At 55.7% G+C, this 911,238-nt stretch carries 863 protein-coding genes, 21 tRNA genes, 3 rRNA genes, 1 other RNA gene, 19 pseudogenes, 6 riboswitches and 2 other annotated features (2 of these 915 running past the window's edge); of the genes and pseudogenes, 558 read left to right on the top strand and 349 right to left on the bottom strand.

Features of this window, described 5'->3' with window-relative positions:
- The 12 genes and pseudogenes from MTP41_RS07655 to MTP41_RS15710 all read left to right on the top strand — a co-directional run.
- Positions 1–147, top strand: the 3' end of a protein-coding gene (locus MTP41_RS07655; protein ID WP_249236536.1) for an L-2-amino-thiazoline-4-carboxylic acid hydrolase. It extends 486 nt beyond the left edge of the window; the window shows 147 of its 633 coding nt (coding positions 487–633); its start codon lies beyond the left edge, outside the window; it ends in the stop codon at positions 145–147.
- Positions 148–153: 6 nt separating this feature from the next.
- Positions 154–759, top strand: coding sequence for an L-2-amino-thiazoline-4-carboxylic acid hydrolase (locus MTP41_RS07650; protein WP_249236535.1), 606 nt, complete (start codon positions 154–156; stop codon positions 757–759).
- Between the two features lie 76 nt (positions 760–835).
- Positions 836–1,330: an ABC transporter permease gene (locus MTP41_RS07645; RefSeq protein ID WP_112092004.1), complete on the top strand. Its 495-nt coding sequence runs from the start codon at positions 836–838 to the stop codon at positions 1,328–1,330.
- A gap of 110 nt (positions 1,331–1,440) precedes the next feature.
- Entirely contained in the window at positions 1,441–1,932 is a 492-nt protein-coding gene (locus MTP41_RS07640) for a hypothetical protein (RefSeq protein ID WP_249236534.1), read from the top strand.
- A 44-nt stretch (positions 1,933–1,976) separates the two neighbouring features.
- Positions 1,977–2,129 (top strand): hypothetical protein, encoded by a 153-nt coding sequence (locus MTP41_RS07635; RefSeq protein WP_197041795.1) that lies wholly within the window; start codon positions 1,977–1,979, stop codon positions 2,127–2,129.
- Positions 2,126–2,605, top strand: coding sequence for a hypothetical protein (locus MTP41_RS07630; protein WP_097777100.1), 480 nt, complete (start codon positions 2,126–2,128; stop codon positions 2,603–2,605). The genes MTP41_RS07635 and MTP41_RS07630 overlap by 4 nt, the downstream gene beginning before the upstream one ends.
- Before the next feature lie 110 nt (positions 2,606–2,715).
- Positions 2,716–2,921: pseudogene (locus tag MTP41_RS07625) on the top strand (zinc transporter); the annotation flags it as partial.
- 135 nt (positions 2,922–3,056) lie between these two features.
- Positions 3,057–4,034, top strand: coding sequence for a helix-turn-helix transcriptional regulator (locus MTP41_RS07620; protein ID WP_249236533.1), 978 nt, complete (start codon positions 3,057–3,059; stop codon positions 4,032–4,034).
- Positions 4,035–4,107: 73 nt separating this feature from the next.
- Positions 4,108–4,863 (top strand): hypothetical protein, encoded by a 756-nt coding sequence (locus MTP41_RS07615; protein WP_097777098.1) that lies wholly within the window; start codon positions 4,108–4,110, stop codon positions 4,861–4,863.
- A 69-nt stretch (positions 4,864–4,932) separates the two neighbouring features.
- On the top strand, positions 4,933–6,702 hold the full coding sequence (locus MTP41_RS07610; protein ID WP_179859627.1) for an ABC transporter ATP-binding protein: 1,770 nt from the start codon (positions 4,933–4,935) through the stop codon (positions 6,700–6,702).
- 3 nt (positions 6,703–6,705) lie between these two features.
- Positions 6,706–8,433, top strand: a complete 1,728-nt coding sequence (locus MTP41_RS07605) for an ABC transporter ATP-binding protein (RefSeq protein ID WP_097777097.1) — start codon at positions 6,706–6,708, stop codon at positions 8,431–8,433.
- 130 nt (positions 8,434–8,563) lie between these two features.
- Positions 8,564–10,364, top strand: a pseudogene (locus tag MTP41_RS15710) (recombinase family protein).
- Between the two features lie 571 nt (positions 10,365–10,935).
- Here the strand turns inward: MTP41_RS15710 and glgP are convergent.
- A complete protein-coding gene (gene glgP / locus MTP41_RS07585) occupies positions 10,936–13,197 on the bottom strand; it encodes a glycogen/starch/alpha-glucan family phosphorylase (protein WP_118528597.1) in 2,262 nt (753 codons plus the stop codon).
- Between the two features lie 258 nt (positions 13,198–13,455).
- Here glgP and MTP41_RS07580 point away from each other — a divergent pair, with 258 nt between their 5' ends.
- The 4 genes from MTP41_RS07580 to MTP41_RS07565 all read left to right on the top strand — a co-directional run bounded on the left by MTP41_RS07580 (position 13,456) and on the right by MTP41_RS07565 (position 19,408).
- Positions 13,456–14,313 carry an AraC family transcriptional regulator gene (locus tag MTP41_RS07580; RefSeq protein WP_249236532.1) on the top strand — a complete coding sequence of 286 codons (858 nt, stop codon included), beginning with the start codon at positions 13,456–13,458 and terminating at the stop codon, positions 14,311–14,313.
- Positions 14,314–14,939: 626 nt separating this feature from the next.
- Positions 14,940–16,661 carry a right-handed parallel beta-helix repeat-containing protein gene (locus MTP41_RS07575; protein WP_249236531.1) on the top strand — a complete coding sequence of 574 codons (1,722 nt, stop codon included), beginning with the start codon at positions 14,940–14,942 and terminating at the stop codon, positions 16,659–16,661.
- 218 nt (positions 16,662–16,879) lie between these two features.
- Positions 16,880–17,611 (top strand): GntR family transcriptional regulator, encoded by a 732-nt coding sequence (locus MTP41_RS07570; RefSeq protein ID WP_165852626.1) that lies wholly within the window; start codon positions 16,880–16,882, stop codon positions 17,609–17,611.
- A gap of 279 nt (positions 17,612–17,890) precedes the next feature.
- A complete protein-coding gene (locus MTP41_RS07565; protein ID WP_249236530.1) occupies positions 17,891–19,408 on the top strand; it encodes a sodium/proline symporter in 1,518 nt (505 codons plus the stop codon).
- Positions 19,409–19,543: 135 nt separating this feature from the next.
- Here MTP41_RS07565 and MTP41_RS07560 read toward each other — a convergent pair whose 3' ends face one another.
- From MTP41_RS07560 to MTP41_RS07550, 3 genes are all read right to left on the bottom strand, one after another.
- A complete protein-coding gene (locus MTP41_RS07560) occupies positions 19,544–20,206 on the bottom strand; it encodes a helix-turn-helix domain-containing protein (RefSeq protein WP_249236528.1) in 663 nt (220 codons plus the stop codon).
- Between the two features lie 150 nt (positions 20,207–20,356).
- On the bottom strand, positions 20,357–21,961 hold the full coding sequence (gene pckA, locus MTP41_RS07555) for a phosphoenolpyruvate carboxykinase (ATP) (protein WP_097774186.1): 1,605 nt from the start codon (positions 21,959–21,961) through the stop codon (positions 20,357–20,359).
- Between the two features lie 121 nt (positions 21,962–22,082).
- Positions 22,083–22,484: a hypothetical protein gene (locus MTP41_RS07550; RefSeq protein ID WP_143405487.1), complete on the bottom strand. Its 402-nt coding sequence runs from the start codon at positions 22,482–22,484 to the stop codon at positions 22,083–22,085.
- Here MTP41_RS07550 and MTP41_RS07545 point away from each other — a divergent pair.
- From MTP41_RS07545 to thrS, 12 genes are all read left to right on the top strand, one after another.
- Entirely contained in the window at positions 22,474–23,106 is a 633-nt protein-coding gene (locus MTP41_RS07545) for a hypothetical protein (RefSeq protein WP_097777089.1), read from the top strand. The two genes, MTP41_RS07550 and MTP41_RS07545, sit on opposite strands and share 11 nt — an antisense overlap.
- Before the next feature lie 88 nt (positions 23,107–23,194).
- Positions 23,195–23,269: transfer RNA gene (locus tag MTP41_RS07540), tRNA-Glu, on the top strand.
- A gap of 41 nt (positions 23,270–23,310) precedes the next feature.
- Positions 23,311–23,387, top strand: a tRNA-Asn gene (locus MTP41_RS07535).
- Positions 23,388–23,788: 401 nt separating this feature from the next.
- Positions 23,789–24,850 (top strand): tryptophan--tRNA ligase, encoded by a 1,062-nt coding sequence (gene trpS / locus MTP41_RS07530; RefSeq protein ID WP_097781017.1) that lies wholly within the window; start codon positions 23,789–23,791, stop codon positions 24,848–24,850.
- Between the two features lie 156 nt (positions 24,851–25,006).
- On the top strand, positions 25,007–25,768 hold the full coding sequence (locus tag MTP41_RS07525; RefSeq protein ID WP_249236526.1) for an SDR family NAD(P)-dependent oxidoreductase: 762 nt from the start codon (positions 25,007–25,009) through the stop codon (positions 25,766–25,768).
- A gap of 319 nt (positions 25,769–26,087) precedes the next feature.
- A complete protein-coding gene (locus MTP41_RS07520; RefSeq protein ID WP_118528548.1) occupies positions 26,088–26,897 on the top strand; it encodes a gluconate 5-dehydrogenase in 810 nt (269 codons plus the stop codon).
- A gap of 103 nt (positions 26,898–27,000) precedes the next feature.
- On the top strand, positions 27,001–27,345 hold the full coding sequence (locus MTP41_RS07515; RefSeq protein ID WP_005938337.1) for a cupin domain-containing protein: 345 nt from the start codon (positions 27,001–27,003) through the stop codon (positions 27,343–27,345).
- Between the two features lie 47 nt (positions 27,346–27,392).
- Entirely contained in the window at positions 27,393–28,028 is a 636-nt protein-coding gene (locus tag MTP41_RS07510; RefSeq protein ID WP_005938339.1) for an RpiB/LacA/LacB family sugar-phosphate isomerase, read from the top strand.
- Between the two features lie 12 nt (positions 28,029–28,040).
- Positions 28,041–28,448 (top strand): DUF1622 domain-containing protein, encoded by a 408-nt coding sequence (locus MTP41_RS07505; protein WP_097774183.1) that lies wholly within the window; start codon positions 28,041–28,043, stop codon positions 28,446–28,448.
- A 321-nt stretch (positions 28,449–28,769) separates the two neighbouring features.
- The gene (locus tag MTP41_RS07500) at positions 28,770–30,515 is read left to right on the top strand and encodes an ammonium transporter (protein WP_249236525.1); all 1,746 of its coding nucleotides are present in this window, start codon (positions 28,770–28,772) and stop codon (positions 30,513–30,515) included.
- Between the two features lie 397 nt (positions 30,516–30,912).
- Positions 30,913–32,172: a chloride channel protein gene (locus MTP41_RS07495; protein ID WP_249236523.1), complete on the top strand. Its 1,260-nt coding sequence runs from the start codon at positions 30,913–30,915 to the stop codon at positions 32,170–32,172.
- 367 nt (positions 32,173–32,539) lie between these two features.
- Positions 32,540–34,324 (top strand): threonine--tRNA ligase, encoded by a 1,785-nt coding sequence (thrS, locus tag MTP41_RS07490; RefSeq protein WP_005938348.1) that lies wholly within the window; start codon positions 32,540–32,542, stop codon positions 34,322–34,324.
- A 136-nt stretch (positions 34,325–34,460) separates the two neighbouring features.
- On the opposite strand, the gene MTP41_RS07485 is transcribed toward thrS, so the two are convergent.
- A complete protein-coding gene (locus tag MTP41_RS07485) occupies positions 34,461–34,982 on the bottom strand; it encodes a hypothetical protein (protein ID WP_249236522.1) in 522 nt (173 codons plus the stop codon).
- A 493-nt stretch (positions 34,983–35,475) separates the two neighbouring features.
- Between MTP41_RS07485 and MTP41_RS07480 the strand changes: the two genes are divergently transcribed.
- Positions 35,476–36,396, top strand: a complete 921-nt coding sequence (locus MTP41_RS07480) for a nucleotidyltransferase family protein (RefSeq protein WP_118528540.1) — start codon at positions 35,476–35,478, stop codon at positions 36,394–36,396.
- Between the two features lie 55 nt (positions 36,397–36,451).
- Here MTP41_RS07480 and MTP41_RS07475 read toward each other — a convergent pair whose 3' ends face one another.
- From MTP41_RS07475 to MTP41_RS07455, 5 genes are all read right to left on the bottom strand, one after another.
- Positions 36,452–39,145, bottom strand: a complete 2,694-nt coding sequence (locus MTP41_RS07475) for a GGDEF domain-containing protein (RefSeq protein ID WP_249236521.1) — start codon at positions 39,143–39,145, stop codon at positions 36,452–36,454.
- Positions 39,146–39,337: 192 nt separating this feature from the next.
- On the bottom strand, positions 39,338–40,441 hold the full coding sequence (locus MTP41_RS07470; RefSeq protein WP_249236520.1) for a putative ABC transporter permease: 1,104 nt from the start codon (positions 40,439–40,441) through the stop codon (positions 39,338–39,340).
- Positions 40,442–40,477: 36 nt separating this feature from the next.
- Positions 40,478–40,657, bottom strand: coding sequence for a DUF6472 family protein (locus tag MTP41_RS07465; protein ID WP_097777082.1), 180 nt, complete (start codon positions 40,655–40,657; stop codon positions 40,478–40,480).
- On the bottom strand, positions 40,650–41,426 hold the full coding sequence (trmB, locus tag MTP41_RS07460; protein WP_249236519.1) for a tRNA (guanosine(46)-N7)-methyltransferase TrmB: 777 nt from the start codon (positions 41,424–41,426) through the stop codon (positions 40,650–40,652). Before trmB ends, MTP41_RS07465 begins: the two co-directional genes overlap by 8 nt.
- A gap of 219 nt (positions 41,427–41,645) precedes the next feature.
- Positions 41,646–42,833: an alanyl-tRNA editing protein gene (locus tag MTP41_RS07455; RefSeq protein WP_249236518.1), complete on the bottom strand. Its 1,188-nt coding sequence runs from the start codon at positions 42,831–42,833 to the stop codon at positions 41,646–41,648.
- Positions 42,834–43,364: 531 nt separating this feature from the next.
- Here MTP41_RS07455 and malQ point away from each other — a divergent pair.
- The 3 genes from malQ to MTP41_RS07440 all read left to right on the top strand — a co-directional run bounded on the left by malQ (position 43,365) and on the right by MTP41_RS07440 (position 46,474).
- Entirely contained in the window at positions 43,365–44,906 is a 1,542-nt protein-coding gene (malQ, locus tag MTP41_RS07450) for a 4-alpha-glucanotransferase (RefSeq protein WP_249236517.1), read from the top strand.
- 279 nt (positions 44,907–45,185) lie between these two features.
- The gene (locus tag MTP41_RS07445) at positions 45,186–45,974 is read left to right on the top strand and encodes a GGDEF domain-containing protein (protein ID WP_249236516.1); all 789 of its coding nucleotides are present in this window, start codon (positions 45,186–45,188) and stop codon (positions 45,972–45,974) included.
- Between the two features lie 59 nt (positions 45,975–46,033).
- Positions 46,034–46,474, top strand: a complete 441-nt coding sequence (locus MTP41_RS07440) for a hypothetical protein (RefSeq protein ID WP_044953312.1) — start codon at positions 46,034–46,036, stop codon at positions 46,472–46,474.
- Positions 46,475–46,618: 144 nt separating this feature from the next.
- Here the strand turns inward: MTP41_RS07440 and MTP41_RS07435 are convergent, their stop codons facing one another.
- From MTP41_RS07435 to MTP41_RS07390, 10 genes are all read right to left on the bottom strand, one after another.
- The gene (locus MTP41_RS07435) at positions 46,619–47,302 is read right to left on the bottom strand and encodes a 5'-methylthioadenosine/adenosylhomocysteine nucleosidase (protein ID WP_097774171.1); all 684 of its coding nucleotides are present in this window, start codon (positions 47,300–47,302) and stop codon (positions 46,619–46,621) included.
- A 26-nt stretch (positions 47,303–47,328) separates the two neighbouring features.
- Complete coding sequence (locus tag MTP41_RS07430) at positions 47,329–48,315, bottom strand: restriction endonuclease subunit S (RefSeq protein WP_097777076.1); 987 nt, start codon at positions 48,313–48,315, stop codon at positions 47,329–47,331.
- Positions 48,305–50,221, bottom strand: coding sequence for an HsdM family class I SAM-dependent methyltransferase (locus MTP41_RS07425; RefSeq protein WP_242959184.1), 1,917 nt, complete (start codon positions 50,219–50,221; stop codon positions 48,305–48,307). Before MTP41_RS07425 ends, MTP41_RS07430 begins: the two co-directional genes overlap by 11 nt.
- Positions 50,222–50,269: 48 nt before the next feature.
- On the bottom strand, positions 50,270–51,403 hold the full coding sequence (gene ychF / locus MTP41_RS07420; RefSeq protein ID WP_097777075.1) for a redox-regulated ATPase YchF: 1,134 nt from the start codon (positions 51,401–51,403) through the stop codon (positions 50,270–50,272).
- A gap of 77 nt (positions 51,404–51,480) precedes the next feature.
- Positions 51,481–52,689: a tyrosine-type recombinase/integrase gene (locus tag MTP41_RS07415; protein ID WP_009323456.1), complete on the bottom strand. Its 1,209-nt coding sequence runs from the start codon at positions 52,687–52,689 to the stop codon at positions 51,481–51,483.
- Positions 52,690–52,816: 127 nt separating this feature from the next.
- Positions 52,817–53,023: a MerR family transcriptional regulator gene (locus tag MTP41_RS07410; RefSeq protein ID WP_009323457.1), complete on the bottom strand. Its 207-nt coding sequence runs from the start codon at positions 53,021–53,023 to the stop codon at positions 52,817–52,819.
- A gap of 24 nt (positions 53,024–53,047) precedes the next feature.
- Positions 53,048–53,890 (bottom strand): ATP-binding protein, encoded by an 843-nt coding sequence (locus MTP41_RS07405; RefSeq protein WP_009323458.1) that lies wholly within the window; start codon positions 53,888–53,890, stop codon positions 53,048–53,050.
- Positions 53,887–54,537, bottom strand: a complete 651-nt coding sequence (locus tag MTP41_RS07400) for a replication initiator protein A (protein WP_009323459.1) — start codon at positions 54,535–54,537, stop codon at positions 53,887–53,889. The genes MTP41_RS07405 and MTP41_RS07400 overlap by 4 nt, the downstream gene beginning before the upstream one ends.
- Positions 54,538–54,623: 86 nt before the next feature.
- On the bottom strand, positions 54,624–54,842 hold the full coding sequence (locus MTP41_RS07395) for a hypothetical protein (protein WP_009323460.1): 219 nt from the start codon (positions 54,840–54,842) through the stop codon (positions 54,624–54,626).
- 20 nt (positions 54,843–54,862) lie between these two features.
- The gene (locus tag MTP41_RS07390; protein ID WP_009323461.1) at positions 54,863–55,192 is read right to left on the bottom strand and encodes a plasmid mobilization protein; all 330 of its coding nucleotides are present in this window, start codon (positions 55,190–55,192) and stop codon (positions 54,863–54,865) included.
- A gap of 430 nt (positions 55,193–55,622) precedes the next feature.
- Here MTP41_RS07390 and MTP41_RS07385 point away from each other — a divergent pair, with 430 nt between their 5' ends.
- From MTP41_RS07385 to MTP41_RS07365, 5 genes are all read left to right on the top strand, one after another.
- A complete protein-coding gene (locus tag MTP41_RS07385) occupies positions 55,623–55,826 on the top strand; it encodes a transposase (protein ID WP_009323462.1) in 204 nt (67 codons plus the stop codon).
- A gap of 285 nt (positions 55,827–56,111) precedes the next feature.
- Positions 56,112–57,698, top strand: a complete 1,587-nt coding sequence (locus MTP41_RS07380) for a site-specific DNA-methyltransferase (protein ID WP_177896389.1) — start codon at positions 56,112–56,114, stop codon at positions 57,696–57,698.
- Between the two features lie 15 nt (positions 57,699–57,713).
- Positions 57,714–60,353 carry a DEAD/DEAH box helicase gene (locus MTP41_RS07375; RefSeq protein WP_249236515.1) on the top strand — a complete coding sequence of 880 codons (2,640 nt, stop codon included), beginning with the start codon at positions 57,714–57,716 and terminating at the stop codon, positions 60,351–60,353.
- A 256-nt stretch (positions 60,354–60,609) separates the two neighbouring features.
- Positions 60,610–61,800, top strand: coding sequence for a recombinase family protein (locus MTP41_RS07370; protein ID WP_009322890.1), 1,191 nt, complete (start codon positions 60,610–60,612; stop codon positions 61,798–61,800).
- Positions 61,801–61,820: 20 nt separating this feature from the next.
- Positions 61,821–62,255, top strand: coding sequence for a hypothetical protein (locus MTP41_RS07365; RefSeq protein ID WP_009322891.1), 435 nt, complete (start codon positions 61,821–61,823; stop codon positions 62,253–62,255).
- Positions 62,256–62,841: 586 nt separating this feature from the next.
- Here the strand turns inward: MTP41_RS07365 and MTP41_RS07360 are convergent.
- The 4 genes from MTP41_RS07360 to MTP41_RS07345 form a co-directional block, all read right to left on the bottom strand.
- Positions 62,842–63,852 (bottom strand): tyrosine-type recombinase/integrase, encoded by a 1,011-nt coding sequence (locus tag MTP41_RS07360; protein ID WP_330221000.1) that lies wholly within the window; start codon positions 63,850–63,852, stop codon positions 62,842–62,844.
- Positions 63,853–64,138: 286 nt separating this feature from the next.
- Positions 64,139–64,444, bottom strand: coding sequence for an excisionase (locus MTP41_RS07355; RefSeq protein WP_249236513.1), 306 nt, complete (start codon positions 64,442–64,444; stop codon positions 64,139–64,141).
- Between the two features lie 86 nt (positions 64,445–64,530).
- Positions 64,531–65,985: a hypothetical protein gene (locus MTP41_RS07350; RefSeq protein ID WP_097777073.1), complete on the bottom strand. Its 1,455-nt coding sequence runs from the start codon at positions 65,983–65,985 to the stop codon at positions 64,531–64,533.
- Positions 65,986–66,003: 18 nt separating this feature from the next.
- Positions 66,004–66,786, bottom strand: a complete 783-nt coding sequence (locus tag MTP41_RS07345; protein WP_143405485.1) for a hypothetical protein — start codon at positions 66,784–66,786, stop codon at positions 66,004–66,006.
- A gap of 292 nt (positions 66,787–67,078) precedes the next feature.
- Between MTP41_RS07345 and MTP41_RS07340 the strand changes: the two genes are divergently transcribed.
- Positions 67,079–67,333 (top strand): hypothetical protein, encoded by a 255-nt coding sequence (locus tag MTP41_RS07340; RefSeq protein WP_242959181.1) that lies wholly within the window; start codon positions 67,079–67,081, stop codon positions 67,331–67,333.
- 227 nt (positions 67,334–67,560) lie between these two features.
- Here the strand turns inward: MTP41_RS07340 and MTP41_RS15580 are convergent, their stop codons facing one another.
- From MTP41_RS15580 to MTP41_RS07325, 4 genes are read right to left on the bottom strand one after another with little or no spacing between them, the layout of a single operon-like run.
- Positions 67,561–67,695, bottom strand: a complete 135-nt coding sequence (locus MTP41_RS15580; RefSeq protein ID WP_256466470.1) for a hypothetical protein — start codon at positions 67,693–67,695, stop codon at positions 67,561–67,563.
- A complete protein-coding gene (locus MTP41_RS07335) occupies positions 67,673–68,116 on the bottom strand; it encodes a DUF3846 domain-containing protein (protein ID WP_249236512.1) in 444 nt (147 codons plus the stop codon). The genes MTP41_RS15580 and MTP41_RS07335 overlap by 23 nt, the downstream gene beginning before the upstream one ends.
- 18 nt (positions 68,117–68,134) lie before the next feature.
- Positions 68,135–68,851, bottom strand: coding sequence for a Sak single strand annealing protein (locus MTP41_RS07330; RefSeq protein ID WP_249236511.1), 717 nt, complete (start codon positions 68,849–68,851; stop codon positions 68,135–68,137).
- Between the two features lie 60 nt (positions 68,852–68,911).
- A complete protein-coding gene (locus MTP41_RS07325) occupies positions 68,912–69,823 on the bottom strand; it encodes a YqaJ viral recombinase family nuclease (RefSeq protein ID WP_249236510.1) in 912 nt (303 codons plus the stop codon).
- 479 nt (positions 69,824–70,302) lie between these two features.
- Here MTP41_RS07325 and MTP41_RS07320 point away from each other — a divergent pair, with 479 nt between their 5' ends.
- The 3 genes from MTP41_RS07320 to MTP41_RS07310 are packed head-to-tail and all read left to right on the top strand — an operon-like array spanning position 70,303 to position 73,822.
- The gene (locus tag MTP41_RS07320) at positions 70,303–71,337 is read left to right on the top strand and encodes an ATP-binding protein (RefSeq protein WP_097777068.1); all 1,035 of its coding nucleotides are present in this window, start codon (positions 70,303–70,305) and stop codon (positions 71,335–71,337) included.
- Entirely contained in the window at positions 71,338–73,566 is a 2,229-nt protein-coding gene (locus tag MTP41_RS07315) for a S8 family peptidase (protein WP_249236509.1), read from the top strand. It begins immediately after the preceding gene.
- 13 nt (positions 73,567–73,579) lie between these two features.
- Positions 73,580–73,822 carry a hypothetical protein gene (locus MTP41_RS07310; RefSeq protein ID WP_097777066.1) on the top strand — a complete coding sequence of 81 codons (243 nt, stop codon included), beginning with the start codon at positions 73,580–73,582 and terminating at the stop codon, positions 73,820–73,822.
- Between the two features lie 89 nt (positions 73,823–73,911).
- Here MTP41_RS07310 and MTP41_RS07305 read toward each other — a convergent pair whose 3' ends face one another.
- Entirely contained in the window at positions 73,912–74,802 is an 891-nt protein-coding gene (locus MTP41_RS07305; RefSeq protein WP_097777065.1) for a Fic family protein, read from the bottom strand.
- Between the two features lie 571 nt (positions 74,803–75,373).
- Positions 75,374–76,690, bottom strand: a complete 1,317-nt coding sequence (locus MTP41_RS07300) for a M18 family aminopeptidase (protein WP_249236507.1) — start codon at positions 76,688–76,690, stop codon at positions 75,374–75,376.
- 175 nt (positions 76,691–76,865) lie between these two features.
- Here MTP41_RS07300 and MTP41_RS07295 point away from each other — a divergent pair, with 175 nt between their 5' ends.
- On the top strand, positions 76,866–78,146 hold the full coding sequence (locus tag MTP41_RS07295; protein ID WP_249236506.1) for an L-cysteine desulfidase family protein: 1,281 nt from the start codon (positions 76,866–76,868) through the stop codon (positions 78,144–78,146).
- Positions 78,147–78,205: 59 nt separating this feature from the next.
- Here the strand turns inward: MTP41_RS07295 and MTP41_RS07290 are convergent, their stop codons facing one another.
- Positions 78,206–78,430 (bottom strand): helix-turn-helix domain-containing protein, encoded by a 225-nt coding sequence (locus MTP41_RS07290; RefSeq protein WP_097777061.1) that lies wholly within the window; start codon positions 78,428–78,430, stop codon positions 78,206–78,208.
- A 144-nt stretch (positions 78,431–78,574) separates the two neighbouring features.
- Between MTP41_RS07290 and MTP41_RS07285 the strand changes: the two genes are divergently transcribed.
- From MTP41_RS07285 to MTP41_RS07230, 12 genes are all read left to right on the top strand, one after another.
- On the top strand, positions 78,575–78,955 hold the full coding sequence (locus tag MTP41_RS07285; RefSeq protein ID WP_097777060.1) for a hypothetical protein: 381 nt from the start codon (positions 78,575–78,577) through the stop codon (positions 78,953–78,955).
- 22 nt (positions 78,956–78,977) lie between these two features.
- Positions 78,978–80,426, top strand: a complete 1,449-nt coding sequence (locus MTP41_RS07280; protein WP_097777059.1) for a hypothetical protein — start codon at positions 78,978–78,980, stop codon at positions 80,424–80,426.
- 201 nt (positions 80,427–80,627) lie between these two features.
- Positions 80,628–81,326 carry a response regulator transcription factor gene (locus tag MTP41_RS07275; RefSeq protein ID WP_005938284.1) on the top strand — a complete coding sequence of 233 codons (699 nt, stop codon included), beginning with the start codon at positions 80,628–80,630 and terminating at the stop codon, positions 81,324–81,326.
- Positions 81,326–82,846, top strand: a complete 1,521-nt coding sequence (locus tag MTP41_RS07270; protein WP_097777058.1) for a sensor histidine kinase — start codon at positions 81,326–81,328, stop codon at positions 82,844–82,846. The genes MTP41_RS07275 and MTP41_RS07270 overlap by 1 nt, the downstream gene beginning before the upstream one ends.
- A gap of 427 nt (positions 82,847–83,273) precedes the next feature.
- Positions 83,274–83,924, top strand: coding sequence for a ribulose-phosphate 3-epimerase (gene rpe / locus MTP41_RS07265; RefSeq protein WP_249236505.1), 651 nt, complete (start codon positions 83,274–83,276; stop codon positions 83,922–83,924).
- A gap of 14 nt (positions 83,925–83,938) precedes the next feature.
- A complete protein-coding gene (locus tag MTP41_RS07260) occupies positions 83,939–84,958 on the top strand; it encodes an RnfABCDGE type electron transport complex subunit D (protein ID WP_118528460.1) in 1,020 nt (339 codons plus the stop codon).
- Positions 84,955–85,677 (top strand): Rnf-Nqr domain containing protein, encoded by a 723-nt coding sequence (locus tag MTP41_RS07255; protein ID WP_249236504.1) that lies wholly within the window; start codon positions 84,955–84,957, stop codon positions 85,675–85,677. The genes MTP41_RS07260 and MTP41_RS07255 overlap by 4 nt, the downstream gene beginning before the upstream one ends.
- Complete coding sequence (locus MTP41_RS07250; protein ID WP_249236503.1) at positions 85,674–86,285, top strand: Rnf-Nqr domain containing protein; 612 nt, start codon at positions 85,674–85,676, stop codon at positions 86,283–86,285. The genes MTP41_RS07255 and MTP41_RS07250 overlap by 4 nt, the downstream gene beginning before the upstream one ends.
- Positions 86,286–86,309: 24 nt before the next feature.
- Positions 86,310–87,410, top strand: a complete 1,101-nt coding sequence (locus tag MTP41_RS07245; protein ID WP_249236502.1) for a putative glycoside hydrolase — start codon at positions 86,310–86,312, stop codon at positions 87,408–87,410.
- Positions 87,411–87,456: 46 nt separating this feature from the next.
- A complete protein-coding gene (locus MTP41_RS07240) occupies positions 87,457–88,749 on the top strand; it encodes a DUF1015 domain-containing protein (protein WP_249236501.1) in 1,293 nt (430 codons plus the stop codon).
- 13 nt (positions 88,750–88,762) lie between these two features.
- Positions 88,763–90,676: a DEAD/DEAH box helicase gene (locus MTP41_RS07235; RefSeq protein WP_249236500.1), complete on the top strand. Its 1,914-nt coding sequence runs from the start codon at positions 88,763–88,765 to the stop codon at positions 90,674–90,676.
- The gene (locus tag MTP41_RS07230) at positions 90,673–91,521 is read left to right on the top strand and encodes a putative RNA methyltransferase (protein WP_249236499.1); all 849 of its coding nucleotides are present in this window, start codon (positions 90,673–90,675) and stop codon (positions 91,519–91,521) included. Before MTP41_RS07235 ends, MTP41_RS07230 begins: the two co-directional genes overlap by 4 nt.
- A 319-nt stretch (positions 91,522–91,840) precedes the next feature.
- Here the strand turns inward: MTP41_RS07230 and MTP41_RS07225 are convergent, their stop codons facing one another.
- On the bottom strand, positions 91,841–92,494 hold the full coding sequence (locus MTP41_RS07225) for an ECF transporter S component (protein WP_249236498.1): 654 nt from the start codon (positions 92,492–92,494) through the stop codon (positions 91,841–91,843).
- Positions 92,495–93,087: 593 nt separating this feature from the next.
- On the opposite strand from MTP41_RS07225, the gene pdxR reads away from it, so the two are divergent.
- Positions 93,088–94,524, top strand: coding sequence for a MocR-like pyridoxine biosynthesis transcription factor PdxR (pdxR, locus tag MTP41_RS07220; RefSeq protein ID WP_249236497.1), 1,437 nt, complete (start codon positions 93,088–93,090; stop codon positions 94,522–94,524).
- Here pdxR and MTP41_RS07215 read toward each other — a convergent pair.
- Positions 94,431–95,345, bottom strand: a complete 915-nt coding sequence (locus MTP41_RS07215) for a hypothetical protein (RefSeq protein ID WP_249236496.1) — start codon at positions 95,343–95,345, stop codon at positions 94,431–94,433. The genes pdxR and MTP41_RS07215 overlap by 94 nt on opposite strands.
- 76 nt (positions 95,346–95,421) lie before the next feature.
- On the opposite strand from MTP41_RS07215, the gene MTP41_RS07210 reads away from it, so the two are divergent.
- The 5 genes from MTP41_RS07210 (at position 95,422) to MTP41_RS07190 (ending at position 102,017) form a co-directional block, all read left to right on the top strand.
- Positions 95,422–95,604 carry a hypothetical protein gene (locus MTP41_RS07210; protein WP_044953367.1) on the top strand — a complete coding sequence of 61 codons (183 nt, stop codon included), beginning with the start codon at positions 95,422–95,424 and terminating at the stop codon, positions 95,602–95,604.
- 198 nt (positions 95,605–95,802) lie between these two features.
- A riboswitch (glycine riboswitch) is annotated at positions 95,803–95,904 on the top strand.
- 131 nt (positions 95,905–96,035) lie between these two features.
- Positions 96,036–97,553: an alanine/glycine:cation symporter family protein gene (locus MTP41_RS07205; RefSeq protein WP_249236495.1), complete on the top strand. Its 1,518-nt coding sequence runs from the start codon at positions 96,036–96,038 to the stop codon at positions 97,551–97,553.
- Positions 97,554–97,652: 99 nt separating this feature from the next.
- Positions 97,653–98,360, top strand: a complete 708-nt coding sequence (locus MTP41_RS07200) for a FadR/GntR family transcriptional regulator (protein WP_249236494.1) — start codon at positions 97,653–97,655, stop codon at positions 98,358–98,360.
- Between the two features lie 312 nt (positions 98,361–98,672).
- A complete protein-coding gene (gene ilvD / locus MTP41_RS07195; RefSeq protein ID WP_442900366.1) occupies positions 98,673–100,454 on the top strand; it encodes a dihydroxy-acid dehydratase in 1,782 nt (593 codons plus the stop codon).
- 207 nt (positions 100,455–100,661) lie between these two features.
- The gene (locus tag MTP41_RS07190; RefSeq protein ID WP_249236492.1) at positions 100,662–102,017 is read left to right on the top strand and encodes a GntP family permease; all 1,356 of its coding nucleotides are present in this window, start codon (positions 100,662–100,664) and stop codon (positions 102,015–102,017) included.
- Positions 102,018–102,140: 123 nt separating this feature from the next.
- On the opposite strand, the gene MTP41_RS07185 is transcribed toward MTP41_RS07190, so the two are convergent.
- Positions 102,141–103,034 (bottom strand): LysR family transcriptional regulator, encoded by an 894-nt coding sequence (locus MTP41_RS07185; protein ID WP_005936828.1) that lies wholly within the window; start codon positions 103,032–103,034, stop codon positions 102,141–102,143.
- A gap of 209 nt (positions 103,035–103,243) precedes the next feature.
- Between MTP41_RS07185 and MTP41_RS07180 the strand changes: the two genes are divergently transcribed.
- The 25 genes and pseudogenes from MTP41_RS07180 (at position 103,244) to MTP41_RS07060 (ending at position 124,513) form a co-directional block, all read left to right on the top strand.
- Entirely contained in the window at positions 103,244–104,464 is a 1,221-nt protein-coding gene (locus tag MTP41_RS07180) for a dicarboxylate/amino acid:cation symporter (protein ID WP_249236491.1), read from the top strand.
- Positions 104,465–104,503: 39 nt separating this feature from the next.
- Entirely contained in the window at positions 104,504–105,172 is a 669-nt protein-coding gene (sdaAB, locus tag MTP41_RS07175; protein ID WP_005936832.1) for an L-serine ammonia-lyase, iron-sulfur-dependent subunit beta, read from the top strand.
- Positions 105,173–105,185: 13 nt separating this feature from the next.
- Positions 105,186–106,067 carry an L-serine ammonia-lyase, iron-sulfur-dependent, subunit alpha gene (gene sdaAA, locus MTP41_RS07170; protein WP_431603147.1) on the top strand — a complete coding sequence of 294 codons (882 nt, stop codon included), beginning with the start codon at positions 105,186–105,188 and terminating at the stop codon, positions 106,065–106,067.
- 232 nt (positions 106,068–106,299) lie between these two features.
- Positions 106,300–107,028, top strand: a complete 729-nt coding sequence (gene nagB / locus MTP41_RS07165) for a glucosamine-6-phosphate deaminase (RefSeq protein WP_097777043.1) — start codon at positions 106,300–106,302, stop codon at positions 107,026–107,028.
- 125 nt (positions 107,029–107,153) lie between these two features.
- Positions 107,154–108,920, top strand: a complete 1,767-nt coding sequence (locus MTP41_RS07160) for a tyrosine-protein phosphatase (protein WP_249236490.1) — start codon at positions 107,154–107,156, stop codon at positions 108,918–108,920.
- Between the two features lie 381 nt (positions 108,921–109,301).
- Complete coding sequence (gene rny / locus MTP41_RS07155; protein ID WP_005936849.1) at positions 109,302–110,876, top strand: ribonuclease Y; 1,575 nt, start codon at positions 109,302–109,304, stop codon at positions 110,874–110,876.
- A 112-nt stretch (positions 110,877–110,988) separates the two neighbouring features.
- The gene (locus MTP41_RS07150; protein WP_249236489.1) at positions 110,989–111,507 is read left to right on the top strand and encodes a hypothetical protein; all 519 of its coding nucleotides are present in this window, start codon (positions 110,989–110,991) and stop codon (positions 111,505–111,507) included.
- A gap of 430 nt (positions 111,508–111,937) precedes the next feature.
- Positions 111,938–113,635 carry a peptide ABC transporter substrate-binding protein gene (locus MTP41_RS07145; RefSeq protein ID WP_249236488.1) on the top strand — a complete coding sequence of 566 codons (1,698 nt, stop codon included), beginning with the start codon at positions 111,938–111,940 and terminating at the stop codon, positions 113,633–113,635.
- 162 nt (positions 113,636–113,797) lie between these two features.
- Positions 113,798–114,733 carry an ABC transporter permease gene (locus tag MTP41_RS07140; protein WP_005936865.1) on the top strand — a complete coding sequence of 312 codons (936 nt, stop codon included), beginning with the start codon at positions 113,798–113,800 and terminating at the stop codon, positions 114,731–114,733.
- 1 nt (position 114,734) lies between these two features.
- Positions 114,735–115,838, top strand: coding sequence for an ABC transporter permease (locus MTP41_RS07135; protein ID WP_249236487.1), 1,104 nt, complete (start codon positions 114,735–114,737; stop codon positions 115,836–115,838).
- A 13-nt stretch (positions 115,839–115,851) separates the two neighbouring features.
- The gene (locus MTP41_RS07130; protein ID WP_005936870.1) at positions 115,852–116,949 is read left to right on the top strand and encodes an ABC transporter ATP-binding protein; all 1,098 of its coding nucleotides are present in this window, start codon (positions 115,852–115,854) and stop codon (positions 116,947–116,949) included.
- Complete coding sequence (locus MTP41_RS07125; RefSeq protein ID WP_118528414.1) at positions 116,950–117,882, top strand: ABC transporter ATP-binding protein; 933 nt, start codon at positions 116,950–116,952, stop codon at positions 117,880–117,882. It abuts the gene before it with no gap.
- Positions 117,883–118,701: 819 nt separating this feature from the next.
- Positions 118,702–119,565, top strand: a complete 864-nt coding sequence (locus tag MTP41_RS07120; protein ID WP_097777035.1) for a DUF6017 domain-containing protein — start codon at positions 118,702–118,704, stop codon at positions 119,563–119,565.
- Positions 119,566–119,569: 4 nt separating this feature from the next.
- A pseudogene (locus MTP41_RS07115) lies at positions 119,570–119,977 on the top strand (ParA family protein); the annotation flags it as partial.
- Positions 119,962–120,312 (top strand): annotated as a pseudogene (locus MTP41_RS07110) (DUF4366 domain-containing protein); the annotation flags it as partial. The pseudogenes MTP41_RS07115 and MTP41_RS07110, both read left to right, overlap by 16 nt.
- A gap of 99 nt (positions 120,313–120,411) precedes the next feature.
- Positions 120,412–120,558 (top strand): annotated as a pseudogene (locus MTP41_RS07105) (DNA topoisomerase); the annotation flags it as partial.
- A 154-nt stretch (positions 120,559–120,712) separates the two neighbouring features.
- On the top strand, positions 120,713–121,519 hold the full coding sequence (locus MTP41_RS07100) for a hypothetical protein (RefSeq protein ID WP_143405484.1): 807 nt from the start codon (positions 120,713–120,715) through the stop codon (positions 121,517–121,519).
- Positions 121,519–121,959: a DNA topoisomerase gene (locus MTP41_RS07095; protein ID WP_330221005.1), complete on the top strand. Its 441-nt coding sequence runs from the start codon at positions 121,519–121,521 to the stop codon at positions 121,957–121,959. Before MTP41_RS07100 ends, MTP41_RS07095 begins: the two co-directional genes overlap by 1 nt.
- Positions 121,960–122,072: 113 nt before the next feature.
- Positions 122,073–122,375 (top strand): annotated as a pseudogene (locus MTP41_RS07090) (MobA/MobL family protein); the annotation flags it as partial.
- Positions 122,260–122,712 (top strand): YodL domain-containing protein, encoded by a 453-nt coding sequence (locus MTP41_RS07085; RefSeq protein ID WP_143405483.1) that lies wholly within the window; start codon positions 122,260–122,262, stop codon positions 122,710–122,712. The pseudogene MTP41_RS07090 and the gene MTP41_RS07085, both read left to right, overlap by 116 nt.
- Entirely contained in the window at positions 122,702–122,905 is a 204-nt protein-coding gene (locus tag MTP41_RS07080) for a transposon-transfer assisting family protein (RefSeq protein WP_097777112.1), read from the top strand. Before MTP41_RS07085 ends, MTP41_RS07080 begins: the two co-directional genes overlap by 11 nt.
- 134 nt (positions 122,906–123,039) lie before the next feature.
- A complete protein-coding gene (locus MTP41_RS07075) occupies positions 123,040–123,270 on the top strand; it encodes a DUF3791 domain-containing protein (RefSeq protein ID WP_097777031.1) in 231 nt (76 codons plus the stop codon).
- Entirely contained in the window at positions 123,258–123,848 is a 591-nt protein-coding gene (locus MTP41_RS07070; RefSeq protein WP_097777030.1) for a DUF3990 domain-containing protein, read from the top strand. Before MTP41_RS07075 ends, MTP41_RS07070 begins: the two co-directional genes overlap by 13 nt.
- Positions 123,817–124,068 (top strand): BrnT family toxin, encoded by a 252-nt coding sequence (locus MTP41_RS07065; protein ID WP_143405482.1) that lies wholly within the window; start codon positions 123,817–123,819, stop codon positions 124,066–124,068. The genes MTP41_RS07070 and MTP41_RS07065 overlap by 32 nt, the downstream gene beginning before the upstream one ends.
- 193 nt (positions 124,069–124,261) lie before the next feature.
- Positions 124,262–124,513 (top strand): hypothetical protein, encoded by a 252-nt coding sequence (locus MTP41_RS07060; RefSeq protein WP_249236485.1) that lies wholly within the window; start codon positions 124,262–124,264, stop codon positions 124,511–124,513.
- On the opposite strand, the gene MTP41_RS07055 is transcribed toward MTP41_RS07060, so the two are convergent.
- The 4 genes from MTP41_RS07055 to MTP41_RS07040 all read right to left on the bottom strand — a co-directional run bounded on the left by MTP41_RS07055 (position 124,510) and on the right by MTP41_RS07040 (position 127,333).
- Entirely contained in the window at positions 124,510–124,812 is a 303-nt protein-coding gene (locus MTP41_RS07055; RefSeq protein WP_097777027.1) for an AAA family ATPase, read from the bottom strand. The two genes, MTP41_RS07060 and MTP41_RS07055, sit on opposite strands and share 4 nt — an antisense overlap.
- Positions 124,813–124,890: 78 nt before the next feature.
- Positions 124,891–126,258: an ROK family protein gene (locus MTP41_RS07050; RefSeq protein ID WP_097777026.1), complete on the bottom strand. Its 1,368-nt coding sequence runs from the start codon at positions 126,256–126,258 to the stop codon at positions 124,891–124,893.
- A gap of 107 nt (positions 126,259–126,365) precedes the next feature.
- Entirely contained in the window at positions 126,366–126,611 is a 246-nt protein-coding gene (locus MTP41_RS07045; RefSeq protein ID WP_097777025.1) for a hypothetical protein, read from the bottom strand.
- Positions 126,612–126,997: 386 nt separating this feature from the next.
- Entirely contained in the window at positions 126,998–127,333 is a 336-nt protein-coding gene (locus MTP41_RS07040; RefSeq protein WP_097777024.1) for an NAD(P)-dependent oxidoreductase, read from the bottom strand.
- Between the two features lie 329 nt (positions 127,334–127,662).
- Here MTP41_RS07040 and MTP41_RS07035 point away from each other — a divergent pair, with 329 nt between their 5' ends.
- On the top strand, positions 127,663–127,887 hold the full coding sequence (locus MTP41_RS07035) for a hypothetical protein (protein WP_097777023.1): 225 nt from the start codon (positions 127,663–127,665) through the stop codon (positions 127,885–127,887).
- A 107-nt stretch (positions 127,888–127,994) separates the two neighbouring features.
- Complete coding sequence (locus tag MTP41_RS07030) at positions 127,995–129,473, top strand: tyrosine-type recombinase/integrase (protein ID WP_097777022.1); 1,479 nt, start codon at positions 127,995–127,997, stop codon at positions 129,471–129,473.
- Here the strand turns inward: MTP41_RS07030 and MTP41_RS07025 are convergent.
- From MTP41_RS07025 to MTP41_RS07010, 4 genes are all read right to left on the bottom strand, one after another.
- The gene (locus MTP41_RS07025) at positions 129,416–130,978 is read right to left on the bottom strand and encodes a recombinase family protein (RefSeq protein ID WP_249236484.1); all 1,563 of its coding nucleotides are present in this window, start codon (positions 130,976–130,978) and stop codon (positions 129,416–129,418) included. The two genes, MTP41_RS07030 and MTP41_RS07025, sit on opposite strands and share 58 nt — an antisense overlap.
- Positions 130,979–131,256: 278 nt before the next feature.
- Entirely contained in the window at positions 131,257–131,442 is a 186-nt protein-coding gene (locus tag MTP41_RS07020) for a hypothetical protein (protein ID WP_005943483.1), read from the bottom strand.
- Between the two features lie 439 nt (positions 131,443–131,881).
- Positions 131,882–131,958: transfer RNA gene (locus MTP41_RS07015), tRNA-Ile, on the bottom strand.
- Between the two features lie 257 nt (positions 131,959–132,215).
- The gene (locus tag MTP41_RS07010; protein ID WP_044953353.1) at positions 132,216–132,635 is read right to left on the bottom strand and encodes a hypothetical protein; all 420 of its coding nucleotides are present in this window, start codon (positions 132,633–132,635) and stop codon (positions 132,216–132,218) included.
- 123 nt (positions 132,636–132,758) lie between these two features.
- On the opposite strand from MTP41_RS07010, the gene MTP41_RS07005 reads away from it, so the two are divergent.
- From MTP41_RS07005 to MTP41_RS06980, 6 genes are all read left to right on the top strand, one after another.
- Positions 132,759–133,259, top strand: coding sequence for a hypothetical protein (locus tag MTP41_RS07005; protein WP_005938897.1), 501 nt, complete (start codon positions 132,759–132,761; stop codon positions 133,257–133,259).
- Complete coding sequence (locus MTP41_RS07000) at positions 133,256–134,548, top strand: glycoside hydrolase family 10 protein (protein WP_249236483.1); 1,293 nt, start codon at positions 133,256–133,258, stop codon at positions 134,546–134,548. The genes MTP41_RS07005 and MTP41_RS07000 overlap by 4 nt, the downstream gene beginning before the upstream one ends.
- Before the next feature lie 147 nt (positions 134,549–134,695).
- Positions 134,696–135,229, top strand: coding sequence for a hypothetical protein (locus MTP41_RS06995; protein ID WP_249236482.1), 534 nt, complete (start codon positions 134,696–134,698; stop codon positions 135,227–135,229).
- A complete protein-coding gene (locus MTP41_RS06990; protein ID WP_249236481.1) occupies positions 135,229–136,149 on the top strand; it encodes a DMT family transporter in 921 nt (306 codons plus the stop codon). The genes MTP41_RS06995 and MTP41_RS06990 overlap by 1 nt, the downstream gene beginning before the upstream one ends.
- Before the next feature lie 4 nt (positions 136,150–136,153).
- Positions 136,154–136,708: a M48 family metallopeptidase gene (locus MTP41_RS06985; RefSeq protein WP_097774138.1), complete on the top strand. Its 555-nt coding sequence runs from the start codon at positions 136,154–136,156 to the stop codon at positions 136,706–136,708.
- A 76-nt stretch (positions 136,709–136,784) separates the two neighbouring features.
- The gene (locus MTP41_RS06980; RefSeq protein ID WP_249236480.1) at positions 136,785–138,275 is read left to right on the top strand and encodes a lipopolysaccharide biosynthesis protein; all 1,491 of its coding nucleotides are present in this window, start codon (positions 136,785–136,787) and stop codon (positions 138,273–138,275) included.
- Between the two features lie 182 nt (positions 138,276–138,457).
- On the opposite strand, the gene MTP41_RS06975 is transcribed toward MTP41_RS06980, so the two are convergent.
- From MTP41_RS06975 to MTP41_RS06960, 4 genes are all read right to left on the bottom strand, one after another.
- Positions 138,458–139,387: an alpha/beta fold hydrolase gene (locus tag MTP41_RS06975; protein ID WP_249236479.1), complete on the bottom strand. Its 930-nt coding sequence runs from the start codon at positions 139,385–139,387 to the stop codon at positions 138,458–138,460.
- A gap of 24 nt (positions 139,388–139,411) precedes the next feature.
- Complete coding sequence (locus tag MTP41_RS06970; RefSeq protein ID WP_005938917.1) at positions 139,412–139,663, bottom strand: AbrB/MazE/SpoVT family DNA-binding domain-containing protein; 252 nt, start codon at positions 139,661–139,663, stop codon at positions 139,412–139,414.
- A gap of 145 nt (positions 139,664–139,808) precedes the next feature.
- A complete protein-coding gene (locus MTP41_RS06965; protein WP_243111473.1) occupies positions 139,809–139,946 on the bottom strand; it encodes a hypothetical protein in 138 nt (45 codons plus the stop codon).
- Positions 139,947–140,169: 223 nt separating this feature from the next.
- The gene (locus MTP41_RS06960; protein ID WP_249236478.1) at positions 140,170–141,198 is read right to left on the bottom strand and encodes a glycosyltransferase family 2 protein; all 1,029 of its coding nucleotides are present in this window, start codon (positions 141,196–141,198) and stop codon (positions 140,170–140,172) included.
- A 248-nt stretch (positions 141,199–141,446) separates the two neighbouring features.
- On the opposite strand from MTP41_RS06960, the gene MTP41_RS06955 reads away from it, so the two are divergent.
- A complete protein-coding gene (locus tag MTP41_RS06955; protein WP_249236477.1) occupies positions 141,447–143,024 on the top strand; it encodes a RecQ family ATP-dependent DNA helicase in 1,578 nt (525 codons plus the stop codon).
- Positions 143,025–143,100: 76 nt separating this feature from the next.
- Here MTP41_RS06955 and nrdG read toward each other — a convergent pair whose 3' ends face one another.
- Both nrdG and nrdD read right to left on the bottom strand, forming a co-directional pair.
- Positions 143,101–143,658, bottom strand: coding sequence for an anaerobic ribonucleoside-triphosphate reductase activating protein (nrdG, locus tag MTP41_RS06950; protein ID WP_249236476.1), 558 nt, complete (start codon positions 143,656–143,658; stop codon positions 143,101–143,103).
- A gap of 157 nt (positions 143,659–143,815) precedes the next feature.
- On the bottom strand, positions 143,816–145,987 hold the full coding sequence (nrdD, locus tag MTP41_RS06945; protein WP_118528344.1) for an anaerobic ribonucleoside-triphosphate reductase: 2,172 nt from the start codon (positions 145,985–145,987) through the stop codon (positions 143,816–143,818).
- A 914-nt stretch (positions 145,988–146,901) separates the two neighbouring features.
- On the opposite strand from nrdD, the gene MTP41_RS06940 reads away from it, so the two are divergent.
- The 5 genes from MTP41_RS06940 to rrf all read left to right on the top strand — a co-directional run bounded on the left by MTP41_RS06940 (position 146,902) and on the right by rrf (position 151,975).
- Positions 146,902–148,412, top strand: a 16S ribosomal RNA gene (locus tag MTP41_RS06940).
- A gap of 121 nt (positions 148,413–148,533) precedes the next feature.
- Positions 148,534–148,609 (top strand) — tRNA-Ala (locus MTP41_RS06935).
- Between the two features lie 3 nt (positions 148,610–148,612).
- Positions 148,613–148,689 (top strand) — tRNA-Ile (locus MTP41_RS06930).
- Between the two features lie 207 nt (positions 148,690–148,896).
- A 23S ribosomal RNA gene (locus MTP41_RS06925) occupies positions 148,897–151,731 on the top strand.
- Positions 151,732–151,858: 127 nt separating this feature from the next.
- A 5S ribosomal RNA gene (gene rrf / locus MTP41_RS06920) occupies positions 151,859–151,975 on the top strand.
- The 16S, 23S and 5S rRNA genes sit together here with 2 tRNA genes alongside, the layout of an rRNA operon.
- 108 nt (positions 151,976–152,083) lie before the next feature.
- On the opposite strand, the gene MTP41_RS06915 is transcribed toward rrf, so the two are convergent.
- The 3 genes from MTP41_RS06915 to rplM are packed head-to-tail and all read right to left on the bottom strand — an operon-like array spanning position 152,084 to position 153,550.
- Positions 152,084–152,731 (bottom strand): hypothetical protein, encoded by a 648-nt coding sequence (locus MTP41_RS06915; protein ID WP_249236475.1) that lies wholly within the window; start codon positions 152,729–152,731, stop codon positions 152,084–152,086.
- Positions 152,706–153,104 carry a 30S ribosomal protein S9 gene (gene rpsI / locus MTP41_RS06910; RefSeq protein WP_005938160.1) on the bottom strand — a complete coding sequence of 133 codons (399 nt, stop codon included), beginning with the start codon at positions 153,102–153,104 and terminating at the stop codon, positions 152,706–152,708. The genes MTP41_RS06915 and rpsI overlap by 26 nt, the downstream gene beginning before the upstream one ends.
- Before the next feature lie 17 nt (positions 153,105–153,121).
- A complete protein-coding gene (gene rplM / locus MTP41_RS06905; RefSeq protein ID WP_005938158.1) occupies positions 153,122–153,550 on the bottom strand; it encodes a 50S ribosomal protein L13 in 429 nt (142 codons plus the stop codon).
- A 310-nt stretch (positions 153,551–153,860) separates the two neighbouring features.
- On the opposite strand from rplM, the gene MTP41_RS06900 reads away from it, so the two are divergent.
- Genes MTP41_RS06900 through lepA form a run of 4 tightly spaced genes read left to right on the top strand, consistent with a single transcriptional unit; the run spans position 153,861 to position 158,244 of the window.
- Positions 153,861–154,430 (top strand): hypothetical protein, encoded by a 570-nt coding sequence (locus MTP41_RS06900; protein WP_249236474.1) that lies wholly within the window; start codon positions 153,861–153,863, stop codon positions 154,428–154,430.
- Complete coding sequence (locus MTP41_RS06895; protein ID WP_097774373.1) at positions 154,427–155,206, top strand: tRNA 2-thiocytidine biosynthesis TtcA family protein; 780 nt, start codon at positions 154,427–154,429, stop codon at positions 155,204–155,206. The genes MTP41_RS06900 and MTP41_RS06895 overlap by 4 nt, the downstream gene beginning before the upstream one ends.
- A 3-nt stretch (positions 155,207–155,209) precedes the next feature.
- Positions 155,210–156,412, top strand: a complete 1,203-nt coding sequence (gene alr / locus MTP41_RS06890) for an alanine racemase (protein WP_249236473.1) — start codon at positions 155,210–155,212, stop codon at positions 156,410–156,412.
- 20 nt (positions 156,413–156,432) lie between these two features.
- Entirely contained in the window at positions 156,433–158,244 is a 1,812-nt protein-coding gene (gene lepA, locus MTP41_RS06885; protein ID WP_249236472.1) for a translation elongation factor 4, read from the top strand.
- A gap of 433 nt (positions 158,245–158,677) precedes the next feature.
- On the opposite strand, the gene MTP41_RS06880 is transcribed toward lepA, so the two are convergent.
- Genes MTP41_RS06880 through MTP41_RS06860 form a run of 6 tightly spaced genes read right to left on the bottom strand, consistent with a single transcriptional unit; the run spans position 158,678 to position 161,557 of the window.
- Positions 158,678–158,929 (bottom strand): phage holin, encoded by a 252-nt coding sequence (locus tag MTP41_RS06880; RefSeq protein ID WP_005938144.1) that lies wholly within the window; start codon positions 158,927–158,929, stop codon positions 158,678–158,680.
- 1 nt (position 158,930) lies between these two features.
- Positions 158,931–159,158: a hypothetical protein gene (locus MTP41_RS06875; protein WP_044953283.1), complete on the bottom strand. Its 228-nt coding sequence runs from the start codon at positions 159,156–159,158 to the stop codon at positions 158,931–158,933.
- 14 nt (positions 159,159–159,172) lie between these two features.
- Positions 159,173–159,568, bottom strand: a complete 396-nt coding sequence (locus MTP41_RS06870) for a YcbK family protein (RefSeq protein ID WP_249236471.1) — start codon at positions 159,566–159,568, stop codon at positions 159,173–159,175.
- Entirely contained in the window at positions 159,561–159,674 is a 114-nt protein-coding gene (locus MTP41_RS15575; RefSeq protein WP_256372181.1) for a CD1375 family protein, read from the bottom strand. The genes MTP41_RS06870 and MTP41_RS15575 overlap by 8 nt, the downstream gene beginning before the upstream one ends.
- Entirely contained in the window at positions 159,674–160,066 is a 393-nt protein-coding gene (locus MTP41_RS06865; RefSeq protein WP_097777124.1) for a hypothetical protein, read from the bottom strand. The genes MTP41_RS15575 and MTP41_RS06865 overlap by 1 nt, the downstream gene beginning before the upstream one ends.
- 18 nt (positions 160,067–160,084) lie before the next feature.
- Entirely contained in the window at positions 160,085–161,557 is a 1,473-nt protein-coding gene (locus MTP41_RS06860) for a phage baseplate protein (protein WP_133300971.1), read from the bottom strand.
- A gap of 826 nt (positions 161,558–162,383) precedes the next feature.
- Here MTP41_RS06860 and MTP41_RS06855 point away from each other — a divergent pair.
- The 15 genes from MTP41_RS06855 (at position 162,384) to atpC (MTP41_RS06785) (ending at position 177,372) form a co-directional block, all read left to right on the top strand.
- Entirely contained in the window at positions 162,384–163,340 is a 957-nt protein-coding gene (locus MTP41_RS06855; RefSeq protein WP_249236470.1) for a 3D domain-containing protein, read from the top strand.
- Positions 163,341–163,646: 306 nt separating this feature from the next.
- Positions 163,647–165,863 (top strand): 1,4-alpha-glucan branching protein GlgB, encoded by a 2,217-nt coding sequence (gene glgB, locus MTP41_RS06850; RefSeq protein WP_249236469.1) that lies wholly within the window; start codon positions 163,647–163,649, stop codon positions 165,861–165,863.
- An 87-nt stretch (positions 165,864–165,950) separates the two neighbouring features.
- Positions 165,951–167,144: a glucose-1-phosphate adenylyltransferase gene (locus tag MTP41_RS06845; RefSeq protein ID WP_097777127.1), complete on the top strand. Its 1,194-nt coding sequence runs from the start codon at positions 165,951–165,953 to the stop codon at positions 167,142–167,144.
- The gene (glgD, locus tag MTP41_RS06840; protein WP_118526553.1) at positions 167,138–168,265 is read left to right on the top strand and encodes a glucose-1-phosphate adenylyltransferase subunit GlgD; all 1,128 of its coding nucleotides are present in this window, start codon (positions 167,138–167,140) and stop codon (positions 168,263–168,265) included. Before MTP41_RS06845 ends, glgD begins: the two co-directional genes overlap by 7 nt.
- A 166-nt stretch (positions 168,266–168,431) precedes the next feature.
- Positions 168,432–169,850 carry a glycogen synthase gene (locus MTP41_RS06835; protein WP_249236468.1) on the top strand — a complete coding sequence of 473 codons (1,419 nt, stop codon included), beginning with the start codon at positions 168,432–168,434 and terminating at the stop codon, positions 169,848–169,850.
- Between the two features lie 316 nt (positions 169,851–170,166).
- Entirely contained in the window at positions 170,167–170,427 is a 261-nt protein-coding gene (locus MTP41_RS06830; protein ID WP_044953278.1) for an AtpZ/AtpI family protein, read from the top strand.
- Between the two features lie 22 nt (positions 170,428–170,449).
- The gene (locus MTP41_RS06825; RefSeq protein WP_005938105.1) at positions 170,450–170,950 is read left to right on the top strand and encodes an ATP synthase subunit I; all 501 of its coding nucleotides are present in this window, start codon (positions 170,450–170,452) and stop codon (positions 170,948–170,950) included.
- Between the two features lie 3 nt (positions 170,951–170,953).
- Positions 170,954–171,697, top strand: a complete 744-nt coding sequence (locus MTP41_RS06820; RefSeq protein ID WP_120120561.1) for a F0F1 ATP synthase subunit A — start codon at positions 170,954–170,956, stop codon at positions 171,695–171,697.
- A gap of 53 nt (positions 171,698–171,750) precedes the next feature.
- The gene (gene atpE, locus MTP41_RS06815) at positions 171,751–172,032 is read left to right on the top strand and encodes an ATP synthase F0 subunit C (protein ID WP_005930278.1); all 282 of its coding nucleotides are present in this window, start codon (positions 171,751–171,753) and stop codon (positions 172,030–172,032) included.
- Between the two features lie 36 nt (positions 172,033–172,068).
- Positions 172,069–172,575, top strand: a complete 507-nt coding sequence (gene atpF / locus MTP41_RS06810) for a F0F1 ATP synthase subunit B (protein WP_097774383.1) — start codon at positions 172,069–172,071, stop codon at positions 172,573–172,575.
- Positions 172,572–173,111, top strand: a complete 540-nt coding sequence (gene atpH / locus MTP41_RS06805; protein WP_249236467.1) for an ATP synthase F1 subunit delta — start codon at positions 172,572–172,574, stop codon at positions 173,109–173,111. The genes atpF and atpH overlap by 4 nt, the downstream gene beginning before the upstream one ends.
- A 51-nt stretch (positions 173,112–173,162) precedes the next feature.
- Entirely contained in the window at positions 173,163–174,683 is a 1,521-nt protein-coding gene (gene atpA / locus MTP41_RS06800) for a F0F1 ATP synthase subunit alpha (protein ID WP_097774385.1), read from the top strand.
- A 17-nt stretch (positions 174,684–174,700) separates the two neighbouring features.
- Entirely contained in the window at positions 174,701–175,549 is an 849-nt protein-coding gene (gene atpG, locus MTP41_RS06795; protein WP_005938091.1) for an ATP synthase F1 subunit gamma, read from the top strand.
- Positions 175,550–175,575: 26 nt separating this feature from the next.
- Positions 175,576–176,970, top strand: coding sequence for a F0F1 ATP synthase subunit beta (gene atpD / locus MTP41_RS06790; protein ID WP_005938088.1), 1,395 nt, complete (start codon positions 175,576–175,578; stop codon positions 176,968–176,970).
- A gap of 3 nt (positions 176,971–176,973) precedes the next feature.
- A complete protein-coding gene (gene atpC, locus MTP41_RS06785; protein ID WP_097777132.1) occupies positions 176,974–177,372 on the top strand; it encodes an ATP synthase F1 subunit epsilon in 399 nt (132 codons plus the stop codon).
- 128 nt (positions 177,373–177,500) lie between these two features.
- On the opposite strand, the gene udk is transcribed toward atpC (MTP41_RS06785), so the two are convergent.
- Complete coding sequence (gene udk, locus MTP41_RS06780; RefSeq protein ID WP_249236466.1) at positions 177,501–178,130, bottom strand: uridine kinase; 630 nt, start codon at positions 178,128–178,130, stop codon at positions 177,501–177,503.
- 184 nt (positions 178,131–178,314) lie between these two features.
- Between udk and MTP41_RS06775 the strand changes: the two genes are divergently transcribed.
- Positions 178,315–179,934 carry a phospholipase D-like domain-containing protein gene (locus tag MTP41_RS06775; RefSeq protein ID WP_249236465.1) on the top strand — a complete coding sequence of 540 codons (1,620 nt, stop codon included), beginning with the start codon at positions 178,315–178,317 and terminating at the stop codon, positions 179,932–179,934.
- 113 nt (positions 179,935–180,047) lie between these two features.
- Here MTP41_RS06775 and MTP41_RS06770 read toward each other — a convergent pair whose 3' ends face one another.
- Both MTP41_RS06770 and MTP41_RS06765 read right to left on the bottom strand, forming a co-directional pair.
- Positions 180,048–180,335: a zinc-ribbon domain containing protein gene (locus MTP41_RS06770; protein WP_005921120.1), complete on the bottom strand. Its 288-nt coding sequence runs from the start codon at positions 180,333–180,335 to the stop codon at positions 180,048–180,050.
- A 308-nt stretch (positions 180,336–180,643) separates the two neighbouring features.
- Positions 180,644–181,840: an acetate/propionate family kinase gene (locus MTP41_RS06765; protein ID WP_097777135.1), complete on the bottom strand. Its 1,197-nt coding sequence runs from the start codon at positions 181,838–181,840 to the stop codon at positions 180,644–180,646.
- Between the two features lie 255 nt (positions 181,841–182,095).
- Between MTP41_RS06765 and MTP41_RS06760 the strand changes: the two genes are divergently transcribed.
- The 50 genes from MTP41_RS06760 (at position 182,096) to MTP41_RS06515 (ending at position 218,909) form a co-directional block, all read left to right on the top strand.
- A complete protein-coding gene (locus tag MTP41_RS06760; protein ID WP_249236464.1) occupies positions 182,096–183,301 on the top strand; it encodes a nucleotidyltransferase family protein in 1,206 nt (401 codons plus the stop codon).
- A 137-nt stretch (positions 183,302–183,438) separates the two neighbouring features.
- Positions 183,439–184,755, top strand: a complete 1,317-nt coding sequence (locus tag MTP41_RS06755; protein ID WP_249236463.1) for an NAD(P)-dependent oxidoreductase — start codon at positions 183,439–183,441, stop codon at positions 184,753–184,755.
- A 153-nt stretch (positions 184,756–184,908) separates the two neighbouring features.
- Positions 184,909–186,456, top strand: a complete 1,548-nt coding sequence (locus tag MTP41_RS06750) for a DUF1538 domain-containing protein (protein ID WP_118526571.1) — start codon at positions 184,909–184,911, stop codon at positions 186,454–186,456.
- Between the two features lie 12 nt (positions 186,457–186,468).
- Positions 186,469–187,170: a P-II family nitrogen regulator gene (locus MTP41_RS06745; RefSeq protein ID WP_118526573.1), complete on the top strand. Its 702-nt coding sequence runs from the start codon at positions 186,469–186,471 to the stop codon at positions 187,168–187,170.
- Between the two features lie 114 nt (positions 187,171–187,284).
- Positions 187,285–188,157, top strand: a complete 873-nt coding sequence (locus MTP41_RS06740) for a YitT family protein (protein ID WP_249236462.1) — start codon at positions 187,285–187,287, stop codon at positions 188,155–188,157.
- 127 nt (positions 188,158–188,284) lie between these two features.
- On the top strand, positions 188,285–188,539 hold the full coding sequence (locus tag MTP41_RS06735; RefSeq protein ID WP_005938058.1) for a DUF1858 domain-containing protein: 255 nt from the start codon (positions 188,285–188,287) through the stop codon (positions 188,537–188,539).
- Position 188,540: 1 nt separating this feature from the next.
- Positions 188,541–189,251, top strand: a complete 711-nt coding sequence (locus MTP41_RS06730) for a class I SAM-dependent methyltransferase (RefSeq protein WP_249236461.1) — start codon at positions 188,541–188,543, stop codon at positions 189,249–189,251.
- 88 nt (positions 189,252–189,339) lie between these two features.
- Positions 189,340–190,116 carry a Nif3-like dinuclear metal center hexameric protein gene (locus tag MTP41_RS06725; RefSeq protein WP_249236460.1) on the top strand — a complete coding sequence of 259 codons (777 nt, stop codon included), beginning with the start codon at positions 189,340–189,342 and terminating at the stop codon, positions 190,114–190,116.
- Positions 190,117–190,333: 217 nt separating this feature from the next.
- Positions 190,334–192,088, top strand: coding sequence for an Rqc2 family fibronectin-binding protein (locus MTP41_RS06720; protein ID WP_097777143.1), 1,755 nt, complete (start codon positions 190,334–190,336; stop codon positions 192,086–192,088).
- 733 nt (positions 192,089–192,821) lie between these two features.
- Positions 192,822–193,133 (top strand): 30S ribosomal protein S10, encoded by a 312-nt coding sequence (gene rpsJ, locus MTP41_RS06715; RefSeq protein ID WP_005934923.1) that lies wholly within the window; start codon positions 192,822–192,824, stop codon positions 193,131–193,133.
- A gap of 97 nt (positions 193,134–193,230) precedes the next feature.
- A complete protein-coding gene (rplC, locus tag MTP41_RS06710) occupies positions 193,231–193,863 on the top strand; it encodes a 50S ribosomal protein L3 (protein ID WP_005938036.1) in 633 nt (210 codons plus the stop codon).
- A gap of 14 nt (positions 193,864–193,877) precedes the next feature.
- Positions 193,878–194,501 (top strand): 50S ribosomal protein L4, encoded by a 624-nt coding sequence (rplD, locus tag MTP41_RS06705; RefSeq protein ID WP_005938033.1) that lies wholly within the window; start codon positions 193,878–193,880, stop codon positions 194,499–194,501.
- Entirely contained in the window at positions 194,501–194,797 is a 297-nt protein-coding gene (gene rplW, locus MTP41_RS06700; RefSeq protein ID WP_005938030.1) for a 50S ribosomal protein L23, read from the top strand. Before rplD ends, rplW begins: the two co-directional genes overlap by 1 nt.
- Before the next feature lie 78 nt (positions 194,798–194,875).
- A complete protein-coding gene (gene rplB, locus MTP41_RS06695; protein ID WP_097777144.1) occupies positions 194,876–195,706 on the top strand; it encodes a 50S ribosomal protein L2 in 831 nt (276 codons plus the stop codon).
- 17 nt (positions 195,707–195,723) lie between these two features.
- Positions 195,724–195,990 (top strand): 30S ribosomal protein S19, encoded by a 267-nt coding sequence (rpsS, locus tag MTP41_RS06690; protein WP_005921883.1) that lies wholly within the window; start codon positions 195,724–195,726, stop codon positions 195,988–195,990.
- A gap of 18 nt (positions 195,991–196,008) precedes the next feature.
- Entirely contained in the window at positions 196,009–196,344 is a 336-nt protein-coding gene (gene rplV, locus MTP41_RS06685) for a 50S ribosomal protein L22 (protein WP_005921882.1), read from the top strand.
- Between the two features lie 12 nt (positions 196,345–196,356).
- Entirely contained in the window at positions 196,357–197,061 is a 705-nt protein-coding gene (rpsC, locus tag MTP41_RS06680) for a 30S ribosomal protein S3 (RefSeq protein ID WP_005938023.1), read from the top strand.
- Positions 197,061–197,501: a 50S ribosomal protein L16 gene (rplP, locus tag MTP41_RS06675; RefSeq protein WP_005938020.1), complete on the top strand. Its 441-nt coding sequence runs from the start codon at positions 197,061–197,063 to the stop codon at positions 197,499–197,501. The genes rpsC and rplP overlap by 1 nt, the downstream gene beginning before the upstream one ends.
- A complete protein-coding gene (gene rpmC / locus MTP41_RS06670) occupies positions 197,491–197,676 on the top strand; it encodes a 50S ribosomal protein L29 (RefSeq protein ID WP_005921879.1) in 186 nt (61 codons plus the stop codon). The genes rplP and rpmC overlap by 11 nt, the downstream gene beginning before the upstream one ends.
- Positions 197,677–197,688: 12 nt before the next feature.
- Positions 197,689–197,946 (top strand): 30S ribosomal protein S17, encoded by a 258-nt coding sequence (gene rpsQ / locus MTP41_RS06665; protein ID WP_005938017.1) that lies wholly within the window; start codon positions 197,689–197,691, stop codon positions 197,944–197,946.
- Between the two features lie 41 nt (positions 197,947–197,987).
- The gene (rplN, locus tag MTP41_RS06660) at positions 197,988–198,356 is read left to right on the top strand and encodes a 50S ribosomal protein L14 (protein WP_005938014.1); all 369 of its coding nucleotides are present in this window, start codon (positions 197,988–197,990) and stop codon (positions 198,354–198,356) included.
- A 13-nt stretch (positions 198,357–198,369) separates the two neighbouring features.
- On the top strand, positions 198,370–198,684 hold the full coding sequence (rplX, locus tag MTP41_RS06655) for a 50S ribosomal protein L24 (RefSeq protein WP_005934911.1): 315 nt from the start codon (positions 198,370–198,372) through the stop codon (positions 198,682–198,684).
- Positions 198,685–198,701: 17 nt separating this feature from the next.
- Positions 198,702–199,247, top strand: a complete 546-nt coding sequence (rplE, locus tag MTP41_RS06650) for a 50S ribosomal protein L5 (protein ID WP_005938011.1) — start codon at positions 198,702–198,704, stop codon at positions 199,245–199,247.
- A gap of 17 nt (positions 199,248–199,264) precedes the next feature.
- A complete protein-coding gene (locus tag MTP41_RS06645) occupies positions 199,265–199,450 on the top strand; it encodes a type Z 30S ribosomal protein S14 (RefSeq protein ID WP_005921866.1) in 186 nt (61 codons plus the stop codon).
- A gap of 110 nt (positions 199,451–199,560) precedes the next feature.
- Positions 199,561–199,959 (top strand): 30S ribosomal protein S8, encoded by a 399-nt coding sequence (gene rpsH, locus MTP41_RS06640; protein WP_005938007.1) that lies wholly within the window; start codon positions 199,561–199,563, stop codon positions 199,957–199,959.
- A gap of 17 nt (positions 199,960–199,976) precedes the next feature.
- A complete protein-coding gene (rplF, locus tag MTP41_RS06635; RefSeq protein ID WP_005938003.1) occupies positions 199,977–200,528 on the top strand; it encodes a 50S ribosomal protein L6 in 552 nt (183 codons plus the stop codon).
- Positions 200,529–200,546: 18 nt separating this feature from the next.
- The gene (gene rplR, locus MTP41_RS06630) at positions 200,547–200,906 is read left to right on the top strand and encodes a 50S ribosomal protein L18 (protein ID WP_005938000.1); all 360 of its coding nucleotides are present in this window, start codon (positions 200,547–200,549) and stop codon (positions 200,904–200,906) included.
- 19 nt (positions 200,907–200,925) lie between these two features.
- Entirely contained in the window at positions 200,926–201,426 is a 501-nt protein-coding gene (gene rpsE / locus MTP41_RS06625) for a 30S ribosomal protein S5 (RefSeq protein ID WP_005937997.1), read from the top strand.
- 14 nt (positions 201,427–201,440) lie between these two features.
- A complete protein-coding gene (gene rpmD, locus MTP41_RS06620) occupies positions 201,441–201,626 on the top strand; it encodes a 50S ribosomal protein L30 (RefSeq protein WP_005934904.1) in 186 nt (61 codons plus the stop codon).
- 20 nt (positions 201,627–201,646) lie between these two features.
- Positions 201,647–202,087, top strand: coding sequence for a 50S ribosomal protein L15 (gene rplO / locus MTP41_RS06615; protein WP_005934902.1), 441 nt, complete (start codon positions 201,647–201,649; stop codon positions 202,085–202,087).
- 1 nt (position 202,088) lies between these two features.
- Entirely contained in the window at positions 202,089–203,384 is a 1,296-nt protein-coding gene (gene secY, locus MTP41_RS06610; RefSeq protein WP_005937994.1) for a preprotein translocase subunit SecY, read from the top strand.
- Positions 203,385–203,498: 114 nt separating this feature from the next.
- A complete protein-coding gene (locus tag MTP41_RS06605) occupies positions 203,499–204,131 on the top strand; it encodes an adenylate kinase (RefSeq protein ID WP_005937991.1) in 633 nt (210 codons plus the stop codon).
- Between the two features lie 2 nt (positions 204,132–204,133).
- Positions 204,134–204,925 carry a type I methionyl aminopeptidase gene (gene map, locus MTP41_RS06600; protein ID WP_097774399.1) on the top strand — a complete coding sequence of 264 codons (792 nt, stop codon included), beginning with the start codon at positions 204,134–204,136 and terminating at the stop codon, positions 204,923–204,925.
- A gap of 517 nt (positions 204,926–205,442) precedes the next feature.
- Positions 205,443–205,694 carry a translation initiation factor IF-1 gene (gene infA / locus MTP41_RS06595; RefSeq protein WP_005937979.1) on the top strand — a complete coding sequence of 84 codons (252 nt, stop codon included), beginning with the start codon at positions 205,443–205,445 and terminating at the stop codon, positions 205,692–205,694.
- A 35-nt stretch (positions 205,695–205,729) separates the two neighbouring features.
- On the top strand, positions 205,730–205,843 hold the full coding sequence (rpmJ, locus tag MTP41_RS06590; RefSeq protein ID WP_005921832.1) for a 50S ribosomal protein L36: 114 nt from the start codon (positions 205,730–205,732) through the stop codon (positions 205,841–205,843).
- An 82-nt stretch (positions 205,844–205,925) separates the two neighbouring features.
- The gene (gene rpsM, locus MTP41_RS06585; protein WP_005937976.1) at positions 205,926–206,297 is read left to right on the top strand and encodes a 30S ribosomal protein S13; all 372 of its coding nucleotides are present in this window, start codon (positions 205,926–205,928) and stop codon (positions 206,295–206,297) included.
- 14 nt (positions 206,298–206,311) lie between these two features.
- Entirely contained in the window at positions 206,312–206,722 is a 411-nt protein-coding gene (gene rpsK / locus MTP41_RS06580) for a 30S ribosomal protein S11 (protein WP_005934894.1), read from the top strand.
- 20 nt (positions 206,723–206,742) lie between these two features.
- The gene (gene rpsD, locus MTP41_RS06575; RefSeq protein WP_005937973.1) at positions 206,743–207,345 is read left to right on the top strand and encodes a 30S ribosomal protein S4; all 603 of its coding nucleotides are present in this window, start codon (positions 206,743–206,745) and stop codon (positions 207,343–207,345) included.
- A 113-nt stretch (positions 207,346–207,458) separates the two neighbouring features.
- On the top strand, positions 207,459–208,418 hold the full coding sequence (locus tag MTP41_RS06570; RefSeq protein ID WP_044953267.1) for a DNA-directed RNA polymerase subunit alpha: 960 nt from the start codon (positions 207,459–207,461) through the stop codon (positions 208,416–208,418).
- 23 nt (positions 208,419–208,441) lie between these two features.
- Complete coding sequence (gene rplQ / locus MTP41_RS06565; RefSeq protein ID WP_005921819.1) at positions 208,442–208,783, top strand: 50S ribosomal protein L17; 342 nt, start codon at positions 208,442–208,444, stop codon at positions 208,781–208,783.
- Positions 208,784–208,958: 175 nt separating this feature from the next.
- On the top strand, positions 208,959–210,266 hold the full coding sequence (locus MTP41_RS06560; RefSeq protein WP_249236459.1) for a hypothetical protein: 1,308 nt from the start codon (positions 208,959–208,961) through the stop codon (positions 210,264–210,266).
- Between the two features lie 18 nt (positions 210,267–210,284).
- Entirely contained in the window at positions 210,285–210,992 is a 708-nt protein-coding gene (locus MTP41_RS06555) for a response regulator transcription factor (protein ID WP_097777146.1), read from the top strand.
- Positions 210,989–212,413, top strand: a complete 1,425-nt coding sequence (locus MTP41_RS06550; RefSeq protein WP_097777147.1) for a sensor histidine kinase — start codon at positions 210,989–210,991, stop codon at positions 212,411–212,413. Before MTP41_RS06555 ends, MTP41_RS06550 begins: the two co-directional genes overlap by 4 nt.
- A 62-nt stretch (positions 212,414–212,475) precedes the next feature.
- A complete protein-coding gene (locus MTP41_RS06545; RefSeq protein ID WP_097774403.1) occupies positions 212,476–213,423 on the top strand; it encodes a DUF1385 domain-containing protein in 948 nt (315 codons plus the stop codon).
- Positions 213,417–214,391 (top strand): N5-glutamine methyltransferase family protein, encoded by a 975-nt coding sequence (locus MTP41_RS06540; RefSeq protein WP_005937949.1) that lies wholly within the window; start codon positions 213,417–213,419, stop codon positions 214,389–214,391. Before MTP41_RS06545 ends, MTP41_RS06540 begins: the two co-directional genes overlap by 7 nt.
- A gap of 117 nt (positions 214,392–214,508) precedes the next feature.
- Positions 214,509–215,690 carry a recombinase RecA gene (gene recA / locus MTP41_RS06535; RefSeq protein WP_005937946.1) on the top strand — a complete coding sequence of 394 codons (1,182 nt, stop codon included), beginning with the start codon at positions 214,509–214,511 and terminating at the stop codon, positions 215,688–215,690.
- Positions 215,691–216,200: a regulatory protein RecX gene (locus MTP41_RS06530; RefSeq protein WP_097774405.1), complete on the top strand. Its 510-nt coding sequence runs from the start codon at positions 215,691–215,693 to the stop codon at positions 216,198–216,200.
- A 38-nt stretch (positions 216,201–216,238) separates the two neighbouring features.
- Positions 216,239–217,564: a 30S ribosomal protein S12 methylthiotransferase RimO gene (rimO, locus tag MTP41_RS06525; protein ID WP_223388549.1), complete on the top strand. Its 1,326-nt coding sequence runs from the start codon at positions 216,239–216,241 to the stop codon at positions 217,562–217,564.
- Positions 217,565–217,582: 18 nt separating this feature from the next.
- Positions 217,583–218,182, top strand: coding sequence for a CDP-diacylglycerol--glycerol-3-phosphate 3-phosphatidyltransferase (gene pgsA / locus MTP41_RS06520; protein WP_118526591.1), 600 nt, complete (start codon positions 217,583–217,585; stop codon positions 218,180–218,182).
- A gap of 79 nt (positions 218,183–218,261) precedes the next feature.
- Positions 218,262–218,909: a hypothetical protein gene (locus tag MTP41_RS06515; RefSeq protein WP_249236458.1), complete on the top strand. Its 648-nt coding sequence runs from the start codon at positions 218,262–218,264 to the stop codon at positions 218,907–218,909.
- A 272-nt stretch (positions 218,910–219,181) separates the two neighbouring features.
- Here MTP41_RS06515 and MTP41_RS06510 read toward each other — a convergent pair whose 3' ends face one another.
- Positions 219,182–220,339 carry a trigger factor gene (locus MTP41_RS06510; protein WP_249236457.1) on the bottom strand — a complete coding sequence of 386 codons (1,158 nt, stop codon included), beginning with the start codon at positions 220,337–220,339 and terminating at the stop codon, positions 219,182–219,184.
- 354 nt (positions 220,340–220,693) lie between these two features.
- On the opposite strand from MTP41_RS06510, the gene MTP41_RS06505 reads away from it, so the two are divergent.
- From MTP41_RS06505 to MTP41_RS06470, 8 genes are all read left to right on the top strand, one after another.
- On the top strand, positions 220,694–221,866 hold the full coding sequence (locus MTP41_RS06505) for an NAD(P)-dependent malic enzyme (RefSeq protein WP_249236456.1): 1,173 nt from the start codon (positions 220,694–220,696) through the stop codon (positions 221,864–221,866).
- A gap of 15 nt (positions 221,867–221,881) precedes the next feature.
- On the top strand, positions 221,882–222,721 hold the full coding sequence (locus MTP41_RS06500) for a fumarate hydratase (protein WP_249236455.1): 840 nt from the start codon (positions 221,882–221,884) through the stop codon (positions 222,719–222,721).
- A gap of 12 nt (positions 222,722–222,733) precedes the next feature.
- Positions 222,734–223,288 (top strand): Fe-S-containing hydro-lyase, encoded by a 555-nt coding sequence (locus MTP41_RS06495; protein WP_118526597.1) that lies wholly within the window; start codon positions 222,734–222,736, stop codon positions 223,286–223,288.
- Positions 223,289–223,474: 186 nt separating this feature from the next.
- Entirely contained in the window at positions 223,475–223,867 is a 393-nt protein-coding gene (locus tag MTP41_RS06490) for a metal-dependent transcriptional regulator (RefSeq protein ID WP_097774413.1), read from the top strand.
- Positions 223,868–224,028: 161 nt separating this feature from the next.
- A complete protein-coding gene (locus tag MTP41_RS06485; RefSeq protein WP_249236454.1) occupies positions 224,029–227,331 on the top strand; it encodes a DEAD/DEAH box helicase in 3,303 nt (1,100 codons plus the stop codon).
- Positions 227,332–227,346: 15 nt separating this feature from the next.
- A complete protein-coding gene (locus MTP41_RS06480) occupies positions 227,347–228,336 on the top strand; it encodes a dipeptidase (RefSeq protein ID WP_249236453.1) in 990 nt (329 codons plus the stop codon).
- 22 nt (positions 228,337–228,358) lie between these two features.
- Positions 228,359–229,210, top strand: coding sequence for a serine hydrolase (locus MTP41_RS06475; protein ID WP_120020870.1), 852 nt, complete (start codon positions 228,359–228,361; stop codon positions 229,208–229,210).
- A 52-nt stretch (positions 229,211–229,262) separates the two neighbouring features.
- On the top strand, positions 229,263–230,036 hold the full coding sequence (locus tag MTP41_RS06470) for a TSUP family transporter (RefSeq protein ID WP_249236452.1): 774 nt from the start codon (positions 229,263–229,265) through the stop codon (positions 230,034–230,036).
- Between the two features lie 155 nt (positions 230,037–230,191).
- On the opposite strand, the gene MTP41_RS06465 is transcribed toward MTP41_RS06470, so the two are convergent.
- Positions 230,192–231,049, bottom strand: a complete 858-nt coding sequence (locus tag MTP41_RS06465) for a DegV family protein (protein WP_097777159.1) — start codon at positions 231,047–231,049, stop codon at positions 230,192–230,194.
- 210 nt (positions 231,050–231,259) lie between these two features.
- On the opposite strand from MTP41_RS06465, the gene MTP41_RS06460 reads away from it, so the two are divergent.
- The 7 genes from MTP41_RS06460 (at position 231,260) to MTP41_RS06430 (ending at position 235,498) form a co-directional block, all read left to right on the top strand.
- A complete protein-coding gene (locus tag MTP41_RS06460; protein ID WP_249236451.1) occupies positions 231,260–231,649 on the top strand; it encodes a CPBP family intramembrane glutamic endopeptidase in 390 nt (129 codons plus the stop codon).
- A 10-nt stretch (positions 231,650–231,659) separates the two neighbouring features.
- The gene (locus tag MTP41_RS06455) at positions 231,660–232,142 is read left to right on the top strand and encodes a nucleoside deaminase (RefSeq protein ID WP_005937887.1); all 483 of its coding nucleotides are present in this window, start codon (positions 231,660–231,662) and stop codon (positions 232,140–232,142) included.
- A 263-nt stretch (positions 232,143–232,405) separates the two neighbouring features.
- Complete coding sequence (gene ymfI / locus MTP41_RS06450; protein WP_249236450.1) at positions 232,406–233,365, top strand: elongation factor P 5-aminopentanone reductase; 960 nt, start codon at positions 232,406–232,408, stop codon at positions 233,363–233,365.
- 70 nt (positions 233,366–233,435) lie between these two features.
- Positions 233,436–234,812 carry a sigma-70 family RNA polymerase sigma factor gene (locus tag MTP41_RS06445; protein WP_005937878.1) on the top strand — a complete coding sequence of 459 codons (1,377 nt, stop codon included), beginning with the start codon at positions 233,436–233,438 and terminating at the stop codon, positions 234,810–234,812.
- 241 nt (positions 234,813–235,053) lie between these two features.
- A tRNA-Thr gene (locus tag MTP41_RS06440) sits at positions 235,054–235,129 on the top strand.
- Between the two features lie 213 nt (positions 235,130–235,342).
- Positions 235,343–235,419 (top strand) — tRNA-Asp (locus tag MTP41_RS06435).
- 3 nt (positions 235,420–235,422) lie between these two features.
- Positions 235,423–235,498 (top strand) — tRNA-Thr (locus MTP41_RS06430).
- Between the two features lie 131 nt (positions 235,499–235,629).
- Here the strand turns inward: MTP41_RS06430 and MTP41_RS06425 are convergent.
- Positions 235,630–235,705 (bottom strand) — tRNA-Trp (locus MTP41_RS06425).
- A 70-nt stretch (positions 235,706–235,775) separates the two neighbouring features.
- Positions 235,776–236,234 (bottom strand): RrF2 family transcriptional regulator, encoded by a 459-nt coding sequence (locus MTP41_RS06420; RefSeq protein WP_005937871.1) that lies wholly within the window; start codon positions 236,232–236,234, stop codon positions 235,776–235,778.
- Positions 236,235–236,363: 129 nt separating this feature from the next.
- Here MTP41_RS06420 and MTP41_RS06415 point away from each other — a divergent pair, with 129 nt between their 5' ends.
- The 8 genes from MTP41_RS06415 to MTP41_RS06380 all read left to right on the top strand — a co-directional run bounded on the left by MTP41_RS06415 (position 236,364) and on the right by MTP41_RS06380 (position 243,057).
- Positions 236,364–236,687, top strand: coding sequence for a rhodanese-like domain-containing protein (locus tag MTP41_RS06415; RefSeq protein ID WP_097774419.1), 324 nt, complete (start codon positions 236,364–236,366; stop codon positions 236,685–236,687).
- A gap of 20 nt (positions 236,688–236,707) precedes the next feature.
- Entirely contained in the window at positions 236,708–237,148 is a 441-nt protein-coding gene (locus tag MTP41_RS06410) for a hypothetical protein (protein WP_249236449.1), read from the top strand.
- Positions 237,149–237,281: 133 nt separating this feature from the next.
- The gene (locus tag MTP41_RS06405) at positions 237,282–238,499 is read left to right on the top strand and encodes a cysteine desulfurase family protein (RefSeq protein ID WP_005937861.1); all 1,218 of its coding nucleotides are present in this window, start codon (positions 237,282–237,284) and stop codon (positions 238,497–238,499) included.
- A gap of 2 nt (positions 238,500–238,501) precedes the next feature.
- Positions 238,502–238,945: a Fe-S cluster assembly scaffold protein NifU gene (nifU, locus tag MTP41_RS06400; protein ID WP_005937858.1), complete on the top strand. Its 444-nt coding sequence runs from the start codon at positions 238,502–238,504 to the stop codon at positions 238,943–238,945.
- 345 nt (positions 238,946–239,290) lie between these two features.
- Positions 239,291–239,899, top strand: coding sequence for a Sec-independent protein translocase subunit TatA/TatB (locus MTP41_RS06395; RefSeq protein ID WP_249236448.1), 609 nt, complete (start codon positions 239,291–239,293; stop codon positions 239,897–239,899).
- Positions 239,900–239,990: 91 nt separating this feature from the next.
- Positions 239,991–240,194, top strand: a complete 204-nt coding sequence (gene tatA / locus MTP41_RS06390; protein ID WP_005937852.1) for a twin-arginine translocase TatA/TatE family subunit — start codon at positions 239,991–239,993, stop codon at positions 240,192–240,194.
- A 2-nt stretch (positions 240,195–240,196) separates the two neighbouring features.
- Positions 240,197–241,003 carry a twin-arginine translocase subunit TatC gene (gene tatC, locus MTP41_RS06385; protein ID WP_120079805.1) on the top strand — a complete coding sequence of 269 codons (807 nt, stop codon included), beginning with the start codon at positions 240,197–240,199 and terminating at the stop codon, positions 241,001–241,003.
- Positions 241,004–241,287: 284 nt separating this feature from the next.
- Positions 241,288–243,057, top strand: a complete 1,770-nt coding sequence (locus tag MTP41_RS06380) for a glycoside hydrolase family 2 protein (RefSeq protein ID WP_154256348.1) — start codon at positions 241,288–241,290, stop codon at positions 243,055–243,057.
- A 63-nt stretch (positions 243,058–243,120) separates the two neighbouring features.
- On the opposite strand, the gene MTP41_RS06375 is transcribed toward MTP41_RS06380, so the two are convergent.
- The 4 genes from MTP41_RS06375 to MTP41_RS06360 all read right to left on the bottom strand — a co-directional run bounded on the left by MTP41_RS06375 (position 243,121) and on the right by MTP41_RS06360 (position 249,422).
- A complete protein-coding gene (locus tag MTP41_RS06375) occupies positions 243,121–244,239 on the bottom strand; it encodes a foldase (RefSeq protein WP_249236447.1) in 1,119 nt (372 codons plus the stop codon).
- Between the two features lie 10 nt (positions 244,240–244,249).
- On the bottom strand, positions 244,250–247,732 hold the full coding sequence (mfd, locus tag MTP41_RS06370) for a transcription-repair coupling factor (protein ID WP_249236446.1): 3,483 nt from the start codon (positions 247,730–247,732) through the stop codon (positions 244,250–244,252).
- Between the two features lie 185 nt (positions 247,733–247,917).
- Positions 247,918–248,496, bottom strand: a complete 579-nt coding sequence (gene pth / locus MTP41_RS06365) for an aminoacyl-tRNA hydrolase (RefSeq protein WP_249236445.1) — start codon at positions 248,494–248,496, stop codon at positions 247,918–247,920.
- A 167-nt stretch (positions 248,497–248,663) separates the two neighbouring features.
- The gene (locus MTP41_RS06360) at positions 248,664–249,422 is read right to left on the bottom strand and encodes a UDP-N-acetylglucosamine diphosphorylase (protein WP_097781281.1); all 759 of its coding nucleotides are present in this window, start codon (positions 249,420–249,422) and stop codon (positions 248,664–248,666) included.
- A gap of 422 nt (positions 249,423–249,844) precedes the next feature.
- Between MTP41_RS06360 and ppdK the strand changes: the two genes are divergently transcribed.
- The 8 genes from ppdK to MTP41_RS06320 all read left to right on the top strand — a co-directional run bounded on the left by ppdK (position 249,845) and on the right by MTP41_RS06320 (position 259,426).
- Positions 249,845–252,511, top strand: a complete 2,667-nt coding sequence (gene ppdK, locus MTP41_RS06355) for a pyruvate, phosphate dikinase (protein WP_097777174.1) — start codon at positions 249,845–249,847, stop codon at positions 252,509–252,511.
- Between the two features lie 118 nt (positions 252,512–252,629).
- Positions 252,630–253,559, top strand: coding sequence for a hypothetical protein (locus tag MTP41_RS06350; RefSeq protein ID WP_097777175.1), 930 nt, complete (start codon positions 252,630–252,632; stop codon positions 253,557–253,559).
- Between the two features lie 312 nt (positions 253,560–253,871).
- Positions 253,872–254,441, top strand: coding sequence for a hypothetical protein (locus MTP41_RS06345; RefSeq protein ID WP_249236444.1), 570 nt, complete (start codon positions 253,872–253,874; stop codon positions 254,439–254,441).
- Positions 254,434–255,018 (top strand): hypothetical protein, encoded by a 585-nt coding sequence (locus MTP41_RS06340; protein WP_097777177.1) that lies wholly within the window; start codon positions 254,434–254,436, stop codon positions 255,016–255,018. Before MTP41_RS06345 ends, MTP41_RS06340 begins: the two co-directional genes overlap by 8 nt.
- The gene (locus MTP41_RS06335) at positions 255,003–256,325 is read left to right on the top strand and encodes a hypothetical protein (RefSeq protein WP_249236443.1); all 1,323 of its coding nucleotides are present in this window, start codon (positions 255,003–255,005) and stop codon (positions 256,323–256,325) included. The genes MTP41_RS06340 and MTP41_RS06335 overlap by 16 nt, the downstream gene beginning before the upstream one ends.
- Before the next feature lie 188 nt (positions 256,326–256,513).
- The gene (locus tag MTP41_RS06330) at positions 256,514–257,719 is read left to right on the top strand and encodes an AAA family ATPase (protein ID WP_097777179.1); all 1,206 of its coding nucleotides are present in this window, start codon (positions 256,514–256,516) and stop codon (positions 257,717–257,719) included.
- Positions 257,716–258,399, top strand: a complete 684-nt coding sequence (locus MTP41_RS06325; protein WP_097777180.1) for an RloB family protein — start codon at positions 257,716–257,718, stop codon at positions 258,397–258,399. Before MTP41_RS06330 ends, MTP41_RS06325 begins: the two co-directional genes overlap by 4 nt.
- A gap of 151 nt (positions 258,400–258,550) precedes the next feature.
- Positions 258,551–259,426: a hypothetical protein gene (locus MTP41_RS06320; RefSeq protein WP_097777181.1), complete on the top strand. Its 876-nt coding sequence runs from the start codon at positions 258,551–258,553 to the stop codon at positions 259,424–259,426.
- 192 nt (positions 259,427–259,618) lie between these two features.
- On the opposite strand, the gene MTP41_RS06315 is transcribed toward MTP41_RS06320, so the two are convergent.
- Positions 259,619–259,927: a hypothetical protein gene (locus MTP41_RS06315; protein ID WP_097777182.1), complete on the bottom strand. Its 309-nt coding sequence runs from the start codon at positions 259,925–259,927 to the stop codon at positions 259,619–259,621.
- 241 nt (positions 259,928–260,168) lie between these two features.
- On the opposite strand from MTP41_RS06315, the gene MTP41_RS06310 reads away from it, so the two are divergent.
- The 24 genes from MTP41_RS06310 to MTP41_RS06195 all read left to right on the top strand — a co-directional run bounded on the left by MTP41_RS06310 (position 260,169) and on the right by MTP41_RS06195 (position 283,152).
- Positions 260,169–260,924 (top strand): ATP-binding protein, encoded by a 756-nt coding sequence (locus MTP41_RS06310; protein ID WP_207653492.1) that lies wholly within the window; start codon positions 260,169–260,171, stop codon positions 260,922–260,924.
- The gene (locus MTP41_RS06305; protein WP_249236442.1) at positions 260,821–261,897 is read left to right on the top strand and encodes an ATP-binding protein; all 1,077 of its coding nucleotides are present in this window, start codon (positions 260,821–260,823) and stop codon (positions 261,895–261,897) included. Before MTP41_RS06310 ends, MTP41_RS06305 begins: the two co-directional genes overlap by 104 nt.
- Before the next feature lie 380 nt (positions 261,898–262,277).
- Positions 262,278–262,715 (top strand): DUF4869 domain-containing protein, encoded by a 438-nt coding sequence (locus MTP41_RS06300; protein ID WP_097777183.1) that lies wholly within the window; start codon positions 262,278–262,280, stop codon positions 262,713–262,715.
- Between the two features lie 14 nt (positions 262,716–262,729).
- The gene (locus MTP41_RS06295; RefSeq protein WP_097777184.1) at positions 262,730–263,689 is read left to right on the top strand and encodes a translation initiation factor 2; all 960 of its coding nucleotides are present in this window, start codon (positions 262,730–262,732) and stop codon (positions 263,687–263,689) included.
- 80 nt (positions 263,690–263,769) lie between these two features.
- Positions 263,770–265,761 carry a hypothetical protein gene (locus MTP41_RS06290; RefSeq protein ID WP_097777185.1) on the top strand — a complete coding sequence of 664 codons (1,992 nt, stop codon included), beginning with the start codon at positions 263,770–263,772 and terminating at the stop codon, positions 265,759–265,761.
- A 187-nt stretch (positions 265,762–265,948) separates the two neighbouring features.
- Positions 265,949–266,413 carry a hypothetical protein gene (locus MTP41_RS06285; RefSeq protein WP_143405490.1) on the top strand — a complete coding sequence of 155 codons (465 nt, stop codon included), beginning with the start codon at positions 265,949–265,951 and terminating at the stop codon, positions 266,411–266,413.
- Positions 266,414–266,683: 270 nt separating this feature from the next.
- Positions 266,684–268,228 (top strand): acyl CoA:acetate/3-ketoacid CoA transferase, encoded by a 1,545-nt coding sequence (locus tag MTP41_RS06280; RefSeq protein ID WP_097777187.1) that lies wholly within the window; start codon positions 266,684–266,686, stop codon positions 268,226–268,228.
- Positions 268,229–268,297: 69 nt separating this feature from the next.
- Positions 268,298–269,077 carry an enoyl-CoA hydratase/isomerase family protein gene (locus MTP41_RS06275; RefSeq protein WP_097777188.1) on the top strand — a complete coding sequence of 260 codons (780 nt, stop codon included), beginning with the start codon at positions 268,298–268,300 and terminating at the stop codon, positions 269,075–269,077.
- Positions 269,078–269,164: 87 nt separating this feature from the next.
- Positions 269,165–270,235, top strand: a complete 1,071-nt coding sequence (locus MTP41_RS06270) for a TRAP transporter substrate-binding protein (protein WP_097777286.1) — start codon at positions 269,165–269,167, stop codon at positions 270,233–270,235.
- A 129-nt stretch (positions 270,236–270,364) separates the two neighbouring features.
- Entirely contained in the window at positions 270,365–271,237 is an 873-nt protein-coding gene (locus tag MTP41_RS06265; protein ID WP_097777189.1) for a shikimate dehydrogenase family protein, read from the top strand.
- The gene (locus MTP41_RS06260; protein ID WP_097777190.1) at positions 271,234–271,788 is read left to right on the top strand and encodes a TRAP transporter small permease; all 555 of its coding nucleotides are present in this window, start codon (positions 271,234–271,236) and stop codon (positions 271,786–271,788) included. Before MTP41_RS06265 ends, MTP41_RS06260 begins: the two co-directional genes overlap by 4 nt.
- A gap of 31 nt (positions 271,789–271,819) precedes the next feature.
- Positions 271,820–273,109 carry a TRAP transporter large permease gene (locus MTP41_RS06255; RefSeq protein WP_097777191.1) on the top strand — a complete coding sequence of 430 codons (1,290 nt, stop codon included), beginning with the start codon at positions 271,820–271,822 and terminating at the stop codon, positions 273,107–273,109.
- 37 nt (positions 273,110–273,146) lie between these two features.
- Positions 273,147–274,184 (top strand): M24 family metallopeptidase, encoded by a 1,038-nt coding sequence (locus MTP41_RS06250; protein WP_165852910.1) that lies wholly within the window; start codon positions 273,147–273,149, stop codon positions 274,182–274,184.
- A 12-nt stretch (positions 274,185–274,196) separates the two neighbouring features.
- Positions 274,197–274,952: a 5-deoxy-glucuronate isomerase gene (locus tag MTP41_RS06245; protein WP_097777193.1), complete on the top strand. Its 756-nt coding sequence runs from the start codon at positions 274,197–274,199 to the stop codon at positions 274,950–274,952.
- 5 nt (positions 274,953–274,957) lie between these two features.
- Positions 274,958–275,644, top strand: a complete 687-nt coding sequence (locus MTP41_RS06240) for a ribulose-phosphate 3-epimerase (RefSeq protein ID WP_097777287.1) — start codon at positions 274,958–274,960, stop codon at positions 275,642–275,644.
- A gap of 4 nt (positions 275,645–275,648) precedes the next feature.
- Positions 275,649–276,422 carry a 3-ketoacyl-ACP reductase gene (locus MTP41_RS06235; protein WP_097777194.1) on the top strand — a complete coding sequence of 258 codons (774 nt, stop codon included), beginning with the start codon at positions 275,649–275,651 and terminating at the stop codon, positions 276,420–276,422.
- Positions 276,423–276,498: 76 nt separating this feature from the next.
- Positions 276,499–278,466, top strand: coding sequence for an FAD-binding protein (locus tag MTP41_RS06230; RefSeq protein ID WP_097777288.1), 1,968 nt, complete (start codon positions 276,499–276,501; stop codon positions 278,464–278,466).
- A 28-nt stretch (positions 278,467–278,494) separates the two neighbouring features.
- Positions 278,495–279,532: a LacI family DNA-binding transcriptional regulator gene (locus tag MTP41_RS06225; protein WP_097777195.1), complete on the top strand. Its 1,038-nt coding sequence runs from the start codon at positions 278,495–278,497 to the stop codon at positions 279,530–279,532.
- A gap of 13 nt (positions 279,533–279,545) precedes the next feature.
- On the top strand, positions 279,546–280,340 hold the full coding sequence (locus tag MTP41_RS06220; RefSeq protein WP_343214668.1) for a 3-ketoacyl-ACP reductase: 795 nt from the start codon (positions 279,546–279,548) through the stop codon (positions 280,338–280,340).
- An 18-nt stretch (positions 280,341–280,358) separates the two neighbouring features.
- The gene (locus MTP41_RS06215) at positions 280,359–281,366 is read left to right on the top strand and encodes a ketopantoate reductase family protein (RefSeq protein WP_165852909.1); all 1,008 of its coding nucleotides are present in this window, start codon (positions 280,359–280,361) and stop codon (positions 281,364–281,366) included.
- Positions 281,367–281,381: 15 nt separating this feature from the next.
- The gene (locus MTP41_RS06210; RefSeq protein ID WP_143405491.1) at positions 281,382–281,819 is read left to right on the top strand and encodes a MaoC family dehydratase; all 438 of its coding nucleotides are present in this window, start codon (positions 281,382–281,384) and stop codon (positions 281,817–281,819) included.
- A gap of 16 nt (positions 281,820–281,835) precedes the next feature.
- Positions 281,836–282,273 (top strand): MaoC/PaaZ C-terminal domain-containing protein, encoded by a 438-nt coding sequence (locus MTP41_RS06205; RefSeq protein ID WP_097777199.1) that lies wholly within the window; start codon positions 281,836–281,838, stop codon positions 282,271–282,273.
- On the top strand, positions 282,270–282,740 hold the full coding sequence (locus MTP41_RS06200; RefSeq protein ID WP_097777200.1) for a MaoC/PaaZ C-terminal domain-containing protein: 471 nt from the start codon (positions 282,270–282,272) through the stop codon (positions 282,738–282,740). Before MTP41_RS06205 ends, MTP41_RS06200 begins: the two co-directional genes overlap by 4 nt.
- A gap of 16 nt (positions 282,741–282,756) precedes the next feature.
- The gene (locus tag MTP41_RS06195; protein WP_242959194.1) at positions 282,757–283,152 is read left to right on the top strand and encodes a cupin domain-containing protein; all 396 of its coding nucleotides are present in this window, start codon (positions 282,757–282,759) and stop codon (positions 283,150–283,152) included.
- A gap of 575 nt (positions 283,153–283,727) precedes the next feature.
- On the opposite strand, the pseudogene MTP41_RS06190 reads toward MTP41_RS06195, so the two are convergent.
- A pseudogene (locus MTP41_RS06190) lies at positions 283,728–284,189 on the bottom strand (transposase); the annotation flags it as partial.
- A gap of 62 nt (positions 284,190–284,251) precedes the next feature.
- On the opposite strand from MTP41_RS06190, the gene MTP41_RS06185 reads away from it, so the two are divergent.
- The 7 genes from MTP41_RS06185 (at position 284,252) to MTP41_RS06155 (ending at position 291,135) form a co-directional block, all read left to right on the top strand.
- Positions 284,252–284,446 carry a hypothetical protein gene (locus MTP41_RS06185; RefSeq protein WP_097777201.1) on the top strand — a complete coding sequence of 65 codons (195 nt, stop codon included), beginning with the start codon at positions 284,252–284,254 and terminating at the stop codon, positions 284,444–284,446.
- A 336-nt stretch (positions 284,447–284,782) separates the two neighbouring features.
- Positions 284,783–286,681, top strand: a complete 1,899-nt coding sequence (locus MTP41_RS06180) for a BglG family transcription antiterminator (RefSeq protein WP_249236441.1) — start codon at positions 284,783–284,785, stop codon at positions 286,679–286,681.
- Positions 286,674–286,991 (top strand): PTS lactose/cellobiose transporter subunit IIA, encoded by a 318-nt coding sequence (locus MTP41_RS06175; RefSeq protein ID WP_097800916.1) that lies wholly within the window; start codon positions 286,674–286,676, stop codon positions 286,989–286,991. The genes MTP41_RS06180 and MTP41_RS06175 overlap by 8 nt, the downstream gene beginning before the upstream one ends.
- Positions 286,992–287,020: 29 nt before the next feature.
- Positions 287,021–287,326, top strand: a complete 306-nt coding sequence (locus tag MTP41_RS06170; RefSeq protein WP_097777204.1) for a PTS sugar transporter subunit IIB — start codon at positions 287,021–287,023, stop codon at positions 287,324–287,326.
- A gap of 35 nt (positions 287,327–287,361) precedes the next feature.
- On the top strand, positions 287,362–288,654 hold the full coding sequence (locus MTP41_RS06165; protein WP_120120523.1) for a PTS sugar transporter subunit IIC: 1,293 nt from the start codon (positions 287,362–287,364) through the stop codon (positions 288,652–288,654).
- 16 nt (positions 288,655–288,670) lie between these two features.
- The gene (locus MTP41_RS06160) at positions 288,671–290,098 is read left to right on the top strand and encodes a glycoside hydrolase family 1 protein (protein ID WP_249236440.1); all 1,428 of its coding nucleotides are present in this window, start codon (positions 288,671–288,673) and stop codon (positions 290,096–290,098) included.
- Positions 290,099–290,211: 113 nt separating this feature from the next.
- Positions 290,212–291,135: an AEC family transporter gene (locus MTP41_RS06155; protein ID WP_097777207.1), complete on the top strand. Its 924-nt coding sequence runs from the start codon at positions 290,212–290,214 to the stop codon at positions 291,133–291,135.
- A gap of 243 nt (positions 291,136–291,378) precedes the next feature.
- Here the strand turns inward: MTP41_RS06155 and MTP41_RS06150 are convergent, their stop codons facing one another.
- The 6 genes from MTP41_RS06150 to MTP41_RS06125 form a co-directional block, all read right to left on the bottom strand.
- Entirely contained in the window at positions 291,379–291,936 is a 558-nt protein-coding gene (locus MTP41_RS06150; protein WP_120020421.1) for a LemA family protein, read from the bottom strand.
- Positions 291,937–292,063: 127 nt separating this feature from the next.
- Positions 292,064–293,353 (bottom strand): sensor histidine kinase, encoded by a 1,290-nt coding sequence (locus MTP41_RS06145; protein ID WP_249236439.1) that lies wholly within the window; start codon positions 293,351–293,353, stop codon positions 292,064–292,066.
- Positions 293,350–294,084: a LytR/AlgR family response regulator transcription factor gene (locus MTP41_RS06140; RefSeq protein WP_249236438.1), complete on the bottom strand. Its 735-nt coding sequence runs from the start codon at positions 294,082–294,084 to the stop codon at positions 293,350–293,352. Before MTP41_RS06140 ends, MTP41_RS06145 begins: the two co-directional genes overlap by 4 nt.
- A 39-nt stretch (positions 294,085–294,123) precedes the next feature.
- A complete protein-coding gene (nagA, locus tag MTP41_RS06135) occupies positions 294,124–295,260 on the bottom strand; it encodes an N-acetylglucosamine-6-phosphate deacetylase (RefSeq protein ID WP_249236437.1) in 1,137 nt (378 codons plus the stop codon).
- Positions 295,261–295,533: 273 nt separating this feature from the next.
- Entirely contained in the window at positions 295,534–295,884 is a 351-nt protein-coding gene (locus MTP41_RS06130) for a type II toxin-antitoxin system PemK/MazF family toxin (protein WP_005942608.1), read from the bottom strand.
- Between the two features lie 136 nt (positions 295,885–296,020).
- The gene (locus tag MTP41_RS06125; RefSeq protein WP_249236436.1) at positions 296,021–296,428 is read right to left on the bottom strand and encodes a holo-ACP synthase; all 408 of its coding nucleotides are present in this window, start codon (positions 296,426–296,428) and stop codon (positions 296,021–296,023) included.
- A gap of 161 nt (positions 296,429–296,589) precedes the next feature.
- Between MTP41_RS06125 and MTP41_RS06120 the strand changes: the two genes are divergently transcribed.
- On the top strand, positions 296,590–296,835 hold the full coding sequence (locus MTP41_RS06120; protein WP_097774456.1) for an IreB family regulatory phosphoprotein: 246 nt from the start codon (positions 296,590–296,592) through the stop codon (positions 296,833–296,835).
- 228 nt (positions 296,836–297,063) lie between these two features.
- On the opposite strand, the gene MTP41_RS06115 is transcribed toward MTP41_RS06120, so the two are convergent.
- Both MTP41_RS06115 and cysK read right to left on the bottom strand, forming a co-directional pair.
- A complete protein-coding gene (locus MTP41_RS06115) occupies positions 297,064–298,014 on the bottom strand; it encodes a tRNA dihydrouridine synthase (protein WP_249236435.1) in 951 nt (316 codons plus the stop codon).
- Between the two features lie 93 nt (positions 298,015–298,107).
- The gene (gene cysK, locus MTP41_RS06110; protein ID WP_249236434.1) at positions 298,108–299,040 is read right to left on the bottom strand and encodes a cysteine synthase A; all 933 of its coding nucleotides are present in this window, start codon (positions 299,038–299,040) and stop codon (positions 298,108–298,110) included.
- 222 nt (positions 299,041–299,262) lie between these two features.
- Between cysK and MTP41_RS06105 the strand changes: the two genes are divergently transcribed.
- From MTP41_RS06105 to MTP41_RS06095, 3 genes are all read left to right on the top strand, one after another.
- Entirely contained in the window at positions 299,263–299,694 is a 432-nt protein-coding gene (locus tag MTP41_RS06105) for an RrF2 family transcriptional regulator (protein ID WP_097777214.1), read from the top strand.
- Between the two features lie 231 nt (positions 299,695–299,925).
- Entirely contained in the window at positions 299,926–300,258 is a 333-nt protein-coding gene (locus MTP41_RS06100; RefSeq protein WP_242702883.1) for a CidA/LrgA family protein, read from the top strand.
- Positions 300,239–300,946 (top strand): LrgB family protein, encoded by a 708-nt coding sequence (locus MTP41_RS06095; RefSeq protein WP_097774460.1) that lies wholly within the window; start codon positions 300,239–300,241, stop codon positions 300,944–300,946. Before MTP41_RS06100 ends, MTP41_RS06095 begins: the two co-directional genes overlap by 20 nt.
- Positions 300,947–301,080: 134 nt before the next feature.
- Here the strand turns inward: MTP41_RS06095 and MTP41_RS06090 are convergent, their stop codons facing one another.
- From MTP41_RS06090 to MTP41_RS06075, 4 genes are all read right to left on the bottom strand, one after another.
- Complete coding sequence (locus MTP41_RS06090) at positions 301,081–301,530, bottom strand: winged helix DNA-binding protein (RefSeq protein ID WP_249236433.1); 450 nt, start codon at positions 301,528–301,530, stop codon at positions 301,081–301,083.
- Between the two features lie 12 nt (positions 301,531–301,542).
- The gene (locus tag MTP41_RS06085) at positions 301,543–302,901 is read right to left on the bottom strand and encodes a citrate/2-methylcitrate synthase (RefSeq protein ID WP_082210853.1); all 1,359 of its coding nucleotides are present in this window, start codon (positions 302,899–302,901) and stop codon (positions 301,543–301,545) included.
- 442 nt (positions 302,902–303,343) lie between these two features.
- Positions 303,344–303,416: transfer RNA gene (locus MTP41_RS06080), tRNA-Pro, on the bottom strand.
- 86 nt (positions 303,417–303,502) lie between these two features.
- The gene (locus MTP41_RS06075; RefSeq protein WP_005942639.1) at positions 303,503–304,387 is read right to left on the bottom strand and encodes a YitT family protein; all 885 of its coding nucleotides are present in this window, start codon (positions 304,385–304,387) and stop codon (positions 303,503–303,505) included.
- A 250-nt stretch (positions 304,388–304,637) separates the two neighbouring features.
- Between MTP41_RS06075 and MTP41_RS06070 the strand changes: the two genes are divergently transcribed.
- On the top strand, positions 304,638–306,296 hold the full coding sequence (locus tag MTP41_RS06070; RefSeq protein WP_249236432.1) for a glutamine--tRNA ligase/YqeY domain fusion protein: 1,659 nt from the start codon (positions 304,638–304,640) through the stop codon (positions 306,294–306,296).
- 37 nt (positions 306,297–306,333) lie between these two features.
- Complete coding sequence (locus MTP41_RS06065; protein WP_097777219.1) at positions 306,334–306,720, top strand: FMN-binding protein; 387 nt, start codon at positions 306,334–306,336, stop codon at positions 306,718–306,720.
- Between the two features lie 123 nt (positions 306,721–306,843).
- On the opposite strand, the gene MTP41_RS06060 is transcribed toward MTP41_RS06065, so the two are convergent.
- A complete protein-coding gene (locus MTP41_RS06060; RefSeq protein WP_249236431.1) occupies positions 306,844–308,892 on the bottom strand; it encodes an FAD-binding protein in 2,049 nt (682 codons plus the stop codon).
- A 167-nt stretch (positions 308,893–309,059) separates the two neighbouring features.
- Positions 309,060–309,878: a MerR family transcriptional regulator gene (locus MTP41_RS06055; RefSeq protein ID WP_249236430.1), complete on the bottom strand. Its 819-nt coding sequence runs from the start codon at positions 309,876–309,878 to the stop codon at positions 309,060–309,062.
- Positions 309,879–310,084: 206 nt separating this feature from the next.
- Here MTP41_RS06055 and MTP41_RS06050 point away from each other — a divergent pair, with 206 nt between their 5' ends.
- On the top strand, positions 310,085–311,536 hold the full coding sequence (locus tag MTP41_RS06050) for an aminoacyl-histidine dipeptidase (RefSeq protein WP_249236429.1): 1,452 nt from the start codon (positions 310,085–310,087) through the stop codon (positions 311,534–311,536).
- 188 nt (positions 311,537–311,724) lie between these two features.
- On the opposite strand, the gene MTP41_RS06045 is transcribed toward MTP41_RS06050, so the two are convergent.
- The gene (locus MTP41_RS06045; protein ID WP_249236428.1) at positions 311,725–312,822 is read right to left on the bottom strand and encodes a dipeptide epimerase; all 1,098 of its coding nucleotides are present in this window, start codon (positions 312,820–312,822) and stop codon (positions 311,725–311,727) included.
- Positions 312,823–312,954: 132 nt separating this feature from the next.
- On the opposite strand from MTP41_RS06045, the gene MTP41_RS06040 reads away from it, so the two are divergent.
- Positions 312,955–314,118 carry a DUF819 family protein gene (locus MTP41_RS06040; protein WP_249236427.1) on the top strand — a complete coding sequence of 388 codons (1,164 nt, stop codon included), beginning with the start codon at positions 312,955–312,957 and terminating at the stop codon, positions 314,116–314,118.
- Positions 314,119–314,181: 63 nt separating this feature from the next.
- Here MTP41_RS06040 and MTP41_RS06035 read toward each other — a convergent pair whose 3' ends face one another.
- The 6 genes from MTP41_RS06035 to MTP41_RS06010 form a co-directional block, all read right to left on the bottom strand.
- The gene (locus MTP41_RS06035; protein ID WP_005942657.1) at positions 314,182–314,895 is read right to left on the bottom strand and encodes an ABC transporter ATP-binding protein; all 714 of its coding nucleotides are present in this window, start codon (positions 314,893–314,895) and stop codon (positions 314,182–314,184) included.
- 3 nt (positions 314,896–314,898) lie between these two features.
- Entirely contained in the window at positions 314,899–315,738 is an 840-nt protein-coding gene (locus MTP41_RS06030; RefSeq protein ID WP_097777223.1) for an ABC transporter ATP-binding protein, read from the bottom strand.
- On the bottom strand, positions 315,731–316,756 hold the full coding sequence (locus MTP41_RS06025) for a branched-chain amino acid ABC transporter permease (protein WP_097777224.1): 1,026 nt from the start codon (positions 316,754–316,756) through the stop codon (positions 315,731–315,733). The genes MTP41_RS06030 and MTP41_RS06025 overlap by 8 nt, the downstream gene beginning before the upstream one ends.
- 13 nt (positions 316,757–316,769) lie before the next feature.
- Positions 316,770–317,648 carry a branched-chain amino acid ABC transporter permease gene (locus tag MTP41_RS06020; RefSeq protein WP_223388612.1) on the bottom strand — a complete coding sequence of 293 codons (879 nt, stop codon included), beginning with the start codon at positions 317,646–317,648 and terminating at the stop codon, positions 316,770–316,772.
- 171 nt (positions 317,649–317,819) lie between these two features.
- A complete protein-coding gene (locus tag MTP41_RS06015) occupies positions 317,820–319,037 on the bottom strand; it encodes an ABC transporter substrate-binding protein (RefSeq protein WP_249236426.1) in 1,218 nt (405 codons plus the stop codon).
- Positions 319,038–319,303: 266 nt separating this feature from the next.
- Positions 319,304–320,725 carry an MATE family efflux transporter gene (locus MTP41_RS06010; protein WP_249236425.1) on the bottom strand — a complete coding sequence of 474 codons (1,422 nt, stop codon included), beginning with the start codon at positions 320,723–320,725 and terminating at the stop codon, positions 319,304–319,306.
- Positions 320,726–321,113: 388 nt separating this feature from the next.
- On the opposite strand from MTP41_RS06010, the gene eno reads away from it, so the two are divergent.
- Positions 321,114–322,412 carry a phosphopyruvate hydratase gene (eno, locus tag MTP41_RS06005; RefSeq protein ID WP_249236424.1) on the top strand — a complete coding sequence of 433 codons (1,299 nt, stop codon included), beginning with the start codon at positions 321,114–321,116 and terminating at the stop codon, positions 322,410–322,412.
- 456 nt (positions 322,413–322,868) lie between these two features.
- On the top strand, positions 322,869–323,882 hold the full coding sequence (gene asnA / locus MTP41_RS06000) for an aspartate--ammonia ligase (RefSeq protein ID WP_097777229.1): 1,014 nt from the start codon (positions 322,869–322,871) through the stop codon (positions 323,880–323,882).
- Between the two features lie 142 nt (positions 323,883–324,024).
- Here asnA and MTP41_RS05995 read toward each other — a convergent pair.
- From MTP41_RS05995 to MTP41_RS05980, 4 genes and pseudogenes are all read right to left on the bottom strand, one after another.
- Positions 324,025–325,503: pseudogene (locus MTP41_RS05995) on the bottom strand (recombinase family protein); the annotation flags it as partial.
- 239 nt (positions 325,504–325,742) lie between these two features.
- Entirely contained in the window at positions 325,743–326,261 is a 519-nt protein-coding gene (locus MTP41_RS05990) for a ClbS/DfsB family four-helix bundle protein (RefSeq protein ID WP_112149188.1), read from the bottom strand.
- A gap of 443 nt (positions 326,262–326,704) precedes the next feature.
- A tRNA-Val gene (locus MTP41_RS05985) sits at positions 326,705–326,780 on the bottom strand.
- Between the two features lie 67 nt (positions 326,781–326,847).
- The gene (locus MTP41_RS05980) at positions 326,848–327,450 is read right to left on the bottom strand and encodes a TetR/AcrR family transcriptional regulator (protein ID WP_097773813.1); all 603 of its coding nucleotides are present in this window, start codon (positions 327,448–327,450) and stop codon (positions 326,848–326,850) included.
- Between the two features lie 249 nt (positions 327,451–327,699).
- Here MTP41_RS05980 and MTP41_RS05975 point away from each other — a divergent pair, with 249 nt between their 5' ends.
- Both MTP41_RS05975 and MTP41_RS05970 read left to right on the top strand, forming a co-directional pair.
- Positions 327,700–329,799, top strand: coding sequence for an efflux RND transporter permease subunit (locus MTP41_RS05975; protein WP_249236423.1), 2,100 nt, complete (start codon positions 327,700–327,702; stop codon positions 329,797–329,799).
- Between the two features lie 7 nt (positions 329,800–329,806).
- Positions 329,807–331,717 carry a hypothetical protein gene (locus MTP41_RS05970; protein WP_249236422.1) on the top strand — a complete coding sequence of 637 codons (1,911 nt, stop codon included), beginning with the start codon at positions 329,807–329,809 and terminating at the stop codon, positions 331,715–331,717.
- Positions 331,718–331,996: 279 nt separating this feature from the next.
- Here the strand turns inward: MTP41_RS05970 and MTP41_RS05965 are convergent, their stop codons facing one another.
- Entirely contained in the window at positions 331,997–333,142 is a 1,146-nt protein-coding gene (locus tag MTP41_RS05965) for a glycoside hydrolase family 88/105 protein (protein ID WP_120020398.1), read from the bottom strand.
- Positions 333,143–333,146: 4 nt separating this feature from the next.
- Positions 333,147–334,703 carry a glycoside hydrolase family 28 protein gene (locus MTP41_RS05960; protein ID WP_249236421.1) on the bottom strand — a complete coding sequence of 519 codons (1,557 nt, stop codon included), beginning with the start codon at positions 334,701–334,703 and terminating at the stop codon, positions 333,147–333,149.
- An 83-nt stretch (positions 334,704–334,786) separates the two neighbouring features.
- On the opposite strand from MTP41_RS05960, the gene MTP41_RS05955 reads away from it, so the two are divergent.
- Positions 334,787–335,605, top strand: a complete 819-nt coding sequence (locus MTP41_RS05955; RefSeq protein WP_120120493.1) for a helix-turn-helix domain-containing protein — start codon at positions 334,787–334,789, stop codon at positions 335,603–335,605.
- An 84-nt stretch (positions 335,606–335,689) separates the two neighbouring features.
- Here the strand turns inward: MTP41_RS05955 and MTP41_RS05950 are convergent, their stop codons facing one another.
- From MTP41_RS05950 to MTP41_RS05930, 5 genes are all read right to left on the bottom strand, one after another.
- Entirely contained in the window at positions 335,690–336,541 is an 852-nt protein-coding gene (locus tag MTP41_RS05950) for a carbohydrate ABC transporter permease (protein WP_429887414.1), read from the bottom strand.
- Positions 336,542–336,557: 16 nt separating this feature from the next.
- Positions 336,558–337,487, bottom strand: coding sequence for a carbohydrate ABC transporter permease (locus MTP41_RS05945; protein WP_097777234.1), 930 nt, complete (start codon positions 337,485–337,487; stop codon positions 336,558–336,560).
- Between the two features lie 209 nt (positions 337,488–337,696).
- Positions 337,697–339,088, bottom strand: coding sequence for an ABC transporter substrate-binding protein (locus MTP41_RS05940; RefSeq protein WP_097777235.1), 1,392 nt, complete (start codon positions 339,086–339,088; stop codon positions 337,697–337,699).
- A gap of 611 nt (positions 339,089–339,699) precedes the next feature.
- A complete protein-coding gene (locus MTP41_RS05935; protein ID WP_097777236.1) occupies positions 339,700–340,317 on the bottom strand; it encodes a thymidine kinase in 618 nt (205 codons plus the stop codon).
- An 86-nt stretch (positions 340,318–340,403) separates the two neighbouring features.
- Positions 340,404–341,045, bottom strand: a complete 642-nt coding sequence (locus MTP41_RS05930) for a redox-sensing transcriptional repressor Rex (RefSeq protein ID WP_097777237.1) — start codon at positions 341,043–341,045, stop codon at positions 340,404–340,406.
- Positions 341,046–341,276: 231 nt separating this feature from the next.
- Between MTP41_RS05930 and MTP41_RS05925 the strand changes: the two genes are divergently transcribed.
- From MTP41_RS05925 to MTP41_RS05900, 6 genes are all read left to right on the top strand, one after another.
- Positions 341,277–341,987, top strand: coding sequence for a ClpP family protease (locus MTP41_RS05925; protein WP_371288708.1), 711 nt, complete (start codon positions 341,277–341,279; stop codon positions 341,985–341,987).
- Between the two features lie 102 nt (positions 341,988–342,089).
- Entirely contained in the window at positions 342,090–344,975 is a 2,886-nt protein-coding gene (locus MTP41_RS05920; protein ID WP_249236420.1) for a DNA translocase FtsK, read from the top strand.
- A 175-nt stretch (positions 344,976–345,150) separates the two neighbouring features.
- Positions 345,151–347,217, top strand: a complete 2,067-nt coding sequence (locus tag MTP41_RS05915) for a YgiQ family radical SAM protein (protein ID WP_249236419.1) — start codon at positions 345,151–345,153, stop codon at positions 347,215–347,217.
- Positions 347,190–348,335 carry a ComEC/Rec2 family competence protein gene (locus tag MTP41_RS05910; RefSeq protein WP_249236418.1) on the top strand — a complete coding sequence of 382 codons (1,146 nt, stop codon included), beginning with the start codon at positions 347,190–347,192 and terminating at the stop codon, positions 348,333–348,335. Before MTP41_RS05915 ends, MTP41_RS05910 begins: the two co-directional genes overlap by 28 nt.
- Before the next feature lie 176 nt (positions 348,336–348,511).
- Positions 348,512–349,198, top strand: a complete 687-nt coding sequence (locus MTP41_RS05905; protein ID WP_097777242.1) for a methionine synthase — start codon at positions 348,512–348,514, stop codon at positions 349,196–349,198.
- Positions 349,185–351,623, top strand: a complete 2,439-nt coding sequence (locus tag MTP41_RS05900) for a homocysteine S-methyltransferase family protein (RefSeq protein ID WP_249236417.1) — start codon at positions 349,185–349,187, stop codon at positions 351,621–351,623. The genes MTP41_RS05905 and MTP41_RS05900 overlap by 14 nt, the downstream gene beginning before the upstream one ends.
- A gap of 612 nt (positions 351,624–352,235) precedes the next feature.
- Here the strand turns inward: MTP41_RS05900 and MTP41_RS05895 are convergent.
- Both MTP41_RS05895 and MTP41_RS05890 read right to left on the bottom strand, forming a co-directional pair.
- Positions 352,236–352,784 (bottom strand): phosphatase PAP2 family protein, encoded by a 549-nt coding sequence (locus MTP41_RS05895; RefSeq protein WP_249236416.1) that lies wholly within the window; start codon positions 352,782–352,784, stop codon positions 352,236–352,238.
- Positions 352,785–352,996: 212 nt separating this feature from the next.
- Positions 352,997–353,956: a carbohydrate kinase family protein gene (locus tag MTP41_RS05890; RefSeq protein WP_249236415.1), complete on the bottom strand. Its 960-nt coding sequence runs from the start codon at positions 353,954–353,956 to the stop codon at positions 352,997–352,999.
- Positions 353,957–354,161: 205 nt separating this feature from the next.
- Here MTP41_RS05890 and MTP41_RS05885 point away from each other — a divergent pair, with 205 nt between their 5' ends.
- Positions 354,162–355,463 carry an MATE family efflux transporter gene (locus MTP41_RS05885; protein WP_249236414.1) on the top strand — a complete coding sequence of 434 codons (1,302 nt, stop codon included), beginning with the start codon at positions 354,162–354,164 and terminating at the stop codon, positions 355,461–355,463.
- Between the two features lie 3 nt (positions 355,464–355,466).
- Here the strand turns inward: MTP41_RS05885 and MTP41_RS05880 are convergent, their stop codons facing one another.
- The gene (locus MTP41_RS05880; RefSeq protein WP_005942868.1) at positions 355,467–356,312 is read right to left on the bottom strand and encodes a helix-turn-helix domain-containing protein; all 846 of its coding nucleotides are present in this window, start codon (positions 356,310–356,312) and stop codon (positions 355,467–355,469) included.
- A gap of 124 nt (positions 356,313–356,436) precedes the next feature.
- Between MTP41_RS05880 and MTP41_RS05875 the strand changes: the two genes are divergently transcribed.
- Positions 356,437–357,552, top strand: a complete 1,116-nt coding sequence (locus MTP41_RS05875) for an ABC transporter ATP-binding protein (RefSeq protein WP_249236413.1) — start codon at positions 356,437–356,439, stop codon at positions 357,550–357,552.
- A 116-nt stretch (positions 357,553–357,668) separates the two neighbouring features.
- Here the strand turns inward: MTP41_RS05875 and MTP41_RS05870 are convergent, their stop codons facing one another.
- The 4 genes from MTP41_RS05870 to MTP41_RS05855 are packed head-to-tail and all read right to left on the bottom strand — an operon-like array spanning position 357,669 to position 360,176.
- Entirely contained in the window at positions 357,669–358,568 is a 900-nt protein-coding gene (locus MTP41_RS05870; protein WP_154259418.1) for a LysR family transcriptional regulator, read from the bottom strand.
- Between the two features lie 12 nt (positions 358,569–358,580).
- The gene (gene tsaA, locus MTP41_RS05865) at positions 358,581–359,279 is read right to left on the bottom strand and encodes a tRNA (N6-threonylcarbamoyladenosine(37)-N6)-methyltransferase TrmO (RefSeq protein WP_097773794.1); all 699 of its coding nucleotides are present in this window, start codon (positions 359,277–359,279) and stop codon (positions 358,581–358,583) included.
- A gap of 12 nt (positions 359,280–359,291) precedes the next feature.
- On the bottom strand, positions 359,292–359,510 hold the full coding sequence (locus MTP41_RS05860) for an aspartate dehydrogenase (RefSeq protein ID WP_097773793.1): 219 nt from the start codon (positions 359,508–359,510) through the stop codon (positions 359,292–359,294).
- A 48-nt stretch (positions 359,511–359,558) separates the two neighbouring features.
- Positions 359,559–360,176, bottom strand: coding sequence for a LexA family protein (locus MTP41_RS05855; RefSeq protein WP_097777250.1), 618 nt, complete (start codon positions 360,174–360,176; stop codon positions 359,559–359,561).
- A 195-nt stretch (positions 360,177–360,371) separates the two neighbouring features.
- On the opposite strand from MTP41_RS05855, the gene MTP41_RS05850 reads away from it, so the two are divergent.
- Positions 360,372–360,734: a helix-turn-helix domain-containing protein gene (locus tag MTP41_RS05850; protein ID WP_005942847.1), complete on the top strand. Its 363-nt coding sequence runs from the start codon at positions 360,372–360,374 to the stop codon at positions 360,732–360,734.
- Complete coding sequence (locus MTP41_RS05845) at positions 360,706–360,942, top strand: hypothetical protein (protein ID WP_097773792.1); 237 nt, start codon at positions 360,706–360,708, stop codon at positions 360,940–360,942. Before MTP41_RS05850 ends, MTP41_RS05845 begins: the two co-directional genes overlap by 29 nt.
- A gap of 55 nt (positions 360,943–360,997) precedes the next feature.
- Here the strand turns inward: MTP41_RS05845 and MTP41_RS05840 are convergent, their stop codons facing one another.
- Positions 360,998–361,165, bottom strand: a complete 168-nt coding sequence (locus MTP41_RS05840; RefSeq protein ID WP_044953787.1) for a FeoB-associated Cys-rich membrane protein — start codon at positions 361,163–361,165, stop codon at positions 360,998–361,000.
- A 178-nt stretch (positions 361,166–361,343) separates the two neighbouring features.
- On the opposite strand from MTP41_RS05840, the gene MTP41_RS05835 reads away from it, so the two are divergent.
- A tRNA-Val gene (locus tag MTP41_RS05835) sits at positions 361,344–361,420 on the top strand.
- Between the two features lie 491 nt (positions 361,421–361,911).
- On the opposite strand, the gene MTP41_RS05830 is transcribed toward MTP41_RS05835, so the two are convergent.
- Positions 361,912–362,793 carry a LysR family transcriptional regulator gene (locus MTP41_RS05830; RefSeq protein ID WP_249236412.1) on the bottom strand — a complete coding sequence of 294 codons (882 nt, stop codon included), beginning with the start codon at positions 362,791–362,793 and terminating at the stop codon, positions 361,912–361,914.
- A gap of 166 nt (positions 362,794–362,959) precedes the next feature.
- On the opposite strand from MTP41_RS05830, the gene MTP41_RS05825 reads away from it, so the two are divergent.
- Positions 362,960–364,975, top strand: a complete 2,016-nt coding sequence (locus MTP41_RS05825) for an FAD-dependent oxidoreductase (protein WP_249236411.1) — start codon at positions 362,960–362,962, stop codon at positions 364,973–364,975.
- 116 nt (positions 364,976–365,091) lie between these two features.
- Here MTP41_RS05825 and MTP41_RS05820 read toward each other — a convergent pair whose 3' ends face one another.
- Positions 365,092–365,352, bottom strand: a complete 261-nt coding sequence (locus MTP41_RS05820) for a hypothetical protein (protein WP_249236410.1) — start codon at positions 365,350–365,352, stop codon at positions 365,092–365,094.
- 100 nt (positions 365,353–365,452) lie between these two features.
- Positions 365,453–365,709 (top strand) — a binding site (T-box leader).
- 79 nt (positions 365,710–365,788) lie between these two features.
- On the opposite strand from MTP41_RS05820, the gene MTP41_RS05815 reads away from it, so the two are divergent.
- Positions 365,789–366,733: a bile acid:sodium symporter family protein gene (locus MTP41_RS05815; RefSeq protein WP_249236409.1), complete on the top strand. Its 945-nt coding sequence runs from the start codon at positions 365,789–365,791 to the stop codon at positions 366,731–366,733.
- 228 nt (positions 366,734–366,961) lie between these two features.
- Positions 366,962–368,821 (top strand): carbohydrate-binding domain-containing protein, encoded by a 1,860-nt coding sequence (locus MTP41_RS05810; protein ID WP_249236408.1) that lies wholly within the window; start codon positions 366,962–366,964, stop codon positions 368,819–368,821.
- A gap of 368 nt (positions 368,822–369,189) precedes the next feature.
- Here the strand turns inward: MTP41_RS05810 and MTP41_RS05805 are convergent, their stop codons facing one another.
- Together MTP41_RS05805 and MTP41_RS05800 are read right to left on the bottom strand one after the other, a co-directional pair.
- Complete coding sequence (locus tag MTP41_RS05805; RefSeq protein ID WP_097777255.1) at positions 369,190–370,425, bottom strand: tyrosine-type recombinase/integrase; 1,236 nt, start codon at positions 370,423–370,425, stop codon at positions 369,190–369,192.
- A 36-nt stretch (positions 370,426–370,461) separates the two neighbouring features.
- A complete protein-coding gene (locus MTP41_RS05800) occupies positions 370,462–370,632 on the bottom strand; it encodes a hypothetical protein (protein WP_165852560.1) in 171 nt (56 codons plus the stop codon).
- 221 nt (positions 370,633–370,853) lie between these two features.
- On the opposite strand from MTP41_RS05800, the gene MTP41_RS05795 reads away from it, so the two are divergent.
- Positions 370,854–371,735, top strand: a complete 882-nt coding sequence (locus tag MTP41_RS05795; RefSeq protein WP_249236407.1) for an Abi family protein — start codon at positions 370,854–370,856, stop codon at positions 371,733–371,735.
- A 95-nt stretch (positions 371,736–371,830) separates the two neighbouring features.
- Here the strand turns inward: MTP41_RS05795 and MTP41_RS05790 are convergent, their stop codons facing one another.
- The 4 genes from MTP41_RS05790 to MTP41_RS05775 all read right to left on the bottom strand — a co-directional run bounded on the left by MTP41_RS05790 (position 371,831) and on the right by MTP41_RS05775 (position 374,924).
- Positions 371,831–372,040: a DUF6462 family protein gene (locus MTP41_RS05790; RefSeq protein ID WP_249236406.1), complete on the bottom strand. Its 210-nt coding sequence runs from the start codon at positions 372,038–372,040 to the stop codon at positions 371,831–371,833.
- A gap of 124 nt (positions 372,041–372,164) precedes the next feature.
- On the bottom strand, positions 372,165–372,596 hold the full coding sequence (locus MTP41_RS05785; protein ID WP_097777258.1) for a hypothetical protein: 432 nt from the start codon (positions 372,594–372,596) through the stop codon (positions 372,165–372,167).
- 282 nt (positions 372,597–372,878) lie between these two features.
- Positions 372,879–373,418: a CHC2 zinc finger domain-containing protein gene (locus tag MTP41_RS05780; protein ID WP_242959204.1), complete on the bottom strand. Its 540-nt coding sequence runs from the start codon at positions 373,416–373,418 to the stop codon at positions 372,879–372,881.
- Between the two features lie 51 nt (positions 373,419–373,469).
- The gene (locus MTP41_RS05775) at positions 373,470–374,924 is read right to left on the bottom strand and encodes a hypothetical protein (RefSeq protein WP_249236405.1); all 1,455 of its coding nucleotides are present in this window, start codon (positions 374,922–374,924) and stop codon (positions 373,470–373,472) included.
- A gap of 1,033 nt (positions 374,925–375,957) precedes the next feature.
- On the opposite strand from MTP41_RS05775, the gene MTP41_RS05770 reads away from it, so the two are divergent.
- From MTP41_RS05770 to MTP41_RS05755, 4 genes are read left to right on the top strand one after another with little or no spacing between them, the layout of a single operon-like run.
- Complete coding sequence (locus tag MTP41_RS05770) at positions 375,958–376,110, top strand: hypothetical protein (protein ID WP_179859639.1); 153 nt, start codon at positions 375,958–375,960, stop codon at positions 376,108–376,110.
- Entirely contained in the window at positions 376,110–377,336 is a 1,227-nt protein-coding gene (locus MTP41_RS05765; RefSeq protein ID WP_249236404.1) for an adenine-specific methyltransferase EcoRI family protein, read from the top strand. The genes MTP41_RS05770 and MTP41_RS05765 overlap by 1 nt, the downstream gene beginning before the upstream one ends.
- Positions 377,336–378,445: an HNH endonuclease family protein gene (locus tag MTP41_RS05760; protein ID WP_249236403.1), complete on the top strand. Its 1,110-nt coding sequence runs from the start codon at positions 377,336–377,338 to the stop codon at positions 378,443–378,445. The genes MTP41_RS05765 and MTP41_RS05760 overlap by 1 nt, the downstream gene beginning before the upstream one ends.
- Before the next feature lie 40 nt (positions 378,446–378,485).
- The gene (locus MTP41_RS05755; protein ID WP_249236402.1) at positions 378,486–381,344 is read left to right on the top strand and encodes a hypothetical protein; all 2,859 of its coding nucleotides are present in this window, start codon (positions 378,486–378,488) and stop codon (positions 381,342–381,344) included.
- 217 nt (positions 381,345–381,561) lie between these two features.
- On the opposite strand, the gene MTP41_RS05750 is transcribed toward MTP41_RS05755, so the two are convergent.
- The 8 genes from MTP41_RS05750 to MTP41_RS05715 all read right to left on the bottom strand — a co-directional run bounded on the left by MTP41_RS05750 (position 381,562) and on the right by MTP41_RS05715 (position 388,078).
- Entirely contained in the window at positions 381,562–381,945 is a 384-nt protein-coding gene (locus MTP41_RS05750; protein WP_097777263.1) for a TnpV protein, read from the bottom strand.
- Between the two features lie 8 nt (positions 381,946–381,953).
- Positions 381,954–382,181, bottom strand: coding sequence for an excisionase (locus tag MTP41_RS05745; protein WP_097777264.1), 228 nt, complete (start codon positions 382,179–382,181; stop codon positions 381,954–381,956).
- On the bottom strand, positions 382,178–382,444 hold the full coding sequence (locus tag MTP41_RS05740) for a DUF6462 family protein (RefSeq protein ID WP_097777265.1): 267 nt from the start codon (positions 382,442–382,444) through the stop codon (positions 382,178–382,180). The genes MTP41_RS05745 and MTP41_RS05740 overlap by 4 nt, the downstream gene beginning before the upstream one ends.
- Before the next feature lie 471 nt (positions 382,445–382,915).
- Positions 382,916–384,178, bottom strand: coding sequence for a tyrosine-type recombinase/integrase (locus MTP41_RS05735; protein ID WP_249236401.1), 1,263 nt, complete (start codon positions 384,176–384,178; stop codon positions 382,916–382,918).
- 111 nt (positions 384,179–384,289) lie between these two features.
- Positions 384,290–384,484, bottom strand: coding sequence for an excisionase (locus MTP41_RS05730; RefSeq protein ID WP_207697709.1), 195 nt, complete (start codon positions 384,482–384,484; stop codon positions 384,290–384,292).
- Positions 384,485–384,696: 212 nt separating this feature from the next.
- On the bottom strand, positions 384,697–385,989 hold the full coding sequence (locus MTP41_RS05725; RefSeq protein WP_249236561.1) for a virulence-associated E family protein: 1,293 nt from the start codon (positions 385,987–385,989) through the stop codon (positions 384,697–384,699).
- 75 nt (positions 385,990–386,064) lie between these two features.
- Positions 386,065–387,090, bottom strand: a complete 1,026-nt coding sequence (locus MTP41_RS05720; RefSeq protein WP_249236400.1) for a hypothetical protein — start codon at positions 387,088–387,090, stop codon at positions 386,065–386,067.
- 595 nt (positions 387,091–387,685) lie between these two features.
- Complete coding sequence (locus tag MTP41_RS05715; RefSeq protein ID WP_249236399.1) at positions 387,686–388,078, bottom strand: hypothetical protein; 393 nt, start codon at positions 388,076–388,078, stop codon at positions 387,686–387,688.
- Positions 388,079–388,847: 769 nt separating this feature from the next.
- Between MTP41_RS05715 and MTP41_RS05710 the strand changes: the two genes are divergently transcribed.
- The 4 genes from MTP41_RS05710 to MTP41_RS05695 all read left to right on the top strand — a co-directional run bounded on the left by MTP41_RS05710 (position 388,848) and on the right by MTP41_RS05695 (position 393,711).
- On the top strand, positions 388,848–389,528 hold the full coding sequence (locus MTP41_RS05710; protein WP_249236398.1) for a response regulator transcription factor: 681 nt from the start codon (positions 388,848–388,850) through the stop codon (positions 389,526–389,528).
- A 9-nt stretch (positions 389,529–389,537) separates the two neighbouring features.
- On the top strand, positions 389,538–390,575 hold the full coding sequence (locus MTP41_RS05705) for a sensor histidine kinase (protein WP_249236397.1): 1,038 nt from the start codon (positions 389,538–389,540) through the stop codon (positions 390,573–390,575).
- Positions 390,576–390,676: 101 nt separating this feature from the next.
- Positions 390,677–391,360: an ABC transporter ATP-binding protein gene (locus MTP41_RS05700; protein ID WP_005942816.1), complete on the top strand. Its 684-nt coding sequence runs from the start codon at positions 390,677–390,679 to the stop codon at positions 391,358–391,360.
- A gap of 71 nt (positions 391,361–391,431) precedes the next feature.
- On the top strand, positions 391,432–393,711 hold the full coding sequence (locus MTP41_RS05695) for an ABC transporter permease (RefSeq protein ID WP_249236396.1): 2,280 nt from the start codon (positions 391,432–391,434) through the stop codon (positions 393,709–393,711).
- A gap of 71 nt (positions 393,712–393,782) precedes the next feature.
- Here MTP41_RS05695 and MTP41_RS05690 read toward each other — a convergent pair whose 3' ends face one another.
- From MTP41_RS05690 to greA, 3 genes are all read right to left on the bottom strand, one after another.
- Positions 393,783–394,031 (bottom strand): DUF6061 family protein, encoded by a 249-nt coding sequence (locus MTP41_RS05690; protein ID WP_249236395.1) that lies wholly within the window; start codon positions 394,029–394,031, stop codon positions 393,783–393,785.
- Positions 394,032–394,333: 302 nt separating this feature from the next.
- Positions 394,334–395,845: a lysine--tRNA ligase gene (gene lysS / locus MTP41_RS05685; RefSeq protein WP_097777266.1), complete on the bottom strand. Its 1,512-nt coding sequence runs from the start codon at positions 395,843–395,845 to the stop codon at positions 394,334–394,336.
- 25 nt (positions 395,846–395,870) lie between these two features.
- On the bottom strand, positions 395,871–396,356 hold the full coding sequence (greA, locus tag MTP41_RS05680; protein WP_005945007.1) for a transcription elongation factor GreA: 486 nt from the start codon (positions 396,354–396,356) through the stop codon (positions 395,871–395,873).
- A 275-nt stretch (positions 396,357–396,631) separates the two neighbouring features.
- Between greA and MTP41_RS05675 the strand changes: the two genes are divergently transcribed.
- Positions 396,632–398,155, top strand: a complete 1,524-nt coding sequence (locus MTP41_RS05675) for a carbohydrate-binding domain-containing protein (RefSeq protein ID WP_249236394.1) — start codon at positions 396,632–396,634, stop codon at positions 398,153–398,155.
- 188 nt (positions 398,156–398,343) lie between these two features.
- Positions 398,344–400,140 (top strand): carbohydrate-binding domain-containing protein, encoded by a 1,797-nt coding sequence (locus MTP41_RS05670; RefSeq protein ID WP_249236393.1) that lies wholly within the window; start codon positions 398,344–398,346, stop codon positions 400,138–400,140.
- Between the two features lie 547 nt (positions 400,141–400,687).
- Here the strand turns inward: MTP41_RS05670 and MTP41_RS05665 are convergent.
- Positions 400,688–402,772: an elongation factor G gene (locus MTP41_RS05665; RefSeq protein WP_118526849.1), complete on the bottom strand. Its 2,085-nt coding sequence runs from the start codon at positions 402,770–402,772 to the stop codon at positions 400,688–400,690.
- A gap of 243 nt (positions 402,773–403,015) precedes the next feature.
- Between MTP41_RS05665 and MTP41_RS05660 the strand changes: the two genes are divergently transcribed.
- Positions 403,016–403,495 carry a deoxycytidylate deaminase gene (locus MTP41_RS05660; protein ID WP_249236392.1) on the top strand — a complete coding sequence of 160 codons (480 nt, stop codon included), beginning with the start codon at positions 403,016–403,018 and terminating at the stop codon, positions 403,493–403,495.
- Positions 403,496–403,593: 98 nt separating this feature from the next.
- A complete protein-coding gene (gene argF / locus MTP41_RS05655) occupies positions 403,594–404,592 on the top strand; it encodes an ornithine carbamoyltransferase (RefSeq protein ID WP_097777271.1) in 999 nt (332 codons plus the stop codon).
- A 56-nt stretch (positions 404,593–404,648) separates the two neighbouring features.
- On the opposite strand, the gene MTP41_RS05650 is transcribed toward argF, so the two are convergent.
- Complete coding sequence (locus MTP41_RS05650; RefSeq protein WP_097777272.1) at positions 404,649–405,209, bottom strand: biotin transporter BioY; 561 nt, start codon at positions 405,207–405,209, stop codon at positions 404,649–404,651.
- Positions 405,210–405,493: 284 nt separating this feature from the next.
- Between MTP41_RS05650 and MTP41_RS05645 the strand changes: the two genes are divergently transcribed.
- The 8 genes from MTP41_RS05645 to MTP41_RS05610 all read left to right on the top strand — a co-directional run bounded on the left by MTP41_RS05645 (position 405,494) and on the right by MTP41_RS05610 (position 414,596).
- Positions 405,494–406,069, top strand: coding sequence for a hypothetical protein (locus MTP41_RS05645; protein WP_242959201.1), 576 nt, complete (start codon positions 405,494–405,496; stop codon positions 406,067–406,069).
- Between the two features lie 122 nt (positions 406,070–406,191).
- A complete protein-coding gene (locus MTP41_RS05640) occupies positions 406,192–406,683 on the top strand; it encodes an RNA polymerase sigma factor (protein WP_044954130.1) in 492 nt (163 codons plus the stop codon).
- The gene (locus MTP41_RS05635; protein WP_249236391.1) at positions 406,670–407,809 is read left to right on the top strand and encodes a DUF4349 domain-containing protein; all 1,140 of its coding nucleotides are present in this window, start codon (positions 406,670–406,672) and stop codon (positions 407,807–407,809) included. The genes MTP41_RS05640 and MTP41_RS05635 overlap by 14 nt, the downstream gene beginning before the upstream one ends.
- 86 nt (positions 407,810–407,895) lie before the next feature.
- Positions 407,896–407,972 (top strand) — tRNA-Met (locus tag MTP41_RS05630).
- A 357-nt stretch (positions 407,973–408,329) separates the two neighbouring features.
- Entirely contained in the window at positions 408,330–409,772 is a 1,443-nt protein-coding gene (locus MTP41_RS05625) for an extracellular solute-binding protein (RefSeq protein WP_249236390.1), read from the top strand.
- A gap of 36 nt (positions 409,773–409,808) precedes the next feature.
- Positions 409,809–412,838, top strand: coding sequence for an EAL domain-containing protein (locus MTP41_RS05620; RefSeq protein ID WP_249236389.1), 3,030 nt, complete (start codon positions 409,809–409,811; stop codon positions 412,836–412,838).
- A 119-nt stretch (positions 412,839–412,957) separates the two neighbouring features.
- Positions 412,958–413,902 carry a GTP-binding protein gene (locus tag MTP41_RS05615; protein ID WP_249236388.1) on the top strand — a complete coding sequence of 315 codons (945 nt, stop codon included), beginning with the start codon at positions 412,958–412,960 and terminating at the stop codon, positions 413,900–413,902.
- Positions 413,903–413,951: 49 nt separating this feature from the next.
- Positions 413,952–414,596 carry a YczE/YyaS/YitT family protein gene (locus tag MTP41_RS05610; protein WP_249236387.1) on the top strand — a complete coding sequence of 215 codons (645 nt, stop codon included), beginning with the start codon at positions 413,952–413,954 and terminating at the stop codon, positions 414,594–414,596.
- Positions 414,597–414,660: 64 nt separating this feature from the next.
- On the opposite strand, the gene MTP41_RS05605 is transcribed toward MTP41_RS05610, so the two are convergent.
- Together MTP41_RS05605 and MTP41_RS05600 are read right to left on the bottom strand one after the other, a co-directional pair.
- Complete coding sequence (locus MTP41_RS05605) at positions 414,661–415,176, bottom strand: PTS sugar transporter subunit IIA (RefSeq protein ID WP_249236386.1); 516 nt, start codon at positions 415,174–415,176, stop codon at positions 414,661–414,663.
- 154 nt (positions 415,177–415,330) lie between these two features.
- Positions 415,331–416,353, bottom strand: coding sequence for a threonine aldolase family protein (locus MTP41_RS05600; RefSeq protein ID WP_097777279.1), 1,023 nt, complete (start codon positions 416,351–416,353; stop codon positions 415,331–415,333).
- A gap of 171 nt (positions 416,354–416,524) precedes the next feature.
- Here MTP41_RS05600 and MTP41_RS05595 point away from each other — a divergent pair, with 171 nt between their 5' ends.
- From MTP41_RS05595 to MTP41_RS05580, 4 genes are all read left to right on the top strand, one after another.
- Complete coding sequence (locus MTP41_RS05595; RefSeq protein WP_097777280.1) at positions 416,525–417,598, top strand: sensor histidine kinase; 1,074 nt, start codon at positions 416,525–416,527, stop codon at positions 417,596–417,598.
- Positions 417,588–418,322, top strand: a complete 735-nt coding sequence (locus MTP41_RS05590; protein ID WP_044954127.1) for a response regulator transcription factor — start codon at positions 417,588–417,590, stop codon at positions 418,320–418,322. The genes MTP41_RS05595 and MTP41_RS05590 overlap by 11 nt, the downstream gene beginning before the upstream one ends.
- Positions 418,319–419,641, top strand: coding sequence for an SLC13 family permease (locus tag MTP41_RS05585; protein ID WP_097777281.1), 1,323 nt, complete (start codon positions 418,319–418,321; stop codon positions 419,639–419,641). The genes MTP41_RS05590 and MTP41_RS05585 overlap by 4 nt, the downstream gene beginning before the upstream one ends.
- 218 nt (positions 419,642–419,859) lie before the next feature.
- Positions 419,860–419,946 (top strand) — tRNA-Leu (locus MTP41_RS05580).
- A 57-nt stretch (positions 419,947–420,003) separates the two neighbouring features.
- Here the strand turns inward: MTP41_RS05580 and MTP41_RS05575 are convergent.
- The 4 genes from MTP41_RS05575 to MTP41_RS05560 form a co-directional block, all read right to left on the bottom strand.
- Positions 420,004–421,713 (bottom strand): recombinase family protein, encoded by a 1,710-nt coding sequence (locus MTP41_RS05575; protein ID WP_044960212.1) that lies wholly within the window; start codon positions 421,711–421,713, stop codon positions 420,004–420,006.
- A 98-nt stretch (positions 421,714–421,811) separates the two neighbouring features.
- Positions 421,812–422,081, bottom strand: a complete 270-nt coding sequence (locus tag MTP41_RS05570; protein ID WP_005922837.1) for a hypothetical protein — start codon at positions 422,079–422,081, stop codon at positions 421,812–421,814.
- Between the two features lie 295 nt (positions 422,082–422,376).
- A complete protein-coding gene (locus MTP41_RS05565) occupies positions 422,377–422,619 on the bottom strand; it encodes a helix-turn-helix domain-containing protein (protein ID WP_020990051.1) in 243 nt (80 codons plus the stop codon).
- Positions 422,612–423,160, bottom strand: a complete 549-nt coding sequence (locus MTP41_RS05560) for a sigma-70 family RNA polymerase sigma factor (protein WP_005922843.1) — start codon at positions 423,158–423,160, stop codon at positions 422,612–422,614. The genes MTP41_RS05565 and MTP41_RS05560 overlap by 8 nt, the downstream gene beginning before the upstream one ends.
- Before the next feature lie 373 nt (positions 423,161–423,533).
- On the opposite strand from MTP41_RS05560, the gene MTP41_RS05555 reads away from it, so the two are divergent.
- Positions 423,534–423,863 (top strand): helix-turn-helix domain-containing protein, encoded by a 330-nt coding sequence (locus tag MTP41_RS05555; RefSeq protein WP_020990050.1) that lies wholly within the window; start codon positions 423,534–423,536, stop codon positions 423,861–423,863.
- A 112-nt stretch (positions 423,864–423,975) separates the two neighbouring features.
- Here the strand turns inward: MTP41_RS05555 and MTP41_RS05550 are convergent, their stop codons facing one another.
- From MTP41_RS05550 to MTP41_RS05525, 6 genes are all read right to left on the bottom strand, one after another.
- Positions 423,976–425,724, bottom strand: coding sequence for an ABC transporter ATP-binding protein (locus MTP41_RS05550; RefSeq protein WP_249236385.1), 1,749 nt, complete (start codon positions 425,722–425,724; stop codon positions 423,976–423,978).
- The gene (locus MTP41_RS05545) at positions 425,725–427,509 is read right to left on the bottom strand and encodes an ABC transporter ATP-binding protein (protein WP_005922849.1); all 1,785 of its coding nucleotides are present in this window, start codon (positions 427,507–427,509) and stop codon (positions 425,725–425,727) included. It abuts the gene before it with no gap.
- Between the two features lie 15 nt (positions 427,510–427,524).
- Positions 427,525–428,991, bottom strand: coding sequence for an ABC transporter ATP-binding protein (locus MTP41_RS05540; protein WP_341271149.1), 1,467 nt, complete (start codon positions 428,989–428,991; stop codon positions 427,525–427,527).
- Positions 428,992–428,993: 2 nt separating this feature from the next.
- The gene (locus MTP41_RS05535) at positions 428,994–429,767 is read right to left on the bottom strand and encodes an energy-coupling factor transporter transmembrane component T family protein (protein WP_005922853.1); all 774 of its coding nucleotides are present in this window, start codon (positions 429,765–429,767) and stop codon (positions 428,994–428,996) included.
- Positions 429,768–429,881: 114 nt separating this feature from the next.
- Entirely contained in the window at positions 429,882–430,484 is a 603-nt protein-coding gene (locus MTP41_RS05530; RefSeq protein ID WP_005922855.1) for an MptD family putative ECF transporter S component, read from the bottom strand.
- Positions 430,485–430,623: 139 nt separating this feature from the next.
- Positions 430,624–431,604 carry a helix-turn-helix domain-containing protein gene (locus MTP41_RS05525; protein ID WP_005922859.1) on the bottom strand — a complete coding sequence of 327 codons (981 nt, stop codon included), beginning with the start codon at positions 431,602–431,604 and terminating at the stop codon, positions 430,624–430,626.
- Between the two features lie 242 nt (positions 431,605–431,846).
- Between MTP41_RS05525 and MTP41_RS05520 the strand changes: the two genes are divergently transcribed.
- From MTP41_RS05520 to MTP41_RS05510, 3 genes are all read left to right on the top strand, one after another.
- On the top strand, positions 431,847–432,176 hold the full coding sequence (locus MTP41_RS05520; RefSeq protein WP_005938456.1) for a plasmid mobilization protein: 330 nt from the start codon (positions 431,847–431,849) through the stop codon (positions 432,174–432,176).
- The gene (locus MTP41_RS05515; RefSeq protein ID WP_249236384.1) at positions 432,137–433,465 is read left to right on the top strand and encodes a relaxase/mobilization nuclease domain-containing protein; all 1,329 of its coding nucleotides are present in this window, start codon (positions 432,137–432,139) and stop codon (positions 433,463–433,465) included. The genes MTP41_RS05520 and MTP41_RS05515 overlap by 40 nt, the downstream gene beginning before the upstream one ends.
- 111 nt (positions 433,466–433,576) lie before the next feature.
- The gene (locus tag MTP41_RS05510) at positions 433,577–434,470 is read left to right on the top strand and encodes a BRO-N domain-containing protein (protein ID WP_005938463.1); all 894 of its coding nucleotides are present in this window, start codon (positions 433,577–433,579) and stop codon (positions 434,468–434,470) included.
- A gap of 116 nt (positions 434,471–434,586) precedes the next feature.
- On the opposite strand, the gene MTP41_RS05505 is transcribed toward MTP41_RS05510, so the two are convergent.
- The 27 genes and pseudogenes from MTP41_RS05505 to MTP41_RS05375 form a co-directional block, all read right to left on the bottom strand.
- Positions 434,587–434,787, bottom strand: a complete 201-nt coding sequence (locus MTP41_RS05505; RefSeq protein ID WP_055186549.1) for a transposon-transfer assisting family protein — start codon at positions 434,785–434,787, stop codon at positions 434,587–434,589.
- Positions 434,788–434,790: 3 nt separating this feature from the next.
- Complete coding sequence (locus tag MTP41_RS05500; protein WP_442900350.1) at positions 434,791–435,735, bottom strand: hypothetical protein; 945 nt, start codon at positions 435,733–435,735, stop codon at positions 434,791–434,793.
- Positions 435,736–435,738: 3 nt separating this feature from the next.
- Entirely contained in the window at positions 435,739–438,933 is a 3,195-nt protein-coding gene (locus MTP41_RS05495) for a YodL domain-containing protein (RefSeq protein WP_249236383.1), read from the bottom strand.
- Positions 438,934–439,028: 95 nt separating this feature from the next.
- The gene (locus MTP41_RS05490) at positions 439,029–441,152 is read right to left on the bottom strand and encodes a DNA topoisomerase 3 (RefSeq protein WP_249236382.1); all 2,124 of its coding nucleotides are present in this window, start codon (positions 441,150–441,152) and stop codon (positions 439,029–439,031) included.
- A complete protein-coding gene (locus MTP41_RS05485; RefSeq protein WP_249236381.1) occupies positions 441,149–441,871 on the bottom strand; it encodes a DUF4366 domain-containing protein in 723 nt (240 codons plus the stop codon). Before MTP41_RS05485 ends, MTP41_RS05490 begins: the two co-directional genes overlap by 4 nt.
- Positions 441,861–442,112, bottom strand: a complete 252-nt coding sequence (locus MTP41_RS05480) for a DUF4315 family protein (protein WP_117554029.1) — start codon at positions 442,110–442,112, stop codon at positions 441,861–441,863. The genes MTP41_RS05485 and MTP41_RS05480 overlap by 11 nt, the downstream gene beginning before the upstream one ends.
- An 18-nt stretch (positions 442,113–442,130) precedes the next feature.
- Positions 442,131–444,116, bottom strand: a complete 1,986-nt coding sequence (locus MTP41_RS05475) for a C40 family peptidase (protein WP_249236380.1) — start codon at positions 444,114–444,116, stop codon at positions 442,131–442,133.
- The gene (locus MTP41_RS05470) at positions 444,113–445,009 is read right to left on the bottom strand and encodes a DNA cytosine methyltransferase (RefSeq protein WP_249236379.1); all 897 of its coding nucleotides are present in this window, start codon (positions 445,007–445,009) and stop codon (positions 444,113–444,115) included. Before MTP41_RS05470 ends, MTP41_RS05475 begins: the two co-directional genes overlap by 4 nt.
- Positions 445,006–447,408 (bottom strand): VirB4-like conjugal transfer ATPase, CD1110 family, encoded by a 2,403-nt coding sequence (locus MTP41_RS05465; RefSeq protein WP_249236378.1) that lies wholly within the window; start codon positions 447,406–447,408, stop codon positions 445,006–445,008. The genes MTP41_RS05470 and MTP41_RS05465 overlap by 4 nt, the downstream gene beginning before the upstream one ends.
- Entirely contained in the window at positions 447,335–447,760 is a 426-nt protein-coding gene (locus tag MTP41_RS05460; protein WP_238078500.1) for a PrgI family protein, read from the bottom strand. Before MTP41_RS05460 ends, MTP41_RS05465 begins: the two co-directional genes overlap by 74 nt.
- Positions 447,761–447,775: 15 nt before the next feature.
- Positions 447,776–448,639, bottom strand: a complete 864-nt coding sequence (locus tag MTP41_RS05455) for a VirB6/TrbL-like conjugal transfer protein, CD1112 family (protein ID WP_249236377.1) — start codon at positions 448,637–448,639, stop codon at positions 447,776–447,778.
- An 86-nt stretch (positions 448,640–448,725) separates the two neighbouring features.
- Positions 448,726–448,818, bottom strand: a pseudogene (locus MTP41_RS15705) (Maff2 family mobile element protein); the annotation flags it as partial.
- A gap of 90 nt (positions 448,819–448,908) precedes the next feature.
- On the bottom strand, positions 448,909–450,519 hold the full coding sequence (locus MTP41_RS05445; RefSeq protein ID WP_120021089.1) for a recombinase family protein: 1,611 nt from the start codon (positions 450,517–450,519) through the stop codon (positions 448,909–448,911).
- Between the two features lie 111 nt (positions 450,520–450,630).
- Positions 450,631–450,819, bottom strand: a complete 189-nt coding sequence (locus MTP41_RS05440; RefSeq protein ID WP_249236375.1) for a transposon-encoded TnpW family protein — start codon at positions 450,817–450,819, stop codon at positions 450,631–450,633.
- Entirely contained in the window at positions 450,816–451,673 is an 858-nt protein-coding gene (locus tag MTP41_RS05435) for an ATP-binding protein (protein ID WP_098924872.1), read from the bottom strand. Before MTP41_RS05435 ends, MTP41_RS05440 begins: the two co-directional genes overlap by 4 nt.
- Positions 451,670–452,413 (bottom strand): phage replisome organizer N-terminal domain-containing protein, encoded by a 744-nt coding sequence (locus MTP41_RS05430; RefSeq protein WP_109215853.1) that lies wholly within the window; start codon positions 452,411–452,413, stop codon positions 451,670–451,672. The genes MTP41_RS05435 and MTP41_RS05430 overlap by 4 nt, the downstream gene beginning before the upstream one ends.
- Complete coding sequence (locus MTP41_RS05425; protein ID WP_005927784.1) at positions 452,403–452,615, bottom strand: hypothetical protein; 213 nt, start codon at positions 452,613–452,615, stop codon at positions 452,403–452,405. Before MTP41_RS05425 ends, MTP41_RS05430 begins: the two co-directional genes overlap by 11 nt.
- Before the next feature lie 184 nt (positions 452,616–452,799).
- Complete coding sequence (locus MTP41_RS05420) at positions 452,800–454,422, bottom strand: relaxase/mobilization nuclease domain-containing protein (RefSeq protein ID WP_249236374.1); 1,623 nt, start codon at positions 454,420–454,422, stop codon at positions 452,800–452,802.
- On the bottom strand, positions 454,394–454,792 hold the full coding sequence (locus MTP41_RS05415) for a plasmid mobilization protein (protein WP_002602094.1): 399 nt from the start codon (positions 454,790–454,792) through the stop codon (positions 454,394–454,396). Before MTP41_RS05415 ends, MTP41_RS05420 begins: the two co-directional genes overlap by 29 nt.
- Positions 454,793–455,325: 533 nt before the next feature.
- Positions 455,326–455,529 (bottom strand): helix-turn-helix domain-containing protein, encoded by a 204-nt coding sequence (locus tag MTP41_RS05410; protein ID WP_002602095.1) that lies wholly within the window; start codon positions 455,527–455,529, stop codon positions 455,326–455,328.
- A complete protein-coding gene (locus MTP41_RS05405) occupies positions 455,519–455,965 on the bottom strand; it encodes an RNA polymerase sigma factor (protein WP_002602096.1) in 447 nt (148 codons plus the stop codon). The genes MTP41_RS05410 and MTP41_RS05405 overlap by 11 nt, the downstream gene beginning before the upstream one ends.
- A gap of 204 nt (positions 455,966–456,169) precedes the next feature.
- Positions 456,170–456,937, bottom strand: coding sequence for a class I SAM-dependent methyltransferase (locus MTP41_RS05400; RefSeq protein ID WP_249236373.1), 768 nt, complete (start codon positions 456,935–456,937; stop codon positions 456,170–456,172).
- A 50-nt stretch (positions 456,938–456,987) separates the two neighbouring features.
- Positions 456,988–458,907, bottom strand: a complete 1,920-nt coding sequence (gene tet(W), locus MTP41_RS05395; protein WP_002586627.1) for a tetracycline resistance ribosomal protection protein Tet(W) — start codon at positions 458,905–458,907, stop codon at positions 456,988–456,990.
- 640 nt (positions 458,908–459,547) lie between these two features.
- Positions 459,548–459,688 carry a Maff2 family mobile element protein gene (locus MTP41_RS05390; protein ID WP_044960906.1) on the bottom strand — a complete coding sequence of 47 codons (141 nt, stop codon included), beginning with the start codon at positions 459,686–459,688 and terminating at the stop codon, positions 459,548–459,550.
- Between the two features lie 62 nt (positions 459,689–459,750).
- The gene (locus MTP41_RS05385; RefSeq protein WP_217285417.1) at positions 459,751–461,559 is read right to left on the bottom strand and encodes a VirD4-like conjugal transfer protein, CD1115 family; all 1,809 of its coding nucleotides are present in this window, start codon (positions 461,557–461,559) and stop codon (positions 459,751–459,753) included.
- Positions 461,556–462,026, bottom strand: a complete 471-nt coding sequence (locus MTP41_RS05380; RefSeq protein ID WP_249236372.1) for a PcfB family protein — start codon at positions 462,024–462,026, stop codon at positions 461,556–461,558. The genes MTP41_RS05385 and MTP41_RS05380 overlap by 4 nt, the downstream gene beginning before the upstream one ends.
- A 100-nt stretch (positions 462,027–462,126) precedes the next feature.
- Entirely contained in the window at positions 462,127–463,041 is a 915-nt protein-coding gene (locus tag MTP41_RS05375; RefSeq protein WP_242889605.1) for a DUF6017 domain-containing protein, read from the bottom strand.
- Between the two features lie 416 nt (positions 463,042–463,457).
- Here MTP41_RS05375 and MTP41_RS05370 point away from each other — a divergent pair, with 416 nt between their 5' ends.
- Positions 463,458–463,724, top strand: a complete 267-nt coding sequence (locus MTP41_RS05370; RefSeq protein ID WP_097778407.1) for a DUF6061 family protein — start codon at positions 463,458–463,460, stop codon at positions 463,722–463,724.
- Positions 463,725–463,887: 163 nt separating this feature from the next.
- Here the strand turns inward: MTP41_RS05370 and MTP41_RS05365 are convergent, their stop codons facing one another.
- The 7 genes and pseudogenes from MTP41_RS05365 to MTP41_RS15635 all read right to left on the bottom strand — a co-directional run.
- Complete coding sequence (locus MTP41_RS05365; RefSeq protein ID WP_249236371.1) at positions 463,888–465,234, bottom strand: MATE family efflux transporter; 1,347 nt, start codon at positions 465,232–465,234, stop codon at positions 463,888–463,890.
- A complete protein-coding gene (locus tag MTP41_RS05360; RefSeq protein ID WP_055190626.1) occupies positions 465,221–465,676 on the bottom strand; it encodes a MarR family winged helix-turn-helix transcriptional regulator in 456 nt (151 codons plus the stop codon). The genes MTP41_RS05365 and MTP41_RS05360 overlap by 14 nt, the downstream gene beginning before the upstream one ends.
- 173 nt (positions 465,677–465,849) lie before the next feature.
- The gene (locus MTP41_RS05355) at positions 465,850–466,239 is read right to left on the bottom strand and encodes a transposase (protein WP_249236370.1); all 390 of its coding nucleotides are present in this window, start codon (positions 466,237–466,239) and stop codon (positions 465,850–465,852) included.
- A 136-nt stretch (positions 466,240–466,375) separates the two neighbouring features.
- The gene (locus MTP41_RS05350) at positions 466,376–467,251 is read right to left on the bottom strand and encodes a hypothetical protein (RefSeq protein WP_249236369.1); all 876 of its coding nucleotides are present in this window, start codon (positions 467,249–467,251) and stop codon (positions 466,376–466,378) included.
- A gap of 344 nt (positions 467,252–467,595) precedes the next feature.
- Positions 467,596–468,183 (bottom strand): DUF2812 domain-containing protein, encoded by a 588-nt coding sequence (locus tag MTP41_RS05345; RefSeq protein ID WP_249236368.1) that lies wholly within the window; start codon positions 468,181–468,183, stop codon positions 467,596–467,598.
- The gene (locus MTP41_RS05340) at positions 468,176–468,502 is read right to left on the bottom strand and encodes a PadR family transcriptional regulator (RefSeq protein ID WP_249236367.1); all 327 of its coding nucleotides are present in this window, start codon (positions 468,500–468,502) and stop codon (positions 468,176–468,178) included. The genes MTP41_RS05345 and MTP41_RS05340 overlap by 8 nt, the downstream gene beginning before the upstream one ends.
- Positions 468,503–468,617: 115 nt before the next feature.
- Positions 468,618–468,689, bottom strand: a pseudogene (locus MTP41_RS15635) (plasmid mobilization protein); the annotation flags it as partial.
- Positions 468,690–469,749: 1,060 nt separating this feature from the next.
- Between MTP41_RS15635 and MTP41_RS05335 the strand changes: the two are divergent.
- From MTP41_RS05335 to MTP41_RS05315, 5 genes are all read left to right on the top strand, one after another.
- Positions 469,750–470,718: a tripartite tricarboxylate transporter substrate-binding protein gene (locus MTP41_RS05335; RefSeq protein ID WP_005941123.1), complete on the top strand. Its 969-nt coding sequence runs from the start codon at positions 469,750–469,752 to the stop codon at positions 470,716–470,718.
- 88 nt (positions 470,719–470,806) lie between these two features.
- Positions 470,807–471,322: a tripartite tricarboxylate transporter TctB family protein gene (locus tag MTP41_RS05330; protein WP_249236366.1), complete on the top strand. Its 516-nt coding sequence runs from the start codon at positions 470,807–470,809 to the stop codon at positions 471,320–471,322.
- 11 nt (positions 471,323–471,333) lie between these two features.
- Positions 471,334–472,842, top strand: a complete 1,509-nt coding sequence (locus MTP41_RS05325; protein WP_118529302.1) for a tripartite tricarboxylate transporter permease — start codon at positions 471,334–471,336, stop codon at positions 472,840–472,842.
- A gap of 14 nt (positions 472,843–472,856) precedes the next feature.
- Complete coding sequence (locus MTP41_RS05320) at positions 472,857–474,212, top strand: sulfatase-like hydrolase/transferase (protein ID WP_117535515.1); 1,356 nt, start codon at positions 472,857–472,859, stop codon at positions 474,210–474,212.
- A gap of 16 nt (positions 474,213–474,228) precedes the next feature.
- Entirely contained in the window at positions 474,229–475,347 is a 1,119-nt protein-coding gene (locus MTP41_RS05315; protein ID WP_118529301.1) for a GntR family transcriptional regulator, read from the top strand.
- 41 nt (positions 475,348–475,388) lie between these two features.
- Here MTP41_RS05315 and MTP41_RS05310 read toward each other — a convergent pair whose 3' ends face one another.
- On the bottom strand, positions 475,389–476,498 hold the full coding sequence (locus tag MTP41_RS05310; protein ID WP_249236365.1) for an anaerobic sulfatase maturase: 1,110 nt from the start codon (positions 476,496–476,498) through the stop codon (positions 475,389–475,391).
- Between the two features lie 146 nt (positions 476,499–476,644).
- On the opposite strand from MTP41_RS05310, the gene MTP41_RS05305 reads away from it, so the two are divergent.
- The 4 genes and pseudogenes from MTP41_RS05305 to MTP41_RS05290 form a co-directional block, all read left to right on the top strand.
- Positions 476,645–477,232, top strand: a complete 588-nt coding sequence (locus MTP41_RS05305) for a chromate transporter (RefSeq protein ID WP_005941143.1) — start codon at positions 476,645–476,647, stop codon at positions 477,230–477,232.
- A complete protein-coding gene (locus MTP41_RS05300) occupies positions 477,229–477,792 on the top strand; it encodes a chromate transporter (protein WP_097776428.1) in 564 nt (187 codons plus the stop codon). Before MTP41_RS05305 ends, MTP41_RS05300 begins: the two co-directional genes overlap by 4 nt.
- Before the next feature lie 144 nt (positions 477,793–477,936).
- Entirely contained in the window at positions 477,937–479,610 is a 1,674-nt protein-coding gene (locus tag MTP41_RS05295; protein ID WP_249236364.1) for a recombinase family protein, read from the top strand.
- Between the two features lie 206 nt (positions 479,611–479,816).
- Positions 479,817–479,942: pseudogene (locus MTP41_RS05290) on the top strand (DUF6061 family protein); the annotation flags it as partial.
- 518 nt (positions 479,943–480,460) lie between these two features.
- Here the strand turns inward: MTP41_RS05290 and MTP41_RS05285 are convergent.
- The 3 genes and pseudogenes from MTP41_RS05285 to MTP41_RS05275 form a co-directional block, all read right to left on the bottom strand.
- Entirely contained in the window at positions 480,461–481,336 is an 876-nt protein-coding gene (locus tag MTP41_RS05285) for a hypothetical protein (protein WP_097776429.1), read from the bottom strand.
- A gap of 11 nt (positions 481,337–481,347) precedes the next feature.
- Positions 481,348–482,363, bottom strand: a pseudogene (locus MTP41_RS05280) (hypothetical protein).
- On the bottom strand, positions 482,335–482,769 hold the full coding sequence (locus tag MTP41_RS05275) for a plasmid mobilization protein (RefSeq protein ID WP_249236363.1): 435 nt from the start codon (positions 482,767–482,769) through the stop codon (positions 482,335–482,337). Before MTP41_RS05275 ends, MTP41_RS05280 begins: the two are co-directional and overlap by 29 nt.
- A 940-nt stretch (positions 482,770–483,709) precedes the next feature.
- On the opposite strand from MTP41_RS05275, the gene MTP41_RS05270 reads away from it, so the two are divergent.
- On the top strand, positions 483,710–484,792 hold the full coding sequence (locus tag MTP41_RS05270; RefSeq protein ID WP_097776312.1) for a LacI family DNA-binding transcriptional regulator: 1,083 nt from the start codon (positions 483,710–483,712) through the stop codon (positions 484,790–484,792).
- A gap of 244 nt (positions 484,793–485,036) precedes the next feature.
- On the opposite strand, the gene MTP41_RS05265 is transcribed toward MTP41_RS05270, so the two are convergent.
- Positions 485,037–486,161 (bottom strand): enolase C-terminal domain-like protein, encoded by a 1,125-nt coding sequence (locus tag MTP41_RS05265; protein ID WP_097776313.1) that lies wholly within the window; start codon positions 486,159–486,161, stop codon positions 485,037–485,039.
- Between the two features lie 404 nt (positions 486,162–486,565).
- Here MTP41_RS05265 and dctP point away from each other — a divergent pair, with 404 nt between their 5' ends.
- The 18 genes and pseudogenes from dctP (at position 486,566) to MTP41_RS05175 (ending at position 501,821) form a co-directional block, all read left to right on the top strand.
- The gene (gene dctP, locus MTP41_RS05260) at positions 486,566–487,681 is read left to right on the top strand and encodes a TRAP transporter substrate-binding protein DctP (RefSeq protein WP_249236362.1); all 1,116 of its coding nucleotides are present in this window, start codon (positions 486,566–486,568) and stop codon (positions 487,679–487,681) included.
- A gap of 100 nt (positions 487,682–487,781) precedes the next feature.
- Entirely contained in the window at positions 487,782–488,270 is a 489-nt protein-coding gene (locus tag MTP41_RS05255) for a TRAP transporter small permease (protein ID WP_249236361.1), read from the top strand.
- The gene (locus tag MTP41_RS05250; RefSeq protein WP_249236360.1) at positions 488,271–489,572 is read left to right on the top strand and encodes a TRAP transporter large permease; all 1,302 of its coding nucleotides are present in this window, start codon (positions 488,271–488,273) and stop codon (positions 489,570–489,572) included.
- Between the two features lie 6 nt (positions 489,573–489,578).
- Positions 489,579–490,328 carry an alpha/beta hydrolase gene (locus MTP41_RS05245; RefSeq protein WP_249236359.1) on the top strand — a complete coding sequence of 250 codons (750 nt, stop codon included), beginning with the start codon at positions 489,579–489,581 and terminating at the stop codon, positions 490,326–490,328.
- Between the two features lie 6 nt (positions 490,329–490,334).
- On the top strand, positions 490,335–491,048 hold the full coding sequence (locus MTP41_RS05240; RefSeq protein WP_249236358.1) for an RraA family protein: 714 nt from the start codon (positions 490,335–490,337) through the stop codon (positions 491,046–491,048).
- Between the two features lies 1 nt (position 491,049).
- Positions 491,050–491,385 carry a UxaA family hydrolase gene (locus MTP41_RS05235; protein WP_249236357.1) on the top strand — a complete coding sequence of 112 codons (336 nt, stop codon included), beginning with the start codon at positions 491,050–491,052 and terminating at the stop codon, positions 491,383–491,385.
- Positions 491,386–491,398: 13 nt separating this feature from the next.
- Positions 491,399–492,625 (top strand): UxaA family hydrolase, encoded by a 1,227-nt coding sequence (locus MTP41_RS05230; RefSeq protein ID WP_097776320.1) that lies wholly within the window; start codon positions 491,399–491,401, stop codon positions 492,623–492,625.
- A 14-nt stretch (positions 492,626–492,639) separates the two neighbouring features.
- Positions 492,640–493,440: an SDR family NAD(P)-dependent oxidoreductase gene (locus MTP41_RS05225; RefSeq protein ID WP_179859575.1), complete on the top strand. Its 801-nt coding sequence runs from the start codon at positions 492,640–492,642 to the stop codon at positions 493,438–493,440.
- 58 nt (positions 493,441–493,498) lie between these two features.
- A complete protein-coding gene (gene uxaC, locus MTP41_RS05220) occupies positions 493,499–494,911 on the top strand; it encodes a glucuronate isomerase (protein WP_249236356.1) in 1,413 nt (470 codons plus the stop codon).
- 15 nt (positions 494,912–494,926) lie between these two features.
- Positions 494,927–495,676, top strand: a complete 750-nt coding sequence (locus MTP41_RS05215; RefSeq protein ID WP_249236355.1) for an SDR family NAD(P)-dependent oxidoreductase — start codon at positions 494,927–494,929, stop codon at positions 495,674–495,676.
- 269 nt (positions 495,677–495,945) lie between these two features.
- Positions 495,946–496,065, top strand: a pseudogene (locus MTP41_RS15700) (recombinase family protein); the annotation flags it as partial.
- A 22-nt stretch (positions 496,066–496,087) separates the two neighbouring features.
- Positions 496,088–496,294, top strand: a complete 207-nt coding sequence (locus MTP41_RS15695) for a recombinase family protein (RefSeq protein ID WP_242959109.1) — start codon at positions 496,088–496,090, stop codon at positions 496,292–496,294.
- 89 nt (positions 496,295–496,383) lie between these two features.
- A complete protein-coding gene (locus tag MTP41_RS05200) occupies positions 496,384–496,650 on the top strand; it encodes a hypothetical protein (RefSeq protein ID WP_442900348.1) in 267 nt (88 codons plus the stop codon).
- A 13-nt stretch (positions 496,651–496,663) separates the two neighbouring features.
- Positions 496,664–496,789 (top strand): annotated as a pseudogene (locus tag MTP41_RS05195) (DUF6061 family protein); the annotation flags it as partial.
- 168 nt (positions 496,790–496,957) lie between these two features.
- Entirely contained in the window at positions 496,958–498,295 is a 1,338-nt protein-coding gene (locus tag MTP41_RS05190; RefSeq protein ID WP_249236354.1) for a TrkH family potassium uptake protein, read from the top strand.
- Between the two features lie 11 nt (positions 498,296–498,306).
- Positions 498,307–498,954 carry a potassium channel family protein gene (locus tag MTP41_RS05185; protein WP_249236353.1) on the top strand — a complete coding sequence of 216 codons (648 nt, stop codon included), beginning with the start codon at positions 498,307–498,309 and terminating at the stop codon, positions 498,952–498,954.
- Between the two features lie 280 nt (positions 498,955–499,234).
- Positions 499,235–501,118, top strand: a complete 1,884-nt coding sequence (locus MTP41_RS05180) for a DUF4118 domain-containing protein (protein WP_442900365.1) — start codon at positions 499,235–499,237, stop codon at positions 501,116–501,118.
- Positions 501,111–501,821 carry a response regulator gene (locus tag MTP41_RS05175; RefSeq protein WP_249236351.1) on the top strand — a complete coding sequence of 237 codons (711 nt, stop codon included), beginning with the start codon at positions 501,111–501,113 and terminating at the stop codon, positions 501,819–501,821. Before MTP41_RS05180 ends, MTP41_RS05175 begins: the two co-directional genes overlap by 8 nt.
- 218 nt (positions 501,822–502,039) lie before the next feature.
- Here the strand turns inward: MTP41_RS05175 and MTP41_RS05170 are convergent, their stop codons facing one another.
- The 11 genes from MTP41_RS05170 to MTP41_RS05120 form a co-directional block, all read right to left on the bottom strand.
- Entirely contained in the window at positions 502,040–502,762 is a 723-nt protein-coding gene (locus tag MTP41_RS05170; protein ID WP_249236350.1) for an ABC transporter ATP-binding protein, read from the bottom strand.
- Complete coding sequence (locus MTP41_RS05165) at positions 502,755–503,597, bottom strand: ABC transporter ATP-binding protein (protein ID WP_249236349.1); 843 nt, start codon at positions 503,595–503,597, stop codon at positions 502,755–502,757. Before MTP41_RS05165 ends, MTP41_RS05170 begins: the two co-directional genes overlap by 8 nt.
- Complete coding sequence (locus MTP41_RS05160) at positions 503,594–504,754, bottom strand: branched-chain amino acid ABC transporter permease (protein WP_442900347.1); 1,161 nt, start codon at positions 504,752–504,754, stop codon at positions 503,594–503,596. Before MTP41_RS05160 ends, MTP41_RS05165 begins: the two co-directional genes overlap by 4 nt.
- Positions 504,754–505,632, bottom strand: coding sequence for a branched-chain amino acid ABC transporter permease (locus MTP41_RS05155; protein WP_249236347.1), 879 nt, complete (start codon positions 505,630–505,632; stop codon positions 504,754–504,756). Before MTP41_RS05155 ends, MTP41_RS05160 begins: the two co-directional genes overlap by 1 nt.
- 173 nt (positions 505,633–505,805) lie before the next feature.
- Positions 505,806–507,023: an ABC transporter substrate-binding protein gene (locus tag MTP41_RS05150; RefSeq protein WP_249236346.1), complete on the bottom strand. Its 1,218-nt coding sequence runs from the start codon at positions 507,021–507,023 to the stop codon at positions 505,806–505,808.
- Between the two features lie 269 nt (positions 507,024–507,292).
- Entirely contained in the window at positions 507,293–508,510 is a 1,218-nt protein-coding gene (locus MTP41_RS05145; RefSeq protein WP_249236345.1) for a carboxynorspermidine decarboxylase, read from the bottom strand.
- A complete protein-coding gene (locus MTP41_RS05140; protein WP_097776331.1) occupies positions 508,510–509,769 on the bottom strand; it encodes a saccharopine dehydrogenase family protein in 1,260 nt (419 codons plus the stop codon). Before MTP41_RS05140 ends, MTP41_RS05145 begins: the two co-directional genes overlap by 1 nt.
- A 36-nt stretch (positions 509,770–509,805) precedes the next feature.
- Positions 509,806–510,681, bottom strand: coding sequence for an agmatinase (gene speB, locus MTP41_RS05135; protein ID WP_005943304.1), 876 nt, complete (start codon positions 510,679–510,681; stop codon positions 509,806–509,808).
- Positions 510,681–511,538, bottom strand: coding sequence for a polyamine aminopropyltransferase (speE, locus tag MTP41_RS05130; RefSeq protein WP_044953854.1), 858 nt, complete (start codon positions 511,536–511,538; stop codon positions 510,681–510,683). The genes speB and speE overlap by 1 nt, the downstream gene beginning before the upstream one ends.
- 13 nt (positions 511,539–511,551) lie before the next feature.
- Positions 511,552–513,018, bottom strand: coding sequence for an aminotransferase class I/II-fold pyridoxal phosphate-dependent enzyme (locus tag MTP41_RS05125; protein ID WP_097775018.1), 1,467 nt, complete (start codon positions 513,016–513,018; stop codon positions 511,552–511,554).
- Positions 513,019–513,874: 856 nt separating this feature from the next.
- Positions 513,875–513,959, bottom strand: a tRNA-Tyr gene (locus MTP41_RS05120).
- A gap of 410 nt (positions 513,960–514,369) precedes the next feature.
- On the opposite strand from MTP41_RS05120, the gene MTP41_RS05115 reads away from it, so the two are divergent.
- The 22 genes from MTP41_RS05115 (at position 514,370) to MTP41_RS05010 (ending at position 535,718) form a co-directional block, all read left to right on the top strand.
- Positions 514,370–514,690: an Hpt domain-containing protein gene (locus tag MTP41_RS05115; protein ID WP_338428051.1), complete on the top strand. Its 321-nt coding sequence runs from the start codon at positions 514,370–514,372 to the stop codon at positions 514,688–514,690.
- A gap of 105 nt (positions 514,691–514,795) precedes the next feature.
- Positions 514,796–515,008: riboswitch (cobalamin riboswitch) on the top strand.
- A gap of 168 nt (positions 515,009–515,176) precedes the next feature.
- The gene (locus MTP41_RS05110) at positions 515,177–516,409 is read left to right on the top strand and encodes a sirohydrochlorin cobaltochelatase (RefSeq protein ID WP_044953851.1); all 1,233 of its coding nucleotides are present in this window, start codon (positions 515,177–515,179) and stop codon (positions 516,407–516,409) included.
- 117 nt (positions 516,410–516,526) lie between these two features.
- Positions 516,527–517,378, top strand: a complete 852-nt coding sequence (locus MTP41_RS05105; protein WP_249236344.1) for an iron transporter — start codon at positions 516,527–516,529, stop codon at positions 517,376–517,378.
- Positions 517,379–517,485: 107 nt separating this feature from the next.
- Positions 517,486–518,625 (top strand): ABC transporter substrate-binding protein, encoded by a 1,140-nt coding sequence (locus tag MTP41_RS05100; protein WP_249236343.1) that lies wholly within the window; start codon positions 517,486–517,488, stop codon positions 518,623–518,625.
- Between the two features lie 30 nt (positions 518,626–518,655).
- On the top strand, positions 518,656–519,675 hold the full coding sequence (locus tag MTP41_RS05095) for a FecCD family ABC transporter permease (protein WP_249236342.1): 1,020 nt from the start codon (positions 518,656–518,658) through the stop codon (positions 519,673–519,675).
- A complete protein-coding gene (gene cbiD, locus MTP41_RS05090) occupies positions 519,672–521,624 on the top strand; it encodes a cobalt-precorrin-5B (C(1))-methyltransferase CbiD (protein WP_249236341.1) in 1,953 nt (650 codons plus the stop codon). Before MTP41_RS05095 ends, cbiD begins: the two co-directional genes overlap by 4 nt.
- Positions 521,612–522,316: a precorrin-2 C(20)-methyltransferase gene (gene cobI / locus MTP41_RS05085; RefSeq protein WP_249236340.1), complete on the top strand. Its 705-nt coding sequence runs from the start codon at positions 521,612–521,614 to the stop codon at positions 522,314–522,316. Before cbiD ends, cobI begins: the two co-directional genes overlap by 13 nt.
- 4 nt (positions 522,317–522,320) lie before the next feature.
- A complete protein-coding gene (gene cobM, locus MTP41_RS05080; RefSeq protein ID WP_097775026.1) occupies positions 522,321–523,082 on the top strand; it encodes a precorrin-4 C(11)-methyltransferase in 762 nt (253 codons plus the stop codon).
- Positions 523,079–524,074, top strand: coding sequence for a cobalt-precorrin 5A hydrolase (locus tag MTP41_RS05075; RefSeq protein ID WP_249236339.1), 996 nt, complete (start codon positions 523,079–523,081; stop codon positions 524,072–524,074). The genes cobM and MTP41_RS05075 overlap by 4 nt, the downstream gene beginning before the upstream one ends.
- On the top strand, positions 524,067–524,834 hold the full coding sequence (cobJ, locus tag MTP41_RS05070; protein WP_249236338.1) for a precorrin-3B C(17)-methyltransferase: 768 nt from the start codon (positions 524,067–524,069) through the stop codon (positions 524,832–524,834). The genes MTP41_RS05075 and cobJ overlap by 8 nt, the downstream gene beginning before the upstream one ends.
- On the top strand, positions 524,831–525,577 hold the full coding sequence (gene cobK, locus MTP41_RS05065) for a precorrin-6A reductase (RefSeq protein ID WP_249236337.1): 747 nt from the start codon (positions 524,831–524,833) through the stop codon (positions 525,575–525,577). The genes cobJ and cobK overlap by 4 nt, the downstream gene beginning before the upstream one ends.
- Positions 525,565–526,761, top strand: a complete 1,197-nt coding sequence (gene cbiE / locus MTP41_RS05060; RefSeq protein WP_249236336.1) for a precorrin-6y C5,15-methyltransferase (decarboxylating) subunit CbiE — start codon at positions 525,565–525,567, stop codon at positions 526,759–526,761. Before cobK ends, cbiE begins: the two co-directional genes overlap by 13 nt.
- Entirely contained in the window at positions 526,758–528,095 is a 1,338-nt protein-coding gene (locus MTP41_RS05055; protein ID WP_249236335.1) for a cobyrinate a,c-diamide synthase, read from the top strand. The genes cbiE and MTP41_RS05055 overlap by 4 nt, the downstream gene beginning before the upstream one ends.
- A 5-nt stretch (positions 528,096–528,100) precedes the next feature.
- Positions 528,101–529,165 (top strand): nicotinate-nucleotide--dimethylbenzimidazole phosphoribosyltransferase, encoded by a 1,065-nt coding sequence (gene cobT, locus MTP41_RS05050; protein ID WP_249236334.1) that lies wholly within the window; start codon positions 528,101–528,103, stop codon positions 529,163–529,165.
- Positions 529,159–529,680, top strand: a complete 522-nt coding sequence (locus MTP41_RS05045; protein WP_249236333.1) for a bifunctional adenosylcobinamide kinase/adenosylcobinamide-phosphate guanylyltransferase — start codon at positions 529,159–529,161, stop codon at positions 529,678–529,680. The genes cobT and MTP41_RS05045 overlap by 7 nt, the downstream gene beginning before the upstream one ends.
- Positions 529,677–530,429, top strand: a complete 753-nt coding sequence (locus tag MTP41_RS05040; RefSeq protein ID WP_249236332.1) for an adenosylcobinamide-GDP ribazoletransferase — start codon at positions 529,677–529,679, stop codon at positions 530,427–530,429. The genes MTP41_RS05045 and MTP41_RS05040 overlap by 4 nt, the downstream gene beginning before the upstream one ends.
- Positions 530,426–530,746 carry a bifunctional adenosylcobinamide kinase/adenosylcobinamide-phosphate guanylyltransferase gene (locus MTP41_RS05035; protein ID WP_249236331.1) on the top strand — a complete coding sequence of 107 codons (321 nt, stop codon included), beginning with the start codon at positions 530,426–530,428 and terminating at the stop codon, positions 530,744–530,746. The genes MTP41_RS05040 and MTP41_RS05035 overlap by 4 nt, the downstream gene beginning before the upstream one ends.
- Positions 530,740–531,339 carry a histidine phosphatase family protein gene (locus MTP41_RS05030; RefSeq protein WP_005943240.1) on the top strand — a complete coding sequence of 200 codons (600 nt, stop codon included), beginning with the start codon at positions 530,740–530,742 and terminating at the stop codon, positions 531,337–531,339. Before MTP41_RS05035 ends, MTP41_RS05030 begins: the two co-directional genes overlap by 7 nt.
- Positions 531,336–532,286, top strand: coding sequence for an adenosylcobinamide-phosphate synthase CbiB (cbiB, locus tag MTP41_RS05025; RefSeq protein WP_249236330.1), 951 nt, complete (start codon positions 531,336–531,338; stop codon positions 532,284–532,286). Before MTP41_RS05030 ends, cbiB begins: the two co-directional genes overlap by 4 nt.
- A gap of 200 nt (positions 532,287–532,486) precedes the next feature.
- Complete coding sequence (locus MTP41_RS05020; RefSeq protein WP_249236329.1) at positions 532,487–533,554, top strand: pyridoxal phosphate-dependent aminotransferase; 1,068 nt, start codon at positions 532,487–532,489, stop codon at positions 533,552–533,554.
- Positions 533,551–535,047 (top strand): cobyric acid synthase, encoded by a 1,497-nt coding sequence (locus MTP41_RS05015; protein ID WP_249236328.1) that lies wholly within the window; start codon positions 533,551–533,553, stop codon positions 535,045–535,047. Before MTP41_RS05020 ends, MTP41_RS05015 begins: the two co-directional genes overlap by 4 nt.
- On the top strand, positions 535,044–535,718 hold the full coding sequence (locus tag MTP41_RS05010; RefSeq protein ID WP_097781499.1) for a precorrin-8X methylmutase: 675 nt from the start codon (positions 535,044–535,046) through the stop codon (positions 535,716–535,718). Before MTP41_RS05015 ends, MTP41_RS05010 begins: the two co-directional genes overlap by 4 nt.
- 162 nt (positions 535,719–535,880) lie before the next feature.
- On the opposite strand, the gene MTP41_RS05005 is transcribed toward MTP41_RS05010, so the two are convergent.
- Positions 535,881–536,162 carry a hypothetical protein gene (locus MTP41_RS05005; protein WP_249236327.1) on the bottom strand — a complete coding sequence of 94 codons (282 nt, stop codon included), beginning with the start codon at positions 536,160–536,162 and terminating at the stop codon, positions 535,881–535,883.
- 190 nt (positions 536,163–536,352) lie between these two features.
- Positions 536,353–536,460: riboswitch (TPP riboswitch) on the top strand.
- Between the two features lie 290 nt (positions 536,461–536,750).
- On the opposite strand from MTP41_RS05005, the gene thiW reads away from it, so the two are divergent.
- The 6 genes from thiW to MTP41_RS04975 all read left to right on the top strand — a co-directional run bounded on the left by thiW (position 536,751) and on the right by MTP41_RS04975 (position 542,420).
- Complete coding sequence (gene thiW / locus MTP41_RS05000) at positions 536,751–537,266, top strand: energy coupling factor transporter S component ThiW (RefSeq protein ID WP_097776357.1); 516 nt, start codon at positions 536,751–536,753, stop codon at positions 537,264–537,266.
- A 15-nt stretch (positions 537,267–537,281) separates the two neighbouring features.
- Entirely contained in the window at positions 537,282–538,103 is an 822-nt protein-coding gene (thiM, locus tag MTP41_RS04995) for a hydroxyethylthiazole kinase (protein ID WP_249236326.1), read from the top strand.
- Positions 538,090–538,725 carry a thiamine phosphate synthase gene (thiE, locus tag MTP41_RS04990; protein WP_249236325.1) on the top strand — a complete coding sequence of 212 codons (636 nt, stop codon included), beginning with the start codon at positions 538,090–538,092 and terminating at the stop codon, positions 538,723–538,725. Before thiM ends, thiE begins: the two co-directional genes overlap by 14 nt.
- 202 nt (positions 538,726–538,927) lie before the next feature.
- A complete protein-coding gene (thiC, locus tag MTP41_RS04985; protein ID WP_044953845.1) occupies positions 538,928–540,238 on the top strand; it encodes a phosphomethylpyrimidine synthase ThiC in 1,311 nt (436 codons plus the stop codon).
- Between the two features lie 132 nt (positions 540,239–540,370).
- Complete coding sequence (locus MTP41_RS04980) at positions 540,371–540,751, top strand: PBECR2 nuclease fold domain-containing protein (RefSeq protein ID WP_249236324.1); 381 nt, start codon at positions 540,371–540,373, stop codon at positions 540,749–540,751.
- A 283-nt stretch (positions 540,752–541,034) separates the two neighbouring features.
- Positions 541,035–542,420 (top strand): alanine/glycine:cation symporter family protein, encoded by a 1,386-nt coding sequence (locus MTP41_RS04975; RefSeq protein WP_005943194.1) that lies wholly within the window; start codon positions 541,035–541,037, stop codon positions 542,418–542,420.
- 52 nt (positions 542,421–542,472) lie between these two features.
- On the opposite strand, the gene brnQ is transcribed toward MTP41_RS04975, so the two are convergent.
- Positions 542,473–543,753: a branched-chain amino acid transport system II carrier protein gene (brnQ, locus tag MTP41_RS04970; RefSeq protein ID WP_249236323.1), complete on the bottom strand. Its 1,281-nt coding sequence runs from the start codon at positions 543,751–543,753 to the stop codon at positions 542,473–542,475.
- 351 nt (positions 543,754–544,104) lie between these two features.
- Between brnQ and MTP41_RS04965 the strand changes: the two genes are divergently transcribed.
- Together MTP41_RS04965 and MTP41_RS04960 are read left to right on the top strand one after the other, a co-directional pair.
- On the top strand, positions 544,105–544,872 hold the full coding sequence (locus MTP41_RS04965; protein ID WP_005943183.1) for an ABC transporter permease: 768 nt from the start codon (positions 544,105–544,107) through the stop codon (positions 544,870–544,872).
- Positions 544,866–545,441, top strand: a complete 576-nt coding sequence (locus MTP41_RS04960) for an ATP-binding cassette domain-containing protein (RefSeq protein ID WP_249236322.1) — start codon at positions 544,866–544,868, stop codon at positions 545,439–545,441. The genes MTP41_RS04965 and MTP41_RS04960 overlap by 7 nt, the downstream gene beginning before the upstream one ends.
- A gap of 112 nt (positions 545,442–545,553) precedes the next feature.
- Here MTP41_RS04960 and MTP41_RS04955 read toward each other — a convergent pair whose 3' ends face one another.
- Together MTP41_RS04955 and MTP41_RS04950 are read right to left on the bottom strand one after the other, a co-directional pair.
- Positions 545,554–546,312 (bottom strand): M23 family metallopeptidase, encoded by a 759-nt coding sequence (locus MTP41_RS04955; protein ID WP_249236321.1) that lies wholly within the window; start codon positions 546,310–546,312, stop codon positions 545,554–545,556.
- A 329-nt stretch (positions 546,313–546,641) separates the two neighbouring features.
- Positions 546,642–547,352 (bottom strand): Bax inhibitor-1/YccA family protein, encoded by a 711-nt coding sequence (locus MTP41_RS04950; protein WP_249236320.1) that lies wholly within the window; start codon positions 547,350–547,352, stop codon positions 546,642–546,644.
- A 111-nt stretch (positions 547,353–547,463) separates the two neighbouring features.
- Between MTP41_RS04950 and hemW the strand changes: the two genes are divergently transcribed.
- The 8 genes from hemW (at position 547,464) to deoC (ending at position 555,167) form a co-directional block, all read left to right on the top strand.
- Positions 547,464–548,546, top strand: a complete 1,083-nt coding sequence (gene hemW, locus MTP41_RS04945; RefSeq protein ID WP_249236319.1) for a radical SAM family heme chaperone HemW — start codon at positions 547,464–547,466, stop codon at positions 548,544–548,546.
- Positions 548,547–548,632: 86 nt separating this feature from the next.
- Complete coding sequence (locus MTP41_RS04940; protein WP_249236318.1) at positions 548,633–549,925, top strand: NAD(P)/FAD-dependent oxidoreductase; 1,293 nt, start codon at positions 548,633–548,635, stop codon at positions 549,923–549,925.
- Positions 549,926–550,261: 336 nt separating this feature from the next.
- Positions 550,262–550,939: a (d)CMP kinase gene (gene cmk / locus MTP41_RS04935; RefSeq protein ID WP_154258973.1), complete on the top strand. Its 678-nt coding sequence runs from the start codon at positions 550,262–550,264 to the stop codon at positions 550,937–550,939.
- Complete coding sequence (locus tag MTP41_RS04930; RefSeq protein WP_249236317.1) at positions 550,936–551,547, top strand: lysophospholipid acyltransferase family protein; 612 nt, start codon at positions 550,936–550,938, stop codon at positions 551,545–551,547. Before cmk ends, MTP41_RS04930 begins: the two co-directional genes overlap by 4 nt.
- A 3-nt stretch (positions 551,548–551,550) precedes the next feature.
- Positions 551,551–553,461 (top strand): bifunctional 4-hydroxy-3-methylbut-2-enyl diphosphate reductase/30S ribosomal protein S1, encoded by a 1,911-nt coding sequence (locus MTP41_RS04925; protein WP_118529006.1) that lies wholly within the window; start codon positions 551,551–551,553, stop codon positions 553,459–553,461.
- A gap of 248 nt (positions 553,462–553,709) precedes the next feature.
- Entirely contained in the window at positions 553,710–554,330 is a 621-nt protein-coding gene (locus tag MTP41_RS04920) for a GtrA family protein (protein ID WP_249236316.1), read from the top strand.
- 21 nt (positions 554,331–554,351) lie between these two features.
- Positions 554,352–554,486, top strand: coding sequence for a hypothetical protein (locus tag MTP41_RS15570; RefSeq protein WP_005944717.1), 135 nt, complete (start codon positions 554,352–554,354; stop codon positions 554,484–554,486).
- A 15-nt stretch (positions 554,487–554,501) separates the two neighbouring features.
- Positions 554,502–555,167 (top strand): deoxyribose-phosphate aldolase, encoded by a 666-nt coding sequence (gene deoC, locus MTP41_RS04915; protein ID WP_118529008.1) that lies wholly within the window; start codon positions 554,502–554,504, stop codon positions 555,165–555,167.
- A 348-nt stretch (positions 555,168–555,515) separates the two neighbouring features.
- Here deoC and MTP41_RS04910 read toward each other — a convergent pair whose 3' ends face one another.
- Positions 555,516–556,721: an IS110 family transposase gene (locus MTP41_RS04910; RefSeq protein WP_154244678.1), complete on the bottom strand. Its 1,206-nt coding sequence runs from the start codon at positions 556,719–556,721 to the stop codon at positions 555,516–555,518.
- 341 nt (positions 556,722–557,062) lie between these two features.
- Positions 557,063–557,161, top strand: a riboswitch (SAM riboswitch).
- Positions 557,162–557,279: 118 nt separating this feature from the next.
- Between MTP41_RS04910 and metK the strand changes: the two genes are divergently transcribed.
- From metK to MTP41_RS04895, 3 genes are all read left to right on the top strand, one after another.
- Complete coding sequence (metK, locus tag MTP41_RS04905; protein ID WP_120020500.1) at positions 557,280–558,434, top strand: methionine adenosyltransferase; 1,155 nt, start codon at positions 557,280–557,282, stop codon at positions 558,432–558,434.
- Positions 558,435–558,520: 86 nt separating this feature from the next.
- Positions 558,521–558,886 carry a hypothetical protein gene (locus tag MTP41_RS04900; protein ID WP_249236315.1) on the top strand — a complete coding sequence of 122 codons (366 nt, stop codon included), beginning with the start codon at positions 558,521–558,523 and terminating at the stop codon, positions 558,884–558,886.
- Positions 558,887–558,898: 12 nt separating this feature from the next.
- The gene (locus MTP41_RS04895; RefSeq protein ID WP_097776374.1) at positions 558,899–560,041 is read left to right on the top strand and encodes a ribose-phosphate pyrophosphokinase; all 1,143 of its coding nucleotides are present in this window, start codon (positions 558,899–558,901) and stop codon (positions 560,039–560,041) included.
- A 71-nt stretch (positions 560,042–560,112) separates the two neighbouring features.
- Here the strand turns inward: MTP41_RS04895 and MTP41_RS04890 are convergent, their stop codons facing one another.
- Both MTP41_RS04890 and MTP41_RS04885 read right to left on the bottom strand, forming a co-directional pair.
- Complete coding sequence (locus tag MTP41_RS04890) at positions 560,113–561,447, bottom strand: MATE family efflux transporter (protein WP_249236314.1); 1,335 nt, start codon at positions 561,445–561,447, stop codon at positions 560,113–560,115.
- A gap of 20 nt (positions 561,448–561,467) precedes the next feature.
- On the bottom strand, positions 561,468–562,382 hold the full coding sequence (locus MTP41_RS04885) for a pyridoxal-phosphate dependent enzyme (RefSeq protein WP_097781517.1): 915 nt from the start codon (positions 562,380–562,382) through the stop codon (positions 561,468–561,470).
- A gap of 224 nt (positions 562,383–562,606) precedes the next feature.
- Here MTP41_RS04885 and MTP41_RS04880 point away from each other — a divergent pair, with 224 nt between their 5' ends.
- From MTP41_RS04880 to MTP41_RS04840, 9 genes are all read left to right on the top strand, one after another.
- A complete protein-coding gene (locus MTP41_RS04880) occupies positions 562,607–562,987 on the top strand; it encodes a sigma factor-like helix-turn-helix DNA-binding protein (protein ID WP_097775061.1) in 381 nt (126 codons plus the stop codon).
- A 24-nt stretch (positions 562,988–563,011) separates the two neighbouring features.
- A complete protein-coding gene (gene ffh, locus MTP41_RS04875) occupies positions 563,012–564,367 on the top strand; it encodes a signal recognition particle protein (protein ID WP_249236313.1) in 1,356 nt (451 codons plus the stop codon).
- A gap of 91 nt (positions 564,368–564,458) precedes the next feature.
- Positions 564,459–564,701 (top strand): 30S ribosomal protein S16, encoded by a 243-nt coding sequence (gene rpsP, locus MTP41_RS04870; protein WP_005944692.1) that lies wholly within the window; start codon positions 564,459–564,461, stop codon positions 564,699–564,701.
- 17 nt (positions 564,702–564,718) lie between these two features.
- Positions 564,719–564,952 (top strand): KH domain-containing protein, encoded by a 234-nt coding sequence (locus tag MTP41_RS04865; protein WP_005934928.1) that lies wholly within the window; start codon positions 564,719–564,721, stop codon positions 564,950–564,952.
- A 60-nt stretch (positions 564,953–565,012) separates the two neighbouring features.
- Positions 565,013–565,549, top strand: a complete 537-nt coding sequence (gene rimM / locus MTP41_RS04860; RefSeq protein ID WP_005944690.1) for a ribosome maturation factor RimM — start codon at positions 565,013–565,015, stop codon at positions 565,547–565,549.
- A gap of 3 nt (positions 565,550–565,552) precedes the next feature.
- On the top strand, positions 565,553–566,800 hold the full coding sequence (gene trmD, locus MTP41_RS04855) for a tRNA (guanosine(37)-N1)-methyltransferase TrmD (protein WP_249236312.1): 1,248 nt from the start codon (positions 565,553–565,555) through the stop codon (positions 566,798–566,800).
- Positions 566,801–567,141: 341 nt separating this feature from the next.
- Positions 567,142–567,405, top strand: coding sequence for an HPr family phosphocarrier protein (locus MTP41_RS04850; RefSeq protein WP_005920365.1), 264 nt, complete (start codon positions 567,142–567,144; stop codon positions 567,403–567,405).
- Positions 567,406–567,466: 61 nt separating this feature from the next.
- Positions 567,467–569,314, top strand: coding sequence for an excinuclease ABC subunit UvrC (gene uvrC, locus MTP41_RS04845; protein WP_118529020.1), 1,848 nt, complete (start codon positions 567,467–567,469; stop codon positions 569,312–569,314).
- A 12-nt stretch (positions 569,315–569,326) separates the two neighbouring features.
- A complete protein-coding gene (locus MTP41_RS04840; RefSeq protein ID WP_118529022.1) occupies positions 569,327–570,328 on the top strand; it encodes an acyltransferase family protein in 1,002 nt (333 codons plus the stop codon).
- 66 nt (positions 570,329–570,394) lie between these two features.
- Here MTP41_RS04840 and MTP41_RS04835 read toward each other — a convergent pair whose 3' ends face one another.
- From MTP41_RS04835 to MTP41_RS04825, 3 genes are all read right to left on the bottom strand, one after another.
- Positions 570,395–571,243, bottom strand: coding sequence for a transporter substrate-binding domain-containing protein (locus tag MTP41_RS04835; RefSeq protein ID WP_118529024.1), 849 nt, complete (start codon positions 571,241–571,243; stop codon positions 570,395–570,397).
- Between the two features lie 407 nt (positions 571,244–571,650).
- A complete protein-coding gene (locus tag MTP41_RS04830) occupies positions 571,651–572,463 on the bottom strand; it encodes an amino acid ABC transporter ATP-binding protein (protein WP_330220999.1) in 813 nt (270 codons plus the stop codon).
- Positions 572,464–572,481: 18 nt separating this feature from the next.
- Positions 572,482–573,165, bottom strand: coding sequence for an amino acid ABC transporter permease (locus MTP41_RS04825; RefSeq protein ID WP_249236311.1), 684 nt, complete (start codon positions 573,163–573,165; stop codon positions 572,482–572,484).
- Positions 573,166–573,382: 217 nt separating this feature from the next.
- Here MTP41_RS04825 and MTP41_RS04820 point away from each other — a divergent pair, with 217 nt between their 5' ends.
- The 13 genes from MTP41_RS04820 (at position 573,383) to MTP41_RS04760 (ending at position 589,373) form a co-directional block, all read left to right on the top strand.
- The gene (locus MTP41_RS04820) at positions 573,383–574,558 is read left to right on the top strand and encodes an NAD(P)H-dependent glycerol-3-phosphate dehydrogenase (RefSeq protein WP_097776384.1); all 1,176 of its coding nucleotides are present in this window, start codon (positions 573,383–573,385) and stop codon (positions 574,556–574,558) included.
- Between the two features lie 215 nt (positions 574,559–574,773).
- Positions 574,774–575,571 (top strand): zinc dependent phospholipase C family protein, encoded by a 798-nt coding sequence (locus tag MTP41_RS04815; protein WP_097776385.1) that lies wholly within the window; start codon positions 574,774–574,776, stop codon positions 575,569–575,571.
- A gap of 199 nt (positions 575,572–575,770) precedes the next feature.
- Positions 575,771–577,027, top strand: a complete 1,257-nt coding sequence (locus MTP41_RS04810) for an MFS transporter (RefSeq protein ID WP_097776386.1) — start codon at positions 575,771–575,773, stop codon at positions 577,025–577,027.
- A gap of 669 nt (positions 577,028–577,696) precedes the next feature.
- A complete protein-coding gene (locus MTP41_RS04805; protein WP_249236310.1) occupies positions 577,697–580,447 on the top strand; it encodes an insulinase family protein in 2,751 nt (916 codons plus the stop codon).
- 344 nt (positions 580,448–580,791) lie between these two features.
- The gene (mgtE, locus tag MTP41_RS04800) at positions 580,792–582,153 is read left to right on the top strand and encodes a magnesium transporter (RefSeq protein WP_249236309.1); all 1,362 of its coding nucleotides are present in this window, start codon (positions 580,792–580,794) and stop codon (positions 582,151–582,153) included.
- A 17-nt stretch (positions 582,154–582,170) separates the two neighbouring features.
- On the top strand, positions 582,171–582,401 hold the full coding sequence (locus MTP41_RS04795) for a hypothetical protein (RefSeq protein WP_249236308.1): 231 nt from the start codon (positions 582,171–582,173) through the stop codon (positions 582,399–582,401).
- Positions 582,402–582,639: 238 nt separating this feature from the next.
- A complete protein-coding gene (locus MTP41_RS04790; RefSeq protein ID WP_249236307.1) occupies positions 582,640–583,686 on the top strand; it encodes a substrate-binding domain-containing protein in 1,047 nt (348 codons plus the stop codon).
- 163 nt (positions 583,687–583,849) lie between these two features.
- Positions 583,850–585,391 (top strand): sugar ABC transporter ATP-binding protein, encoded by a 1,542-nt coding sequence (locus tag MTP41_RS04785; protein WP_249236306.1) that lies wholly within the window; start codon positions 583,850–583,852, stop codon positions 585,389–585,391.
- 18 nt (positions 585,392–585,409) lie between these two features.
- Positions 585,410–586,408: an ABC transporter permease subunit gene (locus tag MTP41_RS04780; RefSeq protein ID WP_249236305.1), complete on the top strand. Its 999-nt coding sequence runs from the start codon at positions 585,410–585,412 to the stop codon at positions 586,406–586,408.
- A 99-nt stretch (positions 586,409–586,507) separates the two neighbouring features.
- Positions 586,508–586,828: a hypothetical protein gene (locus MTP41_RS04775; RefSeq protein WP_120080910.1), complete on the top strand. Its 321-nt coding sequence runs from the start codon at positions 586,508–586,510 to the stop codon at positions 586,826–586,828.
- A 100-nt stretch (positions 586,829–586,928) separates the two neighbouring features.
- Entirely contained in the window at positions 586,929–587,915 is a 987-nt protein-coding gene (locus MTP41_RS04770) for a TAXI family TRAP transporter solute-binding subunit (RefSeq protein ID WP_249236304.1), read from the top strand.
- A 14-nt stretch (positions 587,916–587,929) separates the two neighbouring features.
- Positions 587,930–589,117 carry a sodium/glutamate symporter gene (gene gltS / locus MTP41_RS04765; protein WP_097775078.1) on the top strand — a complete coding sequence of 396 codons (1,188 nt, stop codon included), beginning with the start codon at positions 587,930–587,932 and terminating at the stop codon, positions 589,115–589,117.
- 52 nt (positions 589,118–589,169) lie between these two features.
- Positions 589,170–589,373, top strand: coding sequence for a hypothetical protein (locus tag MTP41_RS04760; RefSeq protein WP_118529048.1), 204 nt, complete (start codon positions 589,170–589,172; stop codon positions 589,371–589,373).
- A gap of 138 nt (positions 589,374–589,511) precedes the next feature.
- Here the strand turns inward: MTP41_RS04760 and MTP41_RS04755 are convergent, their stop codons facing one another.
- Positions 589,512–590,882 (bottom strand): NCS2 family permease, encoded by a 1,371-nt coding sequence (locus MTP41_RS04755; protein ID WP_120020513.1) that lies wholly within the window; start codon positions 590,880–590,882, stop codon positions 589,512–589,514.
- A gap of 381 nt (positions 590,883–591,263) precedes the next feature.
- Here MTP41_RS04755 and MTP41_RS04750 point away from each other — a divergent pair, with 381 nt between their 5' ends.
- From MTP41_RS04750 to MTP41_RS04705, 10 genes are all read left to right on the top strand, one after another.
- On the top strand, positions 591,264–591,545 hold the full coding sequence (locus MTP41_RS04750) for a chemotaxis protein (protein WP_249236303.1): 282 nt from the start codon (positions 591,264–591,266) through the stop codon (positions 591,543–591,545).
- Positions 591,542–592,990 carry a phage terminase large subunit gene (locus tag MTP41_RS04745; RefSeq protein WP_097775082.1) on the top strand — a complete coding sequence of 483 codons (1,449 nt, stop codon included), beginning with the start codon at positions 591,542–591,544 and terminating at the stop codon, positions 592,988–592,990. The genes MTP41_RS04750 and MTP41_RS04745 overlap by 4 nt, the downstream gene beginning before the upstream one ends.
- 12 nt (positions 592,991–593,002) lie before the next feature.
- On the top strand, positions 593,003–594,817 hold the full coding sequence (locus MTP41_RS04740) for a portal protein (protein ID WP_249236302.1): 1,815 nt from the start codon (positions 593,003–593,005) through the stop codon (positions 594,815–594,817).
- 16 nt (positions 594,818–594,833) lie between these two features.
- Positions 594,834–595,781: a ribosomal-processing cysteine protease Prp gene (locus MTP41_RS04735; protein WP_249236301.1), complete on the top strand. Its 948-nt coding sequence runs from the start codon at positions 594,834–594,836 to the stop codon at positions 595,779–595,781.
- Positions 595,782–595,803: 22 nt separating this feature from the next.
- Positions 595,804–596,808: a N4-gp56 family major capsid protein gene (locus MTP41_RS04730; RefSeq protein ID WP_249236300.1), complete on the top strand. Its 1,005-nt coding sequence runs from the start codon at positions 595,804–595,806 to the stop codon at positions 596,806–596,808.
- A gap of 13 nt (positions 596,809–596,821) precedes the next feature.
- On the top strand, positions 596,822–597,037 hold the full coding sequence (locus tag MTP41_RS04725; RefSeq protein ID WP_097775085.1) for a hypothetical protein: 216 nt from the start codon (positions 596,822–596,824) through the stop codon (positions 597,035–597,037).
- 71 nt (positions 597,038–597,108) lie between these two features.
- Positions 597,109–597,492, top strand: coding sequence for a hypothetical protein (locus MTP41_RS04720; RefSeq protein ID WP_005944627.1), 384 nt, complete (start codon positions 597,109–597,111; stop codon positions 597,490–597,492).
- A 12-nt stretch (positions 597,493–597,504) separates the two neighbouring features.
- Positions 597,505–599,388 carry a hypothetical protein gene (locus tag MTP41_RS04715; RefSeq protein WP_097776398.1) on the top strand — a complete coding sequence of 628 codons (1,884 nt, stop codon included), beginning with the start codon at positions 597,505–597,507 and terminating at the stop codon, positions 599,386–599,388.
- A 3-nt stretch (positions 599,389–599,391) separates the two neighbouring features.
- A complete protein-coding gene (locus MTP41_RS04710) occupies positions 599,392–599,577 on the top strand; it encodes a hypothetical protein (RefSeq protein WP_005944623.1) in 186 nt (61 codons plus the stop codon).
- A 14-nt stretch (positions 599,578–599,591) separates the two neighbouring features.
- Complete coding sequence (locus MTP41_RS04705; RefSeq protein WP_249236299.1) at positions 599,592–600,956, top strand: cell envelope biogenesis protein TolA; 1,365 nt, start codon at positions 599,592–599,594, stop codon at positions 600,954–600,956.
- A gap of 507 nt (positions 600,957–601,463) precedes the next feature.
- Here the strand turns inward: MTP41_RS04705 and MTP41_RS04700 are convergent.
- From MTP41_RS04700 to MTP41_RS04685, 4 genes are all read right to left on the bottom strand, one after another.
- Positions 601,464–601,540 (bottom strand) — tRNA-His (locus MTP41_RS04700).
- A gap of 8 nt (positions 601,541–601,548) precedes the next feature.
- Positions 601,549–601,622: transfer RNA gene (locus MTP41_RS04695), tRNA-Arg, on the bottom strand.
- 144 nt (positions 601,623–601,766) lie between these two features.
- The gene (locus tag MTP41_RS04690) at positions 601,767–602,303 is read right to left on the bottom strand and encodes a phosphatase PAP2 family protein (RefSeq protein ID WP_118529060.1); all 537 of its coding nucleotides are present in this window, start codon (positions 602,301–602,303) and stop codon (positions 601,767–601,769) included.
- A gap of 31 nt (positions 602,304–602,334) precedes the next feature.
- Positions 602,335–602,898 (bottom strand): DUF1643 domain-containing protein, encoded by a 564-nt coding sequence (locus MTP41_RS04685; protein ID WP_097776400.1) that lies wholly within the window; start codon positions 602,896–602,898, stop codon positions 602,335–602,337.
- 172 nt (positions 602,899–603,070) lie between these two features.
- Between MTP41_RS04685 and MTP41_RS04680 the strand changes: the two genes are divergently transcribed.
- On the top strand, positions 603,071–604,996 hold the full coding sequence (locus MTP41_RS04680) for a BMP family ABC transporter substrate-binding protein (protein ID WP_249236298.1): 1,926 nt from the start codon (positions 603,071–603,073) through the stop codon (positions 604,994–604,996).
- 37 nt (positions 604,997–605,033) lie between these two features.
- Positions 605,034–605,690 carry a metallophosphoesterase family protein gene (locus MTP41_RS04675; protein WP_097776402.1) on the top strand — a complete coding sequence of 219 codons (657 nt, stop codon included), beginning with the start codon at positions 605,034–605,036 and terminating at the stop codon, positions 605,688–605,690.
- A gap of 133 nt (positions 605,691–605,823) precedes the next feature.
- On the opposite strand, the gene MTP41_RS04670 is transcribed toward MTP41_RS04675, so the two are convergent.
- The 10 genes from MTP41_RS04670 to MTP41_RS04625 form a co-directional block, all read right to left on the bottom strand.
- Positions 605,824–606,132, bottom strand: a complete 309-nt coding sequence (locus MTP41_RS04670) for a DUF6465 family protein (protein ID WP_005944609.1) — start codon at positions 606,130–606,132, stop codon at positions 605,824–605,826.
- Positions 606,133–606,430: 298 nt separating this feature from the next.
- Positions 606,431–606,910 (bottom strand): hypothetical protein, encoded by a 480-nt coding sequence (locus MTP41_RS04665; protein ID WP_249236297.1) that lies wholly within the window; start codon positions 606,908–606,910, stop codon positions 606,431–606,433.
- Between the two features lie 245 nt (positions 606,911–607,155).
- Positions 607,156–607,794, bottom strand: a complete 639-nt coding sequence (locus MTP41_RS04660; protein ID WP_249236296.1) for a GDSL-type esterase/lipase family protein — start codon at positions 607,792–607,794, stop codon at positions 607,156–607,158.
- Between the two features lie 6 nt (positions 607,795–607,800).
- Entirely contained in the window at positions 607,801–608,730 is a 930-nt protein-coding gene (locus tag MTP41_RS04655) for an ROK family protein (RefSeq protein ID WP_249236295.1), read from the bottom strand.
- 15 nt (positions 608,731–608,745) lie between these two features.
- Positions 608,746–609,450, bottom strand: coding sequence for an N-acetylmannosamine-6-phosphate 2-epimerase (locus MTP41_RS04650; protein ID WP_249236294.1), 705 nt, complete (start codon positions 609,448–609,450; stop codon positions 608,746–608,748).
- A 3-nt stretch (positions 609,451–609,453) separates the two neighbouring features.
- Entirely contained in the window at positions 609,454–609,903 is a 450-nt protein-coding gene (locus MTP41_RS04645) for a YhcH/YjgK/YiaL family protein (protein ID WP_005944594.1), read from the bottom strand.
- A gap of 71 nt (positions 609,904–609,974) precedes the next feature.
- Positions 609,975–610,904, bottom strand: a complete 930-nt coding sequence (locus tag MTP41_RS04640; RefSeq protein WP_097775095.1) for a dihydrodipicolinate synthase family protein — start codon at positions 610,902–610,904, stop codon at positions 609,975–609,977.
- A gap of 204 nt (positions 610,905–611,108) precedes the next feature.
- The gene (locus tag MTP41_RS04635; RefSeq protein WP_005944590.1) at positions 611,109–612,083 is read right to left on the bottom strand and encodes a carbohydrate ABC transporter permease; all 975 of its coding nucleotides are present in this window, start codon (positions 612,081–612,083) and stop codon (positions 611,109–611,111) included.
- 15 nt (positions 612,084–612,098) lie between these two features.
- Positions 612,099–613,022, bottom strand: coding sequence for a carbohydrate ABC transporter permease (locus MTP41_RS04630; protein WP_173012868.1), 924 nt, complete (start codon positions 613,020–613,022; stop codon positions 612,099–612,101).
- A 113-nt stretch (positions 613,023–613,135) separates the two neighbouring features.
- Positions 613,136–614,485: an extracellular solute-binding protein gene (locus MTP41_RS04625; RefSeq protein ID WP_249236293.1), complete on the bottom strand. Its 1,350-nt coding sequence runs from the start codon at positions 614,483–614,485 to the stop codon at positions 613,136–613,138.
- A gap of 473 nt (positions 614,486–614,958) precedes the next feature.
- On the opposite strand from MTP41_RS04625, the gene MTP41_RS04620 reads away from it, so the two are divergent.
- The 3 genes and pseudogenes from MTP41_RS04620 to MTP41_RS04610 all read left to right on the top strand — a co-directional run.
- Positions 614,959–615,804 (top strand): MurR/RpiR family transcriptional regulator, encoded by an 846-nt coding sequence (locus MTP41_RS04620; RefSeq protein ID WP_097776409.1) that lies wholly within the window; start codon positions 614,959–614,961, stop codon positions 615,802–615,804.
- A 330-nt stretch (positions 615,805–616,134) separates the two neighbouring features.
- Positions 616,135–616,650 (top strand): helix-turn-helix domain-containing protein, encoded by a 516-nt coding sequence (locus tag MTP41_RS04615; RefSeq protein WP_120120587.1) that lies wholly within the window; start codon positions 616,135–616,137, stop codon positions 616,648–616,650.
- A 125-nt stretch (positions 616,651–616,775) separates the two neighbouring features.
- Positions 616,776–617,225, top strand: a pseudogene (locus MTP41_RS04610) (replication initiator protein A); the annotation flags it as partial.
- 256 nt (positions 617,226–617,481) lie between these two features.
- Here the strand turns inward: MTP41_RS04610 and MTP41_RS04605 are convergent.
- Positions 617,482–618,687, bottom strand: a complete 1,206-nt coding sequence (locus tag MTP41_RS04605) for an IS110 family transposase (RefSeq protein WP_154244678.1) — start codon at positions 618,685–618,687, stop codon at positions 617,482–617,484.
- Between the two features lie 273 nt (positions 618,688–618,960).
- Between MTP41_RS04605 and MTP41_RS04600 the strand changes: the two are divergent.
- The 5 genes and pseudogenes from MTP41_RS04600 to MTP41_RS04575 form a co-directional block, all read left to right on the top strand.
- Positions 618,961–619,383: pseudogene (locus MTP41_RS04600) on the top strand (DUF6017 domain-containing protein); the annotation flags it as partial.
- Positions 619,383–620,021 (top strand): annotated as a pseudogene (locus MTP41_RS04595) (ParA family protein); the annotation flags it as partial. The pseudogenes MTP41_RS04600 and MTP41_RS04595, both read left to right, overlap by 1 nt.
- Before the next feature lie 71 nt (positions 620,022–620,092).
- Positions 620,093–623,635, top strand: coding sequence for a DEAD/DEAH box helicase family protein (locus MTP41_RS04590; RefSeq protein ID WP_330220998.1), 3,543 nt, complete (start codon positions 620,093–620,095; stop codon positions 623,633–623,635).
- Positions 623,632–623,964: a plasmid mobilization protein gene (locus tag MTP41_RS04585; protein ID WP_097785780.1), complete on the top strand. Its 333-nt coding sequence runs from the start codon at positions 623,632–623,634 to the stop codon at positions 623,962–623,964. Before MTP41_RS04590 ends, MTP41_RS04585 begins: the two co-directional genes overlap by 4 nt.
- Positions 623,965–624,395: 431 nt before the next feature.
- Entirely contained in the window at positions 624,396–625,784 is a 1,389-nt protein-coding gene (locus MTP41_RS04575) for a relaxase/mobilization nuclease domain-containing protein (protein WP_097785791.1), read from the top strand.
- Positions 625,785–625,896: 112 nt separating this feature from the next.
- On the opposite strand, the gene MTP41_RS04570 is transcribed toward MTP41_RS04575, so the two are convergent.
- From MTP41_RS04570 to MTP41_RS04360, 43 genes are all read right to left on the bottom strand, one after another.
- Positions 625,897–626,283, bottom strand: a complete 387-nt coding sequence (locus tag MTP41_RS04570) for a hypothetical protein (protein ID WP_097785778.1) — start codon at positions 626,281–626,283, stop codon at positions 625,897–625,899.
- Between the two features lie 337 nt (positions 626,284–626,620).
- Complete coding sequence (locus MTP41_RS04565; protein WP_005929376.1) at positions 626,621–627,061, bottom strand: hypothetical protein; 441 nt, start codon at positions 627,059–627,061, stop codon at positions 626,621–626,623.
- Positions 627,062–627,156: 95 nt separating this feature from the next.
- Complete coding sequence (locus tag MTP41_RS04560) at positions 627,157–627,669, bottom strand: hypothetical protein (RefSeq protein ID WP_015565839.1); 513 nt, start codon at positions 627,667–627,669, stop codon at positions 627,157–627,159.
- A 211-nt stretch (positions 627,670–627,880) separates the two neighbouring features.
- Positions 627,881–628,111: a hypothetical protein gene (locus MTP41_RS04555; RefSeq protein ID WP_015565838.1), complete on the bottom strand. Its 231-nt coding sequence runs from the start codon at positions 628,109–628,111 to the stop codon at positions 627,881–627,883.
- 471 nt (positions 628,112–628,582) lie between these two features.
- Entirely contained in the window at positions 628,583–629,014 is a 432-nt protein-coding gene (locus tag MTP41_RS04550; RefSeq protein ID WP_249236292.1) for a hypothetical protein, read from the bottom strand.
- 167 nt (positions 629,015–629,181) lie between these two features.
- Positions 629,182–629,427 (bottom strand): hypothetical protein, encoded by a 246-nt coding sequence (locus tag MTP41_RS04545; protein WP_249236291.1) that lies wholly within the window; start codon positions 629,425–629,427, stop codon positions 629,182–629,184.
- 117 nt (positions 629,428–629,544) lie between these two features.
- Positions 629,545–629,931 carry a hypothetical protein gene (locus MTP41_RS04540; protein ID WP_227612091.1) on the bottom strand — a complete coding sequence of 129 codons (387 nt, stop codon included), beginning with the start codon at positions 629,929–629,931 and terminating at the stop codon, positions 629,545–629,547.
- Positions 629,932–630,103: 172 nt separating this feature from the next.
- Positions 630,104–630,793, bottom strand: coding sequence for a DUF4367 domain-containing protein (locus tag MTP41_RS04535; RefSeq protein WP_097791873.1), 690 nt, complete (start codon positions 630,791–630,793; stop codon positions 630,104–630,106).
- On the bottom strand, positions 630,786–631,319 hold the full coding sequence (locus MTP41_RS04530) for an RNA polymerase sigma factor (protein ID WP_249236290.1): 534 nt from the start codon (positions 631,317–631,319) through the stop codon (positions 630,786–630,788). Before MTP41_RS04530 ends, MTP41_RS04535 begins: the two co-directional genes overlap by 8 nt.
- 451 nt (positions 631,320–631,770) lie before the next feature.
- Entirely contained in the window at positions 631,771–632,376 is a 606-nt protein-coding gene (locus MTP41_RS04525) for a DUF3885 domain-containing protein (RefSeq protein WP_015565836.1), read from the bottom strand.
- A gap of 15 nt (positions 632,377–632,391) precedes the next feature.
- Entirely contained in the window at positions 632,392–632,751 is a 360-nt protein-coding gene (locus MTP41_RS04520) for a hypothetical protein (RefSeq protein ID WP_015565835.1), read from the bottom strand.
- Between the two features lie 11 nt (positions 632,752–632,762).
- Positions 632,763–633,299 (bottom strand): SF0329 family protein, encoded by a 537-nt coding sequence (locus tag MTP41_RS04515; protein WP_006059612.1) that lies wholly within the window; start codon positions 633,297–633,299, stop codon positions 632,763–632,765.
- 26 nt (positions 633,300–633,325) lie between these two features.
- On the bottom strand, positions 633,326–633,877 hold the full coding sequence (locus tag MTP41_RS04510) for a DUF4304 domain-containing protein (protein WP_006059611.1): 552 nt from the start codon (positions 633,875–633,877) through the stop codon (positions 633,326–633,328).
- Between the two features lie 9 nt (positions 633,878–633,886).
- The gene (locus tag MTP41_RS04505) at positions 633,887–634,750 is read right to left on the bottom strand and encodes a CbrC family protein (protein WP_015565834.1); all 864 of its coding nucleotides are present in this window, start codon (positions 634,748–634,750) and stop codon (positions 633,887–633,889) included.
- Positions 634,751–634,765: 15 nt separating this feature from the next.
- A complete protein-coding gene (locus MTP41_RS04500; protein ID WP_249236289.1) occupies positions 634,766–641,443 on the bottom strand; it encodes an immunity protein Imm33 domain-containing protein in 6,678 nt (2,225 codons plus the stop codon).
- Between the two features lie 42 nt (positions 641,444–641,485).
- The gene (locus MTP41_RS04495; RefSeq protein WP_154265945.1) at positions 641,486–642,463 is read right to left on the bottom strand and encodes a hypothetical protein; all 978 of its coding nucleotides are present in this window, start codon (positions 642,461–642,463) and stop codon (positions 641,486–641,488) included.
- A gap of 11 nt (positions 642,464–642,474) precedes the next feature.
- Complete coding sequence (locus MTP41_RS04490; protein WP_002588992.1) at positions 642,475–642,885, bottom strand: DUF6966 domain-containing protein; 411 nt, start codon at positions 642,883–642,885, stop codon at positions 642,475–642,477.
- Positions 642,882–643,832 (bottom strand): hypothetical protein, encoded by a 951-nt coding sequence (locus tag MTP41_RS04485; RefSeq protein WP_006773008.1) that lies wholly within the window; start codon positions 643,830–643,832, stop codon positions 642,882–642,884. Before MTP41_RS04485 ends, MTP41_RS04490 begins: the two co-directional genes overlap by 4 nt.
- Positions 643,833–643,847: 15 nt before the next feature.
- The gene (locus tag MTP41_RS04480; protein WP_006059605.1) at positions 643,848–644,147 is read right to left on the bottom strand and encodes a DUF6881 domain-containing protein; all 300 of its coding nucleotides are present in this window, start codon (positions 644,145–644,147) and stop codon (positions 643,848–643,850) included.
- A 10-nt stretch (positions 644,148–644,157) separates the two neighbouring features.
- Entirely contained in the window at positions 644,158–644,421 is a 264-nt protein-coding gene (locus tag MTP41_RS04475; RefSeq protein WP_006059604.1) for a hypothetical protein, read from the bottom strand.
- Complete coding sequence (locus MTP41_RS04470; RefSeq protein WP_015563524.1) at positions 644,418–644,858, bottom strand: immunity 51 family protein; 441 nt, start codon at positions 644,856–644,858, stop codon at positions 644,418–644,420. The genes MTP41_RS04475 and MTP41_RS04470 overlap by 4 nt, the downstream gene beginning before the upstream one ends.
- Before the next feature lie 10 nt (positions 644,859–644,868).
- On the bottom strand, positions 644,869–645,114 hold the full coding sequence (locus tag MTP41_RS04465) for a hypothetical protein (RefSeq protein ID WP_173015261.1): 246 nt from the start codon (positions 645,112–645,114) through the stop codon (positions 644,869–644,871).
- Positions 645,115–645,116: 2 nt separating this feature from the next.
- A complete protein-coding gene (locus MTP41_RS04460) occupies positions 645,117–645,716 on the bottom strand; it encodes a hypothetical protein (protein ID WP_050005806.1) in 600 nt (199 codons plus the stop codon).
- A gap of 17 nt (positions 645,717–645,733) precedes the next feature.
- Positions 645,734–645,970: a hypothetical protein gene (locus tag MTP41_RS04455; protein ID WP_156069087.1), complete on the bottom strand. Its 237-nt coding sequence runs from the start codon at positions 645,968–645,970 to the stop codon at positions 645,734–645,736.
- An 8-nt stretch (positions 645,971–645,978) separates the two neighbouring features.
- Positions 645,979–646,938 carry an NTF2 fold immunity protein gene (locus MTP41_RS04450; protein WP_156069089.1) on the bottom strand — a complete coding sequence of 320 codons (960 nt, stop codon included), beginning with the start codon at positions 646,936–646,938 and terminating at the stop codon, positions 645,979–645,981.
- 11 nt (positions 646,939–646,949) lie between these two features.
- Positions 646,950–647,681 (bottom strand): DUF4241 domain-containing protein, encoded by a 732-nt coding sequence (locus MTP41_RS04445; protein WP_330601408.1) that lies wholly within the window; start codon positions 647,679–647,681, stop codon positions 646,950–646,952.
- Positions 647,682–647,902: 221 nt separating this feature from the next.
- The gene (locus tag MTP41_RS04440; RefSeq protein WP_249236288.1) at positions 647,903–648,229 is read right to left on the bottom strand and encodes a DUF5713 family protein; all 327 of its coding nucleotides are present in this window, start codon (positions 648,227–648,229) and stop codon (positions 647,903–647,905) included.
- Positions 648,230–648,265: 36 nt separating this feature from the next.
- Positions 648,266–648,769: a DUF2004 domain-containing protein gene (locus tag MTP41_RS04435; RefSeq protein WP_097838499.1), complete on the bottom strand. Its 504-nt coding sequence runs from the start codon at positions 648,767–648,769 to the stop codon at positions 648,266–648,268.
- Between the two features lie 13 nt (positions 648,770–648,782).
- Positions 648,783–649,622 carry a DUF2262 domain-containing protein gene (locus tag MTP41_RS04430; RefSeq protein WP_097838498.1) on the bottom strand — a complete coding sequence of 280 codons (840 nt, stop codon included), beginning with the start codon at positions 649,620–649,622 and terminating at the stop codon, positions 648,783–648,785.
- Positions 649,623–649,634: 12 nt separating this feature from the next.
- On the bottom strand, positions 649,635–650,255 hold the full coding sequence (locus tag MTP41_RS04425; protein WP_249236287.1) for a hypothetical protein: 621 nt from the start codon (positions 650,253–650,255) through the stop codon (positions 649,635–649,637).
- Positions 650,256–650,266: 11 nt separating this feature from the next.
- A complete protein-coding gene (locus MTP41_RS04420) occupies positions 650,267–651,346 on the bottom strand; it encodes an ankyrin repeat domain-containing protein (RefSeq protein ID WP_249236286.1) in 1,080 nt (359 codons plus the stop codon).
- Positions 651,282–651,695 (bottom strand): hypothetical protein, encoded by a 414-nt coding sequence (locus tag MTP41_RS04415; RefSeq protein ID WP_227622993.1) that lies wholly within the window; start codon positions 651,693–651,695, stop codon positions 651,282–651,284. Before MTP41_RS04415 ends, MTP41_RS04420 begins: the two co-directional genes overlap by 65 nt.
- Positions 651,696–651,736: 41 nt before the next feature.
- The gene (locus tag MTP41_RS04410; RefSeq protein WP_006773020.1) at positions 651,737–652,279 is read right to left on the bottom strand and encodes a hypothetical protein; all 543 of its coding nucleotides are present in this window, start codon (positions 652,277–652,279) and stop codon (positions 651,737–651,739) included.
- Between the two features lie 13 nt (positions 652,280–652,292).
- Complete coding sequence (locus MTP41_RS04405) at positions 652,293–652,526, bottom strand: immunity 17 family protein (RefSeq protein WP_015563522.1); 234 nt, start codon at positions 652,524–652,526, stop codon at positions 652,293–652,295.
- Positions 652,523–653,035, bottom strand: a complete 513-nt coding sequence (locus tag MTP41_RS04400) for a hypothetical protein (RefSeq protein ID WP_223383279.1) — start codon at positions 653,033–653,035, stop codon at positions 652,523–652,525. Before MTP41_RS04400 ends, MTP41_RS04405 begins: the two co-directional genes overlap by 4 nt.
- 18 nt (positions 653,036–653,053) lie before the next feature.
- Entirely contained in the window at positions 653,054–653,332 is a 279-nt protein-coding gene (locus MTP41_RS04395; RefSeq protein ID WP_024739416.1) for a hypothetical protein, read from the bottom strand.
- A gap of 61 nt (positions 653,333–653,393) precedes the next feature.
- Positions 653,394–654,509, bottom strand: a complete 1,116-nt coding sequence (locus MTP41_RS04390; protein ID WP_249236285.1) for a hypothetical protein — start codon at positions 654,507–654,509, stop codon at positions 653,394–653,396.
- A 15-nt stretch (positions 654,510–654,524) separates the two neighbouring features.
- Positions 654,525–654,695: a hypothetical protein gene (locus tag MTP41_RS04385; RefSeq protein ID WP_008723379.1), complete on the bottom strand. Its 171-nt coding sequence runs from the start codon at positions 654,693–654,695 to the stop codon at positions 654,525–654,527.
- 107 nt (positions 654,696–654,802) lie between these two features.
- Positions 654,803–655,135: an SLOG family protein gene (locus tag MTP41_RS04380; protein ID WP_015565821.1), complete on the bottom strand. Its 333-nt coding sequence runs from the start codon at positions 655,133–655,135 to the stop codon at positions 654,803–654,805.
- Positions 655,122–655,910, bottom strand: coding sequence for a DUF975 family protein (locus MTP41_RS04375; RefSeq protein ID WP_015565820.1), 789 nt, complete (start codon positions 655,908–655,910; stop codon positions 655,122–655,124). Before MTP41_RS04375 ends, MTP41_RS04380 begins: the two co-directional genes overlap by 14 nt.
- Before the next feature lie 191 nt (positions 655,911–656,101).
- Positions 656,102–656,437, bottom strand: coding sequence for a hypothetical protein (locus MTP41_RS04370; RefSeq protein ID WP_015565819.1), 336 nt, complete (start codon positions 656,435–656,437; stop codon positions 656,102–656,104).
- Positions 656,438–656,712: 275 nt separating this feature from the next.
- The gene (locus MTP41_RS04365; RefSeq protein WP_223383275.1) at positions 656,713–656,916 is read right to left on the bottom strand and encodes a helix-turn-helix domain-containing protein; all 204 of its coding nucleotides are present in this window, start codon (positions 656,914–656,916) and stop codon (positions 656,713–656,715) included.
- 19 nt (positions 656,917–656,935) lie between these two features.
- Positions 656,936–657,763, bottom strand: a complete 828-nt coding sequence (locus MTP41_RS04360; RefSeq protein WP_097776430.1) for an XRE family transcriptional regulator — start codon at positions 657,761–657,763, stop codon at positions 656,936–656,938.
- Between the two features lie 209 nt (positions 657,764–657,972).
- Between MTP41_RS04360 and MTP41_RS04355 the strand changes: the two genes are divergently transcribed.
- The 9 genes from MTP41_RS04355 (at position 657,973) to MTP41_RS04315 (ending at position 664,369) form a co-directional block, all read left to right on the top strand.
- Positions 657,973–658,170, top strand: a complete 198-nt coding sequence (locus tag MTP41_RS04355) for a hypothetical protein (protein ID WP_097775157.1) — start codon at positions 657,973–657,975, stop codon at positions 658,168–658,170.
- Positions 658,171–658,213: 43 nt separating this feature from the next.
- Complete coding sequence (locus MTP41_RS04350; protein ID WP_097775158.1) at positions 658,214–658,495, top strand: hypothetical protein; 282 nt, start codon at positions 658,214–658,216, stop codon at positions 658,493–658,495.
- On the top strand, positions 658,495–659,202 hold the full coding sequence (locus MTP41_RS04345; protein ID WP_097784816.1) for an ImmA/IrrE family metallo-endopeptidase: 708 nt from the start codon (positions 658,495–658,497) through the stop codon (positions 659,200–659,202). The genes MTP41_RS04350 and MTP41_RS04345 overlap by 1 nt, the downstream gene beginning before the upstream one ends.
- Before the next feature lie 533 nt (positions 659,203–659,735).
- Positions 659,736–660,227, top strand: a complete 492-nt coding sequence (locus MTP41_RS04340; protein ID WP_015565818.1) for a sigma-70 family RNA polymerase sigma factor — start codon at positions 659,736–659,738, stop codon at positions 660,225–660,227.
- A gap of 374 nt (positions 660,228–660,601) precedes the next feature.
- Positions 660,602–660,829, top strand: coding sequence for a hypothetical protein (locus MTP41_RS04335; protein WP_005927345.1), 228 nt, complete (start codon positions 660,602–660,604; stop codon positions 660,827–660,829).
- A gap of 87 nt (positions 660,830–660,916) precedes the next feature.
- Complete coding sequence (locus tag MTP41_RS04330; RefSeq protein ID WP_097771475.1) at positions 660,917–661,591, top strand: type II toxin-antitoxin system PemK/MazF family toxin; 675 nt, start codon at positions 660,917–660,919, stop codon at positions 661,589–661,591.
- Positions 661,582–662,391, top strand: coding sequence for a DUF6551 family protein (locus tag MTP41_RS04325; protein WP_249236284.1), 810 nt, complete (start codon positions 661,582–661,584; stop codon positions 662,389–662,391). The genes MTP41_RS04330 and MTP41_RS04325 overlap by 10 nt, the downstream gene beginning before the upstream one ends.
- A gap of 113 nt (positions 662,392–662,504) precedes the next feature.
- Positions 662,505–662,870: a helix-turn-helix domain-containing protein gene (locus MTP41_RS04320; protein WP_113993110.1), complete on the top strand. Its 366-nt coding sequence runs from the start codon at positions 662,505–662,507 to the stop codon at positions 662,868–662,870.
- 2 nt (positions 662,871–662,872) lie between these two features.
- Positions 662,873–664,369, top strand: a complete 1,497-nt coding sequence (locus MTP41_RS04315) for a tyrosine-type recombinase/integrase (protein ID WP_097775163.1) — start codon at positions 662,873–662,875, stop codon at positions 664,367–664,369.
- A 62-nt stretch (positions 664,370–664,431) separates the two neighbouring features.
- On the opposite strand, the gene MTP41_RS04310 is transcribed toward MTP41_RS04315, so the two are convergent.
- Positions 664,432–664,510: transfer RNA gene (locus MTP41_RS04310), tRNA-Leu, on the bottom strand.
- Between the two features lie 537 nt (positions 664,511–665,047).
- Between MTP41_RS04310 and MTP41_RS04305 the strand changes: the two genes are divergently transcribed.
- The 7 genes from MTP41_RS04305 to rfbB all read left to right on the top strand — a co-directional run bounded on the left by MTP41_RS04305 (position 665,048) and on the right by rfbB (position 674,767).
- Positions 665,048–666,970, top strand: coding sequence for an HD domain-containing phosphohydrolase (locus MTP41_RS04305; RefSeq protein WP_179859584.1), 1,923 nt, complete (start codon positions 665,048–665,050; stop codon positions 666,968–666,970).
- 155 nt (positions 666,971–667,125) lie between these two features.
- Positions 667,126–668,175, top strand: a complete 1,050-nt coding sequence (locus MTP41_RS04300) for a SpoIID/LytB domain-containing protein (protein WP_249236283.1) — start codon at positions 667,126–667,128, stop codon at positions 668,173–668,175.
- A gap of 132 nt (positions 668,176–668,307) precedes the next feature.
- Positions 668,308–670,731 carry a glycosyltransferase family 2 protein gene (locus MTP41_RS04295; RefSeq protein WP_249236282.1) on the top strand — a complete coding sequence of 808 codons (2,424 nt, stop codon included), beginning with the start codon at positions 668,308–668,310 and terminating at the stop codon, positions 670,729–670,731.
- Positions 670,732–670,736: 5 nt separating this feature from the next.
- Positions 670,737–671,528, top strand: coding sequence for a glycosyltransferase (locus tag MTP41_RS04290; protein WP_249236281.1), 792 nt, complete (start codon positions 670,737–670,739; stop codon positions 671,526–671,528).
- Positions 671,529–671,857: 329 nt separating this feature from the next.
- Positions 671,858–672,745 (top strand): glucose-1-phosphate thymidylyltransferase RfbA, encoded by an 888-nt coding sequence (gene rfbA / locus MTP41_RS04285; protein ID WP_249236280.1) that lies wholly within the window; start codon positions 671,858–671,860, stop codon positions 672,743–672,745.
- A 21-nt stretch (positions 672,746–672,766) separates the two neighbouring features.
- Positions 672,767–673,684 (top strand): dTDP-4-dehydrorhamnose reductase, encoded by a 918-nt coding sequence (gene rfbD / locus MTP41_RS04280; RefSeq protein WP_097775168.1) that lies wholly within the window; start codon positions 672,767–672,769, stop codon positions 673,682–673,684.
- A gap of 18 nt (positions 673,685–673,702) precedes the next feature.
- Positions 673,703–674,767, top strand: coding sequence for a dTDP-glucose 4,6-dehydratase (gene rfbB, locus MTP41_RS04275; RefSeq protein ID WP_249236279.1), 1,065 nt, complete (start codon positions 673,703–673,705; stop codon positions 674,765–674,767).
- Between the two features lie 127 nt (positions 674,768–674,894).
- On the opposite strand, the gene MTP41_RS04270 is transcribed toward rfbB, so the two are convergent.
- On the bottom strand, positions 674,895–675,494 hold the full coding sequence (locus MTP41_RS04270) for a uridine kinase family protein (RefSeq protein WP_249236278.1): 600 nt from the start codon (positions 675,492–675,494) through the stop codon (positions 674,895–674,897).
- Between the two features lie 332 nt (positions 675,495–675,826).
- On the opposite strand from MTP41_RS04270, the gene MTP41_RS04265 reads away from it, so the two are divergent.
- The 8 genes from MTP41_RS04265 (at position 675,827) to MTP41_RS04230 (ending at position 683,722) form a co-directional block, all read left to right on the top strand.
- Positions 675,827–676,411, top strand: coding sequence for a DUF3793 family protein (locus MTP41_RS04265; protein ID WP_097776441.1), 585 nt, complete (start codon positions 675,827–675,829; stop codon positions 676,409–676,411).
- Between the two features lie 445 nt (positions 676,412–676,856).
- Complete coding sequence (locus MTP41_RS04260; RefSeq protein ID WP_005944556.1) at positions 676,857–677,072, top strand: FeoA family protein; 216 nt, start codon at positions 676,857–676,859, stop codon at positions 677,070–677,072.
- A gap of 82 nt (positions 677,073–677,154) precedes the next feature.
- A complete protein-coding gene (locus tag MTP41_RS04255) occupies positions 677,155–677,376 on the top strand; it encodes a FeoA family protein (protein ID WP_005944554.1) in 222 nt (73 codons plus the stop codon).
- Positions 677,377–677,401: 25 nt separating this feature from the next.
- Complete coding sequence (gene feoB, locus MTP41_RS04250) at positions 677,402–679,588, top strand: ferrous iron transport protein B (protein WP_005944552.1); 2,187 nt, start codon at positions 677,402–677,404, stop codon at positions 679,586–679,588.
- 36 nt (positions 679,589–679,624) lie between these two features.
- Positions 679,625–679,807, top strand: coding sequence for a FeoB-associated Cys-rich membrane protein (locus tag MTP41_RS04245; protein ID WP_044954063.1), 183 nt, complete (start codon positions 679,625–679,627; stop codon positions 679,805–679,807).
- 110 nt (positions 679,808–679,917) lie between these two features.
- Positions 679,918–680,322 carry a metal-dependent transcriptional regulator gene (locus MTP41_RS04240; RefSeq protein WP_005944549.1) on the top strand — a complete coding sequence of 135 codons (405 nt, stop codon included), beginning with the start codon at positions 679,918–679,920 and terminating at the stop codon, positions 680,320–680,322.
- A complete protein-coding gene (locus MTP41_RS04235; RefSeq protein WP_249236277.1) occupies positions 680,319–682,049 on the top strand; it encodes an ABC transporter ATP-binding protein/permease in 1,731 nt (576 codons plus the stop codon). Before MTP41_RS04240 ends, MTP41_RS04235 begins: the two co-directional genes overlap by 4 nt.
- 2 nt (positions 682,050–682,051) lie before the next feature.
- Positions 682,052–683,722, top strand: a complete 1,671-nt coding sequence (locus MTP41_RS04230; RefSeq protein WP_249236276.1) for an amino acid ABC transporter ATP-binding/permease protein — start codon at positions 682,052–682,054, stop codon at positions 683,720–683,722.
- A 62-nt stretch (positions 683,723–683,784) separates the two neighbouring features.
- Here the strand turns inward: MTP41_RS04230 and MTP41_RS04225 are convergent, their stop codons facing one another.
- The 11 genes from MTP41_RS04225 to glgB (MTP41_RS04175) form a co-directional block, all read right to left on the bottom strand.
- Entirely contained in the window at positions 683,785–684,822 is a 1,038-nt protein-coding gene (locus MTP41_RS04225) for an SGNH/GDSL hydrolase family protein (protein ID WP_249236275.1), read from the bottom strand.
- Positions 684,823–685,027: 205 nt separating this feature from the next.
- The gene (locus MTP41_RS04220) at positions 685,028–686,764 is read right to left on the bottom strand and encodes a class I adenylate-forming enzyme family protein (protein WP_249236274.1); all 1,737 of its coding nucleotides are present in this window, start codon (positions 686,762–686,764) and stop codon (positions 685,028–685,030) included.
- Positions 686,765–686,989: 225 nt separating this feature from the next.
- On the bottom strand, positions 686,990–687,919 hold the full coding sequence (locus MTP41_RS04215) for an ATP-binding cassette domain-containing protein (protein ID WP_249236273.1): 930 nt from the start codon (positions 687,917–687,919) through the stop codon (positions 686,990–686,992).
- A gap of 1 nt (position 687,920) precedes the next feature.
- Positions 687,921–688,973 carry an ABC transporter ATP-binding protein gene (locus MTP41_RS04210; protein WP_005944542.1) on the bottom strand — a complete coding sequence of 351 codons (1,053 nt, stop codon included), beginning with the start codon at positions 688,971–688,973 and terminating at the stop codon, positions 687,921–687,923.
- Between the two features lie 12 nt (positions 688,974–688,985).
- The gene (locus tag MTP41_RS04205) at positions 688,986–690,017 is read right to left on the bottom strand and encodes an ABC transporter permease (protein ID WP_249236272.1); all 1,032 of its coding nucleotides are present in this window, start codon (positions 690,015–690,017) and stop codon (positions 688,986–688,988) included.
- Positions 690,017–690,958 (bottom strand): ABC transporter permease, encoded by a 942-nt coding sequence (locus tag MTP41_RS04200; protein WP_118526474.1) that lies wholly within the window; start codon positions 690,956–690,958, stop codon positions 690,017–690,019. Before MTP41_RS04200 ends, MTP41_RS04205 begins: the two co-directional genes overlap by 1 nt.
- Positions 690,959–691,197: 239 nt before the next feature.
- Positions 691,198–693,231, bottom strand: coding sequence for an ABC transporter substrate-binding protein (locus tag MTP41_RS04195; RefSeq protein ID WP_249236271.1), 2,034 nt, complete (start codon positions 693,229–693,231; stop codon positions 691,198–691,200).
- A 154-nt stretch (positions 693,232–693,385) separates the two neighbouring features.
- Positions 693,386–694,735, bottom strand: a complete 1,350-nt coding sequence (locus MTP41_RS04190; protein WP_249236270.1) for a 4Fe-4S dicluster domain-containing protein — start codon at positions 694,733–694,735, stop codon at positions 693,386–693,388.
- A 3-nt stretch (positions 694,736–694,738) separates the two neighbouring features.
- Entirely contained in the window at positions 694,739–695,713 is a 975-nt protein-coding gene (gene tig, locus MTP41_RS04185) for a trigger factor (RefSeq protein ID WP_249236269.1), read from the bottom strand.
- A 36-nt stretch (positions 695,714–695,749) separates the two neighbouring features.
- Positions 695,750–697,669: a hypothetical protein gene (locus MTP41_RS04180; protein ID WP_249236268.1), complete on the bottom strand. Its 1,920-nt coding sequence runs from the start codon at positions 697,667–697,669 to the stop codon at positions 695,750–695,752.
- Positions 697,670–697,804: 135 nt separating this feature from the next.
- On the bottom strand, positions 697,805–699,754 hold the full coding sequence (gene glgB / locus MTP41_RS04175; RefSeq protein ID WP_249236267.1) for a 1,4-alpha-glucan branching protein GlgB: 1,950 nt from the start codon (positions 699,752–699,754) through the stop codon (positions 697,805–697,807).
- 236 nt (positions 699,755–699,990) lie between these two features.
- On the opposite strand from glgB (MTP41_RS04175), the gene MTP41_RS04170 reads away from it, so the two are divergent.
- The 3 genes from MTP41_RS04170 to MTP41_RS04160 all read left to right on the top strand — a co-directional run bounded on the left by MTP41_RS04170 (position 699,991) and on the right by MTP41_RS04160 (position 702,595).
- Complete coding sequence (locus MTP41_RS04170; RefSeq protein WP_249236266.1) at positions 699,991–701,349, top strand: alpha-amylase family glycosyl hydrolase; 1,359 nt, start codon at positions 699,991–699,993, stop codon at positions 701,347–701,349.
- Positions 701,350–701,428: 79 nt separating this feature from the next.
- Positions 701,429–701,947: a transcription repressor NadR gene (locus tag MTP41_RS04165; RefSeq protein ID WP_005944532.1), complete on the top strand. Its 519-nt coding sequence runs from the start codon at positions 701,429–701,431 to the stop codon at positions 701,945–701,947.
- 96 nt (positions 701,948–702,043) lie between these two features.
- Complete coding sequence (locus MTP41_RS04160; RefSeq protein ID WP_097776457.1) at positions 702,044–702,595, top strand: TetR family transcriptional regulator; 552 nt, start codon at positions 702,044–702,046, stop codon at positions 702,593–702,595.
- Positions 702,596–703,006: 411 nt separating this feature from the next.
- Here the strand turns inward: MTP41_RS04160 and asnB are convergent, their stop codons facing one another.
- Together asnB and MTP41_RS04150 are read right to left on the bottom strand one after the other, a co-directional pair.
- Positions 703,007–704,593, bottom strand: coding sequence for an asparagine synthase B (gene asnB / locus MTP41_RS04155; RefSeq protein WP_044954057.1), 1,587 nt, complete (start codon positions 704,591–704,593; stop codon positions 703,007–703,009).
- Between the two features lie 52 nt (positions 704,594–704,645).
- Positions 704,646–704,908: a binding site (T-box leader), on the bottom strand.
- Positions 704,909–704,922: 14 nt separating this feature from the next.
- Positions 704,923–705,408, bottom strand: coding sequence for a Fur family transcriptional regulator (locus tag MTP41_RS04150; RefSeq protein ID WP_249236265.1), 486 nt, complete (start codon positions 705,406–705,408; stop codon positions 704,923–704,925).
- A 343-nt stretch (positions 705,409–705,751) separates the two neighbouring features.
- Between MTP41_RS04150 and MTP41_RS04145 the strand changes: the two genes are divergently transcribed.
- The gene (locus MTP41_RS04145) at positions 705,752–706,411 is read left to right on the top strand and encodes a GntR family transcriptional regulator (RefSeq protein ID WP_097781559.1); all 660 of its coding nucleotides are present in this window, start codon (positions 705,752–705,754) and stop codon (positions 706,409–706,411) included.
- Between the two features lie 156 nt (positions 706,412–706,567).
- Here MTP41_RS04145 and MTP41_RS04140 read toward each other — a convergent pair whose 3' ends face one another.
- The 8 genes from MTP41_RS04140 to rpmG all read right to left on the bottom strand — a co-directional run bounded on the left by MTP41_RS04140 (position 706,568) and on the right by rpmG (position 711,417).
- The gene (locus MTP41_RS04140) at positions 706,568–707,704 is read right to left on the bottom strand and encodes an aldo/keto reductase (protein ID WP_249236264.1); all 1,137 of its coding nucleotides are present in this window, start codon (positions 707,702–707,704) and stop codon (positions 706,568–706,570) included.
- A gap of 179 nt (positions 707,705–707,883) precedes the next feature.
- Entirely contained in the window at positions 707,884–708,258 is a 375-nt protein-coding gene (gene rplL / locus MTP41_RS04135) for a 50S ribosomal protein L7/L12 (RefSeq protein ID WP_005944525.1), read from the bottom strand.
- A 73-nt stretch (positions 708,259–708,331) separates the two neighbouring features.
- Positions 708,332–708,847, bottom strand: coding sequence for a 50S ribosomal protein L10 (rplJ, locus tag MTP41_RS04130; RefSeq protein ID WP_005944524.1), 516 nt, complete (start codon positions 708,845–708,847; stop codon positions 708,332–708,334).
- Positions 708,848–709,123: 276 nt separating this feature from the next.
- Entirely contained in the window at positions 709,124–709,816 is a 693-nt protein-coding gene (gene rplA / locus MTP41_RS04125; protein WP_005944523.1) for a 50S ribosomal protein L1, read from the bottom strand.
- Positions 709,817–709,873: 57 nt separating this feature from the next.
- Positions 709,874–710,299: a 50S ribosomal protein L11 gene (gene rplK / locus MTP41_RS04120; protein WP_005920496.1), complete on the bottom strand. Its 426-nt coding sequence runs from the start codon at positions 710,297–710,299 to the stop codon at positions 709,874–709,876.
- Between the two features lie 136 nt (positions 710,300–710,435).
- Entirely contained in the window at positions 710,436–710,969 is a 534-nt protein-coding gene (gene nusG, locus MTP41_RS04115) for a transcription termination/antitermination protein NusG (RefSeq protein ID WP_005944521.1), read from the bottom strand.
- A gap of 30 nt (positions 710,970–710,999) precedes the next feature.
- Positions 711,000–711,251, bottom strand: a complete 252-nt coding sequence (gene secE / locus MTP41_RS04110; RefSeq protein WP_097776462.1) for a preprotein translocase subunit SecE — start codon at positions 711,249–711,251, stop codon at positions 711,000–711,002.
- 16 nt (positions 711,252–711,267) lie between these two features.
- Positions 711,268–711,417, bottom strand: a complete 150-nt coding sequence (rpmG, locus tag MTP41_RS04105) for a 50S ribosomal protein L33 (protein ID WP_005920501.1) — start codon at positions 711,415–711,417, stop codon at positions 711,268–711,270.
- A gap of 323 nt (positions 711,418–711,740) precedes the next feature.
- Between rpmG and MTP41_RS04100 the strand changes: the two genes are divergently transcribed.
- The 5 genes from MTP41_RS04100 to dusB all read left to right on the top strand — a co-directional run bounded on the left by MTP41_RS04100 (position 711,741) and on the right by dusB (position 717,236).
- Positions 711,741–712,832 carry a D-alanine--D-alanine ligase family protein gene (locus MTP41_RS04100; protein WP_097775185.1) on the top strand — a complete coding sequence of 364 codons (1,092 nt, stop codon included), beginning with the start codon at positions 711,741–711,743 and terminating at the stop codon, positions 712,830–712,832.
- A complete protein-coding gene (gene murI / locus MTP41_RS04095) occupies positions 712,825–713,652 on the top strand; it encodes a glutamate racemase (protein WP_097776463.1) in 828 nt (275 codons plus the stop codon). Before MTP41_RS04100 ends, murI begins: the two co-directional genes overlap by 8 nt.
- A 15-nt stretch (positions 713,653–713,667) precedes the next feature.
- Positions 713,668–714,144 (top strand): DUF1934 domain-containing protein, encoded by a 477-nt coding sequence (locus tag MTP41_RS04090; RefSeq protein ID WP_097775187.1) that lies wholly within the window; start codon positions 713,668–713,670, stop codon positions 714,142–714,144.
- Between the two features lie 33 nt (positions 714,145–714,177).
- Positions 714,178–715,992: an arginine--tRNA ligase gene (gene argS / locus MTP41_RS04085; protein WP_249236263.1), complete on the top strand. Its 1,815-nt coding sequence runs from the start codon at positions 714,178–714,180 to the stop codon at positions 715,990–715,992.
- Between the two features lie 224 nt (positions 715,993–716,216).
- Positions 716,217–717,236, top strand: coding sequence for a tRNA dihydrouridine synthase DusB (dusB, locus tag MTP41_RS04080; protein WP_044954051.1), 1,020 nt, complete (start codon positions 716,217–716,219; stop codon positions 717,234–717,236).
- Between the two features lie 8 nt (positions 717,237–717,244).
- Here the strand turns inward: dusB and yfbR are convergent, their stop codons facing one another.
- A complete protein-coding gene (gene yfbR / locus MTP41_RS04075; RefSeq protein ID WP_005944511.1) occupies positions 717,245–717,835 on the bottom strand; it encodes a 5'-deoxynucleotidase in 591 nt (196 codons plus the stop codon).
- 131 nt (positions 717,836–717,966) lie between these two features.
- On the opposite strand from yfbR, the gene MTP41_RS04070 reads away from it, so the two are divergent.
- The 4 genes from MTP41_RS04070 (at position 717,967) to MTP41_RS04055 (ending at position 723,841) form a co-directional block, all read left to right on the top strand.
- Positions 717,967–720,354 (top strand): YfhO family protein, encoded by a 2,388-nt coding sequence (locus MTP41_RS04070; protein WP_097776467.1) that lies wholly within the window; start codon positions 717,967–717,969, stop codon positions 720,352–720,354.
- 446 nt (positions 720,355–720,800) lie between these two features.
- Positions 720,801–721,898: an ABC transporter substrate-binding protein gene (locus MTP41_RS04065; RefSeq protein WP_249236262.1), complete on the top strand. Its 1,098-nt coding sequence runs from the start codon at positions 720,801–720,803 to the stop codon at positions 721,896–721,898.
- A gap of 178 nt (positions 721,899–722,076) precedes the next feature.
- Positions 722,077–723,021 carry an ABC transporter permease gene (locus MTP41_RS04060; RefSeq protein WP_249236261.1) on the top strand — a complete coding sequence of 315 codons (945 nt, stop codon included), beginning with the start codon at positions 722,077–722,079 and terminating at the stop codon, positions 723,019–723,021.
- Between the two features lie 7 nt (positions 723,022–723,028).
- Positions 723,029–723,841, top strand: coding sequence for an ATP-binding cassette domain-containing protein (locus tag MTP41_RS04055; protein WP_165852891.1), 813 nt, complete (start codon positions 723,029–723,031; stop codon positions 723,839–723,841).
- A gap of 143 nt (positions 723,842–723,984) precedes the next feature.
- Here MTP41_RS04055 and MTP41_RS04050 read toward each other — a convergent pair whose 3' ends face one another.
- The 8 genes from MTP41_RS04050 to MTP41_RS04015 form a co-directional block, all read right to left on the bottom strand.
- Positions 723,985–724,218: a hypothetical protein gene (locus MTP41_RS04050; protein WP_005944505.1), complete on the bottom strand. Its 234-nt coding sequence runs from the start codon at positions 724,216–724,218 to the stop codon at positions 723,985–723,987.
- 88 nt (positions 724,219–724,306) lie between these two features.
- The gene (locus MTP41_RS04045) at positions 724,307–725,122 is read right to left on the bottom strand and encodes a TatD family hydrolase (RefSeq protein ID WP_249236260.1); all 816 of its coding nucleotides are present in this window, start codon (positions 725,120–725,122) and stop codon (positions 724,307–724,309) included.
- Positions 725,119–726,078 carry a DMT family transporter gene (locus tag MTP41_RS04040; RefSeq protein ID WP_118526436.1) on the bottom strand — a complete coding sequence of 320 codons (960 nt, stop codon included), beginning with the start codon at positions 726,076–726,078 and terminating at the stop codon, positions 725,119–725,121. The genes MTP41_RS04045 and MTP41_RS04040 overlap by 4 nt, the downstream gene beginning before the upstream one ends.
- Before the next feature lie 3 nt (positions 726,079–726,081).
- Positions 726,082–728,079, bottom strand: coding sequence for a methionine--tRNA ligase (gene metG, locus MTP41_RS04035; protein WP_249236259.1), 1,998 nt, complete (start codon positions 728,077–728,079; stop codon positions 726,082–726,084).
- 356 nt (positions 728,080–728,435) lie between these two features.
- Positions 728,436–728,738 carry a Dabb family protein gene (locus tag MTP41_RS04030; protein ID WP_207698686.1) on the bottom strand — a complete coding sequence of 101 codons (303 nt, stop codon included), beginning with the start codon at positions 728,736–728,738 and terminating at the stop codon, positions 728,436–728,438.
- Positions 728,739–728,811: 73 nt separating this feature from the next.
- Positions 728,812–729,033, bottom strand: a complete 222-nt coding sequence (locus MTP41_RS04025) for a hypothetical protein (protein ID WP_249236258.1) — start codon at positions 729,031–729,033, stop codon at positions 728,812–728,814.
- A 9-nt stretch (positions 729,034–729,042) separates the two neighbouring features.
- The gene (locus tag MTP41_RS04020) at positions 729,043–729,354 is read right to left on the bottom strand and encodes a hypothetical protein (protein ID WP_249236257.1); all 312 of its coding nucleotides are present in this window, start codon (positions 729,352–729,354) and stop codon (positions 729,043–729,045) included.
- 19 nt (positions 729,355–729,373) lie between these two features.
- On the bottom strand, positions 729,374–729,691 hold the full coding sequence (locus MTP41_RS04015) for a hypothetical protein (RefSeq protein ID WP_097776476.1): 318 nt from the start codon (positions 729,689–729,691) through the stop codon (positions 729,374–729,376).
- Positions 729,692–730,854: 1,163 nt separating this feature from the next.
- Here MTP41_RS04015 and MTP41_RS04010 point away from each other — a divergent pair.
- The 9 genes from MTP41_RS04010 to MTP41_RS03970 all read left to right on the top strand — a co-directional run bounded on the left by MTP41_RS04010 (position 730,855) and on the right by MTP41_RS03970 (position 738,744).
- Entirely contained in the window at positions 730,855–731,319 is a 465-nt protein-coding gene (locus tag MTP41_RS04010; RefSeq protein WP_249236256.1) for a DUF2798 domain-containing protein, read from the top strand.
- Between the two features lie 526 nt (positions 731,320–731,845).
- Positions 731,846–732,508 carry a F0F1 ATP synthase subunit A gene (locus MTP41_RS04005; protein WP_442900364.1) on the top strand — a complete coding sequence of 221 codons (663 nt, stop codon included), beginning with the start codon at positions 731,846–731,848 and terminating at the stop codon, positions 732,506–732,508.
- A 43-nt stretch (positions 732,509–732,551) separates the two neighbouring features.
- Complete coding sequence (gene atpE / locus MTP41_RS04000) at positions 732,552–732,779, top strand: ATP synthase F0 subunit C (protein ID WP_118526424.1); 228 nt, start codon at positions 732,552–732,554, stop codon at positions 732,777–732,779.
- A 15-nt stretch (positions 732,780–732,794) separates the two neighbouring features.
- Complete coding sequence (locus MTP41_RS03995) at positions 732,795–733,292, top strand: ATP synthase F0 subunit B (protein ID WP_249236254.1); 498 nt, start codon at positions 732,795–732,797, stop codon at positions 733,290–733,292.
- Entirely contained in the window at positions 733,276–735,003 is a 1,728-nt protein-coding gene (atpA, locus tag MTP41_RS03990; RefSeq protein WP_249236253.1) for a F0F1 ATP synthase subunit alpha, read from the top strand. The genes MTP41_RS03995 and atpA (MTP41_RS03990) overlap by 17 nt, the downstream gene beginning before the upstream one ends.
- Positions 734,990–735,871, top strand: coding sequence for an ATP synthase F1 subunit gamma (gene atpG, locus MTP41_RS03985; RefSeq protein WP_044954045.1), 882 nt, complete (start codon positions 734,990–734,992; stop codon positions 735,869–735,871). Before atpA (MTP41_RS03990) ends, atpG (MTP41_RS03985) begins: the two co-directional genes overlap by 14 nt.
- Positions 735,872–735,904: 33 nt before the next feature.
- Complete coding sequence (gene atpD / locus MTP41_RS03980) at positions 735,905–737,317, top strand: F0F1 ATP synthase subunit beta (RefSeq protein ID WP_249236252.1); 1,413 nt, start codon at positions 735,905–735,907, stop codon at positions 737,315–737,317.
- The gene (atpC, locus tag MTP41_RS03975) at positions 737,317–737,724 is read left to right on the top strand and encodes an ATP synthase F1 subunit epsilon (protein WP_005944484.1); all 408 of its coding nucleotides are present in this window, start codon (positions 737,317–737,319) and stop codon (positions 737,722–737,724) included. Before atpD (MTP41_RS03980) ends, atpC (MTP41_RS03975) begins: the two co-directional genes overlap by 1 nt.
- Positions 737,725–737,895: 171 nt before the next feature.
- Positions 737,896–738,744, top strand: coding sequence for a sugar phosphate isomerase/epimerase family protein (locus MTP41_RS03970; RefSeq protein WP_005944483.1), 849 nt, complete (start codon positions 737,896–737,898; stop codon positions 738,742–738,744).
- 161 nt (positions 738,745–738,905) lie between these two features.
- Here the strand turns inward: MTP41_RS03970 and MTP41_RS03965 are convergent, their stop codons facing one another.
- From MTP41_RS03965 to MTP41_RS03955, 3 genes are read right to left on the bottom strand one after another with little or no spacing between them, the layout of a single operon-like run.
- Positions 738,906–739,718, bottom strand: a complete 813-nt coding sequence (locus tag MTP41_RS03965; protein ID WP_249236251.1) for an ABC-2 transporter permease — start codon at positions 739,716–739,718, stop codon at positions 738,906–738,908.
- The gene (locus MTP41_RS03960) at positions 739,712–740,413 is read right to left on the bottom strand and encodes an ABC transporter ATP-binding protein (protein ID WP_097775205.1); all 702 of its coding nucleotides are present in this window, start codon (positions 740,411–740,413) and stop codon (positions 739,712–739,714) included. Before MTP41_RS03960 ends, MTP41_RS03965 begins: the two co-directional genes overlap by 7 nt.
- On the bottom strand, positions 740,406–740,783 hold the full coding sequence (locus MTP41_RS03955) for a GntR family transcriptional regulator (protein ID WP_005944480.1): 378 nt from the start codon (positions 740,781–740,783) through the stop codon (positions 740,406–740,408). The genes MTP41_RS03960 and MTP41_RS03955 overlap by 8 nt, the downstream gene beginning before the upstream one ends.
- Positions 740,784–741,043: 260 nt before the next feature.
- On the opposite strand from MTP41_RS03955, the gene fucO reads away from it, so the two are divergent.
- The 3 genes from fucO (at position 741,044) to MTP41_RS03940 (ending at position 744,938) form a co-directional block, all read left to right on the top strand.
- Positions 741,044–742,192 (top strand): lactaldehyde reductase, encoded by a 1,149-nt coding sequence (fucO, locus tag MTP41_RS03950; protein ID WP_005944478.1) that lies wholly within the window; start codon positions 741,044–741,046, stop codon positions 742,190–742,192.
- A 236-nt stretch (positions 742,193–742,428) separates the two neighbouring features.
- Positions 742,429–743,736 carry a putative ABC transporter permease gene (locus MTP41_RS03945; protein ID WP_249236250.1) on the top strand — a complete coding sequence of 436 codons (1,308 nt, stop codon included), beginning with the start codon at positions 742,429–742,431 and terminating at the stop codon, positions 743,734–743,736.
- Between the two features lie 239 nt (positions 743,737–743,975).
- The gene (locus MTP41_RS03940; protein ID WP_249236249.1) at positions 743,976–744,938 is read left to right on the top strand and encodes a calcium/sodium antiporter; all 963 of its coding nucleotides are present in this window, start codon (positions 743,976–743,978) and stop codon (positions 744,936–744,938) included.
- Between the two features lie 54 nt (positions 744,939–744,992).
- Here the strand turns inward: MTP41_RS03940 and MTP41_RS03935 are convergent, their stop codons facing one another.
- The 3 genes from MTP41_RS03935 to aroF all read right to left on the bottom strand — a co-directional run bounded on the left by MTP41_RS03935 (position 744,993) and on the right by aroF (position 747,630).
- Positions 744,993–746,075, bottom strand: a complete 1,083-nt coding sequence (locus tag MTP41_RS03935; RefSeq protein ID WP_249236248.1) for an FAD:protein FMN transferase — start codon at positions 746,073–746,075, stop codon at positions 744,993–744,995.
- A complete protein-coding gene (locus MTP41_RS03930; protein ID WP_249236247.1) occupies positions 746,072–746,494 on the bottom strand; it encodes a DUF3783 domain-containing protein in 423 nt (140 codons plus the stop codon). The genes MTP41_RS03935 and MTP41_RS03930 overlap by 4 nt, the downstream gene beginning before the upstream one ends.
- A 122-nt stretch (positions 746,495–746,616) precedes the next feature.
- Positions 746,617–747,630, bottom strand: a complete 1,014-nt coding sequence (gene aroF, locus MTP41_RS03925; protein ID WP_097776488.1) for a 3-deoxy-7-phosphoheptulonate synthase — start codon at positions 747,628–747,630, stop codon at positions 746,617–746,619.
- Positions 747,631–747,831: 201 nt separating this feature from the next.
- Between aroF and ybaK the strand changes: the two genes are divergently transcribed.
- The 20 genes from ybaK (at position 747,832) to MTP41_RS03825 (ending at position 770,800) form a co-directional block, all read left to right on the top strand.
- The gene (gene ybaK, locus MTP41_RS03920) at positions 747,832–748,314 is read left to right on the top strand and encodes a Cys-tRNA(Pro) deacylase (protein ID WP_005944468.1); all 483 of its coding nucleotides are present in this window, start codon (positions 747,832–747,834) and stop codon (positions 748,312–748,314) included.
- A 446-nt stretch (positions 748,315–748,760) separates the two neighbouring features.
- On the top strand, positions 748,761–749,261 hold the full coding sequence (gene purE / locus MTP41_RS03915; RefSeq protein ID WP_097775213.1) for a 5-(carboxyamino)imidazole ribonucleotide mutase: 501 nt from the start codon (positions 748,761–748,763) through the stop codon (positions 749,259–749,261).
- Positions 749,262–749,271: 10 nt separating this feature from the next.
- Positions 749,272–750,750: an amidophosphoribosyltransferase gene (purF, locus tag MTP41_RS03910; RefSeq protein WP_249236246.1), complete on the top strand. Its 1,479-nt coding sequence runs from the start codon at positions 749,272–749,274 to the stop codon at positions 750,748–750,750.
- Positions 750,751–750,754: 4 nt separating this feature from the next.
- The gene (purM, locus tag MTP41_RS03905; RefSeq protein WP_249236245.1) at positions 750,755–751,801 is read left to right on the top strand and encodes a phosphoribosylformylglycinamidine cyclo-ligase; all 1,047 of its coding nucleotides are present in this window, start codon (positions 750,755–750,757) and stop codon (positions 751,799–751,801) included.
- Positions 751,795–752,391: a phosphoribosylglycinamide formyltransferase gene (gene purN / locus MTP41_RS03900; protein WP_005944461.1), complete on the top strand. Its 597-nt coding sequence runs from the start codon at positions 751,795–751,797 to the stop codon at positions 752,389–752,391. Before purM ends, purN begins: the two co-directional genes overlap by 7 nt.
- 97 nt (positions 752,392–752,488) lie before the next feature.
- Complete coding sequence (locus tag MTP41_RS03895) at positions 752,489–753,295, top strand: IMP cyclohydrolase (protein ID WP_097775216.1); 807 nt, start codon at positions 752,489–752,491, stop codon at positions 753,293–753,295.
- 29 nt (positions 753,296–753,324) lie between these two features.
- Positions 753,325–754,506, top strand: a complete 1,182-nt coding sequence (locus MTP41_RS03890) for a phosphoribosylaminoimidazolecarboxamide formyltransferase (protein ID WP_154255590.1) — start codon at positions 753,325–753,327, stop codon at positions 754,504–754,506.
- Between the two features lie 241 nt (positions 754,507–754,747).
- Positions 754,748–756,052: a phosphoribosylamine--glycine ligase gene (gene purD / locus MTP41_RS03885; protein WP_120120283.1), complete on the top strand. Its 1,305-nt coding sequence runs from the start codon at positions 754,748–754,750 to the stop codon at positions 756,050–756,052.
- A 183-nt stretch (positions 756,053–756,235) separates the two neighbouring features.
- Positions 756,236–759,928 carry a phosphoribosylformylglycinamidine synthase gene (locus tag MTP41_RS03880; RefSeq protein WP_249236244.1) on the top strand — a complete coding sequence of 1,231 codons (3,693 nt, stop codon included), beginning with the start codon at positions 756,236–756,238 and terminating at the stop codon, positions 759,926–759,928.
- Between the two features lie 140 nt (positions 759,929–760,068).
- Complete coding sequence (purB, locus tag MTP41_RS03875; protein WP_097775220.1) at positions 760,069–761,514, top strand: adenylosuccinate lyase; 1,446 nt, start codon at positions 760,069–760,071, stop codon at positions 761,512–761,514.
- A gap of 373 nt (positions 761,515–761,887) precedes the next feature.
- Complete coding sequence (locus MTP41_RS03870) at positions 761,888–762,589, top strand: pseudouridine synthase (RefSeq protein WP_249236243.1); 702 nt, start codon at positions 761,888–761,890, stop codon at positions 762,587–762,589.
- Positions 762,590–762,853: 264 nt separating this feature from the next.
- A complete protein-coding gene (locus tag MTP41_RS03865; protein WP_005944450.1) occupies positions 762,854–763,939 on the top strand; it encodes a PucR family transcriptional regulator in 1,086 nt (361 codons plus the stop codon).
- A gap of 108 nt (positions 763,940–764,047) precedes the next feature.
- The gene (gene ftsE, locus MTP41_RS03860) at positions 764,048–764,815 is read left to right on the top strand and encodes a cell division ATP-binding protein FtsE (protein ID WP_120020907.1); all 768 of its coding nucleotides are present in this window, start codon (positions 764,048–764,050) and stop codon (positions 764,813–764,815) included.
- Complete coding sequence (locus tag MTP41_RS03855; RefSeq protein WP_249236242.1) at positions 764,812–765,720, top strand: cell division protein FtsX; 909 nt, start codon at positions 764,812–764,814, stop codon at positions 765,718–765,720. The genes ftsE and MTP41_RS03855 overlap by 4 nt, the downstream gene beginning before the upstream one ends.
- Before the next feature lie 16 nt (positions 765,721–765,736).
- The gene (locus tag MTP41_RS03850) at positions 765,737–767,053 is read left to right on the top strand and encodes a murein hydrolase activator EnvC family protein (protein WP_249236241.1); all 1,317 of its coding nucleotides are present in this window, start codon (positions 765,737–765,739) and stop codon (positions 767,051–767,053) included.
- 150 nt (positions 767,054–767,203) lie between these two features.
- Entirely contained in the window at positions 767,204–768,565 is a 1,362-nt protein-coding gene (locus tag MTP41_RS03845; protein WP_097776498.1) for a S41 family peptidase, read from the top strand.
- 343 nt (positions 768,566–768,908) lie between these two features.
- On the top strand, positions 768,909–769,763 hold the full coding sequence (rsmA, locus tag MTP41_RS03840; RefSeq protein ID WP_097775225.1) for a 16S rRNA (adenine(1518)-N(6)/adenine(1519)-N(6))-dimethyltransferase RsmA: 855 nt from the start codon (positions 768,909–768,911) through the stop codon (positions 769,761–769,763).
- 320 nt (positions 769,764–770,083) lie between these two features.
- Positions 770,084–770,158, top strand: a tRNA-Thr gene (locus MTP41_RS03835).
- A gap of 153 nt (positions 770,159–770,311) precedes the next feature.
- Positions 770,312–770,396 (top strand) — tRNA-Tyr (locus MTP41_RS03830).
- A gap of 152 nt (positions 770,397–770,548) precedes the next feature.
- Positions 770,549–770,800, top strand: coding sequence for a DUF6061 family protein (locus MTP41_RS03825; RefSeq protein ID WP_249236240.1), 252 nt, complete (start codon positions 770,549–770,551; stop codon positions 770,798–770,800).
- Here MTP41_RS03825 and MTP41_RS03820 read toward each other — a convergent pair.
- From MTP41_RS03820 to MTP41_RS03775, 10 genes and pseudogenes are all read right to left on the bottom strand, one after another.
- Positions 770,789–771,943 carry a plasmid recombination protein gene (locus MTP41_RS03820; RefSeq protein ID WP_243130343.1) on the bottom strand — a complete coding sequence of 385 codons (1,155 nt, stop codon included), beginning with the start codon at positions 771,941–771,943 and terminating at the stop codon, positions 770,789–770,791. The genes MTP41_RS03825 and MTP41_RS03820 overlap by 12 nt on opposite strands.
- A 231-nt stretch (positions 771,944–772,174) precedes the next feature.
- Entirely contained in the window at positions 772,175–772,741 is a 567-nt protein-coding gene (locus tag MTP41_RS03815) for a hypothetical protein (RefSeq protein ID WP_120081589.1), read from the bottom strand.
- A 42-nt stretch (positions 772,742–772,783) separates the two neighbouring features.
- Positions 772,784–773,530, bottom strand: a complete 747-nt coding sequence (locus MTP41_RS03810; protein WP_149794777.1) for a DUF3658 domain-containing protein — start codon at positions 773,528–773,530, stop codon at positions 772,784–772,786.
- Positions 773,472–773,876, bottom strand: coding sequence for a hypothetical protein (locus MTP41_RS03805; RefSeq protein WP_243130344.1), 405 nt, complete (start codon positions 773,874–773,876; stop codon positions 773,472–773,474). Before MTP41_RS03805 ends, MTP41_RS03810 begins: the two co-directional genes overlap by 59 nt.
- Before the next feature lie 16 nt (positions 773,877–773,892).
- Positions 773,893–773,955 (bottom strand): annotated as a pseudogene (locus tag MTP41_RS03800) (hypothetical protein); the annotation flags it as partial.
- A 33-nt stretch (positions 773,956–773,988) separates the two neighbouring features.
- Positions 773,989–774,267: a type II toxin-antitoxin system YafQ family toxin gene (locus MTP41_RS03795; RefSeq protein WP_015517764.1), complete on the bottom strand. Its 279-nt coding sequence runs from the start codon at positions 774,265–774,267 to the stop codon at positions 773,989–773,991.
- Positions 774,260–774,526, bottom strand: coding sequence for a type II toxin-antitoxin system RelB/DinJ family antitoxin (locus MTP41_RS03790; protein ID WP_120081586.1), 267 nt, complete (start codon positions 774,524–774,526; stop codon positions 774,260–774,262). Before MTP41_RS03790 ends, MTP41_RS03795 begins: the two co-directional genes overlap by 8 nt.
- A 248-nt stretch (positions 774,527–774,774) precedes the next feature.
- Positions 774,775–775,350, bottom strand: a complete 576-nt coding sequence (locus MTP41_RS03785; RefSeq protein ID WP_249236239.1) for a hypothetical protein — start codon at positions 775,348–775,350, stop codon at positions 774,775–774,777.
- Between the two features lie 93 nt (positions 775,351–775,443).
- On the bottom strand, positions 775,444–775,620 hold the full coding sequence (locus MTP41_RS03780; protein WP_223387700.1) for a hypothetical protein: 177 nt from the start codon (positions 775,618–775,620) through the stop codon (positions 775,444–775,446).
- A 17-nt stretch (positions 775,621–775,637) separates the two neighbouring features.
- Entirely contained in the window at positions 775,638–776,903 is a 1,266-nt protein-coding gene (locus tag MTP41_RS03775) for a plasmid recombination protein (protein ID WP_249236238.1), read from the bottom strand.
- Positions 776,904–777,578: 675 nt separating this feature from the next.
- Here MTP41_RS03775 and MTP41_RS03770 point away from each other — a divergent pair.
- From MTP41_RS03770 to MTP41_RS03745, 6 genes are all read left to right on the top strand, one after another.
- Complete coding sequence (locus MTP41_RS03770; RefSeq protein WP_249236237.1) at positions 777,579–778,409, top strand: helix-turn-helix domain-containing protein; 831 nt, start codon at positions 777,579–777,581, stop codon at positions 778,407–778,409.
- Complete coding sequence (locus MTP41_RS03765; protein ID WP_249236236.1) at positions 778,393–779,058, top strand: sigma-70 family RNA polymerase sigma factor; 666 nt, start codon at positions 778,393–778,395, stop codon at positions 779,056–779,058. The genes MTP41_RS03770 and MTP41_RS03765 overlap by 17 nt, the downstream gene beginning before the upstream one ends.
- Before the next feature lie 179 nt (positions 779,059–779,237).
- On the top strand, positions 779,238–779,702 hold the full coding sequence (locus MTP41_RS03760) for a DUF3592 domain-containing protein (RefSeq protein ID WP_249236235.1): 465 nt from the start codon (positions 779,238–779,240) through the stop codon (positions 779,700–779,702).
- 192 nt (positions 779,703–779,894) lie between these two features.
- Entirely contained in the window at positions 779,895–780,212 is a 318-nt protein-coding gene (locus tag MTP41_RS03755; RefSeq protein WP_097783549.1) for a zinc-ribbon domain-containing protein, read from the top strand.
- Positions 780,213–780,244: 32 nt separating this feature from the next.
- On the top strand, positions 780,245–780,754 hold the full coding sequence (locus MTP41_RS03750) for a hypothetical protein (protein WP_117477323.1): 510 nt from the start codon (positions 780,245–780,247) through the stop codon (positions 780,752–780,754).
- Between the two features lie 68 nt (positions 780,755–780,822).
- A complete protein-coding gene (locus MTP41_RS03745; RefSeq protein WP_227611581.1) occupies positions 780,823–781,233 on the top strand; it encodes a hypothetical protein in 411 nt (136 codons plus the stop codon).
- 74 nt (positions 781,234–781,307) lie between these two features.
- Here MTP41_RS03745 and MTP41_RS03740 read toward each other — a convergent pair whose 3' ends face one another.
- Complete coding sequence (locus tag MTP41_RS03740; protein ID WP_307862850.1) at positions 781,308–781,385, bottom strand: hypothetical protein; 78 nt, start codon at positions 781,383–781,385, stop codon at positions 781,308–781,310.
- A gap of 162 nt (positions 781,386–781,547) precedes the next feature.
- Here MTP41_RS03740 and MTP41_RS03735 point away from each other — a divergent pair, with 162 nt between their 5' ends.
- Genes MTP41_RS03735 through MTP41_RS03725 form a run of 3 tightly spaced genes read left to right on the top strand, consistent with a single transcriptional unit; the run spans position 781,548 to position 783,680 of the window.
- A complete protein-coding gene (locus tag MTP41_RS03735; RefSeq protein WP_035393314.1) occupies positions 781,548–781,853 on the top strand; it encodes a type II toxin-antitoxin system RelB/DinJ family antitoxin in 306 nt (101 codons plus the stop codon).
- On the top strand, positions 781,850–782,170 hold the full coding sequence (locus MTP41_RS03730; RefSeq protein ID WP_249236234.1) for a type II toxin-antitoxin system RelE/ParE family toxin: 321 nt from the start codon (positions 781,850–781,852) through the stop codon (positions 782,168–782,170). The genes MTP41_RS03735 and MTP41_RS03730 overlap by 4 nt, the downstream gene beginning before the upstream one ends.
- A 13-nt stretch (positions 782,171–782,183) precedes the next feature.
- Complete coding sequence (locus MTP41_RS03725) at positions 782,184–783,680, top strand: recombinase family protein (protein WP_249236233.1); 1,497 nt, start codon at positions 782,184–782,186, stop codon at positions 783,678–783,680.
- Positions 783,681–784,130: 450 nt separating this feature from the next.
- Here the strand turns inward: MTP41_RS03725 and MTP41_RS03720 are convergent, their stop codons facing one another.
- Positions 784,131–785,000 (bottom strand): patatin-like phospholipase family protein, encoded by an 870-nt coding sequence (locus MTP41_RS03720; protein WP_249236232.1) that lies wholly within the window; start codon positions 784,998–785,000, stop codon positions 784,131–784,133.
- Positions 785,001–785,228: 228 nt separating this feature from the next.
- Between MTP41_RS03720 and MTP41_RS03715 the strand changes: the two genes are divergently transcribed.
- On the top strand, positions 785,229–785,822 hold the full coding sequence (locus MTP41_RS03715) for a xanthine phosphoribosyltransferase (RefSeq protein WP_005944437.1): 594 nt from the start codon (positions 785,229–785,231) through the stop codon (positions 785,820–785,822).
- Between the two features lie 57 nt (positions 785,823–785,879).
- Here MTP41_RS03715 and MTP41_RS03710 read toward each other — a convergent pair whose 3' ends face one another.
- The gene (locus tag MTP41_RS03710) at positions 785,880–787,769 is read right to left on the bottom strand and encodes a peptidoglycan D,D-transpeptidase FtsI family protein (RefSeq protein WP_249236231.1); all 1,890 of its coding nucleotides are present in this window, start codon (positions 787,767–787,769) and stop codon (positions 785,880–785,882) included.
- A 102-nt stretch (positions 787,770–787,871) separates the two neighbouring features.
- On the opposite strand from MTP41_RS03710, the gene MTP41_RS03705 reads away from it, so the two are divergent.
- The 5 genes from MTP41_RS03705 (at position 787,872) to MTP41_RS03685 (ending at position 794,822) form a co-directional block, all read left to right on the top strand.
- On the top strand, positions 787,872–789,011 hold the full coding sequence (locus MTP41_RS03705) for an FtsW/RodA/SpoVE family cell cycle protein (RefSeq protein ID WP_249236230.1): 1,140 nt from the start codon (positions 787,872–787,874) through the stop codon (positions 789,009–789,011).
- Between the two features lie 153 nt (positions 789,012–789,164).
- Positions 789,165–790,469 (top strand): UDP-N-acetylglucosamine 1-carboxyvinyltransferase, encoded by a 1,305-nt coding sequence (locus MTP41_RS03700; RefSeq protein ID WP_249236229.1) that lies wholly within the window; start codon positions 789,165–789,167, stop codon positions 790,467–790,469.
- Between the two features lie 108 nt (positions 790,470–790,577).
- Positions 790,578–791,750: a cell division protein FtsZ gene (gene ftsZ, locus MTP41_RS03695; protein ID WP_097776527.1), complete on the top strand. Its 1,173-nt coding sequence runs from the start codon at positions 790,578–790,580 to the stop codon at positions 791,748–791,750.
- Positions 791,751–791,803: 53 nt separating this feature from the next.
- Positions 791,804–792,325, top strand: a complete 522-nt coding sequence (locus MTP41_RS03690) for a hypothetical protein (RefSeq protein ID WP_120020608.1) — start codon at positions 791,804–791,806, stop codon at positions 792,323–792,325.
- 148 nt (positions 792,326–792,473) lie between these two features.
- A complete protein-coding gene (locus MTP41_RS03685) occupies positions 792,474–794,822 on the top strand; it encodes a diguanylate cyclase (protein WP_249236228.1) in 2,349 nt (782 codons plus the stop codon).
- 66 nt (positions 794,823–794,888) lie between these two features.
- Here the strand turns inward: MTP41_RS03685 and MTP41_RS03680 are convergent, their stop codons facing one another.
- The 9 genes from MTP41_RS03680 to MTP41_RS03640 all read right to left on the bottom strand — a co-directional run bounded on the left by MTP41_RS03680 (position 794,889) and on the right by MTP41_RS03640 (position 803,575).
- Complete coding sequence (locus tag MTP41_RS03680; RefSeq protein ID WP_097776530.1) at positions 794,889–795,470, bottom strand: hydrolase; 582 nt, start codon at positions 795,468–795,470, stop codon at positions 794,889–794,891.
- Between the two features lie 2 nt (positions 795,471–795,472).
- Complete coding sequence (locus MTP41_RS03675) at positions 795,473–795,694, bottom strand: YdbC family protein (protein ID WP_044954026.1); 222 nt, start codon at positions 795,692–795,694, stop codon at positions 795,473–795,475.
- Positions 795,695–795,790: 96 nt separating this feature from the next.
- Positions 795,791–796,219, bottom strand: coding sequence for a hypothetical protein (locus MTP41_RS03670; RefSeq protein ID WP_249236227.1), 429 nt, complete (start codon positions 796,217–796,219; stop codon positions 795,791–795,793).
- Between the two features lie 227 nt (positions 796,220–796,446).
- Positions 796,447–799,251, bottom strand: coding sequence for an AAA family ATPase (locus tag MTP41_RS03665; RefSeq protein ID WP_249236226.1), 2,805 nt, complete (start codon positions 799,249–799,251; stop codon positions 796,447–796,449).
- Positions 799,248–800,390 carry an exonuclease SbcCD subunit D gene (locus MTP41_RS03660; protein WP_249236225.1) on the bottom strand — a complete coding sequence of 381 codons (1,143 nt, stop codon included), beginning with the start codon at positions 800,388–800,390 and terminating at the stop codon, positions 799,248–799,250. The genes MTP41_RS03665 and MTP41_RS03660 overlap by 4 nt, the downstream gene beginning before the upstream one ends.
- A 311-nt stretch (positions 800,391–800,701) precedes the next feature.
- A complete protein-coding gene (locus MTP41_RS03655) occupies positions 800,702–801,172 on the bottom strand; it encodes a peptidoglycan-binding domain-containing protein (protein WP_097776534.1) in 471 nt (156 codons plus the stop codon).
- 52 nt (positions 801,173–801,224) lie between these two features.
- Positions 801,225–801,854, bottom strand: coding sequence for a stage II sporulation protein R (locus tag MTP41_RS03650; protein ID WP_249236224.1), 630 nt, complete (start codon positions 801,852–801,854; stop codon positions 801,225–801,227).
- Between the two features lie 65 nt (positions 801,855–801,919).
- A complete protein-coding gene (locus tag MTP41_RS03645) occupies positions 801,920–803,281 on the bottom strand; it encodes a DUF711 family protein (protein ID WP_044954086.1) in 1,362 nt (453 codons plus the stop codon).
- A gap of 24 nt (positions 803,282–803,305) precedes the next feature.
- Positions 803,306–803,575, bottom strand: a complete 270-nt coding sequence (locus MTP41_RS03640) for an ACT domain-containing protein (protein ID WP_005944416.1) — start codon at positions 803,573–803,575, stop codon at positions 803,306–803,308.
- A 232-nt stretch (positions 803,576–803,807) separates the two neighbouring features.
- Between MTP41_RS03640 and MTP41_RS03635 the strand changes: the two genes are divergently transcribed.
- Genes MTP41_RS03635 through MTP41_RS03620 form a run of 4 tightly spaced genes read left to right on the top strand, consistent with a single transcriptional unit; the run spans position 803,808 to position 806,626 of the window.
- A complete protein-coding gene (locus tag MTP41_RS03635; RefSeq protein ID WP_005935606.1) occupies positions 803,808–804,287 on the top strand; it encodes an Lrp/AsnC family transcriptional regulator in 480 nt (159 codons plus the stop codon).
- Positions 804,287–805,471, top strand: a complete 1,185-nt coding sequence (locus tag MTP41_RS03630) for a pyridoxal phosphate-dependent aminotransferase (RefSeq protein ID WP_154259293.1) — start codon at positions 804,287–804,289, stop codon at positions 805,469–805,471. The genes MTP41_RS03635 and MTP41_RS03630 overlap by 1 nt, the downstream gene beginning before the upstream one ends.
- Before the next feature lie 10 nt (positions 805,472–805,481).
- On the top strand, positions 805,482–806,357 hold the full coding sequence (gene ispE / locus MTP41_RS03625; protein WP_154259295.1) for a 4-(cytidine 5'-diphospho)-2-C-methyl-D-erythritol kinase: 876 nt from the start codon (positions 805,482–805,484) through the stop codon (positions 806,355–806,357).
- Between the two features lie 59 nt (positions 806,358–806,416).
- On the top strand, positions 806,417–806,626 hold the full coding sequence (locus MTP41_RS03620) for a DUF378 domain-containing protein (RefSeq protein ID WP_249236223.1): 210 nt from the start codon (positions 806,417–806,419) through the stop codon (positions 806,624–806,626).
- 60 nt (positions 806,627–806,686) lie between these two features.
- Here MTP41_RS03620 and MTP41_RS03615 read toward each other — a convergent pair whose 3' ends face one another.
- The 3 genes from MTP41_RS03615 to MTP41_RS03605 form a co-directional block, all read right to left on the bottom strand.
- A complete protein-coding gene (locus MTP41_RS03615; RefSeq protein ID WP_249236222.1) occupies positions 806,687–807,334 on the bottom strand; it encodes an AhpC/TSA family protein in 648 nt (215 codons plus the stop codon).
- 92 nt (positions 807,335–807,426) lie between these two features.
- A non-coding RNA gene (gene ssrS / locus MTP41_RS03610) (6S RNA) lies at positions 807,427–807,631 on the bottom strand.
- Positions 807,632–807,653: 22 nt separating this feature from the next.
- Positions 807,654–807,965, bottom strand: a complete 312-nt coding sequence (locus MTP41_RS03605; RefSeq protein ID WP_044954017.1) for a DUF1292 domain-containing protein — start codon at positions 807,963–807,965, stop codon at positions 807,654–807,656.
- 239 nt (positions 807,966–808,204) lie between these two features.
- Between MTP41_RS03605 and MTP41_RS03600 the strand changes: the two genes are divergently transcribed.
- Complete coding sequence (locus MTP41_RS03600) at positions 808,205–808,948, top strand: peptidylprolyl isomerase (RefSeq protein WP_249236221.1); 744 nt, start codon at positions 808,205–808,207, stop codon at positions 808,946–808,948.
- A gap of 30 nt (positions 808,949–808,978) precedes the next feature.
- Here the strand turns inward: MTP41_RS03600 and ruvX are convergent, their stop codons facing one another.
- Positions 808,979–809,410 (bottom strand): Holliday junction resolvase RuvX, encoded by a 432-nt coding sequence (gene ruvX / locus MTP41_RS03595; RefSeq protein ID WP_044954016.1) that lies wholly within the window; start codon positions 809,408–809,410, stop codon positions 808,979–808,981.
- Positions 809,411–809,551: 141 nt separating this feature from the next.
- Here ruvX and MTP41_RS03590 point away from each other — a divergent pair, with 141 nt between their 5' ends.
- The 25 genes from MTP41_RS03590 to MTP41_RS03470 all read left to right on the top strand — a co-directional run bounded on the left by MTP41_RS03590 (position 809,552) and on the right by MTP41_RS03470 (position 840,659).
- Positions 809,552–812,908 carry a PD-(D/E)XK nuclease family protein gene (locus MTP41_RS03590; RefSeq protein WP_249236220.1) on the top strand — a complete coding sequence of 1,119 codons (3,357 nt, stop codon included), beginning with the start codon at positions 809,552–809,554 and terminating at the stop codon, positions 812,906–812,908.
- Positions 812,905–816,627: a UvrD-helicase domain-containing protein gene (locus tag MTP41_RS03585; RefSeq protein WP_249236219.1), complete on the top strand. Its 3,723-nt coding sequence runs from the start codon at positions 812,905–812,907 to the stop codon at positions 816,625–816,627. The genes MTP41_RS03590 and MTP41_RS03585 overlap by 4 nt, the downstream gene beginning before the upstream one ends.
- A gap of 421 nt (positions 816,628–817,048) precedes the next feature.
- A complete protein-coding gene (gene infC, locus MTP41_RS03580) occupies positions 817,049–817,627 on the top strand; it encodes a translation initiation factor IF-3 (protein WP_005944384.1) in 579 nt (192 codons plus the stop codon).
- 18 nt (positions 817,628–817,645) lie between these two features.
- Positions 817,646–817,849 (top strand): 50S ribosomal protein L35, encoded by a 204-nt coding sequence (gene rpmI / locus MTP41_RS03575; RefSeq protein WP_005928215.1) that lies wholly within the window; start codon positions 817,646–817,648, stop codon positions 817,847–817,849.
- 54 nt (positions 817,850–817,903) lie between these two features.
- Positions 817,904–818,254 (top strand): 50S ribosomal protein L20, encoded by a 351-nt coding sequence (gene rplT, locus MTP41_RS03570; RefSeq protein ID WP_005928218.1) that lies wholly within the window; start codon positions 817,904–817,906, stop codon positions 818,252–818,254.
- Between the two features lie 203 nt (positions 818,255–818,457).
- Positions 818,458–819,240, top strand: coding sequence for a TrmH family RNA methyltransferase (locus MTP41_RS03565; protein WP_249236218.1), 783 nt, complete (start codon positions 818,458–818,460; stop codon positions 819,238–819,240).
- Positions 819,237–820,373: a DNA-processing protein DprA gene (dprA, locus tag MTP41_RS03560; protein ID WP_249236217.1), complete on the top strand. Its 1,137-nt coding sequence runs from the start codon at positions 819,237–819,239 to the stop codon at positions 820,371–820,373. The genes MTP41_RS03565 and dprA overlap by 4 nt, the downstream gene beginning before the upstream one ends.
- A gap of 128 nt (positions 820,374–820,501) precedes the next feature.
- Entirely contained in the window at positions 820,502–822,586 is a 2,085-nt protein-coding gene (gene topA, locus MTP41_RS03555; RefSeq protein WP_097776545.1) for a type I DNA topoisomerase, read from the top strand.
- A gap of 12 nt (positions 822,587–822,598) precedes the next feature.
- Complete coding sequence (gene trmFO, locus MTP41_RS03550) at positions 822,599–823,972, top strand: methylenetetrahydrofolate--tRNA-(uracil(54)-C(5))-methyltransferase (FADH(2)-oxidizing) TrmFO (protein WP_249236216.1); 1,374 nt, start codon at positions 822,599–822,601, stop codon at positions 823,970–823,972.
- Between the two features lie 15 nt (positions 823,973–823,987).
- Positions 823,988–825,004 (top strand): phosphate acyltransferase PlsX, encoded by a 1,017-nt coding sequence (plsX, locus tag MTP41_RS03545; protein WP_249236215.1) that lies wholly within the window; start codon positions 823,988–823,990, stop codon positions 825,002–825,004.
- Positions 825,005–825,235: 231 nt separating this feature from the next.
- On the top strand, positions 825,236–825,910 hold the full coding sequence (gene rnc, locus MTP41_RS03540) for a ribonuclease III (protein WP_249236214.1): 675 nt from the start codon (positions 825,236–825,238) through the stop codon (positions 825,908–825,910).
- A complete protein-coding gene (gene smc, locus MTP41_RS03535) occupies positions 825,911–829,468 on the top strand; it encodes a chromosome segregation protein SMC (protein WP_249236213.1) in 3,558 nt (1,185 codons plus the stop codon).
- A gap of 31 nt (positions 829,469–829,499) precedes the next feature.
- Positions 829,500–830,450 (top strand): signal recognition particle-docking protein FtsY, encoded by a 951-nt coding sequence (ftsY, locus tag MTP41_RS03530; protein ID WP_005944371.1) that lies wholly within the window; start codon positions 829,500–829,502, stop codon positions 830,448–830,450.
- Between the two features lie 13 nt (positions 830,451–830,463).
- Positions 830,464–831,099 (top strand): RdgB/HAM1 family non-canonical purine NTP pyrophosphatase, encoded by a 636-nt coding sequence (gene rdgB, locus MTP41_RS03525; RefSeq protein WP_249236212.1) that lies wholly within the window; start codon positions 830,464–830,466, stop codon positions 831,097–831,099.
- A gap of 257 nt (positions 831,100–831,356) precedes the next feature.
- Entirely contained in the window at positions 831,357–831,653 is a 297-nt protein-coding gene (locus MTP41_RS03520; protein ID WP_005944364.1) for a YhbY family RNA-binding protein, read from the top strand.
- A 2-nt stretch (positions 831,654–831,655) separates the two neighbouring features.
- Positions 831,656–832,339: a nicotinate (nicotinamide) nucleotide adenylyltransferase gene (gene nadD, locus MTP41_RS03515; protein ID WP_097776550.1), complete on the top strand. Its 684-nt coding sequence runs from the start codon at positions 831,656–831,658 to the stop codon at positions 832,337–832,339.
- Positions 832,290–832,868, top strand: a complete 579-nt coding sequence (yqeK, locus tag MTP41_RS03510) for a bis(5'-nucleosyl)-tetraphosphatase (symmetrical) YqeK (RefSeq protein ID WP_097776551.1) — start codon at positions 832,290–832,292, stop codon at positions 832,866–832,868. Before nadD ends, yqeK begins: the two co-directional genes overlap by 50 nt.
- Positions 832,869–833,005: 137 nt before the next feature.
- On the top strand, positions 833,006–834,379 hold the full coding sequence (locus MTP41_RS03505) for an LCP family protein (RefSeq protein ID WP_249236211.1): 1,374 nt from the start codon (positions 833,006–833,008) through the stop codon (positions 834,377–834,379).
- 22 nt (positions 834,380–834,401) lie between these two features.
- On the top strand, positions 834,402–834,785 hold the full coding sequence (gene rsfS / locus MTP41_RS03500) for a ribosome silencing factor (RefSeq protein WP_120120237.1): 384 nt from the start codon (positions 834,402–834,404) through the stop codon (positions 834,783–834,785).
- A 96-nt stretch (positions 834,786–834,881) separates the two neighbouring features.
- Complete coding sequence (gene leuS, locus MTP41_RS03495; protein ID WP_120020591.1) at positions 834,882–837,431, top strand: leucine--tRNA ligase; 2,550 nt, start codon at positions 834,882–834,884, stop codon at positions 837,429–837,431.
- Positions 837,432–837,652: 221 nt separating this feature from the next.
- The gene (rpsU, locus tag MTP41_RS03490; protein ID WP_005928271.1) at positions 837,653–837,829 is read left to right on the top strand and encodes a 30S ribosomal protein S21; all 177 of its coding nucleotides are present in this window, start codon (positions 837,653–837,655) and stop codon (positions 837,827–837,829) included.
- Between the two features lie 108 nt (positions 837,830–837,937).
- Positions 837,938–838,441 carry a YqeG family HAD IIIA-type phosphatase gene (locus tag MTP41_RS03485; RefSeq protein WP_249236210.1) on the top strand — a complete coding sequence of 168 codons (504 nt, stop codon included), beginning with the start codon at positions 837,938–837,940 and terminating at the stop codon, positions 838,439–838,441.
- Complete coding sequence (locus MTP41_RS03480; RefSeq protein ID WP_118526306.1) at positions 838,438–839,304, top strand: TIM barrel protein; 867 nt, start codon at positions 838,438–838,440, stop codon at positions 839,302–839,304. Before MTP41_RS03485 ends, MTP41_RS03480 begins: the two co-directional genes overlap by 4 nt.
- 119 nt (positions 839,305–839,423) lie before the next feature.
- Entirely contained in the window at positions 839,424–839,981 is a 558-nt protein-coding gene (efp, locus tag MTP41_RS03475) for an elongation factor P (RefSeq protein ID WP_005928281.1), read from the top strand.
- Positions 839,982–840,068: 87 nt separating this feature from the next.
- Positions 840,069–840,659 (top strand): CD1247 N-terminal domain-containing protein, encoded by a 591-nt coding sequence (locus tag MTP41_RS03470; RefSeq protein ID WP_118526304.1) that lies wholly within the window; start codon positions 840,069–840,071, stop codon positions 840,657–840,659.
- Positions 840,660–840,701: 42 nt separating this feature from the next.
- Here MTP41_RS03470 and MTP41_RS03465 read toward each other — a convergent pair whose 3' ends face one another.
- Entirely contained in the window at positions 840,702–840,986 is a 285-nt protein-coding gene (locus tag MTP41_RS03465) for a hypothetical protein (RefSeq protein WP_097775268.1), read from the bottom strand.
- Between the two features lie 240 nt (positions 840,987–841,226).
- Here MTP41_RS03465 and MTP41_RS03460 point away from each other — a divergent pair, with 240 nt between their 5' ends.
- Positions 841,227–842,129, top strand: coding sequence for a GDSL-type esterase/lipase family protein (locus tag MTP41_RS03460; RefSeq protein ID WP_249236209.1), 903 nt, complete (start codon positions 841,227–841,229; stop codon positions 842,127–842,129).
- 50 nt (positions 842,130–842,179) lie between these two features.
- On the opposite strand, the gene MTP41_RS03455 is transcribed toward MTP41_RS03460, so the two are convergent.
- Positions 842,180–843,841 (bottom strand): formate--tetrahydrofolate ligase, encoded by a 1,662-nt coding sequence (locus MTP41_RS03455; RefSeq protein ID WP_249236208.1) that lies wholly within the window; start codon positions 843,839–843,841, stop codon positions 842,180–842,182.
- 212 nt (positions 843,842–844,053) lie between these two features.
- Positions 844,054–844,140, bottom strand: a riboswitch (ZMP/ZTP riboswitch).
- Between the two features lie 134 nt (positions 844,141–844,274).
- Between MTP41_RS03455 and MTP41_RS03450 the strand changes: the two genes are divergently transcribed.
- The 4 genes from MTP41_RS03450 (at position 844,275) to MTP41_RS03435 (ending at position 849,254) form a co-directional block, all read left to right on the top strand.
- Positions 844,275–845,426, top strand: a complete 1,152-nt coding sequence (locus MTP41_RS03450) for a cysteine desulfurase family protein (RefSeq protein WP_249236207.1) — start codon at positions 844,275–844,277, stop codon at positions 845,424–845,426.
- A 355-nt stretch (positions 845,427–845,781) separates the two neighbouring features.
- On the top strand, positions 845,782–846,981 hold the full coding sequence (thiI, locus tag MTP41_RS03445; protein ID WP_097776560.1) for a tRNA uracil 4-sulfurtransferase ThiI: 1,200 nt from the start codon (positions 845,782–845,784) through the stop codon (positions 846,979–846,981).
- Between the two features lie 5 nt (positions 846,982–846,986).
- Positions 846,987–848,306, top strand: coding sequence for a competence/damage-inducible protein A (locus MTP41_RS03440; RefSeq protein ID WP_249236206.1), 1,320 nt, complete (start codon positions 846,987–846,989; stop codon positions 848,304–848,306).
- A 33-nt stretch (positions 848,307–848,339) separates the two neighbouring features.
- Positions 848,340–849,254 (top strand): hypothetical protein, encoded by a 915-nt coding sequence (locus MTP41_RS03435; RefSeq protein ID WP_097776562.1) that lies wholly within the window; start codon positions 848,340–848,342, stop codon positions 849,252–849,254.
- A gap of 160 nt (positions 849,255–849,414) precedes the next feature.
- On the opposite strand, the gene MTP41_RS03430 is transcribed toward MTP41_RS03435, so the two are convergent.
- The 7 genes from MTP41_RS03430 to MTP41_RS03400 all read right to left on the bottom strand — a co-directional run bounded on the left by MTP41_RS03430 (position 849,415) and on the right by MTP41_RS03400 (position 857,527).
- Positions 849,415–850,635 (bottom strand): M20 metallopeptidase family protein, encoded by a 1,221-nt coding sequence (locus tag MTP41_RS03430; RefSeq protein ID WP_249236205.1) that lies wholly within the window; start codon positions 850,633–850,635, stop codon positions 849,415–849,417.
- A gap of 76 nt (positions 850,636–850,711) precedes the next feature.
- Positions 850,712–853,552, bottom strand: a complete 2,841-nt coding sequence (secA, locus tag MTP41_RS03425; RefSeq protein ID WP_097776564.1) for a preprotein translocase subunit SecA — start codon at positions 853,550–853,552, stop codon at positions 850,712–850,714.
- 209 nt (positions 853,553–853,761) lie between these two features.
- On the bottom strand, positions 853,762–854,412 hold the full coding sequence (locus tag MTP41_RS03420; RefSeq protein ID WP_097776565.1) for an HAD family hydrolase: 651 nt from the start codon (positions 854,410–854,412) through the stop codon (positions 853,762–853,764).
- Positions 854,413–854,431: 19 nt separating this feature from the next.
- Positions 854,432–854,956: a QueT transporter family protein gene (locus tag MTP41_RS03415; protein WP_005944292.1), complete on the bottom strand. Its 525-nt coding sequence runs from the start codon at positions 854,954–854,956 to the stop codon at positions 854,432–854,434.
- Between the two features lie 7 nt (positions 854,957–854,963).
- A riboswitch (PreQ1-III riboswitch) is annotated at positions 854,964–855,064 on the bottom strand.
- Positions 855,065–855,288: 224 nt separating this feature from the next.
- A complete protein-coding gene (locus tag MTP41_RS03410) occupies positions 855,289–856,179 on the bottom strand; it encodes a DegV family protein (protein WP_005944288.1) in 891 nt (296 codons plus the stop codon).
- On the bottom strand, positions 856,170–856,676 hold the full coding sequence (locus tag MTP41_RS03405) for a tRNA (cytidine(34)-2'-O)-methyltransferase (protein WP_005944287.1): 507 nt from the start codon (positions 856,674–856,676) through the stop codon (positions 856,170–856,172). The genes MTP41_RS03410 and MTP41_RS03405 overlap by 10 nt, the downstream gene beginning before the upstream one ends.
- 14 nt (positions 856,677–856,690) lie before the next feature.
- Positions 856,691–857,527 carry a bifunctional hydroxymethylpyrimidine kinase/phosphomethylpyrimidine kinase gene (locus tag MTP41_RS03400; RefSeq protein ID WP_249236204.1) on the bottom strand — a complete coding sequence of 279 codons (837 nt, stop codon included), beginning with the start codon at positions 857,525–857,527 and terminating at the stop codon, positions 856,691–856,693.
- A gap of 183 nt (positions 857,528–857,710) precedes the next feature.
- Here MTP41_RS03400 and MTP41_RS03395 point away from each other — a divergent pair, with 183 nt between their 5' ends.
- Positions 857,711–857,914: a hypothetical protein gene (locus tag MTP41_RS03395; protein WP_044954007.1), complete on the top strand. Its 204-nt coding sequence runs from the start codon at positions 857,711–857,713 to the stop codon at positions 857,912–857,914.
- 56 nt (positions 857,915–857,970) lie between these two features.
- Here the strand turns inward: MTP41_RS03395 and MTP41_RS03390 are convergent, their stop codons facing one another.
- From MTP41_RS03390 to MTP41_RS03375, 4 genes are all read right to left on the bottom strand, one after another.
- Complete coding sequence (locus tag MTP41_RS03390) at positions 857,971–858,444, bottom strand: pilin (protein WP_097776568.1); 474 nt, start codon at positions 858,442–858,444, stop codon at positions 857,971–857,973.
- A gap of 208 nt (positions 858,445–858,652) precedes the next feature.
- Positions 858,653–860,203: a 4Fe-4S dicluster domain-containing protein gene (locus tag MTP41_RS03385; protein WP_249236203.1), complete on the bottom strand. Its 1,551-nt coding sequence runs from the start codon at positions 860,201–860,203 to the stop codon at positions 858,653–858,655.
- Positions 860,204–860,453: 250 nt separating this feature from the next.
- Positions 860,454–861,749 carry a tRNA (N(6)-L-threonylcarbamoyladenosine(37)-C(2))-methylthiotransferase MtaB gene (gene mtaB / locus MTP41_RS03380; RefSeq protein ID WP_097776570.1) on the bottom strand — a complete coding sequence of 432 codons (1,296 nt, stop codon included), beginning with the start codon at positions 861,747–861,749 and terminating at the stop codon, positions 860,454–860,456.
- A 177-nt stretch (positions 861,750–861,926) separates the two neighbouring features.
- Positions 861,927–862,286, bottom strand: coding sequence for a twin-arginine translocation signal domain-containing protein (locus MTP41_RS03375; RefSeq protein WP_249236202.1), 360 nt, complete (start codon positions 862,284–862,286; stop codon positions 861,927–861,929).
- 214 nt (positions 862,287–862,500) lie between these two features.
- Here MTP41_RS03375 and MTP41_RS03370 point away from each other — a divergent pair, with 214 nt between their 5' ends.
- The 8 genes from MTP41_RS03370 to plsY all read left to right on the top strand — a co-directional run bounded on the left by MTP41_RS03370 (position 862,501) and on the right by plsY (position 870,077).
- Entirely contained in the window at positions 862,501–863,739 is a 1,239-nt protein-coding gene (locus tag MTP41_RS03370) for a D-alanyl-D-alanine carboxypeptidase family protein (protein WP_249236201.1), read from the top strand.
- A 213-nt stretch (positions 863,740–863,952) separates the two neighbouring features.
- Positions 863,953–865,284, top strand: coding sequence for a glucose-6-phosphate isomerase (locus MTP41_RS03365; protein WP_097775285.1), 1,332 nt, complete (start codon positions 863,953–863,955; stop codon positions 865,282–865,284).
- Positions 865,285–865,335: 51 nt separating this feature from the next.
- Complete coding sequence (locus MTP41_RS03360) at positions 865,336–865,740, top strand: hypothetical protein (RefSeq protein WP_005944262.1); 405 nt, start codon at positions 865,336–865,338, stop codon at positions 865,738–865,740.
- A 141-nt stretch (positions 865,741–865,881) separates the two neighbouring features.
- Positions 865,882–866,382 (top strand): YceD family protein, encoded by a 501-nt coding sequence (locus MTP41_RS03355; protein WP_097781644.1) that lies wholly within the window; start codon positions 865,882–865,884, stop codon positions 866,380–866,382.
- Between the two features lie 26 nt (positions 866,383–866,408).
- Complete coding sequence (gene rpmF / locus MTP41_RS03350) at positions 866,409–866,588, top strand: 50S ribosomal protein L32 (protein WP_005920250.1); 180 nt, start codon at positions 866,409–866,411, stop codon at positions 866,586–866,588.
- 99 nt (positions 866,589–866,687) lie between these two features.
- Positions 866,688–868,013, top strand: a complete 1,326-nt coding sequence (locus MTP41_RS03345) for a DUF512 domain-containing protein (protein ID WP_118526274.1) — start codon at positions 866,688–866,690, stop codon at positions 868,011–868,013.
- A gap of 30 nt (positions 868,014–868,043) precedes the next feature.
- Complete coding sequence (gene der / locus MTP41_RS03340; RefSeq protein WP_005944256.1) at positions 868,044–869,387, top strand: ribosome biogenesis GTPase Der; 1,344 nt, start codon at positions 868,044–868,046, stop codon at positions 869,385–869,387.
- Between the two features lie 27 nt (positions 869,388–869,414).
- Positions 869,415–870,077, top strand: a complete 663-nt coding sequence (gene plsY, locus MTP41_RS03335) for a glycerol-3-phosphate 1-O-acyltransferase PlsY (protein ID WP_097776575.1) — start codon at positions 869,415–869,417, stop codon at positions 870,075–870,077.
- 66 nt (positions 870,078–870,143) lie between these two features.
- Here plsY and MTP41_RS03330 read toward each other — a convergent pair whose 3' ends face one another.
- The 4 genes from MTP41_RS03330 to MTP41_RS03315 form a co-directional block, all read right to left on the bottom strand.
- Positions 870,144–870,749, bottom strand: a complete 606-nt coding sequence (locus MTP41_RS03330) for a transporter (protein ID WP_242959133.1) — start codon at positions 870,747–870,749, stop codon at positions 870,144–870,146.
- Positions 870,750–870,844: 95 nt separating this feature from the next.
- Entirely contained in the window at positions 870,845–871,843 is a 999-nt protein-coding gene (locus MTP41_RS03325) for a substrate-binding domain-containing protein (protein ID WP_097776576.1), read from the bottom strand.
- A 23-nt stretch (positions 871,844–871,866) separates the two neighbouring features.
- The gene (locus tag MTP41_RS03320; RefSeq protein WP_249236200.1) at positions 871,867–873,486 is read right to left on the bottom strand and encodes a DUF5046 domain-containing protein; all 1,620 of its coding nucleotides are present in this window, start codon (positions 873,484–873,486) and stop codon (positions 871,867–871,869) included.
- 141 nt (positions 873,487–873,627) lie between these two features.
- Positions 873,628–875,010 (bottom strand): MATE family efflux transporter, encoded by a 1,383-nt coding sequence (locus MTP41_RS03315; RefSeq protein ID WP_249236199.1) that lies wholly within the window; start codon positions 875,008–875,010, stop codon positions 873,628–873,630.
- 373 nt (positions 875,011–875,383) lie between these two features.
- Here MTP41_RS03315 and MTP41_RS03310 point away from each other — a divergent pair, with 373 nt between their 5' ends.
- On the top strand, positions 875,384–876,193 hold the full coding sequence (locus MTP41_RS03310; protein WP_249236198.1) for an RICIN domain-containing protein: 810 nt from the start codon (positions 875,384–875,386) through the stop codon (positions 876,191–876,193).
- 71 nt (positions 876,194–876,264) lie between these two features.
- Here the strand turns inward: MTP41_RS03310 and MTP41_RS03305 are convergent, their stop codons facing one another.
- On the bottom strand, positions 876,265–876,915 hold the full coding sequence (locus tag MTP41_RS03305) for a Crp/Fnr family transcriptional regulator (RefSeq protein ID WP_249236197.1): 651 nt from the start codon (positions 876,913–876,915) through the stop codon (positions 876,265–876,267).
- An 86-nt stretch (positions 876,916–877,001) separates the two neighbouring features.
- On the opposite strand from MTP41_RS03305, the gene MTP41_RS03300 reads away from it, so the two are divergent.
- Positions 877,002–877,730, top strand: a complete 729-nt coding sequence (locus MTP41_RS03300; RefSeq protein ID WP_097775294.1) for an ATP-binding protein — start codon at positions 877,002–877,004, stop codon at positions 877,728–877,730.
- 63 nt (positions 877,731–877,793) lie between these two features.
- Here MTP41_RS03300 and MTP41_RS03295 read toward each other — a convergent pair whose 3' ends face one another.
- Entirely contained in the window at positions 877,794–878,669 is an 876-nt protein-coding gene (locus MTP41_RS03295) for a hypothetical protein (RefSeq protein WP_118526262.1), read from the bottom strand.
- A gap of 117 nt (positions 878,670–878,786) precedes the next feature.
- Positions 878,787–878,878, bottom strand: a tRNA-Ser gene (locus MTP41_RS03290).
- Positions 878,879–879,137: 259 nt separating this feature from the next.
- Between MTP41_RS03290 and MTP41_RS03285 the strand changes: the two genes are divergently transcribed.
- Positions 879,138–880,157, top strand: a complete 1,020-nt coding sequence (locus MTP41_RS03285) for an alpha-hydroxy-acid oxidizing protein (RefSeq protein WP_005945594.1) — start codon at positions 879,138–879,140, stop codon at positions 880,155–880,157.
- Positions 880,158–880,210: 53 nt separating this feature from the next.
- On the opposite strand, the gene spoIID is transcribed toward MTP41_RS03285, so the two are convergent.
- Positions 880,211–881,215 carry a stage II sporulation protein D gene (gene spoIID, locus MTP41_RS03280; RefSeq protein ID WP_249236196.1) on the bottom strand — a complete coding sequence of 335 codons (1,005 nt, stop codon included), beginning with the start codon at positions 881,213–881,215 and terminating at the stop codon, positions 880,211–880,213.
- Between the two features lie 246 nt (positions 881,216–881,461).
- Here spoIID and MTP41_RS03275 point away from each other — a divergent pair, with 246 nt between their 5' ends.
- The 25 genes from MTP41_RS03275 to MTP41_RS03150 all read left to right on the top strand — a co-directional run bounded on the left by MTP41_RS03275 (position 881,462) and on the right by MTP41_RS03150 (position 906,879).
- Positions 881,462–882,832, top strand: coding sequence for a citrate synthase (locus MTP41_RS03275; RefSeq protein WP_120080071.1), 1,371 nt, complete (start codon positions 881,462–881,464; stop codon positions 882,830–882,832).
- Positions 882,832–883,617, top strand: a complete 786-nt coding sequence (locus tag MTP41_RS03270) for a hypothetical protein (protein WP_120020566.1) — start codon at positions 882,832–882,834, stop codon at positions 883,615–883,617. Before MTP41_RS03275 ends, MTP41_RS03270 begins: the two co-directional genes overlap by 1 nt.
- A gap of 198 nt (positions 883,618–883,815) precedes the next feature.
- Positions 883,816–884,847 carry a type I glyceraldehyde-3-phosphate dehydrogenase gene (gene gap, locus MTP41_RS03265; RefSeq protein WP_005945602.1) on the top strand — a complete coding sequence of 344 codons (1,032 nt, stop codon included), beginning with the start codon at positions 883,816–883,818 and terminating at the stop codon, positions 884,845–884,847.
- A gap of 905 nt (positions 884,848–885,752) precedes the next feature.
- Positions 885,753–886,193, top strand: coding sequence for a glycosyltransferase family 4 protein (locus MTP41_RS03255; protein ID WP_442900334.1), 441 nt, complete (start codon positions 885,753–885,755; stop codon positions 886,191–886,193).
- Positions 886,194–886,514: 321 nt separating this feature from the next.
- Entirely contained in the window at positions 886,515–887,639 is a 1,125-nt protein-coding gene (locus tag MTP41_RS03250; RefSeq protein WP_249236195.1) for a glycosyltransferase family 4 protein, read from the top strand.
- A gap of 3 nt (positions 887,640–887,642) precedes the next feature.
- On the top strand, positions 887,643–888,842 hold the full coding sequence (locus MTP41_RS03245) for a glycosyltransferase (RefSeq protein WP_249236194.1): 1,200 nt from the start codon (positions 887,643–887,645) through the stop codon (positions 888,840–888,842).
- A gap of 24 nt (positions 888,843–888,866) precedes the next feature.
- Positions 888,867–889,883, top strand: coding sequence for an acyltransferase family protein (locus MTP41_RS03240; RefSeq protein ID WP_249236193.1), 1,017 nt, complete (start codon positions 888,867–888,869; stop codon positions 889,881–889,883).
- Complete coding sequence (locus MTP41_RS03235; RefSeq protein WP_055260470.1) at positions 889,876–891,057, top strand: radical SAM protein; 1,182 nt, start codon at positions 889,876–889,878, stop codon at positions 891,055–891,057. Before MTP41_RS03240 ends, MTP41_RS03235 begins: the two co-directional genes overlap by 8 nt.
- Positions 891,057–891,746, top strand: coding sequence for a hypothetical protein (locus MTP41_RS03230; protein ID WP_249236192.1), 690 nt, complete (start codon positions 891,057–891,059; stop codon positions 891,744–891,746). Before MTP41_RS03235 ends, MTP41_RS03230 begins: the two co-directional genes overlap by 1 nt.
- A complete protein-coding gene (locus MTP41_RS03225) occupies positions 891,724–892,371 on the top strand; it encodes a glycosyltransferase family 4 protein (RefSeq protein WP_249236191.1) in 648 nt (215 codons plus the stop codon). Before MTP41_RS03230 ends, MTP41_RS03225 begins: the two co-directional genes overlap by 23 nt.
- Before the next feature lie 27 nt (positions 892,372–892,398).
- Positions 892,399–893,568 (top strand): polysaccharide pyruvyl transferase family protein, encoded by a 1,170-nt coding sequence (locus MTP41_RS03220; RefSeq protein WP_249236190.1) that lies wholly within the window; start codon positions 892,399–892,401, stop codon positions 893,566–893,568.
- Between the two features lie 63 nt (positions 893,569–893,631).
- Positions 893,632–894,768 (top strand): glycosyltransferase, encoded by a 1,137-nt coding sequence (locus MTP41_RS03215; RefSeq protein WP_249236189.1) that lies wholly within the window; start codon positions 893,632–893,634, stop codon positions 894,766–894,768.
- A gap of 23 nt (positions 894,769–894,791) precedes the next feature.
- Positions 894,792–895,196, top strand: coding sequence for a 4Fe-4S dicluster domain-containing protein (locus tag MTP41_RS03210; protein ID WP_249236188.1), 405 nt, complete (start codon positions 894,792–894,794; stop codon positions 895,194–895,196).
- Positions 895,181–895,963, top strand: coding sequence for a Coenzyme F420 hydrogenase/dehydrogenase, beta subunit C-terminal domain (locus tag MTP41_RS03205; protein ID WP_055260476.1), 783 nt, complete (start codon positions 895,181–895,183; stop codon positions 895,961–895,963). Before MTP41_RS03210 ends, MTP41_RS03205 begins: the two co-directional genes overlap by 16 nt.
- A 43-nt stretch (positions 895,964–896,006) precedes the next feature.
- The gene (locus MTP41_RS03200) at positions 896,007–897,218 is read left to right on the top strand and encodes a Coenzyme F420 hydrogenase/dehydrogenase, beta subunit C-terminal domain (protein ID WP_249236187.1); all 1,212 of its coding nucleotides are present in this window, start codon (positions 896,007–896,009) and stop codon (positions 897,216–897,218) included.
- A gap of 86 nt (positions 897,219–897,304) precedes the next feature.
- Positions 897,305–898,258: a glycosyltransferase family 2 protein gene (locus tag MTP41_RS03195; protein WP_249236186.1), complete on the top strand. Its 954-nt coding sequence runs from the start codon at positions 897,305–897,307 to the stop codon at positions 898,256–898,258.
- 74 nt (positions 898,259–898,332) lie between these two features.
- A complete protein-coding gene (locus MTP41_RS03190; RefSeq protein WP_249236185.1) occupies positions 898,333–899,589 on the top strand; it encodes an O-antigen ligase family protein in 1,257 nt (418 codons plus the stop codon).
- Positions 899,590–899,592: 3 nt separating this feature from the next.
- The gene (locus MTP41_RS03185; protein WP_249236184.1) at positions 899,593–900,633 is read left to right on the top strand and encodes a polysaccharide pyruvyl transferase family protein; all 1,041 of its coding nucleotides are present in this window, start codon (positions 899,593–899,595) and stop codon (positions 900,631–900,633) included.
- Positions 900,634–900,985: 352 nt separating this feature from the next.
- Complete coding sequence (locus tag MTP41_RS03180) at positions 900,986–902,392, top strand: lipopolysaccharide biosynthesis protein (RefSeq protein ID WP_249236183.1); 1,407 nt, start codon at positions 900,986–900,988, stop codon at positions 902,390–902,392.
- 218 nt (positions 902,393–902,610) lie between these two features.
- Positions 902,611–903,618 carry a Coenzyme F420 hydrogenase/dehydrogenase, beta subunit C-terminal domain gene (locus MTP41_RS03175; protein ID WP_249236182.1) on the top strand — a complete coding sequence of 336 codons (1,008 nt, stop codon included), beginning with the start codon at positions 902,611–902,613 and terminating at the stop codon, positions 903,616–903,618.
- The gene (locus MTP41_RS03170) at positions 903,618–904,610 is read left to right on the top strand and encodes a Coenzyme F420 hydrogenase/dehydrogenase, beta subunit C-terminal domain (RefSeq protein ID WP_249236181.1); all 993 of its coding nucleotides are present in this window, start codon (positions 903,618–903,620) and stop codon (positions 904,608–904,610) included. Before MTP41_RS03175 ends, MTP41_RS03170 begins: the two co-directional genes overlap by 1 nt.
- Positions 904,611–904,674: 64 nt before the next feature.
- Positions 904,675–904,785, top strand: a complete 111-nt coding sequence (locus MTP41_RS15625) for a 4Fe-4S binding protein (RefSeq protein ID WP_330220996.1) — start codon at positions 904,675–904,677, stop codon at positions 904,783–904,785.
- Between the two features lie 12 nt (positions 904,786–904,797).
- Positions 904,798–905,700 carry a sugar phosphate nucleotidyltransferase gene (locus MTP41_RS03160; RefSeq protein ID WP_249236179.1) on the top strand — a complete coding sequence of 301 codons (903 nt, stop codon included), beginning with the start codon at positions 904,798–904,800 and terminating at the stop codon, positions 905,698–905,700.
- Positions 905,701–905,706: 6 nt separating this feature from the next.
- Positions 905,707–906,318, top strand: coding sequence for a VanZ family protein (locus tag MTP41_RS03155; protein ID WP_249236178.1), 612 nt, complete (start codon positions 905,707–905,709; stop codon positions 906,316–906,318).
- A 231-nt stretch (positions 906,319–906,549) separates the two neighbouring features.
- Positions 906,550–906,879, top strand: a complete 330-nt coding sequence (locus MTP41_RS03150; RefSeq protein WP_249236177.1) for a hypothetical protein — start codon at positions 906,550–906,552, stop codon at positions 906,877–906,879.
- A 71-nt stretch (positions 906,880–906,950) separates the two neighbouring features.
- Here the strand turns inward: MTP41_RS03150 and MTP41_RS03145 are convergent, their stop codons facing one another.
- Positions 906,951–907,505 carry an ImmA/IrrE family metallo-endopeptidase gene (locus tag MTP41_RS03145; RefSeq protein ID WP_249236176.1) on the bottom strand — a complete coding sequence of 185 codons (555 nt, stop codon included), beginning with the start codon at positions 907,503–907,505 and terminating at the stop codon, positions 906,951–906,953.
- A gap of 45 nt (positions 907,506–907,550) precedes the next feature.
- Entirely contained in the window at positions 907,551–907,952 is a 402-nt protein-coding gene (locus MTP41_RS03140) for a helix-turn-helix transcriptional regulator (protein ID WP_055185268.1), read from the bottom strand.
- Between the two features lie 283 nt (positions 907,953–908,235).
- Here MTP41_RS03140 and MTP41_RS03135 point away from each other — a divergent pair, with 283 nt between their 5' ends.
- The 3 genes and pseudogenes from MTP41_RS03135 to MTP41_RS03125 all read left to right on the top strand — a co-directional run.
- Positions 908,236–908,442: a hypothetical protein gene (locus MTP41_RS03135; RefSeq protein ID WP_226821248.1), complete on the top strand. Its 207-nt coding sequence runs from the start codon at positions 908,236–908,238 to the stop codon at positions 908,440–908,442.
- Positions 908,443–909,139: 697 nt separating this feature from the next.
- Positions 909,140–911,164, top strand: a pseudogene (locus MTP41_RS03130) (VirB4-like conjugal transfer ATPase, CD1110 family); the annotation flags it as partial.
- A protein-coding gene (locus tag MTP41_RS03125) for a hypothetical protein (protein WP_249236174.1) crosses the window boundary here: on the top strand, positions 911,161–911,238 show its beginning. It continues 243 nt past the right edge of the window; only the first 78 of its 321 coding nucleotides appear in the window; its start codon is at positions 911,161–911,163; its stop codon lies beyond the right edge, outside the window. The pseudogene MTP41_RS03130 and the gene MTP41_RS03125, both read left to right, overlap by 4 nt.

Genomic DNA, 911,238 nt, shown 5'->3' with positions numbered 1-911,238 from the left:
GAGCTGGGGCTGTATGACCTGACCCCTGCTTTGTGCCATCTGGACTACACCATGAGCGAAGCAGGCGGTGTGACAAAGTTTGTGCGGCAGTACACCCTTGCCTCCGGCGGGCCCTACTGCGACTGCGGGTACAAAAAGAAGGGGTGACGGACGATGAAGGCGAAGGAAACCTATCTTTCCCGTGACTTTCGGGAGACTGCGGCGCAACGCTTTCCTGCGCAGGCAAAGCAGCTGAACGCCGCTTTTGATATGCGCCTGAGTGCGCTGCTGGCTGAAAATGCGGGTGCAAGCAAGGAAATGCAATATCACCTCAAGCGGCAGATATTGCCGGGCATTTCGGCCTACGAGACCTTGCAGCGGGTCATGCCGAAAGAGGAGGCACTGCAAACCGTTCACGGCTATGTGGAGCACTTGGCGAGAACGAGCCACAAACAGCTTGCCGCCCTGCTGCACATACCGGGGCTTTACCGCCTTGTTCCCGGCGTTTTCGTCAAATCCACCCGGAGCATTTTCGGCCCGGCGGCGGGCTTTGCCCCAAAAGAACTGCAGACTGGTAACGGCGTCTGGCGTGTGGATATGATGAAGTGTCCCTATCACGACACCTGTGCGGACTACGGCTGTCCGGAGCTGTGCCGCTGCTTTTGCGACAGTGATGACATCAGCTGTACCGGTCTTCATCCGAAGCTCATTTGGCATCGAACAAAAACGCTGGGGCGCGGAAATGACCGCTGCGATTTCTGCATGAAGGTCAAAAAATAGCGGGGAGGCAGTTTGGTATGAAAAGCGTTCGTCAGGAGCGGAGAGGTCGGCAAATGGAATGGGAGCGTAGATATATATGAAAATCATGATCGCCGCTGTATTTTATTTTCTGTATTGGGGCGTATGCTTTCTCGGAACAGGCACGGACAGGAAAAATCTCATCGGATTGCGTTCCTATCCCGATGAGGTTCAGACCCGTGTGCAAAGCGACCCTCAGCTTGGGCAAGCAGTTCCGAAGGCAAAATCCACCGCTGCCATTTTGCTCAGTAATCTTCTTTTGTTTACAGTGGTGTTTTCCGTTTTGGGGCTTGCGTTGAAAAGTGTGCTGGGCCTAAACAATTACCTGTCAGCATTTTGGTACTTCCTTGCATTCGGCGAGGGATTGGGCCTGTTCGATCTCCTTGTGATCGATCTGCTCTGGTGGCGCAGTACAAAACGCATCCGTTTCTCGTTTTTGCCGGAGAAGAAATACTATCAGGATCCGAAAAAGCATATCGAATCGTTTTTGCACGGAATGCCGCTGTTTGCCGCGATCGCCGCGCTGACAGCCCTGATCGTTACCGTACTTTGAAACAATACATGGGAGATGCTCCTCGCTGTATGGCCTCATCAAATACCCCGACGCGGGAATGCAATGATCTGCCATATTTGCGGACGTGAAGGAGAGAAGGTAAAGTCGAAATGAAAATCACGGTTCTTGTAACGCTCATGGTATTTCTGGCATACTTTCTTGTTTTATACGGCGGGGTGGGTTTCATTCAGGACAAGCGTTTTTTCTCATCCGCACCAAAGGAAAATCTGGACGCAATCCCCGATACAAAGGAACGATTTCCCGGCGCACATAGTATCGGCTGGGTGATTGAGATCATTGCCATCCTGCTTTTTCTCGCTGCGGCGGCACTAAGCGTATGGGACGGCGTCAGAAACGGCTTCGGCTTCCTGGACTTCTTTGTGCGGTTTTTCGCCGTGCTCTACGCCATGGAGACCTACGATATCATTTTCTTTGACTGGGTGCTGCTGTGTCACTCCAATTTCTTTCCGCATTTCTATCCGGAGCTGAAGGGCGTGGTCGGTCCGCATATGTTCGGCTATAACAAGCGAACACATATCCGGCACTTTGTGATCTACATTCCCGCCTCCGCTGTGGCAGCGTGGCTTTGCGCACTGCTTTGAGGACGTGTGACAGAAGCAATAGTTTTGGGAGGCAGAGATTTTCTATGCGTGTGATAAAAAAGTCCTGCATGAAAAAAAGAAAAACAACAGAAGCCCATATCCAGCAGCTTCAGCATAAGGGAAAACAAGGAATCCGCTACACCGCGATGATGCCAGATGCCCGATTCGCACGCAGACTGAGAGGAGAAAAACAATGATCGTACTGCAACTGCTGCTTTATTGTCTGCTGTTTACCGCAATGATAAAAATCGCTGTGATCGGTGGTGCTGTCAATGGACTGTACTTTTATCCCAAGGAGGTGCAGGATCGCGCCATCGAACTGGGACTGATCGACCGCAATACGATGAACCGGAAACGAAAATGCTTTATGATACCGTTCTTTATCGTGATGCTTGCTGCTCTTGTGCTGATTATCGGTTTGTGGAACGGGGCTTCCTCCTTTGGTGAGGCCTATTGGCAGGCGCTGCTGTTTCTTGAGGTCATGAATATCTATGACGGCGTTGTAATCGACAAGCTATGGGTCGGGCACAGCCAGTTTTGGGTGCTGCCAGGGCTTGAAGATGCGTCGTTCGTGCAGACCTGGAGGCAGGTGCTGAAAAAGCGAAGTATACTGGCGCTGATCTGGGTTGCGGGAGCGGCAATTGTCGGCGGTATTGTCCATTTGATTTTCTAAGAAGTTGGAAATTGCCCAAATGAAAAGCAGAATCATGAACTGCAATCGGAGGCAAAAAAGATGAAGACGGAGAAACCGAAAAAGCTGATTCGATGGTATATCTCGGTGCAATCGGGGCAGTACTGACGATCCTGGCGGCAGGCATTGTGGTGCCCGCTTTGTCCTATCTGCTCAGCTTTGCCGCCGGAGCCATGCTGTATGTGGTGGTGGAGGAGCTGATCCCGGAAATGTCGCAGGGGCAGCACTCTAACGTCGGCACGGTGTTTTTGCGGTAGGCTTCAGCGTGATGATGGTACTGGATGTGGCACTGGGATAGCGCATGGTTGAGAAAATTGCGATGCAAGGGGCGAAGAAAGGAAAAACATGAAAGACAGAGATCTGCCAGTTGACCACAGCTGCCATTCCAAGCCCTGCAAAAGACGGATTGTGGAGATCGGATTGAATAAACAGTATGATTGATATCATTTTTCATGACAAAACGGGGGTCACTCCCTATAATCCCGGACAAACAGGCGGCTTTGAAAATGCGGCCGGAAGTGGAGAAATTCACTATTACCGGCTGTTTGATGGCGTGGGGATCATGCTGCTGCGGCTGGAGATGGAGACCTATACGGAAATCCGCACGCAGATCGGTATGATAGAGATCAATTTCTGCATCAATGGCCGTTTTGAAACCAGCTTTTCCATGCGTGATAGCGTTCTGCTAAAGCCGGGGGATATGGCCGTCAGCTGCTACGACGGACGGCATGGAACACGTTCAGAGTCACGGTTCCCGCTGGGCTGTTACGAAGGGCTGTGTCTGGAAGTTGATCCAGCAGCCGCTCAGAACTGGCTTGAGAAGAACGCACCGGGCTTTTCGGTGGATTTTGCGGTACTGAAGCAGAATCTTCTGGAAAACCGATGGTTCATGTTCGGTACGGCAGGACCCCGCTGTGAGCACGTTTTCCGGGAATTGTACGAAAATGCGCCCTACATGGATCTCCGGTTCCTGCGGCTCAAGGTGGTGGAGCTGTTGATGCTGCTGAGCCGCATTCCGCAGGAGGAAGGAACGGACTTGTACTGTTCTACCGAACAGACCGAACTGGCACACCATCTCCGGGATCACCTTCTGACAAACCGGGAGGGGTATGTCTCCCTTGTGCAGCTGGCAGAAGAACACGGGATCTCGGTTTCGCACCTGCAAAAAATGTTCAAACAGGTCTACGGTGTGCCAGTATACCACTATATCAAGGAATACCGTCTGGAACAGGCTGCCGTAGAGCTTGTCCGGAGCGCAAAGCCCATTACGCAGATCGCACAGAATGCAGGATATGACAACGCCAGCAAGTTTTCGGAGGCTTTCCGGAAACGATATGGAACGACCCCGTCGCAGTACCGCACCCACGCAAATGGACTCGCAAAACGGAGCAGGGAAATCAGAATGGAGTAGTCCACGGCCGAAAAATATGCTAAAGTACAGAGCGGTTAGAACAAACTTACTTTAAAACCGGAGGTACTTTCATATGATGATGAAAAAGAAATTTGTTGCAGTGGCCTTGTCTGCGGTCTGCCTGCTGTCTGCTGTCGGCTGCGGCCAGCAGAGCGCAAGCACAGCGTCTTCGGCATCCAGCGTTTCCTCCTCGGTGGCTTCTTCGGCTTCCGCAAGTCAGGTAATGGATGCGGAGGATTATCTGTCTGGTATCAGCGGGACTTATGTGGAACTGTTCCCGGAGATGGCAAAGAGTGAATACCGGAATTTGTGGCTCGACGCTGCGACTCCGCTGGTAGGCGAGGACAATGCGGAATCGGCTACGGATATGCTGCTGGGAATGTGCATGGCAGAGCCGTATGGCGAGGAGGCTATTGAAAAATATGCAGCAGATCCGGACAGCACGGCGTTCAACTGCTATTTTCTGGGCGGCGTGGAAAAATTCGTGATGAATGGCGACACCATCACCGGTTTGGATGCGCAAGGACAGGAAGTGTTTGCACACACCTACCAGAAACTGGATGTGGACAATGAAAACAGCTTCCTCTTCTACCAGAGCGAGGATGCGGATTCCGGGGAGTTTACCTACTTTGCCTTTGCGCCCGATACGATGGAAACGACGTATCATCTGGAATTCCGCTATGCAGAGGATCTCGACGACCTGCAGAGCTGGTATGAAGGAAATTATGCTTATTGGAATGCTGCCGCCATCGCAGAGAACTATGATCAGGCAACTATGGAAAATGTCATTGAACTTTTCGCCACAGAAAATTTGTCTGAGGCAGAATAAGCGGCACATGTGCACCCGATCATGTCAGGCAGTTGCGCATGGCAATATTACGGTAAGGATGTGATTTGATTGAAAAAACGATCGGACTTTTCCCGGCTGATGGGCTACGCCGGGAACTACCGATATTTCACCTACGCTTCGTGGGTGCTGTCTGCGGTCAGTGCGCTGGTGGCGCTGGTGCCCTTTGTGTACATCTGGAAGATCCTGCGGGATGTGCTGAACGCCGCGCCGGACTACGCGCAGGCGGTGAACATCCCCCATTACGGCTGGATGGCAGTGTTGTTTGCAGTGCTGTCTTACCTTATTTACATTGCGGCGCTGATGTGCTCCCACCTGTCGGCGTTCCGGGTGGCGACCAATCTGCGGCTGGCGGTGTCGGAGCATCTGGCGGTGCTGCCGCTGGGCTTTGCCGAGACTTTCGGCAGCGGTAAGCTGCGCAAGATCATCCACGAGAGCACCGGAGCCGCCGAGACCTATCTTGCCCACCAGCTGCCCGATCAGTATAACGCCATCGCAACCCCGGTGGGGCTGCTGGTTTTGCTGCTGGCGTTCGACTGGCGGCTGGGGCTGCTGAGCCTTGCGCCGGTGGTGCTGGCTTTCCTCATTATGACGACCATGACCGGCAAGCGGATGGCTGAAAAAATGCGGCAGTACGGCAACGCCTTGGAGGCTATGTCCAACGAGGCAGTGGAATACGTCCGGGGCATCCCGGTGGTCAAGACCTTCGGGCAATCGGTATTTTCCTTCAAAAAGTTCAAGACCACCATTGATGAGTATGAAAAGTGGGTCATCTCCTACACCAAAGACCTGCGCCTGCCCATGATGTTCTATACCGCCGCCGTCAACGGCGTGTTCGCCTTTTTGATCGCGGGCGGGCTGCTGTTCACGACCCACGGCGTCACCCCGGAGTTTCTGCTGAACCTGCTGTTCTATATCATCATCACGCCGGTGATCTCCCTGACTTTGACCCGTATAATGTACATGAGTGAGAACAAGATGGTGGTAGCGGATGCGCTGGCACGCATCGACTCGGTGCTGGAGGCGGCGCCCATGCAGGTGCAGGCTGTTCCGCAGCACCCGAAGGATTCCTCTGTCACGTTGCGGGATGTGCATTTCAGCTACGACGGAAAAACCGAGGTCATCAAGGGCGTTTCTCTGGACATTCAGCCGGGACAGACCGTAGCTTTTGTAGGCCCTTCCGGCGGCGGAAAATCCACGCTGGCAAACCTTGTCTGCCGGTTCTTTGATGTGCAGAGCGGCAGCGTCCGGGTGGGCGGAGCGGATGTGCGGGATATCCCCAAGGAAGAGCTGATGGATACCATCTCCTTTGTGTTCCAGAACAGCCGCCTGCTCAAGGGCAGCATTCTGGATAACGTCCGTCTGGGCAGACCGCAGGCCACCGAAGCCGAGGTGCTGGCAGCGTTGAAAGCCGCGCAGTGCATGGATATCGTGGAGAAGTTCCCGGCGGGCATCCATACCGTTATCGGCACCAAGGGCGTGTATTTGTCCGGCGGCGAGCAGCAGCGCATTGCCATTGCCCGCGCCATGCTGAAAAATGCGCCCATCCTGATCCTGGACGAGGCCACCGCTTTTGCCGACCCGGACAATGAAGCTAAGGTGCAGGCGGCCTTTGCCCGGCTTGCCAAGGGCAAAACGGTGCTGATGATCGCACACCGCCTGTCTACCGTAGCCAACGCTGACTGCATCTATGTGGTGCAGGATGGGCGTATTACGGAGACTGGCACAAAGGACGAACTGTGCGCGCAGAACGGCCTGTTTGCCCGGATGTGGCAGGATTATCAGGCCTCGGTGCAGTGGAAGGTCGCAAAGGAGGGGTAAAGGATGATCGAAAAAATTCAACACGCCACGGCCAGCTCCCCGGAGGGCGCAAAGGGGCTTGTAAAGGGCGTTCTGGCCTGTGCGTTCCAAAACATGGCGTTCATGCTGCCCACCGGGCTGCTGTATCTCTTGGTAAAAGATCTGCTGGCAGGCTCCGCGAGCGGGAGAACCGCCTTTTATCTGCTGGGGTGTGCGGCCTGCTTTGCGCTGATCTTGCTGACCACGTGGTTCCAGTACAACGACACCTATTTTACGACCTATAAAGAGAGCGGCACTCGCCGCCTGACCCTTGCGGAGCGGCTGCGCAAGCTGCCCCTGTCCTTTTTCGGCAAGCGGGACCTTGCCGACCTGACCAGCACCATCATGGCAGACTGCGAGGTGTTGGAAAAGGACTGCTCCCACTTCATCCCCGGTCTGTTCGGTTCCCTCATCTCTACCGTGCTCATTGCCCTGAGCCTGTTCGCCTTTGACGGACGGATGGCGCTGGCAGCCCTGTGGGTCATCCCGGTATCCGCTGCCATCGTGATGGGCAGCTACCGGGTGCAGGACAAGGTGCAGGCCAAGACCATGGCGGCGAAAATGGCTTGTGCGGACGGCATTCAGGAGTACATCGAGACCCTCCGCGACCTGAAAGCCAGCAATGCGGAGCAGCGGTATCTGTCCGGTCTTTCCGACAAAATTCGGGCTGTGGAAAAGCAGTCCATCGCGGCAGAGCTGGAAACGGCGCTGTTCGTGTCCTCTGCGGGCATGGTGCTCAAGCTGGGCATTGCGTCGGTGGCACTCACCGGCGCGGTGCTGCTGGTGCAGGGCAGTATCGACGTGCTGACCCTGTTTCTGTTCCTGATGGCGGCTTCCCGGATGTACGACCCTATGCAGGGCGCGTTGCAGAATCTGGCAGCGGTCATTGCCATGCGCACCAATGTGGGGCGGATGAACGAGATTCTGGACGCTCCCTTGCAGACCGGCAGCGAGCAGCTGACCAATCAGGGCTGCGATATCGTGTTCGACCATGTGGGCTTTGCCTATAACTCTGGCGAGACGGTTCTGCGGGATGTTTCCTTTACCGCAAAGCAGGGCGAGGTCACGGCACTGGTGGGCCCCTCCGGCGGCGGCAAGACCACTGTTTCCCGGCTGGCAGCACGGTTCTGGGATTACCAGAAGGGCAGCATCACCGTGGGCGGCATGGAGGTTTCCCAAATCGACCCGGAAAAGCTCATGAGCCTGTATTCCATCGTCTTTCAGGATGTGACCCTGTTTGACAACACGATCCTGGAAAACATCCGTCTGGGGCGCAAAGGTGCCACCGACGAGGAAGTTCTGGCGGCGGCAAAGCTGGCAAACTGCGAGGAATTTGCCGAAAAGCTGCCGGACAAGTGGAACACGAACATCGGCGAGAATGGCTGCGCTCTTTCCGGCGGCGAGCGTCAGCGCATTTCCATCGCCCGTGCTTTTCTGAAGGATGCGCCTATCATCCTGCTGGACGAGGCCACCGCCAGCTTGGATGTGGAAAACGAAACTGCCATTCAGGGGGCACTGTCCCGGCTCATTAAAAACAAAACCGTCCTCATCATCGCCCACCGGATGCGCACCGTAGCTGGTGCGGATCAGGTGGTGGTGCTGTCGGGTGGCATTGTGGCCGAGCAGGGCAGCCCGGCAGAGCTGTACGCCCGGAAGGGGCTGTATACCCACATGGTGGATCTGCAGTCGGCAAGCCAGAATTGGACGATCTGAGAATGAGGGCGGCTTTTATTTGGGAAAAAGTCTTGCATTCAGTTAAAAACTGTGGTATATACATTATACGAAACACTGTTTTGAAAGAACGCTCCACCGTTCAATGATGTATAAATGGGAGGTGCTTGCCGTGACCGCCGTGATCTATGCCCGCTATTCTACTGACAGTCAGCGTGAAGAATCCATTGAAGGTCAGATCCGGGAATGCACCGCCTATGCGGAGAAGAACGGCTTTACGGTGGTCAAACACTACATCGATCGTGCCGTTTCTGCAAAAACGGACAACCGCCCGCAGTTCCAACAGATGATCAAAGACAGTGAACGTGGCATCTTTGATGTTATCATCGTCTGGAAACTTGACCGCTTTGCTCGGAACCGCTACGACAGCGCACGGTACAAGACCCAGCTGAAACGCAATGGTGTGAAGCTGGTATCGGCTACGGAAGTCATTTCGGCTGGCCCGGAGGGCATCATTCTGGAGTCTGTTCTGGAGGGCTATGCGGAATACTACTCGGCTGACCTGTCTGAAAAGGTCGTGCGTGGCATGACCGAGAATGCTCTCAAGGGTATTTATAATGGTGGCACGATTCCGTTCGGATACATGATCGATGAGACCCGGCATTACCAGCCCGACCCGTTGTTGGCTCCGTATGTGGAGCAGACGTTCCAGAAGTATGCAGACGGCGCGACTATGACCGACCTGCGGGATTGGTTAAAGGCGCACAACATCAAAAATTCAATGGGCGGGGAGATGTCCTATAACACGATTCAGCGGATGCTGAGTAATCGCCGGTACATCGGCGAATTGCGTTTGCGGGATGTGGTACAGCCCAATGCGATCCCGGCACTCGTATCAGGTGAACTTGTCGGGGTAAGGCCCCTCCATCTTGCTGCGCAAGACCGTTCTGTCGCTTGAAAGCCCCACTGGGGCTTTCATTGCTCCGCTTCGCTGCGCAAACGCGAACCTGTTCAACAAGGTGCAGGAAAAGCTGGCGAAAAATAAAAAGGCCCCTGCCCGTCATAAGGCAGAGGAAAGTTATCTGCTCACCACCAAGCTGTACTGTGGTAAGTGCGGAGCGCTGATGTTTGGCGAAAGTGGTGTCAGTCATACCGGCAGGATGTACACTTATTACAAGTGTGCTGCCGCCAAGAAGAAAAAGACCTGCGATAAAAAGGCAGTGCGGAAACAATGGCTGGAAGATTTGGTAGTGACCGAAACCATGAAGCTGGTGGAAGATGATGCTTCCATGAATGCCATCATTGCCAAGGTCATGGAGCTGCAAAATCAGGAAAGCACTGACCTGCCTATCTACGAAAAGCAGTTGAAGGAAACGGAAACCGGCATCACCAATATGCTGAACGCTATCCAGATGGGCATTCTGACCAGCTCCACCAAGGAGCGGCTGGAAGCGCTGGAAGAACAGCGGAAGGAACTGCAAGCCCGCATTGCAGAAGAACGGCTGGCCAAGCCGAAGATGAAAGAAGAATTCGTCCGGTTCTGGCTGCTCCGTTTCCGTAAGCTGGATATGACCCAGCCGGAGCAGCGGCAGGCACTGGTAGATACCTTCATCAATGCCATCTATCTCTACGATGATAAGGTGCTTATTACCTTTAACTATAAGGAAGGTACAGAAACGGTCGCTTTCGGGGAAGCCGTGAAAGCGGAGAAAAGTTCGGATATGAGTGCGCGAGGTGCACCAGATATTGAGCGTCAAATCGTAAGATTTGGCGTTCTTTTTTGTTATGTAACCCCGAAAAATCGGGGCTTGCACGGTCAATGCACGATTGGTGTTTTCATAGGAATCCTCTGCATGGGCTGGAATTACTTTGAAGTGCGTGGTAAATTTTGCATTAGGTCAGCAGAGCCAGACGGAGCTGCGCCTTTACTTCGGGGTCTGCATTCTTCAGCAGTTCCAGCAGAGCAGTCGTAGAGATGGTCGGTTCGCCTTCGGCGGGTAACTGCGCCAATATCTGAATGGATGCAGACAGACTGCCGTTGAACTTCCGGCGGGCAAACTGCCTGATTTTGGTTGATACAGGCGTAGAATGTGTTTGGATTTTTAGCGGTCATCCGCCAGAATGGATATTTGATGATGACTGGGGTGTTGTAGCCAACGCCCAATTCCAGAAAGAGGATGCGCTGTCCCTCGTGACGGCGCAGAAATTCACTGTATCGCTTTGCCGCACGGTGCCATCCTTCGTCCTCTACAAAGGTAAGTAAAAGACGGGGTGCTGTGCATTTGTGCAGCACCCCGTCTTTTATTTGTGCTCATCTGCGTCCGGCTCATAGAGCAGCTCCAAATAGGGGTGCTTCCGGATGGCGGCAACCACCTCATCCAGGCAGGTCGCGCAGAAATTCTGGCAGCATAGAGTTTGTGCCGATAGAAATTTTGCGTACAGTAGATTTTGGAAATCTTCTTTGATGCCGCAAATCGTAGGCGGTGCCCATGGTTAGATGGATCTCGTCCTGCGGCAGAAAATCAATAAAATTGCGATAATAAACTATTCGCCCAGATGCCAGATGTCGCGGTCGTACTCGGCAATGGTGCGGTCGGAGGAGAACATGCCCGCTTTGGCAATGTTCACCAGACACTTGCGCCGCCAGCCCTTCGGGTCGCAGGCGTAATCGCTGAGGGCCTGCCCCTTGCGCACAACGTAGGCGTTGAAGTCCGGCAGGGTCTGGAACCAGTCTTTATGGATCAGCTCGTTGTGCAGGCGGGTCAGGTTTTCGGCGTGACCGGCGGCCAGCATCTCCGGGCCGGTGAGGAAGTTGATGGCGCGGCGGATGTTGGCATCGCCCTCCACCCACTGGGCGGGGTCGTAGTCGCCCACGGCGTAGCGGTGGATGACCTGATCGGAGGTCTGGCCGAAGATATAGATGTTCTCCTCGCCCACCTGCTGGCTGATCTCCACATTGGCACCGTCCATGGTGCCCAGCGTCAGCGCGCCGTTCAGCATGAACTTCATGTTGCCGGTGCCGGAAGCTTCCTTGGAGGCAAGGCTGATCTGCTCGGACAGGTCGCAGGCGGGGATCAGCTTTTCGGCGGCGGTAACGTTGTAGTTCTCCACGAACACCACCTGCAGCCACTTGGACACTTCCGGGTCTGCGGCAATGACCTTGGACAGGGTCAGCAGCGCATGGATGATGTCCTTTGCAATGGTGTAGGCAGGTGCCGCCTTGGCACCGAAGATGCTCACCAGCGGAGCAGCGGGCAGGTGCCCGGCCTTGATCTCGTAGTACTGATGGATGAGGTACAGCAGGTTCAGCTGCTGGCGCTTGTACTCGTGCAGGCGTTTGGACTGGATGTCGAACACAGCATCGGTGTTCACGCTCACCTTCTGGGTGCGCAGCAGCCAGTCTGCCAGTGCTTCCTTGTTGGCCTTTTTCACAGCGGTCAGCTGCTCCAGCACAGCTTCGTCGTCAGCAAAAGCCAGCAGCTTTTCCAGCTCGGCGGCATCCTTACGGAAGCCGGAGCCGATGTGCTGTTCCAGCGCGGCGGTCAGGCGGGGGTCGCATTCCAGCAGCCAGCGGCGGAAGGTGATGCCGTTGGTCTTATTGTTGAACTTTTCCGGGTACAGCTCGTAAAAGCCGTGCAGCTCGGAATTTTTCAAAATCTCGGTGTGCAGCGCTGCCACGCCGTTGGTGGAGTGGGTGAAGTGGATATCCATGTGGGCCATGTGCACCCGGTCGTCCTTGTCGATGATGGCAAGGCTCTCGTCCTTGGTGCGGGTGCGGGCCAGTGCGTCCAGCTTTTCGATAATGGGCATCAGCTGGGGCACCACGGCATCCAGATAGGCGCGGGGCCACTTTTCCAGCGCTTCGGCCAGAATGGTGTGGTTGGTGTAGGCGCAGGTCTTTGTGACGATCTTTACGGCTTCCTCAAATTCGATGCCCTTTTCGCCCAGCAGCCGGATCAGCTCCGGGATGACCATGCTGGGGTGGGTGTCGTTGATCTGGATGGCGGCGTAGTCGGCCAGATCATGGTAATCGCAGCCCCGGGCGGCACACTCGGCCAGAATGAGCTGGGCACCGGCAGAGACCATCAGGTACTGCTGGTACACCCGCAGGCGGCGGCCTGCCTCATCGGAATCGTCCGGGTAGAGGAAGAGGGTCAGGTTCTTGTCGATGGCAGTTTTATCGAAGGCAATGCCGTCATGGACGATGCTTTCATCGATGGTGTCAAGGTCAAACAGGTTCAGGGTGTTGGTGCGGCCCTCGTAGCCGGTAACGGCCAGCTTGTACAGCCGGGCAGTGTACTCCTTGCCCGCCAGCTCCACCGGGTAGGTGATGTCAGTCTTTTCTGCCCAGCTGTGGGCGGTGAGCCACGGGTCAGGCTTTTCGTTCTGCACGCCGTCCTCAAAGGACTGATGGAACAGGCCGAAGTGATACCGCAGGCCCACGCCGTCGCCGGGCAGGTTCAGCGTTGCCAGAGAGTCGAGGAAGCAGGCAGCCAGACGGCCCAGACCGCCGTTGCCCAGAGAAGGTTCCGGCTCTACCTCTTCGATATCGGAAAGGCTCTTGCCGACGGCAGCCAGTGCATCGCGGGCTTCATCGTACAGTCCCAGATTGATGAGGTTGTTGGACAGCAGCTTGCCGATGAGAAATTCGGCGCTGATATAGTACAGTTTGCGGCCGGTGACCGGCTGCACACGGTCGGCGCTCTTCTGCCGGACGAGTTCCAGCAGCGCGAGATACAGCTCCTGATTCGTGCAGTCTGCCAGCGGCTTGCCCGTGAGACCCTGTAACGTTTCGGTAAAGCTCATAAATGCATCCTCCTTTGTTAGGGTGTATCTGAAAAGTCGAAAATTTAGTCTATTTCTACAAGCACAGCCGGATCTTGCGTGAAACAGCCTTGGATCCCGCTTGTGCTTGCGAAATATTCGTCATTTTCTTTGTTTTCAAATACACCTTGCGGAAAACAGGTTTGACATCTGTACTTCCAGATATACCACATAAAACAATCAAAATCTTGCCTAAAAAGCGCAGACTGTGGTACAATCCTATCATCGGGAGGTGAAACGATGCAAAATCAGGCATCTTTGCAGGAGACCAAGCAGCATGGTGCCGTGCGGTTTCCCTTCAATCTGTATCCCTGCACCATTCCGGGGGACTTTCCGCAGGTGGCGCTCCACTGGCAGGAGAGCATGGAGCTGGTCTTTGTCAAGCGGGGCACAGGACTGGTGCAGGTGGGCGCTGAGAGCTGCCCGGCCCGCATGGGGGACATCTTTATTTTTACGCCCGGCACCCTCCATGCCCTGCGGCAGGCCGAAGGGCAGTGCATGGAATACGAAAATATCATTTTTGAGCTGGAGCTTCTGGGCGGCGCAGAGGACCTTTGTGCCGAGAAATATCTGCTTCCGCTGCAAAGCGGGCGCTTGTCGCTGCCTGCGCGGCTGACCCCGAACGATTTGTGCTATCTGCAGGTCGCCGCCTGCCTGCGGGAGGTGGAGGATGCCAACCGCGCCAAGCTCCCCGGCTACGAGCTGCAGGTCAAGGGGGCATTGCTGCGGTTTCTTGCCCTGCTCCTTGCACAGGGCCGGCAGCGGCTTGCCGCCGAGACAGCCGATACCCAGCGGCTGAAAACGCTCCTGCAATGGCTTTCGGCCCATTATACCGAGGAACTCCGGGTCGCCGATGCCGCCGGGGTCTGCTCCTTCAGTGCCAGCCACTTCATGCGGTGGTTCCGGCAGATGACCGGGCAGAGCTTTGTGGCCTTTCTGAACGAGTACCGGCTCAACGCCGCCGCCGAAGCGCTGCAGGCCACGGATGAGACGGTTCTGACCATCGCTTCCCGGTGCGGGTTTGAGAACCTCTCCTATTTTAACCGGGCGTTCAAGGCGCACTTCGGCATGACACCCCGGGAGTACCGGAAAAAATAAGCAAAACGAGGCCGTTCCGCCTCTCTGGAAAAGAGAGGGAACGGCCTCGTTTTTTGCATATCAGATCTCCGGCGGCGGGCAGCAGCTCTCCCGTTGGATGAGCTTATGCGGCACGATGATCTTGGTTGCCAGAAGATTCGGGTTTTCGATATAAAAAAGAAAAGGCAGTGCAGCCCGCCGGGGCCACACTGCCTTTGTCAGACTTTATTGTAATCGATTCCGCTGCGATGCATAAGAGCAAGATTGTACAAAAATAGAAAACAGAGAAACTGGTCTTGTGTGAAAATACATTGCATTGGATCGCTGCAGTCTATTGCAATGACCGTTCAAAAGCGTTAGAATAAAAACAATGATTTGTCTGTAACAGACAGGAAAAATTTTACTTTCAAGGAGGACTTTGCAAATGAAAAAACGTTTGATCAGCATGGTTCTGGCGGTCAGTATGGCAGTCAGCATCATGCCTGCCCCTGCTTTTGCGTCCGGGGGGGGGGCAGCAACCTGAAACTGTGATCGGGCAGGAGGTCGACCGGCAAAACAGCAGTGGGGACTATTCAGAGGTCTCTTCGCTGGATCAGCTGACCTATACAGGCAACGAGTGCAGGGTCCGGCTGACGGAAGACATTGTGATGACCGGGGCAGTTACAGTTAACAATGGAAATCGTTTGACCATTGATCTGAACGGCCATACGCTTACGGCAGCGGCAAACAGCCAAGCGTTCCGGATCCAGAACGGCGCACTGACGATCGAGGACAGCGGCAGCACGGGTGTCATTCAGGGCAGCGGGACCGTGACTGGCAACGGCGGTGCCATCTGGATGAGCAGCAATGACAGCAACAATGCACTGACGCTGACCGGCGGCACGATCCGCGGCTTTACTGCAACCGACGGCGGCGGTGTATATGTGTCCGGCGGCTCCTTTGAGATGTCCGGCGGAACAATTTCCGCTTGCAATGCGGCCAACGCGGGCGGCGGCGTATATGTGTCCAGCGGCTCCTTTGAGATGTCCGGCGGCTCGATTGAAAATTGCACAGCACATGAGGGCGCAGGCGTTAAAGTGCTTGCCTCCAGCGGAAAAGCCAGCTTCAGCATGAGCGGTTCTGGCGAGATCAAAAACTGCAATCAGGATGGTGTCTCGATCGCTGCAATAGGCGGTACATCTGAATTCAGCATGAGCGGCGGCACCATCGAAGACAACAGTGGGTTTGGTGTATGGGTGGATAACGGATCTGCTGTGATGAGCGGAGGCTCTGTCAAGGGCAGCGAACGTTATGATATCTATATTGGCAGCAGGGCCGCACTGACGGTGAAAAACACTCAGGTCGGCGGAACTGTGTTGAACCTGGGCAAGATCACGGGTCAGGGTAGCGCCGAGTTTACCGGTACGGTAGAAAATTCGGGATATGCGGTAGCTGAAATTACAGGATGCAAGATCCACAGAATCGAGCATCGCTCCCCCTATAAAGGAACAATTACAGACTCGCCGTGTGACGAGTATGTTTATCTGCTCGGCCGCAGTTGGAAGATCCCGAGCGGAGCGGGCGAAAGCATCACCCTCAAGGTTTCGAGCTATTTACCACCGGTAATGGAAAACTCCTTGGAGATCCCGAAGGGGGTCACAGTCACGGTGGATCTGGCGGGCAAAACGCTCTCTGCAAAGGAAAGCGATTTCAAGATCATCAATCATGGCACCCTGACGCTGATCGACAGCAGCACCGGCGGCACCCTCAGCATCCCCATTGAAAATGACGATGACGGCGTCCTGAATGCAAATGGCGGCACAGTGACCAGCGAAGTGACCAACAAGGGAACGATCCAGGCAACCGGCACGCCGGTCACTCAATTCACCGGAACACTGGTCAATCAAGAGGGCGCATCCGTTACGGCCGGCGATTTCAGGGGTTGCATGATCACGAACAATGGCGGAACGATCGGCGGCGGTGCGATTTGGGATAATCCGGAGCATGACCCGGAACAGCCCGGTGCTGGTTCTGAAGATGGCGGCGCAGGTGCCGTGATCGCTGCGTTGGCCGTTGGCACGGTCGTTGTGGGCGGCGGCATTCTGCTGGCGCACAGCTACATTCAAAATAACCTGCCCGAAGGCTTTGCGGTTCCTGAGACCCGGCAGGAGCTGGCTGTAGTGCTGTGGAACATGGCAGGCAAGCCGGAACCGGCCTCTCAGCAGACATACACTGACGTACAGGATGAAGAGGTTCTGAAAGCCGTGTGCTGGGCGGTAGAAAATGAATTGGTCACCCCGGAAACGGAGTCCACCCTTGGCGCAGATGTCCGGGTGAACCGGCTTCAGGTGATCGGGGCGATGTATCAGACGAACAAACGGAAGAAGTAACCGATTTTCCTCCGGAAAGAAAACACAAAGGGGATGTTTGTAAGACCGTTCGGATAGGAGTGCGCGAGGCGCACCACAAAAAAGCACGAAGCAGCAATGCTTGGTGCTTTTTCTTTTTGACATGTGCGGCGGGATGCTTTATAATAAGAATGATTTCAGATGTCTGCGGGGCGGCGCGCCCTGCGGTAAAATTACGGCAAGCAAAAAAGGGAACTGCTATGAGAGAAGAAAAGGCCAGCGCATTGCCGCTGCTGCTGGACGTGCGCAGAATGGACGAAAATAACCGGGCTTACGCCTACCGTATGCTGCGCAAAAATATTATGACCTTGCAGCTGCAGCCGGGCTGTCAGCTGAGCGAGGCCGAACTGTGCGAACAGCTGGCCATGAGCCGCACACCGGTACACGAAGCGCTGATGATGCTGAAAAGCGAGTGGCTTGTGGATGTTCTGCCGCAGCGCGGCAGCATTGTGTCCAAGATCAGCGTTCCATACCTGAACGAAGGCTTTGCCATGCGCCGCATTCTGGAACCGGCGCTGCTGCGCGGGCTGGCCGGAAAGCTGACAAGGGAACAGCTGAACGAATTTCAGGAACTGCTGAACCGGCAGAACGAAGACCTTTATCTGGATCAGGATGCAGCAGATGACTTCTTCATCTCGCTGGATAACGACTTCCACAGGCTTTTGTACCACGATTCCGGCTACGACCGCATCTGGGAGGCCATGCACAACGTTACTTCCCATATGGACCGTGTGCGGTATCTGGACTCGGCCCTTTGCCGGGGAAATATTGCCTCGGTGCAGAAAGAGCACGAGCAGATCTTTGGCTACCTGCGGGACGGCCTGCCGCTGGACGTGGACGTAGAAGCCCTGTTTGAGCATCACCTTGGCATGTACCGCGAGAATTTCCAGAAGATATTGGAACGGTTCCCGGATTTCTTTGTACGGACATAAACCAGAAAGAGCACCCGCTGCTGACCCTTACAAGGCCATGGCAGGGGGTGCTCTTTGGGTTCAATACGGATACGGCTTTACGCCGGGCTGCGGATATCAATTTACGACGGCAGTGTTTCTGATGGATTTTGCACCAGAAATGCTGCTTTTTCTGTTCAAAACCCGGAAAAACAGCAGTTTGTGCTCTTGAATTGCCCGAAAAGCTTGCAGGAATGCAGGTTTTTGTGGTAATATTTAAGATGTGTTCCCGTTGAGGGGAAGAAAGAGAGGGGTAATCAAATGATCAATATCTGCATCATTGCCACCATTGTGATCTATCTGGTGGGAATGCTGTTGGTTGGCTTTGTCTACAGCAAGTCCAACGAGGACAGCAGCGATTTCTACCTCGGCGGCCGCACGATGGGCCCGCTGGTCACGGCTATGAGCGCCGAAGCCAGCGATATGTCCAGCTGGCTGCTGATGGGTATGCCGGGCCTTGCATATCTCACCGGCATCGCGTCGCCGGGCTGGACGGCCATCGGCCTTGCTGTGGGCACATGGCTCAACTGGCTCATCGTGGCCCGCCGCCTGCGCCGCTACTCGGCCAATCTGGATGCCATCACGGTGCCGCAGTTCCTTTCCCTGCGGTTCCATGACCAGCGCAACCTGCTCAACGCGCTGGGCGCGGTCATTATCATCGTGTTCTTCATCCCGTACACCGCTTCCGGCTTTGCCGCCTGCGGCAAGCTGTTCAACAGCCTGTTTGGCGTGGATTACATGGCGGCCATGGTTCTGTCCGCTGTGGTCATCGTGGGTTACACCATCATGGGCGGCTTCCGCGCTGTGTCTACCACCGACCTGATCCAGTCCGTTGTCATGAGCATGGCGCTGATCGCAGTGCTGGTGTATGGTGTCAGCGTGGCAGGCGGCTGGGACGTGGTTCTGGACAACGCCCGCAGCCTGCCCGGCTACCTGACCATGGCTGCAAGCCACAATGTAGCAGACAACACTGCCACCTCCTACAGTCTGCTGGACATCGCGTCCACGCTGGCATGGGGTCTGGGCTACTTCGGCATGCCCCACATCCTGCTGCGCTTCATGGCCATTGAGGACGAAAAGAAGCTGGTGCTCAGCCGCCGCATTGCAAGCGTGTGGGTGGTCATTGCCATGACCGCTTCCATCGTCATCGGCATGGTGGGTCTGGGCATGACCAAGGCGGGCGCACTGGAGTTCCTGAGCGGTTCTTCCAGCGAGACCCTGATCGTGCGCGTGGCCAGCCTGATCGCTCAGCACGGCGTGCTGGCAGCCATTCTGGCAGGCCTGATCCTTGCCGGCATCCTTGCCGCTACCATGTCCACCGCCGACAGCCAGATGCTGGCAGCGGCCTCCAGCGTATCCCAGAACATCCTGCAGGAGTTCGGCCACATGAAGCTGACCGAGAAGCAGAGCCTGTTCGCCGCCCGCCTGACCATCATCTGCATCAGCGTGGTGGGCGTGGTGCTGGCCCGCGACCCCAACTCCAGCGTGTTCGGCATCGTCAGCTTTGCATGGGCCGGCTTTGGCGGCTCCTTTGGCGCAGTGGTGCTGTGCTCCCTGTTCTGGAAGCGCTGCAACTGGCAGGGCGCACTGGCCGGTATGCTCTCCGGCGGCCTGATGGTCTTTGTATGGAAGTACATCATCAGCCCGCTGGGCGGCGTGTTTGGCATCTACGAGTTGCTGCCTGCCTTCCTGATGTCTTTGGTGATCTGTGTTGTGGTGAGCCTTGTCACCCCGGCACCCTCGGCAGAGATCGAGGCAGAGTTCGACGCTGCCAAGTAAAAACGATTGGGAATGCCCTCCGCTGTGCTCTGGGCATAGCAGCGGAAAAATGATGGATCCTTATGCAAAAGAGCAAAGCCGGCGGGCTTTGCTCTTTTGCTTTTTCACGGGTGGGGACGGAGAGGAAAGCGGCATTTAATTCAAAAGAATCAGCCATGCTTCGCAGCATGGAAGCAGAAATCCAAAACAGAAAAAGAACAGAAGATCCAGCACGAGCCGCATCAGACGGGTAAGCGGCGTGCCGAAAGACATGGCATGAATGATAAAAAGATTCACCTCACCCCAGCGCCGGTAGTAACCGGTTTGCTCAAAATTGTTCCAGAGCTCAAGAGATAGAAATTCAAATCCGGCAAACAATGGAAAAATGACCAGGGAGGACATCCAGCCGTCGGCCTGAAGCGAACCATCGCTGAGAGTCCGCCAGTGCACAGCTAATCTGCCTGGACAGGCAAAAATTCCCCACAGGGCAAGTGCAATGCTTAATGCAAGAAGAGCAGTACGCACAGAATGCCAGTCTACAGTGTGCTGGCGGCGCAGCATGGTGAAAAAATCTTCCAGAGGAACGGGAGGAGTGTCATCTTTTTGACGGGAGTCATGACAGTGCATCAGGTCAGCGAGGGTCAGGCCCAGCACATCGGCCAGCGGCTCCAGCGTGTTGATGTCTGGCAGCCCGATGCCGCGTTCCCAGCGGCTGACGGCTTTATCCGTAACGTGAAGCTGCTGAGCCAGTTCGGCCTGCGTCATGTTCCGCTCCCGGCGCACTTGTGCAAGGAATGCACCAAATTCTTTTGCATCCATTCTGCTCACATCCTTTTCCACAGGATAACACAGAAATGTGGAAAACACAACCGACGGAACGTTTAACTTCCGGTTTACAAAACAAAAAGGACGTGCTCCCTTGCGGGAACACGTCCTTTTTTATCGCTTCAGTATCAGGCAGAGATCAGCTTACAGCTGGGGGCCGGCAGAGACCAGAGCCTTGCCGTGCTCGTTGCCCTCGTACTTCTTGAAGTTCTTGATGAAGCGGCTTGCCAGATCCTTGGCCTTCTCTTCCCACTGGGAAGCGTCAGCATAGGTGTCGCGAGGATCCAGAATGCCGGTGTCCACGCCGTTCAGCACGGTGGGAACCTCGAAGTCGAAGTAGGGGATCTTCTTGGTGGGAACATTGTTGATGTCGCCGTTCAGGATGGCATCGATGATGCCGCGGGTATCCTTGATGGAGATGCGCTTGCCGGTGCCGTTCCAGCCGGTGTTGACCAGATAAGCCTTGGCGCCGCTCTTCTGCATCTTCTTGACCAGCTCCTCAGCGTACTTGGTGGGGTGCAGCTCCAGGAAGGCCTGGCCGAAGCATGCAGAGAAGGTGGGGGTGGGCTCGGTGATGCCGCGCTCGGTGCCTGCCAGCTTTGCAGTGAAGCCGGACAGGAAGTAGTACTGGGTCTGCTCGGGGCTCAGGATGGAGACCGGGGGCAGAACGCCGAATGCGTCAGCAGACAGGAAGATGACGTTCTTTGCAGCGGGTGCAGAAGAAATGGGGCGGACGATGTTCTTGATGTGGTTGATGGGGTAGGACACACGGGTGTTCTCGGTAACGCTCTTGTCGGCGAAATCGATGTGGCCCTCGGCATCCAGAGTGACGTTCTCCAGCAGAGCGTTGCGCTTGATGGCGTTGTAGATATCGGGCTCGGAGTCCTTATCCAGGTTGATGACCTTTGCGTAGCAGCCGCCCTCGAAGTTGAACACGCCGTTGTCGTCCCAGCCGTGCTCGTCATCGCCGATCAGCAGACGCTTGGGATCGGTGGACAGGGTGGTCTTGCCGGTGCCGGACAGACCGAAGAAGATAGCGGTGTTCTCGCCGTTCAGGTCGGTGTTGGCAGAGCAGTGCATGGAAGCCATGCCCTTCAGCGGCAGGAAGTAGTTCATCATGGAGAACATGCCCTTCTTCATCTCGCCGCCGTACCAGGTGTTCACGATGACCTGCTCCTTGCTGGTGATGTTGAAGACAACAGCAGTCTCAGAGTTCAGGCCCAGCTCCTTGTAGTTCTCAACCTTGGCCTTGGATGCGTTGTAGACAACGAAATCGGGCTCAAAGTTCTCCAGCTCCTCAGCGGTGGGCTTGATGAACATGTTGGTGACGAAGTGTGCCTGCCATGCAACTTCCATGACAAAGCGGATGGCCATGCGGGTATCCTTGTTGGCACCGCAGAATGCATCCACCACGTACAGGCGCTTGTTGGACAGCTCCTTCTGAGCGATGGCCTTCACAGCAGCCCATGCTTCCTGAGAAGCGGGGTGGTTGTCGTTCTTGTACTCGTCGGAAGTCCACCACACGGTGTCCTTGGAGTTCTCGTCCATAACGATGAACTTGTCCTTGGGAGAACGGCCGGTGTAGATGCCGGTCATAACGTTCACAGCACCCAGCTCGCTGACCTGGCCCTTTTCGTAGCCTTCCAGACCGGGCTTGGTCTCTTCCTCGAACAGCTGCTCGTAGGAGGGGTTGTACACGATCTCAGTCGTGCCGGTAATGCCATACTTGGTAAGATCCAACTTTGCCATATTCGCTATACCTCTACTTTCGTTTGATCCATACGTCCTGTATAGGGCACAGCGTTTCCCGGCGGGCCGGGCGCTGCGCAGAAGGCTTGCAGTTTGTAAATGCAAATTCTCCTGTATACCATTATACATAAAAGCCTTGCAAAATCAATAAATAAACCGTGCTATTTGCAGAAAAGAAACAAATTTCATTAAGAAATTTAACTGCCTGAAACAATTTCAGGAAACAAAAGCAGGGGGCGAAACCTGAAAAAATAAGGTGGAAAGGCAGAAAAACAATTTTTTGATAAAATTTTGACGAGCTGGGATGCATGAAAAAAACGTGCACAAAAGCAACCCTTCCCACAGAACGGCGCGGCAGGGAAGAGCGGAACAGGATCCACAGCCCGATTTGTGCAAAATTTACGAGATTTTGACGATTTTCATGGCAAAGAAGCTTTGCCTGTGGTATACTGTATCTGACAAAAGGACAGCCCCGCTTTTTCTGTGTGCTGCATATAAAAAGGAAAAAGATCATGAAGACCATCTACATCCTGCTCACCCGGTCGGGTACCCTGCTTTCAAACCTTGTTTACGCTGTTACCGGTGCAAATTATACCCACGCTTCGCTGGCTTTTGACGAAGACCTGAGCTGCCTGTACAGCTCTACCCGCAAAAACGGCTATACCATGTTCCCGGCAGGGCCCAGCAGGGAATACCTGAACCGGGGTGTGTTCCGTCTGCGGGAGAACGTGCCCTGCGCACTGTATGCGCTGGATGTGAGCGATGAAGCCTACACCCGTGCCCGCCGCCGTGCCGAGCACATGATGGCCCACGGCAGACTTTACCAGTTCAACGTTATCGGTCTTGCGCTCTGCGGGATGCATATCCGCTGGAAGCGCCGCCGGCACTATTTCTGCTCCCAGTTCGTCAGCGAGGTGCTGGAAAAGAGCGGTGCCATGGAGCTGCCCAAGCACAGCACCCTGATGCACCCGAACGACTACACCCGGCTGGAAGAGCTGCGGTGCGTATACAAGGGTACACTGGCCGGCCTGCCGCAGCGCCAGCAGATGGAATTTGACCAGAACGATACGGTGATCGGCGTATATCTGGGGCTGGCGCTGGGCCTGTTCCACACCGGCGCGGCCCGGGTGCGGGAGATTTTTTGAAAAAATTGAATTTTTGTGTTGACAAAGCAGGCGTGCTATGCTAAAATAGCCAAGTCGGGAGCGAACACCCGATGCAAAATGGACGTATGGCCCGTTGGTCAAGCGGTTAAGACAGAGGCCTCTCACGCCTTTAACATCGGTTCGATTCCGGTACGGGTCACCATTTTATAGTAGTAAAACGGTCATGTGCCGTTTTATATAGATGCCTCTTTAGCTCAGTCGGTTAGAGCACCTGACTGTTAATCAGGGTGTCGCCTGTTCGAGTCAGGCAAGAGGCGCCAGCAAAGCGATGGAAGTTTTCCATCGCTTTTTTCTTTTTCTCTGGTCGCTTTTGTTGACAGAAAATGCGAGGCGGGATATACTTAAAGCATGTTTTAGAATTGAAAATTTGTTGGTGGGCGGATGCTTTTAAGGGCAGCATCCTCGCCCTCTCAGTCTCTAACGCGCCAGATTCCCCCTTTTGTCGCTGCGCGACATCTTCCCCCGGAGCGGGGGAAGTCTTTCCTCAAAGGGGGAGCCCTTGGTAAAACCGGAAAGTTTTCCGCATTGCCAAGGCCTCTCCCTTTGACAGACTCCCCCGGCCGGGGGAGGTGGCACGAAGTGCCAGAAGGGGAATAAGGTGGATTTGCGGAGCAAAGACGGAGAGGGCGAGCCGCCTTCCGGCAAAATAAAGGAGAACATCATGAAAAAAATCATTCTGACCGGCGACCGTCCCACCGGCCGCCTGCATGTGGGCCATTATGTCGGTTCCCTGAAGGAGCGGGTGCGCCTGCAGAACTCCGGCGAGTACGATGAGATTTACGTTATGATCGCCGATGCACAGGCCCTGACCGATAACGCCGACAACCCGGAAAAGGTGCGCCAGAACATCCTGCAGGTGGCGCTGGATTATCTGGCCTGCGGCATCGACCCCGCCAAGACCCATATTTTCATCCAGTCCATGGTGCCGGAATTGACTGAGCTGAGCTTCTACTATATGAACCTCGTCACCGTGAGCCGCCTGCAGCGCAACCCCACCGTAAAGAGCGAGATCCATATGCGCAACTTTGAGACCAGCATCCCGGTGGGCTTCTTCTGCTACCCCATCAGTCAGGCGGCGGACATCACCGCTTTCCACGCCACCACCGTGCCTGCCGGTGAGGACCAGAAGCCCATGATCGAGCAGTGCTGCGAGATCGTGCGCAAATTCAACGCCGTTTACGGCGATACCCTGACCGAGCCGGAGATCGTGCTGCCCCAGAACGCCGCCTGCCTGCGTCTGCCCGGCACCGACGGCAAGGCCAAGATGAGCAAGAGCCTTGGCAACTGCATCTACCTGTCCGAGGAACCGGAGGACATCAAAAAGAAGGTCATGTCCATGTACACCGACCCCAACCACCTGCGTGTGCAGGACCCCGGCAAGGTGGAGGGCAACCCGGTGTTCATCTATCTGGACGCCTTCTGCCGTCCGGAGCACTTTGCAGAGTTCTGGCCGGAATACCAGAACCTCGACGAGGTGAAGGCGCACTACCAGCGCGGCGGTCTGGGCGACGTGAAGGTGAAAAAGTTCCTGAACAGCGTCATGCAGGCCGAGCTGGAGCCCATCCGCACCCGCCGCAAGGAGTGGGAGCAGCGCCTGCCCGAGGTGGTGGAGATCCTGAAAGAGGGCAGCGCCTACGCGGAAAAGACTGCCGCCGCCACGCTGGCCGAGGTGCGCAAGTCCATGCGGATCGATTACTTCGACAACGACAACCTGTTGAAATAAAATCTATGAGAGTGTCCGGGATGCCGCAGGCGTTCCGGACACTCTTTTTATAGTTTACGAAAATTGCATAGAAAATGCGGTCAAACTGTGTTAAAATAGGGGCAATAAGTACAGAAAGCCCCCGCTTTGGGGGCGAGAGGAAAAAGGAAAATCACCATGCAAAAGACCATCTGGATCACTGGCGCAAGCTCCGGCATCGGGCAGGAGTTTGCACGCCGCTATGCAAAGCTGGGCTGCCGGCTCATCCTGACTGCCCGCCGCACCGACCGGCTGGAAGCGCTGGCCGCAAAACTGGGCACGCCCTGCCGCATCCTGCCTGCCGATCTTGCAAAGGAAGAGGACTGCCAGCGCCTTTTCAAGGAGCTGGAGGGGGAGACCATTGATATCTTTATCAACAACGCGGGCTTTGGCGTGTGCGGCAGCTATCTGGAGACCGACGATGCCCGGGAAGAGGAAATGATCCGGGTGAATGTGGAAGCCATGGCGCGGCTGTTCCGCTTTGCAGTGCGCAGGATGCACGCGGCAGGCGGCGGCACCATCCTGAACGTGGCATCCTCGGCGGGGCTGCTGCCCGGCGGACCCTATATGGCGGGCTACTATGCCAGCAAGGCCTATGTGGTCAGCCTGACCCGGGGCGTTGCCCGGGAGCTGCAGGAGCTGCACAGCCCGGTCTATGTGTGTGCGCTCTGCCCGGGGCCGGTGGATACCGAGTTCAACGACCGGGCGGGGGTGGTGTTTGCCCTCAAGGGCATCACGCCGGAGTTCTGCGTACAGGAAGCCATGCACGGTATGATGCACCGCAGGATCATCATCGTGCCCTCGGCCTTTATGCGGGCATGCACCACGGCGCAGAAGCTGCTGCCTGCCTCCTTGCTGATGCCCGTTGTGGCACGGCAGCAGAAAAAGAAGCTGGGATGATATTCTGGATGGCTTAATATGGCTCTTGTCAACAAGCCCAAATTTTTCCGCCGAAATTGTGCGCACTGCTAATGACTGAAACCGTGTATACAAGAAAAAACCGGTTTTTTGCAGCTTTGCACGACTTTTCACGAAAAAATTTCCCGGAAAATTAAAAATACAGCAAAAATGCAGAAGAAAATGCCTTGACAGAGCCCAAAAAGAATGTTACCCTGTATACAAGAAGGACGCTAAAATCGAGAGTTCGGCTTTTTGAGCGTCCTGCAGAGCAAAAACGGGGCTTCCCCGCAAAGGAACAATTTGATTGGAGGACTCTATTATGGCACAGTGCACTCCCAAATCTTTTGATCTGACCGGCAAGGTCGCGCTGATCACCGGCGCATCCTACGGCATTGGCATGGCAATTGCAAAGGCAATGGCAGCCAATGGCGCTACCATCGTGTTCAACGACATCAAGCAGGAGCTGGTGGATAAGGGCATCGCTGCTTACGCAGAAGCAGGCATCAAGGCTCACGGCTACGTCTGCGACGTGACCGATGAGGATGCCGTCAACGCCATGGTGGCAAAGATCACCGAGGAAGTTGGCCACATCAACATTCTGGTCAACAACGCCGGTATCATCAAGCGCATCCCCATGACCGAGATGAGCGCTGCTCAGTTCCGTCAGGTCATCGATGTTGACCTGAACGCTCCCTTCATCGTGGCAAAGGCCATCATCCCCGACATGATCGCACAGGGCGGCGGCAAGATCATCAACATCTGCTCCATGATGAGCGAGCTGGGCCGTGAGACCGTCTCCGCCTACGCTGCAGCCAAGGGCGGCCTGAAGATGCTCACCAAGAACATCGCTTCTGAGTACGGCGCATACAACATCCAGTGCAACGGCATTGGACCCGGCTACATCGCTACTCCGCAGACCGCACCTCTGCGCGAGATCCAGCCCGACGGCAGCCGTCATCCCTTCGACCAGTTCATCGTTGCCAAGACCCCCGCAGGCCGCTGGGGCGAGGCAGAGGACCTGGGCGGACCTGCTGTCTTCCTGGCATCCGAGGCTTCTGACTTTGTCAATGGCCTGATCCTGTACGTCGATGGCGGCATTCTGGCTTACATCGGCAAGCAGCCCCAGTAATGGCTGAGGATCTCCCAAAGGACTGAGCACGGCGGCAGCCGGGCAGGCTTTGCCTGCTGGCTGCCGCTTTTTGTATTTGTATGGGAAAGGATGTTGTGTTATAATGGAAAAACAGCATAAAGACGCAGTATGGGTGCCCCATGCCGAGATCGAGCCGGAGGTATGCGGCAAGGGCGTAAAGCGCCGCATTCTGGCCTACAGCAAGGATGCCATGTGCGTGGAAAATACCTTTGAGACCGGCGGTGTGGGTGCCATGCACTGCCACCCGCACACGCAGGTCACCTACATCGTTTCCGGCCGCTACCGCTTTACCATCGGCGACGAGACCCGCGAGGTGGGCCCCGGCGACACCCTGCTCAAGCAGGACGGCGTGATGCACGGCTGTGTGTGTCTGGAAGGCGGCGTGATGCTGGACTTCTTTACCCCCATGCGCGAGGACTTTGTATAACACCTGCATCTGCAGGGAAGAAAAATAAGAAGGAGAATCATAAACCCATGAAAATTGCACTCATCAACGAGAACAGTCAGGCCGCCAAGAACGGCATCATTGAAACTGCCCTGAAAAAGGTAGTGGAACCCATGGGCCACGAGGTGGTCAACTACGGCATGTACGCCGCCGATGACGCCGCCCAGCTGACCTATGTGCAGTGCGGCATTCTGGCTGCCATCCTGCTGAACAGCGGCGCAGCCGATTACGTCATCACCGGCTGCGGCACCGGCGAGGGTGCCATGCTGGCCCTGAACAGCTTCCCCGGCGTGATCTGCGGCCATGTGGAGGACCCTGTGGATGCCTACACCTTTGCCCACGTCAACGACGGCAACGCCGTTGCCATGCCGTTTGCCAAGGGCTTCGGCTGGGGCGGTGAGCTGAACCTTGAGTACTGCTTCGAGAAACTGTTCGGCTTCGGCCACGGTCAGGGCTACCCCAAGGAGCGCGTGGAGCCTGAGCAGCGCAACAAGAAGATCCTGGACGGCGTGCGTGCCGCTACCTTCAAGCCGCTGATCGAGTGCCTGAAGAGCATCGATCAGGACCTGCTGAAGGGCGCTGTGGCCGGTGCAAAGTTCAGCGAGCTGTTCTTTGCTTCCTGCAAGGACGAGGAGCTGGCAGCATACGTCAAGACCCTGCTGTAAGAGGATGCTGCTATGGGCTGGCTTTATCATCTGAACGCAGGCATTACCCATGGACTGGAAGGCTTTCTGGAGACCGCAGTGCCCATGATCGCGGGCCTTGCCGAAGTGATCGGTCTGTTCATCATCGTCACCAGTCTTATCAAGGCCACCTACCACTATGTGCGGGCGACCTTCTTCCATGACCACCATGATTTCCACCACGAGATGAGCAGCGGCCTGACCACGGCGCTGGAATTCCTGATGTCGGCGGAGATCGCAAAGACCTTCCTTTTGCAGAATCTGGAGTCGGTGGTGCCGTTGGCTGCCACCTTTGCACTGCGTGCCATGATGAGCCTGATGCTGCACTGGGAAATGCAGGGCGGACACCGCTCCGGCCGCAAAAAAGCGGAAAACGACACAGAAGCGGAAAAGAATGACTAGTGCGCAGCTGAAAACAGAGTTTTGCCAAACTTTTGCCGTGATAACTTTCTTTGCGTTGTGAAAAACGTAAAACCTTGACATGAGCCCTTGACACTTTTGCACAAAGGGACTATACTCTTGCCATCGAAAGCAAAGGCGCTGACGGAAGAGATTCCGCCAGCGCCTTTTGTGTTTTCGGGGATATTGCCGCTCGGGGGAAGATAGAGGGTCTCCTGAGTGCAAATGAAGCGTTCCTGCGTGCAATCGGCACGGGGAACACCGCACACGCCAAAAGGTTCTGGTGGCCTTGCGGTATCACATTCGTGGGAGGTATGGAAAGTTATGTTCAGCTCCGTCAACACCTGTTGGACGCTGGTTGCAGCGTTCCTTGTCTACTTCATGCAGGCGGGCTTCGCCTTGTGCGAAGCCGGTTTCACCCGTGCAAAGAACACCGGTAATATTCTGATGAAGAATATGATGGACTTCTGCATCGGCACTCCGTGCTACTGGATCATCGGCTTTGGCCTGATGTTCGGCGGCACCGGCGCACTGATCGGCGGCTTCGACCCGTTCATTCAGGGCGATTACAGCCATCTGGGTCTGGATATCCCGCTGTGGGTCTACATCGTGTTCCAGACCGTGTTCTGCGCAACGGCTGCCACCATCGTTTCCGGCTCCATGGCCGAGCGCACCAACTTCAAGGCTTACTGCGTTTATTCCGCTGCGATCTCGCTGGTGGTCTACCCCATCTGCGGCCACTGGATGTGGGGCGGCGGCTGGCTGCAGAGCATGGGCTTCCATGACTTTGCAGGCTCTGCAGCAGTCCACAATGTGGGCGGTGTCATCGCTCTGCTGGGCGCATGGATGCTGGGTCCCCGCATCGGCAAGTACGACAAGAACGGCAAGCCTCACGCCATTCCCGGCCACAACCTGACCGCCGGTGCTCTGGGCGTGTTCATCCTGTGGTTCTGCTGGTTCGGCTTCAACGGCGGTTCTTCTCTGAGCCTTGCCACCGACGAGGCCATGACCATGACCGGTCTGGTCTGCTTCAATACCAACCTTGCTGCAGCCGTTGCTACCTGTGTGACCATGATTTTTACATGGCTGCGCTATGGCAAGCCCGATGTCTCCATGACCCTGAACGGTTCTCTGGCCGGTCTGGTGGCGATCACCGCAGGCTGCGATACCGTTTCTCCCTTCGGCGCATTCTTCATCGGCTTTGTGGCCGGCTTGCTCGTTGTTCTGAGCGTTGAGTTTTTCGATAACATCGCCAAGGTGGATGACCCTGTTGGTGCAGTTTCCGTCCACTTTGCAAACGGCGTGTGGGGCACCATTGCGGTGGGCCTGTTCTCCACCGGTGCCAACACTGAGCACGCAGGTCTCTTCTACGGCGGCGGTCTGGCACAGCTGGGCACCCAGCTGCTGGGCCTCGTTACCGTTGACATCTACGTTGTCGTTGTGATGTTCATTATCTTCAAGCTCATCGATAAGTTCATCGGCCTGCGCGTTCCCGCAGAGGTGGAGATCGACGGTCTGGATATCCACGAGCATGGTCTGGCATCCGCTTACGCTGGTTTCTCCATCTCCGATGCAAACTCTGCTGCCATGGTGCCCAACGAGAACACCGACCTCGGCGAGGACGATGTGACCAAGGCCACCGACAAGCAGATCAGCGCTGCCGTTCCTGTGGTGCGCGAGCCTTCGCCCGTGATCCACGATGGCGTGTACGACACCGGCATGCACAAGGTGTCCATCATTGCAAAGCTTTCCAAGTTCGATCAGCTCAAGACTGCTCTCAACGATTTGGGCGTTACCGGCATGACCGTCACGCAGGTGATGGGCTGCGGCATCCAGAAGGGCACTTCCGAAAAGTACCGCGGCGTGCCTGTGGATACCACCCTGCTGCCCAAGATCAAGGTGGAGGTGATCGTCTCCAAGATCAGCGTGGACGCTGTGGTGGAGGCCGCCAAGAAGGCACTGTACACCGGACACATCGGCGACGGCAAGATCTTTGTTTACAATGTGACCCGCGTGGTCAAGATCCGCACCGGCGAAGAGAACTTCGCCGCCCTGCAGGATGTGGAGTAAAACTCCAAAATTCTAACAGCTGTCCCGCTGCGGTGCAGGCGCACCGGCACGACACCGGCCTCTGTACAGCGGCGTGATATACGCGTTTGCGTCAGCAACGAAAGCTCCAGTGGAGCTTTCGAGCGGCCAAACGGTCTGCGAAAGCAGATGGAGGGGCCTCGCCCCGACAAATGCCCGTTGTTCTCCTTTTTCCTTTTTTCTGATCCGACTCAAAAGCCCCGCTTCTGCGCACAAAGAAGCGGGGCCTTTGGCATTTGTTTTACCGGGCATGTGAAAGTTGTATAATATCCTTTGCCGTTCTTTGGTTGACATTGATAGAAAAACATGTTATGTTTTGGCGCATATAGACAAAATCAGATTGAAAATAAGAGAGGTGCGGGGAAGAAACATGTGGAAAATGAAGGAATGGTTCCTGCATTATAAGGAAGCGATCCGGGTCTCGCTTCTGGCGCTGTTCCGGTGGACGCTTCTGGCTGTGTGCACCGGCGTGCTGTGCGGCGGCATCGGAACGCTGTTCCATCTGGCAGTGGAATGGGTGACCGAGCAGCGCACGGAGCATGTCTGGCTGCTATGGCTTCTGCCTGCGGCGGGCATCGCCATCACGGCTCTGTATAAGGCGACGGGCTGTGTCGGCAAGGGCACCAACGATGTGCTGCGGGCCGTGCAGGACGGCAGCTCGGTGACGCCGTGGCTGGTCCCGGCCATCTTTCTGGGCACTGTGCTCACCCATCTGTGCGGCGGCTCGGCCGGCCGCGAGGGCGCAGCGCTGCAGATGGGCGGCAGCATCGGCTGGAATATCGGCCGGGTGCTGCACTTCAACAATCATGACTGCCGCACGGCTACCGTGTGCGGCATGGCGGCATTTTTTTCGGCGCTGTTCGGTACACCGCTGACCGCGACCCTGTTTGCGATGATGGTGGTGGATGTGGGCCTGATGCTGACCGTGGCCTTCGTGCCGGGCTTTCTGGCGGCGCTCATTGCATACAGCATCTCGCTGAAGGCCGGTGTTGCGCCCACACGGTTTGTGATGGAAGCGCCGCCGCTGGATGCCCGGACGGTGGTGCGCACCGCCGTGCTGGCCATGTGCTGCGCGGTGGTGGCGGTGATTTTCTGCCAGATGCTGCACTTTTTTGAGCATGAGATCCCCAAACTGCTGCCGAATCCGTGGGTGCGGGCTGCTGCAGGCGGTGCGACTGTGGTGGCACTGTCCTACCTGATGGGGGTGGGCCGCTATAACGGTGCCGGCATGGATGTCATTATGGATGCCGTTGAGCTGGAGCAGGCTCTGCCGTGGGACTTTGTGTGCAAAATGGTGCTTACGGTGCTGACCCTGAGCGTGGGCTTCAAGGGCGGCGAAGTGGTGCCGAGCTTTTACATCGGCGCAACGTTTGGCTGCGTGGTGGGGCCGCTGCTGGGGCTCCCGGCGGGCTTTTCTGCTGCAGTGGGTCTGGTGTGCGTGTTCTGCGGGGCGACCAATACGCTGGTGGCTTCCATTGTACTGGCGGCTGAGCTGTTCAGCGGGGCCGGGTTTGAGCTGATGGCTCTGGCCTGCGGCCTGAGCTATATGTTCTCCGGCTATCACAGCCTGTATTCCAGTCAGGGGTTCCGCACCAGCAAGCTTTTTTCGGAATTCCTGCAGCCGAAGGAAGAAAAATGAAGAAAAAATTTCATGGCTGCGTCTCTTGATTTTTTCCGCGGGACGTGCTACAATCAGCGTAGTTTCATCCTGTAAAAGCGATGATGCGGACAAACTGAGTTCCCGTTTCTCCATGATCCAGAGAGGGCTGCCCCGCAAGGGCGCTGCAAGCAGCCTGTCATGTGCCGGAGCTCTACCACCGCAGAGCGCAGAGGAGAACCTCTGCCGGGTGCGCCCGTTACAGCACAGCGAGTGGCGTGCAGAAAAGCACGCAATTCGGGTGGAACCGTGGAACGTTTCTGATTTTTTCAGGCGCTTCATCCCGTGAGTAAGTGTGCGGGATGAAGCGCTTTTTTGTTTTACTTTATCTGTCAAAGGAGCAAACATTATGAAGATCATCTATAAGGACGGTCATGTGGACGAGTGCCCGCAGGATCAGGAACTGCACGTTATCCGCCACACCGCAGCCCACATCATGGCGCAGGCCATCAAGCGCCTGTATCCGCAGGCTGATTTCGCCTTCGGCCCCGCTACCGAGAACGGCTTCTACTACGATGTCGATCTGGGCGACCAGAAGCTCAGCGACGAGGATCTGGCAAACATCGAAAAAGAGATGCGCAAGATCGTCAAGGAGAATTTGCCCATCAAGCCCTTCATCCTGCCCCGCGCCGAGGCCGTGAAGCTGATGGAAGAGCGCAAGGAGAACTACAAGATCGAGCACATGGCGGATCTGGCCGATGAGACCGAGTTCAGCTTCTTCCAGCAGGGCGAGTACGTGGATATGTGCATCGGACCCCACCTGACCTACACCAAGGCGCTGAAGGCCTTCAAGATCACCCAGCAGTCCGGCGCATACTGGAAGAACGACAAGGAAAACAAGATGCTCACCCGCATCAATGGCGTGGCCTTCCGCAATCAGGAAGAGCTGGATGCTTGGGAGAAGGAGCAGCAGGAGGCCCGTGAGCGCGATCACCGCAAGATCGGCAAGGAAATGGGCCTGTTCATGACCGACGATCTGGTTGGCCGCGGCCTGCCCATGTTCCTGCCCGCAGGCTACACCGTCTGGCAGGAGCTGGAGAACTATATCAAGGAGAAGGAGCGTGCACGCGGCTATCTGCACGTTATGACTCCCTGCATCGGCACTGTGAACCTGTATAAGACCTCCGGTCACTGGGATCACTACCGTGAGAACATGTTCCCCGCCATGGAGATGGAGGGCGAGAGCTATGTTCTGCGCCCGATGAACTGCCCCCACCACATGATGATCTACGCAAATCGTCCCCATTCTTACCGTGACCTGCCCATGCGCATCGGTGAGATCGCCCACGATTTCCGTTACGAGTCCTCCGGCACCCTGAAGGGCATCGAGCGCGGCCGTCACTTCTGCCAGAACGATGCTCACCTGTTCTGCACCCCGGAGCAGATCAAGAGCGAGGTCGCAAACGTGTGCGACCTGATCTTTGAGGTGTACAAGGACTTCAACATTACCGATTACCGCTGCGTGCTGAGCCTGCGTGATCCTGCCGATAAGAAGAAGTACCACGACGATGATGCCATGTGGAACCATGCAGAGCAGGCCCTGCGCGAAGTGCTGACCGAGCTGGGCATCCACTTCACCGAGGAGATCGGCGAGGCTGCCTTCTACGGCCCCAAGCTGGACGTGAACGTCAAGCCCGCCGTGGGTGCCGAGTACACCCTGTCCACCTGCCAGCTGGACTTCTGCCTGCCCGCAAAGTTCCACCTGACCTACGTGGACAAGGACGGCACCGAAAAGACCCCCGTGGTGCTGCACCGCGCCATCCTGGGCTCTCTGGACCGCTTCATGGCTTACCTGATCGAAGAGACCAAGGGCAAGTTCCCCACCTGGCTGGCTCCCACGCAGGTCAAGGTGCTGCCCGTCTCCGAAAAGACGCTGGACTACGCCGAGGGCGTGACCGAAAAGCTGGTGGAAGCCGGTGTCCGTGTTGTGCTGGACGACGACAACCAGAAGATCGGCTACAAGATCCGCGAGGCACAGCAGGTGGACCGTGTGCCGTATATGCTGGTTCTGGGTGCCAAGGAAGCCGAGGCAGGCAACATCTCGGTGCGTGACCGCAAGGGCGAGACCACCACGATGGAGCTGGATGCGTTCATCGCAAAGGTGACTGCCGAGATCCGCAACCGCAGCCTGTAAGCAGACACTGCAAAACACAAAGCGCCGCTTTCCCGGCAGGGGAGAGCGGCGCTTTTTTTGCTGCAGCGAAACGCCAAAGGCCGCTGCTCAAATGGAAACAGCGGCCTTTGGCGTTGGATGCTTTATAAAAAGGAAATCAGGCATTTTCCTTCTGAACGCTCTTGACGGCCAGAGCCTTGGCGGGCTTCATCAGAAGCACGCACACGCCGTTGAAGAGAACGGAACCCACGATGAAGGTGATGAAGAACTGGGGCAGGTGGGTGGCCAGAGCGGTGGTGTCGATGCAGGCCACAGTCAGGTAGGCAAAGCCCACGTTGTTCAGCACCTTGGGTGCGTAGGGGTGCAGGATGATGAGGATGAACAGCACCACGGCCAGCGGGATGAGGAAGCCGAAGAAGCCGCCCAGCACCGGGGTCAGGGCCGTGATGGAAAGCAGAGCGATCACAGTGAGGATCAGGCCCACAAGACCACCCAGCTCAACGGTGACGAAGCAATCCTTCACATCGCCTTCCAGCGTGAACATCATGATATTGCTCAGGAAGATCAGCCAGCTATACTCCAGACCGGTCACATGGATGATGGCGTTGGCGATCAGGATCCACACCAGCAGCATCAGGCGGAAATACAGCAGAAAGCGCTTGGTAACGGCTTCATTCATGATAAAATACCTCTTTCTTGATCGTATTGGAAAGCTTTGCTTTCACTAAAGGACGCTTTTTGACAGGTAAAACCTGCAATGATATCGCCATTATACAATATTTATATGGCAAAAACAATACTTTTGCAAGAATAAATTGCATATTTTGGAAATTTTGACTTGCAGAAGGTCGGCAACCTCGCCCTCTCCGTCATTGCTTGCGCAATGCCACTTCTCCCAAAGTGAGAGGCCTTGGCAATCCACGCAAAGTATGCGGTTCCGCCAGAGGCTCCCCCTTTGAGGAAAGACTTCCCCCGCGCCGGGGGAAGATGTCGTGCAGCGACAAAAGAGGGAATCTGGCGCGTTAGCGCCTGAGAGGGCGAGCACGGTAAAAATAAGCTGGAATAATGGCACAGCGGAGCCATTTCAAATTGTTTTTCTGTCCAAAATGGAGTATAATGAGACAATAAATATTCTGCCGCAGTTGCGGCCTGAACAGGGGGAGGAACCTTATATGAACAAACCGGTACTGGTGGTCATGGCGGCTGGCATGGGCAGCCGCTACGGCGGCATGAAGCAGATCGACCCGGTGGGGCCGAACGGTCAGGTGATCGTGGACTATTCCCTTTACGATGCCCGCCGCGCAGGCTTTGAGACGGTGATCTTTGTTATCAAGCATGAGATCGAGGATGCTTTCAAGGCAGCGATCGGCGAGCGTGTATCCAAGGCCATGAACGTGAAATATGCCTTCCAGCAGCTGGATGAGCTGCCCGCAGGCTTTGCCGTGCCGGAGGGCCGTGTCAAGCCCTGGGGCACCTGCCACGCCGTTCTGGCTGCAAAGGACCTCATCGACGGCCCGTTTGCAGTCATCAATGCCGATGATTATTACGGCCCGGAGGCCTTCCGGGTGATGTATGATTACCTGTCCACCCACGAGGACGGCAGCTATTACGATTACTGCATGGTAAGCTACCTGCTCCGGAACACTGTCTCCGAGAATGGCAGCGTGGCCCGCGGCGTATGCGTGACCGAACCCGACGGCACCCTGCACAGTGTGACCGAACGCACCCGCATTGAAACGTACGAAAACGGCGTACACTTCACCGAGGACGGCGGCGCAAGCTGGACCGACCTGCCCGGCGATACCCCGGTGAGTATGAACCTGTGGGGCTTTGGCAAAAGCTTTCTGGACGAAGCCGAGCAGCGCTTTGCGGGCTGGCTGACCGAAAATCTGCCTAAAAACCCGCTCAAGTGTGAGTATTTCCTGCCGCTGGTGGTCACGGAGCTGATCGAAGAGGGCAAGGCAAAAATTCAGGTGCTGCGCAGCACAGATAAATGGTACGGCGTTACCTACCGTGAGGACAAGCCGCTGGTGGTGGAAGCCATTGCCCGCAAAACGGCAGGGGGCCAGTACCCGGAGAATTTGTGGGCATAAACTAAAAAAGAGACGGCTGATCGTTCAAATCAGCCGTCTCTTTTTCTTTAGTCACTTATTTCGTCTGGGGGGGGGTAAGAGCTGCATCCTCACAGGAGAAGATCCAGATGGTCTCATCAATGTGAGTTCCGCTCTTGGAATAGGGTGTCACCTTGACGCAGAAGGTGGTGCCGTCGGTCTTTTTATAGGTGCGCTCCACGATGTCACCGGTCAGGACCTTGCTGCGGATATAATTGTAATCCAGCAGGTCTGCCAGACTCTCGCGGCAGGCGGGCTCTACCAGCGTATCACGGTACTGCTGCAGAACGGCAATATAAGAGCCGCCGGAGGCATCCAGAATTTTCTGGAAATAGTCCGGGACGATCACGCCGCGCATACGGTCGGTCTTCAAATCCACAACGAACACGCTCTTGTACTTGGGGGCAAGGATCCGCAGGAAATGCTCGGCATCCCGCTTTTCGGTCAGGGTCTGCTCCAGCTTCTCGTTCAGGCCCCGCAGCTGGCGCTCCTGGCCGTTGCGGGCATAATAGGCCTGCTTGTCCTGCCGCATGGCAGCTTCGGCCTGATTCATGGCATCGTCCAGCCGGTGCAGGTCGTTGGTGTTCTGGATGCCCACCGAGATCTCATATTCCTTCTCGCGCAGGAAAGCACGCATCTTGTCCACAGCCACCCACACGCTGTAGGGCGGCTGGTTCGGGGTGAGGATCACGAATTCGTCACCGCCGATGCGGTAGATGCGGCTGGAAGCAAAGAACTTGCGGGCCGCATTGGCAATGAAGCAGAGCATGGCATCGCCGCTGCGGTGGCCCAGATGGTTGTTGATCTCGTGCAGGCCCACCACATCGATGTAGGTGCACACCATGGAGTCGTATTCGCTGGACTGCAGCGTCCGCAGATCGGTCTCAAAGAGGCTGCGGTTCAGCAGGCCGGTCAGGGTGTCGTGGCTGTAGGAGAAGTCCAGCTCCTCGCTGAGATGGTCGGCCTGTGCATCCTCACGCACCACCACGGTGGCCCAGGGGTTCTGGGCGCAGCAGTTGCGGCAGGGCAGAAATTCCATGGTGATCCACACGAACTGACCGGACACGTTTTTGCGGAAGCGGTAGGCCTCCGGCTGCTGGGTGCTGAAAACAGCGGAGCGCAGGGGCTCCAAATCGGTCTGGTCGGTGAACATCTCCGCGTCGTCCGGGTGGATCACCTTATTCGTCACCATGCGCTCACAGTAAGCGGCAAAGTCCTCCTCAGTGTCCGAACCCGCACCGGGCAGGCGCGGGTCCCGCTTGATGACCCGGTATTCGCCGGTGGAAAGGTTCAGCAGAGAAAGCTCCAGCACATTGTCCGCAAAGATCTGGTAGGCCTGCAGCGCCAGTGCGGTCTGCTCGCTGTTGGAGATGGGGACCCGGCGGTCACGGCGCATCAGGTCGCGGCGCATATCCCAGTAATCCTCGCTGTTGGGCTGGGCCAGCAGGGCCTCGGCGTTCTCCACCGGCATGGGCTTGTAGAAATAATAGCCCTGCGTATACAGGCAGTCGGCGGCCTGCAGCATGGAGACCTGCTCCGGCGTTTCCACGCCTTCGGCGATGATGGGCAGATTCAGGCGGTGGGCCATATCCACCACCGATTCCACGATCTGCACGCCCTTGCTGCGGTTTTGCTGGTTCATGTCGATGAGCTTCATGTCCAGCTTGATGGCATCCACATTGGTGTCCTTGAGCATATTCAGCGAAGAATAGCCGCTGCCAAAGTCGTCCATCATCACAGAGAAACCTTTGCGGTGCAGGCCCTGGATGGTGTTTTCCATCAGAGAAGCGTTTTCGGCCAGCATGGTCTCGGTGATCTCGGCCAGCAGGAGCTTTGGCTCCAGCTGATACTTTTCCACAAGGTTGGAGAAGATCTGCGGCACATCCAGATTGACGATATCCACCACAGAAACGTTCACAGATACAGGCACAAGATTGCTGCCGCTCTCCTGCCACTTGTGCAGGGTCTTGCAGACAGACTCCCAGATGTACTGATCCAGCTGGGTCACAAGGCCGGTGCTTTCCAGCAGGGGCATGAACTCGGCCGGGGGCACGCAGCCGCGGGTGGGATGGTTCCAGCGCACCAGTGCTTCCATGCCCACGATGGCGCGGGTCATGCTGTTGCACTTGGGCTGCAGAAAGAAGCAGAACTCGTGATTTTTCAGGGCGAGCTCCAGCTCGCTCAGCAGCTGACGCTGCTTCTTGAGACGGTTGAGCATGGCCGGAGTAAAGCGGTGCATCCCGCCTACGGCCGGGCTGGGGTCTACCGATGCGATCTGTGCATAGCTGCACAGGGTTTGTACGTCAGCATCTGGATGCTCGGCCACAGGGCACACACCAAAAGACAAGAAGGAGGTAACGCCCTGCCTGTAGTCGTTCACGCAGGTCTGCAGATGGCTGATGATGGCCAGCTGCTGTTCTTTGTCATCCGGCAGGCAGAGCACAAAATCGTCGCTGCCGAGGTAGCCCACCGGAGAACCGGTTGCCTTGCTGTGCTCCAGCAGAAGGGCTGTAAGAGACAGCAGCAGGCTGTGCGCCTGCTGAGAACCGTACAGCTCGGTATACAGTTTAAAATGCTCGATATCGATGGCGGCAACACACCAGTTCTCGCCTTTGTGCTGCGCCAGAAACTCCTGCAGCTGCTGCAGGAAGTCGTCTTTGCGAGCGATCTGTGCAAGTGCATCGGGTTGCGGTGCGCCGACATTTTCATTCAACTTCAGTTCTTCGAACATGATAAATCCCTCGCTGTTGGATGTTTTCGACAAAATGTGGCATTCTATAAAACAGTATAGCACGATTTTAAACCTTTGAAAATAGATATTTAAAACTTTGCGGCAAAAAAGAACGGAACGCCGGACGGGTCCGGAAGGCGGGGCATAAAAAGACCGCTGCATTCCTGTGCAGCGGTCTTTTGGGCAGCGGTCTCAGGCATCCTTGCGGGTGTCGGAGCCGTTTTTCTTCGGTTCTTCTTCAGGGCTTTCCCGGCGGGCAAGACCAAGGCGCAGGGCCTTGAGGGTGGTCTTTTTTACGCCATGCTTCAGGCCGGGGAAGGCGCGCAGCATACGGCGCGGGCCAACGATGCGGGGGGTGCGCAGCAGCTGGGCCTGCATTTCATCGCTGCGGGCCTGCAGCTCCTCGGCCAGCTGTTCCAGACGCAGCAGCTCGGCAGCGCGCTCTATCGTGCCCTTGGCGGCCAGCTGTGCAGCCTTGGCGGCTTCGGCCGTGTTGAGCTTGGCGATCTCGGAAGCATGCTTTGCCGCCTCGCGGGCCTCAGCGGTCTTGGCACGGACGGCGGCCAGCGTTTCACGCAGGGCACGCTTTTCCGGTGCGGCTTCGCGGGCCTCGGCGGCGGCAAGCTTGAGCTGCAGGCGCTGCTCGTCCAGCTTCTGGTCGGCGTTCAGGGTGGTGGTGCCCAGCAGCTGGGTCATGGCATCGCTGACGGCATGGATACTGTCAGCCAGCTGCTCCATGGCATCCAGCGTCTTGGCCAGACCGGAGGCGGCAAAGGCCGTAACGACTACGTCTGCCGCGTAGACCGCATAGAGCACACACATAACGACAAAGCCCACAAAGGGCGGGACCATATCCACAAGACCGGCGACGACCGGGTGGACGATGCGCATGACCACCAGCGTGCCCACGCCCCACAGCAGGCTGAATTCCAGACAGATATAGCCGCCAATGTTGAAGGGAAAGTCGCTGTAGTCCCACCAGCGGGTGTGATAGAGCTTATACAGTGCCCAGCCGCCTACCAGTTCCAGCGCACTGGGCAGGATGACACCGCCGATGTACAGCAGCAGGACGCTGTCCTGCAGAGGGGTCAGGGCGAACAGCACGATGACCATGCCGAAGCCGTAAATGGGGCACACCGGGCCGTTGAGAAAGCCGCGGTTCACCAGCTGACCGGTGGTGGCGGCGGCAAAGATGACCTCCAGACACCAGCCGGTGCAGGAATAAATGAGGAAGAAGGCCAGCACATGATACAGCGAAAAGCCGCATACTGTGGTGGTCGTGAGAAAGTTGAGCATAAAACACCTCCTGTGAGAATCATGCTGCTGTGCAGGTCAGTTCTGTTTTTGTACGATCTTGTATTCATCGCCCGGCTCAAAGAATGGGCAGGCGGCTGTGCTGCGGGAAAGATAGCGGGCCATCTCGTCCTCGTCCAGACAGCCGCCCTGAGCACAGTACCAGCTGCCATACTCATCCTGCACATTGTTCAGGCAGATCTCGCAGGGGTCATTCATTGTCTTCGCCTTCCTGTGCAGTCTTGGCAGCAGCCTCGGCCTCGGCGGCTTCGCGGGCCTGACGCTTGAGGATCTTCGGCTCGATCCATGTCACGCTGGCGGGGTCCGGGTCCTTGCGGGCGATCAGGGCCTTGATCTTGATGCCCATTTCGGTGAACATGCCCTCGTGTTCGGTGCGGATGTTCCACTCCGGCTCGTTCTCATGGAGGTCAAAGGTCATCCACTCGATGTCGTAGCCGGAAGCGGGGAAGTATTCCAGACTGTCGCGGAACAGATCATCGTCGTCGGTCTTGAAGTAGATCTCGCCGCCGTCCTTGAGGAACTCGCGGTAGTTGATGAGCTGGCGCGGGTAGGTGAGGCGGTGCTTGTGGGAAGAGCCGTTCTTGCTCCACGGGTTGCAGAAGTTGATGTAGATGCGGCTGACCGTATCCTCGGCGGTAATGACCCCCTTGATGCGCTCGATGTCGGTGCTCATGATCTTCACGTTGTCGATGGGGCGGCCTGCAGCCTGATAGGCGGCTTCGATCTTGCGCTTGGCGAGGATGAGCACCTTATCGGTGATATCGATGCCCAGATAGTTGTTTTCCGGGTGGGCGCAGGCCAACTGGGAGATGAAGCCGCCCTTGCCGCAGCCCAGTTCCAGCACAAAGGGCTGCTCCGGGCGGGCGTACTGGGCGTGCCACCTGCCGCCCCAGATCAGCGGCTCGTGCACATGGAAGTCGGCTGCCATCAGCTCGTCGTGGGCATAGGGTTTGAAACGCATTCTCATAGTTTGTTGTTCTCCTTAAATTTAACGTGGCTCGCCCTCTCCGTCTTTGCTTCGCAAATCCACCTTGCTCCCCTTTTTGTCACTTGCGTGACATCTTCCCACGACCGGGGGAAGTCTTTCAAAGGGAGAGGCCTTGGCAGTGCGGAAAGCTTACCGGTTTTGCCAAGGGCTCCCCCTTTGGGGGAGCTGGCGCGTCAGCGCCTGAGAGGGCGAGGATGCTTACAAATTCTGCTCCCGCAAAAACGTCTCCACCTGTTCCGGTGCAGCGGCGCAGCTGCCCTGACAGATGCCGGGCTTGCCGCCGCCGCGTCCGTTCAGGGCGGCGTTCAGGGCTTTGGTCAGGGCGCGCACATCGCCGTCTGCCTGCGCGATGCAGTAGCCGGTGCCCTTTTCGGTGGGGGTCAGGGCGGCGCAGAGACCGGTGGTGGCTTCGGTCAGGCGCACCGCCAGTCGGTGCAGGCCGTCCGGGTCAAGGCCGGGCACTGTGCGGATGGCATCCTCACCGGGGTTTGCCAGCTGGGCAAGTGCATCGAACAGCTGAGAACATACGCCAAAGTGTGTAAACTTGAGCGCAGTATACTCATCGTAGACGCGATGCACCGCCACAGCGGTCTGGTCGGCCTTGGCCGAGAGCAGCGCCCCGATCTCTGCCTGCCGCTGGCGCATAGCCTGTGCAGCAAGCAATGCCCGCTGGCCGCACACCACGCTCAGCCGCACGCCGCCCTTGTAGTTCTCGCTGGCCAGAATTTTGATCTGTCCCACCTGTCCGGTGGTGCGGGTGTGGGTGCCGCAGCAGGCGCAGACATCCGCACCGGGAATGGTCACGATGCGCACCTGCCCTTCGATCTCCTTTTTGGAGCGGTAGACAAGGGCGGCAAGCTCCTCCCGGGTGGGGTAGCTGACCAGCACCGGCACATCCTGCCACACGATGCGGTTGGCGGCAAGCTCGGCTGCCTGCAGGCCCTCGGCAGAAATGGGCACGCTGGTGTCCATGCGCACAGCCTCGGAACCGATGTGGAAGCCCACGTTCTCGGCCCCGAACATCTGGTGCAGGATGCCGGAAAGGATGTGCTCACCGGTGTGCTGCTGCATTTTGTCAAAGCGCCATTCCCAGTCGATGCAGCCGGAAACGGCAGTGCCGGGAACAGCGCTTTCCGGCAGAGCGTCCACGCTGTGCCAGAGGATGCCGTCATGCTCGTGCACATCGGTCACATTCAGCGTGGCACCGTCCGGCAGGGTCAGGGTGCCCCGGTCGGCAGGCTGACCGCCGCCCTCCGGGTAGAACACCGTGCCGTCCAGCGCAATGCGCCCGCCGCCGGTCTTTTCGTCCGGCTCTGCGGCAAGGATGATGCTCTCGCACTGGGTGCGGAAAGCGTCCGGTTCAAAGTATTTTTCAGTGCGCTGCATGGCGCGGGTACCTCCTGTTCAGGGTGCAGTTTGACGATTTAAAATGGCCGCCGCAGGCTCTGGCCATATTCAGCGGAAAATTTATTTTTATTTTTGCAGAATTGGAACGACTGCGGTCGTTCCGATTCTGCTTTTTCACGCAAGGGGCCGTAAAGGCCAACAACAAAAGAGTTTTTACTGTATCTGCCGGTTTCGGCCCTTCTGGTGAAAATGCGTTTGGAGCAGCCCGCGTTTGCGCAGCAATGAAAGCCCCGGTGGGGCTTTTAAGCGGCGAGCGGTCTGCGTCAGCAGATGGAGGGGCCTTGCCCTGACAAGTTCCGCAGGCCGCGACAAACGCGAAATAAAAAATCTGGATTCCGCTGAATATAGCCAGAGCGAAAGCGGAGGCTATTTAAAATCGAAAAAGGGATACACATCCAGTTTAAAAATAAGTATACCACGTTTTTTGCCTGTGGAAAATAGTCTGCGGATATGTTATGATAAGAAACAACGATATTCCCATAAAATGTTAAAAATGAGGAAGGTAATAGCATGCGTGAAAGTGGAATCCTGATGCCGGTGTCCAGCCTGCCCGGCCCTTACGGTATTGGCTGCTTTGGCAAGGAAGCATTCAAGTTTGTGGATTTTCTGGCACAAGCGGGCCAGAAGATCTGGCAGATCCTGCCGCTCAGTCCCACCGGCTACGGTGACAGCCCCTATCAGAGCTGCTCGGCCTTTGCGGGCAACCCCTATTTTATCGACCTCGACGCTTTGAAGGAAGAAGGCCTGCTCACCGCCGCCCAGCTCAAGGCCGAAAAATGGGGCACAGACCCCAAAGAGGTGGACTACGGCACTTTGTATGTGAGCCGCTTTAAAGTCCTGCGCACCGCCTACGCCGCATGGCGCAAGCAGTGCGCTGGGCTGCACGGCTGCAGCTATTACTTCCCGGATGATTATTATGCCTTTACCCTCGCCAATGAGGAATGGCTGGACGACTACGCCCTGTACATGGCCCTGAAAGTGGCCAACGGCATGAAGAACTGGGTGGAGTGGGACAAGCTCTACCGCCTGCGCGACAAGAAGGCCCTTGCTGCCTTTGCCGCCGAAAACGAGGAAGAGATCGGCTTCTGGAAGTTCGTGCAGTACAAGTTTGCGGCCCAGTGGCAGGCAGTGAAGGCCTACGCCAACAAAAAGGACGTGCAGATCCTGGGCGACATCCCCATCTATGTCTCTGCCGACTCGGTGGATGCATGGGTGGGCGGCGCGCTGTTTGAGCTGGATGCCGACGGCGGCTTTGCCCGTGTGGCGGGCTGCCCGCCGGATTACTTCTCTGCCGACGGTCAGCTGTGGGGCAACCCGCTGTACAACTGGGCCTACCACAAAAAGACTGGCTACGCGTGGTGGGTGCGCCGGGTGCGCCACGCACTGGGCATCTACGACCTGCTGCGCATCGACCACTTCCGCGGCTTCGATACCTATTGGGCCATCCCGGCGGACAGCACCACCGCCCGCACCGGCAAGTGGGAGAACGGCCCCGGCATGGAGCTGTTCGATGCGCTGGAAGCTGCCCTTGGCAAGCTGCCCATCATTGCCGAGGATCTGGGCGAACTGTTCCCCAGCGTGCGAAAGCTGCTGGCCGACAGCACCTTCCCGGGCATGAAGGTGCTGCAGTTCGCCTTTGGCGGCGGGGACAACGAGTATCTGCCCCACAACCACGTCAAGAACAGCGTGGTATATCCCGGCACCCACGATAACACCACCCTGACCGACTGGTGGGAGAACGGCGCTTCCGAAAAGGAAAAGGCTGCCGCTGCCGCTTACCTGCACCTGACCGGCGTAAAGCCCACCGCAAAGGAGCTGGCGGCCATCCGGACCGATGATGTCCGCATCGCTCTGCTGCGCGCAGCGCTGGGGTCGGTGGCTGACCGGGCCATCATCCCCATGTACGACTGGCTGGGTCTGGGTGCGGAAGCACACCTGAATACCCCCGGCAAGCTGGGCGGAAACTGGGCATGGCGCGCCGCTGACGGCTTTGCCGCCAAGGCACTGGCCAAGACCATCCACGACGAGTGCAGTGTGTACTGCCGCGTATAAACAGAAGGCGAAGAGCGGCGGGAGCTTAGCAATTTGACGAAAATGTAAAAACTCCGGCAGAAAATTGTGCGTTTTGCTGGTAAAATCGGAAGCTGAATGGTATAATGTTGCTAAAGCGGCATTATGCCATTTTTCTTTACCTGATGCGTTCCCGGCATTTCCGGAAACAGGACGGGCGCGGGATGCATAATGCGGCAGATGGTTCCTGAACGTATGGGGAACAGGTGACTGCACGCGGGATACGGGAGCGCCGCGTGCGCAGATGATGGGGAAAATTACATGAAGAAAGAATGTACCGAGCAGGATCTACGGGAACTTGCGCGCTCAGCGCAGGCCGTATTTGAGGCAGTGACCCTGACCGAAGCACCGCTTTGTGACGGCTGGCAGGACGATGGCCTGCGGGTGGACTACGAGCTGCGCAATGGCCGTGTGGACTGTGTGCTGCACCGCAGAGTGGAAGCGGACGGCAAATGCTGGGAGCTGGAAATGTGCGCACCGCTGGCAGGCAATGTGCTGCCGGAAGAGCGCATGACACCCCGGGAGCGGGAACTGTGCCGCGAGGATATGAGCCACGATTTCCTTACCGGCGTGTACAACCGCCGCTATCTGGAAACGGTGTTTGCCCAAAAGCTGGAACAGTGTGCAACGCAGGGCCGCAAGGCGGCTGTGGCGCTGGTGAGCATCGACAACGGCCAGAAGCTGCGGGATACCTACGGCCAGCCTGTGATGGACCAGCTGCACTGCTTTGTGGGCAACCAGTGGAAAAAGAGCTTTGATACCCCTGCGGCCCGCGTGGTCTGCCGCCTGACCGGCAGCATCTTTGCGGTGGGCTGTCTGGATGCCGACGGCAAGCAGCTGGCAGAGGAAATGCAGAACCTGTATCGGCAGATGCCCCGGGAATGCATCACCACCACCGGCATGATGCGCCGGGTGCCCTTTACCCTGAGCTGCGGCGTGGCGAGCCTTGAGGATGTGCAGGCCAAGAACTGGCAGGCACTGTACGAGTTGTGCGACGCACGCCTGCGGGAGGCACAGAACGCCGGCGGCGATCAGATGCGTGCAGAATAAAACCAGTGTATAAAATCCCCCTTTTGGCGCAGACTAAGGCCAGAAGGGGGATTTTTTGTATGGAAAACCAGAAAAACGACAACCTGAACCTGCTGGAAGCCGTGGTGCAGAATACCGAGATGGGCAAGAACACCTTGGAACAGATCGTGCCGATGACCGACGATGTGCAGTTCAAGGCCGAGCTGCTGCGCCAGCGCAATGTGTACCACCAGCTCAATCAGGAAGCGCACACCGCCATTGAGGCCTGCGGCGGCACCGCGCAGGGGCAGAGCGCCATGGCAAAGCTGAACACGAAAATGGGCATCAGTATGAAGACCCTCACGGACAAGTCCACCCGCAATCTGGCCGAGATGCTCACACAGGGCAGCGGCATGGGGGTGGTGGACTGCGTAAAGGCCCAGAAGGATTACCCCAATGCCGCGCCCGGCGCAAAGCGCCTTGCCCAAAGACTGCAGGAGTTTCAGGAGGATAGCCGGGTAAAGCTGGAACAGTTCTTGTAAAAGAAAACCCTCTCAGGCTCACTTTGTTCGCCAGCTCTCCCGAAGGGCGAGCCATTGGCAAAACGGAAAACGTTTCCGGAATGTCAAAAGCTCCCCCTTTCGGGGGAGCTGGCAATGCTAAGCATCGACTGAGAGGGTTCTTTTTTACAGTGCTTCCACCATTGCTGCCACGATCTTGGTGGCGGTGGCTACATATTCCGCAATGCTGAACTTTTTCACCACCAGCACCTCGTGGCCGTCCTCGTCAGCGTTGTCGCTCATGGCGCGCAGGATGACGCAGGGCACACCGTTCTTGGCGGCGATCTGGCTCACAGCGGCACCTTCCATCTCCACGCAGTCGGGGGCGCATTTGGCTTCAATGGCAGCCTTGGTTTCACTGTCGCCCACAAACAGGTCGCCGGTGGCGATCTTGCCCACCAGAGCCTTCACACCCGCTTCGGCGCAGGCTTTTTCGGCGGCAGCGATCAGCTCCGGGTCGCCGGTGTATTCCTTGAGGAACGGCGGGTTCTGGCAGATCATGTCCAGCTGTGCGTCGTGGTACAGCACGGTCTTGCCGATGACCACATCGCCAATGCCGATCTTCGAGGTCATATTGCCTGCGATGCCGGAAAAGATGATCTTCTCCGCGCCGAATTTTGTGATGAGCACCTGCGTGGTGGCGGCGGCATTGGCCTTGCCCATGCCGGCACAGCACACCACCACCTGTTTGCCGGCCAGCGTGCCCTTGTGGTAATCCACGCCGCCGTAGGGCTCCACGGTGACGTTTTCCAGCTTTGCACACAGCTGATCGACTTCATCGGGCATTGCGCCCATAATACCAAAGATCATAAGATTTTACACTCCACTTCTGACAGTCAGATTCGGTCACTATAAGGCAAAGATTTGATATAACGTTCCATACAATCAAAATCGGGAGAATGATTTTTTGATGGCAACTTAATAATAGAAGTTTCCATAATAGATTTTGTCCATTTTCGCCCATAATTGTACTTTGGCCGTTCCAATTTTATAACGGTCGCAATGAAAAGACCAATATACTTATTGAGGGTCCAGTTCTTTGGATAAAGTATATTGATATCGTCAGAAGCCCAAAATGGTTCGGATTGATAAAATGCTTCACCAACACTGCCATTATAATTAACAGTGATACAGTTGGGAACCCATAAAAAATCTGCGGTTATTTTTTGTCGGACGCCATTGTTGCTGCTGATAGCGCCAAGATAATTGTCAGGGCCATTAAACATATTCTCTTTTGTAAGACGTTTCCCTTTTTCAATTGAAAAAAGATCGCCTAACATAAATTCTTCCCAAGAGAAAGGATTGAGGGTTTGTATGACACATGGAATAAAGGTATGAATTGGTTTATGATGAAGAGAACGAATATACAGGTCCATATAGTCCCAATCTGGTTGCCAGTCTTTTGCAGGAAGTTTTAAAATTAAATCGTCAAGTGTTTTATTTGCCTGACGTCCATAATTATAGCGGTATTTGTTTTTTGAGATGATAGTACAGCAGAAAAGTTTGGCATAAATAGAAATAGGAGTCTTGGGGAGTAAGAGATATAAATCTCGACCACTATAAAAGTCGCGTGTTTGAACAAATGTGGATAAGACACTTCCACCTGCGGCGCAAGTTATAGTCCCAGCTGGCTGGGGGACAATACCGTCTATTGGTTCAACACGTGCGACAACACCGTTGTTTTCAGATGTGCGAGCAACAAAATTGATGCTGTTAGGCGACGTAGAAGGCGTGCAGTTTACAAGTTCAAGATTTACACCATATTGAGTAAAAAACAAATCACCCAATCGGAATTCTTTCCAAGAGAATGGCTCAAGGTTCATAAACTTTTCCTTCCTTAACTAGATAAGCAAGATAATCGTTCAAGGTTGCTTGGAAATCTTCTTGCGTCAGTTGGGAGTAGTCCGTCTTCATATAGGCTTCACAAAGCCATTCCATCTCGGCATCGACACAGGCTTTGGCGGTTACACCATCAATGACTTCTTTTTCACGATAAAGATGCAGCCACTGTGCTTTAATCGATTCCCAACGGTTGTATGCATCGACTCGACCAAGTTTTTTGCGTTTTACAAAACCATCGTTTTTGTAATATCCAAAAAAAGTAGAGAGCAAAGGATTATGAGGCTTCCCGGCTTCCCAAACCATTACACATACGCAGGTTCCGGCACCCTGACCGTAGAAAATATCATCAGGCATGGAAAAGACTGCTTTCAAGGTATGATGTTCCATAAGTCTTCGGCGGATTGATTTGAATTTGGTACCAATCGCACAACTCATAGGGCATACAATAGCGACCTCGCCGCCTTGTGTGATGAGACTAAGCTCTTGTTCCAGAAATTCAAGTTCACTATGATCTTTTTGAGAATAGGGTGGATTTAAAAGCCCTTTATTAAAGATGACCGGATTTCCGGCGGTATCATGAATTCCTTTCAGTTGATTTAATGTGAAAGGGTCAAAACAGTCACCGTGGATGATATGCGATTTTCCATCCTTTCGCATGATCATATTTGCAAGTGCAAGTGTATGAATATCGGAATCCTGTTCTATACCATAAAGATTGTTTTTTCGAATATATTCAATTTCTTCTGGGGTGGAGGCCTGCTTGAACATATGTCCCATGGCTGTGACTAGAAATGCACCGCTTCCACAGCAGATATCGACAACATGGGAGTTCTTATCGACATCAATCAAATCGACCATAAATTCCGTCAAATGTTGCGGCGTAAGAACGATGCCAAGAGAGTTTCCGTCGCCAGAAGAATAACTTATAAATTCATGATAGAAAATGCCAAGAGCATCAATGGTGTTTCCAACATAGTCCATCATAGGTTTGATTTTCATTTCAAGCTGATTGATATACCAGCGCAGAGAGTTGTCATCAGACAAAGGCGTTGCACGTAATTTAATAACAGACCGAATTTCTCGAAACTTATTTTGAATTTCTTCAATTTTATCACGATCAATTTCACCATCATTAAGGACGCGCTTTATTGCGGAGCAACAACTATCCAAAAGTGTATCAAAATTTGAAATTCGGTCATAGTCATTGCTAAATGAATCATCTTGCAACGCAATAAGGATGCCAGCAATTAAAAGAGGCTTTTGCTTCTCAGTCATTTTATTGACACGAAGGGAATCATGAATATTTACAGCAGTCGCTTTGACTTCAGAGAGACTGTATTCTTTTTGAACTTTTTCACCGTGGACGAGCTTTAAATAGTTTTCGGGTTCAAGAATGATGTTTTTAGACTTGGGAAGATCAATATAAGAAGCCTGCTCTTTAGGCCAATAGCAAGCATCGACCAAAACAGAAGACTTTTGGGCTCCAGAAATACCGATAGCAATAACATTGAAGCAGGATTTTAAATATTTTGCATAGTAAAGAGCGCCGTCCAACGCATAATCTTTGGGGCGATTGAGCTCTGGACTACGATGCTTTCGAGAGCTGTTTTTGCATTCGACAACAATAATTGTCTGAAGGTCGTGCTTTAATGTTATAACATACTCCGGCTTGGCACGACCAGAACCACGGCGAGTATAATCAAAAAGATTACACTCCTTAGGCTTTCCGCCAGCAGTTTTAAGAGCAGAGTTAATATCGGAGTTTGGTGTAAGTTCACCCTGAACATACACATATCCAAAGGGATTTTCGCCATATTGAAGAATTCTCATTTCCTGCTCGGTGAGTTTTTCTGTATATTTTTCTATTTTAGTCTGTGCCAAGGACATGATTAAGCCCTCCTTTACGTATAAAATGACGATTCAAAGAAGATTATATTACACGTTGAACAGGAACTCGATCACATCGCCATCGTTGACAACGTATTCCTTGCCCTCGGTGCGCTGCAGACCCTTAGCCTTGACGGCGGCGTAATCGAAGTTGTTGGCTTCCAGATCGCTGTAGCCAATGACGCTGGCACGGATGAAGCCGCGCTCGAAATCGCTGTGAATCTTGCCGGCAGCCTGCGGTGCCTTGGTGCCCTTGCGGATGGTCCATGCGCGGCACTCCTTCTTGCCGTCGGTCAGGAAGGAGATCAGGCCCAGCAGATCATAGCTGGCAGTGATGAGGTTGTCCAGACCACTGGCTTCAATGCCCATTTCAGCCAGAAAAGCCTTCTTTTCCTCGGGAGAGTAGTCGGCGATATCCTCCTCGGTCTTGGCGCAGATGGGAATGTAGCGTGCGCCCTCTTCCTTGGCGCGTGCGGCCACCAGCGGGACATACTTGTTGTTTTCGATGCCCTCCATCAGGTCGTCCTCGCCCACGTTGCAGGCGTACAGCACCGGCTTTGCGCTCAGCAGGCCCATTTCATGCAGCACGGTCTGCTGCTCGGCATCGCCCTCGTCAAAATCGAAGCTGCGGGCAGGCTTGCCGGCGCTCAGGTGGTCGGCCAGCTGCTGCAGCCATGCGGCTTCGGCGGCAGCACCCTTGTTGTTGCCGCTCTTGGCAGCCTTTGCCATGCGGCCTGCGCGGTTCTGCACCACCTCAAGGTCGGACAGGATCAGCTCGTAGTCGATGGCATCGATGTCGGCAATGGGGTCCACGGCCTCAGCCTTGGAAACATCCTCCACCACATGGATGATGTTGTCATCGTCAAAGCAGCGCACTACATGCACAATGGCATCGCACTCGCGGATGTGGCCCAGGAACTTGTTGCCCAGACCCGCGCCCTGACTGGCACCCTTTACAAGGCCCGCGATATCCACGAACTCCACGATGGCAGGGGTCTTTTTATTGGTCTGCCAGATCTCGGCCAGCTTGTCCAGACGCTTGTCCGGCACGGCTACGATGCCGCTGTTCGGCTCGATGGTGCAGAAGGGATAGTTTGCGGCTTCTGCGTTCTTGGTGGAGGTGATGGCATTGAACAGAGTGGACTTGCCGACGTTCGGCAGGCCGACGATTCCTAATTTCATATATACTCATTCTCCTTCGATTTTTCCTTGATTTGCAAGGGTTTTCGGGTTTTGGCTTTTCGGCTACTACGCCATTTTTACGCCATTTTCGCATTGAGTTTTATGTCAGAAAACCCTTTTGACTCAAACTGCCGTACAGCTTGGTCGAGCGAATCGGTAGTTACATGAACATACCTATCCATCGTTGTCTTGATACTGGCATGACCCAATAGCTTTTGCAGCACTTTCGGCTGCATACCACTTTCGATGGCTCTTGTGGCGTAAGTATGGCGTAGAGCGTGCATACAAAAGCGATTTATCCCTGCTTCGTCGCAGAGCTTGTAAAGGTGGGTATCATAGGAGCTGTTCTTCGCTGGCTCTCCTGTACGCCAGTTGATAAAAACAAGGTCACGCATAACAAGCTGTGAGGTTGTGCCTGTGCGCCTGTCTATGTATTCAAGCGTCTGTGAAAGCAAGGGAGATTCTTTCCTGTTATCCCGGCTATCCCAAATGCTTTTCAGAATATCGTAGGCTCTGTTCGTCAAGGGAATTGTGCGATAACTCTGTTGAGTCTTTGGAGGACCTGCACGCCAGTATTTTTGAGCGTGCCTAAACTCCAAAGTCTTGTTGACCGTAAGTGTTCGTTTTTCAAAGTCAATCGCATCCCAAGTTAATCCAATCATTTCGCCAGTACGCAAGCCTGTTTCGAGGATAAGGGCGTATTGGTTATAGTTGTGGGAACGCTGGGCAACTTCAAGAAAACGTTGTTGGTCATCGCAAGTAAGAAACTTTATATCATCCACAGCACGAACTGGCTTTGTAAACCGCACACCATCCATTGGGTGTCTGGCAATCAAGTCATTCATTTTCGCCGCCTTGAACAATGTGCCCATAGCAATATAGGCTTGTCGGATAGTAGAACCAGCATAATCAGCGTCCATCCGAATCAAGACTTGCTTACAGTGCATGGGCTTGACATTGGCAATCGCCATTCTACCGATAACGGGCTGAATGTTTTTGGAATATCGCTCCCGATAATTGCGGAGCGTATTAGGGGCTAAGTCACCTACTATATTTTCAATCCAGAAACTAAACCATTGGTCAACCGTTGTTTCGGTGGCAACAAAAACTTCTTCGTGCTTGTCGGCATATTTCGCTTCTTCCATCCAATTCCTTGCTTCGGGAATAGTCTGAAAATATTTCTCATGCCTTTTTCCTGTTTTATCAACAAATCGTGCGCTGTATAAACCGTCCTTTCTTTGGTAGATACCCTTACCGCAGTCTTTTCCTTTGAGATTTTTTCCCATGAAATGCTCCTTTCCCTTGAAGGGAAATGGACGCACTGCTACACGATAAGTATAGCAGATTTTGTCCATTCCCTCAAGTAGTTATTGTGAAAAACTCTCCGGCAATTTGTAAATTTTTCGGAACTTCTTATATCACCAGTTTCTCACTGATGAATTGCTCAAATTCCTTTCGTTTGACCAGCTTCTTTGTGCCGACAAACAAAACGAAGGGGCAGTTGGGCGAGCGGAGCATACTGTCGATCTTGTTGATGCCGATGTTGCTGTATTCTGCCGCCTCCTTGGTGGTCAGTGTCATTTTCAGATGGATCGGAACTGTGCCGATGCAATTCTCCATGTAAAAGCTCCTTTCTTGGGTTTATCAGCCGAGCAGACGAGCCGCCGTTTTCAGATTGTCGGCAGCGGTGCTTTTGCGGAAGCTGTCTCCATCGAACATGATCGGGACGCAGACCTCCAAGATGCGGTCATAAATTCGGCGGTCATCCAGATCGACAGCTTGCTTCATAACGGAAAGCGGGATATTCGTGGTGACGATCATGGGCTTGCCGGTCAGCAGCCGTTTGTCAACCACATCGAACACTCGCTCCTTACCGAAGCTGGTGTTACGTTCTGCCCCCAAATCATCCAGAATGAGGAGGTCGGGGCGCATAAGCGATTTCATGTAATTGTCGCGGTCCGAACCGAAGTTACCCTGCATACGGTTGACTACATCAGACATTCCCACAAAGAGGACGGACTCCAGACGGTCAATCAGAGCGTTGGCAATGCATCCAGCGGCATAGGATTTTCCCGTGCCGACATTCCCGAACAGGAGCAGCCCGATTCCTGCTTTTTTGAACTCGTCCCAGTTCTGCGCGTAACCCCTCGCCTTTGCAAGCTGGGGCGTTGTAACTGCGGCTGACTCAAACCGCCAGCCAGCGGCGGGCATATCGCGGAACGCCTCGCTGCGGAGCATCGTCATGTAAGACATTCTCTCATATTCCCGACGCTCCGCTTCTTCCCGTTCTCGGCGTTCGGCGACGCACTTGCACATAACCGGGTGCTTGGTAAAGCCCTGTGCCTGAAGGTCTGCGGGGTAAAAGGCTTCTTTCGGCGTATGGCACTTGCCGCAGTATTTCAGCCCATCAGCGGAATTGATGTAATCGTCAGGTGCGGCATTAGCCGCTTCAACGGCATCAACCATTTTTGTAAAAATCGGATTCATAGACACTCTCCCTCGTTATCGTCGTAAGTGTAGTTTTTCGCTCTCCTGCCCTTGCTGTCCTCGTCCAACCACTTCTTGATGGTGGCGTAATGATTGGCATAGTGCCTGTCATTGGAAGCCATGTACCGGGACAGCCGCTCAATGTATTCGGCAGCTTTGCCGGGATAAGCCGTCTCCAGCCGGGAATATTCCTCTCCTGACAGAAAAACATTTTGATACTCTCCATATCGGCGGCGCGTACTCTCTACTCTTTCGGTCTTACTCTGTTCTTTATATTCTGTATTAGTATTACTTGTGGGCAATTTCTGCCCATCAAGAGGGGCGGTTTTCTGCACTTCTGAAAGGCAGCCTTTGCCCATCAGAGGGGAAGAAAGCTGCACCCCATCGGGTATTTGCAGAAACAGCCTGTTAGCCTTGGTCAAGCCCTGTCGGACGCGAGTCAGCAGCCCGGCATTTTCCAGTTCGCACAAGGCGGTTTTTACCGTTCTTTCGCTCCGATTCAGGTCATTCGCCATCTGCTTGATTGTGTAGATGACATACACATTTCCGTCCTCTGATACCCACCCCGATTTTTGCGAAAGCATCGTGCGATTCAGCAGGAGGGCATACAGCAGTTTAGCGTTGATGGAATGTTCGCTGACTACCATAAATTGTGGCAAAGGAATGAACGGTGGGAGCGAGGTATCAATCTTGATATAGATGGCGTATCACTTCCTTTCGGTGTCTGCGGTATTCATGGTGGCGTTCCATCGGGTCCGCGAGGGGAGTACGCAGATGTACCACCCTTTTTTGCCCTCTTGGATTGATAATGCGGGCAAATAACGACAACCGCCCGGAAACTCTGCTTGCAATCGTGGACGCAGCGGCGGCAGAGCGTGTTGTACGCCTTGCGTCCCCGGTCATTCAGGAAGAACGACCATTCCAGCTTTTTTGATTTGCTCATGCGCGGCATATCTGTACTCCTTTCCCGAATTACAATTCGTTTCTCTGCTGTACTTTCAGCAGCTCCCATACGTCAGCCATCCGTTCTTTCAGCTCGGCAACGTCGGCATCGTAGAAATGCCCGGTGCTGTTGATGCGGCGGCAGACGTGGTTGATGTTTGTGGCAATCCTGCTGACAGCGGCAGCTAACTTTTTCTGCTCGGTGTAATCGACCTTGATGATGTACCCGTCAATCAGCATTTTCCGGGCATACGCGCCGAAGTTGCGGGTGCCGAGTTGATTCATCTTGTGGCGAACTACGCTCAATTCCTGCTCATTTAGGCAGATTTCCTTGCGGATGGGTCGTGTGCGGTCTGGCATATCAAAGAACTCCTTTCACTTTACAACGGACACCTTTTTGCCGTTTGTTGAGTATGGCGGCAAAAATTTTTTCCTTTCACTTTACAACGGACATTTTTAAGTCAAAACGCAGGTATCGAAACGGAAGATTTTCAAAAAATATGCGCCCCTGCTTTTGCGAAAGCGGGAGCGCGTTGTATCTGCGGATATGAGATTTGAGAGAGTAGCAAGCACATCCGGTGTCCGTACACACCGGAAAAATGAGCGGTTCAGCCTTGCGCCCGAACTGCTCATTTTGTTGTTGGGGAATCCCCACACCCCTTTCATGTCTGAATTGAAAATACTTCCTGAACTTTTCAGAAAGCCCTTGCTTTTATTCGCTTTGACGATTATAATTATACTGTGATTTTATAAGCAGACGCGGAACTTAACTGCAACAGGAGTGCTACCCATGAAGTATTTATCTATCGCGCAAACCGCCGAACGCTGGGGCATCTCCACCCGCCGTATTCAGATTTTGTGCGGCGAGGGGCGCGTCCCCGGTGCTATCCGCATTGGCTCGGTCTGGGGGATTCCAGAGGACGCAGAGAAGCCAGCGGACGCGAGAATCAAGAACGGCAAGTATATCAAAAAAACTGCCGAAAATGAAAAATAAGCCGCAGATTATATCAGCGACTCTAACTCGAAATAATGGGGTCTATTCCACCTCGCGGGTGCGAATGGGCGCACTGATCCCTTGTCACGAATCTACCTAAATCGTCGATTCGACAAACGATGACAGTGTTTGACAAAGATTTAGTCCTTCCGAGACAGGATAGGTCTTTCACCACAATAACCACTGCACAGGCATAGACAGGAGTGACCCTCATTACTGCTGAGGGTCAAGGTAGAAAAACCCTCATTTGAAATGAGGATAACACGATTATGGAGGAAATCAGCCATGCCAACACTTGAATGGATTGGAAAGAGCAAGGTTATCAATCATCATCAGGAAGTTCCGTTCCGGGTGTTGGAGCGCAAGTATAGCTTTGACGAAAACGGGGAGCATAGCGAGGACAACGGCAGCGACAACATGATTATCCGGGGTGACAACCTTGAAGCCCTGAAAGCCCTGCTGCCCCGGTACGAGGGGCGCGTCAAGTGCATCTACATCGATCCGCCCTACAACACTGGCAACGAGGGCTGGGTTTATAACGACAACGTCAACGATCCGAAAATCAAAAAGTGGCTGGGTGAGGTTGTCGGCAAAGAGGGCGAGGACTTGACCCGTCATGACAAGTGGCTGTGCATGATGTACCCGCGCTTGAAGCTGCTGCAAAAGCTGCTGGCGGACGATGGTGTTATTTTCATCAGCATTGATGACAGAGAGCAAGTATTACTACGGATGATATGTAACGAAATTTTTGGTGAAAATAATTTCTTGGCACAATTTGTTTGGCAAAAACGCACCTCTCCCGATATGCGTAAATTGGTAAGTACCGCCCACGAATATGTATGCGCGTATTGTAAAGACATCTCTTATCTCCCTAACGCAATAAGCAAAGTTGCATTAAGCGAAGAAGATGCCGAGAATTATAAAAATCCAGATAATGACCCCCGTGGTCCGTGGGCATCGAGCGATTTTACAGCGCAGGGTTTTCGTCCGAACCAGATGTATGAAATTATTACACCAGGCGGAGCGAGATATACTCCCCCAGAAGGTCGTTGTTGGAAAAACGTGGAGAGTGAGTTTATCAAGCAACGTGATGAAGGACGAATGTGGTTTGGAGCTGACGGAAAGGGCATACCGCGTCGAAAGACCTACTTATCTGAACGGGAGGGTAAAAACGTTTGGACTTGGTGGGATAACAAGGGCGTCGGGCATTCGCAGGAAGCTACAAAAGAGATTGGAAAAATCTTCGGTACGCCAACAGCTTTTGACTATCCAAAACCTGTTCGATTGATACAGCGTATAATTCAAATTGCTACAAGAAAAGACTCGATTGTACTTGATTCTTTCGCTGGGTCTGGTACAACAGCGCAAGCGGTTCTTAACATGAATAAGCATGATGGTGGATGCAGAAGAATCATCCTTGTTGAAATGGGAGACTATGCTGACAGCATCACCGCCGAACGCGTCAAGCGTGTTATCAATGGCTACGGCGAGGGCAAGAATGCCGTGGCGGGTACGGGCGGCAATTTCAGCTTTTATGACTTGGGCGAACCGCTGCTTGTGGGCGATTGCCTGAATGAAGCGGTTGCCCCAGAGAAAATCCGGGAATACATCTGGTTCATGGAAACCAAGCAGCCCTACGCCCCACCTATCGGCGACAATCCGTATTACCTCGGCAAGCACAACAGCACAGGCTATTACTTCTACTACGAGCCGCAGCGCGTGACGGTACTGGATTATGCGTTTCTCTCCACCATTACGGAAAAAGCTGATGGGACGGTGATCTACGCCGACCGCTGCTCTATCAGCGAGGATAAGCTGGCAAAAATGGGCATCACATTTAAGAAAATTCCGCGCGATATTAGCAGACTGTAAGGGGGTGTTCGCTGTATGGAACTGAAATCATATCAGAAAAAGGTTATAGCGGACCTGACCCGCTATCTGGAACTGCTGAACGAAACAAAGAGTGACGCAGCGGCGTTTCGCCTGTTTTGGCAGGAAAAATCAGCCCCGACTTTAGGGCTATACCAAAACGTTATACCCGGTGTTCCAAACCTCTGCTTCAAGGTGCCGACAGGCGGCGGCAAGACCTTTATTGCCTGCAACGCCGTTCGCCCCATCTTTGACGCGCTCCCCGCTACCAAGACAAAGGCGGTCGTGTGGCTTGTTCCGTCGGACGCGATTTTGACGCAAACGGCAAAATCACTGAAGAACCCGCAGCACCCCTACCGTCAAAAAATCGACGTGGATTTCGGCGGGCGTGTGGAGGTCTACACCAAGCAGGAGCTTTTGAACGGTCAGAACTTCAACCCCACCGCCGTAACGGAGCAGTTGTCGGTTATGGTGCTGTCCTACGATTCGTTCCGTGGGCGCGGCAAGGAGGTCTTGAAAGCCTATCAGGAGAACAGCAACCTTGCCGAGTTTGCAAAGGTGCTGGGTAAGCCCGACAGCCCCATTGAAAAAGCGGATGAAACCGCACTGTTCCAGATCATCAACCAGCTTAACCCGCTTGTCATCGTGGACGAGAGCCACCATGCCCGGTCGGAATTGAGCCTTGAAATGCTGGAAAACTTCAATCCCTGCTTTGTGCTGGATTTGACCGCCACGCCGAAAAAGGAGAGCAATATCATCTCCTATGTGGACGCGGTGCAGCTGAAAAACGAACACATGGTAAAGCTGCCCGTGATCGTCTATAACCGGGACAGCCAATCCGAGGTACTGATTGACGCGATCGACCTGCGGAACAAACTGGAAGAAATCGCAAGCGCGGAGTACGCCAAGACGGGGAAATATATCCGCCCTATCGCGCTGTTTCAGGCACAGCCGAAAGGCAAGGAGGACGCGACCACCTTTGAAAAACTGCGGGACAAACTGGTGGACGCCGGGATTCCCGCCGAGCAAATTGCCATTCGTACCGCTGATGTGAACGAACTGAAAAATGTGGAGTTGATGTCCCTAAGCTGTCCGATTCGATACATTATCACGGTCAATGCGCTGAAAGAGGGCTGGGATTGCCCCTTTGCCTATATCCTTGCGTCTCTTGCCAATAAGACAAGTCAGGTTGACGTGGAGCAGATTTTAGGACGGATTCTCCGTCTGCCCCATACGAGCCAGCACACACAGAGCGCACTCAATATGTCCTATGTGCTGACTTCTTCCAACGACTTCAACAATACTGTGGCGCATATAGTCAAGGGCTTGAACAGCGCAGGATTCAGCGATAAGGACTATCGGATCGGTGAGTCCGCAAAACCGCAGGTTCCCGAACAGCCAGCAGAACAAATCACGCTGCCTGATCAACAAGGGTGTCCTGAAATGGAACCCCCTTTGGAAACCGCCGAGGACGATTTTTCGGGGCTGGATGGGAAATCTATCGGGGCAGAGTTGGAGCGGCGCAGAGAACAGGCACAAACGCCTGAAACTGCCCCGAAAGCCGACACCATGCTGGACGCTGCCGCAGAGGTCGAAAAGGCATATACAGACGCTATCCAACAGACAGACAATGACCCGATGATGGACAATCTTCCGTGGGAGGTGCGGGATAAAGTGAAATCATTCCAAGTAAACCCGCAGTTCCGGGAGGATATTGAAACGCTGCAAATCCCGCAGTTTTTCCTGAAAGTTGAGCAATCTTTGTTTACGGACGGTTCTTTTGAACTGCTGGACAAGGAAATGCTGGCAGAGGGCTTTACCCTCAAGGGCAAGGCATACGATATTGACTTTGCCGCCGCAGACGATGAAATCCGCGAAATCGACGTGCGGGAGCAGGACGGCGGTTTGCCAAAGGTGTTCAAGATGGAGAGCGCCGAACAGCGGTACTTCAAAGAGTGGTTCAACAATCTGCCGCCGGAATGCCGGGTACGTCAATGCAAGGAAATGATGTTCAATCAGCTTAACAAGCTGAACATGGTGGACGCCGCCGAACTGAAAGCCTACATAGACCGCATTGTGAACGATATGGATAAGGCGCAGCTTGCCGCTATGGAGAAAGCCCCGCTGGGCTATGCGGCAAAGATCCGCGCCAAAATTGAAACGCTACTGGAATCCCATTATCGAGAAAACTTTGAAAGGTGGCTGGAAACGGAGCGCATCGTCTGCAAGCCCTATTTCCGTCTGCGCCCCTCTATCCATCCTGCCACATATACCGACATATATGCCCGTTCTCTGTATGCAGCAGAGGACGGTGACATGAACAAACTGGAACAGAAGTTGATTGTAGAGTTGACCGCCCTGCCGAATGTCCGCTGGTGGCACAGAAATATTGCACGTCAAGACTTTGCAATTAACGGCTTTATCAAGCACTACCCCGATATTCTGATTATGACCCAGAGCGGCAAGCTCATCTGTGCGGAAACTAAGGGCGAACATCTGAAAAATGATGACAGCCGGGAGAAAATCGCACTCGGTCAAGCGTGGCGCACAGCAGCGGGCAAGGATTTCCGCTATTACATGGTATTTGAGAATGAGGAAAACCTCTTGCCGGGTGCGGTGAGCATGGGCCAGTTTATCGACACGGTTAAGGCATTGTAAATCAAATAACCATATATCCGTCACTTGCAGGGGGCGATAAAATCTACCCCCGATAAGAAGCAGTGCCGATTCGGGCAGCAGGAGCAATTCTGCTGCTCGTTTTCTTTTGTGTGACCCCCTGGCTCATGCGCCGCAGGGTAGTCATAAATAACAATCAGCAAGGAGGTTAATTGTCCAATGAAAAACAGTAAGCGAGGAGGTGCGCCGCCTATGAACCACATCGGGAATATCCGTATATCTGCAAGGGAGGGCTTATATGGCAAAGAAACTTGACCCTCAAGAGATAGAGCAGTCCCGCCGAAAAAAGACTCGCGCCGATAATCGGGAGGAACGCAAGGAGCGCATACATGACGGAATCCGCAAGAATCGGGAAAGCGGCGGTGTAATTATAATACCGCCACCCCCAGCCGTACAAGCGCAAGGGCAGACTCCCCGAAAAATGCGTGTTGCAGCTTATGTCCGTGTCAGCACACAGGAAGAACAGCAAGTAGGCAGTTTTGAGATGCAAATTGTCTATTTCAAATCCAAAATTGAGAGCAATCCCGATTGGGAGTTAGTAAAAATCTATCAAGATTACGGCGTAAGCGGCACTTCCACGAACAAGCGGCAGGGATTTAAGGACATGATTGATGACGCAAAAGCAGGCAAGATTGACCTAATTTTGACAAAGGGCATAAATCGCTTTGGTAGAAATACGGTTGATATTTTGAACAATTTGCGTACTCTGAACGCCTTGACTCCACCTGTCCCGGTGCGATTTGAAAGCGAAGGGCTGTCCTCTATCGGGGATGGCAGCAACAATCTACTGATAGCGGTCTTGTCAGCACTTGCAGAATTGGAATCACAGCAAAAGAGCGAAGCCATCAAAAACGGTATTCGCTGGCGCATGGCAGAGGGTATCTACCAATTCTCGGTGATAAACACGCTTGGCTACTATTGGGACCACTTCGGACGATTGCTGATCGAGCCAACAGAAGCAAAGATTGTTGAGTACATCTACGAAAGCTGTTTGGAAGGTGCAACCCCCGCAGAAATTGCCGCCGCGCTGACCGAGCAAGGCATCAAATCGCCTAAAGGGAAAGATTTTTGGCGGGCTGCTACTATTCGCGGTATTCTCCGGAACGAGAAATATTGCGGGGACGCACTCATGCAGAAAACTTGTACGATTGATTTTCGGGAGCATAAGTCAGTGAAAAACACTATGCTCAACAAGTATTTCAAAGAGGAACACCACACAGCAATCATAAAAAAATCCGATTGGCAGAAGGTGCAACAGATTTTAGATGAAAAGCCACTACCCGGCAAATCGGCAAGGCTACACGCTATGCCAAAGCGGTTCACGGTCACACGTTCTAAAGACAAGTATTTCAGAGGGTATATCATTTTAGACCCGCGCTGGACAGCTTCGGAACGCCGCGAACTGCTGAAAGAGCTGAAAAATCTCTAATACCGAAAGGAAAATCCATTATGAAATTTGATTTTAACGCACTGAACTTTGAGATCCTTGATGCGAACACCAACGCATACCCCGACATTTTCATTAACCAGAACGGTGTCACCTTTACGAAAAAGGTACTTGATGACCTGAACTATCCTGCTTTTGTCCTGTGCCAGCTTGACGCAAAAAACAAGGTTTTTGCGGTTCGTATGTGTAAGAGTAGTGAGCAGAGGGGCTACAAGTTCTCCAAGCCGAAGGGTGAGCAGAAGGCCACGGTCAGCATCACCAACAAGAATCTGGTTGACCCCATTCGTGCCGCTATGGAGGGCGTTTGGCAAAGCGATAAACGCTATCGTGTGCGTGGCTTTTGGGTCGCAGACGCAAAAACGATGTGTTTTGACCTCTCCGAGGGTGTGCAGGAGGATTATAGAAATGCCGCCAGCGATAATGAAAGCGAGGAATAAATCGGTGAACGGATTGTTCACCGTCTGAACTTCCGAATGACAGTGGGGCAAGCTCATTATGGGCTTGCCCCTTGCTTAAATAAAGGCGGGTATTTGCAGATTGTAACGCACAAGGGGCAGATAAGTGAAATGTAGGGTGGTAATATGGCAGAGAAAAATAAACGGCGCACAAGCGATAATATCCCCGATATTTGCCCCGAAGGACAACAAAAAAACAGGCGTGGGAGTTGTTAGCGTCCCACACCTGTTGGAAAACTGATTTGTAGCAGCGGCGTACCTATATCCCTCGTGTAAGTTTTCTCTACGCCATTTTTACGCCATTTTCGTATAGAGTAGCATAGGAAAACATGAAGTTATATATGGTTGGTTTGTTCCAAAATCCGCTTCAAATCAAGTAATATTCGTATTTATTGAGGATTATTGAGATATAAAATCAGGTAGCGGTCCTCCGATACCTAATTTCATTTTTATGATTTCTCCTTTTATGATGTAGATGATAAACAGCTATATTAAACGGCTATAAGTTGTTTTTACGAACTATTGGATTTGGAAAAGGTTGGATGAAACAGATTGGCTCACCCTTTACTCACCCTTTTTGCGCTTCCTGTGCCTTTGCGAACTGCGCTACACCCTCTTTCATGGAATCGTCTGTCACATGAACATAGCGGTTCATGGTGGTCGTGATGCTGGCATGACCCAGCAGCTTTTGCAGGACTTTGGGCTGCATTCCACTCTCAATGGCGCGGGTAGCGTATGTATGGCGTAGAGCGTGCATACAGAAACGCTTGATCCCTGCATCATCGCACAGCTTGTAGAGGTGGGTGTCGTAGGAGCTGTTCTTGGCAGGCATTCCGGTACGCCAGTTGATGAACACTAAGTCGCACATAACCAGCTTCCGCTTTTGACCAGTCTTACGATCCATAAAGGTCAGGACAGTGGACAGGTCTTTCGATTCCTTGCGGTATTCTCTGGTGTCATAGATTTCCCGCAGGATGTCGTAAGCGGTGTCGGTCAGAGGAATGGTGCGGTAGCTGGATTCCGTTTTCGGAGGGCCAGCACGCCACACGCCCTGCTTGTGACGATACTCCAAAGTTTTGTTGACGGTCAGAGTATGCTTTTCCCAATCAATAGCATCCCATGTCAGACCGATCATTTCACCAGTGCGTAAGCCTGTTTCTAGAATCAGCGCATACTGAGCGTAGTTATGGGAATGCTTGGCAGCATCCAAAAACTGTTTCTGCTCAGCTACGGTCAAAAAGTGGATATCATCAGGTGCACGAACGGGCTTTGTGTAGCGGACACCGTCCATTGGGTGTTTGGCAATGAGGTCGTTCTCTCTGGCGCTTTTGAAGAACGTACCCATTGTCATATAGGTCTGCCGGATGGTTGAACCGGCGTAGTCGTCCTCCATGGCGTTCAAAATCCGCTGACAGTCGATCTGCTTGACATCGCGCAGCAGCATAGAACCGATGAATGGCTGAATGTTGTGCTCGTATCGCTCCCGATAATTCCGAACAGTGTTCGGAGCACGGTTGCCAACGACATCCTTGACCCATTGATTGAACCATGCGTCCACCGTCATATTGGGCGATGCCACAGTCCGACCTTCAGGGTGTAAGCGTAGATAGAGCTGTTCCTGTCGCCAATTCTTGGCTTCTGGAAGGGTCTTGAAGCAGCGTTCCTCACGCTCACCGCGATAATTTCGGCAACGCGCATAGTACAAGCCGTCTTTTCGCTGACCAAGCCCTTTTCCGAGTTGTTTTCCTTTAAGATTTTTGCCCATGTTTGTGGCTCCTTTCGAGATAAAAAGAGCCCACACAACACATTTTATTGTATCATGCGGGCGTAGTTTATGCAAGCCCTTCAGCGGGCGTTATAGGGTATCAGATGGCGTATTGCTCGTTCAAAAACTCCTCAAACTTCTTCCGCTTGATGAGTTTCTTAGCCCCCACGAACACAACGAACTTGCACCCATCCTGCAAGGCAAGCTCGGAAATGCGGTTTTGCCCTACACCAAAATAGGCAGCAGCCTCTGGAATCGTCAACAGCCACTTTTCATTGAGCGGCACGAACGGGACGGACTTTTTGATGGATGTATCGGTGCTCGGAAAGGAAATCGGTTCCGAGTTGAGATCGGCTGCAAAATTGGAAGCAGCGGTGGACATGTTGATGTTGGTATGAGTGCTCATAGTGTTTTCCTCCTGAAATTAAAATTGAATGCGAAGCGGATTGCTTCATGATAAGCATATCTGCTTGAATTAGCGTACATTTTGCCTTATGGTGTGATAAGCGCTTGAAAGGAAATCTGAGCATCATCCTGTTGAATCAGTGAACTGAAATCCATGTTCGGGTAAGAAAAGGTTGCCGGGTGCACTTGTGCTGGTGGCCAAGAACAGTTATAATTACCATAATATGAGTTCATAGGAACGGATGTAAAAACGGCAGATCGAAGCAGCTGCATTTGCGGTGACTGACTTTGTTCTTGTGGAGCAGAAGATTCATCACGAAGATGCAGCGGTTCAATGGAAGGCTCCGAAGGCGAATCCGGCAGCAGAGGACAGGCGTTCTCCGTTACGGTTTCCGGTTTGCTGGGAGCGGCTTCTTCATCGTCACAGTCATCAAGAGCGTCCAACGGCAGAAGAAGGTCAATCTGCGCTGGGGGCAGGATCGGTTCTGTATCGGAAGGTACCGGAATCGCCAGCGGGCCATTGGCAGGAACGACATCCTCTGGTGACTTACTATGGACGACCAGTGGCTTGGTAGTTGGCGTATCAGAATCACCTACATAAACTGGGCCGGAGACCATGAACTCACCAACCTGAAGACTCTTTAGTATGGAAGTCAACTTGGTTCCACCTGACGAACTAATTAAACGGGCACACATACGAACCTCTTCATCAGCTGGCTGGAAACACATCATATACTTGCATTGCTGAAGCAAAGTCCGTTGTTCAGGCTTGAACACACGAATGCTCTGGGCAACCAGCAGTGCGTACAGACCTTGTTTGCGGCCCTCACAGAGGATTCGCCCCAATGCGTTGGAAGAGCGTAGCGTATAGTTGCTTAACTCGTCCAGATACAAAAAGGTAGGCGGAAAATCCTCGCAGGTGGCTTCTCGTAACAGTGCTGCAAAAAGCACCTCTTCAACGATGTGTTGCGTAGATAACGAAAACGAGCTCAAATCCAGCAAGGTGATGCCGGGAGAAAACTCTATGTCACCATCCTCAAAAAGCTTTTGTGCAAATAGGGGTGCCAAGGCGTTTTCCAAACCGGGCGCAGAGCGTGAATGAGAACTCTTGATCTCCTGATGCAGGTATTCCAGCACTTCATTCGGAGCCGGTGAAGCGCGAAGCGCCTCTTTTAAAAGAGGCCGCAATAGCTGTTCTTGTGCATTCGACAGAGCGATAACGGATGTGATAGTATCAACGAAAGATGCAGCCGCATCCGCTGGATTATCTGATGCCCCGAACAAATGCAGCTTGAGTGGCTTTTGAGATACGTCCTGACGATGTACATACGGTTCTAGTTCTACTGGAAAAGACACAGCGTGCCGATGATCTATGGCTACGATCCGAACACCTGCCTCTAGCAGTTTCCTTGTGATATTGGAGGAAAGGGTAGACTTTCCTACGCCGCTTTTTCCACAGATAAAAATGGAAGCGTTCCCTTCCTTGAGTTTTTCAACGATTGTAACGGCTTTTTGATAGGTAGAGCCTATTTTCAACTTCATGGTTCCGTTCCTCCTGCTTTAATCAGAATCTTCATATTCGGTTAAGCAACTGCACTTCAAAGTCAAGAGTCGAGCATCTACATAGGTTCCGCTGTTAATGCGAATCTTTTTGGCAGAGCTGAACTCAGAGAGCAGATGCTCACTTTGCAAACGCGAAATAACATCGGGTGCACTATATCCCGGTGCATACTCATGGAGCAGAGACTTCAGCAAAGACCCTTTCAGAAGGAAAGCATCCTTTTTTTGGACGATGTCCCGTTCAGGGTCATAGCTGGAATCGATCTCTTCATAGCGTATAAAACGAATATCACCGGCTTCGCTTGCCGAAAAGAGTGCCTTGTGTAAAATTTCCTTTGCGTTGCAATCCAGCGAGCTGTCCCACTCGGATAAGCAATTATTGATGTATGCCTGACAGACCTCGTGTGTTGTTTGCGCTGAATCCGGCTGCTTAAGGAGTTTTAATGCCCAGCAAAGAACAGCGGATGAAACGCTTAGAAGCGCGATTTCATTCCGAAAGGCGCATTCTTCATCCAAGGAACCTAAAGCAGTTGTGTAGGATCGCTCAACGATGCGCTCAAAGGCATCTGGGTTGTGCTCAACAAGGGTACACAGCTTGCTAACAATTTCTGCCAGAGGCAGCGCGGCTGTAGGGCTTTCCTCGTGAGGCAAGAACAGACAGTGCTTCTGCTGCAACTCAGTAATGCCGTTCGTAGATACGATAAGGCATAGCGGAAAACGAGGCTCTGTTTTAGTCCGCGTAATCAGCGTCGCAAAAATTCGTTTTTGAACGATAGTCGCCAACGGTAGCTGTGAGCATCGGATCGTCACCGTAGACTGGTAACAAAGCTGCGATACTGTACTGACCAAGCATCTGATCAAATTGCTTCGGCTTGTTGTCAACCGTTAACCTTATATGAAGAGGGAAATCGTTGCCAGATATTGCAAAAAGGTATTTACCACCATTGAACTTGTCCGACATTCGTGTCTTGAGAACCGCCAAAATCTTTATTAGGACTAAGGGGATGGAGGTGCTTAGCAACGGGTCAGAGCAACAATCCTCTTTATAAGAAGTATAAATCCAGCGGTCGTCCAGATGAAACCAACCAATAGGCGGTATCAAGGCGGTTTGTTCAGTATGGTTATAAAAACGATAAGCCCTCTGGAAAAGGAAAAAGCTACTATTCCAATGGCCAGCTTTGTTACGATGGAAAGTTTAAAAAAGGAAAGTACAATGGAAAAGGAACACTTTATAATGCAGATGGAAGCGTTCAATACAAAGGGAAATTCAAAGATGGCAATGCTGCCTGACTTATGCGCGCAACCTTTGAAAATGACAAATCAAATTTAAATAGAGGCGCTAACATGGCTATGAAGGTTATCAAATGCCCTGATTGTGGGCACGAGCTGGCACGAGTGATCCTTGGAGGCGGAACAAATCAGACAAAAAGCTGCGCTGGTTGCGGCTCTCGTTTCCGTATCATCAAAGATGCTCGTACTGGCAGCGTCAGAGTAGAGCGTGCATAACAAAAAATAAAAATGTGCAGGGTAGCAGAAACGCCGCCCTGCACATTTTTGTTAAGTAAAGGACTTGAGCACTTCTTTCAGTGCTTCACGCTGTTCAGGGGACAGACGGGCCAGAAGCTTCAAAAACTCCTGCTGTTCCTCCAAAGTAAGCCTGTTCTCCGGCTCAGAATGATTTTGGTGGTTCATAAAAGATACTTGCTCCTTTCGGCAAATCCTGTTCAGCTATCAGTTCGGCACGGATCTGACGCTTATATTTATAATAGGTATTCCGGGCAAGACCTGTGAGCTTCATGCATTTCTCTTTGTAGAAATCCATTGCGCTCTGCGGCAGAGAAGTCAGATTCCCTTCGTTGTCACATCCGGCCAGAAATCCCGGCCCGGCAAGAACATCGGCTCCATCCCACAGCGGACGATTGAGCGGCAGGCCAAGCAGCTTGCCTTCATCATTGCAGACCAGTGTGACCGCTGAACCGGTGTCACTCAATGTGATGCATTCGATCAGCCCGCCTACAAATTTCTGCATGGCTTCAAGGGTGTTGTCCAGCTCGATTTCCTTTGGCAGCTCCATTGGCAGGAGCGCAAGGACTTTGATTTTTTCTTCTTTCATCGTAAAATCTCCTTCTCCTTATGCTACGTTTAGCCTTGTAGCCTTATAGCAGTCAGCGCACATTCCCTCATGGGTGGCTGCAAACTCTGCCGCCTGCATGATGGAGCCATCCTTCAGCTTGACCCTCTTGATAGGCTGGTTGCACCGGGCACAGATGCAGGGCACAGGCGGCTGTTCCTGCTTCGGGCTAGCGGATCTCGGTTTCGGCTGCTTTTGCGGTTCTGCCTCCGGCTGCGGTGCAGCATCTTCCGGCAAATCCTCTCCGGCATAAACGTACAGGCCAAGGCCAAACATAGCAAGGTTCTTCACCAAGCACCGCATGATAGCTTTATTCACATCGAACATAGAGGCTGCTTCTACGGTACGCTCTTCCATGCCGATTTTTTCACGGCGGCGGGTCTGCGGATTGTAGTCCCATTTCGGGGTGGTGTAGGTATAAGGCACAGCTTTCATGGCTTTGTTTGCGCCATCCAGTACAGGCAGCCACATTTCGTGCGAAACGCCCTCAATCGTGACAGTGGTATACACCATGAAGCCGGTTATGGGGTCATAAACATAGGGCAGGCCGTTGAATTTCTTGACCTCATAGCTGGCAGCAGGATACAGCTTTTTCACCTCTGCCCAGGCATACGCCCAGCTTACATATTTCAGTTCTGTGTTGCCGGACTTTTTGACTTCCAGATGATCTTTGAAGTCGATAGCAAATAATTTTACGAATGGATTTTCCGTAGCCATAAGATAACCTCCAAGAAAAAAGGCGGCAGAGTATTTACTCCCTGCCGCCAATTACAAATGTTATGCCGCATGAACGATGGTAAACCTGCGGCTGCTTACATTTTTGCTGTATTGGTTGAAAATGTCTGGCTGCTCTTTCCGCAGGCGTTGGGAATCCACACGCTTGCTTTCGGAGGATACCCACGACACCTTATAACCCGGTGCTGTGCCATAGGCAGCATCCTGCATTTGCAGCTTGACCTGTTGCTCGATAGCCGTTTTCTCCTGTTCCATCTGCTCGATTTGGTCAGAAAGCTCCTGCCGCTTATCCAGAAGTCCATGCAAGGCACTCAGGTCAGCGGTCTTATCCCGGTCGTCCACCTCATACATCTGGTTGATCTGCTGGGTGTCACAATCGCAACCGTTGGGTGCAGGGGGAATCTGGGGCACAACATGGTTCGTCCAGAAAAGCTCTTCCTTATCAATGAGGTCAGAAAGCACCTGCTTATCTGTCACGATTTTGTGAATCACCAGCTCTCTGCCGAAAATCAGAGCCGCCACATACCAGCAGTCGAAACCGCTGACGGCTAAGTAGTGGTCAACCTGCGCCAGATAGTGAGCCGGGATTTTTCCATCTGCCCACTTGTCTGCGGAAAACGGTGAGACCGTTTTGCATTCCAGCCCGGCCTTCTGTCCAACGATCAGGCGGTCGAAGTCTGCCAGAAGCAGCGGATGTTCCTCGCTCTGATAGATAGCGTTTGCACGGCGCACCTTAAACCCTGTTTCTTCGGAGAACCGCTGTGCTACATAATCCTCCAAATCACGACCCTGCCGCATGGCCTCATTGTCGATATTCTCAATGGTATCGCTGATTTTATCGTGGTACACCTGAAATGCAGAGCGATAGGGATTCAGGCCAAGGATAGCCCCGGCATCCGTGCCGGTAATACCGCATTTGCGATAACGGAGCCAATCCTCTTTGGATAAATTCAATGTAGATGTATTTTGTTCAATTGTTGTTTTCCATTTCTTCAGCGATGCGGACGAGGACTTCCACCAAGACGGTGCCAACTTCTTTGACGATTTCGGACCAAAAGTTCATAAGGCTTTCTCCTTTCTGCGCAGCTGCGCATTAAAATACGATTTTAATAATGATAGTGATGGTGCGGAATAACAAAATGCTCACCTCCAAACATAAAAAAGCCCCTGAGTCTTTCGGCTCAGAGGTTTCGGATTCACGATTATTATATCTGGGTGAGTGGCTTAAAAAATAAAAATTTATAATAATTAAATTATTGACGCACAGGAACCGAAAGTTATAATACTATTCTTTTTTGGTGCTTGGTGCGGCATGAAGTGTACGAAGACGAGTAAAGGAAACATTGTGTGTTTTTAGAAAGTTGTCCCAATATATTGACTTTTGTCCCAAATTGATTTACAATGTAAGTACCATTAGTCTTGGAGGGATTTCCATGAAAAAGAAGAACATTATAAATTTGATACGGTATCATTCTGAAGGTAATGAAGCGGGTTTTCGAAGTGAGGCATATGAGATTGCAAAAGAATTTGACCAAGTGGGCGATTACCAGTTAGCGGAGTACATTATGGCACTTCTCTCAAATGCCAACACGTTTGTTCCCCAAGTGAGTGATTTGTCATCTGGCTTTTTTGAAAAGGTAACTGTTGGAAATTCTCCTCTTCCTCTTCCTGAATTGATCGAACAAGATGTAATGGGCATGGTCAATGCTATTAGTCGAAATCTTGGAATTAACAAATTCCTGTTCCAGGGTGCTCCTGGTACAGGAAAAACCGAAACGGCTAAGCAAGTTGCACGGATACTGAATCGCGAACTATACGCCGTAGATTTTTCTGCCGTGATTGATAGTAAACTTGGACAAACACAGAAGAATATTGTTTCGCTATTTCGTGAAATAACAGAATTTGCCCATCCAGAAAAAGTGATTGTGCTATTTGACGAAATCGATTCTATCGCATTGGATAGGACTAATTCGAACGATCTACGTGAAATGGGACGGGCTACATCCACACTACTCAAAGAATTTGATAGATTGGATGACCGCGTTGTTTTACTTGCAACGACAAATTTATTTGACCATTTCGACAAGGCTTTAGTCAGAAGATTTGACTCGATTATTGACTTCAATAGGTATTCACAGGAAGATTTGGCGGAAATTGCGGAGGTTTTGCTTAATGACTTCCTAAACAAGTTTAAATGCACAGGGAAAAATATCAGACTATTCCGTAAAATTGTCAGCCTGATGTCACCCATCCCTTACCCGGGTGAACTAAAGAATATCATCAGAGCGTCTGTTGCGTTTAGCAATCCTTCGGACGAGTTTGATTATCTTAGACGTTTTTACAAAGCGGTGTATACCGAACCGATGGATATTCATGTTATGCAATCGCAAGGATTTACGGTGCGAGAAATAGAAATCCTAACCGGAATATCAAAGAGTCAAGTATCTCGAGAGTTGAAGGAGGACTAAATGAATAGCATACTTCAATTAAAGGGCCAGTTTGAGCACCAGAGCGGAAATTCTGGGGGTGGAAAACGAAATATTCCTGTTGGCAGGTTTGTTGAGTCTGCTCATATCCTGAGCTTAATTAACGATTTGCGCTCTTTGCAGACTTATTGGAGTGAGCATACCTTAATCAAGGGTGCGCTTATTAGTGTTTATTATACAAGCGTGGTTGCAAAGAGTAACCGAATTCGGGGCCTTTTGTGTCGTGGCGCTTCTGATCCAAACGACTCCATTCGAGGTGCTAAATTTGCTGGAGAAGCACCTCATATCCAGCATGTATTCACATACTATGTTGGATTAGATATCATTACGGAAAGCATCATAAGACTAGTTGCTGCCAAAGAAATTGTAGAGCACGATTATAATGGCAAAATTTCTCATAAAGATATTGAAGCTCTAAACAACGGCCACAAGCAATACAAACACTCGGCTCGTTTGGCAAAGACAAACTTCGTGAATGTAGTTGTGGATGCTTTTTATGTTCAAAAATTTTCAGTTGATTTTGCAGAAACAGACGAAGAAAAAGATGCAATTGTCACTCTTTATCGTACGGACGTGAAAACAGAAGACGTGTTTCGCGCGATTGGTATTGATTACCTGAATGCAAAGAAAATTGATGAAAATACGGTGCTTTTGCGGCCAGATGAAATTGCGTGCTTAAAAGAAAATGCACCATATCTTATAGCTATGAAGGTTCGCGATTTGAGAGAAGTGCCGCCTGAAGAAAGCATCGCAAGCGATCCGCATATTGTTCAAATACCGGAACCAAAGCAGGAGCCTATTATTGGAGTAATCGATACGCCATTTTGTGAGGATGTCTATTTCAAAGATTGGGTTTCGTATGAAAGTATGCTTGGGGATGGCATAGAACTGGATGCACGTGACTATACGCATGGCACAGAAGTTACATCTATTATTGTAGATGGCCCAACGATTAACCCTATGCTGGACGATGGGTGTGGGCGGTTCAGAGTGAAGCATTTTGGCGTTGCCAAAATGGGTAGATTCAGTTCCTACACAATTCTCAGGTCGATTCGTAAGGCGGTTTCTCAAAATCGTGATATCAAAGTATGGAATCTTTCCCTTGGATCGATACTGCCAATAAAGCCGAACTTCATTTCTCCAGAAGCTGCGGAACTTGATAAGATTCAAAGCGAGTTTGATGTTGTGTTTGTGATTGCAGGAACCAATGGCAATCCAGATCAGAAACCGATTCCCATAGGGGCACCAGCTGATTCGCTAAACTCGTTGGTTGTAAATTCTGTGACGCTTGAAGGAAATCCGGCTTCGTATCACCGCGTTGGTCCGGTACTTTCGTTCTTTCACAAACCAGATGTTAGCTACTATGGTGGAGATATTGGTCAGCCTATGCATGTATGTACGCCAACTGGCGAAGGCTTTGTAAAGGGAACTTCTTTTTCTGCTCCATGGATAGCCCGCAAGATGGCTTATTTGATTTGCATATTGGGCTTTTCACGTGAGATTGCAAAGGCACTAATAATTGACGCTGCGGCAGGGTGGAATCGAAAAGACGATGTCTCATGTTCTATTGGATATGGAGTTGTTCCTCAACGAATTGAAAATATTGTCAAAACAGCAGACGATGAGATACGTTTTGTTATGACAGGGACAACTGATGCATACGAAACTTACACGTACAGAATCCCTGTGCCAATTTATAAGGATAAGCAACCATTCTATGCTCGCGCGATACTCTGTTACTTTCCAAAATGTATGAGGGATCAGGGAGTCGATTACACAAGCACAGAAATGGATATTCATTTTGGCCGAGTTGTGGAAACGAAAGGAAAGGCATCTATCTCGCCTATCAACTCCAATTCTCAAGGAGACGAGGGCGGAAAACATCTTTATGAGCCTGAGGCACGCCAATTATACCGAAAGTGGGATAACGTAAAACTTATAAGCGAAGAATTGAAGGATCGAGCTGTCCCACGAAAGGTATATGGCGCAGGAATGTGGGGGCTAAGCATTAAGACGAAAGAGCGTCTAAAGGAGAAAAATGGCCGCGGGCTTTCGTTTGGAGTGGTTGTTACCTTAAAAGAAATGTATGGTGAAAATCGTATTGACGATTTTATTAAACTATGCACGATGCGAGGATGGGTGGTCAACCGTATTGATGTTGAAAACCAGATCGATATTTACAATAAGGCAGAAGAAGAAATCGAATTTTAAAAGGAGGATAGTTATGAATCGCAAGACAAGTAGCAACGCTATGGCATCAAAGGCAGCAAGGGCACTGAATAGCAATGGCTCTTCAAAAATTCAGAAGTCGCTTGCGGCTAGTGTCCTCTCACAACGTTCGACGTCGAAACAAACCGGGGTAGCTATGGAGGATGTTGCATCTCGTGTGCTACAAAGCAATAAATACTCAAATGAAACAAAGAGCTTTGCAGCTAGCGTTCTTTCACAGTCAAATGTAAAACGATAAAATAGTTGTGTAGAACAATACCTGCGTATATTAAAAGGATGCGATCTCATGTGAGAAGTGAGATTGCATCCTTTTTGATGACAAAATCCTTAATAAGGGATTCTGAAGTAATCCATGACGGCCTTAAACTGATCCTGCGCGGTCAGGCAGGTGTCCAGCAGATACCCGCGTTCGGCTTTCCACTCGTGCAGCCCCCGGTAGTAGAACATTTTGAGGTCATCCGTAATAATGAACGGAACAATATTGTTCCGCAGGCACTCCTTGAAGAGCAGAAGCCGCCCGACACGGCCATTTCCATCCTGAAACGGATGGATGGATTCAAAGGCATAGTGGAATTCCAGCAGGTCTTCCAGCGACTTGGCAGAATTTTGATTGTACGCAGATAAAAGCTCTTTCATCTGTGGGGCGACCAGCTCCGGCGCAGTGGTGCTTCTGCCGCCGACCTCGTTCGGGAGCTTTTTATATTCACCGACCGCGAACCAGTCTTTGCGGGAATCGCTGGTGCCGCTTTTCAGGGTAAGGTGTAGCTTTTTGATCAGAGCTTCGTTGATGGGCTTCTTAGCATCCCGGATGACCATATCAATGCACTTGAAGTGATTGGCCGTTTCGACCACATCATCCACATTGACAACGCCATTTTCCATGCCAATGGTATTGGTTTCATAGATATACCGCGTCTGGTCATGGGACAGGCGGCTGCCCTCAATGTGGTTGGAGTTATAGGTAAGGTCGATCTGGATTTTGTGATAGATGCCGCCTTTGACATGCCCGGTCATTTCATCCTGTAAAATAGTAAGCAGGGTGCGAGGTGCTTGCTGCTTTTTGTTGATACGTTCTGGACGTTCTGCATCCTGCGGAACGTTCCATGTCTTGCCGATAAGGACTGCTCCAGGAATCTTGCCGGTAGCACAGTAGTTGCGGACAGTGCGCTCTGAAACATTCCATGATTTTGCCGTATCAGCGACAGATTGATAGTTCATCTGAACACCTCCTGTAAGATGATTATATCATTTTATCGGCAAGAAATCAAACAGATAAATGAAGAAACGTAAAAATCTTGCCGATAAACATATCGAATGTGTGAGACTGGTGAACGGTGTCTCAAATGCGAATGATCGGATAAAAAAGAAAGGCCGCTCGTGGAAAGAGAGAATCTTCTCTCGATCCATGAGCGGCCATAATTTTTTTGGTTGTGTGGGCTTAAAGCGGAGAATGCACTCACCCTTTACTCACCCTTTTGCCATGAGAATGCAGCAGGATGTACAAATTTACATAGAAGTGCAAATGACATAGCAACGATGAATATAAGAATATATGAAGTGGTATCAGAATGCATTGCAGGAATTGTAAACTCCGATACCTAATTTCATTTTATTATACTCCTTGCGAAAAAGATTTTACGCTGCGGTAAAAAGCGATATTATAACAGGATAATTGTAGCACAATGGACGTTTTTTCTCAATACTTACTTAAGTGGAAACGAAAAGCCGCCCGTGGAAAAGCAGTGCTGCTTTTCCACGGGCGGTCCTTATGATTCAGGTTGTACGGGTCTTACTTGCAGATGGCAAGGGTGCCGGACGCGGTCTCCTCAAAATGGCTGGCGTAGAATTCCTCCATCAGCCGGATGAGAGAAACGATGTCCCGGGCACCGGCGGTCTCGTAGCAGGAGTGCATGGCCAGCTGGGGCAGGCCGATGTCCACGCAGTTCATGGATACCTGCGCCATGGCAAGGTTGCCCAGAGTGCTGCCGCCGACTTTATCGGAACGGTTGGCAAAATACTGCAGCGGGACACCGGCGCGGGCGGCCAGCTCTTTGGCAACGGCCATGCTCATGCCGTCGCTGGTGTACTTCTGACCGGCGTGGACCTTGACCACAACGCCCTCGTTCATGTAGGTGCAGTTGTTCACATCGGTGTATTCCGGGTGGTTGGGGTGCACGGCGTGGGCGTTGTCGGCGCTGAACATGAAGCTGGACGCCACCGCACGGTGGAAGTCTTCATCGCTGGGGCAGACGTTCTGCGCGATGCGGTGCAGCACGTCGTACAGGAAGGTGGAAGCTGCGCCCTGCTTGGTGCCGGAGCCCACTTCTTCGTTGTCGAAGAAGGCGGCAACGTTGATGGACTGGGCGCTGTGTGCGTTCAGAAAGCCTTTCAGGATGCCGAACACGCACTGCTGGTCGTCCAGACGGCCGGAGGAGATGAACTCCTCATTGCAGCCCCAGACGGCGGCCTTTTCGCGGATGCAGAGGAACAGGTCGCTGCCAAGGATCTGCTCTTCTGCGACCTGCAGCTCGGCGGCGACCAGCTTTTTCAGCACGCCTTCCTCGGCGGCACTGCCCAGCAGGGGCAGCATATCCACCTGCTTGTTGTAGGAAGCCTTGTCGTTGACCTCGCGGTTCATATGGATGGCCACGCTGGGGATCATCAGCAGGTCGCGGTCCAGCGTGAGCAGGCGGGAAGTGATGGCATCGTTCTCCTTTATCAGCACGCGGCCTGCCACCGACAGCGGCCTGTCCATCCATGTGGAGCAGATCATGCCGCCGTAGCCCTCGGTGTTCAGCTTGGTGTACTTCCGGCCCATGTGGATCTCGGCGTTTTCCTTGATGCGGAAGCAGGGGGAATCCGTGTGGGCAGCGGCCACGTTGAAGCTGTAGTTTTCCAGCTGTTCTCCCATGCGGAATGCAAGGATGCTGGAGCCGTTGCGGCAGACAAAATAGCTCCCGCCAGGTTCCAGCTGCCACCGGCGGCTCTCCAGCAGCTCGGAAAAGCCCTCCTTCAGCAGGATATTCCGGACGGATGCAGTGGTGTGGTATGCGGTAGGATTGCCGTCAATGAAGGACAGCAGCTCCTGTACTTCTTTTTCGATCATTGGAAGACCCTCCATGGATTTATCGGTTTGGATGCTCCTATTCTACTTCTGCTGTTTGCGCTTTGCAATAGCCGGCCCTGCGGGCGGGGAAGAATTTGTTTTACATTGCGCGGGTTCTATAGTATACTATTCCTGTTGGTAAATATCGAATCGACAGGAAAGGCAGGGAACCGTCATGGAACGCAGTGATCCGCGCTATCAGGCGTATGTGGAAATATTAAAGGAAGAACTGATCCCGGCAATGGGCTGCACCGAACCTATTGCGCTGGCTTATGCCGCAGCCAAAGCCCGCGAAGTGCTGGGCATGCTGCCCGAAAGCGTGCAGCTGCAGGTGAGCGGCAGCATTATTAAGAATGTGAAGAGCGTCATCGTGCCCAACACCGGCCACCTGAAAGGCATGGAAGCCGCTGTGGCAGCGGGCATCATCGCCGGCTCGGCAGAAAAGGAGCTGGAAGTCATCTCCGAGGTCAGCGAGGACAAGAAGGCTGCCATCCGGGACTATCTGCAGACGGTGCCCATTTCCATCCAGCACATCGAGCAGGGGCATGTGTTCGATATCATCGTTACCGAGCGCAGCGGGGATTCCTACGCAAAGGTGCGCATTGCGGATTTTCACACCAACATCTGCCTGATCGAAAAAAACGGCCGGGTGCTCTACGAAAAGCCGCTGCTGAACGAGGAGGCCCGGCGGGACAGCCGGGTCGACCGCAGCCTGCTGAACATGAAGGACATCTGGGACTTTGCCGAGACGGCCGACCTGCAGGATGTGGCGGACCTGCTGGAACGCCAGATCCGCTACAACAACGCCATTGCAGAGGAGGGCCTTCTGGGCGACTATGGCGCGAACATCGGCCGGGTGCTGCTCTCTACCTACGGCAACGATGTGTCTATCCGGGCCAAGGCCAAGGCGGCCGCCGGTTCGGATGCCCGCATGAACGGCTGTGAGCTGCCGGTCATCATCAACTCCGGCAGCGGCAATCAGGGCATCACCTGCTCGGTGCCGCTCATTGAATATGCCAAGGAGCTGCACAGCGGCAAGGAAAAGCTTTACCGTGCCCTCATCATTTCCAATCTGGTGGCCATCCACGAAAAGACCGGCATCGGCACCCTGTCCGCCTACTGCGGCGCAGTCAGCGCCGGTGCGGGCGCTGGCGCGGGCATCGTATATCTGTGCGGCGACGGCTATCAGGCCGCCATCCACACGGTGGTCAATGCGCTGGCCATCGTGTCCGGCATCGTGTGCGACGGCGCAAAGGCCTCCTGCGCGGCAAAGATCGCATCCTCGGTGGACGCGGCCTTGCTTGGCTACAACATGTACAAGTGCCATCAGGAGTTCAAGGGCGGCGACGGCATCGTGATGAAGGACATCGAGACCACCATCAAGGGCATCGGACGTCTGGGCAAGGACGGCATGAAGGAGACCAATGAGGAGATCATCCGGCTGATGATCGAGTAATGAAGAACTGAAAACCAGCCTTTCGCAGATGGTAAATGTCTGCGGAAGGCTGGTCTCTTTTATAGCGCTTTTGGTGGTGTTGGGTCGTCTGTCCGGTTCAGAAGATAATCGGTCGATGTTTTGTAAAGGTCAGCCAGCTGAACGAGGGTAACGGTGGGAATGTCGCGCAGGCCTTGTTCGTAGCGGTTGTATTGCGGCTGCGGCATATGCAGGATGGCAGCCAGCTGGCGCTGAGTCAGGTCGTGATCCTCGCGCATATCACGGATGCGGCGATAATAGGCCATAAAAATATCCTCCTGATATCTGAATGGATATCTTGACAGTACCGCAGGAAGATGCTATTCTGAATGTATGATATCCAAATGGATATCAAAAACACTTGCGAGTGAACCCGTATAAGTCATAAGCAGAGACAGGAGGACATTCAAATGAAGAAAGTTGTACGGCGTGAATTTTTGCGGATCGCGGCTGCCGCTGCATTGGTGTGTGCAGCAGCTTCGCTGACGGGATGCGGTCAAAATGTGGAAAAACTGGTGGTTGGTGACTGGTATCTGGAAGGCTCTGACCGGCTGAGATTTACGATTTATGATGACGGGACGGTCAATATCCCGGGTACTTATGGGACGGGAAAATGGTCAATCGTAAATGACAATCAACTGAAGATCTCTGATTTCTACGGGGAGTCTACGGTGCTCAAGATCGAGGACATCGACAAGGATTCCATGACCTGCCGGCAAATTTATGATGGTCGGGAAGATGAAGAGACGATCACCTATTGGCATAAAGCGGAAGATGCAGTGAAGCACTGAGAGTCAAAAAGGAGAACTGGATATGAAGTTTCCGAGAATGATTGCGGTACTGGGGCTGACATGCGCACTGCTTTTAAGCGGCTGCGGAAGCGAAGAAACCAGCAGCCTTTCAGAATTGATGGCATCCAAGAAAAACGGAACACAACAGTCGCCGCTTACAAAAATGCCTGAACATATGAAAGATATGTACGGGATGGGAGAAACGAGCGATAGTGCCCTCGAAAACGAAACTTACTCGACATTAAAGGAGGAAATAGGAGACTATAACGGCTGTAGTCTCCGTTACCCGAATTTTGAAGAACTGTCGGTTGGGATGCTTTACAAAGGAGAAGTGCATAAGTACTGCCTGTTCGATAAGGAAGGACGGGTGCATTGCATTTTTGATGATGACGTAAACATCGTGTCTGGATTCTATAATGGTATGTGCTTGACAAGTACTGGTGTGATGGCAAAAGAAGATGATACATTCTTTCGGCCGACCTATCTGTCGGATGACGAGACTATCGTTCGATATGCAAAAGACGATGATGGTGTACTTCTCTGGACAGTAAAAAGGGAAGACTCAATTAAAGGAACGACAGCCATTCTGACGGCTTGGGATGCGAATGGAGAAATTCGTTTTCAATGCGACACTACACGGGATGAATTCTCGGAGATGAATCCTGATACTGTATACAATGATCTGTCACAGAATCAGTACGAGTCGATTGGTATTTCACAGGCATTTGCATACTGTGGGGGGAGTGTATATCGGATCAGGAGCGATCTTTACTATGTGTTTATGAACATCGACACGGGAAAATTCTTTTCGGTGCGGGAACCCAATGCATATCTGGTGCAGGTGGAAGGAAACCAGATGATTCGAACACAACCGGGACTGAGAGCGCTTGATGGTGACTTTAATGAACTCCCAGAATGGAAAGCAATAAAATCAAGACGAAGCGGAACACCGGTATTAAGCGAAGGGCTGCTCTATCTGGATGTTAGAAGGGATGCAGATGATTTTGAAGATTATCCATCGGGATTTTATGATGTTCATTTAAACCGTATAATAGATCTCAGTGAATACGATGTTCGGCCGATCAATGAAAATTCTGAGCCGCGGTTTATGAACGGTTATGCCGTCCTCCAGTTGCGAAATCCCGATGGTGTACTTTTTTGGGGTGTTATGGACAAAAATGGAAATTGGACATCTCAACCTCAGAAAGGGACGATCAAATATGTTTTTCCGACAGCAGATGGTGTTTTGATCAGTACTTGTGAAGAAAACACAGACATGTATCAGACCTATAATCAGAATGGCGCAAAGCTGCAAAATTGGGATGGTCTGCAATTTAATGGTTACTATGGGTATGCAGACAAGAAAACAACGTATGGCAGTTACGAGGTTTATGATGGCTTCCTTTATACAGATTTGAGCGGACACATTGCAAAAATCAGCAGCGGTGGAACATTTGAAATGCTATCCTGATGAAATAAACATGTTCTAAAAGAAAATCAGTGAATGGAAAAGCAGACTTTCTCGGAAAAGAAAGCCTGCTTTTCCGCTTCAGAGCAAAAAATCATACAAATCCTTCTTTATTTTGTCATAACTCTTCCGTATAATAAGAAGTGGAAACCTTTGCTGCTCTGCCCGCCCGGCGGGCATCCGATAAAATGGGAGGAGATCATTATGGCCAACGAAAAGATCCTCGTTGTGGACGACGATACCAATATCTGCGAGCTGCTGCGGCTGTACCTGACCAAGGAGGGCTATCAGGTCACGGTGGCAAACGATGGCGAAGAAGGTCTGGAAAAGTTCAATCAGGTCAAGCCCGATATGGTGCTGCTGGACGTGATGATGCCCAAGATGGACGGTCTGGAAGTGTGCCGCCGCATCCGCAAGGCGGGCAACACCCCGGTGATGATGCTTACGGCCAAGGGCGAGACCTTTGATAAGGTGCTGGGCTTGGAGCTGGGTGCAGACGATTACATGGTAAAGCCCTTTGATGCCAAGGAAGTGGTGGCCCGCATCAAGGCGGTGCTGCGCCGCTGCCAGACCACCACGGCTGCTGCCGAGAGCACCGAGGGCGTGATCGAATTCGACAACCTGCGTCTGGACATGAACAGCTATGAGCTGCGGGTCAAGGGCAAGGTGGTGGAGGCTCCCCCCAAGGAGCTGGAACTGCTGAACTGTCTGGCCTCCCATCCGAACCGCGTCTATACCCGTGACCAGCTGCTGGACGAGGTGTGGGGCTTTGAGTATTACGGCGACAGCCGCACCATTGATGTGCATGTCAAGCGCCTGCGCGAGAAGCTGGCCGGTGCTTCCGACAAATGGGAGCTGAAGACCGTATGGGGCGTGGGCTATAAGTTCGAGGTGCGTCAGTAATGCGCAAAAGTATCTCGGTGGCGTTCTTCTCGCTGGTGTCCACCCTGATGGTGCTGGGCATCGTGCTGATGGGCGCTTCGGAGTGGGTGCTGTTCAAGAACTACTTTGCCAAGGATCGCTACGAAACACTGGATCAGGTGGTGGGCGTCACCCAGCGCACGGCCCAGTATCTGGTCCAGCAGGCGGAGCTGCCGGAAGGCGATGAGCTGGACGCACTGAGCACCAAGCTGGAGATCATCGGCGAGAGCGCAGAGGCCTATCTGTTCTTTACCGACAACGACGGCCGGGTGATGATCGCCTCCAGCCCGGACAAGCTGGAGAGCCTGACCGTGCCGGAAGAAATGATGGAGAAGATCGACACTGCCGATGCGGACTACTACCATGTGTTCGGCACGCTGGGCGGCATGCTGGACGGGAAAAGCTACATCACGGTCAGCGAAATGCGCAATGAGAACGGCCAGCCCAGCGGCTACCTGTTCCTGTGCTCTTCCGGCGAGCAGCTGACCCAGTTCAAGCAGCAGTTCTGGTCCAACTTCCTGCTGTCGGCCTGTGTGATGCTGCTGTGTGCCAGCATCCTGACCAAGATCCTGATGCGCCAGCTCACCGACCCGCTGCAGAAGGTGACGGATGCCGCCCAGCGCTTTGGCGGCGGTGATCTTTCCGTCCGTGTGGAGGGGGTGGAAGGCGAAGGCGAGGCAGCCGACCTTGCCCGCACCTTCAACCGCATGGCAGACAACATCCAGATGAACGACAACTCCCGCGGTCAGTTCATGGGCAACATCGCCCACGAGCTGCGCACCCCCATGACCACCATCAAGGGCTTTGTGGACGGCATTCTGGATGGCACCATCCCGCCGGATATGCAGAACCACTACCTGCAGCTGGTCAGTGAGGAAACGGGCCGTCTGGCACGGCTCATCCAGAACATGCTGGATCTCTCCAAGCTGGAAAGCGGCGAATATCAGGTAAACGCCCGGATGTTCAACATCTGGGAGACCATCACCGGCGTGGCGCTCTCGGCAGAGCAGCGCATCAACGACGGCATGATCGACATCGACGGCCTGACCATGGACGAAAAGGTGCTGGTCTACGCCGACCCCGACCTGATCCATCAGGTGGTGTATAACCTGCTGGACAACGCCATCAAGTTCACCCCGGCAGGGGGCACCATCCGCTTCGGGGTGGAAAAGCTTGGCCCGGAAGCCGAGATCTCCATCTGGAATTCCGGTCAGGGCATCAGCCCGGAAGCGCTGCCATACGTGTTCCAGCGGTTCTATAAAGAGGACCGCTCCCGCGGCCTGCACGCCCGGGGCGCGGGTCTGGGCCTGAACATCTGCAAGGTGCTGGTGAACCTTTCCGGCGGGCAGATCCGGGTGGAGAGCCAGCAGGGCGAGTGGTGCCGGTTCGTGTTCACCCTGCCCACGGTGACCCCGAACCCCGGCGGCATGAAGCGTCTGCCGGACGAAGCCGGCGGTGAACCCACCGTGGAAGACCCTGCAAGCATGAAGCCCGTAGAATGAACTTCCAGCCAGACTGTCCCGGACCCGGGGCGGTCTGGCTGTTTTGGCGTGGGGAAACTTTGCCGCCGATGAAACTCCCCCAGTCATCTCGCTGCGCTCAATGCCAGCCCCCTCTGGGATGGGGCCCTTGGCATGGCGGTAAAGCTTCCGGTTAAAGTGCAAATCTTCCGGGCGTGCCAGAGGCTCCCTCTCCGAGGGAGCTGGTAAAGCTGTCAGGCTTTGACTGAGGGAGTTTCTTCGCAAATGGACAAATCTTTCCAAATACGTCATTTCCGTGAAAAAGCCGTTGGCGGGTTTGATTTTTTGCTCGTTTTCATGTAAACTAAAAGATAACCATGCCCATGCTGTTTTTGCGGTTTGAAACTGCCAGCACAATGGGACAAATGGGAATAAGAATTTATAAAATAACGGAGCGTAAAAATAGAATATGGCAATCGTAAGTCCTTCGATCCTTTCCGCTGATTTTGGCAAACTGGGTGCAGACTGCCGCATGGTGCTGGATGCCGGTGCACAGATGCTGCATTACGACGTGATGGACGGCCACTTTGTGCCCAACATCAGCTTTGGCGTGCCGGTGCTCAAGAGCCTGCACAAAAAGCTGCCGGATGCCTTTTATGATGTGCACCTGATGATCAGCCATCCGCTGCAGTATGCGGAAGCCTTCATCAAAGCCGGTGCCACCCTGTACAACTTCCACCTTGAGTGCGAGGACGATATCCAGGCCACCATCGATGCCGTCCGGGCGCTGGGCTGCAAGGTGGGGCTGACCATCAAGCCCGGCACCGAGCCGCAGGCGCTGGCACCCTATCTTGACCAGCTGGATCTTGTGCTGGTGATGAGCGTGGAGCCCGGCTTCGGCGGGCAGAAGTTCATGCCCTCGGCGCTGGACAAGCTGCGCTGGCTCAAGGCAGAGCGCGAAGCGCGCGGCGCACACTATCTGCTGGAAGTGGACGGCGGCGTGGACAATGCCACCGCGCCCCAGTGCGTGGAAGCGGGCGCTGATATTCTGGTGGCGGGCAGTGCGGTGTTCGGCGCAGCAGACCCTGCTGCAGCCGTGCAGCACCTCGCCAGCCTTTGAAAGGATAACCATTTATGGATGAATCTTTGATCCGGGAGCAGGAGGCACAGCTCCAGAAGACCGGCCGCTACTATAAGCATATCTGCTTTATGGCGGTGCCGGTGCTGTGCATGGCCTGTTTCCTGTACGGTGTGCGCCCGCTGCTGCTGTGCGGCATTGCGGTGCTTACCGGCAACCTGTGCGACCGTCTCGTTTCGCTGCTGCGCCGCCGCGTGTATCAGGGCGGTGACTTTTCCAACGAGAGCTTTGCGCTCGTCATTGCCCTGCTGATGCCGGTGACGGTGGATATCTATGTTCTGATCGCCGCAGTGATTGCCGGTGTGCTGATCGGCAAGGAGATCTTTGGCGGCTACGGCAGCTACCCCTTCAACCCGGCTGCTGTGGGCTATGTGGTGGCGGCTGTGTCATGGCCGGAACAGGTGTTCCGCTATCCACAGCCCTACACCAGCATCCCCCTGTGGGATGCCTCCATGGTGCCGGTCTCCAGCGCCATTGAGGACACCCTGCGCAGCGGCGGCATGCTGAACATCGGCTCGCTGGCGCTGGGTCTGGGCGAATATGCTGCTCCCATGGGCACCGGCGCTGCGCTGGTGATCCTTGCCTGCGGCCTGTTTTTGTGGACCCAGAAGGATGCCCACATGTCTGCATCGATCAGCTTTCTTGTGACCTGTGCGGTCATTGCGTTCTTCTTCCCGCGGCAGGCGGGCCTTGCCGACAGTGCCGTGCTGTCAAATATCCTGCCCCGCCTGCAGTGTGTGCGGGATGAGCTGCTGACTGGCGCGATCCTGTTCAGCGCGGTGTTCCTGATCAACGAGCCTTACACCTGCGTGCACCACCGCATGGGCCGTGTGCTGTACGGCGTGCTGGTGGGCGTTGTGAGCATGGGCTTCCGCTACTATGGCGTGTACGAAACCGGTGTGTGCTTTGCGCTGCTGGCGGTCAACAGTGTGTCGGCATGGATCGACCGCACCGAGGCAAAGCTGTATCACCTGACCCATCTGCAGGCAGATGCCGGAAAGGGGGCAGCACAATGAGACGCGCAACGGCTGAACTGATCGTAAAAGATCCCAACAAGTTTGCCCACCACGACCGTGTGTTCCTGAATAACCCGGTGGTCATGCAGGGCATGGGCCTTGCCCCGCTGGTGGTGCTTGCCACCAGCGGCCAGAATGCGGGGATGCTGGCGGCGGCGGTGGCGCTGCTGCTGGTGCCCTCCCGCGTGCTGGCCTGTCTGCTGAGCCGCCTTGTGCCCCTGCACGACGAGGACCCCGCCCCGGAAACGCTGCAGAAAAAGCTGCTGCCCCGTGCACTGGTGTACGGTTTCAGCACGGCGGTGGTGTATCTGGCGGTGTATCCCATCCTGAATATGCTGTTCAGCACCAGCCTGCTGAGCCTTGGCATCTATCTTCCCCTGCTCACGGTGGAGCCGCTGCTGACCTACCGCTTTGGCCGCGTGCAGGAGACGGTGCGCAAGGCTGTCTCCAAGGGCCTGCGCATCACGGTGGGCTATGCTTTGCTGCTGGTGCTGCTGGGCTGCGTCCGTGAATGGCTGGCCGCAGGCACCATGTTCGGTGTGGTTGTCAGCCGCCCGGTGCTGCCCATGGCAAGCATGCCGGCAGGCGGCTTTATCGTGCTGGGCGTGCTGTGCGCCGTATGGCGTGCACTGGCCCAAAAGCGCAAGGCATATCTCACCAAAGAGGCACGCAACCTTGTGGATGTGCATTCCCAGAAGGAGGCGGACCGCGAACAATGAGAGATGTTGTAACAACAAGCGCAGTGTTCTTCAGCTATGCACTGCTGGCGGTGTTCGCGCAGAACGCCGTCTTTACCCGTGCACTGGGCGTTTCGCGTCTGGTGCAGCTGGTGGGCGATGACCGCACCAGCAGCTGGCTGTTCGGCATGCAGCTGTGCATCACCCAGATTTTGGTAACGCCCTTTGCATGGTATGCCGGCAGCCGGATCGCGCCGCTGGCGAACCGTGCCCAGCTGCGCCCGCTGGTGTATATTGCCAGCATTGCCGTGGTGTGCGTTCTGGAGCACGCCGTGCTGTGGCTGGCGAAGGGCCTGCCGCACCGCAGTGCACTGCTGCGCATCGTACCGCTGGCGGGCCTGAACAGCTGTGTGCTTGGCACTGTACTGGTGGAGCGCACCCAGAGCTTTACGCTGGGGCAGAGCCTTGGCTTTGGCCTTGGCAGCGGCCTTGGCTATGTGCTGGCGGTGCTGCTGGTAACGGAAGCCCGCCACCGCCTGCGCAGCAAGGCCATCCCGGAAGCATTCCGCGGCCTGCCCATCACGCTGGTGTATATCGGCGTGCTGGCACTGGCGATCTATGGTTTCACCGGACATTCTGTGATCCTGTAACATTGGCAGGGAGGAGAATCGACAATGGCAAAGTATAAACGTCAGAAGGTCAAGCGCTACCGCCGCAGCTTCTACAGCCGCGGTACACGCATCAAAAAAGGCATCGGCATCGTGGTGCTGGTGCTGGCGGTGCTGGGCGCAGCCTGGCTGGCAGCACCCCACGTGCTGGACTGGGCTACCCACACCTGGTATACTGTGGTGAAGAACCGTGATCTGGAAGCTGAATCGGCATCCCGCGCAGCCGCCTCGTCCGAAGCAGCTGCATCCTCGGCGGTACAGGAAGCGGCTTCGTCCCAGCCGGAGCCGGAACAGCCCAAGGAGCTGGACGGCAAGGCCGTTACCGGCGGCAGCTGGGCCGCAGTGGATGTGAGCACCCTTGCCGATGATGCGGCCATCCGTGCAGCGGCGCAGCAGCTCAAGGCGCAGGGAGCGGATTACGGCCTTGTGACCCTGAAGGATGCCGACGGCAGCATCCATTATGCTTCGCAGGTGGCGGCGGCTTCCGGCAGCGTCGCCGGCACCGCTGTGGACCCGGCCCGCATCGCGGCCATCTTCCGGGAAGAGGGCGTGATCCCTGTGGCCCAGCTTGCAGCCTTTACCGACCCGGTGTCCGGCTATACCGACCGCAGCATGGCCGTGCATTACAGCGGCACCCAGATCTGGCTGGATAACGTCAGTGCCAAGGCCGGCGGCAAGTCCTGGCTGGACCCCAGCGCAGCATCCGCTGTGCAGTATGTGGGCGACCTGATCGAGGAGCTGCACGGCATGGGCTTTGAGCAGGTGGTGCTCACTGGCGTGCAGTTCCCGAACATCATCACCCGCAAGCAGGAGTTTGCAGCGGCGGGCGGCAAGAGTCAGGAGGGCCGCGCTGCCCTGCTGGCTGCGGATATCAGCACATGGCAGGCCCGCTTTGACGGCAGCGTGGTGCTGTGGCTGAGCTACCCGGCCCAGCAGTGCACCGACGCTTCCGATGCACTGGGTGCACCGGCTGTGAGCCTTGGAATGCACAACCTGATCGTCACGGCGGATACGCTGGACGCGGCGGCACGCGGACAGCTGCAGCAGTCTGCTGCCGAAGCCGGTGTGCAGAACGTTGTGATCTGCAGCACCGAGAGCTTCCAGTAAAAAGAACATGGATCGCTTTGGTTATTGTAAAAGGGAGAGATCTACTATGAACACGAAATCCTGCTTTGCACCGGCCCACATCCTTCTGCCTTCGGAGCAGATCCCACTGGAAAAGTGGGGCTGCATTGCCTGCGATCAGTTCACCAGTGACCGGGATTACTGGCAGAAAGCCGAGGCTGCTGCGGCAGGTAGCCCCAGCACCCTGAACATGATCCTGCCGGAGGTCTATCTGGAGGACGGCGATGCCGATGCACGCATTGAGAAGATCCATGCCACCATGGATGACTATGCCCGGAACGTGCTGACCCGCGCGGTGGACGGCTTTGTTTACGTGGAGCGCACCGAGCAGAGCGGCAAGGTGCGGCAGGGCCTTGTGGGCATGGTGGATCTGGAAGCCTACAGCTACCGCCGCGGTGCACCCTGCGCCGTGCGTCCCAGCGAAAGCACGGTGGAAAGCCGCATCCCGCCCCGCATGAAGGTGCGCACCGGTGCCGCGCTGGAAACGCCCCATATCATGATGCTGGCGGACGACCCCGGCTGCACCCTCATCGAGCCGGTGGCGGCGCATAAAGCCGAACTGCCCAAGGTATACGAGGGCGAATTGATGCTGGGCGGCGGCCACATTGCGGGCTGGGCTGTGGAAGACCCTGCCCTCATTGCGCAGATCGAAGATGCGCTGGCTGTGCTGGGCAGTCAGGAAGAATTCGACAAAAAGTATCCGGATGCCACCCGCCGCGACCCGCTGACGCTGGCCGTGGGCGACGGCAACCACTCGCTGGCCACTGCAAAGGCCTGCTGGGAGGAGCTGAAAAAGACCCTGACACCGGAGCAGGCAGCAAACCATCCGGCCCGCTGGTGTCTGGCCGAGGTGTGCAATGTGCACTCGCCTGCGATCGAGATCGAGCCGATCCACCGCGTGTTGTTCAATGTGGACTGCGCAGCGGTGCTGCTGAGCCTGATCACGTGGAGCGATTCTAATATGGCCGGCTGCAGCTTTGGCGGCAGCAAGCAGCAGCCCTTCACGCTGGCCGGGCCGCACATGTCCAATGTGCTCAGCTTTGAGGACCCAACCGCACCGCTGACCGTGGGCACCATTGACGAATTTATCGAATACTATCTTGAGCACCACAAGGAAGCCCGCGTGGACTATGTGCACGACGAGCCTGCTGTGCGCGCCCTGTGCAAAAAAGGTGCTGTGGCATTCCTGATGCCGCCGTTTGCCAAGAGTGACCTGTTCAAAGGCGTTGTGATGGGCGGCGTGCTGCCGCGCAAGACCTTCAGCATGGGCCACGCAGAAGAAAAGCGGTACTATGTGGAGTGCCGGAAAATTACGGAATAATTATTGGAGAACCATGACATTTAAAGAATTGAATCTGTCCGCCCCGCTTCTGCGCGCTGTGCAGGAGGCAGGCTATGAGACCCCGTCGCCCATTCAGGCGGCGGCGATCCCGCCGGTGCTGTCCGGCCGGGATCTGATGGGCTGCGCCCAGACCGGCACCGGCAAGACGGCTGCTTTTGCGCTGCCCATGCTGGACCGGCTCACGGCCAATGCGCCCCGCAGAAAGGGTGCCATCCGCGCCCTGATCCTGACCCCTACCCGTGAGCTTGCTTTGCAGATCGGCGAAAGCTTTGATGCCTACGGCAAGTATCTCAAGCTGCGCAGCACCGTCATTTTTGGCGGCGTGGGCCAGGCACCGCAGGTGGAAGCGCTGAAAAAGGGCGTGGACATCCTGATCGCCTGCCCGGGACGACTCAACGACCTGATCGGTCAGGGATTTATCGATCTCTCGAACCTTGAGATCTTTGTGCTGGACGAAGCCGACCGGATGCTGGATATGGGCTTTGTGCACGATGTGAAGAAGGTGATCGCAAAGCTGCCCGGAGAGCGCCAGAACCTGATGTTCAGCGCCACCATGCCCACCGAGATCGAACAGCTGGCCGCAGGCATCCTGCGCAAGCCCGCCTTCGTCAAGGTGGACCCGGTGTCCAGCACCGTGGACCGCATCCAGCAGAGCCTGTACCATGTGGAAAAGGGCAACAAGAAATTCCTGCTGCCGTGGCTCATCAAGAACCTGCAGCCCCCGGTGGTGAACGCGCTGGTGTTCAGCCGCACTAAGCACGGCGCGGATAAAATTGCAAAAGACCTCACCAAGCAGGGCATCCCGGCGGCGGCCATCCATGGCAACAAGAGCCAGACCGCCCGCGTGACCGCGCTGGAAAACTTCAAGGCCGGTAAGACCAGGGTGCTGGTAGCCACCGATATCGCCGCCCGCGGCATCGACATCAGCGAGCTGTCCCATGTGTTCAACTACGACCTGCCCGAGGTACCGGAGACTTACGTGCACCGCATCGGCCGCACGGCCCGCGCCGGTGCCGACGGTACGGCGGTCAGCTTCTGTGCACCTGAGGAGCAGGAGTATCTGGCAGGCATCGAAAAGCTGAACCGCCGCAAAATTCCCGTGGTGAGCGGCCACCCGTGGGACGGTGTGCCCGCGCCGGTGCGCCCGGAGCCGCCCGTGCGCGGCAAAAAGCCCAAGGCAGCCGCCGCTGAACCGGCAGAAAAGCCTGCCGCAAAGCAGCCGAAGCCCGCAAAGGCCGAAGCAAAAAACGCAAAAACTGAAAAAAAGGCTGCACCCGCACCCAAGGTGCAGGCAAAGCCCGCAAAAACCGAAAAAGAGGAACCACTCATGGATGATACCAAGCGTACAACCGGCGGACGCAGCAATGACCGCCGTTCCAATAATAACAGCCGCCCGCGCCGGGAGCAGAATGCTCCTGCCCGCGGCAGCAATGCGCAGCCCAAGTTTGACCCGCATTTTGTGAGTGCCCCGGAGGCCACTCCGCTGCGCCCGGCCAAAAAGACTCCGGCTGCACCCGCCGCCCCGGCCATCCGCACGGCTGCACAGCCTGCTCAGCAGAACAGCAGCATGCAAGGCCAGAAGAGCCGTCGCAATGACCGCAGCGACCGTCCGGCCCGCCAGAACAGCCAGCCTGCCGCCCAGAGCCAGAGTGCAGAGCAGGGCCGCGGTGCAAACAACGGCCAGCGCGGCCGTCAGAATGCGTCCCGCAATGCACAGCCTGCACCGGCCCGTGCCCCCAGAGCGGAGAGCAGCCGCCGCGGCCGTGCCGCTGCAAGGGACGAAGACCCGGGCCTTGTGCTCATCAGCCGCCGTCCGCCGCAGCAGAAGTTCACGAACTTTGAGGAGTATATGAACGCCCACGGCGGTGCAACTGCACCCATTGAGGACCACAGCGACGAAGTATGAGCAAAAATGAACCGTTTGCCCCATGGCAGTGCCCGCTGTGCGGGGAAAAACTGACCGGCGACAGCACCCTGAAATGCACAAAAGGCCACTGCTTTGACCGCGCCAAGGAGGGCTACTGGCATCTGCTGCCGGTGCAGAGCATGCGCACCAAGGCTCCCGGCGACAGCAAGGAGATGGTGGCCGCCCGCCGCGCGTTCCTGAATGGCGGATACTACGGCATCTTTGGCAAAGCGGTGGGTGAGCTGTGCGCAGAGTACGGCCAGCCTGCCAGCCCGGAGGCGGCGCTGCATCTGCTGGATGCAGGCTGCGGCGAGGGCTGGTACGACCGCTGCATCGCGCAGGCGCTTGCCGAAAAAGGCCGCCGGGTGCAGCTGGCGGGTTTTGATATCGCAAAGCCTGCGGTGCGTCTTGCGGCCAAGGCCCTGCCCACGGCACAGTATGCGGTGGCATCCAGCTTCAGCCAGCCGGTGCGCACCGGCTGGGCCGACCTGCTGCTGAACTGCTTTTCGCCCTTTGCACAGGAGGAATTCCTGCGGGTGCTGCGCCCGGGCGGACGGATGATCTATGTGGTGCCCGGTGCCGAACATCTGTACCAGATGAAGGCCGTGCTCTACGAAAAGCCCTATAAAAACCCGGTGCAGCAGATCGCCTATGATGGTTTTGCCGCCATTGGGAAACGGGAAGTGACCGGCCGCGTCACGGTGCCCCACGAACAGCTGGAAGCGCTGTTCGCCATGACACCCTATTACTGGAAAACGCCGCGCGGTGGGGCGGAGCGCCTTGCTGCGCTGTCCCGGCTGGAAACCGATATCTCGTTCCGGTTCCTTGTATTTGAAAAGCTGTAATGATAGCAGTCTGCGTTTTTAATGCACAAGCAACATCCGCAAACTGCATATCGCAAATATGCCGTTTTAATAGGCACTGTTTTTGAAAATTGCGATAAAAAGCAAAAAACGCTCGTCATGCAGAATTGTGTGACGAGCGCTTTTTTGCTTCAGTTTCTGTCAAAAGCCCCGTCCCCGAGGGGGCTGTCGAGCGAATGCGAGACGGGAGGAGTTCCGTGTGACAGGTCGTCCACGAAAAACACCACTGCCCCCACCGCCGGAGGATAGGAGGAGTCCGGCAGGTGAGGGCAGCAGTGCTGTATCAGGATAGAGAGATCGCTTAGTGTTTTTCGCCCTTGGGCAGCAGACCGGCACGTTCCAGGGCCGGACGCAGGGCGAGGTACAGGATGACCGCACACACGGTGGAGGCCACGCTGTTTACAAAGGTGACGCCGCCTGCAATTTTGGTCAGCGCCTGTGCCACGGTGTATTCCTGACCAAAGATGTACACATTGCGGAAGTAGCCCAGGAACGGGTCGGTCAGCACGTTCAGCAGCAGGCCGGAACCGGCAGAAACGATCACCTTGACGAGATAGCCGGAGCTGTGCTTGTCGAGGTCGCGCAGCTTGAATGCCTTGTGCGCCACGGCACCGCAGGTGATGCCGATGATGAACTTGAGCACAAAGGTGGTGACGGCGTAGCCCGGGTCACCGGCCAGAATATCGGCCAGCGCCAGACCAATGGCACCGGCCAGACCGCCGGACACACCGTCCAGCAGCAGGGCGGTCAGGGCGGTGAAGGTGTTGCCCAGATGGAACGAAGAGCCGCCGTAGAACGGCACACGGAAGAACAGATAGGCCACAAGGCTTAAAGCGGCCATGACACCGGTCAGGGCCAGCTCCTTGGTGGTGAAGGTGCGCTTGTACAGCACACTTGCAAACAGAATGACGATGATAACGACTGCCAGAAGCAGCCACATTGCAGTAGTAGACATGATTTTACTTTCCCTCCAAATTTCCAAAATACCAGCCTAAACCCATGCGAACTTGTCAGGGCGAGGCCCTTCCATCTTGCCTGTGGCAAGACCGTTCGGTCGCTTAAAGTCCCCACTGGGGACTTTATTGTTCCGCTTCGCTTCACAAACGCGAACTTGTCAGGGCGAGGCCCTTCCATCTTGCCTGTGGCAAGACCGTTCGGTCGCTTAAAGTCCCCACTGGGGACTTTATTGTTCCGCTTCGCTTCACAAACGCGAACTTGTCAGGGCGAGGCCCTTCCATCTTGCCTGTGGCAAGACCGTTCGGTCGCTTAAAGTCCCCACTGGGGACTTTATTGTTCCGCTTCGCTTCACAAACGCGAACTTGTCAGGGCGAGGCCCTTCCGTCTTGCCCGCGGCAAGACCGTTCGCCGCTTCAAAGCCCCACTGGGGCTTTGATTGCTTCGCAACCGCTTACCTACAATCCTACTTGACATTTGGGTGTCCAGCGGGTATGCTCCTATTATACGCAGAACTGACACCATGAAAATACCCAGAATAAAGTTTTTTAATGGGGTCAGTTTGATGCAATACCCAGACAGGAGGGATAATTTATGGTCCATCTGACCACGGCGCTGGATGCTTCTTCTGGCGTGCCGCTGTACGAACAGCTGTACCGCAGCCTTGCCGGAGAGATGCGAAGCGGCACCCTTGCGGCGGGCACCCGGATGCCCGGCAAGCGGCGGCTGGCGGCAGAGCTGTCCGTCTCGGTGAATACGGTGGATGCCGCCTATCAGATGCTGGCGGCGGAAGGGTATCTGGAATCGCGGGAGCGCAGCGGCTTTTATGTACAGGAATATCTGGCCCTGCCGTCCCGGCCTGCCAGCGGGCCGGAACAGCCCGCACCGCCAAAACCGGAACCGCCTGTGCTGCCGGTGCGGTACGACCTTTCCACCCGCGGGGTAGACCCGGAGCTGTTCCCGTTCCGCACATGGGCGCGGCTGCAAAAAGAGCTGCTCTATTCCTCGCCCCAGCTGCTCACCCACGGCGATGCGCAGGGCGACCCGGCCCTGCGGCAGGCGCTGGCGGAATATCTCTCTGAATACCGCGGTGTGCAGTGCGGGCCGCATCAGATCGTGGTGGGCGCGGGATTGGAATATCTGCTGGGCCTGCTGGCACCGCTGCTGCCCGGCCCTGCAGCGGTGGAAACGCCGGGCTACCCCCGTGCTTTGCAGGTGCTGCAGAACAACGGTGTGCACTGCTGCTGCCTGCCGGTGGACGAGGACGGCCTTTCGGTGGAAGCACTGAACCGGTCGGATGCAGCGGTGTGCTACGTCACGCCCAGCCACCAGTTCCCCACAGGCGTTACCATGCCTGCAGGCCGCAGAGCCGAGCTTCTGCACTGGGCAGCCCGCAGGCCGGGCGGGCGGTATATTATAGAAGATGATTACGATTCGGAGTTCCGTTTTGATACCCGGCCTCTGCCCAGCCTGCAGGGCATGGCGGGTGCAGACGGCCCGGTGGTGTACCTCTCCACCTGCTCCCGCAGTCTGGCTCCCAGCATCCGTATCGCCTATATGGTGCTGCCGGAGCATCTTCTGCCTGCATGGCGGAAAAAATACCGCCTGTACTCCGGCACGGTGAGCCGGTTCGAGCAGCAGACGCTGGCCCGCTTTATCACCGAGGGCTACTTCACCCGGCATCTGGCCCGGGAGCGGGTGGCCTACAAGGCCCGGCGGGACGCGCTGGAGGCAGCATTGAACACTGCCTTTGCTCCCGGCGAGCTGACCCTTGCGGGCCTGCACACCGGACTGAACCTGCTGGCAAAGCTCAAAGACCCGCCGTCGGATGCTGCGCTGCGCTGCGCGGCGGAAGCCGAAGGCGTGCAGCTGAGCCTGCTGAGCGATTACGACCTGACCGGAGAAGCACCCTCAGCGGCGGGCACGCTGGTGCTGGGTTATGGCTCGCTGAAGGACGAGGCCTGCGCCTCGGTGGGCGAAACATTGAAAAAGGTCTGCATGGCAGCGCGGGAAGCATCCGTGACTGTGTAAGTGCCGCTGGCGGCATCCCACTGGCCGGGCAGGGCCTGCGCCGCCACAGCGGCGCTGTTGTTGGCAAGAAATTCCAGAGTGCGCTCCAAAGCGTCATAGTCCAGCGCGGTCAGGTCGGTGAGCAGGGCCGAACTGCTGGCACGCAGGGCATCCGGCAGGGTGGCGGGCAGCAGGTCCAGATCCTGCCGGAAAAACGCATCCCACACGGCAGCGCGGGCCGCTGCGGTGCGTACGGGTGAAAAGGTTTCGTCGGCCTGCAGCTGGCACAAGAATTCGTGCGCGTCCCCGGCGGAAATGCCCTGCACGGCCCGGCTGCGACCATAGCGGGCAAGCTCTTCCTCGGTCAGTGCGCCGGTAAAGCCCACCCGCACCGGCCCGTACCGGTTGGAAATTCGTTCCAGCACCGCAGGCGAAAAAGCCAGATATCGGGTGCCCTCTGGCAGGGCCAGCACCTGTGCCAGCGCTTCGCGGCAGCGGGCCGGGCCTGCGGCAGCGTAGCAGCGGGCAAGGGATGTTTCTTCTTCTGCAAAAGGCACGGTGAGCACGGCAGGCACGCTGAGCAGATGCACGCAGTTCTGGCTGGCGTTCAGGTAGGCCAGCACAAAGCCGGGCTGTTCGCCGGAAACGCACAGCAGCACAGTGAGCTGGTCGGTGGTCTTGGGCAGCTGGATGAGCACACCGCTCTCGCTGCGGGCAGCCTGCCGCAGCTGGGTGCGCAGCTGCTGACGGGACAGCAGCACCGTGCCGCCCACCAGCGGCACCAGCACCAGCAGCGAAGCAAACAGTGCTGCCCAAAAGGGCTTCCAACCTCCACTGCGCATGGGATACACCGCCTTTCCTTTGCATAAAGCTTTGGCCTGCAGGCAAGACTTTATGCAGCAAAGGAGGCGTTTGCAGATGAAAAACAAAAAAGAAACCGCACCGACCACAGAGAAAGAACGGGAGAACTTCTGGCTGGAGATCGGCCCCGCCAGCGCCTATTACGGCACAGATTCTTACGAGACCGCGAAAGAAAACGGCGATGCCAGCCCGGATGGAAAAGCCCGGGGGTTTGAAGGCGCAGAGCCGAAAGAAAAGTAAAATAAATTTATGGCAGCGCTATGATGAGTGCGGATAAAAGTAATACCAAAACAAAATTCATCTGTCGGCATAACAGATGAAAAAACAGCATATGATATACAAAATGTCTTGCGCACAAGGACAGAATATGGTATAGTCTTTCTATCGCGCACAGTTGTGCGCCGGAAAAACTGAAAAAGACGTGCACGGCGGGGAAAGACCGTGCACTCTGGAGAAGCCCGCTTGTAAAGTGGGTGCCGAAGGTGTAAGGCCGCAGGGAAAGCGGCTGTATCTCTCAGGCAAAAGGACAGAGCCATCGTCTTTGCGCAATGGGGCGCAGCCGGGAATGCGGCGCACCCCGGCTGCGGAAAATGAGAGCGCTCCGAATTTTGCGGGCAGAGCCTTTGGCGGGTTCTGTCCGCTTTTGTTTTGTGTATAGGGGGAAAGAGAGAATGGTCGAGATGATCACGCAGGTGAACAATGCCATCAATGGCGTGGTGTGGGGGCCGTTTGGTTTGGCACTGCTGTTCTGCACCGGCTTCTGGATGAGCGCCCGCACGGGCTTTTTCCAGTTCCGCAAAATGGGCTACTGGCTCCGGCACACCATCGGTGCGATCTTCACCAACAAGGACATCACCGCGCACACCAGCAAGGAGGATATGGCCATCAGCCAGTTCCAGAGCATGTGCACGGCGCTGGCGGGCACCATCGGCACCGGCAACATCGTGGGTGTGGCAACGGCCATCGTTTCCGGTGGGCCGGGAGCCATCTTCTGGATGTGGGTCATGGCATTGCTTGGCATGATGACCAGCTTTTCGGAGAATGTGCTGGGCGTGTACTACCGCCGCAAAAACGAAAAAGGCGAGTGGTCGGGCGGTGCCATGTACTACCTCACCGATGGTCTTGGCGCAAAGAAGGGCTGCAAACAGCTGGGCAAGGTGCTGGCAGTGTTGTTTGCCTGCTTCTGCATTCTGGCTTCCTTCGGCATTGGCAACATGAGCCAGATCAATTCCATCGCGGGCAACATGAACGCTGCTTTTGGCGTACCGACCCTCGTCACCGGCCTGTGCCTGATGGTGGTCACGGCCCTTATCGTCATTGGCGGTTTGAAACGCGTTGCCGCTGTTACCGAAAAGCTGGTGCCGATCATGGCCCTGTTCTACATTGCAGGCGCGCTCATCATCGTAGTGCTGCACGCGGGCAACATCCCAGCGGCATTTGCGGCTATTTTCAAGGGTGCGTTCAACCTGAATGCGGCAGGCGGCGGTGCGCTGGGCTACGGCATCAGCCAGACCATCACCTGGGGCTTCAAGCGCGGTGCCTTCTCCAACGAAGCCGGTCTCGGCTCTGCCGTCATGGTCAACTCCGCTTCCAACGTCAAGGAGCCGGTGCATCAGGGCATGTGGGGCGTGTTTGAGGTGTTTGCCGATACCATCGTGGTCTGCACGCTCACTGCTCTGGTCATCCTGACCACCGGCGTGGTGGACCTGCAGAGCGGCGCTGTACTGGCCGGTGTGCAGGACAACGCATTGGTGGGTCAGGCCTTCACCGCCGCATTTGGCAGCTTTGGCCCCAAGTTCATTGCTGTTTCCATTCTGCTGTTTGCCTACTCCACTACGCTTGGCTGGAGCCACTACGGCACCAAGGCCGTGGAGTATCTCTTCGGCACCACCGGCAGCCGCATCTACAAGGTGGTCTTTGTGTGCATGACCGTGGTGGGTGCCACCATGAAGCTGGGCCTTGCGTGGGATCTTTCCGACACTTTCAACGGCCTGATGATGATCCCGAACCTGATCGGCGTGCTGGTGCTGTCCGGCACTGTGGTGGACATCACCCGCAACTACTTCGACCGCCGGGTGAAGGGCAAGGACATCGAACCCATGTGGTCGGCTTTCCTGGAGTACCAGAAGCAGGAGGAGGCCGAAGCCGCCGCAGAGGAAGCGGAGCTGGAAAAGGCCGCAAACGAATAAAATACCCAAAAGCAAGGGCTGTCTGTGAATGAGGACAGCCCTTGCTTTTGTCTGCTGCCCAGCCTTATAATAAATTAAAAAACAGGGGAGGGAGCAACCATGAGCGAATTTTCCCATCTGAAAAACAAACTCCTTGCCGAACAGGTGGAGGACGAAATTTACCACTATATTCTGGATACCCCGCTGGAACCGGGCACCAAGCTGCCCAATGAATTTGAACTGGGCGAAAAGTTCAGCGTGGGCCGCAGTACGGTGCGCGAAGCCGTGAAGCTGCTGTCCAGCAAGGGCATCGTGGAGGTGCGGCGGGGCTCCGGCACCTATGTGGTCACGACTGCCAAGGGCCTTTCGGACCCACTGAACCTGCGCAGCGTGCAGGACAAGAACGCGCTGGCACTGGATCTGGTGAACGTGCGCCTGCTGCTGGAACCGGGCATGGCCGAGATGGCAGCGCTGAACGCTTCCGACGAGGACATCGAGCGCATCCAGCGCCTGTGCGACCGGGTGGAGAGCAAGATCCACAGCGGTGATCTGTACATTGAGGACGATATCGCGTTCCACACCTGCATTGCCGAGAGCAGCAAGAACATGGTGGTGGAGCAGCTGATCCCCATTATCGATACGGCGGTCATGATGTTCGTGAACGTCACCCACAAAAAGCTGACGGAGGAGACCATCCTGACCCACCGCATGATCACCGAAGCCATTGCCCGGCATGACTCCATTGGTGCCCGGTCTGCCATGGTGATGCACCTGAACTTCAACCGCAACTGCATCCGAAAGCTTTACGACGGCGAATGGGAAACCTGACGCCGCCGCATTTTACGTCCCCGCACAGTGCAAGGTCTGTGCGGGGACTTTTTATGCCTGAAGTTGTCTGATGACTTTTTAAGACGAATGACACAGAAAAGTCGGAAAACTGGTTAGATTATATGATGTATCCAAGATTTCAGAGCAATGTGCACGAAAAACTGGGCTGGTTATTGTTATAAAGTGGGTTCTGACTGCGACAACTTGCAAACGAGGCGGGATTCGATTAAAATGAATATGTAAGATGTCCGACAGTCAAAAAGGACGATTTGCAAAGCAGGAAAAGAGCATTTTGGAGGTATGATTATGGAACTGCGTTCTCAGGCAGTGCGTAAACTGGCACCGGAAAACGATCCGCTGAAGATCGGCATGGGCTGGAAGGTGGACGACCTTGCAAAGCCCCAGATCATGGTGGAGAGCACCTTTGGCGACAGCCACCCCGGCAGCGCCCATCTGGATCAGTTCGTGAAGGAGGCTGTACAGGCAGTCAACACCCACGGCGGCAAGGCTGCACGCTATTTTGCAACCGATATGTGCGACGGTATCGCACAGGGCCACGACGGCATCAACTACTCGCTGCCCCACCGTGATGCCATCGTGAATCTGGTGGAAGCTCAGGCCAACGCAACCGTGTACGACGGCGGCGTGTTCATCGCCAGCTGCGACAAGTCCATGCCCGCCATGCTGATGAGCATTGGCCGCCTGAAGGATATGAGCGCCATCGTGGTCACCGGCGGCGTGATGGAAGCCCACACCCTGCCCAAGAAGTACGTGGTCAATGACCCCGCCTGCGCCATCAACGACCTGCTGACGCTGGAACAGATCGGCAAGTTCGACGCATGGGAAAAGACGGGCGTGATCCCCAACGAGCAGCTGGACTACTACAAGCACAATGCCTGCCCCAGCTGCGGTGCCTGCTCCTTTATGGGCACCGCTTCTACCATGCAGATCATGGCCGAGGCTCTGGGCCTGATGCTGCCGGGCACCGCCCTGATGCCGGCCACCGCCCCGGAGCTGAAGCAGGCTGCCTATGATGCCGGCGTTCAGGTGATGAAGCTGGTGGCCGAGGGCATCAAGGCCAAGGACATCGTCACCATGAAGAGCTTTGAAAACGCCATCATGGTGCACGCCGCCATCTCCGGCTCCACCAATGCCACCATGCACCTGCCCGCCATTGCCCACGAGTTCGGCTTTGAGATCGATGCCGACACCTTTGACCGGATGCACCGCGGCGCACACTATCTGCTGAACATCCGTCCTTCCGGCGACTGGCCCGCACAGTACTTCTACTATGCAGGCGGCGTGCCCCGCGTGATGGAAGAGATCAAGTCCATGCTGCATCTGGACGTGATGACCGTCACCGGCAAGACGCTGGGCGAAAACCTGGAAGACCTGAAGAAGAACGGCTTCTACGAGCACTGCGACGAGATCCTGCAGGAAAAGACCAAGGGTCTGGGCATCAAAGTCACCCGCGAGGATATCATCCACAGCTTTGACAACGCCAAGGGCACCGACGGCAGCATCGCTATCCTGAAGGGCAATCTAGCCCCGGAAGGCAGTGTCATCAAGCACACCGCCTGCCCCAAGAACATGTTCCACGCCACCCTGCGCGCAAGGCCCTTTGACAGCGAGGAAGAGTGCATCAGCGCCGTTCTGAACAAGCGGGTCCAGCCCGGAGATGCCATCTTCATCCGTTACGAAGGCCCCCGCGGCAGCGGCATGCCCGAGATGTTCTACACCGGCGAGGCCATCTGCGCCGACCCGAAGCTGGCTTCCAGCGTGGCGCTCATCACCGACGGCCGCTTCTCCGGCGCAAGCCGCGGCCCGGTCATCGGCCATGTCAGCCCGGAGGCCGCTGTGGGCGGCCCCATCGCTCTGGTGGAAGAGGGCGATCTCATCCGCATCGATGTGCCGAACCGTCAGCTTGCCATCGTGGGCGTGAACGGTGAGGAAAAGACCCCCGAAGAGATGGAGGCTATCCTTGCCCAGCGCCGTGCCAACTGGAAGCCCAAGGCTCCCAAGTACACCAAGGGCCTGCTGAAGCTCTACTCTCAGCACGCCGTCAGCCCCATGAAGGGTGCATATATGGAGTAAAAACGCTTCGTTTGCGATAAAAACCAAAAACAAAAATCAACTGTTCAGCGTTTTTTTGCTGAACGGTCCGGATAAAGTTACGCCAAAAACAAAAAAGCGGATATTGCTTCACCTATAAAAACCATCGAAATCCGGTGTCCGTCTGCGGGGACGGCGCTGAAATAAGACCCAAAGCACACAAAACATCAAAAAATGGAGGAAACGTTTATGACAGCTGTTGCAACCCCGGACGCCGCGCGGCTCGTGTTCGCCGCGGTGGCGGGCCTGATCCTTTTGCTCATCCTTATCATCAAGTTCAAAGTCCACGCCATGATCTCCATCCTGATCGGTGCGGTGGGCATCGGCCTGATGGCCGGTATGCCCCTGTCTGACATCATCGGCTCGGTCAACGAAGGCATCGGCAACACCTTAAAGGGCATCGCTCTTCTGGTGGGCCTTGGCTCCATGTTCGGTGCCATTCTGGAAGAATCCGGCGGCGCACAGACGCTGGCCGTGACCATGGTGCGCAAGTTCGGCGACGAAAAAGCCGCATGGGCGCTGGGTATCACAGGTCTGGTGGTGGCCATGCCGGTGTTCTTTGATGCCGGTCTGATCATCCTGATCCCGCTGGCCTTCTCTCTGGCAAAGCGCACCAAGCGCTCGGTCCTGTACTATGTCATCCCCCTGCTGGCCGGTCTGGCTGTCGGCCATGCCTTCATCCCTCCCACGCCGGGCCCCGTTCTGGTGGCCAGCATGCTGGGCGTTGATCTGGGCTGGGTCATCCTCATCGGCATCTTCTGCGGCATCTTCGCCATGATCGCCGCCGGTCCCATCTGGGGCAGCATCTGCGGCAAAAAGTACATGGTTGAAGTCCCTGAGCACGTTGCACAGCAGGCAGACATCGACGAGAGCAAGCTGCCCAAGTTTGGCACCATCGTGGGCATCATCATGATCCCGCTGCTGCTCATCATCGCAAACTCCGTGGCAAAGGTAGTGCCCGCACTGGCAGGCATCCAGCCCGTTCTGGCCTTCCTCGGCGAGCCCTTCATGGCGCTGCTGCTGGCTACCATCGCTGCTATGTACCTGCTGGGCACCCGCCACGGCTACACTAACGCCCAGCTGGAAAAGATCATGACCAAGTCTCTGGAGCCCACCGGTATGATCCTGCTGGTCACTGCCTGCGGCGGCGTGCTGCGCTATATGCTGCAGAACTCCGGTCTGGGCGATGTCATCGGCAACGCCGTGGCAAACGCCAGCCTGCCGCTGGTGCTGGTGGCCTTCATCGTGGCTGCTCTGGTGCGTATCTCGGTGGGTTCCGCTACCGTGGCTATGACCATGGCAGCCGGCATCATCTCCGCCATGCCCGGCCTCAGCGAGCTGAGTCCGCTGTACCTGGCCTGTGTCACCGCTGCCATTGCAGGCGGCTCCACCGTGTGCTCTCACTTCAACGACTCCGGCTTCTGGCTGGTGAAGAGCCTGGTGGGCATGGATGAAAAGACCACCCTCAAGACCTGGACCATCATGGAAACTCTGGTTGGCGGTGTGGGCTTCCTGGTAGCACTCATCATCTCCTTCTTTGCCTGATCATCCTCATCTGCGGGGCTGTGCCTGCACACAGTCTGCGCAATGCTTTGCAAATTCCTAGGATCTCCTCAGCACAGCAGACCCCCGGGCGGTTTACCGCCCGGGGGTCTGCTGCTTTCTGTATTATAAAAGGGGCAGGTCCGGCCCGGAGGCCAGCTGGATGAAGGCGTCCATTTCCCGGGTGCAGCATTTATCCTTGTGGTAGAACATCTGGCGGTACATGGTCAGCCGGAAGTCTGACACCTCCAGAATGCGCAGATCTCCTCTGGACGCAGGCTCGGCCACAGCGAAGCGCGGCAGCAGGGAAATGCCGGAGGAGCGCTCCAGCATCTTGATGATAAAGGAGGTATCGCTGATCTCAAGGCTGGGGGTCAGCTCGATCTGGCGGGAAGCCAGAAACCGGTCAAAGGTGCGGCGGTAGTTGGCGTTGCGTTCGGTGAGGAAGAAGGGCTTGTCCAGAAGCTCTGCTACCCGGTACGGGCCGGGGTGGCCGAGGTCGATGTCCGGGGAGGCCACGAACACCACCTCTTCCGGGATCTCGTTGCACTTGTGCCAGCTGTTGGAGTAGCGCGGCTCGTCCAGAATGCAGATGAGGTCCACCTCGCCGCGCTCCATCTTTTCGATCAGCTCTTCCGGGGAGCCGGTAGTGACCCGAAGGCTGACTTTGGGGTGTTCCACCCGGAACTGATGCATCAGGCCGGGCAGACGGAAAAAGCAGAGAGATTCCAGCGTGCCGATGTGCAGGCAGCCCTCCAGCTCGGCATCCTCGCTCAGGGCGCGGCGGGCGTTGTGGATGGTATCCAGAATGCTGTTGGCGTATTCCAGAAAGCACTGGCCCTGTGCGGTCAGGATCACCCGCTTGCCCATGCGGTCGAACAGGCGCACACCCAGCTCTTCTTCCAGCGCTTTGATCTGCACGGTAACGGCAGACTGGGAATAGCCCAGACTTTCCGCTGCCTTGGAAAAGCTCTGGAACTGGGCGGCACGGATCAGGGTGTTCAGCTGGCGCACTTCCATGGCAAAACTCCTTTGCCATTAATATTTTTAAACTATAACTTTAGTTTTATGAATTTGAATCATGCATATGTCTATGTTAAACTAAATGTGTCAACACGTCAAGTGAAAATTTGACGTTTCGTGAAAGGCTGGCCGTGCGGGCTGCGGTGGAGAGAGCGCTGTCAGGTGCCGCACAAAGGTCAGGATAGGAAAAGGAGGATTTTATTCTTATGGAAAAGAAAAAATTCAAGCTCGGACTGCTGCCGAAGCTGCTCATCGCCATCGTGCTGGGCATCATCATCGGCCAGTTCTTCCCGGTGTGGTTCTGCCGGGTCGTCGTCACGGCATCCAGCATCTTCAGCTCGTTCCTGAAGTTCGTCATCCCGCTGATGATCGTGGCCTACGTCACCATGGGCATTGCCGACCTGAAGAGCGGCGCAGGCAAGCTGCTGCTCATCACGGTGGCTCTGGCCTACGGCTCCACTCTGATCGCAGGCTCGGCATCCTATCTGGTGTCCGCAAACCTGTTCCCCAGCTTCATGAGCGAAGGCGCTCTGGAACAGATCGCCGCCACGGCTGACAACTCTCTGGCCAGCTACATCTCCATCTCCATCCCGCCCATTCTGGACACCCTCTCTGCCGTGGTGCTGGCCTTTGTGCTGGGCCTGTGCATGTCCACCTTGCGCGGCAAGACCATCGGTGATACACTTTACAACGGCATGAAGGACTTCTCCGGCATCATCGATCAGGTGCTGCACAGCGTCATCATCCCGCTGCTGCCCCTGTACGTCTGCGGCACCTTCATCGACATGACCAAGTCCGGCAAGACCTACGCCATTCTGGGCATCCTGTGGAAGGTGTTCCTGGTGGTCATCATCATGCATCTGGTCTGCATCTTCCTGCAGTTCTGCGTTGCAGGCGCTGTGAGCCACAAGAGCCCCTTCAAGATGATCCGCAACCAGATCCCCGGCTACACCACCGCTCTGGGCACTCAGTCCTCTGCAGCCACCATCCCGGTCAACCTGCAGTGCGCTGCGGCTGACGGCGTGAGCGAGCAGATCCGCAACTTCGTGGTGCCTCTGTGCGCCAACATCCACATGGCAGGCTCCATGATCACCATTACCGCCTGCGCAACTGCCGTCTGCCTGATGAACCAGCTGCCCATCAGCCTTGCTACCGTGGTGCCCTTCATCATGACGCTGGGCGTTGCCATGGTGGCTTCTCCCGGTGCTCCCGGCGGCTCCATCATGACCGCTCTGCCCTTCCTGTACATGATCTTTGGTGCTGAGGCCGGTGACCCCAATGGCCCCATCTGCGCCATCATGGTGGCTCTGTACATCACTCAGGATTCCTTCGGCACTGCCTGCAACGTCTCCGGCGACAACGCCATCGGCGTGATCGTGGAGACCATCTACCAGAAGTTCATCAACAAGAGCAGCGCAAGCGTCTGATGCGCGGCGCGGTTCTTGACCTGACAGGAGTGACACCCCATGGCATTTATCAGTGTTTTTGATGTTCTGGGCCCGAACATGATCGGCCCTTCCAGCTCCCACACCGCAGGCGCGGAGATCATCGCCTTTCTGGCACAGAAGATGATCGCCCCGCCGCTGAAGCGGGCGGACTTTACCCTCTACGGCTCCTTTGCCAAGACCTACCACGGCCACGGTACCGACCGCGCCCTGCTGGGCGGCATCATGGGCTTTTCGGCCGATGATACCCGCATCCGGGATTCCTTTGCCATTGCCACCGACCGCGGCCTTGGCTACAGCTTCACCCCCAATGAGGTGGAGACCGACATCCACCCCAACACGGTGGATATCCGCATGGAGAATGCGGCCGGTCAGGTGATGACCGTGCGCGGTGAATCGCTTGGCGGCGGCAAGGTGCGCATCGTGCGGATCAACGGCGTGGAGGTGGACTTTACCGGCGAGTACAACGCCCTCATCGTGGTGCAGAAGGACAAGCCCGGCGTGGTGGCCCACATCACCAAGATCCTCAGCGACCGCAGCGTGAACATCGCGTTCATGCGTCTGTTCCGCGAGGAAAAGGGCCACACGGCTTACACCATCGTGGAGTCGGATGAGCGCCTGCCCGAGGGTGTGGATCAGCTGCTGCTGGCAAACCCGAACATCAACGATGTAATGGTCGTGCAGCCGTAAGGAGGGACAAGCGATGAACATGGATTTCAAGTCCGCCAAGGAGCTGCTGGACCTGTGCGAGGAAAATCAACTGCCCATTTCGGAAGTGATGCGCCAGCGGGAATGCATTCTGGGCGAAACGCCCCGGGATGCTGTGGATCACCGCATGGCAAAGGCATGGGAGATCATGCGCGCTTCTGCCACCCAGCCGCTGAAAAAGCCCATCAAATCCATGGGCGGCCTGATCGGCGGCGAGGCCAAAAAGCTGGAAACACATTATAATAAGAAGAAAAACATCTGCGGCGATGTGCTGCAGAAGGCCATGACCTACGCCATGGCCGTGCTGGAAGTGAACGCTTCCATGGGCCTGATCGTGGCTGCACCCACCGCAGGCTCTGCAGGCGTGGTGCCGGGCATGATGCTGGCCCTGCAGGAGTGCTACCGCATCTCCGACCAGCGCATCGTGGATGCCTTGTTCAACGCCGGTGCCGTGGGCTATCTTGCCATGCGCAACGCCACCGTGGCCGGTGCCGTGGGCGGCTGTCAGGCCGAGGTGGGCATTGCGTCCGCCATGGCTGCTTCTGCCGCCGTGGAGCTGATGGGCGGCGACCCGCAGCAGTGTCTGGACGCGGCTTCCACCGTGCTGATGAATATGCTGGGCCTTGTGTGCGACCCCGTAGGCGGGCTGGTGGAGTACCCCTGCCAGAACCGCAACGCTGCCGGTGTGGCCAACGCCCTCATTGCAGCAGAACTGTCCCTGAGCGGCATCCGCCAGCTGATCCCCTTCGACCAGATGCTGGATGCCATGTACGCCGTGGGCAAGCGCCTGCCCGCCGAGCTGCGCGAGACCGCCCTTGGCGGCTGTGCCGCCACCCCCGCCGCCTGTTCCGTCTGCGGCCTGTGCAGCGGGAACTGATCTTTCAACATGCAGCGCCGCCGGTGTGGAAACGCCCGGCGGCGTTTTTGCGCGTTTATGACCGGAAATGCCGGCCCGAACGTCGGGACTTTGCATCTTTTTGTGCAAACACGCCGAAAAGATGGCCGGGATGACTGGCGCTTGTCTGCGAAATGTGATAAACTAAATGCAGAAGTGCTCTGCGCAGCCCGTGCAGAGCGGCAAAAAAAGATGATAAGTGAGGTCGTTTGTAATGAAGATCATTCGTGCAAAGGATTATGCGGATATGTCCCGCAAGGCAGCCAATATCATTTCGGCACAGGTCATTATGAAGCCCAACTGCGTGCTGGGTCTGGCGACCGGCGGCACCCCTGTGGGCGCGTATGCACAGCTGGTGGACTGGTACAACAAGGGCGACATCGATTTTTCTGAGGTGACCACCGTCAATCTGGACGAGTACCGCGGCCTGCCCAAGGAGCACCCGGAAAGCTACTGGAGCTTCATGCACCGCAACCTGTTCGACAAGGTGAACATCGACCCTGCAAAGATCAACCTGCCGGACGGCACCAACCCCGATGCAGAGGATGCCTGCGCAAAGTACAACCAGATCATCCACGCTGTGGGCGGCATCGACCTGCAGCTGCTGGGCATCGGCCACGACGGCCACATCGGCTTCAACGAGCCGGGCGAAGCCTTTGAGCTGGAGACCCACTGCGTGGATCTGACCCCCGAGACCATTGAGGCAAACAAGCGCTTCTTTGACGGCAATGTGGATCTGGTGCCCAAGCAGGCTTATACCATGGGCATCAAGACCATCATGCAGGCACGCAAGGTGCTCATGGTGGCAAACGGCGCAGGCAAGGCCGAGATCATCAAGAAGGCATTCTTCGGCCCCGTCACTCCGGAGGTGCCCGCAAGCATCCTGCAGATGCATCCGGACTTCACGCTGGTGGGCGACGAGGAAGCTCTGAGCCTGATCTGATCGTTCCACGCTCTGACTGCCGCACGGTGCAATGCTGTGCGGCAGTTTTTTGCTGCCAACGGCTTTACAATCGCGCAAAAAGGCGGTATTCTTTTATATATGACACTTTTCTCAGGGAGGAAACCATGGATATCCGCCAGCTGCACTACTTTCTGGTATTGTGCGATGAAATGAATTACAGCCGCGCGGCACAGCGGCTGTTTTTGTCACGGCAGGCACTGCGGCAGAGCATCTCTGCGCTGGAAGCCGAGCTGTGCGGGCCGCTGTTCCTCAGCGCCCACCACAAGCTCACCCTTACCGACCGCGGCATGAGCCTGCAGCGCCATGCCGCGCCGGTAGTGGAGCAGTTCCAGCAGATGCAGGCATCCCTGCGGGCCGAGATCCAGTCGGCGCAGCCGGTGCGCATCGGCATCAGCGTGTCGCTGGTGCCGGACTACCTGCCCGGATTGGAGACCCAGCTGGACAAGTTCCGCCAGCAGTACCCCCATGTGGAGATGCGCTTCCGCATGATGGACAACGACGCGGTGGCGGACGATGTGGAGCAGGGGGAGCTGGACGCGGGTCTGGTCATCGATCTGGGCTGTGCTGCGCCGGTACTGGCCCGCACCACCCTGCGGGCAGACCCTGCCTGCCTGTTGGTGCCCCGGGGGCACGCGTTCTGGGATAAGGAGAGCATCCCGCTGGCAGAGCTGCGCGGTCAGCGGGTGCTGCTGCCCAGCCTGCGGCAGGATCTGTTCAGCCCGCTGTGGTCGGCCTGCGCCCGGTCGGGCTTTGCGCCGAATGCGGAGATCGGCCCCAGCTTTTATCAGGCCTATTATCTTGTGCAGGAGCAGCTTTGCACCTGTCTGACCCGCTATGAACCGGGAGCCAGACGGGAACTGGACCGTGTGCGGGATGTGCTGCTGGAAGATCTGCCCCCGCTGTGCGTCTCACTGGTGCAGCGGCGGGATCATTCCTCTGCCTACATCGACCTGCTGCGCAGCTACCTGATGGAGGTGCTGGGCGGTTCGGCCAGCCTGCCGCCTCGCCGCGGACGGCCCGCAAAGCCGTTCTACAATTTCCCGGTGCTGTCCAGTGCTGCGGCAAAGGCTGCACCGGCCCACCCGGTGCCCGGCACCCAGCTGGATTTTGCCGGCGGCACCAACTTCCGGGAGCTGGGCGGTTACGAAGCCGACGAGGGCAAGCATATCAAGTGGGGCCAGATCTGGCGCGGCATCCCTACCTGCAAGCTCACCGGTGAAGCCGACCGCGCGAAGCTGGACGCGCTGGGCCTGCGCCTGATCCTTGATCTGCGCAGCAGCGGGGAAGTGCAGAAAGAACCGGACTACGTACCGGACGGTGCACGTCTGGTGCAGATCTGCGGCCTGTGCGCCGAGGACGGCCACGAGATCTCCTTTGCGCCGGATGATATCGCCGCCCTGATGAAGGGCCATGAAGAAAGCGCCGACGGCAGCACCTTCGTGCAGGCGATGTACGAGCGGATGCTGTTTGGCAACAAGGCCTTCAAGGAGCTGTTCCGCGCGTTGGAAGCAGGCGAGACCCCCATCCTGTTCCACTGCTCGGCCGGCAAGGACCGCACCGGCGTGGCGGCCATGCTCATTCTGCTGGCACTGGGCGCTTCGGATGAGACGATCTGTGCGGACTATGAGCGCACGAACCTCTGCCGCAAGGCTGAGATCGACGCAGTACTGGCGGAGCACGCCGAAGAGATCGCGGCAAACCCGGCCTGCCGGATGCGCTATTACCGCAAGGCGGGCGTGGACCCGGCAGCCGCACCCTTTGTGCTGCGCACCATCCGCGCAAAATACGGCAGCGCCGAGAACTATCTGGAAGCCGAATACGGCCTGACCCCTGCGCGCCTGATGCGGCTGCGCAGGATGTATCTGGAATAAACGGGAACGGGGACGGCATCCGGTGCGGATACTGTCCCTGTTTTCTGCACAAAATGTTCTGCGGGGCAGGGTTTTCCTCTTGACAAGCGGGCAATTGTTTCGTACTATAAATAGTAGTATGGAATAAAAGACGCTGTGTGCAGGTCGTTCCCATGACCCGTGTCCCTTACAGGCAGAGCCTGCCTGTTTTTATATAAGATAGAACTGTAGATAGAAAAGCTTGCAGCCTGTCCGTGCGGCATTGGCCGTGCGTGTGGTCTTGTTGCCACTTTTTGCATTGAAAGCTCACTTATAAAAAATGTTTGCAGCCTACACCTGCCCTACAGCGTCTCCTGCTTATGATTCAGAATTTTGAATTTTAACAAAGGAGAGTGAAATGCGATGTCCACGATCATCTGGATCGTGATCTTGATCGTCGCGCTTGCTGCGGGCATCGGTGCAGGCTATTTTATTGGTTACAACAACCGTAAAAAGACCGCCGAAGCCCAGATCGGCAGCGCGGAAGCCGAGGCCACCCGTCTGGTGAACGAAGCGATCAAGACCGCAGAACAGAAACGCAAGGAAGCGGTTCTGGAAGCAAAGGACGAGGCCTTCAAGCTGAAGGCCGAGGTGGATGCCCAGAAGGCAGAAGCCGATAAGGAGATCAAGCAGCGCCGTGCGGAGATCAGCCGTCAGGAGAACCGCATCGACCAGAAGGAAACCGCCCTCGACCGCAAGACCGAGGTACTGGAAAAGAAGGAAGAGGAGCTGAAAAAGCGCGCCGCTGAGGCCGAGGAGCGTCTGGCCGAGATCGACGCTCTGCGCGCCAAGGAGATGGAGCGTCTGGAGACGCTGGCAGGTCTGAGTCAGGAGGATGCCCGCGAGGTGCTGCTGCACAAGGTGGACGAGGAGCTGACCCACGAAAAGGCCGTGCGCGTTGCCGCCTATGAGACCGACCTGAAGGAAAACTGCGACAACATCGCACGCAATCTGATCGGTCAGGCCGTCAGCCGCTGCGCTGCCGACCACTGCAGCGAGACCACCGTCAGCGTGGTGCCGCTGCCCAGTGATGAAATGAAGGGCCGCATCATCGGCCGCGAGGGCCGCAACATCCGTGCGCTGGAAACGGCTACCGGCGTGGATCTGATCATCGACGATACCCCGGAGGCCATCACCCTGTCCTCCTTCGACCAGACCCGCCGCGAGGTGGCCCGCATGACGCTGGAACGCCTGATCGGCGATGGCCGCATCCACCCCGCCCGCATCGAGGAGACGGTGGAAAAGTGCCGCCACGAGCTGGAGCTGCAGATGAAGCGCGAGGGCGAACGTGCCGTGATGGAGCTGGGCATCCATGGCCTGCACCCGGACCTGATCAAGCTGATTGGCCGGTTGAAGTACCGCACCAGCTTTGGCCAGAACGCCCTGACCCACAGCATGGAGGTGGCATGGGTGGCCGGCCTGCTGGCAGGCGAAATGGGTGTGAACGTGACCATGGCACGCCGTGCCGGTCTGCTGCATGATATCGGCAAGGCACTGGATCATGAGATCGAGGGCAGCCATGTGCAGATCGGTGTGGATATCTGCCGCAAGTACAAGGAAAACACCCAGATCATCCATGCCATCGAGGCTCACCACGGCGACGTGGAGCCTAAGACTCCGCTGGCCTTCATCATTCAGGCTGCCGATGCCATCAGCGCTGCACGCCCGGGTGCCCGCCGCGAGAACGTGGAAAGCTACGTCAAGCGTCTGGAAAATCTGGAGGAGATCTCTTCCAGCTTTGAGGGCGTGGAGCAGGCCTTTGCCGTGCAGGCAGGCCGCGAAGTGCGCATCATGGTCAAGCCCGATGTCATCAGCGACGATCAGGTGATCCTGCTGGCACGCTCCATTGCCAAGAAGATCGAGGACACGCTGGATTACCCCGGCCAGATCAAGGTCAATGTGATCCGCGAGAGCCGCGCTGTGGAGTACGCAAAATAAAGTTTTGCCCAAAAAGCTGCCGTGCAGATGCACAGCAGCTTTTTTCTGCTTGTAATCCGGCGGCAAAAAAGGTATCATGGAGAAAAACAGACCGAAAGGGGAGAACCACTCTATGAAACATGCAAGAAAATGGCTGGCTTGCCTGCTGGCGGGTGCACTGGCACTGGCGGTGCTGACCGGATGCAGTGCACTGATGGACGGCACGGTGCAGAAGGATACAGAACAGGCCAAGGCCCTGATGAAAGAGGTAGACTCCAGCCTGACCTATAATACCGATCTGGAAGATGCAGCCAGCCGTCTGGCAGACTGGCTGGTGGAGGACTCCACCCAGCTGACCACCCAGTCCGGCCTGCTGACACGCAAGGTGCCCATGACCACCGGCTCCGGTGCCATGCTGGCCAAGGATGTGTACGAGTTTATCGATCATTCCACCAGCTTTCTGTTCCTGCCCAGAGGCGTGGTGATCGGCCTTGCAATGAACAACGAATGGGGCTTTACCGGCTACTTATATGCTCCGCCGCTGAGCGAGGCGGGCAGCGCACTGCGCAGCTATGCGGCAGGCTGCAGCCGGATGGGCGCGGTGTTCATTGAATACGGCGGCGAGACTTACGTAGTGGCTATGTTTGCCTAAAAACCGAAAAAACGGTGTTTCCCTGCTGAGAACGGTGCGTTTTCAGCAGGGATTTTTTGTGTCTGGTATGTGCACAAAAAACAGGTTGAAAGTACGACTTATCCACAAAAAATGAAAATACGCAGGTGAAATCTCTTCATCTGTTTCCCCGAAAAACACAAAAAACTCATGTTTTCACGAAACTGTATTTCGAGAAACTACAGTATATCTTCAAAACTGCACAAAAACAAAAACAAAATTTTTGCTGACCATTGGTCAAAGCACAGAAAAACAGCCGGAAGCCTTTCCTTTTCAGGCGGAACAGCGTATAATGCGGATATCGCACAAAGGTGTGCAGTGCTCCAGAGGAGGAGCAAAAAACCTTTGTGCATTTTTCACCATTCAATGCTTTACCTTAATAAAGCATTGAGGTAAGAGAGAGGGAAAAAATATGAAATTCGATCGTCGTATTTCTCGCCGCAGCTTCCTGGCTGCTGCAGGCGTATCGGCTGCTGCACTGGCTCTGACTGCCTGCGGCGGCTCTTCCAGCACCGCTGCTTCCGGCTCCACCGCTGCTTCTGGTGCAGCCGCCTCTGCTGAGGGCGGTGTGCTGAACGTCATGCTGGAGACCGAAGTCCAGTCTCTGGACCCCCAGCTGGCTACCGACGGCACCTCCTTTGAGGTCATCGCCAACTACACCGACGGCCTGATGCAGATGGATGCGAACGGTGCAGCCGTGGAGGCTCTGGCAGAGAGCTATGAGCTGAGCGAGGACGGCAAGACCTACACCTTCCACCTGAAGGATGCAAAGTGGTCCAATGGCGATGCCGTTACCGCAGCAGACTTCGTGTTTGGCTGGCAGCGTGCTGTTGACCCCGCAAACGCATCCGAGTATGCCTACATGCTGAGCGATATCGGTCAGGTGGTCAACGCCGCCGAGATCATTGCAGGCAACAAGCCCGTCACCGATCTGGGCATCACCGCTGTGGATGACAAGACCCTGAAGGTGGAGCTGAACGTTCCGGTCAGCTACTTCCTGAGCCTGATGTACTTCCCCACCTTCTACCCCATGAACCAGAAGTTCTTTGAGAGCTGCGGCGATACTTACGGCACCAGCGCAGACACCGTGCTGTCCAACGGTGCATTCGTGCTGACCAGCTATGAGCCGGCTGCCACCGCTTTTGAGCTGGTGAAGAACGCCGATTACTACGATGCTGACCGCATTGCTCTGGACGGCCTGAACTATCAGGTCATCAAGGACAGCCAGCAGGCTCTGATGAGCTATCAGAACGGCGATCTGGACATCACCCTGCTGAACGGCGAGCAGGTCGAGCAGGTCAAGGACGACCCCGAGTTCACCAGCGTGGGCGCCGGCTACCTGTGGTACATCAGCCCCAACATGGACGCTGTGCCGGAGCTGGCAAACCTGAACCTGCGCCGTGCCATCACCTTTGCACTGGATCGTGATTCCATCACCAATGACGTGCTGAAGGACGGCTCTTCTCCCGCCTACACCGCAGTGCCCGCACAGTTCGCCACCGGCCCGGATGGCAGCGATTTCAGCGCCGACCAGACCAAGTTTGCAGAGTTCTGCGCATACGATCCCGACAAGGCTGCAGAGTACTACGAGCAGGCCAAGGCTGAGCTGGGCAAGGATTCCTTCTCCTTCACCATGGTCGTCGATGCCGACGATGCTCCTCAGAAGGTCGCTCAGGTCGTTCAGGAGCAGCTGCAGACCACCCTGCCCGGCTTTACTCTGGAGCTGAAGGTAGAGCCCAAGAAGCAGCGCGTGCAGGATATGCAGGACGGCAACTTTGAGATCGGCCTGACCCGCTGGGGCCCCGACTACGCCGATCCCATGACCTATCTGGGCATGTGGGTCACCGGCAACTCCAACAACTACGGTCTGTGGAGCGACGCTGACTACGATGCCATCATCGCAGAGTGCACCACCGGTGATCTGTGCACCGATCCCGAGGGTCGCTGGGAAGCCATGTATGACGCTGAGTCCATCGTGCTGGAGCAGGCCGCCATCTTCCCGCTGTATGGTCAGTGCAACGCCGAGATGATCTCTTCTGCCGTGACCGGCGTGGACTTCCACCCGGTTGCTCTGAACCGCGTCTACAAGGACGCAAAGAAGAGCGTCTGATCCTGATCGAAAACTGAAATGCCGCACAGTGGCAGCGTGATTGCCGCTGTGCGACTTTTTGGCTTTTACACTGTCCACGTCCGGCGCACGGATGACCGCGGCAGAAAAAGCCGCCCTGTCTTGAGCAGGGAGAAGAAGAAACTTTAAGGGGGTCTACCCAACGTGAAAAAATACACGCTCAAGCGTATTATCACTTCGTTGTTTACGCTGCTGGCCATCCTGCTGGTGCTGTTCATCCTCATGCAGCTGATGCCCGGTTCGCCCTTCAACGATGAAAAGCTGACACCGGAGATGCGCGCATCCCTGTACGCAAAGTACGGTCTGGATCAGCCCATCTATGTGCAGTTCTTCCGCTATGTGACCAACATGCTGCGCGGTGACTTCGGCGTAAGCTACAATATCTCCAAGAACACGCCCATCTCCCAGCTGATCCAGTCCCGTCTGCCCATTTCCATCCGTGTGGGCGGCATGGCTGTTACACTGGGTGCCATCGTGGGCCTTGTGCTCGGCATCATTGCAGCCCTCAAGCGGGACACCATCTTCGACACTCTGGCCACCATCATCTCGGTCATCGGCGTGTCGGTGCCGTCTTACGTGATCGCACTGGCCTTGAGCTATACCTTTGGTTTCAAGCTCAAGTGGTTCCCCATGCTGTTCAGCGCAAAGGACGTGTTCGGCTCCAGTGTGCTGCCCAGCATCTCGCTGTCCATGTTCACCATGGCTTCCATTGCCCGCTTTACCCGCAGTGAAATGATCGAAGTTCTGGACTCCGATTATATGCTGCTGGCCGAGAGCAAGGGCATTTCCGGCCCGGCGCTGATCTTCCGCCACGCGCTGCGCAATGCGCTGATCCCCATTATCACCGTGCTGGCCCCGCTGATCGTGGACCTGATGACCGGCTCGCTGGTGGTGGAGAAGATCTTCGCCATTCCCGGTGTGGGCAGCCTGCTGGTGACGGCCATCCAGTCCAACGACTACAATGTGGTCATCAGTCTGAGCTTCATCTACAGCGCCATGTACATTGGCATCATGCTGGTCGTTGACCTGCTGTACGGCATCATCGACCCGCGCATCCGCTTGGCAAAGGGGGACGACTGATATGGCAGAAAAAGCGATTCACCTGGGCGGCGAAGCCACGGCTGATGCCATCGTCAGCGCAGTGGATACCATATATTCCGAGCATACCTTCAACGAGAAGGACTTTGCGCTCAAGCATAACGACGCAGAGATCGCAATGGACTCGAACTTTGCCGCACAGAGCTTCTGGAAGGATGTGCGGGTGCGCTTCTTCCGCAAAAAGAGCGCGGTGCTCGGCCTGATCCTCGTTGTCTTTATCGTGCTGCTGGCGGCATTTGGCCCCGGCATGAACGAGTATACCTACTCCGGTCAGGAGCTGAGCCAGAAAAACTTTGCGCCCCGCGTGCAGGTGCTGGAGAACTTCGGCATCTTCAACGGTGACGAGAAAATGAGCACCACCACCGGTTCCAAGACAGTGAATGCCTATGTGGAAAAGGGCAAGGAGGATGTCTACTACTGGTTCGGCAGCGACACCTATGGCCGCGATATCTGGACCCGCACCTGGGAGGGTGCCCGCGTGTCCCTGATCATCGCGGTTGCCGCCGCCATCATCGATATGGTCATCGGCATGAGCTACGGCCTGATCTCCGGCTACTTTGGCGGCAAGGTGGATATGGTGATGCAGCGTTTTCTGGAAGTTGCCAACGGCATCCCCCGTCTGGTGATCGTCACGCTGCTTCTGCTGGTGCTCAAGCCCGGCATGATCACCATTATCTTTGCCCTGATGCTCACCGAGTGGGTGGGCATGAGCCGCATTGCCCGCGCTGAGATGCTCAAGCTGAAGGATCAGGAGTTCGTGCTGGCTTCCCGCACGCTGGGTGCAGGCAGCTTCTTCATCATCTTCAAGGAAGTGCTGCCCAACATCATCGGACCCATCATCACGCAGGTCATGTTCAGCATCCCCACCGCAATTTTCACCGAGGCATTCCTGTCCTTTGTGGGTCTGGGCATCCCGGTGCCGCAGTGCTCGCTGGGTTCTCTGATCAGCGAGCTGTACAACAGCTTCACCACCCATCCTTATCAGATCATCCCGCCGATGGTGGTCATGAGCCTGCTGATGATGAGCTTCAACCTCGTGGCCGACGGCCTGCGCGAGGCTCTGGACCCCAAGATGAAGAGTATGTAAGGAGGAACACCCCATGCCTGAAAAGAAAAAAGAACAGGTCTTGTCGGTGCGAGACCTTGATATCACCTTTAAGACCACCGCAGGCCCGGTGCACGCCATCCGCGGCGTGAACATCGACCTGTACAAGGGCGAAACGGTGGCGCTGGTGGGCGAATCCGGCTCCGGCAAGTCCGTTACCATGAAGGCCGCCATGGGCATTCTGGCACAGAACGCCATTGTGAACAGCGGCTCCATCCAGTTCAGCTACCATCACGCCGACGGCAGCCCCGAGACGGTGGACCTGCTGCAGAAGGACAAAAAGTGGATCCGCCGCCACATCAACGGCAAGCGCATCGCCATGGTGTTTCAGGACCCCATGACCAGCCTTGACCCCACCATGCCCATCGGCAAGCAGATCATGGAGGGCATGCTGTGGCACTACAAGATGCCCAAGGATGCCGCCTACAAAAAGGCTGTGCAGCTGCTGGAAGAGGTGGGCATCACCGATGCCGAAAAGCGCATGAAGAGCTACCCGCACCAGCTGTCCGGCGGTATGCGCCAGCGCGTGGTCATTGCCATTGCACTGGCCTGCGACCCCGACCTGCTGATCTGTGACGAGCCCACCACGGCACTGGATGTGACCATTCAGGCCAAGATCCTGGAGCTGATCCGCAGCATCCAGCGTGAGCGCGGCATCTCTGTCATTTACATCACCCATGATCTGGGCGTTGTGGCAAAGGTGGCCGATTATGTGGACGTGATGTACGCAGGTAAAATCGTGGAGACCGGCACCATCGATGAGATCTTCTACGAGCCGCGCCACCCCTACACATGGGGCCTGCTTTCCGCTATGCCCGATCTGGACACCGCAGACGACCGTCTGTACACCATTCCGGGTTCGCCGCCGAACCTGCTGCATGAGAAGCAGGGCGATGCCTTTGCGCCGCGCAACCACTTTGCCCTGAACATCGACGACGAAGTGGACCCGCCCATGTTCAAGATCAGCGACACCCACTATGCAGCTACATGGCTGCTGGACCCCCGCGCACCCAAGGTGGACATGCCGCCTGAGCTTGCTCAGCGCATTGCCCGCATGCGTGCCGAGGCAGAAAAGATCAAGGAGGCGGAATAAATGGCAGGACAGAATGCTGCTCCGCTGCTGAAGGTCGAGGGCCTGAAGCAGTATTTCCGCGTGAGCAAGAGCTATACCGTCAAGGCTGTGGACAATGTCAGCTTTGAGATCTATCCCGGCGAGACCTATGGTCTGGTGGGCGAGTCCGGTTCCGGCAAGTCCACCATCGGCCGCAGCGTCATCCGCCTGTATGACCCTACTGCCGGCAAGATCACCTTTGATGGGCAGGATATCAGTGGCAAGCTGAACCACAGCCAGAACAACACCCTGCGCACCCAGATGCAGATGATCTTTCAGGACCCCATGGCGTCCCTGAATCCCCGCAAAAAGGTGGAGGATATCATCGGCGAGGGTCTGGACATCCACCACATGTACAAGACCCGCGAAGAGCGCCGCGAAAAGGTGGAGAAAATTCTGGCCAAGGTGGGCCTTGCGCCTGAACATGCCGAGCGCTATCCCCACCAGTTCTCTGGCGGCCAGCGCCAGCGCGTGGGCATTGCCCGCGCCCTCATCATGAACCCCAAGCTCATCATCGCAGATGAGTGCATCTCGGCGCTGGACGTGTCCATTCAGGCGCAGGTGGTCAACCTGATGAAGGATATCCAGCAGGAGACCGGCACGGCCTACCTGTTCATTGCGCATGACCTTTCCATGGTCAAGTACATCTCGGACCGCATCGGCGTGCTGCATCTGGGCCACCTGCTGGAGACGGGTACGACCGAAGAGATCTTCGAGAATCCCATCCACCCCTACACCCGCAGCCTGCTGTCGGCCATCCCGCTGCCGAATCCGGTGGTGGAAAAACGCCGTGTGGCTGAGACCTACGACTACGCCACTTCCGGCATCGATTACAACAAGGGCACCGATCACCATGTGAGCGGCAGCCACTATGTCAAGTGCACCGACGAAGAGTTTGCAAAATGGTGTAAATGATAATAAAAGAAAGAAGGAGCGTTCCCGCGTGGAAACGCTCCTTCTTTCTTTTATTATCATTACTTGAATAAGTTTTGGGTTCAAGTCCTGGCTGGCCCTCAGAACGTCATCCGACACCTTTTGACATTCCTATGCGCTGGGACCCGCAAAGGGAACTGACGGTCAGGGCCTTACGGGTTGCGTTTGCTGATTTTTCCGCAGCCCCTTGGCAGGGCTTTGAAAAATCAGAACGCTGTCCCAACAACTCCTCCCTGTTTCGGCCGCAGGCCGCGGTCGTCGTCGTTGCTGTTCAAGTCCTAGCGGCCCTCAGAACGGCATCCGACACTTTTTGACATTCCTATGCGCTGGGACCCGCGCACTAAACAACAGCCCACTGGGCTGTTGTTTGCCCCGCCCATGGCGGTGCCGTGCTGTTCAAGTCCTGGCGGCCCTGAATATAGAGAAAAGGCACCCCTAGGGGTGCCTTTTCTCTATGGGCCAGCCAGGACTTGAACCCGGGACCAAGCGGTTATGAGAACGTCGCTAATTTTGAAATCCCGTTTTTCTTGTGAAATCTTGTGACTATCTGATAATTCCATGAAAGTGCCTTTGTGTACTTTGACGTAACTTTTGGTGGCTTTTTGTCTCTAAAACGGCTCTTTGTAGGTGAAACGGTAGGTGAAAATTTTCACCTACGAAACTCGACACTTACTGTTACTATTTTGGATTTACATGGCTCACTTTCTAAAATTGAAGGTGAGCTTTTTCTTTTGCAGAAATCGGGAAGGAGGTTTTCCACATGAACACACCCATACAGTTGAAAATCCGAGGCCACACCAAATGATGCTGGACTACTTCTACGGGCAGTCGGGCGAATTGTTCTCCTACTTCCGCATCCCGAAAGCACTGTTCCAAGACCACCGCTTCCGGCAGCTCTCCACGGATGCCCGGACACTGTACGGCATCCTGCTGGACCGTATGAGCCTGTCTGCAAAGAACGGCTGGCTGGACGAGCAAGGGCGGGTGTATATCATCTACACCGTCCGGGAGGTGCAGGAGTCCCTCTGCTGCGCCGAGCATAAAGCGGTCAAGCTGCTCCGGGAACTGGAGGACATCGACCTCATCGAGCGCAAACGCCGTGGTTTGGGCAGACCCAGCCTGATCTACGTCAAGGACTTTTCGTCCGGCTTGCCAAAAGCGCAAGTGCAGAATTGCCCAAACAGCAATTCAGGTGCTGCCGAAAGCGCAATTCTGGTGCTGCCAAAACCGCAAGCAAATAAGACTGATAAGAATAAGACAGAGTTGAACGATCCTGACCCTATCTATTCCGAGGGCATCCGGGAGCAGCTTGAGGATTATTTTTATCAGGCGTTGGAGGTAGACCTTCTGCTCCGGCTTTGCCCGGACGAGGAGGACACCATCTACCAGATCGTAGATTTGCTGGTGGATACCTGTGCCACCAAGCGCAGGATGCTCCGAATCGCCGGAGATGACAAGCCTGCCGAGGTTGTATGCAGTCGGCTGAAAAAGCTGAATGCTGACCACATCCGTTTCGTGCTAGATTCTCTGGCAGAAAACACCGCCCCGGTGCGGAACATGAAGCAGTATCTGCTGGCGATGCTCTACAATGCGCCCACCACCATGAACCTCTACTATCAGAACAAAACGAACCACGACTTTGCGCGCGGTTCTCCGAGGAGGTGATGTTATCGCAAAGAAAGCTACGATCATTGCAGTCACCAATCAAAAAGGCGGTGTGGGAAAAAGCACCACCTGTGAGAACTTGGGCATCGGGCTAGCGATGGAGGGCAAGAAAGTCCTGTTGGTGGACACTGACCCACAGGGCAGTCTTACCATCAGCATGGGCTGGCAGCAGCTCGATGAACTGCCTACCACCCTTTCTACCCTGATGGCAAAAGCTATGAACGACCAGCCCATCCAGCCCGGTGAAGGCATCCTGCACCATGCGGAGGGCGTTGACCTGATTCCTGCCAACATCGAACTGGCAGGGCTGGAAGTGGCTCTGGTGAACAGCATGAACCGGGAAAAGATGCTGAAACAGGTGCTGGACAGTGCCAAGCGGGAGTACGATTTTATCCTGCTGGACTGTATACCTCTGAAAAGAAAGCGGCGGCGCAGGCTGAACAGGACAGGCTGAAAGCCGAGGAAGAAGCGAAAAAAGCCGCCGAAGAAGCGGCAGCATCTGGCACGGAACAGCCCAAGGAAAATAAGGTCACAAGGATTGCGTCCGGCTTTCTGGGGGTAGTCGTGCTGATCGCGCTGGCGGCAGGCGGCGGCTTCTACTTCTTTGTCCAGCAGAAAAATAAGAAACAGGCCGCAAAAGAAGCCCTCGACCCCGATGCAGGTTATACCGAGGACAAGGGCGATTTTGAAATTCCTACCGAGGACGAGCCAGAGGACACCGGCGAGGAAGATACCGAACCCATCTGATTTTAAGGCGGCGTTTTGCCACCTACATATTGCAATCCGAAACAGAATGGAGGGATATTTATCGCAAAATTGATCGTAGCGGAAAAGTCGTCCGTTGCCATGTCCTATGCCAAAGTTCTCGGTGCCACCAACCGTCAGGATGGCTACCTTGAGGGCAACGGCTATCTCGTCAGCTGGTGCGTGGGGCACTTAGTGGAGCTGGCACCGCCCAATGTCTACGATGAAAAGTTCATCAAGTGGAGCATGGGAGCCGTATAATGAACCTGTGTAAATAGGATAGGCTTGATGCCTGGGGCAACCTTCGGGTTGCCTTTACATATCATGATTGATTTTTTGCTCAATTCAGTCCTGATTGTGTGTTATAATAACCAAGAACGTTCATTAGATAGGAGAGCTAAAAATGGAACAATGCAGATTATGCAAATGCACCGACAAGCCTTTAAAAGAAAGCCATATTATACCTAAAATGTTCTATAATGCACTTAAGCGAAATTCACCAACATGTATAATGAGAATGGCTGATGATCCAAATCGAGGAGTACAGGATGGTCTCAAATTACCTTTTTTGTGTGGTGAATGCGAAGAACTGTTTAGCAAATATGAAAGAGCTTTTTCAAATAGGATTTATCAAAAGGCTATCGCAAATGATGGCGAAATTAAGTTTGAATCTAAAGATGATGCACTTTCCTATTTTTTATTGTCTGTTGCTTGGAGAGTAATAAAACATACAAGAGAAACGGATAAAACCACATTGACTGAATGTGAGCTGGAAAAGATGGACGGAATCATCGAGACATGGCGGAGAATTCTATATGATGAAAATATGGAAGAAATACGAAAAGTTCAGCAATTCATCATACCAACAAAGAACTTGAGGTTTTTTGAAAATATCCCTTTTAGGGTTCACGATAATGTGATGATTGATTTTAAGACATTTGATGAGGAGAATACTTTTAACTTCGCATTCACAATAGTTCAAGTTCCGTACTTCATTTTTATTACAACCGTGTGGGGTAATACCGATACCATGAAACAGTATCAGCTTGGAAAAGCGATCAAGCCATATAGAAGCACATTGCCCAAAAACATTACTAAATGTTTGGAAGATTTGCACTTTAAAAAATATTTTGAAGCTAACGACAAATTGGCTGAGAAACAAAGGAAGTTGATTGAAGAGAGAGTGGAAAAAGCTCAAAAACATAAGTAATCGTAATACATAGCAGTCATGCACTACGGTGTGCGGCTGCTTATTTTTTTGCGAAAGGAGCAGATGCGTCCCGGCTTTTTTCGTGCCTGTACGGTCAGCCGCTGGCAGTAGGGCGTGTTATGACCCCGGTGCTTGCCATGACGGTGGTGCGGGAAGCCGCCATCGCCGCCTTCACGCCGGAGAAATTCTACACGGTGGATCTGGAACTGACCAGTGGCTGCACGGCATCCAGCCGTCGCATTCCTGAAAAATCCGTTGCCGAAAACCTGTTGAAAGCCTGCCGAAAGGAGATGGTGGCAACGATCCAGCGCATCACCCGCAAGGAAAAATCCGAAAATGAAATCGAAGCTGGCGTTTGTGCGCCAGCCCGATTCCATCCCAAGGAAAACTGCATTTTCCTTGCGCTGCTTTGCAGCTATCCTTTTGCGGCTCCCGCCTGAGTCCGAAGCGCATAGCACTCCGTTCCAAGGCGGCGAGCAAAACCGAATACGATTCCAGACCGTTCATCAAGAGCAATCTTGCTGGGCGGTCTTTTTGTTTGGAGGTGATGCCTATTCCGTGTCCGCATTTCAAAATCACCATCGTCAAGCGCAGCCAAGGGCAGTCCGCTGTTGCCGGGGCTGCTTATCAGAGCGGCGAACGGCTGTTCAGTGAATACGACCAGAAAACGAAATTCTACAACAAGGTGAAAGAACTTGTCCACGCCGAGATCATGCTGCCGTCCCATGCGCCGCCCGGATATGCAGACCGTGCCACGCTCTGGAATGCCGTGGAAGCTGTGGAAAACCAGTGGAACTCCCAGCTTGCCCGCCGCATCGTGCTGGCGTTCCCGGTGGAAGTTCCGAAAGAGCAGTATTGAAAATTACGAGATTCTGTACCGGGGCAATCTCCCGGAGGGAAAGCACAGCGTTCCGCAGGCAGAGCTGCTGGAGCAACTGTACCAGAAATTCAACTGCGCCAGCCCGACGGATTACCATGGGCACAGCCTGTCGGTCAGCGATGTGATCATGCTGAATCAGGACGGGAAAATCTCGGCGCACTATGTGGACAGCATCGGCTTCAAGGAACTGCCGGGGTTTCTGGATAAAAAGCCGAAACGCCCTTCGGTGCTGATGAATCTCAAAGAGAAGTGCGATGCCCCGGAGTGTAATCCCACCGTCTGCCGGAAAGCGAGGGATGAACATGAACTTTAACCATGAAGAACTCATGCTGATGATGCTTTACAGCACCGGCACCCGGCTGGGGCTTATCCATGAACTGCGGCTGATGCAGTGCTACCTGATGCCGGACGAAACCGCTCTGCGGGAACTGTCGGAGGGCGTTATCGAGAAGCTGAAACTTATGACGGATGCGGATTTTGCAGAGGTTGAATTTCCACTCAACTGATTTTGCCGCCTGCGGGCGGCGTACATAGGGTTTCAACCATTCCTTTTTCAGGATGTTCATAATTCTTCCGTTGCTATGAGATACAAAATGAGCTATACTTATATAAAAAGAAGCAATTGGAAGGAGGCTGCTTTATGAGTGAACGTCAGATCAGCATTGCTGATATGCAGTGCTGGATTTTTCGTATGGCACAAACAAAATGGAAAATGTCACCCAAAGAATGTGCCGAACTGTTTAAGAAATACGATATTCTCGGATTTATCGATGAATGCTATGAACTTCTTCATGTAAGCAGCTACGCTTGTGCGCTTGAAGATGTCGAAGAGATCCTCAAAGCCAATGGGGTAAATGTATGCAAAAGTTGACAGAAGGGATGCTCCTTTATCATGGGAGTTATACCGAAATATCTGCGATCGATTTGAAATATAGTAAACGCACATTGGATTTTGGCAAGGGTTTTTACCTTACTTCTTCCTATGAACAAGCGTTAAACTATATCCCGTCTGCTGTTAAGAAGAACATTCGTTGGCGAAAACTTCCTGCCGATTTCAAAGTAGAAGACGGTTGTATTTCGGTTTTTCGGTTTCATCCAACACCAGAGTTGTTGGTACACTATTTTGAAACAGCCGATCTTGATTGGCTTCATTTTATTTCGGCAAATCGAGACGATTCACTGTTTCAATCTCTCCTGAAAGAATACAGTTCCTATGATATCATTGGTGGAAAAGTCGCAGACGATAGTACGGCGGCAACCTTGAATTCTTATATCACAGGCGAGTATGGAAACCCCGGCTCCGAACGAGCGGACAACTTTACGATTAGTCAGCTTCTGCCAGAACGTTTGACTGATCAATTTTGCTTCCGAACAGAAGTTTCCATAGGCACACTTGAGTTTGTAGGGAGTGAACGCTATGGCGATGTCTATCAATCCGATTTCCGATAAAAGAAAAAACGCTTGTGCTGTAAATTTAATGCGCAGTATGCTGGTAAAATATGCGCAAAAGCATGGTATTCCTTTCGAGGATGCAATGCTTCAATTCACAGAATCGGCCACATACGAAGCACTGTTTGATTTTGACACAGCAGTTTGGAAAGAGGGTCCCGATTATCTTCTGGATGTTTATGAAGAGGAGCGGGCTTTAAACCAAAATCCGAGGGCATGATTAGCTTTTTTCGTTTATAAATGTATCCCCAAAGCGGATGGCTTATATGGTCATCCGCTATTTTTATACATTGAACCGGATTTTCCCCCGGACTGATCTTTGCCGCCTGCGGGCGGCGTACATATTCTCTTTTACAATGGAGTTCAGTGTGGTATACTGAACGTAGCAAGTTAGAATTTTAGGAGGTATAAAAATGGGGCTTTTACGTGACCTTTTTAAGAGTAGCTTTCAAAAGTGGATTGAAAACGCTTCCTATGAAGATTTAGCTGAAGCGTATGAACAAGCTCGGCAACAATGGCTGAAAAAAGGCGGTGGCGATAAAACACAAAGAATGTATCGTCTTGATGCCGAAATGTCCAAGCGAACTGCGGAAAAATGGAAAAACGACCCCAGACGTAATAAAGATCCAAACTTTCGTTGGACAGATGCCAATCGTTGGGACTAGTATCTGATAAATTTCAGGTAGTTGATGATTGCCAAACAGGATATTGTCATAGGCCATGCATCGCCTTTTCCATTGTAAATCACATCCTTCATCAAGCCGTTCGTGGTATATTGGCCGTTCAGCGTTGCCTCATTTATTGCAGATGTATTTTCATAGCTTTGTTTCAATAAAAGGAGGCTTTTTATAATGGATGATTTTCCGCCGCTGTTCACACCGCACAGAATCGTCAGCGGCTTTATGGAGAGCTCTTCCAGCGTGTCGAATGCCTTGAATTTTTCAAGCGAGATTTCTCTTAGCATGTCGCTTCCTCCTCGGTTTTGCTTATGACAGGTAAATGGGCAGCATCAAATTTGGCCTTGCCTGCCGTTCTTTGCCTTTTAATGCTTTGCCCAGTTGATTTCCTCCGTCCGGTAGGAATACTTGTGGTAATACGCACTGATGGCTGCGCCCACAGCCACAGAATTATCCCTTTTGCTTCCCGGAATGATGGTGCACCGGGAGCCGGAATACGAAAGCGAATTGCCGCTTTTCAGAATATTCATGCTGTTCCAGATCTCCGGCACACAGTCATAAAGTCTGCCGGTCAGGATCAGGACCTCGGGGTTGAACAGATTGATGATGGTGCCCACCATAAACCCGATATACTGCTTCAGGAGCTTAAAATTCCATTCGTTCTGCGCAAAGGTATGCAAACGCTCCCGATCCGTTTTCTGCTTGAACACCTCCAGATTCTCGGATTCAAACACGCGGGCACGTATCAGCGATTCCAAACAGGTCTTTTGGCAGAACGGGCAGCGGCATCCGGAAAGTGGGATCTTATCTTCCGGAATTGCAGCAGCCTGAGCTTGGTCTGTGCACTCACTCTTCAAACGCTGAAGCGAGAAGTCCGGGGAAAGGATATGACCGATCTCTCCAAAAAATCCATTGTTTCCCCGCAGCAGCCGCCCGGCCATGCAGCCGCTCAGGCCGATGCCGGTGCCGTGGTAGACGCAGAGAATGTTCTGCGATTCCGCAAGGCTTCTACGTACAGGGTCAGTTGCATGGAATAGTTGTTCTTTCTCATGCAAAAAGCCAGCTTCGGCATTGTGGCAAAGCTCCACTCTGACATCCAGGCTCTCCAGCAGTGTGCGGACATCTGCACACAGCAGGCTGTCCAGATTTTTCTCGTTCAGACATGGAATATTGGGGCAGGCGCAGATTTGTTTTTTTTGTGTATCGACCGCTCCGGGGAACGCGATCCCGATCCCAACCAGCGGGAGCGCCGGGTTTGAAGTATCCTCTGAGGCTCTTGCCGTTTGCAGGAATGCGAGCAGGACATTGTTCAATGTTTCTGCCAGCTTTTCCAAATCCTGCGATGAATTCAGGCAAATGTAGTCCTCCTCTGCTTCCTTTGGCTCCTTTCGCGCACTCAGCAGATCCCGATCCAGCAGGCTTCCCAGTCCCAGTTCCCGCAGTCTTTTTCTTGGAACCGGTTGAAAGGCAAAATCCACCAAGCTCACTTTGATCTCACGCGTACCAACGGCAATGCCCAGCATATATCCCACGGTCGGTAAAAGCGACAGGTCGTCTTTTGCCAGGTAATTTCTGTTCCGCAACTCCTCGCACAGCCTGCTGACTGTCGGCCAAGAGAATCCCGATGCTTCGGAAAGCTTTGTTTTATCGGCTGTCTGCTGCCGTCGGATCTCATCGAGCAGCCGGTAGTTGTTTTCCGACAGAAGTGCTTCCTGCTTTTCCTTTTCAGCCATATAGAGATCTCCTCCATAAAAATAGTATAATAATATAAAATAAAGGAGGAAGCGGCAAGTACACCGTTGTGCTTTGCCGCCCCTCCCAATCAATGCTATCTATCAAATCAACTTGTCATGTAGGCTACTGCCATAGGAAGAATCTTCTCCAGGATCGTCACGCAAGCTGCAACCGCCTCAGGCTTGTCCAGAATCACCACAGTAATCACGACCATGGCCAAGATAACACCCACCACCAAGAGTGCCATTTTAAGCACTTCCTTCATCTCTTTCATTTTGGTGATCGGAGGCTGTTTGGTTTTCTTACGGTTTTTCTCCTTTTGTTTGCCGTTGGACTTCTTGTTCTTCTTCATAGGACAGCTCCTTTTCTCTGCCATTCGTACAAAAAGCACGAATGTGGGTGGCTCGCAGTTGCTGGATCCACAGCCCAGCCTGACGAGGTTTGACCTTACGGTCGGACCCATAATGATATCCCAATTTCAGAGCATCATTGGGATATTATAACAGATAAAGTCGTAGCGGTGGAATTCTATATGTTTGTTTTGCCTCTCTCTTCTATGTGTGCATTATAACACAATCAGTTCAACATGTCAATGCTCTTTTGTATAGTATGTCTTAATTTAGGGGGCCGAGTGTTTATAAAGCCTTTATACCATTGCATCTGCACTCTTTATAGCAAAAAATCGAGGAGCCATTCAAAGCTCCTCGATTTTTTGCTGCCGTCATATAAAATTATAGTTCACTGTTCAAGAAAATCTCCCATCATTTCCTCATAAATCGAGAGGACACCTTCTTTTGCGGTTGGCCTCCAGTCCAAAACGCGAATCGCCGCTGTGTCCAGATCCATATGCAGTGTTCCCAGGCACTCCTTATTCTCCTGCACATCGTACTGCACAGCCAGCCCATATTTATCTGCAACACTCTCTGCTATTTCTGCAATAGAACAATAGGTATCTTCATCCGCAACGTTATAAATTTTTCCGGCAGTGTCCTTGGTCAAAATGGGCAGAATGGCTGTTGCCGCATCCTCTGTTGACAGATAGCTCCTACTCGTCTCAACGCACGTTTTCAGCACGATTGGTTTGTTATCTTTTATAAATTGCTTGAAAGATAGATAAAGCCCTCAACTCTTTTCTCCTTTGCCAGCTCCAGCAGCTTTATCGTACCTTCCAATGCAGTTTTCAAGGTCTCGACTGCCTGCTACATGTAAAAATTCCGAAATCTTATACACGTGAATCTAGTCGGCGGTCATGTTCATAGAAATAAAAACGAATGAAGTAACATAGCAAACCTATCAAAAGACAACCTAGAGTTAAAAGTGGGGCCGAAAAATGTATAAGTACAATATTTCCCCAGAAGTTATTAAGAACAAGACCCACCAGGAATGGGATAGGAGGAATGCCGATGAATGAAAAAGTGATGGTATCGCCGGAGATCCAGAGTGAAGCAGTTGTCCTGCCGCAGATCGTTAGCATCAAACAGGCTAGTCAGCGTATGGGCTTGCCCGAATATTACATCCGCCGCCTGTGCCGGGAAGTTCCGGGCATGGCTTTCCAGTCGGGCATCAAATGGTATATCAACCTTGGAAAGATGGCCGACTACTTCAACGGTGGAACGACAACTTCTTGATTTGTCAAGGATGTGGGTGCGAACTGCGACATCCTAAAAATTAACCGCCTGAACTGCTATACTCATCGTGACAGAGATAACCACCACACAGAAAGGACGGTAAATATATGGCATCCATTAAGCTGATCGAACCCAAAAAGAAACCCCGGTATTACCAAATCACCGCAAATGTTCTGGTGAACGGCAAAATCGAACGCCGCTATGGTCGGTTCGATTTTGACCCCACCGAACTGAAAAACGCTCGTGCACGCAACGCTGCTGCGAATGCTGCCGCCGCTGAATTTGAGCGGCAGGAACAGGAAAAGGCCGATAAAGAAGCCAGCAACGCAGGAAAGACCTTTGCAGTAGTGGCGCAGGAGTACATAGAATCCAAAAAGGCAAGACTTGCTCCTTCTGCTCGCTTAGAGGGCGATTATGACAGCCATCGCAATAAGGCGAACACAACGAGGGGGAAAGAAAACTACCTTCGGAAGATTCATCAATTCCCTGAGTTTGCACAGAAGCCTGTTGGTTCCATCAAAAAGGTGGATTGTGATTGGGTTCTGGAACAGATCGAAATTGGCGGCGCACGGAGCCGCACCCATGCTGTTATCAATCAGCGTGGTCTGGAGATGAAAAAGGAATCTTGCCCGAAGTTGGCTAAGAGGTGCGATTGCGGAGCAAAAACCATCGAAAAGGCATTTCGCAGCGAAGTAGTCGATATTAAAACTGCAGAACAGGTGGCGATTGCGCTGGGCTGTAAAGTGGACGATGCTTTTGATGTGGAAATCATCGCAAAACCTATGACCCGAAAGAGCATGAGAGAATATGCTCTGTTCATTCGTTCCACACTGGAATATGCGGATGAAAATTATGGCGTGAAGAATCCCATGCACAAAATTCCTGCACTGGGAAGCCGGAGCAGGTCGGTAGACACCATTAAGAAGCACCAGATCAAGCAGCTTCAGGATACCTTAAAGGAAAGCTCGATGCTGGAACAGGTAATCGTTCTGTCCTTGCTCAATTCCGGTGTGCGCCGTGGCGAACTGGCTGGACTAACATGGAAAGATGTCAACTTTGAAGAATGCACCATACATATTTCTAAGTCGCTTCTGGTATTCAAAGACTATGGCTACCAGTTGACCACGACAAAGGAAAGCAACATCCGCGATGTGGACGTTGCACCGGAGTACATGGACTTCCTCAAAGAATATTATAAGTATTGGAAGTCTCAGAAAAAATTGATGGGAGGGAGTTGGCAGAAAAGTCTGGATAAGAAAAGCAGCAAGTATGCACCCTCACTCCTTGCCCTTCGGGGAACGGACTTCGTGATCTGCAACGACCACGGTTTTCCTATCAACCCGGACAGCTACGGCGCACTGGTTCGCAGGATCGGACAGCGGGCAGGTATTGAAGGGCTGCATCCTCATATGTTCCGGCACACTTTTGTAAGCATCCTCTTGTCCAACCCGGAAATCGGTGTGGCAACGGTAGCCGCAGAAGCTGGACACGCTCAGCCCAGTACCACCCTTGCAATCTACACGCAGGTCTATGACAAGCGGCGCAAAGAGATTCGCAACCAGATGAGCAAGGAACTGTACGAATAAGCAAAAAAAAGCACGAAGGCCGAAACCTTCGTGCTTCTTAGTGGAGCATTGTCCACAGCACTCGAACCCAACACTTCCTCACGGGTGACCGTTTTGGCATCATCCGTGAAGTTGAAATTGAGTACGACCCGGTCATCAAAGACGTAGACCGAGTTGACAAAGGTATCAATGATCTGCCGCTGGTGTTCCGTGCTGCCCACGTCACCCTTGCGGAATTTTTCAAGCCAGAACCGAATCCACTCACGGGTCAGGACGGGCTTTTTCAGCTCTTCTTCCAGAATGCTGGTGTTCAGGGCTTCTTTCCGGGCTTCCAGCTCGTCCAACCGCTGCTTGGTGGTCGGGGTCAGGACGCCCTGTTCAATAGCTTCCAGAAGGTTTGCCAGCCGCTTCTCCGTATCACGGAGCTGGTCTTTCAGAATAGGCAGCCGGGTGTTCTCCTTCTGCTGGGCTTCCATGACTAAATCTATCAGCCGTTCGATGATTTCATCGCTGAAAATCACCTTGATGGCAGTCTCCACCACGAACCGTTCCAGCGGCTCTTTGCGGATGGCTTTCAGGTCGCAGTGCGCCTTGCCGTGGCGTTTGGCATTGCCGCACTTGTAGTAATAGTAGGTATTTCCCATGTGGCTGGTGCCGCTCTCGCCGCCCATGAGCGTACCGCACTTGCCACAGAACAGCTTGGTGGTTAGCAGATAGCTCACATCCTCTTTTGCAGGCCGACCGTGGGCGATCCTGTTTTGCTCGAAACGCTGCTGCACCCGGTCGAACAAGTCCTTGTCAACAATGGCCGGAATGCCGCCTGGCGTCACGATGTCCTTGTAGCGGTATTCGCCGATGTAGCGGCGGTTGCGGAAGATCTGGAAGAAGCTGTTCTTCACGAACGGCTTTCCGGTGCGGGTACGCAGGCCGCGCTCGTTCAGGGATGCCGCAATCTTCTCAGCCGGTTCGCCGTCGGCATACCGGGTGAAGATTTCTTGCACGATGGGAGCCGTCTCCGGGTCGATATGGTACAGCCTGTCCTCCTTGCCAATGGTGAAGCCCAGCGGCACCACACCGCCGTTGTACTTGCACTGGAGGGCGTTTTCGCGCTCACCGCGCGCCACTTTCAGGGCGAGTTCGGCGGAATAGTATTCCGCCATGCCAATCAGCATACTCTCCACCATAATGCCTTCAGGCCCCTGCGAGATGGGTTCCATGGCAGACACCAGATGGACACCGTTCTTTTCCAGCTGGTACTTGTAGTTCACGGCATCGAACCGATTCCGGGCAAAGCGGTCGAGCTTCCAGACCAGAACCACATCGAAGATTTTCTTCGCGCTGTCCTTGATCATCCTCTGGAAGTCTGGACGGTCATCCGTCTTGGCAGAGTAGGCACGGTCGATGTAGGTGCCGACCACTGTAATACCGTTCTTCTCGGCGTAGTCCTTGCAGTCGCGCAGTTGTCCTTCAATGGACGCTTCTCGCTGGCTGTCAGATGAATAGCGGGCGTAGATCACGGCGGTCATGGTTGCACCTCCTTGGCGTGTATTCGACTTGCCTTTATAGTATCGGGTCAAGCGCAGCTTGTCAACAATCTGCGAGCAGATTGAAATGTGAAAATTACGAAACGCAGCGAAAAAGGGGAGAGCAAGAATCGTCCCGTGGCCACAAATTTTCAATTTTTGAAAATTTTCTGCCCATCCGGGACTTCACTTCTTCACCTCTTGTGAGTTTCCGAAGTGCTCTTGTTGGGGCGTGCCTGCCCCAAACCCTGCTGGGAACGAGTACGGCAAACTGGAATTGTTTACTTCTTCATCTTAGGCGCAATAAGCAGCACGACTGTCACAAGAACATACAAACCATACAGTAACCAAGTAATGGTATTGTTCCAAGGAAAACTCATTTCTGGATGGTTCACCGCAAACATTATAAATGCAACAGCTATAATCAGCATTACCAAACCGACGATTCTTGATGCGCTCTTTTTCATGTAAATCACCTCGCCAAATTTTGATTTGTTGAACTAAGCCGAGTATACCATACTCTCCAATGAAAGAACACCCCGATATAGTGAAATTTTGCCGTTTTCCTGCGTACGTGCGTACACACTCCACAGGAATTCTAAGGAGCCTGCCCCCTTAGCACACGGACTTTGGAACAAAGTCTAGTGTGTTACACCTTGCCAGAGGTGTACAGGCTCCCGGTACGCACGTACGCAGCAATTGCCCTCAATGCGCCATATAGGTGGCGATCAAGTTCGCACAAAGCGAACTTGATTCCGCAAAGCAAAAGGCAGGATACCACTATCATAGTGATACCCTGCCTTTGCTCGTTTACCGTTCCGAGTAGTCCTTCCGCAGAACCTCCGATAAACAAAAAACGTACCCGAACCCTTTTTCATAAAGAATCGGGTTCGAGTACGAACTGTATGGTGGGCCAGGCAGGACTCGAACCCGCGATAACCCCGTTATGAGCGGGGAGTTCTAACCGACTGAACTACTGGCCCGTATGAAATTTGGACGTACCTGTGAGGGATGTTCAAATGACCCTTCGTAGGTAAAAAGTAGGTGAAACCGCTTTTTTGAAGGCTGAAACTTCAAAAAACAACGGAAAAACGCTGTTTGAAAGAGGTGGAAACGGTAAGGTCTGGCGGTTATGAGCCGCCAGCTCTGACCAACTGAGCTACTAGCCCGCATATTCTGCGCTGCGGCACTTACAAGTATACCAAAAACAGCGCAAAATGAAAAGCATTTACACAAAACTTTATTTGGTGCGGTGGGCATCCAGCTTCTGCTGCATAAAACGATCAAGCATTTCCTGCGGGAACAGCGGTTCCTTGTAGCCAAAGGCCTCGCGGATGAAGATCAGGGTCACTACGGTCTGACGACCGGGGTCCAGCCGGAGGGTATACAGGGTGTCCAGCGGCTGCTGGGTGGGCTGGTGCAGGGTGAGATGCAGCAGAAAGCCGCCGTCCTTTTCCCGGCGGCACTCGTACACGAACTCGTCGGCGTCCCTGTGCTCGTCCAGCCGGTCGAAGCACTCGTCCAGCGGCAGGTCGGTGCGGAACTCCGAAAGGCCGGCGGGGCCGTACTGGCTGCGGCGGGTATTCTCGCGCCGGGACAAAAGAAAAACGATCACGCCAAGCACGGCGGCAAGCAGAACAATGGAAACTGCGGCGTTCATGAAGATCCTCCTGAAGAGTTTTTCTTATTGTAACACAACCCGCATACTTTTGTGCTATAATATTTTTAATTCTTTGAAAATTTTGTCAGGAGCCTGCGCACTGCTGCAGGCGGGAGGAACACAATGAAGCTCAAATTTACACGCAAGACCTGGTACTTTTTCCTGCTGGCGGCAGCGGCAATGTCCATGCTGGGCGGCTTTGCCGTGCTGGGCGGCATGGATTTTTCGGGGCTGGAACTGATCGTGTTCTGCATCACCGGCATTGCAGTGCTGTTTTTGGCCGCACAGAAGGGTGCTCCCGCCAAGGATAAGCGCAGCTACACGCTGGTGTTCGTGCTGCTGATGCTCAGCAAGCTGGCTGCAGGCGGCTGGGCGGGCGACCTGTGCTCGGCACTGGTGTGGCCGGGCCTGCTTGCCATCGAGTACGGCCACGGCAGGCCCATCCAGCGCCCGCTGCAGCTGGTGTGCATCTCGGAAGCGCTGCGGCTTTTGTTCTGGCTGCTGACGAAGTATGCGGGCATGAGCGCCCTTGCCTTCTGGACGAACATCATGTTCGTGCTGCTGGCCTGCGCCCGGGGCTGGGCAGCGCTTGTGCTGTATAAGACCCAGGAGGAAACGCTGTGACTCAGCGGCGCAAGTCCAAAAAAACGGAAGCGGAACCGCGCCGTGTGAACCGGCGCACCTTTCTGGCGGGGGCCGGTACTGCTGCCTGTGTGGGTGCGGGGCTGTGGCTGCGCAGAAAAAAGTTTTCCAAACAGGACAAAACGAAAGCAGAAAAACAGCCTGTTGAGAACCCTGCCCTGCCTGCAGGCGAGTGGCGGGCCGTATGGGTGAGCTATCTGGAATGGACAGCAATGGATTTTTCCTCGGCGGATAGCTTCCGCGCCGGGTGCGTGCAAATGCTGGAAAACTGCGCGGGCCTTGGGCTGAACACGGTGCTTGCGCAGGTGCGGCCCTTCGGGGATGCACTTTACAAAAGCCAGCTGTTCCCGTGGAGCCACCTGTGCACCGGCGTGCAGGGGCAGGACCCCGGTTTTGACCCGCTGGACATCCTTTTGCAGGAGGCCCACGGGCGCGGTCTTTCGGTGGAAGCGTGGCTGAATCCCTACCGGCTGCGGTCCTCTGCAGCCATGCCGCCGAATCTGGCAGAGAACAACCTTGCCAACGCCCACCCGGAATGGGTGTGTGCAGTGGGCGACGGGCTGTATCTGAACCCGGCCGAGCCTGCAGCGGCGGACTATGTGGTGCAGGGCGTGGCCGAGCTTTTGCAGAACTACGCGGTGGACGGCATCCACTTTGACGATTATTTTTACCCTACGACCGAAGAAAGCATCGATGCGGCGCAGTTTGCGGCCAGCGGTGCGGCAGACCTTGCAGCATGGCGGCGGCAGAACGTGACCGCTCTGGTCAAGAAGGTGCACGACACGGTGAAGACTGCAGACCCGACGCTGCGCTTTGGCATCAGTCCGCAGGGGAATCCCGACAACGACCTCAACAGCCAGTACAGCGATGTGACGGCGTGGCTGGCCGCAGGCGGGGAAGAACAGGTGGTGGATTATCTCTGCCCGCAGATCTACTGGGGCTATGGCTACACGCTGCAGAGCGGCAGCACCCGATTTGCCTTTGAGAACATCGTGCCCGCGTGGCTGGCATACCCGCGCGCAGAGGGCGTGTCCCTGTACTTCGGGCTGGGCGCGTACCGCGTGGGCGTAGGTGACGGCGGCGCGAACCCGGACAGCGTGAGCGGCTGGAGCACCGGCGATGCGCTGGCCCGGCAGGTGCAGGACCTGCGCAGCCAGAACGCGGGCGGCTGGGCGCTGTACCGGTACGGCAGTCTGTTTGGTGCGGGCGCACCGGAGCAGGCCGCTGCTGAGTGCGCTGCCCTGCGGGCGGTCACTGGCAAAGAAACGTAAAATCAGGCGGCAAACCGCACAAAACAAAGCTGCCTGTCTTGTGCAGTGCGGCGAAATGCGGTATACTATAGCTGTATCTGCCCGAAAAATGGGCAGAAGGATGAATAGCAAAGAGAAGCGCGTTGCTTCGTGAGGAAACGTATGAAGATGAAAAAAAGGATCATTGCGCTGCTGCTGGCGGTCCTGCTGGCAGTGGGGCTGACCAGCTGCAAGGATGTCCTGAAGGGCATCGTGCACAAGGTGACGGGCACCTCGGACGAGGTGCAGGAGGAGGACACCACCCGCTGGGCAGATGCGACCGCCGACCCGCTGATCATTCAGGGGATCGCAGACTCCTCGGCCAAGTTTGCCACGGCCACGGCGGATGGCTGCCTGTATGCAGTGTTCAACGGCATCTGGAGCCGCCAGACCAGCTACTTTACCGTGCCCTCCGGCACGCTGAGCATTATGGGCTGCGGCACGGCTGAGGGCACCCAGCGGTTCAAGGTGGCCGTGTGGAAAAAGGTGGACGGCGGCGCAGAATATGTGACCGACAGCACCTATTATATCCATACCGACGGCACCGACTACCGCTGCACCATCTCCGGGCTGGACCCGGCGGCGCAGTACCGTGTGACCATCTCCTATGACTCCAGCAAGTACTACCTGTACGGCCTGCTGAAGGTGGAGGGCATTGGCTGATGAACACACAAACCAAGAACTCTCTGCTTTTGCTGCTGTGCTCCCTTATTTGGGGCACAGCCTTTGTGGCCCAGAGCGCCGGTTCCGGCATGGGAGCCTACAGCTTTCTGGCCGGGCGCAGCTGGCTGGCTGTACTGGTGCTGATCCCCACGGTGATGGTGTTTGATGCCATCCACCGCAAAAGCGGCACCGATGCAAAGCCCAAAACTGCTGCCGAGAAGAAAAAGCTGCTGGCGGCAGGCTTTGTGTGCGGCACCCTTCTGTTTGCTGCTTCCGCTGCACAGCAGATCGGCATTACCATCAATCCGTCCACGGCAAAGGCCGGCTTCCTGACCGCCATGTACGTGGTGCTGGTGCCGGTGTTCGGCCTGTTTCTGGGCCGGAAGGGCAGTGCGCAGCTGTGGGTGAGCATGGTGGTAGCCGTGCTGGGCCTGTATCTGCTGTGCATGAAAAACGGCTTTGGCAGCATCGAGTCCAGCGACTGGCTCCTGCTGAGCTGCGCAGTGCTGTTCAGCTTCCAGATCATTGCGGTGGACCACTTTTCCCCGCAGGTGGACGGCGTGCGGCTGAGCCTTGCCGAGTTTCTGGTGGTGTCGGTGGAAAGCACCGCTGCGGCCCTGCTGTTCGAGACACCTTCCGCAGCACAGTTCGCGGAGAATGCGCTGCCGATCCTCTACTGCGGCATCATGTCCAGCGGCGTGGCCTACACCCTGCAAATTCTGGGCCAGCGGGACCTGAACCCCGCCATTGCCAGCCTGATCATGTGTCTGGAAAGCGTGTTTAGTGCGCTGGGCGGCTGGCTGCTGCTGCACCAGAACCTTTCTGCCCGGGAAGTCTTTGGCTGCGTGCTGATCTTTGCTGCCGTGGTGCTGGCCCAGCTTCCGCTGGAAATGCTGCACCGGGCAAAAAAGACTACCTGACCTCATGGCGGGCAGAAAGCAGGAGACACAGCTGCGCACGGCAGGCGGCATCCAATACGAGCTGACCCGCAAACGGGTCAAGAACCTGAACATCCGTGTGCGGGAGGATGGCACCGTGGCGGTGAGCATCCCCCTGCGGACGAGCGCAGAAGCGGCAGACCGCTTTGTGGCCGCACGCGCCGACTGGGTGCAGCAGGCCCGGGAACGTGCCATGCGGCGCGCAGCGCAGGAAGCGCGGTCTCTGCCGGATAAGGAAACAGCGCTGGCCTATTTTACGGCCATGAGCGATAAGGTCTACCCGGCCTTTGCCGGAGTGCTGGGCGGGCACAAGCCTGTTATCAAAGTGCGCAGCATGACCAGCCGGTGGGGCGTGTGCTTTATGGCAAAGCGGCAGATCACCTTTGCGCTGCAGCTGTATCATATGCCCCCGGCGGCGCAGATCTATGTGGTAGTGCATGAGTACTGCCACTTTTTGCAGCCCAACCACAGCCCGGCGTTCTGGGCCGAGGTGGCAAAGCTGCTGCCGGACTGGAAAGCCCGGCGGGCGCTTTTAAAGTGACTAAATAGTGGGAAAGCGGATGCGGGCGGTCACAGACCGGCCCGCATCCGAATTGTAAAACAGGAGGGAAGTTCCCTTGGAAAACGAAAAAAAGTCCGGCGATAAATATTCAAAGCTTGCCGGCAACACATTGATCTTTGCCATTTCCAGCTTTTCGTCAAAGCTGCTCACCCTGATCGTCCAGCCGTTCCTGACCTATGCAATGGCGGAGATCTCCGATCTGGGCCTTTCCAAGATCCTGAGCCAGTACGCGAACCTGCTCATCCCGTTCGTGTCCATGGGCATGTCCAACGCCATCATCCGCTTTGGTCTGGACAAGGGCAACAGCGAAAAACAGGTGTTCACCAACGGCCTGCTGACCATTCTGGGCGGCTTTGGCATTCTGGTGCTGTGCTGGCCCATTGCGCAGTTTCTGCCCGATATGGCACAGTACGGCCTGCTCATTTACATCTATGTGCTCATGAGCTGCCTGCGCACCCTGTGCACCCAGTTCGTGCGCAGCCGCCAGTGGAACAAGCTGGTGGCCGTGGACGGCGTGCTGTGCACCGTGGCCACCATGGCTTTCTACGTGCTGTATCTGGTGGGCTTCAAGTGGGGTGCCAACGGCTACCTGCTGGCCATCATCAGCGGCGACCTTGCCAGTGTGCTGTTCCTGATGTTCACCGGCAAGCTGTGGAACTACGTGGAGCTGAAGGGCATCAACAAGGATCTGTGGAAGCAGATGCTGCGCTTCTCGCTGCCCATGATCCCGGCACAGATCAGCTTCTGGATCATCAACGCATCCGACCTGTTCTTTGTGCGTGAGATGTGCAACGGCCTGGACGGCCGCGACGGCAATGCATGGAGCGGCCTGCTTTCCACCGGCTATTTCCTGCCCACCATCCTTACTACGCTGGGCCTGATCTTCTACGATGCATGGCAGCTTTCCGCTGTGACCGAGGAAGAGGGCCGCGCAAAGTTCTTTACCAAAATTTTCCGCACCTATTCCAGTGTGCTGTTCTGCTGCGCAGCCGGTATCATCTGGCTGTGCCGCCCGGTGATGCACATTATGAAGTCCAACTACTACTACGCATGGCACTTTGTGCCGTTCCTTGTGCTGGCTTCCACCTGCAGCTGCTTCAACCAGTTCATGAACAGCGTGTACGTGGTGAATAAAAAATCCACCCGCAGCATGATCACCATGATGGCGGGTGCTGTGAGCAACTGCATCATGAACTACTTCTTCATCAAGTGGTGGGGACCTGTGGGCGCTACCTATGCGTCCTTCCTTGGCCTTGCGCTGGTGTTCACCCTGCGTGCCATCGATGCCCACCGCATGATCGGGATGCAGGTACATCCTGGCCGCGTGCTGGTGGACGCCGCCGCGCTGGTGATCGAAGCCTTTGTGCTGCTGGCCGAAACGCCGCTCTATGGCCTGTGGACCGGCATCATCACGGCGCTGATCATCCTGTACAACTTTGCCGGTGTGTGGGCCATGGCCCGTGTCCTGCTGCCCAGGCTTCTGGGCCGCCGCGGCAAGGCACTGGTAAATGTGATCGACGGCTGGATCGCACCCAAGAAAGCATAACAGCATAACTGAAAATAAACGCAGAAAGTCCCCAGAACGCTGGTTCCGGGGACTTTTTCAGCAATCGGGAAAACTTTCAGTGCCGGGCATTTTTGCCGGTCAGGCTGGCAAAAGCGCCGCCAGTCATTAGGGCAAAAAAGTACCGCCATTCCTCAGAATGACGGTAAAACGGATGCGGCAGATCAGGCAAGATGCTTTTCCAGCCAGCTGCCGATATCTTCAAACACTTCCATATGGTTCGTTTCCACCAGCAGTTCATGCCGGGCACCGGGGTACAGCTTGCACTCAATGTTCTGCACACCGGCATCTTTCAGGCTCTGGATGGCGCGCTGCACGCCTTTGCCCTGTTCGCCCACCGGGTCGGCATCGCCAGCCAAGAACAGCAGCGGCAGGCCTTTGGGCATCTTTGCAAGGAAGGCCGGGTCGTGCAGGCGCAGGATGCCGCTGAACATGCTGTAGTAGGCGTTCAGCGTGAAGGTAAAGGTGCAGCGTTCGTCGGCCAGATATTTGTCCACCTCGGCCTGATCGCGGTTGAGCCAGTCGTGGGTGGTGCGGCCCTCCAGCCCTTTGTTGTAGCCCATAAAGGACATGTTGGCCACGAACTTGCTGCGGTACTGCCAGCCATGAAAGACCGCCAGCACCCGGCAGAGGGTCTTGGCAAACTGCACCAGCGCCTTGGGCTGGAAGCCGGTGCCCATGATGATGGCTCCGTCCAGCTCATGGCCGTATTCGCACAAATACTGCCGGGCATAGAACGAACCCATGCTGTGCCCCAGCAGAAAATAAGGCACGCCCGGGTACAGCTCTTTGGTGCGCACGGTCATGGCGTGCAGGTCGGCCAGAACGGCGCGGTTGCCGTCCGGCTCGGCAAAGTAGCCGTAGTCCGCTTTGGTGCGGATGGAGCCGCCGTGGCCCAAATGGTCGTGGCCGGTAACAAGGATGCCCCGCCCGGCCAGATATTCCGCCAGCGGCTTGTAGCGGTCAATAAATTCCACCATGCCGTGGGACAGCTGCAGAACCGCCTTTACTTCACCCTCCGGCACACAGCGGAAGGCATGCAAAGTCCGCCCCGGCACAGTGGACGGGACGGTGAAATCGATCATCTGGCTCATAGCAGAGCCTCCTTTTTGTGTGTTTTACAGTGCACCGATCTTGCGGCGGCAGGCCGGGCAGATGCAGTAGCCCGCAAACTGCACCGAAGACTCATCCACCTCGCCGCAGAAATCGCAGCTGCCGGCGGGCCGATGCTTTTTGAGCACGATGGAGTCGCCATCCACAAAGATCTCCAGCTTGGTGTCAGTGTCCAGATGCATACTGGTGCGCAGCTCCTTGGGCAGAACGATGCGGCCCAGCGCGTCGATGCCGCGGACGATACCGGTACTTTTCATAGTATACCAATCTCCTTCATTCATTTTCCTGTAGCAGCCAATCCATGACACAACAGGAAAATTGTTCCAATCTCGATATGCTCAGTATACAAAAAATAACAGCGTTCGTCAATGATTGCGTGACATTTCGACAAAAAACACCCTTCTATGCAACTTCTTCCGGCTTGTTCTCCACACGGGCGCTGGTGCGTCCCTCGGGACGGATCTCTCCAGCGGCAGTCAGTGCGATCTTGGTCAGCGTGGGGCCTGCCAGCTCATACACCAGCACCGAGAACAGCACCACTATACTATCCGCCCAGATAAAAAGCAACCGGAATATGGAGACCCGGCAAAGAGCTCCGGTCGGGCAAATAAAAGAAACTCCTTCCGTCATCGCTGCGCGATGCCACCTCCCTCACGGAGGGAGGCTCTGGCGAGAAGGAGAAGTGTTCCATTCTGCCAAAGGCTCCCTCTTTGAGGAAGCTGGCACGGCGTAAGACGTGACGGAAGGAGTAAATTCCAAAGAATCAGTTGAACTTGAAGACCTTGCGCAGCTGGCGGTACACGCTCAGAGTGAGCTTGTCGCCGCCGGGGAACTTCAGGTCGGTCAGACCGCCCAGATTGTAGCGCACGGCACGGTAAACACCGGTGCTTACATGATCCTTGAGGTACTGCCACAGCCCGGTGCGCTTGGCCTTTGCCTCGTCGCTGCCGTCCAGCAGCAGGAAGATGTCGCTCACGGCCATCATCACGGACAGATAGTGCACCATGTAGGCGTGCAGACGTCTCTGATCCTTCAGTTCATCCAGATCCTGACAGTCGATCATGTGTTTGGTGACCCGCAGCTGCTGATCCACCCGCTTGACCATGATGCTCTCGTTCACGCTCTGGTCGGCACGGCCGATGAAGTAGCGGTACAGATCCAGATCCATGTAGTACATGCTCTTGACATAGGGCAGGGGCTGGTAGACAAAAATGTTGTCCACATAGAAGGTGTGCTTGGGCAGCACCATGCCGCACTTGCGCAGCACCTCGGTGCGATACATCACCGAGTGCATCAGGATGTTCTGATCCGGGCGGAAGTGGCCCACATGGGTCCAGTTGAACAGGCGGTTCTGCGGGAACACGTTGGTGTAGCGCACGGTCAGGGTGGTGTTGTCCTCCACATGCTCGTACACATAGTTGCAGATCATCATGTCAGGCGCGGTGCCGCGGGCCACCAGAGTGGTCAGGCGGGCCAGAACCTTTTTCAGGGCATCGGTGTCCAGCCAGTCGTCGCTGTCCACTACCTTATAGTACAGGCCGGTGGCGTTGCGGATGCCCTGATTCACACCCTCGCCGTGGCCGCCGTTTTCCTGATGGATGGCCTTGACGATGGTGGGGTACTTGGCGGCATATTCATCACAGATGGCCGGGGTGTCGTCCTTTACGGAACCGTCGTCCACCAGAATGATCTCGGCCTGCTCTCCGGCAGAAAGCAGGGTCTCGACACAATGACGCATATATGCCGCCGAGTTGTAGCACGGAACGGCAAAGGTGATGAGTTTCTGCTGCATAAGATGATTGCTCCTTTTTCTATCAATAGTCGGCGCACAAAAAACCGCCGAACATGGAGTTATGTGCTCCTATTATATCATTTTCGCACCTGAAAAGCTATCGTTTGTAAAAAAATCCTTTTGACATTTCGTGCTTTTTGCCGAAAAAACGGCTCTGCACCTGCGCAAAAGCCCGGCTTTTGTGGTATACTGATAGGGTTTTGAAGACATTGCGCAGAAAAAACCTATTCTATGATACGGAGGGACCCATGGAAAACCCGCACTCGATCTTAAAAAAGGTATTCGGCTACGACAGCTTCCGCCCCGGGCAGGAGGAAATCGTCAGCCGCCTGCTGGCCGGGCAGGATGTGCTGGCCGTGATGCCCACCGGTGCGGGTAAATCCATCTGCTATCAGGTGCCGGCGCTGCTGCTGCCGGGCATTACCATCGTGGTGTCGCCGCTGGTCAGCCTGATGAAGGATCAGGTGGGGGCGCTGGTGCAGGCGGGCGTGGCGGCGGCGTTTCTGAACAACAGCCTCACCGACAACCAGAAGGCCTTGATGCTGCGCCGCGCCCGGGAGGGCTGGTACAAGATCATCTATGTGGCACCGGAACGGCTGGAGATGCCGGGTTTCCAGCGGTTTGCACAGGAGCGGGAGATCAGCATGGTGACGGTGGACGAGGCCCACTGCATCAGCCAGTGGGGGCAGGACTTCCGGCCCAGCTACCTGCGCATCAAAGCCTTTGTGGACAGCCTGCCCAGCCGTCCGGTGGTGGGCGCATTCACGGCCACGGCCACCGCCCATGTGCGGGATGATATCCGGGAACAGCTGGCCTTGCAGAAGCCCTATGAGGTGACCACCAGCTTTGACCGTCCCAACCTCTATTTCGAGACCCGGCGCGCTCTGCCCAGCCAGAAGCCGAAGGAGCTGCTGGATCTTGTGCTGAAAGAGGGCAGCAACGCGGGCATCGTCTACTGCAGCACCACAAAGCAGGTGGATGAGACTGCCCGCCTGCTGCAGAGCCGGGGCATCCGGGCTGCGGCCTACCATGCCAAGCTGGATGCGGACACCCGGCGGAAGAATCAGGACGATTTCCTCTACGACCGGGTGCAGATCATGGTAGCCACCAATGCCTTCGGCATGGGCATCGACAAGCCCAACGTGCGGTTCGTGATCCACTACAATATGCCCAAGGATCTGGAAAGTTATTATCAGGAAGCAGGCCGTGCAGGCCGCGATGGACAGCCCGCCCGGTGCACGCTGCTCTATTCCGGCACCGATGTGCGCACCATCCGCTTCTTTATTGAAAAGGAGATGGAGGCAGACAACGGCCTGCCCGCCGATGTAAAGGCCGAAGCGGCCCGCAAGGCCGAGGAACGGCTCAAGTACATGACATTTTATTCCACCACGCAGGACTGTCTGCGGGGATTTCTGCTGCACTATTTCGGCGAAGCTGCACCAAAGAAATGCGGCAACTGCTCCTGCTGTCTGGCCGCAGAGCAGGAAGCGCAGCTGCAGGTGGAGTATTCCCGGCGGCGCGCGGCGGATAATGCCCGCCGCCTGACCGAGAAGCCGCGCCGCACAAAGGCGGTGGCAGGCGAGCTGAGCGAGTTTGACGAAAAGCTGCTGAATGCCCTCTATGCGCAGCGCAAGCGGCTGGCCGGAAAGCAGAATATCCCGGCCTTTATGGTGTTCAGCGATGCCACCCTGCGGGAAATGGTGGAGAAGAAGCCGCTGAGCACCGATGAACTGCTGAATATCAGCGGTGTGGGCGAGAAGAAAGCCGCCCGCTACGGCAATGCCTTCCTGCGCATCATCGAGGATGCCGTGGGCAGCAGAGAGTAAAACAAAAAAGAAAGCGTCCAGTTTTCCACACGTTCCGTTCAGGAAGTGGAAAACCGGACGCTCTTTTCTGTTATGTTTATTTTTCCATAGTATGGGTGGCGAACACCTTTTCGTCCTCCCACCACACGGGCTGACCGGCGGCAAGGGTCTTTTTCACATCCAGCAGACGCTGGTTGCTGCTGCCGCGGAACCGCAGGGAGATATCGTGCTTTGCCTGCACGAACTCGCCGTCCACCAGCACATCCAGCAGGCTCAGCAGCTCGTCGGTGGCTTCACACCGGGCAAGGCTTGGCTCTTTGCCGGTCAGCTGTTCCCAGGTGTAGCCGGAATAGCACCATACCGTTTTATTCGGGTACAGGGCCTTGAAATTGCGCACGAAGGGCAGCAACTCCCGCTGATTTTCCGGCTCCATGGGTTCGCCGCCCAGCAGCGATAGGCCCGCGATATAGTCCGGCTGGCAGGAAGCAAACACTTCGTTGCGGGTGGCTTTATCGAAGGGCTGGCCGTAATGGAAATCCCACGCCACGGCGTTGAAGCACCCCGGGCAGTGGTGGCGGCAGCCGGACACGAACACGCTGGTGCGCACCCCCGGGCCGTTGGCAATGTCATAGTATTTGATGGTTGCGTAGTTCATAATATGATTCCTGTACTTTACAAAGAAATGGAAGCCTGCCGCTGTGGCCCTTCCGGTGAAAATACGTTTGGAGCGGCCCGCAGGCCGCTCCAAACGTGAAATAGAAAAATTTTCCGCTGTTATGCCCAGAGCGAAGCGGAGGGCATTTGAATCGTAATTACAGATGCAGCACGCGGTCCTTGATCTCCTGCGTGCGGCCCTGATTCCAGAATTGGGTGCCGATATAGCCACAGGTGCGGCGGGCAACGTTCAGCTTGTTCTGGTCGCGGTTGCCGCACTTGGGGCACTCCCACACCAGCTTGCCGTCATCCTCCACGATCTTGATCTCGCCGTCATAGCCGCACACCTGACAGTAATCCGACTTGGTGTTCAACTCCGCATACATGATGTTGTCGTAGATGAACTGCAGCACGCTCATGACGGCTTCCAGATTGTCCTGCATGTTGGGCACTTCCACATAGCTGATGGCACCGCCCGGGGACAGGCGCTGGAAGTCGGATTCAAACTTCAGCTTGGTGAAGGCATCGATCTGCTCCGACACATGCACATGGTAGCTGTTGGTGATATAGTTCTTGTCGGTAATACCGGGCACGATGCCAAACCGCTTCTGCAGGCACTTGGCGAACTTGTAGGTGGTGGATTCCAGCGGGGTGCCATAGAGGGAGTAGTCGATGTTCTCGGCCTTTTTCCATGCGTTGCACTTGTCGTTCATGTGCTGCATCACGCTCAGAGCAAAGGGCTTGGCACCGGCATCGGTGTGGCTCTTGCCGGTCATATACTTCACGCACTCATACAGACCGGCATAGCCCAGACTGATGGTGGAGTAGCCGCCGAACAGCAGCTTGTCGATCTTTTCGCCCTTCTTCAGGCGAGCCAGTGCACCATACTGCCACAGAATGGGAGCGGCATCGCTGGGAGTGCCCAGCAGTCGCTTGTGCCGTGCCTGCAGTGCGCGGTGGCACAGGGCCAGACGCTCGTCGAAGATCTTCCAGAACTTCTCAAAGTTGCCCTTGGAGGAGAGTGCCACATCCACCAGATTGATGGTGACAACGCCCTGATTGAACCGGCCGTAGTACTTGGGCTTGCCGGTCTCGGGGTCCACATAGGGGGTCAGGAAGCTGCGGCAGCCCATGCAGGTGTAGCAGTGGCCTTCGCCGTTTTTGTCCACCTTGAGCTCCAGCATCTTCTTTTCGGAGATATAGTCGGGCACCATGCGCTTTGCAGTGCACTTTGCGGCCAGCTCGGTCAGATAATAGTAGGGAGTGCCGGGGCGGATGTTGTCCTCTTCCAACACATAGATCAGCTTGGGGAAGGCGGGGGTGATCCACACACCGGCCTCGTTCTTCACGCCCTGATAGCGCTGGCGGATGGTCTCCTCAATGATGATGGCAAGGTCTGCCTTCTCCTGCGGATTGCGCGCCTCACCCAGATACATGAACACGGTGATAAAGGGGGCCTGACCATTGGTGGTCATCAGCGTGACCACCTGATACTGGATGGTCTGCACACCGCGGTTGATCTCGCTGCGCAGGCGGCGCTCTACGATCTCCTTCTTGCGCTCAGCAGAAACGTCCAGACCGGCCATTTCCACTTCTACCTCAGCGGCGATCTTCTTGCGGGAGACATCCACAAAGGGGGCGAGGTGGGTCAGGCTGATGCTCTGGCCGCCGTACTGGTTGGATGCCACCTGTGCAATGATCTGGGTGGCGATGTTGCAGGCGGTGGAGAAGCTGTGAGGCTTTTCAATATAGGTGCCGGAAATGACGGTGCCGTTCTGCAGCATGTCCTCCAGATTCACCAGATCGCAGTTGTGCATGTGCTGGGCAAAGTAGTCGGAATCGTGGAAGTGGATCAGGCCCTCCTGATGGGCCTTGACGATCTCCGGGTCCAGCAGCAGACGGGCGGTCAGATCTTTGGAGATCTCACCGGCCATATAGTCACGCTGTACGCTGTTCACGGTGGGGTTCTTGTTGGCGTTCTCCTGCTTGACCTCTTCGTTCTGACACTCGATCAGGCTCAGGATGCGCTCATCGGTGGTGTTGGTCTGGCGCTTCAGGCTCTGCACATAGCGGTAGGTGATGTAGTGCCGGGCCACATCATGTGCCTTGATGTCCATGAGCTGGTTCTCCACCATATCCTGCACTTCTTCCACGCTGACGGCGCGGTTCAGCGCCTGACACTGGTCGGTAACAGCAGCGGCGATCTGGGTGATCTGGTCCTTGGTCAGACGGCTCTGGCCGCTCACAGAATCACTGGCCTTAGTAACAGCGGTGATGATCTTGGTGATATCAAAGGGGACCTCTGCACCGTTGCGTTTGATGATCTTCATCGGCTCTCCTCCTTAACAAATAAAGCACAGTGTGAACGGGTATCTCTTACAATAAGAGATGCCCGTTTTGCGCACACGATATCCAACAAACTGAATGTAGCTCTATTCTATCACTATCTAGTGGCAAGTCAAGGAAAATACCACTACATTTTGCGTTTTGGAGTTTTAGCCAAAATTCATGGATAATTTTCAGGATAAAATCTGAGCCAAGACCTCTTGACAACGCACACCCGTTTCCGAGGTGTAATATCGCAAAATATTATACGGCGAAAGCTTATAATACATTATATAAGCAAAAAGAAAAGGCATTTGTGCCAAGCTGTACCAAAGCAGCTGCGGCGCATATACCTCACGGTCAGATGCCGTTTCCGGTCGTGCGCAAAAAAGAATGGAAAAAATCTGTCAAAAAGTGTTGACAAGGAGGCGGGGGTGTGGTATTATACTTGAGCGCCAAGCGCTGAGGCAAAAGAATGACTTCCAAAGCCTCAGCAGGAAGCCCTTGAAAAGAACCAATAGACGCTGAAAAGTTTTGCGGTTGCGAAAGCAATGAATCGCCCCAGTGGGGCGTTCAAGCAAACAGAGCGGTCTTGCGACAGCAAGATGGAGGGGGCTCACCCCGACAAGCTCACAGTTTGTTCTGAGAAACTTCTTGGATGTCCAAGTTCAGAAAGTTCAAAAGCTTCTAAAAAATAAGGCTTGACAAAAAACCACTTCGGTGGTAAAATAAACAGGTCGTCAGCCGCAAGGCTGAGACGCTACAGGACCTTGAAAATTGAACAATATCGAAAAACTTGTAAGGAACCTTTTAAGTGTTTGGAAAAACACTAAAAACAATTCCAAAAGTAATTCACACAGGACGCAAGCGATTGCGTGCTGAGCGAACAAGATTTAACACTTTTAAGTGATAAATATCATTTATAAAGAGTTTGATCCTGGCTCAGGACGAACGCTGGCGGCGCGCCTAACACATGCAAGTCGAACGAGCGAGAGAGAGCTTGCTTTCTCGAGCGAGTGGCGAACGGGTGAGTAACGCGTGAGGAACCTGCCTCAAAGAGGGGGACAACAGTTGGAAACGACTGCTAATACCGCATAAGCCCACGGCTCGGCATCGAGCAGAGGGAAAAGGAGCAATCCGCTTTGAGATGGCCTCGCGTCCGATTAGCTAGTTGGTGAGGTAACGGCCCACCAAGGCGACGATCGGTAGCCGGACTGAGAGGTTGAACGGCCACATTGGGACTGAGACACGGCCCAGACTCCTACGGGAGGCAGCAGTGGGGAATATTGCACAATGGGGGAAACCCTGATGCAGCGACGCCGCGTGGAGGAAGAAGGTCTTCGGATTGTAAACTCCTGTTGTTGGGGAAGATAATGACGGTACCCAACAAGGAAGTGACGGCTAACTACGTGCCAGCAGCCGCGGTAAAACGTAGGTCACAAGCGTTGTCCGGAATTACTGGGTGTAAAGGGAGCGCAGGCGGGAAGACAAGTTGGAAGTGAAATCTATGGGCTCAACCCATAAACTGCTTTCAAAACTGTTTTTCTTGAGTAGTGCAGAGGTAGGCGGAATTCCCGGTGTAGCGGTGGAATGCGTAGATATCGGGAGGAACACCAGTGGCGAAGGCGGCCTACTGGGCACCAACTGACGCTGAGGCTCGAAAGTGTGGGTAGCAAACAGGATTAGATACCCTGGTAGTCCACACCGTAAACGATGATTACTAGGTGTTGGAGGATTGACCCCTTCAGTGCCGCAGTTAACACAATAAGTAATCCACCTGGGGAGTACGACCGCAAGGTTGAAACTCAAAGGAATTGACGGGGGCCCGCACAAGCAGTGGAGTATGTGGTTTAATTCGACGCAACGCGAAGAACCTTACCAAGTCTTGACATCCCTTGACGATGCTGGAAACAGTATTTCTCTTCGGAGCAAGGAGACAGGTGGTGCATGGTTGTCGTCAGCTCGTGTCGTGAGATGTTGGGTTAAGTCCCGCAACGAGCGCAACCCTTATGGTCAGTTACTACGCAAGAGGACTCTGGCCAGACTGCCGTTGACAAAACGGAGGAAGGTGGGGATGACGTCAAATCATCATGCCCTTTATGACTTGGGCTACACACGTACTACAATGGCGTTAAACAAAGAGAAGCAAGACCGCGAGGTGGAGCAAAACTCAGAAACAACGTCCCAGTTCGGACTGCAGGCTGCAACTCGCCTGCACGAAGTCGGAATTGCTAGTAATCGTGGATCAGCATGCCACGGTGAATACGTTCCCGGGCCTTGTACACACCGCCCGTCACACCATGAGAGCCGGGGGGACCCGAAGTCGGTAGTCTAACCGCAAGGAGGACGCCGCCGAAGGTAAAACTGGTGATTGGGGTGAAGTCGTAACAAGGTAGCCGTAGGAGAACCTGCGGCTGGATCACCTCCTTTCTAAGGAGTCAGGCAAGGACAGGACATCAAAAGATGGACAGTCCTTGGACAGGTAACAAACGAGAAGAGTAGATATTGTTCGATTTTGAGGGCCCTGAAAAGGGAACTCAATTCCTAATGTGGGGGTTTAGCTCAGCTGGGAGAGCACCTGCTTTGCAAGCAGGGGGTCAAGGGTTCGATTCCCTTAATCTCCACCACATGGGCCAATAGCTCAGCTGGCTAGAGCACACGACTGATAATCGTGAGGTCGATGGTTCGAGTCCATTTTGGCCCACCATGTGATGTTTCTCAAAGTTCCGGGAGACCGGGCTTTGAGAAACATCACCAAGACGTACCTTGAAAACTGAATAATAACTGCGAAACAAAGATTATAGTAAGTTCTTTTTTAAGAAATATTACAATTTCAAAAGGAAGGGTAACAATAATCTTCGTTGGCAAGAGAGAATCAAGAGGATACCAAATGTTCTTGAAAGAACGTTTGAAAGGTCAAGCGAACAAGGGCGCAGGGCGAATGCCTTGGCACTGGGAGCCGATGAAAGACGTGATAAGCTGCGATAAGCTTCGGGGAGCTGCAAATAAGCATTGATCCGGAGATTTCTGAATGAGGAAACTCACCTGGGTTCATACTCAGGTACGTTATACTGAACTTCAAAATAGGTATATCGAGGGAACCGCCTGAACTGAAACATCTAAGTAGGGCGAGGAAGAGACATCAAACGAGATTCCGTAAGTAGTGGCGAGCGAACGCGGAAGAGGGCAAACCGAGAGTAGAAATACTTTCGGGGTACGGAGCGCATTTAGGACTTAAGTTGTTAACCGAACGGCATGGGAAGGCCGGTCAGAGAGTGTGAGAACCACGTAGGTGAAAACGACAAGAGCCGAGCGAATTCCAGAGTACGGCCAGACACGTGAAACCTGGTCGGAATACGGGGGGACCACCCTCCAACCCTAAATACTACCCAGTGACCGATAGCGTATAGTACTGTGAAGGAAAGGTGAAAAGCACCCCGGGAGGGGAGTGAAAAAGAACCTGAAACCCTGTGCCTACAAGCACCTAGAGCGCGTCAATGCGTGATAGGGTACTTTTTGTAGAACGGTCCGGCGAGCGATTGTATGCAGCAAGGTTAAGGACTTAAGGTCTGGAGCCGAAGCGAAAGCGAGTTTGAAAAGGGCGTTAAGTTGCATATAATGGGCCCGAAACCGGGTGACCTACCCATGGTCAGGTTGAAGTGGAAGTAAAATTCCATGGAGGACCGAACCGACCTCCGTTGAAAAGGCGGCGGATGAACTGTGGGTAGCGGAGAAATTCCAATCGAACCCGGAGATAGCTGGTTCTCCCCGAAATAGTTTTAGGACTAGCCTCAAGTTAGATACCTGGAGGTAAAGCACTGAATAGCCTAGCGGCCGAGAGGTTAGCGAAGCTTATCAAACTCAGAATGCCAGAGTATTGATGCTTGGGAGTCAGACAGTGTCAGATAAATGTCATTGTCAAAAGGGAAACAGCCCAGATCTACAGCTAAGGTCCCAAAGTCAGGTTAAGTGGAAAACGATGTGAAGATACGTAGACAACCAGGATGTTGGCTCAGAAGCAGCCACTCATTCAAAGAGTGCGTAATAGCTCACTGGTCGAGCGTCTTTGCGCGGAGAATTTAACGGGGCTAAACCTGACACCGAAGCTTAGGCAGCATGTTTACATGCTGGGTAGGGGAGCGTTGTATACGCGGTGAAACAGTAGCGCAAGCGGCTGTGGAGTGTATAGAAGTGAGAATGCCGGAATGAGTAGCGCGAATGCAGTGAGAATCTGCATGGCCGAAAGCCTCAGGTTTCTGGAGGAAGGTTCGTCCGCTCCAGGTTAGTCGGGAGCTAAGGTGAGGCCTAACGGCGTAGCCGATGCACAGACGGTAGAGATTCCGTCACCACCAAAAGAGTTAAACACAGGGACACATATGAAGTCTCGGAGCCGGGTGTTGGTTCCGGTAGCGATCGAGGGAAGTTAGTACCGAAGTCCGGGATGGAAGATGGCGAGAAAAGCTGTGTGTATTTCTGCGGTGCCCGTACCGCAAACCGACACAGGTAGGTAGGAAGAAGATTCTAAGGCCAACGGGAGAAGGGTTGTTAAGGAACTCGGCAAATTGACCCCGTAACTTCGGGAGAAGGGGTGCTGCAGCAATGCAGCCGCAGAGAATCGGCCCAAGCAACTGTTTACCAAAAACACAGGTTTGTGCTAAATCGAAAGATGACGTATACGAGCTGACGCCTGCCCGGTGCTGGAAGGTTAAGAGGAGATGTGCAAGCATTGAATCGAAGCCCCAGTGAACGGCGGCCGTAACTATAACGGTCCTAAGGTAGCGAAATTCCTTGTCAGGTAAGTTCTGACCCGCATGAAAGGCGTAATGATTTGGGCACTGTCTCAACAGCCCGCCCGGCGAAATTGTAGTACCGGTGAAGATGCCGGTTACCCGCGACAAGACGGAAAGACCCCATGGAGCTTTACTGTAGCCTAATATTGGGTTTCGATGTTGCATGCACAGGATAGATGGGACACTAGGAAGCAGGTGCTTTGGCGTTTGTGGAGTGGCCGTTGGGATACCATCCTTGCGATATTGGAATTCTAACCTGCGCCTTTGAATCAAGGCGGGGGACATTGTTAGGTGGGCAGTTTGACTGGGGCGGTCGCCTCCTAAAGAGTAACGGAGGCGTTCAAAGGTTCGCTCAGCTTGAACGGAAATCAAGCAAAAGAGTGCAAACGCAGAAGCGAGCCTAACTGCGAGACTGACGGGTCGAGCAGTAACGAAAGTTGGAGTTAGTGATCCGGTGGTATGTGAGTGGAAATGCCATCGCTCAACGGATAAAAGTTACCCTGGGGATAACAGGCTGATCTCCCCCAAGAGTCCACATCGACGGGGAGGTTTGGCACCTCGATGTCGGCTCATCGCATCCTGGGGCTGTATTCGGTCCCAAGGGTTTGGCTGTTCGCCAATTAAAGCGGTACGCGAGCTGGGTTCAGAACGTCGTGAGACAGTTCGGTCCCTATCTGTCGTGGGCGCAGGATATTTGATGGGAGCTGTTCCTAGTACGAGAGGACCGGAGCGGACGTACCTCTGGCGCACCAGTTGTTCTGCCAAGAGCATAGCTGGGCAACTATGTACGGATCGGATAAACGCTGAAAGCATCTAAGCGTGAAGCCGACCCAAAGATAAGATATCCCATTGTTTCAAACAAGTAAGACCCCTTGAAGACTACAAGGTTGATAGGCACGATGTGTAAGTGGAGCGATCCATTCAGCAAGCGTGTACTAATAGGTCGAGGGCTTGACCACAATTCGCTTGAGACTCTGAGAGTCAACGAAAAAATGTAAGCAGTGATTATTCAGTTTTGAAGGCACGTCCTTCTAAGAAACACTGGACAAAGTACAACAAACATGTTATACTAGGCCAGTCAGATCGGTCGGTGTCGATGACGGTGAGGTTCCACCTGTTCCCATTCCGAACACAGAAGTTAAGCTCACTTGTGCCGAAGATAGTTCGCTGGAAACGGCGCGTGAAAATAGGTAGTCGCCGACTTGAACAAAAAACGCTTCAGAAGAAATTCTGAAGCGTTTTTCTTTTGTCGGAAAGCTTTGTCAAATCTTTTTCTCTGGGTTTATACAGGGATGTTGGTATCAAAAAATATCAGAGCATCGGCGGCGTGATATCACCACCGCTCTCCCCATAATGTCTCTTTGCAAAAATCACCATACGGTCTGCCGCTTCACCTTGTCCATCTGCGGCCTCCTGCTTCACAATTTCAACGCAGAACTCAACATTGTTGCCATTGTATCGATAATAACACAGAAAATTTGCCACCAATGCATTCGCAGCGTTTTTCCATGCCTGCGGATCAACAGCATTCTCCGGCATGGAAAAGACAGCCGTTCCGAATCCGTCGGCACCGACAGTTACATCTGTCGGGCAAAAATCGGTTACATTCTGAGGCTCAAAGACATACGTGTATCCAGCCTCAACTTCCTTAAGATATGCCTCCAGAATGGCCCGTGCTTTTACGCTCAGCGCTTTGTTTTCGACCAGATTATAAGAATTCCCGTTTTGCTTAACTGCCGCTTTCAGTGCAGTCTTTACTGCATTTTTTGTCTGCTCCGAACTGCTACTGCCGCTGGGCCAGCAGCCTGTCAGTGCAGTCAGTGTCAATGCGCCGCATGATGTGCGCAATCGCGCACCCCAGTTCAGCAGAAAACTTGCAACAAAAAAGCAGCCCTGCCAAGGCAGGACTGCAAAGTTTGCGATACGGGATAAATCAGCGCTTGCTGAACTGAGGTGCACGACGGGCAGCCTTCAGACCATACTTCTTACGTTCCTTCATACGAGGATCGCGGGTCAGGAAGCCTTCCTTCTTCAGAGCAGCACGATTCTCCTCGTTCTGCTGCAGCAGAGCGCGGCTCAGGCCGTGGCGGATAGCGCCAGCCTGACCGGAAACACCGCCGCCGGAAACGCGGACGACAACATCGTACTTGCCCTCCAGGCCCAGCAGGACCAGCGGAGAACGGACGATCAGCTTCAGGGTCTCCAGACCAAAGTAGTTGTCGATATCACGATCGTTGATGGTAATCTTGCCAGTGCCGGTGTAAACACGAACGCGGGCAACGGAATCCTTACGACGACCAGTGCCGTAGAAATAAGGTTTGGTTTCGTACATGTTCGATTGCCTCCTTCTTAGAACTCGATCTTCTCGGGCTTCTGAGCTGCGTGAGCGTGCTCGGCACCCTGGTAGCAGTGCAGGCGGGTCAGAGCCTTAGCACCGATGGTGTTGGAAGGGATCATGCCCTTGACAGCGTAGGTCATGGCCAGATCGCTGTGCTCAGCCATCAGCTTGCTGTACTGGACCTTCTTCAGGCCGCCGATGTACTTGCTGTGGGTGATGTGGAACTTCTGCTCAGCCTTCTTGCCGGTCAGAACAGCCTGATCGCAGTTGATGACAACAACGAAATCGCCGCAGTCCACGTTGGGGGTATAATCGACCTTCTGCTTGCCGCGCAGCAGAACAGCGGCCTCAGCAGCGACGTGGCCCAGGCTCTTGCCGGCAGCGTCGAGCAGGTACCACTTGCGCTCGACTTCAGCGGGCTTCACGAGAGTAGTGCTCATATCTATTTCCTCCTGATAAGCTTTTTGTACGTTTCAGGCGCCTTTCTGGGGCGCGAGTGTCAGTATACATCATAAAAAGGTGCCTGTCAACAGCATTTTTTGATTTTTTCATTGTAATTTTTTCAATCTTGCAAAATCTCACGTTTTCTCTTGAATCCTCGTTATTTCTAAAAACGCATTTTCTGCAAAATTTTCTGCCCACGGCCGCACATTTTCTGCCGCTGCCCGCTACAATTTTGTCTGCCGGTGTGGTATACTATAAAGGATATGGCAGCTTTTGCTGCGCACTGATACAAGGAGAATTTTTTACATGCCAAACGACATCGACCACAACGCCTCTGCCCAGCGCCGCACCTCCAAGCTTCTGGCCGCTATGGGCATCTTTGTTGCTCTGGGCATCATTGCTTACATTATTTTAACGCTGCTGGTCAACCGCAGCGTGCCCGCAAACCCGGACACCCACTACACCGGCACAAACGGCGTTTCCGTCTACTATGACAGTTCTATCTGGAAGGTATGCCAGATGACCGAGGACAGCACCCTTGGCACCGTGCTGGAACTCGCCACGGCAGACAGCGCCGACGGTGAGGACTACGAAGCTGTGCTGCTGCAGCGCGGCACTGCCGACAGCTATACGGACTTTATCGATGCGTCCGAGAAGGACCTCAAGCAGGCCTATGGCGTCATCAAGCCCCGCAAGGTGAACCTGACCGTGGACGGTGCCGAGGTGGAGGCCGTGCGCTGCGACATTCAGGCGTATTATGCGGTGCTGGCCACCATTACCTACCCCAGCGGTGACGTGGTGTATGTTTCCGGCCTGACAAAGCTTGCCTCCATCAATGACATTGTGAACCTTGTGGAAAGTGTGACCCTGTTATGAGCAGTTCCCGTGCAATGCAGCGTCTGTGCGGCCTGATGCGCAAGGCTGTGCAGGACTATGAAATGATCGCCCCCGGCGATAAAGTAATGGTGGGCGTTTCCGGCGGCAAGGACAGCGTGGCCCTTACCATCGGCCTTGCCGAACTGCGCAAGTACATCGGCTTTGATTTTACGGTGCAGGCCGTCACGCTGGACCCGCAGTTCGGCGGCAGGCCCATGGATTATACCGTATTGCAAGAGCTGTTTGCCCAGTACGATATCCCCTATGAGATCCGCCGCACCGAGATCGGCCCTGTGGTGTTCGACTACCGCAAGGAGAAGAACCCCTGCGCCCTGTGCGCCAAGCTGCGGCGCGGTGCACTGCACACGGCAGCGCAGGAACTGGGCTGCAACAAGGTGGCGCTGGGCCACCATCTGGACGATGCCGTGGAGACCTTTTACATGAATCTCTGGCGGGAGGGCCGCATCGGCTGCTTCTCGCCGGTCACCTACCTTTCGCGCCGGGACCTCACCCTCATCCGGCCCATGCTGCTGGCCACCGAGCAGGAGGTCATTTCCGCAGTGCACGCCGAGGGGCTGCCCATCGTCAAGAGCGTTTGCCCTGCCGACGGCGTGACCGTGCGCGAACAGACCAAGGAGTTCGTCAAGGAGCGCTGCCGCACCGACCACGCTTTCCGCCAGAAAACCCTGCACGCCTTGCAGGAGAGCGGCATCGATGGCTGGCGGCCCGTCCACACCGGGCGCGGCAGCTTTGCAATTACAAACGAGGAAGAATGAATCATGAAGACTCAACCTTTTGAAAAACACGTCTGGGCCGAGATCGACCTCGATGCCCTGCGGCATAACTTCCGGGCCGTCAAAGCCCGGGCCGGTGACCTGCCGCTGTGCGCGGTGGTCAAGGCCGACAGCTATGGCCACGGCGCTGTGCAGTGTGCCCGCGTTTTTGCGCAGGAGGGTGCAGCATGGCTGGCAGTGAGCTGCCTGACCGAGGCCGTGCAGCTGCGTCAGGACGGGCAGACTCTGCCCATCCTTGTTTTGGGCCATGTTCAGCCGGAGTACGCCCAGACCCTCATCCACGAGGATATCACCGTAGCGTGCTACTCCACCGAACAGGCGCAGAACCTTTCCGCTGCTGCCGTAAAGGCAGGCGGCAGAGTAAAGATCCACCTCAAGGCAGATACCGGCATGGGCCGCATCGGCTTTGCCCTGCGCACCGATTTTGATGCCGCCATCCGCGAAATGCTGGCGGTCTGTGAGCTGCCGGGCCTTGAGATGACCGGCCTGTTCCAGCACTTCTCGGTGGCCGACGACACCGCCGAAGAGAACGTTGCCTATACCGCGGAGCAGCACGCACTGTTCGTCAGAGCGTTCCATGCGCTCAAGGCGGCAGGCCGCGAGCCGCAGACCGTCCACTGTGACAACTCTGCGGGCGTGATGCTGCACCCGGACTGGCCCGAGGGATTGGCCCGGGAGCGCTGCATGGCGCGGCCCGGCATCATCCTCTACGGCTACGACCCCAGCGACGAGGTGCGCTTTGGGCAGTTCCGGCCGGTGATGACCCTCAAGACCGTGGTGAGCATGGTCAAGGAAATGCAGCCCGGTCAGAGCGCCAGCTATGGCCGCCGCTTTACCGCCGATAAGCCTACGCTGGTGGCCACCCTGTGCACCGGTTATGCGGACGGTTATCCCCGCCAGCTGAGCTGCGGCAAGGGCATCGTGGAGATCCACGGCAAGGCCTGCCCGGTGCTGGGCCGCGTGTGCATGGACCAGATGATGGTGGATGTGACCGGTATCCCGGACATCCACGAGGGCGACGAAGCCATTCTGTGGGGCGGCAGCGTCAGTGATACTGCCGAGACCATCGCCCGCAAGACCGACACCATTTCCTACGAGGTGCTGTGCGGCGTGTCCCGCCGCGTGCCCCGCGTCTACCTCGAGCACGGAAAGATCGTGGATGTCGAGGATTGGATACTGGAAGCTTAAATTTCTCCCGGAGGAACTACATGGCAAGAGACAATATCCGCAATTTCTGTATCATTGCACACATCGACCACGGCAAATCCACCCTGTCGGACCGTATTCTGGAGCTGACCAAGAGTGTGGACGAGCGCACCATGGAAGACCAGATTTTGGACAACATGGACATTGAGCGCGAGCGCGGCATCACCATCAAGGCCCGCGCTGTCACCATGAACTATACCGCCAAGGACGGCAAGACCTACGAGTTCAACCTCATCGATACCCCGGGCCACGTGGACTTTGCCTACGAGGTCAGCCGCAGTCTGGCCGCCTGCGAGGGTGCCATCCTTGTGGTGGATGCCACCCAGGGCGTGGAAGCTCAGACGCTGGCCAACACCTACATGGCGCTGGAGCATGATCTGGAACTGGTGCCCATCCTGAATAAGATCGACCTGCCCAGTGCCCACCCGGACGAGGTGGCGCAGGAGGTGGAGGACGTGATCGGCCTGCCCTGTCTGGATGCGCCCCGCGTCTCTGCCAAGACCGGCCTGAATGTGGATCAGGTGCTGGAGCGTGTCGTCACCGACATTCCTGCTCCCACCGGCGACCCGGATGCCCCGCTGAAGGCGCTGATCTTCGACAGCATCTACGACAGCTACAAGGGCGTTATCGTCTATATCCGTGTGTTTGAGGGCACCGTGAAGCCCGGCGATGCCATCCGCATGATGGCCACCGGCGCGGAGTTCACGCTGGTAGAAGTGGGCCACATGGGTGCTACCAACCTTTCTCCCTGTGCCCAGCTGCAGGCTGGTGAGGTCGGCTATCTGACCGCCAGCATCAAGACCGTGCAGGACACCCGCGTGGGCGATACCGTCACGCTGGCCAATAATCCCACCGCCGAAGCACTGCCCGGCTACCGTCAGGTCAAGCCTATGGTGTTCTGCGGCATCTACCCCGCCGACGGTGCCAAGTACCCCGACCTGAAGGATGCACTGGAAAAGCTGCAGCTGAACGACGCCTCCCTCACCTTTGAGCTGGAGACCAGCGCCGCGCTGGGCTTCGGTTTCCGCTGCGGTTTCCTTGGCTTGCTGCACATGGAGATCATCACCGAGCGGTTGGAACGGGAATTTGATCTGGATATCATCACCACCACCCCCAGCGTGCGCTACCGCCTTACCCTGACCGACGGCACTGTGGAGATGATCGACAATCCTTCCAGCTACCCCGACCCCTCCAATATCGTCAAGCAGGAAGAGCCTTTTGTGGATGTTCACCTGTACACCCCCAACGACTATGTGGGCGGCCTGATGGATCTGTGCCAGAACAAGCGCGGCGTGCTGATCGACATGAAGTATCTGGACGATGTGCGCGTTGATCTGCACTATGCTCTGCCGCTGGGCGAGATCGTGTACGACTTCTTTGATGCCATCAAGAGCCGCAGCCGGGGCTACGCCAGCTACGATTACGAGTTTAAGGAGTACCGCGAGAGTGACCTTGTCAAGCTGGACTTCCTGCTCAACGGCGACCCTGTGGACGCGCTGTCCATGATCGTGTTCCGCGATAACGCTTACGCCAAGGGCCGCCGCATCTGCGAAAAGCTGCGGGATAACATCCCCCGAAACCTGTTCGAGATCCCGGTACAGGCCGCCATCGGCGGCAAGATCATTGCCCGTGAAACGGTCAAGGCCATGCGCAAGGACGTGCTTGCCAAGTGCTACGGCGGCGACATCTCCCGCAAAAAGAAGCTGCTGGAAAAGCAGAAGGAAGGCAAAAAGAAGATGCGTCAGCTGGGCAGCGTTTCCCTGCCCAGTGAAGCCTTTACCGCTGTGCTCAAGCTGGACAGCGACGACGATTAAACTTTATAGATCAAAGAGAACCCGCGCTCTGGTATGCTGCAATGCACCCAGCGCGCGGGTTCTATCTGTTTTTTTACAATCTCAGTTTACAACAAAAAATGAGATAGGCACCCCCTTTCGGGGAAACCTATCTCATTTTTTTTGTTGGGACTATTTTGCAACAGTCCCTTTACGTTGGGGCGCTAGGGGGCGCTTACAGTCTCTTGACTGCTCTTTTCCGATTTGCTTCTGCCCGGATGATACATGATTTCAGTGCGAAAGTCATCGAAACCTGCGCGAAACGTTCTTGAATCTGCGTGAACGAATCATCTGGGCAGCAAAAAAGCCCCGGAAAGGCTGTCTGGGTGCCTTCCGGGGCTGCTGTGAAAGATGACTGCATCAGTAATACTTTTCAGTCAAAAAGTACTACTGATACACTGCTTCGAGGGCTTTCTCACTCACTTTTCTGCTTCAGGCGGGCGTATTCGGCATCGGCCTGAATGGCTGCAGAGGTGAAGCTGTTGTTGTTCCACCAGCTGATCAGCGCGGCCACGGTGGTGATGCCGGCGGTCACCAGCTGTTCCACAGTCTGGCTCTCAATGGGCAGCATAGGTTTGCCCAGAGCGCTCAGCACCTGATTGGTCAGGGCAAGCAGCAGCACAGCGGTGCGGGCGATGGTGGCGGCAGAAATTTTACCAAAGTTCATATCAATTCCTCACTTTCTCATTTTGTTCAAGGTCAGCGATGCGGTGGTTGGCCACCTTCATCTGTTCTTCTAAAATCGGTACGCGGCGGGCAAAATTGTTATGCTCGCGCACCTCGCGGGTCAGCTCTTCGAGCTTGGTGTCGGTCACGGCCTGACTGCGGCTGTTGGCGATCAGCACGCCGATCAGGGTCACGGCCCCGGCAATGACAGCGGATAAGATCGTTTCCATTCCATTCACCGCCTTTACCCGGCCCACCGGCTTTTTGCTTTGCGCACATCCACATGGACAAAGCCTTTTGCGGGGTAGCGGCCGATGCCGCCGGTGCCGGGCAGCAGGGTCTCGGCGTAGGCGGCAAGCTGCTCCACCGGCACGCCGGACACCCGGATATCCGCGGCACGGCCATACTGATGCTGGCTGTAAACCGCCCCGCCCACAGCCCTGTTGTGTGCAGCGGTGCGGTAGCCGCTGGTAATGACCACCGGAGCACCAAAGTGGTCACGGATGGCCTGCAGCACCTGCACCAGTTCGCTGTCCACAAACAAAGGGTCGGTGCCGTCTTTGCAGGCAAATTCCTTTGCGCGGAAGCCGCGGCTCAGCAGCGTTTCGCCATCCCTTGTGCGGGAGTAAACGTTAAGCATGGCCGTCCTCCTGCAGCAACGCTGCCACGGCGCCCCGCAGCCGGGCGGGCACATCCTCCAGCGTTTTGATGCCCTTGCGGATCAGGGCCGCATAGATCCTTGCCATTACACACCACCTCCTTCGTACAGTTCACACAGGGCCAGCTGCAGGTCGGTCAGCTGGCGGGTCAGGCTGGCGATCGTTTCGGGCAGACGGGCTGCTTCCTCGGCCTGCTGGCGCTCTTTTTCCCGCGCGGCCAATTCTTCTTCCGTATAGCGGATGTACCGCTGCACCGGCACCTGTTCGGTCCATGCGGCCTGCGCAGTCACGCCCGGCACATCGATGACCTTCCGCACATCCCTGCCGCCGCCGGGATACTCCGTTACGGTCTCGTAGTGGCTCACTTCCTCCACGCCTTCCACGGCGGGGTGCTCCACCGGCTCGGTGCCGCCCACCAGATGCCCAAGCGTCAGGTCAGGGGTCTCAATGGCTGTACCGTTCTCGTCAATGATCTTCATGGTTCAAAACCTCCTTTCTCATGCCACGCGGTGCCAGATGTAAACATAGTAGGCGGCGGGCTGCACGGTATCGCTTGCACCGTAGATCGGGTTCGAGCGGGAAGCGTCAAAAGTGCGGTTATATGTAGATAAGCGACGCACGTCGCCACTTAAATACGACAAACTGCTATCGTAATGCGTGGCTCCAAAAGCTCCATTACTTTGGGGGGTTGACACGGACAATACACCGCCATTGGCTGTACCCGTGATGTTCGGCAGTCCGGCCTTCACGGTGGTGCCCGCTTTGTGGCTGCTGCTGGCACCCATCAGCACGCGCTCCGATGCGATCTGCTCCCATGTGCCGCCAAACAGGGCGGCAGGGCTGGTGGGGTCGGTGCTCTGGTAGATGCTGCCCACCGGGTAGGCAGCGGAGCTGGGTGCGGCCAGCAGAGCATCGACATCTTCCTTTGTATAATAGGAAGAAAAATCGGCACCGAGGGTGCGCAGGGCGTTTGCCTTTTCGGCAGCGGTCCATTTCCCGGCGGCTGCGGCGGTGGTCAGAGCCTTCTTCACGCCATAAGGCAGCAGGGCTGCGGTCAGCGGCAGAAGCGAATCCGTCATGCTGTCCAGCTGTTTGCGGGCAGCTGGTGCGGTGATCAGGGTTCCGTCGCTGCGCACGTTGATGCCGCAGGCAGGGTCCACCCGCACTGCGCCGGGGGCCGAAGCCGTGGGCACCGTGCTGCTGCGCAGGTAGGGCGACAGATCCGGCATGGCGGCAGTATCGGTCAACACGGCCCCGGTGTTGGGGTCCACGCTCAGCACCCGAAGCAGCCGGCCGGAGACCGGAACTGCCGGGCAGGGAAGCGCCCCCACATCCTGCGCCGTCAGTTTTACGATGCCGCTTTTGCCGTTCACGCTCACTACCTGACCGCCGGTAGGCACCAGCTCCTCTGCCCGTGCGGCAGCAGCCTCGGCACGGGCTGCACAGCGGGATGCAGCGGCACTGTCGGCGCTGGTGCGCTGTGCCGCGGTCTGGGCCTGTGCCGCATTGGATGCCGTGCTTGCAGCACTGGCAGCGGCACGCTGCGCGGCGGTGGAAGCGGTACTGGCACTTTCCAGCACACGCGCCACGAACTGCTCATACTGCGAGGGCGGCAGCTCTTCCGCGCCGCCGTCGATGGGCAGGATGGCGTAGGTGTCGTAGCTGCCGGGCCGGGTGTAGGCGGCGTAGCCGCTGGCATCGATGGCTGCCAGCATCCACTGTCCGCCGGTGCTTCCGGTCAGGCGGCGGTCCACGGTGACGCAGTGCTGCGTGTCCAGTGAGACCGGTGCCAGCAGGGTGCCGTCACTGCGGCGCAGGTAGAGCGCAACGGTGCACCCGGCCCATGCTTCCGGCAGTGTGAAGCACAGCTCGTCCACACCGGCAGCGTTCTGTGCACCGAGGTGCAGGCGGTGCGGCTGGGACAGAAATTCGGTGCCGCCGCACTGCCTTTGAATGATCTTGATGTTCACTTGAAAACCTTCCTTTCTGTTTTTTGTTTGATTGTACAGCCGCTGCCCGGCAGCTGCCAGTGTGGTCTTTTGCTGCACAAATTTCTGCGCTTCGGCATTTTGCCGGAAGGCGCTTTTCATGGGTAATTCGCACAGTTCTTTGTGGGTGAAAAATGGGATGAAAAAGAGGTGGTTTTGTACGGAAAACCAGCGATTTTTGGCCGCATGCCGCATGGGAAAACGAAACCCAAAAGTGCAGTTTCCGGTGCAAAAAATCCAAAATAAATGTTAAAAATTCGTGAACAAAACACCCCAGAAAACAGGTCAAAAATCGGAAGGAAATAACCGAAAAAACAATATTTTGGAGAAAACAATGTTAAAATTGCACAAAAAATAACGTCAAAAAACTAACAAAGTGTGAGGAGGTGATTTGACAAATGGCCATTGGGCTGGTAAAATAAGACCCGCTCAACGGAACCAACAGACGTTGCAGCGTTTAAAATTTATCTGGATGAAGTAAAAAGCCGTCTTATATACGGCGCGGCGCGGGCAGATGGGGTCTGGGCCGGGAGGGTAACTGCACCCTCCGCAGCGGAGTCCAAATTGTATACGATGCTCGATTTTACCAAAAAGAGGGCATCGTATTTGATTGTGGGGCCAGATGGCTTCTGCCCGCCCCGCAGTCCGGGCGGCCGGGGCATGAAAAACATGTCCGCAGCCGCAGCCAATTTTGAAAAGAGAGGAGTTGTCTCGTATCGCTTCCGTAAAATTGAAGAAAGCATTGTCGGACTGCAAGCATGCAGTCTCTCCCCGTGTGCTGGCGTTTTGTGTCATGGTCGTGTGCCTCGTGGCTACACTCAGTGTGACCGCTGCGAATCTGCGGCTGACCTACGTCACAGACTCCAATGGTGCCCGGCAGGTGATCCTCACCTCCGAGACCGACCCTGCACAGGTTATGAACCTTTCCGGCATCCAGTCCGAAGAGGGCGATCAGGTCTATTACACGGCCTACAGCGGCAATCTTGCCGCCCTGAACATTGAGCGCGCATTCTCCGTCAGCATCACTGCCGACGGTCAGGAGTACCCCGTCAAAATGGTGTTCGGCACCGTGGCGGATGCCCTGAAGCGTGCCGGTATCACCCTAGAGGGTGACGACTACACCGAGCCTGCTCTGGACCAGCTGGTGAGCGCAGGTTCCACCATCACGGTGCACCGCGTGGACTACACCGACCGTGTGGAGACGCAGGCCATCCCCTACGATACCGAGTACGTCTACACCAGCCTGTATTTCCGCAATACCGGCCGTACCACCACCGTGCGCCATGGCGCTGAGGGCCAGCAGACCATCACCACCCGCGACCGCTATGTGGACGGCGAGCTGGAAAACAGCATCGTGGTGGATTCTACCACCACTGTGGAGCCCACCAACCATGTCATCAAGACCTATGGCGCAGGCGCGCCGGTCTCCCCGCTGACCGGCCCGGACGGCACCACCAATGCACCCGCCTCTTACAGCAAGGTGCTCACCGGCAAGGCCACCGGCTACTATTCCAAGACCGGCAAGGGTTCTTCCGGTCTGGGTCTGGGCTACGGCACTGTGGCTGTGGACCCGGATGTGATCCCCTACGGTACCAAGCTGTATATCACTTCCACCGACGGCAAGTTCGTGTATGGCTATGCGGTGGCTACCGATACCGGCATTGCCGTGCAGAAGGGCCAGATCCTTGTGGACCTGTTCTACGAGACCTACGCCGAGAGCGTGATCAATGGAGCCATTCAGGTGAACGTCTACGTGGTGGAGTGAGCAGGCCGAAAAGAACCGGGGAAACCGGAACTGAAAATTTTCAACAGAAACAGAGAGCTTCTGTACACCTTCCCTTTGGGAGGGTGCGCAGAGGCTCTTTTTTATTGTCAGATTGGCAGGATTCACCATAAAATTTGTAAAAATTTGGCGGGTATGTATATAAGGAAAAAATATCAACGAAAAGATTATGGTAAATTTTACAGTAAAATGCGGCGAAACTCTTGAAAAAAAGACCAAAATTCTTTAATATAAAAGGGTAAAAAGCTACAGGTGCGCTTTGTGCATCTGTACGGGGAGGAGCAGTCTATGAAACCGACCGAGGAGAAGATCCAAAGCAATGCATCGGACCTGCCGGTGTATCTGTTCAAACAGGGCAATAACTGTGAAGCATACCGCTACTTTGGCGCACACATGGAAACGCGCGCCGGTGAATCGGGCGTGGTGTTCCGCGTGTGGGCACCCCATGCTGTAGCCATCAGCGTGGTGGGCGACTTTAACAGCTGGAAGCCGGGCAGCCATCCGATGCGCAAGGTGGATGGCGATTCCGTATGGGAATTGTTCATCCCGGGCATGAAGGAATATGATGTTTATAAATACTGCGTGACCACCCGTGCAGGTGATCTGGTCTATAAGGCAGATCCCTATGCGTTCCACGCCGAGACCCGCCCGTCCAACGGCAGCAAGGTCTACGATATCAGTGGTTTTGCGTGGCACGATGATGCATGGCAGGCAGCACAGAAAAAGGCTGATGTGATCAACAGCCCGATGAATATTTACGAGATGCACGCCGGCAGCTGGAAGATGAAGGAGGGCGGCAAGCCCTACAATTATTCCGAGCTGGCAGACGAGCTGATCCCGTATATCACAGAGATGGGCTATACCCATGTGGAACTGCTGCCGGTCATGGAATATCCGTTTGACGGCAGCTGGGGCTATCAGGTCACCGGCTATTTTGCACCCACCAGCCGCTACGGCACCCCCAAGGACCTGATGGCCTTTGTGGATAAGCTCCATGCCGCCGGCATCGGTGTGATCATGGACTGGGTGCCTGCTCACTTCCCGAAGGATCAGTTCGGCCTGTACAACTTTGATGGCGAAGCCTGCTACGAGGACCCGAATCCGAAGCGCGGCGAACATAAGGAGTGGGGCACCATGGTGTTCGACTTCGGCCGCAGCGAGGTGCAGAGCTTCCTGATCTCCAGCGCACTGTATTGGCTGGAGCAGTACCATATCGACGGTCTGCGCGTGGACGCGGTGGCATCCATGCTGTATTTGGACTATAACCGCAAGCAGGGCGAGTGGGAGCCGAACAAGGACGGCGGCAAGGAAAATCTGGAGGCTGTTGCTTTCCTGCGCAAGCTGAACGACACCGTGCTGGGCCGTCACCCCCACAAGTACATGATCGCGGAAGAATCCACTGCATGGCCCATGGTCACAAAGCCTGCTTCGGACGGCGGCCTTGGTTTTAACTTCAAGTGGAACATGGGCTGGATGAACGATATGCTCAGCTACATGAAGACCGACCCGCTCTTCCGTGCCGGCAACCACAACAAGGTCACCTTCAGCTTCTTCTATGCGTTCAGCGAGAACTTTGTGCTGCCCATCAGCCACGATGAGGTGGTGCACGGCAAGGGCAGCCTGATCAACAAGATGCCCGGCGAGTACGACGCCAAGTTTGCAAACCTGCGCACCTTCTTTGGCTACATGATGGCCCACCCGGGCAAGAAGCTGCTGTTCATGGGTCAGGAGTTCGGCCAGTTCGCTGAGTGGAACGAGACAAAGCCGCTGGACTGGATGCTGCTGGGCTACGATAAACACACCGAGCTGCAGACCTACGTCAAGACCCTGAACGCCTTCTACAAGGATCACCCCGCCTTCTGGCAGGTGGATTACAGCTGGGAGGGCTTCCAGTGGATCGTGCCGGATGACTCGCAGCAGAGCGTCATCGCTTTCCTGCGCAAGGATACCTCCGGCAAGCAGATCCTTGTGGTGTGCAACTTCAACCCCGTCCTGCGCGAGGGCTATACGCTGGGTGCACCGGTGGCCGGATCCTACAAGGAGATCCTGAACAGCGACGATGCAGAGTTCGGCGGTTCCGGCGCAGTCCACAACAAGGCCGTGCGCACCCACAAAAAGCCGATGCACGGGTTTGAGCAGAGCATCACAATCACCCTGCCGCCCATGAGCACCCTGTATTTTGAAGTGCCCGCCAAGCGCACCCGCAAGGCCGCAGCGGACAAGACCGATAAGGCGGGAAAAAAGACCGCAGCCAAAAAGACAAAGACCGCTGCGGAGGAAGCTGCAGCAAAGGTGGTAAAGAAGCCGGGCCGCAAGCCCAAGGCAGAAGCTGCCGCTGCAGAGGAAAAGCCGGTGAAAAAGACCGCCCGCAAGGCAAAGGCTGAGCCGGAAAAGGCCGAGGAAGCACCCAAAAAGCGCGGCCGCAAGCCCAAGGCAGAGGCAGAACCCAAGGCGGAAAAAGCACCCGCAAAACGCACCCGCAAACCGAAGGAGCCCAAGGAATGACCCGGCTCTTCGGCCGACCCATACCGCACATGTTGACGCTCATTTCCGAACAACGGAAATGTTAATGTTAAAGGGGAGAATAAAGCTATGGCAAAAGAAATTGTGGCAATGATCCTTGCCGGTGGACGTGGCTCGCGCTTGTACGCGCTGACACAGAAAACGGCAAAACCCGCAGTGTCCTTCGGCGGTAAGTACCGCATTGTGGACTTCCCGCTGTCCAACTGCGTGAACTCCAACATCGACACCGTTGGCATCGCGACCCAGTATCAGCCCCAGAAGCTGAACGAGTACATCGGCAACGGCCAGCCCTGGGATCTGGACCGTCTGCACGGCGGCGTGCACACCCTGCCGCCCTACGAGCAGGCAAAGGGCACCGACTGGTACAAGGGCACTGCAAACGCCATCTACCAGAACATCGGCTTCATCGACAGCTACGATCCCGAGTATGTGATCATCCTGTCCGGCGACCAGATCTGCAAGCAGGACTACGCCGACTTCCTGCGCTTCCACAAGGAAAAGGGCGCAGAGTTCTCTGTGGCTGTTATGGAAGTGGACTGGAAGGAAGCCTCCCGCTTCGGCCTGATGGTGGCTGACGAGAACGACCGCATCACCGAGTTCCAGGAGAAGCCCCCGGTACCCAAGTCCAATCTGGCTTCCATGGGCATCTACATCTTCAACTGGGATGTGCTGAAGAAGTATCTGGAAGAGGACGAAGCAGACCCCAACTCCAAGAACGACTTTGGCATGAACATCATCCCCGCCCTGCTGCGCGACGGCCGCAAGATGTACGCCTACCGCTTTGCCGGTTACTGGCGTGACGTGGGCACCATCGACAGCCTGTGGGAAGCCAACATGGAAGTGTTGGACCCCGAAAACTCCGGCATCGATATCTTCGACGAGAAGTGGAAAATCTACAGCCGCAACCCGGTCCTGCCTCCGCAGAAGATCGGCCCCCGCGCTGTGGTGCAGGATTCCCTCATCACCGAGGGCTGCAAGATCTACGGCAATGTACATCACTCTGTGCTGAGCGCAGGCGTTGTTGTGGAAGAGGGCGCTACCGTTGAGGACGCAGTCCTGATGGATGGCGTTGTGGTCAAGGCTGGTGCTGTTGTCAAGCGCTGCATCCTGGCGGAGGATGTTGTGGTCGGTGCAGGTGCACGAGTGGGCGGCGATGGCCCCATTGCCCATGTGGGCACCGGCCTGACCGTCGGCGCAGGCGCAACCGTCAAGGAAGGTGCCAAAGTCTTTGAATCCGTCAAGGAGGGTATGGAAGTATGCTGAGCCAGAACACCAATGCGTTGGGTATTATTTTCCCCAACAGTTATGATAATACCGTCCCCGAGCTGGTGACCGAGCGCGCAATGGCTTCGATCCCCTTCGCGGGCCGCTACCGTATGGTGGACTTTGTTCTGTCCAGCATGGCAAACTGCGGTATCTCCAATGTCTCCATCGTGGTGCGCAAGAACTACCACTCCCTGATGGATCATCTGGGCACCGGCCGTGAGTGGGATATGGCCCGCCGTCACGGCGGCCTGAACATCGTGCCGCCTTTCGCTGAGAAGGGCGTGCGCATCTATTCCGGCCGTGTGGAAGCTCTGGGCTCCATCATGAACTTCCTGGAGAACCAGAAGGAAAAGTACGTGGTCATGAGCGATGCCAACGTTGCCCTGAACTACGACTTCAACGCTCTGCTGGCTGCTCATCAGGCAAGCGGTGCCGATGTGACCATCGCTTACCAGAAGACCGAGATCCCCGAGGGCCGCAAGAATGACAACTACACCCTGACCGTTGATGCCGACGGCCGTGTGACCGAGCTGCTGTTCAACGATTACCGCCCCGGCGTGCAGAACCTTGACCTGAACATCTATGTTCTGGAGCGCGAGACCCTGCTCAAGCTGGTCCGGGATGCGACCTCCCGCGGCCTGATCTACTTCGAGCGCGATATTCTGGCCCACAATGTCAACATCCTGAACATCCACGCTCTGGAGTACACCGGCTATGTTGCACATGTCTGTGACATGAAGAGCTACTTCGACGAGAACCTCAAGCTGACCGATGACGAGAATCTGGAAAAGCTGTTCCCCAAGAAGAGCCCGGTCTACACCAAGATCCGCGACGACAACCCCACCCGCTATGTGCCGGGCTGCAAGGTGACCGACTCCATTCTGGCCGACGGCTGCGTGATCGAGGGCACGGTGGAGAACTGTGTGCTGTTCCGCGGCGTCAAGGTCAAGAAGGGTGCCGTCGTCAAGAACTGCGTGCTCATGCAGGACACCGTTGTGGAAGCCAATGCTGAGCTGGACTGCGTTGTTACCGATAAGAACGTGAAGATCACCGCCGGCAAGAAGCTGTCCGGCACCGAGAGCTTCCCGGTGTACGTGCAGAAGAACCACACCGTCTGATTTTACTGAGTTATCCATAGGGGCGGCTTCCTCCCCGGTAGCCCCTCTTGAGAGGGGCGGGGGCATCTGTGTGCCCCCGCCTGCTCTTTTGTAAAAATGGTTCGTGCTGCCTGCAAGGGCGGTGGGGGAGAACGAAAATATCCCACTATATGGAAGGAGCGATCCTATGAGAATCCTGTATGCTGCTTCGGAAGCTGCCCCTTTTGCAAAGTCCGGCGGTCTGGCCGACGTTGCGGGTGCCCTGCCCAAGGCTCTGGTCAAGGACGGCGTGGATGCCCGCGTCATCATGCCCCTGTACGGCGATTTGAAGTTCCGTGATACGCTGGAGTACGTGACCAATTATTCCGTCCCCGTGGGCTGGCGCAGCCAGTACTGCGGCCTGTTCAAGACCGAGCGGAACGGCGTGACCTACTACTTCCTGGACAACGAGTATTACTTCAAGCGCCGCGGCCTGTACGGCTTCTACGATGACGGCGAGCGTTTCGCCTTCTTCTCCCGCGCCGTTTTAGAGACCCTGTTCTACATCGATTTCACCCCCGATATCATCAACTGCAACGACTGGCAGACCGCTCTGGTGCCGGTGTACCTGAACCTGTACTATCGCCATCTGGATAAGTTCAACCGCATCAAGACCATCTTCACCATCCATAATATTGCTTATCAGGGCAAGTACGGCACCGACATTCTGGAGGACACCTGCGGCATCGGCCGCCGCGACCAGCATATCGTGGAGTACGATGGCTGCGCAAACTTCATGAAGGGTGCTTTCGAGACTGCCGATAAGATCACCACTGTCAGCCCCACCTATGCCATGGAGATCCTCGACCCGTGGTTCAGCTATGGTCTGGACGCCCTGCTGCGGGAGAAGCAGTACAAGCTGTGCGGCATCCTGAACGGCATCGATACCGATTCCAACGATCCCGCTACGGATAAGAACATCCCCTTCAACTACGACATCACCAATTTTGAAGAGGGTAAGGCAAAGTGCAAGGAAGCCCTGCAGGATAAGTTCGGCCTGCACAAGGACGGCAGCCCCGTCTTTGCCATGGTCAGCCGCATGGTCGGCATGAAGGGCTTTGATCTGGTGCAGAGCATCGCCGATGGTCTGGTGGATCGCGGCATCGAGCTGGTCGTTCTGGGCAGCGGCGAGAGCCAGTACGAGAACTTCTTCTCCGACCTGTGCGCACGCCATCCGGGCCGCGTTGGCACCTACATCGGCTTCGAGCCGGCCCTGTCGCAGGAAATCTACGCAGGCGCAGATGCCTTCATCATGCCTTCCAAGAGCGAGCCCTGCGGTCTGGCACAGATGGTGGCCTGCCGCTACGGCACGCCTCCCATCGTCCGCGAGACCGGCGGTCTGCGCGACTCCATCCACGACAGCACCATGGGCGAGGGCAACGGCTTTACCTTTGCGGGCTACAATGCCCACGAGCTGTATGTGGCCTGCTGCAACGCACAGAATGCTTACTATGACAAGGAGAACTGGAAGAACCTCGTGCACCACTGCATGGAGTGCGATTTCAGCTGGGATGTCTCCGCCAAGAGCTACGAGGGCCTGTACAACGAGACGGCAAACCTCTGGTAATGTCCTGAAAACTGCATAACAGCTGCCGCCCGGTTCCCAAAGAGCCGGGCGGCTTTTTGCATTCTGCACAACAGATCCATCAAACTTTTGGTATTGATGTGCCCGCAGACGCACAAACTCCATACAGGGCGTACAGTTACGACATTAGTGTGAACAAACTATGAAATTTTGCTAGAAAACAGTGGAAAATTGATTGAAAAAACGAACGGTTTGAATTATACTATCGTTATAAGATTTTTTGCTGACTGCAAATCCTTGGCAAAGAATCCAGAATCTGGCTTTTGCAAAGGCACATCACACAGGGAGGAAACGCAGGTTGAAGGGCTGGTATAAGGCACTGGAGGATCTTGTCTGGCTGACCCAGCTGGGCCTGAATATGCTGCTGCCGCTGGTCATGTGTCTGGGCGGTGCATGGTGGGCGGTGAACAACTGGAGCTGGCCGGAATGGGTGTTCCTGCCGGCCATCCTGCTGGGGCTTGCTGCCGGGGCACAGAACTTCTGGTATTTTGCAAAGGAACACATGGACCGCACCAAAAAGGAAAAACCAAAGCGGGTGGGGTTCAACTCGCATCAGTAAACTTAACAGGAGGTTTCCCTTTATGAAACTGCAGCCGGAATCCAAAAAGGAGCTGACCCGCATTGCCTGCGGCACGGCCATCTGTACCGCCGTCATGTGGGTGATCTTTGCAGCTCTGCACCTGGTTGGCTGGGTGAAATTTGACTATACCGTTGTTCTGGGCAGTCTCATCGGCGCGGCCGTGGCCATAGGCAACTTTGCGGGCATCTGCCTCGTATGCCAGAAGGTCATCGACGAGCAGGATGAGAAACGGCGCAAAGCGACATTGCAGGCTTCCTACAATGTCCGGATGCTTTTGCAGGCGGTGTGGATCATCGTTGCCATCGGGGCACCGGTGTTCCAGCCGTTTGCCGGTGTTCTGCCGCTGCTTTTCCCGCGTGTTACAATTTACTATCTGCAAATAACCGGCAAGTACAAGCCTCTTGCACCGGCCGGGCCTTCGGTGGATGTCTCTGTGGAGGATGACCCCGAACCCGCACCGGAGCCGGAAGCTGAACCCCGTGACGAAGGGGGTGAAACGTAACAAATGGAACTGAACGGCGCAAAGATCCTGTATACCATCCATACTGACATTCCCGTTCTGGGCGATTTCAAGATCACCCAGACCCTGGTCAGTACCTGGATCGTCATGGCGCTGCTTTCGGGTTTTGCCATCTGGCTGGGCAGCAACCTCAAGCTGGAAAATGTCTCAAAGCGGCAGGCCGCCGCCGAGTTCATCGTAGAACGGCTGGACCAGTTCGTGCACGACAACATGGGCTATCACTTTGATCAGTATATCCCGCTCATCGGCGCGATCTTCGCTCTGAGCATCGGCTGCAACCTCATCAGTGTCATCGGCCTGTGGAGCCCCACAGCCGACCTGAACACCGAGGCGGCGTGGGCCATTGTGGTGTTCGTGCTGATCATGTACTACAAGATCAAGACCAACGGCATCCTTTCCTACCTGAAAGGTCTTTTGGACCCCATCTTCATCATGGCACCCATCAATGTGCTGTCGGAGGTTTCCACCCCCGTCAGTATGGCGTTCCGTCACTTTGGCAATATCTTGTCCGGTACGGTCATCTCCACACTGCTGTACTGGGCGCTGGCAAGCCTGAGCCACGTCATTTTCGGCTGGCTGCCGGGTGCCTTGAGCCAGATCCAGCTGTTCCAGATCGGCATCCCGGCCTTTACGGGCCTGTATTTCGACTGGTTCGGCGGCTGTATTCAGGCGTTCATCTTCTGTACCCTGACCGCAATTTTCATCAAACGTGCTGCCGGTGAGGACTAAACCCTCACAACGGCATCTCCCAAAACAAAAAACTTTTTTGGAGGACAAATCTTATGACTGACTTTCAGTACCTCGCTCGTGGTATCGCTCTGGCAGGCTGCGGCATCGGCGCAGGCTGTGCACTGATCGCAGGTATCGGCCCCGGTATCGGCGAAGGCAACGCAGCAGCTGCTGCCTGTGAAGCTGTGGGCCGTCAGCCCGAGTGCAAGAGCGACGTTACCAGCACCCTGATCCTGGGCGTTGCACTTTCCGAGACCACCGGTATTTACGGCTTCGTCACCGGCCTGCTGCTGATCTTCCTGGCACCCGGTATGTTCATGAAGTTCCTGGCATAAGCGGAACCTTTTACAAAATAACGAAAGGAGACGCTTATGGAACTGTACCAGGCGTTGATCACGCTGGACGGCTGGACCTTTCTGGCCCAGATCTGCAACCTGATGATCCAGCTGTTCATCTTCAAAAAGTTCCTGCTGAATCCGGTCAAAAACGTGATCGCAGAGCGCAAGGCGAAGGCAGACAGCCAGATCGCCGATGCCACCAAGCTGCGCACCGAAGCCGAAGCCATGAAGGCAGAGTACGAGCAGAACCTGCAGAATGCCCGCGCCGAGGCCAACGAGATCGTTGCCAATGCGCAGAAGACGGCCACCGCCCGCGGCGAAGAGATCGTGGGCGAGGCCCGCGCGCAGGCTGCTGCCCTCAAGCAGAAGGCCGAAGCCGACATTGCGCAGGAGCGCAAGAAGGCCGTGAACGAGGTCAAGGACGAGATCGGCGGCATCGCCATGGAGATCGCCTCCAAGGTGGTGGAGCGTGAGATCAGCGAGAAGGACCACAAGGATCTGATCGACGAATTTATCAAAAATGTGGGTGAAGCATCATGACCGAGACTGCAAGGATGTACGGCGGAAGTCTGTACGATCTGGCGGCGGAGGAAGGGCTGGAGGCCCGCATTCTGGGTGAGCTGGACGAAGCCGTGGCGCTTTTTAAGGCAAACCCGGACTACCTGCATCTGCTCAGCACCCCCAGCATCCCCAAAAAGGAGCGCTGCGGCCTGCTGGATGAAGCACTGCGGGATCAGGTCCACCTCTATGTGCTGAACTTTTTGAAGATCCTGTGCGAGAAGGGCACCCTGCGGGAGCTGTCCGGCTGTGCACGGGCTTACCGTGTGCGCTACAATCAGGCACACGGTATTCTGGAAGCAACGGCGACCACTGCAGTGGCAATGACGGAGCAGCAGGCAAAGAGCCTGCACGAAAAGCTGGAAAAGCTCACCGGCAAGACCATCGACCTGAAAACAAAGGTCAATCCGGCAGTGCTGGGCGGCATCCGGCTGGACATCGAAGGCACCGAGCTGGACGGCACGGTGCAGAACCGTCTGTCCGCCCTGCGCAGGGATATTGCTTCCGTGACACTGTGATCGAATTTCCACCCGAAAGATTTTTAAGAATTGAGTGGTGAACAAACAAAGATGCAACTGAAACCTGAAGAGATCTCCAAGATCATCCGTGCGCAGATCAAGCATTACGAAAATGCCATCGAGCAGAGCGAGACCGGCACGGTCATTATGGTGGGCGACGGCATCGCCCGCGCCAGTGGTCTGGAAAAGTGCATGGCAGGTGAGCTGCTTCAGTTTGATAACGGCGAATACGGCATGGCCCAGAATCTGGAGGAGAACACCGTCTCCATCGTTCTGCTGGGCTCCGACGTCGGCATCAAGGAAGGCAGCACTGTCAAGCGCACCGGCAAGGTGGTGTCCGTGCCGGTGGGCGAAGCCATGATCGGCCGCGTGGTCAACGCGCTGGGCCAGCCCATCGACGGCGCAGGCCCCATCGAGACCACCGAGTTCCGCGCCATTGAAAGCCGCGCTCCCGGCATCATCGACCGTCAGCCGGTCAAGGAGCCGCTGCAGACCGGCATCAAGGCCATCGACTCCATGATCCCCATTGGCCGCGGCCAGCGCGAGCTGATCATCGGCGACCGCCAGACCGGCAAGACCACCATCGCCTCCGATACTATCATCAACCAGAAGGGCAAGGACGTCATCTGCATTTACGTTGCCATCGGCCAGAAGCGCTCTACCGTGGCAAACCTTGTGCAGAGTCTGACCGAGGCCGGTGCTATGGGCTACACCATCGTGGTGTCCGCAACGGCATCCGAGCTTTCGCCCCTGCAGTATATCGCACCCTACTCCGGCTGTGCCATGGGCGAATATTTCATGCATCAGGGCAAGCACGTCCTCATCATCTACGACGACCTGTCCAAGCACGCCGTGGCCTACCGTGCACTGTCGCTGCTGATCCGCCGTCCCCCGGGACGTGAGGCTTACCCCGGCGACGTGTTCTATCTGCACTCCCGTCTGCTGGAACGCGCGGCCAAGCTCTCCAATGAGCTGGGCGGCGGCAGCCTGACGGCTCTGCCCATCATCGAGACGCAGGCGGGCGATGTTTCCGCCTACATCCCCACGAATGTCATTTCCATCACCGATGGTCAGATCTTCCTGGAGACGGAGCTGTTCCACTCCGGTGTCATGCCGGCAGTCAACCCCGGCATCTCGGTGTCCCGCGTGGGCGGCAATGCCCAGATCAAGGCCATGAAGAAGGTCGCCGGCACTCTGAAGCTGATCTACTCCCAGTACCGCGAACTGCAGAGCTTTGCACAGTTCGGTTCCGATCTGGATGCCGACACCAAGGCCCGCCTTGCACAGGGCGAGCGCATCGTGGAAGTGCTCAAGCAGAACCGCTCCGCTCCCGTGCCTGTGGAAAAGCAGGTGGCCATCCTGTATGCGACCATTCACGATCACCTTGTGAAGGTCAAGGTGCCGGACGTGGCCGAGTATGAGAAGGGCCTGTACGAATATCTGGACAACAATGCTGCGGGAGCCGCCGTCATGGAGACCATCCGCACCACCGGCAATCTGGATAAGGACACTGAGGAGCAGCTTAAGAGCGTGCTCACAGCCTATACCGACAGCTTCGTCAAGGCGCACTAAGGAAGGAGGCGTAACGCATGGCTGGTTCCATGAAGGACATCAAGCTGCGCATCAAAAGCGTAGAGAGCACCATGCAGATCACCAAGGCAATGGAACTGGTGGCTTCCTCCAAAATGCGCCGCGCCAAGGAACGGGTGGAGCACAGCCGCCCCTACTTTGAAACGCTGCATGAGACTTTGACCAAGATCGCCGCGGCCGACCCCCGCGCCCGCAACCCCTACCTGCGCCGTGACGAAGTGAAGCGCACCCTGCTCATCGTCATTGCAGGCGACCGCGGCCTTGCCGGTGGATACAATTCCAACGTGCTCAAGCAGGCCGGGGCCGAAGAAGGCGAGGTGCTGGTGCTGCCCATCGGCAAGCGCTCGGCAGAGTATTTCGTCCATCACGAGGTGCCTCTGTTCACGCAGGAAGTGCTGCTGGCGGCAGATGTCTCGGTGGGCGAGTGCTTCCAGCTGTCCCGCCAGATCACGGAAGGATATCTCAAGGGCGAGTACGATGCGGTAAAGATCTGCTACACCCGGTTCGATTCCATGATGACCCAGACCGCAGCCACCATGGAGGTGCTGCCGCTGTCCATCGAGCCCACCGAGCAGCAGAAGGCGGATGCCCGCCGCAGCCAGATCCTGTACAAGCCCAGCAGCGAGGAAGTATTCAGCGCGATCATCCCGGAGTATGTGGCAGGCATCGTCTACGGTGCCGTGTGCGAGAGCGTAGCCAGTGAGTTGGCAGCCCGCCGCACTGCCATGGATGCCGCCACCAAGAACGCCGGTGAGATGATCGACCATTTGAATCTGTATTATAACCGTGCCCGTCAGGCTGCCATCACGCAGGAGATCACCGAGATCGTGGCCGGCGCGGAGATTTAAAACCTATCAAAAAGGAGTTGTAGCCTATGTCCGAAAAACATATCGGCAAGGTGCTCCAGGTCATCGGCCCGGTGCTGGACATCCAGTTTGAGGATGGCCAGCTGCCGGAGCTGCTCAACGCCATCGAGATCGACAACCACGGCGAAAAGCTGGTGGTCGAGGTGGCACAGCACACCGGCGATAACGTGGTGCGCTGCATTGCAATGAACAGCACCGATGGTCTGGTGCGCGGCACCGAAGCCGTGGATACCGGCGAACCCATCAAAGTGCCCGTGGGCGACCAGTGTCTGGGCCGCGTGTTCAACCTGCTGGGTGAGCCCGTGGACAACAAGCCCGCCCCGGCCCCGGAGGCCTACTGGCCCATCCACCGCCCTGCTCCCAGCTACGAGGAGCAGCAGTCCACCACCGAGATCCTCGAGACCGGCATCAAGGTCGTGGACCTGATCTGCCCCTACGCAAAGGGCGGCAAGATCGGTCTGTTCGGCGGTGCAGGCGTCGGCAAGACGGTCCTGATCCAGGAGCTGATCTATAACATCGCCACCGAGCACAACGGCTACTCGGTGTTCACCGGCGTTGGCGAGCGCACCCGTGAGGGCAATGACCTGTACGGCGAAATGACCGAGAGCGGCGTTATCAACAAGACTGCGCTGGTCTATGGCCAGATGAACGAACCCCCGGGAGCCCGTATGCGCGTGGCATTGTCCGGCCTGACCATGGCAGAGTATTTCCGCGATGTGAAGAATCAGGATGTGCTGCTCTTCATCGATAACATCTTCCGCTTCACGCAGGCAGGCTCTGAGGTGTCCGCACTGCTGGGCCGTATGCCCTCCGCTGTTGGCTACCAGCCCACGCTGGCCACCGAGATGGGCGCTCTGCAGGAGCGCATCACCTCCACCCGCAAGGGCTCCATCACCTCGGTGCAGGCCGTCTACGTGCCCGCCGACGACCTGACCGACCCGGCCCCTGCCACCACCTTTACCCATCTGGATGCCACCACGGTCCTGAGCCGTGATATCGCTTCGCAGGGCATCTATCCCGCTGTGGACCCGCTGGATTCCACCAGCCGCATCCTCAGCCCGGAGGTCGTGGGTCAGGAGCACTACGAGATCGCCCGCGCCGTCCAGAAGGTGCTGCAGCGCTACAAGGAGCTGCAGGACATCATTGCCATCATGGGCATGGACGAGCTGAGCGAGGAAGACAAGCGCACGGTCAGCCGCGCCCGCAAGGTACAGCGCTTCCTGAGCCAGAGCTTCCACGTGGCAGAGCAGTTCACCGGTATGCCCGGCCAGTATGTGCCGCTCAAGGAGACCCTGCGCGGCTTCAAGATGATCCTGAACGGCGAGTGCGACGAGCTGCCCGAGAGCGCATTCCTGTTCGCGGGCACCATCGATGACGTGTTCGCAAAAGCGAAGAAAGGGTAAACCATGACGACCTTTCATCTGACGGTGGTCACGCCGGACGGCTGCGCCTTTGACGGGCAGGCCGAGCGCATCGTCTGCCGCGCCATTGACGGCGATCTGGCCATCCTTGCCAAACACGGGGATTACTGCACCGCGCTGGGCATGGGCGAAGCCCATATCGTGGATGCCGAGGGCCAGCGCCGCCGCGCCGCCTGCATGGGCGGGCTGCTGAGCGTGCTGGATGGCGAAGTGCGTCTGGTCGCCACCACATGGGAGTGGGCCGAGGAGATCGATCAGGCCCGCGCCGAGGCTTCCAAGAAGCGCGCGGAGGAGATCCTTGCGCAGAAGAACCTCGCTCAGCGGGACTACGAGCTGGCTCAGGCGCGTCTCAAGCGCGCACTGGTGCGTACCTCTATCCACTGAGATAAGAAAAAAGGAGCCATTGCACAAACTGTGCGGTGGCTCCTTTTGCGTGCATGATGAAATTAAAAATAAGATTTCCGCTGAATATGCCCAGAGCGAATGCGGAGGGCATTTAAATCGTAAAGACGTTACATCATATTTGCCTTCTCGATCAGGCTGCGAATGTGGTGAGCCAGCATTTCAATGGCGGTGGTGTTCTCGCCGCCGTTGGGTACAATGATGTCTGCGTTGCGCTTGCTAGGCTCCACAAAGGCCTCGTGCATGGGCTTGACGGTAGTCAGGTACTGCTCGATCACGCTGTCCAGACTGCGGCCGCGCTCCTTCACGTCGCGTACCAGACGGCGCAGGATGCGCTCGTCGGCGTCGGTGTCCACATAGATCTTGTAGTCGAACAGGGCGCACAGCTCCGGTTCCACAAAGGGCAGGATGCCTTCCACGATCAGCACCGGTGCGGGCTCGATGTGCTGCACCTTGTCGCTGCGGTTGTGGTTGGAGTAGTCATACACCGGGCAGTCGATGGCGCGGCCTGCCTTCAGCTCCTGCAGATGGTAGATCAGCAAGGCGTTGTCAAAAGCATCCGGATGGTCGTAGTTCAGCTTGCAGCGCTCCTCAAAGGGCAGCTCGTCGTGGCGCTTGTAATAGCTGTCGTGGGAGATCAGGCGCACTTCATCCTCGCCAAAACGCTCCTTCAGCCGCAGAGCAAGGGTGGTCTTGCCGCTGCCGGAGCCGCCTGCAATGCCAATGATCAGATTATTCATAGGGGTCCCTCCTACATCATCCTGCCGCTTTGGGTGGAAAAAAGGGCAGGAATGGATTATAATAGGTACAAAGCTGCCTGTCCGGGACACAGCGCCGGGCGGGCTTGTTCCTGTACATCATAACACAAACCGGCACATTTTTACAGCCCCAGGGCTGCAAATGTGCGAGATAAGGGAAAATGCCATGCAGAAAAAACAATTTCAGCAAAATATGAAGGACAAGGTCCGGGTGTTTGAGGATGGCGGCATCCGCCTGCTCAAACGGGGACAGAAGGGCGTGGTACACGCTATTTTCAGCCGTTTTGGTCTGGTGCTGGTTCTGCTGCTTTTACAGGCGTTCGCGCTGTTCAGCCTGCTGCAGTGGTTCGGCGAGCTGCTGCCGCATTATTTTGGCGGCACCCTGCTGGTAACAGCGGCAATGATGGTCTATCTGCTCAATCAGGACATGGACAACAGCGTGCGCATTACATGGCTGGTGGTCACGGCGCTGATGCCGGTGCTGGGCGTGCCGCTGTTCTGGTACACCAAAAGTGATGTGGGCCACAATGCCCTGAAGCGCCGCCTGCTGGATCTGGAGGGCCGGACCCGCGCCCAGCTGCCGCAGAATGAGCAGACCGTGGAGCTTTTGCAGGAGCAGGCACCCGAAGCGATGCCGCTGGCACGGTATCTGCGGGGCAAGGGCGGCGGCTTTCCGGTCTATGCCGACACGGTGGCCACCTACTTCAACGGCGGCGAAGCTATGTTCGATGAAATGCTGCGCCAGCTGGAAACGGCAAAAAAATACATCTTTCTGGAATATTTCATCGTGGATGAAGGCCTGATGTGGGGCCGCATTCTGGAAGTGCTGGCCCGCAAGGCGGCGCAGGGGGTGGATGTGCGTGTGATGTATGACGGCACCTGCGAGTTTTCCACCCTGCCGCGGGATTACCCCAGCCGGCTGGAAGCGCTGGGCATCCAGTGCAAGGTGTTCTCGCCGGTCACGCCCTTCGTTTCCACCCACTACAACTACCGCGACCACCGCAAAATTCTGGTCATTGATGGCCAGGTGGGCTTTACCGGCGGCGTGAATCTGGCAGATGAGTACATCAACCACATAGAAAAGTATGGCCGCTGGAAGGACTCGGCCCTGATGCTGGAAGGCGAAGGTGTGCGCTCCATGACGGCGCTGTTTTTGCAGATGTGGAGCATCCAGCGCCAGCCAGAGTTTGAGCAGTTCCTGTCCGATCCCATCCCGGCGGCAGCAAACGCCAAGGGCTTTGTGGTGCCCTACGGAGACTGCCCGCTGGACGGTGAGCGGGTGGGCGAAATGGTGTACATGGATATGCTCAACCGCGCCCGGAAGTATGTGCATATCATCACGCCGTATCTGATTTTAGACGGCGAGCTGGAAACGGCCCTGCGCTTTGCGGCAGAGCGCGGTGTGGATGTGCACCTGATCCTGCCCGGCAAGCCGGATAAGTGGTTCGTTTATGCACTGGCCAAGACCCACTACAAGGCGCTGATTTCTTCGGGTGTGAAGATCAGCGAGTGGCAGCCCGGCTTTACCCATGCGAAGATTGTGATCGCCGACGGCGTGGAAGCTGTGGCGGGCACCATCAATCTGGACTACCGCAGCCTGTACCATCACTTTGAAAACGCGGTCTGGATGCGAGGCACCGACTGCATTGCCAACATGGAAGCGGATTTTCAGGATACGCTCACCCGGTGCCGCAGGGTGGAGCAGACGAGAGAAAGCATTTGGCAGGGCAAAAAGCTGCTGCATCTGGCGGGCATCCTGCTCAAGTTTATTGCGCCGCTGGTGTGAAAGACTTCCTCCGTCATGGCTGCGTAAGCAGACAGGAGAAGCTCTGAATACAAAAAGGCCCGCTGCCTTTCGACAGCGGGCCTTTTGTTACCGATTTAAATAAAAATTAGCGCTTAGTTCTGCTTCATGCGAGCGAAGCAGTCAGAGCAGTAGACCGGACGGTCCTCACGGGGCTGGAAGGGAACCTTGCAAGCCTTGCCGCAAGCTGCGCAGACAGCATCGAACATCTGACGCTCACCGCTGTTGCTGCGTGCGCCGCCGTTCTTGCGGGCATCACGGCAGGGCTTGCAGCGCTGGGGCTGATTCTCGAAGCCGCGAGATGCGTAGAACTCCTGCTCACCAGCAGTCCAAACAAATTCCTTACCGCAGTCCTTGCAGACCAGAGTCTTGTCTTCAAACATAGTAGTATCTCCTCTTTAGTTAGTTCTTGCCCACGGAAGGATTGTAACCATACCTTTGGTTTTGGGACCATCGCGCTGATCAGTAAGCTTACCAGGGGCTTGAATGAATGGACGTCCTCCAATTGAGGACTTTTCTATTGTACCGTTCTTTTTGAAATTTGTCAACCAAAAAACAACCATTCGCCTTGCTATTTGTATAGATAGCACAATCCGACAGGGCTGATTTGGGTAAAATAACTGCCGGAAGATGAAAAAGGGGCTGCCGCACATTCCGTGCAGCAGCCCCTGCAAAGCCCTTTGGAAAACGGTTACTTCTCGACGACTTCCTTGGTGTCGCGGGCGATCATCAGCTCCTCGTCGGTAGCAATGACCAGAGTGCGCACCTTTGCGCCCCAGGCAGTGATCTCGCACACATCGCCCACGGGGTGCTTGTTCTTCTCGGTATCGATGCGGATGCCCAGCCAATCCATGTGGTGGCAGACCTTTGCACGGGCAATTGCGTCGTGCTCGCCGATGCCGCCGGTGAAGACGATGGCATCCACGCCGCCCATTGCAGCGATGTAAGCGCCAACGGTCTTCTTGATCTGGTAGTTCAGCATGTCGGAAGCCAGCTGTGCGCGCTTGTTGCCGGCAGCAGCTGCCTCTTCCACGTCACGCTTGTCGCTGGAAACACCGGAGATGCCCAGCAGGCCGGACTTCTTGTTCAGAATCTCGTCCAGCTCGTGGCCGGTGATGTTCAGGGTGTACTTCAGGTAGTTGACCACAGAGGGGTCCAGGTCGCCGCAGCGGGTGCCCATCATCAGGCCGGCCAGCGGGGTCATGCCCATGGAGGTGTCCACGACCTTGCCCTGATCCACAGCGGCAATGGAGGAACCGTTGCCCAGATGGCAGGTGATCAGCTTCAGGCGCTCAATGGGCTCTTCCAGATACTCGGCAGCCTTGTGGGCAACGTACTTGTGGCTGGTGCCGTGGAAGCCGTAGCGGCGCACGCCGTACTTCTCGTAGTACTCATACGGAATGGCGTACATATAAGCCTTCGGAGGCATGGTGCTGTGGAAAGCGGTATCGAACACAGCCACCATGGGGATGTTGCCGAACACCTTGCGTGCGGCCTCGATGCCCAGAATGCCGGCGGGGTTGTGCAGGGGAGCCAGAGGGCTCAGCTCGCGGATGGTCTCGATGACCTCGTCGGTGATCAGGCAGCTCTCCTTGAACTTCTCGCCGCCGTGCACGACACGGTGACCGATGGCATCGATCTCGCTGACGTCGTTGATGCACTTGCCTTCGCCGGTGGTCATCTTCTTCACGACCTCGGCAAAAGCCTCGGTGTGGGTGGGGAAGATGGCGGGTGTGGTGGCCTTGTGGCCGTTGGCCTCGTGGGTGATCATGCTGCTTTCCATGCCAATGCGCTCGCACAGGCCCTTGCACAGCACCTTCTCGCCGTCCATATCGATCAGCTGATACTTCAGGGAAGAAGAGCCGCAGTTAATAACCAGAACTTTCATCTGTGTTGCCTCCTGTATGTTTTTGGTCTGCCCTCTTTTTAAACCTGAGGACAGAATTTTACAGATTCCTGTGTTTATTATATAATAGGGTGGGCGGCTTTTCAAGCCGCAACCCGGGCAAAGCGGTAAAGCTTGTGTACAAGGTTTTTGTACATCCTGCCCACAAATGCGCAAAACCACTGCAGTTTTCTGTATATACGATATAAATTTAACAATCTTTCCGAGGGCGCAGCAGCCCTGCAGAGGAGCTCATCTATGAAATTTGCCGGTATCATTGCAGAGTACGACCCCTTTCACAACGGCCATGCATGGCAGCTGGCGCAGGCAAAAGCGCTGGAAGCACAGCATGTGGCGGTGGCCATGAGCTGCGGGCTGACCCAGCGCGGCGCACTGCCGCTGCTGCCGGAAACGGTGCGGGTGCAGGCCGCCCTGCAGTGCGGGGCAGATCTGATATTTGCGCTGCCTGCGCCCTGTGCCTGTGCGGGGGCAGAGGCTTTTGCCCGGGCGGGGGTGCGCATCCTTGCCGCCGCCGGGTGCGATGCGCTGGTGTTCGGGGCAGAGATGCCGGACGCAGCCCTGCTGATGGAAGCTGCCCGGGTGCTGTGCAGCACAGCCTACCGCACCGAGCTGAAACGCCAGCTTGCGGCCGGGGCGCGCAGCTTTGCGGCGGCGCGGCAAGCGGCGGTGGAAGCGCTTTGTCCGGGCACGGCGCTGGCCGCGCTGCTGGATAAGCCCAACAACAATCTGGCAGTGGAATACTGCAAGGCCATTCTGGAACAGGAGGCACCCATGACCCCGGTGCCGCTGCCCCGCGTGGGGGCGGGCCACGGGCAGGCCCTTGCCGAAAGCGGCCACGCACAGTTTGCCAGCGCCAGCGCGCTGCGTGCCCTCTGGGCAGAGCAGGGCGCGGATGCGCTGACTCCTTATGTGCCGGAAAAAGCACTGGAGCTGTATAAAAAAGCGGAAATTGACGGAATGTATACCGACTATGCCGCTGCGGGCCGGTGCGAGCTGGCTCTGCTGCGGGCGGCCTGTGCCCGGCCGGAAGCTTTTGCCGCAGTGCGGGGTGTTTCCGAGGGGCTTGACCACCGGCTGGAAAACGCCGTGCGCAGCTGCACCGGCCTGCCCCAGCTGCTGGACGCGCTGACCACTGTGCGCTACCCCCGCGCCCGGATGCGCCGCCTTGCCATGGATGCCGCACTGGGCTATACGGCAGATACCGTGCCCGCTCTGCCGCCCTATCTGCACCTGCTGGGGGCAAGGCGGGAAGCACTTGTGCTGCTGAAGCATGCAGCCCTGCCGGTGAGCCACTCGCTGGCAAAGCTGGAAAAAGAAAACGATGCCTGCGCCCGCATGGCGGCGGCACAGGCAGGAGCCAGCGATTTTGGCGCACTGTGCCGCCGGGTGCCCGGGCCGATGGGGGGAGTATATCGTCAAAAAATTATCTTTTTGACGAATTGACAAAAAATAATCGAAAAAAATTTATGCAGAAACACTTGTGCCCGGACGGTTTGTGGTGTATGATTAAAGCAATGCAATGTTGGATACAACAAATGAGAACGGAATCAGAAAACCGCACGCAATAAGGAGGAAACTTCATGGCACTTCATGTTCTGGACGAAGCCAACCGCTGTCTGGGCTGCAAAAAGCCGCTGTGCCAGCAGGGCTGCCCCATCCACACCAACATCCCGGAGGTCATTCGGCTGCTCAAGGCAAACCAGATGGACGAAGCTGGCAGGATGCTGTTTGAGAATAACCCGCTGACCACCGTTTGTGCGTTGGTGTGCAACCACGAGAACCAGTGCGAGGGCCACTGCGTGCGCAACCGGATGCCCAGCCACGACCCGGTGCACTTCTCCATTATTGAAGACTACATTTCCACGACCTACGCCAACAAAATGACCGCCGGCCCTGCCCCCAAAAACGGCATGAAGGCGGCAGTCGTTGGCTCCGGCCCGGCGGGCCTGACCATTGCGGTGCTGCTGGCACGCTGGGGCTACGATGTGACCATCTTTGATGCCCGCGATAAAATTGGCGGCGTCATGCGCTACGGCATCCCCAACTATCGCCTGCCGGACAGCGTGCTGGACGATTTCCAGTACCGCCATCTGGAGCTGAAGGGCATCAAGGTGCGGCCCAACACCACCATCGGCAAGACCATCACCATCGATGATCTGTTCCGCGACGGCTACAAGAGCGTGTTCATCGGTGCCGGTCTGTGGAAGGCCAACGCCATGCATATCAAGGGCGAAACTTTGGGAAATGTAGCTTTTGGCATCGATTATCTGGCAAACTCCAAGGCGTTCCGTCTGGGCAGCGATATTGCCGTGATCGGCGTGGGCAACTCTGCCATGGACTGCGCCCGCACCGCCATCCGCAACGGTGCCCGCCACGTCACCTGCTATGCCCGCCGTGACGAGAGCTGCATCAGCGCCTCCGAGTACGAGGTGAGCTATGCAAAGCTGGAGGGCGTGGGCTTCCGCTTCTGCAAGGCACCGGTGGAGATCCGGGAGAACGGCCTGATCTGCCGCGATACCGTCAAGGGCGAGGACGGTAAATTTACGCAGGTGGAGGGCAGTGAGACTTTCTACCCCCACACCGGCGTGATCGTGTCGGTCAGCCAGGGCTCGGAGAGCAACCTCGTCAAGACCACTACCGGCATCGAGACCAACCAGAAGGGTCTGCTCACCGTCAGCGAGGACGGCAGCACCACCCGCGAGGGCGTGTTTGCCGGCGGCGACGCCGTGATGGGCGCACGCACCGTGGTGGAGGCGGTGGCTGTGGCCAAGAAGGTGGCCGAATCCATGGATGCCTACATGAAGAGCCTGCCTGCAGAAGAAGTGGCTGACCCCTATGCCAATATCCCGGTGTTCCAGACCCCCACTTCGGACGTGCTGGCAAAGCAGGAGATCTGACGAAATAAAGACAAACTTGGAAGAAACTGTAAAGCTTCTGCGTCTTTGCCGATCTTTGCCGCTCCGTTTGTTGACGGGGCGGCTTTTGCCTTGTATACTATTCATATACTTGTTTCCGATTTGTACAAACTGGATACAAAACGGTGAAAGGCGGTGGACGCTATCCTGAAAGCATCCCTCCCGAAACTGCGGGAAAAACTATTGGAAGCGCTGCAGGCAGTGCTGCCCATTGCAGCCATCGTGCTGGTGCTCTGTTTTACCATTGCGCCGGTGTCGCCCAGCATCCTGCTGTGCTTTTTGCTGGGTGCCGCCATGATCGTGGTGGGCATCATGTTCTTCACACTGGGCGCGGAGATGAGCATGACCCCCATGGGCGAGCGCGTGGGTGCGGTGATCACCAAAAGCCGGAAGCTGCCGGTGATTTTGGGCATCGGCTTTCTGCTGGGCTTCCTCATCACCATTTCGGAGCCGGACCTGCAGGTGCTGGCCAATCAGGTGCCCTCCATCCCGAACCGCACCCTTATTTTATCGGTGGCGGCGGGCGTGGGCCTGTTTCTGGTGTTTGCCTTCCTGCGTATGCTCATTGGCATCTCGCTGCCAAAGCTGCTGGTGCTGTTCTACGGCATGATCTTTCTTCTGGCGGCGTTTGTGCCCAAGGAATTTCTTGCTGTGGCCTTTGACTCCGGCGGTGTGACCACCGGCCCCATGACGGTGCCCTTTATCATGGCGCTGGGCGTGGGTGTTTCGTCCATCCGCGGCGACCGCCACGCGGCGGACGACAGCTTTGGTCTGGTGGCCATGTGCTCCATCGGCCCCATTCTGGCAGTGCTCATTCTGGGCATCGTGTTCCGCGCCTCGGACAGCACCTATATCCCGCCGGTGCTGCCGGAGGTGAGCGACTCGGTGGAGCTGTGGCAGCTGTTCCATGTCAGCCTGCCTACGTATCTGGAAGAGATCGCTGTCTCGCTGCTGCCCATCATTGTGATGTTCGGCATTTTTCAATTTGCGGCTCTGCACATGGACCGCCGGTCGCTGGGCCGCATTGCGGTGGGTCTTGCGTATACCTACGTGGGCCTTGTGCTGTTCCTCACCGGCGCAAATGTGGGCTTTATGCCCGCCGGTAATTATCTGGGTCAGGTGCTGGCCGGGCAGAGCTTCCGCTGGATCATCATTCCCATTGGAATGCTCATCGGTTACTTCATCGTCAAGGCCGAGCCGGCCGTCTATGTGCTGAACAAGCAAGTGGAAGAGGTGACCGACGGTGCCATTTCGGCCAAGGCCATGGGCATGGCACTCTCGGCAGGTGTTTCCATCTCGGTGGGCCTTGCCATGGTGCGGGTGCTCACCGGTATTTCCATTTTGTGGTTCCTCGTGCCGGGCTATGTGTTTGCCATCGGCATCTCCTTTGTGGTGCCAAAGCTCTTCACAGCCATCGCGTTTGACGCGGGCGGTGTGGCTTCCGGCCCCATGACGGCTACCTTCCTGTTGCCGCTGGCACAGGGCGCATGCGTAGCGGTGGGAGGCAACATCGTCACCGACGCTTTCGGCGTGGTGGCGATGGTCGCCATGACGCCGCTCATCACGGTGCAGCTGATGGGCCTTGTGGCACAGCTGCGCACCCGCAAGGCCCGGCGGCTGCAGCCTGCGGCCGTGGGTGAGGCCTTTGCCGGACTGCCGGACGATGATATCATTGAACTGTAAGGAGGGTGCGGTATGAGTACATTGTTTTTGCTGGTCACCATCACCGACCGCCGCTCCACCGATGCCTTTCTGCAGCTGTATGAGAGCCACGGCGTGAATGTGAGCCTGCGCACTGTGGGCAGCGGCACCGCCGTGCGGGAAACGCTGGCCACGCTGGGTCTGGAAAAGACCGAGAAGGCGGTGCTGCTGGCGGTGGTGACAGAGGATACATGGAAGGCCGTCCGGACAGACCTGCGCCGCAAAATGCGCATCGACGTGCCGGGCACCGGCATTGCATTCACGGTGCCGCTGAGCAGCATCGGCGGCAGAAGGGCGCTGATGTTCCTCACCCAGCACCAGCCGCTGACATTGAAGGAGGAGAGCACCTTGAAGGATACCCGTTACGAACTGCTGCTGGTGATCGCCAATCAGGGCCACACCGGCACCATTATGGATGCAGCCCGCGCCGCAGGTGCCGGCGGTGGCACGGTGATCCACGCCAAGGGTACCGGCATGGAAGGCGCAGCCCAGTTCCTTGGCGTGGAGCTGGTGAACGAAAAGGAGCTGGTGCTCATCGTGGCCCGCACGCCGGAAAAGAACCGCATCATGAAAGCCATCATGGACGGTGCCGGGCCAAAGGCGGGTGCGATCGTGTTCTCGCTGCCGGTGACGGATACCGCCGGTCTGCGTCTGCTGGAGGACGAGGAACCGGTGCAGGAGACCTCTGCGCAGTAAACAACAAAATGTAATTTATTCCGGGATTATTCCGCATTTATGGGCGAAACGCTTGATAAATGCGGATTTTTTCGTTATCATAAAAGAAAGAAATTCAAGAACGAGGGACAAAAGATGATAAAGCTTTCATATGAGCAGCAGATCGCATTCAATTCGCTGTCCATCATCGTGGGCAATGCACTGTATGCGCTCACGGTGGTGCTGTTTCTTGTGCCGTCAGGCCTGATCACCGGCGGTGCCACCGGCATCGCACTGGGCATCAACCGTGCATTGGGACTGCCGGTGTCCGGTGTGCTGTTCGTCATCAACATGACCATGCTTACGGTGGGCTGGGTGCTGCTGGGGCGGCGCTTTGCCATCACCACCATTGCCAGCACCGTGCTCAGCCCCCTGTTTCTGGCTCTGTGGGAGCGGGTGTTCACAGGCTTTGTGCTCACCGAGGATCTGGTGCTCAACACCATTTTTGCAGGCCTCGGCGTAGGCGTTTCGCTGGGCATCACCATCCGGGCAGGCGCATCCACCGGCGGCATGGACATCCCTCCGCTGGTGCTGAACAAATATTTCCACATCCCGGTGTCGGCCAGTATGCTGGTGTTCGATATGCTCATCCTCTGCCTGCAGGCGGCGTTCAGCCCGCTGCAGCAGTGTCTGTACGGCATCGTGATGGTGATCGTGTATACGGTGGTGCTGGACAAGGTGCTCATCTTCGGCACTACCCGCACCGAGGTAAAGATCATCAGCCAGCACGCCGATGATATCCGCGAAGCCATCTTCATCCAGCTGGACCGCGGCGTGACCGTGCTGCATGGCGAGGGAGGCTACAGCCACGAGCCGGAGCAGGTGCTGCTGAGCATCGTGAGCAACCGCCAGCTGCCGAAGCTGGAAAAGCTGGCCCATGCCATCGACCCCACCTGCTTTATGATCGTGAGCCATGTGACCGAGGTGAGCGGGCGCGGCTTCTCGCTGGAAAAGAACTATCAGGCGTGACGGGGAGGGCTTTAAGGAAAGCGGATTTTCCGCAAGGCTCTTGCAAAACAGGCATGGTTTGGGGTATAGTATAGAAAGACGGTAGGTTTTACCGCAAAAGACCCCCCATACAGAAAGGAAAACCATCATGTTTGATATTTTCAATATGCTCAAGAAGGAAGAACACAAGGACGCAAAGCAGGTGACCCGCGAGACCATCATCGGCGATATCCTGGATATGGACCAGACCACCGCTCCCTACTTCATGGAGATCGGCATGCACTGTCTGGGCTGCCCTGCATCCCGCGGCGAGAGCATCGAGGAGGCCTGTGCAGTCCACGGCGTGGACTGCGATGAGCTGATCGAAAAGCTGAACGAGCATCTGGCCGCAAAGAAGGCATAAATTGCTGCCCACACTGGATGCGCGTCTGGCTGCCGCCGCAGAGCTTGTGCGGCCGGGAGAGCCGGTGGCAGACATCGGCTGCGACCACGGCAAGCTGACGGCGGTGCTGGCGGCTTCGGGAAAATACCCGAAGGTGATCGGTGCCGACCTGCGGCCCGGCCCGCTGGCAAAGGCAGAGCAGACGCTGGAACATGCAGGCTGTAAAGACCGCGCTGAGCTTCGGCTTGGCGACGGTCTTTCTGTGCTTACGGAGAACGAAGTAGGCAGCATCGTGCTGGCGGGCGTTTCCGCCCAGACCACTTGGGAAATTTTAGAGAAAGCCCCGTGGGTGTTCACCGTGGGAGGGCCGCGGATTATCATGATCCCAGCCACCCGCCACGACGCGCTGCGCCGCTGGTTGTGGGAGCATGGCTTCTCCTTTGTGGCCGACCGCCCGGTGCAGGCGGCGGGCCGCTGGTACGCGGTGATGGCGGCGGAGTACACCGGCAGGGTGTATGCGCCCACCTTTGCCGAGTGCCTGTTTGGCAGTACGGGAGAGTGGCCCGAGGGAAAAGGCTACGCCGATTGGCAGAAGGCAAAGCTGCCCCGGATGCGCCTTGGCGTGCCGGATGGCAGTCCGCTTGCGCAGGAAATCGATAGTTTATTAGCTGGCTTGCCCTCTCAGGCCGCTTCGCGTCCAGCTCTCCCAAAGGGAGAGCCTTTGGCAAAATGATGAACGTTGCATGGAATGCCAAGGCCTCTCACCATGGGAGAGGTGGCATTGCGTAAGCAATGACGGAGAGGGCGAGGATGGTGAAGATATGATAACAGTTAATCAGATATACGAAGCAATGCAGGCCATCGCGCCGCTGGAGCTGGCGGAACACTGGGATAATCCCGGCCTGCTGGTGGACTGCGGCGGGCAGGTGCACCGGGTGCTGGCAGCACTGGACATCACCCCCGAAGTGGTGGCCGAAGCTGCCGCAAAGCAGTGTGAGATGATCGTGTCCCACCACCCGGTCATTTTTGATCCACTCAAAAAGATCGGCCCGCAGGATGTGCCTTTCCAGCTGGTGCAGGCGGGCATTTCTGCCATCTGTATGCACACCAATCTGGATGCTGCCGAGGGCGGCGTGAACGAAGTGCTGGCAGGCATCTTTGACATGAAGAATATGGAAACCTTTGCCGAGGGCTGCGGCCGTGTGGGAGCCATTGAAGAAATCGCGGTTCCGGAGCTTGCCCGCAAGGCACAGCAGGAGCTTGCTGCGCGCTGCAACCAGCCGAAGAACGGCCCGGCGGTGCAGGTGAAGTTTGTGGATGCGGGTAAGCCGGTCAAGCGCTTGGCGGTCATCAGCGGTGCGGGCGGAAGCCTGTTTGCAGATGCCATTGCTATGGGCGCGGACTGCCTGCTGACCGGTGAAGCCAACCACCACCACGCCATCGATGCCAAGCGGCTGGGCCTTTCGCTCATTGCGGCGGGCCACTATGCCACCGAATTTCCGGTGACTGCCGCCGTGGCTGCAAAGCTGCGCGCCGCCCTGCCGGAGCTGGAAGTGCTGGTGAGCACTGAAAACCGGGATCCGTATACGTATTTATAAGAAAAGCTGCAATAAGGTGAACGGCCTCGCCCTCTCAGTCTCGCATCTGCTCGACAGCTCTCCCAAGGGGAGAGCCCTTGGCAAAACCATGAACCTTGCGTAGACTGCCAAAGCCTCTCACTTTGGGAGAGGTGGCACGGCGTTAGCCGTGACGGAGAGGGCGAGGCCGCTTAAAATAAAAGAATTTCCATTCCAAATCATAAACGAGGTAAACACTATGGCACTGGATGCCGCGACACTGGCCCTTACGGCAGCAGAGCTCAAAGCAACGCTGACCGACGCCAAGATCGCAAAACTATTTGAACCCACCCGCGATGAGCTGGTGCTCACCCTGCGCACCCGCACGGATACCTATGCGCTGCTGCTTTCGGCCCGCAGCGGTTCTGCCCGCGTGTGCCTGACCGAAGAAAGCTTTGAAAACCCGGAAACGCCGCCCTCCTTCTGTATGCTGATGCGCAAGCATCTCACCGGCGGCAGGCTGCTGGACGTGCACATGGAGCCGGGCGACCGCATCGTGTATTTTGATTTTCAGTGCACCAACGAGATGGGCGACCTTGTGCGCAACACCCTGTGTGCCGAATTGATGGGCCGCTACTCCAATCTGGTTCTGGTGCAGAACGGCAAGATCATTGACGCACTCAAGCGGGTGGATTTTGAGGACAGCGATGTGCGCCAGCTGCTGCCGGGCCTGCCCTATACCACGCCGCCCAAGCCTGCAAGACCGGACTTCCTGCTGGTGAGCAGTGCGTCCATCGTGGCAGCAGCCTGCCAGAGAGATCTGCCGGTGGCAGATGCCCTCAACAAGACCGTGGCCGGTGTTGGCCCGGTGGTCTGCCGCGAAGCTGCATGGCGTGCCTTTGACGGCGAACATCTGCCCGCCAATGAGCTGACCGAGGAACAGAAGCGCAAGCTTATGGCCGCCATCGACGAGCTGAAGGAAGAGCACGCAACCGGCGGTACGCCCTGCAGCGTCACCGACCCCAGCGGAAAGCCCATCGAGTATACCTTTTTCCGCCCGCAGCAGTACGGCGAAAAATATATTATAAAGGAGTGGCCCTCCTTCAACGCCATGCTGGAGGGCTACTACGCTGAGAAGGACCGCGCGGAACGCCTGCGCACCAAAAGCAAGGAGCTGCACAAGGCCGTGCACAATATGTACGAGCGCGCCGTGCGCAAGCAGGCCGCCCGTCAGGAAGAGCTTGCTGCCAGCGGCAAGAGCGAAAAGCTGCGTCTGTACGGTGAGCTGCTCTCGGCAAACCTCTATCTGGCCCAGAAGGGCATGAAGAGCATCACCGTGCCCAACTGGTACGATGAGGGCAAGGAAGTGACCATCCCGCTGGACCTGCGGTTCACACCCAGCCAGAACGCTCAGAACTTCTTCAAGAACTATAAAAAGAAGCAGACCGCCGCCCGGATGCTGGTGAATCTGCTGGCAGAGGGTGAAAAGGAGATCGCCTATCTGGAAACGGTGCTCTACGAGGTGGAGTCCGCTTCCGGTGAAGCGGCCCTCAACGAGATCCGGGCAGAGCTGAAGAGTCAGGGCTACCTGAAATACTACAAGCAGCGGGATAAGCGCCAGAAGCCTGCAGACTTCCTGCGGTTCACTTCCACCGATGGCTTTGAGATCCTGGTGGGCCGCAACAACGCCCAGAACGACAAGCTCACCCTCCACACCGCCCGGGGCAAAGACCTGTGGTTCCATGTGCAGAAGGCCCCCGGCAGCCACGTTGTGGTCATGAGCCGGGGCGAGGAGATCCCGGACACCACCAAGCAGGAGGCCGCGGAGCTGGCAGTCATCTACTCCAGCACCTACAAGGCGGGCACCGGCGCTAAGGTGGCAGTGGACACTACTGAGGTGAAGAACATCTGGAAAGCCAGCGGTGCCAAACCCGGCATGGTGCTGTACGAGGTGTACACCACGGTCTACATCACGCCCCGGGATGGGCTGGAGGAGCAGCTGAAGAAGAAATGATTTGAACTGCGCGCCGCGCTGCTCTGCGCATCTTCAGCGGAAGAATTATTTTAAATTTGCCAATCGGGAAAATCTGCGGATTTTCCCGATTGACTTTTTCACGGGTGGGGTCGTAAAGGCGAACGGCATTTGCAGCGCCTGCTTCCTGCGGGAGCGGCGGCCCTGCCTTTCATTATATATGTATAAAAGCGACAGAACAGCCCATACTAAGCACTGCGCAGCGGGCGCGGCAGAGTTTTCCACCGGAAGAAAAGCCTGCGGATTGTGCATCTTGCACAGAAAATGCGCTCTTTGACAAAACGGAGAAAATAAAAAAGAAAATTCGTTCTTTTTTCTAAAAAACACTTGCCAAATGCACGAAGGTGTGATAGAATAACTCTCGGCTGCAAAGGGCTTGTGCGATACAAGTCGTGCAGGCCAGCGATATGCGTAGATGCGGGAGGTTGTCATCCGGCGATAGCTGCGATGGGTTATTTCCGCGGAGTATGTCCGATCTTAGAACCGGGCGAAAGAATTACTGACAGCGATGGAATACGTTCCCTCGGCAGAGAAGTTACTTCTCTGCGAAACGGGCGGAACCAATGTTCGGATTTGATTTGCTAATATGTTTCCGGGAGAACTGCCATGCGGTTCACCGGTTTTTATAGTGCCAAATCGAGGAACACCCGGAACTGTGTAGAGCAATTTATCGGCTCGCCTAGGGCAAAATCAATTTTTTCAGGAGGCGTAAGCAATGGCAGTCAAAGAGAAAATCAGAATCCGTCTGCAGAGCTATGATGCTCAGCTGATCGATGCCGCAGCAGAGAAGATCGTGGAGACCGCAAAGCACACCGGTGCACGCGTGTCCGGCCCCATCCCCCTGCCCACCGATCGTGAGATCGTTACCGTTCTGCGCGCTACCCACAAGTACAAGGATAGCCGCGAGCAGTTCGAGAGCCGCACTCATAAGCGTCTGATCGACATTCTGAAGCCGTCCAACAAGACGGTCGAGGCTCTGATGAGCCTCCAGCTCCCCGCTGGCGTGGACATCGAGATCAAGCTGTAAAAGACACTCGATCAAATTCGATGCCCTCGTTTCCCGAGGGGTCATGTTGGCAGTGACGTGCGCTGCCAACCAATAACCTTTACAGGAGGAAAAGAAAATGGTTAAAGGCATTATCGGCAAGAAAGTCGGTATGACCCAGCTGTTCGACGCGAACGGCAAGGTCGTTCCCGTCACCGTCATCGAGGCTGGTCCCTGCACCGTCGTGCAGAAGAAGACCGTCGAGAGCGATGGCTACCAGGCTGTTCAGCTGGGCTTCGGCGAGGTTTCCGCCAAGAAGGTCAACAAGGCAGCTGCAGGCCACTTCAAGAAGGCAAACGTTGCCCCCAAGAAGACCCTGCGCGAGTTCCGTCTGGAAGATGTTTCCGCAATGAACGTTGGCGACGTGCTGAAGGCTGATGTCTTCGCAGAGGGCGACAAGGTGGACGTTGTGGGCGTTTCCAAGGGCAAGGGCTACCAGGGCGTTATCAAGCGCTACGGTCAGCACCGTCTGCGTGAGAGCCACGGCACCGGTCCTGTTGCTCGTCATGCAGGTTCTAACGGTTCCACTTCTACCCCTGCTCGCGTGTTCCCCGGCAAGCGCCTGCCCGGCCACATGGGCTTTGTGCGCGTCACCGTGCAGAACCTGACTGTTGTCAAGGTTGACACCGAGAACAATCTGATCGCTGTCAAGGGTGCGGTCCCCGGTTCCAAGGGCACCATCATCACTCTGGCCAACAGCGTGAAGGCGTAAGGAGGAAAGCTACAATGGCAAAGTTTAACGTAGTCGATATGAACGGTCAGCATGTTAGCGAGATCGAGCTTTCCGACGCCGTGTTCGGTATCACCCCGAACGAGAAGGCTGTCCACATTGCTGTGGTGAACTTCCTGGCCAACCAGCGTCAGGGCACCCAGAACACCAAGATCCGCATGGAAGTTTCCGGCGGCGGCAAGAAGCCCTGGCGTCAGAAGGGCACCGGCCACGCTCGTCAGGGTTCCATCCGTGCACCGCAGTGGACTCACGGCGGCGTCGCTCTGGGCCCCAAGCCCCGCAGCTACAACTACCACATCAACAACAAGGTCAAGCGCCTGGCTCTGCTGAGCGTTCTGTCCGACAAGGCTGCCAATGGCAACATGGTCGTTGTTGACAAGTTCGCTTGCGATGAGTACAAGACCAAGACCGTGGTTGCAATGCTGAACGCTGTTGGCGCCGGCAAGAAGAACCTGCTGGTCAACGAGACTGTCGATGCAAAGTTCGTCAAGAGCGCTGGCAACATTGCCGGTGTGAAGACCACCTTCGCAGGCAGCGTGAACACCTACGATGTGCTGAACGCCGACAAGCTGATCATCAGCGTCGACGCAGCTAAGAAGCTCGAGGAGGTGCTTGGCTAATGAAAACCGCACATGATATCATCCTGAAGCCGGTCATTACCGAGAACTCCATGGCTGGCATCGCTGACAAGAAGTACACCTTCAAGGTCGCTACCGATGCTACCAAGGTCGAGATCGCTCAGGCCGTTGAGGTCCTGTTCCCGGGCGCTAAGGTCGCAAAGGTCAACACCATTTCTGTGCGCGGCCGTTTCCGCCGCCAGGGCATGCACGCCGGTTACACCGCTGCATCCAAGAAGGCTATTGTGACCCTGACCAAGGACTCCAAGGAGATCGAGTTCTTCAACAGCATGGTCTAAGCCGAACCCGCCGAGGGTTCCTCTATGGGGATATGACCCCGATAATAATTCATAAGATAAACAAAGGAGAATAGCACTATGGCTATCAAGAAGTATGGCCCCACTACTCCGGGCCGCCGCGGCATGACCGTCACGGATTACAGCGTCCTGTCTAAGGTCGCTCCCGAGCGCAGCCTGCTGGAGCCCATGAAGAAGCACAGCGGCCGCAACAACACCGGTCGCATCACCGTCCGTCATCAGGGCGGCGGCAACCGCACCAAGTATCGTGTCATCGACTTCAAGCGTCAGAAGACCGATATGCCCGCTACCGTCAAGACTCTCGAGTACGATCCGAACCGCAGCGCATTCATCGCTCTGGTCGAGTACACCGATGGCGTCAAGAGCTACATCATTGCTCCCGATGGCCTGAAGGTGGGCGATGTGGTCGTCAGCAGCAAGTCTGCCGATATCAAGCCCGGCAACTGCCTGCCCTTCGAGAACATCCCCGTCGGTACCATCATCCACAACATCGAGCTGTATCCCGGCCGCGGCGCTCAGCTGGTTCGTTCCGCTGGCAACATGGCTCAGCTGATGGCTAAGGAGAATGGCTACGCTCTGGTTCGTCTGCCCTCCGGTGAGATGCGCAACGTGCCCGTGAACTGCACCGCAGTCATCGGTCAGGTTTCCAACATCGACCACGAGAACGTCAACCTGGGCAAGGCTGGCCGCAAGCGCCACATGGGCGTGCGTCCCGGCAGCCGTGGTACCGTCATGAACCCCTGCGACCATCCCCACGGTGGTGGCGAGGGCCGCGCACCTGTTGGTCACTCCGGTCCTATGACTCCCTGGGGCAAGCCCGCTCTGGGTCTCAAGACTCGCAAGCATCATAAGCGCTCCGATAAGCTGATCGTGAAGCGTGCAGGTAAGTAAGAGAGGAGTTTAAGACAATGGGTAGAAGCATTAAAAAAGGACCTTTCGTCCAGGCTGCTCTTATGAAGCACGTTGAAGCGATGAACGCTTCCGGCAAGAAGCAGGTCATCAAGACCTGGAGCCGCGCCTCCACGATCTTCCCCGAATTCGTTGGTCACACCTTTGCCGTCCACGACGGCCGCAAGCATGTGCCTGTGTATGTGACTGAGGACATGGTTGGCCACAAGCTGGGTGAGTTCGTTCCCACCCGTACCTTCAAGGGCCACACTGGTAATTCTAAGTAATAGAGGGAGGAACACAACATGGAAGCTCGGGCAATTCTTCGTTATGCCCGCATTAGTCCTCGTAAGGTGTCTATCGTTATGGACCTGATCCGTAACAAGCCCCTGGACGAAGCGCTGGCAATCCTGCAGTACACCCCGAAGGCAGCTTGTGAGCCCCTTCTGAAGCTGGTGAAGTCTGCAGCCGCTAATGCGGAAAACAACTTCAATATGGACAAGAACAACCTCTACGTCGCCGAGTGCTACGTCTGCCCCGGCCCGACGCTGAAGCGCATGATGCCTCGTGCACAGGGCCGCGGCTACCGCATCCTGAAGCGCACCAGCCACATGACCGTTGTTCTGAAAGAGAAAGAGTAAGGAGGGAAAACAATGGGCCAGAAAGTAAATCCGCACGGCATTCGTGTCGGCGTTATTAAAGACTGGGACAGCCGCTGGTTTGCCTCCAAGAAGGATTTCAGCGATAACCTCGTCGAGGACCACAAGATCCGCACTGAGCTGAAGGCTCAGCTGAAGGATGCTGGTGTGCCCAAGATCGAGATCGAGCGTACTGTGGACCCGTCCACTTCCGCTCCTCGCGTAACTGTCAACATCTACTGCGCTAAGCCCGGCATGGTCATCGGCAAGGGCGGCGAAGAGCGCGTTGCTCTGCAGAACAAGCTGACCAAGGAGTATGGCAAGACTGTGATCGTCAATGTCATCGAGGTCAAGAGCGCTGCTACCAACGCTCAGCTGGTTGCTGAGGATATCGCTCGTCAGCTGGAGAACCGCGTGACCTTCCGCCGTGCCATGAAGCAGTGCATGCGCAATGCCATGAGCCCCCGCGATCGCGCAACCGTTCCCGCAAAGGGCATCAAGGCAATGTGCTCCGGCCGTCTGGGCGGCGCTGATATCGCTCGTACCGAGAGCTATCACGAGGGCACCATCCCCCTGCAGACCCTGCGTGCTGACATTGACTACGGCTTTGCAGAGGCTGCTACCACCTACGGCCGCATCGGCGTCAAGGTGTGGGTCTACAAGGGCGAAGTCCTGAAGAGCGCTAAGACCGCTCAGAAGAAGGAAGGAGGCAACAAGTAATGTTACTGCCTAAGCGTGTTAAGTACCGCCGCGTCCAGCGCGGCCGCATGACCGGCAAGGCTACCCGTGGCAACGTGGTGTGCCAGGGCCAGTACGGCCTTGTTGCTCTGGAGCCGGCATGGATCTCTTCCACCCAGATCGAGGCTGCTCGTGTTGCCATGACTCGTTACATCAAGCGTGGCGGCAAGGTGTGGATCAAGATCTTCCCCGATAAGCCCGTGACTGAAAAGCCCGCTGAGACCCGCATGGGTTCCGGTAAAGGCTCTCCCGAATACTGGGTCGCTGTTGTGAAGCCCGGCCGCGTTCTGTTCGAGCTGGCAGATGTCGATGAGGCAACTGCTCGTGAGGCACTGCGCCTGGCTATGCACAAGCTGCCCATCAAGTGCAAATTTGTTGTCCGTGAGGACTCCGTGAAGGAGGATGGCACCAATGAAGGCTAATGAACTCCGCGAAATGCAGACCGCAGAGCTGACCAGCAAGCTGGCAGACCTGAAGGCCGAGCTGTTTAACCTGCGCTTCCAGCATGCCATCAACCAGCTGGAGAACCCCGGCCGCATCGAAGCAGTCAAGAAGGACATCGCCCGCGTGATGACCGTTCTGGCTGAGAAGCAGTAAGGAGGTTAAACGATGGAAGAACGTAATCTGAGAAAGACCCGCGTCGGCGTCGTCGTGTCCGACAAGATGGATAAGACCATCGTGGTTGCCGTTAAGGATAGCGTGCAGCACCCCCTGTACAAGAAGATCCTGAAGCGTACCGCCAAGTTCAAGGCTCGTGATGAGCAGAACGAGTGCGGCATCGGTGACCGTGTTGAGATCATGGAGTGCCGCCCCCTGTCCAAGGATGTGCGCTGGCGCCTGGTCCGTATCGTTGAGAAGGCAAAGTAATTTGCCCGCTGCTTTGAACAGTTTGAAAGGAGATATCTGATATGGTTCAGATGCAAACTTATCTCAAAGTTGCCGACAACACCGGTGCCAAGGAGCTGATGTGCTTCCGCGTGCTGGGCGGCACCCGCAAGAGATACGCAAACATTGGTGACGTCGTGGTCTGCTCTGTCAAGAAGGCAGCCCCCGGCGGCTCCGTTAAGAAGGGCGACGTTGTGAAGGCTGTCATCGTGCGCAGCAAGCATGGCGTGCGCCGCGACGACGGCTCCTACATCCGTTTCGATGAGAACGCCGCCGTTATCGTCATGGCCGACAAGAGCCCCAAGGGTACCCGTATCTTTGGACCCGTTGCTCGCGAGCTGCGTGATGCCGGCTACACCAAGATCCTGAGCCTGGCTCCGGAATCGCTGTAAGGAGGTTTTAAAAATGAATAATCTTCATGTTAAAACCGGCGACAACGTTATGATCATCAGCGGCAAGGACAAGGGCCACACTGGTAAGGTCCTGCAGGTCAGCCCCTCTGAGAACAAGGTCATCGTTGAGGGCCAGAACATGGTTACCAAGCACGTCAAGCCTCGTCGTCAGGGCGAGCAGGGCGGCATCGTCAAGGCTGAGGGTGCTATGTATGCATCCAAGGTCATGCCCATCTGCCCCAAGTGCGGCAAGGCCGTGCGTGTGGGCCACGTCGAGAAGGACGGCAAGATGGTTCGCGTCTGCAAGAAGTGCGGCGCTGAGCTGTAAGAAAGGAGTAAGGAACAATGGCTCGTTTGAAAGAACAGTATGTCAATGAAATTGCTCCTGCTCTGAACTCCAAGTTCGGTTACAAGAGCGTTATGCAGATCCCCAAGCTGGACAAGGTCGTCATCAACGTTGCCTGCGGCGAAGCCAAGGACAACGAGAAGATCCTGGAAGCTGTCATGAAGGATCTGGGCCAGATCACTGGCCAGAAGGCAGTCGTCTGCCGTGCCAAGAAGAGCGTTGCTAACTTCAAGCTGCGCCAGGGCACTCCCATCGGCTGCAAGGTCACCCTGCGCGGTGAGCGTATGTATGAGTTCGTCGATCGCTTCTTCAACATCGCACTGCCCCGTGTCCGCGACTTCCGCGGCATCAACGGCAACGGTTTTGATGGCCGCGGCAACTTTGCATGCGGCATCAAGGAGCAGATCATCTTCCCCGAGATCGACTTCGAGAAGGTCGATGCAGTCCGCGGCATGGATGTCTGCTTTGTCACCACTGCCAAGACTGACGAAGAGGGCAAGGAGCTGCTGAAGGCTCTGGGCGCTCCGTTCGCAGAGAACAACTAAGGGAGGAGATTTCTACAATGGCTAAACTGTCTATGAAGCTGAAGCAGTCTCGTCCTGCTAAGTTCTCTACCCGTGCATACACCCGCTGCCGCATCTGCGGCCGTCCCCACTCCGTGCTGCGCAAGTACGGCGTGTGCCGTGTGTGCTTCCGTGAGCTGGCCTACAAGGGCGAGATCCCGGGCGTGAAGAAGGCTTCCTGGTAATCAAGCCAGAGGGCCGGATAATTTGTCGGATATCCGCCCCGGGGCAACGATGTTTCGGGGCGGTATCATTATAAAACAAACGAGAGCTAATCTAAGGAGGTTAGTGGCAAATGCAGATTACTGATCCTATCGCGGACCTGCTGACTCGCATCCGCAACGCTAGCACTGCCAAACACCCTTCTGTGGAGATCCCCGCTTCCAACATGAAGAAGGCTATCTGCCAGATTCTGGTTGACGAGGGCTACATCAAGGGCATGCAGGTCAAGAACGACACCGTTCAGGGCACCATCGTTGTCACCCTGAAGTATCAGGCTAACGGCGAGCCCGTTATCGCTGGTCTGCGCCGCGTGTCCAAGCCCGGCCTGCGCATCTACACCAACTGCGAGGATATGCCCAAGGTCATGAAGGGCCTGGGCACCGCAATCATTTCCACCTCTAAGGGCATCATGACTGATAAGGCTGCACGTGCTGCACACGTCGGCGGCGAAGTCCTGGCCTACGTGTGGTAAGAAAGGGGTAAAAGACAATGTCGAGAATTGGAAGAAAACCCATCGTCATTCCTGCCGGCGTTACTGTCACTGTCGATGAGGCAGCACATCACGTCGCCGTCAAGGGCCCCAAGGGCAGCCTGAATTCCAACTATCATCCCCTGATGACCGTCAAGGTCGAGGGCAATGAAGTTCTGGTTACCCGCCCCAATGACGAACCCCAGGCCCGCAGCCTGCACGGCCTGACCCGTACCAACATCGCCAACATGGTGAACGGTGTTGTGAACGGCTACGAGAAGAAGCTGGAGATCGTGGGCGTTGGTCTGCGCTGCCAGAAGCAGGGCTCCAACCTGGTCATGAACCTGGGCTTCTCTCATCAGGTGAACATTCCTGATACTGAGGACTGCACCATCGTGTGGCAGGATCCCAACCACTTCACCGTTACCGGTATTGACAAGCAGAAGGTCGGCCAGTATGCTGCCGAGATCCGCGCCAAGAAGCCGCCCGAGCCTTACAAGGGCAAGGGCATCCGCTACGAGGGCGAGGTTGTCAAGCACAAAGAAGGCAAGGCCGGCAAGGGCAAGAAATAAGGTAAGGAGTGAAAGACAATGGTTAAGCAGATCGACAAGAACGAAGCTCGTCTTCGTCGTCATCGCCGCGTTCGTAACAAGATCAGCGGCACCGCAGCACGTCCTCGCCTGGATGTTTTCCGCTCCGCCAAGCACATTTACGCTCAGATCATCGATGATGAGCAGGGCGTGACTCTGGTGTCGGCTTCTACTATGGACAAGGACTTCAACGGCAACGGCGGCAACGTCGAGGCCGCTGCTGAGATCGGCAAGAAGATCGCAGCAAAGGCTCTGGAAAAGGGCATCACCGAGGTCGTGTTCGACCGTGGTGGCTACGTTTATCATGGCCGTGTTAAGGCCCTGGCTGATGGCGCCCGTGAGGGCGGCCTGAAGCTGTAATGAGAGGAGGAAACACATTATGGCTATGAGAAACCGTGAAGACGACGGCATGATCACCAAGGTTGTCTCCATCAACCGCGTTTCCAAGACTGTCAAGGGCGGCCGCATCATGAAGTTTGCCGCTCTGGTTGTCGTGGGCGACGGCAAGGGCACCATCGGTTACGGCATCGGCAAGTCCGGCGAAGTGCCTGAGGCAATCCGCAAGGGCGAAGCTGCTGCTAAGAAGAACATGCACAAGGTTGCCCTGAAGGGCACCACCATCCCCCACGAGATCGTCGGCAAGTACGGCGCAGGCGCCGTTCTGCTCAAGCCGGCTGCACCTGGTACCGGTATGATCGCCGGCGGCCCTGTGCGTGCCGTCATTGAGGCTGCTGGCATCAAGGACATCCGTGCGAAGTCTATGCGTTCCAACAACCCCATCAACGTTGTTTCTGCTACCTTCGCAGGTCTGTGCGGCCTGGTCAGCGCTGAGTCTGTCGCTGAGAAGCGCGGCAAGACCGTGAAAGAAATTCTGGGTTAAGGAGGTAACAAACCATGGCAGATAAGATGCTCAAGATCGAGCTGAAGAAGAGCCTGATTGGCCGCGGCGCTAAGCAGATCGCTACCGCTGAGGCTCTGGGCCTGAAGAAGCCGGGCGACGTTACCGTTCAGCCTGACAATGCCGCTACGCAGGGCAAGATCGCAAAGATCGGCTTTATGCTCAGCGTCACCGAAGCCTAATAGCAGGGGGTATACGCATAATGAAACTTCATGAATTGCACGCGATTCCCGGCGCAAACAAGGCTGTGACCCGTAAGGGCCGCGGCATTGGCTCCGGCAATGGCAAGACTGCCGGCTTCGGCAGCAAGGGCCAGAAGGCCCGTTCCGGCGTGAAGCACGCTGGTTTCGAGGGCGGCCAGATGCCTCTGGCACGCCGCCTGCCCAAGGTTGGCTTTAACAACATCTTTGCTACCCAGTACGCCATCGTCAACGTGGCTGATCTGGAAGCTGCTTTCAATGCCGGCGATGTCGTCGATACCGAGGCTCTGAAGGCAAAGGGTCTGGTCAAGAAGACCCTGGACGGCGTTAAGGTTCTGGGCAACGGCGAGCTGACCAAGGCTCTGACCGTGAAGGCCGCAGCCTATTCCGCTTCTGCCAAAGAGAAAATCGAGAAGGCAGGCGGAAAGGCTGAGGTGATGTAAGGTGTTCCAGACATTCCGTAACGCATGGAAGATCCCCGAGCTTAAAAATCGTCTCCTGTTCACGCTGGCGATCCTCGTGGTGTACCGTCTGGGCTGTGCCATCCCTGTTCCGTTCGTTTCCGGCTCTGCGCTGACGCAGATGTTCGCAAACGGCGACATGCTCTCCTATCTGAACATGATGAGCGGTGGTGCTCTGGCCCGTTGCACGCTCTTCGCGTTAGGTGTGACACCCTATATCAACGCCTCCATTATTGTGCAGCTGCTCACCGTGGCAATTCCCGCGCTGGAAAATCTGGCAAAGGAAGCCGACGGCCAGCAGAAGCTGCAGCAGATCAACCGGTACGCAGGTGCTGTGGTCGCTCTGATCATGAGCATCGGCTACTACTTCGTGATCCGCAATATGGGCGCACTGAAGTACGTTTCCGGCGGTGCCGGCATCTTTGCCGCCATCGTCATCATCGCAACCTTTGTGGCTGGCGCACAGCTGATCACATGGTGCGGTGAGCAGATCGATGACAAGGGCATCGGCAACGGTGTCTCGCTCATCATCTTTGCTTCGATCGTCTCCAACTGGTCTTCGCTGTACACCTCTGTCAAGGGTCTGCTGACTCAGGCAGCGTCCGGCAAGCCCCAGTACTACTTCTTCCTGCCGCTGCTGATCGTGCTGGCACTGGTGGCTGTGGTCTTCGTGGTCGTCATGACCAACGCAGAGCGCCGCATCACCATTCAGTACGCAAAACGCGTGGTAGGCCGCAAGCAGATGGGCGGTCAGAACAGCTATCTGCCCCTGAAGCTGAACATGAGCGGCGTTATGCCCATCATCTTCGCTTCGGCTCTGGTGTCCATCCCGGGCACCATCGGCAGCTTCCTGCAGATCGACCAGCAGGCACACCCGGTGTGGTATGCATTCTTCCACACCTTCAACTACACCTCCTGGCTGTATGTTGTGATCTACCTGCTGCTGATTCTGGCATTCAACTACTTCTATGTGGCCATCCAGTACAACCCCGTTGAGATCGCCAACAATCTGCGCCGCAACAACGGCTCGATCCCCGGCTTCCGTCCCGGCAAGCCGACCAGCGATTTCATCACCCGCACCCTGAACAAGATCACCCTCATCGGTGCCATCTTCCTGGCTGCGGTGGCTGTGCTGCCGATCATTCTGGGTAACCTGACCGGTATGAGCATCCAGCTGGGCGGTACCAGCCTGCTGATTGTGGTTGGTGTGGCACTTGATACCACCCGTAGCCTCGACAGCTTCATGACGATGCGCAACCACAAGGGCTTCCTTGGTTGATCCACAATAATTAAGATGTGAGAAAGCACTGGAAAGGAGAGTACGCTCGAACTTTTCAGTGCTTTTTTACTTTTTTGGAGTTTACATCCTCTAGCAAAGGAAAGGAATGATCCTATGAATCTGATCCTGTTGGGCGCACCTGGTGCTGGTAAGGGCACTCAGGCCGAGATCATCTGCGCCAAGCTGAACATCCCCTCCATCAGCACCGGCAACATTCTGCGCGCTGCTGTCAAGGAAGGCACCGAGATGGGCCTGAAGGCAAAGAGCTTTATGGACGCTGGCGCTCTGGTGCCCGATGAGGTCATCATCGGCATCCTGAAAGAGCGTCTGGCTCAGCCGGACTGCGCAAACGGCTTCATCCTGGACGGTGTGCCCCGCACCATCGCTCAGGCCGAGGCCATCGAGACCATGGGCATCCGCATCGACAAGGTACTGGAGCTGCAGGTCGAGGACAATGTGATCGTTGACCGCATGAGCGGCCGCCGCGTCTGCGAGAAGTGCGGCGCAAGCTACCACATCGTCAACAAGAAGAGCAAGGTCGAGGGTGTGTGCGACCTGTGCGGCGGCAAGACCGTCATCCGCAAGGACGACCAGCCTGCCACCGTGCTGGATCGTCTGAAAGCATATCATGAGCAGACCGAGCCGCTGGTGGAGTTCTACCGTACCCGCGGCAAGCTGGCAGAGATCAAGTTCTGCCCCTCCATCGAGGAGACCACGGCTGAAGTCATGAAGGCTTTGGAGGCATAATTGTGATTCAGATCAAAAATGCGAAAGAGCTGGACGGCATGCGCAAGGCAAATGCCCTGAGCGCAGCTGCCCTGAAGTACGGCGGTGAGCATATCGAAGCAGGTATGACCACATGGGAATTGGATAAGCTGATCTACGACTTCATCGTGAAGCACGGCGGCATCCCCAATTTCAAGGGTCTGTATGGCTTTCCGGGCACGGCCTGCATCAGCCTGAACGATACCATCATCCATGGTATCCCTTCGCATGACATCGTCATTCGTCCCGGCGATATCGTCAGCATCGACACCGGCGCAAAGATCGATGGCTTCAACGGCGACAATGCCTGCACCTATGCGGTAGGCAAGGTCGATCTGGAAGCACAGCGTCTGCTGGACGTGACCAAGGCTGCTCTGTATAAGGGCATCGAGCAGGCTGTGGCCGGCAACCGCATCGGCGACATTGGCTATGCCGTGCAGAGCTACTGCGAGGATGCCGGTTTCTCGGTCGTCCGCGAGTTCGTGGGCCACGGCACCGGCCGTGAGCTGCACGAGGACCCGGAAGTGCCCAACTACGGCCATCAGGGCCGCGGCCCGCGCCTTGTGCCCGGCATGACCATTGCCATTGAGCCCATGATCTGCCAGTACGACTGCAAGATCACCCAGTCCAAGGACGGCTGGACCGTCAAGACCAAAGACGGTGGTCTGGCTGCGCACTTTGAGCACTCCAATGCGATCCTGAAGGATCACACTGAGATCATGACCCGCTTCTGGGATGACCCGGATTTTGACCCGGAAAAGTTCAGCCTGAAGTAAGCTGATCCCTGAAATATGAGAAGCGCCGCCTGCGAAGAGCAGAAATGCTCCGCCGCAGGCGGCGTTTTTGCAGGGACAGACCTGCTGTTTGTGCAATTATGACAACTTTTGGTGAAAAAGTTTCATCTTTGCGGTGGAGAAAAACCAAGACCGGAGAGAGAAAGGGCAGCTTTTGAATTTCGAGAATTTTTTATCGGAAATACGGAAAAAACCTCTTGCAAATTGACAACAAAAGGTGTATAATCTATAAATGGCTGTGGAAGCCAGATACTTCCTCGGCGGACAGGGATTTTCTGCCCGTTTTGCGGATTTTGTGCCGCGAAAGATGAAGTATGTGGCGATCATCGCCGCCTGTCCGTCTGTGGACCGGCACTGGAACTGGAGAACGCTGAAGCGGCAAGCTGCGGTCAAACGGGCGCAGGCACGTGAAAACCGCGGCGCTTTCAGGGTTCCAAGGCAAAGGCACCGGTTCAGGTTCAACGACAAACTGAGCAGATCCAATGAGGAGGCAAATAGCTTGTCTAAGGAAGACGTTATCGAGATCGAAGGCATTGTGCGTGAAGCCATGCCCAACGCCATCTTTAAGGTGGAAATGTTGAGCGAGGATAAGAACACCGGGAAGCTCACTCCCAGCGGTCACATCCTCTTAGCGCACATCTCCGGCAAGCTGCGGACCAATTTCATCCGTATCCTGCCCGGGGACAAGGTTACCGTGGAAATGTCGCCCTATGATCTTTCTAAGGGCCGCATCACCTGGCGCTCCAAATAAGCACCAGGGTATCAACCAAAAGGAGGTTCAACATCATGAAGGTCAAGCCTTCCGTGAAACCCATCTGCGAAAAGTGCAAGGTCATCCGCCGCAAAGGCCGCGTGATGGTCATCTGCCAGAACCCCAAGCATAAGCAGCGCCAGGGCTAATTCGGGCGCCTGGGGGTCAAGTGCGTAGAGTCCCGGCGCAGACCCCGACACTGACATGGGATGATTTTTGGAGGAAACTACTATGGCACGTATTGCCGGCGTTGACCTGCCCCGCGAGAAGCGCGTTCAGGTGGGTCTCACCTACGTTTATGGTATCGGCCAGACCACTGCTAACAAGATCCTGGAAGCAACTGGCATCAACCCCGATACCCGCGTCAAGGACCTGACTCTGGAAGAAGAGGCTAAGATCCGTGACTACATCGATCAGGCTAACATCATCGTTGAAGGCGACCTGCGCCGCAACGTTGCTCTGGACATCAAGCGCCTGGTTGAGATCCAGTCCTTCCGTGGCACCCGCCATCGCAAGAATCTGCCCTGCCGCGGCCAGCGTACCAAGACCAATGCACGTACCTGCAAGGGTCCCAAGCGCACTGTCGCTAACAAGAAGAAGTAAGGAGGATTTGAGAAATGGCAAGTGCAAATAATGCCAAGAAGGGCGCTAATGTCCGCATGAAGCGCAAAGAGCGCAAGAACATTGCTGCTGGTCAGGCTCATATCCAGTCTACCTTCAACAATACTGTTGTCACCATCACCGACCTGCAGGGTAATGCAGTGTCCTGGTGCTCCTCCGGCTCCCTGAACTTCCGCGGCAGCCGTAAGAGCACTCCGTTCGCAGCCCAGTCTGCTGCTGAGACCGCAGCCAAGGTTGCTATCGAGCATGGCATGAAGACCGTTGAGGTCTACGTCAAGGGCCCCGGCGCTGGCCGTGAGTCCGCTATTCGTGCGCTGCAGGCTACCGGCCTGGAAGTCACCCTGATCAAGGACGTGACTCCCATCCCCCACAATGGCTGCCGTCCCCCGAAGCGCCGTCGTGTCTGATCGAAGGAGGAAATTGAATTATGGCAAAGAATACGCAGCCTATCGCAAAGCGTTGCAAGGCCCTGGGCATTTCTCCTGCGGTCATGGGCTATGCAAAGAAGAATACCACCCGCAACTCCAATGGCAACATGCGCAAGAAGCAGTCTGAGTACGCATCTCAGCTGAAGGAGAAGCAGAAGGTCAAGTTTATCTACGGCGTTCTGGAAAAGCAGTTCCACAATGCTTACCTGCGTGCTGAGGCCCGCCCCGGCAAGACTGGTGAGAACCTGCTGCAGATCATGGAGTGCCGTCTGGACAACGTCGTGTTCCGTCTGGGCTTTGCTCAGACCCGCCGCGACGCTCGTCAGCTGGTGTCCCACGCTCACTTCACCGTCAACGGCAAGAAGGTCAACATTCCTTCTTATCAGGTGAAGGCTGGCGACGTGATCGAAGTGCGCGAGTCCAGCCGCAGCTCTGCAAAGTTTGCAAAGCTGACCGGCCCCGAGGCTCCCGTTGTTGCTCTGCCCGCATGGCTGAACCGTGAGACTGGTTCTCTGAAGGGTGTTGTCGCAAAGCTGCCCGAGCGCAGCGATATCGACTACGAAGTCGCAGAGCACCTCATCGTCGAGCTGTACTCCAAGTAATCCATTAAGAAGGCTGGGCCTTCCCCGTGGACGGCTCACTTTCGCATTCTTTTCTTTGAAAGAATTTAATAATGGGCCGGCGGCAGCGCCGGTTTGACAAGGAGGGCATAGATATGATGGAGATTGAACGTCCCAAAATCGAAACGGCAAGCCTGTCCCCGGACGGCCGCTACGGCAAATTCGTGGCAGAACCGCTGGAGCGTGGCTTTGGCATCACACTGGGCAATAGCCTGCGTCGTGTGCTTCTTTCCTCTCTGCCCGGTGTCGCCGTGACCAGCGTCAAGATTGATGGCGTGGTTCACGAGTTCTCCACCATTGAGGGCGTCAAGGAAGACGTTACCGAAATTGTCCTGAACCTGAAGGGTATTGCTGCAAAGCTGTACACCGATGGTCCGAAGACAGTGCGTGTTGAGGCAGTCGGCCCCTGTGAGGTCACCGCTGACAACATCAAGCAGGGCGACGACATCGAAATTCTGAACCCTGAGTGGCACATCGCAACCCTGGGCGAGGGCGGCAAGCTCGTCATGGAGCTGACCTTCGATAAGGGCCGCGGCTATGTGCCCGCAGAGCGCAACAAACAGGCTATCATCGAGAAGAACGATATCAACACTCTTCCCGTTGACAGCATTTACACCCCTGTGCTCAAGGTGAACTACAACGTCGAGAGCACCCGTGTTGGCCAGGCAATCGATTATGACAAGCTGACCATTGAGGTTTGGACCGATGGCACGATCAATGCGCAGGAAGCCGTTTCTCTGGCTGCCCGTGTGCTGACCGAGCACCTGAACCTGTTCGTCAACCTGTCCGATGAGGCAGCCGGCGCTGAGATCATGGTGGAGAAGACCAACGACGACAAGGAAAAGGCTCTGGAAATGACCATTGAAGAGCTGGATCTGAGCGTGCGTTCCTTCAACTGCCTGAAGCGCGCAGGCATCAACACGGTGGAAGATCTGGTCAGCAAGAGCGAGGACGAGATGATGAAGGTCCGCAACCTCGGTCGCAAGAGCCTGGAAGAGGTCATGGCAAAGCTGGATTCTCTGGGCTTCAAGCTGAACACGGATGACGATAACTAAAAATAATTAAGGAGTGAAACGGGATGCCCGGTACCAGAAAGCTCGGTAGAACCAGCGACAGCCGCAACGCTATGATGCGCGCTATGGTTACCTACCTGTTAGAGAATGGCAAGATTGAGACCACTGTCACTCGCGCTAAGGACGTTCGTTCCATGGCCGAGAAGATGATCAGCCTTGGCAAGGCAAGCGACCTGCACACCAAGCGTCAGGTTTATGCCTACATCACCAAGGAAGATGTTGCAAAGAAGCTGTTTGATGAGATCAGCCCCAAGTACGCTGACCGCAACGGCGGCTACACCCGCATCATCAAGATCGGCGCTCGCCGCGGCGACGCAGCTGAGATGGCAGTTCTGGAGCTCGTTTGATCTGCTCTGACTGTTTATAACAGTTTTTCAAGAGACTATCGTATTTTGTACGGTAGTCTCTTTTTTGCTTTCTCATTTTCAGGTGTTGGCATTGCGCCCGGCCCGTGGTATACTGACAATAGCATGTTTTCGGCCTTTGGCCGGACAAGTTTTCCACGCAGAGGAGGCGCAGCAGTTGAAACATCCGAATCATTTTGGCCGGTGGTTGGCTTGCGTGCTGCTGTGCCTGCTTCTGGCAGGCTGCAGCATGTCCGGTGAACAGGTGCAGGTGGAAGAGCTTCTGCGTGCGCCCAAGCTTTCCGGCGATTACGGCGATGTGCAGACTGCCCTGAACGACTGGCTGGGGGAGAGCGCACAGCTCAAATATCCCATGCAGGGCGACCTGCTTTCGCCTTTCCTGCTGCAGGATCTGGACGGTGACGGCAGGCAGGATGCCGCCGTGCTTTACACCACCGCCCAAAGCTCCAACGTGTGCATTGCCATCCTGCAGAAGGATGATGCCGACATCTGGCATGTGCGCCAGAACGTAGAGGGCCTTGCGGACACGGTAGAGTCGGTGGGGCTGGCCCAGCTGCAGCCCGGCGATGCCACCCAACTGGTGGTGGGTTATACAGCGGCACAGGGCGACCATTATCTGGCTGTGTATTCCTATACCGACGGCGTGCTTTCCACGATCCTGGAGCAGCAGTACCAGCAGTATCTGGTGGAGGATATCACCGGCGGCGGCAATCAGGATCTGATCCTGATGTCTACGCTGGAGGACGGCGGCGTGCAGATCGAACTGCTGACCGTGGATAAAGAGGGCAGCTTCCAGCAGGTGGCTGTTATGGGCCTTTCCGCCAATCGGTTCGCCGGCTGCGCCTCGGTGGCGGCGGGTGTGGGTGCGGATGGCAGGCATTATCTGGTGCTGGATGGCTGGACCGGCATTTCCGGAAACAATCTGGCCAGCGTGCTGCTGCGTTTTGACGAGGACACGCAGCAGATGGTGCCTGCCGACCAGATCAGCACCGAAAAGCTTTACACCGCATCCCTGCGCAATGTGCCCAGTCTGGTCAGTCAGGATCTGGACGGCGACGGCATCGTGGAGATCCCCACCCAGCCGGACGAAGCGGGCCTGCTGAACATGAGCCAGAGCCGCCGCATGGATTTTATCGTGTGGATGGACTATACCAGCCCGCACCCGGAAAAAAGCTTCGGGCTGCTGGACGAAGAGACCAACTGCTATATCGAGCTGCCCATGGAGTGGGAGGGCAACCTCAAACTGACCGACAGCGAACAATATGATGGTGCAGTGGAGCTGCGCACGGTGGACGAAGACCAGCTGGTAATGACCCTGCGTCTGGTGCGCACCACCTCCAGCCTGAAGGGCTGGACCCGCCTTGGCATCGTGGCATCCCGCCAGATGCAGGCGAAGCTTGCCCCGGATGTGGAGATCGGTGATAAAAATTACCGCCTGTCCAAGGCGCTGTATCTGCTCAACTAAAGAACGGAGGAACAGTTCATGGTACGAGTGCTTGTCGTTGAAGATGAAGCCAACATCCGCGAGATGATCGCGCTGAACCTGCGCCTTGCGGGCATGGAGGCTGTGGAGGCCGAAAGCGCCGAGGTGGCTCTGCCGCTGCTGGAGAAGAAGCCGGGCTGCGATGCGGCCATTCTGGATGTGATGCTGCCGGGCATGAACGGTTTCTCCCTGTGCGAGACCATCCGCCGCACCGATCAGAAGATCGGCATTATCATCCTCAGCGCCAAGGGACAGGAGCAGGACAAGATCCGCGGCCTTTCTATTGGTGCCGATGACTATATGACCAAGCCTTTCAGCGTAAGCGAACTACTGGCCCGTGTGAAAGCGCTGTGCCGCCGCGTCGGCCGTACTGCAGGCGGGGACGAAAAAGAAAAGGAAAACCCGCTGGGGATGCTCACCAGCGGCGAATTTGTGCTGGACGAGAACCGCCGCGTGCTGCTCAAGGCAGGCCAGCCCATCGAGCTGACGCAGGTGGAATTCCAGATCATGGAGCTGTTCTTCCGCAACCCCGGCATTGCGCTGGTGCGCGAGAAGATCTTGAAGGGTGTCTGGGGCGAGAACTATTTTGGTGACGTGAAGATCGTGGATGTGAACATCCGCCGTCTGCGCATGAAGGTGGAGGATGAACCCAGCCATCCCACCCATATCCTTACTGTGTGGGGCTACGGCTACAGATGGGAAGAATGAGAAGCGGGATCACCCGCCGGTGGCTGCGGGGCAATCTGCTCATCACCGTGCTGCTGGTGCTGCTGGCCGAAACCATGTTCCTGTACAACTACACACGCAGCTATTATAACAGCGTGCAGCAGACCATGTACCGGCGGTTCTCTTCGGTGTCCGGCCAGCTGAAAATGTACACCGGCGATACGGTGCAGAGCACGGCAGCTACCCGCAGCGTGGCCCTGCGCCGCATGGTGGAGCAGTTTGCCGATAAGGACAAATACGAGTTCATGCTGCTGGACAGCTATGGCGGGGTCATTGCGTCCTCCAGCGGCACAAATGCGGACGGCATTGTGACCGGCACCGACTTTGAGCAGGCGCAGGAGGCTTCTGACGGCCTTGGTGTGGCGGTCTACCGCACCCAGTCCGGCGAGCTGGTGATGGCGGCCTGCTATCTGGTGCCCTATGCCGCCGAGGATGTGGCGGCGATGCGTCTTGTCACCAGCCTGACCCTTGTGGGAGCGCAGATCAAGAACGCCATCGCGGTAAGTGTTGTGATCGCGGCGGTGATCCTTGCTTTCACCGTGATGTCCGGCCTGTACTTCATCCGCAGCATCGTGGTGCCGCTGGGGCAGGTGGAGCGCACCGCAGCCAGCATCGCCCGGGGTGAGCTGGATGTGCGCCTGCCGGTCACCGGCAACGAGCACGACGAGGTGGACCGCCTGCGCGGAACCATCAACCAGATGGCCGAAGGGCTGGAAGAGACCGAGAAGATGAAGAACGAGTTCATCAGTTCCGTCTCTCACGAGCTGCGCACGCCGCTCACCTCCATCCGGGGCTGGGTGGAGACCCTGCGCACACTGGACGACCCGGCAGACGAGAACTACCGCAAGGGCCTTGAGATCATCAACAATGAGACGGGCCGCCTGTACAACATGGTGGAAGAGCTGCTGGATTTCAGCCGTTTACAGAATGGCCGCATCCGTATGGACTGCCGCCCGCTGGACCTTGTGGCAGAGCTGACCGATGCGGTGCTGTTCTGTGAAGCACGCATCCAGCGCGAGGGCCTTGTGCTCAGCTACACCGAGCCGGAGGAGATGATCCCGGTCTATGCCGACCCGGACCGTCTGCGGCAGGTGTTCATCAACATCATGGACAACGCCATCAAGTACTCGGCCCCCGGCGGGCGCATCACGGTCAAGCTGTGGGCGGGCGAATACAAGGCTTTTGCGGAGATCATCGATCAGGGCCGCGGCATCCCGCCGGAAGACCTTGAGAATGTCAAGACCAAGTTCTACAAGGGCAGTAATTCGGTGCGGGGCAGCGGCATCGGCCTTGCGCTGGTGGATTCCATCATGACTGCACTGGACGGCACCATGGACATCAAGAGCACGCTGGGCCGCGGCACAGTGGTCACACTGGGCTTGCCGCTGTACCATAAGGCGTGAAGATTTTGTCACAATTCTGTGGTAAAATAACCGGGAAAAATATGATCCGATAGGAGAACCCAATGAATCAACCAAAAAAGGAACGTTTCAAGACCAGCGTCGGCGGGCAGGCGCTGATGGAAGGTATCATGATGCGCGGCCCGAAGCTCATCTGCTGCGCCGTGCGCAAGCCGGACGGCACCATTGAGACCAAGATCGACCCTGTGAAGAACCACGGCATCTGGACAAAGATCCCGCTGGTGCGCGGTGCCATCTCCATGATCGAAAGCCTGATCGTGGGCTACCGCTACATGATGTACTCGGCTCAGGTGAGCATGGGTGACGACTACGACCCCGAAGAGGAAGAGACTGCCTTTGAAAAATGGGTGGGCGACCACTTGGGCAAAAAGGCAGAGGACGCACTGCTGGCCTGTGCCGCCGTACTGGGCGGCCTGCTGGCGATTTTGCTGTTCACCGTGCTGCCCACCCTCATCGTGGGCGGCGTGAACCACTTTGTAACATTGGGCCGCTGGGCCAAGGTGGTGCTGGAAGCGGTGCTGAAAGTTGGCATCTTCCTCACCTATATGGTGGCCATCTCCAAGATGAAGGAGATCCACCGCGTGTTTGAGTACCACGGTGCCGAGCACAAGACCATTGCCTGCTATGAGGCCGGTGATGAGCTGACCGTGGAGAATGTGCGCAAGTACACTCGGTTCCATCCGCGCTGCGGCACCAGCTTCCTCATTCTGGTGGTCATCGTCAGCGTGTTCCTCTACAGCGTGCTGCCGTGGGGCAGCATCGGCCTGCGGGTGCTGTTCAAGCTGCTGCTTCTGCCGCTGGTCATGGGCATCAGCTATGAGCTGCTCAAGTGGTGCGGCCGGTCCGATAACATTGCTACCCGCATCATCCGCCAGCCCGGCATCTGGGTGCAGCACCTGACCGTGTTTGAACCGGACGACAGCATGATCGAGGTGGCCATTACCGCTGTGACCCCTGTGCTGCCCGAGGACCCGGAGGATGGCAGATGGTAATTGCTGGTTTGACCCCACGCGAAGCGGTGCGGGCCGTGGAAGCCCGGCTTTCCGCTGCAGGGTGTCCGGATGCCGATTATGATGCACGGGAGCTGTTCCGCGTGGCAGCCGGGCGGGATGCCCGCCTTTCCGACCGGGTGCTGACCACGGAGGAAGCGGAAAAGCTGGAGGCCCTCTGCACGCGCCGTGAGCAGCGGGAACCGCTGCAATACCTGTGCGGGATCTGGAGCTTTCTGGATTTTGACCTTGCCGTTGGCCCCGGTGTGCTCTGCCCCCGGGCAGACACTGAGGTGGTAGCGGAAGCAGCTGCCAATACCCTGACGGGCATTGCAGCGCCCCGGGTGCTGGATCTCTGCGCGGGGACCGGCTGTCTGGGGCTGGGCGTCAAGCGCTTCTGCCCGGCGGCGCAGGTGACCTGCGTGGAAAAAAGCCCGGAAGCTTTTGTTTATCTGGAAAAGAACTGCCGCTGCGCCTTGAAAGGGCAGGGCGGGCAGACGGAGGACTTGCTGGAGCCTACCGCGTTTGAGCAGGCAGATGCCCCGGCCTTTGACTGGGGGCCGGCGCTGAACGCTCTGCGCGCAAAGGCAAAGCCAGCCTATGCGGTGCAGCCGGTGGAGGGCGACCTGTTCACCTACTGGCAGGGCCTGCCGGAAGGGCAGCTTGATCTGATCGTATCCAACCCGCCCTACCTCACCGCCGAGGAGATGCGGCATCTGCAGCCCGAGGTGGCGCAGGAACCGGCCATGGCGCTGGAAGCAGGAAAGGACGGCCTTGTGTTCTACCGTGCCCTTGCAGAGCATTACCAGAATGCACTGCGGCCCGGCGGCGCACTGGTGCTGGAGATCGGCTGGCAGCAGCGGCAGGCTGTGGCGGCACTGCTGGCTGCAAACGGCTGGGCAGACATTGAGTGCCGCAAGGATTTTGGCGGCAACGACCGGTGCATGATCGCCCACAGACCCGAAAAATAAAAGTGAAAATAGAAACAACTTCTTGTTGTAATATTTTGATTTTGTGGTATACTATACTGGAAAGTATACGGACAGCCCGCGCACGGCGGGCAGCAGGAAGAAAAGGAGCAGCACGCTATGGCAAAAAATCAGAACAACAACACCGTTGCCCCGGCGACCAAAAAGACCGAGCCGGAGGCCAAAAAGGATGCGCTGGCCACTGCGCTGGCCCAGATCGAAAAGCAGTTCGGCAAGGGTGCCGTGATGAAGCTGGGTGATAACGCCTCCATGCAGGTGGATGCCATTTCCACCGGCAGTCTGGGTCTGGATCTGGCTCTGGGCGTGGGCGGTGTGCCCCGCGGCCGCATCATTGAGGTGTACGGCCCGGAATCCAGTGGTAAGACCACGCTGGCTCTGCACATTCTGGCCGAAGCCCAGAAGCAGGGCGGCGAAGTGGCCTTCATTGACGTGGAGCACGCACTGGACCCCACCTATGCCGAAGCGCTGGGCGTGGATATCAACAATCTGCTGGTCAGCCAGCCGGACACCGGCGAGCAGGCCATGGAGATCTGCGAAGCACTGGTGCGCTCCGGTGCCATCGATGCCATCGTGGTGGACTCGGTTGCCGCCATGGTGCCGAGGGCTGAGATCGAGGGCGAAATGGGCGACAGCCATGTGGGCCTGCAGGCCCGCCTGATGAGTCAGGCCATGCGCAAGCTGACTTCGGTCATCGGCAAGACCAACACGGTCTGCGTCTTCATCAACCAGCTGCGTGAAAAAGTGGGCGTGATGTACGGCAACCCGGAGGTCACCACCGGCGGCCGCGCCCTGAAATATTACGCCTCGGTGCGCATCGACATCCGCCGCGTGGAGGGCCTGAAGGACTCTTCCGGCCAGTTCATCGGCAACCACACCCGCGCCAAGATCGTCAAGAATAAGGTGGCACCTCCGTTCCGTGAGGCAGAGTTCGATATCATGTTCGGCGAGGGCATTTCCAAGATGAGCGAACTCATTGATGTGGGCGTGAAGCTGGGCATCGTGCAGAAGAGCGGCGCATGGTTCAACTATGGCGATATCCGTCTGGGTCAGGGCCGCGACAACGCAAAGCAGTTCCTGAAGGACAATCCCGAGATCGCAAACGACATCGAGGGCCAGATCCGCGCCAATGCCGATAAGCTGTACGCATCCCGCCGCCCGGCAGGCAAGGGCGCTGCGGCCAAGGCCGAGGAACCCGCCAAGGCTGCAGATGCCAAGGAGCCGGTGGTCAAGGCTCCTGCCCGCAGCAGCGAGAGCGAACTGGATATCATGGTGGAGGACTAAATGTCCTTTTATAAACGCCGCCGCCCGAAGCAGGAAGAAGAAAAGTGCGCCGACCCGGCCAAGGCCCGCGCCCGCGCACTGGATGCGCTGGCCTCGCGCGAGATGTCCTCGGCACAGCTGTATGAACGGCTGTGCTATGGCTTTACCGAGCAGGCTGCAGCGGCTGCTGTGGCTGAGATGGTGGAGCTGGATTACGTAAACGATGACCGCTATGCCGAAGCCCGGGCACACAGCCTGCTTGCCGCCCGCAAGAGCCGCCGTGCGGCGGCCCAGAACCTGCGGCAGAAGGGCCTTTCCGGCGCGCAGATCGAGCAGGCGCTGGAAAGCGTCTATGCCCCGGACGCAGACGGCGAAAGCCCAGAGCTGGAAGCTGCCGCCGCTCTGGTGCGCAGCCGCTACATGAAAAAGCTGGCCGATGGCCGCCGCGACCTTGTGGTGGCCGCCCTGCAGCGCCGCGGCTTTGCGTATTCGGTCATAAAAGAAGCGATAAAAAGAGCGGAAGAAGAATAAAAAGCACCCCTCAAAAGAGAAAGAGAGTATCATCCCCTATGAAAATTGCGTGTATTTCCCTTGGCTGCCCCAAGAATCAGGTCGATCTGGATGTGATGGTGCACATCCTGCTGTCTGCCGGCCACGAGACCGTGGCCGATCTGGCCGAAGCAGATGTGATCCTTGTGAACACCTGCGGCTTCATTGAGAGCGCCAAGACCGAAGCCATTGAAAACATTCTGGAAGCCTGCTCCTACAAGCAGCAGAACCCGGAGCTGAAGGTCATCGTCACCGGCTGTCTTGCCGAGCGCTACCGCAGCCAGATCGAGGAAGAGATCCCCGAGGTGGACGCGGTGGTGGGCTGTGCCTCCAACAAGGCCATCGACACCATCGTGGCCCGCCTGTTCCATGGTGAGGACCATCTGGAAAGCTACGGTGCCAAAAAGGACTTTCCGCTGGGCGGCAAGCGTGTCATCGGCACGCCTGCCCACTATGCGTACTTAAAGATCGCTGAAGGCTGCAACAACCGCTGCCACTACTGCGCCATCCCCGGCATCCGCGGCCCGCTGCACAGCCGCGATATGGCCGACTGCGTGGCCGAAGCCCGCTGGCTGGCCGGTGAGGGCGTGAAAGAGCTGATCGTGGTCGCACAGGACCCCACCGCTTACGGCGAGGACTGGGGCAAGCCCGGCAGCATCTGCGAGCTGCTGGATAAGCTGAACAAGGTGCCGGGCCTCGAGTGGATCCGCATTATGTACGCTTACCCGGAGCGCATCACGGATGAGTTCATTGCCGCCATGAAGCGCAATGAAAAGGTGGTGCCCTACCTCGATCTGCCCATCCAGCACTGCAATGACACCATCCTCAAGAATATGAACCGCCGCTCCAACCGCGCCGAGCTGCTGGAGGTGATCGGCAAGCTGCGCCGCGAGATCCCCGGCATCACCCTGCGCACCACTCTGATCGCAGGCTTCCCCGGCGAGACCGAGGAGCAGTTCGAGGATCTGTGCAATTTTGTCAAGGAAGTAAAGTTCGACCGTCTGGGCTGCTTTGCCTACTCTGCCGAGGAGAACACCGTTGCTGCCAAGATGGACGGCCAGATCGATCAGGAGACCAAGGACAGGCGCGCCGAACTGGTGATGCAGATCCAGACCGGCATCATGGCCCAGAAGCAGGCCGAAAAGGTGGGCCAGACCGTGCATGTGCTTTGCGACGGCATCGACGAGGAGAGCGGCCTGTATCTGTGCCGCACCACCGGCGATGCTCCTGAGGTGGACGGCAATGTGTGCGTTTCCAGCGAGGAACCGCTGTATCCCGGCCAGTTCTACGATGTTCTGGTGGACGACAGCGACCTTTACGATCTGTATGGTACTGTTGCAAAATAACAAATTGGAGGAATCTGTATGAATCTGCCCAATAAACTTACCCTGACCCGCATCCTGCTGGTGCCCGTGTTCATGATCTTTGCGTCCCTGACCGGTCTGAGCGGCATCGCGGATGGCTCCTTCCAGCCGACGTATTACCTGATTGCAGGCATCGTCTTTGCTGCCGCCAGCTTTACTGATTTTCTGGACGGCCATCTGGCCCGCAAGTGGAACATGGTGACCGATTTCGGCAAGTTTGCCGACCCGCTGGCCGACAAACTGCTCACCACTGTGGCCTTCATTTACATGATGCGGGACGGCGTGTGCAGCCCGGTGGTGCTGTGCATCATTCTGGCCCGCGAGTTTGCCGTGTCCGGCCTGCGCATGGTGGCTGCCGGCGCCAAGGACGGCAAGGTGATCGCTGCCAACATGTGGGGCAAGGTGAAGACCGTGCTGCAGATGCTGAGCATCATCTTCTACTTCTTTGGCATGGCGATTGCGGCGAATGTGTCCTGGGATGCCACGGTCATGGTTGTGGGAGCCTCGGTGGTGCTGTGCTGGCTGGTGGCTGCCGTGACGGCCATTTCCGGCATCAAGTACCTGTGGGACAACCGTAGCTTCATCAACACCGCAAAATAAAGCGTTTTTTGAAAAAGGGCAGGGAGACCTGCCCTTTTTCAAATTTTCGAGGAAATATTACAAGACGGAAAGGCTTTCCATGAAAAAATTTGCTGATACAGTGCGCCGCCTGCTCTCCATCGCACTGAACCTGTTCATCGTCTGGGCGGAGCCCATTGCCCTGCCCATGAGCTGGGATTGGGGCAAAGAGCAGATGTTCATTTTTTACACCGAGGATTCCAACATCCTTTCGGCCTGCATCTGCGCCATGGTGGCGGTGGGCCAGCTGGTATGCATCTTTACCGGCAGAGAACTGCCGCACTGGCTGCACACCCTCAAGTACATTGCCACCTGCTGCCTGACCATGACCTTTCTCACGGTGGTGTTCGTGCTGGGTCCCATGTATGAGGATGGCAACGGCTGGTACATCATGCTGTGCACCAGCTCCATGCTGTACCATCATCTGCTCAACCCGCTGGCGGCCATCTTCTCCTTTGTGCTGCTGGAGCGCTCACCGCGCCTGCCCCGCAGTACGGTCAAGTGGGCGCTGCTGCCCACGGTGCTGTACGGCGGCATCATTTTGTGGCTGAACATCCAGCGCGTGGTAGATGGGCCATATCCCTTCATGAAGGTGTATGACCAGAGCGTGCAGGCATCGGTGCTGTGGTGCATCGCCATCCTGCTGATGAATTACTTCTATGCTTGGCTGCTCTGGAAGCTGAACGGCGGGAAGAAAGAAAAAGCCTGACGATTTGAAATGCCCTCCGCTTCGCTCTGGGCATAAATAGCGGAAATACTATTTTTTATTAGAGCAATACCGGACAGACTGCGGTCTGTCCGGTATTGCATTTTTCACAGAAGGGGCCGCAAAGAAAAACAGCATCTGAAAGCTCCGGCCCTTCCTGTGAAAAAGCAGCTCCGAAAAGCCCGCAGGCTTTTCGGAGCTGCAAATGAAAGATAAATTATCCTCTGAATATGCCCAGAGCAAAGCGGAGGGCATTCTAAATGGTTCTTGTGTTTTTACGCTACGGTGGAATTCTCTTCCAGCCAGTCCAGCACACAGGACTGCAGGGCGTTCAGGTGCGCACGGTTCTCGCCGTAAGTGGAAGCATAGGTGCTCTCGGCATCGTCCAGCTCTTCCTGCGTGGGAGCAAGGCTCTTGGTCTCGGCCACGGCCTGAAGGATCAGGTCCTGCTTTGCCAGATGCTCAAAGTAAGCGTCGGATGCGGCCAGCATGGCATCGGCATCGGTATAGCCCTGCGTCTGGGCAAAAGCATTCAGATCCATGCCGTAGGCGGTGGCGTACTGGTTGTAGTAGTTCAGGAACATGCGGATGTAATAGCTGGTGATCTCGCTGGGCAGCTCCTTGAAGGTGGAATTGGCCATCAGGTAGTCCACGATGGCGTTCTCGTAGTTGGTGGCATACAGCGCATCGTTAAAGTAGCTGCGCAACTGGTCGACGGTGTGCAGATCATCGCTGATGCCAAAGTTGGAGTCCACCCACTCGTCGGTCAGCTCAGGGGTCACGCTTTCGGAAATGGAGTTCAGGGTCACGCTGAACACGGCTTCCTTGCCGCTGAGGGTGATCGTGTTGCCCTCGGCATCGGTGGAATCGCCGTAGCCGTCCGGGAAGGTGACGGTCACATCAAAGGTATCGCCCACATTGTGCCCGATGATCTGGTCCTCAAAGCCATCGATGAAGGAACCGCTGCCAAGGGTCAGGTCGTAGCCGGTGGCAGTGCCGCCGGTAAAGGCCACGCCGTCCACGGTGCCGGTGTAATCGATGTTGGCAACATCTCCGCTCTGGGCGGCACGGCCGGTAACGGGCTGGGAAGAGGTGTACTGGTTCAGCAGGTTGTCCACCTGCTGCTGCAGTTCATCTTCGGTGGGGGTCAGGTCGTTCTCCTTCAGGGCGATGGAGCCGAAGTCCTCCGGCAGGGTCACATAGTCCAGCGCTTTGATGCCGCTCCAATAGCCGTTTTCGTCCAGACCATCGCTGTAATCAAAGGCCTCGTAGTCGAAGTCGGCAACAGAGCCAAACTGCGAGACGGATGCGGCAGCCGAAGAAGCGCTGTCGGTCTGCTTGTGCTTTGTCAGCATGAAACAGGCAAAAATGACGCACACCACTGCGGCGATGGCCAGCAGGATGCACAGGAGTTTTTTGGTGTTGTTTTTCAAAAGAAATACCTCCATAAAAATCGGCCTGATGCACAGCAAAAGACCGGTACAGGCAGAACAGATACCCATTTATTATATACGTTCTGACGGCAAAAGGAAAGTTCTTTGCAAAATTTCCACAAATCCTGCGGCGGGTTTGTATCACTTTTGCCCGTCTGCAGACGCAAAAGTGACCAAAACCGGTGGAAATGGGCGGGCGGTTCTGTTACAATAAAAATAAGTGAGCCTTCCCGGAAACATAAGGCCCCTCCCTGAGGGGGCTGCCGAGCGTATGCGAGACTGGAGGAGTTCCTCCTTCTGTCATCGCTGTGCAATGGAGAGGGCGAGGACGGTAAGATATTGGAGGAAATTCAAATGGATTACAATAAAGCTGCTCTGGAAATGCACGAGACCCACAAGGGCAAGGTGGGCATCGTAAGCAAGGTGGAGGTCTCCACCCGCGATGACCTGTCCACCGCCTACACTCCCGGTGTGGCCGAACCCTGCCGCAAGATCAAGGAAAACCCCGACGACGTGTATAAGTACACCTTCAAGGGCAACATGGTGGCTGTCGTTTCCAACGGCACCGCCGTGCTGGGCTTGGGCGATATCGGCCCGGAAGCCGGTCTGCCGGTCATGGAGGGCAAGGCGGTGCTGTTCAAGGAGTTCGGCGGCGTGGATGCCTTCCCCATCTGCATCGATGCCCACGACGCAGCCAGCGTCATTGCTGCCTGCAAGGCCATTGCGCCCACCTTTGGCGGCATCAATCTGGAGGACATCAAGAGCCCCGAGTGCTTTGAGATCGAAGAAACGCTGGAGCGTGAGCTGGACATCCCTGTGTTTCACGATGACCAGCACGGCACTGCTATCGTTGTTACTGCTGCCCTCATCAACGCCCTGCGTGTGGTGGGCAAGAAGATGGAAGATGTGCACATCGTGCTGAACGGCCCTGGTGCTGCCGGTACTGCCATCATCAAGATGCTCATGACCGCCGGTGCAAAGGACATCATTGCAGTGGATCAGTTCGGCACCCTGTACAAGGGCTGCAACAGCGCCGAAGCCCACAAGAACTGGCTGGGTGAGGTGACCAATCCCCGTCAGGTCAAGGGCGGCCTGAAGGAAGCACTGGAAGGTGCCGACGTGTTCATCGGCGTTTCCAAGCCCGGCATCCTGACCACTGAGCTGTGCAAGACCATGAACAAGGATGCCATCGTCTTTGCCATGGCCAACCCCACCCCGGAGATCATGCCGGACGAGGCCAAGGCCGGCGGCGTGCGGGTGATGGCCACCGGCCGCAGCGACTTCCCCAATCAGGTGAACAACGTGCTGTGCTTCCCGGGCCTGTTCAAGGGCGCACTGAGTGTGCGCGCCCGTGACATCAACAATGAGATGAAGCTGGCTGCAGCCTACGCCATCGCCGACCTCATCACCGATGCCGACCGCAGCGAGGAGAACATCATCCCCGGCGCGTTCGACCCCCGTGTGGCCGAGGCAGTGGCAAACGCCGTGGCAAAGGCTGCCCGCGAGACCGGCGTTGCCCGTCTGTAAGCGGAGGACAGGGTTATGAGAACCATTTCCGCACAGGAGATCACGGATACCGTTGCACGGCTGTGCATCGAAGCCAACACCCGCCTGCCGCAGGACGTGCAGGCGGCGCTGGACAAGGCCCGGCAGGAAGAGCCGTGGCCGCTGGCAAAGAGCACTCTCGACCTTTTGTGGTCGAACCTTTCCGCCGCAAAAGAAGAAAACCTGCCCATCTGTCAGGATACCGGCATGGCCTGCGTGTTTGTGGAGCTTGGCACCGATGTGCACATTGACGGCAGCTTTGAAGCTGCCATCCATGAGGGCGTGCGCCGGGGTTACACCGACGGCTACCTGCGCAAGAGCATTGTGGCAGACCCTTTGCGCCGGGGCAATACCGGCGACAACACCCCGGCGGTCATCACAGTGCATCTGGTGGACGGCGAGGGCTGCCGCATCACGGTGGCACCCAAGGGCTTTGGCAGCGAGAACATGAGCCAGATCAAAATGCTCAAGCCCGCCGACGGCGTGGAGGGCTTCAAAAAGTTCGTGCTGGACACGGTGAAGCTGGCAGGCTCCAACCCCTGCCCGCCCATCGTGCTGGGCATCGGCGTGGGCGGCAGCTTTGACAAGGTGGCGTATCTGGCAAAGAAGGCCCTGCTGCGTCCGCTGGATGTGCCGAACCCCGACCCCTATTACGCACAGCTGGAGCAGGAGCTGCTTGCCGCCATCAACGAGCTGGGCATCGGCCCGCAGGGCTTTGGCGGCAGGACCACCTGTCTGGGCCTTGCCATTGAACAGATGCCTACCCATGTGGCGGGCCTGCCTGCGGCGGTGAATGTTTCCTGCCATGTGACCCGCCGTGCAAGCGCGGAACTGTAAGGAGGGGCAAAGATGGAATACAGACTGACGACTCCCTGCACAGCCGAGGACCTTGCCCCGCTCAAGGCGGGCGACACCGTGCTGCTTTCCGGTGTGGTGTACACCGCCCGGGATCAGGCCCACAGGCGGATGACCGAAGCGCTGGAAAAAGGCGAACCGCTGCCCTTTGATCTGACCGGCAGCGCCATCTACTACGTTGGCCCCACGCCGGAACGCCCGGGCCAGGTGATCGGCTCGGCGGGACCCACCACCAGTGGCCGCATGGATGCCATGAGCCCGCGCCTGCTGGACCTTGGCAATAAGATCATGATCGGCAAGGGCAAGCGGGACGATGCTGTAAAGGCGGCTGTGGTGCGCAACGGGGCTGTGTATCTGGCAGCGCTTGGCGGGGCCGGTGCGCTGATGGCAAAAAGCGTGCAGACGCTGGAAGTGATCGCATGGCCGGACCTTGGCTGTGAAGCCGTGCGCCGCCTGACAGTGAAGGATATGCCGCTGACGGTGATCCTGGATGCCCACGGCGGCGACCTGTACCAGTCCGGCCCGGCGGCATATCTGGAAGCAAAATAATTGATCGCCTTTGCACAAAACGCGGCCGACTAAAAACCGGCAAAACAGCAGATTTGCGCAGGATAAATTTGGTTTGTTTTAACAAACTTCTGCGAATTGCTTGCACATCGGCAAAAAGTGTGATATCTTGTACTATATGAAACCGTGGTGCTTTGCATCCCGGCACAGACAGGAGGCAAACATACCATGCAGATCCACCAATCCGCAGAAGATTATCTTGAAACGATCCTGATGCTGAGTCAGCGTATGGGTAAAGTGCGCTCCATTGACGTTGTCAATGAGCTGGGCTTTACCAAAGCCAGCGTCAGCATTGCCATGAAGAAGCTGCGCGAGAACGGCTATATCGCGGTGGACGGCGAGGGCAACCTGACCCTGCTGGCACCGGGCCGCGAGATCGCAGAGCGCATCTATAGCCGTCACCGTCTGCTGACCCACTTCTTTATGCAGCTGGGTGTGGACGAAAAGACTGCCGCCGAAGATGCCTGCAAGGCAGAGCATATCCTCAGTGAGCAGACGCTGGAAAAGATCCGTGAGCGCGCCATTGAGACGGATGCTGAGCTTGGCAAGACTGTCAAGTGATCCCCGCAGCATTCCAAGATCGTAAAATGATCCCGTTCCTGAAAAGGAGCGGGATTTTTTTGTATGGAAATTGGGCGGCAGATCCCTCTTGCATCCGGGGTGCGGGTGCGGTATTCTTATAAGATAAGAAGGTTTTACAGCCAAACCGGGAGGAAACAGCCATGGATGCAGACGAGATCCGCACGCTTTTGGGCGATAACATTTTTGAGCGGGCCAAGAAATACCGCAAGCGCATCCAGCAGAGCACCTGCACCGTGAACGCCGATGGCGTGCGGCATATTTCGGCCATGGTACAGGGCAGCGGCGGCAGCTATTACTATACGCAGGCATGGCTGCGGGAGAACGGCAGCTTTGTCAGTGCGTCCTGCAGCTGCCCGTATAACCAGAACGGCGAGGGCACCTACTGCAAGCATATCGGCGCATTGCTGCTGGACGATGCCGAAAAGAATGCCCCTGCACCGGCGGCAAAGCCGGATGCTATCCCCGGTGTTGTGCGCGGCGCGGCGGGCCTTGCCCCGGAACCGGCCCGGCGGGACAGCTATGCCTCCGGGCTGGAAATGCTGTTTGGCAAAAAGTGGCACGGCGAAACGCCGGTGTCGGATCACGAGGCCCGCAGGCTGCTGGATACCTACAAGGAAGCAGCCCTTGAAAACCTTGGCGTGGACGAGACCGCCCAGCGCACCGGCTTTGCCCATCTGGAACCGGAGCTGACCCTCGTGCCCGGCGCACAGCCATGGCTGCGGCTGCGCATCTCGGACGGCGGGCGGCAGTATGTGGTAAAAAGCATCCCGAACCTGATGGAAGCCGTCGAGATGGGCAAAAGCGTCAGCTACGGCAAGGCACTGGCTTTTGTGCACCGGTGGGATGCCTTTGATGAAGAGTCCCGTGCGCTTTTGCAGCTGCTGCGCCGTCAGGTGAACGCAAGGCAGAGCATGGACAAAGCCGCCGTGCGGGTGTACGGCGGGGCCGAACAAGGCCCGGCGGGAGGCATGATCCTGACCGGCGAGATCTTTGATGACCTTGTGCAGCTGTACGAGCATACCGGTTTTTTGGGCGGGTACGAGCTGCGGGAAGGTCTGCCCGTCATTACCATGACCGTGGAGCGCCGCCGCGGCGGTGTGCAGGTGGAAGGCGAACCCGCACTTTCCGCTGTGCAGGGCCTTGACTATGATTACCTGTTCAGCGAGGATACGCTCTGGCGGCTGCAGCGGCCCGGGTGCACCCGCATCCTGCCCGCATTGCAGGCGCTGGGCGGCAAAAGCCTGTTCTTTACCAGCGCAGATGCCACGGCCTTTTGCAGCTATGTGCTGCCGGAGCTGGGCAGCAAGCTGAACATCGTGGACCCGGAACGTCTGCTGCTGAACCAGATCCCGCTGGAACCGGTGGTGCAGTTCTATCTGGACGCACCGGACAGCTTCCGCATCGAAGCACACGCGGAGTTTTTGTACGGGGAGGATAAGGTCACGCCGTTCGTGCCGTCTCCGGCAGGGCTTTTGCGGGATGTGCGCGCCGAGAGCCGGGCAAAGCGGCTGCTGGCCTCTTATCTGCAGCCCGGTGTGGGCGGCAGAGAGGAAGTGTACGGCACCGCTGACGAGGACGAGATCTACCGCATGTTGGAGGAGGGCGTGCCGGCCCTGCTGGCCGAGGGTGAAGTATACCTGACGGATGCCTTCCGCAGCCTGCAGGCCGCGCCGCCTCGCATCACGGTGGGCGTTTCGGTGCACGGCAGTGTGCTGGATCTGGAAGTGGATACCGGCGAGTTCCCGGTGGCAGAGCTGAAAGACCTGCTGCGCTCCCTGCACCAGAAAAAGCGCTACCACCGCCTGCGGGACGGCCGTCTGCTGCGGCTGGATGACAGTCTGGAAGGACTGGACGAACTGAACGATACACTGGAACTTTCCGGGGCCAAGCTCAAGAGCGGCCACGCCGAGCTGCCGCTCTACCGTGCACCCAGTCTCGACTGGGCGCTCTCGGGCCAGAACGGCCTGCGTTTCAACCGCGACGATGCGTTCCGCCGCATCAGCCGCAGCTTTCACGCCGTGAAGGACAGCGAGTATACTCCGCCGGAAAGCCTGCACAATGTGCTGCGCAAGTACCAGCGGGATGGCTACCGCTGGCTGCGCACGCTGGACGGCTACGGCATGGGCGGCATTCTGGCCGACGATATGGGCCTTGGCAAGACCGTGCAGGTGCTCAGCTACCTGCTGGCCATGAAGGAAAGCGGCCAGCGCCTGCCCAGCCTCATCGTCTGCCCGGCATCGCTGGTGCTCAACTGGCAGGAGGAATGCCAGAAGTTCACGCCGCAGCTTTCCTGCGTGGCTGTGGACGGCGACGCTGCTCACCGGGCAGAGCTGGCAAAGCAGTGGGCGGAAGCCGACCTTGTGGTGACCAGCTATGATCTGATGCGCCGGGACGAGGAGCTTTACAGCGGGCAGCAATTCTACGCCTGCATTCTGGACGAAGCGCAGGCCATCAAGAACCACACTACCCAAAAGTACAAGGCGGTGTGCGGGGTGAACAGCAAAGTGCGGTTTGCCCTTACCGGCACCCCGGTGGAGAACCGCTTGGGCGAATTGTGGAGCATCTTCTCCTTCCTGATGCCGGGGTATCTGCCGCCCTACAAGACCTTCTGCGCCCGGTTTGAAAAGCCTATCGTGCAGGAGGACGACAAAGACGCACTGCGCCGTTTGAACCAGCTCACCGGGCCGTTCATCCTGCGGCGCATGAAGTCCGAGGTGCTCAAAGAGCTGCCCCCCAAGACCGAGAATCTCCACCGCATCGAGCTGGACGAGCAGCAACGCAAGCTCTACCTTGCCGCTGTGGTGGACGCGCGGGAAAAGCTGCGCGCTGCAAAGCCGGAGGATAAAATGGCGGTGTTCGCAGTGCTCATGCGCCTGCGGGAGATCTGCTGCGACCCGCGCCTTGTGGCAGACAACTGGGACGGCGGCAGTGCCAAGCTGGAAGCCTGCATGGAGCTGGTGACGGCTGCTGTGGAGGGCGGACACCGCATCCTGCTGTTCAGCCAGTTCACCTCCATGCTGGAACTGCTGGCAAAACGGCTGGACGAAGCGGGCGTGAGCCACTTTACCCTGCAGGGCTCCACCCCAAAGCCGGTGCGTGCAGAGCTTGTGCGCCGGTTCAACAGCGGCGAAGTGGACGTGTTCCTCATTTCGCTGCGGGCGGGCGGCACCGGCCTGAACCTGACGGCGGCAGATATCGTCATCCACTACGACCCGTGGTGGAACGTGGCTGCGCAGAATCAGGCCACCGACCGCGCCTACCGCATCGGCCAGCGCAATCCGGTGCAGGTGTACAAGCTCATTGCGCAGGACACCATTGAAGAAAAGATCGTGGAGCTGCAGCAGGCAAAGCAGGACCTTGCCGAGACGGTCACCGGCTCGGCAGACGGAGCGATCCTGTCTATGAAACCAGAGGAATTGCTGCAGCTGCTGCAAGAGGAATAAAGAGGAGAAAACATCATGAAAGTCTGGGATCTGCACTGCGATACCCTCAGCGAGCTGCGCAAAGCCGAACATGCGGGCCGGCCCAAGAGCTTCGCGCAGAACGATCTGCATATCGACCTTGAAAAATTACAAAAAGGCGACTATCTGCTGCAGTGCTTTGCAGCATTCGTCAATCTGGGTGACAAAACGCCCGGAGCGGACCCGCTGGTGACAGCGCTGGAAGAGATCGACCAGTTCAAGCGCATCATGGCGGCATACCCGGAAAAAATTGCTCCGGTGTACACGGCGGCGGACATCCGCCGGAATGCTGCGGCGGGAAAGATCAGCGGGATGCTCACCATCGAGGAAGGCGCCTGCTGCAAGGGCAGCGCGGGGGTGCTGCGCCGGATGTATGAGCTGGGCGTGCGCATGATGACCCTGACATGGAACCACGAAAACGAGCTGGCAAGCCCGCAGCGGAACCCCGGCGGGGTGCTGGTGCCCCAGACCGAAAAGGGCCTGACCGGGAAGGGCTTTGAATTTCTGGCCGAGATGGAACGGATGCACATGATCGTGGATGTGAGCCACCTTTCGGACAAGGGCTTCTGGGATATCGCACGGCACGGCACCCGGCCTTTTGCGGCCAGCCACTCCAACTGCCGCGCACTGGCACCCCACACCCGCAACCTGACCGATGAGATGATCCGCGCCCTTTCGGAGCGCGGCGGCATTGCGGGCCTGAACTACTATGCGCCCTTTCTGGATACCGACCCCACCCACCCGGAAAACTGCCGCAGCACGGTGGAGCTGATCGCAAAGCATGCAGCCCACTATAAGCAGGTAGGCGGTGCACAGATGATTGCCCTTGGCAGCGATTTTGATGGCATCGATGGCCCCCACCAGCTGGAAAATGCTGCCTTCCTGCCGCTGCTGGCGGATGCCCTGCGCAAAGAGGGCTTTACCGAGGACGAGGTGGAAGGTATCTACTACCGCAATGCCATGCGCTTTTTTGAGGAAAATTTGTAATAACAACGGAGAATATGCCGATATGGATAAAAACATGACGCTGGAAAAGCGCATTGCTGCGGAGCTGTACTGCTATCAGGGCAAAATGAGCGTGTTCGTGGACGACCTGCAGGGCCATACCGTGGAGGTGGGCGCGGACGAAGAATTTGAGACGGCATCCACCATCAAGGCGTTCATTCTCGCTGCATTGTATTTGCAGGCGCAGCGCGGCAAAGCAGACCTTGCCGAAGAGATCACCTATGAGCAGAGCCAGTTCGTGGACGGCAGCGGTATGCTGCGCGCGCTGGGTGTGGGCGCAAAGCTCAAGGTGAAGGACACCGCTACCATGATGATCATTTGCTCGGACAACATCGCCACCAATATGATTATCGACTATCTGGGACTGGATACCATCAACGCCTGCATCCGGGAGTTGGGCTTTGCGCATACTGTGCTGCACAATCCGCTGCACTTTGACCGCTACCGCCGGCTTGGCACCACCACGCCCCGGGACTACGCGGCGCTGTTCGCCCGCATTGCAAAAGGGGAGCTTGTCAGCCGGGAAGCCAGTGCCGAGATGCTTTCCATCCTGCGCCAGCAGCACTACAATACCATGCTGACCCACGACTTCCCGCAGTATTACCTCGACTGCGAGGAGACCGGCGCGCCGGAGCTGATCTGGGTGGCCAGCAAGAGCGGCAGCATGAACGCCTGCCGCAACGACGGCGGCATCGTCCACACCCCCTACGGCGAGTATGTCATCGTGCTGATGAACAAGGATTTTCACGATATCATCGAGTACAATGAACATCCCGCCATGGTGTACGGTGCAAGGGTGTCCCGCATGATCCTGGATCAGGTGCTGGCCTGTGAGGGCCGACTGTCCCTGTCCTGAGACGCACGTTCTCCCAAAGAACAAAATTGGAAAAATAAAAGGAATTATAACAATGGGTATCACGCTCTCGCCATGGATGATGGCGTTTCTCGTTCTGATGACGGGCTTTGCAGGCTTTGTGGATTCGGCAGCCGGAGGCGGCGGTCTTATCAGCCTGCCGGCCTATCTGTTTGCCGGGCTGCCGCCCCACTACACCTATGCTACCAACAAATTCAGCGCCGCCTGCGGTACCACTTTTGCCACCGCCAACTTTTTCAAAAACGGTGCAATGAACCTGAAGGTGGGCATCCTTGCAGCCATTGGCAGCTTTGCGGGCAGTGCACTGGGGGCGCATATCGTGCTGCTGCTCAGCGATGAGCTGCTGCGCACCATGATGTTCCTCATCCTGCCGGTAGCGGCGGTGGTCATTTTGTGGCAGCGCGACCTGCCGGACCAGAACCGGGACGACGGCACCCTGAAGCTGAAAAAGATCCTGCTGGCGCTGGGCATCGGCTTGGGCATCGGCCTGTACGACGGCATCGTGGGCCCGGGCACCGGCACCTTTGCCATCATTGCCTTTACCACCCTGATGGGCTTTGACCTGCGTACGGCGGGCGGCAACGGCAAGGTGCTGAATCTTGCCAGCAACTACGCCAGCCTGTTCACCTATCTGATGAACGGTCTGGTGGTGTTCCACATCGGCATCCCCTGCGCCGTCAGCAACATTCTGGGCAACCTGCTGGGGTCCCATTTCGCCCTGAAAAAGGGTGCACGCTTCATCCGTCCCATGATGCTGGTGGTGCTGGTGCTGCTGCTGGGCAAGCTCATCTCGGACGCAGTGCTGTGAGCGCCGGGCGCGCCAGAGACTCCCTCTCCGAGGGAGCTGGCAAAACCGTCAGGTTTTGTCTGAGGGAGTTTGCGCCCGTTTCCCGCTGCAAAAAACAAGCCGGGCAGCCCGCAGGCTGCCCGGCTTTGCTCGGATGATCTTTTTTCGGGGGTCGCTTATTCCAGCACCAGCCCTTTGTCAAAGAATGCCAGACCAAATGCACCGGGGCCTGCGTGGGTGCCGATAACGCAGCCGATCTGGCGTACCAGCGGTTCGCCCATGTGCAGATTTTCACGGAAGTAGTTCTCGATGGGCTGCACTTCCCGCAGGCTGGAAGAATAACCGGCAACAGCGGCAAAGTCCGGGCTGATGCCGCCCAGCTCTTCGATCTTCTTGAACAGGGCCACATAGGCACCGGGCAGGCCGCGGGCCTTACCGGCCATGGCTACCTTACCGTCCTTGATGGTGATGAGGGGCTTGATGCCCAGCATCCCGCCCGCGACGGCCACAGCGGCAGGCAGACGGCCGCCCTTGCGCAGATACTTCAGATCGTCGATTGCGGCAACCAGATGCAGGTGCTCCTTGGCGTGCTCCAGATCGGTGGCGATCTGCACCAGCGTCTTGCCTGCGTCACGCAGCTGCACGGCCAGACGCACCAGCAGCGATTCGCCCAGACACACGGTGGCACTGTCCACAAACAGCACGTTGTCTACATTGGCGAGGTCTGCGGCCAGCTTTGCGCACTGCCATGTGCCGGACAGCTGGTGGGACAGGAAGATGCCCAGCACTTCGTCCCCGGCGGCAGCGGCTTCCAGATAGAACTTCTCGAACAGCTCCGGGCTGGGCTGGCTGGTGGTGGGCAGCTTGCGGCAGCTGGCCAGATGGGCATAGTACTCGGTGGGGGTCATGTCGATGCCATCCCGCAGGATGCTGCCATCCTCCAGCGTCACGTTCAGAGGGATCACGGTCACGCCCAGCTGCTCGGCTTCGGCGGGCAGGATGTCGGACGCAGAATCGGTGAGAATACGGATCATAAAATACCTCCGGATTTCCGGTAAAAACAAATTCAAGTCATGTTTCCCGACGCTTTGCGATAAAACGTCGGGAAACATTATACCAGAATCCACAGGGAAAAGTCAATTGCCTGAGCGAAAATTGCTTCGTCCCAGCGCAAAATACTTGCGTAAAAGCCGCTGCTTATGATAAGATAGGCGCTGAGAACCGCACGGCAGGGAGGGCAGGCCATGGAGCAAAAGGCAAAAACAAGGGCGCTGCTGGCTGCGTTCGGCTGCGCACTGGCCTACCTGCTGGCAGGCAAAGTGCTGGCATTTCTGCCTGCCCCGGCGTGGGATGTGCGGGCGCTGAGTTTTGTGCACCACTGCATCGCTGCACCTGTCGTGGAGGAACTGGTGTTCCGCGGTGCCATCCAGCATCTGGCGCAGCCCTTGGGCAGATGGCAGGCCGCGGCGCTGCAGGCGGTACTGTTTGCGGTGCAGCACGGCACCCCGGCGGGCATGGCGTGGGCGCTTGGCTGCGGCCTTGTGCTGGGCGCACTTCGTGAACGCACCGGCAGGGTATGGCCGGGGATGCTTTTGCATACATTGAATAATCTGCTGGTTTTTGCAGCAGGATAAAGGGGAACCTATGACCGATTCTGAACTGATGGGCCTTGCGCTGGAAGAAGCCCGCAAGGCGGCGGCACTGGGCGAGGTGCCGGTGGGGGCCGTGGTGGCCCGCAACGGCGAGGTGGTAGCTGCCGCCCACAACACCCGCGAGACCGAAAAAAACGCCCTGCATCATGCAGAGCTGCTGGCCATTGATGCCGCCTGCAAAAAGCTGGGCGGCTGGCGGCTGTGGGAGTGCGAGCTGTTCGTCACGCTGGAGCCGTGCCCCATGTGCGCCGGGGCCATCATCAACAGCCGCATCCGGCGGGTGGTATACGGCGCGGCAGACACCAAGGCGGGCTGCTGCGGCAGTGTGACCGACCTGTTTGCAATGCCCTTCAACCACCACCCGGTGGTGGAGCAGGGGCTGCGCGCAGAGGAAGCGCAGGAGCTGCTGCAGGCGTTTTTCAAGGATCTGCGGGCACGGCTTGCGGCCCGGCCGAAGTGGAAACCGCCTGTATGACCGGCACAGAATATGAAGAAACCGTAAAAAAGTGGAAGCTGCGTGAAAAAGTAGGCGGCTTCCACTTTCTTTTTTCGGCAAATTGTGCTATATTATTTAATGGTGTTTTGTCGAAACCCATCTTATGCAGCTGTCTGCCGCGCCGAGCACCGGACTTTGACCGGATAAGAAATAGACGCTGAACGGACGGCGATGGGCCGCACAGACATCTCCTGCACGGCATACCTTTGCAGTGCAGAGATCACGACAGGAGGACTATACTCTTGTACGAAGATGAATTTGAACTGACGTTCAATCTGTCGGGTGAGGAGCCGCAGCCGGAACAGGCTGCACAGGAGCCGCCCGTACCGCCAAAGCCAAAGGCGGCAGCACCCGTGGTGGACGAACCCACCCGGGTGATGGTGCTGGAAAAGCCCCAGCCTGCGCCGCAGCTGGAAATGCCGGAGCCTGTGCAGGAAGAGCCGGAGAAAACACCGGCACCTACCGTGCAGGCAGCAGCCAATGGCCGCTGTGTGCTGATCTCCGGCGGCGACCGCGGCATTGGTGCCGCTGCGGCCCGGGCGTTCTATGCGGCGGGCTACCGCGTGGCGGTGCTGTACCACAGCAATGCCAAAGCCGCTGCAGAGCTGGAAAAACAGCTGCCCGGCATCACCGCCGTGCAGTGCGATGTGGCGTCCCGTGCCAGCTGCGAGCTTGCGTTCCGCACCGCAGAACAGGCACTGGGCCGTGTGGATGTGCTGGTGAGCAATGCGGGCATCGCCCAGCAGAAGCTGTTCACCGACATCACCCCGGAAGAGTGGCAGCATATGCTGGACGTGAACCTGACCGGTGCGTTCCACCTGTGTCAGCTGGCGCTGCCGGGTATGATCCGCCGCAAGGCCGGACGCATCCTGACCGTGAGCAGCATGTGGGGCCAGACCGGCGGCAGCTGCGAGGTGCATTACTCTGCAGCAAAGGCAGGCCTGATCGGCCTGACCAAGGCTTTGGCCAAAGAAGAAGGCCCAAGCGGCATCACAGTGAACTGTGTTGCGCCCGGGGTCATTGATACCGATATGATGGCAGCATTCACCGCCGAGGATAAGGCCGCGCTGGCCGAAGAGACCCCTGTGGGCCGTCTTGGCAGCGCAGACGAAGTGGCGCAGCTGCTGGTGTTCCTTGCCGGCGAGGGTGCGGGCTACATCACCGGTCAGGTGTTCGGCGTGAACGGAGGACTTGTGATCTGATGCGCAGGAACACTTTATTACAGGATTTCCCCCGGCGGGAGCATCCCCGGAGCAAGAAGGAGAGAGCAAAATGGGCATGACTTTAAAGGAACTGTTGACGAAAGGCGAAGGCACCATTTCGGCCAAGGAGGCCAAGGCGCTGGCTGCACAGTGCAGAATGGATGAGGAAACGCTCTACACCCTTCTGGAAGAACGCGGCATCAAGGTTCTGGAAGAGGATGCAGAGCCTACGCTGGATGTGGACAGCATCATGGCCGAGGTCGAGAATGCCGAGAACAACAACGATGATATGGGCATCAGCGAGGACGAGGAAGAGCAGAGCGAGGAGAACCCTGCAGACCTGAAGGCTGCCATGGACGAACTGCTGGACGACCCCGTTAAGAACTACCTCAAGCAGATCGGCCAGATCCCGCTGCTGAGCGCGGAGCAGGAGGTGGAGCTGAGCCGCCGCATCCATGCCGGTGCCGAGGCGGCGCACATCCTGCAGGCCGACCGCCAGAAGTACGGCGGGCCGGAGTACATCAAAAAGAACAGTGCACGCTTCTCGTTTGAAGAGGACGAGAACAGCCGCAGCTATACCGAAGATCTGGACGAGGAGGGCAACGAGAAGCCCAGCGAGGATGCCGAGGAAAAGGCTGCCGAAGAGGAAGCTATGGAGGCTGTGGAGAACGGCCCTCTGAGCGACGAAAAGCGCGCTGAGCTGCTCAAGACCCGCCGCGATGGCCTGAACGCCCGCCGCAGCCTGAGCGAAGCGAACCTGCGTCTGGTGGTGTCCATTGCCAAAAAGCATGTGGGCCACAATCTGGCATTCCTGGATCTGATCCAGGAGGGCAACATCGGCCTGATCAAGGCTGCCGAGAAGTTCGACTGCGACCGCGGCTTCCGCTTCTCCACCTATGCAACTTGGTGGATCCGTCAGGCCATCACCCGTGCCATTGCGGATCAGGCCCGTACCATCCGCATTCCGGTGCACATGGTGGAGACCATCAACCGGATGCGTCAGGCCACCAACCAGCTGGTGTACCAGAACGGCCACGAGCCGACCCCGGAAGAGCTGGCAAAGGCCATGGATATGAGCGTGGAGCGTGTGCGCGAGATCCAGCGCATGGCACAGGAGCCGGCAAGTCTGGAAAGCCCCGTGGGTGAGGAAGAGGATTCCTCTCTGGGCGATTTCGTCGCAGACGAAAACGCCGAAGCCCCCGGCAAGGCCGCAGACCGCGCCATGGTGGCACAGCAGATCAATCTGGCTCTCAAGAGCCTGACCCCTCGTGAAGAGAAGGTCATCCGCCTGCGCTTTGGTCTGGACGATGGCCGTCCCCGTACGCTGGAAGAGGTTGGCCGTGACTTTGGCGTTACCCGTGAGCGTGTGCGCCAGATCGAGGCAAAGGCGATCCGCAAGCTGCACAGCCGCAAGTGCCTGTCCCTGCTGAACGGCCTGATCGAGTGATAAAGTAAGACTCCCTCAGTCATCGCTGCGCGATGCCAGCTCCCTCAGAGAGGGAGCCCTTGGCAAAACCGGAAAGTTGTCCGTACTGCCAAAGGCCCCATCTCCGAGGGGGCTGTCTGCGTAAGCAGACTGGGGGAGTTTTTGCGTAAAAAAACGACTTTTTTGCAAAAATCCAGATTTTTTTGCAAAAACCTCTTGCCAAACGGTGGAAACTGTGGTATCATAACTGAGCTGTGATTGCGCTGCTATAGCTCAGTTGGTAGAGCGCATCCTTGGTAAGGATGAGGTCTCCAGTTCGAATCTGGATAGCAGCTCCAGCTCAGATGCCCTGAAGTCGAAAGATTTCGGGGCGTTTTTCTTTGTGTAGATTGTTTCTGCTGTGCGGGTCCGGAACAGGGCAGAGCGGGCTTTGAACGGCTCTTTCAGGCTTTTTTGCGTTTTTCGTAAATTCATGCTTGACAAGCGGACGCTTTTTCGATATAATAAAGCACGTTCCGGCGGTAAGCGCCGCGCGAAACTTGAGCGATCATGGCCCGGTAGCTCAGTTGGTTAGAGCACCAGCCTGTCACGCTGGGGGTCGTCGGTTCGAGCCCGATTCGGGTCGCCATTTGCTGCTATAGCTCAGTTGGTAGAGCGCATCCTTGGTAAGGATGAGGTCTCCAGTTCGAATCTGGATAGCAGCTCCACAGCAGACACCTCGAAGCCTTAGGACTTCGGGGTGTTTTTTGTTGTATGACTGCAAAAGCAGGCTGACGGAGTGCGGATTGCTTTGAGTACAAAAACAAAACGCACAGGCTCCGAAGAACCTGTGCGTTTATGGCAGGGGTAGTAAGTTTCGAACTCACGGCACGCGGTTTTGGAGACCGCTGCTCTACCAGCTGAGCTATACCCCTATAGGCATTCGCTGAATGCTTTGTTATTATAGCCGATGCAAAGGCGAATGTCAAGCATTTCTTTCAAGATTCAGGCATTTTTCGTGCCGCAGCTGCAACAGCCTTCTTTTTTATCGGATGCAGGCAGCTGGCTGGAAAGCTGTTCCAGCGTTACGCTGTCGATATACTGGTTGATCACCTCATCAAGGCCGGTCCAGAAGGGCAGGGTGAAGCACTGCTCCCACATGGGACACTCGTTGGTCTCGCTGCCAAGGCAGGGAATGGGTGCCACGCTGCCCTCAATGGCGCGCAGGATCTCGCCGGCGGTGTAGTCGGCAGGGGCTTTGGTCAGGCGGTAGCCGCCCTGACTGCCGCGCTCGCTTTTTACAAGGCCCACACGGGCCAGCGGGGTCACGATCTGCTCCAAATATTTCAGGCTCAGGTTCTGCCGCTCACTGATCTCCTTCAGGCTCACGGTGGTGCCCGGCGCATAACGTGCCAGCTCGGCCATCAGGCGCAGGGCATAACGGCTTTTGGTCGAAAATTTCATGGCGATCCTCTCCTTATTGCTTCCTATAGTATAGCACGTTGCTCGGATTTTGCAAAGGTATCCTCTTGTGCAAACAAAAAAGGTCTGTTATCATAGGATGGATAAGAGGATATTATAAGGAGTGAGAGTATGAGTGAGAAGATCACGGCTGCCGATGCCATCCGTCTGCTGGATGCACACGAGGCGGCTGCTGTAGATGTCCGGGAGCCGGACGAGTTTGCCGTGGGCCACATCCCCGGCGCAAAGCTGCTGCCGCTGGGTCAGGTGCTGAGCCGTGCGGCTGAGGTGCTGCCGGATAAGAACGCTGTATGGCTGATCTACTGCCGCACCGGCCGCCGCAGTGCCGATGCCGTGCGCAAGCTGGAAAGCCTTGGCTACACCCGCCTGTACGATCTGGGCGGCATCCTGAGCTGGCCCTATGAGATCGAGGGCGACTTTGAAGGGCATTTTTAAAAAGAAAGAAGGATCACTCCATGTCGTTCCACGCAAAAGATTTTGCCGGCAGTCACTGCGGCTGCCGCTACCAGCAGGACTACCGCCCCACCTTGGGCCGCGACGGCAAAAAGGAATCCGGCACGCTGGAGGTCATCAAGTTCTATTACGATGGTGCCATCCGCTTTGAGCAGCACTGCTACGGCGAAGCCGCAACCTTCGTGTTCGGCGTGTGGGCATCCGGCATGGACGAGGACGGCACCCTGCACTGGGTGCTGCCCGACCGCCGCAAGAGCTACTACGACGAGGCGTATCTGCCCCAAAAGCTGGACCGCGTGGACGAGACGGGCAATCTTTACTTTGACGGCAGCAATTTTCCGTGGAAGCTGGCGGACGATTTTGCCGAGGATAAGCGCTGGGGCTACCCCAAGTGGAAGGTGGTACTGGGAAAACTGACCGGAAAGGGCAAAAAAGGTGACTGAATCACGAAAATCCAGTATTCATATTGACATACTAGGGAATGATATGGTATAACTTATCCGTTGAAAGGATTCCGCATCTGCATAGGGCATTCAAGACTCCCGCAGACGCGTTCAATAAGAAAGGATCATTCCTATGGAAAACATGGAAAAAGTGGTTTATCTGGATAATGCTGCCACCACTCCCTGTGCTCCCGAGGCACTGGAAATGATGGTCAAAGCCCTGAGCGGTGCCTGCGGCAACCCCAGCAGCCATTACAGTGTGGGCTATGAGGCTAAGGAGTTCGTGGACACCGGTCGTGCGCAGGTGGCAAAGGCCATCAATGCAAGTCCGGCTGAGCTCTTCTTTACCAGTTGCGGCTCCGAGGCCGACAACTGGGCCGTAAAGGGCACCGCCTTCACCAAGGCACGCCAGAACAAAAAGCACCTCATCACCAGCGCTTTTGAGCACCATGCTATCATGCACAGCATGGCTGCACTGGAGCGCATGGGCTTTGAAGTGACCTATATCAAGCCCACCGCCGAGGGCTACATCCGTCCCGAGGACGTGGAAGCTGCCATCCGTCCCGATACCGCGCTGGTCAGCATCATGATGGCCAACAACGAGATCGGCACCATCCAGCCCATCAAGGAGATCGCCGAGGTTGCTCACAAGCACGGTGTGTGGATGCACACCGACGCGGTGCAGGCTGTGGGTGCCATCCCCGTGGATGTGAAGGAGCTGGGCGTGGATATGCTGTCCATGAGCGCCCACAAGTTCAACGGCCCCAAGGGCATGGGTGCCCTGTATTGCCGCAAGGGCGTATGGCCCCAGAACCTGATCGATGGCGGCAGTCAGGAGGCCCGCCACCGTGCAGGCACCGAGAACGTGGCCGGCATTGCTGCTATGGGCAAGGCACTGGAGATCGCCACGGCGCATCTGGATGAGCGCATGGCCCACGAGAGCGAGCTGCGCGATTATGTCATCGACCGCGTCCTCAAGAACATCCCGGAAGCCCGCCTGAACGGCGGCCGCAGCCCCCGTCTGCCCAACAATGTGAACATCAGCTTCCCGGGTCTGGAAGGCGAGACCATCCTGCTGGATCTGGATATGCACGGCATCTGCGCCTCCACCGGCTCTGCCTGCAACTCCGACAGTCTGGACCCCAGCCACGTCCTGCTGAGCATCGGCGTGCCTGAGGAGATCGGCCACGGCTCCATGCGGTTCACCTTTGGCCCGCAGAACACCATGGAAGAAGCAAAATATCTGTGCGACGTGCTGGAGGAAGTGATCCCCCGCCGCCGTGCTATGAGTTGTATGTGGCTGCAGGGCCAGAACACGGCCCGCCAGTTCAGCCTGAAGGGAGAGCAGTAATTATGGCAAGCATGTATAGCGCAAAGGTCATGGAGCATTTTGCAAATCCGCACAATGTGGGTGAGATCCCCGACGCAAACGGCGTGGGCGAAGTGGGCAACCCCAAGTGCGGCGACATCATGCGCATGTACCTGAAGATCGAGAACAACGTGATCGTGGATGTCAAGTTCCTCACCTTCGGCTGCGGTGCCGCCATCGCCACCAGCAGCATGGCCACCGACCTCATCAAGGGCAAGACCATCGACGAGGCGCTCAAGCTGACCAACAAGGCCGTTGTGGAAGCTCTGGAAGGTCTGCCTCCCATCAAGGTGCACTGCTCTGTTCTGGCCGAGCAGGCCGTCAAGGCTGCTCTGTCCGACTACTACCGCCGTCAGGGCATCGATCCGGAACCCATCGTGGGTAAGCTCGAAGAGGACTGCGACCACTGCGAGAGCTGCGGCCACTGATCCCCGCAAAGGACGCTTCAGGGGGACACCGTTTTGTGCGGTGTCCTCTTTTTTTGCAAAAGACTGCACTGTTGTATCCTATCCAAAACGTAATAAAGCAAGTGTAAAATATTATTTGTTTACAAAAATGCCCTGAATATGCACTCGTTCATGAAAAGTTCATATATTGTTCAGAATGAGTTCACCACTTTTCGGTATAAGTAGGGCAACACAGGCGCAAAGAGCGCCGAACTCCCACGGAAGCGGACGAAGAACAGGGCAAAGAACGGTTCGCGGCACGCACTGCAAAGCAGGTGCGTCGGCCCCGGAAAACGTCCCGCCGCACAGGAAAGGAAACGAGTTAGTATGAAAATTGGTTTTTGGGAACTTGTCGTCATCGTGATCGTGGCGTTCGTGTTCATCGGCCCGGATCAGTTGCCCGTCTACGCAAAGAAGATCGGCAAGATGCTGCGTGAACTGAAAAAGTACACCGGCGCTGCTTCTGAGGAGATCCAGAAGAACGTTGTGGAGCCGCTGAATGAAATCCAGGCTCCCCTGAAGGAAGCTGTTGCCCCGCTGACCGATATCAAGAAGGATATCGACAACAGCGTCAAGGATGTGACCAAGAGCTTTACCGGTATCGGCAAGACCAGCAAGGAGGAAGCGGCCAAGGCAGAAGCCGCCGAGGAAGTGACCGAGCTGACCGAGGAGCCGGTGGAAGAGCTGGAAGAGGACGCTGCATCTGCCGCCAAGGCAGAGGAGAGCGCTCCCGCTGAGGAGACCACTGCACCTGCCGAGAAGGCCGAAGAACCCGCCGCCCCGGTTGAAAAGGCTGAGCCTGCCGCTGCACCCGCAGAGGAAAAGGCCGAGCCTGCTGCAGAAGCGGCTCCCGCACAGGAAGCTGCCGAGGCTGCTCCTGCGGCCGAGCCGGTGGAGGAAGACCCTCGTCAGAATGATGTTCTGCCGAAGGACTGATTACTTACTGGATGCACCCGCGCCCGCGGTTGCCTGATACATGCAATAAGCCCGCCACGCGGCGCGGCAAAGTAAAAAGGAGATTTTTATTATGCGTATTGGTACTAACGAACTGCTGATCATCCTGGTCGTCGCTCTGCTGATCTTTGGACCCAAGAACCTGCCGAAGCTGGGCAAGATGTTCGGCAAGACCATCAACGGCTTCAAGAAGGGCATGGAGGACGAGGAAGGTTCCGATGATTCCGAGGAGAAGACCGAGAAGCAGGTTTCCAAGAAGGACGAAGACGAGGAGTAATTGTGGCTACGAACGTTAAGCGCAAAAAGAAAAAAGCCGAAGTCATGGCAGAGGACGGCAGCATGACGCTGACCGGCCATCTGAAAGAACTGCGGAACAGGCTGATCATCTGCGCGGTGGTGTTCGTGGTGGGTGTTGTGGTCTCGCTGGCATACGCCGACCGTCTGATCGATCTGCTCACTGCCATGGGCCGCGACTATTACGAGTTTGTTTCCATTGCCCCGCAGGAAAAGCTGATGCAGTATTTCCGCGTCTCCATTCTGGCAGGCGTGGTGGTCACTGTGCCGGTGGCGTTCTACCACATCTATGCATTTGCAAGGCCGGGTCTGAAACGGAGCGAGAGCACCTTCTTCAAGCTGGTCATGCTGCTGGGCCTTATCCTGTTCTGCGTGGGCGTGCTGTTCGCCTACAAGCTCATGATGCCCTTCATGCTGCGTTTCCTCAGCACCGGCATCGAGGGTGCCGAGTACATCCAGACCACCACCAGTATCGAGAGCTATGTCAACCTCTGCTTGACCATGTTCATCATTTTTGGCTGCGTGTTTGAGATGCCTCTGATCACCATCATCCTGTCCAAGATGGGCATTATCAACCCGCAGCTGCTCAAGCAGGTGCGCGGCGTTGCCATCGTGATCATCTTCTTTATCGCGGCCGTTGTCACCCCGCCGGATATCGTGTCTCAGTGCATGGTGGCCGGCCCCATGGTGCTGCTGTACTTCATCAGCATCCTCCTGAGCGGCATCTTCTATAAGCCGAAAGAGGACGATGATGACGAAGACGACGAGGATGAGGGCGAGGACGAAGAGTAAGCTCTGACTTCTGGTTTTCTGTTTTATCATTGCAAAAACAAAGGCTGCTGCGCCATTTGGTGCAGTAGCCTTTTTGTATGTGGAAAATGCTTCCGGTGCAGAGCGTAATCGCGTGGGGCCGTGGCCAGCAGGATGCAAGGCCCGCTCAAGGGCCGCAGCAGACGCTGGGTGCCACAACTCGTCCAAAGCGAACGCGGCGGCAGTTCCAAATCGTTGCTGCTCAGTCTATACAAGCCACCCGCCCTGTGCTAGAATGAAACCAACAAATCAAAGGCGGTGAAACCATGCACCCACTCCCGGAATATCCTCGCCCGGCTATGCGCCGGGACAGCTATGAGAACCTGAACGGCCTGTGGAAGTACGCCATTACTCAGACAGCAGAATACCCCGCTGCGTGGGACGGCAGCATTCTGGTGCCCTACTCTCCGGAAACAAAGGCCTCCGGCGTGGGCCGCACCCTGCAGCCCGGCCAGTGGCTGCACTACCACTGCACCTTTGCTCCCCCTCCGGGAGAAGGGGGTCGGGTGCTGCTGCACTTCGGCGCGGTGGACGATGCCTGTGCGGTGCAGGTGAACGGCCATCTGGTGGGTGGCCATCGGGGCGGCTACTGGCCCTTCACACTGGATGTCACCGCCCAGCTCAACGATACGGGCCGCAACAGCCTGTGGGTGGCTGTGCAGGACCCTACGGACAGCGGCACGCAGGCACGGGGCAAGCAGACCCTGAAGCCCGGCGGCATGTTCTATCCGGCCCAGAGCGGCATCTGGCAGACGGTCTGGATGGAGCGTGTGCCGGAAAACTACATCCAGTCGCTCACGGTCACGCCGGACTACGATGCCCGCACCGTGACCGTGAAAGCCCATACTTCCATGCCCGGCGGTGCGGTGAACCTGTGGGCCGTGGTGCGGGCCGGGGGCGTGACCATTGCCGAGGACTGGGGCAGCGACGAAGCGGACCGGGACGGCGAGGTGACGCTGAACATCCCGGAGGAACATTTCTTTCCGTGGAGCCCGGATACCCCGTTTTTGTATGACCTGACCGTGGGTACCACGCAGGGAGGGGAGGAGCAGTTCGACACCGTGCACAGCTACTTTGCCCTGCGCAAGTGGAGCTGTGAGCCGGATGCGCGGGGCGTGCTGCGCTTCTGCCTGAACGGAAAGCCCATCCTGCTCAACGGCCTGCTGGACCAGGGCTACTGGCCGCAGGGCCTGTATACCCCGCCTTCCGATGCGGCGGTGGAGCGGGAGCTGAGCGAGGTGAAAGCGCTGGGATTCAACCTGCTGCGCAAGCACGCCAAGATCGAGCCGCAGCGCTGGTACTACCACTGCGACAGGCTGGGCCTTGTGGTCTGGCAGGACATGGTGAACGGCGGCAGCAGATACAACCTGTGGTTCGTCACCTACCTGACCAATGTGCTGCAGCCCCTTGTGCGCCGCCTGCCCGACGCAGAGCCGCTCTGGGGCCTGCTGAGCCGCGGAAAAGCATCCAGCCGGGAAACATACCGCAAAGAGTTGCAAGCCACCGTGGAAGCCCTGCGCTGCCATCCGTGCATCGGCTGCTGGGTGCCCTTCAACGAAGGCTGGGGCCAGTTTGATGCGGCCGGGGCAGTGCAGGCCATCCGCACGCTGGACGATACCCGCCTTGTGGACGAGGCCAGCGGTTGGTATGATCAGGGCGGCGGAGATGTGTGCTCCATCCACAACTATTTCTATCCGCTGCATGTAAAGCCCGGAAGCCGTACCGTGGCCTTGAGTGAATACGGCGGTATTGCATGGCCCATGCCGGGGCACGAAGCACCGGGCAAAACCTACGGCTACGGCACGGCCAAGAGCCGCGCAGACCTGACCGCCCGCTGCAAAAAGCTGCAATTGGGCACGGTGCTGCCGCAGCTCAAAAAAGGACTCTCGGCGCTGGTGTACACCCAGCTGACGGATGTGGAAGATGAGGTGAACGGTCTGTTCACCTATGACCGGGCCGAGATCAAGCCGGATGCCAATGCCGTCCGCTCGGTGAATGCTGCCCTTGCCGCAGAGTTCGCAAAAGTGACGCGGTAAAAGAAAAAACTCCCTCAGTCATCACGCAGCGATGACTGAGGGAGTTTTATGTTACAGCAGCTCTCAGTTGTTGGCGCTGTTGTTCACGATCTTTTTGGCGGGCAGCTTGTTCATGGCAGAGCTGTCCAGATCGTGTGCCAGCTCTGCACCGCCTGCGGCCAGTGCGTCGTCCAGCTCGCCGCCCTTCATATCGCTCAGGATCTGGCTGCGCAGGTCGTCCAGCGAGGAAACGCTCAGCGGGTCTACACGCACCATCAGGAGCAGGGTGTAGCTGTTGATCTGCACGGCAGCGGCTTCGCCGTAGGAAAGGCTGCGCAGAGCATCGGCTGCGCCATCCTGCGTAAAGGCCGAAGCAACATCGCTCTCGGTCAGCAGCTCGGTCTGGACGCTGGCGCTGTCGTCGGAAGTTTCGCTGTCCAGCACAGCGTAGATGTCCGGCAGGGCATTCTGTGCGGCCTCATGCAGGACACTCACCTGATCCGAGACCGTCTCGCCGCCTGCGGCGTTGACGCTGTCGGCAGCGGCCTGTGCCAGCTTGAGCATCTCGGCCTTCTGGTCATCGTCCGCAAAGGCGTAGGTGCTGGTATTGTACAGCGGGATGCTGATGTAGCAGATCTCATACATGCTGTCGTCCAGATGGCTGGTCAGCTCGTCGTCCTCCACCGGGGCCTCGCCGTCCGGGCCGTAGACCATATCCAGCAGGGCGGTGTGCTCCACCTGCAGACGTTCATATGCCTTGACGGTCTCCAGGCCGATGCCGTTGGCGGTGTAGGTGTCGCCGTACTGGTCCATCATCTGCTGGGCATAACGGTCGGCAGTGGCGATCTGCTCGTCGGTCAGCTCACCGCCCAGCGCCTTGAAGCGGGCATCCACAGCGGCCAGCGTTTCCAACGTTTCCTGCGTTTTCTGGGCCACATAGTCGCTCACAACTGCGGTCTCGCCGCTGTCAGAGTCGGTGGTGATGGTCTCTTTCAGGAAGGCTTTTACGTCGGTGGTGTCCTGATCGGTGCCGGCAAGCTGGGCGGCCTGCTGGTAAGCACCGTACTGTGCCAGTAGATACATGCCGGAGGTGATCTCAAAATCACCGATGCTGCCCACGGTGTCCGGGGCGGAAATGGTGCAGCCCACAAGGCTGAACACCAGTGCAAGTGCGCAGATCAGCGCGAGAAGTTTCTTTTTCATGGCAATGCTCCTATGATGTTTGTTTTTGCTCGGCGGAGGCAAGGATCTCGGCCATCGCCTTGAGGATGCTTTGCAGCAGCTCCAGCGGCTTTTCGTCGGGCTGAAGCGTGACCGAGAGATAGGGCCGGTTGCCTGCACCGGCGGTGACGCGGCCATTGAAGGCCACCAGCAGGCCCCGGATCATGGGCAGATCCAGACTTTCCAGCTGCAGGGTGAGGGTGTCCTTTTTCTGGGTCACTTCGGTCACGCCCACAGTGCTGGCCTGCACGCGTACCAGCGACACGTTGACCAGATCGCTCACCGAGGGCGGCGGGTCTCCGTAGCGGTCGATGAGCTCGTCCAGCACATCGGCGGCATCCTCTGCCGTCTGGATGGCGGCAATGCGCTTGTAAGCTTCAATGCGGCCCGGGCCGTCTGCGATATATTTCTCCGGGATGAAGGCATCCACCCGCAGGTCCACAAGGCATTCACTCTTGTCCCGCCGGACAGGTTCGCCCTTGGCCCGGGCGATGGCCTGCCCCAGCATCTTCACGTAGAGGTCGTAGCCCACGGCCTCCATGTGGCCGTGCTGACTGTGGCCCAGAAGACTGCCCGCACCGCGGATTTGCAGGTCCCGCATGGCGATGCGGAAGCCGGAGCCGAAGGCCGTGAACTCCCGGATAGCGGAGAGCCGCTTCTGGGCGATATCGGTCAGGGTCTTGTCCCGCCGGAAAGTGAAGTAGGCATAGGCCTTGCGGCCGGAGCGGCCCACCCGGCCTCTTATCTGGTACAGCTGGGCAAGGCCCATGCGGTCGGCATCCTCGATGATGAGGGTGTTGCAGTTGCGCACGTCGATGCCGGTCTCGATGAGGGTGGTGCACACCAGAATATCGATCTCGCCGTTCAGCAGATGTTGCCACACGGGGTTCAGCTCTTCCTCGGTCATCTTGCCGTGGGCAATGCCGATGCGTGCGCCGGGTACCAGCTTGCTCACATGGGCGGCGCAGGCTTCGATGTTGTCCACCCGGTTGTGCAGGTAGTACACCTGCCCGCCCCGGGCAAGCTCCTTCTTCATGGCTTCGGCAAGGATCACGTCGTTGTATTCCAGCACAAAGGTCTCCACGGGCTGCCGCTCGATGGGCGGCTGCTCGATGGTGGAAAGGTCCCGGATTCCGCTCATGGCCATGTTCAGCGTGCGGGGGATGGGGGTAGCCGAAAGGGTGAGCATGTCCACCCCGATGAAGTTCTCCTTGAGCTTTTCCTTGTGCTTGACGCCGAAGCGCTGCTCCTCATCGATGATGACAAGGCCGAGATCATGGAACTTCACGTCCTTGGACAGCAGCCGGTGGGTGCCCACCACGATGTCCACACTGCCCGACTGCAGGCCCCGGAGGGTCTCCTTCTGCTGTTTTGCGGTGCGGAAGCGGGACATCATCTCCACCTTCACGGGAAATGCTTCCATGCGGGAGAGGATGGTGTTGTAGTGCTGCCACGCCAGCAGGGTGGTGGGGGCAAGAATGGCGCACTGCTTGCCGCCCATCACGCACTTGAAGGCGGCGCGCAGGGCCACTTCGGTCTTGCCCACGCCCACGTCGCCGCACAGCAGGCGGTCCATGGGCCAGCCCTTTTCCATGTCCTGCTTGATCTCGGCGGTGGCGTTCAGCTGGTCGTCGGTCTCGTCGTAGTCAAAGCGGGTCTCAAAGTCCCGCTGCCAGTCGCCGTCCGGCGGGAAGGCGTAGCCCGTGGCCTGACGGCGGCGGGCGTAGAGCTCGATCAGTTCCTGCGCCATTTCCTCGGTGGCTTTTTTTACCTTGGCGCGGGTGCGCTGCCACTCGGCACCGCCCAGCTTTGCCAGCTTTACCTTTTCCTCGTCGCCGGGGGCGGTGTAGCGGCTCAGCAGGTCCAGCTGGGTCACCGGAACATACAGCACGTCCGAGCCGGAGTACTGCACCTTCAGGTAATCTTTCGTGGCACCCTGCACTTCCAGCCGCTGGATGCCCGCATACATGCCGATGCCGTGGCTCTGGTGCACCACATAGTCCCCGGGCTTGATGTCCGAAAGGCTGGAAAGAGCGTTCTTGTTCTTTTTGCGCTTTTTGGTCTCGGCGGCGGTCTCTTCCTCCAGACCGTGCCTGCGGCTGGACAGCACTGCCGCATGGGCAAACGGAAAGGTGCACCCGGCGGTCAGATGGCCCGGCAGCACCTGTACGATGCCTTTTGTGGGCCGCACATCCCGGCTCATGCTCACGGAGTAGCCCTTGTCGGCAAGGTCGCGGGTGAGGGCGGCGGCACCCTTGGGCGTTCCGGAAAACAGGGTGACGGCATAGCCCTGCGCAATGAGCGGGTCAAGGTCTTCCCGCAGGGAGACAAGGTCGCCGTTCCAGTTGGGGGCGGCAAAGGCCTCGGCGTTGATGAGGTCTTTCAGCTTAAATTCGTTCATGCCGCGCAGGAAGTTCTCGCACAGCAGGGTGCTCTGCTTCTGGGCGGCAGCGGCAAGGTCGTCCATGGTCTGGTAGAGTACATCCAGCCCGGGGCAGAGCACACCCTCTTCCAACAGGCCGGTCAGCTCTTCGCTGCGACGGAACTCGGTGGCCTTCTGGGCATCCCGGATGCCGCCCACCTCGTCCAGAATGAACAGCGGTGTGTCCAGATGATCCAGCAGGGTGGCCGGGCTCGGATAGCGCAGGCCGTAGTATTTATCCATGGCTTCCGGCATCAGGCCGGAGTCCAGCTGAGCAAGGTCGGCTTCCGTGGCCTTTTCCAGTGCGGTGCGGTGCCGGCCGCGTGCCTTTTTGATGGCGGCACGCAGGGCCTCGGCAGTCTCGGCGGTATCGCCGAACAGCACCTCGCGGGCAGGGGAAAGATAGATCTTTTCCAGTGCGCTGTCCCGCCGCTGGGTGAGCAGGTCGAAGGAAGAAATGGAATCGATCTCGTCGTCCCAGTACTCCACGCGGGCAGGCTGGCGCATATCCGGCGCATAGATATCCACGATATCGCCGCGCACACTGAACTGTCCCGGGCCGTCCACCTGACTGCGCCGCACATACCCGGCGGCGAACAGCCGGGCCACAAGCCCCTCACGGTTGTACACCATGCCGGGTTTGAGGGTAAGAGTGTTCTTTAAAAATTCATCCCGGGGCACGGTGTACTGCAACAGCGCTTCGGCGGGCACGCAGACCGCGTTCAGCCGCCCGCCTGCAAGGGAGCCCAGCACCGAAAGGCGGCGGTACTCGTACTCGCGGCCCGCGCCCTCCACTGGGCGCAGCATAAAGTCCCGGGGCGGGAACACGGCGGCAGAAAGGCCCAACGCCTTGAGGTCGTCCGCAAAGTGGGTGGCCTCGGCCTCGCCGGGGGTCACGATGCACAGCACCCGGCCAAGGTCTTTTTGCAGCGCGGCGTACAGCAGGGCACGGCCTGCGGGCGGCAGACCGAACAGCGCTGCCGGGCCGGGCTGTGCAAAGCTGGCCGCAATCTTCTGATATTCCGGTGTGGCCTTGAGTAAGGCTTCGTACATGGAAAAACCTCCTTTCTCGAAACCCTCTCAGTCATCGCTGGCGCGATGCCAGCTCCCCCGAAAGGGGGAGCTTTTGACAAAGAGATTTCGTTTATCATTTAAGGGAAAGTTTATGGGGTGATGCGGAAAAGCTCCCCCCTCGGGGGAGCTGTCGCCGTCAGGCGACTGAGAGGGTTCGTTCCGCTTTACCCGTTATATTTGCTCTGTGCCAGACTCAGCTTGCCGTCCATGATGAGCTTTGCGGCGGCTTCCAGATCAGGGTAGCGGCCGCTCAGAGCCTTGGCATCCTCTGCCGGGAACTTGCCCAGCACCCACGCGGCAAGGTCGTAGTCCGGGTGGGGCTTGGCACCCACGCCGATGCGGATGCGGGGGAAGTTCTCCCCGCCCAAGCGGGCGATGATGCTCTTCAGGCCGTTATGTCCGCCTGCGGAGCCGGAGGGCCGGATGCGCAGCTTGCCGGGGTTCTGGGTGATATCGTCGCACAGAACGATGACGTGGTCGGCAGGAATCTTGAAAAAGCCCGCCGTGGGGGCGATGGAGTCGCCCGAAAGGTTCATGTAGGTCAGGGGCTTGAGCAGCACCACCTTGTGGCCGTCCACTTCGCCCTGACCCCACAGGCCTTCAAATTTGGCTTTGCTGACCGAAATGCCCCACTTGTCGGCCAGATAGTCCAGCGCGGCATAGCCCGCATTGTGGCGGGTGCCGTCGTATTTTGTTTCCGGGTTGCCAAGACCGGCGATCAGCCAGATGTCATTTGTATGCATGAGTGTTATATTTTCCTTTTTGTGATAAATTGTCCGATGCAAGTCCTAAGTATAACATACGCGCGTGCAAAAAGATATACATTATAAGCGAAAAAGATGCACCTGCAAACAAAAACCGCCGCGCAGGGCCATCCTGTGCAGCGGTCTGTACGCGAAAAACGGACAGCTTACTTGCTCTGCTCGTCTTCCAGCTTCTTTTTTTTGGCAATGTAGGCTTCCATCTTGGGTTCTGCCCAGCCCTCCAGATTGGTCTGGCGCTCCCGGGCGATGCCCAGCGCCTGTGCGGGCACGTCCTTGGTGATGGTGCTGCCGGCGGCGGTGTAGGCACCATCGCCCACCTTCACGGGGGCTACAAGGTTCGTGTTGCAGCCGATGAAGCAGTAATCGCCGATCTGGGTGCGGAACTTATCCTTGCCGTCGTAGTTGCAGGTGACGGTGCCGCAGCCGAAGTTGCAGTACTTGCCCACATCGCTGTCGCCGATATAGGTCAGGTGGCTCACCGTGTTGCCCCGGGCAAAGTTGGAGTTCTTGGTCTCCACGTATGCACCCAGATGCACGCCGTAGTCGGTGACGGTGTTCACCCGCACATGGGTGAAGGGGCCGATGTTGTTGTGAGGACCGATGTGGCTGCTGTACACCTGACTGGCGTTGACGGTGCTGCCCTCGTCTACGATGCTGTCCTCGATGAGGGTGTTGGGGCCGATGATGCAGCCCGCACCGATGACCGTTCTGCCGCGCAGGATGGTACCGGCCAGAATGACGGCACCCGGGGCGATGACCACGTCCGGTGCGATCTGCACGGTGCGGCTGTCGATGATCACGCCGTTTGCGATGTGCTGCAGCAGAATGACCTCGCGGGCGGCTTCGGCGGCATCCAGCTGCTCACGCGCTGCATTCAGCGCAGCAGAAGAAACAGAATTTTCCATACGATAGATCTCCCTTCCGGCACGGCGGCTCCCGGCGGGTGGATGATAAGGCCTGACCCGGAAAAATGATGCATCCATATCCAAAGATGGATACAACAGAAGCTTTGCGCCGACAAAAAAGAAAAGCTGAAATTACAGGGATAGAAAGTTGTATCCAACAGACGGATAATCCGCGTCAGAAAACAAAAAACCTCTCGAACTTTCTCCCATTTTATACTACCTTAAAACTTGGCAAATTTCAAGGGATTTGCATAAAAAATAACAGACAAATTCGGGATTTTGCATGGTGGAAAGGAATGGATTTTCTGGTATAATAGTTTAGCATTCACAAACAATGTTCATCGGTCGAGTTTTTAAGACAAGGCAAACGATGAGACTGCGGTGCGGCTGTGCTGCAGTCACGAATGGGAGGTAAACAACGCATGAGCAAAAAGTATCTGTACTACTTCAGCGAAGGCAATGATGCTTTCGGCGGCGACAAAGTCACCATGAAGAATACTCTGGGCGGCAAGGGTGCTGGTCTGGCAGAAATGACCGCAGCCGGTATGCCGGTGCCGCAGGGTTTCACCATCACCACCGACGCCTGCACCCAGTATTATGCAGACGGCCGTCAGATCAATGACGAGATCACTGCTGATATCTTTGAGCACCTCAAGGGTCTGGAAGAGATCACCGGCAAGAAGTTCGGCGATAACCAGAACCCCCTGCTGGTCTCCGTCCGTTCCGGCGCACGTCAGTCCATGCCCGGCATGATGGACACCATCCTGAACCTGGGCCTGAACGACGAGGCTGTTGAGGGTCTGGCAAAGAAGACCGGCAACGCCCGTTTTGCATACGACTGCTACCGCCGCTTTGTGCAGATGTTCGCGGACGTCGTTATGATGGTCCCGAAGAGCCTGTTCGAGGTCGAGATCGACAAGATGAAGGAAGCCAAGGGCGTCAAGAACGACGTGGACCTGACTGCTGATGACCTGAAGGAACTGGTCGGCACCTTCAAGAAGATCTATGAGGAGAACGAAGGCCGTCCCTTCCCGCAGGATCCCCGTGATCAGCTGATCGAGGCTGTCAAGGCCGTCTTCCGCAGCTGGGACAACCCCCGCGCAAATGTCTATCGTAAGATGAACGAGATCCCCTACGAGTGGGGCACCGCTGTCAACGTGCAGCAGATGGCATTCGGCAACTCTGGCGACCGCTCCGGCACCGGCGTTGCATTCACCCGTGACCCCGCCACCGGCGCTAAGAAGCTGATGGGCGAGTACCTGATCAATGCACAGGGCGAGGACGTTGTGGCCGGCGTGCGCACTCCTTCTCCCATCAGCCACCTGAAGGATCAGATGCCTGAGGTGTACGATCAGTTCGTTGAGATCGCGACCCGTCTGGAGAACTACTTCCGCGATATGCAGGATATGGAGTTCACCATCGAGGACGGCCACCTGTACATGCTGCAGACCCGTAACGGCAAGCGTACCGCTCAGGCTGCTCTGCAGATCGCATGTGATCTGGTGGACGAGGGCATGATCACCGAGCAGGAAGCTGTCCTGCGCGTGGAGCCCAAGCAGCTGGATACCCTGCTGCATCCCCAGTTCGATGCCGCTGCCCTGAAGGCCGCCGAGGTCGTCGGCAAGGGTCTGGCAGCTTCTCCCGGTTCTGCCTGCGGCCAGATCGTCTTTACTGCTGAAGAGGCAGAGGAGATGGTCAAGTCCGGTAAGATGAAGAAGGTCGTTCTGGTCCGTCTGGAGACCAGCCCCGAGGACATCGTGGGCATGCAGGTGTCTCAGGGCATCCTGACCGTCCGCGGCGGCATGACCAGCCACGCAGCTGTTGTTGCCCGTGGTATGGGCACCTGCTGTGTCTCTGGCTGCGGCAATGACAACGAGGTCAAGATCGACGAGGAAGCAAAGACCTTCGAAATCAATGGCCACAAGTTTGCCGAGGGCGACTGGATCTCCATCGACGGCTCTACCGGCAACATTTACGGCGAGCAGGTCGCTACCGTGGCCGCTACCGGCAATAAGAACTTCAACCGCTTCATGGGCTGGGCAGACGCTGCTCGTCAGCTGCTGGTCATGACCAACGCTGATAACCCGCGCGACGCACAGCAGGCAGTGGATCTGGGTGCTGAGGGCATCGGCCTGTGCCGTACCGAGCACATGTTCTTCGCCGAGGATCGCATCAAGGCTGTGCGTGAGATGATCTGCGCACGTACCGTGGAAGAGCGCGAAGCTGCTCTGGCCAAGGTCGAGCCGTTCCAGCAGGGTGACTTCGAGGCCATGTACCGCATCATGGGTGAGCGCCCGATGACCATTCGTTATCTGGATCCGCCTCTGCACGAGTTCCTGCCCACCAAGGACGAGGACATCAAGGAGCTGGCTGCCGATATGGGCATGACCTTCGATGATCTGAAGAACGTCGTCGCTTCTCTGCACGAGTTCAACCCCATGATGGGCCACCGTGGCTGCCGTCTGGCTGTCACCTACCCCGAGATCGCAGCTATGCAGACCCGCGCTGTCATCAAGGCAGCTCTGAACGTCTCTGCTGAGACCGGCTATATGATCACCCCGCACATCATGATCCCGCTGGTCGGCGAGGTCAAGGAGCTGAAGTTCGTCAAGGACGTTGTGGTCAAGGTCGCCGACGAGCTGATCGCTGCTGCAGGCGTTGAGATGAAGTATCAGGTCGGTACCATGATCGAGATCCCCCGTGCAGCCCTGACTGCCGGCGAGATCGCCAAGGAAGCCGAGTTCTTCAGCTTCGGCACCAACGACCTGACCCAGATGACCTTCGGCTTCAGCCGTGATGATGCCGCCAAGTTCCTGGGCGCATACTACGAGAACAAGATCTACGAGAGCGATCCGTTCCAGCATCTGGATCAGATCGGCGTTGGCAAGCTGGTCAAGATGGCTGCCCACGACGGCCGCGAGACCCGTCCTGATCTGGGTCTGGGCATCTGCGGCGAGCACGGCGGCGACCCCACGAGCGTGGAGTTCTGCCACAATGTCGGTCTGGACTATGTCAGCTGCTCTCCCTTCCGTGTGCCTATCGCACGTCTGGCTGCCGCTCAGGCTGCCATTAAAAATCCCAGAAAGTAAGATTGTTGCATGAAGATGCACTAATCGTGCAAAACATGGGAAGATAAGCGTATGATAAATCTCCCCGGTGAAACTGAATGGTTTTGCCGGGGAGGTTTTACTTTAGGAGGACAGGTCAATGGATGAGAAAAATGCCTATATCGAATTGGTTAAGCAAAATAGAGCTAAACACAGGGCGAAACTCAAAGCGTCGAAAGAGATTAAGAAGCTTGAACAGAAGAAGGAAAAAGTTATTTTAAAATACGAACAGGCGGCAAAAGATAATACCTGCATAACATTCCATCAGTATTGTAGAAAGAAATGGGCATCGGAGGCTGGAATAGAGAGTGTGCCAGACGATGACGAGACTGATGTAGAATGGCAAGAAAAATTGAATGCTAAACAAAAAGAAGAAGATGCGTGGGAGGATGTGCCAGATGTTGGAAATGGACTAAAGAGGGTGAATGAGAGGCTTGTAGCTAGGTTAAGAGTGATTCTTGGAACGGAACTTGTAGATCACGATTTGAAATTGGGGGCTAAAACAAACATAACAGCGCAAAATGCGGCTTTTTTTGATCTACTTCTATTATTTGAAAAGAAAGAAGGTGTGCAGTTATTTAAAAACTTTATGGCACGAGCTTTAGACGAGGCAGCAAGAGAAGATGGCTGGTGGCTAGATTCCCTAGATGATTCGGTGATGAAAGCTGGAGATGAAGTTTTAAAGGAGATTATAATCAGAGGCATACGATCTTTAGAAATGAACCGTAGGTTAGGGTTGGAAAAAGAGAAGTTAGAGCTTATTATAAAACTACATTTTCCGAAAGAGGTTGAGGATAACAAATCTTGTATGATAAAAACGTTTGAAGAATTATCTGATATGGTACAAGATTATGAATATAATTGTCCACATGATATAGACGCGAATTTAGTTATATATGAAAAGATGAGCGAGATATTGAATGAGTGCATGGGAAAGCTTAAAGAGATATCTAAACACATGGAGTTTTATGAAGAAGAGGATGTATATGAAGAACTAGAACGACTTTTTGGAGATCAGGAGATGGAGTAAAAAGAAGAATCTTGCAAGGAAAAATCCAGAGATGCTATGTGGAGCGGCATCTCTGGATTTTTTTTATTTTAAATTTTGTTCCTTGATTTAATGCGAAAAATGAAATGGGTTTTATAGAATAACGATAAAACGACAGTTTAATTGAGCGGAAAATCCCTATGTGAATAAACTGTGAATGAATATCGGATGAAAAGATGATTTTCTATGATAATCACCAGTCGTGAGCAAATGAGGAAAGAGTGATAAGCTATAGCTGCAAACGACAGATACGTTGTCGGAGCAAATCATTATTTATTTTGGGAGGACACAATTATGACACAGAAGAACAGTGAAAACATCTACAAAGCACTGAAGGAAGAGGAGCGCACTCTGTTAGAAAAAAATGTTACGTGGATGGAAAAAGCTTTCAAGAGAAAAGAAGGCTACGTAACCTTTGGGAATGCAGGGGGTGAACTTGTATTTTGCGAAGGAGAATTTCTTTCCTACCTTGAAGGATTTCAGACGATTATTTTAAAGGACGGAAAGCAGATTGCTGCATACAACTGGAAAATCGAAGATGGAATTAAAAATTTTCAGGTTCTGTGCAGCATGAAAACTGACAAATCCGGAAAAATCTTCTTCTGTCTTATTATCAGAGGCGATGCGCCAATTATCGTTGGTCATACCGAAGAGATTGAGCAAGAAAGCCAGTATAACTTACTGATTCATGCTTGGGATACAGAAACTGGCTACATCTGGGTTGGCGACAACCGGGATGACGGACTGACAAGAATTGACTACCTTATTTCAGGTAATGCGACAGGTAAGCAAAACTTCATCGAGAAGCTTACCGCGCAAAGTTATCTTCAGAAAAATTCTGAGGAGGTAAAAAAACATGAGTAAGGTCAATTTCAAGCAAAAGCAGAAGAAACTGCGTGAACAACGTGTGCGACAGACTGGATGGTCGGAAGGTACTTGGGACTGCAGTTTCAGCGATTCTAATGAGGTTCTCCAATCCGATGAGGCTGAATCGCCTAAGGGCGTGTCACAGGCGGTCTTTGACGAAAGGCCAAAAGCTCGCGAGAAAATCAAGAAGAAGCTAGAAGCGGCACGGCATAAACCAGATCCATCGGTGCCCGCAGAAAAGCTTTCGGACTATCTTAGTTCTCTCAATGCGAGGGACGCAGTACCACCGCCCATCTTGGTGCGAGATGACATACCCGATAATGTGCAGGAAGGCACATTGTCTAAGCCAGCAAGTCGTCCGATCTTTGAACCTGCTATCAAGAAAACTTCTAAGACTCTGTCCATTGTGGAAAGGGCAGGAGAACTGAAGAAAGATGTTCATATTATTTCCTATGGAAATACGCTGTATTATCACAACAAATATTACTACACACAGCTTGATGCAAAGCAACTGATAAAAAAGTCTATGGCCCGGAGCATGACAGAGGCCAGCTTCCTTTGCCGGATGGAATGAGCTGGGAAGAAGCCGTAGACCGCATCCGCCGTGGATTTGCCAACCCAGACATTGAACAGGTGACGGATACTGCGGATGCCATGACCTTTTACAGCAAAAAGCGTGGTACTTATCAACTGAAAAACACAGCCGATGGTCTGAAAATGACCATCCTGACCAAATCGTCCAAAAGCAGTAAGAAAGAATATCTGTATGCGGTTTTCAGCAGTGTTTTGCTTTCTCAAGTGATCGCCATCCTGTATCCCGAAAAAATCTCTGCAGCACAGGTGGAGGAAGAAAAGGCGGCGGTCAAAAAGCTGTTCAAGGCGCATAAAATGCCGCTGCTGATCGAGCTGGCAATTGCAGCAGCGTTTATTGTGTTTGCAGGGTACATGTTTTACAATCTCTTTTATTCTGATTCGGCACGGTCGAAGAATATCTCGGATAGCTATCTGCCGCAGGTATTCCCCGCAGAAGCCACTGTGGGCGAAGTGCTGGACGACTTTTTTGCAAACGGTAAGTGGGAAAACTATGAGCAGGACGGTGTAACCTTTGTCCACTACAGCGGTGAGTGTGCCAACACACAGACCGGCGAAAAAATCATCATGGGCTTCTACTTCAAGTTGGAGGATGACTCTTTCAGCATCGACCGTATGACCTGGGCCGGCGAGACAATGAACCTGCTGGAAAGGTACGCCGTGCTTTCCAAAATCAGTGAGAGCTATTGCCAAAATCACGGCATTGCCAGCAGCAATGCGCTGGACGATGCATTTGACGAGTTGGAAAACGCTCTGGATGACGCACTTGCGGATTCTTCCAGTGTCAGCAGCGTTAGTACGGCAGAACCTGTAAGTGAACCGGAGAGTGAAACATACGCGGATGACACGACTTCAAACACTTCGACCCGGACTGCTACCCAATCGGATCATATGCTTATTGGTACGAATGGAGTAGATACTTATTCGGAACTTTCTGGCGACATCTCCGTAGACATCAATCACTATGAAATTGGAGAAATGCCGGCGAGCACGAAAGAATATTATCTCAGCTATGGCAATGATTTCGATACCGCATGGCTGAATGCAATGTATACGGACGTATACGTATATAGCGGAAAGTATAGTAATCTGGACGCATGGGATCAGTTTACACAGTATATTGCATTTTATGATGAGGTAGTGGACTACGACAATGAGCGAGCACCAGCACCAGAGCTCTATGACGTATATTACGCATACGATCCAGATACAGAGAAAGAGGCGGGTCAATGCGTGGATGAGGTGATTCGAATTGCAGAGGAAAGCGGTGCCGAAATTCAGTTCTACTAAAAGATAATCACCATGAGGCGGAGCTTTTGCGCAGATAAAATGCTGCGGGAAGCTTCGCTTTTTGTATAAATGAAAACTTTTTACTCTTTGATTTTACTTTATAAAATTGATGTGAGAATAAAATTTTCTGAAATGCTAGAATAAAAAGAAGAAATGAGCTATAATAATAGCAGAAAGGAGTTGAAAGAATGCTTTGCCAGTTTTCTTTTCAGAATTTTAAGTCTTATAAGGATGAAACGACATTTGATTTCCGTGCAATGGCAATTCCGGAGTTTCAGGATGCCTTGATTCGGCAGGAGAAAGCGGAAGATTTGCTTCCGGTCAGTGCAGTCTACGGCCCCAATGGTGGCGGTAAGACGAATCTGCTTCAGGCATTCTTTTGCCTGATTAACCTTGTTGTGAAGCCGATTCATGCATTGGAGAAGAATCGGCAGCCAATGATTTTCCAGCAGGGCAGCAGTGTGGCTCCCTTTATGCTGGATGAAAGTTCTGCGAATGAACCTACGATTTTTCAGGTGTTCTTCCGTGTAGACGAGAAGGAATACCAGTATTACATTGCGCTCAAGGAAGAAATTGTCTTTGAGTCTCTTCTGTGGCGTACACTTGGTGGTAAGAAGACAGGACTGATTTTTGAACGAGACGGCCAGAAGATTGAATTGGGTGCAAGTATCAATAAGGCAAGCATCAACTTGGACGTCAACCCGAAGATGCCGTATCTTTCTTTTTTGGCAATCAACTACAATATTCCTGTGATTGCAGAAGTGCAGAATTGGTTTGAATCCTGTATTACACAGAGCTACGCGAACCCCAGAGCAGAAAACATTGTGCTGGTGTCCAAGAGTGAGACGACTAAGGAAAGCCTGATTCATGCACTGAATGATGTAGGTATTGATTTGTCCGGTTATCGCTATGATGAGGATAGCAAGCACCTGTTTACGCAGAGAACAATCAATGGCAAAGTCTATGAGCTTCCCTTTGAAGCGGAATCGGATGGAACCAAGAAGATGATTGCAGCCTTGCCGGTTCTGATGGTAGCATTGCAGGAAGGCCGCACAGTGGTTGTAGACGAATTGGATGCCAAGCTGCATCCGAAGCTGCTCCGGTATGTGATTCAGATGTTCAAGAACCAAGAACTGAACAAGAAGGGCGCACAACTGTTATTCAGTTCTCACGACCTGACTACGATGAAAAACACTGTTTTCCGCCGTGATGAAATTTGGTTTGCTGCGATGAATGATAATCATGAGAGCGAGATTTATTCGCTTTACGAATTCCGGCAGGAGGACAATACTCGCGTCAAGAGCACAGCGGCCTTTGACAAGCAGTATCTGGAAGGCCGATATGGTGCAGACCCCTACCTTTCCAATATGCTGACAGGGAGGGATTGGACATGAGTCTGAAACCTCCAAAGAAAAGTGACCTTGGGAAAAGCTGGATGAAGGATCGCCGCGATAAAGCGAGGATGATTCAGCCGGAGTACCATTTGATTGCATCCGAGGGTACAGAAACAGAACCGCAGTATTTTGGTGCAATTCAAAAAATTATCAATGCTAATTACCGTGATAGAATCCAGCTAAAGGTAGAGGGTATTGGCGACAATACGGTGAACCTGCTGATGAAAGTACGTCAATACGTTCAGAACTACGGAATTGTGTTTAAGCACGTCTGGATTGTCTATGACACAGATGATTTTCCGGCAGAAAATATCGACATGGTGGCACAGTTGTGCAAAGAATACAGTGTGCAGGGTGAAACAATTTACCACGCTGTATGGTCAAACCAGTGCGTAGAACTGTGGTATTTGCTACATTTTATGTATATGGACACTGATATTGATAGATCTCGTTACTGGCCGAAGCTGAGCGATTGGATGAAAAACATTGGTGCAGGTGGTTACGAGAAGAACCGCCCGGATATGTATGAAGTGCTGCGACCTTACATGGACATTGCGATTGCCAATGCAAAGCGCTTGGACAAGCAAAACGAAGGACGGAAGCCGTCTGAATCAGCACCCGGAACGAAAGTCTACGAACTGGTTGAGATGTTGAAACCTTATCTTTCGAACACGCAGTGACCATTATTATAGTAGAAGGGTGATTGTGCCTTCTCAAAAATAAGTTCTTAAATGCCTATGGATTTCCCAATAGAATCCATAGGCATTTTTCTGTGAAGGATGGAAGGTTCTTGTTTTATGAGTGGTGGGACGGTATAATTGAGTTACAGCTATGAAGATGAAAGGCAGGATCTTTGTGAAGAAGATATTTGCAAAATATAAATGGCTACTGATTGCGCTGCTTATGATCTCAATGATCGCTGTTCCAATCGTGGTTAATATCCTCTTTAAATTTTCCAGCGCTTTTCCGGCTGAATGGTCGGCAGGAGATGCGCTTTCTTATGTTTCTGGCTTTCAAGCCTTGTTTGGGACTGTTATACTTGGCATTATCACTGTTGAGCAGGGGCAAGACGCACAGAAAGTCAATGAGCGCTTGAGCGAAGAAAATAATAAGCTTCAAAAAATAATGGCGCAAAAATTGTTGCCGGTTGTGAAGATGACAAATCCATCTTGCAAACCAACAGAGCCTTACTGTACAAAACTTTTTTACATGCCGCAATGCAAATGTTTTAGGATTGCTAGGTCGTATCGTGGCAATTCTGCACAACATGAAATCAATGATGTTCTCGTGAATATTGATTCTTCAGTTGAGGAAATAAAGCATATTAAAACAGTAGAATTTTCCCTGCAAAATATTTCCGAATCAATCATTCGGCATATTCAGATTGATAGCGTTGATATCGTTGGATTTGAGGGGAAAACAGAGTTGGTGACATGTCAAAATTCTGGGCAGGGAGGAATAGGAGCACTGCTTGCAATGGGTGATTCAGTAGATGTAAGCCTGAAATTGTATGCCAATAATGCCATTTATAAGGAAATTTGGGATAATGATTTGGCAGGAGTAGACGTTGTGATGCATTTGACGAATACTACGATTTCTGGAACGACATTTTCGGAATATATTGAAGTTAGGATGCAGAATAACGGCCATTACCATATTAACTATGGAGAGTCTCTCAAGCAGACAGGGCAAGCGAAGGTGGATTGAACTAAACGCTCTGTAATTTTGGCACCCGCTCAGGCTGCAATTGAAAATCCGAGAGCATAAGAATCTTATAGCGAATTATCGTTGAAAATCAAGCGTGAAATAAGGATCACTGTCAATTTTGGCGGTGGACCTTATTTGCTTGCTCATGTATGAGGTGAATTGCGTTTAACACAGGGCCGCTTTCTAGAAGCATCACAGATATACCTCCACGGTCAGGTCGGTCCACGCTGCACGGCGGAACTGGTGGGGCATTTTGTTGGATTCCCGGTAACGCTTGGCGGTCTCAAAGTTGATGGTGAAGGTGAGGATGGGCTTTTCCGATACAGCCATCAGATCGGTGCGCTCCTCTTTGGACTTCTTGTAGCCGGTGTTCAGCTTCCAGCGGTAGGAGTAATCGGCAATGGCGGTGACCACTTCAACGAACTGGTCGATCAATTCGGGAGCAAGACAGGCATCGTACACATCGACCTTCTGAGAGAGAAAATCGTAGATCACTTTCATGTCCGAAGAAGCCGTCTGCACGCATGGTAGCATAGTTCAGATTGCGCTTTTTGATCTTGCTCTAAATGAGTGCGGCGGACATGGTGTTAGCAGAACGGCTGTTCTGACAGGATTCAAGTATTTGGCAAGCACGGAGAATCGCTTTGTTCCGGTCGCTCCAGACCTATTCAAAAATCTATTATACCATTACACGGCTTTCTTGTGGTATAATAGAAATATTAAAACCGAGGAGGTATGATGGATGAGCGTAACTTTTGATTATGGCGTGTCCAACTACACCGAAAAAGCTTTGGTCGAGACACTGAATGATCTTGTTCAACATGTGGAAAACGAGGTTGTGGAATTTAAACTTGCGAGCAATAATTTTGATTTGCACAAACTTGGACAATATTTCTCTGCTATTAGTAACGAAGCAAACCTTCGAAATAAAAAATACGGATGGCTCATTTTTGGCGTAGACGATACTACTCATGAATTTCGCGGTACAAATTATAAAAATAATCCTGTATCTTTGGAGAAATTAAAGCTTGAGATTGCAAAAGAGACAACCGGAGCAATTTCATTTATGGATATTTTTGTGGTGCATCCGTTTTCTTTGGAAGGAAAGCCTGTTCGCATCGTTATGTTTCAAATTCCTGCTGCGGTGACTGCGATTCCTACAGGATGGAAAAATCGTTTTTATGGCCGTGTGGGGGAATCTCTTGTTGATTTATCGCAGGAAAAAATCGATAGAATTCGAGGTGAACGCAGAACCGACTGGACTAGAGAGATTATTGACGGAGCTTCGTTATCACATCTAGATACAAAAGCTGTTTCAATTGCCCGAACTAATTACAGAGAACGCCTTTCCAATGCAGCTAATTCTAACGCAGTGGAAGAACTTGACAAAATGGATGATTACCAATTTTTGTCTAAAATTAAACTTGTTCGGAATGGAAAAAATAACGAAAGCAGCATTCGTTCTGCTTGGAAACAGCGATTATTCGGATTTCTTTGAGGTTCCTCCGCAGATTATGTGGAGGCTTTATGACCATAAAGGAAATACAATCGACCATGAAATTTTTGATATTCCGTTTTTGTGCGCTATAGATTCGGTTTACAAAAAGATTCGTAACTTGACGTATCGCTATATGCCTAATCAGCTAAGTTTATTTCCGACTGAAACGCAACAATATGATTCTTGGCTGCTGCGAGAGCTGCTCAACAACTGTATTGCGCATCAGGATTATACTGCGGATCGAAGGATATATGTAGATGAATTTGAAGATCGTATTGTAATGTCAAACGCAGGACAATTCCTGCCAGGAAATATTAAGTCTGTATTAGAGCCAGCATATGCACCGCCGTATTATAGAAATCCGCTTCTTGCACAGGCAATGGTCAATTTTAAGATGATTGATACTGCCTCAATGGGAATTCGCCGTGTTTATTCTATCCAAAAAGAAAAGCTGTTCCCTATGCCAGACTATGACTTGTCAAGATGCGATCAGGTTCGTGTTACGGTTTACGGAAAGGTTTTGAACGACAACTACACAAAAATTCTTTTTGAAAATCCCAATATGGATCTAGATACAGTGTATTTACTTGATAGAGTTCAGAAGGGAGAAAATATTAGCAGAATGGAAGCCGCTGCATTGAGAAAGCTTGGATTGATAGAGGGAAAAATTCCAAAGCTATTTATTTCTGCAACGGTGGCAGAAGCCCTAGACCAAAAAGCTCAATATATAAAAAATAAGGGATTTGATGATCAATATTATAAGCAATTGATTATTGACTACTTGAACAAATGGGGCAAGGGGCGAAAAAGTGACTTTGATAAATTGCTGTTCGATAAATTGCCTGATTCCCTAACAGCTGTACAAAAAAATACGAAAATTCGAAATTTGCTGGCATCACTTAGGATGGGTGGTATTATTGAAACCGATTCTGAAAACCATCAGCGCTCCAATTGGGTGTTGACGAGAAAATGAGATTTTTTCAAGCTCTAATCAAGCTCTAATCAAGCTCTAATCAAGCATGAGTATAGAAAAGTACAGGTATCTGTCGATTTTCGTAAGCTGTTATATGGTGTAATTAAAGGCCTATGAACTGCCCGTTAAAATAGAATCGCATGAATAATACAAAAAGGAGTTCCACAGCATAGCCTATTGTAATCGTTTTCCTGTCGCTCTGTAATTTTGGCACCCGCCCAGGCTGCGATTAAGTCTCCCCGAAAATAAAATCTGATAGGACAAAGAAGGTAAAAGCTCTTGGCTTCTGTAATGGAGGCCAAGAGCTTTTTGCATCTTGTTTTGTAAGCGGAAAGAGGGTACAATGATAGCAGAAGTACGCACATCAATGAGGTGATACTATGCTGAACATTTTTTTCGGTGATATGAAGGAAGCTGTGTATAATACAGCTTCCTATTTCAAATATGATTACGAGGAAGGCTGGATCGTTGACCCGATGGTCAAGGAAATGATTCAGGATGTGGACAAGTCTGTTGTTATCGACAGTGGTATCATTGACAGCCCGGTCTTGGGTAAAATTCCACCGATTGGTTTGTCTGGTGGCGTAAAGACCCTGATTTTGGTGAAGTTTGAGCCAGAGAAAGTGTTCAATGCATCGACTTGTGGTAACAACTGTGCAAAGTGGCTACTCAAAATTGCAGAACAGGAAGATCGCACGGTGAATCTGCACCACCTGATGGATTTTGGTAAAAAACCATTTACAGTAAAAGTGCTGAATACAAATCAAATCGTTCACAGCATGGAAGAACTGATTTTGGCCGCAGGTGAGTTTGTGTAAAGGGGCTGACAGAAATGAAAGGCATTCATAAAGTGGTTGTCGGCACAAAGTATCTAAAGTATGAGTTTGAACTGCGGCGCAACTTAACCGTCATTCGCGGGGATAGCGCAACGGGTAAAACGACCCTCGTGGATATGATTCGTACGCATATGAACGATGGAGAAAGTGGGCCGGTCACTCTAAATTGTGATAAAGGTTGCTATGTGGTAGAAGGAAATCTTTGGAAGGGACAGCTCAACAACATTCAGGACAGCATTGTTTTTATCGACGAAGGAAACGAGTTTGTCAAGACCAAAGATTTTGCGCGTGCGATTCAGCAGACAGATAACTATTATGTTATCGTGAGCAGAGAGGGTTTGCCTGCCTTGCCATACAGTGTGGAAGAAGTGTATGGTATCCGAACCTCTGGAAAGTATGGGATACTGAAACAGAGCTACCATTCGTTCTATCGAATTTATCCGGACAGTACAACTGAAAATATTAAGCCGGAGAAAATTCTGACCGAGGACAGCAATTCGGGGTATCAGTTTTTTGAGGCGGTCTGTAAAGAATGTCAAATGCAGTGTGATACTGCAAATGGAAAGTCAAATGTGTTTTCCTATTTGAAGGCTCACAAGGATGAAAAGGTTCTGGTGATTGCAGACGGTGCAGCATTTGGTCCGGAAATGGATAGGGTGTTGCAGCTTGTGCAGACAAGAGAAAATCTGACACTCTATTTGCCGGAATCTTTTGAGTGGTTGATACTTTCCTCTGGAATTCTGAAAGATGCAAAGGTTGCACAGATTTTGCAAACACCTTCTGACTACATCGATGGCAAAGACTATTTCAGCTGGGAACGTTATTTTACGGCGCTTCTGACGGAGAAAACGGCTGGAACATATCTGAATTATACCAAGAAAACGCTGAATGAGGCCTATCTGAAGGATGGCGTGAAGAACGCAATTTTGAATCAGATGAAAGAAGTAAAGATGTAGTGATATGAATTGATATAGATTCTGCCAAACTAAATTTCTGGGATAAGCAATTAATTGGGTGAAAATGAGGAAGAACTACAATGAACTGTCAAAATTCCCTTGTATCGCTTGCATATATTGAAACGAGTAAAAATCCTCTTCAGGTTTTCTGTAATTTTATATTATATTTATTGCTGAAGGCACCGAATCAGACGCTGAGAGCTGACGAAATTAAAGAACAACTACAGTCTGACTTTGGAATTTCAATGCCCCATCAAATTATCAGTAACTGTACTCGAATCCTGGAAAGAAAGCAAGAGGTTATTCGATTACCTCATGCTGCAGGATATAAAATCGGAGATACTTCATTTGATATAGATTCGTTTGAAAATACTCGCCAGCGTTTTGCTGAACATGAAAACAAATTGTTGAACTCGTTAGTTGAATTTGTTTCGTCTCAGTATAAACAAAAGTGGAGCGAAGAGGAGGCAAAAAAGTATTTATCGAATTTTCTTGATACAGAGGGATATGGTACACAGTTATTCCTGAAGAAAAAGCTCGAACTTGAGCAACACTACATATCTCCGTCTTTTTATATTGGCCGATATGTTGACTCTATTCAGAGGCAAACTGATAGTGTGGAAAAAACGTACCTAGAAGAAATCATTTATGGAATGATGGTTCTTCAAGGAATTCGACAAACAGGAGATTACCAGCAAAATCGGCAACAGAAGTTCAAAGGAACCGTTTTTTATTTGGATACAAAGTTGGTCCTTCGGGCACTTGGCTTTTCGTGGAAGGCGCAAGTGGACTCAGTAAGGGAAACTGTGCGTCTTCTTCGTGAAAAATATGATGCCGAAATTGGAATCTTTCAAGAAACTAGGACAGAAGTGCAGAATGCACTGTCTATAGCAGGGAGGGCATTTCAAAAACATCGTCTAATCGCGGATGGAGAATTGAAGCTGTACTGCGAACTTAACCCTTCGGAGGCTAAAAGATTAGAAGATTATGCAGATTCGTTGGATGCTCTATTGGAACGTGAATTGGGGATAAATTCAGTAACATCTATTGATAAGGATGATCCTAGGATAAAAAAGTATAACATTGAAACGACAGAAATTGCTGACTACATTGAAGCTGAGTGCGGCTGGCGACGTGGGGCGATAGATTACGATGTCAAAATTATTGAGCAGATAAATGCTATTAGAGAAGGCGATTATTCTCAAGCCTATGGGGGAAAGAAAAAACTCCCAGTTTTTGTTACATCTAATAGTAAGTTGGCATATACATTTCGAGAGTATATTTCGTCAAATGAAGATGAAATTCAGCAGTGGAACACTCACAACCTTCCGGTTATTTCTGATAATATGCTGCTTTACCGAATTTGGTTGCCTTTTGCTACAGAATTTACACAGTTACCGTCACTTACTCTTTCTAGATTTGCCTATGCTGCTCAAAGCGAAGGGGTTGTGTTTTATGAAAAGCTACGGAATACAGCAGCTGAACTTGAGCAAACACGAAATATCGATTTAATTAATACAACAGAAGTTGCAAGGCGAAAAATAGAGGATATTTTATTGCGTGAAAGCGGAGGAAATCTTGATTCTGTGACAGATGAAGTAGTTGCGGCATCTCTTGATGAGTATATCCGGATGGAAAAATTAGATCTTCTCCAAGAAAATCGTGATTTGTTGAGACACAGCGATATGCGAGATGAGCAAGTTGTAAAATTGCTCGGAGATAGTTATGCAAATAAAATCGGAGTGATAGACCGGGCATTACTATTTTTGGCGAAGTGGTTTTGGATAATAATAGCTGCTCTATTATACGGTCTTTTTGACTGGGTTGGCAAAAATCCGTATTTAAAAGGTGTAGCGTTGCTTCCTGTTGCTATACAAGCTATTCAGTATTGGCTTGATAAACAAAGTGATGATCATAATTTTCGATTTTTCTTATATCCAATTGCACTTGAGTTTGTAAAAAAACGATACATTCAAAAAATTACAATGGAGCTTGAAAGTAAGGGATACCCACAGGATACAGAGGCTGTAGTGCAATATTGCATACAAAATACTAAGATTTTTCAAAGATGAAACAGACAGATTGATTATGAAAAATGACGACTTATCGCTACTCCGAACGCTCTGTAATTTTGGCACCCGCCCAGGCTGCTATCAAGAATCCCCGCAAGTGACCGTGCGAGCGCTTGAAAAGCGCAAATAAAAAACCATAACGCAAATGAACCGCCCCGGTTTCCGAAGCAGGAAGCCGGGGCGGTTTTTGTGTGCTGAAGAATATCAGGGAATGCAGACGCTTCCTCCGGATGGCGCGTGGTGCTGCCTGCAATTTTTTGGAAGGATAACGAGCACCCTTCCGCTCCCTGCATTTGCGGGGACGGAAAGCATCCGAAGAGCGCTGCCGACAGTGGCAGCGTGGAACATGGCGGTACGATTTGGGCTGTCATATCATAAAGAAGCAAGTGCAGGGCAGACCGTTGAAAAAATGCTGAAAGCATTCTGGAGCCCCCTGTGCTTGAAGCGAACGAACCTGCCGGAAGATCGTGCCGAAGGAGAACCATGGATGATCTTGGCGTTCAGCCGTGGAGAGCGGGGGAGAATCGGAGGCTTTGGCGCGAAAGCACAAATGTTTGCACAAGATAACACGCTGCAAACATTTGCATACAACAAAGAGATTTTGCCGAAAGCGGGAGGATTGGAGCAATTCAAAGGAGAGAAAAAAGAGTGAAAAGGACAGACTGCTATAAAATTCCGAGAAATACTGTACGTTCCGACAAAAATAACGGGGATTGGTTGACAAATAGTTGGGCATGGGCTATAATGCAAACGTAATTCATCGAAAGACTGACTCGTAAGAAATGTGATCTTAGGAGAGGGAGAGTCGATGATAATTTTATCGGATGAATGCAAACGTTTGCATATAAGAGAAAAGAGACGGTGGGGGAAGGTGGTGCGGAAAAAACCACGCTTCTCACCCGCACAAAAGGAGGCAAAACAAATGGCGCAGATCATGACACGCGAACAGGCGGCAGCTCTAATTCAGGATGGGGATACCGTAGTGATCACGGGCAGCGGCGGCGGTGTGATGGAGGCGTACCACACCCTTGAGGGAATCGAGGAACGCTTTCTGAATACAGGCCATCCCGCAAACCTGACCCTGGTGCATGCCTCCGGCATTGGCGATAAGAACAGAGCCGGCGTTACCCGCTTTGCCCACAAGGGCATGGTCAGGCGTGTCATAGGCGGTCACTGGGGCTGGTCGCCGGAGATGCAGGCAATGGCGGTCAACAATGAAATCGAGGCTTACAATTTCTCGCAGGGCGTCATCTGCCACCTGTATCGCGAGATCGCAGCACAGCGCCCGGTGCTGATCACAAAGGTTGGCAAGTATACCTTTGTGGATCCGCTGCTGCAGGGCGGAAAGCTGAACGAAGTGACCAAGGAAGATCTGGTGGAACACATCAAGATCCATGACGTCGATTATCTGATGTACAAGACCTTCCCCGTCAACATCGCGGTCATCCGCGGCACCTACGCAGACGAGAGCGGCAACATCAGCTTTGATCAGGAGCCCGCACGGCTGGATATGCTGGAAGCTGCGCAGGCAGCGCACAACAGCGGCGGCAAAGTCATTTGTCAGGTCAAAGGCATCGTGGCAAAAGGCAGCCTGAGCGCAAAGCGGGTCTGGATCCCCGGGGCATACATTGACGCCATTGTGGTGGACCCCGCTCAGATGCAGACCGGGGAGGGCGAGTACAATCCTGCTTTCAGCGGGGATGTCACCATCCCGATCAGTCAGCTGAAAGCATTCCCGCTCAACGCACGCAAGGTCGTGGCCCGCCGGGCATTTATGGAGCTGGAGCAGGGTGCCATCATCAATCTGGGGTTCGGTATGCCGGATGGTGTTGCAGCAGTCGCTGCGGAGGAGGGCTTTGCAGACAAGGTCACGATGACCATTGAGCAGGGCATCTACGGCGGCATCCCCGCACAGGGCGCGATCTTCGGCGTGGCAAGCAATCCGGATGCATTTTTGGACGAAAGCACGCAGTTCGATTTTTATTCCGGTCATGGTCTGGATACCACATTTCTGGGTCTGGCACAGGCGGATGCACAGGGCAATGTCAATGTGAGCAAGTTCGGGACGACGATCTCCGGCAGCGGCGGATTCATTGATATTTCCCAGTCCGCAAAGAAGGTGGTGTTCTGCGGCACGTTTACCACAGGCGGGCTGAAAACCGCCATTGAGGATGGCAGGCTTGTGATCCAGCAGGAAGGACGCATCCACAAATTCGTCCCGGCGGTCGAGCAGATCACCTTCAGTACGCAGTATGCAGCGGAAGAGCAGCAGACCGTCGTGTATGTCACAGAGCGCGCGGTGTTCAGGCTGACCCAAGACGGTGTGGTGCTGACCGAGATCGCGCCGGGCGTGGATCTGGAAAAGGACGTTCTGGCACAGATGTACTTCCGTCCAAAAGTGGCAGAGGACCTGAAGATTATGGATGAATGCATCTTCCGCCCGGAACGGATGCACTGCAAGGAATGACGCATTGAAGCAGGAACCCGATGGCATAAGACGCTGTCGAACGATAAAATTCAGAAGGAGTGTGTACCTATGAGTGAAGAAATCTATCTGGAAAAGAAAACGGGCTATGCGATCATGACGATCAACCGCCCCAAGCAGATGAACGCACTGAACACCGGCATCGTGGAGCAGATCGACAAGCTGCTGGACGAGGTGGAGGCAGATCCCTCCATTCGCTGCCTGATCATTACCGGTGCGGGCGAGAAATCCTTTATCGCCGGTGCAGATATCGGACAGATGGGAACGCCGGGCTATCAGCCGGCCGATGCCCATTATCTGATCACCTGCGGCTACAAGGTGTATAACCGCGTGGAGGGGCTGAAGATCCCCACCATTGCAGCCATCAACGGCTATTGTCTGGGCGGCGGTCTGGAGCTGGCCATGTGCTGCGACTTCCGCATCTGCAGCGCAAATGCACGGTTTGCCCTGCCGGAGATCGCGCTGGGCATCATTCCCGGCTGGGGCGGTACGATCCGTCTGCCGCGCATCATCGGCGAAGGCCGCGCAAAGGACATGATCCTTCGTGCAAAGCGCATCAAACCCGACACCGCGCTGCAGTATGGTCTGGTCACCGAAGTGTTTGAAGATGTCGCCGCTCTGCGTGCAGGTGCCGATTCGCTTGCACAGGAGCTTGCCGCAAAGGCACCCATTACCATGGCGATGGACAAGGAGATGATCAACCGCTCGGTCTTTACCTATAACGACCTGACGGACTCGCTTGCTCTGTCTTACTGCTTCACCACGGCGGACTCCCGCGAGGGCATTTCCGCTTTCCTCGAAAAGCGCACCCCGGATTTCAAGGGCCGCTGAACCACAACGGAACAGGGCTGTATTAGAAGGAACAGCCTGAAAATAAAAAAGGCTTGCGCCGATTGCCAAAAACAGGAGGGTTTTATTATGGCGAAGAAGATGATCTCCCGACGCAATTTTATGAAGTGCACCGCTGCCATGGCTGCAGCAGCAGGTCTTGCTGCATGCGGCGGCTCCGGGAACTCTACCAGCACTGCGGCATCCAGCACTGCCGGAACTTCCAGCACGGCAGCATCGGGCGAGACCGTAAAATATCGCTGCTCCACAAACCATGCGGAGAACTTCAACGTTTCGCAGGCGCTACGGTATTGGTCCGATCTGGTTCTGGAGCGCACCAATGGGCGCATCGAGATCGACATTTATTACGATGCCGTTCTGGGCGATGAGAAGTCTGCCATCGAGCAGTGCCAGTATGGCGGTCTGGAGTTTGCGCGCATCAACATCAGCCCCATGTGCGAGTTCGTGGATGATCTGAATGCGCTGAGCATGCCTTACATCTACAAGAACGACGAGCATTTCTGGAAGGTCGCTGAGACGCTGGGCATGGACATCCTGCGCAGCGATAAGATGAAGGAAGCCGGTTTTTACGGTCTGACCTGGTACGATGGCGGCACCCGCAATTTCTACAACTCCAAGCACGAGATCCACACCCCGGCAGATATGAAGGGCATGAACATTCGCGTGCAGGAGTCGAACCTGATGATCAGCATGATCGAGGCGCTGGGCGCAGTTGCGACCGCAATGCCGTATGGCGATGTCTATTCCGGCCTGCAGACCGGCGTCATTGACGGTGCCGAAAACTCCATGGTCCAGTACAAGGAAGTTTCGCACTGCGAGGTGGCAAAGTACTTCACGCTGGACGGTCATACCCGTGCACCCGATATGCTGGTTATGAGCGAGAAACTTCGTCAGAAACTGAGCGAGGATGATGTCAAGATCATTGCGGATGCTGCAATGGAGAGCTGGGTGTACCAGCGTGACCTGTGGGCAGAGGTCGAGGCAAATGTCCGTGCTGAGCTGGAAAAAGCTGGCAATGTGATCACAGACCTGACCACCGATGAATTCCAGCAGTTCGTGGATGCATGCTCGCCGCTGTGGGAGAGCTACAACGACGGCAAGTATCTGGACCTCATCAATCAGGCTGTGGCAATGGGCTAAAAAGCGTCTGATTTGGCGGTTCTGGGTACAGAGCAGGGCTGCCAAACGATCAAAGGGGTGTGCAGGAGTCAAGAGTCGTTCCGAATTGTTGATTCCTGCACACCCTGTTTTTTTCGAGGGAAAGAACTTATGATCACGGGAAAAACACGTTATTATGCGATCCTCGGAGACCCCATCGAACAGGCGCTTTCACCGGTGGTGCACAACGCGGCATTTGAAGCACTTGGCATGGACGCCGTGATGCTGGGGTGCCGTGTAACGCCGGAGGAGCTGAAAAAGGCAGTGGAAGGCACCCGTGCGCTGCACTTTGAAGGGCTGGCGGTCACCATGCCGCACAAAACGGCGATCATCCCGCTGCTGGACGAATGGGAAGAAAAAATTGATTTTCTGGGTGCTGTCAATGTTGTCACCTGCAAAAACGGCGTCTACAAGGGCTATAACACGGACGGTGACGGCTTTGTACAGAATATGAAGCAAAACGGCACAGATCCTGCGGGCAAACGGGTGTTCCTGTTTGGTGCAGGAGGTGCAGCACGCGGTCTGGGGTACGCCCTTCTAGAAAGCGGCGTCAGCAGCCTGACCGTGTGCAACATTGATGAGCCGATGGCAATGGCGATGATCGGCCCGCTGCGCAAGCGCTTTCCGCAGGCAGAACTGGATTTTGTTCTGCTGGGGGATGAGAGCATCTCGCTGCGCTGTCTGCAGTCGGAGATCCTCATCAATGCCACCAGCATGGGCATGAATGACTCGCCGTCGCCGCATGTGGACATGGTGCCTTGGACCCGGCTGCCGCGTTCCACGGTCTGTGCGGAGATCATCCATAAACCGTTGGAGACGGCATTTGTCCGCGCTGCCCGTGCCGCAGGCCTTACGACCCTTACCGGAGACGGGATGCTGCTGTATCAGGGCATTGAGGCATTCCGTCTGATGAATGGATGCGATGCGCCGCAGTCCGCAATGAGGGCGGCCTTGCAAGCAAGATTGGAGAGTGAAAAGCGATGAAAAAGATTCGACAGATCCTCATTGGGCTGTTCAACATGGTATATAACATTTTTCTGCGCTACTCGCAGGCGGTCCTGCTGGTGATCGTGGTGATCGTTTCGACGGACGTGTTCTGCCGCAACGTGTTGAGCTACAGCATCAAGTGGGCACAGGAGGTCTCCCTGCTCCTCATCGTCTGGATGACCTTCCTGAGCATGGCGATCGGTGAAGAAAAAGATCAGCACATCGCCATTGAACTATTCTATAATCTGTTCCCGAAGCCCGTCAGGAAGTTTTTTGATGTGCTCAACAAGATGATCCTGGCTGTGGTCGGCTGCTTCCTGTGCTTCTTTGGCACAAAGCTCGTAATGAGCACATGGAGCAGCACCCTTGCCGCTACGAAGTGGCCGGCAGGCATGCTGTATCTGATGATCCCCGTGGGCGGCGGATTCATGGCATTTTTTGCAGTGCTGGATCTGCTGGGCTGGAAAAAGTATAAAAATACGAATCAATACGGCGATCAGCTGCTGGAAGCGTCATTGGACGATGGCGGTCAGAGCGCAGCGAACTGATCGACTGACAAAAATAACAGGAGGGTGAATTATGCAGGAATCTGTTGCTGTTTTCTTGCTGATCGGCTTATTTGCCGTGATGATCATATGCCACCTGCCGGTAACGTTTGCCATGGTGATCGCTACCGCAACGACCATGCTGTACCTGAATATCCCGATGATGACCATGGTGCAGCAGATGGCAAAATCCGTCAACTCGTTCTCGCTGCTGGCGATCCCGTTCTTTATCCTGATGGGCGAGATCATGGGTGCAGGCGGAATATCAGACCGACTGCTGAAGTTTGCCAATGTTCTGGTGGGACGTTTCCGCGGCGGTCTGGCCTTTGTGAACGTGCTTGCTTCCATGTTCTTTGGCGGCATTTCCGGTTCTGCGGTTGCAGACGTTTCCTCTCTGGGCAAGATCGAGATCCCCATGATGGAGGATGCCGGATACGATAAGGACTTTTCCATCTGCGTTACCGTTTCCAGTGCATGTCAGGGACTTCTGATCCCTCCCAGTCATAACATGGTGCTGTATGCAATGACCGCAGGCGGCGTGTCGGTCGGCAAGCTGTTTCTGGCGGGCTATGCGCCCGGCATCCTGCTGGGCGTTGCACTGATGGCGCTCTGCTACATTTTTGCGATCAAACGGAACTACCCCAAGGGTGATCCCGTATCGTTCAAGGAAGCTCTGGTCATCACCAAGGACGCTGTTTTTGCCATCGGCGCAATGTTCATCATTGTGGGCGGCGTTGTTGCCGGTCTGTTCACCGCTACCGAGGCCGCAGCCATCGGCTGCATCTACTGCCTGCTGGTGGCAACGCTGGTCTACCGTCAGCTGAGCCTCAAGGATATGGGCCGGATCCTGTACAACACGGTCAAGACCCTTGCCATGATCTACAGTCTGATCGCTGCGGCAGGTGCCTTTGCATGGATGATGGCCTACCTGCGCATCCCCGCAAAGTTTACCGGGATTCTGATGGATGTCAGTGACAACAAGATCGTTGTTCTGCTGCTGATCAATGTTCTGCTGCTTTTGCTCGGCTGCATCATGGACATGGCTCCGCTGATCCTGATTATGACCCCGATCCTGCTGCCCGTTGTGCAGAAGTTTGGCATGGATCCCGTTCAGTTCGGCATCATGCTCATTGCAAACCTGGCCATCGGCCTGCTGACGCCTCCCGTTGGCTCCTGCCTGTATGCCGGCTGTGCTGTGGGCGGTGCCAAGATCGAAAAGGTCACCAAGTGCATGCTGCCCTTCTACCTGACAATGGTCATCGTTTTGCTGATGATCACCTTTATCCCGGCGCTGAGCATGACGCTGCCCAACCTGATGATGTGAGATGCGGCTGACGGAGTGTGACCCTCGGATAAGTCAATTGCGTGCGCTGTATCACCGCCGAGGGAACAGCGCGATCGTCCTGACCCAGCCCATGAACCTTTCGTGGCTGCTGGGGGGCAGGATGCAGATCGGCATCGCAGGCAGCGGCGCGGTGTGCACCGCTGTGATCAACGATGCAGAAGTGGTCTTGATTACCAATAACATCGAAGCACGCCGCCTGCAGGAAGAGGAAGTGGGGGATGTCCCCCGCATCCTTGCCCTGCCGTGGGCGGACGGAGAGCCTGCCGTGCAGGCACAGGCTGAACTTGCCGGAAACGCCCCCCTGCTGGAAGCGGACTGCGCAGAGGAACTGCAGCAGCTGCGCTCCTGCCTGCAGGGGACGCAGGAGCAGGAAGCGGCGCAGGTCGCAGCGCTGTGCAGCAGCGCGGTGGAGCGGGCGGTCCTGCTCATCCATCCCGGCATGACGGAATGGGAAGCTTCCGGCGTACTGTCCGGCTGCGCGGTGGCGAACGGATTGATCCCCAATGTGCTGTTTACACCTGCGGACGAGCACATTGCACGTTATCGCCACGCGCTGAGCGGCCCGTATCCGCTAAAAAAAACGATGATGCTGTCCATGGGAGCACAGAAAAACGGGCTCTATGCAAGCATTACACGGTTTGTTAGCTTTGGCAGACCGGAGGAGGTGTTCCTCTCCGCGCAGGAAAAAACGTGTCAGGTGGCTGCAATGCTGTACTCGGAGACGCGCCCGGGCAAGCAATACGGCACCCTGTTTGCACAGCTGAAACGGCGTTATGCCAAAGTGGGGGCAGGCGAGCAGATCGCTCTGCACCATCAGGGCGGCATGGGCGGTTTCCAGACGCGGGAAAACCGGCTGACTCCGGATCTGCCCGGACAGGTGCAGGCACATCAGCTCTATGCTTGGAACCCATCGGTGACCGGGTTCAAATCCGAGGATATGCTGCTGGTGGGGGAGAACGAAAACCGGATCCTGACCCGCACGGAAATCTTCCCGCACAAGACCTTTTATTATAAGGATCAGGCATGGGATATGCCGCAGGTCCTGATTCTGTAAAGGAGAACCGTTATGAAACAGTATTTCAAACCGCATGAGATCCTGACGAAAAAAGAACCGGCAGACCTTGGCATGGTGTACACCTCGGTACAGCGTGTGGAAGTGGGAGCGGAGCCTGTTGCGCTGGAAAGCGGAGCGGAAGAACTGTGCTTCATCTGCATCGGAGGCAGGGTGGATTATCAGACAGAGGGACAGAGCGGCACGGCGGTCCAGATGGATATGCTGTATCTGCCCATCGAGTCCGGCATCACCTTCACTTCCTCCGAGGGCGGGGTGATGATGCGTTACGGCGCACCCTGTACCCGCAGGACGAAGTTCGGTCACATTCGCTTTGCGGATGTGGACAAGGACAGCCGCCACAAGGTGTATGGAAAGGTGGAAAACGGCACCCGCCGCGATGTGTGGAACTACATTGACGAATCCTTCGATTCCTCCCGCTTCCTCACCGGCATCTGCCATGGCGCGGACGGCGGCTGGACCGCATGGCCGCCCCACGAGCACGGCAGGGAGCGCGAGGAGACGTACGTCTACTTTGGCATGGGCAATGGCTTTGCCGCACAGTTCGTGTACGATGATATGGACCAGCCCATCGTGGCAGCACTGGTGCGGAATGGTGACGTGATCACCATTCCCCACGGCTACCATCCCAATGTGGGCTGCCCCTGCGGCGGCATCACCTACGCGTATGTGATGGTGTCCACCACAGCAGAGGACCGCAAATTTATGGACCTGCGCACGCAGAAGATCTTTGGCGATAAACTGGAGTGATGACCATGAAACAGGCGTTGATCAACTGTCCCTCGCTTGCAAACAGCAGCCTGCTGGAGCTGGAAGAGGATATCCGCCAGTTCTGGAACAGCGGGGTGCGCTGGTTCCATATTGATATCATGGATGGGCACTATGTGCCAAACCTCTGTTATCCGGTGCGGCTGGTTGCAGACCTGAAAGCAAAATACCCGCAGGCGATCGCTGATGTGCATATGATGGTCACAGACCCTGCTGCCTACATCGAACCCCTGCGCGCCGCAGGCGCAGACTATGTCAGCTTTCACGCCGACAGCACCCATTTTGTGATCCGCAGCCTGCGTGCTATCCGCGAAGTTGGCATGAAGGCGGGCATCGTGCTCAACCCCTCGCAGCAGGTGGACGTGATCCACCCGTATCTGGACTGGGTGGATCTGGTGGTGCTGATGACTGTGGAACCGGGCTTTGCCGGGCAGAAGTTCATGGTGGAGTCGCTGCCGCGGCTGGAAGAGCTGTCAAAGCTCCGGGAGGAAACAGGCAAAGAGTTTCTGATCTCCATTGACGGAGGCATCAATTATCCCAATGTTCAGCCCTGCGTCCGGCGCGGTGCAAACCTGTTTGTCACCGGTGTCTACACGGTGTACCGTCAACCGGACGGCATCCCGGCAGCATGTCAGCGCTTTGAGCAGGAAATGCGGAAAGGTCTGGTGGAGTGATCCGATGAAAAAAGATGTAGCACTGATCACCGGAGCAAGCCGCGGCATCGGTCTTGCGGCAGCACGGCAGCTGGCAAAAGACGGATACCGGGTGGGGATCATCAGTACAGGCCCGCAGGAACGCTACCCCGATGCGGTGGCCGCGCTGAAAGCGGACGGCGCAGAGTTCTACTGGTTCAGCGGAGATCTGGGCAGCAGCGCAGACCGTGCACGCATTGCCCGGGAAGCGGTCCAGACGCTGGGCGAGATCCGCATTCTGGTCAACAACGCAGGCGTGGCACCCAAGACCCGCACCGACCTGCTGGAGATGACCGAGGAAAGCTACGACCGCGTGCTGGGCGTCAACACAAAGGGCAGCATGTTCTTTACCCAGCTCATTGCAAAACACATGATCGGGCTTTCGATGGAAGGCAGGGTCAAGCGCGGCACCATCGTCAACGTTTCGTCCTGCTCGGCAGATGTGGTGTCTTTGAACCGCGGCGAATACTGCGTGTCCAAGGCGGGGGTGTCCATGCTGACTAAACTGTATGCTGCGCGCCTCGCCCCGGAGGGCATTCTGGTGCATGAGGTGCGGCCCGGCGTCATTGCCACAGACATGACCACCACCGTGCAGGAAAAGTACGACAGGCTCATTGCGCAGGGGGCGTTTCCCATTGCGCGGTGGGGCACGGCAGAGGACGTGGCAAACGCGGTCTCCCTGCTGTGCAGCGATCAACTGGCGTATACCACGGGCAACTATCTGGATGTGGACGGCGGTTTCCACATTCGTGTCCTGTGATCTGCAGAGCAAAAAGAGGTGAGGAACAGCAAAAGGGCGGATAAAAAGCTTGCTGGTGCAGAAAGGACTGCAAATCATGGAAACGAAGAAATTTACATTCCGGCGCAGCGATGTTATAATTGTAGGGAGTGGAGCGGCAGGCTTAAATGCCGCGATCGCCCTGAAAAAACAGGGCATACAGGACGTAACAGTGCTTACCGAGGGACTGACCTTTGGGACCTCGCGCAATACTGGCTCGGACAAGCAGACCTACTATAAGCTTACCAGTTCCGGAACCACGCCGGACAGCGTGCGTCAGATGGCACAGACGCTGTTTGATGGCGGCTGCGTGGATGGGGATATCGCACTGGCGGAGGCGGCGGTCTCGACGAGAGCGTTTTTCCATCTGGTCGATATCGGAGTGCCGTTTCCCTGTAACCGGTATGGGGAGTATGTGGGCTACAAAACGGACCACGATCCGTTCAAACGCGGCATTTCGGCAGGTCCGCTGACTTCCAGATACATGACCGAACGGCTGATCGAGGAAGCAAAGGAGCTGGGTGTCCGGATCCTGGAAGGCTATCAGGCTCTGGAGATCCTCACGGCACCGGACGGGGAACAGAAAAAGGCAATTGGTGTGCTGGCGCTGGAATACAAAAAGCAGGAACCGACCTATGCGGTGTTCGGTGCCGCAAATGTGATCTACGCCACCGGCGGCGAAGCCGGAATGTACAAAACCTCGGTGTACCCCACGGCGCAGACCGGAGGCACGGGTCTGGCGCTGCGTGCGGGTGCACGGGGCAAAAACCTTACCGAGTCGCAGTATGGCATCGCATCCATCAAGTTCCGCTGGAACCTCTCCGGCAGCTACCAGCAGGTGCTGCCCTGCTACATCTCCACCGATGAGAACGGCGGCGATGAGCGGGAGTTTCTGGAAGATGCTTTTCCGGATGCGCAGTCCCAGCTCAACGCGATTTTCCTCAAGGGCTATCAGTGGCCCTTTGACCCGCGCAAGACCCGCAGTTATGGCTCTTCGCTGATCGACATCCTGATCTACATTGAAACGGTGCAGAAAAAGCGGCGCGTCTTTCTGGATTATCGGCGCAACCCGCGCTGTGCCCTGACCGATGGCAAAATGGATTACACAAAGCTCAGCGAAGAAGCACTGGAATATCTGCGGGAGTCCGGTTCCATGCAGGAACTGCCCATCCAGCGCCTTGCGGCAATGAACCCCGCCGCCATCGAGCTGTACCGCAGCCACAACATCGACCTTGCCGCCGAGCCGCTGGAGATCGCCATCTGTGCCCAGCACAACAACGGCGGACTGGCAGGAGACTGCTGGTGGCAGAGCAACATCCGCCACCTGTATCCGATAGGTGAGGTGAACGGCACCCATGGCGTGTACCGCCCGGGCGGCACGGCACTGAACGCGGGTCAGGTGGGCGGCATCCGAGCGGCAAGCTACATTGCACACCACGATGCGGCTCTTGCCCCGCCGGACGAGCAGCAGGTGCTTGCGGCAGCCGGGGAACAGATCTGGGCTGCAATGGAGTTTGGCATGCAGGCGCTGCAGCGCGGAGGCAGCTTTGATATGGCTGCAGAGCGTGCAGCACTGCAGGAGCGCATGTCCTGCTGCGGTGCGGTGATCCGTGGGCGTGAGGCAGTACAGACAGCGTGTGAGGAAGCACTGCAGCAGCTGCATCGCATCGAGAAAGAAGCATCCCTGTCCACTCCCTTGCTTCTGGGACAACTTTATCGGTTACGGGATCTGGCGGTAAGTCAGTTCGTATATCTGTCTGCGATCCGCAATTACATCCAGCAGGGCGGCAGGAGCCGCGGCTCTTACCTGATCTGCGACCCGGCGGGCGAAAAACCGCTGGGATCGCTGCCGGAGATTTTCCGCTTCGTGCTGGAGGATGGAACGATGCTGCAGACCATACAGGAGGTGGAGTATGCGCAGGGCGCGTGCACCTTCTACTGGCGCGGCTGCAGGCCGATCCCGGAAACGACCGAATGGTTTGAAAAAGTCTGGCAGGAATACCGCAAAGGCGCGGCATTCCAGTAAATATTTAAAGTAAAGGCAGAGTGGTAGTATGGTAACCATCAAAGACGTTGCAAAGTACGCAGGCGTATCCTACAGTACTGTGTCACGGGCACTTGCGGACAGCCCGCTGGTGGATGCCAAGACCAAGAAAAAGGTCTTGCGAGCGGCGGAGGAAATGCACTATGTGCCCAATCAGATGGCGCGCAGCCTCAAGGGCGGCAAAAGCCGCACGGTGCTGCTGATCGTGCCGGATTTGACAAATGCCTTCTTCCCCAAGATGGTTACATGCTTTGAAGAAAATCTGCGCAAGCACGATTACAGCATCCTGCTGGGCATCTCGGACAACACCGAAGAGCAGGAGAACCGCTGCTTTGAGCGCGCCAGCTCCTTCGGGGCAGAGGGCATTGTGTGGATCGCCTGTGATGAGAATCAGGAGCGGATCAGTAACCTGATCCGGAGCACCGATGTGCCGGTGATCCTGATCAATCGCGAGATGGATGTGGACGCTGCCTGCGTCACCAACGACAATCGCCGCGGTGCATGTGCTGCGGTGGAATGCCTGCTGCAAAACGGGCACCGCCGCGTGGCATGTCTCATCCGTGATGTGAACCAGCAGCACTTCAAAGAACGCTACCTAGGCTGTCAGGATGCATTCCGAAAATATGGTATCTCGGACGAAGAAGTAACGTATCTGTGCGCGGAAAATACCGGCACAGCATATGAGGAAGCCTGCAGGCTGCTTGCCGCGCCGAACCGCCCCACTGCATTTTTTGTGTTCAGTGACTGGCTGGCGGACAGTGTGTACAGCGCGGCGGCAAGCCTTGGACTTTCGATCCCGCAGGACGTCTCGGTGGTGGGCTACGATGACATTGACCGTGCACAGTACATGCTGCCGGCACTGACCACATGGCACCACCCGATCGAGCAGATCGCCACCGTGTCGGTGGACATCCTCATGCGGCAGATCGACGGCGACACCGCTACCCGCGGCAACCACATTGTGGTGCCGGGCAGACTGGTGGAACGCAATTCGGTCCGGGATCTGACAAAACAAGACAATGAACCAGCCCCGGTAGTCCCGGGCTGAACAGGAGGATTGAATGATGAGAAAGACTGCAATCGTGACCGGCGGAAGCCGCGGCATTGGGTTTGGCATTGCACTGGAGCTTGCAAAGCATGGCTATAACATCGCGATTCTGGACGTGAATGATCTGGAAGATCCCAGCCGTCCGGATTACAAAGAGAACATGGCAAAGCTGGAAGCTGCCGGGGCGGAATATCTGTACCAGAAGGGCGACACCCGTACTGCCGCAGATCGCGAGAGCTTTGTGAAGGCTGTGGTCGAGCGTTTTGGCGAGATCGACGTGCTGGTCAACAATGCAGGCGTGGCCCCCAAGATCCGGCTGGACATGCTGGAGACCACCGAAGAAAGCTTTGATTTTGTGGTGGGCACCGTGCTCAAGGGCACCATGTTTATGACCCAGCTGGTGGCAAATCAGATGCTCAAGCAGCCGTGGGACCCGGAAAAAGAGCCGAAACGGGGAACCATCATCAACATTGGCTCGGCATCTGCCACCGTATCTTCTACGAACCGTGTGGAGTACTGTGTGGCAAAGTCCGGCCTGATGATGCTGACCACCTGCTATGCCGACCGTCTGGCGGCGGAGGGCATCATGGTGCACGAGCTGCGCCCCGGCGTCATTGACACGGACATGACCAAGGTGGTGCACGAAAAGTACACCCGCCTCATCGCCGAGGGGCAGTTCCCCATTGCACGCTGGGGCACCCCGGAGGATCTGGGCAAGGTCGCGCGTCTGGTATGCGATGACGATTTTGTTTACACCACCGGCAACTACATTGATGTGGACGGCGGATTCCATATCCGCCGCCTGTAATAGGCGATGCGGGCGGCGGTGTACGGTGCCGGGGCGCTGGGAACAGTGCTTGGCGCGGCGCTGACCCGCAGCGGGGCCGATGTAGAGCTTGTGTCCCGCGATCAGGAGCATGTGGATGCACTGAACCGCAGCGGGGCACGCATCACGGGTCTGCGGGAGTGGACAGTTCCGGTAAAGGCGTGCACACCGCAGCAGATGTCCGGACGCTATGACGTGATCCTTCTGCTGACAAAGCAGATGGCAAACACGGCGGCGCTGCCCCGGCTGGCAGAGCATCTGGCTCCGGATGGGATCGTGTGCGCCTTGCAGAACGGCATCCCGGAACCGGAACTGGCAGCAGCGCTTGGTGCAGACCGGGTGGCGGGCGGTGTGGTCACATGGAACGCGGTACGCATCGGGGCAGGGCAGGCACGGCTCTCGCCGCCGGAAAGCTCGCTGCATTTCAAGATCGGATCGCTGCCCGGCACAGATCCCCGGAGGCTGGACCCGGTAAAGGCACTGCTGGAACGGTTCTGCCCGGCAGAGCCGGTGGAAGATCTGCTGGGTCTGCGCTGGAGCAAGCTGCTCATCAATGCGGCACTCAGCTGCCCGGCAAGCATTCTGGGCGGAAAATGCGGTGCTGTGTTGGAAGATGCGCGCTGGCGTCGGATCGCGCTGTATCTGCTGCGGGAGTGTATCGCGGTGGGACATGCCGCCGGGGTGAAGTTTGAACCGGTGCAAGGGTACGATTACCCCGCCGAGCTTGCATTTTCTACCCTGCGGGAAGAACAGCAGGTGCTTGCGAAGATGCCGGAGCTGTTTGCACGGAATGCGCCTGCCGTTCCCAGTATGCTGCTGGACCTGCAGAAAAAACGCCCCTGCGAGATCGGAGCGCTGAACGGCTTTGTCTGCCGCACAGGACTGGAACGCGGGGTGCCGACCCCTTTCAATGATACAGCTGTCCGGCTGGTCCGCGAGATCGCAGCGGGAGAAAAAACATTTTCACCGGAACATGCGGTGGAGTTTGCGGCACTGCTGCCGGAGTGATGGGAGGTGCTGATTTTGTCAACATTGGAATTGAACGAAAAGGAAAAAAACGTCCAGTCCATCCCCATGGGACAGAAGGCGTATTATTCCAAGACCATTTCCGAGGCGGATGTCACGCTGTTTGCCGGCATCACCGGCGACAGCCAGCCGCTGAGCACCAATGCCGAGTTTGCCGCAGCGACATCTGCAGGGCGCTGTGCCGTGCAGAGTGAACTGCTGGCAAGCTATACCTGGCCGGTGTCCACCGAGATCGCCAGCCCCGGTGCCGTGACCATTGATCAGGAGCTGACCTTTTATAAGCCTGTCTATGTGGGCGACACCATCACCGTGGTGGGGGAAGTGACCAGAAAGGTGCTCGAAAAGAAATATGTCTATGTCCGCACGACTGTGTACAACCAGAACGATGAAATAGTTGCAGACGGCTATGTGCGGGAACTGATGCAGGTGCACTGAAAGGAGGCGGAACACGATGGAAATGAGCTATCCCCCTAAAATACTGCATGTGGGCGATTTTGCGCTGTTTCCCAAAACGGTGAGCGCCTCGGACGTGACATTGTTTGCCGGAGTGAGCGGCGACATGAACCCGCTGTACCTGAACGAGACCTACGGACAGCACAGCAGCTACAAAATGCGTCTGGTCCCGTCTATGCTGATCGCCAGCATGATGGGCGGCGCAGTAAACCGTCTGCTCCGTCCCTCCTCCTGCCCGGTGGAACGCCGTTTTTCGGTAAGAAAGCCGATGCAGGTGGGCGACACCCTTACGACCCGCGCCGAGGTCAGGGAGATCGACGAAGAAAAAGGGCAGGTCCGCGTGGAGCTGACCGCCTACAACGCCGCCGGTGAGCTTGTGATGCAGGGCGAGTCGGTGGAGGATGTCCGGATGTGCAGAGGAGGCGAGGAGCGTTGACGCAGGATAAGTCGGTCACTGCAAAGTGCATACAGGAAATTCGGGTCGGGGATACCGCCTATGCGGCAAAGACCGTGACCGAGGCAGACGTGATGATGTTTGCGATGCTGAGCGGCGACTATGCACCTCAGCACGTCAGTGCAGCATTTGGCGCAACGATGAGCTACCACAGCCGCATTGCCCATGGGATGCTTACGGTGGGTCTGGTTGGGCCGGTCCTGAACAGACTGTGCGGGGATACGTCCTGTACGGCGTACCAGAAGGTGCACTTCAGCAGTGCAGTGCTGCTGAACGATACCGTTTATGTCAAAGGCACGGTGACAGCAGTGGACCCCGAAAAGCAGCTGGTCACCATCGAAGCGACCGCGGCACGCAAAGAAATTCTGGAAAAGCTCGAAGCTGGCACCGCACAGAAGGGGGAGCGCCCGTTTCTGTCTGCAGTGTTCCAGCAGAGCCTTGCAGTATAAAGGGAGGAAAAACACCATGGCAGAGATCCATAAGATCAGCATTTATCAGGATATCGAAGGCACCGAGTTCCCGGCAGGCCGCCGTACCCGCGTTCTGGTGGGTGTGGACAGCCCCCTGCAGGCAGAGCACTATGTGGTGGGTACCGCAAATGTCCATCCCGGCGGCGGTGTGCCGGAACATGCCCATGAGACCGAGGAAACCTACATCATCCTGTCCGGCACCGGTGAGATGATCATTGACGGAGAGCCGGTGCCTATCAAGTCGGATGATGTGATCTATCTGCCCCCCATGCAGCGCCATGAACTGAAGAACACCGGTGACACCGAGATGCGCACGATTTTTGTGTACGCGCCCAAGATGGTGGTGGAGCACTGGGCACAGGAGTCCAAGGGTGAGCTGCCCATGAAGTAAGTCCCGGCGGGGCAGTCCGCCCATCGGGGGACTGCCGCAAAATGGAATGCAGAGCGGAAAAAGCCTCTGTTCTCATGCAATGGAGAACAGGGGCTTTTTGCTTTGCCGGATCCTGAATGGGACAAAGTGCGGCAGAGCGGGCAAATTGGCTGCGCACGACCCGGGTGCCAAACGGCATCCGGCGCTGCCCCAAGGCGGGCAAGTGGGGCGCTGCACGGAGCAAGTGTGAATATATTTCATTCAAACATGAATATTGACACTATGTTTTCATATACGCTTGCGTTTTATGCGTAACGGGTGTATGATGCGTCACATCAGCGAAGTGCGTTGAAAAGAAAACGGAGACTAACTATTAAAAGTCAAGACCCAAAATGAAAAAATCCGTCTGCCGACCGCTGCCCCTGACAAACAGCATTCAAATGCTGAAATCAGAGCAGCGAGGGCGACGGAGAGAACAGCAAAGCAAGCCCAGCCAGCCCTCGCACGAACAGGATAGCATTTGAATGCTTCGGTTCGTCAAGGGTTCGCTGCGCCAGCTAAGTTGTTCTTGGATCTAGCTCAGGCTCAGGAGAAAATCAGGCAGCTGCAAGATATGCCTTGCCGGATTTCTGCAAGGCATAGATCAGCCGCACGAGTTTCTTCATGGCATGGGATAAGGCAATATTGTAGTGCTTCCCTTCAGCACGTTTTTTGGCAAGATATTTAGCAAAGACTGGGTTCCAATGGCAGACATACTTGGTTGCGTTGTAAAGGGCATGTCGCAGGTAGCGAGAGCCACGTTTTTCCATGTGAGCGTAACAGTTTGTGAGTTTTCCGGACTGGTATGTAGATGGAGAGCAGCCAACATAAGCAAGAATCTTGTCAGGAGAACTGAAATTGGAGAAATCCCCGATTTCTGCGAGGATCACAGCGGCGGAGTTTACTCCTATGCCCGGAATCGAAAGAATCGGCGGGTTCAGTTCATCCATGATCTGCTGAATGGAATCTTCGATTTCGTTAATCTCGGAGGTGAGTTCCTGAATGAGTTTAATGGTATGATCACCGATTTGAAGACGCATACAATACCAGTACCGATGACAGGAAAGGAGGCCCACGCAATATGTGTGATGTGCTTGATAAAGTGGAAAACAGAGGCATTGAAAAAGGCATCGTGAAAGGCGAGAGCCGCGGAGAAAACAAAATGGCTTTACTGGTAAAGAAGCTCCTTGACCAGAATCGCATTGACGATGTAAAGAGGGCTTTCGAAGATGAAAAGAGCCGTGCGGAGTTGATGAAAGAGCTTGGAATCAACTGAAAAATTGAAAACCGCGATGTGTCGTTACTCCGAACGCTCTGTAATTTTGGCTGCCGCTCAGGCTGCTATCAAGAATCCCCGCAAGTGACCGTGCGAGCGCTTGAAAAGCGCAAATAAAAAACCATAACGCAAATGAACCGCCCCGGTTTCCGAAGCAGGAAGCCGGGGCGGTTTTTGTGTTGACTGGCAGAATATCCAAACGGTAAAATATACATGCAACAATTTCCGGAGTGGATGTGGAAATTCTGGACGTGGAACGAATTGAGCAAAAATGCTATAATTTTAACAGCGATAAGAAAATAAATGTGCTAATCAACAGGCCGGGGAGGTGAAAAGATGGACGAGCGGATCTGGACGATCGCTGAAATACTGGACCAAAGTGGCCCTATGACGGCGGATGAACTGGCCGCACAACTGAAACTCAGCGGCAAAACAGTGCGGAGCCTGATTAAGACCTACGCAAAGGAAATGCAGGAAAATGGCTTTTGCATCACAGCCAAACCCGGCAGGGGGTTCGGCATTGAGATCACGGATGCACAGACGTATGTGTCGGGCAGCAAACCACAGCAGGGAGAACAGACCGGCATCCCGCAGGACGCGCAGGAGCGGATACAGCGGCTGAGACAGTATCTGCTGGAAAAGGATGGCTATTCCAAGCTGGATGATCTAAGCGAGCAGTTTTTTGTGTCGCGGCGGTCAATCTCCAACGATCTGCGCGAAGTGGAGCGGCAGCTGGCGGAATACGGGCTGAGCATCCGCCGCAAACCGGGCTACGGCATCTGCGTGGTAGGCCGTGAGACGAACCGTAGGATCTGCATTGCGGCGCAGCGGGACGAGAGCCGCCCGGTCGGGCAGCAGATACAGGAGCTGGTCAGCCGGGTGCTGGAAAAAGAAAAATTCGCCATGTCCACGATGGCGCTGGATAATCTGGCGGTCCACCTTGAGGTCGCAGTGGAGCGCATCCGCACGGGGCACGCGATAGAAAGCTCGGATGGTATGCAGGCAGACCTTCCGGAGCGGATCCTGGAAGTGGCCAGCCACATCGCCGTGCAGATCGAAAACATGACGGGCGTGGCTTTTCCACTGCCGGAGGTCTGCTACATTGCTATGCATCTGAACGGCAAACAGATGTACCGGGCAAACGCAATGACCTCGGATGAAAATTTGGTGATTCCGCAGGAGGTCAACCGCATCGTATCGGATATGATCGAGCAAATCTACGAGGCGTTCCGCATCGACTTCCGGGACAATCTGGAACTGCGCATGGGCCTGTGCATGCACATGGTGCCCTTGCTGGCGCGGATCAAGAGTGGGATGCGGATGAAGAACCCGATCCTGCAGGATATCAAGCGGGAGTATCCGCTGGCCTACGAGATGGCCACGCAGGCGTGCAGCGTGTTGCAAGACATCAGCCCGAACCCCATCAAGGAGGACGAGATCGGTTATATCGCCGTCAGCTTTGCGCTGGCACTGGAACGGCAGAAGGCCAAAGAGTGGGCACCTAAAAACATCCTGATCGTCTGCGCCAGCGGCAAAGGCAGCGCCCAGCTGCTGGCTTACCGCTACCAGCAGAAATTCGGCAAGAATTTGGGCCGGGTACAGACCTGTGACGTGATCGGGCTGCGGAGCGTGAACTTCAGTAAGATCGACTATGTGTTTTCCACGGTGCCTATTCCCATTTATGTCCCGGTGCCCATCCGACAGATCCAGTTCTTCCCCACCGAAAAAGAACTGACCCAGATGAAAAAGCTCTTGATGCAGGGCAAAAAGGGGACTGTGGAAGAATATTTCAGCCCGGAGCTATTTCTGCCACATCTCAACTGCGAAACACGGGAGCAGGTACTGGAACAGATGTGCCGGTTCGTGTGCGGCAAAAAAAAGCTGCCGGATGATTTTTTACAGCTCGTGAAAAAGCGGGAATCGCTGGCCGCCACTTCGTTTGGTGGGCTGGTGGCAATGCCGCATCCGTGGAAGGCAGTCAGCAAAGATACCTTCGTCTGCCTTGCCATTCTGGACAAGCCCGTGCAGTGGGGCGAAGCAAAGGTACAGGTGGTATTTCTGGTGTCCATCGCGGACGATGCCACCGCAAAACTGCAAAAATTCTATCAGGTTGTTGCGCAGCTTATGGTCGATGAAGCCTGCATCTGCAAATTGATCGCAGAGCGCCGGTTCGAGGTCCTGTTGGGGCTGCTGAGACAAAAAGAACAAGGACTGGAGGAACAAGAAAATGGTTGATGACGAGAAGTACGAAGTTGCATTTGAAATTATCGCCTGCGCTGGTGATGCAAAATCGCTGGCACTGATGGCAATCGAGGAGGCCCGCAACGGCAATTTTGAACAGGCCGAAAAAAATCTGGCCGAAGCAAGAGAGCAGATGGCCAAGGCGCACGATGTACAGAACGATATGCTGCAGAGCGAAGCTCAGGGCAAGAGCGTGGAACTGAACATCGTGCTGATCCACGCAGAGGATCACCTGACCATGGCAATCATGTCCATCGATTTTGCAGAAGAGTTCATTGAACTCTATAAGCAGAATCATAAATAAACACGGAACACAAGAAAGGAAGGATCGTTATGAAAATCATGCTGGCTTGCTGCTTGGGAATGTCCACGAGCGTCGTCGTCCAGAAGATGAAGGACGCTGCAAAGGAGCAGGGCAAGGACTATGAGATCTGGGCTGTGGATCAGAACAAGATTGCGGAGAACGTTGGCAACTTTGATGTGCTGCTGCTGGGCCCGCAGGTGCGCCATCTGCAGCGCAAGGTCAAGGCAACTGTGGGTGACAGTGCACCGGTGGCGGTCATTGATGCACTGGCCTATGGCCGCTGCAACGGTGCTGCCATTCTGAAGCAGGCCGAGGATCTGGTGAACAACGGCTGAGTTGTTTGGAAAATCCCTTTTGGAGGAGAAAAAACATGAGTAAATTTAGCGACAAGTTCGTTGATGGCATGAGCCTGGTGGCCGAAAAAGTGGACGAAAACAAGTTCCTTGGTGCAATCAAGGATTCGTTCACCATCTACATGCCGTTCGTTATCGTTGGCTCGTTCATGAACCTGTTCAACACCATCCTGTGCAGCACCACTACCGGCCTTGCCAAGTGGGTCCCCGCACTGGAAGCACTGAAGCCTATCTTTACCGCTGCAAACTTTGCAACGCTGTCTTGCATGACCCTGCCCATCGTGTTCCTGATCGGCCTCAAGCTGGGCAAGAAGAACAATGTGCCAGAGCACATCTCCGCTATTATGGCGCTGGCTTCCTATCTGACCATCTGCCCGCAGATCGTCTCTGTAGTGGTGGACGACAAGACTGGCACCGCCAGTGGCCTGCCCGGTGCAGCATTGGGTTCTCAGGGTCTGTTCGTGGGTATGCTGATCGCCATTCTGGCAAGCCAGCTGTTCGCCTTCCTGATGACCTTCGATAAGCTCAAGATCAAGATGCCGGCATCTGTTCCCACTGCTATCACTACTTCTTTCAACGCTCTGATCCCCATCGTGCTCACCCTGTTGGGCGTTTCCGTTGGCGGTTACGCATTCCGTCAGATCAGCGGCCAGTACCTGACCGACTGGATCTACACCACCATCCAGCATCCTCTGGAGAATGCATTCCAGAGTCCTGCCGGTCTGTTCATCATCATTCTGGTCTGCCGTGCATTCTGGTTCCTGGGTATCCATGGTGACCTGATCATCAAGCCTGTGCGTGACCCGTTCTTAGCTGCTGCTCTGGCTGCAAACGTTGCCGCTGTTGCTGCTGGTCAGACTCCGTCCTCTCCCATCACCTACGGCTTCTGGGTCGCATTTGTGGCTCTGCCGGTTTCTCTGCCCGTCTGTCTGGCCATCTTCCTGGTGTCTAAGCGTGAAGATTATCGCGCTGTTGCCAAAGTTGCCATTGGCCCCGCACTGTTCGGCATCAGCGAGCCCATGGTCTTTGGCCTGCCTCTGGTTTTGAACACCACCATGCTGATTCCCTCCATCCTCTCTGTTATGCTGTGCTCCGGTACTGCACTGTTTGCAAGCACGATTGGCTTTATGCCCTGCAACACCGTTGACGTTGCCTTTGGTACGCCCGTGCTGCTGAGTGCACTGATTGGCCACGGCTGGCAGGGTGTTGTGGTGCAGATTATTGGTCTGGCACTGGCAACGCTGGTGTATATCCCCTTCATGATCGTTGCCAATAAGCAGGCAGAAGTAGAGCAGGCCGCTCAGAACTGATAAAAGGAGAACTGCTGTGAAAACCTTTGCAAAAAACTTCTTATGGGGCGGCGCACTGGCGGCAAACCAGTGCGAGGGCGCTTATCTGGAAGATGGAAAGGGCTTAGAGATCTGCGACCTGCTGGAGACCGGCAAAGATCGTTTCATCAAGCTGGATCCGGCGCTGGAACTGCATGAGGGGCACGTCTATCCCTCTCATGAAGCGATCGATTTCTATCATCACTACAAAGAAGATATTGCCATGTTTGGCGAGATGGGCATGAAATGCCTGCGCACCTCCATTGCATGGAGTCGCATTTTCCCGAACGGCGACGATGCCGAGCCAAACGAGAAGGGTCTGACCTACTACGAGGATATGTTCCGGGAATTGCACCGCTGGGGCATTGAACCGGTGATCACGATCTCTCACTTTGAGACTCCGCTGGCGCTGGTCAAAAAGTACGGCGGCTGGGACAACCGCAAGCTGGTCGGCTTTTTTGAGCGCTACTGCAAGGTGCTGTTTGAGCGCTACAAGGATCAGGTCAAGTACTGGATGACTTTCAATGAAATCAACAACACCCTCAAGCTGCCTTATCTGGCAGCCGGCATGGTGGTGGCAGATGATGCCAATGCACCGCAGCGGCAGTATCAGGCTGCACACAATATGTTTGTGGCCAATGCACTGGCTGTCAAATCCTGCCATGAGATGATACAGGGTGCAAAGATCGGCTGCATGCTGTCTTTGAGCACGGCATATCCCAACACCTGCCGCCCGGAGGATGTGATGGAAACCTATCAGCTTCGTCAGCGTTCGCTGTTCTTCTCGGATGTGATGCTGCGCGGCCGTTACCCCTCTTACATCGATCGCAAGTGGGAAGAGCTGGGCGTACAGGTGCAGATGGAGCCGGGCGATTCTGAGCTGATTGCACAGAACACCAACGACTATCTGGCTTTCAGTTACTACATGACCTCTACCCACATTGCCGGCATGAAGATCCGCTCCAATACGGGCGGTCACGTAGGTGCGGACAATCCCTATCTGGAAAAATCCAAGTGGGGCTGGCCTATCGACCCGGTGGGTCTTCGATTCGTCTGCAACGAACTGTATGACCGCTACCAGAAGCCCATGTTCATTGCTGAAAACGGCCTTGGAACGGCAGACACCATTGACCCGGATGGCCGCATCCGCGATACTGCCCGCATGGAGTACCTCAAAAAGCACATCGAAGCTTTGCAGCAGGCTGTGGCTGACGGCTGTGATATCTTCGGCTACACTTGGTGGGGACCCATCGATATCGTGAGTGCCGGCACTGGCGAGATGGAAAAACGGTATGGCTTTATCTATGTGGATAAGGATAATCAGGGCAACGGAACCCTGCAGCGTCGGAAGAAAGATTCCTTCGAGTATTACAAAAAGGTGATCGCTTCCAACGGACAGGATCTGGAACTTCCCGCCGAGGACTAATCAAATAAAAAAGATCGGTGCAGTATTTTTCAAAACAACAAGAAAAATACTGCACTTGATTTTTTTGTGTGAGAGTGCAGCACGTACAACAGCTGCCGCAAAGGAATATCGATATGATAAGCTTGATTCTGGCAAAAAAGATCCTTTCGCTGTTTTTGGTCATGGCTCTGGGCATTGTGCTGGTGCGCTGCGGCATCGTCCGTAGTCAGGACAGCAAGGTGCTCTCCATGATCTCACTGTATCTGGTCATGCCATGTGTGATCATCTCGTCGTTTCAGGTGGAGTATCAGCCCGAGATTCTGAACGGTCTGCTGCTGGCACTGGCTGCGTCAGCGCTGCTGCATCTGGTGCTGATCGTGGTGGTTGGCTTTCTGGGCAAGGTGCTGAAACTGGATGGTGTAGAGGAGACCTCGCTGATCTATTCCAACGCAGGGAACCTTATTATTCCCATTGTGACGGCCATTCTGGGCAAGGAATGGGTCATTTACACCAGCGCATTTCTTTCGGTGCAGCTTTTTCTGCTGTGGAGCCATGCTAAAATGAAGCTCTGCGGAGAAAAAGGAATCGACCTGAAAAAGATTCTGACCAATATCAACATGATCGCCATTTTTGCTGGGGTGCTGCTGTTCCTGCTGCGGATCCAGTTGCCTGCACCTGTGCAGGATGCGGTGGATTCGATCAGCAGTATGGTTGGTCCAATGGGAATGCTGATACTCGGTATGCTGATCGCAGAAATGGACCTGAAAAAACTGCTAAGCTATCACAGACTATGGTGGATCACGCTGCTGCGTCTGGTGGGCATCCCGCTGATAGGAATCGTACTGTTGAAATACAGCAGCCTTGCAGCACTAGTGCCGGAGGGCAGAACAATACTGCTGGTTACACTGCTTGCCATCTGCACGCCGTCCGCGTCCACACTGACCCAGATGGCGCAGGTGTACGGCAAAGATGCAGACTACGCCAGCGCGATCAATGTGGTAACGACACTGCTGTGTATCGTCACGATGCCGCTGATGGTGGCATTGTACCAGATGTAAGTACGTGCGAACGCCCTGCAATTTTGTCACCCGCCCAGGGCTGCCATCAAGAATCCCCGCAAGTGATCGCGTAAGGGCTTGAACCGACACAAATAACACAAATAAAGCATAACAAATACCCCTCGGTTTCCTGCTGCGGAAGCCGAGGGGTGTTTTGCGTATTAAGGGTGGAACGAATGCGCCCTGTGATTTTATTCCACCTTCAAGCGGATCGAGGTGCCGGGCTTTTACGATGAAGAAGTTTTATGCGGGTTCCCGCCGAAAAGGCTGCGAGGGCTGGACAGGACAGGCCACCGGTGCATCCGGTGCAAACTGCAGGTATTCCCGCGGGGCAATGCCCAGCAGACCGGCCAGCAGGCCAAGGCGCTTTTGCTCCAGTGCACAGTTGAGCCGGGTGACGGAATCGTTGTAGATCAGGCTGCTGGTATAGACCATCCGACTGTAGCAGTTGGCCGCTTCCATGCAGCGCTGGTAGGCGGGGTCTGCTTTCAGGGAAGGGTGGTTCTCGGCCGCAATGGTGATGTAGGACATGGCCTGTGCAAGATGCTGCTCCTGTTCCAGCACCTGCGCCGGTGTGGACAGGGCATTGATGGAGGGCGGCAGCAGCACCAGCTGGGCCGAAAGGCCGTGGGTGCGGGCCAGTTCCAGCAGGGCTTCCAAAGCACGGAAGCGGGAAGAAAGCTGCAGGCCGATCTGGTTCATGGCAGTGTTGACATTCTCGTTCAGCTCGCTGAGACGGCGGCAGATGTAGCTGAGCCAGACCACGGCCAGCAAAATGACCGGGATGAGCAGAAATGCCATAGAAGACCCTCCCTGAAAAAAATAAGCTTAGACGGCAGTAGAACCGTCTGAGCTTACTATAGCGCAAAAGCAGTGCCGACTGGTGCAATTGGCACGAGTCGCCCATAAAATGCATTGAATCGACCTTTTACAGAGAGATGCGCAGCACAAACTGGTTCTGCTGCTGCGAAAAGCTGTACATGCCGCCATACTGCTCCACAATGGCGCAGATGCTGCGCACGCCAAGGCCGTGGCCGGGCTGGCTGGTGGTGGGGATGCCCTCGGCACGGAACTGCACCGGGAAGCTGCAGGAGTTTGCGATCTGTAAAAACAGTCTGCCGTCCTTTTGGTAGGCGGTGGTCTCCACAACAGCGGGCTTTCCGGCCTCACGCTGGCGCTGCCCGGCGTGCAGGGCATTTTCCAGCGCGTTGGAAAGCAGCACACACAGGTCGCTGTCCGGCAAAGGCAGCACCAGCGGGATGGCGGCATGCACCCGGAAGTCGATGCCGCTGTTCTGCGCGCGGGTTGCAAAGGCCGAGAGAATGAGGTTTGCGGCCTCATTTTCACAGTAGACGTTCACCTTGCTGGCTTCGATCTCTGCGCACACGCTGTGGATGTACTCCTGCGCGGCTTCGGCACGGCCATTTTCGATGCAGGCGGAAATGTACTGTAAATGATGGCGCAGGTCGTGGCGGTAGGTGCTGGCCTTGCGTTGGCTTTCCCGCAGGGCATCGATCTCGCGCACAGCCTGCGCTACCTGCAGGTTCAGGCTGTTCTGGGTCTGCTCCAGCTGGCTGCGCCGCTTCTGCTCCTGCGTGGTCTGCAGCACAAAGGCCAGATAGGCCAGACTACACACAAAGGGCATGAACTCCACTGCAGCCTGATTGCCGCTGGAGAGCAGATCGGTATAAATGCGGGTAAAGTAGTCAAAGACATAGCTCAGCAGCGGGATCACGCCGAACTGCAGCTGCAGCTTGAGCGAAGAGTGCGACAGCGCGCGCACCGAAGGCGCGATCCAGTGCACCAGTGCCAGCAGCAGCGGCAGGGTGACGACCAGCTCGGTGGCATCCTGCAGCGCGGTGCCGCCTGTCGGGAACAGCGCAATGACCAGCAGTGCGGCCCAGCGCCGCAGCTGGCAGCACAGGTAGGCTGTCAGCACGGCGATCAGTGACCAGAGCACCTTGCGGGTCATGGCGACCAGCAGTATGACCAGCGGCAGGTGGGTAATGACCGGGTAGAGATACCGGGCAAAGCTGGTGCTCCACCGCAGGCTCACAACGCCCTGCAGCGCCAGCATCAGCACGGTGCATCCCGCAAGCAGGAGCTTGCGCTGGCGGGTCCATTCCAGCTCACAGAACGCAGCGGACAGCACGATGCCGAAAATACCCACCGAGGCAAGGTTGCACAGCGAAAGCGCATCTGCAAAGGGTGTGCTCATATCATCACCTGCTTTCGGCGGAAGGCATATTCCAGATACTGCCGCCGGATCTCAGCAGACTTTCCGTGCGGAATGGGGATCTGCGCAAGGTTCGTCAGGGTAACGGCGCGGGTGGAGATGTTCTGGATATACTCCATATTTACAAGAAAAGAGCGATGCGTGCGCAGAAAGCTCTCGTGAGGGGTCAGCTGGCGGGCCAGTTCGTCCATGCTGCCGGTGCTTTCCAGCACGGTGCCGTCCGCCAGATGGAACAGCAGGGTACGGCCCAGCACTTCGCAGTAGAGCAGCTGGTCCAGATCGATGCGGGAGATGCCGGTCTTGCAGCGCAGGATCAGGCTGCGCTGGTCGGCGCGGCGGCACTCGGCGATCACCGAATCCGTCAGACGGAAAAAGCTGTCCTCCCAGATGGGCTTGATCTGGTAGAAATAGGCACCCACCACATAGGATTCCACTGCAAACTCGGCGGAAGAAGTGAGAAAGATGATCTTGACGACGTTATCGTACTGCCGGATCTCCTTGGCGGCGGTAATGCCGTTTTCGGCCGGCATGATGACATCCAGAAACAGGATATCGTACCGGGTGCCCTTTTCGATCTCGGCCAGCAGATCCAGCGGGCTGTGAAAGACTGTGCACTGGATCTGGACACAGCGCTGGGCGCGATATTTTTCCAGCAGGGCAGAGAGCTGGTCCAGAACTGTCTGGTCATCGTCGCAGAAGGCGATCTGGATCATAACGGGTTTAACACATCCTTTGTTCGCGTCAGCCAGAAATTACAGCTGGGCCTTGCCCATGCAGTAGGTCTGCAGCACATCGTAGTTGTCGTCCAGCACCACAAGGTCGGCATCCTTGCCGATCTGGATGGAACCCTTGCGGTCGTCCAGATGCAGGCAGTGTGCCGGGTTGATGGTGCAGGCGTTCAGTGCATAGTTGAAGGGCACCATGGCCTCCTCCACCAGAATGCGCAGGCCCTTGTTGATGTTCAAAGTGGAACCGGCCAGCGTGCCGTTGTCCAGATGGGCGCTGCCGTCCGGGTAGATGGTGATATGGTTGCCGCCAAAGATGTACTCGCTGCCGATGGGGGTGCCCTTGGCCATCAGTGCATCCGAGATCATGATGGCGTAATCCGGGCCTTTGCTCATGAAGTAGTTGTTCAGGGCAGCAGGGGTGGAGTGGCAGCCGTCGCAGATAATCTCGCCGTACATGGTGCGGATGCGGTAGGCTGCGCCCACCAGACCGTTGGCGCGGTGGGCGAAGGGGGACATGCCGTTGTACACGTGGGTCATGGAGCGGGCACCGTTGGCATAGGCCATCACGGCCTGCTCATAGGTGGCGGCACTATGGCCGATGCTGACCACCACGCCGTGCCCGGTCAGGTAATGGGTCAGTGCAAACCCTTCGTCGTGTTCCGGTGCAAGGGTCACATAGCGGATGTGGCCGCGTGCTGCCTGCTGGTAGTGCTTGAACTGCTCCACGCTGGGCTTTGCAATGTACTCCGGAGGCTGTGCGCCCTTGTACTTCATATCGAGGTAGGGGCCTTCAAAGTGGATGCCAAGGATCTCGGCACCTTCGTAGCTGCCCTCCATCACGTCGGCCACATTGGCCACGGCGTTGGTCAGCACCTCCACGCTCTGGGTGACGGTAGTGGCCAGAAAGCTGGTCACACCCTCAGAGACGATATGCTTTGCCCAGTAGCGCAGACCCTCCGGCTTTGCGTCGTTGGTGTCGAACTCGTAGGCACCATGGCAGTGGATATCCATAAAACCGGGCACGATGCGCTTGGAGCCATAGTCCACATCGGCCTGCTTTTCACCATAGGGGAAGATGCCGGTGATCTTGCCCTGCTCCAGTTCGACTGCGGCAGAAATGAACTGGTCGGCGATCCATACTTTTTTGCTCTGGATGATCATATAATCAGCCCTCCGATATCATCATAAAACCTGCATATGCTGTGCACGACAGCACAACCATTCTACGGAAAAGTATAGCATTTTCTGGCGGGAATAACCAGCCTTCGCGCGCCTTTTCAAAAAAATTAAGCTGGAAAATGAAAAAACGATCGCAGCTTGCACAAAGAAACAGCGTAAAATCAGAAACCCGGAGCCTTTTTGAGCCGTTTTGGCCGAGAAAAGGTTCCGGGTTTTGTGCATGATCTTTTCAGAGAGCTGTTTTGCAACAGCCCCTTAATATGAAGTAAGCCCCAGGCTTACATCCAAAGCCTGATCCACACGTTTCTGATCTTCCGGCGTGATCTGCCCGGCCCGCTCCCGCAGGCGGTGCTTATCCAGCGTGCGGATCTGCTCCAGCAGCACCACGCTGTCCTTGGCAAGGCCGGTATCCGCTGCCCGGATATTGATGTGGGTGGGCAGGCGGGCTTTGTCCAGCCGGGATGTAATGGCCGCAGCGATCACGGTAGGGCTGTGCCGGTTGCCGATCTCGTTCTGCACGATCAGTACCGGGCGCACGCCGCCCTGCTCCGACCCCACCACCGGCGAAAGATCTGCGTAAAAAACTTCTCCTCTGTGTACCTCCATGGAATCTCCCTCCCTGCATTTGGAGGATGCGCCCCGCTTATGTGATGCGTCCGGCGCATCTTCGTCTGATCTCAGTATGAGCCGGCTGCGCGCCGGTTATGCAGCGCAGGGGATATTCCATTGTATGCACAAAGGCTTACAGAGTTTCCAGTGTGCAGAAGGCCAGCGCCATGCCGCCCTCGTGGCTCAGAGAGAGCCGGGCGGTAAGGCCATGGGCCTGCATCCATTCCGCCGTCTGGCCGGAAAAATGATAGGCAGGTGCACCGCTTTCCAGCCGGACAGCCTCGATCTCACACAGGGAGAACGGCTCCCGCAGGCCGGTGCCTGCCGCCTTTAAAAAGGCTTCCTTGGCGGCAAAGTTGGCTGCGGCGCTGGCAAGCCGGTGGGCGGCGCTGCGCCCGGCGGGCAGCGGTTCGTCAAGGCTCAGCGCAGCGCGTTCGGCCTCGCCGTACACCCGGCGGATAAAGGCTGCAGCGTGTGCGCCGGTAAGGCTTTTTTCCAGATGCGCGATCTCGCACAGGTCGCAGCCGATGCCATACAGCATAAAGGCCCTCCTTCTGCCGCATTTGCGGCGGTGCAGGCCGTCAGCCTGCAAAATCAGGACCGGAAATTTTATGCAAACTGTGCAAATCCGGTCTGTTTAGCTTGAAGTTTCCTCGCAATTCGTGTACAATGAATGTAGTTCTTCCTAAGGGGGTGTATTCCGTGAGTGGCGAGACCGCTATTTTTTCGATCCACGACAAAAAGGACTATGAGATCCATGAGATCGTACAGCAGGTGTACGATGCTTTAAAGGAAAAAGGCTATAATCCGGTCAATCAGCTGGTGGGCTATATCCTGTCCGAAGACCCCACCTACATCACGACCTATAAGAATGCCCGTTCCATGATCCGCAAGGTGGATCGTGACGATCTGCTGCAGGCCATGCTGCGCAGTTATCTCAACGTGTAATACGGTCCTTTTCCGGCCCGCTGTCTTGCAAGACGGCGGGCTTTTTTGTGCGTGGGACGATCAGGAATGGCCTCCGCGCTGCTCTGGCCATGTTCGGAGGAAAAATTATTTTAAATTTCGGGGTTCAGGAAAGTCTGCGGACTTTCCTGAACCCCATTTTCACGGGTGGGGTCGCAGAGGAAAGCAGCATTTATTATGGATATGGTCAGAGCATAAGCGGGGAGCGGTTCAATCGTTTTCCACCAGCGGCAGGGTGAAGATCTGGTTCACCACCACCTCGTATTCCCACGGCTCGCGCAGCTTTTTGAGCTGCTTTTCCAGCTTTTCGGCCCCCTCAAACTTGTGAATGAGGTAGAACCAGTGTCCCTTCATGCGGCTCACCGCGCACCCGGCGCTGCCGAACAGTTCGGAGTATCCGTGGTAGAGGTCGTCAAGGTATCCGCGCAGCTCTTCCCGTGCGGCCGGTGCGCCGCCGCGTGCTTCACGGAAGAGCGCCGGGTCCGCAATGATGCCGCGCCCCACCATGATGCCGGACAGCTGCGGATACTGCGCTTCCAACGTATGCAGGTCCGCAGCGGTGGTCATATCGCCGTTGTAGCACACGGGCATCCGGCACCCGGGCAGGGAGGCAGCAAAAGCGGCACGGTCGGCCTGCCCGCGGTAGAGCTGGCGCATCACACGCGGGTGGATGGTCAGCTCACAGATGGGATACCGGTTATAGATGTCCAGAATGGCAGCAAATTCTTCCGGCTTTTCCACGCCAAGCCGGGTCTTGACCGAGATCGGCCCTTCCGCATTGGCAAATACGGCGGCAAGAAAAGCGTCCAGCTTGACGGGGTCGCGCAGCATCCCGGAACCCTTGCCTTTGGCGGTGACGGTGCCGGAAGGACAGCCGAGGTTCAGGTTCACCTCGGTGTAGCCCAGTTTGCGCAGTTCGCCGATCATCCATGCGGCAAGTTCACCGTCCTTTGCCAGCAGCTGCGGGATCACCGGTGCGCCGGGGTTTGCCGCAGGGGCAAGCTCGGCCATCTTCTTTTTAATGAGCACCCGGTTCTCCGGCGGGGAGAGGAAAGGGGCATAGTAGCGGTCGGCATTGCCAGCAGGGCCGAACCATTTCTGGTGTGCCTGCCGCCACACCCGGTCGGTCAGGCCCTCCATGGGGGCAGCATAGTAATTCATGAGCAAATCTCCAAAGTGTTTGATAGGGATATTGTAACAAAAAACTCCCGCCCTGTGAAGTCACAGAACGGGAGAAGCGAGCTTTTTGAAAGATCAGTCTGCAAACAGCGGGGTGGACAGATAGCGGTCGCCGGTATCGGGCAGCAGGACCACAATGTTCTTACCGGCATTCTCCGGGCGCTTTGCCAGCTGCAGGGCAGCATAAACAGCAGCACCGGAGGAGATACCCACCAGCACGCCTTCCTTGTGGCCAATCAGACGGCCGGTGGCAAAGGCATCGTCGTTCTCTACGGCGATGACTTCGTCATACACCTTGGTGTCCAGTACGTCCGGCACAAAGCCCGCGCCGATGCCCTGGATCTTGTGTGCGCCTGCGGTGCCCTTGCTCAGCACAGGAGAGGAAGCAGGCTCTACAGCCACCACCTTGACGTTCGGGTTCTTGCTCTTCAGGTACTGGCCCACGCCGGTCACGGTGCCGCCGGTGCCCACGCCTGCCACAAAGATATCCACCTTGCCGTCGGTGTCCTCCCAGATCTCGGGGCCGGTGGTCTCGATGTGGGCCTGAGGGTTGGCCGGGTTCACGAACTGGCCGGGGATGAAGGAATTCGGGATCTCCTTTGCCAGCTCGTCGGCCTTGGCAATGGCACCCTTCATGCCCTTGGCACCCTCGCTCAGCACCAGCTCTGCGCCGTAAGCCTTCATCAGCTGGCGGCGCTCCACGCTCATGGTCTCGGGCATCACGATGATGATGCGGTAGCCCTTGGCGGCTGCCACAGCGGCCAGACCGATGCCAGTATTGCCGGAGGTAGGCTCAATGATCACGGAACCTTCCTTCAGCAGGCCCTTTTCCTCGGCATCATCGATCATCTTTTTGGCGATGCGATCCTTGACAGAACCGGCCGGATTGAAGTATTCCAGCTTGGCAATGATGTGGGCAGGCAGCTCCTGCTCCTTTTCAATGTGGGTCAGCTCCAGCAACGGAGTATGACCGATCAGCTGATCTGCGGCAGTATAAATCTTGCTCATTGTAGTTTCCTCCCTGATACAGTTATGGGCACATGTGCCCTGCTGGACGACCTGATTCCAAAACCTTTATACCAACATTGTTTGTGGGTTTGATGGTATTATAGACCCGTTCTGTGCGGTTGTCAATGGATTTTTTGAAAAAAGTGGGATTGAAATATTATTTACCCTGTTGTATAATAGGTTAAAAACTCAATCTATAACCAACAAAGGAAGTACACTATTATGATCGTGTCCACCAAAGGGCGCTATGCACTGCGCGTGATGATCGACCTTTCCGAGCATCAGTCTGAAAAATATGTCCCTCTCAAGGAGATCGCTGCCCGGCAGGAGATCTCGGAAAAATATCTGGAAAACATCCTTAAGGTGCTGGTGCAGAACGGCTTTCTGGAGGGCTTGCGCGGCAAGGGCGGCGGCTACCGGCTCACCCGCAGCCCGGATCAGTACACCGTGGGCGAGATCCTGATGCTGACCGAGGGCAGCCTTGCGCCGGTGAGCTGCCTGACCCCCCATGCGACCCCCTGCTCCCGCATGGCAAACTGCCGCACCTACGAGATGTGGAAGGGGCTGAACGATCTGATCTCCAACTACTTCGGCAATATCACACTGGCCGATCTCGCCCGGCCTGATCAGGCCGGGAATGACTATGTAATCTGACGGTATTTCTGATAACATGAAAAAAGGCGCACCGGCTTGACCGGTGCGCCTTTTTTTGCACAGTTCTCGGCGAAATGTGCAATTTTTCTTATCCAGAATCACGGTTGATGGATTGGGACTCCTGCGGTATACTTTACCCTTGATGTGTCCATTTACGCTTTTGATCGAGGAAAGGGGAACTTTACTACGAAATATATTTTTCAGTTTGCGCGCATTCTTGCGTTTTGTTTTTTGGGCGAGATCCTTCATGTAGTGCTGCCGCTGCCGGTCCCGGCCAGCGTCTACGGTCTGGTGCTGCTGCTGGCAGCGCTGAACTTCAAGCTGGTAAAGCTGGACGATGTGAAAGAGGTGGGAACCTATCTCACAGGCATCTTCCCGCTGTTGTTCGTGCCCGCTGCCGCCGGTGTGATGGAACTGTGGGCAGAGATGGGTGAGATGCTGCTGCCCATCCTCGTTGCCATTATCCCGGTCACTGTGCTGGTGATGGTGAGTGCAGGCAAGACCACGCAGGCCCTGACCGGCCGCAAGAAAAAGGAGGCTGACAATGACGCAGCTGCTGAATGATTTTTTGTCCGGCTCCGCAGCATGGGGCGTTCTGCTTACGCTGGCCGCGTTTGCACTGGGCACCCTTATCAATAAGGTGACAGGCAAAGCCATTTTTAACCCGCTGCTGCTGGGCAGCATCTTTGTGATCATCTTTCTGTCGGTGTGCAGCATCCCGTATGCGGACTACAAGGCCAGCGCGGCACCGGTGAACTATCTGCTGCTGCCCGCCACCGTGGCACTGGCCATTCCGCTGTATGAAAAGATCGACCTGCTGAAAGAGAACGCCGCCGCTATCATTGCGGGTATCTCGGTGGGCACGCTGGTGAGCCTTGGCAGCGCACTGGCGCTGGCACTGGCGCTGGACCTGACCCGTGAGCAGTATGCCACCCTGCTGCCCAAATCCGTGACCACCGCCATCAGCATGGATGTGGCCGCTGAGCTGGGCGGCATTGCTGCCCTGACCGGTGCGATCGTCATTGTTACCGGCATCGTGGGAGCGCTGCTGGCTGAGACGGTGTGCAAGATGTTCCACATCACCGACCCCATCGCCAAGGGCGTGGGCATCGGAACTTCGGCCCATGCCGTGGGCACCAGCAAAGCTCTGCAGATGGGCGAGGTGGAAGGTGCCATGAGCGGCCTTTCCATTGCGGTGGCCGGTGTGCTGACCGCAGTGCTCTGCCCGGTGTTTGTGAACCTGATCCGGTAAAGGATTTAAAATAGCCGCTCTGGCTTTTTTCAGTAGAATTTATTTGTTGATCCGGGAACCTCAGTTTACAACAAAAAATGAGATAGGCAACCCCTTTCGGGGAAGTCTATCTCATTTTTTCGTTGAGGCTGTTTTTATACGCCGCTGTGTTCCCGTTCATCCTTCAGGATGGCCGTCACGCTCTGCATGGTGCTTACTGCACGATGCAGTTCTTCGTCGCCAAGCTCTGCACGCAGGCGGGCGTAACAGCGCTGCATGAACGCGCGCTCCTCCACCATCAGCTCCACAGCCTTGCTGGAAAGCTCCACATAGGTGCGGCCCGCTTCACGGTCGGTCTTCCATGCCACAAAGCCCTTGTCCTGCAGCTTTTCAACGGCCTTGGAAAGCTCTGTCACCTTCAGGCCCATCACGGCAGCAAGGTCAGCCAGATAAACCTTACGGTCCGGGTGCTGTTCGGCCTGCATCTTAATGTAATATAAGATCAGGTAATCCGCCCGCTGGATGGTGCTGAACACCTTGTCGATATCAAAATTGTGCAGGAAGAACCATTCTTCCGGGTGATGTTTCAGTTCCACGCTCATCATGCATCCTCCTTGTTATTCCCGCTCATTGCGGCGGATATATTCGTGGGTGCCGCCAAGGCTCTTGTAGGCCGGGCGGATGATCTTGTTTGCGCTGAGCAGCTCTTCAATGCGGTGGGCGCTCCAGCCCATCACGCGGGCCACGGCGAACAGCGGCGTGTACAGCTCCATGGGGATGCCCAGCATATCGTACACAAAGCCGCTGTAGAAGTCCACATTGGGGCTGACACCCTTGAAAATTTTGCGCTCCTCCGCGATCAGCTGCGGGGCCATGTGCTCGATCTTGTTGTAAAGGGCAAGGTCCTTGTCGCGGCCCTTCTCGTGGGCCAGCTGTTCCACATAGCCCTTGAATACCACCTCACGGGGGTCACTGAGGGAGTACACCGCGTGGCCCATGCCGTAGATCAGGCCTTTGCGGTCAAATGCTTCGCCGTGCAGCAGCTTTTTCAGGTAGGCTTCCAGCTCTTCATCGTCCTCGGTGTCGTGCAGGTTTTCGCGGATGTTCTGCATCATCTGCATCACCATCAGGTTGGCACCGCCGTGGCGCGGGCCTTTGAGGGAGCACAGGGCAGCCGCCATGGCCGAGTAGGTATCGGTGCCAGACGAAGTGACCACGCGGGTGGTAAAGGTGGAGTTGTTGCCGCCGCCGTGCTCGGCGTGCAGCAGCAATGCCACATCCAGTACGCGGGCTTCCAGCTCGGTGTACTTCATATCCGGGCGCAGCATCCGCAAAAAGTTCTCTGCGGTGGAAAGCTCCGGGTCCGGCCGGTGGATGTACATGCTGCCGTCTTTTTCGTAGTGGTTATAGGCATGGTAGCTGTACACGGCCAGCATGGGGAAGATGCCGGCCAGCTGGATGCTCTGGCGCAGCACATTGGAAATTTCCAGATCACCGGCCTTGGGGTCGTAGGATGCCAGTGTGAGCACGCTGCGGGCCATGGAGTTCATGATATCGTGGCTGGGGGCCTTCATGATCACATCACGGGTAAAGTTGGTGGGCATGGTGCGGCACTCGCCCAGCACGCGGCAGAACTCTTCCAGCTTTTCCTGTGTGGGCAGCTCACCGAACAGTAGCAGATAGCCCGCTTCCTCAAAGGCAAAGCGGCTGCCGGACGACCCGCGGATCAGGTCTTTCACGTCGTAGCCGCGGTAGAGCAGCTGACCGTCGGCAGGCTTTTTCACTCCGTCCACATACTGGAAGGCGCGGATATCGGAGATATTGGTCAGGCCTGCCAGCACGCCCTTGCCGTTTTCGTCGCGCAGGCCCGCTTTAACGCCAAACTCCTTGTACAGGTCCTTGCTGATGCGGTCATGTTCGGCGCACAGCGGCTGCTGCTGGTCGAAGTATCCCATTACGTTCTGCAGATGATCCATTGGTAGTTGCTCCTTTCCCATTGCCGTCAGCTTGCGCTCACTTGGCAGGCCATCAGGAAGCTTTCTCTGCGAACAGCCCGGAACTTCGGTCCCGCCCTATTGCCTGTGGCAGCAGGGTACCACCCCCAGGACATTCGCTGGAGAAACTTCCTGCCGTCCTGCCCCCAAAAACCGTATTGATTCGGGACGGCATTCACTTACATTCAGAATACTCTTTAAGATTACAAAAAGGATATTTCGGTGTCAAGGTACTGTTTGTAAATAAAAAAAGAACAAAATCGGAAAGCTGCCGGGTGCGCATTTGCCCTTTAGCGCAGGGGCAGTTTTTGAGACGGTAACGCACAAATAAGGCATCTTCCAGCCGGATCTCAGGGGGACTGGCAACAAATAAAGCCACGACGAAACCGCATTTGTAAACGGTTCATCGTGGCTTTTTGTCATATCGGAGTGGCGAGACTCGAACTCGCGGCCTCCTGCTCCCAAAGCAGGCGCGCTACCAACTGCGCAACACCCCGGCATCCGGCGGCACTGCTGCACCGCCGGAATATAGTATATCGTTTTTGAAGCGGTTCGTCAATAGCGGCGTGGCCCTGCCGTGCCTTTAATTAAAGGAGCGGAAGCCCTTGCCGATGATCTCGCTGGAGTTGACGATGGTGATAAAGCTCCGGGGGTCGTTCTCCCGCAGGAAGTTGCGCAGCTGCAGGGCCTGACGGCGGGTCAGCACCGTCACCAGCACGCTCAGCTCGTGGTGGGTGTAAGCGCCGTAAGCCTTTTCCACGGTAGCGGAACGGTTCATTTCCTTGATGATGAAGTCCAGAATGGGCTGCGGGTTGGACGTCACGATGGTGCACACCTTGCGCAGGCGGATGTTCTCGATGGCACCGTCCACCACAAAGCTCTTGCCGATCAGGCCAAGGATGCAGTAAAGGCCGGTGCCCATGCCGAACCGCCATGCCGCCGCCAGCACGATGAGGATATCGCTGACCATCAGGGCTTTGCCGATTTCCATAGAGGTATATTTTGCCAGAATCAGGGCCACAATATCCGTACCGCCGGTGGATGCACCGATGTCGAACACGATCGCCGCACCCAGAGCCGGCAGGAACACGGCGAACACCAGATCCAGCATGGCATCGCCGCTCATGGAAACGTTGACGGGATAGAGCCACTCGCACACCGACACAAAAAAGGACAGCGCAAAGGAAGAATAGATCGTCCAGCCCATGGTCTTGATGCCCAGAAAGACAAAGCCCAGCACCACCAGAATCAGGTTGATGATCCACATAAAGCCGCCCACGTTGATCTTAGGGAACAGGTCTGCCAGCAGAATGGACAGGCCCGAGGTGCCGCCAAATGCAAAATGATTGGGATTTTTAAAGTAAACGATGCCGACCGCCGTCAGGATCAGGCCGAGATTCAGCTCACCGAAAAAATTTAAATTCTTCAGCATATTTTTCCTGCTGAACGCTTCTTTTAAACTGTTCATGGGGTTCCTCCTATTTTAAACACGGCAAAATGCGCTGTATGCCATGCAAAAATATACTCTCCTTGCACGGCGGTGTCAAGGGATAGGGAAAAAGTTGTGGAAATCGGGCAATTCACAGCAAAATTCCACGCAAAAATGCGCATTTGCCCCAGAAGTTCCGGCTTTCATCTTGAAGGTGCAGTAAAAATAGTGTATTATATAGTATTATGGAATATATAGGCACTTTGTGCCTTTGACAGGGGGAAAACACATGGCAGATAAAAACTTTCTGACCGACATCATCGACGCTGATCTGGCCGAGGGCAAGATCAGCGAGATCCATACCCGCTTCCCGCCCGAGCCCAACGGCTACCTGCACATCGGCAGTGCCAAGGCCATCTACATCAACTGGTCCATTGCAAACCAGTACGGCGGTAAGTTCAACCTGCGTCTGGACGACACCAACCCTGCCCGCGAGGGTGAGGAGTACGTGAACAGCATCATCGAGGATCTGCACTGGCTGGGTGCCGACCCCAACGGCGGCATCTTCTACGGCAGCGACTACTTTGACAAGTGCTACGAGTATGCCGAAAAGCTCATCATGGAGGGCAAGGCCTACGTGGACGACCTGACCCGCGACGAAATGCGCGAGTACCGCGGTGCCGATGCCGGCAAGCCTTCCCGTCCCTCTCCGTGGCGCGACCGCACCCCGGAAGAGAATCTTGACCTGTTCCGCCGGATGCGTGCCGGTGAGTTCCAGGAGGGCGAAAAGACCCTGCGTGCCAAGATCGATCTGGCCAGCCCCAACATGAACATGCGTGACCCGGCTATCTACCGCATCAAGTACGCCGAGCATCACCGTCAGGGCAGCAAGTGGTGCATCTACCCGATGTACGACTTCGCACACCCCATTCAGGATGCCATTGAGGGCATTACCCACAGTATGTGCAGTCTGGAGTTCGAGAACCACCGCCCGCTGTACAACTGGGTCATCGAGAACATTTTCGGCACTGCCTTCCCCAAGCAGCGCGAGTTTGCACGCCTGAACATGACCAATACCGTCATGAGCAAGCGCTACCTGCGTGAGCTGGTGGAAATGGGCATCGTGGACGGCTGGGACGACCCCCGTATGCCCACCCTGTGCGGTCTGCGCCGCCGCGGCTACACCCCCACCTCCATCTTCACCTTTGTGCGCGAGGCCGGCATTTCTAAATCCGACAACCTGATCGACATGCGCCAGCTGGAAGCCTGTATCCGCAGCGAGCTGGACCTGACCGCTCAGCGCCGCATCGCCGTGCTGGACCCCGTGAAGCTGGTCGTGGATAACTACCCGGAGGACAAGACCGAGTACTTTGATGTAGCCAACAACCCCAACCGCGAAGCCAACGATACCACCACCCGCAAGGTGGCCTTTACCAAAGAGCTGTGGATCGAGAATGAGGACTTTGCCGAGGTGCCGCCTCCCAAGTTCAAGCGCCTGACCATTGGCGGTGAGGTGCGTCTGATGGGCGCTTACATCGTCAAGTGCACCGGCGTGGAGAAGAATGCCGACGGCAGCATTGCCGCCATCCACTGCACCGCCGACCTTGAGACGGGCAACGGCAATCCCGCCGACGGCCGCAAGGTCAAGGGCACCATCCATTGGGTGAGTGCCGCCCATGCCGTGGATGCCGAGGTGCGTCTGTACGACAAGCTGTTTACCGAGGCCAACATGAACGCCATCCCCGAGGGCAGCGATTACAAGGACTACCTGAACCCGGAAAGCGTTGTTGTGTGCAAGGGCTGCAAGCTGGAAGAAAGCCTGAAGGATGCAAAGCCCGGTGAGAAATTCCAGTTCGTGCGCACCGGCTTCTTTACCCCGGACTCCAAGAACCCCGGCGTTTACAACCGCGTCGTCACCCTGCGCGACAGTTTCAAACCCGCAAAATAAAAAATATATCACGTCAAAAGGGAGCATTTGATCTTTTATGAAGAAACTCACCCGGAATGTTATCATCATGGCTGTTGTCACTGTCATTATGGCAGTTGTGCTCGGCCTGTACATCAAGAGCACCGGCACTGTGCCCGCTGCCGACAACGCCGCCAGCCTGACGGATGGCATCTATACGTCCAGCGCTCAGGGCTGCCTGAGTGATGTGACTGTCACCGTCACCGTCACCGGTGGCCGGGTGACCGGTGTGGAGATCGATGCTTCCGGCGAGACTCCCGAACTGGGCGGCACCGCTGCTGAAACTCTGGCAGACCAGCTGACCAAGGCCGGTTCCACCAGCGGTGTGGACGCTGTTGCCGGTGCTACCATGACCAGCGATGCGGTGTTCACCGCTATGGACGACTGCCTGAGCCAGGCACAGTAAGCCGTCCCGGTATCATCTGTAAAAAACGAAGGCTCTGCGGCAAAATGCTGCAGAGCCTTTTTTGTATGCAAAGAACCCCCTCCGGGTTGACCCGGAGGGGGTTCGTGTTGCTTTCAGGAGGTCTTACTTGCCCATGGCGTGCTTTGCTGCCAGCATACCGAAGGTGTAGCAGCGGCCCAGAGACAGGCCGGTCTGGTGGAACGGATAGTCCGCGCCGCCGTAGAACACGCCGCCCACGTTGCCGACGCAGTACAGGCCGTCGATGACGTTGCCGTCAGCATCCAGAGCCTGACCGTTGGCGTTGGTGTTCACGCCGCTGTCGATGGAGGACACGCGGATGTGCTTGCGGATGCCCCAGAAGGGAGCGGTGACGATCTTGTGCATGTAAGTGCTCTTCTTACCGAAGTCCACGTCAGCGCCCTTGTCGCACAGCTCGTTGTAGCGGTCGATGGTCTTCTGCAGCTCGTCTGCAGGTACGCCCAGCAGACCGGCCAGCTCTTCGATGGTGTCGGCCTTGTAGGTATCGATGAGGTTGGTGAACACGCCCTGCGGGTTCTCCACGGCACCGGGGATGTACTTGGTCATCACCTGCTCGGGGATGGGGCTGTTGGCGTAGCTCATGTAGTCGTTATCGTAGATCTGGCAGTACCAGCCCAGAGAACCGTCCGGATGGTTTGCATCCACGTTGTTGCCGTTGAACTTGGGCACATACTTGGTGATGTTGCCCATGTAGACAAAGCCGGTGTCCTCGTTGCAGAAGCGCTTGCCCTCCATGTTGACGTACAGGAACGGTTCCTCGTACATCAGGCCGGAGTCGAAGTCGTGCATCATCTTGGTGTGGCCCAGATTTTCCATCTTTGCACCTGCATCGATGGCCATGATGTGGCCGTCGCCGGTCTTCTGGTACTGCTTCTTGTCGAAGCCGTCCACATCGGGGCACCAGCGCTTGACCATGGCCTCGTTGTTCATGTAGTCGCCGGTGGCCAGAATGACACCCTTGGAAGCGTTGAACTGGATGTACTTGCCGTTTTCGTCCTTTGCGATGACGCCGGTCACCTTGCCGTTCTCATGCACCAGCTTGACGGCGGGGGTGTTGAAGAAGGTCTCCAGATTGGAGTTCTTGGCCTGCACGTTCTCCAGCACAGTGGCCAGCACGTCGCCCACGTTCTTGGGCTTGGGGCCGATCCACGGAGCAAAGAAGTAGCAGTGCTCATCGCCGAAGTCGTAGGTGTCCATGCGGTCCTTCCACACGCCGGTCAGATCCTGGCTGGTGCACATGTAGGCGAAGATCTCCTTCTCGTCGTTGTGCAGCAGGTCGGAGGGGTTCTTGTTGCTATCCACGAGGCTGCCGTCGCCGTACTCGGTCTGGTCGGTCAGGCCTGCGCGGTTCAGATACCACATCAGAGCTTCTTCGGAGTTCTCGACGTAGGCGTTCAGCAGGCTGGTATCGGCACGCCAGTCGCACAGGCCGTTGGTCATGTGCACCCACATCTTCTTGCCCGCGTCGGTGGACTTGGACTTGATGATGGCAGAGCCGCAGTTGCCCTGGCTGACCACGATGCTCTGCTTCTGCAGCAGGGCCACATGGCCGCCCAGCTCGGCAGCCCAGCCTGCGGCGGGCACACCGGCAGCACCGGCACCCACGACGACCACGTCAAAGTCCTTGGTCTCGTCGGGGGTGATGTCGCCCAGCTCGCACACAGAGGACTCCACTTCCTCCACGCTCAGGCTGTCGGGGACAACGGTCTCGGCCTTGTTGGCCTCGGTGGGGGCAACGGCCACGCCCTTGGCCTGATTGATGCAGCTCTCGGCAGCCTTCCGGATGGCATCGGAGGTGATGGTTGCGCCGGAGTGGCCGTCCACCTCGCTGGACTGTGCGTCCAGGATCTTCTTGACCATCTCATCGGCGATGTCGGCACCGTAGCCCTTGGTCTCGTTTGCAACGTCGATCTGCACATCGGTGATGGCATCAGCGCTGAAGGTCATGGTCACGGTGACGGGGGTGGCGGTGTTGATGCCGGTAGCGGTGGCGCTGTAGGTGCCTGCAGTGTAGGTGCCTGCGGCGGTGCTGCTGGAAGCGCCGCTGTTGCCGCAGCCTGCCAGCAGACCGGCAGCTGCTGCGCCCAGCGTAGCGGTGCGCAGGAAGTTGCGGCGAGAGATCTTTTCGCTCATAGTGTGTTCTCCTCTTTCTTCTCAATCGTGTACTCTGTCAGAGCAGCAAAGCCGGAAGTCCGACTTTGTTACTCACTAAACAAAGTTTACACGTTAGAGCAGCGCGAAGGTCAAGGGTCATTTTGACAAAAATATCACGAGTTTTTGTAGGAGGTGACAAAACCCTCTCATGTATAGATCTTCGTCCGGGTATGATGGTAGTTCACAACGCTGCCGTCTGGCTGCTGGCGGCTGGCCACGATGCTGCTGAAGGTCTCGCCCACCGCCCGGAAGTCCCGCCGCACGATCTCATCGTGCAGGGTTTCCAGTGAGTCCCACCCGAAGGAGCCGCGGTAATCCTTTTTCCAGATGGTGACAAGATAATCGCCGCCGCACACCACCTCCACATGCCGGGTGCGCTGCAGGCCCAGCCTGCGGGCAGCGTCGGCCTCCATCATCAGGCCGTAATCGTACTCGTTGCGCCCCACCCGGAACTGTTCCATCACCCGCCGGGGCAGGCGGCTGACCCAGCGGGCAGCCGGCATACACTCCAGCCACTCCGCCTTTTCCTGCTGCAGTTCCCGGTCGCGGCTGGCTTCCTCTTCCTGCGAGAAGGTCAGCCGCCACATCTCCGGAAAGTTTTGCACCCAGACCCGCCCGACATCCTGCTCCAGCGTGCGGTACTGCTCCTGTATCTTTTCCAAAAAGTGGATGGACAGCTCATCCAGCACCTGCCTGCGCCGCAGCCGGGCGGCCTGCCGGGCAAACATCTTGTCGCTCTGCTCCACCGACGGGCTGCCGATCAGCTCCCGGCACTCTTCCAGCGAGAGTTCCGCCGCGCGCAGCTCCCGGCAGAGGTTGAACCGGCGGGTGTCGGTGACAGTATAGTAGCGGTAGCCGGTCTCCTCGTTCACCTCGGGGCGGATGAGACCCATTTTTTCGTAGTACCGCAGGGTATGGGTGGTCACACCCAGCAGCGAAGCCATTTCACTGATGGTATAGCGCATGGCGAAGTTCTCCTTTCCGGGCGGCAGAACCTTAGAGCCACTCGAATGTTATTTTTGTAACTATTCCTATTATACGACCCGGCCCGCCGTCTGCAAGCACCGGCAGAAAAAATATTTTGCCGGATACAACACATTGTATCCGGCTGCAGAATCTGTTAGAATATGGACAGAAGCATTTCACCTTATAAATAAAGGAGCGAGAGTATATGAGTGCACTGACCGGACTGGAACCGGCTTCGGTTTTTTATTACTTTGAGGAGATCTGCGGCATTCCGCACACCTCCCACCACGAAAAGGCACTGAGCGACTACTGCGTGCAGTTCGCCAAGGCCCACGGCCTTGCCTGCCGTCAGGACGAGATGGGCAACCTGCTCATCAAGGCACCGGCCACACCCGGATACGAGAAGGAGCCGGGCCTGATCCTGCAGGGACATCTGGACATGGTGGGCGACAAGACCGCCGACTGCCCGCTGGATCTTGAGAAGGATGCCATCCACCCGGTCGTAGACGGCGGCTATGTGTGCGCCGAGGGCACGACCCTTGGCGGCGACGACGGCATTGCCGTGGCCTATGCGCTGGCTGTTCTGGACTCAAAGGACATTCCCCACCCTGCGCTGGAGGTCGTGCTGACCGTCTGCGAGGAGGTGGGCCTGCTGGGTGCATCTGCCATGGATTTTTCCGACCTTGAGGGCCGGATGCTGGTGAACATCGACTCCGAGGAAGAGGGGGTGCTGACCGCAGGCTGTGCAGGCGGACGCCGCGTTGAATGCCATCTGCCCATTGCCCGTGTTCCTGTGACCGGCACCGCCGTAAAGGCGGATGTGATCGGCCTTGTGGGCGGACATTCCGGCACCGAGATCCACAAGGGCCGTGCCAACGCCATTGCCCTGCTGGGCCGCTGGCTGACCCTGCTGACCGAAAATGGCGTGGACTACGCCGCTCTGACACTGTCCGGCGGCGCAAAGGAGAATGTCATTCCCAAAGAAAGCAGCATCACGCTGGTGCTGCCCGCAGGCATCACCGAGGGCGTGCACACTGCTGCCGCTCAGTTCGCTGCACAGGTGCAGGCCGAATACGGCATGGCAGACCCCGCCATCCGCCTGCAGCTCACCGAACAGGGCTGCGGCGCGTTCAGCGCATTGGATGCTGATTCCACCCAGCGCCTGCGCAAGGCCCTGCTGCTGATGCCATGGGGCGTGCAGGCCATGAGCATGGATGTGCCGGGCCTTGTGGAGACCTCGCTGAATCTGGGCGTTGCCGAGATGGACGAGCAGGAAGCCATTCTGCGCTTTTCCATCCGCAGCTCGGTGCCTTCGGCCAAGGAGCTGCTGAGCTGCAAGGTACAGACCCTGACCGAGCTGCTGGGCGGCAGCGTGCGGTTCCATGGCGACTACCCTGCATGGACCTACGCACGTGAGAGCGCCCTGCGGGACCGCTGCGTAGCCGTGTACGAAGCACAGTACGGCAAAAAGCCTCAGATCGCAGCCCTGCACGCAGGTCTGGAGTGCGGCATCCTCTCCGGCAAGATCGAAGGGCTGGACTGCATCTCCTTTGGCCCGAACCTGCTGCACGTCCACACCCCCAACGAGCGCGCCGACATTGCATCGGTGGCCCGTGTGTGGGAATACCTGAAGGCTATTCTGGCTTACAAAGCATAACGGCCCCAAACACAAAACGGCACCTGCGGAACTGGCAGGTGCCGTTTTTGTATAACTCCCTCAGGCACGGCTCACGCCGCACCAGCTCCCTCAATGAGGGAGCCTCCGGCGAAAAGATAAAGCTTTCCGCTTTGCCAAGGCCTCCCTCCTTGAGGAAGGTGGCATTGCGAAGTAATGACGGAAGGAGTTTAGTCCAAATACTTGATCTTGCCCGGCTCAATGCCCTTGATGCCAAGGCCCGGCTCGTTGGAAACAGTGATGTCTTTTTCGTTGAACACTGCACCGCCGAGGATGGGGTCCTCACTGCACAGCACGGGGCCGTCCAGATCCACGCGGGTGATGATCTGCTTTGCGCAGGCCAGATGCACGGCGGCATTCACGCTGATCTTGGCTTCCAGCATACAGCCGATCATGCACTCCACGCCGTACACCTCGGCGGCAGATGCGATCTTGAGGGCGTTGTACAGGCCGCCGCACTTCATCAGCTTGATGTTCACGAGGTCTGCGGCTCCCATCTGCATGATGGTCAGTGCGTCCTGCGGGGAGAACACGCTCTCGTCGGCCAGCACCGGCACATAGGAGCGTTCGGTAACGTACTTCAGGCCTTCAAAATCGTGGGCCTTGACCGGCTGCTCCACGAATTCGATATCAAGGCCCTTCTCCTGCATTCCGTTCAGGATGCGCACGGCTTCCTTGGGGGTCCAGCCCTGATTTGCGTCGATGCGGATGCAGGTCTCCTTGGGCACAGCACCGCGGATGGCGCTCAGGCGTGCAATATCCTTTTCCGGCTCCTTGCCCACCTTGACCTTCAGGCAGTTGTAGCCGCGGTCGATGGCGTTCAGGGCATCGCGCACCATCTCTTCGGGGTCGTTGACGCTGATGGTGATGTCGGTGACGATGGACTTCTTTGCGCCGCCCATCAGCTTGTACACAGGGATTTTGTACAGCTGGCCGTACAGATCCCACAGGGCCATATCCACAGCAGCCTTGGCGCTGGTGTTCTTCTGGATGCAGGCATTCAGTGCGATCATCAGGTCTTCAAAGTCGTCCACATCGCGGCCGATGATGGTCTTTGCGATATGGTCGCGGATGGCACCGATGATGGCACCGGTGGTGTCGCCGGTGATCACACCGGTGGGAGGTGCCTCACCATAACCCACAGCGCCGGTGTCGGTGTGGATCTCTACGATCACATCTTCCACACTGCTGACCGAACGCAGAGCCGTCTTAAAAGGCACGCGCAGCGGCACGGAGATCAGACCGAGACGTACTTCCGTGATTTTCATGCAAAACCTACCCCTTTCGATAAAAAATGTTGCCAGATTATGAAATCTATGGTAGTATTGTATACGAAGTTGTCGATATTGTAAAGACAATTGTCCGCAAAAAATTGCACAAAAAGAAAGGGGATTGGGTTCATGATCACAAACGGTTTCACCTACATCGCCGTGCTGGTGTTCATTGCCGCACTGCTGGTGTGGCTGCAACGCTACACGAAGTCGAAATTCTTCGACTATGCACCACCTATCGTTCTGCTGTACCTCATTACCATGATTCTCTGCACGCTGGGTGCATGGGACATGGAGGCCACCAAGCCTGCCTACTCCGTGCTGAAAAACAACCTGCTGTATGCAATGATCTTCCTGATGCTGCTGCGCTGCGACATCCGCAAGATCATCAAGCTGGGTCCCAAGATGCTGGGCGGCTTCTTTGCCGCTTCCGTCTCCATCTCGGTGGCCTTCATTGCAACCTTCGCCATCATGAAGGGACCCCTTGGCTCCGAAGCATGGAAGGCACTGGGCGCTCTGTGCGGCAGCTGGATGGGCGGCTCCGGCAACATGATCGCCGTGCAGGCTGCGCTGGACATCGGCGAAGCTGACATGGCCTACGCACTGGTGGTGGACTCCATCGACTACTCCATCTGGGTCATGTTCCTGCTGTGGGCCATCAACCTTGCTCCCAAGTTCAACAAGTGGGTCAAGGCCGACACCACCACGCTGGATGAAGTATCCCGCCGTCTGGAAGAGGACGCAAAGTCCAACGAGGACAAGGCTACCTTTGTCAACCTGATCTTCCTGCTGGGTCTGGCTCTGGTAATCTCCGCCTTCGGTCAGGATATCGGCGCAGCCCTGAACAGCGCAATGCCCTTCCTGGACAAGGCCACCTGGACCGTCCTGCTCATCACGTTGTCCGGCCTGATCGGCGCTGTCACCCCCGTGGGCCGCATGGCAGGCAGTACCGAGCTGTCCAACCTGCTGCTGTACTCCGTGGTGGCATTGCTTGCCTCCCGCGCAAGCTTCCTGGAGCTGACCGATGCACCCGCATGGATCCTGGCAGGCTTTATGATCCTGGCCATCCACGGCATCATTCTGGTGCTGCTGGCAAAGATCTTCCATCTGGATATGTTCACCTGCGGTGTTGCATCTCTGGCAAACATCGGCGGTTCCGCATCCGCTCCCATTCTGGCTGGTGCCTACAGCGGCGCTCTGGTGCCTGTTGGCGTTCTGATGGCTCTGATGGGCTACGTCATTGGCACGGCAGGCGGCCTGATTACCGCAAATATCATGTCTCTGCTGGCATAACAAATACTGCAAAAAAGGGGTTGTTGCATGTGCAACAGCCCCTTTTCTTATACGATTTTTTGCTTAGCCGCCCAGATATGCGCTGCGCACGCGCTCGTTGGTCAGCAGTTCGGCACCGGTGCCCTCCATGACTACACGGCCCGTCTCAAGGACGTAGGCACGGTCTGCCACGGAAAGAGCCATCTGTGCGTTCTGCTCCACCAGCAGGATGGTCATGCCTTCCTTGTGCACGTTCTGGATGATGTCGAAGATCTCCTGCACCAGCAGCGGCGAAAGGCCCATGGAAGGCTCGTCCAGCATCAGCATGGAAGCGTTGCTCATTAGTGCACGGCCCATAGCCAGCATCTGCTGCTCGCCGCCGGACATGGTACCGGCCAGCTGCTTGCGGCGCTCCTTCAGGCGGGGGAACAGCTCAAACACCTTTTCCTTGTTGGGTGCAATGGTGGAAGCAGGCTGGGTGTATGCACCCATGTCCAGATTTTCTTCCACGGTCATGTGCAGGAACACATGGCGGCCTTCCGGCACATGGGCAAGGCCTGCTTCCACGATCTTGTGGGCGCGCATGCCCTTGATGCTGCTGCCCTTGTACAGGATGTCGCCGGTCTTGGGCTTCAGCAGGCCGGAAATGGTCTTCAGGGTGGTGGATTTGCCAGCACCGTTGGCACCGATCAGGGTGACGATCTCGCCCTGATCCACCTCGAAGGAGATGTCCTTGACGGCGTGGATGTTGCCGTAATAGACGTTGATGTTATCAACTTTCAGTAACGTATCAGCCATGGCTTAGCCCTCCTTCTTGCCCAGATAGGCTTCGATGACCTGCGGGTTGTTGCGGATCTCATCCGGCGTGCCCTTGGCGATGATGCGGCCGAAGTTCAGCACGGCAATGCCCTCGCAGATGCCCATGACCAGGCTCATATCATGCTCGATCAGCAGCACGGCGATGTTGAACTCGTCGCGGATGCGGCGGATGGTCTCGGTCAGCTCTGCAGTCTCGGAGGGATTCATACCGGCAGCAGGCTCGTCCAGCAGCAGCAGCTTCGGGCTGGTGGCCAGTGCACGCATGATCTCCAGACGGCGCTGTGCGCCGTAGGGCAGGCTGCCTGCCTGCACATTGGCGAGGTCTGCCATGTGGAAGATATCCAGCAGCTCCAGAGCACGTTCGGTGCACTTCTTCTCTTCCTTCCAGTAGTTGGGCAGGCGGATCAGCGAAGATGCCAGATTGTACTTCATGGACTCGTGCAGGCCCACCTTGATGTTATCGATCACGCTCAGTTCCTTGAACAGGCGGATGTTCTGGAAGGTACGGGCCACGCCCATGCGGTTGACCTGATAGGTCTTTTTGCCGGCGGTGGGCATACCATCGATCAGGATGGAGCCGCGGGTGGGCTGGTAGACGTTGGTCAGCAGGTTGAACACGGTGGTCTTACCGGCACCGTTGGGGCCGATCAGACCGGTGATCTCGTTGCGGCCGATCATCAGGTTGAAGCCATCCACGGCGGTCAGACCGCCGAAGTCGATGCCCAGCTCACGCACGTCCAGAATGGGCTTTTTGTCCTTGTCGCGGTCGGTCAAAAAGCCACCGGAGGGCACACTGTGTAACTTGGTCTGGAACTCACTCATGGTCTGCACCCTCCTTTGCTTTCTTCTGGAACAGTTCGCCGTTCATGATCTTTTCCACAATGCGGCTCATGGAGAAGTCGTAGCTGCCAAGCAGGCCGCCCGGACGGAAGATCATCATGAGGACCAGCACCAGCGAGTAGACTACCATGCGGTAGCTGTCAAAGCTGCGGGTCGCCTCGGGCAGGATGGTAAGCACGGTCGCGGACAGGATGGAGCCCAGCATGGAACCCATGCCGCCCAGAACCACCATGACCAGAATTTCGATGGACTTCATGAAGCCGAAGGTGGAGGGGTCCAGAACGCCCAGATAGCAGGCGTACAGGCCGCCGGCCAGACCGGCAAAGGCGGCGGAGAATGCAAAGGCCATGACCTTATAATAAGTAGTCTGGATGCCGCAGCTCTCGGCAGCGATCTCGTTATCGCGGATGGCCAGCACGGCACGGCCGTGGCGGCTCTTCATCATGGCGTGGATGGCAAAGCAGGTAATGACCACGCAGATGAACACATTGGCGAAGTTGGAATACTTGGGGATGTTCTTCAGGCCCTTGGCACCGTAGAACAGCTTGAAGCCCAGCACATCATCGATGTTGTTCAGGGTGATGCGGATGATCTCGCCAAAGCCCAGCGTCAGGATGGCCAGATAATCACCGGTCAGGCGCAGAGCAGGAATGCCGATCAGCACGCCGAACAGGCCCGCCACGATGCAGGCCAGCACCAGACCCACGACAAAAGCGACACCGGAGGGCAGATTGCTGTATTTCGTGAACAGGGCGCAGGTGTAAGCACCCACGGCCATGAAACCGGCGTGGCCCAGCGGCAGCTGGCCCAGATAACCGGTGGCAACGTTCAGCGAGACAGCCAGAATGATGTTGATGCCCACGGTGAGAAGCACCTTGTTCTGGTAGGTGGACAGCACGTTCTGGGTGAGGAAGGACAGGCCCACGAACAGCAGAGCCACCAGCACGGCGTTCATCAGATAGCGCACGGGCATTTTGAGCGTTTTGCGTTTGGTATTCATCTTCATGCCCTCCTTACACCTTTTCCTGAACCTTGCGGCCAAGGAAGCCGGTGGGCTTGACCAGCAGCACGATGATCAGGATCGCAAACGTGACGGCATCCTTCCATGCGGAAAGGCCGATGGCGGAAACAAAGCACTCGCACAGGCCGATGGCGATGCCGCCGATCATGGCACCGGGAATGGAGCCGATGCCGCCCAGAACGGCTGCAACGAAGGCCTTCAGGCCCAGCATGGAGCCCATGGTGGGGGTCGCCTGCGGGTAGCTGCAGCAGTACAGCACCGAGCCGATACCGGCCAGTGCGGAGCCCACCGCAAAGGTAAAGGAAATGGTGCTGTTGACGTTAATGCCCATCAGGCGGGCAGCGTCCATATCCTCAGACACGGCACGCATGGCCTTGCCGAGCTTGGTCTTCTGCACAAGGAAGGTGAGCACCAGCATGGACAGCACCGTGACCAGCAGGGTGATGACAGAGGTGAGGCCCAGCGGCACAGAGCCGATGCGGAAGGTCTGGTTGGTGTAGTAGGCCGGAATGACCTTTGCACCGGAACCAAGGATCAGCTCTGCAGTGTACTCCAGGAAGAAGGACACGCCGATTGCTGTGATCAGCAGGGAGATACGGGGTGCGCTGCGCAGCGGGGTGTAGGCGATCTTCTCGATCACAACGCCCAGCAGCGTACAGGTGATGATGGTGGCGCACACAGCAGTGACCGGGCCAAGGCCCAGCTGATTCATCACGAACCAGGACATGTACGCACCAACCATAATGACATCGCCATGGGCAAAGTTCAGCAGCAGGATGATGCCGTACACCATGCTGTAACCCAGTGCGATCAGTGCATAGATGCTGCCAAGGGACAAGCCGTTGATCAGCTGGCTAAAAAACACTGTCATGGACTGATACTTCCTTTCTTTGCGGCGTTTGCACGCCTTTTGGGGAATGCACTTTTTTACCAAAAAAGCGGAGACGGCCGAGCAAAACCTGTTCCGGCGGTCTCCGCAATGGGTCTTTTATTTCTGAGTGCTGCCTTTATGCCGCACACCGGTGCGCAGGATCAAAGCAGATCAGAACATTTCCTTCAGAACGGGGGTTGCACCGTCGAAGCACAGGATAGCGGTCTGCTTGACGGGGTTGTGGTGCTCATCGAAGGTGAAGGTGCCGGTGATGCCATCGATGGTGCCGCCTGCGATAGCATCGATGACGGCCTGCTTATAGTCGTCATCGCCAGCAGCCAGACCGGCATCCTCAGCAGCCTGAATGCCGTAGACAACGGTCATGGCAGCATCGTAGCCCAGAGGAGCGAAGCCGTTGGGGTACTCCTCACCGTACTCAGCCTTGTAGGCATTCTCAAAGTCGGGGTTGGAGCCCTTTGCGTAGTTTGCGCAGAAGTAGGCATCCTTCAGCTGGTCGGCAGTTGCGTAGCCTTCCAGACCATCCCAGCCGTCGCCGCCCAGGAAGGGAACTGCCAGACCGATGCTCTCAGCCTGAGCCAGGATCTGACCGACTTCCTGATAGTAGTTGGGGCAAAACACCACTTCGGGAGCCTTGCCCAGAATGGTGGTCAGCTGGGTCTTGTAGTCCACATCGCCCTCAGAGTAGGTCTCCTGATCGACGATGGTGCCGCCCAGGCTCTCGAACTCGTTGACGAAGTTCTCTGCCAGACCCTCGTTGTAGTCAGCGCCCTTCTGGAAGATGACGGCTGCCTTGGTGTAGCCCAACCGCTGGTAAGCGTAGTCAGCCATCTTGATGCCCTGGAACGGGTCGGTGAAGGTTGCGCGGAACACATTCTCGTTCACGGTGTCGGTCTCGGCATCGTAGGTGACAGCCTCAGCGGTAGCGGAAGCGGTGACCATGGGCATGTTGTAGTCTGCGCTCTCGGCAGCAATTGCCAGAGTCGGGGTGGTGGTAACGTCGCCCACCAGTGCGGTGATGCCCTGATCGCACATCTTGGTGAAGCAGGTAACAGCCTGAGTTGCATCGCCCTGCTCATCCATGGCGATGATCTCCAACTGCTTGCCGTTGATGCCGCCCTTTTCGTTGACCTGCTTCAGGTACAGGGTAGCGCCGTTGACAACGGCCTGACCGTAAACGGAAACATCACCGGTCAGAGGTCCAAGAACGCCCACCTTGATGGTGTCGCCGGAAGCAGCGGCACCAGAAGCTGCGGTAGAGGCGGAAGCAGCAGTGCTGTTGGAAGAACCGCCGCATGCAGTCAGAACGCCGGCTGCAGCAACAACACCTGCAGCGGCCAGGAAATTACGACGAGAAATCATCTTTTTCATAGTGAATATCCTCCTTAGGAGCATTCGTGCTTCAGTATAAAAACGGAAGCAAGGCCCTCTTTCCCTCAAAGCGACCTTGCTTCGTTATCAATATTATAGACCTGTGAGCCAAAATCCGCAATTCACAAACCGTCCATACTTTCAGGGGCATTTTGTGGACTTTGTCGCCAAAATAGCCAAAAGCAATGGGTCTGTTTTGTGCACTATTTCAATTGCTTCATTTTGTTTGTGTATCAGGTGAACACAATTCACAAGTTGCAAAAGGGTTACAGGGTCTCCATTTCGGCATCTGCGGCGAACTCGGCCTCTGCACGTGCCTCGGCAGCTTTGCCCTCTGCTTCCGCTTCGGCCGGAGACTCTGCAAGGACCTTGCGGATGGCGGTGAAGTAGAACACCAGCGACAGGCCGGTGCCGATGCACCAGCCCACGGGCCATGCCATCCAGATGCCCGTGCTGCCCAGAGCAGTGCTGCTCAGCACAATGGCGATGCCCACGCGCAGGATCAGGTCGGAGAAGGTGGCGATCATAAAGCGCACCATCATGCCGCAGCCGCGCAGGATGCCGTCAGTGACCAGCTTGAGCGACACCACAAAATAGAAGGGAGACAGGATGCGCAGGAACAGCATACCGGTGTCGATGGCCGGACCCTGCGGGTCATTCATGAACAGCAGCAGCAGGAAGCGGCCGAAGAAGAAGTACAGGAGCACGATGGGCACGCAGATGATCCACACCAGATTGCGGCCTGCGCCAAAGCCCTTGTGCACACGGTCCATCTTGCCCGCGCCCATGTTCTGGGAGGTGTAGTTGGAGATGCCGTTGCCCAGCGTGGTAAAGGAAGTGATGACCATGTTGTTCAGCTTGACGGCTGCAGAGTAGCCTGCAATGACGCTGGCACCAAAGGTGTTGATGACGCTCTGCAGGATGATGTTGCCCACAGAGACGAAGCTCTGCTGCAGGATGCTGGGGATGGCTACTACGGCCACCTTGCCCAGCATGTTCCAGGAGAACAGCACCACCTTGTTCTTGGATTTGAAGGCGCTGATGCGGCGGAACACCACCACCATGGCCAGCACGCAGCTCACACCCTGACACAGGAAGGTGGCCCATGCCACACCGGCTACGCCCATCTTGAGACCGGCCACGAACAGGATGTCCACGCCGATGTTGGACAGGGACGAGACTGCCAGAAAATAGAAGGGCGTTTTGCTGTCGCCCAGAGCGGAGAAGATGCCGGTGGCGATGTTGTAGAAGAACATGAAGGGCAGGCCCAGCACGTAGATATCCAGATACAGCGAAGAATCCGCAAGAATCTCCTCCGGGGTGTTGATGAGCTCCAGCAGGCTGTGGCAGCCCACAAGGCCGATCAGCATCAGCACGGCGCACAGCACGGCAGAGCCGATCAGGGAAGTGTAGACCGAAGTCTTCATCTCATCGTAGTCCCTTGCGCCAAAGTAGCGGGACACGATGACCGAGCAGCCAATGTTGCAGCCAAAGGCAAATGCAATGAAGATCAGGGTGATCTCGTAGCTGTTGCCCACAGCAGCCAGTGCATTCTCGCCGATGAACTTGCCTGCAACAAGGCTGTCGGCAATGTTGTACAGCTGCTGGAAGATGATGCTGCCGAACATGGGCAGGCAGAACTGCCACAAAACCTGTGACGGCTTGCCGACCGTCAGATCCTTATTCATATAGAAAATCCTCCTCTATCTACCATAAAGAAACATATTAGAACCAAAAACAGTATAGAGTCGTCCTGACAAAAAGTAAAGAAAAATTTTAGTATATCTGCCATATGAAATTTACATGGCGGACATGATGCATCCCCGCTGCTGCCAGTGGGCAGACTGTAAAGACCAGCTGTTTCCTGCTTTGCCGGAATGTTCTGCCCCATCAGCTGCCGTTTTTTGCCCCTTAAAAAGTTTACATCCGCAAACATGCGCATCGGCTCTTGCACCGGGTCGGAAAGCGTGGTAGGATACTATTGGTTAGTTAGGCATAACTGTCCTAATTGGCCGTCACCGGTCTGCCCGCCCCGGGCAGCACCGGGATGGAAATGATATTCAGGAGGTTTTCAAGATGAACGATCTGGAAATTGAATCTGTTATTGGCCGCGAAATTCTGGACTCCCGCGGCAACCCCACCGTGGAAGCGGAGATCACTCTGGCCGACGGCACTGTGGCGCGCGGCTGCGCACCTTCCGGCGCATCCACTGGTGAGTTTGAAGCTCTGGAGCTGCGGGATGGCGACAAGGGCCGCTATCTGGGCAAGGGCGTGACCAAGGCTGTTGAGAACATCAACACCGTCATTGCGGATGCTGTTGTGGGCATGGATGCCTCCGACATCTACGCCATCGACGCTGCCATGATCAAGGCCGACGGCACCAAAGATAAATCCAATCTGGGCGCAAACGCCATTCTGGCCGTGTCCATTGCCGCCTGCCGTGCAGCCGCTGCTTCTCTGGATATGCCGCTGTACCGTTTTCTGGGCGGCGTGAACGGCAACCGCCTGCCCGTGCCCATGATGAACATTCTGAACGGCGGCGCACATGCCACCAACACCGTGGATACGCAGGAGTTCATGATCATGCCCGTGGGCGCGCCCTCCTTCAAGGAAGCTTTGCGCTGGTGCGCGGAGGTGTTCCACGCTCTGGCTTCCATCCTGAAGGCCAAGGGGCTGGCTACCTCCGTGGGCGATGAGGGCGGCTTTGCCCCCAACCTGTCCAGCGACGAGGAGACCATTGAGACCATTCTGGCCGCCATCGAAAAGGCCGGTTACGTGCCCGGCAAGGACTTCATGCTGGCTATGGATGCCGCGTCCTCCGAGTGGAAGAGCCCCAAGGGCAAGGGCTTCTACAAGCTGCCCAAGGCCGGCACCGAGTTCACCTCCAGCGAGCTGATCGCACACTGGAAGAGTCTGGTGGAAAAGTACCCCATCATCTCCATCGAGGACGGCCTGGATGAAGAGGACTGGGAAGGCTGGCAGGAGATGACCCGCGAGCTGGGCGGCAAGGTCCAGCTGGTGGGCGACGACCTCTTTGTGACCAACACCGAGCGTCTGGCCAAGGGCATCGGGCTGGGTGCAGGCAACGCGATCCTGATCAAGCTGAACCAGATCGGTTCTGTTTCCGAGACGCTGGAGGCCATCAAGATGGCCCACAAAGCCGGTTACACCGCCATCAGCTCTCACCGCTCCGGCGAGACCGAGGACACCACCATTGCCGATCTGGCCGTGGCGCTGAACACCTGCCAGATCAAGACCGGTGCTCCCAGCCGTACCGAGCGTGTTGCAAAGTACAACCAGCTGCTGCGCATTGAGGAGCAGCTGGGCGGCAGCGCCGTTTACCCCGGCATGGCAGCTTTCAACGTAAAGCGCTGAAGCTGTTGAAAACCAATTGATCTTCCGGCACCCGTACTGCTTTTGCAGCGGCACGGGTGCCGTTTTGTTTTCTCCCAGTTTTTTCCTGCAATCCGCTGCTCTGCCCAGCCGTATTCCATGCATGCCGGGCATTTTGTCCCGAAATTGCAAAAAAGGAGCAAAACATTCATGTTATCTACTCTGATCTCTCTGTACAAGCTGCTGGGCACCGGCGATTTTGTAAAAGTGCTGCTGATCCTGCTGAAGGGGCTTTTCGGCTGATGCAAAGCCGCCCTTCTCACTGCGGAAACGGGCTGCGGAAACGGGACTGCCTTACCGGCAGCCCCCTTTTTTTGCCTTCTCACTTTACTTTCTTAAAAAAATATGCCATAATGAAACAAGTATTTTCCGGTTCAAAAGCCGTGCCCTGTACTGGGAGATCAGGGCCGGAATCCAATAGAAGAGGGGTATTTTGTTATGAGCAAAACCATCATCCCGGCAAACTATACGCCCGCGCTGAACCTGTACGACACGCAGCGCGCCATTGGTACGGTCAAGCGTCTGTTTGCCGACACCTTGTGCGCCACACTGAACCTGTACCGCGTGTCTGCTCCACTGTTTCTGGAAGCATCCACCGGTCTGAACGACGACCTGAACGGTGTCGAGCGCAAGGTCACCTTTGATATCAAGGAAAGCGGCATTGAGGCACAGGTGGTGCAGTCACTGGCAAAGTGGAAGCGCAAGGCCCTGAAGGACTACGATTTCCGTGTGGGCAAGGGCCTGTACTGCGATATGAACGCTATCCGCCGCGACGAAGATCTGGACAACCTGCACTCCATCTATGTGGATCAGTGGGACTGGGAAAAGGTGATCCGTCTGGAAGACCGCAACGAGGCTTACCTCAAGAGCGTGGTGCGCTCCATCGTGTCCGCTGTCTGCGCCACCGAGATGAACCTGCACGCCATGTTCCCCCAGCTGCAGGAGCTGCCGCTGCACAGCCCCAACGTCACCTTCATCACCACGCAGGAGCTGGAGGACCAGTACCCGGACCTGACCCCGAAGGAGCGTGAGAACGCCTTTGTGCAGGAGCACGGCACCACCTTCCTGATGAAGATCGGCGCTCCGCTGAAGAGCGGTAAGCCCCATGACGGACGTGCCCCCGACTACGACGACTGGGATCTGAACGGCGACCTGCTGTTCTGGAACGACCCGCTGCAGTGCAGCTATGAGCTGAGCAGCATGGGCATCCGCGTCAGCCCTGAAAGCATGGACAAGCAGCTGACCATGGCTGGCTGCGACGACCGCCGCGCCCTGCCCTTCCACAAGGCCGTACTGAACGGTGAGCTGCCTTACTCCATCGGCGGCGGCATCGGCCAGAGCCGCCTGTGCATGCTGCTGCTGGGCAGCGCCCACATTGGCGAAGTGCAGGCCAGCGTCTGGGACGCAGCCACCCGCGAAGCCTGCGCCAAGGCAGGCATCCCGCTGCTGTAAGCAGTTTTTCCACACAAAGATTCAAAAGGCAGGATACCACCTTCATGGTGATACCCTGCCTTTGCTCGTTTTTACCTGTATCCGGGGAGAAATAGTTCGAGTCCTGTACCACCGCCAAACAAAAAATCCCCAGACGAATGTCTGAGGATTTTTGTGGTGGAGCATTCTCCACAGCACTCGAACCCAACACCTCTTCACGGGAGATTGTTTTGGAATCGTCCGTGAAGTTGAAATTGAGCACGACCCGGTCATCAAAGACGTAGACCGAGTTGACAAAGGTATCAATGATCTGCCGCTGGTGCTCCATGTCTCTCATGTCACCCTTGCGGAATTTTTCAAACCAGAACCGCATCCATTCGCGGGTCAGAACTGGTTTTTTCAGTTCTTCTTCCAGAATGCTGGTGTTCAGGGCTTCCTTCCGGGCTTCCAGCTCGTCCAGCCGCTGCTTGGTGGTCGGGGTTAGGATACCCTGTTCAATGGCTTCCAGAAGATTTGCCAGCCGCTTCTCTGTATCCCGGAGCTGGTCTTTCAGGACAGGCAGCCGGGTATTCTCCTGCTGCTGGGCTTCCATAATTAAATCTATCAGCTGTTCGATGATTTCATCGCTGAAAATCACCTTGATGGCAGTCTCCACCACGAACCGTTCCAACGGCTCTTTGCGGATGGCTTTCAGATCGCAGTGCGCCTTGCCGTGGCGTTTGGCGTTGCCGCACTTGTAGTAATAGTAGGTGTTTCCCATGTGGCTTGTGCCGCTTTCGCCGCCCATCAGGGTGCCGCACTTGCCGCAGAACAGCTTGGTGGTCAGCAGATAGCTCACATCCCCTTTTGCGGGGCGACCGTGGGCGATCTTGTTCTGCTCGAAACGCTGCTGCACCCGGTTGAACAAGTCCTCGTCCACGATGGCGGGAATGCCGCCCGGTGTCACGATGTCCTTATATCGGTATTCACCGATGTAACGGCGGTTCCGGAAAATTTGGAAGAGGCTGTTCTTCACGAACGGCTTCCCGGTGCGGGTGCGCAGCCCTCGCTCATTCAGGGACGCTGCGATTTTCTCGGCAGGCTCGCCGTTGGCGTACCGGGTGAAGATTTCCTGCACAATGGGAGCCGTCTCCGGGTCGATATGGTACAGCCTGTCCTCCTTGCCAATGGTGAAGCCCAGCGGAACGATACCGCCGTTGTACTTGCACTGGAGGGCGTTTTCGCGCTCACCGCGCGCCACTTTCAGGGCAAGTTCGGCGGAATAATATTCTGCCATGCCGATCAGCATACTCTCCACCATAATGCCTTCAGGCCCCTGCGAGATGGGTTCCATGGCAGACACCAGATGGACACCGTTCTTCTCCAGCTGGTACTTGTAGTTCACGGCATCGTAGCGGTTCCGGGCAAAGCGGTCGAGCTTCCAGACCAGAACCACATCGAAAATTTTCTTTGCGCTGTCCTTAATCATCCTCTGAAAGTCCGGGCGGTCATCCGTCTTGGCAGAGTAGGCACGGTCGATGTAGGTGCCGACCACGGTGATACCGTTCTTCTCGGCGTAGTCCTTGCAGTCGCGCAGCTGCCCTTCAATGGACGCTTCGCGCTGGCTGTCGGAAGAATAGCGGGCGTAGATTACGGCGGTCATGGTTGCACCTCCTTGGTAGCACGTTCGGGTTGCCTTTATAGTATCGAGTCAAGCGCAGCTTGTCAACAATCTGCGAGCAGATTGAAATGTGAAAATTACGAAACGCAGCGAAAAGAGCAAGAATCGTCCCGTGGCCACAAATTTTCAATTCTTGAAAATTCTCGCCACTTCGGGACTGCTTCTTGTTGGGGCGTGCGGAGCCCCAAACCCTGCTGGAAACGAGTACGGCAAACTGGAAGTTATAGTGCTATCTTTTTCCATTTTCTAATCTTAGTTCTAAATGTTCCGAACGGAGCAACCGTGTTAACATGTATAAACTTGTATACTTCCCAGACTGCTGTTTTGGTTGATTCATCGGCCCACTTTCTCATATGTGGCTCGAATAACTCTTCGTCGCTTAATGAGTCAATCATTTCATAAATCGAATTAATATTCTCTCTCAGCATATCTTTCAACTCCTGCAACGACAGATAAGCATATGTATCTGTAAACCATTGATATAATTCGCCAAGCTGATTCCACTTGAAATCATCCGAAGGAGTCTTGACATGAAGACCATTTCTTTCGTCTGATTCCCATTTAAGAACAAGAGTTGTCCAGCCAACCTGGTAAGCAAGATTTTCTGCTGGAGTTCTGTCAACTTCCTCAACTCTCTTATCTTTTAATGATTCCGGAATAATATCAAATTCTGAAATGTACTTTGCAAAACTTTTATTTATCTCGTTCTTAAGTTCATCTTTATTCTCGTATGTTCTCACTAGTCTATCTCCTCAAATTCCGATTTGTTGAACTAAGCCGAGTATATCATACTCTCCAATGAAAGAACACCCCCGATATAGTGAAATTTTGCCATTTTCCTGCGTACGTGCGTACACGCTCCGCAGGGATTCTAAGGGGCTTGACCCCTTAGCACACAGACTTTGGCACAAAGTCTAGTGTGTTACACCTTGCCAGAGGTGTACAGGCTCTCCCCGGTACGCACGTATGCAGCGATTGCCCCCAGTGAGCCATATAGGGGGGCGACCAAGTTCGAACAAGGCGAACTTGATCCCGCAAAACAAAAGGCAGGATACCACCGTCACAGTGATACCCTGCCCTTGCTCGTTTACCGCTCTGCGTACTCTCGTCGCAGAACCTCCTGTAAACAAAAAACGTACCCGAACCCTTTCTCATAAAGAATCGGGTTCGAGTACGAACTGTATGGTGGACGGTACAGGACTCGAACCTGTGACCTCCTGCACGTCAAGCAGATGCTCTACCAGCTGAGCTAACCGTCCATAAGTCATATCGACTTGAACAGTTTACCACAGCCTATGCAAAAAAGCAATACTTTTCTGTGATTTTTTATTTTTCCACCTTCAGCGACATGCGGACGATATCGTACAGCACCGGCTTCATGGCCTCGATGTCATCGGGCTTGCCCTCCAGCACGCTGGAATAGCACACCGACATGCACATGCTGCCTAGTGCCGTGATGCGCTGGTAGATCTCCCGCTCGGTGCGGCCGGCCATTTCCGGGCTGGTCAGCACCACATTCAGCAGCTTGCGCATCAGCGGCTCGGCTTCGCGGCTGGCCTCGATCTGATCCAGCCCCGGCCATATGAAGTTGTGCTCCAGAAACTTGAGCACCAGCGTATCCTTCCGCAGTGCTTCGATGATGTGGTCGATCACCGCCACCATCTTGTCCGGGAAGTTTTCGAGCTCTGTCTGCTTTTCCACCGCTTCGCACGCGTTGCTCAGCAGCTGGTAGCTCACCCGGCCCAGCAGCGCCTGCATCACCGCACCCTTATCCTGAAAATACAGATAAAAGGTGCCCTTGGCCACCTTGGCCCGGCTGGTGATGTCCTCCACGCTGGTTTTTGCGGCACCTCGCTCCAGAAACAGATCATAGGCTGCTTCCAGCAGCGCCCGGCGCTTCTCCTGCTTTTTGCCCTCCACGGTACCCATATTCCCTGACGATTCCTCTTTTCCGCTCGGTTTCATTCGCGCATTTGTGTTGTCTCAATCATTTTAGCAGTCCTTTCCCGATAGTGCAAGTCAAAAAAGCTATACAATTTCAGGCAGTTGATAAGAAAACTGACTTCTGGTCATTTTTGTACTTGACACCCGGTTTGTCATGGTTATAATAGTGTTTGCTTGGAAATGACCACCAGTCATTTTACTAAGATTTTTAACCATTTTCTATGGAGGGTTCTCATGAAAAAGATCGCACAGGGCATTGTGCGGCTGCGCAAGCTGATCCTGACAGTAGCATTCCTGCTGTTGATCCCTTCCGCAATCGGCGCAATTGCTACCCGCATCAACTATGACATCCTCACCTACCTGCCGCAGGATCTGGACTCCATGATCGGCGAGGTAGCCCTTGAGGACGATTTCCATTTGGCCTCCACCGGTATGATCACGGTAGAAGGCTTACCCACAAACGAACTGATCGCCATGAAGAAGGACATCGAGGCTGTTCCCGGCGTCACCCAGACCTTCTGGCTCAGCGATGTGATCGACCCCAGCATCCCCACCGAGATGCTGCCCGCCGATGTACAGCAGTTCATGTTCGGCAAAAACGATTCCACCATGCTGATCGTCCGCTTTGACGCCCCCAGCGCCAGCGACGAGACCATGGAAGCCGTCGCTCAGATCGAAAAGCTGCTGCGCAAGGACTGCTTCTTCGGCGGTATGAGCGTTATCCTGCAGGACACCAAGGCACTGGTCAATCAGGAAATGCCCATGTACATCCTGATCGCCGTGGGTGCCAGCCTTTTGGTGCTGTTCCTTTCGCTGGAAAGCACCATCACCCCGCTGCTGTTCATGCTGGGTCTTTTGTTCCCCATTGCGTACAACTTCGGCACCAACATCTTTCTGGGCCAGATCAGCTACATCACCGAAGCACTGGCCACCGTGCTGCAGCTGGGTGTCACGATGGACTTCTCCATCTTCCTGCTGCACCGCTATCAGGAAGAGAAGGAGCTGCGCTCTTCCAACGAGGAGGCCATGACCAGCGCCATCTGCAAGACCATGACCTCCATCTCCGCTTCCAGCCTGACCACAATCGCGGGCTTCCTTGCACTGTGTGCCATGCGCCTGACGCTGGGCCGCGATATCGGCCTTGTCATGGCAAAGGGCGTTGCCCTCGGTGTCATCTGCACCGTGGTCATCCTGCCCTCCCTGATCCTTACCTTTGATAAATGGGTGGAAAAGTACAAGCACCGCACCGTGATCCCCAAGCTGAAAAAGCTCAGCTATTTTGTTTCCAATCACTCGGTGCCCATCGTGGTTATCTTTATCCTCATCCTCATCCCCTTTGCCATCGCGCAGAACAAGACCGAGGTCTACTACACTCTGTTCGACTCCCTGCCGCAGGACCTGACCGGCATCGTGGGCACCAACAAGCTGGGCGAGGACTTCGGCATGACCACCAGCCACTTCATTCTGGTGCATGACGACCTGACTGCCACCGAGGTGAGCGACCTGTGTGATGAACTCAAGGACGTGGACGGCATTACGCAGGTGGTGAGTCTGGATTCCATCACCGGCCCGGGCTTCCAGACCGAGCTGCTTCCCGACAGCATCATGGAGATCCTGCAGTCCGGCGGCTACAAGCTGATTTTGGCCAACAGCTCCTATAAGACAGGCACGGACGCCATCAACAACCAGCTGGACGAGATGATTTCCCTCATCAAGACCGTTGACCCCGAGGGCGTCATCACCGGCGAGGGTGCCATGACCAAGGACCTGATCGAAGTGGCAGATGTGGACTTCAAGAACGTCAACGTCTGGTCCATCATGGCCGTTCTGGTCATCATCGCCGTTTCCTTCAAGAGCATTTCCATCCCGGCGCTGCTGGTGGCCAGCATTGAAGCCGCCATCGCCATCAACATGGGCATCCCGTACTTCACCGGTACGCAGCTGCCCTTCATTGCAAGCATCGTCATTGGCACCATCCAGCTGGGTGCTACCGTGGACTACTCCATCCTGATGACCACCCGTTACCACGAGGAGCGCGCCTTTGGCCGCACCCCGAAGGAAGCCGCCCAGCAGTCGCTGGAGCACTGCAGTCAGTCCATCCTGACCAGCGGCCTGACCTTCTTTGCCGCCACCGTCGGTGTGGCTGCCATCAGTAAGATGGAGCTGCTGAAGAGCATCTGCCTGCTGATCTCCCGCGGCGCACTGATCAGCATGGTGGTCATTCTGGTGGTGCTGCCCGCAGCCCTGATGCTGTGCGACTGGATCATCCGCCACACCACCCTCAAGTGGATGGTACCCGAATCCGCCAACGCCAAGAAGTCTGAAAAGGAGTAATTACGTTATGAAAAAATCGCTTCGTTTCGCCAGTGCGGCGCTGGCTCTCACCCTCGCCGCAGGCTGTGCAATGCCCGCATTTGCAGCTGGTAAGAGCAGCTTTTCCAAATCCGAGACCGTCTATGCTGTGATGAACGGCGACGGCTCCATCAAGAGCACCACCGTCAGCGAGCACCTGTACAGCGCCTCCGGCCTTGCAAACGTCACCGACAAGACCACCCTGACCGACATCCAGAACACTGAGAGCGATGCCGAGTTCACCCAGAACGGGGAAGAGCTGGTGTGGAACACCAACGACACCGATGTTTACTACAAGGGCAATACCGACAAGGCCCTGCCCATCGATGTGAAGGTGACCTACGCTCTGGACGGTCAGGAAGCCGCCCTTGAGGACATCATTGGCAAGAGCGGCCACCTGACTGTGACCGTAAACCTGAAGAACAACGAGACCGGCACCGTGAACGTGAACGGCAAGGACCGCACCATCGTCACTCCGCTGATCACCGCTGTGGGCGTCATTCTGGGCGGGGATGCTTCCAACGTGACCGCAGAACACGGTATGATCGAAAGCGCCGCCAAAAGCAGCGTTGCCGCCTTTGTCACCCTGCCGGGCGTGAAGGATTCCCTGTCCGGCCTGCTGCCCGATGAGGTGGACAGCATCGAAGACTATCTGCAGGACACCGTGACTGTGGAAGCCGATGTGGAAGACTTTACCTGCCCGCAGGTCATGGTGGCCTGCGCTACCAGCACGGCCGCTCTGGGCACGAGCAACGTGTTCGACCTGAGCAGCATCAACGACCTGACCGACGGCATCAACCAGCTGAACGATGCCATGAGCCAGCTCATGGACGGCGCTTCCCAGCTGGTGGACGGCACCTCTCAGCTGGCAGGCGGTGTTCTGGCCCTGCTGGATGGTGCCAACACCCTGAACAACGGCGCTGCAGCTCTGGACGACGGCCTTGGCCAGCTGACCAACGGTCTGGACACTCTGAGCGCCAACAATGCAGCACTGAACGCCGGTGCGCAGCAGGTGGCTGACGGTGTGCTGGCTTCTGCCAACAAGACCCTGAAGGAAGGCGGCCTGATCGACGAGGACATGACATGGTCGAACTACGAGGCTGTGATCGACAACATCCTCACCATGAACGAGAAGACCCTCGCTGCCGGACGCCGCAAGATCGTGCGCACCGTGTGGGAACAGGCTCCCAGCTTCAAGGACAGCCAGCTGGATCTGGCCCTGTATCTGTCTGCGACCAAGACGAACCACGATCTGGAAGCAGCCCTCAAGCTGATGCAGAACTACGACCCCTCCATGCTGTGCGGTCTGGTACAGCTGCTGACCAGCGAGGATGCCAAAAACACTGCCAAGGCCGAGCTGAAGTATCAGGTGGAGAACAGTCAGGATATGGCCGATGTCCGCGCCCTGAAGACCAGCCTTTCTCAGATCCAGTTCTTTGTTTCCAGCGTGAACCAGTACACCGCAGGCGTGCAGACCGCTGCGGACGGTGCCCACTCCGCAAAGGATGGCAGCGCACAGCTGGCTGCAGGCACCAAGACCCTGTATGACGGCGTGAACACCCTGAACACCGGTGCAGGTCAGTTGAATGACGGCGCAGGCCGACTGAACGACGGTCTGAACCAGTTCAACGAGGAAGGCATCTCCAAGCTGACCGGCGCGCTGGATCAGGATCAGCTCCATGGCCTGAAAACCGTGCTGGACGAGATGACCGACCGCCTGAACGACTACACCAGCTTTGCCGGTGCACCGGACGATGCCGAGAGCAGCGTGAAGTTCGTCTACAAGACCGCTGAAACCGTGGCTGCTGCCGACACCACTGCAGCCGAGACTGAGACGGTGAAGGAAGGCAATATCTTTACCCGTCTGTGGCAGCGCATCGTGAACCTGTTCAAGTTCTGATAAGACATCTTCGAGAATTCATGTTGAACCTCTTTCCATAGAGAAGGGGCTGTTGCAAAACAGCCCCAACGAAAAAATGAGATAGACTTCCCCGAAAGGGGCTGCCTATCTCATTTTTTTTGAGATCTGCCTTTGAGTTTTCAGCATTCTGCCCGTTTTGTACGGTGAATGCGGCTGTTTTCAACATTTTAAAGGGACGCTGTTTTGCAACAGCCCTGCGGGCAATGGAATGGCCCGACTCGTGTCCGGCAAGAAAGATGCCCGCCCACGATATGCAGTTTACTTGCGTGCGATCATTTCGGTGTAAGCCAGCACCAGCGGGCCGACACCCTTGGCATCGTTGCAGACCACCGGCTCGCTGAAGTAATAGGCCAGAGAGCCGTCGCGGTGATCCTTGCCGCCAAGACCCGCCACCAGGCAGATGCCGTCCAGCTGCAGACTGCCATCCGGGTTCTTGGAGAGGTACTTGTCGCAGGTGCCGTAGAAGGCCTTTTCGGCCCATGCGGCCATGCGTTTGGGCAGGTAGCCCAGACGCACGCCTTTGAGCACCGCGTAGGCAAACAGAGCGGTGCCGCTGGTCTCGAGGTAGTTGCCCTCCACGCCGGGGTGATCCATCACCTGCCAGAACATGCCGGTCTCCTCGTCCTGGAATTTGTGCACATCCTCAATGGTCTGCTTGAGCATTGCCATGATGCCGCGGTACTCGTTGTACAGCTGCTCGTCCATCCGCTCCAGTACGTCCACCATGGCTACCATGAACCAGCCCATGGCACGCAGCCAGAAGTTGGGGCTGCAGCCGGTGACGGGGTCAGCCCAGTACATCTGGCGGCTCTCATCGTAGCCGTGGTAGTACAGGCCGGTCTTTTCGTCCCGCATGTGCTTTTTGATATTCATGAACTGTTTGTAGCTGTCGATGCAGCCCTGCATCTTGTTAAAGCGGGTCTCGTACTCCATGTAGAAGGGCTGGGCCATGTAGGTGCCGTCCAGCCACACCTGCCACGGGTAGATGTCCTTGTGCCAGAAATTCCCCTCTTTGGTGCGGGGCTGGGTGGCCAGCTGGCTGCGGATGGTCTCGATGGCCTTGCGGTACTTTTCATCCCCAAAGATATCGTACAGGGTAAACAGGTTCTTGCCCTGATTCACGTTATCCAGATTGTACTCCTTGGGGTCGTAGGTCTTGATGGAGCCATCCTCCTGAACAAAGGAATCAATGAAGCTCTTGGAGAAGTTCAGATACTTCTCGTCGCCGGTGGTCTTGTACAGGCTCAGGCAGGCCGTGATCATGCAGCCGTCGATGTAGTTCCACTTGTTGGGCTTGCCGCTGCGCACCTTCTCGATGTTCCACATGGGTGCTTCGGCGCTGGAATTGGCGATCAGGTAGTCCACGTAATCGCCCAGCATGGTAAGAATTTCTTCATGGGTCATGGGTTTAGTCCTCCTCAAAATGGCCGACATTTGCAAAGTGCAGGCGTTCGCCCTCGTAGCCTTCGATCTTCACATTGTGCAGGTCGATCTCCTTGACATTCTCGGCGTAGATGGCCAGCTTCTTCACCAGAGGGCGGTTATCCGCCATAGCGGCCTGACCGGCCTCGGCATTGGGGTCAAAGGTGATAGTGACGTTCTTCATGGAAACGCGCTCAATGGGCTGCTCCGGCAGGCCGTCGAAGTAGCATCCCGCGAACTGAGCGTCGGTGGCGACGATGTCCTCCATGGTCAGGCTGCCCAGCTTCGGGGTGTACTCGTCCACGGGCATGGCATCGCGGCACTGCACATAGGGGCCGTGGCCGTCCGGGTCGCAGAAGTAGAACATGTTGATGACGAAGGGTGCCTTGACACCGCGCATCTCCACGTTGCGGAACACCAGCCCGTCGATGACGGCGGTGTTGCCGCGGCCGCGGCGGGTCTTGACGCGTAGGCCGCGGTCGGTGTGGTCCATCAGGCACTGGGTGACCACCATATCCTTCACGCCGCCGCTCATCTCGCTGCCAATGACGATGCCGCCGTGGCCTTTGTCCAGCAGGCAGTTGCGGATAACGGTGTGCTCACAGCTCTTTTTCAGCTTCATGCCAAGGAATACCTTGCTGGCCTTCATGGCAATGCAGTCGTCGCCCACATGGATGTTCACGCCGATGATGCGGATATACTCGCAGCTTTCGGGGTCGATGCCGTCGGTGTTGGGGGCATTGTAAGGATTGTTGATGTTGAAGTTCAGCAGGTCAAGGTGCTTGACAAAGATGGGGTGGATCGTCCACGAATAGCTGTTCTGCACCGTGATGCCGTGCAGGCAGATGTTCTCGCTGTCCACAGCAGCCACAGCGCGGGGCCGCCATGCGATGCGCTTGATCTTGGGCGTTACCCACCAGTCGCCGTTCTCGGCATCGCAGTCCAGCGTGCCCTCGCCGGTCACAACGACATCGTGCACCTGCGTGATGTTCAACAGACCCGCAAAGCTGTCCAGCGGGTTGCCCTCCCAGCCGGTCAGGTAGTATTCATCCACCTCGTTCTCGCTGGGGATCACACCGGGCAGGATGGGGTAGTGGGTGCGGTCGTTGTCGCCCAGCAGCACAGCGCCCTTTTCAAGATAGAGGGTGGTGTTGCTTTTCAGGAACAGGCTGCAGGTGCGGTAGCGGCCTGCGGGCACGTACACTGTGCCGCCCTTGGGGCAGGTGGAAAGAGCCGCCTGCAGCTTGAGGGTGTTGTCCGTGGTGCCGTCGGCCACCAGACCGTAGCGGGAAGCATCCACAAAGAAGGTCTCGGCCTCGGTGGTAAAGGTGCAGGTCAGGCTTTCGCCCTCGGCCTGCACACCCACCGTGTACTCCGTACCGGGCAGCAGGGAGAACAGGGAGAACACGTTGGTCTGGCAGGCTTCGTAGATGGTCTTTCCGTTCAGGGTAACGGTGAACGGGTGGGCCGGACGATAGCACAGGCCGTTTTCCAGCTCGAAAACAGCGCTGCGCGTCATGGAACGGATAAGCGACAGATTCATGAGAGAACCTCCTGATGGTTTTGTCTTGCCCGCAGGGTGCAGGCGTGGTATGATGGGGAAAATACAAAAATGAGGAATTTTTTATGAAACCGGAACGGGAAAAAATCACCGGCAAAGTGGCCGCAGCCACCCTGCGCCTGAATATTGGCCGCTACGAGCTGCCGTCGGATGAGGACACCTGCTATCTGCTGCTGGTGTCGGAGGGCAGCGTCACGCTGGAATACGAGAGCGGGAATGTGCTGGTAAACCCCGGCAGCGCCGTGCTGCTTGGCCCCGGCGGCTGCAGCTTTGCACAGACCGGCAGCGCCGTGCCGCAGATCGTGGGGTGCCACTTTCCGCTGGGGATGCTGCATGATTTGAAAAACACAGCCGGGCGGGATTTCGGCCGCCTGTTTGCGCCCGGGGAGCGCACAGTGCTGTATGCACCGGTGCAGTGGCAGAGCCGCATCCGTACCCTGCTGGAAATGATGGCCAGCGCCAGCACCGAGCAGGATTACCCCGGCCCGCTGTACCTGCTGCTGATTCTGCACTATGTGGAGCAGGAGTGCATTGCCGAGAGCAGCGCCGTGGCGCGTCCCCACAACGAAACGGTGGAGCGGATCTGCGCCTACCTTGCGGCCAATTACCGGCAGAAGTTTTCCCTCACCGAGGTAGCGGCGCAGTTTTATCTTTCGCCCTACTACCTGAGCCGTTTGTTCCGGCGGGTAACGGGCCAGTCCATCGTGGATTATATCAACAACCGCCGCATCGAAGCGGCCCAGAAGCTGCTGGAAACGACTGAGCTTTCCATCAGTGCGGTGGCCGAACAGACCGGCTTTGCCAGCGCCGCCCATTTCCGCCGGGTGTTCCGCGATGTGATGGGTACCGGCCCACTGCAGTACCGCAAAGGACATAAGAAATAAGAAACACCCCCTGCACCATCTACGGGAACGGCACAGGGGGTGTTTGTTTGTATCAGATGATCTTACGCTGTGCGGGGAAAGGGCTTAGCCCTTGACGGCACCGGCAGAGATACCTTCAACGAACTGGTCCTGTGCACAGAAGAAGACGATCAGCTGCGGCAGGATGGAGATGAGGGACAGAGCAAGAATCTTGTTCCATGCGAAACCGGTATCACCGTCCATGGACAGCTTGACGAACAGGGACATCGGGTACTTACCGGGAGTGCTGACGTAAAGCAGCGGACCCATGAAGTCGTTGCAGCTCCACATGAACTGGAACAGTGCGCAGGACACCAGAGCGGGGCCAAGCATGGGCACGATGACCTTGTACAGGGTCTGGAAGGAGGAGCAGCCGTCGATGGCAGCGGCTTCGTCCAGATCACGGGGGACATTGCGCATGAACTGCACCAGCTGGTAGACGAAGTAGGTCTCGGTCGCAAATGCGCAGTGCACCCAGATAGCCAGATAGAAGGGGCTGTCCAGCCAGCCGAACTTGTTGTACAGCAGGTACTGCGGCACGTTCAGAACGACCTGCGGCAGGAACAGGGTGGCCAGCATGATGTTGAACATCAACTTACGGCCGGGGAAATCGAAGCGGCCAAAGCCGTAGGCAGCCACACAGGCGGAGACCACCGTGCAGATCACCTTGGGGATGACGTAGCTGTAGGTGTTCAGCATGGCCTGCAGGATGTTGATGGAACCGCCGAAGTTGTTCAGTGCGCCGCGGTAGCCATCCAGAGTGGGGTGCTTGATCCACAGGCTGATGCCTGCAAAGATCTCGCTGTTGTCCTTAAAGGTAGCGCTGATCATCCACAGCAGGGGATAGATCATGATAACGCCGACCAGGATCAGGACGAAATACTTGAAGAAGGTTGCAATTTTGTTCGATGTTTTCATTCCCATACTGGTCACCTTACCTTTCGTCAGAGTAGTAGACCCACTTCTTCTGGCTGGTGAATGCAATGATCGTCAGGATGCAGACGATGATGAACATGATCCATGCCAGAGCGGATGCCATACCCATGTCATAGGACTTGAATGCGTAGTTGTAGACCAGCAGAGAGATCAGCGTGGTGGAACCACGGGGGCCGCCGTTGGTGATGATGTAGGGGCCATTGAACTCCTGGAAAGCCTGGCAGATCTGAGTGACCAGGTTGTAGAAGATGATGGGGGTGATCATCGGAACGGTGATGGAGAAGAACTGACGCCACTTGCCGGCACCATCAATGGTAGCGGCTTCGTACAGGTCTGCAGGCACACCCTTCAGAGCGGCCAGGAACAGCACCATGGCGGAACCAAACTGCCAGATGCGCAGGAAGCAGATGATCCACAGCGCGTAGCTGGGGTCAGACAACCACTCGGGACCCTGCACCAGACCAAAGGTGACAGCGCGCAGCACGGTGTTGAGCAGGCCGTCCACGCTGAACACAGCCTTCCACAGAACGGCGATTGCAACAGAGCCGCCCAGAATGGAGGGAATGTAGTACACCGTGCGGAACAGGTTGACGCATGCGATCTTGAAGTTCAGGATGTATGCGATGAACAGCGCAAAGACCAGCTTCAGAGGCACGGTAATGAAAGCGTACTTGAAGGTGATGAGCAGCGCCTTGGTGATCTTGGTGGTGGTAAAGGCCGTGATGTAGTTGGCCAGACCAACGAACTGGGTGCCGCTCTTGAAGAAGTTCATATCGGTGAAGCTGTAGTACAGCGACTGACCAAAGGGAACTGCCTTAAAGACGACGAAGCCGATGATCCAGGGAATCAGATAAAACAGACCCTGATATTTGTCCAGCCACTTCTGGAACGGGGTGCGCCCGACGGCGGGAGCATTGCTTTCTTTCATCTGGGAAATCCTCCTTTTTAAGGAATTTCGGAGCATGAGACGGACGAAGGGGGTAACAGACCGGATACAGCTTTGTCAAGAATTTGTAACATATTCCTGACAAAAAAGGGGCATCTGCCGTATGGGCGGCAGGTGCCCCTCCGTTTTGGTCAAAGGGTGCCTTTTATGATATGTACGTCACCGCACACAGCGGCACTCTGAAGAAAAACTTAGCCGATGGTGTAACCAACAGACTCCATGCCGTCCAGCAGGGTGTCAACAACGTCTGCACCGGAAACGCCGTCGTAGTCAACGGTGTCGAACACTTCCTGATAGATGCCGGTGCCGGAAGCCTTCAGGTCGTTGTTCTCGAACAGGGGATCCAGCTTGTTGGTGGTGAAGGCCATGACCTTTGCATTTGCCTCAGCAACCAGATCCTTGACAGCGCCGGCTTCCTGAGCAGCAGCCAGACCAGCCTTGGAAGCGGGGATACCGCACTCGGAACCCATGATGGCAGCGCCCTTGCCGTTGTTCAGCAGGAAGTCGATCAGGGTAGCAGCCTCAGCAACGCACTGGCTGGTCTTGGTGATAGCCAGACCCATGGAGACCTTGGAGAAGCCGCCGTTGTTGTCGCCGAACTTGATCTCTTCGCCAACGGTGAAGCCGTCCTTGTTGGCATCATCCAGAGCGGAGGAGTACTTGGAAGCAGCGGAATCCCACTCGAAGATACCTGCGATCTTACCGGTGATCCACTCGTTGGACTGGTGGGTAGCGGTATCGGAGTTAGCGGAGTAGTAGGTCTTCAGGTTCATCATGACGTGGCCATCCACCAGGCTCTTGATGAAGTCGATGCCCTCAGCGATCTCGTCCTCGGTGTAGTTCAGGGTAGAGGTGACGGGATCAGCCCAGTCCTTGCCGTACTTGGACTCGAGGTAGAACACCATCAGGATCATACGGTCGTATGCGCCCAGATGCATGGGGTAGTAATCGTCGCCCAGCTTCTCCTTGAATGCCTTGCCGGCAGCCATCAGATCATCCAGAGACTTGGGAACTTCGGTGATGCCAGCCTTGTTGAAGGTGGTCATGTTCCAGAAGAAGATACGGCCGGTCATGGAGACAGGCACGCACTGCTGAGCGTTTGCAACGTAGCAGGCATCCAGAGCAGCGTCATCCCACTGGGTCAGATCCAGAAACTTGGAAACGGTGTTCAGATCCACGAACTTGCTGCCATCAGCAGAGTAGTTGTACAGCCAGTTCCAGTTCACCTGGCACACATCCTGTGCGTTGCCAGCGATGAAGGCAGCTGCCATCTTCTCTTCCCAGCCGGACCATGCGGCGAAGGTGGGCTCGATGGTGATGTTGGTGTGCTCAGCCTGGAACTCCTTGATGGCGTTCTGGTAAGCCTCGTGACGGCTGTCGCCGCCCCACCAGCTGATGGTCATGGAAACAGGGCCGTCAGACAGTGCCAGGCTCTCGTCTGCAGAAGCAGCGGGAGCGGAAGAAGCGGTGGAAGCAGCAGAGCTGGATGCAGCAGAGTTGCCGCCGCAGGCAGCCAGAAGGCCGGCAGCGCCCACAGCGCCGGTGACCTTCATAAAATCACGACGAGAAATTGCCATGCTCATTTTTGTTCTCCTCCTAAATACAGAAAACATCATCTCGAACGGGGGTTCTGCACATACCCCGTTGTATACAATTATGATAACAAAACAACAACCAAAAAGAAAGACGCAAATTGCAGATATCTAAACAAAAAACGTACAAATATTGCTCTTGTTTTCACGCGAGAATTGATGCCTTTGCTGAAATGAATAAACTTGGCTCGAAAAACTGTGCAACATGTATATTTCGCCATTTTGCATAGAAAACTGGGATGTATCATAGGGGGAACGTCGAATTTTGCAATAATTTTGTAAACATTCGGTTTTGGAATATGGAACTGTTGCATACATTGTGGCAGAGCAACACATTAAAATGGCCCGGATGCGGGCTTGCAAACTGATATATCAATAGTGCAAAAAATGTGCACTCTGATATATCAATCGCGTGAAGCAGGCATCCGGCACCGGTCTGCAGGCGTGGAAATCGGTGCTTCTTCGCCCTTTTTTTTTTGGGGGGGGGGGGAAGAAGCATCGACAGCGACATATTTTGCGCTGCTGCGTGGACAGCGCCTGTGGGCCGGGGATAAAAAAGAAAGGCTGCCGTGTCGTTGAACACAACAGTCTTATATACAAGCTTATTTGACCTGCGAAGCAGCTTTTTCGGCGTAGAACGCGCGTTTTGCCTTGAAGTAGCACTGGGGGCACATGCTCACGTACTGCACATCGTTTTCCAAATCGATGGCCACCTGCTCGCCCTCAAAGACGAATCTGCCGTTCACCCTGCGGCAGTTGCAGATGGCCTTGCGGCCGCAGGTGCAGATAGTCTTCATCTCCTCGATGGTGTGGGCCAGCTCCAGCAGGCGGGTGGAGCCGGGAAAGCCTTTGAGTGAAAAATCTGCCCGCAGGCCGTAGCAGATCACCGGAATGTTCAGGTCCACAGTTACCATGAACAGCTGTTCTGCCTGCTGCGCAGTGAAAAACTGGCTCTCGTCGCACAGCACGCAGGCCAGCGGCGCACCGTCAGCGTTGGCCGTGCGCACGGCCTCGAACACATCCGTCTCCGGCGGGATCAGCAGATCAGCCTTGCGGCGCACGCCCAGACGGCTCACCAGCTCACCGCCGCCCTTGGTGTCCACCTGTGGCTTGAGAATCAGCACCCGCATCCCCTGTTCTTCGTAGTTGTGGGCTACCTGCATCAGGGCGGTGCTTTTGCCGCTGTTCATTGCGCCGTAGCGGAAATACAGTTTTGCCATTTGAAAAACTCTCCTTGCAGAAGAACCCTCTCAGTCAAAGCCTGAGAGGGTCCTTTTATTACTCTTGTTCCTTATAACAGGTATCTTCAGTCCTGATTGCGCAGGCGGTAGCCAAGGCTCATCAGGCTGTCGCCCAGATGGACATTCTCCACCACCACATCGGGATACGGCACAGAGAGGTCATAGTGGGAGAAGTTCCAGAAGCCCTCGATGCCCAGATCTACCAGACGGCCGCTGACCTGTTCCGCACCATCGCGGGGCACACAGAGCACTGCGACCTTGGGGTGATGCTCGGCACAGAAAGACTCCAGCTCGTCGATATGGCGGATCTGGATGCCGCTGATCTCCTTGCCTACCTCGCTCTGTGCCACATCAAAGGCGGCGATCAGGCGGTAGCCGTTGGTATCGGTGGTGATAAAGCGGCTCACTGCCTTGCCCAGACGGCCGCAGCCGATCAGGATGGTGGGCAGGCGGTCACCGTTGCCGAACAGCAGGCCTTCCAGAATGGAGAGCAGGTTTTCCACCGAGTAGCCGATGCCCTGCCGGCCATTCACATCGCCGATGCAGTTGAAGTCCTGCCGTACCTGCGAAGCGGTGGTGCCCATCTGAGCAGCCAGCTCGCGGGAAGAAATGCTGTTGATGCCGTCCACCTGCAGAGAGCGCAGATAGCGGTAATATTTGGGAAGACGCTTGATAACGGGAAGTGAAGCCTTTGCAGGGGTGTTCATAGAATACTTTCTCCTTTCGCTCTATCGCAGTACTTGCCGCAGCTGCCTGCTTTACAGATGCGGCGCAGAGAAACCCCGATCCGTTTACGGGTCCATATTGCAGATATTACAATCAATTATTTAAAGTATACTGCACCGATGGAGAATGTCAAATCATTCTCAAAAAAATTTTATGAAATGTTACCGCTTTTTTGCTGCAGCGGGTCTGCATAGCCCGGCACAGGCTGGGGAATGCTGACAGAAAACGCAGGAGGAAAGCATATGAACGATGAAACGCAGCTGACCGACGAGCGTCGGCTGGAAAAGGAAGAGATCGAAGATCTGGGCACGGTCACGCTGGCCCGCGGGGAGCATGTGATCCACTGCCTGACCGTCATCGGCCAGATCGAAGGCCATTCGGAAGCGCCGCAGGGCCAGAAGACCACGAAGTATGAGCATGTGATCCCACAACTGGTGGCCGCGCAGGAGAACCCTCGCATCGAGGGCCTGTTGGTGCTGCTGAACACGGTAGGTGGTGATGTGGAAGCAGGCCTTGCGCTGGCGGAGCTGATCGCCAGCGTGTCCAAACCCAGTGCAACGCTTGTGCTGGGCGGTGGGCACTCCATCGGCATCCCGCTTGCCGTCAGCGCCCGGCGCAGCTTCATCGTGCCCACAGCCACCATGACCGTGCACCCGGTGCGGCATTCCGGTGTCATTCTGGGGGTGCCGCAGACCATGCGCAGCTTTGAGCAGATGCAGCAGCGCATCACCGGCTTCGTAGCGGCCCACAGCGGCATGACCGAAAAACGCTACACCGACCTGATGCTCCACACCGGCGAGCTGGTGATGGACATGGGCACCGTGCTGGATGGACGCCGGGCCGTGAAGGAAAAGCTCATCGACGAGCTGGGCGGGCTTTCGGATGCGCTGGCGTGGCTGTATAAAGAGATCGAACGCAAATGAAGGCCGATTTTGTACAACAATAGGTTTGCCATTTTCTTCCCTGCGTGGTACAATAATAAAATCAAATAGTGTGTCTACTACAAACGCGGGGAACAAAGAAACATGGCAACAAAAAAACGTAAAACGACAACACGGCGCGCAGCATCGCGCAAAAAGCGGGCCGAGCAGCGGCTTCCGGCGGGGCTTGGCACCCTGTTTGCAGGCCTTTTGCTGGTGGTGCTGGCCTTTGTGGAGGGAGATTCGGCATGGAAGGCCCTGCACGATGTGCTGTTCGGACTTTTTGGCTGCGGCAGCTTTGTGCTGGGCGCGGCAGTGTGCTGCCTTGCTGTGCAGTATACCCGGGGCGAAGACCTTCTGCCCAAGATCTTCAAGCTGGTTCTTGGGCTGGTGTTTGCCTGCGGCACGGTGATCGTTTTTTCCGATATCCAGCCGCAGGGCATGTCGGCATTTCAGATGACGGCTGCCTGCTACGCAAACGGCGTGAATGCATGGATCGGCGGCGGTGCGTTGGGCGCACTGCTGGGCGGCAGCCTGCTGCTGCTGTGCGGACGGCCCGCGGCAACCCTGATCATGATCGTGCTGGCACTGTGTGTCAGCCTGTACATTTTTGATCTGACCCCGGCAGAGGTGTGGCAATGGCTGTGCGCTGCGTTTGGCGGCGTGCACGCAAAGGGTGCGGCCATGGCGCAGCAGAGCGCAGCCCGCCGCGCTGAACGTGCCGCTGCCCGCGCGGCAGAAGCCGAGGCTGAGGAAGACTACGACGAAGCAGAAGATGAATACCGGGATGAGGAAGATGCCGAAGAGGAGATGGAAACTCCGGCTTTCCGCATCGGTGTGCCGGACTGGCTGAACGGCATCCGCCACTGGGGCCACAAGGTGACCGAAGAGATGGAGGCGGAGGAGCCGGAGGCCGCCCCGCAGCCGGAGCCTGCCGCCCCGGCCATCACGCCGGTGCAGGTACGGGTATCCCGGCCCCGGGCTTCCTTTGACGTAGACCTTGGCCCCGACCACACTGAGGTGAAGGAGGGCGGCAGCGAACCCATCGAGCCGCTCATCGTGGGCCCGGGCGGCACCTTTGGGCAGAACCCGCTGCGCCCGGCCCCCAGACCTGCCCCGCAGCCCATCGTACAGGACGCAGTGGAGACCGATGCATCCGATTTCTTTGCAAAGGCTGCACAGCCGGTGCAGCCTGCGGCAGCGGAAAGCTTTGATACTCCGGTCATGACCCCGGCAATGCCGACGGCCCAGCCGGAAAGCCCGGCAGCGGCAGTCACGCCGGAGATGCCCGCCGTGCCCATCCAGCCCGCAGTCCTGGCGGCACCCGCCCGGGTGAGCGCCGAAAACGCTGTTGCCATGCGCGGCACACCCGACGAGGACGGCTGGATCAGCATTACCAGCGAACCGGTGGAGGAAAAGGATATCAGCACGCTGGTGGCAGCGGCAATGGAAAAGCCTGCCGCTTCCGAGCAGGCCGCGGCAGCGGCCCCTGTGGACGAGACCGAACCGGTGGATACTTATCAGTACCAGTATCCGCCCATTGAGCTGTTTGAAAAATCGCAGGACGAGACCGACCCCGGCGCGCAGGAAGAGCTGAAAGCCAACGCCCAGAAGCTGGTGGATACGCTGGAAAGCTTTGGCGTGCGCACCCGTGTGCTGGATATCTCCCGGGGCCCCTCCGTCACCCGGTACGAGGTGCAGCCCATGGCGGGTGTCAAGATCAGCCGCATCACCTCGCTGGCAGACGATATCGCTCTGAACCTTGCGGTGGCGGACGTGCGTATGGAAGCGCCCATCCCCGGCAAGCCTGCCGTGGGCATTGAGGTGCCCAACCACAAAAAGACCCCGGTGTATATCCGCAGCGTGTTCGAGAGCCAGAGCTTTTTGCGCATGACTTCGCCCTTGGGCATTGCGCTTGGCAAGGACATTGCCGGTGTGGCACAGGTGGCAGACCTGTGCAAGATGCCCCATCTGCTCATTGCAGGCAGCACCGGCAGCGGTAAATCCGTGTGCGTGAACAGCATCATCATGAGCCTGCTGTTTCGCTCCAGCCCGGAGGACGTGAAACTGCTGCTGATCGACCCCAAGGTGGTGGAGCTGGCCGAGTACAACGGCATTCCCCACCTGCTGATGCCGGTGGTCACCGAGCCGAAAAAGGCCGCAGGTGCCCTTGGCAGTGCCGTGCAGGAGATGGAGCGCCGCTACCGCCTGTTTGCGGAGAACAATGTGCGCGACATCAAGTCCTTCAACAAGCTGGCCGCAGAACGGCCGGAGTTGGAAAAAATGCCCTACATCGCCATTATCATCGACGAGCTGGCCGATCTGATGATGGTGGTGGGCAAGGATGTGGAGGATTCTATCTGCCGCATCGCCCAGAAGGCCCGCGCCGCCGGTATGCACCTGATCGTAGCCACCCAGCGCCCCAGCGTGGACGTGATCACCGGCCTGATCAAGGCCAACATCCCCAGCCGCATCGCATTTGCAGTGTCCAGTCAGGTGGACAGCCGCACTATTCTGGACGGCTCCGGTGCCGAAAAGCTGCTGGGCATGGGTGATATGCTGTTCATGCCCGTGGGTGCGCCCAAGCCTACCCGTATTCAGGGCACTTTCGTGCGGGATGAGGAGATCAGCCGTGTGCTGGACTTCATCAAGCAGAGCGGCACCGTGCAGTATGACGAAGCCATGATCGAAGCCATGGAAAAGCACGCCATTCAGGACGGCAAGAAGGGCAGCGGCGGCGCGGACTCCGACGAGGATCCCGATACCGACCCGATGTTCAAGCAGGCCGTGGAGGTGGTCATCGATGCCGGTCAGGCCTCCACCAGCCTGCTGCAGCGCCGCTGCAAGCTGGGCTACGCCCGCGCGGCCCGTATCATGGACGAGATGGAACAAAAAGGCATCATCGGACCCTACGAGGGTGCCAAGCCCCGCGCTGTGCTTATCAGCCGCCAGCAGTGGATCGAACAGCAGATGAACCAGCCGGAGGAATGACCCTCTCAGGCGCTGACGCGCCAGCTCTCCCGAAGGGCGAGCTTTATGAGTGGGTAAGATATCGTCTGCCTTCAAAGAAAAACTGGATGAAAAGATGCAAAAAGCTCCCCCGATGGGGGGAGCTGGCAACGCCGCAAGGCGTTGCCTGAGAGGGTTTAACAATAAAAGGAGCATTATGGACAACTCTTCCCCAAAGATCTACACCGAATTTCTTCCCATCAGCCGGGCCGATATGGAGGCCCGCGGGTGGGAGCAGCTGGACTTTGTGGTGGTGGGCGGCGATGCCTATGTGGACCACCCCAGCTTTGGCACTGCCATCATCAGCCGTCTGCTGGAAGCCGAGGGCTATAAGATCGGCGTGCTGGCCCAGCCCCGCTACACGGACTGCGAGGACTTCAAGCGGTTCGGCAAGCCGAAGTACGGCTTCTTCATCGGCGGCGGCAACGTGGACAGCATGGTCAGCCACTATTCCGTGGCAAAGATCCCCCGCGCCGAGGACGAATACTCCCCCGGCGGCAAGGGCGGCGCACGCCCGGACCGCAGCGCCACCGTGTACACCCGCCTTGCCAAGCAGGCCTATCCCGACCTGCCGGTGATCTTAGGTGGTCTGGAAGCGTCCCTGCGCCGCTTTGCCCACTATGACTACTGGCTGGACACCGTGCTGCCCAGCATCGCCGAGGATTCCGGCGCGGACATCATCAGCTTTGGCATGGGCGAACACCAGACCGTGGAGATCGCCCGCCGCCTTGCCGCCGGGGAGCCGGTGGAGACCATCACGGACGTGGACGGCACCTGTTACATGACCGACTTCGACCATCTGCCCGAGCGCTACGTGGAGTGCGCAGGCTTTAAAAAGGTGGCATCGGATAAGACGGCGTATGCCAAGGCCTGCCGCATCCAGATGGACAATCAGGATGTGGTCAGCGGCCAGATCATCGTGCAGAAGCAGAGCGAAAAGTATCTGGTGCAGAACATCCCCGCAAAGCCGCTGGTGCGCGGCGAACTGGATAAGGTCTACGCCCTGCCCTACACCCGCCGTTACCACCCCATCTACGAGAGCATGGGCGGCGTGCCCGCCATCCGTGAGGTGCAGTTCTCCATCATCCAGAACCGCGGCTGCTTTGGCGGCTGCAACTTCTGCGCCATCCAGCTGCATCAGGGGCGGCGTGTCACCAGCCGCAGCGCAGACAGCATCGTGGCGGAAGCCGAGCGCATGACCCACGAGCCGGATTTCAAGGGCTACATCCACGATGTGGGCGGCCCCACCGCAAACTTCCGCTTCCCCTCCTGCCGGGAGCAGATGCTGCGGGGCATGTGCACCGGCGGCAAGCACTGTCTTGCCCCCACCACCTGCTCCCACATGATCGTGGACCACAGCGACTACCTGAAGATCCTGCGCCGGGTGCGGGAGCTGCCGGGCGTAAAAAAGGTGTTCATCCGCAGCGGCATCCGGTTCGACTACCTGATGGCCGACCCGGACGACACCTTCTTCAAGGAGCTGGTGGAGTATCATGTGTCCGGCCAGCTGAAGGTGGCTCCGGAGCACTGTGCCCCCAACACGCTGGCCTACATGGGCAAGCCGCCCATCGAGACCTTCAACAAGTTCAAGGATAAATTCTATGAGCTGAGCAAAAAGGCCGGCAAAAAGCAGTATCTGGTGCCCTATCTGATGTCCAGTCACCCGGGCAGCACCCTCAAGGATGCGGTCTATCTGGCAGAATATCTTTATAAAAACCACATGCGCCCGGAACAGGTGCAGGATTTTTACCCCACCCCCGGCACTGTGAGCACCTGCATGTTCTACACCGGCCTTGACCCCTACACCCTGAAGCCGGTGTTTGTGGAAAAGACCCCCGAGGGCAAGGCACTGCAGCGGGCGCTGCTGCAATACTACGAGCCTCGCAACGCCGAAAAGGTGGTCAAGGCGCTGAAGATGACCCACCGGGAGGACCTGATCCCCCTGCTGGTGCCCGCCGCAGGCCGCCGCGCCGTGCAGCGCTCTGCCCGCCGGGCCGAAGCCGCCGATGTGACTATCCACAACGATGGCACCTACACGGTGCGCCCGAACCAGAAGGGCCATAACGGCAAGTCTGCCCACGGCCAGAGCCGTGCCGCTGCACCGACAGGCCGTGCACCCAGCCCCGGCGCACGCTTTGCGCCCCATTCGGCACCCGCGCGCAAGCCCAAAAACGATCAACAGAAAGAGAACACAACGTGGAAAACTGGAAAGAAGAAAAAGTAAACGCGCCTAAGAAAGGCCTGTGGCAGCGCCTTGCTGCGCTGGCCGCTGCCGCCGCACTGGTGCTGAGCCTTGCGGGCTGCAGCGGGCTGCCGTCCGTTCCGGGCGGAAGTGCCGACGTGGTGCCGAACCCATCCTCCGCCGCTGCGGCGGTGGATACGGTGGACGCACCGCTGGAGGTGCATTTTATCGACGTCGGTCAGGCGCTGAGTGTGCTGGTGGAATGCGACGGACAGTTCATGCTCTACGACGGCGGCAATGTGGACGACGGCAGTCTCATCGTCTCTTACCTGCAGAGTCAGGGGGTGGAACAGCTGGAATATGTGTTCTGCTCCCACGCGCATGAGGATCATGTAGGCGGCTTGGCTGCCGCACTGGCCTACTTCCCGGCGTACCATGTGTACAGCCCGGTGGCCGATGCCTCCACCAAGTGCTTTCAGGATTTTGTCAAGTACACCCGGCAGCAGGGTCTGCAGGTGGAAGTGCCCGCCGTGGGCACGATGTGGCCGCTGGGCGGCGCTACCGTGACCATGCTTGGCCCGGTGGCACAGTACAGCGACACCAACGATACCTCCCTCGTGCTGCGCATCGACTACGGCTCCACCAGCTTCCTGCTGACCGGCGACATGGAAAAGACTGCGGAGACCGACCTTGTGAACAGCGGTGCCAACCTCAGGGCCGATGTTCTTCAGGTGGGCCACCACGGTTCCAGCACCTCCACCAGCTACCTCTTCCTGAATGCGGTGCTGCCGAAAATGGGCATCATCTCCTGCGGCGTGAACAACAAGTACGGCCACCCGCACGAGGAAACGCTGAGCATCCTGCGGGATGCCGGGGTGGATGTGTACCGCACCGACCTGCAGGGCACCATCACCATTGGCAGTGACGGCCAGAACTACACCGTGGGCACCGAGCACTTTGCGGCAGATCCCGCGCTGAACCCCACCGACCCGGCGGCATCCAGCACAGCCCAGCAGGCGTACATCGGCAATGTGAACAGCAAAAAGTTCCATCTGCCTACCTGCCCGAACCTGCCGGCAGAGAAGAATCAGATCCTCTTCTCCAGCTATCAGGAAGCCGTGGAAGCAGGCTATACGCCCTGCTCCAGCTGCATCAAATAAAGAACGAACTCCCCCAGTCTGCTTCACAGCCAGCTCCCTCCTTGAGGGAGCTGGCACGGCGTGAGCTGTGACTGAGGGAGTTTTCTTTTATCCGCCGCCCTGCGGGATTGATAAAATCCAACAGGTGCGGTATACTTAAGACCACTTTATTTCAAAAAAGCAAGGAGGTGCGGCGAATGATCGGTGCACCGCAGCCGCTGGTGCTGGCAAAACCGGCGGCGATCGATACAGCACAGGCAGCGCGGTATTTCGGGGCCAGAGGGGAACCGGACGACCGCACCATGACCCTGTTGGAAACATGCGCCATGCCGCTGCTGGCGGCGGCAACGCCCCGGGCGGTCTGGCTGGAAGCGGACACGGCTGCCCTTGCCGAAGCAGGCATCCTGCGGGGTGGGGATGTGATGAAGCATCTGGAAAATTGCCCGCAGGCGGTGCTGCTGGCTGTGACCCTTGGCCCCGGCGTGGATGCACAGATCCGCCGTGCCGGTGTGGGAGATATCGCGGCGGGCGTTGCGTCTGACGCACTGGGCAGCGCGCTGGCCGAGCAGGCCGCAGACGCAGCCGAAGCAGAGCTGCGCCAGTGGGCCGCAAAAGAGGGAAAGTATTTGACCGGGCGGTTTTCGCCCGGCTACGGTGACTGGGATATCGCGGTGCAGCCGCTGGTGGCAAACGCGCTGGATACGGTGCGCCGGGCGGGCCTGTGTGTGACCGATACCAACCTGATGACCCCGCGCAAGAGCGTGACGGCCGTTCTGGGTCTGAGCAGCCACCCGGTAAAGGGAAAGCTGGCCGGGTGCGGCCACTGTGTGCTGCGCACCCGGTGTGAGTATAGAAAGAGGGGAAAGACCTGTGCAAGCGAGTGAACTTTTCAAACAGAGCAATACCGTCCTGCTGGACGGCGGCATGGGCACCATGCTGCAGGCTTCGGGCCTGAAGCTGGGTGCAAAGCCGGAGGAGCTGAACATCACGAACCCGGAGCTGATCGAGAGCATCCATGCCAAGTATGCCGCTGCGGGCAGCCGCATCGTCAACGCCAATACCTTTGGCGCATCGGCCCACAAGCTGGCGGGCAGCGCCTACAGTCTGGAAGAGATCATTGCGGCGGGCATCGCCAACTGCAAGCGCGCCTGTGCGCCCTACGGTGCCCTGACCGCGCTGGATGTCGGCCCGCTGGGAGAACTGCTGGAACCCAGCGGAACGCTGGCCTTTGAGGATGCGGTGAGCGAGTATGCGCGCATCGTCCGGGCAGGCGCTGCCGCCGGGGCCGACCTCATTTTCTTTGAGACCTTTACCGATCTGTACGAGCTGAAAGCCGCTCTGCTGGCAGCAAAGGAAAACAGCGGCCTGCCTATCTTAGCCAGCATGAGCTTTGAAGCCGGCGGGCGCACCTTTACCGGCTGCACGGTGGAAAGCTTCGGCGTGACCGCCCGTGGCCTGGGTGCCAACGCGGTGGGCATCAACTGCTCACTGGGCCCCAAGGAAATCTTTCCCATGGCAAAGCGTCTGGCAGAGGCTGTGCCCGGCGACTTTCCGGTGTTCGTCAAGCCCAATGCGGGCCTGCCCCGGGCCGACGGCAGCGGCTACAATATCACTCCGCAGCTCTTCGCCATGGAAATGAAGCCCTACCGGGAACTGCATCTGTTCGCAGCGGGCGGCTGCTGCGGCACCACGCCGGAGTTCATCAAGCTGCTCAACAGCACCTTTGCAGGCTGCGTACCCGGCCGTTCGGCCCACAAAATGCCCTCGGTGCTGTGTACGCCGGTGGATTTCGTCAACGTGGACGGCATCACGGTGGTGGGTGAGCGCATCAACCCCACCGGCAAAAAGCGCTTCCAGCAGGCACTGCGGGAAGAGGATATGAACTATGTTCTGGAGCAGGCGGTCAGTCAGGTGGAAGCCGGTGCTCAGGTGCTGGACGTGAACGTGGGTGCGCCCGGCGTGGACGAGCCTGCCCTGATGCCCAAGGTGGTCAAGGCCCTGCAGAGCGTCACCAGCCTGCCGCTGCAGCTGGATTCCTCCAATGTGGAGGCGCTGGAAAACGGCCTGCGCGTTTATAACGGTAAGCCCATCGTCAACTCCACCAACGGCGAGCAGGAAAAGCTGGACGCGATCCTGCCCCTGTGCAAAAAGTACGGCGCGGCCATCGTGGGCCTTGCCATCGATGAGCGGGGCATCCTGCCTGCCGCCGAGGACCGCGCAGCCATTGCCCGCCGCATCACCGAAGCGGCTCTTGCCGTCGGCATCCCGCGGGAGGACATCTACATCGACTGCCTGACCCTGACCGCCAGCGCCCAGCAGAAGGACGTTCTGGCCACCGTGCAGGCGCTGGAAGCCTGCAAAAAAGAGCTGGGCGTGCGCACCATTCTGGGCGTGTCCAACATCAGCTTTGGCCTGCCCTGCCGCTCATACCTGAACACCACCTTCCTCACCATGGCCATGTATGCGGGTCTTGACCTCGCCATTATAAACCCTTCCAGCGAGGAGATGATGGCGGCAGTGTACGCTTACAATGTGCTGACCAACCGCGACCCGCAGAGCACCAAATACATTGAGCGCTATGCCGACCGCGTGCCCGCCTCGGTGGCCCTCAGGCAGGCCGCGCAGACGGTGCCTGCGGCTTCGGCATCCGCATCCGGTGAGAGCGCAGAGCTTACCGGCCCTTACGCTCCGCTGATGAAGGCGGTGGAAAAGGGCCTGAAGGGCGATGCCGCCGCCCAGACCAAGGCACTGTTGGCCGAAAAGCAGCCGCTGGAAGTGGTGGACGAAGCACTGATCCCGGCGCTGGACATCGTGGGCGCCAAGTACGAGAAGGGCACTCTGTTCCTGCCGCAGCTGCTGCAGGCCGCAAGTGCTGCCCAGAGCGCCTTTGAGGAGATCAAGAACGTCATTGCCCAGAAGGGCGAGGGCAGCGCCAGCAAGGGCCGCATCGTGCTGGCCACCGTCAAGGGCGACGTGCACGACATCGGCAAGAACATCGTCAAGGTGATTCTGGAGAACTACGGCTTTGAGGTGATCGATCTGGGCCGTGATGTGCCGGTGGAGACGGTGGTGAACACTGTGCGGGAAAAGAATGTGCATCTGGTGGGCCTTTCCGCTCTGATGACCACCACCCTCAAGAGCATGGAGGAAACCATTGCCGCCCTGCACGAAGCGGGCTTGGACTGCAAGATCATGGTGGGCGGTGCGGTGCTCACGCCGGAATATGCCGAGAAGATCGGCGCGGACTGGTACGCCAAGGATGCCAAGCGCAGCGCGGACATCGCCAAGGAATTTTTCGGGGCGCAGTAAAAGCATGAATGCAGGCCAGCAGGAAGCTTTCTCAGCGAACAGCCCGGGACTCCAGTCCCGCCCCAACGCTTATGCGCGGGGCCTCCTTTGAAAACACCTGAAAATCTATTTGCAAATTGTTCAAAAACTCCACAAAGAAATGCCACGATTGTCTGGTAGTATAAGGGTGCAGTCAGGGAGATGCAAAGACATCTCCCCAAAGCCGACAAGGGCTTTCATCTGCGGGGGCCGGTGCTTTGGGCACGACCCAGCAGGTACTTATTAAAACACTGTCCCCCGCCTATGCCAGGCAATCGCCAACGACGGCGGACAGACTACCAAATCCCTCCTGATCCGCCGCAAAGTTCGGGAGTTCTCATACCGCAGCCAGCACCGCTTTATCCTCCTTTCCACGGTGCTGGCTGCTTTTGTTTTTACCTGAATGCAAGAGAACGATTGGGAATAGCCGCCGCGTGCGCTTTGGCTGTTTTAGCGGAAATTCTATTATCATTCGTTGAGCCTCGGAAAAATCTGAGGATTTTTCCGAGGCTCTTTTTCACGAATAGGATCGAAGCGATATACTTCATCTGAATGTAAAAAGCAAAGCGAGAACGAGTGCGAGACGGAATCGGTTTATACAGTTTGTTTTACTTCACTGCGTTTCGCCCATTTGTTGCTGATCTTATCTGCCAGCAGGGAGCCGCAGGCCCCCAATGCAAGGCCCAGTGCCACGCCGCCCAGAATGTCGGTGGGGAAATGCACATACAGGTACATCCGCGTGAAGCCGATGAACCCGGCCAGCACAAGAGCCGGGACGCCGAGCCGGCGGTTCTGCAGCCAGAGCGCAAAGGCAGCGGCAAAGGCGGAGGATGTGTGTCCGGAAGGGAAGGACCAGCCATGGGGCCGGGCCACCAGCGTGAGCATCTCGGGCCGGAGGTCGCAGGGGCGCGGGCGTGCGAACAGCGGCTTTAGGGCGCAGTGGCCCGCCAGCATATAAAGGCCCAGCGCCAACGCCATGGCCAGCCCGGCCCGGCGGGTGCGCCGGAACGCCAGCAGTACCGCCGTGAAGGCGATCCAGATCTCGCCGTGGGCACCGGCCTGATCGAAAAACATCGCCAGTGCATCCAGCACCGGACAGCGCAGAGCCTGCAAGGCATTCAGAAGGGTAAATTCAAAGGACATGGATAAAGCCTCCCTGCTTGTTGTTCTTGCCCTTATGGTAACATGGAACCGGGCAGAGAATAAGAACAAGGCTTGTACAAAGGATAAACAAATCTTAAACCGGCAGAAAAGATGTCGGAAACAGGACAAAACTGGAATATAACGACACAATACTACAAATTGTAAATAGAAAAGAAGCCCTGCGGTGCTGGACGCAGGGCTTTTTGCATCCTTTACTGCATCTGGTCAAGGGTGGGGTAGCTGTCGATGGCACCATTCGTCTGAACGCTGATGCCGCAGAACTGATTGGAAAACGCAAGGTATTCGTTCAGCTTTGTTTTGCTGAGCTTTGCCAGTTTTTCCAGTGTCACGCCGTCACGTTCCAGCTGCCACAAAAACGAGCCGATGAAGCCGTCGCCTGCGCCGGTGGTGTCCACAGCCCGGACTTTCCGGCAGGGGGCAAAGCCGTGGGTGGTGCGGGTATAGGCGTGGGCACCGCTGCTGCCGCAGGTGTACAGCACCAGCTGCACATCGCCCACGAACAGCTGCGGCAGGGCGGATTCAATGTCCGCAGTGCCGGTGAGAAATTCCAGCTCTTCGTCCGAAATTTTGAGGATGTTGGAAAGCGGCAGGAACTGCAGCACGGTCCCGCGCAGCATGTCGCGGTCCGGCCAGAGGGGGAAGCGCAGGTTCGGGTCAAAGCTGACGATAGCACCAGCTTCGCGTGCGGCGGCAATGGCCGCAAGGTGGGCGTAGCGCATGGGGCTGTCCACCAGTGACACGCTGCAGTAGTGCAGGGCAAAGGCATCGGCGAACCATGCCGGGTCGATCTGCTCCGGAGAATAAAGCAGGTCCGCCGAGGGTTTGCGGTAGAAGCTGAAGGTGCGGCTGCCGTCCTCTTCCAGACTGACGAAGGCAAGGGCTGTGCTGGCCTTATCGGTAAAGGCCAGATGGGAGAGGTCGATGCCGCAGGCTTCCAATTCCCGGGCGATCTTGTGGCCGAAGGGGTCGTCGCCCAGCTGGCTCAGAAAAGCACTTTTGCCGCCCAGCCGGGCAAAGGCCGCGCACACGTTGGCCGGTGCGCCGCCAGTGCGCGGGCTGAACGAGGAAACCTCGTCAAAAGAACAGCCCACCCTGGACGGGATCATATCGATGAGTGCTTCGCCAATGGAAAACAGTGTGCTGCCGGACATAGAGAACCTCCCAAATTAAGATGCTGGTAATAAAAGACTTCCCCCGGCGAGGGGGATGATTTTGTGACCGCTCCCAGTGTAAGGGCCAGAGCCCGGGCTGTCAATGCTTTTTTGCGCGGTACAGGGCGCTTTTGTGTTGACTTGCATTTTGGGGTGTGCTAAAATATGCCGGTATGCGTAAAAAATGCCATGAAAGGGAACTTGGATGAACCTGACAAAACAGTTCTTTAAATATGTATCACAGAATATCTTCGGCCTGCTGGGCACCTCGTGCTACATTCTGGCCGATACCTATTTCATCTCGCAGGCGGCGGGAACCGACGGCGTGACCCTGCTCAACCTCTGCCTGCCGGTCTACAACTTCATCTTTGCCGTCGGCTCCATGGTCGGCCTTGGCGCGGCCACCCGCTATGCCATCCTCAAGGCGCAGGGAGACGAGCGCTGCCAGCGCTATTTTTCCAATGCCATCTTCTGCGCCTGTGTGCTCAGCGTGCCGTTCCTGCTGGTGGGCATTTTTGCGCCCGGCGGCCTTCTGCGGCTGATGGGCGGTGACGCGGGGATCATGGCGCTGGGCATCCCGTATGCCCGCATCTTCCTTATGTTCACGCCCTTCTTCATGTGCAACTATATCGTGTCGGCCTTTGTGCGCAACGACGGCGACCCCTCCCTTGCCATGGTGGCTACCCTGAGCAGCAGCCTGTTCAATGTGGTGTTCGACTATATTTTCATGTTTCCCATGGGTCTGGGGCTGGCCGGTGCGGCGCTGGCCACCGCCGTGTCTCCCATCATCAGCATTTCCATCTGCAGCCGCCACTTCTTTAAAAAGGAGAACAGCGTGCAGTTCGTGCGCCAGCGCCCCTCGGCAAGGCTGCTGGGCCAGAGCTGCCAGCTTGGCATCTCCGGCTTTGTGGGTGAGATGTCCTCCGGCGTTACCACCACCGTATTCAACTTCCTGCTGCTGGGTCTGGCGGGCAATGTGGCCGTGGCGGCCTATGGCGTGGTGGCGAACTTTGCGCTGGTGGCAACGGCCATCTTCAATGGTGTAGCACAGGGCGCACAGCCGCTGGTGAGCGAGTGCTACGGCAAAAGCGACAAGGTCGGTGCCAGAAAGCTGCTCATCCTGGGCAGCTGCACCGCACTGGTGCTGGCAGCGGTGCTGTACGGCATCATCTTTGGTGCTACCGATGCACTGGTGGGCGTGTTCAACAGCGAAAGCTCCGCCCAGATGGCCCAGTTTGCCCACATGGGCATGAGGCTGTACTTTGTGGGCTACTTCTTTGCCGGGTTCAACATCGTGGCGGCGGGCTATCTGAGTGCGACCGACCGCCCGGTGGAAGCCTCCGTCACCTCCATCTGCCGCGGCATGGTGGCCATCGTGGCCTGCTCGCTGGTGCTGAGCCGCCTGTTTGGCATGAATGGTGTGTGGGCAGCGTTCCCGGCATCGGAACTGCTCACCGCAGTGCTGACCCTGTTTTTGCTGCTGCGCGGTAAAAAGCAGACCGCATAGCCTTTAAATATAAAGCTCCTGTTCGCGCAGAGATTCCTCGGGCGAAAGCCCACTCTGCGCGGCGTGACCGGCCATTGCCCGCCACTGTGCGGGGGATTGGCCGGTTTCTTTTTTGAACACCCGGCACAGGTAGTTGGCACCGGAAAAGCCGCACAGGCTGGCTACCACGTCCAGTGTGTACTCCCGGTGGAGCAGCAGCCGCTGGGCTGCTTCAACGCGCACCGTGGTGAGGTATTTGCCCGGCGGCACGCCAATGGCTGCGGTAAAGGTGCGCACCAGATGGCTCTTGGACACGCCCAGCCGTTCGCTCAGCTCCTCCACGCCGTAAAGGCCCGCGTAGTTTGCGCGGATGTCCTCAATGGCGGCCTGCACCAGCGGCGGCAGGGCGGACGCGGCACTGTCGGCATCGGCCAGCTCACACAGCAGTGCGTAGGCCAACTGGCTGCGGGCACGGCTGTGGGCGGCCTTTTCCTCAGCAAGGCGGTCCATCAGTTCGGCAGCGGCCGGGCAGGAACCGCCCTTGGCAAGGAAGGGCAGTTCGTGCAGCCCGGCCAGAAACTGGGAAGCCGCCTGCCCGGTAAGCTGGACGCAGAGCAGATGGCAGATGCTTTCCGGCACAAGGGCCAGCGGGGCACGGCTCAGGATCAGGTGCCCGGCAGGCACGGACTGCGGCGGCAAAATGAGCGCTGCACCCAGCGGCAGCGGCCCGGCAGCAGGTACGGATGCAGAGCACTGGCCGCTGGACACAAGGCACACCCACAGTCCTTCGCCGGAGAGGGTGAGGGGGGCAGACAGCTGCAGATCCTGCACGGAAGCGGGAAAAGCGATGGTGTTCCAGTCAAAAAGCAATATCTGACACCTCTAATCAATAAAATGCTATTTTATATCACAAAATTATCTGCTATTATAGTACCAACGAACGAACACGCCGTCAAGAGCGTGGGAACCTTAAAAATTATGGAGGCAAACGACTATGGCTTCGATCAGCTGCCAGCACATCTATAAGATCTATCCGGGTGCTACTGCTCCCTCTGTTACCGACTTTAACCTGGAGATCCAGGATAAGGAATTCATCATCTTCGTCGGCCCCTCTGGCTGCGGCAAGTCCACCACCCTGCGCATGATCGCCGGTCTGGAGGAGATCTCCAAGGGCGAAATGTACATCGGCGGCCGTCTGATCAACGACGTTCCCCCGAAGGATCGTGATATCGCAATGGTGTTCCAGAGCTACGCTCTGTACCCCCACATGACCGTTTACAAGAACATCGCTTTCGGTCTGGAACTGCGCAAGACCCCGAAGGACGAGATCGACAAGCGCGTGCACGAGGCTGCTAAGATCCTGGAGATCGAGCACCTGCTGGACCGCAAGCCCAAGGCTCTGTCCGGTGGTCAGCGTCAGCGTGTTGCTCTGGGCCGTGCAATGGTTCGTAACCCGGCAGTCTTCCTGCTGGACGAGCCTCTGTCCAACCTGGATGCTAAGCTGCGTACCAGCATGCGCACCGAGATCATCAAGCTGCACAAGAAGCTGGCTACCACCTTCATCTACGTTACCCACGACCAGACCGAGGCTATGACCATGGGCGACCGTATCGTGGTTATGAAGGACGGCATCATCCAGCAGGTCGATACCCCGCAGAACCTGTACGATATGCCTTGCAACATGTTCGTTGCTGGCTTCATCGGCAGCCCCCAGATGAACTTCCTGGACGGCACCCTGATCAAGAAGGGCGAGCTGTACGGTGTTGATCTGGGCGGCGACGTGATCCCCCTGCCCAAGGAGAAAACCGCAGACGGCAAGCTGGATGCTTACGTCGGCAAGAAGATCAAGATGGGCATCCGTCCCGAGGATATCGACGACGAGCCCGAGTTTATGGCAAAGCACACTGACTGCCAGCTGGATGCTCAGGTGGACGTCTCCGAAATGATGGGCGCTGAGATCTACCTGTATCTGGAGTACAAGGGCAACAAGATGACCGCTCGTGTGGCTCCCACCTCCAAGGCTCGCAACGGAGACACCGTCCGCGTTGCATTCGATCCCCACAAGGTCCACCTGTTCGACATCGAGACCGAGCTGACCATCCTGAACTAAAATTTAGCGACGATCATTTTTGATCCTCCTATCATAAGAAAAACCGCCGAAGGGAAGCCTTCGGCGGTTTTTCGTTTGTGTGTTCAGCTTTACGCTTCAATGGACCCGTGCTCTTTTCATTTGCTGGCAGTGCTGGGCGCGGGCTGGCGCACCAGCTCGATAAAGGCTTTCATCTGAGGGGTCAGCCATTTGTCACGGTGATAAAACAGCTGACGATGCATCTCCACGGTGCAGTCCGGCACATTCAGCCGGGCAAGACGACCTGCGGCCAGCGCCGGACGCACGATGTACTCCGGCAGGAAGGAAAGACCCATGCCCTGCTCCACCATCTGGCACAGCAGCGCAGCGCTGCCCAGCTCCAGATAAGGGTGGATGGCAAGGCCGCGGGCGGCAAGGCACTGATCCAAAGCGTCGCGGTAGCTCATGCCGCGCTCAGTGAGCAGAAATTCCTGCCGGGGCAGCTCTTCCAGCGTAACGACTTCCTGCCCGGCAAGCGGGTGAGCGGACGGTGCAATAAAACACACCGGCTCCGGCACATCCGCCGCAAGCACCAGATTGGGCTGCAGCAGGGGCTGGTCCAGCGTATAGGCCAGATCGATCTGATTTGTGCCCAGCATCTGCAGCATCCCGTCGGCAGTGGCGGTGCACAGCACCAGCTCCACCTGCGGGCACAGGGCGTGGTAGCGTTTGAGCAGACCGGGCAGGAAGGTGGAGCACACCGAATCCGCCAGCGCGATGCGCAGACTGCCGCTGATCTGCCGGGCGGGCTGCAGGGCAGCCTGCGCCTGCTGCGCCGTGGCCAGCAGGGTGCGTGCATAGCCTAAAAAGGTCTGGCCCGCATCGGTGAGCCGCACGGTCTTGCCCACGCGGTCGAACAGCGGTGCGCCCAGTTCTGCTTCCAGCTGTGCGATCTGGGAGGACACCGCCGACTGGGAATAGCCAAGCTGCCGCGCAGTGCGGGAAAAGCTGTGCAGCTCGGCGATGTGCAAAAAGGTATTGATGTTCCGCAGTTCCATAAACGCTTCCTCTCAGCGGCGGGCGATGCCGGTCACGGTGAGCACCTCGCCATCCACGGTAAAATGCACCTCTACCGGGCCGAACTCCATGCCGTACACCCGCTGCGGGTCGTGCTGGTAGGAGGGGCGCGGGTCACCTGCCAGTACGCCGGTCAGGGCGGCGCGGTCGGCCTGCGGCACCTGTGCCAGCAGTTCGGGCGGGAACTGTACCTGCAGACGGTGGAACTGGGTCTGGCCGGTAAAGCCCTCGGCGGCATCCGGGTGGCAGTCGGCATAGGGGATGTAAGGCTTGATGTCGTAGATGGGGGTGCCATCCATCAGGTCGGCACCGCGCACGATGAGCACCGGGCCAACGTCCGGCCGGTGCTCGATGCCTTCCAGACGCACGCTGGAAAGGCCCAGAGGATTGGGGCGGAAGGGCGACCGGGTGGCGAACACGCCCATGCGGGTGTTGCCGCCCAAGCGCGGCGGGCGCACAGTGGGGGACCAGCTGTCCCGCACCGCGCCGGAGAACTGCCACACCAGCCAGATGTGACTGAAATCTTCCAGACCGCGCACGGCATCGGCATTGCGGTATTCGGGCGTAAAGATCACCTCGCCGCGCAGCTCGTCCACAAGGCCGCTCTGGCGCGGGATGCCGAACTTGGTGGGAAAGGCAGTATGGATATGGGCAATGACCTTCAGGGTCATCTCTTCAGGTGCAGTGGGCATGGTGAACTCCTTTTAATAGATCTTTTTCAGGGGGCATTCCGGCGGGATGCCGTACTGTGCCCGGAATGCGTCCAGTTCCTGAGGCGTGCGGATGAGCTGAACGTCCTCGAAATGGCCATCCGGGGAGATGAAACCGGCCACCTGCTCCCCGGTGCAGATGCTGCACCGCAGTGCAGGCTGCTGGGTGGCGGGGTCGTAAGAACGGGCAGGCTTTTTGCGGGAGAAAAACATGAGAAGCCTCCTTCTTTTATGAAACGTGCCTGAAAGACTGCAGGCGGCTCACAGCCCCCGGCACAGGCCGACGGCCCGGCCCTCGATGTGCAGCTCTTCCAGCTGCGGGCCGGTAAAGATCATGGGTGGGCAGACGGCGGCATTGTCCGCAAGCAGCATCACAGCATCACCCTGCCGGTGAAAGTGCTTGAGGGTGGCCTCGCCGCCAATGCGCACTGCGGCGATCTCGCCCTGCTCCACCTCCGGCTGGCAGCGAATGCATACGATGTCGCCGTCGCAGATGGTGGGGGACATGCTGTCACCGTGGCAGGTCAGGGCAAAATCGGCGCGCCACGCGGCGGGAACGCCGATATAGCGTTCAATGTTCTGCTCTGCCGTGATAGGAGTGCCGCAGGCAATGGAACCGATCAGCGGGACCTGCGTCATGGCAGGCAGCGGCTCAAAGCCCGGCGGCGGACAGGGTGTGTCCAGCCCCAGCAGATAGGCAGGGGTGGTCTCCAGCGCGGCTGCCAGCTCTTCCACCTTGGACTGCGGCAGGTCGTTGATGCCTTTTTCCAGCTTGGTAATGGAGGATTTGGACCGATAGCCCATGCGCTGGGCAAGCTCTTCCTGCGAAAGGCCCAGTTCTTTGCGGCGCAGATGCAGACGGGTAGATAGCTCAGACATGCGAAACCTCTCTGAAAAACGTATGGTTGTTCTGTAAAAAGAATGCTGTTACCAGAAGTATACCAAAAAATTGCATTAAAATCAACTTTTTTCTGCGAATTTGCAAAAATGGGTTGACACTGAATCAATGCGGGAATATACTACAACTAAAGATTGTAGAACGGCGTTGCCGATACGAAAAAAGGAGAGCGGAATATGGCAAATACTGAAATGATCCGGGATTATATCCGCGCCAGCGGGTACAAGATGCAGTATGTGGCACGAGCCTTGAAGATCAGCCCCAATGCACTGAACCTGAAACTGCAGGGGCGCACACAGTTCAAGCTGAGCGAAGCAGAACGGCTGAGCGCGGTGCTTGGTCTGAGCATGTACGAGCGGGATCTCTGCTTTTTTGAAGAGCAGAACCGCCGCGAAGTGCTGGCACGCCGCGCGGATGAAAAGAGGAGGGCAGAACATGACAAGCGAGCAGAGAAATCAGACGCGGCTGGCACTGTACCGGTATGGGATGCGGCAGCGTGCACGAAGCCCGGTGGAGCGCAGCTGGTGCGCCGCCATTGAGGAGGGCCTTGCCTATTACCGGCAAAACGACCCGCTGCGTGCGGATCTGTTCGAGCTGCGCTATGTGCAGCACCGCACGGAGGACGATGTGATCGATCAGCTGCACATCGGCCGCACTACTTACCAGAAAGCCCATCAGGACCTGCTGAGCACCATTGCCGTGTACGCGGCAGAGCGCGGGGTGTTTTACCGCGAGACGGAAAGCTGAAAGCAGAATGCCCCCGGACGCTGCCAGCAGGCAATGTCCGGGGGCATTTTTGAACTCAGGCTTTTTTGTTCGGGTCCTGTTTTTCGCAGTGGCTGTGGCAGGATGCACAGTTGCCGCCGCAGCCCTCGCCCTTCCAGCCGCCCTGCTTGGAGATCCACACAACGGCCAGTGCAAACAGAACGATCAGAACGATCAGCGTAATGATTCCACGAAGTGTCAGCATTTTTGTACCTCTTTTCCCGGTGGGAAAGTTTCTGTGTTCAGTATACACGATTTGGCATCAAAGGGCAACCGGAAAGCGGATACAAAAAGTGTGATTTTTTTAAAATTAGGGCTTGCATTTTGGCAAAGGCCGTGCTATAATAATCACGTTCCAGTTCGGAACGCACAAAACAAAATATGGAGGATTAGCTCAGCTGGTTAGAGCACCTGCATCACACGCAGGGGGTCTGGGGTTCGAGTCCCTAATTCTCCACCATACAGTTCGTACTCGAACCCGATTCTTTATGAGAAAGGGTTCGGGTACGTTTTTGTTTATCGGAAGTTTGCGTTTGCGACAGCAATAAACACCCCAGTGGGATGTTTGAGCAACAGAATAGGCTACCAGAAAATCCCAAGTCGTATGACGTGGAATTTTTTGTTTCGATCAAGGACTCGAACGGCATCCACGTAAAAAATCCATAGCAAATGAGCCGGGAGTCTTCTGTAGATCAGAGGCTTCCGGCTCACTGCATATTCATGATAAAAGCAAAATTCCTGCCACCAGTACCATGTTGCAGGCAAAAAACAGCGCGGGCAGTGCATCCACAAGGGCCGGCGAAAGAGTGAAATCGTCCGGGACAGGATCGTTTTGATTCATGTGATCGACCTTTGCATTTCTCCACGCATCGCCGGAGAGACTTTTCTTGCTGAATTTCTGAAAAAAGAGCAGCGCTTTTGCGCAAGATCGTCAATGCATTCTGCAGCAGGTCACGGGTCAATATCCAGCTCACGCAGAAGCAGTTGGAGGGCGGGCGAGATGTTCTCGCGGTTCCACACGGCCCAAGCGGGAACGGTATCGTTTTCCAGCGGGATAAAGGTGAGGTTTTTGTTGGCGGGCAGTTGAGCCAGCACCGGCTCGGCAAGGATGGTATAGCCGCCGTAGAAAGCCAGCTGCAGCATCAACTCCTCCATGGAATACGCAAATTTGATGTTCTGCGGGTCGCTGCCGTGGCGGGTGAGGACTTGCGCAAACTGGTTCCACAGCTCCCGGTCCATGGCGGGTACATAATATTGTTCGCTGGCAAGCTGGCTGCGGTGCAGGGACGCATAGCTGGACAGGTGGCTCTGACGGTTGAGCACTACGTACTGGCGCAGCTGGCCTACTTGAGCACGCAGCAGGGAGGGGGTATCCTCCAGCGGGACCAGCTCCAGCTGCAGGGCAAAGTCCAGCTTTTTCTGCTGCAGGCGTTTTTTCAGGGTGGGAAAATCCACCAGATGAAAGTGCAGCGGAATGGCAGGGTGCTGCTCCTTGAACAGCAGCAGCTTTTCCAGAATGGGCAGATTTTCCATGCCGCTCATCATGCCGATCTCAAGCGGGGTGCTGCACTCGGCGGCAGCGGCGCGGGTGCGGCGGGCGGCATCCTCCGCAAGGTCGGTGATGCGCACCGCATACTCGTAGAATACCTGCCCGGCACTGGTAAGCGCCACCGAGTGCCGTGTGCGCTGGAACAGCTCAGTTTCAAGTTCTTCTTCTAGCAGCTTGATCTGCTGGCTGACCGCCGTTTGGGAAACATAGTGCTGCTGTGCCGCTTTGGAAAAGCTCAAATTCTGTGCCACCGCAATAAAATAGCGCATCTGCTGCAGGGTCATGACCGGCTCCTTTTTCTCTTAAAAAATTGCTTATAACTTTTACTTCTAATTATAAGAAGAAAGCAATATTTTTCAAGTGAGAGATATTGTGATAGAATTAACAATCGAAAGGGGCACACGACCCCGCACATTGAGAAGAAAGAGAAAAACGAAAGGAACCACCAAGATGAAAAAGATCTCGCGCAAAAGCTTTCTGAAGCTGGCTTCTGCTGCTGCCATGAGCGGCATCACCGCCGGTGCACTGGCTGCCTGCAATGCTGCTTCCGGTAGCACGGCTGCATCTTCTGCCGCTGCAAAGTACACCCCGGGCACCTACACTGCCACGGCCAAGGGCATGAGCGATATCACCATGACCGCCACCTTCAGCGAGACGGCCATTACCGACATCCAGCTGGATCTGTCCGGAGAGACCGACTCCATTGGTCAGGCCGCAAAGGATGACCTGATCAAGCAGCTGCTGGAAGCTCAGAACAGCACCATCGACGGCGTGTCCGGTGCAACCATTACCAGCGATGCTGTGAAGCAGTGCATGAACGACTGCATCACACAGGCCATGGGCGGCACGGCAGTGTCTGCCCCGGAAGCTTCTGAGCAGGCTGCCAGCTGGCGCACCGCCCCGGAAGCCATCCCGGACAGTGAGATCACCAAGACCTACGATGTTGACGTTGCCATCATCGGTATGGGCTATGCCGGCCTGAGCTGCTACCGTGAGCTGGCCGAAGAGGGCAAGAACGTTCTGGTGCTGGAAGCCATGCCCCGCGAAAGCTGGTGGACGGTCGGCCACGATATCGGCCACATCAACTCGGACTACCTGCTGAGCCACGGTGTGCCCAAGGTGGACGAAGTGGAGTTTGTGAACAACTGGATGATGCAGACCCACGGCAAGGCAAACACCGCACTGGTGATGAAGTTTGCCAAGAACAGCGGCAGCACTGTGGACTGGTGGCTGGACAAGATCAACCCGGACACGCTGGCCAAGACCCGCATCCAGTTCTGGCCGGACAACGAGTACACCGTGCACCAGCTGAACAACGGCATGCACTACTACACCGGCACACTGGAATGGTGGGAGAACTACTGGGAGAACCCCACCAGCGGCGAGAAGAACAACAACACCGCCGGTCAGCTGGAGCTGAAGGACCTGAGCTGGGATAACTACAATTATGTGGAAGAGAACTTCTCTGACAATGCCACCGCTCTGTTTGGCACCAAGGGTGTGCAGCTGGTAATGGACGACGCAAAGGTCACCGGCGTGATCGCACAGGACAGCGACGGCAATTACCTCAAGATCAACGCGAAGAACGGCGTTGTGCTGGCAGGCGGCGGCTTTGGCGGCAACAAGGAAATGATGGACGATCTGCTGCCGGACATCAAGCGTCTGTTCACCAAGGATGAGGACTTCTTTGCTCCCTTTGGTCGCGACGGCTCCACCATCCAGATGGGTGTGTGGGCAGGCGGCCGTCTGGAGGGCGACATCTCCACCATGAACTTCGACTCTATGGGCGTGCCCGACTATCTGCCCGGCCCCCTGTGGGTGGACGAGAATGGCCAGCGCTTCCAGAACGAAGCCTTTGCCGGCCCGGAGATCAACGGCTTCTTCATGGCACGTGCAAAGCGCGGCAATATCATCTCCATCTACGACAGCACCTATGAGACCCAGATCCTGCGCGGCTTCCCCGGCCATCAGGCATTCGAGTACGACATGCCCGCTGTGGTGGAAGCCATGAAGGGCAACTTTGAGGCCGCAAAGGCTGCTGGTGCCGAGGGCGCCAACGGCTGGTACTGCGCTGACACCATCGAGCAGCTGGCCGAGTACATCGGTGTGGAGCCTGCAGCCCTTTCCGCTACTGTGGAGCAGTACAATAAGGTTTGCGCCGAGGGCTACGACAGCGACTTTGCCAAGGACCCGCACTTCCTGAATGCAGTTGCAAAGGCTCCCTTCTACGCCCATGTCACCACCCCGAGTCTGGGCTTTGCACTGGTGACCACCGGCGGCTTTGTGACCACCAATGACCAGCAGGTGCTGAACGAGGATTATCAGCCCATCGAGGGCCTGTACGCTTCCGGCAACACCTGCGGTATGCGCTTCGGTCCCGAGTATATCACCCCGATCCCCGGTGTGAGCATTGGTATGTGCCTGACGCTGGGCCGTGAGCTGGGCAAGTATCTGGCTACAAAGTAAGCGGCTGCCTTCGTCAAAGCCTGATCGGCTGCAGTAAAGCCCCATAAGCAATAAAAGATCCCGTCCACTTCTGGGTGAACGGGATCTTTTTTGCGTATCAGACAGGAAAAAGCGGCTCAGAGGTCGTTTTTCTCCTGCCCAAGATTATCGGATTCCAGATCGTACAGGCCGTGCTGCAGGTGCTCTTCCATCATGATCCGGGCACGCTTGCCATCGTGCTTGCGGAAAGCGTCCAGCAAAATGCCGTGGTAGTAGATGCCGCCGTAGTAACCGTTGGAAAGAATGAGCATCTTACCCAGCCTACTCTTTAGACCATGGCTTCGCGTCATCTTGCCGGAGCAGTCGGTGCCGATGCCGTTCTGCTTTGTCTGCTGCATGAACCACTTTCACTCCTGAAATGAACTGCATGAAAAATCAGAAGGACCCATTCTATTGACTTTGCCTTTGCAGGGGAGTATACTCCATGTCACCAAGAAGATTACGGCTATGACGAGAAAGAGTACCCGGAAGGAATGTTGCAGAGAGCTGCCGGTTGGTGCAAGGCAGTGCAGGGCATCCGTGGGAAGATCCTCTCTGAGCTTTCCGGCTGAATGGGTGGTGTGCGCCCCAGTAAGCAGGAACGGCAGGCCCCCGTTATCACGGGCCGCGCGTTGTTGGACGTGCACTGAGTGGTCAGCGTTGTGCTGGCAATAAGAGTGGTACCGCAGAGGATATTACACGCCTTTGTCTCTTACAGACCGTAAGGGACAAGGGCGTTTTATTTTGCGGATGCTTTTGTCCCAAAGCATGTCAGAAGGAAAAGGAGAAACAACTATGAAAACACTGGAAAAAGTAAGCGACTTTGTGGGCAAGTACATGGCCGCCATCGTTATTGTGGTGGCCGCGGGTGCCCTGTTCTTCCCCGGCCCGTTCAGCGTGGTAAAGACGGCGTGGGTCAATAACCTGCTGGGCATCGTGATGTTCGGCATGGGCCTTACCCTGAAGCCGGAGGACTTCAAGGTGGTGTTCAGCCGCCCGAAGGATGTGATCGTGGGCTGCGTTGCACAGTTCACCCTCATGCCGTTTCTGGCATGGGCGCTCACGCAGGTGTTCCACCTGCCCACCGAGCTGGCCATTGGCGTGATCCTGGTTGGCACCTGCCCCGGCGGCACCTCTTCCAACGTGATGACCTACCTTTCCAAGGGCGACGTTGCACTGTCCGTTGGCATGACCGCTGTTTCCACCGTGCTGGCTCCGCTCCTCACCCCGCTGCTCACTCTGCTGTACGCTGGCCAGCGTGTTGACGTGAACCCCGTGAGCATGTTCATGTCCATCGTCAAGGTGGTGCTGGTGCCCATCGCACTGGGCTTTGTGGTCAATCACTTCTTCCATAAGTTCACCGAGGAAGCCGTCCGTGTGCTGCCTCTGGTCTCCACTACCGCCATCGTGCTGATCATCTGCGCCGTGGTCTCCGCCAACAGCGCCAAGATCATGACCAGCGGTCTGCTGATCCTTGTGGTGGTCGTTCTGCACAACCTGCTGGGCTACCTCACCGGCTTTGGCGTGGGCAAGCTGCTCAAGCTGGACTCCACCAAGTGCCGCGCGATCTCCATCGAGGTGGGCATGCAGAACTCCGGCCTTGCAACCAGTCTGGCCGCCGCACACTTTGCACAGTATCCGCTGGCTACCATCCCCGGCGCTGTGTTCTCCGTGTGGCATAACATTTCCGGTGCGATCCTCGCCAACTTCTTTGCCCGCACAGCAGAGAAGAAGGATTGATCTTTCATAACACAGCAAACGGCCCCCGGCAGGCGCAAACCTGCCGGGGGCTTTGCTGTTTTGCACAAAGAAATGATGCTGGATTTGACACGACTTTGCGATTCACGCATTTAAATCGCGATTCACGCAGGTTTGCTTCCAAAATGCGGTAAAGTGTGGGATAATCAAGGTGCTGTAATACATACCCCCCCCCCGTAAAAATGCGAGGGGAAAAAAGGAGGTTGTACCATGAAACAAGGCAAACTTATCCGGCGTGCAGTATCGGCGGCGCTGGCCGGATGCATGATGTTCACCCTTTCCGCTCCGGCGCTGGCTGAGAGCACCGATGCGCTGATGCAGTTGAGCACCGCTGCCAAAAGCGCGGTGAGCGTGCTGGGCGAAAAGAACGGTACATTGAAGATTGGCAACAACTCGTTTGACACGGAAACAAACATTCCTGAGCAAGAACTCGGCGGAGGGACCATAAGTTACGATGCCGAGACCCATACGCTGACCCTGAATGGTGTGAATATTGAGGACTCCAGCGGGGACTGGGTAATTGATTTTAATGACACGGATACGCTGCTGAACCTTGTTCTGATGGGGGAAAATCTCCTTAAAGGTAAGGGCGGCATTAGAGCACATGATCTCAAGATTTCCGGCACCGGTTCGCTGCAGATCACAGCGACAAACTATGAGGGCATTGCCGGTATCGGCCAGAGCGGAGATAACCTCACGATTGGATCTGATGTTGACATCACTGCCATGAACGGCTGCGCGATCGCTTTCAACGGAAGCGTCCGCATTGAAAATGGCGCTACCGTGAAGGCCAAGTGTCTGTACGGCGGCATCGATTGCTATGACCTGACCATTGACTCCGCCACCGAGGTGAATCTGGAGTCGACCGGAGAGCAGTGCAACGCGATTTACGTGCGCGGAGATAACGATGGTACGGTCGCGGGAACAGCCAACATCAAAAACTCTAAACTTGTGCTGAAGTCGGATTATCCTGCATTCTATGCAGAAGATGGAATCGAGATCAGCGGCGGCAGCGTCGAAGCAGAGTCTGCATCCGACGTTGGTATTTTTACAAGGGGAGAGCTGAGCATTACCGATGCTGACATTGATGCAAGCGGCTGCTACTTTGGCATCGGCTCGAACGGTGCAATGGAAATGACCGGCGGCAAGCTGAAGGCAGTCGGTCAAAATAACGGTGTATATATCCGGAACAGCCTGACGCTCAACAATGTTGAAGTTGATGCAGAGTGTGAAAATTGGACCGCCATCTCCTCTATGGGACCGATGGTTCTGAACGGCGGAAAAATCGAAGCGGTCAGCAAAAATGCAAGCGACGAAGAAGCTTATGCAATCTATGCGGGCAACCGTTATGATGGCGATGATGGCGATGCAGAACTCCTTGCAGAAGGCAGCCTGACCATCAAGGGCAATGCCAAGGTTCATGTGTCCGGTTATCAGGGGATCGGTTCTGACGGCCAGACCACGATCGGAGAAGCAGATATCGAGATCGATTCGACGGATTTTTCGATCGTGTACCCGGTTCAGATCGAAAACGGAAATAAGATCCTCAGCCTGAAGGGCGGCACAAACAAGGAAAGCGCCACGGTGCTGAACCCGGATGACTTTGTGTGGGATCGCCCCGACCCGAACTGCATCGGTAAAAACGCGTATCTGCATATTATTACCGGGCCGGTGGCCGACCCGGACGAAACCCCTGACCCCGGCGCTGGCTACGATGCCAGCTCTGCTGCAGGCGGTGCAATTGCCGCCGTGGCCGTTGGCGGTGCAGCCATCTGGGGCGGCTACGAGATCACCACCCGCGTGATCCTGCACAGCCTCCTGCCCGAAGGCGCAGCCATCCCGGCAAACCGCGGCCAGCTGGCGCTGCTGGTGTGGAACACCGCAGGCAGGCCTGAACCCGCAGGCGCACCCGCCTTTGCGGATGTGGCCGACGCTGACATGGCAAAGGCCGCACAGTGGTGCACCGAGCAGGGCATCATGGATGCCAAGGGCGACCGCTTTGAACCCGAAGGCTGGACCCCGAAGTTCAAGGTGATCGAAGTGTGGAATAAGGCGTTCCCCAAGCAGTAAAACAGCAAACAGCCCCCGGCAGGCGCAAACCTGCCGGGGGCTTTGCTGTGCTTAAATTGGAGCTTGTCGGGGCAAGGCCCCTCCATCTTGCTGGCGCAAGACCGCTCGGCCGCTTAAAAGCCCCACTGGGGCTTTCATTGCTGCGCAAACGCGGAATTTACTGGTCAATCGGCTTCATCGTGGGGATACTTTCCGGAACCGGTTTACAACGCTTCGTGATGCTTCACAATCGTATTTTTACTTGAGTTTCCGATATTCGTAATCCTTCGTAATTCGCCGTCATTCTCGTAGTTTTGCTGTCAATTTGCTGTCCTTGGAAGAATTTTGCTGTCAGACAAAACGCTCAGTAAGAGCCCTTCTTTGTTGCTTCAAAAAATATCCAGTGTAGCAGCCAAACGCTCAAATGATTCCTGTTTTTTCTCCTCGGTCGCCTCGGCATAAACGTCCATCGTGGTCTGAATGTCTTTATGCCCCATGACCGATTGGATGACCTTCAGGTTGGTCTCTTTTTCGCAAAGCCTTGTGCAGAACGTGTGCCGCAGATGATGTGCCGAAAAGTCCGGCAGCAGAACTGCCTCCCTGTGCCGCTTCTTTGCTTCCACTTCTTCACCTGCATTATAGTCTGCAATGATGCGCTTGATAGCGCGGTTCACAGACTGCGGATTCGGAACATTACCAAAGCGGTTGCAGAAGATGAAGCCCGACATACCATCAATCTCCACATCGTTCCAGCCGGATTCTTTTTGTTCTTCATGCAGCATTTCAAAGGCATCCTTTACGGTATCAAACATAGGGATCGTCCGAACGCCTGCTTCCGTTTTAGGCTTTGAGATGTGCAGAACCGAATTGCGGCTTTCGCCCACCGGGTAATAGACCAGACTGTGATTGATGCTGATAGTACGCCGCTCATAGTCCAGATCATCCCAGCGCAAGCCCAACGCTTCACCAATGCGGCAGCCTGTTCCCAGCAGCACCGTAAACAGCGGCCACCAGTGGCAGTAGACCGGATGATTGGCGATATGCTCCATGAACGCCCGCTGCTGCGGAATCGTCAGGGCATGGCGCACACCGGTGGTCTGTTCGGAACTTTTCTTGATCTCTGCCATCACGCCATCCGTGGGATTCTTGCGGACGATCTCATCCCGAACCGCCAGCTGAAAGGTGGGATGCAGCAACGTATGAACGCTTTCGAGCGTGTTCGTCTGTAAGCCCTGCTTGTCCAGCAGATAATTGTAAAACTGCAACACGTCTGAATACCGAATCTCTGCAATTTTCTTCTTGCCGAAGGTATCGCGGATGAAGCGGTCATACATATAAAGATAGTTGCTCCGGGTGGTCTGGCGTAGATTCGTTTTTAGGCTCATATAGCGGTCAAACACAAAATTGACTGTTGCTTTGCCTGCAACGTAAATATCCAGACCGTCCATCTGGTCTTTGGTGAGCCGTGCTTCCTTCTCCCGAAGGGTCACAAGATCATTTGCGTAGATGTATTTGCGCCGTCCCAGCGGGTCCGTGTAAGAATACGCATACCGCTTATCGGAGCTGCGCTGCATCTCGCCTTTTCGCAAGGTACGCCCCCGCAGGTCTTTTCGTGTTGTTGCCATATCAATTCTCCTTCCCGAAAGAAGAAGGGCTTGATACTATTTAAGGTCGGACAAAACTTTGTCCAGCCCCTGCAAGACAACTTCTGTTACAGTCAGTTGATGTTGTTCGGCATAATTGCAGATACGCTCATACAGGGCATCCTCCACCCGAATGCTCAAGGTTTTCTTTTTTGCATTTTCGGATTTTGGTCGTCCCATCTTTGCCATAGCTGCTCTCATACCTCCACAGCACCAGTATACTTTCCGTGTGACAGGAAGTCAAGCTGCAAAAAGCCCTTCTTGAAAATTTTTACGAAAAATCGAAAGTTCACACTCTGCTCATTGACATTTCGTCCTTGATTTGCTATTATAATGGTAACAACTCCCCCAGGCCTCTGCGCATAGCGTATGCACACTTGGGGGCGTTTTGCTTATAAAGGAGATTTTTCATGGCAGACAAGGACTTCAAAACGATAGACGAACAAATCGAGATTCTTCGTTCACGCGGCCTTACCATCGAGGATGAAGCCGAAGCAAAGGATTTTCTGCTGCGGAACAATTATTACCGTGTCAGCGGCTATTCTCTGACGCTCCGCAAGAACGATGTTTTTGCGAAGTCTGCCACGTTCCAAAATATCGAGGACATTTACAATTTCGACCATGAGTTCCGTCATATCATCCTGCACCATATCGAAACCATTGAGGTGCAGATGAAGTCCATCTATGCCTATGAATTTACAAAAGTGTATGGGCCGCTGGGTTATCTGGATGCTGCAAATTTCTCCAATCAAGCAAAACATAAGGAAATCGTCGACAAAGCCAACCAGCAGAAGCGGCAGCGGCTGGCCCACGAAGCCTACTTAAAGCACTTCATTAACGACCTGCACCAAGAGATTCCGCTCTGGGCATACGTTGATTTGCTGACGATTTCCGACATTTCTTTCCTGTACTCCATCTCCGAACGCCCAATAAAAGAAACAATTGCCCATCGGTTCGGGCTTACCATGAATCGCGGCCCGGAAATTCTGGGGCAGTATATGCACAGCATGACGATCATCCGCAATCTCTGCGCACATGGAAGCCGCATTTACAATCGTCTCTTTGAGCAAAAGCCTTCCCTCAACAAGAAAGAACAGGCATTGCTGATCCGCCGGGAAGATGGCACAATGGATAATGCCCATTTCTTCGGGTTCTTCCTCATCATGAGAAGGCTTCTGCCTGCTGAGAACTTTGCGGAAATGAAGGAAGCCGTCATTGCTCTGACGGAAAAATATCCGTTTGTGCGAACGGATTATTACGGCTTCCGGGATGACTGGAAAGAAAAGCTCTGATTTTGCATAGAATAAAGGTGACTTCTCCCACGAGCTGCCCTGCAGCGCAACACTGTGGGCGGTCTGGGGCCGGGGGATTTTCCTCCGGCCTATTTTTATGCAATGCGGAAGGTTTCCAGATACCGCTCGAAAATCTCGCAGTTGACCAACGCCACCTTGTCGATTTTATAAACGGCTTTAGCTTCTTTCGCTAACTCCTGAAATTTTGTCAGACCAAGACTGTATTTTTCAGCCCCTTCCTGATAGCGGACAAACTTTTTCGCGTTCATTTTTGTTTTTTCAACGTCCTTTCGGGCGTAACCCATAAGCAAAACCTCCATGTTTTATTTTTGATGTAAGTTCAAAATCACCTGCTCACTCTGCTCATCCTGCACCTATTGCACACTGTGAGCAGGCTGAGCAGGGCTTTTTCAAGTTGATTCTTATTTTTTAATCCCACGGACTTGGAACATCAATGGGTAAAAACAGGTCAACGTCTACATTGTGAAAGCCCCGGTTTGTGCCGATGCACTTATCGTCATAAACGATGCCCAGACTTTTCTGGTTGTCTTTCAGATGGTGGATAAAGGTGGATGCGGCCAGCGGCTTTTCCAGATTGTCCAGACACCAGCGTTCATAGACTTTATAGAAATCCGTGGATTTGCACTTGGCCCCTTGCCGAATTTCAAAATAGCCCTCAGATTTGAGAAAGCCCAGAATGTTGTTGCCCTGCTCCATCGCTTCTTTCAGATTCGCGGCGGTGCGTTCGCTGATAGTAAATTGGTAATTGTTTTGAATCAGCCGATGCAGCCCCTCCAATGCCCAAAGCAGGATACCTTCTTTTTCGTTCCGCATCTTGTCAATGAGAAAAGGATCATCCACCCGGCCAACGGGCTTTTCCTTAGTGGTGAGCAACAGCTGGCGGCGATAGAAACCGTTAGACTTGTCATGATATGTTCAATACGTCGTGCTACGCTGGTGGTAGCGTAATAGCGAATCTGCTCATAGATTTCCTTTTTCAATGGGGCTTCATCCTCGATCATGCCATCCACCGTGAACAATCTGCCTTGAAAACAACGCATGGGGTGCAGGCTCAAAAAGTAATCTGCGAATAATGGTTCAATAATTTTTCCGCTATCACCCACCCAGTTTCGGGCGGGTGCACTATGCTGCATCTTCGGTTTCCTTGCATCGTTCGATTGCTTTTCCAAGGGCGGTCACTTCCTTTCCGTTGAGTAATTGTTGCTTTTCAGGTAGACTTCCCAGCAAAAGAATATCCAGCAGATATTGCACACGGTCTGCATAGTGCAGACTTGCTACAAAACAAGGATGCAGGGATGCTTCTGGATTTTTGGGTGCATAGGTCATGCGCCAATTTGCTAGCAGAGAACGATAGCCACACAGGATTTTGTAGAATTGCTCTTTCGGACTTAGCGGTTTTTCCACCGGCTTGCAGGGAAGTGGTTGAAAGTTATCTGTTGCAGAAAGCCCAAAATCTGCAGCCAGCTTTTCAGCCGCTTGTAGCAGGGACAGTTGAAACAATTTTGCGGTGAAGTCTATCACATCGCCATCCGCTCCACAGCCAAAGCAGTGAAACCGAGAGTCCACTTTCATGCTGGGATTGCGGTCTGCATGGAATGGACAGCAAATCATGCTGCGGTTTGGACGAAAACCATAGGCTTCTGCGGCTTGTCGGGCGGTAATATTCAGCTTTACGATTTCAAATAAATTGTTGTTCTTGAAGATTTTCCTCCTTTACAGTTCCATGCCATGACTGCGCTTCTTCGGTTTGGTGCATGTCTGCTCACGCTGATTGATTTCTTCCTGCCGCCGATGCAGCTTTTGTAGAACAGACGGACGGGAATCTTCTTCGATTTGCTCCATGGCTGCTTTTTTCACCTCTGGGATATAGAAGAACTGCGTTCCTCTTGAAAGAAGGCTCTTGATTGCCCCAATGATATTTTTCCGCAGGCAGAGTATTTGTTCTTCTGCATATTTTCTGGTGCGGAAGTCTGCAATTCGTTCTGGTTCCATTAACCATTCCAAATGTTGATCAATTTCATTTACAGCTTCCTGTAATGCTTTGTTTAATCCAACATCGGAAACCGCAAGGACCGCTTGGTCATAAGAACCATTTACCGCATCATTAAACAAATCGTTTACATCTACCCATTGCGAAAACAGCTCTTCTAATTCGTTCTCCTGGCTTTTAATTTTTTCATTGTTTTTCGAAATCTCTTCAGATTGCCTTATCGCCTGATTGAATAGTTCAGCATATTCATCTCGCTGGTTACGGCAATCTTCCAGCAATCCGACATATTGAATACTTTGTTCTTGCAGCTCTTTCTTCTGTTCTGCGATCCGTTCATTTTGCTTTTTCAGAATGTAATCCTGCTTTTCCAGATAAGCCCGTCCGCCGTATTCTGGCACTTCGTCCAGTTCCAAGCCGTGGCGTTTGGCAATCTCGAATAGCATCGTGCGGCAGGCTGCATCAAATGTGATCTTGCGGTTGTTGTAGCGTCCAAGGGGCTTGTCTAGTTTTGGCAGTTCAAAACCCAGTGCTTCAAATGCCTTTTCCTGCTGCGGAGCAATCTCTCCATACTTATTTTCACAGTCAAACACATGGCGTTCGTGGATGTGCGGAGTCCCCTCATCCAGATGCAAAGCCCAATCCAAAATGTGAACGTGTTTGCCGAAACGCTCATGAAACTCGTCCATAAATTCTGTGGCGATTTGAAAAAGTTCTTTGGGCGAAGCGTGGCTCTCCAGCGTTCCAAGCTGATAAATTCTTTCTTCGGGGCAGGTTTTCTTGCTGGTAAGCAAATCTTCGGGAGAACGGTTTCGTTCCGTGTGCCGGATTTTGGCGTTGCGCTCATTCTGTCTTTCGGTGAAGTTGGTGTAATGCAGTTTGTAGTAGAGCTTTTCAACTTCTTCAAAAGTGTCAGCCAGACTATCCACATCTTTGGGCTGCAAGGCAGAACGGATGCCGTTATAACAATCCCAATAAATGTTTTGCTGGACACGTTCCGGGTCGATATGCTCGCTGTTGGCAATTTCAAAACTGCGGTCATTGTGCTTTGGGTTATAAGTGCCGTGCTTTCCGGCGCGGCCATTGTGTCGGGTCAGTTTCAGCGACCATCTCTCCTTTCTGGGGTCACGCAGAGAGCGCCGTGCGCGGGGTAGGGGCAACGCGGTGCAGCGAAGCTGCAAATTTGCCGCCTGCTATGCGCCAGATAATACCCAGTAGGATATGACGCAGGGCATCACATCCACTGGGCAAGGCTGCCGCCCTTGACCCGCGCAAAGATCTGCGATCTCTGCACTCTTGCGCCGAACAACCTGACAGACAAGACTTGTGAAGTCCTCTCTGCCAGCTTGCCCGGTTCTTCTTCGGTGTCGGTCTGCCCGCAAGCTGTTCCTGCCCGATTCCCTCCGGCGTATGGCTTCTTCTTGGTGCGCTCTTGTCGTGGCGGCACTTCTCCGAAAAAGCATATTAACTTGCAGCCGATCATGTTGTTGTCAAGGTACAGTGTGGTTTTGTAAGAAGTTGTGGACTTTCCAAAATGCCAAGGGGTTCGTTTCTGAAAGTAGTCCCTACACCCTATACAAACTTAAAGGGGTATTTTTAAACGGGGTCTTATGAAAATTTGGGGAATTTTCACTTTTTCAAACAACCTCCTATACCTATAACATTCTAAAACGGGTGTTTGGCAACCTGATTTTCAAATTTTGTTTGGAAAACTTCTTACACCAATATGAATCTATAGGGCCGTTTTGGAATACCATTTTGAAAATTTCACAATTTAGAGCAAAAAGAAAAACGGCAAAGTTTGCAATGAAACTTTGCCGTTCTTGGACGAGATTGTAAGGTAGTTAGGTATGCAGTTTTGCACATTCAGATCTTTTCTACGGGGATAAATTGATTGTGGAGTGGTACAATGATTAGGCTCGTTATGAGTGTGCCAAACCGATGCAGACCTGTACACAGGCTATATGGAGTTTGAAATCCGTAAGGAATGATTTTCTTTTTGTCTGACTGCTCCGTACAGCGAGGAACGCAGACAAAAACCTGCTGACTGCTTGTCAAAAGGAAACTCAAACAAATCAAAAAAGTGAACGCGCAAGTCCAAACGGCATCTATTAAAAACAATGGCTCACTGATAATCCACAGCGAGCCATTGTTTTTCCATCCATCTTGTGGTACTCTATTACACAGATAAGCGTGTTTGGAAGGTACATGGATATGCCTGAAAGAAATATGGTAAATCTTACAATTACTATGACAAGAGAAGAAAGCAAGGTTCTAAAGCAACTTGCGCTTGATAAAGATATTACAGTTTCTGCGTTAATCCGTTTGTGGTTGCAGGAACAGCAGAAAGTCGAGGTGAAAGGATAATGGCTCGCAATAATGAGTTAGGTGCAGCAAAAACAGCTAAAAAAGATGAATTTTACACTCAACTTACTGATATAGAAAAAGAAATGCGATATTATCGTAAGCACTTCAAAGGAAAAACCGTCCTTTGCAACTGCGATGACCCATTCGAAAGTAATTTTTTCAAATACTTTGTATTGAATTTCAATCGGCTTGAACTAAAAAAGCTGATTGCCACGTGTTATGCGACTTCCCCAATTATGGGAAGTCAGCTAAAATACTGTATGGACGCCAGTGGACAGATGTATATATCATTTGATAGTGAACTCACTGCGGACAACAATACTAAACGTCCTTACAAAGCAGTAGTTTCTGTAGTTTATGATAAAACCGGCGACGGCGGTGTGGATATGTTCGATGTAGCAGAATTATTCCGGTCTGGAGAAAATCAGCTTACGGAACTTTCCGGCGATGGAGATTATCGTTCCGATGAGTGTTTAGAACTGTTACAAGAGGCCGATATTGTTGTAACAAATCCACCGTTTAGCAAGTTCAGGGAATATGTTTCAACATTGATAAAATATGACAAAAAGTTTATTATCATTGGTAATATAAATGCAGCGACATACAAGGAAACATTCCCCTTGATTCAGCATAATAAAATGTGGCTCGGTGCAAGTATCCATTCTGGAGACCGTGCGTTTTATGTTCCCGATGATTATCCACTCGACGCAGCTGGTTGCGGCATCGATGAAAGCACTGGGAGAAAGTTTATTAGAGTTAAGGGCGTTCGCTGGTACACAAATTTGGATCATAAGCAAAGACATGAGGAACTAATACTTGTCAAGCGATATTCTCCTGAATTGTACCCTCGTTTTGATAATTATGATGCAATAAACGTTAACATCACAGCAGATATTCCTTGCGACTACGCAGGAATGATGGGCGTTCCAATTACTTTTTTAGATAAATACTGTCCGGAACAATTTGAAATTATTGGACCGGAAAGTGCCCCTAGTAATCCTGAGACACTGAATTTGGGAAAAGATTATAGCGAATATATTGGTTACTCGCAGGATCGCGTTCCTAATGGACGTACCGGGTCAACATTTGGAAAACGTCCTGTTATAGAAATGGACGACAAGAAGCACCCCTATTATGAAAAAGATGGACGTAGGGTGCAAACAACCTACCACCGAATATTCGTTCGGAACAAACATCCCGAAACGCCGAAGGAAGTGCAAGTGTAATGGAAATTCAAGAATTAAAGGTCACTATTGGGCAAGTTTATGAGGGCTACTTCAACGATGCTGAAGAAGGCGTTGTTGGTTACGATGAACGTCTTGATATTCGCCCAAAGTATCAGCGAGAGTTCGTTTATAAAGACAAGCAGCGGGACGAGGTAATCCGTACCGTGATGAAAGGTTTGCCTCTAAATGTGATTTACTGGTGTAAGGTCAAAAAAGAGGATGGTTCTGACGGTTTTGAGGTTTTAGATGGGCAGCAACGTACTATTTCCGTTTGTGAGTATGTCGATGGTACATTCTCCGTTGATGATAAGTACTTTTATAACCTGCCTTCTGATAAGCAGAAACATATTTTAGACTATCCTTTGTTCGTTTATGTGTGTGATGGAACTGATTCCGAGAAGTTGGATTGGTTTAGAATCATCAATATTGCCGGCGAACAGCTTACCGATCAGGAACTACGAAATGCGGTTTACGCTGGTTCTTGGGTTTCGGATGCCAAACGGTATTTTTCAAAGACCGGTTGTGCTGCCGATACTCTTGCAGGTGATTACTTAAAGGGCGCTTCTATCCGTCAGGAGTATCTGGAAACTGCTATTTCATGGGCAGCGAGTGCCGAGGGAAAAACAATTGAAGCATACATGGGCCAGCATCAGAACGACCCAAGTGCTGTTCTCCTTTGGAACTATTTCCGTTCTGTGATCGATTGGGTACAGGCTATTTTTCCTAAAAAACGTAAAGAGATGAAAGGGCTGCCCTGGGGATTGTTTTACAACACACACGGCAAGCGAACAGACCTCGACCCTAAAATGTTGGAGGCAGAGATTCAACGCCTTATGGGGGATGAAGATGTCACAAAGAAATCTGGCATTTATGAATATCTGCTGACAGGAGAAGAAAAGAAGCTGTCCATTCGTGCTTTTGACCGCTGTGATGCTCTTGCGGCGTATGAAAAACAAAAACATAGATGCGCAATTTGCGGCGGAGAATTTGAGTTTGAACAGATGCATGCCGATCATATTACTCCGTGGAGCAAAGGCGGAAAAACAACACCGGATAATTGCCAGATGCTTTGCCGCGACTGCAATTTGAAAAAGGGTGCACAAGAATAGTTACTAGGAGCAAATTATACTTTCGTTTAGAAGGAGCGTTATGGGCGTAAGGTTAACGGGTATAAGCACACCTGTAGGTGGGGTTTCATGGGAATATACCAAAGGAGCGGAGCGCTCCGCTCCTCTGTCGATATTTCCTAGACAAAAAATCAAAGTATTCATTAGCTCGATTTGCGGTGTGGAAAAATATGATAAAGTACGAGATGAATTAAAAACTGCTATTGAGCGCACACAATTAGCGTATGTCTACACTTTTGAGAGTAAAGAGGCGTCTACATTGCCTGCGGGCAATCATTACACATGGGCGTTAGAGGATAGTGACATTTGTATTTTCTTAATAGATAATACAGATGGAATAAAGCCAGGAGTACAGGCAGAGATCGACACTGTCAAAAAACATAATATTAAGGCTTTGTACTATTTCTGTGATGAAACGCAAAAAGAAAAAACAGCACTGGAACAAAGCTTGATGGGGGCACATTTTGCCAAAAGTAAAACCGTTCACCATTTTAGTGAATTGAGCCAAGATGGGGCTCAGGCGTTGATAGACGACATCGTTGCTGTATATCACTACTATTGTACCGGAAAAATAGTTTTGAACTCCGGTGAAAATGATGAAATTCAAGCAGTGGACGTTGTTGGTACAGAAAAGTATCAGCTTCCTACAATTCCCAAATCTACATTAAAAAATGTGGATAAATGTAGAGATTACTTTTTGAAGTTTGTTCTTGGATATTCCCGAGGCAGATACCCGGATGAAACGGAAAATACAAGTGAATTTGATGATTGGGGTATCCAGTTTCTCCCGATATTGTTTGAAGGCAAATCAATCAAACACTTTAATACAGCAATGTATCTGGATGCATTAAAGGTGCAGCAAGATAATGGACATTATCAGGTCGTTCAAATTCGCTGGCAAGCAATTCAGGCGTATTTTGCTGGAAATATCGAAAAGTGTGTGGAATATCTTGAATCAGCGTTAAGTCTTGCAAAAGAAACGAATCAACCAACATGGGTTATAAAAGATATTCTGGTAGACCTGCGCAATCAGTCCTTGACCCGTTGTATTATAAGAAATGAGTATTCTGATATACCCGCACAAAAAGAATTAACGGAAAGTAGCGAAGAACTCTATTATCCAATTCTTGACCGTATCCATGAATCGCTACATGAAAAATACATAGAGGGTTTGTATAAAAAGAAAATAGAATCACCTTATTCAGTCACCATAGGCAATAATTTAGATCAATATGGTGAAATGCTTGCAAGTTCACTTATTGTATCTATGTACAATGGTTCATTGACTCATATTTTGCTTATCTATGAAAAAATCAGGGACTTTGTATTCTACCTGAGCTGTAAATATGATGACTGGAATCTTAGACTCAACCTGTACAAACTTGCGATTTTCGCAGGAGACGAAAAGGAAATTAAGGGAATACAGAACTCTTTCCCTGAGGTTCTGAATAACCTAACTGCTGCTGAAGCAAAGTCTATCATGGACTTTTGCCTAAATCATCCGATAAAATATAAGCGATTAAGGAGTCAACTGCGAGCATTTGGCTCAGTAGGATATTTTCTGGATGATAAACACTATAAATCTTGTGAAAAATCTATTGTTGACGAAATTAAATCGTGGTTGAATAGTGATACTGCTGTTGTGGATATAGGGCAAGACATATTCGGGTGTCTCTCTGGAGTAGCCTATCGTATGTCACAAGATATACTCAGCGAAATCTGCTGCCAATTCATCGACAGACATTATAGTCGCTGGTATATGGATATGTTTAAATTCATCGCAAATCATATTGATCTTCGGAAAATGAGCGATGAATCTGCAAAAGCACTTGTTGAACATATTAATTGTGTGCTTGATAACGAAAAGGAGCGAAAACAAGTTAATTATTCTCCGTTCTTCTTATGCGTTCTCAGAAAGCAAGATCGTGCTATCACAGGGGACATGGACAAAAAAATAGCCGAATACTTACCAAACTATTACGGAGGAGCCTATAAATTAGAAACGTCAGAAAACGAAAACCAAGATATGCCTGGATTTATACAAGAATACACCGAGCGTATTCGAACAAGCGATGAAGAGCAGGGAAAAAATGGCGTTTATTTTGGACATGGCACACGCGAGATTGCAACTGTCAGAACTATTTTGTTAAAGAATGAGCTCGCATATGATGCAGGTACTATGGACATGCTCATATCTGTAGTTGCAGATACCCTCTTGATTTCTAAAGAAGAAATCTCCACAAAACTTGACGCAATAGCACTTCTCATATGCATTGTGGTAAAATATCCTGAACATTATGCACGAAATCAATGTGTATTTGAGAAACTGTATGAGCAGCAGAGTACGATTGAAACTTCCGATAATTCGATTATTTCATCCAATATCGATCGTGTTTCTTTGAAAATCGGATTGCAACTTCTGTTTGCCTCGATAGGAAAAAATGTATACAGAAACATACTCGAATTAATGCCGTATATTCAAGGAGATGTTGCAACAACAATCGCAGTAACTCATTTGATCGTTGAATATTTGGAAACCTCAGATGCGGTTATGCTGCCATCCAGAGTGGAGGCTATTATCCTTCAGAATGTTTTACAGTGGCTCCATTCAGAATATACAGATATAAGATGGAATGCTACACGCATTCTTTTCACGATGTCTCGCAATCCGGATAATTATGGCATTGTAAACCACCAGCTAGTGAATCTTATAGATTCTGATAGCGTATATATCAAAAATTTAATCATACGCCATTTGTATACAATGAACGGGATTGCCTATGGAACAAAAGATTATATTGTTTCCAAGTGCAAACAGGATGCCAATTTCGTTGTTAGAATGGTTTGTGACGAAGTGGAAAAAGGCGCAAACAAAGAATAGAGAAGAAAACCAGTCGAGCGGCTTATTATTGCTACAAACACAAGCGTTATCGTATGAAAACTGCGAAGCGGTTGAAAAATGTCTTTCAAGACCTGTTTCGTGCAAAAATCGATGATGTGCAAAATCAAAAATGATGTTAGGTGAATCCTGACAGTCAATAATATAAAATCCACGGCTTGTAAACGCAAATAGCATATACCAGTCGTGGATTTTTACTTTAGTGATAAATTAGAGTCGTTTTTATAACTTCCTCCGCTCGATTCTGGATTCTGTTCATCCTTTGCACCCATTCCATTTGATTTGCAGCTTTCAATTCTTCGTTCACACCCTCACGTTCAGCCATCTGCTGAGTAAGCAACTCCAACTGTTCCTCTGCCTGTGCATCAATGTCAGCCAGATAGCTGTTCAATCTGCCAGACAGCAGGAGGGCCTGATACCGTGCTGAATGATGTTCTTTGAGATACCGTTTGTACATTCTACCCCAGCGGCCAACAGGACGAGAATCCTCTGCCAGAATCAAGGCAGGAAAATAGTAATCTCCGACCAGCACATAGTCCAGCCCATTATTTTCATCATGCAATCTAGTGTTCGGCTTTTCCATTGCACACCTCAAATCTTTCTCTGCTGGCGCAGGTACTCTTCAAAAATGCTTCTCCGAATCAAAATTTTCCGGCCAATCTTATAGACAGCCCCACATTCATGTGCCATCCGGGTGACTGGTTTCAGTCCCAGCCCATAATAATCGCTTGCCATGCTGTAAGTCACGAACTCATGCCGCATAAAATCCATATCTTCATCGTCAATCTGGTCGGAGAACATCCACACACTGCCGCTCACTCGTCCTCGACCTCCTCCACGGTAATTTTTCTTGCAGGTTCGTGGAAGCGTTCTAAATAGGCATCAAAAATCTCCCGGTTGATAAGCACCGTGCTGTCGAAGCGGTAGATTGCCCCGGCATCGCTGGCAAGCTCCAGCAGCTTCTTGTGGGATAAGCTGTACACGATTTCTGCCTGCTGGTAGCGCAGGAACTGGCGGCGCAGCTTGCGAAGCTGGTCAGGGATTTCTTTCATGGGTTTGATGGGCTTGTAGTCGTTTTTCATAATCTTATCCTCCGTTTTTTGTGACTGTCTGACAGAAGTTGGCCGCAGGAGCAAAAGAAAAGAGCACCTCTCGGATGGTTCCAAGAAGTGCTCTTACAGCTTTGTTCAAGCCTTGTGCGTTTTTATCTGAAATCCGTCACGCTTCATAACGGGACGTGATTCTTCGGGATTTTGCTGTCAAATTGATGTCAAAACGGGGATGCCACAGCTTTTGCAAGAAATCCAGCAAATAAATATTTCGTATTATCGCTTGTTTTTTGCAACTTACTGGTCGATGGGCTTCATCGTGGGGATGTCATCGACGAGCAGTTATAAGCCTTTATTTCTTGATACTACTCTACACCGCAAGGGTTGATTTTTGCCTTTCCATTTACATCTCTACACAAGCCTTTATCCGAACTGTATCGTTTGGCGTATGAATTGGCGTAAATGGCGTATGGCGTATTTGGCGTATTTGGCGTATGCTTTATTTTATTCTTCAGGATCTTTCCACTGTGCGAATTGGCGGTCAAGATTTTCAAATTCGGACTTACGCAGTTCCTTAGTCACATCCGCATAGATGTTCAAGGTCGTGGAAATATCCGAATGTCCCAGCGCATCCTGAATCACCTTGATATTCACGCCCGCTTCGCACATCCGGGTCGTGAAAGTATGCCGCAGGGTATGGCAGCTGAACCGCGGCAGGAGTACGGTGCTGTTCGGGTTCTTCGCCAGTACTTCATCGTTGCAGTCCCGGATGATGCGCCGGATGGCCTTGTTCAGCGTTCCCTGATGCTGGCACTCGCCAAAGCGGTTGACAAAGATGAAGTCCGTGTAGCCATCTACCGTTACGGTGCAATGGATCTCTGCTTCTTCCTGATAGGCACGTTCCTTTTCAAAAGCTTCTTTCACAAAGTCCATCATTGGAACGGTACGGACACCAGCCTTCGTTTTGGGCGAGTGGCAGTTGAAGTAACAGCCTTTCTTGCCGCCGTTGTTCTCACGATGGTCGTAGTTGACCAGCGTGTGATTGACGGAGATCGTGCTTTCCTCAAAATCTACATCGCACCAGCGCAGACCCGTAGCTTCTCCTACGCGCAGGCCCGTTCCCAGCATGACTGCGAAAATCGGGTACCAGTGCTGGTACTTCGGCGTTTTGGAGAGGTAGGACAGCAGCAGATTCTGTTCTGCAACGGTCAGTGCCTTACGGCGGTTGGTTTCAAACTGGTGTGCCTTTTTCAGTTCCCGCAGAACATTGTCCGAAGGGTTGCTCCGCAGATAGCAGTCATCCACCGCCATGTCCAACACCTGATGCAGAACCGTGTGTACACTGTCGATCGTAGAGATCTGCAAGCCCCGCTCGTCTGCCAGCGTGTTGTAGAACTGCTTCACATCCGACTTTTTGAGCGCAGACACCTTCGATTTGCCAAAATCCGGCTCCACGAACTGCCGATAAAGGTACAGATAGTTCTGAAAGGTGTTGTCCTTCAGACCACGCTTCACCTTTGCCCACAGGGTGAACACATCGTTCAGGGTGACGTACCGGGCTTCTGCCTTGATACCTTCCAGCGAATCCCGCTGAATGTCGTTTTCCTTTTCCCGAAGTTCCTCCAAGGTCGCAGCATAAATAGAATGCCGCTTGCCATCCGGGGAAGTCCAACGGAAATCGTACTTGCCATCTTTGCGCTGGGATTCGCCTTTGCGGAGAACCACACGCGCCTTGTCCTTGCGTTTCGTATTCTGAGTTGTTGCCATGAGCGTTGCTCCTTTCTACATCGCGGTGCAGAAAAGAGCGTTGTTCTGTGTTCATAGTACCACAGATACGCCATTCTCTGCAAGACGTTTTGAAAAATATCCGGGACATTTTCAAAGCGAGTACATTCGCTCCGTGTATTCATCCAGCTTGCGCCGCTTGATGAGCCGCTTGGAACCCACCCACAGCACGAACTGGCAATGTTCGTTATCCGATAATGAACGCAGCTTGTTGATGCCAATGCCGGAATAAGCCGCAGCTTCTTCCAGCGTCAGATTGCTCTTTTCCCAAATCGGGACATCTTTCATAGGCAGACCTCCAATTCCTTGTAACCGAACGCCTGTAACCGGGCAGGAAAACTCTCTTTTTCTGTACGCAGGGCATTCGGTGCGCTTTATACTTTTTCTTATTCTTTTAAGGTTACATGGTTACAGAAAGAGGAAAACGCAGCGGTCATGCGGCTTTTGCGCCGTAACTGAGGTGTAACCGAATCTGTAACCAGACGTGTAACCGCTGTCCATCAGAAGGGAAAGCCCAGCTGCTTGGCTTCCGCGTCCGTTATTTCGGAGAAATTTTCAGCCCCGGTTTCGGGGCTGGTTACGCGCTCCCAGCCTTTCTGAACGCCGTACTTCGGGTAACGCTTGGCGGTCTTGTGCGCCTGCCAGCCTTGGATATCGCCGCGCGAAATTCCCGTGTTCATGATCTCGCAGATAGCACGGGTCTCCCACTCAGCCGGGATGTTCGTGTTGCCCAGCGCCTCCGCATAAAGCTGCTTGGAACACACCCGGTCACCCGTGTAGTCCTCCAGAAAGGCGTAGATCATGCCAGCCTGCGCATCCTCCTGCATGAAGTCCTGCTGATGGGCTTGCAGGGTTTCCTGCATGGCATGGCTGAACGCCAGTTTATAATTGCCGCTGTTGTAAATCGTCATGGCTTCTGCCCAGAGCTGGTCGATATAGGCACGGGATTCTTCCTCGTTGTCCAGAATGTGGACTTCGGCCAGTTCCGCATCCACCGGGACAGGGATAAAGCGGCGGTTGCCTGTGCGGTCACGGGGCAAAAAATCCTGCCGGTTGGTCGTACCAGCAAAGACGCACTGGCGCAGACGATCGGCAGGATGGGTTTCATAGGGAATTTTATAGGTTTCCTTCTGCTTGCTGAGAAAGCTCTTGATCTCCTCGATGCTCTTGGCGTTGGCGGTGGCGATCATCTCTGACATTTCAATGATCCAGTGGCCTTGCAGTTTGCGATACACGTTGTCGTCGTCCAGTCGCCGCAGGTCATCCGAGAACCACTCGTCCTTGACTGCCAGTAGCCGGAAGAAAGTGGACTTTCCCACACCTTGACCTCCCACCAGACAGAGCATGGTCTCAAATTTACATCCCGGCTGGAACACTCGCTTGATGGCTCCCAGCAGGAAAATTTTCATGGCTTCGCAAGTGTACTCGTCCTCCGCAGCACCGAGAAAATGGTGTAGGACGTGGGCTATCCGTTCCGTGCCGTCCCATTGCAGACCGTTCAGGTAATCCCGGATGGGGTGGTAGCGGTTCTCGTTGGCAACAATGCGGATGGCAGATTCAATTTTCTTCTCACTGGAAATGCCGTACTTCTCCATCCGGCGCAGGATATACTTCATGTCCGTGTCGTTCAGCGTCTTGCTAGAGCGGGGCCAGCCCACAGGCTTTACAATGTCGATGCGTTCGCTCAACAGGTTCAGCCGGATGGCATCTGCCAGCACATGGTCATTCTGCAGAATCGTGATGCAGTTCTGGATCGTCCGTTGGATTTCACCGTTGGAGTGCTTGACCAGCATTTCTTTTACGTCCGCAACGGTGTGGGGAGTGCGTTCTTCGTGGACTTCTTTGCTCAATAACATCACCTCGTACTATTATTGAAAACAATTTTCTGATTTTTCGGCGGCAGGCGGTGCGGACGGCTTCCGTTGGGTCTGTTCCGCCTGCAAGCGGTTCAGCAGTTGCAGAACAGAATCCCGTGCTTTTTCCTTGATCTGCTCCTTGCCTTTCTGTCGGACTTCCGGCTTCAGCAGCTTCTCCTGCAAACGAGTGGCGGTGGTTTGCATCGTCTTGAGGAATTTGTTCAGAACACCGTCCAGATGCTTGGCGGCGTACTCCCGTGTAGCCTGCGGTGCTTTGCGTTCCGGGGACAGCACCCACCTTTTCGTGTCCTCGATCATCCGCATATCTTCCTTCCGGGTCTCCGTTCGGACAGCATCTGTCACGACCTCCACTGCCTCGTCGTAAGCCGCTGCTGAAACATCTTCCAGCAGGGTCTCCATGTCCGAAACTTTCAGGGTCAGCTCATCCAGCTTGCTCTGCTGGGCGGAAAGCTGTTCCTTCTGCTTGGCAAGGATATAGTCCTGCTTTTCGAGATACTGCCGGTTGCCGTATTCCGCTTCCTCCTCCAATTCCAGACCATGCCGCTTGGCGATGTCAAACAGTATCTTCCGGCAGGCTGCATCAAAGGTAATTTTGCGGTTGTTGCGGCGGCTGAGGGGCTTGTCCGGATTAGGCAACTCAAAGCCTAGAGTTTCCAGCGCCTTTTCCTGCTGGGGTGCCACCTCACCGTACTTGTTCTCGCAGTCGAACACATGGCGCTCGTGGATGTGGGGCGTACTCTCATCCAGATGCAATGCCCAGTCCAGCACATGGACGTGTTCGCCAAATTTGCCCTTGAATTCCTCAATGAACTCCGTGACGATATTCAGTAAGTCCTCTGCGGAAGCGTGTTCATCCAGCGTTCCAAGCTGGTAGATAGTCTCTTCCGGGCAGGTCTTGCGGCTGGACAGCAGGTCGGGAATGGAGCGGTTTCGTTCCGTATGCCGAATCTTGGCGTTGCGCTCGTTTTGTCTTTCGATGAACTCCGAATAGTGGTTCTCGTAGAATTGCCGTTCCACCTCTGAGAATGTCCCTGCCAGATCATCCGGGTCTTGTGGGGCGATGGCAGAGCGGAAACCGTGAAAGCAGTCCCAGTAGATGTTGCCCTTGGCGCGTTCCGGGTCGATGTGCTCACTGTTGGCAAGGTTGAAACTGCGGTCATTGTGTTTGGGGTTGTAAGTGCCGTGGGCTCCGGCTCGTCCGTTGTGCCGTGTTAATTTCAGATAGACATCCCTCCGTTTCGACTTATTGGCGTGGGAGAACGCAGCAGCGAAGCTGCTGGATCTGCCGCCGTTTTGCGCCAGATAATACCCAGTAGGATATGACGCACAGCATCATATCACTGGGGCAAAGAGCTGCACTCTCTGCACTCTTGCTCCGGGCAAGCTGGCGGTCAAAGATTTGCGAATCCCTGCCCACCAGCTCGTCCGGCTTTTTCAGTGGGTCATTTTGACCCTCTGATTCCGTTACGGGTAAAATCAAGTGCCGGGTGGCGGCACCTGATTTTCAACAGACCTTGCAGCGTTACGGAAAACGATGTGCTCATTTTGACCACTTGGTTTTCCGTAACAGGTCGATGAATTTCCGTTCCCACATTCGGGAGGAGATTAAGTTTCATTTGGCAGATGCGTTACGCTTAACCAAGTGCTCATTTTGAGCACTTGCAGCATCCGTAACACGTTTTCGATAGTCTTTTTGCCGACAGGCATTGCTGCAATAACGGGCACCTGCACGTTTGGGCGTGAATTTTTCGCCGCAGCACTGGCAGACTAAATCTTGACGGTGCATTTGACGGTATTCCCGCTGTCGCCGATTGTTGGCCTGATTGCCGCACCAGTAGCTGTGACAGTATTTCTTGGTGTAGATGGTGGTGTAGAACACCCGACCGCAGCCGCCGCAGATAAGTTTGCGGATAGCGTATCCTCCGGCAGTAAAACCCGTTTCCTCATACGATTCTTTCAAATAATCCTGATTGTTCTGCTCCCATTCTTCGTTTGTCACATACATGGAGATGACCCTCCTTTCACTGGCGTTACAGAAAATCAATGTGGTCAATTTGACCACATTATTTTCTGGTAACTGAGGAATCAACGTTTAGCCGTTCTCCCTGCATGGATTTCCTGCCCCCTTCCGGCGGCGTTTTCCGGCTCACCCTTACGGGGTCATCGCCGGGTATCCCATGCAGACGATCATGCGGTTTTCAAGGTGCGGTGCGAGATTTGGCAATAAAAAAATCGCCACACAGCAACCTGAACCTGACCATTCCTTCCGGGATGGCCTTGGTTCTGGTTCGTTATGTAGCGATAAGAAAGTCAAAAACTTGCTCCGGCTCCTTCGGGAGCCGAGCTGGAACTCTAAGTAAATATGTTATATTAAATTGTTGGAATAGACTACCACATAAATCGAGCTTTGTCAACAAAAAGTTTTGAAAACACGCCACTTTCGGCGGTTTGCAAGAAAACGCAAGGAGAACTTTGGTAAAAAGAGAGAGGGTTGGATAGCTCGTTCTGTTTGCAATGGAATGCCAACTCGGAACTTTTCCGAGCAGAAAAACAACCGTCCGCTTCAAGTTGAGCTGCGCCCAAACCCCTTGTGTTCTGCATCCGCTGGATGCAGGCTATGCAATTCAATGTTGTTGCTGTTGCATTAAAAAGTTGAATTGCTATAACACACGGCAAGAAACAATTTCCGTTTCGCGCATTGTAATGTTCGCAGAAAAAACTTATAATGCTTTTGAACCTGTAGGACACACAAAACGCAGAAAAGAGAGGGAATCATGAGAAAACTGTTCCTTTTGGAAGATGACTTGAGTCTGGTCAGTGGGCTGACCTTTGCATTCAAGAAGCAGGGCTTTGCACTGGATACCGCCCGGACGCTGGCAGAAGCCGAGATGCTGTGGTCAGACGGAAAATATGACCTGCTGGTGTTGGATGTTTCCCTGCCGGATGGCTCTGGCTTCGATTTTTGTCAGAAGGTGCGGCGCACATCCAATGTGCCGATTTTGTTCCTGACCGCTTCAGATGAGGAAATGAATATCATCATGGGGCTGGATCTGGGCGGGGATGATTACCTGACCAAGCCGTTCAAGCTGGGTGTCCTGCTGTCGCGAGTCAATGCACTGCTTCGCCGTGCAAATGTGTCCGGTGCAGGAGATACCGTGCTGGAATCCAATGGCATCATCGTCCGATTGTTGCAGGGGCAGGCATACAAAAACGGGACCTTGCTGGAACTGACCAGCGCAGAGTACAGGCTGCTCTGCTTCTTTATGTGGCATCCGAATGCCGTGCTATCCAAGGAACAAATTCTGGATGCACTGTGGGACTGCGATGGAGATTACATTGACAGCAGTGCCTTAACGGTGTACATCCGGCGGCTGCGGATGAAGATTGAGGACGACCCCGGCAAACCGCAGATGCTGCTGACCGTTCGCGGGATGGGCTATAAATGGAATGGGTAAAGGTGCCGTATGAAAGTATTCGCAAACCGGGAGATCCGTAATTTGTTCCGGACAGTGCTGGCGGTCTGGGCAGTGGCCTTGGCTCTTACGCAGGGCATTGCATGGCATACAGCGCACGCATTCTCTTTTGGGTCACTGTTGGTTTTTCTTCTGCTGGGCGGCTGCCTCTGGGGCGTGCTTTTTCGCTATTTCCAAAGGCAGAGCGCGCTTCTGGAACAGGCAGTCCAGCAAATCCAAAGCTGTCTGGATGGCAACCCGGATGCACGACTGGACTGCGACCGGGAGGGAGAACTTTACCGGCTGTTTCACTCCGTTAATGCATTGGCGGCAGTTCTGAGCGCACACGCAGACAACGAGCAGCGGGAGAAGCATTTTTTGAAAAATACTATTGCGGATATTTCGCACCAGCTCAAAACACCGCTGGCGGCGTTGAATATCTACAACGGTCTGCTTCAGGACGAAGTTGTTTCGCCGTCGGAGGTCAAAGAGTTTGCAGACCTGTCCGAACAGGAGTTGGACCGCATCGAAACGCTGGTGCAGAATCTGCTCAAAATCACCCGGCTGGATGCCGGTTCGGTCGTCTTGGAGAAGAAAAACGAAAATGTTGCTGAAATGGTGCAGGACATTGCGCGGCAGTATCACTATCGTGCCAAGCAGGAACAGAAAAAGCTTGTTCTGTCCGGCTCAGAGGCGGTTAGACTTTGGTGCGACCGTGACTGGATGCAGGAAGCTGTGGACAATCTTGTAAAGAATGCCCTTGACCACACAAAGAGCGGAGATACGATTCAGGTAGAGTGGAATGCACTGCCGTCCATGGTTCAGATCAAAGTGCGCGACAACGGCAGCGGCATCCACCCGGAAGATTTGTACCATATCTTCAAACGGTTTTATCGCAGCCGCTTTTCACAGGATACACAGGGCATCGGGCTGGGTCTGCCGCTGGCAAAAGCCGTTGTGGAAGCCCATCACGGCACCATTGAAGTAGACAGCGAGCTGGGAAAGGGCACGACCTTTACTCTGAATTTTCCGATTCCTACAAAATTGTAGGTTGAGTGTAGGCTTGCAGTAAGGTTGACGTGTTATCCTTTTCTGCACAGACAGAGATAATCCGTCTGAATCGAAGGAACCTGCAAAGTGAGGGATACACTATGGAACTATTAGAAGTCAACCATCTCTGCAAGACCTACGGCAGCGGAGAAACTGCTGTCCATGCGCTAAAAGATGTTAGCTTTTCAGTGCCGAAAGGCGAATATGTGGCGGTCGTTGGCGAATCCGGCTCTGGCAAAAGCACCCTGCTCAACCTGATTGGCGGACTGGATACACCGACTTCCGGCAAGGTGCTGATTGATGGTAAGGATGTTTTTGCCATGAAAGACCGGGAGCTGACGATTTTCCGCCGCCGCAATATCGGTTTTATCTTTCAGGCATTCAACCTCATCCCGGAACTGACCGTAGAACAGAACATCCTGTTCCCGGTGCTGCTGGACTACCAAAAGCCGGACAGGGCATATCTGGAAGAACTGCTGACCGTGCTGAATCTGAAAGACCGTCGGAAGCATCTGCCAAGCCAGCTTTCCGGTGGGCAGCAGCAACGGGTAGCCATCGGCCGCGCCCTGATGACCCGCCCTTCCCTGATTTTGGCGGATGAGCCGACCGGCAATCTGGACACCCAGAACACCAGCGAGGTCATTGCCCTGCTAAAAGAAACATCCCGGAAATACGAGCAGACCATCCTGATGATCACCCACAACCGCAGCATTGCGCAGACGGCAGACCGGGTGTTGCAGGTATCGGACGGCTGCCTGACCGATTTTGGGAGGTGCCGGGAATGAGCAGCACAGAAATGAAAAGCTATCTGAGCCTGATCCCGATTTCTGCCAAGGTACGCAGACGGCAGAACCGCATGACGATTTTGTGCATCGTCCTTGCGGTGTTTCTGGTCACGGCGGTGTTCAGTATGGCAGATATGGCGATTCGGATGGAAACCTCAAACCAGCTGAACAAAAACGGAAACTGGCATATCATGGTAAAGGACATCTCCCCTGAAACAGCCGCAGAGCTTGCCGCACAGGAGGATGTTGCTGCATTTTCGGCGTATAGCGACATCAACGCTTCCCTTACGGAAAACTACTTTGCCGGAGATAAACGTGCCGCACTGGTAGGAGCAGATGATGCAATCCTTCAAATCTTTCCGGGAATGCAGTGTAGCACTGCCCCGGCGGATGGCGAAGTGCTCGTGACAGCAAACATCCGGGATTGGCTGGATGTTACGGTCGGTACAGCGATTCCGCTGACGCTCCCGGATGGACAGACCATTTCGCTTACTGTCGCAGGTTTCAATGAGGATACCTCCGATGCGAACCAGTATGATGCTGTTGTGCTGGTGATGAACCGCAGTACATTTTCTCAGATTGCCGCACAGGTAGAAGAATCCTTTGAAACACAGTATTTCATCCAGTTCAAGCCACGTACCAATTTGCGGCAGTCCATTGTGAACATCGAAAACAAGTACGGAATTTCAGAAGAAAAAATCTCCGAAAATACTTACCTGATGGCGTTGAATGCAAGCAGCAACAACGATTATATTGTAGGCTTATATGCGGTAGCGGCTGTGTTGGCTGACATGGTCGTCCTTGCCGGAATTTTTATGATCACAGGCAGCATCAACAGCAATGTAGCGCAGCGTACCAGCTATTATGGAATGCTGCGTTGTCTTGGGGCAGGAAAAAATCAGGTTCGGATGCTTGTCCGGCTGGAAGCTCTTTTCTGGTGTAAAACTGCTGTTCCAGCAGGATGTGTGCTGGGAATCGTTTCCACATGGGGATTGTGTTCCTTTCTGCGTGGATTTATCGGCGAGGAGTTCAGCTCTTTACCAGTGCTTGGCATCAGCCCGGTCGGTATTATCTGTGGTTCCACGCTGGGACTTATCACGGTTTGGTTCGCGGCATCTTCTCCGGCACGGCGGGCGGCAAAAGCTTCTCCGATCACAGCAGCAACTGGGAATGCGGTAGAAAATGCAGCGGATTCTCCGTGTCATGCTCGGTTGTTTGGAAGTCGTGCAGAGCTTTCCTTGGGCGTGAGCCATGCAACCTCGTCCAAAAAGAACTTGCTTCTGATGACAGGTTCCTTTGCGTTAAGCATTCTCCTGTTTTTGAGCTTTTCGGTTTTGCTTCGATGGGTTGGATTTGCGCTGAATCCGTTGCAGCCCTACACACCGGACTTATCGGTGGCTGAAACATCCGGGCAAAATGTCCTTGACCCGGTACTGGTGGAGCAGCTGGAAGCTCTGCCGGAAGTCAAACACGCATTCGGGCGGATGTATTGCCCGCTCCCGGCGGAATATCAGGGAAAACAGGGGTCCATCGACCTGATTTCATACGATACGATACAGTTTGGCTGGGCGAAAAAAGACCTGATTGGCGGAACCCTTCCGCAGGAGCCGGAGGATGGCACATACCCTGTGCTGACGGTATTCGACAAAAGCAACTCCCTGACCGTGGGTGATACCATTCAGCTGGAGGATGCAAAGCTCACAGTCGTGGGTGTATTGAACGACAGCCCGTTCAGTAGTACCGATTCCCCGATTGTTATCTGCACCGAAGAAACCTTCCATCAGCTGACCGGGCAAAACCGCTATGCGGTGATCGATATTCAACTAAAAGATACCACAGCAGACGCAGCCATTGCACAAATACACACCCTGCTGAGCGACACGTTAAACAAGCGGGTTGTTTTTTCCAACCGAATCGAAGGAAATCGGATGATACAAAGCACCTACTGGGCGTTCCATCTGGTGGTCTATGCGTTTCTCATCGTGATTGCAGGAATCACCATTCTAAACATCGTCAACAGCATTTCCATGAGCGTGTCGGCACGAATGAAGCAGTATGGCATCCTGCGTGCCATCGGGATGGATGATGCACAGCTGAAACGCATGGTCTCTGCCGAAGCTGGCACCTATGCGGTGTCCGGTCTTGTGGTGGGCGTTGCGCTGGGTCTTGTGCTGAATCGGAAGCTGTATATCCTGCTCATCACCCATTATTTCGGTGCAGCGTGGCAGGTGCCGTGGGGCTGTCTTGCCGTGATTGTCGTAGTCGTGCTGGCGGCTGTGGTGCTGGCAGTATATAACCCGGTCAGGCGGATCCTCATGCAGCCCATTACTGCAACCATCAGTGAATTATAAACCAGAACAGCAGATGCCCACCGGCTTATGAAAACCATAGGCAGGTGGGCATCGTGTTTCTTTATAGGGGCTTAATCTTCCAGCCTACCGTGGTCGCAGCCGAGGGAGAGATAGCGCTCCATCTCCCCTCCCAGCACCATCTGTGCATACTCCAAGGGCTTATTGTACAGCAGCCAGTCCAGCTCTGCCCGCTGTGCCGGGGTGTTGCCGTACTCGTCCTCCACGGCGATGCAGTCAATGGCAACGGCAGAGCCATCCGCAAACCGGGCCTCCACCCGGTCGGTGTCCATGTTGTAGCGGCAGGAAAGCAGTTTGTTCATAAGAAAACCTCCATGTTCTTCACATTTGCTTCTTTTACGGTGGAAAGTTCTGGCTATCCGTTTAAAAATCCGTGAACCCACTTTCTGATGCAGCCCTTTACAGGTCTACACTCATCCACTACACGTCCAATTCTTACACCAACCTTAGAACAACGCTCTTTTTGCTCTGCACAAAATCCTGCATCGTTTGGCGTAAAATTGGCGTATGGTGTAATTTTCGCTGGAAATCCATCAAAAGAAAAAGCCTGAAACTTCTCGGCTTATCAAGAAGTTTCAGGCTTTTTTGTGCTTAAATTGGAAATTTACTGGTCGATGGGCTTCATCGTGGGGAACAGCAGCACATCGCGGATGGAGGCGCTGTCGGTGAGCAGCATCACCAGACGGTCCACGCCGAAGCCCAGACCGCCCGTGGGGGGCAGGCCATACTCCAGTGCGTTCACGTAGTCGTAGTCCACCTGTGCCTTGCAGTCGGGCTCGATGGCCTTGCGCTCGGCCACCTGACGCTCGAAGCGGCCCTTCTGGTCGATGGGGTCGTTCAGCTCGCTGAAGGCGTTGCCGTACTCGGTGCAGTCGATGAAATACTCAAAGCGCTCGGTGAAGGCGGGGTCGTCCGGCTTGCGCTTTGCCAGCGGGCTGATCTCCACGGGGTAGTCGTAGATGAAGGTGGGCTGGATCAGCTTGTCCTCCACGAAGGCATCGAAGAACTCGGCCAGAATGGAACCCTTGGTGGGCACCTCGGGCAGCTCCACGTGGTGCTCCTTGGCGGCGGCGATGGCATCCTCGTCGGACTTCCAGTCGTTGAAGTCCACGCCGGAATACTTCTTGACGGCCTCGATCATGGTCAGGCGCTCCCAGTGGCCCATGTCGATCTGCTTGCCCTGATAGGGGATGACCATGCTGCCGCAGATCTTCTGGGCAAGGCGCTTGTACAGCTCCTCCACCAGATCCATCATGCCGTGGAAGTCGGTGAAGGCCTGATACAGCTCGATGCTGGTGAACTCCGGGTTGTGCTTGGGGTCCATGCCCTCGTTGCGGAAGATGCGGCCCACCTCGTACACGCGGTCCATGCCGCCCACGATCAGACGCTTGAGGTACAGCTCGGTCTCGATGCGCAGCACCATGTCCATGTTCAGGCTGTTGTGATGGGTGTAGAAGGGGCGGGCCGAGGCACCGATCTCGAAGGGGGTCAGGATGGGGGTGTCCACCTCCAGGAAGCCCTTTTCGTCCAGATAGGCGCGGATCTCCTTCAGGATCTGGCTGCGCTTCACAAAGGTGTCCTTCACCTCGGGGTTTGCAATCAGGTCCACGTAGCGCTGACGGTAGCGCATCTCGGTGTCGGTCAGGCCGTGGAACTTCTCGGGCAGGGGACGCAGGCTCTTGGCCAGCAGGGTCAGCTCGGTGGCGCGCACGCTCAGCTCGCCGGTCTTGGTGCGGAACACCTCGCCCTTCACGCCGATGATATCGCCCACGTCCAGCTTCTTAAAGGCGGCGTAAGGCTCTTCGCCCAGCTCATCGCGGCGGACGTACAGCTGAATGTCGCCCTTATCGTCCCGCAGGTGGGCAAAGCTTGCCTTGCCCATTACGCGCTTGGACATCATGCGGCCTGCCAGCGCCACGGTCTTGCCGCTGTCGGTCTCGTTGGGCAGGTCGGCAAACTCGGCCTTCAGGTCGGCAGAGTAGGCATCCTGCGGGTACTTGGTCAGGGTGAAGGGGTCGTGGCCTGCAGCCTGCAGGTCGGCCAGCTTCTGGCGGCGCACCTGCACCTGCTCGCTCTCGGACAGGCCCTGCGCCGGGTTCTTCTTTTGTTCTTCCATGGTTTCTCCTATTCGTTTGGCCTGCTCAGCCTGCAGCATGGGTAATGTTCAGCACGGTGTACTCCACGGTGTGGCCGGTGGGCAGCAGCACTTCGGCCTTGTCGCCCACAGCCTTGCCCAGCAGGGCGTGGCCCACGGGGCTTTCGTCGCTGATCTTGCCGTTCAGGGGGTCGGCTTCGGTGCGGCCCACAATGTCGTACTCCTCGTTCTCGTCCTCACCGGTCATGAGGATGGTGACGTGGGTGCCCACAGAGACATTGTCCACGCTCAGCTCGCTCTCATCAATGATGACGGCGTTCTTGATCATCTGCTCCAGTTCGGTGATGCGGTTCTCCACCAGACCCTGCGTATTCTTAGCCTCGTCGTACTCGCTGTTCTCGGAAAGGTCGCCGTGGCTGCGTGCTTCCTTGATCTCTTCGGCCAGCTCCTTGCGGCGCACCGTTTTGAGGTATTCCAGTTCCTCCTGCATTGCCTTCAGACCGGCAGCGGACATCTTGATCTCTTGTGCCATTTGAGAATCTCTCCTTGTCTATTTGTTTTGCACAGCCGCAAAGCCGCACAATAATGCCATTTTGACTACATTATTATAATAGCAAGCCGGGGCTTTGTCAATAAAAAAGGCGCTGGCTTTTGCGTGCCAGCAGACAGGTTTCCCTTCATTCACGCATTTTTTAGGGCGATTCACGCAGGTTTGCTTCCAAAATCCGGTAAAGTGTGAGATAATCAAGGTACTGTAATACATACCCCCCCCCCGTAAAATACGAGGGGAAAAAGGAGGCATTCTACATGAAACTACGCAAACTTGCAAGACAGCTGGCCGCAGCGGCGGTGGTGGGGGCCATGGCCCTGAGCCTGTGCATGCCCGCACTGGCCCAAACGTGGAACATCAGCAATCAGCCGGGCTTCAGCGAGGTCTATTCCATCACAGTGACGGGCACCACAGGCGGGCGCACCGTGGAGCTGTTTGGCGTAGATGCAAGCAACGAAGGCTCTTCGTCCAAGTACACGGAGACCGACGAGACCATCCTCTCCGGCAGCGGTGCCACCTACACCAGCCTGAATGGGTACGGTGCGCCGGTGAGCGTGGCGCTGGACGGGCTGGGCGTCATGTTGGAGGATATTTCCGGCAGCGGTGCCTGCATCCGCACCTACGGTGACGCGTCGGTGGACCTGCGCGGCACAAACATTCTCACCATCCCGGGTAATTACGGCATCTGCTCGGATGACGGCAGCCTTACCCTTGGCGGCACCGGCACGCTGAACATCCGTAGCGGCCACGGCATCCGGATGGGTGACAGCTTTACCCTGAACAGCGGCATCGTGGACATCGCCGAAACCGAAACGTCCACGAAGGCCCTGCGAAGCGGCATCACGGCGGACACCATCACCCTGAACGGCGGCCGCATCCATGTCTCGATCGCGCCACCCACTTCGGAAGATTACTACAACGATGCGCTTTCTGCTCGCAAAGGCATTTTCATCCGCGGCGGCAGTGTGGTAACAAAGACTGCCAACACCGTCTCCGGCGCCGATACCGTCCAGCACCGCGCCCTTTACAGCCGCGATGGCGACATCGTTATTTCCGGCGGCAGTGTGCAGGCGGAGGGCGGCGAGCTCTACGCCGAGAGCGGCAGCATCCGCATCAGCAACGGCGAAGTAATCGCGGATGTGCTGTGCAGCGACAATGGCCTGACCATTTCCGGCGGCAAAGTGACCACCAAGGGCTTCAATGTGTCGGGCCCCATCGTGCTGTCCGGCGACGCAAAGGTGACCTTTGATGGCTATCTGGACGAAGGACCGCTGAGCCGGTTCGACACCAGTGGCCTGACCACCGACGGCTACCTGCGCTACAGGCCAGACCCGTCTGATACCGGTGCCGAGACCGATGACGAGGGCTACGTTGTTGTTCGCGGCACGCTGGAACCCCAGCCCGGCGGCGACGCGGGCAATGCTTCCGGTGACGCAGGCGGTGCCATTGCCGCCGTGGTCCTTGGCAGCGCAGCCGTGTGGGGCGGCTACGAGGTGGTGACCCGGGTGATCCTGAATGAACTGCTGCCCGAGGGTGCAGCCATCCCCGCAAACCGCGGCCAGCTGGCATTGCTGGTGTGGAACAATGCAGGCAGGCCCGAACCCGCCGCACAGCCCGCGTTTGCGGATGTGGCCGACGCTGACATGGCAAAGGCTGCACAGTGGTGCGCGGAGCAGGGCATCATGGAGGCCAAGAGCGCAGACACCTTCAAGCCCGAAGGCTGGACACCGAAGTTCAACGTGATCGAAACCTGGAATAAGGCATTCCCCAAGGCAAAGTAAATTGTAAATTTTCTCGTACAAAAGACGGTGCTTTTTGCGTGCCAGCAGACAGGTCTCCCGTCATTCACGCATTTTTTAGGGCGATTCACGCAGGTTTGCTTCCAAAATCCGGTAAAGTGTGAGATGATTAAGGTACTGTAATACATACCCCCCCGTAAAAATACGAGGGGAAAAAGGAGGCAATCTGCATGAAACTGCGCAAACTTGCAAGACAGCTGGCCGCAGCGGCGGTGGCGGGGGCCATGACCCTGAGCCTTTGCATGCCCGCACTGGCCGAAACGTGGGATATGTCCAACACGGAGAAATACCCCAACGGCAAAGGCTCGTGGATCTCCGTGTACCGCTATGCGGACAACGCCGACTACCCCGAGCTCAACGGCCAGTTTTTGACGATCTGGTATAGCGGCGACAAGCCAGACCCAATCAAGGAAAAAGACGACGCCCCTGTTTTTTCGGGCCGCTTCGAAACGCTTGACTTGAACGGTAATGAAGGCACCACGGTCCATGCCACGCTGCAGGATGCCCATATAGAATACAACGCCGATTCAAGGCACACCCTTACTACGTCTGGCAATGTCGAGCTCACCCTGAGCGGCAGCAACACGGTCACGCACAACAATACCAACAAGCTGGCCATCGACATTGACGGCAACGGTTGGCCCGACCAAACCCCGGGGCTGCTCACCATCCAGGGCAGCGGCAGCCTGACGGCCGAGGCACCGTCCAGAGGCATCCGGATTCAGAACGGCACGCTGGATGTGACAGACGGCACCGTGAACGCGACCGCTGCGGATAACGGCATCTATGCCCTAGGCAACACCGTACAGGTAAGCGGCGGCACCCTGTGCGCAACTGCCACCGGCGAACACGGTATCGGCATCAAAGCCAGCCATAACGGCCAAGTAACGGTGAGCGGCGGCAAGCTGACGGCCAGCGGCGGCGGCTTTGGCATCGAAGCCAGCGAAAACGGTCGTGTAACGGTGAGCGGCGGTACCCTGAATGCCAGTGCCAAAGAAACCGTCGCCATTACAGGTTCAAGCATTACGGTAAACGGCGGTGTGCTGAATCTGGAAGACAATACGGCACCCGTTGGCATCCTTTCCAAAGATCTCAACGTAACGAATGGCTGGCTGACGGCAAAGGGCCAGACCGTGTCCGCGAACAACATAACGGTTTCCGGCGGCGTTATGGAAGCAGGCGTGCTCAACTGTAGCCAGCTCAACGTCAGCGGCGGCTGGGTGGAAGCCGACACGCTGGAGCCGAGGGAGAATGACGCCAGCAGCTGCACGGTCAACCTCAGCGGCGGCAACGTAAAGCTGAAAAGCGTGCCCGACAGCAGCGTCACGGTCAACTTCTCCAAACGGGCGCGGCTGACCATTACGGAGCCCGTCTCTGAAAGCGATGTCAGCGCACTGGTCGAGGCTTTCGAGAACGCGCAGAGCGATCTGTACACCACCGCCTACCTGCGCTACAAGCCCGCTGACGACAACGCTCCTCTCCCGGATGGGGCCGACTGGGACGGCAGCTACGTGGTGTATCAGGGCATCCAGACGGACCCTGACAGGAACCTTGCCACAGACGACAACAAGCCCCTGCTGCCCAGCGACATTGTCGAGATCGGCGCAGCACCTGAAGGCGACGCAGGCGGTGCCATTGCCGCCGTAGTCCTTGGCAGCGCAGCCGTGTGGGGCGGCTACGAAGTGGTGACGCGGGTGATCCTGAATGAACTGCTGCCCGAGGGTGCAGCCATCCCCGCAAACCGCGGCCAGCTGGCATTGCTGGTGTGGAACAATGCAGGCAGGCCCGAACCCGCCGCACAGCCCGCGTTTGCGGATGTGGCCGACGCTGACATGGCAAAGGCTGCACAGTGGTGCGCGGAGCAGGGCATCATGGAGGCCAAGAGCGCAGACACCTTCAAGCCCGAAGGCTGGACACCGAAGTTCAACGTGATCGGAACCTGGAATAAGGCATTCCCCAAGCACTAAACAAAAAGCCCCCGGTATTCGCAGTACCGGGGGCTTTTTGTTGTATTGGGTCAGAGCTTGTGTTATACTGGCACTGCGGCCCTTCTCCGATCCCCCAGTCGCGGAAAGGAGGTGGAAGTCCATGAACACTATCATCACATTTTTTCAGTCTGTCGGAGCACAGGTAGTAGCCTATTATCTGTGCAAGTGGCTTGACAGCCTGATGTGCAAGGGCAGTAAGCACTAACAAAAAGACCCCATCTGGAGCGGCAACTCCGGATGGGGTTCTTTTTTGCGTGGAAATCCATGATGAACGGCATATCATCACATAGCCTACTTTTAGTATATGCAATCCCGCGCAAAAGTCAAGCGGGCAGATAAAAATTAACAATTTGCCGTTGGAATGGCCCGCAAAAACCCCCGCTGACAGAGGGAAAAGTGTCAACGGGGGTCGGGGTGATGTCGTATTTCGGTGGGAACTCCTTCAGTCAGAACCTGACGGTTCTGCCAGCTCCCTCGGTGAGGGGGGCTGTCTGCGCAGCAGACTGGGGAAGTTGACGTTTACCGTTTAATCGTCTGCGCTCTCGTCCAGATTGCCCAGCTTCTTGGCCTGCTCCACAACGGCAGGCACCAGCATCTCGGGCAGAACCTCGTAGCGGGCAAACTCGGTGGTGAACCAGCCGCGGCCCTGCGTGGTCTGCCGGATGAAGGTGGTAAAGTTTGCAAGCTCTGCCAGCGGCACTTCAGCGATGATGGTCTGCAGGCCGTCCTCGTCCGGCTCCATGCCCAGCACGCGGCCGCGGCGCTTGGTCACATCGCCCATGATATCGCCGGTGTTGTCGTTTGGCACATGAGCCTTCAGGGTGTGGATGGGTTCCAGAATGACCGGGCCGGCCTCCGGCATAGCGGCCTTGTAAGCCAGCTTTGCGGCCATAATAAAGGCCATCTCGGAGCTGTCCACCGGGTGGTAGCTGCCGTCCAGCAGGGTGGCTTTCAGGCCCACCACGGGGTAGCCTGCCAGCACGCCCTTTTCGGCGGCAAGGCGCACGCCCTTTTCAACAGCCGGGAAGAAGTTCTTGGGCACGCTGCCGCCGAACACCTTCTCCTCAAACACGACCTGCTCGCTGTCGCAGGGCTCGAAGTTGATGATAACGTCACCGAACTGGCCGTGACCGCCGGTCTGCTTCTTATGACGGCCCTGCTTCTGGCAGGCCTTGCGGATGGACTCGCGGTAGGCGATGCGGGGTGCTTCCAGCCCGATCTCCACGCCGAACTTGTTCTTGAGTTTGGCCTTCACCACGTCCAGATGCTGCTCGCCCAGACCGCCGATCACCTGCTGATGGGTCTCGGCGTTGTTCTCGTAGCTCAGGGTGGGGTCTTCTTCCATCAGGCGGGCCAGCGCGCTGCTGATCTTGCCCTCGTCGCCCTTCTTGGCCACAGTGACGGCCATGAACAGGCTGGGCTTGGGGAACACGGGGGCGGGCAGCTTGACCACGCGCTCAGCGTCGCACAGGGTGTCGCCGGTCTTGGCGCTCACCAGCTTTGCCACTGCGCCGATGTCACCGGCAATGATGCCGTCGGAGTCCACCTGTTTTTTGCCAATGACGGTGAGGGGCTTGGAGATCTTCTCCACATCGCCGGTGCGGGCGTTGGTGAGGGGTTCGCCTGCAGTCACCTTGCCGCTGACCACGCGCAGGTAGCTCAGCTTGCCCACGAACGGGTCGGCCACGGTCTTGAACACGTAGGCGGCGGTAGGCTCTGCTTCGGTGCAGTGCAGCTCCACCGGCTCACCGGCAGCATCCTCGGCCAGCACAGCAGCGTCATGCTCCGGGCTGGGCAGGAGCTTGTGCATGTTGAACAGCAGCATATCCAGTGCCTGCTGGTTCACGGCGCTGCCGCAGAACACGGGGGTGATCAGGCCGTCCTTAACGCCCTTGCGCATGCCTTCCACGATCTCCTCGGTGGTGAAGGCTTCGCCGCCGAAGAACTTTTCCATCAGCTCATCGTCGGTCTCGGCAATGGCTTCGCTCATGGCCTCGATCAGGCCCTGAAAACGGTGGCCGATGTCCGGCAGGTCCACCTGGATCTGCTTGCCGCCCTCGTACTTGAAAGCCTTCTGGCTGAACAGGTTGATGTACACGGGGGTGCCGTCGTCCAGCTTGGCGGGCACCACACAGGGGCAGATGGTGGAGCCGAACTTGATCTTCATATCCTCAAGGATCTTGAAGTAGTTGGCATTCTCCAGATCGCACTTGGAGACGAACACCATGGTAGCCTTGCCATTCTTGCGGGCCAGCTGGAACGCCTTTTCCGCACCCACAGTCACGCCGCTGCGGCCGGACACCACCACCAGTACGCTCTCGGCGGCACGGATACCCTCGTACTCACCGGCCTCGAAGTCGAACAGGCCCGGCGCATCGATCAGGTTGTACTTGATGCCCTCGTACTCCACCGGCACTACAGATGCCGACAGGCTGGCCTTGCGCTTTGCTTCCTCGGGGTCAAAGTCCGAAACAGTAGTGCCGTCCTCAACACGGCCCATACGCTCGGCAGCGCCCGAAAAATAGACCAGCGCCTCGGTGAGCGTGGTCTTGCCGCTGCCGGCATGACCGGCAATCAGGATATTGCGGATGTTGTTGCTTGCGTATTTCATATCGGTTTTTCCCTCATTTCCGCCGCACGGAGCATTCTCTCCGCTTTTGTGGCATATTTTACAAAGATAATACCACACTCAAAATGATTTTTAAATATTTCGTTTGAAAATTCTGACGAATCAAGCGCCAAACTTCGGGGCAAGGTTTTGTGCAAGTTGCACGGCAGTGCCAAAGTTTATTGTAAAACCCACAGCGATACGCTATAATAAAAGGCAGAATACAGGCACAAGGAGCATACCAAAATGAAACGTACCGATTACATCAACTGGGATGAATATTTCATGGGCATTGCGCTGCTCACGGCCATGCGCTCCAAGGACCCCAACAGTCAGGTGGGCGCGTGCATCGTCAGCTCGGAAAACAAAATTCTGTCCTTGGGCTACAACGGTATGCCCATTGGCTGCAGCGACGACGAGATGCCCTGGGAGCGGGAGGGCGCACCGCTGGACACCAAGTATATGTACGTGTGCCACGCCGAGCTGAACGCCATCCTCAACAGCGCCCACAATAACCTGAAAGGTGCGCGGGTGTACGTGACGCTGTTCCCCTGCAACGAGTGCACCAAGGCCATCATCCAGTCGGGCATTGCCGAGGTGGTGTACTACGGCGACAAGTACCACGACAGCGATTCCAGCGTGGCGGCGCGGTTCATGTTCAAAAAGGCCGGCGTGAAGCTGACCCCCTACACCCCCAGCGGCCGCAAAGCCGAGCTGGAACTGTAACGCCCTTTCCCTCTTGACCTTGCCGGGGCAACGTACTATAATAGGATCATAGTTCGCATAAATATTCATAAATATTTGCATAGAGAGGAAAATATACAATGAGTTTGAAGAACCGCAGCTTTTTGAAGCTATTGGACTACACCCCTGCCGAGATCGAAGAACTGCTGGACCTTGCCGCAGACCTGAAGGCAAAAAAGAAGGCCGGCATCCGCCACAATGACCAGCTGGCAGGCAAGAATATCGCCCTGATCTTTGAAAAGACCTCCACCCGCACCCGTTGCAGCTTCGAGGTCGCTGCCCACGATTTGGGCATGGAAGTGACCTACCTTGACCCGTCCGGCAGCCAGATCGGCAAGAAGGAGTCCATCGCCGACACTGCCCGTGTGCTGGGCCGCATGTTCGACGGCATCGAGTACCGCGGCTACGGCCAGCAGATCGTGGAAGACCTTGCCCACTACGCCGGTGTGCCGGTGTGGAACGGCCTGACCAACGAGTTCCATCCCACCCAGATCCTGGCCGACTTCCTCACCATCCGGGAGCACTTTGGCCATCTGAAGGGCATCAACTTCGTTTACTTCGGCGATGCCCGCTACAACATGGGCAACAGCCTGATGGTGGGCTGCGCCAAGATGGGCCTGAACTTCACCGCCTGTGCACCCAAGAAGTACCAGCCGGACGCTGCCCTCGTGGCCGAGTGCCAGAAGATCGCTGCCGAGACCGGTGCCACCCTCACCTTTGAGGAGGACCCCGCCAAGGCCGCCAAGGGTGCCGACGTGCTGTACACCGATGTGTGGGTGTCCATGGGTGAGCCGGTGGAGGTGTGGGCTGAGCGCATCAACGACCTTGCCGCCTACCAGATCAACCAGCAGCTGATGGACATTGCAGGCCCGCACGCTGTGTTCATGCACTGCCTGCCCGCCTTCCACGACCACAAGACCACCGTGGGCAAGGAGATGGGCGAGCGCTTTGGCCGCGATGCCATGGAAGTGACCGATGAAGTGTTTGAAGGCCCCCAGAGCATCGTGTTCGACGAAGCCGAGAACCGGATGCACACCATCAAGGCCGTGATGGCTGCGACCCTTGGCTATGTAAAATAACGGATCACAAACAAAAAAGGGAGGCTGCGTTTGCAGTCTCCCTTTTGCTTTGCCTGTTAGGCCTCCTTCAGCTTCAGCACGCCAGCCTGTACCAGACGCTTGCGCAGCAGTGCACCCACGATGCAGCTCACCACGATCTTGGCGAGGTCCAGCGCAATGAACGGGTACACGCACACCGAAAGCGCATAGCCCAGCTCGCACTGCATCTGGAACACGAACCATGCGGTGCCCAGCACGTAGCAGGCGGCATCGCCCAGCACAAGGCCGATGCCGGAGATCACCGGCTGGCCCTTGCTCTTTTCGATGAACAGACCGCCGATGAAGGCCAGCAGCAGGTAGCCCACCAGATAGCCGCCGGTGGGGCCTGCCAGCTTGGCAATGCCCGCGCCGTAGCCGGAGAACACTGGCACGCCCACAAGGCCGATGAGCAGGTACACCGCCACGCTCAAAGTGCCGAACTTGGGGCCGAGCAGCCATACGGTCAGGCAGATGACAAAATTTGACAGCGAAATGGGAACGGCCCCGATGGGCACGCTCAGCGGGCCAAGCACGCACAGCGCGGCGGCCATCAGCGCAGTGACAGCCATCTGATAGGTGGTCAGTTTTTTGTTTTTCATAGAATAGAATTCCCCTCTGTTAAAAATTTACAAGGCATCTGTGCCCGAGTATAACGCGGCAGAGGGAAGACGGTCAACAATGAAGTTGCAGCAGGGTTTACAATAGGGCGTGTTGTAATGCGTCGTAGAATATGGTAAGATGATAACAAAAAAGATTGACCGCCCTGCTTCCAAACTGTGCGGTCAATCTTTTTGACAAACGGGATGGAAAGCTGACCCTTGCAGTCAGCACCCCTTCTATGTTTAGAATACCGCATCAGCGTTATTTATCAAGGAGGTCCCCTATGGGTGGAGGACACGTATCGCGCCCCGATTTCGGGATGCCGCAGCCGGACCCGGCCTACCCACTGACCGAGTTCTACCTGCTTTTGCAGCACGCACTGGACAAAGCGGGCCGCTTTGCGCTGCCTGCGCTGTATGCCCGCGTGCAGGCACCGGCCCGGCACATCTATCTGGACGAGGCGCGGGAATATTTGAGCCTTTCGCCTGCCGGGCGGGAGGGGGATATCCGCCTGCTGGCCGAGGGCAGTCTGCAGCTGCTGTACAGCACCCTGCACGTCCAGCCGGACGGCACGCCTGCAGCCCTGCTGCTTACCGAGGAGTGCACCCGCGCCACGGTGGCGGTGCAGCTGCTGCCGCCCTTTGTGTGGGAGGACCCGCTGCCGCCGCTGCCGGACACTCCTGCGGCGATGACGCTGCAGCTGACCATGCAGGATGTGATGCAGGCCGATACCGACCCGGCAGCGCTGGGCAGAAAGCTGGCTGGCACAGCGGCGAACAAGCGCTGGCTGCACCATCCGAAGGCCGAGACCTTCCTTGCAGAGCGGGTGGCCCTGCTGCAGAGAGTATATAAAAGGTGATTTTCATAAATTTTTCCAGCAATGCAATCTTCGGGGGCGTTCAGCCGTGTATAGGGTGAATGTCCCCCGTGGAACACGAATTCCACCAGCCCTGTACAGGCGGTAAAGGAGAGCTTGAAACTATGGGACAGCTGACCAGAAACGAAGTATTTACGCTGGCAGTGCAGAAATACAGCGATGCTGTTTACCGCGCTGCCATACACAACAGCCGATGCACAGCCGATGCCGAGGACGTGGTGCAGGATGTCTACGAGAAGCTCCTGCATTATAATGGTACGTTTGAGAGTGAGGAGCACCTCAAGGCGTGGCTGCTGCGGGTGGCCATCAACCGCTGCCGGGACCTGACCCGCGCAGCCCATCAGAAGGACACCGAGCTGGACGAGAACCTGCCCGCGCCCGATGCGTTTGAGGACGGCAGTGTGCTGGACGCAGTGCGCGCCCTGCCGGAAAACTACCGCAATGCCATCTATCTGCATTACTACGAGGGGTACACGGCGGCGGAGATCGGCCGGATGATGGGCGCACCATCCAACACGGTGCTGAGCTGGCTGCGGCGTGCCCGGGCGCAGTTACATACGATGCTGAAGGAGGAGATCGAAGATGAGGTGGTATGAGTACAAGATGGAGACGGACGACCTCTACGCCCCGGACGATCTGAAGGCAAAGCTGCTGGCCATGACCGACCAGTTGACCGAAGAAGAAAAGGCCCAGCCCATGATGAAGACCGCCGCACCGGTACCGGCCCAGTCCGCCCCGGTGCAGCCGAAGAAGAAACTGATCCGCTTTCCCGCAAAGCGGGTGGGCGCACTGGCGGCCTGTCTGGCGGTGTGTGTGGTAGGCTATGGTGCTTTTGCCACCGGACAAATCGGCCTTGGCGCAAAGAGCAGCAGCCCGGCGGTCTATTATTCTGCGGACAGCACTGCGGCGGTGATGGCGGCAGGCGGCGCGGACCGCGCCGCTGTGGACAGCCCCATGGCAACCGATTACAGTCTGAACACCCTGTCGCTGGAAAGCGGCGCAGACAATGGCACCGCTGTTTATTCGGAGAACGACGCGGCAGCAGCGGCCCGCAGCACCGACCACGCAAAGATCATCTACACCGCGAACCTCAGCTTGGAAAGCAAGGACTACGACGCAGCCCGCGCTGCGCTGGATGCTGCCCTTGCTGAAGCGGGCGGCTATCTGGAATCCAGCAGTGAATACTCGGATGCCGGTGACAGCCGCAGTGTCAGCCTGACCTACCGGGTGCCGCAGCAGAACTACGAGAACTTTCTTGCCGCCGTGGCCGAAGCAGGCAACGTGACCTACAAAAACCAGCAGGCCGACGACGTGACCGCCCAGTACATGGACGTGGAGACCCGGCTTGAGAATCTCAAGAACCAGCGAACCCGCCTGCAGCAGCTGCAGCAGCAGGCCGACAACCTCTCCGACCTGCTTGAGATCGAGTCCAGCCTGACGGATGTGCAGAGCCAGATCGAGAGCTGGCAGAGCCAGATGGACTGGTACAACGATCAGGTGGAAGAGTGCACCGTATACGTGAGCCTGAGCGAGGTGAGCACCTACTCGCCGCCCAGCGAGGGCTTCGGCAGCCGCTTTGTCAGCGCCCTTTCCGCTGGCTGGCAGAACTTTGTGGATGGCCTGCAGCAGGTCATCGTTGCCCTTGCCGGTGCATGGCCGGTGGTGGTGATCGCAGCCGCCGCCTGCGCAGGGTTCGTGGTTTGGAAAAAGAAGAAAAAATAAATCAAAAAAATACTTGACATCCGCCCGCCCTTGTGGTATTATACTTGAGCAGTCAGCGAGAACCGCTGAGAGCACAAAGTAAATATCGCGGGGTGGAGCAGTCTGGTAGCTCGTCGGGCTCATAACCCGAAGGTCGTTGGTTCAAATCCGGCCCCCGCAACCACCAAGCGTTCTGAGATCTCTCAGAACGCTTTTTTTGTTGTCTGTATGGAGACCACCAACACCGGTGACCTGAGCGTTTATCTTGCCCACAGTGCGGATCATAAGCAGATCACTGTGTCCACCGTCCCGGCAGAAAAAACCGAATAACAGCTGCAAAGCACAGCTTTTCCCAGCCAATGGGAAGGGCTGTGCTTTTTGTTCCGATGGGTGGAAAGTTCTTCCGCTTTCTTGTGATTGTGAAGATTTTTGCCGGATTTTGTTTACGCACCCGGAAAAAGGTGGTATGATAGACTAGGTATAGTCGGGTGATATGGCAGCCGGAACGTCCTGCTGCGTGAGCGCTCTCAGGGGGGATTTGATGAAAAAATATCTCAAAGCGGTCGTGTCCGGGCTGTGCGCCGCGGCACTGGCCCTTGACTGCGTGGGCTGCGGCAGCAGCGCCCAGAATGCAAAGACCACGCAGGTGACCAACATTACGGTGTGGACTTATTATAACGGTGACCAGCTGGAATGCTTTACCGATCTTGTGGACAAGTTCAACGAGACCGTGGGTGCCGAGAAGGGCATCGTGGTGTCCACCGAGAGTCAGGGCAGCGTGAACGATCTGGAACAGAGCGTGATGGATGCTGCCGAAGGCAAGGTGGGTGCGTCCGCCATGCCCAACGTGTTCTCGGCTTATGCCGATACGGTCTATGCGCTGGATCAGATGGGGATGGTGGTGGATCTTGCACCCTACCTGACCGATGACGAGAAGGCCCAGTTTATTGACGGCTACCTCTCTGAGGGCGACTTTGACGCCAACGGCAGCGTAAAGATCTTCCCGGTGGCAAAATCCACCGAGGTGATGCTCTTCAACGACACCGACTGGCAGCCCTTTGCCGAGGCCACCGGTGCCAGCTACGACGACCTTGCCACCGTGGAAGGTCTGGTAGACACCGCTGAAAAATACTACAACTGGACCGATGCTCAGACCGCTGCCCCGGACGACGGCAAGGCCCTGTTCGGCCGCGATGCTATGGCAAACTACATGCTGGTGGGCGCACAGCAGCTGGGCGGCACCATCTTTGAGGTGAAGAACGGCAAAATGACCGTTAACTTTGAGCACGATGCGGCCCGCAAGCTGTGGGATAACTACTACGTGCCCTTCGTCAAGGGCTGGTTTGCCGCCAGCGGCCGCTTCCGCAGTGACGATATCAAGGCCGGCAACGTGCTGGGCTATGTTGGCTCCTGTTCCAGCGCTACCTTCTTCCCCGCGCGGGTGACGAACGATGCCAACGAGAGCCACGATATCAGCATGAAGGCGCTGCCCAGCCCGGAGTTTGCAGACGGCGAAAAGGTTGCCGTGCAGCAGGGTGCCGGCATGGTGGTGACTGCTGGCAAGGAGGAAGAGATCGAAGCTTCGGTGGAGTTCCTCAAGTGGTTCGTCCAGCCGGAAAACAACATTGCCTTTGCGGTGGGTTCCGGCTATCTGCCTGTTACCAGGGAAGCCAACAGCATGGATACGATCACCTCCAGCGGCCTGACCCTGAACGACAGCATGGAGCAGATCCTGACCGCTGCCGTAGATACCGTGAATGGCAACCGCCTGTACACGCCCCACGCCTTTGCAGGCGGCAGCAGCGCCCGCAAGGTGCTGGAATACGGCCTGAGTGACCTTGCCGCTGCGGACCGCGAGACCGTGGAGCAGCGCATCGCCGAGGGTCAGAGCGCTGCGGACGCAGAAGCCGAGTTCCTGACCGACGATCACTTTGAGGCATGGTATCAGGATATCTGCAGCCAGCTCAAACGGTACGAGGGCTGAGCCGACGGAACACGCTGAGGAAGAGAGGTGATGGTGATGCTGTGCAGACAGAAGGATACGGATGCCGCCCGGCGCAAAAAAACGGGCAGGCCTATCTTCCGCACCATTTTTAGCGCCATGATGCTGGTGATGCAGGTAGAGGTGGTGCTGCTGGCAGTCAGCATTACCATTACCAATGTGGACGGCAGGCTGAACCAGAACGCCAAGGACATGCTCAACATGCAGGTGCGCAACCGCGTCAGCTACGTGCAGGACCTGATGCAGGATGCACAGAACCTGACCGATCTGTCGGAGCACATCAACAATACCGTTCTTGCCATGCAGGAAGAAGGCCAGCTCGATCTGGCCGAACTGAACACGAGCCGTGAGAAGAGCGACGCACTGCTCACGGCCATTGCGCCGGAGTTGGTGAGCACCCTGCGAGCAAAACCGGTCAGTGGCATCTTTGTGGTACTGAACACCGTGAATCTGTACAACCTTGATGTGGGCTGCGGCCTGCCCGGCATCTACCTGCGGGATCTGGACCCGGATGCCCGCCCTTCGGGGGACAACGCCGATCTGATGATCGAGCGCGGCAGCTCGGCGGTGGTCAAAAAGCTGAGCATCACCACCGATAAAAGCTGGCAGCCCACCTTGCGCTACTACGGCCTGAAGGGCAACGGCTTTTTCAAGACTCCCTTCCAGACCGCGTGGGAGGACGGCGCAAGGCTGAACGCCGAGGATTACGGCCGCTGGACCACCAGTGTCTATAAGATAGGCGACGACAGCCGCACCGCCATTGCCTACTCCCAGCCGCTGATCCTGCCGGACGGCACGATCTACGGTGTGGTGGGTGTGGAGCTTCTTACCAGTTACCTGCAGACAAAGCTGCCTTACAGTGAACTGCAGGACGGCAATACCGGCACCTACTTCTTAGTCTCCACCACTGCTGATGAGAAAGATACCTCCTTTATCGTCAGCAAGGCGGTCACTTCCAGCGAGGACGTGACCGCTTTGGAAGCACCGGCCGGCATGATGAACTGCGAACTCCGGGCGGACGAGTGCTGGCTGACGCTACGGAATAAAGACTATTATGCCGTGGCCCTGCCCATTACCCTGTACAGCCGCAACGCGCCGTTTTCCAATGAGCGCTGGCTGCTGATCGGCACCGTGAACAGCAAGGTGCTGTTTGCCTTTGCAGACAATGTGCGCAGCGTGATCGCCATTGCCATTGCGTTTACGCTGGTGCTGGGCGCGCTGGGCAGTCTGGTCGTTGCCCGCAATCTGGCCCATCCGGTGGAGCTGCTGTATCACGAAGTGGTGGACGGGCAGGAGAAAAAGCAGTTCCCGCAGCTGTCCCATACCAACATCCGGGAGCTGGACCGTCTGGCCGATGCACTGACCAGCTTGAACAGCGAGCTGCTGAACAACTCCACAAAGTTTTTGCGCATCATGGACATGGCCAGTGTGGAGCTGGGCGGCTATGAGCTGCGGTTCGACACTGGCAGTGTGTATGTTACCGATAACTTTTTTGCGCTGCTGGGTGCCCCCCAGCCCAAGGATTGCTTCCTGAGTGTGCGCCGCTTTGAGGAAAAGCTGAGCCACATCCAACTTTCCCATCCCTGCACCACTACGGCAGAGGGGGACAAGATGCTCACCATCCGCAAGGAGGGCGAGACCCGCTACATCATGCTGCGCGTCACCAACGACCAGACCACGCAGGTGGGTCTGGCTGAGGACGTTACCGCCGCCACGCTGGAGCGCATGCGTATTGAGCACGAACGCGATTACGATATCCTGACCGGCCTGTATAACCGTCAGGCCTTCCACCGCGTGAGCGAAGAGCTGTTCCGCAATCCGCACCAGCTGGGCGTTGCAGCTCTGCTGATGATGGATCTGGACAACCTCAAGCACATCAACGATACCTACGGCCACGACTGGGGCGACCAGTACATCCACCGCACGGGTCGCTGCCTTGCTGAGAACACGCCCAATGGCACTGTGGTGTCCCGCCTTTCCGGCGATGAGTTCGTGCTGCTGTTCTACGGCTATTCCAGTCAGGATCAGATCCGTGAGAAGATCCGCACCCTGAGCAGCGCTATGCAGAAGAGCGTTGCCATCCTGCCCAGCGGCAATGAGCTGCGTATCAGCATTTCCGGCGGTGTGGCATGGTACCCGGCCAGCGGCACCGATATGGACACCCTGAAAAAGTATGCCGACTTTGCCCTCTATCAGGTCAAGCGCACCAACAAGGGACATCTGGAAGAGTTCAGCATGGAGATCTACCAGCAGGAAGCACAGGCCGCACAGCTGAGACGCGACTTCCAGCAGCTGCTTACCGAGGAGCGGGTGTACTATGTATTCCAGCCCATCTTCTCGGCCCGCACCGGCAAGGTGATGGCCTACGAAGCCCTGATGCGCTCCGATAGGGAAGCGCTGCGCTCGCCCGCTACCATCATGAAGCTGGCGCGGGAGCAGGGCGCACTGTGCGAGATCGAGCGGCTGACCTTCTTCAAGTCGCTGGAGACCTTCGACCACCTGCGCAGCGAGGGCCTTGTGCGCAGGGACACGATGCTGTTCATCAACTCCATTGCAAGCGTCTGCCTGCCCAGAGAGGACAGCGAGTATATGGAAAGCCGCTGGCATGAGCTGTGCCGCCAGATGGTCATTGAGATCACCGAGGAAGAGGAGATCGACCACGAAGCACTGGAGACCAAGCGCCATGCGCCGGGCTTCTCCGGCATGTTCGCGCTGGACGATTACGGCAGCGGCTTTGCCAACGAGAACAGCCTGCTGGAGCTTTCGCCCCGGTTCATCAAGGTGGATATCGCCATCATCCGCGGCATCGATACCGACCTGGACAAGCAGCAGATCGTGCAGAACATCGTGGCCTATGCCCACCCGCGCAGTATGCAGATCATTGCCGAGGGCGTGGAGACCGCCGCCGAACTGCGCAAGGTCATAGAGCTGGGCGCGGATGCGCTGCAGGGCTACTTCCTTGCAAAGCCTGCCGCCGTACCGGCCCAAATGGCACCTGCCGCCCGCAAAATCATTGCCGAGTACAGCTCTGTATCCGACAGCGGCTGAATACGAACATAAAAAGTCCCGCAGAAATGCGGGGCTTTTGCATCTGCCACTAGCGTATTGCAGTTTGCTGCGGTATACTGGAATCGGGCAAACAACAGCACAGGGGGTGCTTTTTTATTATGGTACAGGTAGACCTTATCACCGGCTTTCTGGGTGCAGGCAAAACCACCTTTCTGCGTCGGTATGTCCGGTATCTGGTGGCACAGGGCCACAACGTCTGCATTCTGGAAAACGACTTCGGAGCGGTGAACGTGGATGCCATGCTGGTGCAGGACCTTCTTGGCCCGAACTGCGACCTTGAGACCATCAGCGGCGGATGCGACTGCGACACCCACCAGCGCCGGATGCGCACCAAGCTCATTGCCATGGCCATGCGCGGGTTTGACCGGGTGGTGGTGGAACCCAGCGGCATCTTTGATGTGGACGAGTTTTTTGATGTGCTGCGGGACGACCCGCTGGACCGCTGGTATCACATCGGCAATGTGATCGCCATAGTGGATGCCATGCTGCCGGAAACGCTTTCGCCGCAGGCTGAGTACGTGCTGGCATCCGAGACGGCCAACGCGGGCCGGGTGCTGGTCAGCCGTACCCAGCTGGCCGGGCAGCAGCAGACCGCTGCCGCCGTGGCCCACCTGACCCGTGCGCTGGAGGACTGCAAGTGCTCCCGCTGCTTTGCGCCGGAAGAGATCATCACCAAGGACTGGGCACGGCTTACCGATGCCGACCTTGCCGTCATTGCGGCCTGCGGCTGCAGGCAGGCCAGCTGCGAAAAGCTGCATTTTGACGAGCACGAAGCCTTCAGCTCTCTGTGCTTTCTGGAGCAGCACCTGACGCTGCAGCAGCTGCAGGCCGCTGCCGACCATCTGTTTGCGGATGCCGCCTGCGGCCATGTGCTGCGGGTGAAGGGCTTTGCACCGGACCCGCAGGGCACCACCGGCTGGCTGGAGCTGAACGCCACCGCTGCCGGCAGAACACTGGAACCCATCCCGCAGGGGCAGGATGTGCTCATCGTCATTGGCGAAGGACTGGACAGGGCAAGGATCGAAACGCAGCTTCACCGCTGAGCTTTCAACGAACGTTGTAAAACTGATGCAAAAAAAGGAGAACAGAATCATGAAAAAGAACCCGCAGATGCCCTCGGTGCGGCGCATCCTCGGCATGGTGGTCGGTATTGTGATCATCGGGCTGGGCATTGCACTGTTCAAGCAGTCTCACCTTGGCAACGACTCCATCAGCGCACTGAATATGCGTCTGGCCGAGATGCTGGGCATCTCGCTGGGCGTGCAGAACCTGTGCACGAACATCCTGTTCTTTGCACTGCAGTTCTGGTTCGGGCGCAAGTACATCGGCCTTGGCACCTTTGTCAACGGCATTGGCGTCGGGTTCATTGTCACGGCCTTCTACGACCCCATTGCAGCCCACTTTGGCCCGGCCGAGGCGCTGGGCCTGCCGGTGCAGCTGCTGTGGGTGGCGCTGGCGGTGCCGGTCACGGCGCTGGGGGCTTCGCTGTACCAGACGGCAGATCTGGGCATCGCCCCGTACGATTACCTCTCGCTGGGCCTGCGGGACTACACCCCGGTGCCGTACTTCGGCTGCCGCGTGTTCACCGATGCACTGTGTGCGCTGCTGTGCTGGCTGCTGGGCGGCCTTGTGGGCATCGGTACGCTGATCTGTGCCTTCTGCCTGGGACCCTTCATCCAGTTCTTCAACGGGCTGGTGTCGGAGCGGGTGCTGCACTACAAGCCGGGCGGCCAGTAAGATCGGGAAATCAAAAAGGCGTGCACCTCCTTTGCGGAAGTGCACGCCTTTTGCTGTGCAGAAATCAGAACTTGAACAGCGGAGTGCCGGCCAGCACATCGCCCTCGGCCAGCATCTTCAGCTCGCCCATGTCATCACCGTTGGTCACGATGATGGCCGTTGCGGTGGGATGGCCTGCAGCCTTGATGGCATCCAGATCCACTTTCAGCAGCGGGGTGCCGGCCTTGACCTTGTCGCCCACCTTGACCAGTGCCTTGAAGCCCTTGCCGTTCATCTCCACGGTGTCCATGCCAACATGGATCAGGATCTCCATGCCGTCCTCGCTGGTCAGGCCCACAGCGTGCAGGGTGGAAGCTACCTGTTCCACGGTGCCGTCAAACGGAGCATACACGGTCTTGCCGGTGGGCTCGATGCCGCAGCCGGGGCCAAGGATGCCCTGTGCAAAGGTCTCGTCGGGGATGTCGGCCTGTGCCAGCACCTTGCCGCGGATGGGGGTCAGAACGGTCTTGCTCTGACCAAAGAATTTGGCGGTCTCTTCCTGCTCGGCCTTGCCGCCGAACAGCTTATCAAAAAATCCCATGTAAAATACCTTCTTTCTAATCACTTTACAGGAAGCGGCGGCGCAGTGCAACCGGCCGTCTCCGAACCCAATGTGGTATACCCAAAAGATACCACATTGTGAAAGAAATTGCAATTGGTATCCCGCATAAAACCGCCAAAAATCTTTGGCAGCATCACATCAGGTCGATCAGCTGCTCGATCTCCTCCATGCGGGTGGCCCAGCTGGTGGCAATGCGCATCACGGTGTGGGTGTCGTCGTACTTCTCCCAGAAGCCGAACTTTGCCAGTGGCTCCAGCGCTTCCAGCTGGCTGTTTTCCAGAATGGGGAACACCTGATTGGTGGGCGACTCCATATAGAAGCGGTAGCCCTTGGCAGCAAGGCCCTCCTTCAGACGGTCGGCGGTCTCGATGGCGTTCCGGCTGATGCGGGTGTACAGATCATCGGTGAACAGCACATCGAACTGCAGGCCCATCAGACGGCCCTTGGCAAGCAGCGCGCCCTGCTGCTTGACCATAGTCATAAAGTGGGCCGGTGCGCCGTGGGGGAACACCACGGCCTCGCCGCACAGCGCGCCCACCTTGGTGCCGCCGATGTAGAACACATCGGTCAGGCGGGCGATATCCTGCAGGGTAACATCGGTGCCCTTGGCCATCAGACCGTAGCCCAGGCGTGCGCCGTCCATGAACAGGGGCATGTGGTACTCCTGACACACAGCGTGCAGCTCTTCCAGCTCAGCCTTGGTGTACAGGGTGCCGTACTCCGACGGGTGAGAGATATATACCATGCCGGGGAACACCATGTGGTCGTGGTTGGCATCGGCATAGAAGGTGGCGCACCAGTCGCGCACATCGGCGGCGCTCACCTTGCCCTCGTGGGCGGGCAGGGCGATGACCTTGTGGCCGGTATACTCAATGGCACCGGCTTCGTGTGCAGCCACATGGCCGGTGACAGCAGCCATCACGCCCTGCCAGCGCTGCAGCATGGACGCAATGACGATGGCGTTGGTCTGGGTGCCGCCGGAGATGAAGGTCACGTCTGCATCCGGGCAGCCGCAGGCAGCGCAAATCTTTGCTTTGGCGCTGGCGCAGTAGGGGTCGGTGCCATAGCCGGGCACCTTTTCAAAGTTGGTCTCGGCCAGCTTTTGCAGGATGGCAGGGTGTGCACCCTCACAGTAGTCGTTCTCGAAATACAGCATATCGTTACTCCTGATCCAGTGAGATAAAGTGTTGATAAGGCTATTCTACTACGGGGGAGAGGGAGTGTCAAATCACGTCCCTCTTTACGGCAAAGGATTTTTACTGTATCTTTAGTTTTTCTATGGTATAATGCGGGAAACGGAATATATTATTTGGGAAGGGGAATGTGCATGAAAAAACAGACGCTTGTGCGGGATGCCACCGTAATGCTGCTGGCTCTGTTCGCCGCCTATGCCATGGTGATGCTTACACAGGCCGTTATGGGCCGCATTGAGGGCGTGGCAATGCTTATCTTTATGCTGGCAGTATTCGTTACCTCTATGTATACAGAAGGTTATGCGTGGGGCGTGGCGGCTTCGCTCATCAGCGTGCTGGCTGTGAACTTTGCCTTCCTCTCACCGTATTTCGCCTTCAACTTTACCCTGTCGGAAAACCTGTTCTCCGGCCTTGTGATGCTGGTGGTGTCCATCATGACCAGCACCCTCACCACCCGCATCAAAAAGCAGGAACAGCTGCGTATGGAAAGCGAGAAGGAGAAGATGCGTGCAAACCTTCTGCGCGCGGTTTCTCACGATCTGCGCACCCCGCTCACCTCCATCTACGGTGCCTGCTCCACTGTGATCGAAAATTATGACTCGCTGGATAAGGAAAAGACCATTAAACTGCTTGGCGAAGCCTGCAGCGATGCCCAGTGGCTGACCCGCATGGTGGAGAATCTGCTTTCCGTCACCCGCATCGACAGCGAGAAGGTGACGGTGCAAAAGACCCCCACTGTGCTGGACGAACTGCTGGATACGGTACTGGTCAAGTTCCGCAAGCGCTACCCGGAGATCCCGGTGGAGCTGGAAACGCCGGATGCCTTTATCGTGATCCCCATGGATTCCATGCTCATCCAGCAGGTGCTGATGAACCTGCTGGAAAATGCCGCTCTGCACGCCGAGGGCATGACAAAACTGACCTTGAAGGTGTTCACGGTGGGCAATCGTGCGGTGTTCGAGGTGACGGACAATGGCTGCGGCATCCCCAGAGAACGGCTGAAAACGCTGTTCTCCGGCACCGACCCGGATGTACCGGCAGACAGCCGCAAGCACGGCATGGGCATCGGCCTTTCGGTGTGTGCGGCCATCATCAAGGCGCACGGCGGCGAGATCAAGGCCGAGAGCCGTCTGGGTGAGGGAACGACCATCCGCTTCTGGCTGGAGACCGAAGAAATTGAAATGGAGGATGCAGAAGATGAGCAATAACAAATTCAAGGTCCTGATCGTAGAGGATGAGGCAAATATCTGCAGTTTTATCGAAACGCTGCTCACCACCAACGATTATCAGGCGCTGGTGGCTCATACCTGTACCATGGGCCTGACCCTGTTCGCCTCCCACAACCCGGATCTGGTCATTCTGGATCTGGGCCTGCCGGACCGGGACGGGCTGGAATTCATCCGCACCGTGCGGCAGAAGTATATGACCCCCATCGTGGTGCTCTCGGCCCGCACCGACGAGATGGATAAGATCGAAGCGCTGGATCTGGGTGCCAATGATTACATCACCAAGCCCTTCAGCACCGGCGAACTTCTGGCCCGCGTGCGCGCTGCCCTGCGGCTGAACCGCTACAGTGCCATGCACGGCGGCAATGCCCCGGCGGGTGAGTTCCGCGCACAGGGAATGCGCATCAACTATGACCGCCGTAAGGTGTTCGTGGACGAGCAGGAGATCAAGCTGACCCAGACCGAATACAACATCGTGGCGTTCCTTTCCCAGCACGCGGGCCGCGTGATGACCTATGCGGCCATCGTCAAGGCCATCTGGGGTGATACCGACATCGGCAGCACCAAAAAGCTGCAGGTGAACATGGCCAATATCCGCAAAAAGCTGGGCAGCCGTCCGGGCAGCAATGCCTATATCCTCAATGAGCTGGGCGTGGGCTACCGCATGATCGACGAGGATGCCCGCAGCGGGGAGATCAACGAATGATACTTGCACTGATCCTGTTTGCTGTTACCTATGTATTGATGCTGCGGCTGCAGCAGTACCGCCCGTGGGTGGCACTGTGCAGTGCGGTGCTCTTTATTGTGCTGGGCGAGGCGGGGGTCTACGAGTTTTCACTCCGCGCCGCGCTGCAGGCCGTGGATTATAATGTGCTGCTCATGATGGCGGGCACCATGGGTACGGTGGCACTGTTCATCGAGAGCAAAATGCCTGCCCGCCTGGCGGAAATGCTGATCGTCCGTGTGCCGGATGTCAAGTGGGCGGTGTGTATGCTGGCGCTGTTCGCCGGTGTCATCAGTGCTTTTGTGGACAATGTGGCCACGGTGCTCATGGTGGCACCGGTGGGCCTTGCCATTGCCCGCAAGCTGAAGATCTCGCCGGTGCCGGTGCTCATTGCCATTGCGGTGTCTTCCAACCTGCAGGGCGCGGCCACGCTGGTGGGCGACACCACCAGCATCCTGCTGGGCAGCTTTGCCGACATGAATTTCTTCGATTTCTTCTGGATGCGGGGCCGTCCGGGCATCTTCTGGGGCGTAGAGCTGGGCGCACTTGCTTCGCTGGCAGTGCTGCTGTGGCTGTTCCGCCGCGAGACCCAGCCTATCGCCGCAAAGGTGGAGACTGAGGTGGAGGACGATGTGCCCGCCGCTCTGATGCTGCTTACGGTGGGTCTGCTCATTGCGGCATCCTTCCTGCCGGAGCCTGCAGCCGGGCCGCTGCACACGGTGTACGAGCTGCGCAGCGGTCTTGTGTGCATGGGGCTGTGCCTGTTTGGCGTGGCGCGCGCCTGCCTGCGGGCAGGGTCGGCAAAGCCGCTGGCGCATGTGCTGGGCGAGCTGGACTGCGACACCCTGCTGCTGTTGTTTGGCTTGTTCATCGTGATCGCGGGCATCCACGCGGCGGGTGTTATCGACGCAGCAGCCCGGCTGTTCCATGCCGTGGCAGGGGAAAGCCCCTTCCGGCTGTTCACCCTGCTGGTGGTGGTGTCGGTGGTGCTTTCGGCCTTCATCGATAACATCCCTTACGTGGCCGCCATGCTGCCGGTGGTGCAAAGCATCGCCGCCCTGATGAACGATGGCGTGGGCGTGGAACCCTATGTGTTTTACTTCGGCCTGCTCACCGGTGCAACGTTGGGCGGCAACCTGACCCCCATCGGTGCTTCGGCCAATATCGCGGCCATTGGCATTCTGCGCAAAAACGGCGAGACCGTCACCACCCGCGACTTCCTGCGCATCGGCGTGCCCTTTACGCTGGCCGCCGTGCTGGCAGGCTATGCGTACCTGTGGCTGGTGTGGGGCAAAGTCTGATCTGCTGGCCTCCGGCACGGCTGCCTGCTGAAGAAAAAACAAAGAAACTCCGACCCTCTGCACCGCCGGAAAATCGGCCTGCAGAGGGCTTTTTTCGCGAAAGTATGACGTTTTGCAGTGAGGGAAAAGTTTTTTCGAAAAAATGCTTGACAATTCTGCCATATCTGGTATAATAACTATCGTTCCGAGCAACACAGCTCACGAACAAAACAGAATATGCGGATATGGCGGAATTGGCAGACGCGTTAGATTCAGGTTCTAATCGGGGCAACTCGGTGGAGGTTCAAGTCCTCTTATCCGCACCATGACGAATGTTCTTACAGCATTTAGCTGTCAAAGAACATTCGTCATTTTTTTATTTGCTAAATAGCGACATCACAGGGGGCGTAGTTCACAACTACGCCTTTTCTTGTATTCACCGACACATCAGGTGTCGGCAAAGGAAGTGCGCTTGGAATCTCGATGGTGCCCACGCAGTTGTAGTGAATGCGGAGCCGCTGCTCCCATACACCGTTGACCTTTTCTGCATTGAACACTTCGATTTTTTCCACCAGTTCATTCAGCATCCGGGGTGTCAGCTTTTTTGCTCTGGTGTACTTGCGAACCAGACTGATAAACATATCCGTTGTCATGGTGCGGCTGCTCTGCTTTTCGATTTCGGAGCGGAGCTGTTTGATTTTCTCGGTCAGCTCCTTTTGCTCGTCCTCATATCTCCGGGACATTCTGGAAAAGCGTTCATCAGAGATTTTGCCGGAAACGTTGTCCTCATAGATGCGCTCAAAGAGGCCGTCCAGTTCTTCATCACGGGCAAGGAGAGCTTTCAACTCTTTCTCTTTCAGCTTGCGGTCGGCTTCGTCCGCCTGCTGGGAGTGCCCGATAACAGCTTTCAGAAAGTCGTCCTCGTAGAGGCTGGCAAACTTGGTCAGCCGCCGAATCTCGCCCAGCACCACTTCTTCCAGAAAGTCTACCCGGATGTAGTGGGTGGATTGACAGGTACCACGGTTGCCCTTGTAGTTGGAGCAGTTGAAATACTTGATTTCCGGGTTGCCCTGATTGAAGTGGAAGTGCAGATTGCAGCCGCAGTCTGCGCAGACAAGCAGGCCGGAGAACATATTGTGTTCTCCGTTGCTGGTACGGCGTTTGCGCATCTTTCCACGCTTCTGCTGTACCTGTTCAAACACGGCACGTTCAATAATGGGTTCGTGAACATTTTGGAACACTACCCAATTTTCCGGGTCGTTATGAATCCGCTTCTTATTCTTGTAGGACTTGGAGTAGGTTTTGAAGTTCAGAACATCACCACAATACTCCTGCTGGTACAGAAGATGGGTAATCGTGGAACCATTCCACTTGGTGGCGGGGCGCATCTTGGTCTTTCCGGGACGGCCGATGCCTTTCTGAATCCAGTAGGCCTGCGGCGTCAGGATGCCTTCCTTTTCAAACTGGGTGGCAATCTGTTCCGTGCCAAAGCCCTCCAACGTCATATCAAAAATGCGCCGGACAACTTGTGCAGCTTCTTCATCAATGACCCAGTACTTGGGGTTGTTCGGGTCCTTGATATACCCATAGGGAGGAAGTCCCATCGGTTCGCCGGAGTTGCCTTTGATTTTATTACTGATACGGCGTTTCTTGCTGATGTCACGGGCATACCACTCATTGAACAGGTTTCGGATGGGTGCCAGTTCGTTTTCTCCCTCGGCCGTGTCGATGTTGTCCGAAACGGCAACAAGTCGGATGTCATGGTCTGGGAAAAATTCTTCTGTCAGCCGCCCGACCTCGATATAGTTTCGGCCCAGACGGGAAAGGTCTTTGACGAACACAGCAGAGGCTTTTCCTTGTTCAAGCTGCTGCATCATTTCAACGAAACCGGGACGGTTCATGGTCACGCCGGAAATGCCATCATCCAGAAAGTGAACCAGATTGGTATAGCCTTTTTCCTTTGCAACTTTGGTGAGCAGTTTCTTTTGGTTGCCGATGCTGTAACTCTCGCCCTCCAAATTATCATCACGGGAAAGACGCTCATAGAGAAAAGCGGTTGCTTCACGGGATTTCTTGTTACTCGACTGTTTCATACTCGCTCCTTTCTTGGGACAGTCGAATAGCAAATTCACTTGTACACCTATATTATAACACAATCCGCTTTCTCTGTCCGCTGCCTCCCGAAAGGTCATTATAATTTTTCGCTTTCGGATTTCATCAGCCGGAGAAGAACTTCTCCTAAGGTCTGGGAACTTTCTTCTTTGAACACCGGCTCAACGATAAAGGAGCGATTGCCAATACGATAAGTCGAATCCAGAGTAAGCATCTCTGGATTTTTTGTTTTTTCAGGGTTTGTCTTTTTCGCTTGCATCGTAAAAATCCCCTTTCTTAAAATCAAAAAATGAGCCAACGGACGGCTGCTGGCAGCAGCCCACGGGAATCTCACCCCTGCATTCCTCATGCAGCCCTACTCATTGCCTGCGACGCTCTGAACGCTCGGACTTTGACGGTAAGGGAGTATCAGCCTGCCTGTATGTCATGGCCCGCAAGCAGCCGCGCTTGCATTGCGGCGTGGTGGTGATCGCTCCACTTTTCAGAGAAAAGCATCGTGGCGCACCAACCGTCCGGCTCGATACAGACAGCAACGTATCCGTTTGCTCTATGATGCACCGCCATTGTCCTGCGGGCTTTCTTTGTCAAAGAACTAGAAAAGGCACCGTATGGAAAGGGGAACAGCACACGATGCCTACGTTGAATCAGGTCAAGTCAAAATCAAGGATAGCAATTATCAGTTTTGCTTCCAGACGATTGCGCAGTTCTTCATCAACTTGCAGACGAGGATAGCCGTCAGAGCCATAGCTCGTCCGAGTTGACAGTGCAGCAATGTAGCTAGAATAATGCCGGACTACCCGGCTCACTGCTTCGGCGTCTCCTGCAACAGCGGCAGCGATTATCGGGTAAGGAAGCAGCGATGCCCGTGTGTGCGCAGATTTAGTCATCCGCTTCACCTCCCATCAGCTTTTTCAGCAGCCGATAGGCTTTATACCTGCGAGTATTGACCGTTCTTCTGGCCATGCCCATGCACTTTGCTATCTGTTCGTCTGTCATCCATAGAAACCAGTGCATCATAAAAATTTCCCGGTCTTTTGGTGACAGCCGTAGAAGTGCTGTGGCCAATCGGTCGTTCTCGATTAGCACAACAGCATTTCCCACGGGAAAAGCCGTATACTCCCATGAGTAACGATCGTAAACTGCAAGCTGGGCCACATCTGCCTCGGACAGTTCTTCCAAAGATGCAAAACGTTTTTGATGACGGCTGATCTGCCGATAGCCGTTACATGCCTCGCATTTCAACACCTTTTTGCAGTAGCTGTCAAAGGCGTGCTGCTTGTGTTCGTAGTAGCGGTTTGGTTTCAAGTTTTCACCTCCCCTCGTGCTGGGAGGCAGCTCTTTTCTTCCCCTTTCGCTCACTACTCGTTCACCAACGGGTTCATTTGGCTGATTTTTAAGATTGGTATGAAAATTTTTCCTGCCGTTCATAGAATTGTTCCTTTCGTTCTGTTCGGGTTTATAGGCCGGAGCAAAACGAGGCGGAGAACGGCATCCGATACCCAATCGTAGGTTGTCAAAATGCGGGGCTTTATCGGATGTGAATTGAAGTATATAAAAAGCGAGCCACAACTCACTTCTATGAGTATGGCTCGCCCCTACGTTATTTGAATATTTTTTTAATTGGTGTTAGGGCTTTTCGAGTGGGCGGTAAGCCCCATTTTATTTTGAACTCCTTTATTTTGATACTCTTATCCATATAGCTCTTTGCTTCAAATTATGAGCTATAACTCACATAATGTGAGTTGCATGGCTATTTATATGAGCGATAGCACACCCTACAATGAGGTAGAGGTGATGTATAGTGAACAATCCTCTTGACTTGTTTGCATGGAAAGTGCGGTCAGAACGCAAGCGACAGCATTTGACACAGAGAAAATTGGCTGAACGGCTCAATATGAACGCCCGTACAATCATAGATTTGGAAACCTGCCAGAGTAACCCCAAATTTGAAACGGTGGCTCTTGTCGCCAAAGAGTTAAATATCAGCGTGGATGCTGCCATTTTTCCAGACATGGTAAATCAGACGGTTTCAAAAACAGTTGTAGACTTCTTTGCCGGGAAAAGTGAGGCGGAAATTGAAAAATATATTGCGCTTTGCAAACAGGCGGAAGCATTTCAAAAAGACGAATAACGCGGCCGGATATATCAATCCCGGCCGCGTTATTTTTTACCTATTTGTTTCTATGCGGACGGATTATGATATACGCACAATGGAACCTCCGCATCGCATACGCTGAATTTTGTTAAGCAAGGCTCCATCCAGCCGCATTCTTTCGGATGTTGACAAACTCCTGATAAATGCCGGGCTGCTTCAAAAGTTCTTCGTGCGTGCCCTGCTGTGCAATCTGGCCGTTGTCAATGACCAAAATCTGATCGGCATTCTGGATGGTATTCAGACGGTGGGCGATTACGAGAAGTGTCTTGCCCTTTACCAGTTCCGAGATGGCCTCCTGAATATAGCTTTCGTTATCAGTATCTACGCTTGCGGTAGCTTCATCCAAAATGATGATAGGGGCATCTTTCAAAATGCAGCGTGCAATCGAGATGCGCTGCTTTTCACCGCCGGAGAGTGTAGCACCGCCTTCACCAACTACGGTCTGGAATCCATCAGGCAACGCCATGATGAAATCATAGCAGCGGGCCTTCTTAGCAGCTGCATAGACTTCTTCCTCTGTGGCGTCCGGTTTGCCTATGCTGATATTGTTGTAAATGGTATCTTGGAATAAGTACACTCGCTGGAATACCATGCTGATCTGCTCCATCAGCTCTGCCAAAGGCACGTTCCGAATGTCCATACCTCTTATTATTATGCTGCCAGATTTTACATTCCAAAGCCGAGCCAGCAAATTGGCAATAGTAGACTTTCCGCTGCCAGAAGGTCCGACTAAAGCAGTCATAGAATCTTTCTTCATGGCAAAGCTGATATGATGCAGAACTTCTTTGTCCTGATAAGCAAATACAACATCGTTAAACTGAACTTCTGGCTGTCCCGGCTGTGCCTGTGCAGGAAGATGCTGCTTGCCCGTGTCGGGAAGTTCAGGCTCATTTAGGACTGCTTCAATGCGGTCAAGAGCTGCATTCATAACGGTAAGGCGAGATGCTTCCCCATAAAGAGCTTTCAGCGGTCCAAAGAGGTCAAACACAAACAGCAGAACACCAAGCACATAGGCCAGCGGAAGTGCGCCGCGCTGTTCCAATACAATCGACAAGCCGAAAATCGCCGCAATACCAATGCCGTAAAGGATATTCAGACTCATTGTCCATGGTGTCATTTTCTGCTCAAAAGCAAGGGAGGTGTTTCTGGAACGCTGGAAATTGTCAGTCAGTTCTTCTGATTTTTCGCCCAGCAGGTTGTAGCTCTTGATGACGCCAATGCCCTCCACAAAGGATAGCACCGCATCGGTCAGCCGTTCGCTCTGCTCCTGCCGCTCTGCGGCTTCCCGCAGGGAAACCTTGTTCATTCCTTTTGACACCAGCCATGCCAGAACCGTGACGGCGGCAGCAATCAAACCAAGCTGTACGTTCAAATAAAACATGAATACCAGCAGAATCAAGGAGGACAGCAGATAGCCCATCATGTTGCCCAGCGTACTCATAGCGACTTCTTCAATGAATACCATATCCGTGCTAAGAACAGAGCTGATTTTGCCAATGTTGCCGGAAGTAAAATAGCCCATCGGAAGTTTCCGCAGATGGCTGCCCAGTTCCATGCGTTTATCCGCAAACATCAAATATCCTGCGGCACTTTGCAGGCTGTCGCTGAGGTAATGAACAAGCATTTGCACCAACACTGCTGCGGCAAGTCCAAGGCCGATATAAAGGCAAGTCTGGCTGGTCAGTGTGTCAGCTGCAAAGCGGCTTAAAACTACAAAGGCAAGAACAATTGGCATTTTTGACAAAATGGATTCCAAAAACGCACAAACGAATGCACCTTGAATACGGCCTTTATAACGGCCGGAGAGTTTCAAAATTCTTGAAAACATCGCAAACATTTAGGCTCCCTCCTTTGCAGTGTGTACTTTCCATTCGGCACTGTCCTGTGCGGCTTTCCACAATTTCTGATATTCAGGGCAGGAGCGAATCAAATCCTGATGCTTACCCGCTGCTACCAATTTTCCGTGGTCGATGACACAAATTTGATCGGCATTCATAATGGCGGGCAGTTTGTGAGCAATCACCACGAGGGTCTTGCCTTTTACAAGTTCTGCAATGGCTGCTTCCATCTTTTCTTCATTTTCGGGGTCAGCATAGGCTGTTGCTTCATCAAGAACCACAATGGGGGCATCCTTTAAGATTGCTCGCGCCAGAGAAATACGCTGACGCTGACCGCCGGAGAGCATTTTTCCGGCATCGCCTGCCATGGAGTGAATGCCCTGCGGAAGTTTTTCAATGAACTCCATGCACTGAGCTTTCTTTGCGGCCTCTATTACTTCTTCATCCGTTGCAGTCAACCGACCGAGCCGGATGTTTTCCAGCAGAGAAGTATTAAACAAATACTGATCCTGCGCCACATAGGAGATACGACTGTTCAATGCTTCAAGGCTCATATCGCAAAGTTTCTGTCCGCCGATGGAAATGCTGCCCTTTTGCGGGTCATAATAGTGAATCAGCAGTTTTGCCAAGGTACTCTTGCCTGAGCCAGATTCACCGACAAGAGCAGTTTTTTGTCCAGCCTTTGCCGTAAAGGAAATATCATGGAGAACTTCATCCTCAACCACCGCGGGCTTTCCATCCGGGCTGGGCTGTGTTGTCTGGTAAGCGAAAGAAACATGGTCGTAAGTAATGGTGTCATCTATTCCATGGAATCTATCATTCGTCTGCTGAAGTTCCGGCGCATCCAACACCTGCTCCAATGCGGAGATTTTATAGTTGAGCTGGGGCATGGTTGGCAGAAAGCCAAGAGATTTCAGCAGCGGCATACCGATACTCAAAGAAAGACACAGCACCAAAATCAAATTGGGCAGAGCCGACCAGCCGCAGAGGACAAACCATGCACCCACAGGCAGGGTCAGGATGATGGTACAAGGAAGCAGGCTGCTGTAAATCGCCATCCACGGCCATGCCGCCCTATACCATGCCAGTGTATAGTTCCGATAATCTGATATATCTTTGCGGAACCGTTCGTAAGAATCTGCGTCTTTATTGAAAACCTTGACGACTTCCATACCGTTGATGTACTCAATAATGGTATTGTTCATCTTTTGCCCGGCCATATAGTAAGGTCCCATTTTCTTCATACCAACGGAATACATCGTCATCATGGCAACTAAGCTAAGCGGAATGGATGCCAAAGATAACAGTGCCAGCTTCCAGTCTACAAAGAACATTGCCACATAAACTGCAATGGGAACCATCAGGTTGGCGATGCCCTCCGGCATAGAGTGTGCCAGCAGAACTTCCAGACTGTCTACATCGTCCACGAACAGCTTTTTCACGGTGCCAGTGCCTTTGTCCTGAATAACACCCAGCGGCAGTTTTTCAAACCGTTTTTGCAGAGCCGTCCGCAGGCGGAGCAGCGTGTCATAAGCTGCTTTATGAGAGAGATTCAGGCCCCAGCCATAGAAAAGAGCTTGCAGCACCAGACATACCAAGACCAGTATGACATGCTGGATGATAAAGGAAGCAGTGATTGCCTCCCCCATGACCAGCGGTGCAATTACCTGATATGCCAGCACAAAGGGAAAAACACCCAGCAGAACACTGACCAGCACGATGGCTGTTGCAGCATAGAGGCCTTTTTTATGAGGTCCGGCATATTCAAATACTTTTTGGAACATAAGTCCAACCTCCTATCATGTGAAATATTTTTCAGAAAGAGATTTCAAAACCGTTGGTGATAACTGCTGATTTTGAATTGTTCCATCATCATCCAGCTGCACAACCTCTGTGCAGGTACGGACAATAAATTCAAAATCATGAGAAACCACGAACACGATTACCCCGGAATCGGAAAGTTGTTCAATCAGCTTGCTGACACGCACCATAGAATCATAATCCAAGCCGCTGGTGGGCTCGTCGAAGTAGATTACGGGGCTGTCCTTTACGATTGCCACTCCAATGGTAACCCGTTGTTTTTGACCGCCTGAAAGCGACGCTGGGTGTCTTTCCCGATAGTCCGACAGTTCCAATGCGTTCAATACTGCATCTATTTTTTCTTTGCAATCTTCCTGCATTCCAAGGGAAAGCTCTTCTTCCACGCTGCTGGCAAAGAGTTGATAGTCTGTATCCTGCATAACAAGATAGGAAAGTGACCGCCGCTGCCGGGGTGTGAGCTTTTTTCCATCAAGACGAACTTCTCCATGCCGCTGTTTCAACAGGCCAGTCAGAATAGACAGGAGCGTTGTTTTTCCGGCACCATTATGGCCTAAAATGCCTATCACGTCCCCTGAATGAGCTTCAAAGCTGACATTTCGGAATACATCCGGTCCTTTCTTGTAGGCAAAGCCTAAATCGTGGACTTCTAGTAAGTGCGTTGTATTTTGAGAATGCGACTTTTCCTGATAATGCTCTGCATCACGTTCCGGGTATGCGGTCCGCAGACCATAAGAAATTCGTGTTTCTTCGGGCAAAGAGCAAAACTGTTCCCTTGTGAACTCATGCTCAATTTTTCCATTCTGTATCAGAAAAGCTCTGTCAATCAAATCTCGCAGATAGTAAAAGCGGTGTTCTACTACAAAAATGGTATAGCCGGCACTCTTGAGCTTTTCCATGATTTCAGCAAGCCGTTTGGTGGCGGCATAGTCCAGATTGGCCGATGGTTCATCAAAGATGTAGACCTTTGGGGCAAGCGCATAAACAGAGCCAATCGCAATCTGCTGTTTTTCTCCGCTGGATAACGCAAAAATACTTCGATTCAGGTATTCGACCAACTCCAATTCTTTGACTGCTCGTGCAATCCGGTCAATGGTTTCCTCACGGGCCAGTCCGAGATTTTCACAGCCGAACGCCAATTCTCGTGTGGTATCGGTCATAAAAAACTGTGAGCGTGGGTCTTGAAAGACAGTTCCTACCTGTCCGGCCAGTTCGGAGGGCTTCATTTCCAAAAGCGAATGTCCATCCATAAGCAGATCGCCTTTAATTTCACCGGGGTAAAAATGTGGAATAAGTCCATTGAGGGAACGAATCAACGTTGTCTTGCCGCAGCCACTTCGCCCGGTCAGAAGAATAAACTCGCCGGTCCGTACAGTCATGTCAATGCCGCGGAGGGTAAAATTTTTGCTTTCTTCATAACGAAAGCTGAAATTCTGGAATGAGATCATCGTCATACCCTCCACAAAATGATTTTGCCGATTTGGGTCTGGTCAATAAAAAGCAGTCCGACCAAAAAGAGGATACCAAGCAGTGATACCACAATTTCCGGCCATGCAAAACGAATCGGGCGCAGTGCATACCGCTTACATTCCAATTCCAGACCACGCGTTGTGCCGGAGGCCGCCAGTTCATCGGTAACTTTCAAGCAGCGCATCAGCAACGGTATCAAAATGTACTCTATGGTTGCTAATGGGTGACATACCCGCTTCCACACTGTATCGCTGATACCGCGAATATCCATTGTGCTTCGGATTTGCCGATATTCAATCCGTAGGGTAGGAATATAACGGAACATGACCACAAGCGGAATCGTAACTGCCTGCGGCAGCCGCATTCTTTGGAGGGCTACCATCAAGTCATCCATATAAGTGGTCCGCAATATCCAGAGCCCCATCATTACAATGGGAATCAGTTTCAGAACGGTCACGCCAAATACGCTCATAATCACGCTCAAAACTGGAACTTGCACATAGCGGAGCAAGGCATTAAGATAAGCCACAACGATATAAGTTATTATCATTTTTGCGGCCCATTTTCCGCCATTACCTAAGGCAATGAACAGCCCATAAACCAGCATGAGCGCAAGGCTGACCACTTCTCCGGCCAGAAAATAACTGACAAAACCGATACAGACTAAGAGAAGAATTTTGCAGCGCGGGTCCAGAAGCGCAGTTCCATGAAGGGGCTGTCGCTCAATAATTTGTTTGATTTGTGTTTCATCCATTCTGATGCCTCCTTATCAACAGCAGAGCGCGGGACTACTTCCAGCCCCGCGCTCTGAAATCAGGCAGCCCGTTTGCCTGCGTTTGTATGATGGATTTTCAGGGGGCTGTTCTTGTTATTTTACAGAAACGAGTCCAGCCTTGATGAAATGCTTTTTCAATGCTTTCTGGCCGATAAATCCGCCAATCAGGCCGCCCACCAGTCCAGCAGCAACAATGACTACCAGCATGGGAACAGAAGTGATATTGAGCATTCCCTGAATGTACTCCGGGGCAATATTGTTTTTCTCCATTGCGCCAACAAACGCACTTTGAAGAAATTTGATGGGGCAGATAGCACTAAAAGCAAAAATAGCACTGAACAGCGCATAGGCCGCCATCATGGACTTCATTGTGATTTCATTTCGGCCCATGATCAGAAAATCGCAGATGACACCGCCAATTACCAAGCCGATGGGAATGAACCAGAAAGCACCTACCAGCAGGAACAGGATAGCCTGAATTGCGGCACAAATGGTAAACACGCCTTTCTTCGGAACTTTGGCCAGCAGAAGCATCATAACGATGCCATTCGGAATAGCCACAACGGACGGATAAAACACGTTGGTCACTGGGCCAGCCACGCTCATAATAGTGCTGATAATCATGCAGATAATCCACATGAGCGCTGTCAGGATGCCAATGAGAATAAAGTCTTTCGCATTCAACTTTTGTTTCATTTTTATGCCTCCTCGCTTTTATCGGAAAATAAAAAATGCGATGTGGTTATTTGAAACTAACCACATCGCAAATTGTACCAATTTAGATTATCAAATCCAACCCAAAACCTACCCGTTTTGACCCAAAAACAGTCAGAAGCTACTTTTTATGGGTATCAAATCGGCTTTCACGGTAGTTCTTTGGTGCCACACCATATCGCTTTTTGAAAGCGGCGGCAAGATTGCTGGGCTTTCCGTAGCCAACGATTGCTGCAATCTCGCTTACATTTCGGTCCCCCTCCAATAGCAGCTGTGCTGCCTGTGTCAAACGCTGTTCAATTATGTATTGATGAATAGGCATACCATAAAATGATGAAAAACCGCGTGTCAATTTTGTTGTGCTTAAATGCACCAGATGGGAAAGTTCTTCACAGGATGGGGCAAACGCAAGCTGACTGTCTATAATCCGTTTAGCTTCCATAATGGCAGTCCGTTCCGTTCTGGACATGGAAACATTTTTTCCCATTAGAATATCCAATTCAAGGACTTCGCCTAAATAAATAGACAATAGCTCCAGAAGTTTTCCGTCAAGATATAAGTAACCCAATCCTCCACGGTATTGTGTAAATTGGCTTGTTTCCGCTAGAATTTGTTCCATGATGGGGGTCACAGGAACTTTTGAAATGCCATCAAGAAGTTTCTTTTCGTAAGCCGTTGCTTCCTGCCCATCAAAATAATCTGTGAGCAGCTGCGAGAAATAGGCAATCGGAATTTTTATACTCTTAAATGAAAAATTGCTATCCTTTTTATAGCAGGCATATTCGGTTCCACCATGTCCCGCATAGATGCAGGATTCATTTTTTTGAATCGTAATGGAACGCTTTTCATCCATGATGCCCCAAGAGATTGCATCATTCAGGCAGAAGATAATCTGCATATAATCTTTACTGACGGTTCCCTGTACATTCATATCCGACTGGTAACACATTTGCCAATCCGAAAAGATGATGCCGTGCTTGATTTGGGTTTGTGCAATTCGTCCTTTCCCCATATCAGACGGAATATCTATTGAAATTGTTTGGGGCGAATTGGCTATCAGGTCGTTGTATAGCTTACCAAGATAGTGACTTCCATGCGTCATAGGATGAGGTTCACCTCCCATTTTGGTTAGTCTGTGCTAATTATGATACTTTATTTTTGCATCACAGTCAAGATGTAGCCAAAAGACAGGGTTTGAATTGTAGTATTAGTAGAGGGGACGGTTTAGGGGAGAACTTACAGAGCAAGCATAGGAAGTGTGTACCCACTTCCGTATTTTGCCCTGCAAAACAGCTTGTTGGGAAGTGTCCCAAACCCTCAAAATGGAAAGGAGAGTAAAAACGTATGGAGGGCAGAAAGCGAACCGTGCAGGTCAAATTCTATGTGACGGAAGAAGAACGGAGGTTGATTCGAGAAAAAATGAAATTGATACCAACCCGGAATATGGCTGCCTATCTGCGAAAGATGGCGATAGATGGTTATGTTGTCCACATCGACACCACCGACATCCGGGCGCAAACCGCCGAACTGCAAAAGATTGGTGTCAACGTCAATCAGATCGCGCGGCGGCTGAACAGCATGGGGCCGCTGTACACACAAGACGTTGCGGACATCAAGGGAGCATTGGCGCAGATATGGCAGTTACAAAGATACATCCTATCAAGTCAACGCTGAAAAAGGCATTGGACTACATCGAGAATCCGGCCAAGACGGACGAAAAAATGCTGGTGTCCTCCTTTGCCTGCTCCTACGAAACCGCCGACATCGAATTTGAACTGCTGCTGTCACAGGCCATGCAGAAAGGCAACAATCTGGCCCACCACTTGATACAGTCTTTTGCGCCGGGCGAAACCACGCCGGAGCAGGCCCACGAGATTGGTCGACAGCTTGCAGATGAAGTCCTGCAAGGAAAATATCCCTATGTACTGACCACGCACATTGACAAGGGGCACGTCCACAACCACATCATCTTTTGCGCCGTGGACATGGTGAACCAACGAAAGTATGTTTCCAACCGACGAAGCTATGCCTACATCCGGCGCACCAGCGACCGGCTGTGCAAGGAACATGGTCTGTCTGTGGTGATGCCCGGTCAAGACCGGGGCAAGAGCTATGCCGAGTGGGACGCACACCGCAAGGGCACGAGCTGGAAGGCGAAGCTGAAAACCGCCATAGATGCAGCCATCCCGCAGGCCAAGGATTTTGACGATTTTCTGCGGCTCCTGCAGGAGCAGGGCTATGAAGTCAAGCGGGGCAAGTATGTTTCGTTCCGTGCGCCCGGACAGGGGCGGTTCACCCGCTGCAAAACGCTGGACGAAGCCTACACCGAAGAAGCCATCACCGAGCGCATCAAAGGGCGGTTCGTGGAGCGGAAGCCCAAAGAAAACCGCAAAATTTCGCTGCGGATTGATTTGGAGAATAGCATCAAGGCCCAGCAGTCCGCAGGGTATGAGAAGTGGGCAAAACTCCACAATCTGAAACAGGCTGCCCGGACGCTGAACTTCCTGATTGAGCATGAAATCGAAAGCTACCCGGATTTGGAAAGCCGGGTGGCCGAGATCACCGCCGCCAGCACCGAAGCTGCCGCTGCACTGAAAGCAGCAGAGCGTCGGCTTGCAGAAATGGCCGTGCTGATAAAGGATGTCACCACCTGTAAAGAGCTACGTCCACTGGTGAAGGAGTACCAGCGGGCCGCTGACAAAAAGCAGTTCCGGCGCAAGCATGAAGGCACCCTGATTCTCTATGAAGCAGCGGCAAAGGCTCTGAAAGAGCAGGGCTTCCAAAAGCTGCCCGACCTCTACGCCCTGAAAGCCGAGTATAAGCAGCTGGCCGAGCAGAAAGACCAGTTGCAGCGGCAGTACGCCGAAGCCAAACGCCAGATGCAGGAGTATGGCATCATCAAGCAAAACGTGGACGGCATCCTGCGGACAGCACCGGGAAAGGAGCAGATGCAGGAACGGTAAATCTGCACAAAATATTGTTCGGACTTTTGAATCCCAAACGCTTAGACCGGGTGGCGTTTCCGCCCGAAATCATGTAAAATAGACTTAGACAACGAAAGCGAGGAACCCTCTATGGCAGAAGTGAACGATAACAGCTCTATCCAGCTTTTTGAAGATCAGAAAATCCGCACTGCATGGGATGCAGAAAAGGAAGAATGGTATTTTGCCATCGTTGATGTGATTGCTGTTCTGACTGACAGCGCAGACCCACAGAACTATTGGCGCGTTCTAAAAAAGCGTCTTAAAGACGAAGGAAATGAAACCATTACAAATTGTAATGGTTTGAAAATGACCGCTCCTGACGGCAAAAAGCGCAAAACGGATGTCGCTAACACTGAACAGCTCCTGCGCATCATCCAGTCAATCCCATCTCCGAAAGCTGAACCGTTCAAGGCATGGCTGGCAATGGTAGGCAAAGAACGCATCGAGGAAACAATCGACCCGGAGCAGGCCATTGACCGTGCGCTTGATACCTATTTGAAGAAAGGCTACTCCGAAGAATGGATTCACCAGCGGCTTTTGGCAATCCGTATCCGAAACGAACTGACAGACGAATGGAAGAAGCGCGGAGTGCAAAAGGGCAAGGAGTACGCCATCCTGACCGATGAAATCTCCCGCGCATGGTCCGGCATGACCACGGGGCAGTACAAGCGGCTGAAAGGTCTGACAAAAGAAAATCTCCGGGACAACATGACCGATTTGGAACTTGTGCTGACCATGCTGGCCGAAGCCTCCACCACGGATATTTCCAAAACTGCAAAGCCACAGACCTTTGAAGAAAACAAGCAGGTTGCCAAACGTGGCGGCAAGGTGGCCGGCATTGCACGGCAGGCTCTTGAAGCGGAAACCGGCAAGCCCGTTATCACAGAAAAGAATGCGTTTGACTTCCAGCAGCTTGTGACCGACATTGTAGAAGATGCCGCCGAACTGCCGGAAAATCCCACCGAGAAAAAAGATAAAGACTGATACATGAAAAATAGCCGGACACAGCAACCCCAAGGCCACCGTGTCCGGCTATTTCTGTGTTGACAACCACACATTACTTTGATTGAAAATAATGTGTGGTTGTCAAGCTGGCGGTATTATTCACCCGTAAAATCAAACCTCTGTCCGTCAAAGTCTGCATCGGTCATGCGCTCCAACTTCGCAATGGTGCCTTTTGTCAGTTGCCGCATTTCAGTGTCCATATCCGGCCGGGCGGCCAGCATCCGCGCCATCGTCCGGCGGCGGTCAGAAGTGTGGTACATACAAATCAAATTTTCTTCTTCTACGCTGAAATTCATGCGTCATACCTCCATTTCGTGTTGCTTGCTGCGGGCCGCTGCTTTTTTCGGGCTGGCGGCCTGCTTTGTTTCGGAAAGCTGCTTGCGGACGGAAGTGCGGGGCTTGCAGATGCCCTTGTCCCGGTTTTCGTTTTTGCCAACCAGCGCGTAGATGCCGAAACGGTCTTTCACGCTGGACAGGTGCAGGGACTTGTACGGCAACATGGCAAGCAGCTGGTCCGTATCCCGACTGGATGCCAGTTTGGTGAAGTAGGGCGATACCTCCACCATAAAATGATTTTTGTCCGGGCTGTTGGGAGCAGCCAGCCGCTTCATATTTGCCGCGATACGCTGCGCCTCGGCCTCGATCAGCCCAGTGTGCAGTGCCGCAAGATGTTCTTTGAAATCACCGGGCCGTGCCGGTTCTCGACTGCGCTGCTCCTGCCGGATGGCCGCTTGTAGAAGTTCCGGGTCACGGGGCTGCATTTCATACCGCACGAACTCTCCAAAATATTTGTCCGAGAGGCTGTTGAAATGCTCTTTGGGGCCAATTTCCCGCATCCCACTTTCGTAGATCAGGCGATTGGCACCCACAGGCAGAGCGGCATCCCGGATATGCTGGAAATGCTGCTGGTAGTCCAGTTCATACAGATTGCCTTGCACGGTTCCATTGGCCGCACCGGTCAACTCCACCGCATAGGCAAGAATCCTGTCATGGGTCTGTTCACCGCAAAATTTCCATGTATTGTAGGCTTGGGTATCTTTGAGCAACACATCCCGTTCCCGGAAGCAGAATGTTCCAGAGGGCCGGGACAGCCACAACAGCAGCTTATCTTCCGGCTGGTCGCTGCGGGCGGCCTCCCGCAGCATCTTGATGTCATAGGCAAAATCGCTCTGGTAGTATGCGGTGTTCTGGTGCATGATGGCTTCCAGCGCAGCGATCAAGTCCATATTTTCAAACTTCTGCACGGTTTACACCTCCAATTCCTTTGCCTTTTCCCGTGGCAGTATTTGCTTGCTCTGCTCCTTTTTTGCGGCATCCAGCTGTACCCGGATGGACAGCTTTTTCGGCTTGGCTGTGCGGGACTTCTTGGCTTTTGGTGCCTTTTCCTCGGCCTTGACTGCGGCGGCAAGGTCTGTCAGAGAGATTTGTTCTCCGGCCTTTGCTTTGGCTTCCAACTCACCTAAAGAGGGCGCATTGTTCAGCACACCGTCAATCATGTTTTCGTTTTGTTCGGTGGAAAGTTCTGCGGTGCGCAGCGGATTTTCCCGCAAGAACTCTGGCACCTGCTGGAAGCCCACACTGTCGCAGTAGTGGGCGGTGTCCTGCCCATTCTGGTGCAGCACCACCACATCCGAAACAGACAGCGAGTGTCCCTTGAAATTTGCCGGATAGTCCACATTGAATGTGCGGTAGATGCCCTCCAACGTAGTGCCGGCAGTCAGCGGCGCGGCGTATACTTCCGTATAGTTGGCCTTGTCCACGGTCAAACCGGCAGCCTGCAGGCGGTCGTAGGGCTCAAAACGGTAATCGCGGGTGGAATCTTCATTGCGCAGCTGGTAGATGGAAAAGCTATCTTGCTGCGGTGCCTCAAAGCCTGCCGCTGCGTATTCCTCTACGGTCATTCCGGCAGCAGCCGCTTCCTGCGTGATCTCGGTCTGCACCTGTGCCTTGTAATCCTGCAAGCTCTGGTCAAAGTCAGCCAGCTTGGGCGGTTCCGGCAAGTTATACTGGCCTTGGTTAAGCAGCGGGCGGCAGTCCTGCACATAGGCCACAACAGTGTTGTAATAGGCAGCCTGTTCCGGCGAAATGTTCTGTCCCTCCCGCAAAGCGGCGGTGGCTGCCTGCTCCATGGCCGAAAGATTGCAATGTTGTTTGAGGTACGGGATAAACTCGGTCAGCACCATTTCCCGCTCTGCCTTGTCTTGTTCCCACGCTTCCGGGCCTTTGTTGTGCAGAACAAAATTTTTCCAGTTTTCGTCCTTGGCGTAGTATTCGTGGTAACTCTGAATGTGCTGAATCAGGGAGCCATCCCCGTCCCCGAAATCCTGCCGCCCCTCGTAGTTGTCCGGCTGGCCGTTCAGGGTAAAATCAATACGGAATGCGGTCTTGTCGTACCAGCCGCTCGTGTAGCCGTCCTTTTCCCGGTCCGTGTGCTGGGCGGTGTCCAGTTCTTCAAAGACGCGGTTTGCCACGGACAGCGGCATGATTTCGCCGTCCTGCAGCTTGTCACTTTCGCTCCAAAGAATTGTGACCGTAGGTTCTGCGGCGGGGTCTGGAATTTTAACGGGTGCGGGAATTTCGTTGGCCTTTTCCGCCGCCTCTTGGAATGCCGCCAGCTTGTCGCCCAACAGGACTTCCGACACTGTGGCTGTCTGCCCCAACAGATTAAGCGCTTCCTGCCCGGCATCCGGCAGGGTCAAACCGGGCGCGTCCAACTGCCCGCCGTCCAGAGCCTTATTATCCGGGCCATACAGGGTGTAGTCATAGCCGGAATCGCAGGTCTGGATGAACAGCGTATTGCCGTTGTCCAGCGCAAATGCAGCCTCCTGTGCAGTGGAAAGTTCTGTTTCCCGCTGCTGGCGCAGTTCTGCCAGATGTTCGTCCAGTGCGGAGATCAGTTCATGGGCCGTACTACGAATAATTTCCAGAGAGGCTTTCAGCTCGGCCAGTTCCCGGCCGGAACTCCACCCGGCCACATAGCCAAAGGAATACTCAGACGTGTCCAGCCCGTAGTGCTGGCAGACGGCATAAGCCACGCTTTCAGCCTGCACCTCGCGGGTGCGGCTGTCCGGGCGGTTGGCCTGTTCCGGGTCGTCTGGGTTGATGGCGTGAAGTTTGGCGTGGGCAATTTCATGGATGGCCGTCTTGATGGTCTGTAACTGGCTCATGCCCTCTTGGATGGCAATGCGGTTGTCGAGCAGATGAAAGTACCCATGCGCGCCGCCCTCGATGTCCTCAAACCCGATGGGTACCGGGGAAGCTTGCTCCAACGCTTTGAAAAAATCTTGATAGTCCTGCACGCTGCCGGACAGTTCATTCACTGCGATAGATGGCAGCGGTTCGCCCTCGGTCTGGCTGACATCGAACACGGAAACCACCTTAAAGGCCGGAATCTGCACCGTTTTTTCTTCCGTCAGCGGCTTGCCGTCCTTGTCCAGAATCGGCTTGCCCTGTTCGTCCAGCTTTTCCATCTTCTGCTTGACCTTGTACGGCGCAGGAGCAAGGATTTTGATGCCTTTTTCGCCTTTCTTTACGGTGCGGTGGAACGTGTCCTTCCACTTGTTGAAGCCCGCCACCAGTTGGCCGCCCTGCATGGCGATCAGCAAGGTGTTGTTGAAGCTGTAATTGTGGAATTTCGCCATCGTGGTGAGGTAGGCTTTGTAGCGGTCGCTGTCGAACAGCTCTTGAATCCCTGTTTCCAGCCGGTCCGTAATTTCTTTCATCCGTTCCGCGCTGTCTTTGCCGTTCAGGATGATGGGGATAACTTTCTGCGGTTCCGTTTCAGGCTGAACAGGCGGCGGGATGTTGGCCGCATCCCGCAGAACTTCCGGCGCGGGAAAGGACAGCACCCGGTATTCCTCTGGCACGGGCTGGCCCTCGTAGACTTTCTGCCATTCGTCCCCGCTTTTGACAAGGTAGCCGTACTGGGTGAATGCGCCCTGCTCCTGCTGGGCCACATACCGGCCGAACTGCGCCGTGTCGATGCCGCCTTTCCATTCTTCCGGCATATCCACCATGCCGGAGCGATTCAGGTAGTAATCTCCTAGCTGGGCAGGCCCGTGCACATCCGGCAGATGCACATAGTAGTCCACGTTTTCAGGAAAGTCGGTGATTCTCCCGATGCTGAAAAGCTCACTCTGCGGGGCTTGCAGGGCGGCGTTCAGCTCTGTGCGTTCCCCGGTAGAGAGTGTTTCCAGTCGTGATGCCAGAAAGTTCAGTTCGTCCACATTGGATGCCAGTACCATGTTGTAGGGAATCGCAAAACGCTTTTCCTCCTCGGCAAAGTAGCCAGAAATGAAAAGGCCCTGCGGATTATCGGACGAAATGCCGATTTGCCGCAGGGCCGCTTGTACCTGTTCGGTTGTGGTAGGCAGGTCCAGCCAGACGCCATCCCTGCCTTGCTGCTGCCGATTTTGCAGCTGGATGGAAAATAATTCGCTCATTTGGTCACACTCCTTTTTTGCTATCCTACGGATAGAGAGAGCCGGTTATGGCAAAATGAATGCTTCACCTTACCATAACCGGCCCTCGTTTTTCTTTATTCTTTGCGCTCTACCCGGTAATTGACGTACTTGCCTCCCGTATCAGCCAGAAGCACCGTTGCATCATAAGTTTTGCCTGTTTTCTCGGAGTAGAGGCCCTTGACCTTTGCCTTACCGTTTTTGAGCAGAGCGGCGGCGATCTTCGGGGTGAACGCCTTTTTCCGTTGCTCAAAGAAGCGGTCATTCTTCCACATCACGAACTGACAGCCACGATTTCCGCAGTAGAAGTTTTTCTTGCCCTCGTAGACGTTTTCACCACACCGGGGACACTTGCCGATGATAACCCGTTCTGACTGGAACAGATTTTGCTTGTCCGCACTGATGCAGGAATAGGTCTTGACCAGCTGGCGCACCTGCGCTTCAATTTCGGCCATGAACTCGTCCGCGTCTGCATTGCCCTTGGCAATCTCGGTCAGGCGGTTTTCCCATTCGGCGGTCAGGACGGGAGAGGTCAGGCTTTCCGGCAGAACCACCGCCAGATTGATGCCGTCCTTGGTGGGGACAAGCTGTTTGCCCTTGCGCTGCACAAAGCCCATTTGCACCAATTTTTCCAGAATCGCGGCACGGGTGGCCGGAGTGCCCAGCCCTTTGCGTTCCGCATGGCCCAGGCCACCCTCTCTTGCTCCTGCGGAGCAATTCACCTTGTCCTCCGGCATATCCTCGGTCCCGGCCCGCTCCATTGCCGACAGGAGCGTATCTTCGGTGTAGGCTTTCGGCGGGGACGTGAAGTGTTCCAAAATATCGGCAGTCACGGAAAAAGTCTGTCCCTCGACCAGTTCCGGCAGAGTGTTCATCGCTTCCGTTTCTTCTTCACCGTCTGCTTTCAGAGTGGAGCGGAACCGCTGGTCGATCTCTTTCCAGCCGGGGACAAGCACGGTCTTTCCCTTGGCGGTGAATTCGTTCCCTGCACAGGAAAGCACAGCGGTCACAGTTTCGTATTCATGGGGTGCGGCCACAGCGCAGAACAGTTTGGAACAGACAAGGTTCATCAGCTTGCACTCACTTTCCGCAAGGCCGGTGAACCCCTGCTTTGCAAATTCTGCGGTAGGAATGATGGCGTGGTGGTCCGATACCTTTTTGCTGTTCAGAATCCGGCCCACTTCCGGGGTCAAGTCAAGCCCTTGGGCAAAGGGCAGCAGCCCCAGCAGGTCAGACACAAGATGTTGTGCTGTCTGGCCCATATCCTCGGTCAGATATTGGCTGTCCGTGCGGGGATAGGTCAGCAGTTTCTTTTCATAAAGCTGCTGGGCATAGTCAAGGGTCTGCTTTGCCGTGAAGCCGAACAGGCGGTTTGCCTCCCGCTGCAAGGTAGTCAGGTCATAAAGTTTGGGCGGCTGTTCCGCCTTTTTCTCTCGCCGAATGGATGTGCAGACTGCATTTGCACCTGTGCATTTTTCTTTGAGAGAATTTGCGGTTTCTGCATCCGCAATGCGTCCGCTGTCCGCTTTCAGGCTGCCGGACTGGATGCCGACCGTGTAATACTTTTCTTTCTGGAAGCGCAGGATTTTTGCATCCCGGTCCACCAGCATTTTCAGTGTCGGGGTCTGCACTCGGCCCACCGTCAGGGTCTTGTGGTACAACACAGAAAACAGCCGCGTTGCATTGATGCCCACCAGCCAGTCCGCCTTTGCACGGCAGAGGGCCGATTGATACAGTGCATCGTAGTCCGAATCCGGGCGCAGGTTTGCAAAGCCCTCCCGGATAGCGGCATCCTCCATGCTGGAAATCCAGAGCCGCTTCACGGGTTTCGTGCAGCCGGCCATTTGGTAGACAAGGCGGAAAATCAGTTCTCCCTCCCGGCCTGCATCGGTTGCGGCAGTCACACTGTCCACATCCGGGCGGTTGAGCAGGGCACGCAGAACTTCAAACTGCTGTTTCTTCTCGTCCGGGACAATGAACTGCCACGGCTGGGGCAGGATGGGCAAATCCTCATACCGCCATTTGCAGTATTTTTCGTCGTACTGGCCAGCCTCGGCAAAGGACACCAGATGCCCGATGCACCAGCTGACCAGATATCCGCCACCCTGCCAATAGCCGTTTTGCTTTTCAGCGGCCCCGATCACGGCGGCAATGCTGCGGGCTACGCTGGGCTTTTCGGCAATTACCAGCTGAACGCTCATGTTTCGTCCTCCTGTCCGTTCTCCGAATGAATCTCGATTTCAGCCGGTTCCTCGTCTGCATCCTCGTCCTCGCCAAAATCGTATTCGTCCAGATCATCGTGCCCGGTGGTATCGGCCTTGGGCTTGCGGAACTTGAAATAATAGAGTGCCGCGCCACCGCCCGCCAGAGCCAGCGCCAGCAGAATCATCAGACTGCCCATGTTGGATTTCGGCTTTTCCTGCGGCGTTTCGGTGTCGGTTTTCACAGCTTCCGGGGCCGTGCAGCTCCGCAGGCTCTTTTCACACAAGGGGCAGTTTTCGTTCACGTTTCCTGCCTCACATTTCACCGTGCAGGTGCAGACCTCGGTGGTCTGCGGTTCTTCATCCAGCAGGGCCAGCAAGTCGGCATCGTCCACTTGGTTCAGGAAGTGGACAGAGGTTTCCTTATCCTCGTTGGCGCGGTCAATGAGAATGTAAAAATAATTCCCGGCCTTGGTGGTCACTGTGATAAGCTGTTTGTCCCCGTAGAAATCATCCACCAGTGTTGCATTGCCCTTGGGCGTGATGGGCACACCCTCCGGCTCCATGCCGCACGTGGTGGGTTCTTCTTCGATAATCTCCGGCAGAGGTTCCGGGGCAGGGTCAGTACCGCTTGCGAAAGCGGGCATGGAAAAAGAGCAGAGGCAGAGCAGGATAGCCAGCAGCCCAGCTGCAAAACGGCGGTTCCAATCAGGTTTCATTGGCGGCATCCTCCTGTTTGTGGTACGGTGTGGCGGTGGGTGCAGCGTTCAGCGCACCGCTGCGCAGAAAGGCCGCGAACTCGTCTGGCTTCATGTTCATGCTGCGCACCAGCTGAATGATCTGCAAGTTTTCCTGTTCAGTCTTTGCAGCTTCCAGTTCTTTCAACTGCTGCTGGTATTCAGAGATTTTTTCTTTGAGCCGTTCAATGTCGCGCTCAATGCGGGAAAGTCTTTTTGCCATACAAAATCCTTTCTGGCGTCACGGTAAACGCCCATAGCTGTAAAAATGTTCCTGCCAATATTTTGAGTTGAGGTTTGTGTAAGAGATAGGGTCGCCGCAGTGCAGCATGATGGAATTGCCTACATAGATACCGCAATGGCTCACGCCGGGGGTATCGTAGGTTCCCTTGAAAAACACAAGGTCGCCCGGTTTGACCTGCGCCGTCGAAACAGGAGTACAGAGGTTGTAAAGGCCCTGTGCGGTCTGGCGGCCCACGTTCCAGCCGGAGTGATTCAGCACCCACGAAATGTAGCCGCTGCAATCAAAGCTGGTGCTGGGCGAACTGCCGCCCCACACATACGGGTAGCCGATGTACTTCGTGGCTTCCTCCATCATGGCGGCAAACCTATCATCCTTTAATGCTTCCGGGGGAATATCGTAGTAGGTGGGCTGCTTGATGGTGGACGCATTGGGGTATTGCGCTTTACCAAACAAATCCGGCCGGTTGCCCAGCGTGCGCATATAGAGCGAATAGGCGCTGAGCTGTTCTTCGGTCAGTACTTCCACGGGCAGGTGGGATATATTCTTGTTCTTCAGCTTGACCGTGCAGATGTAGTATTCATACGGTTCTTGGTAGGTGATGACTTGCGGCACACCATACGGGCCAATAATGACCATCATTTTTGTACGGTAACGTATCTGCATGGTCACGGTCTCGGTCAGGATGTATTGCTTTTCAAAGAGCATTTCAAGTTCGCCCTGCACCTCGGCCAGTGTGAACACGCCGTCATGCAGCGCGGACAAAATCGAGATCAGCACATAGGGGTCATGCTCGATTTCATCCAGATAAAAATGATACTCGTCATAGTTGTGGGTGGCCTCGTAGGTGTCGAGATACCGTTGCAGCTTTTGTTCCAGCTTGGCATAAGCCTTCTCTGCACCCAGCATATCCTTGTCCTTGGAAAAATAAGAGGATGCCGTCACGCCGGTTCCAGCGGTGCCCGCCATCACGGCGCAGGACTGCAACCCCGTTATCAGGAGCAGAGCCAGCAGACCGAACACCGCCACGATCAGAATGGTTTTCCAGTTCCGGGCCGCAAATTCGGCTACCCGTTCGCCGCCCTCGGCCGCCAGCTTCGTTACCCGGAAACCGTTCTCTGCGGTGGCAGCTGCACCCTGCGCGGCGGCTTGTCCGGCCTGCCGTGCAGCTTTGGCATACTGCTGTTTGATACGCCGTTTCTGCCACATCCGGGAAATGGGGTTGCTGGCCGCCTGTGCAATTTGCGGATTGTCCCGCAAGGATTTCTGGTAAAAGTATTCTGCATTGGCAGACATGAACTGACGCTCTGCCTTTTCCACGGCCTTGTAGGGCTTCATCTTGTGGTGCCGGATGCCGCTGCGGATGACCTTGGCGGTCTGATGCTCCATCAGTTCTTCTCCCTTGTGGCCGCCCTCTACACCCACATTTTCGTGTTCGACCTCGTGGATTTTTCCGTGAGCGAACAGCAATGCTTCCGACAGCGGGCGGCTGGCCGGGTTTGGTTTCAGGCTGGGCGGGCCTTTGTCCTGCTGCTCAAACCGCAGGGTGGATTTTGCCTTGCCGCTGGCTGCATCGTAAACTTTTTCCTTGACCGGGACACGCTTCTTCGGCAGAGCGGCGCGGGCCGCATCCAGCTTGTCGGCCTTTGCTTCCGCCTTGTGGATGTACGGCTGCAACTCCGGGTCTGCCCGTTCGTCCTCGGTCAATTCCAAACGGGCAGCGGAACGGTGCAGACCATCTTCACTTTTGGCGGTGGCCGCTGTTTCTGCTGCCTTTTTCGCTTTCTTTTTATTTTTATGCCCGTCCTTGATGTCCTCGGCCCGTTCCAGAATTTTTTCGGCCTTGCCCTCGGCATCCGTGGAATAATCCTGTTCCGCTTCCCGGCAGGAAACATTCTCCACAGTGCCGTCCGCCTGATTTTCTACCACCAGACCGTCACGGGTCATGGTCTGGGTGACTTTGGCTTTTGCCTGCAATTCTTTCAAGGTTCTTCACCTCCCATCGGACAGCGGCCCGTTTCAATGTCCGCAATGTATTTGAGAATCGGGAACACCTGCGGCGGCGAAACTGCATTGCCCAGTGTTTTCATCCGCTTGCTGCGGTTCGGCACCTCTTCGGTCAGGCGCGGGATGTCGGCGGGTTCTTTAGCCCAAAGGGAATGTCCGTCCATTTGCGCGGGAAACCCATCAGCCACTCTACCCAGTCCGGGTTGAGGTAGGGCCTTTCCAGCGTGGTGGGGGTCATGCGGTAGACCACATGAGAGAGCCGCGCCGTCCATGCTTTGCCATCCTTGTTCATCTTGCGATAGCTGCCGTTCGCAGAGATTTGGATGTCCAACCCCTTGCCCACATCCCCGGTGTCGCTGGCAAGGGGTGTGGGAAGCAGCGGAGCCGATGATGAATACCCGTTTCCGTTCGTGCCACGCGCCAACGGCAGCAGCAGGTAATACGAAAACCCGAATATCGTAACCTGCCTGCTCCAAGTCAATGAGCGTTTTGTCGAGCCCCATACGGAGGAAGCCAGCAACATTTTCTCCAAGCACCCAACGGGGCTGCAATTCCCGGATGACCCGCAGCATTTCGGGCCAGAGGTAGCGTTCATCGTGAAAGCCGTGCTGCCGCCCTGCGGTGGAGAACGGCTGGCACGGGAAGCCGCCTGAAATGAGGGTGACGGTGCGAAGTCCTGCTTTTTCAAAGAAAGCCTCCTTTGTTACGGTGGTGATGTCCTGAAAACGGGGCACCTCCGGCCAGTGGCTTGCCAGCACAGCGGCGGGAAAGGCTGCCCACTCGCATTGACAGACCGAAGTAAAACCCGCCGCTTCTGCGGCAAGGTCAATGCCGCCGATGCCGGAAAACAAGCTGAAATGCGTTAAGCTCATAGCTCCACCACCTCGTTGAGCCGGGTGGTCATGATCTTATAGAGCTGTGTGTTTTTCGGGATGGGGTTGGAAAACGGAAGCACCACGTTTTCAAAAATCAGCAGTCCTTCGCCCGGTTCCGAATTGTCGATGTACTTCTGCTGGTCTGCGGAGAGGTTCAGCCGTTCCGAAAGGATTTTGCGGTCGCCGGATGCCTGATTCAGCAGCGTGATGAAGTCGCTGTTTTCCAGAATGTTCTCGATCTCCGGGGAAGAAAGAAGGTCCTTCACATTCTGGGTGGCGCCCGTGGGCACACCGCCCCATTTGCGGAAGCGTTTCCAAATCTCGGCACTGTACGCGGCGGTCTGTTCCTCTTTCAAGAGCAAGTGGAACTCGTCTGCAAAATACCATGTGGCGCGGCCCTGACTGCGGTTCTGGGTGACACGGCCCCATATCTGGTCTTGGATAATGAGCATCCCCAATTTTTTTAACTGCTTGCCTAACTCTTTGATGTCAAAGGCCACAAGCCGGTTGTGGATGTCCACATTCGTTTTGTGATTAAACACATTCAGCGAGCCGGACACATACAAGTCCAATGCCTGCGCTACCCGGTCCGCTTCCGGCAAGTGCTGGTCGAGCAGGGCTTGGTGGAGGTCAGACAAAATCGGCATATTCTCCGGGCAGGGGTTCGCCAGATAGGGACGGTAGATGGCTTTCACGGCACGGTCTATCACGGTGCGTTCAATCGCTTCCAGACCCGTTTTGCCGCCCATGACCAGTTCACAGAACGACAGCACAAAATCCGATTTCAGGGCAAGCGGACTATCATCCTCGGAGTAGTTGAGGTTGATGTCCAGAGGATTCACATAGTCCTTGCTGGTGGGCGAAAGTTTAATGACCTGCCCATGCAGCCGCTTGACCAGCGGATAATACTCGGCCTCTGGGTCTGAAATAAAAATATCGTCAGCAGTCGTTAAAAACACACTGACGATTTCGGACTTGCAGCTCATGGATTTGCCGCTGCCGGGCGTGCCCAGCTTCAAGCCGTTGGGACACCGGGCCTGCTTGCGGTCCAGCATGATCATGTTGTGGGATTTTGCGTTAATGCCGTAGTACATGGCCGCACCGCTCTGGAAAAGCTCCTGCGTCACAAAGGGCACGAATACCGCCACGTTGGAGGTGGTGAGGCTGCGCTGAATCTTTATCTGGTTGATGCCCAGCGGCAGGCTGGACACAAGGCCCTGTTCCTGCTGGTAGTCCAGCCGGACAAGGGAACAGTTGTATTTCTGGGCCACACCTGCGGCTTGGAACACATCGTTGCCCAGCTTTTGCTTGGTGTCGGCCACATTCAGCACTAAAAAAGTCAGCATGAAAAGCCGTTCGTTCCGGGTCTGCAATTTGTTCAGCAGCTTTTTGGCATCCTCGCCGTAGGTAGCAAGGTCGCTGGGGAGGATATCCATGTCGTACCCGGAGCGGACAGCCTTTTTCTGCTCCTGAATCTTCATGGCATCAAGGTCTGTGATCTTCCGCTTGATGGTTTTGATGGCCTCGGTCTGGTCGATGGCCTGCACATGGAGATTGACGAGAATCCCGCTTTCCGTTTTGAGGAAGTCGGCCAGCATTTCGTCCGAAAGTTCCGGCGCAAGGATTTGTAAAAAGCTCACAGCTCCATACTTGCCGCTCAAACCAAAGGTTTTAGCCGTACCGAAACAGAGGGAGGACGGGGCCACAAAATCCTTGGTGGACAGGCCGGAGGGTGCCAGCCAGTCCCAGTCAAAACGGAACGGTTCGCCGTCCGGGTGGAAGATGCCGTGCAGCACCTCCAAACGCGCCTGTCCGTCCATGACGTGCGCCACGCAGCCCATGGTCTTGAAATAGCCCAGCAGGTCAAGACCAATGCGGGTCAGTCGCGCCCGTGCGGTTTTTAGATTGTCTGCCTCGATGGTGAAGGTCAGGTACTTGGTTTTGACAATGCCGTTGTTTCCGCTGGCAAGCTGCTTTTGCAGGATGGCGGTGTACTCGGCGCGGATGTCGTCAAAATCATCCCCCTGCGGTGCGATCTCAAAACTTTTTGCGTACTGCACCGGGTCAACCTTGCGATTGAGAAACGAAAGCTGCACATGGATGGAGGCATCCACATAGTTGTACAGGTCGCACAGGTGTTCAAAGATGGCGGTCCTCGTTTCCGGCTGGGCCAGCTGATAGCTGATGTCCTCAAAGGCAATGCACTTGGAGAACGTGCGTCGGTCAATGCGGCACACACCGTCCGGGTAGATGGCCTCATACGGGATGGTGGCCTGTGCCGTGCGGGGCTTGCCGTCACCCTTGTACTTGCGGAGAACGGCATCAATTTCTTTTTTCTGGGCGCGGGTGAGCTTTTTGGGCTTTTCGGTTTCGCGGGGTATCGTTTTTCTGGACAATGGCCTTTACCTCCTGTTCCATTTGGTATTGCCGCACAAGGGCGGCGTAAGCATTGTTGGTCTGATAGGGCCTTTCCTTGGGACGAATAAAGCAGCACTGAATCATTTGCTGAATCACCACTTCAAGGGGTTGGCCGTGCCGCTCGAACAGAGCGAACAGCAGCCCCGGCAGCATGGCAAAAATCATCAGCAGGGCCGATGCACTGTTGGAAAGATAGTTCCGGGCCAAAAAATAAAGCGGTCCGCCCGTTAAAAGCGCACCGCCGAAGCAGACCAGCTGCCGCTTGGTCAGCCCGAATAAAACTTTGGATTTTACATGGGTCAAATCTTTGGGAACGGTCACATACGCCATTCAAACGCTCCTTTCTCAATGGGCACCGAACACCGACTTGCTGATGCTGCCGGTCTTGAACAGACAGAAACAGAGTAGCACGGTGTAGCCCATGCAGCCCCAGATGGCCCCGGCAATGTCCGCTGCACCCGAAATGTTGCGTATCAGCACCGCATAGATGCCCACGACAATCATAATCAGGAACGCTTGGAAACCCAGTGCCAGCAAAGACTTCAAGTAGTTCTGCCCGGTGCTGCGCCACTCGCTGCTGCCCATAGTCGCCAGCGGGATAGGCCCCAGTGCGGTCACAACGTAAATCTCAATCATGCGGCCGTAGGTCACAAGGAAGATGCAGATGGAAAGGATGTTCATGGTCAGGCCCACCACAAGGGTCTGGAACCACAGGCTGAGCAGACAGCCGATGGTCATGCTTTCCAGTTGAAATTCCAGTCCGGGTATCAGGCGGTCAAAGTGGATGGATGTTTCGCCAATGATAACGCCGGAACTTTGGTTGACAACGCTCTGGGTGGCATCGAACACACCCATAACGATATTCCATGTGTTGCTGACTATGAGGATGGCAAAGGCAGACTTGAAAATCCAGCGGAAGAACATGGAAGTATCGAAGTCGTGCATATTGTTCTTTTCGGTAATCATCTGGATAAGCTCATGGCACATCACAAGGGCAAGGATGGCCGCTGCAATGGGCAGCACCACCGTTTCGGAAAGACTGCGCAGCATATTGAAAATGCCGCTGTTCCATGCCTGCGGGGTAGAACCAACGTCCGAAGCGATTTCGCCCACCTTGGCGTTCACGTTGTCGAACAGGCCGGAGAGGTTGCCCGTGATGCCATCTATCAAAATGCCTTTTATCCATTTCTCGATGATCTCACTAATCAAGCAAAGATACCTCCTTTCCCGCGCCCTCCCATGTGAGCGGGAGAGCGCGGTGGGGTCTCAAAGGTGGATGTACGGATAAGTTGAGGTTAGCCCAGCAGCCCGGACAGCAGCGGGACAAGGGTCACGCCGATCAGGGCAACGCCGCCGCCCGCGACCAGCTGCTTCACGCCCTGGCTCTTTACTGATGTGTGATAAAGAAGTAATAGAAGTGTAAAAAATTTTGCCGTTCCTATCCGGCACTTGCGCATTGTGTCGGATAGGTCGGGCGGTTATTCGGGCAAGTCCACCTTGCCAACAAAAGAATAATAAATCTCAATGTCCTGTCTGCGGGTCTTGTTCTCGTCATAGCTGCACTCATGCACAACGATTTTCTCTACAAACTCCCGCAGCAGAGTAGGGGTAAGTTCTTCAAAGCTGGTATGCCGCCGGACAACATTCATAAACTTTTCTGCGTTCACGGTGGCTTCCTGTGCTTTGGAAAGCTCCGCTTGGATAGCGGCGGCTCTTTCTTTCAGCTCCCGTTGTTCTGCTTCATAGTCTGCCGACAGCTCTGTGAAACGCTCGTCTGATATGCGCCCGGTCACGCTGTCCTCATACAGCCGCTTGAAGATAGCGGATAACTCGGCTATGCGTTTCTCGGCGGCTTCCAGTTCCTTTTTCTTGGCGGCGTTCCTGCGCTTGCCCCCGTCCTCGTTCTGCTCAATCAAGAGCTTCATAAACCGGGCTTCATGCTTTGCCGCATAGCTTGTCACTTTCCGCAGATTGGAGAGTACACCAGCGGTCAAGAGGTCGGTGCGGATAAAGTGCGCCGTACAGTCATGGGTGCGCTTCTTGTAGTTGCCGCAGATATAACAGTCCTGCTTGCGCTTGTCCGTCTGGTATCGCTGCTGATACATGACACTGCCGCAGTCCGCACAGAACAGTATGCCGGAGAACAAGCCCACTTCATCATAGCGGTTGGGGCGTTTGCGCTGCTTGCGAAGTTCCTGCACCCGTTCCCATGTCTGGGTGTCTATGATAGGCTCGTGGTGGTTCTCGAAAATCACTTGCTTCTCCGGGGGATTTTCTACGCTGTGCTTGACTTTGTAAGAGAGCTTTTCTGTCTTGAAGTTTACCAGACAGCCTGTGTATTCCCGGTTTTCAAGGATATGCACAACGGTATTGGTCGCCCACTTGCACTCATAGCCGGGGTGGTAGCGGCGGGTGCTGCCCGTCCTGCGGTATTCCAGCGTCCCCGGCGTGGGGATCTGCTGCTCTGTGAGCATACGGGCTATCTTGGTCGGACCATTCCCGGCAAGGCAGAGGTTGTATATCTGCTTGACTACGGGTGCAGCTTCCTCGTCAATAATGAAATTTTCGTTCTCGTCCATGAGGTAGCCATACACAGGCTTGCTTGTGATGGGCTTGCCACTCATGCCTTTTGAGCGTTTTACTGCTTTGATTTTCTTGCTCGTATCTCTCACCAGCCATTCGTTAAAGATATTCCGCAGCGGGGCAAAGTCATTGTCGCCCTGTGCGCTGTCCACTCCGTCATTGATAGCGATGAAGCGGACACCTTTCTGTGGGAAAATCATTTCCGTGTACATTCCCACTTGCAGGTAGTTTCGCCCTAACCTCGACATATCCTTTACGATAACTGTCCCGACTTTTCCGGCTTCAATGTCCGCAAGCATGGCTTGAAAACCGGGTCTTTGAAAGTTCGCACCAGAATAACCGTCGTCCGTGTACCAGCGCAGATTGGAAAAGCCGTTCTGCTTTGCATAGGTTTCAAGAATACGCTTCTGATTGGAAATGGAATTGCTTTCGCCTTGCAGCTCGTCCTCATGGGAAAGTCTTGGGTAAAGGGCGGTAATTGGTTGTTGGTTGGTCTGTCTTAACATAAAATCCTCCGTTTCCGACAGCCAGCCCCACTATTCCGTACCTTGATTGTACCACATGGGGCGGCTGTCTGTATAGCGGCAAAAGCGTCAAATCTGCTTCTTTATGGTCGGTCAAATCGCCGTTTTTTGTGTAGCAGCTTCCGCTTCCAGCACTTTCATCATCTTGTCGGCTGCGGTGTCGGTTGCGCCCTGCTTGAAGAAGCCGGAAACGGTAAGGACGGAGTTGCCCATGCGGATTTCCGTTACACAGTCCGGGCGGCGGTCTGTTTTGGTGGTGCTTGTCTGTTTCGATTCTGTCATAGGCTCTCCTTTCGCTGCTTCATCAGCTGCTTTAAGCGTTCCAGCTTTTCCTGTGCGGTTTCCTTTCGGAAGTTGCTGCCCGTGAAGCGGACAGGGGCGCACATGGAAGTCAGCCTGTCATAGATACGGGCGTGGGGTGTGTCCTGCGGGTGCTGCAATTCCTCCAGCGTGAGGTTGGTCGTGGCGATCAGCGGCTTGCCGCTTCGGTAACGGCTGTCAATCACGCTGTAAACCTGTTCCAGCCCGTATTCTGTCCCTCGCTCCATACCGAAATCATCAAGTATCAGCAGGGGGTAGCTGCAAAGGCGGGAAATATATTCGTTCCTGCCCTCAAAGCTGGCAGCAAGGTCATTGAGTATCGTTGCAAAGTTTGTCATGCGAACGGCAACCTCTTTTTCCATAAGGGCGTTGGCGATACAGGCGGCAAGGTAGCTTTTTCCTGTCCCCACGCCTCCCCAAAACAGGTAGCCGATATTTTCAGCCTGCATGGTTTCCCAGCTCTCCACATAAAAGCGGGCGGTTTCGGTCTGTGGGTTTCTGCCGTTGTCATGCTCAAATGTCCAGTTCCGCATAGCGGGGTCGGCAAAGCCCCGGCGTTTCAAGTCCTCCACTGTTTCAAGGTGCTTCTGTCGGCTTTCGGCGGCTTGCTGCTTTTCACGGGCTGCCCGCTGGCAGTCGCAGTCTGTTGGGTGTCGGTCATGCCCTAACCATTGGGCGGTTTCTTTTGAAAAGTAGGCTTCTTTGGGCGTATGGCACTTGCCGCAGTATAAAAGCCCGTCCTCGCCTGTGTAGTCCTCCGCTTCGGCGGTAGTGGTTGTAATATCCGTAATCATAGCTTCAATCTCGTTTTTCATAAGCTCTCGCCCTCCTTACATGAATAATCGGGTATGCCCTGTTTCGGGGCAGCCTTGCCTTTGGCAGCGTCCTCCTGCGCCCACTTGTAAATGGTGGCTGCATGGCTCTGGTACTGCTTCCCGGTGGAAGCGATATGGCAGGAAAGCCGGTCAATATAATACTCCCACTTGTCGGGCAGCTCTGTTTTCAGCCCGGAAAGCTCTGTATCGGTCAGTATCACATTGTTGTATCTGCCATAAGCGGCGGGGGCGGGGTGTCCCGTTTCTCCCTCTCTCTCTTTTTCTATCTCTTTCTCTAACTCTATCTCTATCTCTGGTGGACGAATGTCGGACAAATGTCCGCCTTTTGTCCGGGGCGGTAAAAGTGCCTTGTTTTCCAGCCTTGCAGCCCGTTTTCTCTCGGCTTCGGTAGAGGACTGTCCTATCATCAGCTCAATATCGGTCATATAAAAAGCCCCGCTGTCAAGCTGCTCCACAAGCCCCAACTGCCGGAAAATCTCTAAAGCCCTTTCAACCGTCCCTATCTGGTGGCGGGTCAGTGTCGCTATCATCTGCGCTGTGTAGGGGATATGCTCGTCAAGCTGCAACTTCCCGCCGTTTTTCAGAGATTTTAAGTACAGCTTCAAGAGGATATTGGAATATAAAATCCCGTCTTTCATATCTTCCAGCAGCACAATGGAGTCGCTGTCAAAAAAATTCTCTTTCAGCTTGAGGTAGTAATACTTGCGGTTATCTGCCATTGTCCCTGTCCTCCTTTTTCCGGCGTTTGGAGTAGTAGCGGGGGCAAAGTATGATAACCGCCCGGAAGCTCTGCTTACAGCTATGGGTACAGCCCCGGCAGAGGTCGTTGTATGTGATACGGTCGCAGGTGGTATTCCCGACTTTTACTTGCCGCAGGAAAAAAGACCATTCCAGCCGCCGTTTCTTGCTCATTCTTGGCATGGGTGCGCTCCTTTCTGCCGTTTCCGCTGGTGTGGCGGTATCGACGGTAATTCTGTATCATCTCGGTATCATTTTCGGGGTTTTTCTGCCCTGTAAGCCCGTTAAAAAATCCTTTGGTATTGCGGGTAGAGTACGGGGCAGCCCCCTTGTTCTGTATGGGTTCGGGTACATTTTGGGGTGGTTTTTATCGTTCCTGTTCCTGCCTTTTCACAGGCTTGCGCTCCCGGCGTAAAATCTGGTCGATATTGCCCTTGACAGTCTGTAAGCGGCGGTATTCCTCCCGTTTTGCCCGGTAATCGTTGTAGCCGCTGTTTTTCTCTTTGATAAGGCTTTCAATCTCTGCTTGCAAGGCTTTATAGCCCGGCAGCTTGGAAATGCCGTTCTCCCTGAAATAACGGGCGGCTGCGTCTGCTATGATAAAGTCGCTTTCGTGCTTCTGTCGGTAGGCTGCTTTTGCTTTGGCGTTTTTCTGCTGTTTCAGCCCGTCCCGGACAGGGCGGGTCTTGGAATAGGCAAGTACCTGCCGTTGCAGCTCCTTTTTCCTGTTCAGCGTCTTTTCCACCTGCTTCAGCTCTGTAAGGCTTTCCTGCATGGCGGCATAGGCGGCAGAACAGGCTTCGTCCAGTTCCTCCGGGGAGGAAAAGCCGTACTGCTGGTAGGCGGTAACGGTAGCCGCCATCTGCTTTAGGTTGTGCTTTGCCGCCCAGCGGTCATAGCCCACGCCCTTGCCCTCGGCTCGCTTGGCTTCCCGGTCAACCATGCGCTGCAAGGTGTTGTCTGCCGGGGCGGTTTTTGCGGTTTTTTCCTCCTGCAAGCGTCCCTTTTGGGTATGTGGGTATTCCGGTATGGCTTTAGGCTTTTCGGCGGCTCTGTGGGCATTCTGCGTGAGCAGGGCAAGGACAGCAGCCTTGTCAAAATCGTCCCCCAGCTTCCGGGCTGTGATAGGCTTTGTTCTGTCCGGCGTGAGGTAGGAAAGCCGCCCCCGGCTCTCCTTGACGGTCACGCCCTCCCGCAGCAAAAGGGAAGAAAACTCGTCAAAGCTGGTAGCTTGGGAAAGTGCCTGCCGTATCGTCCGGCGCAGCTTCGCCTTGTCCGTTTCAAACTTGGTGGGCTTGGTCGGTTGTCCGGCGGCTTCTCTGGCGGCGTTCTCTTTATCAAGGGCAAGCTGCCCTTTCTTTGCCGCCCAGTATTCCCGTTCTGTTATCCGTTCCTTGCTGCCGTTCAAGAGGTCGATTTGGTAAAGCCCCTCCCGGTGGCACATCTCCATAACTTCACTCTTGAAATATTCCATAGCGGCGTTGGTACAGCGGTGCTTGCAGCCCTCCCGTGTGTCGGCTGGTCTGTCCATGTAGGGCAGAAGCGGGACTTCATAAATCCGCAGGGAGTTGAGGACGATATGCACATGGATATTCCCGCTGTGGTTATGCCCGTCCGGGTGGGTGCAGACAAGGGCCTGGTGTCCGGGGAAATGCTCGGCGCAGAACTTCTCGCCCAGCTCCTGCGCCCGATCAACGGTCAAGCCGTTGTCCGGGCCGTCCCGTGGGTCAAAGCTGATGATGTAGTGGTGGCTCTTTACGTCCTCCCGTTTCTGGTTCTTGCCGTAGCGGAGATTGGAGCGCATACAGGCAACGGCAAAATCCTCCCCGCCACAATTCAGAGAGGATATGCGGTAGTCTACCCTCGGTATGAGCCGCCCGTCTGCGTCAAGGGTGGGCTTCATGGTAAACTCGTCATGCTCGAATGTGAGGTATTTTTCAGCGTCCCCGTAGTTGGCATTTTTAGAGCTGATATGTTTGAGTATCGCCAACGGCTTCACCTACTTTCTGCAAGACTTCAAACTTCAAGGCGGCAAGGTCGGCGGCGGCTCCCCGCACTTCCTTTTCCAGCCCCCGGTAGGGGCTTCCGTATTCGTTCAGGCTCCGGGCAATCTGGTTTAAGTTGCCGCCGATTTTCCCGTACTCTGCCGTGAGCTTGGAGAGGGCGGCAAGCAGCCCGTCATTGACCGGGGAAACGGTGACAATGGGGCGTATGGTCGCTTTCCGTATGGCTTGCCGGATAAACTCGGACTGGCTGATTTCATAAGCCGCCAGCCGCCCGGTGAAGTCGGCGTATTCTTCATCGGTCATGCGGGTCTTTACCACATGACGGCGGTGGGGCGTATTGTATTTCTTTCGCATGGTCTGTGACCTCCTTTCTCGCCCGACAGGGCGCATAGCAGGGTTTGGGGAAGGCACTCCCCAACAAGATTCCCGCAGGGGCAAAAATAAGCGGAGAGCGAATTTTGGCACCTCGGTAGAATCTTGCTCTGAAAAACTCCGGCGTTCCCCGGCTCCCGTCCTTTCCGCTAACAAAACGTTTCAAAAGGGCTTTGCTACCCGCTATTCCGGCTTATCTTGAAAATTTTCCTTTCACTACCTACAACACCACGCAAAGCAAAATGGACGGAGATTTTTAGAATTTCCCCTCTATTCCCTACAACACCACGCAAGCCGGAATAGGCGGACAATGGCAGTATTTTTTTCTTTGATACCCTCTACGGATAAGTAAGGGATTTTGCCAACTGCGGCGGCTATTTTCCCTTTTGTTTTTTCATACTGGGGATTTTCAAAAATGCCAAACAGGAACGAAAAAAAGCAGCAAATCTGTTGAATAGATTTACTGCTTTCTGGTTGCCGGCGAAGCGGCGGTTATTCAGTTGTAGGCGGTAGGGCTATCTCCCAAAGCGGAACTTGAAAATAGCTGTGAGAAGCGTCTGGGTGATGTAGTCCTCTGTATCTTGGTCTACCCGTCCATTCACACGGGCGGCACATTGTATGCGGCGGCGGTAATACTGCAATACAGTTCCCACCGCTTCCGGCTCCCCGCTGGCGGCTTGGACGATTGTTTCATAGGGGAGAAGCCTATTATTTCTCATATGCCATTCCCTCCATTTCCGCTTGGAGCTGCCGTAGGGCTTTTCGGATATGGTAGCCCGCTGTGCTGCGGCTGCGCCCGTACTGTCTGCCAATTTCGTGCTGTGGAATACGCTTGAAAAAGGACAGGTAAATCATTTCCCGCTCCCGTTCGTCCAGCCGTGACAGGGCTTCCGCAAGTAAACCGCTGCTGAAAATGACCGTATCGCCGCAAAGGGTAAGTATGTATTCCTCGTCCGGCTCCGGGGCTTGGAAATATTCATCTGTCGTGCCTAAAGGGTAGTGCTTTTCGTCTGTGAGGTATTCAAGGGATATTTCTCTTTTGTGCTTCCTGCTCCGTGTCCTCGCTGCGTTGATCGTTGCATTTCGGATAACGACTTTGCAAAAGGCATGGAAAGTGTACTCGATATGTTCCCGATATTCTTCTGTACAGGTCATGGAAAATCCCCCTTTCCTCCCAAAAGGGCTGTGGCTGGTTAGTAGTTGCTTTTTATGATAGTAAGGGGCGGCAGCACTTTAGGCTGTCGCTCCTTGACTGCCTAACTGCAAAACCGGGCGGGGCTGTCAACGGCGGGCGAAGCCCGTTCATCTTGACCGTTGACTGGCTCGGCCGGGTTTGCTATTTATCCGGCAAACTTGAATTTATTTTAAGCTATCACGTTTTACCTTTTTAAGCCTTACTATCATTACCATAGGAATTTCTTTATTGTTTTTGAAACATTCTTCATAAAATCCATCAATGACAAATCCAGCTCTGAAACAAAGGTTAAAAATATCTTGTATGGAACGATGATAATAAATCTGCTCCTCCGGCTGCCCTTCGATCGCTATATCATAGTAACTGTGCGGTGTCATATATTTTTCAGTCAATGTGATAAAACAAGGGTGCTGCGTTGCAAAGACAAAAATCCCGTTTTCCTCCAATAGTTCATAAACAGCCATAAAAAGTGGTTCAATATCCGTAATATCCATAATTGCCATATTAGAAACTGCTTTCGTAAAGGCTCGATTTCTTTTTAATTCTAATATACTTTTTCTATCGGTCGCATCCGCCACACAAAATTCAATTTGTTTTGCATATTGTGATTGCCGTCTTTTAGCCAATTCTATCATTTTTTTGCTGTAATCAAAAGCGACAACCGAAGCGCCTCTTTGTGCAAGATACGAAGAATAATTTCCATTGCCACACGCAATATCCAAAATGTAATCCGCAGGATTAGGAGATAGAAGTTCCGTTACTTTGGGACGCACTACCTCTCTGTGAAATTCATTAGATTCGTCACCCATTGCATTATCCCAAAATTGTGCGTTCTCCTCCCAGATTTTTTTACTTTCCTCTGTTCCCATGTTCTCTCCCACTCCCCAAATTTGCTTTTTTGCTTCCATTAAATCTTCCTTACTATATTCCATTGTTACCCTCCATAACTTCTGATTGTTGCCGTCTTGACGATTATGTATCTTTACATTACCTTCTGAAACATATGGCGCACCTTGTCCAGGCGGCTGTTTGGACGGCGGGGCTGGATGACCGGCTGACCGACAGCGGCCTGATATCCTTTCAGCTCTGTAAGGCATACGCTCCGCCCGTTGGTGTAAAAGGCCAGATCAGTACGGTATGCCTGTATACAGCGGGCGGGAATCTCGCCAGTAAAGACAACTTCATCCTTTTTTACCTGGGCCGTTTCGATGGTGGCACAGTATTTCGGTGCATCATGATAAGCCCTGGAAAGGTATTCCTGGGGCGCATAGAGGATGAAGGAGAGATAAGGTTCCAGCAGCTGCGTCCCCGATTCCTTCAATGCCTGTTCCAATACAATCGGGGCCAATGAGCGGAAGTCCGCCGGCGTGCTGACCGGACTGTAATAAAGCCCGTATTCAAAGCAAATCTTACAGTCCGTTACGTTCCAGCCGAACAAGCCCTGCTCCAGCCCGTAACGGATACCATCCCTGACAGCGTTTTGAAAACTCTGGTTCAAGTATCCCAGCGAAACCCGGCTCTCGTATTGTACACCGGAGCCAAGCGAGAGTGGTGTAACAGACAGTCCTATGGATGCCCAAAACGGGTTGGGCGGCACCTCGATATGGATGGTGTGGCTGGCTGCTTTGAGCGGCCGCTCCATATAAATGACGGAGGGTTCCTTTACCACTGTTTCAAGCTTGTATTTTTCCGACAGCAAAGCGGAAACAACCTCCAACTGCACCCGGCCCAAAAAAGAAAGAATGATCTCATGGGTGATGGAATCCACTTCGCAACGCAAAAGCGGGTCAGTATCCGCAAGTTGCGTAAGAGCGTCCAGCAGCCGTTCTCTTTGCGCTGCCGTTTTCGGCGCAATCGTCGTCCGCAGCATGGGGAGGGGGTCCTCGCGCCACCTTTTACGAGGGAGCCGGGTTTGGTCCCCTAATACATCGTTTAACCTCACGCTGTCGCTGGGAAGGATAACAATTTCACCCTGATAAGCGGTGTCTGTCCGAACAATTTCCCCTTTGGATGGAATACGCATCTCTGTGATTTTCAGCTTTTCTCTCCCGGCCAGGGCCACCGTATCCCGCAGGCGCAGCGTTCCGCTGTATAACCGTAGATAGACACGCCGCTGGCCGCAATCGGTGTACTCAACCTTGAAAACGCTGCCGCATAGGGCGGCGCCCCCCTGTTCCCCAATCGGTTGGAACAGCCCTGTCACCGCATCCATCAACGGTTGAATGCCAAGGCCATTTTTGGCGCTGCCATGATAGACTGGGAACAGGGAGGCGTCTTGAACCCGCTGCTGTTCCTCCCGCGCAAGTTTTTCCCGGCTGATTGGTTCTCCTGCGATATACTTTTCCAATAATTCATCGTTATTTTCGATGACCGCATCCCATGCTTCTATGTCGGTATTTTCCTCCAGGACTATTTCCGGGGACAGCGACACCGTCTGCTTGATGATAATATCGGCGGAGAGCTTATCCCGAACAGACTGAACCACGCTCTGCAAATCAACGCCAGCCTGGTCGATCTTGTTGATAAAGATAACGGTGGGAATGTTCATTTTCCGCAGGGCATGGAACAGAATACGGGTCTGGGCCTGCACGCCATCTTTAGCGGAGATCACCAAGATGGCCCCATCTAAAACAGCCAAAGAGCGGTACACCTCCGCCAAAAAATCCATGTGGCCGGGCGTATCCACAATGTTAACTTTACATCTGTGCCACTGGAAGGAAGTGACTGCCGCTTGAATGGTAATCCCACGCTGCCGCTCCAAAAACATGGTGTCCGTCCTCGTTGTCCCTTTTTCGACGCTCCCCGGTTCTGAAATGGCTCCGCTGGCATATAGCAGGCTCTCCGTCAAGGTCGTCTTTCCAGCGTCTACATGGGCAAGAATTCCAATATTGATTATTTTCATGTGATTGTCCTCCCTTTACAGCCCCAAAGGGCATAAAAATCCCCAGCAGTAAAATACTTTTACCACTGGGGATTATAAGTTGCGGACATACACATATACAGCATACACCTGTTTGTGATTGCTGTTTTTGGGGATATGTCAAAATTGATAAGGCAAAAGTATTCTTAAATTGGGTACAAAAAACTAAGCCCCTACAAAAGGAGCTATCATAATCCTTTGTTCCCACTATTTGATTATAGTTTTATTTAAGAATACCTTGCCGCATATTTTTTACTCCTTTTCTGGATTAAATCATTGTATCACATCAGTTTTAGGAAAGCAAGTACCTAAAAGAAATTTTTCTTCCCCTTATATGTAACAATCATACCGGCTTCCTAGCGTTCAGAATGTTTTCTGCTGTCTGCTGTGGTGTTTGGTTGGAATTGTCCAACCAAAAGCCGATCCGTGGTGTTGTCTGCATTTTACTAAATACAAATTCAATGTATACAGAAAGATATAAGGAGTGGGAGGGATTCCGCCGTAGTTGGCATTGTAGGAAAATCCAAAAGTTTAGATTTTCCCACAATGCTTATCTTTTGGTCTTTGGTTCGGAATAGTGTAGTGCTGGCGGTCTATCTCTTGTTTTCGGTTGCTTGCTTCCTTACCGTACATGAGCATTGCTGCCGGGGTTATCCTGTCCATAGCCCTCCAACAGGTTGATGCCACCCCAGACACACAGGGCACCGCCCAGACCGACCACAATCGTCTGCAAAGTATCAACTGCGCTGTTGAAAAATTCCATAAGGTCCTCACTTTCTGCCGCTTGTTCTGCGGCACTCAAAAATTTTTTCAAAAAATGCCGCCTCATTCGGCGGCTGCATCTTCATCCGACAGGTCGATTTCGTACAGGTCAAAACTTTCGTCCTGTGCGACTACCTGCTGCCGTTTCCGGCGCAGGGTGGATAAGAACCTGTCCACCTCAAAGGTATTCTTTTTGTCCGCGTCCGCAAGGTACTTGTAGTGCGGGTGCTTTGTAATGTCGAACTTCTCCGAGAAGAACGGCCTCACGCCCCGCAGCTGCAAAATGCACCTGCCGCCGTCCATGATTGCGATTTCGTCCTCTGACATCAACGCCTTTCCTAATTTTTGATAGTTCAGTCCGTGGGAGGTTTGAGAACCCCGGTTCTCGCTGGTGTTGAAACTGTCGATGGTCTCTTTCCCCAGCGCATCGGAGATCTCTTTGGCATTCTTACCCCGCCCACTCAAAAAGAGAACAGAATCGCAGTTGTCCGAAATGATTTCGGCCGCATCCTTGTAGATGGCTTTTAGCTGCGACTGGCTCTGCAAAATGATGGATGCCGAGATTTCCCGGCTGCGGATGGTGGCGATCAGCTTGTCGAAGTTGGGAATCTGCCCAATGTTGGCGAACTCGTCCAGAATCAGCCGTACATGGACAGGCAGTCGGCCACCGTATTTATCATCCGCACGGTCACACAGCAGGTTGATAAGCTGGCTTTGAAGCATGGCAAGAATGAAGTTGAAGGTGGTGTCCGTGTCGCTCATAATCAGGAACAATACCGTCTTTTCATCCCCGATGGTGTCCAGTTCCATTTCATCGTCCTCCATCAGCTCCCGCACCTCCCGGATGTCAAATGGGGCTAAACGGGCACCACAGCTTATCAGGATGGAGGAACGGGTCTTGCCGGCCGACAGCAAAAACTTTTTGTACTGCCGGACGGCGAAGTGGTCCGGGTCTTTCTGTTCCAGCCGTTCAAACATGAGGTCCACCGGGCTTTGAAAGTCCGGGTCATCCTCGCGGGCTTCACTGGCGTTTATCATTTCCAGCAGGGTGGTGAAGTTCATTTCCTCTGCCGGGGCCTCGTACCAGATGTAGCCAATGAGTGCGGTGTAGAACAGCCGTTCCGACTTCACCCAAAAATCTTCTGCTGATTTTTCACCCTCGCCTTTGGTGTTAGCGATAAGGGTATTCACTAGCTTCAGCACGTCTTTTTCCGAGTGGATGTAGACAAAGGGGTTGTACTTCATGGACTTGGAAAAGTTTATCGTGTTCAGGATTTTCACCCGGTAGCCTGCCCGCTGGAACATTTGGCCCGTTTCCAGAACCAGTGTGCCTTTTGGGTCTGTGACCACGAATGAGGTGGGATAGTCGGAAGTGGGGAAACATTGCATGAGGTTGGGCTTCACATAGAAGCGGGTCTTGCCGCTGCCGGAGCCGCCGATCACAAGCACATTTTTATTCCGGGCTGTTTTGGGGTCTTTGGGCCGCCCAGTCATGGTCAGGCGTTCGGTCTGGGTCAGCAGGATGTTGTTTTCAAACTTGAGGTCGATGTACGGGGCAATGTCTTTAGCGGTGCCCCACCGGGCAGAACCGTATTCCTCGCCCTTGCGGTACTTCTTGGCGTTCTTGCCCTTGCTGTACACGATGAGCCGGACAGCCACCGCCCCGGCAACGCCCACGCACAGGTCAAACAGATGCAGGCTGGGCAGCGGGCTTGCAAAGGCGACAGAGATGCCGTTCGTCAGGTGGAGCAGCTTTGCCGAAGCATCCACGCCCGCCGCCAGACGGTACGCCTGCCCGCATTTGGCGAACAGGTACACGAACAGCAGATACGGTAGATTCAGCACCAGCAGCTTTTTCCATTCAGGCTTCATCGTTCCAGCCCCCTTTGCTTGATTTTTTCTTTGGCGCGTTTCGGCTGCTGGGCCGCTTTCTGCTTGGCTGCGGTCAGCACCTTGCGGATGGAGGGCCGCTGCTCCTTAGTGAGCGTTTTGGCCGTGAACTCCCGGAACGCCTGTTCCAGATTATCCGCATCCTTGGCCTTGAAGATCACGATGTAGTGGGGCGGCTGGGTGGTCTTGTCCTTGCGTAAGGTGAAGTCCACGCCGTACTTCTTGGCGCAGGGCTTGAACGTCCCGATGTTCGCCTCCGTGACTTCAATGTTGGTCAGGGCCGCGCCGTGGGCTTTCAGCTGTTTCAGGCTTTGCTTGCCGTGGTGCAGCTTTGGCCCCTTGGCCCGGTGCTGCAAATATTTTTTCAGGGCAGCTTGCAACGCTTGGGCGGTGAGCTTGCCCGTTTTCATGGACAGGGCAATAGTTTTCTGGGTGACTTCTTCCTGCAAGATGAATCCCTCCTTGTTGCAGAAAATTCAGAGCGGCAGCTAGGGTGGAACCACCAGCCGCCGCAGGTAAAGTGTTCTCATGGATGGGTACTCCTTTCGGTCAGGTGTTGGGCGGGCGGCCCCAATCGGGCTGCGCCATATCGTGCGCCACAAGGGACGCATAGTAGCTGTTGATGGTGCTGGGGGCGTTGAACAGCATGGCCCGCAGGTATTGCTTGATGTTGCGGACTTTGGTGGTGTTGTCCCGCAGGCAGTCCATGACGAACTCGATGTGATGGCTGTCCAGTTTCAGGAACTTGGCCTTGACCAACTCTGCCGGGTAATCGTCCCCGGCCACCCGGATGGACTTGCGGGAAGTGCAGACCGTTTCCAGCAGGATGTCCACGATCTCGTCCAGCTGTTCCCGGTCTATCCGGGGATTCTGGATGAGGGTGTCATACTCGATGTTCTCCAAAATCAGGTCCCGGTAGATTTGATAGGCCGTTTCCTTTCGGCTTCCTGTCCGTTCCGGCGGCGGTGCCGCTGCCTCGTCCTCGTCCAAAGGCAAGGGGTTTGGGGAATGGATAGGAATGGAATCGGTATTTAATCCCTCTTTCTTTTGTTTTTCTGTAATTAGTTTATCTTTATTTAATTGCATTGGATTTTCCAACGTAGGGTTTTCCTGCGTGGGATTCTCCAACGTTGGATTTTCCAATGTAGGTGAAACCGATGCAGGAACGGGCTGCGGCAGCTCGAAAATCACATAGTCTGCACCACGCAGCCGCCCTTTCTCGTCCCGTTCTCTGGAACGCTGGATGTAGCCCGCCTGTTCCAGTTCCCGGATGGCCTGCCGTATCGCGTCAATGCTTTCCCGGTTGATACGGGCTAGCCCTTGCAGGGTGTAGTCCCAATCTTCCGGCAGGGAGAGCATTTGGGAGAGTAAGCCTTTGGCTTTCAGGGACAAGGCTCGGTTCCGCAGGTGATGGTTCGACATGACCGTGTAGCCGCTGTTCTTTTCTACACGAAAAACTGCCATTTCACGGATGCCTCCTTTCGTTGTAAACAAAAAAGCAGCGTTCATTTGCTCCCGGTGATGGGAGAAGTGAACGCTGCGCGTACTTGATAATTTTTAGGTTGTGTGGTATATAAAAGGCAACTGGATTTCAAACACAGCTACCCATCGGGGTGCGATACAAGCAAGTTGCTATCCGATGACCTTGAAAACGAATTGTACTACGATGGTTTTTGAAAAGTTCTGTATCACTACTCGCACCAAACCATGAAAATCCGAACCTTTTCTCGATAGGAGAAGGGTTCGGATTTTTTGTTTTCTTCGGAAATGAAAATTCAGGCTCTTCCCTGACGGCCGTGTGTCCGAAACCTTATCAAAAGAAAGACCGTATCACGAAGGTCACAACTGTAAAGGTGCCGTAAGGTAGAAAGGACACGAGTATGAAGTACGATGAAAGAACCTGCAAATTCAACATGGACACCGGCTGCGTGGAGCTGCTGCTCCGGGATGGAAGAAAAATTTCCATCGACTGCACCGGGGTCGAGGATGCGTTGGATGTGACCATGGCGCAGAGGTCGGAGTTGGATTACCTCATCTACAATGATCCGCTGAGCTACGCGGATTTGATTCTGAATGGTAACCCGGAGGAATATTTGAAGAATGTGGTCGGAGGTCATGGATCAGAGGATTTATCGTTTAGAGATTAACTCGATATAAGGAACAAGCCCACAGGTCTGCCGTATTTTTATGCGGTCTATCCTGTGGGCTTGTTTGCTATTATCGACTCATGATTGAATTTGAAATTTCAAGCACGACCGTATCATGTTTATAGGTGGTAACAACCATCGGCAGGCCTCCAGCCTTCAAAACTTATGCAGACGTTTGATTTTCGTATCGTTTAAGCCAGAGGAAAAAGCAGATGTTTAATAAGATGCCCACTGCGGTGGAGGTGGGTGCGGACAGACCGATCATCGTCAGGCTGGCGTTGGGCTGGATACTCATAATATACGCCATGGGGAGACGCACCAGCAGAGTCTGCACCAGCCCCTGTACCATGACCCAGAGGGTTTTGTCGTTGCCATTGAAGTAACCTACCATGCTGAACAGGATGGCAGTGGCGATGGTCTCGGGCGCAAAGCCCTTGAGGTAGGCGTAGCCGTTGGCAATAACCGCGGCATCTGCCGTAAACAGACCGGAGAGAACGTCACCCTTGCACCACACCAGTGCAAATACGACGCAGCCGAACACCAGACCGATGCCAATGCCGGTGAGCATGGACTGCTCGGCGCGTTTTTTATTGCCAGCACCCACGTTCTGGGACACAAAGGATGCCATGGACTGCATCAGAGAACTGGGGATCAGCATGGCAAAATTAACGATCTTGCACGCCACACCGTAGCCGGAAGATGCCTCCAGCCCCAACCGGTTGACGAAGGCGCAGAGCGCCAGAAAGGAAAGCTGGGTCAAAAACTCCTGCAAAGCCAGCGGCAGACCGATGCCCAGAAATTTTTTGCACTGGGGGTTCGGCTTGAAATCAGAGCGATGGATTTTGAAGGGCAGCTCCTTCTTCAGCAGCATTGCGATTGCACAGATTACGCTGACGGCTTGTGCTGCTACCGTAGCAATGGCGGCACCGGCAGCATCCAGATGAAAACCAGCCACCAGCACCAGATCGCCAATAACATTCACAATGCACGCCACCAGCACAAAGATCAGCGGAGAGCGGCTGTCGCCCAGACCGCGGAAAAGAGCCGAGAGCATATTATAGGCTACAATAAAGAAGATGCCGCTGCCGCAAATGCGCACATAGCTGGCGGTCAGGTCCAGGGCTTCGGCAGGAGCCTGCATCAGACTGGCAATAAACCGTGCAAAAAACACCAGCACCACGAACAGTGCAGCTGCCAGAAGGGTGAACACAATAGCTGCCCCGCCAATGACTTGCCCGATGTACTGCGGTCGTTTTTCGCCCAGATAGCGGGCAATGAGCACTGTGACGCCCATGGCAAGCTGGGTGACAACAAAGGTGACGAGGTTGAGTACCTGACTACCGGTGGAAACCGCAGACAAGCCTGAAGTGGAGCCAAAGCGCCCCACTACCAGAAGATCTACTGCGCCGTAAGCGGCCTGCAGCACCAGCGCACCCAGAATGGGCAGCATGAAAAAGGCGAGCTTTGGCAAAATGCGGCCTTGGGTAAAATCGGTCTTATCGTTTTTCAAGAGAATCTTTCCTTTCGCACATAATAGCATAGAATTTTTCCAGCGTTTGGATGGTGCACGCTGCATCCTCCTCGGAAATGCCGTCCAGATACGGGAGCAGTTGCGAGAAGTAGTCCGTATTGTACTTCTGGGAAAGCGCTTGCCCGCTCTCGGTGAGGAACAGATAGGTCACGCGGCCATCTTCAGCGGACACCTGTTTTCTCAGATACCCTTTGTGCTCCATCTCTTTTACGGTACGGGTCACACCGGGGCGGGGCAGATTCAGCGCATCGCTGAGATCAGAGATCTTCGGCCAGATGCCACGGGTCTGCAATTTCTGAATAACATCCAGACACTGGATATAGGAGGATGTCACACCCTCCGGCAGGGCAGGCAGCATCTCCCGTGCCCGCTTTGCCAGATAGCAGGCATCCAGCAGCTGCTTGATCAGTTCGATGGTCATAATGAAATTCCTCTCCAAACGATTATCGAAGGTAATTAACATTGATAATTATATAGAACTACCCGGGAATGTCAAGTCTTTTTGAAAAATCGGAGATGTCGGCAGCTTTGAGGCATCTGCTTCCGGCATACCATTCTAGAGGGTGTTTGAGCGAATACAGTCTGAACCATGGATTAGAAGATCAAATACAAAACAAAAACAGGGTGCGTCCCTGAATAGGACGCACCCTGCCAGCGTAATTCACGATTTGATTCGTTGGCAACAACCGTGAATTGCATATCGCAAACAGGTCGTTGAGAATTGCTCTGCTTGTAAAACTTGCGATTAAAGCCACAGATAACAGCGATATGTACAACAGGGCGTTCCCCGTCGGGAACGCTCTGCTTTTCTTTGCTGGGGGCATGATGAGCCTGCTCCGCCTGCCATGCAGCAAACTCCCGCTGTCCTACCTCGCTGTTCCAGCAGGCAAGGATGGCCGGGTAGAATGCCCGTGCCAGACGGTCAATGACTTCATCGGGATAAGGGGAAGTGTTTGTGGACTTTTTCTTTTTGTTCAAACGCACGCTCCTTTGATCGTCCCACCGTGGCAAAGCCGGGCGAGAAAATCAAAGTCCAATTTTTATCAGGCGCAAGGGCGCGGATGCTTTCCGCCCTGCACTTGCGGCTGGTGGCTCGTTGATGGCTTACAAGTGCCTGTCGTTATGCGATTTCTTTCTCGTTCAGCATTTCTTCAAACTGTGCCATATACGCCTTGTGCTGCTTGAGGATTTTTAGTGTTTCAGTTTTGGCGTAGGAATCGTCCGGTAGCTTAGGCAAGTATCTCATCAAAAAATCAAAGTCCTGCTGAATCCGCCGGACAGCGACTTCCAGTGCAGAATAGTTGATTCCGTAGATTCGTTTCTGCGGAGCAGGGCGGTCCTCCGGGTGCAGAATCTCGTGCACGATCTGCTTGCGATTCGGAAAATCGGCTCTGGCAAGGCGGTGCATATCGGCATCACGGACTTTGAACTGCCCGGACAAGATTTTCTCCTGCATACCGGGTATCATCTGATCCATGATTTGAACGCCTCGCATGAACTTTTCAGAACGGGCAACATAGGATTCGCTGACATTGTGTTGCTCCGCAATCTGCTTACGGACGCTGTTTTCCGTAGCAGTGGGAGGAATTGTGTCATTTTGACACAATTCCTCTTGAACAGCTTCCTGCGTGGCTGTCGTGTACTGATTGTTGCCGTTTCCACCGGGCTTCCGATGCTCGATGCTGTACTGCTTTCCAACAAGGAACTTCTTCTGCTCCGGCGTGAGGTTGCGCCGCCCCAACTGGTTTTTGCAGATCCATGCGAGAACTTCTTCCCGGCTTTCAAAGGGGAGCGGCATGGTGGAGAAAGAGATTTCGGGATGCTCCTGAACGATTTTATAACGATTGTGACCATCAACAAGGGTGTTACCCCAAACGATCAAAGGAGAAATCAGCTTGCCCTCTTTGAGGATATTTTCTTCAAGCTGCTTGTACTCATCGTCCGTCAGCGGCGGGATCTGATTCTGGAACTCCGGGTCAATTTTCAGATTGATCATACGCACACTCCTTTATCTCTCCTGCTGCGCCGGTTCTTCCTCCCGGAAAAAGGACGCAACATTCTGCTTTGCGGTTTTCAGTTTGAGCAGTTCTTCCTTGGTTTCCTTGTACTGCTCGTAGAACTTCGCCTTTTCGGATGCCAGCTGCGCATACTCGGCTTCCAGTTTCTTCGGGCTGGGCAGCTTTGTGATGCTGTTTGCCTTGAAATAAGCTGCTGCCGCCCGGTACCCTGTCAGCTCTGCACGGTGCTGTTCTTCAAAGGCTGCGGAGCAATCTTTTTGGTATTTCTATAAATAATAATCAAGAGGGCGACAGCTTCTGTTGTCGCCCTCTTGATTATTATTTATTGTTCCCACGTTTTGGCTTTTTGTCGGACATTTATAATTTGGAGCTGGTATAGAATGCTGGGAATTGCAGAAACCAATGAAAAAATACCCAAGACAATAGAATGCTTGATAATGGCAAACAGTGCAAATAGGAGCAGCAGGAATAGCCATGGGTTACGCAAATTGCGGTAGTATTTTTCTTTGTCGGCGTAAGAAGTATGAAGTTCAAAAGGCTTTCCGTCGTTTGATTTTTCTACAATCAATAGTTCCCTGTTAAAAGTTGTTGCGTTTGTTGCAATACGACCGCCCATTTCCGCCCATGGACGCAATCGAACTTTTCCGACAGAATAGTTTAGATTGATATTCTTGAAAAATACCTTGTAGCCCATATCCTTCAAAAAATCAGCGTAGTCCGTTGCATTCTCTTTTGATTTTTCTCCGATAAACTCTACACAATAGGTCACTTCATCAGGACGGCATTCTTCAAATTCATAGAGCACCCTCCCTGTCCGGACAAGTCGATAGCCTTTTTCGGACATTTTGTTTAACCATTTTGCCTGTGCATTTAGTAATCCACCAAAGAAGCGATAACATTTTTTACTCATAAGGCACTCCAATAATTTCACTTGCAATGCTTACAAGTTCGGTTAGTCTTGCAAGCTCTTTTTCTGCAATTTCTTTTCCCTGTGCTGTAATGTGGTATTCTTTTTTTCTTCCCTCACTATCGCCATAAGGTTCAATCCACTTCTTGTCCTGCAAAGAGTTTAATGCTCCATATAAAGTGCCTGCGCCTAGGGAAAGCCGTCCGTCTGTTTTTTCTTCAATAAACTGCATAACAGCGTATCCGTGTTTTGGCGTATAAAGAGAAAGCAAAATATAAAAGGTGACTTCTGTAAGCGCACCACCTTTTGCATTATCGCGCATGGTTTGCCTCCTTGTTACGGTTACTGTAATAAATATATCACTAACCGTAATATTCGTCAAGCAGATTCATGAAAATTATTTAATGGGTGTGTGAAAGAAGAACGGTCTGCTCTCTATTTGTTTTGTTGTTCGGCGTGTCGTGGTGCTGGGAATTGCTAGGGGTCGGTTGAACATTCGTTTTGGTCATTGTACCTCCTGTCTGTTCGATAACTCCTCGGTGAAGTTATGTAAAGCACGACACGCCGTTGCTGTTCGCGCCGTCAGGTGCGAACCATGAGCAGGGTTTGGGGTGGGACCGCGTTTGCGTAGCGCAGCGCAGCAATGAAAGCCCCAGTGGGGCTTTTAAGCGGCAGCGCGGTCTGCGACAGCAGATGGAGGGGCGTTGCCCCAACAAGCGCTACCCCAACAAGATCACTTCGGAAATGCAGGTGCATTGCAGAAGTGAAGTCCCGGATGGACAGGAAATTTTCAAGAATTGAAAATTTGTGGCCACGGGACGGTTCTTGCCCTCTACCGCTGCGCTCAAAACGCATTTTCAACAAATGTTTCCGAATTGTTAAGACGCAAAAAATAAGTAGCGGGGCTCTGCTCATATGATGGGGTCATCGGTCACACCGAACGCAGTTCCTGCCCCTGTTTTGCAGCGGCGTTGACGAAAAGTCGGTATCACGTCCGGTCGGCTCATGAAATTTTCAAGGTGCAATCTTCCCTGAAAAAGAAAAATACCGCCCACGCAGCGCAGCGATGATTTTGTCGGGTGAATCGGCGGCAAAATGAATCGGGTGTGTTGCGGGGCGGTAGCTTCTTTCGTGGATTTTTCCTCACTGAAGTGGTGGGTCTCACGGTGATAACCAACCACTTTTGCAGAAGATTTGCAATCAATCTACAAGTTCAGTGGGATTTGTGATAGAGAATATCATGGTTCGTAGAGTACGTCAAGATGATTCCGAAGAAATTATTTATGAATGGAGACAATAGTAAGACTTCTATTATGAATATGATACACTTTATATCATGAAAGAATTTAAGCTGCACAAAGATGATTCAAGCTGATGTGCAATATGCACAATAAGTTTTCTGCATCAAAATACAGATGTGGTCATTTAGCTCTTTTACCAGACAACTTTTTTTGTAAAATAAAAAAATTTGTTGACTTGAAATTGCTTGAAATGTTATCTTGTTGGTAACAAAAGCACGGTGAAGTGCTTGCTACCACACGAAAAGGCAAAACAAAAAAGGAGAGTAAAATGATGAAAAAGCGTATTGCGGCGTTGGTCACCGCCGGTGTCCTTGCTTTGTCGATGCTTACCGGCTGCGGAAGCAAACAGGAGAGCTGGAAAGTTACCTGCCCGTGGGCACCGTCTGGTGTAGCAGCGATGGTCAGCCAAAAGGCTGCTGCCAAGTCCCCTGATTATTCTGATAATAAAATCACACTGGTTGCTGAAGCCGTCAAGGGCGATGCTGCTACTGTCAACACTTGGGTGTCCAGTACTAAGGCAAATGATAAGGAACTGGTCTTCGCCGGTGAGGGTTTGTTCGCCATTACCGAGACTCTGGATCCGGCCAAGCTGCAGTTCAGCTACGACGATTTCGAGTTCGTGGAGAACTTGTACTCCTCCGTCTTCGTCCTGTCCGCTGATTCTTCACTGAACCTCAAGAATCTGGACGATCTGGAGGCCTATGTCAAGGCAGGCAACCCCGTATCCGTGGCCGTTAACGGCGCTACCGGCTCCGAGGCTTTCCTGGCAGCGGCTCTGTTCGGCTCTATGGGTGCCGGCGACCAGCTGAAACTGACTCCGTACCAGTCCGCTGCGGAGGCTGCACAGGCTGTGGCAAAGGGCGAGACGAACTTTGCAGTCTCGCATCAGTCCCAGATCCTCGAGACCTACCAGCAGGGCGGCGTTGACGTGGTCTGCGCATTCGACGACAAGGCCATCGAAAACGGCCCCTTCGCAGGCGTTGAGGGCGTTGGCTCCAAGGGCTACCCCTACTTCCGCAACCGCTGCTTCGTCATGGCTCGCAAAGGTACTGACGCCGCAAAGGTTGCCGAGCTGAAAGAGCTGTATGATAAGATCCTCGCCGATGATGAGATGGTCGAGTGGCTGAACGACACCATGCTGCTGGAAGTCGATACCATGACCGAGGACGATGTGAAGGCTCACATTGAGAACGTCAAGAGCATCGTCGAGCAGTATAAGGACATCGTGGCGGGCTGATAACAGGCCCTCATAGCGAAAAAAGCTGAAGCAGGGGAAGGGGATGACACCGTCCCCTGCTTTTATATTTAAAAAGGAGTGGAAACAGGTGAAAAATCTGATAGAACGCATCGAAGCAAGACTGGATGACTGGGGCGCGAAGCTCGAGAAGAAGAACATCGAGTACCCTGTTGATTTGATCTGCGGCATTCTGTTTCTGGTCATCGGCATTGTACTGCTGCTCATCATGCCCCGGCAGGTGCAGATTTCGGAAAAGGACGTTGTGAACGGCCGCGCCTTCCCGACGATGCTGGTCTGGCTCATGCTGGCCATGAGCGCCCTTCTGGTGGGCCGGGAGGTATACAATATGGTGATGCACCGTCCGGTCAAAACGAAGACGCTGAATCTTCTGGTGGAAGCAAAAGCTCTGGTCATCGTCCTCATTCTGGTGGTCACCTATCTGCTGGCGGAGATCACAGGTCTGTTCGTGGTGGGTGCCGTGTTCTGCGCGCTGGCCTTCCTGCTGTTTTTCCGCTGCAAGAAGCCCCTCTACTATGCCATCACCGTCTCGATGGCGGTGCTGATCTGGGTCGTGTTCCACTTCGTGCTGAATGTTAGTTTCTGAGGAGGCAGAATATGGGTTTGTTTGATTTTATCGGCCCGGCCTCCGGGCTGCTTTTTACCCTTGAAAATATCATATGGATCAACCTCGGCGTCTTCATCGGCTGCGTATTTGCCGCCATTCCTGGCCTGAGTGTCATCCTCTGCATCATCCTGTTTCTGCCTGTTACCTACACCATGAAGGCCATTCCCGGCATGATGTTCCTTCTGGGTATCTACTGTGCGGGTGGATACGGCGGCTCGGTGTCGGCCATCCTCATCAACACCCCGGGCACGCCCCACGCGGCGGCTACTATGCTGGACGGTCATCCACTGTCCAAGATGGGCCGCACCAAGGCGGCTCTTAAAATCGCGCTGTATGCCTCCACCTTCGGTGGCATCTTCTCTGCACTGGTGCTGCTCTTCCTCGGCCCGCAGGTGGCCAAAATTTCGGCACAGCTGGGCACGGCGGAGTACTTCATGGTCTGCCTGTTCGGCATGACCATCATCGCAGGCGTTTCGGGCAAGAGCCTCGTCAAGGGCATCATCGCCGCTTGCCTCGGCCTGCTCATCTCCTGCGTGGGTGCAGACCCCATGACCAGCTATGACCGCTTTACCTTCGGCGTCCACCGCCTGTATCTGGGCCTCGATCTTGCCGTTACCCTCATCGGCCTGTTCGCACTGGTGGAGATCATCGGCAAGGCGGAGCTGAAGCGGAGCGAGCTGAACCTCCGCGCCGGAAAGATCGGCAACGACGACGGCAAGATTACAAAGGATGAGTACAAGCGGATGCTCCGCCCGGTGCTCATCGGCTCTCTCATCGGCTCTTGCGTGGGCATCGTGCCCGGCACCGGTGCATCGGAGGCCTCTTGGTTCTCCTACAACACTGCAAAGAATATGTCCAAACACCCGGAAGAGTTCGGCCACGGTTCTGTGGAGGGCGTTGCGGCGGCGGAGTCGGCCAACAACGCTGTCTGCGGTGCGACCCTCATCCCCCTGCTGACGCTGGGCATCCCCGGCGACGGCTGCGTGGCCATTATGCTGTCCGCTCTGATGATCAACGGCCTGAACCCCGGCCTCTCGCTCTTTACCACGGATGGTGCGATCATGTACGCCATCATGCTGGGTCTTATCCTTGTGAACATCTTCATGTTCCTGCAGGGCAAGTACCTGACCAGCCTGTTTGCAAAGGTCGTCTCCATCCCCCAGCAGATCCTGACCCCTATCATCGTCATCTTCTGCTTTGCCGGTGCTTACTCGGTGAACAGCAGCTATTTCGACCTGAGCGTTGCGCTGGTGTTCGGCGTGATGGCGTGGTTCATGCGCAAGCTGGAGCTGCCTGCTGTCCCTGTGCTGCTGGGCATGGTGCTGGGCAATATGACGGAGACCAATTTCCGCCGCGCCCTGCTCATCTCGGATGGAAGCCCCAGAATTTTCGTCAGTAGTGTGTACTGCTGGATCTTCATTGCGCTGATCGTGGTGGTCATTCTCGGCATTCTGCGCGGCAAGATGAAGGAAGCAAAGAACACCAAAGCAGAACAGTAAAGGAAGGTAAAACCATGGCATATAATATCATTTTCTATTTCAGTGACCAGCAGCGCTGGGACACCTGCGGCTGCTTCGGCCAGCCACTGAATATCACGCCTAATCTGGACAAGCTGGCGGCAGAGGGTGTGAAGTTTGACAATGCCTTTTCGCCTCAGCCGGTGTGCGGCCCCTGCCGTGCTCTGTTCCAGACCGGCAAATATCCCACCGAGACCGGTTGCTTCCGCAATAATCTGATGCTGCCCTCCAACATCAAGACGCTGGGCGAGTACATGGAAAAGGATGCCGGCTACGAGACGGCCTACATCGGCAAGTGGCATCTGGCATCGGACGGTGAACTGGAGAAAAAGCCCACCGTTGACCACACCATCACCGCTGTTCCGCTGGAGCTGCGCGGTGGCTATACCGGTTACTGGCGTGCTGCGGATGTGCTGGAGTTCACCTCCCACGGCTACGATGGCTATGTGTTTGATGAGAACAACAACCGCATCGATTTCAAGGGCTACCGTGCCGACTGCATTAACCAGTTTGCGCTGGACTATCTTGACCAGTATGCCGGCGAAAAGCCCTTCTTCATGACCGTGTCGCAGATCGAGCCGCACCATCAGAACGACCATAATCACTACGAAGGCCCCAACGGTTCCAAGCAGCGATTCGCAGATTTTGTTCTGCCGGAAGATCTGAAGGCTCTGGGTGGAAACGCAGCGGAAGAGTACCCGGATTATCTGGGCCAGTGTGCCAGCCTTGATGAAAACCTTGGTAAGCTGGTGTCAAAGCTGAAAGAAAAAGGCCTGTATGATAATACAGTTATCCTCTATGCTTCCGACCATGGCTCTCACTTCAAGACCCGCAACCGTGACGCGCACCTGAACGGCTATGATGATTACAAGCGCTCCTGCCATGACGGTTGCCTGCATGTGCCGCTGGTCATCTGTGGCGGCCCGTTCAAGGGTGGCAAGGAGATCACCGACCTGGTCAGCACCGAAAGCATTCCCAAAACTCTGCTGGCTCTGGCAGGCGTGGATGTCGGTGATAAGATGATCGGTGAAAATCTGCTTGACGTTGTGGAAAAGAAAAACCATAATAGAGTCAATGAGGTCTATGCACAGATTTCGGAAAGCCGTTGCGGACGCTGCATCCGTACTGCAGATTATATGTATTCTGTCTATGCACCCGGCGTCAACGGCGGCGAGGCTGCGGCATCCGATGTTTATGCAGACGACTTCCTTTACGATATGCAGAAAGACCCGTGGCAGCTGAACAATGTGGTCGCGGATCCTGCATATGCTGCGGTCAAGGCGGAACTTCGTGAACGTCTGCTGAATTGGATTCAGCACGCGGAAGGCAGCCGCCCCACTATCACCGACTGAAAAGGAGCGCTTGCCCATGCTCTCGGCTGTTGAGAAAAAATCCGATCAGGTTTATCGCTGGCTTCTGGCTTATATTGACGAAAACAAATTTTCCGGGAACCAGCGTTTGCCTTCGGAAAATGCGCTCTGCCGGAAGCTGGGTGTCAGCCGAGAAACGATACGAGTGGCCATCGACCAGTTGGTAGCAGAAGGACTCGTGTACAAGCTCAAGGGAAGTGGGACTTATTTCCACCGGGAAAAAGTAATGACGCGGGATTTGAACACAGATGATGCCCTTTATAAAATCGGCCTTGTCCTGCAGGGACAGGATACAAGTGCCAATTCGGGATTAATCGAAGGGGTTCGCAGTGTTCTGACGCAGGAGCAGGTTGACCTCCATGTATTTCTGACCGATAACAAATTCTGCAACGAACGCCGTTGTCTGGAGACTGTGGTACATCAGAATTTTCACGGTTTCATCGTGGATGGTGTCAAATCGAGCATCCTCAGCCCAAATCTTGACTGCTACAAGGAGCTTTACCGACGTAAGATCCCGGTGATATTCTACAACAACTTCTATCGGAACTTGCGCTGCCCCCGCGTAACGATCAATGACATCGAATGTGCCCATCAGCTGATAGGACGCCTGATGGATGCCGGACACAGCCACATTGCAGGCATCTTCGTGTACGACAACTACCAGAGCGTAGAAAAGTTTCAAGGCATGGCGGAAGCGATGCGAAATCGTGGTTTGGAACTGAACGATGATTACATCAAGTGGTGTATTTCGGACGAAGCCCACAACGAAAGCTATGTCCGTTCCATTGAAAGATTTCTGAAGAGCATCCCTAAATGCACCGCTATCGTCTGCTGCAACTACATCATCTATCGGCTGGTCATGAAAACCCTGCAGAAAATGGGGAAGACTGTACCCGAAGATTATTCGCTGGTCTGTTTTGATTATTCCGAAGAAACTTATCGGCAGGAGGATGTTACCTGCTCCGTGGAGCAAGGCTTCGAGATGGGACGTCAGCTTGCGCTGCGGCTTATGGAGATGATTTCCACCGGCGAATGCGATGACCGGAACTACACTTATGTCATGAAGCCCATCCTCTACGATGGCCATTCCATCCGGAAGATCAAAAAGGTAAAATAAAGATTCTCCCGGAGGCAGTACTGCTCTCCGGGAGAATCTCTTTATCGGTTTTGTTGTGCCAGAAAATGTGTAGCAGTATGCAGGCGCGGAAGCACATAGGCAAAGAACTGCTTATACGCTGCGCAAAAGCGGTTGCTTCCAGAGGAATCCCAATCTCGCTTGCATCCGCCCCGACAGAGCAGCTGATAAGCACATGCTGCGCATTCCGCCGGGCGTTTGCGGCCCTGTGCCAGAAATGTCTGGCTTGTGGGAGAATCAAGCGCATCTTCAACGGTACAGTGGCTCAGATTTCCCAGCTTCCACTCATCCAGAACATAAAAGTCACAGGGATAAAGGCTTCCGTCACCTTCTACGGTAAGATAATGTCCACAGGAACCGGAAGAAGCGCAGGAGGTAGGCGGCATTCCCAGCAGGATACGCAGATAGTCCTCAAAATTGCGAACACTGATATAATTGCCTCGTTGCAGCTGCTGATACCAAGTATCAAAGACGCCGCACAGAAAACGACCATAAAGTTCCGGCGTTAGAGAATATGCCTGCCCTCCAATCGTATCAAGTGGGTCAAGACATGGGATGAATTGCAGATTGTGCTGTCCCAACTCGCAGAGGCTTTTGAAGGCTCGCTGCGGCTTTCTGGCCAGCTGTCCGGTCACAACACAGAGCAGATTCGTTTCGACCCTGTAGGCATCCAGCAGCGCAAGCGCATGAGTTACTTTATCCCATGTGCCCTGCCCAGCTGCGTCCAGCCGATAGAGATCATGGTTCTCCTGTGTGCCGTCCAGAGAGAGGCCTACGAGGAAAGAGTTGGCTTTGAAAAAGGAAGCCCACTCTTCATCCAGACAAATGCCATTGGTCTGGATGCTGTGGAACACAGAGATATTGCGCTGCATGGAACGCTCCGTTTCCAGAAAGAACCGGAAGAAATCCAACCCAGCAAGAGTCGGTTCGCCGCCCTGAAACAGAAAATGGACGCTGCCGCCTTCCTCTGTGGTTGCAAAAGCCTTTTCAACCAGTTCTCCTGCCATTTCATGGGAAAGCAGTCCCATATTTTTGCAGGCTCGGCTGTTGGAAACATCGTCATAAAAGCAGTACCGGCAACGCAGATTGCACAGGCTGGACGCTGGCTTGACGAGAAATGTATTATGTTTCATAGAGATTCCCTCCGTGCTTCGCAGTTCTTAAAACAAGGATACCGGAAAATACGGGCTTTCGCAAGCAGTAACAGTTAAAAGCTGTTTGAAATAGTAAGAAAACAAATATAGTTGTCCGAAAATCAAAAAAGGAGAAGAAAACTTGTATGGATGAAAATAAAACATACGGTACACGGTTAGCACGGCTTTGGAAGCTGTTTTTGAGTACGCTGTACATTAGCAGCTTTACCTTCGGCGGCGGCTTTGTCATCGTGACCTTTATGAAGAAAAAATTTGTAGATGAGCTGCACTGGATCGATGAACAGGAAATGCTGGATATGACAGCGTTGGCGCAGTCCTCTCCGGGCGCAATCGCGGTCAATGCTGCAATTCTGGTAGGCTGGCAGGTAGAAGGCTTGATTGGAATGATCGTGGCAGTGTTGGGCACCATCATCCCACCTATGGTCATTCTTTCAGTCATTTCTGTGTTCTACAATGCTTTTGCCACCAATCGCTATATCGCGTTGTTACTCAAGGGAATGCAGGCTGGTGTGGCGGCGGTCATTCTGGATGTTGTATTCGACCTCGGCGGCAAGGTGCTGAAGACCCGCTCATGGGTGTATATTGCCCTGATGGTCGCAGCGTTTGTCGCAAATACGGTGTTTGATGTCAATGTGGTGGTGGTCATCCTTGCCGCTGCAGTATTCGGCGTGGTGCTGGCTCTGGTCCAGTGGAAAAAAGGTGGTGCAAAATGATCTACTTACAGCTTTTTCTCAGCTTTTTGCAGGTGGGTATGTTCAGCGTAGGCGGCGGCTATGCGGCCATGCCGCTGATCCAGAGCCAAGTGGTGGAACAACATGGCTGGCTGACGATGCAGGAGTTTACTGACCTCATCACGATTGCAGAAATGACCCCTGGTCCCATTGCGGTCAACTCGGCAACTTTTGTTGGTTTGCGTATCGCGCAGGTACCCGGAGCCATCATTGCAACACTAGGTTGCATTACACCGGCGCTGTTCTTTGTTTCACTTCTATCCTACATCTATCGTAAATACAAGGATATTTCTCTGCTGCAAAGTGTTCTGACCTGCCTGCGTCCGGTCATTGTAGCGCTTATCTTTGGTGCAGGTCTTTCTATACTGTCTATGGTGGTGTTCGGAGAGAGTGCAAAGACGCTCGCCAACGTAGACTGGATCGGCATCGGCAGTTTTGCATCGGCATTTTTTGTCCTACGGAAGCTCAAGTGGAATCCCATCCTGACCATGTGCCTGTGCGGCGTGGCCGGGCTTGGACTTCACATTTTGCTCGGAATATAATCTTAAGACAATTTGTCTGTTGGAATCATGAAAATAAATCATTGGGCTTGCAATCAGGGCAAAACTGTGGTATATACATTATACGAAATATTGCTTTGATGAACGTATTACCGTTTAATGACGTATAAAATGGAGGTGCCCGCCATGACCGCCGTGATCTATGCTCGCTATTCCTCGGACAACCAGCGCGAAGAATCCATCGAAGGCCAGATCCGGGAATGCACGGCTTATGCCGAGAAAAACGGCATCACCATCGTCAAGCACTATATTGACCGTGCTATCTCCGCCAAGACGGACAACCGCCCGGAGTTCCAGCAGATGATTAAGGACAGCGACAAGAAGCTGTTTGACATTGTGCTGGTCTGGAAGCTGGACCGTTTTGCCCGGAACCGCTACGACAGTGCCCGGTATAAGACCCAACTGAAGAAGAACGGCGTCAAGCTCATGTCTGCCACCGAGATCATCTCCGAGGGGCCGGAGGGCATCATTCTGGAATCGGTGCTGGAAGGTTATGCCGAGTATTATTCCGCTGACCTTGCCGAGAAGGTCGTGCGTGGACAGACCGAGAACATCCTGAAAGGACGCTGCAACGGTGGTCGTGGAACCTTTGGTTACACGCTGGATTCGGAACGGAAGTTCCATATTGACCCTCTCACCTCGCCTTTTGTGCTGGAATCGTTCAAGAAGTACAATGAAGGCTCCACCATGAAGGAGATCCGGGACTGGCTGAACGAAAACGGCATCAAGAACCCGGTGGGCGGTGCGTTTACCTATAACAGCGTCGAACATATGCTCAAAAACCGGCGGTACATCGGAGAACTGAAATTCCGGGATGTGGTCGTACCGGATGCTATCCCGCCCATCATTCCGCTGGAACTGTTTGAGGATGTGCAGGAGAAAATCGCCAAAAACAAGAAAGCCCCTGCCCGTAGAAAGGCAGAGGATGACTACCTGCTCACCACCAAGCTGTTCTGCGGCTACTGTGGGGCGTTGATGTTTGGCGAAAGCGGCACGAGCCGGACGGGTGAAGTCCACCGCTACTATAAATGTGCCACTGCCAAAAAGCACAAGGGCTGCAAGAAAAAGACCGTCCGTAAACAGTGGCTGGAAGATCTGGTGGTCAACCAGACGATGCAGCTTGTCAAAGACGATGCCGCCATGGAATCTATCATCGCCAAGGTGATGGAACTGCAAAACAAGGAGAACACCAACATTCCCCTCTATGAGAAACAGCTTCGGGATGCTGAATCTGGTATCCAGAATATGCTCAATGCGATTCAGGCCGGTATCCTGACCAGCTCCACCAAGGAGCGGCTGGAGCAGCTGGAAGAAACCAAGCGTGAGCTTGAAGCCCGCATTGCAGAAGAGAAGCTGGCAAAGCCCAAGGTCACGGAGGAGTTCATCCGGTTCTGGCTGCTGCGGTTCCGTAAACTGGACATGAGCCTGAAAGACCAGCGGCAGGCGCTGGTGGATACCTTCATCAATGCGATTTATCTGTACGATGATAAGGTTTTGATAACCTTCAACTATAAAGAAGGAACACAGACCGTGACTTTTGGAGAAGCGGCAGAAGCCGCATCAAAGGGAAATGGTTCGGATTTGGATTGCTTTACTGCACCAAGAAAAACCAGTACACAATGTGTACTGGTTTTTCTTTTTCGGTGCGGAAGAGGACTTGAACAGGGCGGCGGCGCACAGCGCCGTAAGCAAAGCCACAGTGCGGCTTTGCTTAGCCCGCGGTTCCCAACGCGTAGGAATGCCTACCGGGAGACAGACGGTCTACTGTCTTTTTTGTTTTACACGGCAGTTTCCCTTTAGCAGTAACCGCGGATAAGAGGACTTGAACAGCACGGCCCCACCGCAGGCGGGGCAACAAAAGCCCCAGTGGGGCTTTTGTTAGTGCGCGGTTCCCAACCTGTAGGAATGTCTACCGGGAGGCAGACTGTCCACTGTCTTTTTTGTTTTACATGACCGTTTCCCTTTAGCTGCAACCGCGGATAAGAGGGCTTGAACAGGGCGGCGGCGCACAGCGGTCTGAACTGGATTATCTTATTTACAACGACCCTCTGGCGTATGCAGAACTGATTCTGAACGGCGAACCAGAGGAATATCTGCGGAATGTAGCAGGAAGTCACGGGCTAGAAGATTAAAGGCAAAACAAAAACAGGGTGCGCCCCGAAAGACGCACCCTGCCAAAATCCACATACGATAGCGATATGTACAACAGGGCGTTCCCCATCGGGAACGCTCTGTTTTTCTTTGCCGGAGATGTGAGCCTGTTCCGCCTGCCATGCGGCAAGCTCGCGTTTGCGCAGCGCAGCGGAGCAATGAAAGCCCCAGTGGGGCTTTTAAGCGACCGAACGGTCTTGTGCAAGCAAGATGGAGGGGCCTTGCCCCGACAAGTGACCGTTGTCCTTCCTCGCTGTTCCAGCAGGCAAGGATGGCCGGGTAGAATGCTCGTGCCAGACGGTCAATGACTTCATCAGGGTAAGGGGAAGTGTTTGTGGACTTTTTCTTTTTGTTCAAACGCACGCTCCTTTGATCGTCCCACCGCAGCAAAGCCGGGCGAGAAAATCAAAGTTCCATTTTTATCAGGCGCAAGGGTGCAGAAGTTTTCTGCCCTGCACTTGCGGCTGGTGGCTCGTTGATGTCTTACAAGTGCCTGTCGTTATGCGACTTTTTCGTCGTTCAGCATTTCTTCAAACTGTGCCATATACGCCTTGTGCTGCTTCAGGATCTTCGTGGTCTCCACTTTCACATAGGCATCATCAGGCACCTTGGGGAGATATTTCATCAGGAAATCAACATCCTGCTGGATTCGCCGGACGGCAGCTTCCAGTGCAGAATAGTTGATTCCGTAGATTCGTTTCTGCGGAGAAGGGCGGTCCTCCGGGTGCAGAATCTCGTGCACGATCTGCTTGCGATTCGGAAAATTGGCTCTGGCGAGGCGGTGCATATCGGCATCACGGACTTTGAACTGCCCGGACAGGATTTTCTCCTGCATACCGGGTATCATCTGCTCCAGGATATCCACACCCTTCATGAACTTTTCTGAGCGGACAACATAGGATTCGCTAACGTTGTTCCGCTCTGCAATCTGTTTGCGGGTGCTTGCTTCCGCAGAGGTGGGAGGAATTGTGTCAATTTGACACAATTCCTCCTGAACCGGTTCTTCGACAGTAACCGTATACTGGTTGTTGCCGTTTCCACCGGGTTTCCGATGCTCCACACTGTACTGCTTTCCAATGAGGAACTTCTTCTGCTCTGGCGTGAGGTTTCGCCGTCCCAACTGGTTCTTGCAGATCCAAGCGAGAACTTCTTCCCGGCTTTCAAACGGGAGCGGCATCGTGGAGAAAGAGATTTCGGGATGCTCCTGAACGATTTCATAACGATTATGACCATCAACAAGTGTGTTGTTCCACACGATCAAAGGAGAGAGCAGCTTGCCTTCTTTGAGGATATTTTCTTCAAGCTGCTTGTACTCATCGTCCGTCAGCGGCGGAATCTGATTCTGGAACTCCGGGTCGATTTTCAGATTGATCATACGCACACTCCTTATCTCTCGTGATGCTGCATCCGTTCGTCCTCCCGGAAGAACAACGCAACATTCTGCTTTGCGGTTTTCAGTTTGAGCAGCTCCTCTTTGGCTTCCTTGTACTGCTCGTAGAACTTTGCCTTTTCGGATGCCAGCTGCGCATACTCGGCTTCTAGCTTTTTCGGGCTGGGCAGCTTGGTGATGTTGTTTGCCTTAAAATAGGCTGCTGCCGCTCGGTACGCTGTCAGCTCTGCGCGATGCTGTTCCTCAAAGGCTGCGGGGCGCTTGGCGGTCTTTAACTGCTGGGCAACATTCTTGGTGCTGGTATAGGCTGCGACATGATAGCGCAGCTCTTTGTTGAATTTCATGCGACCTTCGAGGTCTTTCACCACTGCCAGTGCATCGTGATACTTGGTTTCCAGTTCAGCGATGCGCTGGTTCAAGGTGTCCTCGTCGGTCAAGCCCTTTTCCTGCAGAAGCTTCACGGTCTGTGCCATAACTTTGAGATTGTGTTTCGTGAGCCAACGCTTATAGCCGATGCCCTTGCCCTCGGTCATCCTCGACTGGATGTCGATCAGTTTCCCGATGGTATCCTGCTTGAACTGCGCCTTGGGTTTGCGTTCGGTATTTGCCTGCAACGTGGCAAACACGGCTTCCTTGTCGTAGTTGTCACCGAGATGTTTCGCCCGGATGAACTTTGTCCTTCCGGCGGGCAGATAGCTGAGCCGCCCACGGCTTTCCTTGACCGTGATGCCGTACTGTTGCATAAGCCTGTCAGAAAAATCTTCAAAGCTCGTGGCGCAGTACAGCACCGAAGAAATCTGTTTCCGTACTTGCGGTTTGCCAGCAGACAGGCTGTTGCAAAGGAGAAATCGCCACACTTAAGCGTATTGAGCAGATACGATTCCCGCAGCTTCGGCTTGCCCTGTTCATCCAGAAGCTGCTTTCCGGTGAACTCATCGTGCTGGTAGATCAGGTACGCTTCAACGGCAGAGTAGTCTGAATTTTTAGAGGCGATATGCTTGAGCGTTGCCATACAGTTCACCCAGAACTTTCTCGGCGTGGAGCCGGAAGGCGGTCAGGTCTGCAAGTTCGTCAAGGATTTTCGCTCGGATCTGCTCGGTGTCCGCACCGCCAGAATTGAAGTGCCTTGCAAGCTGGTTGAGGTTGGTGCCCACCTTGCTGCACTGGGCAAGCAGAGTGGAAACGGCAGTCAGGGTTTCTTCGCCACCACTGGTAACGATGACTGTTTTCTCGATCTTAACGTTGTGGATGGCGCGGCGGATAAAAGTGGAGAGGGAGAGATTTAGGAGTTTGCAAGTGAGTTCCAGTGACGCTTTTTCCTCCGCTGTCACACGGAACTTGATGATGTGCGTTTTGTTGTTCGGCGTGTCGTGGTGCTGAGAATTGCTAGGAATCGGTTGAACATTCGTTTTGGTCATTATACCTCCTGTCTGTTCGATAACTCCTCGGTGAAGTTATGTAAGCACGACACGCCGTTGCTGTTCGCACCGTCAGGTGCGAACTATGAGCAGGGTTTGGGGTGGGACCGCGTTTGCGAAGCGCAGCGCAGTCTGCGACAGCAGATGGAGGGGCGTTGCCCCGACAAGCGCTACCCCAACAAGATCACTTCGGAAATGCAGACGCATTGCAGAAGTGAAGTCCCGGATGGCCAGGAAATTTTCAAGAATTGAAAATTTGTGGCCACGGGACGGTTCTTGCCCTCTACCGCTGCGCTTAAAATGCATTTTCAACAAATGTTTCCGAATTGTTAAGACGCAAAAATAAGTAGAGGTGATGCTGCTCATGCAAGGGGTCACCGTTTGCTCCGAACGAAGTTCCTGCCCCTGTTTATGCAGCGGCGTTGACAAAAAGCCGGTATCACGTTCGGACGGCTCATGCGGTTGTCAAGGTGCAACTTTCCAGAAAAGAAAAATACCGCCACGCAGTACAGGCGAAGAATTTTGTCGGGGTGAAACGGCGGCAAAATGATCGGGTGTGTTGTGGGGCGGTACATTCTTTCTGGGCAGTCATCCGCTGAAAGCGGTGGTTATCACGGTGAGAACCACCACTTTTCGGCAGGATTTGGAATAAAGGGTAGCATGGAAGTGTGGGTGCGTCAAGAGAGTTTTGCAAAATTTATCGTGATAAAGCAATGATGGTAGAGCTTATACCCTCGAAACTTGGATAAAGGCACAAACACCGTTTGATTATGAGTAAAGTACCATGAAGAAAAGTTTGATTGGTTTGTTCCTTTTGTAAGTCACAATAATAGCGGATATTACTGTAGCTGTTGAACGCTTTTGCTTGATTGTTGGAAAAAGTGCGATATAATGAGTACAACCGATTCATAATTGTGAGCAGGGAACAAAGGAATTCCGCATGAACAAGAAAATCACGATCCGTGACGTTGCGCAGGCAGCAGGCGTTTCTATCAGTACAGTGCATCAGGCCCTGAACGACAAACCGGGTGTCAGCGATGCCACGCGGGAACACATCCGCATGATCGCCGACAATCTGGGCTACCGGCCCAACAAGATGGCTTCCGGCCTAAAGCGCCGAACCCAGCACATCGCTGTGCTGCTGCCAGATGAGAGCGGCCACAACCGCTTCTATTACCCGCCTCTGTGGCAGGGCGTGCGGGACTATCTGAAAAGCTCGGAAGACCTGAACGTAGAGTGCCGGGAATTCCGCTTTCCGAATGAAGTTGACCCGGCTTCCTCCGGCGCGGTGGAGCAGGTGCGCGCCCTGCTGGCAGAAGACAAACTGGACGGCCTGCTGACGGTGGGCCATCTGGAAGCACTGAGCCGGCAGGAGTGGCAGCATGTCCGCGACAGCGGTGTGGCAGTGGTGCAGGTGGGTTTCAGCAACCCGCAGTCGGCACCGCTGTGCAGCGTACAGCCGAACTACGAGGTCATCGGGCGGACAATGGCCGAGCTGATCTTCAGCCATATTCCTGTGTTCGGCAGCGTGGTGCTCTGCGCGGGCAGCCCGAAATGGGAGCAGCACGCCCGCATCGTGCAGGGCTTTGAGGATTACATGCAGGAGAACGGTGCGCAGAACCGCATCTATCTGGATCACTCCTGCTATATCAGCCCGGAGGCGCAGGCATCCATCCTGCATCTGCTGGAAAAGCCGGACGTTGCAGCCTGCTGCAGCGTGCTTTCGCAGAGCAGCGTGATGCTGGCGCAGGCGCTGCAGCAGTGCGGCAAGGCTGGCCGGATCTTTGCAGTGGGCAGCGATGTGTTTGCGGAAAACATGACGGCCTTGCAGGACAAAGTACTCAACAATCTGGTGCAGAAAAACCCCTATGCACAGGGATACCTGGGCATCAAGACACTGGTGGAGTATCTGGTGCAGGGCAAAGCGCCGGAGCAGAATACCATCTATGTTGGCTCCGAGGTGGTATTCCGCAGCAATGCCGTAATGTATGACAGCGGCAACTTCCGGGGGCTTCTGATTTAAAACAGAATGCAAACGAAAAGGGGCTGCTGCACAAGCTCCAACAAAAAGACCAGAGTTATTTAGCCAAAAGGCTTTACAACTCTGGTCTTTTGCTTTAACGTTGACAGTACGAAATGAAACGGATAAAGCAGGAAAAAGGGCTGCTGCACTGGCTTATATCCTTGTGCAACAGTCCTTTTTCCATGGAGATAATGGGGTAAATGGGAGAGAAAAATGAGCAGGTAAGAAAATAGCGATTTGCAGATCAGCCCTTATACTCGAGCTTACGGTAGCTGCGGCAGCTCTTCTCGATGAGATCCCAGTCTAGCTCGGCGCCGACGCCGGGGCCCTGCGGCACATGGATGATGCCGTGCTCATCGATGGGCAGCTTGCCCTTCATGGGCAAGGTATAGTTCTCTTCGGGCACAAAGTACTCAAAGTATTCGCAGTTCTTGATGGCGCAGCTGACATGCAGGTTGACCAGATCCATGTAGTTCATGGTGGTGGTGTGGATCTCGCAGTTCAGGCCGAAGGCTTCGGCCAGATGGGCGATCTTCAGTGTGCCGGTGATGCCGTCCTTCCAGCTGACATCCGCGCGGACGATGTCGGCGGCGTGCTGGGCGATGACCTGCGCCACGCCCCAGTGGCAACCGCGGGTGGTCTCGGTGGCAGCAATGGGAATATCCAGCGTGCGGCACAGCTCGGTGTATTTGTACAGTTCAAAGTCGCGAAAAGGCTCTTCGAACCACTTATAGTTCAGCTTTTCCAGCTGGCGGCCAACGGTAACGGCCTCGTTCAGGGTATAGTCGCCCACCGGGTCGCTCATCAGCAGGTAATCGGGGCCGACAGCATCGCGGATAGCCTGATGCACTTCCATGTCAAAGCTGACCGGTCCGCCCGGATGTGCCTTGTAGCCGGGGATGCCTTTGCTCTGGTAGTACAGGGCTTCGTCCACGTATTCCTTGACTGTGCCGTGGAAGTTGCCGCTGGCGTAGACCGGCAGGCTGTCGCGGCAGGCACCGATATACTTATAAAGAGGCAGGCCGGCTTCCTTGGCGCAGATATCCCACAGGGCCACATCCACCGGGCCGGGCAGGAACACCGGGAAAAACGCTTCGTGGCGGTCGATGGTCCACAGCTCCTGGAAGATGGCCTCGCGGTCATGGGGATCACGGCCCAGCACCACGGGACCGATGCTCTCCTGCAGGTAGGCTTCGCTCACAGCGCCGCTGCGGGCAGCCATACAGGTGGCAACGCCTTCAATGCCGGTATCGGTGGTCAGCTTGATGGCGATCACATCCCAGCCCATCTTAGCGCCGCCCTGACGCTTTTCGTCAAACAGGCAGCGGCCGCGCTCGACCCACCATGTCTCGAATTTGGTAATAATCATCAAAAGCACCTCTTTCTTTTTGGTACAGGAATATTCCGGCTGAATCTCTGCCTTGCGGCAAAAATTGTTTGACGGAACTGCGTCGATTAATCAAAACGAAACGTTTTTGCTTGATTATAATGCAAAAGGCGATGGATGTAAAGCATTTCCAGAATTTCGGTAGTAAAATCGGCACACCGCCAAAACGGTTTTGCCAAAAACTGTGCTAATTGACAAAAATGAATGCGAAACAGGAGAAAAAATCTGAAAAACATTGACCTCAGGGTGGGAACGTGCTAAGATATTGACAATGAAAGTCGAAAAAAACGTTTTTGTGACAAGGGCGCGGCGCGGCACGAGGACGCCGTCCCCACCCCGGTTCCACACGATTCCAAACAGCCAAAGAGAGAAAAAGGAGATTTCTTATGAAAAAGGCAATTTCTCGTCGTGACTTCCTGAAGGTCGTTGGTGTTTCTGCAGCTGCTCTGGGCATGACGGCATGCGGCGGTTCTTCCGCTTCCACCTCTACGGCAGCTTCTTCCACCGCTGCTTCTTCTGTTGCAGCTTCTGCAGCGGGCGCAGGTGAGGGCGGCTCCGGCAACGACTTCACCCTGACCTGGAACGAGGTCAACGGTGAGGACTACGGCGCAACCGTGGGCGCACACACCTTTGCCGAGAAGATCGAAGAGCTGTCCGGTGGCCACATCAAGATCGACCTGTATATCAACGGCACTCTGGGTTCCGAGGCCGAGTCCATGCAGGGCATCCAGATGGGCACTCTGGATATCTTCCGCGGCAACGCTTCTTCCCTGCCCAACTACGGCGCAGAGCTGATCGGCACCACCGGCCTGCCTTACGTCTTCAAGGACATGGCACAGTTTGAGGATGTTGCCGAGAGCAGCCTGGGCGACGAGCTGCTGCAGAGCGTCGAGGATGCAAACTGCGGCTACGTGGCTCTGGGCTGGCTGGTCGAAGGCCCCCGCAGCATGTTCATCACCCCGAAGGTCTACGAGCGTCTGGGCAAGCCCACTGAGTTCACCCTCGACCTGATGAAGGGTCTGAAGGTTCGCGTTCCCGAGACTGACCTGATGATCAGCACCATGGATGCTCTGGGCGCTTCCGCCACCGCAATTGCTTATTCGGAGCTGTACACCTCCCTGCAGTCCGGCGTCGTCGATGCCGCTGAGAACGGTGTCACCTCTTACATGAGCAACAGCTTCAACGAGGTCGCTCCCTACTTCATCACCGATGCACACACCTTCGGCTGCGGCGTCATCCTGATGAACGCCGACAAGTGGAACGGCTTCAACGACACCGAGAAGGGCTGGATCAAGGAAGCTGCTCTGGCAGCCCGCGCAGCCTGCTATGAGTACAACCAGAAGCAGGAGCAGGCATGCTTCGATTCCTTCGGCGACAAGGGCATCACCCTGCTGGAAGTTGCCGACATCGAGAAGTGGCAGGAGGCCTGCGCACCTCTGTATGCAAAGCAGAGCACCGATGCGCAGGATATCATCGCAAAGATCCAGGGCGGCAACTACTAAGCTCCGGCAGACCGTTCTGACGGATCAATAAGGTACGAACGTTCCCCGCGGCTGGCAACGGTCGTGGGGAATTTTAAAAACAAGCAATAAGGAGTCGATTATGGACAAATTCAGAGCCGTTTGGGAAAAGGTCGACGCCGCACTGTTCCAGATCCTGCGCCACATCTGCGCGGTCATTCTGGGTGCACTGGTGGCCGTGGTCTTTTACATCTTCTTCGGGCGTTATGTGCTGCACAACTCTCCCATGTGGGGCGAGCCGTTCTCGCTGCTGTGCCTGGTGTGGCTGAGCCTGCTGGGCAGTGTGCTGGTGGTGCGCAAGAACGAGCATCTGGCTGTGACCATGTTTGACGAAAAGCTGGGCAAGACCGGTGTGTTCCTCACCGACATCCTGTCTACTGTCTGTGTGGTGGGCTTTTCCATCTTCCTGATCGTGTACGGCATCAAGCTGGCACAGCAGGGCGCAAACAACAACATGGCAGGCATCAATGTGCCGTATTCCTTCATGTACAGCGCACTGCCCGTGACCGGCATGCTGAACATCTTTGCCGTGATGGGCCACTGGGTGCTGGGTCGAAAGGAGAGCAAGTAAATGTCGACTGCAACGATCGCAACCATCCTGCTGCTGGGCGTGTTCCTGGTGCTGGTGTTCCTCCGTGTGCCGGTGGTCTACGCCATCGGCGTGGCGTCTCTGCTGGACTTCTTCTATCTGGGCATCAACCCCATGCAGATGGCTCTGAAATTTGTCAGTAACCTGAACTCCTATACCCTTCTGGCCGTGCCCTTCTTCATCCTGATGGGTGAGCTGATGAGCGCCGGCGGCATCACCGATACCCTGATCGATTTTTCCAAAGAGCTGGTCGGCTGGATGCACGGCGGCGCTGCCATGGTCAACGTGGTGGCATCCTTCTTCTTCGGCGGCATCTCCGGTTCTTCTTCCGCAGACTGCGCCTCCCTTGGCCCCATCGAGATCAAGATGATGGAAGAGCAGGGCTATGACCGCGAGTTCTCCACCTGCCTGACCATGGCGTCCTCCGTGGAAGGCATTCTGGTTCCCCCGTCTCAAAACATGGTCATCTTCACGCTGGCAGCTGCCGGTGTCACCACCGTCTCCATCGGCCAGCTGTTCGTGGCAGGCTACATGCCCGGCGCTGTGCTGAGCATCGTGCTGATGGTCTACTCCTACTACTACTCCAAGAAGATGAACATCCCCGTCACCGGCAAATTCAACCTGAAAGCCTGCATCAAGGCCTTCTTCCACGCCATCTGGGGCATGCTGGCCGTCATGTTCGTGGTCGTCGGTGTCATCGCCGGTGTCTTCACCACCACCGAGTCCGCAGCAGCTGCTGTTGTGTGGTCTCTGTGCGTCGGCCTGTTCATCTACAAGGGCTTCTCCTTCAAGGATATCCCCCACATCTTTGCAAACGTTGTTGAGACGCTGGGCAAGGTGCTGATCCTGCTGGGCGTGTCCGGTGCATTCACCTACCTGCTGACCTACCTGCGCATCCCCACCATGATTGCTACCGGCCTGTTCTCCATCACCAGCAACAAGATCATCATCCTGATCCTGCTCAACATCCTGATGCTGTGCCTGGGCTGCCTGATCGAGATGGCCTGCCTGATCCTGATGCTGACCCCCGTCATCCTGCCTATCTGGATGCAGCTGGGTCTGTCTCCCATCCATCTGGGCATCGTCATGGTGCTGAACCTCGGCATCGGCCTGCTGACCCCGCCGGTCGGCTCCACCCTGTTCATCGGTTCCGCCATTTCCGGCATCAAGATCGAGACTCTGTCCAAGAAGATGGTGCCCTTCTATATCACCATGTTCATCGCGCTGATCATCCTGACCTACTTCCCGCAGACCTTTATGTGGCTGCCCAATCTGCTGTACTGATTGCCGATGGAAACAGTAAAACTGCCGCTGGGGGCACGGCTCTGGTTTGCAGATGCCCCTGAAGACCCCAAAGGCATCGTGCTCATCTGCCCGGGCGGCGGTTACCAGTGGCTCTCGCCGCGTGAGGCCGAGCCGGTGGCCAACGCCTTTACCGCAGGCGGCTGGGCGGCGGCGGTGGTGTACTACACCGTCCGTGAAACGCCGGCACAGCCTCCGCTGGGCACTCTGCCGGTGCGGCAGCTGGGCGAAGCGGTACAGACCGCAAAACAGCGCTTCCCGGCGCTACCGGTGCTGGTGTGCGGCTTTTCGGCCGGCGGCCATCTGGCCGCAAGCCTCGGCGTGCACTGGAAGGAGCTGGGGCTGCCCCGCCCCGACGGCATGATCCTGGGCTATCCGGTGATCACCGCAGGAAAGTACGCCCACCGCGGCAGTATCCAAAATCTGGCCGGTTCGGACGATCCGGGCTGGTATTCGCTGGAAACGCAGATCACGGCAGATACGCCGCCTGCCTTCTTCTGGCATACCGTCACCGACCCGGAAGTGCCGGTGCAGAACAGCCTGCTTCTGGCAGGTGCGCTGAGCGCGGCCGGTGTGCGCTACGAAATGCATCTTTATCCCCGCGGAGTGCACGGCCTGAGCCTGGCAACGCCTGAAGTGGACGAACCGGCAAAACACCGCCTTGCAGACCCGCACATTGCCGGCTGGTTTGGGCAGTGCCTGGAATGGCTGGATACCCTGAGAACAATAAAGGAGTGACTTCCCATGGCTATGTGGAAAAACGACGACGAAATGTTCGCCCTGATGAAAGAAAAGCTGTATACCCCTGTGGTGGGCGATATTCTGGACCAGATGGGTTATAAGCACCAGTTCCTGCCTGCTTCCATCCGTCCGCTGGCAGCACAGGTGCCCACGGCACCCTACATCCTGCCCGGGGAGACCGAGGACAAGCGCCTGAAGGTGGCCGGCTATGCCTGCACCGTGCTGGAGAACGATGTCTTTGAGTACCCCGAGGATAAGCCGTTTGGCTATATGACCGAGGCGCTGGACGATCTGAAACCCAACGAGATCTACATTGCCACCGGTGCGCACAACAGCGCCCTGTGGGGCGAGCTGCTCACCGCCTGCGGCAAGGCCCGCGGCGCTGTGGGCGCTGTGCTGGACGGCTATACCCGCGATACCCCCAAGGTCATTGAGCAGAACTTCCCGGTGTTCTGCTCCGGCACCTGGGCACAGGATTCTTCCGTCCGTACCTATGTGTTCAAGTGGCGCTGCCCCATCGAGATCGGACAGGTCACCATCCACAACGGCGATATCGTGTTTGGCGACATCGACGGTGTGCTCATCATCCCGAAGGACGTCGCCCCCGAAGTGATCGAGAAGGCGCTGGTCAAGGCCAGCACCGAAAAGACCATGCGCAAGGCCATTGAGGACGGCATGATGGTCACCGATGCCTTTGCCAAGTTCGGAGTGCTGTAACATGGACGAAAAGCAGAACGCCTTTCAGATCGACCTTGCGGACAATGTGGCAACCGCCCTGACACCGCTGGTGCCCGGTCCTGTGGAGCTGCGCGGCGATGCCTGTGCTCCGGAGGTGCAGGCCACCACCGAAGTGCCGGTGGGGCACAAGATCGCCCTGCGGGATATCCGTAGCGGCGAGGACATCGTGAAGTACGGCGTCGTCATCGGTCGCGCAACGACGGATATCCCGGCGGGCAGCTGGGTACATCTGCACGTGATGCGCAGCGTGTACGACCAGCGTTCCAGCCATTTGGATGTCCGGACCGGTGCGCCCAAGGACACAAAGTACGAGTAAAGGAGAGGCTTTTATGGATTGGAATGAACTGCAAAGCCTCACCTGGCCCGGCTACGCCCGCAAAAACGGCGCAAAAGGCATCCGGAACCGGGTGCTGGTGATCTATACGGTCAAGTGCGCCGAGTTTGTGGCCCAGCAGATCGTGGCAAAAAGCGGCAGCGCCGAGGTGGAGCTGCTGGGGTTCGACGGCTGCACCGATAATCAGTATGCCGTCAACCTGCTCATCAGCTTTATCCGCCACCCCAACGTGGGCGCGGTGCTGGCGGTGGGCCTTGGCTGTGAATATGTCCAGCCGGAATGGCTGTCCAAGATCGCGGACGAAGAAGGCAAGCCCACCAGCTGGATGTTCATCCAGAACGAGGGCGGCACGCAGCCGGCCATCCGCAAGGGTGTGGACTGGGTGCAGAATACCCTGAAAGAGCTGGAAAACACGCCCCGCGTGGAGATGTCGGTAAAAGATCTGGTCATCGGCGCAGAATGCGGCGGCAGCGACTACACCAGCGGTCTTGCCGGCAACGTCGTGGTCGGCCGCTTCTATGACTGGCTGGTGGATCAGGGCGGCACCGCGATCTTTGAAGAGATCGTGGAAGCCATCGGTCTGGATCACCTGCTGCTCAAACGCGCCGCCTCGGAGCAGGCGGCAAAGGAGCTGCGCTATACCTATGATAAGGCGCTGGACTATTGCCGCAGTGTGCGGCAGTATTCGGTCAGCCCCGGCAACTTTGCGGGCGGCCTGTCCACCATTGAAGAAAAGAGCATGGGTGCCGTCATCAAGAGCGGCTCCCGGCCCATTCAGGGCGTCATCAAGGTGTCCTGCCCGGCACCCCACCCGGGCCTGTGGCTGCTGGATTCCACCCCGGACCCCTACTGGATGCAGTTCGGCATCACCAACCCCAATGACAACGAAGGTCTGATGGACCTTGCCAGCTGCGGTGCCCATATCGTGTTCCTCGTCACCGGACGCGGCAATGTGGTGGGCAGCGCCGTGGCACCCTGCATCAAGATCACCGGCAACGGTGCGACCTATGCCCGGATGGAAGGGGACATGGACTTCAACGCCAACCCCGTGCTGAAGGGCGAGTGCACCCAGAGCGAGCTGGCCCGCCGCCTGACCGAGCTGGTGGTAAAGACCGCCGCCGGTCAGCCCACCAAGAGCGAAGCGCAGGGCCACCACGAGTTCTTTGTACCGTATAAATATCAGGAAAAGCAGGTCGCTTTCAAGCGCGCCTGCGAAGAATGAGGAGGGCTGTTTCCATGGCAGCATTTACCGAAGAACAGATGAAGGAGTTCAGCATCAAGAACTGGTACGACCTGTCCGGCCAGGTGGCTGTTGTCACCGGCGGTGCAACGGGTCTGGGCCTTGCCATTACCCGGTGCCTTGTTTCCGCAGGCGCAAAGGTGGCCATTGTGGCTTCCCGTGCACCGGAGCTGGTGGCCGATACGCTGGCCGAGTTCGGCGACAAGGCGGTATATTACCAGTTCAACATTACCGACACCGACCATGCCCAGGAGCTGGCCGACAAGATCACTGCCGAGCAGGGCCCGGTGAGCATCCTTGTCAATAACGCCGGCAACCACTGCAAGAAGTACATCTGGGATATGACCGTGGAGGATTACAAGAGCGTGCTGGATGTGCATCTGGTGGGTGCTTTTGCCCTGACCAAGGCGTTTGTTCCCCAGATGAAGGAGCAGGGCCACGGCCGCATCATCTTCCAGGCCAGCATGACCAGCTACATCGGTCAGCCGCAGGTGGCAGGTTACTCCACCGCAAAGGCCGGTTATCTGGGCCTGATCCACACCCTGACCGCAGAACTGGCCGAGTATGGCATCACCGTCAACGCCATTGCACCGGGTTGGATCGACACCCCGATGTTCCACAAAGCTACCGATAATGACCCGCCGCGTCTGGCCAAGATCATGGGCCGCATCCCCGCCAAGAGCGTGGGCGACCCCATGGACGTCGGCATGTGCGCAGCATTCCTGTGCAGTGACGCAGCCCGCTACATCAGCGGCACCTGCATCCCCGTGGATGGCGGTGCCCTGATCGGCTTCTGATGAAAACACGCCCACCCATCCGGAACAGACGGGTGGGCATTTTTGGAGGATATCTGATATGAATAACCGTTTCAGCGAAGAGCTGTTCCTCACCAATGAGACCGGCAAGATGCTCTACCACAAGTATGCAGAGCATATGCCGATCATCGATTACCATTGCCATCTGCAGCCCGTGGAGATCGCCGAGAACAAGGAGTTTGAAGATCTGGGCGAGATGTGGCTGCGCGGCGACCACTACAAGTGGCGCTGTATGCGCACCTTTGGCATCGACGAGAAGTACATCACCGGTGACGCCAGCTACTACGAAAAGTACATGAAGTTTGCCGAAATTCTGCCCCAGCTGGTGGGCAACCCCATCTACATCTGGTGTGCACTGGAGCTGAAGCGCTACTTCGACATCGACGACCCCCTGACCGCAGCCAATGCACAGGAAATTTATGACCGCACCAAAAAGCTTATCACCGAAAAGCACATGACCCGCCGCTGGTGCATGGAGCACAGCAATGTGCGTCTGGTCTCCACCACCGAAGACCCCATCGACGATCTGCGCTATCACAAGGCGCTGAACGAAGAAAAGATGTTCACCCGTGTGATCACGGCGTTCCGCCCGGACAAGGCCATGTTCTGCACCAATGCAGATTTCGCAGCCTATCTGGACAAGCTGTCTGCAGCCGCCCAGCAGCCCATCGGCAGCTTTGCCGACATGCTCGGTGCGCTGGAAAAGCGCCTGCAGTATTTCCAGCAGGTCACCGGCACCACGGTCAGCGACGACGGCATCCCCTACTTCAACTGGGCCGATTACACCCCTGCCGAGGTGGAGGGTATCTTTGCCAAGGCCCGCAGCGGCGGCAAGCTGACCCGGCACGAGATCGACCAGTACCAGAGCGCCTTCCTGTTTGAGATGGCCCGCATCTACAACCGCAATCACTACGTCATGCAGCTGCACATCGGCACCTATCTGGATGCCAACACCAGCCATGTGAAGAGCGTGGGTCAGTCCACCGGGTTTGACTGCTGCGACGATGCCGCTCCGGTCAAGGGCGTGGGCGAACTGCTGAACAACCTGACCACCATCGGCGAATTGCCCAAGACCATTATCTACCCGCTGGACGGCACCAAGATCGAGACCTGGGCCATTCTGGCTGCAGGCTTCTGCGATAACGGCACCAAGGCCAAAGTCCAGCTGGGCGCACCCTGGTGGTTCAACGATCAGGCTTTCGGCATCCAGCGCCAGTTCGAGGCCTGCGCCAACCTCTACCCCGTGTCGCTGTCCGTGGGTATGCTCACCGACAGCCGCAGCTTCATCTCCTACCCCCGTCACGAGCTGTACCGCCGTGTGCTGTGCAATTATCTGGGCAGCCTGGTGGAGCGCGGAGAGTACTTCTCCGGCGAGGAAGAGCTGAAAAAGACCATTGAGAATGTCTGCTTCAACAATGTCAACGAGTTCTTTGACTTCAACGTCGAGATCTGATAGGAGGAGAGCACTATGGCAGATCTGAAAGGAAAAGCCGGTATCGTCACCGGCGGCAGCAGCGGCATCGGGTTCCAGATCGCGAATGTGCTGGCCGAGGCCGGCGCAACGGTCTATGTCATCAGCCGTACCGGAAAGCCCAAAGAGGGCGTGGGTGAAAGCGCCCCCAGTGTCGTACACCTGAAAGGCGATGTGGGCGACGTAGAGGCCATGAAGGTCATGGTCGCAGACCTTGCCGCAAAGCACGGCGGCTGCCTTGATTTTCTGGTCAACAACGCCGGTGTCAGCTTCAAGTGCCGCGCCGAGGACTTCCCCATGGAGCAGTTTGACAACATCATGAACGTGAACGTCAAGTACCTGTTCGAGATGAGCGTTGTCTGCTACCCCTACCTGAAAAAGAGCGCCGACAAGGGCCGCATCATCAACATCACCAGCATGAGTGCGCATCTGGGCTTCAGCGAAGTGGTCCCCTACTGCACCAGCAAGGGCGCTGTGCTGGCCATGACCCGCGCACTGGCTGTGGAGTGGGCACAGGACAACATCACCGTCAACAGCATTGCTCCGGGCTGGTTCCGCAGCAAGATGAACGAGCAGGTGGTGGATGCCGCCCGCGAGCAGAAGATCCTGAACCGGATGCCGCTGCACGCATACGGCGACACCCGCGATCTGGGCAAGATGGCCGAGTTCCTGGTGGGCGACGGTGCATCCTACATCACCGGACAGGATTTTGCCGTCGATGGCGGAGCACTGGCCTTTGGTTATTGATTCCTTGGTTTAGTTCAGGATATAATTGGCTGGAGGAGGTAATAGAGAAGCCAGAGCAATCGCGATGGAAAAACTCTTCAGCGAGAATCTGTAAATGAGAAAGGCCCATCTGTCTGCTGCAACGACGAGCATAGCAGACAGGTGGGCCTTTTTTCAGAACAGGGGATTTTTCTATTACATTATTCCGCAAAATATGGTATATCATTATACGAATCAAAATTTTGAATGAACGCTCCACCGTTCATTGATGTAAAAGAGAGGTGTCTGCCATGACTGCCGTGATCTACGCTCGTTATTCCACTGACAACCAGCGAGAAGAATCCATCGAAGGCCAGATTCGTGAATGCACTGCCTATGCGGAGAAGAACGGCTTTAAAGGCGCACAACATTAAGAATTCGATGGGCGGGGAGATGTCCTACAATACGATTCAGCGGATGCTGAGTAATCGCCGGTATATCGGCGAATTGCGCTCGCGGGATGTGGTACAGCCCAATGCGATCCCGGCTCTCGTGTCAGAGGATTTGTTCAACAAGGTGCAGGAAAAGCTGGCAAAACCCAAAATCAAAGAGGAATTTATCCGCTTCAATCGCAAGGGCAGGTTTGGAATACTGTTCTAACCGGCATATTTTGCGATATGCAATCTAACGATGTTGCAAACGCTTAAAAAGTTGGATTGCGATGGCTGATGCGCTTCCGCAAGTTGGACATGAGCCTGAAAGACCAGCGGCAGGCATTGGTGGATACGTTCATCAATGCGATTTATCTGTATGATGATAAGGTTCTCATCACCTTTAACTATAAAGAAGGTACACAGGCCATCACATTTGAGGAAGCGGCAGAAGCTGCTTCAAAGGGAAATGGTTCGGATTTGGATTGCATTCCTGCACCACAAAAAAGACAGCTTTTGATAGCTGTCTTTTTTGTTTTACATGACCGTTTCCCTTTAGTAGTAACCGCGGATAAGAGGACTTGAACAGGGCGGCGGCGCACAGCGGTCTGAACCGGATTATCTTATCCACAACGACCCGCTGGGCTACGCGGATTTGATTCTGAACGGAGAGCCGGAGAAATATCTGAAGAATGCGGCCGGGAGCCATGGGTTAGAAATCTGAATGAATGCTGGACATTACCGCTTTTTTGAGCTGGTGATGTCCAGCATTTATTATTTGGTGTTGATCGATCAATTTTAATGGAATCTTTATACTTCTACAATTTTCTTTACGGCTCTTTTATCTATTCCATGCTAATCTTTATGCACACGGATAGGTAAAGGAGCTTTTATGATTCAATATCCTCGTTACAAGCGGCACCGTTTTTCTTCTTTTCAGGTTATTATTGCAGGTTTTGCGGCAGTTGATCTGGTGGGCGCATTGCTTCTGATGCTCCCGATCGCTGCACAGCAGCGGTGCGTCACACCGTTCCATGAGGCACTGTTTACCTCCACCTCCGCCCTTTGTGTGACCGGACTTGTGGTTCAGGATACCGGAAGCTACTGGTCGGCTTTTGGGCAAAGCGTGATCCTTCTTCTGATCCAGATCGGAGGATTGGGTGTCATTACGGTGGGCGCTGCCTTTGCGCTGCTTTCCGGGCGAAAGATCTCCCTCAAGCAGCGCAGCACGATGCAGGAAGCTACTGCTGCCCCGCAGATGGGCGGCATCGTGCGGCTGACAGGCTTTATTCTGCGGATCACCGCCCTGTTTGAATTGGTCGGTGCTACACTGCTGCTGCCGACGTTCTGCGCCGATTATGGTTTGCGCGGGATCTGGTACGCGTTGTTTCATTCCATTTCGGCGTTCTGCAATGCCGGCTTTGACCTGCTGGGAACAGAGGGGGCAAAATTTGTTTCGCTGACACGGTATGCAGGAAACCCATTGCTTACCACAGTGATCGCGGCCCTGATCGTCTTTGGCGGCCTTGGCTTTCTGACATGGGAGGACATTTGTACATATCGCCTTGATTTTCACCGTTACCGGATGCAGAGCAAGGTGATCCTTGTCACAACGGCATTTCTTCTGGTATTGCCGACGCTGTACTTTTATTGCTTCGAGTTCACGGCAGGCTCTGCCCGGCAGCGCATTTTATTGTCGATGTTTCAATCCGTTACCCCCCGTACTGCCGGTTTTAACACCGCCGATCTTGCTGCGATGGGCAGCACTTCACAGGCGTTGATGGTGGTTCTGATGCTGTTAGGCGGTTCGCCCGGCTCTACGGCAGGCGGCATGAAAACCACAACATTTGCCGTTCTGCTGGCCAATATGTGGGCGACCTTCCGCCGCAGAGAAGATGCCGAATTTTTCGGGCGGCGCATAGATGGTTCTGCGGTCAAGAATGCTGCCACCATTGCAGGAATGTATTTGACGCTGTTCTTCCTCGGAGCCTTTGTCATTGCTACGGCCGAGCAGCTGCCGATGTCGGTCTGTCTGTATGAGACTGCTTCGGCTGTGGCAACGGTGGGTCTGACATTGGGCATCACACCGCAGTTGGGGGTCCTTTCGCAGGGGGTGCTGATCGCACTGATGTTTTTGGGACGTGTTGGCGGATTGACGTTGATCTATGCGGCATTTGGCAGCAGCCCTGCCCACTCTCGTCTGCCGCAGGAGAAGATCGCAATCGGATAAAGGAGACAAGTATGAAATCGATTCTTTTGATTGGGCTTGGCCGTTTTGGCCGCCATATTGCGCAGGAACTGAATGAGCTGGGTCATCAGGTCATGGCGATCGACAGCAACGAAGACCGTGTGAACGCCGTGCTTTCCTATGTGACGAATGCACAGATCGGTGACAGCACCAGCGAATACTTTCTGCGCTCCCTTGGTGTTGGCAATTTTGATGTGTGTATCGTAACCATCGGCGGTAATTTTCAAAACTCGTTGGAAACAACATCACTGCTCAAGGAGCTGGGAGCAAAGCTTGTGGTCTCGCGTGCAGAGCGGGATGTACAAGCCAAGTTCCTGCTGCGCAACGGTGCGGATGAAGTGGTCTACCCGGAAAAGCAGCTGGCAAAGTGGGCGGCGATCCGATACAGCTCCGAACACATTCTGGATTATATCGAGCTGCAGGACGACCACGCCATCATGGAAGTGACCATTCCGCCGGAATGGACGGATCGCACGATCGGTGAGATCAATATCCGAAAAAAGTATAACATCAACATTCTTGCGCTGAAAAAAGACGGAAAGCTCGATATGAGCATTACGCCGGATACGCAGCTGTGCCGGGATGAAAGTATGCTGGTTTTGGGAAAATACGCATCGATCCAGAAGTGTTTCCGGCTCTGAAAAGATAGGACGGATCATAATGGATGTCGTTTTGTTACTGATGGTTCTTGGAGTTATGTTGAGTGGTTTTTGGGCAGCAGATGCGCTGGATCACATGCGGAAGGAGATCCTTCAACAGGAAGGAAAAAGACGTGGCTGGTGGTCGTGACCATCAAATTGTGCTATACTGTGGGCAAGGCAGGTGATCTTTATGAATCAGAACGACCCACCCACTGAACATATTCTGGCGTGTCTGTCGTCCTCTCCCTCCAATGCAAAGATCGTGCGGACGGCGGCAACAATGGCAAAGGCATTCGGCGGCTCTTTTACTGCGTTGTATGTCAAAACACCGGATGCCGACTGGATGAGTGCGCAGGACAAACAGCGCTTGCAGCAGCATATCCACATGGCGGAACAGGCGGGCGCAGATATTACGACCCTCTACGGCGATGACATTCCACAGCAGATCGCAGAGTTTGCCCGGATCTCCGGCATTACAAAAATCGTACTGGGGCGCTCCAGCGTACATCGCCGCCATTTCTGGAGTGGACCGTCACTGACTGAAAAATTGACGCTGACTGCGCCCAATCTGGATATTTATATCATCCCGGATGCAGCAGTTGAGCAGGATTACGGCTCTGGCAGAAGGCTGTTTGCCCGTTCCATCGTCCCATCGTTCCGTGACCTGCTGATTACGGCAGGGATTCTAGCCTGCATCACGGTGATCGGCTTTTTGTTCCTGCAACTGGACTTTGCGCGCTACAATATCATTATGTTCTACATGTTGGGTGTTTTGCTCACGGCTCTTACAACATCTGGCTATTCCTGCGGCGTTTTGGGCTCGATTGCCAGCGTTGCGCTCTATAACTTCTTCCTGACGGAGCCAAGACTGACATTCCATGCCTATGATCCGGGGTATCAAATCACCTTTGTGCTGATGCTGACTTCTGCCATCGTCACCTGTACGCTGACGACCCGGTTGAAAGATCAGGCAAAAATGTCTGCACAGGCGGCGTTTCGGACGAAGGTGCTGTTTGATACCAGCCAGCTTTTGCAGAAAGCGACCAACGAAGACGAAATTTTATCCCTGACGGCAGCGCAGCTTACCAAACTGCTAAACCGGAACCTGATCGTGTATCCAGAGCAGGATGGTTCTCTTGGACAGGGGCAAATTTTTAACACAGTGGAAGAAAGCAGCCGACTCAGTTTTGATTCTGCGCCGGAACGCAGTGCCGCTGAGTGGTGCTTTGCAAATAAGAAGCGTTCGGGTGCATCAACGGATTACTGTACCGATGCAAAAGGACTGTACCTTGCGATTCGTACAGGCAGCGGTGTGTTTGGTGTTATCGGCATCGACCTGTCGGAACGCTCCATGGATGCGTTTGAAAACAGCGTCCTGCTGTCGATCCTTGGTGAATGCGCATTGGCAGTGGAAAACCGTCGCATTGCGCTGGAAAAAGAACGAGCTACCATGCAGGCGCAGAATGAACAGCTTCGGGCAAACCTGCTGCGCATGATCTCGCATGATCTGCGCACCCCGCTGACCTCCATTTCCGGCAATGCCAGCAATCTGCTTTCCAACGGAGAAACGCTGGATACAGAGACCCGGAACAAGATCTGCACCGATATTTTTGACGATGCACAATGGCTGATTGGTTTAGTGGAAAATCTGCTTTCCATCACCCGCATTGAAGATGGCCGGATGAATCTGCAGATCTCACCGCAGCTGATGGACGAAATGATCGAAGAAGCACTGCACCATGTCAACCGGAAAAGCTGCGAACACACCATCACAACACAGTATGGGGACGAGATCCTCCTGGTCAATGTGGATGCACGGCTGATCATGCAGGTCGTTGTCAATCTGGTGGATAACGCCATCAAATACACCCCCGTGGGCTCGGTCATTCAGATTTCGGCTTACCGGAAAGACCATCAGGTCGTAGTGGAAGTGGCAGATAACGGCCCTGGCATTCCGGATCGCGCAAAAGCACAGGTGTTCGAGATGTTTTATACCGGGCAGAGCCGCATCGCAGACAGCCACCGCAGCCTTGGCTTGGGCTTGCCCCTCTGCCGTGCAATCTTGACGGCTCACGGCGGAACATTGACCCTGCGTGACAACATTCCCAATGGCAGTGTCTTTTCCTTTGCATTGCCGCAAAGCGAGGTGAACATTCATGAATAAGCCGTCCATTCTGGTCGTAGAGGATGATGTTCCTGTACGGTGTCTGATCACAACGACCCTGAAGACCCACGGCTATAAATATCTGACTGCTTCCAATGGGGAAACGGCGATCATGATGACTACCAGCCACAATCCGGACATCATGCTGCTGGATCTTGGGCTGCCCGATATAGACGGCATCGAGGTCATTCGCAGCGTCCGCACATGGTCGAACCTGCCCATCATTGTCCTGAGTGCCCGGAGCGAAGATTCTGATAAGATCGAAGCACTGGACAACGGCGCAGACGATTATCTGACAAAGCCGTTTTCCGTGGACGAGCTGCTGGCAAGACTGCGTGTAACGCAGCGCCGATTGAATCTGCTGGCTTCTGACGGCATAAACAGTCCGGTTTTTGTCAATGGTCCTTTGAAGATCGACTTCTCGGCCGGGTGCGTCTGGTTGGGTGAGAATGAATTGCATCTGACCCCCATCGAGTACAAACTGCTGTGTGTGCTGGCGCATAATGTGGGCAAGGTGCTGACGCATACATCCATCACACAGCAAATATGGGGAAGCACGCAGGAAAATGACATTGCCTCCTTGCGTGTTTATATGGCATCCCTGCGCAAAAAATTGGAACGATACCCGGATGCGCCGCATCTGATCCAGACTCATGTTGGTGTCGGATACCGGATGCTTCGTGTGGAAAACGATGAAGCATAGTAAAAAAACAAGGTGCGCCCTGCGGACGCACCCTGCAAAAGACCACAGACAAGCGATATGTACAACAGGGCGTTCCCCGTCGGGAACGCTCTGTTTTTCTTTGTTGGTAGTGTGATGAGCCTATTCCGCCTGCCATACTGAGGCATTTTTATGCGTTATTTTTTCATGGAGCTGTTTTGCAGCAGCCCCTCTCTGCCGTTAGCGGTTCTTATAAAGTTTCAGGTGCGGTCAGCGCGCTTTTTGCCGAGGTATGCGGCCTTGACCTGTTCATTGGTCAGCAATTCAGCACCCGTGCCGGAAAGGGTCAGGGTGCCGGTCTCCAGCACATAGGCGTAATCGGCCACCTTCAGGGCCATGTTGGCGTTCTGCTCGTTCAGCAGCACGGTGATGCCCTGCTGGTTCACGGTGCGGATGATATCAAAAATCTCCCGCACCACGATGGGCGCAAGGCCAAGGCTCGGCTCGTCCAGCATGAGCAGCTTCGGCTTGCTCATCAGGGCGCGGCCCACGGCCAGCATCTGCTGCTCGCCGCCGGAAAGGGTGCCGGCGCTCTGCCAGCTGCGCTCCTTCAGACGGGGGAACAGACTGTACACCCATTCAAGGTCTTTCTCGGTTTCGGCCTTATCCTTGCGCAGGTATGCGCCGATCTTCAGATTTTCCAGCACAGTCAGGTCGGCAAACACCCGGCGGCCCTCCGGCGACATGGCAATGCCGCTGGCCACGATCTGGTCGATGGGCTTGCCCAGCAGTTCCTGCCCGTTCCACAAAATGGAGCCGCTCTGTGCCTTTACAAGGCCGGAAATGGTGCGCATCAGGGTGGACTTGCCTGCGCCGTTGGCACCGATCAGGGTAACGATCTTGCCGTCCGGCACGTTCAGCGACACACCGCGCAAGGCCTGAATGCCGCCATAGGAAACATGTAAATCCTTGATCTCAAGCATCTTCGTCCACCCCCAGATAAGCGTCGATCACCCGCGGGTCGTTCTGCACCTCGGCGGGCGTACCCTCGGCGATCAAGCGGCCAAAGTCCAGCACATAGACCCGGTCGGAAATATCCATCACCAGATCCATGTGGTGCTCGATCATGAACACAGTCAGTCTGAAATCGGTGCGGATGCGGTCAATAAAGGCGGTCAGCTCTTCGGTCTCCTGCGGGTTCATACCGGCGGCAGGCTCATCCAGCAGCAGCAGCTTCGGCTCGGTGGCAAGGGCACGCGCGATCTCCACCCGACGCTGCAGGCCGTAGGGCAGGCCGGTAGCCAGTTCGTTGCGTACATCCTCAAGGCCCAGCACATGCAGCAGCTTTTCGCACTCCTCGCGCTGGCGCTTTTCCTCGTCTGCGTTCAGCCGGAAGGTGGCGCTCAGCAGGTTGGCCGAGCGGCGGCAGTGCTTGGCGATGAGCACGTTCTCAAACACGGTCTGGCTCTTCCATAGACGGATATTCTGGAAGGTGCGGGCAATACCCATCTGGGTGATCTTATCGGGCGTGGGGGCGATCATGTGGGAATACTTGCCCGCGTTCTGGCCCTTATAGAGCTTTTTCATCTTGCCGTGGGGCGTGTTTTCAATGATCTTGCGTCCCTCGAACCACACCGCGCCGTTGGTGGGCGCATACACGCCGGTGACAACGTTGAACGCGGTGGTCTTGCCGGCACCGTTGGGGCCGATGAGGGAGACGATCTGATCTTTATCCACCTTCAGGTTCAGATTGTCCACAGCCACAACGCCGCCAAACTGCATCGTGGCGTTTTCAATGGTCAATACGTTTTCACTCATTTGGAACGCGCCTCCTTTTTGGCAGCTTTTACAGTGGATGCGGGCTTTTTCTGGAACAATTCACGGTCGCCCATGATGCCCTTGCGGAAGAACAGCACCACCGCCATAATGATGATGCTGAACACCACCATGCGGAAGCCGGAACGCAGCAGCGGCACACGGAAGCCGCCGATCCAGGTCTCGTTGTCGAGGAAGCGCAGCAACCACTCGGAGCTGGCGATGAACAGGAAGGACGCGATGATGGAACCGGACACCGAGCCAATGCCGCCAATGACCACGATCAGCAGGATCTCGTAGGTCATGCTGGATTTGAAGGTGGTGGCCTGCACGCTGGCCTGATACATGGCAAGCATTGCGCCGGAGATACCGGCAAAGAAGCTGCTGATGATAAAGCTCATGCGCTTGTGGCTGGCAAGGTTGATGCCCATGGCTTCGGCAGCGATCTCGTCATCACGGATGGCTTTGAAGGCACGGCCATAGGTGGAATTGATGAGCAGCAGAATGATGGCGATGCACACGCCGGAGAAGAGGAAGGGCATCACGGTTTCCAGATGCAAGGTCGTGCCGCCCAGCGAAAGGTGGAAGCTGGCAAAGCTGGTAAAGCCGTACAGAAGGTTGGAGCCGTTGGTCAGCGGGCCAAAGCCCTCGTAAACCACGGCGGCACGGATGATCTCGGCAAAGCCCAGTGTAGCAATGGCAAGATAATCGCTCTTGAGCTTCAGCACCGGCAGGCCGATGAGGAAGGCGAACAGCGCTGCGATAAAACCGGCCAGGATCAGGCAGAACACAACACCCAGCAGCAGGCCGAAGCCGCCCAGAGGTTTGGAGAGCAGTTCCGGGATGGAGAAGCCGATGCCGCCGTTTGCATAGCGCTGATAGATGGACTTCTGCGAAGCGGCGGGAATAGTGAGGATGGCGTAGGTGTAGGCACCCAGCAGTATAAAACCTGCCTGACCCAGACTGAACAGGCCGGTAAAGCCGTTCAGCAGGTTCATGGAGACAGCCACCAGTGCATAGATGGCACCCTTGCGCAGCACGGTGAGCAGCATGGAGGGCACAAAGCTCAGGTTATCCAGTGCCAGCAGCACCACCAGCAGAGCGGCCAGCGCCAGTGCGGCCCGGAGATAGATGCGTTTTTTCTCTTGTTTCATGGTCATCACACTTTCTCGGTCAGGTTTTCACTGAACAGGCCGGTAGGCTTGACGGCCAGCACCACGATCAGCAGTGCAAAGGTGAACGCATCGCTGAAGGTGGTAGCGCCTGCACCTTTAATAAGGCTCTCGCAGATGCCGATGATGAAGCCGCCGATCACCGCACCGGGAATGGAGCCGATGCCGCCGAACACCGCAGCCACAAAGGCTTTCAGGCCGGGCATGGCACCCACAGTGGGGGTGACTGCCGTGTAGTTGGAAAAATACATCATGGAGCCGATGGCCGCAAGAAAGCTGCCCACCGCAAAGGTAAAGGAGATGACATTGTTGATCTTGATGCCCATGAGCTGGGCGGTCTCAAAATCGCGGGAAGCGGCGCGCATGGCCATGCCGATCTTGGTCTTCTGGATCAGGGTAACAAGTGCTGCCACCAGCACAATGACGAGAAACGGCGTTACCACCGTCACCCGCTTGGTCTGGCAGCCCAGCACCGTGACGGTGTCGCTGATCCACGGCAGGGCAGGGTACTGCTTGGCCAGACCGCCGGTGACATACCACATCGAGTTCTGCAAAAGGTAGGACATACCGATCGCGGAGATCATCACCGACATGCGCGGCGCAGTGCGCAGGGGCTTGTAGGCGATCTTTTCCACTGCGATGCCCAGCAGTACCGTTGCCGCCACCACCAGCGGGATGGAAATGGTCAGCGGAAGGGAAGCAGTAGCGTACACCATCAGAAAACCGGCTACGGTAAAGATATCGCCGTGGGCAAAGTTGATCAGGCGCAGGATGCCGTACACCATTGTGTAGCCAATGGCGATCAATGCATACTGGCCGCCCACCGAGATACCTGCCAGCAAATAGGGCAGAAACTTTGCAGCCATAAGGGGGACCCTCCATTTCTTACAACTTTTAATAAAATAAACTCCTCCAGTCACCTCCGGTGACAGCCCCCTCCCAGAGGGGGTCAAACCTGCTGGAAAGCTACAAAAAGGCTCCCTCGTTGAGGGAGCAGTCAACGCCATCAGGCGTTGACTGAGGGAGTTTAAAGTTTTGTTCAGCCTTCCACGCTCTGAGTCTTGACGAACTCAAACGCGCCGTCGGCAGCTTTCTTGATGTAAGCCATATCCTTGTTGGCATCACCGGTGGTCTGGTCAAAGGTGATGCTGCCGGTAACGCCGTCGCAGTTTACGCCGTACAGAGCATCGCGGATGGCGGTGCCGTCGGTGCTGCCTGCTGCCTTGATGGCTTCCAGAGCCACCATGTAGCCGTCGTAGCCCAGTGCAGAAACAGCTGCCACGATGTCATTGCCGCCGTTGTTGGTCAGCTTCTGGCTGTCGGCGTTCAGCCACTCCTTAAAGCCGGTCACGAACTCCTTGGCTGCGCCGGAATCATCGTTCTCATCAAAGAAGGTGGAGCAATACACCTGCACGCTGGTGCCCTTCTGGGCATCCAGAATAACGCTGGACTCCCATGTGTCGCCTGCGGTAATGGGTTTGTCAAAGCCTGCAGAAGCAGCCTGTGTGATGATCTGGGCTGCGTAGGTGGTGGCGCAGGGAGCAAAGATCACATCTGCACCGGCGTTGATGGCGTTCTGGATGTAGGCGGAGAAGTCCGAGGTGCCCTCGGGGAACTGCTCGCTGGTAACAGTGCCGCCCAGATCCTCAAAAGCGTTGACGAAGTAGGTGGCCAGACCGGAGCCGTAGTCCTCGCCCAGCATGCTCAGCACGTAGGCGTTGGCAGCACTGAACTCATCCTTTGCAAAGTTTGCCATGACCGAGCCCTGGAACGGGTCAAGGAAGCAGACACGGAAGTAGTAGGGGTTGGCCTCAGTCACGGCGGGGTTGGTGCAGGAGCAGCCAATGGCCGGGATGGAAGCGGACTGGAAGGTGGGAGCGGCTGCAATGGAAACACCGGAGCCGTAGCTGCCCAGCACGATGGAGACTTTCTTGGAGACCAGCTCCTGTGCAGCAGTCACGGCCTTATCGGTGCTGGACTGGTTATCCACTTCCACCAGCTCCACGTTATAGGTCTCACCGCCGATCTCCACGGTGGGAGCAAGGCTGTTGGCATACTCGACACCCAGCACTTCCTGCTTGCCGCCTGCGCCGTTATCACCGGAAGCCGGTTCAAACACGCCGATCTTAATGGTCTTGCCGCCTGCAGAAGAGCCGCTTGCGGAACCGCCAGAAGAAGAGCAGCCTGCCATAGCTGCTGCTGCGGCGGTGATGCCTGCCGCTTTCAGGAAATCACGACGAGAAATGAATGCTTTCATAAGAATTGCCCCCTCTATTATTTCTTAACGCTTTCCCAGATAAAACAAGAAAAACCCGCAGCGGCGCAGTGATCCTCAGATCCTGCATCGTTGCGGGTTTCTTAGCATTGTTTTAGCACATGAAAAGGAACTTGTCTAGGCTGAATTTGAATTTTTTTAAATTTTCGTCAGATGATAAAAAGAAACTGTACTTGAACAGCGTGCATTTTGGGCGGTTTTGATACAGACTGTCTTTTGACTGAATACAGATTTGCCGTAAGGATCATACTTTAATCCGCTGCACGTCCCAGCCGCATCTTGAAATCGCTGTAGCCGAACTTCACCAGCTCCCGGCAGGTGCCGTTTTCGTCCATTGCCCAGATGGGCGGCAGCGGCATCCCGTTGAAGGTGTTGTTCTTGCAGGTGGTGTAGATGGCCATATCGCCGAAAATGAGCCTTTGCCCCTCGGTGAGCGGGGAGGCAAAGCTGTAGTCGCCCACCACATCCCCGGCAAGGCAGGTGGGGCCGCCAAGGCGGATGAGGTACGGCTTTTCGCCGGGATCCCCGGCATCCAGCAGCGGCGGGCGGTAGGGCATCTCGATCACATCCGGGGTGTGGCAGGCCGCAGACATGTCCAGAATGGCAAGGCTCGTCTCGCCATTTTGCAAAGTATCCAGCACAGTGGTAACAAGATACCCGGCGTTCAGCGCCCATGCTTCGCCCGGCTCCAGATACACCTGCACGCCGTACTTTTTCTGTGTTTCGGTAATGCACTGTTCCAGCGTGGCAAGGCGGTAGCCGGGGTGGGTGATATGGTGCCCGCCGCCAAAGTTGAGCCACTTCATCCGGGGCAGAAGACCCCCGAACTTTGCTTCCACCGCCGCCAGCGTTAAGGCCAGTGCATCGGCATCCTGCTCGCACAGGGTGTGGAAGTGCAGTCCGTCCAGTAATTCGGGCAGGGCCGGGTCTGCCTGCACGGCGGCATCCCACTGGGCGCGGGTGGTGCCAAGGCGGCTGCCCGGGGCGCAGGGGTCGTAAATTGCATGGCCTTCCTGCGTGGAGCACTCCGGGTTCAGCCGCAGGCCCACGCTCTTGCCCGCCGCCTTTGCTGCCGGGCCGAACTTTGCCAGCTGGCTGGGCGAATTGAACACGATGTGGTCGGCGTACTGCAGCAGCTCCGCGAACTCGTCTGCCCGGTAGGCCGCGCAGAACACATGGTTCTCTTTTTCCGGCAGCTCTTCTTTGCCAAGGCGGCTCTCGTACAGGCCGCTGGCCTCGGTGCCCGCCAGATAAGGAGCCAGCACCGGGTAAACATTAAAGTTGGAAAAAGCCTTCTGTGCCAGCAGAATTTTGCAGCCGGTGCGCTGCTGCACCCCCAGCAGAAGTTCGCCGTTGCGGCGCAGCTGCCCTTCGTCCAGCAGGTAGCAGGGGGTGGGCAGAGAGGCAAGCGCTTCCCAAGAAAGGTTTGCAAGGCCCGCAAAGGGCGGGCGGGTATCGGCCAGCCGCATCAGTCCACCAGCGCCGGGCTGTGGCTCTCGGAACGGGGCAGGCCGTACTTGTCCAGAGCGTCCAGATACGGGTCCGGATCAAACTCTTCCACAGTGTGCACGCCCTTGGTGGTCCACTTGCCGGTGAGCAGCATCAGTGCGCCGCACATGGCCGGTACGCCGGTGGTATAGCTGATGGCCTGAGAGCCGACCTCCTTGTAGCACTCCTGATGGTCGCACACATTATAAATATAGTAGGTCTTTTCCTTGCCGTCCTTCTTGCCGGTGAAGATGCAGCCGATGTTGGTCTTGCCCTTGGTGCGGGGGCCAAGGCTGGCGGGGTCCGGCAGCAGAGCCTTGAGGAACTGGATGGGCACGATCTCCTGCCCGTTGAAGTTGACCGGGGTGGTGGACAGCATGCCCACATCCTCCAGACAGCGCATGTGGTCGAGATAGCTCTGGCCAAAGGTCATGAAGAAGCGGATGCGCTTTGCCTCCGGGATGTTCTTGGCAAGGGACTCGATCTCCTCGTGGTGCAGCAGGTACATATCCTTGTCGCCCACCTGATCGAAGTTGTACTCCCGCTTGATGCTCATGGCCGGGATCTCCACCCAGTGGCCGTTCTCCCAGTAGCTGCCGGGAGCGGACACCTCGCGCAGGTTGATCTCCGGGTTAAAGTTGGTGGCAAAGGCATAGCCGTGGTCGCCGCCGTTGCAGTCCAGAATATCAATGGTGTCAATGGTGTCGAACTCGTGCTTTTTGGCGTAGGCGCAGTAAGCCTGGGTCACGCCCGGGTCGAAGCCGCTGCCCAGCAGGGCGGTCAGGCCGGCTTCCTCAAACTTCTTTGCGTAGGCCCACTGCCAGCTGTAATCAAAGTAGGCGGAGAAGCCTGCTTCCTTGCAGCGCTTCTCGTAGATGGCACGCCACTCCGGGTCGTCAGTGTTCTCCGGCTCGTAGTTGGCGGTGTCCATATAGTTTACGTCGCAGGCAAGGCAGGCATCCATGATGGTCAGGTCCTGATAGGGCAGGGCAATGTTCATCACGAGGTCGGGCTGATAAGCCTTGATGAGGGCGATCACTTCGTCCACCTTGTCGGCATCCACCTGTGCGGTGGTGATCTTGGTAGCGGTTTTGGGGGCCAGTTCTGCAGCCAGCTTGTCGCACTTGGACTTGGTACGGCTGGCGATGCAGATCTCGGTGAACACTTCGGGTACCTGACAGCACTTGTGGATGGCAACGGAGGCCACGCCGCCGCAGCCGATGATCAGAACTTTGCTCATGATTTTTCTCCTTTATGTCAATGTGTGCAAATTCGGTCAGACCTGAAAGCCGGGCCAGCCCTTGTCCAGCGCGATCAGCGTTTCGCGCAGCACCTTGCAGGCGGTGGCGGTGGAAACGCCGGTGGTATCCAGCGTGGGAGCCAGCTCGTTGAGGTCTGCGGCTACGATGTTGGCTTTCGTCACGGTGCGGATGGCATCCAGCAGCTGCAAAAAGCTCACGCCGCCGGCTTCGGGCGTGCCGGTGCCGGGGAAGCAGGAGGGGTCCAGACAGTCGAGGTCGATGGTCAGGTAGACGGGCACCTTGCTCTCGCACAGCTGTTCCGTCAGCTCGGCAAGGCCGGTAAAATCGAATTTGTGCATCTCGGTGTGCTGGGCTGCAAACTCGAACTCGGCGCGGTCGCCGCTGCGGATGCAGAACTGATGGATGCGGCCATCACCCACCAGCTCATGGCAGCGGCGCAGCACGCAGGCGTGGCTCAGCTTTGCACCAAGGTAGTCGTCCCGCAGGTCGGCGTGGGCATCAAAGTGCACGATGTGCAGATCCGGATATTTCTTCACAGCAGCCCGCACGGCACCCAGCGTCACCAGATGTTCACCGCCCAGCAGCAATGGGAACTTGCCATCCTGCAGGATCTCCTCTGCGCGGGCTTCGATGTCCGCAAGGGCGCTCTCGCTGGAGCCGAAGCACAGCTCCAGATCGCCGCTGTCGAAGATGTCAAAATCGGTCAGGTCGGCATTCTGGTAGGGGCTGTAGGTCTCCAGACCATAGCTTTCGTGTCGGATGGCCGCCGGGCCGAACCGTGCGCCCGGGCGGTAGCTGGTGGTGGAATCGTAGGGCGCACCGTACAGCACGATGCTGGCGGCGCGGTAGCTGCTGTCACAGCCGATGAAGTTTTCAATGTTGGGTTGCATCAGTGTTCCTCCACTTCCCGCAGCATTTCCTCAAGGAATGCCGGCAGGTAAAATGCGCCGACATGCAGCCGGGCGGTGTAATAGCGGGTGCGCATGTTCAGCGCCTTCCATGCGTCTGCATCCAGATCATCGATGGGATGATACTTTTTGCTGGCAAAGCCGAACAGCCAGTACCCAGCCGCAAAGGTGGGAATGTGTGCCTGATACACTCGGCTGATGGGGAAAGTGGACGCAATGCGCTTGTGGCTGCGCTGCATGGCGCTGGCATCCTCGGCATAGAAGGGGCTGCCCTGCTGGTTCACCATGATGCCGTCCGCTTTCAGGGCATTGAAGCAGCTGCCGTAGAACTCGCGGGTGAACAGACCCTCGGATGGGCCGAAGGGATCGGAGGAGTCCACGATGATGAGGTCGTACTCCTCCTCGCAGCGGCGGATATACTTGAGGGCGTTCTCAAAATAGATGTGCACCCGGCGGTCATCCATGCGGCAGGCGTTGCTGGGCAGGAAGGCGCGGCAGGCTTCCACCACCTGCGGGTCCATCTCCACAAGATCGATGCGCTCCACCCGGTCGTAGCGGGTCAGCTCCCGCACCACGCCGCCGTCACCGGCACCGATGACAAGGATGTCTTTTGCCTGCTTGTGCACCGCCATGGGCACATGCACGATCATCTCGTCATAGATGAATTCGTCGCGCTCTGTCAGCATCACATTGCCGTCCAATGTGAGCACCCGGCCAAACTCCGGCGTTTCAAAAATATCGATGCGCTGGTAATCGCTCTGCTTGGAGTAGAGCTGTTTGTTCACCCGGATGCTGTGCTTCACATCCGGGGTGTGAAACTCGGAAAACCAAAATTCCATCTGCATTCCCTCCTTATGCCAGAACGTTCAGCCGCTCGATGTCCGGGTCCTCGGGGCCGGTCATGCTGCAGCCCTTGGCCTTGGCGTACTCGATGTAGTTCAAAATTTCCTTGGTGATGCGCTCGCCCGGGGCCAGAATGGGAATGCCCGGCGGGTAGCACATGACGAACTCGCTGCACACCATGCCCTCGGTCTCCCGGAGCGGCAGGCTCTTTTTGGGCGCATAGAACGCTTCCTGCGGGCTGGCGGCCACAACGGGGTCGATGTATTCCTGGCTCAGCAGGCCGGAGCCGTCGGTCTGGTAGCGGCGCTTGATCTCGGCCAATGCGCTGACCAGACGCTCCACCTCCTGCGGGCGGTCGCCGATGGAAAGGTAGGCCAGAATGTTGCCAATGTCGCCGAACTCGATCTGGATGTCGTACTCATCGCGCAGGATGTCGTACACCTCAATGCCTGCAAGGCCGATATCCAGCGTGTGGACGCTGAGCTTGGTAGTATCAAAGTCAAAAACGGAGTCGCCGTTGCACAGCTCCTTGCCAAAGGCGTAGTAGCCGCCCACGGCGTTGATCTCCTCGCGGGCATACTCGGCCATGTCGGCCACTTGGTGGAATACCTGCCGCCCGCGCTGCGCAAGGTTGCGGCGGGAGATATCCAGACTGGACATGAGCAGGTAGCTGCCGGAGGTGGTCTGGGTCAGGTTGATGATCTGCCGCACATAGCCCGGGTGCACATTGGGGCCGATGAGCAGCAGGCTGGACTGCGTTAAACTGCCGCCGCTCTTGTGCATGGAGACGGATGCCATATCAGCCCCTGCCGCCATGGCAGACACCGGCAGGCCGCCGCCAAAGTAGAAGTGGGTGCCGTGGGCTTCGTCCGCAAGGCAGAGCATCCCGGCATCGTGGGCCATTTTTACGATGGCGCGCAGGTCGGAGCAGATGCCGTAGTAGGTGGGGTTATTCACCAGCACAGCCACAGCATTCGGATGCTCTTTGATGGCCTTTTCCACCTGTTCCCGCTTCATGCCCAGCGAAATGCCAAGGCGCTTGTCCACCTCGGGATTCACGTATACCGGCACTGCGCCGCACAGCACCAGTGCGTTCAGCACACTGCGGTGCACGTTGCGGGGCAGAATGATCTCATCGCCGCGCTTGCAGGCGGTGAGCACCATGCTCTGCACGCTGCTGGTGGTGCCGCCCACCATGAGGAACGCGTGGGCAGCGCCAAAGGCATCTGCGGCCAGCTCCTCTGCTTCCCGGATGACCGATACCGGGTGGCAGAGATTATCCAGCGGCTTCATGCTGTTCACATCCACGCCCACGCACTGCTGGCCCAGAAAGGCGGTCAGCTCCGGGTTGCCGCGGCCCCGCTTGTGGCCGGGCACATCAAAGGGCACCACCCGCATTTTGCGGAACTGTTCCAGCGCTTCATAGATGGGCGCACGGTTCTGGTTCAGCCGGAACCGTGTTCGGTTCTCACTCATGTTTTTCCTCCGTCCCTGATCCCGATGCAAACAAAAAAGCGCAAGTACCGCACAAAAAGTGCAGACTTGCGCTTTGAAAAGCATTTGAATGCGCCGCCAAAGACCCCCGGAAGAAACACCAGAGTACAAAGGCCGCTTCGCATGATTCAAAAAAGACGGGATTATGAGAGTCTATATAGCAATTCTGCTTTTACTGCTCTTTATTGACCGTTTCACAAGTCTGCACACTGACTGCGCAATTTCATGGTTGTAAAGGAACCAACTTATAAAATTTGAACTGCTACGCTCAATCAATAATGGCGGCTGTGCCGCCGGTCGGCAGTGGACCCGGCTGTCCGTATGGCCTTAGCCCCGCTGGGCGGTCCATGGTAAATTGCTTTGAAAAGACGCTGACACGCTTTGTCTCTCAAAATCACATGTGATTTTATCATGCACAGAAAGCGTTGTCAATGATTTTTTGAAAAATTAAAAAAATCATTGCACAGAGTACCAACCTGAATACCGTTGCAAAATATTATGATGCACGGTACACTATGGTTACTACAGTTCTTATTGTTCTGCTGATCCTTGCACTGCTGGAGATCGTCCTGCTGAACGGTGCCGCAGCTGTTCGGATCCACCCTCGAGAGTGAGACTTAAGATGCCGGGCAAAACAAAAAACCAGCGTAATTTCTACGCTGGTTCTTTTGGTGGGCGCGGGTGGATATCGCGAGCCGCGCTGCTAAAAACAGCCCACTGGGCTGTTTTTGCGCCGTCTTCAGCGACGTCGTCGCAGCTGTTCGAATCCACCCGCCCGATGAGTTTAGCCTTATCGCAAAATAAAAACCTCAGCGTACTTGCATACGTTGAGGTTTTTTGGTGGGCGCGGGTGGATTCGAACCACCGAAGCTGAAAGCAGCAGATTTACAGTCTGTCCCCATTGGCCACTCGGGAACACGCCCATATTCACTTTTTGTGTCCTTCGCCGGACGACTTGCTTATTTTATCATGAAGAAAGGCTTTTGTCAACTGTTTTTTTACCTTTTTCTTCAAATGCGTTTTCCGTGCAGAGAAACGGCAGAGCAAAGGCGGGAAAAGCCCTGCAGCCATGCAGGCACGGCAAAGTCGGAGAAAAAAGCCAGCCAGAAGAAATTGATAGGCAAATTGCAAGAAAAACTCGGGACAATATGTGAAAAGTGCAAGACTTTTTGTCTCTGCATTGAAAAACGCAGTAAGGCGTGATATATTAAAAACGCAACAAAGTGCAACAAAATGGATGGCGCTTTTGTCACTCTGTGGCAAATCAGGCGGGATCAGTAGAAAAAGAAAGGCATAGCGACAAACCATGACGATTCAGGAATGTTATAGACAGATGGGCGCAAATTATGAGGACGTGCTCAAGCGGCTTTACAACGAAGGCATGATCTGCAGATTTACGCTGATGTTTTTGAACGACGACAGCTATCCGAAACTGGAGCAGGCATTGAAGGAAGGAAATGTGAAGGAAGCATTCCGTGCGGCACACACGCTCAAGGGCGTGTGCCAGAACCTGGGTTTTACCAACCTGTATCAGCCCACCTACGATTTGACCGAGGTGCTGCGCACAGGCACACTGGAAGGTACCAAGGAGCTGTTTGACAGCGTGACCTGCCAGTACAAAATCACCATCAATGCGATCCGTGCGCTCCAGTAAGTTCCGCATTTGGCTCGATCTCCAAACGGCATCCTTCCTTATAAAAAGGCAGGATGCCGTTTTTTATTGCATTCTGCGCAGTTTTATGATATAATGCCGGACGAACTGAACAGAAAAACAGCAGGTGCCTTTTGCCGATGCACTGCACGGCGGAAAGGGTAAAAGGGAAGCGGGTGCAGATCCCGCACGATCTCGTCACTGTGATAAGGGAGTCCGCATCAGGGTGCTTTGCACCAGCCACTGGAGCTTTTGCTCTGGGAAGGAGATGACGGGCGGCGATCTTTCAGTCAGGAAACCTGCCTGCTGTTGGTACGGGGGTGCAAACCCCAGATCACGAGGAATTGGTTGTACCAAAAAGCCCTGAAACAACAGAGGTCTTTTTGTCATGCCATCCGCAGGACAGAAGGGCCTCTTCTTTCATCTCTCTTTCCTGTACCCTTTGTTTGGTTCAAACCGCAATTTATCCAGCAGGAAAGGACAAGAACAATGAGAAAGATCGAAACCAAAAAGCTGGCCGCAGCTGTTACGGCTCTGGCTCTGTGCGCCGGCGTGCTCACCGGCTGCGGCGGGGCTGCTTCCGGCACTGCATCCAGCACCGCTGCGTCTTCCGCTTCCAGCGAAGCGAGCAGCGAGGAGGCTGACGAAATGGCAGCAAAGAACGTGGCAGACCTGATCGATGCCATCTATGTGCAGGAGCGCAATGAGGATACCGATGCCCAGTGCGAAGCCGCCAAGGCTGCATGGGATGCCCTGACCGACACCCAGAAGGAACTGGTGGAAGGTGAGAACGCCGACCCCGACTACTTTGGCCGTGACACCGGCGATGCTTCCAAGGACGATGCCCGCAATCAGGACGACATTGGCGACAACGAGCTGCTGGTGGTCTCCTTCGGCACCTCCTTCAACGACAGCCGCGTGAAGGACATCAAGGGCATCGAGGATGCTCTGCAGGCCGCATACCCGGATTGGTCTGTGCGCCGCGCATTCACCGCACAGATCATCATCAACCATGTGCAGGCTCGTGACGGCGAAAAGATCGACAACATGCAGCAGGCCATGGACCGCGCTGTGGAAAACGGCGTGAAGAATCTGGTTGTCCAGCCCACCCACCTGATGCACGGTGCTGAGTACGACGAGATGATGGAAATGATCGACACCTACCGCGACAAGTTTGAATCTGTCGCTGTGGCTGAGCCCCTGCTGGGCGAGGTCGGTTCCGATGCCACCATCATCAATCAGGATAAGGAAGACGTTGCCAAGGCTGTCACCGCTGCTGCCGTGAAGGAAGCCGGCTACGACAGTCTGGATGCCGCTGCTGCGGACAAGGTCGCCTTTGTCTTTATGGGCCACGGCACCTCGCACACCGCAAAGGTGAGCTACAGCCAGATGCAGACCACTATGCAGACTCTGGGCTACGACAATGTGTTCATTGGCACCGTTGAGGGCAAGCCGGAAGAGACTGCCTGCGAGAACGTCATCGAGGCTGTTAAGGCTGCGGGCTACACCAAGGTCATCCTGCGCCCGCTGATGGTGGTTGCCGGCGATCACGCCAACAACGATATGGCCGGTGAGGATGCCGACTCCTGGCTGAGCCAGTTCAAGGCTTCCGGTGCTTTCGACAGCATCGACTGCCAGATCGCTGGTCTGGGTGAGATCGAGGATGTCCAGAAGCTGTATGTCGCCCACACCAAGGCGGCGATCGATTCTCTGAACGGTTGATCAAACGAACCCTCTCCGTCTCGCGGCCGCTTTGCGGCATCCGGTGGAGAGGGTTCATTTTTTATCCGAACGATGGTATAATAAAAGCTGATTTTTTATAATGTAGAGGTATTTCCTATGAAACGCGTTTTTTCCTGTGTTGTCGCTGCTTCTCTGGCACTGAGTCTGCTGGTGGGCTGCGGCGCTTCTTCCACGGCATCTTCTGCAGCTTCCAGTGCTGCCAGCTCGGAGGCTGCTTCTTCCGTGGCTTCTTCTGCCGCTGAGACCGCCGCTTTGCCGGACGGTGTGTATACCGCCGAGTTTGACACCGACAGCAGCATGTTCCACGCCAACGAAGCCTGCGACGGCAAGGGCACCCTGACTGTGGAGAACGGCCAGATGACCTTCCATGTCAGCCTTGCTTCCACCCATATCGTCAACCTGTATCTGGGCAAGGCTTCCGATGCCGCCGACCACGAGGCCGACTGGCTGCAGCCCACCACAGATACCGTCACCTATTCCGACGGCACCTCGGAGGAGGTGTACGGCTTTGACATCCCGGTCTCTGCTGTGGATGCCGACTTTGACCTGGCTATTCTGGGCACCAAGGGCAAGTGGTACGACCATGTCGTCAGCGTGCGTGATGCCGTGGAAAAGGCTGCGAAAGCCGAGACCCCGGCAGACGGCACCTACACCTGTGATGTGACGCTGGAGGGCGGCTCCGGCCGTGCCACCGTGGAGAGCCCCGCCGCTCTGACCGTGGCAGACGGCAAAATGACCGCCACCATCGTGTGGAGCAGCCCGAACTATGATTATATGATCGTGGACGGCGAGAAGTATTTGCCCACCAACACCGAGGGCAATTCCACCTTTGAAATTCCGGTATCGGCGCTGGATACCGCACTGGATGTCACCGCCGATACCGTTGCCATGAGCACCCCCCACGAGATCGAGTATACGCTGACCTTTGATTCCGCAAGTCTGAAGTGACTCCTCCAGTCACCTTCTTTGGCAAAAAGATAAACTTTACCGTACTGCCAAAGCCTCCCTCTATGAGGGAGGTGGCGCGGCGCTAGCCGTGACGGAAGGAGTTACTTATGAAGATCACTCGCAACCAATTTCTGAAACTGATCCCCGCTGCGGCGCTGACGCTGACCGGCTGCGGCAGCAAGACTCAACCTGCCAATACGGAAAGTCTTGTTTTCTCCCATCATTACAAGCTGGACTATGCACAGCAGTTCACAGCGGACTGCTATGAGGGCGGCTATACCATGCTGACCATCGCGGAGTCGGATACGAGGTTCCTTGTTGTGCCGGAAGATGCTGCGGAGGTGGACAGCCTGCCCGCTGACGTGACTGTGCTGCGCCAGCCGGTGGAGAATATTTATCTGGTCTCCACCTCGGTGATGGATCTGCTTTTACATCTGGACGCACTGGACAGCGTGGCCTTTTCCGGCACCAAGGCCGAGGGCTGGTATCTGCCCGCGGTGCAGCAGGCCATGGAAGAGGGAAAAATCGCGTATGCAGGCAAGTACAGCGCCCCGGATTACGAGCAGATCCTGGCAGCGGGCTGCCGCCTTGCCATTGAGAATACCATGATCCTGCACACGCCGGAGGTAAAGGAACAGCTGGAACACTTTGGCATTCCGGTGCTGGTGGAGCGTTCCAGCTACGAGAGCGACCCGCTGGCCCGCATGGAGTGGATCAAGCTTTACGGCATCCTGCTGGGCAGGGAAGAACAGGCCGAGCAGGTGTTTTCCGCGCAGGAGACAGCCGTTCAGCCCATCCTTTCGCAGGAACCCACGGGAAAAAGCTGTGCCTTCTTCTCGCTGACCACCAACAACCTTGCCACTGTGCGCAAGGGCAGTGACTATGTGGCCCGCATGATCGAAATGGCAGGCGGCAGCTATGTCTTTGCGGATCTGACGGACAATGGCAACAGCCTTGCTACCATGAACCTGCCGCTTGAGGACTTCTATGCAGGTGCAAAGGATGCCGATGTGCTCATCTACAACAGCGCCATCGAGGGCATGATCGCATCGGTGAGCCAGCTGACCGAGCGTTTCCCGCTGCTGAACGAATTCAAAGCGGTGAAGGAAGGGCAGGTGTGGTGCACCACCCAGAGCCTGTTCCAGCAGAGCATGGAGCTGGCAGACCTGATCGTGGACATGAACCGGGTGTTTACCAAGGGCACACCTGCCGCCAGTACCCTGAAATTCCTCACCCATGTGGATTAAAGAAGGGAAATTTTACAGAAAGGAAAGCCTATGACCCGTACCAGACGCCTTGCAGCCGCCTATATTGCCCTTGCGGCAGCCGTGGCTGTGCTTTTTGCGCTGAACCTGTTCTGGGGCAGCGTATCCCTTGCACCGGGTGCGGTGCTGACGGCGCTGCTGGGCAAGGGCGGCGATGCGCTTGCGGGGAACATCATCCTGCAGCTGCGCCTGCCCCGCGCGGTCATGGCTGCGCTGCTGGGGGCAGCCCTCAGCGCAGCGGGATACCTTCTGCAGACCTTTTTTGCAAACCCCATTGCCGGGCCATTTGTCATGGGCGTTTCCAGCGGCGCAAAGCTGGCGGTGGCCCTGACCATGGTGGTGTTTCTGGACCGCGGGATGCTGACCAGCTCGGCCACCATGATCGCGGCGGCCTTTGCGGGTGCCATGGCTGCCATGGCCTTTGTGCTGGCGGTGGCCCGGCGGGTGCAGCGCATGAGCATTCTGGTCATCTGCGGTGTGATGATCGGCTATATCTGCTCCGCCATCACCGATATCGTGGTGGCCTTTGCGCAGGATTCCAACATTGTCAATCTGCACAACTGGTCGCAGGGCAGCTTTTCCGGCGTGACATGGGCCAATGTGCAGGCTGCGGCACTGGTGGTGCTGCCTGCACTGGCGGCATCCTTTCTGCTTTCCAAGCCCATGGCCGCCTACCAGATGGGCGAAGCATATGCCCGTAGCGTGGGCGTGAATGTCAAGCCTTTCTCGGCAGCGCTGGTGCTGCTATCCAGCCTGCTGGCGGCCTGCGTCACCGCCTTTGCGGGGCCGATCTCCTTTGTAGGCATCGCGGTGCCGCACCTTGTCAAGCAGCTGCTGGGCAGCGCAAAGCCGCTGTATGTGCTGCCGGGGTGCTGCTTGGGCGGTGCGGCTTTCTGCCTGTTCTGCGACCTGCTGGCCCGCAGTCTGTTCGCGCCCACGGAGCTGTCCATCAGCTCGGTCACGGCCGTGTTCGGCGCACCGGTGGTCATCTGGCTGCTGGTGCGGCGCAATTCAGAGCGGGAGGGCGCATGATGAACGAAAAAGCACTTTGCACTGCGCGGGAGCTTGCCATCGGCTACGGCAAGACACCGCTGCTCTCGGATATTTGCCTCGGGGTGCAGCCGGGCCAGATCCTGACCTTGATCGGGCCCAACGGCGCAGGCAAATCCACCTTACTGCGCACACTGGCGGGCCAGCTGGCCCCCATGGGCGGCACAGTGCTTCTGGCGGGGAAGGATCTTACTGCCTATACCGGTGCCCAGCGGGCGCAGAAGCTGGCTCTAATGGCTCCCCACAGCCGCCGGATGGAACTGACCACCTGCTTTGATTTTGTTTCGGCGGGGCGCTATCCCTACACCGGACGGCTGGGCATTTTGTCTGCTGAGGACAGGCAGCAGGTGCACAGAGCTTTGGAGCTGGTGGGCGCGGTACACCTTGCAGACCGGGATTTTAACCGCATCAGCGACGGCCAGCGCCAGCGCATCCTGCTGGCCCGGGCACTGTGCCAGCAGCCGGAAGTGATCCTGCTGGACGAGCCGACCTCTTTTCTGGATATCAAGGGCAAGATCGAGCTGCTCACCATTTTAAAGGAGCTGGCCCATACCGGTCAGCTGGCGGTGATCCTGAGCCTGCACGAGCTGGAATTGGCCGAAAAAATAGCGGACACGGTGGTGTGCGTTTCGCCCGCAGGTGTTTCCGGTGTGCTGACCCCGGAACAGGCGTTTCAGCCGGAGAATATCCGCGCCCTGTACGGCCTGACCGAACAGCAGTACACGGCTCTGTTTGGCACACCGGAGCCGGAAGCCGAAAAGGCACCCGCCGGAAAGCCGCAGTTTGAGCATTACGTCCGCAGCGGGCAGAAGCTGCTGCGCTGCGGCTATACCACCGGCACCTGTGCCGCGCTAGGGGCTGCCGGGGCGGCGCGTCTGCTGCTGACCGGCCGCGAACCGGAAACGGTGGCTCTGCGCACGCCCAAGGGCATTGTGGTGGAGGTGGCACCCATTTACTGCCGCAGAACGGATGCCGGTGCGGTATGTGCCATCCGCAAGGACGGCGGCGACGATGTGGACGTGACCACGGGCCTGCCGGTGGTCGCGTCGGTGGTGCTGGAACCGGATGCCCCCGGCGTGCGCATCCTTGGCGGCGAGGGGGTGGGCCGTGTGACGAAGCCCGGCCTTGACCAGCCCGTAGGGGAAGCCGCCATCAACCATGTGCCGCGCAGGATGATCGCCGAGGCGCTGGAACGGGAAGCTGAAAATGCTGCCTACACCGGCGGCTTTGCGGTGACCATCTCTGTGGAAGGCGGTGCCGAGACGGCAAAGCGTACCTTCAACCCGCACATCGGGGTGGAGGGCGGGCTTTCCATTCTGGGCACCAGCGGCATCGTGGAACCCATGAGCCAGCAGGCCATTCTGGATACCATCCAGCTGGAAATGAATCAGGCCGCACTGCGAGCAAAAAATGCCCCCGGCCCCCGGCGGCTGGTGCTGGCCCCCGGCAACTACGGGCTGGATTATCTGGCCAGCGCTCTGCCGCAGTTCGAGCGGTTCCCGGTGGTCAAGACCTCCAACTTCATCGGGGATACGCTGGATATGGCTGCCACGGCCAAATTTGAGGAAGTGCTTCTGGTAGGCCACGTGGGCAAGCTCTGCAAGCTGGCGGCAGGGGTCATGAACACCCACTCCCACACGGCGGATGGCCGCGCTGAAGTGTTTTGCGCCCATGCGGCGCTGTGCGGTGCCGCGCATGAGGTGTGCGCCGCCCTGATGGATGCCGCCACCACCGATGCCTGCCTTGACATTCTGGACGGCGCACAGCTGCGTGCACCGGTGCTGGAAAGCATCCTTGCCGCCATCCAGATGCATCTGGACCGACGGGCAGGCGGGGCCTTCCGGGTGGGCGCGGTGCTCTTTTCCAACCAGCACGGCCCGCTGGGCGAGACAAAAACGGCAAAGGAGCTGATGCGGGAATGGCAGAACTGAAAGGTACATTTTACGGTGTCAGCGTCGGCCCCGGCGACCCGGAGCTGATGACGCTGCGGGCTGTGCGGCTCATCCGGCAGTGCCCGGTGCTGGCCGCGCCGCAGACTGCTTCCGGCCAGATGCTGGCGCTGGACATCGCCCGCAGTGCGCTGGGAGAAGCGCTGGACGGCAAGACCATCGTCCCGCTGTACTTTGCCATGAGCCGTGACCCGGCCGCGCTGGCGGCTTCGCACGAAAAAGCCGCCGCCGCGGTGCGGCAGTATCTGGATGCCGGGCAGGACGTTGCCATGCTGAACATCGGTGATGTTTCCATCTATGCCACCTTTGGTTACCTGCAGGAGATCTTGCAGGCCGGGGGTTATGCCACCGCCATGGCGGCAGGCGTGCCCAGCTTTTGTGCGGCGGCGGCGCGGCTGAATGTGCCGCTGACCGGCGGCATGGATACGCCGCTTACCATTGCGCCCGGCGGCTGGACAGACCGCGTGCTGGAAATGCCCGGCACCAAGGTATTGATGAAAGCCGGCAGGCAATTGCCTGTCTTATTGGATACCCTGCAGCAGGCAGATAAGCTGAAAAAAAGCGCACTTGTGTGCAACTGCGGTCTGCCGGACGAGCGGGTCTACCCGGATCTTTCCCTTGAGCGGCCGCAGGAACAGGCCGGTTATTTTGCCACCGTTTTGTTAAAGGAGTAACGTTATGGTACATTTTGTTGGTGCAGGCCCCGGCGCACCGGACCTCATCACCCGGCGGGGCGCGGCCCTGCTGCAGAAAGCCGACTGCATCATCTATGCGGGCAGTCTGGTGAACCCGGCCCTGCTGGGCCTTGCAAAGGCAGACTGCGCCATTTATAACAGCGCTGAAATGACGCTGGAGCAGGTGCTGGATGTGATGCGGCAGATGGAAGCTGCGGGTAAGATCACCGTGCGCCTGCACACCGGTGACCCCTGCCTTTACGGTGCCATCCGGGAGCAGATGGATGTGCTGGACGCCGAGGGCATTCCCTACGATGATACCCCCGGTGTGTCCAGCTTCTGCGGCGCAGCGGCGGCACTGAATGCAGAGTACACCCTGCCCACCGTCAGCCAGACCGTCATCATCACCCGCATGGAGGGCCGCACCCCGGTGCCGGAAAAAGAAAAGCTGGCAAGCCTTGCTGCCCACGGGGCAACGATGGTCATTTTCCTATCCATCGGCCTTGTGGACAAAGTACAGCAGGCGCTTTTGGCAGGCGGTGCCTATACGCCGGATACCCCGGCAGCGGTGGTGTATAAGGCCACATGGCCGGAGGAAAAAACGGTGCGCTGCACCGTAGGTACGCTGGCGGAAAGCGTTCATGCAGCGGGTATCACCAAAACGGCGCTCATTGTGGCAGGCGGCTTTCTGGGCCGGAATTATGAGCGCAGCAAGCTCTACGACCCGGCCTTTACCACCGAGTTCCGCAAGGGGACAGACCAGTGACCCGCACCTACCTTGCCTTTACGGCAAAGGGCCTTGCACTGGCCCAAAAACTGGCGGCGGCATATCCCGGCAGCGTGGCCCGCTGCGGCCATGAAGCCGGGCAGGTGCACCTTGCCGATTGGACGGCCCGCCAGTTTGCCGGGAGCGATGCCCTTGTTTTTGTAGGTGCTGTGGGCATTGCGGTGCGGGCCATTGCGCCCCACTGCCAAAGCAAGGCGCAGGACCCTGCCGTTGTGGTGCTGGACGAGTGCGGCCGCTTTGCCGTGCCCATCCTCTCAGGCCACCTGGGCGGTGCCAACGACCTTGCCCGGGCGCTTGCCGCTGTGTGCGGTGCGGTGCCGGTGATCACCACAGCCACCGACGCAAACGGTGTGTTTGCGGTGGACGAGTGGGCAAAGCACCAGAACTGCACTGTGCTGGAGCCGGAGCGCATCAAGCTTGTCAGCGGTGCACTGCTGGCGGGCAAAACGGTGCAGTTTGCATCCGACTGGCCCATTGCTGGTGCACCGCCTGATGGGATCACGGCGGGAGATGCCCCGGACTTTGCTCTCACCCTCTGCCCGGCGGGGGATGCGCTGCATCTGGTGCCGCGCATCGGCGTGCTGGGCGTGGGCTGCAAACGCGGCACCAGCACCGAAACGCTGGCCGAAGCCTTTGCAGCTTTCTGTGCCCAGAACCGCCTTGCGCCGCAATGCATCACGGCGGCGGCAAGCATCGACTTAAAACAAAACGAGGCTGGCCTGCTGACCTTCTGTAAGAGCCACAGCTGGCCGGTGCAGTTTTTCACAGCAGAACAGCTGCGTGCCGCCCCCGGCAGCTTTACGCCTTCGGCCTTTGTGCAGAGCGTTACCGGCGTGGACAATGTCTGTGAACGGTCGGCAGTGCTGGCCGCAGGCGGGACACTCGTTTTTCACAAATATGCCCATACCGGCGTGACCTTTGCGCTGGCCGTGCGGCCCTATGCCCCGGACTGGAGGTGGCAGAATGTTTGACCCGATGGAATTTGAGATCGACGAACCGGAAAAGGTAGTCTACGTGGTAGGCATTGGCCCCGGAGATGTTTACTACCTGACGCAGGAAGCCCAGAACGTTCTGGAACACGCAGATGCCATCTGCGGCTATAAACTTTATCTTGACCTGATTGAGCCGGAGTTCCCATGTGAGGAATATTATTCCACCGGCATGACCAAGGAAATCGACCGCTGCCGCTGGGCGCTGGAAAAGGCGAATACCGGCAGGCGCGTGGTGATGGTGTGCAGCGGCGACGCAGGTGTTTACGGCATGGCCAGCCCTGTGCTGGAACTGGCGCAGGATTACCCGGACGTTGCCGTAGAAGTGGTGCCCGGCCTTACGGCCGCCCTCAGCGGCGGGGCTGTGCTGGGCGCGCCGCTGGCCCACGATTTCTGCGTGATCTCCCTTTCCGACCGGCTCACCCCGTGGGAGGTCATCGAAAAGCGGCTGACCTGCGCTGCGCAGGGAGATTTCTGCGCTGCACTCTATAATCCTTCCTCCAAGGGCAGGCCGGACTACCTGCAAAAGGCAGTGCGCATCCTGCGCGCAAACGGCAAGGCGGATGATACCGTCTGCGGCCTTGTGCGCAACATTGGCCGCGAGGGCCAGAGCGCCCGGGTGCTGACGCTGGCCGAGCTGGAAAACACGCCGGTGGATATGTTCACCACCGTGTATATCGGCAACAGCAATACCCGCGCCCTTTCGGGCCGGATGGTCACGCCGCGGGGGTACCGTAAGTGAAGGCGGTCGTGTTCAGCGGCACCACCGAGGGCCGTCGCTTTTCCAAAAAGCTGGCAGAGCTTGGCGTTGCGGTAACGGTGTGCGTGGCAACGCCGCTGGGTGCCGAGGAGCAGGGCGAAATGGCGGGTATCACGGTGCACGCCGGGCGGCTGCAGCCGGATGCCATGGCGGCATTGCTGGCGGGAGCTGATCTCTGCGTGGATGCCACCCACCCTTATGCAGTGGATGCCACCAGGAACATCCGCGCAGCAGCGGTGCAGGCGGGCGTGGAATACCGCCGCCTGCTGCGTGCGCAAAGCCCCTTGCCGCCCGGCTGTGCGGTGTTTGAAACAGCAGCGCAGGCTGCAGAATATCTGGCCGGGACAGAGGGCAATATCCTGCTTGCCACCGGTGCCAAGGAGCTGGCTGTGTTTGCCGGGCTGGAACCGGCGCGGCTTTACCCGCGCGTCCTGCCCACGCCGGATGGCATTGCCGCCTGTGAAGCGGCCAATGTCCCGCACCGGAACATCATTGCCATGCAGGGGCCGTTCAGTCTGGCGCTGAATAAGGCGTTGATAACACAGTTCCAGATCCGGTACCTCGTCACCAAGGACGGCGGCGCAGCGGGCGGCTTTGCCGAGAAGGTGCAGGCCGCTGCCGATACCGGCGCACAGCTGGTGGTGCTGCGCCGCCCGCCGGAAACTGGCGAGACGGAAACACAAATTTTAGCGGATTGCAAGGAGATTTTGCAATGGTCACACTGATTGGCATGGGCAGCGGAAAATGGGAGGCTCTTTCGGCGCAGGCGCAGCAGGCTGTGCGCAGCGCGGGCCTTGTGTTCGGTGCAAAGCGGCTGCTGGCGGGCCTGCCTGCAGACTGCACGGCCCGGCAGTTCGCGCTCTACCAGCCCGCTGACATTCTGGAAACACTGGCACAAAACCCCGGGCAGGATGCTGCCGTGCTTTACAGCGGCGATACCGGATTTTACTCCGGTGCGTCCGGTCTGCTCACGCCGCTGCGGGCGCTGGGCATCCCCGCGCGGGTGTATCCGGGCGTTTCCAGCATCCAGCTGCTTTCAGCGGCGCTGGGCCGTCCGTGGCAGGACTGGAAGCTGGTCTCGGCCCATGGCTGCGCCTGCGACCCGGTGGCCGAGTGCATGATGAACCGTTCGGTGTTCTTCCTCACCGGCGGCACTGAAACGCCCGCCTCTCTGTGCCAGAAGCTGACCGATGCCGGTATGGGCGAAGCCCACGGCGTGGTGGGCGAAAACCTTGGCACCGAGGCGGAAGCCATCCGCTACGGCTCTGCTGCAGAGCTGGCGGGGCAGAGCTTTGCACCACTCAGCGTGCTTCTGGTGGAAAACTTTGATCTGCCGCAGCTGCGTGCGCCGGGCTTCCCGGACGAAAGCTTCATCCGGAGCGAGGTGCCCATGACCAAGCAGGAGGTGCGCGCTGCTGCGCTGGCAAAGCTGGCGGTAATGCCCACCGACACTCTGTGGGATGTGGGCGCAGGCACCGGCAGTGTGAGCGTGGAGCTTGCGCTGGCGGCACCCAAAGGCCGCGTTTACGCCGTGGAGTGTGAACCGGATGCCTGTGAACTGATCCGTAAAAACCGGGCAAAGTTCCATGCCTGCAACCTCACCCTCATCGAGGGCCGCGCACCGGATGTGCTGGCAGATCTGCCTGCGCCGGATGCCGTGTTCATCGGCGGCACCAAAGGCGGCATGGAAGGCGTGCTGGATGAAGTGCTCGGCAAGAATCCGAATGCACGAATCTGTATTTCGGCCATTGCGCTGGAAACGCTGGGCGCTGCCATTGCTGCCCTCACGGCCCGGGGCCTGACCGCAGAGGTAACGCAGATCGCTGTCAGCCGCACAAAACCGGCGGGCCGACTGCACCTGCTCATGGCCAATAACCCCATCTTCCTCATTACGGGTACACGCAAATGATGCAATTCCTCATCGCCGCGCCTTCTTCCGGCAGCGGCAAGACCACTGTTGCCTGCGCAGTGCTGGCGGCGCTGAAAAAGCGCGGGGCCGACCCCTGTGCGTTCAAAAGCGGGCCGGACTACATCGACCCCATGTTCCACCGCTCGGCTCTGCAGGTGGACAGCCACAATCTGGATCTGTTTCTTTCCGACAGGGATATGGTGCGGGCCATTTTTGCCCGCTATGCCGCCGGGCATGGTGCCGCCGTGTGCGAGGGCGCTATGGGCTTTTATGATGGTCAGGGCCTGACCACCCGTGCCAGCGCTTGGGAACTGGCGGATACGCTGGGCCTGCCGGTGCTGCTGGTGGTACAGCCCAAGGGTGCCAGCGTGACGCTGGCCGCGCAAATTCAGGGCCTTATGAACTTCCGCAAAAACAGCCATGTTTCGGGCATCCTGCTCAATGATTGTTCCGAAAAGCTGTATAAAATGCTCAAGACCCTGCTGGAAAGGGAGACCGGCCTGCCGGTGCTGGGCTATCTGCCCCATTTGCCGCAGGCAGCGGTAGAAAGCCGACACCTCGGCCTGAAGACTGCAGATGAAATTGCCGACCTGCAGGAAAAGATCGCCCTGCTGGCCGATGCACTGGTGCTGGATTGGCAGCGCCTTGCCGTGCTGACCGAAAAGCCTGCGCCGGAAACTTTTCCGGGAGCAGCTGCCCCCACATCCGTCCGCATTGCGGTGGCAAAGGACGAGGCGTTCTGCTTTACCTATGCCGAAACGCTGGACGCATTGCGGGATGCCGGGGCGGAGCTTGTGCTTTTCAGCCCGTTGCGGGATGCGGTTTTGCCGGAAAATATAGGCGGGCTGTATCTGCCCGGCGGCTACCCGGAGCTGCACGCCAAAACTCTGAGTGAAAACAAAACCATGCTGGCTTCCATCCGGCAGGCCGTGCAGGCGGGCCTGCCCACAGCAGCCGAATGCGGCGGCTTTCTGTATCTGGGCCGGAGCCTTGAGGATGCCGACGGTAAGGCGTGGCCCATGGCAGACGTTCTGCCGGGCGATGGCATCCGGGTGGGAAGGCTGGTGCGCTTTGGCTATGCCGAAATGACCGCCAAGGCGGACAGTATGCTCTTCTGCGCCGGAGAAACGCTGCCCATCCACGAATTCCACCACTGGGATTCCACCGCAAACGGCGCTGCATTTACTGCCTGCAAAAACGAAAAAATGCAGTGGGAATGCGGCTATGCAAACGAAAATTTCTATGCGGGGTTCCCGCATTTATACTGGGCGGGCACGCCCCTGCCGGGCCGCTTTGTGCGCGCGGCAGAACGATACAGCAAAACAAAAGGATGACCAAAATGACCGAAACTGAACTGAATGCACTTTTGGCGGGTATCACCCCTGCCAACGAAGCTGCCCGCGCGGCGGCACACGCCCACTGGGCCAGCCTTGCAAAGCCTCTGGGCGGGTTGGGCCGGCTGGAGACCATGCTGGAGGATGCCGCCGCCCTTACCGGCAGTGCGGAGCTTGATCTTTCCCGCCGGGTGGTGGTGGTGCTCTGCGCGGATAACGGCGTAGTGGCGCAGGGCGTGAGCCAGACCGGGCAGGAAGTGACCCGTGCCGTGGCCGAAAACCTTGCCATGCGGCGCACCAGTGTGTGCCAGATGGCCCGCACGGCCCACTGCGATGTTCTGCCCGTGGATATGGGCATGGCAGGCGAACCGGTGCCCGGTGTGCGCAGCTGCCGCATTGCCGCAGGCACGGCGGATTTTACCCAAGGCCCTGCCATGAGCCGGGCCGAGGCTGTGCAGGCCGTTGGGGAGGGCATTGCCCTTGCCCGGGAACTGGCAGAGGATGGCTACAGGCTCATCGCCACCGGTGAAATGGGCATTGGCAATACCACCACCTCCAGCGCGGTGGCGGCGGTGCTGCTGGGCCAGCCCGTGGAGCTTATGACCGGGCGCGGTGCGGGCCTCTCGGACGAAGGGCTTGCCCGCAAGGTGGATGCCATCTGCCGCGGCATCCTTTGCAATGAGCCGGACCCGGAAGATATATTGGATGTTCTTGCAAAGCTTGGCGGCTTTGATATCGCAGGCCTGTGCGGTGTGTTTCTGGGCGGTGCACTGGCCGGTGTGCCGGTGCTGGCAGATGGCTTTATCAGCGGAGTGGCCGCGCTGTGCGCCGTGCGGCTGTGCCCGGCGGCGGCAAAGGCTGTGTTTGCAAGCCACTGCTCGGCAGAGCCTGCCGCGCGCATCGTGCTGGAAGCACTGGGCAAAGCACCCATCATTACGGCGGGGCTGCATCTGGGCGAGGGCACCGGCGCGGTGGCCAGCATCCCGCTGTGGGATATGGCGCTGGCCGTATACGGCGGGTGCTACTCCTTTGCGGAGGGCGGCATTGCGCCGTATACGCCCCAATGTTGACGCTGGTTCTGGGCGGCGCGGCCAGCGGCAAAAGTGAATACGCCGAGAGCCTTGTGCTGAAAACCACCGGCCCCCGCTACTATCTTGCCACCATGCAGGTGTGGGATGCCGAGTGCGCCGCCCGGGTGGAAAAGCACCGCAAAATGCGGGCCGCAAAGCAGTTTGAAACGGTGGAGTGTCCCTTGCATCTGGGCAATGTGAGCCTGCCTGCGCGGGGCACCGCCTTGCTGGAAGACCTTGGCAACCTTGCCGCCAACGAGCTGTACGACCCGGCGGGAGCAGGGGAAAACGCGGCCAAAGCCATCCTGCACGGGCTGGAAAGCCTTGCAGCCCAGTGCGAAAACCTCATCGTTGTTTCCAACGAGGTGTTCAGCGGCGGGGCCGACTATGCCGGCGATACAGACCGCTATCTGCGGGCACTGGCGCAGGTGAACAATGCTTTTGCTGCCCGGGCAGATGCAGTGGTGCGGGTGGTATGCGGCATCCCTGTGTACTATAAAGGAGTGGAAAAATGATCGTTTTGCAGACCATCGCGGTGGCTTTTGCCATGTTTTCAGCCATCCCGGTGCCGCAGTTCGACTGGAACGAAAAAAATATGCGCTACGCCATGTGCGCCTTCCCGCTCATTGGTGTCGTTATTGGTGCGGCGTGGTGTGTGTGTGGCACGCTGCCCCTGCCGGGCCTTGCCAAGGCGGCGGGCTTTGCGCTGATCCCGGTATGGATCACCGGCGGCATCCATCTGGACGGCTATGCCGACACCTGCGATGCCCTTTCCAGCTACGGCGACCGAGAAAAGAAGCTGGAAATATTAAAAGACCCCCATTGCGGTGCCTTTGCGGTCATCCGACTGTGCAGCTATTTTCTGGCCTATTTTGCCCTGTGCACCTGTGTGAGTTTTACACCCCGCGTGGGTGTGCTGTGGGTTCTGGCACTGGTGCTGGAACGGGCGCTTTCGGGCCTTGCGGTGGCATCGTTCCCCATGGCAAAAAACACCGGTCTTGCACACACCTTTGCCACTGCAGCAGACAAAACTGCGGTGCGCCGGGTGCTGGCGGTGCTGGCCGCAGTGCTGTGCGTGGGCATGGCGGCGCTGGGCGGCTGGGCGCTGGTGCTGGCAGCGCTGGCGGTGTTCTGGCGCTACCATGCCGTGAGCCGGAAGCAGTTCGGCGGCATCACCGGCGACCTTGCCGGGTGGTTTTTGCAAAAGGCCGAGCTCTGGATGCTGGCGGCACTGTGTGCCTGCCAGTGGGGAGGGCTGCTATGATCTTTATTACCGGGCCGCTCTACAGCGGCAAGCGCACCTTTGCGCAAACACTTCCCGGCAAGCGTCTTTCGGACGTGCAGGTATTGGCTGCCGATGCCGCCGACCTGCCTGCCTTGGCAGACAAGCTTGCCCATGAATACGATATCCTCATCGCCACCGAGGTAGGCGGCGGTGTTGTGCCGATGGATGTCAAACAGCGCGCAGACCGCGAGGCGGCGGGCAGGCTTGCCTGCCTGCTGGCCGCACGGTCAGAGTGCGTGGTGCAGATGTTCTGCGGCATCCCTACGGTTTTGAAAGGAGAATTGTCTCAATGCTGATCTATCTTCTGCGTCATGGCCAGACGGAATACAACGCCCAGAAGCGTTATCAGGGCCAGCGCGACATCCCGCTCTCACCCGAAGGCGCTGCTCAGCTGCGCCGGGCAGATTTTGACCCCGATGTGGTCTATGTTTCCACCTTGCAGCGCACCAGCCAGACGGCGCGCATCCTGTTCCCGGAGGCAAAGCTTGTGCCGGTGGACGGCCTGAAAGAGATGTGCTTTGGCAGCTTTGAGGGCCGCAATTTCATCGAGATGGAAAAGGACCCCGAGTATCAGGCATGGGTGAAGGCCAACTGCGAAAGCCCCTGCCCGGACGGAGAGCGCAAGACGGACTTTTCGGATCGCATCTGCCGCACCGTGGCAGAGCTGATCGATAAAGCTCTTGCCGCAGGCGAAGAACGGCTGGTCATTCTGGCCCACGGCGGCACCCAGATGGCCGCCATGGAGCGGTTTGCCGTCCCCCACAGAGACTATTACGCATGGTGCGGACCCAACGCGGGCGGCTTTGTGCTGGATGCAAAGGACTGGACGGAAAAGCATCTGCTGTATCTCGTGAAGACCGTCCAGTACACAAAGGAGAGCAGGGCATGATCCTTCAGGCAGTTGTCGGCGGTTTTGTGCTGGACGCGCTCTTCGGCGACCCGGCGTGGCTGCCGCACCCGGTGGTGCTCATGGGAAGATGCATCTCCCGGCTGGAAAAATTCCTGCGTGCCCGCCTGCCCGGCACCCCGCAGGGCGAGCTGCTGGGCGGTGCCGTGACGGCGTTCTGCCTGCCGGTGGGCACCTTTCTGGTCACGAGCCTTGTGTGTCTGGCGGCGGCAAAGCTCAGCCCGTGGCTGGGCCTTGCGGTGCAGATGTTCTGGTGCGGGCAGGCGCTGGCGGCAAGGGGCCTTGCGCAGGAGAGCACAAATGTGTATAACGAGCTGGTCCGGAACGACCTGCCCGCCGCTCGCAAAGCCGTGAGCCGCATCGTGGGCCGCGACACCCAGAACCTGACCGCAGAGGGTGTGACCAAAGCTGCGGTGGAAACGGTGGCCGAAAATGCCAGCGACGGCGTCATTGCGCCGCTGCTGTATATGCTCATCGGCGGGGCACCGCTGGCGCTGACCTACAAGGCTATCAATACCATGGACAGCATGCTGGGCTACAAGAACGAGAAGTATCTTTACTTTGGCCGCGCAGCCGCGAAGTTGGACGACCTTGCCAACTACATCCCCAGCCGCCTTGCCGCCCTTTTGTGGGTGGCCGCTGCGGCCTTTACCGGCAACGATGCCAAGGGCGCATGGCACATCTGGCGGCGGGACCGGTGCAACCACGCCAGCCCCAACAGCGCCCAGACCGAAAGCGCCTGCGCCGGTGCACTGGGCGTGCAGCTGGCCGGCCCGGCTTACTATTTTGGCGAATATTACCCCAAGCCCACCATCGGTGATGCCCTGCGCCCAATTGAGCCGCAGGACATCCTGCGCGCCAACCGCATGATGTATGTGGCAAGCGGCTTTGCGCTGGCATGGGGTGCAGCAATACGGGGAATTTTGTAACCCTCTCAGTCAAAGCTTGACGGCTTTGCCAGCTCCCCCGAAAGGGGAGCTTTATAAGTGGAACCGGAGACAAATCATCTTTTCATCGAAAGAATATCCTACCCGGCAGATGCAGAAAAGCTCGCCCTTCGGGAGAGCTGGCGAACGAATGTGAGCCTGAGAGGGTGAGGCTGCTTGTCCAAAAGCACAAAGGAGAACCTATGAAACCACTGACCCATGGCGGCGACTGGGCGGGCTACCGCGCCGAGTTTGGCCGCGACCCGCTGGATTTTTCGGCCAATGTCAGCCCGCTGGGGCTGCCGGAAGGGGTGGTAAAGGCCATTACGGCAGCGCTTGCCACGGCCGACCGCTACCCCGACCCGCTGTGCCGGGCCCTGCGTGAAAAACTGGCGGCGGCTGAGGGAGTGCCCGCCGAATGGCTGCTGTGCGGCAACGGCGCGGCAGACCTCATCTTCCGGCTGGCGCTGGCTGCAAAGCCCCGCACTGCACTGGTAACGGCTCCCACTTTTGCCGAGTATGCCACCGCCCTTGAAACGGCAGGCTGCACGGTGGAACGGCATTTTTTGCGGGAAGAAAACGATTTTGCGGTGACGAAAGATCTCCTGAACGCGGTGCACCCGGGTACAAATATGGTATTCCTCTGTCAGCCCAACAACCCCACCGGCCAGCTGGCAGAGCCTGCCCTTGTGGAAGCGCTGCTGCGCAGATGCGAGGCCGTGGGTGCGGTGCTGGCCGTGGACGAATGCTTTCTGGATTTTCTGCCGGAGGGCGAAGGCCTTTCGGCAAAGCATCTGCTGAAAAACAGCAAAAAACTGATTATTTTAAAAGCCTTCACCAAGCTTTACGGCATGGCAGGCGTGCGTCTGGGCTATTGCCTGTGCTCTGATACAGAGCTGCTTGCCCGGATGCGGGCAGCGGGCCAGCCGTGGGCGGTTTCCAGTCTGGCACAGGCGGCGGGCATCGCTGCGCTGAACGAGACGGAATATGTGGCGAAGGTGCGTGCATTGATCGAAGCACAGCGGCCTGTGCTGGCAGACGGCCTGCGGGCGCTGGGCCTGCGGGTGATCGAGGGCCGGGCTAACTATCTGCTGTTCCGCGCGCCGGAAGCGCTGGGCGAAGCGCTGCGCCGCAAGGGTGCGGTACTGCGCAGCTGCGGCAATTATCCGGGCCTTGATGCCAGCTGGTACCGCACCGCTGTGCGCACAGAAAACGAGAACCGGCAGCTGCTTGCGCTGCTGGCCGAGACCCTGCCGGAGGTGGCGCAATGAGCAAGGCAAAATGCATTATGGTGCAGGGCACCATGAGCGGTGCGGGCAAAAGCCTGCTGTGCGCGGCGCTGTGCCGCATCTTTGCGCAGGATGGCTACCGCGTGGCCCCTTTCAAAAGCCAGAACATGGCCCTGAACAGCTTCGTCACCCGCAACGGTGCAGAGATGGGCCGTGCTCAGGTGGTGCAGGCACAGGCTGCAGGCGTGGAGCCGGATGTGCGCATGAACCCCATCCTGCTCAAGCCCAGCAGCGATGTGGGCAGTCAGGTGATCGTGAACGGCAAGGCCCGGGGCCAGATGTCCGCCGCCGATTATTTCAGGATGAAGCGCAGCCTTATCCCGGACATTCTGGAAGCCTACAACAGCCTTGCCGCCGAGAACGACATTATCGTGATCGAAGGCGCGGGCAGCCCGGCGGAGATCAACCTGAAAGCCGACGATATCGTGAACATGGGCCTTGCAAAGCTGGTGGATGCGCCGGTGCTGCTGGCGGGCGATATCGACCGCGGCGGCGTATTCGCCCAGCTGTACGGCACTGTGGAGCTGCTGGAAGCCGACGAGCGTGCCCGCATCAGGGGCCTGATCATCAACAAGTTCCGGGGCGATGTGGAGATCCTGCGGCCCGGCCTTGCCATGCTGGAAGAAAAAACGCAGCTGCCCGTGCTGGGCGTAGTGCCGTACCTGCGGGTGGAGATCGAGGACGAGGATTCTCTCTCGGATCGTCTGGAAGCAAAAAGCGCCGTTAGGCCGCTGGATATCGCCATCCTGCGCCTGCCGCATGTGTCCAACTTCACCGACTTTATCCCGCTGGAACAGCACCCGCTGCTGGGCGTGCGGTATGTGCAGCGCACCCGCCAGCTGGGTGCACCGGATCTCGTCATCCTGCCCGGCACCAAGAACACCATGGACGACCTGCGCTGGCTGCGGGAAAGCGGACTGGAAGCGGCGGTGCTCAGGCTTTCGGCAGCCGGTACGCCGGTGCTGGGCGTGTGCGGCGGCTATCAGATGCTGGGCGAACAGCTCTGCGACCCGGCAGGGGAGGAGAGCGGCACCCCCTGCACCCTGCGGGGCCTTGGCCTGCTGCCCACCACGACGGTGTTCGGCACCGAAAAGCACCTGACCCAGACCGCAGCCCGCGCTGCCGCAGTTCCTTTTGCCGGGGCAGCTCTCACGGGCTACGAGATCCACGCAGGCCGCACCGAGGTGCGGGGCAGTGCGTTCTGCATCCTTGCAGACGGCACGCCGGAGGGCTGTGTGCAGGACGGTGTATTCGGTACCTACCTGCACGGCCTGTTCGACACCGGCGAACTGACCGAAAAACTGACCGCATTTTTGTGCAAACGGAAGGGCATCGATCCGGCCGGGGCCGAGCTTATCCCCATGGAGCAGTACCGTCAGCAGCAGTTTGATCTGCTTGCCGATGGTGTGCGCGCGGCACTGGATATGCCCGCTATCTATGCCGCCATGGGAATGCAAAAAGGAGACAACACATGACACCGCAGCATCATCTGCCCGCCGACATTGAACGGACGAGCATCTCCATTATCACAAGGGAACTGGACGAGCTGGGCCTGACCCCGCCGCCGGAGACGGCTGCGGTGGTCAAGCGGGTCATCCACACCACCGCGGATTTCGACTATGCCAAAAATCTGCGCTTTACACCCGGCGCGGTGGAAGCCGCAGTCAAGGCCCTGCACGCGGGTGCTTTCATCGTTACCGACACCAATATGGCGCTGGCGGGCATCACAAAGCCGGGCCTGAAAAAACTGAACGGTGAAGCCATCTGCTACATGGCAGACCCCGCTGTGGCCGAAGCCGCAAAGCAGGCGGGCACCACCCGTGCCGTTGCCGCCATGCACCGCGCTGCCCGGGAGCACCCGGGGGCCATTCTGGCCATTGGCAATGCGCCCACGGCCCTTTTGACCATTGCGGAGGAAATGGAAGCCGGTCTGCGGCCTGCGCTGGTCATTGGCGTGCCGGTGGGGTTTGTGAATGTGGTGGAAAGCAAGGAAGTACTGTTTGCCGCCTGCGAGCGATACGGCGTACCTGCCATCGCCGCCATGGGCCGCAAGGGCGGCAGCAATGTGGCTGCAGCCATCTGCAACGCCCTCATTTACTCTGCCGCCGAAATGCTGGACCCCTCTGCCAGAGGGTGGAACGGATAAGGCGGAAACAGCATAATATCAAAAACCCGGAACCCTTTTTGAGCCGTTTTGGCCGAGAAAAGGTTCCGGGTTTTGTTCATGATTTTTTCAGAGAGCTATTTTGCAACAGCCCCATTTTCACGGAAAAGGTCCGAACCGAGCACGGCATCCACACTGCCGGCATCAGGCTGCGGGGAACGCCTTGTTCCACACTTCGATCACCTTGAACTTCGGGGTCCAGCCTTCGGGATCAAAGCGGTCGCCCTTGGCACCCATGGTGCCCTGCTCGGTGCACCACTGTGCGGCCTTGGCCATATCAGGGTCGGTCACATCCGCAAAGGCGGGTGCGCCTGCGGGTTCGGGCCTGCCTGCGGTGTTCCACACCAGCATCGAGCCTTTTGCATTGCTTCCCGTGATTGTAACATTGCGCATACCCGTAATGGTAAGGCCCAGGCCACCGTCCATTCGTGTATCATTGGTGCAGACCAGAACAATATCCGTGCTGTGTCCACCTTAAAAAGGCCATATTTCACCTTCTTTTTCAATAAAACCTGCGTGAAACGCCCCAAAACCTGCGTGAAAAACGTTTTGCACCGCTGTGCGCGCCTTTGCCCCCTCTTGCAATTTGTGCGCAAAGGGTGTAGAATACAGTCACAATCAAATACAGGGGAGCTTGTGAAGCAGGCTGAGAGGAAGTACCTAAACTTCGACCCTTTTACCTGATGCGGATAATGCCGCCGTAGGAAGTCAGAATGGATGATTTTTTGCAGGAGGCACCGCAGAAGGTGTCTCCTGTTTTTTGTTGTGTACCTATTACCATTAAGGAGGATGCCTTGTACTTTTCTGCGGAAGTGCCGCAGCGGGCTGAGGGGGAGCGCCCTGAGCTTTGTGACCGTCAGCGATGGGAAGCCGTGTTCCGGCGTGAGAGGAGACCAGAAAGTCTCGACCGCTTCTTATAGTTCCTGCGCCGGGTCTGGCACCGGGTGCGGGCTGTTTGCGGAGGCGCTGTATGGTTTTTGCTGCTTCCGCAGGTTTGGAAAGGAGCCTTGCCTTATGAAAAAACTCTCTGTGAAAAAGCTGGCGCTGGCCGGCATGCTGTGCGCTCTGTGCGTGGTGGGCAGCGTATTCAGCTTTCCCATGTTCGGCAGCAAATGTGCACCCATCCAGCACATGGTCAATGTGACCTGCGCGGTGCTGCTTGGCCCGTGGTGGGGCGTGGGCGTGGCCTTTGTGGCCTCGCTGCTGCGCAATCTGCTGGGTCTGGGCAGCCTGATGGCCTTCCCCGGCAGCATGTTCGGCGCACTGCTGTGCGGCTTTGTGTACTGGAAGACCAAAAACATCCTTGCCACCATGGTGGGCGAGGTGTTCGGCACCAGCATTCTGGGCGGCCTGTGCGCTTACCCGGTGGCCATCTTCCTCATGGGCAAGAGCGCCGGCGACATCGCGTTCTATGCCTACATCGTGCCGTTCCTCATCTCCACTGCAGTGGGTTCCATCATTGCGGGCGTGCTGGTGTACAGCCTGCAGCGCTCCGGCGCACTGCGCTCCATGCAGAACAGTCTTTCCTGACGGAGGGGCACCCGAATGTTCAAAACAGAATTCGAGAACCTGCGCCGCACCTGCCCGCTCATCCATAACATTACCAACTACGTCACCGTGAACGACTGCGCCAACATGGTGCTGGCCTGCGGTGCTTCGCCCATCATGGCCGACGATGCCGCCGAGGTGGAGGACATCACCACCATCTGCGGCGGTCTGAACATCAACATCGGCACCCTGAACAGCCGCACCATCACCAGCATGCTGCTGGCGGGCAAAAAGGCAAACCAGCTGGGCCATCCTGTGGTGCTGGACCCGGTGGGTGCGGGTGCATCCCGCCTGCGCACCGACACGGCTTTCCGCCTGCTCCGGGACGTAAAGTTCACCGTGATCCGCGGCAACATCTCGGAGATCAAAACGCTGGCCTCCGGCGCGGGAACCACCAAGGGCGTGGATGCCGATGTGGCCGATAAAGTTACTGAGGAAAATCTGGATTCTGCCGTGGCCTTTGCCAAAAAGTTTGCGGCTCAGACCGGTGCCGTTATTGCCATTACCGGTGCCATCGACATCGTGGCCGATGCCGAAAAAGCCTACTGCATCCGCAACGGCAATGCCATGATGAGCAGCATCACCGGTACGGGCTGCCAGCTTTCGGCCCTGACGGCGGCGTTCGTTACCGCCAACCCCGGCCATCCGCTGGAAGCCGCTGCAGCCGCAGTGTGCGCCATGGGCCTTGCGGGCGAGACCGCCCACAAGCGCCTGACCCCGCTGGACGGCAACTCCACCTACCGCAATTATATCATCGATGCCATTTACAATATGACCCCGGATCAGCTGGAAGAAGGAGCAAACTATGAAGTGCGATAAGCAGAACATGCTTCTGTATGCCGTCACCGACCGTGCATGGGTGGGAAAGCAGACCCTCTATGAACAGGTGGAGAGCGCCCTGAAGGGCGGTGTCACCTGTGTGCAGCTGCGTGAAAAAGAGCTGGACGACGAAGCCTTTCTGAAAGAGGCTGTGGAGATCCATGCTCTGTGCCAGCGCTACGGCGTGCCGTTCTTTGTGAACGACAATGTGGACATTGCCATCCGCTGCCACGCCGAGGGTGTGCACGTGGGGCAGGAGGATATGGCTGCAGCGCAGGTGCGCGCCCGTGTGGGCGAGGGAATGATGATCGGCGTTTCCGTCCACAGTGTGGAGGAAGCACGGGAAGCCGTCAAGCACGGCGCAGACTGCCTTGGCGTGGGCGCAGCCTTTGCCACCCACACCAAGACCGATGTGGACGTTCTGTCCCACGAGACCCTGAAGGCCATCTGTGATGCCGTGGACATCCCGGTGGTGGCCATTGGCGGCATCCACAAGGAGAACATCCTGCAGCTCAAGGGCACCGGTGTGGATGGCGTGGCCCTTGTGAGCGCCATCTTTGCAGCAGATGACATCGAGACCGAGTGCAAAGAGTTGAAAGCCCTGTCGGAGCAGATCATCTGACCGATCCCGCGGCAAACCGGGGACACCACCTTGGGCCGCGTTATAAAATTCATGGAGAAAACCAACATGAAAAGCGTATTTTGCGCAGGTGCCGGCATCCAGAACGTTCTGTTTTTTCTGAATGACGGCTGCCTTTCCCTACCCTTGTATGACCAGCACCCTGCTGTTCAGAGATAAACTGTCATTTGGAGGAACAGAGCGTATGCAGACTTATACTACCCAGATGGATGCTGCCCGCAAGGGCATCATCACGCCGCAGATGGAGATCGTGGCTAAAAAAGAGTATCGCACCACCGAGGAGATCCGCCAGTGGGTGGCCGAGGGCAAGGTAGCCATCCCGGCCAACAAGCACCACGAGTGCCTGAATCCCGAGGGTGTCGGCTCCATGCTGCGCACCAAGATCAACGTGAACCTTGGTGTCTCCCGCGACTGCAAGGACTACAACGTGGAGATGCAGAAGGTGATGAGCGCCGTCAACATGGGCGCCGAAGCCATTATGGATCTGTCCAGCCACGGCAACACCCAGCCCTTCCGCCAGAAGCTGACCCACGAGTGCCCGGTGATGATCGGCACCGTGCCGGTGTACGATTCGGTCATCCACTACCAGCGCGATCTGGCTGAGCTGACCGCACAGGACTTCATCGATGTGGTGCGCCTGCATGCAGAGGACGGTGTGGACTTTGTCACCCTGCACTGCGGCATCACCCGCAAGACCATCGAGCAGATCCGCAAGCACAAGCGCAAGATGAACATTGTCAGCCGCGGCGGCTCTCTGGTGTTTGCATGGATGAGCATGACCGGCAACGAGAACCCCTTCTACGAGCACTTTGACGAGATCTGCGAGATCTGCGCCGAGCACGATGTGACCATCTCGCTGGGCGATGCCTGCCGTCCCGGCTGTCTGGCTGACGCCACCGATGTGTGCCAGATCGAGGAGCTGGTGCGTCTGGGCGAGTTGACCAAGCGCGCATGGGCACACAACGTGCAGGTGATGGTGGAAGGCCCCGGCCATGTGCCCCTGAATCAGGTGGCTGCCAACATGGAGGTGCAGAAGAGCATCTGCATGGGCGCACCCTTCTATGTGCTGGGACCCCTCGTCACCGATATCGCCCCCGGTTACGACCACATCACCGCTGCCATCGGCGGCGCTGTGGCTGCAGCCAGCGGTGCAGCTTTCCTGTGCTATGTGACCCCCGCCGAGCATCTGGCTCTGCCCAATGTGGACGATGTGAAGCAGGGCATCGTGGCCTCCAAGATCGCTGCCCACGCCGCCGATATCGCCAAGGGCATCCCCCACGCCCGGGACATCGACGATAAGATGGGCGATGCCCGCCGTGTGCTGGACTGGGATGCACAGTTCGCCTGCGCACTGGACCCGGAGACCGCAAAGGCCATCCGCGATGCCCGCCTGCCGGAGGACGACCACAGCGACACCTGCAGCATGTGCGGCAAGTTCTGTGCCGTGCGCAGCATGAACAAGGCGCTGGCCGGTGAGTACATCGACATTCTGTAAAAATCTTCTGTTTTGCGCGCAGCAGCGCGCATCTTCCTCCGCCGCCCGGTATGACCGCCGGGCGGCTTTTGTTGTAATACGGCGAAAAATATGTTACAATAAATCAATTTGTTATGACAGGGGTGTGGGAAATTGGAAATGACCGTTCTGGGGAATCTTGATCCTACTCCGCTTACCGCATTTTTCGGGCAGCTGCAAACGACTGAAGTGATCGTTACGGACGAGCGCATTGCACACATCAAAGAGCGCCATCCGGAGGATCTTCTTCTGTTTGAGCAATATGGACGGGAGGCTGTGCTTTCTCCTGATTTGATCATTCGGGACAGCAAGCATATTGGAACAGTTTTTGCCGTGAAAAAACTGCCGGATACGAACCGGAATGTTGTTGTAAGGCTTGTGCTGGAAACCGATGAAGCGGGATTTAAGAATTCTGTCATGACATTTTACAGGCTCCGCGAACGTAACTTGAAAAAACTTCTGGAGAAGAACCAGCTGCTTTACACGCGGGAATAAATTTGCTATAATATGGGTAGGATAAGGTAGCGTTTGAAGTAGAGAATGTGCTGCTACACGCCCCTTGGGCCAAAAGAAATGCGGGAAAGGGCACACCCGCCAAATGCTACTCGATGGGGAACGGTTCAAATGCCGTTCCCCGTTCCTGTTTTAAGAGGTCCCTTACGGATCTCTTTTTTATTATCGATTATTTCTATCAATTTTTTAGAATTTACAATTCTTCTGTACTGTACTATAATAAAGTCAACAACTTCATTCACCCAAAGTACAGGAGGAATCTGTCTTGCTGGTAAATCTTATCGAATCCGTCTATCGCCTGCTGTGGGGCGACCTGTTCACCATCCCGCTGGGCGGCGGCATCGGCATTTCCTTCATGGTGGTGCTGCTGTTCACGGCGGGCATCTGGTTCACCTGCCGCACCCGTCTTTTGCCGGTGCGGCTGTTCCGGGATATGATCGCCGCCGTGTGCGAGAAAAAGCAGGGCAGGGACGGCCTTTCCTCCTTCCAGACGCTGGTCATTTCCACCGCCACCCGCGTGGGCATGGGCAATCTGGTGGGCGTGGTGGCTGCTGTTTCTGCAGGCGGTGCCGGTGCGGTGTTCTGGATGTGGGTCACTGCCATTCTGGGTGCGTCCACCTCCTTTATCGAATCCACCCTTGCCCAGAAATACCGCCAGCCCGACCCGCTATACGGCGGCTGGCGCGGCGGACCGGCTTACTATCTGCATGTGCTGGCGGAGCGCAGGCGCGGCAAAAAGCTCAAACGCTCTGTGGTAGCGGCGCTGTTTGCGGTGTCTGGCCTCATCTGCTGGTGCGGCATCAGTCAGGTGATCTCTAACTCGGTCAGTTCTGCGTTTGAAAATGCGTTCCATATTCCGCCGCTTACTACCACACTGGTGCTCACGGCCATTGCGGCGGTGATCGTGCTGCGCAAGAATGCCACCGTGAAAAGTCTGGACGTGATGGTGCCCATCATGGCGGTGTGCTATTTTGTCATCACTGTGGGCATTGTGCTGTTCAACCTGCCCAAGCTCCCGGCGGTGTTCGGGCGCATCTTTGCGGAAGCGTTCGGTCTGCGGCAGGCCGTGGCTGGCGGCTTTGGTGCTGTGCTGATGAACGGTGTCAAGCGCGGCCTGTTCTCCAACGAAGCGGGCAGCGGTTCGGCACCCTGTGCAGCTGCCGCCGCAGAGTGCGATGACCCGGTCAAGATGGGCTTTGTGCAGGCACTGGGCGTGCTGATCGATACGGTGGTGATCTGCAGCTGCACGGCCTTTTTGATGCTGCTGGTGCCGCAGGAGATCACGGAAGGACTTGCGGGCATGGACCTTTTGCAGACTGCCCTGCAGTACCATCTGGGCGGCTTTGGTGTCGTGTTCATTGCGGCCACGCTGGCGCTGTTCAGCTTTTCCACCTTTCTGGGCGTTTTGTACTATGCCCGCGGCAATGTGGCCTATCTGTGCGGCGACAACTGGTGGAGCCAGACCGTGTATAAGCTGATCGCGCTGGCCATGCTGGTGATCGGCGGTATGCAGGCCTACACGGTGGTGTGGGATCTGGGCGACGTGGGCATTGGCCTGATGACCATTTTCAACATGATAGCCTTGGTGCCCATGGCAAAGGAAGCGCTTGCCGCCCTGAACGACTACGAAAAACGCAAAAAACTGCAGTAAATAGCAAAGGCCCGGCTCCCTGTAACATGGGAACCGGGCCTTTCAGGTTATTTTATTGCAGATCAGATTTGTTTAAAAGCAGTCCGGCTGCCAGTCCCACCGCTGCAGGCAGCACCCAGCCAAAGCCCATGCTGCCCAGCGGCAGAGCGTTGGCGGCGGCAGATACTGCCCCCAGCGGCAGCGCAGCGGCGATGCTCTGCAGGGCGGTCAGGCCCATGCACAGCGGATACACCGCCCGGTGCTTTTCAAGGCCCGGCATAAAGGAAAGCAGGATCAGCACGATGGCTGCGGGATAAATGGCGTTCAGCACTGGAGTGGACAGCCGGATGATGGCAGCAAGGCCGAGGTTCGATACCAGCATACTGGCCACAGCAAAAAAAGCGGCAAGGGCAGGGTAGGGGATGTGGGGCAGAAGCTGATGAAAATACTGCCCCACGCAGGCGATCAGGCCCACGCAGGTGTTGAAGCATGCGATCACAAAAATGGCCGCAATAAGCACAAGGCCCGCCCGGCCGAACAGCGTTTGCGCCAGAGCGGTGAGCACCTCGGCACCGGTGGCAAGGCCCGGATACACCGTGCCGGTCTCGGCCCCGGCGTGGCCCAGCATGGCGTAGACCACCAGCATCAGCCCGCCTGCAATAAAACCGGCCCGGATGGTGCCGCCCTCCACGGCACGGCTTTCTGTGACACCCCGGGCGCGGATGTTCAGGGCGATGACCGCGCCAAAATTCAGCCCGGCCAGCGTGTCCATGGTCTGGTAGCCGTACAGGATGCCCTGCACAGCGGGCAGGGCTGCGTACTCTGCGCTGGGTGTGCCGTAGTGTGCCGCCAGCGGATGGATGAGACACCCGGCAAACAGCACCACGATGAGCACGATCAGGCAGGGGCAGAGGATGCGGCCCAGCCAGTCGGTAAGCTTTTCCGGCCGCAGCGCCACCAGAAAGGCCGCTGTAAAAAACAGCACCGAGTAGGCCAGCTGCAGCCCGGTACCGCCGCCTATCAGCGGCACCAGCATCTGGAAGGAGGTACTGGCGGTGCGGGGGATGGCAAGGCAGGGCCCGATGGAAAGATACACCAGAATGGTGAACACCATGGCGAACACCGGATGCACCCGGCCGGCAAGCTTATCCAGACCGCCTGCCCGTGCCACAGCCACCACGCCCGCAATGGGCAGGCCGACGGCGCTGACGGCAAGGCCCGCAAAGGCGGGCCAGAGGTTCACGCCCGCCTGCGCGCCCAGATGCGGCGGGAAGATCAGGTTCCCGGCTCCAAAAAACATGGAAAACAGTGTAAAGCCGACCAAAAGCAGATTTTTGCCGGAGAGCTTCTGCATAGGACAGACACCTCATTTCTTTCCTGCATCAAAGATGACAGAGATTTATATAGTTCAGTTTATCGTTTTATGTATTTCATGTCAAGAAAGAAAAACATGAAGAAAAGTAATGACAGGCATGATAAGCTCTTATGCATCATGATGCACGGGTCATTGGCGTTTGGAAAGAGATATGGTATTATAATGTGTAATGTAGAACTGAGCAGGCCATCAGGGCGCTTTCTCCGCGAAATTCGGGGCTTCCAGCTCCCGCCCTGTTGCCTTATGGCAACAGGGGCCTATCCTCGGATCATTCGCTGAAGAAACACCCTGCCGTCCTGCATTTATTTATAATCAGGAGCAGGTAAGTTTATGAAGCGACATAAACAATTTTTTCAGCGGCTGGGCGCTGCGGCCTTCTGGCTGGCGGTGTGGCAGTGCGCCGCCATGGCGGTGGGACAGGAGGTGTTCCTTGTTTCGCCGGTGCAGGCGGTGCGCACTCTTTTGCAGCTTTTGCCGCAGGCAGAGTTCTGGCAGCGGGTGGGTTTCAGCTCCGGGCGCATTCTGCTGGGTTTTGGGCTGGGCGTGGCCGTAAGCATCGTGCTGGCTGTGGCCGCACAGGCGTGGCACACGGCAGATGTGCTGCTTGCTCCGGTGCTGCAGCTGGTCAAAGCCACGCCGGTGGCAAGCTTTATCATTCTGGCGCTGGTGTGGGTGCGGGGGGCATCGCTTTCGGTGCTCATCAGCTTTTTAATGGTGCTGCCCGTGCTGTACGGTGCGGTGCGCACCGGCATCCAGAGCGCAGACCCACAGCTGTTGGAGATGACGAAGGTGTTTCGCCTTCCGCTGGGCCGACGGCTGCGGGCGGTGTGGCTGCCTGCGGTGCTGCCGGCCTTCCGGCAGGGATGCAGCGTGGCCCTTGGTATCTGCTGGAAGAGCGGCGTTGCCGCTGAGGTGATCGGCCTGCCCAATGGCAGCATCGGCGATGCACTCTACCGGGCCAAGATCACCCTTTCCACCGGGGAGCTGTTCGCATGGACGTTTGTGATCATCCTGCTCAGCGCCGGGTTTGAAAAGCTGTTCCTGCTGCTTCTGGACTGCGTGACCCGCGCCGTGACCGGGGAGGTGCCGCAATGCTGACCATCAAGCATCTGACAAAACAGTTCGGGGAGAAAACGCTTTTCCGGGATCTCTGCCTCACGGTGGAAGGCCCGGCGGTGCTGTGGGCACCCAGCGGCTGGGGCAAGACCACATTGCTGCGCATCCTCATGGGGCTGGAAGAACCCACTTCTGGCATAGTACAGGGCGTTGGCCGGGTGGCAGCAGTGTTTCAGGAAGACCGGCTCTGCCCGCAGCTGACAGCTGTGCAGAACGTGATGCTGGTATTGCCCGGCAGTGCAGAACAATACAAGGAGCAAATCATAAAAGATTTTCAACAGCTTGGCATGGATACTGCCGCACTGGCCCTGCCTGCAGCACGGCTTTCCGGCGGACAGAAGCGCCGCACGGCTCTGCTGCGGGCTTTGTGGGCCGCCAGCGATACGCTGCTGTTAGACGAACCCTTTACCGGCATGGACCCGGACACCCTTGCCGCTGCTGCGGCGCTGCTGCGGGAGCGCTGCGGAGAAAAGCCTGTCTTGCTGGCTACCCACGACCGCGAAGCCATCCGCCTTCTGGGCTGGCCGGTGGTTGAGCTGGAAAATGCCTGAGCCTGCATCGATCCTATAGAATGAAAAATCGGAAAGACCAGAACGGCCTTTCCGATTTTTTGCTGCTTGGAATATTTTACTGAAAAATACGCAGGGAATACAGCGAACTGCATCAGTTCAGCAGCTTTGCCGGGTCAAGGTACTGCTCACCCTGCAGTACTTCCAGATGGATATGCGTCTCCTCGGCGCATTCGTTGGGAATGCTGCCTGCACGGCCAAGTACCTGACCCACACTCACTTCATCGCCGGTCTGCACCGTGGGGTCGGCAGTGCCGCACACCCGCCACAGGTGCCCGGCGCTGTCCTCGATGCACACCACACTGCCCCAGCGGCTATCGGTGTCCACGGCGGTCACCTTACCGGCGGCGGGAGCACACACCTGTGCATCCTGCGCACAGGCGTAGTCCACACCGTTGTGGGTGCGCCAGTCGCCAAGGGTGCTGCTGTACACCAGCTCATCGCCGCTGTAGGCGTTCAAGACCCTGCCCGAGACGGGCTGCGTGGAGGCAGGCGCAGCTGAACTGCTGGCAGGCGAGGATGCGCCCTGCAGTGCGGAGGGTTCGTGCACCAAACCAGAGCCAGACTGCGCCCCAGAAGAGGACGCAGAGGATGCGGGCTTGGGTACATTTGCCGCAGATTCTGCGGCGTCGGTCACGGGCTGCTGCCATACATCGTCCTCCTGTGGGTCAAGGGTGAGCTGCGGCTCCGGTGCAGGTTCTTCCTGCGGGGTCGTCAGGTCGTCGTAGCTCTTTTTCAGTTCATCCCGCACGGTGCGCACTGCCCACACGCCCGCCGCTGCGGCTGCGACGAGACAGGCCAGCAGTGCCAGTGTAAAGCCCCTGCTGCGCAAAAACTTTTTGATCTGCTCCATTGTCGTTACTCCCATCTGCTGCATTGTGTACGCATTGCTTCTGGGCTTAGTGTGGGACAGCAGGGCAGGTTTTATGCATTCTTTTATTTAAATGCCCTTCGCGTTGCTCTGGGCATATTTAGAGGAAATGATATTTTGTAATATAGCAGCCCAGCCAGACCTGCGGGTCTGGCTGGGCTGCACTTTCACGGGAAGGGCCGCAGCCGGAAAATGCATCTTCCCTCTGTGGCCTTCTGTGTTGATACCCAGAGCGAAGCGGAGGATATTCTAAATGATATTACCAAATAAAAAGGCCCTCCCTTTTCGGGAGAGCCTTTGCGGATCAAAAATCAGTTGCGGCGGCGGCTGTTCATGCCCAGCAGGCGCACAACATACAGGAAGATGTTGATGAAGTCCAGATACAACGTCAGTGCGCCGTAGATAGAAGCCTTCTCGGCCAGCTCACCGTCATAGGCGTAGTAGGAGAACATCTGGCTCAGCTTCTGGGTGTCGTAGGCGGTCAGCAGCATGAACACCACCAGACCGACAGCGCTGTACAGCACCGTGGTGAGGAAACTCATGCCGAACAGCATGCCCACAAAGCCGGTGATGATGAGCGCGAACAGGCCCATCATCAGCTTGGGACCCCAGCCGGACAGATCCTTGTGGGTAGTAGTGCCGTAGACCGCCATCAGGCCGAAGTACAGCGAGGTGGCAAGGAAGGCCAGCACCAGAGTGCCCAGATCAAATACCAAGAAGTAGTAGCTCAGCACCATGCCGTTGAGCAGTGCATAGGCAAAGAAGGTGGCTCTTGCGCCGCCCACCGACATGTTCTGCACGCGGGAGCTGAGCACATACACCAACACCAGCTCTGCGATGGTGAACACCAGATACAGCGAGTTGACAAGGTACAGCAGCGGGGTAGCGGCTGTAACGAACGCCGCGGCAAAGGTGATGAGCAGGCCTACCGCCATCCAGCGATAGGTGCGGTTCATATAGTCAGCCGAGGTCATGGCAGGCTCCGTGTAGCCTCGATTGTAACCATTGTAGTTGTAATCCATATGGGACTCCTCCAGTCTCTTTCTGCCGGAACACTTTTTCCTTGCTCCGGTCTACGGAATATAGTATACTGCATAGAAATGAACGTTTCATGAAAAAGGCTGTGATATTGTATGTCTCTTGGGCTTTATTTACACATTCCGTACTGTTTTTCCAAATGCAGATACTGCGATTTCTATTCCCATCCCGGTGAGCGCGGCGTGCCGGAAGCTTATGTGGATGCGCTTTTGCGGGAGCTTTCCCGCTTTGCGCCGGAAGTACCTCTGCAGCCGGACACCCTTTATTTTGGCGGCGGCACGCCCAGCCTGCTGCGCCCGGAGCAGGCAAAACGGCTGATCGATGCGGCCCGGCCGATGCCGGGGGCCGAGATCACACTGGAAGCAAACCCGGAGACGGTGACGGAAGAAAGCCTTGCAGGCTTCCGGGAGGCGGGCGTGAACCGCATCTCTTTCGGGGTGCAGTCTGCCCGGGATACCCAGCTGCGCACACTGGGCAGGCCGCATACGGCAAAGCAGGCGCGGGCTGCATTTGCCGCCGCCCGGCGGGCAGGGTTTACGAACATCAGCGGCGACATCATGCTGGCACTGCCCCGCTACACCGAAGCTGAGTTTGACGAAACGCTGGAACTGATAGAGGACGGCGGAGCCACCCACATTTCCGCGTATCTGCTGAAGATCGAGCCGGATTCGGCCTTTGGAAAGCACCCGCCCGAGGGTCTGCCCACCGGCGACGAGGCGGCTGATTTTTACCTCTACGCGGTGGAGCAGCTGGAACACCACGGCTACAAACAGTACGAGATCTCCAACTTTGCAAAGCCCGGCTATGAGGGCAGACACAACCTCATTTACTGGGACTGCGGCGACTATCTGGGCCTTGGCCCGGCGGCGCACTCCTGTATGGGCGGCAGACGGTTCTACTACCCGCCGGACACCGCCGCTTTCCTGAACGATGCCGCCGCCCCGGTGATGGACGGCAGCTGCGGCGCAGAGGACTACCTTATTTTACAGCTGCGTCTGCGCAAAGGCCTTTCGCTGGATGCGTACAAAAAACTTTACGGGAAAGAATTTTCCACCGCACAGCTGGCCTTTGTGCAAAACTGCGTCCGGGCGGGCTATGCAAGCTTTGACGGCCGCACCCTTGCCCTGACCCCGGCGGGTCTCATCGTGCAGAACAGCATCCTTGCCCAACTATTGTAATTGGTAGAAATACGGCAGAACATTGCTTTTGCGTGTCGATTCTGGTATGATATACTCGTATTATTAGGCGATGGGAGAGAAAACGGATGGCGAAAGTATTGATCGTCGGCGCAGGCGCGGCAGGACTGATGGCGGCGGGTGCCGCCGTGCGGCAGGGGCATCAGGTGACGGTGCTGGAACACATGGACAAGCCCGGCCAGAAGATCCTTGTCACCGGCAAGGGCCGCTGCAATGTGACCAACGACTGCCCGGCAGAGGAATTTCTACGCCATGTGCGCACGAACCCGCGCTTTCTGTATTCGTCGCTGGGGGCCTTTCCACCGGCAAAGACCATGGAACTGTTCGAGGGCCTTGGCGTGGAGCTGAAGGTGGAGCGCGGCCGCCGGGTGTTTCCGGTGTCGGACAAGGCCGAAGAGATCCGGCAGGCTCTTTTGCGCTATGCGCAGGATGCTGAACTCGTGCATGACGGCGCGAAAAAGCTGCTGCTGGAAGAGGTGGTGCCGGAGCCGGAAGCAGCTCCTGCCGCACCGGAAAAACCGCGCCACCCCAAAAAGAAAAAGGCAGGCCCGGCACTGCGGTGCATCGGTGTGCGGGGCACCTCCGGCCGGGAGTACCGGGCGGATGCCGTGCTGGTGGCCACCGGCGGCGTGAGCTACCCCACCACCGGCTCTACCGGCGACGGCTACAAACTGGCCCAGCAGGCCGGGCACACCCTCATCGAGCCGGTGCCCAGTCTGGTCAGTCTTGTGAGCCATGACGCGGACTGCAAAAAGATGATGGGCTTGGCGCTGAAAAACGTCACTCTGACCCTGTTCGAGGACAGCAAGGCCATTTTTGACGAGCAGGGCGAAATGCTGTTCACTCATTTTGGCATCAGCGGCCCGCTGACTTTGAGCGCATCCAGCCATCTGGGCGACATGAAAAAACACAAGTATCATGCAGAGATCGACCTCAAGCCCGCTCTCAGCGAGGAGCAGCTTTATGACCGCATCACGCGGGATTTTGCCCTGCTGGCAAACCATGCGGCGCAGGGCGCGCTGGTAAAGCTTTTGCCGTCCAGTATGCAGCCGGTGATGGTGGCGCGCTGGGGCATCGATCCGGCTACCAAGGCAAACCAGATCACCCGGGAGCAGAAGAGGGAGCTGGTGCAGCTGATAAAGCACTGGCGGGTGTCCATTGATGCCCGGGGCGATCTGGCCCACGCGGTGATCACCAGCGGCGGCGTGTCCGTGCGGGAGGTGGACCCCAAAACCATGCAGAGCAAAAAGGCGATGGGCCTTTACTTTGCAGGCGAAGTGCTGGATGTGGATGCCTATACCGGCGGCTACAACCTGCAGATCGCCTTCTGCACTGCACAGGCATTTGCAAATCATCTATAATTACAGATAAAACAATTTTAAATGCCCTCCGCGCTGCTCTGGGCATATTTATAGGGATAGATTTTTTTGATTTGTATTTTGAAAACGACTGCGGTCGTTTTCAAAATACGTTTTCACAAAAAGGGTTGTTGCCGGGATAGTCTCACAGACCGCTGCGCAACTGTTCCTGAAGGGAACGAGCAGCAATGCAGTCCTCCGTTACGACCCCATCCGGTGAAAATGTGTTTGGAGCGCTCCGCAGAGCGCAAAAATATTAAAATGATTTTCCGCTGAAGATGGCCAGAGCGTGAGCGGAGGCCATTTTAAATCGTTCAGTTTAAAAAGGAGAGATACAACATGGTATCTGTTGCGATCGACGGGCCTGCAGGTGCAGGCAAATCTACGCTGGCACGCCGTCTGGCGGCTGAAATGGGCTATATTTATGTGGATACCGGTGCCATGTACCGCGCCATCGGCCTGTATGCCCTGCGCGCAGGCAAGGACCCCAAGGACAACGCAGCGGTCAACGCGCTGCTTCCCCAGATCGAGCTGCGGCTGGCCTCCATTGAGGGCGAACAGCACATTTATTTAAAGGAAGAGGATGTGAGCACCGCCATCCGCACCGAGGCCGCAGGTATGGCTGCCTCTGCCGTGGGCGCAAACCCGACTGTGCGCGCCTTTCTGCTGGAACTGCAGCGGGATATGGCCAAAAAGCAGGACGTGCTGATGGACGGCCGCGATATCGGCACGGTGGTGCTGCCGGATGCCACGGTGAAGATCTTCCTTACCGCCACGCCGGAAGCCCGCGCCACACGCAGGTGGAAAGAGTATCAGGCCAAGGGCATCGATACTCCCTATGAAGAGGTGCTGGCCGACGTGAAGCAGCGGGACTATCAGGACACTCACCGTGCCGCTGCACCCCTGAAGCAGGCGGACGATGCCGTGCTGCTGGACACTTCGGAGCTGGATTTTGAACAGAGCCTTGCTGCAATGAAGAAAATCATTGCGGAGAAAGTGAATAAAACGATAAAATGATATTATATTACATCTTAGTGCCCTTTGCGTGGCTTTTGTGGCATATCGGCTTCCGCATCCATGTAGAGGGCCGCGAAAACCTGAAAAAGGTGAAGACAAAGGGCTGCATCCTTGCACCCACCCATGTCTCCGCCATCGACCCGGTGTTCATCGTGGTCACCCGGTGGGGCAGGCGGATGATCGTGTTCGCCAAGAAGGAACTGTTCGAGATCAACGGCTTCCTGACATGGTTCTTCCGGTGCTGCGGCGCGGTGTGCGTGCGCGGCACAAAGGATGAAATGGCTGCCATTGAGCAGACCGTAGAAAAGTGCAGAAACGGCGAAACACTGCTCATCTTCCCGGAGGGCACCCGCGAAAAGGACGGGAAGCTTCTGCCGCCCAAGAGCGGACTGTTCGTCATTGCGGCGGGGGCCGGGGTGGACGTAGTGCCCTGCCGCATCCTGTACGATACGCCGGATGGAAAAATGCACCTGTTCTGCAAAGTACGGGTGATCTACGGCGAGCCGATGCCTGCAGAGCAGTTTGCCATGGAGAGCCGCCGCGACACCAAAAAGCTGCGTGCCAACAAGCAGGCCCTGCTGGATGCGTGGGAAAAGATGGGGGCGTAAAAGATGGAGATCCGAGTTGCCAAAACGGCGGGGTTCTGCTTTGGTGTCAAGCGGGCGGTGGACCTGACCTATGGCCTGCTGAACGAAGGCTGCAAGGTGGCCACCCTCGGCCCGCTGATCCATAACCCGCAGGCTGTGGAGGATATGCAGAAAAAGGGTGCCCTTGTGGCGGATGCCATCGCCGATGTGCCCGCCGGGTACGAGGCGGTCATCCGCAGCCACGGTGTGCCGCGCACTGTGTACGACGAGCTGGATGCGCGCGGCATCACTTACCATGATGCCACCTGCCCCTTCGTGCAGAAGATCCAGCGCATTGCCGCCGAGGCCGAAAAGGCGGGGGCGGTGCTGCTGGTGGCAGGCGACAAGACCCATCCGGAGGTGCAGGGGATCGTGGGCCACACCCGCGGAGAGGTGTTCGTTTTTGCCGATCTGGCCGAGTTGAAGGCATGGAAAGGCCCCTCTGACCCGCAAAAACCCCTGTTTGCAGTTGCACAGACCACATTTCAGGTTACAAAATGGCAAGAAAGTTCGGAGTTTCTCAAAAAAGCCTATACAAACGCCCGAATTTTTGATACAATATGTAATGCGACGTGGGCGAGGCAACAGGAAGCGGAAGACCTCAGCCAAAAATGCGACATCGTTGTTGTCATTGGCGGTCATCATTCTTCCAATACCCAAAAGCTGGTACAGGTCGCCGCAAAACACACGCGTGCCGTAACGGTCGAGACAGCGAGCGAACTTCGGCCGGAATGGTTTGCAGATGTTAAAGTGGCGGGCGTGACAGCCGGGGCTTCAACGCCATCGTCTATTATTGAGGAGGTACTTAACAGTATGAGCGCAGAAATCAATGACAGCATGAGCTTTGAGGAGATGCTGAATGCATCCGAGGAAAAGCGTGTTCATGCAGGCAGTATTGTGAAAGGAATCGTGACCAGCATCTCTGCCAACGAGATCCAGGTGGATATCGGAGCGAAGCAGACCGGCTTTGTCAAGCTGAGCGAGCTGACCGATGATTCCTCCGCCAAGGTCGAAGACCTGGTGAAGGTTGGCGATGAGCTGGACCTCATCGTCGAGAAGGTTATGGATCAGGATGGCGTCATCCAGCTCTCCCGCAAGAAGCTCGCATCTCGCAAGGGCATGGAAGAGATCGCTAAGGCCGCTGAGTCCGGCGAGGTCGTCGAGGGCGATGTCACCGAGTTCAACAAGGGCGGCGTTGTGGTCAACGTCAAGGGTGTCAAGGTGTTCGTTCCTCGTTCTCAGGCTACTATGCGCCGTGATGAGGACTACACCGCTCTGGTTGGCCAGCACGTTCAGCTGGTTGTCACCGAGTGCTCCGGCCGCAAGATCGTCGGCAGCATCAACAAGGTGACCGCTGAGCAGAACAAGGCAAAGCGTGAAGAGTTCTGGGCAAACGTTGAGGTGGGCAAGACCTACACCGGCGTTGTCAAGAGCCTGACTTCTTACGGTGCATTCGTCGATATCGGCGGTGTGGACGGTCTGTGCCACATCAGCGAGCTGAGCTGGAACCGCATCAAGCATCCTTCCGAGGTCGTCTCCGTTGGCGACACCATCGAGGTGTATGTGAAGGATATCGACACCGAGAACCACAAGGTCTCTCTGGGCTACAAGAAGGCCGAGGACAACCCCTGGGAGCAGCTGAAGAACAACTACCCCATCGGCAGCACCTTCCATGCTCCGGTCGTCTCCCTGACCAAGTTCGGTGCATTCGTCCGCATCCTGCCGGGTGTGGATGGTCTGGTCCACATCAGCGAGATCAGCAATGACCGCGTTGAGAAGGTCTCTGACGCACTGAAGGTCGGCGATATGGTCGATGTGAAGCTGCTGGATGTCGACTTCGACAAGAAGCGCATCAGCCTGTCCATGAAGGCCCTGCTGAACGACGACGCTGAGTAATCAGCCTTTCGTTCGGAAGAAAAGCTTCTGACACAATGCGATCAACAGCCCCGTTGCCGGGAAAACGGCGGCGGGGCTGTTTTTGTTAAGGGAGAAACCCTTCTCAGTCACGGCTTGCGCCGCGACAGCTCTCCCGAAGGGCGAGCTTTTAACAGTGAGCAAAAAAGTTTGAGGAAAACTGACAAAACCTCTCCCTTTCGGGAGAGGTGGACGCGAACAACGTGAGCGGACGGAGAGGGTTATTTTTTATGATAAAATTTTTCAAGAAACACTGGGAAGTGCTGAGCTATCTGGTTTTCGGCGTGCTGTGCACCCTGCTGAACATTGTGCTGTATGCGCTGTTCAACAAGCTGTTTGGCTATACAGCCGCCAACAGCTGGGGCAATGTGCTGGATAACATCATCTGCATCTTGTTTGCCTACTGCACCAACCGCGCCTTTGTGTTCCACAGCAAAACGCAGGGCAAGGCCATGGCGAGAGAATTTGGTGCATTTGTCACCTGTCGTCTGGGTACAATGCTGCTGGACACCGCAATTATGCTGGTGCTGGGCAATCTGCTGGCTGCGCAGGGTGCAGCGCTGATGGACGAGCTGATGCAGGGGGTGCTGAGCGTGGTGGCCCACTGGCTTAGCCCGGATACGGCCATCCAGATGGCAGCCTCTTATGCAGGCACACCGGCGGGGGTCACGGATGGCTCTGCCGCCATTGCCGTCATCGGCGGTGCAGACGGCCCCACGGCGATCTTTGTTACCAGCCGCTACAATGCGCAGGCACTGTGGGGCCTTGCCGTGAAGGTCTTTTCCAATGTACTGGTGATCGTGCTGAACTATGTGTTCAGCAAACTCATCATTTTTAAAAAGAAAAAATAATTTTTTAGGAGGTACGGTTTTATGAAGCGTGGTCTGAAAGGTTTTGCATTTCTGGTCTCCGGTCTGGTGCTGGGCATCATTGGTGCAACGGTCTCTGCAACTGCAATTGCCCTGAGTGCTGTCGGCATGGCAAAGGTGCGCCGTGCCAGCAAGTAAAAAGGAGAAACAAACATGACTCGTGAAGAAATTCTCTCCCATGTCGATCACACCCTGCTGAAGCCGGAGGCCACCTGGCCCCAGATCCAGACCCTGTGTGACGAAGCCATTGCCAACCACACCGCATCCGTCTGCATCAACACCTGCTACGTCAGGCAGGCTGTGGAGTACATGGCGGGCCGCATCCCGGTATGCTGCGTGGTAGGCTTCCCTCTGGGTGCCATGGATACCGCCAGCAAGGCGTTTGAAGCCAAGACGGCCATTGAGAATGGTGCCGCCGAGGTGGACATGGTCATCAACATCGGCCGCCTGAAGAATAAGGAGTACGATGCCGTGCGCGAGGACATCCGCGCCGTAAAGCAGGCGGTGGGCGACAAGGTCCTGAAGGTCATCATCGAGACCTGCCTGCTGACTGACGAAGAAAAGGAAAAGATGTGCGATATCGTCTGCGAAGCAGGCGCGGACTACATCAAGACCAGCACCGGCTTTTCCACCGCAGGTGCCAACTTCCACGATGTGGAGCTGATGGTCAAGGGCGTGCATGGCCGCTGCAAGGTCAAGGCTGCCGGCGGCATCTCCACCGTGGAGGATATGGAGACCTTCCTTGCGCTGGGTGCTGACCGTCTGGGCACCTCCCGTGCCGTCAAGATCCTGAACGGCGAGCAGGCAAAGGGCTACTGAGCAAATTTTATGGAAAAGGCACGGCTGAGGCTGTGCTTTTTCTTTTTTGGGACCGCAAAAGCTCCATCAATTTCAGAATAATGTCTAAAGACCTGCTAATAAAAGTCAAGTCCCAAAACAAGAAAATTCGCTAACCGACCGCTGCCCATGACAAACAGTATTCAAATGCTGGTCAAAACACAGCGAGGGCGACGGAGGGGATAGCAAAGCAAGCCCAGCCAGCCCTCGCAAAATCAGGATAGCATTTGAATGCTTCGGTTTGTCAAGGGTTCGCTGCGCCAGCTAAGCGGTTCTTTGAATTCAGCTCAGGCTCAAGAGGAAATTACGACCAAAAACAAATATCCATGCTTATTTTGAGTGTTTGGAGTCCATTACAGCTTTCACTCTAGCATAATAGATTCGCAAGAACTTGTTGGCTGAAGCCATCATGTAAACTTTGTAGGGTTTTCCCTCAGAGCGCTTTTTGTTCATGAATTGAAAAACCGGCTCATCCTGAGGTTGTGTCTTCAAGATGACAGTCATAATCAGAAAGAGCGTCCTACGTAGAACAGCCGAACCCACTTTACTAATTCCGCTATCGTTGCCCACAATCTTGCCAGAATCATTTGGCTGCGGTTCAATTCCTGCAAATGCAATGAGTGATTTCTTGGATGAGAAACGACGGACATCTCCGATCTCAGCCATCAGTTGAGGACCGAGAGAAGGGCCGACGCCGTACATTTCCATCACAGTATCAAATTCCGGAAGCTGTTGAGAAAGGCGAAGCATCTCCTGCTGGAATGCAGCCACGGACTGAGATACGGCTTTCAGCTGAGCGACCTGTTGCTGAATAAGGAGTTTTGAGGTTGGGGATTTTGGAAGAGAAGCAGCATTGACTGCACAGGCATAGATCGTATCCGATTTTGAGCGAGTGAAATTATATCCGTGCTTCTGACACCACTTTAAATACTTTTTAGCAAAGGCATCAGAGGAAAGGCTTGAAACACACTCACTGTGCCAGAAGTCTCCAATGAAATCGACCCATTTTTCGCACCCGTTGCTCTTTGCGGGGCTTGAAAATAGCTTGTTTGCATCTGGAAAGGTCAGGTCAAGAGATGAGATCAGATTATTCTTCAGCATAGTACGAACTGCCACGGCTTGCTGGTACTGACGATAACAATTCTTCAAAGCCAGCCGGGTATCATCTTCGGGAAGATACTGTCGTAGCCGTGTCCACTTGTCGAGCGTATAGTTGGCGATTTTAACAGCGTCTTTTCTATCCGTTTTGACACGTCTTAAACTGTTGTTGTCATAGTCATGAATCAGAACAGGATTGACTACGGAAACGAATAAGCCCGCATCGTGTAAAACGAAAGCAACTGGTTTGTGGTAATTCCCGGTGGCTTCCATGACGACACGGGTCTCTCCGTCCAAAGCTTTGAGCTTCCCAGCCAGATCGTTCAGGCTTTGGGCGGTGTGTAAAACTTCAAAGGGTTCGAGTACTACTTCTCCAAAGGGGCGCATGACGCAAACCATGCTCTTTCCTTTGGAAACGTCAATGCCTACAGCGTTCATAACGGTTCCTCCATTACTTTGTATTTGCAACCGGAATCCATCTTTTACTCGTTGCCGATTCAATCTATTGGGTGACACGAACGCTCCGCTTGGCGGGTGGCTCAACCTGCTTAAAACGAATGCTACAACAAGAGAGATGGTCAACTGTCTTTAGAACGGGCGTAGAAGCCCAGAGAATGATGCGTTAGCCGATTACTCTCTTATTGTAGCTTAGGTACGAGTTGGAATGGAATATGGCTGGCTGCCATATCCGGTTCCATGTTTATTGTAATAAAGAGTGATACTCTTCTTGACAATCTGACGAAGCAATGATAGAATACTGAACGTACCAACTGAATACCGACTTATCAAGAGCGGCTGAGGGGACAGGCCCTGTGAAGCCCGACAACCTGCGCGTGAGCGCAAGGTGCCAAATCCTGCGGGAAACCGAGAGATAAGAGTGCAACGCTCAGAGCTTTCGGGCTCTGGGCGCTTTTATTTTTCGCGCAAAAAAGCTTGAACGGAATGTTGGAGCAAGAAATACACACCCTGCTGTAAAAACTTTAGGAGGCAAAACAAATGGCAAGACACCTGTTTACTTCTGAGTCCGTCACCGAAGGACATCCCGACAAGATCTGCGACCAGATCTCGGATGCCATTCTGGACGAAATTCTGACCCACGACCCCGATGCCCGTGTGGCCTGCGAGACCTGTGCATCCACCGGCCTTGTGCACATCATGGGCGAGATCACCACCAACTGCTATGTGGATTTCCAGAAGGTCGTCCGCGAGGTGGTGGCAGATATCGGCTACACCCGCGCAAAGTTCGGCTTTGATGCCGACACCTGTGCTGTCATCTCCAACATCGACGGCCAGAGCCCCGACATCGCACTGGGCACCAACGATCAGGTGGGCGGTGCAGGCGATCAGGGCATGATGTTCGGCTATGCCTGCGATGAGACCCCGGAGCTGATGCCTATGCCCATCAGTCTGGCTCACAAGCTGGCAAAGCGCCTGACCGAGGTGCGCAAGAACGGCGAGATGGACTATCTGCGTCCGGATGGCAAGAGCCAGGTCACTGTGGAGTACGATGAGAACAACAAGCCCGTGCGTGTGGATGCTGTGGTCATCTCCAGCCAGCACAGCGAGAGCGTCAGCATGGAACAGCTGCGCGCCGATGTGATGGAAAAGGTCATCAAGGCCACCATCCCCGCTGAGCTGCTGGACGAGAACACCAAGTACTATATCAACCCCACCGGCCGCTTCGTTGTGGGCGGCCCGCAGGGTGACACCGGCCTGACCGGACGCAAGATCATCGTGGACACCTACGGCGGCTATGCCCGTCACGGCGGCGGCGCCTTCTCCGGCAAGGACCCCAGCAAGGTGGACCGCAGCGCAGCCTATGCGACCCGCTGGGTGGCAAAGAACATCGTGGCTGCTGGTCTTGCCAAGCAGTGCGAAGTGCAGGTGGCATATGCCATCGGCGTGGCAAAGCCTGTGTCCATCATGGTGGATACCTTCGGCACCGGCACCGTCTCCGATGAGAAGATCGAGCAGGCTGTGGAGAAGGTGTTCGACCTGACCCCCGCCGCCATCATCCGCGAACTCGACCTGCGCAAGCCCATCTACCGCAAGCTGGCTGCATACGGCCACATGGGCCGCGAGGATCTGGGCGTGAAGTGGGAGAACACCGACCGCGTGGATGCGCTGAAGGCTGCTGTTGCTGCTTTGTAAGCGGAACACAAAAGCACCTATCACTATCATATAAAATAAGAAGGCATCTGCAACGATCGCTTCTGAGTTTCAGAAGAGCAGCGAATTTGTTGCAGGTGCCTTTGTTTTTAGCGGTTTTGTCAGAGGGTACAAATGGGCGAAAACAGCAGAATCTCCGCTGCCTGACACACTGCATTTTTGTCTCCCGGAAGAACGATCCCGGGAGGCTGCTCAGACAAAGAAAAGTCCTACTTTTCCGCGAAAATCAGCCGAAATTTGCGAAATGGCAAAGAATTGGCTGTCTTTTTGTCGAAAACACACAGTCTCTGTTTGAAAAAGGTAAAACAGATGTGCAAGGCGCAGAAAATGTGAAGGTGAAACAAATTGATATGGCGCAAATGTCAAATTGTGATAAAATAAAAGTAGATATGCACTTTCGTGTGACGATCATTCGGATTGTACAGCAGCAATAAGGAGTTGTGATTATGTCCATTGAAATTTCCCCGAAGTCGTTCTTTGAGCAGCCCAGCGTGGCGGATATGCGCCTCATCGCCTGCCCCGGTGCGGAGGAACTTACCGGCCTGATCGATAAGCACCTGACCCGCTGGGCCAGAGAAGCCGGCATCGATAAGGAGACCTTTATCATCCCCTGCGACTGCCCCCGCTTCCAGAGTGGCGATGCCAAGGGTCTGGTGAAGGAGTCGGTGCGCGGCGACGATATCTTCATCGTGGTCGATCCCGGCAACTACAGTGTGACCTACAAGCTGTTCAACTACGAGAACCACATGTCTCCGGACGATCACTTCGCCAACCTGAAGCGCCTGATCCAGGCAGTGGCCGGCAAGGCACACCGTGTGTCGGTCATTATGCCCAGCCTGTACGGCGGCCGTCAGCACCGCCGTGTGGTGCGCGAAAGTCTGGACTGTGCTGTGGCCCTGCAGGAGCTGCAGACCATGGGTGTGCGCAACATCATCACCTTTGATGCTCATGACCCCCGCGTGCAGAACGCTGTGCCCCTGATGAGCTTTGATAACGCAATGCCCACCTATCAGGTGCTCAAGAGCCTGCTGAAGAAGGACCCGGACATCTCCTTTGATAAGAGCAAGTTTACCGTGGTCAGCCCGGACGAGGGCGCGATGAACCGCAACATGTACTTCTCCAGTGTGCTGGGCTGCAATCTGGGCATGTTCTATAAGCGCCGCGATTACACCCGCGTGGTGAACGGACGCAACCCCATCGTTGCCCACGAGTATCTGGGCGAGAGCGTGGAGGGCAAGACCGTCTTCATCGCGGACGATATCATTGCTTCCGGCGAGAGCATGCTGGAGGTCGCCGGCAACCTGAAGGAGCGCGGTGCAAGCCGCATCATTGCAAACGCTACCTTCCCCCTGTTCACCAGCGGTCTGGAGAAGTTCGACAAGGCTGTGGCCGAGGGCAAGCTGACCTATGTTGTGGGCACCAACCTGACCTACCGTATGCCTGAGCTGCTCACCCGTGACTGGTATGTGGATGTGGATGTTTCCAAGTACGCTGCATACTTTGTGGTGGCTCTGAACCACGACATGTCTGTTTCCAGCATCATCGATCCGCTGAAGAAGATCGAGAATCTGCTGGCAAGCCGCAAGTAAGTTTAATACGAAAAAGGCTCTGCATCCTTGCGATGCAGAGCCTTTTTCGTATCACAAATCCAATAAAACGATCATAACTCGTCTCCATGGCTGCGCAGATACCGCACCAGCATGGGCAGCTCGTAGAGCAGCATGACGACCCAGCCCACCGCATAGCTGTAAGGCAGAGCTTCGATCTCCATTTTCCACACCAGCACGAACACCGCAGCTGCCGCCACACGGAACACCATGTTGAAGGTGCTGGACACCAGCGTGACCTTCAGATCGCCAATGCCGCGGAAGAAGCCCTGAATGCCATTGGTGGCTGCGGGCATCAGGTAGAACAGGGAAACCGTGCGCAGGAAGCGCACGCCCAGATGGACGACCTCCGGGTCGGTGACGAACAGCTTCATGATAAAGGGCGCACCGGCAAAGCATACAACGGCGATCAGCACGCCGTAAGCGGCTTCGATGCGCATACCGCAGTGGAAGCCCTGCTTCACACGGTCGTGCTTGCCGGCACCCCGGTTCTGCGCCATGAGGGTGGTCATGGCGTGGCCGATGTTCTGCTGCGGGGTGTAGGCAAAGTCGTCAATGCGGGAAGCAGCGGTAAAGGCTGCCATAGCGTTGACACCCATGGTGTTCACGATGGCCTGCACTGCGATCTTGCCAAGCTGCACGGTGGCTTGCTGCATGGCGCTGGCCCAGCCGTAGCTGACGGTTTTGCGCAGCAGACTGCCGTCGAATACCAGCCAACGGCGGCCCAGCTGCAGGATGGGCACCTTCCAGCGGATGTACAGTACGCACAGCACGCAGCACAGTGCTTCGCTGACCACGGTGGAAAGGGAGCAGCCGTTGCTGCCCCAGTTCAGCACCTGCACAAAGAACAGGTCGCCACCGATGTTCAGCACAGAGCTGATCATCAGGAAATACAGGGCACTCTTGCTGTCGCCCAGTGCACGCATGGTGGCGGCAAGGAAGTTATAGAAGAAGGTGAAGATCAGGCCTGCAAACACGATGCGCAGGTAGCTGACCGCAATGGGCAGGATATCGGCGGGCACCTGCATCAGCTGCAGCAGGGGCGTGGCCAGAATGACGCACAGCGCCGAGAACGCCAACGAGAACACGGTGCCTGCAATGGCGGTGGTGGACACCTGACGCTCCATCAGCTGGGTGTCGCCTGCGCCAAAGGCAGTGCTGACCAGAATGCCGGCACCCAGACACATGCCGTTGATAAACAGGATGGCAAGGGTCATGAGCGGGTTGGAAGTGCCGACGGCGGCAAGAGCTTCCTCGCCCACGAACTTGCCCACGATGATGCTGTCGGCGGCGTTGTAGGTGAGCTGGAACAGGTTGCCAAGTACCAGCGGAATGGTAAAACGGATCAGGAGCGGTGTAATGGCTCCCTTTGTCATGTCGTTTGTCATGGAAACTCTATGATTTCTCCTTATAATGTATTTACGATCTGCCGTCCGGGCAGGATGGCAAGGGCAGAGCGGCTGGCACCTACATGGATGAGCTGTGCGGCCGCCTGCAAAACGGCACCGGATGCCACCGAAGCCGGGATGGCATCGGTGCGCAGCACCTTTTGCGCGGCCCGCTGCGCATCGGTGGTGTTCACCGCCACCACGTTGTCCACCACATAGGCGTTGAAGTTTTCCGGCACAAAGCCGTAGCCCAGATCGCTGATGCCGTGGGGGCCGGTCAGGCCGCCGCCCAGCGCCTGCGATTCGTAAGGCTCCACGGCGGCGATGCGCACATCGTTCGTCCATGCCTTGATGGTCTCGCCCACGCCGGTCACGGTGCCGCCGCTGCCCACGCCGATCACGATAGCGTCCACGGCGCTTTTGCCCTCTCGCGCGATGCTCTGCACAATGGCAGGGCCGGTAACGCGGCGGTGGTACTCCGGGTTATCATCGTTGGCAAGCCAGTCCATGTAGTACCAGCCGTTGGCGGCGGCGGTCTGTGCCGCCAGACGGCGGGCACCGTTCACACCGCTGCGGGCCGGGCTGTGGCGGATCTGCGCACCCAGCCGCAGCAGGGTCTCCTGCCGCAGGGCGGGGGCATCCTCCGGCATCACCAGAACCACCGGGTGACCGGCGGTCAGGCCCGCCAGCGTGAGCGCAGCGGCAAACGGGCCGGAGGCCGCTTCAATGATGGGCTGACCGGAGATCAGCTTCTTTTTTTCAATGGCAAGGGCCAGCATCCCTTCGGCAAGGCCGTCCCGGGCCGTGCCGGTGGGGCCTGCAAAGTCCAGATAGGCATACAGCCGTCCCTTCAGCCCGCAGGCGGCAGCATAGCCGCGCAGCTCCACGATGGGGCAGGCGCTGAGCGTCTGGTAAAAATTGGGGTAGATCGGCACGAAGACCCTCCTTTCATGGGATACAACAATATTATCCTAACGCAAAAGGACTGCGCGCGTCAAGATGCCTTTTAGCAAAAACAGCGAATTTTTGGCGGATTTTCTGGAAAAATCTCCGAAAGGCTCTTGACAGGATGCGGTGCATCTGCTATACTTCATCCGTAAAGCAAATGAACTTTACATCACTTCTCGAAAGTACAGGCACAAAACCGGGGGATCAGAGGATGGCAAAAGATCTGGAAATGGGCTATCTGCTGGACTTTTACGGCGAGGTGCTCACCGAGAAACAGCGCGAAATGCTGCGCCAGTATTATAATGATGACCTTTCGCTGAGCGAGATCGGCGAGAACTTCGGCATCACCCGTCAGGGTGCGCGGGATGCCATCAAGCATGGCGAGAACGCGCTGAAGGAGCTGGAGGAAAAGGTTGGCTTTGCGGCGCGTTACCGCCGCGTGCAGCAGAAGCTGGAAGAGCTGGAGCAAATGGTGATCGATGCACGGTTCGAGTGCACCGGCCCGCAGGGCTTGACCACCACCGAGTACGAACACCAGCTGACCAAAATGTTAAAGCTCATCCGCTCCATCGACGAAGCAAACGAGAGCTGAAACCTGTGAAAGGAGCACCGTACAATGGCATTTGAATCCCTTACCGACCGCCTTGCCGGTGTGTTCAAAAAGCTGCGCGGTCACGGCAAGCTGACCGAGGCAGATATCAAGGCCGCGATGCGTGAAGTGCGCATGGCCCTGCTGGAAGCCGATGTCAACTACAAGGTTGCCAAGGACTTCTGTGCAAAGGTGTCCGAGCGCGCCATGGGTCAGGAGGTCATGGAAAGCCTGACCCCGGCACAGCAGGTGGTCAAGATCGTCAACGAAGAGCTGGTTGCCCTGATGGGCGGCAGCGAAGCGGCCCGCCTGAACATCAAGAACAAGGGCCAGACGATCATCATGCTCTGCGGCCTGCAGGGCAACGGTAAAACCACCCACGCCGCAAAGCTGGCAAAGTACTTTATCAAACAGGGCCGCCGCCCCATGCTGGTGGCCTGCGATATTTACCGCCCTGCGGCCATCGATCAGCTGCAGGTGGTGGGCAAACAGGCGGGCGCACCGGTGTTCACCCTGCCGGGCGCAAAGCCGCCGGAAATTGCAAAGAAGGCGCTGGCACACGCCAAGGATTACGGCAATGACGTCGTGATCCTGGATACCGCCGGCCGTCTGCAGATCGACGATGTGCTCATGCAGGAGCTGGTGGACATCAAGGAAGCCGTTCCTGTGGACGAGACCCTGCTGGTGGTGGATGCCATGGCCGGTCAGGATGCCGTGAACGTTGCCAAGACCTTCAACGAGAAGGTAGGCATCGACGGCATCATCCTCACCAAGACCGATGGCGATACCCGCGGCGGTGCGGCACTTTCGGTGCTGGCCGTTACCGGCAAGCCCATCAAGTTCCAGGGCACCGGCGAAAAGCTGGACGATCTGGATGTGTTCCACCCGGACCGCATGGCAAGCCGCATCCTTGGCATGGGCGATGTGCTGAGCCTGATCGAGCGTGCGCAGGAGACGGCCGACGAAAAGGCAGCCGAAGAGACCGCCAAGCGGATGATGGAGAACAAGTTCGACATGAACGACATGCTGGACCAGTTCGCACAGATCCGCAAGATGGGTGGTGCAGGCGCGATGCTGAGCATGCTGCCTGGCGGCAGCGGCATCGATCCCAGTCAGGTCGATGAAAAGGCGTTCGACCGCATCGAGGCCATGATCTATTCCATGACCAAGGAAGAACGCGAGAAGCCCTCCATCATCAACCCAAAGCGCAAGCGCCGCATTGCGGCCGGCAGCGGTACCACCGTGGCCGACGTGAACAAGCTGCTCAAGCAGTTTGAGATGATGCAGAAGATGATGAAGCAGTTCAAGAAAAGCCCCAAGGGTTTTGCCCGCCGTCTGGGCGGCATGATGGGCAACCCCAATGCCTTCCGCGGGCTGAAATAACTTTGTGATACAACCCCCTTGCGGGTTTGTACAATATAATCAACATGCGCCCGCAAGGGCCGCACAAAACAATTTTTGGAGGATATTTACCATGGCAGTTAAGATTCGTCTGCGCCGCGTTGGCGCCAAGAAGGCTCCCTTCTATCGTGTTGTTGTTGCTGACAGCCGCTTCCCCCGTGACGGCCGTTTCATCGAAGAGATCGGCACCTACGATCCCAACAAGGAGCCTTCCGAGATCAAGATCGACGCTGAGAAGGCAAAGCAGTGGATCGCCAACGGCGCACAGCCCACTGATACCGTTCGCGTCCTGCTGAAGAAGTCCAACGTTCTGTAAGTAGGGAGGGCTGACTCATGCAGGAGCTGTTGCTGGCAGTTGCCCGCGGTCTCGTGGAGGATAAGGAAGCCGTTAAGGTCACGGTGGACGAGCCTCGCGAGGACGGCACCATCGTCTACCACCTGAGCGTGGCAGAGGGAGATATGGGCCGTGTCATCGGCAAGCAGGGCCGGATCGCAAAAGCCATTCGTGTGGTGATGCGCGCGGCTGCTGTGCGGGTCGATGAAAAGGTCCTTGTTGAGATCGACTGAGCACCCTACAGGCCCTTTGCCCTTGCGGCAAGGGGCCTTTTTGATTATAGGAGCAAGATTATGCAGCAATATCTGGAAGCGGGAAAAGTTGTTACCACCCACGGCGTGCGCGGCGAAATGAAGCTGGAGCTTTGGTGCGACGGCGTGAATTTTCTCAAAAAGGTGGGCAGGCTGTACCCCTCGGCACAGGGCGGCAGGGCCTATAAGATCGTGTCCATCCGCGCACAGGGCCAGATGGCTCTGCTGCAGCTGGAAGGCGTGGACGATATGGATGCTGCCCGTGCGCTGCGGGGGCAGGTGTTCTACTTTGACCGTAATGATGCCACCCTGCCCGCAGGCCGCTGGTATGTGGCCGACCTGATCGGGTGCGAAGTGCGGGATGCCGACACCGGCAGGGTGTACGGCGTTGTGACCAGCGTGGATCACCCCGGTGCACAGGATATCTACACCGTCAAAGCACCGAACGGCAAGGAATACATGTTCCCGGGCGTGGATGCTTTTCTGAAAGAGCGCAACCCGCCGGAGGGCTATCTCCTCGTCACCCCCATTCCGGGCCTGCTGGACGATGACTTTGACAGCGAACGGGAGGAAGAGTGAGCCATGGGAATGCGTGTGGACATCGTGACCCTGTTCCCGGAAATGTGCCAGCAGGTGCTGGATGCCAGCATCATCGGGCGCGCGGCAAAGAAGGGCTTTATTGAGACCCACTGCCACCAGATCCGGGACTACACCCTGAACAAACAGAAGCAGACCGACGATTACCCCTACGGCGGCGGCTGCGGCATGGTGCTGTACGCTCAGCCCATCGCAGACTGCCTGCGTGCTGTGCAGCAGGAAGTGGCTTCACAGGGCCGTCCGGCCCCGCATATCGTGTTCCTGACGGCAGGCGGCCAGCGCTACACCGAGGAACACGCAAAGCGGCTGGCCCAGTACGATAACCTGACACTGGTATGCGGCCACTATGAGGGCATCGACGAGCGTGTGATCGATGCTTTTGCGGATGAAGAGATCTCCATCGGTGATTACATCCTCACCGGCGGCGAGCTGGCCAGCCTTGTGGTGGCGGACAGTGTGCTGCGCCTGAAGCCCGGCGTGCTGGCTGAGCAGAAGGGCTACGAGGAAGAAAGCTACTGGGACGGCCTGCTGGAGTATCCCCAGTACACCCGCCCCGAGGTGTGGGAAGGCCGCGCCGTGCCGCAGGTGCTGCTGGGCGGCGACCACCAGAAGATCGATGCATGGCGCGGGGAACAGAGCCGGGAGCGCACCCGCCTGCGCCGCCCGGAGCTGTACGAGAAGTGGTGTGAGACCCACCCTGTGACCGAGCTGCCCAAGTGGAAGCGCGGCGAGAACATGCGCCTTGTCAAGACCGACGAGCAGTTTGCTGCTGCCGCCCGCATCTTTGTGGAGGGACGGCGTGCGACCTGTGCCGAGAACTGGACCCCGGAATACTGTGCCAGCCTCAACGGGGAAGAATATCTTTTGCAGCTGCGGCAGGAAAAGGCCGCAGGCTGGGTGTGCTACCTGCACACCACCAAGGATGTGCCGGACGGCATCGTGAGCATCAACCACAAGGTGGGGCACATCGAACATCTGTTCGTCACTGAAAAAGCCCGCGGCAGGGGCATTGGCATGAAGATGCTGGACTTTGCCCGCAGGAAGCTGCCGGAGCACCCGCACCCGGTGCTGAGCGTGCTGAACACCAACACCCGCGCCATTGCACTTTATACCCGCATGGGCTGGGAGCTGACCAGAGGCACCGAGCTGGAGTTCACACCGGAGCAATATCCGGCTGTGGTGAAAAAGTGCGCGCTGGTCTGGATGCGGTACAAGGGCAGCGCACAGAAGTAACTCCGGGCGGCAGCTGCAGGTGCATCGGACAGCGAAAAAGGCACGAAAATGGATGCTCGGACCGGATGGTATGGTGCTGGAAACGCACAAAAACGGCCGAGATATTGCCCGATGGTCGAAAAAATGTTGAAAACTTTTGTATTTACCCTCTAACCTTCGGGGAATAATTTTATTATCTTTGTATAAATAATGAAAAATGGGCCGCTTTTCATTGGAGAAACCGCCAAAAATGCGCCGGGGGGCTGTACAACCGTTTCGACTTGCGCTAAAATAATCGTAACGCAACAGGCACACTATACAGATTCTATACCCAAAACGATATTAGATAGGAGCGCTTTACTATGTACGTGAAAGAAGTTACCGTTGAAAATCAGGTTGGTCTGCACGCTCGTCCGGCTACCTTCTTCATCCAGAAGGCTAACGAGTTCAAGTCTTCCATCTGGGTCGAAAAGGAAGAACGCCGCGTGAACGCAAAGAGCCTGCTGGGCGTTCTGTCTCTGGGCATCGTGGGCGGCACCACCATCCGCATCATCGCTGACGGCGCTGATGAGCAGGCTGCAGTGGACGGCCTGATCAAGCTGGTGGAGTCCGGCTTTGCTGAGTAATTTGTGTCTATAAATGGAGCGGCGGGGGAACCTGCCGCTTTTTGTTTTTCAAGGAGAATCCATGACCAAAGCTGAACTGTATCAGAAAGCCTGTATGCTGCCGCTGCTGCCCGGCGTGTATATCATCCGGGATAAGACGGACACCATCATTTATATCGGCAAGGCAAAGCGGCTGCGCATCCGGGTGAGCCAGTACTTCCGCGAGGGCGTGCCCCACGACAACAAGGTCAGCCAGATGATCGCCCATGCCTATGCCTTTGATGTGATCGTCTGCCAGAGCGAGTTTGAAGCGCTGGTGCTGGAAGCCAGCCAGATCAAGGCCCACACGCCGAAGTATAACATCCTGCTCAAGGATGATAAAGGCTACAGCTATATCAAGGTGACAAAGGAGCCATGGCCCAGGCTCTCCTTCGTGCTGCAAAAGGAGGAGGACGATGCCGAGTATATCGGCCCCTATACCTCCAGCTTTGCGGCCCGGCAGATGGCGGAAACGGCCATGGATGCCTTTCTGCTGCCGCGCTGCAATAAGCGCTTCCCGCAGGAGATCGGCAAAGGACGGCCCTGCCTGAATGCACACATCGGCAAGTGCATGGCAGTGTGCAGCGGCAGAATCAGCTGCGAAAACTACAATCAGGCCGTCAAGAGCGCCGTGCACCTGATCCGCTATGGCAAAAAGGACATCCTGAAGATCCTTAATGAGCGGATGCAGGAGGCCTCGGACCGGCTGGAATTTGAGACGGCGGCCCTGCTGCGGGACCAGATCGCGGCCATCACCAAGGTGAGCGCTGGGCAGAAGGTCATTGTGGACCCGGATGTGGAGATGGACGTGGTGGCGCTGGCAGGCACGCCGGACAGCGTGTGTGCGGCGGTGCTGCGCTTCCGGGACGGACGGCTGACCGATAAGCGGGAGTTTTTGTTCCACGATACCTCGGACATTGCCGCCGTGCGGGAGGAATTTCTGCCCCGGTATTATCTGGATGACGAACAGATCCCCAAGATCATTGCGGTGGACGAGCTGCCGCCGGACAGCGACGCTTTGCAGCAGGCGCTGAACGAAAAGCGCGGCAGTGAGGTGCAGCTGTATGTGCCCCAGCGGGGCGATAAGGCCCATCTGGTGGAGATGGCCCACACCAACGCGGTGGAGCGTCTTGCCCGGGAGAGCGGCCGCTATGCCCGGGAGGAAAAACTGCTGGACGAGCTGGCGCAGGTGCTGGGCCTTGCAAAGCCGCCCCGGGCTATTGAGAGTTACGATATCTCCAACTGGGGCGATGGCTCCAGCGTCTGCGGCATGGTCACCTTCAGGGACGGCAAACCCTATAAGGCGGGCTACCGCAGATTCAAAATGAAGACCGTTGCGGGCACTGACGACTATGCATCACTGGCAGAGACTGTCTCCCGGCGGGCGGCAGAGTACGAAAAGTACGCAGAGTTTGCAAAAAAGGGAGAACCCTGCAGCAACTGGTTCGGGCAGAAGCCGGATCTGCTTTTGATGGACGGCGGCAGGGGGCAGGTGAGCGCGGCAAAAGAAGCACTGGCCGGGACTGCCCTTGCGGATGTGCCGCTCTACGGCATGGTGAAGGACGACCACCACCGCACCCGCGCCATTGTGGACAGCGACGGCCGGGAAATTGCCATCAATATGAACCGGGGCACCTTTACCTTTATCACGGCCATTCAGGACGAGACCCACCGCTTTGCCAATGCCTACCGCAAGCAGCAGATGAAGCAGAAGAGTTATTCCTCCACCCTGACCGAGATCCCCGGCATCGGCCCCAAAACGGCCAAGGCGCTGATGGCCCAGTTCAAAAGCGTGGGTGCGGTGAAGGAAGCCACGCCTGACCAGCTGGAAAACACCCCCGGCGTGGGCAAACAGACAGCACAGATCATCTACGATTATTTTCATGCATAATGAAAGAAGACTATGGACAAAACAAAACAGGAAAGTGATTATTTTTATATCTGGAAAGCTTTAGCATGCACCCTTGTGGTATTTATTCACTGCCCATTTCCTGGTGCTGCCAGATGGATTTTAACGGCGGCAGCGCGGATCGGTGTACCGTTTTTCTTTTCGGTGTCCGGCTGGTATCTGTTCCGAACCGATGACTCCGAACAGCAGGTGGAACAGCTGAAAGGCAAAATAAAAAAGACGGCACATATGCTGCTCCGAGTTGGTGCAGCGTACACCCTGTTTGCAGTGATAGTGGAACTGTCTGTGGGAACATTTATTCCTGAATGGCTTTCAGAAAAATTCAGCATTTCTGAAATTTTAAAGCTGCTGGTGTATAACAGTAATAGTCTGGTAGACAGCTACGCATGGCATTTATGGTGGCTGTTTGCCATGCTGAACTGCTACGTAGTGCTTTACTGCTGGAAAAAACTGTGCAAAGATTTTAACTTGGAAAAATATGGCAATAAAATTGGCATAGTGCTTTTGGCGGTGATGCTTATCTTGCAGGCAGTTGTTCCACAAAAGTTGGCATGGTATCGGAACTGGCTTTTTGAAGGAATGCCGTTTATTCTGATTGGAATATATGCCCAAAAGAATAGGCTGCCCGCGATGTTTAAACTGCCGACAGCTTTTTGGCTTGTGATGAGCGTTCTGGAGGCTCATGCTTTTGGAAAGAAAGAAATTTATTTCAGCACGGTGCTGGCAGTGCTTTCAATTCTGAACAGGGGACATTTTACAAGTTTTGCATGGATGTCGGAACGACTGAAAAAGGTATTGGTTCATATTGGCAGGGAGCTGTCTGCTGAAGTTTACTGCTACCATCTGATGATTTATACCACCTTGATTTTTCAGATCCATATAGATGGTGATGTATGGGGAGTGTGCAGAACGTTTCTGGTGCTGGGATTATCGATGCTTCTTGCAGAACTGTTATACCGGACAAAAGTAAAAACACATAAAAAGCAGTTAGTATAATAATAAAAAGACCCTCGATCCTTAGCTTTCAAAGGACTGAGGGTCTTTTACGATTTGAGAAAAGCTTTAGTTCTCCGCAGAAATATCCTGACCGAAATACTTTTCGCTCAGCTCCTTCAGGGTGCCGTCGGCACGCAGCTCGTCGATGGCGGTGTTGATGGCATCCAGCAGGGTGGCGCTGGCATCGCCCTTGCGCAGAGGAATGGCAACGTGGGATGCATCCTCGGTCTGGGCCACCAGCTTGAAATCTGCGTCCGGGTGGACGTTCAGGTAATCGTAGAAGGAGACATCAGCGTTCAGGGTGGCGTCGATGCGGCCGGCGGTGAGCAGCTGGATGGTCTCTTCCAGTGTGTCGATGCCCTGTACGGTGGCACCGTAGCTCTCGGCCAGTTCCATGTAGGTGGAAGCAAGGCTGTTGGCGGTGGTCTTGCCCTTCAGGTCTTCAAAGCTGGTGATCTCGTCGTTATCCTTGCGGACGGCAAGGGCAGTGTGGATGTAGCCGTAGGGCTCGGTGAAATCATAGGTCTTGGCGCGCTCATCGGTCACTTCCACGCCGTTGCACACGATGTCGTAGCGGCCTGCGTCCAGACCGGCAAACAGGCTGTCCCAGTCGCTTTCCACGTATTCCGGCTCCACGCCCAGCTTTTCTGCAAGGGCACGGGAGACTTCCACATCGTAGCCCACCAGAGTATCGGATTCGTCGTGGTAGCTCCAGGGCTGCCATGCGCCTTCCAGTGCAACGATCAGCTTGCCGCTGGACTGGATGTTGGACAGCTGGTCGCCGGCAGCAGGAGCCACAGATGCAGCAGTACCGGAAGCAGCGGTGCTGCCGGAAGAATTGGAGCAGCCGGACAGAGTCAGCACGCCGGCAGCGGCCATAACGCTCATAAGAGAAATAAAGGTTCTGCGTTTCATAATGATAAGTCCTTTCAGTAGATACTATAAGTTGGCAGGTCATCGGGAAGCTTTCTCCTCGGACGCGAGATACGGGTTGCGGCACCCAGCATCTGCTTCGCTGCCGCTCGCATCTTGCTGGCCGCTGCCCCAACAGCGGTTCCCTGTTTCCGCCGCAGGCGGCGGTCACTGCTGTTGCAGGCCATTCCATCGCCCGCCCTATTGCCTTCGGCAACAGGGTCCCACCCCAGCGGACGGTCCTCAGAGAAACTTCCCGCCGTCCTGCTGGGACAGATGCAGCTGTCCATTACGACCCTTTTGGTGAAAATGTGTTTGGAGCGGCCCGCAGGCCGCGACAAACACGAAATAAAAACAAAATCCCGCTGATTATGGCCAGAGCGAAGCGGAGGCCATTCTAAATGGTAACCTCACTCGGTGTGAGCGATCTTGCGCAAAAATTCGCGGGTGCGCTCCTCTTTGGGGTTGGCGAAAAACTCATGCGAGGGAGCCTGCTCCACTACCACGCCGTTCTCCATGAAAACGGTCTTGGAGGAAACATTGCGGGCAAAGCCCATCTCGTGGGTGACCACCAGCATGGTCATGCCCTCTTCGGCCAGCTGCCGCATCACGGCCAGCACTTCGCCAGTCAGCTCCGGGTCAAGGGCCGAAGTCGGCTCGTCAAAATAGATGATCTCCGGGTCAGATGCCAGCGCACGGGCAATGGCCACGCGCTGCTGCTGGCCGCCGGAAAGCTGGCGCGGATAGTAGTCGGCTCGGTCGGCAAGGCCCACCTTTTCCAGCATCCTCATGCCAACGGCATCCGCCTGCTCTTTGGGCATTTTGCGGGCAATGATGAGGCCCTCGGTCACGTTCTGCAGGGCAGTCTTGTTGCGGAACAGATTGTAGTTCTGGAACACAAAGGCCGTCTTTTTGCGCAGCCGGGCAATGTCGGCACGACTGGCCTGGGCAAGGTCGAACGTCTCGCCGTCAAAGGTGAGCTGGCCTGCGTCGGCAGTCTCCAGAAAGTTCAGACAGCGCAGCAGGGTGGTCTTGCCGGAGCCGGAGGGGCCGAGGATGGCCACTACATCGCCCTTTTCCACGGTCAGGTCCACGCCGCGCAGCACCTGCAGCTCACTGGTCACTTTGCGTGCACCGGGCCGGTGGAAGATGCCTGCCTGCAGGCGGGGCTTTGTGTAGGTGAAAAAGGATTTGTGGACGTTTTTGATCTCTAACATGGACATGGCTGCCACACTCCTTTCTTACTGGAAGCCGTGGGCGTTGAGCCGACGCTCCAGCAGTGACTGCAGCTTGGTGATGACCGTGCAGAACAGCAGATACACCACGGCCACCTCACAGTAGATGGGCAGGAAGATGTAGGTGCGGGCGGCCACGCGCTGACCGGCCATGAACAGCTCGGCCACCGTGATGTTGGAGGCCAGCGAGGTGTCCTTGATCATGCCGATGAGCGAGTTGGAGAGGGCAGGCACTGCGGTGCGCAGGGCCTGCGGCAGCACGATGCGGCGCATGATCTGCCACCAGCTCATGCCCACGCAATAACCGGCTTCCAGCTGGCCCTGCGGCACGCTTTCCAGTGCGCCGCGCATGGTCTCGGCACAGTAGGCACCCTCGTTGAAGGCAAAGGCGATGACCGCAGCAGGGAAAGCGTCCAGCATGATGCCCACGCTGGGCAGACCATAAAAGATGATGAACAGCTGCACCAGCAGCGGCGTGCCGCGGATGACCCAGATGTAGAACCGCGCGATCTGCCGCAGCAACGGCACATTGGCGTACTGCACCAGCGCAACGGCCACGGCAATGATCATGGCAAAAAAGAAGGAGACCAGCGTGAGCGGGATGGTCATGGTAAGGCCTGCCGTAAGGATACGGGGCAGGGCCTCCGCCAGCACACTGACCGTGCGGTTGGAAAAAAATGCTTCTAACATGAAAAATGTTCCCTCAGAACGGTGTTCAAATACTTTGTAAATCGTAAGAACAAAGGTATTATAAGGCTTGGAGTGCGCTTGAAGTCAAGGGCTTTTTCTAAAATTCCTACAAAACCTACCAGAATACTATAGCATGAATCCGGATGGAGTGCAAATGGTTTGCTCAAAACGCGTGATGTGTACAAAAACGGACGACTCATCTGGAAAACTTTGTGCAATGCGGCAAGCGGTTGACGGCGCACCGGCTTTCGTGTACAATGAACATAACAACGCGCACCGGGCTTGGCCCGGCACAGGCGCAAATTCACCGCAGAGGGTGCAGTGCCCTTTGCGCGGTGCAGACACGGAGGACACGAACGTGACGAAGAAAAAAATTGGCGTTCTGGGTGCAGGTACCTGGGGCATGGCTCTGGCACGGATGCTGTGTGTCAGCGGCAATGATGTGCAGGTGTGGTCGGCGCTTCCGGCTGAGGTGGAGAACCTTTCCGCTACGCGGGTGCACCCCAATCTGCCGGGCATGAAGATCCCGGAAGAGCTGCAGTTTACCAAGAGCATTGAGGAAGTGTGCACTGGCAAGGATGTGCTGCTGTTTGCAGTGCCGTCGGTATTTGTGCGCTCCACCACGGCCAAGGCCCGGCCTTACATCCCGGACGGCCAGATCCTTGTGGACGTTGCCAAGGGCATGGAGCCGGACACCTTATATACCATGACCGAGGTCATCGCCGACGAGCTGAACAAAGAGGGTGGCCCCCAAAACGCAAAGCTGGTGGCCCTTTCCGGCCCGACCCATGCGGAAGAGGTGGCGCTGGACATGCCCACCACCATCGTTTCGGCCTGCCCGGATGAAGCCGCTGCCGAGTATGTGCAGGATGTGTTCAGCAACACCTGTATGCGTGTGTACACCAACGCCGACATCAAGGGCGTGGAGCTGAGCGGCGCGCTGAAGAATGTGATTGCACTGGGTGTTGGCATCTCCACCGGCCTTGGCTACGGCGACAACGCCCGCGCAGCCCTCATCACCCGCGGCATTGCCGAGATCGCCCGGCTGGGCGTGGCCATGGGCTGCAACATCCACACCTTTGCGGGTCTGGCCGGTATCGGCGACCTGATCGTGACGGCGACCAGTATGCACAGCCGCAACAATCGTGCGGGCATTCTGATCGGCAAGGGCAAAAGCCCGGAGCAGGCCGTGAAGGAGGTCGGCATGGTGGTGGAGGGCATCAATGCACTGCCTGCCGCTATGGAGCTGGCAGCAAAGTACAATGTGGAAATGCCCATTGTGCAGACGGTGAACGCCATCGTGAAGGAGGGCATGAGCGCCAGCGACGCGCTGCGCACCCTGATGGACCGCAACCGGAAGAACGAGATGCCGCAGGGCTACGAAAAAGTCTGAATTTTAAGGGAGAAGGCACAGCTGTCTGCAGATGGCTGTGCCTTTTTTGCTGCGCGGCCTGCCCACTGGCCGAAAACACAAAATAATTCAAATTTTTTACCAAAATCAGACGTAAAAGGGTAGAAGGTCGGGAAACTTTCTGCTATACTGAAACAGAACGCAAAAACCGGGGGACGTTTTGTGCACCCTGTCGGAGAGAAAGAGAGGAATCTGCCATGCCGTCAACTTATGCGCACCGCCGCTTCGGTGCCAATGTGCTGGAACATCTGCCGGATGAACTGCGTGCTCAGCTGGAACAGAACCGTGAGCTTTACGATATCGGCCTGCATGGGCCGGACCTGCTGTTTTATTACCATGCTGCCAAGTCCAACCCGGTGGGTGCATTGGGCAACGCCATGCACGAGGAGCCGGGGCGGGTCTTTTTTGACCGGGCGCGCAGGGTGGTGCACTGCGAGGCAGACCGGGATGCTGCGCTGGCATATGCGCTGGGCTTTGTATGCCACTTTGCGCTGGACAGCACCTGCCACCCGTATGTGGAGCAGTTCACCCGGGAAAGCGGCGTGACCCACTGCGAGATCGAGACCGAGTTTGACAACATGCTCATGCGCCGCGACGGGCTGGACCCGCTGAAGTTTTTCACAGCCAGCCATATCCACCCGTCGGAACAGAATGCAAAGGCGATCGCGCCCTTTTACGAGGGCATCTCGGAGCAGGTGGCGCTGGACTCGCTCAAGGGCATGATCTCAGTGCACAGGCTGCTGCAGGCATCCAATCCTGTCAAGCGCTGGATGGTGCTGACAGGCATGAAGGTGGTGGGCAAATACGACATGCTGCACGGCCTTGTGGCAGATCCGCAGCCGAACCCGAAGTGCGTGGAGAGCGGCAAGCGGCTGGAAGAACTGTATGCGCAGGCGCTTCCGCTGGCAGAAACGCTGATCCTGGAATTTGTGGCAAAGCTGGACACCAAGGAACCACTGGATAAGGCCTACGATCATACCTTTGGGGAATTTTAAGTGGGCCGATAGGGTGAGATGCAGGCAGTATTTACGACCTTTCCCGTGAAAAAGCCGATCTGGAAAATCCGCGGATTTTCCAGATCGGTATATCAAAATAAAATTTCCGCTGAAGATAGCCAAAGCGAATGCGGCGGCCATTTTAAATGGTGAAATCCAAAAAGAGGGGGCACCGCCCGGCGGTGCGAGAGGAAACAAGATGAAACATGAAAAATTCAAGATGACACCGCTGGAACGCGCGTGGATCCTGTACGATGTGGGCAACTCGGCCTTTGTGCTGATGATCGCCACACTGGTGCCCATTTTCTTTAATGCGCTGGCCGAAGCCGGGGGATTGAGTTCGGTGAACTATCTGGCCTACTGGGGCTATGCAAGCTCGGTGGTCACGGTGATCACGGCAGTGCTGGGACCGATTTTGGGCACGCTGGCCGATACCAGAGGCTTTAAAAAGCCCATCTTCATGCTCTGCCTGTTCGTGGGCGTGGCAGGCTGCTGTGCCATGGGCCTTGCCACTACATGGCTTCCGTTCCTGATCATCTTCATCCTTGCAAAGATCGGCTTTTCGGGCAGTCTGGTGTTCTACGATTCCATGCTGGGCGATGTGACCACCCCGGAACGCATGGATGTTGTGTCTTCGCAGGGCTATGCATGGGGCTACATTGGCAGCTGCGTGCCCTTTGTGGTGTGTCTGGCACTGGTGCTGGGCAGCGGGGCTATCGGTCTGAGCCAGATGACCGCCCTTTCCGTGGCGCTGCTCATCACCGCTGTGTGGTGGCTGGGCACCACCTTGCCGCTGCTGCGGAACTATAAGCAGATCAACTATGTGGAGGTAGAGCAGCACGCCATCCGGCAGAGCTTTGTGCGCATCGGCCACACCCTCAAGCATCTGCGCGAGGATAAGCAGGTGTTCTGGTTCCTGCTGGCCTTCTTCTGCTACATCGACGGCGTGTATACCATCATCGATATGGCCACCGCCTACGGCACGGCACTGGGGCTGGAGACCACCGGCCTTTTGCTGGCCCTGCTGGTAACGCAGATCGTGGCCTTCCCTTCGGCGCTGATCTTTGGTCGGCTGAGTGCAAAATACCCGTCCAGCCAGCTTATCCCGGTCTGCATCGCGGCCTACACCGGCATTGTGGTGTTCGCCTTCTTCCTGACCAGCCAGTGGCAGTTCTGGGTACTGGCCGTGCTGGTGGGCATGTTCCAGGGCGGCGTGCAGGCACTGAGCCGCAGCCACTTTGCCAAGATCATCCCGGCTGAAAAATCCGGCGAATACTTTGGCCTGTTCGACATCTGCGGCAAGGGCGCGTCCTTCCTTGGTACCATGATCGTGAGCGTGGGCAGCCAGCTGACCGGCAGCGCCAATGTGGGCATTGGGATGCTGGCGCTGCTGTTTGCAGTGGGCTTTGTGCTGTTCCGGGTGTCCTGCCGGACTGAGGGCGCAAAACAGGTGTAAAAAATACGATTTAAAATTGCCGACGCTTTCGCTTTGGCAATATCAGAGGAAATATTATTTTATAATTTTGCAAACAAGCCAGCCCTGCGGGGCCGGCTTGTTTCCTTTTTCACGGGAAGAGCGTAACGGCAAACGACATTTTGCCTGCACTGGCTCCCTGCGGGAACATTCGCGTCAGCAGATAGCGCACAAGCTTACCCGTACAGCTCGTCGCGTAAGCGACTCGAAATCGGCGGAACACAAAAAATCCTTTAGCGCAGCGACTTGGATTTTTTGTATGGAGCCTAACTGCTTTGGGGTCTAAAAGGGGCGAGCAGCCCCTTTTTCATGGATCCAGCGCGTTGAAATCGCTGTGACCTTGCTGTGCTGAACACACAGCATTTGCTGCGCAAACCGGTCTGCGGCTTAAAAGCCCCACTGGGGCTTTCATGCCCTGCGGGCACCGCCGTCCTTTCTGGTTCTCTTTTGGCACGCAAAAGAGAACATACCTAGCGGTAATGCTTTTTACAAAAGGCATTAAACTCAATCTACGCGAAAACGCTCTGAACGGGAAGCAAATCATCAAAAACCGTTCTTCTGGTTATTATTAACAAACCGGTAATTGTCTTTTTGAGCGGCGAATGATACAATAGTGTCAAACGATTTCAAAACCACAAAGGAGAAAACGAAATGGAACGATTTCCCGGTTATACCCTCGTGCGTACCGAGGACTGCCCTGAACAGCACGGAACCCTGACCGTGCTTACCCACGATGTGAGCGGTGCCACGGTGCTGCTGGTGGAAAATGAAGATAGTAACAAGGCGTTTGGCATCGGCTTTGGCACCTTCCCGTCCGATGACACCGGCGTGTTCCACATTCTGGAGCACTCGGTGCTGGCAGGCAGCGAAAAATACCCGGTGACCTCGCCGTTCTTGCAGCTGCTCAAAAGCAGTATGGCATCTTTCCTGAATGCGATGACCTTCCCGGATAAGACGGTCTACCCGTTCGCTACGCCCAATGAGACCGACTTCAAAAACCTGATGGATGTCTACCTGAACGCGGTGTTCTGCCCGCTGGCCATGGTGGACAAGAGCGTGTTTGAGCAGGAGGGCTGGCACCGCAGTGCCGACGGCACCGTGAGCGGAGTGGTGTACAACGAGATGCAGGGCGCTCTGGCTGCACCGGATGCTCAGTTGGAAAATGCACTGGAACGGGCCATGTTCCCGGATACGGCCTACGGCTTTGTTTCCGGCGGCGACCCGGCCAGCATCCCGGCGCTGACCTATGAAAAGTATAAGCGGGTATATCACCGCCACTACAGCGCCGACAACTGCTGCATTACCCTCTATGGCAAAATGGATATGGCTGAAAAGCTGGAACTGCTGGACAGGGATTATCTTTCAAAAATGCCTAAGGGCACCAGCCGTCCGCAGCTGACCGTGCAGCACGAGCAGGCGGGTGCCTGCGTGGAACTGCCCTACTATACCGAAAACCCGGAGCCGGACGAGGTGCAGTGTGCTCTGGCATGGTACACCGGTGCCTTTGCAGACCGGGAGCGGCAGCTGGGCGTGGAGATCCTGCTGGATGCCCTGCTTGGCACCAATAACTCCCCGCTGAAGGCGGCGCTGCTGGCCGAAAAGCTGGGCGCAGATATTGACATTGGCTTTGACGACAGCACCCTGCAGCCGGTGCTGGAACTGGTGCTGCGCGGTGCCACCGAGGAGAGCGCCCGCAAGTTCGCTGCCGCTGTGCGCAAGGCGGTGGACGGCATTCTGGCCGAGGGCATCCCGCAGGAACTGCTGTTGGCTTCGCTGAACGCAGCAGAGTTTGCATCGCTGGAGCGCCCGGGCACCCTGCCAGACGGCGTGCTGGATGCCATCAACGCTTCCACCGGTTGGCTGCACACCGGCGACCCTGCCCTGCTGCTGCACACGGACAGGCTGTTTGCTTCCCTGCGGGAAAAGATGGCCGATGGCTGGTTCAATGAGCTGCTGCGTGAGCTGTTTGCACCGGCTCCGGTGCAGGTGGTGCAGGTGCCCACCCTGCCTGAAAAGGAGGAGGGCGAACCCATCCGCACCGACGGCAAGCTTGTGCTGGAGCACCCGCTGACCGTTGCCGACCTTGGCGACGGAGCAAGGACAGCCCCAGGCGAGCGGGAACTTCTGGCCGGTGCGCAGCTGGTGCATCACCCTTCGGCAGGCAGCCTGTACCTGAACTTCTACTATGACCTTGGCAATGTGAAGCCCGAGGACATGCCGTATCTGGACCTGCTGACCGATGTGCTGGACGAGCTGGACAGCACCGAACACACCGCTCAGCAGCTGAACACTCTGCGCAGCACATGGCTGGGCGACAGCCGCACCCAGCTGGACATCTGGACTGGGCGGCAGGAGGGTGCACCCTGCCACGCCAAGCTGAGCCTGTGCCTGAGCCTGCTGGAACGCAGTCTGGAAAAGGCTGTGGAGCTGGGCGGCGAATGGCTGTATGATACCATCCTTACCGGCCCGGCGGCAGAAGCTGCTTTTGCACGGGTGCTGAGCCAGCAGAAGTTGAACATGGAACAGCAGTTCATCCAGCAGGGCAACGTATACGCAGCCACCCGCGCCAGTGCCCACTACACGGTGGACGGTGCGGTGAGTGAACGCTGCAGCGGTGTGAGCTATTACAAGTTCCTGTGCGGCGTGCAGGAGCGCGGCAATTGGGCAGCACTGGGCGAAAAGCTGGATGCTCTGCGCACAGAGGTGCTGCAGCACGCGGAGCTGACGGTCAGCCTGTACGGCAGCGAGGATGCCCTTGCAAAGCTGCGCACTCTGCTGCCGGACAGCCGCTTTGCTGCCGAGGGCCGCGCTGCGGCAAAGCCCTATGTGGAGCCGCTGACACCGCCGGTGAACGAAGCGTTTATCATTGACGGCGGTGTGAACTACGATGTACAGGCATGGCCCATGGAGCGCCGCAGCGACCGCAAGGCGCTGGCCCGCGTGATGAGCTACGAATACCTGTGGCACAACATCCGCGAGGTGGGCGGCGCTTACGGCACCGGAATGCTCTCCTCGGACGGCGTGGAATACCTGTACACCTACCGCGACCCCCATGTAAAGGAAAGCTACGACGCCTTTGCAAAAGGCCCGGCAGAGCTGGCAGCACGGGAGTACACCGAAAAAGACCTGAACGATTTTATTGTGGGTACTGTGGCCAAGCTGGACACCCCCCGCAAGCCGCGTGCTGAGGCCCGCGAGACGGACCGCCGGTATTTCTGCGGCATCACGGATGAAATGATGGCGGCAGACCGCAAGGCCCTGTGTGCGGTGGATGCCGCACTGCTGAAGGAGCAGGCCGCAGAGCTGGGTGCCGCCATGGCAAACGGCGTGCGGGTGGTGTTTGGCAGCAAGGATGCTGTGGAAGCCGCAAAAGAATTGTTTGATACGGTGGAAACATTGTAAATGAATTTTAAAAAGTGCCTGATGATACGAAAAATGTCATCGGGCATTTTTACTTTTTGTAAAGAAACGGAAAAATTTAAAAAGCAGGGTTGACGCGGCAAAAAAGCAGTGGTAAAGTAATGGGCGGAAAAGGCAAAAAGTGTCTTTTTACAACAGGAGAACGAGGTGGTTGTCATGGAACCTGCTGGCAGTAGCAGCAGTCTTTCTCCCCGATTATTTTATATGATGGCAGCCGCCGTTTCTGCTTTGCGCAGACCCTGCTGTGTGTAAATGCACACGGTGCGTGTTTGCGTTCCCTGAAAAGAAGAAACGAGAGCTGCCACTGAAAAGGAGGCAGCTTTTTTATGTCTGAAATCTCGATCGATACCCTCAAGACCATGCTGGCAAATCTGGACGATGCCAAGAAATACCAGAGCCTGCGGGATGTGATGGAAACTCTGCCCGCGCCCGACCTTGCGGCGGTGTTTGAGGATCTGCCCGCAGAAAAGCTCCCGGTGCTGTTCCGTCTGTGCCCGAAGGATCTGGCCGCAGATGTGTTCACCGAACTGACCCCTGAGACCCAGCAGAAGCTGATCGACGGCCTGACCGATACCGAGCTGAAGGCTGTGGTGGACGAACTGTTCGTGGACGATGCCACCGACCTTGTGGAGGAAATGCCTGCCAACGTGGTCAAGCGCATTCTGGGTCAGGCCGACCCCGCCACCCGCCGCATGATCAATGAGCTGCTCAAGTACCCGGAGGACTCAGCCGGCGGCGTGATGACCACCGAGCTGATGGAGCTGCGGCCGGACATGACCGTGGCACAGGCCATGGAGGCCATCCGCAGGAATGGCTTTGACAAGGAGACCATCAACAACTGCTATGTGACCGATGACAGCCGCAGGCTGATCGGCGTGGTGTCCCTGCGGGCGCTGGTGCTGGCAAAGAACACAGAAGAGCCGATCAAGGACCTGATGGATTTCAATGTGGTCAGCGTGAGCACCACCACCGATCAGGAGGATGTTTCCAACCTGTTCGAGAAATACGGCTTTCTGGCCATTCCAGTCGTGGACGCGGAAAACCGGCTGGTGGGCATCGTGACCATTGATGATGCTATCAGCATCCTGCAGGACGAGGCCAGCGAAGATATTGCAAAGATGAACGCAATCGGCCCCTCCGACAAGCCCTACTTCAAGCAGAGCATGTGGGATCTGTACAAGAGCCGCGCACCGTGGCTGCTGTTTTTAATGATCAGCGCCACCTTCTCCAGCATGGTCATCCGCGGATACGAGGATGCACTGGCCGCTGTGACCGTGCTGACCGCCTACATCCCCATGCTGACCGATGCAGGCGGCAACGCGGGTAGCCAGAGCACCTCCACCATCATCCGCGGCATGGCGGTGGGCGATATCCAGCCCCACGATCTGCCCCGCATCCTCTGGCGCGAGAGCCGCGTAGCCCTGCTGTGCGGCGGCACGCTGGCCGTATGCAACTTTGTAAAGCTGCTGGTGTTTGACCGCATCGCGGCTCCGGTGGCGCTGGTGGTGTGCCTGACTTTGATCTGCACCATCCTGCTCTCGCAGATCATCGGCGGCATTCTGCCCGTGGCGGCAGAAAAGCTGCATGTGGATCCGGCCGTGATGGCTTCACCCCTGATCACCACTATTGTGGATACCACCACGCTGCTGATCTACTTCAACATTGCAAAGATGCTGCTGCATCTGTAAAAGATACTCGGATCGGGATGCCCGGAGGCTCAGGAAAGCTTCCGGGCATTTTCTTTGCAAAAGGCGGGCGGCAAGAACCGGGAATGACAGGCGATTTTCAGAAAATTGCAGAAATGAAGCGAAAAAATGCGGAAGAACAGGGACGAACTATTCCTGAAAATATTTTTCAAGATATACAAGAAATGAAAAAGCTGCAAAAACCGGACGATGCAACATTTTGTAATCTTTTTGAGAGAAAAATGACATAATTTTTTTGCTTTTGTAGGGAGGTTGCAAATGTATGAAAAATTGTGATGTTTCGAGAAAAGAAATTGGCGGGCCCAAAAAGCATTTGTTGAAATAGCACAAAAGAACTCCTTCAATCTTGTGAACTTGTTCTCTTGAACAGTGGGGTGCTGCAAGGGTATAATACGAACAGGAATTACAGGTGCATGCAAGATTGCTCCTGTGAAAATGCTGAGATACGAATTGAAGGAGAACATTATTATGAAAATGATTTCGCGTCGTGACTTCCTGAAGGCATCTGCTGTTGTTGGCGCAACTGCTGCCATGACCGCCTGCGGCGGCTCTTCCTCCACCAGCACCGCTGCTTCCAGCGTTGCTTCTTCCACCGCTGCTTCTGCCGCTGCTACCAACGGCTCTGCCAACATCGGCGTTTGCATCTATCAGTTTGCTGATAACTTCATGACCCTGTACCGCTCCGATCTGGAAGAGTACCTGAAGGATATGGGCTACGCCGTCACCATCATGGACGGCAAGAACGACCAGAACACCCAGACCGAGCAGATCAACACCTTCCTGCAGCAGGGCGTGGACGTGCTGGTCATCAACCCTGTCCAGACCACTTCCGCACAGACCATCGTTGATACCGTCAAGCCCTCTGAGACTCCTATCGTCTTCATCAACCGTGAGCCCGACAAGAGCGTTCTGGACTCCTACGCAGACAAGTGCTGCTACGTTGGTGCTGACGCACGTCAGTCCGGTACTTATCAGGGCGAGCTGATCCTGGAGACCGAGACTCAGGGCGATATCAACGGCGACGGCAAGATCACCTACATTATGTGCAAGGGCGACCCCGAGAACATCGATGCTCAGTACCGCACCGAGTACTCCATCAAGGCCCTGACCGATGCAGGCAAGGAAGTTGAGTGCCTGTACGAGTACCTGGACAACTGGGATCAGACCACCGCTCAGCAGGACGTTGCAAACGCTCTGTCTCAGTACGGCGACAAGATCGAAGTTGTCTTCTGCAACAACGACGCAATGGCACTGGGCGCTCTGCAGTCCATCCAGCAGGCTAACCGCACCGTCGGCAAGGACATCTATCTGGTTGGTGTCGATGCACTGGCTGAGGCTGTTCAGGACGTTCTGGATGGCAACATGACCGGTACCGTGCTGAACGACGACGTGGGTCAGGCTACTGCAGCTGCTGAGGCTACCAAGCTGTACGTCGAAGGCTCCAAGGTCGAGCAGTACTACTGGGTCGACTATGTGAAGGTGACCAAGGACAACGCTTCCGAGTACGCGAAGTAAGACCAAAGTTTTCCTGAAACAATGCAAGGTGCGCAGTGGACCTTGACGGCTTGAGCAAAGCTATAAAGCGCGTGCGTGCGAGAAATATTCTCCGCGCACGCGCCTTGTTTTGAAAAAAGGTTTTTCTGCGGCCCGATGATAAACGACAAGGAGGCTCTGCGGAATGTCAGAATACCGTCTGGTAATGAAAGGCGTGGTCAAGACCTTCCCCGGCGTCAAAGCGCTGGATCACGCCCAGTTGGAGCTTCGCCCCGGTAAGGTCATGGCGCTGATGGGTGAAAACGGCGCCGGTAAGTCCACACTGATGAAATGCATGTTCGGCATTTACAAGATGGACGAGGGCGAAATTGAATACGAGGGCGAAAAAGTTACCATCACCACCCCTCTGGATGCACTGAACCGCGGCATTGCCATGGTGCATCAGGAACTGCAGCCGATTCCGGCACGTACTGTGGCCGAGAACATCTGGCTGGGCCGCTACCCCACCAAAAAGTACGGTCCTGTTACGGTGGTGGATCACGCCAAAATGTACAAGGATACGGAGGAGCTGCTGAAAAAGCTGAAGCTGGAGATCAATCCCCGTGCAAAGCTTGGCTCTCTGAGCATCGCACAGATGCAGATGGTGGAAATTGCAAAGGCTGTTTCCGCAAACTGCAAGGTGCTGATCCTGGACGAACCCACTTCCTCACTGACCGCAAACGAAGTTGAGTCGCTGTTCCGCATCATGCGCGAGCTGAAGGCTCTGGGCGTGGCACTGGTCTATATCAGCCACAAGATGGACGAGATCAAGGTGATCGCGGACGAAGTCACCATCATGCGCGATGGCCAGTACATCGGTAAGTGGGACGTTGCCAACATGACCAAGGAAGAGATCATTGCAAAGATGGTCGGCCGTGAGCTGTCGAACCTGTATCCCCCGCTGGAGAACCATCCCTCGGACGAGGTGATGATGAAGGTGGAGGACTTTACATCCATCCATCGGCGTTCCTTCCGCCACTGCAGCTTCGAGATCAAAAAAGGCGAGATTCTGGGCGTGGCCGGTCTGGTGGGCGCACAGCGCACCGAGCTGATGGAAGGCATCTTCGGCCTGCGTGCCCATACCTCCGGTAAGGTGTGGATCAAGGGCGAAGAGGTGAACATCAAGCAGCCCCGCGACGCCATCCAGAAGAGCGTGGCTCTGCTGACCGAGGACCGCCGTGCCACCGGCATCATGGGTGTGCTGAGTGTTGCGGATAACATCTCCATTGCATCGCTGGATGCCCTGCGCAAGGGCCCCATCATGCTGGACGACAAGAAGATCCTGGATCTGGTGGCTACCAACAAGGAAAAGATGGCCATCAAGGTGCCCAGCCCCAAGACCCAGATCAAGAGTCTTTCCGGCGGCAACCAGCAGAAGGTGCTGATCGCCCGCTGGCTGGCCAACAACCCCGATGTTCTCATTCTGGACGAGCCTACCCGTGGCATCGACGTCGGTGCAAAGTATGAAATTTACTGCATCATCGCCGATCTGGCCAAGCAGGGCAAGAGCATTATCATGATTTCCTCTGAAATGAGCGAGATCATCGGTATGTCCAACCGTGTCATGGTCATGTGCGATGGCCGTATCACCGGCTTTATCGACGGCAAGGACGCCACGCAGGAGAACATCATGGCGCTGGCTACCCAGTTCGAGACCGCACCTGACGCAGCTGCGGCAAATCAGTAATTAAGGAGGCTGTCTATCGTGGAAGCTACCAAAAAATTGAATGGCAAGGCTGTGGGCAAGTGGCTCAGCAACAACGCCATTATCATGATGATGCTGGCCATCACTCTGATCGTTGGCATCATTCACCCCAACTTCTTCTCCGGCACCAACATGATCAACCTGTTCAAGAACGTGTCCATCCGCTACATCATCGCGCTGGGCATTTCCGGCTGCCTGATCACCACCGGCAACGACCTGTCCGCAGGCCGTCTGGCTGGTTTTGCAGCATGTCTGGCCTGCATCTTTGCACAGACCGAAGGCGCTGCCGGTAAATTCTATGCAAACATGCCTACCCTGTCCACCCCGGTGGTGTTCATTCTGGTCATTGCCATCTGCGCCATCGTGGGTCTGTGCAATGGTCTGGTGGTCAGCTACCTGAAGGTGCAGCCCTTCATTGCTACCTTGGGTATGCAGCAGGTGGTCTACGGTATCTGCCTGGTGTACACCGGCGGTACCCCCATCGGCTCTTTGAACAAAAACTTCACCTCTCTGGCCTCCAACACCATCATCGGTGTGCCTGTGCTGATCTGGATCGCTCTGATCGTGGCCGGGTGCTTCTGGTTCCTGTACAACAAGACCCGTCACGGCAAGTACATGTATGCCATCGGCGGCAACGAGGCTGCTGCTGAGGTGGCCGGTGTCAACGTCAACGCCACCAAGATCCGCATCTACATCCTGGCTTCCTGCATGTTCGGTCTGGCAGGCTGCCTGCTGGCTGCAAAGTCCGGCGGCGCATCCGTCAACACCGCACAGGGCTATGAGCTGGATGCCATCGCAGCCTGCACCATCGGCGGTGTTTCCACCACCGGCGGCGTTGGTACTGTTCCCGGCGTTCTGGTCGGCGTTCTGGTCTTTGAGCTGATGAAGGTGGCTCTGCAGTTCATGAATGTCAACTCTTCTTACACCTACATCGTTCAGGGTCTTGTCATTATCGTGGCTGTGGCCATCGATATCCGCAAGTATCTGGCAAAGAAGTAAGAGCTTTTTCTGTGGGTCGTCTGCTTTTGGGCAGGCGGCCCGCTTTTTTTATCTGCATTTGTGTGGTATTATAATAAAAACACCATCAGGAGGTACGTTATGGCACAGGAAAAACAGACGCCCGAAGAGCGCGAGGCTGAGCTTGCCCGGCGGGAAGCTGCTCTTGCGGCCCGGGAAGCACAGCTTGCACAGGAGCAGGCAGAGTTGGCCGCGCAGAAGGTGGATTTTGAGGAAGGAAAAAAGAGCCTGCTCAACAACGGCGACAAAAACTTTGTGAATGCGAAAGAAAAGATGTACGATCATTTTCCGCTGACCGTGCACCAGATGGATATTATCATCGGAGTGCTGTTTGCACTGATCGCACTGTTCCTTGTGCTGGGAGTGACCCATACCAGCTTCTTCGGGCTGTTCGGAGGGTAAGTGCATTCCTTTTCTGCAGCAGGTGATTGCATTTCATCCGCAATATGCGTATAATTTAGGATAAAAGCTCTGCCGCACTGCGGCGGCAGGAAGAGGAGTGGTGATCTTGAAAAAGAAATGGCTCGCGGCGGTGCTGGCCGGAGCTTTGCTGGCAGCAGCACTGCTGAGCGGATGCTCGTCGGTGGAGATCGTTAAACGGCTGCGCTTCGGCGTGGCTGGCGAGGGCGGCATCTACCGAGAGTTCGGTGAGCGGTTCGCAGCATTGGAAAATGAGATGGACAACGGGCAGGTGGAGTTGAAGGCTACCGCCGGTTCCGCAGCGAACCTGCGTCTGTTGGCCGGCGAATACCTGCAGCTGGCCATTGCACAGGCAGACCTTGTGCAGGATGCCTATGACCAGACCGGCATCTTTGCCGACGAGGAGGAAAGCCGGGGCTTTGGTGCCGTGGCGGCGCTGTACACCGAGACCTGTCAGGTGGTGGTGCGGGCGGATTCCGACATCCAGTCCATTGAGGACCTGCATGGCAGGACGGTGAGCATTGGCGCGGAGGAATCCGGTTCGGAGCAGAACGCGCGGCAGATCTTATCTGCCTATGGCTTGAACGACAAGATGGTGAGCATGGTAAACCTGAACTATGAGGATGCCGCTGCCCAGCTGAAGGCGGGCAGGGTGGATGCCATCTTTATGACAGTGGGCGCGCCCAGCCCGGTGCTGACCGCTCTGGCAGGCGAGTGCGGCATCCGGCTGCTGAACGTGGACGGTGCGGCAGCACAGCGCCTGCAGAGCGCTTACAGAGCCTACAGCAGCGTTACGCTGCCGGCAGGCACCTATCCCGGACAGACGGAGAAGGTGCAGACGGTGGGCGTGAAAGCCGTTCTGCTGGCCAGTGACGCGCTGCCTGCAAAGCAGGTGCAGCAGCTGACACAGCTTCTGTTCTCCAGCCGGGAAGGGCTGGAAGAGCAGCTGGGCATCCCGCTGGACCCGGAGGAAAACGCAGTAGAGGGCGTTGGCATCCCGTTCCATGCGGGTGCGGCCGCATATTATAAGGCGGCAGGAATTACGGTCGATGAAGCGGCTGGGAACTGAGGGAAAGTAGAACAATGAAGATCGAATTGGATATGTATCAGACACTGGCCGTTGCGGTGCTGGTGCTGATGCTGGGCAAATTTTTGCGGGCAAGGGTGCAGGTGCTGGAACGTTTCTGCATTCCGGCTCCGGTCATTGGCGGCGTGCTGTTCGCCATTTTTACCTGTGTGTGCTATGTGACCGGCGTTGCCGAGTTTGCATTTGATGATATTCTAAAGGAAGTCTGCATGGTGATGTTTTTCACCTCGGTGGGCTTCCAGGCAAACCTCAAGGTGCTGAAAAGCGGTGGAAGAGCGATGATCGTGTTTCTGGGCGTGGTCATCGTGCTGATCGTCAGCCAGAACTTTGTAGCCGTGGGGCTGGCAAAGCTGCTGGGCGTGGATGCGCTGGTGGGCCTTTGCACCGGCTCCATCCCCATGGTGGGCGGTCACGGCACCGCCGGTGCCTTTGGCCCGGTGCTGGAGGACTTTGGCATTCAGGGGGCCACCACCCTGTGTACGGCAGCGGCCACCTATGGCCTGATCGCGGGCAGCATGATGGGCGGCCCCATCGGTAAGATGCTCATTGAGCGGCACAACCTGCTGGCCACGGTGGTACCGGAGGATGACAGCCTACTGGTGGAAGAAGAAATGAAGCACGAGCGCCACACCACCATGTACCCGGCGGCAAGCTTCCAGCTGATCGTCGCAATGGGCATCGGCACGGTGCTGTCCAGACTTCTGAGCCTGACGGGCATGACCTTCCCCATTTATATCGGTGCCATGATCGCGGCGGCCATCATCCGCAATGTGGGTGAGTATGGCGGCGGCTACACCGTGTATATGGGCGAGATCAATGACATTGGCGGCATCTGCCTTTCGCTGTTCCTGGGCATGGCCATGATCACCCTGAAGCTGTGGCAGCTGGCAGAGCTGGCCCTGCCGCTGATCGTGCTGCTGGCCGGGCAGACCCTGTTCATGATCCTGTATGTGGTACTGGTGGTGTTCAACATCATGGGCCGCGATTACGACGCGGCGGTGATCGTATCCGGCACCTGCGGCTTTGGCATGGGTGCAACGCCCAACGCCATGGCCAACATGCAGGCCATCTGCGATAAATATTCGCCCTCGGTCAAGGCGTATCTGCTGATCCCGCTGGTGGGCAGTCTGTTTGCGGACTTTCTGAACAGTCTGGTCATTACGGTGTTCATCAATTTTATCTGAAGCTGATCTTTACAGTTCGGGCGGGCTTCCGCACCGGGAAAGGAGACGTGCAATGTCGCTTTATCACCATCTGAAAACGTGGCTCGGAAAAAAGCGGGAGCATCCCCATGAGGAAGAAACCGTGGCCGTGCCGGAGATCCATACCGGCAAGGTGGCACATCATATGGATGCGGACGGCACTCCGGCGGCTGATAAGCCGATCCACTATGATAACGTGGCTATCCCGGAAGTGCATATCCACCCGCGGCGCAAATAACCCCGATCGCTAAAAAAGAATAGTTCCACGCCGGACAGCCCGGAGCGAATGCACAGGCTGTTCTGAATCACAGGAAACAGAAAAGCTCCCGTCCATCATCAGGACGGGAGCTTTTTTGCTTGCGGTAAGATCAGCGGCTTAGAGGAACACGTACTTGAGGATAAACAGCACGGTCAGCACATACATCAGAGGGCTGATCTTCTTTTCCTTGGCCTTGCCGGTGACCAGATTGATCAGGGTCCAGGAGATGACGCCGATGGCGATGCCCTCGGAAATGCTGTAAGCAGTGGGCATGGCCAGAATGGTCAGGAAGGCGGGGATGCCCTCGCTGGGGTCGTTGAAGTCGATCTTGACGGCGGAACCCATCATGTAGAAGCCCACGATGATCAGGGCCGGAGCCGTTGCAAAGGACGGGATGGTGAGGAACAGAGGGCTGAAGATGGTGGCCAGCAGGAACAGGATGCCGGTGGTCATAGCGGTCAGACCGGTGCGGCCGCCCTCGGTAACGCCGGAAGCACTCTCGACGAAGGTGGTGGTGGTGGAAGTGCCCAGCACAGCGCCTGCGCAGGTGGCGATGGAGTCGGCCATCAGTGCGCCCTTGATGTGGGGCAGCTTGCCGTCCTCGTCCAGCATGTCGGCCTTGGAGGCAACACCGATCAGGGTGCCCAGAGTATCGAACAGGTCAACGAACAGGAAGGAGAACATGACGGCAAAGAAGTTCAGGATGCCAACGCCGGAGAAATCGGTCTTGAACACCTGACCAAAGGTCTTGCCCAGCGCGGAGAAGTCGAAGCTGACAAAAGCGGTGGGAATGACGGAGTACATGCCTGCATCGGGGTTGGGAACATAGATGCCGGCGATCTCGCAGAGGATGCCCAGCACCCAGGTGATAAGAATGCCGTACAGGATGCCGCCCTTGACCTTCTTTACCAGCAGGATGGCGGTGATCACGATACCCAACAGGGCAAGGATCGCGCCCATGCCCACGCTGGAGAAGGTCTCGCCCTTGAAGTGCTGGTAGGTGACGAGGGTGGAATCGCTGTTGACGATCAGCTTTGCGTTCTGCAGGCCAACGAAAGCAACGAACAGGCCGATGCCCACGCTGACGGCGCTCTTCAGGGTCATGGGGATGGCATTGAAGATGCCCTCACGGACATTGGTGAGGGACAGCACGATGAAGATGATGCCCTCCACAAAGACGGCCATCAGGGCCAACTGCCAGCTGTAGCCCATGGTGAGAACGACCGTGTAGGAGAAGTAGGCGTTCAGGCCCATGCCGGGTGCCAGTGCAAACGGATAGTTGGCAAGCAGAGCCATAAGCGCAGTGCCAACAAAGGATGCCAGCGCGGTGGCGATCAGAACGGCTTCCGAATCCATGCCGGAAGCAGAAAGGATGTTGGGATTGACCGCAAGGATGTAAGCCATGGTCATGAAGGTGGTGATACCTGCCATGATCTCGGTCTTGACATCGGTGTGGTTCTCCTTCAGATGAAAGATGTTTTCTAACATGAGGAACCTCCTGATTCAGATAAAACATCCCGTCCGTGCGTGGGACGAGAAAGAACAGAACCTATTGTAACATTTTACAAAAGCATTTGTCCACAGAATAAACACACTTTTTTCATTTTCTGTCCAAAAATCGCAAATGAGTATGACTTTGAAGGTTTTCTGCGGGTCTGCCACAAATTTTGATGGAGAAAAAACACTGCTTTTGAAAAGATACGAAACAGCGATGAATTACAAGGAATAAAAGTATACGAATCGGATTTTTAAATTCAAAATATACGTTATGGCCCTGTAAAAGTGCACACTGTTGGGAAAGCAGCACCAGTGGTATCCTTTTGCCATAGCCCAGCACACCAGGGCGGAAAGGAGCTGATACCCAACACCATGGGGCAGACAAAACAGGCCAGAGGGCTGGCCAGCCTGAGCCGAGCCACGGACACCCTGAGCACCCTGCTGGCACAGCAGGTGCGGGAACTGAATGCCCGGCAGAAGGCGGCAAAAAAGGAAGGCGCATCGGGAGCAGGCACCATGAAAGACCTCAAGGAGGCCACGGCGGTGCTCAAGGATCTGGCCGGTGTAGCCAAGATCCTGAACGATCAGGGGGCACAGGCAGAAGGAGCGGAGTGCGGCGTGGTGCTGCTGCCGACGGTGGAGGAAGAACCATGAGCATTGTACAAGCAAGAGTGCCGGTGGTCTGGCGGCCCCAGCCGCGGCAGGCCGAATTTATGAGCCGCCCGGAACCGGAAGCGCTGTACGGCGGTGCAGCAGGCGGCGGCAAGAGCGACGCGCTGGTGATCGAAGCGCTGCGGCAGGTGCACATTCCACACTACCGGGCGCTGATCCTGCGCAAGACCTACCCGCAGCTTTCCGATCTGGTGGACAAGAGCCAGGTGTACTACCACAGGGCGTTCCCGCAGGCACAGTACAACGCCACGGCCCATGTGTGGAACTTCCCCAGCGGGGCAAAAATTTACTTTGGCTCCATGCAGTACACCAAGGATCGTACCAATTATCAGGGCAAGGCCTTCGATTTTATCGGCTTTGACGAGCTGACCCACTTTGAATGGGAAGAGTACAGCTACATGATGAGCCGCAACCGTCCCACCGGCCCGGGCACCCGGGTGTACATGCGAGCCACCACGAATCCCGGCGGCATCGGCCACGGGTGGGTGAAGGCACGGTTCATCACGCCCGCACCGCCCGGAACGCCTATCACCGAAGAATACACGGTAAAGCTGCCGGACGGCACCGAACAGAAGCTGCAGCGGGCGCGGGTGTTCATCCCTTCCAGCATTTTTGATAACCCCGCCCTGCTGGCAAACGACCCCGGCTACCTTGCAAGCCTTGCCAGTATGCCGGAAGCAGAAAAGCAGGCGCTGCTCTACGGCAGCTGGGACAGCTTTTCCGGGCAGGTGTTTACCGAATGGCGCAACGACCCGGCCCGCTACGAAGACCAGCGCTGGACCCATGTGATCGCACCGTTCACCATCCCGAAGCACTGGCAGATCTACCGCGGGTTCGACTTTGGCTTTTCCAAGCCGTTCTCGGTGGGGTGGTACGCAGCGGACGAGGAGGGGCGGCTGTACCGCATCAAGGAGCTGTACGGCTGCACCGGCAGGCCGAACGAGGGCCTGCGCATCGACCCGGTGGAACAGGCCCGGCGCATCCGGGAGGCAGAGCAGAACGACCCGCTTTTGCGCGGCAGGGTGATCCACGGCATTGCCGATCCGGCCATCTTTGATGAGAGCCGCGGCGAAAGCATTGCCGCTATGATGGAGCGCAGCCCGAACTTCCTGCGCTGGTCCCCCGGCGACAACACCCGGCTTGCGGGCAAGATGCAGTTCCACTACCGGCTGAATTTTGATGCGGACGGCAGGCCGATGTTTCAGGTGTTCAATACCTGCAAGCACTTTATCCGCACGATCCCGAACCTTGTGTACGACGAAAGCAACGTGGAGGACATCGACACCCGGCAGGAGGATCACATTTACGACGAGTGCCGCTATGTGCTGATGGAGAACCCTATCAGCCCGCCGGTGCGCTGTGCTGCGCCGCCCATGCCCGACGACCCGCTGAACCTGCACAAGCGGGCAAGATTTTACAGAATTTAAAGGAGAAACGCAATGGACGATTACGAGAACGAAGCTTTGCCCGTGGGTGAAGCACAGGTGGCCGAGGCCATGCAGACCTTGCAGCGGTACAAGGCGGGCAAGGCTGCGCTGGACAAGCGCATTGTGGATAACGAGCTGTGGTTCCGCATGGGCCACTGGAAGAACTACCAGAACCCCATGATGCCCGGCAAGGCTCAGCCTTCCAGCGGGTGGCTGTTCAACAGCATTGCCAACAAGCACGCCGATGCCATGGACAACTACCCGGAACCGAACGTGCTGCCCCGAGAGGCAGATGACGAGGACACCGCACGGGCACTTTCCAGCGTTTTGCCGGTGGTGCTGGAACAGGCCGACTACGAGCAGGTGTACAGCGACTGCTGGTGGCGCAAGCTCAAACAGGGCACCGGCGTGACCGGCATCTTCTGGGACCCTGCAATGCGCGGCGGAATTGGCGACATTGCGGTGCGCAGCGTGAACCTGCTGATGCTCTACTGGGAGCCGGGCGTGGCGGATATTCAGGCATCGCCGGACTTTTTCAGCCTGAGCCTTGAGGACACGGCCCGGCTGTGCGCGCAGTACCCGCAGCTGGCAGGACACACCGCCAGCGTGCTGGACGTGCCCCGGTACATCCACGATGAAGGGCAGGACACCAGCTCCAAGAGCGTGGTGGTGGACTGGTACTACAAGCGCCCGGATGAAACGGGGCGCATGGTGCTGCACTACTGCAAGTTCTGCAACGGCGTGGTGCTGTACGCCAGCCAGAACGACTCGGCGCTGGCAGAAAGCGGCCTGTACGACCACGGGCAGTACCCCTTTGTATTTGACCCGCTGTTCGTGGAGGAGGACAGCCCGGCGGGCTTTGGCTACATCGATGTGATGAAGGACTGCCAGACGGCCATTGACAAGATGAACCATGCCATGGACGAGAACGTGCTGCTGAGTGCAAAGCAGCGGTATGTGCTCAGCGACACGGCAGGGGTCAACGAGGAAGAGCTGGCCGATTTCAGCCGGGACATCGTGCATGTGGTGGGACGGCTCAACGACGACAGTTTCCGTCCGCTGCAGACGGCGGGCCTGCAGGGCAACAGCCTGAGCTACCGCCAGAGCCGCATTGAAGAGCTGAAGGAGATCAGCGGCAACCGGGACATGACGCAGGGCGGCACTGCCGGAGGTGTGACCGCAGCCAGCGCCATTGCGGCCTTGCAGGAGGCAGGCAGCAAACTCAGCCGCGATATGCTCAAGAGCGCCTACCGTGCTTTTGCAAAGCAGTGCTATCTCATCATCGAGCTGATGCGCCAGTTCTACGACGAGCAGCGGGTGTTCCGCATCGTGGGCGAAAGCGGCGAGAGCCGGTTCGTGCCCTTCTCGGCGCAGGCGCTGCGGGCGGTACCCGGCGGCAGCGTGGGCGGCGTGGAACTGGGCAGCCGGGAGCCGATCTTTGACATCGTGGTGAGCGCCGCCAAGAAGAGCACCTTCAGCCGCCTTTCCCAGAACGAGACGGCCAAGGAGTGCTATCAGCTGGGATTTTTCAAGCCGGAAAATGCCGATGCCGCCCTTGCGGCACTGGAAATGATGGATTTTGAAGGCATTGAGAAGGTGCGCCAGAGGGTGCGGCAGAACGGCACCCTTGCCCAGCAGCTGGCCCGGATGCAGCAGCAGATGGCACAGATGGCGGCGGTGATCGCCCAGCAGGGCACCGGGCCTGACGAACCGGCCCGCAGTGCAGGCGGTGCGTCTGTGCAGAAGGACGGGCAGGCGGTAAAGCTGGCGGGCCTTGGCAATGCCCTGCCGGTGGCCGCCGCTGCACGTGCCATGGACATCCATTAAAAAGGAGGTGAATTTTATGATGAAAGTTTGTTACAGCGAGATGGATACTCCCGCCGGGCTGAGCTGCCGGCTGGAAGCTGCCGGTCATGCGGGCTATGCGCCTGCCGGGCAGGACATCGTTTGTGCAGGAGCCAGCACCGTGATGCAGGGCCTTGTGTACCTGCTGGCCGGGGAAGAGAACGCCCACAGCGAAGCCTTTGATGAGCCGGACGGCCCGCGTCTGGCAGTGAGCGTGGATGCGCCCTGCGAAGAATGGGTGCGCGGTGCCTTTGAGCTGGCCAAAGCCTGCTTTGTGTTGCTGGCCGAACGCTACCCGGAGAATGTCCGCTTTGCAGATGTGAGCCGCAGAGGAAAGGAGAGCATGATGGATCTGCAGCTCTTTGCAGAGGGAGAAGCCGCTCCCCCTGCCCTGAGCGAAGCGCAGACCCGGCAGGCAGTGGCCTCCGGCACCATGAAGCCGGACGAAGCAAAAGCGCCCGCTGTGCCGCAGACTTCGGCAGAGAAAACCGTAGAGCTGCAGCCGGAAAAGCCCCGGCAGGAACTGCCCGTGCAGCGCCCGGAACTGCCGCCGCTGTCCAGCTTTGCCCGCAGCACACAGGCTGCTGTGCACAGCCTGCATGCCCGCTGGGCGGCAGAGGAAGCGGCCATGCGCCGCAGCCAGCCGGATTTTGATCTGCAGAACGAGCTGCGCAGCCCGGAGATGCGCCGCCTGATGCAGCTGCCCGGCATGAGGGTGCGGGATGCGTACCGTCTGGCCCACTACGACGAAAACCTGCGCACTGCAGCGCAGGCTGTGGAGCAGGGCGTGGTGGAACGCATTCAGCAGCGGGCCGCACGGCCCACCGAAAACGGCATCCGGCCCGGCGGCGCGGCTACCGTCCGCCCGGATGTAGCCAGCATGACCCGCGCCCAGCGAGAAGCACTGGAACGCCGTGTGCTCCACGGAGCACAGATCGAATTGTGACTATTTTACAAGAGAAAGGAATATGAGCATGAACAAGAATTTCAACATCCAGCTGTTTGCGGAAAACCTGAACACCACCGCTACCATGTCGAAAGAGATGAAGACCTTCTACGAGAAGCGTCTCATCGATCAGGCAGAGCCGCGTCTGGTGCACGACCAGTTTGCGGACTACTACCCTGTGCCCCAGAACGGCGGCAAGACCATTGAGTTCCGCAAGTACGACAGCCTGCCCAAGGCATCCACTCCGCTGACCGAGGGCGTGACCCCGAACGGTCAGGCGCTGAATGTGACCACCATCACCAGCGATCTGCACCAGTACGGCGGCTGGACTCCGCTGACCGATGTGCTGCAGATGACCGCCATTGACAACAATGTGGTGCAGGCCACCCGTGTGCTGGCAAGTCAGGCAGGCCGCACCATGGACAGCATTACCCGCGATGTGCTGGCGGGCGGCACCAATGTGATCTATGCGCCCAAGCTGGCCGCAGACGGCACCGAGACTGCCGTTGCCAGCCGCAAGGCACTGGACAAGACCTGCACCCTGACCCCGAAGCTGTTCTTTCAGGCGGCGGCACAGCTGGGCGCGATGAACGCCGACCCCATCGGCGACAGCTACATTGCCATCATCCACCCCTACGCTGCTTACGACCTGAAGACTAGCAAGGAGTTCATTGAGGTGCACAAGTACGCCGACCCGGACACCATGTTCCGCGGCGAGATCGGCAAGCTGGGCAACATCCGCTTCATCGAGACCAGCGAGGCCAAGATCTGGAAGGATTCCACCTGCCCGGACGGTCTGGCTGTATTCGGCACGCTGGTGCTGGGTGCCCATGCCTACGGCGTGACCGAGCTGGAAGACGGCGGCCTTGAGCACATCGTCAAGCAGCTGGGCTATGGCGACGACCCGCTGAACCAGCGCGCTTCCGTGGGCTGGAAGGGCATGCGTGCGGCAGAGCGTTTGGTGGAGCAGTACATGGTGCGCATTGAGAGTGCGTCCAGCTATTCTGCTACCGCTGCCGCAAACTGAGGAGGCGTGAGCCATGGCTGAAAAGAAAAATGTGCGCATCCGGCTGTTCAAGGATAACAGCCGCTACAAGGGCGATCTGTTCGTCAGCGTGAACGGTGTGAACTATAAGATCCGCCGCGGCGTGGAGGTGGAAGTGCCGCCCGAAGTGGCCGAGGTGCTGGAGCACAGCCAGATGCAGGATGAGCTGACCGCCGCCCGCATTGCGGCGGCAGAGAACGCCGCCCAGTAAACCCGCAACAGACAAAAAGCCCGGCTGGGGAGTCTGCCCGGCCGGGCCTTTATAAAAAGGAGAGTGAGCATATGACCGTAGGACAGGCGCTGGAACGCGCCGAAGAGCTGCGCCCGGGCAGCCGCATTGCGTTGGCCACCCGGCAGGCGTGGCTGAAGGAAGCAGACGCGATGCTGCGGGAACGCTTTTTTAAAAACAGCATCACAGATGCATACGACGATGTGGGCGCAGACCTTGCATGGGACGACAGCCTGCAGGACGACGATGTGCTGCTGGCACCGGCACCTTTTGATGCGCTGTATCCGCATTATCTGTGTGCCATGACCGATGCGGCCCTTGGCGAGACCGACCGCTACGTCGGGGAGCAGGCCCAGTACAACAGTCTGCTGGCAGATCTGGCGGCGTGGCTGCGGCGCAGCTATCCGACACTGACGGGTGCCCAGTGGCGCTGGTAAGGAGGTGAGAGCATGGTTCTGGCAAACAGAGCAAAGCTGCAGAACAGCCGCAGTCTTGTGCGGGTATTCGGCGGGCTGAACGAGACCTATGCCTGCTCGGAAGCAGAGTACAGCGCGGGCGTGAATTTTTCTGCCCGGGATTTCCCGGCGCTGAGCACCCGCAAGCCGCGCCGCAAGCTGAGGGAGTTGACCGGGCTGAACGGCATGTATCACCTGAACGGGCTGCTGACCGTCTGCGGGAAGGATCTGATCTACACGCCGGATGCCGACGGCGCGAACCCGGTGACCTGCACCGAGGCAGTGACCGACGGCAAAAAGGCACTGGTGGGCATTGGTACAAAAATCCTGATCTTCCCGGACAAGGTAGCCTTTGATACAGCGGACGGAAGTGTTTCGGCACTGGGAGCTGTATGGCAGGCAGAGGGACAGAGCGTGCAGTTTGCACCCTGCGATGCCGCGGGCAAGGCCTACGAGGTGAGCGGTTACGGCAAGGAGGAACCGGAGAAGCCTGCAGACGGACAGCTCTTTTTGAAGGTGGAAGACGAGGAGCACCCATGGGCCAGTACCAGCACACTGGAAGAGTACAGCGCATCCTCCGGCAGCTGGACGGCAGTGCCGCTGGAATACTGCCGCATCACAGCGGCGGGCGCGCAGAGGCTGTTTGCCCAGTGGGACACCGTGACCGTGCAGGGCACGGCAGCACAGCAGGCTGGCATGTGGACAAAGCTGGACGGGGATCTGGTAGTTTACGATGTGCTGGAAAACGGGCTGCGCGTGCGGGTAAGCCCGGAGGGAGATCATGTTTACGGCACGCTGGTGCAGAGCGCCGAGAGCGCCCAGTGGACCAGCCTGGACGGCAAGGAGACACGCAGCTTTGCGGTGAGCACGCCGGTGCGGATGGAACGCCGCGTGCCGGATCTGGACTACGTTACCGAGTGCGACAACCGGGTATGGGGCTGCAGCAGCAAGGAAAACGTGATCTATGCCTGCCGCTTAGGCGACCCCACCAACTGGTTTTCCTACCGGGGCATTGCGGCAGACAGCTACGCAGTGACGGTGGGCAGCGATGGTGCGTTTACCGGCGCGGCCACATGCATGGGCTATGCACTGTTCTTTAAGGAGAACACACTGCACAAGCTCTATGGCTCCAAGCCTTCGGATTTTCAGCTCACCTCGCTGCGCTGCCGGGGCGTTGCCAAAAACGCGGCGCGCAGCCTGTGTGTGCTGAACGAGACGCTCTATTATCTTTCGCCGGACGGTGTGATGGCATGGGACGGCAGCATTCCAACAAAAGTGTCCGGCGCGTTGGATTCGGGCCGACTGGCCAATGTGCAGAGCGCGGTGGGCAGTGCGCTGGATGGCCGCTATTACCTGCATGTGGCCCGCACGGCGGCAGGCGAAAATACGGCAAGGCTGCTGGTGTACGATACCGAGCGCGCGCTCTGGAGCGAAGAAAACGTGTGCTCCTACGAGATGACCAGCACCGGCGGACAGCTTTATCTGTGGGACGGGCAGGCACTGTGGGCCGCAGATCCCAGCCGCGAAGCGGACTGGCAGGCCACCGACGGTGTGGAGGAAAAGCTGAACTTTGAGCTGACCACTGGTGACATTGGGCTGGACGGGGCCGAGGACCGGTATCTTTCCCGACTGACGCTGCGGCTGGATGCCGAGTGCAGCAGTACGGTGGAGGTGGCCGCCAGCTATGACGGCGGCCCATGGGAGACGGTGGCAAGCCTGACGGCACAGGACAAGCGGCGCAGCTTTGATCTGCCGTTCGTGCCCCGGAGGCACGGCACCCTGCGGCTGCGCCTGAAGGGCAGGGGACAGATCACCCTGCGCAGCATTGCAAAAACAATGGCCGCTGCCAAGGGCGGCATTGCAGGCGGGGAGGTGTGACGAATGGCAAGCGTGATGGGCATTAACAAGATCGGCCTGCCCAAGCTCAGCGAGAACATGGACCCGGAGGATGCCCGCGCCCTGCGCAGCTACCTGTACCAGATGCAGGAACAGCTGCAGTATGTACTGAGCAATCTGGACGTTGAAAACATGTCCGACGAGATGCGCACGAAACTGCAGAATTTATAAGGAAAGGATCATATATGGCAAACAGAAAGAAAAAGGACGAAGCGCTTGCCGCTGTGCAGGCGCAGACGGAGGGCAGCGGCCAGCCTGCCGTGCAGAGCGGTTATTCCGCAGCGGGACTGGACAGCCGCTCGGAGGTGGAAAACGCACTGGCAAATTCCAGCTACAAGCCCAGCCAGACCGTGACGGATGCCGCAGATGCGCTGAAGGAGTGGCAGACAAACCGCCCGGGCGATTATCAGAGCAGCTATCAGGAGCGGATCGACCAGCTTTTGAACCAGCTGCTGCAGCGTGAGAGCTTCCAGTACAGCTACACCAAGGACCCGCTCTACCGCCAGTACGAGCAGAACTATTTGCAGAATGCCCACAACGCCAGCGCAGATGCTGCGGCGCAGGCTGCAGCCCTGACCGGCGGTTATGGCTCCAGCTATGCCACGAGCGCCGCCCAGCAGGCGTATCAGCAGCAGATCGGCGCGCTGAGCAGCGCCATCCCCACGCTGTACAGTCTGGCGCTGGATACGTATACCAGCGGCGGAAACGAGCTGGTGAGCCAGCTGGATCAGCTGAACAACAGCGAACAGGATGCCCAGCAGCAGTACAACAACAAGCTCTCGGACTACTACACCCAGCTGCAGCAGAAGGGCGAAGCATACAACAACGCCTATGCGCAGGACTACGGGCAGTATCAGGATTATCTGAGCCAGCTGGGCACCCTGCACGATTATTACTCCGCGCAGGAACAGCAGCAGGCAGCACGCCGCCAGCAGGTGTTCAACAATGTGATGACCGTGCTGGGTGTGCTGGGCGATGCGGTGCAGATCGTTCTCAGCGGCACCACGGGCGTTGGCTCCATGCTGAGCGGCCTGCTGAATACCGGCTATAACATCTACTCCGGCAACCGTCAGTACGAGGCAGACCGTGCGGACACTCAGTGGAACCAGCAGCTGCAGGAGCGTCAGTATCAGGACAGCCTGAACCAGCAGCGCTACGAGAACGAGACGAGCGAGCGGGAGTATCAGGACAAACTCAACCAGCAGAAATTCAACAACGATGTCACAAGCCAGAAGCTGAACATCGCACTGGGCGAGTGGAACCTGAAAAAGTACAATGCAGCGCAGAAAGCAAGCCGCGCTGGCAGCACGGCGGCAGGCAGTAAGACTGGCGGCACTGGCACGGGCAGTACGTCCTCCGGTACGGCCAGCCGCAGCACGGGCACTGCCACCCGTCTGGGCAGTGACACCTCCCGGAATGTGACGGTGCCCTACATGGCCATGCTGATGCGCAGCCAGGGCAAGAGCGATACCAGCATCAGCACCGCACTGCGGCAGGATGGCTATTCCAGTGCAGAGATCGCACAGATCCTGCAGCAGATGAGGCGCTGACCGTGCGGGTGGATATCAAACAATAAAAAGCATGTGCAGAGCACACAGGAGCCGTTCCGGCCAGAGGTGTTCTGCACATGCTTTTTTAGCAGAAAATAATGGCGTGCTGTTCGAGTCCCACTGGGCACCCCGCCAAATAAAAAAATCCGCCGATGCAAAGCATCAGCACAGCATTTGTCTTGGTAGACATTCCTACTGATTGGGACCCGCAGGCTAACCAACAGCCCACTGGGCTGTTGGTTGCTCTGCCGCTGACGCGTCAAAGCCGCCTTGTTCGAGCCCCACCGGGCACGCCCACCAAATAAAAAAATCCGCCGATGCAAAGCATCAGCACAGCATTTGTCTTGGTAGACATTCCTACTGATTGGGACCCGCAGGCTAACCAACAGCCCACTGGGCTGTTGGTTGCTCTGCCGCTGATGCGTCAGAGCCGCCTTGTTCGAGCCCCACTGGGCACCCCGCCAAATAAAAAAATCCGCCGATGCAAAGCATCAGCGGATTTTTTGGTGGGGTGCCCAGTGGGACTCGAACCCACGGTCTCCAGATCCACAATCTGGCGCGTTAACCGACTACGCTATGGGCACCACATAGATGCGCCCGAAGGGACTCGAACCCCCGGCCCACTGCTTAGAAGGCAGTTGCTCTATCCACCTGAGCTACGGGCGCACGTTGTAATCCCATGGGTTCCATTATGGCGGCAGCTGTGTGTCGGCACACGCTGCGAGAAGTATAATACCATACAGGCCCCATTCTGTCAAGCAAAAAATGCAAAAATCTTTTTTCTTTTTTCAAAGCCCGCAAAGCACTGCTTTACAGCAGCCACATGCCCGCAAAGCCCAAAGCAAAGCCAAGCGCGGCTCCGCCCACGACATCGCGGATATGGTGCACGCCGGTCAGCACACGGCCAACACAGATGAGCACCGTGATGCCCACCATCACCCAGCCCGCCTTCGGGTAGAAATACATCCATACCATGGCCAGCACGGAAGCGCTCAGTGCGTGGCGGGAGGGAAAGGAGTGTCCCCGAGTCTCCTTGTGCCGCAGCGGTTCAAAGCCGGGCTGTTCATAGGGACGCGGCAGGTTCAGCCTGTCCCGCAGGATGGTGCCGCCCCAGAAGGTAAGCCCCGGCACGAACACCGTCCGCGCAATGACGGCGGTGAGATCCAGCGCGGCTTGACGCTGACTGCCCAGCAGCCGAAACAGCCGGACGTTCAGCAGGCAGAGCAGCACCGGATAACATACAAAAGGGATGAGCGGCAGCCAGCGATCCAGTGCCACCACACAGCGCTTGGCTGTGGGGTGGGCATCCATCCAGCTGTGCAGGGCGTGATAATGTTCTGAGGTCAAAAAGATCCCTCCGCATCGGGCACCTGAAAAATTAAAAGCAGGTGTCCAGATAATTTTCCACATCAAAGGGTTCGGGGGTGGAATCCTTGCGCAGGTACAGCGGGTGGTGGGGGTGGCCCTTTTTGCTGCGCCGGCCAAAGGTGACCCACGGGATCTCCCGTTCCCGCGTCAGGGCCACCATCTCCCGCATCAGGCCGGGCAGATAGTCCCGCTTTTCGATCAGCGTGCCCCACGCTGCCCACATGGTGGGTTCGGTCTGGGCCAGAACTGCCCGGAGCCAGCGCAGATTTTCGTCGCACAGGGCACGGTCCGGCACACGGTCCATATCGTTTGGGTCGGTGGCGCGCTGGGGATACACGTTGAACATGATCCAGCTGTCAAAGCCGTTGGCGGCGGCAAGGCGCTCCACACTTTTCAAGGTGGGATCCAGCGCACCGGGCTGGGCGGTGCTGGGGTTGATGCCAATGCATACCAGCGGGTGGGTGCCAATGCGGCCCAGTATGTAACGGTAAGGCTGATATGTATGCGGCTCGTAATACCAGATGCCGCCGGGATATTCGTCGGCCTTGAGTACGGGGATCTGTTCGGTCTGCATGGAAAGAATGCTCCTATCATTGTTTGCTTTCTATTATCGTACCTGAAACTGCAGGATAAATCAACTCTTTTGTGCGGAAAATCCTCCCATAAAATCAAATTTCATGGTATACTAAAGAAGGACGCTGCGGCAGCTGGCTGCAGCGCATTGCAGCTGAGAAAAAGGAGCAACTATGCTGGAAGATTACAAGAACGCACTGAAGAGCGGTCAGCGCGCTTACCGTGCCTGTGTGGCGCGCGGCCAGTCGCCGTATCTTGCAGTGCTGGACGATATTCTGGTCAATGTGAACATCGTGGCGCAGGAGCCGCTGGGCCTTGTGGAGCTCCCGGCGGAAAGCATCGTCGGAACAAAGACCAGCGGCCGTCACACCGCCTTTGCACCGAACTTTATGCCCCTGCTGGAGCCGGACACCGAGTTTGCAGCCAAGTGGTCGAACCTCTGCGATGCGCATTTGGAAGAAGGAATCCACACCCCCATCATCGCCTATGAGTTTCTGAACAAATTCTATGTGCAGGAAGGCAACAAGCGGGTATCGGTGCTCAAGTATTTTGATGCGGTCAGGATCGCGGGCACGGTCACGCGGCTCATCCCGGAACGGAACGATAGTCTGGAAAACCGTATCTACTACGAATTTCTGGATTTTTACAAGCTCTCCAAGGTCAACGATGTGCATTTCTCCCGTCTGGGGGGTTACGCAAAATTGCAGACGCTGGTGTGTAAGGCCAGCGGTGAAAGCTGGACGGATGATGACCGGCTGAGCTTTTCCGCCTTCTATACCATGTTCCGCCAGCAGTTTCTGGCTCTGGGCGGCGGCGGACTGAATCTGACTGCCGGCGATGCTATGCTGGTGTATCTGTCGGTCTACCGTTACGCGGATGCCTGCGAGAGCACGCCCAGCCAGGTGAAGCAGAATCTGGAAAAGCTGTGGGATGAGGTGAAGGTGCTCACCGAGCCGCAGGCCGTGGCCCTTTCGCTGGAGCCGAAGCAGGGCCCCGGCGAACCGCTGCTGGCAAAGCTGAACATCTTTACAAAGCCCAGCGAGCTGAAGGTGGTGTTCCTGCACGAGCACAACGCCGAAAACAGCGCATGGGTACGCGCCCACGACAAGGGCATCGAAGCGCTGCAGCAGGCGTTCCCGGACCGGGTATTCATCACCCGCAAAGAGAACATCGAGCCTGAGGTGGACGCGGAGCAGGTGCTGGAGGATGTGGCTCACGACAATGCCGACGTGGTGTTCACCTCAAGTGCCCGGATGCATACCGCCTGCCTGAAGGTGGCGGCCCAGCACCCCAAGACCCGCATCCTGAACTGCTCGCTCAACGCACCGCACCCGCTGGTGCGCACCTACTATCCCCGCACGTATGAAGTGACCTATCTGCTGGGCATTCTGGCCGGTGTACTGACCAAGACCGACCGCGTAGGCTATGTGGCGGCAAACCCGGTGTACGGCATCCCGGCGGCAGTAAACGCCTATGCGCAGGGCCTGAAGACCGTGCGCCCGGACGCAAAGGTGGTGCTGCGCTGGGCCTGCCTGCCGGACCCGGCACACCCGCTGGATTTCTCTGACCGGCCGGATGTGGAGATCTTCTATGCCCGCGATAACCGCGAGCCGGAAGGTACCCACCGGGACTACGGTCTGTGCCGCCGCCAGCCGGACGGCACCCTGCAGCCGCTGGGCCTGCCGGTGTGGCGGTGGGATACCTTTTATACCGAGATCATCCGCTCCATTTTTGACGGCGCGTGGGACAACGATGCAGCGGGAGCCAGAGCCGTGAATTACTGGTGGGGGATGCGCAGCGGCGCAGAGGAGATCGATTACAGCAAAGACCTGCCCGCAGGCACTTTACAGCTGCTGGACCTGATGGAAAAGATGCTGAGCGAGAACGACCTGCGCATCTTCCCGGAAGACCTGTACGCGCAGGGGCATGTGCTGCACTCGCCGGAGGCCGTGGTCTACAGTCCCAAGGAATTGATGGAGATGGACTGGCTGGACGAATGCGTGGAAGGTGCGCTGCCGCACTACGATGAATTGGATGTAAAAACGCATACGCTGATGGCGATCAACGGCCTCAATACCCTGAAAGGGTTTGTGAAATAAGCGGCCCTCAGGCCGAGAGAGAACGGAGCAAACCGATGTGAAAATTCTTGCAATTTCGGATGTGCCCTCTAAAGCACTGTGGGACTACGGTACCCGCGAACATCTGGAAGGCATCGACCTGATCCTTTCCTGCGGGGATCTGCCGCAGAAGTATCTGGAATATCTTACGAACTTTACGGCTGCGCCCATCTTGTATGTCCACGGCAACCACGACGGCAGTTACAGGGAAAATGAACCTGGCGGATGCATTTGCGTGGACGACAGCGTGTATGTGTGGAAGGGCCTGCGCATTATGGGACTGGGCGGCAGCATCCGCTACAATAACCGGGAGGACAGCTTCCAGTATACGGAAAGGGAAATGCGCCGCCGTGTGCGCAAACTCTGGCGCAAGGCCCATCATGTGGGCGGCATCGACCTGCTGCTCACCCACTCCCCGGCGGCTGGCCTGAACGACAGCACGGATCATGCTCACAAGGGTTTTGCGTGCTTCAATGATCTGATGGATGAATACGAGCCGCAGTGGTTCGTGCACGGCCATGTGCACCTGAACTATGATGCAAAGCTGCCGCGCGTGTGCACCCGCGGCAAGACCACCGTGATCAACGCTACCGAGCGCTATGTGTTCGAGATCCCGGACCCGGACCCCGTGATCCAGCATCATCCGATCTGGAAAAGATGGTTTGATGTAAAATGAAAAGCTGCCTTGCATTTTTGGATGCAGGGCAGCTTTTTTTACGGTTTAAAATGGAGCCTTGTGTGGGAACGGACAACCCGCCGCAAAACAGGTGCGGAGTGCTTTGCAGCAGGAGAAAAGAATACAGGAAAAGTTACAGCTCCAGCTTGCCGGAGACTTTGTTGATCACGTAATAGGCAGCGTCTTCCTCGGGCTTGACGTATACCTTGCAGGACTGCACGCCAACCTTGTGGGTAGCGCGGTAATCGGCCTTGGCACGGTCAATGATATCGGTCACGTTGTACTGTTTGCCGCTGAACTCCACGTACAGCTCCGGTGCAAGCGGGGGACGGCCGCGGCGTGCAGGGGCCTTGGCAGATTTACGGGTCTTAGACTCCTTGGCCTCAGCGGCAGGAGCTTCCACAGCAGGAGCAGCCGCTGCGGTCTTTTTCTTTTCGGGCATAGATAAACCCCTCCTTGATCGTATTTGGATGCTGCACAGGGGGCTGCACAGCATTGGCTCCATGAAATATATTACTTATATAATAAGTTTTTAGAAATGGTTTGTAAAGTCTTTTTTGCAAAAAACTTTCGGAAAAAGGCAGGAAATCGGGTGTGAAACTCACTGGAATGCATTTTGATGCAACAGTATTACGGAACTGCCACAAAAACACGCAAAAAAGGCGGACCTTTCTGGTTTGCGCCGGGAACGCTCCCGCTACAAACCCGGCGGGTAAAAGCGGCGGCTTTCCGGCCCGGATTTACTCCCGGCAAAGCTCCCTGGCGCGTTGCACAACAGGGGCAAGAAGCTCCTCGTCCCAGTCCTCGGCAAGGGTGAATAGCAGCTGATAAACGGCGGCCTGCGCCTGACCCTGCGGGCGCTTTTGGGCCAGCGCAAACGCGGCAGAAAGCATTTGCAGCTTGAGGGTGCGGATACTCTCGGGCGCAGCCCACAGGCGGACAAAATCGTAATCGTTCGTGTTGCCGCAGGGCATGGCACAGGTGGCGCAGCCCGGGGCAACGCGGTGCTTTTCAGTCTGGACGATGGCAAGCATCCGCTGCAGCCTTTCCTCCGGTGCATCCGGCTGCGCGGCAAGGCGCAGACCGGCGTTCAGCACCTCGTCGGTGTCGTCCGTTTTGGGCTCGCTGGTGGTGGCCCTTGCAAGGCCTACAAGGGTACCCAAAAGGGTATCTCTTGCCTGCTGAGCAGGGGTGACAGGCGCTTTTAAAAGTTCAGGCATGGCACAGTTCCTTTCAATGGTTCTTTCTGCGGAAAGTATAGCCGATTCTGCTATGTTTTACAAGATGAACAAAACGGAAATTAAAAATAAAATATAGGCTGCTTGTGAGTTTGATGCCGTTTGTGGTTATGACCCTATTTCGTGAAAAAAAGTTCTCAAAAAGCCCGCAGGCTTTTTGAGAACCCAATAAAAATAATAATTCCGCTAAAGATGCTCAGAGCGGAGCTTTTAAAATCGTGCTCTGCTCAGATCAGGCCCGGTACTTCTTTTGCCAGCAGCTCCGCCAGCTGTGCGTGGCCCTTGCGGGTCAGGTGCATGAAATCCACCTTGTTGAACTCGCAGTCCTTTGCGTCCAGGAAGTGCACGCCCTGCCGCTCGCAGATGATGCGGAGCTGCTCTGCCACACCGGCAGATTTTTCCACACAGCCATCGCCCATCACAGCGTCGTGGAAGCCTGCGCCGATGGGAGGAGGTGCCACCACCAGAATGTTGGGCTGCTTGGTGCCCCAGCAGTCTACGCTCTTTGCTTTGAGGATGAGCCGCTCCATGCCTGCAGCAATGCAGGCGGCATTGGCACCAAAGCGCTCCTTCACATCGTTCGTGCCCAGCATGATGATGAGCAGGTCGATGACCTCGTGGCTCTTGAGCAGGGCATAGATGACGCTGAGGGCATCCATGGATTCGTGGATGGGGTCCACAAATACGGTGGTGCGGCCGGAAAGGCCCTCTTCCGTCACAAGATATTCCTCGCCCAGCGCCTTCTGCAGGCGGCAGGTCCAGCGCTCCTCTTCATTGAAGCGGATGCCGTGGTCGGCGCAGTCGTTCGGATCGGCACAGTAGCCGTGGGTGTTGGAATCGCCCAGACAGAGGATATGTGTTTTCATATATGATTACTCCTTTTCCATGGTCTGCCGGAAGTAGTACACTGCGCCCACCATACCGGCATCGTTGTGCAGCTGAGCGGCGCGCACTTCCAGTCCCTCTGCAAAGGCGGGCATGACCGATGCTTTCACCTTTGCGGCAATGGGTTCGATCAGCAGTTTCTGCTGCGCGCTCACGCCGCCGCCGATCAGAATGAGCTGCGGGTTGAAGATGTGCACCATGCCTGCAAGGCCCTGTGCGATCTCGTCCGTCCAGTGGTCCAGCAGGGCAAGAACTGTCTCGTTGCCTGCTTCGGCTGCGGCAAAGATGGCGCGGCCATCCTTCCAATCGGGGCTCTTTTCCTGTGCGGCGCGCACCAGCGCGGTGGTGGCAGCGTAGCGTTCCCAGCAGCCCTTTGCGCCGCAGGTACAGTCCACACCGTCCAGTGCATGGGTGCGGTAGTGGCCCAGCTCACCGCCAAGGCCCCGCGCGCCCTCTAACAAATGGCCTCCGGTCAGGATGCCGCCGCCCACGCCGGTGCCAAGGGTCACACCGATCACGTCCGTATAGCCCTGTGCAGCGCCGACCCACACTTCACCCAGTGTCATGCAGTTGGCGTCGTTGGCCACTGTGACGGGCAGGCCGAAGTCCTTTTCCAGCGCAGCCTTGATAGGGCTGCCGATGTAATTGGGAAAGTTGCCGCAGGTACCGGCCACGATGCCCTTGCGGCTGTCGATCTGACCGGTGGCCGAAACGCCGATGCCCGCAAGGCTTTCCACCGGGATGGAATTTGCAGTCAAAAACTCCTTTGCGGCCCTGCGCACGGTGGTGAGAACAGGCGTCTGGTAGCCGTCAAAACTGACACTCTCTTCGCCCTTGAGCAGCACCCTGCCGGTCTCATCCACGATGCCCAGCTTGACGGCAGTGCCGCCGATATCAATGCCAAAATACTGTTTCATCCGGCACACTCCATTTTACTTTTTTGCGGCGTTGATGGCACCGGTAAAGCGGGCCGTGATCTCTGCCGGGCGGGTGATGGCACCGCCCACCACCAGTGCGAATGCACCGGCTTCCAGCGCCTTGACCGCCTGCTCCGGGTAGTGGATGTGGCCCTCGGCAATGACCTTTGCCGGGCACTCTGCGGCCAGCTTATGGACAAAATCAAAGTCGATATCGTCAATGCCTTTTGTTTCCGGGGTGTAGCCGCGCATGGTGGTGCCCACAAAGTCGGCACCGGCTTCGGCGCAGGCCATGGCGTTTTCAAGGTTGTCGCAGTCGGCCATGACCAGCTGGTCGGGGTACTTTGCCTTGATGGCGCGGATGAACTGGGCAGAGGTGGAGCCGTCCGGGCGCAGGGCACCGGTGCCCTGCACGGCAAGGATGTCCACGCCGCACTCCACCAGCTCGTCCACTTCCTTCATGGTAACGGTGATGTACATGGGCGTGCCGGGGTAGTCCTTTTTGATGATGCCGATGACCGGCAGATCCACCACCTGCTTGATCTGGGTAATGTCGCGCACGGTGTTGGCACGGATGCCCACAGCACCGCTCATGGCGGCGGCTTTCGCCATCAGCGGCATCACGCCGCCCTCTTTCGTGTACAGGGGCTCCGTCTCCAGTGCCTGACAGGAGACGATCAGACCGCCCTTGATCTGAGCAAACAGTTTTTCCTTATCCATCGTTCAATCCTCCATCCGAATCTTTACAACAGCCTTGCGCACGCCCACACAGCCGTGCTGTACAAGGCCGGGTTTGTGCAGCTCCGTGGGGAAGAACAGCACAAAGCGTCCTTCGCCCAGTGTGCCGGTCACGACACTGGCGCTGTCCTGAAAACCGCAGTCGCCGGTAAAATCGCCGATCTCCCTGCCGGGATTTGTGGTAAAGCCCCAGCCCTCGCTGCCGGTGATGTCGAGCTGCAGGTCAGCATACTTTTTGTGATATTCCGGGTGGTAGCCATCGTCCGAATGGAGCGTGGCATCCATCGTGTTGATGAATACTTCCTCGCCATCCACCTCGGTGCGGCCCAGAGGCAGGCTGGCAGGGTCGTGGGTCAGCAGGTAATCAATGGCCGTGTCGAGATTTTTGCAAAGGCCCTTGTAGCGCGTCAGGTGCTGCAGGGTATCACAGATCATAAAACGTCCCTCCAAAAACAAGCGCCCGCTCTCCCCTCTGAAAAGAGACGGAGAGGGGCGCTGCTTCAATTTTACAGTTTTGCGATGGCAGCTTCGATCATGGCCTGTGCTTCGGCCACGATGGCTTCATCTTCCGGGATCAGGCCGGGCATCGGCTCGCGCACGCCGCCCAGCTCCAGACCGTACATCCGGCGCAGGATCTCCTTCTGTACGGCGTACAGGTTGCCGTGGGCTTCGCACATTTTGTAGATGATGCGGTCGGCCTCGTACTGGATCTCCTGAGCCTGCTTGATTTCGCCCTTGTTGATGTGGTCGTTCATGGCCAGATACAGCTCGGGCATGACGGCGTAGGTGCCGCCGATGCCGCCGTCTGCGCCGATCACACGGCCGGAAACAAACTGCTCATCGGGGCCGTTGAACACCACAAAGTTCCCCTCGCCGCGGGCGGCGATACCGGCATCCTTGAACATCTGGATGTCCTGGGTGGGCATGGAGCTGTTCTTCACAGCCACTACATTGGGGTTCTTGAGCATTTCCTTCAGCAGGCTCATGGTCAGGCCGGTGCCTGCCAGCTGCGGGATGTTGTAGATGACGAACTCGGTGTTGGGAGCAGCAGCGGACATATCGTTCCAGTACTTTGCAATGGCGTACTCCGGCAGGTGGAAGTAGATAGGAGGAATGGATGCAATGGCATCCACGCCCACGCTCTCGGCATGGCGGGCCAGCTCCACGCTGTCGGCGGTATTGTTGCAGCCGACATGCGCAATGACGGTCAGCTTGCCCTTGGCTTCGCTCATCACGGCTTCCAGAACGGCCTTGCGCTCATCTACGTGCTGGTAGATGCACTCGCCGGAGGAACCGCCTACATACACGCCCTTGACGCCTTTGGCGATCAGATGGCGGGTAAGGGCCTTGACACCCTCGGTGGAAATGTTGCCCTCTGCGTCGTAGCAGGCGTAAAAGGCGGGGATGACACCCTGATATTTTTTGATATCTTTCATGTTCCAAACCCTTCTTTAAAAATAGTAATAAATACAGATGAAATGGTTTTGCATCAAGCTCGTACGCTTTCTGTTCCGGGCAGCGGCATCAGCGCCCTCTTGCGGTGCCCTGCATCCGCTTCGGCCCTTGGGCGGGCCTTGCGTCTTGCAGACCGCTGCGCCAAAAATCCCTCCCTGTTTCCGCCGCAGGCGGCGGTCGGGATTTTAGCCCTTAACAGCACCCATTGCGATGCCTTTGGTAAAGTACTTCTGGAAAATGAGGAAGATGATGATGATAGGCACAGCAGCCAGTGCGGCACCTGCCATGATCAGGCCAAAGTCGGTGCTGTTCTCAGCCTGCAGCTTTGCAATGCCCAGAGAAATGGTCAGGTTGCTGGTGCTGGACAGCATGATCAACTGCATGAAGTAGTCGTTCCAGCTGTTGATGAAGGTAAAAATGGCCAGTGCACCGATGCCCGGCTTGACCATGGGCAGCACGATGTCGATAAAGGTCTTGGCCTCGCTTGCACCGTCGATGCGGGCTGCTTCCAGCATCTCAGTGGGGATGCCCTCACTGAACTGCTTCATCAGGAACACACCAAAGGGCCAGCCCACGATGGGGAAGATGACGGCCCAGATGGTGTTGTACAGGTTCAGGCTGCTCATTTCGCGCAGCAGGGGGATCAGAATGACCTGCTTGGGCAGAGCCATTGCACACACGATGAGGGTGAACAGCAGCTTGCGGCCTACAAAGCGCTTTTTTGCCAGTGCATAGCCGGCCATGGCGGCTGTGATGCAGGTGAGGATCATGGACATGACGGCCATGAACACGGTGTTGATCATCCAGCGGATGGCAGCGGGAGCGGTGGGGCCTACCGAGAAGTAGATGGGCTCGCCGTTAGCGCTGAACTTGGAGCCAAAGGGCACAGCCAGCTGCCACAGCGGGGCGCTCTTGCCGGAGAACAGCTTCTGATAGTTTGTCAGCACCCACTGGCTGGGCCACCATTCCGGGGTGGTGGCGTTGATGGCGGCACCGGTCTTGAAGGAACCGGTGATGATCCAGTACAGCGGGAAGGCGAACAGCACCGCGACGATGCTGATGAGGATCAGCGTCAGGATCATGTAGGCGCTCATTCTCTTGAGCTTGCTGGGGTGACGCTTCAACGGTTTTTGCTTTTTTGCAGCGGCATTTGCACTCATTGTCCGGCACCTCCTTTAATTATCCTGGTTGCCCAGCTTGAACTGGACAGCCGACAGAATGGCGATGATGATTGCCAGCACAACACCCATTGCGTTGCCGTAGCCGTAGCGGTACAGCTTGAAGGCGGTGTAGTAGATGTAGTACATGATGGTATCGGTGCTGTGGTTGGGGCCGCCGGAAGTCAGCAGCTGGATCAGCGCAAAGCACTGGAAGGAGTTGATGGTGGTAATGACCAGAATGTACAGGGTGGTGGGCATGATGGCGGGCCACTTGATCTTCCAGAAGCACTGGAAATCGGTGGCACCGTCCACTTCTGCAGCTTCCACGATGGACTGGTCCACATTGCCCAGAGCGGAAACGTACAGCACGATGGGCTGGCCCACAGAGGTGGTGAGCAGGATCAGGATGATGCAGCCCAGAGCAAAGCGCTCATCGCCCAGCCAGTTGATGTTCTTGTCAATGAGGCCCAGAGTCTTGCCCAGATAGTTGAAGATGCCATAGTAGTTGTTGTACATCCACTTCCACACCACGGTAACAGCCACAGAGCCGGTGACCACGGGCAGGTAGAACACGCAACGGAAAAGGCTGGTAGCCCACTCGGGCAGGTCTACGATGGCAGAGGAGACCCACAGCGAGAAGGCGCAGGTCACGGGCACGGACACCACCACGATGATGAAGGTGTTCTTTAAGGCACCCAGAAAGATGGGGTCTGTGAACAGTTCCTTATAGTTTGCAAGGCCCACAAAGATATCGGCACGGTTCATGGTGGAATCGAAGAAGCTGGTCACCACGCACAGCACCATGGGATAGATGACAAAGCCCAGAAAGAAGATCAGGCTGGGCAGCAGGAAGCAATAGGAAGCGAAGGTCTCGCGCCGTACCAGCGCACTGCTGCGCTTAGGCTCTTTGATCGCCGTTTTTGCAGCCAAGAGAATCACCGTTCCTTTCGGTTATGATTTTTTTTTTTACAAATAAAGCCCCTCCCTCGTCGGGATCTTCGAGGAAGGGGCGAAGCGTCAATAATTATCTGCCCCCGGCAGAGTGGATGGGCTTATGCCTGTGCGGCAGCGTTTGCGTTGTCCACAAAGGTCTTGACGGCAGTCTCGACATCCTCACCGGAGCCGACGCGCTGCAGCATGTTCCACCACTCGGTACGTGCGGTTGCCCAGCCCGGAGTGATCTGGTAGTAGTCGCCCAGATAAGCCATGAACTTGCTGTACTCGCTCATGATCTCGTTGTCGGCGTAGATATCGCCCACGCTGGTGCGGACCGGGAAGTAGGTGGAAGCCAGCACACTGTCCTTGACCTGATCGGGGTCGGCAGCGATGAAGTCGATGAAGGTCTTGGCTGCTTCGATCTTGGCCTCGTCGCCGTTATCAAAGATGCCGAAGCCCCAGATGCCGCCACACAGCTTCGGGTCGCCGCTTTCGGTGGGGAAGGCCATGGGGAAGATCTCGTCGCCATCGTTGGTCAGACCGGCGGCGTTGTTGTCGCTGTTGGCCTGCTGTGCAATGTTCCAGCAGAATGCCATCTGCAGGGTGCCGTTGCGGAACAGGGTGATCTCGTCGCCGCCTGCGATGGAAGCGTCAAAGTTGATGCCCTTGGTGTCGTGCAGGGTCTGGATCGCCTTGATGTTCTCGGCGGAGTCAGCAGTGTACTTGGTGTGGGCTGCATCGGTAAAGGTGCCGCCGTACATGTTGTTGATGATGGCGCGGGTGCCCTGGTCGCCGCCCTGACCTGCGCAGTAGATGGCTGCAACGTTCTCGTAACCGCCGTTGTACAGGGCATCAACGGTCTTCAGGAAGCCGTCAGTGCTCCAGGTATGCTTGTCGGTATCAATGTACTGGTCAGCGCCCACTTCCTTGACCTTGGTCATGTTCACGGCCATGCAGTGTGCGGTCATGCACAGGGGATACTCGTAGTAGTTGCCGGCAGTGTCCTTGCAGGCGGACTCAACGGACTCGTAAATGTCCTTCTTGGCATCGTCGGTCCACAGGTCGTTCAGCGGAGCCATAACGCCCTTTGCGCCCCAGTTTGCAACCAGACGCTCGGGACCTTCCATGATCAGATCGGGTGCGCTGCCGCCCTCGATGGCGGTGTTCACCTGATCGTCGCCGTTGGTGTAGTCCAGATACTCCACAGTGACCTTGATGTCAGGATACTTTGCGTTGAAGCTGGAAACCAGACCCTGAACGGTCTCGTCGTTGCCCCAGCCGCCGATGGGGTATGTCCACAGCTTGATGCTGGTGGAAGAAGCAGCTGCGCTTGCAGCGGTAGAACCTGCGGTGGAAGCAGCAGTGCTGGTGCTTGCAGAAGAGCCGCCGCATGCGGCCAGAGCGCCGGCTGCGCCCAGAATGCCAGCGGCCTTCAGGAACGAACGGCGGGAAATGCAGTTTTTCATAGTAGTTTCTCCTTCGCATTCAAGATGCTTCACGTTGTTGGCGGCCTGCCGTGCCAGCGGCCGCTCTTGATGGCTCCATTATAGAAAAATATTTTCATTTTGTCCATTCATGGTTTTCATAAATTTTCAGAATGACAGTGTGCATTGTGCACAAAAGTGTGGGATATATGTTGAAATGCAAAGAAAATCTTGCTTTACTCTTCTGAAACTATTACAAAATGGTACAAACCCACCAAAACGATAGTGAAAATGTTTTTCTAAACAAAAATGCAAAATTGAAAGATATTTTCACAAAATGGCCGGTTTTTCCGCCAAAACTGTGTGCTCTGCACAGAACTGCGAGCCAAAATGTGGGCAATGCGTCTCTTGCGAAGCGGGGACGATTCTTTTATACTTTTTATAAAGGTGAATGAAACGGTCGGCAGCTGATCCGGGTCGGTGGACTGCTGCGCCGGAAAAGAGGAAAAAGAAAAATGGCAACGAATTTTTGGGAGCTGCTGCAGCAGCATCAGGGCGACCTGACAAAATCGGGCCGCACCGTGGCGGACTATCTTGTGCAGCACGCGGCAGAGGCACAGTATCTGTCCATCTCCTCGCTGGCAAAGGAGTGCTGTGTGGCAGAGGCAACGGTGTTCCGCTTCTGCCGGGCGCTGGGGTTTGAGGGCTATCATGAAATGCGCATTTCGCTGGCGCAGGCCAACGCCACCGGTGCACTGGTCAACCAGCATGTGCCGGAGCCGGATGCCGACACGGCAGCTTTGTGCGAGCACGCCAGCGCCCTGCTGATGACTACTATCAACGGCACCCAGAACAATCTTTCGCCGGAGGCGGTGGACAAGGCTTCGGAGCTGATGCACAAGGCCCGGCAGGTGTACTGCCTTGGTCAGGGCGGCAGCATGTATATTGCAAATGATATCTGCGCCCGCTTTGCCTGCATCTCCACCAAGTTCCGCACGGCAGGCGACAGCCATATGCAGCTGATCACGGCCAGCCTGATGACCCCGGAGGATGTGGTGCTGTTCGTTTCCTATTCCGGCGCTACCCGCGATATGCTGGAAACGCTGCGCGCGGCCAAGGCGGCGGGCGCAAAGATCATTCTGCTCACCCATTATGAGGATTCGCCCGGCGCAAAGCTGGCGGATATCGTGCTGCTGTGTGGTGCGCAGGAAAGCCCGCTGGACTCCGGCAACATCCCGGTCAAGGTGGCGCTGCTGTATGTGGCTGAAGTGCTGGTGCTGCGCTACACCATGGACGACCCCGAAAATGCCAACGCCGCACAGGATCGCACCAGTGAAGCACTGGCGGTCAAAATGCTGTAAAAATATTGCCCGCAAGGCCCCTGCAGATCCCGTGTTCTGCGGGGGCCTTGGCATATCCGGCAAAGGGTGCGCAAAATCTGTTTCTGATCTTTTTCAAAAAAAATAGACCTCATCTTTTTGATGAAGTCTATTTTTCTTTAGCCTCTTAACTTAACGGCATCGGATGAATGCCTGATGGGCTTTTATGCCGGTGGTGGGGGTCTCCCGCGCACTGAGCAACAGCCCGCAGGGCTGATTGCTCCCCTGCTGTGCAGGGTCGTGCTGTTCGACCCGCTCACACGCCGCAGATAAAAAGGAAGCCCCCCAGACAAGCTGGAGGGCTTCCTTTTTATGCCGGTGGTGGGGGTCGAACCCACACGTGTTATTAGCACAAGGGATTTTGAGTTTTTATCCGCATCTTCCATCTGGTGTCATCCAGTGATATCTAGTGATATCTGGTTCCCACTCTGCAAAGGCAAAATTCACGCCTCAACGAACAATAATTTGAAATATCCACGATTTTTCGATGCGTTTTTCCTCTACTCTGTTTTTTCGGTTTGGACCGCCCAAATGGAAATTGGAGGGATGTTCAGGAGGGATGCAGGGCAAAACGCTCCTCTGCTTAGGCACAAAACGAAAGGAAAGTCAAGGATAATGAATCAAAATCAAGCAAAAGAGTATTATAAAAAATTATTTGTGAACTATCCTGATGTGCTGTCTGTCGAAGAAGCAACAACTTTACTCGGTTTCAAAAGCCAGACTGCCATCATCAGAAGAATCCATCAACATAGAATTCGCTGCCTGAAAGTCGGACGATCTTTCATGATTCCGAAAGAATATCTCATCGACTATCTTTTGGATAGCTAAATTATATAGCCATTATATTACATAGCGCACCACTTTTCAATAAGAAAAGAGTGCGCTTTTTATTTTCAAACGAAAGGCGGTTGATTTTTTGAACACAAGCTGGAGCAAAACGTTGAAAAAGCCACATGACCCTTGACTACTTTTACGGACAAGCCGGAGAACTGTTTTCGTTCTACCGCATTCCCAAGGCTCTTTTTCAGGAGCCACGGTTCCAGAGTCTGTCCACCGATGCAAAAACCCTGTACGGCATCCTGCTGGACCGCATGAGCCTGTCTGTGAAAAACGGCTGGCTGGACGAGCAGAACCGGGTGTTCATTATCTTCACGATAGAGGATGTCAAGAGGGCGTTGTGTTGCGCAGACAACAAAGCGACCAAGCTGCTCCGGGAACTCGAAAAGTTTGGTCTGATTGAACGAAAACGCAGAGGTCTGGGAAAGCCAAGTTTGGTGTATGTGAAGAACTTTTCGGCAGAATCGTCAAAATCAATATTCCAGAATCGTGATTTTCACGATTCTGGAGGCTTCAAAAACGCAAGTCAAGACCCTTCAAAATCACGATGTAATAAGACTAAAGACCTGCTAATAAAAGTCAAGTCCCAAAACAAGAAAATTCGCTAACCGACCGCTGCCCATGACAAACAGTATTCAAATGCTGGTCAAAACACAGCGAGGGCGACGGAGGGGATAGCAAAGCAAGCCCAGCCAGCCCTCGCAAAATCAGGATAGCATTTGAATGCTTCGGTTTGTCAAGGGTTCGCTGCGCCAGCTAAGCGGTTCTTTGAATTCAGCTCAGGCTCAAGAGGAAATTACGACCAAAAACAAATATCCATGCTTATTTTGAGTGTTTGGAGTCCATTACAGCTTTCACTCTAGCATAATAGATTCGCAAGAACTTGTTGGCTGAAGCCATCATGTAAACTTTGTAGGGTTTTCCCTCAGAGCGCTTTTTGTTCATGAATTGAAAAACCGGCTCATCCTGAGGTTGTGTCTTCAAGATGACAGTCATAATCAGAAAGAGCGTCCTACGTAGAACAGCCGAACCCACTTTACTAATTCCGCTATCGTTGCCCACAATCTTGCCAGAATCATTTGGCTGCGGTTCAATTCCTGCAAATGCAATGAGTGATTTCTTGGATGAGAAACGACGGACATCTCCGATCTCAGCCATCAGTTGAGGACCGAGAGAAGGGCCGACGCCGTACATTTCCATCACAGTATCAAATTCCGGAAGCTGTTGAGAAAGGCGAAGCATCTCCTGCTGGAATGCAGCCACGGACTGAGATACGGCTTTCAGCTGAGCGACCTGTTGCTGAATAAGGAGTTTTGAGGTTGGGGATTTTGGAAGAGAAGCAGCATTGACTGCACAGGCATAGATCGTATCCGATTTTGAGCGAGTGAAATTATATCCGTGCTTCTGACACCACTTTAAATACTTTTTAGCAAAGGCATCAGAGGAAAGGCTTGAAACACACTCACTGTGCCAGAAGTCTCCAATGAAATCGACCCATTTTTCGCACCCGTTGCTCTTTGCGGGGCTTGAAAATAGCTTGTTTGCATCTGGAAAGGTCAGGTCAAGAGATGAGATCAGATTATTCTTCAGCATAGTACGAACTGCCACGGCTTGCTGGTACTGACGATAACAATTCTTCAAAGCCAGCCGGGTATCATCTTCGGGAAGATACTGTCGTAGCCGTGTCCACTTGTCGAGCGTATAGTTGGCGATTTTAACAGCGTCTTTTCTATCCGTTTTGACACGTCTTAAACTGTTGTTGTCATAGTCATGAATCAGAACAGGATTGACTACGGAAACGAATAAGCCCGCATCGTGTAAAACGAAAGCAACTGGTTTGTGGTAATTCCCGGTGGCTTCCATGACGACACGGGTCTCTCCGTCCAAAGCTTTGAGCTTCCCAGCCAGATCGTTCAGGCTTTGGGCGGTGTGTAAAACTTCAAAGGGTTCGAGTACTACTTCTCCAAAGGGGCGCATGACGCAAACCATGCTCTTTCCTTTGGAAACGTCAATGCCTACAGCGTTCATAACGGTTCCTCCATTACTTTGTATTTGCAACCGGAATCCATCTTTTACTCGTTGCCGATTCAATCTATTGGGTGACACGAACGCTCCGCTTGGCGGGTGGCTCAACCTGCTTAAAACGAATGCTACAACAAGAGAGATGGTCAACTGTCTTTAGAACGGGCGTAGAAGCCCAGAGAATGATGCGTTAGCCGATTACTCTCTTATTGTAGCTTAGGTACGAGTTGGAATGGAATATGGCTGGCTGCCATATCCGGTTCCATGTTTATTGTAATAGAGAATGATACTGAAATGAGTGAGACTGATCCATTCTATTCTGAAGAAGCGGATGGGATGAGCAAACGCACCCAACTGGAAGAATATTTTTCTCAGTCTTTGGAGATAGACCTTTTGCTCCGGCTCTGCCCGGATGACGAGGACATTATCTACCAGATCGTAGACTTGCTGGTGGACACCTGCGCTACCAACCGTAAGCTGCTGCACATTGCTGGGGACGATAAGCCCGCCGAGGTGGTACGCAGTCGGTTTATGAAGCTGAACGCTGACCACATCAAATTTGTGTTGAAGTGCCTTGCAGAGAACAGCAGCCCAATCAGGAACATGAAGCAATACCTGCTCGCTTCTCTGTACAACGCAACGACCACCATGCAGCTTTACTATCAGAATCAGACCAACCACGATTTAGCGAAACGGGGGTGATAAAAATTTCCAAAAAAGCAACCACGATTGCCATTGTCAACCAAAAGGGAGGCACTGGCAAAACAACAACCTGTGAAAACTTGGGTGTCGGTCTTGCCGCCGAGGGTAAGAAGGTCCTACTTGTAGACGCTGACCCGCAGGGTTCACTCACCATTAGTATGGGCTGGCAGAAGCCGGACGAACTGCCCGTTACTCTTTCTACCCTGATGCAGAAAGCCATGAACGACCAGTGCATTCCGCCCGGTGAAGGTGTGCTGCACCATGCAGAGGGTGTAGACCTCATCCCGGCCAACATTGAGCTGGCAGGGCTGGAAGTTGCCCTTGTCAATACCATGAGCCGGGAAAAAATGCTGAAGCAAGTCTTGGACAGTGCAAAGCAGGACTATGACTATATTCTGTTGGACTGCACTCCCTCCCTTGGGATGCTGACCATTAACGCGCTGGCGGCGGCAGACACTGCTCTGATACCCGTACAGGCACAGTACCTTTCCGCGAAAGGTCTGGAACAGCTTTTGCAGACCATCAACAAGGTGCATCGGCAGATCAACCCAAAGCTGAAAATCGAGGGCATCCTGCTCACCATGACGGACAGCCGCACCAACTATGGAAAGCAGATCGACACTTTGATTCGTCAGGCATCGTCAACGAACTGATTCAGCAGCAGCTGAATGACTTCCCGGACGAGGACATTAAGGCATCGCAAGCAAAATTGAACGCCGCCTACGATGCCTTTACTGCAAAATACGGCCTGATTAACGACAAGAAAAATGCCCGCCTGTTCGATGATGACAGTTCCTACTATCTGCTCTGCTCGCTGGAGAATCTGGACGAGAATAAAAATCTTAAGTCCAAGGCAGATATGTTCACCAAGCGGACGATTCGGCCAGAGCGTGTTGTCACCAGCGTGGATACCCCCAGTGAAGCACTGGCAGTGTCCATCGGGGAACACGGCAAAGTAGACCTGCCTTATATGGCAGAACTGCTGGGCACACCCGGCGAGTACAGGCGCATTACCACCGAACTGTCCGGTGTGATTTTCAAAGATCCCGCCGCCGATGCAGACGACCCGGAAGCCGGCTGGCAACCTGCGGACGAGTATCTTTCCGGCAATGTGCGGAATAAACTGCGCATGGCTCAGCTTGCCGCTGAAAGCCACCCGGAGTTCAAGATCAATGTGGAGGCTTTGACCAAAGCGCAGCCCAGAGAACTGGAAGCATCTGAAATTGATATACGGCTGGGTGCTACTTGGCTGGACCCGGACATTATCCAGAAGTTTATGACCGAGACGTTCCAGATTCCCTACTATCTGCGCCATGCAGTCAAGGTGAGATATTCTCCTTATACCGCAGAGTGGCGCGTGGAGGGCAAAACTGCCACCGGCAGAGGGGATATTATCTCCTCCGAAACCTACGGCACCAGCCGTGCCAATGCCTACAAGATCTTGGAGGAGACCCTGAATCTGAAAGATGTCCGCATCTACGACACCATTGAGGATGCCGAGGGCAAGCCGAAACGTGTGTTGAACAAGCGGGAGACCATGCTGGCTCAGCAGAAACAGCAGGTCATCAAGGACGCTTTTGCCAACTGGGTCTGGCAAGACCCCCAGCGGCGCATTGCGCTGGTGAAGCAGTACAACGAGCTGTTCAACTCTACCCGTCCCCGTGAGTATGACGGAAGTCACATCAAATTCGTGGGCATGAACCCGGAGATCACCCTCCGGGAGCACCAGCGCAACGCCATTGCTCATGTGCTTTATGGCGGTAATACGTTGCTTGCACACGAAGTTGGTGCGGGCAAGACCTACGAAATGGCGGCATCCGCTATGGAAGCGAAACGGCTGGGGCTGTGCCAGAAATCCTTGTTCGTAGTGCCCAACCATCTGACGGAACAATGGGCATCGGATTTTCTGAACCTCTACCCCAACGCCAAACTTTTGGTGGCACGGCGCAAGGATTTTGAGACCGCAAACCGCAAAAAATTCTGCGCCCGCATCGCCACCGGCGACTACGATGCTGTCATCATTGGGCACAGCCAGTTTGAGCGCATTCCTCTGTCCTTTGAGCGGCAGGAGCGTATTATTCAGGAGCAAATTTATGAAACGCTTGCCGCCATCAATGAGCTGAAAGTCCACGCAGGCGAGAATTTCTCCATCAAGCAGATGGAAAAGACCCGGAAAACGCTGGAAACCAAGCTGGAAAAACTGCGCTCCGATGAGCGTAAGGACGATGTAATCACCTTTGAGCAACTGGGCGTTGACAGGCTCTTTGTGGACGAGAGCCATTTCTACAAGAACCTCTTTTTGACCACAAAAATGCGGAATGTCGCTGGATTATCCACCAGCGAAGCCCAGAAATCCAGCGATATGTTCGGCAAGTGCCGCTATCTGGACGAGATCACCGGCGGGCGTGGCGTGGTATTCGCTACCGGCACCCCGGTGAGCAACTCCATGACCGAGTTGTACACGGTCATGCGGTACCTCCAGTACAGCACCTTGCAGCAGAAAAAGCTGACGCACTTCGACTGCTGGGCATCCACCTTTGGTGAGACGACCACGGCCATTGAACTTGCCCCGGAGGGTACCGGCTACCGTGCCCGCACCCGGTTCGCCAAGTTTTTCAACCTCCCTGAGTTGATGTCCATGTTCAAGGAGGTTGCGGACATTAAAACTAGCGACCAGCTTCATCTGCCGGTGCCGGTCGCAAAGTTTGAAACCGTGGTGGCAAAGCCGTCCGAAATTCAAAAGGAAATGGTGCAGGAACTGAGCAAACGTGCTGCAGAAATCCACTCCGGTGCAGTGGATGCCTCCGTGGACAATATGCTCTGCGTCACAAACGATGGGCGCAAAATCGGCTTGGACGTTCGCTTGATGAACCCCATGCTGCCAGATGATCCCAACAGCAAATTGAACGTATGCGTTCAAAATGTGTTGAAAATCTGGGAGGAGGGTAAAGAACAGAAGTTGACCCAACTTTTGTTCTGCGACCTCTCGACACCGAAAAACGATGGCAATTTCAACGTCTACGATGACATTCGCAAAAAGCTGATCGCCGCCGGTGTGCCGGAAAACGAGATCGAATTTATCCACAATGCTGACACCGAAGCAAAAAAGGCGGCGCTGTTCTCCAAAGTGCGCTCCGGCGATGTGCGAGTTTTGCTCGGAAGTACGGCAAAAATGGGAGCGGGCACCAACGTGCAATCCCGGCTTGTGGCGGTGCATCACTTGGACGTTGGCTGGAAGCCCAGCGACATGACCCAGCGCAATGGTCGCATCATCCGGCAGGGCAATATGAATAAGGAAGTCAAGGTGTTCAATTACGTTACGGAAGGGACATTTGACAGTTATTTGTTCCAAACTTTGGAAAATAAACAGCGGTTTATCAGCCAAATCATGACTTCAAAATCCCCGGTGCGCTCCTGCGAGGATGTGGATGAGCAGGCGCTATCTTACGCCGAAATCAAGGCACTGTGTGCCGGAAATCCGCTCATCAAGGAGAAGATGGATTTGGATGTTCAGGTCGCAAAACTCAAGGTTCTGAAAGCCGACCACCAGAGCCAGAAATTCCGCTTGCAAGACAAGCTGCTGACAAAATTCCCGGCTGACATTCAGGAAACGAACGCCCACATCGCCGGGCTGAAAGCGGACGCGCAGCTTGCCGCCGCCCACCCGCAGGGCAAGGAGGAGTTCTGCGGTATGACCATCAGGGGCGTGACCTACGACGAGAAAAAGACCGCCGGCGAACGTCTGGTGCTCGCCTGTTCCGAACTGCCCAACGCCGAAGAAAAAGTGATCGGCAGCTACCGGGGCTTTGAGCTGTCCCTGCGGTTCGACACCTTCCGCACGGAGTATCAGGCACTTTTGAAGGGGCAGCAAAAGTACACGGTGCCTTTGGGCACCGACCCACTGGGCAACATCATCCGTCTGGATAACTCCCTGAACAACTTCCCGGAACGCATCACCGCCGCAGAAAACGAACTGGATACCCTGCATCAGCAGCAGGCGGCGGCGCAAATTGAGGTGGAAAAGCCCTTCCCGCAGGAGGAAGAACTGGCTGAAAAATCAGCACGGCTTGCAGAGCTGAACGCTCAGTTGGATGTGGACGAAAAGAGCCACGAGCCGGAACAGGACGAGGAAGAACAGGAGGACGAGCCTCGCCGCCCCTCGGTGCTGGCGGCTCTGGAAGAAAAATCCGACAAGCCGGAGCCGGTGAAGCCCTTCTGCAGTTATTACGACAAGGATGGTGATGCCCGGTGAGGGAAAAACGGGATGAAACCATCATCCTGCGCTTGAGCAAAACAGAAAAGAACCGTATCTATGAAAAAATGCTCAGCATGGGCATCCGAAGCCTGAGTGCCTATATCCGCAAGATGGCACTGGACGGCTATTGCCTGCACCTTGACTTGAAAGACCTGCAACGCATGGCATATCTCTTGCAGATGTGCAGCAACAACCTGAATCAGTACGCCAAAGCCGCCAATGAAAATGGTCGGGTCTATGCCGCCGACATGGAGGACCTGCAGCAGCGGCTGGATGAACTGATTGAGATTGGTCGGCAGATTCTTTCCCGGCTGGCTGATCTCTAAATTTCTCCCCGCAGTTGGAGGGCTGCGGGGGTACATAGGCGGCAACACCATTGACAGGCTCATGCTCTATCCATATACTGAAAGCAGAAAGGCGGTGTCAATATGAAATTCGTAGCAAGAGTTCTCCTGTTTCCTGTGGTTCTCCTGAGTGCATTTCTGGTACTGATGCTGAAATGGACGCTGAACCTGTCGGCGTTTGTGCTGGCACTGCCCATGCTGTATATTTTCGGCTGCGGCCTTTATACACTGTACTGCCAGGAGTGGATGCAGTTTTTGATCTTGCTGGTGGCGGAGTTTGGCTGCTTCCTGCTCCTCACCGCCGGAACGGTCATTGTAGAAGCCGTGGAATGGTTCAGCGGCTGGATTGCAGAATTATAAAATTTTTATGCCGCCACTGTGCGGCATTTTCTTTTTGCCGGGAGGTGGTCAAACTGGCTGCAACAAGATTGATTGCACTGCACAAAAACAAGGGGAAATCCGTTGCGGCCTGCCTGAAAAGCCGCACGGATTACGCCCAGAACCCGGACAAGACACAGCAGGGCGAACTGGTCAGCAGTTACGAATGCAGTCCTTTGACGGTGGATGAAGAATTTATGCTGTCCAAACGGCAGTATGAACTTGTCACTGGGCGCAGACAAAAAAGTGACGTGATTGCCTATCAGATCCGGCAGTCGTTCAAACCCGGCGAGATCACCGCCGAAGAAGCCAACAAGGTGGGTTATGAGCTGGCAATGCGTTTCACCAAAGGCAAGTATGCGTTTATCGTTGCAACCCACACGGACCGGGAACACATTCATAATCACATTATCTACAACTCCACTGCGTTGGACAGCATCCGGAAATTCCGGGATTTTTTATTGTCCGGGCTGGCTGTGCAACGGTTGAGCGATCTGATCTGCTTAGAGCATCAGCTTTCCGTCATTGAGATAAAGCCCTATCGGGAGCGGCAGAAGCGCACACTCTACCCGCCCAAAGAAAGCAATCGTGACCGTCTATGTGGCGTGATTGACACTGTTCTGGCGGAAAAGCCCAAAGACTACGAAGATTTTCTGCAAGGACTGGAGCAGCAGGGTTATGAGGTCAAGCGTGGAAAATACACCTCCGTCAAAGGCGCACGGCAGAAGCGATTCATCCGGTTCCGCACTTTGGGCGCAGGATATAGTGAAGAAGAACTGAAAGCTGTTATCTCTGGGGAAGCCGAACACCATCCCCGGCAGAAGCAGAAGCGCATCGTACCGGAACAAAAGTTTCAGATGCTGGTGGACATTCAGGCAAAGCTGGCCGAGGGAAAGAGCATGGGGTATGCTCGCTGGGCAAAGCGATATAATCTGAAAGAAATGTCCAAGACGCTGATTTTCTTACAGGAGCATAAAATCGGCAGCATTAAAGAAATGCAGGAACGTGTGGATGCAGCAACTGCTCGCTATCACGAGTTGGGCGATTCCATTAAAGCTGCAGAAGCGCGCATGACCGAGATTGCCGTTCTGCGGACGCACATCGTTAATTACGCCCGGACACGTCCGGTTTATGATGCCTACCGCAAAGCCGGGTACAGTAAGAGATTTCTGGAAGCCCACCGGGAAGAAATCACGCTGCATAAGGCTGCAAAAGCTGCTTTTGATGAAGCTGGATTGAAAAAGCTGCCAAAGACTAAGGACTTGAGCATCGAATACGCTGAACTTCTGAAAAAGAAGAAAGAAGCATACCCAGACTACCGGAAGGCACAAGATGAGATGCAGGAGTTGATGAAAGCTCAGAAAAATGTAGAGATGTTTTTTGCAGAGGAAAAAGACACAGCCGAAAAAGAGCCAACACGATAAACGAAATCCGCCGAGGATTCTTCCCGTTTTTTTCGGGAGGATTCCTCGGCGGATTTTTGCTTTTGAAAACTGATTTCTAAGAATGTGAATTCAAAATACCAAAATTATTCAGTCAAGCCAAAAAGGTAAACCACACAAATGCAGCAGTTGCACATATCATCAGAACCAGTAGTATCGTACTTGCAAGTTTCTTCTCAATGGAAACTTTCTGATTTTTGCATAGGACAATCTGCTGAAGATTGTGAAATTCGGCTTCGCTGACATTTCCATTTAATGCTTTCCATGCAGTGCAGCGATCTGTAACCAGCAAAAAATCGGACAGCATTTCCATAAAGATGACAGCGAAAAATGCCAGAGAAAAGAACCACATCCCATTCCATTGAAGTTCTGTCAACACCCTCTGAAGGCTTGAAGGCTTTAATGACACTAACGAAATAATGTAAATCAACGTGTTGCAGAATTCTCTTGCTAATGGCCCTTTTTGTTTAAGAAAATCCATTTTCAACCCTTTCCTTACAAACGGAGTGACTTAACCACCAATGGCCTGATAGTAATCCGTTTTAGAACGAATCAAAGAACCGTTTGACTTGTATTCTTTGACAGTTTGATGGTAGCAATTTTCGAAATATGTATTCTATTTTTTCTGCATTGGAATCACCACTTTTTTGATAAAATTAGGAGCCATCACTTTCCGACAGCCATTCGTCTAGGATTCTTGATGCTATTTCAGCATATTCTTCATCTGTAGAAATAGATTTCAAATATTTGTAAAGAGTATTTTTTTCTTCTGCCGCCCCAATATAGGGATAACCGGAATTCCCCAGCATCTCTTTTATTCAGGATTTTTCTACTGAAATCCGGATTCCAAATCCTCCCTCTGAGTATGCAATGCTTATCCATGTTTCATCTTTTCTTAGCAAAACGCCTGTCGAAACGCTTTCTGAAGCCGATGCCTCTTCAGCGTATCCTAAGGTTTTCAATTGGTCAATATATTTTTGTATTTCTTCTTCAGAGATATTATTATAAAAGATTGCATAATACCCAGCATTAGAACCATCCAATATATATTCTATCGTTCCACTTTCCGGCTCACAAATAAGCCTAGTGTATTCATTATCCGGCCAAACTGAAGTATAAATACATTTTACATCAGACGGATTGGTTCCTCCATGTGTAGCAAATTTTCCCTGACCTGAAAAACGAATGCAAAGAAAGACCAATATCAAAACTATAAAGGCAACCGCCATACTGCTAAAAAATTCCAATTTCTTATTCATTTGGCTTGCTCCATAATTCAAACGTACAAAGCCACGATTCTTTTCTTTCGGCTCTAAAGAATCGTGGCTTTTATCCCCATTATCTAATGCTTTTATTACGGAATCGTGATGTCGTAGGAAATGGAGAACTGGCCACCGTTTGCCAAAGCATTCAATGCTACAGCAGTTCCAGAAACAAATACTGTACCGCTTGTTCCGCTACTAGCTTTCCTACCGGTATCCACATCTGTACTAATCGTTTCGTCCCCGGTTGCGACTTCAGAGAAGTATTTACTTGTCGATTGGCCATTCATGGTAAGTTTGACATTTCCTGTCATACCTGTAAATTCCGGCTTTGGCGATGAGTACCACGGAACGTAAAGTTCAACATGAACCTGTACGCCATCATTCTTATCATAGGTTGCGTAGGAATTAACCCGAACGTTAGCAATTCCTACCTGCATAGCCATGCCAGGTTCCAAGCACTCGCTTAGAGGTGCATCATACCTTCCAATAACAACAGGTTGTTTGTCATCCGTTGGGGCCGCTGCAAAAGCAGAGATAGAACAAAGCGAAAAGACCATAACCACCGCCATACAAAGCGCAAGCAATCTTTTCTTCAAGGTCATTTTGAGTCATCTCCTTTTATTTTTGCATAAAATGTGACAGCATATCGAATAAGGTACTTTGCAATCACAAGAAAAGCAATCGCCATGACTGTTGCTGTCGATACAATTGTCAAGATTTCCGGTACGCTAAATTTCATAAATGTACCTCAACTCATGCTCAACTTGTTTTCAAGGAAATTATCTGCATTGGAATCACCTCCATCTGAAGCATTTATATGCTAAAGACTCCTATTATTTTTTGCATTTTCGACAGTAATAAGCATCTGTTAGTATCGTCGGTCCCCCATAAATAGTCTTTCTTTCCTATAGCTATCCCGCCTTCAAAAATGATTTTTGAAAGACGTGATTTTTTCAGACTTTCTTGAGGAAACCACATCGCTGAAACTCCCTGCGTGACGATTCCTCCAAGCTGCATATCGCTTCCACAATAAATGCACTTCATTATCTCTATTCCTCTGGAGTGGATTTATCTCCCAAAATATTGAGCATTAACACAACGCACAAAAAGAGAAACGATAAGATATAAGGTTGAACATATCCTTCCTCATATAAACACAATGTATTGCCTGATTGAACAACATTCACCTTGGTGAAACAATCTGTATAGCTATAACTTGTTTCTTCTGAGAAGGGCATCAGCTGAGATAAATCATATCGGTTCCATATAAAGAAACGTTTTGCCGTTATAATATAATATTGCTTTCCATCGGTTAGTAAAAAATCAATTGAAGACTTCGATTCGGTCGATTTACAATCAACAAGAGTTAACATAGAATTTGAAACGCTTTCAAAATTTTTATTTGATAACACTTGCAATTTATCAAAAGAATACGGAAATCTTACGATAGAAATTAGCCATAGCAATATTATAATAGCACCGAAATGTCTGAAACATTTAACAATCTTATATTTTTTAGTTCCACGCATAAATATTCCAATTACTGTATGTAAACAGATAATTATAGATTGTCATTCCAAAATTTTGATTTCCCCAAGATGTTGTGGGGTAATACTCGCCATCCGTGTAGGTGTTATTAAACTTATTTCCACTTTCCGTTATAACATACTTGGTTCCCCAAAAACTATTTTTGTGAGAAGAGTGGTTAATATCAGTCAATGTGTATTCAATTTGTTCATACTGCGAATTAAGGTTACACTGTGGAATGGTGAATTGCACGGCCGTCATAGCAAAACCAAAATATGCGAGTGCAGTTTTGGAAATTGCAAGTGCCGGAGCAGCAGGTAATGACAAGGCACCTGCTACAACTGATGCCAACCCTGCCAAATCTCTATATGTTCCATTAATATCATATTTTTTGTTTCCTGTTTCTTTCACATAATCCACATATGCTCCGCAGATTCCCGTTCCGGTTCCATCTGTATATTGGAAACGAATTCTTCCCAACCGACGCGACATTGTAGATTGCGGTAAGACTATATCAAAATTCTTCTCTGTCGGAATAAATCGCTGCAGCTGTTTTGATGTTCCATCCGAAGAATAAACCAATTCATTTATAACATTTTTGATCGGTCAACCGTATAACGGCTTACCAATTTTCCATCATTGTACTGTTCAAAAACCGAGTCACCATTGTCAAGATCATAGGCTCTAACAAGCAATTCACCTGACGCGCTTTGTACGGTCGTGAAGTCAGAACTCGTGCTGTTTTTAGTTCCTGCTGCAAAAGAGACCAAAGGAACGGTTAGCAAAAGCGTGGTTGCAAGTGCAAACGATATGAATCTATTCCAAATTTTCATAATTAACCCTCACTGTAGATTATTCTAATAGAAATGGTATACTTTAGGTGTTCTATTCCAAAGATAAGGCTTCACCTATCATCTCTAGGATTAGTTTTTTAAAATGAATAACCTCACTTATCTACTGGCACTTCCAGTAATGGTTTCACTCCGTCCATCGGAATAGTTAAAGGTCGCAGAATACTCCAGCCTATAAGATTTTCCGGGCTTAGTGTTAAAGTTACTGCTCACCATGCAGGTTGAGGTCGTGCTGCTGTTCGAGCAGCTACTTACTTTTTGCCATGTTCCAATTGTTCCCTTTTCATAGAGAACGCCTGAAACGCTGATTTTCTTTACTCCAGTTCGTGTCTGGGCATCAACCTGATAGTATGTTTGGTAAATGGATCCGTTGACCGTACTATCACCTACATACCGCTCAGACTTTTCAGCGGCCATTGCGGTGCAGGCAAAACTCAAGAGAATCACCGCTGAAATAACAATGGACAACAAACGCTTTTTCGACATAGACATACACCTCCGTTTTTTTGCTCCTAACAAGAGCCTTTGTATAATCAACGCAATTCGCATTCGCTTCGTTTCAATTTTCAGGAGAAATTTTTTTCAAATTTTCCATCTTTGTAAGTTCAGACAAAAAGAAAGCCGGACATTTGTGTACTCTCACAAGTGTCCGGCTTTCTTAACGGATACCTTCCGCAATTTTCATAATCTCATCGTATGGAATGTTTCCCATAACGGTATGTGTAATCCCCTGATATTCCCAACTTAGAGTATAAACATTCTTTCCATGTTCATCCGTACTAGTTCCAAGTACGCCATCTGCTTCTCCGACCTTTACGGTTTCGTACACTGTATGCTCATTATCAAATAGGGACTGCTGCCCCGGCTGGATAATTGAACAACGGACAGTGTAGCTTTCCTCTGTTTCTTTTGACGAGTAAACATGTAAAAAGTTTTCTGCTCGTTCAAATTTCTGCGCATCGTCCATTTCAAAGCCGTCCAGCACATAATGATCGCTGTATCCATCCGGTAATCGTTCCAACGGTTCGCCGTCCACTTGATACGTCAGCTGCATCTCAATCGGCAAGAACTTCTGAATCATCGTGTAGACTGCCTTGCGGAAGTCTGCACTTACTGCAAGCGCGCCGAGAGTTAAAATTACCAGCGTCATGGCTACAACAAGCACTCGTTTCAGCACCGGACAGCGTTTATGCAATGCCGCTTTCAGGCGAGCATCCCATCGGGAAGTGTCCGGGTAGCGTTCCTTAAGCTGGGCCGGAGTTGGCAGCTCGTCCAGTTCTTTCTGTGCATCTGCACGGAGTGCCATCATCAAAGCTGCATCAAAAGAAATCTCTGTCCGCTCACTCACGGCTGTTCAGCTCCTTCCACAATAGTTTTCTTCCACGGAAAAGCCGCATCCGAACCACTTCATCTGTCAGTCCAAGCGATTCGGCAATCTCCCGGTTGGTGTAGCCCATCGCCAAAAGGCGCAGTGAATCACGGTACATCGGTTTCATCTGTCCGATCAGTTCTGTCAGGTATTGGATGTTATCGGTGCTGACTGCTGCATCATCCGGCACCGGGGCATCATCTGGTGCGTCCGGGACTTCTTCCAGCGGTTCTTCTCGCTGCTTGCGAAGCATATCGTATGCACGGCTTCTACTACAACTAACGAGATAAGCAGCGAGTTCGTGACAGTTTTCTCGATGAATTTTAGAAAAATTTTTGGCAACGTACAAAAACACCTCTTGCAGTACATCTTCTGCCAGATACGAATCGCCCATAATTTTGTAAGCGGTATGGTAGACCAGCCGTTTGTAGATATTATATACATCTATAAATTGTTCTTCTTTGCTTTGATCGTCAAGAACAGCTAAGTACAGGGAAAGCAACACAATCACCTCCAACTGATTCGCATGGATTGGATGTAGTGTACCATGAACCAGCGAAAATGTCGAATGTTTTCCGTTCTGAACGAAGAACAGCCAGCATCATGACCTCACTTACTGTTGAGGCCGTTGCTGGCTGTTCGTTTGGTTTGAGATGTTTCCATCAAAATTGCAGAGTGCAAATGTCTTGAAGCTCTACCTTATATAAATAGAAGCGTTTTGAAAAAACGCGCAGCCTGCATCGGAACGGTGCAGAATGAAGGGGATTGGGCACAGCCCAACAAGCATTTTGCAACGCAAAAATGGCGTTTGTATAGACAAAAGCCCTGCTTGCCACAACAATGCGTCCTTTTTGTCCGCAATTTGTAATTTTCAGATTGGAGAAAAACGCCATGGCAAAGACGAAGGCTGAAGAAAAAGCTCTCAACCTTGATTAGATTTTGTTTAACTGCCGGGATTATCTGCGCGCTGCGCGCAACTCCGGCTCGTTCTTTGAAAAGCGTGATAGCAGCTTCTGTGAGCCGCCCAGCACATCCAGCCCACGGTCATCGTACAAATGGTAGAGGAACGGCCCCGGCCCAGCCAGATAGACGCTGGACACAAAGCCGTTCCAGCCGCCGATGTCCCCCAGAATGATTTCCCGAAGAAGCAGCTCTGGTTGAAAGCTGATCTTGCTGAGATCCCAGTAAAACTGCACTTGTGCATGGGTATCCCCATCTTCATCCTGCTCTGTGGCCGAAAGTTGTTCATCGGGAACTGGGAGGCCCACTCGCTGCCGGATAACGGTCAGCAGGGACTCGGCGGGTTCTTCATCGGGATACCCGTCGATCCGCAGAAGGTCCGGCACCGCCGGAAGTGCCCGATAGATCGCGGCGGCTCGGTCCAGCGCCCCCTGAACATAAGCGGGGTTGGTTTTCAGCTTCGCCGCACGCCTATCCAGATAGATTGGTTCCTCCCCGCCGATCTTAAAACGAATGCCCACCGGTGCATGGTAGAACAGAGGGTGTTCCAGCCCAGCCATGCCCAGATCATGTAAAATGTGTTCAAACCGCTTTGCCAGCATGGTATCCCTCCGTTCTCATGTCATTTCATACAGCAGAGCAGCATCGCCCTGCACCAGTTCCAGATGGGAGCGCAGCGTATTAAGCCCGCTTTGCACCGCCTCGGTGGGCAGATCCCAGTCCGGGGCAATTTCAGCGGCCAGCTCCGAGAGATCCTGCTCCCGCAGAGCTGCCAGCAGTTGAGACGCCAGCTCTCCCTCCAGCAGAGCGCAGTCCAGGGTGTCTTCCGTCTGGGGAGCAGGAAAACGGACATCCAGATCCAGTTCGCTCTCACACCAGTCCCAGATGGCCATATAGACCGCGCCGGAGCAGTCACCGTCGGACAACTCCTGCCGCTGGTTATTTTTTATCAGATAAAAGGACGCGATCTGTGACATGGTGGTTCCTCCTAAATGTTATTCGCTTCCATCAGCCCTTCGGCCTGCAACCGGATCACATAGAAAGCCCGCACCCAGTCCAGTTCCTGCTCCATGGAGTCCTCCAAAGCCAGCAGGCGGCGCTTGCCAAGCCTGCGATCCAGAAGGGCAAAGATACGGACAAGGGGATTCTCGCTGACAAGGCTTTTCTCGATGCTCTGGTTGTCAAAGATCCCAAACGCCTCATAGAACACCTTTTGGTCAAAGGTGCCCTGCTCCAGCGCATAGGCATGAGCCTGATTGATGGCCTCTTTTGCGGAGTCGTGATCTTTCAGCGTGGTGGAGCGCAAGTGATGAAATTTCGTCCACACATTTTCAAAATAGGTGTAGTAGTTGCTCCGCAGCACTTCCACGCCGTCCACACGAATGGCGGCCCGGCCCTCATGGTCGGCGCTTTTGCTGTAACTGGTGGCAAAATACTGGATGTGGCCCCGGAGTGCCGGGCACAGGTAGTCATTCTCCAATTTGTTCCGGATTCCACTCCAAGTGGATACTCTACTGTTTGACATAGGTGTTGTTTCCTTTCTGCTGATTCCTACTGCTTTTGGAGATACTCCCGGAAGCATTCGATGAACTCCCGATTCCGCTTAGGGACATCGAACCCCTTCCGATGGGGGAAGAACCCCTCCTGTTCCACATCGTCCAGCAGCTTGGGCAGATTGGAAAACCGGGCAAAGAATGGTAGTGCATAGTCCTGGATCTGCCCGGAAATTTCCTGGATAGAGCGTTCCCGCTCCAGCAGAGTAGATACCTCATAGCGGGGGAAGTCATCATACCGGTGGGTCAGCCGGGCGATGGAGGTACCCACGATACCATCATAGGTTTCCTCCGTCCCTTCCTGCTCACTGCGCCACTGGGCAATCACCGGGGAACTCACATCGAAGAAGGCAGTAAAAGTGGTGGAGCCAAAGCGGATGGAGGGGGAAAAGTAAAAGGAGAACACAAAGATGCCGTCTTTTTTGTAGATGTCATTTTTGCTCTTGCGGTATTTGTAGCCCAGCGGGTTCAAAGGCTCCGCGATCCGCTCACAGGTATAGACGAAGATCTCACGGGGCTTGGTTCCCTTGGGAAAATCCTTCTTCTCCATGTTGCCACCTCAATCAAAATCCATCCAGACCAGGTGTTTTCCGCAGTGGAGGCACTGGAACAGATAGCATTGCAGATGCCCGCCATTGACAGATTCCCGGATCATTTCTTTTTGCTCATCGTCCCACATCGGATCGTCCAGTACCTCCTCCAGCACACCCAGGGCCCGCAGTTCCCTGGCACCCACATGGCCCAGGTAGGCGCAGTAGTCGCCGCAGTGGGCGCGCCAGTATTCCTGCTGCCAGCCGGAGTAGCCCGGGGTGCGGTGGATCGGCTCGTCCAGCTTCTCCGGATCGTCTACACCATCATCCACAGAGAAATCATCTTGAAAACTACCGTCATATTTCCGGGCTGCTTCGCCGTTGGCGATGCACTCTGGGCACAGATATGCAATATCCTCCACGGCGTAAAAGGGGGCTGTATAGAAAATATGGGTCGTCTTGCCACAGCAGTCGCAGACAACGCCGTCTGCGGATTCCTCAAAAGCCCCAGTTTCCAGAGGATTGGGGTGATACCGGAAGGCGGGCAGGCCCAGCTGGGCCTGCCGTTCCTTCTCTTTCTGCTTCTCCTCCGGCGTTTTGGGCCTGGGGAGGGCATAATGATTGCCCCAGTTTTCCGCATAGTCCTTCAAGATGCCCAGCCGCTTGAGGGTCTTCTTGTCGGAACGATTTCCGATTTGGCAGAGCAGTTCGTAGGCATCCTTCTTGAAGTCCAGCAGATCATACACATCCACCAGCACTTCCTTGGCCTGCTTGTCTTCCGACAGCTCCAGTTTCTCCTTGAAGGTATAGAGAGCACGGACACTGTCCGGATCTCCTTCTGTCTCCCGAAACTGCTTTTGGAGTTCAATATATTGCTTCAGGTATTCGTTCATGGTCACAATCTCCCATCAATCCCACCAGAAATACCAGACGGTGGACTGCCACAGGACATCTGCCAAGGAGCCAATGCTTCCATCCTCATTCTGATCCAGATCTGGGCAGAAACCATATTGCTCCACAGCCACCTCCATAGCTCTTTCCTTGGAGATCGGAGTTGGAAGTTCAAACTCCAATTCATCGTGGCTCATGGCGGCAGGGATGGCACCATGTTGCTCGAACCAATATTTCGCCACTGCCATCAGGTCCGGTGTGTCGGGACACTCATTCCAATTTCCAAAGGGCAGGTAGGCGAAGATCTCCCAGGGGTTCTTTACCGGAATTTTAGCCAGAATGAGCGGATATGTCATTCCGGTATCATCGTTCCAATAGTTTGCGAAGCGGTCGTTGGGTTCTCCGCCCTCCATCTCGCCCAGGACTTCCTCCTCCCAGTCCAGATCATCGTCCTCGGCTTCTTCCTTGCGCTGGCCGGTCAATTCCTCCAAAATCGCCTTTCCGTCCTTAACAGGAGCGGAGAGCATCTTCTTCCGGTACTCCTCTACCGTTTTGAGGTCAAATTCATAGCAGTCCGCATCATGCTCCGGGTCGGCGTTCATTACCAGACATTCCAACAGCGTTTCATCATCCGCCTGGATAAGTACGGGAACAAAGCCCTCCCGTACCCCCAGCCGCTGGGCGTAGCTGTATGCCGACATGATGGGGTCATCATCTGCCATGGATGGGAAATAGGTACACTCGCAGTCCAGATACTCCATGATGGCATGAGCCACTTCGGAAGGCTCCAGCGTGTCCTCGTCGAAGTCCTGTCCCTGCCAGTTTTCAAAGCGTTCCTCAATCACTTGAGCCATGGTCTGATAGTATTTCTCATCAAATGGGATGAATAAGTATGCCTCCTGTTGAAATTCATTGGAGTGGTATCGGGACGGACCAAAATATTTCAGGGCATAGTCATCAATGTCGGCAGGATAGTAGGGACTGTCGCCCTCTCCGTAGTAATAGCCTGCAAAGGCACGGCCTTGCTGATTGAACAGCACAGAGAACAGACAGCCGTCCAGCTCATCCCGGATAAACTCCCGCAGATCCACGCTGGCAGGGTCGGCTTTGACCTGTTTGGCCACTTCGCTGTATTCTTTCAGGAAGTCCTCGCCCATCAGGTCGTGCTCCATGCACCAGCGCAAGTAGATGGCCATGTGGTTATAAGCATTGATGGGGTCAATAGGCAGTTCCTTCTCCTCAATGCTCTCAAGGTGATAGGAAGCGTCGTCCATCTCACCGTCAAAATTATCATTGGAAAGGGTGCCACGGGTGATCGCATTCTGACGAGTGGGGTTTACAACAAAACTGATCCCCCTCATCTTGTTCAGCAGAGCGTCTACATCATGTTCCAGTTTATAGTCCAACTCGTCCTCATAAAGCGGAATGACCTGATAGAAGTTGACCTCCTCGCCGCCCGGCAGGGTGCAGACCTCGCCGCCCTCCTCTGTACTTTGGGGGCCGGTGAGAATGGCGGCACACAGCTTCGTATTTTCCGCAAAGTTCTCCTTGTTATCCATGGTATGTCCAAAGCCCAGCCAGGTATCGCTGGCAATGGGAAGGCGGGCCAAGGATTTCAGCAGGCGGATGGGCCAGTACCACTTTTCGTCTTTCATGGACTCCTGATCCAGCTTCCAGTCCGCAGGCAGGGCAATGGCCAGCTCCGCCCGCTCCAGCTTATATTCCGCCAGTTCCTCCGGCACATTCATCCGGTGAGCGCCCATGCCCATGGTGACCAGGGTGCAGTAGTCCCGCTCCTCAGAGGGCGGCACCACACAGATGTCCACATGGATGTCGGGAGAAACCAGCTCATGGAACACATTCTCGAACTTGCCGAAATACTGCTCAATGTGCTCCTCGACGGCTTCCATCTCCTCCTCGGTGTAGACTTCGGGATTACTGAATTCTTCCTCATCCTGCGTGTCATCATTGTCTGAGTGGTCGCAGCTGTCATCCTCCGGATCTCCCTTTATAGGCTCGTAACCGATCTTCAGGGTCATCTGTTCTTCTGGCAGAGAGATGCCGGGGCTGCGGGTGATGGTGTGCTTATCGTCCGCAGAAAAACCGATGGTCTCGCCGTCTTGCAGCGTCACATCACACGCCAGCACATAGGAGGCAAGGCTGGCCAAAAAGTCCCGCAGTTCCTCCGGCTCAGCGTCGGTGTTCAACACCTCCATTTCCTCCTTGCCAAACACATCCATGCCGTAGGTGTAGCCGTTTAGGCCCCCCTCGCTCCGGTACAGGCCGAACCAAACCCAGTTGAAGATGGGCAGTTCGTCCTTTTTGAGCATATCGGCAAGGCCCTCATAGAAACGAGGCTCAAATACCACGCCGCTGGTGTAGACACCGGTGGCGTATTTCTGCTTGCAGCACACTGCCATCGCCTTGGTGAACAGCTTACCTCGTTCCAGCAGTTTTTCCTCCTCGCCCAACACAGCCACCATGATATGGGCCTTGTGCGCTTTGGCCACTTCTACGGCCTCTGGCCACATATAGTTGTTTTCGGCGTTGATCTCTGCTTCATTGTCCGGGATGTGACCGTGGAAGAGTGTCACGATCAGCATCATTCCGCCGACCCGCATTACCACAGCGTCATCGCTGTTCTCATCGTCTTCGTCGCCCTCATCCGGCTCCTCATCTACGATGCCCCATTCTTCCCGTAGATCCCGAATCAACTGCTCCTTGTCCCACTCTACTTTGGAGAGGAGCACAGACCCGGCAAAGGAGCCCTTATGGTCGGTTTCTTCCTCGTCAGCATCAACATCTTCGTTAAGATCCTCTACATCTTCATCCGGATCATAGAGGGATTCATGCTCCAGTCCGCGGATAAATTCCTCAAAGCTATCTGCCAGATGGGTGATTTTATAGTCATTTTCCTGATCCACATGGACTACCGCAGGCTCTCCCTGGGGACCGCAAGCCCGGTAGTCCAGGAAAATCATATCGTGTCCGGCGCTTGGACAGTCGCAGATGGCCACGCCGATGGCAGGATACTCCCACTCATCGATCATAAACTGACTGCCCATCTCTCCACAGAGGGAGCAGTTCTTTTCCCGTCCGATTCCGAAAATGCCGGTGATGGCCACATGATCATCTGCCCAACAGGTAGGCTCATCGCAGGGATAGCAGGTGTTCATCGGAATGCCACCGTTGTGCTGCTTCATCAGCCAGATATAGGCGGCGGGCAGCTTGTAGCCCAGTTCCTCCTCCACGCTGGCAATCAGCTCATCGGAAGGCGGATCACTGACATATTCTTTCAGTGCATACCAATTATCATCCCAGAAGTTGGTGAGGTCGAAACCCTCAAATGGGGTATCACCGGGCACGAATTTGGCCTTCTTCTTCCGGCTGCGCTGGCGTTTCCGGATCTCCGCCTTACACTCCCGAATTACCGCCGGGGCATTTTCATCCTCCGGGTCCAGCTCTGCCCACCGCTGGGCGTAGGGAATGGCCTTTTCCTCCTGACCATAGAGATACTGATAGCCGTAGGCCATCCGCATATTCCACTCCGCCTTGTCCTGACCTTCCTCCCGGACGGACTCCAGCACCTCAATGGCCCTCTGGAGGGCTTTGTCTCCCTTGAATTTCAAAGTACCCTCATCATGGTCCCCGATGATGGCGTAGTTCTCCAGCGCCCGTGCCAGGGCGTAGGCGGTGCGATAGTTCCTCCAGTCCTCTGGGATGGCATTGAGTGCCTGGATGCAGCGGGTGTACTCGTCCTCGTCGTTCCACTGCTCCAGCTGAGCGAAGAATGCTTCGGCGTCCTGTTGGGTATAAGGAATATAGTCCATGCCCGTAAGCGTTTCATCCAACTCGTCATCCTGATTTTCAGTTTCTGTCCCATCATCTTGTTGCTTTAGAGGTACAGAACCGGCTTCACGGCGGAAGGTGTGGAAGATGGCCCATGGGATATCCGTGCCTTCAAAGAACTCTTTCGCCATGTTCAGCGCCTCTCGGATGTCCCAGGCGATGAAGTCCACATAGCCACAGTAGAGGCCGGTAGCCCCGCCGGTGAGAGTGAGCACTTCCGAACCATCCCCGCCGGTGAGCACTTCCTCCAGTTTGTCCCGGAAGTCGAAAATTTTCTGACTGCCTTCCTCCTCCAGCAGGGTATCCAGGGGATAGCAGAAGAAGCCCGCCACCGCGCCGTCGGCATGGAGATCGTCCATAAAATCATTGTCGGCATTCAGATAGCCGTTGATGAGCGGCACACAGCAGGTGGAACCGGCCATTACATCCAGCCGCCAATCGGCGTCCGGGTCCTGTTTGGGTTCCATTTTGTAACCAAGGTAGCTCTCCAGATAGGCTTCCGGGTCGGTGGAGAGCTCCAGGCCCTGCTCCCGCAGTTTGTCGGGCAGCTGGGACAGGAGGAAGGACGGCTCTGCCTTGGGTTCCTCCAGCACATCAAAGCTGTCTATGTATCTCATGTGGGAGATCTCGCCCAGCACTTGGTCGGTGAGGGTAGTGAGCATCCACCAGGCCCGGCCTTCTTCCTCTTGAAGCTTAGGCAGCAGCTTTTCACAGTAAGCGGAGATGGCAAAGCTGTTTTCACCCTGTTCCTCCAGCCAGATCTGCACATCATCCCCGGAAATCTCCCAGCCATCATTGGTTCGCAGACCGATGTTTTGAACAGGTTGACGGCCCACCAGGATGTTCCAGTGCTCCAGCACCTCCTTTGGGGCGTGTTTCTGGAAGTAGACCAGCTCAAACAGCTTGACCTTATTACCCTCCGGGGTGAGGATCAGTTCATGCTTTTCGCCGCCCACGCCCAGCTCAAAGGAGATTTCATCAAAGGCCAGATTCAGGGTTTCCTCCATTTGGGCCACGAGTTCTGCACCGCGGGTGTGATCCTTGTCGTCATCCATCATCTGGCGCAATTCTGCTTCCATCTCGGCAAAGGTTTCCCACCAGTTCTCTGTCCGATCCCGGAAGCACTCCCAGAACTGCGGCAGAGAAATACCCTGCTTGCACCGGTCGATAAACTCTTTGGTGTCATCGTCACCAGGGCGGACTTCCAATGCCTTTTCAAAATATCGCAGAGCCCGGCCCTCCTGATCCAGATAAAAGTAGGAGTAACCCATGCGGAAGTTCCAGTAATAATCGTCCTCGAAGTATTCCTCATGGGGCTTTAGCAGAGCGAGGGCCTTTTTGAGCATTTCTTTGCAAGTTGGCTTATGTGGGTCTGCCAGATTGTTATAGGCACGGGCTAACTCACTGTCCATCTCAGGGGTACGCTCCTCGGCGGGGATGGCCTCCAGCGCATCAATAATTTTATGTTGTTTGCTCTCCTCATGCCACTTCTGGCACTGCTTCAAAATGTCCATATCAGGGTCCTCCTCGTCCTCATCCGGTTTCCAGTCTTTGATCTGCTGGAACACACCGTTCTCATCCCGCTCAAAGGCGCAGGGGGCGGGGGTGTTCAGCAGAGAAATGATGTCGGGATCGTCGTTGCAAATTGTGTTCAGCTTGTAAATCCCGGCATTGTTGGGGTCGTCCATGTACTCATCGCTCTCGTCACCGGCAGTGAAGCGCCAGCCGCTGTCCCAGTTACCGTCTGGAATCTCACGATAGCAGTAACCCACCTTGCGGCCCTCCACCGTGATGCGGTTGGTGGCGATACAGCCATCGGCACCCTCCCAGTCAGCAAGCAGATGTTTCACATCCTCCGCTTTCACCTGGTAGTTGCGGTTGCGGCCAGCGGCCTCGTACAGTTCCTTCCGCAGCGCCTCCACATGATGTGCCATCTCCTGAATCTCCTCGTCGTCCATCATTTCATGGAGGTCATAGGTCAGGGGGGATTGGGCAAAGTCCGCCAGGGCCTTGTTCATGGCGTCATGCTCCTCTGGCGTAGCAGTGATGCGGATACGGCGGGCGGGGGTGTTGTACTCGTCCAGATCCTGAAGGTTTACACTGCCACTGACGCTGCACTCCAGCAGGATGGCGGCCAGGTCGGTGACCACATCAATGGCGAAGTGAAAGTCCATCTCCACACCATCGGAATGTGTAAACTCCAGGTACTCCACGGTTTGGCGAAAGTCCCAGTTCTGCTTGTCCAGACCGATCTTGGAGAAAATCTCGCTGAGGGGGATCTCCTCCTTTTTCTGATCCTCTAAAAATGCCACAAGGTTCAGACTGTCATCGGAACCGCCAATAAAGTTGCCCCAGTATTTTTTGATATACATTTGTCGTGCCTCCTGTTCTGAATCCAGTCGATCAATGAGCTGATTCAAGTGTTCCAACCACGCAGGAGCGATCTCACCGCTATCCTCGTTCTTCCAAAGATCCATAATCTCACGGATGCCGTCCTCGTCCGGCACCTCGTTTTTGATGTCGGTGAGCTGCCGCAGCAGGAAAGCAAGGGCTTCTTTGGATGCTGTGAAACCGGTGACTTTATCCCATATAGCTTCTTCATGATCGTAGTCCAGCTTGCCATTATCCTTCCATTGGAAATACAGCTCCGCCAGAGCCATCGCAGTATTGTCAAAGAGGAAGTCGATTTGTGAGAAGTCAGCTCCCAGCATGACTTCCTCTTTCATCAGTTCGATCATCTCGCCCAGATCCATTACCGGATGCTCCGGTACATATTCATTTTTGAGGATGTCCAGTACATCCAACCCTTCGTCACGCTCTAATGCTTTTATGCCCCATGCTCCCATGTCGGCACCTCTCTTTCTTTATTTTGTATCAAGCTTCTATTGTCAATCATAGTTCTCCAACCGAATGATAGGCCGATAAAAGTCATAATCTCCGTTTAGTTCATTGTCCTCCTGCACTTCTGGCTTACAGTGGGGCGAACAGGGTAGGAAACCGAGAAATGGGCCCAGCCCACCGCAGATATTGCACCCGCCATCGCCGCCGCAGGTGGTAAGCCTATCAGCCTGCACCACTTCCCGCATATAGGGATCGTAGGCGATGGACAGGCCGAAGAAGTTGGGTTCCTCCATGTCATAGGGCCGGTTCTCATCCTCATCCATGTCCTCAAACCAGCGCAGACGCATGGAGTAGTCTAACCCATCTCCCCACGGGAACAGGGTCCGACACCCGCCGCCACACAGGTAGGCCCACTCGTCCGCCGTGGGCAGGGAGAAGCCCCTGTTTTCCAGCATGGCAAGGAGTTCATCGTAATCAGTGCGGTTATAGATCCAGGTCTGAAATCCATCTTCCGTCCGCTCAATACGGGCCGACTGATGCAAGGTAAGACTGCTGCTGTCACTCCAGGCAAAATCCCGGAACTCCTTCAGCCAGTCAGGGTGGGCAGTCAGCCTGGGATCGTCCATTTTGACTGGCTCCCAGTTAATTTCCTCCAACTCCCGGCCCACCAGCATGGGGCCAATGGCCGCTTGCCGGACGGGAGCCATGCTTTCCCGGATCATCTCCTCCGGGTTCTGCGGTTCCATTTCCCATTCCCGGAACAGATACTCCAATTCCTCCCGGCTCTCCTGATTCAGTCCCACGGCAAACTGCTCCCAGCCCAGGGTGACGGTATCGCCGGGGACAAAGACGAACTCCCGACCATCTTTCTTGAAGATGCCGGTGGTGCAGTTCTGGCCCCAGCGGTCAAAGGTATGTAGACCGAGAAAGGTCATATTATAACGAGCAGCCAGGCTTTCCATCAGTGCCTGCTTCTCGGTGGTTTCCATTTGATTAAATTGGGGGCGGAATAGTCTTTTGTTCATAACAAGTCCTCCTACAGCCTATCCAGGTTTTCCTGTAAATCGCCCTGCATCAAGTGCTGGGCAATGGCTTGGTTCAGTGCCTTATGGGGGTGATAGGCTGCCTGCTCTACATCGTGGAGGCACTCCTCCATCAATGCCTCCGGAGAAATGCCTTCCCGTTTGCCATAAAGATGGCCGAAGGCATAGCACACGGACTTGAGAAAGTCGAAAATATAGTCGTGATTTCCACGCATACTGGGCAGGTCGTTGAACGAGCCCATACCTCCGTATGCCCGAAGATGGTGGGCAACCTCCCGCCGCTGGTTCCAGTCCTGAATGTCCCGCTCCAACCAGTCGATCCAGTTTTGGAACTCTGGATGGTCTGCCAGAAGGATGGAGCGCAGACAGGTCAGAGCCTCGGTATAAATATCAGACTGTTTCATTGGCCATCGCTCCCCCAAATACCTCCATAGAGTACACCATCTTTTCCAAGGAACAACATCCGGCTGCGAAGCAGGCTGCACTGCTCCACAGCGACCTTGTTTCCGTCACAGGTGGGAATAGCCTCCTGTTTTTTCCCAAGGTGATCACCATGAGCGGTAAGGAAGTAGAATTTATCCCGTTGCTGGTATCCGCCTTGAAACAGGAAGGTATTGCCGGACGGGGCAACAGAAAAAGCTCCGCTTCCTTCGATTGGCAGTTCAAATACAAAGTCCTCTTTGAAGTTCGTCCGCACCAGCCGGAATTCATCGTAATAATAAAACCACAGGTTTTCTTCTTCGTCCAGGCTGATGGCGTAGCAGTCATAGATGGAATAGTTCTCATTCTTCCAGAGAGGAGTTCCCTCCGATGTCCATGCAATCAGGCCGCAAGCACCCAGAGGTTCATCCCAACCGTAATTACCAAATACACCTTCGTCAAAGTAGCTGGTAATGATGGTGCCATCTTTTTTTACCACACAGTCTTGAATGCCATCCCCCAGGCAGAAACGGGACAGCACAGCTCCGTCCCGGCTGACGATCCAGGCGTTCTGGTCGGGGCCGTTTTCCCGATAGGCGCATCTTGCCCCCAGCAGGAGGAAGTGATCACCTGCGGGCCGCAAATAATGAAACTGGAACTTCAAGAGGCCAAGAGGAAACAGCGTCGTTTCCAGCACCCGCTGTTCCGCCCAATCCAGCTGGATTTCCACTGCGGTATAGGTGGAAGGAGTGCTGAGCCAGTCCTTACCCTGTGTTTCGGACGGCTGTTCCATGAGAAGATAGACTTTTCCATCCCTTGCCGTGAAAAAGTCTGTCACTTCTGTGCCCTCCAGATGTTTTTCCCGGCGCAGCTGGTCCAGGTCAATGATGGAGAACAACGGCAGATTTTTGGCTTTTATAGGTTTGTTCATAGTGTCTCCTCCTGGCTACTTTAACGCTCCATCATAGGTGTGAGTTTCCCAGATGGCCTCAAATTCCGCCTTCTCTATGATGCAGGCGTGGAACTCCTCGCCCCAGACATGGGCGTTCAATTCCTCCACGGTGAGGATTGGTGTGATCTCGATGGCGCCGTCGTAAAGGGCAGGGATGTTGCGGGTGCGGCCATCCGCAAAGATGTCAATGGAGCGGAGGGCCAACCGCTCATTTTCGGTATCCACTTCATAGAGGATGACCGATGGTTCACCCTCCGGTGCGCCCTCCCAAAAGAGCTTGATATACTCGATCATTCCATTTCCCTCATTTGAACCAATGCCACCCCGTCATGGTGCCGGTTACCTCATCTATCTGTATTGCAATATCATAATTGCCGCGACAGCCCAGCAAGGCCGCAAGATGATCATTTTCCATAATCAAATCATAAAACTCAACCGCTATACCTTGGAATTCCTCTGGGATCTCCAGCACAGAAAAGAAATCCACTGACTGAGCATTTTGGAAAAATTCAATGGCCGTTTTACTGCATTTTACTACTATCCCTGTTTGAGTAGTTAACTCTCTCATGCTTCCGCTGCCTCGCTCATGTTCAGATACATCCGCATCGTTTTTTCATCGGCACAGGCCGCCCGGATCATTTTGGCCAGCATCATCAAATCGTCGATGTATTGGGAATAGACGCAGAACACATCCTCGTCGGAGTCGAAGTGAAACAGATCCATGCCGCTGTTATTTTTCTCAAACTCCCGGATCACGCCCCGGACCAGCCGTTCCCAGTCTCCGCTGCTGCCGGTCAGTCCCAGCCGGCAGAATTCTTCTGTCCGGAACCCGTCACTGATCTTCAGCAGAAGGGAGATGGCATAGGGGTGGTGGGGAATGAGAAAGAATGGCGCGATCTGCTCCGGCTTTACCCAGATTTTGAAGGGCGGACGCGGATCGGGTATCCAGGGCAAGATTTCCCATTCGTCCTCCGGTCGGTTTCCGTATTGGCAAAGGTCTTTCATAGTGTTCTCCTCATTCGATGTCGTTTCGTTCTTCTTTTACATCCAGTGGAGCGCCGTCCAGAGATGTGATCTGTGACAGTTCTGTTTCCGTCAGATTCTTCAGGAAAATGCAGTATTCATTTGGGTATCCGCCCACAAACTCCATTTTGGGCATCCCGATCTGCTGCGGGTCGGTAATCCACAGGCAGGGTTCTCCCGTTGCCCAAAAGTGAGTCAGCGTAAGAATTTGGCCGTTGTAAATTACTTTCTGTTCCATCCTCATTTCTCCTGCATTTGCCTCAGCAGCTTCACGATCCGCTCCCGGTTCTTTGCGGTTTTCATGAAGGTGGGGAGATGGTCAGCCTGGGTCATTTTCGCTCTTCCCGGCGGCTTTTCCCGCAGGTCGGCGCTGAGATAGCCGATCAAATAGGCAAGATGTTCCCGGTTGAGTGCCCAGACCGACTTACCCTGGAAGGAGGTCAAAAACCATAGTTCCAACCTGAAATAAGGTTCTCGCCCATCCCTGATTTCGCCAATATATGAAAACGCCTCCGCTGTTTTATGAACTTCTCCTGACATGGTTGTTCCACAATAGGGACAGGCCACATGGAGAACGGAAAACTGCTGCTTTGCCTCATCTTCAATATCCACCCGATAGTATCTGCCGCAGTTTTTGCACTGGTTATGGACATCATAGCGGTAGATCGTCCGGTCGCGGGTCTCCTGATGGCCGCAACTCAAACAGCGGAAATAGGCGTTATCCTCATCCGCTGTCACCACACCCGCGCCGTGGCACTTGGGGCATTTCACCTGAATGCCGGAGGTCAGGGCGTTGTATGCACTGTATGTAAAGTAGGGTTTATCGACGATTCGGCTCATGCGCCCACACACTCCTTTCATCCGTCTTTCTCTAAATAAAATCCCCATACGCAGTTGGAGAACTCTCCAGCAGCAAAGCGGTGGATCTGCCCATCAATCTCTACCTGCCAGACCTCGAAGGTATGGTCTTGATGATAGATCGGGTCTTTGACTTTTACTCGCTTGCCGGTGGTTTGCCAGTTGTAGTCAAAGATGTTCACACCGAACAATTTGCATTGACCGTCCGGGCCAAAGGTTTCATATTCCCAAGCCATGTGATGCCTCACACTTCCGTGCGCTGCCAGCCGTTCAGCCGCTCCTGCACCGCATCAATCTTCCAGCCTTCGCCCACACGCTTCATAAGAAAGCGGCGGTCAAAGCCGGTGTTTTTCTCCCTGGTGTAGATGTAGAGCTTGTTTTTGGTGATCTGCTCTGCGTCAAGGAATTCTTCCCCGTTGTAGGTGCCCTGGGCGCTGTATGAGAGGCCCAGAGGTCGATAGCCCGGACGGGGCTTTTCGCTCACATATTTCTCCCAGATCGTCAGCAGACGGGGCACTGCCTCAGCACCTTCAAACCCGGCCTGCTCCATGTACTGCTCCCACTGCGTCATCTCGGCAAAGAAAGCGGACAGCACCCTGCGGCATTCCTCCGCCGCCTGCTCATCCAGCTGGACGGGCTTTTTGGCCTTTTCCCGCTGGAGCTGGAAGAAGTGTTCCATCTGCTCCTGGGTGAATTGCACATGGGCCACTGGCTCGATGCGGTTGTTGCCAGCGATGGCCAGCAGGCCCTCATAGGTAACGGCGGTATGGTCGATCTGGATGTGGGAGAGCTTGGGGATGGAGGCCGCCTGGAGCAGACCGGCATCATCCAGCCCGGTACGGTTGAGCGTCAGAAGGTCCAGCTTGCAGCCTTGCAGAGCGGACAGACTGCTGCCGTGGATGGCGGCGTTACCGTCCAGCAGCAGATAACGCAGCTTGGGCATAGCGGAAAAAACGGGGAAACAGGCGTCAGTGAGCGCACCGTCCTCCACGCCGAAGTTGGCCATGCTTTTATGTCCGGCAAAAGGGGCAAGCAGTTCATCCGTCACCGGATAGCTTTTCACATGGAAGCCCACCAGGGTGTAACCGGCCAGCTGCTCCATGATCTCTACGGTCAGTTCCGGGACTTCAAACTGCTTTTCTCCGTCTAAGGTCAGGACACCGCTCTCCCAGTTCACTGTCCGCGCCCGTTTTGGTAATTCCATAGCGCGCCTCCTTATTCCTGCTCTTTGTAACTGGCTTCAATGTCGATGAAGCGCACATACACGGCGCAGACTTCGCCCTTTGCGTCATAGCCGAAGTAGACGGGATAGTAACCGTCACCCCAGCCAGAGGCAAAGATGGGCAGATTGCAGTCCGTGTCCGGCACCGTCCAGTTGAGCCAGTCGCCGCAGTCTCCCTGATATTTGGGGTGGGCTTTGGCGTTTTCCTCCAGGAGATCGCAGAACAGGTCGTTGTAGGGGTCGATGTCCGGGTCCTCCTCCAGCCGCTTGGCCCAGTAGGTCTTGAAGGCCGCCTGGGTCTGGATGTCCGCAACACAGCCCATTCCAGCGTCTACGCCAAAGCCAAAATACTCGTCCTCGCCCAATTCCTCGTCCAGATCCTCGTTGCCCACCATGCCCAGCTCATAGCGGACAGGCTTTTCCTGAGAAACCTCCACCTTGACGCAGGCATAGCGGTCGCCGTATTGTTCGCTGGGCACCACACAGATCTTTACGGGGTAAGTCCCGGCGGGGATGGTCTGCATAAACGGCAGAGTGTCCTCCAGCTCCACCAGCGGATCGCAGGCGAAGATCTGCCCGGTGGGGAAATGGACGGCACCGATGTCCAGTACATCCACCGCCATGTTCCCAATCACTTTCTCTGTGAAATGGGCCTCCAAGTCATCTTTACAGGTCAGTTTGTTCTTGATTGCTTCGTATTTGTTCAGCCATTCAGTTGTAGGCATATCAGTTTCCTCCTGTTGATTTTGTTTCTTGATGTACACACTCTTTGAGCCATCCCAATAGCAGTTCACACACCGGCCATCCTGAAAATGATGGTCACAATTCGGGTAGCCATAGAGAATATGGGCACATTCCGGGCACAGCCCCATCATCTGTGAGGAGCCTTTGAAAAACAGGCTGCCGCACTCATCACAAACGGCCAGTTCTTTTTCTGTCATAGGGCTCACCAGTCCCGTTCCCGGATAGCCTCCTCGGTGTCGATGGGGATGTTGAACCACTCCAGAATGTAGGCCACAGTTGCCGCAATGCATTCCCGTGCCACCGTTTCGATCTCGCTGTCGTTCTCGTCAAACTCCTCCTGGAGATCATTGATGCCGCAGACCGCCTCGTCCAGCGTTTCCTGTACCACTTCGGGGTCGGTTTCGCCGCTCTCCAACAGGTCGATGACCTTCTGAAGCTCGTCCTTTACCTTGTTCACCAGAAAAGCAGGATAGTAATCGTCCTGATACATTTCGTCCAGCAGTTTGTAATTCGGGTCAAATGCTTTCATAGGGATTGCTCCTTTCCTCGTGTATGTCAGTCACGCTCAGCTCTCATGTGTGATACAGAAAATCTCCTTGTTCAAATCAAAGTAGATTACCATCAGTTCGTCGGTAATCTCCGGGTTAAAGGACAGATCCAGAATGAAAACTTGCTGGTTCATCTCGCTATCCACCAGACTGCCGAACCGCTTGAGCTTCAAAAAGTCAACCATCTCAGCAAAGGACAGTTTGGCTGGGTCGGTTCCCGGAAAAAGTTCCGCCACAATATCCGGGCCTACATCGTCCCGATGGAACTCCATGAAAAATGTCACAACGCTATGGTAGCGGCTGTCCTCGTCTGCCAGCGCCGCTTTGATGGCGGCTTTGGCCTTCTCCGCCAATTTCTCCGCCTCATCCAGCATTTCTCCCACCGCATCCATGACAGCAGGATCGCCGGTCAGTTCTTCCTCTACATCGAAGATAAAGGGTAGTCCCGATTCCTCGGGAAAGTTGAAGATTTCCTCACCGGGTGTATATGTAAAATCAATGCGTTTACAGCTCAGTTTCATAATGTTATCCTCCTTACCCCTCAATGTTGGCAGTTTTGAGGCCCTTTTTCAAGGAGCCGTAGACCGTCACCGCATGGTCGGTGAACATCTCGTCGCAGTCAAACCAGGCAGTGAAGCTGCCGCCGGAGGTGACGGATAGACTCGTCAGGCTGATTCGCCGGGCAAGTTCGTCCTCTGTGATGGGGTCGGTTTCCGGATTGCGGGGGTTTTCCTCATCTTGGGAGAGCCAGTTGTTGGCCAGCTCGGTCAGGTTCTTGGCTGCAAGCTCCCGCATGGCCTTATCCCAGGTGTCACAGTCGGCCAGCAGCTTTTTGGCGGCGCTACGGGCGCGGGTCCAGGAGGGCTTGCTTTCGGCATTGACCTCCAGAGAAAGGCTCACATCCTTTCCGCACCACTGGATTTCGCCCTCGAAGGTATCATAGTCCTTGTCCAGTGTCAGTTCTCCCAGCACCTGGTCCTGGATCACCACTGGCTTGTGGTACTCGTCCAGAACGGCCTGGAGTTCCGGGCAGTCCTCGTGGGCCTTGACCACCTGGGAGATACACCAGGGCTGCACCACCAGATCCTTTGCCCATTCTTCTTTCATCCGGCGAATCTTCAGGCGGCAGATCTGCTCGTTTTGAAAGCGTCCCCAGCCCTTGTCACTGTGACGCTCCTCGTCGGTGACCGGCCAATCCAGTCGCTCCTCTTTGGTGCTGACCTTGCCGGTGTCACAGGACACTATGCCCAGCGTCACAACGGTCATTTCCCAAAAGTTACCTTTCCAGTTAAATCCGCCCCCAATGCAGCGATTGATCAAAGCGACCACTTCCTGCTCCTCGGACTCGTACATCTCATAAAATTCTTCAAACATAGATCATTCTCCTCATCCCTCTATATGATTGCGGTATTCCTTTTCAAGCTGGGTGTACCACCGTTTCAGCATGGTTTCCAGACTGGTCTTTCCGTTGCGATCTGTAAAAACAAGAAACTTCTGCATCAGTCTGGGGAACAGATATTTGCCCGCTTTTGTCAGATTCTGATTGAGATAGACCATCCGCAGGATACGGCCCTGCCGGTCCAGAGGGTCCTTTTTCAGCAGTTCCTTTTCAAAGCAGAAGCGCAGGAATACCACATTCTCGTCGTAGAAGTCCTCCACCACAGCCGCGCCGATGCTGGTGTAGGTGATGTCGTACACCAAACGGCTCCAATCAAATTTCTCGGCATAGAGAAGTTTCAGCGCCTTCGCCCAATGTTCCTCCGGGATCACCAGCATCCTGTGCTGGGCGGTGCTGGAGTAGCCGTGGTAGACGGGTTCCGGCTGCCCCAGCAGTTCACTCACACTGTCGGCGTAGACGAAGCACAACTCCTCGTCGAACAGACCACCGATAAAGTTACCATTGCAGTACAGCATATAATTCTTGGACTTGGCCGGAGAATAAGAGAGGTTATATTCCTGGGAGTCCAGGCTTTTATGTACCTTGTTCAGAAAGTCTATGGATGTCATGGTCTTGCTCCTTATTCCTCAAACTCACCCTCGATCATCCCGTTCAGATATCGTCCGGGATCTGCGATGAAGTCATCCCATTTGGCCAGAGGGTGGAATTCCTCATGCTCGATGTCCAGATACCACAGTTTTTTGTCCCTGGGGCTCCACAGCAGCAGATAGTCGCTGTAGTTGTCCATCTGCACCATCAGGGAGAGCAGCTTCTTCCGTTTCCAGGTCATCTCCTGCACATCCATGAAGGAGTAGAGCTCCGCCCACTTCACCCATTCCTGATCCGGGAACTCCAGCCGCAGGGGGCCGGTCTTCAAGTATTCCACCAGCTTGGCAGGCAGCTTGTAGGGCATAAGCTGCCGGATCTTTTCCTGCTTGTTGTGCCATTCCTCCGGCTCCAGGGCTTTCAGGTAGTCGGCCATCTCCTGATTCTTGTTCTGCACCGCCACGGTGTAAGGCCGGTCGCCGTATTTGTCAGCAATGGTGATGTCGGCTCCTTGCTCAATGAGCCAGCGCACCATGGGGAGATTCTTATGCCGAGCCGCTTCGGTGACAGCGGTGGGGGCGTTCGGAAACACCATGTCCGGCTTGTGGTAATTGATGTCTGCCCCTTTTTCCAGAAGCAGCCGGGCAAGTTTGGTGTTGCCCTCGGACACAGCGGCCCGGAATGCCTCGCCGCCAAACTTGTCCACTGTGATCCCAGCTTGCTCCAGCACCTGGATAGTCTCCGCTCGCTGTCCCCAGCGTACTTCCTGGAAGGCCCGCTCTTTCTGCTTCGAGCTGAGTTTTGCGGCCTGTCCAGCAAAGAGCGCCACCACCTCCGGCCCACAACAGCGGGCGGCGGTGAGCAGCAGGGGCTGTTCCTCTGCCAGACCGGGATCAGCTCCATGCTCCAGCAGGAAGTGGATCATGGGCACATCATTCCGAAAAACCGCGATCTCCAATGGCATCAGCTTGATGTATTCGCTGAGCTGGATGGGAACATCTAAATCCAGACCGCCTTGTAGCAACGCCTCCAACTTGGGAGTGTCATGGTCACAGATGGCAGCAGCCGTTTCCGGAAGGGTCTCCCAGCGGCCAATATATGCAATTTGGTACATAAGGCACCTGCTTTCGTTGTTGTTTCACTTTATAGGGAACGGTTCGGCCCAGCACCCGGCCCTTGCCAACGGCATTGGCTCCCTCATAGATCAAAAATTCCGCATTGTTTTCCAGCGGGGCATAGTCAATGGTATCTGGATATAGGGGTTGGGCATTTCCCAAAGCTGGTGTATCAAATGTACACTCGGTTCCGTCCAGAAAGCATACACCCAAATATTCTGTAGTTCCTGTGACCACAAAATGGGGACAATACTTTCCGCTGACCAGGCTGGGTGGTATTTTTCGTTTGCCGCTCCAGAAGATGACCTCCACATGGAGCACCGCCCGGTTTTCATCTGTCCCGATCACGCTGTCGCCCTCCTTTATCCCGTCATCTGGCTGCGGTATACTCAGGCCAGCTCTGCGTCCAGGATCTGGACTGGTTTTCCTTTCTCGTTCACATAGTAAAGGGCGATATAGTCGATGCCGTCCCGCTTGGCCTGCTCCCACGGCATCCGTTCACCGTTGATCAGTTCCACGGTATCCGCCTCATCCGGTTCAAAGTTCTCTTTTTCGTCCTCATAGTCAATGCTGTACCCCAGCTCCAGCACCAACTTGGAGGCGGGGATCTCATACCGCTTGAGGGGGCGGTGCTCCAGCTCGGATGGATCATGTTCATCGCAGAACATATTGTCGTAGCCATGCCGTCCACCGTCAAAGATGACGAACTCCTCGCCGCTCTCCGGGTCACGGGCTGTCACCAGTCCGGGGGCCTCGTCGCTATCTATGATATAGGATTGGGGTTCTCCTTTCACCGTGAGCAGATCTCCGTAATACCAAACCTCCAGCAGTTCATTGCCGGTGGTGGAACAAAGTATCACGGTGGGCAAACGCTTCTCCGCCCATTCTTTCACATGGCCGATGAGCCAGGTGGGATATTTCTCAGTCATCATAGTCTTTCTCCTCCTATTTCAATTTCAGCACAAATCCCCAGATACTCACCACAATCAGGAGAACACCCAACAGAAAGAACACCACCCGCCGGTATCCTCTGCTGTGGCGGTGGGCATCCCGCGTACCAGTGGGGTCGCAGAGCCAGTTCCAGTTGCGGGTCGCTCCAATTAAAATCACGGCCCCGATGAGCACCGAGGCAATATACCAATGCTCTTGCAAAAATACTGTGATCTGTTCGCTGTTCATTTACATATAACCCCCTTTTCATCATCGGGAGTTTCCCGCCGAATAAATTCCTCCCGTTCTTTCAAATCTATTTCCAAGGCTTTTTCCTCCTCAAGATATTCCTCGCAGTCCCGAACCAGCTTTTGGGCGGCTGGGTCATCCGGGGCCAGGGCCAGCCAGCGTTTTGCGTATTCATAGGCGATGGCTGCGGAGCTGTATGCCATCAGGCAGGAATAGCCCATCCGGGAGTTCCAGTAAGGGTCGTTTTCTCCCTGGGTGCGAACGGACTCCAGCAGTCGGATGGCGTGCTGGATGAGATTTCCGTCCACTTCACTGTCGGTTCCGTGCTCTCCATGATCTCCCAGGACCGCCAGATTGCTGTAAGCCCGACTCAACTTGACGGTTAGCAAATAATCTCGCTCCTGCTCCGGGATAGCCTCGATGGCCTCAATACATCGTGAGAACTCGTCCGCATCATTCCACTCCTCAGTCTGCTCCAGCAGTTTTGTTTCTTCTGTCTGATTCATCATTTCACCGCCTTTTCTGTGTTATCCCTTGCCTTTTCTGAAGTGTTCGCTGCCTCGCCAGGTGTTGACCACACAGGTGAAGATCTGGCCGCAGTGCTTGCACCGGATCATGTGGGCCATGATTTCATCCGCCCAGCCATCCTCTGTCTTTACCTTCTCCAGTGGGCAGGTGGATTCCTCTTGCATCAGTTCAAATTCCCCCTCCGACACCAACTGCTGAATGTAAGCAATACAGGCCAGATAGTCCTTTGGGGCGTCAAATTTTCTCCATGTTTGAATGTTTCGGCAGTGCTCGCACATAGTGGACGCCTCCTTACGCAAATACCTGCTGGTATTTCTCTTTTCATACTGTGCGACTTTTTCAGGTCTGCTGGTGCTGCATGGACACGATATGGCAGTCCGGGCAGAATTCCACATAGAGCGTGCCCTCCGCACAGTCAAACACCGTATCCCACTGAATCTGGGCCAGATATTTCATAAGTTTCCCGCAGTGGGGGCAGGTCGTATATTCCGCGTCCTGTACCCAGTTGGCAAAGCCACCCACCGTGTTCACATCCTGGCAGGCCGCACCGTAAAACAGGGGCACGGGCGCTTCGCCCAGCACAAAGGGATTTTCCGTGAGGGCCTTGTAGTCCTCGGGACTGACATAGCAATCCGTTTTCTCCGCCCCTTCAAAGAACTCGGAGGGAAAGACTTCCACGCCGCCATCCAGGGTAAAACTGTTAAAGGCTGGACCTTTCAAGAATCCCACACAGTTGGGGCAGCAGGTGGCAGTCAGAATACCATCCAACCCCAGAAATTTCAGCCGCTCATCCCGGCCATCCAGCACCAGCATGTCCACCATGCGTCCGCCACAGTGGGGGCATGTGTCCTCCCGTGCCCGGCCAATGCGGACGGGAGATTTCTCGCTGGTGGTTCCTTTGACCATAGGATAGCAGGTATCGAAGTTGAGCTGGATTTTCTGGCCCTCCTTGTCGAAGGTCCAGCCTCCGATCTGCGCATAGCTGGATGGGTCTACATAGAGGCCCTTGCGCCAGGGCCGGGGATTTCGCTCCAGCTCCAGCAGAGTCTCCATTGCCTTGTCATCTCCTTGCATAGCAAGGCAACTCATCAGGTTGGAGGCCGCGCTGGAATATTCTGCGGACAACAGCGCATGGATCAGACCATCCCGCACATCGGCGGGAGCATGATAATAGATCTCACAGGGCCAGAACACCTCTGCGGCCAGTGCCACTCGCTGAATCTCCGGGGTGATGGCATCATGGTAGCCAAGCAGCTGCCAAAAGTCGGCGAACTCTGGGTCCTCCATATCAGCCAGCCTCTGGATGTTCTGTATCAAGTTTCTTTGTTTTTCGACAATTTGTTCCGGCATCCAGGCCAGAGCAGCTTGCCGTTCTTGCTCGCACTTACATTTCCAACACAATCCCTCATAACCCAATGGGGTTCCACAGCTGGGGCAGGTATATTTCAGACTCATGTTCTCATACTCCTTTCAGGCAATAAAAAAGCCCCACGCCGCACTGTCATAAAGACAGGCTGACGCAGGACATGAAGAAGCCGCGTTGAAGGAGCCGCATCCACCAGCAGATGTAGTTTCTTCAACAACCAAAATATTTTTTTCGTATCTTAAAGCAGCAAATTGCTGTCCAATATATTTGTTCATAGCGGCACCATTTGTTCTGAGCGTAGTTTTATATCTTATTATATCACAGCACCCCTTCAATGAAAATATTTTGTTGGAAATGCTAATGAAAAATTTTTGTGAATTTGTTAAGGCGCAGGGGCTGTTATCTCCATAGTGTCTGGATGGATCAGAGTGATTACTTTTCCCTGATGCAAGGCATAGTTGACTGTCTGTGCTGTACCTGAGCGCAGCTTTTTCTGATTATCAAACACACCGATAAGGTACTCTGCATGATCGACCATATAATAATTTCTTTTTTTATAACTGGAAACATCCGCAGAGTGTGAAATAACAATAGAATCGTTTGCGTTTTGGATCAGCTTTTTCAATCTATGTTTACTCTGATCCGGCCATTTAGAGTCATAGCCGATGAAGGGAACTACAACGATAATTTTAATATAAAAGTCAATATGCTTCATCCGGTTCGGTAGGTGCTGCGGTAATATCGCGGTAGAAAGTAGCCCATGCAGCTTCCTCATAGGGGTGTACAAAAAAGAAGCCAATGCTCAATGGAATTGTCAGCAGAAGAACAAGAGAAATCGCCAGAGCCTCTGAACCGGTGAAATATTTGAGAACCAGAAAACCCTCGGCATACAGTGGCACCGAACAGAGCAGCTCCCAGCCAATGAAGCTGAAATCCAGACAGAACAGCCGCCATTTGTTGCCATTCATGATCCGCCGGGATTCTGTGATCGCTTCATTTGCGGTCAGCGAAGGATGCTCGGACATGATGTAAGGTGTCATCGCATAGCTGTATGTTTTCACGATTCCCGGAATCACCAACAGCAGCGACCAGAGGGCGATGTACAGACCCTGCAGGAATTTCATGCAGAAGCCATCCCACAGACGGTCTTTCTGAGAGAACAAGTCCGAGATGGCAGCATCATTTCCATCTACAAGGTTCAGATTAAAATGAGCATATCCCAGTTGAACTGCACCGCCCACGATCAGTTGGAGGACTGCCCACAGAACAATGCCGGCAAGCAGAACAGCAAGCAGCCGACCGCCGTTGGGCTGGGAGAACAGTTCAAAATGGATGTCCTTTGCCTGATTGGAATTGGATACGGCACTGTTGGAACTGCTCACAATGGTAGCACCGAGCGCACTGGCGGCAATACCTGTCAAAACAGCAGTTTTCCATTTTCCGCGCAGGGCATCGAGAGCGAGCATACGATAGTCGGCAGATACTTTCATAAAAGCAACCTCCTGTCTGAAAACGGCAAGGATTTGTGAAATAGGAAGATGATATGCCACTTTAATTTAGATACGTTTGAAAAGCTGAAAAAATTGCAGCATGAATGAAAAAGAGGCTGTTACACCGGTTTTATCCTTGTGCAACAGCCCCTTCCTTTACTTCAGCAGCTTGTCCAGTTCATCATATTGCATTACTGGAGCTTTGCAAGGATTTCTTCAGCCGTCATACCGCTGGCAAGCAGCTTCTTCAGCACATCTTCTGCTTCGCCCTTCTTTGCTTCTTCTGCTGCTTTTGCTTCGGCGGCAGCTTTTTTGTTTTCGGCTTTGGCAAGTTCCTTGGTGGCGGCTTTCAATTCTGCTTTCTTGGCTTTCAGCTGCGTCTTCAGATCATCGAGATTTGCAGTCAACGTAGCAACCTCAGATTCGATTTTCTCTTTTTTTGCGGCCTTTTCTGCAATGACTGCTACATAATCAACGCTGGCCTTTACAGTACGAGCCTTATTCTTGCTTCCCTTGGGTCTTGCCATAATAATTTCCTCCCATAAAGTGAAATAATTTGATACTTACAAGTATATTTCCAAATAGTCAGAATTGCAATAGGTAACATGAGCCGTCTTCAACTGCCAATGCAAATCTTATTCGGTATGCCCGAAGATCGTCGCAAATGTATTCCTTCAATGGTAACAATCATGGAGATTAGTGTTTATCTGGAGATTACCAAAGGATAAATAGAAGCAGTATTAAAGCCGTTCACCACGCAGATTTTCCAGCGTGGCGAACGGCTTTTTTGCTGCCCCTATATTTACAGGTAGGAGGAATCGAAGAAGTCTTTTAATGTAATTCCTAAACCCTGACAAATTCTTTCAATCGTCTCTACGCTTAACTGCCCTCCCCGACGGGCGGTGGTTTGAATCGTGGAGTACGATATTCCGCATTTCTTTGCCAATACACATAGATTCATATCACGCACTTGCATCAAATCCTGAACACGCTTGATCGTATCCACAAAAACTCCTCCCATCTTTTTAGTTCAAAACTTTTCCAACAACCTCGAATCTTTGCTCTGGAGATATAAGGATCGGCGAATATTTGGTGTTAAGAGAAACCAAAACCGGTTGGTTATGCACCACGCCATAGCTGTCGGTAAGGAACTCTGCTTGGGATTTGTCTGGGGTATGTTCATCGTATTTTTTCAGATATCCACAGTCATCATATACGAATATCCCGATATCCCCGCACTCAAGTTCTTCGCAGCGCTTCACCCATACAATCTGTCCGTTATGATAGCGTGGCTCCATACTATCACCGCTAACATATATCCCGAACTCGGCACCAGCCGGAACGCTACTGGCAGGCACTTGTATCTGCTGGAACATTTCACCCTCAAGAAAAGCTCCTAGACCTGCCGATACTGGCAACTCTGATACAGGCATCATTATGTAGTCGATTTCCGCGGGCTCTTCTGCGTCTGGCTGGTAGCGCCGGGATGCAATCAAGTCCATTTCGTACTCAGCGACTTTTTTTTGCCCGATGTCATTTAGAAGGGCGGGTTTCTGGAAGTTCTTTGTAAAGTAGGAAGGACCCTCCTTGATGTTCAATGCGTAGCAGATTGCAACTAGTTGGTAGATGCTAGGAGTGGTATAGCCTTTTTCCCATTTGCTGATTCCTTTATCACTGACATCGACGCCATAGTGACGGAGAAGTTCAGAGAAAGTTACAAGTGAATAGCCATTCCTTTTTCGTGTGCCTGCGAGAATCTGACCAACCTCATTGCTATCCCTCGCAGCGACTGCATCATAGCGCACTGTGGATGGGGCTATGTGCATTTTGGTGAGCGTGGTTTTCTTTTTCATAACAAGAACACTCCTTTGTGATCCGGTAGCTCTATTATAGTATAGAAAATATAAGAAATCAACAGGAAATCTCTAAAATGGAGACAAATGCGTAATTGACATCTCCATAAAGTGGGTGTATAATCAAACCAAATCCACAAATAACAGCCTTTTGGTGTTATTTTCGTATGGGATTGTGTTTGTTTGGCGTTTTTTTGCGAGGTGATACTATGAGAAAAGAAAATGTAAGATGTCCAATGTGCGGAACCATGAATTATGATGTGGATCTTGATGAAACCGGTGGCTGGACAAAATGCCGTCTGTGCAAAGCAGTGACCTGCTCTATGGATGAGTGGAAAAAACATACAGTGTCCGTTCCGCTGTTGAACGAAAAACAGCTCGTGGCACGCAGTATGATTCGCAAGTAATGCACGCCGTGTTTTGATAAATCCGCAAAAAGGAGGAATTCTGATGTGTGGTGATTACAACCTTCGCCGTGAGAAAAGATACGTCGAAGTGGACGTTCGTTTTACTCCTGACGGTAAGATCCGCCCTCTTGCCATAAACTATGACAAGGCTCACACTTATGGAATTGATCGTGTCTTGGCAGTCAAACATGGGACATCACGCCTAGGCGGAAAAGGTCACTGCTTCACCTGCCTGATCTGCGGTCAGAAGCGGAATCTTTGGCTTGAACGGGGCAAGTGGTTCGTGGAAGCCTACTGCTCCGTGCCGGAAAGCTGTGCTTCGTAATGGCAAGATACTTATCCCGCGCAGATCTTTCGCACATAGCGGGTAAGTATATCGACCAGTACTATACCCGTTTCGGGATCAGTAAAGATGACCCAGAACCCATTGACCCTGAACGGCTCGCAAGTTCTGTTCTTGGGCTGAATGTGAAAATGCTGCCGCTATGCAGCGATGGAAGTATTCTAGGACTGACTGTTTTCCAGAAATGCGGTTTTACCGTAACCTTGGGGGATGGGACAAAGCTTGTGGAGGTGTTCATGCCGAAGGACGTTGTAATCGATTCCGCCCTTGCGTCAGACAGCTGCACCGGATGCCGGAATTTCACGATAGCGCATGAAGCGGCGCACCATATACTGGCTGACCTGTTTCCGAACGACTACGGAAAAGCAGTCAAGTGCCGTGGGCACATTGCCTATCGGGAACGAAACGGACAGCCCTCATGGGAAGAATGGCAGGCGAATACCCTTGCAGCGGAGCTGCTGATGCCAACATTTCTGGTCAACGCCGAAATAGAACGTGCAGCGCTGTGCCTGCCAAATGGAATCCTGTACAAATCCGCATCGGACCCGAACTATGAAAGAATTCTGGAGATGGCTGCACGGATCGGGGTATCGTGGTCTGCGATCAGGATCAGATTACAGCAGATGCAGGTCATCAACGGAAAACCCATCCACTGCCATCCATTGGACGTCATTCGATTTGGAGAATAATATGACTTGGTCAAATAATCGCTCTTTTAAGAGTAAACCGCTGAACAATATACAGCAGGCACAATTCAGCATTGGCTGGAGGTTTTGTCCGGTTTGCGGACACAAGCTCTACCAAAAAAACGAGAGCTGTTCAGGCTCTATCAGCATAAAGTGCCTCAAGTGCGGTAACATAGCAACAGTTGACTTAGCCTACCGCAGACGCTGACTTTTTTAGACAAACCACAATTTCAAAAATCGGGTGCATTGCACCCTGAATATGGACTGTTCGTCACCGAGCAACGGGCCATTGCCGCAAGGCAATGTATGAAACGCGCACCAAATAGCCGGGCAACAGCTGATAGAGTGATTCTGCTTTAGAACCGCTCTGTTAGTTGGTTGTCCGGCTATTTTTTTAGCCTTCAGGTAGCCTGCTCCCGTAAAAAGGAGCAGGCTTTATGTTTGTCCGTTTTTCATGGATGCCCCAAGCGGCGAAATATCCGTAGCCTTCCAAATTTTCGACTTTTTACGACTTATCGAAAATTTGGAGGTTTACGATGTCTTTTAATAAAGGCTATGAGTTGAAGAAGTTTGAAGCACACTGGGAAAAGTTGCGCATCGAGTACGCAGCTGCGGGAATGACGAAAGAGGCCATCCAGAAGATGTACGATTATGACCGTCAGCAATTCAATTCGGAGCGTACCTTTATCGAGCGGACGCAGGAATTCACCGCTCCTGCGTATGAAAGCTCTGAGGAAGAAGCGTCGCCTTTGATGCTACGCTATCAGGATGCGATTACCGTGACAGATACTTACCACGAAACTAAAAGCCGTTTTGCATGGATTGGTGAGATTGAGAACGAGCAGTTGCTTACTGCACTCGAAACTTTGAAAACCGAAGATTTGGAAATCATCACCATGTACGCTTACGAGGGATACGACATCACTGAAATTTCTAAAGTCTACGGCGTATCTCGGCCCACTATTAGTATCAAAATCAAGAGAATTACTAAATTTTTGAAAAACTTCAATTTCAATGCTACGAATTGACCTTTCTCGTCGGCTACCAAGTGAGAGGACGATTTCCCAAGCGGCACCTGCCGCAGGGCGAAACGTCCGACCTCAGGGACCTTGAAAACTGAATAGTTCCGTCATCTGGTACTCCGATAATGATACTTCCGTAATTCGCGGCCCGGTCACAAAGCAGACGGGGTGGCTGAAATGCCAATGAAGCGGTACAAGTCCGCTGCCAGATGTTCATGCCCCACTCGCAGGGAGCCGAGGGCGAATATGCGAGACCTTTAATCATATTGATCCGGGAACTGTCGGGTACGTTCCACGCATCCGGCAGTTCCCGTTTTTTTACGTACTCTTATTTATTCTTTATCCGAATATTCACTTTTGATACATAGGAGGACACTTTTATGGACGAGTTGAACCCCACGGTGCGCGAGCAGGAAATCTACGAGGAGATGGAGCTGACCCCTGAGATGGTCAAGTCCATCCGCACCCTCTGCGGCACCTGTCTGCGGCACTTTGTGGATGCAAAGGCTTTCAAGATCGCGCTTGTACCCAGCGCTGACCGAAGCATGGACACCTGCACCGTCTGCCAGATGAGGCGCGGCTATGATTATGTGGTCATGCACCGCTGACCCCAACCATACCACCATACCTTGAACGAAGCCCGCTGTGGAACATCCGGCAGCGGGCTTTGCACATAACAACATGGAGGTACAATTTTGCAGCAAAACTGGAAATTCCAACGCGGAGACATCTTCTTCACCCATTTCGGGGCGAGCACCGGCTCGGAACAGCACGGTGACCGCCCGGCGGTCATTCTTCAGAATGACGTGGGCAATTACCACTCTCCAACCCTGATCGTTGCGACCATGACAAGCAAGGCGGAAAAGAAAGTAAATCAGCCGACCCACTGCCTGTTGGAAAACGCAGGGTTGAATATGCCGTCTGTTGTGCAGGCAGAGCAGATCTTCACCATCGACAAAAGCCGGGCACTGAAGTATCTGGGGCATCTGACCCCGGAGGAGATGCGCCGGGTCGATGATGCAGTTCGCATCAGCCTTGCGCTGAACCCTATGGGCAGCATCCAGCAGATAGAGCCTATCCGGCGCTCTACGGCGGTTTATGCGCCGCCTGAGGTGGTGGATGGCAAACCGCCTGTCTACCCCTATACGCCCATCCGGTCGTCCTTTGAGAACGCCGGAAGCATCGAGGAAATGATGCTGTACACCGAGTTGCAATCCGCGGTTCATGCCATGATCCAGCGGTTGGAATACAGCTTCACCTTCAATCCCAGCCTGCTCACCAGCCCGAAGCGTAAGCAGCAGGTGACTGAGATCTTAGAAGAAGCTGAGAAGTACATTTGGAGGATCAAGGAGGAAATGAGATGCGCCTGAACGACAATAATACTTTCATTGGCATCAACCCGCCGTACCAGCTTTCGGTCATCCACAGCAGCAAGCTGATCTACCCCCGCGAGATCTACCAGCGGGGCGTGGAGCGCAAGCGGGTGGAGCTGATTGCAAGGGATTTCAACGAGTACATCGTTAACGAGCCGAAGGTCAGCTTCCGCAACGGCAGGTACTATGTAATGGACGGTCAGCACACCATCGAGGGCTGCATCCTCCTCAACGGCGGCGAGGACCGCCCGATCCTCTGCAAGGTCTACACCGGTCTGACGATGGAGCAGGAAGCCCTGCTCTTTGCGGAGCAGAACGGTCACTCTGCACCCCTGTCGGCGGGCATCAAGCTGCGCGCCAAGGTGGTGGGCGGCGATGCGCCCTCCAAGGCGTTTGTCGCAGCCACTAACCGGGCGGGGCTTTCCCTCAACTACGACAGTATGCAGCTGAGCGACTACCGCATCGGCTGCGTGGGCACGGCGCTGAAGCTGTACGACCAGCTGGGCGAAGAGATCTACTGCGAAGCTCTGCGGCACATCGTGGAAGCGTGGGAGGGCAAACCGGATTCCTTCCGGGCGGCTGTCCTGCGGGGCGTGATGTACTTTGTGCAGCTGTATCATGGGCAGTACAGCGAGGAGCGGCTTGTCCGTGCGCTGAGCGGCGTCCATCCCATGGAGCTCTACCGTGTCAGCCGGGATAACCCCGCCAAGCTTCCGGGCTGGCGGCGGTACGTTTACCCCATCTACACCACCTACAACGGCAAGTGCAGGAAAGACGCACTGCCGATGAAGTTCTAAGCTCAAATATCTCCTTTGGCAAGTGAGATGGTCCCCGAAAAAGACCATCACACTTTACATATAGTATTTTTTGCTGAATAATCGACATATTGAACTAGAAAGAGAGGACAGGAATGAGCGAGATCGCAGCCTGCACTTTGATTCAGGAAGAGCCTGACCGAAAGACGGAGAGGTATCTGACGATGTTCAAGGACTACCCGGATGTGGTGACGGTGGAGCATCTTCAGGAAATGCTTGGCATCTGCCGGAAGAATGCGTATCTGTTGGTCAAGCAGAATAAGATCCACTCGGCGCGTGTAGGACGCAGCTATAAGATACCAAAACTCTGCGTGGTAGAGTACCTGCTCGATCAGGATCGGCAACTTGGAGGGATGCACCTTTCAAACTCCCTTGTGCCATCCTTGCAAAACACTCCAGAATCTTCTAAACTTATGATGCCTAAGCAAAGGACGTTTGGCTGCGAACAGAAAGGAGCATAACTATGACAAATGTGGCCGGACATTTAAGAGAACAAAACGGTATGTATCAGATGATTCTGAGCTGGAAAGACACAGATGGAAAGCGCAGAACCAAATCCATCAGCACAGGACTTCCTGTTAAAGGAAACAAAAAAAGAGCTGAATCTCTGTTGCGTAAAACACAAAAAGAGTTTAACCCTGAAACGATGCAGCAGGTTTCCGACCTGCCGGTATCGGAATATCTGAACCGCTGGCTTCGGGAAAGCGTGATGAACCTTCCGCCCGAAACCTATGGCAGATATGCTTATGATCTGGGAAGAGTAGTTGTCCCATACTTTGAAAAGAAGCGGCTGTCTTTGAAAGCACTCTCTCCGCGCGATCTGGAAACGTTCTTCCGCTATGAGCGTCAGCAGGAGGAGGCCAGTGTACAGCAGCTTCTGGATTGGCACAAGGAGTTGACCGATGCCCTACAATATGCCGTTGACAATAATTGGCTGAAGGTCAGCCCCATCAAAGAAGTTGACCCCTGCCTTGATAACTCCCCGGTACTTTTCACCGACTTCATCACGGACTGGTTGAAAATGATGAAGTCACGAGTAGAAATCACAACCTATACCAGCTATGAAAGAGCAATCGTTCACAAGATCGTCCCATATTTTGAACCGCTCCACTATACATTGCAGGATATGGAACAGCATCCCAAATACATCCAAGACTTCTACCAGCATGAGTTGGATCGTGGCCTTACGGCAAACACCGTCATTCACTATCACGCCAACATCCGCAAATGCTTGCAGTACGCTTTTCAAATCGGCATGATCCGTTCCAACCCGGCAGATCGCGTTGAACGTCCTCGTAAGGAAAAGTTCAAGTCGGAGATTTACAGCGGTGAAGAACTGGAGCAGCTTTTCAAAGCGATTCAAGGTGACCCTTCGGAGTTTGGCGTTATCATGGCTGCATTCTACGGCCTGCGGCGCAGTGAAGTTGTTGGCTTGAAATGGGATGCCATTGACTTTGAAAACAAGAAAATCAGCATTCAGCATACGGTTGTGACCGCAAAGGTCAACGGAACGCTAACAGAAATCGCACGAGATAAGACAAAAACAAAGTCGAGCTGCCGGACACTTCCCCTAATCCCTGCCTGTGAGCAGATGCTCAATAAAATGAAAAAGGAGCAGGAGCAGAATCGGAAGGTCTGCGGCAAAAGCTATTGCACCGATTATCTTGACTATATCTATGTAGACCCGATGGGAAAACGGATTCGGCCCGATTTCCTGAGCCAACATTTCCCGGATTTTCTGGTCGCACACCAGATGAAGCGTATCCGCTTTCACGATCTGCGCCATAGCTGCGCCAGTCTGCTCTATGCCAATGGCGTGAGCCTGAAGGAGATTCAGGAGTGGCTGGGGCACAGCGACATCAGCACGACAAGCAACATTTATACACATCTGGATTTCTCCAGTAAGGTATCTTCGGCGAATGCAATCGTCAATATCTTCCCAGAAAACGCCAAAGTATAAAAAATGGGCAAAAAAGAAAAACAGCCTAAAATCTTTCGATCCTAAGCCGTTTTATGATGAAGTGCCGATGGTGGGACTCGAACCCACATGGTTTCCCGAACGATTTTGAGTCGTTTGCGTCTGCCATTCCGCCACATCGGCTTATATTCAATTTTGGGACATTAGTACCGGTTTCTGAGGATTGGAGGGATGTTCAGGAGGGATGTAAGAAATCCTGCTTCGACAAACCTTCAAAATTCAACGGACACTCGTGAATTTCTCGCACAGACACAGAAAATCACGAAGCGGATTTTGAGTCCCCCTCGTCTGCCATTCCGACACACCGGCTGATATGCAATTCAAAAGAACGCTACTATTATAGCGGATTCTGCGCACAAAATCAAGACTGAGTTTCCGGCGGAAACATGTGGACTGTTTCCGGGCAGAGCGGGCAGTAGACGGCCGGAAAACTGCACTCCCCAATTTGCGTCGCTTTGTGCGGCACAGTACGGTGTCTGATGAGGAAATTTGAGAAAAATAAAGAGCTTACGTTGATTTTACAGGATCAAAACGACACATTCCGTACCGCAGGCTGCAAGGGTTGAAGATTGACGTATTCTGGTAAAAAATAGTATAATGTTATTCGTGAAGGAATGCCGTGCGGCCCAAAACGCGCGGCTTTGCAGCGGGAGATATGCGATGATGAGCAGAAAAAACAGAACACGCCAGGAGATGGAAGAGGAAATGCGCCAGCTCCGCAAGGTGTTCATGACGGTGCGCCTGATGAAGGCGGACGAGGTGCAGGGCGGCAAAAAGGGCAGCGCGCCCTGCTATGCCCAGTGGCGGCGCAGCCGTCCGTGTGAAAACTGCGTGGCAAGGCAGGCGCTGGAAAAGAACACCCGGAAAACAAGGCTGGAATACTTTGGGCAGGAGCTATACGAGATCACGGCCAGCTGTGTGCAGGTGGATGGCCAACTCTGTGTGCTGGAGCTGACCCGCAAGATCGACCGCAGCGTTCTGTTGGACCCGGAAAACGGTGAGCGGCTGCTCAACAGTATTACCGACGAGCGGGAAAAGCGCTACCGCGACCCGCTGACCGGTGCCTACAACCGCACCTATTATGATGAGAACTACCGCTACCGCAGCATTACCGCCGGTGTGGCGATGCTGGATATGGACGATCTGAAGTTCTCCAACGATGTTTACGGCTCCGGTGCAGGCAACAGCGTGCTGGAAACGGCGGTAAGCACCATCCGGCGCGGCCTTTCGGAAAAAGACCGCCTGATCCGCTACGACGGCGGCAGGCTGCTTTTGCTGCTGCCGGACATCCGGCAGGAACAGCTCAGCCCGCGTCTGGAACAGATCCGTCTGCAGCTGCAGGCGACCAGCGTGCCGGGCTACTCCCGCATCCGCATGTCGGCCAGCATTGGCGGCGTGTGGATCGACGACGAAAATGTGGACGATGCGGTGCAGCACGCGGAACGGCTGATGCACTATGCACGCATCCAGAAAAACACCGTGATCACCGAGCGTCAGCCGGAGCCGCACGCCCTGCAGCCCACCCACAGCCGCCAGAGTGTGCTCATCGTGGACGACTCGGCCATGAACCGGATGCTGCTCAGCCAGATGCTGAACAGCCAGTTCGACACTGCCGAAGCGGCTTCCGGCGAGGACTGCCTGCGCCTGCTGGAACAGAACCCCACCGGCATCTCCGTTGTGCTGCTGGATATCCACATGACCGGCATTGACGGCTTTACCGTGCTGGAAGCCATGAGCCAGCGCGGAATGCTGGAAGAGATCCCGGTCATCATGATCTCCAGCGAGGACAATGTGGACACGGTGCGCCGCGCCTTTGATTTGGGTGCGTCCGATTATATCAGCCGCCCCTTTGATGCAAGGGTGGTGTATCAGCGCATTACCAACACCATCCGCATGTATGCAAAGCAGCGCCGCCTGAGCGCCATGGTGGCGGATCAGGTGTCGCAAAAGGAAAAGCGCAGCCAAATGATGATCGGCATTCTGAGCCGGGTGGTGGAGCGCCGCAACGGCGAGAGCCGCACCCATGTGCAGCACATCAGCACCCTGACCGGAATGCTGCTGGACCATCTGGTGCAAAAGACCGAGACTTACCCCCTGACGCAGGAGATGCGCCGTACCATCAGCATGGCCTCGGTGCTGCACGACATTGGCAAAATGGAGATCGGGGAGCAGGTCCTGAACAGCCCGGAGCCGCGCACGCCGGAGGATGAAGAAACCATGCGCCAGCATACCCTGCTGGGTGCACGGATGCTGGAAGAGCTGGATGCCTACCGCGACGAAGATTTTGTGCGGGTAGCCTATCAGATCTGCCGCTGGCACCACGAGCGGTACGACGGCAGCGGCTACCCGGACCAGCTGGTTGGCGAACAGATCCCCATTGCGGCACAGGTGGTCGGCCTTGCGGATGCCTACGAAACGCTGACCACTGGCAGCGGAAGCCAGCCGCCGGTACCCTGCGCGGCTGCAGTGCAGATGCTTTGCACCGGCGAGGCCGGGGCGTTCAATCCGGTGCTGCTGGACTGCCTGCGGGAGATCGAGAACGAGATCGACGATGCCATGCGTCGTCGGCCGGAGACCTTATAAATCAGACCGGAGAGCAGCCCGAACGGGAAAGGCCCTCCGGTTTCTTCTTTGTCCAGATGTGAAAACGAAAGTCCAGTCCTTGCCCGCAGGCGCAGGCTGTGTTACACTGTAAAAAACACAGTCAGAAATCTGCAAAAAACAGGAGGAGATCACTTTTGAAACATCTGCATCGGTTTGTGCGCCGCGCGGCGGCGTTTGTGCTGGCAGCAGCGCTGTGCGTTTGCGTGCTGGCCCCGGCGGCTTCGGCAACCACCACTATGGGCGGCGCGGACACGACCCTGATCCCTGCCGAGGAGGAAAACTGCCTTGCATGGCTCTTTGGCACCAGTGATACCATCACCATGCCTTACCTCAACATCAAGGGAAAAGGCTTGCAGCGCAATGTCACGCTGAACCTTGTGGACTGCCTTGTGGGCATTACCTACACGGAGCTTGGCTCCATTGGCAGCTATGTCAGCGCCAGCGCCGCCCAGCAGGCGTGGAAGGCACAGGCGGTGGCCATCCATTCCTATCTGGAATACCACAAGCAGTACGGCTCCTCTGCCAATGCGCTCATCTACACTCCGGTGGATCAGATCCCATCCTCGGCACGGGAAGCCATCCGCAGGGCGGTGGAACCGGTGAAAAATGAGGTCCTTACCTACAACGGCAGCGTCTGCGACGCCGTGTGGTCGGCCAGTGCGGGCTATAACACCCAGACCGGCGTGTACGGCACCTGCTCCAGCCGGGACGCATGGGGCACCGATGTGCCGTATCTGCAGAGCGTGGAGAGCCCCTACGAGGAGCAGTACCACAACAAGCTGCGCCGGGTCATCGGAAAAGACTATACCTATAAAGAGTATAACGACAGCCGCACCGGCGAGCCCTACGTCAGCGCCGACACCACCCACAAGGATCTGGGCGGCTTTGTGCAGTACAACACCTTTGTTTCCAATGGCCGCAGCTACCGCTATATCGGCCAGTTCGTTTCCTCCCGCTACTGCTTCGACTTTGGCGCGGACGAAAGCGGCACTCCCTGCATGACCTATTACGGCTTTGGCCATGGCGTGGGCATGAGCCAGTGCGGTGCTGTGGGTTACGCACAGGAGCAGGGCATGGGCTACCGGGAGATCCTGAGCCACTACTACACGGGTGTGAGCATTTCCACTTCCAGCAGCTCCGGCGGTGGGTTCTTTGGCTGGCTGCACAGCCTGTTCCACTGGTAAGCAGTGGAAAACTGCAAAGAAATGCGCGCAAAACCTTCTCAAATCATGCCGGATTTGGTATACTATAAATCGTGTGATTTTTTGAGAGATCATTTTTTAAGATAAAAAAGTTCCATAGGAGCGGAGATCGGAATGGATCAGGAAAAAGAAACCAAACGACAGGCCGAGCGCTGCCGTGCACTGGCGCAGCGCATCGTGCGGGAGCTGACCCCTGCCAGCATTCAGGTGCTGGGCGGCAGCGGCGCACTGGCCGAAGCACTGGAAAAGGCCGGCGCACAGCTGCTGCCGGAGAATGCAGAGCAGGGCACCGCTGCCCTGCTGGTGGTGGAGGACCCGGAATGGGTGGATCTGCCCGCACTGCAGTGTGCACAGGTGCTGCTGGTATGCACCGATGCATCGGCCATGGCTGACTGTGCAAAGCAGTTGGCCGCACAGGGCCTGTACCGGGATTTTGAGTGGAAGAACCGCGGCAAAGCCCAGCAGACCGCGCTGTTCTGCCGCAGCGCCGCTGTGCAGGATGCACAGCAGCTGCTGGCAGGCTACGAGATGACGCTGGACGATCTGCGAGAGCGGATGCAGCAGGCCGAGCGCACCGGCGAAGAGCAGACGGCTCAGCTGGAACGCCTGCGCAGCGATCTTTCGCTGAGCCGCAGCCATGAGCAGGATCTGGAAAAGACACTGAACAATGTGACCAGCTCTACTTTCTGGAAGATGAGCTGGCCGCTGCGCTACTTTGTCAGCAAGGGCCGTCAGCTGGCACACACCTTCCCGCCGTTCGTCTTTCTGGGCCAGCTGCGCCGGGTGGGCATTTCCGGCGTGCGTGCGCAGGCAAAGGCCAAAAAGGAATATGCGAAGCTGTTCCCGGGCAGGACCATGCGCGCCGACCGCTTTGCCAGCGCAGAGCTGCTGGTAAGGCAGGTGGCCGACCAGCCCGCCGCGCCGCGCATCAGCATCGTGGTGCCGCTGTACAATACGCCGCAGCAGTTTCTGGTGGAGCTGCTGGACTCGGTGCAGAACCAGACCTATCAGAACTGGGAGCTGTGCCTTGTGGATGCCGGACAGGACGAGACGGTGGGCCAGACCGTAGCAGCCCGTGCTGCGGAAGACCCCCGCATCCGCTATCAGAAGCTGGAAAAGAACGAGGGCATTGCGGGCAACACCAATCAGGGCTTTGCACTGGCAACGGGCGAGTTCATCGCCCTGCTGGACCACGATGATATCCTGCACCCCTGTGCTCTGTGGTACGTGGCACAGGCCATTGCCGAACAGGGCGCAGACTTTGTGTATACGGATGAAGTGACCTTTGAGGGCGACATCGACCATCTGACCGTTTACCATTTCAAGCCGGATTATATGCTGGATAATCTGCGCTCCAACAACTATATCTGCCACCTGAGCGTGTTCAGCGCAAAGCTGCTGGCCGCTGTGGGCGGCGATGAGCGTGCAGCCTACAACGGCAGTCAAGACTATGACCTCTACCTGCGCCTGACCGAAAAGGCGCACAAGATCGTGCATATCCCGCATCTGCTGTACTACTGGCGCTCCAGCCCCACCAGCGTGGCAAGCAACATTTCGGCCAAGACCTACTGTCTGGAAGCTGCGGTCAAGGCCCTGTATGCCCACTACGAGCGTGTGGGTGTGCCGGTGGATGAAGTTTCCATGATCCCGGGTACGCCGGGCTTCTATAAGACGGACTATACCATCACAAAGCCGGGCCGGGTCAGCATCCTGATCCCCAGCTGCGACCATTCTTCCGACCTGCGCACCTGCGTGGAGTCCATCTATCGCAGGAGCACCTATGAGGATCTTGAGATCATCGTCATCGAGAACAACAGCAGGGAGCCTGCCACCTTCCGCTGCTATGAAAAGCTGCAGAAGGAGCACAAGAACCTGAAGGTGATCACATGGCAGGGCACCGGCTTCAACTACAGCGCCCTGAACAACTTTGGCGCAAAGGAAGCCACCGGCGAATACCTGCTGCTGCTCAACAACGATACCGAGGTCATTTCTCCGCGCTGGATCGAAGAAATGCTCATGTACGCCCAGCAGGACCGTGTGGGCTGCGTGGGCGCAAAGCTGCTTTATCCGGACAACACCATCCAGCACGCGGGCATCGGCTTCGGCTTTTTGACCCTTGCGGCCCACATGCACAAGAACTTCCCGGTGGGCCACCCCGGTTATATGGGCCGTCTGGTCTATGCACAGGATGTGTATGCGGTCACTGCCGCCTGCCTGATGGTGCGCAGGAGCGTCTACGAGCAGGTGAACGGTCTGGACGAGAGCTTTGCTGTGGCCTTCAACGACGTGGACTTCTGCGTGCGCGTGCGCGAAGCGGGCTATACCAACGTGTTCACCCCCTTTGCACAGCTGTACCACTACGAGAGCAAGAGCCGTGGTCTGGACGAGAACCCGGTCAAGCGCAAGCGCTTCATCTCGGAGGTGGAGCGCTTCCAGAAGCGGTGGGCAAAGCAGCTGGCCGCAGGCGACCCCTGCATGAACCCGAACTTTGACCTGATGAAAGAGGACTTCAGCTTTGACATCAAACCGCTGGAGTGAACGACATGGAACTTTCTGCTTGTATTGTAGTTTATAACGGCGCGGATGAAGCGCTCAGGGCGGCACAGACCGTGCTGGACTGCACCCGCCGCCACCCGCTGACGCTGTATCTGGTGGATAACGCCAGCCCGGACGGCAGCGGCCAATGCCTTGCAAAGGCCGCGAAGGACGGCACCCTGCACATCCGCGAGGACCAGAAGGTGGAGGTGCTCTGCCGCACAGAGAACGGCGGCTTTGGCACCGGCCACAACACGGTGCTCAGCCTGCTGCAAAGCCGGGTGCACTTTATCCTGAACCCGGATATCCAGCTCACTGCGGATACGCTGAGTGACCTTGCGGACTGGATGGAACAGCACCCCGGCGTGGTGATGGCGCGGCCCGCACTCACCTTCCCGGACGGGCGGCCCCAGCGTCTGCCGCTGCGCCGGTGCAGTGTGCGGGCCATGGTGTACCGCCAGCTGCCCTGCCTGAAATTCTGGGCAAAGTACAACGAGCGCTATCTCATGGCGGACAAAGACCTGACAAAACCCACCGAGATCGAGTTCTGCACCGGCAGCTTCTCGGCCGTGGACACTGCGGTGTTCAAGGCTGTGGGCGGCTTTGACGAGGACTACTTCATGTACGTGGAGGATGCCGACCTCACCCAGAAGATGCGCACCCGGGGCAAAGCGTATCTGGTGCCCCAGTATACGGCCATCCATGCATGGCACCGCGCCGCGCACCGCAGCCTGAAGCCCTTTTTGTGGCAACTGCGCAGCCTGCTGCGCTATTTCTCCAAGTGGGGCTTTGCGTGGTAACTCCCCCAGTCAATGCCTACGGCATTGCCAGCCCCCTCGGAGAGGGGGCCTTTTGGGCGGAACAAATGCGAGATTGAAGGAGTTTCAGAACGGCTTTTCCGGAAAATTTTTCGGGAAAGCCGTTCTTTCTTGCTTTTTGTGTGATTTGATAGTAAAATAAAGTGAACTGCTATTCCCATTTTGCCATTTTGGGCAGGGGGGAGCGGCTCCTGAATTTGTTTACAGCGGACGCAGCTCCGCTTTGAATCCATACGTCATCCGGGTGGTCTCCCGTCTGGGCGGCGTACAGCTGCACAACTTTTCAATCTATTTTAAAGGAGTGCACAAATATGAAAGGTATCATTCTTGCCGGCGGTGCCGGCACCCGGCTTTACCCGCTGACTATGGTCACCAGCAAGCAGCTGCTGCCGGTCTACGACAAGCCGATGATCTATTACCCCCTGTCCACGCTGATGCTGGCAGGCATTCAGGACATCCTGATCATCTCCACCCCGACCGATACGCCTCGCTTTGAGGCGCTGCTGGGTGATGGCAGCCAGTACGGCATCCATCTGCAGTATAAAGTTCAGCCCTCTCCGGACGGTCTGGCACAGGCCTTCATTCTGGGCGAAGAGTTCATTGGCGACGACTGCTGCGCCATGATCCTGGGCGATAACATCTTCTACGGCAACGGCTTCTCCAAGATCCTCAAGACCGCCGCCGCCAATGCGGAAAACAAAGGCCGCTGCACCGTGTTCGGCTACTATGTGCAGGACCCGGAGCGCTTTGGCATCGTGGAGTTCGACAAGGACGGCAAGGTGCTCAGCGTGGAGGAAAAGCCTCAGTATCCCAAGTCCAACTACGCTATCACCGGCCTGTACTTCTATAACAAAGAGGTCGTGAAGATGGCAAAGCAGGTCAAGCCCTCTGCCCGCGGCGAGCTGGAGATCACCACCCTGAACGACATGTACCTGAAGCAGGACGAGCTGGACGTTCAGCTGCTGGGCCGCGGCTTTGCATGGCTGGACACCGGCACCATGGACAGTCTGGTGGACGCCGCCGACTTTGTGCGCATGATCGAGAAGCGCCAGGGCATCAAGATCAGTGCGCCGGAAGAGATCGCCTTCAAGTACGGCTGGATCGACCGCGACACCCTGCTGGAAAGCGCTGAGCGCTACGGCAAGAGTCCTTACGGCCAGCACCTGAAGAACGTTGCAGACGGCAAGCTGCGCTATTAAGCAAAAGAGAGGCATACCCATATGAAAATCATTGTTACCGGCTGCAAGGGTCAGCTGGGCACCGAGATCCTCAAGCAGCTGCGCGAAGGCCGCAGCGAGATCGGCCCCATCCCCGAAAAGCTGCTCAATGCCACGGTGATCGCCGTGGACCTGCCGGATCTGGATATCTCCAACTACAAAATGGTGGACGAGTTCATCCGCCGCAACCGCCCGGATGTCATCATCAACTGCGCTGCCTACACCAATGTGGACGGCTGCGAGGTGAACCATGATGCCGCCTTCAAGGCAAATGCCCTCGGCCCCCGCAATCTGGCACAGGCAGCGGAAAAGACCGGTGCACGACTGGTACACGTCTCCACCGATTATGTGTTCTCCGGCCGTGAGAACGGCGGCGTTGCACAGGACGAAGCCACCATTCCCGGTCCCATCAGCGCTTATGGCTCTACCAAGCTCATGGGCGAAAAGTATGTGGAACAGTTCTGCCACCGTCACTTCATCGTGCGCACCGCGTGGCTCTACAGCTACTACGGCAAAAACTTCGTCAAGACCATCGTGAACGCAGGCAAGAAGTTTGGCAAGCTGGAAGTGGTCAATGACCAGTGCGGCAACCCCACCAATGCGGTGGATCTGGCCCACGAGATCCTGCAGCTGTGTGTGACCCACGAGTACGGCCTGTACCACTGCACCGGCGAGGGCATCTGCTCGTGGTATGATTTTGCGTCCGAGATCATCCGCCTGTCCGGCGTGGATGCCGCTGTGGCACCCTGCACCAGCGAGGAATACAAGGCAAAGCACCCGGAAAGCGCCGACCGCCCCAAGTGGAGCGCACTGGACAACCGGATGCTGCGCTGCACCGTGGGCAACGATGTGCGCGACTGGAGAGACGCTCTGGCCTGCTTCTTCGCCCACTGGGACGGCGACAACGGGATGAAAGACTGAAAAGAGGAAATTGAACCTATGAAAACCTATCTGATCACCGGCTGCGCCGGTTTTATTGGCTCCAACTTTGTGCATTATATGCTCAAGAAATACCCGGAGATCCTGCTGGTCAATCTGGATAAGCTGACCTACGCCGGCAATCTGGAAAACCTGAAGGATGTGGAGGGCGACCCCCGCCATGTGTTCGTGCAAGGCGATATCTGCGACAAGGAGCTGGTGGAAGGCCTGTTCCAGAAGTACGATTTCGATTACGTCATCAACTTTGCCGCCGAGAGCCACGTGGACCGCTCCATCAAGAACCCCGAAATTTTTGTGCAGAGCAACGTGATGGGCACCGTCAACCTGCTGCAGCGCGCCAAGGAAGCATGGTATGATGCCGATGCCAAGACTTGGAAAGAGGGCAAGAAGTACCTGCAGGTGTCCACCGATGAGGTGTACGGCGCACTGGGTGCCGAGGGCTACTTTATGGAGACCACCCCCCTGTGCCCCCACAGCCCCTATTCTTCCTCCAAGGCCAGCGCCGATATGTTCGTTATGGCATTCCACGATACCTACGGCATGCCGGTGAACATCACCCGCTGCTCCAACAACTACGGCCCCTACCAGTTCCCGGAGAAGCTGATCCCCCTGATGATCAACAACGTCAAGCACCACAAGCAGCTGCCCGTCTACGGCGACGGTATGCAGATCCGCGACTGGCTGTATGTGGAAGATCACTGCAAGGCCATCGATATGGTAGCCAACGGCGGCAAGATCGGTGAGGTGTACAACGTGGGCGGCCACAACGAGCGCCCCAACATCTTCATCGTCAAGACCATCATCAACCAGCTGCATGACCGTCTGCAGGACGAGGGCATCAGCGAGGACCTCATCAAGCATGTGGCCGACCGTCTGGGCCACGACCGCCGCTACGGCATCGACCCCACCAAGATCAAGAACGATCTGGGCTGGTACCCCGAGACCCCCTTTGAAAAGGGCATTGTGCTGACCATTGACTGGTACCTGAACCATCAGGAGTGGATGGACCACGTCACCAGCGGTGATTACCAGAACTACTATCAGGATATGTACAAGAATAAGTAACAGCCTGTAAACCAAGCAAAACCAAAAGCCGGACAGCCCGCAAGCTGTCCGGCTTTGTTTGGTTCAAGGGGTGTTGTTCCGCTTTGCTATATGGCACCTTGGTCTTGCCGGCGGTGCGGAAGCCATTTCAAATCGTCCTGCCTGCGGTGGTATCCACCACAAAATCCGCGCACTCGGCAATGCCGTATTGCGCAAAATAGCCCTCCTCCAGCGGCACCCACCGGGCGGCAAAATTGGCATATCGCTCCCCCTCCCGCGCCTGCAGGCGGCGGGTCTGCTCTTTTTTTGCGCAGGTCAGGAACACCCGCAGCGTTTCGTAACCGGTCAGCAGCGGGTGGTGGCTGTAGCTGCCCTCCAAAATCACCAGCGGCTGCGCGGCCAGCTCCCGCGCGGGCAGGTACGCACCCTCGCGGCAGGAATAGGCACGGTACTGCACCGGCTGGCCCTCGTAGGCTGGGCGCAGGGCTTCGTCCCGCAGGCGGTCAAGATCCATATTGGCGCAGGGCGTTTTCTCCCAGCCGCGGATGCGCTGTGCAGGCGGCAGATAAAAATCATCGGTGTGCAGGGTGATGCTGGCCGGGAACTGCCGGGCCAGCGTATTTGCAAGGGTGGTCTTGCCGCTGCCGCAGCGGCCATCCAGCGCCAGCACCAGCGGCTTTGTGGGCTGCTGTGCCAGTGCGGCGGCAAGAAGGGAGATCAGGCCCGGCGGTGCAATGTTCTGTAGCATGGATGCGTGCTCCTTTAAGAGAATATAAATTTTTCTCATTATACCACAGCCTGCGCCAAAACGGTAGAATGCACAAAAAGCGAGGTAGAGAAAACCGTGGTTTGCCACGAATAACTTTTTTCAAGAAAAGTGTTGACAACGGCCCACCGCTGTGGTAAGATACAGTCACGTTAGAAATAACTAACCAAAAGAACCAGATCGGCAGGCCGAAGCCTTGAATGCTCCGCGCAAAGCTGCTTCTTTTTTGGAATCGGGGTTAGAAATATCTAACTTATAACCACGGCGCATCCGGGGAACAATAGCCCGGAGAAACAAGGCGGGAGGGCGCAGACATGGAGCGTAATTTTGAAACGGTCATGATCGAACAGTGTGCCCCGGTGCTGGCAAGCCTGAAACCGGCAGGCCTGTTCCGCTATGAGACCCGCGACTGCGCTGACCTTGCGCGCCGGGTGAAAAACTGGAACACTCAGCTGAACCCCAAGGGCCTGCGTGTGCGGGTGCTCAAGGGCTGCGTGCTCAACCACCGGTATCTTGTGTATGTCTACCGCGAAAGCAAGCTGGCTGCCGTGCTGGCAGATGAAAAGGTGCAGAGCTTTCTGCGGCAGGAGGGCTACCGCCTGCCGGAAGCGGGCGAAGCACCGGATGTGGGCAATATGCTCACTCAGCTTTCCCGCAAGCTGTGCTGTTCGGCAGAATTTCCGCATGAGATCGGGGTGTTCCTTGGCTATCCTCTGGGCGATGTTGTGGGCTTTATCGAGAACCGCGGCAAAAACTTTACCTGTTGCGGCTGCTGGAAGTCCTACGGCGACCCGGATGCAGCGCAGAAGCACTTTGACCAGCTGAGCAAGTGCACAGCAGTCTATCTGCGGCTGTTCCACAGTGGAACACCGATTCTCCGCCTTGCCGTGGCGGCTTAAAATTTGTCATTCTCTTTTCAAATACTCTCTTTTTATCCTGGCACCTGCTGGTGTCCACGCACTGGCAGGAAAGAAATCCTCCTTTTGACACGCGGCCGCGCGGTGCAGACTGACCACTGTACCGCGCGGCTGTGTCATTTGCAGCAAAAGAGCACAGCAGGTCAGAGAAAAAGCTTTGTGATAGTTTACAAGATGCCGCAAAAAAAGAACAAGAAAATGGAAACAATAGCTAACTTTAATTCAATGATTTGAGTTAGTTATTGTTGATTGTGGTGAAAAAACGGAAAAAATCGGGCAGAAAAATTGTTTGTTCATACGAACTAACTTTTAATCATGAAAAAACTATTGACATAAAAGGTTAGTAAGCGTAAACTATCCACGCTGGTAGTTGCGGCTGACTAACCGCAGCGATATCCCAGATTCAAACAGGAAGGGAAGCGAAAGTATGATGCCTTTGACAATGGCAAAAGCAGGGGAGACCGTCACCATCAAAAAGATCACCGGCAAGGACGAGATCCGGCTGCATCTGGCTGAGCTGGGTTTTGTGGTGGACAGTGAGGTAACGGTCGTCAACGAGATCGCAGGCAACCTGATCATTCAGGTCAAGGAAAGCCGCATCGCGCTGGACAAGACCATGGCAAACCGTATCATGATTGGCTGAACAGTGCCCCGGCGCTGTTTGGGAGCTGCTCCGAAACTGGAATAGTCTCTCTATAAAGACAAGCAGAGGAGGATGGTTAAGTATGAAAACTCTGAAAGACGTAAAGGTCGGCGAGACCGCTACTGTGGCAAAGCTGCACGGTGAAGGCCCGGTCAAGCGACGCATCATGGACATGGGCATCACCAAGGGTGTTGAGATCTATGTCCGCAAGGTGGCACCTCTGGGCGACCCCATGGAGCTGACAGTGCGCAACTACGAGCTGAGCGTGCGCAAGGCCGATGCTGAAATGATCGAAGTAGTCTGATCCCAAAGGGAGGAAGGATTAAGCAATGAGCATTAAAATTGCACTTGCCGGCAACCCGAACTGCGGTAAAACGACCCTGTTCAACAATCTGACCGGCTCCAACCAGTATGTCGGCAACTGGCCCGGCGTTACGGTGGAAAAGAAGGAAGGCAAGCTGAAGGGCGACAAGGATGTTATCATTCAGGATCTGCCCGGTATCTACTCGCTGTCTCCGTACACGCTGGAAGAAGTGGTTTCCCGTACTTATCTGGTCAAGGAGAAGCCCGATGCCATCCTGAACATCATCGATGGTACCAACATTGAGCGTAACCTGTACCTGACCACCCAGCTGATCGAGCTGGGCATCCCGGTGGTCATGGCTGTGAACATGATCGATCTGGTGCGCAAGAACGGTGATAAGATCGACCTGAAGAAGCTGAGCGCAGAGCTGGGCTGTCAGGCTGTTGAAATCAGCGCACTGAAGGGCGAGGGCACCGAGGCTGCTGCAAAGGCTGCTGTGGCTGCTGCAAAGGCTACCAAGGCTGCTGAGCTGCCCCATGTGTTCACCGGCAGCGTGGAGCACGCCATTGCCCACATCGAAGAGTCCATTCAGGGCAAGGTGGATGACCGCTTCCTGCGCTGGTATGCCGTCAAGCTGTTCGAGCGCGACGAGAAGGTCATGGACGAGCTGAAGCTCGACAAGAGCCTGACCGACCACATCGACCAGCACATCAAGGACTGCGAAGCTGAGATGGACGATGACGCTGAGAGCATCATCACCAACCAGCGCTATGCATATATCAACACCGTCGTGGGCAAAGCTGTTAAGAAAAAGGCCCGCGTGGAGCACCTGACCGTTTCCGATAAGATCGACCAGATCGTGACCAACCGTATTCTGGCTCTGCCCATCTTCGCACTGGTCATGTTCCTGATGTACTCCCTGTCCATGGGCACCTCCATTGCAGACGGCGGCTGGGCCATTGGTACCTTTGCCACCGACTGGACCAACGATGTCCTGTTCGGTGAAATTGTTCCCAATGCTCTGGGCGGCTTGCTGGAGAGCATCGGCGTGGCAGGCTGGCTGTACGGCCTGATCATGGACGGCATCGTTGCCGGTGTCGGCGCAGTTCTGGGCTTCGTTCCCCAGATGCTGGTGCTGTTCTTCCTGCTGTCCATTCTGGAGGATGTGGGCTATATGTCCCGTGTCGCCTTCATCATGGACCGTATCTTCCGCAAGTTCGGCCTGTCCGGTAAAAGCTTCATCCCCGTGCTGGTCGGTACCGGCTGCGGCGTGCCCGGTGTTATGGCTTCCCGTACCATCGAGAACGAGCGTGACCGCCGCATGACCATCATGACCACCTGCTTCATCCCCTGCGGCGCAAAGATGCCCATCATCGGCCTCATCGCAGGTGCGATGTTCGGCGGTTCTTCTCTGGTGGCTGTCTCTGCTTACTTCATTGGCATGGCTGCCATCATCTGCTCCGGCGTGATCCTGAAGAAGACCAAGCTCTTCGCAGGTGATCCCGCTCCCTTCGTGATGGAGCTGCCCGCATACCATGTGCCTGCATGGGGCAACGTGTTCCGTGCAACCTGGGAGCGCGGCTGGTCCTTCATCAAGCGCGCAGGCTCCGTCATTCTGGCCGCTACCGTTGTGCTGTGGTTCCTGCAGGGCTTCGGCTTCGAGAATGGTGTCTTCGGCATGGTCGAGGATCAGGACAACTCCGTGCTGGCTGCGATCGCTACCAAGGTCGCATGGATCTTTGCACCTCTGGGCTTCGGCAACTGGCGTGCAACTGTCGCTTCCGTCTCCGGCCTGATCGCAAAGGAGAACGTGGTTGGTACCTTCGGTGTTCTGTATCACTTCGGCGGCGAGCTGTCTGAGAACGGCGATGAGATCTGGGCTGCTGTTGCGCAGGACTACACCGCTCTGTCGGCTTACGCCTTCATGATCTTCAACCTGCTGTGCGCTCCCTGCTTCGCTGCTATGGGCGCCATCAAGCGCGAGATGAACAACGGCAAGTGGACCGCCATCGCCATTGGTTATATGTGCGCTCTGGCTTACTGCGCCGCTCTGGTGGTGTACCAGCTGGGCGGCCTGATCACCGGTGAGATTGGCTTCAACTTCTTCACCATCGTGGCTGCTGTTGTTCTGGTGGCCTTCATCTACCTGATGGTGCGTCCCAACAAGTATGTTGGCGACAACGAGGTCAAGATCGACGTGACCAAGATCTGATCGAACCGCATGACATTGTGAAAGGGTGTGTTTTGTATGATGGAATTCCTCGCTGCAAATTTTAATCTGCCCACGATCATTGTGGCAGTCATCGTGTTTGGCGGTGTGGGCTGGATCACATGGCACTCCCACAAGCATGGCGGCGGCTGCAGTGGGTGCAGCGGCTGCGGCGAAGGCGGCTGCAATGGCAGCTGCAGCGGTTGCAGCGGCTGTCACTGAGCATTGAAATGATCCGCAAAGGGCGCGGGCTGGAAGTTTCGGCTCGCGCCCTTTTTTCAAAAGAAAAAAGTTAGCCTTGAGTAACATCAAAACGAAAGAGAGTGATCGGGATGGAACTTACGTCGGCGCATCTGCGCTATCTGCTGGCGATCTACGAAGTCTCACAGACCCATCTGGATATCAGCTCCCGCAGCATTGCCGAAAAGCTTGGCGTGACCAAGCCCTCGGTGGTGCGTATCATGAATCTGCTCATGGAGCGCGGCATGATCGTAAAGGAGCACTACGGCAAGATCTATATGACAGACCGGGGCATCTGGGTGGCAAAACAGGTGGATCGGGAGCTGAAAACGATCCTGACCCATTTCCCGCCGGTCAGTGAGCCGCTGAGCGAAGAAGAGCGCTTTACCGCTGCCCTTGCCATGACCAGTGCACTGCCGGAGCGCATCTTTACCGGCGAATATGAGCGTCTGTTTGGCAGTGATGCAGAAAAAGCAGAAACGGAGAAAGCCCAGTGATCAATAAAAAATTGCTGTCCTTTGACCGCGGTGCGCTGCGGTATGTGGGAGCCAATGTGGCTTTCCAATGGCTGGGGATGCTGTGCAACGTGATCTTTGTGCGGGCCATTGCCCAGCTGGTGGGCGCAGCCTTTGCGGGCAGCCTGACCAGTGCACAGCTGTGGCAGAACCTTGTGCTCTGCCTTGCCACGGTGCCCATGCGCTTTGCCTTTACCATGCTGGCATCGGCCATGAGCAATCAGGCTTCCAAGGATGTCAAGCGCACCCTGCGCAGCAGCATCTACGCAAAGCTTGCCCGCCTTGGCCCCAACTACACCGAGACGGCGGCCACCAGCGAGGTGGTGATGCTGGCCAGCGAAGGTGTGGAGCAGATCGACACCTACTTTGCAAAATATCTGCCGCAGCTGTTTTACAGCCTGCTGGCACCCGTTACCCTGTTTGTGCTGCTGGTGGGTGTGCACGCACGGTCGGCCGTCATCCTGCTGTGCTGCGTGCCGCTGATCCCCATGTCCATTGTGGCAGTGCAGAAGTTTGCCAAAAAGCTGCTGGCAAACTACTGGGGCGAATACACCACCCTTGGCGACAGCTTCCTTGAGAACATTCAGGGCCTGACCACCCTGAAAATTTATCAGGCCGACGGCTGGAAGCATGAGCAGATGAACGCGCAGGCTGAGCGCTTCCGCAGGATCACCATGAAGGTGCTCACCATGCAGCTGAACTCGGTGACACTGATGGACCTGATGGCTTACGGCGGTGCGGGCCTTGGCATCATCAGCGCGGTGGCTGCATTTGCGGAAGGCCGGCTGACCCTGACCGCCACATTGACCATCGTGCTGCTGGCGGCGGACTTTTTCCTGCCGCTGCGGCTGCTGGGCAGCTACTTCCACATTGCCATGAACGGTGCCGCTTCGGCAGAGAAGATCTTCAAGCTTCTGGCAGCGGAAGAGCCTGCCGATGGTGACCGCGTGCCCGGAGAGAATACGACTCTGAAGTTTGAGCATGTCACCTTTGGCTACGAGAAGGACCGCACCATCCTGAACGATGTCTCCTTTACCATTCCGCAGGGCAGCTTTGTCTCGCTGGTGGGTGAGAGCGGCTGCGGCAAAAGCACCATTGCGGCGCTGCTGTCCGGCAGCCGCACCGGCTATACCGGCAGCGTGACGCTGGGCGGCGTGCCGGTGCAGGAGCTGCAGCAGGAACAGCGTCTGCGCACCCTGACGCTGGTGCCCCACAACGCCGCCATCTTCAAGGGCACGGTGGAGAGCAACCTGCGCATGGCAAAGCCGGACGCGGACGAGGCACAGTTCTGGGCGGCATTGGAACAGGTGAATCTGGCCGATTTCTGCCGCAGCCAGAACGGCCTGCAGACCGCTCTGCATGAGGGCGGCAGCAATCTTTCCGGCGGCCAGCGCCAGCGCCTTGCCATGGCCCGCGCCCTGCTGCACGATACGCCCATCTACCTGTTTGACGAAGCCACTTCCAATGTGGATGCCGAGAGCGAGAACGACATCATGCAGGCCATCCACAGTCTTGCTGGGAAAAAGACGGTCATCCTGATCTCCCACCGTCTGGCAAACGTGGTGCACAGCGACTGCATCTATGCAATGAGCAATGGCCGGGTGATGGAGCAGGGCACCCACGCCGAACTGCTGGCCCAGCAGGGGGCTTATAGCCGCCTGTATCTGGCACAGCGGCAGCTGGAAACACTGGAAGAGGAGGATGCCTGAGCATGAACAAGAGCAATCATCGCAGCCCCTTTGCCATTGTGGGACGGCTGATCGTACTGGTAAAGCCCATGCTGCCCGTTATGCTGGCAGCGATCGTGATGGGGGTGGCAGGCCATTTCTGCGCCACCTTCATTACCATCTTCGGCGGTTTTGGCATCCTGCGTGCGCTGGGGCTTGCAAGCCCGGTGAGGACCGTGGGCACGGCCTTTGCCTGCATTCTGGTGTTTGCGCTGCTGCGCGGCGTTCTGCGTTACGCAGAGCAGGCGTCCAACCACTATATCGCCTTCAAGCTGCTGGCCCTGATCCGCGATAAGGTGTTCGGTGCCTTGCGCCGTCTGACCCCTGCAAAGCTGGAAGGCCGTGACCGCGGTGACCTGATCTCGCTCATCACGGCCGACATCGAGGCGCTGGAGGTGTTCTATGCCCACACCATTTCGCCCATCTGCATCGCGTGCATCTGCGTCATCGGCATGACGGGCTTTGTGGGCAGCTGGCACATCCTGCCTGCGCTGGTGCTGCTGGCGGGCTATCTGCTGGTGGGCGTGGCCCTGCCGGTGTGGAGCGCAAAGCGCGGCGACCGTGCCGCCCGGGAGTACCGTCAGGCACTGGCCGATACCAACAGCTATGTGCTGGAAAGCCTGCGCGGCCTGAAGGATACCCTGCAGTATCAGGACACCGCAGCCCGCGCCGAGGGCATCACGGCCCACAGTGAGATGCTGGGCGAAAAGCAGAAGGCGATGAAATACCGCGAGGGCCTGACCGTGGCCATCACGAACACCTTGATCCTGCTCACGGTGCTGGCCGTGCTGGGTGTGAGCCTGAACCTTTACCAGAGCGGTAAAATGGGCGTGGAGGGCGTACTGGTGTGCACCCTTTCGGCCCTCAGCTCCTTTGGCCCGGTGGTGGCGCTGGCAAACCTTGGTGCCAGCCTGACGCAGGTGTTCGCCAGCGCAGACCGCGTGCTGGACCTGCTGGACGAACAGCCCGTCACCGCCGATGTGACCGACGGCACAGACACCGCATTTGCAGGTGCTGCGGCAGAGCATGTGAACTTTGCCTATGCCAATGAGGAGGTGCTGCATGACCTGAGCCTGACCATTCCGGAAAAGAAGATCGTGGGCATCACCGGCCGCTCCGGCAGCGGAAAGTCTACCTTCCTGCGGCTGCTGATGCGCTTCTGGGATGTATCCAGCGGCAGCATCCGCTTTGGCGCAGAGGATATCCGCCGCGTGAACACCGCCGCCCTGCGCGAACAGGAAAGCCTTGTGACGCAGGAGACCGAGCTGTTCGACGATACCATTGAGAACAACATCCGCATTGCAAAGCGGGATGCCACCCGGGAAGAGGTGGAAGCAGCCTGCAAAAAGGCTGCGCTGGACGGCTTTATCCACAGCCTGCCCAAGGGCTATGATACCCCGGTGGGTGAGCTGGGCGGTGCACTTTCCGGCGGCGAGCGCCAGCGCATCGGTGTGGCGCGTGCCTTCCTGCATGATGCACCCTTCCTGCTGCTGGACGAGCCTACCTCCAATCTGGACAGCCTGAATGAGGGCGTGATCCTCAAGGCTGTGCGGGCAGAGTGCAAAGACAAAACGGTGCTGTTGGTCTCCCACCGCAAGTCTACCATGGCTGCGGCAGATATCAGCTTTTCGGTGGAAAGTGGCCGGCTGAGCTGAAAACAGAACAGCGCAAAAAAAGCCTGTCTCGTAAAATGAGACAGGCTTTTTTGATGGAAAGCTCACTTCAGAGCATTCAAAATCTGGTTTGCAATGTACTGGTGGCCCTTAACGGTGGGGTGGCCGTCGGCAGCGGTCTGCGCACGGGGAATGTCCACATAGATCAAGCCTTCCTGTGCGGCAAGGTCTTTGGCAAAGCGGTTCAATTTGCTGAAATAGCGGTTCCATGCGGGCAGCAGAGGCACCGGATTGGTGTAACCCAGCAGCACGATTTTGGCATCCGGGTTCAGTGCACGGATACTGGCCACGATCTGCGGCAGGCTGGCGGTCACATTGGTATAGGCCTGATCGCAGATCTCATCCATGCCGCGGAACAGCAGGCGGTTGGTGGCGCGGCTCTCGTCAAAGGTAAGGGTCATACGGTTCAGCGCTTCGAGGAAGAGCCCCAGCTTCTGGAAGTTGAAATCACGCAGGGCACCGCTGACCATCAGTGCGGCAAGCTGCTCGCTCTTCCAGTTGGTGGCCTCGCCCAGACCCACGATGCAGGGCACCAGCGCGTCGTTGGAGCCGATCTGGATGGAAATGATATCGGCCTTGCGCAGATACTCCTGATATTCCGGGTAGACGTAATATGCGCCGGAAGCCTGATTCATCTTGGGCATGGCGCTGTTCTGCACCATATCCAGCATGTCAGGGCTCATCAGGCCGGGCAGGCCCAGATTGATCGCGTGCTGGCGGTCCAGCCCAAGGCCCTTGCCCACAAGGGCGGTGTAGCATTGGGAAGGGTAGCCCTCAAAGTTCGGCTGCAGATCGTAGCCGATCTGGGCGATGTTGTATTTCATATCGGCAAGGCCGACACCGGAGGTGATGCTGTCGCCCAGCGCCACATAGGTGAGCTGCTGCTCCGGTTCGCCGGCTGTCTGGGCATCGGCGGGCAGGGCGGTCTCCTGCTCGGCAGGCGCTGCGGTCTGCTCCTGCTGCACCTCTGCTGCTTCGGCGGCAGGCAGCTCCGTCTGTTCGTCGGCAGCAAATGCAGGCATGGCCAGCAGCACAAGCGCTGCCGCTGCGGCCAGAAAGCTGGCAAACTTTTTGTCTTTCATTGTAATTCCTTCTTTCTGGAATGACTGCACCTGTGCGGCACAGCTGTTGTCTCTATGATAAAATGGAAAGTAAAAATTGTCAACTGACAAAATTCAAAAAATTGCGGCCATCGCTGCGTCCGTATTCTGCGGTTCCTTCCATACAAAAAAGCTCTCCCTTTCGGGAGAGCTCAGTGTCTGAAAAATTACAGGGTGAAGTTCAGGATCAGTAATCGCGGGGAGTGATCTCTTCTTCCAGCTTGCGGTAGTCCACCTTGCCAACAGGGGTAAAGGGCATTTCGGAGATGAACTTGTAGCCCACCGGCTGCACATACTCCGGCAGCTCTTCCTTGCACAGCTGGCGCAGTTCCCGCACGATCTGGCGCTTTTTCTTGTCGCCTTCCGGGTCCAGCACCACGTAGACAAAGGGCAGGCGGCCCTGCACATGGTCCTTATCGGTGCAGCCCACCACCGAGCACTGATGCACGGCCGGGTGGCGGCTGATGACGTTCTCGATCATGGACGGGAACACCTTGAAGCCATCGTGACGGATGATCATGCGCTTGATGCGGGAATCCAGATACACAAAGCCGTCCTCGTCCATGTAGCCGACATCGCCGGTGTGTGCCCAGATCTGGCCGTCTGCATGGCGGCGCAGGATCATGTCGGTCTCCTCGGGCTTATTGTAGTAGCCCTTCATGACGGTGGGGGTGCAGATGCAGATCTCGCCGCGCTCACCGATGGGCAGTTCGGTCTCGGTGCCAGGCTCAAAAATGGACACCACCGTGTTCAGCATGGGAATGCCCACGCTGCCGGGCTTGGTCACGTTGCCGGCGGCAACGGTAGCGGCAGAGGCGACCTCGGTCATGCCGTAGCCCTTGGCCAGCGGATATTCCACGTTGTGCGCCTTCAGGAACTCGTTCACAGTCAGCTCAGCGCCCAGCGGCAGCGAGTCGCCGCCGGCGGCATAGTTGCGGATGAAGGAGAGATCCTTCTTCTTCTTGAGCAGCGGAGAAGCTGCCATCTGCTGGTAGTGGGCCGGAACGCCGAACATGTGCTCGGGCTTGTGCTTCCAGATCAGTGCGCCCAGCTTGTCGGGGTCCAGATTGGGGATGATGACGACGTGCAGGCCCATGACCAGCGGCATGTGCACGCCGCAGGCATAGCCGTAGGCAATGAACGGAGGCATGACGTTCATCAGCTTCTGGCCGCGGCAGAACAGGTTGCTCTGGGCGATGAATTCGTGGGCCAGAGAGTTAAAGCTGTCGTCGGTCAGCATAACGCCCTTGGGCGAACCGGTGGTGCCGCCGGTGTGCACCACCACGCAGGCGTGCTGCGGGTCGTAGGGTTCGGCGTTCATGCTCTGATCCTTGCCCTGCGCAATAAAGTCCTTCCAGTGGATCACATTGGACTTGTAGCGGTTCTTATCGGGGGTGGTCAGCTTGTAGCCGACGGCCAGATGCAGCGGCAGAGAGTCTGCGGGGCTGATGACCAGAACGCGCTCCACATTGGTGCGCTTTTCTGCCTTGTGGCAGCGCTCATAGGTCACATTCAGGCAGATCAGCAGGCGGGAATCTACCTCTTCGATGTACTCGTGGATGCCCTCAACGCTGTAGCGCGGGTCCACCAGATTCAGCGTTGCACCGATCATATCGACAGCGTAGAAGGCATAGATCACCTCGGGGGTCATCACGCTGACAACGGTGATGATGTCGCCCTTCTTCACGCCGAGAGCACGGAAGGCGGCCGCGGTTTTCTTGATATTCACAAAGAGGTCTGCAAAGGTGAATTTGCGGCCATAATACTCCAGAGCGGTCTCGCTCAGATGGTTCTTGTTCTGATGGCACAGAAACTCAAAGGCGCTGCACTTGGGCAGGGGCATGTCGATGTATTTCTGGTCATAGTACTTCAGCCAGGGCTTCGCAGTGGACGCATAGAGCGGTTCACGCTGTTCAGTAGTCATAGAATAAAGTCCTCTTTTCTTTCTTTCTTCTTCTTTTCATTGCCAAAAGCCGACAACTTTGCAAAGAAGATGAAAGCCGCCGGTCAGAACAAGCTAATAATTCAAAAATCAGAATCAATGATGCAGATTCTATTGTAGTGGAGCTGCCGGAGAATGTCAAGAAATAAACTTTGAATGTTGCGTAAAAGTGCCGTAAAACAACGATTCCTCCCGAAATGTCGGGGGTCAGCGCGGCAGCCACTGTTCGGCTTCGGCAGCGCTGCACAGTACAAAATGCTCAGGCCGCAGTTCGCGCCACTGGGGGGCCTCTCTGGAGTAGTCGTGCATGGCGGGGTCGTACACCAGCAGCTTTTTCTGCCGCTCCCGGCGGGGGTCCGGCATGGGAATGGCGGAAAGCAGGCTGCGGGTATAGGGGTGGATGGCGTGGGCTGTCAACTCTTCAGCTTCGGCCAGCTCCACGATGCGGCCCTTGTGGATGACGGCGATGCGGTCGGAGATGTAGCGCATCACGGAAAGATCGTGGGCGATGAACAGGTAGGTGATGCCGCGTTCCTTCTGCAGGCGGCGCAGCAGGTTCAGCACCTGTGCACGGATGGACATATCCAGTGCGCTGATGGGCTCATCGGCAACGATGAACTCCGGCTCCACGATCAGGGCTCGGGCAATGCCGATGCGCTGGCGCTGTCCGCCGGAAAATTCGTGGGGGAAGCGGGAGGCAAATTCCGGCAGCAGACCCACGTCCAGCAGAGCCTGACGCACCTTTTCCTCCTGCTGGGCGGTGGAAAGATCAGGCCGGACGTTCTGCAGGCCCTCGCCCACGATATAGCTCACTTTGGCGCGCTCGTTCAGCGAGGACTGCGGGTCCTGAAAGATCATCTGGATCTCTTTGATGATCTGCCTGTCCAGCTGGCGGGAAATTCTGCCGTTGATCTTCTGGCCCTTATAAAGGATCTCGCCGCCGGAGGTGGGCAGGATGCGCAGGATGGCGCGGCCAATGGTAGTTTTGCCGCTGCCGCTTTCGCCTACAAGGCCGAAGGTCTCGCCCTTATAAATTTTAAAGTTGGCATCCTGCACAGCTTCATATGCTTTTTTGCCGGAGCCGTAGGTTACGTTCAGGTGGTTCACTTCCACAAGAACTTCGCGTTCATTTTCCATCTTACAGCCCCTCCTCTCGCAGCATTTTTACCGCAGCAGGCGGCTCGATCTTGGGTGCCCGGGGGTCCAGCAGCCATGTTTTGGCCTTGTGGGTGGGCGTTACCTCAAAGTAAGGCGGGCGCTTGACAAAATCGATCTTCAGCGCCTGCGGGTTGCGGGGTGCAAAAGCATCGCCGCGAATTTCCGCAAACAGGTTTGGCGGTGTGCCCACGATGTTGAACAGGTCCTCGCCCTTTACGCCCATCTGGGGCATACTGGAAAGCAGTGCCCATGTGTAGGGGTGGCGGGGATCGTAATAAATTTCGTCAGCAGTGCCGATCTCCACAATGTCGCCTGCGTACATCACAGCCACGCGGTCTGCAATGTTTGCCACAACGCCCAGATCGTGGGTGATCATGACGATGGTCAGATCGTACTTGAACCGCATCTCCTTCAAAAGCTGCAAAATCTGGGCTTGAATGGTCACGTCCAGTGCGGTGGTAGGCTCGTCGCAGATCAGGATCTTGGGGCTGCAGGCCACCGCAATGGCAATGACCACACGCTGGCGCATGCCGCCGGAGAACTCGTGCGGGTACTGCTTAAAGCGCTTTTCCGGGTCAGAGATGCCCACATCCCGCAGGTATTCCAGTGTTTTTTCCTTGGCGGCAGCACCCTTTAAGCCCTGATGCAGGGCAACGGCTTCCATGATCTGTGCCCCGATGGTCTTCAGCGGGTTCAGGCTGGTCATGGGGTCCTGCATGACCATGGCGATCTCTCGGCCGCGTACCCGCAGCCAGTCCTTTTCGGTTCTGAGGTCAGAAAGGCGCAGCGGCTTGCCGTCCGCCATGCCGTAGTAATCAATGGTGCCGCTGGTAATGGAGCCGTTGGCATCCAGCAGGCCCATGAAGCTCTTGGTGAACACGCTCTTGCCGGAGCCGCTCTCGCCCACGATGGCGAGCACTTCGCCCTGATAGAGGTCAAGGTCGATGCCGCGGATGGCATGCAGCACTTTTCCACGCAGGTTGAACTGGATGTTGACATCTTTTGCGGAGAGAATGAGCTGGTTGTGTTCCATGATATCCCCTCCTTACTGCAGATGGTTCTTCGGATCGGCAGCATCCGAGAAAGCGTTGCCGATCAGATAGAACGCAATGGTAACAAAGCTCAGGATGAGGGTGGGGTACAGCAGCTGGTAGCGCAGCCCGGCCTGCATCATCACCTTGCGGCCGTCGTTGACCAGGTTGCCCAGCGAGGGGGTCTCCACGGACAGGCCCAGACCGATGTAGGTGATGAACACCTCGTTGCCAATGGCTTCCGGGATGGTGAGGGCCATGCGCAGCATGATGACCGAGACGAGATACGGCAGCAGGTTGCGCAGCACGATGCGGATGGTGGGCGTGCCGATGCAGCGGGATGCCACATTGTAATCCCGGTCGCGGATGATGAGGATCTGATTGCGGATGAAGCGTGCCATTTCGATCCAGCCCTTGATGGCCATGCCAAGGACCATGGTCCAGATGCTGGGGGTGGCTACATAGGAAATGAGGATCAGCACGATGGCGGTGGGAATGTTATCGAAGATGTTGTACAACTCGGTGAACACAAAGTCCAGCCCGCGCACATAGCCCCACAGCACACCGGCGGTAATGCCCACCACAGCTTCGATGAGGGCCACGAAAAAGGCGATAGTCAGACTGGTGCGTGCACCGGCCCAGATGCGTGTCCACAGGTCCTGACCGATGGAGTTGGAACCCCAGATAAAGCCGTCCTGCCCGGGGGCGATGTTGCGGTACTGAATGCCGGTCACAGGGTCCACGGCGCACAGGTTCGGGTCAGCCTGGCCGGGCAGGTGGGGCTGGATGAATGCAAAGGCAACCACAGCTGCCAGCGCGATCAGCAGGGTCACGGCGAACTTGTTCTTGAAAAAGGCACGGAAGGTGCTGCCCCAGTAGCTGTAGTTGGAGCTGGCGGTGGCTTCGGCCTGTTCCTCACTGAACCCGGCGGGGGTGAACAGCTCATCCTCCGGCAGATCTTCCCAGCCGGTGCGGCGCTGTGCCTGAGCAGCATTCAGCTGATCCTCCAGCTGCTTCGATTTTTCGCGTTTCAGAAAAGAGAGCATCAGCGTCCACCTTCTTTCTTGCCAAAGTTGATGCGGGGGTCAATGAGCACCATGAGCACATCGCCCAAAATCAGGCCGATGATGCCCACGCAGGCGTACAGCAGCACGATGCCCTGCACCATGGTGTTGTCGTGGCGCTGCACGCAGGTGACCAGCAGGCCGCCCATGCCCGGGATGCTGTACAGGCTTTCGATGTAGATGGAGCCGACGACAGTGTTCAGGAATGCGGAGGGAATGTACTGCACCAGCGGCACCATGGCGTTGCGGAATACGTGGTGCAGGGCGATATTGTTCTCGCTCACACCCTTGGCTCGGGCCAGCTTGACGTAGTCCTTGTTGCTCTCGTCCACCATATAGCGGCGCAGCCACATGGCGTAGAACGCAAGGTTTGCAAGGCTCATGCTGCACACCGGCAGCACCCAATAGCGCCAGTCGGAAGCGTCGAACAGCAGGCCCACGCCCATGGCGGTGGTGCCGTACATCTGGATATACAAAAAGTACACTGCCGCAGGCACCGCCTGAATGAGCACGATGAATGCCGTGCCCAGCTTATCCGGCCAGCGGCCCTTATAACGGCCCATGACAAGGCCCAGCGGGATGCCCAGCACAAGGCTCAGCAGCATGGCCAGCACACCCATCTCGATGGAAATGGGCAGCTTCTGGGCAAGGATCCTGGTCACGGGAGCGTTGAGCTTGTAAATGTGGCTCACGCCCAGATCACCGTGCAAAGCGTTCACCCAGAAATGGCCGATCTGTACCGGCAGCGGGTCCAGCAGGCCCATGGACTGCAAACCGGCCTGGATCTGTGCCTCGGTCATTTTTTCGTAGTTTGCAAAGTAGCCTTCCACCGGCATGAGCCGCAGCAGGCAGAACACCAGCGTCACAATGACGAACAGGGTCAGAATGGAGCGCCCGATGCGTTTTGCGAGATATTGCACCATAGCTGTGCACCTCTCTTTTCTTTATAAATACAGATAAGTATAGAATAACGCAAAATCTTACGTTTGGAAAGTGATTTGTCGTTTTTTGATCGAAAGTTGTTGAAATGCCGTTTTCCGCTGCGGCCCTTCCGGTGAAAAAGTAAATCGGAAAAATCCGCAGATTTTTCCGATTTACAACTAAAAATAAATTTCCGCTGAAAATATCCAGAGCGTCAGCGGAGGATATTCAAATCAAAAACTCACCGCGCATCCCGGTTGGCATTATACTCGTCCATGGAAACGTAGTGGTCGAGGATGTGCACGCCCTTCAGACGGTTGGTGGAAAGGCCTGTGGGCGCGTACTGGCCCTCCCACAGGTTCAGGCGGGTGGCAATGTAGGGCGGCACCGGCATCCCCAGCGGGATGACCAGTGCGTTCTCAATGAGAAAGGCTTCGGCATCCGCAAAGGCTTCGTACCGGGCATCCAGATCCTCGGTGATGGTCTTGGCGTTCTCCACCATGGACATGTACTGCATCACGAGGTCGGCGGTCTCGCCGGTCACGATGCCGTCCTCCACGCCGGTGCGCAGGAAGCTGTAGCAGGTGCCGCGGTCGCCGGCTTCCTGATAGAAGGGGTACACCTCGGTCTCGGGGTCGGAGTAATCGGCACCCCAGTAGTAGGACATCAGCTGGTAGGCACCCGCCCGGCGCACCGCGTTCAGGAAGTTGTCGGACGGACCCTGCGTGATGATGATGCTGATGAAGTCGAAGCCGTCGTTCAGCACGGCTTCCACCTGCTGCTTGAACACCTGACACTGCTTGTCCCAGTCCACCACAGCGGGGTTGTACGGATACTGGATCTTGATGGGGAAGGTGACACCGGCGGCGGTCAGCTCTTCCACGGCGGCATCACGGTACTCTTTGGCCTTGGCTTCGTCAAAGAAGTCGGAGAGGTTTGCAAGGCCGCCGCACTCAGTATAATCCACGCCTTTGCTGTTGGCACAGAAGGACGGCGGAGTGATGGTGTGCAGCTTGTAGTTATCGTAGCCTTCCGGCGCGGTGACGGCCAGCGTGACGGAGGGATTGATGGCATACAGGAAAGCCCTGCGGAAGTTGGTGGAGTTGATGGCCTTGGCCCAATTGTCCGGCTCGTACTGGGCATCCACGCCGGTCACGGTCCAGTTTGAGAACTCGTGGCGGTAGGGCAGGAAGTTGAAGATGTAGAAGTAGCTCTTGCCGGTTTCCGGGCGCTCCATGGAAACCATGTCCTTGGTGGTGTCGTCGGCCAGCCAGCTGTCCAGAATGTCGGAGCTGATGGTAGCCTGATCGATCTCGCCGCGCTTGACCATCTCCGGGCCGCTGATCAGCTCTTCCTGATTGTAGATGTAGCGCACCGTGTCGATGTAAACGCTGTCGGCATCGTAGTTTTCGGGGTTCTTCTTCATCACCCAGTTTTCCAGCGGGGTGTACTCGGCCAGATAGAACGCGCCGCAGCTGCAGGCGGTCTCGGCACTGGTGCAGAACTGGTCGGCAAACTCCTCCAGCAGCGGGCCGTAGGCAGGCTCGTAGGGAGCATAGCTCAGCAGGCTGAGGAAGCCGGGAAAGTCGAAGTTCAACGTGTAGGTCAGGGTGTGGTCGTCCACAGCCTTCACGCCCACGGTGGAAAAATCCACAGCCGGGTATTCGGTGGTGGTGCCGTCGGCGGCAGCGGCGGTCACGGTGCCGTTGGCATCAATGGCGTAGGTGGTGCCGTCCTCGGCCACGGTGCCGTTATTGGCGTTGTTGCGGTAAACGCAGTAGTTATAGTAGTCGTCCGCACCGGCCACATAGGGGGTGACAAGGCTTGCAGTGGAGGAAGCGTAGTCCGGATTCAGCACATAGGCCAGCGCATCCACAAAGTCCTGCGCGGTCACAGGGCCAAGCACCTCGCCGTTGCAGTCCACCCAGTTCTCATCCCGCAGGTGGAACGTCCATGTCAGGCTGTCGGCATCCCATTCCCAAGCAGTGGCAAGGCCCTCCCGGATCTTGCCGCGGTTGTCGTACTCCACCAGCGTGTCGATGCACTGAGTGCCGTGGTAAAGGTCCGGGTCAGCTGAGCAGACCAGATAGTTCAGGGTGGCGGGCTGACGGGAATACAGCACGGTGTAGGTGGAGCTGCTGCCGGCAGCGCCGGTGCTGCCGCCATTGGAAGCGGAAGAGCCGCCGCAGCTGCTCAGCAGACCAGCCGCTGCTACAGAAAGGGCGGCTGCGCCGCTGCCTTGCAGGAACTGGCGGCGGGAGATGGAATGAGCCATAGTAAAATCCTTCTTTCGTAAGATCTTGGCAAAAGCTTGCTTCGTGCTTTGGGATAAGAAAGGGGTAACGGAAATAGCTCCGTTACCCCTTTGTAACAGTCGGTGGCCACGGTGCGTGGTCTTATGGTCAGTATAGCATTGAATCTGTGCGCCGTCAATCGTTTTTCGGTGTGTCGGGCACATCCTTTTCTGCGGTGTTTTCCGGTGCGGCAGCAGGGGTTTCGTCCAGCGCGGCGGGGGCTGCTTTTTCCGGGGTCAGTGCTGTGATCACGGAACCGGCCGCAGCGGTTTCTGCGGGGGCGGCAGCCGTCTGTACAGCTGTCTCAGCAGCGTCGGCACCGGCTTCGGCTGCTGCCTTGGCGGCTTCCTCTGCAGCCTTTTTGGCTTCGCGCTCCTCACGCAGCTGCTTTGCCTTGGCAGCGGCTTCTTCCTGCCGCTTTTTGGTGCGGGCCTTGATGCGGCACACGGTGCACACACCATCCACACTGCCCGGCGCAATGGGCTTGCCGCATTCCTTGCACAGGGTCTTGGTGCATTTGTGTACACTTACCGGGCCAAGGGTGGTGAGCTGGCGCAGCTTCATGCCGTTGATGCCATGGTTGGAGCAGGAGGCCACGCACACCTCGCACTCGCTGCACTTCCACGGCGTGATGACGATGCGGGTCTGGCCGTCGGGCAGGTCCTCCAGCTTCAGCGCACCGGCGCGGCAGGCCTTTTCGCACTTGCCGCAGCCAAAGCATTTATCGGTAAAGTTGGGCAGGTAGTAGCCGTACTTCAGCGGCGTTTCCATGGATGCCTTCAGCTGCTTTGTGCGCTGGTGCAGCAAAAGGCGGAAATCCACACCGCCGTCGTCCTCGCTGTGCAGGCCGGGCAGCATCTGCAGCAGCTTTTTGGTGCCACTTTTGGAGCCGTGGCTCACCTGCTCAAACATTTCGCGGCGGCTCAGCTCCTTTACGTGGTAGAGCGCTTCGTCCGGCTCGTAGGCCAGAGTGAACCGTGCCTCGAACATGGGCTGGCCAAAGAAATCCACAAGCCTTGTCAGCTCCTTGCGCAGCTGGGCGGCGCACAGGTCGTTCTCACATTCACCGCAGGGGGTCAGATCCAGCACGATCTTTTTGTTCAGGGCAAGGTAGGCCAGTGTCTCCCATGTGAGGGCAGAGATGCAGGTGCGCACCATGGAATTTTTGCGGGTGGACTTTTCGCAGCCGATCCAGATGGTGTCATTGTCGGTATCGGCGGCAGAGGTGTCCCGCTGCACCTGCTCCGGCGAAGGGATGATGCAGCCGCTGCGGCAGGCAGAGACGCACAGGCCGCACTCGGTACAGGGGTCCCAGTCCTTCACAAGGTTCGGGCGGGTAAAGATCTGTTCGCCATAGGGGCAGATATCCTTGCACTCGGTGCAGGGCTTGCGATGGGGATGCAGGTTCCAGCACTGGCGGCGGTTGATCTCGGGATGGGTAGTTTTCATCAGCATATCCATCGCGGTGCGTGTAAAAAAGCCCATAGTTTACTCCTTTTCCACAACCGAAGTGATGTTTGCGTGGTCGATCAGGAAACGCTGCACCTTCTGAGTGGTCACGGCAGAGGCCACAGCGTCCCGGCTGAGCACATTGCGGATCTCGGCTTCCGGGGTATCGTGCAGCTTGGAAAGGCGGACGTACTCGGCATCCACCTCTGCGTTGGACACGGTGATCTGTTCGGCCTTGGCGATGGCCTGCACCGCAAGGATGCTGCGCATCTTGCGCTCGGCATCCCGGCGGAAGGCGGCGCGCACCTCGTCCGGTGTGGTCTGGCCTGCTTTGCAGTACAGCTCCATGGTCATTTTGCTGCGGCGCAGCCGTTCGCGCAGGGCGTTCATGTCATGGTCGGCATTCTGGTCCAGAATGGCGTTATCCAGCTCCGCCGTCAGATTGGCACCGGCCATGCCCAGCAAGGCGGCTCCGGCAATTCGGTCGGCGTTGGCCTCGTGGGAGCGGCGCTTTTTCTCGCGGATGCTCTCCTTCAGGGCATCCACCGTATCAAAGCCCAGTGTCTTGGCAAAGGCATCGTCCAGCGGTACAGGCTGCTTTTGCTCCACGGTGTGCAGGGTGATGGCGAATTGCGCCGTCTTGCCGGAAAGCTCCGGCACCCGGAACTCGGCGGGATAGGTAAAATCGAATCGGAAGCTCTCGCCTGCTTTGTGGCCGTACACGGCATCCTCGGCGGCGGGCATCAGCTGACCGGTGCCCAGCACAACGGTCACATTTTCCATTTTGCTTTCCGGAATGGGTGCGCCGTCCATGAAGCCCTCAAAATCCAGCGTGACGCGCATCCCGCGCGCGGCGGACTTTTCCACCGGTGCAAAGGGGGCGTGGGTGCGGGTGAGGTTCGCCGCCTCCAGCTCCACGGCCTTTTCCGATACCGGGCGCACCCGGCGGGTGAATTCCAGCCCCTTGTATTGGCCCAGCGTGACCTTGGGCAGGGCGGTTGCATTCTGTTCCATGGGAAATACTCCTTTTATATCCAAAGCGTTTGCAATTTAAAGTCCATGTCCGGCAAGCCAGGCTTCCGCCACCTGCGAGAACATTTCGGGGTAGAGGACATCCTCCTGCGCGAAGGCATCCAGATAATACTCCACCTCAGCCCGGTCGGCAGGCTCGGTGCGCTCCCACACGGTGAACACGGTGCCGTTGCCCATGTCAAAGCTGGCGGCCTGCGTAAAGTGCTCATCCCGCGCGGCGCAGAAGAGGGCATTCCACCGGCCGGAGAGCTCGCCACCGCTGACAAAGGTCTGGGGGAGCGGCTCTGCGGTGAGCACATACTTCGCCTCAAAGAACCGCACCGGGAACTCGTGGGTGCCCGGGATGGAGATGCCGGCGGCCAGCTTGCCCTGCAGCTGGATGTCCGGCAGGGCGGCGTACTGGAACATGTCCGAGTTGTACAGCATATCGTGGGGGATCATGTAGGCAAACTCGCCCTTTTCCGCATCGCAGTGGGCATCGATCCAGTCGTCCACGCGCTGGATCTGGGCGGCGTCGGTGCGGTCGTAGGTGAGCTTGTCCAGCCGGACGAATTCCGACACGGCCTTGAGGGGAAAATGATCCACCACAAAGCCCGGCAGAGCAACGGTGGTCAGCGGCGAGCAGCGCACGGACACCGCAAACACCATGGTAAAGCCCCAGTAGCAGAGCTTGACGGCGGTGTGCTTTTTCAGGCCGTCGGCCAGTGCGGCGGAACCAACGAGGAACAGCAGCAGCCACCCAGGCACGAACAGCAGCATCTGGTGGGAGCCGGTGTTCTGTACCCGGGTAAACAGCACAAGGCTCACCAGCAGCTCTGCCCCTGCAAGGCAGGGCAGGGCAGGCAGACGGCGTTTTGCGGCAAACCACAGCCCCATTCCGATGAGGATGAAGTTCAGCAAACCGATGCGCAGTGTTTGTGCGGCCAGCTCCAGCGTGATGCCGCCGAAGTTGTAGTAAGAGTAGCGCCCGGCGTAGTCAAAGCTTAAAATTTTGCGCACCATGGGCAGAAGCAGCAGCACCATGGCCCCGGCCGCACACAAGCCGAACACCACCAGCCGTACCATGCGGTGCACAGCGCGGCTGGGTTGGCCATCTTTTGCCAGCCGGATGCTGGAAACTGCCAGCATCAGCACGTAGGCAAAGCAGTAGCCCACCACAAAATATAAGTACCAGCGCCGGGTGAGGATGACCCCCGCCGTGGCGGCGAAGATGAGCAGATAGCGGGGCAGGTCGATGCCGTCAAAGCGGTAGTCCAGTGTGAGCAGCATGAGCATGAAGGCAAAGATCAGCCCGAACCAGTCCGGCTGGCCCAGCACCGCCGACATGCGCACGAACGGGAAGGTAGCGCACCACGAAAAGCCGATGAGGAAATACCAGAACCGGTTCTTTACCCGTAGCATCCGGCCCACCTTGACCGTCAGGCCCGCCAGCAGCACCAGCAGGCTGGGCAGTACGCTGAATACCTGACAGAATGCGTAGTCGTCGCCGGTCTTGCCGCTCAGGCAGAACGGGAACTCGGTGAACAGGGTGATGAAATTCGTATAGTCCTCGGTGATGGAATCGAGGAGAAACCGGAAGCCTGCGCCTGTGTTCTGGGCAAAGGCGGCTTCGGCATGATACTGCTTTAGAATGTAGTTTACGTAGTCCCAGTGGTAGAGGAAGGTGCGGCTGCCGAGGGTCCAGTAAAAGTAAAGCACGGCCGCTGCCCACAGGCCCACCAGCACCGCCTTGTGGAACAGGTCCAGCTCTATACCGGCCCGGCGCAGCACCAGCAGCGCCAGTGCAAACAGTGCTGCATTGCACCACAGGCTCACCAGCGGGAAAAACAGGCTGCTGCCCGGTGCGGCAAGGCAAAATATTATAAGCGCCATCGCTCCGGTAGCAAGGCCCAGCCAGACCTTGCCAAGGACAGACAGACGGGAAACGATTCCACTCATCCCAAAAACCTCTCAGCTGCAGAATATCACAGCTACAGTATAGCAAGCAAAATCTGCACTGTCCAGCCGCTGTGCACGGAAAACAACAAAATGTCCCGCCGCTTTGAACGCAGACGGGACATTTTAAAACGAATATTACTTGTTGGAATTGGCTGCGGCCTTTGTGCTGCGGGCAGCGCGGCGCTTTGCGTTCAGGGCCTTGTTGGCGCTGATGCGGGCCGCATCGGGGTTCGGGGCCTCCGGCGCAAGGCGCAGCAGGCAGCTGCCCATGGCAGGCAGGTCTACTGTAAGGGTATAGTCCCGACCAAACACACCGCCATCGGTGGTGTGAAGCTTTGTCTTGCGGCGGCCCTTCAGTGCACCGCCCCACTCGGGGGATTCGGTGTTCAGCACCTCCTCGGCACTGCAGGGAAAGCGCAGATACAGCGGGAACTTTTTGTGGGCGTGGTCCTGCGTGTTCATGATGCACAGCAGGTTTTCGCCCCGGCCCTTGCGCAGCCATGCGTACACGCCCTCGCTGCGGCTCTCGCAGGCCACCCACTCAAAGCAGTCGGGGTTGTACTCGCCATCGTAGAGTGCAGGCTCAGTGGAATACACCCGGCACAGGTGGGCAAAGTATTTCTGGAAGGCATCGTGGAAGGGATATTTCAGCAGATCCCAGTCCAGCTCCCGCTTTTCGTCCCACTCCCGGAAGTGCCCCATCTCGTTGCCCATGAAGTTCAGCTTCTTGCCCGGGTGCATATACATATAAAAATACAGGGTGCGCAGCTGGGCGCATTTTTCCGCGTAGGTGCCCCACAGCTTATCGATGATGGTCTTTTTGCCGTGCACCACCTCGTCGTGGCTCAGCGCCAGCAGATACAGCTCGTTGTAGAAGTAATGCATGCTGAAAACGATCTTGCCGTAGGCATTCGGACGCTCGCCGAAGGGGGTGGCAAAATAGTCCAGTGTGTCGTGCATCCAGCCCATGTCCCACTTGTAGTCGAAGCCCACGCCGTCGTAGCGGGTGGGAGCTGTCACCTTGAGGAAGTTGGTGGAGTCCTCTGCCATGTAGATGCCGGTGGGCCAGCGCTCGTTCAGGCCGTGGTTCAGGCTGCGCAGAAAGTTCACAGCCCCCTCGTTCACGCCGCGGTTCGGGTCTCCCTGCCAGTACAGCGCGCGGGAAATGGCGTCCATGCGGATGCCGTCGCAGTGGTACACGTCCATCCACAGGGCAGCGGCACTGTTCAAAAAGCTGCACACCTCCCGGCGGTAGTAATTGAAGTTGCAGGTGCCCCACTCGCTGTGGCCCACATCGCTGTCGTACTCGTAGAGGTGGGTGCCGTCAAACATTGCCAGAGCGTCGGCGTTGGCGGCAAAGTGCACCGGCACAAAGTCCATGATGACGCCGATGCCCATGCGGTGGCAAGCGTTGACGAAGCCGGCAAACTGGGCGGGGGTGCCGTAGCGGCTGGTGACGGAAAAATAGCCGGTGGTCTGGTAGCCCCAGCTGCCGTCAAAGGGATGCTCTGCCAGCGGCAGCAGCTCCACATGGGTAAAGTGATGGTCCAGCAGCCAGGGAATCAGCTCCTTGGCCAGCTCCTCATAATTGTACCAGCCGTCTGAGCCATCAGCCTCCTTGCTGCCGGGCTTGTGCCGCCAGCTGCCAACGTGCATCTCGTAGATGTTCAGCGGGCGGTTGCGGCATTTGTCGCGGCGCTCCATCCATGCACTGTCATCAAAATGAAAGTCCAGCTTTACCAGACGGCTGGCCGTACCAGGCCGCAGCTCGGTGGAAAATGCGTAGGGGTCGCTGCGCATCACCACACTGCCGTCGGCACCATGCACCCGGTATTTATAAAGGTCGCCCTCTGCAAGGCCGGGGATGAATGCGCTCCATACGCCGGTATCGGCTTTTTCCATGGGCACGCCTGCCTCCCAGCCGTCGAAGCCGCCGCAGACCTCCACTGCCGTGGCACCGGGGGCCCACACCGCAAAACGCCACCCTTCGGTGCCGTTGTCGGAGCAGGGATGGGCACCAAGGATGCGGTAGGCATCAAAGCAGTCTCCATTGAAGAATTCACGGGGAATGGCGGGGTAATTCATGCAAAGATCTCCTTACATTCTATGATAGGCAGCGCCCGGCGGCACTGCATGTGACACAGGTGTTTGGGCAATATATCCAATAAGAACAAGACGAAATGGGGCATAGTAGCTGATATTCTTGTAGATTCTTGACAAAAATCGGCAAATATTAACATAATTTACAGATTCTGTGCTATACTATTCCTGCCGCCGCAGTGGGCGGAGGCTGATTTTTTTGTATGGGAGCGGTATGAACAATGGCTTGGTATGACAACGCGGTATTTTATCACATCTATCCTCTGGGGCTGTGCGGCTGCGCACATGAGAACGATGGGCAGGCGGTGCCCGGCGCGTTTAATAAACTGAACGCATGGGCTGAACACGCAGCGGACATCGGCTGCACGGCCATTTATATCGGCCCGCTGTTCGAGAGCGGTTCCCATGGCTACGACACCATCGATTACCGGCTGGTAGACCGCCGCCTTGGCACGAACACAGAGTTCAAGGACTTTGTGGCCCGGTGCCATGCCCGGGGCCAGAAGGTGATCGTGGACGGCGTGTTCAACCATGTGGGCCGCGATTTCTTTGCGTTTCAGGACTTGAAGGCAAACCGCGAGAACGCCCGCTATAAGGACTGGTTCTGCGATGTGAATTTCTGGGGCAACAACGAGTACAACGACGGCTTTTCCTACGGAAACTGGGGCGGCTTCAATCTGCTGGTCAAGCTGAACCAGCGCAACCCGGAGGTGCAGAACTACCACTACGATACCATCCGCTTCTGGGTGGATGAATTTGACATTGACGGCATCCGTCTGGACGCAGCCGATGTGCTGGACTTTGACTTTATGCGCGGTCTGCGCCGCCTTGCCAACGAGGTAAAGCCAGAGTTCTGGCTCATGGGCGAGGTGATCCACGGCGATTACAGCCGCTGGGCAAACCCGGAGATGCTGCACTCGGTGACGAACTACGAGCTGCACAAGGGCCTGTGGAGCGGCCACAACGACCACAACTATTTCGAGATCGCCCACACCATGCGCCGTCTGCAGGGCCTGTGCCACGATACCCGGCTGTATCTGTTCTCGGACAACCACGATGTGGAGCGCCTTCCCAACAAGCTGCGCAACCGGGAGCACATCCGCCACATTGCAATTCTAGTATATACGCTTTGGGGCATTCCGTCCATCTATTATGGCTCAGAATTTGGCATTGAAGGCAAAAAAGAGTGGGGAAGCGACTGGCCGCTGCGCCCCTGCCTGGAACTTTCCGACTTCAAGGACGCTGAGACCACCAACCCTGTCACCAGCGTGTATGCCGCACTGGGCAGACTGAAGGCGGAGCTGCCGGAGCTGACCGACGGCGAGGTGAAAGAGCTGCAGCTCACCACCCAGTGCTATGCCTTTGCCCGGGTGCTGGATGGAAAGGCCTGCGTCGTGGTGCTGAACAACGGCGACAGTCCCGCACAGCTGGAATTCCAGCTGCCGGTGGAGGCATCCTCTGCAAAGGACCTGTTGGCCGACACGGTGGGCGCACAGCCCGTTTTGACCAGCATGGAGTGGGGCCGCATGAAAGTGCAGCTGCCCTCCAATTATGCTACCATCCTGCAGCTGGAAAAGTAAACGCATTCTTGCATGATCCGCCGTCTTTTGCTACAATAAGAGCATAATACCGTAAAGCGGAAAGGAAGCTTTGAAAACCATGAATGCAGCGCAGCGCAGAGAATCCATTCTGAAACGGCTCAGCGGGGCCGAAGCACCGGTCAGTGCCAGCGCACTGGCGGCTTTGCTGGGGGTCTCGCGCCAGATCGTGGTGGGGGATGTGGCTCTGCTGCGGGCAGGCGGTGCGCAGATCGATGCAACGCCCCGGGGCTATCAGCTGCACCCGGCGGAAAAAGGCTATACCGCCATTCTGGCCTGCGTGCACAGCACCGAGGACGAGATGCGCACCGAGCTGTACACCGTGGTGGATCAGGGCGGCATCGTGGTGGATGTGGCCGTGGAGAACAGCCTGTATGGCGAGCTGCGCGGCAACCTGAACCTTGCCAGCCGCTACGATGTGGACAACTTCATCCAGCAGGCCAAGGACACGCCGGAAGCGCTTTTGAGCCGCATGACCGGCGGCGTGCATCTGCACACCCTGCACTGCCCGGATGCCGGGAGCTTTGAGCGCATCAAAAAAGAGCTGGAAGAAAAAGGAATCCTGTACCGCAAGGAGTGATGCGGATGGGGATAGACCCAGTATAAAAAAGGCTGAGGGCCTTGTCTATCCGCAAAACAGGAAAATGGTTGGATAATCAACATAAATGCAAAAGAGGTGGGTTTTCTGGATATTCGCATTGAAAAAACGGAGCGTGCCATCAAGCAGGCATTCATGGAGCTGCGGGCGCAGAAACCGCTGGAAAAAATCAAGGTCAAGGAGCTGTGCGATCTGGCCTGCATCAATAAGTCCACCTTTTATGCGCATTATCAGGATATCTATGCGCTGGCCAACGCCATGGAGGACGAAATGGTGGAGGTGGTGGTGGAAAGCCTGCCGCAGCTGACCGCCCGTGATGTAAGCGAGCGCACCGAGTGGCTGACCCGGGAAATGTTCCGGGCGTTCACCCGGAATCAGACCGAGATCGGCATTCTGTTTTCCGGCTCCCGTCAGGGGCTGTTCATCAACCGCGTGGAAGCTGCAATGAGCAAATGCATCTCGGAGAGCGACCCCTCGTTTGATGCCGATGTGGTGCGTAAGATCGTGCTTTCCTTCTGCGTGCAGGGCTGCTACTACACCTTCACCAGCTACTGCGGCCAGATGGACGAAAAGCGGCTGGTGGCTCTGCTTGCGTCCATTGCCCGGGCGGCGCAAAAAATCCGGATGTAACACAACAATTTAGAATGCCCGCCGCGTGCGCTTTGGGCATGAATAGCGGAAAAATAATTTTAATAGAGCAATGCCGGGCGGTCTGCGGACCGCCCGGCATTGCATTTTCACAGATGGAGCTTGGACGGCAAGGGGCGGCGCAGCGGGGGAAAAGCTAGCCCTCTCAGTCAATGCCTATCGGCCTTGACAGCTCTCCCAAAGGAAGAGCCTTTGGCAGCCCACGCAAACTTCATCTCTTTGCCAAGGCCTCTCCCTTTGGGAGAGGTGTCACCGCAGGTGACGGAGAGGGTTCCCTCTCGTGAAAAAGTAGATCGGGAAAATCCGCAGATTTTCCCGATCTACAAATTATAGAATATTCTTTCCGCTATTCATGCGCAAAGCAAAGCGGAGCGCATTCAAAATGGTCTGGCGTTACACACCGGAAGCACCGTAGTTTGCCAGCACACGGGCCGAGGGGTCGTTGACGTTGCAGTTCGGCCATGCCTTGTTGGGCATCCAGAAGCCCACGATGGTGCGGCTCTGGTCGTGGTAGTACTTCTCGAAAATTTCACGGTAAAACAGGCTTTCCTTGGTGAACGGCATGCAGTGGGCCGAATAGTTTGCACGGCGCAGCTGGAACTCCTCGTCGGTGTAAAGGCTTTCGGCATACTCTTTGATATCGTCCACCATGCTGTGGCCTACAGCATCCGAGAAGGCGGCTTTTTCACGCCACAGGATCTCCGGCGGCAGCCAATCGCCCTCAAAGGCCTTGCGCAGCAGATACTTGCCCTTGCCGTAGCTGTTCAGCTTTTTTTCCGGGTCAATGGCCATGACGTAACGCACAAAATCCAGATCACCAAAGGGCACGCGGGCCTCGATGCTGTTGGAGGAGATGCAGCGGTCGGCGCGCAGCACATCGTACATGTACAGCTCACGGATGCGCTTCTGGCTCTCCTGCTGGAAGGCATCGGCGGTGGGTGCGTAGTCGGTGTACTTGTAGCCGAACAGCTCATCGGAAATCTCGCCGGTCAGCAGCACGCGGACATCGGTCTGCTCGTGGATGGCCTTGCACAGCAGGTACATGCCCATGCTGGCGCGGATGGTGGTGATGTCCCAGGTGCCCAGCAGGCGGATGACCTCTTCCAGACTGTTGATGACCATATCCCGGTTGATGATGATCTCGTGGTGCTCGCTGCCCAGATATTCTGCGGTCTGGCGCGCATATTTCAGATCAATGGCATCGGTGTCCATGCCAATGGCAAAGGTGCGGATGGGCTTGCCAAGCTTCTTGGCGGCAATGGAGCACACCAGCGAGGAATCCAGACCGCCGGAGAGCAGGAAGCCCACAGGGGCATCTGCGTCCAGACGCTTCTCTACACCTGCGATCAGTTTTTCGCGGATGTTCCGCAGCACGGTGTCCATGTCGTCCTGCATGGGGGCGGGCACATCGGCAATGTCCTCATAGCGGACGAAGCGGCCATCGCAGTAGTAGCTGCCAATGGGGAAGGGCCGGATGTCGTCGCACCAGCCAATGAGGTTCTGCATCTCGGAGGCGAATGCGATCTGGTGGCTGGACTTGGAGTAGCCGTAGAACAGCGGACGGATGCCGATGGGGTCGCGGGCGGCGATGAGCCGGTCCTTGCGGGAATCGTACATAATAAGCGCGAACTCGGAGTCCATGTGGCGGAACATATCCAGACCGTACTCATAGTACAGCGGCAGCAGGATCTCGCAGTCGCAGTCGGACTGGAACTTGTAGCCGCGGCGCTTGAGGATCTCTTTCTCAAAGCGGAAGCCGTACAGCTCGCCGTTGCACACCACACAGTCGGCACCGCGGTAGAACGGCTGCATGCCTTCCGGCGTCAGGCCCATGATGGCAAGGCGGCCAAAGCCCATCAGACCAAAAGGCCCTTCCACCACACGTTGGTCGTCCGGGCCGCGCATGACCGTGCGCAGCAGGTATTCCTTGAATTTGGCGGCACTCAGATCGTGCCCGGTATAGCCCATAACACAACACATATTTCTTACCCCTCTTTTTAAATAAAAAATACGGCAGCTCATTCATCCCAATCGCTAGGACGAATATGCTGCCGTATCCGTGGTGCCACCTAAATTACCGGCATAAAACCATGCCAGTCACTTTTGTGCGCTCTCCCCGTTGAAAGCACTGCCGCGATAACGAGCGGCGCACGTCGGCCCCTACTGCTGCATAAACAGGTTCAGGGGGAAGCTTGCGGGTGTTCGTTCGGGTTTCGCTCTCTGCGCGGCTTCCACCTACCCGCACTCTCTGAAAGAGGACATTGAAACCTTACTTTTCCCGGTCAACGCTTTTTCTTGCATGCATTGTATCACGGCTTTTTGTCCGTGTCAACACAGCAGGCGCATTTTTGTACGGTTTGACCATCAGAGTCGGACTGTTCCTCTTTTTGGGCGCAGTGGCGGCACAAACCATACAGAACGCTGCCCTCGCACTGCAGGGTAAAGCCATGCTCTGCCATCAGGTGGGCGCGCACCTCGTCCATGAAGTGGCAGTCCAGATGATAGATGCGCCCGCACTGCACGCATTTGAGGTGCAGATGCTCCCGGCAGTGGCGGCCCTCGTCTACGTACTGGAACACGGCTTTTTCGCCCTTGTCGGCAACGTATTTCATGATGCGCTGCTCCCCGGCCAGCTTGTCCAGATAGCGGTACACCGTGGTGGGGTTGGGGCTTGCGCCCTGCTCTTCCAAATGTTCCAGAATGTTGGAAGCACTCACCGCGTGCTGCCGGTTGTTGATGAGATAATCTAAAATCAGTTGACGGGTCTTGGTATTGTAGCCGTCGCTTCGTGCCATAAGAGAGATCCACACCCTTTTCAATATTTTTTACATTGTAGCATATTTTTGTGTTGGATGCAAAAGAACCGGGCCAAAAGAAGCAGCATTGGCTACAAGCACAAAAAAACTTGTAGATTTTGGCAAAAATGAAACATAAAAATTAGATAAAACATAAAACGCGCCAAAGTTCACAAAAAAGTATTGTAATAATTGCCCTATTATGGAATAATAGAACTGGAATACTACTTGGATTGCAGCAAGAATACAAGATGCTTTGAAGTAGAAAGCATGCGCCCCAGAGTATTATAGGAGAAGAACCTTTTTCTTTGCAAGGGAAAAGGGAATAGGAGTTGTGCAGAACATGAAAGAAATGGAGTCGCAGACCAAACCGAGCCTGAAGCTGCAGGCATACCAGTACCTTAAGACCAAGATCCTGAACTGCGAGTATCGGCCCAACGAGTTTTTGAACGAGCAAAAGCTTTGTGCCGAGATGGGCAACATCAGCCGCACCCCCATGCGGGATGCTCTTGGCCGCTTGGAGCAGGAAGGCCTGATCACCATTCTGCCCAAGAAGGGCCTGATGGTTTCCGGCATCACCGAGGAGGACGTGCACAGCATGTTCGAGATGCGCCTGCTGGTGGAGCCTTACGCCCTGCGTACTTATGGCAGCGGCATCCCGCGGGAACAGCTGGAGACATTTGCCGAGTTGATGCATCACCCGGACAGCATCACCGACTTCTGCGAGTCGGACGATGAGTTCCACGAACTGCTCATGAGCACTTTGCCCAACAAGTACCTGCGTTCGGCGTATGACCGCATCACCGGTCTGAACACCCGCTTCCGCATCATGACCGGCAAGGTGAGCATGATCAATCAGGAGCAGACCTGTGACGAACATCTGGAAATTCTGGATGCCGCTCTGGCCGACAACTGGGACAGTGCTGCAGATTCCCTGCAGCACCATCTGGAGCTGGCCCGCGATAAGGCTGAAAGCGTGATCAAGGTCATCCGGCTGTGGTAAGAACTGCATAAAAAAGACCGTTGCACGAAAAACGTGTGACGGTCTTTTTTGTTATGAAACTCCCCCAGCCGCCTGCGGCGACAGCCCCCTCAGAGATGGGGCCTTAAAGCCTCCCTCTTTGAGGGAAGTGGCATCGCGCAGCGATGACGGAAGGAGTTACAGTGCGTCCAGCTCCTTTTGCAGTTGTGCCAGAGAATCGCGGATGGGCAGCTTTTGCGGGCAGACTGCCTCACATTTGCCGCAGCGCACGCAGTGCAGAGCCTTTTCGCTGTCCGGGAAGTGCTCGGCCCACTGGGCCTTGATGGCATCCTTCTGGCCGAACATGCCCAGCTTGTTCCAGATGCTGAAATTGTCCGGGATGTCCACCCCCATGGGGCAGGGCATACAGTACCGGCAGCCGGTGCAGCCAATCTTGATGCGGCGGTGCAGCTCGTTGGCTACGCTTTCCACAGCGGCATTTTCGGCGGGGGAAAGCGGTTCAAAATGGCCAAAGGTGGCAAGGTTGTCGGTCAGCTGATCCTCAGCACTCATGCCGGAGAGGATCACATGCACGTTTTTGTGGCTGCCCACCCAGCGCAGCGCCCAGGAGGCATCGGTGGCATCCGGACGCAGGGCGTGCAGCGGTGCGGCGGCATCTGCAGGCAGGGATGCCAGCGTGCCGCCCTTGATGGGCTCCATGATGATAAGCGGCACGCCGCATTCTTCGGTCAGCTGATAGCCCCGGTCGCCGGAGATCTCCTCGGCACGGTCGTCCCGGTCCAGATAATTGTATTGCAGCTGGCAGAAATCCCACGGCTGGTCGCGCAGAATATACTCAAATCCGGCAGAGTTGTCATGGCAGGAAAACCCAAAGTTCCGGATGCGTCCTGCGGCCTTCTGCTGCCACAGCCAGTCCACAAGGCCCATGGCTTTTGCCTTTTCGTACCGGGCCTTGTGCAGGGAGTGCAGCAGGTAGAAGTCGATGTAGTCCACGCCCAGCCGCTGCAGCTGCTCTTCAAAAATGCGCTTGGCATCGTCCAGGCTTTTGCAGTTCCACAGCGGCATTTTGGTGGCAAGATAAAAGCTGCTGCGGTCCCATTTGGCGATCACGCGGCCCACAAACGGCTCACTCTGGCCGTTGTGATAGGGATAGGCAGTATCGAAGTAGTTGACACCGGCGGCCTTAGCGGTGTTCAGCAAAGCTTCGGCGCGCTCTTCGTCAATGGTGCCGTCGGCTTTGATGGGAAAGCGCATACAGCCGTAGCCCAAAAGGGAAGTGCGGATGTTGTTTTTGTTCCAGTTGCGGTGCTCCATAAACTCTCTTTTTGCGGCAGAGGGGACAAAGGCTCTACCGTTCCTCCTGTTGAGAACAGTATAGCATAGTTTTTGAATGCGGAAAAGACATGCCGATCATCAAACAAAAAAAGATGCCCGCACCTTTCGGTACGGGCACCTCATTGTTCAAGAATGAACGACTCTCAGAAGAGGTTCAATTACTTGACCTCGACCTTAGCGCCAGCTTCGGTCAGCTTCTTCTGGATGTCCTCAGCCTCAGCCTTGGAGACCTTCTCCTTGACAGCCTTGGGAGCGCCATCGACGATAGCCTTAGCTTCCTTCAGGCCCAGACCGGTGATCTCCTTCACCAGCTTGATGACCTGCATCTTGGTAGCGCCAGCCTCAGCCAGGATGACGTCGAACTCGGTCTTCTCTTCCTCAGCGGCAGCAGCAGCGCCAGCAGCAGCGGGAGCAGCAGCAGCAACAGCGGAAACACCGAACTCTTCGCAGTAAGCGTCGATCAGTTCCTTCAGCTCCAGAACGGACAGCTCCTTAACGGAGTCGATGATGGCAGTAATCTTCTCAGAAGCCATAGTAGTAACCCTCCAATATCAATGGTTTTGTTTGTTAGTTTTTTGTTTTGTTTAAGCAGCAGTCACGCGGCCATCAGGCAGCGGGCTCCTCCTGCTTGTCGGCATAAGCCTGCATTGCAACGGCCAGACCAGACAGAGTGCTGGTGAGGGCGCCTGCGAACATGGACAGCATGCCTTCGCGGTTGGGCAGCTTTGCGATTGCGTTGGTCTCGGCAGCGTCCATGACCTTGCCTTCCATGAAGCCAGCCTTCACGACGAACTTCTTGGACTTATCGCCATCCTGATACTTGCACAGGATGCGGGCAGCGGACATGGGATCCGCTTCGTGAGCAAAAGCGATAGCGGTATCGCCCTTGAACTGCTCAGCCAGGCCCTCCAGAGAGGTACCCTTGACAGCCAGACGCAGCATGGTGTTCTTCACGACCATGTAATCGACGCCTGCCTCACGCAGCTCCTTACGGAGCTTGGTGTCGTTCTCGACGTTAATGCCGCCGTAAGCGACGACGCAGCCGGAAACCGCACTCTCAAACTTTGCCTTCAGATCAGCGACATAAGCCTGCTTTTCAGAAAGAATCTTTGCACTGGGCATTCGGTTTCACCTCGTTTCAAAAACTTGTATCGAAAACCGGAGCAAGTATGAAAAAGCCTCTTTCCCGCACTTGGTCGAGAAAGAGGCATAAAACAACTTTACGCACGTTTCTCGGCAGGCGGCATAGCCTTACACTGGACTCCAGTACCTGCTGTCTCAAAAACAGCATGATTATTTTACCGCAGACGTGCGGAGTTGTCAAGTCTTTTTTGAAATTTTCTGACAAAATTTTTCTGCCGCCCATACGAACGGCAGAAAAACGATCAGAACTTCAAATCAGACGCCGTACTTCAGGGTGTTCAGACGGATGCCAGGGCCCATGGTGGTGGCGATGGTAGCGCTCTTGAAGTAGGTACCCTTTGCTGCAGCGGGCTTTGCCTTGGCAATAGCCTCCATCACAGTGTCCAGGTTGGCGTACAGCTTCTCTGCACCGAAAGAAGCCTTGCCCACGGGCACATGGATGATGTTCTGCTTGTCCAGACGGTACTCGATCTTACCAGCCTTGGCCTCAGAAACAGCCTTGCCCAGGTCGGGAGCAACGGTGCCGGCCTTGGGGTTCGGCATCAGGCCGCGGGGGCCCAGGACCTTACCGAGACGGCCAACGCGGCCCATCATATCGGGAGTGGTCACGACAACGTCGAAATCCATGAAGCCGCCGGCGATCTTTGCGATCAGCTCGTCATCACCGACGATATCAGCGCCAGCAGCCTCAGCAGCGGCAGCTGCGGGACCCTTGGCGATCGCGCAGACGCGGACGGTCTTGCCGGTGCCGTTGGGCAGAACGACAGCGCCGCGGACCTGCTGGTCAGCGTGACGGCCGTCAACGCCCAGACGGACGTGCAGCTCAACAGTCTCGTCGAACTTGGCAGAAGCGGTCTTGCAAGCCAGCTCCAGAGCCTCGTTCACATCATATGCCTTAGTAGAATCGACCAGCTTTGCAGCGTCGACATAGTGCTTGCCATGTTTCATTGTATATCCTCCTGTGTGGTCATGCGGGCAGTTTTATGCCCTCCCACTGTTTATGTCTCAGCCCTCGACGGTGACACCCATGGAACGGCAGGTGCCGCGAACCATGCTGCATGCAGCTTCCAGAGAAGCAGCGTTCAGGTCGGGCATCTTGGTCTTGGCGATCTCTTCCACCTGAGCGGCGGTCAGAGAAGCGACCTTTTCCTTGTTGGGCTTGCCGGAAGCGGTGTTGATGCCAGCTGCCTTCTTGATCAGAACGGCTGCCGGAGGAGTCTTGGTGATGAAGCTGAAGGAGCGGTCAGCATACACAGTGATGACGACGGGGATCACATAACCCATCTGGTTCTTGGTACGCTCGTTGAACTCCTTGGTGAATGCCATGATGTTGACACCCTTCTGACCCAGAGCAGGGCCAACAGGGGGAGCCGGAGTTGCCTTGCCGGCCTCGATCTGCAGCTTAATGTAGCCAGTAACTTTCTGTGCCATAATAAATGCACCTCCAAAAATCTGTGGTGAGTTGCGGCACGGTGTCTCCGTGCCTCCCACGAGCATGTGCACAGTGCACACGCTCTATAAGAACCGCACTGCGGTCTTACCTTGGTAAACGATTTGAGCCGGTTGGTTACGGCAGCTCGACCTGACCGATCTCCACCTCTGCGGGGGTCTCGCGGCCGAACATGTTGACCTTGAGCTTCACTTTGAAGTTCTCGGTATCGATCTCCTCCACAAGGCCCATAAAGCCTTCCAGAGGACCGGCGGTGATCTGCACGGTGTCGCCGACGTTGAAGTCGACTGCCAGAGGTGCAGCCTTTTCCACGCCCATCTTCTCTACTTCTTCAGCAGAGAGGGGAACGGGCTTGGATGCGGGGCCGACGAAGCCGGTGCAGCCGCGCGTATTGCGCACCACGTACCAGGTATCGTCGTTCATCACCATTTTGACCAGAACGTAGCCGGGGAAGAGCTTGTGCTCCACCATCTTCTGCTTGCCGTTCTTGTCAATTTCGGGAACCATCTCGACGGGAACCTTGATATCGCAGATCAGATCCTGCAGATGACGGTTCTCCACCATGGTCTGCAGATCGTTCGCGACCTTGTTCTCATAGCCGGAATAGGTATGCACTACATACCAAAGTGCCTCATTGGATTGTTCTTCCATTTTGGTCTGCCCTCCGTTTCAAGATGATTCTCAGGCGCCGATGATCAAGCCCAGGATGCCGCCGAAGATGGCATCCAGCAGGATCATCACGACCGCTGCGATGGCGACGGTCACGAGCACGACGATGGTGTTGGTCTTAACGTCCTCTTTGGACGGCCACACCACCTTCTTCAGCTCGCTCTTGGTGTCGCGGAAGAACTTGGCACACTTGCCAAAGAAGTTCTTCACAGCGGCCTTTGCTCTGGCCACAAAGCCCGGCTTGTTCTCGGTTTTGTCTGCCATGATGCGTCCGCCTTTCTTACTTGGTTTCGCGATGAACGGTGTGCTTCTTGCAGAAACGGCAATACTTCTTCATCTCGAGACGATCGGGGTTGTTCTTCTTGTTCTTCGTGGTGTTGTAGTTGCGCTGCTTGCACTCGGTGCAGGCCAGAGTGATTTTAACGGTCATTTGTTGACACCTCCATTATAACGGTTGTTTTGAACCTCCCTCGGGTTGCGGGTGGTACCTGTAAAACAGGCGCACTTAATAACCCCGCAAAAGAGGTGATATCATTGTACCACGCACTTTTCCATCCGTCAAGCGGAAATCTTCGATTTTTGGAAAGTTTTTTTGAAAAATATCTCTTTTACCCACCGGCAGCTTTTTGGCATTCTGCTTGCATCGCGCGCATAGATATTGTATAATAAGCCAGAACGGCATTTTTACCGGTTATATCCCACCCAGGTCTTGGGCTTCCAGGTCTTGGGCTTTATAAATAGGAGAGAGTTATCATGCAGTCTGAAAAAATGTGCGTTGTGCTGCTGTTCGGCGGTATGTCCAGCGAGCACGAGGTCAGCCGCGTTTCTGTGGGCAACTTCGTCAACAACATTGACCGTGAAAAATATGAGGTGCTCACTGTGGGCATCACCAAGGAGGGCCGCTGGTTGTACACCGAGGCCACGGCCGCCCAGATGGCCGATGGCAGCTGGGAAGAGCTGGCAGGCAATATGGCCTGCGTCATCAGTCCGGACCGCGCCGACCACGGCATGATCCTGTTCACCCCGGAAGGCCATGTGGAAAAAGTGCATGTGGATGTGGTCATCCCGGTGCTGCACGGCCTGTGGGGCGAGGATGGCACGGTGCAGGGCTTGCTGGAGCTGGCCGGCATCCCCTACGTGGGCTGCGGCGTGCTGGCAAGCGCGGTGTGCATGGACAAAGCCGTGGCCAATGCTCTGTTCGAGGCCAACGGTGTGCCCCACACCAGATGGCTGGCTGCCGACCGCTGGGAGATCGAGTCCGATCTGGAAGGCGTGTGCGAGGGTGTGGAAAAGAAGCTGGGCTGGCCTGTGTTCGTCAAACCCGCAAACGCCGGTTCCAGCGTGGGCATCTCCAAGGTGTCCAGCCGTGACGAGCTGAAAAAGGCCATCGACCTTGCATTGGAAAACGACCGCAAGGTGGTGTTTGAAGCCTTTGTGGATGGACAGGAAGTGGAGTGCGCCGTGATCGGCTCCGACCCCGCCGTGGCGACCCGTCCGGGCGAGATCCTTGCCGGTGCCGAGTTCTATACCTACGACGACAAGTACAAGAACGGCGTGAGCCAGACCGTCATCCCGGCTCACCTGCCGGAAGCAAAGCTGGACGAGGTGAAGACCTACGCCGCCATGGCCTACACTGCCCTGAATTGCGAGGGCCTTGCCCGCTGCGATTTCTTTGTGGAAAAGGGTACTGGCCGGGTGCTGATCAACGAGATCAACACCTTCCCGGGCTTCACGTCCATCAGCATGTACCCCAAGCTGATGGAGCACGAGGGCCTGCCGGTGCCGCAGCTCATCGACCGGCTGATCGCGCTGGCGCTGGAAAGGAAGGAAAAGCAGCATGGATAACCGCCCGATCGGCGTATTCGACAGCGGCCTTGGCGGCCTGACCGGTGTGCGGGAGCTGCGCAAGCGCCTGCCCCACGAGGAAATCATCTATTTTGGCGATACCGGCCGCGTGCCCTATGGCAGCCGCAGCCCGGAGACCATCCTGCAGTATGCCCGTCAGGACGTGGCATTCCTGCTTTCTAAAAATGTAAAGTGCATCATGGCGGCCTGCGGCACCGTGTCCAGTACCTACCCGGCTGCAGAAGCGGCAAAGCTGCCGGTGCCCTATCTGGGCGTGGTGGATGCTGCCGCCCGGGAAGCAGCCTTTGCTACCCGCAACCGCCGCATCGGCGTGATCGGCACCGCTGCCACCATCCGCTCCCGCAGCTACGAAAAGCTGCTGCGTCAGCTGGTGCCGGGGGTGGAGATCACCGCCCGGGCCTGCCCGCTGTTCGTGCCGCTGGTGGAGGCCGGTTACGTGGACCACAGCGAGGAGAGCCGACAGCAGGTGACGAAGCTGGTGATCGCTCAGTACCTGACCGAGGTGCGTGAGGCCGGTGTGGACACCCTGATTTTGGGCTGCACCCACTACCCGCTGCTCAAGACCATGATCGGCGAGTTCATGGGCCAGAGCGTGACGCTGGTGGATCCGGCCAAGACCGCCGCCCACCATCTGGAACAGATGCTCTCCGAGCGCGGCCTGCGCGCTGCACAGGAGCACGAGGGTCAGGCGCACTTCTACGTGAGCGATGTGCCGGACAGCTTTGTGCAGACGGCAGATCTGTTCCTGGGCGAGTACAAGGGCGGCCCGGTGGATCAGATCGCCATTGATAAATATTGATAAGGACAGAAAAACGTGAGCAAACCGCTGAAGGAAGATTATATCATCCGCATCAAGAGCCGCATTGAGCAGCATGTGAAAGAGCCTGTGGAGCAGGAAGAAAAGGAAGAGTTTGTGGAGCTGATGACCCGCGGCCAGTTCGTGCAGAAGGGCGGCAGCTACTACATTACCTATAAAGAGACCGAGACCACCGGCTACGAGGGCTGCACCACCACCCTGAAAATTGCCGCCGACGGCAGCCGCGTGGCGATGCTGCGGTTTGGCAAGGGCGGCGGGGCCGGCACCCAGCTGCTGATCGAAAAAGGCAAGCGCAACCTCTGCCACTACGAGACAGGCTACGGCTCCATGACGCTGGGCGTGACCGCCGACGAGATCGAGTGCGGCCTGACCGAGAAGGGCGGCACCGCAAAGTTCGGCTACCTGCTGGATGCCAACAGCGCCGAGCTTGTGAGCCGCAACCGCCTTGAAGTGACCGTGACCCACGTAAACTGAGATATTTCCCAGACTGTGAAAGGAACCAGACCAATGACTGAATTTGAAAAGATCTACCAGAACTATAACCCCCGTCAGGCTGCGCTGGACGAGGCACGCGCTCTGCTGACCGCTGCCGCCAAGGCCGCCATGGCCGATGGTGCTCTGCCGGAAGCTGAGCTGCCCGCCTTCATCGTGGAGATCCCCGCCGATACCAAGAACGGCGATATTGCCTCCAACATCGCCATGGCCGGTGCACGCAGCTGGCGCAAGGCTCCCAAGATGATCGCGGATGCGCTGCTGGCACATCTGCCCTCCATCGAGAACAGTGTGTTTACCAAGGTGGAAGTGGCTGGCCCCGGCTTCATCAACCTGTTTTTGGCTCCGTCCTTCTGGGCCAGTGTGGTGCTGGGTGCCTGCTCCAACAAGGAGTATGGCCGCACCGATCACGGCAAGGGTGCCAAGTACAATGTGGAATTCGTTTCCGCCAACCCCACCGGCCCCATGCACATGGGCAACGCCCGCGGCGGTGCTCTGGGCGACTGTCTGGCGGCGGTGCTGGACTGGTCCGGCTATGATGTGACCCGTGAGTTCTATATCAACGATGCCGGCAACCAGATCCAGAAGTTCGGCAAGAGCCTTGCTGTGCGCTACCTGCAGAAGTACTGCGGCGAGGAAGCCTATCCGCTGCCCGCCGAGTGCTATCAGGGCGGGGACATCAAGGTGCTGGCCGGTGAGTTTGCCGAGCTGAACGGCGACAAGTACGTTGCCGCCTGCAAGGGGATGGACGAGGAGACTCTGTTCGAGAGCGAGGCCTTTGCCGCCCTGAAGGACGCACTGGTGGCCTACGCTCTGCCCAAGAACATTGCTGCCCTCAAGCGCGATCTGGGCAAGTACCGCATCGACTACGATGTGTGGTTCCATGAGAGCACCCTGCACGAGTCCGGCGCGGTGATGGCCGTGGTGGATAAGCTGCTGGAGCTGGGCGCATGCTATAAGGCAGAGGACGGTGCCATCATGTACCGCAGCGCCCAGTACGCTGCCAAGTACGGCACGGTGAACAAGAAAAAGACCGAGGACGGAACCGAGGAGGAAGCCAAGGACGAAGTGCTCGTCCGTGCCAACGGCATCCCCACCTACTTTGCCGCCGATATCGCCTACCACTACAACAAGCTGGCCACCCGCGGCTTTGCCAAGGCCATCGATGTCTGGGGTGCAGACCATCACGGCCATGTGGCCCGCATGAAGGGTGCCATGGATGCCATCGGCCTGAACGGTGAAGATCTGGACGTTGTGCTGATGCAGATGGTCAACCTGATGCGCGACGGCCAGCCTGTGCGGATGTCCAAGCGCACCGGCAATGCCATCACCCTGACCGACCTGCTGGAAGAGGTGCCCATCGACAGCGCACGCTTCCTGTTCAATATGCACGACGCAGGCAGCGGCATCGATTTTGACCTGGATCAGGCTGTCAAGACCGACAACGATAACCCGGTGTACTATGTGCAGTATGCCCATGCCCGCATCTGCTCCATTCTGAAAAAGATGGAGAGCGAGGGCGTGCAGTTTGCCGGTGCCGAGAAGGTAGATGCCACCCTGCTCACCGAGCCTTCCGAGATGGATCTGATCCGGATGCTGGCAGCCTTCCCGCAGGAGATCGTCATGGCGGCAGAAAAGTACGACCCCAGCCGCATCAACCGCTTTGTCATTGATCTGGCCAGTGCCTTCCACCGCTTCTATGGCAACTGCCGCATTCAGGGTGCAGACCCCGCTGTGCAGCAGGCACGTCTGGCCCTGTGCATCGGCGTGAAGAACGTCATCTTCAACGTGCTGACCATGTTCAAGATCAACGTGCCGGAGAAGATGTAAAGGCGAACGGGCTCGCCCTCTCAGTCTGCTTTGCAGACAGCTCTCCCAAAGGGAGAGCCTCTGGCGAAACCAGAAACTTTCTATGGACTGCCAAAGCCTCCCACTTTGGGGGAGGTGGCATTGCGTAAGCAATGACGGAGAGGGCGAAGCCGCTGCCCGAAATAACAAAAAAGGCTCCTCCCGGTGGAGGAGCCTTTTTAAATCAATCAGATTTGAGGAAACCTATGGAACCTTTGAAGATCGGCAATATCATCCTGCCCCACCGGGCGGTGTTCGGCCCGATGGCGGGCTTTACGGATGCACCCTGCCGCCGCCTGATGGCCCAGCACGGTGCAGGCTTTACTGTGAGCGAAATGGTGTCCAGCCGGGCGCTGGTGTACGGCGACCACAAGACGGTGAGCCTGCTCAAGGCCGAACCCAACGGTGCACCCTATGGCGTGCAGATCTTTGGCGAAGTGCCCGAGATCATGGGCGAAGCCACCGCCGCCATCGAACAGTACGAGTTCGACTTTGTGGATATCAACATGGGCTGTCCGGCCCCCAAGATCGTGTCCGGCGGCGCAGGCAGCAAGCTGATGCTGGACCCGGACCGCTGCGGGCGCATCGTGGAGCAGGTTGTGGCAAATACAAAACGGCCTGTCACCGTGAAAATGCGCAAGGGCTGGGATGCCGACCACATCACTGCAGTGGAGTGTGCCAAGGCCTGTGAGCAGGCCGGCGCAGCCCTCATTGCGGTGCACGCCCGTACCCGGGAGCAGATGTACACCCCCGGCATCGACCCGGAGATCATTGCCCGGGTGAAGGATGCCGTCAGAGTGCCGGTGCTGGGCAACGGCGACATCCACTCGGCAGAGGATGCGGTGGAGATGATGCAGGCCACCGGCTGTGACGGCGTGATGATCGCCCGGGGCGCGCTGGGCGACCCGTGGCTCTTTGAGCGGGTGAACGCCGCCATTGAAGGCCTGCCCGCACCCAAGGCACCCAACCTGCAGGCCCGCATGAATGCGCTGCGCCGTCAGGTGGAGGAGATGGTGGAGCAGAAGGGCGAGTTCGTCGCCATGCCGCAGGCCCGCTCTCAGACCATGCACTATATGAAGGGGCTGAAAGGTGCGGCCAATCTGCGCCGCTACTGCTGCACCCTGACCCATCTGGAAGATCTGGACGAGCTGATCGATGCTGTTTTTGAAGAGCAGCGCAAAGCGGGCATCGACCCGGACGACGTGCGCGAGGTGCCATTTCCGTAAGGGGAATATTACTGCTGCCGGGTCAGCTCATCCAGATTCTGGGTGTAACAGGGCAGACAGTGCTCTATGAACCAGTCGGCTTCCGGGCAGTGCATGGCCTGCAGGGCCGCTTTCTGCTGGGCCAGCGCCGCGTCAAACTCGTGGTTGCCGCTGCGCTGCTCCTCCGTGCATTTGATGAGGGCGCTCAGCCGGTCGGCGGCCTTCAGCAGGCGCTTTTCCTCGGCGGTGAGCAGTTCCCCGGAGATGAACGGGGACAGCTCTTCGCTCAACTCGTCCGGCAGAAGGCCGGTCATGCAGCGCACGCTCTCGGTTTCCAACGCCTTGTAGGCATCCCGCAGGGTGGGGCTGCTGTACTTGACCGGTGTGGGCATGTCGCCGGTAATGATCTCCGGCGCGTCGTGGTACAGCGCCGCCACTGCTACCGTTTTGGGGCGGCAGGGCGTGCCGGTGTACCGCCGTGCGATCAGGCAAAGCATGTGGGCCAGCAGGGCGGTATCGCAGGTGTGCTCGCTGAGAGATTCGGCCCGGGTGGAGTGCATCAGGCTCCAGCGGGTAATGTATTTCATGCGCGCCAACAGGGCGCTGAACGGGTACAGCATGGCAGCTTCCTCCTTTTTTCTCCAACATACCTGTCCGGAAGAGCGTTGTCAAGCCCTTTTTTCTGCGCAGTGTTCGTGCTATACTAAAATAAACCAACTTTCTGCCGCTTTGGCAGAGAAAAGAGGAAACCATGGAGCGGTCTGGTACTGCCCGGCAGCCGCAGCTGCTGGGACAAAAAAAGGATAAATTCTGGCTGACGGTGGGCCTGTGTGCCCTCACGGCGGCCCTGTTCTTTCTGCCGTTTTATATCATCGACGGCGGCTTTTTCCACTATGCAGGCGATTTCAACAGCCAGCAGATCAGCTTTTACCGCTATATGAACGGCTTTATCAAGGGCGCAGGCTACCCGGACAGTGCGTTCACCTCGGTGCACAATACCTTCTCATGGGCTACCGACCTTGGCAGCGGCGTGATGAACGCCTATTCGTTCTACCTGTACGGCTCGCCGTTCTTCTGGTTCTCGCTGCTCTTCCCGCAGGGGTGGCTGCCCTACCTCATGGTACCGCTGCTGGTGCTCAAGTTTGCCGTGGCGGGCGGCGGTGCGTACCTGTATCTGCGCCGCTACGTCAAAAATATCGACTACGCCGTGCTGGGAGCCTGCCTGTATACCTTCTCCGGCTTTACGGTATACAATGTGTTCTTCAACCACTTTGTAGATGTGGTGGCGCTGTTCCCGTATCTGCTGTGGTCGCTGGACGAGGCCCTTTACAACGACCGCCGCAGCTGGTTTGCGTTCTGGGTGGCGGTGAACCTTGTCAACAACTACTTCTTCTTCATCGGTCAGGTGGTATTTCTGGCCATCTACTTCATCTGCAAGCTCAGCACAAGGGACTTCCGTCTCACTGCAAAAAAGTTCGGGCTGCTGGCCTTTGAAAGCCTGCTGGGCGTTGCCATGGGCAGCATCCTGCTGGTGCCTGCGGTGCTCTCCATTTTGCAGAACCCGCGCACCATCGACCTTTCCTCCGGCTGGGGCTTTCTGACCTACAGCAAGGTGCAGCAGTACCTTGCAATTCTCGTCAGCTGGATCATGCCGCCGGATTCTCCTTACCTCACATCCATCTGGTCGGAGGGCGTGATCAAGTGGACCAGCATGTCGGCCTATCTGCCGCTGTGCAGTCTGGCCGGTGCCGTGGCCTACTGGAAAGCAAAGTGCGGCGACAGTAAAAAGCGCATCGTGGGCACCTGCGCCGTGTTCGCACTGGTGCCCATCCTGAACAGTGCGTTCTACGCCCTCAATTCCAGCTACTATGCGCGCTGGTACTATATGCCGGTACTGGTGCTGGCCGCAATGACCGTGAACGCGCTGGAAGACCACAACACCGATCTGGACAGCCCGGCCCGCGGCATCAGCTGGCTAATGATCGCCACGGTGGCCTTTGCGGTGGTGCCGGTGCAGGACAGCGACACCGGCAGCTGGTCGTTCGGCGTGCTCAAGAACCCCGGCCAGTACTGTGCGGTGCTGGGCTTTGGCCTGCTGGGCCTGCTGCTGTACCGCTATCTCTGCCAGAAGTGGCGGGGCGACAGCCGCTTTGCCCAGCGCCTGACGGCGGCAGTGCTGGCGTTTGCCTTCCTGTTCAGCGTGGTGCACATCGGCATTGGCAAGTTCGGCCAGTGGTATACCGACAGCGACCTTGTGAAGCAGGACACAAGCGCCCTGCTGTTGAAAAACGACCTGCCCGAAGGCGATTACCGCGTGGATACGTACAAGATCCACGACAACATCGGTATGTGGCTGGATAAGAGCTGCCTGCAGTATTTTGGCAGCACGGCGGCCCCCAGCATCCTCAGCTTCTACCCGGCGCTGGGGGTCAAGCGGGATGTGCGCAGTGAGCCGGAGCTTTCCAATTATGCACTGCGGGGCCTTTTGAGTGTGGAGTACCTTATCACCACGCCGGAAAAGCAGACCGACTTTGAAAACGAAGCCGACGACGGCTGGGAATATGCCTTTGCAAAGGATGGCTATGCGGTCTACCGCAACACGAACTATGTGCCCATGGGCTTTGCCTATGATTATTACCTCACCCAGACCGAGTACGAAGAAACAGCCAAGGACACCCGCGCAAATCTCCTGATGCGTGCACTGGTGCTTACCGACGAGGATGCTGCAGTCTACGGCAAGTACCTCACCCATCTGCCGGAAGGCAGACGGGAGGAGCTGTACTATGAGTCCTACGTGCAGGACTGCCGCGAGCGCCGTGCCACGGCTGCCAGTGTGTTCCAGATGAACAATTCGGGCTTCCACGCCGAGATCACGCTGGAAAAAGAGAACCTCGTGTTCTTCTCCGTGCCTTACGATGACGGCTTTAAGGCCTATGTCAACGGGCAGGAAGCCGACATTGTGGAGGTGGACGAGGGATTGATGGCTGTGCTGTGCCCGGCAGGTGAAAACAGCATCGATTTTGTCTACCAGCCCGACGGCATCCGGCTGAGCCGTGCGCTGACTTTGGGCGGCATTGTGGTATGGCTGGCGTACACGGCGTACTTCGTCTGGCGCAAGCGCCGCACAAAGCGGGCCTGATGCACGGAAGAATGACTTTGTGCTGTAGAAAAAAGAAATTTTTGAAATTTCCTCTTGACTTTATGCCAATAAAGCGTATAATGCAATCAAACCGATGAGGCGGAAGAGAACCTGCACAGCGCATCTTCAGTGAGCCCGGACAGTGAAAACGGGCGAGAGCGGGGCAGAGCTTCGTGGGCCGCCGAGGGCCGGGCAAATGGGCAGCAAGCCTTAGTAGCTTTGGACGGAAGTCTCCGTTACAGGACAGGGGAGTGTTGGCTCTCCGTGAGAGGCTCTGTAGTTTGCAAAGCAGGGCAAGCAAGGTGGCACCGCAGAATCGAACTTTACCGATCCTGTCCTTGTGGATAACACATAGGGACAGGGTCGTTTTTATTTGTAAGACCCGTCCCGCAAAGGGAGCGGGTCTTTTACTTTTGCCGCCCGCTCCGGGAAAGGAGTTTACTGTTATGAAAAACGTTACCATGATCTCCCGCCGCAGCTTCCTCAAGGCCGCTATGGCTGCTTCCGCCGTTTCTGCGCTGGCATTCACCGGCTGCGGCGGCTCCGCTTCCAGCACCGTGGCTGCATCTTCCACCGCTTCTTCCGCTGCCGCTTCCGCAGCAGCCGAGGGCGGCCAGACCTTCAAGGTGGGCATCGTCAACTATGTGGATCATGCTTCCCTCAACCAGATCGTGGAATCTGTGGAGAGCCGTCTGGATGAGCTGGGGGCAGAGAAGGGCGTTACCTTCGACTACGCCGACTACTATGCAAATGCACAGGCTGACCAGTCCAACCTGAACCAGATCGGTGCCGACCTCGTAGGGGACGGCGTGGATGTGATCGTGGCTGTGGCTACCCCCACCGCCGCAACCATGCTGGCCGCTGTGGAGGATACCGATATCCCCGTTGTCTACTCTGCTGTCACCGACCCCGCCGCTGCAGGCTTTGACGGCGAGGAAAACATCACCGGCACCTCCGACGCACTGAACACCGAGGCCATCATGAAGCTGATCACCGCTGTCAACCCGGACATTGACACCATCGGCCTGCTGTACGACCTGAGTCAGGATGCCTCCACCCAGGCCATTGCCGATGCCAAGGCTTTCTGTGATGCCAACGGCATTAAGTACATTGAGAAGAACGGCACCACCACCGCTGAGGTGCAGATGGCGGCTGAGGCTCTGATCGCCGCCGGTGTCAAGGCCGTGTTTACCCCCACCGATAACACCGTGATGACCGCAGAGCTGTCCATCTACGAGACCTTTACCGAGGCAGGCGTGCAGCACTACACCGGTGCCGACAGCTTTGCACTGAACGGGGCCTTTGTGGGCTACGGCGTGGATTACGTCCAGCTGGGCGAAGCCACTGCCGACATGGTGGCGGAGATCCTCTGCGACGGCAAGACTACCGCAGACCTGCCCTACCAGACCTTTGATAACGGCATCGTCACCATCAACACTGAGACCTGCGAAGCGCTGGGCCTTGACCTCGACACCGTGAAGGAAGCCTTCAAGCCCTACTGCACCGAGATCGCGGAAGTAACCACCGCAGAGAACTTCTCTTAAAAAAGAACCCTCTCAGTCAAAACCTGACGGTTTTGCCAGCTCCCCCGAAAGGGGGAGCTTTTGGCAGTTCTGAGGAAAGGTTCTGTTTATAAAACCCTCCCGTGAAAATGGCATACCGGAGCGTCCGCAGACGCCATTTCAAATCGTCCATTCAAAAAAACATAAAAGGAGCACACACATGCTGGCGAGTATCTTTTCGCTCAACGTCCTACAGACGGCGCTGGAACTGGGCTGTATCTATGCCCTGGTGGCGCTGGCACTGTTCCTGAGCTATTCCATCCTGAACATCGCAGACCTTTCCACTGACGGCTGCTTCACGCTGGGCTGCGCCGTGGCCTGTCAGGTAGCACTGACCGGCCACCCCATTCTGGCCCTGTTCGCAGCCATGGCGGCAGGTGTGTGCTCCGGCTTTGTTACGGCTTTTCTGCAGACCCGCCTTGGCGTGGAGAGCATCATGGCAGGCATCATCGTCAACACCGGCCTTTACACCATCAATCTGGCCGTGATGGGCTTTTCCTCTACCATGTCGCTGGTCAAGACCGACACTGTTTTCTCGCTGGCAAAAGGCCCGCTGAGCTTCCTTGGCGGCTGGTATAAGCTGGCCATCGCGCTGGTCATCATCGTGCTTGCAGGCGCGGCGATGCTGGGCTTCCTCGGCACCCGTCTGGGCCTGTCCATCCGCGCCACCGGCGATAATGCCGCCATGGTGCGCGCTTCCAGCATCAACCCGGCTTTCACCATCACGGTGGGCCTGTGCGTTTCCGGCGCATTGTGCGCCCTCTCCGGCGGCCTGCTGGCACAGTATCAGAAGAGCTGCGATATCAATGTGGGCACCGGCATGGTGACCATCGCACTGGCTTCCCTCATCATCGGCGAGACTCTGCTTGGTAAGCGCACTATGCTGCGCCGGATCATCGGCGTGGTGTTCGGCAGCTGCCTGTACCGTTTTATCGTGGCTGTGGCCCTGCGCTTCAATGTGCCTGCCGCCGCCATGAAGCTGGTGTCCGCCATCATCGTGGCCATCGCCATTTCGATGCCGGCCATCAAGGAAAAAATCGCCTTTGAGCAGCGCAAGCATGGGGCCTGCCGCCGCCGCGTGACTACCGGCAAGGAGGGAAAGTAAGATGGAAATGCTTCAGCTGAACGATCTGCACAAGACTTTCAACCCCGGCACGGTCAATGAAAAAGTGGCCCTGAACGGTGTCAGCCTGCACATGGAAGCAGGGGACTTTGCCACCATCGTTGGATCCAACGGCGCGGGCAAATCCACCCTGTTTAACGCCATCACCGGCGGCTTCATCGCCGACGAGGGCAGCATCCTGCTGGGCGGACAGGATATCACCTTTGAGCCGGAGCACCAGCGCAGCAAGGTCATCGGCCACCTGTTTCAGGACCCGCTCAAGGGCACGGCACCCAACATGACCATTGAGGAAAACCTTGCACTGGCCTATCTGCGTGCCGGCACCGCGCCCCACGCCATCTTCTCCCGCATCTCCCGCAAGGACAAGGAAGTGTTCCGCGAAAAGCTGGCGCTGCTGGATATGGGCCTTGAGGACCGGATGAAGCAGCCGGTGGGACTGCTTTCCGGCGGTCAGCGGCAGGCGCTGACCCTGCTCATGGCAACGCTGGTCACCCCCAAGCTGCTGCTGCTGGACGAGCACACCGCAGCGCTGGACCCCGCCACCGCCGAAAAGGTGCTGGAGCTGACCAAGAGCATCGTGGCCGAAAAGAAGATCACCTGCCTGATGGTCACCCACAACATGCATCAGGCATTGGAGCTGGGCAACCGCACCCTGATGATGGATTCCGGCCGCATCGTCTTTGACGTGAAGGGCGAGGAACGCAGCCGGATGACCGTGGACGGCCTGCTTGAAAAGTTCCGCGAGAATGCCGGCAAGAATCTGGATAACGACCGCATCCTGCTGAGTAAAGTGGAAAAGTGACCCGGACAGGGAAGCACAGCCCCGACAGACCATGCAGTCTGCCGGGGCTGTATTTTTGCGGGAGCACACCGCAGGAAAAATGGCCCCTGAAACAGCAAATCCCCCCTGCGCAGATGCACAGAGGGGATTTTGAATATCAGAAATTACTGAACGTATTCGACCGTGTACTCGAAGCCGTACTCTTCCTGCAGCTTCTTCACCTCGGCCTCGCAGTCCTCGATGAAGGTGGGAGCGTAGACGGAAGCGCCGTTGTGGGCCTTCTTGTAGTCCTCAACGATCTGCTGCAGCTTTGCCCAGCCTTCGTTGGCCTTGTTCTGGTCGATGCTGTCGGGGAAGTTGATGATGAACTCGCGGTGCTTAGGAATACGTGCTTTCATGGTAGGTTCTCCTTATAACAGTTTGGATTTTGATTGTTGATTTATACAGAAGCACAGAGAAAAACCTGTGCAACTTGCGAAAAACGGATCACAGCCCGTATACCCGGCGGGCATTTTCGGCTGTGGTGCGGAACACCTCTTCGGCAGAGATGCCCCGCAGCTGGGCGATATACTCGCCCACATAGCGGATGAGGGAGCTGTCACAGCGGGTGCCGCGCACCGGCTCCGGTGCCATATAGGGGCAGTCGGTCTCCAGCACGATGTTTTCCAGCGGCAGGGCGCTGATAGCTTTTGCCGCCCGCTTGGCACCCTTGAAGGTGCACGCCCCGCCAAAACCAATGAACAGTCCCTGCTTTGCCAGCCACACCGCGTCATCGGCACTGCCGGAATAGCAGTGGACGATGCCCTTGGGCTGGTATTTTTTCAGCAGGGCGTAAACGTCGGCGTGGGCGTTGCGGTCGTGCACGATGATGGGCTTGTCCAGTTCCAGCGCCAGCTGGATGTGCGCCTCAAACATGGCCAGCTGGGCATCCTTGGGCACAGGCCAGTGGTAGTCCAGCCCGCACTCACCCACAGCTACCACCTTGGGGTCCTCGTAATACGGGGCCAGAGCGCGCATCTCTGCGGCCCAGTCCCCGCCGTACACCGAGACCGTAGGAGCCGGGCCTTCCTCACCGCAGTCGGCAGCGGGCAGCAGGCTTTCCGGGTGGATGCCAACAGCTGCCACCACCCACGGGTAGCGGTGCGCCAGCTCCAGCACCCGGGGTGCATCCCCGGAGTGGGTGGCCTGTTCACACACGCCCACCACGCCTTTACCGGGCAGGCTGTCCAGTAGGGGATAGCGGTCGGCGTCAAAGGCGCGGGCGCTGTAGTGCGCGTGGGTGTCAAAAATGGGGCCGGTCATTTGCCCTCCTTTTTGGCGGGGGCCTTGTTCACCAGCCAGATGCCCACACACACGAACACCAGCGCCGCCAGATACTGCCAGCGGAACAGGGGCTCGCCGTTGAGCACGGCGCTCAGCAGCACGTTGACCACCGGGTTCACGAAGCCAAAGATGGCAATGCGGCTGACCGGGTTGTTCTTCATCAGCAGGGCCCACAGCACATAGCCTGCCCCGCAGATGAAGGCCAGATACAGCATGACCACCACCGCCAGTGCGCTCTGCACATGGAGGCTGCCGCCCAGCACAGTGCCCAGCACGAACAGTGCCAGACCGCCCACGAACAGGTTGATGAAGCAGACGGCAAAGCTGTCTGCTTTTTTGGTCACGGATTTGTTCCACGGGCCGGACAGGGTAAAGATGATGGTAGCGGCCATCATGCAGAACACGCCCCAGCCGCTTCCGCTGCCGTGGTTGCCCAGCGTGCCGATGAGCACGCCCGCAAAGCCAACGGCGCAGCCCAGCGTTTTGGCAGGGGTCATGCGGTCGGCATTGCCATAGATGAAGTGGGCAAAGATCACGCCCAGAAAGCTCTGGGTGCTGTTCAGGATGCCGCCAAAGGCACCTGTGAGCATGGCAACAGCGATGTAATAGAATGCGTACTGGGTCGTGGTCTGCCACAGGCCCAGAGCACAGCACTCCGCTGCCACTTTGCCGCGGGGGAACTTGGGCAGGCGGCTTTGCAGCAGCACACTGCCCAGAAGCACCAGAAAGCTGCCCAGCATGAACCGCACACCGGCAAAGCAGAAAATGGACGCGGTGCTGCTGGAATCAATGGCGAACAGCCGGTAGCCCAGCTTGATGAACGGGAACGCCGAACCCCACAGTACATTGCAGAAAATGGCCAGCAGCACGGCAAACACCGGCGTGCCGAAAATTTTATCCAGCCTTTCGGCACGGGAAAGCTTTACAGTTTCCATGGCTCAGTGGATGCGGCTGCCCACGGGGGTGTCGTCGCCGTAGAAAGCGATGGAGCAGCCGCCATCGGCGGTATCAGCAGCAAAGATCATGCCCTCGCTGACATACTTGCCCTTCATCATGGGGCGAGGTGCCAGATTGCACACAATGCCGATCTTCTTACCGATCAGGTCTTCCGGCTTGAACCACTTTGCAATGCCGGAAAGGATGCAGCGCTCCCGCTCGCCGTCAAACACGGTCAGGTGCAGCAGCTTCTTGCTTTCCTTCAGGTTCTCGCAGGCGCGCACTTCGGCCACGCGCAGTTCCACCTTGCAGAAGGTGTCAAAGTCGATCTCTTCCTCGTGGGTAAAGTCCACGGTGCTCTCCTCGGCGGGGGCGGCAACCTTCTTCTCAGCTTCAGCCTTGGCCTTGTTGGCAGCTTCGGCAGCGGCCTTGCGCTTCTCGTCCTCTTCCTTCAGGTGGGCAATTTCCTTTGCCACATCGATGCGGGGGAACAGTGCCTCGCCCTTGTGCACGGTGTAGGTCTCCTGTGCGCCGTAGGTGGTCTTGGTCAGGTACAGAGCAGATGCGTCCAGACCCAGCTGTTCCATCATCTTGGGTGCGGTGGTGGGCAGGTATGCGTTCAGCAGGATGCCGCACACGCGCAGTGCCTCGCACAGGTGGTACAGCACGCTCTCCAGACGGGCCTTGTTGGCCTCGTCTTTTGCCAGTGCCCAGGGAGCGGTCTCGTCGATGTACTTGTTGGCGCGCTGGATGACCGCAAAGATCTCCATCAGGGCCTGCGGGATGGTCAGGCTGTCCATGTCGGCCGTGACCTTGGCGGTCAGCTCGTTGACCATGGTCTCCAGCTCGGTGTCGATGGCCTCGGTACCGGCCACATTGTGCACGGTGCCGCCGAAGTACTTCTCGCACATGGCGACGGTGCGGCTGAGCAGGTTGCCCAGGTCGTTTGCAAGATCGCTGTTGATGCGGTTGATCAGGGCTTCGTTGGTGAACATGCCATCGTTGCCGAAGGGAATCTCACGCAGCAGGAAGTAGCGGATGGCATCCACGCCGTAGCGGTCGCACAGGATCACAGGGTCCACCACATTGCCCACGGACTTGGACATCTTGCCGCCGTTCATCAGCAGCCAGCCGTGGCCGAACACCCGTTTGGGCAGGGGCAGATCCAGAGCCATCAGCATGGCGGGCCACAGAATGGTGTGGAAACGCAGGATCTCCTTGCCCACCATGTGCAGGTCGGCAGGCCAGAACTTGTCGTAGTCGTGATATTTTTCGTTGCCGTAGCCCAGCGCGGAGATATAGTTGCTCAGGGCATCCACCCACACATACATGGTGTGCTTGGGGTCGAAGGGTACGGGGATGCCCCACTTCACAGAGGTGCGGGACACGCAGGTGTCCTGCAGGCCCTGCTTGATGAAGGCGATCATCTCGTTCTTGCGGCTCTCGGGCTGGATGAACTGGGGGTTCTCCTCGTAGAGCTTCAGCAGGCGGTCGGCATACTTGCTGGTCTTGAAGAAGTAGGCTTCCTCGTGTGCGTCGTACACTTCGCGGCCGCAGTCGGGGCACTTGCCGTCCACCAGCTGGCTGTCGGTCCAGAAGCTCTCGCAGGGCTTGCAGTAGTGACCGATGTACTCGCCCTTGTAGATGTCGCCCTGCTCATACAGCTTGGTGAAAATTTTCTGGCAGGACTCCATGTGGTAGTCGTCGGTGGTGCGGATGAAGCGGTCGTAGCTGACGTCCAGCAGCTTCCACAGATCCTTGACGGTGGCTACGATCTTGTCCACATACTCCTTGGGGGTCACACCGGCATCGGCAGCCTTGTCCTGGATCTTCTGGCCGTGCTCATCGGTGCCGGTCAGGAACATGACGTCATAGCCCTGCATCCGCTTGAAGCGTGCCAGTGCGTCGCAGGCGACAGTGGTATAGCTGTGGCCGATGTGCAGTTTGTCGCTGGGGTAGTAGATGGGAGTGGTGATGTAGAATGTCTTGTGTTCACTCATAGGTTGATACTCTTCCTTTCCTGATTTGGCGGGGGACGAAAAAAGCCCTCATCCTGCCGGACTGAGCCGGACAAGGACGAGAGCCTGAAACTTTCGTGGTACCACCTTGCTTCGCCGCACCCTTGCGGGCACAGCCTTTTGCCGGGCAAAAAAGCACGGCGCAGCGCGGTAACGGGCGCACCCGTCGCAGGCTCAATTTTCACCTGCGCAGCTCCGAGACCATCTTCGGCATCGCGCGGCCTGCCCGGTTCCATCCTTCGGGCTTTCTGTCAGGCGCAGACGGTGCGTACTCTTCTCTTCACAGCCAATTTACATTGTTATGTCTATAATACGCAAAAATGGTGGGTTTGTCAACATTAAATCTCGTAATCCAGACAGAACCGTGCCTTGGTGTAGGGCCGCACCTTGCCGTCGGCCACAGCCACATGGGCGGGATGGACGGAGTAGCCCTTGAGGGCCTCGGCGCTTTCAAAGGTGGTGTCCAGCATCAGGTCGGCGGTGGAAGAGGGGAGACCGTTGATGTTGACATGCACTTCCACAAGGCCCGGAATTTTGCCAGCCAGACCTTCCAGCCCCTCCTTGATGCCTGCCTTGACGGCGGCTTTTTCGGCATCGGACAGTTCATCCTTCAGCTGCCACAGGATCACATGCTTGACCATAATAAAATACCTCCTGCGTTTTTTCTCATTGTAACAGGGTGAGAAAAAATCCGCAAGAGGAAACGGTAAAGTCTTATTTTGGTGCGAACAGCAGCACCACCAGAAGCACGGCACAGAGCACCGAAACTACGATGCCCTCCAGCCGGGTCAATTTGATGTACTCTTCCGTGGGCTCAGGTACCTGCGTGTACCGCCTGCGGGAGCGCAGGGCAATGGCATCTTCCGGATGCAGCGCCATAAAAATGCCGAACCCGATGCCGAAAAGTGCGGTTAAGATCGCACAGGTGACTTCCATAGCAATCCCTCACTTTTTGGTTTTGTCGCTCCTACTCAGGGCATAGCACAGATACGAGATCAGCAGGGCAGCGCATAACACGAGCGCTGCCACCATCAAAATGGAGTGCAGCGGCTCGACCTTTGGCAGAAAAATGTTGACCAGATAGAGTGCACCGCAAAGGATCGACAGGATGCCGAAGGATCTGTGGAAGTGCTGCTTTTCGTCCTCGCTGCTCCAGCCGGTGCCGGTGCCATTGTACAGGTCCCGAATGCCGCGGTATAAAAACAATACGCCCAGCCCAGCATTCAGCCAGTCCCAATCCGAAAGATTCAAATTCATGGTGGCCCCTTTCCGGCTGTCAATCCGCACTATGGTTCCAGCTTTCGTAGGCGACAAGATAAAGAAGGTCCCCCACGATGGCAATGCCGAAGAGGATACGGTAGATCAGCGATGTAACAGGTGTGAAGGCTAAGATCAGAAAGGCGATGCTGTTGAGTATGTAAAATACGCCGTTCTTTTTCTGCCAGAAGGCGCGGTATTCCGGGTCGCGGTGATACTGGTTGAACGGCAGATCGAGGAACGGGTCTTTGCCTTGAAGATCCCGAATGCCGGAGATGAACCAGATAACGGTCAGCACGAGGTTGAACAGAGTAGAAAACGAAATGAACGACTCCATGAAATGCACCTCCCATCTTTTTCCACAGTATACCACAGAAAAGTGCAAAAACAAAGGACGGTATTCAACCGCGCAGCGTAAAATTTGCACAAATCGGGCATCAACTGTTGGTTGAAAAAGCACAAAATAAAACCAGCCGGACGAGGCGGTTGCAAGCCTTCGTCCGGCTGGATACTTACTTCTTCGGAGTCATAAGCCTCTTCTCCTTGGGGTTCCTCATTTTCGGAGTAAACGTTTCATAGGGTGACTCTCCTTAGAAACTACTGGAAACTGAGAATCTATTTCAAGGGGACGAATTTACTTAGTACATTGGATTGACCCTTCTCTTAACTGATGGAGTGCGGCACCGAGATTCGGAAGATGAATTTCATATTACCACATTCTTTCGAGTTAGATTCGCTAGGGGCAAACTACTTAGTACATTGGTAGAACTCCTTTTTTGCTATTCAAATAATGTTCTCCGTACAAAAGATACCTTCATAGGAATCATCTCCGGCGGATCTATTTGAATCGCTGGGGGTTAAGTTTATCGACAGGTTGTCGTGTAATCGCATTTTTGATGCTCAAGACTGGCTCATTTTTGTTGTGTTTTTATACGGGGGAAACATCCCGTCTGTGGTGAGCCTCTGTTTTGCTTCTCAGCGAATCCCGACAGCCTGTCCAAACTGTGCGGGTTCCATATCGACCATCGGTCTCGCTCCTTTCTGCTTCAAGTCAGCGGGATTAGCTCTCTCTTGAGCTTCTGCTGTACTTCTCTGGTTTCTGGCTTTATTATACATATTCCTGATCGATTTGTCTATTCGCAGAGTGCACAAGGATAGAAACATATAATTGTGCAGTTCTTGAAAAATAGCAGATAGAACGTGCAAAATGCTGCTTTCTGCGCGGTGTGTCCGGGCAATCAGACCCTTTGGAGAGGAACTCTGTGCCCTGCAGGGAGGGCTGACAAGGAAGTCAACAGCAAAGCTGCCCAGAAGTTCCGGGCCGTTTGTGGAGGATTTTGCGCAAAACGGGAGAAAGTGTCCACAGGGTATTATGCGTCAGATCGATTTGTGCTAAAATAACGCCAATGAATGGTAGTCGCCGCCGCCCCGCGAGATGAAAGTTTCGCGGGGCGGCTTTTTGCGGCAAAAATTTAGACACAAAAGAAACGGAGAATCAAAATGCCTAAAACTTTACCGGAACGTATCTTCTTTACCATTGTCATGGCCGCAATCATGGTCTATGGCATGATCGTTTACAATGTGGCGCTGAACACAGGCGGTGTCACCAATGCCACCTTTGTTATGGCTCTGCACGAGATGCCGATCATGGTTCCCATTGCCTGCGTGCTGGAATTTTTCGTGGTGGAGAAAATGGCCACCGGATTGGCGTTTATGTTCATGCGGCCCACAGATCGTCCGCAGTTCATCACTTATGCCATCTCGCTGATGATCGTGTGCATCATGTGCCCGGTGATGAGTCTGATCGCAACGGTGCTGTTTAAAGAACCCGGCTTTGGCACTTGGGTGCATACGTGGGGCTGCAATATGCCCATGGCCCTGTGCTGGCAGCTGCTGTACTGCGGGCCGCTTGCCCGTGCCATCTTCCGGCTGGTGTTCCGCCGCGGCGCAAAACAGGCGGACTGACAGATTTTAGATATGCAGTTATAATAAATATGTATAGGAGCGGGTGTAATCCCAGACGAGACACCTATACGAATTTTATATATCGGGCATATAAAGTATGTACAATGGGGCATTTTTGATGGAAATATTTCCCGGAATGCCCTGAAAAAGCCATTGAAACCTAAGAATTGGCTAAGAAATTTGTGGAAAAAGTACATGCGAAGAGTGTTTTGTTGGACAAGATGCACAACTTTTTTAATATATCAATGCAGTAGAATCACCTAAAATGTAGAATGTGCACAAAGCCACTTGCCAATTTTCGTCAATCGTACTATCATACACAACGAAAAAAGACGAAGTGACCCGTGCAGGAGGGAGGGTGTGACCGGACAGAGCCGAACACCTTCCTTACTTTTTTCACAAAGCTGCGCCTTTCTTCGAGCGATAAGAAGGACGCTGTGCCGCACACCGGCATGGCACCTTGCCCCCAAAATCCCATTCTTCAGGAAGGAGGAAAAATAAATTGAGCAATCTGACCAAAGCCCTGATGGAAGAACTGACTGTCGAGTACGTCAAGGTCGGCCCGCTGCAGATCCCGGAATCCGTGGTCATCAGCTGGGTGATCATGCTGATCGTCGTCATCGGCTCGATCCTGCTTACCCGGAACCTGAAGGTGGACCATATCAGCAAGCGTCAGGCTGTGCTGGAAATGGCCTACACTGCAGGCAACGATTTCTTTGTAGGTCTGCTGGGCGAAAAAAATAAGTGCTATGTGCCGTATCTGATGACCGTAGCCATCTACATCGCCTTCTCGAACCTGATCGGCGTGTTCGGTGTCAAGCCCCCCACGAAGGATCTGGACGTGACCGCAGCGCTGGCGCTGATGAGCATTGTGCTGATCGAGGGTGCCGGCATCCGTGCACGCGGCGGCGTTGGCTTTCTCAAGAGCCTTGCCGCTCCCACCCCGGTCATGACCCCCATGAACATCCTCGAGATCGCCATCCGCCCCACCAGCCTGTGCATGCGACTGTTCGGCAATGTGCTGGGCGCATTCGTTATCATGGAGCTGATCAAGCTCGTGGTGCCTGTGTTCGTCCCGGCGGTGTTCAGCCTGTACTTTGACCTGTTCGATGGTCTGATCCAGACCTACGTGTTCGTGTTCCTGACTTCGCTGTTCATGAAAGAGACCATCGGCGATGAAGAGGAATAAACCAAAACTTTTACTTATTTCAAATGAAAAAGGAGATTTAACTATGAGCGGATTGGTTGCTCTGGGTGCTGGTATTGCAGCACTGACCGGCATTGGCGGTGGTATTGGTATTGGTATTGCAACTGGCAAGGCAGCTGAGGCTATCAGCCGTCAGCCGGAAGCTTCCAGCAAGATCCAGACGAACCTGCTGCTGGGCGCTGCTCTGGCAGAAGGTACTGCAATTTTCGGCTTCGTCGTTGCACTGCTGATCATCCTGTTCCTGGGTCAGTAACGGAGGCGCAGACGAATGCTGAAGTTGGATATGAACCTGCTGTGGACCGTTGTGAACGTCCTCATCATGTATGCGCTGCTGCGTAAGTTCCTGTTCAAGCCTGTTCAGGATGTGATCGCAAAGCGCCAGCAGATGGTGGATGCAAGCATGGCTGATGCGCAGGAAGCAAAGAACAAGGCACTGGCTGCCTTGAATGCAGCAGAAGACAAGCTGCACAATGTGGATGTGGAAGCTGCTGCCCGCCGCGAGGCAAGTGAGCAGCTGGCTGAGAAACAGAAAGAACAGCTGCTGGCCGACGCACAGCGTCAGGCCGATGCCATCGTGGCCGAGGGCAAGGCAGCTGCAGAGGCAGAGCGTGCCAGCAAGCTGCGTCAGGCCGATGCTCAGATCGCTGACCTGACCCGTACCGTGTGCGCCAAGGTGCTGGAACGCAACCTGACGCAGCAGGACGATGCCCGTTTGCTGGACGACCTGCTGCAGAAAGCGGGGGACAGCGATGGCAAGCGCAGCTGAGACCTTGAAAGCATATCTGCACTGCGCCCGCACTCCCTCTGAGGAGGCGCTGCAGCGCATCCGCACCCAGCTCAAAAAGCAGTACGGCGCTGAGGTGGTGATCACCGTCAGCGTGGAGCCGGAGCTGATCTCCGGCTATGTGCTGCAGGTGGGCGACCAGGTGATCGACAACTCTGCAAAGCATATGCTGGAGAACATCACCGCAGGCACCCCCGATCTTGCCACCATGCAGACCCGCGCAGAGGACTACAAGCCCGCTGCCGAGGCTTCTGAGGGCGGTACGGTCATTTCCGCCGCCGACGGCGTTGTGGATGTCAAGGGCATGGACAAGGCCGTTTACGGCGAGATCGTTACCTTTGACACCGGTGCAAAGGGCATGGTGGAAAGTGTGGAACCCGATCATCTGGGTGTCATGCTGTTCGACGATATCGAGAAGGTGGGCGTGGGTACTCTGGTGACCCGCAGCGGCAAGCGTGCCGGCATCCCGGTGGGCGATGCCTTTCTGGGCCGTGTCATCAGCCCGCTGGGCGAGCCTATCGACGGAAAAGGCCCCATTGAAGCTGTGGGCTACAACCCCATCGAAAAGCAGGCTCCCGGCATTCTGGAGCGTCAGAGCGTGGATACTCCGCTCCACACCGGCATCCTCGCCATCGATTCCATGTTCCCCATCGGCCGCGGTCAGCGTGAGCTGATCATCGGCGACCGCCAGACCGGTAAGACCTCCATTGCCACCGATGCCATCCTGAACCAGAAGGACACCGGCGTGCTGTGCATCTATGTGGCCATCGGCCAGAAGGCTTCTTCCATCGCCCGCGTAGCAGGCGACCTGCAGAAGCACGGTGCCATGAGCTACACCACCATCGTGGCGGCTACTGCTTCGGATTCTGCTCCCCTGCAGTACATCGCACCCTATGCCGGCACCGCACTGGCCGAGTACTTCATGAGTCAGGGCAAGAGCGTGCTGATCGTTTACGACGATCTGTCCAAGCATGCAGTGGCCTACCGTGCCATTTCTCTGCTGTTGCGCCGCTCTCCGGGCCGTGAGGCTTACCCCGGCGATGTGTTCTATCTGCACTCCCGTCTGCTGGAGCGCTCCTGCCGGATGCGCGACGATCTGGGCGGCGGTTCCATCACCGCACTGCCTATCGTTGAGACGCAGGCAGGCGATGTTTCGGCTTACATCCCCACCAATGTCATTTCCATCACCGATGGTCAGATCTTCCTCGAGAGCGCACTGTTCAATGCAGGCAACCGCCCGGCCGTCAATGTGGGTCTGTCGGTGTCCCGTGTGGGCGGCGCTGCCCAGACCAAGGCCATGAAGAAGGCCAACGCCAACCTGCGTATCGAGCTGGCACAGTACAAGGATATGGAGTCCTTTGCACAGTTCAGCTCGGATCTGGACGCGGAGACCCGCCGCCAGCTGGATCACGGCAAGGCTCTGATGGAAATGCTCAAGCAGCCGCTGTATCAGCCCAAGTCCGACGCCGAGCAGGTGGTCACGCTGGTGCTGGCTTCCCACGGTGTGCTGGATGAACTTCCCACTGCCGAGCTGCGCACCAAAACTTCCGCATTTGTGCGTCAGTTCCGCGCGGATGTGTCCGGTACGATGGATAAGATCACCGCCACCGGCAAGCTGGAACCTGAAATGGTCGATGCCATCCTGAACGCCTGGAAAGCTTATGCGGGAGGCGACAGCCATGCCGTCCAGTAAGCTGCTGAAGGAGCGCATCGAGAGCATTCAGGACACCATGAAGATCACGAACGCCATGTACCTGATCTCCTCGTCCAAGCTGCGCAAGGCACGTAAGAACTACCAGAATGTATCGCCCTACTTCAACCGTATGCGCGATACCATTTCCCGCGTGGTGCCCCACCTGCCGGAAGAGCCGGTGCATCCGTTCTTCCACGAGCGCAATACCGCAAACCCCAAGCGGGCCTACATTGTGCTGACGGCAGATAAGGGCATGGCAGGCGCTTACAACCAGAACATCATCAAGTTCCTCAAGGAAAATGCGGATGAGAACGACCGGTTCTATGTGATCGGCCAGACCGGCTACCGCGCCCTGTACCACAAGGACCCGCGGCTGGTGGAGGATTTCCACTACGGTGCCACGGAGCCTACGCTGCAGCGTGCCCGCGATATCACGATGGACGCCATCGATGATTTCAAGACCGGCAAACTGGATGAGATCTATCTCATCTATACCCGCATCGAGAATGCACTGACCAGCGAGCCCACCATGGTGCGTCTGCTGCCGCTGGACCGCGCCCATCTGCAGCCTGCCCCCAAGGGTCTGGGCGATCCGAAGGGCGATGTGGAGATGTTCCCGTCTGCATGGACGGTGTTTGAACAGATCGCGCCCATTTATATGCACGGCATGATCTTTGGTGCCATGACCGAGAGCTTCTGCGCAGAGCAGAGCGCCCGCATGACTGCCATGGATTCCGCCACCAAGAACGCCAACGATATGATCCGGGAGCTGCAGCTGGAATACAACCGCACCCGTCAGGGCTCCATCACACAGGAGATCACCGAGATCATCGGTGGTGCGGCTGCCGTGCAGAACCGGGCGGAATAAAACGTATTTACAAATTAGTATAGAGGCAATCGTATGATACAGGGAACTATTATTCGCGTAGCCGGCCCTGTGGTGGACGTGCAGTTCACCGCAGGCAAGCTGCCTGCCCTGCAGGAAGCGCTTACCGTGACCGCCGAGGGCACCGAGCGCACGATGGAAGTGACACAGCATGTCAACGAGACCACTGTGCGCTGCATCATGCTTTCCGCCAGCGAGGGTCTGGGCAAGGGCATGACCGTGACCGCTACCGGCCACGGCCTGACCGCACCGGTGGGCGAAGCCACGCTGGGCCGCATGTTCGACCCGCTGGGCAGACCCATCGACGGCAAGGGCTCTGTGGATGATGTGCCGCATTGGCCCATCCACCGCAAGGCCCCCGGCTTTGCGGAGCAGAAGCCCGCGACCGAGATCCTGGAGACCGGCATCAAGGTCATCGACCTGCTGGCCCCCTATGCAAAGGGCGGCAAGATCGGTCTGTTCGGCGGTGCAGGCGTCGGCAAGACCGTGCTGATCCAGGAACTGATCCATAACGTGGCCACCGAGCACGGCGGCTACTCCATCTTCACCGGCGTGGGCGAGCGCTCCCGCGAGGGCTGCGACCTTTGGGGCGAGATGAACGAGTCCGGTGTTCTGAATAAGACCGCACTGGTCTTTGGTCAGATGAACGAGCCCCCAGGAGCACGTATGCGTGTTGCCGAGACCGGCCTGACCATGGCAGAGTACTTCCGTGAGGAGACCCACAAGGACGTGCTGCTGTTCATCGATAACATCTTCCGTTTCGTGCAGGCAGGCTCCGAGGTGTCCGCCCTGATGGGTCGTATGCCCTCTGCTGTGGGCTATCAGCCCACTCTGGCCAACGAGCTGGGCGCTCTGCAGGAGCGCATCACCTCCACCAAGGAAGGCTCCATCACCTCCGTGCAGGCCGTCTACGTCCCCGCCGACGACCTGACCGACCCGGCCCCCGCCACCACCTTTGCACATCTGGATGCCACTACCGTGCTGTCCCGTAAGATCGTGGAGCAGGGCATTTACCCGGCCGTGGACCCGCTGGCATCCACCTCCCGCATTCTGGAAGCGGATATCGTGGGCGAGGAGCACTATCGCGTGGCCCGCAAGGTGCAGTCCATTCTGCAGCGCTATCAGGAACTGCAGGACATCATCGCCATTCTGGGCATGGACGAGCTGGACGAGAACGACAAGCTCACCGTCGCCCGCGCCCGCAAGCTGCAGAAGTTCCTCTCCCAGCCCTTTGCTGTGGCCGAGAACTTTACCGGCCTGAAGGGTAAGTATGTGCCCCTGCAGGATACCGTGCGCGGCTTTGCCGCCATTGTGGACGGCGAAGCCGACGACCTGCCGGAGTGGGCGTTCTTCAACGTCGGTACGCTGGAAGATGCCCGCCAGAAGGCGGCGGAAAAGCTGGCTGAGGAAAAGGGCGGTGCCGTCTGATGAACAAGTTCATGCTGAACATCACTGCGTCCAGCGGTGAGTACTATCAGGGCGATTGCGAAGACCTTGTGCTGCCCATCAGCGATGGCGTGTACGGCATACAGGCTGGACACAGCCCGGTACTGGTGGCCATCCACATGGGCATCCTGCACTTTGAGGTGAACGGTGAAAGCCGGGACATCCTGGTAGGCGACGGCATTGCCGAGGTGACACCTGCCTATGTGATGGTGCTGGTGGACAGCGCCGAGCGCCCGGAGGATATCGACAAGAACCGTGCCGAGGCTGCCCGCATCCGTGCCGAGGAGCGTTTGCAGCATCAGCAGAGCATGCATGAATATTATCAGAGCAAGATCGCGCTCGACCGTGCGATGCAGCGCCTGCAGGCCGCTGCAAAGTACCGGCGCTGAGAAAGAGCCGCATCTGCCAGGACCAGATCTGAAAAAAGAGCATCATTTGTATCCATTGAGGGTGCAAAGTGATGCTCTTTTTTGTTTCAGGCGGTTCCATGGAACGCAGCTTTCGTGTATAATAAGGTCAATGCAACCCCGCGTGTTGTGCGGGAAAGGAGGAGGTTTTCCATGATCCAATTCGGCCTGCGTCTGCATGACGCGGAAAAGCTGCCCGTTGAACAGGTGCTGCCGCTGGTGCGCCAGAAAGGCTTTACCTGCGCCCATGTGGCTCTGAGTAAATCCTTCAGGGAGCTGCCCTGCACCCCCAGCGCCCTGACCCCCGGCTATGCGCTGTATCTGCGGCATCTGTTTGAGAAAAACGGCATCGACATTGCCGTGCTGGGCAACTACCTGAACCTTGCCCACCCGGATGCGGATGCCCTGCACGCCATTCAGGAAAAATACTATGCCCATATCCGCTTTGCAAGCCTGCTGGGCTGCGGCATGGTGGGCACCGAGACCGGTGCGCCCAACGCGGAGTACAAATTCTGTCCGGAGTGCCGCAGCGACGAAGCCCTTGCTACTTTTATCCGGAACTTCAAGCCGGTGGTGCGCTGCGCCGAGCAGTACGGCGTGACCATTGCCATTGAGCCGGTGGTCAAGCACATCGTGTACGATGCCAGACGCGCCCGCACCGTGCTGGACGAGATCGGCAGCCCGAACCTGCAGATCCTGTTCGACCCCGTCAACCTGCTGAACATGGAAAATGTGGACCGCCGCGAGGAAGTGTTCGCCGAGGCCATCGAGCTTCTGGGTAAGGATATCGCCATGATCCACTTCAAGGATTTCCTGCGCAAGGATGCGGGCGGCCAGCTGGCTGCTACGGGTGCAGGGCAGGGCGGCATGGAGGACTACCGCACCATCCTGCGCTTTGCAAAGCAGGAAAAGCCCTATATCTTTGCAACGCTGGAGAATACCACCCCGGAAAACGCGGTGGAATGCCTGAACTACCTGAAAAAGCAGTACGACGAGTGCTGAACACTCTATAACAAGAAAAACATCTGCAAGCTTTGCCCGGAATGGGGCAGCTTGCAGATGTTTTTTGTATCAGATGAAGTTTATGGTTCGGCCTTTTACAAATTGCAATTAAGAAATAGTTCCGCTGAAAATGCCCAGAACGAAAGCGGAGGACATTAAGATCATTCCAGCTCCAGCTTATGCTCCATCAGCCAGCGGGTCAGCAGAAAGTATCCTGCGGCAAAGGCGATACTGACCGCCAGCCCGAACAGGGTGGTGAACGCACTGGGCGCAGCGATGGAGATGTCCACGCCGCCAAGGGTGGGATCGGAAACAGCCTGCAGCATGTCGGCACTGCTGACACCGGAGCTCAGCCAGTTCTGCAGGAAGGACAGCAGGAAAAATGCCAGAATACCGGCCGGGACCATGTGCTTTTTGAACTGGTGGCCGATCATGCATGCGGCATAGATGCACAGGATGCTGGACACCAGTGCCACCAGCCCGTTCAGCGTTTCAAAGGCCAGCCAGAGCCACCCGGAGCTGCCGGTCATGCGGAAGATCTCTCGGAAGATCTCTACCACTTTCTGCCACAGCTCCGGCAGCTGCTGCAGGGCTGCGCTGTTCAGAGACAGAGCCAGCAGCATCACCGCAAAGGAGAAAATGCCCACGATGCTGCTGCAAAGCATCCAAACCACGCTGGAGATCAGCTTGGAAAGGATGAGCTGGCTTTCCGTCACCGGCAGGGTGTGCATCAGGTAGCCTTCGCGGCCCAGCAGATTGCGGGTGAAGCGGGTCACAATGGTCATCACGGACACCACTGCCACTGCAACGGCTACGACCATGTAGGCGAACAGCAGCAGAGATGCAAAGTTGTCCTTGGAAGAGCTGCGCAGGGAAAAGCCGCTCAGCACTGCCAGCGCAACAAGGGCCAGATACAGCCCGCCGTAGGTGCGGCCGGTGGCCTTGAATTCATATTTTAACAGCTGTTTCAGCATTTGAATACCTCCCGGAAATATGCATCCACGCTCATGCCCTCGGTCTCGCGCAGCTCTTCGGCATTGCGGTGGGCGAACACCCGGCCATCCTTCAAAAAGACGGCTTCGTCCAGAATGGGCTCGATATCGCCGATGAGGTGGGTGGATAGAATGACGGTCGCATCCCGGCTGTAGTTGTTCAGGATGGTGCTCAGGATGTAGTCCCGGGCGGCAGGGTCCACGCCGCCAATGGGCTCATCCAGCAGGTAGAGCTTTGCGGCGCGGCTCATGGCTAGGATCAGCTGCACCTTTTCCTTGCTGCCCTTGGAGAGGGTCTTGAGCCGCGCCTTCGGTTCCAGTTCCAGCCGGGCCAGCATTTCGTTCGCCTTGGCGGGGTCAAAATCGGCATAAAATTCGCGAAACATTTCTACCAGCTGCTCCACACGCATCCAGTCCGGCAGCCAGTCGGCGTCCGGCAGATAGGACACGATGGCTTTGGTGTCCGGCCCGGGGGTCATGCCGGCGATCCGGATGCTGCCTGCACTGGGCTGCAGCAGACCGTTCGCCAGCTTGATGAGGGTGGTCTTGCCGCTGCCGTTGGGGCCAAGCAGACCCACGATGCGGCCAAAGCCGATGTGCAGGTCTACATTTTCCAGTGCGGTCTTATCCTTCTGGTAGCACTTGGTCAGTGCTTCACAGCTCAAAAGTTCATTCATTGCGGTCCTCCTTTGCGTCCCAGTGTTCCAAAAGCGCGGCCGCCTGTGCGGGACTGTAGCCGATGCCGCGCATCTTTTCCAGAAAATCCGACGCCAGCGTCCGGGCGGTGTCGGCGCGAAGCTGTTCGATCAATGCAGTATCCTCCGTAACATAGCGGCCTGCGGTGCGTTCGGTGCGCACCAGCCCTTCCGTCTCCAGCTGGGCAAGGGCCCGCTGCATCGTGTTTGGGTTCACCCCGGCGGCTGCGGCCAGATCCCGCACCGAATCCAGATGCCCGCCCGGCGGGTAGGTGCCAGCCAGGATCCGGGCCTTCAGCCGTTCCACAAGCTGTGCATAGATCGGGCGGCTGGCATCAAACTGTTCGCCCATGGTATCATCTCCTTGTCTTGCTGTATTAAGCACTTGATACAATAATACACGATTTGCTCTGTTTGTCAAGGGGAAAAAGAAAAAACATCATAAAATTGTGGGAAATCGGAAAAAGTGCCCATAAAACACTGCACATTGATAAAAAATTACAATAAATTCAAACAATTTCACATTGCAAAGCTTTTGACAATGTGCTATGCTGAAAAACAGAGAGCTCCGCCCGGAAAGCGGCGGAAAAGAGATTTGGAGGAAAAATAACTATGGCTGACCGCATCGTTCTGAATACCATCTCCTACCATGGCCACGGTGCCATTGAGAACATCGTTCCCGAACTGACCGCTCGCGGCTACAAGAAGGCATTCGTCTGCTCCGACCCCGACCTGATCAAGTTCGGTGTCACCAAGAAGGTTACCGACCTGCTGGATGCTGCAAACTTTGCCTACGCTGTTTACAGTGAGATCAAGCCCAACCCCACCATCGCCAACGTGCAGGACGGCGTGGCCGCTTTCAAGGCTGCCGAGGCTGACTGCATCGTGACCATCGGCGGCGGCTCCTCCATGGATACCGCAAAGGCCATCGGCATCATCATCAATAACCCCGAGTTTGCGGATGTCCGCTCTCTGGAAGGCGTTGCTCCCACCAAGAAGCACGCTGTGTTCACCATCGCTGTTCCCACCACCGCCGGCACTGCTGCCGAGGTCACCATCAACTACGTCATCACCGATGTGGAGAAGAAGCGCAAGTTCGTCTGCGTGGATACCAACGATATCCCCGAGATCGCCGTGGTCGATCCCGATATGATGTCCTCCATGCCCAAGGGCCTGACCGCTGCCACCGGCATGGACGCTCTGACCCACGCCATCGAGGGCTACATCACCAAGGGCCACTGCGTCATTTCCGATATGTTCCATCTGGAAGCCATCAAGCTCATCAGCCAGAGCCTGCGCGGCGCAGTGCAGAACACCCCGGAAGGCCGCGAGGGCATGGCTCTGGGCCAGTACATCGCCGGCATGGGCTTCTCCAATGTGGGTCTGGGCATCGTCCACTCCATGGCACACGGCCTGTCCGCTCTGTATGACACCCCGCACGGTGTGGCCTGCGCCATCCTGCTGCCGGTGGGTCTGGAGTACAACAAGAGCGTCGCCGGTGAGCGCTACCGCGCCGTGGGCAAGGCCATGGGCGTTGTGGGCATCGATGAGATGAACGATGTGGAAGCCGCTGATGCCACCATCGCCGCCGTCAAGCAGCTGAGCGCAGACGTGGGCATCCCCACAAATCTGCACGGCATCCTGAAGGAAGAGGATATCCAGTTCCTCGCCGAGTCCGCATTTGCAGACGCCTGCCGTCCCGGCAATCCCCGCGACACCAGCGTGGAAGAGATCGTGGAGCTGTATAAGAGCCAGCTGTGATTCCGCTCTGTAAATTCAAGCTGTAATTTTGAGCCCTGCTGTCCTTCGGGATGGCAGGGCCTTTTTCTAAGATGTATCTGAAAACAAAGCAACAGGCTGGATCTTCGTCTTTTCAGAGATGCCCGGAGAGCCTGCCGCGTCGCAGAGTGACAAAATTTCTGCACGGCTCTTGTACACAGCGCCCAAAACGGGTACAATCAATGCAGTAAGAAAAAACTGGAAGCGAAAGGAACCTTATGACGCTGAACTTCTATACTCTGGGTGTTATTTATCTAGTATATTCCTTTTTGGGCTGGGTGGCTGAGACGGTAGTCGCGACCATCCGGGGCGGAAGGTTTGCCAACCGCGGTGCGGCGGCAGGCCCGTTCTGCTTTATCTACGGTACTACCGGCGTGCTGCTGGCCGTGAGTTTCGGCGACCTGCGCACCGAGCCGGTCTACCTGTTCTTTGCCTGTATGATGGCGGCAACGGTGATGGAATGGATCACCGCCAAGCTGCTGGAACGCCTGCACCGCCGCAAGTGGTGGGACTATTCCGGAAAAAAATTCAATCTGAACGGCTATGTGTGCCTGCAGTATTCGCTGCTGTGGGGTGCGCTGGGCACGGCAAGTGTGCTGTGGGGCAATAATGTGTTGCTGCGGCTGTGCGCGCAGATCCCTGTCTGGCTGCTGCGCCCGGCAGTATGGGTCTCGCTGACGGTGGCGGTGCTGGACCAGATCGGTTCGGCGGTGCTGGTGCAGCAGTATGCGGCCCGGCACCCGGTGCTGGAGCAGCTCAACCAGAGACTGGGGGAGCGGTCGGACACGCTGCGCCGCAGGATCGCGCTTTACATTGAAAAACGCATCCAGTATGCTTACCCGGCTGCGGCCCGGCAGGAGCAGACTGCGCTCCGGAAGGGGGAAAAGAACTTCCTCAGCGTGTCCGACCTGCTGTGGCTGTTCGTGATCGGCGCGTTTCTGGGCGACATGGTGGAAACGGTGTTCTGCCGCGTGACCGCCGGGGTCTGGATGAGCCGCTCCAGTCTGGTCTGGGGGCCGTTCAGCGTGGTGTGGGGTCTGGCGCTGGTGCTGGCAACGGTGCTGCTGCGTCAGGAAAAGGACCGGAGCGACCGCTATCTGTTCGCCTTCGGCACCGTCATGGGCGGTGTGTACGAATACGTGTGCAGCGCCGTCACCGAGCTGCTGTTCGGCACCGTGTTCTGGGACTACAGCAAGTTCAAGTTCAATCTGGGCGGGCGCATCAACCTGCTGTACTGCTTTTTCTGGGGCATTGCAGCGGTGGCGTGGATGCGCTATGGCTATCCGCTGGTGGAAAAGGGCATGGCAAAGGTGCGCAGCCATATCCGCCCGTGGGTAACTGCGGTGCTGGCCGTATTCATGGCGGTGAACATGCTCACCAGTGCGCTGGCGCTGGCCCGCTACGATGCCCGCACCAGCGGTGAAGCGCCCAAAAGCAGCATCGATATGCTGCTGGATGCGCATTTTGACGATGCCCGCATGGAGCGTATCTATCCCAACGCGAAGAAAGTAGCCAAGGCCGGATGAAATTTCAACGCTCCTCTTGCACTTTGGTGCAAAAACCGGTATAATATTTTTCGGATAAAAGGGAGTAAAGGGCGCTCGTTTTGCAAAAACGGTGCGCTGTGGCGCAGCGACATCCCGGCAGAAATGCCCGCTGTGTCACCGGAAGCTTGAGACTTTTATTACACTTTCCCGTTTTTGGGCAGGATGTAATAAAGGCCTCTTTTTTATTGCTGCTCTGCCAAAAACAAAAGGAGAAAACTATGCTCATTCCTGTTTTGCTGTTCATCGTGGGCCTGCTGTGCCTCATCAAGGGCGGTGACTGGTTCGTGGATGGTGCCACGGGCATTGCCCGCCGCTTCCATGTGCCGGAGCTGCTCATCGGTGCCACCGTGGTGTCCATCGGCACCACCCTGCCGGAGGTGATGGTCTCCACCACCTCGGCCTTTACCGGCCACGGCGAGATCGCCTATGGCAACGCCATCGGTTCGATCATCTGCAATGCATCCCTCATTGCGGCCATCACCATTGCGGTGAAGCCGGGCAAGGTAGACCCCAAGAGCCTGCGCACGCCGGTGCTTTTTTTCTTTGTGGCAGCGGCCTTCTATGCCGGTGTGGCCTACACCACCGGCTACTTCTCCCGCCCGGTGGGCCTGATCCTTCTGGCCATGTTCGCAGCGTATATCATCTGCAACGTGATGGCTATGAAGAACGCCCCCGCCCCGGAAGAAGAGGAAGAACCGGAAGAAAATGCATCCTTTGCCAAGGAGCTGGGTCTGCTGGCCGTGGGCGCGGTGCTCATTGCCGTGGGTGCCAACCTTCTGGTGGATAACGGCACCCTGATCGCACAGGCACTGGGCGTGCCGGAGTCGGTGATCGCGCTCACCTTCGTGGCACTGGGCACCTCGCTGCCGGAGCTGGTCACGGCCATCACCTCGCTGGCAAAGGGCCACGGTGCACTTTCGCTGGGCAATGTCATTGGTGCAAACGTGTTCAATTTGGTGCTGGTGAGCGGCGTTTCTGCCACGGTAGCACCCTTCACCATCCCGCAGAACTCCCTGCTCTTCGGCCACAATGCATCGCTGGTGCTGGAGTTCCCGGTCATGTTCGCCGTGATGCTGCTGCTCACCCTGCCCGCCCTCTTCAAGGGCAAGCTGAGCCGCCCGCAGGGCATTGCACTGCTGTGCATCTACGCAGCATTCTGTGTGGTGCAGTTCACCATCTGATAAAACGGCAAAAGGCCGACGCAGTGCTGCGTCGGCCTTTTGCCGTTTTAAGGGTTACTTTTTCAAATGGGAATCCCAGCCGGAAGAGGTGATGACCTGCTGATCCGGTGTGCACCACATGGCTTCCACGCCGTCCAGACTTTCCACGATCTTCATCCCGTCCTCCAGCGGCTGGCAGAACAGACCGGTGGTCAGGCAGTCGGCAAGGCCGGAGTCGCTGCACAGCACGGTCACGCCGTTAAAGTAGGCGGCGGGGAACAGGGTGTCCGGGTCGATCAGGTGATGGTAGCGCTTGCCGTCCACCACGTAGTAGCGCTGGTAGTCGCCGCTGGTCACAAGGGCCATATCGCTCATGTTGATGGCACCGTCCAGCATGGAATCCGAGGTGTATACATCCGAAGAGCTCCACGGGTTTTCCACGCCGCCGGTCCACTGGCTGCCGTCCGGTTTTACACCAATGGCGCGCAGGTTGCCGCCCACGCTCACCAGAGCGCTGGTCAGGCCGCGGGCCTCGGCAGCCTGACACACCATTTCCACGGCGTAGCCCTTGCCCACGCTGCCCACATCCAGCGACATTTCCGGGTCGGCCAGATAAACGGTCTTGGCATCCGCGTCGATGACCACGTTGTTGATATCACAGTGCTGGGCGGCTGCTTCCAGCTCTTCCATGGTGGGCAGCTTGTTGTCGGCATCCGTCTCGGCGGCTTCGGCAGCTTCGCGGTAATTGTGCCAGATATTCAGCACGCTGCCCATGGCAATGTTCAGCTTGCCGTTGGTGGTCTGGTACATCTGGTCGGCCAGCTCCAGCATGGAGAGGATGCGGTCGTCCACCTCCACCGGAGCGCTGCCGGCATTGTCGTTGATGGTCTTGACGTTGGTCACGCCGGGGTAATCGTTGTAGATATCATACAGCTGGTTATAGGTAATAAGGTCTGCGTGCAGGGCATCCATCTGGGTATTGAATTCTTCCTCGCTCTCGCAGTAGGCGATCACCTGCGTTACGGTATCGAACACATCATAAAAAACGGTGGAATAGCGGGTAAGCTCTTTCTTTTTGGAGGCACAGCCTGCCAGCAGGCTCAGGCAGAGCACCCCGGCCAGCAGGGCGCTGACGAAACGTTTTGCGCGGGTCTTCATACGGTGTGGTTCTCCTTTGCGGCGGTAAAGGCGGCGTGCTCCTCCTGCAGGTGGGCCAGCAGATCGCCGAACACCCAATTGCGGTTGGAGGAAGTCACAACGGCCTTGAGCGGCACGGTCACCTGTGCCTGCTTCATCAGATCCAGCAGGGTGTCCACATCCTTCTCCTTGAAGTTGGCCAGAACCACTGCCGGCGGGTAGGCACCCGGTTCCAGCACCAGCGTGCGTGCGGCCTTGGTCTCCACCTCGCCCAGCAGCTGGGCCACGGTCTTGCCCGCATCGGCAGGGGAGACGAGCAGCAGCTTCATGCCAAAAGCAGGAGCCATGCCTTCCAGCTTGCCGCGGTCGGCGGAGGAAAGATTCCAGCCCAGAACCAGCGGGACACCGGCGTTCTGGTTGCGTGCGATATGTGCTTTCATAATGATACCTCTTTTTAAAGGACAGATTCAAAATACACTATAGTATACCATAAATAAGAGCAAAAGAAAACAAAAACTCCCCCAGTCATCGCGCAGCAGACTGAAGGAGTATGTAAAATGCCTTAGTTCAGCTTCTTGCCAAAGAACTCCACCTCTTTGCCGATGAACTGCATCAGCTCGTCGAACTGGTCGGGGGTCAGGCTCTGGGCACCATCGCACTTTGCCTTGGCGGGGTTGTTGTGCACCTCGATCATCAGGCCGTCGGCACCGGCAGCAACAGCGGCCTTTGCCAGCTCCGGCACCATCCATGCGTGGCCGCAGGCATGGCTGGGGTCCACAATAACGGGAAGGTGGGTCATCTTGTGCAGCATCACCACACCGGCAAGGTCGAGGGTGTTGCGCATGCTGGTCTCAAAGGTGCGGATGCCGCGCTCGCAGAGGATGACGTTCTCGTTGCCCTCAGCCATGATGTACTCGGCGCTCATCACGAACTCTTCCAGCGTATTGGCAAGGCCGCGCTTGAGCAGCACCGGCTTGTTCTGACGGCCAACGGCCTTGAGCAGCTCAAAGTTCTGCATGTTGCGGGCACCCACCTGAATGAGGTCTACATTCTCGAACAGGGGCAGGTGCTCGGTGTTCATGATCTCGGTCACGATGGGAGCACCGGTGGCGCGGCGTGCCAGCTTGAGCAGGTCGAGGCCCTCGCTGCGCATACCCTGAAAGGAGTAGGGCGAGGTGCGGGGCTTGAATGCGCCGCCGCGCAGCAGGGAAGCACCCGCAGCCTTCACGCGCTGTGCGCAGTAGGTGATCTGCTCCTCGCTCTCAATGCTGCAGGGGCCGGCGATCACGGCAAAGCTGCCGCCGCCGATCTTTACGCCGTCCACATCGATCACGCTGTCGTCCGGGTGGAACTTGCGGTTGGCCTTCTTATAAGGCTCGGTCACGCGGCGGCAGGTCTCCACCACCGGGTTTGCCAGCACCCAGCTCTCGGCCACGGCCTTGGTGTCGCCGATCAGGCCCAGAATGTGGCTCTCACTGCCCTTGGAATCGTTGATCTGCAGGCCCATATCCTGCAGTTCGTGGCAGAACTCGCGTACCTGTACCTCAGGTGCGTCCTGTTTGAGTACGATGATCATAGTGTTTTGTCTCCTTTGCCTTATCGTGTGAAACGGCGAGGGAGACCGGCTCCTTTGCCGCAGCTTGCAGTGTCAAACTTCAGGGTTCTGAAGTGTGTGACGCTATGATATCACTTCAGGAAACTGAAGTCAAGAGAATTTTGAATTTTTTTGAAGAAAGTGGTAGAATAGAAAAAACATAGAGCAAAGGGGATATCAGAGATGGGAAAAGAAGCAAAAACCAATGCCATGCGCATTCTGGAGCGCGAGAAGGTGCCCTACACCGCCCACGAGTACGCTCATGAAGAGGGCGTTGCCGTGGCAGGTGTGGATGTGGCAGGCAGCATGGGCGAAGACCCTGCCTGCGTGTATAAGACGCTGGTGACGCAGGGCAATAGCAAAAACTATTTTGTGTTCGTCATTCCGGTGGCAGCAGAGCTGGATCTGAAAGCCGCTGCCCGCAGTGTGGGCGAAAAAAGCGTTGCCATGATCCATGTGGCCGATATCAACAAGGTCACCGGCTATGTGCGCGGTGGCTGCAGCCCGGTAGGCATGAAAAAGCAGTATAAGACTGTGTTCGATGAGAGCGTGCTGACGCAGGAGAAGGTCTATGTTTCCGGCGGGCGCATCGGCACGCAGGTGTGCTGTGCCCCAGCGGACCTCATCCGTGCTGCACGGGCAATTACAGCAAAAATTATTTTTTAAAAAAGTCCGTCTATTGTACAAAAAGTTAACGCATCCTATTTACATAAAATATACTTAAACTATAAGTCATACTTAAAAAGAAAAACAATGTCGAAACTGCACAAAACTTTTGAAAGTTTTTTGACGGCATGAAAACACAAGGTAGAATTTGTGGGAACACTCTTTTCAAAGATGTTTTTTTGCCGTAAACTGTATGTAGTACAGGGACGGCGGCCCGCAGAAAGGGCTTTTCCGCCGCCTGAAAACGCAAGCACAAGGAACTGCGGAGGAGAACTTCAATGATGAAGATGCTGCCGGGTCTCATGGGTCGAAACAACATTCGGGCATGTCAGGGGCATCGTGCAACTTTGTGCAAAGCGTCGGGAGAGCATACGCAGAATTAAAGGCCGTGGTACGGGTGTACCGCAGCCTTTTTTGTTTGTCGGTTGAGAAAGAGAGGTTTGGATATGGTTCGTAAAGTGGCTGTGATCATGGGTTCTGACAGCGATTGGCCGGTGGTAAAGGGCGCATGTGCCCAGCTGAAAGCGCTGGACATCCCTTTTGAGGCGCACATCCTTTCGGCACACCGCACCCCTGCCGGGGCAGCGGAGTTTGCCAAAAGCGCCCGTGCCAACGGCTTCGGCGTGATCCTGTGCGCAGCAGGCATGGCAGCACATCTGGCGGGTGCCTTTGCTGCCAACACCACCCTGCCGGTGATCGGCATTCCCATGAAGGGCGGTGCCATGGACGGCATGGATGCCCTGCTTGCCACGGTGCAGATGCCCAGCGGCATCCCGGTGGCAACGGTGGCTCTGAACGGTGCCAAGAACGCCGCATGGCTGGCTGCGGAAATTCTGGCTTTGAGCGACGACGCTCTGGCCGAAAAGCTGGCAGCAGAGCGCACCGCCATGGCCGCACAGATCGCTGCCAAAGAGGAAAAGCTGCAGGCTGAGATCGCCCAGCTGTAAAGGAGAACCAATGTCTGATTTTGCATATCCGCTGCACGAAGAATGCGGCGTTTTCGGTATTTACGACCGTGCCGGTACCGAGGATGTGGCCGCTGCGGCCTACTCGGCTCTGTATGCCCTGCAGCACCGTGGTCAGGAGAGCTGCGGCATCGCCGTGAACGATGATGGCGTGATCAACGGCCACCGCGACCTCGGCCTTGTGAACGAGGTGTTCACCCCGGCGGTGCTGGCAAGCATTTCCAAGCCCACCGCTCATATGGCGACCGGCCATGTGCGCTATGCCACTGCTGGCAGCCGCGTGCGGGCCAACGCACAGCCCATGATCGTGCGCCATGGCCGCGGCACCATGGCACTGTGCCACAACGGCAACCTGACCAACGCCATCGAGCTGCGCCGCCAGCTGGAAAATGAAGGTGCCATCTTCCACGGCTCCTCCGATACCGAGGTGATCTGCTACCTGATCACCCGCAACCGCCTGCGCATGGGCAGCATCGAGACCGCCATCAGCAAGACGATGGATGTGCTGGAGGGTGCCTACAGTCTGGTGATCATGTCGGCCACCAAGCTGATCGCCGTGCGCGACCCCCGCGGCTATCGGCCCCTGTGCATCGGCACGCTGCCCGGCGGCGGCTATGTGTTTGCCAGCGAGAGCTGTGCACTGGACGCTGCCGGTGCCACCCTGCTGCGGGACGTGGAGCCCGGCGAGATCGTGGTGACAGACGCAAAAACCGGTGAGCTGCGCAGCATCAAGGATCACTGCGGTCGGCCGGACACCCAGATGTGCGTGTTCGAGTTCATCTATTTCTCCCGCCCGGACAGCATCATCGAGGGCAGCTCGGTGCACGAGGCCCGCAAGCAGGCCGGCCGGTTCCTTGCACAGGAACACCCCGTGGAAGCGGACGTGGTCATCGGCGTGCCGGATTCCGGTCTGGATGCAGCTCTCGGCTACTCGCAGGAGAGTGGCATCCCCTATGGCATCGGCTTTATTAAGAATAAGTACATCGGCCGCACCTTCATTCAGGGCAGCCAGAAGCAGCGCGAGAACAGCGTGCGCATCAAGCTGAACGTGGTGTCCAGCACGGTCAAGGGCAAGCGCGTGGTGCTGGTGGATGATTCCATCGTGCGCGGCACCACATCTGCCCGCATCATCAAGCTGCTGCGGGATGCCGGTGCCACCGAGGTGCACTTTATGGTGTCGGCACCGCCGTTCAAGTACCCCTGCTACTTCGGCACTGACATCCCGGATCAGAAGCTGCTGGTGGCCACCGGCCGCACGGTCGAGCAGATCAATGAAGTGATCGGGGCCGATACGCTGGGCTACCTTTCCACTGAGCATGTTGTCCAGCTTGCAAAGAACGCAAAATGCGGATTCTGCACCGCCTGCTTTACCGGCGAATATGCCGTGAAGCCGGACGAGGTGCTTTCCACCGATATTCACGAACGCCACCTGAACGACCGTCCCAAGGACGAGAAAAAGTTAGGAGAGTAAGACCATGGAAAAAAGCTATTCTGAAAGCTATGCAGCCGCCGGTGTGGATATCACCGCCGGTTATCGCTCTGTTGAACTGATGAAGCAGTATGTGGCCCGCACCATGAACGAGCACTGCATTGGCGGTCTGGGCGGCTTTGGTGGCTTGTTTGAGCTGGACTGCACCGGCTACAAGCACCCGGTGCTGATCTCCGGCACCGACGGCGTGGGCACCAAGCTGAAAATTGCCATGATCATGGACAAGCACGATACCATCGGCATCGACTGCGTGGCTATGTGCGTGAACGATGTCATCTGCGCCGGTGCAAAGCCGCTGGTGTTCCTGGATTACATCGCCTGCGGCCGCAACATTCCCGAGAAGATCGCAGAGATCGTCAAGGGCGTGGCTGAGGGCTGCGTGCAGGCCGACTGCTCTCTGGTGGGCGGCGAGACTGCCGAGCACCCGGGCATGATGCCGGAGGAGGAGTACGATCTGGCCGGTTTCACCGTGGGTGTCGTGGATAAGGAAAAGATCCTGAGCAATGAGACCATGGCAGCCGGTGATGTGATCCTTGCCCTGCCTTCCACCGGTGTGCACTCCAACGGCTTCTCGCTGGTGCGCAAAATTTTTGATATCGACGGCAACCCCGATGTGCTGCACACTGCCCCTGCAGAGCTGGGCGGCAAGACGCTGGGCGAGGCCCTGCTGGCTCCCACCAAGATCTACGTCAAGCCTGTGCTCAAGGTGCTGGAAGAGGTGGATGTGAAGGGCATTTCCCACATCACCGGCGGCGGCTTCTACGAGAACATTCCCCGCAGCCTGAAAAAGGGCTGCTGCGCACGCATCAACAAGGCAGATGTCCGCACCCCGGCTCTGTTCCAGCTGATGCAGAAGACCGGCAATATCTCCGAGCACGATATGTTCAACACCTTCAACATGGGCGTTGGCATGGTGCTCACCGTCCCCGCAGAGCAGGCCGACAAGGCGCTGGACATCCTGCACGCAAACGGTGAGCCGGAAGCTTACCGTCTGGGCGTCATTGCAGAAGGTGAGGGCGTGGAGCTGTGCTGAACATTGCAGTTTTAGTCTCCGGCGGCGGCACCAACCTGCAGGCTCTGCTGGACAGCGAAGCCCGAGGCGAGAACCCCAACGGCAGGATCACCCTTGTGGTGGCCTCCAAGCCCGGTGTCTATGCGCTGGAACGGGCCGCAAAGGCCGGTGTGGAAGGCTGCGTGGTGCGCCGCAAGGATTACGCCAGTAGTGAGGATTTTGACGCAGCTCTGCTGAAAACGTTGAAAGACCACAACATCGATCTGGTGGTGCTGGCAGGCTTTCTGTCCGTGCTGGGGCCCAGTGTCATTGAAGCGTATCCCCGCCGCATCCTGAATGTGCACCCGGCACTCATCCCGTCTTTCTGCGGGCCCGGCATGTACGGTCTGCGTCCGCATGAGGCGGCTCTGGCCCGGGGCTGCAAGGTGACCGGTGCCACCGTCCACTTCGTGAACGAAGAGTGCGACGGCGGGCCCATCCTGCTGCAGAAGGCCGTGGACATCCTGCCCGGCGACACCCCCGAGGTGCTGCAGAAGCGCGTGATGGAGCAGGCCGAGTGGAAGCTGCTGCCCAAGGCCGTGGCTATGGTGTGCAGCGGAGAAATTGAGTGAAAACTCCTTCCGTCACGCCTGACGGCGTGCCACCTCCCTCAAGGAGGAAGCTGTCGCCGCAGGCGACTGGGGGAGTTCCGTAATAGGAGAATTTGACATGGAAAAGATCAACCTGAACGAGTATCTGGCATCCAACGAGTATCCCGGCCGCGGCATTGCTGTGGCAATGGCTCCGGATGGCCGCCAGATGTTCATTGGCTACTTTATCATGGGCCGCAGCGAGAACAGCCGCAACCGCGTGTTTGACCCTGTGCCCGAGCGCGGCGGCATCTGCACCATCGCAGCGGACCCCGCGAAGCTGGAGGACCCCAGCCTCATTATTTACAATCCGGTGCTGACGCTGGGCAAGACCCATATCGTGACCAACGGCGACCAGACCGATACCATTTATGACCTGATGAGTCAGGGCAAGAGCTTTGCCGATGCCCTGCGCACCCGCACCTTTGAGCCGGACGGCCCCAACTACACCCCCCGCATCTCCGCTGTGGTGTACGCCGACGGCAGCTATCAGATGAGCATTCTCAAGTCTGCGGACGGCAATGGCGACAGCGTGCAGCGCTATTTCTTTGATTACCCGCAGCCCGTTGCAGGCGAGGGCCATTTCATCAGCACCTACAAGCACAACGGAAATCCCATCCCCAGCTTTGAGGGTGAGCCGCTGCGCTTTGCCTGCCCCCGCACCATCGGCGATTTTGCACAGGGTCTGTGGAGCAGCCTGAACCCGGACAACAAGGTGAGCCTGTTTGCCCGGGTCATTGATCTGGACTCCGGCGAGACTGGCGACATGATCTTTAACAAGTACGATGCCGTGTGCAGCGATCTGGACGACCCCGAGGAGCCGGAGCTGCTGCCCGAAGAGCTGGAACTGCTCAAAAAGCTTGACGCAGAGGAAAAACAGGACTAAAACAATAGAGAAATAAGGAGGATGCACCAATGAACGAACTGGCACTGAAGTACGGCTGCAACCCCAACCAGAAGCCCAGCCGCATTTATATGGAAGATGGCTCTGACCTGCCGGTCACTGTGCTGAACGGCAAGCCCGGCTACATCAATTTTCTGGACGCGCTCAACTCCATCCAGCTGGTCAAGGAGCTGAAAGCTGCCTGCGGTCTGCCCGCAGCAGCTTCCTTCAAGCACGTTTCCCCGGCGGGCGCGGCTCTGGGCCTGCCGCTGACCGATGTGGAACGCAAGATGTACCACATTGCCCCGGATATGGAGCTGTCGCCGCTGGCAAATGCCTATGCCCGTGCACGCGGTGCGGACCGCATGTCCTCCTTTGGCGACTGGATCGCCCTTTCGGACATCTGCGATGTGCCCACCGCAAAGCTGATCCAGCACGAGGTGTCCGACGGCATCATCGCCCCGGGCTACGAGCCGGAGGCACTGGCTATCCTGTCCGGCAAGAAAAAGGGCAACTACAACGTGGTCGCCATCGACCCGGCCTACAAGCCCGCTCCCATCGAGCACAAGCAGGTGTACGGCATCACCTTTGAGCAGGGCCGCAACGAGCTGGTCATCAACGCCGACACCATGCTGAACAACTGGGTCACCGAGAACAAGGATGTGACCGAGGAGCAGAAGCGTGATCTGGTCATTGCACTCATCACCCTGAAGTATACTCAGTCCAACAGCGTGTGCTACACCTACCACGGCCAGACCATCGGCGTGGGCGCAGGCCAGCAGAGCCGCATCCACTGCACCCGTCTGGCAGGCCAGAAGGCTGACAACTGGCAGCTGCGCCACATGGATAAGGTGCTCAACCTGCCCTTCCGCGACGATGTGGCAAAGCCCAACCGCGACAACGCCATTGATGTTTACATCGGCGATACGCCCGAGGATGTGATTGGCGACGATGTGTGGGCCGAGACCTTTACCGAGCAGCCCGCCCCGCTGACCGCTGAGGAAAAGAAGGAATATCTGAGCAAGGTGAACGGCGTGTGCCTTGGCTCGGATGCCTTCTTCCCCTTCGGCGACAACATCGAGCGTGCCCGCCGCTCCGGCGTGACCGCCATCGTGCAGCCCGGCGGCTCCATCCGCGACCAGCAGGTCATTGACACCTGCAACAAGTACGGCATCGCAATGGCCTTCTGCGGCCTGCGGCTGTTCCATCACTAAGGGGAACGGGCTAGCCCTCTCAGTCTCGCATTTGCTCGACAGCTTACGCCCCTTTTTGTCACCTGCGGTGACATCTTTCCCCGGCACGGGGAAAGTCTATCAAAGGGAGAGCCCTTGGCAAAACCATAAACTTTGCAGGGATTGCCAAAGCCTCTCACTTTGGGAGAGGTGGCAGCGCGTGAGCGCTGACGGAGAGGGCAAGGCAGCTGACGGAAAGAACGAAAGTTTAGGAGAAAACGATATGGCTGAAAAAATTCTGGTAGTGGGCGGCGGTGGCCGCGAGCACGCCATCATCAAGGCACTGAAAAAGAGCCCTGACTGCGGCGAGATCTGGTGCGCACCCGGCAACGGCGGCATCAGCTATGACGCAAAGTGCAAAAACATCAAGTCTACCGATGTGGACACCATGGTGGGCTTTGCCGTAGAAGAAAAGTTCGATTACGTTGTGGTGGCGCAGGACGACCCGCTGGCTCTGGGCATGGTGGATGCGCTGGCAGCAGTGGGCATCCCAGCCTTTGGCCCGGATAAGGCCGCTGCCCGCATCGAGGCCTCCAAGGTGTTCTCCAAGGACCTGATGAAGAAATACGGCATCCCCACCGCAAAGTACGAGACCTTTGACGACCCCGCCAAGGTCATGGAGTACATCAAGGCCGAGGGCAAGTACCCGGTGGTCATCAAGGCCGACGGTCTGGCACTGGGCAAGGGCGTGCTCATCTGCGAGAACGAGCAGCAGGCTGCGGACGGCGTGAAGGAGATCATGCTGGATAAGAAATTCGGCGCATCCGGTAACCATGTGGTGGTGGAGGAATTCCTCACCGGCCCCGAGGTCAGTGTGCTGAGCTTTACGGACGGCAAGGTGGTCAAGCCCATGGTGTCCAGCATGGACCACAAGCGTGCCAACGACCACGACACCGGCCTGAACACCGGCGGCATGGGCACCATTGCTCCCAACCCCTACTACACCCCGGAAGTGGCCGCTGAGTGCATGGAGAAAATTTTCCTGCCCACCATCAAGGCCATGAACGCCGAGGGCTGCCCCTTCAAGGGCTGCCTCTACTTCGGCCTGATGCTCACCCCGGACGGCCCGAAGGTCATCGAGTACAACTGCCGCTTTGGTGACCCGGAGACGCAGGTGGTGCTGCCCCTGCTGGAAGGCGACCTGTTGCACATCATGCAGGCCTGCACGGGCGGCACGCTGGAAAACGAGGAGGTCAAGTTCTCGGACGGTGCTGCCGCCTGCGTCATTCTGGCTTCCGGCGGCTACCCGGTGGCTTACGAGAAGGGCAAGCCCATCACAGGTCTTGTGGACGGCCAGCTGCCCGGCGAGGAGAATGTGACGGTCTACCACTCCGGCACCGCCATCACCGAGGATGGCACCCTTGTCACGGCCGGCGGCCGTGTGCTGGGTGTCACCGCCACCGGCCCGCGGCTGACCAATGCACTGAGCCATGCCTATGAGGCGGCAGAGAAGATCAGCTTTGAGAAGCTGCACAAGCGCAGCGATATCGGCCTGCGAGCCCTGAAGGCACTGGCAGAGAAGGAATAAATGGCTCGCCCTCTCAGGCCGCTTCGCGTCCAGCTCTCCCAAAGGGAGAGCCCTTGGCAAAACCATGAACTTTGCGTGGACTGCCAAGGCCTCCCACTTTGGGGGAGGTGGCAGCGCGTGAGCGCTGACGGAGAGGGCGAGGACGCTAGATAAATTTTAGAATCATAAGGGGGAACCTACCCAATGGTCTATCGTATTTATGTGGAAAAAAAGCCCGGCTTTGATGTGGAAGCCACCGGCCTGAAAAATGAGCTGACCAGCCTGCTGGGCATCCAGTCGCTTACCGGTCTGCGTCTGCTGAACCGCTACGATGTGGAAGGCATCGACGAAGAACTGTTCAACCAGTGTGCAAACACCGTGTTCAGTGAGCCGCCGGTGGATAACACCTATGCCGAGCTGCCCGCCAGCGACGGCGTGTCCTTTGCAGTGGAGTATCTGCCCGGCCAGTTCGACCAGCGCGCCGACTCCGCTGCTGAGTGCATCCAGCTCATCAGTCAGGGCGAGCGCCCGCTGGTGCGCTCTGCCCGCGTCTATCTGCTGGAAGGCACCCTGACCGACGAGCAGGTGGCCGAGATCAAGAAATACGTCATCAACCCGGTGGAGGCCCGCGAGGCTTCGCTGGACACCAAGCAGACCCTGAAAATGGAGTACCCCGTGCCCGCCCCGGTCAAGGTGCTGGAGGGCTTCAACCAGCTGGACGAAGAGCAGCTGAAAAAGTTCATTGCGGACAACGGCCTTGCCATGGATCTTGGCGATATTGAGTTCTGCCAGAAGTATTTCCGCTCTGAGCACCGTGACCCCACCATCACCGAGATCAAGATGATCGACACCTACTGGTCCGATCACTGCCGCCACACCACCTTCGGCACCATTCTGGACGATGTGCAGATCGACGATGCCGTGGTGCAGAAGGCCTTTGACCGCTACATGGCCATGCGCGCCGATCTGGGCCGCGAGAACAAGCCCCGCTGCATGATGGACCTTGCCACCATCGGCGCCAAGGAGCTGAAGAAGCAGGGCATCCTGAAAAATCTGGACGAGTCCGACGAGATCAACGCCTGCACCGTCAAGATCAAGTGCGATGTGAACGGCAAGGACGAGGACTGGCTGTTCCTGTTCAAGAACGAGACCCACAACCACCCCACCGAGATCGAGCCCTTCGGCGGTGCGGCTACCTGCATCGGCGGTGCCATCCGTGACCCGCTGTCCGGCCGCAGCTACGTCTATCAGGCCATGCGCGTCACCGGCGCAGGCGACCCGCTCAAGCCGGTCAGCGAGACTCTGCCCGGCAAGCTGCCCCAGCGCAAACTGGTGACCACCGCAGCTGCCGGCTATTCCTCCTACGGCAACCAGATCGGCCTTGCTACCGGTCAGGTGGACGAGATCTATCATCCCGGCTATGTGGCAAAGCGCATGGAGATCGGTGCCGTTGTAGGCGCTACCCCCGCTTCCCACGTCCGCCGCGAGTGCCCCGCCCCCGGCGATGTCATCGTTCTGCTGGGCGGCCGCACCGGCCGTGATGGTGTGGGCGGTGCTACCGGTTCTTCCAAGGCCCACAAGCTGGACAGCCTTGAGCACTGCGGTGCCGAGGTGCAGAAGGGCAACGCTCCCATCGAGCGCAAGCTGCAGCGCCTGTTCCGCCGCGAGGATGCCTGCAGGATGATCAAGCGCTGCAACGACTTTGGCGCAGGCGGTGTGTCCGTTGCCATCGGTGAGCTGGCCGACGGCCTGTACATCGACCTGAACAAAGTCACCAAGAAGTACGAGGGTCTGGACGGCACCGAGCTGGCCATCAGCGAGAGCCAGGAGCGCATGGCTGTGGCGCTGGCCCCCGAGGACGTGGACAAGTTCATTGCTCTCGCCAACGAAGAGAACCTTGAGGCCACTCCTGTGGCAAAGGTGACGGCTGAGCCCCGCCTGAACATGGTGTGGAACGGCATGTCCATCGTGAACATCAGCCGCGAATTCCTGAACTCCAACGGTGCAGAGAAGCACCAGAAGGTCCATGTGGAAAAGGCCACGGTCTGGCAGCCCCAGTGGGAGGGCCTGACCTTCAGCCAGAAGATGAAGAACATGGTGGGCGATTTGAACATCTGCAGCAAGAAGGGCCTGTCTGAGCGGTTCGACTCCACCATTGGTGCCGCCACTGTGCTCATGCCCTTTGGCGGTGCCTATCAGTTGACCCCGCAGAACGCCATGGTGGCAAAGCTGCCGGTGGACGGCGAGACCAGCACCTGCTCCGGCATGGCATGGGGCTTCAACCCCTTCCTGATGAGCGCAGACCAGTACAAGGGCGCTCAGATGGCTGTCATCGAGAGCGTTACCAAGCTGGTGGCCTCCGGCTTCCGCTATGAGGATGCTTACCTCACCTTCCAGGAATATTTCGAGCGTCTGGGCACCGCCCCGGAGCGCTGGGGCAAGCCGCTGGCCGCTCTGCTGGGTGCACTGGATGCTCAGATGGGTCTGGGCATTGCATCCATCGGCGGCAAGGACAGTATGTCCGGCTCCTTTGAAAAGCTGGATGTGCCTCCCACGCTGGTCTCCTTTGCAACCGCCATCGGCAAGGCAAACAAGGTGGTGTCCACCGAATTCAAGAAGCCGGAGAGCACGGTAGTGCTGGTACGGCCCATCATCGACCCCGAGACCGGCTGCCCCAACTTCTTCTCCCTGAAGGCCAACTACAAGATCGTGGAGGACATGATCGAAGAGGGCATGGTGGCATCCGCCTGCTCTGTGGGCTACGGCGGCATTGCCGAGGCTCTGTTCAAGATGGGCCTTGGCAACCACATCGGCTTCAAGATGCGTGCGGATAAGACCACCCATGAGATGTTCCAGCCCATGTATGGCTCCATTGTTCTGGAAATGGTGTCCGATTCGCCCGCCGGTGAGATCCTGGGCGAGACCACCAAGGAATACGTCCTTGAAGCCTGCGGCGAAAAGCTGGATATGGCCCAGCTGCAGGAGATCTGGGAAGGCAAGCTGGAGCCGGTGTACCCCTACCGCAAGGCAGGCCCCACCGTGGAAAAAATCAACGGCAAGCTGACCGCACCCGCCGCACCCAAGATCGGTGTGGCAAAGCCCAAGGTCATCATTCCGGTGTTCCCGGGCACCAACTGCGAGTACGACACCGCCAAGGCCTTTGCCCGCGCCGGTGCCGACCCGGAGATCCTGGTCATCCGCAACCTGACCCCCGCCGACGTGGCCGAGAGCTGCAAGGCACTGGTCAAGGCCATCGATAACAGCCAGATCGTCATGCTGCCCGGCGGCTTCTCCGGCGGCGACGAGCCGGACGGCAGCGCAAAGTTTATTGCCTCCTTCTTCCGCAACCCGGAAGTCACCGAGGCGGTGCGCCGCCTGCTGCAGCAGCGCGACGGCCTGATGCTGGGCATCTGCAACGGCTTCCAGGCCCTCATCAAGCTGGGTCTGGTCCCCTACGGCGATATCCGCCCCATCACCGCTTACGATCCCACCCTGACCTTCAACACCATCGGCCGCCACCAGAGCATGCTGGTGCGCACCCGCATTGCATCCACCGGCAGCCCGTGGCTGTCCAAGTGCGAGGTGGGCGAACAGTTCACCGTTGCCATCAGCCACGGCGAGGGCCGCTTCGTGGCTCCGCAGGAGGTGCTGGACACCCTCATGAAGAATGGCCAGATCGCCACCCAGTATGTGGACATCGAGGGCAACCCCACCATGGACCAGCGCTATAACCCCAACGGCTCTGTGCTGGCGATCGAAGGCATCACCAGCCCGGATGGTCGTGTGTTCGGCAAGATGGGCCACTCGGAGCGTAGCGGCGAGTACCTGTACAAGAACGTTACCGGTGACAAATATCAGCCGATCTTTGAGGGCGGCGTGGACTATTTCAAGATTTGATGGTAGAATAGAGAAAAACTCCTTCCGTCATCGCTGATGCGATGCCACCTCCCTCGGAGAGGGAGGTTGAAAGGCCCCCTCCCCGAGGGGGCTGTCGCCGGAAGGCGACTGGGGGAGTCACTTTCAGGAGGAAACAATCAATGTCTCAGCATGATCGTTATATCAGCCCCTTTTCCACCCGCTATTCCTCGGACGAGATGCAGTATATCTTCTCGGACGATAACAAGTTCCGCACATGGCGCCGCCTGTGGGTGGCGCTGGCCAGGGCCGAAATGGAGCAGGGCCTGACCAACATCACCCCCGATATGGTGGCTGAGCTGGAAGCCCATGTGGACGATATCAACTATGAAGTGGCCATCGAGCGCGAAAAGCTGGTGCGCCACGACGTGATGAGCCATGTGTACGCCTACGGCCAGCAGTGCCCCAAGGCGGCCGGCATCATCCATCTGGGTGCCACCAGCTGCTATGTGGGCGACAACACCGACATCATCGTGATGCGTCAGGGTCTGGAACTGGTGCGCAAAAAGCTGATCGGTGTGTTGGCAAAGCTGGGCCGCTTCGCCGAGGAATACAAGGACATGCCCTGCATGGCCTACACTCACTGCCAGCCCGCTCAGCCCACCACTGTGGGCAAGCGCGCCACCCTGTGGGCCAACGAGCTGGTGATGGACCTGCAGGAGATCGACCACCGTCTTGCTGTTCTGCAGCTGCGCGGTGTCAAGGGTACCACCGGCACGCAGGCTTCCTTTATGGAGCTGTTCAAGGGCGATGCCGATAAGATCCGCGCCGTGGATGCTTCCATCGCCAAGGAGATGGGCTTTGCGCCCGAAGCGGTCATCCCCGTGTCCGGCCAGACCTACAGCCGCAAGGTGGATGCCTTCATCCTGAACGCCCTTGCCGGCATTGGCCAGAGCTGCATGAAGTTTGCCACCGACCTGCGTCTGCTGGCTAACTTCAAGGAGATGGAAGAGCCGTTTGAAAAGAACCAGATCGGTTCCTCCGCCATGCCTTACAAGCGCAACCCCATGCGCTGCGAGCGTATCTGCGCGCTGAGCCGCTACCTGATGGTAGATGTGCTGAACCCCAGCTTCACCACCGGCACCCAGTGGTTTGAGCGCACGCTGGACGACAGCGCCAACAAGCGTGTCGCCATGGCTGAGGGCTTCCTTGCCACCGACGCTATCCTGAACATCATGCTCAACGTCACCGACGGCATCGTGGTGTATCCCAAGGTGGTGCGCAGCCGTCTGATGGCAGAGCTGCCCTTCATGGCCAGCGAGAACATCATGATGCAGGCTGTGGAAAAGGGCGGCAACCGTCAGGAGCTGCACGAGCGTCTGCGCCAGCACGCCATCGCCGCCGGCAAGCAGGTCAAGGAAGAGGGCCTGCCCAACGATATGGTGGACCGTATTGCTGCCGACCCTGCCTTTGGCCTGACCCGCGAGGAGATCGTGGCGGGCCTTGTGCCGGAGAACTTTGTGGGCCGTGCACCGCAGCAGGTGGAGGAGTTCATCGCCAATGTGCTCAAGCCCATCTTCGATGCTAACCCCGACGCCGTGGAGCAGCACGCATCTTTGAGTGTTTGATTTTAAATGCTCTCCGCTTACGCTCTGAGCATAAACAGCGGAAGTTACAGTTTGTTTTGCAAGAAGGAGAAGCCTGTGGGCTTCTCCTTCTTGCTTTTTCACGAAAAGGGCCGGAAAGAAAAACTCCTTCAGCTGAACTTCGTGCGTCAGCCGTTCCCCTTTTTGTCACCTTTCGGTGACATCTTCCCCCGACCGGGGGAAGTCTTTCTCAAAGAGGGAGCCTCTGACGAAGAGGAAGAGTTTACCGTACGGCCAAAGCCTCACTAATAAAGGAAGGTGGCATTGCGCAGCGATGACGGAAGGAGTTCTCTTGCGCAAATCATTTTATCATGTTACACTAAAACTCCAAACCTATGTAAAAGGAGAACCGCGTATGCGATTGGATAAATACTTAGCCGAGACGGCCCAGTGCACCCGCAGCGAAGCTAAGGCGCTGCTTTCCAAAGGGCGGGTGCAGGTGAACGGTGCTGTCTGCAAAAAGGGAGACACCCAGCTCAGAGAAAGTGACACTGTGGCTGTGGATGGCAGAGCGCTCAGCTATCAGCAGTTCGTGTACATCATGCTCAACAAGCCCGAGGGCGTGGTGAGCGCTTCCACCGACAAGCGTGACACCACCGTGGTCGATCTGGTGAGGGATGCCTATCCCCGGCGGCAGCTGTTCCCGGCGGGAAGGCTGGACAAGACCAGCACCGGCTTTGTGCTGCTGACCGATGACGGCACCTTTGCCCACGACATCCTTGCTCCAAAGCGCCACGTCTCCAAGACCTACACCGTGGTGTTGGACACGCCGCTGACCGAGCAGATGCGCACCGGCTTTGCGGTGGGCGTGACCCTTGCCGACGGCACAGCGCTTTCGCCTGCGGAGGTGACGGCCCTTTCTGCCGATGGCTGCACTGTGCGGGTGGTGCTCAAGCAGGGCGTATACCACCAGATCAAGCGGATGTTCGGCGTGTACGGCGCAGGCGTGAACGGCCTGCACCGGGATGCCATCGGCGGCCTTGCACTCGACCCGGCCCTTGCACCGGGCCAGTGGCGGGAGCTTTCTGCCGAAGAAGTGTCAAAAATTTCCAGCTGACAGGGCCGGCTTTTCACCCGAATTTCAAAAAAGCAACACATTTTTCCGGTAGAATAGGGGGCAGAACCACGCAAAAAGGCACTTTTTTGGTTCAGAATGGCCCCTAAAGATAATATTCACAAGAAAAAACTATCTTTTTTGTTGAAATATGTTGCAAAAGTAAATTCTTTTGTGTAAAATATAAAATGTAATGCAGCTAAATTGTTAAAAATCACGACCGGCTGCCGCTGCGGTTTGCACAAACGAGGAAAAGGGGTATCCATTATGGCCAATAGAGTATTTCAAAGCGTGATCTACCAGATGAAAGACGCGATCAACCGGGTGGTCGGCGTGGTGGATGAGACCGGCGCTGTTATTTCCTGCTCGGAACTGAACCTGATCGGCGAGGTGCGCGAGGGTTTCATGGCGGAGCGTCTGACCGCAGGCGACCGCTTTGTGCGCGATGGCTACACCTATCAGCAGTTCTCCAGCGCCAAGCATAATGATTATGCAGTATTCGTGGAAGGCGTGGACGAGACGGCTGGTCAGTTTGCCGCCATGCTGTCCATCAGCCTGCAGAGCATCAAGCAGTACCACGACGAAAAGTTTGATAAGTCCAACTTTATCAAGAATGTGGTGCTGGATAACATCCTGCCCGGCGATATCTATGCCAAGGCCCGTGAGCTGCACTTTGCCACCGATGTTTCCCGCGTGGTGTTCATCGTGCGTGTTACCAGCGGCGGCGATATCTCCGCCTACGATGTGGTCAGCAGCCTGTTCCCCGACAAGCAGAAGGACTTTGTGTTCAATATCAGCGAGACGGATACCGTGCTGGTCAAGGAGATCCGCAAGGGCATCGACCGCACCGATATGGAAAAGCTGGCTGCCAGCATCGTGGATACCCTGTCCGGCGAGCATTACATCAAGGCTGTGGTGGGCATCGGCACCCCCATCTCCAACGTGAAGGATCTGGCTACCTCCTTCAAGGAAGCACAGATCGCCATGGAAGTGAGCAAGGTGTTCGACACCGAAAAGCAGATCATCCGCTACGATAATCTGGGCATTGCACGCCTGATCTATCAGCTGCCCACCACCGTGTGCGAGATGTTCCTGCGCGAGGTGTTCAAGCAGGGCAGCATCGAAAGCCTGGATCAGGAGACCCTGTTCACCATCCAGCGCTTCTTCGAGAATAACCTGAATGTGTCTGAAACCAGCCGCGGCCTGTTTGTGCACCGCAACACGCTGGTGTATCGTCTGGAAAAGATCAAAAAGCTGACTGGTCTGGATCTGCGTGAGTTCGACGATGCTATCGTCTTTAAGGTAGCACTGATGGTCAAGAAGTACCTGTCCAACAATCCGGCCAAATACTAATAAGCTGCAGGCTCTGCCTGCAGTGCAGAACCGGCCGCTCGAAACCGATGCTGGCCGGTTCTTTTTGCTGTGAAAACAGATTCTAATGTCAGGAGCTAATATTACCCTATGATCGATTTAGAACACGTTTCCAAGGAATATAAACGGGGCGGACCGCTGGCACTGGACGATATCAATCTCCATGTGGACGACGGCGAGTTCGTGTTCCTGCTGGGTCATTCCGGCGCAGGCAAATCCACCCTGCTCAAGCTGTTGTTGCGCGAAGAGCTGCCCAGTGAGGGCAAGGTGACCGTGCTGGGCAAGGATGTTGCCTGCCTGCACCGCCATCAGGTGCCGTATCTGCGCCGTCAGATGGGCATTATCTTTCAGGATTTCCGGCTGATCCCCACCATGACTGTGTACGAGAACATCGCCTTTGCCATGCATGTGACCAACGTCAAGCGCCGGGAGATCAGCGACCGTGTGGAGTACATGCTGGAGCTGGTGCATCTGGAGGATAAGGCCAAGGCCTATCCGGACACCCTTTCCGGCGGTGAACAGCAGCGTGTGGCTGTGGCCCGCGCCCTTGCCCACGGCCCCAAGCTGGTCATTGCGGACGAGCCCACTGGCAATATCGACCCGGAATTGAGCCTGGAAATGATGGAGCTGCTGGAGCGGGTGAGCGAAATGGGCATCACCGTGGTGGTCGTTACCCATGAGCACGAGCTGGTGCGCCAGTTCCACCAGCGCGTCGTCACCCTGAAAAAGGGCCGCATCATTTCGGATGTGCCTGCCGACAAGGAAGCCATCCGCGCACGCGCAGAGCGCAAAGAACGCCTGTTCGAGACCGAGCTGGAACCTGCTGACACCGCAGAAAAGGAGGCGGCCACCGTATGATGAGACCTTCTACCTTCTTTTTTCTGATCCGGCGCGGCATCCGCAATCTGGGCAAGCACTGGGCCATGACCTTTGTGTGCATCCTGTCCCTCAGTGTCTGTATGACCCTGAACACCTTTGCAAGCCTTGCCGAGGTGAATGTGGACAGCATGGTGAACTATCTGGGCAGCCAGAACGAGACCGTGGTCTATCTGGACCCGGAGTGTGATGATGCCACTGCGCAGGCCGTGGGCGAAAAGCTGGCGGCAATGCCCGGCGTGACCAATGTGCAGTTCGTCTCCAAGCAGGACGTGCTGAACACCTACCGCAATTACATGGAAGATTACTCCTCCCTGTGGGATGAGTTTGAAAATGACAACCCCTTCAAGGCCAACTACCGCGTTTCCATCGCGGATCTGAGCCAGATGGAGAGCATGAGCAAGCAGATGCAGGCCATTCAGGGCGTGTACAGCGTTACCGCCCCGGTGGAAATGACCAACGTCTTTGTGCAGGTGCAGCGCTCTGTTACCAAAGTGGGCCGCGGCATCGTGCTGGTGCTGATGGTCGTCAGCATCATCACGGTGGGCAGCACCATCCGCCTGAGCGTGTTTGCGCGCCGCCGCGAAATTGAGATCATGAAGTACGTGGGCGCCACCAACGGTCTGGTCACTCTGCCCTTCGTTGTGGAAGGTCTGACCATGGGCCTGATCTCCGGCGTGCTCACTGCAGCGATTAGTCTGGGCGGCTACTCCTACATGGTGCAGGCCTCCGACGGTCTGGGCGGCGTGTGGGAAATGATCATGGGTCAGGCACTGGTGCCGGTGAGCGCCGTCTGGTCCACTATCATCCCGTACAGCCTCATCGGCGGTGCCGTTGTGGGTGGTCTGGGCAGTATGTTCTCCATCCGCAAGCACCTGAACGTGTGATCGAAAGGAGCCGCACATGAAAAAAGCACTTCATGCAAAGCCCTTCCGCCTGCAGATGCCCGGCCATACGCCGCGCCATGCACGGCCGGAGCCTGCCCGCAGCAAGCTGCTGCGCGGCGTGAGTCTGTGCCTGGCGGCGGTATGCCTTGCGGCAAGCGTCAGCTTCCAGCCGGCCACGGCAGCCACCAGCATGGCCAGCCTGCAGAACAAGCTGAACAGCCTTTCCAAATCCATCGACCAGCACAAGAAGGAGCTTTCGGACGCAAAGAAAAAGGAAGCTGCTGCAAAAGCGCTGGAAACTGAGCTAAAGGATCGCGTGGGCATCATTCAGTCTCAGATCAGCGTGCTGAGCACCCAGATCGCTGCTGTGCAGAACAACATTGGCCAGACCGAGCAAAAGATCACCGCCAAGGAAGGCGAGATCACCCAGAAGCAGGCCGAGATCGACAGCCAGTGGGGTGATTTTAAAAAGCACATGGCTGCCATGCAGGAGCTGCGCGACGGCGGCAGTGTGGCCATGCTGAGCGCAGTGAACGACCTGTATGAGCTGCTCACCTTCAACGAGGTCATGCAGGATATCTCCATCAAAGATACCGAGATCATGGACAACATGAAGGCGGCCAAGTCTGAACTGGAAGCGGACAAGGTGGAACTGGAGGCCCAGCGCAAGGAACTGCAGAGCCAGAAGGCGGAGCTGGATACCCAGAACTACCAGATGAAGGCAAAGCAGAGCGAGCTGAACAGCAGCATTTCTGCGGCGCAGCTTTCTGCACAGGATGCCCAGAAGGCCCAGCAGACGGCACAGGCCGCTATTGAATCGGACGAGCTGAACTATGAGGCCGTCAAGAAAGAGATCCAGAAGCTGATCGCGGCCGCTGCATCCAGCAAGCCGCAGCTGAGCTTTACCGGCTTTGCCTGCCCGCTGAAGAGATATACCCGCATTTCCAGTGAGTACGGCTGGCGCAAGAACCCGGTGTCCGGCGTGAACAGACTGCATGCCGGCATTGATCTGGCTGCGCCGGGCGGTACCCCCATCTACGCAGCCGCAAGCGGCTATGTGCAGGTGGCGGGCTGGTCCAGCGGCGGCTATGGCAACTATGTCATCATCTACCACGGCAGCATGTCGGACGGCAACGCCTACAGCACCCTGTACGGCCATATGAAGTCGGTAGCCACCAGTGCGGGCAAGTATGTCAAGCAGGGTGAGCTGATCGGCTACGTTGGTTCCACCGGCAACTCTACCGGCAACCACCTGCATCTGGAAGTCTGGAAGGGCGGCAGCAAGGCCAATGCGGTCAATCCGCGCGGTTATATCCCGTTCCCGCACAACTGAGTGTATTTATAAGGAGTCTGGTATTCTATGAACGAACAAAAACATAAGCGTTTGCTGCGCATCGGCTGCCTTTTGCTGGCAGGCGTGTTTGCACTTTCGCTGCTGAGCAGTGTGATCATGATGCTGCTGTATTAACAGGGAGGGGCAAGCATGAACCGTAAGATCTCTGTGGGCATGGCTGTCACCATTGTGATCCTTGCCATGACCGTGACCTTTTCCATTACCATGCTCATTGCCATGCGTCTGTTTGACAGCACGGTGAGCAGCGTGAAGGAAAAGGAGAGCATGTACAACAAAGTGGCCGAGGTGGACCGCTATGTGCGCAGCAACGACTACTACACCATTGATGAAACGGTGCTGTACGACCGCCTGACCGCAGGCTACCTGCTGGGTACCGGCGACAAGTACGCCCGTTACTACACCGCCAACGCCTACACCGAGCTGATGAACCAGCAGAGCGGCAAGGTGATGGGCATTGGCGTGGAGCTTGGCATGGACCAGACCGGCTATGCCAGAGTGACCAGGGTGTATGAGGACTCGCCTGCGCAGGAAGCCGGTATCGTGGTGGGCGATTACATCACTGCTATTGACGGCACCGATGTGAAGAGCCTTTCCGGGGTGGATGCCGTGCAGTCCCGCCTGCAGGGCGAAGCCGGCACCATCGTCAATGTTACATGGCTCGACAGCAAGGCTGCTTCCCGGACGACGGACCTGACCCACTCCGGCTACACCAGCACCACCGTGGACTACCAGATGCTGGACAGCGTGGGTTACATCAAGATCCGCCAGTTCGACGGCAGCACGCCCAGCGAGCTGGACTATGCCATCCGGTCTCTCACTACCAGCGGTGCCCAGAGCCTTGTGTTCGACCTGCGCGATAACGGCGGCGGCGTGTTGGATGATGCCATCAGCTGCATCGACCTGATCGCCCCGGAAGGCACTGTGGCCTATGCCGAGGATAAGAACGGAAACCGCACCATCATTGGCAGCAGCGACGATGAGAGCAAGGTGGAGCTGCCCATCGTCTGTCTGGTCAACGGCAACACTGCCAGCGCAGCAGAGCTGTTTGCTGCCAGCCTGCGCACCATGAACGGCGCACGTCTGGTGGGCACCACCACCATGGGCAAGGGAACCATCCAGAGCAGCCCGCAGCGCCTTTCGGATGGCAGCGCCGTGAGCATCACGGTGGCAAAGCTCATCTGCGGCGACGGCTCCTGCTTTGATGGCACCGGCCTGAGCGTGGATGTGGAGCGTGCCCTCAGTGCCGAAGAGACCACGAATTTCTACGATTATACCCCCGAGGATGACCCGCAGATCCAGCGTGCGGTCAGCGCAGCACAGCAGCTGAGCGGTACCACGACTCTGGGCGGTGTCAACGAAGCAGCTTCTTCGGCTGCTGCTTCCGAAGAAGCCGACAGCGCTTCCACTGAGCCGGAGAACGCTTCCTCTGAGGAAACGGCTTCCTCCACCGAAGCAGAAGCCGGCGGCGAAGCAGCATCCAGCGCAGAATAAAGGGTAAAACCGGCAGAAAGGCTGCATGGACTTCTTTTTGTAAAAAGGAAACCGGTTTATTGCGGTGCTGTTTGCCGTACGCATGTTCCTTTCTTGAAACGGCTTTTGATCGCGCCCGTAGGGCGCGGTGATGCTGCCTGCCGTACCGACTCCTCACGTGAAAAGGCGTTTTGGAGTGCCCCGCAGCGCTCCCGTTTACCGTACCGATCCCTTCTCGTGAAAATGCAACCCAGCCAGACCCGCAGGTCTGGCTGGGTTGCCATATTATAATAATATTTCCGCTGAATATGCCCAAAGCGACGCGGAGGGCATTCAAATCGTACTATGAAAAAGGATGGAATCTATGCCCGAACTGACCGACCTCTCGGTGATCCGCGCCCTGTGTGAAAAATACGATTTTGCACTCTCCAAGGGTTTTGGACAGAACTTTATCATCAACCCGGGCCTGCCGCCCAAGATTGTGGATGCCAGCGGCGTGGATAAGCGCTATGGTGTCATTGAAATCGGCCCCGGCATCGGTGTGCTGACCCGGGAACTGGCAAAGCGCGCCGCCAAGGTGGTGTCCATTGAGGTGGACGAACGCCTGCCACCGCTGCTGGCCGAAACGATGGCCGGAGTGGACAATTTCAAACTGGTATTACAGGATGTACTGAAAGTTGACCTGAAGGCTCTTATTGCGGAAGAATTCCCTGGTATGCCGGTGGCTGTGTGCGCCAACCTGCCCTACTACATCACCAGCCCCATCGTCATGAAGCTGCTGGGCGACCGCCTGCCCATTGAAAGCCTGACCGTCATGGTACAGAAGGAAGCTGCCGACCGTCTGGCTGCTGCGCCCGGCACCCGTGCATCCAGCGCCATCAGCTGCGCGGTGAGCTACTATGCCACCTCCAAAATGATGTTCACCGCTGCGCCCGGCAGTTTTTACCCGGCCCCCAAGGTGACCAGCGCCGTGGTGCGCATGGAGATCCGTCCGCAGCCCGCTGTGCAGGTGGAGGACGAAGAAGGCTATTTTGCGCTGGTGCGTGCCGCCTTCGGACAGCGCCGCAAAACGGCTGCAAACGCCATTGCCAGCGGCCTGGGGATGTCCAAGGACGCGGTGACAGCCGCCATTGAAGCCGCCGGTTTTGATGCCCGCATCCGCCCGGAAGCCCTCACACTGGAGGATTTTGCAAAGATCCAGCAGGCCCTTGCCCGGTGAAGCAGCCCGCTGCTCAAAAAAGAATACAACAGACTTTGAAACTCACAGGAGCCGTCCGCGGTTCCTGTGGGGTTTTTATGATAATAGAATCGAATGGTTCGATTTTATTATCGATGTATTGCGTTGAAAATTCCTGGTATCAAAACGTGATACAACAGAAAAGAATGCTAAAAGCAGACGAAAGCATGAACTGATGGCAATGGCACCTCATTTGTTAAACGGTATAGTATACTGTTTGAGGAATGGGTTTTTTGCGCGCCAAGAAGATATTGACAAGCCGCGCGTTTTTTGGTATTCTATCAAAAGACCGCTTGGTCCATGCTGGTGTGGCGCAATGGCAGCGCAACTGATTTGTAATCAGTGGGTTGCAGGTTCAACTCCTGTCACCAGCTCCAAAAAGCCGCTCAGGAACGTTGATTTCTGGGCGGCTTTTGCTTTTGTGTTTTTGCTTTCGACACAAAAATCCAAAAATTCCGCAAAAGATGTTGACAAACTACCATCCGGGTGGTAATATATACAGGCAATCCATGGACTGCAAAACTGAATATGGGCGTGTTCCCGAGTGGCCAATGGGGACAGACTGTAAATCTGCTGCTTTCAGCTTCGGTGGTTCGAATCCACCCGCGCCCACCAAACAAGAAAAATCCGAACCTGTTTCCGATTGGAGAAGGGTTCGGATTTTTCGTTTTCTTCGGGTTTGAAAATGAAGGCTCCCGTGGACGACGCAAAACTCCGATACCTTGTCATAGACCGTAAGCCACTAACAAGATTTGGAGGGTATGATTATGAAGTACGATGCAAGGGCTTGCCATTTCAACATGGATACCGGGTGCGTGGAACTGCTACTCCGGGATGGGAGAAAAATTTTCATTGACGGCACCGGGGTCGAGGATGCGCTGGACGTGACTATGGCACAGCAGACGGAACTGGACTACCTCATCTACAATGATCCGCTGGGCTATGCAGATTTGATTCTGAACGGTGACCCGGAGGAATATTTGAAGAATGTGGCCGGGAGCCATAGGTTAGAAGATTAAGGACAAAAAAATAAAGTGTTCTTCCAGAAAGTCTAGCATCCGACCGATACCGTCCGTCAGACGCTCGGTGAAGCCGCGTTCCTCATGCAGCTCAGATTGCAGATAATAATTCTCGTCCCGCAGCCTACGGTTTTCCTGTTCAAGCCGCTGCTGCCGCTGTGCTTCTTCCAGCCGCTTTTGCATGGACGGCACTTGCGACCGCAGACGGGTGTTTTCCGCTGTCAACTCTTTTACCTTTTGCCGATCCGTCACGCTGCGCAGCGCCATTTTCTTTAATTGCTCGACTTGATCCACCGTCACGCCCTTTACTGCCCCTGTGAGCGTCTTTTCTGGCTGAATATCCTTCATGGATACATTTACCCTGTCTGCCTCCTTTAAGAGCCGTACAGTGCCTTTCAGAGCGTCTCGTTGCCGTTCCAGCTCGGCAACTTCCTGCTCAACTGCCGCTGTCTGCTGCTGCACCGCTTCCAGTCTCGCCGCCGCTTCCTTGAACTGCGGTAAGTCCATGTGTGGTCTGTTCGTGCCGAGAGAGATAATTTCAAAATCGTGCCGCTGGGCAATCTCCGTCAGAGCTTCTTTCTCTCGCTCCATCCACGCCGCCCATTCAGTCTGCTTTCTGCCGACACCAACAAACCCCTGCTGCTTCAACGCCTGTTTCATGGATACCCTGGTCGCAAGTCCTCTGGACTGCTCCGTTGCCACAGGGATAAAATCGACATGGAGATGGGGCGTTGCCTCGTCCATGTGCAGCACCATATTGAACACCCGCAGATGGGGGTTGCGTTCTGCAAAGGAATCCGCAAAATCTTTCAGAGCTGCCGCAGCCCGTTCTCCATCCGGCGTACCGCACCCACAGTCGCTCATGTTGCCGATCTGGAAGATCGCTTCATGGAACAGCTTTTCCTGTTTGCTCTGCCGGATATGCTCATAGTAGTCCGGTATCTTATCTCTCGTTTTGGTTTTCTTTGCGTTGTAGGCTGTGAGAGCTTCATCAAAAACCATGTGGTAGACCTGCTTCAGATCCTCGTTGCAAAAAGTGATATTCTGCTCCGTTCGGCTCTGGTCTACATTCGCCGCAGAGAAGCTACGGTTGTTGTGCCGGATGCTTCCCGCACCTGTCATGCCCGAAATCGTAACTCCCATAAAATCGCCCCCTTTCCGCTTAATCTTCCGTTCTCTATTTTATCATAAACTTCCGCTAAAAACAACCTCTTTGTTACTTTCTGGTGAGAAAGTAACGCAAAAGCACTTTCACACCGCCGCCCCCTTTTGTGCCCGGCAGTGTGAAAGTGCTTTGCGCGCTCCCGCGGGGAGAAAGGGGCCAATTGCTATTATGCTACAACTGGCCCCTTTCACTAAAGTTAAATGTTAATTTTACGGAACAATGCCAGTAACCGTTCTCGATACAACACCACCAGAAATCTCGCCAGTAGCATCTACATCAATGTTAAAATCTGCGCTTATCGTAGTTCCAGAAGCAAAAGTTTTTCCTGTATATTTAAGACAGGTTAAGGTGTACTTAGGGATACCAAAATCATCCTGATAGTTGACGGAAATAGTCTTAGTCTTTGAGTAAGACCCTGTTGTCTTATACTTCCATACAATAGATCCTGTTATTTTTTGTAACAAGGTTGTTCGGCACTGCGCTATAATGGAAAAGTACAACTCATCAACATAGTGAATATTAGTAGTCACATTAACTGTTGCAATAGCTCGATTTCCTTGAACAGTATATGGGATTCCGCATTCTTCAAGTTCAGACTTCATCTCATCAAGTTCATCCAAACTCAAAGAAACTGGGATCTCAAATGTTTCTGAAGCTATAATACCTTGCTCTGCACTCATAGCCACATCTTCATCAGACGCCGCAAATGCCGTCATAGAAAGAGAGCACAACATTACAACCGCCAAGAACAGAGAAACAAGTCTTTTTCTTATCATACTGAAATCTCCTTTTTTGATTATTTTTTAGGGAAAGTCAACTCAAAGCAAACTCAAAACATTGGAAACCCTCCATTCTATATATCTGGGGTTTAACCCAAAACCGTACTTACGCCTTAGCGACAATTGAATATCTGGCAAAATATCTGCCAGCACTATGTTCCCTTTTTGGGGGAGAACACAGCTAATATCTGTATCAAAATAGTCATCTTGAACATTCACAACTTTATTTTTATAAAAAATTCTTAAGTTACTCTGATTTTGTATGATTAGACTCCACTCATCAGAAATAGCTTCGATCTGAGCAGCAGATAACATAACGCAATCTTTTTTCAGCGAATCGGCTATCTCTCCTGGGGAGAAATCACTATAACTAATAATACCTTGCAATTGCGGTCTACTAACGTAAATAGTAATCGCTACATCTCGAAAAAAAGTTATTGCTGCAAACAAACCACAAATTTCAGCAGGGCAAAAGCTATATAAAATAGTCAACGGGTGTTCAGCTAAAGAATTTTTCGCAAGCGACACATCACTAAAATCTGCCCAATTTATATACTGTAGCATATCACCATCTGTTACAGCAAAAATCGAAAAATCTTTTGAACAATAATACACCCTCTGAATTCCTCCTGCTTTTAATGAATTAAATAAATTTCTATCAAAAACAAGATAATTCATAGCATCTATTTTTTTCATTATGCAACCACTTTCTCCATCTTTATATCTCCTAACTGTCTTCGCCAAAAAACAACCGACTAAACCACCCTCTTTTTTGAGGTTTATCATCCACCACTTCTCGCATTTCCCCACCAGAAGTCAACCTCTGTTGAAGTGTTCCCGCATGAAGTGCCTGAGCTACCTGTGCGGTCTGTTGCGCCGCCACCAATGCCGAGCTGACATCTGCCAGTCTTGCGTTCAGTTCCTCGATCTGCTTATCCTTTACTTCAAGCTGCTCATTTTTACGGTCTAATTCCCTTTGCAACATGGAAATCAACACATCTTCCGAGGTTTCGCAACTTGCTTTCGCCGGTTGCGAAACTTGGTTTCGCCCATCACCTAAATAATGCTGATATATAGCGGTTTTTTTGGCTTTCGCTGATTGCGAAACTTCCTTTCGCATCTTTCGAAACATGGTTTCGCCGACACCACGCTCTGACCGCCTGTTCTGACACGCCACATTCTGCCGCTATTTCCGTTATAACACCCGCCATATATCATCACCACTCTTTCGTTTGGATCGATTCTCAAAACAAATCGCTATGAGAACCCGTCCTAATCAATTTCAAAATTAAAGTCTCTCTGACAACCTTGTAAACAAGCAACCAATCCGGCTCAATGTGGCACTCTCTCATGTCCTTATAGTTTCTGGAATTAGTGAGAGCGTGATCTCGGTATGCCTCCGGCAATGGTTGCTCATTGCATAACAGCGTAATGACTTCTTCCAGCTTCTTCGGATTGCAGCCCCGTTTTACCGCAAGCTTATAATCTCGTTTGAACTGCCCCGTAAACTCCGGCTTAAGCATTAAGTGCCTCCATCAAATCACAGACGCTGTCAAACGGGCCAAACATATCCTCGCCCTTGTCTGCCGCTTCCATCGCAGCATAGGTAGTGGCGTTCGGCTCGTCAACCTTGACCTCAAAGGGAAGTCCATGACACCTAAGTGCCTGGCGATAAAAAATCCCCGTTGCCGTACTCAAATCCATTCCCAAAGTCTTAAAAAGAGCTGCCGCCTGTGCTTTCAGCTCCGGCTCCATTCTAATCGTCATATTTCCTTTAGCCATACATAGCACTCCTTTCTCATCACATAGCTTGCACTTATATTATACTCAACATTCATTCGTTTTGCAAGTGCGTTGCAAATATTATTTGTATCTTTTCTGTGAACACCGTTTTTCTATATGGTAACACCGCAGCGTGCACATTTAAGGGTTGAAAAAGCCTTATTTTATGCGGTTTTCCAGCCTCGTTTTTGGTGGGTGTAAAACCCTTACCCGCCTCCAAAACGCCTTACAGGGCATTTCTGGTGCGTTTACAGCCCTTTCTTAAAATTCTCCACCAACAAATCGCTCAAAGCCTGTGACGGGCGTATTTTGACCGTTATATGCCCCTCCGGTATAGTGTCCCACCATTTGCGAATGGTGGGATAAGTCAATCCCGTCTCCCTTTTGCAATGGCTTTTCGTTCCCCCCGGATGTTGCTGCCGCCATTCATAGACCGTTTTCTGCGCCGTTCCGCTTCCAGATGGGCGTCCACCATTCGTACATTCCCCGATGCCAACCTTAAATTGTCTATTCATATTCATGTACTGCATGTGGAGTTTTTGTGATCGTCCATTCCGTCTATTCCTCTCGATACGAACATCGGTCAGAGCTTCAATATCAGAAATCGTGAAATTGTAATACTCCTTGTCGTAGGCCTCCAGCGCACTCCGTATATCTTCCTCGGTCAATGCGTTCTCATGCTTCACCATCTGTAGATCATCAAAAGCCTGTTTCATGTCCTGCCGGAGCTGCTGCTTCGACACACCGCATTTGTAGACATAAATGGCAAGACACATCAGAAAGAAATACCGATGCCCACCCTTTATCTCCCCGATCTGCCGCATCCACCAATGGAGGTGTGCCCAACTGGACACACCTCGGTGAGATACATCTATATAAGGCAGGGCGTTCCCTTTACTGGGAGCGTCCTGCTGTTTTTATGCTGCAACAGGCAAAGCTTGTAGAGCTTCCTGCTCTTTCAGCCATTCCTCGTATTCACGCTGGCCTTCCTCGCTGTTGAAAAACTCAACCATGGAGGGATAAAAGCAACGTGCAAGGGTCTTGATTGCTTCATCCGGGTAGCCGGATTTGTTTGACTTCTTCTTTTTGTTCAAATAGTATCCTCCGAAAATCAAAGTTCTATATCCTGCCCACGCGTGCGGTTTCGCTGCGGCACATTCATGGTGCGCTCCTGCTTGGGGGCAAGAATCTTTTCCAGAAAGCTGCGCACCAGTTCAGGTGCACGGTGGAGCGCATCCAGATAGGGCTTCACTTCGTACCAGAGTTCATGATACTTTTGGCCCCAATGAGCAGCTTCCTTCTTGGCGGTGGAAAGTTCTTCTTTCAGGCGGCGGTTCTCCACGTCCATCATATAGCCATGGTCGGCCTGTTTTTTCAGCATGGAAAATTCTTCTTCGGTCAGCGAATAGTTGCCGAGGAAGGTGCGCTTGCCGATATAATCCAGATCACGCGCATGAATGAGGGCTTCTTTCGTGAGCGTGGTCTTTTTCTGAATGGAGGCAAGTTCTTTCTCCTTTTGGGAGAGGGCCTGACTGGTTTTGGCAAGCGATTGTGCCTGCTGGTCGGCTTGGGTGGTCAGGGTGTCCAGCCGTTCCTGCTCCCGCTGGACTTTGAACTGAGTGACAGTCAGGTGTTCTTCGGTGCTGCCACGCTCGCCGCGCTCCACATCGGTGTACCCGGCAGTACGCATATAGTTGAAGAAATCGTCTTGCAGGACGCTGTACGACTTCTTCAGGACTGGCTTGCCGTTCTTTTGCAGCACGGGCTTTCCGGCATCGTCCAGCAGGGGCTTGGATGCCCACTTCTTGCTCCGGCTGACCTGCATGACAGTCTCCTTGACGGTGCCGACCAGTGCCTTGTCCTTGCAGCGTTTCGACCAGAGGATTTGCTTTTCCACCACAGGCACATAGACCACATGAAGATGGTAGTGGTAGACCTCCCGACCTAATGCTTCGGTCATGGCGCGGTTGATCTCATCCGCGTGCATGACTGCCGAGAGGATATACTGCTCACCACCCACAATCTGCACAGCAGCTTTGTAGGCATCCTCATAGAACTGCTTGGCGAACTCGTAGCCACCGTGATTGTCAAAATAGGCCGAGTTGACATCAAAGACAAGTTCGCAGTAGTGGGTGGCATCCGGCTTCAGGCCGCGCGTGGAAATCGTACCAGCGGTTTCCAGTTGGGCGAATAGGTCAGTGTAGCTGGCGGTTGGCTTTTTGAAGTGGACGTTCCATGCAGCGCGCTGGGGGATAATATCGGGGTTCCGATAGCTGTCCTTTTCACGCTCATTGTGCTGCTGGGTGTTGCCAACGGCCTTATCCGAAACGGCGAGATTTCGGACACTGGTGCGGTCAACGCCATCGTTTCTTGCCAAAGGGCATCCCTCCTTTCAAGGTTCATCGAGAGGTGACGGGGAACGGAGATGCACTTCTGCGGAAGTGTAATAACCCACTATGACACTTTCATCCCTGCGGTCTGCAAAGTGTAGTGGGCTCTCCGAGGGGGAACGTCTCCTGCGGGAGAGCTACAATCAAGTTCGCACAATGCGAACTTGATTGCTCCGTACGCATCTGAAAAAATTGCGTACGGACTTCAAATAACCTGTACGGTTCGTACGACGTACGGAAATCCGAAATATAAACGATAACACGCTTTAATTTATCTCAATTTGCCGTACAGGCGCGTACAAGTACAGACCGTACAGGTTGTACGAACTTCTTCCGTGAAAAAATGCACTTTTTACGGGCATGGGTGGACAAGCGGCTCAATGCCCACGAAACCACGCACCCTGCGGCCACCGGGCAGGGCGGTGTTATGCGTTGCACCAGAGTACCCCAAAGTGGGAACTCTGGTGTTTTTTGTTTCCTGCCTGAATATACGGGGAATTTTGCAGAAAGAGCAAAAAAGCGGCAGAACTGCAACGGAAAAAGAAAAAAGCCCTTACTGGTTGCAGGGCTGCAACAGCAAAGGCGGAGAGAAAGCCGTATATTGAACAAAACGGCAGAGCGTATTATAATGAAGAAAAAGCTCAAAAAGGAGGGCCGACCACGTGGCACAGGAATATCTGCCCGCACCATCCAACGTCCGTCTTGCGGACTTGATGAAAGAGCACAACATCAGCCAACCGGAACTTGCCAAGGAAATCGGCTGCTCCAAGAGTACCATCAGCCGCTTTATCAGCGGTGCAAAGGGAACCCTGACCCATGAGCAGGTGCTGAAGATCGCAAGGCTGTTCAACGTGTCTACGGATTTTTTGCTTGGAGAAACCAACATCCCCGACCGCAAGAATTACGACATTGTCGAACTGGGCTTGTCCGTAGAGGCTGCAAAGAACCTCTACACAGGGCGTGTCAATGCAGAGGTGGTCAACCTGCTGCTGGAAAACGCCCGCTTTGCAGAGCTTACTTACCGCATAGCGCAGTATTTTGATGATACTTTTGCGTCTGGCATCGCGGCACAGAATGCCATGCTCACGACATTGAGCACCTTGCTACGCACAAAGGTCAAGACCCCGGAAGCAGCCAAAGCCGCAAAGGACATCAGCCTTCGGAGAAAACCAGTGTATCAGGGCGACCTTGATGACATCGAGATGTACTTTATGGCGGCGGTCAAGGAAATCAAAAAGGGTATTGGGAGCCATTACGCCGAACAGGAAGCCATGAGCAAGAAAGCGGCAGCGAAGATGTTCACCGAATTGACTAAAGGGCAGGATGTGCAGCACCCAACGATTACGGCAGAGCAGTTGACAGATGCAATGTTGGACAGCGTTTCAGGCATGGAAGGAGCTACGCCGGAAGCGCTGGAACAGCTGCGGAACGGTCTGCTGGGAATCTTGCAGTCTGCCGCAGAGCAGGAAAACGCCCATGAAGCAGACGAATGAACGGCTTTGTGCGTTGGCACAGAAAGGCGATGCTGCCGCGCTGGACAGCCTGATCGACAACAACAAGTCCTTTATTGGCAAGGTGGCAAATGACCTTTTCCGCAGCATGAATCTGGCACAGTCTGGCCTGAACCTTGACACGGACGATTTGAAACAGGCGGGCAATCTGGGCTTATGGAAAGCTGTGTCGAAATTTGATGCAGCCTATGGCATGAAGTTCCTGACCTATGCGGCTCCTGCCATCCGCAACGCCATGATGGACATGGTGCGGGATGCCTTTGCCGCTTTTGAGCAGCGGATGGTGACGGAAGACAAGGACGGCGTCTGCTACCAGCGCGTTTCGCTGGATGAGGTTCTGCCGGGAGAAGAGCAGCTGCGGCGCATCGAAGCCATAGCCGACCCCTACGCCATGCAGCCGCAGACCATTATGGAGGAACAGGAATCGCGCCGGGAACTGTACGATGGTCTGAAACGACTGACCCAGCGGGAGCAGACCTACCTGCTGTACCGCTATGGCTTCACTGATGGCAAGGAACATCCTTTGATTGGTACGGCGATATATTTCCACCTGACAAAAGGCCGCGCCCAAAAGACCGAGGAACAGGCTATGGATAACCTGTGGCTGGAATTGCCGTGGTGGTTTATCTGAGTGAAAAGAAAAATCGTGATTGTGCTACAAGTTTTCTGGAAATTTATGTGCAGCTATACGATTTTGAGGAATTTTGTAGACGGATGAAACAAAATAGGATTAAATCTAAGTATCTAAGGAACGTTGATTTCACGAAGCTGCTGATTACCGACTGTAGGATTTGAGGAGGATGCCGTTTTATGAAAATTACACGAGATAAAATGTTTTTTTCAAAAGATCTTATTCATACACTGGCATATGTCGGAATGTTCGTGGCGGCAATTATATCGGTTGGAGCGTGTAAGTCTGGTATTTGGGTGGCTGCGATATTAGCATGGATTGTAGCAGGTATAATTATCGGATTGGCGATTATTTCCGACTATAAAAAGGCAGAACTTTTGAAAAATGAAACGAGAATCATCGGAAAGGTTACAGCAACAAAACGAGTACATATAAAATTTCATATGAGTACCTACCACCTTGCCGATGAAGATGTAATCTATCCATATGTGGTACATTATCAGTATAAAGTTAAGGGTGAAACCTATAATGGAAAGTCGCAGTGGTTTTGGTTCAATCCATGTATTCCGAAAGGGGCACCAATAAAAATTCTAGTAGACCCAAAGAATCCGGCCCGAAGTACAGTTCTCAAACCAGAAAGCTAAAGATAGCTTTCAATCGAGGTAAAACAAAAAATTTGTCCTTATAGCGTGTTTATTTAAAAGAAGATTGCGATTGTGCTACAAATTTTCGGAAAATTTATGTGCATCTATACGATTTTGGAAAATTTTGTAAACAAACGAAATAAATCAGGCTTAAATTTCGTTATATAAACAAAAAGCAAGGAGGGAGTTTTGATGACTTGTAAAAATTGCGGCTATGAAAACAAGCTGGGTGTTCGATATTGCCAGCGGTGTGGTCAGTATATTGAACCAAAACGGACGCTGGCACAAGAAGTTAAGTCGTGGGATTTTAGAAGCCTTGCTGGCGTTGGACGCAGAGATGTGAATATTGCGCCGTTGTTTACTGCACCATCCAATCAAACTCCGGCAAAGGCGCACCAAACGCCTTCGCCTGTTGAACCGATGCCAGATGGTAGGTGGTACTGCCCGGACTGTGGAACATTAAATGATTCTTCTGAACGATTTTGCAAAAACTGTGGAAAAGTCCGATAAAGGCGAAGAAAAACATGGAAGGAGGAAACAGTATGAAAAAGATGGCTACAATAGTTCTTGGCCTTATGCTAGTACTTACATTGGTTGGCTGTGGAAATAATGCTCAAAGTTCAGATGCGCACAATGCGGAATACGAAGAAGGCTATGCCGCTGGCTACGAGGCAGGGTATAATGACGGGAAACAGCAAATAGCCGAAAGCAAAAAGCATTTTGCACAGTTTTCGGGTTCTTTTATGGCCACAGTTGAGCAACTCTTGCCCGATTACTATGCGCTTCCGGGAAAAACAATCGCCGTTGTTCACTTCTTTCAAGACAGGCCTTTTTTGCTTCATTTCCAGAAGGACTTGACAGGCGAACTTATTGAAGGAACGTCTTATGTGTTTGAGTTTGAGACTTTTGAAGTTGAACTTCCCGACGATGAAGAAAATCCAGATATTTCAGATTATATGTATTCAATAAATGTTACCAGTTATAGAGTTGCAGAAGATGATGAACTTGGATTGGAAGGCAAGATGCCAACTGTCGAAATAGTATCGAAGTAAACAGTCAAGCTATTTTATAATGAAACACAAAGATGGCGGTACACATTGGAATAGGATTCAAAAGCCGTATGAAGAACACAGCATCAAAAAAGAAAACTTGTCTCGGATTTTTGCTGATCGTATTTTTAGCATATGTGGTGTGCTATCTTCTCTCTCAAACAGTGTTTCATGAAATCTACTTGTTTGAATGGACAGCAGCCCATTATTATTTGTGTGTATGGGTTGCATCCGTTACTTTCTGTTTTCTGGAAATGTATAAAGCGGCTCTTATCACAACGGCTGGAAACTGGGCAGGAATTTTGATTGGACAAGTGTTGGGCGATTTCATTATTAAAATAAACGCCACAAAAATCACGCCGGATATGTATATAGGAAAAGTATGGCAGCTCAAGACACACTATGGAGTTTTGATTTGGCTGCTCGTTTTCCTACTTTCGTTTGTTATCGGAATGATTGTTGAAAAGAAAAATCATTGTTAAAATGCGTAGTTAATAATAGACAGCCATCTATTTGCAAGTCGCAAGTAGATGGCTGTCGGTTTTATCTGTATATTCTAATTAAAGGCCAATCCTCTAAATCTGCTATGGTCACAGCTGAGTGAGAGATAATGCTCAATCTCACCACCCAGCACAAACTGGGCGTACTCCAAAGATTTATTCTAACGAATGAATATTCTGCGCTTTAAACAATTTAATGACGAATATATTGTGCAATACAGAGAATTTCAATAGCGGCTTCGCGCTTGATTGACTCGCAACGCAAAATGCGTTACAATAAAATTGAGGTGATAACCATGGAAAAAACGATGACACTCAATCTCCGTGTCAACCCTACTGTCAAGCAGCAAGCCGAAGACGTGCTGAAGCAGCTCGGCATCCCGATGGCAACAGCCATTGATATGTACCTGCGCCAGATCACCCTGACTGGCGGCATCCCCTTCTCGCTGTCTTTACCGAAAGCTCCTGCGGCTCTGAACGCTGACACCATGACCGATGACCAGCTTCATGCAGCCTTGCAGGTGGGCATTAAGGAGATTCAGAACGGTGATACCGTGGATGCTGCAAGCGCATTCGCACAGTTCAGGGAACAGCACAGATGAAGCAGTATGACGTAAAAATTTCCTATGTAGCCCTCAGCGATATGGAGCAGATTTACAGCTATATTGCTGACCGTCTGCTGGAGCCTGACACGGCTATGGGGCAGTATAACCGCATTGCAGAAGCTATCCAATCGCTGAACATCCTGCCGGAACGCTGCGCGCTGGTGGAAAGTGAACCAGAGCGCACCCAAGGGCTGCGGCAGATGCTGGTGGACAACTACTCGGTGTTCTACATCGTGGGCGAGGATGCGGTGTCAGTGGCTCGTGTGCTGTACAGTGCATCTGACCTTGTGCGCCGTCTGCGGAGAATGAAGTGAAAGGGGTGTTCGCATGACCGCCGTAATCTACGCCCGCTATTCCAGCGATAACCAGCGCGAAGAATCCATCGAAGGCCAGATTCGTGAATGTACGGCTTATGCCGAAAAGAACGGCATTACGGTAGTTAAGCACTACATTGACCGCGCCCTTTCCGCCAAAACGGATAACCGCCCGGACTTCCAGCAGATGATTAAGGACAGCGAGAAACGGTTGTTTGACATTGTGCTGGTCTGGAAGCTTGACCGTTTTGCCCGAAACCGCTATGATTCGGCCCACTATGAGTACCAGTTGGAACGAAATCATGTCAAGCTGGTATCTGCCACGGAGCCTATTTCTGACAGCCCTGCGGGTATCATGGTCAAGAGTATGCTCACCGGCATGGCTGAATACTACTCGGCAGAACTTTCTGAAAAAGTTGTGCGCGGCATGACCGAGAATGTTCTGAAGGGCAAGTACAACGGCGGCACGATTCCCATTGGTTTTAAGGTGGACGGGGAGAAGTTCTTTCAAATCGACCCGCTGAAAGCTCCCTTTGTGGTAGAAGCCTTTCAGCGGTATAACGATGGCGCGACCATGAAAGAACTGATGAACTGGCTGAACGACAGTGGCGTGACCACCAACCGCAATCAGAAGTTTACCTACAACAGTGTTCAGAAGCTGTTGACGAACAAACGGTACATCGGAGAAAACCACTTCAAGGACATTGTGATGCCCGACAGCATCCCGGCCATCGTGGACAAGGACTTGTTTGAGGAAGTGCAGCTGAAAATCAAAAAGAACAGCCGCGCTCCTGCCCGTCACAAGGCCGAGGATGATTATCTGCTCACCACCAAGCTGTTCTGTGGAATGTGCGGCGCGATGATGTTCGGCGAGTGCGGTACGGGTCGGAACAAAGTCGTTCATCATTATTATAAGTGCGCCACCGCGAAGCGTTTCAAGACCTGCAAGAAAAAGACCGTCCGTAAAGAGTGGCTGGAAGATTTGGTCATAGCTGAAACCATGAAGCTGATTCAGGATGATGCCGTGATTGATGCCATCGTTGCAGAAGTCATGGAGTTGCAAGATCAGGAAAACACCACTCTCCCTTTGCTGGAAAAGCAGATGCGCGAGGTAGAGAACGGCATTGAAAATATGCTGAACGCCATTCAAGCAGGTGTGCTGACCAACTCCACAAAATTACGTTTGGAAAAGCTGGAAGCCCAGCAGAAAGAGCTTGAAGTTCGGATTGCCGAAGAAAAAATCGCTCGACCACGGTTGAGCGAAAATCAGGTTCGGTTCTGGCTGACCCGGTTCCGCAAGCTCGACCCGAACGTGAAAAGCCACAGGGAGACGTTTATCAACACGTTCGTGAACGCGGTTTATCTCTATGATGAAAAAGTTTTGATTACATTCAACTACAAAGATGGCACAAAAACCATCACTTTTGATGAAATCGCCGCCAAAGATGCCCCAGAGGGCAATGGTTCGGATTTGGGTTGCTTCGCTCCACCAAAAAACCTCAACGTATGAAAGTACGCTGAGGTTTTTGTTTTGCGACAAAGCTAAACTCATCGGGCGGGTGGATTCGAACAGCATCGGCCCGCCGAATAGTCCGGCGGGCAAAAAAGCCCCTGCGGGGCTTTTTTAGATGCGCGGCTCGCGATATCCACCCGCGCCCACCAAAAAACCTCAGCGTATGAAAGTACGCTGGGGTTTTTGTATTACTGCAAAACCAGACTTATTGGGCGGGTGGATTTGAACAGCTGCGGCGATGTCGTTGAAGACGGCGCAAAAACAGCCCCGATGGGCCGTCAGGTTCACCGGGGCTGCTGCTATACCATGATTTTGTTGACGTTAACATTTTCGTGATGCTGCGAAAACATCACAGGTAGACCTTCTGGCTGCGCACCTGCGCTTCGATCAAAAGAGCTGCTTCCCCGTGGGGGCTATGCACATGCAGAATATCTGTTTGTGCCGCCGTTACTCTTCCGCTGCAGCTTTGGATTCGTTCACAAAGGCGGCAATCTTATCCACCTGAATTTCGGCAACGGCACGGCCGGTCTCGTAGACGCGGCGCAGCTGGACCGGATCGCGCTCCATGGAGCCGATCTCCAGCGGGATGGGCGGGCGGATGACGAACGCCTTGCCGGTCTGCTCCAGCATGGCAATGTGATCCAGCGTTTCGTTGTAGCGCTCGTGACGGTCGGCAACGGCTTCCACGAAAGCGGGGTAGCGCAGGTAGCGTGCCCGGATGGCGGGCAGCATCTTGTTCTTCTTTTTCACAAAGCCCTTGGGCTGGGTCAGCACAATGAGGTTGCGTTTGTAGCCGATGGACTCGAAGAACCGCACGGGGATGGAATCGGCAATGCCGCCGTCCAGCAGCTGATAATGGCCGATCTTTACGATCTTGGCCGCCAGCGGCATGGAAGCGGATGCCTGCATCCACTGGATATCCTCGGCATCGCCGGTGCGGCACTTGTGATAGATGGGGTCGCCGGTACGCACATCGGTGCACACCACAAAAAAGTCCATGGGGTTCTCTGCAAATGCCTTTGTGTCGAACACGTCCAGCTTTTCCGGCACGGTGTGGTAGCAGAACTGCTCACTGTACAGGTTGCCAGTGCGCAGCAGGTTGCCGAAGCTTGCGTAGCGCTTATCGTTGCAATACTGGGTGTTGTAGCGGATCACACGGCCGATCTGATGGGACTTGTAGTTGCAGCCGAACACCGCACCGGCCGAAACGCCAATGGCACCATCCAGCACGATGCCATGCTCCATCAATACATCCAGAACACCGGCGGTAAACATGCCGCGCATGGCACCGCCTTCCAGCACAAGACCCGTTTTCATATATGCTCTCCCCTCCTGTGTGCCGGTGCACAGATGCCGGACACACCTTATATTAACTACAGTATACTCGAATCTGTAAAAAGTACAAGAGCGGAAAACCTATAAATTTATCAAGAAAACCTCTTGCCAAAGGAAAGAGCATCCGGTATACTAGGTGAAATAAAAAGAGAAATATGCGCTGCAAACGCATGGGCATGGAAAAAATCAGGTTGGAGGAATTGCTGCACTATGAAGATGCTGGAAGATCGTATTCGCAAAGATGGTATCGTACGCGAGGGCAATGTGCTCAAGGTGGATAGCTTTATCAACCACCAGATGGACATTCCGCTGTTCCGGGAGATGGCAAAGGAGTGGAAGCGCCTGTTTGCAGGCAAGCCCATCAACAAGGTGCTCACCATCGAGGCCAGCGGCATTGGCATTGCAGCCATCGTGGCCAGCGAGTTCAACGTGCCGGTGGTATTTGCCAAAAAGTCCATGAGCATCAATCTGGACTACAACAACTACGAGACCAAGATCCAGTCCTTCACCCACAAAAAGATCTACAATGTGATCGTCTCCAAAAAGTTCCTCACCCCGGAAGACCATGTGCTGATCATTGACGATTTCCTTGCCAACGGCTGTGCGCTGATGGGCCTGCTGGATCTGGCCCAGGAGGCCGGTGCCACAGTGGAGGGCATCGGCATTGCCGTGGAAAAGGGCTTCCAGCAGGGCGGCGAGCTGATCCGCAGCAAGGGCATCCAGCTGGAGAGCCTTGCCATTGTGGAGTCCATGAACAGCGAGACCGGCGAGATCGTTTTCCGCGAGCAGCCGCAGCAGAATTAAACAAAAAACATTGCAGCCCCGGGAAAGTCGGAAGACCTTTCCGGGGCCGTTTTTTGCTTACGCCCCGTCAAAGCTGTCACCGTCGGCGGGCAGGTCGGCAGCGGTCTGGGCAGGATCGGGATCGGTTTCCGGTTCCACGGCGCGGGGCACGCCCTTGTACACCAGCGTCTGTTCCAGAACCTCGGCGCACACCGGGGCTGAAAGGCTGCCGCCGGCAGTCGTCCAGCTGTGGGGTTCGTCCAAGCACACCAGACACAAAAACTGCGGGTCGTCGATGGGAGCCACGGCCACAAAGCTGGCAATACGGGCTTTTTCGTCGGCGCTGTCCAGCTTCTGGCTGGTGCCGCTCTTGCCGCCCACCCGGTAGCCTTGGATGCGGGCATTGCGCCCACCGCCGTAGAGCACCACGGCTTCCATCATCTCACGCATGGTTTCAGAAGTTTCCGGTTTGATCACCTGCCGCCTGCACACCGGCTCTGTGTGCTGCAGAATGCTGCCGTCCGGGTTCAGGATATCGCTGACAAGATAAGGCTGCATCAGCCTGCCGCCGTTCACCACAGCGCACACGGCTGCGGCCATTTCCATATAGGAGATCTTGCTGCTCTGGCCGAAGGCGCAGGAGGCCAGCTCCACCGGCCCCATGCGGTCGGCGGTGTAGTACAGACTCTTTTTGGGTTCGGCGGGCAGATCGACCCCGGTTGGCTCCCGCAGGCCGAAAGCGGCAAAGTAATCGCAGAAGGCTTCCTTGCCCAGCCGCGCGCCGATCTGGATAAAGCTCTGGTTGCAGGAATTTTCCAGCGCCTGGGTCACGGTCTGGCTGCCGTGGCGCTTGTGGTTGGCGCAGTGGAACCGTGTGCCCGCCACCGAGATGGACTCGCCGCAGTAAAAGGTGGAGTTTTTGCTCACAGCCCCGGCATCCAGCGCGGCGGCGCAGGTGATGAGCTTGAACACGCTGCCCGGCTCGTACAGGTCGCTGACGGCCTTGTTGCGCCACTGGGTCTGCTGGGCCAGCTGCAGGGCGGCAGCGCGCTCGCTGCCGGTAAGGGCATCCACGGCCTTGCGGGCGGCTGCATCGTAGATCACGCGCGGCTGGTTCGGGTCGTAGGCGGGCGTGGTGGACATGGCCAGCACGGCCCCGGTGTTCACGTCCATCACGATGCCCACGGCGCGCGCCGCCACATGATGCTCCTTGACCGCATAATCCAGCGCGTTTTCAAGGTAATGCTGGATGTTGGCATCGACAGTCAGCCGCAGGCCGCTGCCTTCCAAGGGCACTTTTTCGGTCTCGTAGCTCTGCTCCAGTGTGTAACCCCAAGCGTTGACGGCGGTGAGCACCACGCCATTCTGCCCGGTGAGCACATCGTTATATTTCAGCTCCAGCCCGCTCACACCGGCGTTGTCTACATTGGTAAAGCCCAGCACGCTGGCCAGAAATTCCCCCTCCGGGTACCAGCGCTTGGAGTCCTGATTGATGCGGATGCCGGTGATGCCGTTCTCTTCACAAAAATCCCGCACGCGGTCGGCGGTGTCGCGCTCCACGCGGTAGCGCAAAAGGCAGTCGTTGGAGGTGCGGTCACTGAATTTTTCCAGCAGCTTCGTTTCGTCCAGCTCCAATATTTCCGCAAGGCCCTGCGCGGCAAGGCTGAGCTTTTCCTCCGGCATCTCGCGCGGGGAGGCCCGCAATGTCCAGCAGCTGCTGTTGGCGGCAAGTAGTACACCGTCGGCGCTGTAGATACGGCCCCGGTCGGCAGGCACCACAGTATCGCGCAATTGCTGGCCGAGGGCACGGCTCGTATACCAGCCGCCTGAAAACAGCTGCAGATACGCCAGCCGCGCGGCAAGCCCCGCAAAGCAGACGCAGCACATCAACGCGGCCACCAGCCGTGCCCGGGCACGGAATGCCCGTTCCGGCAGGGTGCGCAAGGGGCGCGGCTCCGGTTTTGGCATGGCAGGCACCTCCTTCTCTGGGCAAGTGTATGCGCCGGTGTGCCGGGGATATGACTAACCGGTACCGCCGCCGCGTACAATAAAGGAACGGAGGTGATACGGATGCACAAAGCTGCTGCCCATGCAAAGCGCGGTCTGCCGCTGCGGCATCTGCCGGCCATGGACCTGCCGTTTCTGATGCTGGTGCTCACGCTGGTGGGCTTTGGCCTTGTAATGCTGGGTAGTGCCAGCAGTGCAGTGGCGCTGTACCGGCGGGGCGATGCCTTTGCCTACCTGCGGCCGCAGCTGCTGTATGCTGCGCTGGGCATCGGGGCCATGTGGGTGGCAAGCCGGGTGGACTACCATATTTACCACAAGCTGGCATGGCCGCTGCTGGCGCTTTCAATGGTGTTGCTCACGGCGGTGCTGTTCATGCCGGAGTACAACGGCTGTAAGCGCTGGCTGGTGCTGCCGGGCCTGGGCACACTGCAGCCCAGCGAGATCGCCAAATTTGCGGTGGTGCTGGTGTTTGCGCATATCATTGCGCTCAACCACGACCGCATGGGCAGCTTTGCGGTGGGGGTGCTGCCCTTTGCACTGGTGCTGGGAGCGGTGGCCGTGCTCATGCTGCTGGAACCGCACCTCTCCGGCACCGTGCTCATTTTGGGCATCGGTGCGGTGCTCATGTTCGTGGGCGGCACCGGCCTCAAGTGGTTCGTGCTGGCCGGGGCGGGCGGTGCAGCGGCCATTGGAGCTGCCATCATCATTATGCCGGACCTTGTGCCCTACGCGGCCAGCCGTCTCAGCTCATGGCTGGATCCCTTTGCCGACCCGCTGGGCGACGGCCACCAGACCATCCAGAGCCTGTATGCCATCGGCTCCGGGGGTGCGGCGGGCCTTGGCCTTGGCAGCAGCCGCCAGAAGCACCTGTTCGTGCCCGAACCGCAGAACGACTTCATCTTTTCCATCCTGTGCGAGGAGCTTGGCTTTGTGGGAGCCTGCGCGGTGATCCTGCTGTTTGCGCTGCTGCTGTGGCGGGGCATCACGCTGGCGGCGCATGCACCGGATCGGTTCGGTGCGCTGCTGGTAGTGGGCTTTGTGGTGCAGGTGGCCCTGCAGGCAGTGCTGAATATGGCGGTAGTCACCAACACCATCCCCAATACCGGCATCAGCCTGCCGTTTTTTTCCTCCGGCGGCACCAGTCTGATGATGCTGCTGGGCGAAATGGGCATCGTGCTGTCGGTGTCCCGCGGGGAGATATAAAACCGGGCGTTCCCTGCCATAAAACGACAGCATCCTCTGCCGGTTCAGCTACAAATAACCGGACAAACAAATGACACAACTGCAGACAAAATAAACAAAAAGCCTTCGCGCCGCATAGCATGAGGTATCTTTTGCGGAACGGGGGCTTTTTGCATGGGCGGAGATCTTATCATCACAGGCGGCATGCCGCTGAACGGCACAGTGCACATCCCGGCAGCCAAAAACAGCGTGCTGCCGCTGCTGGCAGCGGCCCTTTTGTGCAATGGCACGGTGCGTTTTCTGCAGGTGCCGCATCTTGCGGATGTGGACACCAGCATGGAGCTTTTGCAGGGTGCGGGCTGCACGGCCCGCTGGCAGGGCAGCGACATCACGGTGCAGGGCGTGCCTTCCACCTGCCGCCTTGCGCCGGAAGCCGCCGCGCGGATGCGGGCATCCATTTTGTTCTGCGCACCGCTTCTGGCGCGGCTTGGCCGGGTGGAAACGGTGCTGCCCGGCGGGTGCCGCATTGGTGCAAGGCCGGTGGACCTGCACCTTTCCGGCCTTGCGCAGATGGGCGTGCACTGCCGGGAGGAGGGGGCAAGGCTGATCCTGACAGCGCCTGCCGGGCTGCACGGTGCGGACATCACACTTGGGTTTCCCAGCGTGGGTGCTACCGAGACACTGCTCCTGGCAGCAGCTGCGGCGCAGGGCGAGACGGTCCTGCGCGGGGCCGCGCGAGAACCGGAGATCAGCGATCTGGCAGCATTCCTGAACCGGTGCGGCGGCTGTGTGCAGGGCGCGGGCACCAGCACCATCCGGGTGCAGGGCAGACGAATGCTGTATAGCTGCAGCTTTGCGCCCATGGCCGACCGCATCGTGGCATCCACCCTTGCCTGTGCCTGCGCGGCGGCAGGAGGCCGGGTGGAACTGACCGGCTGCAGGCCGGAGACCTATGCACCGCTGCTGGAAATTCTGGCACAAATGGGCTGCAGGGTAGAAACAGGGCCGGAAAGTGCGGTCATTATCCGGCTGGGCGCGCTGCACGGCGCGGGCAGAGTGTTCACCGGGGTATACCCGGCACTGGCAACGGACGCAGCGCCGCTGCTTGCCGCTGCCATGCTTGCCGCTGACAGCGCCAGCAGCATCGAGGACGTGGTGTTTGAGCGGAGATTCGGCTGTGCAGAGGGTTTTGCGGCTTTTGGGGCCGCTGTGCAGGTGCAGGGACGCACACTGGACATCCGACCGGTGCGGCAGCTGCAGGGCGCGTGTGCACGGGCTGCGGACCTGCGCGGAGGCGCGGCACTGGTGGTGGCCGCGCTGGCGGCAAGGGGACGGAGCCGCATTACCGAAACCGGTTATATCGACCGCGGATATGCCGGTTTTGCACAGATGCTGGCGGAACTTGGTGCCCAAATTGAGCGGGAAATGCCGCGGGAAAGCGCCAGCGAGAAAAAAACACCTTCAAAAAAGCAAAATTGACTTGCATTCAGGGCAAAAAGATGATACGATACAGTTATATAAGTGTAAGCAGATAATTTCTGTGCGCTATGCGCAGTTTTACGATAAAATCCGATGGAGGACAAAGTTATGGCACTCATGCTCGATGAAGAAATGGACGAAAACGTTACGACGATCAAGGTGATCGGCGTGGGCGGCGGCGGCGGCAACGCTGTCAACCGCATGGTCAGCGACGGCCTGCAGGGCGTCGAATTTATCGCAATGAACACCGATCAGCAGGCTCTGGCCAAGAACCACGCTGCCACCAAGGTGCAGCTGGGTTCCAAGCTGACCAAGGGCCGCGGTGCCGGTGCAGACCCCGAGATCGGCCAGCGCGCCGCTGAAGAGAGCAAGGACGAGATCGCAAATGCGCTCAAGGGTTCCCAGATGGTGTTTATCACTGCCGGCATGGGCGGCGGCACCGGCACCGGTGCAGCACCCGTTGTGGCCGAGGTCGCCCATGATCTGGGCATTCTGACCGTTGGCATCGTCACCAAGCCCTTCTCCTTTGAGGGCAAGCGCAAGATGGGCCTGGCAGAGCAGGGCATTGCAAACCTGCTCATGCATGTGGACAGTCTGATCGTCATTCCCAATGAGCGCCTGAAGATGATCAGTCAGGAAAAGATCACCCTGATGAATGCCTTCCAGGCAGCCGATAACGTGCTGCGTCAGGGCGTTGAGTCCATTTCCGCTCTGATCAATGTGCCCGCCTTCATCAACCTGGACTTTGCCGACGTGCGCTCCATCATGAAGGATGCCGGCTACGCACACATGGGCGTGGGCAGTGCCAAGGGCGCAGGCAAGGCCGAGAACGCCGCAAAGGCTGCTATTTCTTCTCCGCTGCTGGAGACCAGCATTGCCGGTGCACACGGCGTGATCATCAATATCACTTCCAGCCCGGACATCGGCCTGGAGGATGTGGAGACCGCAGCAGGTCTCATTACCCAGAGCGCACATCCCGATGCAAACATCATCTGGGGTACTGCATTCGACGAGAACCTCTCGGACGAGATGCGTGTGACTGTGGTTGCTACCGGTTTTGACAACAAGAGCGCAAGCGACCTGCGCAGCAGCATCAGCAATGCAATGGGCGGCGCACAGTCCACTCCGTCTGCTGTGTTCAGCAGCGAGACTGCAAGCCCGGCAGCTTCTGCCGCAGGCGGCGCTGCACCGGCACCCACTGCTGCAAAGCCCGTGGAAGAGGACAACAGCGATAATGGCTATTACGACCAGCTGATGGCCATGCTGAACAAGCGCAGATAAAAAGCTGGCCGTCATAAGCAGATCAGGCGTATCGGATGGATCGGAGGGACACCATGGCGCAGGGCAGGCAGCAGAACAATGGTTCGCGGCAGCGCTGTGCCCAGTCTGCCGCGGCAAAGGCTCCGGCAGAGCCGCCCAAGGCGGTGTGTGCCCAGCTGGAGCAGATGAACCGAAAGCTGGCAGCGGCCAGTGCGGAAATTTTGCGCTATCAGACCCGTCTGTTTGCCTGTGAACGGCAGATGGCCGCGCTGCGGCAGGAAAATGCCCAGCTGGAAGCGGCCTGTGAGCAGGCGCGGCAGGAGGCTGAGTGCGCGGGCGCTCATGCAGAGCAGCTGCGTCAGGAGCTGGCCCGCCATGCCGAAGCTGTGCGGCCTGTGCCGGTTGCGGCACATACGTCCCCACAGCCGGAACCATCGGCAGCGCAGAGTCCGCGGCCGGAGCCGGAGGCCGAACAGCCTCCACAGCCCGGGCCGGAGACTCCGCAGCCTGCTCAGCCGGACTGGAAGCCCCAGACCAGATTGGAGCACCTCTCGGTGGAGCTGATGAACTGGTTCGACGATATGATGGGCGCATGACAGAAAGCTGGATGATCTGCAAAAAAAGCAGATATGAGTGAAATGAAAAGCTGCTGCAAAGCGCAAAGCTGTTGCAGCAGCTTTTTTGTGGTCCGGTAGGAAACGGAAGACCCTGCGGCCGGAAGTACAGGAGCGAGGAGCGGTTGAGATGGAACCAAAACAGAAAATACTGATCGTGGATGACTCGGAGATCAACCGCGCTATGCTCAAGGAGATTCTGGGTGAGGGCTACGAATATCTGGAAGCCGAGAACGGCCTGCGCGCGATCGAAATTCTGCGCAGACGCACCGATATCGCGCTGGTGCTACTGGACCTGATCATGCCGGAAATGGACGGCTTTGATGTGCTGCGGGTGATGCAGTGCTATGCATGGCAGGAGGAAATCCCGGTCATTGTGATCAGCGCGGCAGAGGACACCCGAAGCGTCGAGCGCGCCTATGATATGGGCGTGGCCGATTACATCCGCCGCCCGTTCGAGCGGGTCATGGTGCTGCGCCGGGTGAAGAATGCGCTCATGCTTTACGCAAAGCAGAAGCGCCTTACCCGCCTTGTGACCGATCAGGTATACGAAAAAGAGCACAACGGTGTGCTGATGATCAGCATTCTGAGCCATGTGGTGGAGTTCCGCAACAGCGAGAGCGGCCAGCATGTGCTGCACATCCGCACCCTGACCGACCTGCTCCTGCATCAGCTGGTGCAGAAGACTGACCGTTACCAGCTGGATGAGAGTGATATCTCGCTGATCAGCACAGCATCGGCGCTGCACGATATCGGCAAAATCATGATCCCGGAAGAGATCCTGAACAAGCCCGGCCGCCTGACCGAGGAAGAGTACGCCACCATCAAGACCCACACCACCGAGGGTGCCAGGATCCTGAAGGGGCTTGCCATCGGGCAGGACGAACCGCTGGTAAAGGTGGCACACGCTATCTGTCGCTGGCATCACGAGCGGTGGGACGGCGGCGGCTACCCGGACAGGCTCAAGGGCGACGAGATCCCCATTGCAGCACAGGTGGTGGCACTGGCCGATGTGTACGACGCACTGACCAGCGAGCGCTGCTATAAGCAGGCCTACAGCCACGAAAAGGCCGTTGACATGATTCTGCACGGCGAGTGCGGCAGCTTCAATCCGCTGCTGATGGAATGCCTGAAAGAATCCTCGGAGTTGCTGCGCACAGAGCTGCAGCGCTCGGAGTATGACCGCGGTTTCCGCCACGAGACCCGCCGCCTTTCGGAGGAGATCCTGCACCGCGAAGCTCTGCCCCGTGAGGATCGTGCCCAGCGCCTGCTGGATCTGGAACGGGAGCGCACCGCTTTTTATGCCGAGCAGCGCGGCGGTATTCAGTTCGATTACGATATACTCAGCGGCAGCGTGACCGTGGTGAACCGCTACGAGGACCCGGTCAACCGAACCCAGAAGCTGGACTTTGATAAGGGCATGGGCCTGACATTTCTCTCCGGCAAGGACCGCCGCAAGCTGCTGGATGCCATTGCAGACGCAACGCCGGAAGAGCCGGATGCCGCATTCTCGGTGCTGATCGCGGTGGATCAGGAATACCGGCTGCACCGGCTGGTGATGCACACCATGTGGAGCCGCGCCGGTGTGCGCCACTGCGTAAGCGTGGTGGGCCAGATCACAGATGACCATGCCCGCCTGCAGGAGCTGATGCTGGGCGATGTGAACAGCGACCAGCCGGAAGCACTGCTGGAACGCCTGAAGGGCATTTTTGACATCGTGCGTCTGGTGGACCCGGAAAGCACCAAGGTGCTGAGCCTGGGCAAGGATGGCCGGCTGACCGAGATGCCCGGCACCTGCCACATGGTGTGGAACAAATCGGGCCGGTGCGAAAACTGCATTTCCAGTAAGGCCCTTGCCCGCAAGGAATCCCTGAACAAGATCGAGTTCAAGGACGATCAGGCTTATTTTGTCATGGCAAAGTATGTGGAAGTGGGCGGACGCGGCTGCGTGCTGGAAATGGTGTCCAAGCTTTCGGACGGACGCTGGCTGGATATGGGCGGCCGCCGGATGCTGCTGGACCGCGGCTCCAACTTTGACCGCAGCGCCTTTGTGGATTCGCTGACCGGGGCATACTCCCGCCAGTACTTCGAGTGCTTCCTTGCGGAGAGCGAACAGGTGGAAGGCGTAGTGATGATCGACGTGGATCACTTCAAGGAGGTCAATGACCGGTTCGGCCATCTGGTGGGCGATAAGGCCCTGCAGAGCGTGGCACAGTCCATCCTGAGCAACCTGCGCCAGACCGATGTGCTGGTGCGCTATGGCGGCGATGAATTCCTGCTGCTGGTGCCGCACATCCGGCCCGGGGAACATGTGATACAGCGCGTGCGGGAGGCTGCGGCCAGTGCCAGAGTGGAAGGCTACCCGGAGCTGGAGCTTTCGGCCAGTGTTGGCGGTGTGTGCGGTGTACATCCGCTCACCGAGGCCATCCGTCAGGCGGACGCAAAAATGTACCAGAATAAGGCCGAGCGCAAAAATTAAACAAAACAAAGCCCGGACAGGCTGCAGTATCGCACTGCTGTGCCTGTCCGGGTATTTTTTGTTTTTTCAGCGCACAGCGCTGGTGCGGTGCTCCATTAGATAGGTGGCTTCCAGATCAGCGATGTGCAGCTTGACGGCAAGGGGATACTTGTCGTAGGCTTCCGAGATGGCAAAGCAACCGCCCCGGGCCGCATCGTCAAAGCCGCCCATGTGCCAGCGGATGGCAACGGCCTCCTCGATGTGCAGCTTCATGAACCGCTCGATGAGGAACACGCTCTTTTCGCCGTGGCCGTAGGGGAACAGATCCTCCACGCTGTAGCTGGGCACCTTTTCCCACTGGCCGGTGGCTTCGTTTTTCACGTTGCGGGTGCCGGGCTTGTAGTAGTTGGCCTTGCACAGATCGTGCAGCAGTGCACAGATGGCAAAGGTCTCCTCGCTGTCGCCCTCGGCAAAAAAGGTGTCGTGCAGCGCATGGTAGACGTTCAGGCTGTGCATACAAAGCCCGCCCTCACACGCACCGTGGAACCGGGTGGAGGCCGGTGCCGTAAAGAAATCGGTCTTATGGTCCAGCCAGTCCAGCAGCTTTTCGCTGCCGGGGCGGGTGATGTGCTGCTGCCAGATCTGCAAAAACTCTTCGCGGCCGCCCATGCTTACAGCTCCAGATCGTCCAAAAGGCCCTTGAGGATGGCCATTTCGTCGTGGCTCAGGGAAATGCCCTTGCCCATGCGGGTGCCGTCCGGGGACCAGTCGCGGATGTCGTACTTGGGTTCGCCGTCGTTCCAGCTGATGAGGTTCAGCTGACGCTCCCAGCCACGGGGGCGCTCCGAGAGCACTGCAATGCGCTGAACAACTTCATATTTGATCTCTGCCATGATGCAAAACCTGCCTTTATCTTTGTTTGCTACCATAATAAGGGAAGCGGACGCAGATTTCAACAGGTAGAGCAAAAATAATTTGAAAAATTTTTGTTAGCCGTAGGGTGCATCCTCACGCCAGTCCACAAGGCTCAGCACCTGAGAAGCATCCTCGTCCGGGGCCGGATGGCGGGAATGGGTGTGCTGGTCTGTGCTGAACAGCCCGGGGGCATAGTGTGCCATCACGCTGGTCTGCACATCCCCGGCCAGAAATTCCCGGGCGTTCTTCTGGTAACAGGCGGCCGGGGTACCGTTGGTCATGGGCACACCCTGCGGGGCGCTGTTTGTGTCCGGGTGCGGGGTCTGGCCCGGCGTTTCAATGTGCGGCGGCACCTGTGTGCCGGGGGCAACGGGGTCGCCGGGCAACAGGATATCCGGCTCCCTGCCTAGCGGCGGGCTGCAGCGGGTGCAGCTGTTTTCCGGTGCGGCGGCAGTGCCGGGCTGGTGTTCCAGCTCGTGGCGGATAAAGGGCGTCAAGCTCATTGGAAAATCACCTCCGCCCATAGGATGCCCCGAAAGGACGCAACTTATAAAGGGGCCTTGGCACCGGACACTCTGTCCTGCTGTCAGGGCGGTGAACCGGTAGCTTTCTCTTCGGACACGAATCGGGCCATTCCATCGCCCGCCCTATTGCCCTGCGGGCAACAGGGTCCCACCCCAGCGGACGGTCCTCAGAGAAACTCCCGGCCCGCCGCCCAGGTTAGCAGCCATTACACGATCAATTCTACGGTAGAGCCGCCGGTGCGGGCTTTGCGCACCACCACCTGTCGGTCGATGCGGTCTTTCAGGGCACCTACGTGGGAGATGATGCCCACCAGCCGGTCGCCCTCGGTCAGCCCTGCAAGTACGCGCATGGCCTGTTCCAGCGATTCGTCATCCAGACTGCCGAAGCCCTCGTCGAGGAAGAGCGTGTCCAGACGGATGCCGCCTGCCGCGCTCTGTACTTCGTCCGAAAGGCCCAGTGCCAGCGCCAGCGATGCCTTGAAGCTTTCGCCGCCGGAAAGAGTTTTGACGCTGCGGCGGGTGCCGTTGTAGTGGTCGATGATGCCAAGGTCCAAGCCGGACTGGCTGCGCTGGTTCTCGGCACCAATGCGCTCCAGCTCGTACTGCCCGGCGGTCATCTGCATCAGGCGGGTGTTGGCGTGGCGCAGGATGCGGTCCAGATAGTTCATCTGGATGTAGGCTTCCAATTTGATCTTCTGTTTACTGGTCAAGGTGCCGCCCGCCGTGGCGGCAAGGGCACTCACCCACTGCCAGCGCTGTTCAAGCTGAGTGCGCGCTTCGGCAGCGGTGCGGTATTTTTCAGCGGCTGCACGGTTGGGCAGCCGCTGTGCGGCCAGCTGCTGGGCCTGCTCCCGCAGGGCAGTGCGGGCGGCGGCAAGGCGGGCCTGTTCTGCCTGTAAAAATTCCAGCGGCTGGGCAGGCCCGACGGTTTCGGCAGTGGCTTGCTGGGTCTGCAGGGCATCCACAGCGGCTTTGGCAGCGGCATAGGTCTGCTCTGCCTGTTTGAGGGAATGCTGAGCCTGCTCCATGCCGGTGCGCAGGGCGGTGCGGCTGGCTTCCAATGCATCCAGCGCGGCCTGTGCCTCGGCTCGCTGCGGATAGGGCAGGGCTGCACGAGCGGCAGCGGCCTGCTGTTCCAGTGCATCGGCGCTGGCATTCTGCGCGGCGGCGGTGCTGTCAGCTTCAGCGGCGGCCTGTTCCAGTGCCGGGCGCTGGCGGCTTTTTGCCTGACGGTCAGCCTCCAATGCGGTGCGGCGGGCGCAGTCTGCTTCGGCCTGCCGAAGCGCGGCGACACACTCGGCCTGTGCTGCGTGCAGGGCACAGGCTTCTTCCGTCAGGACAGCGTTCATCCCCTTGAAGGTCAGCTGTACCGTCCCATCCGGGGAGGTGAAGCGCTCGGGCAATAGGCTCTCAGCATCCCGGCGCAGGGAGCGGCGGGCTTCGTCGGCTGCGGCAAGGGCGCTCTGTGCGGCAGTGCTGGCAGTCTGGGCCAGTGCATCGGCCTTTTCGGCTTCCTGCTTGGCGGCATCCACCTGCGCCTGCGTGGGGGCTGTGTGGGGCAGTTGGGCCTTTGCCGGATGGTGGACGCTGCCGCACACGGGGCAGGGCGCACCCTCGGCCAGCGCCTGCGCCAGCAGTCCGGCCTGTGCGTCCAGAAAGGCTTTGTCCAGCGCATCCCGCCGGGCATGGGCCTGCTCCTTGGCTTCGGCGGCAGTGCGGTAGGCATCCTGCGCACGGTGGGCCTTTTGTGCCTGCTGCTGGCAGGCGGCAAGCCGCTGGTTCAGGGTAGTAAGGGCGGTGCGGCGCTGGGCCAGCTCCTTTTCCCGGTTCTGCAAGGCCAGCAGCCGGGTGGGAGCATCTTCCAGCGCGGTCAGCTCCTTTTCAGCAGCGGCCAGCGCTGTGTCCAGTGCGGCCAGCTGGGTGCGTTTCGCTTTGGCCTTGGCAGCGGCCAGCTGGGCAGCATCCCGCGCGGCCTGCTGCTGATGGCACAGGGTATCCAGCTCGTCATAGGCGGCAAGGGCCGTCTGTGCCTGCGTCACCTGTCCGGCAAGAACATCCAGCTGAGCGGCATCGCTTGCGTGGCGGGCGCTCTCGGCACGGGCAGCTTCCAGCACAGGCAGGGCAGCGGTAAGCTCTGCCTGCTTTGCGGCCAGCTGTGCGGCCAGCTGTCGGGCCTGCTGGGCAGCACCCAACTGACGTTGTACTTCGTCCAGCTTGGCTTCGGTGTCCTTGAGGGCAGCAGCAACGGTCTCCTGCGCGGCCTGCTGGCGGGCCAGCAGACCTTCCAGCAGGGCAAGGGCCGTCTCCGGCTCGGTCTGGGCGTTCAGTGCGGCAAGGGCATCGGCATCCGGGTCGTCGGGAGAAAACCGGATGCCGGAGAGCAGACTGTCAAGCTTTGCATTCTGGGTGGTGCGCTGCTGGCTGAGGGCGGCGCTTTCGGCCTGCAGGCGCTCCTGCAGCCGGGCATAGCGCTGGGTGCGGAACAGCTTGCGGAAAATGCGGCTGCGCTCCTCGGTGGAAGCGTTGAGCAGCTTTGTGAACTGACCCTGCGCGATCATGGCGATCTGGCAGAACTGGCTGTAGTCCAGCCCGATGATCTCCTGCACGGCGGCAGTCACATCCTTGGCTTTGGTCACCGGCGGACGGCCATCGGAATAGGTGAGGGTGGCATCCGCTTTCTCGGTGGTCATGCCCTCGCCGCGGTTTTTGGGGCGCTGGTACTCCGGGTTGCGGCGCACGGTATAGCGCTGGCCGTTCACCTCAAATTCCAGCTCCACAAAGGTGGGCGTTTTAGGGCCGGCATACTTGCAGCGCAGCATGGCACCCTCGCGCACGCCGCCGCTGGAATGATCGTACAGGGCGTATGTAATGGCATCGAACAGGGTGGTCTTGCCTGCGCCGGTATCGCCGGTGACAAGGTACAGGCCGCCTTTTCCCAGCTTTTCCAGTTCCAGCACGGTCTCGGCGGCATAGGGGCCAAAGGCCGAAAGAGTGAGCTTCAGCGGTCTCATGCGTCCTCGCCCTCCTTCCAGATCTCCTCAATGAGCTGCTGGCAGAATGCCGCCTGCTCCGCCGTCAGCGGCTGATTGTTCTGCAGCTGGTAGAACGCCGAGAAGTGCTCCAGCGAGGTGATGCTCTCGGCGCACTCCGGTGCGGTGATCTCCTGATCTTCCCGGGTGCGGAGGTTATCGTAGTCCAGCCGCATCAGGTTGGGGTAGATCACCCGCAGGCGGGCCAGTGCGTCCGGCACGTCCTGCTCATCGGTCAGGGTGATGTGCAGGTAGTCGTCCACCGCAGTGCCGTCGTAATTGCGGCGGTCGGTCAGCTCCATGTAGCTGCCGCGCACTTCCCGCAGGTCGTGCTTCGGGGTAAGCGGCGCGGTGGTGATGGAAACTTCGCCCTTGAGACCGAACTCCACAAAGGTGGCGCTCTTGTGCTGGTCTGCTTCCGAAAAGGAGTATTTCAGCGGGGTGCCGCAATAGCGCACGGCATCGCGGCCCACCTTCTGGGGGCTGTGCAGGTGGCCCAGCGCCACGTAGTCAAAGGCATCGAACAGGCTGGCATCCACGCTGTCCACACCGCCCACCGAGACTTCCTCGCTCTCGCAGCAGGCAGCACCGGCCACGAACTGATGGGCCACCAGCACGCTGCGGTGGGCCGGGTCCGGCGGGCAGTGGCGCAGCACGCAGGCAAGGGCATCGTTGTAGCTCTCCACAGGCTCGTCCGGCCAGACATGCCGCACCATGGCGGGCTTGAGGAAGGGCAGAAGGTACACGTCCAGCGTGCCGTACTCGTCGGTGAGGGGGATGGGCACCGGCGCACCGGAGAACACCGGGCTGACGTACACCCGGCTGCTTTGCAGCAGGGCAGAGCCGAAAGCAATGCGGTCGGCGGAGTCGTGGTTGCCGCTGATGGCGAACACTGGCAGCCTGCGTTCGGCCAGCTGGGTCAAAAACCAGTCTAGCAGGCGCACGGCTTCGGCAGGGGGAACGGGCTTATCGTAGAGGTCGCCCGCCAGCAGCACACCGTCCACGGGCGTTTTATCCAGCAGGGAAAGGATCTGTTCCAGAATGTACCGCTGGTCGTCCAGCATGGAGAACTCGCACACCCGCTTGCCCAGATGCAGGTCGGAAAGATGCAGAAAACGCAAACGGAAACACCGCCTTTTCAGAGTTTTCTTTATTATACAGCAGGGCGGGGGTGGGGGCAAGGAAAACAAAAGCGTCTGCAGGACGGAAAATCCTGCAGACGAGGTAAGGCGGCTCGCCCTCTCCGTCATTGCTTGCGCAATGCCACCTCTCCCAAAGTGAGAGGCTTTGGCAGTCCACGCAAAGTTTCTGGTTTTGCCAAGGGCTCTCCCTTTGAGGAAAGACTTCCCCCGCGCCGGGGGAAGATGTCGCGAAGCGACAAAAGGGGGAATCTGTCGAGCAAAGCGAGACTGAGAGGGCAAGGCTGTTCACACTAGAACATCTTCTCCCATGTTCCTTCGCCGACCACGCCGTCGGCGGTAAGGCCGTTGCGGCGCTGGAACCGCTGCACAGCCGCTGCCGTTGCCGCGCCGAACCTGCCGTCGGCGTTCAGCCGCTCACCCAGCGAATTGAGCTTCTGCTGCACCAGACGCACCGTGCCGCCGGAAGAGCCGCTGCGCAGGGCAATGCCGGGGTAGGGCACATGCAGGCCGTGCTTGGCCGTGTAGCGGGTGTAGAGCACGTTCCATGTGTTCGCGCCCACCTTGCCGTCCACATTCATCTTGTTTTTGAGTTGGAACTCCTTCACGGCGTTCTCGGTGGAAATGCCGAATTTTCCATCGGCCTTCAGCTCGCTGTACCATGTGCAGGCGTCGCGCACACCGTTGAGCCAGGTCTGCACAAGAGCTACGTCCGGCCCGGAGGAGCCGCGCTGGAGCAGGGAATAATAAGCAGGGATCGCCATAGTGGATAACACACTCCTTTCGCCCTATGCTATGCGGCGAAAGCGCCGGGCGTTACCCCACAAGCACCACATCCTCCCGGCGGGCGGTGCGCTGCTGCACCCATTCCACCAGCCGGAGCCGGAGGATGTAGTTTCCGCACACAAGGTCGTTTTCGGCAGGCCGGGCATAGCTGCCGCAGGCAGAGCGGCACAGGCCCGGGTAGAGCACGCACCACCAGTTGCGGCCTTTTCCGGCACCGAGATCGATGCGCAAAGCGTCGTACCGCCCGGCGGGCAGAGTGCCGGAACCATAGCGCCGGGTGGCAAAGTACATATTTACCAGCTGCACCCGCACCGGTGTGCGGATGCCCAGCCGTGCCAGTGCGTGCCGGGCCGTGAGCTGCAGCTCAAATAGATGCTGCGCCGCCCAGGCGACCGCTTCCGGTTTGCTCCGTGCCGGGCAGGCGGTGTCCAGATAGGCAAGCACGGCATCCCGCACATGGAGCTTTGCGCTCTGGCTGGCAATGGAATCGCTCTCAGCCCGGATGTGCAGGCGCAGGGTGTCGGCGCACACCAGCGCCCCGGTGTCCAGCTGGGTGCGGCCCCATGCAAATGCCTGCCATGCGCCACACAGAGCAAGGGCGAGAAACAGGCCAAGGCAGAGCAGAGCCATCTGAGAACGTGTAAGCATTCTGGATAACATAAAAACAGACCCTTCTTCTGGAAATGTTATCCAGAGGATGGGCCTGTTGGAGTAGATTTATTCTCTTAGTTCTTCAGCGACTGCATGGGGGCAGGCAGGCGGCCGCCGCGGTTGATGAACACGGACGGGTCGTGCTGGTTCACGGCCATGATGGGGCCATAGCCCAGCAGACCGCCAAAGTCCAGCACCTCGCCAGCCTTGCGGCCAATGGCAGGGATCACGCGCACGGCGGTGGTCTTGCTGTTCACCATGCCAATGGCAGCTTCGTCAGCGATCAGGGCGCTGATGACAGCCGGGGTGGTGTCGCCAGGGATGATGACCATATCGATGCCCACCGAGCAGACGGCGGTCATGGCTTCCAGCTTTTCAATGGTCAGGCATCCGGTCTCGGCGGCGTGGATCATGCCGGCATCCTCGCTGACCGGGATGAAGGCACCGGACAGACCGCCCACATGGTTGGAGGCCATCACGCCGCCCTTTTTCACGGCATCGTTCAGCAGGGCGAGGCAGGCGGTGGTACCGCAGCAGCCGCAGGTCTCAAGGCCCATCTCTTCCAGAATGTTGGCCACACTGTCGCCGATGGCGGGGGTAGGTGCCAGCGAAAGATCAATGATGCCGGCGGGCACACCCAGTGCCTGAGAAGCCAGATTGGCCACCAGCTGGCCCACGCGGGTGATCTTGAAGGCGGTGCGCTTGACCAGCTCTGCCACCTCGTCGATGGGGGCATCCTTGGGCAGGCGGGCCAGTGCAGCGCGCACAGCGCCGGGGCCGGAAACGCCCACGTGGATCTCACAGTCCGGCTCGCCGGGGCCGTGGAATGCACCGGCCATGAAGGGGTTGTCCTCCGGTGCGTTGCAGAACACCACCAGCTTTGCGGCACCGATGCACTGACGATCAGCCGTCAGCTCACTGGCCTTCTTGACGGCCTCGCCCATGAGCTTGACAGCATCCATATTCAGTCCTGCCTTGGTGGCACCGATGTTCACCGAGCTGCACACGATGTCGGTCTCGGCCAGTGCGCGGGGAATGGACTCGATCAGGCGGCGGTCACCGGCAGAAAAGCCCTTGTGCACCAGAGCACTGTAGCCGCCCACAAAGTTTACACCCACCTTTTTACCGGCGGCATCCAGAGTTTTTGCAAACTCCACAGGGTCGGCATCCGGGCAGGCACCCAGCAGCATGGCGATGGGTGTGACACTGATGCGTTTGTTGATGATGGGAATACCGTACTCGGCACTGATGTGCTCCACCGTGGGCACAAGGTTTGCGGCCTTGGTGGTGATCTTGTTATAGATGTTCTCGCACGCCTTCTTCGGGTCTGGGTCGATGCAGTCCAGCAGGCTGATGCCCATGGTGACGGTGCGCACGTCCAGATTGTCCTGAGTGAACATCTCGATGGTCTCGAGGATGTCACCGGTATTAAACATACTCATAGCTGTGTACTCCCTCCATCAGATGGTGTGCATGGCATCAAAAACTTCCTGACGGGTAACATTGATCTGCATGCCCATCTCGGCAGCCAGCGCGTCGGTGCGCTTGTGCAGCTCTTCGTGGCTCACATTGCAGTTGCTGATATCCACCAGCATGATCATGGCGAACATGCCCTGCAGGATGCTCTGGGTCACATCCTCGATATTGATGTTCAGTTCGGTGCACAGACCAGCGACCTTGGCAACAACGCCCACGGTATCGTGACCAATGACGGTAATGAATGCTTTCATCGTTTCCACCCTCGTTTTCCTTTTGATGAACGGTGCCGCAAGCGTTCCGGCACACTCTTACTCTTCCAGTATAGCAGATTTGGCAAAATTTGAACACACTTTTTGTAAAAAAGAACAGACACGAGGGGAAAAAGACATTCTATCCCAAAAATTGGGTGCAATCTTTTACAGCTTGTGCTATACTTATAGATAATTTATTTCCCGATTACGGGCTGAGAAGGAGCAAGATACTATGGAACAGCTTTTGAAGATCCTGGAAGACAATGCGCGGCTGCCCATTGAGGATATCGCCACGATGCTGAATAAATCCCCCGCCGAGGTGGCGGCCATGATCGATCTGGCCCGGGCGCAGGGAATCATCAAGGGCTACAAGACCCTTGTGGACTGGGAAAAGGCCGGGGTCAACCGTGTGGAGGCCGTCATCGAGCTGAACGTCAGCCCCAAGAAGAGCCGCGGCTTTGACGAGATCGCAGCCACCATTGCCGCCTTTGACGAGGTGGAGAGCGTGCTGCTGATGAGCGGCGGCTACGACCTGCAGCTGGTGATCAAGGGCCAGACCTTCCAGGAGATCGCCCTGTTCGTGGCAAAGCGCCTTTCTCCGCTGGACGATGTGCTGTCCACCGCCACCCATTTTGTGCTGCGCACCTATAAAAAGGAGGGCCGCCTGTATCAGGACGAAGAAATCGATGAAAGAGAGTGCACGGTGCTGTGATGGACTACGATAAACTGATCGCGCCTGCCGCTGAGGCCATGCGCCCCTCCGGCATCCGCAAATTTTTCGATCTGGCTGCCGAAATGCCCGAGTGCATCAGTCTGGGCGTGGGCGAGCCGGACTTTAAAACGCCATGGGCTGTGCGCGAAGCCGGCATTGAGAGTCTGGAGCATGGCCGCACCCGCTACACCTCCAACGCAGGCCTGAAGGAGCTGCGCGCCGAGGTGGCAAAGTATCTGGAGCGCCGCATGGGCCTGCACTACGACCCGCTGCACGAGGTGCTCATCACGGTGGGCGGCAGCGAAGCCATTGATATGTGCATCCGCACGCTGGTGCAGCCCGGGGACGAGGTCATCATCCCGGAGCCCTGCTTTGTGTGCTACGAGCCCATCACCACCCTGTCCGGCGGTGTGCCGGTGCATGTGGCCTGCCGTCAGGAGGACGAGTTCCGCCTGCGTGCCGATGCGCTGAAAGCAGCCATCACCCCCAAGACAAAGCTGCTCATCATGCCGTTCCCCAACAACCCCACCGGTGCGGTGATGGAGCGCGAGGATCTGGAAGCGGTTGCTGAGGTGCTGCGCGGCACCAACATCATGGTGCTCTCCGATGAAATTTATGCAGAGCTGAACTATGGCCTGCGGCCTCATGTTTCCATTGCCACCCTGCCCGGCATGGCCGAGCGCACCATCGTGGTGAACGGCTTCTCCAAGACCTATGCCATGACCGGCTGGCGTCTGGGCTATGCCTGCGGCCCGGCACCCATCATCCGGATCATGACCAAGATCCACCAGAGTGCTATCATGAGTGCCCCCACCACCAGCCAGTACGCCGCCATCACTGCTCTGAAGGAGTGCGACGGCGAGATCGACCGCATGCGCGACGAGTACAATATGCGCCGCCGCCTTGTGGTGAAGTCCTTTAACGATATGGGCCTGACCTGCTTTGAGCCGCGCGGTGCGTTCTACGCCTTCCCCTGCATCAAGAGCACGGGCATGAGCAGTCAGGATTTCTGCACGAAGCTGCTGGAACAGAAGCATGTGGCCATCATCCCCGGCGACGCCTTTGGCGCTTCCGGCGAAGGCTACGCCCGCATTTCCTACGCCTACAGCGTGGAGCATCTGAAGGAAGCGCTCCGGCGCATCCGGGAATTCCTGCAGGAAAACAGCATCTATCACGGCATCTGAGGAGGAACAAATGGCAAGGCTGAACTGCGTGACCATTCTGGCCCCCGCAAAGCTCAATCTGGCGCTGGACGTGGTGGGCCTTCTGCCGGGCGGCTACCATGATCTGGACATGACCATGCAGGCCATCACCCTGTACGAGCGGGTGGTGCTGCGCCGCAGCCCCTACCTGAACCTGCGTCTGCCGGGCAGTCTGGTGGCCCCCAATAACAAAAACACTGCCATCAAGGCAGCGCTGGCCTTTTTTGACTACACCGGCCTTCTGGCGGGCGTGGACATCACCATCTATAAAAATACCCCGGTGCGGGCGGGCATGGCGGGCGGCAGTGCCGATGCTGCCGCTGTTCTGGTGGGCATGAACGAGCTGTACGGTGCGCACCTTTCCATGAGTGAGCTGTGCGCGCTGGGCGCAAAGATCGGTGCGGATGTGCCCTTTGCCCTGATGGGCGGCACCTGCCGGGTGCAGGGTGTGGGCGATTTTCTCAAGGCGCTGCCGCCGGTGCCGGAGTGCTGGTTCACGGTGGTGATGCCGGACTACGGCGTTTCCACCCCGGAGGCCTTTGCGGCCTACGACCGGGTGGGCAGCAGCATCCACCCGGACTGCGGAGCGCAGGAAGCCGCTATCCGTGCCGGAGATCTGGATGCCCTTTGTGCCGCCGCCGGCAATGCGCTGGAAGAGTGCAGCGGAGCAAAGGATACCGGGGCTATCAAGGCCCTGCTGCGGGAGCATGGCGCTGTCACCGCCCTGATGACCGGCAGCGGTGCGGCGGTGTTCGGCGTATTCCGGGACGAAGGGGCCGCACGGGCTGCTGCACAGGCCGCAAAGCGGCGCTGGAAGCAGGTGTATGTGGCGCAGCCTGACCGCGGCGGCGCACGGGTGAGCCGATAAAAATGCATAGACCTCCTTCCCACGGGGCATACTGCCCGCAAGGGAAGGAGGTCTTTTTTGTGCAGACCTTTTATAAAATCTGTCTGATCTTAATGATCGTGGGCGGCATCAACTGGGGCCTTGTGGGGCTGTTCCAATTCGATTTTGTGGGCTGGCTGCTGGGCGGCAGCGCATCCATCTGGTCGCGCATCGTGTTCACGCTGGTGGGCGTCGCAGCCCTGTGCGGCATCCCGGGGCTTTTTACGGACGATAGTTCCTCTGAAAGCTGAAAAATCATGCAAAAACAAAAGCACTTGCAAAACCAATTGCAGGTGCTTTTGCTTGTTGACTCAATTACTGCTTCCGTCAAGATCATCCCAGCCTACCAGATCCGGCAGGGTGAGCGTTTCGTCGGAGCAGTGGGGGTGTGCACGCCGCTGGTCCTCGGCCATGGTGCGCACCACCTCGCGGGTGATCTCCCGGATGGCGGCGCAGTCCTCCGGCAGGTCGGTCTGGCTGCGGCCGGAGTGGGTAAACAGAATCTTACCCATGTGGCCCACCACCAGCGTCAGCGGCAGCTGCTGCGGAGCATTGCTGTTGTAGCGGTAGCCCTGCTCTTTGGCCGCTTTGTAGATGCGCTGGGCCGCAAAGCTCCAGCTCAGGATGCCGCGGGCCTGTTCTACGCCAAGGTAGCCGTACAGCACCCCCGGCGCGTCGCAGATGAGGGTGAAGGGAAACTCGGCCCCCTGCATGGCCTTTGCCACCATGCGTGGCGAGGAACGCACCACGCAGGCCAGCCGCACGCCGCGCAGTCTGGGCAGGGTCTGCAGGTAGCGGGTCAGATATTCCCGTGTGACAGGGTGGTCAAAGGCAGGCAGGAAGATCATGACCAGAGGGTGCTCCCCTTCGCACAGCTTGTAAAAATCATTGCCCGGTGTGGTGGGGGTATCAAAGGTAAAGCAGGGGATGGAGGTGCCCACCAGATGTTCTGACTTCATGCCGCAATGCACATCCTTTCAAGATAATAAAAAATCCACACACTGCATCTCTGCAGAAAGTGCAGAGGACAGAGGTGGATGGATTGCTATAAAAAGATCCCGCCCGGTCGTCTGCGGTCAATCAAACCTACCCTTACGGACAGGTGGGTGCCCTGTCTCCGGGTTCGCGCTTCCTCATCGAGCCTTCATGGTCGCCCCATGACGGGGAGGTCTGCAATCCGCCGGAGAACTCCGGGCTCCCGTTGAATGATTAGTAGGATCATATAAACCGCAACAAATCGAGCCGGGCAGGAAGTCTTGCCGGGTAATTTGTCTGGAATTATTCTTCGATGTCGTACTCGTCGCTCAGGCGCTCTTCAAACAGCTTGCCCAGCTCCAGCAGCAGTTCGTCGTCATCCACGACGTCCAGATACTCGCCTTCATCGTCTTCGCCAACGCTCAGAATGACCAGCTGAGCATTCTCAGCTTCCTCTTCGGTCTCGGCGTATTCCACAGCAGCCAGATAATGCACGCCCTTGTGGTCCAGCGCATCGATCACCTCAAATGTGATCTCGTTGCCGTCCTCATCCTCCAGGGTCATCAGGTCGGGCTGATCTTCTTCGGTGTTAGGGTTCTTGATTTCGTCAGACATAGATATTGTCTCCTGTATCGTGTCATAAAACGGGCTGTTTGTATGCCGCCCGCTTGGCCTGCATATAGTGTAGCGTTTTTTTGCCTGCTCGTCAAGATGCTTTTTCGCACAGAAATTGTGCAGCAAATTTTCACGCATTTGCTCTCGCACTCTGCGGCAGAATATGATATACTATCCTCTGAATCTTCTGTGCAAGGTGTGCCGTGCAGGTTACTATAGAGTATGGAGCGTGGGTGGAAATGATGCATAAAAAAAGATGGGCGGCGTTTGTGCTGGCAGCGGCGCTGGTGCTGACGGGCTGCAGTGCCGGGAGCTTTCTGCACTTTGGCAAAGGCAGCGGCGGCAGTACAGTCCAGAAGATCGACCGCCCGGCAGTGGGATCGGCAGAGCTGCAGTTTGCCCACCCTGCGGCGGGGGACACCATTGCGGTGTTCGATACCTCGGCAGGCGTGTTCAAGGCGGTGCTTTTCCCGGACAAGGCCCCGCAGGCCTATGATAACTTTGCGGGCCTTGTGCAGGCAGGCTACTACAACGGCCTGACCTTCTCCCGCGTGGAGAGCGGCTTTGTGGTGGAAGCCGGACAGGGGGCCGACGGCAGGGGCAGCACCATCTGGAACGGCAGCCGCTACCCGGCTGAGACCACCGACAGCCTGCACCACTACTCTGGCGCGCTGTGTATGGGCACCGATGCTTCCGGCGAGTGCGCCAGCGTTTTTTACGTGATGCAGACGCTGCCGGGGGACCAGTCGGTGACGCAGGAGCTTGTGGACCAGATGAACAGCGCGGGCTACCGCGCGGAGGTGGTTTCGGCCTATCAGACCGCCGGCGGCGCGCCTTATCTTGACTACACCGATACCGTGCTGGGGCAGGTGTATGAGGGCATGGACGTGGTGGATGCCATCGGCCAGACCGCCGTGGACGAAAACCAAAAGCCCCGTGAGGACATCACCATCAACAGCGTGAGCATTACGCAGTACGAATAAGAAAAAGGACACCGTCAGGTGTCCTTTTTCTTATATCTCCCCCGGGTGTTCCTTCCGCCATGCAAGATAATCGTCCAGAATGACGGTAGCGCTGACCGAATCCAGGATCTCCTTGCGCTTTGTGCCAAAGGTGCCGCTCTCGTCCAGAATGTCGGCGGCGGCGCAGGTGGTCTGGCGCTCGTCCCACATGCGCACCGGCAGGCCGCTCCAGATCTCGACCGTCTTTGCCAGCTTGCGGCTCTTGATGGCGCGTTCGCCCTCGGTACCATCCATGTTCAGCGGCAGGCCGATCACGATCAGCTCGGCTCCGATCTCCTTGGCCACTTCGCACACTCGTGCCGCCACCTTGTTGCGGGCTTTCAGGGTGATCTGCGGGGTGATGGCCGTTGTAAGGAACTCGGTGCGGTCACAGGTGGCAAGGCCGGTGCGGCTGTCGCCGTAGTCAACAGCTAAAATTTTCATACAGGCTTCCTCTCTTGTGTGGAAAAGTTTGTCGGTCCAAGTGTACCACAGCTGCAGGCTAAAAGGTAGATAATAACACTTTTTTTGAGAGGATTTTCGTGTTACAATAAACACAGATCGCTTTTTAGGAGGAAGTGCCCTATGCTCAAACTGGTTTTAGGCGGCTCCGGCAGCGGCAAAACGACGCTGCTCTATTCCCGCATCAAGGCCCGGGCCGAACAGGGCCGGCGCAGCATCCTTCTGGTGCCGGAACAGTTCACTTCCAGCACGGAGGGCCGCATCTACCGGGAACTGGGCGATGCTCTTTCCGGCATGGTGGAAAGCTTTTCCTTTACCAGTCTGGCCGAGCGCATCCTCTCTGCCGAGGGCGGCGCGGCGGTGCAGACCCTTTCGGACGCGGGCCGCGCCGTACTGGTGCGCCGCGCGCTGGAAGAGCTGCAGGATCATGTGCATTACTACTACCGCCACCGCCGCAGTGCGGCCTTCTGCCAGATGGCGGCCCAGACCATCGACGAGCTGAAAAGTGCCGGCCTTTCCGGCGCACAGCTGGCAGAGCTGGCCCGGGACTGCGGCCCCGAGAGCGGCAAACTGAGCGAACTGGCACTGATCTTTCAGGGGTACGAAACGCTGCTGGCGGGCACCGGCATGGACCCCGCCGACCGGCTGGAGCTGGCGGCTGACCGGCTGGAAGCCGCTCTTGCCCGGGGCGAACTGCCGGACTTTCTGCGGGAGCGGGAAGTGTTCATTGACGAGTTCGATACCTTTAACGCACCCAAAAAGCGGCTGATGGGCGCGATGCTGGCGGCGCTGCCCACCGTCACGGTGGCCCTGTGCGACGACGGTGCGCCCATGGTGCCGGGGGATATGGGGATTTTCTCCGGCGCAAAGCAGGTGGCCGCACAGCTGCGGCAGCTGGCCCGCAAAAATGGTGCTGATGCGGCAGTGCCGGAGCTGCTGCGCCGCGACCTGCGCCATAAGGATGCGCCCGGCCTTGCGGCTGTGACAGAGCTTTTGGAGACTGGCACCTGTGAGGTGCCGCCCGCTGCGCCGGAGGTGCGGCTGTTTGCCGCTGCCAGCCGGGAAGAGGAAGCCCGCTGCACCGCTGCGGCCATCCGCCGCCTGATGCGGCAGGGCGTGCGCTGCGGCAAAATGGCCGTGGTCTGCCGCAATATCCCGGATTACCGTGCGGCCATCCGGTACGAGTTCCGTATGGCAGATATCCCGCTTTACTGCGATGAACCCACCACCCCGGAGTTCAGCGCCCCGGCTACGGCGGTGCGTGCACTGCTGGCACTGCTGCGCGGTGCGGATATGACCGAAAACCTGACCATTCTTGCCAAGACCGGCCTGTGCGCTCTGACCGAGCCGCAGGTCTGCGCGCTGGAAAACTATGCCTATACCTGGTCACCCAATGCGGCGGCATGGCGCACAAAATTTGAGAAAAGCCCCAAGGGCTTCGGCGAAAATGAACTGTCCGATGAGGATGCAAAAACGCTGGAGGATGCCGAGACTGCCCGCCAGCTGCTGGTAACAGCCGTGGACGAACTGCGCAGCAAGGTGCGGGGCGGCAGCGCCGAACAGATCAGCCGGGAACTGTATTTCTGCCTGAAAAAGCTGGGTGCAGAAGAGCAGCAGGCAGCGCTGGTGGAAGCCGTCCGCACTGCCCGGGGCATCCCGGCGGCAGAGGAAGCTGCCCGCGAGTGGAACGTGGTGATGCAGCTGCTCAACGAAATGGCCCACCTGCTGGGCGGGCAGGGCGTGACCTTTGCAGAATATGAGGACCTGTTCAGCCTGCTGCTGCGCTCTTCGGACCTTGGGCACATCCCGCAGACGCTGGATGCCGTGGTGCTGGCAAGCGCGGGCAAAATGCGTCTGGACGCGCCGGACTATGTGTTCGTGCTGGGCCTTGCGGAGGGCGAATTTCCCTGTGCACCGTCCGAGACGGGCCTTCTGACCCACGCCGACCGCGATGTTCTGATGGCAAAGCAGATCGATCTGCCGGACTGCTTTGAGAACCGCGTGGTGCGCGAGCAGGTGTGCGTTTACAAAGCCCTCACCGCACCGGCAAAGGGGTTGTGGCTCAGCTGGCCCAAGGGGCAGGGCAAGACCCTGTGCGCAGCGCTGGAACCCATCGTGGAAGCGCTGCACCCGGCGGCACCGGAGATGGAGCTTCCCGACCTTGCAGCCACCCCCGCCGATGCACTGGATACGCTGGGCGGCTGGCCGCTGACCGACACGGAACGCGCCAGCCTGACGGAGGCGCTGCGTCTGCCGCAGACGGATGCACCCCGGGGCCTTGCGCTGCTGCAGCGCATGGAGGAGGCCCCGCCCCGGCAGGTGAACGATCTGTCTGCGCTGAGCGGCCTGCTGGGGCAGCGGCTGCGCATCTCGCCCAGCCAGCTGGAAAAATACTATACCTGCCGTTACGGCTATTTTTTGCAGTATGTGCTGGGCCTGAAGCCCCGCAGACGGGCCGAGCTTTCTGCCGACCAGAGCGGCACCCTGATGCACTGGGTGCTGCAGATGGCGCTGGACCCGCACCCGGATGCGGATAACCCCTGCAATGCGCTGACGCCTTTTCTGGAACTGGACGACGAAGCTATGGCAGGCCTTGCCAGCCTGCTGGTGGACGAATATGCAAAGCGCTATCTGCCCGAGGATACGGCCCGGTTCGCCTATCTGCTCTCGCGGCTCAAAAAAAGCATGACAAGCCTTTTGTGCTACCTGCGGGATGAACAGAAGCAGTCCTGCTTCCACCCGGCAGCCTGTGAGCTGCGCATCGGCTCCGGGGAGGACGCCGTGCCCGGGCAGGTGTATCATCTCTCGGACGGGCGCACCGTGCAGCTGGTGGGCACGGTGGATCGTGCCGACGAGTGGGTGGAGGAAAACGGCACCCGCTGGGTGCGGGTGGTGGACTATAAGACCGGCACCAAAAAACTGAACCTGAGAGAGGTATACTGCGGGCTGGACTGCCAGATGCTTTTGTATCTGTTCAGCCTGACGCGGGATAAGAGCGGCCGCTTTACCGGTGCAGAACCCGCAGGCGTGCTGTATCTGCTGGCAGACCCGGCCCCCAAGACCACCAACCGCCAGCAGGCACAGCAGGACGTGCAGTACGAGCTGGACGGCCTTGTGAGGGACGAGCAGAAGGTGTTCGATGCCATGGATGCGGATGAGACGGGCCGTTACCTGCCCTTTGGCTACCGCAACGGTGCACCCAGCCCCAGCCAGAAGGATAAGCGTGCCGATATTGCAAAGCTCAACCGCATCCAGCTGCATCTGGATGATCTTGTCACCCAGATGGGCCAGCAGCTTTACGATGGGCAGATCGCTGCAGAACCGCTGGTGGCAGGCGCAGGCAGGAACCCCTGCATCTGGTGCGACTACAGCTTTATCTGCTGCCACGAGACCGGCCTCGGCGAGCGGGCACTGGAAGCCCCGGCCAAACCCTTTGAGCCGGAAGAGACCGAGAACGAGAAGGAAGGTGAGCAGGCATGAGTGAACCTAAATGGACTCCGGCCCAGCGCGCTGCTATTGAGGACCGGGGTGGTGCGCTGCTGGTGAGCGCAGCGGCGGGCAGCGGCAAAACAGCCGTGCTGACCGAACGCGCCGTGCGGCTCATCACCGATCCGGACCACCCGGTGGATGCGGACAAACTGCTCATCGTCACCTTTACCAATGTGGCGGCGGCAGAGCTGCGGGCGCGCATCGGGCAGGCACTGCTGCGGCTCAGCCAGCAGCAGCCCCACAACACGAGCCTGCGCCGCCAGCGGATGCTTTTGCAGCGGGCACCCATCTGCACCATTGACGCGTTCTGTCTGGACCTGCTGCACAAGCACTTTCAGGCACTGGACATCCCGCCGGACTTTGCCCCGGCAGACCCCGGCAGCGTGGAGGTGCTGCGGGCTTCGGCGCTGGCCGAAACGCTGGAAAATGCCTACCGCGACCCGGATTTCTGTGCCTTTGCAGACCTTTACGGCAAGGGCCGCACCGATCAGGCCGCAGGCAATACCATCCTGCATGTGTACGATTTTCTGCGCGCTCTGCCGGACTACGACCGCAGGCTGGACGAATATCTGGCACCATGGCAGCGGGAAAACGGTTTTGCCTTTACCTGCTGGCATGACCTGCTGCTGGCGGAAGCGGCCCGCTGCGCAAAGGCCGCGCGGGAACTGCTGACGGCAGCGCTGGCAGACTGTAAGGAAGATTTTGTCCTTGCACAGGCACAGGCCGAGGAAAAAGGCAAGAACGCTGCTTCCAAGGCAAAGGCCGTGGCCGGTGTCAACGATAAATTTGCAGAGCCGCTCTCCCGGCTGGAAAGCGCCGCCGCCCTGCTGGGCGAGGTGGAACGGCTGGCTGCGGCAGGGCAGTGGACACCGCTGTACGATAAGCTGACACCCTATGTGCTGGGCATGGAGGAGATACCCGGCTTCAAGGGCATGAAAAAACGGCTGACCGGCGATCATAAGGCGGCGGTCAGGACCCGCGCAGACGAAGCCGCCAAGCTGTTTGAGCACATTACGGAGATTGTCTCCTGCAGCGAGGAGGAAGCCGAAGCCGACCGCAGAGCGGCCCTGCCCAGGCTGCGGGCGCTGTTTGCCGCCGTGCGGGATTTTGATGCCCGCTTCTCGGCAAAGAAAAAGGAGCGCAAGCTGCTGGAATTCAGCGATTTTGAGCATCAGGCCCTGCGGCTGCTGCGCACACCGGATGGCGTGTGCACCCCGCTGTGCCAGAGCATCCGGCAGAGCTATGCCGCCGTGATGGTGGACGAATATCAGGACACGAACGCTTTGCAGGATGCCATTTACCGCTGCCTTGCTTCCCCGGAGGGGGATGACCTGTTCCTTGTGGGCGACCTGAAGCAGAGCATCTACCGCTTCCGTCAGGCCGACCCCAGCATCTTCCGGGCTAAGCTGAACGCATGGGCACCGTTGCCCGGCGGCACTGCCCGCCCCCGCCCGGAGGAGGGTACGGCAGGCGGAAACGCTCTGCTGGCGCTGGATGCGAACTTCCGCTCCGCCCCGCAGGTGGTGGCAGGCATCAACTTTATCTTTGAACAGCTCATGACCCCCCAGCTGGGCGATACGGCTTACGGCGACGGCCAGCGGCTGGTGTGCGGTGCACCCGGCGACTACGCAGGCAGCGTGGAAGCGCACTTCCTGCCCGACGACACTGCTGAGACCGACGCGGCGTGGATCGCCCAGCGCGTTGAAGAACTGGTGAAAAACGGCGAACCAGTGCGGGACGGCAGCTCCACCCGCCCGGTGCAGTACGAGGATTGCTGCATCCTGCTGGCGGCGCGCGGCGACTTCCACGCTTATGAGGAAGCGCTCACGGCCCGGGGCATCCCGGTGTATGCGGATGCGCGCGAAAACTTGATGGAAGCAGCGCACATCCGTCCGCTGATCTCGCTTTTGAAGGTCATCGACAACCCGGCGCAGGATATCTACCTTGCCGCCGCCATGTTGGGGCCGATGTTCGGCTTTACGGACGACGACCTTGTACGCCTGCGTGCCCAGAGCGCCGCAATGCAGAAAAAGGCGCAGGAGGAACAGGACGCGAAGAAAATGGGCAAAAGGGCTTCCCGCATGAGTCTGTACGGCGCAGTGCTGCAGGTGGTGCAGAATGGCGATGAAACTCCGTTCACCCAAAAGGTGAAAGACTTTTATGACCGACTCACCGCACTGCGGCGCATGGCCCGCAGTGCTCCGGCAGAACAGCTGCTGGAAGAGATCTTTGTCTCCACCGGCTATCTTGCTGCGCTGGGCGTACTGGAAAACGGTGCGCATCGCCGGGAAGATGCCCGGCGCTTTGCGGCTTTCTGTGCACAGACCGGTGCAAACGGCATCTCGGCGCTGGTGCGTGCCATCGACGCGGCGGCGCAGGCCGGTTCTACCGGGCAGGACACTGTGCCCGGCGGTGCGCGGCCCGGCTGTGTGACCATTATGACCATCCATCGCTCCAAGGGTCTGCAGTTCCCGGTGGTGTTCGTGGGCGACACGGCCCGGCACTTCAACCTGAGCGACACTTACCAGCCGGTGCTGCTGCACCGGGAATACGGCGCGGGCCTGCGCCTGCGCCCGGAACAGGGCGAGAGCATGTACAAGACTGCAGCCTACGCAGCTCTTGCCAGCGTCCATGCACAGGAAACGCGCAGCGAGCAAATGCGCCTTTTATATGTGGCGCTCACCCGTGCACAGGATAAGCTGATCCTCACGGTGCCGCTGGGCATGACCAAGACCGGCAATCCCTTTGCCAAGGCGGCAGCGTTCCTTGCTGCGGGCGCGGGAGAAACGCTGAACCAGCAGGCGGGCAGCTTTGCCGACTGGCTGCGTGCAGCGCTGCTGGTGCATCCCTTCGGCGGGCCGCTGCGGCGGCTGGCAGGAGATCTGGAACTGCCCTTTGTGTTTACGGAAAGCGAGATCATGGTCACGGTGCAGGAAGTTCAGACGGAGCCGGAAACACCGGAACAGGAACCGGAAGCGGCAGAGCCTGTCCCGGCAGACCCGGCATTGGTGGCTCAGCTGCAGGAGGGCTTTGCATGGCGGTATCCGGCGGCAAAACTGGCTGCGGTGCCCGCCAAGGTCAGCGTGACCAGCATCGTGCACAAGGCCGAGCAGACCACGCTGGAACGCCCTGCCTTTCTCTCCAAGGACGGACTGACCGCCGCCGAAATGGGTACGGCCCTGCACGCTTTTCTGGAACATGCGGACTTCGCCTCCCTTGCTGCTGCCAAAGCGGCGGGCACGCTGGAGGAAGCCATCCTTGCAGAGCGCCAGCGGCAGGTGGACACCCAGCTGGTGGCCCCGGAAATTGCGGAAAAACTCAATGCAGGCCGCATCCGCCGCTTTGCCGAGAGCGAAGCCTTTGCAAAGATCTGCGCAGCCGAAAAGGTGCTGCGGGAGCTGGCCTTCATCACGGCGCTGCCCGCGTCGGCCGTGCTGACGGCACAGGGAGCTTCCGCGCAGGAAGCCGCCGCCGTGCAGGATGAGCAGGTGCTGGTGCAGGGCATTGCAGACCTTGTGCTGGTGTTCCCGGATCATCTGGAACTGCTGGATTACAAGACCGACCGCCGCAAGACCGAAGCGGACTTCCTGAGCGCCTACCGCCCGCAGCTGAACCTCTATGCCCTTGCCATCGATAAGCGCTTTACGCCAAAGAAGGTAACGTATAAGGGTATCTACTCGCTGGAGCTGGGGAGGCTGATCGAAGCGTAGGAGAACGTCGGTGCCGCCCACTCCGTCCTGCTTCCGCTCGCCAGTCCATCCAGCGTGAGAAGCCCTCGCACTTCCCGTTAAGGCTTTTTGGTCGATTTTAATTGCAGCCTACACTTTAGACCATGGCTTCGCGTCATCCTGCCGGAGTGGGCGGCACCGATGCCCGGGCAGATGCTGCTCCCTGATGGCCTGCCTTTCGGAAAAGTCATATTTTTCCCGCAAAACGCATAAAAAGTGCTTGACAGCGCTTTCTTCCTGTGGTAGAATAGCCGGGTAAAGAAAGCAGCTACGGCCTGTGCCGCGCTCGCCTTGCGAGGGAAAGATCCCCCGGGCTATACCTGAAGGCAGTTCATTATGAGTGGACTGCGGCTTTGAGTGAATTTTTGCGCGGCTGTCCTGAAAATGGGCGGCCGCGTTTTCTATGCCAAATATTGCAACAAAATGGATTTTGTTTGGAGGTGCATTCATTATCGCTACCGCTGGAAAGTCGAAGGAACTGGAGATCAACGGTCAGATCCGTGACCGTGAGGTCCGTCTGATCGGTGCAGACGGCGAGCAGAAGGGCGTTGTGTCCATTCAGGTGGCCATGCGCGCTGCTGAAGATGCTGGTCTGGATCTGGTCAAGATCGCACCGCAGGCTGTTCCGCCTGTGTGCAAGGTGCTGGATTACGGCAAGTACCGTTTTGAACAGCAGAAGAAGGAGAAGGAAGCCAAGAAGAACCAGAAGGTGGTCGAAGTTAAAGAGACCCGCCTTTCGCTCAACATTGACACCAACGACTTCAATACCAAGCTGAACCAGACTGCCAAGTTCCTGGCAGCTGGCCACAAGGTTAAGGTTTCGATCCGCTTCCGCGGCCGTGAAATGGCGCACAGTGCTCTGGGCGCAGACGTGCTGAAACGTTTTGCCGAGGCTCTGCCTCAGGCATCCACCGATAAGCCGCCGGTGCTCGAGGGCCGCACGATGTCCATTCTGCTGATCCCGAAACCCAATAAGGACTAATTTTAGGAGGAAACTAAAATGGCTAAGATGAAACTGAAGACGCACTCTGGCGCTAAGAAGCGCTTTAAGCTGACCAAGAACGGCAAGATCAAGCGCGGCCACGCATTCCGCAGCCACATCCTGACCAAGAAGACCACCAAGCTGACCCGTGGCTACCGTCAGCCCAGCTACGTTGATAAGACCAACGCAGCTACCATCAAGAGCATGCTGCCCTACGCCTAAGAGCGAGCCGCAGGCAAACACATTCTATTGAGACAACTAAAGGAGATATAAAAAATGGCACGTATCAAGGGCGCAACCATGACTCACAAACGTCGTAAGAAGATGCTGAAGCTGGCCAAGGGCTTCTACGGCTGCAAGAGCAAGCACTTTAAGATGGCCAAGCAGCAGGTCATGAAGAGCGGCAACTACGCTCTGGCTGGCCGCCGCATGAAGAAGCGTCAGTTCCGCAACCTGTGGATCTGCCGCATCAACAACGCAGTTCGTCCTCTGGGCATGAACTACTCCACCTTCATGGCTGGTCTGAAGAAGGCTGGCATCGAGCTGAACCGCAAGATGCTGTCTGAGATGGCTATTAACGATCCCAAGAGCTTTGCAGCTCTGGTCGAGACCGTCAAGAACGCCTGATTAGGAACTTGAATCGTGACGCCCGCGCGTATACGCGGGCGTCCGTTTTGTATCCGGGGTTCTTACGGCAGGGAAACATGTTTTTCAGGGCAGCGCCCTGCCGCAGGAACGCTTTGTGGCAGACGCTGCCCTTTTTGCATTTTTTGAACAAGACGGCAGACTACTTTTTGAACGACAGTACAGCGAAAGGTTGAATACACACGATGGACGAAAAAATCACCAGCCGGGAAAACGCAAAGATCAAATACGCCTGCCGCCTTTCTTCCAGCGCGGCATTCCGCCGCAGCGAGGGCCGCTTTCTGGCCGAGGGCCGCAAGCTCTGCCCGGAGCTTGCCCGCGGTGCGCAGCTGGAGACCTTATTTTATACGGAAAGCGCTATGGCAAAGTGCCCGGAGCTTGCCGGGCTGCCCGGTGAACACTACCTTGTGGAAGACCATGTGGCCGATAAGCTGGCCGATGTGGGCACCCATCAGGGGGTATTCGGCGTGTTCCGTACCCCGGTGCACACACTGGACGAAGTGAAGGCCGGCGGGCGGTATCTGGCGCTGGAACGGGTGCAGGACCCCGGCAATGTGGGCACCCTGCTGCGCTCTGCTGCGGCCTTTGGCTTTGACGGTGTGATCCTGAGCGACGGCTGTGCCAATGTGTATGCCCCCAAGACCCTGCGCGCTTCCATGGGTGCGGCAGTACGCATCCCGGTGATCGAAGCCGGTGCCATGCCCGATGCCATCGCTCAGCTGCGCGCAAAGGGGATCACCTGCCTTGCGGCTGCGCTGTACAAGTCTCAGCCGCTGAGCGCGGCACAGGCAAGCTGCCCCGGCGGCGTCTGCGTCGTCATCGGCAGCGAGGGTCAGGGCCTGACCGATGAGACCATTGCTGCCTGCAGCAGCACGGTGCGCATCCCCATGACCGACCGGGTGGAAAGCCTGAATGCCGGCATTGCGGGCAGCATCCTGCTGTGGCATTTCCGGGAGGAAAGCCTATGAGCGGCCTTGCAGGGCAGACCAGCCTTTTCCCGCCGGAGCCTGCCCCGGACCCGCTGCTGTGCTGGCTGTGGCTGGCCCATGTGCTTGGCCCGGCCAGCGTTCACGCGGGCCGTGTGCTGGATGCCTTTGGCGGTGCACAGGAAGCATGGGAAGCGCGGGACACCGCTGAATTCCGTGCTGCAGCCGGGGATGCTGCCGCGCTTCGCGCGCAGCAGCTGGCCCCGGAACAGTACCACCCGCTGGTGATGCGGTGCGATGATCTGGGTGTGCGCATCCTGCCGTTTGACGACCCGGACTATCCGCTGGCATTTTCCCGCATCCCGGATATGCCGCTGGTGCTCTACTGCACCGGCGATCCGCTCTGGCTCAACGAGCCGGGCGCGGTGGGCATCGTGGGCAGCCGCAAGCCTACCGAATACGGCCTGAACGCAGCGGCGGACATTGGCGGGGAACTGGCCCAAAGCGGCGCTTTGATCGTCAGCGGCCTTGCGGACGGGCTGGACAGCGCCGGGCACCGCGCTGCTGTCAAAAACAACTGCCCTACCATTGCTGTGATGGGCGTGCCCATCGACCGCACCTATCCTGCGGCCAATGTGGTGCTGCGGCACAAGATCGAGCAGAAGGGCTGCGTGATCAGTGAGTACCCGCCCCGCAGTGAGGGCGTTGGCCCAAATGGATTTTTGCAGCGCAACCGGCTCATTGCGGCGCTCAGCTCTGCATTACTGGTGGTGGAAGCGCAGGAAAAAAGCGGCACCATGTCCACCGTGTCTCACGCCGAACGCTATGGCAAGCCGGTGTTCGCGGTGCCGGGCAGCATCTACTCGCCCAATTCCGCAGGCACAAACGGCCTTTTGCGGGACGGCAGAGCGCGTGCCGTGTGTTCTGCTGCGGACCTGCTTGGCCCGCTGGGCCTGCGCCGGCAGAGCGCAGCGGCGGTGACGGCAAAGCAGCCGGAGCCTCTGAGCGAGAACGAGCGGAAGGTGCTTTCCTGCATTGGGCCGCAGCCCCTTGGCATTGAGGAGCTTTGCGTGCGCAGCGGCCTGCCCACAGCGGTGCTGCTGGGCACCCTGATGAAGCTGGAGCTTTCCGGCCGGGTGCTGTGCATGCCGGGCAAGCGGTATGTGATAAAATAGTATAATTTCTGCTGGCGCAGCACACAACAGCTGTGGTATGATATAAAAATAGAGAATCCCGTACTGTGCAGTTGCACGGTGCGTTCCTGATAGAGAAGAAAGAAAATTTGAAATGGGAGTAAACTCGAATGGCGAAACTGGTTATCGTGGAGTCGCCTGCTAAGGCGAAAACCATTGGCAAGTATCTGGGCGATGATTACGAGGTCACCGCAAGCATGGGCCATATCCGTGACCTGCCCGCTTCCCAGCTGGGCATCGATGTGGAGCACGGCTATGCCCCACAGTACATCAGCATCAAAGGCAAGGAAAAGCTCATCAAGGAATTGAAGAGCAAGGCCAAACACGCAGACGGCGTGCTGCTGGCAACCGACCCGGACCGTGAGGGCGAAGCCATCAGCTGGCATCTGGCAAACATTCTGGGGCTGGACCCCCACGAGCCGAACCGCGTGACCTTTGACGAGATCACCAAAAAGGGCGTGAAGGAGGGCATGGCCCATCCCCGCGCCATCGACGAAGATCTGTTCAACGCACAGCAGGCCCGCCGTGTGCTGGACCGTCTGGTGGGCTACAAGCTCAGCCCGTTCCTCTGGCGCAAGGTGCGCCGGGGCCTTTCCGCAGGCCGCGTGCAGAGCGTGGCCGTGCGCCTGATCGATGACCGCGAAAAGGAGATCGAGAGCTTCAAGCCCGACGAATACTGGAACGTGGATGCCACCCTCGGCGCAGGCCACAAGAGTTTTACCGCCCGGCTGGCCACCGATGCCAGCGGCAAAAAGCTGCTGCCCAAAAACGAAGCCGAGGCCCGCGCCATTGAAAAGGGTCTGGAAGGGGCCGAGTACGTGGTGGCAGAGCTGAAAAAGGGCAAGCGGGCAAAGCAGCCCACTCCGGCTTTTATCACCAGTACCCTGCAGCAGGAGGCATCCCGCCGCTTGGGCTTTACGGCCACCCGTACCATGCGCGCTGCCCAGACCCTGTACGAAGGCGTGGACATTGCAGGCCACGGCACCATGGGTCTGATCACCTACATGCGTACCGACAGCCTGCGCATCTCGGATGAAGCCGTTGCCGCCGCAAAGGAATATATCGCAGGGGCTTACGGTGAAGCCTATATCTGCCCCTACAAGCGCACATGGAAGACCAAGAGCGCCACTGCCGCACAGGATGCCCACGAGGCCATCCGTCCCTCGGTGCCGTCCCTGACACCGGACGAGGTGGACAAGAGCATCAGCGGCGACACAGCAAAGCTCTACCGCATGATCTGGAGCCGCTTCATGGCCAGCCAGATGGCAGACTGCCAGCAGGACACCGTGTCCGTCACGGTCAGCGCGGCGGACTACCGTTTCAAGGCCAGCGGCTATACCGTTACCTTTGACGGCTTCACCGTCCTGTACGAGGAAGCCACCGACGAAAAGGAAAAGAAGGAGACCGCCCTGCCTCCGCTGGAGCAGGGTCAGGTGCTGAAGCTGCGCGACCTGAAGAGCGAGCAGAAGTTCACCCAGCCGCCCGCCCGCTACACTGAAGCGACCCTCATCAAGGCGCTGGAAGAAAACGGCATCGGCCGTCCTTCCACCTACGCACCCATTATCACCACCATCATCGACCGCGGCTATGTGGAGCGCGACCAGAAAAAGCTCAAGCCCACTCTGCTGGGCCGGGCTGTGGATGGCCTGATGCTGGAACAGTTCCCCCACATCGTGGATGTGGACTTCTCTGCCCAGATGGAAAAAAATCTGGATAAGATCGAGAGCGGCAAGGCCGACTGGCACAAGACGGTGGATGACTTCTATCAGGGCTTTGCGGCAAGCCTCGAGCAGGCCGAAAAGAACATGGAAGGCAAGAAGGTCAAGGTGCCGGATGAGCCTTCCAGTGAGGTATGCGACCTGTGCGGCCGGCCCATGGTCATCAAGGTGGGCAAGTACGGCAAGTTCCTGGCCTGCAGCGGCTTCCCGGAGTGCCGGGGCACCAAGCGTCTGGTCAAGGATACCGGCGGCATCTGCCCCAAGTGCGGCAAGGGCCGTATGCTGGAGCGCAAAAGCTCCAAGGGCCGCATCTATTATGGCTGCGAGCGCTACCCGGACTGCGACTTTATGACATGGGACATGCCGGTGCCCACCAAGTGCCCCAAGTGCGGCAGCACCATGTTCCGCAAAGGCTCCAAGCTGTATTGCGCAAAGGAAGGCTGCGGCTACGAGATGCCGGTGCCGAAAAAGGACTAAAAGGATAAAACTATGAACTATCAAGTAACCGTGCTGGGCGCTGGTCTTGCGGGCTGTGAAGCCGCCCTCTGGCTGGCTGGCAAGGGCGTGCAGGTGGATCTGTACGAACAGAAGCCCGTGCATTTTTCGCCCGCACACAAAAGCGCAGGCTTTGCAGAGCTGATCTGCTCCAATAGCCTGAAAGCTGAACGGCTGGACTCTGCTTCCGGCCTTCTAAAGGAAGAGATGCGCCGGATGGGCAGCCAGCTGCTGAACGCCGCCGAGACGGCCCGCGTGGCCGCTGGCGGTGCGCTGGCGGTGGACCGCGATGCATTCAGCGCCGAAGTGACCCGCATGGTGGAAAGCTGTGAGAATATCACCGTCCACCGGGAGCAGGTGGAGCACATTGATGAGACTGCCCCCGTTCTGGTGGCCACCGGTCCCCTGACCGACGGCGCACTGGCCGATGAGATCGGGGCCTTGACCGGTGACGAGCGGCTGCACTTCTACGATGCCGTGGCCCCCATCGTCACCGCTGAAAGTCTGGACTACAACAAGGTGTTTGCCGCCTCCCGCTATGACCGGGGCGAGGCCGACTACTTGAACTGCCCTTTCAACAAGGAAGAGTACGAGAATTTCCACGCAGCTCTCGCGTCTGCCGAGCGCGCACCGCTGCACGACTTTGACACCGGCGCAGAGCAGAGCGCTCAGCCCGACCCGGATGCCCACGGCAAAAAGGCCGACACCGTCACGGTCTACGAGGGCTGTATGCCCATCGAGATCATGGCTGCCCGGGGTGCCGACACCATGCGGTTCGGTCCCCTGCGCCCGGTGGGCCTTGTGAATCCCAACACCGGACACCGTCCATGGGCCAATGTCCAGCTGCGGGCCGAAAATAAGGAACGCACCCTGTACAACATCGTGGGCTTCCAGACCAACCTCAAGTGGGGAGAGCAAAAGCGGGTGTTCAGCATGATCCCCGGGCTGGAAAATGCCGAGTTCGTGCGGTATGGCGTCATGCACCGCAACACCTTCCTCGATGCGCCCCGGGTGCTCAGCGCCCAGCTGTGCCTGAAAGAGCACCCCAATGTGTTCTTTGCGGGCCAGATCACCGGCTTTGAGGGCTATATGGAAAGCGCTGCCTGCGGCCTGCTGGCGGCCCGCAGCCTGTATGCCCGTCTGGAAGGAAAGAAACTGCCCGCCCCGCCTGCCGACACCATGTGCGGCGCACTGGTGCAGTACCTGACCACCGAGAACAAGCACTTCCAGCCCATGGGCGCGAATATGGGTATCCTTCCTCCGCTGCCGGAGGAGAGCCGCCCGCGGGACAAGCGCCTGCGTTACATGGCACAGGCCCAGCGTGCCGTTGCCAGCTTCCAGCACTGGCTGGATGAAACTTCTCTTTAAGAAGGGAGAAAAGCTATGAAGATTATCGTGGATATGATGGGCGGCGACAACGCCCCTCTGGCTGTGCTGGAGGGTGCCGCACAGGCCGTGAAAGAGTACGGCATCACCGTCGTCGGTGTGGGCGACGAAGCTCTGGTGCGCAGAACCGCACAGGAAAACAGCATCCCACTGGACGGCATTGAGCTGATGAACTGCACCGAGGTCATCGACATGTGCGATGAGCCTGCCCGCGCCATCCGCCAGAAGAAGGATTCCTCCATCGTGGTGGGCTTGAACATGCTGAAAGACGGCAAGGGCGATGCCTTTGTTTCCGCCGGCAGCACCGGTGCGCTGCATGTGGGCGCAAGTCTCATCGTGCGCACCCTCAAGGGTGTCAAGCGCCCGGCTCTGGCCACCATGGTGCCCGCTAAAAAGCAGGCTTATCTGCTGCTGGACTGCGGTGCCAATGTGGAGTGCCGCCCCGAGATGCTGGCAGCCTTTGCCGTGATGGGCAGCTGCTATGTAAACAGGGTGGAGGGCCGCCGCAGCCCCAGTGTGGCGCTGACCAACAACGGTGCGGAGGAGAGCAAGGGCACCCCCATGCTCAAGGAAGCCCACCAGCTGCTCAAGACCACCCCCGGCATCCGCTTTGTGGGCAATATCGAGCCCCGCGATGTGCCGGGTGGCGAGGTGGACGTTGTGGTGTGCGACGGCTTCACCGGCAATGTGATCCTCAAGCTGACCGAGGGCGTGGCAAAAATGCTGCTGGGCATGCTGAAACAAATGTTCCTCGCAAACCTCGGCGGCAAGCTGGCCTATCTGCTGCTCAAGGGCAGCGTAGCAGACCTGAAGCACCAGATGGACAGCGAGGAGTACGGCGGCGCACCTTTCCTGGGTGCAAGGCAGCCGGTCATCAAGGCCCACGGCTCTTCCAAGGCCAAGGGAATCAAGAACGCCATCCGTCAGGCAAAGATCTGCGTGGAGAACGATCTGTGCGGCACCATGCAGTCTGCGCTGGACGAGCTGGCTGCGGCACAGAAAACTGAGGAATAAGGGAAGCGGGCTTGCCCTCTCCGTCATTGCTTTGCAATGCCACATTCCCCACTCTGTCGCTATTGCGACATCTCTCCCCGGCCGGGGAGAGTCTTTCCTCAGAGTGAGAGGCTTTGGCAGTTCGTGCAGACTGCATCGATTTGCCAAGGGCTCCCCCTTTGGGGGAGCTGGCGAACGGACGTGAGCCTGAGAGGGCGAGGATGCTGACCATCAATAAGGGAGCTAAAACATATGAGCCATCAGTTGGAAACAATTATTGGTTATAAGTTCAAAAACCCGGAGCTGCTGGAGATCGCGCTCACCCATACCAGCTATGCCAACGAGAGCCGCATCCCGGTCAAGCACAACGAGCGGCTGGAATTTCTGGGCGACAGCGTGCTGCAGATCGTCTCGGCAGATTATCTGTTCCATGCCTATGCTGACCGGCCGGAGGGCGATCTGACCCGCATCCGCGCCAGCCTTGTCAGCGAGGGTGCACTGTTCCAGTTCGCGCAGGAGATCGATCTGGGCGAGTACCTGCGCCTTGGCCGCGGCGAAGAGCGCTGCGGCGGACGCAACCGCCCCAGCGTTGTGTCCGATGCGTTTGAAGCGCTGATCGCGGCTTTGTATCTGGATGGCGGCATGGATGTGGCCCGCAGCTTCATCCTGCCCTTTATCACCGAGGGCAAGCACGCCGAGGCCGACTACAAGACCCGCCTGCAGGAGATCGTGCAGCAGAACCCGGAAGAGCGGTTGAGCTATGTAGTAGAAAGCGAGTCCGGCCCGGATCACGACAAGCATTTCGTGGTGGCGGTGCGGTTCAACTCTGACCGCGTGGCCCGTGGCGAAGGCCGCAGCAAAAAGGCCGCTGAGCAGTGCGCCGCCAAAGAAGCGCTCAAGCTGCTGGGCGTGATAAAGGAAAAGTAAATGGTATTCAAGGAACTGGAGATCCAGGGCTTCAAGAGCTTTCCCGATAAAGTTAAAATTCGGTTCGACGCAGGCGTTACCGGCGTGGTGGGTCCCAACGGCTCCGGCAAGTCGAACCTTTCGGACGCAGTGCGCTGGGTGCTGGGCGAGACCAGCTCCCGCCAGCTGCGCGCGGCAGGCAAGATGGAGGACGTGATCTTCGGCGGCACCCGGCGGCGCGGAGCCATGGGCTTTGCGCAGGTGCGGCTGACGCTGGATAACGCAGACCACACCTTTGATGTGGATGCGGACGAAGTGACCATTGGCCGCAAATATTACCGCTCCGGCGACAGCGAGTATACCATCAACGGGCAGGTGTGCCGGTTGAAGGATGTGTACGAACTTTTGCTGGATACCGGCATTGGCCGCGACGGCTACTCGGTGATCGGGCAGGGCCGCATTGCGGAGATCGTGGCCGCAAAAAGCAGTGAGCGCCGCGAGATCTTTGAGGAAGCCTGCGGCATTGCCAAGTACCGCTACCGCAAGACCGAGGCGGAACGCCGCCTTGCTGCGGCGGGCGAAAACCTTGAACGCCTGCGGGACATCCTTGGCGAGCTGGAAAGCCGGGTAGGCCCGCTGGAAAAAGAGAGCGCCAAGGCAGAAAAGTTCCTCGAGCTGGCCGCACAGCGCAAAACGCTGGAAGTGACCCTGTGGACCGACGGTGTGCACCGCGCGCGCGAAGCCGTGCGCCAGCAGGTGCGGGACTACGAGACAGCACAGGCCGACTACGAGCGCTTTGACCGGGAGACGAAAGCCGCCGAGCAGGAGGCTGAGGAGATCCGGATGCAGGCACAGCAGCTGACGGTTGCTGTTGAGCGCCTGAATGGGGATATCCGCAGCATCACCGAGCAGATCAGCGGGTCGGAGAGCCGCATCGCTGTGCTGGAAAACGACATCCTCCGCAACGAGGAGAGCGCCGCATCCCTGCAGGAAGAGATCAGCGCCGGGGAACAGGACGGCACCGAGGCACAGGCCGCCTTGCAGCGCCACCGTGCCGTGGCAAAGACCATGGAAGCGGAGGGCGAAAAGCTGGCGGCAGAGATCGAAGCGTTGAACGCGGAGATCGCACGTCTGACCGATGCCAGCAGTGCCAGCGGTGCCCGCAAGGATACCCTGAAAGCAGAACTTGCCGGCCTGACAGCCCGGCGCACCGAAGCGCAGGTGGCGCAGGCCGCTGCCGAAGCTGCCGGGGAAACAGCCCGCCAGCGCCTGCCTGCCCTTGAGCAGAGCGTGCAGGAAAGCACCGCCCAGCGGGACGAAGCAAAGCAGGATCTGGACGACACCATCAAGTATCGCCGGATGCTGGAAGAAAACGAGAAGCAGCTGGCAAATGTCCGTTCCGGCGTGGAACTCAAGCTGAAAGGCCGCAAGGCTGCGCTGGACGATGCCGACGCAGCAGAGCAGCGCCTTGGCCGTGAGCTGGATGCGGCCCGCCAGCGCCTTTCCGTGCTGCGGGAACTTGAAAAGAACATGGACGGCTACCAAAACTCGGTCAAGGCCGTCATGCGTGCTGCCGGTGCACGCCGCCTGCGGGGCATCATCGGGCCGGTGTCTGCCATCTTAAAGGTGGAGCCGGGCTGTGAAGTGGCTGTGGAAACGGCTCTGGGCGGTGCGCTGCAGAACATCGTGGTAGAGAACGAAGCCGCTGCCAAAGCGGCCATTGCCATGCTGCGCAATGACAATGCGGGCCGCGCCACCTTCCTGCCGCTGGATACCGTCCAGCCCGGCGTGTTCCGTGGCCGACTCTCCGGTACGGCACGGCTTGCCTCCAGTCTGGTGCAGGCCGACCGCCGGTATGAGAACATCGTATCCAATCTTTTGGGCCGCATCATCGTGGTGGACGACATCAACGAAGCTTCTCGCGTGGCGCGGGACAACGGCTTTCGCAGCAAGGTCGTGACCATGGATGGCCAGGTGGTCAATGCAGGCGGCAGCTTTACCGGCGGCAGCGTCCAGCGCAGCGCAGGCCTGTTCACCCGCAGGCAGGAGATGGAAGAGCTGCGGGTGAAAGCGGCCAGGTTACAAAAAGACTGCCTTGCTGCACAGGAAAAGACCGACCAGTGCAAGGAGCAGGTGGACGCTTTGCAGGCGGAGCTGACCGCCACGGCCAGTGAGCAGATCACCGCAGCCAACGACAGGGTGCGTGCTGAGGCAGAGCAGAAGCGGCTGGAAGCTGCTGCCGCCCAGCTGGAAACGGCCCGCAGCAACGGCCAGCAGCAGATCGACGCTTTGCAGGCGGCCCTGACAGAGAGCCGCGGCAAAGCAAAGGAAGCTGCCAGCCTGCAGGCCCGGCTGACGACAAAGATCGACCTGCTGACGGCGGAGATGAACCGAATTGCCGAAGGCGACGACAACTTTGTGGCCCAGCAGACCGAACTGAGCCAAAAGCTCAGCGCAAAGCGGCTGGAACAGGTGACCCGCCAGAAGGATGCAGAGCTGGCCTACAGCCAGATCGCGGCGCTGGAACAGCGGGCGCAGGATGCCGCTGCCCGCCGCGCCACGCTGGAAGAAAGCCTTGCGGCACTGGCACAGCGCAGCGAGAGCTGCCGGGCAGAAATTGCAGCCATCCGGCAGGCAAAGTCCGACAGCCAGACCGAGATCGCCCAAAAAGAAAAGGCCATCCGCGAAGCTACCGAAAAGCGGCTGGAACGCCAGCAGGCTGAAACAGCGGCACTGAGCCGGGCGCGCACTTCCTCTGACAGCCGCGAGGAAATGGGGCGCGAGATGGCCCGCCTTGCAGAGCGCAAGGCCGCTGCCGAGACCGAGTACGACCAGACCGTGGCAAAGCTGTGGGATGAATACCAGCTCTCGGTCAGTCAGGCAGAGAACCTTTGCGTGGAGTTTGAAAGCCTGACGGCCCTGCGCGCACAGGTGGCCGACCTGCGCGGCAAAATTCGCGCCCTTGGCAGCGTGAATGTGAGCGCCATCGAGGAATACAAGGAGGTCAAGGCCCGCTACGATGCCCTGATGCATCAGGTGACCGATGTGGAGGAAAGCCGCAATGAGCTGACCCGCATGATCTCCAGGCTTTCGACACAGATGCGGGAGATCTTCTCCGACAGCTTCCGCGCCATCAACGAAAACTTTGGCCGCGTATTTACCGAGCTGTTCGGCGGCGGCGAAGCCAGCCTTGTGCTGGAGGATGAAAGCGATGTGCTGTCCTGCGGCATCGGCATCCGGGTGGCACCGCCGGGCAAGGTGATCAAAAATCTGGAAGCGCTTTCCGGCGGCGAGCAGGCGCTGGTGGCCATCAGCATCTACTTTGCCATTCTGGCGGTCAACCCGGCCCCGTTCTGTATTCTGGACGAGATCGAAGCCGCTCTGGACGATGCCAATGTGGTGCGTTTTGCCCAGTACTTACGCCGGGTGAGCGACAAGACCCAGTTCATCGTCATCACCCACCGCCGCGGCACAATGGAAGCCGCGAATGTGCTTTACGGCGTTACCATGCAGGAGGACGGCGTGTCCAAGCTGCTCAAGCTTGATCTGGAACAGGTTGACGCAACGCTGGTTTCCTGATATATATTAAAGAAAAAGATAGGAGGACACCATGGGGTTCTTCGGATTTGGCAAGAAAAACAAAGAAAAAGAACAGGAAAAAATGAAAACGGGTCTGGAAAAGACCCGCACCGGTTTCTGGGGCAATATCCTCAACACCCTCACCGGCAGCGTCATCGACGATGATATGTACGATGATCTGGAAGAGCAGCTCATCCTTGCAGATGTGGGCGGTGAGGTGGCCGTGCGTCTGGTGGACAAGCTGCGCGACCGTGTGCACGAAAAGGGCCTGAAGACCGGCGAAGAGGCGGCGGATGCCCTGCGCGACATCATTGCCGAGGAAATGACACCGGATGCCGAGATGGATCTTTCCGGCAAGCCGGCCGTTATTCTGGTCATTGGCGTGAACGGCGTGGGCAAGACCACCAGCATTGCAAAGCTGGCCGATCACTACACCCGCGAGGGCAAAAAGGTGATGCTGGCCGCAGGCGATACTTTCCGTGCCGCAGCCAGCGAACAGCTGGAGATCTGGGCCGACCGCGCCGGTGTGCCCATTGTGAGCGCAGGCGAGGGCGCAGACCCGGCGGCTGTCATTTTCGACACCGTAAAGTCTGCCACCGCACGCGGTTATGACATGGTCATTGCCGACACTGCAGGCCGTCTGCACAACAAGGCAAACCTGATGGCAGAGCTTTCCAAGATCAGCCGCAGCGTCAAGAAGGCCAGCCCGGAAGCCAGCCTTGAAACGCTGCTGGTGCTGGATGCCATCACCGGCCAGAACGCCATCAGTCAGGCCAAGGAATTCTGCAAGGCTGCAGATGCTACCGGCATCATCCTGACCAAGCTGGACGGCACCGCCAAGGGCGGCTGCGTGGTGGCGGTCAAGCAGCGTCTGGGCCTGCCGGTGCGCTTCATCGGCGTGGGCGAGGGCATCGACGACCTGCTGCCCTTTACCCCGGAGGGCTTTGTGGAAGAGCTGCTCCCGCGCCAGTGGAAGCACTAAGGAGGGCCGCAGCATGAAAATTTGTGCAGCCACCGGCAACGCCGGAAAGCTCCGCGAACTGCGCCGCATTCTGGAAGCGCAGGGCCACGAGGTGGTCAGCCAGAAGGAACTGGGCATCACGATTGAGCCGGAGGAGACCGGCACCACCTTTGCCGAGAACGCCCTCATCAAGGCCGAGACTATCTGCAAGGCATGCGGTCTGCCCACCATCGCCGATGACTCCGGCCTGTGCGTGGATGCGCTGGACGGTGCGCCCGGCGTCTATAGTGCCCGCTACTGCGGCCGCCACGGCGACGACGAAGCCAACAACGATAAGCTTCTGGATGTCATGCAGGCTGTGCCTGCCGGGCAGCGGGGTGCAAAGTTTGTGTCCGCGGTGTGCTTCATCCTGCCGGATGGGCGGCATCTGACCTGCATGGGCGAGTGCCCGGGCAGCATCGCCTTTGAACGGCTGTGCGGGGACTACGGCTTTGGCTACGACCCGCTGTTCATCCCCACCGACTGCGGCGTGGGAAAGCACGATAAGCGTCCCAACACCGAGGGCCGCAGCTACGCCCAGCTGACCCCGGACGAAAAGGATGCCATCAGCCACCGCGGCAATGCGCTGGCAGTGCTGGAACAGCAGCTGCCGGGATTTCTGGCAGAATGAACTCCCCCAGTCTGCTTCGCAGACAGATTCCCCTTTTTGTCACCTACGGTGACATCTTCCCCCGGCCGGGGGAAGTCGTCCTCGGAGATGGGGCCTTTGGCAGTCCGGCAAGCGTTTCGTTTCTGCCAAAGGCTCCCTCTTTGAGGGAGCTGGCAAAGCCGCAAGGCTTTGACTGAAGGAGTTTCTCACCACAAGCGGAGACAATTCTAAATCGTTTCTTTATCGAAATATCAACCTCAAAATAAAGGAGAAAAACTATGCTGACAAGCAAACAGCGCGCCATTCTGCGCGGCAAGGCAAACACCATGGACCCCGTTTTCATCGTGGGTAAGGGCGAGATCGACGAGACCATGATCCAGGGCGTGAAGGACTGTCTGGATGCCCGTGAGCTCATCAAGCTCAAGGTGCTGGAAAACAGCATGTACAATGCCCGTGAAGCTTCGGTCAAGCTGGCTGAGGCCACCGGTGCCGACTGCGTACAGGTGATCGGCTCCAAGTTTGTACTGTACCTGCAGAAGAAAAAGGACAGCGCTTACGCTGATCTGCTGAAGTAAAAATGAAAGTTCTTCTCTACGGCGGTACATTTGACCCGCCCCACAACGGCCACCTGAACAATCTGCGCGCTGCCGCCGACCGTGTCCGCCCGGACAAGGTGGTGGTGATGCCGGCCGGGCTTTCACCGTTCAAGCAGCACACTTCGGCCCCGGGTGCGCTGCGGCTGGAAATGTGCAGCTGCTTCCATGCACTGGAAGAGGGAATGGATGCCATCCCGCAGCTGGAAGTCAGCGCGTGGGAGGTAGCTCAGGCCAAAGCCGGGAACCATAATTACACGGTGCTCACGGTGGAAAAGCTGGCCCGGGACTACCCCGGGGCACAGCTGTACCTTGCCATTGGCAGTGATATGCTGCTGAGCTTTGACGGCTGGCACCGCTGGCAGGATATCCTGCGCCTTGCCCATCTGGTGGTCACCAGCCGCCATGTGGGCGACGACCCCGAGCTGCACGCAAAGGCTCTCCGGCTGGACCCCACCGGGGCACGCATCCTGTTTGCACCGGTACAGGCGCTGCCCATGGCCAGCAGCGACATCCGTACCCGTCTGGCTGCAGGCGAAGGGTGTGAAGCTGAGCTGCCGGAGGCGGTGCGGGCGGTCATCCGCCGGGAGAAACTCTACAAAAAGGAAGTATCAGCCAATGAACCTCAAACAGGCAAAGGAGCTTGTGCGCGGCCGCTTGAGCGATAAGCGCTATGAGCATACCTTGAATGTGAAAAAAATGGCCGTCAAGCTGGCAAAGATCTACGGTGAGGACGAGGAGCGGGCCGCGTTGGCAGCCCTGCTGCACGACTCGGCCAAGGAGATCAGCAAGGATGAGATGCGCGATATCCTGCGCGCTTACCCCCAGTATGCAGAGGGCGGCGAAGAGCGCCCGGCCCCGGTGTGGCACGGCGTGTGCGCCGCCATTCTGGCCCGCACCCAGTGGGGTGTGACCGACGAAGCGGTGCTTAGCGCTATTGCCTGCCACACGGCGGGCAAACCCGGCATGACCCGGCTTGACAAAATTTTGTATCTGGCCGATATGACCAGCGCGGAGCGGGACTGGCCCGGCGTGGAAAAGCTGCGCAAGCTGGAAAAAAAGAATCTGGATGCCGCCATGCTGGCCGCGCTGAAGCAGACCAACGATTTCGTGCTCTCGCAGGGAAAACCTCTGGACCCGATGTCCAAGGCGGCCTATGAGGATATCCTGGCCCGCAGCGGGAAGAATGAACGGTGAGAGCACAGCTGCTCTGAAACAAGCGGAAACAGAAAACGGATTGCAGATTTCGTCGGATAATGCTATACTTAAGGGCATGACAGGTCTGCAGGAACATTTTTTGCAGGACCGCGAAAATCTGGAGGATACAAAAAAGCATGAGCCAGACGCCACGCCATATCAATACTTCGCGTTCTCTGAACCGGCCGGATCCGGCAGCAGCCGCACCGCGCCACGCTGCGTCCAGCACGGATGCAAAGCAGAGCACAGGCGGTGCACACAATGAGCCGCCGCGCCGCCCGGCACAGGGAGCAGGGCAGGAGCCGCCGCGCCGCCGCAAAAAGAAAAAGAAAATGCCCCTCTGGCTGCCTTTTGCAGTGGTCATGGCCATCATCGCGGTGATCTCCGGTGTGGTGGTGTACGGAGTCAGCCTTGTAAACAAGGTGGAGGACAGCATCCGCCCGGACGACAGCACCCCTACCATTGAGGAAGAGGTCAAGACAGACGAGGAATACAAGGGCGATGTGGTGAACATTCTGGTCTGCGGCATCGACTATGAAGAGGGCCGCAATTATTCCAACGACCCCACCTCTAACGACGGCATGACCGACATGATCCTGTACGTGCAGTTCGACATCAAGAACGGTGCACTGCGGATGCTGCAGATCCCCCGCAACAGCCTTGTCACCACCAAGAACAAAAAGATTACCCTTTCCAATGGCAAGACCTACGCCGCCACGAATTATCAGATCAACTCGGTGGCGATCTCCAATGGCGGCAGCATCGCCGCTCTGGCCGATGTCATCTACGATCAGTTCCGGCTGCCCATCGATTACTATGTGACGGTGGACATGCAGGCACTGGTGGATATGGTGGATAACTTTGGCGGCATTGAGGTGTATATCCCCCACGATATGTCCTACGGCGGCAGCAAACTGCTCAAGGGCTACCGCAATCTGAACGGTGCATCGGCAGAGTTCTTTGTGCGCTGCCGCCACGGCGACGGCTACGCCAATTCCGATATCGACCGCCTGAACATGCAGCGCTATTTCTATGCCGGCCTGTTCAAGCGTGCCCGCGCCATGGGTGTCACCGATATCCTGAACCAGCTGCCGCTGGTGTTCAAGAACTATATCAAGACGGATATGGACATTTCCACCATTGCAAAGCTGGTGGTGTCTTTCCTCAAGCTCGACAGCTCCAACATCATTCTGGCGCAGACACCGGTGTTCATGGGCGTGCCCAACGTGGGCAAGACCGACACCTTTGCCGGTTACTCCTGCGTGGTGCCGGATGCGGGTTCCATTGCAAACCTGCTCAACCAGTATTTCTGCACCTACACCGGCCCCATTGATGTGAGCGAAATGAACCTTGTCACCGACGAGTGGCCCCACGGCAGTGCATCCACCGATGCCAACGTGCAGTATATGGGCCGCATCGATAAGGAGTCGGACGATGCCATCCTGAGCGGCGATACAGACCTTGATGGCGCTGTTACCACCGACGGTCAGGCCGCAGGCTCCGCAAACTGAAACTGACAGAAAGGAAAAACATATGGAGAACTTCAACGACAGCAAGGCGCTTGCCATTGAGATCGCAAAGATCCTGGATAAGAAAAAGGCCCACGATGTGCGCGTGCTCAAGGTGGAAAGCCTGACCGTGCTCACCGATTACTTTGTCATTGCCTCCGGCACTTCCACCACGCAGGTGGCATCTCTGGCCGACGAGGTGGAGTACGAGCTTTCCCAGAAGGGTCTGGAGCCCTACAGCACGGAGGGTTACGACTCCAAGAACTGGGTGCTGCTGGATTATTCCAACGTCATCGTGCACGTATTCGTGCCCAACACCCGCACCTACTACGATCTGGAGCACCTGTGGGCCGACGGCGAACCCATTGATATTTCCGAGTACCTTACCCCGGATAGCACTGTCGAATAAGGCAGAACGGCCCTGCCTTTTGCGGCAGGCAGCCTGTAGCATAAATCATTCCAATTACGGTATATGCAAAAGTAAAGTCTGGAGCTGATTACAAACATGAAGTACGATTACAAGGCTGTTGAAGCCAAGTGGCAGAAGGTGTGGGAGGACGAAAAGACCTTCCATGTTGAGATCGACCACAAAAAACCCAAGTTCTATGCACTGGTCGAGTTCCCGTATCCGTCGGGTGCCGGCCTGCATGTAGGCCATCCCCGCAGCTACACCGCGCTGGACGTGGTCAGCCGCAAGCGCCGTCAGAACGGCTACAATGTGCTGTATCCCATGGGCTGGGACGCTTTTGGCCTGCCCACTGAGAACTTTGCCATGAAGAACCACATCCACCCGGCCATTGTCACCAAGAACAATGTGGATCACTTCCGCAGCCAGCTGAAGGCTCTGGGCTTCTCCTTTGACTGGGACCGCGAGATCAACACCACCGATCCGGAATATTATAAGTGGACCCAGTGGATCTTCCTGCAGCTGTATAAGCATGGTCTGGCTTACAAGAAGGAAATGAACGTCAACTGGTGCACCGGCTGTAAGTGTGTGCTGGCCAACGAGGAAGTTGTCAACGGCGTGTGCGAGCGCTGCGGCAGCGAGGTCGTTCACCGCGTCAAGAGCCAGTGGATGCTCAAGATCACCGCTTATGCCGATAAGCTGATCGATGGTCTGGACGGTCTGGATTACATTGAGCGCGTTGCCACCCAGCAGAAGAACTGGATCGGCCGCAGCCACGGCGCAGAGGTCAACTTCGGCACCACCGCAGGCGATACCCTGACCGTGTACACCACACGCTGTGACACCCTGTTTGGTGCCACCTACATGGTCGTTTCTCCGGAGCACGCTATGGTCAAGGAATGGCTGGACAAGGGCATCCTCAAGAATGCCGATGCCGTCAAGGCCTATCAGGCCGAGGCAGCCCGCAAAAGCGACTTTGAGCGCAGCGAGCTGAACAAGGAAAAGACCGGTGTCAAGCTGGAAGGCGTCATGGGCATCAACCCGGTCAATGATACCGAGATCCCCATCTTTATTTCGGATTACGTTCTGTCCACCTATGGCACCGGTGCCATCATGGCTGTGCCCGCTCACGATACCCGTGACTGGGAGTTTGCCAAGAAGTTCGGCCTGCCCATCATCGAGGTGGTCAAGGGCAATACCCCCTCTAATCTGGACGAAGCCGCTTTTACCGATGTGGCCACTGGCACGCTGGTCAACTCCGGCTTCCTGAACGGCCTGTCCGTCACCGATGCAAAGAAAAAGATGATCGACTGGCTGGAGGCAAACGGCAAGGGCTGCGATAAGGTCAACTACAAGCTGCGCGACTGGGTGTTCAGCCGTCAGCGTTACTGGGGCGAGCCCATCCCCATGGTCAAGTGTGAAAAGTGCGGCTGGCAGCCCCTGCCCGAGAGCAGCCTGCCCCTGACCCTGCCGGACATCACCGATTTTGAGCCGGGTCCGGACGGAGAATCTCCGCTGGCCCGCCACAAGGACTGGGTCAAGACTACCTGCCCCTGCTGCGGCGGCCCCGCTACCCGCGAGACTGACACCATGCCCCAGTGGGCCGGTTCTTCCTGGTACTTCCTGCGCTACATGGACCCCCACTGCAAGGATGCCATTGCGTCCAAGGAAGCTCTGGAATACTGGTCTCCGGTGGACTGGTACAACGGCGGCATGGAGCACACCACCCTGCATCTGCTGTACAGCCGTTTCTGGCATAAGTTCCTGTATGATATCGGCGCTGTGCCTTCTCCGGAACCCTACCAGAAGCGCACCGCTCACGGCATGATCCTGGGCCTGAACCCCCACAGCTTTGTCAACCTGCCCGCTGAGGAGCAGGATAAGCTGCTGAAGGAGTACGGCAGCCAGAAGGCCGCTGAAAAGGCTCTGGAAGAAAAGTACGGCGAAATGGCACGCCACCCCATCGTGAAGATGTCCAAGTCTCTGGGCAACGTCATCAACCCGGACGAGGTGGTGGACCAGTACGGTGCTGACACCATGCGTCTGTACGAGATGTTCATGGGCGACTTTGAGCAGGCTGCACCGTGGCAGACCTCTGCCATTGCAGGCTGCAACCGCTTCCTGGACCGCGTGTGGGCACTGTCCGACAAGCTGGTGGAGGGCGAGGGCTATCGTCCGCAGGTCGAGACCCTGATGCACCAGACCATCAAGAAGGTGGGCGCTGACATCGAGACCCTGAAGATGAACACCGCCATTGCCCAGCTCATGACGCTGGTGAATGCCCTGTACGACAACGGCGGCGCGACCAAGGCCGAGCTGGAGACCGTTGTTCAGCTGCTGAACCCGTTTGCTCCCCACATGACCGAAGAGCTGTGGGAGAAGCTGGGCCACAGCCACGATGAGCAGCTGGCTTACTACCCCTGGCCCAAGTACGAAGAGGCCAAGTGCGTGGAAAGCACAGTGGAGATCGCTGTGCAGGTGAACGGCAAGGTGAAGGCCCGCCTGAAGGTGGCTGCCGACATTGACGCTGCTGCCGCTATCGCCGCCGCCAAGGCTGACCCCGCTGTTGCTGCCGCTCTGGAAGGCAAGCAGCTGGTCAAGGAGATCTACGTCAAGGGCCGTCTGGTCAATCTGGCTGTCAAGGGCTAAACCAACCGATACCCTGCCGAAAGGCTGGATATACAACTACCCGCAGAGGCGGACTGGCGCATAAAACACCCGGGAACGTTTATTCAAAATCTTTTCAAAGATTTTGCGCAAAAAACTTTCAAAAAAAGGTTGACGAACCGGAGAAAATGCGCTATACTGTCTACTGTTAGTTACCATGTAACAACGAAATTCCTGCCTCACGGTCCAAGGGAGGGAATAAGATGTCGGAAATTCGTGTTAAAGAGGGCGAGTCGCTGGAAAGCGCACTGCGTCGCTTCAAGCGCAGCACCGCTCGCAGCGGTGTGCTCGCAGAGGTCCGTAAGCGCGAGGCTTACGAGAAGCCGTCTGTCAAGCGCAAGAAGAAGTCCGAAGCAGCCCGCAAGCGCAAGTTCAAGTAATTGATCACTTGAAGTCGCTGTTGCTTTAGATTTCATACGCGTTGCTAACGCCGATGTAGGGGAGCCTGTATTGCAGGCTCCCCTATTTTCATTGCAGGGAGAAATACTATGCTCATCACCCCCGAATACGTTTTCAAGGATGTCACCCACATCACGCCGGAATGGCTGGCGGAAAAAGGCATCACTGCGCTGGTGCTGGATATCGATAACACCCTCACCGCTGACCGCAGTCAGGAGCTGCCGGAAGAAGTGGCCGTGTGGCTGGACACTATGCGCAAGGCGGGCGTCAAGCTCACCATCGTGTCCAACGGTGCGGAAAAGCGGGTGCGGCCCTTTGCCCAGAAGCTGGGCCTTGCGTACCTGTACCGCTCCGCAAAGCCGCTGCCCTTTGCTCTGATGGCAGCGCAGCACCGCATGGGCGTGAAGCGCCGTCAGATGGCGATGGTGGGCGACCAGCTCTATGCCGACCGCATGGCGGCAGCGCTGTACGGCATTCCGGGCTTGATGGTGGTGCCCCGCGGCCCGGACCTCGGTGCGCAGGTCATCCTCAAGCGTAAGTGGGAGAAAAAACACTGGCAGAAATACTATGACCGGGGAGGCAAGACCCTGTGAGCGATTGGAAGATCCGGTTCGGCACCGCAGGCACCAGCGACAGCTTTGCCGCCCAAGGCTACAAAAGCAGCTTGGATGTGCCGGAGTACACCGCAAAGATGGGACTGAACGCCTTTGAGTACCAGTGCGGGCGCGGCGTGCGTCTGGGGCTGGACAAGGCTGCAAAAATGGCCGCACTGGCCGGGCCAAAGGATATCCTGTTCAGCGTGCATGCACCGTATTATATCAGCATGTCCAGTTTGGAAGAGGAAAAGCGGCTCAACAGCATCCAGTATCTGCTGCAAAGTGCGGCGGTGTGCAAAGCGCTGGGCGGCAGACGCATCATCTTCCACTCCGGCAGCTGCGGCAAGCAGAGCCGGGAAGCGGCCCTTGAAAAAGCGCTGGATACCATGCGCCGTGCCGTGGAAGCGCTGGACGAAGCAGGCTTTGCCGATATGACTCTCTGCCCGGAAACCATGGGCAAGATCGGCCAGCTGGGCACACTGGACGAGGTGCTGGCGCTGTGCAGCGTGGATAAGCGCATTACGCCCTGTATCGACTTCGGCCACCTGAATGCCCGCACTCTGGGCGGCATCCGCTCGAAAGAGGACTACGCTGCCATCCTTGACCGCATGGCAGAAAAGCTGGGGGACCAACGGGCAGAACGGTTCCATGTGCATTTTTCCCGCATCGAGTATTCGGCGGGCGGCGAAAAGCGCCACTGGACCTTTGCCGAGACCCAGTTCGGCCCGGAGCCGCAGCCGCTGATGGAACTGCTGGCTGAGCGGAAGCTGCAGCCGGTCATCATCTGCGAGAGCGCAGGCACGCAGGCTGAGGATGCCGGGGCTATGCAGCAGATGTACCATGCAGCGTGCAAAACGTAAAAAATTTTGTGTTTTTATCGTCTTTTTTGCCGAAACCCCTTGCCAAATGCAAACGGATTGGGTAAAATAAATAGAGATATGCGTTAAGCATTTGAGATTAAACTAATGGAGGAATTCCTATGATTTCTGCAGGCGAGTTTCGCAATGGCGTGACCTTTGAGCAGGACGGCCAGGTTCTTCAGGTCGTTGAGTTCCAGCACGTGAAGCCCGGCAAGGGCGCTGCCTTTGTCCGTACCAAGACCAAGAACGTGATTACCGGCTCTGTGGTTGAGACCAGCTACAACCCGACCGCAAAGTTCCCGCAGGCTTTCATCGAGCGCAAGGACGTGACCTATAGCTACGAGGATGGCGATCTGTACCACTTCATGGACAACGAGACCTACGATGACATCCCCGTCAACGCAGCCGATGTGCCCGATAACTTCAAGTTCTGCAAGGAGAACGAGCTGTGCAAGCTGCTGAGCTACAAGGGCAAGGTGTTCAGCGTCGAGATCCCCAACTTCATCGAGCTGGAAGTTACCCAGACCGAGCCGGGTGTCAAGGGCAATACTGCCACCAACACCCTGAAGCCCGCTACCGTCGAGACCGGTGCTGAGATTCGTGTGCCTCTGTTCATCAACGAGGGCGACCACATCCGCATCGATACCCGCACCGGCGAGTATATGGAGCGCGTCTGATCCCTTTAACGCCAAACCGGGCTGCGGGCAACCGTTTGCCCGGTTTTTTAAAACTCCGATTTTTCTCATTTTAAGGAGGGCATTCGTATGGAACTGAACAAAAAGGCAGCTTATCTGCAGGGTCTGGTCGATGGTCTGGGCATTGATGATACCACCAAAGAGGGCAAGATCATCAAAGCCATGAGCGCACTGCTGGGTGAAATGGCTGAGGTCATCGAGAGCGTGGACGAAGATCTTTCCCGCGCCTACGACCAGATCAACGACCTGAGCGATGAGCTGGAAGATCTGGAAGCAGATCTGTACGAGGAGGAGGACGAAGACGGCGAAAGCGAGGACGCTGAGGATGAGGACACCGATGGCGACGACGATGCCAAGGATGATGACATCGCCAGCGAGCCGTTCTATGAAGTGGCCTGTCCCAACTGCGGCGAGACCGTTTACGTCAGCGAGGATGATCTGGATGCAGGCGAAGCCAACTGCGCGCACTGCGGCGTGACCTTTGAGGTCGCTCTGGAAGGGGACGGCGAAGAGGATGCCGAGGATGGCCCCGTGCAGTACGAAGTGACCTGCCCGGACTGTGGCACCACCGCCGTGTTTGAGGAAGACGAACTGCTGGACGGCGCACCCAAGTGCCCGAACTGCGGCAAGCCCCTCGACTTTGAAGTGACCGAAGAATAAGCAAAAAAGACCGCTGCACTCCGGTGCGGCGGTCTTTTTTGTTTACTGTGCGTTTGCCTTCTGCAGCCAGATGCTGCCGATGTCCAAAGCGTTGTACAGGCCGATCTTGGTGGTCTGACGCATCACGCGCTCCTGCGGAGCCTTGGTGGTGTCGGTAGAGAGCAGCATCAGGTGGACCTTGTCTGCAACCTGCTGGTCGCCCACAGGCTTGGTGGTCGTGATCTGCAGATAGAGCACATATGGGTCGGTCATATTGCCGTAGTACAGCTCATTGTCCTTGCGGACGAGGGGCTTGCCTTTATAAGTCAGTTTTGGAGTAAATGCCATCGTGAAAGCCTCCCTATCAATAGTAGTTCAGTTCAGTATAACACATCTATGGTACAGGATGCAAGCTTTTGACCCGATAGAAGGCGGGCTTTTTGCACACAATGGCATGCCTGCGTGCAAAAGAATCTGCAATTTTAGGCACTCTGGCAGAAAACGGGTCTTGCCGGAATGCACAGATATGGTATACTAAGAACGAGAAAGCCCGCAGCATAGCCCGGGCAGAAAAGTGAGGGAGACAGCATGGCAGACTATCAGGAATACCGGCGGCGCGTGTTGCGCAAACGCTGGCGCAGGCGGTTCATGGCGGCAGCTTTGCTGCTGCTGCTTTTGCTGGTGGGAGCCATCGGGATGTTGTGGAAGAGCCTGCACCGGGAACAGCGGCCCTCCGGCATGGGGCAGAACACCATCCTGCAGGAGGTAACACAGGATAATACTTGGAACACGGCCTCCTACGCGGTGGCGCGGCAGCTCACGGTGCAGACGCTTGCAGACAGCGCGGCCACTGCGCTGGATTTCCGTATGGCGGCGCTGCCAAAGAGCAGCACGGCTGTGGGCAAGGAATGGTTCAATGACGTGAGCTTTGTGGGCGACAGCCTTACGCAGGGCATGCAGCTGTACGAAGAAGGAATGCAGAACGCCATGTTCTGTGCGTACAAGGGTGTTGGGCCGAACGTGATCGTCAACGGCACCACCTGCAAGCGCGCCGACGGCGTGGCTGAGGTGCCGCTGGAAGCGTTGACCGCCCAGCAGCCCAGAGCCATTTATGTTCTGTTGGGCACCAACGTGCTGGGCCGCGATACCGATTATAGCAGCTTCCTGACCTATTACCGGCTGATGCTGGACATGCTGAGCCAGACACTGCCAAATGCAAAGATCTATGTGCAGTCCATCACGCCGGTGCGGCCGGAAGTATGCCAGAAGTCCGGCCATGAGGGCTTGAACCGCGACCGCCTGTGCCAGATCAACAATGAGCTGGCAGCCATTGCGCTGGAAAAGAACTGCTATTTTCTCAACCTGTGGGAAGTGCTGGCAGATGAAAACGGCGACCTGATCGAAAGCTACGCCCAGCCGGACGGCTACCATCTGAGACCCGCCGGGTATGCCGCATGGACGGATTATCTGTGCAGCCACACAGAAGGATAAAAAATAAGAGGTTCGTTCACTGAGCGAACCTCTTATTTTTTACTTGAAACTTAGAACAGGCCGGTGATCTTGCCGTCGGCATCCACATCGATGCCCACAGCGGCGGGCTTCTTGGGCAGGCCCGGCATGGTCATGATATTGCCGCAGATGACCACCACAAAGCCTGCACCGGCAGCAAGGCGCACCTCGCGCACCTCCATGGTAAAGCCGGTGGGGGCACCGGTGAGCTTGGCATTGTCGCTGAAGCTGTACTGGGTCTTGGCGATGCACACGGGCAGGTTCCCGTAACCCATCTCAGTCAGCTCGGCCAGTGTCTTGCTGGCGGCGGCGCTGTAGTTCACACCGTCGGCCCGGTAAATTTTGGTGGCGATGGCGTTGATCTTGTCCTTCAGGGGCATTTCCAGCGGGTAGGTGTACTGGATGGGACGATCCTCCAGCACCTCCAGCACCTTCTCGGCCAGCGCCTTGCCGCCCTCGCCGCCCTTGGCGAATACCTCGCTCAGCACGCAGGGAACACCCTGCTCGGCGCACACCTGCTCCACGTAGGCCTGCTCTTCGGCGGTATCGGTGGGGAAGGCATTGATGGCGACCACCACCGGCAGGCCGAAGCCATTTTTCAGGTTGTCGATGTGGCGGATGAGGTTGGATGCACCGGCCTTGACGGCTTCGAGGTTGGGCTGGCTCAGGTCGGCCTTTGCCACGCCGCCGTGGCTCTTGAGGGAACGCACAGTGGCCACCAGCACGCAGGCAGAGGGTGCGATACCGGCGTAGCGGCACTTGATATCCAAAAACTTCTCTGCGCCCAGATCGGCACCAAAGCCTGCTTCGGTGATGGTATAGTCGGCCAGAGAAAGGCTCAGCTTGGTAGCCAGCACGCTGTTGCAGCCGTGGGCGATGTTGGCAAAGGGACCGCCGTGGATGATGGCGGGGTTGTTTTCCAGCGTCTGCACAAGGTTCGGGTCCAGCGCGTCCTTCAGCAGGGCGGTCATGGCACCGGCAGCACCGATCTCACCGGCAGTGACGGGCTTGCCGTCGTAGGTGTAGGCGCATACGATCTTGGAAAGACGCTCCTTCAGATCGGAAATGCTGGTGGCAAGGCAGAAAATTGCCATCACCTCGCTGGCAACGGTGATATCAAAGCCGTCCTCGCGGGGGGTGCCGTTCACCTTGCCGCCCAGACCGTCCACGATGAACCGCAGCTGGCGGTCGTTCATGTCCATGCAGCGCTTCCATGTGATGCGGCGGGGGTCGATGTTCAGCGGGTTGCCCTGCTGGATGCTGTTATCGATCATGGCAGCCAGCAGGTTGTTGGCTGTGCCAATGGCGTGCAGGTCGCCGGTGAAGTGCAGGTTGATATCCTCCATGGGCACCACCTGTGCGTAGCCGCCGCCGGCTGCGCCGCCCTTGACACCGAACACGGGGCCGAGGGACGGCTCACGCAGGCAGAGCATGGTCTTTTTGCCCAGAGCGTTCATGGCATCGGCCAGACCCACGCTGGTGGTGGTCTTGCCCTCGCCCGCCGGGGTGGGGCTGATGGCGGTGACGAGGATCAGTTTGCCCTGCTTTTTGGCATCGTGGATCAGGCGGTGATCGATCTTGGCCTTGTAGCGGCCATAGGGGATCACGTGCTCATCGGAAAGGCCCAGCTGGGCGGCGATCTCGGTGATGGGTTTCATTTTGGCTTCCTGTGCGATCTCGATATCGGTTTTCATCAGACATCCTCCTTTGGAAGTCGTTTTTACAAGCATTGCACGCCGCCTGAACGGCCTTTTTGCTTGCATCCTGCGTTGCTTTCCCTTGCAATCCGTCAGGATTGCTGCGAAAAATCGCCTTGTCTGCGGGCAAAAAATCCCGCCATTCAACGCACACTGCTTATAAAAACAACTTCCGGCAACAAAAAAGGCAGCTTTGCGCAGCAATTGCGCAAGGCTGCCCAGACGGTCGGCATTGACTCTCCCGCCATCCCTGCACTGTGGTGCTCCACAAGGTTCCGTCAGCAGAGATACGGTCTCTATGCAGTAAAGATAGCACAATGCCGGGGTGTTTGTCAAGGAAAAACAGCGCCAAATATTTTGCGTTCTACAGCCTGTTGTGGTATACTTATCATGGTTTACTATGAAAATTTAGAAAGCAGGAATCCCTTTTATGCTGCAAAACCCTGAATTGCATTATCTGGATAACGCCGCTACCACCATGGTGGCTCCCGAGGTGGCGGATGTCATCGACAAGGCCATGCGGGAACACTGGGCCAACCCTTCTAGCCTGTACGGCCCCGGTGCCCGCAGCGAGGAAGCGCTCAACGCCGCCCGTGCCGCTGTGGCCCGTACACTGGGCTGCAAGCCAAAGGAGCTGTACTTTACCTCCTGCGGCAGCGAGAGCAACAATCTGGCCCTGCTGGGCGCGGTGCGCACCCGCACTTTCGGCAAGGGCATCGTGGTGTCCGGCTTTGAGCACCCCAGCGTCCAGCGCCCGCTGGAAGAGCTGGCGAAGCAGGGCTACAATGTCACGGTGGTCAAGCCCCGCCCGGACGGCACATTGAATATCAACGAAATGCTGGAGCATGTGGACAAGAATACCATCCTTGTGGCCTGCATGATGGTGAACAACGAGGTAGGCACCCGCAACGATGTGGAACGCCTTGCCGCCGAGGTCAAGCGCCGCAACAGCCGCACCATTGTCCATGTGGATGCAGTGCAGGCGTGGATGCGTGTGCCCATCAAGCTGACGAACATCGACACCCTGTCGGTGAGCGGCCACAAGATCCATGCTCCCAAGGGCATTGGTGCGCTCTACCTTTCTGACCGTCTGGTGCAGGCGTTCCGGCCGCCGTACCTCGGCGGTGAGCAGGAGCGCGGCCTGCGCCCGGGTACCGAAAACCTGCCCTACGCCATGGGTCTTGCCGCAGCCGCCACCCGTCTTGCCAAGACCATGAAGAGCCGTGACACCGCTATGAAGGCCCTGAACCAGCGTCTGCGGGACGGCCTGAAGGCCTTTCCGGAGGTGGAGCTCAACAGCCCGGAAAACGCGGTGCCCGAGGTGCTGAACTTCAGTGAGATGTGCATCAAGAGTGAGACCATGCTGGCATGGCTGGCCGAAGCACAGGTGTATGTTTCCTCGGCAAGTGCTTGCGGCCGCGGCCAGCCCAGCCACACGCTGGCAGCCATGGGCAAAGACCCGCTTGCCATCGACACGGCCATCCGCGTGTCCTTCTGCGGCGACAACACCCCCGAGGATGTGGATGCTTTCCTCAACCGCTTTGAGGACGGAATGAAGAGCTTGCAGAGGATCCGGAAGTGATTCCACAGGCAGGACCATCTGGAATGGCCGCCGCTTTGCTCTGGCCATGTTTAGAGGAAGGATTATTCTGATTAGGGCGTTTGTCGTGCCCTGCGGGGCACTCCAAACGCATTTTTACGGAAGGGGTCCGGACCGGCAGATGCAACAAATTGTTCCTCTGTATTTTTCGTCAGGATACTTTCGCGAATAGGAGGATGGATGCCGCTGACCGTTACGACCCTGCCCGTGAAAAAGTGTTCTGGAAATGACCGCAGTCATTTCCAGAACACAAATATAAATATTAAAATTTCCGCTGAGAATGGCCAGAGCGCAAGCGGAGGCCATGTTAAATCGTAACCTAGGAGATACAACATTTATGCATGAAATCATTATGGGCTATCAGGGTGAAATGTCCCTGAAAGGCCTCAACCGCAACCAGTTCGAGTCGGCGATGATGAAAATTCTGCGCTACCGGCTCAAGACCGTGGGCAAGTTCAAGGTCTACTGCACCCAGTCCACCTTTTACATGGAGCCTGAGGAAGAAGACGTGGATATGGACCTCGCCTTTGACCGGGTGAGCAAGGTATTCGGCCTTGCGGCGCTCAGCCGCGCCGTGGTCTGCGACAAGGACTTTGACACCATCTGCCAGACTGCCGAGGACTACCTCGGCGCCAGCCTGCACGGCATCCGTACCTTCAAGGTGGAAGCCCGCCGCTCCGACAAGACCTACCCCATGACCAGCCCTGAACTGATGCGGGAGCTGGGTGCCTATCTGCTGGGCAAACACAACTACCTCAAGGTGGATGTGCATAACCCGGATTTCAAGGTGATCGTAGAAATTCGTGATTACGGTGCCTACATCCACGGCCCCAAAGTGCCCGGCGAGGGCGGTCTGCCCGTGGGCACAAGCGGCCGTGCATTGAACATGCTGTCTGGCGGCATCGACAGTCCCGTGGCAGCTTACCGCATGGCAAAGCGTGGTCTGGCACTGGACCACATCCACTTTGCGTCTCCGCCGTACACTTCGGAGCGCGCAAAGCTGAAAGTAAAAGCTCTGGCGCAGCTCACCAGCATCTATACGGGCAGCTCCAATCTGTTCGTCGTGCCCTACACCAAGCCGCAGGAGTACATCCGGGATAATGCTCCGGATGTGCTGTTCACGGTGCTGATGCGCCGCAGCATGATGCGCATTGCCAACGTTATTGCCAAGAAGCAGGGCTGCGAAGCCCTTGTTACCGGCGAGAGTCTGGCTCAGGTGGCCAGCCAGACCGTCAAGGCCCTGCAGTGCACCGATGCTGCGCAGGATCTGCCCATCCTGCGCCCGCTCATCGGCATGGACAAGACCGAGATCGTGGAGACGGCACGCCACATCAACACCTTTGAGACCAGCATCCTGCCCTATGAGGACTGCTGCACCATCTTCACCCCGCCGCACCCGAAGATCCGCCCGGAGCTGGAAGAAATTCTGGAAGCCGAAGCCGCCATGCCCGGCCTTGCCGCGCTGGAAGCCGAAGCCGCAGAGAGCGCCGAGCGCATCCGCATCCGTATCACCGATCAGGTCGAATTTGAGGGGTGAAAGCCATGACAGCAGAGATCATCAGTGTGGGCACCGAGCTGCTGCTCGGCAACATTCTCAACACCAACGCCCAGTACCTCAGCCGGGAGCTGGCGGCTCTGGGCATCACCGTCCAGCGCGAGAGCACCATTGGCGACAACCACGGCCGTTTGGCGGATTTCGTCAACGAGGCAAAACAGCGGTGCGATCTGCTGGTGTTCACCGGCGGCCTTGGCCCCACGGCGGACGACCTGACCAAGGAGACGGTTGCTGGATGCTACGGTGATACGCTGGCTTTTGACCCGGAAGAATGGCAGAAGATCGTGGATTTCTTCACTCGTACCGGGCGCAAGACGACCCCAAACAATCGCAAGCAGGCCATGGTGCCGGTGAACGGCCACAAGGTCATCAACAACCACGGCACGGCCCCCGGGGCATGGTTCGAGCAGGATGGCCACTGTGCTGTGCTCATGCCCGGCGTGCCTCACGAAATGAAGGCCATGTGGACAGAGAGTGTGCGCCCGCTGCTGCTGGCCCGCCAGAACTGCACCCTGCATTCCATCACGCTGCGGGTGCTGGGCGGCGAAAGCGATATCGAATACCGTGTGCGGCATCTGCTGGAAAACGCAAATCCCACCGCCGCAATCTACTGCAAGACCGGCGAGTGCGAGATCCGCATCACGGCCCGGGCAGAAACCGACAGTTCAGCCGAAAAAATGTGCCGCGCATACGCCACAAAGTTCTATGATCTGCTGGGTGATGCGGTGTATGATGAGGATGTGACCGGTCTGGAAGAGACTCTGGTGCACACCTTGAAGGAAAAGGGACTCACCATTGCCACGGCAGAAAGCTGCACAGGCGGCATGATCGCCCAGCGGCTGACCAATGTGTCCGGTGCAAGTGAGGTGTTCGGCTTCGGCTTTGTTACCTACTGGGAGCAGGCCAAGGCAAAGATGATCGGCGTAGACCCGGCGGCGATCGCAAAGTACAATGTGGTGTCCGCACCGGTGGCAGCACAGATGGCACTGGGCGCAGCCGAAGCTGCCGGGGCCGATATCGCTGTCAGCGTCACCGGTCTGGCAGGCCCCAACGGCGGCGATGCCGTCCGCCCGGTGGGCACGGTGTATCTGGGTGCGGCCTGCGGTGAGACCGTCTATGTAAAAAAGCTCTTCGTCTCCCGCCCCGACCGTGCGCTGGTGCGTGCCCGCGCGGCACAGGCGGCACTGGAACTGGCGCTGCGTCTGGCTCAGGGCAAAGTTCCTACAGATACACAGGCACTGGCAAAAAGCGCCCGGCATGATGCTGCGGCTCTGACGGCACTGGACAGCACCTTCCTCAAGGGTTAATACGAGCGGCCCCGGGCCGCGGGGGTGAAGCAGTTGATACACGAAGAAAAAACGCAGACCACCTGTGTGCTGCGGTTGTTTGGCGCACCGCTGTGGGAAGTACAACAGGCAGTGCAGCAGACAGGACTTGCTGCCCAGTGCCGCAGCCGCGGTGCAGAAACACTGGCTGCGCTGCAGGCAGAAACGCCCGCGGCATTGAGCAAGGCACGGAAAGCGCTGGCAGACCGCTTTGCGGCAGAGCTGTACGGAGAAGGGGAGATGACCCTTGTTCATGCAGCGGTGCAGGCGCTGGAAACGCACCGCAGGCTGCTGGTGTGCTGCGATGCCGATGCAGGCACTCTGCTGGAAGCCCGGATGGAAACGGTGGCCGGCGCAGAAAAAGTGTTTGATTTTGGAGCCATGAGCTATGCCGATGCAAAGGTGCGGGAAAAGCTGAGCGCGAAGGTCTGCCGGGTCAAGGGCGGGCCGGTGCCGGCAAAGCTTACCCGTGTGCGGGCAGCGCAGCGCCTTGTGGGTGCAGACTTTGCAGCCGGGTGTCTGGAGCGCGCCGAGGACACGGTGCTGTTTCTGGGCAGCCGGAAAGGCTGCTGGGTGCGCACGGTGGCCAATGCAGATACGCCTGCTTTGTGGCTGCTGGATATGATCCGCCGAGCGGCTTCCGGTCTGCCGCAGGCGGCGGGAACGATCTGGCAGAAGTATGGCAGGGCCATCCCGGCAGATGCTCTGACGGCGCAGCGCCTGCCGGACAAGCCGGAGCCGGATGCACCGACAGCAGCGCCGCGCAAACGGCACAGGGTGCGGAATGCCCTGATTTTTCTGCTGATTCTGGCACTGGCCGCGTTTGCCGCTGCGTGGTATTACACCGGCGGCGACCTTGCCGCCCTGCCGCAGCAGCTGCAAAGCCTTGGAGCCGACAGCCTGCCCCATGCGGGGGCAAAGCTGATATAAAAAAGACCCCGGAGGGTGTGAACCTTCCGGGATTTTTTTGTTTATAAAGGCGATTTTTAAGAGATGCAGCGTGCTGCTCCGAACCCATCCGTGAAAAAGAACCACCGGAAAATCCGCAGATTTTTCGGAGGTTCAAATAAATGATAAATTTTCCGAATGGTTATGCCTTGTGGTCGCTCAGCCAGCGCAGGCCCATATAGGCATAGGCTGCTGCGCCCTCGTACAGCACGCTGTCGTCAAAGCGCACCTTGGGGTGGTGCTGGCCGTAAACATAGCCCTCCTTGGCATTTCCGGCGGAGAGGAACATGCTCACGGTAGGCACTTCATGACTGACAAAGGCAAAGTCCTCGCTGCCGCCGCCGGGCTTGCCGCCGGTGAGGACGGTCATATCCATGGCACCACGGCCCAGCAGTTCGGTCATATAGGTCAGGGCATTCTTGGCAAGAGGCGTATCCACCACCATGCAGGGGCAGTGGTCGCTGAACTCCACATCAGCAGTGCAGCGATAGGCTGCCGCCACGCCCTGCGCGATCTCGGTCATGCGCTGGTGGATCTGCTCGCTCACGGCACCTTCGGGGTCCACCGTGCGGATAGTGCCCCACATATCGGCAGAATCCGGGATGACGTTGGATGCCTTGCCAGCTTCAAACCGGCCCGTAGTGAACACGCCAAACTTGGCGGGGTCCAGCTCACGGCTGTTGATCTCCTGCAGGGCAATGTGGATGTGGGCCGCTGCGGTGATGGGGTCGATGCAGGCGTTGGGCATGGAGCCATGGCCGCCCTTGCCGTGTACGGTGATGTGGTACTGCTCACAGCTTGCCATGGTGATGCCGCCGCCCGGCACCAGCACGGTGCCCACGGGCAGGGGGATCCCGGCCAGAACATGGAACATGACCGCGGCATCCACCTTCGGGTTTTCCAGCAGGCCGTTTTTCAGCATGTCCAGCGAACCCTGAAAGATCTCCTCTGCAGGCTGGAATTCCAGCTTGATGGTGCCCTCGATCTCGTCCTCGTGTTCTTTGAGCAGCTTTGCCGCACCCAGCATCATGGCGGTGTGCATATCGTGGCCGCAGCCGTGCATCTTGCCCGGCACCTCGGAAGCAAATTCTTCGCCGGATTCCTCCTGAAGGGGCAAAGCATCCATGTCACCGCGCAGCAGGATGGTCTTGCCGGGGCGCTTGCCGCCCGCTAGCGCGAGTACGCCGCACTTGCCGCAGTCCTGCGGGGTGTAGCCCATCTCGGTCAGGGCTTTTTTGACCAGCGCTTTTGTCTCGGGCAGGTCAAAGCCTACCTCCGGGTGGCGGTGCAGGGTGCGCCGCCATGTGCGCAGCTGGGTTTCCAGCTCCTTTGCGGATTCGAGCAGTTTTTCTGGTGTGAACATTCCAAAATCAACTCCCTCTATTTTATCAAAAACCTCCCAGACCCTGCCTTATGGCAGAGCCTGAGAGGTTTTTTACTTAGTTTTCGTTCGTCGATGTGCCTTCCGGGTGGTACTTGGCGCAGGTGCACTTTTTCCACTTCAGGCCGCTGCCGCAGGGGCAGGGGTCGTTGCGGCCAATTTTGATGACACGCACAGGCTGGCCGTGGGGTGCACCCTTGGCACCGGGTGCACCGTTGCCGGGCACAAAGCCTTCGCCGGTGGGCTTTGCCACCTGCTCACGCTTGGGGGCAGCACCGGCCTGACGGATCTCGATGGTCAGCAGCATCTTCACACTGGACTCACGGATGGAATCCACCATCTGGTCGAACATGTCAAAGCCCTCGATGCGGTACTCCACAACGGGGTCCTTCTGGCCGTAGCCGCGCAGCGCAATGCCCTGACGCAGCTGGTCCATGTTGTCGATGTGGTCCATCCACATGCGGTCCACGCACTTGAGCAGGCAGATGCGCTCCAGCTCACGCATGATGGGAGCACCGTAGCGCTGCTCCTTGTCGGCGAGGATCTTCATGCCGCGGTCATAGAGCTGGTCGGCAATGCCCTTGCGGGAGATATCGTCAAAGTCGGCCACGGTGTAGTGGAGGTCTTCCTCGGTGGTCAGCCAGCCCAGATAGTGGCGGCGCAGGGCACCAAAGTCCCAGTCGTCCTTCACATCACCGGCCAGGAACTGGTCGCAGCTGGAATCGATGTTCTCGCGCAGCATCTTGTGCATTTCGGTGCTGATATCCTCGCCATCCAGCACCTTGCGGCGCTGACCATAGATGATCTCGCGCTGCTGGTTCATCACGTCGTCGTACTTCAGCACGTTCTTGCGGATCTCGAAGTTGCGGCCTTCCAGCTTTTTCTGGGCGCTTTCCAGCGTGTTGGTAATCATGCGGTTCTCGATGGGAGTGTCCTCATCGATCTTGAGGGTATCCATCAGGCTGGAAACGCGGTCGCCGCCGAACAGGCGCATCAGGTCATCTTCCAGACTCAGGTAGAAGCGGGAAGCACCCGGGTCGCCCTGACGGCCGGCACGGCCGCGCAGCTGGTTGTCGATGCGGCGGCTCTCGTGGCGTTCGGTGCCGATGATGAACAGGCCGCCTGCAGCGCGCACCTGCTCAGCTTCGGCATCGATCTGGGGCTTGCACTGGGCGTACAGCTCATCGAAGCGCTTGCGGGCAGCAAGGATGTTGGCATCCTCGGTATCGCCGTGGCCGTTGGCTTCGGTCAGCAGCATTTCCACTGCAGCCGGGTCGGCATCCTCGGGCTTTTCCGGGTTCAGCAGGTTTTCGCAGAAGTGTTCCTTGCGCATCTGGGCCTTGGCCATGAACTCGGCGTTGCCGCCCAGCATGATATCGGTACCACGGCCTGCCATGTTGGTGGCAATGGTAATGGCACCCTTTTTGCCGGCCTGCGCCACGATCTCGGCTTCATGCTCGTGGTTCTTTGCGTTCAGCACGTTGAAGTCGCGGGTGTATTTCTGCAGCATCTTGGCAAGGGTCTCACTCTTTTCCACGCTGACCGTACCCACCAGCACGGGCTGGCCCTTCTGGTGGCATTCCAGCACCTGCTGGATAACGGCATTGTATTTGCCGTTGACCGTCTTGTAGATGGCATCCGGATAATCGATGCGCTGACGGGGGCGGTTGGTGGGCACCGTAACGATGTTCAGGCCGTAGATCTCGGTGAACTCGGTGGCTTCTGTCTTGGCGGTACCGGTCATACCGGACAGCTTTTTGTACATGCGGAAGTAGTTCTGGAAGGTGATGGTAGCCAGCGTTTTGCTCTCGGCGGCGATCTTCACGCCCTCCTTGGCTTCGATGGCCTGATGCAGGCCTTCGTTGTAGCGGCGGCCGATCATCAGACGGCCGGTGAACTCGTCCACGATGATGACCTGACCATCCTTGACCACGTAATCGATGTCCCGCTGCATCACGCCGTAAGCCTTGATGGCCTGATCGATGTGATGGGCAAGGGTCATGTTCTCGGCGGCGGCAAGGTTCTCGACCTTGAAGTAGGCTTCCGCTTTCTTGATGCCGCTGGCAGTCAGGGTACAGGTCTTGTGCTTTTCGTCCACGACGTAATCACCGTCGGTCTGCTCGTCGGTAGAGACTTTATCCTCCAGCTCTACCACCACGCTCTTGCGCAGGGTGCGCACAAAGCGGTCCACCTGTGTGTACAGGCTGGAAGAATCCTCGCCGCGGCCGGAAATGATCAGGGGCGTGCGGGCTTCATCAATCAGGATGGAGTCCACTTCATCGACGATGGCATAGGCGTGGCCGCGCTGCACCATGTTGGCCTTATAAGTCACCATGTTGTCGCGCAGGTAGTCGAAGCCGAACTCGTTGTTGGTACCGTAGGTGATGTCGGCAGCATAGGCGGCGCGGCGTGCATCACCGTCCATGCCCTGTGCGATCAGGCCGACAGAAAGGCCCAGCCAGCGGTAGAGCTTGCCCATCCACTCGCTGTCGCGCTTGGCAAGGTAATCGTTGACGGTGACAACATGCACGCCCTCACCGGTGAGGGCATTCAGGTAGGCGGGCAGGGTAGCCACAAGAGTCTTGCCTTCACCGGTCTGCATCTCGGAAATATCGCCGCGGTGCAGGGCAATGCCGCCGATGACCTGCACAGGGAAGTGCTTCATGCCCAGCACGCGCCATGCGGCCTCGCGGCAGACGGCAAAGGCATCGGGCAGGATATCATCGGTGGTCTTGCCGTCGGCCAGCTGCTGCTTGAACACAGCGGTCTGTGCCTGCAGGTCGGCATCCGGCATGGCGGCATATTTTTCTTCCAGAGCCAGCACCTGCTTGGCAATGGGGTTGATCTTTTTCAGCTCCCGGTCCGAGAAGCTGCCAAAGAGTTTTTCAACAAGGGACATTGGTAACACCTCATAGATCAAATTCGGGAAAATGCTTCCCGGAGATAGACATAAATACACACATATATGATACACCAAAGCGGCAGATGCGTCAAACCTGCAAGGTTATTTTAGCCGACTTTTGAATGAATTTTCTGTAAATTTGCGCTGGAAGGGGGTTCATAAAAGGAAAAGACCACCCGCTTCATCAGCAGGTGGTCCATTTTGATTTATAGCGTTTCCAGCAGCTGCGGCAGCTGTGCCAGATCGTTGATGACATTCGGGCACACAGCCTCGAGCCGCGCGCGGGACTGGTGGCCGCCGGTGTAGAGCACGCATTTTGTGCCAAGGGCCTTTGCAACTTCGGCATCGTGCTGGGTGTCGCCCACCATCACGCAGGCAGCAGGGGCGATGCCGCTTTGTGCAAGCCACTGTTTGCCCACCTGCACTTTGCTTACGCCATAGATGTCTGCAAGGCCGAGCAACTCAGTAAAATAGCCCTGCAGGCCCCGTGCGGCTACCTGCTCGATCAGGTAGTCCCGGCGGGAGGCGGAAAGCACGCTCTGCCGCCAGCCCCGGCGCGAAAGTTCGGCCAGCGTTTCGGCAGCGTGTGCAGAGGGGGGACAGGTATCCACGCCTGCATTATAATGTTCCATAAAGCGCTCGGCCAGCTCTGCATAAGGGTGCTTTGCAAAGTCGAAACCGGCGCGGATGTAGTATTCCTCAATGGGGAAACCGAAAATTTCCCGGTAGGCGTTCAGATCGTACCGCTGCGGATAACCGTGGGTCTCCAGCATCCAGTTGAGACAGCTGTGGGTGAAATCAACATCATCCATCAAGGTGCCGTTCCAGTCCCAGAAGATCATTCCGTTTGCCTGCATGGAAACCTCCTTGCGGTCATTAAGCTGCAAAAATTTTGCGCAGGGCCTTGCTGCTCTCGATGATCTTCACCAGCAGCACACCCAGAACGGTGCAGCTGATGAGCTCGCCGATACCTACGGAGATGCCGTTGGTGATGCAGGCCAGCCAGATGGGAGCGCTGGAGGTGGGGTCCGGGAACATGACGGCGATCTCAATGCCGATGATCACGGCATTGAACAGCACCGGCGGCAGGGAAGCCGCCACAGCCAGACCCTTGATGCGGATGTTCCGCAGCTTGTAGGTGACAAGGCAGGCCAGCAGGGTGGCAAGGGTGCCAAAGATGACATCCACGATGGTAGAGCCCAGCAGGTTTGCCAAAAAGCAGCCCAGTACCACACCGGCAATGTACTCGGCACCGAACACCGGCAGCAGGCAGAGCGCCTCAGCCACACGCACCTGTACCGCACCATAGGAGAGCGGCTGCAGAGCCATGCAGAGAACAACATAAATGGCTGCGACCACGCCGCAGCGCACCAGTTTACGGACGGAAGGATTCTGATTCATGATAATACTCCAGCGGGATGATTTTGACCGCACAGGGCCGCCAGCCCCTGTGGGTTTGGCCCGGCATGGTTCGAGACACGCCGGGGAGCCTAAAATCCTAAGTTGCTCTGAAAGGATGCCGCACAAAAAGCACAGCAAGAGGCAGTATAGCATAATTTTTGGCAGATTGCAACGAATTTTCGCAGAATCAGGTACAGATGCAGTTTTTGGTTTGGACCCTTCCGGTGAAAAAGAGGTTCCGAAAAGCCCGCAGGCTTTTCGGAACCTCAAAATAAAAATAAAATTACCGCTGAAATAGCCAGAGCGAAAGCGGAGGCTATTAAAATCGTGTGTTACCCTCTGGGGTGTCCGGTATACACCAGAGCCACCGTGTCGGGGCCGGTGTTTGCGGAAACGACGCCGCCCAGCTCAAACACCAGCAGCGGCGGCTTGCCAAAGGCCTTGCGGCAGGCCTTTTCCAGATCGGCGGTCTGCGGGATGTTGGTGTGGCCGATCATATAATCAAAGTTCTCCACGCCTTCGCTGCGCTGTTTGCACAGCTCCACCATGGCGGGCACCACCTTGTCATCGCCGCGTACCTTGGCTTCCACCTTGGTCTTGCCGTCGATCAGGGTGATGATGGGACGAATGCCCATCAGCTCGCCCATAACAGCAGCAGCGGCAGAGATGCGTCCGCTCTTTTTCATCTGCTTCAGGCTGTAGGGGCCCAGAACGATCTCCATGCAGTCCATCTGCTTTTCAAACTCCCGGATCACATGGCTGATCTCTGCGCCGTTCTTCAGCTTGCGGGCCATTTCGCACAGATACCAGCCGAACACCATGGAATAGGTGTGGGGGTCCAGCAGATGAATCTTCAAGTGGTGCTCCGGGCGCTCTTCCCGCAGCATCCCCTGTGCCATGAGGGCGTTATTGTAGGTGGAAGAGCCGGATTTGTTGATGGGTACATGAATGACATCAGTATAGCCCTCGTCCACGTACTGGCAGTATTTTTCGCAGAACTGGATGGGGGTGATGGCGGCAGTGGAGGGCACGCCCTTAGCGGCACGCATCTTATCGTAAAATTCGGTGTTGGTGCAGCTTTCACGCTCCACGTAGTCCACATCGTCCAGCAGGATGTGGAAGCTCATGATGTCGATGCCGTATTTTTCGGCCATCTCCTGCGGGATATCGCAGGAGGAATCGGTCAGGATCGCAATCTTGCTCATAATGTCCCTCATTTCCATTCGTAGTCTCGTAAGTGTCCGTGGTCCAAAAGCTCCGGAAAGTCCCACTGGCGCAGCACTTCATACACGCCCACGGCCACGCTGTTGGAAAGGTTCAGGCTGCGGCAGGTGTCGCGCATGGGCATTCGGATGCAGTGCTCCTGATTGGCGGCAAGCAAGGCTTCGGGCAGGCCGGCATCCTCGCGACCGAACACGAGGTATGCACCGTCCGGGTAGCTCACATCGGTGTAGCGCTGCGGTGCCTTGGTGGTAAAATAGTAATAGGGGCCGCTGTTTTTGGCAAAGAACTCGTCCAGACTGTCGTAATAGCTGATGTCGAGGTAGTGCCAGTAATCCAGACCCGCATGCTTGAGCTTTTTATCATCGATGGCAAAGCCCATGGGGCCTACCAGATGCAGCCGACAGGCAGTGCAGGCACAGGTGCGGGCCACATTGCCGGTGTTCTGCGGGATGCGCGGCTCCACCAGAACGATGTTCAAGGTTGGCTTTTCGTTCATCGGTGTACCTCCCCTTATTCTGCCGAGCTTGCCGGGCACAGGCGCGGCAGAAGCGGCTCGAACCAGACCCCGTAGCGGGTATCCTGCGCGGCGGGCGTGTTCTGGATAGAAAGCGCCACGAACTCGGCAGCGTTGTCGGCGGCGGCACTCAGGGCGTTGCCCTGCAGCAGCGAGCCGATGAGCACCGCGCCGTACAGGTCGCCGGTGCCGGGAAAGCTGCGGCTGATGTGCAGCTTTTTGATGAGGAAGCGGTCTTTTCCGCTGCCTGCACAGCCGATGTATTTGCCCAGCGGCAGGCCGGTGACGACAGCCCCGGGGGCCAGAGCGGTCAGCTCGTCAGCCAGAGCCTGTGCGGATTTATCGGTGAGCAGCTCGGTCTGCGGCTGGCGCTGCAGCAGGATCTGTGCCTCGGTGTAGTTGGGCAGGATCAGATCGGCAGCACCGCACAGTGCACGGATGCGGTCGATCAAAGCAGGCGTTACGGTGGAGTAAGCCTTGCCGTTGTCGCCCATGACCGGGTCAACGATCTTTTTGGCTGCGGGCCAGAGGGCAAAGGCTTTTTCAGCCAGTGCCACCTGATCCTCACCGCCCAGATAGCCGGTATAGATGCAGTCAAACTCCACGCCGAGCGCATGGTAATGCTCCAGCGCCTGTTCGCCGTAGGCGCAGCCGTCCAGCCGTGCAGGTGTGCCAAGCCCGCCTGTGTGGGTGGAAAGCACCACCGTGGGCAGGGCTACCGGCTGCACGCCCATGACCGACAGCACCGGCAGGATCACTGCAAGGCTGCAGCGGCCCATGCCGGAAAGATCGTGGATGCAAAGGACTTTTTTGGGTTCAACAGGGTGTATCAAATAAGGAACCTCCTTACCAGTATGCGGAATGAGCAGTGCGCTTTTTAGCCGGGCACACCCGCCCATTAAAACATCGTAGAACAGTATACCACAAATTTCTGCATAAAAAAAGCGGATACCAGATAGTTTACAGGAAATAATAACACCGGAGACCGGATCTTTTTCACCGAAAGGAGTTTTACTATGAAACATGAATCCACCAGTTCTTCCGGGATGCTGCTTGGCATGGCCGCGGGGGCGGCACTGGGTGCCGTGGGCGTGATGGCCGCCACCCAGAACCAGCGCCAGCTGCGCCGCACCACCCGCAAGGTGATGAAGGGTGCCGAGAACGCTGTGCTGCAGCTGGACAAAATGGTTGGCGACTTTGTGGAAAAGCACATGGAGTGATAAAAGCAAAGAACGGCGTTCCGGTGGGGAACGCCGTTCTTTGCTTGAAAAAAAACTTACTTGTTCCAGATACACATGCGGGCCGAGGTGTTGATCTCGCCCAGCACGCTCAGATCCATCTGAATGTTGCAGGTAACGGTGAGTGCCTTGTTCACATCGCTGCCGGTCAGCACCGAGGCGGGCATGTTCTTGATGGTGAGCACGCCGGTGCCCTTGGCAACATCGCCGGAGACGGTGCCGGTGTAGGTCACATCACCAATGGTCAGGCCGGACAGATAGCCGGTGACACCCATCTTGCTTACCTGCTGGATGGGCAGGGTGAGCGTGTAGGTGCCGTTGGACTGGCGGGTGAGGGTGACATCACGGCTGGCATCGATGCCGGTGTTGGCCATGGATTCCTTATCGGATCTTTCTTTCCAGAATTTAATGCCTACGTTCAGGCTGGAAGCAGCGCTTGCACCAAAGGTGAACATGCACAGCAGCAGCACTGAGAGCAGGGCGGCGCTTACGCGCTTATAAGTGTTCGTCATGAATGATCTGCCTTTCCTGCCACAGAGGCGGCGTTGAACAATTGCGATAATACCGGTTTGTCAATGCTAAAATAGCATGGCTGTGCAAAATTGTCAATCCGCTTCGTGAAGCTTTCACAGAAATGTTGCACATTGATAAAATATGGTGGGCGAAGATGACAAAAAACCGCCCCTCCGGCAGGAGAAGCGGTTCTTGAAAAATCAGCGCTTAAAGTTCAAAGTCGGGGTCGTCCTTCAGCACATGGATCTCGCTCATAAAGGGGCTCTGCTCCGGGTCGGCGAAGGGAGCTTCCTTGACGTACTTGTTCAGCTGGATGGCCGTGCGTGCGGGGTCGGCAATGGTGCCTGCGCCGCCGATGCAGCCGCCTGGGCAGCCCATGCCTTCCAGCAGGTAGCCGTTGTACTTGCCGGCCTTGGCCAGCATGAGCAGCTTCTTGCATTCGGCAAGGCCCTGTGCGGATGCGATCTTGACATCCATATCCGGGTGCCATTCCTTGATCTTATCAGCAACAGCCTTGGCAACGCCGCCGGACTGTGCAAAGCCGCGGCCTGCTGCGGATGCAGCGTGCAGAGCTTCGGCCTCGTCCACTTCCAGCAGGCTGGTGTCCACATCCTTGGCCTCGATGATACCGGCCAGCTCTTCAAAGGTGAGCACGAAGTCCACATCGGAGCGGACGGTGCGGCGGGAAGCTTCCAGCTTCTTTGCGGCGCAGGGTCCAATGAAGCACATACGGGCCTTGGGGTCCTTCTGCTTCATCATGCGGGCGGTGAACACCATGGGGGTCATGGTCATGGAGATATTCTTGGCAAGATCCGGGAAAGCGGTCTTTGCCATCATGCTCCATGCCGGGCAGCAGGAAGTTGCCATGAAGTTGAGCTTCCCGGGCACTTCCTCCAGGAAGTCGTGTGCTTCGTCCACGGTGCACAGGTCGGCACCAATGGCAACCTCCACCACATCGTAGAAGCCGACGGCCTTCAGGGCGGCCTTGAGCTTGCCGGTGGAAGCCAGACCCGGGAACTGGTTGATGAAGGCGGGAGCCACCAGCGCGTAGATGCGGTCGCCGCGGTTGAAGCCCTGGATCAGCTGATAGATCTGGCCCTTGTCCGCAATGGCACCGAAGGGACAGTTGACCAGACACTGGCCGCAGGAAACGCACTTGCTGTAATCGATCTCGGCACGGCCCAGCTCATCGGAGTGGATAGCACCCATGCCGCAGGCTGCAGCGCAGGGACGCTCGGTCTTGACGATGGCGTTGTAGGGGCACACGCCGACGCAGCGGCCGCACTTGATGCACTTGTCCTGATCGATGATGGAACGGCCGCTCTCCCATGTGATGGCCTTCTTGGGGCACACTTCCATACAGGGGTGGGCAAGGCAGCCCTGACACAGGTCGGAGACCTTGACCAGCTTTTCCGGGCAGCGGTTGCAGGCAAACTTGATCACGTTCACCAGCGGGGGATCATAATACTTATCGGCGATGGAAGCATCCTCCAGACCGGAGACGACGCTGTTGTGCTCGTCCATGCGGCGGGTGGGCAGGCCCATGGCCAGACGCACGCGCTCCTCAACGATGGCGCGCTCCAGGAAGATGTCCTTGCGCAGCTTGCCTTCCTCGCCGGGGATGATGGTGTAGGGGATCTTGCGCATCAGGTGGTTGGCCTGCTCGCCCTTGACGTTGGCGTAAGCCATGCGTGCCACCTCGGTGAACACCTGACGGCGGATCTGGATGACCGTGGTATTGATTCCTCTGAAACTCATTCCAATTCTCTCCTTGCTTTGCTAAAAACAAACGGGCTGCACCCGGCTGCCGACAGCGTTCTGCCGCGCAGGGCGGGCGCGTTACAGGGCACATTGGTAACGCACTGCTGCAAACAGCGCTGTGCCCGGGATGATCCACTTTCATTTTAGCATAAAGCGTGCCGGATGAAAAGGGATAAAACGCAAAATTTGTTAAAAATTTGTTGTATTCGTCCTCGTGTACAGAATCAACAGTTTTAAGCGCGTAAACTTAGCAAAGTGCTGCACGGACGCGCTCGCCGTCGTACTCGCCAAGCGTTACGTGCACGATCTGCCCGCTTTCGTGGCCGGGGGCGGACACCACCACCGGAATGTACAGCCGGGTGTAGCCGGTGAACAGCGTGCCGGAAAGCGGGGTCTCCAGCAGCACATCGTCCTCGGTGCCCACATAGGCGGCCAGCACTTCGCGGCGCACCTCCTCGGCAATGCCATTCATCACGCGGCTGCGCTCCTGCTTTTCCCGCTCGTGCACCTGCTCCGGAAAGTCGTAGGCCGGGGTGCCGCTGCGGCGGGAGTAGGGGAACACATGTACCTTGAGAAAGCCGATTTTCTTGAGGAATTCGCAGCTCTCTTCAAAATCGGCCTGCGTCTCGCCGGGAAAGCCGCAGATGCAGTCGGTGGTAAAGCTGACCGGGCGCTCCCCGTAGGCGGCGCGCAGCTGGTCCACCACCTGTGCATACTGCTCGGCAGTGTAAACGCGGCGCATCCGGCGCAGGGTGGCAGTGCAGCCGCTCTGCAGGCTCAGGTGGAACTGCGGGCAGAGCTTTTCCACGGCGGCAAGGCGGGTGATGAACTCCGGCGTGAGCATATCCGGGTCCAGACTGCCCAGACGGATGCGCTGGATGCCCTCCACTTGAGCGCAGTGCTCCACCAGCTCCACAAGGTTGGTGCCGGTATCCAGACCATAGCTGGGCAGGGAGATGGCACTGAGCACCACCTCGCGGTAGCCGGAAGCCGCCAGCTGGCGCAGCTCGGCAAGGATGCTGGCTTCGTCGCGGCTGCGCACCGGGCCGCGGGCCCGGGGGATGACACAGTAGGCGCACTGACGGTTGCAGCCGTCCTCTACCTTGATAAAGGCACGGGTGTGGGTCTCGAACCGCTCCACGGGCAGCTCTTCAAATTTTTCGCCGCGCTGGTGGGGCGTGATGGCCACAATGCGCTCATGGCCGTCCAGCAGCTTGAGAACGTTATCTAAAATGGCCTTGCGGTCGCCGTTGCCGCACACAAGGTCGGCCTCGGTGAACTGGGCGGCTTCCTCCGGGAAAGCCTGCGGGTAGCAGCCGGTAAGCACCGTGACCGCGCCGGGGTTCTCGCGCTTTTTGCGGCGCAGCCACTTGCGGCTTTTCTGGTCGCCAAAGTTGGTCACGGTGCAGCTGTTCACCACAAAAACATCCGCAGGCTCGTTCTCCTGCGCAATGGTAAAGCCGTTGGCGCGGAACATCTGTTCCAGCGCGCCGGTCTCATTCAGGTTGACCTTGCAGCCAAGGGTATAAAAACAAACTCGCATGAGGGGGTATCCTTTCGACAAAAAACGGGGTGGTGTTTGCATTGCTCTTTATTATATATCACAGCGGCGGTGCGGCGCAAGACCGGATGCACAGCAGCAGGCACTTTTTTGCTGGAAAGCGGGCAAAACAAAAAGAGACGGGCAAACGCCCGTCTCTCAAAGAGAACTTTAGAAAAATTATTTAGCAGTGGACTTGACGGTGACTTCCAGATACTTGTACTCTTTACCAGTCTCTGCGTCCTTAGCGGTCTTATACTCGGCCTTTTCCACAGCGAAGCCGGAGAGACCATTAGCGGTCAGATTGGTCATCAGGAAGCTGTTCAGATAAGCGCCGTTTGCATCAGCAGGCCATACGACCAGCTTCTTTTTGTTCAGCTCTGCAACAGCAGCCTGGAACTCCTTGGTAGAATCCTTAGCGGCGACTACCTTGATAGGAGTGGTGGAGAAAGCACCACAGCCGGTGAACATGGAAGCACCTGCAGCAGCAACAACGGTCAGACCAGCCATCTTCAGGAAAGAACGACGAGACAGAATCATAATAGTATCCTCCTAAAAAATAATTCCACAAATGAAGCAATACAGCCTTTTTGGGCCATCTCCAATTTACACTATAAGGTGGGCAAAAGTCAAGCCCTTTTGTAGAAAAAGACAAAATAAAAAATGCAGGCTGCGGTGCGGGCGCAGGATATTCTAAACAAAAAGGCCCCTGCATACTCTCTCAGCAAGAGACATTGCGCAGGGAGGGACCGAAATGGAGCGGAAAAACTTGGCGCTTTTGTGTGCAGGGGTGGTGTGCTTCTGGCTGTTTGCGCTGGCCTTTGGCACGGCGCAGGGCAATGGGCTGCGGCAGCAAAACCCGGCGGTGCAGGCGGCTGCAGACCAGACCCAGCCGGTGCAGCCCGCGGCGGCACAGCCTGCCTTGGAGCTGCCCTGCCGCGCCGCCTGCCTGATCGACCAGCAGACGGGCACTATATTATATGAAAAGAACGCCGACCAGCAGATGCCCATTGCATCCATTACCAAGGTAATGACCCTGCTGCTCACCTTTGAAGCCGTGCACGACGGCCGCATTGCCATGGACACGCTGGTGCCGGTAAGTGAACACGCCTACCACATGGGCGGCAGTCAGATCTGGCTGGAGCCGGGGGAGCAGTTCACACTGGACGAGATGATCAAAGCCATTTGTGTGTCCTCTGCCAATGATGCCGCTGTGGCTGTGGCAGAGCTGGTGGGCGGCAGCGAGCCGGGCTTTGTGCAGATGATGAACGCCCGCGCAGCAGAACTGGGCATGGTGAACACCACCTTCCACAATGCCTGCGGGCTGGACACCGAAGGGCATCTTTCCACCGCCCACGATGTTGCCATCATGAGCCGCGAGATTTTGAACACCTGCCCGGAGGTGCTGCACTATACCGGCATCTGGACGGACACCCTGCGCGGCGGTGCCACCCAGCTGGTGAACACCAATAAGCTGCTCAAGCGCTACAACGGCATCACCGGCCTGAAAACCGGCACCACCAGCGGCGCGGGCGTGTGCATCAGCGCCAGCGCCACCCGCGACGGGCTGGACCTGATCGCCGTGGTGCTGGGGTCGCTCTCCAGCTCGGAGCGGTTCACAGCGGCCACTACCCTGCTGGACTACGGCTTTGCGGCCTACGCCGCCGTGCCGCTGCCCGCCATGGAGGACCGGCCTCTTCTTATAAAAGTAAAGGGCAGTGCAGAGGAAAGCGTACCGCTGGACTACACCGCTCTGCCCGAAACGCTGCTGATGCCCAAGGAAAACGCCGCCGCCCTCACCGCGCAGCTGGATCTGCCGCAGGAGCTGGAAGCACCGGTGCAGCTGGGCCAGACCGTTGGCACGGTGCGCATCCTGAGCGGGGAGACTCAACTGGGCGAGTACGAGGTGCGCGCCGCTGCCGATGCTGAAAAAATGGACTTTGGCACCGCTTTCGGCCTGTTGTGGAACGCTTTGACCGGCTGCGAAAACTGAATGCACGCTTCAGCGTACAAAAGTGCGCTGCGGTAAGCTGCGTGGAACTGTCTGTGTGAACAATTCTGGATGAAGAAACAAAAAAACACTATTAAAATTGTATGAAATCCAAGGATTTTGACCTTGACTTTGCCCGGAGGGAACGGTACACTTATACCAAGATATTTCCTCGCAGGGCAAAGGCCCGGCAAATCGTTTGGAGGTTATAATAAAATGAGTGTCGCACTGAACACCAAACACCTCTCCAGCTTTATCAGCGAAGAGGAATATGCAGCCATCTATCCGCAGGTGGAAGCTGCCCATAACCAGCTGGAAGCAAAGTCCGGCCCGGGCAATGATTTCCTCGGCTGGATGTATCTGCCCCGTGATTACGATAAGGAAGAGTTCGCCCGCATCAAGGAAGCCGCCGCAAAGATCCGCGAGGATTCCGATGTGCTGGTGGTGGCCGGCATCGGCGGCAGCTATCTGGGCGCACGCGCTGTCATCGAGGCCGTCAAGGGCCAGTTCCACAACGAGCTGGAAAATGGCCCCAAGATCTACTTCTGCGGCAACAGCATCAGCCCCACCTACCTGAACAACATCATCAGCCTGTGCAAGGGCAAGCGCTTCTCCATCAACGTCATTTCCAAGTCCGGCACTACCACCGAGACTTCTCTGGCATTCCGCGTGCTGCGTGAACTGCTGGAAAAGGAAATGGGCGTGGAAGAAGCCAACAAGCGCATCTACGCCACCACCGACCGTGCCAAGGGCACCCTGAAGCAGCTGGCCGACGCACAGGGCTGGCCCACCTTCGTGGTCCCCGACGACGTGGGCGGCCGCTACTCCGTGCTGAGCGCTGTGGGCCTGCTGCCCATTGCTGCTGCCGGTATCAGCATCGACGACCTGATGAAGGGCGCTGCCGATTCCATGGAGCGCTTCTCCGTTCTGAGCAAGGACAACGACGCTTACAAGTATGCTGCCATCCGCAACATCCTGTACCGCAAGGGCAAGAGCGTTGAAATTCTGGAGTGCTACGAGCCGGACTTCGCCCTGATGAACGAGTGGTACAAGCAGCTGTTCGGCGAGAGCGAGGGCAAGGACAACAAGGGCCTGTTCCCCGCAAGCTGCATCTTCTCCACCGATCTGCACTCTATGGGTCAGTTCATTCAGGAAGGCTCCCGCACCATGTTCGAGACCATCGTGGACGTGAAGAAGCCTGCACAGGATCTGTTCATCGACCCGCTGGAAGGCAATTTTGACGGCCTGAACTTCCTGGCAAACCAGAACATGAGCGTTGTCAACCGCAAGGCCATGGAGGGTACCATTTTGGCACACACCGACGGCGGCGTGCCCGAAGTGCTGATCGAGGTGGACGACCTGACCGCTTACAATGTGGGCTACCTGATCTACTTCTTCTGGCGTGCATGTGCCTGCAGCGGTTATCTGCTCAGCGTCAATCCCTTCAACCAGCCGGGCGTTGAGAGCTATAAAAAGAATATGTTTGCTCTGCTGGGCAAGCCGGGCTACGAAGGCCTGACCGCCGAGCTGGAAGCAAAGCTGAAGTAAATAAAAATGATCTCCCGCCGCAAGGCGTGGAAAATACAGGAGGACTGAACTATGATTAAACTGATTGTTGGTACCAAGGGCTCCGGCAAGACCAAGGCTATGATCGACCAGATCAATGATGCGGTCAAGACCTCCAAGGGCAACGTGGTCGTCGTTGAAAAGGGCATGAAGCTCACCTACGACATCGCTCCTGCTGCACGTCTGATCGACTTGGACGAGTACAAGATCTCCGGCGGCGAAATGCTGTACGGCTTTGTTGCCGGCCTGATGGCAAGCAACTACGATATCACCGACCTGTACATTGACGGCATCCTGAAGGTGCTGGATCATGACATCAACCGTCTGGGCGTTGTGCTGGACGAGATGGCAGCCATTGCAGGCGACAGCGTGAAGGTGACCGTTACCGTCAGCGCTGACGAGGCTGCACTGCCCCACGATGTGAAGAAGTACCTGTAATTCCGGAAAATCGGGATCTGAACTACTTTGAACAGGCAGAGAACCGGGAAATTTAAATTTTTTCGGTTTTCTGCCTGTTTTGGTGTTGACAAAGGGCTGCGTTGGCGCTATACTAACAAAGCAGCCTTTTAGAGGTGTACTATGCAATTTGACCTGAGAAAGTTTATCGCCACCGGCAGACAACCCTATCATGCAGAGTTTCAGTGTGATTTATCTGCACATGATTATGCCGGGGCAAGGATCCCGCAGCCGGTCACCGCTGTTTTTGAAGCGGAGACGGACGGCGACGAGGTCCGGATGACACTGCGGGCAAACGCATCGGTGCACGGAGAGTGCGCCCGCTGTCTGGACCCGGTCATTCGGGAGGAGACGGTCGATACGGAGTGGACGGTAAAGGAACGGGATCTGGATGACCCGGATTTTGACCTTCCGCTGGACGAAAAAGGACATCTGGATGTAGATGAATGGCTCAATCAGGAGTTTATGTTCCAGATCCCCACGGTGCTGCTTTGCAGTGCCGACTGCGCCGGGCTTTGCCCCGTGTGCGGCAAAAAGAAGGCGGAATGCACCTGCCAGCCGGCAGAGCATGCCGAAGCTCCCGTAGACACAAGGCTCGCAATCCTTAAATCACTGCTGAACTGATAAACCCATCAAGGAGGTGCAAAAATATGGCAGTACCTAAGAGACATCTTTCCAAGGCCCGCCGCGACAAGCGTCGCAGCAATGTTTGGAAGCTGGAGGCCCCCGCACTGGTCAAGTGCAGCAACTGCGGCTCTCTGAAGCTCCCCCACCAGGCATGTGGCAACTGCGGTTACTACAAGGGCGAGGAAGTCATCAAGAAGGCCTAATTTGCGCGTAATTGGTGGCATAATGGTGTTATGTACAGAAGGGGAGGGCGCATGCCTTCCCCTTCTTGTTCTGTCTGAAAGGAGGTGGATGCGGTGGCAATGAAGATCGCACGGGTGGAACCCGGCAGCGAAGCGGAAGTGCTGGGCCTTGGCCCGGGTGACGAGCTTTTGAGCGTGGACGAAAACGAGCTGAACGACAGTCTGGACTACGATTTCTACACCGACAGCAAAAGCTTCCACCTGAAAGCAAGGGTGGCAGACGGCATCCGCGAGTGGGATGTGCAGCGCACGGAGCGCGGCCCCTTTGGCTGCGATTTCCAGACCTATCTGGGCGATCAGAAGCACTCCTGCTCCAACCACTGCATGTTCTGCTTCATCGACCAGCTGCCCCCCGGTATGCGCGAGAGCCTTTACTTCAAGGACGACGACGAGCGGCTTTCCTTTTTGTTCGGCAACTATATCACCATGACGAACATGCAGGACCACGAGATCGACCGCATCATCAAGATGCACATTTCGCCCATCAACATTTCAGTACACACCACGAACCCACAGCTCCGTGTGCGGATGCTGGCCAACAAGCGCGGCGGCGAGGTGCTCAAGTATCTGCCCCGTCTGGTGGAGGGCGGCATCGCCGTCAACTGTCAGCTGGTGCTGTGCCGCGGCATCAACGACGGCGACGAGCTGCGCCGTACCCTCTCCGACCTTTTGGAGCTGACCCCTATGGTGCAGAGCATCGCTGCGGTGCCCTGCGGTGTGACGGACTACCGCGAGAAGCTGTTCAAGCAGACACCGTATGATGCAAAAACAAGTGCCGAGGTCATCGACATCATGGAAGAATTCGGCGATGAGTGCAAGCGCCGCCACGGCAAGCGCATCATTTATCCCAGCGATGAATGGTACCTCAAGGCAGGCAGGCCCATCCCGCCGGAAGAGTTCTACGAGGACTTCGACCAGCTGGAAAACGGCGTGGGCATGATGCGCCTGTACGCTTCGGAATTTCTGGCGGAGCTGGAAAAGCCCCACCGCATCTACGGCACCAAAAAGATGGACGTGGTCACGGGCGAAATGGCTTCGCCGCTCATCCACCAGATGATGGCCGAGCTGCACCGCCAGTACCCCATGGTCGAGGTGACGGTGCACACCATCAAGAACAAATTCTTCGGCGGCAATGTGGGTGTGGCCGGGCTTGTAACGGCGACCGATATCATTGCTCAGTGCGAGGGCAAGCTGACCAGCGGCACGCTGGGCGTGCCCGCCGTGATGCTGCGGGAGGAAAAAGACACCTTTCTGGACGACATCACCACTGACCAGCTGGCCCAGCGCCTTGGCGTGAAGGTGGAGGTGCTGCCGACCTCTGGCGGCGACGAAGCCCGCGCCCTGCTGCGCAGCGGCCTGCACATTGCAAGGAGAAGAAGAGCATAAAACCTTTTGTTATAGAAAGGAGGAACCCCTATGAGCAAACCGATCGTAGCAGTGGTGGGCCGCCCCAACGTGGGCAAATCCACCCTGTTCAACAAGCTGTGCGGTCAGCGCCTTGCCATTGTGGAGGACACGCCGGGCATTACCCGTGACCGCATTTTTGCCAACTGCGAGTGGAACGGCCACGACTTCCTGCTGGTGGACACCGGCGGTATTGAGCCCAAGGCTACCGAGGGCATTCTGGCCCACATGCGGGAGCAGGCCCAGATCGCCATTGACACTGCAGACTGCATCATCATGGTGGTGGACGTGCGCGACGGCCTGACCGCCGCGGACGAGGATGTGGCCCACATGCTGCGCCGCAGCCACAAGCCCATCATTCTGGCCGTGAACAAGTGCGACAAGGTGGGCGATGCCCCCATGGAGATGTACGAGTTCTACAACCTCGGCTTTGACGAGGTGATGCCCATTTCGTCCGTGCACGGCCACGGCACCGGCGACCTGCTGGACGCTGTGTGCGCCCATCTGGACTTCAGCGAGACGGTGGTGGAAGAGGACCGCATCCCGGTTGCCATCATCGGCCGCCCCAACGTGGGCAAGTCCAGCCTGACCAACCGCATTCTGGGCGAGAACCGCATGATCGTGGCAAACGAGGCGGGCACCACCCGTGATGCCATTGACACCCCGGTGGACAACGCTTACGGCAAGTTCATCTTTACCGATACCGCCGGTCTGCGCAAGCGCAGCAACATCACCGACGGTCTGGAGCGTTATATGGTAGTGCGCGCACTGGCCGCTGTGGAGCGCAGCCGCGTGGCGCTGATCCTTGTGGATGCCACCGTCGGCTTTACCGAGCAGGACAGCAAGGTGGCCGGTTACGCCCACGATCAGGGCAAGGCGTGCATCATCGTCGTCAACAAGTGGGACGCGGTGGAAGGCAAGGAGACCAACACCATGGAGCTGCAGCGCCGCGATTATGCCGAGTGCTTCAGCTTTATGGGCTATGCTCCTATCATCTTCATCTCGGCTCAGACCGGCTACAACGTGAACAAGCTCATGCAGCTGATCCGCGATGTGGACAGCCAGAACGGTGCCCGCGTGCCCACCGGCGTGCTGAACGAGATGCTGGCCCGCGCCACAGCCCGGATGCAGCCGCCCAGCGACAAGGGCCGCCGCCTGAAGATCTTCTATCTGACTCAGGCATCCACCCGCCCGCCCACGTTCGTGGCCTTTGTGAATTCGAAGCAGTTGTTCCATTTCAGCTACCAGCGGTATCTGATCAACCAGATCCGCGAGAACTTTGGTCTGGAACACACTCCCATCCGTCTGGTGATCCGCGAGCGCGGCTCCGGCGAAGTGGGCGCAAAGGACGTGTAAGCGCCCGCAAAGGAGGCATCCGTTTCTATGATGAAAGCGATCCTGATCGCCGCAGCTACCATCCTGCAGGCGTACCTGCTGGGCAGTGTGGATACCGGCATCCTCGTCAGCAAATTCGTATATCATGACGATGTGCGCAATCATGGCAGCGGTGCGGCCGGCATGACCAACATGCTGCGCACCTTTGGCAAGAAGGCTGCCGCCATGACCGCGACAGGCGATGTGCTCAAGGGCGTGCTGGCCGTGTGCATCGGCCGGTGGCTGTTCCACATGCTGCCCGCCGATACCGGCGTTTCGCCGTATCTGGGTGTCTATCTGGCCGCTATCTTTGCAGTGCTGGGCCATCTGTACCCGCTGTACTTCGGGTTCAAAGGCGGCAAGGGCGTGCTGGTGGCAGCTGGTGCCATTCTGGCCATCCAGCCGGTGCTGCTGCCGTTTCTGGCCATTATCTTTCTGGTGTGCCTGATCCCCACCGGCATGGTGTCGCTGGGCAGCGTGGCCATGGCAGCACTCTACCCGGTGCTGACCATCATTTACGGTTCCCTGCAGGGCTATGCCGCCGGTGATATGCTGGTGTGCGCCATTGGCTCCGGCTTTATGTCCGGCATGGTGATCTATATGCACCGCGCCAATATCCAGCGCATCCGTGAGGGTAAAGAGTACCGCTTCGGAAAGCACAATAAAAAATAAAAGCATTATAAAATGCCCCGCAGCCTGCTGGTTTTCCGGCAGTGCTGCGGGGCATTTTTGTTTATGTTATTTTGGTTCCGGGGCGGCCTGCTCAAAATCGTACTCGTCAAAAGTCTCTTCTTCGGAAGGAATGGCCTCGGCCGCCTCGGCCTTGGCGCGGTCTTTCAGACGGGAGATAAACTCCTCTGCCGGGATGCCGCTCTGCTTTGGAGAAAGATCCGGTGCCGGATGGCCGTCCGGCAGGTGGGCACCAAAGGCTGGCACAAAGAAGAACTTGCGCACAATAAAGATCAGGGCGATGGCTCCCACGCTGAGCAGGTTTTCCAGTGCGGAGTCGTGGCCCACTACCAGATGGCGGGCAATGGCATACAGCAAAACCTCCAGACTGCTGCCGGGGCTGTGCTTGGCCAGCATTTTGATGAACTCAATGCCGATCACGATATCAAGGCTGCGTTCCAGAAAGCTGCGGATCTCCACCTCGTTGCCGTAGAACAAAAGGCCCGGCATCCATTTGATGAGAGGCACGGCGCTGAACAGCAGACCAATGAGTACAAGGCCGGACAGCAGGATCTCCAGCAGGCTGGATGCCTGAATGATGCGGTTGCGCAGCTGGGTGCGCCAGTGGCTTTCCACATGGTTTACGGTAGAAGAGTGCTCTGCAGGGTGTTCCATACAATGGTCTTCCTTTCGGTAAACTGCTGCAAAACTTTTGACAGAAGTTTTTCTTTATTGTAGCAGAAACGCAGAAAGGTGTCAATTCAGCAGGGTTAATCTACCGTGGTTCCGGTGGCGGGTGCCACCGCTACATAGCCGGATTTTTTGATGCAGTCCTGTCCGGCGGCGGTATCCAGCCAGTCGTAAAGCTGGCGTTCCGGGCTGTCGGCGGCAGCGTCCGCATGGAGAACGGCATAGAACTCGTTGCACAGCGGGTAGCTTTCGCTGGCGATGGTGTCGTTGGAAGGGGTCACGCCGTCCACGGCCAGCAGACGCAGGCCGGGCTGGGAGTACATCTGGTCGATGTAGTAGTAGACCGAGAAGCCGATGGCATTGGCGCTGTTGTTGTAGGCGGCGATGCTGTCCACCAGCTCACCCATGGCAGCGGGAGCCAGCTCGGTGGGCGGGTCCATCAGTTCGCCGCCCTGAATGAGCAGCTTGCGGAACAGGGTCTGGCTGCCGGAGTCTTCGCCCCGCTGGAAGGGCACGATGGCAAGATCCTCGCCGCCCACTTCCTTCCAGTTGGTGATCTTACCGGCATAGATGTCCTTCAGCTGCTGCCGGGTCAGGCTCTTGACCGGATTGTTCTCGTTCACGATGAACACCAGTGCGTCCCGGCCAATGGGTTTCTGTTCCAGCTGGGCGTTTGCTTCTTTCAGCTCTTCCTTTACGTAGTCCGGCGCTTCGTAGACCACCAGCATCCTGGCAGTGTATTCCTCATCCGGGTACAGGCCGAAGTTTTCCCACGCATAGGCCGTGGTGCTGACCGAAATGCCGCTCTGGGCTACTTCCAGATCGATGCCGGTGGTATCGGCCATCATCTGGGCCATCAGCGGGATGCAGGCAGTGCTGCCATCCAGCTTGGGAAAATCTTCCACGGTAAACAGCCCGATGGGTTCAAGCTCGCTCACGGAAGAAGCGGGTGCTTCCGGCGAGGTGGAAGCGCTGCTGGCGGGGGTGTCATCCCCCTTACAGGCAGTGAGAATGCCTGCGGCAGAGCAGGCGGCAAGGCCAAGCAGAAAGCTGCGGCGGGAAATTTTAGCATTTTTCATAAGGCGTTCCTCCAAAGTCTGGCTCAATAGCCCATTTCATCGTCGGCGTTGATGGAAGAGAAGATGCTTTGGCAGTAAAGCCATTTGCCGTTCGTATCCATCCAGCCGTAGTAAAAGCCGCGTTTTGCAACGAACACGTGTTCTGGCAGCTGGTTCAGGCTGTTGTCGTAGTAGCTGTAGCAGCTGCCAAGGCCATAGAACACAATGTTGCCGTTTTCATCCAGCACGTCACACATTGAGCCGTTGCTGCTGGGCGCATTGGCGTTGCCACAGTACAGCGGCCTGCCCTCCGGTGTGGTGATGAGATAGTTCAGGGCATAATACTTGTCCTGCAGATGGGTCAGGTCGGAGACAAGGCCTTCGGGGCCGTACACGCGGGTGGCGGTGGTCTCAAAGTTATCGTTATCCCGCAGCTCCAGCCAGACGTAGCCGTCACCTTTGTTATCCATCATCACGCTTTGCTGGCCCTCCACTGGCTCCACGGTGGTATCAGTGATCAAATCGCCGGTTTCGGTGTTGAACACCTTCAACCGTCCGTCCTCATAGTAAAGGGCGATGGTGTCGCTCATGACGCTGGAAGCGTACAGCGGTGTCACCTCACCGGTAACAAGGTCGTGCAGATCATAGCCGAAGCCGCCGCTCGTGCGCCATGTGACCACATAGCCCGGGAAATAGCTGCTGGGCTGGTCGTCGAAGGTGCCAATGAGGGTGCGGTCCACGGTGGCGAGATCCCGCAGCTCGTAGCGGCCATCGCTGGTCTCGAAGCAGGCGGTGCCGCTGCCGCATACCTGTCGGAAGCCGGTGAAGCCTTCGCCGGTGGCGGGGTTATAGAGCGTTTCGTCCGTTGGTTCGCCGCTGGCGTGGCAGGTGTCCAGCTCCACCCAGTCGTTCAGAACGTCCGGTGCATAGGAAAGGCTCAGAGCAGTAGTGGCATCTGCGCCGTAAGTCTGTGTACCGTCCTTCGTCTGTATAATGATCCAGCTGTGCAGGGCGGGTTCATCGTCCCATGCGTCCTCGGCAAGGTCTGCTGGGCGGGCATAGCAGGTGAACACCAGCCTGTCCCCGCACACGATGCAGCGGTATGCGCCATCCGGCACGGGCAGACGTTCGCCGGTGGAAAGGTCGATCACCTGACAGGTGCCGTAATCGTCGTAGCCGTTTTCGTAGCTGCCGTTCACGGCGTGGGCTTCCTGCAGCACCAGCAGACCGTTCTGCATGGAGGCGTTCTGCTCCCCCTCAAAGGTCATGACTTCATTGCCGTCTTTGTCAAACAGGCCGCTGCGCCGTCCGCAATAAGCGTCCGGGTCGGCCCAGGTGCGGAACCAGTAGTTGGTCTCACCGGTCACGGTGTCCTGCAGAAGGTTCACGTTCTCGCTGCGGAAGGACTGGTACAGCACCTTGCTGCCGCACAGAACGGTGCAGGCACCGCCGGAATTGTCGTAACCGTAAAGAATCCGCAGCTTTCCGTCGTCCAGCCGGGAGCTGTCGTAAAGCGGATCCCCATGTGCATCGGTGGGCACTGAGGAAGCAGGAGCAGCAGGCTTGCCGGAAGCGGGCGGCAGCACGCTGCAGCTGCAGCCAAGGGCAAGGCACAGGGCAGCGCATACAGCAGCGCTGCCTATGCGGCAAACGTTACGCTTCATAAAGATCACTCCTTACAGTATGGAAAGAAACAAAGTTTAAAAGAAAGCCGGAAAGGTTTTCCAGTTCAATTATAATACGAAACAGCCGCGCATTCCATTGCAGGAAAACGCGGCTGTTGATTACAGTTTTATGACAGACTTTCAGGACTGTACTTTGGCTTTTTCAGCATCGTCCATCCGGTCCAGCTGCTTAAGGAAGGCCAGCAGGAACGGCAGGGAAACAATAAAGGTGAGCGCATCCGCAATGGGCTGGCAGATCTCTACGCCCACAAGGCCGAAAGTGCGGGGCAGAATGAGGATGAGCGGAATGAAGAACACGCCCTGACGGCAACAGGCCAGAAAGGTGGCGCGCCCGGCTTTGCCCACGCTCTGGAAGGTCATGTTTGCCACCACAATGACCGGCTGCAGCAGAATGGCAAGGCACTGATAGTGGAAGGCGGGCAGCGCCACGGCGGTAACATCCGGGTCATCACGGAACAGGCGGATGAGGGCATCGCTGTTGACCCAGCACAGGCTCACCAGCACCACCAGCATACAAAAGGCTGCACCCATGGTAAAAACTGCGGCTTTTTGCACCCGGCGGAATTTGCGCGCACCGTAGTTGAACGCGGCCACCGGCTGCAGACCCTGCCCAACGCCAATGGCTACCGAGATGATGAACATGAAAATGCGGGAAACGATGCTCATGCCGGCCACAGCGGCATCGCCGTAGCTGCGGGCGGCAATGTTCAGCAGCATGCCGCCGATGCTCTGCAGGCCCTGGCGGCCAAAGCTGGGCGCGCCGCCCACCAGGATCATGCCGAACTCCCGCGCTTCACGGGTGACGGCAGCAATACGGAACTGACTGACGGTTTTGCCCCGCAGGAACATGGACAGCAGGATGCAGAAGCTGATGCTTTGGCTGAGAGCCGTAGCAATGCCTGCACCGGCGGTGCCAAGGCCCAAGCCGAACATAAAGATGGGGTCCAGCACAATGTTCAGCACGCCGCCGGTCACAAGGCCGATCATGGCAAAGTTCGCCTTGCCCTCATAGCGCAGGATGTTGTTCATCACAAGGCTGGAGATCATAAGCGGGGCTGCAATGAGGATGGGCCGTGCATAAGCGCAGGCGTGGGGCAGAATGGTCTCGGTGCTGCCCAGCAGCATCATGAAGCTGGGCAGAGTGGCAAGGCCCACAACGGCCAGCACCACGCCAGCGGCCAGAGCAGTAAAAAAGCTGGTGGAAGCAAAGCGGGTGGCGGCATCAGTGTTCCGGCTGCCAAGGCTGCGGCTGATGATGGTGCCGGAGCCGTGGCCCAGTGTAAAGCCAAGCGCCTGAATAATGGCCATCAGGCTGGAAACAATGCCCACCGCACCGGAAGCGCTGGTGGAGATCTGGCCCACAAAAAAGGTATCGGCCAAGTTGTAGATGCTGGTAATGAGCATACTTAAAATGGTAGGGGCGGCAAGACCGAGGATCAGCTTTGGAATGGGGGTTTCGGTCATTTTTTTGTATTGCTGAATGTTGAGCTCGTCTGCTGACATGAAAGAACCTCCTTTTATCATAAGGAATAGGTCAAGAAAAGCCGCCCAGCAGCAGAGCGGCGGATAATTTGAATGTGTGCACGGGATGCACGTTCCATAGTATAACGCAGCTGCGGCAAAAAGTCGAGAGCCGAACCGGCACAGAATGGTGCCTGAAATGCCCATGGAGCGGGAGAAAAACGGACGGAAAGCTTGACTGTTTTTGTCTGTTTTGCTAAAGGCTGGTCGAATTGCTTGTAGAAAATCACGATATGTGGTATCATTTACCATAAGGGAAACAAAAGAGCCTGTGCATCTGTACAGGCTGCATACAAAATATAAGCGGCAGCCGCAGGCAGAGCCGGGCGGCTGCGATCCATAGGAGGAACAAACCATGAAAACTGTTGCACAGACCGTGATCGAAGCCGATCACTTTTACACCATTGCCGCGCACACCGGCAACGTCATTCAGGCCGTGGAGGGCACCAAGGAAGCCGGTACCGTCCGTCTGGGCAAGTACGAGCATAAGCCTGAGCAGGAGTGGAGCTTTATCCGCGTGGGTGACGGCGTTTACCGCATCCGCAACCGCGCATCCGGCAAGCTGCTGGACCTGACCATGACCGGCACCGCCAACGGCACCTGGCTGCACCTGTGGGAGGATGTGGGCGGTACCTCTCAGATGTGGACCGTTCAGCCCACCCCGGAAGGAACTGTGCGCCTGCGCTCTTCCTGGGCTGGCGGCAAGTGCGTGGACACCGTTGGCATGGGCGCTGCGGTTGGCACCGTGCTGCAGATCTGGCAGGAGGTGTCCGGCGCAGATGACCAGCTGTGGACCATTGCCGAGGTGAAGGAGCGCGCAAAGCGTGCCGCAAAGAAGGCCGAGGAACCTGCTGTGGAGGCTGCCGCTGAAGCTGCACCCGCTGCAGAAAAGGCACCGGCCAAGAAGAGTGCGGCCCGCAAGCCCCGCACCACCAAAAAGGCGGTTGCCGCCAAGGCAGAAGCTGCAGAAGAGGGGAAGGCAGAGACCGCAGCACCGGCAGAAAAGCCCGCAAAGCCTGCCCGTAAGACCGCCGCAAAAAAGACCGCCGCCAAGGCTGCCGAAAAAGCAGAGCCTGCAAAGGCAGAAGTACCTGCAGAGGAAAAGCCCGCTGCGGAGAAGCCCAAGCGCAAGTGCGCACCCCGCAAGAAGAAGGAGACGGTCTGATCTCGTTCTGTTGATTTGTTAAAATGAAAGCGCCCGCCGGAGGTCCAGCCCTGCCCGGCGGGCGTTTTTGGTTATTCTGGAAGCCGCTTTAAAACAAAGCGGTTTTTATCAAATTCCAGCAAACCTTCGTCCCGCATTTTGCACAGCTCTTTGGAGAGGGCGCTGCGGTCCAGATTGAGGTAGTCGGCCATCTGCTGGCGGTTGAAGGGCACCTCGAACGCCATCCTGCCGCAGCGTGCTGCCTGTGCGGAAAAATAGGTCAGCAGCCGTCCGCGCACAGTCTTGGGCGTTGTGCAGAAGATGCGCTGCGAAAGGCTGAGGTTCTTGCGCATGGACACCGCCAGCAGGCGGCGCAGCAGCTTGTCCTGCAGCGCTGGCTCGATCCGCGCATCGGTAAAGGCGGCAGTGTGCAGGAACAGTATTTCGCAATGTTCGGCCGCAACAGCATCCACCATCAAGGCCTCGCCGCAAAAGGCGTAGGTCTCGGCAAAGGCCTGCCCGGCACCTGCGCTGCTCAGGATGCTTTTGGTGCCCCAGAGATCCAGATTTTCAATGTGCACGGAACCACGCAGCACAATGCCGATCTCCCGCACGAAGCCTCCGGCGTGGAAGATGACCTCGTGCTTTGCAAACTGCCGGGTGCGCAGGTGCCCGGCAGCGGCAAGGGTATCCAGCTCGGCTTCTGAAAGATCCTGAAATAGGGGCGACGCGATCTTTTTCATAAAAATCCTCTTTCTGTGGTTATAACAACCGAAAGCACGGTCTGATTATAGTATACTCAGAACATCAAAGCAAGGAGGATTTTTCCATGATCCGCAAAATCATTCATATAGACGAAGAAAAATGCAACGGCTGCGGTGCCTGCGTCACCGCCTGCCACGAGGGTGCCATCGGCCTTGTGAACGGCAAGGCCAAGCTGATGCGGGACGACTACTGCGACGGCTTTGGCGACTGCCTGCCCGGATGCCCCACCGGTGCCATCACCTTTACCGAGCGCGAAGCCGCCGCTTATGACGAGCAGGCTGTGCTGGAAAACAAGCAGAAAAAGGCCGCTGCCGCCCAGCAGCAGGCACAGCCCGCCGCACCGGCGTTCCATGGCTGCCCGGGCAGCATGATGAAACAGTTCCACCGTGAGCAGACCGCACCTGCCGCAGCCGCAGTGCCCATGCAGTCCCAGCTGGCACAGTGGCCTTGCCAGATCAAGCTGGTGCCGGTGAACGCGCCCTACTTTGACGGTGCCAAGCTGCTGATCGCCGCCGACTGCACCGCCTATGCCTACGCCAATATCCACGAGGAGTTCATGAGGGGCCATGTGACCATCATCGGCTGCCCAAAGCTGGATGCTGTGGATTACAGCGAAAAGCTGACCGAGATCATCCGCAGCAATGATATCAAGAGCGTGACCGTGCTGCGCATGGAGGTGCCCTGCTGCGGCGGGCTGGAGCACGCTGCCATCACTGCTCTGAAGAACAGCGGCAAGTTCATCCCGTGGAATGTAGTCACCTTCTCCACCGATGGCCGCATCCTCGACCGGTAAAATGACAGAACAAAAGCCAGAAACGACTGCTGCCGTTTCTGGCTTTTGATGTTTGCGGAAAGATCAGCCCGCGTTCTGTACGCTGTTGGCAGCGGTCTGCACGAACTGCAGCACGCTCTGGATGGTATCGCGGATCTGCACCAGCGTCTGGATGTCTTCGTCCTTCATGCGGGATGTGGGCGCAGTGAGTACCACGGTCTGGGCACTCACGGTGCCAGTGAGCTGGATGCTGACCCCGTGTTCCGGGATGGTGAGCAGGATGTGCACCGGGATGGCATCCGCAAAGAATCTGCTCTTTTCCAGCCCGATAACAAGTACCGGTGCATTGGCGCTGGCATCACCGGTATCCAGCTGAAAATAAAGGTAGCCATCCTTTGCGTTTTCCGGCTGTACGCGCTGCAGCTTTTTCTGCGGCAGCTCAAACTCGGTCATGTCCTGCAGGCTGGTGGCTGTGGTGTCCACACCCAGTAGGCTTGCCAGCTGGGCCTGCGAGATATAACTGCCAAGGCTCCAGTCCGGCAGCAGAAGGCTCGCCAGCGGGTAGCTGCCGGTGATGGAAGAGCGGATATTTTTGTACAGCTGCCCGACATCGTATAAGGTCTCGCTGCTGCTGATATACACCCGGGTGAGCGGGCCTGCCGGGATAACGGCATCCGGGGCCGAGATGCTCAGCTGCAGTGCGTCCGGTGCATACAGGCCGTTGACGGTGCCCTTGGTGGAGCCTGTCTTTTGCAGGATGGTGTAAAGGGCAGGGGAATCGGCTGTGGATGTGATCTCATAATCAAAGGTAAAGGCCGCGCCTGCCTGCAGCGCTTTCACCCGGCGGGCTACCAGACTGTACCCGGTTGCAGCGGCCACGGCTGCAAGCAGTACAAGAATGAGCACTGCGATCAGGACCACATAGCCCGCGCCGTGCTTTTTTCGTTTGGAAGATGCCATAAAAAATCCTCCCTCAGATGTTTTATTCAGCATAGCGGAACGGCGGACAAAAGTCAAGGAGGAACAGAGAAGCGCTGAAAAAAACAAAAAATCCGAAACCGTAAGGTTTCGGATCTCTGGCGGAAAGATGGGGATTCGAACCCCAGAACGCTTTTGACACGTTACACGATTTCCAGTCGTGCGCCTTAGACCAACTCAGCCATCTTTCCATATTCGGTTCTGCGTTTTGGGCCGTGGCCCTCAGCGCTCCACTATAATACCTGAAAGAAGCACTTTTGTCAAGGATTTTTTTGAAAAAAATTGTATTTTTTCAAAAAGCACGTGCCTGCGTTTCTGGCCTCCGAACTTTGCACTGAAAACCGTGCAAAACCCTTGACGACGACTGAAAACCGGGCTATGATGGGGGGCAGAGAGTGCTGCGGAGAGAGTTTGCCCTGCAGAAAAGGAATAAAAGGAGGATATTTTATTATGACTTATCCTGAAGTGCTGGCGAATGCGCGTGAGTGCATCGGAAAATACTGCAAGGCCTGCCCGGTGTGCAACGGCGTGGCCTGCAAAAACCAGATCCCCGGCCCCGGTGCCAAGGGCGTGGGCGATACGGCCATCCGCAATTATAATAAGTGGGCCGAGATCCGCGTGAACATGGACACCCTGTGCGAGGGCGGCACCCCGGACACCCATATTGAGCTGTTTGGCAAGAGCTTCAAGTACCCGTTCTTTGCAGGCCCGGTGGGTGCTGTGAACCTGCACTACTCCGAAGCCTATACCGATATGACCTATAATGATGTGCTGGTGCGCGCCTGTGCAGAGAACGGCATCGCTGCCTTTACCGGCGACGGCACCAACCCCACCGTTATGGAGATGGCCACCAAGGCCATTGGCGCAGCAAACGGCTGCGGCGTGCCCACCATCAAGCCCTGGAACATTGATACAATTAAGGAAAAGATGGCCGAGGCCAAGGCCAGCGGCTGCTTTGCCGTGGCCATGGATGTGGATGCAGCCGGTCTGCCCTTCCTGAAGAACATGACTCCGCCCGCAGGCAGCAAGAGCGTGGCAGAGCTTGCCGAGATCGTCAAGCTGGCCGAGCGCCCCTTCATCGTCAAGGGCGTTATGACCGTTAAGGGCGCACTGAAGGCAAAGGAAGCCGGCGCGGCTGCTATCGTGGTGTCCAACCACGGCGGCCGCGTGCTGGATCAGTGCCCGGCCACTGCCGAGGTGCTGCCGGAGATCGCAGCAGCCCTCAAGGGCACCGGCGTGAAGATCCTGGTGGACGGCGGCATCCGCACCGGTGTGGATGTGTTCAAGGCACTGGCACTGGGTGCAGACGGCGTGCTGATCTGCCGCCCGTTCGTCACGGCTGTGTATGGCGGCGGCGAGGAAGGCGTGAAGTGCTACATTGATAAGCTGGCCGGTGAGCTGGCTGACACCATGCAGATGTGCGGTGCGCATTCTCTGGCCGAGATCACCCCGGATATGGTGCGGGTATAAGAAAAAGAGTGAATAGAAAAGCGGCCTGTGCCTTTGCGGTGCGGGCCGCTTTTTCATTCTTGCAGCTGCGTGCCGGGGTAGTAGTGTGCCAGAATATCGGCATAGCTCTTGCCCTGCTCCGCCATGGCCTTTGTGCCCCACTGGCTCAGGCCCACACCGTGGCCGTAACCCCGGGTGACAAAGCTGAAATTCCCGCTCTGGTACTGTACCGTAAAGCATGTGCTGCGCAGGCCCAGCGCCCGGCGCAGGGTCGTGCCGGAAACGGTCTGCCCGCAGACCGTGACGGTTTTTGTGTATCCGGCGCTGGTCAGCTCTGCCGGGCCGAACCAGACCTCCGGCGCGACGAGATCGGCAGAAATGCCAAGGCCTGCAAGGGCCTGCTGCACCTGCTCTGCGGAAAAGGTGACGGTGTATTCGTAGTTGTCAGCGGAACGGTCGGTGCTGCTGTCCACTGAAATGAGGTAGGGCAGGGCGGAACCCCATACATTTTCGCTGGCCTCGGTCTGCCCATTGGAAATGGCAAAGTAGCTGGCGCAGGCAGGAACATTCTCATAATAAAGTATCTCATCCAAGACCTCGTCCACAAGGGCGGCGAGGCGGGCGTAATTCTGCTCGTAGGCGGTGCCCCAGTAGCTGCGCAGCACCGGCTCGGTCAGGCAGCCCTGCCGCCGGGCTGGGTCGGCAGTGAGCCAGGCGCCGCTTTGCAGGGTGGTGTGATCCCGGCAGTAGAGCGCATAGCTGTGGGCGGCAACGGCCTGTGCCTTGAGCGCTTCGTCCGGCCAGCTCACCGGCATCTCGGCGGCGACAGCACCCAGAACGTATTCCTGACGGGAAAGCTCCAACACCTGTCCGGTGGCCTGATCCTCCACCAGAAAGGTCTCGGCATCCGCAGAAGGCACGGCACTTGGCGGCTGCGCAGATGCTGCAGGCGAAGATACGGCAGAAGATGCGGGCTCTGCCCCACTGAGCACGGCGCGTGTGATCCGGTAGGCAGCCAGCGGCAGAATGCTGCCCAGCACCAGCAGGACCGCAAAGATTGGCAGAAAAAACTTTTTCATAGTCCCAAACCCTCCGACAGCGGTGTTTTTTTAATCAGAATACCGGATATACCCTGAAAAAAGATGCGAAACAGGGAAAAAGCCTTTTGTGGTGCAAGCGCAAAAAAGCACCAAACCGGCTTTTTGTGCGCTGAACGGTGCAGTTGATGCTTGAATTTACTCGTCAAAAGCGATAATATAGAATTATACCCATCATTGAGGGTGGGCGGGAAAGTATATAAATAGGATGAAAGGAGAATTCCCCTTATGAATTTTGCACATTCGGAGGTGGCAACGCTGGACCCGAACACAATGCGGACTTTGTGTGAGGAATATGTTGCCAACAACTACATCGATCCGGAGACGAGCGAACGTCTGGGGGTCAAGCGCGGCCTGCGCAACCCGGATGGCACCGGTGTGCTGGCCGGCCTGACCAACGTCTGCGACGTTGTAGGCTATAAAAAGGATCAGGAAGGCCATGTGATCCCCACTCCCGGCAAGCTGATCTACCGCGGCGTGAACATCAACGAGATCGTGGACGAGGCCTACCGCAATGACCGCTTTGTGTTTGAAGAGGTGATCTGGCTGCTGCTGTTCGGCAGTCTGCCCAACCGGGAGCAGCTGGACGATTTCTGTGAGATCCTGGCAGAGCACCGCGCCCTGCCGGAAGGCTTCATGGACACCATGAACGCCCCCTCGCCCAATATCATGAATAAGCTGCAGCGCTGCGTGCTGGGCCTTTACTCTTACGATGAGCACGCCGAGGATCTGAGTCTGGAGAACATCCTGAGCCAGAGCATCAATCTGATCGCCAGCATGCCCACCATGATGGTGAACGCTTACCAGATGAAACGCCGCTACTACGATAAGCAGAGCATGTTCTTCCACCTGCCCAAGCCCGGCCAGAGCACGGCAGAGCACATCCTCAGCACCTACCGTCCGGACCAGAAGTTCACCCACGAGGAAGCAAAGCTGCTGGATATGTGCCTGCTGGTGCACGCCGACCACGGCGGCGGCAACTGCTCCACCTTTACCACCCGTGTGCTGTCCTCCTCCGGCACCGATACCTACTCCGCAATCGCGGCGGCCATCGGTGCACTGAAGGGCCCCAAGCACGGCGGTGCCAACCTGATGGTGAACCGTCAGCTGAAGGATATCCTCAAGCATGTGGAAAACCCCGAGGACGACGATGAGGTGCGCGAGTATCTGCGCCGCATCCTGCGCAAGCAGGCGGGCGATGGCTCCGGCCTGATCTACGGCATGGGCCACGCGGTGTACACCATCAGCGACCCCCGTGAAGTGGTCCTGAAGCAGCGCGCCCGCCATCTGGCCTACGACAAAGGCTTTGAGGAAGAGTATAATATGCTGTGCAGCATCGAACGGCTGGCCCCCGGCATCTTTGCCGAGGAAAAGGGCAGCACCAAGCCGGTGTGCGCCAACGTGGACCTGTTCAGCGGCCTGATCTACAACATGCTGGGCATCTCTGAGGATATCTACACCCCGCTGTTCGCCATTGCCCGTGTGCCCGGCTGGTGTGCACACCGCGTGGAAGAGGTGGTATTCGCCAACCGTATCATTCGTCCCGCTTACAAGTATCTGGGCGTGCGCCAGAAATATAAGCCGATTGAGGAACGCTGATGAATCCTTCTGTTTTGTTCGTTTTTATCCTGAGCATTCTGCTGGGCGTGCTGCGCGCGGCAGACCTTGCCTTTGGCACCGATGCCGTCACCGGTTTGTGCGTGGTCGGCTCGGTGTGGTGGCGCTATCTGGCACTGGGTATCGTGGTGCTGGCTGCAGTGCTTGTGGGCCGTACACAGCCTTCCCGCTCGGAAGCGGTGCGTAGCCGCAGGCCGCTGGCCGGTATTCTGGCTTTTGTCGGTGCAGTATGTTTTCTGGCCGCAGCGGGTGCACAGATCGCGCTGGGCGCAGCTTCCGGTCTGGGCGGCTTTGTGCGGTGCATTCTGGAATGCCTGTGCTCCGCGTGGCTCAGCACCATGGGCCGCTGCTGGCTCAGCCCCAACGAGTGGAAAAAGCCCTTTGGCGGGCTGTATCTGGCCGTGGCGGGCAGTCTGCTGTTCTACTGGAACGTGCTGCTGCGCTTTATGGAGAACAGCTCCAGCTGGCACCGCGTGACCCCTACAGCGGCGGTGTGGCAGGCGCTTGCGGCACTGGTGTTTTTGGCAGCGCTGGCCCGGGCGCTGCATGTCCCGCAGCCGGGCAATGGCAAAACACTGTGCGCAGCCGGGCTTGCCGCATTTGCACTTTGCCTGTGCTGGCAGCTGCCCTACGTACTGGTTTTGATGAGCGGCCTGAGCTGGGCCACACCGGCTGTCTGGCCGGAGATCTTTGCCGGACTGGGCCTTTGCTGCGTGGGCGGCATTGGCGGAGCGTGCGCTGCAGCCTGCTTGAACGGGGAGAGCTGACAAAAATGTTGGCACTCTGTTGGCGCAATTGCCGAAAAGCAGGGAATGAAAGGAATTAAAATCGTACAAAAGCAAAAAATGCAGTGAATCTCTTGTTAATTTTTTGGCAGATACTTGAAACTTTCTGCGTTTTGGTCTAAAATAAAGATACCGTGATTTATCCGATTATGGGTAAAATAATTAGGAGGTACTATTAACATGGCTGTTAGAGTTGCTATCAATGGTTTCGGTCGTATTGGTCGTCTGGCTTTCCGTCAGATGTTTGATGCTGAGGGTTACGAGGTCGTCGCAATCAACGACCTGACCAGCCCCAAGATGCTGGCTCACCTGCTGAAGTACGATACTGCTCAGGGTTCTTTCTGCGGCAAGATCGGCGAGGGCAAGCACACCGTCGAGGCTACCGAGGACTCCATCATTGTTGACGGCAAGGAGATCAAGATCTACGCTGTTAAGGACGCAAAGGACGCTCCCTGGGGCGAACTGAACGTTGATGTCGTTCTGGAGTGCACCGGCTTCTACACCAGCAAGGAGAAGAGCATGGCTCACATTCAGGCTGGCGCAAAGAAGGTCGTTATCTCTGCTCCCGCAGGCAACGATCTGAAGACCATTGTCTTCTCCGTCAACGAGAAGACCCTGACCGCTGAGGATCAGGTCATTTCTGCTGCTTCCTGCACCACCAACTGCCTGGCTCCCATGGCTAACACCCTGAACAAGACCTACCCCATCGTCTCCGGTATCATGACCACTGTTCATGCTTACACCGGCGACCAGATGATCCTGGATGGTCCTCAGCGCAAGGGCGATCTGCGCCGTGCTCGTGCTGGCGCACAGAACATCGTTCCCAACACCACCGGCGCTGCTAAGGCTATCGGCCTGGTCATCCCCGAGCTGAACGGCAAGCTGATCGGTTCTGCTCAGCGTGTGCCTGTTCCCACCGGCTCTACCACCATTCTGGTTGCTGTCGTCAAGGGCAAGGATGTCACCAAGGAGTCCATCAATGCTGCTATGAAGGCTGCTACTTCTGAGTCCTTCGGCTACAACGAGGATCAGATCGTTTCTTCCGATGTCATCGGCATGCGTTACGGCTCTCTGTTCGATGCTACCCAGACCATGGTCGCTAAGATCGACGACGACACCTATCAGGTTCAGGTCGTGTCTTGGTACGACAACGAGAACTCCTACACCTCTCAGATGGTCCGTACCATTAAGTACTTCGCTGAGAACTGCTAATCATAGCTCTACGCTCAAAAGCGCTTGAGGTGCCGTGCTGAATAACAGTTGATACCGGCTTTGCCGGTACGAACATGCTGTGATTGGCATGACAACAGGATATTGAGTTCAACACCCTTCCTTTTGCGGGTTTCCGTGAGGGGAAGGGTGTTTTTTTGCTGAAAAAAGCAATGGAACGAGTTTCTTTCCAAAATGAATATGTTGCAACAAAAAGACGGAATAAAGTACGGAAATCTTAGCCATGAAGCAGGCAATGATACAGCTGAAAAGTATTGTATCCCAAAGGAAAAAATGGTAAAATATTTTTAGTGTCGATAAATACATTTATGAAATTGATATTGATGATTCTGGAAATAAAATGTCAATGAATTGCGGCGTAAATCAGTCAAAAACCTGGGCGTAAATGCGTCCGGGCTTTTTGTGATGTAAAGGAAACCGGGCCGGAGTTTGGCACGGTATGGGGATGAGATCCCTAAATGGGGAAAGCGACGGGAAAGGGAAAATGAAAGAGAAATTGAGGCTTGCTGTTTTTGGCCACAAAAGGTGGTCGAGAGAGGGCGGCGTGGAGATCGTGGTAAAAGAGCTGTGCACACGGATGGCGCAGCAGGGCTGTCAGGTGACATGCTACAACAGATCGGGACATCATGTGAGCGGTGCGGAATATGCGGCTGTCATAATAGGGACAAGGGTACGGCAGAGAATGAAAGGCTCCGCGACTCGAAGTTCATATTTTCTTACCCGAAGAATGAACGAATGATCTTTTTGTGTGGCAGAAATGCCGCACAGGAAGAAATCTCGACCATGAGGGTGGGGTGACAGCCAGCGGACAGGCGAGCTAGCCTATCCGCTCTTTGTGTTGGCTGAGATATTGATGAAGAAATTGAGTGGGATTGTGGGAAAGATTTATGAGTAAGAAACTTGCAATTGCGATGTTCGGACAGAAGCGATTATCGAGAGAAGGCGGAATAGAGATCGTTGTCAAAGAGCTCTGCACCCGAATGGCACAGAAGGGTTGTGACGTGACCTGCTACAATAGAGCAGGCCATCATGTGAGTGGTGCAGAATATGACGATGCTGGTAAAACGGAGTACGAGGGAATCCGTCAGAAGTCTGTTCCGACTATTGAACGGCGCGGACTCGCGGCGGTAAGTTCTTCATTCTTCGCGGCTCTTTATAGTGCGTTTGGAAAATACGATGTAGTGCATATCCACGCAGAGGGACCGGCCTTCTTCTCATGGCTGCCCAAAATGTTCGGTAAAAGGGTGGTGGTTACCATCCATGGGGAGTGTGAAATAATATGGACAACCAGAGAAAAGCCTGATTTCATGCGGGTTTGCGCGGCTTGACCTTTTCACCTCAACTTGTTTCTGCTTGTCATGGTGCGTTATGGCCAGCGTGTTTTCAGGGGTTGATGGCTTCTGGTTGCGCTCTATACTTAACCCACCACAGCGAAAGCTGATAGAGCAGAAAACAGAATGAGGAGGTATGAGGACAAGCCTGCGTATAGATTGTTGCTGCAATCTGTATACAGGCTTGTTGTTGTGCTATGAAGTAGGAAAGGTGAATAGTGAAAGACGAGCATGACAATTTAAGGAAAAGAACTGCTGGGATTGTGTATAAGCCTAGGACAAGAATAGAAACTATGGAATGACGGTTGGAGAGAAGTAATGGAAGAAAAAATCAGACTTGCGGTTTTCGGACAGAAACGTCTTTCTCGTGAAGGCGGGATAGAGATTGTTGTAAAAGAGTTATGCACCCGAATGGCACAGAATGGTTGTGATATAACTTGCTACAATAGAGCAGGCCATCATGTGAGCGGTGCAGAGTATGATAAAACAATTGAATATGATGGCATCCGTCAAAAGGTTGTTCCGACCATTGAGAAGAAGGGACTTGCAGCGGTAAGCTCTTCCTTTTTCGCAGCACTTTGTAGTGCATTTGGAAGATATGATGTGGTGCATATCCATGCGGAAGGTCCTGCTTTTTTCTGTTGGATACCAAAACTTTTTGGCAAGCGTGTAATCAGCACTATTCACGGTTTGGACTGGGCCCGCGAAAAATGGAAATTTGGCGTTGGATCAAAATTTATCCGGCAGGGTGAAAAAAATGCTGTGAAATATGCAGATGAAATCATTGTTCTAAGCAAAGGCGTTCAGAAATATTTCATGGAGACCTACGGAAGGGAGACACATTTTATCCCTAATGGTGTCAATCGGCCAGAGGTTCGGGAGGCAAAGCTGATCACGGATCATTTTGGACTGGAAAAGGATTCCTACATACTGTTCCTCGGTCGTCTGGTGCCGGAGAAGGGGATTCGATATCTGGTTGAGGCATTCAAGAATGTCAAGACAGATAAAAAACTGGTCATCGCAGGTGGCTCTAGTGATACGGATTCCTTTATGGAGGAATTGAAAGAACTGGCGAAGGGTGACGATCGGATTCTCTTTACTGGGTTTGTGCAGGGAGCAATGCTGGATGAACTGTACAGCAACGCTTACATTTACACGTTGCCGTCCGATCTGGAAGGAATGCCATTAAGTCTGCTGGAGGCGATGAGCTACGGCAATTGCTGTCTGGTATCCGATATTCCAGAATGTGCAGAGGTTGTGGAAGATAAGGCATTGATTTTCAAAAAGTCAGATGTAGAGGACTTGCGAGAAAAATTGCAAGATGCCTGTGACCATCCAGAAATGGTTATAAGAATGAAGAATCAGGCAGCTGACTTTATCTGCGAGAAATACAACTGGGATAAAGTTGTAAAGGAAACGATGAAACTGTACAGGAGAAAATAATAGATGAGAGTATTGATAATAAATAAATTTCTATATCCAAACGGTGGATCAGAAACCTACATATTTAAGCTGGGTGAGGCGCTAGAGCAGCACGGACATGAGGTTCAGTACTTCGGTATGGAGCATGAAGGCCGCTGCGTGGGCAACCGGGTCAATGCTTATACATCTGATATGGACTTCCACGGTGGCAGCAAACTGAGCAAGCTGACCTACCCGATCAAGACCATCTACAGCAAGGAAGCAAGAGTGCAGCTGCGGAAAGTTCTGGACGACTTCAAGCCGGATGTCTGTCACCTGAACAACTTCAACTACCAGCTGACACCTTCCATCATCCTGGAAATTGTGAAGTGGCGTAAGGAGACCGGAAGAGATTGCAAGATCATCTTCACGGCACATGACTACCAGCTGGTCTGCCCGAACCACATGCTGAACAATCCAAACACCCACCAGAACTGTGAGAAGTGCCTCGGCGGCCATTTCGTGAACTGCATGAAAGGCAAGTGCATCCACGGTTCCACGGCAAAATCTGCCATCGGCATGATGGAAGCCGAGTTCTGGAAGTGGAAAGGTACCTATAAGTACATTGACACCATGATCTGCTGCTCGGAGTTCATGAAGAGCAAAATGGACAGCAACCCGCTGTTTGCAACGAAGACTGTGGCAATGCACAACTTCATCGACAAGGTGGAGTGGAAAGAGACGGAGAAAAAAGACTACGTCCTTTACTTTGGCCGCTTCTCCGAGGAGAAAGGCATCGGCACACTCATCAAGGTCTGCAAGGATCTGCCGGATGTACAGTTCATCTTCGCTGGCACCGGTCCTCTGGAAGAGACGGTAAATGGTATTAAGAATATCAAGAACGTTGGCTTCCAGAAAGGCGAGGCACTGGAAAAGCTCATCCGTGAGGCACGGTTCTCCATCTACCCGTCTGAGTGGTATGAGAACTGCCCGTTCTCTGTGATGGAATCCCAGATGTACGGCACGCCGGTGCTGGGTGCAAACATCGGCGGCATCCCGGAACTGATTCAGGTTGGCAAGACCGGCGAGCTGTTCGAGAGTGGTAATGCTGAAGATCTGAAGAAGAAGATCGAGAAGCTCTGGGGTGATAAGAAGCTGTGTGCGGAGTACAGTGCGAACTGTAAGGATATTAGCTTCGATACCATTGATGAGTATTACGAGAAAATTATGAAGGTGTATCAGTAAGACTGGTATGTGAGGAGAGAATTTGTGGCTACAAAAGCGGAACGATACGAGGGAATTGACGGTTTGAAGGCATATGCCATCATTGGCATTGCACTGATGCACGTCCTCGCAAATGGAGAATATGGGATAGGAGGATTTGTGTTTGAACGGCTAATACCATCATTCACAAACCTCGTTTTCCTTTTTATGATGGTCAGCGGTTTTGGCATGTGCTGTGGCTATTACCAGAAAATTATTGACCAGAAGATCAGCGTAGAGGATTTCTACAAGAAACGGTACATCAAAATCTGGCCGTACTTTGCATTGCTCTGTGGGTTAGACTTTGTGATTTCACCAAGCAAGGAATCCTTGTTTGAAGTTTTCGCAAACTTGACTTTATGTCAGGGACTTCTGCCAAATGCGAATATTACGGTCATTGGTGTGAGTTGGACACTGGCGGTTATTTTTGTGTTCTACATGCTGTTCCCGTTTTTCTGCTTCCTGATTGGAAATAAGAAGAGGGCGTGGGGCGTAGCAGTTGCGGCACTGATGTTTAACTGGCTGTGTTCTTCCTATTTCAGCGCAGGAAGAGGCAATATTGTTTATGATGCGATTTACTTTATCGCTGGTGGATTGATCTTCCTCTATCGGAAAGAGCTGGCTGAGTTCGCATCGAAGCACAAGGTTATCGCCGGAGCGATTCTGCTGATTGCCACGGTTGTCTATTTTGCCGTAGGTGGCTATACGCTCATGATGTTGCTTTTCTGTGTGGCAGCATTGATTTATACCATTGGCTGCAATCGGAGGGGGGTATTGGTCAATCCAATTGTCAAGTTCCTCGGCGGTATCAGCTTCGAGATTTACCTGTGCCACATGGTAATTTATCGTGTGTTTGAAAAGTTACACCTTGTTCATCTATTTGGAAACGGTCTGCTGGCATATATCTTTACAGCTGTTGCAGTTATCTGCGGTTCGGTTGTGTTCTCGGTATGTGCCAAGTGGTTCTTAAATAAAATCGAAACATTCTTAAAAGAAAGAGTTAGGAGAGTTAATCATGTCTGAAGAAAAGAAGTTAAATGGTACGGTCATCGTCACTTATCGTTGCAATGCTCGTTGCTCTATGTGCAACCGTTATAAGGCACCTTCCAAGCCGGAAGAGGAAATCAGCATCGAGACCATCAAGAAGCTACCGAAGATGTACTTCACAAACATCACCGGCGGCGAGCCGTTCATCCGTACTGACCTGAAAGATATCGTGCGTGAACTGTACAAGAAGTCTGACCGTATCGTTATTTCCACGAACGGTTTCTTCACAGATCGTATCGTTGATTTGTGTAAGGAGTTCCCTCAGATCGGTATTCGTATCTCTATCGAGGGTCTGGAGCAGACCAATAATGAGATTCGTGGCCTGCAGAACGGCTACCAGCGTGGTTACGGCACACTGAAGAAGCTGCGTGAAATGGGCATGAAGGACGTTGGCTTCGGTATGACCGTTCAGGACAAGAACGCTCCTGACCTGGTTCCGCTGTACAAGATCTCTGACGAGATGGGCATGGAGTTTGCAACTGCTTCTCTGCATAACAGCTTCTACTTCGTTGAGGCGAAGAACATCATCCACGATCGTCCGATGGTTGCAAAGAACTTCGAGAATTTGGTCAATGAACTACTCCGCAGCAATAGCCCGAAGAAGTGGTTCCGTGCTTACTTCAACCACGGCCTGATCAACTACATCTACGGCCAGAAGCGTCTGCTGCCTTGCGACATGAGCTTTGATACCTTCTTCATTGATCCGTATGGCGATGTTATGCCTTGCAACGGCACCAAGGATAAAGAGGTCATGGGTAACTTGAACAATCAGACCTGGGATGAGCTGTGGAACAGCCCTGAAGCAGAGAAGGTTCGTGCGAAGGTTCGTTGCTGTGACCGCGATTGCTGGATGATCGGTTCTGTTTCCCCGGCTATGCACAAGTACATCTGGAAGCCTGCTACCTGGGTTCTGGTTCATAAGTTCAAGGCTCTGTTCACAAAGCATCCGTACAGCATGTATGAGCTGAAAATCTGCCGTGACTACCGTGATGGAAAAGTTACCAAAGAGGAACTGGATAAGTGCAGTACCTGCGATATGAACTGCGTGATCAACAACGGTCTGAGTGAAGCATCCAAGGAGCAGCTGAAGCATAAGACTGGCGAGGAAATCGTGGATGCTGATATTGCACAGCAGATGGAGACGAAGTGATGAATATCCTGTATATAGCTTATTCATGTAACCCTTTTGCTGGAAGTGAAGATAAAATCGGTTGGTGCGTTCCTTATGAAAGTTCAAAAACAAATAAAGTTTATGTAATTACAAAAGAAGAACAACGTGAACCAGTCGAAAAATATTTGCAGAGTCACCCACTTGAAAATATAAAGTTTTATTATGTTGACATCCCTAATTTTTACAAAAAAATCTTCAAGGGATTTATGTATTCTGGAAGACTTAATGTGTGGAATAGACGGGTACTTCCTCTCGCAAAAAAAATCTGTGCGGATCAAAAAATTGACGTTATTCATCAGATTACGCCAATTGAATTCCGTGCAATTGGAGACTATGGAAAGATAGCAAATATCAAATTCGTCTGCGGACCACTTGGCGGAGGAGAGTCTTTGCCTAATGGATTAAAAGATTACGCAAAGGGGCATGAAATCATTGAAGTCGTTCGCTCAGGGATAAATCGCTGGTATCGTTTTAAACTGAGAATCACTGGCAAACTAAATCGCTGCGACTATATTATGTTTGCAAATAAAGAGACTCAAGAATTCCTCGTAGAGGGGGCAGAACTAAACTGTCCGTATGAATTAGTCTTTGATAACGGATTAAGACCGGACGAATTGGTGAACTGGACAGAAAAGGAAAAAGTGAATGAAGAATTACAATGTAAGTGATGAGCCAGTGACTGAGGTTGCGGTAGATATAAATGATATTAAAGATAATTGCAATGAAAAGGGCAGAAATGAAGAATGCGTCTTTCTGGTTGCTGGAAGAATGATATATCGAAAGGGCTTGGATTTTCTTTTTGATGCATTGATGAGAATTCCGCAGGAGACTAGATATCAGGTTAGAGTTGTAGGCGATGGCCCGGAACTTGAGCATCTACGTAAACGCGGTAAGGAAGACCTGAACTTGTCTGAGCATGTGCACTGCATGGGTTCTATTCCCTATATGGAAATGGAAAAGGAATATGCAGGTGCGGATGTATTTATTATGCCGAGCATTCGAGAGACGACAGGCACGGTCTTACTGGAGGCAATGTCAAAAGGTATTCCGGTTATCACCATTAATAAGTTTGGCGGAGCAACTCTTTTTGATGAAAACACCGGTTGGCTTTATGGAGGAAACTCGAAAGAGGAATACATTGAGAATTTAAAAAAGGCAATTCTTGAATGTATTGCTTATCCTGATGAAGTAACAAGGCGTGGAAAAAACGCACGAAAGAAAGCAGAAAAGTATACCTGGCAGAAAAAAAACGAGAAGTATCAGGCAATATATGAGGAACTGCTGAAAGAGTAAGATGTGCAGCATAGAGGAGAGGTTAAAATGGTTGGAGTATGCATAAAATATATGCATGAAAATTACGGAGGCATATTGCAAGCATATGCAACTGTTAGTTATTTGGAAAATCAGAATATTGAGTATGAGCTGGTTCGATATACTAGAAAGAAGACTATGACAGAAGCACTGAAAGACGTGCCGCGTCTTTTTAATGCAGTTTGGTTTAATAGCAGGTATGAGGGAATTCAGAGAAAGCTTAGTCTGAAAAAGCATCCTGAGTATGCAAAAAACAATGAAGTTCGTATGAAAGCATTTGCGAGTTTCAAAAAATGGGCTTTTAAGGATTTCTCCGATGAGTATATCGGCTATGCGGCATTATGCGAGGGTGGAAAGAAATATTCGGCGGTTATAACAGGAAGCGATCAGCTTTGGAGTCCGGCAGGATTGCCGACGAATTATTACAATTTGATGTTTGTTCCGGATGACACGCTAAAAATTTCAATTGCTTCTAGTTTTGGAGTAAAGGAAATTCCGTGGTATCAAAGGAAAAGAACGGTACAGTATTTGAACCGCATCGAATACATTAGTATGCGTGAAAATCGAGGAAGTGAGATTGTCAAGGAACTGACTGGTCGAGATGTTCCTACGATTTTAGATCCTGTTTTCTTTTTGAGTAAAAAAGAATGGCTGGAGAGAATTCCTAATAAGAGAGAAATCAATGAGCCATATATTTTTGCATACTTCCTTGGTGCCACACAGGAATATCGCAATGCAGTAAAGAAATTAGCTCATGACAAGGGCATGAAAGTCGTTGCGTTACGACACATGGATCAGTATGTAGAAGAAGATGAAAACTTTGGAGACTTTGCTCCGTATGATGTGAGTCCAGAAAGATTTCTAAATCTTCTGCGAAATGCAGAGTATGTCTGCACGGATTCTTTCCACGGAACAGCATTTTCTATTCTTAATGAAAAGCAGTTTGTGGTATTTAACAGATATGCTGAAAATTCCAGCTTTTCAAAAAATTCTCGTATTGATACCCTGTGTGTGAATTTTGGTCTAGAAAGTCGGCGCTATAAAAATGGAATGGACTTATCAGACGTTGTAAAAGATGATATTGACTATAAAGCTGTAGGGGAAAAGTATAAAAACCTTAAGATGGTAACAGATCAATATTTAAAGACTGTATTGAAAGAAATTAGAAAGCGTGTGTAATCGTGCCGAAATAGGAATATGAAATAATGCATGAGATTGTCGCCGCGAAAGGATAAATATTATATGAATAATGAAGTAGTTAGAGTATTGGTGACATCTCCGCTTGGTGTTGGAGGTGTAACTAATATGATGATTCATATCCAGGAACACCTGGACAGATCTAAAATAAATTTTGACTATCTTGTTTTTCATGATAGGCACGAACCTATGGAAGACAAAGTTCTTTCATTGGGAAGTAAAAAGTATGTTGCCTCAGCGGATAATGTGAAATTTAGACCTTTTAGAAGAATTTGGAGAATTAATGAAATTCGGAAAGTCTGCAAGAGAAATCATATTAAAATCCTACATTATAATGCGGATTGTGCAGCAGATATGACAAATATTATTGGCGCAAAATTGGGTGGGGTTCAATATATTACAATACATAGTCACAATGCTGGCTTTGGAGCAGCAGGTAATGGAATTCGATTTATGAGCAAAATCTTAAAGCCATTAATTCCACTCTTTTGCGATAACTTTTATGGCTGTTCAGAACTAGCTGCAAGATTTCTATTTCCGAGGTCGATTATTGAATCTGGTAGGTATTCAGTACTTCCGAATGGAATTGATTTGGAGAAATATGATTATAATGAAGCTATTCGTCGAGAAATACGAAAAAAGCTGAATCTGGAAGGTAAGTATGTTGTAGGACACGCTGGACGGTTTTCTGATCAAAAAAATCACAGCTTTTTGCTGGACATCTTTCAAGCAGTACACCGAAAAAATCCAAATACTGTGTTACTTTTATTTGGCGTTGGTGAACTACAAGAAGCGATGAAAAATAAGGCTAGGACATTAGGAATTGAAGACGCTGTAATTTTTTATGGAGCTTCAAATGAAATGAATAAAATGTGGCAGGCAATGGATGTTTTTGTAATGCCATCTTTACATGAAGGTCTTCCGGTCACGGGGGTTGAGGCACAGGCGAGCGGATTGCCATGTGTTTTCTCAGATGCAATAACAAAAGAAGTAGGCTTAACTTCAAATACAGAATTCCTTTCTCTTCAAGAAAAACCTGATGTGTGGGCGGAACATGTTTTGAAGTATATGAATGTGCAAAGGAAAAGTGAAAGAAAAATATTGGAGCAGGCAGGTTATGATATTCAGCAGACAGCAGATACACTTGCACAACTGTATTTGAATGTTGCTGAAAAACTATAAAGGATGGAAGGAGAAAGTGCTTAATGATTGTAGTGAAGAATAAAGCAGATTGCTGTGGATGTACGGCATGCTATAGTGTATGCCCGAAAAAAGCTATAAGTATGCAGCAGGATCAAGAGGGCTTTTTATATCCATTCGTGGAAATTTCAAAGTGTATAGATTGCAAATTGTGCGATTCTGCTTGTCCTATTGAAAATAAAATCGAGTCTAAAATGTTTGATAGAAAAGCATACGTACTCAGAGCAAAGGACGTAGAAATTGTTTCTACAAGTACCTCTGGAGGATTTGTAACACCGTTAGGCGAATGGATCCTAAATCAGGGAGGTGTTATTTGTGGCGCAACTTATAATGAAGAATATAAGGTAATTCATAAAATTTCCGGGGGGCAGAAGAATTTCGAGGTTCAAAATACGTGCAGAGCGATTTAGGCGATTGCTTTTCTGAAATAAAAAAACACTTGATGCAAGAAACGAAAGTGTGCTTTATTGGAACGCCGTGTCAGGTGTATGGATTAAAATCATATCTGAGAAAAGAATACGATAATCTGGTAACCGTAGATTTGGTTTGCCATGGTACACCGTCGCCGAAACTTTGGAAAAAATATTTAGACGAACAAAAAGACAAATATCATTCAGAAATAGATGATATTGTTTTCAGAAATAAAACATATGGATATCACAGTGGCACCATGCGTATAAGATTCAAAAATCAGTTTGTTTATTATGGAAGCGCCCGTGTGGATCCAATGCTTAAGAGTTTCTTTGCTGAAATTTCGTCAAGACCAAGTTGCTATCAATGTCACTTTAAATCAGTGGAACGATGTAGTGATTTCACTATTTATGATTGCTGGCATGCAAATAACTTAGTGGAAGGTCTTGTTGATGATGATAAAGGCTTTACTAATCTGATCGTGCAGTCTTCAAAGGGAGAAAGGATTCTGGATAGAATTGCAGACAGGTATGAGCTTTATGCAACAAATTTGGAAAAGGCTATAGAATTGGATGGCACGATGATTTGCCATTCAGCAGAGCCTCATCCAAGACGAGATGAATACTATCTGAATTTGGATAAAGAAACCCTAAGAGCACATATACAAAAGTTTGTACCAATCAGAATAAGGGATTATTTAATAGAGAAATCTAAAGGAATCTTTTATCGGATGGGTGTGTATAAGTTTCTGAAGAACAAGAAATGAGAATCTGTTATTGCTTCTGAATGATTTGGATTCAGGAGGATATATGATTCAAATAAAGAGCAAATTGGATTGTTGTGGCTGCACTGCCTGTGCAAGTTCTTGTCCTAAAAGTGCAATTACGATGGTTCCTGACGAAGAAGGTTTTCTGTATCCTAAAATTGATATGAGACGTTGTATTGAATGTGGAGCATGCGAAAGAGCATGCCCGATTCTTAATAAAAAAACGGTAATATCTGAAAAAACAGAAGGCTATATTATTAGAATTAAAGATAACAAAATTCTCTATGAGAGTACCTCTGGTGGTGCATTCACAGCTCTAGCTGATTATATCCTTGAGCAGAATGGTATAGTTTATGGAGCTGGATACGACAATAACATGAGAGTAGTGTGTAAAAGGGCTACTACAAAGCAACAGTTGCAGGAGATGCGAGGCTCTAAATTTGTTCAAAGTGATCTTGGAAACATTTTTCAAGATATTAAAAAAGAATTAAAAGAAGGCACGACTATTTTGTTTTCTGGGACACCTTGTCAAGTGGCAGGGCTGCTAAGCTTTTTAAGGAAAAAACCAGATAACCTTTTATGTGTGGATTTTGTTTGCCGAGGTGTACCATCGCCTGGCTTGTGGGATAACTATGTGAAGTATATGGAAAACAAATACAGCTCGAAAATAGTTGGAGCCCGTTTTAAACATAAAACATATGGGTATCACACGAGCACGATGAAAATAGATTTTGCAAATGGAAAAACCTACTATGGGTCTGGTAGAGTCGATCCATACATGAAGGCGTTTGTAAGAGAAATCTCATCAAGACCATCTTGCGCAGCATGTGCTTTTAAAGGAATAGAAAGACCAAGCGATATCACTGTCTTTGATTGTTATGAATATTCAAAAATCACCGGAAGAAAAGATGATAATAGAGGGTATTCATCAATATTTGTGCATACTGAAAAAGGTGGAAAGATTTTAGAGGCCATAAAATCACATATTGAAATACAAGAAGAAGATGTAAATAGTCTTGTGACGGAAAATGGTGTTATGGTTTGCAATAGTGCAAAACCACATCCTAGGCGGGCTGAATTTTACCAGCTGGCTGAACATTATCCAATTGATAAGGCTTTGAATAAAATTGATCCAATTACATTAAAGGATAAAATAATTGAAAAATCTAAAAGATTTCTATTCAAAACAGGCCTAATAACTGTTGCACGCCATTTAAATAAAGGAAAAAAAGTTGAGGTTGTTGAGAATAAGTAATTGGATTGCTTCGATTTATTCACACACATATTTGAAGATGGAGAGTGTAAGATTTTTGAATAGAATGATTCTATGGGAGGACACCAATGCCACATATTAGTGTTATTATCCCTGTCTATAACGCAGGAAATTATATAGTTGATACTTTAAATTCAGTTTTGCAACAAACATTGAAAGATATAGAAGTTATTGTCGTAAATGACGGATCTAATGATCAATCTCTTGCTGAATGCTATAGATTACAAGAGATTGATAAGCGCATTATCATAATAAATCAAGATAATCAAGGCGTATCAAAAGCTCGTAATGTAGGAAAGCAAAATGCAACAGGTGACTATATTATTTTTATAGATGCTGACGATGAACTTGATTGCAGAATGCTTGAGATTTTATATACTCAAGCAAGGAAAACTGATTCAGATATATCTGTGTGTGGAGTTGATAGGATTTTTGAAAAAAAGCAAGAGGAGAAGCAAAAGTATCATTGCAATTATGAGGAAATTACTGTTGATCAGGCGATAGAATGGCTGTTGTTGGGCCAAAAAATTGAGTCGGGCGCATGGAATAAGTTGTTTAAAGCTTCTACGATCGAGGATGTTCATTTTGAAGAAGGTAAGAAGATAAATGAAGATAAATATTTTGTATTTAGATCTCTGCTGAAAAGTAAAAAAATAGTCTATTGTGCTGAAAAATTGTATTATTATTATTGCAGGGAAAATTCGGTGACTAATCAATCCTTCTCTGAAAGATGGTTCGATTCACTGTACTTTGCGGATAGAATATATGAAGAACTTAAAGGCCGTAATAATTTGGAAGTCTTTGCAAGATATCAATTATTGATTGCATACTACACTGTTCTACGTAGGATGTATCCTTTCAGAGATCAATACAAAAAGGAGTATCAGCTAGTTATTGATAAAATTAAATCTACTAGTTTTAAATCAGTGCTTTCATATATGGACAAAAAACAAGTGTTTGGTGTTTTATCTATAAAATATTGCATTCTTTTGTATAAATTTATGAGGTGTGTTTCAAAATGATTATCTTGAAAAAACGTGCTGCAGAGAGAATGTATTTTGTATGAAAAATCTATTTGCTAGATGGAGGGATATAGATGCAATTAAAAGTTAAGAAACATGAACTACGACTTTTACTCCAATGTATACCAATTTTGACTTTTGCTACGCTAGCGTCTCTTGGTTCGCTTTTGCCAAGCGTAGTTCCGTTCAGTGCTGCAGTTATTTTGGCGGGACAAGTTGTTTTTATATTTGGCACTAAAGGTATAAAAAAAAATATTGGATTATTGTGGATACCATTAATGATATTCTTTTATGTACGAAATAATCCCAATATTAAATTCTATAGTCTAACGTATATCCAGGTTTTATTGCTTTTTGTCTGCTGTATATTATTTTCAGCATCGGGAGGTTTCAATGATCGGTGTTGGATGATAAAAATGGTAAGCTCTTGGCGATATCTTTACTTTATTTATATTGCATTTACCATTTATATGTTTTTAGATAGTTCAGCGATAAATTTTGTATGTAATTTGTTCCCGGATGCTGCGAGTACAATTCTTAATCAGTATCATAATGCGGGAATCCCAGGGTTAACAAAGCACTATTCAACAAATGGAATGCTTCTTGCTGTTGGGACGATGATATTTGGAAGCTATGCATTGACTGAAAAAAGACGTTCTGACTATTTATTGTTTTTGATATCGGTTGCTGCATTGCTTTTATCAGGAAAAAGAGCACATACTGTTTTTGGACTTACTGCGTTGTACCTCTGCTATTTTGCATATAATTCAAATGCTAAAAAAAGTCGACTCGTAAAATGCATAGGCGTTTTATTGGGAGCATTAACTGTATTTGCTGTAGCAAGTTATTGCGTGCCGGCACTTGCAACTGTTGTTTTTCGTTTTATTGATACTGCAGAGACTGGGGATATGTCAGTAGGTAGAGTTGATGTATGGTTAAAGGCGTTTTCTATGTTCGGCAAGCATAGTCTTGTTGGTATAGGTTGGGGACAGTATGTTAACCAAGGTGGCTGGTTCTGGAATATTCATAACATATATATTCAGTTACTTGTTGAAACCGGTATAATAGGATTTATAATCTATTGTGGATGGTTTCTGTTTCATCTAGTAAGGACATGGTCGACGTATTCAAAAATGCGTGTAAATCCACAAGATTATATGAATAAAGATTATTGCTTGATGAATTTTTCGTTGGCAATGCAAATATTTTTTTTATTATATGGCTTCACAGGAAATCCTTTGTATGATCGTGAAATGTTTGTGCCGTATTTTATTGCATGCGCAATAAGTGTTAATTATGCTAATAATGATGATGGGAGTGAATTAGAGTAAATTATGAAAATAGGAATAGTAACTCCGTATGATTCGGCGAACTGCGGTGCTTATTTGCAAGCATATGCTAATAAATGTTTTTTAGAAAAGAATAACCATAATGTGTGTTTTATACAGTGGAGAAATGAAAAGCAGCGAAAAAAGGAATTTTTTTCTAAACCCAAGACCATAAAGGAATTGATTAGGTGTATTCAACGATATCCCTTTTTATGTGCACGTTATAAGCGCATGACTCAGGCATTAAAGGAATTTGATATTCAGAAAAATACTGATGATTTAGATTGTATAGTAGTAGGTAGTGATGAAATTTGGAACATAAAGGTTTCACAATTTCAAAATCCGATTTTTTATGGTGGTGTGGAGCAAAAAAGCTGTATAGCATATGCACCTAGTGCAGGACAGGCAGCACTCAAGGATTATAATGATTTTCCATGGGTTAGAGAGTGCTTGGAAAAAATGACGTATGTGGGTGTAAGAGATGAAAATACTAGGAATATTGTTGGAAAACTTGTTGCAAAGCAAGTAGAAATTGTTTGTGATCCTACGATGTTACTGCCTATTAATGAATTTGATTTTCCGCACGAACGTAAGATTAAAGATAAATATATGATTGTTTATTCATATAGCGTTCCTAAAGAACATCAGGCATATATAAAAAGATATGCAAGAAAGAATAATTTAAAACTTGTATCGATATGTTTGTATCAGTCCTGGTGTGATTTGAATATTAACTGTCACCCGATGGAGTTTAGTTCATATATTCGTTTTTCTGAGTGTGTTTATACAACGACATTCCATGGGACGATTTTCACATTGTTGAATCATAAGAAGTGCGCTATCTATAGTTGTTCAAAAAAATTGAAAGATTTACTTGAGTGGACACATAAAGAAGAGACAATGTTGTCATTGACAGCTACATATGATGAATTTGAGAGCCTGATTACCAAACAACATAGTTATGAATTATTCGAGACTATAATCGAAAGAAAAAGGCAGGAATCACAAAAGAGATATATAGACGCTCTTAAATCATGTGAAGTCTGAAACGGAAAGTGAGTCAGTAATCAACAATTCAAGGAATGAGTCGATAGGAATAGTATCCATGGGGGAGGACACCCGCTTGATAGCCACTATAGTTATAGGTAAAGGCAGTTAGGATTTCTGGAGACAATGATATTCTTGATGGATATGGAAGATATTTTTCCATAGAGAAATGGAGATACGCTAGGAATGGTTAAACGAACATCAATGAAGGTTAATTTCGAGTAGCCTTCTGTTGCCATTTTAGTATCTGACGCAGTGAAGTGCCTATAGCTTTGGCTCATTCACTGAGATATTGAGAACTGAAAAATTCTACACAGTCAAAAAATACTTAATTATATGAGGGATAATATTAATGAGTCGTAAAACAGAATTAGCAAAAAATACGGCTATACTTACAGTGGGAAAACTATGCACACAATGTATTAGTTTTTTCCTTCTTCCTTTATATACGGCAATTTTGTCAACGGAAGAGTATGGCACGTTTGATTTATTGGTCACATATTCAACATTATTACTTCCACTCGTAAACTGGCAGTTGGATCAGGGACTGTTCCGATTTATGCTTGATTATCGTGGAAACAAAGAAGAACAAGGAAAACTCTTTTCTACGCTGTTACTATCTAGTACAATACAAAGTATTATTTACATTATTCTTTTTGTTTGTGTAGAACCTTTTTTGAAAATTCAAAATGCATATTTTTTGTTGCTGTATGTGGTGTTGCATGTCTACACGGCATTGTTTCTTCAATTTGTTAGAGGATTGGGAGATAGTGTTAAATATACAATTGCATCGTTTATATCCGCTTCGGCAACAACAGTTTTAAATGTCATTGCGCTGGCTATTTTGAAAATGGGGCTGCAAGGATTGTTCTTGTCCACTCTGATAGCTCAGTTTTTGACGTTGTTGTATTTGGTGTTTACATCCAGAGCGTGGGAGTATTTTTCTGTTAAGAGTATTCGGCCGACGGTATTCAAACGGGTTGGTGCTTATTCTATTCCTTTAATTCCCAATAATCTGGCTTGGTGGGTTGTAAATGCGTCGGATAGAACTATAATTGCACATTTTTTAGGAACCGCTGCCAATGGTATTTATTCTATAGCAAATAAGTTTCCTAATGTGTTTATCAATTTTTATAATATCTTGAATTTGTCCTGGACGGAGACAGTATCATTACATTTTGATGATGAGGATCGCGATGAATTTCTAACGGAAACAATGACATCTCTTTTTAAACTGTTTGCAGCTGCATGCTTTGGCATTGTTGCGTGTATGCCATTTGTATTCCCGATTTTGATTAATGAGAAGTATGTCGCTGGATATGATCAAATCTTGATTTTGATGTATGCAATGCTTTTTAGAGTGCTCGTCGGATTATATAGTTGCATATATGTAGCTCAGAAAAATGCAAAAAAGATTGCTTATACTTCTATTTCTGCAGCTATAATCAATATTACAGTGAATTTGATTTTAATAAATAAAATTAAGATTTTTGCAGCGTCAATATCTACACTGGTTGCATTCTTTTCAATGTTTATCATTCGCTATATTGATGTTAATAAGACTGTGCATATGCGAATTCGGAAGCCAATTATTATTGGAAGCATTCTAATTGGTACTATGCTGATAGGAACATACTATTGTGAAAATAAGATGATTCAGCTCATCGCACTTTGTATCACAGCAATCTATGCAGTGCTGACGAATGTTGATATGTTGAAATCTGGCATGAAATTAGTAAAAAGTCGCTTTGGAAAATAGGTTTTGGCTGTGATTAAAGAGAGTATTCCACATGATTTTATATTTTTCATTCGATTCTTATTACTGCTTTTTAGAGAGTAGTAGATAAGCTCGGAGGTTAATCGATTTATAGATATATTGCGACAAATGTGCTTTTTGTGCAACGATTATATTTCTTGTTGGTTTACACAAGGTCAAAACTGTAATTAAAAACAAATAATACGCAGGAGGAACAGCCTATGGTGGATTTGATAGATACAATAGTATATGCAGGAAGGTTAAAAGACAAATCTGCCTTGATGAGCAGTTCTTCTGGTGGCGCATTTACTGCACTTTCGGATGCTTTTCTGAAAAGCGGAGATGCTGTGGTGGCTGCAGTCTATAATTATGAGAATCATACTGTGGAATTCCAGATGATTCTGGATGAGAAGCAGCGTGAAAGAGCAAAAGGCTCAAAATATATGCAGAGCAAGCCCGGTGATATTTACCAGAAAGCGTATCATTGGTTAATGGATAATCCAAAGAAAGAATTGCTCTTTGTTGGCATGGGATGTCAATCAGATGGATTTCGGAAGTTCAGTGAAATAAAAGGAATTCGTGATAGGGTGTATATCGTAGACATTATCTGCCACGGCTCTCCAAGTCCGAAACTGTGGAGAGAATATGCAGAATCAATACAAAAGAAGGATGGAAGGATAACTTATCTTACCTTCAAAGACAAGCGCAATGGTTGGAAATCGCCTACAGCTTACGTGAAAGTCAACGGGTCAGAGAGACCGCTTAAAGATTATGTTAAGGTGTTTTATAATCGGTGTGCGTTACGGCCGTCTTGCTATGAATGCCCTTATGCGACCACAGAACGAAAAACAGATATGACCATTGGGGATTTCTGGCATATTGAAGAGACTATTCCAGATTTTTATGACCCTAATGGTAATTCTCTGTTCTTGATTCATACTGACCGGGGTGAAGAATTGTTTGAAAAGATTCGAGATAATTTGGATTATAGATTAAGCAATACAACACAATGTTGGCAGGCGAATCTTGAAGCGCCGACTCAAAAGTCTGAACAAAGAGATGCATTCTGGAACGATTATCAAAAGAAAGGAATTGATTTCGTGATGAAGAAATATGGAACAGTTCCAATGAAGACAAAAGTAAAGAATAAACTCATCAAAATTTTGAGGGGGGGGTACGAACTAAATAACCTCGATTATGCTGATTACTCCGAAAGGAGGGCGGCATAATGAATTGGAAGCAGCCTAAAGTATATGCAGTAAGACATAAGGATGAAGCAACAAGAGCAGCTTCCAGATCGGGTGGTATTTTTACAGCTCTTTCGGATCAGGTTTTATCCAACGGTGGTGTGGTCTATGGGTGTGTTTTGACGGATGAATTTGATGCCGTACATATTCGCGCTGATAATGCAGAAGAGCGTAATCGAATGCGAGGCTCAAAATACATCCAGAGCAAGTTGGGTGATACATTCAGAAATGTGAAAGAAGATCTTGATGTGAGGAGAGATGTACTTTTTTCTGGAACTTCCTGTCAGGTATCTGGACTGAAAAAATACCTTGGAAAAGAGTATGATAACCTATTCTGTGTGGACATTGTCTGTCACGGTGTGCCAAGTAAAAAAGTATGGAACGCATATCTGCGTTGGCAAGAGCAGAAAAATCACTCTGAAGTTGCAATGGTGGATTTCCGAAATAAGAAGGATTTTGGTTGGCATGACCATGTGGAAACACTTTGTTTTGAAAATGGCAGGTCTACGAGCAGCCGGGTGTTCAAAGAACTTTTTTATGGGCATACGGTGTTGCGGCCCAGTTGCTACGAATGCCCTTATAAGTCTGTGATGCATCCGGGTGATATTACAATTGCAGACTACTGGGGTATCGAAAAAGCAGCTCCTGAGTTTGATGATAACAAGGGCGTTTCATTGGTGCTGATAAACAATGAAGCTGGTGAAAGGGCTTTTGAAAAAGTAAAAGAGAGGTTGATCTGGAAGCAGACAAAGTTGGAAGACAGTTTACAGCCGCCTCTTAAAGCCCCATTTTCAAAGCCCCACAATAGAGAACAGTTTTGGCACGATTTCCAAAATCGGTCGTTTGAGTATGTTGCCAAGAAATATGGGGGCATTGGATTAAAGAATGATGCAAAATCACTATTGAGAAAAATAAAGAGAAAAATCAAAAAGTTGGTGAGTAAAGGTGGAAAGAAAAATACCAGTATTATATAAAAGAAAAGAAGATTGCTGTGGGTGTACGGCCTGTTATGCCATTTGTCCGAAAGAAGCCATTTCTATGGTAGAGGACGAAGAGGGCTTTGAGTATCCACAAATTGATGAAAGTAAATGCGTGCGGTGCTACCAATGTATTAAAGTATGTCCTATAAAAGCAGCACGAGTACAGTAAAGGAGAAAGAATATGAACACAACATTACTTATCATGGCCGCCGGTATCGGTAGCCGTTTCGGAACAGGAATCAAACAGTTAGAGCCGGTGGATGATGCTGGACATATTATCATGGACTATTCGATTCATGATGCAATCGAGGCTGGCTTCAACCATGTAGTATTTATCATCCGCAAGGATATTGAGAGGGAGTTCAAAGAGGTCATCGGTGATCGCATTGCCTCCATTTGCTCTTCTCATAATGTAACTGTGGACTATGCTTTCCAGGATATTAACGATATCCCGGGAACTCTGCCGGAAGGTCGCACGAAGCCGTGGGGAACCGGTCAGGCCGTGCTTGCTGCTAAAAATGTGATTGATACTCCATTCATTGTGATCAATGCAGACGATTACTATGGCAAGGAAGGTTTCAAAGCCGTACATGAGTATCTGGTGAATGGTGGCAATTCCTGCATGGCAGGCTTTGTTCTGAAGAATACTCTGTCCGATAACGGTGGTGTGACTCGTGGTATCTGCAAGATGGATGAGCAGAACAATCTGACGGAAGTTGTGGAGACCAAGAACATTGTAAAGACCGCAACTGGAGCGGAAGCAGACGGCGTGGCTGTGGATGTAAATTCTCTGGTTTCCATGAACATGTGGGGATTGACTCCGGAGTTCCTGGATGTACTGGAGGAAGGCTTCAAAGAGTTCTTTGAGAAAGAAGTTCCGGGCAATCCGCTGAAAGCAGAGTATCTGATCCCTATCTTCATCGGCGAACTGCTGGAGCAGGGAAAGATGTCCGTAAAAGTTCTGAAGACCAACGACACCTGGTATGGTATGACCTACCATGAGGATGTTGCAGCTGTAAAGGACAGCTTCAAGAAGATGTTGGAGAACGGCGTGTATAAGGCCGACCTGTTCAGTGATCTGTAAACGACGATGAAAGAAACGATTGATTTACTCGGAAAGATCATCACAAACATCCTGACTGCTCTCTATGAGCCATTTGGATTTTCACTCCTGCTTTCCTTCCTAGCTATGTTTTTCTATCTTTATGCTTATGAACCTACCGAAGCCGGCAAAGGATGGAAGAGCGCAATAGTGACTTGGTATCAGAAATTTAAAGAGAGCGTGTTCTTTCGGAAGATGTTCTTACTGGTTTTCGTGACATCGATGATCTTGTTCCGAACGCTGCTGAATCGGAACCTGTGGCTAAATCCTTTGTCAAATGTCATGGGTGGCTGGGGCATCTGGGAGACCGTGAACGGTGAGCAGAAACTTACAACTGAGTGCATTGAGAACGTGATCATGATGGTGCCGTTCACCAGCATGGTTATATGGACATTTCAAGAGAAAGTGGGCAGTAGCTGGAAGAAGATACTGTGGTATAGCGGAAAGATAGCGTTCATTTTTTCGATAAGCATTGAGGTGCTACAGCTGTTTTTAAGGATCGGTACATTCCAACTGTCTGATTTGTTCTATAACACAGTCGGTGGAATGATTGGCGGTTTAATGTACTACGGAATTACGAAGGAAAAAAAGCGTCTGTAAAAGAATAGAATTATGTGGAATATTGGGAGCGTTGGCTCCCGATGCTGCTCGGATAATCACACACCTCTTCGTGGTGAGCAGCAGGCAACGATCTGTGATCGGCAGAGATGTGATAACGAATAAATGTAGAAAAACAAATAGGTGCTATCATTATGGACGATATTATATATTTCATTTATTATCCCACAGTGATATAATTAAACCATCATAACAGGAAAGAGGTTATCACCTATGCCCAGAACCAAAGGTAGCAAGAATAAGCCCAAAACTGTGACTGCTGATTTTGCAACGCAGATTGCGGAAAAGCAGTCCGCGAAGGAAGCACTCACAGCCGAGATTGCATCCATCACCGCCAACATTGACACTTTGAAGGCTGATTTGAAAGCAAAAAAGGCTGCTTTGAGGAAGGCCGAAAAAGAAGTGGCCACTCTGGAAGAAAAGAAAGCAAAGGCAGATGCTAAGGCTGCAGAGGAAGCAAAGAAAGCAGAGGCAGAATCTGTTCTGAAAAAGCTGCTTGCTGAAGGCATGAGTGCTGATGAAATCCTCGAAAAACTGAAATAACACGAAAAACCCGTGATGGACAGGCGTAACGCGCCGTTCATTACGGGTTTTAGGGTTATAAGAACATAAGTTCATCCGGCGGTAACATCAAATTGAAAATGTGCCGGAAGGTTGAACTGTTTGATAAACGCATGGTGCTGGGCGTGGTAGTGACGCAGATCGTACCCCAGATGATGCAGTTCAAGCAGCTTCACCAGCACCAGGTTCAGGTGGATTCCCTTAGCAGCGGCAATCTGAGCAGCATCCAGCCCGCGCTTCGTCATTTGATAGACTTCATCACTGTCCAGCATCAGGTGGGATGTGAAAGCGTTATGCTCGTAAAGACGGATGTGCTTATCCTTAATGGTCAGAAACTTGTTCATGGTATGCAGGTCCATAAGCAGCTGATGCTCCAGATAATGTCCGAGTGCGTAGCCGCACACCATCTGCTTTGTCTGTTTGTCAAGCTGACGATTGATAAGGATCAGTGGCTTATCAAAATAGAGTGAAAGTAAACCCAACATATCTTTAATGCGAGATGTTTCACTGATGTCCAGACTACAACTGCGCGCGATCTGTTTAATGTTGCGAGTTCCGGCAGTTTGGACAAGCTCGTTGGCAGCTTGGTGAATAAACGCAGAATCCATAATGTGATCTCCTTTCGGGGATGGCATAGTGAATAGAACAGTGATTTACAGGTTCATTATTCGTTCCTTTTCTCGTTTTTGTTCTCGATACTTAAAATAGGCTTTGTGCATTTCATACATAATGCCGTCCATATCCTGCGGGGTCAACTCTCCGCTAGCAAATAGCTCAGTAAGCTCAAATGCGAGATGCTGGGCTTCTATTTTACCCTTTTTTCCGTAGGCTTCGGCGGCACGTTCGATAAATAAAGACTGATCCGGCTGTAAATAGGTCAGAGGTACATGGAATATATCGGCCATCTTTTCAAGCATTTCAATACTGCGAGGATAGCGGCCATCACGTTCCCATCCGATGATCGTTCTTTTGTTGATACCCAGACATTGTGCCAATTCGTCCTGTGTTAAAGAATGTTTCTTTCGTAGATCGCGAACTTTCTCTCCAAATTTCATGTTTGCAACCTTTCTATGGAGTAGTTATCGTGCGGTAACAATGTGCAAGGAATTTGTAAATATTCAAGCTGAAAGATGCAACGAATTTTCACATTTTCCTCTTGACACGGCGACATGACTTGCTTATAATATATGCTATATTCTATCATCTTTTGGATTATTATACCGTAAAAATTGTGAATATGCAAGCCGAAAAAGGTGAAAAAAGAGCGGAAGTTCAAAAGGTGAAATTGAATAGAAGAAAAGAAGAAACTTAAACCAACACAAAGGAGGCCGTGAGAAGATGAGCAACGGAGAACATGAAATCCGCACCCCAAAGGGGCTGCGGATCGGGAATCGCAGTGTCGTTGATGGAAAGAATATGCTTCAGATCAAGCGTGGTGGCTGTGAAGATTATATTTCTGCTGAATCTCTGGTGGAGTGCATTCACGGCCTTCCTGTGAAGAGTATCGAATTTTTCACAGCAGAGAGTCATCGGAAAGAAGCCTGAAGCAGAGAGCATCATCGGACACTGAAAGCGCAGAGGTGGAATCTTAGGCGGCACCTGGTTAGCCGACCAGCTCCACCAGACGTCCTTTTGGGTCTACAATATAATATCTGTTTGTTTAGAGCGATACCGTAGCAATATGTGATATAGGCCGGGACAGAATGAGCGAATACAGCGCAGTAGTGCGCCTGTAAGTAGTTCATCCTGTTCCGGCTTTTTCTTTTTTAATTTTCTTGAAAATCTGTATTCCCAGGTGGCTCTACGGATTCATGTTAGTATAGGGACTTAAAAAAATAATAGAAAGCAGCAAGAGGAATCTTAGATTCCCGTTCAAAAAAAACGGGTGAATCTGAGACGATTTTTGCTGCTTTTTTCAGTTCACCCGAAGCCGAAAGGCAGAAAGGTGGACAAAATGCTTACATTGAAAAAGGTCAAGGAAATGGTAAAAGCACCGGTACATACCAAGCGCGTACCCTCTCCAAAGGTGCTTTTGGAAGATGGGCGGATTCTTCTGCGTAAAGAATTTGAGCACGACAGTCACCTGACGCTTTATCACAGCGGCTATGTTTGGTTTTCTACAGGAAAGCGAAACACCGTGTTCCATATCCATGACTGCTGTGGAGACTATGCCTACGGTGCATCAAAGGGAAAGGGCGAAGTGATCAAGGAAGAATACTTTGAAAACTGCGAGTGGCATATGGAATATGCGCAGATGCTGAAACAGCAGCTTGCCAAGGGTAACAACGGTCTGGTTCGGACGAAGTACATCACGTTCAGCATTGAAGCAAAAAGCGTCCGGGAAGCAAAGCCCCGGCTGGAGCGTATTGAAACCGATATTCTCAACAATTTCAAGGTGCTGGGCGTGAAAGCCTACCCGCTGAACGGCGTGGAACGGCTTCAGATCATGTACGAAACCTTTCATCAGGAGGAACAGCAGAAGTTCGATTTCAGCTATGACCGCATCCTGCAGAGCGGCATGACGACCAAAGACTTCATTGCCCCGACCAGTTTCCTGTTCAAAAGCGGCAAGGACTTTATGATGGGCGATACCTATGGTGCTGCATCCTATCTGAACATCCTTGCCCCGGAACTGACGGATAAAATTCTGGCAGAGTTCCTGGATATGGACAAAAATCTGGTGGTCAGTATTCATGTGCAGTCGGTAGACCAGTTGAAAGCCATCAAACTGATCAAGGGCAAAATTACCGACCTGGACCGTATGAAAATCGAGGAACAGAAGAAAGCTGTGAGGTCTGGTTATGATATGGAAATTATTCCGAGCGACCTTGCAACTTATGGTGGCGAGGCCAAGAAGATTCTGGATGATCTGCAGAGCCGCAATGAGCGTATGTTCCTTGTTACGGTGCTGTTCCTTAATACAGCCAAGACCAAGCAGGAATTGGATAGTGCTGTGTTTCAGACTGCTGGTATCGCGCAGAAGTTCAACTGCACTCTGAACCGTCTGGATTATTTGCAGGAACAGGGCCTTATGAGCAGCCTGCCGCTGGCAAATAATCTCGTTCCCATCAAGCGCGCACTGACCACCACTTCCACAGCCATCTTCGTTCCCTTCACCACGCAGGAGCTTTTTATGGAGGGCGATTCCCTCTATTACGGTTTGAACGCAGTGTCCAACAACATGATTATGGCAGACCGGAAGCAGCTGAAAAACCCGAACGGTCTGATCCTCGGCACACCGGGAAGCGGTAAGTCGTTCAGTGCAAAGCGTGAAATCACGAACGTATTCTTTACCACAACGGACGATATTATCGTTGCAGACCCGGAAGGCGAGTATTATCCGCTGGTGGAAGCGTTGGGCGGTCAGGTTATCCATATTTCGTCCACCAGTAAGGACTACATCAACCCGATGGACATTAACCTCAACTACGCGGACGATGATAACCCACTGGGCATGAAATCGGACTTTATTCTTTCCCTGTGCGAACTTATCATGGGCGCACGGGATGGCATGGAGCCAGAAGAAAAGTCGGTTATAGACCGCTGCCTGCCGCTGGTCTACCAGAAGTATCTGAACGACCCGAAGCCGGAAAATATGCCAACGCTCGGTGATCTGTACGACTGCCTGCGGGAGCAGAAAGAGCGGCAGGCGCAGCGTATCGCCACGGCATTGGAAATCTACGTCAATGGTTCGCTGCGAGTGTTCAATCACCAGACCAATGTGCAACTGGATAACAGAATTATCTGTTTCGATATCAAAGAGTTGGGCAAACAGCTGAAAAAACTGGGTATGCTCATCGTCCAGGATCAGGTCTGGAACCGCGTTACCATCAACCGCAACAGCAAAAAGAACACCCGGTACTATATAGACGAGTTCCACCTCCTGCTGAAAGAGGAACAGACCGCAGCATACAGCGTCGAGATCTGGAAGCGGTTCCGAAAATGGGGCGGCGTACCCACAGGCATCACCCAGAACATCAAGGATTTGCTCGCAAGCCGGGAAATCGAGAACATCTTTGAGAACAGCGATTTTATTTATATGCTCAACCAGGCATCGGGCGACCGACAAATCCTTGCAAAGCAGCTGAATATTTCACCGTTCCAGCTGTCGTATGTGACGAACAGCAACGAGGGCGAGGGGCTGCTGTTCTACGGCAATACGATTATCCCGTTCAAGGATAAGTTCGACACTTCGCTGAAACTGTACAGTCTGATGACAACGAAGCCCAATGAGATGGGAAAATACAAGGAGAAAAAAGAAGCATGAACACACCGAACATTTTTGACCGACTGAGCCGTAAGATTCATCATCACTCTGACATGGAGCCGCACGAAAGTGAT

It is taken from the genome of Faecalibacterium sp. I4-3-84, assembly GCF_023347255.1.
Lineage (GTDB): Bacteria > Bacillota > Clostridia > Oscillospirales > Ruminococcaceae > Faecalibacterium > Faecalibacterium taiwanense.
This window is presented reverse-complemented; position numbering and strand designations above follow the sequence as displayed.

What these genes read in the sequence shown, in the direction of transcription:
- MTP41_RS07650 (WP_249236535.1), top strand. Translation starts at nt 154, where the DNA reads ATGAAGGCGAAGGAAACCTATCTTTCCCGTGACTTTCGGGAGACTGCG.
- MTP41_RS07645 (WP_112092004.1), top strand. Translation starts at nt 836, where the DNA reads ATGAAAATCATGATCGCCGCTGTATTTTATTTTCTGTATTGGGGCGTA.
- MTP41_RS07640 (WP_249236534.1), top strand. Translation starts at nt 1,441, where the DNA reads ATGAAAATCACGGTTCTTGTAACGCTCATGGTATTTCTGGCATACTTT.
- MTP41_RS07635 (WP_197041795.1), top strand. Translation starts at nt 1,977, where the DNA reads ATGCGTGTGATAAAAAAGTCCTGCATGAAAAAAAGAAAAACAACAGAA.
- MTP41_RS07630 (WP_097777100.1), top strand. Translation starts at nt 2,126, where the DNA reads ATGATCGTACTGCAACTGCTGCTTTATTGTCTGCTGTTTACCGCAATG.
- MTP41_RS07620 (WP_249236533.1), top strand. Translation starts at nt 3,057, where the DNA reads ATGATTGATATCATTTTTCATGACAAAACGGGGGTCACTCCCTATAAT.
- MTP41_RS07615 (WP_097777098.1), top strand. Translation starts at nt 4,108, where the DNA reads ATGATGATGAAAAAGAAATTTGTTGCAGTGGCCTTGTCTGCGGTCTGC.
- MTP41_RS07605 (WP_097777097.1), top strand. Translation starts at nt 6,706, where the DNA reads ATGATCGAAAAAATTCAACACGCCACGGCCAGCTCCCCGGAGGGCGCA.
- glgP (WP_118528597.1), bottom strand. Translation starts at nt 13,197, where the DNA reads ATGAGCTTTACCGAAACGTTACAGGGTCTCACGGGCAAGCCGCTGGCA.
- MTP41_RS07580 (WP_249236532.1), top strand. Translation starts at nt 13,456, where the DNA reads ATGCAAAATCAGGCATCTTTGCAGGAGACCAAGCAGCATGGTGCCGTG.
- MTP41_RS07575 (WP_249236531.1), top strand. Translation starts at nt 14,940, where the DNA reads ATGACCGGGGCAGTTACAGTTAACAATGGAAATCGTTTGACCATTGAT.
- MTP41_RS07570 (WP_165852626.1), top strand. Translation starts at nt 16,880, where the DNA reads ATGAGAGAAGAAAAGGCCAGCGCATTGCCGCTGCTGCTGGACGTGCGC.
- MTP41_RS07565 (WP_249236530.1), top strand. Translation starts at nt 17,891, where the DNA reads ATGATCAATATCTGCATCATTGCCACCATTGTGATCTATCTGGTGGGA.
- MTP41_RS07560 (WP_249236528.1), bottom strand. Translation starts at nt 20,206, where the DNA reads ATGGATGCAAAAGAATTTGGTGCATTCCTTGCACAAGTGCGCCGGGAG.
- pckA (WP_097774186.1), bottom strand. Translation starts at nt 21,961, where the DNA reads ATGGCAAAGTTGGATCTTACCAAGTATGGCATTACCGGCACGACTGAG.
- MTP41_RS07545 (WP_097777089.1), top strand. Translation starts at nt 22,474, where the DNA reads ATGAAGACCATCTACATCCTGCTCACCCGGTCGGGTACCCTGCTTTCA.
- MTP41_RS07550 (WP_143405487.1), bottom strand. Translation starts at nt 22,484, where the DNA reads ATGGTCTTCATGATCTTTTTCCTTTTTATATGCAGCACACAGAAAAAG.
- trpS (WP_097781017.1), top strand. Translation starts at nt 23,789, where the DNA reads ATGAAAAAAATCATTCTGACCGGCGACCGTCCCACCGGCCGCCTGCAT.
- MTP41_RS07525 (WP_249236526.1), top strand. Translation starts at nt 25,007, where the DNA reads ATGCAAAAGACCATCTGGATCACTGGCGCAAGCTCCGGCATCGGGCAG.
- MTP41_RS07520 (WP_118528548.1), top strand. Translation starts at nt 26,088, where the DNA reads ATGGCACAGTGCACTCCCAAATCTTTTGATCTGACCGGCAAGGTCGCG.
- MTP41_RS07515 (WP_005938337.1), top strand. Translation starts at nt 27,001, where the DNA reads ATGGAAAAACAGCATAAAGACGCAGTATGGGTGCCCCATGCCGAGATC.
- MTP41_RS07510 (WP_005938339.1), top strand. Translation starts at nt 27,393, where the DNA reads ATGAAAATTGCACTCATCAACGAGAACAGTCAGGCCGCCAAGAACGGC.
- MTP41_RS07505 (WP_097774183.1), top strand. Translation starts at nt 28,041, where the DNA reads ATGGGCTGGCTTTATCATCTGAACGCAGGCATTACCCATGGACTGGAA.
- MTP41_RS07500 (WP_249236525.1), top strand. Translation starts at nt 28,770, where the DNA reads ATGTTCAGCTCCGTCAACACCTGTTGGACGCTGGTTGCAGCGTTCCTT.
- MTP41_RS07495 (WP_249236523.1), top strand. Translation starts at nt 30,913, where the DNA reads ATGAAGGAATGGTTCCTGCATTATAAGGAAGCGATCCGGGTCTCGCTT.
- thrS (WP_005938348.1), top strand. Translation starts at nt 32,540, where the DNA reads ATGAAGATCATCTATAAGGACGGTCATGTGGACGAGTGCCCGCAGGAT.
- MTP41_RS07485 (WP_249236522.1), bottom strand. Translation starts at nt 34,982, where the DNA reads ATGAATGAAGCCGTTACCAAGCGCTTTCTGCTGTATTTCCGCCTGATG.
- MTP41_RS07480 (WP_118528540.1), top strand. Translation starts at nt 35,476, where the DNA reads ATGAACAAACCGGTACTGGTGGTCATGGCGGCTGGCATGGGCAGCCGC.
- MTP41_RS07475 (WP_249236521.1), bottom strand. Translation starts at nt 39,145, where the DNA reads ATGTTCGAAGAACTGAAGTTGAATGAAAATGTCGGCGCACCGCAACCC.
- MTP41_RS07470 (WP_249236520.1), bottom strand. Translation starts at nt 40,441, where the DNA reads ATGCTCAACTTTCTCACGACCACCACAGTATGCGGCTTTTCGCTGTAT.
- MTP41_RS07465 (WP_097777082.1), bottom strand. Translation starts at nt 40,657, where the DNA reads ATGAATGACCCCTGCGAGATCTGCCTGAACAATGTGCAGGATGAGTAT.
- trmB (WP_249236519.1), bottom strand. Translation starts at nt 41,426, where the DNA reads ATGAGAATGCGTTTCAAACCCTATGCCCACGACGAGCTGATGGCAGCC.
- MTP41_RS07455 (WP_249236518.1), bottom strand. Translation starts at nt 42,833, where the DNA reads ATGCAGCGCACTGAAAAATACTTTGAACCGGACGCTTTCCGCACCCAG.
- malQ (WP_249236517.1), top strand. Translation starts at nt 43,365, where the DNA reads ATGCGTGAAAGTGGAATCCTGATGCCGGTGTCCAGCCTGCCCGGCCCT.
- MTP41_RS07445 (WP_249236516.1), top strand. Translation starts at nt 45,186, where the DNA reads ATGAAGAAAGAATGTACCGAGCAGGATCTACGGGAACTTGCGCGCTCA.
- MTP41_RS07440 (WP_044953312.1), top strand. Translation starts at nt 46,034, where the DNA reads ATGGAAAACCAGAAAAACGACAACCTGAACCTGCTGGAAGCCGTGGTG.
- MTP41_RS07435 (WP_097774171.1), bottom strand. Translation starts at nt 47,302, where the DNA reads ATGATCTTTGGTATTATGGGCGCAATGCCCGATGAAGTCGATCAGCTG.
- MTP41_RS07430 (WP_097777076.1), bottom strand. Translation starts at nt 48,315, where the DNA reads ATGAACCTTGAGCCATTCTCTTGGAAAGAATTCCGATTGGGTGATTTG.
- MTP41_RS07425 (WP_242959184.1), bottom strand. Translation starts at nt 50,221, where the DNA reads ATGTCCTTGGCACAGACTAAAATAGAAAAATATACAGAAAAACTCACC.
- ychF (WP_097777075.1), bottom strand. Translation starts at nt 51,403, where the DNA reads ATGAAATTAGGAATCGTCGGCCTGCCGAACGTCGGCAAGTCCACTCTG.
- MTP41_RS07415 (WP_009323456.1), bottom strand. Translation starts at nt 52,689, where the DNA reads ATGGGAAAAAATCTCAAAGGAAAAGACTGCGGTAAGGGTATCTACCAA.
- MTP41_RS07410 (WP_009323457.1), bottom strand. Translation starts at nt 53,023, where the DNA reads ATGGAGAATTGCATCGGCACAGTTCCGATCCATCTGAAAATGACACTG.
- MTP41_RS07405 (WP_009323458.1), bottom strand. Translation starts at nt 53,890, where the DNA reads ATGAATCCGATTTTTACAAAAATGGTTGATGCCGTTGAAGCGGCTAAT.
- MTP41_RS07400 (WP_009323459.1), bottom strand. Translation starts at nt 54,537, where the DNA reads ATGGTAGTCAGCGAACATTCCATCAACGCTAAACTGCTGTATGCCCTC.
- MTP41_RS07395 (WP_009323460.1), bottom strand. Translation starts at nt 54,842, where the DNA reads ATGCCGCGCATGAGCAAATCAAAAAAGCTGGAATGGTCGTTCTTCCTG.
- MTP41_RS07390 (WP_009323461.1), bottom strand. Translation starts at nt 55,192, where the DNA reads ATGCCAGACCGCACACGACCCATCCGCAAGGAAATCTGCCTAAATGAG.
- MTP41_RS07385 (WP_009323462.1), top strand. Translation starts at nt 55,623, where the DNA reads ATGAAGTATTTATCTATCGCGCAAACCGCCGAACGCTGGGGCATCTCC.
- MTP41_RS07380 (WP_177896389.1), top strand. Translation starts at nt 56,112, where the DNA reads ATGCCAACACTTGAATGGATTGGAAAGAGCAAGGTTATCAATCATCAT.
- MTP41_RS07375 (WP_249236515.1), top strand. Translation starts at nt 57,714, where the DNA reads ATGGAACTGAAATCATATCAGAAAAAGGTTATAGCGGACCTGACCCGC.
- MTP41_RS07370 (WP_009322890.1), top strand. Translation starts at nt 60,610, where the DNA reads ATGGCAAAGAAACTTGACCCTCAAGAGATAGAGCAGTCCCGCCGAAAA.
- MTP41_RS07365 (WP_009322891.1), top strand. Translation starts at nt 61,821, where the DNA reads ATGAAATTTGATTTTAACGCACTGAACTTTGAGATCCTTGATGCGAAC.
- MTP41_RS07355 (WP_249236513.1), bottom strand. Translation starts at nt 64,444, where the DNA reads ATGAGCACTCATACCAACATCAACATGTCCACCGCTGCTTCCAATTTT.
- MTP41_RS07350 (WP_097777073.1), bottom strand. Translation starts at nt 65,985, where the DNA reads ATGAAGTTGAAAATAGGCTCTACCTATCAAAAAGCCGTTACAATCGTT.
- MTP41_RS07340 (WP_242959181.1), top strand. Translation starts at nt 67,079, where the DNA reads ATGAAACCAACCAATAGGCGGTATCAAGGCGGTTTGTTCAGTATGGTT.
- MTP41_RS15580 (WP_256466470.1), bottom strand. Translation starts at nt 67,695, where the DNA reads ATGAACCACCAAAATCATTCTGAGCCGGAGAACAGGCTTACTTTGGAG.
- MTP41_RS07335 (WP_249236512.1), bottom strand. Translation starts at nt 68,116, where the DNA reads ATGAAAGAAGAAAAAATCAAAGTCCTTGCGCTCCTGCCAATGGAGCTG.
- MTP41_RS07330 (WP_249236511.1), bottom strand. Translation starts at nt 68,851, where the DNA reads ATGGCTACGGAAAATCCATTCGTAAAATTATTTGCTATCGACTTCAAA.
- MTP41_RS07320 (WP_097777068.1), top strand. Translation starts at nt 70,303, where the DNA reads ATGAAAAAGAAGAACATTATAAATTTGATACGGTATCATTCTGAAGGT.
- MTP41_RS07315 (WP_249236509.1), top strand. Translation starts at nt 71,338, where the DNA reads ATGAATAGCATACTTCAATTAAAGGGCCAGTTTGAGCACCAGAGCGGA.
- MTP41_RS07310 (WP_097777066.1), top strand. Translation starts at nt 73,580, where the DNA reads ATGAATCGCAAGACAAGTAGCAACGCTATGGCATCAAAGGCAGCAAGG.
- MTP41_RS07305 (WP_097777065.1), bottom strand. Translation starts at nt 74,802, where the DNA reads ATGAACTATCAATCTGTCGCTGATACGGCAAAATCATGGAATGTTTCA.
- MTP41_RS07300 (WP_249236507.1), bottom strand. Translation starts at nt 76,690, where the DNA reads ATGATCGAAAAAGAAGTACAGGAGCTGCTGTCCTTCATTGACGGCAAT.
- MTP41_RS07295 (WP_249236506.1), top strand. Translation starts at nt 76,866, where the DNA reads ATGGAACGCAGTGATCCGCGCTATCAGGCGTATGTGGAAATATTAAAG.
- MTP41_RS07290 (WP_097777061.1), bottom strand. Translation starts at nt 78,430, where the DNA reads ATGGCCTATTATCGCCGCATCCGTGATATGCGCGAGGATCACGACCTG.
- MTP41_RS07285 (WP_097777060.1), top strand. Translation starts at nt 78,575, where the DNA reads ATGAAGAAAGTTGTACGGCGTGAATTTTTGCGGATCGCGGCTGCCGCT.
- MTP41_RS07280 (WP_097777059.1), top strand. Translation starts at nt 78,978, where the DNA reads ATGAAGTTTCCGAGAATGATTGCGGTACTGGGGCTGACATGCGCACTG.
- MTP41_RS07275 (WP_005938284.1), top strand. Translation starts at nt 80,628, where the DNA reads ATGGCCAACGAAAAGATCCTCGTTGTGGACGACGATACCAATATCTGC.
- MTP41_RS07270 (WP_097777058.1), top strand. Translation starts at nt 81,326, where the DNA reads ATGCGCAAAAGTATCTCGGTGGCGTTCTTCTCGCTGGTGTCCACCCTG.
- rpe (WP_249236505.1), top strand. Translation starts at nt 83,274, where the DNA reads ATGGCAATCGTAAGTCCTTCGATCCTTTCCGCTGATTTTGGCAAACTG.
- MTP41_RS07260 (WP_118528460.1), top strand. Translation starts at nt 83,939, where the DNA reads ATGGATGAATCTTTGATCCGGGAGCAGGAGGCACAGCTCCAGAAGACC.
- MTP41_RS07255 (WP_249236504.1), top strand. Translation starts at nt 84,955, where the DNA reads ATGAGACGCGCAACGGCTGAACTGATCGTAAAAGATCCCAACAAGTTT.
- MTP41_RS07250 (WP_249236503.1), top strand. Translation starts at nt 85,674, where the DNA reads ATGAGAGATGTTGTAACAACAAGCGCAGTGTTCTTCAGCTATGCACTG.
- MTP41_RS07245 (WP_249236502.1), top strand. Translation starts at nt 86,310, where the DNA reads ATGGCAAAGTATAAACGTCAGAAGGTCAAGCGCTACCGCCGCAGCTTC.
- MTP41_RS07240 (WP_249236501.1), top strand. Translation starts at nt 87,457, where the DNA reads ATGAACACGAAATCCTGCTTTGCACCGGCCCACATCCTTCTGCCTTCG.
- MTP41_RS07235 (WP_249236500.1), top strand. Translation starts at nt 88,763, where the DNA reads ATGACATTTAAAGAATTGAATCTGTCCGCCCCGCTTCTGCGCGCTGTG.
- MTP41_RS07230 (WP_249236499.1), top strand. Translation starts at nt 90,673, where the DNA reads ATGAGCAAAAATGAACCGTTTGCCCCATGGCAGTGCCCGCTGTGCGGG.
- MTP41_RS07225 (WP_249236498.1), bottom strand. Translation starts at nt 92,494, where the DNA reads ATGTCTACTACTGCAATGTGGCTGCTTCTGGCAGTCGTTATCATCGTC.
- pdxR (WP_249236497.1), top strand. Translation starts at nt 93,088, where the DNA reads ATGGTCCATCTGACCACGGCGCTGGATGCTTCTTCTGGCGTGCCGCTG.
- MTP41_RS07215 (WP_249236496.1), bottom strand. Translation starts at nt 95,345, where the DNA reads ATGCGCAGTGGAGGTTGGAAGCCCTTTTGGGCAGCACTGTTTGCTTCG.
- MTP41_RS07210 (WP_044953367.1), top strand. Translation starts at nt 95,422, where the DNA reads ATGAAAAACAAAAAAGAAACCGCACCGACCACAGAGAAAGAACGGGAG.
- MTP41_RS07205 (WP_249236495.1), top strand. Translation starts at nt 96,036, where the DNA reads ATGGTCGAGATGATCACGCAGGTGAACAATGCCATCAATGGCGTGGTG.
- MTP41_RS07200 (WP_249236494.1), top strand. Translation starts at nt 97,653, where the DNA reads ATGAGCGAATTTTCCCATCTGAAAAACAAACTCCTTGCCGAACAGGTG.
- MTP41_RS07190 (WP_249236492.1), top strand. Translation starts at nt 100,662, where the DNA reads ATGACAGCTGTTGCAACCCCGGACGCCGCGCGGCTCGTGTTCGCCGCG.
- MTP41_RS07185 (WP_005936828.1), bottom strand. Translation starts at nt 103,034, where the DNA reads ATGGAAGTGCGCCAGCTGAACACCCTGATCCGTGCCGCCCAGTTCCAG.
- MTP41_RS07180 (WP_249236491.1), top strand. Translation starts at nt 103,244, where the DNA reads ATGGAAAAGAAAAAATTCAAGCTCGGACTGCTGCCGAAGCTGCTCATC.
- sdaAB (WP_005936832.1), top strand. Translation starts at nt 104,504, where the DNA reads ATGGCATTTATCAGTGTTTTTGATGTTCTGGGCCCGAACATGATCGGC.
- sdaAA (WP_431603147.1), top strand. Translation starts at nt 105,186, where the DNA reads ATGAACATGGATTTCAAGTCCGCCAAGGAGCTGCTGGACCTGTGCGAG.
- nagB (WP_097777043.1), top strand. Translation starts at nt 106,300, where the DNA reads ATGAAGATCATTCGTGCAAAGGATTATGCGGATATGTCCCGCAAGGCA.
- MTP41_RS07160 (WP_249236490.1), top strand. Translation starts at nt 107,154, where the DNA reads ATGGATATCCGCCAGCTGCACTACTTTCTGGTATTGTGCGATGAAATG.
- rny (WP_005936849.1), top strand. Translation starts at nt 109,302, where the DNA reads ATGTCCACGATCATCTGGATCGTGATCTTGATCGTCGCGCTTGCTGCG.
- MTP41_RS07150 (WP_249236489.1), top strand. Translation starts at nt 110,989, where the DNA reads ATGAAACATGCAAGAAAATGGCTGGCTTGCCTGCTGGCGGGTGCACTG.
- MTP41_RS07145 (WP_249236488.1), top strand. Translation starts at nt 111,938, where the DNA reads ATGAAATTCGATCGTCGTATTTCTCGCCGCAGCTTCCTGGCTGCTGCA.
- MTP41_RS07135 (WP_249236487.1), top strand. Translation starts at nt 114,735, where the DNA reads ATGGCAGAAAAAGCGATTCACCTGGGCGGCGAAGCCACGGCTGATGCC.
- MTP41_RS07130 (WP_005936870.1), top strand. Translation starts at nt 115,852, where the DNA reads ATGCCTGAAAAGAAAAAAGAACAGGTCTTGTCGGTGCGAGACCTTGAT.
- MTP41_RS07125 (WP_118528414.1), top strand. Translation starts at nt 116,950, where the DNA reads ATGGCAGGACAGAATGCTGCTCCGCTGCTGAAGGTCGAGGGCCTGAAG.
- MTP41_RS07120 (WP_097777035.1), top strand. Translation starts at nt 118,702, where the DNA reads ATGATGCTGGACTACTTCTACGGGCAGTCGGGCGAATTGTTCTCCTAC.
- MTP41_RS07100 (WP_143405484.1), top strand. Translation starts at nt 120,713, where the DNA reads ATGGAACAATGCAGATTATGCAAATGCACCGACAAGCCTTTAAAAGAA.
- MTP41_RS07085 (WP_143405483.1), top strand. Translation starts at nt 122,260, where the DNA reads ATGCAGACCGTGCCACGCTCTGGAATGCCGTGGAAGCTGTGGAAAACC.
- MTP41_RS07080 (WP_097777112.1), top strand. Translation starts at nt 122,702, where the DNA reads ATGAACTTTAACCATGAAGAACTCATGCTGATGATGCTTTACAGCACC.
- MTP41_RS07075 (WP_097777031.1), top strand. Translation starts at nt 123,040, where the DNA reads ATGAGTGAACGTCAGATCAGCATTGCTGATATGCAGTGCTGGATTTTT.
- MTP41_RS07070 (WP_097777030.1), top strand. Translation starts at nt 123,258, where the DNA reads ATGCAAAAGTTGACAGAAGGGATGCTCCTTTATCATGGGAGTTATACC.
- MTP41_RS07065 (WP_143405482.1), top strand. Translation starts at nt 123,817, where the DNA reads ATGGCGATGTCTATCAATCCGATTTCCGATAAAAGAAAAAACGCTTGT.
- MTP41_RS07060 (WP_249236485.1), top strand. Translation starts at nt 124,262, where the DNA reads ATGGGGCTTTTACGTGACCTTTTTAAGAGTAGCTTTCAAAAGTGGATT.
- MTP41_RS07055 (WP_097777027.1), bottom strand. Translation starts at nt 124,812, where the DNA reads ATGCTAAGAGAAATCTCGCTTGAAAAATTCAAGGCATTCGACACGCTG.
- MTP41_RS07050 (WP_097777026.1), bottom strand. Translation starts at nt 126,258, where the DNA reads ATGGCTGAAAAGGAAAAGCAGGAAGCACTTCTGTCGGAAAACAACTAC.
- MTP41_RS07045 (WP_097777025.1), bottom strand. Translation starts at nt 126,611, where the DNA reads ATGAAGAAGAACAAGAAGTCCAACGGCAAACAAAAGGAGAAAAACCGT.
- MTP41_RS07035 (WP_097777023.1), top strand. Translation starts at nt 127,663, where the DNA reads ATGAATGAAAAAGTGATGGTATCGCCGGAGATCCAGAGTGAAGCAGTT.
- MTP41_RS07030 (WP_097777022.1), top strand. Translation starts at nt 127,995, where the DNA reads ATGGCATCCATTAAGCTGATCGAACCCAAAAAGAAACCCCGGTATTAC.
- MTP41_RS07025 (WP_249236484.1), bottom strand. Translation starts at nt 130,978, where the DNA reads ATGACCGCCGTGATCTACGCCCGCTATTCATCTGACAGCCAGCGAGAA.
- MTP41_RS07020 (WP_005943483.1), bottom strand. Translation starts at nt 131,442, where the DNA reads ATGAAAAAGAGCGCATCAAGAATCGTCGGTTTGGTAATGCTGATTATA.
- MTP41_RS07010 (WP_044953353.1), bottom strand. Translation starts at nt 132,635, where the DNA reads ATGAACGCCGCAGTTTCCATTGTTCTGCTTGCCGCCGTGCTTGGCGTG.
- MTP41_RS07005 (WP_005938897.1), top strand. Translation starts at nt 132,759, where the DNA reads ATGAAGCTCAAATTTACACGCAAGACCTGGTACTTTTTCCTGCTGGCG.
- MTP41_RS06995 (WP_249236482.1), top strand. Translation starts at nt 134,696, where the DNA reads ATGAAAAAAAGGATCATTGCGCTGCTGCTGGCGGTCCTGCTGGCAGTG.
- MTP41_RS06990 (WP_249236481.1), top strand. Translation starts at nt 135,229, where the DNA reads ATGAACACACAAACCAAGAACTCTCTGCTTTTGCTGCTGTGCTCCCTT.
- MTP41_RS06985 (WP_097774138.1), top strand. Translation starts at nt 136,154, where the DNA reads ATGGCGGGCAGAAAGCAGGAGACACAGCTGCGCACGGCAGGCGGCATC.
- MTP41_RS06975 (WP_249236479.1), bottom strand. Translation starts at nt 139,387, where the DNA reads ATGAGCCAGATGATCGATTTCACCGTCCCGTCCACTGTGCCGGGGCGG.
- MTP41_RS06970 (WP_005938917.1), bottom strand. Translation starts at nt 139,663, where the DNA reads ATGAAAAGTACCGGTATCGTCCGCGGCATCGACGCGCTGGGCCGCATC.
- MTP41_RS06960 (WP_249236478.1), bottom strand. Translation starts at nt 141,198, where the DNA reads ATGCAGCAGAAACTCATCACCTTTGCCGTTCCGTGCTACAACTCGGCG.
- MTP41_RS06955 (WP_249236477.1), top strand. Translation starts at nt 141,447, where the DNA reads ATGGAAAACCCGCACTCGATCTTAAAAAAGGTATTCGGCTACGACAGC.
- nrdG (WP_249236476.1), bottom strand. Translation starts at nt 143,658, where the DNA reads ATGAACTACGCAACCATCAAATACTATGACATTGCCAACGGCCCGGGG.
- nrdD (WP_118528344.1), bottom strand. Translation starts at nt 145,987, where the DNA reads ATGAAGATCATCAAACGCAACGGTGCAGAGGTCCCCTTTGATATCACC.
- rpsI (WP_005938160.1), bottom strand. Translation starts at nt 153,104, where the DNA reads ATGTACGAAACCAAACCTTATTTCTACGGCACTGGTCGTCGTAAGGAT.
- rplM (WP_005938158.1), bottom strand. Translation starts at nt 153,550, where the DNA reads ATGAGCACTACTCTCGTGAAGCCCGCTGAAGTCGAGCGCAAGTGGTAC.
- MTP41_RS06900 (WP_249236474.1), top strand. Translation starts at nt 153,861, where the DNA reads ATGCCAAACGACATCGACCACAACGCCTCTGCCCAGCGCCGCACCTCC.
- MTP41_RS06895 (WP_097774373.1), top strand. Translation starts at nt 154,427, where the DNA reads ATGAGCAGTTCCCGTGCAATGCAGCGTCTGTGCGGCCTGATGCGCAAG.
- alr (WP_249236473.1), top strand. Translation starts at nt 155,210, where the DNA reads ATGAAGACTCAACCTTTTGAAAAACACGTCTGGGCCGAGATCGACCTC.
- lepA (WP_249236472.1), top strand. Translation starts at nt 156,433, where the DNA reads ATGGCAAGAGACAATATCCGCAATTTCTGTATCATTGCACACATCGAC.
- MTP41_RS06880 (WP_005938144.1), bottom strand. Translation starts at nt 158,929, where the DNA reads ATGAACTTTGGTAAAATTTCTGCCGCCACCATCGCCCGCACCGCTGTG.
- MTP41_RS06875 (WP_044953283.1), bottom strand. Translation starts at nt 159,158, where the DNA reads ATGGAAACGATCTTATCCGCTGTCATTGCCGGGGCCGTGACCCTGATC.
- MTP41_RS06870 (WP_249236471.1), bottom strand. Translation starts at nt 159,568, where the DNA reads ATGCTTAACGTTTACTCCCGCACAAGGGATGGCGAAACGCTGCTGAGC.
- MTP41_RS15575 (WP_256372181.1), bottom strand. Translation starts at nt 159,674, where the DNA reads ATGGCAAGGATCTATGCGGCCCTGATCCGCAAGGGCATCAAAACGCTG.
- MTP41_RS06865 (WP_097777124.1), bottom strand. Translation starts at nt 160,066, where the DNA reads ATGAAGATCATTGACGAGAACGGTACAGCCATTGAGACCCCTGACCTG.
- glgB (WP_249236469.1), top strand. Translation starts at nt 163,647, where the DNA reads ATGAAACCGACCGAGGAGAAGATCCAAAGCAATGCATCGGACCTGCCG.
- MTP41_RS06845 (WP_097777127.1), top strand. Translation starts at nt 165,951, where the DNA reads ATGGCAAAAGAAATTGTGGCAATGATCCTTGCCGGTGGACGTGGCTCG.
- glgD (WP_118526553.1), top strand. Translation starts at nt 167,138, where the DNA reads ATGCTGAGCCAGAACACCAATGCGTTGGGTATTATTTTCCCCAACAGT.
- MTP41_RS06835 (WP_249236468.1), top strand. Translation starts at nt 168,432, where the DNA reads ATGAGAATCCTGTATGCTGCTTCGGAAGCTGCCCCTTTTGCAAAGTCC.
- MTP41_RS06825 (WP_005938105.1), top strand. Translation starts at nt 170,450, where the DNA reads ATGAAACTGCAGCCGGAATCCAAAAAGGAGCTGACCCGCATTGCCTGC.
- MTP41_RS06820 (WP_120120561.1), top strand. Translation starts at nt 170,954, where the DNA reads ATGGAACTGAACGGCGCAAAGATCCTGTATACCATCCATACTGACATT.
- atpE (WP_005930278.1), top strand. Translation starts at nt 171,751, where the DNA reads ATGACTGACTTTCAGTACCTCGCTCGTGGTATCGCTCTGGCAGGCTGC.
- atpF (WP_097774383.1), top strand. Translation starts at nt 172,069, where the DNA reads ATGGAACTGTACCAGGCGTTGATCACGCTGGACGGCTGGACCTTTCTG.
- atpH (WP_249236467.1), top strand. Translation starts at nt 172,572, where the DNA reads ATGACCGAGACTGCAAGGATGTACGGCGGAAGTCTGTACGATCTGGCG.
- atpA (WP_097774385.1), top strand. Translation starts at nt 173,163, where the DNA reads ATGCAACTGAAACCTGAAGAGATCTCCAAGATCATCCGTGCGCAGATC.
- atpG (WP_005938091.1), top strand. Translation starts at nt 174,701, where the DNA reads ATGGCTGGTTCCATGAAGGACATCAAGCTGCGCATCAAAAGCGTAGAG.
- atpD (WP_005938088.1), top strand. Translation starts at nt 175,576, where the DNA reads ATGTCCGAAAAACATATCGGCAAGGTGCTCCAGGTCATCGGCCCGGTG.
- atpC (WP_097777132.1), top strand. Translation starts at nt 176,974, where the DNA reads ATGACGACCTTTCATCTGACGGTGGTCACGCCGGACGGCTGCGCCTTT.
- udk (WP_249236466.1), bottom strand. Translation starts at nt 178,130, where the DNA reads ATGAATAATCTGATCATTGGCATTGCAGGCGGCTCCGGCAGCGGCAAG.
- MTP41_RS06775 (WP_249236465.1), top strand. Translation starts at nt 178,315, where the DNA reads ATGCAGAAAAAACAATTTCAGCAAAATATGAAGGACAAGGTCCGGGTG.
- MTP41_RS06770 (WP_005921120.1), bottom strand. Translation starts at nt 180,335, where the DNA reads ATGTTTGAAGACAAGACTCTGGTCTGCAAGGACTGCGGTAAGGAATTT.
- MTP41_RS06765 (WP_097777135.1), bottom strand. Translation starts at nt 181,840, where the DNA reads ATGAAAGTTCTGGTTATTAACTGCGGCTCTTCTTCCCTGAAGTATCAG.
- MTP41_RS06760 (WP_249236464.1), top strand. Translation starts at nt 182,096, where the DNA reads ATGAAATTTGCCGGTATCATTGCAGAGTACGACCCCTTTCACAACGGC.
- MTP41_RS06755 (WP_249236463.1), top strand. Translation starts at nt 183,439, where the DNA reads ATGGCACTTCATGTTCTGGACGAAGCCAACCGCTGTCTGGGCTGCAAA.
- MTP41_RS06745 (WP_118526573.1), top strand. Translation starts at nt 186,469, where the DNA reads ATGAGTACATTGTTTTTGCTGGTCACCATCACCGACCGCCGCTCCACC.
- MTP41_RS06740 (WP_249236462.1), top strand. Translation starts at nt 187,285, where the DNA reads ATGATAAAGCTTTCATATGAGCAGCAGATCGCATTCAATTCGCTGTCC.
- MTP41_RS06735 (WP_005938058.1), top strand. Translation starts at nt 188,285, where the DNA reads ATGTTTGATATTTTCAATATGCTCAAGAAGGAAGAACACAAGGACGCA.
- MTP41_RS06725 (WP_249236460.1), top strand. Translation starts at nt 189,340, where the DNA reads ATGATAACAGTTAATCAGATATACGAAGCAATGCAGGCCATCGCGCCG.
- MTP41_RS06720 (WP_097777143.1), top strand. Translation starts at nt 190,334, where the DNA reads ATGGCACTGGATGCCGCGACACTGGCCCTTACGGCAGCAGAGCTCAAA.
- rpsJ (WP_005934923.1), top strand. Translation starts at nt 192,822, where the DNA reads ATGGCAGTCAAAGAGAAAATCAGAATCCGTCTGCAGAGCTATGATGCT.
- rplC (WP_005938036.1), top strand. Translation starts at nt 193,231, where the DNA reads ATGGTTAAAGGCATTATCGGCAAGAAAGTCGGTATGACCCAGCTGTTC.
- rplD (WP_005938033.1), top strand. Translation starts at nt 193,878, where the DNA reads ATGGCAAAGTTTAACGTAGTCGATATGAACGGTCAGCATGTTAGCGAG.
- rplW (WP_005938030.1), top strand. Translation starts at nt 194,501, where the DNA reads ATGAAAACCGCACATGATATCATCCTGAAGCCGGTCATTACCGAGAAC.
- rplB (WP_097777144.1), top strand. Translation starts at nt 194,876, where the DNA reads ATGGCTATCAAGAAGTATGGCCCCACTACTCCGGGCCGCCGCGGCATG.
- rpsS (WP_005921883.1), top strand. Translation starts at nt 195,724, where the DNA reads ATGGGTAGAAGCATTAAAAAAGGACCTTTCGTCCAGGCTGCTCTTATG.
- rplV (WP_005921882.1), top strand. Translation starts at nt 196,009, where the DNA reads ATGGAAGCTCGGGCAATTCTTCGTTATGCCCGCATTAGTCCTCGTAAG.
- rpsC (WP_005938023.1), top strand. Translation starts at nt 196,357, where the DNA reads ATGGGCCAGAAAGTAAATCCGCACGGCATTCGTGTCGGCGTTATTAAA.
- rplP (WP_005938020.1), top strand. Translation starts at nt 197,061, where the DNA reads ATGTTACTGCCTAAGCGTGTTAAGTACCGCCGCGTCCAGCGCGGCCGC.
- rpmC (WP_005921879.1), top strand. Translation starts at nt 197,491, where the DNA reads ATGAAGGCTAATGAACTCCGCGAAATGCAGACCGCAGAGCTGACCAGC.
- rpsQ (WP_005938017.1), top strand. Translation starts at nt 197,689, where the DNA reads ATGGAAGAACGTAATCTGAGAAAGACCCGCGTCGGCGTCGTCGTGTCC.
- rplN (WP_005938014.1), top strand. Translation starts at nt 197,988, where the DNA reads ATGGTTCAGATGCAAACTTATCTCAAAGTTGCCGACAACACCGGTGCC.
- rplX (WP_005934911.1), top strand. Translation starts at nt 198,370, where the DNA reads ATGAATAATCTTCATGTTAAAACCGGCGACAACGTTATGATCATCAGC.
- rplE (WP_005938011.1), top strand. Translation starts at nt 198,702, where the DNA reads ATGGCTCGTTTGAAAGAACAGTATGTCAATGAAATTGCTCCTGCTCTG.
- MTP41_RS06645 (WP_005921866.1), top strand. Translation starts at nt 199,265, where the DNA reads ATGGCTAAACTGTCTATGAAGCTGAAGCAGTCTCGTCCTGCTAAGTTC.
- rpsH (WP_005938007.1), top strand. Translation starts at nt 199,561, where the DNA reads ATGCAGATTACTGATCCTATCGCGGACCTGCTGACTCGCATCCGCAAC.
- rplF (WP_005938003.1), top strand. Translation starts at nt 199,977, where the DNA reads ATGTCGAGAATTGGAAGAAAACCCATCGTCATTCCTGCCGGCGTTACT.
- rplR (WP_005938000.1), top strand. Translation starts at nt 200,547, where the DNA reads ATGGTTAAGCAGATCGACAAGAACGAAGCTCGTCTTCGTCGTCATCGC.
- rpsE (WP_005937997.1), top strand. Translation starts at nt 200,926, where the DNA reads ATGGCTATGAGAAACCGTGAAGACGACGGCATGATCACCAAGGTTGTC.
- rpmD (WP_005934904.1), top strand. Translation starts at nt 201,441, where the DNA reads ATGGCAGATAAGATGCTCAAGATCGAGCTGAAGAAGAGCCTGATTGGC.
- rplO (WP_005934902.1), top strand. Translation starts at nt 201,647, where the DNA reads ATGAAACTTCATGAATTGCACGCGATTCCCGGCGCAAACAAGGCTGTG.
- MTP41_RS06605 (WP_005937991.1), top strand. Translation starts at nt 203,499, where the DNA reads ATGAATCTGATCCTGTTGGGCGCACCTGGTGCTGGTAAGGGCACTCAG.
- rpmJ (WP_005921832.1), top strand. Translation starts at nt 205,730, where the DNA reads ATGAAGGTCAAGCCTTCCGTGAAACCCATCTGCGAAAAGTGCAAGGTC.
- rpsM (WP_005937976.1), top strand. Translation starts at nt 205,926, where the DNA reads ATGGCACGTATTGCCGGCGTTGACCTGCCCCGCGAGAAGCGCGTTCAG.
- rpsK (WP_005934894.1), top strand. Translation starts at nt 206,312, where the DNA reads ATGGCAAGTGCAAATAATGCCAAGAAGGGCGCTAATGTCCGCATGAAG.
- rpsD (WP_005937973.1), top strand. Translation starts at nt 206,743, where the DNA reads ATGGCAAAGAATACGCAGCCTATCGCAAAGCGTTGCAAGGCCCTGGGC.
- MTP41_RS06570 (WP_044953267.1), top strand. Translation starts at nt 207,459, where the DNA reads ATGATGGAGATTGAACGTCCCAAAATCGAAACGGCAAGCCTGTCCCCG.
- rplQ (WP_005921819.1), top strand. Translation starts at nt 208,442, where the DNA reads ATGCCCGGTACCAGAAAGCTCGGTAGAACCAGCGACAGCCGCAACGCT.
- MTP41_RS06555 (WP_097777146.1), top strand. Translation starts at nt 210,285, where the DNA reads ATGGTACGAGTGCTTGTCGTTGAAGATGAAGCCAACATCCGCGAGATG.
- MTP41_RS06550 (WP_097777147.1), top strand. Translation starts at nt 210,989, where the DNA reads ATGAGAAGCGGGATCACCCGCCGGTGGCTGCGGGGCAATCTGCTCATC.
- MTP41_RS06545 (WP_097774403.1), top strand. Translation starts at nt 212,476, where the DNA reads ATGAATCAACCAAAAAAGGAACGTTTCAAGACCAGCGTCGGCGGGCAG.
- MTP41_RS06540 (WP_005937949.1), top strand. Translation starts at nt 213,417, where the DNA reads ATGGTAATTGCTGGTTTGACCCCACGCGAAGCGGTGCGGGCCGTGGAA.
- recA (WP_005937946.1), top strand. Translation starts at nt 214,509, where the DNA reads ATGGCAAAAAATCAGAACAACAACACCGTTGCCCCGGCGACCAAAAAG.
- MTP41_RS06530 (WP_097774405.1), top strand. Translation starts at nt 215,691, where the DNA reads ATGTCCTTTTATAAACGCCGCCGCCCGAAGCAGGAAGAAGAAAAGTGC.
- rimO (WP_223388549.1), top strand. Translation starts at nt 216,239, where the DNA reads ATGAAAATTGCGTGTATTTCCCTTGGCTGCCCCAAGAATCAGGTCGAT.
- pgsA (WP_118526591.1), top strand. Translation starts at nt 217,583, where the DNA reads ATGAATCTGCCCAATAAACTTACCCTGACCCGCATCCTGCTGGTGCCC.
- MTP41_RS06515 (WP_249236458.1), top strand. Translation starts at nt 218,262, where the DNA reads ATGAAAAAATTTGCTGATACAGTGCGCCGCCTGCTCTCCATCGCACTG.
- MTP41_RS06505 (WP_249236456.1), top strand. Translation starts at nt 220,694, where the DNA reads ATGGATTACAATAAAGCTGCTCTGGAAATGCACGAGACCCACAAGGGC.
- MTP41_RS06500 (WP_249236455.1), top strand. Translation starts at nt 221,882, where the DNA reads ATGAGAACCATTTCCGCACAGGAGATCACGGATACCGTTGCACGGCTG.
- MTP41_RS06495 (WP_118526597.1), top strand. Translation starts at nt 222,734, where the DNA reads ATGGAATACAGACTGACGACTCCCTGCACAGCCGAGGACCTTGCCCCG.
- MTP41_RS06490 (WP_097774413.1), top strand. Translation starts at nt 223,475, where the DNA reads ATGCAGATCCACCAATCCGCAGAAGATTATCTTGAAACGATCCTGATG.
- MTP41_RS06485 (WP_249236454.1), top strand. Translation starts at nt 224,029, where the DNA reads ATGGATGCAGACGAGATCCGCACGCTTTTGGGCGATAACATTTTTGAG.
- MTP41_RS06480 (WP_249236453.1), top strand. Translation starts at nt 227,347, where the DNA reads ATGAAAGTCTGGGATCTGCACTGCGATACCCTCAGCGAGCTGCGCAAA.
- MTP41_RS06475 (WP_120020870.1), top strand. Translation starts at nt 228,359, where the DNA reads ATGGATAAAAACATGACGCTGGAAAAGCGCATTGCTGCGGAGCTGTAC.
- MTP41_RS06470 (WP_249236452.1), top strand. Translation starts at nt 229,263, where the DNA reads ATGGGTATCACGCTCTCGCCATGGATGATGGCGTTTCTCGTTCTGATG.
- MTP41_RS06465 (WP_097777159.1), bottom strand. Translation starts at nt 231,049, where the DNA reads ATGATCCGTATTCTCACCGATTCTGCGTCCGACATCCTGCCCGCCGAA.
- MTP41_RS06460 (WP_249236451.1), top strand. Translation starts at nt 231,260, where the DNA reads ATGGAGCAAAAGGCAAAAACAAGGGCGCTGCTGGCTGCGTTCGGCTGC.
- MTP41_RS06455 (WP_005937887.1), top strand. Translation starts at nt 231,660, where the DNA reads ATGACCGATTCTGAACTGATGGGCCTTGCGCTGGAAGAAGCCCGCAAG.
- MTP41_RS06445 (WP_005937878.1), top strand. Translation starts at nt 233,436, where the DNA reads ATGGGCATGACTTTAAAGGAACTGTTGACGAAAGGCGAAGGCACCATT.
- MTP41_RS06420 (WP_005937871.1), bottom strand. Translation starts at nt 236,234, where the DNA reads ATGAAATTTTCGACCAAAAGCCGTTATGCCCTGCGCCTGATGGCCGAG.
- MTP41_RS06415 (WP_097774419.1), top strand. Translation starts at nt 236,364, where the DNA reads ATGAGTGAGAAGATCACGGCTGCCGATGCCATCCGTCTGCTGGATGCA.
- MTP41_RS06410 (WP_249236449.1), top strand. Translation starts at nt 236,708, where the DNA reads ATGTCGTTCCACGCAAAAGATTTTGCCGGCAGTCACTGCGGCTGCCGC.
- MTP41_RS06405 (WP_005937861.1), top strand. Translation starts at nt 237,282, where the DNA reads ATGGAAAACATGGAAAAAGTGGTTTATCTGGATAATGCTGCCACCACT.
- nifU (WP_005937858.1), top strand. Translation starts at nt 238,502, where the DNA reads ATGGCAAGCATGTATAGCGCAAAGGTCATGGAGCATTTTGCAAATCCG.
- MTP41_RS06395 (WP_249236448.1), top strand. Translation starts at nt 239,291, where the DNA reads ATGAAAATTGGTTTTTGGGAACTTGTCGTCATCGTGATCGTGGCGTTC.
- tatA (WP_005937852.1), top strand. Translation starts at nt 239,991, where the DNA reads ATGCGTATTGGTACTAACGAACTGCTGATCATCCTGGTCGTCGCTCTG.
- MTP41_RS06380 (WP_154256348.1), top strand. Translation starts at nt 241,288, where the DNA reads ATGCACCCACTCCCGGAATATCCTCGCCCGGCTATGCGCCGGGACAGC.
- MTP41_RS06375 (WP_249236447.1), bottom strand. Translation starts at nt 244,239, where the DNA reads ATGAAAAAGAAACTTCTCGCGCTGATCTGCGCACTTGCACTGGTGTTC.
- mfd (WP_249236446.1), bottom strand. Translation starts at nt 247,732, where the DNA reads ATGTACGAAGCCTTACTCAAGGCCACACCGGAATATCAGAAGATTGCG.
- pth (WP_249236445.1), bottom strand. Translation starts at nt 248,496, where the DNA reads ATGCATACAAATGACATCTGGCTGATCGCCGGTCTTGGCAACCCGGAA.
- MTP41_RS06360 (WP_097781281.1), bottom strand. Translation starts at nt 249,422, where the DNA reads ATGGAAAATTCTGTTTCTTCTGCTGCGCTGAATGCAGCGCGTGAGCAG.
- ppdK (WP_097777174.1), top strand. Translation starts at nt 249,845, where the DNA reads ATGAGCAAAAAGTATCTGTACTACTTCAGCGAAGGCAATGATGCTTTC.
- MTP41_RS06350 (WP_097777175.1), top strand. Translation starts at nt 252,630, where the DNA reads ATGGATGAGAAAAATGCCTATATCGAATTGGTTAAGCAAAATAGAGCT.
- MTP41_RS06345 (WP_249236444.1), top strand. Translation starts at nt 253,872, where the DNA reads ATGACACAGAAGAACAGTGAAAACATCTACAAAGCACTGAAGGAAGAG.
- MTP41_RS06340 (WP_097777177.1), top strand. Translation starts at nt 254,434, where the DNA reads ATGAGTAAGGTCAATTTCAAGCAAAAGCAGAAGAAACTGCGTGAACAA.
- MTP41_RS06330 (WP_097777179.1), top strand. Translation starts at nt 256,514, where the DNA reads ATGCTTTGCCAGTTTTCTTTTCAGAATTTTAAGTCTTATAAGGATGAA.
- MTP41_RS06325 (WP_097777180.1), top strand. Translation starts at nt 257,716, where the DNA reads ATGAGTCTGAAACCTCCAAAGAAAAGTGACCTTGGGAAAAGCTGGATG.
- MTP41_RS06320 (WP_097777181.1), top strand. Translation starts at nt 258,551, where the DNA reads ATGAAGATGAAAGGCAGGATCTTTGTGAAGAAGATATTTGCAAAATAT.
- MTP41_RS06315 (WP_097777182.1), bottom strand. Translation starts at nt 259,927, where the DNA reads ATGAAAGTGATCTACGATTTTCTCTCTCAGAAGGTCGATGTGTACGAT.
- MTP41_RS06310 (WP_207653492.1), top strand. Translation starts at nt 260,169, where the DNA reads ATGAGCGTAACTTTTGATTATGGCGTGTCCAACTACACCGAAAAAGCT.
- MTP41_RS06305 (WP_249236442.1), top strand. Translation starts at nt 260,821, where the DNA reads ATGATTACCAATTTTTGTCTAAAATTAAACTTGTTCGGAATGGAAAAA.
- MTP41_RS06300 (WP_097777183.1), top strand. Translation starts at nt 262,278, where the DNA reads ATGCTGAACATTTTTTTCGGTGATATGAAGGAAGCTGTGTATAATACA.
- MTP41_RS06295 (WP_097777184.1), top strand. Translation starts at nt 262,730, where the DNA reads ATGAAAGGCATTCATAAAGTGGTTGTCGGCACAAAGTATCTAAAGTAT.
- MTP41_RS06290 (WP_097777185.1), top strand. Translation starts at nt 263,770, where the DNA reads ATGAACTGTCAAAATTCCCTTGTATCGCTTGCATATATTGAAACGAGT.
- MTP41_RS06280 (WP_097777187.1), top strand. Translation starts at nt 266,684, where the DNA reads ATGGCGCAGATCATGACACGCGAACAGGCGGCAGCTCTAATTCAGGAT.
- MTP41_RS06275 (WP_097777188.1), top strand. Translation starts at nt 268,298, where the DNA reads ATGAGTGAAGAAATCTATCTGGAAAAGAAAACGGGCTATGCGATCATG.
- MTP41_RS06270 (WP_097777286.1), top strand. Translation starts at nt 269,165, where the DNA reads ATGGCGAAGAAGATGATCTCCCGACGCAATTTTATGAAGTGCACCGCT.
- MTP41_RS06265 (WP_097777189.1), top strand. Translation starts at nt 270,365, where the DNA reads ATGATCACGGGAAAAACACGTTATTATGCGATCCTCGGAGACCCCATC.
- MTP41_RS06260 (WP_097777190.1), top strand. Translation starts at nt 271,234, where the DNA reads ATGAAAAAGATTCGACAGATCCTCATTGGGCTGTTCAACATGGTATAT.
- MTP41_RS06255 (WP_097777191.1), top strand. Translation starts at nt 271,820, where the DNA reads ATGCAGGAATCTGTTGCTGTTTTCTTGCTGATCGGCTTATTTGCCGTG.
- MTP41_RS06245 (WP_097777193.1), top strand. Translation starts at nt 274,197, where the DNA reads ATGAAACAGTATTTCAAACCGCATGAGATCCTGACGAAAAAAGAACCG.
- MTP41_RS06240 (WP_097777287.1), top strand. Translation starts at nt 274,958, where the DNA reads ATGAAACAGGCGTTGATCAACTGTCCCTCGCTTGCAAACAGCAGCCTG.
- MTP41_RS06235 (WP_097777194.1), top strand. Translation starts at nt 275,649, where the DNA reads ATGAAAAAAGATGTAGCACTGATCACCGGAGCAAGCCGCGGCATCGGT.
- MTP41_RS06230 (WP_097777288.1), top strand. Translation starts at nt 276,499, where the DNA reads ATGGAAACGAAGAAATTTACATTCCGGCGCAGCGATGTTATAATTGTA.
- MTP41_RS06225 (WP_097777195.1), top strand. Translation starts at nt 278,495, where the DNA reads ATGGTAACCATCAAAGACGTTGCAAAGTACGCAGGCGTATCCTACAGT.
- MTP41_RS06220 (WP_343214668.1), top strand. Translation starts at nt 279,546, where the DNA reads ATGATGAGAAAGACTGCAATCGTGACCGGCGGAAGCCGCGGCATTGGG.
- MTP41_RS06205 (WP_097777199.1), top strand. Translation starts at nt 281,836, where the DNA reads ATGGAAATGAGCTATCCCCCTAAAATACTGCATGTGGGCGATTTTGCG.
- MTP41_RS06195 (WP_242959194.1), top strand. Translation starts at nt 282,757, where the DNA reads ATGGCAGAGATCCATAAGATCAGCATTTATCAGGATATCGAAGGCACC.
- MTP41_RS06185 (WP_097777201.1), top strand. Translation starts at nt 284,252, where the DNA reads ATGTGTGATGTGCTTGATAAAGTGGAAAACAGAGGCATTGAAAAAGGC.
- MTP41_RS06180 (WP_249236441.1), top strand. Translation starts at nt 284,783, where the DNA reads ATGGACGAGCGGATCTGGACGATCGCTGAAATACTGGACCAAAGTGGC.
- MTP41_RS06175 (WP_097800916.1), top strand. Translation starts at nt 286,674, where the DNA reads ATGGTTGATGACGAGAAGTACGAAGTTGCATTTGAAATTATCGCCTGC.
- MTP41_RS06170 (WP_097777204.1), top strand. Translation starts at nt 287,021, where the DNA reads ATGAAAATCATGCTGGCTTGCTGCTTGGGAATGTCCACGAGCGTCGTC.
- MTP41_RS06165 (WP_120120523.1), top strand. Translation starts at nt 287,362, where the DNA reads ATGAGTAAATTTAGCGACAAGTTCGTTGATGGCATGAGCCTGGTGGCC.
- MTP41_RS06155 (WP_097777207.1), top strand. Translation starts at nt 290,212, where the DNA reads ATGATAAGCTTGATTCTGGCAAAAAAGATCCTTTCGCTGTTTTTGGTC.
- MTP41_RS06150 (WP_120020421.1), bottom strand. Translation starts at nt 291,936, where the DNA reads ATGGCATTTCTGCTCATCCCGGTCATTTTGCTGGCCGTGGTCTGGCTC.
- MTP41_RS06145 (WP_249236439.1), bottom strand. Translation starts at nt 293,353, where the DNA reads ATGAGCACACCCTTTGCAGATGCGCTTTCGCTGTGCAACCTTGCCTCG.
- MTP41_RS06140 (WP_249236438.1), bottom strand. Translation starts at nt 294,084, where the DNA reads ATGATCCAGATCGCCTTCTGCGACGATGACCAGACAGTTCTGGACCAG.
- nagA (WP_249236437.1), bottom strand. Translation starts at nt 295,260, where the DNA reads ATGATCATCCAGAGCAAAAAAGTATGGATCGCCGACCAGTTCATTTCT.
- MTP41_RS06130 (WP_005942608.1), bottom strand. Translation starts at nt 295,884, where the DNA reads ATGGAGGTACACAGAGGAGAAGTTTTTTACGCAGATCTTTCGCCGGTG.
- MTP41_RS06125 (WP_249236436.1), bottom strand. Translation starts at nt 296,428, where the DNA reads ATGCTGTATGGCATCGGCTGCGACCTGTGCGAGATCGCGCATCTGGAA.
- MTP41_RS06115 (WP_249236435.1), bottom strand. Translation starts at nt 298,014, where the DNA reads ATGAATTACTATGCTGCCCCCATGGAGGGCCTGACCGACCGGGTGTGG.
- cysK (WP_249236434.1), bottom strand. Translation starts at nt 299,040, where the DNA reads ATGAGCAAGATTTATACTGCCGCAGATCAGCTGATCGGTCATACTCCG.
- MTP41_RS06105 (WP_097777214.1), top strand. Translation starts at nt 299,263, where the DNA reads ATGATCGTGTCCACCAAAGGGCGCTATGCACTGCGCGTGATGATCGAC.
- MTP41_RS06095 (WP_097774460.1), top strand. Translation starts at nt 300,239, where the DNA reads ATGACGCAGCTGCTGAATGATTTTTTGTCCGGCTCCGCAGCATGGGGC.
- MTP41_RS06090 (WP_249236433.1), bottom strand. Translation starts at nt 301,530, where the DNA reads ATGATGAGCGTGGAACTGAAACATCACCCGGAAGAATGGTTCTTCCTG.
- MTP41_RS06085 (WP_082210853.1), bottom strand. Translation starts at nt 302,901, where the DNA reads ATGGATCATCTGCAGAACGTAATGGGATACTTCGACCAGCAGCAGCCG.
- MTP41_RS06075 (WP_005942639.1), bottom strand. Translation starts at nt 304,387, where the DNA reads ATGAACAGTTTAAAAGAAGCGTTCAGCAGGAAAAATATGCTGAAGAAT.
- MTP41_RS06070 (WP_249236432.1), top strand. Translation starts at nt 304,638, where the DNA reads ATGGCAGATAAAAACTTTCTGACCGACATCATCGACGCTGATCTGGCC.
- MTP41_RS06065 (WP_097777219.1), top strand. Translation starts at nt 306,334, where the DNA reads ATGAAGAAACTCACCCGGAATGTTATCATCATGGCTGTTGTCACTGTC.
- MTP41_RS06060 (WP_249236431.1), bottom strand. Translation starts at nt 308,892, where the DNA reads ATGAGCGAAAAGATCTCTCGCCGCAACTTCCTGCGCACCGCTACGCTG.
- MTP41_RS06055 (WP_249236430.1), bottom strand. Translation starts at nt 309,878, where the DNA reads ATGCGCTATACCATCAGTGAAATGGCTTCGCTGCTGGGTGTGACCACC.
- MTP41_RS06050 (WP_249236429.1), top strand. Translation starts at nt 310,085, where the DNA reads ATGAGTGCACTGACCGGACTGGAACCGGCTTCGGTTTTTTATTACTTT.
- MTP41_RS06045 (WP_249236428.1), bottom strand. Translation starts at nt 312,822, where the DNA reads ATGAAAATCACGGAAGTACGTCTCGGTCTGATCTCCGTGCCGCTGCGC.
- MTP41_RS06040 (WP_249236427.1), top strand. Translation starts at nt 312,955, where the DNA reads ATGATCACAAACGGTTTCACCTACATCGCCGTGCTGGTGTTCATTGCC.
- MTP41_RS06035 (WP_005942657.1), bottom strand. Translation starts at nt 314,895, where the DNA reads ATGGCTGATACGTTACTGAAAGTTGATAACATCAACGTCTATTACGGC.
- MTP41_RS06030 (WP_097777223.1), bottom strand. Translation starts at nt 315,738, where the DNA reads ATGAGTGAGTTCCAGACCAAGTTACACAGTGTGCCCTCCGGTGGCTTT.
- MTP41_RS06025 (WP_097777224.1), bottom strand. Translation starts at nt 316,756, where the DNA reads ATGAATACCAAACGCAAAACGCTCAAAATGCCCGTGCGCTATCTGATG.
- MTP41_RS06020 (WP_223388612.1), bottom strand. Translation starts at nt 317,648, where the DNA reads ATGACAGTGTTTTTTAGCCAGCTGATCAACGGCTTGTCCCTTGGCAGC.
- MTP41_RS06015 (WP_249236426.1), bottom strand. Translation starts at nt 319,037, where the DNA reads ATGAAAAAGATGATTTCTCGTCGTAATTTCCTGGCCGCTGCAGGTGTT.
- MTP41_RS06010 (WP_249236425.1), bottom strand. Translation starts at nt 320,725, where the DNA reads ATGAATAAGGATCTGACGGTCGGCAAGCCGTCACAGGTTTTGTGGCAG.
- eno (WP_249236424.1), top strand. Translation starts at nt 321,114, where the DNA reads ATGAACGATCTGGAAATTGAATCTGTTATTGGCCGCGAAATTCTGGAC.
- asnA (WP_097777229.1), top strand. Translation starts at nt 322,869, where the DNA reads ATGAGCAAAACCATCATCCCGGCAAACTATACGCCCGCGCTGAACCTG.
- MTP41_RS05980 (WP_097773813.1), bottom strand. Translation starts at nt 327,450, where the DNA reads ATGGGTACCGTGGAGGGCAAAAAGCAGGAGAAGCGCCGGGCGCTGCTG.
- MTP41_RS05975 (WP_249236423.1), top strand. Translation starts at nt 327,700, where the DNA reads ATGAAAAAGATCGCACAGGGCATTGTGCGGCTGCGCAAGCTGATCCTG.
- MTP41_RS05970 (WP_249236422.1), top strand. Translation starts at nt 329,807, where the DNA reads ATGAAAAAATCGCTTCGTTTCGCCAGTGCGGCGCTGGCTCTCACCCTC.
- MTP41_RS05965 (WP_120020398.1), bottom strand. Translation starts at nt 333,142, where the DNA reads ATGACCCATGAAGAAATTCTTACCATGCTGGGCGATTACGTGGACTAC.
- MTP41_RS05960 (WP_249236421.1), bottom strand. Translation starts at nt 334,703, where the DNA reads ATGAATCTGTCGCTTATCCGTTCCATGACGCGCAGCGCTGTTTTCGAG.
- MTP41_RS05955 (WP_120120493.1), top strand. Translation starts at nt 334,787, where the DNA reads ATGAAACCGGAACGGGAAAAAATCACCGGCAAAGTGGCCGCAGCCACC.
- MTP41_RS05950 (WP_429887414.1), bottom strand. Translation starts at nt 336,541, where the DNA reads ATGAAAACATCGAACAAAATTGCAACCTTCTTCAAGTATTTCGTCCTG.
- MTP41_RS05945 (WP_097777234.1), bottom strand. Translation starts at nt 337,487, where the DNA reads ATGAAAGAAAGCAATGCTCCCGCCGTCGGGCGCACCCCGTTCCAGAAG.
- MTP41_RS05940 (WP_097777235.1), bottom strand. Translation starts at nt 339,088, where the DNA reads ATGAGCATGGCAATTTCTCGTCGTGATTTTATGAAGGTCACCGGCGCT.
- MTP41_RS05935 (WP_097777236.1), bottom strand. Translation starts at nt 340,317, where the DNA reads ATGGCAAAACTGTATTTCCGCTACGGCGCAATGAACAGCGGCAAAAGC.
- MTP41_RS05930 (WP_097777237.1), bottom strand. Translation starts at nt 341,045, where the DNA reads ATGAACACCCCTGCAAAGGCTTCACTTCCCGTTATCAAGCGTCTTCCC.
- MTP41_RS05925 (WP_371288708.1), top strand. Translation starts at nt 341,277, where the DNA reads ATGCTGACAGAAAACGCAGGAGGAAAGCATATGAACGATGAAACGCAG.
- MTP41_RS05920 (WP_249236420.1), top strand. Translation starts at nt 342,090, where the DNA reads ATGGCAACAAAAAAACGTAAAACGACAACACGGCGCGCAGCATCGCGC.
- MTP41_RS05915 (WP_249236419.1), top strand. Translation starts at nt 345,151, where the DNA reads ATGGACAACTCTTCCCCAAAGATCTACACCGAATTTCTTCCCATCAGC.
- MTP41_RS05905 (WP_097777242.1), top strand. Translation starts at nt 348,512, where the DNA reads ATGATCGGTGCACCGCAGCCGCTGGTGCTGGCAAAACCGGCGGCGATC.
- MTP41_RS05895 (WP_249236416.1), bottom strand. Translation starts at nt 352,784, where the DNA reads ATGTCCTTTGAATTTACCCTTCTGAATGCCTTGCAGGCTCTGCGCTGT.
- MTP41_RS05890 (WP_249236415.1), bottom strand. Translation starts at nt 353,956, where the DNA reads ATGTCCGGCAGCACACTGTTTTCCATTGGCGAAGCACTCATCGATATG.
- MTP41_RS05885 (WP_249236414.1), top strand. Translation starts at nt 354,162, where the DNA reads ATGAACCTGACAAAACAGTTCTTTAAATATGTATCACAGAATATCTTC.
- MTP41_RS05875 (WP_249236413.1), top strand. Translation starts at nt 356,437, where the DNA reads ATGGCTTCGATCAGCTGCCAGCACATCTATAAGATCTATCCGGGTGCT.
- MTP41_RS05870 (WP_154259418.1), bottom strand. Translation starts at nt 358,568, where the DNA reads ATGGAACTGCGGAACATCAATACCTTTTTGCACATCGCCGAGCTGCAC.
- tsaA (WP_097773794.1), bottom strand. Translation starts at nt 359,279, where the DNA reads ATGCCCACTGCACCTGAAGAGATGACCCTGAAGGTCATTGCCCATATC.
- MTP41_RS05860 (WP_097773793.1), bottom strand. Translation starts at nt 359,510, where the DNA reads ATGTTTTTCTCCCGCAAAAAGCCTGCCCGTTCTTACGACCCCGCCACC.
- MTP41_RS05855 (WP_097777250.1), bottom strand. Translation starts at nt 360,176, where the DNA reads ATGTCTGAGCTATCTACCCGTCTGCATCTGCGCCGCAAAGAACTGGGC.
- MTP41_RS05850 (WP_005942847.1), top strand. Translation starts at nt 360,372, where the DNA reads ATGGCAAATACTGAAATGATCCGGGATTATATCCGCGCCAGCGGGTAC.
- MTP41_RS05840 (WP_044953787.1), bottom strand. Translation starts at nt 361,165, where the DNA reads ATGCTGACACTTCGTGGAATCATTACGCTGATCGTTCTGATCGTTCTG.
- MTP41_RS05830 (WP_249236412.1), bottom strand. Translation starts at nt 362,793, where the DNA reads ATGACCCTGCAGCAGATGCGCTATTTTATTGCGGTGGCACAGAATTTG.
- MTP41_RS05825 (WP_249236411.1), top strand. Translation starts at nt 362,960, where the DNA reads ATGAAAAAGATCTCGCGCAAAAGCTTTCTGAAGCTGGCTTCTGCTGCT.
- MTP41_RS05820 (WP_249236410.1), bottom strand. Translation starts at nt 365,352, where the DNA reads ATGCAGCAGACAAAGCAGAACGGCATCGGCACCGACTGCTCCGGCAAG.
- MTP41_RS05815 (WP_249236409.1), top strand. Translation starts at nt 365,789, where the DNA reads ATGAAAACACTGGAAAAAGTAAGCGACTTTGTGGGCAAGTACATGGCC.
- MTP41_RS05810 (WP_249236408.1), top strand. Translation starts at nt 366,962, where the DNA reads ATGAAACAAGGCAAACTTATCCGGCGTGCAGTATCGGCGGCGCTGGCC.
- MTP41_RS05805 (WP_097777255.1), bottom strand. Translation starts at nt 370,425, where the DNA reads ATGGCAACAACACGAAAAGACCTGCGGGGGCGTACCTTGCGAAAAGGC.
- MTP41_RS05800 (WP_165852560.1), bottom strand. Translation starts at nt 370,632, where the DNA reads ATGGCAAAGATGGGACGACCAAAATCCGAAAATGCAAAAAAGAAAACC.
- MTP41_RS05795 (WP_249236407.1), top strand. Translation starts at nt 370,854, where the DNA reads ATGGCAGACAAGGACTTCAAAACGATAGACGAACAAATCGAGATTCTT.
- MTP41_RS05790 (WP_249236406.1), bottom strand. Translation starts at nt 372,040, where the DNA reads ATGGGTTACGCCCGAAAGGACGTTGAAAAAACAAAAATGAACGCGAAA.
- MTP41_RS05770 (WP_179859639.1), top strand. Translation starts at nt 375,958, where the DNA reads ATGCCTGAAAGAAATATGGTAAATCTTACAATTACTATGACAAGAGAA.
- MTP41_RS05765 (WP_249236404.1), top strand. Translation starts at nt 376,110, where the DNA reads ATGGCTCGCAATAATGAGTTAGGTGCAGCAAAAACAGCTAAAAAAGAT.
- MTP41_RS05760 (WP_249236403.1), top strand. Translation starts at nt 377,336, where the DNA reads ATGGAAATTCAAGAATTAAAGGTCACTATTGGGCAAGTTTATGAGGGC.
- MTP41_RS05755 (WP_249236402.1), top strand. Translation starts at nt 378,486, where the DNA reads ATGGGCGTAAGGTTAACGGGTATAAGCACACCTGTAGGTGGGGTTTCA.
- MTP41_RS05750 (WP_097777263.1), bottom strand. Translation starts at nt 381,945, where the DNA reads ATGGAAAAGCCGAACACTAGATTGCATGATGAAAATAATGGGCTGGAC.
- MTP41_RS05740 (WP_097777265.1), bottom strand. Translation starts at nt 382,444, where the DNA reads ATGAAAAACGACTACAAGCCCATCAAACCCATGAAAGAAATCCCTGAC.
- MTP41_RS05735 (WP_249236401.1), bottom strand. Translation starts at nt 384,178, where the DNA reads ATGGCAACAACTCAGAATACGAAACGCAAGGACAAGGCGCGTGTGGTT.
- MTP41_RS05730 (WP_207697709.1), bottom strand. Translation starts at nt 384,484, where the DNA reads ATGAAAGATGTCCCGATTTGGGAAAAGAGCAATCTGACGCTGGAAGAA.
- MTP41_RS05725 (WP_249236561.1), bottom strand. Translation starts at nt 385,989, where the DNA reads ATGCTGGTCAAGCACTCCAACGGTGAAATCCAACGGACGATCCAGAAC.
- MTP41_RS05715 (WP_249236399.1), bottom strand. Translation starts at nt 388,078, where the DNA reads ATGTATGTGACAAACGAAGAATGGGAGCAGAACAATCAGGATTATTTG.
- MTP41_RS05710 (WP_249236398.1), top strand. Translation starts at nt 388,848, where the DNA reads ATGAGAAAACTGTTCCTTTTGGAAGATGACTTGAGTCTGGTCAGTGGG.
- MTP41_RS05705 (WP_249236397.1), top strand. Translation starts at nt 389,538, where the DNA reads ATGAAAGTATTCGCAAACCGGGAGATCCGTAATTTGTTCCGGACAGTG.
- MTP41_RS05700 (WP_005942816.1), top strand. Translation starts at nt 390,677, where the DNA reads ATGGAACTATTAGAAGTCAACCATCTCTGCAAGACCTACGGCAGCGGA.
- MTP41_RS05695 (WP_249236396.1), top strand. Translation starts at nt 391,432, where the DNA reads ATGACGATTTTGTGCATCGTCCTTGCGGTGTTTCTGGTCACGGCGGTG.
- MTP41_RS05690 (WP_249236395.1), bottom strand. Translation starts at nt 394,031, where the DNA reads ATGAACAAACTGCTTTCCTGCCGCTACAACATGGACACCGACCGGGTG.
- lysS (WP_097777266.1), bottom strand. Translation starts at nt 395,845, where the DNA reads ATGGAAGAACAAAAGAAGAACCCGGCGCAGGGCCTGTCCGAGAGCGAG.
- greA (WP_005945007.1), bottom strand. Translation starts at nt 396,356, where the DNA reads ATGGCACAAGAGATCAAGATGTCCGCTGCCGGTCTGAAGGCAATGCAG.
- MTP41_RS05675 (WP_249236394.1), top strand. Translation starts at nt 396,632, where the DNA reads ATGAAACTACGCAAACTTGCAAGACAGCTGGCCGCAGCGGCGGTGGTG.
- MTP41_RS05670 (WP_249236393.1), top strand. Translation starts at nt 398,344, where the DNA reads ATGAAACTGCGCAAACTTGCAAGACAGCTGGCCGCAGCGGCGGTGGCG.
- MTP41_RS05665 (WP_118526849.1), bottom strand. Translation starts at nt 402,772, where the DNA reads ATGAAATACGCAAGCAACAACATCCGCAATATCCTGATTGCCGGTCAT.
- MTP41_RS05660 (WP_249236392.1), top strand. Translation starts at nt 403,016, where the DNA reads ATGAAACGTACCGATTACATCAACTGGGATGAATATTTCATGGGCATT.
- argF (WP_097777271.1), top strand. Translation starts at nt 403,594, where the DNA reads ATGAGTTTGAAGAACCGCAGCTTTTTGAAGCTATTGGACTACACCCCT.
- MTP41_RS05650 (WP_097777272.1), bottom strand. Translation starts at nt 405,209, where the DNA reads ATGAAAAACAAAAAACTGACCACCTATCAGATGGCTGTCACTGCGCTG.
- MTP41_RS05645 (WP_242959201.1), top strand. Translation starts at nt 405,494, where the DNA reads ATGGGTGGAGGACACGTATCGCGCCCCGATTTCGGGATGCCGCAGCCG.
- MTP41_RS05640 (WP_044954130.1), top strand. Translation starts at nt 406,192, where the DNA reads ATGGGACAGCTGACCAGAAACGAAGTATTTACGCTGGCAGTGCAGAAA.
- MTP41_RS05635 (WP_249236391.1), top strand. Translation starts at nt 406,670, where the DNA reads ATGAGGTGGTATGAGTACAAGATGGAGACGGACGACCTCTACGCCCCG.
- MTP41_RS05625 (WP_249236390.1), top strand. Translation starts at nt 408,330, where the DNA reads ATGAAAAAATATCTCAAAGCGGTCGTGTCCGGGCTGTGCGCCGCGGCA.
- MTP41_RS05620 (WP_249236389.1), top strand. Translation starts at nt 409,809, where the DNA reads ATGCTGTGCAGACAGAAGGATACGGATGCCGCCCGGCGCAAAAAAACG.
- MTP41_RS05615 (WP_249236388.1), top strand. Translation starts at nt 412,958, where the DNA reads ATGGTACAGGTAGACCTTATCACCGGCTTTCTGGGTGCAGGCAAAACC.
- MTP41_RS05610 (WP_249236387.1), top strand. Translation starts at nt 413,952, where the DNA reads ATGAAAAAGAACCCGCAGATGCCCTCGGTGCGGCGCATCCTCGGCATG.
- MTP41_RS05605 (WP_249236386.1), bottom strand. Translation starts at nt 415,176, where the DNA reads ATGGGATTTTTTGATAAGCTGTTCGGCGGCAAGGCCGAGCAGGAAGAG.
- MTP41_RS05600 (WP_097777279.1), bottom strand. Translation starts at nt 416,353, where the DNA reads ATGCTGTATTTCGAGAACGACTACTGTGAGGGTGCACACCCTGCCATC.
- MTP41_RS05595 (WP_097777280.1), top strand. Translation starts at nt 416,525, where the DNA reads ATGAAAAAACAGACGCTTGTGCGGGATGCCACCGTAATGCTGCTGGCT.
- MTP41_RS05590 (WP_044954127.1), top strand. Translation starts at nt 417,588, where the DNA reads ATGAGCAATAACAAATTCAAGGTCCTGATCGTAGAGGATGAGGCAAAT.
- MTP41_RS05585 (WP_097777281.1), top strand. Translation starts at nt 418,319, where the DNA reads ATGATACTTGCACTGATCCTGTTTGCTGTTACCTATGTATTGATGCTG.
- MTP41_RS05575 (WP_044960212.1), bottom strand. Translation starts at nt 421,713, where the DNA reads ATGAAACAGTCGAGTAACAAGAAATCCCGTGAAGCAACCGCTTTTCTC.
- MTP41_RS05570 (WP_005922837.1), bottom strand. Translation starts at nt 422,081, where the DNA reads ATGAGGAATGCAGGGGTGAGATTCCCGTGGGCTGCTGCCAGCAGCCGT.
- MTP41_RS05565 (WP_020990051.1), bottom strand. Translation starts at nt 422,619, where the DNA reads ATGACTAAATCTGCGCACACACGGGCATCGCTGCTTCCTTACCCGATA.
- MTP41_RS05560 (WP_005922843.1), bottom strand. Translation starts at nt 423,160, where the DNA reads ATGAACGGCAGGAAAAATTTTCATACCAATCTTAAAAATCAGCCAAAT.
- MTP41_RS05550 (WP_249236385.1), bottom strand. Translation starts at nt 425,724, where the DNA reads ATGTTTGCGATGTTTTCAAGAATTTTGAAACTCTCCGGCCGTTATAAA.
- MTP41_RS05545 (WP_005922849.1), bottom strand. Translation starts at nt 427,509, where the DNA reads ATGTTCCAAAAAGTATTTGAATATGCCGGACCTCATAAAAAAGGCCTC.
- MTP41_RS05540 (WP_341271149.1), bottom strand. Translation starts at nt 428,991, where the DNA reads ATGATCTCATTCCAGAATTTCAGCTTTCGTTATGAAGAAAGCAAAAAT.
- MTP41_RS05535 (WP_005922853.1), bottom strand. Translation starts at nt 429,767, where the DNA reads ATGGATGAAACACAAATCAAACAAATTATTGAGCGACAGCCCCTTCAT.
- MTP41_RS05530 (WP_005922855.1), bottom strand. Translation starts at nt 430,484, where the DNA reads ATGAAACAAAAGTTGAATGCGAAAGACTTTATTCTCATTGGCATCCTG.
- MTP41_RS05525 (WP_005922859.1), bottom strand. Translation starts at nt 431,604, where the DNA reads ATGACGCATGGAAGTCACTATCTTGGTAAGCTATACAACGACCTGATA.
- MTP41_RS05520 (WP_005938456.1), top strand. Translation starts at nt 431,847, where the DNA reads ATGGAGGGCAGAAAGCGAACCGTGCAGGTCAAATTCTATGTGACGGAA.
- MTP41_RS05515 (WP_249236384.1), top strand. Translation starts at nt 432,137, where the DNA reads ATGGCAGTTACAAAGATACATCCTATCAAGTCAACGCTGAAAAAGGCA.
- MTP41_RS05510 (WP_005938463.1), top strand. Translation starts at nt 433,577, where the DNA reads ATGGCAGAAGTGAACGATAACAGCTCTATCCAGCTTTTTGAAGATCAG.
- MTP41_RS05505 (WP_055186549.1), bottom strand. Translation starts at nt 434,787, where the DNA reads ATGAATTTCAGCGTAGAAGAAGAAAATTTGATTTGTATGTACCACACT.
- MTP41_RS05495 (WP_249236383.1), bottom strand. Translation starts at nt 438,933, where the DNA reads ATGAGCGAATTATTTTCCATCCAGCTGCAAAATCGGCAGCAGCAAGGC.
- MTP41_RS05490 (WP_249236382.1), bottom strand. Translation starts at nt 441,152, where the DNA reads ATGAGCGTTCAGCTGGTAATTGCCGAAAAGCCCAGCGTAGCCCGCAGC.
- MTP41_RS05485 (WP_249236381.1), bottom strand. Translation starts at nt 441,871, where the DNA reads ATGAAACCTGATTGGAACCGCCGTTTTGCAGCTGGGCTGCTGGCTATC.
- MTP41_RS05480 (WP_117554029.1), bottom strand. Translation starts at nt 442,112, where the DNA reads ATGGCAAAAAGACTTTCCCGCATTGAGCGCGACATTGAACGGCTCAAA.
- MTP41_RS05470 (WP_249236379.1), bottom strand. Translation starts at nt 445,009, where the DNA reads ATGAGCTTAACGCATTTCAGCTTGTTTTCCGGCATCGGCGGCATTGAC.
- MTP41_RS05460 (WP_238078500.1), bottom strand. Translation starts at nt 447,760, where the DNA reads ATGGCGTATGTGACCGTTCCCAAAGATTTGACCCATGTAAAATCCAAA.
- MTP41_RS05445 (WP_120021089.1), bottom strand. Translation starts at nt 450,519, where the DNA reads ATGTTAAGACAGACCAACCAACAACCAATTACCGCCCTTTACCCAAGA.
- MTP41_RS05440 (WP_249236375.1), bottom strand. Translation starts at nt 450,819, where the DNA reads ATGACAGAATCGAAACAGACAAGCACCACCAAAACAGACCGCCGCCCG.
- MTP41_RS05435 (WP_098924872.1), bottom strand. Translation starts at nt 451,673, where the DNA reads ATGAAAAACGAGATTGAAGCTATGATTACGGATATTACAACCACTACC.
- MTP41_RS05430 (WP_109215853.1), bottom strand. Translation starts at nt 452,413, where the DNA reads ATGGCAGATAACCGCAAGTATTACTACCTCAAGCTGAAAGAGAATTTT.
- MTP41_RS05425 (WP_005927784.1), bottom strand. Translation starts at nt 452,615, where the DNA reads ATGCCAAGAATGAGCAAGAAACGGCGGCTGGAATGGTCTTTTTTCCTG.
- MTP41_RS05415 (WP_002602094.1), bottom strand. Translation starts at nt 454,792, where the DNA reads ATGCGAAAGAAATACAATACGCCCCACCGCCGTCATGTGGTAAAGACC.
- MTP41_RS05410 (WP_002602095.1), bottom strand. Translation starts at nt 455,529, where the DNA reads ATGAGAAATAATAGGCTTCTCCCCTATGAAACAATCGTCCAAGCCGCC.
- MTP41_RS05405 (WP_002602096.1), bottom strand. Translation starts at nt 455,965, where the DNA reads ATGACCTGTACAGAAGAATATCGGGAACATATCGAGTACACTTTCCAT.
- MTP41_RS05400 (WP_249236373.1), bottom strand. Translation starts at nt 456,937, where the DNA reads ATGGAATATAGTAAGGAAGATTTAATGGAAGCAAAAAAGCAAATTTGG.
- MTP41_RS05390 (WP_044960906.1), bottom strand. Translation starts at nt 459,688, where the DNA reads ATGGAATTTTTCAACAGCGCAGTTGATACTTTGCAGACGATTGTGGTC.
- MTP41_RS05385 (WP_217285417.1), bottom strand. Translation starts at nt 461,559, where the DNA reads ATGAAGCCTGAATGGAAAAAGCTGCTGGTGCTGAATCTACCGTATCTG.
- MTP41_RS05375 (WP_242889605.1), bottom strand. Translation starts at nt 463,041, where the DNA reads ATGGCAGTTTTTCGTGTAGAAAAGAACAGCGGCTACACGGTCATGTCG.
- MTP41_RS05370 (WP_097778407.1), top strand. Translation starts at nt 463,458, where the DNA reads ATGAAGTACGATGAAAGAACCTGCAAATTCAACATGGACACCGGCTGC.
- MTP41_RS05360 (WP_055190626.1), bottom strand. Translation starts at nt 465,676, where the DNA reads ATGACCATCGAACTGATCAAGCAGCTGCTGGATGCCTGCTATCTGGCA.
- MTP41_RS05350 (WP_249236369.1), bottom strand. Translation starts at nt 467,251, where the DNA reads ATGATCAATCTGAAAATTGACCCGGAGTTCCAGAATCAGATCCCGCCG.
- MTP41_RS05345 (WP_249236368.1), bottom strand. Translation starts at nt 468,183, where the DNA reads ATGAGTAAAAAATGTTATCGCTTCTTTGGTGGATTACTAAATGCACAG.
- MTP41_RS05340 (WP_249236367.1), bottom strand. Translation starts at nt 468,502, where the DNA reads ATGCGCGATAATGCAAAAGGTGGTGCGCTTACAGAAGTCACCTTTTAT.
- MTP41_RS05335 (WP_005941123.1), top strand. Translation starts at nt 469,750, where the DNA reads ATGATGAAAAAGCGTATTGCGGCGTTGGTCACCGCCGGTGTCCTTGCT.
- MTP41_RS05325 (WP_118529302.1), top strand. Translation starts at nt 471,334, where the DNA reads ATGGGTTTGTTTGATTTTATCGGCCCGGCCTCCGGGCTGCTTTTTACC.
- MTP41_RS05320 (WP_117535515.1), top strand. Translation starts at nt 472,857, where the DNA reads ATGGCATATAATATCATTTTCTATTTCAGTGACCAGCAGCGCTGGGAC.
- MTP41_RS05315 (WP_118529301.1), top strand. Translation starts at nt 474,229, where the DNA reads ATGCTCTCGGCTGTTGAGAAAAAATCCGATCAGGTTTATCGCTGGCTT.
- MTP41_RS05310 (WP_249236365.1), bottom strand. Translation starts at nt 476,498, where the DNA reads ATGAAACATAATACATTTCTCGTCAAGCCAGCGTCCAGCCTGTGCAAT.
- MTP41_RS05305 (WP_005941143.1), top strand. Translation starts at nt 476,645, where the DNA reads ATGGATGAAAATAAAACATACGGTACACGGTTAGCACGGCTTTGGAAG.
- MTP41_RS05300 (WP_097776428.1), top strand. Translation starts at nt 477,229, where the DNA reads ATGATCTACTTACAGCTTTTTCTCAGCTTTTTGCAGGTGGGTATGTTC.
- MTP41_RS05295 (WP_249236364.1), top strand. Translation starts at nt 477,937, where the DNA reads ATGACCGCCGTGATCTATGCTCGCTATTCCTCGGACAACCAGCGCGAA.
- MTP41_RS05285 (WP_097776429.1), bottom strand. Translation starts at nt 481,336, where the DNA reads ATGATCAATCTGAAAATCGACCCGGAGTTCCAGAATCAGATTCCGCCG.
- MTP41_RS05275 (WP_249236363.1), bottom strand. Translation starts at nt 482,769, where the DNA reads ATGACCAAAACGAATGTTCAACCGATTCCTAGCAATTCTCAGCACCAC.
- MTP41_RS05270 (WP_097776312.1), top strand. Translation starts at nt 483,710, where the DNA reads ATGAACAAGAAAATCACGATCCGTGACGTTGCGCAGGCAGCAGGCGTT.
- MTP41_RS05265 (WP_097776313.1), bottom strand. Translation starts at nt 486,161, where the DNA reads ATGATTATTACCAAATTCGAGACATGGTGGGTCGAGCGCGGCCGCTGC.
- dctP (WP_249236362.1), top strand. Translation starts at nt 486,566, where the DNA reads ATGAAAAAGGCAATTTCTCGTCGTGACTTCCTGAAGGTCGTTGGTGTT.
- MTP41_RS05255 (WP_249236361.1), top strand. Translation starts at nt 487,782, where the DNA reads ATGGACAAATTCAGAGCCGTTTGGGAAAAGGTCGACGCCGCACTGTTC.
- MTP41_RS05250 (WP_249236360.1), top strand. Translation starts at nt 488,271, where the DNA reads ATGTCGACTGCAACGATCGCAACCATCCTGCTGCTGGGCGTGTTCCTG.
- MTP41_RS05245 (WP_249236359.1), top strand. Translation starts at nt 489,579, where the DNA reads ATGGAAACAGTAAAACTGCCGCTGGGGGCACGGCTCTGGTTTGCAGAT.
- MTP41_RS05240 (WP_249236358.1), top strand. Translation starts at nt 490,335, where the DNA reads ATGGCTATGTGGAAAAACGACGACGAAATGTTCGCCCTGATGAAAGAA.
- MTP41_RS05235 (WP_249236357.1), top strand. Translation starts at nt 491,050, where the DNA reads ATGGACGAAAAGCAGAACGCCTTTCAGATCGACCTTGCGGACAATGTG.
- MTP41_RS05230 (WP_097776320.1), top strand. Translation starts at nt 491,399, where the DNA reads ATGGATTGGAATGAACTGCAAAGCCTCACCTGGCCCGGCTACGCCCGC.
- MTP41_RS05225 (WP_179859575.1), top strand. Translation starts at nt 492,640, where the DNA reads ATGGCAGCATTTACCGAAGAACAGATGAAGGAGTTCAGCATCAAGAAC.
- uxaC (WP_249236356.1), top strand. Translation starts at nt 493,499, where the DNA reads ATGAATAACCGTTTCAGCGAAGAGCTGTTCCTCACCAATGAGACCGGC.
- MTP41_RS05215 (WP_249236355.1), top strand. Translation starts at nt 494,927, where the DNA reads ATGGCAGATCTGAAAGGAAAAGCCGGTATCGTCACCGGCGGCAGCAGC.
- MTP41_RS15695 (WP_242959109.1), top strand. Translation starts at nt 496,088, where the DNA reads ATGTCCTACAATACGATTCAGCGGATGCTGAGTAATCGCCGGTATATC.
- MTP41_RS05200 (WP_442900348.1), top strand. Translation starts at nt 496,384, where the DNA reads ATGAGCCTGAAAGACCAGCGGCAGGCATTGGTGGATACGTTCATCAAT.
- MTP41_RS05190 (WP_249236354.1), top strand. Translation starts at nt 496,958, where the DNA reads ATGATTCAATATCCTCGTTACAAGCGGCACCGTTTTTCTTCTTTTCAG.
- MTP41_RS05185 (WP_249236353.1), top strand. Translation starts at nt 498,307, where the DNA reads ATGAAATCGATTCTTTTGATTGGGCTTGGCCGTTTTGGCCGCCATATT.
- MTP41_RS05180 (WP_442900365.1), top strand. Translation starts at nt 499,235, where the DNA reads ATGGCAAAGGCATTCGGCGGCTCTTTTACTGCGTTGTATGTCAAAACA.
- MTP41_RS05175 (WP_249236351.1), top strand. Translation starts at nt 501,111, where the DNA reads ATGAATAAGCCGTCCATTCTGGTCGTAGAGGATGATGTTCCTGTACGG.
- MTP41_RS05170 (WP_249236350.1), bottom strand. Translation starts at nt 502,762, where the DNA reads ATGCTTGAGATCAAGGATTTACATGTTTCCTATGGCGGCATTCAGGCC.
- MTP41_RS05165 (WP_249236349.1), bottom strand. Translation starts at nt 503,597, where the DNA reads ATGAGTGAAAACGTATTGACCATTGAAAACGCCACGATGCAGTTTGGC.
- MTP41_RS05160 (WP_442900347.1), bottom strand. Translation starts at nt 504,754, where the DNA reads ATGACCATGAAACAAGAGAAAAAACGCATCTATCTCCGGGCCGCACTG.
- MTP41_RS05155 (WP_249236347.1), bottom strand. Translation starts at nt 505,632, where the DNA reads ATGGCTGCAAAGTTTCTGCCCTATTTGCTGGCAGGTATCTCGGTGGGC.
- MTP41_RS05150 (WP_249236346.1), bottom strand. Translation starts at nt 507,023, where the DNA reads ATGAAAGCATTCATTTCTCGTCGTGATTTCCTGAAAGCGGCAGGCATC.
- MTP41_RS05145 (WP_249236345.1), bottom strand. Translation starts at nt 508,510, where the DNA reads ATGCGGCTGGCCGATACCCGCCCGCCCTTTGCGGGCCTTGCAAACCTT.
- MTP41_RS05140 (WP_097776331.1), bottom strand. Translation starts at nt 509,769, where the DNA reads ATGAGCAAAGTTCTGATCATCGGCTGCGGCGGCGTGGCCTCCGTTGCC.
- speB (WP_005943304.1), bottom strand. Translation starts at nt 510,681, where the DNA reads ATGCAACCCAACATTGAAAACTTCATCGGCTGTGACAGCAGCTACCGC.
- speE (WP_044953854.1), bottom strand. Translation starts at nt 511,538, where the DNA reads ATGGAATTTTGGTTTTCCGAGTTTCACACCCCGGATGTGAAGCACAGC.
- MTP41_RS05125 (WP_097775018.1), bottom strand. Translation starts at nt 513,018, where the DNA reads ATGAGTGAGAACCGAACACGGTTCCGGCTGAACCAGAACCGTGCGCCC.
- MTP41_RS05115 (WP_338428051.1), top strand. Translation starts at nt 514,370, where the DNA reads ATGGGCGCAAATTATGAGGACGTGCTCAAGCGGCTTTACAACGAAGGC.
- MTP41_RS05110 (WP_044953851.1), top strand. Translation starts at nt 515,177, where the DNA reads ATGAGAAAGATCGAAACCAAAAAGCTGGCCGCAGCTGTTACGGCTCTG.
- MTP41_RS05105 (WP_249236344.1), top strand. Translation starts at nt 516,527, where the DNA reads ATGAAACGCGTTTTTTCCTGTGTTGTCGCTGCTTCTCTGGCACTGAGT.
- MTP41_RS05100 (WP_249236343.1), top strand. Translation starts at nt 517,486, where the DNA reads ATGAAGATCACTCGCAACCAATTTCTGAAACTGATCCCCGCTGCGGCG.
- MTP41_RS05095 (WP_249236342.1), top strand. Translation starts at nt 518,656, where the DNA reads ATGACCCGTACCAGACGCCTTGCAGCCGCCTATATTGCCCTTGCGGCA.
- cbiD (WP_249236341.1), top strand. Translation starts at nt 519,672, where the DNA reads ATGATGAACGAAAAAGCACTTTGCACTGCGCGGGAGCTTGCCATCGGC.
- cobI (WP_249236340.1), top strand. Translation starts at nt 521,612, where the DNA reads ATGGCAGAACTGAAAGGTACATTTTACGGTGTCAGCGTCGGCCCCGGC.
- cobM (WP_097775026.1), top strand. Translation starts at nt 522,321, where the DNA reads ATGGTACATTTTGTTGGTGCAGGCCCCGGCGCACCGGACCTCATCACC.
- cobJ (WP_249236338.1), top strand. Translation starts at nt 524,067, where the DNA reads ATGTTTGACCCGATGGAATTTGAGATCGACGAACCGGAAAAGGTAGTC.
- cbiE (WP_249236336.1), top strand. Translation starts at nt 525,565, where the DNA reads ATGGTCACACTGATTGGCATGGGCAGCGGAAAATGGGAGGCTCTTTCG.
- MTP41_RS05055 (WP_249236335.1), top strand. Translation starts at nt 526,758, where the DNA reads ATGATGCAATTCCTCATCGCCGCGCCTTCTTCCGGCAGCGGCAAGACC.
- cobT (WP_249236334.1), top strand. Translation starts at nt 528,101, where the DNA reads ATGACCGAAACTGAACTGAATGCACTTTTGGCGGGTATCACCCCTGCC.
- MTP41_RS05045 (WP_249236333.1), top strand. Translation starts at nt 529,159, where the DNA reads ATGTTGACGCTGGTTCTGGGCGGCGCGGCCAGCGGCAAAAGTGAATAC.
- MTP41_RS05040 (WP_249236332.1), top strand. Translation starts at nt 529,677, where the DNA reads ATGATCGTTTTGCAGACCATCGCGGTGGCTTTTGCCATGTTTTCAGCC.
- MTP41_RS05035 (WP_249236331.1), top strand. Translation starts at nt 530,426, where the DNA reads ATGATCTTTATTACCGGGCCGCTCTACAGCGGCAAGCGCACCTTTGCG.
- MTP41_RS05030 (WP_005943240.1), top strand. Translation starts at nt 530,740, where the DNA reads ATGCTGATCTATCTTCTGCGTCATGGCCAGACGGAATACAACGCCCAG.
- cbiB (WP_249236330.1), top strand. Translation starts at nt 531,336, where the DNA reads ATGATCCTTCAGGCAGTTGTCGGCGGTTTTGTGCTGGACGCGCTCTTC.
- MTP41_RS05020 (WP_249236329.1), top strand. Translation starts at nt 532,487, where the DNA reads ATGAAACCACTGACCCATGGCGGCGACTGGGCGGGCTACCGCGCCGAG.
- MTP41_RS05015 (WP_249236328.1), top strand. Translation starts at nt 533,551, where the DNA reads ATGAGCAAGGCAAAATGCATTATGGTGCAGGGCACCATGAGCGGTGCG.
- MTP41_RS05010 (WP_097781499.1), top strand. Translation starts at nt 535,044, where the DNA reads ATGACACCGCAGCATCATCTGCCCGCCGACATTGAACGGACGAGCATC.
- MTP41_RS05005 (WP_249236327.1), bottom strand. Translation starts at nt 536,162, where the DNA reads ATGGACGGTGGCCTGGGCCTTACCATTACGGGTATGCGCAATGTTACA.
- thiW (WP_097776357.1), top strand. Translation starts at nt 536,751, where the DNA reads ATGAAAAAACTCTCTGTGAAAAAGCTGGCGCTGGCCGGCATGCTGTGC.
- thiM (WP_249236326.1), top strand. Translation starts at nt 537,282, where the DNA reads ATGTTCAAAACAGAATTCGAGAACCTGCGCCGCACCTGCCCGCTCATC.
- thiE (WP_249236325.1), top strand. Translation starts at nt 538,090, where the DNA reads ATGAAGTGCGATAAGCAGAACATGCTTCTGTATGCCGTCACCGACCGT.
- thiC (WP_044953845.1), top strand. Translation starts at nt 538,928, where the DNA reads ATGCAGACTTATACTACCCAGATGGATGCTGCCCGCAAGGGCATCATC.
- brnQ (WP_249236323.1), bottom strand. Translation starts at nt 543,753, where the DNA reads ATGCAGAAGCTCTCCGGCAAAAATCTGCTTTTGGTCGGCTTTACACTG.
- MTP41_RS04965 (WP_005943183.1), top strand. Translation starts at nt 544,105, where the DNA reads ATGAAGCGACATAAACAATTTTTTCAGCGGCTGGGCGCTGCGGCCTTC.
- MTP41_RS04960 (WP_249236322.1), top strand. Translation starts at nt 544,866, where the DNA reads ATGCTGACCATCAAGCATCTGACAAAACAGTTCGGGGAGAAAACGCTT.
- MTP41_RS04955 (WP_249236321.1), bottom strand. Translation starts at nt 546,312, where the DNA reads ATGGAGCAGATCAAAAAGTTTTTGCGCAGCAGGGGCTTTACACTGGCA.
- MTP41_RS04950 (WP_249236320.1), bottom strand. Translation starts at nt 547,352, where the DNA reads ATGGATTACAACTACAATGGTTACAATCGAGGCTACACGGAGCCTGCC.
- hemW (WP_249236319.1), top strand. Translation starts at nt 547,464, where the DNA reads ATGTCTCTTGGGCTTTATTTACACATTCCGTACTGTTTTTCCAAATGC.
- MTP41_RS04940 (WP_249236318.1), top strand. Translation starts at nt 548,633, where the DNA reads ATGGCGAAAGTATTGATCGTCGGCGCAGGCGCGGCAGGACTGATGGCG.
- cmk (WP_154258973.1), top strand. Translation starts at nt 550,262, where the DNA reads ATGGTATCTGTTGCGATCGACGGGCCTGCAGGTGCAGGCAAATCTACG.
- MTP41_RS04930 (WP_249236317.1), top strand. Translation starts at nt 550,936, where the DNA reads ATGATATTATATTACATCTTAGTGCCCTTTGCGTGGCTTTTGTGGCAT.
- MTP41_RS04925 (WP_118529006.1), top strand. Translation starts at nt 551,551, where the DNA reads ATGGAGATCCGAGTTGCCAAAACGGCGGGGTTCTGCTTTGGTGTCAAG.
- MTP41_RS04920 (WP_249236316.1), top strand. Translation starts at nt 553,710, where the DNA reads ATGATAAAATTTTTCAAGAAACACTGGGAAGTGCTGAGCTATCTGGTT.
- MTP41_RS15570 (WP_005944717.1), top strand. Translation starts at nt 554,352, where the DNA reads ATGAAGCGTGGTCTGAAAGGTTTTGCATTTCTGGTCTCCGGTCTGGTG.
- deoC (WP_118529008.1), top strand. Translation starts at nt 554,502, where the DNA reads ATGACTCGTGAAGAAATTCTCTCCCATGTCGATCACACCCTGCTGAAG.
- MTP41_RS04910 (WP_154244678.1), bottom strand. Translation starts at nt 556,721, where the DNA reads ATGAACGCTGTAGGCATTGACGTTTCCAAAGGAAAGAGCATGGTTTGC.
- metK (WP_120020500.1), top strand. Translation starts at nt 557,280, where the DNA reads ATGGCAAGACACCTGTTTACTTCTGAGTCCGTCACCGAAGGACATCCC.
- MTP41_RS04895 (WP_097776374.1), top strand. Translation starts at nt 558,899, where the DNA reads ATGTCCATTGAAATTTCCCCGAAGTCGTTCTTTGAGCAGCCCAGCGTG.
- MTP41_RS04890 (WP_249236314.1), bottom strand. Translation starts at nt 561,447, where the DNA reads ATGACAAACGACATGACAAAGGGAGCCATTACACCGCTCCTGATCCGT.
- MTP41_RS04880 (WP_097775061.1), top strand. Translation starts at nt 562,607, where the DNA reads ATGGCAAAAGATCTGGAAATGGGCTATCTGCTGGACTTTTACGGCGAG.
- ffh (WP_249236313.1), top strand. Translation starts at nt 563,012, where the DNA reads ATGGCATTTGAATCCCTTACCGACCGCCTTGCCGGTGTGTTCAAAAAG.
- rpsP (WP_005944692.1), top strand. Translation starts at nt 564,459, where the DNA reads ATGGCAGTTAAGATTCGTCTGCGCCGCGTTGGCGCCAAGAAGGCTCCC.
- MTP41_RS04865 (WP_005934928.1), top strand. Translation starts at nt 564,719, where the DNA reads ATGCAGGAGCTGTTGCTGGCAGTTGCCCGCGGTCTCGTGGAGGATAAG.
- rimM (WP_005944690.1), top strand. Translation starts at nt 565,013, where the DNA reads ATGCAGCAATATCTGGAAGCGGGAAAAGTTGTTACCACCCACGGCGTG.
- trmD (WP_249236312.1), top strand. Translation starts at nt 565,553, where the DNA reads ATGGGAATGCGTGTGGACATCGTGACCCTGTTCCCGGAAATGTGCCAG.
- MTP41_RS04850 (WP_005920365.1), top strand. Translation starts at nt 567,142, where the DNA reads ATGTACGTGAAAGAAGTTACCGTTGAAAATCAGGTTGGTCTGCACGCT.
- uvrC (WP_118529020.1), top strand. Translation starts at nt 567,467, where the DNA reads ATGACCAAAGCTGAACTGTATCAGAAAGCCTGTATGCTGCCGCTGCTG.
- MTP41_RS04840 (WP_118529022.1), top strand. Translation starts at nt 569,327, where the DNA reads ATGGACAAAACAAAACAGGAAAGTGATTATTTTTATATCTGGAAAGCT.
- MTP41_RS04835 (WP_118529024.1), bottom strand. Translation starts at nt 571,243, where the DNA reads ATGAAACGCAGAACCTTTATTTCTCTTATGAGCGTTATGGCCGCTGCC.
- MTP41_RS04830 (WP_330220999.1), bottom strand. Translation starts at nt 572,463, where the DNA reads ATGTCCATGTTAGAGATCAAAAACGTCCACAAATCCTTTTTCACCTAC.
- MTP41_RS04825 (WP_249236311.1), bottom strand. Translation starts at nt 573,165, where the DNA reads ATGTTAGAAGCATTTTTTTCCAACCGCACGGTCAGTGTGCTGGCGGAG.
- MTP41_RS04820 (WP_097776384.1), top strand. Translation starts at nt 573,383, where the DNA reads ATGCGGCAAGCGGTTGACGGCGCACCGGCTTTCGTGTACAATGAACAT.
- MTP41_RS04815 (WP_097776385.1), top strand. Translation starts at nt 574,774, where the DNA reads ATGCCGTCAACTTATGCGCACCGCCGCTTCGGTGCCAATGTGCTGGAA.
- MTP41_RS04810 (WP_097776386.1), top strand. Translation starts at nt 575,771, where the DNA reads ATGAAACATGAAAAATTCAAGATGACACCGCTGGAACGCGCGTGGATC.
- MTP41_RS04805 (WP_249236310.1), top strand. Translation starts at nt 577,697, where the DNA reads ATGGAACGATTTCCCGGTTATACCCTCGTGCGTACCGAGGACTGCCCT.
- mgtE (WP_249236309.1), top strand. Translation starts at nt 580,792, where the DNA reads ATGTCTGAAATCTCGATCGATACCCTCAAGACCATGCTGGCAAATCTG.
- MTP41_RS04795 (WP_249236308.1), top strand. Translation starts at nt 582,171, where the DNA reads ATGCCCGGAGGCTCAGGAAAGCTTCCGGGCATTTTCTTTGCAAAAGGC.
- MTP41_RS04790 (WP_249236307.1), top strand. Translation starts at nt 582,640, where the DNA reads ATGAAAATGATTTCGCGTCGTGACTTCCTGAAGGCATCTGCTGTTGTT.
- MTP41_RS04785 (WP_249236306.1), top strand. Translation starts at nt 583,850, where the DNA reads ATGTCAGAATACCGTCTGGTAATGAAAGGCGTGGTCAAGACCTTCCCC.
- MTP41_RS04775 (WP_120080910.1), top strand. Translation starts at nt 586,508, where the DNA reads ATGGCACAGGAAAAACAGACGCCCGAAGAGCGCGAGGCTGAGCTTGCC.
- gltS (WP_097775078.1), top strand. Translation starts at nt 587,930, where the DNA reads ATGAAGATCGAATTGGATATGTATCAGACACTGGCCGTTGCGGTGCTG.
- MTP41_RS04760 (WP_118529048.1), top strand. Translation starts at nt 589,170, where the DNA reads ATGTCGCTTTATCACCATCTGAAAACGTGGCTCGGAAAAAAGCGGGAG.
- MTP41_RS04755 (WP_120020513.1), bottom strand. Translation starts at nt 590,882, where the DNA reads ATGTTAGAAAACATCTTTCATCTGAAGGAGAACCACACCGATGTCAAG.
- MTP41_RS04750 (WP_249236303.1), top strand. Translation starts at nt 591,264, where the DNA reads ATGGGGCAGACAAAACAGGCCAGAGGGCTGGCCAGCCTGAGCCGAGCC.
- MTP41_RS04745 (WP_097775082.1), top strand. Translation starts at nt 591,542, where the DNA reads ATGAGCATTGTACAAGCAAGAGTGCCGGTGGTCTGGCGGCCCCAGCCG.
- MTP41_RS04740 (WP_249236302.1), top strand. Translation starts at nt 593,003, where the DNA reads ATGGACGATTACGAGAACGAAGCTTTGCCCGTGGGTGAAGCACAGGTG.
- MTP41_RS04735 (WP_249236301.1), top strand. Translation starts at nt 594,834, where the DNA reads ATGATGAAAGTTTGTTACAGCGAGATGGATACTCCCGCCGGGCTGAGC.
- MTP41_RS04730 (WP_249236300.1), top strand. Translation starts at nt 595,804, where the DNA reads ATGAGCATGAACAAGAATTTCAACATCCAGCTGTTTGCGGAAAACCTG.
- MTP41_RS04725 (WP_097775085.1), top strand. Translation starts at nt 596,822, where the DNA reads ATGGCTGAAAAGAAAAATGTGCGCATCCGGCTGTTCAAGGATAACAGC.
- MTP41_RS04720 (WP_005944627.1), top strand. Translation starts at nt 597,109, where the DNA reads ATGACCGTAGGACAGGCGCTGGAACGCGCCGAAGAGCTGCGCCCGGGC.
- MTP41_RS04715 (WP_097776398.1), top strand. Translation starts at nt 597,505, where the DNA reads ATGGTTCTGGCAAACAGAGCAAAGCTGCAGAACAGCCGCAGTCTTGTG.
- MTP41_RS04710 (WP_005944623.1), top strand. Translation starts at nt 599,392, where the DNA reads ATGGCAAGCGTGATGGGCATTAACAAGATCGGCCTGCCCAAGCTCAGC.
- MTP41_RS04705 (WP_249236299.1), top strand. Translation starts at nt 599,592, where the DNA reads ATGGCAAACAGAAAGAAAAAGGACGAAGCGCTTGCCGCTGTGCAGGCG.
- MTP41_RS04685 (WP_097776400.1), bottom strand. Translation starts at nt 602,898, where the DNA reads ATGCAGACCGAACAGATCCCCGTACTCAAGGCCGACGAATATCCCGGC.
- MTP41_RS04680 (WP_249236298.1), top strand. Translation starts at nt 603,071, where the DNA reads ATGCTGGAAGATTACAAGAACGCACTGAAGAGCGGTCAGCGCGCTTAC.
- MTP41_RS04670 (WP_005944609.1), bottom strand. Translation starts at nt 606,132, where the DNA reads ATGCCCGAAAAGAAAAAGACCGCAGCGGCTGCTCCTGCTGTGGAAGCT.
- MTP41_RS04665 (WP_249236297.1), bottom strand. Translation starts at nt 606,910, where the DNA reads ATGCCTGAACTTTTAAAAGCGCCTGTCACCCCTGCTCAGCAGGCAAGA.
- MTP41_RS04660 (WP_249236296.1), bottom strand. Translation starts at nt 607,794, where the DNA reads ATGAAAACACATATCCTCTGTCTGGGCGATTCCAACACCCACGGCTAC.
- MTP41_RS04655 (WP_249236295.1), bottom strand. Translation starts at nt 608,730, where the DNA reads ATGAAACAGTATTTTGGCATTGATATCGGCGGCACTGCCGTCAAGCTG.
- MTP41_RS04650 (WP_249236294.1), bottom strand. Translation starts at nt 609,450, where the DNA reads ATGGATAAGGAAAAACTGTTTGCTCAGATCAAGGGCGGTCTGATCGTC.
- MTP41_RS04645 (WP_005944594.1), bottom strand. Translation starts at nt 609,903, where the DNA reads ATGATCTGTGATACCCTGCAGCACCTGACGCGCTACAAGGGCCTTTGC.
- MTP41_RS04640 (WP_097775095.1), bottom strand. Translation starts at nt 610,904, where the DNA reads ATGAAAGATATCAAAAAATATCAGGGTGTCATCCCCGCCTTTTACGCC.
- MTP41_RS04635 (WP_005944590.1), bottom strand. Translation starts at nt 612,083, where the DNA reads ATGAGTGCAAATGCCGCTGCAAAAAAGCAAAAACCGTTGAAGCGTCAC.
- MTP41_RS04625 (WP_249236293.1), bottom strand. Translation starts at nt 614,485, where the DNA reads ATGAAAAACTGCATTTCCCGCCGTTCGTTCCTGAAGGCCGCTGGCATT.
- MTP41_RS04620 (WP_097776409.1), top strand. Translation starts at nt 614,959, where the DNA reads ATGGCAACGAATTTTTGGGAGCTGCTGCAGCAGCATCAGGGCGACCTG.
- MTP41_RS04615 (WP_120120587.1), top strand. Translation starts at nt 616,135, where the DNA reads ATGCCGGTGGTGGGGGTCGAACCCACACGTGTTATTAGCACAAGGGAT.
- MTP41_RS04605 (WP_154244678.1), bottom strand. Translation starts at nt 618,687, where the DNA reads ATGAACGCTGTAGGCATTGACGTTTCCAAAGGAAAGAGCATGGTTTGC.
- MTP41_RS04570 (WP_097785778.1), bottom strand. Translation starts at nt 626,283, where the DNA reads ATGGATTTTCTTAAACAAAAAGGGCCATTAGCAAGAGAATTCTGCAAC.
- MTP41_RS04565 (WP_005929376.1), bottom strand. Translation starts at nt 627,061, where the DNA reads ATGAATAAGAAATTGGAATTTTTTAGCAGTATGGCGGTTGCCTTTATA.
- MTP41_RS04560 (WP_015565839.1), bottom strand. Translation starts at nt 627,669, where the DNA reads ATGACCTTGAAGAAAAGATTGCTTGCGCTTTGTATGGCGGTGGTTATG.
- MTP41_RS04555 (WP_015565838.1), bottom strand. Translation starts at nt 628,111, where the DNA reads ATGAAGTGCATTTATTGTGGAAGCGATATGCAGCTTGGAGGAATCGTC.
- MTP41_RS04545 (WP_249236291.1), bottom strand. Translation starts at nt 629,427, where the DNA reads ATGAAAATTTGGAATAGATTCATATCGTTTGCACTTGCAACCACGCTT.
- MTP41_RS04540 (WP_227612091.1), bottom strand. Translation starts at nt 629,931, where the DNA reads ATGTCGAAAAAGCGTTTGTTGTCCATTGTTATTTCAGCGGTGATTCTC.
- MTP41_RS04525 (WP_015565836.1), bottom strand. Translation starts at nt 632,376, where the DNA reads ATGCTGGCAAAGCGGTTTGAACACATTTTACATGATCTGGGCATGGCT.
- MTP41_RS04520 (WP_015565835.1), bottom strand. Translation starts at nt 632,751, where the DNA reads ATGTCACAGATCGCGTCCTTTTATCTGATAAAAAATAACCAGCGGCAG.
- MTP41_RS04515 (WP_006059612.1), bottom strand. Translation starts at nt 633,299, where the DNA reads ATGTCAAACAGTAGAGTATCCACTTGGAGTGGAATCCGGAACAAATTG.
- MTP41_RS04510 (WP_006059611.1), bottom strand. Translation starts at nt 633,877, where the DNA reads ATGGAGAAGAAGGATTTTCCCAAGGGAACCAAGCCCCGTGAGATCTTC.
- MTP41_RS04505 (WP_015565834.1), bottom strand. Translation starts at nt 634,750, where the DNA reads ATGAACGAATACCTGAAGCAATATATTGAACTCCAAAAGCAGTTTCGG.
- MTP41_RS04500 (WP_249236289.1), bottom strand. Translation starts at nt 641,443, where the DNA reads ATGGGAGCATGGGGCATAAAAGCATTAGAGCGTGACGAAGGGTTGGAT.
- MTP41_RS04495 (WP_154265945.1), bottom strand. Translation starts at nt 642,463, where the DNA reads ATGAACAAAAGACTATTCCGCCCCCAATTTAATCAAATGGAAACCACC.
- MTP41_RS04490 (WP_002588992.1), bottom strand. Translation starts at nt 642,885, where the DNA reads ATGAAACAGTCTGATATTTATACCGAGGCTCTGACCTGTCTGCGCTCC.
- MTP41_RS04485 (WP_006773008.1), bottom strand. Translation starts at nt 643,832, where the DNA reads ATGAACAAACCTATAAAAGCCAAAAATCTGCCGTTGTTCTCCATCATT.
- MTP41_RS04480 (WP_006059605.1), bottom strand. Translation starts at nt 644,147, where the DNA reads ATGATCGAGTATATCAAGCTCTTTTGGGAGGGCGCACCGGAGGGTGAA.
- MTP41_RS04475 (WP_006059604.1), bottom strand. Translation starts at nt 644,421, where the DNA reads ATGAGAGAGTTAACTACTCAAACAGGGATAGTAGTAAAATGCAGTAAA.
- MTP41_RS04470 (WP_015563524.1), bottom strand. Translation starts at nt 644,858, where the DNA reads ATGAAAGACCTTTGCCAATACGGAAACCGACCGGAGGACGAATGGGAA.
- MTP41_RS04465 (WP_173015261.1), bottom strand. Translation starts at nt 645,114, where the DNA reads ATGGAACAGAAAGTAATTTACAACGGCCAAATTCTTACGCTGACTCAC.
- MTP41_RS04460 (WP_050005806.1), bottom strand. Translation starts at nt 645,716, where the DNA reads ATGAGCCGAATCGTCGATAAACCCTACTTTACATACAGTGCATACAAC.
- MTP41_RS04455 (WP_156069087.1), bottom strand. Translation starts at nt 645,970, where the DNA reads ATGGCTTGGGAATATGAAACCTTTGGCCCGGACGGTCAATGCAAATTG.
- MTP41_RS04450 (WP_156069089.1), bottom strand. Translation starts at nt 646,938, where the DNA reads ATGGAATTACCAAAACGGGCGCGGACAGTGAACTGGGAGAGCGGTGTC.
- MTP41_RS04445 (WP_330601408.1), bottom strand. Translation starts at nt 647,681, where the DNA reads ATGCCTACAACTGAATGGCTGAACAAATACGAAGCAATCAAGAACAAA.
- MTP41_RS04440 (WP_249236288.1), bottom strand. Translation starts at nt 648,229, where the DNA reads ATGAAAGCATTTGACCCGAATTACAAACTGCTGGACGAAATGTATCAG.
- MTP41_RS04435 (WP_097838499.1), bottom strand. Translation starts at nt 648,769, where the DNA reads ATGAAACTGAGCTGTAAACGCATTGATTTTACATATACACCCGGTGAG.
- MTP41_RS04430 (WP_097838498.1), bottom strand. Translation starts at nt 649,622, where the DNA reads ATGTTTGAAGAATTTTATGAGATGTACGAGTCCGAGGAGCAGGAAGTG.
- MTP41_RS04425 (WP_249236287.1), bottom strand. Translation starts at nt 650,255, where the DNA reads ATGACATCCATAGACTTTCTGAACAAGGTACATAAAAGCCTGGACTCC.
- MTP41_RS04420 (WP_249236286.1), bottom strand. Translation starts at nt 651,346, where the DNA reads ATGTACCAAATTGCATATATTGGCCGCTGGGAGACCCTTCCGGAAACG.
- MTP41_RS04410 (WP_006773020.1), bottom strand. Translation starts at nt 652,279, where the DNA reads ATGATGACTGAGAAATATCCCACCTGGCTCATCGGCCATGTGAAAGAA.
- MTP41_RS04405 (WP_015563522.1), bottom strand. Translation starts at nt 652,526, where the DNA reads ATGAACAGCGAACAGATCACAGTATTTTTGCAAGAGCATTGGTATATT.
- MTP41_RS04400 (WP_223383279.1), bottom strand. Translation starts at nt 653,035, where the DNA reads ATGATGAATCAGACAGAAGAAACAAAACTGCTGGAGCAGACTGAGGAG.
- MTP41_RS04395 (WP_024739416.1), bottom strand. Translation starts at nt 653,332, where the DNA reads ATGTGCGAGCACTGCCGAAACATTCAAACATGGAGAAAATTTGACGCC.
- MTP41_RS04390 (WP_249236285.1), bottom strand. Translation starts at nt 654,509, where the DNA reads ATGAGTCTGAAATATACCTGCCCCAGCTGTGGAACCCCATTGGGTTAT.
- MTP41_RS04385 (WP_008723379.1), bottom strand. Translation starts at nt 654,695, where the DNA reads ATGAACAAATATATTGGACAGCAATTTGCTGCTTTAAGATACGAAAAA.
- MTP41_RS04380 (WP_015565821.1), bottom strand. Translation starts at nt 655,135, where the DNA reads ATGAAGCATATTGACTTTTATATTAAAATTATCGTTGTAGTTCCCTTC.
- MTP41_RS04375 (WP_015565820.1), bottom strand. Translation starts at nt 655,910, where the DNA reads ATGAAAGTATCTGCCGACTATCGTATGCTCGCTCTCGATGCCCTGCGC.
- MTP41_RS04370 (WP_015565819.1), bottom strand. Translation starts at nt 656,437, where the DNA reads ATGGCAAGACCCAAGGGAAGCAAGAATAAGGCTCGTACTGTAAAGGCC.
- MTP41_RS04360 (WP_097776430.1), bottom strand. Translation starts at nt 657,763, where the DNA reads ATGAAAAAGAAAACCACGCTCACCAAAATGCACATAGCCCCATCCACA.
- MTP41_RS04355 (WP_097775157.1), top strand. Translation starts at nt 657,973, where the DNA reads ATGAGAAAAGAAAATGTAAGATGTCCAATGTGCGGAACCATGAATTAT.
- MTP41_RS04350 (WP_097775158.1), top strand. Translation starts at nt 658,214, where the DNA reads ATGTGTGGTGATTACAACCTTCGCCGTGAGAAAAGATACGTCGAAGTG.
- MTP41_RS04345 (WP_097784816.1), top strand. Translation starts at nt 658,495, where the DNA reads ATGGCAAGATACTTATCCCGCGCAGATCTTTCGCACATAGCGGGTAAG.
- MTP41_RS04340 (WP_015565818.1), top strand. Translation starts at nt 659,736, where the DNA reads ATGTCTTTTAATAAAGGCTATGAGTTGAAGAAGTTTGAAGCACACTGG.
- MTP41_RS04335 (WP_005927345.1), top strand. Translation starts at nt 660,602, where the DNA reads ATGGACGAGTTGAACCCCACGGTGCGCGAGCAGGAAATCTACGAGGAG.
- MTP41_RS04325 (WP_249236284.1), top strand. Translation starts at nt 661,582, where the DNA reads ATGCGCCTGAACGACAATAATACTTTCATTGGCATCAACCCGCCGTAC.
- MTP41_RS04320 (WP_113993110.1), top strand. Translation starts at nt 662,505, where the DNA reads ATGAGCGAGATCGCAGCCTGCACTTTGATTCAGGAAGAGCCTGACCGA.
- MTP41_RS04315 (WP_097775163.1), top strand. Translation starts at nt 662,873, where the DNA reads ATGACAAATGTGGCCGGACATTTAAGAGAACAAAACGGTATGTATCAG.
- MTP41_RS04305 (WP_179859584.1), top strand. Translation starts at nt 665,048, where the DNA reads ATGATGAGCAGAAAAAACAGAACACGCCAGGAGATGGAAGAGGAAATG.
- MTP41_RS04295 (WP_249236282.1), top strand. Translation starts at nt 668,308, where the DNA reads ATGGATCAGGAAAAAGAAACCAAACGACAGGCCGAGCGCTGCCGTGCA.
- MTP41_RS04290 (WP_249236281.1), top strand. Translation starts at nt 670,737, where the DNA reads ATGGAACTTTCTGCTTGTATTGTAGTTTATAACGGCGCGGATGAAGCG.
- rfbA (WP_249236280.1), top strand. Translation starts at nt 671,858, where the DNA reads ATGAAAGGTATCATTCTTGCCGGCGGTGCCGGCACCCGGCTTTACCCG.
- rfbD (WP_097775168.1), top strand. Translation starts at nt 672,767, where the DNA reads ATGAAAATCATTGTTACCGGCTGCAAGGGTCAGCTGGGCACCGAGATC.
- rfbB (WP_249236279.1), top strand. Translation starts at nt 673,703, where the DNA reads ATGAAAACCTATCTGATCACCGGCTGCGCCGGTTTTATTGGCTCCAAC.
- MTP41_RS04270 (WP_249236278.1), bottom strand. Translation starts at nt 675,494, where the DNA reads ATGCTACAGAACATTGCACCGCCGGGCCTGATCTCCCTTCTTGCCGCC.
- MTP41_RS04265 (WP_097776441.1), top strand. Translation starts at nt 675,827, where the DNA reads ATGGAGCGTAATTTTGAAACGGTCATGATCGAACAGTGTGCCCCGGTG.
- MTP41_RS04260 (WP_005944556.1), top strand. Translation starts at nt 676,857, where the DNA reads ATGATGCCTTTGACAATGGCAAAAGCAGGGGAGACCGTCACCATCAAA.
- MTP41_RS04255 (WP_005944554.1), top strand. Translation starts at nt 677,155, where the DNA reads ATGAAAACTCTGAAAGACGTAAAGGTCGGCGAGACCGCTACTGTGGCA.
- feoB (WP_005944552.1), top strand. Translation starts at nt 677,402, where the DNA reads ATGAGCATTAAAATTGCACTTGCCGGCAACCCGAACTGCGGTAAAACG.
- MTP41_RS04245 (WP_044954063.1), top strand. Translation starts at nt 679,625, where the DNA reads ATGATGGAATTCCTCGCTGCAAATTTTAATCTGCCCACGATCATTGTG.
- MTP41_RS04240 (WP_005944549.1), top strand. Translation starts at nt 679,918, where the DNA reads ATGGAACTTACGTCGGCGCATCTGCGCTATCTGCTGGCGATCTACGAA.
- MTP41_RS04230 (WP_249236276.1), top strand. Translation starts at nt 682,052, where the DNA reads ATGAACAAGAGCAATCATCGCAGCCCCTTTGCCATTGTGGGACGGCTG.
- MTP41_RS04225 (WP_249236275.1), bottom strand. Translation starts at nt 684,822, where the DNA reads ATGAAAGACAAAAAGTTTGCCAGCTTTCTGGCCGCAGCGGCAGCGCTT.
- MTP41_RS04220 (WP_249236274.1), bottom strand. Translation starts at nt 686,764, where the DNA reads ATGACTACTGAACAGCGTGAACCGCTCTATGCGTCCACTGCGAAGCCC.
- MTP41_RS04215 (WP_249236273.1), bottom strand. Translation starts at nt 687,919, where the DNA reads ATGGAAAATGAACGCGAAGTTCTTGTGGAAGTGAACCACCTGAACGTA.
- MTP41_RS04210 (WP_005944542.1), bottom strand. Translation starts at nt 688,973, where the DNA reads ATGGAACACAACCAGCTCATTCTCTCCGCAAAAGATGTCAACATCCAG.
- MTP41_RS04205 (WP_249236272.1), bottom strand. Translation starts at nt 690,017, where the DNA reads ATGCTCTCTTTTCTGAAACGCGAAAAATCGAAGCAGCTGGAGGATCAG.
- MTP41_RS04200 (WP_118526474.1), bottom strand. Translation starts at nt 690,958, where the DNA reads ATGGTGCAATATCTCGCAAAACGCATCGGGCGCTCCATTCTGACCCTG.
- MTP41_RS04195 (WP_249236271.1), bottom strand. Translation starts at nt 693,231, where the DNA reads ATGGCTCATTCCATCTCCCGCCGCCAGTTCCTGCAAGGCAGCGGCGCA.
- MTP41_RS04190 (WP_249236270.1), bottom strand. Translation starts at nt 694,735, where the DNA reads ATGGGCTTTTTTACACGCACCGCGATGGATATGCTGATGAAAACTACC.
- tig (WP_249236269.1), bottom strand. Translation starts at nt 695,713, where the DNA reads ATGGAACAGAATGCAACCGCCCTGCCCAAGGTCACGCTGGGCCAATAC.
- MTP41_RS04180 (WP_249236268.1), bottom strand. Translation starts at nt 697,669, where the DNA reads ATGAGTGGAATCGTTTCCCGTCTGTCTGTCCTTGGCAAGGTCTGGCTG.
- glgB (WP_249236267.1), bottom strand. Translation starts at nt 699,754, where the DNA reads ATGAATTACCCCGCCATTCCCCGTGAATTCTTCAATGGAGACTGCTTT.
- MTP41_RS04170 (WP_249236266.1), top strand. Translation starts at nt 699,991, where the DNA reads ATGGCTTGGTATGACAACGCGGTATTTTATCACATCTATCCTCTGGGG.
- MTP41_RS04165 (WP_005944532.1), top strand. Translation starts at nt 701,429, where the DNA reads ATGAATGCAGCGCAGCGCAGAGAATCCATTCTGAAACGGCTCAGCGGG.
- asnB (WP_044954057.1), bottom strand. Translation starts at nt 704,593, where the DNA reads ATGTGTTGTGTTATGGGCTATACCGGGCACGATCTGAGTGCCGCCAAA.
- MTP41_RS04150 (WP_249236265.1), bottom strand. Translation starts at nt 705,408, where the DNA reads ATGGCACGAAGCGACGGCTACAATACCAAGACCCGTCAACTGATTTTA.
- MTP41_RS04145 (WP_097781559.1), top strand. Translation starts at nt 705,752, where the DNA reads ATGAAAGAAATGGAGTCGCAGACCAAACCGAGCCTGAAGCTGCAGGCA.
- MTP41_RS04140 (WP_249236264.1), bottom strand. Translation starts at nt 707,704, where the DNA reads ATGGAGCACCGCAACTGGAACAAAAACAACATCCGCACTTCCCTTTTG.
- rplL (WP_005944525.1), bottom strand. Translation starts at nt 708,258, where the DNA reads ATGGCTTCTGAGAAGATTACTGCCATCATCGACTCCGTTAAGGAGCTG.
- rplJ (WP_005944524.1), bottom strand. Translation starts at nt 708,847, where the DNA reads ATGCCCAGTGCAAAGATTCTTTCTGAAAAGCAGGCTTATGTCGCTGAT.
- rplA (WP_005944523.1), bottom strand. Translation starts at nt 709,816, where the DNA reads ATGAAACATGGCAAGCACTATGTCGACGCTGCAAAGCTGGTCGATTCT.
- rplK (WP_005920496.1), bottom strand. Translation starts at nt 710,299, where the DNA reads ATGGCACAGAAAGTTACTGGCTACATTAAGCTGCAGATCGAGGCCGGC.
- nusG (WP_005944521.1), bottom strand. Translation starts at nt 710,969, where the DNA reads ATGGAAGAACAATCCAATGAGGCACTTTGGTATGTAGTGCATACCTAT.
- secE (WP_097776462.1), bottom strand. Translation starts at nt 711,251, where the DNA reads ATGGCAGACAAAACCGAGAACAAGCCGGGCTTTGTGGCCAGAGCAAAG.
- rpmG (WP_005920501.1), bottom strand. Translation starts at nt 711,417, where the DNA reads ATGACCGTTAAAATCACTCTGGCCTGCACCGAGTGCAAGCAGCGCAAC.
- MTP41_RS04100 (WP_097775185.1), top strand. Translation starts at nt 711,741, where the DNA reads ATGCAGTCTGAAAAAATGTGCGTTGTGCTGCTGTTCGGCGGTATGTCC.
- murI (WP_097776463.1), top strand. Translation starts at nt 712,825, where the DNA reads ATGGATAACCGCCCGATCGGCGTATTCGACAGCGGCCTTGGCGGCCTG.
- argS (WP_249236263.1), top strand. Translation starts at nt 714,178, where the DNA reads ATGACTGAATTTGAAAAGATCTACCAGAACTATAACCCCCGTCAGGCT.
- dusB (WP_044954051.1), top strand. Translation starts at nt 716,217, where the DNA reads ATGGAACCTTTGAAGATCGGCAATATCATCCTGCCCCACCGGGCGGTG.
- yfbR (WP_005944511.1), bottom strand. Translation starts at nt 717,835, where the DNA reads ATGCTGTACCCGTTCAGCGCCCTGTTGGCGCGCATGAAATACATTACC.
- MTP41_RS04070 (WP_097776467.1), top strand. Translation starts at nt 717,967, where the DNA reads ATGGAGCGGTCTGGTACTGCCCGGCAGCCGCAGCTGCTGGGACAAAAA.
- MTP41_RS04065 (WP_249236262.1), top strand. Translation starts at nt 720,801, where the DNA reads ATGAAAAACGTTACCATGATCTCCCGCCGCAGCTTCCTCAAGGCCGCT.
- MTP41_RS04060 (WP_249236261.1), top strand. Translation starts at nt 722,077, where the DNA reads ATGCTGGCGAGTATCTTTTCGCTCAACGTCCTACAGACGGCGCTGGAA.
- MTP41_RS04055 (WP_165852891.1), top strand. Translation starts at nt 723,029, where the DNA reads ATGCTTCAGCTGAACGATCTGCACAAGACTTTCAACCCCGGCACGGTC.
- MTP41_RS04050 (WP_005944505.1), bottom strand. Translation starts at nt 724,218, where the DNA reads ATGAAAGCACGTATTCCTAAGCACCGCGAGTTCATCATCAACTTCCCC.
- MTP41_RS04045 (WP_249236260.1), bottom strand. Translation starts at nt 725,122, where the DNA reads ATGACCGGCCCCATTTTTGACACCCACGCGCACTACAGCGCCCGCGCC.
- MTP41_RS04040 (WP_118526436.1), bottom strand. Translation starts at nt 726,078, where the DNA reads ATGGAAACTGTAAAGCTTTCCCGTGCCGAAAGGCTGGATAAAATTTTC.
- metG (WP_249236259.1), bottom strand. Translation starts at nt 728,079, where the DNA reads ATGAGTGAACACAAGACATTCTACATCACCACTCCCATCTACTACCCC.
- MTP41_RS04030 (WP_207698686.1), bottom strand. Translation starts at nt 728,738, where the DNA reads ATGGTCAAGCATGTGATCCTGTGGCAGCTGAAGGATGAACTGTCCGAT.
- MTP41_RS04025 (WP_249236258.1), bottom strand. Translation starts at nt 729,033, where the DNA reads ATGGAAGTCACCTGTGCGATCTTAACCGCACTTTTCGGCATCGGGTTC.
- MTP41_RS04020 (WP_249236257.1), bottom strand. Translation starts at nt 729,354, where the DNA reads ATGAATTTGAATCTTTCGGATTGGGACTGGCTGAATGCTGGGCTGGGC.
- MTP41_RS04015 (WP_097776476.1), bottom strand. Translation starts at nt 729,691, where the DNA reads ATGGAGTCGTTCATTTCGTTTTCTACTCTGTTCAACCTCGTGCTGACC.
- MTP41_RS04010 (WP_249236256.1), top strand. Translation starts at nt 730,855, where the DNA reads ATGCCTAAAACTTTACCGGAACGTATCTTCTTTACCATTGTCATGGCC.
- MTP41_RS04005 (WP_442900364.1), top strand. Translation starts at nt 731,846, where the DNA reads ATGGAAGAACTGACTGTCGAGTACGTCAAGGTCGGCCCGCTGCAGATC.
- atpE (WP_118526424.1), top strand. Translation starts at nt 732,552, where the DNA reads ATGAGCGGATTGGTTGCTCTGGGTGCTGGTATTGCAGCACTGACCGGC.
- MTP41_RS03995 (WP_249236254.1), top strand. Translation starts at nt 732,795, where the DNA reads ATGCTGAAGTTGGATATGAACCTGCTGTGGACCGTTGTGAACGTCCTC.
- atpA (WP_249236253.1), top strand. Translation starts at nt 733,276, where the DNA reads ATGGCAAGCGCAGCTGAGACCTTGAAAGCATATCTGCACTGCGCCCGC.
- atpG (WP_044954045.1), top strand. Translation starts at nt 734,990, where the DNA reads ATGCCGTCCAGTAAGCTGCTGAAGGAGCGCATCGAGAGCATTCAGGAC.
- atpD (WP_249236252.1), top strand. Translation starts at nt 735,905, where the DNA reads ATGATACAGGGAACTATTATTCGCGTAGCCGGCCCTGTGGTGGACGTG.
- atpC (WP_005944484.1), top strand. Translation starts at nt 737,317, where the DNA reads ATGAACAAGTTCATGCTGAACATCACTGCGTCCAGCGGTGAGTACTAT.
- MTP41_RS03970 (WP_005944483.1), top strand. Translation starts at nt 737,896, where the DNA reads ATGATCCAATTCGGCCTGCGTCTGCATGACGCGGAAAAGCTGCCCGTT.
- MTP41_RS03965 (WP_249236251.1), bottom strand. Translation starts at nt 739,718, where the DNA reads ATGCTGAAACAGCTGTTAAAATATGAATTCAAGGCCACCGGCCGCACC.
- MTP41_RS03960 (WP_097775205.1), bottom strand. Translation starts at nt 740,413, where the DNA reads ATGAATGAACTTTTGAGCTGTGAAGCACTGACCAAGTGCTACCAGAAG.
- MTP41_RS03955 (WP_005944480.1), bottom strand. Translation starts at nt 740,783, where the DNA reads ATGGGCGAACAGTTTGATGCCAGCCGCCCGATCTATGCACAGCTTGTG.
- fucO (WP_005944478.1), top strand. Translation starts at nt 741,044, where the DNA reads ATGGCTGACCGCATCGTTCTGAATACCATCTCCTACCATGGCCACGGT.
- MTP41_RS03945 (WP_249236250.1), top strand. Translation starts at nt 742,429, where the DNA reads ATGACGCTGAACTTCTATACTCTGGGTGTTATTTATCTAGTATATTCC.
- MTP41_RS03940 (WP_249236249.1), top strand. Translation starts at nt 743,976, where the DNA reads ATGCTCATTCCTGTTTTGCTGTTCATCGTGGGCCTGCTGTGCCTCATC.
- MTP41_RS03935 (WP_249236248.1), bottom strand. Translation starts at nt 746,075, where the DNA reads ATGAAGACCCGCGCAAAACGTTTCGTCAGCGCCCTGCTGGCCGGGGTG.
- MTP41_RS03930 (WP_249236247.1), bottom strand. Translation starts at nt 746,494, where the DNA reads ATGAAAGCACATATCGCACGCAACCAGAACGCCGGTGTCCCGCTGGTT.
- aroF (WP_097776488.1), bottom strand. Translation starts at nt 747,630, where the DNA reads ATGATCATCGTACTCAAACAGGACGCACCTGAGGTACAGGTACGCGAG.
- ybaK (WP_005944468.1), top strand. Translation starts at nt 747,832, where the DNA reads ATGGGAAAAGAAGCAAAAACCAATGCCATGCGCATTCTGGAGCGCGAG.
- purE (WP_097775213.1), top strand. Translation starts at nt 748,761, where the DNA reads ATGGTTCGTAAAGTGGCTGTGATCATGGGTTCTGACAGCGATTGGCCG.
- purF (WP_249236246.1), top strand. Translation starts at nt 749,272, where the DNA reads ATGTCTGATTTTGCATATCCGCTGCACGAAGAATGCGGCGTTTTCGGT.
- purM (WP_249236245.1), top strand. Translation starts at nt 750,755, where the DNA reads ATGGAAAAAAGCTATTCTGAAAGCTATGCAGCCGCCGGTGTGGATATC.
- MTP41_RS03895 (WP_097775216.1), top strand. Translation starts at nt 752,489, where the DNA reads ATGGAAAAGATCAACCTGAACGAGTATCTGGCATCCAACGAGTATCCC.
- MTP41_RS03890 (WP_154255590.1), top strand. Translation starts at nt 753,325, where the DNA reads ATGAACGAACTGGCACTGAAGTACGGCTGCAACCCCAACCAGAAGCCC.
- purD (WP_120120283.1), top strand. Translation starts at nt 754,748, where the DNA reads ATGGCTGAAAAAATTCTGGTAGTGGGCGGCGGTGGCCGCGAGCACGCC.
- MTP41_RS03880 (WP_249236244.1), top strand. Translation starts at nt 756,236, where the DNA reads ATGGTCTATCGTATTTATGTGGAAAAAAAGCCCGGCTTTGATGTGGAA.
- purB (WP_097775220.1), top strand. Translation starts at nt 760,069, where the DNA reads ATGTCTCAGCATGATCGTTATATCAGCCCCTTTTCCACCCGCTATTCC.
- MTP41_RS03870 (WP_249236243.1), top strand. Translation starts at nt 761,888, where the DNA reads ATGCGATTGGATAAATACTTAGCCGAGACGGCCCAGTGCACCCGCAGC.
- MTP41_RS03865 (WP_005944450.1), top strand. Translation starts at nt 762,854, where the DNA reads ATGGCCAATAGAGTATTTCAAAGCGTGATCTACCAGATGAAAGACGCG.
- ftsE (WP_120020907.1), top strand. Translation starts at nt 764,048, where the DNA reads ATGATCGATTTAGAACACGTTTCCAAGGAATATAAACGGGGCGGACCG.
- MTP41_RS03855 (WP_249236242.1), top strand. Translation starts at nt 764,812, where the DNA reads ATGATGAGACCTTCTACCTTCTTTTTTCTGATCCGGCGCGGCATCCGC.
- MTP41_RS03850 (WP_249236241.1), top strand. Translation starts at nt 765,737, where the DNA reads ATGAAAAAAGCACTTCATGCAAAGCCCTTCCGCCTGCAGATGCCCGGC.
- MTP41_RS03845 (WP_097776498.1), top strand. Translation starts at nt 767,204, where the DNA reads ATGAACCGTAAGATCTCTGTGGGCATGGCTGTCACCATTGTGATCCTT.
- rsmA (WP_097775225.1), top strand. Translation starts at nt 768,909, where the DNA reads ATGCCCGAACTGACCGACCTCTCGGTGATCCGCGCCCTGTGTGAAAAA.
- MTP41_RS03825 (WP_249236240.1), top strand. Translation starts at nt 770,549, where the DNA reads ATGAAGTACGATGCAAGGGCTTGCCATTTCAACATGGATACCGGGTGC.
- MTP41_RS03820 (WP_243130343.1), bottom strand. Translation starts at nt 771,943, where the DNA reads ATGGGAGTTACGATTTCGGGCATGACAGGTGCGGGAAGCATCCGGCAC.
- MTP41_RS03815 (WP_120081589.1), bottom strand. Translation starts at nt 772,741, where the DNA reads ATGATAAGAAAAAGACTTGTTTCTCTGTTCTTGGCGGTTGTAATGTTG.
- MTP41_RS03810 (WP_149794777.1), bottom strand. Translation starts at nt 773,530, where the DNA reads ATGATAAACCTCAAAAAAGAGGGTGGTTTAGTCGGTTGTTTTTTGGCG.
- MTP41_RS03805 (WP_243130344.1), bottom strand. Translation starts at nt 773,876, where the DNA reads ATGTTTCGAAAGATGCGAAAGGAAGTTTCGCAATCAGCGAAAGCCAAA.
- MTP41_RS03795 (WP_015517764.1), bottom strand. Translation starts at nt 774,267, where the DNA reads ATGCTTAAGCCGGAGTTTACGGGGCAGTTCAAACGAGATTATAAGCTT.
- MTP41_RS03790 (WP_120081586.1), bottom strand. Translation starts at nt 774,526, where the DNA reads ATGGCTAAAGGAAATATGACGATTAGAATGGAGCCGGAGCTGAAAGCA.
- MTP41_RS03785 (WP_249236239.1), bottom strand. Translation starts at nt 775,350, where the DNA reads ATGCGGCAGATCGGGGAGATAAAGGGTGGGCATCGGTATTTCTTTCTG.
- MTP41_RS03765 (WP_249236236.1), top strand. Translation starts at nt 778,393, where the DNA reads ATGAAGCAGACGAATGAACGGCTTTGTGCGTTGGCACAGAAAGGCGAT.
- MTP41_RS03760 (WP_249236235.1), top strand. Translation starts at nt 779,238, where the DNA reads ATGAAAATTACACGAGATAAAATGTTTTTTTCAAAAGATCTTATTCAT.
- MTP41_RS03755 (WP_097783549.1), top strand. Translation starts at nt 779,895, where the DNA reads ATGACTTGTAAAAATTGCGGCTATGAAAACAAGCTGGGTGTTCGATAT.
- MTP41_RS03750 (WP_117477323.1), top strand. Translation starts at nt 780,245, where the DNA reads ATGAAAAAGATGGCTACAATAGTTCTTGGCCTTATGCTAGTACTTACA.
- MTP41_RS03745 (WP_227611581.1), top strand. Translation starts at nt 780,823, where the DNA reads ATGAAGAACACAGCATCAAAAAAGAAAACTTGTCTCGGATTTTTGCTG.
- MTP41_RS03735 (WP_035393314.1), top strand. Translation starts at nt 781,548, where the DNA reads ATGGAAAAAACGATGACACTCAATCTCCGTGTCAACCCTACTGTCAAG.
- MTP41_RS03730 (WP_249236234.1), top strand. Translation starts at nt 781,850, where the DNA reads ATGAAGCAGTATGACGTAAAAATTTCCTATGTAGCCCTCAGCGATATG.
- MTP41_RS03725 (WP_249236233.1), top strand. Translation starts at nt 782,184, where the DNA reads ATGACCGCCGTAATCTACGCCCGCTATTCCAGCGATAACCAGCGCGAA.
- MTP41_RS03720 (WP_249236232.1), bottom strand. Translation starts at nt 785,000, where the DNA reads ATGAAAACGGGTCTTGTGCTGGAAGGCGGTGCCATGCGCGGCATGTTT.
- MTP41_RS03715 (WP_005944437.1), top strand. Translation starts at nt 785,229, where the DNA reads ATGAAGATGCTGGAAGATCGTATTCGCAAAGATGGTATCGTACGCGAG.
- MTP41_RS03710 (WP_249236231.1), bottom strand. Translation starts at nt 787,769, where the DNA reads ATGCCAAAACCGGAGCCGCGCCCCTTGCGCACCCTGCCGGAACGGGCA.
- MTP41_RS03705 (WP_249236230.1), top strand. Translation starts at nt 787,872, where the DNA reads ATGCACAAAGCTGCTGCCCATGCAAAGCGCGGTCTGCCGCTGCGGCAT.
- MTP41_RS03700 (WP_249236229.1), top strand. Translation starts at nt 789,165, where the DNA reads ATGGGCGGAGATCTTATCATCACAGGCGGCATGCCGCTGAACGGCACA.
- ftsZ (WP_097776527.1), top strand. Translation starts at nt 790,578, where the DNA reads ATGGCACTCATGCTCGATGAAGAAATGGACGAAAACGTTACGACGATC.
- MTP41_RS03690 (WP_120020608.1), top strand. Translation starts at nt 791,804, where the DNA reads ATGGCGCAGGGCAGGCAGCAGAACAATGGTTCGCGGCAGCGCTGTGCC.
- MTP41_RS03685 (WP_249236228.1), top strand. Translation starts at nt 792,474, where the DNA reads ATGGAACCAAAACAGAAAATACTGATCGTGGATGACTCGGAGATCAAC.
- MTP41_RS03680 (WP_097776530.1), bottom strand. Translation starts at nt 795,470, where the DNA reads ATGGGCGGCCGCGAAGAGTTTTTGCAGATCTGGCAGCAGCACATCACC.
- MTP41_RS03675 (WP_044954026.1), bottom strand. Translation starts at nt 795,694, where the DNA reads ATGGCAGAGATCAAATATGAAGTTGTTCAGCGCATTGCAGTGCTCTCG.
- MTP41_RS03670 (WP_249236227.1), bottom strand. Translation starts at nt 796,219, where the DNA reads ATGAGCTTGACGCCCTTTATCCGCCACGAGCTGGAACACCAGCCCGGC.
- MTP41_RS03665 (WP_249236226.1), bottom strand. Translation starts at nt 799,251, where the DNA reads ATGAGACCGCTGAAGCTCACTCTTTCGGCCTTTGGCCCCTATGCCGCC.
- MTP41_RS03655 (WP_097776534.1), bottom strand. Translation starts at nt 801,172, where the DNA reads ATGGCGATCCCTGCTTATTATTCCCTGCTCCAGCGCGGCTCCTCCGGG.
- MTP41_RS03650 (WP_249236224.1), bottom strand. Translation starts at nt 801,854, where the DNA reads ATGTTATCCAGAATGCTTACACGTTCTCAGATGGCTCTGCTCTGCCTT.
- MTP41_RS03645 (WP_044954086.1), bottom strand. Translation starts at nt 803,281, where the DNA reads ATGTTTAATACCGGTGACATCCTCGAGACCATCGAGATGTTCACTCAG.
- MTP41_RS03640 (WP_005944416.1), bottom strand. Translation starts at nt 803,575, where the DNA reads ATGAAAGCATTCATTACCGTCATTGGTCACGATACCGTGGGCGTTGTT.
- MTP41_RS03635 (WP_005935606.1), top strand. Translation starts at nt 803,808, where the DNA reads ATGGAACAGCTTTTGAAGATCCTGGAAGACAATGCGCGGCTGCCCATT.
- MTP41_RS03630 (WP_154259293.1), top strand. Translation starts at nt 804,287, where the DNA reads ATGGACTACGATAAACTGATCGCGCCTGCCGCTGAGGCCATGCGCCCC.
- ispE (WP_154259295.1), top strand. Translation starts at nt 805,482, where the DNA reads ATGGCAAGGCTGAACTGCGTGACCATTCTGGCCCCCGCAAAGCTCAAT.
- MTP41_RS03615 (WP_249236222.1), bottom strand. Translation starts at nt 807,334, where the DNA reads ATGAAGTCAGAACATCTGGTGGGCACCTCCATCCCCTGCTTTACCTTT.
- MTP41_RS03605 (WP_044954017.1), bottom strand. Translation starts at nt 807,965, where the DNA reads ATGTCTGACGAAATCAAGAACCCTAACACCGAAGAAGATCAGCCCGAC.
- MTP41_RS03600 (WP_249236221.1), top strand. Translation starts at nt 808,205, where the DNA reads ATGATGCATAAAAAAAGATGGGCGGCGTTTGTGCTGGCAGCGGCGCTG.
- ruvX (WP_044954016.1), bottom strand. Translation starts at nt 809,410, where the DNA reads ATGAAAATTTTAGCTGTTGACTACGGCGACAGCCGCACCGGCCTTGCC.
- MTP41_RS03590 (WP_249236220.1), top strand. Translation starts at nt 809,552, where the DNA reads ATGCTCAAACTGGTTTTAGGCGGCTCCGGCAGCGGCAAAACGACGCTG.
- MTP41_RS03585 (WP_249236219.1), top strand. Translation starts at nt 812,905, where the DNA reads ATGAGTGAACCTAAATGGACTCCGGCCCAGCGCGCTGCTATTGAGGAC.
- infC (WP_005944384.1), top strand. Translation starts at nt 817,049, where the DNA reads ATGCCAAATATTGCAACAAAATGGATTTTGTTTGGAGGTGCATTCATT.
- rpmI (WP_005928215.1), top strand. Translation starts at nt 817,646, where the DNA reads ATGGCTAAGATGAAACTGAAGACGCACTCTGGCGCTAAGAAGCGCTTT.
- rplT (WP_005928218.1), top strand. Translation starts at nt 817,904, where the DNA reads ATGGCACGTATCAAGGGCGCAACCATGACTCACAAACGTCGTAAGAAG.
- MTP41_RS03565 (WP_249236218.1), top strand. Translation starts at nt 818,458, where the DNA reads ATGGACGAAAAAATCACCAGCCGGGAAAACGCAAAGATCAAATACGCC.
- dprA (WP_249236217.1), top strand. Translation starts at nt 819,237, where the DNA reads ATGAGCGGCCTTGCAGGGCAGACCAGCCTTTTCCCGCCGGAGCCTGCC.
- topA (WP_097776545.1), top strand. Translation starts at nt 820,502, where the DNA reads ATGGCGAAACTGGTTATCGTGGAGTCGCCTGCTAAGGCGAAAACCATT.
- trmFO (WP_249236216.1), top strand. Translation starts at nt 822,599, where the DNA reads ATGAACTATCAAGTAACCGTGCTGGGCGCTGGTCTTGCGGGCTGTGAA.
- plsX (WP_249236215.1), top strand. Translation starts at nt 823,988, where the DNA reads ATGAAGATTATCGTGGATATGATGGGCGGCGACAACGCCCCTCTGGCT.
- rnc (WP_249236214.1), top strand. Translation starts at nt 825,236, where the DNA reads ATGAGCCATCAGTTGGAAACAATTATTGGTTATAAGTTCAAAAACCCG.
- smc (WP_249236213.1), top strand. Translation starts at nt 825,911, where the DNA reads ATGGTATTCAAGGAACTGGAGATCCAGGGCTTCAAGAGCTTTCCCGAT.
- ftsY (WP_005944371.1), top strand. Translation starts at nt 829,500, where the DNA reads ATGGGGTTCTTCGGATTTGGCAAGAAAAACAAAGAAAAAGAACAGGAA.
- rdgB (WP_249236212.1), top strand. Translation starts at nt 830,464, where the DNA reads ATGAAAATTTGTGCAGCCACCGGCAACGCCGGAAAGCTCCGCGAACTG.
- MTP41_RS03520 (WP_005944364.1), top strand. Translation starts at nt 831,357, where the DNA reads ATGCTGACAAGCAAACAGCGCGCCATTCTGCGCGGCAAGGCAAACACC.
- nadD (WP_097776550.1), top strand. Translation starts at nt 831,656, where the DNA reads ATGAAAGTTCTTCTCTACGGCGGTACATTTGACCCGCCCCACAACGGC.
- yqeK (WP_097776551.1), top strand. Translation starts at nt 832,290, where the DNA reads ATGAACCTCAAACAGGCAAAGGAGCTTGTGCGCGGCCGCTTGAGCGAT.
- MTP41_RS03505 (WP_249236211.1), top strand. Translation starts at nt 833,006, where the DNA reads ATGAGCCAGACGCCACGCCATATCAATACTTCGCGTTCTCTGAACCGG.
- rsfS (WP_120120237.1), top strand. Translation starts at nt 834,402, where the DNA reads ATGGAGAACTTCAACGACAGCAAGGCGCTTGCCATTGAGATCGCAAAG.
- leuS (WP_120020591.1), top strand. Translation starts at nt 834,882, where the DNA reads ATGAAGTACGATTACAAGGCTGTTGAAGCCAAGTGGCAGAAGGTGTGG.
- rpsU (WP_005928271.1), top strand. Translation starts at nt 837,653, where the DNA reads ATGTCGGAAATTCGTGTTAAAGAGGGCGAGTCGCTGGAAAGCGCACTG.
- MTP41_RS03485 (WP_249236210.1), top strand. Translation starts at nt 837,938, where the DNA reads ATGCTCATCACCCCCGAATACGTTTTCAAGGATGTCACCCACATCACG.
- efp (WP_005928281.1), top strand. Translation starts at nt 839,424, where the DNA reads ATGATTTCTGCAGGCGAGTTTCGCAATGGCGTGACCTTTGAGCAGGAC.
- MTP41_RS03470 (WP_118526304.1), top strand. Translation starts at nt 840,069, where the DNA reads ATGGAACTGAACAAAAAGGCAGCTTATCTGCAGGGTCTGGTCGATGGT.
- MTP41_RS03465 (WP_097775268.1), bottom strand. Translation starts at nt 840,986, where the DNA reads ATGGCATTTACTCCAAAACTGACTTATAAAGGCAAGCCCCTCGTCCGC.
- MTP41_RS03460 (WP_249236209.1), top strand. Translation starts at nt 841,227, where the DNA reads ATGGCAGACTATCAGGAATACCGGCGGCGCGTGTTGCGCAAACGCTGG.
- MTP41_RS03455 (WP_249236208.1), bottom strand. Translation starts at nt 843,841, where the DNA reads ATGAAAACCGATATCGAGATCGCACAGGAAGCCAAAATGAAACCCATC.
- MTP41_RS03450 (WP_249236207.1), top strand. Translation starts at nt 844,275, where the DNA reads ATGCTGCAAAACCCTGAATTGCATTATCTGGATAACGCCGCTACCACC.
- thiI (WP_097776560.1), top strand. Translation starts at nt 845,782, where the DNA reads ATGCATGAAATCATTATGGGCTATCAGGGTGAAATGTCCCTGAAAGGC.
- MTP41_RS03440 (WP_249236206.1), top strand. Translation starts at nt 846,987, where the DNA reads ATGACAGCAGAGATCATCAGTGTGGGCACCGAGCTGCTGCTCGGCAAC.
- MTP41_RS03430 (WP_249236205.1), bottom strand. Translation starts at nt 850,635, where the DNA reads ATGTTCACACCAGAAAAACTGCTCGAATCCGCAAAGGAGCTGGAAACC.
- secA (WP_097776564.1), bottom strand. Translation starts at nt 853,552, where the DNA reads ATGTCCCTTGTTGAAAAACTCTTTGGCAGCTTCTCGGACCGGGAGCTG.
- MTP41_RS03420 (WP_097776565.1), bottom strand. Translation starts at nt 854,412, where the DNA reads ATGCAGGCAAACGGAATGATCTTCTGGGACTGGAACGGCACCTTGATG.
- MTP41_RS03415 (WP_005944292.1), bottom strand. Translation starts at nt 854,956, where the DNA reads ATGAATCAGAATCCTTCCGTCCGTAAACTGGTGCGCTGCGGCGTGGTC.
- MTP41_RS03410 (WP_005944288.1), bottom strand. Translation starts at nt 856,179, where the DNA reads ATGGAAATGAGGGACATTATGAGCAAGATTGCGATCCTGACCGATTCC.
- MTP41_RS03405 (WP_005944287.1), bottom strand. Translation starts at nt 856,676, where the DNA reads ATGAACGAAAAGCCAACCTTGAACATCGTTCTGGTGGAGCCGCGCATC.
- MTP41_RS03395 (WP_044954007.1), top strand. Translation starts at nt 857,711, where the DNA reads ATGAAACATGAATCCACCAGTTCTTCCGGGATGCTGCTTGGCATGGCC.
- MTP41_RS03390 (WP_097776568.1), bottom strand. Translation starts at nt 858,444, where the DNA reads ATGACGAACACTTATAAGCGCGTAAGCGCCGCCCTGCTCTCAGTGCTG.
- MTP41_RS03385 (WP_249236203.1), bottom strand. Translation starts at nt 860,203, where the DNA reads ATGAGTTTCAGAGGAATCAATACCACGGTCATCCAGATCCGCCGTCAG.
- mtaB (WP_097776570.1), bottom strand. Translation starts at nt 861,749, where the DNA reads ATGCGAGTTTGTTTTTATACCCTTGGCTGCAAGGTCAACCTGAATGAG.
- MTP41_RS03375 (WP_249236202.1), bottom strand. Translation starts at nt 862,286, where the DNA reads ATGATTCTGTCTCGTCGTTCTTTCCTGAAGATGGCTGGTCTGACCGTT.
- MTP41_RS03370 (WP_249236201.1), top strand. Translation starts at nt 862,501, where the DNA reads ATGGAGCGGAAAAACTTGGCGCTTTTGTGTGCAGGGGTGGTGTGCTTC.
- MTP41_RS03365 (WP_097775285.1), top strand. Translation starts at nt 863,953, where the DNA reads ATGAGTGTCGCACTGAACACCAAACACCTCTCCAGCTTTATCAGCGAA.
- MTP41_RS03360 (WP_005944262.1), top strand. Translation starts at nt 865,336, where the DNA reads ATGATTAAACTGATTGTTGGTACCAAGGGCTCCGGCAAGACCAAGGCT.
- MTP41_RS03355 (WP_097781644.1), top strand. Translation starts at nt 865,882, where the DNA reads ATGCAATTTGACCTGAGAAAGTTTATCGCCACCGGCAGACAACCCTAT.
- rpmF (WP_005920250.1), top strand. Translation starts at nt 866,409, where the DNA reads ATGGCAGTACCTAAGAGACATCTTTCCAAGGCCCGCCGCGACAAGCGT.
- MTP41_RS03345 (WP_118526274.1), top strand. Translation starts at nt 866,688, where the DNA reads ATGAAGATCGCACGGGTGGAACCCGGCAGCGAAGCGGAAGTGCTGGGC.
- der (WP_005944256.1), top strand. Translation starts at nt 868,044, where the DNA reads ATGAGCAAACCGATCGTAGCAGTGGTGGGCCGCCCCAACGTGGGCAAA.
- plsY (WP_097776575.1), top strand. Translation starts at nt 869,415, where the DNA reads ATGATGAAAGCGATCCTGATCGCCGCAGCTACCATCCTGCAGGCGTAC.
- MTP41_RS03330 (WP_242959133.1), bottom strand. Translation starts at nt 870,749, where the DNA reads ATGGAACACCCTGCAGAGCACTCTTCTACCGTAAACCATGTGGAAAGC.
- MTP41_RS03325 (WP_097776576.1), bottom strand. Translation starts at nt 871,843, where the DNA reads ATGAAAAATGCTAAAATTTCCCGCCGCAGCTTTCTGCTTGGCCTTGCC.
- MTP41_RS03320 (WP_249236200.1), bottom strand. Translation starts at nt 873,486, where the DNA reads ATGAAGCGTAACGTTTGCCGCATAGGCAGCGCTGCTGTATGCGCTGCC.
- MTP41_RS03315 (WP_249236199.1), bottom strand. Translation starts at nt 875,010, where the DNA reads ATGTCAGCAGACGAGCTCAACATTCAGCAATACAAAAAAATGACCGAA.
- MTP41_RS03310 (WP_249236198.1), top strand. Translation starts at nt 875,384, where the DNA reads ATGAAAACTGTTGCACAGACCGTGATCGAAGCCGATCACTTTTACACC.
- MTP41_RS03305 (WP_249236197.1), bottom strand. Translation starts at nt 876,915, where the DNA reads ATGAAAAAGATCGCGTCGCCCCTATTTCAGGATCTTTCAGAAGCCGAG.
- MTP41_RS03300 (WP_097775294.1), top strand. Translation starts at nt 877,002, where the DNA reads ATGATCCGCAAAATCATTCATATAGACGAAGAAAAATGCAACGGCTGC.
- MTP41_RS03295 (WP_118526262.1), bottom strand. Translation starts at nt 878,669, where the DNA reads ATGGCATCTTCCAAACGAAAAAAGCACGGCGCGGGCTATGTGGTCCTG.
- MTP41_RS03285 (WP_005945594.1), top strand. Translation starts at nt 879,138, where the DNA reads ATGACTTATCCTGAAGTGCTGGCGAATGCGCGTGAGTGCATCGGAAAA.
- spoIID (WP_249236196.1), bottom strand. Translation starts at nt 881,215, where the DNA reads ATGAAAAAGTTTTTTCTGCCAATCTTTGCGGTCCTGCTGGTGCTGGGC.
- MTP41_RS03275 (WP_120080071.1), top strand. Translation starts at nt 881,462, where the DNA reads ATGAATTTTGCACATTCGGAGGTGGCAACGCTGGACCCGAACACAATG.
- MTP41_RS03270 (WP_120020566.1), top strand. Translation starts at nt 882,832, where the DNA reads ATGAATCCTTCTGTTTTGTTCGTTTTTATCCTGAGCATTCTGCTGGGC.
- gap (WP_005945602.1), top strand. Translation starts at nt 883,816, where the DNA reads ATGGCTGTTAGAGTTGCTATCAATGGTTTCGGTCGTATTGGTCGTCTG.
- MTP41_RS03255 (WP_442900334.1), top strand. Translation starts at nt 885,753, where the DNA reads ATGAGTAAGAAACTTGCAATTGCGATGTTCGGACAGAAGCGATTATCG.
- MTP41_RS03250 (WP_249236195.1), top strand. Translation starts at nt 886,515, where the DNA reads ATGGAAGAAAAAATCAGACTTGCGGTTTTCGGACAGAAACGTCTTTCT.
- MTP41_RS03245 (WP_249236194.1), top strand. Translation starts at nt 887,643, where the DNA reads ATGAGAGTATTGATAATAAATAAATTTCTATATCCAAACGGTGGATCA.
- MTP41_RS03235 (WP_055260470.1), top strand. Translation starts at nt 889,876, where the DNA reads ATGTCTGAAGAAAAGAAGTTAAATGGTACGGTCATCGTCACTTATCGT.
- MTP41_RS03230 (WP_249236192.1), top strand. Translation starts at nt 891,057, where the DNA reads ATGAATATCCTGTATATAGCTTATTCATGTAACCCTTTTGCTGGAAGT.
- MTP41_RS03225 (WP_249236191.1), top strand. Translation starts at nt 891,724, where the DNA reads ATGAAGAATTACAATGTAAGTGATGAGCCAGTGACTGAGGTTGCGGTA.
- MTP41_RS03220 (WP_249236190.1), top strand. Translation starts at nt 892,399, where the DNA reads ATGGTTGGAGTATGCATAAAATATATGCATGAAAATTACGGAGGCATA.
- MTP41_RS03215 (WP_249236189.1), top strand. Translation starts at nt 893,632, where the DNA reads ATGAATAATGAAGTAGTTAGAGTATTGGTGACATCTCCGCTTGGTGTT.
- MTP41_RS03210 (WP_249236188.1), top strand. Translation starts at nt 894,792, where the DNA reads ATGATTGTAGTGAAGAATAAAGCAGATTGCTGTGGATGTACGGCATGC.
- MTP41_RS03200 (WP_249236187.1), top strand. Translation starts at nt 896,007, where the DNA reads ATGATTCAAATAAAGAGCAAATTGGATTGTTGTGGCTGCACTGCCTGT.
- MTP41_RS03195 (WP_249236186.1), top strand. Translation starts at nt 897,305, where the DNA reads ATGCCACATATTAGTGTTATTATCCCTGTCTATAACGCAGGAAATTAT.
- MTP41_RS03190 (WP_249236185.1), top strand. Translation starts at nt 898,333, where the DNA reads ATGCAATTAAAAGTTAAGAAACATGAACTACGACTTTTACTCCAATGT.
- MTP41_RS03185 (WP_249236184.1), top strand. Translation starts at nt 899,593, where the DNA reads ATGAAAATAGGAATAGTAACTCCGTATGATTCGGCGAACTGCGGTGCT.
- MTP41_RS03180 (WP_249236183.1), top strand. Translation starts at nt 900,986, where the DNA reads ATGAGTCGTAAAACAGAATTAGCAAAAAATACGGCTATACTTACAGTG.
- MTP41_RS03175 (WP_249236182.1), top strand. Translation starts at nt 902,611, where the DNA reads ATGGTGGATTTGATAGATACAATAGTATATGCAGGAAGGTTAAAAGAC.
- MTP41_RS03170 (WP_249236181.1), top strand. Translation starts at nt 903,618, where the DNA reads ATGAATTGGAAGCAGCCTAAAGTATATGCAGTAAGACATAAGGATGAA.
- MTP41_RS15625 (WP_330220996.1), top strand. Translation starts at nt 904,675, where the DNA reads ATGGTAGAGGACGAAGAGGGCTTTGAGTATCCACAAATTGATGAAAGT.
- MTP41_RS03160 (WP_249236179.1), top strand. Translation starts at nt 904,798, where the DNA reads ATGAACACAACATTACTTATCATGGCCGCCGGTATCGGTAGCCGTTTC.
- MTP41_RS03155 (WP_249236178.1), top strand. Translation starts at nt 905,707, where the DNA reads ATGAAAGAAACGATTGATTTACTCGGAAAGATCATCACAAACATCCTG.
- MTP41_RS03150 (WP_249236177.1), top strand. Translation starts at nt 906,550, where the DNA reads ATGCCCAGAACCAAAGGTAGCAAGAATAAGCCCAAAACTGTGACTGCT.
- MTP41_RS03145 (WP_249236176.1), bottom strand. Translation starts at nt 907,505, where the DNA reads ATGGATTCTGCGTTTATTCACCAAGCTGCCAACGAGCTTGTCCAAACT.
- MTP41_RS03140 (WP_055185268.1), bottom strand. Translation starts at nt 907,952, where the DNA reads ATGAAATTTGGAGAGAAAGTTCGCGATCTACGAAAGAAACATTCTTTA.
- MTP41_RS03135 (WP_226821248.1), top strand. Translation starts at nt 908,236, where the DNA reads ATGAGCAACGGAGAACATGAAATCCGCACCCCAAAGGGGCTGCGGATC.